Raw genomic sequence first — 922,746 nt, 5'->3', positions numbered from 1 at the left:
GGATTATCTCGCTCCGAGTTGCTGGAGCGTATAGTAAGAGGCCGAATTGCGATTAATAGTGATTCGGCAGATATTAGGTTAGATCTAAAAACCGTAGCTGATGAAGACGAAACTGCGGGTAGAGAGACTCAACTGGTAAAAGCCGTTGTGCAACCCAAGGATCAGGAGAACCAGGTTCTACAACAGGAAGACCAAAGCAAATTACCACAAGAGTATGAATACCTACAGCAGCAATTCCGAGCCCAAAAGGATGAACTGGCGGATTTACAGCAAAAATTCGCCCAGGCCCGGGAGCAACTGCAAAGTCAGCGAAAGCAACAGCCTAAACCTCTCCAAAATTCTGCCCCTTCGCAGCAAGAGATAAAAAAACAACAGCAAGTAATTGCCGATTTACAACAGCAAATTAGCCAACTCCAGGAAGAATTAAACAGTCGCCAGCAGCAAGACAATCAGCAGCAAGCAGCTTACCAATCCTTGCAAAAACAATCGCAAGAACAAGCTAAGGTAGTTGCAGCACTAGAGCAACAAATTAACCAAGACCAAGCTCTACTAAAAACGCGGTCTGTTCAGCAAATGGCACAACAAGAAAGCGAAAAATCACTGCGACAGCAGCTAACCCAAAAGGAAAAATTAATTGCTGAGCTACAGCAAAGTAATTCTCAATTGCAGCGTAACGCCACGATTGGAGAAAGATTTTTAAATAAGTGGCGTGACCGCAATTTTTCAGATAGATAGTACTATCTGCCTACCCGGTTTTAGTTGAGCTAAACTTGCTCACTTGCTCAAGGTTAGACCAAGAGTCGGGGAGCCTTCTCTGTTTGTCAATGTGTGGTGTTTTCCTGTAGTGAAAGCACTACGAATTCTTATTGTTGCAAAATTTGAATGGGTCCCAGTATTACGGGCTAAATCTTGCATATAGGGGTTTGATATTTCTGGTAAGTTGGCAGAAGAGCCGGGACAAACTGGTACAATCAAGCAAATGCAAATGAATGTTAAAAAAACTAATTTAGTGACCTATTCTCCCAAGGAGACCCATTAAATGGATGCAATGGAATTCTTTGAACTTAGTGCTGGAAAATGGCGATCGCAACGCACAACTCATCATCTTCCCTTCAGACGGGCAGAGACGGGAGAGTCAGAGATTATAGTGGGAACCTTGAGTGCTGACCATGCCAAAGTTGTTGAGATCTGTGAATTACATCAGGTTGACCCCAGCTTAGCTGTTGGTGGAGCGCAGGTAAGCTGGCAAGGCACAATGGCTTGGGATCGGACAGATGAGAACCATCAAGACTCCACAGTTATGGTGATTGTTCCCGATGTGGACAACCCTAGGCAAGGGAGATTACTACGAGAAAAAGGTTATGCCGAAATAGTGCCAGTAGCGGGTCATTATCTGATAGATGATGATGGTGGGATGGTGCTAATTACCGAGTACGAAACAATGAGTGCTCAAGAGCGCTTCACTTTTGCTAGCCCAGATTTACGGATGCGAACTAGTACTGTAAAACGCTTCGGGGGGTTTAGCACAGCATCACTCTGTGTCGAAACCCGTCTGGGATCTAGTCTTGAAGAAATCAGCAATGTAGAAGTCAAACCGCAGCAAGCAGAAGATGCTTTGGAAAGAAGGCAGCACTACTCCGTCTTGGGCTGGTAATTTCAGCCTTAGTAGCGATCCTTTCCTACGGGGTTATCACTATCTAAATGCTATACGTCAACTAACCTTGGCTCCAGGAATGGTTGATGTTACCGATGACTTGAGCGAGTTTGAGGGCATTTGTACCTGGATTGGCAATTACATTGATGCCGTTAATCAAGAACTCAATAGATGTCTAGAAGCCTGTCATGGCTGCTTCTCTAGCAGCATGAGACGGTCAATAGGCATTTTTGCCACCCCTTTGGCGAACAAATTTGGCATTGACGGTTTATGTAATCTTGGAGTTAGTCCTGTCGTCATCCTTATTGACGTAGGGAGAACTGCACCACAGGATTGGTTGAAGATTGTTATCCATGAATACGCTCATGCTCATTTAGGCTACCCTGGCCACGGTCAGCAGTTTTTCGAGATTATTGTTCATCTATGTTTAGGTCTAGGATTGCAACCACCCAGGCCGCAGTTAGATATGGAAATCTCCTTGCAAAATTGGCCCCACTGTGAAATAAAGAAAAATCCCCTCGCTTTTTGGATGGGTTGTTTGTGAGATTCTTGTGGAAAAATATTACAAATCATTGCTAAGTTATTGCTAAATTTAAAAACTTACAGAACAATAACTGCTCTGCTTTGATGAAGTATTTTACTTCCAAAGAAACTTTATTTTTATTCATAGAGAGACACAGAGTTTGTTATATATATTAGAAGTTAAAGTTTGTAATATTTTCTAAGATTAGGGAGATACAAACATGGCAATTCCTCTATTAGACTATAAACCCGTGAGTCAAAATCAACGGGTAGCCGGATATTTAGTTCCAGGTGACGAGCAACCCAGAATCTTTAACACGGAGGACATGCTGTCCTCTGGGGAAATGGGTAATTTGATTGAAGCGGCATACCGTCAAATCTTTTTCCATGCTTTTGCTTGGGATCGCCAAAAGGCTCTGGAGTCTCAACTCCGCTATGGTCAAATCACCGTGCGAGACTTTATTCGTGGCTTGCTGCTTTCTGAAACTTTTAGAAACAGTTTCTACGAAAAAAATAGCAACTATCGTTTCGTAGAGCAGTGTGTACAACGAGTACTCGGACGCGACGTTTACAGCGAACGGGAAAAAATCGCCTGGTCGATTGTCGTTGCTACTAAAGGTATCTCCGGCTTCGTCGACCAACTACTCGATAGCCAAGAATACATCGAAAACTTTGGCTACAGCACCGTCCCCTATCAGCGGCGTCGCGTGCTACCTGGTCGCGAACAAGGCGAAAGACCTTTCAACATCACATCTCCGCGCTACGACGCCTACTATCGCGCTAAACTGGGCTTCCCACAAATTATCTGGCAGACCCAAGTCAAGCGCTATATCCCACAAGACAGAAAGCCAAAAGCAGGCGACCCCTCTCTATATGTAAATATGGCGAGGTCAATTTCTGCAAAAGGCAATATGCCTCCCAAGGTATCGGCCCAGAACATCAACATTGAAGCTTCCGTGCCTTACCGACGCGGATTAGGCTAAGCGTAACCGTAGGATTCGTAAGAGTTTGGTCAAGGCTGGGGGGGGAGGAGCGATCAACTCTAGCAACTCTCCAGAAACCGGATGCTGCAACCGCAGTTGCCAAGCGTGGAGTGCTTGACCAGGTAGATTGACGCCTAGAGAACGACCCCTACCGTAAACCGGATCACCGACGATGGGATGGCCCAAGTAGGTACTGTGGACACGGATTTGATGGGTACGACCAGTTTCTAGTTGAAAATTGATCAACGTGTAATTGCCCAATCGTTCTCTAATTTGCCAGTGGGTAACGGCGGTACGTCCGCCCTTCTCCACTGGCAATATTGTCATTTTTTTACGATCAATGGGATGGCGGCCGACGGGCTGATTAATTGTGCCGTTTTCCGCTGATGGAGCACCGTAAACAACTCCTAAGTATTGCCTTTGCGCGGTTTTAGCTTTGAGTTGGGCTTGCAAATATTGATGGGCTTGGTCAGTTTTGGCAACTACCATCACACCAGTGGTATCTTTATCCAAGCGATGGACAATGCCCGGTCGTTGAACGCCACCAATACCAGCTAGGTTCTCGCAGTGAGCGAGAAGGGCATTAACCAGGGTGCCACTCTCGTGTCCCGGCGCGGGATGGACAACTAGGCCTGCTGGCTTGTTGACGGCGATTAGGGAGTCGTCTTCGTAGAGAATGTCTAAGGGAATGGCTTCGGCCTGCACATCCAGGGGTTGGGCTTCAGGGATAGTCAGGGAAATGCGATCGCCTGCTTGCACCGTTATTTTTTTCGAGGTGCAGACTTGACCATTAAGCTCGACGTTGCCCGTTTCCAGCAGTTTTTGGATACGAGAACGGGAAATTTCGGGAAATTCTTGAGCAAGATAGCGGTCGAGGCGATTGGGAACTATGTCGCTAGCACCTTCAGAAAAGAGCACCTGAGCTGAGGTACTATTCTCTGAAATGGGAAGAGTTAGCTTTCCTTGATCATTCATCTTTTCTTTCAATAACTATCGTCACATTAGCAACAAGAGCACCAATTGCTCCCACCGCAGCTATTACTGGAAACAAGGCGGCAGCCACTACACCCCCAACAACGCCAACTGTCAGAGGAATTTCAATGAGGGCTTGCCCCTGTTCATTTTTGATAATGATGCGACGAATATTACCTTGATGAATTAACTCTTTGACCTTAGCGACTAGGTTATCTCCGCTAATTTTGAATTCTTCTACACTAACTTTGTCGGAAATCTCAACTTCAGGTTCTATGGGAGTTGATTCAACTTTTATTTCTGGGCGTTCTAGTGGCTCGTTCATTTTCTATTTCTCCGTGTAAATTACTGGATTTTATTAAGATAATCGGCTTTCTGGAAGTGCTTTTTCCCTCTAAAACTCTCTTGAGTCAGGCATCTGGCGCTGGTATTGACGACGACTAGCGGAACCCTTTTGCCCCAGATACCAGCGATACCATTCCTGAGAACTGCGAATGGCCAGCCACAGTAGTAGTAGAGCAATTAAGCCTCCCTGTTGAGGTGCATCAAAGGCAAAGAGGACCAAAGAAACGCACAAAAAGTCCTGAATAAAGGCAGCCCACACTGGCAAACCACGCAAACGGAAGAACCAGCCAACTTGAACCAACTGGAGTACCAGGGCAAACAAACTGCTAACTACACCTACTATCCAGACAAAAGCGATCGGTGCGTCGGCAAATTGGGCCACTGTAATGCCCATAATTGCTCCTACGAAAGGACTCAAGAATAACTGGACAAGTTGCAGCACCCGTTGCCCCAATAGTCTTTTAGAGCCAAGTAGTTCAAATAAAGAACCGCTGGTAAGGATACCAATTAAGAGTGGCGGATGAATGTGAGAGAGTAACGGTACGCTAGACCAGAGGTCGTCACTATGCAACAAACCAATCACGAGAAGGGGCAGGGCAATTCTCATTCCTGCCGCTGCTGAAACTGAAAGTGCAGCTAGGAGCTCAATCATGTTTTCCTTCTGCTAAGTCAACTGGTGGCTCACTGCCTAAGCTATGGTAGTTGCAATAACTCTGAAACCTTTATCTGATAAAGCTTTTAAATCTTTATAATTTAAAATCAGAGTTGGGTGATTCCGTATAATCAAAACTTAGCATAGTATACGATTTTCTGTAGTTTAATCAAGTCACTGGCAATGATTTGTTAAGAAATTTTCTGGTTAATTGGCTCCAGAGGGGCGTATCAGGAAATTGCGGTGATAAGCTGTTGGCGTCTACTCTAAATACAAGTCTTGTGATCAGGCTCAGTTATAGCAGTCGGTGTTGGCAGTGGGGATTAGCTAGTTCGTTGGCTGGTGCGGCAATTGTATTGTCTGGAAGTGGCGTTTTTGCTGAAATTACGCCGGATAGTACGCTAGGGGCAGAGAGTTCGGTAGTTACTCCTGTTGATCAAATTAATGACCGCATTGATGGGGGTGCGGCTCGTGGGGCTAATCTATTTCACAGTTTTGAAGAATTTAATATTGAGGAAGGGCGAGGCGCTTATTTTTTCAGTCCTGCTGGGATTGAAAATATACTTTCTCGTGTTACTGGTGGCAATCCTTCTGAAATCTTAGGAACTCTGGGTACTTTTGGAGATTCTAATCCTAACTTGTTTTTGCTTAATCCTAATGGGATTATTTTTGGGCCTAATTCCAGTTTGGATGTCGGTGGTTCATTTTTGGGGACGACTGCGGATGCGATCGCATTTGGTGAAAATGGCTTTTTTAGTGCCCTTAATCCGCAAGTTCCGGCACAACTGCTGACGGTTAATCCTTCAGCTTTGTTTTTTAATCAGATTCCGGCGGGGAATATTGCGAGTAGTTCGGTGGCACCAAGTCCACCAGGAAGTAGCTTTTTAGGTTTGCGGGTTCCCAATGGAGAAAGTCTGACCCTATTGGGCGGAAATGTCAGTATTGATGGTGGTGGTGTAGGAGCAGGATTGAATGCCTTCGGGGGACGAATTGAAATTGGTGCAGTGGCGGGAACAGGACAGGTTGGTTTAAATCCCGATGGTAGCTTGATATTTCCAGAAGAAATAGAACGAGCTGATGTTTTATTTACCAATGGTGTTCTAATAGATGTTTCCTCCGATAACAAGGGTGATATTGCCATTACAGGTCGCAATATTGATATTGAAGATAGCATTCTGCGGGCCGGGATATTCAATGGATTAGGTTACCCAGATAGTCAAGCTGGTGATATCGTCCTTAATGCTGAAGCGATCCGACTCGATGAAGCGACAGTTTTCAATGCTGTATTTGGGGGCGCAATTGGTAATAGTGGTGATGTTCTCATTACGACAGGTTCACTTTCACTCACCAAGGGGGCGCAACTAGATACGAGTCTATTTGGACAAGGTAATGCAGGCGATATTATCATCGATGCCCGCGATACAGTCTCTTTAGATGGAACTAGGCTAATTCCCCGTGGAGAAATTGGTAGCGTCCTTTTTGCTGAAGTGCTAGACGGTGCCGAGGGAAATGCTGGGGATATTACAATCAACACCGGCTCACTCGCCGTCACGAATGGCGGTGCAATCATTTCTAGAACTCGCGGACAAGGCAATGCAGGGAATATAACTATTCGCGCCCGTGATACTGTTCTGTTCGATGGCACTAGTGGGGCTGGTTCTAGTAATGCCTCCACGGGAGTGGTTATAGGGGCTGAAGGTAGAGGAGGCAACATCGAAATCACCACAAATTTGCTTTCCGTCACCAATGAGGCAAGACTGAATGCCAGTACTCAAGGACTGGGGAGTGCAGGCAGTATTATTATTAATGCCCGCGACCGCGTCGTATTTAACCAAGCTGATGCCTTGAGCTTTGTGGGACAAAATGCGGAAGGCCGGGGAGGCAACATCGAAATTACTACTGGCTCACTTGCTCTAGATGATGCTCGACTGCTTTCTAGTACCTTCGGACGCGGCAGTTCTGGCAACATCGAAATTACTACTGGCTCACTTGCTCTGGATAATGCTCGACTGTTTGCTAGTACCTTTGGACAGGGCAGTTCTGGTAACTTGACACTCTCCGTCCTATAAGTGCGGAGATTCTTTGTTCATAGACCCAACTTGCTTTAACAGGATTTCTCCAATCAAAGTAGAGGTCGAATCTCCCAAAGCGTTCGGGTTGATGACCCAAGTTCCCACATGCCCTGTGGTACTCAAGGCTGATTTCAGGATGTTGATAGCGGCGTTCCAGTCTCTATCTAACACGAACCCACACTGACAAATATGGGTTCTCATCGATAGGGACTTTTTGACAAGAGTGCCACAACTAGAGCATTTTTGCGAAGTGTAGGAAGGATTAACCGCAATAGTTATCTTGCCAAACTTAACCCCGAAATACTCTAGCCACTTCCTGAATTGATACCAACCTGCATCATTAATAGATTTGGCAAGACAATGATTTTTAACTAAGTTTCTAATCCTCAAATCTTCATAGGCTACCAAATCGTTAGATTGGATTACGCAACGCGCCAGTCTTTTGGCGTGTTCTTCACGTTGCCTACTTATTCTGAGGTGTACTCGTCCTAGTCGATTAATGGCTTTTTTACGGTTGGCTGAGCCTTTTTTCTTGCGAGAAACACGGCGTTGTCTAAACCTCAGCCGCTTCTCGCCTGTTCGATAAAACCTAGGATTAGCTTCAGTGTGTCCATTGCTATCGGTGTAGAACTCTTTGAGTCCAACATCTAATCCAATAGTTTTACCTGTTGGGTTAATGTCTACTTTGTTCTCGGCACTTACCAAGAACTGAACATAGTACCCATCGGCACGACGCACTAACCTAACTCGTTTTATCTGTTCTAACTGGTAGTAGTTTAAATCCCACGTCCCTTTGAGTTTAAGCTTGCCAATCCCTTTCTTATCCGTGAAAGTGATTTGTTTTCGGGTGGCAGAAAGCGACCATCCTGAAGTTTTGTACTCGAGTGATCGACAATTTTTCTTAAACGTTGGATAGCCTTTCTTCCCTGGAATAGCCTTCTTACAATTGCTGTAGAACCGAGCAATAGCGCTATAGGCTCTTTCAACTGCAACCTGACAAGCATGAGAGTTCAAGGCTTTCACGAATTGAAACTCAGCTCTGAGCTTAGTGTTGTAGCGATACAGCTCTTTTTGTCCTACACCTCGATTATCCATCCAGTGACGGATAACTTTGTTGCGGACGAATTGAGCGGTTCTAATCGCCTCATCTATAGCAGCGTATTGAGTTGTTTTTCCCTTAGCCTTGAACTCTAAGACAATCATTTGACGTGGAAAAACCTACATCAAAAACATATCATAAACAAAGTCCCCCTGGAAGGGGGGAGGCTTGAATCCCATTATTTTCGGTCATTATTAACGCTAGCGATCGCGTAACTTTGGAGCGATCAGGTATCTACAGCGATGTTGATGAGGGGGCAATTGGTAACGGTGGTAATATCGAAATCACCACTGGTTCGCTTATGGCAACAAATAAATCGGAGGTATACGCTCAAACATCTGGACAAGGCAACGCAGGCAATATCATTATTAATGCCCGCGATCATATTTTCTCTGATGCAGAGACGCCGTTCGCTAGCAGCATAGAGCGAGGAGGAGTCGGCCAAGGCGGCAATATTACTATCATCACAAATACTCTCTCATTCACTAGTGGCGCTCAATTAATCACCCGAACTCGAGGGCGTGGCGACGCTGGAAGTATCTTCATCACTGCCCGCGATGCTGTTTCCTTTACAGGAGTTGCGGAAGATGGAAACCCTTCCACGGGTGCCTTTAGCAATGTAAGAGATGATGGCGTTGGTCAAGGAGGCAACGTTGAAATTACGGCAGGTTCTCTTAGCGTCACCGATGGAGCACAATTGACTGCTGATACTTCAGCTCAAGGGAATGCCGGAAGTGTCATTATCAAGGTACGCGATGGAGTCTTGTTCGCAGGTACTACGCCCGATCTCCAGTTTGGTAGTGTTGCTGGCAGTACAGTAGAAGAAGGAGCTATTGGCACAGGTGGTAATGTTGAGATTACTGCTGGCTCACTCTTGGTACAAGGTGGAGCACAATTGCTCTCAGCAACTGAGGGAGAAGGGGACGCAGGTAATGTCATTATCCAGGTCAGGGATTGGGTTGCATTTGACGGAGAAAGCTCCGATGGAAGGTTTGCCACCAGCATATTTAGTAGCGTGCAATCAGGAGCTACTGGAAAAGGTGGCAATGTGGAAATCTCGACAAGCTCACTTTTTCTGACCAATGGAGCGCAACTAGTTGCTGCAACTCGTGGGCAAGGAGATGCGGGTAAGGTCATTATTCAAGCAAGCGAGCAGGTTGTCTTTGACGGAGTCAGCGAGATTGGAGAACTGAGCAGTGGTGTCTTCAGCAATGTAGATCGGACAGGTGTGGGCAAAGGTGGCAATATCGACATCAGCACAGATTCGCTGTTCTTGACTAATGGGGGGGGACTGAATGCTGACACATTCGGACAAGGGAATGCAGGCAATGTGATTATTCGGGCAAATGAGGCAGTTTTTCTAGAGGGAATCAGTAGAAATGGAAGCTCTGGGTTAATCAGCACCCTGACCGCAGGACAGGGACGCGGTGGCACAATTACTGTGTCGGCTCCTTTTGTCTACGTCGCAGACGGTGCAGTAGTTGATGCACGTACTGTCAGTTCTGAACGCGGCGGTGATATTACTGTCAATGCTGATAGTTTTGCAGCGGTTAATGGTGGACAGATAATTACGTCTACCCAGAGGGACGGGCAAGCTGGCAACATCATGCTTAATGCTAATCGCATCTCCTTGTCAGGTCGTAATCCCGTTCCTGTCAATCAGCTTGATTCTGTTAGCATTGCCAGGAGACAAGGCAATGGAGAAAGTGGATTGTTTGCTAACACCAGCTCTAACTCTACAGGTGTTGGCGGTACGATCACCCTTAATACCAATACCCTTTCCTTAAGCGATCGCTCCCAAATTTCTGCTAATAGTCAAGGTACAGGTAAAGCAGGCGGCATAGATATCACCGTAGCCGAAACCCTCACACTTAACAACAGCGATATTACTACAGCTTCCACTCAATCAGCCGGAGGTGCCATCAATATTACAGCCTCCGATATTCGCCTCTACGAAGATGGTGATATCACTACCAGCGTCTTCAGTGGTGCAGGCGGCGGCGGTAACATCACCATAAATGCTGACTCAGTTATCGCCTACGACGACAGCGACATCCTTGCCTTTGCCCAAGATGGAAGAGGAGGAGATATTACCTTCAATACTCCCGCATTCTTCGGTGAAAACTTCCAACCAGCAGCCAAAAATACTGACCCCGAAACCTTAGATAATAACGATCGCGTTGATATTAACGCCAGTGGTGCTGTGGAAGGAAATATTGACTTACCTGACGTGAGTGCCATCCAAAATGGTATTACTCCAGTAAGAGATAATCTAATTAATACCGAAGAGTTAATCGCTTCTAGCTGTATTGCGCGCACTGAACAACCGGAAAGTACTTTTTTCATCACAGGTACTGGCGGCTTTGCAGAACGTCCTGGAGATGCCCAAACTTCCATTTTTCCTCTGGGGACAATACGCAATATACCCTCTGAATCCGATACTCCACCATCTCGCACTTGGCAGGAAGGTGACCCAATTATTGAACCTCAAGGAGTGTATCGACTGCCTAATGGGGAGTTAGTACTCAGTCGAGAATGTCCTGAATAAGTAAAAGGGAATGGTCTTAATGTTTCCATTAACCACCCACAGGAGAACTCAAGCATGTCTGATTCATTATTTGCTGATGCTAGTAAAAGATTAGAAAAAGCTCTGAAATATGTTTCAATTTCCGAGGATGCGATCGCACGCTTAAAGTATCCCAAAGCAAGTTTAACTGTTTCCATTCCTGTGCGGATGGATGATGGCTCTTTACAAATTTTTCAGGGCTATCGAGTTCGCTATGACAACACCAGAGGCCCCGCTAAAGGTGGTGTACGCTATCATCCCAAAGTTTCTTTAGATGAAGTACAATCTTTAGCATTTTGGATGACTTTTAAATGTGCCGTTTTAGATCTACCTTTTGGAGGTGGCAAGGGCGGTATTACCCTTAATCCCAAAGAATTATCTAAGCTAGAATTAGAACGCCTTAGTCGGGGTTATATAGATGCGATCGCAGACTTTATTGGCCCTGATGTCGATATTCTGGCCCCCGATGTTTATACCAACTCAATGATTATGGGCTGGATGATGGATCAATACTGTATCATCCGCCGTCATATCAGCCTAGCAGTAGTCACGGGTAAACCCTTGTCCATTGGGGGAAGTGTTGGCAGAGAAGAAGCCACAGCTACTGGTGCTTTCTTTGTGATTGAATCAATCATGCCTAAATTTAAACGACTGCCAAATGAAACAACTGTGGCAGTACAAGGATTTGGTAACGCTGGTGCTGTGCTAGCGGAACTCCTTTCTCAAGCAGGTTATAAAGTTGTAGCAATCAGCGATTCTCAAGGAGGAATTTACGCCAAAAAAGGCTTAAATATTCCCAGTATTCGTCAATATAAAGCCTCAAGCAAGGGTATTAAAGCAGTCTATTGTGAAGGCAGTGTTTGTAACATTGTTGAACATGAAGTTTTGACCAATCAGGAACTCTTAGCTTTAGATGTTGATATTCTCATTCCTGCTGCATTGGAAAACCAAATTACTGAAGAAAATGTCTATGATGTCAAAGCCAAATACATCTTTGAAGTAGCTAACGGACCGATAACTTCTGCTGCTGACAACATTTTGGCAGCCAGAGGCATTTATGTTGTTCCTGATATTTTAGTCAATGCAGGAGGCGTAACAGTTAGCTATTTTGAATGGCTACAAAATCGCAGTGGACTGTATTGGAAGCTTGAAGAAGTTAATCAACGCCTCAAAGCAAAAATGGTAGAAGAAACTGAGAGAATTTGGTCAATTTCTCAGGAATTAGACATTTCGATGCGGACAGCAGCTTATGTTCATGCCTTAAATCGCTTGGGAGAATCACTTGATGCTGGTGGTACGAGAGATTACTACATCAATAGCATTTAATGATCCGATATCCTTGAGGTGTGCTGCCTAAGTTCTCACCATCAAATATAGATGAGTAAAGAGAGATAATTGATAATCGATCCCAGGCATGAAGTCTAAGGTACGGCTGACTGTTAAAATCCAGTCAGTTTCTATACTTTATTTTTTATGAGTCGGATTATTGGTAATCTGCTGAAACACTGGCAACTTTTGGCAGCTTCTGGCAAGTTAATCACCACAGGAATGTTTGCCGTTGTAGTAACTGCCTTAGAGACATCGTTAGTTACTCAGCCTGCGATACTCTTCCAGGGAACTAGCCAAACTGCGACTGCGTTTACACTAGCACAAGAGCAAGACAGTTCCACAACGCAGACGGTTGCTGAACAATTGTTAGGGTACTGGCAAATAAAAGATCCTGAATCAGGTGAGGTACTCGCCTTTATTTTTGCACCAAATGGTGATTTATTTTTTGTATTGCCAACACCTAATGGTTCTTCTGTTGCTCTTCAGGCTAATTACCAAATAAATCTTACTACTCAACCTATGCAGCTTGATATTCAAATAAATTCTCAAGAACAAGCTTTGACAATATTTGAATTTACTGATGATGGTCAACTGCGCCTAGAATTGGAGGGAGTTGAACCTGGAGTACCTAGACCAACAGCATTTGGAACTCAAGCAACTGTATTTGAAAAAACCTCTCCATCAACAACTGTTCCTGAGAATATTCAGGTGATTGATTTGGCAGCACTAGAGGATTCAGATAACCAGACAACTGAGACGCCGCAAGATGAAGCAAAAAAATATCTCTTTGCTCTTACTAGAGTGCAGCAAGCTTACTATCTAGAACAAGGTAAATTTGCTACCAATATTGAGGAAGTTAGTATCGGGCTGAGAACAGAAACTGAGTCGTACAGCTATAAAATTAGCTCACAGGGAGATAATATGCAGAGTGTCATGATCACGGCTGTTGCCAAAAGCGCCGAACTCCCTAGTTACACAGGTGCTGTGTTCGTCACTGAAAACGCCGAGGGAGAAGCTACTACCGTCACTCAGATTTGTGAAACTAATCAACCCTCCATGACACCACCAGCAATGCCAACTGCACCGAGGAACGGCTCAGAAATTCAATGTCCAGAAGCTTCTCACTCTCTAGGAGAGAAACAGCAGGAATTCAAATAACTACTAAAGCACAAGTTGCTGGTGGTAATGATTTTTAAATTGTCTTGCCTTCTAACTGCTCTCTAGAAAACCCAATGCTCAGGTATTTCATGTCTATTGAGCAGCCAAAATAACAGTTTTGATTTGCTCCGGTCAATTTGAACTGTCAAGGCACCAGATGAATTACCCTCAAATTGACTTGAATAACCATCATCGTTACTATCTTCGCGGTCTAGAGAAGCCTCATTTCTTTCAGACCCCTGAGATTTTGTATAATTTACACAGAGCAAAAAATGCTCTTTAAAAATTTTGATAAATCCTATTATTTATAAAAATTTTGATTCTAACTTTTATGATGATCTTTTTATTTTATGGTCAAGCGATCGCTCCAGGCATCACAAGCCGGAATTCAACAAGCTAGAAAAGCCTTTGCCCGCAAAGGTTGGACTCAAGAAAACCTGGCTTTTGAAGTAAACTTAAAAACTCGTCAGCCCGTTTGGAGATTTTTCTCAGGTCGTCCAATTGAACGTCATACCTTTAGAGAAATTTGCTCGATATTAGAGCTGAATTGGCGGGAAATTGCGGAAAATCCGCCAGAAGAGTTATCTGTATTCGGAGAACAGGCAGTCCTAAATATTGATGACCTAGTAAAAAAGGTGCGATCGCAACGCTTTGACAAAATTCAAAATCAGTGCGGCACCTTGCAGCTATTGGATATCAGCCGTCCTGTTGGGATAGAGGACATTTACATCGATGTCAATATTTTGGAGGAAATCGCTAGTCAGCAGTGGTTAGAAATCACCGACATACAAAGCCTTACCCCAGAAGAATTTGACCGCCTTGGCTTGGGTGAAGTTTCTCAGAAACACATATCAGGCATGAGGGCAGTTGAAACCTACTCTAAGCTGAGAGTGTTAGGTAAACCAGGGTCTGGTAAAACCACCTTTTTGCAACATCTAGCCATTGAGTGTAACCAAGGCAAATTTGCGGCAAACCGAGTTCCCATTTTTATTACATTAAGGGATTTTGCAGACGAGTCTAGAGGGGTAGGTCATAGCAGCTTATTAAACTACATCCGAGCAGAATTTCTCACCTCTGGAATTTCAGACCCCTCCGTAATTGAAACCCTGCTGCGTGAGGGTAGAGTGTTGCTGTTACTCGATGGGCTTGATGAAGTACTCGGATCAGATAGCAAGGCTGTCGTTAAGGAAATTCGTAGATTCTCCGAGAACTATGAAAAGAATTTATTTATCGCCACCTGCCGAACAGCCGCTAAAAGTCTAAAACTCAGACGCTTCACGGATGTCGAAATTGCCCCCTTTACCCAAGAACAAATAGTTGTCTTTGCCGAGAAGTGGTTTGCCACATTGACAAAAACAAATGCTGAGGATGAACTAGATCCAGCCGTTCAATTTATTGAGAAATTGGGCTTACCTGAAAACTTGCAATTCCGTAGACTTGCAATCACACCCTTATTTCTGCATCTGGCTTGCTGGGTGTTCCGTCGCCAGGAAAAATTCCCGACCAAAAAAAGCGAGTTTTATAAACAATGTCTGGACCTTCTCCTCGTCAAATGGGATGAAACTAGGGGAATTGTGCGAGATGAAGTTTACCGGGGGTTTTTATTACCCCAAAAGCTCAAGCTGCTGAGTCAGATTGCGGCTATATTGTTTGAGCAGGGGCACTACTTCTTTGAGCAACGTGCTATTGAGGAACACATTGGTGACTATATCCGGACTCTACCAAATGCTCCTACTGAGCCAGAGGAATTGCAACTCGATAGTGAAGTGGTGCTTCAGGCAATAGAGTTGCAACATGGATTATTAACAGAACGAGTGCGGGGAATTTTCTCCTTCTCTTATTTAGCGTTCCAAGAATACTTCACTGCTCGGAAAATCGTTGCCAGTCATAATTTACAAGCATTAGGGAAAGACCTGGAACGTCTGGTTAGTCACATCACTGAACCCCGTTGGCGCGAAATCTTTCTGTTGACGGCTGCCATGCTGCGGAGTGCAGACTCTCTGGTACAGTTGATGAAGCAACAAGTTGATGGGCTAGTCGGACAAGACCCTTATTTACAAGAGTTTTTAACCTGGGCAAGTCAAAAGTCCCAAACTGTTCCTCCCCAGCCATCGGCAATTCGCGCTTTTTACTTTGCCCTAGCCCAGACTCCTAAGCTTGCGCCTCATATTGCCCTTGCCTGTACCCTTGACCAAGGTATTTTTCTGGATGCGGCACTGGATAACTTAGTGTTGGAGAGTGCTATTGACTCCAGTTCTGATTTTGCCCATGCCTATGCCTGTGCCGATGCCCTGAGTAATGCCCTCACCATTGTTCTGGATTTGGGGTTACAGCAGTCCCTGCAACAACTCCAAGACCAATTCCCTGACTCAAAACGGGACAGCGAAAGGTTTCAGGACTGGTGGCAAACCAACCATGTAGCTTGGAGTGAGCGGTTAAGGGAAGCGATCGCACTTCATCGAAATATTCAGCATCAGTGGAACTTCAGCCCTGATCAGCAGCAAGTATTGCAACGCTATTATGATGCCAATCAGTTGTTAATCGATTGTCTTAATAGTAACTGTGAAGTGACGGCTGCGGTGCGGCAGGAGATTGAAGCCGCTTTGCTGTTGCCCCAGAAGGAACTTGAGGATAGGGAATGGCAGTAGAGATGAGCTATCTACCCTACCGCACCAAACCCAAGTTCAGCAGTTCTTTAGGAGATGCCAACACATCAATCGCTACCAAGAAAATCTGGCTCTGAGGATTGAGCAAGAACCTCCATGCTAGGTTGATGCCAACACTATCACCAAACCAGGGAGTATACACTTTACCAGTCACTTTAATCTGGGTGAACTCTCCTTCTACCGATTCAGATACTCCCCTCTCTGGCATTAGTTTGAGTCCGTAACAGTCTTCACGCATGTACGCAAGGATGTTCTCCTTACCGACAATCGGTTCCTCAAAAGGGGGTTTCAGGGCACCATCTTCAGCAAATAAAGCCACAGCCGCCGGAAAGTCAAAGGCGTTCATATTCTCCATGTAGCTCAAGACTGTGGAGTTTTCGATGCCTTCTATAGTGACTTTGGTTCGGGGTGCAAGTTCTTTCGGTGGAACAACAGGTTCTTTAAGTTTGGGAGTACCACAAGTTGCGGCATACCCCATGTTAACGACGATATTTTGTAGTACGGTGAGTTGCTGGCCTCCTTCAAGTTGACGGATGGCTTGGAGGACATCGGATGCATTGGCAGAGAGTGTATAGCCTTCCGGAATTGGAGCAACGATTCCTTGTTTCATCCACTCGCTTAACTGATACCAAAAGCCCAACTTGACATTTGTGCCGAAAGACGAATAAGCACGGCAGGTGGGAGTATCAGTATGGTTAACTAGATCGCACATGACTTGCGTTTGCTCGACGGCAGACATCTGCTTGATTTGAGTCAGTTTTTTTTCTGCGAACACCATGTTAACTGCCTGCATTGCAGCAGGAGTGATGGTAACTCCCATCTCAGTGTAGGTAAACCACAGTAAAGCTAACTGATCTTCAGCGCTAAGTTGATTGAATGATTCAACTGTAGCTGGGACGGCATCAGTAACTTGAGTATTCGGGAAGATGGAACGTGCAGACTCGATGGTAAACGACATGATCAAATTCTCCAGAACGAAATTAGATTAATTTGTTGGTGGTATTTTAAAAATGGTGATGCTAACCTGAAAATGTCAGCTCCAACTGCTCTTCGAGACTTAGAGCCTCACGTCTAGAAGCATTACCCAAAATCCCTTGAGCGATCGTGTAAGAGGATTTTCGGCAAATTGCTAAACAGTTAAGTACAGCAAGGAACTCATCAAAATCTAGGGGTTTAGCAAACCACAGATCAAACCCAGCAGAAAGGGCGCGTTGGTGCATCTCTACAGTTACATAGCCTGTAACTGCGATCGCTATCACCTCTTCTCCTCGCTCTCGCGTGAGTTTTCTCACTTGGTGGATCAGGGCAAAGCCATCCTCTTTTGGCAAGCAAATTTCACTCACCAGGACATCTGGTTGCCATTGCAGAAATATTTCCAGAGCTTGCTGAACTGAAAATGCCGTTTGCACCTCCACACCATAGAATTGCAGTAGCATCGTCATTAAATCGCAAGAATCGATATTATTATCTACCACGAGAATTCGCAGTCCTTGGAGAGATGGAATATTAGTATTAAATCTATTATTCTCTTTTTGATGCATAGCCGCTCCAATCAGATTTCATCTGTAACGAGTGGGGAAAATAAGCTATAGCATTTCTCTTTCTCGGTGAGATACATGCAACTGTCTTACCTAATTCCTAATCCCTAAAACCTAGGACTTTGTATCTTATTCAATTGAGAACCGCTATAACCCGATAAATGCCTTAGCTATAAGGTAACTAATTTCTTTTTGCTTCCCCTACAGAATGATGTTGTAGTGCTTGATTTTTCGGACTATTTGGTTAACTATGAGAGGAAAATTAAAGAAAATATCAAAGCTAAGTTCTTGCAACGTGGGGAAGTAACTCTCTACAGTTACTTCCCCTATAGATAGCTAATACTATCTATGGTTTTCTTACGCAGGCATCAACACTGTATCAATGATGTGGATGACACCGTTATCAGCACTAACATCCGGTGTTGAAACTGTAGCATCATTCACCTTAACGCCTGATGATGCATCAATTTTTACCTCTGAACCTTCAACTGTTTTGGCTGACTTCAGCTTAACTACATCAGCCGCCATCACCTTGCCTGAAACAACATGATAAGTCAGGATTTTCTTCAGCTTCGGAATATCCTTAAGCAATGCGTCTACGGTGCCGTCTGGAAGCTTAGCAAACGCCTCATCAGTAGGAGCAAAGACGGTGAATGGACCAGCGCCTTTGAGAGTATCTACCAAGTTAGCAGCCTTGATTGCCGCAACCAGTGTATTGAATGAACCAGCTTTAACGGCAGTATCAACAATATCAGTCATGTATCTACTAGTTTTGTGCAATCTGTTAACAACGTTTAGTATGACATCCTGCTGTTAGAAATCATGTCTTATAAGCTGTTTGAATCATGTATAAATTGTATAAGTTGTACTAAATGGATTCATTTTTTTACAAAAAAATGAAAGCCGAAATTGCCTTAGTGTAAATATATGTATTTTGGCTAAAAGACACGTCTTTTTTTTCTTGATAAGGTAATCAAGATCATGGATTATTTATAACTATTGGTTAAATATTTAAGCAACAAATAATTGCTTAAATATCTTATAATATAGTTGTCAAGAGTTATCCGAGGGCATCAGCTTATGCGCTACACCAATAAAGAAGGGAAAACCCTCAATCTCGATGAAAATCTTCCTAGTGATGGCAGTGAGCTAATTCCTGCTGAAGTTCAAGCTAATACACGTCTTGATGAGAGTAAATTGCCTGATGTGCCTCTCGCCCCTGGCTACACAGTAGATGATGAGGGAATTAACAATAACTATGCAATTGAGCCTGATATCTCCTCGGCAGAGTATCCCTCACCCAAACAGCAGCGACGTTATATCGTCTGGGGAGCAGTAGCTATTTTGTTTGTTGCCCTGATAGTGCTGATTGCATTTGTTGTCAGCTAATCGTACCAATTGATGATCGATCGCAGCGTAGAAGTAGAAGTCAGTTGTTCGGTGGAGCAAGTTTACCAACTCTGGGGGAATATGCCGAATATTCCCCCAGCTTGCACAGTTTAGGAACAGGTAAACGTTTAACTCAAAAAGCGATACCTACAAACATTAAGTTTCTTTCATTTAATTCTTGGGTTGACACTTAAAAATTTCTGGAACTTTAAGAAAGTCATTATGGACTTAGGTAGTCCCAAAATCTGCACTGAATCCGTACTTGCGCCACGTGATAAAAACATATCCTGCTGTCGCGGTGCGTGTCTGAACTCGGAAGTGAAGCTGGATCAGGTGAGTCCATATCAAAACTCAACTAGTACCCCTGGGCTAGGGGAAAGGGAAGCTGCCTGTGCAGAAGGTCTACCGGGGGCTGAAACGAGTAGATTTCAGCCTAGGCAAATGTCAAAATCCCGGTAAGGGAGTAACCAGGAAATCTTCCAAGTGATTGGAGATTTGCGAAGCATCGCCGTAGGACATAGCCCGCGCTATATTCGTAGAATTAGCGACGGGAGGATGTCAATTGGAGAATCTTTTCAGGATGGCGAATCATCATCGGGAGGTTGTGATTTTTCCATGCGTTCCTGTTCCTTTGAAACCCATTCCCATGCTACGAAGCACCCAAGGGTTAACCCTGCCAACATCAGTGCTAATGTCCATGACAACCGACTAGGATATTGGCGATCAACCCAGACACCTATGAGCATTCCCAATAGGGTCGGCGCAACGATTGACCAACCGATCAAACCTGCAAAGCCCAAACCAAACCATACTCCACCATCAGGTTTTGTTTGACGAGCATGAATTTTGCGCTGTTCTTTATTCCCGATCGCTTTGGTAAAGTCTGAGGTCGGCGATAGCGAAGCGCTGCTGCGTTCGCCCTTGGCGTTGCCGAAGGCTAGCGCAGATCGCAATTTACGAGATTCAGGATCAGGGTTATTCATATCGATTCACCTAACTCGATAAAGCCTCTAATTGTACTTACTTCTAGCTTGGCTAGAACTGAACGAGCTGTTTTTTCGCGCTCATCGATTAAGCGAAACTGCTGCTCAACGGTTTGTTGCAAAATTCCCAAATCACCGCCCTGAACAGCATGTTGAGTTGCGACGGTGACTCGATCACCCTGTTTGACTAAAATTCCTTGATCGATCGCTAAAAATTTCTCTTCGTCTTCAGATGAGACGAAAGATAGCAGACTGGGTACAAGGGTAGCGACAAAATCTAAATGACGCGGCAGTAAGCAAAACATACCATTTTCAGCTTCTGCATTTACTTTCAGCACATCTAATTCCAGCAAAATCTTGGTGGGCAAAACCACTTTGAGATGCATTACTGAAGTTGAGGAGTTCATGCTTTTCTGCTCTCCTCAGCAGTTTTTGCCACTTCGTCAATTGTGCCAATCATGTAGAGCGATTGCTCTGGCGTATCCGAAAACTCATCATTGAGAATGCGATCGCAACCAGTGATCGTATCTTCTAATTCTACTACTCTGCCAGTTAAGCCCGTAAATTGCGTGGTTGAGAAGAAGGGCTGGGTGAGAAAACGTTCTAAACGTCTCGCTCGATAAACCACCTTGCGATCGCCTGGGGATAGCTCTTCTAATCCCAACATGGCAATAATATCTTTTAGTTCTTCATAATTAGCAAGGGTTTGGCGGACGGATTGAGCAACCTGATAATGACGATCGCCAACGATGTGTGGCATTAACATTTTGGAATTGGATTGCAACAAATCGACGGCAGGATAAAATCCTTCACTGGCGCGTTTTCGTGATAAGACAATTGAAGCCGATAAATGGGAGAAAACATGGACGGCTGAAGGATCGGTGAAGTCATCGGCAGGTACATAAATCGCTTGAATGGAAGTAATTGCACCTGAGGAGGTATTGCAAATCCGCTCTTCTAGTTGGGCTAGTTCCGTTGCAAGAGTTGGTTGATAGCCTACCCGTGAAGGCAACTGTCCCATTAGTCCCGATACTTCTGCCCCTGCTTGGATAAAGCGAAAGATATTATCGATCAGTAGCAAGACATCCTGTTGGGTGCGATCGCGAAAATATTCGGCGATCGTCAAAGCGGCATGACCAACCCGAAATCTTGCCCCAGGTGGTTCATTCATCTGTCCAAACACTAAAACCGTATTATCAAGAACGCCTGTTGCTTCCATCTCTTGATAAAGATCGAGGGCTTCCCGACAGCGTTCACCAATGCCACAGAACAAGCTCACACCTTGGTATTGCTTGACCATGTTATGAATCATTTCTGTAATTAGTACGGTTTTGCCGACACCCGCACCACCGAGTAAACCTGTTTTGCCGCCACGTTCTAAGGGGGCAAGCAGGTCAATCGCCTTCAGCCCAGTCTTGAGGATATCGTCTTTGGTGACGCGCTCTGACATCGCAATTGGGGTGGCATGAATGGAGCGCCACTCGCCATCTGAAATCGATTCTTTGCCATCGATCGCTTCGCCAAATACGTTTAACATTCTTCCTAACAGGCGATCGCTAACGGGGACTTGTAATGGATGCTGGGTATCAATGACTACTTCGCCGCGTGCTAAACCTGCGGTGGGCGCAAGGGCAACTCCTCGGGCAACCTGAGCGCTAAGATGCGAAACTACTTCGATCGCTATTTCACCATTTTTGCCTGTTTCTAATTTGCTGTAGAGATCTGGCAAGTGTTTGGGGAAATGGACATCAACGATGCTGCTCCGTACCGAAAGTACAGAACCAATATTTTGTTCTGGGGAATGAGTTGAGAGGGAATTTGATTGAATACTTTGATTGTTATTCATTTGATTATATGATTGCTTACTTTTGGGCTTACTTTTACCTTTCAGAATATTTAAAAAACTAGCCTTGGCTTAACTCAAACCCGGCAATAATTTCTAATAACTCACCTGTAATTGCCGATTGACGCTTTTGTTGAAACTCACCCTTAAACTCAGTGAGCCGATCTTCGATGTTCTTTTCGGCAACTTGCATTGAGGTGAGACGGCTGGCATTTTCACTGGCAAGAGATTCACCAAAAGCCCGATAGAGAGAGATAAAGAAATATTGTCGTAAAAGAGAAGAGATTAAAACATCACTGGGCATCGTAAACATAGGAATGGTGCGCGATCGCCATTCTTGGCTTTCGATTTGTTGCAACCATGCGCGATCGAGGGGTAAAAGTAAATGCTGAGATGGTTCGTAAGCTGTATTGGAATGTAAATTGTTGTAGAACAAGATAATTCTTGTAATTTGCTGACGCTCGCGCCACGAGGCAATATGCAGTAACATCTCTTGCACCATGGACGTGATTCCCGACAGAGAACTGGGCATAGTAAAGTTCTGCTCGATCTGATAACCTTCACTTTCCAAATGCGGGATAATTCGCGATCCAATGGCAAAAACTGCTAACTGTTCGGGGGGGATTTGTAATTTTTCTATTTCCGCGATCGCATAGCGGCCAATCTGTTCGTTAAATTGACCGCACATCCCTTGCTCAGAGCCAAAGATAAGCACGCCACACCGACCGATAGAATTTATTAAAAGTGAGTGTGGATCGATTTTAGGGAAATTGCCATTTGAAAGGTTGCCATTTGTATGTGTAGATTTGAGAACAACGTGCAAACCCATCTTAATTGTACGGGTGTATTCGGCAAGGGAAGTAACGGCGTGTTCGTATTGGTGGATATTTACAGCCGCTAGGACTTTCATCATTTTGACGACGGCTTTTAATTCTTCGGCAGTATGGATTTGACGTTGTAGAAATTCAGGGGATGCCATAATTATTCCTCCAAAGCCTTGGCGATCGCAGTTTCTGAAACCTTAAGCAGAGCTTCGCGATCCTCCTCTGCGAAGACATCGCCCTTTTCAATTTGCAAACATAGATCGGCTAATTGTGCAGGGATGGCGGCGGCGATCGCTTGTTCGGCGATCGCAATTTTAGAAATTGGCACGCGATCGAGTAGACCCGCCGTAACTGAAAGCAATACCGCGATTTGGACAGCCGCCGCCATTGGTGCATATTGCTTTTGCTTGAGAATTTCGCGCACTTTGCGCCCACGTTCCAAGGTGAGCCGCGTTGATTCTTCTAGGCGCGTACCAAACCGCGAGAAAGATTCTAATTCTTCAAATTGCGAATAGGATAGCCGTAAATCTCCTGCAACAGCACGATAGGCAGAAAGTTGTGTTTTTCCACCGACCCGTGAAACTGACTTACCAATCTCGATCGCAGGTAGGACACCCTTTTGAAAAAGAATTGGCGAAAGATAAATTTGTCCATCGGTAATCGAAATCAGATTTGTGGGAATATAAGCCGCTATGTTTTGGGCTTCCGTTTGCAGAATTGGTAATGACGTTAAAGAGCCGCCGCCATGCTCGGCATTGAGATGGGTCGAGCGTTCCAATAAGCGCGAATGAATGTAAAAAATATCCCCTGGGAAAGCCTCTCGCCCAGGAGGACGACGCATAAGCAGCGATAGTTCACGATAGGCGCGGGCATGGTTAGTCAGGTCATCGTAGACAATCAACACATCGCGCCCTTGTTCCATAAAATATTCAGCCATCGCCGTAGCTGTGTAGGGAGCGACATACCGCAATCCTGGGGGGTCTTCTCCTGCTGCCATGACGACGGTGGTGTATGCCATTGCACCATGTTCGTAGAGGTCGGCGATTAGCTTGGCAACAGCGGCACTGCGCTGTCCGATCGCACAGTAGATACAGAGAATATTTTTGTCTTTTTGATTGATGATCGTATCGAGAGCGAGCCCACTTTTGCCCGTTTGCCGATCGCCTAAGATCAATTCTCTCTGTCCGCGTCCAATCGGGATCAAGGCATCGATCGCTTTAACTCCTGTTTGCAAAGGCACATTGACGGGAGCGCGATCCATAATTGCAGGAGCTTCCCGTTCGGCGGGACGGCGTTGGGAAGTGCGGACTAAGCCTTTGCCATCAAGGGGACGACCGAGGGGATCGACTACTCTACCCAACAAAGTATCGCCGACAGGAACATCTAAAACTTTACCTGTGCGCCTTACTTCTGTTCCTGACTGAAGCGTATCGCTAGAATCCAGCAAAATGACACCCACTTCTTCGGGATCGAGGTTAAATACCAGACCCAAACTGCCGCCAGTAAATCGCACGATTTCTTCGGACTGCACATGGGGTAAGCCGACAACTCTGGCAATGCCCTGTCCAATTGATTGAACGATGCCAATTTCTTGCGATCGCAGTTGTGATGGATGGCGATCAATAACTACCGCATAGGTGCCAAAGGTATCTTCCAAAACAGTCTGTAAGGATTTATCTAAAGCTATTTCAGATTGATAGATCATAACTCCTCCAGGAAATAGTTTGGCTTCGGCTTCGCTCAGTCAACATTAGTTCTAAACTGTGACCGATTCTTCGGTAAAAACTGTCACCAAATTCTCGGCAATTTCATCTAAATAAGCATCTATACTCCATGCGAGTTTATAGCCAGTGCCGCGCAATTCAATTCCACAAATGAGATTAGATTGAATTTCATAATTTAGTTCCACTTTGCCCGAAACATCAAAGTATGTTTGCAAAATTGTCGCGATCGCCCCACGAATATCTTTTGGTAGCTCGAATGTACTTACCAAGGTCAAGGAAATAACATCTGTGGTGGCAACGGTTAAAGTCTTCACTAGTTCAGTGCGCTCTGATGCATTCAGATTCTGTAATTTTTGTAAAAACACCCTCGCCATTTGCGTTTCTAGTTCTGATTCGGCTAGATCTGCCAAAACTCGCCGCACTGTTGCCTGTAATTGCTGCATGGTACGATAGCTGACTTCCCGCAAAAAAGACTCTTTCTGGCGTTGGAGCATTGATTGCCATTGCGATCGCTCTGTTTCGACAGACTCATGCATTTCTTGCAGCAAATGTTGACGAGTTTGCTCTGTTTCTAGCTTGGCTTGAGCCAGTAAGTCTAATCGATGCGTTTCTAACTCTTGTTGCATTGCTTGATAGCGTTCCACCTCCTCTTGAGCATCTTGCTGTTGTTTAGATGCCGAATCGAGGTTGTCACGAATCGTATTTTCGCGCCGTTGCATCGCCTGTGTAATTGGTTTATAGAGCCAACGTTGCAGCACAAAAATTAACACCAAAAAGTTGACAATTTGTGCAAAGAAGGTAAACCAGTCAATTGCCATTGGTTTAGCCTCCGACCTTTTCAACGGCAGCGATCGCGTAGTTCCAAAAAGGATTAGCAAACAACAAAATCAACGAGATCACAAAGCAATAAATTGCCACAGATTCAATAAAGGCTAAGCCCACAAACAGGGTGCGAGTAATCGTACTTGAGGCATCGGGTTGTTGGGCGAGGGAGCTAAGCGCTTGGGCAACGGATTTACCTTCACCAAGGGATGGGGCGATCGTGCCAATTGCCATTGTTAGCCCTGCCATGACGATCGAGACAGTAGCAATGATCGTAACTAAGAGATATAGGGATTCAGCTTTCATGACTGGCGGCACTAATATAAACAACTGTTAAAATTGCGAAAACATAGGCTTGGATGATCCCTGTCAGCAAGCCCATAGCTTGCATAACAATCGGGAACAATAATGGCGCGAGGGAAAGTAAAATTGCCCCGATCAGTCCTCCACTCATCACATTGCCAAATAAACGCACGGTCAAAGCTAGAGTTCGAGACAACTCGCTCACGATGGTGAATGGTAAGAGGACCGGACTGGGTTCTAGATAATGATGCAGATATTTACCTATTCCTTGCTGGCGGATACCAAAAAAAGGAACTGCAAAAAATACTGATATAGCGAGAGCCGCCGTAGTAGAAAGTGACCCCGTGGGCGGTTCATAGAGGGGAACAATCACCAAAAGATTTGCCGCAGCAATAAAAATAAACAGGGTTCCGACAAAGGGCAAATAGCGATCGGGAGTCTGTCCACTGGTTTCTTGAATCTGTTCCTGTAAATTAATTACCAGTATTTCCAGAAAGTTTTGCCAGCGCGATAGTTTCGGGTCAGTCGAGAGATGACGCGTCACTAGCCAAGAACCAATCCCCAGCAGCAGCATCACCAACCATGTGAAGATCAAAGTGGCATTAATCGACACAAATTCCCATTGCCAATAGATAATCTCATCGGGGCTAATATGCATCGTTCTTTACGGGATTGGATTAAATTTTGGGCTGGACTTTACGGACGAGGTGATTGCGTACCAACATAAATGTGCTTACACAAACAAACAGATGCCAGATAGCATTCTCTTTGGTGAGCATTACTAACAGCGCAAATCCTGCGATCGCGATCGCTAAACGCCCAAAAAAGCTACCGAAGGTCAACAGAATCGGATTTTCAGCAGTCGGCAATTGCTGCACCGTCATCCACAATCCCCGAAAATAAATATTTCCCAGCAAAACTCCTAACGCTAGCGTAATCGGTAAAAAGAAAAGATTATTCATATTAGATACCCCTTAGGCAACACTGATTTTTATGATTCGATCGCTCTAACTGATTTGCTCTACTGTAGCTCTCTTTTAGTGGTCAATAGACCAAATGTAGATGTAAGTTATTAGGTAGAATTATTTCGGTCTAATTCCCTGGTTAGGGTGATTAAATTGACCAGCCCAGTATAGGCAAACTGCTCCCAGACTGCTCCCAAATTGCTTAATATTTGCTTAACAGTCCTAGCGGGGAGTTGGGGAGCGATCGCCTCTTGCTCAGATAAGCCAGCCACAATATTAGGGTCGATCGGAGAAACCATAATCTCATTTTCCTGATGAAAGATACAACAGATTAATTGAAAGGTGAAAAAACAGATCAATCCGATTTAATGCTAGAGACCAAATATGAGAAAGTTGTGAGGTCGATATGCCCCCTATTCATGACATGAAATTCACGCCGCAAACTCATAGCTAATCTCTGTAATCTTTCCTTTGAAATAGAGCCGAATACCTTCTGGATATTCCCATCCCACTTCACCTTCTAAAGGAATCAGCATCCCATCGCGCACTGTATAATCCCGAAAACTCCCGCCCCAGGGCATAGCAGTGAGTTTGTCACGGTAACGAACCTCAGCCCGAAACGTCGAGATCGTCCCGTCAGCATTAAACTGAAACACCCCGGAGACCGTTGTTGCGCCATCGGTGAGATTAGCGCGAGCAGAGTTGTCATCAATTGCCTCCCAGCGCACGCCCTGACTGGGCAACAGGGCGGTAGGATACCAAAGAGCCTCAGCAAAGAATCGCAATAGTTCACCCTGGTTCAATTCAGGTGTATTCGGCATATTCGCAAGGGTGAAAAGACCGAGCAATGAAGCATGTAAGTTGCCTTCTCCTAACAGATAGGTATCATGGACAAAGGCATTTAGTCCTGCAGCCATCTGGATGCGGGCATCCCAATCAAAACCCAGGGGTTGAGTAATTACGAGTTGAGTGGCGGTAAACGGATTCCACTTATCCTCCAGTTCATTCAGATTAAACTGTCCTTGCTGAGAGAGTTTTACCGCAGCAACGATCGGTTGTCCATCCTTGAGGACTGTCTGAAAGAATCGCTGGACGGGGGCTGGTAAACCTTCAATCTCTTTAGGGTCATAGATATTAAGCTTCATGATTTGCTGCCCACTCTTTAACTTGGCGCGCAATTCAGCAGTATCCAACTGCCAGCGATAGCTACCATAAGTAGTAGCAATTCCAAAGCTGACTATGATTAAAACGCCAATGATTGCAGTCCATTTAATCCACATAATACTGACCTGTGTTTATTAATTTAGAAGTTGATAGAGGGTAATGATAATAACGATCGCAAAAATAGTGGTGTAGATTAACTTCGTATACTTGGCTAGCCAACTGGGAAGATAAATATCAAAATTGTCCTGGGTGGAATTAGAGTATTTTCGGGCCAGCAGATTTAATGGGCAGTGGGATTTAAAAGTGAGTAGGATTAGCCCTTCTAGACCTATAAATCCATAACCGATCCAGAGCCAGCGATCGAGTTTATTGGTAATCGCGGCATACAGCATATAGAAAATTACAAAGTTGAAGAATATCCAGATTGCAGTATGAATGATTTTAATCAGCGTTAATTTGGTTTTACTTTCCATATAATTTCTCCATTTTCGGCGTTAAATTTCGCCAAAAGATAGAAGCCTTTCCGAGCGGTTCCACGATAGGCAATCCGAAATCATCTTTGACCCCAAAATGCAAAGATGACTGACTTATATTTTCCTCGCAGTTAACTGCTTCCAATTACCCTTCCACAGCAGTAATCCGCCTAATATTGCCAACGTCAGCATCTGCCAGATTTCAACTAGAGAACCAAACCCGATCGAGGATGCGATCGCATCTCGAATTTCATCAAATGCAGCGTGATAAACAGTGACAACTGCAAGGCTCTGTGTCACAGTCCAAATATAGGCAAAAACGATCGCGTGCATCATGCTAGGAATTAGACTGACTGCCAGCATAATAGCGATTGAAATACCGACATTATCAGTCAGCTTTTCAGTTATGCCCATTCCAATCAGCACAGGCAAATGCCATGCCCACCAAATCAATGAATGAAGCAGCAATGCTGTTCTGAGGCTGTATTGTTTTACCAAGTGCGGTAGCATATAGCCGCGCCAGCCAAACTCTTCACCAAAGGCTGGAATCAAAGTGCCGATAAAACGGAGTAGAAAGTTTCCGAGAATATCTGAAATTACAACTCCTCTAGGAATAGTCCGCATTCCCAAGACTAATTCGAGGATTGTGGGAACAACCCATACAAAAATTGCTATTGAAAAGACAGCTAAATAGTGTTTTGATTTACCCCAACTCCAGCCAGATTTGGAAAAGCCATCACGGAATATATAGCGACCAGCGATATAGGTGCCAACTGTGACCATAATCATTGGCAATGAGCTTAAGGCATAGCGCATAAATGGTGTTTCTGCCCACAGTAAATACGCAATTTGAAATGGCCAAGATACCGTCACGACAATCAATAGGTATATTCTCAGTGAGAAAGGTTTATGGGTGATTCTCATTTTTGAACTTTACCTTTAAATTTTTGGTGTTTGTGGCGTTGCTGAATAGCAGAGTTCAGCAGCTATCTGCTATCTTGACAACCTGAATCCAAGCTAGATCTACCGTTTCTTGACCGTCCCCACGCCCTCCACCGTTTTTTGCACTTGAGGAGAGCCAATATACTCTACTGAACCCACGCCGGATACAGTCGCATCTAGGTTCTCACTCACATTAACCACAGCGCTTCCCACGCCACTGTTGCGAACCGTAGCTTGCTTAGTCTTAAACTCCTCACCATGAAAACTTCCGACCCCAGAAAGAGTAAGTTCTAGTACATCGACACTTCCGGCGATTGTCATGCTACCCACCCCATCAAGGGAAATCGACAACCGTTTACCTTGTATATCTTTTGCTTCAACAGTGCCGACACCGTTGATATTCAAGCTCTCCAAGTTCTTGACCTCCACAACAAACTCAATGGGTCTAGTCGGGTTGAAGTTGGCATCTTTCTCGATGGTGAGATACAGAACATTGTCAGCCACATAACTTTCTAAGAGGGGCAAAATGTTGTCATCAGCGGTGATCTTCAGGGACTCTTTTCCCGTTTGCTGCACCGTAACCCTGCCCACGGACTTACTAGAAATGGATGAGAATTCATGCGCTTCTCTAGATTCGGTTTTGACGATTCCAGACCCTCTAACCCCACTATTGAAATAGACATAGCAGCCCCCAGACAGGCTCAAAACGGTCAAGCACGCAACTAAACTGGATAGCTTTCTCATTATCTTTGCTTTAAAAATAGCAGGTGTGTCAAACTGTGTCCATTAAAGAAAGATAGTCGTGCGATCGACAAGCATCCGAATACCCAAAGTTTATTCTCCAATTCTGGATTTTAATCATCATCTCGATCCTCGTCTGACTCGTCTAACAGCCCTAATCTCAATAACTTTTTGGCAAGAGCATATACGTCCTGTTTACTGCCATCTTTATACTAAAAAGCGATCGCCTACTTCTTTTTCTTAGTTATCAAATATAGCGATCGCATACCGCAAAGCCTTTAGCAGTTAGATAATTGAGGCGATCGCCTAAAAATCACGACTCACGTTAATAGCGATCGCAAATGAAGAATCAACAATTTAGAGGTTTACTTGAGCGTTAAACCCTTTTATACAATTGAGTTCTCCAAACGAGAAAATATCAACTAAAATTCAAAATATCCTCTAATAATTCACGAGATTCTCTGGTTATATATTTTTTAAATCTGTATTCAATAGCTTCTGTACTTAGTTTATCAACGTTTTGATGGAAAACATTTGCTAAGACTTCTTGCTTATTTTTTAAAGTATAGTTATCAAAATTTGGTATATAGTTAGTTCGATATTTATGATATTGAATTTCGTGAAAAGTTCGCATAAATTTTTTAGGTGAAAGATCAACGTCAAATCTTTTTTGAAGATGTTTAACATGAGCGTCGAGTTCGTGAAGAAGACTCTTATCATCTATTTCTGCAAAAAAGAATAACCAACCTTTACATTTATTTTCTAAAATACATCCCGTAATACGAAGATTTAAACGCCATCGTAAAAAATCTTGATTCTTATTTTTGGAATACTTGTAACTTGTAAATATTGACGCTAAAGAATTTTTTATTTTGGCAATTGATTCCTCCCTGACACTGACCGAATACTTTCCAAAATTTTTAAAAGAGTAACCTAAATAATTAAAACCGTCATTTTTAAATGATCCAATTATTGACTTTCCGCTACCATTTGCAGGATCATGAATTTTTAAATCTATTTTAGAAAAATCAATAATTAGCTTCTCAGCTAATTGCCTAGAATCTTGAGATTTACAAAGGATTAATATATCGTCAACATATCTAAAATACTGAAAATTATTGTTCTTGCAAATTTCCTTGTCTATTTTTTGAAGATAAATAGCAGCCAGTATATTTGAAATTGACAATCCTTGAGGAACGCCTGAAGAAATCTTATTATTGTTTTCAGATTTGCTTATAACAGTAGAGGTTTGAATTGCTTTATTAATAAGTTCTAGTGTTTTCTTATGACGTATTTTATATCTTAATCTTAAGCGAAGATGATGATGTGAGATAGTTGGATAAAAATCACGAATATCTAGTTTGACAAAGGCATCATATTTTGTCTTATCTGCTTTTACTTTTTTAATGATATTTTGAGGGAGTTCTAAGCTTAAATCCCCACGAAAAGTTTTAGAAAGTAAATCGCACAACGCCGGTAAAACAATACGATCACGAATTGTTGGAATAGATATTTCTCTAGGAAGTTTACCTCGTCCTTTACTAACGAGTTTTAGCCTATAGTTACTAAAATTATAACTGCCATCAAGTATTTTTCTTGATGCTATTAATATTTGTTGATCGGCAATTTTCTTGAAAGACTTTTGATTGATATTGTCAATACCAGACGAAGCCGAGAATTGTATATGCTCATCATAAACTTTATGAAGTGACTTTTTTGAAAAATAATTTCTAAATTCTATTTCGGAAGGCATTATTTTAAACCTCTATCTTATTAAAAAATATATAGTAAGTTTCTTAACAAAATTATCTATAATATATAGGAAAACGAATCTTTTCAGGCTTGTATAATTGGCAATCTATTTTGCATCACCACTTAATAAAAATAAAGAAAAAGGTAATAAATATAGAATAGCAAGTAATAATGTTCGTGATAAAAAAGATATCAATATTAAACAGTACATTCCAATCGTTAAGTCTTTATCTATTTTTCCCCCAGATATCCATTTTTCATTAAAAATAGCACGATAGTAATCTAATGATTCATGATTTTCACAAGAGCGCAAAAGAAGGGTAAAATCTTCTCTAATCTGAATCAATTCACCTTCACTTGCCTTATTACATTTTTGCTCAAGATTCCCCAATGCTTCGTAACATTCTTTGAGTAGTCCAGCCCTGCGATTAAGCTGAAATCCACTTGAAAAACATTGAATACAAAAGATTAAAATCGAAAAAAGAATCCATACAAAATTAATATATTCACTTTTAGGTGCAAACTTAAAGTAGTAAACGGAAGTTCCTACAGAAAAAGCTGAGTAATAAAACAAAATTAAATTAGCGTGAAAAGAAGTCCAAAGTAGTCTTTGTTCCGCTTCAATACGAGCCTTTCTTGTCCACCAAATACGATCAGATAGTGCTTTATCAGGAGAATTCATAAAAAAAACCCTAGTGCATAAATAGTTAGTAAATAGTTAACGCTCAAATAAATGAGTCAGTCTAAAAGACAAGAGATTTCTCTCTTCAAAATTAGTTTCACCCACGCTGAAGTGAGTGGTTGAGGCTAATCAACATACACATAGGGGTCTTATGAGTATATCAAATTTCAATATTAAAGTCAACTCAGACAATTGATTTTTGCAATAGCGCATACGATGAGGGATCAATCTCAGTGAGATCGCCTATCTTGTAGGGCTTATTAATTTAATACGACGCATTTAAGCTGCTTGGTGCTAACTGTTTATGCGCTACTCTCTAGCAGTACACTCTACAAAGTTGCATTTTGCCAAATAAAGCATAAGTAATGTTTGTGCCGCGATCGCTTGCCCCTCAATTAAAACGTTATCCTAAGAGCGATTCCTAGATCGCGCTTCGCTATCGCCTAAAAATCACGACTCACAGGAATAGCGATCGCCTAATAATCAACCAATTCTCATCCTTATTTCTGACTCTCCAGAATTTCCTTCGCCTTTAAAAGTTCCTTATGTTGCTCTTTGCTAAGCGTAGGATACTTGAGGTTCAGTTCCTTTAACTGAGTGTAAATGATGCCTGCTACAACCAGACGAGTAAACCATTTGTGATCGGCGGGGATAATGTACCAGGGAGCATATTTTGTACTCGTGTGATTGAACATATCCTCATAGACACTCATATAGTCATCCCAAAAACTACGCGCTTTCGCATCATTTACAGAGAACTTCCAATTCTTTTCAGGGCGATTAATCCGTTCTAGAAAACGGTCTTTCTGCTCCTCTTTGGATACATTGAGGAAAAACTTGAGGATAATCGTCCCGTTATTAACCAGATGCTTCTCAAAGTTGTTGATTTCTTCAAAGCGGCGCTTCCAAATATCATTATCAATTAAACTAACAGTGAGCGGTCGCTGCTCTAGGATTTCTGGATGCACTCTTGTTACTAAGATTTCTTCGTAATAAGAGCGATTAAAAATTCCAATTCGTCCTCTTTCGGGCAAAGCCTTAGAACATCGCCACAAATAGTCATGATTTAACTCTTCTGTAGATGGCGCTTTAAAGCTATGCACCTGACATCCTTGAGGATTAATCCCAGACATAACGTGCTTGATGGTACTATCTTTACCAGCCGCATCCATAGCCTGAAAGATGATTAGGACAGCATGGGTGTTTTGGGCATAGAGAACATCCTGATATTCAGCTAAAGCCTCAATACCTTCCTTTAATTTACCTTTAGCTTTCGACTTTTTGAGGTGATCAGCTTTGTAGCCTGGGTCATAGTCTTTAGTAAGGGAAATCTTCTGCCCTGGTGGCACAATAAAAGGACGAATTAAATCGTCAAGTTTTTTGATTGGGAATAAGTTATTAGATTGATTATCTGTCATGTTTTTGACTCTCAAATTTTAGTACAAGACAAAAAAATTGCAAAAGTAGGCTAATACCTTATACCAATTTCATATATCTATCGCTCCGAAAAAGACTCAAAAAATCTAAAAAGTAGTTCCCATTTTTCGTAGCCAACGATAATGGGATGATAATCCTGACCAAAAAGAACTATGTTGGTTATATCCCACTCCATATTCTCGACAAGTCTGCTCCACGACTTTAGATAGTTCAGGATAGTTAATATGGCAGATATTGGGGAATAAATGATGCTCGACTTGGAAATTCAATCCACCCAGAAGCCATGTCATCAAATGGTTATTCCGAGAGAAGTTTATCGTTGTTTCGATCTGATGCACCGCCCAATCTTTCTCAATGAGACTCACCTCGGCAATTGGTAATGGAAAATCGGCTTCTTCGACCATATGCGCTAGTTGAAATACTACGCTCAGCACTACTCCCAAGGTGACAGCTACTAATCCATAGCTCCCTAAAACTTGCCATAGCGCATGAAATTGTAACGGAATCGCAAAGGCAAGCGCGAAAAATACCAGTTTGCCACCAAAAAATATCACTAGATTACTGGACTTAGGACGTGGATAGCGGCGATCGCCAATTTTGCCAGCGATCAGACAATAAAAATCATCATAAAAATGCCACTTAATCGCTAGCAATCCATACAACAACCACAAATAATAATGTTGCCAACGATGGAAGGCTAAGTGCGGATGAGAAGGAGAAAGTCGCCCCAAAATTCCCACCTCCAAATCCATGTCATAACCAGCAATATTGGTATAGGTATGATGGAGAACATCGTGCTTCCAATGCCAAATATAAGAACTGCCGCCAATCAAATCTAAACTCATCGCCATGAGTTTATTAACCCATAGCGAATCGGAATATGCGTGATGTGCGCCGTCATGTTGAATACCAAAACCAATGCCTGCGGTAACGACACCGAGCATAATGCACAAGGGAATTACCTGCCACCATGTCTGAGCTACCAAAACCAATAGAGAATATAATCCGAAAAAGCTAAACAACAAGATAATGGTTTTCGCATACATTTGCGGACAATCACGAGCCTTGCGATCTGGATTTTGAAAAAATTCGTCAACCCTTCGTCTTAGTTCCGTCTTAAACCCACTATTCTTGCCAAACTTCAATTTTTTTGCTGTCTCTTTTTCCAGAACCACAGACTGATGAGATTTATTGACTTGCATCTTGTACTGTATTTAACTCTCAAATATTAATATCGCGCATGTTCTCCCTCGTTAAATTTGTATACCATAACGGGAGCTGTCACCACCATTTATCTCAATCACGCCGATCGCTGAGATGAATTTCACGATTGGTTAGTTGTCGATAAACGATCTCAATCGCAAATGCCAGAGCTACCATTAAAATCACGATCCAGAGATTTCTCGGATTTGTTTGGGCGGTTTGAGCGAGTAGCACCACGACAGCAGCTAGACAGGCAACAGTACCCAAAAATGAAATCCATCGATAGCTATTAGTTCGTTTATAAAGCCGCACATTAGCAAAGTTGACAGCCGCAAAAATGAGTAAAAAGCCTGAGCTGCCCATTGTCGAGATGCCAGAGAGATCGAACACATTAGCAATAATTAGGGTTAAGCCACTGGTAATTAATAACCCCTCAACGGGCTGATTCCAGATCTTTTTTTCTAACGAAGTGGGTAACTCTCCAGATTTAGCAATGATAAAACTCAGGCGTGAGGTGCCGTAAAGTGTGGCATTGAGGGCTGAAGCCGTTGAGAGTAAAGCGGCGATCGCAATTAAACTAAAACCAGCCTGCCCCATGAATGGTTTAGCCGCCGCCGCCAATGCGTATTCTTTAGCCGCAACGATTTGTTCAGTCGGTAAAGAGCCTACGGTGATGCCTGCAATCAGAATGTACAGCAACAGCACAAATACAACCGCTGAATAATAAGCACGAGGCAATGTACGCTCAGGATGCTTTACATCTTCGGCGGTGTTGGCCATCAACTCAAAGCCTTCAAACGCTAAGAAAATAATCATGCCGCCTGAAATGATCGACAGCGGCGAAGCCCAAGTAGAGGGTTGCAATTGCGCCAAATCAACGCCTCGCGCACCAATGCCAATAAATACGCCCAGGATGATCAGTTTGAAGGCAACAATCCAGCTTTCGGCTTTACCAATCAAATCAGCGCTAAGAAAGTTAAGCCCAGTAATGCCGATGATCGCCCCGCTGATGAGCAGATGCCTGATCCAGACTTGGGCAGACTCTGGGAAAAACACTGCACCGTAGCTGCCAAATGCAGATGCGTAGAGAGAAAGCATCACGATGTAACTCAGCCACAGCAATAGGTTCATTCCCCCTGTCAGAACGCCTGTGCCAAAGGCTTTATTTAAAAAGGTGACAGTTCCCCCTCGACTTGGGAAAGCGATCGAGAGTTGGACTTGACACTCCCGCCGCTAAATCAAAGGCTTGCCCTCGAGCAAAGCGAAGGGTTATAGCGGGGGATTCTTCCTTCAACCAGCGAACTTAGTATCTTGATTTTCATCAAGACAAAAGAGGCTCATCTGTCCGGAAGCGTTGGTCCAGTATTCCTGGAATGTTCCCGCATGCCCTGCGGTACGTAGTCCTAATTTGAGAATGTTTTTCGCCGCGTTTTCATCACGATCTAATACAGTTCCACAACCGCATTTGTGAGTTCTAGTACTAAGCGATTTCTTGACGGTTGCGCCGCAATTAGAGCAGTTTTGACTAGTGTAGTGGGGAGGTACGGACACGGTTACCGTGCCAAATACCTTCCCAAAGTATTCCACCCAAGTCCTAAACATCGTCCAACTAGCATCAGAAATAGACTTAGCTAGTTTGTGGTTGTTCACCATATTTCGCACTTTTAAGTCTTCATAGGCTACCAAGTCGTTAGACCGGATTACGCACAATGCAGTCTTAACTGCAAAGTCTTTACGTTGCCTACTTACTTTGAGGTGCTTTCTTGCAAGCTTTTGCTTGGCTTTCTTGTAGCTACTTGACTGAGCCTGACCTTTCTTGAACTTTCGAGAGACTCGCTTCTGTAGGCGCTTTAGGGCTTTTTCAGACTTTCTCAGGTACTTGGGACTATCAATCTTGTTACCATCAGAGTCTGTGTAGAAAGCACAGATGCCAACATCAAGTCCTACAGTTTTACCTGTTGGCTGTCTCTCCTCAGTCCGGTCATAGTCGATACAAAACTGGACATAAAAACCGTCAGCTCTACGTACTACCCTGACTCGCTTGATTTGCTCAAGTTGGTAGTAGTTTAAGTTTCGACTGCCGTAGAGTTTGAACTCGCCAGCATTGAAGCCGTCAGTGAAGGTTATTCTGTCTCGATTTTCAGACAGCTTCCAGCCCGTGACTTTGTATTCTACTGAGCCGTGGGCGGGTCTATTTTTCTTGTATTTTGGGTAGCCTTTCTTGCCTGGTATCTGCTTTTTGCAGTTATCGAAGAACCTAGAAATAGCTGCCCAAGTACGCTCTGCCATAGCTTGACGAGCTTGTGAGTTAAGGTTTTTAGTCCAAGGGAAGTCTGTATTTCTGGCTAATCGCGTGACGTATTTGTATAAGTCGTTCCGACTCTTGGCGTTGCCATCTTCCCAAAAACGAAGACAAGAATTACGGATAAACAAACCAGTGCGAATGGCTTCGTTTAGCCTCTCGTACTGGTTTATATTTCCCTTTAACTTGGCTTCGTAGACTAGCATTTATCACTTAACAACCACGATAAAATACTAGCACAAGTGCTTTTCACTGGCAATTCATCTCACCGCTAAATCAGAGATTATAGCGGGAGCTTTCTTGCCGAATTAGGTAAGCATAGGTAGTGAGTAAGGCAACAACACCTGCGATCGCAAATGCTAACGGTGCGCCTCCCTGAGCTAACTGCACCGACAACCCCAAAACGGCGAAGATGCCGCCACCCACCATGCCACCGATGCCGACGGCAACCACTGACCAAAACCCCATGTTACGCTCTGCCATTTTTAACTTGCCTCGTATAGTTTCTACAGGCGATCGCCCTTTCCCCACGAGATTCACTTTCTTGCAGCCCTTTGCGGTTATCGTGTCCTGCGTGTTGCTGTTGATCTGTCATGTTTTTCACAAAAAATTGTAATTCTATTTGTCTTAAACCTCATTGGCGATCGCCACAGCTCCATTGCTTCGCTTGTTCTAATTCGGCATTCAGAAACAATTTAAATTTGCTCGGAATCAGCCATTTAAAAGCCCAAACTTAAGCTCTAGCTAACTGTGGGGAAAGTTGAGGTTTATTCAAACTAATCAGTTGAGCAACTCGATAAGCTGAATCGATCGCCCCTCCATGCAAGCCATCGCCAAGATAGGCTCCCGCATGGTAAGTGTTATTCTCGCCATTCGTGGCAACCACTTCATTTCGGTATCGAAAAGACTCAGTGGTATATAACGGCGTGTGGTGTTCCTGTGTGTGAATAATGCGATCTGCTTGCAGCAGCGCCTCGCTATCGCCCGCAATCAATTCTTCCAATTGGAACGATAAAAAATGATGTTGAGGTGACGAGGAGATGCCGCAAAGTTGATTCAAGTAGCCGTTATAACCCCAGCTAGTTTTTGTCTGGAAGAAATCAAATTCTGAAGGTGTTTTAATATCATGGGGGGCGTACATAGAACTATCGCGATGAACGATGCTGGTTATATGGTTTGCTTTCCATGCAGAAAATCGTTTAGTTTCCGCCTCGGTTGGGTCTGCTAATAAAGCCATCACTTGGTCAGGTGATGTCGCAAATACGACCTTATCAAATTCCCGCATCTCACCTGTCGTTCGCACAACTTTCACAACATCCAAGCTTCTGGAAATACGAGCAATCTCTGCATTCAGTAAAATATCACCCTTAAATCGTGCCAAGATTTTTTCGATATAAGTATACACACCGCCTTTAACCCTGACCCAATTGACTGAGATATAGTCGAGTAGCATCGGAATTGCTAACTCTGCGGGGAAATCATCAATCAGTTCAAATGGGATTGAGTAGCTATACATAACTAGTAATTTCAGCCAAGTATTGCGACTGCAAGGGCGTTTCAGGTAGGTCGATAGCGGTTGATTATAGAAATCTTGCACATTCGCAAATCGCACTTTTAACCATACTCCAGCAGAACGGGCGTAGATAGTATCGAGGCGTAAATGTTCGATTAGGGCGTGGAAACCTGAAAAATTCTTATCGATCGCCACTCCCGATAAAAAGTGGCTACCATCTTTGAGAAACATGGCTGAACCAACATTGACAGGTTCTAGCTCCACATCTAACTCTTTCATCAACGCCATAAAGCTATAAAATGCAGTCGGAAATTCAAGCACACCACTTTCCAAAACTTGATCACAATCGGCTTGGTTTGGCTTCACATTTTTATTCAGCGTCCGAATATGTCCTCCCAATATCGGCTGCCTCTCAAACACAGTAACTTGATGTCCTTCTTTGTCGAGCAAGTAGGCCGTAACCATGCCACTAGCTCCGCCGCCAATAATAGCGATTCTCATAATTTACCTTCAGATAAATAACATGAATATTAGATAGATGTTTGTTTGTTTTGCTGTTGCTATTTAGCGATCGCCTAAGATCAGATCACTAGATAATCGTTGATAGAGCAATGCACCTGTCCAAACTGTGGGAGCAAAGCCCGGATAGCCAGATGAGGCATTACAGAAATAGAACTGTTCGAGTGAGGTTTCGTGATTTAATCGCCCCAGACCCATATTTTGGGGAGTTAAACTAGAGCCGTAGGAGTTGCCACTAGGACTCCAGCAAAAACGCTCATTAGTAGTAGGGCTGCCCGTGATATGAAAGACCATATGCTTTCTAAAATTAGGCACATAGTTTTTTTCCACAACATCAAGAATAGAATCCAAGATTTCTTGTTTTTTCTGCTTATAAGCTTTGCGATCGCTCTCCCGTAATTGATTGAAGTAGCCATAATTCGCCACGGTCAGAAATTCCACAATCTGGCAGTCTTCGGGGCAGTCCCGACTCGCTGCTGTCAATAAAGTAGGCGTTGTAATCGCAAAACTAGGATTAGAAAAATCATGGCGATCGTACATTTGGGCGAAGGCTTCATTTAGATCCTGATGCCCCGTATGAAAGAGATTCCACTTGCCAAAACCGTAGTCCCGCAGATCAATATCTTTAACGACGCAGTACGCCATAAAGTTTGATGCTGAATATTCATAGTCCAGTTTGCGGCGCACAGTTTTAGAGAATTTTTCGATCCCAATCATCTTGGCGGCTCTTTTGGGATCAATATTGCAAATCACAGTATCACCCGTAAATTCATGGGTTTGATGGGTGGTGAGATTGATCGCCTCAACTCCTGTCACTGTTCTATTTGTGATTCTAAAATTCGTGACTTCATGGTTGAGCAGCACCTGTCCTCCGTGGGATTCGATCACTTTGACCAACGCATTGATCACGCTTTCAAAATGTTGAGTTGGATAAAAAGCCCCTGCTTGATAGCCTCGGAACAAGATGACCCAAGCATAAAATGAGAGTTGATCTGGAGGTAGTAAAAAATCAGGCCATTGCAGAGCTAATAGGGTTTGGGCAGCTTGGGGTAGCTGAAACTTATCAAATACATCTTGAAGTGTGCTGTTGAGATACTGGACGGTGCAGAATACCTCAATTGGCTGTTTGAGTAGTTCCATTAGCTTGATTGGCGGAGATAGCTTTTTCAAACCTGCGCCAGTCTTTTCTACGTCGTTGATGAATTTGCTAAGGCGATCGCCATGGTCAGGGAACAGTGCAGATAATCGCTGGATTAGTTCTTCTGGTTCCGAGGGAATGTCCAAGGCGTAACCAGGCATTCGCATATGGTCAAAGCCCTTGGGGTCATACCGCTCAAAGGTTATTTCCTGATCCAAGCCCAGTTTTTTGAGTACTTTGTTAACAGTGTGCCCTTCGCCGCAATCCCAGACATAGTGAAATTGCGCGTTAAACGTATATTTCCTCGCCATCGTAAAGGTATGTCCATAACCACCCGGATGCTCATGGGCTTCAAGAATTTGCACTGTCTTGCCAGAGTTGGCCATCAAAGCCCCAAAGGTCAATGCTGATAAACCACTACCGACAATCAAGTAATCTGGTTTCATATCTCGATTTCCTCAAACAATAAACATCTTTAGCCATTCAGTAAGAGGCTCTGAACTTGGAGTCAGAAATCCTTGCACTGGACTAACTAGCCGGGTAGCCAACTTTGGCGATCGCCTTCTTAATGGCTGATTCAGAAGATTCAGTTTCTACCAATACAATCTTGGTTTTTAGATCACTCTGAATGGAAGCATTTGCATCGACTGTTTTGATCGCGTTTGTGATGGCATCACACAACCAACACAGCTCATGTCAGAAACTTTCAGTTGGAGTTTCATAAGTATTAAATAGTTATTTTTTGAGTAGTGTTGCGAATTGATTGGGCTATAGTTTGAAGCCAAATAAAGCTCCCTTTCGCTTAGCAATAAATTGTGATTATATTTACCCTAAACATTATTGGCGATCGCCACTGATCCATTGCTTAGCCTGTTCTAGTTCCGCATTCGGAAACAATCTAAACCTGCTCGGAATCAGCCATTTAAAAGCCCATATCATACGGCGCAACCAGCCTACATCCGTGACTACCGCAACCCGTTCCCATTAATGATAATGCGCCAACCCAAATTTGCCATCATCCCAAAGTGCCATCATTAAAAAATCACGGAATTCATCGCCAATATTATGATAAAGAAAACGTACTTTTTGATGAGCATCGGTGGCGATCGCCAAACGCCATTTTTTATCCCCATCAAATTCATCCTTTCAAGCTGACCAGTAGACATTAGTAAAGTCCACAGTTTGCACGCCCATCCCCATCATTTCGCAACAACACCGATAAAAGTCGCACTTTATTGAGCATAAAATGAAAAAGTGTCCTTTTTAAAGCACAACCAAGGCGAAACTTGGGCAGAGAATTAGCCTGATTTTGGCGCAAACTTGTCATCCCCTAAGCAATGGCGATCGCCGGATTGCCAAAAATTTTCCAAAAAAAAGGGGAGCGATTAAGACCGTCTCCTCCAACGTGGTAATTCCTGTAATGCTTGAATTTCAAGGCGATTTATCGTGGCGACAAACCGGACTACTTCGCCACTGAACTGCCAGATTTTACTGATGCAGCTAGCAACTTCGCTTCAGGTGGTAGTTTTACCTTCGAGGCAAGTCCCGCCCACTGAAGTGCCTGAATAAACCAGTAGGTGAAATCGGGAAGATACCTTACTTTGCCCTCTGTAATGGTTATCCCGTGCCTTGCTGACCACTCGAACGCATGGTGCACACTGTGCCATCCTTCCCCAAGGGCTAAAATCGCGACAACCCAGTTATTCGTGCTCTTATCACCCGTTTCAAATGGGCGATCGCCAAACTTATGGCAAACCGAATTCACAAGGGCGACCCCATGGAAAAGTATTGTCGTACTCAGGAAAAAAGCCCCTAAATATTCCAATCCACCCACCCAATATGAAAAGCCACCGAGGGTGATTAACGGTACAAAATGCAGGCGATCAATCGTTTTCAACACAATATCCTGTTCGATATCAGCCGGTAAATGATTCGGGAATGTATTCGGAGAGATTAACCAGCGGTAATGGGACCACCAAAATCCTTTGTTCGAGTTATGGGGATCATTCGCTTGATCACTGAAACGATGGTGATCAAGATGATGGGATTTCCACCAACTCGGCCCCATTTGTCCTGCTGAGGCGGTAATAAAAGTACCGATCCATTTCACTAAAATGGGCGCTTGATAAGATCTGTGGGTAAGTAAGCGATGGTAAATGCTAGTTGTCCCCAACATACGGAGCCAATACCAAAACAGTACCCATAATCCTCCTCCAAAGCTAAGACCAGTAGACAGCAGAATCAATGTGCCAAAGTGACAAAGGATGATCAAAAGGGGACCTATGGCATAACCGATTAGGGTCAGTTTGGAGTAATTTCTCTTTTCTTTTTTCGGCAAGATGCTTTCAGGGATTAGGTTTGCGTTCTTGGGAGGGTTTTCAGTCAACATACTTGACTGCTTAACGTACTGACCTTGCTATGAAAGCTTGTTTTTGAGTTTTTTACAAACCTTAGGCTTTGTGATTTTGTCGGGGATTGGCGATCGCCTTCTTAATGGCTGATTCAGAAGATTCAGTTTCTACCAATACAATCTTGGTTTTTAGATCACTCTGAATGGAAGCATTTGCATCGACTGTTTTGATCGCGTTTGTGATGGCATCACACAACCAACACAGCTCATGTCAGAAACTTTCAGTTGGAGTTTCATAAGTATTAAATAGTTATTTTTTGAGTAGTGTTGCGAATTGATTGGGCTATAGTTTGAAGCCAAATAAAGCTCCCTTTCGCTTAGCAATAAATTGTGATTATATTTACCCTAAACATTATTGGCGATCGCCACTGATCCATTGCTTAGCCTGTTCTAGTTCCGCATTCGGAAACAATCTAAACCTGCTCGGAATCAGCCATTTAAAAGCCCATATCATACGGCGCAACCAGCCTACATCCGTGACCACCGCAACCCGTTCCCATTCATGGTAATGCGCCAACCCAAATTTACCATCATCCCAAAGTGCCATCATCGAAAAATCACTAAATTCCTTGCCAATATGATAAAGAAGACGCACTTTCTTATATTTTGCGAGCTTTTCTTCCACCATCGGCATCAGCACTTTTTCATAATCATCGGCGGTGATCTTACCCACGGCGGAAACAGCTAAGACTTGCTCGGGGAAATCTGTCAGAATTTTAAACATTTTAGAACTCCTAAAATAATACTAATTCGTTAATTCATTGCTACATATCAAGCCTTAATCCCCCCGCCTATCGGCTTCCCCCCTTAACAACCGGAGTTTTAGTGAGGAGGGTTAGGGAGTATCCTCAATTTGTAGTTGTTATTGATCGATTTGGTATAAATATTTAAACCTTATGTATTCCGATATGCGATCGCCGCAAATTCTGGTTTTATAATGTCTTGAGAAAACCGATCAAGTCGGCTAAATCTTCATCGCCAATTTGCCAGCGTGGCATATCCCTGCTCAACATTTTTTCGCCGTCAGGGTCTTCACCTTTGGTAATCGCCAAACGGAATTTTTCGTCATCATCGAATTCATCCTTTAGGGCTGACCAACGAATGTCAGGGGCATTTATTGTTGTCTGCATTCCCATCATCGTATGTTCACCACCACGCCCATCGGAGCCGTGACAGGAGGCACAGGTTAGGAAGCCATTCCCCATAATTCCTCTCTGTGTGCCATTGCCCATCATTCCTCCATTCCCCATCATTCCATTCGATGAAGACACACCAGTAGGAGTAATATTCGTACTGCGATCGCTTGCCGCTGTGAAATAAATACGCTCACCATTAGAGGCAAATGTTTGCTGTTGTGCCATTGTTGAGTTGCCATTTTGCGACGATGTGGCAACTTGTCGAGAGTGATCTATCTGGCCGCTGTTAACCATATGTGACGGTGACATACATGAATAGAGCAAGATCGTGATCAGCATGCTGGTAAATAACCAAACTGGGATAAATCTATTGGGTCTGAGCGATCGCCGAATAAAAAGTTTCAAAGGTTTCAAAGGTTTCATGGTGGGAGACTCCAAAATTGAGAAAGAAAGTGTGTGATCTATGGGCGGGTATTAAAAACCTGAAAAATAACGATATTTATTAGGATTTCCGTAAATGGGGATGGGAAAACCATTGATGCAGCTTCCTTAAGCTGTAGGTGATATAGACTGGCTGATCGTGGTTAAACACACCGTAGGCACGCTGTTTCACCCAGTCCTCAATCAAAAACCAGATCAACCCATAAGCCCAGATCAACCCTGCCCAACCCCACCCGATTGGGGTCATAAAGATGCCATACACAGCAATTAGGGTTGCGAGTATTTGGGTTCCCAGGACGGCGGCTAGCAAAATTCGAGCGGGTTTAATCGACCAGAAAGGTCCCTTAGTGCGCGTCACAAAAATAGTCAGATGTCCGGCGATCGAAAGTTTCAGGTAAATCAGCGTTTGCAGAATGCTGCGATCGAGGTGAAAATATTGTTCCCCCAAATACAATAGCCCAAAGGATTCGACTACCCCAGTTATCCCCAGGATGGTTGCTAGTCCCAGTACAACGGGCATATTCCAAGTTTCGGGACGCTTGGCTGGACGGGTGTTATCGTAGGCAATGGAAATAATAGCCCCATCATTCAACAGTGCCAGCAGCACGATCATGATGGCGGTCACGGGATAGAAGTTGTAGACCAGAATGGAAAGGGTCATAAACAACAAAATCCGGATGGTTTCAGTAATCCGGTAAATGGCATAGTTGTTCATACGCTGGAAGATGCGGCGGCTTTCCTGAATTGCCTCCACAATTACACCGAGTCCCGGCGTGAGCAAAACAATATCGGCAGCGGCGCGGGCGGCATCGGTGGCTCCCGAAACGGCAATCCCAGCATCGGCTTTTTTCAGTGCCGGGGCATCATTAACACCATCTCCAGCCATGCCCACGAGGTGTCCCCGTTGCTGCAAGACTTCCACAATATGGTATTTGTGTTCCGGGAAGACCTGGGCAAACCCGGCGGCAGCTTCGATCGCATCAGCAACCTGTCCGGCCTGGTGAGGAGCGACTTTTTCCATCAGGCTGGCATCGAGGATATCTCCCTGAAGTCCCAGTTGATGGGCGGTTTCTCGCGCGATCGCTTGCTGATCTCCCGTCAACATTTTCAAGTTAACCCCTAACTTGTACACCGCATCAATCATCTGCTGGGAGTCGCTGCGGGGTGGGTCAAACAACGGCAGTACACCCAAAAACTGCCAGTTTTCCTGGGAGTCAGTCCGAGCAACCCCCAGGGATCGAAAGCCGCGTTGGGCAAACTCTGCGATCGCGTTATCCACTTGAGGCTGCACCTGATCGGCATTGGTTGAAAGAGCCAGAATCACCTGTGGTGCACCTTTGCTGACTTTAAGGCGATCGCGATCGGCGGTTTCAACGGTAGCTTCGGTGCGTTTGCCTACTGGATCAAAGGGCTGGAAGTGGACAATTCGATAGGCACCGAGAGATTGGTCAGGCTTCAGTCCCGTGAGGATAGCTAGATCAATGGGGTCGCCATCTTCATCCCGCGAGGCCAGGGCGGCGTTGAGAATTAGCTCTTCTGGAGCAGTATTGCCCACACAGAAAGGCTCTCCCAGGGTTAACTGGTTGAGGGTTAAGGTTCCCGTTTTGTCGGAACAGAGAATATCAATGCCCGCCATCTCTTCAATTGCCGCTAGCCGACTGACAATCGCATCCTTTTTCGCCAACTGTTGGGCACCTACTGCCATTGTCACCGACAGCACCGTGGGCATAGCTACTGGAATGGAGGCAACTGTCAATACCAATAAAAATCGCAGGGTTGTTAGCCAGGGCTCGCCCCGAAACAGCGCCACCATCAGCACCAGCACCACCAGCACTAGGGCAATTACGATCAGGTAATCACCGATTTTCAACACCGCTTGTTGAAAGTGGCTGACTGTCTGGGCCGATGCCACTAAGTGGGCAGTTTTCCCCATGTAAGTCCGAGCGCCCGTGGCATAGACAATGCCATCCAGTTCTCCTTGCTTTAGGATAGAACCGGAGTACAGCACATCTCCCACTTTGTGTTCTACGGGTAGAGATTCCCCCGTCAATGCCGACTGGTCAACCTGCGCCGGATCTCCTGACAAAAACCGTGTATCGGCAGGCACAATATCACCCAGACGCAACCGAATCAGGTCGCCAGCAACCAGTTCGCGAGCCGGGATTGTCGTCCAAGCGTCGTCTCGTTTTACCCGTGCTTTGAGTGCCAGTTTCGCTTTGAGAGCTGCGATTGCATTACCCGCCTGAAATTCTTCCCAAAACCCCACTACGCCGTTGGCGATCAGCAGGGCTAGAATCAGTCCAAAATCAACCCAGTCTCCGACTAGGGCTGAAAGGATGACCGCTGCTTCAATCATCCAGGCAATCGGTCCCCAAAAGTGCGACAGGAACTGCATTATTGGGCTGACCGTTGATTCGGGTAACTCGTTGTAGCCGTCTTGCGATAGTCGCTGGCTTGCCTCTGTCTGGCTCAATCCCTGATTGGACGTACTCAGTTGCTTTTGCAGCTCTTTTAACGATAGATGCGAAAGCGTTTCTGGATCAGCAGATACACTCATGAGATGACTCCTTAATTAATTCATCAAGGGTTTAGCAAATTATTCACGACTGGCAACGGTTTGCCACTCCTTAACTAAAGAGGATGGAACAGATAAACTAACAGCTTTTCCACCGATGGTTGGCAGGGTTAATTTCAGGGGAATCTCCGCCTGCAACTGCGGTAGGACAGATTTCATGTCATATTCTGCGACATTCGCTGGGGCTGGCATATCCAGAGAAATTTCGCTAGAAATATCCTTGGCGGTTAGAGTTTTGCCTAGAGATGTTGTTAGGTTCAGTGGTTGAGTGTGATCTAATTCCACCGCACCAGGAAAGCCCACTACGCGCAGAGAGACAGTATAACTACCTTCAGGATGGATGCGCTTGAAAGCGATCGCCTGCCAGGAATTTCCGGTCTGATCTCGCAGGTTTTGTCGGGATTGGTAGAGCATCTGCCCTGGATATTCTTTGATTTGGGTCACAGTAGCAAAAGCGGGTAGGGGACTGCAAACAACCAGTAAAACGCAGATCCAAGCAGCCAATAGCCAGCGCATCGGGCGAATTTTAAACTTGTTAAAGTAGATAAAGTCCATTATAAAAGTCCTTACAAAGTTAAACTCTCTTGCAATTCCAGAGTGAAAATTTTGGATTTTAATCCCAATTGTTGTGGTGTATTAACTAGAAGCGATCGCCTAATATCCCTAACACCAGGATTGTTCACCCGGAGGATTGTGCAGTAACTCGCGAATATTGGCTTCGATGACCCGGTAGCCCACATTGCCGTTGAGTCTCTGCCGTCCTTCATTAAAAATCAGGGTGGGGCTGACCGTAACCGTATACTCTTTGACCAAGTCAAAATCCTTGGATAGCTGAGCGTATGCCTCACCACTATCGATCTGAGCTTGGATAGCCGCGATCTGGAGTCCTAACTCCTCCGCAATTTCAAACTGCACCTTGCGGTCAGAAACATTCGCCATTTGGGTAAAGAACGCCTCTCGAAATGCCCAGATAGCTTTTTCAAATACCTGTTGCGATTGCTCTACCAAACCCTTTGCTTCTAGTAGTTGAATCGCATGGAGAAATAAATGACAGGATGTGGATGAATGTGGCGTAACTTTAGTCCAAATATCAGGATGAACGGTTATATGATCGAACTTTTTTGCAACCTCCTGAGTATGACTACTGTATCCTTGCAATCCCCCCCGATCCCGCCATCGGTTCTCCAGCTTTTCACGAGCAGCACCAAAGACAGGGACGAAGTGGTGTTCGAGCGCAATCTTGTCTTGAAAGGTTGTTTTCAACTCATCCAGACGGATCTGAGCAATATAAGCCCAAATGCAGAGAACATCGGAAAAGTAAAAGATACGAATGGGTTCCATTGTTATTCCAGTAGTTACCAAGATGAGGGGGTGATGGGGTGATGGGGTGACGGGATGATGGGATTGCTAACCCTCTCCCCATCACTTCATCCTCATACCCACCAGGGCTTTTCCCCAGTGCGGGGATCGGTTTCCGTCCAGGGCGAGATCAAAATGCTGTTATCGATCACTGCAACCTGAACAATCTTGAGCGGCAGAGGAGCCGGACCACGTACCACCGTCCCATCAGGGGCATAGCGGGAACCATGACAGGGACATTGAAACTGCTGATCCATCGGGTTCCAGGGAAAGGTGCAGCCCAAGTGGGTGCAGTTATCAACAATCCCTATACTGTCCAGGGTGTTATCTTCTTTGACAATCAGGTAAGTGGGTTCCCCTGCCAGACCCGCAACCAGGGCACGGGTTCCCGGTGGCTCTGTCAGGATTTGTGTAGCTGGGATTGGATGCCCTAGGATATCTTTAGCAAGAATGGCTCCCCCCGCTCCCGTTGTTTCTGCTGGGGGAATGAAGAATTTGCCGGCAACGTAGAGCGCGGAACTAGCAGTGGCAGCAACAGTTGCTCCGGTGATGAAGTTGAGGAGTTGCCGTCGGGATAGGGATGGACTTTCGAGAGGAAGACTATTGTCCATGATGGATCTCCAAAAGAGTTGATAAGTGAATTCTTCTAAAGTTGCTCATTGGTCTGGCTGGTACGAATTCCCAGGAGGCTATAAAGACCGCAAAAACCGACCAGAGCCGTCACCAGCAAGACGCTACCCGCAACGACTAGACCAATACCCAATCCTGTACCGCTGTAAAGGAACAGTCCCAGATAAAACAACACTGAAGCCAACAGTAAGCGGATCAGGCGATCAAGCGAACCAACATTCATTTTCATAGTTGCAATCTCCAACAAGGTAACTAAATTACTATATTAGTATATAGTAATTTAAAAATGTGCGATCAAATCACTATCGTTATCAACCTGCGATCGCGCTTGGTTTAACCCCTAGTTAATTGAGATGGAACAATTACTGACTGTTTTGGTATTGTTTCTCAGTCTCTCCTGCCGAATCTCACAGCGTCATGATTTGGCGATCGCTTCTCCTGCATTTTTCCAGCCTGGAAAACTTGGCGGAAATCCCTGGGCATTTTCATAGCCCAATAGGTGCAATGTCATCACTCCCATTGCTGATCGATAGCTCGTTGAACAGTACAAAACTACGGGGCGATCATGCGCGATTTTATCCAAATTCTGAGTCAAGGTTCGGAGCGGAATATTGATCGCATTAGGGATATGTCCTGACCGATATTCAGAGGGTTCTCGCACATCCACTAACAGGGTTTGAGGGTTCTTTAATAGGTTTTTCAACCCATCGACATTAGAGATCGTGTAGTAGCCTGCTGGCATTGACGTGAGAAAGCGATCGACTCCCGACTCCAGATTGAGGGTTTCTTCAGGCAGAGTTTGCCTCCTTTCTTGAGATATCGATCCAAACTCCGCAAGAGTTACCGCCATGATCGGGTTTTGCCCAATACCAACCAAGAGGCAAAAACATAGTGCAAAGCCCAGTAATAGGGTCTGAATTGATTTCTTGAAACTCATAAATTTCTTCTAAATTCCCAGTAAAAAATTGAGCCGATTTCATCGAAGTGTTGTCCCCAGGTCGTGGATATGGAGTACCCCAAAGCCATGATGTACAACCGATGCTTCAACGTCTGCTGCTGTCTGGCTGAATGATTTCTGAGTCTCGACGATGTAATACATAAGCTCACCTCAATCTTTATCTTCTGACTCGATTCTCTTGCCAAAGGCTATTGGGTAAAGTGTTGCCGAATCTTTGCGGCAAGCTGAGGTTCGGTCAGATTATCAACCGTTTCAACCCCGACAACCTTTGCTCCAAGCCGATTTTCTTCCAGCCGCTTTTGCAGTTCATTAGTGACCTTGCGATGATCAATCCATAGCCCTAATTGCTTGATCATTGATATCTCCTTTTTTTTATGAATGCCATCTAAGCCATTACTACAAACTAAAATCAACTTCTAAAATGCAGCATTCCACAACGCAATGACTGGCACTGTGGGATGATGGGAGTCGAAGGCGAAAACACTGAGCGATGCCGTGACCAGTGGAAAATGCTGCGCTTCGACTACCGCTAATCCGATCCATCGCATAGCCAAAACGCCACCAAACTGACCGTGCGAAAAGAGCGCGATATTGCCGTTCAGTGTGCGAAGACGAGCAATAAGCCGATCTGCTCGATCAGAAATTTGGGAAGACATTTCACCATGTGGGCAGCCGTCCCGAAAAACATTCCAGTCGGGCCGCTCCTGTCGAATATTCACGGAGTGCTTTCTTTGATAATCCCCATAGTCCCATTCGACCAAGTCCGGTTCGATTTCCGGGGATTGATCCAGCTCGACCAAGGCACAGGTTTGTTGGGTACGCTGGAGCGGGCTGGTTAGTGGGACTTAGACAGATTTCAAGCCCAAACAAAGCCCAAAGCAGCTTTGTGAGCAAAGAATACGTCCCGATTGTGGTTCAACCACTCCATAAAACGGAAAGACATCGCTGTCCGAAACGCCTCTAATGCTTCAGTAAAGGTGTTTAAAGGTTTCGATGCCCAACGCCGTCTTAATCCTCCGGTTAAAGTGTGCCATAAAATAAATGTATAGGCACAAAACACAAGCATGAAATGTCTTATCAGGCTTCTATAATCTCTGACTTGATATTCAGATAAACCCAACCAGCCTTTGGCTTCCCGATAGAAAACTTCTACCCAATTTCTTTGAGAGTAGGTAGTTACTATCCAATCGGCTGTGGCTTTTGTTGATTCAACATTGGTAATAAAATAGTCAACATCACTAGCTTGGTCGAAGGTTGAGGCATTCATGACGATAGCAATTGTTCTCTTTCCTTCAAGCTGTGAGAGTTCAACTTCTACAGGAGCCACCCAAACGGTTTTCAGTTTATCTAGATTGATTTGAACAGGGGTAAAATCTTTTGGCGACAAGGATTCGGCTAACTTATCTAGGCGAATCTCTTCTCGTTGACTTATCCCTATTTCAATTATCACCTTACGGTTTTTGGCTAATCCTCCTATATACTTGAGTTTCCTTTTTTCCAGTTCCAGCAAAAACGTTGTGTTATTTCCATACCCAGCATCAATTAATACGATACCCGGTCGATATCCTCTGTTCATGCTGCGGTCAATTAATGCTAAGCCTAACTCCGGCTTTTTCTGGAATTCAATATCTTTTTTTCCTTCAGCTAAAGAACTAGCGTGTTGAGATAACTCTATATCTAACGGTAGGCTTTTTTTCCCATCATATAGATGAGTTGTTACCACTACTATTCCGTTGTCTGTCTTCCCGATTTCTCCAATGTACTGTCGTCCTACTCCCGCCGTGAAATTGCCACTTTTCCTATGTCCTGAGTCATCTACAATTAACGTGAATCCTCTACTTATTCGGGTTGGGCTACACTGATTCATCACCAGTAGACGCCGCTCATTTACCTGTTGAGCATTCCAGGGGGCTTCCGTTAAAAAATGATGTAATCGGTGGTAAGTCACTCCCACCGCGTTATCCGCCATTTGAGACAGGTTTTTTCCTTCACTTTCCCCTAATAATCCCCCAATATAGTTCCTAAACTCCCTTTTTTGCGCTTGATGTCTCCAGACATCATCAAAGCGTTTGCACCATCTATCGAAGCAAGGAGGCATGGCGGCGGGGGTTGTCTCTTTCCTGTCTTACACTCTAATGTCAAATGGCTGCCATGCCTAAATTATACCTTTATTAACTCTTTATTTTCGTTTAAGTCCCGTTAGCACTTGAGCAAACTGGATGTCCCGCAGGCGCTGACCGAGTTTCCGTGCTTCATCCTCGCCGTTTTGGGTCAAAGGAATGTCCGTGCGACCCGTGTGCCGACGGTCGAGCGACCACTCGGTTTCGCCATGTCGAATCAGGTAAAGATATCGGGGGATAGTGATGCGTGCTGTCATGTTCTCGTTCCTTCCATCACGGGCTTGTATTCGCCCCGCCGCGCTACCCAATTGCACTTGGCTCGATGCAGCAGAGCCTGTTGTGCCGCTGATAAATTCGCCTCTTTGCCTTGCCAAAGCTCTAACGCCGGTTGCTGGATGGCGCGGGCAAAGGAAAACGTCAATGCCCAGGGCGATCGCGATTTGAACCGAACATTCATGGCATTCAAACGAGCCGAGGCCAGTTCACCGGATTGGCCGCCCGACAAGAACGCAATCCCCGGAACGGCAGCAGGAACCGATCGCAAGAGACAGTTCACCGTGGCATCAGCCACCTCGTCCACCGATTGTTGTTGAGAACAAGTCAATCCCGGAAGCACCATATTGGGCTTCAGGATCATGCCCTCCAGCGTCACCCGTTGCGTGTAGAGTTGGTTGAAGACGGTTTGTAGGACTTCCTCTGTTACCTTGCTACACCTCGACAGGGTATGCTCCCCATCCATGAGCACTTCTGGCTCGACCATCGGAACCAGTCCGGCTTCCTGGCACAAGGCGGCATAACGAGCCAAAGACTGAGTGTTAGCCTCAATGCAACCCCGGCTGGGAATGCCAGCACCGATGGTCAGCACCCCACGCCACTTGGCAAAGCGAGCGCCCATTTGGGCGTAGGCATGGAGGCGATCGCGCAAGCCGTCTAGACCTTCAGTGATTTTTTCTCCAGGATGACCCGCCATATCCTTAGCACCGATGTCAACTTTGATGCCAGGAATGATTGCCGCATCGGTAATGGCTTGAACAAAGGGAGTGCCATCTTTCTTTTGCTGGCGGATCGTCTCGTCGTAAAGGATCGCACCACTAATGTACTCACCAAGACCGGGCGTGGTGATAATCAACTCTCGATAGGCGCGTCGGGCTTCCTCAGTCTGTGGAATGCCTAACTTTGCGAATCGTTTGTTGCAGGTGGGATTACTCTCATCCATCGCCAGCAGACCTTTGTAGTCGGCAACCAGCATCTTTGCAGTGTCTATAAGGTCTTGTGCATCCATCTCTGACTCCTCGGAAAATTTATTGACTATTAACGGAGTTAGACAGAGGTGGGTCAGTCCGATGACTCGCTTGATGTTCTAGTCGCCCCAGCGTGTGCTCAATCAAGTGGGTTAATTTCTCCGCCGCCCCGTCAACAGCTTGGTCTAAGGTCTCTGCCTGATGGGTTACCGCGAGGGCTTGGTATCCTGCAATATGGGCTTCGATCATGCAGCGCATATCCTCACCGCCGCCCTTCTTGTCGCTGTTCTCATCGCTCAGGTGCACATCAACGTTAGTGAGGCGATCGCCGAATCGGCTTAGACTCTCTTCCACTACATCAGTAAAATGAGTGGCTAGTGCTTCGTGACCTTCGATGTTATGACCGGTATTGATTTGGATTTGCATGGTAGTTTCTTTTTGTAATTGTGATTGGCTCTACATTGACTTGACTTGAATCAACGCCGATTGCACGATCGGCAATTGAAGCGTTACCGAAACGCCTTAACCACTGCGTCAAATTTCACCTTGATGGATTCGTCATGGTGCAGGATGGGTGGAATCTCTCGATCGATCCCCAGCAGTTCGTAGACGGCCATTTGTGCAACCCGAATAGAATACTCCATAGTAAAAACCACATCATCAGGGATTTCGACAAACTGGCTGACAAAGGCGAGGTTCTTGGAGTTTTTGGGAACGGGCAGCGGGCGATCGCCGTAGGCACGGGGCATAAACATACTCGTGATATAAGGCATCCGGCACGGAATACAGATAGCCGAGGCGATCGTTGACTGATCGAAATTGAGATGACCGCACAGCTCTTGCAGAATTTCGCTGCCGTTGCAATCAGCCATTGATTTTGGCACGAAGTCGCCAATGCGATCGGGGTGCAGGGCATAGCCCCAAAACACCTGCACATCAGCAGGTTGGTTGATGAAATGAGGTTGATGCGCTAGCACGATTGACATCAGCCAATTGGAATCTTTAAAGGTCACCAACCCTCCAGTTCCGGCTTTATTGCCAGAAAATGCCTCCATCTGATCAAAGAAAGCGGTGTCTTTTACAGTGACTGTATAGGACTCCCAAAACGACTCTGGAATACTAGAATTAAACGCCGCTGGGTTACCAAATTCAGGATGGCTGTGTGCTAGCTTTTCCCATAGGAGCCAGCCACCACTATCGTCTTTAGTCCGCTGTTGGGGCGCACTCGTCATTGACCCAAAGCTGGAGGCATCGGTCATCGAACCGTTTTGGAAGAACACCAAATCGTCATCGGCAATCGCCAGGATCTCTGTCGTGCTGTCGCGATTGTAGTGGAGGCCGGTGACAACGATCTTGTCTTGATCAGTCTCTAGCTCAAAGTCTGTCACGGTGCAGTTAACGATGAAATTTACCCCCTGCGCCTTTAGCCAGCTCACCAGCGGTCGTACCAATGAATCAAATTGGTTGTAGACCGTGCGCTTGACCCCGGCTAGGGTTTCAATCCGGGAGAACTCCATCATGAACCGATGCAGGTAACGTCGGAACTCAACCGCGCTATGCCAGGGTTGAAACGCAAACGTCGTTGACCACATAAACCAAAAATTAGTCTGGAAGAAGGGCGGTGATAGCCAATCTGTAATGCAGCTGGTGCCCAGTGTCGCTTCGTCAGTCTCGGTGAGTTTGAGCAGCTCCAGCCGATCCTGCATGGAAAAGCCCATTGACTCTACATCTAGATTGGCGCGATGGGGATCGACGAGCCGCGCCTTACAGTGAGACTGGTGGAGCTGGTTGAAGGCGATCGTCTCCTCAAATACCGTCTGGCCAGGAGCACTGAGCGACGGAATCGATTTGAACAACTCCCACGTACATTCATAGTTGTCGGTGGTCAGCATCCGCCCGCCGCGAATGGTGTAGCCATTTGTGGGGTTACCAGCACCATCAAGACTGCCGCCTAAGACGGGCATCGCCTCGTAGATGGTGATATTACGACCGGGAACATGGCTATCGCGAATCAGGAACGCGGCAGCGGCTAAGGAGCCAATCCCACCCCCCACCATATAAGCCTTGGGAGCAGAACCGTTACCAGTGCGGGGTTTTGCCGAGGGGGAAGTTGATAATTGCTGTGTCATAGTTGCCTTTTTTGAGTGAACGTGATCTATTGACGGCTTGCCAAGCTTCTCAGGCAGGTTTTCTCGACGAAGATTTAACTACTTTTCGGGGTTGGGTGAGGCCCTTCAACTGCTCAAACCAAATTAGGCAAATTAACCCACCGATCAAACAAATGACTAGGTCAATCGGATGTAGCAATGCGAAGCTAAATAACCGACGCAAAACGGGAATATACAACACCATCCCCAGAAAAAATAACCCTCCACCCATGACCCACCACAGAGAAACATTGGGAGATTTTAGGATGCTTAAGCTGAGGCGAGAGTTTGAACTTTCGCTCAAAATGAGTCCTAAATTAGCCAAAATTAAGGTCGTAAACGTGAGCGCACGGGCATCGAGTTCACCTTGTCCGCGATAGAGCGCGATGACAAAAATAATGAGGGCGATCGCCAAGATACCGCCGCCTTTTAACAGGGCTATATTCACTGTCTTTCGCCCAAATAAAGGTTCTTTGGATGGGCGGGGTGGACGCTGCATCACGGAGGGATCGGCGGGTTCGGCTTCGAGGACGATCGAGCAAGCGGGATCAATAATTAAATGGAGAAAGGCAACGTGAACGGGCAGTAAGACTAAGGGCAGCTTAAACAACACTGGAATTAGAGACATCCCCGCGATGGGAATGTGAATCGCCAGTAAATAAACCATGGCTTTGCGGAGGTTATCGAAGATTCGTCGCCCTAGTTTAACAGCCTGCACAATCGACGAAAAATCATCATCTAATAGCACCAATGCCGCCGCCTCACGGGCTACATCCGTACCTCGCTGACCCATGGCAATGCCGATTTGAGCCGCCTTCAGCGCCGGGGCATCATTCACCCCGTCTCCGGTCATGGCGACGACTTCACCCTTCGCTTTCAGGGCCTTCACCAACCGCAATTTCTGTTCGGGAACGGCTCGGGCGAAGATATTGGTACTTTGAATCCGCTGCTGGAGTTCAGCATCATCCATCGCATCTAGTTCCGCCCCGGTCATGATGGCTCCCATTTGCATCAGGCCAATTTGGCGGGCAATGGTTTGAGCCGTGCCGGGATAGTCTCCCGTAATCATCACCACGCGAATGCCAGCGGTGTAGCATTCTTGAATCGCTTCCGCCACGGTGGGACGCACGGGGTCTGACAGACCGACTAAGCCGAGAAATTGAAAGGGAAAGTCATGTTGCTGGTCGGGCAAATGCTGGGGATTGAGGGACGGGTGGGGCGGCAAGGAAGGCGGTGGTGTATCCAGCGGAGCTTTGGCTACCCCTAACACCCGCAACCCTTGATCGGCCATTTGACTCACTTGAAGGGCTAATTTTTGCTGCTGGTCGGGCGTGAAATGGCAGAGGTCGGCGATCGCCTCCGGTGCGCCTTTGGAAGCAATTTCATACTGTTGACCATCTGCCGACCGCCAAACATGGGACATGGCCAATAGTTGCGGTGACAATGGATATTCTCGTAGCAGTTGCCAATCGTTGTGGAGATGTTCGGTATCGGCAAGATAGCGATCGCCCAATTGCTTAAACGCTCTTTCCATCGGGTCAAAGGGATCTCGCTGACTCGCCAGAATGCAAAACTCGACTAAAGGATGCACCGTTTCGGGGAGTGGCTCGCGTGTATGCAAGCTCAAATCATAGGTGTGAGGCTTTTCTGCCTGATCATTTGTAGATTCATAGGCTAAAAGCTGTTGCACCGCCATTTGGTTCAGTGTCAGGGTTCCGGTTTTATCCACACACAGAACGGTTGCAGACCCCAGGGTTTCGACGGCTGAGGCGCGACGGGCTAAGACCTGGCGCTTGGAAATCCGCCAGGCCCCTAAGGCTAAAAAGATGGTCACTACGACCGGAAACTCATTCGGCAAGATGGCCATCGCCAACGTAATTCCGGCCAGAATTCCCTGGAGCCAATGGCCTTGGGTCAGCCCATAAATCACGACAATCGCCACACACAGCGATAACGCGATGCCTAGCAAACGGTTCACCAACCGAGTCATTTCCTGTTGCAGGGGGGTTGCTTCGAGCTTCAAGCCTTGCAGGGCGTTGCCGATCGTGCCCATCTCGGTTTGAGTCCCGATCGCCCGCACCTGGGCGAGGCCCTGCCCCTGTACCACCAGCGTGCCGGAATAGACAAAGGGCAAATCATCGCCCCCTGGACGTGCCATCTTGTCGTCCTGAGCGTCGATGTCAGCGGCAACTTTGCGAACCGGGACAGATTCTCCGGTTAATAACGATTCGTCGGTGGACAGGTTTGAGCAGGACAGGACGATCGCATCCGCAGGTACGCGATCGCCCTCGGCCAGAACTAAAACATCGCCCCGCACCACCTCTCGCCCGGTAATCCGCTGGCGTTGTCCATCCCGAATCACCAGGGCACGGGGGCTAGACAGATTGCGCAAGGCTTCCATGGCATGTTCGGTCTTGCCTTCCTGATAGAGGCTAATGCCCATAATGAAGAAGACAAAACCCAGCAAAATTAGGCCTTCTTGCAGGTCGCCTAAAATCCAATAAATGATGCCGCCGCCGACCAGCAAGAGAAAGATGGGATCTTGAGCAATATCCCAAGCGATCGCTAAAAGATTGCGCGATCGCGCCGAAGGAAGTTCATTGTAGCCGTCTTGCTTGAGGCGCGCGATCGCCTCTTGCTCAGATAGGCCAGCTTCTGTATTAGATAAAACTCCAAAGCCATGATTCACAACTGATACCTCCATATTTCAAGTCCCTATCAGTCCAGTGGCACTAACCGAAAGTCTTGACCTGATCCGGCAGAGCTTCGTGACCTTCGATGTTATGTCCGGTATGGATTTGGACTTGCACGATGTTCTCCTGCGGAGCCTCTCAGATTATTTAACATTGGCAAGCAGACTGAGCTTTTCCAGTAGCTCTTTGGCGGCTAGCTCAGAAGATGCGGGGTTTTGCCCAGTAATTAATAGACCATCTTTCACAACATGGGGCTGCCAGTCAGCTACTTTAGAATAATTGCCTCCGTTGGTTCGGAGCATATCCTCAACCAGGAAAGGGACAATCTCAGTTAATCCGGCTGCCTGCTCCTCGGTATTGGTGAAGCCTGTTACGGCTTTACCTTGCACCACAGAATCGCCGTTGACTGCCTTTACATTACGCAGCACACCGGGCGCGTGGCAAACTAAGGCGACTGGTTTACCCGCACCAAGCATGGCTTCGATCAGGGCGATCGAGGATGCGTCTTCAGCTAAGTCCCAGAGTGGCCCGTGACCCCCAGGGTAAAATACAGCGTCGAAATCGCCAGCGGAAACCTGACTCAACTCGATTGTCTGCGCGAGAGCGGCTTGTGCGGCAGGATCTGCTTTGAAGCGTTGCGTATCTTTAGTCTGAGAATCTGGGGTGTCACTCTCGGGGTCGAGCGGTGGTTGCCCACCCGCCGGTGAAGCTAGTGTGATAGTCGCACCTGCGTCTTTGAACGCATAGTAAGGGGCGGCGAATTCTTCGAGCCAGAACCCCGTTTTTTTACCCGTATTGCCGAGCTGGTCGTGTGAGGTCAGCACTATCAGTATTTTCATCTCAACTCCTTTCATTACTTTTAAATGGATCACGACTTAATCGAATTTCACGATCATCTTGCCGATATTTTTACCTTCAAATAGACCGATGAATGCGCCGACAGCTTTATCGATGCCTGTCACCACTGTTTCCTTATTCTTCAGTTTTCCAGCGCGGAAATAGCCGCCCACTTCCTGTTCAAATTCGCCTTGATGACTTAGCCAATCGCCAACGATTAGCCCTTTCATCGTCAACCGTTTAGTCGTCATGTTGAAAAGATTAGGAGGGCCAGGTTGGGGTGTTTTCGCGTTGTACCCAGAGATGCCGCCACAGGCGATAATCCGACCATGCAACCGTAAAGCCGAGAGCGAAGCTTCAAGCATTTCACCGCCGACATTATCGAAATAGACATCAATTCCATCCGGTACTGCGAGATTCAGTTGTTCGATCACAGGGATGACCGGACGGGATTTGTAATCGAAGGCCATATCAAAGCCACAGTCTTTCAGCAGAAACTTGACTTTCTCTGCTGAACCGGCTGATCCAATCACCTGACACCCGCGCAATTTTGCCAGTTGCCCAGCTACGCTACCTACCGCACCAGCGGCTCCCGAAATAAAAATGACATCGCCAGCTTTGACATCTACCAAATTCAACCCAGCCCAAGCCGTCATGCCTGTCATGCCAAGGGCAGCTAGATAGACTGAAAGTGGTTGAAGGTCGCGGCTGACTGGGTGTAATTCTTGCGGTTTAGCGATAAGATATTCCCGCCAGCCATAGCTAGAACTGACCGCATCTCCTGGCTTGAATTGATCGGCGCGGGACTCAACGACTTCGCCGACTGCGCCGCCGTTCATCGGTTTACCCAACTCGAACGGTGGCACATAGGATTTTCCGCTGTTCATGCGACCGCGCATATATGGATCGACTGACATATAGAGGTTGCGAACGAGTACCTGTCCATCTTGCAGCGGCTCCAGTTCGGTTTGTGCGAGGCTAAAGTTAGCTGGGGTTGGTATCCCAGTGGGGTGAGAAATTAGTCGAATCTCGCGGCTGGTGATGTGAGACATATTAATAGCCTAGTTTTGGGGTTAATTCGTGGCTTACAAAGCTCGTTGTAATGAAGCCATATCAATGACAAAGCGGTATTTCACGTCGCTCCTCACCAGGCGATCGTAAGCTTCATTGATGTTCTGGATGGGAATGAGTTCGATGTCTGCCGTGATGTTGTGCTTCCCACAGAAATCCAACCCCAACCATCTAAGCCTTGCAGGCGGAACCGTTGGCAGTGCTGAAACTTGTCGGGGAGGTAGTCGATAATTGCTGTGTCATAGTTGCCTTTTTTGAGTGAAAGTGATCATTGACTGCTTGCCTTGGCATCGACCGGCTTCCTGCTATTTAATAGCGCAGGATAGCAGCGATCGCTTTATGTTCAGGTACATCTCCCTGTTCTACGGCGTAAACCGTTCCCCCATTCGTCAGCGTATGTAGTGCCGCTAGATCGAGCAAATCTTCGTCACCTGTTTCCTGTTGAGTATGAATCTGAATGGAATTCCCCTCTGGATCGAATATTCCCCAAACGTTTTTATCAATAGGAACAAACAAGGTTTCAACACGCTGGAAATAAGCGGCAGTTACGACTTTTTCGATAGTATTAGCCGTTTTTTCGCTACCTTGTAGTTCCTCGTAATGGGAAATTGTTGATACTTTGGCGAGATCAAAATAGGGTTGTGCAATCTGCCAAGCCTGGGTATGCAGTTCTTCCAAGGTCAACGCTTCTGGATTGCCAGAGATACCATCGGGTAGCAAGTGGGAATATGTATTTGCCTCGTGATAAATCGGCAATAGATAATCAACTCCTGCCAAAATTAGCGGTGCTTGCTGGTTTTTCAAGAAAGATTCTAAACCGCTATTAACCTGACGAAAGTAACTCAATAAATCATTTTTTTGATCTTCGTTTCCGGCTCCTTGTCCATGGAAAATCCCACTATTGCCTTTTGATGAGCCTGTATGTACTTGGAGGCTTTTTTCGGAATCATCGTACTGCAAGGCTGCTGCAATGTTGGTCGGTACATCCGTTAACTCAACTTCATCTAGGTGATAACGGGTTCCTTGAAATAACCGAACTTGGTTTTGGCTCAAGGCTAGAACAGAAAATATCCCATCCCCTGACATTAGTTGCAGTAGTGGTTTCAGGTGGAAGCGATCGCTAACTACCGTTAATTCAGGAAAAGCGATCGGTAAACAGTAGTAGCGGAACTGATTGGGAGATAGAAAAATTGCCAGTCCATCGCTTTGATGTTGCCAGAAGTCATAGGTATCTAGCTCATGAATGGGTTGCAGCAACTCTTTGGCATCCTGTCCATCCAGTCCCAGCGCCAGCAATTTTTCTTCAGCTTGTCGAACCAAATTCTTTAACCGAATCGGATTTTGCTGGGTTTCGATTCCTAAACGCTCCATTGGTGCATAGATCGAGATACACGTCGAGTTTGATGCTGTGGTTAAAGTGGTTAATTCATCAATAGTGAATAAGTTCATAATGTACCTCTCAGTAAATTTTTTGCTCAAGCTTGTATCAGGCACAAAATTTTCATAATCCGCCTTGGTCAGAGTCCCGCTGACGTGGACAACGAGAATCTTCCCGCCGTTTTCTTCCTTCAGTTGAATGGACATTCGGGACTCCTTTGCCTTGCTTCAGGTCGGTACAGGTGTTTTTTTGACCAGCGATTGCCCTGGCTGCGTTGCCCCCGAACTCCATTTCCAATTGCGGATTTCCGGTAAGTCTTCGCCGTGCTGGTCAATGTAAAGTTTGTGCTCGATCAACTTGTCCTGCATCATCTGTTTGAGATAAGCGCCTCCACTGCCCAAATGCGGTAAGCGATCGACCACGTCTTGCACCAGATGGAAACGATCCAGGTCATTCTGTACCCGCATATCAAACGCCGTCGTGATCGTGCCTTCTTCCTTGTAGCCCCGGACGTGGAGATTGCGATTGGTACGGCGGTAAGTCAGCCGGTGCACCAGCCAGGGGTATCCATGAAAGCCAAAGATGATATGCTTGTCTTTAGTGAAGAGTGAATCGTAGTCCATTTCACTCAGACCGTGGGGGTGTTCGCTCTCCGACTGCAACTTCATCAGATCGACGACATTAATGACCCGAATTTTCAGATCGGGCAGATGTTCTCGTAGGATAGAAACAGCGGCCAAAATCTCTAAGGTTGGCGTATCTCCACAGCAAGCCATCACCACATCCGGCTCGGTATCCTGGTCGTTGCTAGCCCATTGCCAAATGCTGATTCCTTCTGTGCAATGCACGACCGCTGCGTCCATGGTCAGCCATTGCGGGAGGGCGTGTTTACCAGCCACCACCACATTTACGTAGTGTCGGCTCCGCAGGCAGTGATCAAAGACCGACAGCAGACAGTTTCCATCGGGTGGCAGGTACACCCGCACGATATCCGCTTTCTTGTTGATCACGTGGTCGAGGAAGCCGGGGTCTTGGTGCGTGAAACCGTTGTGATCCTGCTGCCAGACGTGGGAGGCGAGCAGATAGTTCAACGATGCGATCGGTCGTCGCCAGGGCAGTTCCGACGTGACCTTTAGCCACTTGGCGTGCTGGCTAAACATGGAATCAACAATGCGAATGAACGCCTCATAGCTGTTGAACAGCCCGTGCCGCCCGGTCAGCAGATAACCTTCCAACCAACCCTGGCACTGGTGCTCACTAAGCATCGAGTCCACCACCCGTCCGTCAGGTGCGAGGAATTGATCATTTTTTTCCTCCTGTCCTTCCCACTGACGATTAGTGACTTCAAACACCGCACCCAAAAGATTGGAGAGCGTCTCATCAGGACCGAAGATGCGGAAATTCCGCTGCTCCTGGTTCAGCTTGACCACATCCCGCAGGAACTTGCCCAGTACGAGCGTGTCCTGACCGTCAACGGCACCAGGTGAAGGCACATACACCGCGTGGTCGCGGAAGTCTGGCATTTGCAGGTCGTGTAGCAGCAGACCGCCGTTGGTGTGGGGGTTCGCACCCATCCGCCGATCGCCCTTTGGTGCTAGTTCAGCCAATTCCGGCAAGAGACATCCGTTTTCATCGAACAGTTCTTCTGCCTTGTAGCTTTTCATCCAGCTTTCTAATTGCTGGACATGATCGGGATGCTCGGAGTTCACCAGTAGAGGCACTTGGTGCGATCGCGATGTGCCCTCGATTTGCAAACCATCGACGACTTTCGGTCCCGTCCAGCCCTTGGGGGACTTAAGGACGATCACCGGCCAGCGCGGCCGAGTCGTATTCTTCTTGTGCCGCGCCTTCTTTTGGCTTTGCCGAATATCCTCGATCGCCTTGTCCAGTGTGCTGGCCATGAGTTCATGCATCTTTTCTGGTTCGTCACCTTCCACAAAGTAAGGTGTCCAGCCGCAGCCTCGGAGAAATTGTTCTAACTCCTCATGCTCAATCCGAGCCAGGATAGTAGGATTGTCGATTTTGTAGCCATTCAGGTGCAGAATCGGCAGCACAGCACCGTCGTTAATCGGGTTGAGTAACTTGTTGGACTGCCATGCGGTCGCTAAGGGGCCCGTTTCTGCTTCCCCGTCACCAATGACACAAGCGACAATCAGATCGGGATTGTCGAAGGCAGCCCCGAAGGCATGACTGAGCGAGTACCCCAACTCACCTCCTTCATGAATCGACCCTGGCGTTGTCGGCCCAACGTGGCTAGAAATCCCACCGGGAAAGGAGAATTGCGTGAACAGCTTTTTCAACCCAGCTTCGTCCTGCGTGACGTTCGGATAAATCTCGCTCCAGGTGCCTTCGAGGTAAACGTTGCCCACAATTGCTGGACCTCCGTGACCGGGACCAGCGATGTAGAGCATGTCCAGGTCATATTTCTTGATGACCCGATTCAAATGCACATAGATGAAGTTCTGCCCCGGTGTCGTACCCCAGTGTCCAACCACCAATGGCTTGACGTGGGAGAGTTGCAGGGGCTGCTTCAGAAGCGGATTGTCGTAGAGATAAATCTGCCCAACTGATAGGTAGTTAGCAGCGCGCCAGTAAGCATCCATCTTGTGGAGCAGTTCCGGGGAAAGCGTCTTTGTTTTCATTATTTAATACCATTTTGCGAAAGATCTGAAATGCATGGATCAAGACAGGGTAAAGCTTTTACACGCATTATCTCTATCACTTTTTTAAAAAACTGGTATAAGTTTCCTGTGTGAGCTGAGAGCGAGGAAGCGGGTGATCAACCTGGTAGTAATTGCAGAGTTTCCAGAAATAGTGAATCAAGCGATCGCTCAATTCCTAAGCCCAATACGCCAGTTACAGTTAATTGCGTTCATGGTTCTTCGCTCTTCAATTTATCTTTATAAAGATTTATGTCTTTTACAACTAAAACAGAACAATTTGCATGGTGAATCACATAATTGCTGACGCTGCCTGTGAAAAACTCTGTGATTGGAGAATGATCATGCCGACCTAAGATGATCAAATCAGCGTTCCACTGTTGAGCGACACTGCAAATCGTTGCCCCCGGTTCACCAAAATGGTGTTGATATTCAGTGGGAATATTCAGAGCAGTTGCTTTCTGAGAGCATTCTTGTAACCAAGCCTTTGCCTGCTCAATCTCTAACTGAAGCGTTTCGTCCTGGATTAATTGAGAAAATCCTGTGTTGGACGGATACGGATAGAGTCCCAACCTCTCACCTGATTCGCTCAAGGGTTCGAGTGCAGTAACATCTACGAGGCAATGAAGGATCATCAAATTAGCTTGCCCCTGCTGCACCAAATTGAGTGCCCGATCGAACACGGTGGATGTTAAAGGAGAATGATTAATAGCAACCAGAATGCGTTTAAAGTTCATCTTTCGAGCCTCTAGGTTGATCTCACTAGAAGAGATCTGCAAAGATTGCAACTACAACAGTCGCGATCACCAAAAAAGTAAAGTGAAGCTATACTGCCTGAACTTCCTGCTCAGTTTGAGCCTTGGCTAAAGCCGCTTTTAGATTGGCTTCCTCGACATTCGAGAGCGAAGTTCGTAACACTTTGCCGTCAAAAGGTTTTAATTCTTCTAAAACTTTATCTGGAGTGACTTTGCGGGCAAGAATAAAGATGGCAGACGTTCCACTCTCCAGAGTCTTGCCTAATTCTCGGATAAAGTCGTCATCGATTCCCACATCAGTTAATGCACCTGAAAGCGCTCCACTGACGATACCAACAGTGACACCCAGCAACGGATGGAGAAACAGCAACCCGATCAGCAATCCCCAAAAACTTCCACCTGCGGCTCCTGCTGTCACTAGATCGAGAGTTTGCTTAACTTTGAGCTTACCCTTTTTGTTTTTGACTACAACGACGGCATCTTCCAAATCAACTAAATGCTCTTTCTGCATTTTCGCAAGTTTGAGCAATACTTCGTCGGCTTTAAATTCATCATTAAACCCAATCACGATTAAATCACTCATAATCTTCTCTCCTAATAGTGTTCTACACGACTAACAAGCCAAAATGGAATTCCGATCCCCACAAATTCAGCTACAATCATGCTGATATTTGCTTGTACGACAAAAATATCGATCGGCTCAATCAATTGTCCTGTTCGATAGACAGCGGCTCCTTGCGGAACTGAAAGCGTTTTGATAAGCAAGCCTCCAACAATCGTTTCGATACCAACTAACGTCAGTAACATTGCTACTAAGTTAACTAAAACCCCTAGTTGCAAAACTTGAATTACTTCCCTGCGACTAGGATGTAAAGCCGGTTCCGGTGCTTCCAATTGTCGCCCAAGATTAACGTAGCGAAAGAACTAGTAAATGCTTAAGCCTAAAGCCGAAATTCCCCCGATCACTGACAGTAATCCGAGGCCAGACTTGAGATTGAGCGCGAACCCTAAAATCAGTCCAAAAATAACGGTTAAAACAAGCTGTAGCCAAAACCCACTCCACTCTAATGATTGCAGTAAATTAGCAGCTTGCTGTCTCTCTGAAGAATGAGATTTTAATTCCAGTTGACTAGACATAATGTATGGCTCTCTGTCTTTATCTTCGTCCTCACGCTTCAATTTCTAAATGGCTATTCCCTGATAACAAATGGGCATTGCCTGATAGCAGTGGCTACAGCGCCAGTAAACTTCTCCCAAATGCACATGACGGAGTAAAACGTCTGAACACTGAGGGCAAAAATGCTTACTCCTCATCGATTGACTCCTTGTTGTCGATATACCGACTTTGTAGCGATTCATTAATAAAGTTTTATTAGCCATGTATTTCACTGAATTAGCTCAATTTTTTAACAGATATTTAGCATGACATATTAATACCCAAAGTCTTGCTTAACAAAGTGTTTGATTAGTGTATAATTTGTGTGAATTGTCCTAAAAATTTTCAAATTGTTGCAATAGAAGGTAAACGCACCACTCAATTCTATGCTTCAGATAGTAGGATAGTAGTATCACTGAAATTAATAATATTTATTTTTAATAAAAGATCAAAAAAATGAGGTTAACCTACAGCAAAGTTGCTTTTGCAATCATCATTTTCTAAACTGTTCAATTTATGGCTTTTCTGTCAATTTCCGGTTTTTCCTATTATTAATATTTTCTAGAAAAAAGCTAAATTAGGCAATATAGCGTTGGCTCATCAAATTTTGGCAATTTCCCAGCTCTGATAAATTTCTATCAAGGAAAAAGTATACGATCGTATACTACAGAAGAACTCTAGAATTCAGAAATGTCAAAAACGTTCGGAGAGTGACAGAAGAAGGATATAAAAAAATGAATGAGCTATAAACATAAATCTATACTCCGTTACCCTATTAGCTAAATCCACCTAATTTTCTGAAAAATTAGGCAATTACAAGAACAATTTAGGTCGAAAGTCATGGCAAATTAATAACTTTCATAGCATTTTTAGGAAAAATTTATGACAACAACATCAACGATTGCAAAAGGCAAGTATCATCTTGCTCTTAGTTGGCCTACTGTTGCCTTTATGGGTGCAGTTCACGCCGTAGCTCTGTCCGCTCCCTGGTTCTTTTCTTGGTCAGCTTTGGGAGTCATGATAATTCTTCACTGGTTATTGGGCAGCATTGGTATCTGCTTAGGGTATCACCGACTTTTAACCCATCGTAGTTTTCAAGTGCCCAAGTGGTTGGAATACGTTATTACCACTATCGGTGCTCTCGCCCTTCAAGGTGGACCCATTTTCTGGGTTGCTGCACACCGGATGCATCACGCCTATACCGAGGATGGAGACAAAGATCCTTACTCAGCTTCGCGAGGTTTTTGGTGGAGCCATATGCTGTGGCTTTTTTACGCACGCGAAGAGTTTTTCAATTACGAGTGTTATAAAAAATTTGCACCTGACTTAGATCGTGACCCCTATTACCGTTGGTTGAATCGCTACTTCCTGCTCCTACAAATTCCCTTGGGACTAATATTGTATGGGTTAGGGGGATGGTCGTTTGTCATCTATGGAATGTTCTTACGGTCAGTATTGCTTTGGCATAGCACCTGGTTGATTAACTCGGCAGCTCACCTGCGAGGGTATCGTAATTTCTCGGTCAATGATGGCTCCCGTAACCTTTGGTGGGCAGCGCTCTTAACGTATGGAGAAGGTTGGCATAATAACCACCATGCTTACCCCAATGTGGCAAAAGCAGGAGTGCGTTGGTGGGAAATAGATGTAACTTGGTGGGCAATTCAAGTCTTAAGCACTTTGGGTTTAGCCAAAAAAATTGTGATACTCAATCCCCAGGGTTCAGTTCAAAGGTAAAGTCAGTAGATCGAGAAGTTTTCGATCTACTGATACTAACTAAACTAATTAACTTAAGCTAAGTCCTGAGGTTGCTACAATGTTTGCTTAATTCTCCTTCTTGACTGCCATGAGTGATACAATCCTTGATATCCGTAACTTGCAAGTGCAATTCCCAGCCGATGAACAGTGGATTTCGGCTGTTGACGCCATTGACTTCAAGCTCAAACGGGGACAAACACTAGGAATTGTAGGCGAGTCTGGTTCCGGGAAATCAGTCACCTCGCTGGCAGTGATGGGTTTAGTGCCTTCCCCAGGCAAAGTTACCAGTGGAGAAATCTATTTTAATGCCCCGGAAGATGGGGCAAAATCTGTAGATTTGTTGAGGCTGAGTCCTGAGCAAAAGCGGCTCTATCGGGGTGGTAAAATTGCCATGATCTTCCAAGAACCGATGAGTTCCCTCAACCCAGTTTATACCTGTGGATTTCAGCTTACAGAAGCAATTAGGCAACACCAAGACGTTTCCCAAGCCGAGGCGCGGCGTCAAGCGATCGCACGCCTTCAAGAAGTCAAGCTACTTTCTAGTGATCCCGAATTAAGGCGGAACTATCTTCAAGATTTTCGTCGGAATCATAATAACAAACCTCAGCCTTCAGAAAAAGAAATTAACCACCAAATCAACCAACAAAAACTAGCAATTCTCAAGCGTTATCCCCATGAACTTTCTGGGGGTCAACTACAAAGGGTGATGATTGCTATGGCAATCTCTTGTAACCCTGAAGTCTTGATTGCTGACGAACCTACCACCGCTTTGGATGTCACCGTACAGGCAACGATTCTTGATTTGCTCCGGGAATTGCGCGACACCCGTGGTATGTCAATGCTGTTTATTACCCACGATTTGGGGGTAATTGCAGAAATTGCCGACAGCGTGGCGGTGATGTACAAAGGAAAAGTTGTGGAAAGCGGCGAGGTTATGCAGATTTTTGCTAATCCACAGCATCCTTATACTAAAGGTCTTTTAGCTTGCCGTCCAAGTCTGGAGAGGCGTTTGAAATATCTGCCAACGGTTTCTGACTTTATGGAGACTCTCAGCACAGAAAATGGCGAAGAGGTAATTAAGGAAAAAACTCCTTTAGAGGGATTGATCAGTGAAGAATTGTCTTACCCTTTGGTAACAAACTTAGAAGTCAGCAGGCCGCAGACAGAAAGTTCTCCAGGTAGCCTTTCAGCTTCAACACCGATTATTGCTGTCCGCAATCTTCAGGTTGGTTTTCCTGTGCGGGGAGTATTTGGTGGAACCAAACGCTACATCATGGCAGTCAATGGCATTTCCTTTGAGGTTTATCCAGGGGAAACTTTGGGTTTAGTGGGAGAATCCGGCTGTGGAAAATCGACTCTGGCTAGGACTTTACTGCGACTGATTGAACCGATAAGTGGTCAGATGTTATTTGAAGGTCAAGACATCACCAGTCTTAACGGCAAGCGCCTGCGACAATTGCGGCAAGAGATGCAAATTGTTTTTCAGAATCCCTATAGTTCTCTTGATCCACGCCTGACAATTGGTAAGACGGTAATGGAACCACTGGTGATTCATAACAGGGGAGGTAGTAGCAATGCAAGGCGCGATCGTGTTGCCTATTTGTTAGAACGTGTCGGCTTAAATCCCAATTGGATGAACCGCTATCCCCATGAATTTTCTGGAGGTCAACGGCAGCGGGTCTGTATTGCTAGGTCATTAGCGCTTAATCCTAAGTTTGTTATCTGTGATGAATCAGTTTCAGCTTTAGATGTTTCTGTGCAGGCACAGGTTCTCAATCTGCTTAAAGAGTTGCAAGGTGAGTTTGGTCTAACTTATATTTTTATTTCCCACGATTTGAGCGTGGTGAAATTTATGAGCGATCGCATTATGGTAATGAACAAAGGCAAAATCGAAGAAATTGGCCCTGCTGAAGGCATTTATCAACAACCGGAAACAGACTACACTCGTCAACTAATTGCCTCAATTCCTACTGGTAGCTTAGAACGGATTCAGGAACAGCAAGCTGTGCGACGCGCTTCAGCGGTGTCAACGATAGATCCCTGGTCAGTTAATTAAGTTTGTCAAAATGTAAATGTAAGCGATCGCGTTTTTCTCGCCTGTTTGGATGTTTTGGGAGACTAATAGTGAGAGTGATTAACTGATTAAAAGCTTCACTAACTCCTTAGTGATGGGAAAGCCCGTTTGCTTCTCAAAATGTATAAACATCGGACTAGGATTTGCTTCCAGAAAGACATATTCTCCGGAAGGAGTCTGACGCCAATCAATCGCTGTCCACTCCAGGTACAACGCCTTAGTAATAGCAAGACACTGCTGCTGCATAGCTTCTGGTAATTCTACTGGAATCAACTCCGCCTCTGCATCCTGGCGAAAGTCTAAAGATTCACTGCGAATTTCGGCAGAATAGATTGAGTTACCAATAACATAACTGCGAATGTTTGTGCCAGCAATATACTCTTGAAGAGTAACGGGAGAAAGACTCAAAGCTAAATGCAATCGCTTTAAATTTAACTGCGAATCCGTTAAAACTTTAGTGTGAGCACCTCCATAAACTGGCTTGGAGATTACTTTTTTATGAGATTGGGCAAACTGAATTACCTGATCTGGATCATTAGTAATAATAGTTTGCCCAATCGTAATGCCTAATTGCCCAACTGTGCATAGTTGCAGAGGTTTCTCTTTGTGAAACTCGTAAGCTTGCCAAGAATTGACCCAACGTGCTGGACAGGCTTTGATCATAGTCCGCAGCAAACTCATAGAATCATTAAAGGCGATCCTATTCTGTTGTGAGTCTTTTAAGGAAGGGATGCCAACACCTGTAAAACTGCGCCAAAACACGCTGTGAATATCTTTCAATTCCCATTGATGCTCTTTGTCCTTGAGATATCCTACTTGATTATTCGGTTCCCAAGAAATTCGTAATTGAGTAGGGAATAAAGAGGTATCTAAATAATCTACTGTGACACCTGCTTGTGTCAAAGCTTGCTTGAGGTGGCTAGCATGAATATCTGAAGAATTGCCTAGAATTAAAACGTTCATTTTTTTAGACAGACTAAAGTCAATCTCATCGTTATCTGGGGGATATCATTAGTGATAATTCCCCCAATTAGGCGTAACAAGGAACAAGTAAAATGGTGCCAAGTTACCACTTACTAATTACCAATACGGAAATTGATCTCCACCTTCTTCACCAATAGCTAAAGTAGTAAAAATGGAATCTCCACCTTCTTCACCAATAGCCAAAGTAGTAAAGACGGAATCTCCACCTTCTTCACCAATAGCCAAAGTAGTAACTTCTCCGCCTTCTTCACCCACAGCTAAAGTAGTTACATCACTTCCACCAGCAACTTTTTCCGCATCTTGATCTGCGATGTCTTCAAGGGTCAAGTTAAGATTCTCTAGTTCAGAAATTTCTAGTTCAAATGGATGACGCATAGCAGTCTCCTTGGATAAATTACTTAGATTCATCTGCCAACTGCAAAACCTGTCGTTTTGAGCGGCTAAGCATTTATCAGTATTAATTGGCTATTTTACGCTTGATTGTGATAACTGTAATAATTGTTCATACTCAGGGAACTAAGAGCTTATTGTTACGTTTTTTGAACAATCTACTCTCCATTTGTTGTCAAAAATCTACTCTTGCCAAACCTAGTTTACCCCTTGGCAATAAATACGAATCTAGCCCACTTTATCGATATATGCTTAAATTCAGTGATACAAAAGGTACAAAGTTACAGAGATATTCTCTGTAAACCTTGCTCACCTAAGCTTGATTAAAATATGTCCAAAAATATGCCAAATTGGCAACAATTTTAGGTAAAAAACTGATATAAAAGAATCTTCTAACTCATCAATAAAATCGGGAGTAGTTGATATGGTACATGGAAAGTATGGTTCCGCTGCTGATAACACTCTCTATGTCTCTGGTGGTGGAATATCGCATCACCAGCTATGGGGTTTAGGTGGTGACGATGTACTGTATGGCTGGACGAAAAAAAATCCTGGATTGGATACGGATGACTCACTTTATGGTGATAGAGTACCAGTACCGCTCTCGAATGAAATACAGTACAACTCCAGCACAACACCTCCGGGAGTCCCCGGCGATGACGTAATATACGGCGGTGGCGGGAACGACAAGCTTTACGGCGACGGAGGTAATGACCTCTTGTTTGGTGATAAAGCTTTCGGTGGGTATTCAGCACCAAGTGGTCGAGACACCCTAGACGGCGGTGAGGGTAATGATTGGCTCTATGGCGGCGGAGGTAACGACTCTCTAATGGGTGGTGAGGGTGATGATTATCTTGATGGAGCCTTCGGCGGTTCCACGTCTGAAGTCGATACACTCACTGGCGGCGGTGGAGCTGATACCTTCGGCTTGGGTTACACTGGCTCTTACACTGAGATTAAATATCTGGGTTCCGGATACGCTATTATCACCGATTTCAATAAGTATGGATACTGGGAAGGTGACAAAATTCGGATCGGCGGTAGCATTGACAACTATACGCTAGACAAGAGTCAGAACTTCGCCGGTAGCTCAGCACTAGATACGGCAATCTACAGATATGGTGATTTGATTGCCGTTGTTCAAGATACAACCAATGTTTTGACCTGGCGAGACTTTGTGTAAGGCAGCAGGAAAAAGAAAAGACAGCGTTGCATATTTGTAGGATAGTTCAGTCTGGCGTGGCTAATTATAACTACTAAGAAACGGAAAACAAAACTTAACGACGCTCTTAATCATTTCTACTCTGTGCAACGGAAAAAAAACTAACCTTACCTCGAACAATCAGTCAGATTTACCGGAATCTCTACAATTAACTCTGTTCCTTGCCCTGGAATAGAAATGCAACTAATATAACCTTTGTGTTTTTCTACAATAATCTGATAGCTGATTGATAATCCTAATCCCGTACCACTTCCTACAGGCTTAGTAGTAAAAAATGGGTCAAATATTTTCTTTTGTATTTGTTTATTTATACCCAGACCATTGTCGGCAATGCGAATGATCACAGAGGGAGCAGAAAAAGATTCTCGCTGATTCTCTCTACTGCACTTTCTATCTTCAACCATTTCAGTACAAATAGTAATTACTCGCGGCTCCGCTTGCCTTTCAACAGCATCAATAGCATTAATCAAGAGATTCATAAATACTTGATTTAGCAGAGAAGCGTAACAAGTAACTGGTACAAGTTGACCATAATCCTTAATAACTTTAATTTCAGGCCGCTCGTCTTCTGCCTTCAGTCGGTGCTGTAAAATTAAAAGAGTGCTGTCAATTCCTTGATGAATATCAATAGCTTTTAGCAACTTTTCATCTATTCTAGAGAAATTTTTAAGTGATAAAATAATCTGCTTAATTCGTTCAATACCCACCTGCATTGAATCTATTAATTTTGGCCAATCTTCCAGCAAAAACTCCAAATCGATATTCTCCGTCAACTTCTGAATTTCTGGAGTGGATATTGGGTAAGTCTGCTGGTAAAGTTCAACCAGAGACAGTAAGTTTTTGCAGTACTCACTGGCTGGCACCAAATTGCCATAAATAAAGCTGGCAGGATTATTAATTTCGTGAGCGATACCCGCCACCATTCGCCCCAAAGAAGACATTTTTTCCGTCTGAATTAATTGAGCTTGGGTCTGTTTTAATTTTTTGAGAGTAACTTGTAGTTGCATTGATTTTTTGTGAGATTTTGCTTCACTTTGCAGCAGTGCCTCTTCCCGCTGCTTGTGTTCATTAATATCCGTAACGCGAACGAGATTTATTTTTTGCCCCGCCACATAAATTTGCTTAACGGCTAAGTTACCCCAAAATAGCTTTCCTTGTTTGCTGATGTATTCCAACTCCCGGATCCAAAAGCCCTTAAGTTCAATTTCCTGCACAATAGAAGTCAACTCCTCTGGTGTAAAGAGTTCCTTTTGAAGCGTTTGCCCTTCAATATTGAGTAATTCCTCTTTGCTGGTGACTTCAAACATTTGCACAGCACGCTGATTACAATCTATAGTCAAACCCGTTTCAGGATTGACAAGGAAAATTGCATCAACCGATTCGTTGAAGATAGATGCCAATAAGTCTTTGGCGCGAATAATTTCTGCCTCTACCCGTTGGCGTTCTTCAACTTCTTCTTGAAGACGTATATTTTTCTCTACAAGTTGCTCAGTCAACAAACGTAATTGCAAGTGAACCTTAACACGAGCCAAAACTTCTTCGAGATTAATAGGTTTGCTAATATAATCTACAGCTCCTTGTGTCAAACCTTTAATCTTATTTTCTGGATTGGATGTATTATCAACAGCCGTGATAAAAATCACAGGAATATCTTTCGTCTTATCCCATTTTTTTAGATGGCTACAAACTTGAAATCCACTCATTTCAGGCATCATAACATCCAACAAAATGAGATCTGGCAAGGTTTTTTCCAATATTTTTAAGGCTTGACGACCACTTTTGGCTAAAAGCACCTCAAAGCCATACTTGGTCAAAAAATCAGAAACTAGAGTCAGATTTGAAACAGTGTCATCAATTAATAAAACCTGATTTTTTTTCGGCGTGTTTAAAGAAGAGCAATTTAATCTTTTGATTAAGTATTCTTCAGATTTAAGTCCTTGATAAAATGGCATTTTTTTGTTATTAATTAATAATATTATTTTCGTTTTTCAGGGAAATAGTGGCTAATTAAATTCACAATTTTTTCACAATCACAAGTGGCAACTAGTGCCAATATTCTAGCCGCAAAGTTAGCATAATCAGAAGACAATTGCTGGAGTCGCAGAGCTTCTTTCTTAATATGTTGAACGTAACCGATTTGAGCAGCTTCATATAGAGAAACTAGTTCCTTAAGCGGCGGCACAATTATTTCTGGCAGATTAGTAGACTCTTCCCTTGTTACCGACTCATCGTTTCTATCCTGGGGTTTACCGTAAATCCAGAATAAATTATTAGTACTTCCTTCTATTGAGTTTGAAACTACTGTCAAGTCTAAGTCAAACCAAAATCGGCTACCCACCCCGGGAGTACTTTCTACAAAAATTTTGCTTCCCATCAAAGAAACAATTTTCTGAGAAATTGCCAGTCCCAATCCTGTACCTTCTGAGCGACGTGAACTATCACCCAACTGCTCAAAGGGCAAGAAAATTTTTTCCCCTTGTTCTGACTTAATACCGATGCCAGTATCTTCAACTTGGAAACGAATCTGATAATTTTCTCCTGAAAATTGATTAATTAGAGAAGCTTCATTTTCAGTTGGTAATTGGGATTTTTTCACTAAACTATTCTGCTGATCAATTACTTCTACTTGGAAAGTAACACTGCCCTGATCAGTAAACTTGATGGCATTGGAAATAAGATTGAGCAAAACTTGGCGCAGTCGTTTAGAGTCCGCATCAACTATCGAGGGCAGTTCGTTAAGAGAAAAGTAGCTAAAATCCAGTTCTTTTTGTGTAGCTTTGAAGCGGAGAATTTCTGCGACATCAGTGAGAAAAGAAGGAAAATGAAAAGCTTCTGAGCAGAGTTCGAGTTGATTAGCTTCGATTTTAGACAGATCCAAAAGATCGTTAATCAGAGTGAGGAGGTGGACGCCACAACGATAAATAATTTCGATGGCATTCTTTTGTTGGGGAGTGCAGTTTTTGTCGTCTTGAAGAATTTGAGCATATCCCAAAATACCGTTAAGCGGGGTGCGGAGTTCGTGGCTAATATTTGCCAAGAAATTGCTTTTTGCTTGGTTGGCAGCTTCTGCTGCTGAGAGTGCTTGTTGCAGTTCTTCCTCTGCTTGTTTGAGTTCAGTTAGGTTACGGCTGCTGACCACTACTCCGGAAATTGTCTGGTCTATCTCAAAATAAGGAGAATAAGTAATACTCATAAACTGGCGTCCCGCATTCTCATACTCAAACCAAGCTTGGTAATGAATTGTCTCTCCAGCGAGACATCGATCTAGGCGCTCTTTAACCAAATCTTCAAAGACATCTGCACCAAGCAGATTACTAACAGAATATCCAACAATCTGATCATACTGTTTGTTATTTAAGGTCAGATATGCCTGATTAACTACCTGATAGATGTAGTTGCTATCTAATAAGGAAACAGCATCCTTAGTTGCAGAAACAATGCGTTCATACCTCCGCAAAACCTCCTCAGTTTGTTTGCGCTCGCTAATGTCTGTTAGAGTTCCTACGTAGCCAATGGTAGTGCCTTTTTTTCCTCGTTCTAACTCAGTTTGACCTAAGACCCATACAACTTTTCCCTGCGAATTCAACAGGCGGTATTCATCCTGCCAAGGAAGCTGATGAGCAATTGAATATTGCCATGTCTGAGCTACTCGTTCTTGATCCTCCGGATGAATATAAGAACCCCACTGCCATCCCAATACGTCTTCTAACTGAGCGCCAACGATTTGGCAAGCTCGTTTATTGGCGTAAATAGTTTTTCCAGTAGCATCCGAGCGGAAGATGCCCACTGGGGAAATTTCTGCCAAGATGCGAAATAGACTCTCGCTTTGGATTAAAGCCTGCTCTACCTGTTGGCGCTCCGTAATATCTTCTGCCACTCCCACAAAGCGCAGTGGTTTTCCCGACTCGTCACGCACTACGGAAATATCAGCAGCAATCCAGCGCATTGAACCGTCAGGTCGCACAATCCGATACTCCCGCCTCACTGAATTCCCTTGAAACTGTTCTTCAAGGGAATCTAGAACTAACTGGCGGTCATCTGGATGCACTGCTTCTATCCATGATTGCGGGTTTTGGTAGAGACTTTCACAAGTGTGTCCCCAAATATTTTCATAAGCTGGACTGACGTAAAGAAAATGACCAGAACTCACTGAGCGAACAAAAAAGAACTGGCTGATAGTTCCGGCAATTTCCCGGAAACGTTCTTCGCTTTGGCGTAGAGCTATTTGTGCTTGTTGGCGCTCACTAATGTCACGAGCAACCCAAACAACAGAATTATTTGGCAATGGTGAAATCCTGGCGGCGAACCAAACTTCCTGCTCACCGATGCTTAGAGTATAGTCAAAATTGATACTTTGCTGGCTTTCTCGCACTTGTTGCACTTTGGCGAACCAAATTTGCTCTCCCTGCGGTTGAAAGAATTGTTCAACCATCAAGTTGAGCAGGTTAGTTTCACCGTCGCGCGAGTAAATAATCTTTGTCGGTGCAACTTGTATGCTTTTTTTATCATCAATAATCAGTACAATATCAGTTATTGCCTCAAAAATCGTACGAACTTGTTGCTCAGAAGTACGAAGCTTTTCTTCGATCAACTGGCGCTCATTAATCTCAGATTTTAATTGTTTATTAGACTGAGACAATCGCGCTGTTTGTTCGTTTACTTGAGATTCTAGGGTACGGTTGTAGCTAGCTAAAAGTTTCTCAGCTTGTTTGCGTTCAGTTATGTCAGATAAGACAGCGATCACACCGACAATTTCTTTAGCTTCCGTAAGCAGGGGTGTACTGTAAACTTCTAGAGGAATAGTCCTATTGGGCAGACGAATTTCCAGATCTTCAACCCTTGCCTGTTCTCCCTTTAAAGAGCGAACAATTGGCAGATTTTCGACCGGATATAAATGCTCATTTTCTGCCTGATAGAAGTGATACATGCTGCTCAGTTGCTCAACCTCAGCTTTAGGTAAAGCCTCGATACTAACTAACTGTCGAAATTTCTGATTAGCATAGATTATTTGTCCAGTAATATCATAAACTGTTACCCCGACAGGCATCGCTTCGAGAATTTGCTTGAGTCGGTCTTCACTCTGCACCAAGGCTCCATTTAAAGATTTAAGTTCAGCAAAAGATTGTTGCAGTTGCGCTGCCATATTCCTGAAAGACTTTGCTAGTTGACCTACCTCATCAAAGCGTTCAATTGCTATGGTTTTACCCCATTCTCCTCTAGCAATATCTTTGGCAGCTACGTTCAACCTGAGAATTGGCTTGGTAATCCAACGAGCCGTAACCAAGCCGGCCAAAATTGCCAAGACTAAAGCAGCAATGCTCAGCACAATATTAGTTTTGAGATTGGCTTCAATTTGCTCCATAAAGTCGGTTTCTGGAACAACTGTGATTATCAACCAATTCAACCCCGACTCATGCTGAATTGGGGTGACATGCATAAAATGATGTTCGTGCTGAAATTCCCAACCGAAGGTTTCCACACCCTTAATATTTTGGAGATCCTTAAAGTGATTTAATAAAAAATTAACAGAGCTTTTAGTGAGTGAGTTTTTACTATTCTGAGCCGATAATCTCCACTCTTGAGGATTCAAATTTTGCAGATAATCTGCATCTAAATCTTGCTTAAAAGGAGTTTCTCCTGTAGAACTAGCAATCAGTAATCCCTGGCGATCAATAATTAATACCTGTCCTGTCTTTCCTACTTTCAAATTATTGAGAAAACTCGTAAAACTAGACAGATAAAAAGAAGATGCCAAAACTCCTTGAAAATTGCCCCTTGGGTCATCAAAAGGCAAAAAATTAACCAGTGTTAGTATGGGATGATCCACTCCCTGGGATAAATTAACAACAGGAAGCCAAATTGCTTGATCTGCTTCCTTTGCTGCTTGATACCAAGGACGTCCTTCCGGTGGATCTTGATGCGGATTGTAGTCCTTTCTTACTTTTGTTAGTTTAATACGTGTGCCTTGACTATTAGCCGTATAGTAATGAAATTCGTAGTCTGTAGACTTATCCAGAACTCGAATAACTAAAGAATCATCTGCCAATGAGCGTTCGACAGCGAGGAATTCTTTTTGTTCAGTGGCGATCGCCAAGTTGCTAACGCTAGCATAGATTTGTAGTTGCTTGGCGAAGTAGCGTTCTAGAGCAGAAAAATCTTTCCAGTTCAAAACCCCTGTGGCAATAGCGGCTGCACGATTTTGATTAATTTGCTGAGGGACATCCAGGTAATGTTGCAGACTTTGTTCGACGCGGTTGTCCACTTCATCCATTAACTGATAAGCTAAATCTTGAACTGCCTGTTGCCCATTGCGATAGGAGAGATACTCTACCAAACCCACTGCCCCAAGAATTTGCAGCACGAAGGGGACAATGAGTACAGTTCGTAGGGGAAGCTTCCCCAAAACTCTGTCCGCTAACTGGGAAAATGTGGGAATTGGCATGACAGCAAAAGCATTGCGCCAGTAAAAAGGCGATCACTGATAAATGCCAAAGCTAACATAATTCTAGAGGCAGATAGCCAGATTCTTACTCTCTATTTAACTACCTTAACTGGCGACGAATCTCCTGACGTCTACTACTCGCAACGCTTCCACGCCTCTTGACACTACCAGAGGAGTTAGACAAAGTTCTCAGAGGCTATTGTCTTTGAAGAGTGATGAAACCTAATAGTACCTTAACAGGAATACCAAATTCCCTTGCCTATTGTTCAACTCTGGGTTTAGTTTGCTAGTCAGTACGAGAAACTCTGAGACTCAACAGGGGAATTGTTTGGCTATAACTTTCACCAAGAATACTAATACCAATTTAAGTTGTATTGGGCTTTTTCTTAAGCCCTTGCGCAATAAATCTCTGAGTGACTAATCTTGCCTGCTGAATCAGTTTGTCAAATGTTTGCTTAACCGCAGCAGCAATCGTAAATTCAATTGCTTTAATTTAATTTGAGTGTTTTGCTTTTTTCTGCGACTTAAATAAATCACTTCTTCTATAATGCCTGGTATTTTACTTATTTGAACTTGTGTTCGACAAACAAGAATCACTGAGCAACTCGAAAGTAAAATGAGTCCAAGCTCATCGATTAATGAATAGTTATTTGCTTTGTAAATCTAAGCTAATATTAGTCTGATAGTTAGGTAATTTACCCAAAAAGGCAGGGATTAAAAATCAGATATGCTGGGGTTTTAATAATAATTAAAAACTCTTGTTTTCTTAGTATTGCAGTTTGATAATTATCCTGCTTGCTGAACGTGCTTAAATACTCCTGACTACAACTTCAGTAGCAAGTCTGACAGTCTGCACGCCTCCATTCAGGAACCCGTAAAACTGATCACTCAATGTTCCCCAGCAAAAAAAAATTAGATTCCCGACATTAACATCTTGGCGTTCTTCAGAAACTTCTAATTCAATAGACCTCTTGCACAATTTTAATTTGCAATTCGCCAAACCCTGGCTTGATCTAAGTTCTGGCAATCACAATACTAAAATAGCCAACTTCTAATAAGTAGAGGGTTTCATCATAATTCCGCAAGAGATCTAATATAGAAAAAGTCGGCAAATTCCGTAAGTTGTCCCGGCATAAAACTAGTATGCCCACCCCTAGTTAAGAGGTCTCTAGTCCAGTGTGTACGCAAAAAAAATTGCCGTTCGCCGCGTTTTTAGCTCCTGGTATAACACACCACCCAATTGGTTAACACCGTCCTCGTGAACTAAGACTACTAGTTTGAGATACCATAGTTTCGTCACTACCAAAGAAGGAAGTAAGCGCTGTATCCTCTCTGTTCGCTGATCGCTGTGTGGAATCCCAGACAGATGAGAAGCCTAAATCAGTCCACACTTGTTTGACCAATCCATCTTCCCGACGCCAAACTTTGTTATTAAATCCTGCAAAAAGCTTTTCATTCGATAGAATCAGCCAAAAGTGGAATCAGAGATAGTCGAAGACAAGTGTATCCCAATCAGCCACTTCTATATTTACCCAGATGGTTTTCATCTCGCTAAATTGGCTAATAACAGCTCTAATATCTTCGACTTATCTTAGGTAGGGCATCGGCTAAAATTGCCTAATTTGCGTAATGATAAATTCAATAAATTTAACTAAAAATAATTACAAGCCTCCGTTCTATTTTTCCCAGCTCAATTTACTTTACTATTCAATAATTAATTGAATACCCATGAAGATTTTGATGATCTCGTCTACTTTTCCTTTTCCACCAACACGCGGGGGAACTGAGATCAGAACCTTTAACTTACTGAAGTATTTGCAGCAGCGTCATCAAGTCACGCTGATTACTCAACGCCATGCTGGTGTCTCTGATGCCGAGGTTGAGAGTCTGGATAACAGTGTAAGCAACCTGGTGGTTTTTCCGCTACCAACACCACCCAAAACTCCAGCAGGTATCGGCGGTTTACTGGCTAAGGCTGGGCGCTTTACTGAGTCTCTAGTCAAAAATACCCCCCCAAACGTACTGTATCGCTATTCCCCACAAATTCAGGCTTTGGTAGATGACTATGTTAGAGCAAGAAGGTGTGATGTTATCACCTGTGAACACAGCGTTAACGAGGTTTACATCAGACCTGAATTTAGGGCTTGGGTGCCGACAGTGATTAATATTCATAGTTCTCTATGTGGTTGGGTTAGTAGCCATTTAGCCATGAAAGCTTCCCCGAATCCTCTACGCGATCGCCTTTATCTTTCTTTACTTTTAGCTAGGTATGAGAAACGTTATTGCAGCAAGTTCTCTGAACTTGTTGTAACTACTGAGGATGATCGCCAACAATTCCACAAGTTGTTGCCGCAAGCGACAATTGAGGTAATTCCTAATGGAGTAGATCTCGAAATGTTTCCCTACCGTCAGGTTGATCCAGGTGGCAATAGCTTGATCTTTGTCGGCGTTATGGATGCAGAGCATAATGTTAAGGCTGTACGCTTCTTTGCTTTCCAGGTGTTACCGCTGCTGCAACAACGTTACCCCAAAACTACTTTCACGATTGCTGGTGCTAAGCCAATCAAGGAAGTTCTCGAACTCGGTGAACGTCCTGGTGTAATTGTCACTGGTGGTATACCCTCCATAGCCGAATACTTACATAAAACTACAGTTTGTGTAGTGCCACTGCAAACGGGATTAGGGATTAAGAACAAAACTCTCGAAGCTATGGCTGGTGGGATACCAGTGGTAGGTAGCAATTACGGTTTGGAGGGGTTGGTAGTTGACGGTGCTAATACACCATTGCGGGCATTGCGAGCCAACCAAGTTGAGGAGTACATTGAAGCCATTAGTCGGCTGTTCGATAACCCGAAGCTGCGAGAAAAATTATCTCGCAACGGTCGTTCTTTGGTTGAACAGGAATACACTTGGGACCAAGTAGGTCAATGCTACGAACAAGTACTCAATCGGCTCCAGAGCATCCATTAATTATTAAGACTAGCAGGCGATATCTTTGAAGGCTAACTACAAGTAGTAAATTGGGGGATTTTTAAGATTTGTTTTACCTAGAGCAGTATCTTTTGTAGTACTAGCAATATTATATTAAAGCCAACAGAATCAAATAGTTATTCATTAAGTAAAATCCCGGAACTATCAGACTGTATCAAGTATTCCTGGTCTACTAATGGAGATAAATTGAAGCTTCGCTTTTTAAGCTATGGATAATTAACTCTTCTCAGGGCGGGTCAGCCCTTCAGCTAAAACTTTATACTTTAAACATTCTATGAAAATTCTCTGAATTAGTACCTTAATGACTTATAAATAAATATACTATATTTTTGAGATATGCCCAACCCGAGAGTAGAGCAATTAAACTTAACCGAGGCTTTACTCAAATCTTTAACGATAAGATACCTCGTTTAATCATTGACCATAGCTAGCTTAAAAGCGCAATTACTTTTTACCAAAATTTTGGCAATTTACCTAAAAACCGACTTTTATGAACATTCTGATGCTCTCTTGCACTTTTCCTTATCCGCCAAGGTGGGGAAAAATTCAGGTGAGGACTTTTAATTTACTGAAATATTTGAGCAGTCACCATAGCGTTACTCTTGTCACTCAACGTTCTGAAAATGTCACGGATCAGGAGATAGAAGAGCTACGTAAGTGGGTAGAAAAATTAGTTGTTTTTTCTCGGCCAAAGCTGTCAGAAAACAAGGGAGGTATGTTAGAAAAAGTACAGCGCTTCAGTGCATTTGTGCAGCAAGGAACACCTCCTTCTGTGCTGAAACTCTATTCAAATGAAATGCAGCAATGGGTAGATGAGGCGGTACTCTCAGGGAAGTTTGATGTCATTAGCTGTGAGCATAGTTGGAATGAAATTTACGTACGACCAGAATGGCAGCAACAACTGCGGACAGTGATAAATATTCATAGAACCTGCCGCCAACAGTTAGAAGCAGGAGCTTTAGAAAAGCAACTCACCGACCAGTTAAATTTGCCTTTTTTGCGCCGCTACGAGGAGCGATATTGTGGTAAATTTACTGGCATTGTGGTCACAACGCCAGAGGATCGACGTCAGATAAAAGCTTATAATTCTGCAGCCCAGACGGCAGTAATTCCTAACGGTATTGATCTTACTCGGTATCCTAAGCGTATTTCTGATCCAGGAGGAAATCGCTTAGTGTTTATCGGGGCAATGGATGACCGCTTTAACATCGATGCCGTAAAATTTTTGAGCTTAGAGGTGTTCCCTGAAATCAGAGAGCGTTATCCAGAAGCCATACTGGAACTAGTAGGAGAAAAGCCAGTGCCGGAAGTTTTGGAGTTGGCGAAACTCCCTGGAATTACCCTCACAGGTGAGGTATCTTCAGTAGTGGACTATCTACATAAAGCAACAGTGTGTGTGGTATCAACACGCAAAGGATCCGGGATTAAACGTAAAACACTAGAATCAATGGCTGTGGGTACACCAGTGGTGGGCAGCGATAGCGGCTTAGAAGGATTGGTAGTAGATGGTGCTGATGTGCCTTTAAGAGCCTTAAGAGCCAACGAACCGGCAGAATATGTGTATGCTATCAGCAGATTGTTGCAAAATCGCCAACTGCGAAAGCAACTCTCTGAAAATGGGCGAGCGCTCATCGAACAGAAATATACTTGGCAAAGAGTTGGTGAGCGCTACGAAAAGATCTTATTAGGGGCTAAAGATTAGGGGATAGGAGCGAGTTCATGGCAAGGAAGACTCCCAAAGAGTCACACCAACACCTGCCGCCAGCAAAAAAAAACCAGCTGGCTCGCAAACCATCTGGAAAACGCGTTGGGGCAGGTAAGTCAAATCCTAATGAGCGGATGGTTTCTGCTCAACTTAAGTCAAACCCATCCGCACCGGCAAACCAACGACCACCAGTCCGCAAATCACGCTGGGGTGGTTGTCTAGTAACCTTGGGAGCCACCGCTATCTTAATTGCAACAGGTGGCTTGATTATCGGCGGTATTCGGCTGGGTATTCTCTTAATGATCGACCCCAATGCCGTTGGTCTACTCAATCGATTTTTGCCGAGTTGGACTCGTATCTCCCAAACCAACCCTGCATCGCCAAAAACTCTTGCTGCTATCCAACAGGAAATTCGCGTCCTCGGATTAATTCCCGGAACTCCTGTACCCCTTAATGATGCTTCTACTGCAATACTGCTCCCGCTGCTGGCGACAACGCCCAATTGCCAGACTAATTGCGAAAAGATTGCTGAACTCAGAGTGTATGAACCAACTCAGCGAAAGCGCAATCAGAAACTATACCAAATAGTTAATCGACTGACCCTCACCGAACCAGAAGAGTACTTTGTTCTTTCTTCCTCGGTTAGTACTAAGTTAGATAACTCTGGTTCCCCGGCTTCACTATCCTTGACAAAACTTAGTCGTTTTGAGGACGTAGCCTCAGCCCAGGGCATCTGGTTGAATGTTTCTGGTGAGCTACCCAGTGACGGCTCATTTGTGAGTTACGGACAACTAATTCACTATAACCCTGACCAAAAGAAGCTGAGTTTCTTGTTGCAATGGAGCAATCCCAACGGATTTCAACCCTATTGGCAGCAAGTAACCGGCGCATCAACACCGGAATTAATTATCAATCAGACTATTGGCTTAGAACCCCGGTTCCAGGTTTATCAAATTCAAGGCAGTTCTTCAGCTACCGCTTCCATTTACTTAGAAGAAATTTCCTTAGAACAGCCAGCTTTAGATACTCAAGCCTATCGCGATGCCTTAAACCTAGCTAGTAGCGGTTTGTGGTCTCCAGCTTGGCAATGGTTCAAATCTCAGGAGACACAAACTTGGTCAGCTACTGCCCAAGCGCAAATGGATCTGATTGGACTGCACGCGCAATTCACGCAGTCCCAGGCAAACCAGGTTTGGGCAAGCCCTAGCCAGCAAATCTTTGCCAGTCTAATTGATGGTCGCTGGGCAGATGCGTTGCTCCTGTTCCAAGCCTCGGCTACAGGTGCGCCATTACAGGAGATTGCCCAGTTGCTGAAGACAGATTCCGAGCGATTGTGGGAGCGTGTAGAAGCGGCGTTGGCAGTGAGTGCTGACGACAGCAACGTCAAAGCTTGGGGAGCCTTGATTCTGGCAGCCCAGCAACAACGTCCTAATGCTAAACTGGCTGGGAGTCTCGACCCCGTGACTTGGTTGCAGCAACTACCACAACCTCAGCCAACCGATTATTCCCTAATTTACGAGTTACTGACACGTCTGAATAACGCTTTTACCCAAATCTCTCTGATTGATACTCATTTAAGTCAAATCGTTGGCAGTGCTCAACCAGTCACCAATATTAGATCAGCAGATTGGCTGCAGCCAATAGAAGACGACTGGAAATCCGTGACGTCCTCCAGAGAAAGAGGATTGTTTGACTCTAACCCAGAGAAGAACAATCTATTCTCCTCGACTCAGCCTTTGGCTGCTGCGTCTCCCGCCTCAACTCCAATACTCCAAAAAGAAGCTGACCAAGTTTGGTATCAGGTACAAGTCACAGCGTTTAACGATGGTCAGCGCTGGCAAAATACACCCTTTTGGGATTTGCAGCTCTCAACAATCGACCCGGCAAGAGATTTGTGGAAACAACTAGGGTTGGACACTGATTCCCAAATTCAGATTACAGTCTGGAGAGCCGATGGAACCGAACAATCAACCTTAGCAACCGTCAAAGCAGTTTCTTATCGAGGAGGTGTACTCCAGTTGCTGGCAGCAGGTAACCCACTCCCTGCGACAACACCAGCCACTGGCACTGTTAAACGTAGTGTTCCTCTAGCCCACACAGAAGCTGCTTTTCGGTGGTTAGAACCTACTGCAATCACTTTGTCAGAGTTAAACAATATACAGCCTCAGTGGGTCTCAGTAGTTCTCCCGGCTCTTTGGCAGGAGTTATGGAGAAGCTCCCGACAGTTGCCAGGAGAACCTCCTAGCTTGCCGGAGATGCTGCAAGAAATGGGGCATTGGTCGGTTCGACCAATTGATCTGACTGGTGACAATGACCAAGAAGCTGTAATCAGAGTTTACGAGAAACTCTCTGCTCCCTCAGGAAGTTCCAATGTCGAAGACTTAGTTAGGGAAAATCTCGATGTTCCTAACCAAAATCTCTATCGACCCCGTACTCTAATTTTTTCTAGTAAAGGCACCTTACTCTATAGTGAATTTTCTCAAAATGCCAGCACTTCACTAACTGCGATCGCTGATTTAGGAGATGGCGGTCCAGCCGCCTTGGTACTCAACGATATTGATCATTACAGCCTCAAGCGCTGGTCAGCTGAGCTTCAGCGTTTTGAGTAGAACAATATATAAATGATATAAATGTAAAAGCATCCCTCAATTGACAAAAAAAATGAAGGATGCAGTTTGTTTAAGCTCGATAAACAGTTCAGTTGCCCAGAATGCTATCTATCGTTGAGCGTAATAGTCACTAAAAGACTGGTAGCACTCTTGCTGATGATAAAGGTGACACTTTTGTGTAATTTGTTTCATCAAAGACCAGGAGAAGCTACACTCATGCAGTTGATCACCCCATATTTCTTTAAGAGAGCGATGAGCTAACCGCAAATTATAGAAAGGAATTGCAGTGGAAACGTGATGGGGGATGTGGACATTAATGTCGTGGCAGAGGAATTCTACCCAACGGGGATAATTACAGTGGACAGAACCAAATAACTGCGCTTGAGCCGCATTCCACTCTGGCTCTGGAGTGAAGGGAATATCTGGCGCTGTATGGTGAACAATGGTGAAGGTACTCATCCAGAAGTGGTAAACCATCCAGGGTAATAGCCAGAATTTGACTAATCCCCAAACACCAATAGTGGCAATGGCTACAGGAAAAGCGATCGCCGCAAAGCCGAGTACAACCAAAGCCGAAAACTTCACTTGAGAGCGCTGTTTCCCTTCAAACCGACTCCAGTTAAAGTGCAGCAGTGCCCAATGGGCGATTGAACCAAGCCACCAGAATTTACCCCGCATTCGCTGGTAAAGCCACTGTTTGATGCTTCCCTGGCTCGCATAAAATTCTGCTTGAAAGGGTTGCCACGCGTTGTCTACATCTAACTTGTTGGTGTGGGTATGATGGTAATTGTGCAGAATTCGCCAACCGTGGAAGGGATACAGCAATGGCAAAAACGCTAAATGTCCTACCAAATCATTGACCCAGCGTCGGTTAGCAAAAGAACGGTGACCACAATCATGGCCAATCACAAAAAAACCGGTCAAGGCTGTACCGGTAAAAATCCACAGAAGGGGTAACAGAAACCAGGGCGCTAACGCTAGACCGACATAACCCAAGCTGACCATTAGAACATTGACCAGCACCAAAGTCCAGGCTCGACGGCGATTTTTCTGAAAAACCTCCGACGGCAAGGTTTGCAGAATGTCTTTCAGGCGCAGGTTGTCAGCAGTGGCTGTAGATAGGAACTTTTGGGTCGGTTCTTTGATTACCGATATGGTCATAAAAAGATTAACTTCTCCCTGGTCGAAATCTTAATTTTTGTTTGCACAAGTGCGATTCCCATAGTAGCCGAAAAACTGAGCATGCCTAGAAGGTTTTCTGAGTTCTTGACATCCGAACCCTCTGGCACTCTAGGGGTACGCCTGATACTAGGCGTTACCAAAACCAAGAGATTGGTAGTGGAAGAACTAGTAGTCGGAAGGCTGTTTAAAAGCTAATTATCTGAATTCTGGTACGGTTTAGCCACAGTACTAAATCGCACCCAGTATAATCTTCTATTCTTCGTGGTTCCTGGTCTCCGATTGCACCCAGCAGCTCAATTTCTGCTGTTTAAGCACTTGCAGATGCAGCAACAGAGATTCCACTTCTGCCTGTAAATGCAAGTACTTAACTTGCTGATCAGCCTGATAAAGAGACTTAGTTAATTCCATGAGCCGATGTTCGTCACTCAAGGCTGGTGAACTTTTTCTCGCTGATGGGGAATCGATAATCACGCTTGCTAAAGGGATGAGACTAGATGAACGAGTTGACATCAGTCGTTTATAGTTATTTTTACTTACTTACATCAAATGCTCATTGTATCTCGAACGTCAAGTTCTGTTAAATTTCTTGTGTCGGTTTTTTTTCTGGTTGATCAGAGAAAACCGCTTAACTTTTGCTGAACACCCAATTATCTTGGGTTTAGTAAACTCAATCAATGCATAAAAGGCTTTGGAAATTGTATCCAAAGCCTTTTGAATTGGTTTTATTATCTGGTTAGTTAGCCTTGTACTCAATTAAGTTCTCTTGCTGTTGCTTAGAATCACTAGTAGTTGAGCAGTAATCTTTTAGGCACTGATTTTGCTGAAATCAATGGCAAAGGTGGTCAATAAATTATTCTTGGTTAAAATAGTGATCTTTTTTGCTAATCTAAGTCTGGCAATTGGTTCTGCAATCGTTTGGCAAGCGCCTGCGAGTGCAGCCGCGGTTTCTCGATTATGGCAGCGAATATACAAGACTCCCCAACGTCGGAAGACTTTGCAAGTGCGCAACAGTTCTAGTTGTTGGAGTTGTTGAGGCTCCTCCCGGTAAAAGTTCAAAATTAGTCTAGCTAGTTGGGAATCGCGGTTCATGATTGTTAATCCTTACAGTGCTTACTCCTGCTCGAAATCAGCCGCCAACCCGGCAAGTGCATTGCAGCAATAGTCGGGTTCCGTGGATGAGTCTACTTCAGTGTCATTGGCGCAAGCAGCATTGGAATTGACTGAGTAGACTAGATGATGGAGCTCAAGCCATTTGCTCCTGTAACCTCCATTGAAGCCCGAATTACCAAAGCATGTCTTGATACAGAAAAAAGACTTAATAACCACTTACTCAGAAACAAATTGGGTAAAAAGACCTGTAATTTAGTTTTCACAAGCTTTTGAAAAGTTTTTCAGCAAACTATGGTATTAAGCTTTGTTACAAGTAATTTAAAAAACTAGACATAAACTAGGGTCAAATCAAGCTCTACCTATCAGCAAAATCTGCTCTGATTAGTGTATGAAGCTTGCCCTTGACCCCTGAGCATAATTTGTTAATGCGCCAACTACCAGTTGGGAATCTGAATATTGCTGAGAAGGAGGGGGAGTACAGGGAAGTTAACTCTAAAGCTGCCTTTCTCGGTCAATATAATACTTATAAACGCTGGGCAACTACAGCATAAAAGGGATCGCCACCACCGACACCGATCATCTGAAGAAAGCCAGGAACGTCTGACTTACGAGCAATTACTTCTGGCTTGCTGAATCCAGGTACAGACTGAAAGTAACTTTTGACTAACTCTACACGACTAGCTTCTGAAGCTTCCCGCCAGGCAGCGATCGCTTTTTGAAAAAACATGCGGTTAGAAAAGCTCATAATTGCCATGCCGCCAGGTTTAAGGATACGATAAATTTCAGCAAAGACGGCATCTGGGTATTGGAGATACTGAACTGAAACGCAATTGAGGACAGCATCAAAATCCTGATCTGGCAAAGGAAGCTGGGGATTTTTGTTGAGATTTTGGACTAGATAATGATCAAGTTGGCGATTTTGGATAAGTTCTTCCTCATTCATCCCATGTCCTTCGACATGACCAAATTCCATTTCCTCTGGAAGATGAGAAACATGGCTACTCATCATATCGAAGATGCGGGTATTGGGTTGGAGGCGGTCGCGGTATAGTTGCGTTAGCTGGTCAATAAAGCCTTCATCGACGTGAGTAACGAAGCGTGGCATTGAGTAAAACACTGTGTCGTCACTATCATCAAGTTTAGTGCGTTGCTCAGGTTGCAGTAGCATAGTTATCAACTGAAAATCGTCTTACATTTTCAGTGTAAAGAGAATTACGAAATGTTAAGCAATCTTAGTCCTTTTACCCAGAAGTTTGGCTTGCCTGAAACTCAACAATCAGGACTTAAATTCGCTTAAACCAATGGACTTACTGAGGTGACGCAGGATTCTTCGAGATAAATTATCTTATTTATCCGGATCGTGAGCTTATTGCCAAGAATATAGGAATGGTAGATGCACCCTGATTAAAGCCCCTTACCATCAAGGTTAGGGGCGTTTTTTTATCTTCTTCATATTTTGCAATGAATAGAAGATTGGTAATATGTTAGGGAAACATTGTTTTGTAAAAATACGAGGGGGTGAAGTGTGTGAGTAAAGAACTCAAGGAACACGACTTCATGATGGTAGAGTTGGCAGAGAACATTTTAGTTCACGCCCCTGTCCCTAGTAATAGTCATGCAGCACTGCGGTCTGGTTTTGCTGGATATCCCGCTAATCCACGTTGGAGCGCAACTAAGTTTCGTGCGTGGAAAACTGGGCGTCAGTTGCGAGAGGCACTCGTAAGGGGTGACATGGTAGTCCGTCCAACTGACTTAAGGTTAATACCAACTCCTACTACTCAGCAAGAGGAAGAAATACTAGCTACTGAAACTGAACAGGAGAATAAGTTCAAAGATTCTCCCAACTCCCGAAACTTTCGTTTTCCTGTCTGGGCTAAACGGGTGCTCACTTCCTACCAGACAGGCTAGAATTACTGAGCTTTTAATGAACTACGTACAGCCGCTATTGCTGAGCTGTACGTTTCTGACGCTTCACTTGAGCAACTTGCTTAAAGCTTCCGCAATCAACAGAGGTGGACTCATCTACGCCTGAAGAGGACAGTTCCTGCCCCCTTGCATATTGAAGCATAACCATTGCTGCCGCGATATCACGATCACATTGATAGTTGCATTTTTCGCAATGATGTACTCGTTCTGCTAATGTTTTCTTTCTTTGATGACCGCAATTGGGACAGGTTTGAGAAGGCTTAACTTTTTGAGTAGGAACCTCAATATAAAAACCTCCAGCCTCGGAGACTTTATACTTGATTAAATCTTTGAGGTTCCCAATACCAACATCAAGCAAAGACCGATTAAGTCCTGATTTTTGCCGCCTTCTTTTACTTCCTGCTTTTGCCTTGCGAGTCATCCCTTTAAGATTGAGCTTTTCCGTCGCTACCAGGCTATTACCGCTTGCTATTTGTGTAGAGACTTTGTGTTGCCAATCTTGTCTTTGTCTTGCTACCTTAGCCTGTATTTTGGCTATAGCTTTATTTGTCTTCTTCCAACGTCGTGAAGCCTTAACTTTCTTTTTGAAGTTAGGTGAACGCTTGCGGCGACTAGTCTTGGCTATCTTGTTGATTTTTGCTTGAGCTACTTTAACAAATCGAGGGTTGTTTACCAAACCACCATTAGAATCAGCAATAGCATGATGAGTCCCGAAGTCCAAACCGATAGCTCCAGTACCTGTTTGATATCTTGTCGGAACACAATCAACAGTGATTGAAGCGTACCACTTGCCTTGTTTAAACAGGATTGTGCAAGTTTTTGGTGTACCCCAATCTCTTGCTTGACCACGCATTTTGAGCTTGCCAAGGTTAGATATTTTTAGATAACCATTTTTGCCATTGGTACAGGCACTCCACCCTGACTTACAAGGATAAGTCCAGCCTTTATAACGACGACTAGCTTTAAACCTTGGATATCCTGACTTGAGCTTAAAAAACCTCCGGAAAGCGAAATCAACACGTTTAACGGTATCTTGCAATGCGTGACTACCAAGCTCTTTGTACTCTATCCAACACTTCTTAAATTCAGGCAAACAATCCTGTTGGTCGTAGTAACCAACCGACTTATTGAACCTTTGATAAGAAGTTCTACGATGCTCAACACAAGCATTGTATAAAGCACAGTGAAGCTGGCGCCAAGAATGCATCTTATTAGCTACTTCTTTTGTGGGATAAAGTCTAAAAGTAATGCGCTTAGTCGCCATCGCCTTGCTTGACTTGTCTGGTATGCTGACGAGTGTAGTTTAACGGGTACACCCTGTCAAGATGCAGGCCAGGAAAGGCTCTCATAGTATCTTTAGTGTGCGACTACACTTTGTGTTTGTCACTCACTATCGACGTAAAGTACTTACCGCAAAAATGCTTGACCGTTTGCAAGAGATGGTCAAGCAAGTGGCAAATAAAATGTTCTGCGAATTAATCGAGTTTAATGGGGAACCTGATCATGTACATATTTTGTTGGACTTCCATCCTAAAAACTCAATCTCTGCTGTTGCTGGCAGTCTAAAAAGTTCCACGGCAAGGATGCTCAAGAAAGAATTTCCCGAAGAGGTACAACAACATTACTGGGGTAAAGTTTCCTTTTGGTCTAATTCTTATTATGTTGCCTCCTGTGGAGGTGCGCCTATTGAAACTCTCAAAAAATATATCCAGAATCAACAGAGCCCCTGACGCGCTATCCTTCCCCATTCCGCTTCGCTGAGAATGGGGACTGCCGCGCTAATTGTTCAAGCCAATATGAGGAAACGTCATCCCTCCGTATCAACTCACCAGACTGATTAGTAGTCTGGTGAGTTGTTGTTGGTGTCAGTAGAGTCTCAATAGCGGAGGTAAATCGAGAAGGTAATTCTGAAATTGTCAGCTAAGTATTTTGCAGTTGAGTAGGACTCAAATAAGTTTTCTTGAGGAATTTTTACTTATTGAGTTTCTCAATTTTTGACCATACCATGGTCAGAGGCGTTAGTTTCCACAGCAAAACTTTCATTAAAATCAATTATTTTTCCAGAAACGTCTTAATCTATAGATGTTTGGCTTTAGCCTGACAATAACTCATAATTAACTGGCAAGGTTAGCGGTTAATCCCCTGTGAGGTGAACTACAACTTCTCGATAATGACCGCGTTGCCGATGCTCCCAAACATAAATTCCCTGCCAGGTTCCTAAAAGCAATCGCCCCCGAGCAAAGGGAATCTGTTCCGATGTTTTTGTTAGAGCTGTGCGAATATGAGCTGGCATATCGTCAGGGCCTTCGGCATCGTGAATATAGCTTCTACCATCTTCTGGCACCAACTTGGCAAAAAAGTTAGATAAGTCACGCAGAACATCCGGATCTGCATTTTCTTGAATCACCAGACTAGCAGAGGTATGACGCAAAAAAACTGTACAAAGACCAATCTCAATCCCCGACTCGGCAACAACAGATTGCACCTCCGAGGTAATTTTGGAGAAAGATTTGCCACTAGTCTGAATTTTGAGTTGTTTCTGATAATGAGCCATGAATGAATGGAGATTAAAGCCGAAAGTTTTTTAACTGCGTCAGTCTAGATCTAGCCTAATTGACGCAGTTCATCATCTACAGTTTCCGACACTGTTTGCTCTGCTTTAGCTAGGGGTTGATTGCTACAAAGCTCCTCCGTCTCTTGCTCTATGTAGTCTACCAACTCTTCAGTTTCTGAGAACTCAACAGTTACTGTTAGTCGTTCTTCACACAGTTGTTCAGTCTGTTGCTCTGTGTGGGATAACTCTACCAACTCTTCAGTTTCTGAGAACTCAGCAGTTGCCGCTAGTTGCTCTTCACACAGTTCTTCAGTTGGTTGCTCTGTGTCAGATTCATTGAGTTCTTCCTCTTCTCCATTCCGCCAAGGTGAATCATAATGATGCCAAGGCAGTATAGGCTTGTTAGGCAGGTTGTTTGTCAAGACCGTAATATTATCGCGGTCTGGTTCCGGTAGACTCAACTGTTCTCCAGATGGTTTATCGTCAACTTGTTTAGAATTCATAATCTGAATCTAGCCAAAACTACTCAGGTCAATCACAGGAAGGAAATAAGCTGCTACTACATGTAATGTAATAGTCAAGGCTACACCCCAAGTGACGTAAGCAGAATACTTCAGCGATGAAGAAATATCCTCTAGTCGCTGTTTGTTTGCATTATAGGTCTCTACCAGATTAACAAGCATTCGCAATTGATACTCTTCTGCTGGAAGAACTAGGTAACGCTCTAGGAATTTTTTATCTCCCAGATTGGGACTGACAGCCAACTGACGTGGTAAAAAAGCATTGATCAACAGGGTGAAGTTCAACAAAAATTCCAGCATTTCTGCCAGACTGAAGATACTCGGCACGAACAATAACCGAGAAATGGTTAAGCTCGTGAATAAAGCACCGTTGGTCACAAACAAGATATTTAGCTTCGTTGTCAAACTTTGACCTTGTTCACTCTGCTGGTTGATTACCCTGCGGACATCCTGGGCCGCTAATTCTAGAGTAGAGGAAGAAAAGCTTTCTTTTGTCTCGGTTTTCTTGAGTACTCCTTTCTTAAGGGCCTCGGTTTTTTTTGCTGTCTCGCTTTTCTTGAGTATCTCGGCTTTTTTTGCCGTTCCTACCGCCTCAGTTTTTGGGACTGTCTCGGTTATCTCTATCGTTTTAGAGGTAGAGGTATCAGTTTTCTCTAGTTTTTGTTCTGTTTTCTCTAGAAGGGAGTTCGCGGTGGCTGTCATGGCTGGGAAAGAATCAGTGAGTCTATAATCAAAATCCTCCCCTGCTAAGCAGTAAAGCTTGCTGGGAGAGTCTCAACTTTGCGGCTGAGATTTAGTGTTTATGCCCCTACCCTTAAGCAGTTGATCTACTTTCTGCCTTTGCTATGGCAGTTACTACGCGCTACGCGCAAGCCAGCGCCAACAACAGAAGAGCGGAAGCTTTGGTACTACTATTGCCATTCTTAGGGTTTACCAATTAATCTGGGCAAAAATGAGAAAGCTTTTACTCACTCTCTTCTAGATCAACTTTTCCAACCTGTGCCTTAAGGTTGCAAGTTTTCCCCTAGTCGCTGTGTTCCCATGCCTCGGACTGCACCAAAATTAGGAGCGAAAGTTAACTAGTAAAGCTGCATCTTTTGCACAGGAGAAATTATGTTAAGGGATCTCTTGAGTTAAGCTAAGGGCAAAAAACTCAAGAGGCGAAATATAAGCAGGGCGAGCAGCCACACCGAAAAAATGTGCGACAGTATACACTCAACCCTTCAGTGGTACATAAGCTAGCGAACTCCGAAAGCGCAGCATGGCTGTGATAGGAGCTATGGCAGGGCTAGGCAAACAGGAAAATCCACCCGGATATGAAATAAAGCAAACCACTTCACTTTTAGAAGCAGCTACTCACTTTAAAACAGGAATATGCCCTAGATTTTAAGTAATAATAATCGCAAATACATTTTATCATAGGATTCGAGCTTTTTGTCGGAAAATCTACCTTACACCTCAGGATTTTAAGTGCTTTTCCTTTTCAACCAGGGGTTTCTAGATCCTTTGTACCCGTTAAATAGCTAACAATACTTTGGGCGATCGTCTCTGAACCATTTTTTGCCAATCTTTGCGATGTCCTGGGAGGTTGTGGAGTCTGACGTAAAAAGTCCCAGTCTCCTCGGAAAAACTCTGCTGGTTGGATAATTTGATGCTCACCGTAATCTTGGAGTCCTTCAAGCAGCAGAGGTGCCTCAGCAAAACTGTCACGGATTAGAGAAACAATCGGAGTTCCTACTTTTAAAGCTTCGGCAAAGGTACTATACCCTGGCTTAGAGACAACTCGCCCACACAAAGGCATAAAATCTACTGGTCGGTAATCGTGGCCCGCAACTTTTAGTAAATTGGGTAAATCAGGCGCTTGGCTATCAAAGGTGATGAACTGCCAGTCAGCAAACTCAGAAATAGTTTCGTAGGGAATTTGCTGAAGACCAAGTCCTCCAAAGGAGAGCAAAATAGTTTTTTCTTGGGGTACACTTAGATTGAACTGGCTTTTCAGATAGTCTGGGCTATAGCCTGGAGTGCCGCCAGTTAAGCCCACATCGGTGATCTGAGGAAAAGCACTCATCGGTTCGTGTAAAGGGAGACGAAACAAGCGATCGCAATCTCCGTAGCACTCACTAATCCAGTCGGCAATCTCGGCAAATTCTCCTCCCCAATCTCGGTAGATGAAGTCCCAGCCAAAGTTACTCATCATCCAGCAAGGGATACCAGCAGCTTTAGCAATAGTTGCTGCCAAGAAAGGAATATCTGCTAGAATTAGCCCCACTCGGTTGGTACGGATATAATCAACTTCGCTGGTAATAATGGAGTTAGCTGCAGAGCGAATATGCCGCAGTTTTTCCAATGTTGCCCCTTGATCCATACTCAAGCTATCAGCTTGAATGACACCGAGGTCAAAAGCGCGGGGACGGTGGATAAAATCGCCTGGAATATAAGATTCCAACAGCCAGCGTGGTGCCGTCGTCACTAGCATCAGCAGGATGTCTGGACAGATTCTTTGAATAGCCGCAGCTACGGAAGATGCTCTAACAGCATGACCGAAACCGTGGTTAGTGATCGCAATATATAAAACTGGTCGAGACATTCTCGGTAGTAGGTTTGAGTTACTAGTGCCAGCTACAAGCTAACAAATTTACCTGCTACTCATATTGCTAATTTTATCTTGGCGAAGAATCCCGGTATTACCTCAAGCAGCAGAAAAATTACAAAGTCTCTAGAGAGCTTTCTAAGCCGTTAGTCTGTTGGATAAATTCTCTACTGGTATCTTGCCTTCATCGCTGTTATCGTACATCGGTCTGCAATCCATCGCAACCGTGTACAGACGAGAAAGGCATAGCGTTACTGACCTAAAAACTCACTTGGTTTGTGTAACAAAATATCAAAAACCAGTATTCAATGATCATGGATTGAAGCTGATTGAAGAATCTTTGAAAACCGTAGCCAATAAAATGAATTTCAAGACTTTAGAGTTTAAAGGGGAAATCAGATCATATTCAAGTGCGAATCGAGTATCCACCCAAGCTGTCTATTTCTCAGATTGTTAACGCCTTGAAGGGAGTTCCATTTATTTTGCTGTATCCGTTGGCGGTAACCCAATCGAGGTGCTGAAGCAGTATATTAAAGGTCAAAGCCGCCCTGGAAGTGCGGGGCTTGAATCCGGTTAATTTTGGTCAAACAGTTAATCTACGTCTCGATGCACAATACTGCCAGTATTACTCCGAAAATGATGAGGAACATTCAACACCTAAAGTAGAAATAAATATGCCCATCGACTGGCAAAGCGCAAAAACTTACGAAGATGTTCTCTACGACAAAACCGACGGTATTGCCAAAATCACCATCAATCGTCCCCATAAACGCAATGCCTTTCGTCCCCAAACGGTATTTGAACTCTACGATGCCTTCTGTGACGCCCGTGAAGATACAAGCATTGGTGTGGTACTTTTGACTGGTGCTGGTCCCCACACTGATGGTAAATATGCTTTCTGCGCCGGCGGTGACCAAAGTGTCAGAGGCAAAGCTGGGTACGTTGGAGATGATGGAGTTCCTCGCTTAAATGTACTAGATTTGCAACGTCTGATGCGCTCTATGCCCAAAGTGGTGATTGCCTTAGTTGCTGGCTACGCTATTGGGGGTGGTCATGTCCTTCACTTAATTTGTGACCTGACTATAGCTGCTGACAACGCTATCTTTGGTCAAACAGGACCGAAAGTTGGTAGCTTCGATGGTGGATTTGGGGCTAGCTATCTTGCCAGAATTGTCGGTCAAAAAAAGGCAAGAGAAATCTGGTTTCTCTGTCGTCAGTACACAGCGTCTCAGGCATTGGATATGGGTTTAGTTAACACTGTTGTCCCAGTGGAACGGCTAGAAGCTGAAGGCGTACAGTGGGCAAAAGATATTTTAGCCCATAGCCCGATTGCTATCCGTTGTCTAAAAGCTGCCTTTAATGCTGACTGTGACGGTCAAGCTGGTTTACAAGAACTTGCTGGTAATGCCACCTTACTCTACTACATGACTGAGGAAGGGGCGGAAGGTAAACAAGCTTTTTTGGAAAAACGACCCCCTGATTTCCGTCAATATCCTTGGTTACCCTAGTGCCATGTAGAAGGGTTAATACCGTTTTTCTTCTTGTCTGCTACTTATTAGGAAGAATTGCGAAGCAGTCTTGTAATCTTATTATTCCTGAGTGCTGAATTAACTTCTCTATCTCTTAATCAAAAAGCGCATCTTTAATAAAGATGCGCTTTTTGACAACAAAAGCTACTATTGGTTATGTTTGTTATCTGACTGAAATCTTTGTTTTTTTAAAGGCGGAAGCTTATTTTATTTGAAACCTGTAAAAACGCAGATTGCAAAGCAAACTTTGTTAGCTGATTTGTCTCAATTACCTCAGTTATTACGGCAGCAATTAACGACAATCGACAACTTATTAAGGTGGTCTCAAATCAGGTCTCGCATAAGCCAGCAATCAATGGTGCTTTAAACAATTGCCATCTCAGCAGTTAAACTTTCCCGCTGTACAACACCATTTCCATGCGGTAAATTTTGTTCAGATTCCCTTGTTGAGCAATTTACATTAAGTTCAGCTGAACTTATCAGTTCGTCTTTCTGCCAAATTACATCTAAACCCTTCCAAGAAGTGGCAAAAGGTTCGAGAGCTAAAGCACAAGGTTTCCAGCAAGCTTTGACAGGCACTCCGAGTTGCTGACAGAGGCCGCCACGCCGTCCCTCTGGCTGATAATAGCGACAAAGTCGGCAAGCAGAAATCGAAAAGCTTGATGTTTTCATAGTTTTCCCTGGAGTTTTTTTCAAGAAGAACTTTTATTTCCTTCTAGGTGTAATATTCCTACTGAATCACACAAAAGATTTAAGATATTTATTTTTTCTTTAGAATTAATTAATACAAGTACACGATCAGCTTAAAAAAAAGATACGATTCCTCTCTGGATAAAAGAAAAGACCTTATTTATAGCCAAAAGCTATGGGGATCAAACAAAAAACTAAAAAGCTTTGGTCTTTTATCGCTTATATCTGTAGACGTAAATTAGCTGATAAATTACCAGGTCAACGCTCAGAACTTAAAAAAGTCAACAGAATAAGTGCCTACCATCTCACCATCAAAGGTATTAACCCCCCTGCTCATACCAAATCAGTCTCTAATAGGGAGACAAGCAAGGACGATAAGGGGGAGAGAAGAGACTATTGACGAAAACGGGGGTTGTGAGAGCAGATTTATCACTTCAGGGAGTATTCCTAAAGCCTCAGGACGGCTGTTCCTGAGTTCAGAGAAAACCAAGTGTGTTAGGTAAGGTAAACAATTGGCTAAGATCGCCACTGCTTAGTAGCACATAAACTACAGACATGCCAGCGCTGTAGTTCTTCTGGTGGTGTGGGGCATTGACACTGAGGGCAAAGGGGCAATTTTTGCGATCGCGTCTGTATACCTTCAGCCCAGTCATTAAAAGCCGAGTGCGGTTCTAAAGGGAGAGTACTTTGCTCCGAGGACGATAAAGAGGCTGCGCCATCGCTAGTTGTGCTCAACTGGGAAGCCATCCAACTAGAATACTTCTCTGGGGAATCAAGGGGTTTACTAGCTGCCGAGTTCACCCTCACTAAAGGTTTTTGCCACTGAGCAGTAGAAAAACGAATATCATTTACCGGGCTAGGTAACTTGGCGTTCAGCTTTTTCAAAATAAAACGACGCTTAAATTTCAGCTCTTGTGCCCACACCGAGCTAGAAGTGGCAACATACAGAATGTCTCTAGATAGAGAATGGGGTCTGGTTTGGCTTGCCACCTTGGTTCCAACGGCTTGAGACCAGCATTTTATTAAGTATCGAAATTGCTGTATATCTCGCCAGTGCGGCTGACTCTCTACGGCACTTATTATATGGTTTAGGGATTTAAACATAAATCCTGTTCTTCCCCGCCTATTACGTTCATCTTGAGGAGCAACTCTCCTAGTGCCAACTCATCTGCATTTAAATCCTAGTGCAACTGATGATAAAACGGCATCTCTTGATCTTGTAATTTAATTGGTTGCTTCAACTCTAAAAATCCTGTTATAGGATGAGAAATCAAAGACTTACGATAACGCACTCCCCATGAGCCAAAACAAGTCGGTTGAGTCCTCCAGCTCCTTGCCAAACCCATCAATTAACCCAGTTTTACAGGCAGCTCTAAGTAGCCTTGATGTACACCTAGAAGAAGAATTAGCCCGTTATCGACGCCAACAAGCCGGACGTCCAGTGACGCGTCCCCGTGGACTTGGTCGTAACCAAGCACGTAAACCCCTTAAGCTTATTTCTCTGAGTACCGCACAAGATAAGAATCAGCCGCTAACTTCAGGAAAGCTCAATGCTGCTTCCACGATGACATTCCCGTTAGCACTGCTTACCCAAACACCACAGGCTGAGCCTTCCCAAGAAACGCCCAAAGAACCGACATCTGGATCTGATCAGTCGGAAACAGCAAATACCGTTACTTCTGAGTTCGGTGATACTCCTGTTACTGAGTCTTCCACCACTGAGGTCAAGGATACTTCAGAATTAACTCTTTCTGAGCAGCCGACGAAAGAGGGAGAGGATTTGGTAAATTCAGCCCCTGCTCAAGGACAACCAGATGATTATCTCGAATCATCGGAAAAACTGCTGGAGAGTTTGGGGGAAGAAGAAGCGGCAACTGAGTCTCCAGAGCGTTCTACTAATATCCTACTGACTCCCTTGGCTGTGGGTTCGATGTTACTTTTGCTGCTGTTGTGTTCCAGCCTGGTGTATATTGCCACTAATCAATCAGTCCGTAGTTCTGTACTTAGTGTTCTTGGTTTAAGTCAATCTGGGGAGGAGAACTCTACCCAGAGCAGCCAAACCAATGGTGATTCAGTCCAAGAATCACAATCACTTGGTGGTCCAAATCTGGCTAATAAAGAGTTTGAAGCTGTTAATCTCGATACCCTACCTCGCCTAGAAGCGGCTCCGACACCAACACCAGAGCCTGTAGCTGTACCTGTGCTGCCAGATTTGCCCTCCTCAGGCCCAGAGCAACCCAACTACGCTGCTCCTAGCCAGGGTCGTTCTGGAGACTCCTCCAGTTTATCCCAGGCGCTTTTGCCCTCTGCACCCCAACCTAGAGCCGTCAGACAACTGCCTGCACCCCCACTTACTCCACTAGAAAGCCCCAGTGCTGCTGCTAGCAGGCAAGAGAACCCGACTTCACCAACAGCCACGCAACAACAAGCAGCTACCTCGACAAGTCAAGATAGCAACACAGCAGGTGGGGATAAATACTACTACGTGCTAATTAATTACAAAGGCGATCAGTCTTTGGCAGAGGCAAGGCAAATTGTTCCCGATGCCTATGTGCGCCAACTGCCACAAGGTACTCTGATTCAGATGGGAGCTTTAGAGAAAGAGGCTGATGCCCGGAGTTTGGTTAATCAGCTCCAGCAACAGGGAATTTCTGCCTCAATTTATCATCCTTAAGATAGTTTTCTGGGGCTAGTTTTCCTGAAGGTATCGATGGCCTTAGTACTGAGATGATTTTTGCTCAAAACCCTGAGATACCATGATCTTAAGATTGCCAACATCTGCAACATCAAGGGAGAGCTGCCATGGGATTGATTGACCGTATCCTCAGAGTAATTCGTGCTAACCTCAACAGCCTGGTTGGGCAAGCCGAAGATCCAGAAAAAATTCTGGAACAAGCGGTCACGGATATGCAGCAGGATTTGATTCAGATGCGGCAGGCCGTAGCCCAAGCGATTGCTTCTCAAAAGCGCACTGAGCGACAAGCTTCTCAGGCTCAGTCCACTGCGGATGAGTGGTACAATCGCGCTCAGCTAGCGCTCTCTAAAGGTAACGAAGAGCTAGCCAGAGAAGCCTTAAGTCGGCGCAAATCTTATCAAGAAACGGCAAAGGCTCTGACCAGCCAACTTTCACAACAAGCTGAGATTGTCAACAAGCTTAAACAAAATATGCGATCGCTAGAGAGTAAAATCTCGGAGGCGAAAACCAAAAAAGACTTTTACATTGCCAGAGCACGTTCTGCTCAAGCTTCTCAGAAAATTAACGAGATGCTGGGTAATGTGGGCAATAGTAGTGCTCTAGGTGCTTTTGAGCAGATGGAAGAAAAAGTAATGCAACTGGAAGCCCAGTCCGAAGCACTAGAAGCCTTAGGAAGCGATGACCTAGACAGGCAATTTGCTGCTCTTGAAGGTAGCGAAGATGTGGATGCCGATTTGGCAGCAATGAAAGCTCAATTGACTGGGGGTAGTGAGCCGGCGCAACTACCATCTGGTGAGTCTTCAGCTACTCATAATCCTGACATTGACGCAGAGCTGGCAAAACTGCGCTCTGAAGTTGATAGAGCTTAGATGTTGCTGGTAAGAGTCCATTATCTAACACTTTTAGGCTAGAAGTTTTTAAACTGGATAAAGAGAACCCCGGTAAAAGTCACCACGCCCAAAGCAGCGTTTACACAGCTTGGTAAGTGGGGCACAGGGGTAAAGCATGGTGCACTCGTGGCGGTCAAAGCGCCGTCTGGCTGGGACAGCACCGCCTGAGTTGCCAAGTCTATAGGTCTTAGAATCTTAAGGATTTGGCAGCTAACCTAGTAAAGGTTCATCCTTTGCTTAGCAGAAAGGTAATTGCTCAGTCAGGCTCTGTTCTTTTGTAGCTGTTTTGAGTGACCTAAAGTTGCGCATTAGACTTGAAACAGGAAAGCATCTTTTGCTGGAAGCTCAACACCAAGCTCAGTGGGCTAAGAATGTAGAGCCGGCTTTACACCTATTTTGTACATTCCTTTGAGGATACACCGCGTCATGGGATTATTTGATCGCCTTAGCAGAGTCGTAAGAGCCAACCTTAACGATATGGTAAGCAAGGCCGAAGATCCAGAAAAGATTCTGGATCAGGCCATTATTGATATGCAAGAAGACCTGGTACAGCTGCGTCAGGCGGTTGCCAAGGCCATTGCTAATCAAAAACGCACCGAGCAGCAATACAATAAAAATCAATCGGAAGCTAATAACTGGCAGCAACGAGCCCAGTTGGCGCTGCAAAAAGGAGATGAAACTCTGGCCCGAGAGGCATTGCTTCGCAAGAAAACCAATGCTGAAATGGCTGCTACCCTAAAAACTCAGCTAGACCAGCAAATAGCTCAGGTGGACATGCTCAAGCGTAACCTGATTGCCATAGAGAGCAAAATTTCTGAAGCCAAGACGAAGAAAGATATGCTCAAGGCTAGGGTGAGTGCAGCCAAGGCAAATGAGCAGTTACAAAGCACCATGGGTCGATTGGGTACTGGCTCAGCGATGGCTGCTTTTGAGCGGATGGAAGAAAAAGTATTGGAGTCGGAGGCTCGCTCTCAAGCCGGCTACGAACTTGGTGGCGCAGACTTAGAGAGTCAGTTTGCTCAACTCGAATCCGGTAGCGATGTTGATGATGAATTAGCGGCAATGAAAGCCCAATTATCTGGTGGTTCTGTCTCCCAGCAAGCCCTACCAGCTTCAGAGGAAAAAGCTTCTCCCCCCTCTAATTCAGTAGTTGATGCCGAGTTGGAAGCTTTACGCAAGCAAATCGATAACTTGTAAGGGTCAGCCGTCTTTCACAAAAAACCCTAATGATGAAAGACCTTGATAGGCAATTCCAGAGTAATCTTACTGGCAGGAAAGGCACAGTAGATGCTGAAGGTCTATCTAGGTCTTGTCTTTGTTGTGTTTGTCGCAAAGAAACTTAATTCTTAGCAATCGGTTGCAGCGGAATCTGTACCGATACGGTAGTAATACTAATAATTAGTAGGCTCTAACGACTAGAAAAATTGCGGTTACGCCACTTGTTCAAGCGAGCTTGTCCAATAGCTGCTAAAGGACGTAAGTCGGCAATTTTTTGCTGCAAATTAGCAATCGCGTTTTCCTGTTCTTCACAGAGGCGTTGTAGAGAGGCAAAACTTTCCGGCGAGCTGTTTTGAATGGGAATCTTACCCGAAGATACTTCGCTAGTAGTGCTGCTAGTAGTCGAGGAACTCCCTGGACTAAAGGAAAGCCAACGATTCAACTCAGCTTCTCCAATGGTGCCAAAGGGTCGTAAGTCGGCTAATTGTTGCTCTAAGCTTTCAATCAATTTTGCTTGTTGCTGACACTGGTTTTTCAGGGACTTATAGTCTTCAGTTTGAGCAATATATTCTTGATAGCTGCGTTCAGAGCTTTTTGTGGGAGACTTGGGTTTGAGAACCTCAGCCAGCAATTTATTGACATCCGTTAAACCACCATAAGAATCAACGGTAGAAATGGGAATCACCGCACTAGGAGTATTAGCAATAATTTGGCGATTTAAACGTGAATAATTGCCTAGAGTATTATTTTTATCACTACTAGAAGCACCACGTAACAGTTTGAACATGTAGGTAAAGCCGACTGTATTCTTGCCCGCCTCAGTTTTGTAACCCCGGTAGTAGGGCACTACGCTCTCTCCAAACTCTTTCTGGTATTCATAACTCTCAAGATAGGAATCAATCTCGCCGTAGAAGCCGTATTGATCCAAGATAGTGCTGTGATACCTCATCTCTTCATAGCTTTCCGGGGCGCGACCGAGGAGGTGTTTGAAGTTCAATTCAATTGCTCGATAACGGAAGCAGTTGTCGAAGAATCGGGAGCGATAGAGGTCTGATTTAGCCACTTGGCGCACAAATTCACGAACACTGAGTTCACTCTGCCTGAGTTGGGATTCTGGTGCTCGAAGGCGCTCACTTTTCATGACATAGGCATTACCTAAAACTTGCCGATAAACAGCTCGAATCAAGGTTTCGATTTCTTGCTCAGAACTACCAGATAAGAGTTCTATTGGGGCTGTCTCGTCAAATCTGCTGACGCCTAACTTTGAAGATTGAGTGATTGTCGGTGTGGTAAAAGCACTAGCCATCCTTTGCTATCTCCAGTTTCTAATGTATTAAAAATGTTCACCGAATTTTCTATGAAAGCTACAGTATTAAACTCAGCTGATAATGGAGTGTCTGTAAATTTATTTTTGCTAAATAGAGAATGATTTTTCTCTGTAGAGCCAATTTAAATTTCAGTCTCAGTTCATCTTCCCAAATACAGTTACCTATTGGTAAAGTTTTAAGAAAAGTAAACTAAGATAGTATTTTAGGCTTTATGGAAATCGCTCAGATTGAAACCTTACTGCAAAACCCCGACTCTCAGGAGCGCCTCAGAGCACTCACGGCGTTGAGAAACTACGACTCAGAAGTGGCGGTTCCTCTCTTGCTGACTAAATTGCAAGATCCAGAATTCTTGATACGTTCTTTTGCGGCGACAGGACTGGGAAAGAAGCAGAATCCAGAATCTTTTGCAGCTTTGTTAAATTTGGTGAAGTCTGATCGAGATCCCAATGTTCGGGCAGAAGCGGCTAATTCCCTTTCTCTGTATGGAGAGGTTGCAGTTTCTCATCTCGTCACGGTATTTCGCCAAGATGACCACTGGCTAGTTCGCGGTAGTATTATCGCTGCTTTGGTGGAAATGCAGTTTCCGGAAGCATTGTTCGAGGTCTGTGTTTGCGCTGTAGCCGGGGAAGATCCTACAGTACGGTCAGCCGGAATCGATGGATTTGGTCTGTTGGCGAATTCTCTAAAAAAGTCTCAGGCACTAGAGCAACTTCTCATGCTCAAAAACGATGAACAGTGGTCTATCCGGCTAGATGTTGTCCGAGCAATCAAAAAATTTGAGGATCCGCAAGCTAAGGCTGCATTAAGTGATTTGATGCAAGATGAGGATCATCGAGTTGTAGCAGCAGTATTGGAAACTTCGTTGTAGCTCTAGTTATAGTCTTCGCTGTGTCACCTGGTTTAGTGCCAATACTTGGCGCTAGTTTCTATCTGGAGAGTTTTGTGAAGAAGTGTTGCTAGCTTTATGAGAATAGTGGGGCAATGAAAATTTCTGTAAGTTGTTGTATCTTCAAGGGTCTCGACTGCGAGATATTGACTCTAGTCGACAAGCCAACTAATAGCTGTCAATGCTTTAACCTCAAGAGTCCAGATGTCTTACGCCAAGGATGTTAAGAAAGATTGCGTAATTCTGCACTTTGTTTAATAAACTAGACTTTTGCTAAATAAATCTTTTATTTTCTAAGAATTAGCGTTAGCTAAGTAAACCTACTTAACTGTGGTTTAGAGAGCATATCCTCTGGAACTCAAGGTTAGATTAAAAACAGCCTGTATTTAACCGGCTACTAGTAGCTTAAGCGCTTTAGGAGATTCCTAAACAACGGTTTCGCTAGAGTAAACACTGCTGGTGCTAAGGAATCAAACTGGTTGACTTAACCCGTGTTTTTAGTAGGTAGAGCTGCCCACAATCAAAACTCCGCAACTCTTAACAAGATGTAACAAATAAACAACCGACATCATTGTATAAAAGTTACCGGAAGGGTAAAGAGTAAAGGTAAGCACTGACTACAGGCATGGTTGACCAGCTTTTCGGCTTTATCATAAAAAGATAAAGTTTTCTCAGATTTCTTAAGAGTTCGTTTGACGATAAAGTTATTGTCAAGCGGTAAATGAGAAAGACTTGAAGAATTGTTTTGGTCGCTGTTTGTTTTCTGCCTTTCCCAGCTCCTTAAGCAGCTGGCTTTAGACCGCCCAAACATTGAAGCAAAACTGAACTCAACTTTAAATTAGGAGATTTCGTAATGTTCGACGCATTCACTAAGGTAGTTTCTCAGGCTGATGCCCGGGGCGAAATGCTTACCAGCTCTCAACTAGATGCTCTCAACAGCATGGTTTCGGAAAGCAACAAGCGCCTCGATGCAGTTAACCGCATCACCAGCAACTCTTCCAGCATTGTGTCCAACGCAGCTCGCTCTCTATTTGCAGAGCAACCTCAGTTGATCGCTCCTGGTGGTAATGCCTACACCAGCCGTCGGATGGCTGCTTGCTTGCGGGATATGGAAATCATCCTGCGCTACGTTACCTACGCTGCGTTCGCTGGCGACCCCAGTGTTCTAGATGACCGCTGCCTCAATGGTCTACGGGAAACCTACTTGGCTCTGGGAACTCCTGGCGCTTCCGTCGCTGTAGGCGTAGAAAAAATGAAAGAAGCGGCAATTGCGATTGCTAATGACTCCAACAACATTACTCGTGGTGATTGCAGCTCTTTAATGTCTGAAATCGCTGGCTACTTTGACCGTGCTGCTTCTGCAGTTGGTTAATCAAGCGAGAAGCTTGCTAGTTGAAGTCTAAAACTTCAAAATACTTTGAAAAATTTGCCCAACCGATAGGAGATATATCAATAATGAAAACACCTCTGACTGAAGCCGTATCTGCTGCAGATTCTCAAGGCCGCTTTTTGAGCAGCACAGAAATCCAAGTTGCTTTTGGTCGCTTCCGCCAAGCAACAGCTGGCTTATCGGCTGCTAAATCCATCACCGAAAACGCTGATCGTTTGATCAGCGGAGCAGCTCAAGCAGTTTACAACAAGTTCCCCTACACCACCCAAATGCAGGGACCTAACTACGCTGCTGATCAGCGTGGTAAGGACAAATGCGCTCGGGACATCGGTTACTACCTGCGCATGGTTACCTACTGCTTGGTTGCTGGTGGAACAGGACCAATGGATGAGTACCTGATTGCTGGTATTGATGAAATCAACCGTACCTTCGACCTCTCTCCCAGCTGGTACGTTGAAGCTCTCAAGCATATCAAGGCTAACCACGGTTTAAGTGGAGATCCTGCTGTTGAAGCTAATTCTTACCTCGATTACGCAATCAATGCTCTGAGCTAGTAAGTACTAGTATGTTTTGCCTGGTAAGGTAAGCAAGTACCAGCAAGAGCGTTGTAATTGCTTACCTTACCGGGCTGTTTCCTAGGGGAAACAACACGATAAGAGACTAGTAAAAATTTATCCGTTTTACAAAAATTTGCTGTTTTAGACTTAAAACAGGGGAATGTATTTATGGCAGGTTTAGCAGAAGCCGCAAGATTAGGAATCAGAGCGTTTGAAGAATCAGAGAAGGTAGAGCTGCGTCCTAGATGGACGGACGGAGAGGTACAGACAGTAATCCGAGCAGCCTATCGCCAGGTATTGGGTAATGAACACTTAATGAACACAGAGCGCCTGGTTAGTGCAGAATCTCTGCTGCGCCAGGGGCAAATAAGTGTTCGAGATTTTGTGCGGTTTATTGCCCGCTCTGAGCTTTATCGGGAGAAGTTTTTCTACTCTAACTCTCAGACTCGTGTAATTGAGCTTAATTACAAACACCTGTTGGGTAGAGCGCCCTATAGTGAGTCAGAGATTGCCTACCATGTTGATCTCTATAACTCACAAGGCTACGAAGCTGAGATCGACTCCTACATCGACTCTACAGAATATCAAGAAAACTTTGGTGACAGTGTTGTTCCCTACTATAGGGGCTTCCAGACTCAAAGAGGGCAACAGACTATTGGCTTTAGCCGCCTCTTCCAACTGTACCGGGGCTACGCTAATAGCGATCGCGCTCAAAGCCAGAAGCAAGGAAAGCTGACCTGGGAAGTAGCCAAAAATACCTCTTTGCCCATCAAAACACCCGCCACAAGCAAAGCTTTGACGGGCGTTTCTGGAGGAGAAAGAGGGCAACTGTACCGGATCAGGGTCAATAAAACCGCTTCCCCAATGTCGCCAGTAGTGCGACAGGCTACCAGTGAGTTGCTTGTACCCTATGAGCAGCTCTCCAGTAAGCTACAGCAATTAAATCGCCAAGGTTCTAAGGTGATAAGTATCACCCCAGCCTAAAATTACGAAAAAATTAGCAAGTAGTATTTGATAGTTGCTACTTGCTAAAAGCTAATTGGTTTTTCATTAGGAGAATTTCAGGTGGCCATTACAGCAGCAAGCTCCCGATTGGGAACATCAGCTTTTACTGACGCGCCTAGAGTTGAATTACGTCAGAATCCGAGCAGGGAAGACTTGGAGATGGTGATTCGTGCCGTCTATCGTCAGCTGCTAGGTAACGACTATTTGATGAAGTCTGAGCGCCTCAAGAGTGCAGAATCCCTGCTGTGTGACGGGAAGAGTAGCGTGCAAGATTTTGTGCGCAGCGTCGCCAAATCGGAGTTGTACAAATCCAAGTTTTTCTACAAAAGTTTCCAAACACGGGTAATCGAACTTAACTATAAACATTTGTTGGGTCGGGCTCCCTACGATGAAGCCGAAGTGGTTTATCACCTAGACTTGTACGAAACCCAAGGATACGAAGCCGACATTGATTCCTATATCGATTCTCCAGAATATCAAGAGAACTTTGGCGAAAACATAGTACCTTACTATCGGGGTTTTAGTACTCAAAGAGGTCAGAAAACCGTCGGATTTAGCCGCATGTTTCGGCTCTACCGGGGCTATGCCAATAGTGATAATTCCCAACTTGAAGGTAATAGCTCTCGCCTTGCCAGTGAATTAGGTCGTAACAACGCTTCCCCCGTTGTTGGTCCTTCTGGTGGTAATGGAGGCTGGGCATACCGTCCTTCTCAACAAGGCGTCACTCCTAGTACTGGTTTCGGAGGAGTAATCAACGTAGGACAAGCTGGTAGAAGCTTCCGTGTCGAGGTTTCTGGCATTTCTCAACCTGGTTATCCTCGCGTGCGTCGCAGCAGCAGAGCCTTCATTGTTCCTTATGAAGAACTCTCTAGCCAGATGCAAAGATTTCAACGCCAAGGCGGTAAAATCGCCAGCATTACCCCCGTGTAGTGCACCTAGCTACCATACCAATCTGAAGTTTTTGAGGCAAGAAGGTGTGGCAGTGAGTTTATCAATTAGCATTTACTAGTCACTGATTATCCATTACCAAGAAGCATATGTTGGGTCAAGTTTTAGGTGGAAGAACTGGCAGCAGCCCTTCTGGAAGTCGCTACTTTCGTTATGAAGTTGCCGGTTTGAGTCAAAGCGGAGAAACCGAAAGCATGGACTACCCGATTCGCTCGAGTGGCAACGCGTTTATCACAGTGCCCTACAATAGAATGAATCAAGAAATGCAGCGGATTACTCGCATGGGTGGCAAAATCGTTAACATTGAACCCTTAAACTAAGGCGCTTAATCAGGAAGCTGATTAGCAAGACACTGATGCAGGAGTTCAGTAATCAGAATTTTGACCCATTATCACCAGCAGCCACAACTACTGGTGATAATGGGTCTTTAACTATCGAGCAGGCAATTGCCAATTTACAAGGTCAAGACAAAGGGCTTCGTTACTACGCAGCTTGGTGGCTAGGTAAGTTCCGTGTCCGTGAACCAGCAGCAATTGAAGCCTTAATTACAGCCCTAGACGATCAGGATAACCGAACAGAATCAGGGGGATACCCCTTGCGTAGGAATGCCGCAAGGGCACTGGGCAAACTAGGTGATTGCCGAGTCATACCAGCGTTGATTAATTGCTTAGACTGCTCAGATTTCTACGTTCGAGAAGCCGCTGCCCAATCATTGGGGATGTTGGGCGACTCATCCTGTGTACCAAAGCTGATGCAACTCTTAGAAGGAGGCTTAGCAGCAGCCATGCCAATACCAGGATGCCCCCACTTAGCGCAACCTTACAATGCGACAATTGAAGCGTTAGGCTCTCTTGGTGCCACCTCAGCAATTCCTCTGATTGAACCATTCTTAGAACATCCAAACGAGCTGGAACAGTATGCCGCAGCACGAGCAATGTACCAGCTAACTCAAAACCCTGTTTATGGCGATCGCTTAGTTAAAGCTTTAGCAGGTAAACAATTACAACTGCGACGGGCAGCGCTTTCCGATTTGGGGGCAATCGGCTACTTACCAGCGGCAGAAGCAATTTCCCAGACATTGGCAGAAAATAGTCTTAAGTTGATTTCTCTTAAAGGAATTCTGGAGCATCAACTCAAAAAACATTCTCTAGAGTCGGACTCCATACCTGAGGCTGCCATTGCGGTGATGAACTTAATGGATGACTTGCTCTAAAGTGTTAGGTAGGAAGTGTAGAACAGCAGCTTTTGTGAATCTTCTAAACCTTCAACCTACAATCTTCAAGCTTGATGACCGACACTAATCTTGCTACAGAACTAATCCAAGCCGTTGAGCAGGCAGATTCTGCACCTGCTTTACTCAAAGCGGTAGAAACCTTAGCAGACTCACGTTCAGAGGCGGGCATTCCTACCTTGATTGCTGCCCTTAGCTACAACAATCCAGGTGCAGCAGTAGCAGCCGTAGAGGGTTTAGTGCAATTAGGAGAAGCTGCGGTGTTACCATTGCTTAACCTAATTGACGACTACAACTACGGAGGTAGAGCTTGGGCAATTCGGGCATTAGCAGGAATTGGCGATCCCAGAGCAATAGAAACACTCTTAGAAGCAGCAGAAACCGACTTTGCGATGAGCGTGCGTCGAGCAGCGGTCAAAGGCTTAGGCTATTTACACTGGTCGAAAATGTCAGCACAAGAGGTGCCAGCAGCTCAAGCCAGAGTACTCAAAAGCCTATCGGCTACTTGTAAAGATCACGAATGGGTAGTTCGTTATGCCTCTGTTGCGGCATTACAAGCACTAGCAAACTCAATGGTTCTTACTCAGCCAGACTTATTTTCCCAGATAACAGACCATCTTGAAGAAGTAGCCACGACAGAAGCAGATTTAACAGTTCGCAGCCGCTCTCAACTGGCATTAGAGCAACTTCAACGGGATAAAGTAGCAAAGCTCTCATCAGCATTAAGGTAAAGCTGAGAGTTATAGCCACTCTGTGGCTTGAGGTGTAGTACAAGTGAGCAATTTTCCCTGAGAGATCACATAGCGAACTGTCGCACGACGGCGAATCGCCTCATAGCAGTCGCTAGCATCTAAAACAATCAGATTCGCTGGTTTACCCACTGCAACACCATAGTTGTCCTCTAAATGCAGCGTTTTTGCTCCGTTTTGCGTCACCATCTCGTAGCAGGCATCAATTTCGTGTCTCCCCGTCATTTGACAGACATGGACTCCCATCGAGGCTACATCCAGCATGTTACCTGTTCCGAGACTATACCAGGGGTCTTGGATACAGTCATGGCCAAAACTGACATTTAATCCTTGTTGCCAAAGTTCTTTAACCCTAGTCACACCCCGGCGTTTGGGATAGGTATCAGTGCGTCCTTGCAGAGTGATATTAATTAAGGGATTGGCAATGAAATTAATTTGCGACTGCTGTAGAAACCCCATCAATTTGTAAGCGTAGGCGTTGTTGTAAGCAGCAAAAGCCGTTGTATGACTAGCGGTTACTCTTGACCCCAAGCCAGTGCGAATTGCGCAAGCGGCAACAACTTCCAGAAATCGCGATTGGTCATCATCGATTTCATCACAGTGGATATCAATTAGGCAGTCATACTGTTGTGCCAATTCAAAGATGCGATGTACTGAACGCACACCATCTTCACGAGTTAGTTCGTAATGAGGTATGCCACCGACAACATCTGCACCTAACTTAATCGCTTTTTCTAGTAGTGTTTCATTTTCCGGTTTTGAGTAGATACCATCTTGAGGAAAGGCTACTACCTGTAAGGTAATCCAGTCTTTGACTTCTTCTCTAACTTCCAAAAGAGCTTGCAGAGCAATAAGTTGTGGTTCGCTAACATCAGCATGAGTACGTACTAATAACACACCCTGAGCTGCCTGTTGTTTAAGAGTAGCAATAGCACGTTTTTTAACATCATCTATAGTGAGATTTTGTTTGCGCTCTCCCCAAATTTGGATGCCCTCAAATAAAGTACCACTTTCATTCCAACGTGGTTCACCAGCAGTTAGCGCTGAGTCTAAATGGATATGAGATTCGACAAAAGGAGGAGATACTAATTGCCCTTGCGCGTCAAGTTCTTGTTTTGCTGATGCCTCCAACTTGGGAGCAATGTCAGCAATTTGACCATCTTTGATGCCGATATCAACTACTTCATCTCTGGAAGTTAGTCCAAGTAATTTGCCACGACGGATGAGTAAATCGTAAGTAATAATTGACATAAAAATCCCAAAGATAGCGCTAAACTCAAGCTAATCGCTGGTCAAAACCAGCACTCTCGTAGACAAAAATAGAGGAATAAATGCATATCCGAGAAGCTCTAAAGTCAGATTTAGATGATGTATTATCAGTAGAACGTGCAGCGTTTGGTCATGAGCAAGAGGCTGATTTGGTGAGGGAGCTTTTAGAGGATCCTAGTGCAAATCCTCTTGTATCTTTGCTGGCTTTTAAAGATGATCGAGCTGTGGGACATATTCTGTTTACAACAGCACGTCTCACCAATAATCAAAACACGGCATCGCTGGCGATTTTAGCTCCCCTGGCAGTAGTACCTGAGGCTCAAAAGCAAGGAATTGGTGGTAAGCTAATCGAAAGAGGATTACAGCTTTTGTCTACATCAGGAGTCGATCTAGTATTCGTACTCGGACATCCAGAATACTATCGACGGCATGGCTTCAAACCAGCAGCTAGTCTCGGATTTGAGACACCATATCCTATTCCAGAGAAACAGGTAGATGCATGGATGGTTCAGGCTCTTCGTCCAGATATAATTGGCTCTGTTCGGGGAAAGATCATTTGTGCTGATGCGCTAAATAAGCCTGAATATTGGTAAGAGTAGTGAAGTATACAATGCAAATTGAGCCTTTACATTTCATCTTTACTAGTAAATGAGTCAGTTAACAGGAGCATTGGGTAGCAGTTTGGTTACACACTAATACTTTCTTTTTTAGTTAAACACATAGCTATCCCCTTTTCGTAGTAGGCTGCTTCATTGATAAATACTGGCCAAACCGTCTCTGTTTCTTCATAGTAAATAGTTTTACCTTCGAGGGTGAGAAACATCGGGTCACCAGGATTAAGTTCTTCATAGTCTCTATTCTGAAGTTGGGGATGAATCATACCTTCAATTTCTCCTGCTGCATTCTTGGGATAATCTACAACCTTTAAATGCTGATAAAGAGTTAGAGTACTATTTTTATTTTGAATTTGACCCTGATTCAATTTTTCAAGATAATCCAAGACTTGATAAACTAAACCTTCGGTTTGCTGAAAAATCTCAGCATGCAGGACGCCGTTAGGAATTGGGCCAACTTCGATCACAAACCCATGTTTGCAAAGAGAGTTGAGGAAATTATTCTCTCTACCCGGTTCAGTCCAGCTATAAACTCTTACTAAAGGATTAATCGCACTCAAATAAGCAGCTAGTTTTAGATTAAAGGGATTGTTGTCAACTAAGATGATGCTCAGCTTCATCTTAGCGGTAGTGCTGTGCAAATCTAAAACCAAATCAACTTGAGGATTGCCTTTTGGGCCGAGAGTTTCTGTGATGATTTTCGCTCTAGCTTCTTCTCTGGTAGAAAGTTCGGAGTTTTGCAGATCACTGTCAGCAAAGCAGCGATTTAAGTCTTTATCAAGATATCTTCTTACAGCTTTAAAAGCCTGGGGATTGGCAAATAGTGTCAGGGTTTCAAAACTATTTCTTTTAATTAACTCAGGAAAATCATCAAATTTTTTGACTAGATATGCACCAGTAAATTCATTGCCGTGGGTTCCGCCCACAATCGCCACTCGATTAATTTTTTCCATGATCATCACCCTGACTTCTTTTAATCCTTTCTCTAGAAAAAGTAGGCTTAATTTCGGTGGTTTAACGTAGTGTCAAGCTAACTTAATACTATTAAGACCTTCTGATATTAAAGCAACACCAATCCTGACGTTTCCAGAGTGCTGCGATAACCCAGTCATGTTCTTCCAGGGTGTCCGCAATTGGTTTAACCTGCTCTAATAAAATACCGCTAAGAATTCCCCAGGTTTGAGGCTGCGCGATCGCACTCATGGCTGGAATTAAATCAATAATTACCTCAGCTAGAATATTACAAACAATACCGTCAACTGGTTTACCTTCAGTTAGCTTGGGGAGTAAATCAATACTCCCCTGCTCGACGAATAAGCACTCAGCACTAATCTGATTGAGATCACGGTTGTTGCGAGCGGAGTACACTGCTAGGGGATCAACATCTACAGCGTAAACTTTTTTAGCTCCTAAGAGTACAGCACCGATAGAGAGAATCCCGGAACCACAACCAATATCAGCTACGACAGCATGACTATTACTGTCACTGATACGCATTTCCAAAGCCTCGAGACATAGCTGAGTTGTCTGGTGGTTCCCGGTTCCAAAAGCCACTCCAGGATCAAGACGTAAAATTAGACGCTCCGGTGACTCAGGTACTGTTAACCAAGCAGGATAGACTAAAAAGCGATCGCCAATTTCCTGGGGTTGCCAGTGATCCTTCCAGCCACTAGCCCAGTCTTCCTCATCAATTAAGTGCCACCTCGTTGCTGGCACTGGTAACCCTACAGTTAGAGCATCCTGACGTAACCAGAGAGAAAGGGCAGCTAAATCCAGCAACTGTGCCTGAATTTGGGGCAGGTAAGCGCGCAAGAGTTGAGAGTGTCCTTTTGCCTCACTTGACATGCCCCGGCAGCCAAACTTTTCCAGTCGCCAGAAGATTAAGTCCTCTAAGGCTGGATCACAGAGAATTTCAATTTCCCACCAGCTTTTTGCCATACCAGTTGTTAGTTTTGAGTTGTTAGTTTGTAGTTGTTAGCCATTAGCAATTAGTGATTAGCAATTATTTACGGTTAATCCGGATAACAGCTAGCAGCTAATAGCCTTCTCACAACTAACAACCAACAACTAACAACTACAAAGTTACTGTGTAAGCATCCCGAATACCGGGAACCTTTGTAATTTCCGTCAAAATTCCCTCCGGTAGGGGGTCATCAATACTCAGTACCATAACAGCATCACCACGCACAATTTTACGTCCGACCTGCATACTGGCGATGTTGACGTTAAAACTACCCAGCAAAGAACCGATTTTACCAATAATTCCCGGCATATCGCGATGCAAGGTAAAGAGCATGTAGTGACTGGGGGGAACATTAATCGGAAACTCATCAATGCTAGTGATATGGATTTCACCATCACCCAACAAAGCCCCCGTCACAGAATGCTCACCTAAGGAACCGGTTGCTGATAGGTGTAGAGAGCCTGAGTAATCTCTAACCGAAGCATCGCGCGTTTCGATAACCCGAATCCCTCGCTCTTTTGCCTCAATAGTAGCATTAACATAGTTAACACGTTCTCGCAATGCTTGGGAAAGTAAACCTTTGAGAGATGCTACGACTAAGGGCTGACTATCGTTAGTGGCTAACTCACCCTGTAAACGGACATTCAACCAATCAATCCGCCCTCCTGCCAACTGACTAACCAACTTTCCCAGGGTTTCACCCAACTGCATGTAGGGTTTGAGCTTTTCCAGGACATTCGGCGATAGTCCAGGAATATTCACTGCTGAGCGTGCTGATAAGCCCAAGAGTACGTCGCGAATTTGCTCAGCGACATCAATGGCAACATTGACTTGCGCTTCTGCTGTAGAGGCTCCTAGGTGGGGAGTAAGAATCACTTCCTTGCCAAGCGATCGCAAAGAAGATTCTCCCAACGGTTCTGCCTCAAAAACATCTAAGGCGGCACCAGCAATCTTACCGGCTTGCAATGCCTGGGCTAGTGCCTCTTCATCAATAATGCCGCCTCGAGCACAGTTAACGATGCGGGCAGTCGGCTTCATTTTATCTAAAGCCGCTGTGTCAATCATATGAGTTGTTTGGTCTGTTTTCGGCATGTGCAGGGTGATATAGTCCGATTCCTGCAATAGCAAATCTAGCTCGACGAGGCGACAGCCTAACTGATCAGCCCGTTCTAGGGAAATAAACGGATCATAAGCTAGCAACTTCATCCCCATTGCCCTGGCTACGCTAGCTACATGAGAGCCAATCTTCCCTAAGCCAACTACGCCCAGAGTTTTCTTATAAACTTCTGTACCGATAAAGCTCTTACGATCCCATTGATCATTTTTTACCGACTGATTTGCATCAGGAATGTGACGAGACAGAGAGAGCATCATCGCCAGTGCATGTTCTGCCGCAGCAATAGTATTTCCTTCAGGAGAGTTAACTACTAAAATCCCCTGACGGGTAGCTGCTGCCACATCAACGTTATCAACGCCAACACCAGCACGTCCAATAATTTTGAGTTGCTTGCCCGCCTCAATGATTTCTTTGGTAACACGAGTACCAGAGCGAATCATAATGGCATCATATTCTGGGATAATTTCGACAAGCTCATCGTGAGATAAATTGGTTTTGATGTCAACCTGAGCCACTTGGGAGAGAATATCAATTCCGGCTTGAGCGATCGAATCGGAGACGAGAACCTTAGACATGAGCTGCAAGAGGGGTTGTGAAGTGGGCTACGCAAAGCGCGCCCCGCTATTCTAATAACTGATTAGATATCCAATCAAGGAGTGTCCTAACAACAAAATGAGCAATAACCCTCAAATGCCTTGGTCTACTCCGTTCAAGGTATAGTATCGAAACTATTAGTTTAGCTAAATCTGAGCAATGAACTACCTAATTGCTGTACTGCGCGACCGTATTGAAGCAGAACAAGCTTACACCAGCCTCGAAAAAGAAGGTTTACCCATGGCTCAAGTTACTATTCTGGGTAGAGGATATCAAAGCGCCGACGAATTTGGTTTAATTGACCCTAACTTACAGGCGAAACAGCAAATTCAGCGAATGGCATACTGGCTGATTCCCTTTGGCTTTGCTGCAGGTTATGCCTTCAATTGGCAAACGGGGATCGACGTATTTCCTTGGGCAGGCAGTTTGGGTAACCATATCATTGGTGGTGTATTCGGTGCGATCGCTGCGGCAATGGGTAGCTTTTTTGTTGGCGGCGGTGTTGGCTTAGGTTTAGGCAGTGGTGATGCGTTACCTTACCGTAACCGTCTCAATCAAGGTCAATATCTGATTGTGGTCAAAGGTTCCGAGGCTTTAACTCGACAAGCTACCCGCATTCTTCGCCCCTTTGCTCCAGAGAACCTGCAAGGCTATTTCCAGGCGGAGAATGTTTAGAATTTTACGATTATTTGTTCTTGACTAATAACTAACAACTAACATGCTGCCGAGGGAAGAACTTTTAAAAGGTGTCGAAAATCGAGAAGATGTTGCCCGTGTTATTGATCAAGCTGAACAGGCAATCAAGACTTGGGAAGTGGTTTTAACAGATTTTCTCTCCCCCCCAGTACTAGTAGAAATCCAGCAGCGGTTTGGGCGATTAACAGAAGTACAAATCTTAGCTTGGGGGGGGTATTTGCAGGCGGAACGAAAACGTTTGGCAATCGCTCGTGCTGAATTACCCCTTGAACAATCTCAAGTAGAGATAGCCGCCTTAGATATTGCTGGTAATTTTCTCTTTGACACTGCTACCCATCGAGACTTTTTGGGAGCGATGCTAGGAACAGGTTTAGTGCGAGAAAAAACTGGTGACGTTATTGTCTTAGGAGAACGAGGCGCTCAGGCAATTGTTGTTCCAGAAATGGTAGAGTTTCTTGAGACTAGCTTAACTCAAGTGCGCTCTGTACCCGTAACTACTCGCCGCCTGGATTTAAGTGAACTCAAGATTCGGGAACCTAAGAAAAAAGAGATGACTACAGTAGAGGCATCAATGCGCTTAGATGCGATCGCTTCTGCTGGTTTTGGCACTTCTCGCAGCAAAATGGCTGAGATGATTAACGCTGGGGATGTGCGAGTTAATTGGAAAGAAATTAGCCAAGCTAGTCATAGCGTCCAATCAGGAGATTTAATTGCTGTTCGTGGTAAAGGTAGACTAGAAATTGGGGAAGTGAATGTCACGAAAAAAGAACGATACCGCATTCAATTAACTAAGTTTAGTTAATTGGCATTGATGGCAACGGAAAATAGTCGTTAGTTGTGAAAAACCTGCCTTGGGGGGACTTCTTCCCAAACCCCCTCTCAAAGGATTGATCGGTTGAGATGAATTTTCTTAATGCGAGCTTCCCTGGCAACTTATAGCTGTTATATTGAGTCTACCTAGGGGAATACTGGAATTTAGTATCTATCTTACTTAGTATCTTCCATGCGGCGTCTCAATAATCGTGCTTTTCAGATCCTCTCTCAAGAGCTTAAAAAATGCTCTACTGATAATGATCCACTCAGTAGAGCAGAGCTACAAATTGTCCAGAAGCGATTAGAAAAACTGCGCCTTGAAGAAGGTTCACCAGCATCTGGGGAAGAACTGCGGGAGATGGTAGTCGATATATTCCCTAATTTTAGTGAGCAAGTCCTCAAGGAAGCAGCAACCGCCAACCAACCGCCGGGATTATGGAGCAAACTTAAATGGGCAGCCGTAATCGTAACTAGTTCTGCCGGAACACTCTGGTTACTTAATTTACCTTACCCGATGATTCGCTGGCCAGTGGCTAAAGCTGCCCCGATTCTATTACTGCCCAGCTATGTAAGCATGGATTACAACTATCGGCAAGCAATCATTAATGTTGAGCAGGCAGATCAGCTAGTCAACCAACCCACCAGCCCAGCCGACTTTGAAATTGGCTTGGAAAGAGTAAAACAAGCACAAAAACATCTCGATGCTCTTCCCGTCTGGTTTTTGGGCTACTGGCCTAAATATACCTTCTGGTTTGGGTGGCAGTTTACTGTAGATGAGTTTAAATCTGCCCGTGCTACTGTGGGACGAATGGAAGCTCAGTTGTTTCAAGAAAATAATGCTTACACTCAGCTAACTCAAGCAGAACAAGCGATTAAAACCGCAAAGCAACAATATCAACAAGCACAGACAACAGAAGAACGAGAACAAGCGATCGCTACATGGCAAACGTCCCTCGATCAGATTGAGCTAGTTCCTCAAGAAACTCTAGCAGGGCAAACCGCACGCACTCAACTCTCAGCCTACCAGCGCGATTTTCAGCAAGTAGCTAGTCTAGCTGCAGCTAAAGAATTTGCCCTACAGGCAGAAAAAGCTGCTCAGAAACTCCCTAAAACTACGGCTGAGTGGCAACAAGTAGCTAATTTGTGGCAAGAAGCCATTAGTCAGCTTAAGCAAATTCCTCGACAAGATCCTAGTTACTTAGAAGCACAAAAGTTGTTTGCAACATACCAAAGTAAGCTGGAAAATGTGCAAGGTCAACAAGCAAATGTTGTGGGTACTCGCACTGCTAACTTAATTCAATCTGCCCAAAGTTTTGCCTGGGAAGCAGCTAAAGCTGGACAAAATCCACCTCATGCTGAGGAAAAGTGGCAACAAATCGAACAATTATGGCAACAGTCACTAGAACGTCTAGAAGATATTCAACCGGAAGACTCTGGTTACCCGGAAGCACAAAAGTTACTAGCAAAATACCAAACTAACTTGGGTCAAATACAGAGTTTAAGACAAGCTGAGGCAAATTCTGTTAAAGCTTTTGAACAGGCACAAAGCGAAATTCAAAGTTTGCTAGCTTCCATTTCTACTGATGCTAACTCTTTTAATCCAAATCTGATAATCAGTCAGCTACAGGGAATCATTAATCAACTAGAAAAGGTGCAAACAGGCACAACAGTTTATCCTAAAGCTCAAGAATTATTGTTATCAGCCCAAAACAAACTTAAGCAGATTCAGTCTCAAAAATAAGACCAAATTTTAATCGAATTATTAGTAAATGGAGAAGAAAGCAAGTCCTGTCAGACTCTAGAGACGGGGTTGCTCTGACAAAATATTGTTGATCAGCTTAGCAGCCCAAAAAGCATCAAATTTAGTTGCTAAAACTCAAAATTAGTTAATTTATGTTAAGAAGTCCCCAATAAATTGACTACCTCTAGAAGAAGAGCCGTCTCTTATTTTTGTAAGATAAATTGTAAAAAAGAGAGATCAACACTAGCGATTTAGCCCAGAATCCTTGGCTGCAAAATGATTCCTCAAGGGGATCCTAAGTAACTGAAGCGATCACTTATTACAAAAAGATAAGTGTTCAGACACCAGAGCTACGAGATTACTTCGATAATGTCTAAATAATACTAAAAATCCTAAGACTAATGATTAAGATGACTTCAGTGCTGGCAGATTTACTGCAAGCAATGCCTCAATTACAACTGCAGGTATATTTCAAGTCTTCCTTAATAGCACTATCCCATGCCATAGAAGATCAGGTTCTGGCTGGCTCAACGCAGCCTTTGGTGATTGCTTGTTTCCAAAAAGAGCGCTTTTACCTCCAAGAAGTCCATCGATATCAGCGAATTGCCGAAAAGACATCACAAGTCTACTTGCTGGCAGCACCAGAAAAAGACTTCCACAATAGCTCAGAGCGTTATGAAACTATCGCCCTAATGCCAGAAGATGGTCTGAGTCAAGAGTGGAATTTGGTAGTAATTGGGCAAAATTACGCTAATTGTCTGATTTGTCGGGAAGAAACTCTCCCTTCACCGGAGAATCCAGATGCAGAGGAAGGTGACCAATCCCGCCGCTTTGAGGGAATCTGGTCTTTCGACCGGGAAATATGTCAAAAAGCTGCCGAGTTAATCTTGAATCGTGTTACAGCTTATCGTCCCGAACTAGCAGCTAAAATTTTGGAGGCGAAATCCCAGTTTCTCAAAGACTCATCTTCAGACAGTTCTGAGTTAAATCAAGGTTCTGTCAATACCGAGGCTTTCGTCCAGCGTCTGGTGAATTACTTACAGGCAGGTCAGTATAAATTACTCAAAGCCTATCGCTCAATTGCTTCCCAAGAACAAAAAGAGCGTCTAGTCAACTCGATCACTAGCGCGATTCGGCGATCTCTCAACCCAGAGGAATTTCTCGCCGTCACTGTTCAGGAATTAGGGCTTGCCCTTGGTTGGTCACGGTGTATGATTTATCGCTGTAAGGCAACTGATCGGCAAGCCACGATCAACCATGAGTTTTTGAACACAGAGGCAGATGCAGCTAGCTTGACGTCCCTACAGGGGCAAACCTGGCCTCTAGGAGAAATTTGTCTGTTTCGAGAAGTTGTCGAGCGTCAGGAACCTGTTTTTGTAGAAGACACTCAAGCCGACTCTCGAATTAACAACACCAACTTAAACAATCTGGTGCAACAATTTGGTCTACGCTCTTGGCTAATCTTGCCAGTACTTTATCAGGGTCGTTTGTTGGGCATGATCGAGTTGCATCATTGTGGAGCAAAGCCTTTGCGTTGTCACAAGAGTGAACTGACAATGCTTGAGGCGATCGCTACTCAAGTTGGCGTTTCCCTGATGCAAGCTGAAGCCTATGCTCACCTAGAAGAATTGAACCAGCAATTAGCCGCCCTTGACCGTACCCGTAGCAATTTAATTGCGATCACAGGCCATGAACTACGGACTCCCCTCTCCACCATACAAATCTGTCTGGAAAGTCTGGCAACTGAACCCAATATGTCTCTGGAGTTGCGTCAAGTGATGCTCAACACTGCTCTAGGCGACGCTGAACGGCTGCGAAAACTAGTTCAAGATTTTTTAACTCTTTCGCGCTTAGAAGGTGGTAATGTCCAATGGTATCCTGAAGCCCTCTCCCTGCAAGAATGCATCGACTTTGCCTTAAGTAATATCTGTGCTCATCGCTCAGAGAGCGAGCGACCCTCAATTACTACCCAAGTTCCCGATAACCTACCCTTAGTCCGAGCAGATGGCGAGTGGTTTGTCGAAATCCTCACTAAACTTCTAGACAATGCCTGCAAATTTACCGAACCCCAAGGGCAAATCACCCTGAAAATCGAAAGTCGGGGCGGTTCTATGCTCGAAGTTACGGTAACAGATACTGGTAGAGGTATTGAGCCTAACCGTTTAAAAGAAGTCTTTGACCGCTTCTATCAAGAAGAGGGTGCCTTACGGCGCACTGCTGGCGGTACTGGTCTAGGGTTGGCAATTTGTCGCCAGATTGTTAAGGGTTGGGGTGGTCAAATTTGGGCAGACTCCGCCGGAAAAAACCAGGGTTCTCAGTTCCACTTTACTATTCCTATTATCTCCCAGTCTTCAGAGTCAAAACCATCAACTACCAAGGGCAAAGATGCCACAAGCAACTTGCAGGGGTCTAGCAGATCAGGCGGCTTATTCGGCTAAATGCCACAAACCTGCTTCCTGTAAGTGCGGAAAACTATCAAACTATTACAATTGTTGACGGATTGCTAAGACAAGCGTAGCCTCGGTGATAGCATGCCCTAAAAGCTCTATATAAGGTTGAGAAAAGAGAGTATGGCAGAATCCCTTACCGGAAAAGCTCCTATGTTTGGTGGCAGCACCGGCGGCTTGCTCACCAAGGCAAAGGTGGAAGAAAAATACGCAATTACCTGGACTGGCCCAAAACAGCAAGTGTTTGAAATGCCTACTGGTGGCGCTGCTACCATGAACGAAGGCGAAAATCTACTGTATTTAGCTCGTAAGGAGCAGTGTCTGGCATTAGGAATGCAGCTACGGCGCTATAAAATCAACGACTACAAAATCTACCGGATTTACCCCAACGGTGAAACCGAGTATCTGCATCCTAAAGATGGTGTCTTCCCTGAAAAAGTCAACGAAGGTCGTCCCTATGTCGGTAAGATAGACCGCAAAATTGGCGAGAACCCAGCACCAGCTACAATCAAGTTTAGCGGTAAAGCACCTTACGACGTTTAGAAGTCGGCTATTTGCATAACGGGCGTCGCACTTTTAGTGCGTAGGTTGTAGGTCAATTTGGGTTGAAGGTTGCAAGTTAACAGGTTGCAGGTTAGGAAGAGTTCTCTTAAACCTTCAACCTTTAGGCCTGCAACCTTCAGCCTTCAAGCATCTTTCACGAAAAGTATGATTTCTCCAGATTTCTCCCAGTTTTTGACCCTGACGAAACAAGGTAATTTTGTGCCAGTTTACCAAGAGTGGGTGGCAGACTTGGAGACACCAGTATCTGCCTGGTACAAAGTCTGTGCTGGTCAACCTTACAGTTTCCTGCTGGAATCAGTGGAGGGAGGGGAGAGTGTCGGACGCTACAGTTTTTTGGGGTGTGACCCCTTGTGGGTCTTATCTAATAAGGGTGAGCTTACTACTCAGACTTATCGGGATGCCTCAATCGAGGTGTTTGAGGGCGACCCCTTTGAAGTCTTGGCTAATTGTCTGAAACCTTACCAACCTGTTAAATTACCGCAACTGCCGCCAGGGATTGGCGGGTTGTTTGGCTTTTGGGGTTATGAACTAATTCGTTGGATAGAGCCTCGTGTCCCGGTTTACCCCGCAACCGAGAATGACTTGCCCGATGGAGTATGGATGCAAGTGGACAACCTGATTGTCTTTGATCAGGTGAAGCGGAAAATTTGGGCGATCGCTTATGCTGATTTGCGGGATGCCAATGTTGATGTCGAGCAAGCTTATCAACAAGCCTGTGAGCGCGTGCGCTCTCTGGTGGGCAAACTACAGTTACCTTTGTCAGCCACAGACACGATTTTAGAATGGACATCCCCCGATAGTACAACTCAAGAACTGGTCTACACCAGCAATACCCAAGCCTCACAGTTCTGTGCCAATGTTAAACAAGCTCAAGACTATATTCGCGCCGGGGATATCTTTCAGGTTGTCATCTCCCAACGCCTCTCTGCCGAGTACACTGGTAATCCCTTTGCTTTATACCGCTCCCTGCGCCTGATTAATCCTTCGCCTTACATGGCCTATTTCAACTTTGGGGATTGGCAAATTATTGGTTCTAGTCCAGAAGTTATGGTCAAGGCAACAGCATCACCTCAAGGCGGAATGGAGGCAACGGTGCGACCAATTGCTGGAACTCGACGCCGGGGTAAAACAGCTAAGGAGGATGAACTCCTGGCTCAGGATTTACTTCAAGACCCGAAGGAAGTTGCTGAGCATGTCATGCTGGTAGATCTGGGTCGAAATGACTTAGGTCGTGCCTCTACAAAAGGTACGGTGAGGGTTGATCAACTGATGGTGATTGAACGTTACTCCCACGTCATGCACATTGTCAGCAATGTGGTTGGTGAACTCGAAGAGGGAAAAACTGCTTGGGATTTACTCAAAGCCTGTTTCCCTGCTGGTACAGTCAGTGGTGCACCCAAAATTCGGGCGATGGAAATAATTCACGAACTAGAACCAGAACGTCGCGGGCCTTACTCTGGTGCCTATGGTTGGTATGATTTTGAGGGTCAGTTCAATAGTGCAATCGCTATTCGCACCATGGTTGTTCGTTTTCAGGAATCCGGCAAGCAGATTGTTTCAGTCCAAGCAGGTGCTGGCTTGGTTGCCGATTCTAACCCAGAACAAGAATACGAAGAAACCCTCAATAAAGCCAGAGGACTATTAGAAGCCATCCGTTGTTTGGGTAGTTAGGAAAATTACCTACAAGGTTGAATGTTCTATCCTGTCGCCTCTAGTCAATTGGTGACAACATCCGGGTCTGGTTTAGCTATAGGGGATTTCATGATCACCGCTTCATAAGGCACAATACCTACATTTTCACTATTAATAGAACGGGCTGCCTCCCGTGATAAATCTAGATTTCTGCCGTCGATGTAAGGACCGCGGTCATTAATCCTGACAATCACAGTCTCACCGTTCCTCAGGTTTCTCACCTTGAGATAGGTGCCAAACGGTAATGAAAGGTGAGCCGCTGTAAAATCATTCTGATTGTAGGTTTCTCCAGTTGCAGTGATTCGTCCATGAAAATAAGGGCCGTACCAGGAAGCCACTCCCTGAACTGTTTTTTGCGTTTCGACCAAGTTATACATCCGCTTCTGGGCTTCTACTAACTCCAAAGGCGCTTTACCCATAGCAACCCGTAGATTATTCGCCCACTCAATAGCCAGTATTTTTTGGTTATTTTCTAAATCTCTTGCCAGAGTACGGTCAACTTTGAAAAGCAAGCGTTTGCCTAGTTTGACTACTGGTAGCCCATCCATGATGGCAGGTTCGATATCTGAGCTATTCCCATGAAGATAGGACGGTTCAAGGAATAGTTTTTTGAGACTTTCAGCTATCACAGTAGCTTGCTGCTGGTGGGGCAATTGCGCAATCAAATGTCCCTTGAGCCAAACTTGAAAGTATTCTCCTTGGGAATCTGTTTGGGCAGCGAGAGCCCGTGCTTTTAGTAGTTGCGAGTACCACCAAAAGCCTAGCTTGACAAAACCTTCCTCAAATTTTGGTTTTTCTCCAACTCTTTCCCAAGAGCGGGTACTGATAACGACGACTGACTCAGGAGGTGCTTTTTTAGCTGGTTCAACTGGCTGAGGTTTTGACCAAAAGTTGCGCACCATATTAAAAAGCCGGCGATAGAGCTTTGTTTCGTCATTGGTTTTGTAAACAGGCGAAGCAGTCTGTTGCCAATCCGATGAGGATGATGCTGTTAAAGCCGATGACACAGACTCTCGTTTTGGCTTTGAGTCTAAACGGTAAACATTGTACTGCACTTGATCAAGGCTAAGGCGTGAGGAAGAAAGTAAAGCCCTAGTGACTTGCTGGTGTCGAACCGAGAAGTTACCTGTATCAAACTCAAAAGTTAGATTATGGAGAGCAGCAACAGATAAGGGATAAGACTGAATGTCTGAGTAAGTTTGTTGAGGAAAGACCTTAGGAGGTGGCAATTCAATTGGGTTACTGACCAGCGAGAAAACTTTTGCTGGTAAAGCACTGGCTAGGTGTTCAGGTACTTTTAAGATAACCTGGCCGGATGCAAGTAAACAGCTAACCCAGGAAGTTACCCAAATAATTCCGAAAAATGGCATGAGTAGTGAACTTTTGAAGTGTGATGCACTCTTACTAAGCGACAGTAGTACAGTATACTCTCTGGGGGTTCAATAGATCTCTCTCGGGAGTGATCCCTGCAAAATCAACAGATAGGAAGTTGCCGTTGAATCGCTTATTTTTGAAGTTCAAAGAAAAGGATTTAACTCTCATTCAGTTATATCGTTATTCGGCTATGTTAGCTTTAACCCAAATACAGAGCTTAATCTGTTTTCCTGGTAGTGTAACATTCCAGAGCTACTTCAGCACATTTTTTTTACTAGACTCTTAACTTTGGGGATCACAATAATTGTTAGCAGTTTGCTGGCTGATAAGTGCCGCCAAATATGGGTTACAAGGTGTTGTTGATATTTTTTTAACAAGAGATAAGTCAAAATGAAAGCACTTACTTTTTATATTGTTGATGTTTTTGCTGTCGGTAAATATACGGGCAATCAGTTGGCTGTATTCACTGATGCTAGCGGTATTGGTGAAAGTGATATGCAAAGAATTGCCAAAGAAATAAATTATTCAGAAACTACTTTTATGACTTCTCTAGATATTAAAAATGGAGGCTATGATGTCCGCATTTTTAGTCCAAACAAAGAACTACCATTCGCCGGTCATCCAACATTAGGAACTGCCTACATTATTCAACAATTTATTATTCAAAAACCTGTCGATACAGTTAAAATAAATTTACAAGTAGGACAAATTCCTGTATCATGGCGTGGTATTGAAAATACAGGCGAAGTCTTATGGATGCGTCAAAATCTACCTACTTTCCATAAGAAACTAGCGGCTACAGACCTCTTGCCAGTATTGAGCTTAAACCAAGAGGAGATTGATCCTCGCTTTCCTATTCAAGAAGTTTCTACAGGTATTCCCTTTATCATTGTTCCTTTAAAGACACAGGCCTCTTTAAAGCGAATCAGCATCAACAGAGAAAAATACTTTGAGTTGGTAGAGAAAACCCAAGCCAAAGAAATCCTCGTATTTTGTCCAGAAACCTACGCTGCGGAAAATGACCTCAGTGTTCGAGTATTTGCTGAGTGTCTAGGTATTCCAGAAGATCCGGCTACTGGTAGTGCTAATGGTTGTTTAGCTGGATATCTGGCGGAATATTCCTACTTTGGCGAAAAGTTCGTCGATATCCGTGTCGAACAAGGATATGAAATTGGTAGACCTTCCCTACTATTGCTCAAAGCAGAGAAAAACGGAGACGCCATTGAAGTATCGGTGGGCGGTAAGGTAGTGATGGTGGCAAAAGGAGAATTTGTATAGAAAATTGGTGATGGCAAATAGAAAATAGCAAATTGAACTGTACACCTCAGTATCTGGCTTATAGCCTCAATTAACCATTCCTTCCCTTTGCCCTGCGGCCATGCTTCCCTTCGGGACGCTTCGCGAACGCAAACAATCGAGGCCTGCCCTTGAACGGAGTGAAGGGACAAGTTTCAATTAACTCTGAACCCGCGAAGCAACAATTAACCATTTAACCCTTCCCACTTAAAAGAACTTTGCGATCGCTTCTTGGTAAAGTTAACTCAGAACTACTGCACAGGCACTAACAGTACCTTGGAGTTAAAAGAACGTCTCCACACACATCTAACTCAAATAGTGCGCGATCGTGACCCCTATTTGGCAACAGGCGGGCATTTCTTCGTACAGCAATACATCCGCCAGCAGCTAGAACAGTGGGGGACAGTAGAAACTCATGAGTTCCTTGTGCAGAGTAAAACCCATCAGAATTTGATACTAAATCTGCCCTCCGTAGAGTTGGGTAGACAAGGGAAATCTAACCCGATTCTGATCGGTGCACATTATGACGCCGTGCCAGGAACGCCGGGGGCAGATGATAATGCTACTGGTGTTGCCGTGTTATTAGAATTAGCAAGAGCATTAGCCGCTGAACCAGCAAGATATCCAGTCCGACTAGTCGCCTTTGATATGGAAGAGTATGGCTTACTGGGTAGCAAGCAGTATGCAGCCGACTTGCGGCAACAAGGACAAGCTTTGCGTTTAATGCTTTCTTTAGAAATGCTGGGCTATTGCGACCCTTCTCCTGGTTCACAACGTTATCCAGCAGGATTGCAATACTTTTACCCCAATCGCGGCAATTTTATTGGTTTAATTGGCAACTTACCCACAATTCCCGATTTAATCCGCCTCCATCGCAGCATTCGTCAAGGCAAAACCCCCTGTCAATGGTTACCTGTACCTAACAGAGGGCTAGTTGTTCCTCAAACGCGATTGAGTGACCACTCACCTTTTTGGGATCAGGGTTACCCAGCGCTGATGGTAACAGACACTTCTTTTATGCGAAATCCCCATTACCATCGGTCTAGCGATTGCCTTGATACCCTTGATTTAGATTTTCTCACTGGTGTCTGTCGCGGCTTAATTACTGGCCTTGGCAATTTATAACCGTGACGCTGCTCAAGTTTTCAGCTAAACCATTGCGTATACCTTGGCTTCCCAGGGGAAAATGGGCTCTCTACCAGCTTGGGGGGCACTGATAGGTCGATCCTGCGTTACTTCCCACCATTGCTTATCAGGAGGTAGGCTAGGCCAGTTAGGTACTAGGTACTCGGCATCACCAGGAGAACCGTAGTCAGAAAAATTGGCAACCACAACTACTATCTGCTCTCCGTAGCCTCGCTTCCAGACAATAACCCGCTTGCCTTCGTTAAAATCGGCATGAATAAAATCAGTTTCATTAACTGCCAAAGCCTGAGATGTTTTCCGCCAACGAACCAGTCTGGCAACATAATCAAAGATTTCTCGACGCCATGCATCTTTTAATCGTTCGTAATTAACTGGGTCAACTTGTTTATCTTCGACTTCCTCTGGTGAGAGGTCATGCTTGTCAGCAAATTCTTCACCAGCAAAGATCATCGGGATTCCGACAGCTGTCAGCAAGCAAACAAAGGCAAGTTTGACGTACTTTTCTTTATAAGCAATGCCATTACTATCAAGGTAGTTGTAAAGCCGTTCGTTACCAAAGCCCTCAACGTCGTGAGAAGTTAGGTAATTGATGGCTTGAGTACCATCTGTAAAGCCTAAAAAGCGACAATCAATTAGCTTCCGTACACTCCACTCAAAGCTAGAGTCGCCCTGGGCATTTTTGCCTAAAATGACTTGCCGCAGGATGTGCTTAAATTTTTCGTTCCACAGACCATCTAAGCAATTTTGATGGACAAGAGCCAGTGGTACACTCAGTTCCTCTCCCACCACGAGGAAGTGGTCATCTGTCCCTTCTCTTTTTTGCCAAAGCGATCGCGCATAATCTTTAAGTTCCTGCAAAAAGTCGTAGTTGGCAATGTTATTAACACTATCGAGTCGTAGACCATCAACTCGGTAGTATTCCATCCAGTGAGCAATGTGGGCTTTCATATACTCGCGGGCGGGAACAAACCACGACTTTTCCCCTGTAAGCGGGTGATAGCCTTCAACCCAGTAGTTGTACTTAAATAAATCTCCTCCGAAGCCTTCTCTAGAACCTTGTTCTGGATCGCCACTGCCGTATTTAATGTAGAAATCTGAAAAATTCACATGGCGGTAGGAATTGCTCCGGGAAAAAGCCATCACGGCATCATAAAAAAAGCGTAGTCCCTGTTGGTGGCACGCTTTGACTAAATCTACTAAATCAGTAGAAGCCGTTGGTGCCGACTGCTCATCTGGGCATCCTAAGTGGAAATCTGCGGCAAAATAATTAGCTGTACCATAGCCCCATTTCAGGTTATCATCACTATCGGCTGGAGGCAGCAGTTCTAGGGCGTTAACCCCTAACTCAACTAAGTGAGCCTGACCTTTTTCTAAAGCTTTAACTTGCGGGAAATCTGGGGCAACTGCCTCTGAATTCAACAAAGACATGACATCACGAAAGGTGCCAGTGCCGATTTCCTTGTTTCCTTCAGAAGTAATCCGAGTCCAGCGAGTGGGCAATTCGTAAATAACTAGCTGGTTATTTTTGGGCAGGCTATCTGGGGATACATCCCCTTCCCAGTTAGCAGTTTGCCCTTGTGGATCGCAGGGAACCAACTGACCACTTTGATAGAGCACAACACTAGCATGGGCTTTCTCACTCGCCTGATCCTGCTCGGAGAGTACCGGAGCCTGGAAACGTCGATCCACTGTCCAAGCCGTAGGATCAGTGCAGTAGATCACCTGATTATTGCTACTGTATGCGTTGGTATCCTGGAGTTTGAACCAGTAGGAGTAAACTTGTCCGTCCGTCAGATTACAGTCAGTAGCTGGCACCTCCCATAACTCAGGAAACTGCTCTGACGGTTTGAGTTCGATTTCTCGGAAGTTTTCCCATAAGTCTGAGCTTTGGGGTTGAATAATGCCGATGTAAAGGGCTGGCTGAGGTTGAGTGACTCCCGGACGCCACAAAACAAAGTGAGTTTTTTTACGAGTTAATAGATTACTAATCACACTATTGAGTATCCTGGCACAACAAATTGGATATTAATTTCATTTGAGTTGCTTCGTTTATAGCCTGGTTGTTAATCAGTTGTCAGTAGTCAGCTGTGATTGTGTTGTTCTTGCCAGACTGATGCAACTATAGGTTTCAGATGCTGGAGTATTTGATATAAAGCTTGCTATCTCAAGGAAAATCTACCTATTTTTTTAGTGATACTAAGATTAAAAGCCGCCACTTCCAGGTTTTGAGATTGGCAAGAGATTGTAAATTTTTGTATGGAAAAACTTTTAGACAATAATGATTCTAAGTCCTAAAATGGCAATTCCTCATCGTCAAGTTCTTGAATTGATAGTCGCCAGACGTCGGTTATTTCTTCTTCTATTGGCAGTTGCTCAATCGCCTCTCCCAGTTGTTTCTGGAGTTCTTTAGTTAATGTCACTGGTAGTTCTAATTCAATATCCAACGCTTGAGTTACCTTAGCTAGTTGGTCAAAGGCAACTTTTTTCGTGGATCGCTTTGAGCTAGAAAGGCGGAAGCCTGCTGTTTCTGAAACTCCTTGGGCCTGCATTGCGGTTTTAATTCGGTCTTTGAGATAGGCTATTTCTGTATCCAACTGCTTCCATTGATGCTCAAGTTGCCGATACCTGATAGTCAACGCAGCGATATCTTCTGTGGTCGGCTCTGACTCACTTAGTTGGGTCAGTTGTAGTAGCCGATAATGAACTAAAGCTACGTAAACCGGATCCATTTTGGCATAGTGTAGTTGCTTTGCGGTTAGGGGACGCCACCCCCAATCTCCACCTTGCTCGCTTTTATCAACTGGTGGTAAATGGCATAATTGTTCGGCTAAGGTTTTAAGTTTGTAATTAGGCAGTGGCACTAGATAGTAAGGAATTTTTTTTGCCATTTCCAAAGTACAGGTCACATTCTTAGTTTGGCGTTTCCCTCCTAAAAACTTAAGATCATAGCTAGCATTATGGAATACCTTTTCAATAGCGCAATTGCGCATAATTTTAGCAATGAATTCGTCGGCTAATTTTGGCTGATCTAAGACATCCAAAATTGAGACATACTGGCTTAGGCTTTCTAGAGAAGATTTGCTATTGACTAAATTAGAATTATCAAGTACTTGGATTAGAGATAATCTCGGATTACTGGTTTGGTAATCTGCTACCTCTACGTCAACCCAGAGGATTTTTGCTTGACTATACTGAGCAATTAGTGCCTGAATTTCTTTAGAGTCAGTATAATACTGCATGCTAGTTTTAGAATAATTGGGCGAATTTATTTTAAATTAACATGATCTAACTTATTGTTAAAATCTTCTGGAGTGGATTGCTCAGTGGGACTTAGATAAATCAAATCTTCAATATTGCGCCGCATTGTGGCACAAATTGCATCTAAGGGTAGATCATTAGAATCATGACCAAAAGGGTCTTCAATTTCGAGAGCAATTTCTTCTATACCAAATAAGGTAAAACTAATTAAAGCGACAATTTGCCCAGTTAACCAACCCAGTTCTGCGACAATTTGAAAGGGCAAAAACAAGCAGTATAGTAACAGTAGTTGTTTAAGATGAATAGCATAGGCTAAGGGGATGGGGCTTTTCAAAATACGTTCGCACCCTCCTAAGTTATCTACTAAGTTATTGAGTAATCCCTGAATTTTGGTTAATTGATAAGTGTTGAGAGCATGGCGACGAGATTTCTGTTGAAGATAGTCCCCAATCCATAAAGCTATTTCTAATGGAGGGTGATTGATCATCTTTAGCTTGAAATAGTAATTCGAGGACATTAATCCCTGTAACTCAGTATTGATTGGTTCTGCTCTTAAATGCAATTTGGTCGCAACGGCAAAAGCAACTAATAGTCGCAGAGCCGCAATTTTACTATCTCGATCTTTTGGTTCAAGTTCTGCAACAGCTACCCAGATTTGCCATGGCAGATTACGAGTATTATTGACTAAATTTCCCCAACACTTACGACCCTTCCAAAAACGATCGTAGGCAGTATTTGTGCGAAATACTAATAATAAACCCAAAACAAGACTAGGAATAACAGCTCTAAACATTGGTTGAGAGATAGGTAAAGTAAAAACGTGAGCTGTCGAAATCACCAGACCAAATAAGCCACACAAGATAACTCGATTAAAAATTGAAGGAATAACTGAACCCTTTAATCTTAAAGCTAATCTAAACCAACGCTTTTTTTAGTTTAATCATGATTTGAACCCTGACTTACAAGAACTATTTGTTCTGAAAATTGCTGCTTGATATCTGTGAAAAGCACTACCATGATAATCTAGATAAAGTCAAATTAAGTTAAGCTTAAATATTAATGAATTAGCTGTTTTTCCTCTCAATAATTTGAGTGAAATCAACTAGTATTAAGTTAGCTAGTAACCGTTCTGAAGATCCATGAGCCTTAGCTGCTAACTACGATCGAAAGAACGACTCCAGGTTAAAATGTTCTTCCCCTGTGACGTGGTATCAATTAATGCAGAGATTGATCGTCAGGAGGAATACACTGAGAGTAACGATGAAAAATAGTGATTAAATTGTGAACTTGACAAACTAGCTGCTAACTCTCCAGCCCCTTGGCACAAATTGCTGGCTCTTCTTGCCAAGGCAGAATCAAGGTAACACTGGTTCCCTTTCCTAGCTCACTACCGACTAGAATCTTGCCCCCGTGCAACCTCGTAGCCTCCTGAACAATTGTCAAGCCTAAGCCTGCTCCCGGTGTAACCCCCACGTTGGAGCTGCGAAAGAAAGCTTTAAATACCTGAGTTAAGTCAGCGTTGGGTATACCAATACCTTGGTCAGATACACAAAAAACTATTTCCCTGTTTCCATCTTGTTCAGACTCTCCCTGGCGCACTTGTACTTCTAGGCAAACTTGACCGCCTTGAGGAGAGAAATTGACGGCATTGGTAAACAAGTTTTTGAGGATTAACTTTAGGAGTTTTTCGTCTAGAGATGGGTTAGATAAACAACCTTGACACTCTAAAATAATTACATGTTTATTCGTAACACTTGCTCGCCATTCTTCTACTAGCTCGCGAGCTACCGACTCGATATCTATTGGTGCTGGCTCAAAGTCTATAATTCCCGCTTCAGCTTGGTCGAGGAAAGTCACATTGTTGACTAACTTAGTTAAGTATTCTACGGACGTCTGAATGCGTTGAAAATGTTTCTTTTTTTTCTCCTCTATCCACTGAGAGCTGTAACGTTCTAGCAGCTGAGTGGAAGACAAAATTGTTGTTAGTGGGGTGCGATACTCGTGGGAAATACTAGCAAAGAGACGAGATTTTAATTCTTCTAACTCTTCCTCTTTTTCTTTAATAAATCGCAGTTCCTCTTCTAGGCGCTGACGGCGAGGAATCTCTGTCTGTAGTTGCTCATTCAATTGCTTTAATTGTGCAGCACTTTCTGCAACTCTGACTTCGAGTTCCTCATTTGTCTTCTGTAGAAGTTCTGCTAATTTATGGCGCTCAATAATTTCATGGAAAACTAAGACAGCTCCTCGGATTTCACCATTTTGATTTTTGATGGGTGCTGCGCTGTCATCAATGGGAATTTCACTACCGTCTTTAGTTATCAGCAGGGTGTGGTTTTCTAGTACTACAGTAATTCCCTCTAGCAGTGCCACATCTAGAGGATTCTTGACAACCTGACGGGTTTTTTCGTTGATAGTTCGGAAAACTTGATTGACATCACAACCTAAAGCCTCTTCCTGCTTCCAGCCAGTCAGTGCTTCAGCAACGGGGTTCATGTAAGTGACTAAACCTTGGGAATCCGTAGTAATTACGGCGTCACCCATACTCTGGAGTGTTGTTGACAGCCACTGCTCTCTCTCTCCCCGTTGACGCTCCATCTGATGCTTGTACAGAGCAATTTCAATAGCAGTACCCAAATCTCTCGGCTCAAAAGGCTTGAGAATATAACCGTAGGGCTCGGTGAGCTTGGCACGATTGATCGTTTCCTCATCAGTGTAAGCTGTGAGATACACCACAGGAATGTGGAAGCGGTTGCGGATTTGTGCTGCAGCTTCAATGCCATCTATTCTGCCTGTCAGCCTAATATCCATTAGGACTAAATCAGGAAGATTTTCTGCCGTTTGTTGAATCGCTGCTTCCCCAGAAGTGACATTCGCTATCACCCCATATCCCAGTGCTTCTAGTCTATTTTGAATACTTAGGGCAACAATACTTTCATCTTCAACAACTAGAATTCTGGCTTTTACCATTAGGAATTTTGATTGGTCTAACCATGGGCTTCTCAAAAGCTAATTTTAAATTCAGCCCTTACACCAACAACAAGTTTAACTGTTTCTTCAAGTTGATTAAGCAAGACGCATAATATCTATATCCTTCGTGATTGAGAATGCTTGAAGTCAAAATTCCGGGACAGTCCCACACCAGTATCCCTAACAAGGAAAGTAAATTGCTCGTGGCGATCAATGGTTCACCTCTAATCGGGAGAGTTCCAGGCTAATTTAGCATTACTGTTGAGTTTAGCTAAGGAGTCCTGTATGTCCTCTCCCCCTAATCAAGTTCTAGTCTCCTCAGCAAAGTAATCAGTGCTTGAGAAGCTAAGCCTTGGCAGCCATTGACAGAATCAGATCAATCATTCTATTGGAGTAACCCCACTCATTATCGTACCAAGAGACCACTTTAAAAAAGTTGGAATTTAACTCAATACCAGCCCCAGCATCAAAAATACTTGAATGAGGGTCAGTGGTAAAGTCACTAGAAACCACATCGTCTTCCGTATAGCCAAGAATCCCTTTAAGTTCCCCTTGTGAGGCTTCCTTCATCGCTGCACAGATTTCTTTATAGCTGGTCGCTTTTTCTGTCCGGAAGGTTAAGTCAACCACTGAAACATCAGGAGTTGGCACCCGTAGCGCCATCCCGGTTAGTTTACCCTTGAGTTCTGGTAGCACCAAGGTAACAGCTTTCGCCGCACCCGTAGCAGCAGGGATAATGTTCTGAACAGCACCACGTCCACCCCGCAAGTCTTTTTTACTCGGCCCATCTACTGTTGGCTGAGTAGCCGTCATCGCGTGAACAGTCGTCATTAAACCTTCAGCTAAGCCAAAGTTATCGTTAATTACTTTGGCAATAGGTGCTAAGCAGTTGGTGGTGCAACTGGCATTAGAAACGATGGTATCTTTACTGGGATTATAGGCATCGTGATTAACGCCGACTAATAAAGTTGGTACTTGATCCGGATCTTTTGTCGGGGCTGAAAGAACAACTCGCTTAGCTCCACCTTTAAGATGTTTAGAGGCACCCTCGTAAGTAGTAAATAAACCAGTGGACTCAACCACATAATCTACACCATATTTGTCCCAGGGCAATTCCTCCGGGTTTTTAATTGACACACAAGGGATAAACTTGCCATTAACCACAATCCCGTCGTCTTTGGCTTCTACAGTGCCTTTGAAACGACCATGGGTTGAGTCGTATTTCAGTAAATAAGCGATATTCCTGGGTGGTACTAGGTCATTGATACAAAGAAATTCAATGTCCGGGTGGTCTATTCCGGCGCGGAAAACCAATCTTCCAATACGACCAAATCCATTGATGCCGACTTTAACGGTTGCCATGAGAAAAGCTCCTTTTGGTAGGTTCTCACAAAGTCTCCCTTCAAATCCTTATGGCGTTTAGGCATTAACCAGAAGCTCAAAGGCTGAAACTTCGTGACGTAGTGCCACTAAATCCTACAGGTGTTGAGAAATTCCCCTGGTAATTTTCCAAAAATCTTTCTTTAATCAGGCGTTGCCTGATTGCGGAATAATCGGCGATTCTTCTTCCCTGTTCCCCTTCCCTTGTCCCTATTGATCTTCACTTGGCCGATAAACAGCAGCAACAGTGTGGTCAGGATTGATCGCGATTACGAGATCTACTAGGCTGGGATCTTGGGTCATAGGTGTAATGAAAAGTTCTGGGTGGAGTGCTTGCCAAAAATAATTGACAAACTCAGCAACTTGTGAATCAGCCATTCCAGATTTACCCGTAGCCCTCATTTGCTGTTCCGCCTGACGCCGCCACAGCAGACTAAGACGGTAGTCAGTGGGGTAGAGAATGATTAACTTGTCTAGTCGTTCCCACAAAGGTAAATAACTCTTAAGTTGGTCATTCATATCGCGAGCAAAGGCTAGATCAGTGGGAGTTTTCAGGGGTACTGGAGTTGAACTGTCAAACACGGCTGGGTCAATGGGCCGAACACCGACAAACCAGCCTTCAAACAGCACAATATCCACACCTGTCACCGTTTCTGGCGTAGTGCGATCGCCTGCGCCTCCATAAGCAGACTTGTCAAAGCGCGGCATCATAATTGGCTGTTGGTAGTTGGGTTGACGCAGTTGGTCTAGTAACTGTTTACCCAGTTCAAGATCATGGGTTCCTGGCGGGCCACGCCAAATCAAGCGGGGATCTTGCTGTTGCAGGCGTTGTCGTTCTTCATAGGTTTTGTAGAGGTCATCCAAAGAAAGACCAACACAGCAGTAACCTAGGTGATTGAGAATCAAACTCAAAATTGCCGCTAGCGTAGTTTTGCCAGTTCCTTGTCCCCCTAAGATCCCTTGAATCAGAGGACGATTTAGCTGTTTTCTTTGGGAAGCTAGCTGCATGGCTAGGGGAAGCCAGAGGTTCCAGAGGGATAAAAGAATTCTAGTCCTAGCCGCTTGTTGACTAATAGAGTTCCCAGAGTCAAAGGAGAGAACTTCCGAAGCGACAGCTTGAAAAAGATGCGCTCGCGTCTGAAGGATTTCTAAGCTATTTACTGGTGTAATGCCCAATGCCTTCGCCCTAGACTGAGAAACCAGTTCAAGATTCGCTAGCTGTTGGTACTCTAAAGCCGTTGGTTTGTGACCTACCGCCCAATTATTGAGGATTTGCTCTAGAGATGTCTGGGGTTGCTGCATCACCTTAGGAACCTAATTTGAAAGCTTCCAAGAACATACTGTAGGTTAGACCAATTTTCAGAGCGTTAACTGATTCAGACAATAATGAGGATTTGCTAAGGCCTTCAGCAGAGGGAGTTCGTCGCCGAGCACCGCCGTAAACTACTCGACTAACTGTTTCGGTAAAGAGAATCAAAATCCCCGCAGCAACCACGTCCCAGTCCGCTGTTTGACCAGCAGTTGTGGAAATTGCTGTTCCTAAAAAGATTCCCAAAAGCAAACTAATTAAAATCAGCGAGACGCGCCGCCAAGGGTTAGCAAACCATAGTCTTAGCTGCGCCAAGATAAAGTCAAATAAATTGTTGAGACGGGTATTTTGCATTGTATCGACCTAACGACTATAGCGATCTCAAATAAGATAGGAACACTCTTCTAAGTTCCCCAAGTTCTCCTTCATTGAGAGCATTTTAACTTTCCTCAATTTACCCACATCTCGACTTAAGAAGCGGAACTCCCCGACTGTGCCAGAGTCAGGAACTGCAAATAGGTAGAATGCATTGAGGACATTTTCCGCTAAATTAAGGTCTGGAAATACCCTTGCTGAGTTGCCTACGACAGGATATCTATAAATTGGGATTAAATGAAGTTTAAGGTTGATCGTCGCTTACGGCGGTGCGCTGAGTACAATCGCACTGTTAAGTCTTGGTGGCAATGGGGAGAGCAGCAGCCAACTATTGCCTGGACACTCTCTATTTTTTGGTTGCTCATGATTAGCTGGTTAGCTTTTCTGTGGCATTTGGGGAGCACGGGTTTAGTTGATGAGACTGAACCCCTATTTGCTGAAGCAGCTCGCCAGATGACGGTAACTGGTGACTGGATCACGCCGTATTTTAATGGTGAGACGCGCTTTGATAAGCCGCCTTTAGTTTACTGGCTGATGGCTCTTGGCTACCAAATCATTGGCGTCAATGAATGGGCCGTGCGACTCCCTTCGGCTCTCGCTGCGATCGCTTTGACTGTATTAGGCTTCTATACGCTGCGCTTTTTGGGAGTGTCTCGTCCTGCTGCGGTTGTTCCCTTAGAGGATGCCGGATTAGAGAACGATACCTCCACCCCCGCGTCTCTCCAGCACCAACTATGGCTATCTGCTGGGATGGGTTCGGCAATGATTGCCCTTAATCCCCAAACCGTTGTCTGGGGGAGAACCGGAGTGTCAGATATGCTACTTTCTGGTTGTATGGGTTGTGCTCTTCTGGCTTTTTTTCTGGGATATGCCCAGCCCCAAGAGGCACAAGGCAAATATTTCTGGTCGAGTGTTAAAAACCGCTGGTATCTGGCATTTTATTTACTGATTGCTCTAGCTATCCTGACCAAAGGGCCAGTAGGTATCGTCCTGCCAATGCTGATTATCGGTGCTTTTCTCTTCTACCTGGGCAAGGTTAGGGAAGTCTTGCGAGAAATGCAGGTTCTTCGAGGCTGTTTGCTGATGTTAGTCATCACACTGCCTTGGTATGTGCTGGTGACGATAGCCAACGGAGAAGACTATATAGACTCGTTCTTTGGCTATCACAACTTTCAGCGCTTTACCGAAGTGGTTAATGGTCACGACGCCCCCTGGTATTTTTACTTTTTGGTGGTGTTGGTTGGCTTTGCCCCCTGGTCGATTTACTTACCAGCAGCGATCACCAGGCTACGCTTCTGGCAGCGAGATCACTGGCAATCTTCACCCCGTTCTACTCAGTTAGGTTTATTTGCCCTGTTCTGGTTTGCTGGTGTTTTTGGCTTCTTTACCATCTCCGTCACGAAACTGCCTAGCTACGTGCTACCTCTAATGCCTGCGGCGTCAATTCTCGTGGCTTTGCTGTGGAGTGACCAGATAACTAGAGGCAAAGGGCAACAACGCTTCCCTGTTCTTTTGCTCAGTGGGTTGTTTAACGTAGTGTTTTTGTTAGCGATCGCTGCTGCAATGTTTTACAGTCCCCACCTCGTCGGCTACGATCCGGCGGCACTAGATTTGTCTGAACGGCTGCAACAGTCTGGTTTACCCTGGCAAGGGGCTTTAATTTGGGGAGCAACGGCAGTAATAACAGGGCTGTTGCTGTTGCGACGCCGTTGGTGGTCTTGGCTGTGGAGTGCCAACTTTGTGGGTTTTTTGGCGTTTGTGGTCTTTGTGGTGACACCAGTCTCTTTCCTGATAGATCAAGATCGTCAGCTACCTTTGCGGCAATTATCTCTGCTTGCTGCTCAAGTAGAGCAACCACAAGAAGAGTTGCTGATGATCGGTTTCAAAAAACCCAGTGTAGTCTTCTATAGCCAAAAACCGGTGAATTATTTTGCTCGGCAAACTTCCGCAACTGCCCACATTGAGGAACTCGCCGCAACTGAGTCCCAACCTTTCTCAGTGCTACTCCTCAGCCAGTCGGAAAAACTCAAGAAAAGTAAACTCCAGCCCAATCAATACAAAAACTTAGGTAGTGTCGGAGCCTATGAACTGATCCGACTTACGATCAAACCTCGGCAAGAGGGTTAATTAAGGTTGCGGGTTGGTTTAGCCGTTAATGCTAGCGGCAACTTGAATAACTTGCAGCAGGGCAGCGATTTTTTGCTGGTTATCTGGTGCCAAGCAAGGAAATACCGAAAGTCCTGTTATTTGATTTGCTGCTGCTGTTGTTTGATGATCTAAAGTCACCAAGGGCAAAGAAGACAAGCAGCTATGGCAGGCAAAATGTTTTAGATAGACAAAGGGGTCTGCTGTTGATGCTTCGTCGAGTAAAACAACATCTGGCTGCCAAACACGGGCCAGCAATTCTGCCTGTTCTAAGTCATCAGCTTCGAGAACTCGGTAATCGAATTCTGAGTGATCGAGGCTCAAGAAGTCAGTTAACTTAGAAGTCACTGTGGAACTGTGGGAGCGTCTTTCCACGGGCGACAGGTGAAGAATGGTCAAAGAGCGGCTGATCTTGCTTTGCTCTTCGCCTACCCCAGTCAGGCTTTGTCGTAATTTTTGCTGTTGTATCGGTAAACTTAAAAAGCCATCGGCTTTGTCGTATTTGCTCTGTTGTTCTTCCTGGGATGCCGTGACCCAAATCGGGATTTGACTAGTCTGAGCATCTGACCTGAAGAGGTTCAGAAGCTCCGGATGGGCAAGTTCCAGCAAGGAAGCATTGATTAAAACGGCACGGGGTTGAAAAGTGCGGGCTTTTTCTAGTGCTTCTGTCCCGGAACGGGCAATAATGACGCGATAGTCTAAATTATTCAGTTGTTCCATCAGTGCTTCGAGTTGCTGGGGTACGGTTTCCGCAACTAATACTAAATGACTGCTTCTTGGGGAGCACTGCTCAGGAATGGGGGTAAAAGAGACAGTCGTGGTCGAAGAGGAAGAAAGATGCTCACCTTGGTCTGTTTCACACTGGGCTGATGCTGTCTGAGAGCCGTTAGCTATCGAACTACCCTGTTGGGATGGGCTGTAGGGCAGTAGCAGGGTAAACTGGCTACCTTGATTGGTCTGGGAGATAAAAGAGACATCTCCGCCGTGTAAGCGAGCCAAACGTTGAGTTAAAATCAATCCCAGACCAGCTCCTTCAAAGCTGTGGGTTAGAGATTCTTCTCCTTGTTGTAATTTACCTAAGAGCAACTGTTGCTTCCAAGGGGGGATACCAATTCCGGTATCCCAAACAGTGAAGGTAATCCATGTCTGCCAAAGATTTACCTTGAGACCAATTTCGCCACTAGTTTCTGTAAATTTGAGAGCATTTTCCAGCAGATATCCCAGCATTTGGCGTAAGCGTAACTCGTCGGCAACAACGAACTCTAAATTAGGTTCAATTTCTAGGGTAAATTTGGTTTTTTCTGTTGATTCTTCTTTTTGGGGATCTTTGGCATACAGTCTTTGTCGGGCTTGAGAATAGGCTTGAGTGCAGGCGCTCTCAATCTCTACGGGTTCGAGTCTGACTTCCAGTTGACCCGTCTCCATACGAGTTAAATCTAGGATGTCGTTGAGTACGGTCATTAACTGACGCCCACTCTGATAAATTAGCTGGGCATAGCGTGCTTGACGCTCATTAAGTTTTCCTAGAGCCTGGTCTTTTAAAAGCGAAGACAAACCCAAAACAGCAGTGAGGGGTGTCTTGAGTTCATGACTAATACAAGCTAGAAACTCATCTTTGAGTCGGTTGAGCTTTAATAAATCTGCGTTTTTTACTGCTAGTTCCTGGGTAAAAAAATGCTGCTCTGTGGTGTCTTGACCTAGCACAATCCACAGGGCGGGGATAGTAGATGACACCTGAGCAGAACAAGGCTCTGAATCCGTTTCGCTCTCTTGGGTAAGGGGTAAATCGACTCCTAGATGTCCCGAAGGAGAAGCAGTGAGTTCAGGTGAGGTTGCAGGTAAATTATGTGGGCAATTCTGGCAAACTGACTCTGTATCCCTTTCTCGCAATGCAGGTGTACTAGTCTTGTGGTTGTTGTTAATTTGTTCATCTTCCTTGTGTCTCTCTAATTCCCTCTCTTGAAGCGAACTACTAGGAGATGAGAGCGGTATTTTAATAAATGAGAAAAGGCGTTCATTTTTTGTGGGTTTGCCTTCGCAAGCTGGTGCAGACACTCCTTTTTCAGTTAGAGCGTCGGCGATCATTTCAATTTGGGGTAGTCTAGACAAGCTAACTCCTCCTCCCACAAAACCTGCTTGGGGAAAAGTATCAATGGCGCAGCAGCTACCAGTAGCAGCCGGTACCAGCCTCTTCTTCTCTACTTCGGTGGGAAGAGTGGGTACACAGGGCGATAGCCAAGGGAATTGAGATGCTTCTTCTTGCTTGGACGGGGGATTCACCGAGCTTGGCGGTGGAGCTGTCGTTTGCTTGCTTGTGTAATCTGTTCGCTGTTTAAGAGCCGCATCGCGATTCTCCGACGCGCTCCCCTTGATGGAGCTGGATGAAGGCTCTGGACTTGTCACCTTGAATCCTGGAGAGGACACGCTCCGGTAATCACCAGGTTGTCCTGAAACTGTCGCCGCATTCTTCGATGCAGGGGCCGCACAGTAGCGAGTTACCCATTGTGTACAGGAGCAGGTTATTTCTGGCAACTCAGGCGGGATATTATTTAGTGTCGGATTTGTAGTTACTTCGACACAGTCCAACTTGACGGTGGTTCCAATTTCCCGACGCCACGCCAGGTTTTGAGTGAGCACTTGTCCGTTACCAGTTTGCAAGCTCAGGGGTAATGGCAGTTGTTCAAGTAGTTGGACTAGAGAATTAAGGGAATTGATCTCGGTTATTGTCTGTTGATTCTCTAGATCTACTAGAGGAGTAGGGAAGTGATTATTGTTACGGTTTGAGGCTAAAGACTTTAAGACTAGCCAACTGTTGAGCAATCCCAGAAATTTTCCATCTTGATCTACTAAAGCATAGGGTTTAGAGTCAATAGTCTGTCTTGAAGTCTCTGGGTTTCTGTACTCAATAGGATCAACAACTGCCTTGCTTTTGTTCCCTATATCGGCCTCTTGCAAGATTGACAGGAATTGGCTCAAGTTCAACTGATCTGGTAGGATGACCAGTGATTCCACTATCGGCGGCTCTAATTGGCATAAAGGTTTGTCTAAATCAACCTTTGTTCTTGATTCATGAGTTTCTCCTAGGCTTACCTGTGAAAGCAGGTGGGGCATCACCCGTGATAGGCTAACTACTCCCAAGGGACGCTGCTGTTCGCTCAAAATGACAATTACGTCGCATGGCGAGGAGCGAAAAATTTCCAGCACAGCTTTCAGACCAGACGCCTGTTCACAAACCGGAACTGACTGAGCAAATTCTCTGAGACTGGGAGTCACCATGTACATCAACTAATTTCCGGCGGCTTTAGAAATACTAGCTTGCGGTTACAGAATACCCTCTTAATCTAACTGAAAGCCCAGTTTACTCAAGTCCGAGAGCAAAAGAAGACTATTATTGACCTCCAAAGAGCTGGTAAAGCCTAATTATCTCTCTCTATCTATTGGAGAGCAAGAAAGCAATGTACTGACAACTAATTACAATTCTCAAACTATTGAAATTAATGTTCAAAGTATTATGAAGAAATTGTTAGAATATGTGACGATTTAGTAAAGCCATGACCTAAATAGCCAGTTCGCTTTTTTAACAGGTACTATTTTGCCTACCCAGCTGTCTATCTGTACTTTTATGCGTTCTCAGCCCCTGGCTCTATCCTTGAGCCAGCTCCTAAGCGGTGACCGCTATACTCTCCATATCGCTAGCTCAGAATCGGAATTTTTCGATTTTATTGATGAAAATAAGCAAGAACTTGATTGTCTACTTCTACAGGATAACTCCTCCCTACTGACTTTGCTCAAACGGTTGTCTGAACAGGGGACGCTGTTACCCGTGGTCATTTTTTCGGAAGAATTAGGGATAAACTCCTCTGTTGTTGCTAATAGCAAGCGCAATAAATCGACTCAGACGATCAATGATTACTCACAAGAGCCTGCCAGTCCTTTATTTCACGCTGCTGAAGTTCGACTTAGTATCTTCCAACCAGCTAATATTGGAGATTTTATTGACAAGGCGATTGCCCGCTACATCTACCTTACACCCAGCTTAACTTTAGCAGATTATGCTGCTACTCCTCTCTTAAAAAATGGCTTAGACACTGATAGTTTCATAATTAAACAGCAGCAGAGATTATCTGAAAAACTTCAGGAGCGACTCGGTTACTTAGGTGTGTACTACAAGAGAAACCCCCAGTTATTTTTCCGGAACCTGCCGCAAAACGAGAGGCAAAATCTTTTAGAAAACTTAAGATCTCAATACAGTCAAATTATTTTGAATTACTTTTCTCAAGACTACAGTATTAATAAAAAAATTGATGAGTTCGTTGACCAAGCGTTTTTTGCCGATATTTCTGTCTCAAGAATCGTAGAAATACACATGGAAGTGATGGATGATTTTTCCAAACATTTAAAGCTAGAAGGGCGCAGTGAAGAAATGTTGCTTGACTATCGATTGACGTTGATCGATGTTATCGCTCATCTTGGTGAAATGTATCGTCGTTCTATACCTAGGGAGTTGTAAGCTGGGATTTAACGATAAGCTTTTAACAGGTTCTTAACTAGCCCTTGTCTAGGAGTGCGTTTTTGGTTGCTATTGCCTGATTACCGATCTTTTTACTCATTAGCTAATGGCGTTTCTTATGAGTCCCTTAAAAAAAACCTACGTTCTCAAGCTTTATGTTGCCGGAAACACTGCCCATTCTGTCAAGGCATTGAAAACACTCAAAAATATCCTCGAGCAAGATTTTCAAGGAGTTTATGCCCTTAAAGTGATTGATGTCCTCAAAAGCCCCCAGCTTGCAGAAGAAGATAAGATCTTGGCAACACCGACGCTATCGAAAGTATTGCCACCTCCGGTTCGGAAAATAATTGGTGATCTTTCGGATCGGGAAAAAGTTTTGATTGGCTTGGATCTTTTATATGAGGAACTCAGTGATGCAGAACTAGATTTGTAGTTGAATTTCGGAGTTTACAGCATAATTTATCCTTGCTCGTAGCCAAATTGACTTTTTTTATTTGAGTAATATCTTTTTTTTGCGTTTTTTAATCTACAGTATGAGTCAACTTAACCTAGCTGAGCAAAAACCGGACGAACCAGAGACTTTAGGAGTGAAGAAAATACAGACGATGATTGAAGGCTTCGATGAGATTACTCATGGAGGTCTACCGATTGGTCGAACTACTATCGTCAGTGGCACATCCGGTACTGGCAAAACTTTGTTAGCAGTACAGTTTCTCTATAACGGCATCAGCAATTTTGATGAAGCAGGTGTATTTGTTACTTTTGAAGAATCTCCTACAGATATCATTAAAAACGCCCACAGTTTTGGTTGGGAATTACAAAAATTAATTAATCAAGGTAAACTTTTTATTTTGGATGCCTCACCTGACCCAGAGGGACAGGAAGTTGTGGGGCAATTTGATCTTTCTGCCCTAATTGAACGTATTCAATACGCTATTCGCAAATACAAAGCCAAGCGGGTTTCGATTGACTCAATAACCGCAATCTTTCAGCAATATGATGCTGCCTCAGTGGTGCGGCGAGAGATTTTTCGCTTAGTAGCACGCCTCAAACACATTGGTGTGACTACAGTTATGACCACCGAACGAGTTGATGAGTATGGGCCAGTAGCAAGATTCGGTGTAGAAGAGTTTGTTTCAGACAACGTGGCGATTGTTCGTAACGTTCTTGAAGGAGAACGCCGACGTCGTACTATCGAGATTCTCAAACTACGTGGCACAACTCATATGAAGGGAGAATATCCCTTTACGATTAACAATCAAGGTATTAATATCTTCCCTTTAGGAGCAATGCGACTAACCCAGCGTTCTTCTAATGTGCGCGTATCTTCGGGCATCAAAACTCTGGATGAAATGTGCGGCGGTGGATTTTTCAAAGATTCGATTATTCTAGCAACTGGTGCCACAGGTACTGGCAAAACTTTGTTAGTGAGTAAGTTTATCCAGGATGCTTGCTTGCAAGGTGAACGCGCTATTCTTTTCGCCTACGAAGAATCTCGAGCTCAGCTATCTCGTAATGCTCATTCCTGGGGAATTGATTTTGAAGAAATGGAACAAAAGGGTCTTTTAAAAATCCTTTGTTCTTATCCAGAATCAGCAGGTTTAGAAGACCATCTGCAAATTATCAAATCTGAGATTGCTGATTTTAAGCCGTCTCGGATTGCCATTGATTCACTTTCTGCTCTAGCACGAGGAGTCAGCAATAATGCCTTTCGTCAATTTGTGATTGGTGTTACTGGCTACGCTAAGCAAGAAGAAATTACTGGTTTCTTTACTAACACTACTGACCAATTTATGGGTTCTCATTCGATTACCAATTCCCATATTTCTACAATTACTGACACAATTTTGATGCTGCAATACGTAGAAATTCGGGGTGGTATGTGTCGCGCCATTAACGTCTTCAAAATGCGGGGTTCTTGGCACGATACGGGTATTCGTGAATATATTATCAGTAGGGAAGGTCCAGAAATTAAAGAATCTTTCCGAGATTATGAAGGAATCATTAGTGGTTCTCCATCTCGTATTGTTATCAATGAAAAGAGCCAACTTTCCCGGATTGTTCAAGGAGTTCGTGGCAAATCAGAGGAATAATCCAGTTTGCTCTGAAGGGTAGGTAATAAGCACTCAAATCGAGGAAAAGAGTGAGATTTTTAGGTATCGACCTCGGTTGGACTTCCGGAGCTAGTGGTTTATGCTGCCTAGGTTGGTCAGCGGGATGCTTGCATTTGCTGAATTTAGAACGGCGACAACCTACCGAGGATATCCTTGGCTGGGTAGATCATTGGGCTTTAGCAAACCAGGGAGCAATAATTGCAGTAGATGCCCCAACGCTGATCCCCAATGAAACAGGGATGCGCTTACCAGATAAGCTGACTCATCGGTATTTTGGTCGCTACCATGCCGGTTGCTATCCAGCTAATCTCAGGCGTCCCTTTGCCCAACGTACGGTAGCATTTGGTCTGAGTCTAGAGGCAAGAGGTTTTGTCCACGCCCCGCTAATTGTGGCTCAACAGCAGGGACGCTTCCAAATTGAGGTATTTCCTCATCCAGCAATGGTGCACCTCTTCAAGCTCAATCGCATCCTCAAATATAAAAAAGGCAAACTAGCTCAACGCTACTCAGAAATGCTGAAGCTGCGTCAGTATATTCTAGAGATCCTACCTACTCTAGAACCATCCCTCAATTTTGCTGCCTCCGGACATCTGGATGATTCAGGTTTGCCTGAAATTCCTGTCAGTGGTAGTGCCCTCGGTAGCGCCCTCAAAGCAGTTGAAGACCAACTAGATAGCCTGATCTGTGCTTATGTAGCAGCCCATTGGTGGTATTGGGGTATTGAGCGCAACTGGGTACTCGGTGACGCCACTGAGGGATATATCATTGTCCCTGCACCTGATGAGTTGGGCGATTAACCCTAGGGCGTTGCACATTAGAGAATAATCGAGGATAAAGGAGAGGTCAGGGGGTAAAGAGGTATTGAGCGAAGAATCAAGTCCCAGACCAGAGTTCACCTTGCCGCAATTTGGTGGCACAATGATAAACGTCATCCAAAACTAACTATACAGGTATTCAAGTGAGTCCGACTGCCCAAGCGTCTACAACTGCTCGCCGAATGGTTTTTCCTTTCACTGCAATTGTGGGTCAGGAAGAAATGAAACTGGCTCTACTGCTGAATGTGATTGACCCGAAGATTGGCGGGGTGATGATCATGGGCGATCGCGGCACCGGCAAATCCACCACCATTCGAGCTCTAGCCGACTTATTGCCGGAAATTGACGTAGTTGCCGATGACCCCTTCAATAGTGACCCCAACGAACCCGACTGGATGAGTGAAAACGGTGCTTCCCACTCCAGAGAAATTATCAAGAAAAAAGTGTCGATGATTGACCTGCCTTTGGGGGCAACAGAAGACCGGGTTTGCGGCACAATCGATATCGAAAAAGCTTTGGCAGAGGGAGTCAAAGCTTTTGAACCAGGCCTGTTGGCAAAAGCTAATCGCGGTATCCTCTACGTAGATGAAGTTAACCTCTTAGACGACCACTTAGTCGATGTGCTGCTTGACTCAGCGGCCAGTGGCTGGAACACCGTGGAACGGGAAGGAATTTCTATTCGCCACCCGGCCCGTTTTGTTTTAGTCGGTTCCGGTAACCCAGAAGAAGGGGAACTGCGGCCGCAACTGCTAGACCGTTTTGGCATGCATGCGGAAATCCACACAGTCAAAGAACCAGCCTTGCGAGTGCAGATTGTTGAGCAAAGAGCCCATTTTGACAGTAATTCTGAGGAATACCTTCAACAACACCAGCCTCTTCAAGAAGAGTTGCAAAAGCAGATCGTCATGGCCCAAGATAAACTGCCTAAAGTCGAGATGGACTATGACCTACGGGTGAAAATTTCTGAGGTATGCTCAGAACTAGATGTCGATGGTCTACGGGGTGATATCGTTACTAACCGAGCGGCAAAAGCACTAACAGCCTTTGAAGGTCGCAACGAGGTGACAGTTGATGATATCCGCCGCGTGATTACTCTTTGTCTGCGTCACCGACTGCGCAAAGATCCACTGGAGTCAATTGACTCTGGTTACAAGGTACAAAAAGCTTTCAGTCGTGTTTTTGGCTTGGAAGATTTGTCAGAGAATAACGCAGCAGTGGCAGGCAGCGGTGTCCGATGATGATCGACAATAGTGTTACTGTCCTCTAATTTTCGATTTCCCTAGCCCCTCATGGAAGAGCCACTGATCGAACTCAAGGGAATTTGTAAGTCTTTTGGTAGTAACATTATTTTGGATCATTTGGATCTGAAAGTTTATCGGGGTGAGGCACTAGTAGTTATTGGTCCATCAGGTACTGGTAAATCAACAGTTTTGCGAATTATTGCGGGTCTTCTTGCACCTGATCAGGGTGAAGTTTATCTACAAGGACAAAAGCGTTCGGGTTTAATCGATGATGGTGAAGACCCGATTGGTATTGGTATGGTCTTCCAGCAGGCAGCTTTATTCGACTCGCTAACAGTAGAAGAAAACGTTGGTTTCCTGCTTTATCAGCATTCTAAGCTATCCCCAGAGCGGATTCAGAAACTAGTTAACCGCAGTCTGGATACCGTGGGAATGTCTGGTATCGGACACCTCTACCCGGCGGATTTGTCTGGAGGAATGCGCAAGCGTGTCAGTTTTGCCCGTGCTATTATGACCAACCCCGATAACCCTCAAGAAAACCCAGAAGTTATCTTGTACGACGAACCAACGGCAGGACTTGACCCAATCGCCTCGACAGTCATTGAGGATTTAGTCCGCCAGTTACAGCGCGACAACAGTGGTTGCAGTACCTATATGATGGTGACACACCAGGAAAGTACGATTCGCCGCACTGCTGATCGGGTGATTTTTCTCTATGATGGCAAAGTACAGTGGGAAGGCGATGTGAGTGCCATTGACACCACGGATAATCCTCTAGTGCAACAATTCTTTAGTGCCAGCACCACCGGTCCAATTCAGGTGGTCGGTTAGGATAACTATTAGCGCTCGTTGAAAAGACAACTAGCTGTGGGTTTGCTATGGAGCGTTGTTGATCTGGCTAATATCTTGCTACAAGTTTTTAACGTCACTCCAACTCATTGCTTAAGAGGTGGGAAGCGAGGATTTCTCCGCTGAGGAAGGGGGGAATCACTGAATCAGCCTTGCACAATCAGAGGATGAATAGGGGAGAAGGAGGACAAGGGAGACACGGGAGACAATGGGGAAAAGAACCGCCAAAAATCTCCAATTATCCCCTAACTAAGCAACACCCAGAATTGTTTTTTGATGGTTATCAGCGGGTGCTAGATCTGAGCTGATCAACAAGAAAAACTAAGTAAGACCGCCAGTTAACAAGCTAATAGCTAGGGAAGGAGGAATCATGCGATCGCGAACAATCCGAGAGGGATCCGTTGGTTTATTATTCTTAGTAGGAATTGCTGCCTTTGTGGGCTTGGTTCTGTGGATACGTGGTTTTAGTTTTGGTAACCGCAGCTATAAATTCGTTGTCAGTTTTGCTGAGGTAGTTGGCATGCAAGTAGGAGCACCAGTACGTTACCGTGGCGTCACCGTGGGAAAAATCATCGAACTCCAAGCCAGAACTAATGGCATTGATGCCACAGTGGAAGTTGAACCTGCTAGCTTGTTAATTCCTAGGGATGCCTCAATTGAAGCCAATCAATCCGGTTTAATTGGTCAAACCACGGTTGATATTACACCCAAAAACCCAGTGTCAGCCGATGCTTTGTCGCTCAATCCCCTCAGTCCTGATTGTAATTCCAATCTCGTTATTTGTAGTCAAGATCACCTCAAAGGCGAAATTGGTGTCAGTTTTAATCAACTACTACGCAACAGCACCGAGTTTACTGAGCTTTATACCAACCCAGAATTTTCCCAAAATGTCAATTCCCTAACCGAAAACGCCTCCAAGGCAGCGGGTGGAGTTGCGGAACTCACCGGAGAACTAACCGTTTTGTCTCGCTCAGTTCGGCAAGAGGTGGAATCCTTTTCGACGGCGGCTGATTCCATCACTCAGGCAACAAATAAAACCACTCGTGAAGTGGGTGTGGCAGCAAATCGTATTGGTAATACTGCTGAACAATATAGCGTGACTGCTGGCGAACTTAATAAGCTGATCAACTCTGCTAATGAGCTAGTAGTCACAAATCGGGGTACTCTGGTCAGAACATTGGATAATATTGCTCAGACTAGCGAGCAGTTAGGGGGCTTATTGAGCAGTCTAAATAACACAGTAGAGGGGGTCAATTCCGAAGTCAACAATCTTAATACTGGGGGACTCTTAAATAATTTGGAAACTCTCTCAGCCAATGCAGCGGCAGCATCTGGAAACTTGCGTGATATCTCTGCTGCTTTGAACAGTCCGACAAACTTACTGGTATTACAACAAACCCTAGACTCAGCTAGGGTAACTTTTGAAAATACTCAGAAAATTACCTCTGATTTGGATGAGCTGACTGGTGATGCTTCTTTCCGTAACAATCTTAGAGATTTAGTTAATGGACTTAGTCAGTTGGTATCTTCAACCCAGCAACTAGAACAGCAAGTTCAGATAGCAGAGTCTCTTGAACCAGTCCATGACAAGATTAAAACCGTTGTTCCCAGTTCTGTCAATCAACCACTAGCTTACGAACAATTTCAACCTCCAGTTGAGCCAACTAAACTCAGTTCTTCGCCGCAGGCACCAAAGCAATTATTAAAGATTTTGCCTCCGGCACCTAAGAAGGAGATGCCTTTGACTGGTAACTTAGAATAAGTTACAGATTTTTTCTCTAAGGCAAAGGAAAAACCAACTTTCACTTTTGTGCCTTTGACTTGAGAGTGCTAACGGCTCGAAAGCTCTACGTTAACAGAGAGAGCCAACCCGGATAGGCACAAGAATTTTCTACTGATAACTCTGGTCCTTGATAAGTTTGGCTGATCTGACTCAGAACATCATTAAAGCTATTAATCGAATTTGCTTGATCGCAGGGCATCTCAAAAGCAAAAGTCCACCAGGTATCTTGGCTGATACTTAGTTGGGTGATTTCGCAAGAGATGCCTTGGTGCTGGCGTTGTTTCCGAATCTTTCTCACGCCTACCCAAGGCTTTTTGTCAGCAGTATCTACTGGTATGAAGCTTTGTTGCTCTAAATCTTCACCAGTCCACTTGAGCCATTGCTCTACTTTCCCCTGCCAACCGTTGTCAAATCGCCAAACACCTAATTGGGTCTTGCGCCATTTTATTTCTAGATTCCCGTGCCGTAGTTTGACGTTGAGGTATTCACAGCTTGGTACGTAGAGATACCAGTCTTCTCTATCTTCTGGTCTTTCTGCTGGCGCTCCTAGCAATTTACCAGGACAATCAGCAGTAAACCAACTGTCCACTTCCAGGGGTAGTTTGCCATGATTAAACCAACGTAGTTCTAGAGTAGTTAGCATAGTTAGTCAGTCGAGTTTTGGACTTCGTTTTAATGGTAGAAAATAAAGACCAGCAACATCCCCAAGAAAAAAGAGACTGCGATATTGTCGAGGGTCTTTTGCAAGGGGAACCGAACGACTACAATTTAGCGGAATTAGCCCGACTGCGGATTCGCTATGCTGGTTTTCCGGGGGCTAGAGAGATTCAAAACAATCTTGATCTGGCTTTGCAACGATGGCAAATGACTGAAGAGCAACTTTTTGAGATGACCCGCAAACTTCACGAAGCTGACCAAGTTTACAGACTAGGGCGCAATTCCCAAAGAGAAGAGGATTGGAGCTGAGTAGATTAGTAATTAAGTATAGGGAAGTCCCTTGTTATCAAGCCATCAAAAATTAACCGCAGTCTGTTTGGATCTCCAGAAATGAGCTACAAAATATATGCACCGAATGTGCATTTATTCGCCTGTCATCTACGTAATGAGGCTAGTGATTATTATCCCTTTAGGACAGAATATGATGAACAACTTCTATGGAGAAAATGTTCTGATATTTTTGCTAAATTTAAGATTACTCAGGAACTTAAACTTAAAACAGCTTCAGAAGGTTACCGGGTTAATTTACTAGACGCTGCAAATAATCATCTTTTACCTTTAGAAGGAGAAATTTTTTATCCAAGACAAGCCCAAAGGATTACAGGTTGTGTCTGTCCCCTCCAAATAGATAATGCCTACATTCTGGCTTTGAATCTGCGCATTCCTGAATTTGATCAACAAGGACAGAAAACGGAGCAGGTAGATACTGCTGTTTTCCAAAATTTTAATCCGGCTAAGTGTTTCCTACCGAACAAAATTAATAGCTCATTGGGGCAAACTCTGCTCTTAACTGCTTGGCTATCCCAGAGTCAGCAACAACAATCTCCCGCCCAGTGGAGAGCTATAGCTAATGAGTGTTTGCAAAACTTCTTAGGAGACAAACTTGATAATTGTCCAGCCTTGTATCAGGAAGGAAATTTATTTGGTAGTCCCATTTTTGAGTATGGTATCCCTGATCATTATCATGCTTTTGGTCATGTTTTTGTTTGGTTGTTTTTTGAACAAGAAGCCGACAATAGAGCTAATCAAAAACTAGTTAAACCTAATGACAATTTTGTCTATTTCTATCAAACACTTATTGATTTATGTTTATATCGCCAAAAAATAATTAAAGCTTACCAATTCAGTGCCAGTATCTCTTTAGACATTTATCAAGGATATCAACAAATTAAGCAGACGTTTCAGGAAATAGCTCAACAAGTACCAGAAAGTGACCAAGTACTAGTTGCTGAGCAAGGTTCAAATTTATCTGAAGGTGCGATGGATTACCTGAAGGAGCAACTTAGAACTTTGCCTAAACTGGCTTTAGTCTATACAGAATGGCTACGACAGTTAGAGAATTATCGGTTAACTATTAACACTAATACCCAAAAATATGCAGAAAAAATTAAAGGAATTCAGCAAAGATTTCCTCAAGAAGATTTAAGCTTTTTAACATTATTTAATCAGCAAATTTGCGTTAATTGGCAAAATCAAATTCAATCAGCTTTAGATTGCTGTGTCCAAAGTTCTAACCTAATAGATAAAGGAATCGCTTCGATTCGGGGTATTGTAGAGATCGAGAAGGCAAGAAGCGATCGCGCCCTAGAAAAAGCAGTAAGACAAAGTGAAATAGCCAGTCAAGCCAAGGAAAAGAAACTACAAAACCTGATTATGGTCGTAGTTATTGGCTTGGCATTAATTGCCTTGTTATCCTAGGTAATTGATTTTAATAGCCTGGTTTGAGGATATCTTCTTTACCAGGTCTAATTTTAGGAATGAGTCTTGTTCAACCCTAAAGATAGGCAATTAGTTGATGGCGGTTTTGAGGTAGGAGCAAACTAGAAATTGCTCAGGTTTATCTAGCAAATCCAGCTAAAAGAAAGTACACCGAATACAGTACCAATCATTGTTATCGTCCTTGCAGTAGTAACACCCATCCCACCAAATGCAGGCTTTGTAGGAAGATAAACAACGTTCAGAATTTAGTAGTGTTGCTACTTCATCTTTCCTATTTGCTGAAACTCTACTTGCTTCTTGCTCAAGCGTCCTTTGTAGCTCCTCAGAAACACGCTCTAATGCCTGGATTTGTGCCATTTAAGACCTCGTGAGTTACTTAATTTCTATTTTTAGAGCTTTTACCAGTAGCAGAGATAGCTAATTTTGCTACGGGACAGACCACAATACATTTATTACTGCATACAATAATACACTAAGTTATGAGATTATTTGTTTTATTGCAAATTTTCTTTAAGAGAATAGCCAGCTAAGTAATATTATTTAATAATTGCTCTAGCTGTTAGTCGTTAAACTGATCCAACAACCGGGAGGTGTTAATCACCAAAACTTGCATCCAGCTTCGGCGATTTCTGAGTAATCTTCTCTTGAGTAATCGGTAACTCAATGACAAATTCAACGCCTTGACCAGGAAGCGAACGACAAGTAAGTTGACCGCCGTGCTTTTCCACCACAATCTGGTAGCTAATAGACAAACCTAAGCCCGTGCCTTTACCTGGTGGTTTTGTAGTGAAAAAGGGGTCAAATACTCTACTGTAGGCTTCTGCTGCTAAGCTTGGGCCATTGTTAGCAATGTAGACGAACACTTTTGAGCCTAAGGTGTCTGTGCCATTATGGTTGCTTGGTGGGGCAGAGTTTGTCAGCACGCAGGTACGAATCTGAATCCAGGGCTTTGTCGGTTGGCAGTTGGCTGCTCGTACCAAGCTAGTGGTACTGAGATGTTTTGGGCGACAACATTGACTATTCGAGCTTTTAAAGTTCCATTCTTGAGAACTTTGAACCTTTAATTGGTCAGTACTCAAACCTTCTAAAGCATCAATGGCGTTGCTGATAATATTCATGAATACTTGATTGAGCTGTCCTGGATAGCACTCAACTAAGGGAAGTTCACCATAATCTTTGACCAGTTGAATTTCAGGACAATGAGAGTGTTCTTTGAGTCGGTGCTGTAAGATTAGTAGAGTATTATCGATTCCTTGATGAATATCTACCCGCTTTTTCTTCTTTTCATCGAGGCGGGAAAAATTTCTTAAAGAGAGAACAATTTTAGAGATACGCTCAGCACCTTCCCTCATCGAGCCTAGCAACTTGGGAAAATCTTCGGTAATGAAGTCTATATCAATACTTTCCCGTTTTTGGATAATTTCTAGAACTGGCTCAGGATAGTGCTGTTGGTATAGCTCTAGCAGCTTGAGCAGCTCTTCGGTATACTCACTCGCCGGGTCAATATTGCAAGAGATAAAGCTGACAGGATTATTAATTTCGTGAGCTACCCCCGCCACTAATTGACCCAAACTAACCATCTTCTCATTATGTACTAACTGGGTTTGAGTTCGTTGGAGTTCACTTAAAGCTTGCTCAAGTTCCTGGGCTTTCTCTTGTTCTTGCTGAGTAAGTGTCCGCAAAGCTAACTCAGAGCGTTTGCGCTCTGTAATGTCGCGCAAAACCGACAAGTGACGTCCAGGGAGGAAGTTAGCCCTAGCACTACACTCAACTTCTCGTCTGGTGCTGTCAGGCAAATGCAAACAAAATTCATGTCTCATCTGACCTTGGCTCAAAAAACTCTGCCAAAGTTCTTGAGTTTCCAGAACCTGAGAAGGCTCAACAAACATGGTCATCGGGCATCCTCTGATTTGTTCGAGCGGCAGACCAAATAAGGCGCAGGCGGCGGGGTTAGCATCGACATAACAGCCATTGTCATCGCTAATCACGATGCCATCAAGAGTACTATCGAAGACAGCGCGAAACTTCTGCTCGCTTTGCAAAAGTTGAGCTTCTGCCTGTTGGCGTTTACTAAATGCGGCTTGGCGTTGGCTAATATCTTCAATCAAACCAATGGCATATTTAACAGCACCCGTCTCGTCGCTGACTAGTGATACCGCCAAATTAACCCAGAGCAATTGACCATCTTTACAGATGTAGCGCTTCTCTATGGAGTAAGTTGAAATTTGATGGGCTAACATCTGACGCTGATACTCTAAATCAACCTGCAAATCTTCGGGGTAAGTAATTTCTTGGTAAGTTAGGTGTAACAGTTCTGCCTCCGTATAACCCACCAACTCACAAAAGCGTTGGTTAACTTGGAGAAAACAGCCATCTGGGCTTATTTGAGTAATACCCAGGGCAGCTTGCTCAAAAATAGCGCGGTAGCGTGCTTCACTTTCTCGTAAGGCAGCTTCTACCTGTTGGCGTTCCCCAATTTCTTCTTGTAATCGTTCAACTACCTCTCGGAGTTCGGCAGTACGCTCCGTTACTCGCCTTTCTAGATTCCTATTAGTTTCAGCAAGCTGAATCTGAGCCTGCTGTAATTCTTGCAAAGATTGGGCAAGTGCTACGGATTGTCTTTGAGTTTGGGCTAGTAATTCCGACTGCTGTAATGCTATTCCCAGTTGGGCAGCAATTTGCTGGATAAATTCAATCTCCCTTTCCTTCCAGTGACGCGGACTCGAACACTGGTGAATACACAACAATCCCCAGAGCTCATCTCCTTTGAGGAGTGGCACCACCAAGTTAGCTCTGATTTGGAAACGGGAGAGAATATCAATATGGCATTCACTCAAGCCAGCACTATAGATATCAGAAATTGCTAAAACTTGACCCCGTTGGTAGGGTAGAGCATATCGCTCGCCAAAGCATCGGTCGTAAACTTTAGCATTTAGGGCAGAATTAAAAGGTGGCAAAACCTCTTCTGAGATAAATTTGCCCTCATTAAAACTAGATTCAGGATCAAAGCAAAATATAGCTACTCGTTCAGCATTGAGGAGTTGGCGAACCTCTGTGCTTGCTGTCTGGAAAATTGTCTCTAGCTCCAGAGATTCCCTAATTTTGGCAATAACAGTAAACAGCGCCCTACGTTTTCTGGCTTCTTTGAGTTCTGCCTCTACCCGCTTGCGCTCAGTAATATCAGTTTGTACGCCAATATAATGAGTCAAGTTACCAACAGCATCTCGCACTGGAGAGAGGGAGAGATCATTCCAAAAGAGGGTGCCATCCTTGCGGTAATTTTGTAAGGTTACACGGCAGGTTCTGCCTTCCCGTAGTGCCATCCGCAGTTCTATCAAAGCGGGTTGCTCTTGCTCCTTTGCTTGCAAGAAGCGACAGTTTTTACCAATTATTTCTGATGCTTGGTAACCGGTGAGGCGCTCAAAGCCGGGATTGGTGTAAACAATTGGGTTATCGGCCTGGTTAGGGTCAGTGATCACAATACCATTATCGGCCGCTGCGATCGCTCTTTCTACTAGCTGCAAGCGCTGTTCTGACTGCTGGCGCTCGGTGATATCTTCCGCAATACCCAGTAAATATCGAGGTTTTCCCACTTCATCAAGAATGGGAATTCTCCTGACATTGAATATTCTTGAGCCGCGATGGGTTGTTTGTACAGGTTCTGCCGGATTATCGAGAAACTGACCACTAGCGAGAACCTCTCGGTCTTGAGTAATAGACAAAGAAGCCTGCCTTTCTGGAAAAAGATCATAGTCGGTCTTGCCAAGTACTTCAGAGGCAGAGTAGCCCATTAATTCGCTACTAGCCTGATTCCAGAAAATAAAACGTAACTCCTCAATATCTTTAGCAAACACTCCCACAGGTAGATTTTCTAACAGAGAGTTGAGGAATATTTGAGTACGCTGGAGTTTCGCTTCTGACCGTTTACGTTGAATCAATGAACCTAACTGAGAGGCAAGAACTTTTACCAGCTCAATTACTTCTTCTTCTGGTTCGCTAGCTTCTTTTTTCAGAAAAAACAGAACTGCGAGCACTTGCTCATTAAAAAGAATCGGAACACCAAAACAGGCTTTTAAGCCTACTTCTTTTGCTAGTTGGAAACGCAGGAATACTTCTTGTGATTCAAGGGAAACATTCGTGAGCCAATAAGGCTGCTTGGACAGGCAAATTTGCTTGATTAGTTTTCTATCTACAGGAAAGAAAAACTTTTCACTCTTGCGTCTAAATCCTACAAAACTTTGGTGACTGGCATACCAACCTTTACCGTATTCAAAAACAGTGGCGTCTCTGTTAGGAATCCAGAATTCGCCAAAGTCCCAATTAATTTTTTCACAAACTTGAGTAAGGGTTGCTTCCAAAGCAGAGTTAAAATCGGCTGCCTCACTAATTGCTTGGGTTGTTTTTAGTAAAAGTTGCAGTTGAGCATTACGTTCAGTGAGTTTTTTCTGTTGCTCTAAGACTTGTTTTTGTTGCCAAGCAATAGTTAATTGATTTTTAACTCGAACCAAAATTTCTGGAACATCAAAGGGCTTAGTAATATAATCTGCGCCCCCAACCTCAAATGCTTTTACCTTATCTAAAACTTCGCTTAAGGCACTCAAAAAGATTACTGGGATTTCTGCAAATTCTTGAGATTTCTTCAATTCTCGACAGACTTCATAGCCGCTAAAATCGGGAAGATTAATATCAAGCAAAATTAAATCAGGTGCTGCCGATTCCACTGCAATTAGAGCCAGTTCTCCTTTAATGGCAGTTCTGACTTGATACCCCTGTTCTTTGAGTACCGTTTGTAGAAGACGTAAATTTTGTGGATTATCGTCAACTAATAATATATCTGACTGGGAAGCCAATAATAAATTATTTTTCATTAAAGGAAGCTTGAGTCAAATCAATGATTAAATCTGCCAAAGCTCAGGAAAGTGGCCTAGGAGATTTAGGAATTTGCTTAATAAGTCAGACAATTTGCTCACGATCGCTACCAAGTGCAGCAGTGCGTAGCTCTACTAACCATTCTAAAGGCATCAACCTTAAAGCCTCTTACAAAAGCATCTCCACTATCAATAGCAAACGCCAAGCTTTTGATTGAGAAGGTAATAAGATGAGCTGCTGAGGGCGAGAATCCCAAAAAGCAAATAGAAAATTCAGCTCATAAGCCGGTTTGTGGCGTACGAAGCTTAATTAACCATCGGTGCACTGGGAGAATTATAGATGCCCCATTCTTGAATATTGCGACCATTCAGAATAGACTCAGCGCGGCTAATTTCTTCTTGTGAACCCTTGACAATGACTAAATAGTCCCCTGCCGAAACGCGATCGCTGTAAACTTTAGCTCGGTCTTCGGGAATCCCTAAACCCACTAGTGCTCCAACTAAACCACCAGCTACTGCACCAACCGCACCACCCGTAATGATACTGGTAATTGTAGCGGCTTCAGCTCCGGCAAAAATAATTGAACCAATTCCTGGAATCGCCAGACTACTTAAACCTACCAGTAAACCAGTTAATCCTCCCAAGGCACCACCTGCAAGAGCACCAGTGGCAGCTCCTTGCTCAGCGTGATCACTAATACGCTCTTTAGTTTTAACACCAGTAATATCTTCGTGTTGGTCAGCATCTCGCACAATCAGGGAAACTTTGTTTAGCGAAAATCCCGATGTTTTCAACTGCTCAAGAGCGGCTTCGGTTTCCTGATAAGTTGAGAAGACACCAACAGCGCGCTGCTCTTGATTTAGATAGTTATAAGTAGTACCAGAGGTAGCGGCATCGACAGGAGTTATACCTAGTGGTGAAGGGTATCCTACCATCGGAGCGCCAGCCGTAGTTGCACCGGCACCTGCTGGGGTAGCAAATCCAGCTGAAGTAATGCCCATTCCAGTCCCATAGTTAGTCGGAGCATCATAAATTTGCCATTCTCTGATACCCCGCAGCAGCAGGATTGAAGCGGCGCGACCTAGCTCATCGGTTGTACCTTCAATGATCACTAAATACTCTCCTTTGTCGAGTAGATCATTATAAACAGTGGCTTGTTCTTGAGGAACTCCTAAGCCGCCTAAAGCACCAACTAAGCCTCCAGCAGCAGCGCCTACCGTACCACCAATTAAAACATCACCAATGACAGAGGCTAGCGCTCCCCCGACCAAGATCGGGCCGAATCCAGGAACCATAGTCGCACTTAAGGCTCCAATTAAACCGACAAAACCTCCCGTGACACCGCCAGCCAGAGCACCTGTAGCCGCACCGATACCTGTCTCCTGCTCGTCCGTGAGTTGTTTCACCTCAACGCCAGCGATCGCGTCTTTCTGGTCAGCATCCGGCGCGATCAAAGAAACTTGACTCATGGGAAAACCGGAATCCTGGAGTTCTCCCAGTGCATACTCAGCTTCTTGTCGTGTTGAAAGTACGCCAAAGGCACGCTTGTCTTGACTCACAACCATTTTTTAGATCCTCGTCTAGCAACAAATAAGGGGTAACCAAAAATACAGCATCTATTTTTGATTTGTATAACTACTTTCATTTCCCCCTGCTTATCCCAGATTTTCATCGGTCTATATACGTAAACTGAATATTTTGGTATCTATCGGGGGAAACAAAGCTAATACTGTTCCTCTAAAAAAGTTGTTTTCGACCGGCTAACGGAAATTGCGACTCATTGGTTCGGTTCTACTACCCCAGAATGATGACTAATACCGTTACTCTCGTGATCAGAAGAGCAAATATTCAATATTCATAGGTCAGACGATTACAGCGCGAGGGAAAAAACCGTGGTGCAGAAGTGGTGGTTGCCAAGCTTAAGTGAAATTTTGGCTCAAAGTGAACAGAGTGGACTTGAAGATAAAGTTGCACCTCAGCTTGGAGAGGAAACTGTAACACAGAGCAGTCAACGAAGCGCCACAAGTCCCACGGCAAGAGAGTACTCAAAAGCACAAAGGGAGTGGTCTAGTGCAATCGCAACTTTAGAAGAGTTGCTGTTGCAAGAGATTAACCAGACCGGATACTTTGCTAATCAGGAATCTGTCACCGATTTAGAGATAAATTCTCATGACCAACAGTTGCAGCGGGGATTAATCTTAGCTGGGCCTGTACCAGTCTTGAGTCAACCAGATCTACTAGCGAATTTTCAGACAGGAGTTTTTACTACCGAAGCCTTTGACGTCCTGTCTTGGATGCCTTTTCAACTGTCTCCTGCGCAAAATGGGCAGTCTCAACAAACCCTCAATACCGTCTATGAGCTACCTTTGTTCCCGGTTGATCCCTTGGCAGCAGAGCAATTTTGTTTAGTTTTTACTAGTCACTTTAGTTTAGTCATGGCTATGGGAGTTGACCTGAATGGCACTACTGCCTTTCGGTTCTCCTTTGATTCAGAAGTGATCAAACAGATTTGGGTATCTCTGCGTCCTCGGATATTACTGACTAGTCCTCAGAAATTCAGCCAATTAGAAAGTTTAGTTAAACAATTTGCTCCGAAGCCACCGGATTATCGCATCGTGATGCAATTTGGTCGTCAGTTACTCAAAAAGCTTCCAGAACTGCCTCAGCAAGAGAATATCCCCGCAATACCAGTCACTTCTAAAGAACCAATCTCTAGGGTACAAACATCGCCAAATCGTGGCGAAGCCTTGAAAACTAAACGTAATTGGCAGCCGTTGAAGAAGAATGAAGAGCGAGGTGTCAGTAACATCTCCAATCCTCGTGAGGCGACAGCTGATATTGAACTGCTGCAAGCGTTGACCCATGAAATCCGGACGCCTCTAACGACAATTCGTACCCTCACCAAGCTGCTACTCAAGCGTCGCGACCTAGCCCCGGAAGTAATCCGGCGATTGGAAATTATTGACCATGAGTGCACAGAACAAATCAACCGCATGGAGCTAATTTTCCGGGCAGTTGAATTAGAAACGGCAGTCTTTAGAGAAGTGCCAGTTAACCTTACCTCCATATCACTTGCTCAAGTTTTTGAGAACAGTATCCCCCGTTGGCAAAAACAAGCACAGCGCCGTAACTTGACTTTGGATGTTGTTTTGCCTCAAAAGCTGCCTGCTGTGGTGAGTAATCCCAATCTGCTAGATCAGGTGTTGACAGGCTTGATGGAGAACTTCACCCGTTCTATCCCTGCAGGGGGTCAAATTCAACTACAGGTGATACCCGCGGGAAACCAACTAAAGCTACAATTCCAATCTCACGCCGATCCATCAAAAATAGGCAAACCAGTTGAGGCAAAAGACTCAACTTGTCCGACTTTGAAATCGATTGGTCAGTTACTGATGCTTCAGCCAGAAACTGGTAGTCTTAGTTTAAATCTCGACGTGACTAAAAATCTTTTCCAAGCTTTGGGAGGAAAACTGATTGTGCGCCAGCGACCCCAAGCAGGTGAAGTGATGACCATATTCCTGCCTTTAGAAGTTAAGCATCCAGGTGTATGCACTCAAAAAGAAACTTTTACAAAAAAAATGTTGGGTTAGCATCAATGGCAGCAGTTATTTCCCTGTCTATCGAAAATGGTTGCAAAGTCTACAACGCTTTAGCTTGTAGCAAGTTGCTAAATAAAAATAACATCACAGGCTATTGCCGCAATCACCGCCACCTTGACCCTAAGCTTCGGGATTATGATGCGCTTAAAAAACGGCAATGACGACAGCCCAATTAACCTCATTTTAGCTTCCTTGGGTGATGTTTTTTTGCCATCTTAAAATCGCAAAATCTCTCGTTCATAATCTTCAGAAATTGGTTCTGTTTCCCAAACTAACCCTTCTCCTGGCTCTAAAGTTACTTGCAAATACAACATATCCACAGGATTTATTGCCGTATCTTCGTTATTTTCAAACGGTTGCAAGTCTTCCGTTAATAATCGCAACTTAAACTCAACGGGAATTCTAGCACCAGGAGTTGCATTCCTTAATTCAAATCTCCAAATAATATCTTCACCAGTACCTTGAGGGAAAATACATAATTCGTAGGTATCACCTGCAATTATCAATTGCCGAGATAAGCCTTGAATGGATTCTGTACTCCGCGCTATCCCAGACATCATCAACAATTCCTTTTTTTTCGATCCCCACTGTTGAGGTAAATTTGCTACTCCTGTTTGTAACCATTGTCTAATTGACCACTGTTGAGGTAAGCCTTGACGTAATTCGTATAATTTTTTGCGCCAGCCACCATGAGCAATCAGTGCTCCCCACATGGGAAAGGGAACAGTCAAACGGGGAATTTTAACATCGGCATTACCTAACCGTTCTAAGAGTTTGGACGCTTGGGTTTGGGAGATAGAAGCTAGAGGCGTAATATCAGCTCGCAAGGCTTCTGGATAATTCATTTGCCGGGTAACCCAAAGCACATTTATATCTTGGATTAAATCTTCTCTTTCCAGGCTGTAAGTCCGGTCTCCAAAATCATAAACTCCTTTTTCTTTAAGACTTTTATGGGTTGTGTAACCAAAAATTTTTATCCAACCATCATCGGGATTTACTTGTACTGCAATGTAATAATCAGCAGCCCACTCCGGAATATCTACCCATTCTTGTGGCACCCGTAACTCATCTCCATCCATTGCTAGCGTAGGAATTAATATGAGGCGAGATGTATCAAAAGTAATTGCTGTGCCATTGACTAATTCCCAAAAACTCGGCAATGCCGTAGTACTAGGGTGTACTTTAGCGCTGGGGTCAATTTCTTCTCTAAACCAAGGTAAAAATGCTTGCAAGCAAAGTTGATTTATCCAAGCACGCTGATAAGCACCTGGGGTTGAATATGCTTGTTCTTGCATCTGGAATTGGGGTATTTCCAGATGTAACTGATGTGAGTCAATAGTAGATGGGGCAGGTAAGTTAGACATGATTATATTGCGAGGGTGAAATGTAAAAAGTAAAAGCTAAAAATAATTGCTGATAAATAAACTTTTAGTTTTAACTTGTGTTGGCATGGCTGTAGTGGAATTTCAACCATTCCTCTAGGCTAATATTTATGGCATCTATTACGTCAGATTTCGGAGAAATATGCAGGGTGTTTTGACTCCACTGGGTAAGAGTCAGCAGCAATGACTTTTTAACACTAGTGAGACGGCGAGAAACAGTATATTGTTTAATGTTTAACTGTGCAGCAATTTCTTTTTGAGTAACTTGTTCGATGTAGTATAGTTGCAATAGTTGTTGTGATTCAGTATCTAGTGCGGTTATTACTTGCTGTAACACTTGGTTTAACTGAGGTTGCTGATTTCGTATATTCGCAGTTTCTTCTTGTTCAACAATTTCTGCAATTAAAGATGTTTCCACATCCCCAGGCAATATATCTAAGAAACTACTACCTTCACCTTCTTTGAGGGAAGAATCTGCCGAGATAACTTTGGGATAGAGGAAATTACGAGCAGCTTTCGCAGAAGATAACAGCCATTTTTCTATGGTTTGCCAATCAACTGAGTCAGTTGATAAACTCAACTGACTTAAACGTTCTGTATTATAAAAATTAGCAATAGCTTCCCAAGTGCGAGCATCTGGTTTAGTAAGCGAGCGAATTTTTGTGTTGTCACTCGTGTAGAGTTCCTTAAAGCATTCCCAAGCTAAAACATAACTTTCAATACAAGTAGTATTGAAACCCATATTTTGCAATGATTTTATCAGTCTTTTACGACTAAGTTTATGTAATAAAGCCCAATCTGAACAAATATCTATTTCCCGACGTAAGCGCAACTCATCCTTAATAATCCGCTTAAAAGCTAACTCTGCATAGCTTTTTAAATGGGAACTGTATTGGGGGTTAAAACTCTTGAGAATTTTAGCAAGATGAGCGATCGCAATTTGAAAATAATCTGGGAATGTTGAATCACTCTTAAAATTGAGGGCAAATTTTCTTGCACTCCAGTAGCACGTTTCTTGTAAGTACGCAGAAAGATGTGCCAGTGCTACAGAACTGGATTGATCGTGCCAAACTTTATACCAGTAAAGTACCCAAAAGGTATCTGACTCATGATTTGACGAGTGTGCTACCTTTTGTTTTATACTACGTCGCAGTTTAGGGTCAGTTATCCAACCACTAAATTGGTCTACGTCAAATTCTACAAAAGTGGAGAAAATTTCCACAATACCTTGCCGGGCTTGCATGGTATGTTCTCAGTTATTTTAACTATTATATGAGCTATAAAATTATACAGCCAACAATAGAGAGTCAATCCCTTGCTGTATAAGAACTTTACCGATTATTGAAAGAATTTTTGTCAGGCGGGTGCATAAAAATAAAAAGCCGTCGTAAAGAGTGATATGCACAGAGATTAGTAAACAAACTAAACCTTCTGTTCACTTAAATTTTCACATGCAAAGGAAATCCAGAAATGAACTTCACAACACAAAGAAGAAATGTACGCAACGCTTTGTTCGGTGGTGCAGCTTTGGTTTCAATGTTCGGAGGAATGATATTGACTGCTAGTAACCCAGTTCAAGCTCAACTTGCTAATGCTCAAGCGAAAGAATATTCAGTAACGGCATGGGCTGAGATTACAGGATGCGATGATGGCTTTGCTGATAATACCCTAGAAGTTTATGGTACTGCCCGAGTTGGCGGAAACGAAAAATGGACTATTGAACGAGATAAAGCAGTTAGAAAAGAATGTGGTAATACAATCCAAATTTTAACTAACCACATGATCAGTATCTCTAAGTTCGGTTTGAGGCTAATTCTTATGGATAAAGATAGCGGCTTTAGGGATGACACAGTTGGTGAATTTAATCGTCTGGTAAATCTTGATAGATTAATCGGCAAAACTACAACTTTTAATTGGGGCAACACAAATGATGAAGCAAGTAAACTCTACATCACAGTAAAATAGGGCAAACGCATCTAAATTTAGCGCATAAGCTATTGACTAAAGAGCTTGCTTGTGTGTCAAAGGATGTGATGGCTTTAGTAAAGCGCCCAAAAGGTATATGATTCCTGATTTTACAAGCATTTCAGGAATTTTTTATACTACGTCACGGTTTGGGATGGCATAAGTATTTCATCAGTTTAAGAAAGAATTTTTGTCAAGCGGGTGCATAAAAATGATTTGCAGTCGTAAAGAGTGATATGCACAGAGATTAGTAAACAAACCTTACCTTCTGTTCTTTTAAATTTTCACATGCAAAGGAAATCCAGAAATGAACTTCACAACACAAAGAAGAAATGTACGCAACGCTTTGTTCGGTGGTGCAGCTTTGGTTTCAATGTTAGGAGGAATGATATTTACGAATAGCAATCCAGTTCAAGCTAAAAACCGAGGAAATCAGTTTACAATAGTACTAGAAGAAGTCGGCAAAATTCCGGTTTGGAGCAGAACCCAGGGGAGAGGCTCTAATCCAACAGCAATTCAAGTAGTTAATCAAACAGATTTGGACTTATCTTATGGTTTGAACTACGGTGGTGGCTACAAAGATATAGAACTCGCAGCGAAAAGAACAGCAACCAACTTTGGTCAGACAGAGCTCGCAGCAGCAGCCTGGGATAAAGACCTTCGTCAACCTCATATCCAACTAAATATTAAATTGCTTAAGCCAGGATATCAGTACGCCTTCAAACGGATGTAATAAGCTAGCAGAGATTTCCAAAAAAATACAAGTAGCTGGGTTGAAAATTACATCAGTAAAGCGCCCAAAAGGTATATGATTCCTGATTTGACAAGCATTTCAGGAATTTCTTTTATACTACGTCACGGTTTGGGATGGCATAAGTATTTCATCAGTTTAAGAAAGAATTTTTGTCAAGCGGGTGCATAAAAATGATTTGCAGTCGTAAAGAGTGACATGCACAGAGATTAGTAAACAAACTAAACCTTCTGTTCATTTCAATTTCATATGCAAAGGAGAATCTCGAATGGCTAGATATGGAGACAGTGGAAATAATAACTTAACTGTTAAGGGATACTATAGTTACCCTTGGTACTTGTTTGGAGGTAAAGAATGGGTTTCATCTTATGATAATAAGCTATACGCAAGAGATGGCAATGATACCCTCTATGGCGGGAATAAGAATGATAAGCTCTATGGCGACAATGGCAATGATGTCCTCTATGGCAACAATGGCAATGATAGGTTGCGGGGCGGCAATGGCAGTGATAAACTCAATGGCGGCTTGGGCAATGATACCCTAGATGGCGACAATGGCAATGATACCTTGTGGGGCGGCGATGGCAATGATGCCCTCGTAGGCGGGGGAGGCGATGATGCCCTCAATGGTACCAGGTAGGCAATGATAGGTTGCGGGGCGAAACTGGCAATGATAGGTTGTGGGGCAACAATGGCAATGATTCCCTAGATGGCGGCAATGGCAATGATGCCCTCGCAGGCGGGCATGGCAATGATTCCCTCGCAGGCAGGCATGGCAATGATAGGTTGTGGGGCGAAAATGGCAATGATGTCCTCTATGGCGGGGATGGCAATGATAAACTCTATGGCGGGGATGGCAATGATTACCTCGCAGGCGGGCATGGCAATGATACCTTGTGGGGCAACAATGACAATGATGACCTCTATGGCGACAATGGCAATGATGTCCTCTATGGCAACAATGGCAATGATTACCTTGAGGGCGGCTTGGGCAATGATTACCTCGCAGGCGGCAATGGCAATGATACCCTAGATGGAAGCTGGGGGTCCGATTACTTAAGTGGTGGTTCAGGTATTGATACGGCTGCCTACAACTTTTACTCTAAAGGCATTACAGCCAATCTATACACTGGAAAAGTAAGCTTTCTTAATAGCACAAGCAGTGGAACTTTAATTTCCATTGAAAATATTATTGGCAGCCGTGGGAATGATTTCCTCCATGGCGACAATGGCAATAATTACCTCTATGGCAAGAATGGCAATGATTACCTCTATGGCAACGATGGCAATGATGTCCTCAATGGCGGCTTGGGTAATGATTACCTCAATGGCGGATCTGGCTTAGATGTTGTTGTCCATGATGGACGAGCTGGTGGGTTTGATATTAGTACCAATAGCAACGGAGCTTGGACTGTCGAAGACACCAATATAAGTGATGGGGATGAAGGGACTGATAGCCTTACTAATATTGACCAAATATTATTTGGCGGCGACAAGACGAGAATGGCTAATGGTATTGCTAAAAGTACAGTCTATGCTATTGCGGGGGTGCATGAGGATAACACCGAGACTTCTCATTCTATTTCTGGCGGTAGTGCAAAAGCAACGAATTTCGTCATAGACATCGAAGGCTCAACAGGTTTGGGGTTAGATTTTGATGCGAATAAACTGGCAACCTTTATCAATGATATTACTTTGCCAGACCAGGGGCTTGAAGATCAGAGATTAGCCGCAAATCTTCTTTTAGAAGTTGCTGGAGGTGCTGCGTCTGCCATACCTATTTTTGGAGCTATTGGTTCTACTCATACTGCATATCAACAAACTCTGTTAAATTATGGGCTCGATTTACAGCAAGTTGAGGCTCAAAAACAAGCAGCTATTAAAGCTGTTAACAATAATAGCGGTAGTTGGGGAAGCATTACTGAAAGTTTCCGAGATATGGTAGTTGTTGAAGATTTCCAAATTGGAGTTGATAACCTGTTTTTACCTTCAGTACCAACAGCCAACAATGTAGGTTATGCCATCAAATCCGGTACATTAAACGCAGATCAAGGTGTTTGGATCGAAGCGCAAATAGGCAACGAAAACACCAATCTTGCTTTTATCGTCAATAACTACAGTAATAAGAACCCCACAAAATTTACTGAAGAAATGAGTAATCTCTTAAAAGGTTCAAGAAATAGCACTACTAACCTAAGGACCCAAGAAGTCACCACTTCTTTTTCTGGAGCGATGATCGGCACCTTGAATCAAACCCCCATGAATATAAATCCTAGTAGCACTCAGCAGCTTCTACGAACAGGAACTTATGCAGGAGATTGGATTAATGGATTAGAGCTTGCTAATTCAAATTCCCAGGGGATAGTTGGCTCCTTTGAATTGATTGGCGAATTTGGCGACGATTTGATTCAAGGTAATAAGGGAGATGATATCCTCTGGGGTGGTTTTAATACCACAACCCCTACCATTACCGCTTTTACCTACGAAGATGATGGCATCGATATGTTACAAGGAGGTCATGGTGACGATATCCTTAATGGTGGAACTGGCAATGATATCCTTGATGGAGGTGGTTCAACCTACGATAAAAATGGCAACTTCACAGGTGCTATCACTAATGATGGAGTCGATACATTAGCAGGTGGTTTGGGGAACGATACCTTTGTTTTCAATACCTTGTTGACTGGAATTGACAAGATTACTGATTTTGAAATATTGGTTGATAAAATTCAAATTGGCAAAGTAGAATTTGGAGCAAGCAGCACCAGTGAATTCTCCTTTGACAAAAACAATGGTGGTTTATCTTTTAATTCTCAGCAATTTGCTACTCTAGAAAACTTTGCTAATCTAGAAAACTTTGATGTTTCCCGTGACATCGTGCTTGTTTAAGCTTGAGTTAAACTCAATAGTAGGCTTTCAAAGCGATCGCACTTTTTAAATCAAGAATGCTAACTGCCTGCGTCACCCCTTCCTTGATGTTAGTGGCAAGTATAGCAATAACTGGGCTGTTAATGGGGGTGCGGTATCTGGGAGTGCTGCAACCTCTCGAACTAAAGGCGTTTGACCAATTCAGGCAATTACGTCCCCCTGAGATTCCAGACTCACGGCTACTGGTGGTAACTGTGACAGAAGAAGAAGTGCGATAGCAGCAACCAGAAAAACTACGAGGTTCTTTGCCTACCGATGATTATCCCACTTTATGGTTTTTTGTTCCCTAACAGTTGCTGCTGTCACTGGGGTTCAAACCACTGGCAAAAGTCAACGACATGACAAAACAAGGATTCTAGACTAAGCAAGGGGCAGTTAGATAAGTGGACGATTAGGTACTTTCAACTCTATCTATTCCGTCCCTCCTTATCCCGAACTCACGTTAAGTAAAAGCCCCTGACTGATGCGGTACAGCCAGGGACTATTTAATTGAGGCATTTTCTAGATATGGATACCGCACTCAGTTTTGTTGCTGCCCCGCCAACGACCAGCGCGTTCGTCTTCGCCTTCTGCCACTCTAGTCGTGAGCGGTTCGTCGCCAATGCTGGGATAGCCTTTGTCATGCAGAGGATTGTAAATCATGCCGTGTTGATGAGCATAAGTCCAGCTTTCTTGACGTGTCCAACTAGCTAGAGGATTGACTTTGATCCGTCCTTTAGCATCAAGCTCTAACACTGGCATTTGAGCACGAGTTACTGCTTGATCACGACGACGGCCGGTAATCCAAGCAACTGTTTGCAGTTCATCTAACCCTCTTTGCAGCGGCTCAATTTTGGTCAAATGATGGAATTTGGCAATGTCACTATGCCAGAGGGCAATCCCATATTCCTCAGCAAAGGCTTTGCGGGAATTGATACCAGGAATCTGATAGGTTTTGAGATCCAGGTTGTAGATGTCTATGGCTTTGCCTACTAGTTCCAGGGTTTCAGGGAAATGATGTAGCGTTTCTAGGAAAATGACTGGCACTGGTGTGGCTGGTTTAAGGTCACGGTAGAGAATATCTGTAATTACCAAGTCATCAATATTAAAGGCACTGGTTTGCACTAGACCTGTGGGAATATTCTCCACGCACCATGCCAGAATTTCTCTAGGATGGGCAGTGTCCAATCTTTGGTTTAGTTCATCCAGGTTAAAGCTGGTAGAGTTTACTAATGTTTGGCTTGCAGTAGTCGTCATTGCGTTGGTGTTGGATACTACCTGATTTTGAATAAAGTTTATTCTAACCCGTAAACCTACATAAGTTGACCGGATAACCGTATTTTTTCGGCAAAAAATCCGGTATCTCCCGAACTAGCTAAACATTCAGCTGACAATTTTCCTTTGACTTCTCTTCTGCTTGAGGTGACACTGGAATTTATTGCCAAGGGAAAATAGATGCTATTAGCCGAATACTGGTGTAAAAGCTCAATTTCCGATTTTAAATTAACTGTTTACCCACGAAGAGACTATTAATTAACCAATAACGCGAAATGCAATTGATTCTTTATAGTAAGCCCGGTTGCCATCTGTGCGAAGGATTGCAAGAAAAGCTCGAACAAATTCAAAGCTTAAATTTGCAGCTAGAGGTGCGAGATATTACCACTCGTGAGGATTGGTTCGCAGCCTATGAGTATGAAGTACCGGTACTATGTCGAGACAGTGATGGCAAAGAAGAAGCTTTGCCTCGCCCTTCTCCCCGTAGCACGGTGCAGCAGTTGGAGCGAATGCTACAGCAATACCTGCCAGAAAAATAAATGGCAAGTTTTACCAGATCGCTTATATTCATTAGTCATTAGTCAAGAGTTATTTTCCTCTTAACTGATGTCCAATGGTAAAAAAAAGAATAACTGATTCAGTTCAACAACCCTAATCCGCTAAAAGCTGAGATTAGGGATTGCCGAACAAACGGCGATTTAAACGGTTGAATACCGCGTTGAGTCTCAGCTTGGTACAGACTTTCGGATTCTTCTCTAGTCCGAATTACCTCTAAGGCTTTTTGTTGAGTCGCTATTGAGTTAGGACATCTTAGCTGAGATGCGGGAAGAGACCAAAAACTAACCTCGTTAGGATTATCTCCATGTTACGAGTAACCGTTTTATCTAAATCAGGCGAACCCTTAATGCCAACTAAACCTAGTCGTGCTAGACGATGGTTAAAAGAAGGTAAGGCAAAAGTCTATCACAACGATTTAGGTGTTTTCGCTGTTCGATTAACGGTTGATACAAGTCAAGAAACTCAACCTATTGCTCTCGGTATCGACCCAGGGAAGATGTATTCAGGCATAGGCGTTCAGTCCAGCAAGTCTACCATTTGGATGGCTCACTTGGTTCTACCGTTCCAAACTATTACAGAACGGATGGAATTAAGGCGTATTATGCGACGTGCCAGACGTGGCAGAAGAATCAACCGTAAAATTGCCTTTAACCAAAAAGACATCGCCAAAAACGCTTTAACAGTGCGACTCGTTTGCCAGAAATCACGCTAAGTGAGGGATTGGCAGCATGACGAAAGTCATGACAACTCTACCAACTTATTGGTGCGGGAGAAAATCCCAAGTCCAATCGCCCAGGTGCTGGGTTGAAAGCATCACCCCCAGGTTTGCGACTGGTCATCAACGCCTGAAGCGGGGTGAAACGGGGGCAACACTGATAGCCCATATCGGTGACCTTCTAGCAACTGACTATGGACAGCGAAAGCGAACTCTTGCTCAACCGTCGTCACGTTTTACTTGCGAAAGGGCTGACACGCAGGGGTCGAAATACGACCAAGGTTCACCAGATGCCAAGAGCGTTGTTGAGGTCTTGGAAACACTCATTAGAACCCGGCGGATAGAGAGGTTCCTAAAGTCAGAAACTAAAGTTGGTAAGGAACGAGTTAACCCTCCATACGCTCTCGGAGAGCAATTTTCGAGTAGGTGCCAACCGGATGCTATGGAGCCGGAGGGATTGGGCTAGAAGCAAATGCCCTGTCGTAATGAGAGGGATAAGCTGACAAGCTCACGGAAATACAGAAGGTAAAGCTACTAATAGCAGCGAATAAAGCATGAGCGAGTTAACGACTACGTATGAATGGAACCAAATCCCCTGGCGAAAGCTGGAGCGGAGGGTGTTTAAGCTGCAAAAACAGATTTACCGAGCCTCACAACGCGGAGATAACAGAACAGTTCATAAGCTCCAAAAACTGCTGATGAAATCCTGGGCGGCAAAATGCTTAGCGGTTCGTAGGGTCACACAAGAGAATACTGGCAAAAAGACGGCAGGAGTGGATGGTATCAAGGCATTATCCCCAGAAGCACGTATTGAGCTAGTAGGGCAATTGAAGTTAGGCAACAAAGCCAGACCAACTAGAAGGATTTGGATACCCAAACCCGGAAAGGAGGAAAAACGCCCATTAGGAATACCCACAATGTACGACCGAGCCGTGCAAGCGTTGGTCAAACTGGCATTGGAGCCAGAATGGGAAGCGCAATTTGAACCCAATTCGTATGGGTTTCGCCCTGGACGTTCAGCCCATGATGCCATAAAAGCTACTTGGGACAATGTGGTACACAAACCCAAATATGTCCTAGATGCTGATATAGCCAAGTGCTTTGACAAAATCAATCACTCGGTTCTGCTAAAAAAGGTAAATACATTTCCCAAGCTACGACGGCAAATTAAAGCATGGCTCAAGGCTGGGGTAATGGAAAACACCCAATTCAGTGAAACCGAGGAAGGAACGCCGCAGGGTGGGGTGATTTCTCCACTATTGGCAAACATCGCCCTCCACGGCATGGAAGAGATGTTAAATCAATACATCGAAACTGTTCCTCTCAGGTCTGGAGGGCGAGTCATAAGCAAAGAGCAAAAGCGAAAAACTCTGGCAGTTATTAGATACGCTGATGACTTTGTGGTGATACACCCGGAGTTAAAAGTAGTGCAGGAATGTCAGGAGAAAATTGCTAAATGGCTGGCAGAAATAGGGCTGGAACTGAAGCCAAGTAAAACGAGATTAGCTCACACGCTGGAAGAGTTTAATGGAGAACAAGCAGGATTTAACTTTCTTGGCTTCAACATTAGGCAATTTCGAGTAGGTAAACACCACTCAGGTAAAACTGGGGGAAAACGCTCTAAATTACTAGGCTTCAAAACACTCATCAGACCCAGCAGGGACAATATCAAAGCCCACTGGGAAGCCCTAACCAAAATTATTAATGGGTGCAAAGCCGGAACACAATCAGAGTTAATACAGAAACTCAATCCGGTCATAAAGGGATGGGCTAACTACTTCTCCGTAGTAAACAGTAAAGAGACTTACAATGACCTTGACAACTTGCTATGGCAAAAGTTAAGGGCATGGGTTAATCGGCGGCACCCAACAAAAAGTGCTAGCTGGAAAGCTCAAAAATACTGGAAAAGGATAGGCAATGACTGTTGGAGATTCGCTACAAAACTAGAAAGCGATGACCCAATTATCCTAGTCAAACACAAGAGACTCAAATCAAACAGACCGAATACGTCAAAGTCAAAGGTGAGAAAAGCCCGTTCGACGGAGAATTAGTTTATTAGACCTCTTGCAAAAGTCCATTTTTACAACGCCAAATCAATACATTGAGAGGTTGGATTTCGCATTTATGCAAGAGGTCTATTGGAGCAGCAGAATGGGTAAACACCCACAATGCTCTAAAACAGTAGCCTCACTACTGAAAAAGCAAAAGGGCAAATGCCCACACTGCGGACTGTACTTCAGAGATGGAGATTTATGGGAAAAAGACCATAAAATTCCTCGTGCTTTAGGAGGAAAGGGCGGGTACGAAAACCTACAACTGCTCCACAGGCACTGTCATGACGAGAAAACAAGAAATGACCTGGAGTTAATTCGTAATGAAAGGTATGCATGACAAGCACTGTATTTCTGAGACCGTATGACTGGGAAACCGTCATGTACGGTTCTGAAGCCGAGTCAGATGGGCGACCATCCGGCTTAGGTCAACCGTCGTCAAGGGAAGTTGCCTCCCTCAATCCGAGCTAACAAACAACTAGAGTTAAGGGTGGTTAAGGAATTACTCAAACTATTTCCTATCAGTGCCATTCATTACGAGTTAGTGATGGCTGACGTGGATAGGACTAGCGGGCGCAAAAATGCGAAATCTGGCAAAGGTTTCTCACCAGTAATGGTGGGACAAAGACAAATGCTTAAATGGTTGTCTGAGTTAGCCCCACCTACAAGGGTTGGTGTTCAGGAGACACTAAGACTCAAGTTTCGGTTTCTGATAGTCATTGGAAACGCATGGGGCAGTTCACTGCCAAGAAAGTCCAGTTGTTGCAGCAAAGTACGGGTTTAATTGTCCTACCTTCAACTGGATTGTCAAAGCTAACTACTCAACGTAATTAACTTTGACCGCTATCCCTCTCCGACCCGCTTTGCTGAGGTCGGAGTCTCACGCGAGTTTTTTCGATGAAGCTAAACGAGTTATTAAAAAAAATTCCTAACCTTAGACAGATGCCTAACCATCCAGCATTGCAGGATGAGGTTAAGGGACTCTCAACCAATTCTCACGCCTGCCAACCAGGAGATTTATTTATTGGGATACCAGGAACGCGAGTAGATGGTGGTGAGTTTTGGGAAAGTGCGATCGCCAAAGGAGCTCTGGCGGCTCTTATTTCTCCTCAAGCTGCCGAGAAAACCACTCCCCTCACTCGAGGGAACCCAGAAGAGATGGCTTGCGTAATTGTGGCAGATGACATGACCAAAGCCTGCGCCGCAGCAGCGACAGCCTTTTACGGTTACCCAGCACAGCAACTACAACTGGTGGGTGTCACTGGCACTAATGGCAAAACCACAACCACCCATTTGATTGAATTTCTCCTGGCTCATTCAGCCGCCAACCCCTCCACCACCTTACCAACGGCACTCTTTGGCACCCTTTATACTCGCTGGCCTGGTTTTGAACAAACAGCGGTTCACACCACACCGTTTACCGTGGAACTGCAAAAACAACTCAAATCCGCTGTAGATGCTGGGTGTAGTGTGGGCGTGATGGAGGTGAGTTCCCATGCTTTGGCACAAGGTAGGGTACTCGGCTGTGAGTTTGATGTTGCTGTATTTACTAATCTCACCCAAGACCATTTAGACTTCCATCGCGACATGGAGGATTATTTCTTGGCGAAAGCGTTGTTGTTTGGTCAAGACTATCTTCAGGGTCGGGCAATAATTAATCAAGATGACCCCTATGGAAGGCGGCTAATCCCACAGCTCAATCCAGAGCAGGTTTGGCGTTACAGCACAGAAAATACAACTGCTGACTTATGGACTAGTGAGCTCAATTACGAACCGACTGGAGTCAGTGGTATGCTGCATACTCCTGCTGGTCAAACAGCCTTCAGTTCCCCCTTGGTAGGTCAATATAACCTATCTAACTTGTTGGCAGCCGTGGGAGCAGCCTTACATTTGGGTCTCAATTTGGAGTCTATAGTAGCAGCACTGCCTCAATTTCCTGGTGTCCCTGGACGGATGGAACGGGTACAACTCCAGTCTGAGCAAGACATCAGTGTGATTGTAGATTATGCTCATACACCGGATAGTTTAGAAAACTTGCTCAAAGCAGCCAGACCATTTATCCAGGGTAAAATGATTTGCGTGTTTGGTTGTGGTGGTGATCGCGATCGGACTAAGCGACCTCAAATGGGCAAAATTGCTGCTGAACTTGCTGATCTAGCTGTGGTAACCTCTGATAACCCCCGTACAGAAGACCCAGAACGTATCTTACAAGATATCTTAGAGGGTGTTCCCTCAGCAGTAGAACCCCTAGTAATCTGCGATCGCGCTACGGCTATTCGCACTGCCATCTTACAAGCTCAATCCAGGGACGGTGTGTTGATTGCTGGCAAAGGTCACGAAGATTACCAAATTTTGGGTACTGAAAAAATTCATTTCGACGACCGTGAACAAGCACTAGATGCTCTTCGGGCAAGGTTCACAGCTTAAAACAGGTTATTTTGAGTTGAAGGTTCGCAGGTTACAGGTTATATCTTTGAAAGTGAGAAGTAGACCTATAACCTCCAACTTATAACCGTCGCGTCTGCTGCGGCAAGCAACCTACTCTTTGGCAAGCCGAAGAAAGCATCTACAAACTTTAACCTGGGCTATGATTCCCTTGCGCTAATAAATCTGCAACCCTTAATGCACCAGCCACCGACTCCAGATTTATCTGTCTACCAGTTGGCTTTGGACACTCTGGGATTTTCCCCCTCTCTTTCTCTAAGTCCTGCCACACTAACATCTCTTGTGGGGGCAACAATTGACGTACTTATCGAGGAAAAAATAGCGGCGACAATTTGGGTAAAGCCTTTCCCTGGAAAGGATTGGCAGCTTCAACTCCAGCGCTATCATCAGCAAGCGGAGTTTACAGCTAAGATTTATCTGTGCAACTGCTTCGGAGATGAGTTGAGCGACTTCACTCAGATGCTGAGCCATACAGACACAGCTAATCTCAAAGAGTCTCCTCGTATTTTACCTGTGCAGCTAGCAGCAGGAAGCCAGCTTAAGCAGGAGTACTTTTTCCTGGTTATTTCTGAGAAACTGAGCGGTTTAATCGCAGCATACCTGCCCCACAGACCTGATGCAGCAGTAGCCATAGCCAGGGGGCAAATTGCACCTGTCCCGGTTGTTTGTACTTTTGATCACAGGGTAATTCAGCAAGTTTTAGAGAGTTTAATCGAGGTGGTGGCTGTGGCTGATAGCACCCCGGAGGAGATACTCAGTAATCAAAAAACTCTCTTACCCTCGCTGGAGATTCCTGAAGAGAAAGCACTACTAACCCAGATTTTGCTTAAGCAATTACAGCATACACAAGACATTATTGAGCAGCGTCAGAGTAGTGACTTCCTCTGGAAGCGGGTTCGCGCAGTAGCATCACTACCTGATGATCAACAGCAACAGCAGCAGCAGCAGAACAATTTTTTGAAGCGAGCTGCTCAAGAACTACGGACACCTTTAACAAATATGAAAACTGCTCTGAGTTTGCTGGATTCAGCACAACTACACTCAGCACAGCGTCAACGCTATATGGAAGTTTTACATAAAGAGTGCCATCGTCAAAATGCCTTGATTAGCGGATTGCTGGAATTAATACAACTAGAAAATAATTCTCAGCTAATAGCGATAGTAGCAGTGCAATTGGCTGACGTTGTTCCTGCTATTGTCAGTACCTATCAGCCAATTGCTCAGGAAAAGGGTATCCAACTTGGCTACACTGTGCCTACTAGTCTTCCTCGTGTTTCCTGTTCCGGTACTTGGCTGCAGCAAATCTCGATCAATTTACTGCATAACAGTCTCAAATTTACCCCTAGAGGTGGTCAAGTGAGGGTGTTGGCAACTCTTCAGGGTAAATATGTTCAACTAGCATTTAACGATACTGGCCTTGGCATTGCCCCCGATGAAATTCCTTGTATTTTCGAGAGTTTTTATCGAGGACGCTTGAGAACTGATTACGAAGATACCAGTGCTGGTTTAGGGTTAACAATTGTGCAACAGTTGTTAAAGTGCTGCGGTGGTTCAATTTCGGTTACTAGTAAACTGGGTAAAGGTTCAAGTTTTAATGTGTTACTACCCATTGCTTCTGACACTACAGTAGCTAATTAATAGATTACCCATAATATTATCGGGCAAAAATAACTTATTCCAAGAACATTTAATCAGCATCTTATCGAACTTATACTTGTTGAAGTATCTAATAAATCTTGGAAAAATTAGGCGATCGTAACTTGTCTGTTATCCCTAGCAAACGATCGAGTAATCCTCGTTGATAATGATTATCCCCTATCCTTTAGACATCTGAATATTCTGGAAGTTTGACTTCACTATTTACTGACAGTCCGGCAAGAAAACTGCGGTCTTCACTAATGTGGGGAAACTTCAATTGCGAATCAGGAATTCCTCTTTGCAATTGCCTTTGGCGAAGGACAGCAAAACTCCCACTTTCTAGAATTCGCAATTGTGGAGAAGGAATAGCATCTCGACGACTAATTTCGTAGTGAGTGTTTACTTTCTGAAGCTTACCGTCAAAACGATTTAAAAAATTTTCTGAATTGCCGAGAATTTCCCCAGAAGCTAGCTCAATATTCACCAAATAACGTGCTGGAAAATCATGCTCAGACAACGTGATACAAAAATCTTCTAACTGTAGGTTAAATTCTTGTTGCAAGGCTTGCATGACTTGAGTTACATGAAACTCAGTTGTTTTTTCAGTGGTAGAAGAAATGAACCCACCATGACGGTAACGAAAAACAATTAAGGGAGCTGTGTTATAAAAACCCACAACCTCAACGACATCGCCAATATCATAACGGTAAAAACCACCGTAGGTAGTAATGAGAATCCGGTAGCATTCTCCTACTTTAACCTCTGTAGCGAGTAGGGTTTTGGGGTGTTCTACCTCCCACTGATCTTCAGGAATAAACTCAAAAAAGCCACTCTCTATCGCTAGAATGCTACTATCATTATTGAGGCTGTGGTAAATACTAAACATGCCTTCTGCTGATGAGTAGACTGCCCCCCATCCAGGAGTATCTCCGAAGTAGTTAGGAAATCGCTCAAAGTAAAAATCTGACGTTCCTCCCCGTGCCGTAGCAACAAAAGATAGATTTGACCAAGCAAGTTTGGGGGTAAGCCGTCCCTCTGACTTTAAGATTTGCCGTAGTTCTGCGGCGCGGCTGGGTGCAGGAGTCCATTGCTGTTCTAATCTGGCGCGAATCTCTGGTTCTAGTTCCAACCAAGGAGCAATTGTACCTTTTGCTAAATCCTCAAGTAAGTCTTCGGCATATTTCTCTAAATAGTTGCAAGTTCGTAAAATCAGCATCGGAAAGTTGGCAATCATCCCCCGCATTAACGGTTCTCGCAGGGAAAATAGCAGACAAACGTAGTGGCGAGCAAGGCTATTAGCTGGTTGCAATGTCTCGTAAGGATGGGCAAAAAATTGCTTGTAAAGACGCTTATCCATACGCAGAACGCCAGCACTGGATGGGCCATAGGCAATGCCGCCACAGGTGCGTCCCCATAGTTGCGTCGAGTTCGTCACCAGCAGTTGACCATACTTGAGACCTTGATCTCCGAGGGCCCCACTTAAGAAGCCCATACTAGTAAGTGTTGCCTGTCGGACAATATTTTGCGATCGCCTAGTCGTTGGGATGAGTTTCTTCTTTCCTGTTGAGCCACTGGTAAGAGTCAGGTAGACGACTGGTTCGGCGGTGAGAATGTTCGGTTCGCCTTGAGCAATGCGCTCAGTTAATGGTTCATAACTGCTATAGGGTAGGATGGGAACCTGTTGCTGAAATTGTTCAATAGTTTTAATCTCTTTGAGTCCAAATTTACGACCTAGTTCAGTGTCTTGATGCGCTACTAAGAGGTTTTGTAAGAACTGCCCTTGCACTGCTTCAGTCTGGCGAGTATTTCTTGCGAATTTAGCTTGAGTATATCTAGCAACAGTGGTCAACATTGATAGTGCAAAACTACCCATAAAAATCATATAGCGATGCTCCTTGAAAAGTGCTAAATCTTGTTTAAAAGTAGTTCAGAATAAAGGAGTTCTGGAGTTCAGAATAAAGAATCAGGAACTTCTGTATTCTTTTTGTTGAATTGTCCTTATGTTATTCATCGTTAGAAATCTTAACTACGGCTAGTTTTCTCTGCTTTAGAGTTGTGAACAGAACACAGACTCCAAGTATTGACAAAAGGACTATGGATGAACCGACAGTACCATAACCAAGACCGCCTTTTTCGTGTGATTTCGTAAGAACATCCCCCAGTGTTGCACCAAATGGTCGAGTTAGGACAAAGGCAATCCAAAACAACATGACTGTGGAAATTTGGGTATAGTAATGTGCTGCTAATACTAGGGCAAGCAAACTAGAAATTAGGAGTGCTCCTCCGGCAAATCCGAGTCCGGAGCTATCGGCTAGGAAATCGCCCAAGGCAGTACCTAAAGTATTTGAAACTAGAATTGCACTCCAATAAAGCAGTTCAACTTTAGATGTTCTGATATTAGTAACAGATAGAGACCCAATGCGGAATCGCCAAAATGCCAAAATAGTTACAAGAATCGTGACTAAAATCATCGACCCTGTAGCGTAGCCAAGTCCTAAAGTGCGATCCATATAATCGGATATCGTTGTGCCAGCCGTGCTAGTTGAAAGGATGACAGTCCAATAAAGTAATGGGTTATGACTTTTCGATACCAATTGAGTCACCAGAGTGGCTAAAAACACTCCAATCAATATCATCGAGCTAACCGCATAGCCTACATTTAATGTCATAGATAAAAGATCTCCTGCCGTTTCACCCAGAGTGGTTGCACAGATCTTCATGATCCAAAAAAAGGCAGTGATTTGTGGAAGTTTACTCATTATTGCTCCTAATTAAGGTGACGTTGATCTCATACTTAAAAATTGAAAACCGGCTCAGCACAAAAAACGCAGAATTGAAGATGCCGAGTCTCGTTGTGATCGCAAATTGCCAGATAACAAGCAGAAAAATACCCAATATCGAGAAAGTGAGCGCTAATTAGTTTTGTTGATTAATCGGCAATGAGGCTCGTTTCTTATGCTTGAAGCTTAAGTAAATAACCAGAATCACAATGATAGAAAGAAACATCATACTAGTTCCGACCGTACCAAAACCAAAGCCACCATTTTTAGTAGATTGGGATAGTAAATCACCTATCGATGCTCCCAGGGGACGAGTCAAGATGTAAGCTAACCAGAATGCCAAAACTGCATTCAGTTGAAAGTAATAATAACCAATCGTTATCATGGCAATTGAAGCAGCAAATATTAGTCCTGCTTGTGCATAGCCCAGCTTCAAAGCCTCTGCCAGTAGATCTCCTGTTGCAGTACCCAAGGCAAACGTGAATAAAATAGCTACCCAGTAGTACAGCTCTCTTTTAGCTGTGTTGATTGAGTGCATAGCCAATGTTTTTTCGCTTGAATACCAAAGCACAAAAACTGCTAATAAGACAACAGTAAAAGCTATAGTCGTTGTCACTAAGCTAACTCCCAGATCGTCTACTAATTTATCGGTAATTAGTGTACCAACGATACTTATCAAAACGACCACAAGCCAGTAAATAGCAGGGACATATCGTTTAAGCTTAAACTGATTGAAAAGTGCAATCAGTAACACGCTACTCATAATATAAGAGGTAACACTTAAACCAAGATTCAGGGTTACTGACAGAAAATCAGCCGCAGTTTCACCTACTGTGGTAGCTAGAACCTTAATAATCCAGAAGTAAATTGTAATTTCTGGAACCCTGTTTAACCTCTTCTTCATGATATTTAACCTACTTCAGGCAATTTGTTTAACCTTAAAGAACAAAAGGGGAGAACTAGGGAAGATTGAAACAAGCGTGAGATAAAAAGTTGCCTCGCCCCTAAAATTAGAGGCAGGGCAACTCACCTTCGGTATTGCGCTCAAACAAGAGCATGAGTGGACAACTTTTAAGGCGTTATGCTCTTATCGATAAGAGGATACGTCCTTCTTTTGAGCGACTCTACCTAGCGCTCGTCATTTGTTTCGTTATCTTCAGCATCAGTATGGGGAACTTGAATGCTGCTACGAGGATGGGTCACTTCATTGGCCTCGCCTTCTTGGTTAACGTTCTCGGTATAGAGGACTTTGCCATTACCCGCATCCACGGCAACTTCCGTTTGACCGATAATCGCTTTATAGACTAGGTTGCCGTCTTCATTGTCTAGTGTTACGCGGCTGGCTGTAGCGCCTTGAGCAGCTTCTGCCGCTTGTTTGGCTTGCTGGGGTGTGGTTTTAGCTAAAGTTTGCAGTTTCGCTGCTTCTTGCTGGTCTTCTAGATGGTCTGGTACTTCTCCATCACCATCAGACGCTTCGGCTTGGGCGAGTTGAGTTTTATTAGCCATCGGTTGCTGTGGTTGTCCTAACTCTGGTGTTTCGATGGCATCTGGTACTTCCCCATCGCCATCAGACGCTTCGGCAATTTGACTGCTGTGGTGATGTTGGGATGCGATCGCAACCGCAGGCTTTGATTGAGTTGCCTGGACAGTTCGAGCAAACCCACCAAGTCCCAAAGTGCCTAATATAGCTGTGGCGAGAATCCATTTGGTGGATGTATTCATAGCGTGAAACTCCTGAAATGTAGCTTGTTATTTCACTCTAAATAACAAAAAGAAAGAACCAGGAAAGATGAAAAAGATTTTTATTTATGAGGGTTAAGGCGCTGGTAAGCGCACAGTGAAACAACTACCAACTCCTAGCTGACTCGTAACTGTAAGCAAACCTCCGTGATTTTGAACAAGACTTTGCGCGATCGCTAAACCTAACCCAAAACCTTTGGACTGATAAGAACGAGCCTGATCTGCACGCCAAAAGCGATCAAAAACGTGTTGAAGCTGTTCGGGTGTCATCCCAATTCCCGTATCCTTCACGCTTACATACAACTGCCAATCAACTTGATTAGTCTGGATTTCTACTAAACCTCCCGTCGGCGTGTACTGAAGGGCATTTTGCATTAAATTGGCAAAAACTCTTGTGAGTTGAACGGCATCACCTAACACATACAACGGCTTAGTTGATTTGATTCTCAAATTAATTTCTTTCGCATCGACTTGAGGTTGATAAAGCTCAACTAATTTATGTAAAATTTCCTGTAGGTTTACAGTTTCTTGGAGAGGGCTTTGAACTTGATCATTTCGAGCTAACAGTAGCAAATCTTCAGTCAAGCGAGTCATTTGGTCAGCCGCATTAGCAATCGCGTTAAACTTCTTAGCATCAGTTGAGCGCATCCCTTCTGGATATTCTAGTGCTACTTCCACATTCGTTGTAATTGCCATCAAAGGACTGCGGAGTTCATGAGATGCGTCTCCTGTAAACTGTTTGAGTCTCTGAAAACTCTGCTCAATGGGTTGCATTGCCTTGCGAGTTAGCCAAAGTCCACCAAGGCTACTCAGAGCTAAAGTAATCATAACTCCACTACCTAAACCCCAATCTAACTGAGCTAGTGTTTCATGAAATTCTTCTAAAGATTGACTGACCCTCACATAACCAATTAGGCTACCATCATCATTATTAATTACAGGTAAAGTAACGCCCCGAATACTAAATTTGCCAGTTTGTTCGGTTTGCACATCTGTATTGAGAGAAAGAGGCAATGTTAAGGTGTATTGTCCTTGTTGACCAACCGGATGACCTTGAGGGTCAAACCACTGTAAAGCTTGATGACGAATGATTAACTCGTTGATGGGAAAGTCATTATCTACTTTCAAATGACCGTTATCTAACTCTGCCTCTGCTGCCGCACTTTCCCCTAAAATAGTCAAGCTTTCTGTAAATTTTTGACTAAGGTTGGTAGTGAATACAACTCGCACTGCTAAGGCAAATATTCCTAGCAGTGCTGCAAAAACACTGAGATAGGATAACAATAATTGATAGCGAGTTTTCTGAAACACAATCGGTTTTTATTACACGATATTTACTCATTTTTCCGCAGGCGATAGCCAATGCCATACACATTTTCAATAAATTCGATATTAGGCTTACTTGCTTCTTTTAGCTTGCGCCGCAGGTTTTTTAGGTGAGTTTTAATAGTTTCTTCTCCCGAAATATCTTCACATTCCCAAAATTTATCTAACAATTCTTTTCGAGTAAAAACTCGTGCTGGACTTTTCAAAAAAGCTTCTAAGAGCATATATTCTTTGGGAGTGAGGGTAAGAAGATTCCCCATATAAGTGACTTGGTGGGTACTGGGGTCAAGTTGCAAGTCACCATAAGTTAAAGTTGAAGGTCGAATATCTGGACTTCGGCGCGACAAGGCTCGAATCCTGGCGGCTAGTTCTTGAATTTTAAACGGCTTTACCAAATAATCGTCAGCTCCGGCATCGAGTCCAATTACTTTATCTGTGGTGGTATCCTTCGCTGTTAACATTAAGATGAGAGCCTTAGATCCCTCAGCTCGTAGGCGTTGACACAGGCTAATACCATCAAGACCAGGTAACATTAAATCTAACAAAATTAGATCATAGGGTGATAATTGAGCCTGTTCTAAACCAGTAATACCATCTTGAGCTAGATCTACTACATGATATTGACGAGTTAAGTGTTCGGCTAAAGGTTCAGCGATCCGCTCATCATCTTCGATTAGCAAGATTCTCATTTTCCTGTTGCCCAAATTTCTAATACTAAGATACAGACAATTAACTGCTCCTGTCTCTCTTGATCAGGGAGAAGCCTCTTGGAGGCTTCTCCCTGTTTCTAACGTACTCCTTATCCTTAACGTACTCCTGGTACTAACTCCACTTTCACCCAACCTGATTGCCTTTGGTCAAAAGCTTTGTACGCATCCAGAACAGACATGAGCGGTTCGACTTGGGTTAATACTTTTGCGGGATCCACTGTGCCACTGCGAACCATATCCACCAATCCAGGAATATACTTGCGGTGATTGCAATTACCCATGTTGATCGTCAGATTTTTATTCATCGCTGTGCCGATGGGGAAGAAGTTGTGGGTGGGTGGATAAACACCAATAATTGAGAGTGTACCGGCTTTGGCTAACCCCTCAACTGCCCACTGTAATGCTTGAGAGGGAGCATTACCCGGATGCCAATTTCCGTTTTGAGGATTGGTTTTAGGCGCAATTTGTTCTAACTCCTGCTGAAATTGTTGTGCTTGTTGTTGTGCTTTTTCAGCAGCTGGCCCACTTTTAGGAGCATTGGCATCCACGCCAACGGCATCAATTGCTCGATCTACACCTATTCCCCCTGTCAGTTCACGGATTGCTTCAATCGGGTCTTCGGCATTAAAATCAATGACTTCTGCACCCTGTTCCCGTGCCATCTCCAAACGCGAAGGAATCGTATCTACGGTGATAATTCTTCCTGCACCAAACAATTTGGCACTAGCGATCGCAAACTGTCCAACCGGACCACAACCAAAGATAGCAACTGTATCTCCCGGTTCAATCTCTGCAATATCGGCTCCAAAATAACCCGTAGGGAAAATGTCGGAAATTAGAATTGCTTGGTCATCTGTAACTTCTTTTGGTAGCTTCACCAATCCCACATTTCCATAGGGAATCCGAGCATATTCAGCTTGCAATCCATCAAAAGGCCCTGCTGCCTCTGGTCCCCCGAAAAAAGCTGTTCCGGCATTATGTCCATGAGGATTAGCGTTATCGCACTGAGCATGATATCCAGTGCGGCAATAAGAACAGTAACCGCAGGCAATTGTTGAGGGAACGACAACGCGATCGCCTATTTTGAGATTTCGGACATTGGAGCCTATTTCTTCAATAATGCCAATCCCTTCATGTCCTAAAATTGTTCCAGGTTTCATTCCCGTGAATGTTCCCCGAATCATGTGTAAATCTGTGCCACAAATTGCACTGGAAGTTAATCTAATAATTGCGTCTGTTGGGTCTTGAATTTTTGGCTCTGGTACGTTATCCAGCCGAATATCTCCGATTCCATGAAAAACAACTGCTTTCATTAGTGAATAATCCTTATTGATCAGTCTGCGCTGCACTGACCTTTAGCTAAACACTCATAGTTGCTCAGTTCTTCTACCTCAAGTAATGGACTGAGATTAAGCAAATTTGTAATAGGGAATAAATCGAATCTATTTTGGTGAATACAAATGGAAAAATTCCGACAAACTCAGGCGGCAAAGCCCTCACATTCATTGAATTTTCCCTGATTTGAGCCAACTTCTCTTTGGGAGTTATTAAAAATTCTTATTATTAAGTACGCGTAAATTCTGATGAAAAATCCCAGGAAATATTAAGAAATACTCTATATCAATCTTGAGATAGATTCGTCTTTTCTCACTTTCTATACAAATATTAAGAGAAGAAAATCTCAAAATTTAGGCATAAACGCTATACAGGCGTTGCTACTAGGCAAAAGCACCAGGTCTAAACTACTGTTAGGAAGAAAAACGCGATGCCTGCTTTACTAAATGTAAATCCCGAAAACCTACCGTACCCCGATCCCCTCCATCCCATCATCGTCCACTTCGTAATTGCGATGGTGTTTTTTTCTTTCTTCTGTGACGTGGTGGGGTATTTTACTCACAAACACCATCTATTCGAGGTGAGTGTCTGGAATCTTCTGGTTGCCTCAGTCACTGTTTTTTTGGCAGTTATTTTTGGTCAGTTTGAAGCTGGTTTAGCCCAACCTTACAAAGCAGCTCAGTCAACCCTAACTTATCATACGCTCCTGGGCTGGTTGCTTTCAGCTCTGATTGTTCTCCTGACAACGTGGCGCTTCGCAATTCGCACCCGCCACCCTCTCAAGGTGTCACCAATTTACCTTGGTGTAGCAACATTTGCGATCTCCTTGGTGTCCTTGCAGGTATATCTTGGCAGTAAGTTGTTTTGGGTATACGGGCTGCACGTAGAACCGATTGTGGAAGCAACAAAGCAGGGAGTTTTGCAATGAACTGGCAACTTCTTGCCCAGTTTGGGTTTAATCAAGGTGTCAATAATCTACCCTATGAGTTTCCCATCCATCCCAATCTGGTACATTTCACGCTAGGACTGTTTATTATTGCCATTATCTTTGATATCGCCGGAACGTTTTTTCCCTTAGAACGACCCATTCTGAAATTTTTCGGTATTCCTGCTCTGCGATCGGGCTTTTATACTGTCGGCTGGTACAATCTGGTGGCTTGTGCGATCGTCACATTTTTTACTGTAGCAGCAGGCTTTTTCGAGATTATGTTAGCAAATCCGCCAATAAATCAGAAGAGTAGTTGGGGATTAGAAGCCGGTTCGACCATGCTGATTCATGGTTTAGGCGGTGTTTTCCTCTTGGCGTTGATTGTGGCGATGACTGTGTGGAGAGGGTTGCAGCGCTACCTCTGGCGTAAGGATAGAGTTAGGCAGGTGCAATGGAGCTATTTACTGATGGGCATTGCCATGTTTGGATTATTGTACGTCCACGGTACGTTGGGAGGGCATCTGGGAAGCGAGTTCGGCATTCATGTTACGGCGGCGGAGTTACTACGGCAAGGCAAAAACCCCAATCTGTTGCTGGATTAACTCCCAAAAAAGTGATCAGTGCAGGCGTATTGCTTTAACTAGTTTATGTTGAGAATTTTAGAATATATCCTTTTGGCAATTGGCGTGGCGATAATTGTTGCCTTCAGCTACTGGATTGGACAGCAGTCATACTCCTGGATGCCTGTTCAGGCGTCCACCGATGCCAAGCAAATCGACGATCTATTTAGTTTCCTGGTTTGGATGAGTGCGATCATCTTTCTGGGAGTTGTAGGCATGATCGGGTATTCGCTGATTACCTGTCGAGCACCTGCGGGAGACTACAGAGAGGGGCACCCGATGAGGGGCAATGCGAAGATAGAAGCCGCTTGGACGATAACTCCAGTACTGTTGGTGCTGTGGATCGTGGGCTACAGTTTTTACATTTATCAAAAGATGGATGTTGGCGGGCCAAGGCAGTTAATAGGGGAATTGAACGTACCGTTGGCAGCAGAACCTGCCTATGCCCAAGCACCAGGCAACAACACTCCAGCGCCTCCAACAATAGAGGTAATTGCTAAGCAGTGGGTTTGGGCTTTTCATTATCCCCAGCAAAATATCACCAGTAACGAATTGCACCTGCCAGTAAATCAACGTGCTCGCTTACTGTTGCAGTCAGACGATGTTATCCACGGTTTCTATGTCCCTGAGTTTCGCATCAAACAGGACATTATTCCCAATCGCCCCATTGATTTTCAGTTTATCCCAAGCCGTGTCGGTAAATATCGGCTGAAAGATTCTCAATTTAGTGGCACCTACTTTGCCTTGATGCAGGCAGATGTGTACGTTGACAATCCTGAAGATTATGCCCAGTGGTTAACACAGGCTGCTAACCAACAACCGATATCTGCACCTAATCAAGCGGCAACCGAACACGAACAGCCAGCCAACAGACTCTTTAAAACCAACTGGTATACAGTCTTACCTGCCCCATCAACCGATGTGAATTATGCCAGTCGCACGTTGCCCCAAGCGTCTGTTGAGAATCCGATGATATTGAGTGAGAAGGAAGGTAATGACCAATAACTCTACTCAAGGGCTTGGTAGTCGTAGAGAGTCAGAAGCATCCTCTAGCCAATCTCAGCAAAACTGGTGGCGCTACTTCACTTTCAACAAAGACCATAAGGTGATTGGCGTTCAGTACCTGATGACTGCCTTCGCCTTCTTCTTTATTGGGGGCGTGCTCGCCATGCTGATCCGTGCCGAACTAATCACCCCGCCTTCCGATTTGTTTGATCGCCCTCTCTACAATGCCTTATTCACTCTCCACGGCACGATCATGATCTTCCTGTGGATTATCCCATCCACAGTTGGCATGTCTAACTTCTTAGTGCCATTGATGATTGGGGCAGATGACATGGCGTTTCCGTTTCTCAACGCTGTTTCCTTCTGGATGGTGCCACCCGCAGGACTCCTATTAATATCAAGTTTCTTGCTACGCAATGGTCCGGCACAAGCAAGTTGGTGGTCTTATCCGCCCCTCAGTCTCCAAGTCCCGCCCGGAATACTCAACGGTCAATTCTTTTGGATTTTGAGTATCTTGATACTCGGTGTCTCGTCAATTCTGGGGGCGGTTAACCTTGTCGCGACTATTGTCTGGTTGCGAGCACCGGGTATGACGTTCTTCCGTATGCCTATCTTCGTTTGGACAGTTTTGAGTGCTCAGTTACTCCAACTGTTTTTCCTACCTTCCCTCACCGGTGGTTTACTCCTGCTGCTTGCCGACCTCACCATCGGGACAAATTTCTTCAAACCCTTTGAGGGAGGTAGTCCTGTTCTTTACCAGCATATGTTCTGGTTTTACTCTCACCCGACCGTATATGTCTGGGTACTGCCAGCATTCGGGATCTTTTCAGAAGTCATCCCAGCATTTAGCCGCAATCCCTTATTTGGTTATCGGTCAGTAGCCATTGCCTCTATTGGTCTAGCTGTAGTCAGCGCCACAGTTTGGGCGCACCATATGTTTGCTAGTGGTACACCAGAGTGGGTGCGACTCCTGTTCATGTTCACCTCAGAGGTTGCTGCCGTACCTACTGGCGTTAAGGTATTCGCTTGGACTGCCACCATTTGGAAAAGTAGGCTGCATTTGGATACGCCGATGCTGTTTGCCTTGGGGGGTGTGGTGATGTTTATGATTGGTGGCATTACTGGAGTCATGCAAGGTGCGATGCCGTTTGACTTGCACGTCAATAATACCCACTTTATCGTTGCCCACTTCCACTACATCGTCTACAACACAATTACGGTCGCGATCTATGGAGGACTGTATTACTGGTATCCCAAGGTAACAGGACGGATGTACAACGAGGGTTGGGGTAAACTCCACTTCTGGCTGACCTTTATTGGTGCTAATCTGACATTTTTCCCGATATTTATTGTGGGTTTGCAGGGCATGGTGCGTCGGGTTTCTTCCTACGATCCACAATATCAAGGGTGGAATATCATTGCCAGCCTCGGCTCGTTTCTGTTAGGAGTGTCTGTACTGCCTTTTCTGGCTAACTTCATTGGCTCGTGGTTATACGGCCCCCAAGCGCCCAACAATCCCTGGCACGCCACAGGCCTGGAATGGACAACGACTTCACCACCACCGAAGGAGAACTTCGAGCAGACTCCCACTGTGACTTTAGCTCCTTACAGCTACGGTCAACCTCAATATTCGACTGTAGATACAACCGATCAAGACGCGATCGAGGCTCATGGTAAGTAGAATTTGTCAATACTTAGGGCGTTAACGATGCGAAATTTTATCCCATCACGCGAGTTGAACCAGTCTCGCCTTGAAGAGGGTAGCGACAGGAAACACCATGATGAACAGGCTAAAACGATGTTCGGTGTCATGACGTTCTTAATATCAGAAAGCTTGATATTTGGGAGTTTTATCGCAGCGTATGTTGCTTTGCGGTTGTTTTCGGGTTCCGTGCTACCGCCGGGGGTCAAGGGACCCGAACTGTCTACCTCTGTGATTATTCACTCTATCGTACTGCTTTCTAGTAGCCTTCCCGCTCAATTGGCAGAGGGTGCTCTTAAGGGCAAAAAACTCAATCAGTTTCGCCTGCTGTGGGTGATTACGTCTGTGATGGGAGCTTACTTCCTAGTCGGTGAGGTAAAAGAGTGGCGTGGACTCGACTTCGATGTGACTACAGGACAGTTTGGCGGGGCGTTCTACATTCTGACAGGCTTTCATGCTCTACACGTTACTGTTGGCATCTTGTTGCAGATGCTGATGCTGGTTCGTTCTTTTATTCCGGGTAACTACAACAAGGGTCATACAGGCGTGAATGCAATCACTCTGTTTTGGCACGTTGTAGATGGGATTTGGGTGATCCTATTCTCGCTTTTCTACCTGTGGTAAATAAATCAGACTGTACTTACATTCCCCCTATTTACTATTAGGCTATAGCTTCTACTAAAGCAGAAGTATTTTTAAATAATCCTTGATTTTGTTGGGGTTGTTGATTTGATATCTGCCTTCCATAAAATGCCCACAGTAATACTATGATAACCGCCCACACTACGAATATTTGATAGAGAGGATTATCTCGTTCTTCATCTTCTTTTACTCATAGATGATCTAGAGTCTTTCGCGAATTTTTTCTCACTTGAATGACTAATTCGTCATCAGGCTCTAACTTCATTGTAGACTTACCTATCCTAGAGGTCTTTTCCTGGTCTACATTGATATACCGAAGCTGAGTTTCCGATAGCAATTTACCGTCATTATTGTTCGTAAATTGATTTCCAAGAATACGAAATGTAGTTTTTGCCTGTTGCTGACTTGCTTCCCCTTGATCTCGTAGACTTGAACTCTTGCTGTATTGTGAAAAGCCTAAATCTTCACGTTTCATTGGGGTTGCTCCTTTGATTACAGGAGTGCTATATCTTTAGATTAGCTTTTTCTAATAAAAAAAAATGCCTATGCAATAAAAATCAACTATCTTGGGAACCGAATAACTCCCAAACGACTTTCCAACTAAATCTGAAACTTGAAAAATGCACTGAGTGAATGAAACTAAAGAGCTATATATTAAGCAGTTCAATTGAGTATAAATAGGTAATGCCGTAACAAAAGTACTGAATTTAGAGCCAATTACCATCCTGAAAGGGGAGCAGTTTTTTCTATTGTTTGAGGCGAATCTGGATTTACAGCTAGAAGGTTCGCCGCCTAGAGAATTGATTATCGCGACGCCTATCGGTGGTGAAAGTGGTAATCAAGAGGCAAATTTGATTATTAAGGTGGGGTTTTGGAACGAACAAACTCAGTTAGGTTCTGTCTAAACCTTTTCCTGGGTGGGGATTGTCATCACCCAAGCCTCCTGAGAGCTTCCCAAATCGCTCTTCTAGTAGAGGATGGCAGAAGTTTTGCAACTTAGCGTCCAGCAGGTTTATTCTCAGGTTGAGGAGGCTTGGACGAATGGGTTTTAGCGGTATCTGACGCAGCGTAATATTAATTTCTCCGCACTCAGGTTGCGCCGTTACTGCAGTTTGTAGCGGGGGTGGATGTGGCTGAGGCGACGTTTACCAATAAGGTGGAACGGTTGAAGCTGGAAATTCTCACGGATGAGGCAAAACCGGGGACATTGGAATCCATAGCCGAGGATGTGAGTCGCTTGCCGGTTTTTGTGTTTGGGGATTTCCAGCGTCAAGACTCGGCGAATTTTTGCTTGTCCCATGGGTTGCGAAGTGCGACACCCCAACAGTTAAATCGGGTGATTGCAGATTTGGCAAGTCAGATAAAGAATCGGCGTCAGCGTCCTAGTTCGTTTGTTGAGATTGACTTGGCAGACCGGATTGCTACTAGTGGTTATATTACCTTGGGTGAGAGGGGAGAGCAGGTTTATATAGAGGAATACCGCCAAGGAGTTGAGGGGAAGGTGTTGGAGATTGTGGAGACTCACCCCTTAATTGCGGCAATTCGCAATGGGGAAGCGGTGACGGACTTCCAACTGGTGGCGTTGGAGAGGACGTTGCGGCAGGTGTTGGGTGGGGGAAACGTGCAGTTGTCGGAGTCGAATATTCGCAAGGCATTTAATTTGAAGGTGAATAGTTTGCTGGCGTTTTTGCGGGAGTTGATGGAGATTGAGGCGCTGCCGGATTATCAGGAGGTGGTGAGGCGGAATTTTGAGGAGTTTATTAGTCAGCGTGAGTTTAATGCGAATCAGATTCGGTTTTTACGGGCGGTGCAGAATGTATTTTTGAAGAATCGGCGGTTGGAGGTGGCGGATTTTTGTATGAGGAACCGTTGGATAGGTTTGGGGAGGATGCTGTTGAGCGGTGGTTTAGTGAGGAGGAAGTGTAGGAATTGATGGAGTTCACAGAACAGTTTGCGGCTTAGAGTCTCACTAAAGTATAGAAGAACACAGAGGCTGATACATGGATGAAATTGATTGGTTATACCCCTTTGGGTGTCTCCCCCCAAGCAATGAAAATGAGTGGTTGAATCTTAAATCCTTTGTAGATATTTATAACTCGATTCATAGTACACACTACATCCTAGAATCCTTTCCTGAAAACGATAATCGTACAACTCCAGAACCGGAGATTTTACTTCGTGATGGCGATGCACGGATGGTAATTGAGCGTAAGGCGTTCTCATGGACTTCAGACTATATCAGACATCACCAACTTTGGCATGAGTTTAACAATAGATTTACAGAGCAAGTAATAAGCAGTTTTTCCGACGATGTTTATGTGCTTGAGATTAATAGTATAGATATACCAACCAATAAAAGAAAAGTGATTAGGCTGGTAAATGAAATAGCAATCTCAGTTCTTGAGCATGAGGCATGGATTAAGAATTCGGAAGGGATTTGTACCGATGAAGCACCGTTTTGGAGTTTCTTCAGAATACCAGAAATAGACCGAGAGGATGCTCCTATTGAATCGGGTATTTGTTATCGTCTGAAAAATTCAGTTCAATTCTATAGCAAGCAGGAAATCAGAGATTTATCTCCCCAGATAAAATCCCAAGTAGCTAAACTTATTGAACGTGCGGCTCCTAAGTTTGATAAGTATCGCGATTGTATCAAGATTTTAATTTTGGAGCTACATACGAACGTCTTAAATTTTCCCATTAAAAGTTTGAGTCAGATTATACAAACTATTGATGTACCTGAATGTATCGACCAAATCTGGATTGGAGGACAAGTTGAGCTGAACGATGGGGAATCAGTATTAGATTACGAATTAGCCGTAAACAATTCGATTTTCGGGGATTTATGGTAGAAAATTAGCGATAATTTAAATTAATTCATTAAAATTATGCTAAGTCCAGACCCAAATTTTCTAGAGCATTACTTCCATAGTATTTATAACAAACTAGAAGCTGATGCACTTCTATTTAATAGAAAGCTACCACATGCTGGATTAGCTGGTTCAGAGAATGAAAAAGTTTTATCAAGCTTACTGCGTGATTTTTTACCAATAAGGTTTGGCATAGAAACAGGTGGACTCATCATAGATAGGCATGGTCGTGTTAGCAAACAGTGTGATATTGTAATTTTCGATGCAGAATCTCCAAAGTTTTTTCGTAAAGTATTTCCTATTGAAACGGTTTACGCAACTATTGAAGTAAAAACAACTCTCTCAAGTCAAGAAGCATCGATAGCGCTAAAAAATATTCGGTCTATATTTGAGCTAGATTTTTATCCTGAATTAACCCCATATTGGGAAACAAAGACTGAAGAAAATAATCTGTATCATAGTCCTCCTGCTAGTGCTATTTTTGCTTATAGAACTGAAGCTAACAGTTTTGAAACATTTGCTAGATGGTTTCCATTGGAGGAGTTCCGCCGAGATATAGACATTATTCCTCAAAAACCAAATAATTCAGGAATACGCACTCTTACAGTATGTGCTCTTGACCAAGGATTAATTAAGATGGAAAGTACAAATGCTTATGTAGAAAGATGGGCTGCTGTCGCTAGAGAAAATGAGGTCAATCGCACTTTTGATTCACAGGTCAGAGGAGTCAAGGTTCAGATTGACCCAGCACACTCGTTGCTTCTGTTCCTCACAACTCTATGGCAGCGTCTATCAACTCATAGGTTACATCCAGGGTTTGATATCCGTACCTATATGAGCTTGCAACAAGCATCTGTGGTAGAAGTACCTGATGTCTAGATTCTAGGAACTGTGTTTTATAAATGCTCACTGACCCAGAACTTCACTCAAAAGTTGATCAAATCTGGGATAGATTATGGTCGTCGGGACTCTCCAACCCGATGGACTCCATCGAACAGTTCTCTTATCTGCTGTTCCTCAAACGCCTTGATGATGCAAGCAATTATCAACAATGAACTCACCTACGCGCTTCGAGTTTCCCATTGCTAAAGCACAATATCTCTTCAACCGCGCCACTGCACCAGGGGTAGGGGGAGATAAGCGGAAATTTTGGCGGGAGGCGATGGGGTTTGAGTCACCGGAGGCAATTAGAGAGGCAATTTTAGCCCAAATTTCGCGCTTAGTTGCTACAGCCAGCAGGACAGAATGATTATGGCGCTTGCTATCAAGCTGTTATCCTGATTACAGGCTCCTCTGGTGTAGCTTGGCAAATCCGTACAGGCTTGATTGTACTATTTGACTCAGATATTGCCAGGTTTGTCACCGTATTTCCGGAACGATTGCGGTGATTTTATCCCTGCTAACCAAGATGAATCTGATGCTTTCATGGAAACTCTTGGTGTAGAAACAGTTTATTCCCATCAGTTGCAATTAGTTAAATCTGCTCGTGAGATTATGGGAGTTCGGGAACATTTAGCGGCTGTTCTAGATAATTTATCAGATGATTTAGTTGCCGAAGTCCGCGATTTTGCCGAATTTTTGCAGCAGAAACAGCAACAGGTGAATACCCCTGCTTATAAGGATACAGGAGTAAGTGTCGTGGCAGCTACAGAATCGCCTTCGAGCAAGAAGGAATCCTCCCCAGTTTTTTTGACGGGCGAAAGCGGGGGCAAAATTCCCCTTTAGCCATCTTAAATTAAGCCGACAGTCAATGCATTTGTCAGCTTGTGTAGACAAGGGTTTCAGTGGGCGGGGTTTGATCAGCCCTCCCGCCTCTGGGTGGGTTGATAGTTTGGAGGAAATCTCAAAATCCTTCGCAGCAGCTCAAGTTCCATTGACCCCCCCTCCCGTCATAGGGTAGGTTCAAAGCTTGTAGTACTTCAGTTGAAAGATCACTTGCAAGTTAGGATTTTAAATAGGGAGGATTGAAAGGCAGCAATACGAGATGCTCTCGATTTCTAATGAGTAGTCCCACTTCCAAATAAGGCTTCTGCTGTGATATTGATGCGATCGCTCTGCGTTTATCGTGACACTAAGTGTTTAAAACTATTTTTTCAGTAAGACAATGCTAGGCATGAGCCTGAAACACCCAAAATTAGTGGTTCTGGACACTAAGTCTTTAAAACTGACAAATAAAGCTTTAATGTACATTAATGGATAACAAGTACACAAAAAACTAGAAGACCCGGAGTCCACGCCTATCCCAAGCATCTCGTATTGCTGCTACCTTCCGGTCCTGACAAGATTTGAGCGTTGAAATCGCGTGAATCCGAGCCACATATGATTGTAACACTAGCCGGGAAAATCTGAGTAGTTCTGAGGCAAGATGTCACGCTTAGCTGTTTATTGGACAATAAGGCACCATTCGTGCAGTTCATACTCAACACAATTATTTTGCACCAGTGGGTCTCTGGCAACGATCGCTTGTGCCTCATCTATTGAACCTGCCTCAAATAAGAGCATACCGCCTCCCCTTTTCGCCCAGTAGCCAGTTTTTGCGCGGTGTCCTTGGGCAATCAAGTCTTGAACATAGGCTTTGTGAGCTGCTACATGTTTGTCAAACTTGGCTTTATCGACGATGCCTTTTTCAATCTTGACAAATACGGACATTTTGCTGATACTCTTGCTTAACTACAGTCTTTAGATTCTTAGAAAAACCCTGATGCTAAGGGTATAAATTCCGGGCAATAGCCACTAGGATCTACTTGAAAACTATGCATTGGACTATCTTTGCATTGACAAGATCTTTTTTGAAAAAACTCGCAGCAGGCACAGCAATTTTCTCCACTTTTGAGAGCTTCTTCTATTACTAAGTCATATTGGTCTACAGCAGAAAGCTTCAAACCAGTACCATCCCACTGGGCTCTGAGTATTCCTTTGTCTGCAATAATTTGCCAACGCGGGTCTTTTTCGACAATGGTTTCGGGAATTCGCAACCAAGCACCCTCCATTTCTGCTACCACTTCCACTTCAAACGAATCCGGTAGCGTGGATTTAGCTTGGTGTTTGGTCAGTTGAGCTTGACGCTTGGGTGTTAAATGTTCTGGTAGTTGCCCATACTCAATCGCTTCTCCCACACCAGGAATGTGAACAATGTGTTTCTTTTGCAAGTCACTGGAACGTGCTAATTCATGGAGTGCATCTTGCGAACCGTGAATCAGAATTAAATGCTGAGGATTGACCTTATGGATCACTTGAGTCAGTCCCACTTTATCAGCATGAGCACTCAAGTTAAACCGTCGGATTTGCGCCTTAACGAGAATCTCTTTACCATCTAGTTCAATTTTGTCGCCAGTTTGAAGTTCTTGCAACAGGCGACCAGGACTTTCTTCGTCGGTATAGCCACTAATAAAGACTGCCGCATTTTCCCGCTCTAGTAAAGTCTGGGCATAATATACAGAGGCTCCGCCATTGAGCATACCCGATGAAGCAACAATAATGCTGGGTTTAGCCATGGCTAAAGGACGTTCCCGCTTATTAGCAATCGGAATAATCGGCGGTGTGCCTTCTGCATCAAAAAATGGCTCAATTCCCGACTGTTCAACCAGATTTTGCACCGACGGCGGCAGTAGAGCAAGGTTATCCCGAAAGGTATTAGTTACTGCTCGTACCAGACCATCTACATAAATGGGAATATTAGTATGTCGCAGTTCACTGGAAGTACGCATTGCCAGCAAAATTTCTTGAGCACGTCCTAAAGCAAAAGCTGGGATGAGAACATTGCCACCGGCTTGCACAATAGAAGCAACTGCCTTAAGTAAAGCTGTTTCTTGAGTCTTGCGAGCTGGATGAGCATCAGCACCGTAGGTAGATTCAGTAATCAGAAATTCTGCTTCTGGCAGTTCAGAAATGCGCAGTCCCGTAGTAGTACGAGAAGAAGTAGTATTATAATCCCCGGTGTAAAGTAGCGATCGCTCTCCATACCTCAGATAAATACAAGCGGCACCGAGAATATGACCAGCATTAATAAATCTAATTTTTAATCCGGGTAGAGGTTCAAAATCTGCGCCAACTTCTTGAGTTTCCAAGCGAAATAAGGTGCGCTCTAAGTCAACTACATCATAAAGTTCTGGCGAATCTTCACTCAACTGCTGTACTTTCAAGCCATCTTGTAGCATCACTTGAGCAATTTCTCGCGTCCCCTGAGTACAAATCATCCGTACTCCCGGCCAACGGTTATGGAAGACTGGTACAGCGCCTAGATGATCTTGGTGAGCATGAGTAATCAACAACAGGTTAGGACGTGACAAATGCTCCAGCGCTGGTAATGGGTCGTAGCCCTTCGGTCTGGTGCCACAGTCGAGTACAATCTCGTAAGGACCAATCTCAACCTTGAAGCAGGAAGCACCGATGCCACGGGCAGCTCCCAGGGGAGTAACAATGAGACGCTCTGTTTCTGTGGTGCTGATTAGGGCATCGTCCTCTAAGGAATCAAGCTCATCAGATACCATGGAGTAAAGATAGACTTGGCTTTGAGTCCCTCTCTCCTTTAACTGCACTCTGGCTTTTTGACCCGTTGTCGAGTTCATCGCTTCCCACTCCCAGGCATTGCCTCGCCAGATGGCAGGAAAAAGCCTCCAATTAGTTGCTGCTTCTCCTGTAGTTGTGGAGAGTGCCTCTAGCGCTTTGTCTGTCGGCGCGCTGGGATCTTTCAGTATGCGCCGTGCCGCCGACTCGGTAGGAGATACAGGTGCTACATTTTGGGGAGGGATTTTCGGTACTTTAGTAGTCTGGTTGGTGATATCAGCCTCAGTAGACGGTTGAGTTTGGCTACTCGCAGAACTCTGATTACCATCCGCAAGCGGTGCTGCATATTCAATTTGCCAGGTTCTTGCTAGCCGCCGTGCTGACACCTGCCACATCTGCCCGTCTTTCATGCGGGGGTCAGGGTTTAGTAAAGTAGGCTTAAGGGTTTTCTGTCCTGATCGTTGTACTTTGAAACGCACAAATTGACCCTTTTTCCCTAGCTGGATGACTCGTCCAATTAAATCGCATCTGTCTTCGGCAGGTTTTTCTGTAGGGATTTCGACCGAATCTACTACTTGCACACTGGAAATTTCACCTGTGGAATCAGTGCTGGGAATGACTAGCCACTGACGAAAATCTTGTGGCCATTCAACTAGTTCTTGAGAGAGACGCAGACTAATTGAGTCAGGCAATTGCAGGTAAAGCATCCCGTCAATTTGCTCAATTTGTCCGTTTAAGGTGCAATGCAAGCTGCCTGTTGGCTCAAGATTCGGCGTCATTAAGACATTAACTTGTCTTTCGGCTGCTGTTTCCATGTTGCAAATAGCTTCAGGATAATAAACTAGAGCTAAGATATCCTCAATTTATTTATTGAGTTCTCTGGGTCTTTCCTTGGATAAATCAAAACATCGCTTTTTTATCGCTCTCCTGCCACCGCAGGCAATTCAAGACTACGCACAGGATATTCAGCAGTACTTTGCTCAAAACTACGGTAGCCAAGGTGCCCTGAATTCTCCACCGCATATTACCTTGCAACCTCCCTTTGAATGGCAGCTAGATCAGTTGTCAGTTCTCGAAAAATGCCTGACTAACTTTACTCAAATTCGTACGCCAGTACCAATAACATTCCAAGGATTTAGTACTTTTGCACCTCGTGTAATCTATATTAACGTTCTAAAAACAGTGGAACTGTTAACTCTTCAAACAGATTTGATGGCTCATTTAGAGGTATCTTTAGAAATCGTTCATCAAGTTTCTCGAAAACGTCCTTTTGTTCCTCACCTGACTGTTGCCTTTCGAGACTTAACGCAGCAGAACTTCCGCAACTCTTGGCCAGAATTTGAGCAGCGAGAGTTAAATTTTGAGTTCACTGCCTCAGAACTAGCATTGCTAATTCATGATGGTAGACGCTGGAATGTGAGTGAGTTGTTTCCTTTACTTGCTCATGACCATAGTGAGAACATTTGCTGAGTTAGTAATTAATTGCCAATAAATTGCCAATCTTAGTTATTTTTTCTTGATGATTTTTGCGGTAATTAATGGCAAACCATCAAGGCAAGTAGGCGATCTAGAATTACAATAAGAATGTCAGGTGATATCAGCCTATTGCTGTAAGGGAATTGGTTTTTTAGTTTTTACGTTGATTGATGCCAACTTACTTATGCTGAACCGAGGTATTGGATAACAGAAAACACACAATTCAAGGCCATGATAGCCCACCTCGATAACTGAAGCTAAGCAGAACCTCAACACATCCTCAGTATCTTTGCCATGTCTCCAAAGAAACCAAACAAGCTGCTATTGATAATAGAGTTTAAATAACTAATAACTTATTAATCTGCGCGGCCAAGTTAACTAGCAAATTTGACAATCATAGTAAGATTCGTAATTACTGTAAGCCTTGCTGATCCTAGTTTAAAATTTACCGAAATACTTCAAAATCTTAAGTAGTACATTAGCTCAGAAATCAGTTGAGGGTTAAGAGCAAGGCGTCGCTGCAAATCAGCAAGATTACGGTAATTACCGCTATCAAGGCGACTTTGCACGATTGCTCTGGCGAGAAACAGATCAACTGCTGGGATGGTAGTTAGCTGTTCTATAGAAGCGATATTAGGATTAACTGGCACAGGTGTTAAGAGACTTTCGGCATCGTAGTAGCAAAAATTTAAAATTGATTGCCAAGGGGCGATGCGTTCTACTGGTAAACTCAGTGCTGCTGCCATGTCTTCAATGCAGCAGAACTGAACGCCACTACTAGTCAATTCTGCTAGGGATCGCGCTTGGTGAATGGAAAGCCCTGGTAGTCGTAGCCAGTCATCCACACTTGCTCGATTGACGTCAATCTTAATCCCTAATGCTGCTGCGGTCGCAATTTCTTGAGTTGATTGCAGACGGTAATAGGGGTCATTCTCTAGCCGTATCCGGAGGGATTGCGCGCTTGAGTTGAGTCGAGTTGCAGGTGAGAGCCAATCAAAGAGTGTCATTAGTTTTAGGCAATGCGATCAAGTAATTGCCGACGCTTTTGCTCAAATTCATATTCCGATACTAATCCCTCTTGTCGTAGACTATCTAGCTGTCTTAGAGCATCAGCAACTGCTCCTACTTGAGCCGGATCAACTGCAACTGGTTGAGTTAGTGTCGTAGAGGTAGCAGGTACTAAACCAGAGTTAAAATTACGGTCAAACTCTTCCTGCTTTTGAGAGAGATACCAAACTCCTTCAATCGCACTAGCTATCCGAGGAATTGGCGTCCAGCAAAGGAGTAAATACAACATACCCCACAAGGGCTGCCCCAAGTAGAACTTGTGGAACCCGGAAATAGGTAAAACCGTACCGGCGAAAGCAATCAGGGCGGCGATTTTTCGACTCTTTGGCTTGCTCAACATGTGGTCTTTTACCCCTGGAAATGGCTCTATTGTCTAGATGAACAACCAGCGATTCACCTCTCCATGATATTGATTTATCTAGTTTCTTGTAAGGTACTAGCCCTAGAGCCAGATCAGTATCTAGTTTAAGAAGAAAATTTACTAACCAGTAGCACTCAAAAATTCGGGTGAGCTTTTTCCTTGCTGGTTATACGGAAAACCGAATTTTGCGGAAGCTTTACGCTGCACTAAAATGAATGTAACTAAAGAGGGTATTAAAACCGCTCAGTTGAGCTATAACTTTGGTTGAGATATTAAGAGAGAGATATAAAACAGATGAGTTTTTTTGATTCAGAGATTGTCCAAGAAGAAGCCAAGCAGCTATTTGGAGATTATCAATCCTTGATCCAATTGGGAAGCGGCTACGGTAAATTTGACCGGGAGGGCAAAAAGATCTTCATTGATCAGATGGAATCAATGATGGAGCGTTACCGTATTTTTATGAAGCGCTTCGAGTTATCTGATGATTTTATGGCTCAGATGACTGTTGAGCAGCTCAACACACAGCTTGGTCAGTTTGGCATCACACCTCAGCAAATGTTTGACCAAATGCATAGTACTTTAGAACGCATGAAGTCAGAACTAGAAAAGCAAACTTAACGCCCAGTCCTATTTAGGAGAACGGAGCGCCAAGAAACCTTGATCTAAGATTTAAGCTAAGGGCGTTTGAACTTAGAAGCTGGCTCAAAGTAACGCACTGGCTCGTTCTTTAGGGCATTAAGCATAAACTCTCGCCAAATTGGTGCAGCAAAGCCGCCACCTGTAGCTCCACCTCCAATCGGTCTATTATTGTCGTTACCAATCCAAACAGCAGTTGCCAACTGCGGGACATAGCCGACAAACCAAACATCTCTCTCTGAATCTGTCGTACCCGTTTTACCAGCTGCTTGACGACCGATTTGTGCGCGGGTTCCTGTACCACTCTCGATTACATCTTGCAACACACTATTTAGGGAAGCTACAGCCCAGGGATTAAGAACTTGCTTAGGCCGGGGCGTATTATCTAGCAAAACATTACCACCAGTGTCAGTAACCCGGACAATAATCGTTGTATCAGAGTACCAGCCATTACTGGCAAAAGTAGCATAGGCACCAGCCATTTCTAAAGGCGTTAGCCCAATTGAACCTAAAGGCAAAGAGGTTACTGGGTCAAGCGGACTCTTAACACCAATAGTGCGGAGGACTTTGATTACCTTGTCCAGTCCAACGGCTCTACCAATCTTGACGGCTGGGACGTTGCGAGATTGCATTAAGGCTGTGCGAATGCTCATGGCACCGCCATAGCCACCACCGTAGTTCCTAGGAGAATAATAGCCGCCCCCATCTCGATAGCTAACCGGGCTATCTTGGACGGTAGATGATGGAGAAAATTTCCCACTGGCAAAAGCGGTGTAGTAAACAAACGGCTTAAAGGATGAACCAGGCTGACGTCGAGACTGAAGTGCTCGGTTGAATTGGCTATCCTCATAATCGACACCACCAACTAAGGCCTTGACAAAATGAGTCCGAGGATCAACAGCGGCAATTGCCACCTGACCAGCTAAACCACGCAGGCGGCGTTGACCGCGAGCCGCCGTTGCTTCGGCCATTTTTTGGAAATCGTAGTCGATGGTTGTCTGAACTCGCATCCCACCTTTAAGAACAGTATCTCTGCCAAATCGTTCGTTGAGTTCGCTGACCACTGCTTCGGTAATATAAGGGAGTTTGCTAGTCCGCCATGAAGTACTTTTGCCGATTTTCAGGGGTTGCTTGCGGGCCTCTTCTTCTTCAGCAGCAGTAATCCATCCCAATTCCCGCATTTTGGTTAAAACCACGGCTTGGCGCTGTTTAGCAAGCTGGTAGTTGGCAAAAGGACTGTACTCCTCAGGGGACTGAATTAGTCCTGCCAGCATTGCCGACTCAGCTATAGTTAGGTCAGCAGCAGACTTGGCAAAGTAGCTTTGGGCAGCGGTTTGGATGCCATAGTTATTGTGACCCCAATAAATTTGATTGAGGTACATTTCCAAGATCTCGTCTTTGGTGAAAATTTGCTCAATGCGGATGGCTAGTACCGCTTCGGCAATTTTACGAGAGAAGGCACGCTCCCGCGAGAGAAACAAATTTTTCACCAACTGCATGGTGAGAGTCGAGCCACCTTGAACTACTGAGCCTTCTTGCCAGTTAGCTTTCAGAGCGCGACCAACACTGTTGACGTTAATACCTTGGTGTAGATAAAACTGTTTATCCTCAATCGCCATTACTGCCCGTTTGAGGTTTGGGCTAATTTTATCTAATTTGACAACCTCGCGATTTGCCTCCCCATGAAGACTAGCAAGAGGTTTACCCTTAACGTCATAAATATAAGTTGTTTCTGTCGGCACATAGCCCCGAAGTACCCTCACATCTGGGAGGTTACGGAAGCTAGTCGCCAAGCCAACTAGCCCACCAGCAACCACCGAGCTAGTTAGCATGGTAATGCCGAGGACAGTTCCACCAGCTACCTGAGCTACTCCTTGGACAAAACGCCGAGCTGGTGATGAGCCGCTTTTCTTATCTTGTTTTTGTTGAATGGTGCTAGATGACACAGCGATTTCACTTCCTCACTCAAAAAAAGACTGGATTTCCTTGTGTGGCAACATCTTGTCAACACTTTCTATAAGATAATTACAGAAACTTTTAGCAACGGCCAGGATTAAGTGTAAGCTGGTTTCCGTTATGATGATTGAGGTCTAGGCTAGGGGAAGTTAGGGGCTAGAAGCAAGGAGCTGCGGGACTCAAAGCTAACTAGGCTTAACAAAGCGATTCCTCAACCGCCTTAGAGTAACTACACATAACTACTCTTAGCAGGATTATTCTGCATCCAGTAGTATTGCTTCTTTTCTATAGGATTTAGCGTACTCCTCAATCTCCTAGTTGCTAGCCTCAAGTAAAGGTGGTCGGGTTAGATTAAAAGTCGTTTTCTTTAAATGTTTATTCACTTCATCATAATAATAGGTGCATTCTGGGATAATTGTTAACTCCATCAATCATGGACATTTTGACATTTTTGACCAAAAATGCAACACGTGCTGCCTTGGATTGAGACGAGGAAAGAATTTTCTCCTGCCAAAGGCTACACTCCCATAGTCCTTAAAATATGTCCCAGACTAATGTCAAACTCTGAATCAGCAATTGACAATCAGCAATTGGCAACTTCTAAGCAACCTGCTTGGCTATACAGAGGTGTCAGTGAAATTTTTCCGGAGCAACCAGATTCGGAAAATCCCAGTGAAAACATTGTTCAAAAGTTGTTGCAAACCGACAGACCCTTACGGGTAAAGTTGGGAATTGACCCTACTGGTGCAGATATCCACGTTGGTCACAGCATCCCTGTCCGGAAGCTGCGGGCGTTTCAAGATGCTGGTCACATAGCTGTACTGATTATTGGAGATTTTACGGCGAGAATTGGCGACCCAACCGGAAAATCTGAGGTACGGCGTCAGCTTTCCCAAGAGCAAGTCAAGCAAAATGCCCAAACTTATCTAGAACAAGTACGCCCAATTTTAGATTTCCAGACACCGGGGCGATTGGAAATTCGCTACAACTCTGATTGGCTAGGGCAACTGAATTTGGCGAAAACTCTGGAATTGTTAGCCACAATGACAGTAGGACAGATGCTGGCAAAGGAGGGATTTGCCGAGCGTTACAAACAAGAAAACCCGATTTACCTCCACGAGTTTCTCTACCCTCTAATGCAGGGGTATGACTCGGTGGCGGTGCAAGCTGATCTGGAATTGGGTGGTACAGATCAAAAATTTAATATTGCCGTCGGACGAGATTTGCAGCGACATTTTGGTCAGACACCCCAGTTTGGACTACTGATGCCACTTTTATTAGGGACAGATGGGGTTCAGAAAATGTCGAAGTCCCTAGGAAATTACGTCGGTTTGCAAGAAGACGCCCTCTCAATGTACTCCAAGCTGGAGAAGATACCAGATAATCTTCTAGAGGAGTATTTTGAATTGCTGACTAACCTCTCCTCAAGTCAACTACCGGAAAATCCACGCGATCGCCAAAAACTACTAGCTTTAGATATTGTTAGCCAATACCACGGTGAAACAGCAGCTCAAGAAGCTCAGAAAGCGGCGATAGAAATTACCCAAGGCAATACCACTGACGCTGGTGATAGTGTACCGGAATTTTCTCTTTCACAGGTCGAGTTTCCTGCCAAATTGTTCTACATTCTCAACGTCAGTGGCTTGTGTAAAAGTAGCGGGGAAGGACGGCGACAGATTCAAGGGGGGGGTGTTAAGCTGGATGGCGATCGCATCAGTGACACTGACCTTACCTTTGATGCAGCGGATGCATTAGATGGTAAAGTTTTACAGATCGGAAAGAAGAAATTTGTTCGTTTAAAGGTTTGAAAATTAGCAGGTTGTGCGGGTTACAGCTTAAAGTAGGTTATCTTCTAAGACCTTACAACCTAGAAGCCTAGGCGCATGCTGAGCAATTTAAAGAGGATGGCTGTAGAAGACCGGATTATTGTTCCTTTAGATGTGCCGACTGAGGCAGATGCGATCGCTCTTGTGGAGCAGTTGCCACAGGTTACCTTCTGGAAAGTGGGGCTGGAGTTGTTTGTCAGTGCTGGCCCTGGGATTCTTGGCACTCTCAAAAATCGCCAAAAGCGCATCTTTCTAGACCTCAAGTTTCACGACATTCCCAATACAGTAATTGGGGCTTGTCGTGCCGCCGCCGCCTATGGTGTCGATTTAATCACAATTCATGCTGTTGCTGGTCGTAGTGCCCTGACAGGTGCTGTGGCGGCTGTAGGTGAGTCGGCACTCTCAGCAGGGTGCCAACCTCCCAAGCTAATTGCCATTACTCTATTGACAAGTTTGACATCGCGGGACTTAGCTTTTGATCTGAAAATTCCCATTGAACTACCAGAGTATGCTCTACAGATGGCACTACTTGCCCAAGAAAGTGGTTTGAATGGTGCCGTTTGCTCTCCTCAGGAGGTGTCCCAGTTACGGCAGGTATGTGGTGATGATTTTTTGCTGGTGTGTCCGGGAGTGCGGCCTAATTGGTCAGAGACTGCGGATCAAAAGCGTACCATGACGCCAGTCGATGCCATAAAAGCTGGTGCAGATTACCTAGTTATTGGACGACCAATTACTACTGCATCAGATCCAGTAGCCGCCTGGAAAAAAATTGGCGACGAGTTAGCTGCCGCCGGTGTATAGCTTAAAAATCAGCAGCATAATGCTTGTTGTCTGCTTGGGATTGAAAGTTAATCGATTACAGGCTGAAGGTTTTCCACCAGGGAAAGTTAAAAGCGGCGAAAACAACTCAATATACTTACTTGACAAACAACTTAGGAAACTGCGACCTTCAACAATTCAGGAATGTCCAGCGGATTTAGAAACTTTAATTACCTTAATAGTTAGGGATTTACCAAGCTATGCTAATCGAGTGATTCAAAAAGCCCGACGCCTGGATAGAACGGTGGACAATTTTAGCTATGTAATTGTGGCGGGCAATCCAGTATTTGAACCACTACCCTTAGGCCCGAATCAATTACCCTTCAATTCAGAAGAAGCGGCAGACGAATCGGTTAGGCAAGTTTTCTTAACTACTTTAGAGCGAAAATATATAGGGGGACAAGCGGTTGAGTTCCAGAATTTTCACCGATTATTCCTAACTCAAACTTCAGAAGGGTGGCGCTTGGCGATGATTTTTACCCAAATTGGTTCTTCTGAAGCCGGACAGCCTCCAACACCACCAATGGAAAGCACGAATGGTGTCGTTGGTCAAGCAATTAGCACTTGGTTGCGAGATTGCCGTGCGGGGACTGTTAGATCCCAATAGAGGGAAGATACATCAGAATTTCAGGTTGAATTACCGCCAAAGTCTTGTTTTGTCTAGGTTTGAGGGTAATTTACAAGCGTTAATCGACACCACTCGCCAAAATGCTCAAACCCTATATTTTTCGTTGAGTGGTGTCGATGCCTTACAGGGAGGGGGTTTGAGGTATGTACTTAGCTCAATTTTGGGAAGGATATACTATACTTTCATTAGTGGTGTCGATTTGGCGGCTGAAACCCAGTCTCCGTAAGGCTCCCTGAACGAACTCTTCCCACTCGCTGGGAAAACTAATTGAATGGAAACTGAAGGATACGTGTTTCGTTAGCAGATGCTGCGCCAGTTAAACCGACTTCCCACTCGCTGGGAAAACTAATTGAATGGAAACGGAATGCTGGGTAGAAACACTTACATCATCCAAATCAACCTTCCCACTCGCTGGGAAAACTAATTGAATGGAAACATCAGGTAGTTCTTGAATGAGCCGCATAATTTGACCACTTAGACTTCCCACTCGCTGGGAAAACTAATTGAATGGAAACTCTCAGATCCAACAGGACACTCATTTCCATTTCCACTTCCCACTCGCTGGGAAAACTAATTGAATGGAAACGAACAATCATGTTTCCTATGCCAGAAAGCATTATATACTTCCCACTCGCTGGGAAAACTAATTGAATGGAAACGCTTGCTTCAGCGTTTTGGCGCTGCTCTGGGGAGAGTGCGCCTGCTTCCCACTCGCTGGGAAAACTAATTGAATGGAAACGGTGTCCATTAGCGCTCCAAGCAATTCCTCCCGGGGGAAGAACTTCCCACTCGCTGGGAAAACTAATTGAATGGAAACGGTGTCACGGGGCGACAAGCGTTGACGCTTGCACTTCCCACTCGCTGGGAAAACTAATTGAATGGAAACACCTCCACGACGAAGGTGTGCAGCACTGGAAGCCAAATTGACTTCCCACTCGCTGGGAAAACTAATTGAATGGAAACCCGAGTGTTGCCACCTGTGAGGTACTGACGGGCGGTAGCCTTCCCACTCGCTGGGAAAACTAATTGAATGGAAACGATTTGCACCTCCATCCTATACGGGATGTCAAATGAGACTTCCCACTCGCTGGGAAAACTAATTGAATGGAAACAGGAGGTTCCTCCATTCCGTCTTGGATTGTAACTTCTACTTCCCACTCGCTGGGAAAACTAATTGAATGGAAACACTGATCGCGAGTGTCAACCGTAGTCGGGTTACCAGAACTCTTCCCACTCGCTGGGAAAACTAATTGAATGGAAACCATCTATGGAAAACCCCACAGCATTTAACTTAAGCCGTGGGGTTTTTCTTTATTAAACTTCTTGCAAAAGTCTGATAACTCTCAAGGTCATGCTGAGCGGAATGCAGTGGAGTGAAGCATCTGGCTTTGATGTTTCGCGTTGCTCAACATGACATTTAAGCACTTATGCAAGAGGTCTATTAGTTTGAAGTAAAATTTGAACGGCGTATAGACACTATTTGCCGACACCAAAATACCAAAAAAAAACTGCACAAGGATTAATTGGTCGAAATGAATTTTCTTAAATCAGTGCCATTCTACGATGCTCCGACTTTATGATTTTTTGCCCTCTGGAAATTGCTACAAAGTACGTCTTTTATTAACACAACTTGGTATTACTTTTGAGAGAGTAGAGGTAAATATTCTTCAGGGTGAAACAAGGACTCCAGAATTTGTGAGCAAAAATCTCAATGGTCGAGTTCCCGTTTTAGAAATTGCATCAGGCAAATTTCTTGCAGAATCAAACGCTATTCTGTTTTACTTAAGTGAAGGCACACAATTTTTGCCACAAGAGTCTTGGGAGAGAGCACAGGTATTGCAATGGTTATTTTTCGAGCAATACAGCCATGAACCCTACATCGCAACCTCCAGATTTTGGATATCAATTTTGGGTAAGGCGGACAAGTATCGAGATGCTCTTAATCAGAAACGTGAGCCAGGTTATGCAGCACTTAATATCATGGAAAAACACCTCACGAATCACAAGTTTTTTGTCAGTGAGCGTTACACCATTGCTGATATCGGGTTGTTTGCTTACACCCATGTAGCAAACGAAGGCGGATTTGATTTAAGCAGATTTACGGCAATACAAACCTGGCTAGAACTGGTTAAAGCTCAGCCTGGATATATCAGCATCAAGCAATCTTAGAAACAACTAACTGTTCAGCACAGAAAGTAGAAAATTTAGCGTTATTTTTTTTGAGTTTCTGGGAATTGACCCTGACGCACATCACTACCAAAATCTTGCACAGCCTGGGTAATTATCTCCCGTAAATTAACATAAGACTTGGCAAATGGCGGCAACCGTTGAGAAAGTCCCAGCAAATCGGAGGTTACTAACACTTGTCCGTCGCAGTGGGGGCCTGCACCAATGCCAATCGTCGGAATTGGCAGTTTTTGGGTAATCCTCAGTGCCAAATCATCAGGAATGTGTTCCAAAACTATGGCAAAAACGCCAGCCTCAGCAAGTGCGATCGCTTCTTGTAAAATATGCTCTCCAGCTTCCGGGGTTTTCCCTTGTTGGCGATAACCTAGCTGATGAACTGACTGAGGTGTTAAACCAACATGACCCATTACCGGAATTCCTGCCAATGTCAGCTGAGCAACGGTTTGGGTAATTGCAGGATATCCCCCTTCCAACTTCACCGCTTGCGCCCCAGTTTCCTTCAAAATACGACCAGCAGAGTGCATCGCTTGTTGTGGGCTTTCCTGATAAGTCAAAAAGGGCAAGTCACATACCACTAGTGCTCGTTTGACGCCCCGACGCACTGCTTTAGCATGGTGTATCATCTCTTCAAGTGTCACTGGCAGTGTTGTCTGATAGCCCAGAGTCACCATCGCCAAGGAATCCCCGACCATAATAACGTCCACCCCGGCTTCGTCCAACAACTGGGCGATCCCATAGTCCGAAGCTGTCAGCGTTACAATAGGACGCCCTTGTTGTTTCAATTGGTTCAGTTGCTGGATGTTCACTGCCATCTGATGTTGGTTATTATTTTTGAGTGGAATGCCTCTAGTCTAAAAATTATCTGGTGCTTCTCTGATAAAAGCTAAATGCGGTCTAACGCGACCAGTACTCAAGCTTACCCAGGCTAATCCTTCAGTAGTTCCCACCCATAACTTGTTGCCAGTATCAGGAGAAAGGGCAAGAATTTTGTTAGAAGGAAGATTTGCTAGTTGACCGAGCACTTCTCCACTGTCGGCTTTTAGTTTGAACAAGCCTTGATCAGTACCTACCCAAACACTGCGATCTTGAGCAAAGCTTACAGAAGTTACATTGCGTCCCCTCATGGGTGTCACAGAGCGTAATATTTCAGTGGTTTCAGGGTCAATAACCAGCAGACTGTTAGGGGTTCCCGCCCAAAGCATCCCTTCTGGCCCCAAGGTCAGGGTTTGCACTGTGGTGGCTGGTGGACTGCTGACACGACCAATCACAAAAGCGCTGGCGGTATCTACCTGTACTAGCCCCTCTAGAGTTCCTACCCAAAGTTGTCCAGCTTCATCTAAAGCTAGGGCGTTAGCACTCACACCAGGTAATTCCTGCACAGTGGTCATCAGTAACCCTTCGTCAGGGCTAATCATAGCAAGGCCGCGATCGCTCCCTACCCAGAGATAACCCCGACGGTCAACCAATAGGGATAAAACTCGGTTAGAGGGTAACAAGAAGTTTTGTGCGGTAACTTCGTTGCTACGAGGGTCTACCCGCAGTAGCCCTTCGTAGGTTCCTACCCAAATCCGTCCAACTTTGTCTTGTGCTAGAGCACCGACTGTGTAGTTAGGTAAACCAATACGAGCCAAGATGCGTCCAGTATTGGGGTTAATCCGGGCTAAACCTAACCACGAACCTACCCAAAGGTCACCAAGATAGTTGGGCTGTAAGGCACTCACCCGAAAGTCTGTTTGGGGTCGGCTTTCTCGTCGTAGACGTTCCGGAGGCAAAGGTTCCCTTCCCGGCGGCGGTGGGTTTCCTGGATAGATGGGAACTGGTTTTTTCTGTTCACTCTCTCTTTGTGCCAAAACTCGACCTTTACTAGTCGGCGCTAGCTTTTCTGGCATTACTATTGACACTGGCAAATTTAACCACAACAGCGTGGCACTGATCAAAAGACCAATATGGGTATTAAAAAACACCATCGTGACTCTCCTTGTTCTCCTACCTTAAATGCGAGTGCATCTGCCTTTTTTTCCCTAATTCGGGATTTTCCTTCTTATTTAATAGCTTCGACCGATTTTGTTAATGGCGGCAAAAATCAGTGGATACTTGCCGTTTTCCGTAACAAATTAGCAACAAAAAGTTACAATTCGTATAAATATAAAAAAAACTTATACATTACTAAAGAATATTTGAGGTTAGACTTATTCAATTCTTGTTATGCTAACCAGAGACATTAAGAAATTATGTATTACCTAAGCTGCTTGTTTAACCAAAAAAATTGTCTTCAAGGTGTCAGTTTTGTGGTTTCATAACAGAGACTAGGTAGTCCCAGGCAGAATTCGCGAATGGGAATTTTGGGTGTGGCGTTGCACCCAGGTAAGGCTGGCTGTACAAGCCTTTACAAAAGATTTTTGTTCCGGCAATCAGAACAGAATCTACAACCGATCAGGTCAAATCAACCTGTCGTCACATTTCAGTAGTTCCTAAGGAAGGGAAAGCATGTCTTACTCATCAACCAAAACCCAGTCAAAAGCTGGGTACGATGCTGGGGTAAAGGATTATAAATTAACTTATTACACTCCAGATTACATTCCCAAAGATACAGATTTGTTGGCGGCTTTTCGTATGAGCCCTCAGCCTGGGGTTCCTCCAGAAGAGGCTGGTGCTGCCGTAGCAGCCGAATCTTCCACTGGTACTTGGACAACTGTTTGGACAGACCTACTGACTGACCTGGATCGTTACAAGGGTCGTTGCTACGATATTGAACCAGTACGTGGCGAAGATAACCAGTACATCTGCTTCGTTGCTTATCCTTTGGATTTGTTTGAAGAAGGTTCCGTCACCAACATGCTTACCTCGATTGTAGGTAACGTGTTCGGCTTCAAAGCTTTGCGCTCACTACGCTTGGAAGATCTACGGATTCCCATCGCTTACCTCAAGACCTTCCAAGGACCACCCCACGGGATTACAGTAGAACGCGACAAGCTTAATAAGTATGGTCGTCCCTTGCTGGGTTGCACAATTAAGCCCAAACTGGGTCTATCTGCGAAGAACTACGGACGTGCTGTTTATGAGTGCCTGCGCGGTGGTCTAGACTTCACCAAAGACGACGAAAACATTAACTCCCAGCCCTTCATGCGCTGGCGCGATCGCTTCCTGTTTGTTCAAGAAGCCATCGAGAAAGCCCAGGCTGAAACCGGTGAAATTAAGGGTCACTACCTCAACGTCACTGCCCCCACCTGTGAACTAATGATGGAGCGTGCCGAATTCGCCAAGGAAATCGGTACACCAATCATCATGCATGATTACCTAACTGGTGGTTTCACCGCTAACACTACTCTAGCTCAGTGGTGCCGCCGCAACGGTGTCCTACTGCACATTCACCGTGCGATGCACGCGGTAATTGACCGTCAGAAGAACCACGGTATTCACTTCCGCGTTCTCGCCAAGTGCCTGCGGATGTCTGGTGGTGACCACCTCCACTCCGGTACTGTTGTTGGTAAGCTCGAAGGTGAAAAAGGTATCACCATGGGCTTCGTTGACCTAATGCGTGAAGACCACGTTGAGCAAGACCGCGAACGGGGTATTTACTTCACCCAAGACTGGGCTTCCATGCCTGGAGTAATGCCCGTAGCTTCCGGTGGTATCCACGTTTGGCACATGCCTGCGTTGGTAGAAATCTTTGGTGATGACTCCTGCCTACAATTCGGTGGCGGAACCCTGGGTCACCCTTGGGGCAATGCTCCTGGTGCTACAGCTAACCGGGTTGCTTTGGAAGCTTGTATCCAAGCCCGTAACGAAGGTCGTAACCTGATGCGTGAAGGCGGCGATGTGATTCGCGAAGCTTGCAAGTGGAGTCCTGAATTGGCTGTTGCTTGTGAACTGTGGAAAGAAATCAAGTTTGAATTCGAGGCAATGGATACAGTCTGATTAGTAGTTAGTTGCTAGTAGTTGGTTGTCAGGAACAAGCGGAATCTTCTTTTTTATCTAACAACTAACTACTAGAAGTAAAAAACTAATAACTAATTAGGGCTGGGTTCAAAGATGGATCTAAAAAGAGTTGCGAAAGACACAGCCAAGGTGCTGACTAGCTATATGACTTATCAAGCACTGCGGATTGTCTTAGATCAATTGGGTGAAAATGACCCTCCCCAGGCGCTATGGCTACATTCCTTTTCCTCAAAGCACAGCATCCAAGATGGAGAGGCTTACCTTGAGGAATTGCTCCGGGCTAAACAAGATTTAGCTTTTCGGATTATGACTGTGCGAGAGCATCTAACCGAGGAAGTGGCAGAATTTTTACCTGAAATGGTTCGCGCTAATATCCAGAAGTCGAATATGGAACATCGACGGCGGCATCTAGAGCGCATTACGCAACTGACAGTGTCTGAAAACCCTGCCCATCCCGAACAGCAAACTGACTCGGAGAACTAATTGGTCTTTTCTAATTCAGTTAGCTTCTATTGTTTGAGTCACCTACCCCTACTTCAAAAGAGACACACGAGCATTACCTATGCAAACTTTACCTAAAGAGCGTCGTTACGAAACCCTTTCTTATCTGCCACCATTGACTGATGTGCAGATTACTCGGCAAGTCGAGTACATTCTAGAACAGGGCTTCATCCCCGCCATTGAATTCAACGAATCTTCCCAACCAGAACAGCACTACTGGACACTGTGGAAGTTGCCCCTGTTCAAGGCTCGTACACCTAAAGAAGTGTTAGCAGAAGTGGATGAGTGTCGTTCTGAATACCGTGAGTGCTTTATCCGCGTCGTGGGTTTTGATAACATCAAGCAGTGCCAAGTTTTGAGCTTTATCGTTTATAAGCCTGGTGAAGCTGGCACTGGCCGCAGAGGCTATTACTAAAGGTAAAGTGCTTCTAACAGAAATCTGTTGAAATAGAGTTGAAGGGGAGAGGTAGTTAGGCTACCTCTCTTTTTTGCTAGTGGGAAAACTCAAGAAGCGATCGCAATTTTTCATCCTGTTCAAGGCGATCAAATGTATTACATTGCCTCATAAACCTTTAAGATCTAAGTGTCAGCGATCAGCCTAACAGCATGCTTTGCCGACGCACCAAACATCTACACTAATGAGCTACTACATCTCCCCCCATTTCCTTGACAAATTATCAGTTCATATCACCAAAAATTTTCTCGATCTTCCTGGTGTCCGTGTTCCTCTAATCCTCGGCATTCATGGGCGTAAAGGAGAGGGAAAATCTTTTCAGTGCGAATTAGTATTCGAGCGCATGGGTGTTGAAGCTATCCACATGTCGGCTGGCGAACTAGAAAGTCCAGATGCTGGCGATCCCGCGCGTCTGATCCGCTTGCGCTATCGAGAAGCCGCAGAACTAATTAAAGTACGTGGCAAGATGTGCGTCTTGATGATCAATGACTTGGATGCTGGTGCGGGCAGGTTTGATCGCGGCACCCAATACACTGTGAATACGCAACTGGTGAATGGCACCTTGATGAACATTGCCGATAACCCCACCAATGTTCAACTTCCAGGCAGTTACGACTCCAGCCCCCTAAGCCGCGTCCCCATTATTGTTACGGGCAATGACTTTTCCACTCTCTATGAGCCATTGATTCGCGATGGTCGCATGGAAAAATTCTACTGGCAACCGAGTCCAGAAGACCGGATTGGTATTATTGGCGGTATCTTTGCTGAAGATGGACTCTCTAGCCAAGAAATTAAACAGCTAGTTGATGCTTTCCCCAATCAACCGATTGATTTCTTTAGTGCCTTGCGATCGCGGGTGTACGATGAACAAATCCGTCAATTTATTAACAAGGTTGGTATTAATCAAGTCTCGGATCATGTAGTTAATGCTGTCAAAGGACCACCTAAATTCGACAAGCCCCAGTTCGGTCTATCTATCTTAATGGAGTTTGGCAAACTGATGAGGGGTGAACAAGATCAAGTGGAGAAGATGCGGCTATCCAGGGAATATAATCAAGACTTGAGACTGGTTGACCAACATGCATCCCGCAGCGCCTCCCTTCAGCAGGAAAATGCTAAGTCAACTTTCTCAGATGATCTAGACAATGAATCCGCGATCGCCAATCGCGCTCAGAGCTCAAAATATACTAATAGCAACATTCAGCAAGTACCAAGTATCCACTTGGATTTAGAAACTCAAGAGCAAATCCGTGAACTTTTGTCTCAGGGTTGTCGCCTTGCCATCGAACACGCCAATGAGCGTCGTTTCCGGACTAATGCTTGGAAAAGTGGCACTCCGTTCCAGGGAAATGAAGCATCAGAAGCAATTACTTCTTTAGTAGAATGCCTATCTCAACATCGCGGTGAGTATGTGCGTCTTATTGGCATTGATCCCAAAGCTAAGCGGCGAGTTTTGGAAAAGATTATCCAACGCCCTCATAACTGATACCAAATTGCTCTTTAAAGTTAGCAATTAGCAGAGGAAGAAAAAAGTATAGATTTGCTGGAGGGTGGAGTAGAAAAATTCCGCCCTTAGCCCCCACTATAAATTTTCAATTTAACCTAGCATCTTTTGAAGCTAATTTAATAACTTCTGCATTGATGCTATTGATCATTTTTTTTAGTTCTTCTACTGTTGAACGTTCAAAGTAATAAATATATCTTTCACGACTTAAATCATTTCTTGTGGCTAGATTCACAGGAATTTTAGAAATATTCCTGGAGGCTAAATAACACAATCCTTCCATTTGAGAAATCAAAGTTTGAAAGTTTTGATCATCAAAGTGATAGATCAGTAAAACATTGAAAGACTTTTGAATTTCAGTTAATTGCTGTTGCAACTCTCTATAGGCAAATTCATCAAAGTTCATTTGCAGTAACTGAGAGAGGCTATAAATGCAATTTGTGTATTTCTCTTGTAAATTATTTTTGAGCCACTGTCTTTTTTCTCGGCGTCCCTGGAAAAAATTGCCAATAAGCGTATTAATTAAAGTAAATGTTGCTCCAATAAAAGCACCCATCGTTCCTGTAACAATACCAATCAAAACTGGATTGGTAAGTAGTAGGTTGTTTAATTCCTGCAATTCCATAGGTTAAACTCCGGGCTGCTTAAACTCCGGGCTGCAACTTAGCATAGACATGCACTGGGTTTCGCCCAATTATTAAAGCCCTCAGCGGATAGCTGAAGGCTTTTTTTAGAGTTTCAGTATAATGAGTTCGCTTTAACCTACTAAACATAGTATGAACGCTTGGCAGAGGCTTTGGGTGTAGTTCCGATGAAGCCTATGTGAGGCTTTGGTAAATTTAACTCCGAGGTAAGATTTGACTTGAGAGTCAACTAGCACACCTCATACTCTTATTTTAGCAAGCAACATAGAAAACTTATCCACCCGTGGCAAATCCTGGATACAAAGTCATGCCACCATCTACGTATAACGTCGTGCCGTTTACATAGTCAGAATCGTCAGAAGCAAGCCAAACAGCAGCCTTGGCAATATCTTCTGTGTTTCCTATTCGATTAGCTGGGATGAGCTGAAGTAACTTGGCCTCGGCTTCGGGCGTATCCCAGGCTGACTTGTTGATCGGAGTTTTGATCGCTCCTGGAGCAATACTATTGACGCGAATTTTTTGAGGGGCTAATTCTTGGGCAATCGACCGCATCATCATGTCAATACCACCTTTACTAGTAGCATAGTTAACGTGACCTGCCCAAGGGATGAGTTGATGTACTGAACTCATGCAGATGATTTTGCCTGCTGCACAAGAAATACGCGGTTGCACACCCCGACGCAGAAATTCTTTGGCGGCTTCTCGCGCACATAAAAACTGCCCGGTAAGATTGACACTAATAACCAAGTTCCATTGGTCAAGGGTCATATCGACAAAAGATGAATCTTTTTGCAAGCCTGCGTTATTTACCAAAATGTCAATTGTGCCGAATTCTTGGAACATTTTGGCGAACATTGCTTGGACATCGTCTTCTTGGCTAACGTCTGCCTGAAAAGCGATCGCTTCTCCGTTAGCTAATTTAATTTCATCCACAATCTTTTCGGCAGCTTCACTATCAGAGTGGTAATTAACAACCACTGATGCTCCTGCCGCAGCCAAGGCACGAACTACACCTTCCCCAATCCCAGAACTTCCACCAGTTACAAGGGCTTTTTGACCTTTGAGTAGATAAGGAGAATAAACCATAAAAGTTACTTATAATTTTCCAAAAGGTATGGATTAATTGTGATCTTGGTGCTGCTGTTTTTGAGAATAAACTTATTGCCAAATCCAGAACTTAAAATTATTGATCACCCTCCTCTATTCGTCTGACCGAATATCATTTTTAAGCCAATCAGTAATAATGATATTCCGAAGATCTTTTCCAAAAAGACGTTGGGAATACTGGTTGCTAACTTGGCTCCCAATAACCCGCCAAACAGAAAGCCAAGACAAATTAAGCCTGCTATTTTCAAATCTACATACCCTTGCTGATAATAAGTCCAGGCAGCAAAGATACCAATGGGCGGAACTAGTAAAGCTAAGGTTGTTCCTTGGGCTTGATGTTGAGATAATCCAAACCAGAAGATTAGAGAAGGTACAATAATTACTCCGCCGCCAATACCGATCAGTCCACTCAAGATTCCGGCAGATAAGCCGAGAAGTAAATAAAGTAAAACCACAGCCAATAAAATCCTTTAATACTGTAGAGAGAGATTTTTATAGTATAGGAAGTACCAGTAGGTTCAAGGAAAGCTTTATCAAAATTTAAAAAACGTGAATTTGTCTAAATCATTACTCTACTGTACTTACTCTATAAAGTTTGAAAATTAACTACGTCTTCCTAGCGGAGTAAAATATTTGTCTTTCTGATCAAGAATAAATCTCAAACTTCGTGAAAAGTTAAGCTTTGATGGGAGGAAAAATTAATTTTTCTTAATTTAGGTCGTATTGGGCTGTAGTCAAACCGACCAATCCGCAGCTTTAGAGAGAACATCTTACCTTTCTACTATGAATCAGTCTTGGGGTAGATGCTTTATTTTTCTTTTAGAGAAATGAATAGTAAGTAAGTGAATTTAATTAAGCTGATGAATTCTTGAAAAGCCGCTAGTTAGTGTTTATTTTCTACTGCTGCCAATTATGCAAAACCTAGATAATTTTCGCCATCAAAAAGTTGGTGAATTTTTGTCCCCTGAGTTCTACTGTTTGCTGGTTAACAACAAGGAATTTCTTACTTTCAAAAAAAGGCTTAGCTGTCATGCTGGCTTCTGTAAATAGCTTTTTAAGTCCTAAGTATCTTGCCTTTGACTCAATTTGTTCTAAAAGTTGTGTGCCAATTCCTTGCCCTTGAAAATCTTTATGGCAGTAAAAGCAGTCAATATAGCCCTTGTCCTCCAATTGAGCAAAACCGATAATTTTTTTCTCTTTCTCTGCTACATAAGTAAATTTATTTTTTAAACGTCTCATCCAAACTTCAGTTTCTATATTTGCTGGAGCCCAGGCATCTACTTGTTGTTGTGTATAGTCACGAATATTTACTTTGTGAATAGTTTCATAAAACAACTGCATTATTTCTTCAGTATCACTGATGTCATAGGTTCTTATTTTCATTAAAAACCTCCATTTTTTTATCGAGATTAGTTATACAAAATATCTTAGTCGAGCTGTATTCCGAAATCCACAAAAAACGAACAGTATTATTATGAGTAACCCAACTTACCAAACTTTAATTCTCGGTGGTGGCTTTACTGGTCTGTTTACAGCATTGCATCTTGCCCACACACATTATCCTCGAACTGTCATCCTGATTGATCAAGAAGATCGCTTTTGCTTTAAGCCTTTACTCTATGAGTATTGTAGTGGCGAGATGGAAACTCAACAGGTCGTACCGCGTTTTGAAGAATTACTTGACGGCAGTGGTGTCATTTTTGTTCAAGATACGGTGCAATCAATTGACCTACGTCAACGGGAAGTCCAATTAACCTCGGGAACTTCTTACAACTACAGTAATTTAGTCTTAGCCTTAGGCAGCGTTACTGGATACTTTGGCGTTGAGGGGGCACAGGAGAACAGCTTGCCTTTGCGTAGTCGGGAAGATGCGATCGCGATTGATAAACAGTTGCGTGACTGCTTGCGACAAGCCAGACAAACTGCTGACTTAGAACAACGCCGCCGACTGTTAACTACAGCAGTAATTGGTGCTGGACCTTCAGGAGTGGAAATGGCGGGGACTCTAGCCGATTTGCTCCCTCGTTGGTATGAAGCTTTAGGAGGTAATCCTCAAGAAGTGCGGGTGGTACTGCTTAATCATGGTCAAGAAATTCTCCAAGGTGATATCAATAATGCCCTGCGCGAAGTGGCGGAGCAAGAATTGAGAAAACGTGTCGTACCAGTAGAATTTCTCATGGAAGCAGAAGCAACAGCGATTCGTCACGATGCAGTTGAGTACCAGCGCCATAACCAACAACAGACACTACCAGCCTCTACCGTAATCTGGACAACTGGCACTAATACCCATCCTTTAATTAAAGCTCTAGCAGTGCCAGACGAAGATCGTGATCGCCATGGTCGTCTTCAAGTCTCTCCTACGCTCCAGTTGCCCAATTTTCCAGAAGTCTTCGCAGGGGGAGATTGTGCAGCACAGCAGGGAGCTAACTTGCCACCTACGGCACAGGTAGCCTATCAACAGGGAGCTGCAATCGCTGATAATTTAAAGGCAATGGCTTTAGGATATGAACTGCAACCAGCCGTGGTTAACCTACGGGGAACTCTTCTCAAACTCGGTTTAGATAATAGTGCCGCCAACATCTTCAATAGTTTTGAGGTTACAGGCGAAGTGGGTCACTTAATTCGTCAGGGCACCTATCTAGAATTATTACCAACTCCGATTCATAACCTCAAAATCACCACAGAATGGCTCAAAGACGAGATTTTTCGCAAACATCTAGATACGGCTGACGGGAGTAAGACAGCAGTGCGCGCTATGGAAGTAGTTGGGGGAGTAGTCGTCGGCGCTATTGTTGCCAAAAAATTAATTAATGCGCTTAGTGATCAGGGGAAAAGCGCTTCTTAAGTAAACGTGAGTTCGCCGAACTCACGTTTTGTTATATCTAAGCTAATAGCTTGAATGCTTAGTAGAGCTATCCTAGAATCGGATCGACCATGATCGCCGCTCCTGATGCTCCAAGTGGCACCATCGGATCAATGGGTTTGTCTAGCAGCTCAATCTCCAGGTTATACTCTCCGGTACTAGAACCACTGGAGTAATTAGCTAAAGCTAAGTTGTTTTCACCCTTTACTTCAACGTAATAGGTTCCTGTTTCGAGTGCTGTGAACTCGATGTAAGGGTCTAAGTTCAAGGACATTGAATTTTGTTCTGGTTGGAAGAGGATTAAATCTTCACCAGGAGCGGGATTGTTACTGCTTTGCGCTAACTCATTCCCCTGCCAGTCTAATACACGCAATGCCGCATCCAGGGATGAGCCAAACTCACTGGCATCGATATCGATAGTCATCAAATCACCTGCGTTAAGTTGCAAGCTAAAAATATCAATGTCGGACTCTGGCGCTAGAGCGATGTTCTGATGGTCGGTGATCGTACCAGTAAAAGTAAAGGGGGCCGGATTGACGGGACTTAGCTGAGTACTTAATGCTGTCTCAATGGTGTCTCCAACTTCTTGGGAGACGTTAATCGTCAATGGTTCCCAGAAGAATTCCCCGGCTTGATCATGGGTAAGTACCATGATGTTGTAGGAATCCTTGTTTTCCAAGAAGGGTTCTTTAATTGTGAGGCTACTACCGTCAATGGCGAAGAAATGGTTATCGGTGTACACTTCTCCAAATGCCAAGCTGTAGGTGTGGGTATCACCGATGTCAGCATCGGTAGTGGAGAAGCTGCCGATGGGAATGCCAAATGGTAAATTGCCCTCGACGAATGTGTTGCTTAGGGAAATATCAGTAGGTTTAGCCAAAATTCCTGGATATGCTTGCATTATTTCGGGTGAGAACGCTAGCCCACTGGCAATCTCACCAATCTGACTTTCTAGATGCCAACTTCCACCTTGAGTCGAATTGCCAATTCTGCCAGCCGAGGCGGCGATATTTGCGCCGGTTAACTCGTGAAGGCGATGGAGAAAGGAGGTGAACTGATAGGGAATAAAAGAGGTTGGGAATAAAACATTGTCTCCTGCCGCTACATTACAGGCATACAAGAGAATGTCTGCAACGCCCCACTCTAGTAACTGCTGGCGGTATTGTTCTATATTCGCTAAGTTCAGGGGTGTTTTGCCTAGATACAGCAACCCTGGCGCTCCGTGGCAAACGATGTGGAGGCTAGAAGCGGCTTCTGTCGCTATCGCCTTGGTAATTTGCTCTATCCCGTCCCGACTGGGATTGAGAATTAAGACTTTTGCCCCAGGATTAACTCCAACGCTAAGCATCTGGTAATTGTCCACTCTCGGGTCAATTACTACCAGTATTTCTCCGTCAGCATGAGGGTGAGCATTCTGATGGAGTGGAGGTTCTAAAGTGATGCTGTTATTGTGAGCGAGGCTTGAATTTCTCATAGCTTTACATCTCGTGAGTTGGGTGTCGTTGGTCAGATTCTTATCAGCTCAGACCAATGACTAGGGGTAATTAGTTATTAGCTGGTAATTTTTTTTAAATTGGCCAATTTTATCAAAAGTTTTTCAAGCTATTACTTGGCTTTATGTATTTCTATTTTTTGAGAGTAGAGAAATAATATTTTGGCGAATTTACTAGACAGCATTATGAGTTGCTCTCTTTCACGATACTTCCTTTTTTCAGCAAATTTTTGCTCAAATGATAGTCTTTATTGAATCTTTAAAGGAGTCTCTCAAGCCGTGAAGTTATGGTAAAGCTTATCACCCATAATCCTTATAGGCTAAGACTTACAATTATTTTTTAAAAGAAAATACTTCGTGGATTGTGATTGCCCAATAAGCACTTATTTTTTTAATTTCTCTGATTATAGAAAATAATGAATAAATTTAATTAAGGCTCACACCATCTAGCTTAACTTATATGAAATTTGCAGTGAGGCTTTGATTGAAGAGAGTACTCCCTTTTACACAATCTAAAAAAAACAGCAATTAAAGTTAAATTTTTGTGGCATTTTAGTACTTGATCAAGGGATATAGCTATATAGCATTTCTCAAATCAGCGACTTAGATTAATCCTCGTCTTACCGACTCCTTACTCCCTAAAACCTAGTACTTTATACCTTATTCAGTTAAAAGCCGTTATGGGCTTATCACCCATTGAAATGGGGTATAAGTAACGACCAAGATAGTCGAACTACAAGGATTTAATGATTTATAATAACTACTAAATAACGAACAGCTTAACAGCTTAGAAGTAGCAGCAATCGCAAAAACAAGGCGAAGCAAACCCTACCTTCCCCAAGTTTTAGCTGACAAACGAGCAAAAACTTCGATCATAGTAATCAAAGTGCAACAGGTGAGATTGAGTCAAAAAAAAGCGCCTGAGTTATCCCAAACGCCTTCACTTAATTTCTTAATTTAACTGGAGTAAGAAGCCTAACCGCCTAGCGCCTCAGCACCGCCTACTACTTCTAGTATTTGCTGAGTAATTGCGGCTTGCCTCGCTTTGTTGTAAGACAGTGTAAGGGAGCCTATCAGGTCAGTAGCGTTATCACTAGCATTATTCATCGCTGTCATGCGAGCGGCAAGTTCACTGGCCGCTGACTCTTGTAGTGCTCTGAGCAATTGGTTATTCAGATACAGAGGTAAGAGAGCATCAAGGATTTGCACTGGATCTTGCTCAAAAATCATGTCTCGTGGTAGAGGAGTGACTGGAGATGCAACTTTATCCCGTGCTACCTCAAAATCTCCGCCGCGAGTCGTCAGCCTAAATATTTCATCATCTTTGGCTTCCAGTCCTTGCGCTGTTAGCGGCAGCAAGGTTTGGACTACTGGACGGGAACTAATGAGCGAGACAAATTTAGTGTAAACCAGCTCCACCCGGTCTACTGATTCTGACAGAAACAGGGAGAGCAATTCGTCGGCAATCGTGGATGCCTCTGCTGCTGTAGGGATTTGCTCTAGACCTGTATATTTTGCCTTAATCGGCTGACTGCGACGCTCAAAGTACTGAGAGGCTTTGCGTCCTACTAGCACGTACTTATAGTCAAGCCCTTCTTTTTGCAGTTCTTTGGCACGGTTTTCACCACGGCGAATAACGTTAGTATTGTAGCCGCCACACAGACCGCGGTCTCCAGAAATAACTAGTAAGCCCACGGACTTAACTTCCCGCTGCTTAAGCAACGGCAAATCAGCATCCTCAAACTGTAGACGGTTCTGTAAGCCGTAGAGAACTTGTGCCAATCGATCAGCAAAAGGGCGCGTGGCGGTTACTTGCTCTTGTGCTCTGCGCACTTTTGCAGCAGCCACAAGGCGCATTGCCTCGGTAATTTTCTTGGTATTTTTGACCGACTGAATACGATCACGAATTGCTTTCAGATTGGGCATAATTGCAATGGGAAAGAAAGTTGTTCGCGGATTGTTCCCCTTTAGTGAAACGGGTGGCGATGCCCGAAAGGGTTAGGTTAGAAGGTTGAAAGCTAGAAAGTTGAAGGTTCGGAAGTTGAAAAAGCAAACTTCAACCTCGATTAACCTTCAACCCACTAACTTACTAACCTCTAACCCGTTAAACAGATACCAGGAAGGTCTGTTTGTATTCGGTAATCGCTTCCTTCAACAGATTTTCTGCTTCTTCTGTGAGAACTTTATCATTGCGGATAATCTCACAATACCTGGGCTTGCTTGTCTTTAAGTACTCCCGTAGTCCCTTAGCAAAGTTGGTTATTTTCTCAACAGCGATATCATCGAGATAGCCATTGAGACCGGCATAGACAATTGCTACTTGCTCGTAAACTGCTAGTGGTGAGTTCTGGGATTGCTTGAGCAGTTCCCGCAGGCGCTCACCCCGTGCCAATTGGTCTTGAGTAGCTTTGTCTAAATCCGAGGCAAACTGAGCAAAAGCTTGTAAGTCATCGTATTGTGCCAGTTCCAGCTTTAATTTACCTGCGACTTTTTTGATCGCTTTAGTTTGGGCAGCAGAACCCACCCTTGATACCGAGATACCAGGGTTAATCGCTGGTCGTAAACCGGAGTTAAATAAATCTGTAGACAAGAAAATCTGACCATCCGTAATCGAAATCACGTTGGTAGGAATATAGGCAGATACGTCACCAGCTTGGGTTTCGATAATCGGTAGGGCTGTCATACTGCCGCCGCCAAGTTCGTCATTCAACTTGGCTGCCCGTTCCAACAACCGCGAGTGGAGGTAGAATACGTCTCCTGGATAAGCTTCCCGTCCCGGTGGACGTCTCAGCAGTAGGGACATTTGGCGATAAGCTTGAGCTTGTTTAGAAAGGTCATCGTAAATAACCAATGTCGCCTTACCTTTGTACATGAAGTACTCAGCCAGTGAGGCACCAGTGTAAGGAGATAGGTACTGCAGCGTCGCCGGGTCGCTAGCATTAGCCGCAACTATGATCGTGTAATCTAAGGCTCCCTTCTCTCGAAGCGTGTCAACTACCTGGGCAACTGTCGAGGCTTTTTGACCAATGGCAACGTAAACACAAACAACATCTTCCCCTTTTTGGTTAATGATTGTGTCAACTGCGATGGCTGTTTTGCCAGTTTGCCGGTCACCAATAATTAGCTCCCGCTGACCTCTTCCCACTGGAATCATCGCGTCAATAGCGGTGATTCCGGTTTGCATGGGTTCGCAAACAGAACGCCGTGCAATAATACCTGGAGCAGAAGATTCCAAAAGGCGGGATTCTGTAGTTGGGATGTCTCCCTTGCCGTCAATTGGGCGACCGAGAGCGTCCACCACTCGACCAATCATTGCGTCTCCCACCGGCACCTGAGCAATCTTACCCGTGGCATTAACGGAGCTACCTTCTTGGATTTCACGACCCTCACCCATGAGTACGGCACCCACGTTGTCTTCTTCCAAGTTCAGAGCAATGCCAACTGTGCCATCTTCAAATTCCAACAATTCCCCGGCCATGCAGTTGTCTAGACCATAAATCCGGGCAATACCGTCACCTACTTGTAATACCGTACCGACATTAGAGACCTTAACCTCCTGGTCGTATTGTTCAATTTGTTGCCTAATAATGTTGCTAATTTCGTCAGGTCTAATGCTGATCATGATTAGTTGTTCTCGTTGCTTAAAGAATTAAAGGTTGAAGTGTGGAAGGTTTAAAGTTGAAGATTGAAAAGTTGGCAGGTTAAAGATTATTTTCTCTCACTTTAAGGACAGCCCGATCAAAGAAATCAGATAACCCACAACCTGAGATCTGCAACCTGCAACCTGTTAACCTGCTAATCTTTTAATTGCTCAGACTTATGCCAATGCGACGTATTTGTCCCCGAAGACTGGCATCAACTACCTGAGACCCTACTTTGATGATTACACCACCGATCAAATCAGGGTCAATTTTCGTCTCCAGATCTACTTGTTGGGCACTAGTCATTGCCTTTACTTTCTCTCGAACTGAGAGTTTCTGGTCGTCGTTTAAGGCAACTGTCGAAGTGACTTCTGCCAAAACAGTTTGGTTCAACTTCCTGAGCAGAGCCTGGTATTGCCGACAAATTCCTTCTAAAAAAAGGATACGTCTGCGGTCTACCAGAATCTTCAAAAAGTTCATCGTGTAGTGATGAACTTGCTCTCCAACAATCCTTTGCAAAACTGCTGCTTTGTCTTCTGCCTTGATGATGGGATTACTTAAGAATTGCTCCAAATCTGGTGATTCTTGCAGGAGATTGAGCAAACCAGTAACATCTTCTCCCAACCGTTCTGTTAGGTTCTGGGACTGAGCCAAAGACATCAAAGCTTCTGCGTAAGGCTCTAGTACTTGAGCACTTAACAGACTACCTTTCATGATCTACCTCCCAATAGAACGATGCTGCGATCAATTAATTTTTGTTGAGCAGAATCATCTAAGTGGTCTCTGAGCTGTGATTCAGCTTGCTCTAGGGCCAAAGCTGCCACTCGCTGGCGCAGTTGATTGATAGCTCGTTCTCTTTCTGAGTTCAAATCTTGAACTGCTGCTTGTTTCATGCGGGCGACATCATTAGAAGAGGCTTCTAAAATTGAGGCTTTGGCTTTCTTGGCATTTTCTTCTGCCAAGGAGCGGATTTTTTCTGCCTCGACTTGGGCTTGTGCTAATTTCTGCTGGGCTTGTGCTAAAGCCGCTCCGGCTTCCTTCTGCCTTGCCTCAGCGTCTTGAATTGCTTCTTCGATTTTTGAGCGTCTCTCTGAGAGGGTTTTACCCAGGATTTTACGCCCAAAGTAAAACAATACTCCGATGATAATGGCGAGGTTAATCAGGTTGGTTTCTAAAATGTCAAAGTTTAGACCAACACCGCCTTCCGAACCGCCTTCTGCTGCAGCTTCTGCCGCTGCAGTCGCCAGTAATGAGAAAATACCCATAATAGCCATATACAACTGCGAAAATGGAAAATTGATAAACTAGTTACTGTACGCAAAGCGTGTGGGAGTTTTAGAGTAATTCTTCACGTCCCTTGAACTAAAGGTTAGCTGCTACGATTTGGTGTACTGAACAGTGGTACTCTACAGCAGGAGAATCTAGTGAGATAGCAGTATACTGCCTGTTCTTTTAATTAGGAGTTAGCGCCCGGGCAAGAACGTCACTTAAGATACTCCACCTGTAGCTAGCTTTAGGTTTAGCCCCAAAAACCTAACTCCTTTCAAGTAGATAAAACTAGCCACTAACTCAGCACCCAAAGAGATTTACACAACTTCGTATCTGAGTTATCAAGGGGTGGTTCCTTTGGAGAACCGGTCTGGTAAAACTTGTTTATCAGCCAATCTCACTCTAAATTAAAAGAAAAATAAATATAAGTCTTTTAGCTGAGCAGATCGATACTAAGCAAGAATTGCCAGCTGGTTGTTCCCTTGATACCTCAGAGATGCGACACGGGGAAAGTGTCATTTAACTAGTTCTGAGCCTAAAAGCTTCTCCAGAATCTGACGACTCAGGGAATCGACTTGTTGTTCAAGAGTCGCCAATGCCTGAGCTTTTTGCTGATCTATCTCTTGCTGTGCTTGCTCTCTTTGCCTTTGGGCTTCCTGCTGGGCTTGGGCTTTTTCCTCGTCAGCAGCTTTTTGGGCATCCGCTTGCGCAGCCGCAATCGTAGCTTGGGCATCCCGGCGAGTTTCCCCTAGCTCTTGCTCATACTGCGCAGCTAGTTTCTCTGTCTTTGCTAAACGCTCACGTGCCTCTGAGAGATTCGAGCGAATGTATTCGTCTCTGCCGTCAATCGAGTTGCTTAGTGGCTTGTAGAACACTTGATTCAACACTGCCACCAAGACTAAAAATTGCAATGCCATCAAAGGCAGGGTAGCATCAAAATCAAATAAGCCCCCTTCCTGAGTAGCAGCTTCCGCTGTTTCTACAGCGAGTAGAATTGTCCAATGCATCATCATTTTGTTGAGATCGCGCAGCTCAAAAGAGTCAGCTACTGTAAGCTGGAATAGAAATTACTTTCTCTGGGTTGCTAGCAAGTTTTTACAGCACTCAGGTGAGGGTGCTCAGACTGAGAATTTCCTCGACCTGAGCGCTGGCAAGAGTCCTACGAGAAGGGGTTGGCAAATAGTAAAACAAGAGCAACCACAAGGCCGTAGATGGTTAGCGCTTCCATGAAGGCTAAGCTCAACAACAGCGTGCCGCGAATTTTACCCTCAGCTTCCGGTTGCCGTGCAATCCCTTCAACCGCTTGACCAGCAGCATTACCTTGACCAATACCAGGGCCAATAGCCGCTAAACCAACAGCTAGAGCAGCAGCGACGACGGAAGCGGCAGCAACTAATGGATCCATGACAATTTTCCTTTTTGTAAATTAACTAGAACGACAAAAATGAGACTCCCACCCCGAAAAATCCGCTCTTAGGAGCGGACTGGTGGTATCAGTGCTGGAACTAGGGCTAGAAGAGTACCATGAGCTTTAAGAATTTCACTCATGCTCCTCCCCACCATGACCCTCAATCGCTTCCCCAATGTAAGCGGCGGCCAGAGTAGCAAAGATTAGCGCCTGAATAGCACTGGTAAACAAACCCAGGGCCATCACCGGCAGAGGAACAAACAAGGGAACAAGCAGTACTAAAACTGCCACAACTAGCTCATCAGCCAGAATATTGCCAAATAAACGGAAGCTCAACGAGAGAGGCTTGGTGAAATCTTCCAAGATATTGATAGGCAATAATATTGGCGTTGGCTCGATATACTTTGCCAAGTATCCTATGCCCCGTTTACTAAAACCAGCATAGAAATATGCCAGAGAAGTGAGTAAGGCAAAAGCCACCGTTGTGTTGATATCGTTTGTTGGTGCCGCTAACTCACCCTCTGGCAGGTGAATTAGCTTCCAAGGAACCAGGGCACCAGACCAATTTGCCACAAAAATGAACAAAAACAGAGTGCCGACAAAAGGAACCCAGGGACGATATTCTTTCTCCCCAATCTGGTTTTTTGCCAAATCCCTTAGAAATTCCAGGGCGTACTCCATAAAATTCTGGATGCCACTGGGAATACGCTGAATACTTTTAGTGGCAGCAAGCGAAGCAATGACAAGGATGGCGATGACTACCCAGGAGGTGAGAAAAACCTGCCCGTGTACTTTTAGATTGCCAATTTCCCAGTAAAGGTGCTTACCAACTTCTAATTCAGCAAGGGGAAAAGAATGTAGAAGGCTTATACCATTGATCATTTCCATTCCATAAATTTCCCCAGATACCTGCACAAGAGTGAAACGTCGGCTAAACTAACGACTTGAGCTACTTATCCTGATCAGAAGCAGGAAGCAGTGTGCTCTGTAGCACGTAGACGATGATTGCGGCTTTATAAGTCAGAAATCCTAGAAATATGGGCATAACCTGCAATCTTTGCCATTGCGTAGCAACAACAAATAGCCCGATAAAAAGCGCTAAACGGTTAGAACTCGGACGCTTATTTTGTTGACCTATCCGCTCAACGTCTTTAGCCAACATCCTCAAGTAAACCACACCTGTGCACGCCCCGATCAAATAATTCAGGGCAATGTCAAGGGAATAAAAAACCCAGACACAGATGAAAATAGCCGCTGTAATTACCAACGTCACTAACAATAAATTTTGTTTGAGTTGGTAGTATTCCTGCATGGAGGAATCAGTTGAGGGCGACAAGGAACTCGGTTGAGTAACTTCCTCAGTTGTTGATTGGGTTTGGATAGAGTCGTCTGACAAGTTCACGGTTAGCAGCCAAAGCTCGCACAGGAATCTGGCTTAAGTGCGATAATCCAGGGCTATCATACCACGCGATAGTAACAATACTTAAAAAATTGCCAATGCTAAATTACTGGTAAAAAGCTACCAGTAATTCGGTGATCACTCTGAACACTCAACTTAGCTGAATTAGAGGCTCCAGCAGCTCTTCACTTCCAGCTAAAATTTGCTCAAACTCCTCCAAACAAGGGGGATATGGCGCTAATTACTTAACTGGGAGTTAATAAAATCAACTGTTTTGCGAGCAGCGATCGCACTGATTGCAAATCCAATGACACTCCTGCTAAAAGCTCTCCGACTGTTCGCTGTTGCCCCAGATTCTGATCACAAGCAGACAAAAATTCCCATTCTTCCGTCGATAGCTTGACAATTTGGTAGTTGTAATCCATGGGTGATTGGCTGGGCCATCCATGCATACAGGGATTACGTTCAACAACGGCCGTCAAAAGAGCTTCGTCTACTGACCAATCGGCTTTAGGGAGTGGAGGACGCGTCAAGAAAAATTCATAATGGGTGAGTTCTGGATCTAGTAGTTCAATCAAGCGATACAGTTGACGTTCAGTCAATCCTTGGGAGCGCGCCATCAAATCCGGATTCTGACCAAAAAGCCGCTCTTTATCCCAGTAATCTGGATTAGAAAAGCCCAAAAACTCTAAACCGGAGGCATCAATCAGTTTAAAGAGCGTCTCTACGTTATAGTCGATTTCTTGGGGATGAACATACATATCAGCAAAATTTGCATCCCGATGATTTTCTAAAGACCAGCGTTCTTGCTCTCTCTTGACTATACGGTTATTTTTTGGTAGAGAATCAAACAACTGACGCCCAACCTTAACGCCGTCCTGATAGTCTCCTCCTTGGTCGCCTTGTAAAAGAGCGATCGCCTGCTGCATTAGCCTGATTTCCCATCGACCCAATTCTGCATAGACAAAGATGTGCATCAGACCGCCAGGAGCTAGCTTAGCCGCCAAAGACTTAATTCCTCGAATTGGGTCGGGCAAATGGTGCAAAACGCCAACGCAGTTAATCAAATCAAACTCACCATCAAGTTGATCAGCATCGTAGACACTCAAGTGATGAAAATCAACTCCACTGGCTCCCGACCTTTGACAGCGTTCCTTTGCCACTGCCAACGCACCAGAACTCAAGTCAATGCCGACTACAGATGCTTGGGGATTGAGGTGTGCCAAATACTCTGTCCCTACACCAGTACCGCAACCAGCATCTAAAATACGAATGTCTTGACTTGGCGGTTTTCGACCCGTACAAAAACTATAGGCTGCCAACCAATTCCAGCGCCAGTTGTAGCCAGGGGGTGGCTCGTCCAGTAACGGTTCTGGTGGGAAGGGATAGGTATCGTAAAGCCGTTCAACGGCGGCGCTGGTATCTTGAGAGGCTTCCATGAATTTAAGCAACAAACCTCGAAAACAATAGTAAACAATGTAACAAAACTTAGGGTTTTCTCATCTGGTGACTCTAATCAACTATGATTACTCTCGTGGAACTCTGGATTATGTTCTATACACTTCTTAATAAAATAGTCGAATCTGAGGCATCAGAAAAGTTTTAATCTAGAGGCTGACGTGGTTTAGCCAGGGCATTTGTTTATTAAAGGCATCGCGGAAATCCCTGTCCATATTTTTTTCGGTGGGAAGGGAAAAGGTATTAGGTGCGGTTCGGCCTTAAGGTAAGCAAAATTGGCTGGCATTGGAACCTTGTTCAGACTTAACACAGTAGCAATTTGTCGATGGGAGCGTTTGAAAACCAATGAGTGTTAAGGCAAGTGGTGGAAGCTCGGTTGCGCGTCCGCAACTATATCAAACAGTACCGGTTTCAACAATTATCCAAGCAGAACAACAAGACCGGTTTTTGGCGGGTGGTGAGCTAAGCGAGCTTGCCAGTTACTTCCGCTCTGGTGCAAGGCGTTTGGAAGTTGCAGATATTATCAGCCAAAACTCAGATCTGATTGTATCCCGTGCGGCCAACCGGATTTTTGTGGGTGGTTCGCCGATGGCTTACCTAGAAAAGCCAGTAGAAGAGACTCTCCAGGAAATGGTGACCTCAGGCGGTGGTGCTGCCGTCAGCACGGATGTCAGAGACTCGATGAAACTGGGAACAGTCACTTATGTAGAGAGTGGTGGCGGCTTCTTAGAAGGTCTGCGAGGACTCTTCAGTACTTCGAGCGGCGGCCCGGCACCAGCAGGTTTCCGGCCGATTAACGTCTCCCGTTACGGCCCGAAAAACATGCAGAAGTCCCTGCGGGACTTGTCCTGGATGTTGCGCTATCTAACTTATGCGATCGTTGCCGGTGATCCGAATATCCTCACCGTTAACGTCCGGGGTCTACGGGAAGTGATCGAAAATGCTTGTTCTGGAGAAGCTACCTTAGTCGCAGTACAGGAAATGCGCAGTGCTTCCCTAGGATATTTCAAGCGTGATGCTGAAAGCCGGGAAATTGTTGCTCAGTACTTCGAGATTCTAATTAACGAATTTAAGGCGGCTACTCCTTCAGATAAGGTGCGGCAGCGTCCTTCATCTGACCAGCAAGGTCTGCAATTACCTCAAAGTTACTTTAATGCTGCAGAGCGCCGTCCGAAGTTTGTCATGAAAACTGGTCTGTCGGCATCAGAAAAGCAAGAGGTAGTTAGGGCAACCTATCGGCAGATCTTTGAGCGTGACATTACCCGGGCCTATAGCCAATCCATCTCTTACCTGGAGTCTCAGGTAAAAAATGGCGACATCTCGATGAAAGAATTTGTCCGCCGCCTGGGTAAATCAGTACTCTACCGAAAGCAATTTTACGAACCCTTCATTAACTCTCGGGCACTAGAACTGGCTTTCCGGCATTTCCTAGGCCGTGGCCCTAGTTCTCGTGAAGAAGTTCAAAAATACTTCTCCATTGTGTCTAATGGTGGTTTAGCAGCTCTTGTAGATGAGTTGGTAGATTCTCCGGAATACTCCGACTACTTTGGTGAAGAAACCGTTCCCTATCTAAGAGGTCTGGGTCAAGAAGCCCAAGAATGCCGTAATTGGGGGATGCAGCAAGATTTATTGAGGTACAGCGCCCCCTTCCGTAAAGTCCCTCAATTTATCACAACCTTTGCCAAGTACGAACAGCCTCTACCTGACCAGCATCCTTACGGCGCTGGTAACGACCCATTAGAAATTCAGTTCGGGGCAATTTTCCCGAAACAAACCCGCAATCCTAACTCCCGGCCAGCACCTTTTGGCAAGGATACCAAGCGTATCCTGATCCATAAAGGTCCAGGCATCAAAAACCAAAACAGCAATCCCAAGGCTAGGGGTGAGTTTCCTGGTTCCCTTGGTTCCAAGGTGTCCCGCTTAGACCAGTTACCCGGTGCTAATCTTAAAGCTAAAGGAACTAGTGTTAAGTTCTCGGAAAGCTCCACCCAAGCAGTAATTAATGCCTGTTATCTCCAAGTATTTGGCTGTCTTCCCTATGAATGGGAACGCATGAAGGTGGCAGAAATTAAGCTAGAAAACGGCGATATCACCCTGCGAGATTTTGTCCGGATGTTGGCCAAGTCGGATGGTTTCCGTAAGCGTTACTGGACATCGCTGTATGTGGTTAAAGCAGTGGAATACATCCACCGTCGTCTTTTAGGACGTCCTAGCTATGGACGTCAGGAGATGAACAAATACTTTGATATTTGTGCCAAGAAAGGCTTTTATGCTCTAGTTGATGCGATCATCGACAGCAAAGAGTACGAAGAAGCTTTTGGGGAAGATACCGTTCCTTATGAGCGCTATCTAACTCCGGCCGGTTTACAGTTGCGCTCAACACGACCCGGTAGCTTGAAAGAAGATATGGCCACTAGGGTTGACAAAGAAACAACACCGCGCTTTGTTGAACTTGGTCAAGTTACCGAGATGCGCACGGAACCTGATATTCAATTCCGCGTTAATCAAGGCGTAACTGTCAAGCGTGAGCAAACGAAAGTCTTCAAGCTAACCAACACGCTTGACAAAGTAGCTTTGGCAACCCTGATTCGAGCTGCTTACCGGCAAATCTTCGAGCGGGATATTGAACCCTACATCATCAAGAATCAATTCTCTGCCCTAGCCAGCAAGCTAGGCAACTGCGAAATTAATGTCAAAGAGTTGATTGAAGGGTTAGGTTGTTCAGAACTTTATATCAAAGAGTTTTACACTCCTTACCCCAACACCAAAGTGATTGAGCTGGGAACTAAGCACTTCCTCGGTCGTGCCCCCGAAAATCAGAAGGAAATCCAAAAGTACAATCAGATTTTGGCTTCTCAAGGCATCCGTGGCTTTATTGGTGCCATGGTCAACAGCATGGAGTATGCCCAAGTGTTTGGAGAAGATACAGTGCCTTACCGGCGCTTCCCGACCTTGCCAGCAGCCAACTTCCCCAATACTCAGAAGCTCTATAACAAGTTGACTAAGCAAGATGACGAGCTAGTGGTTCCCAGTTTTGAGCCAGTTAAAGCCCGTATGGAGGCCTCAAAGATGCCCTTAACGGGTAAAGTGATCGCTGACACCCAGGCAAAAGAACGGCAACAGCAAATGAGCCAGCCGGATATCCTAGGAGTGGGTCGCTCGTTTTCTGGAGAGTCTCTTGGCGTGAGCGTAACCAGTCCTCAAAAAACTAGGATTGTCCGCTTGAACAAAGGGGCAAACCCTGCAGAAATCGAACTGGTGATTCATGCCATCTACTCTCAAGTAATGGATCTCTTCAGTTCTCAGGTGCCAGCAGAATACCGACATCCTGATCTAGAGAGCAGCCTGCGCAATGGTCTAGCCTCAGTGCGAGGGTTTGTCAAAGCTGTAGCAAGTTCTGAGTTCTATGAGCAGCGTTTCTGCTTACCCTATCCCCAAGCCAAAGCTGTGGAGTTACTATTCCGGCACTTGCTAGGGCGCACACCAGAAACCCAAACAGAAATACAGCACTACGGCAAACTCCTAAATGAGCAGGGTTTACCAGCTGCAGTAGAAGCAATCCTTGATAGCGCCGAGTATGCTCGTTTCTTTGGTGAGAATGTAGTTCCTTACAATCGCTTTCCTACTCTGTCGGTAAGCAACTATCCAGGTAGTGTCAAAGCTATCTCTGATCAGAGAGAGAGGGGCTAGTAACTTATTAAAGACGGCTGCTAGCAAGCAAAGCCAGCGTTCTGCAGCTTCCTTGATGAGGTGCAGAACGCCCTAACCCCCTATTAATTCACCAGGTTGCACCAAAAGCATTGGCAGCTTCAGCCTGATCGGGATCTGGACGGAAAGCATTTTTGTTTTCCGTCTCTAATCTCCTGCAACTTCTTGTTAATCACTCATCAGCAGAAATCTGAGGAGAAATATTACAAACTGTTGCAGCAAAGTAAGAATGGGAATGATCTATCGCAGAATGTTTGCGGAAGGTGGCTGTGTCTCTGAACCTAATGCATCGCTAATTACTCCAACGAACTCTAATGAAAGTTAGGGCATCTTAGTAGATTGGGGTCAAAGCTGTAATTGAGAGCAATCTATTACAGCCTGTTAGTGAAGGCTTAGGTAAAGTGGTTCAGCAATCAAGAATGTGAATGCCAGTTTAGACACATCTGGTTATATTTTTTTGGAGGAATCCATCGATGAGTATAGTCACGAAATCCATTGTTAACGCCGACGCTGAGGCCCGCTATCTCAGCCCTGGCGAACTAGATCGGATTAAGAGCTTTGTTACCAGTGGTGACCAGCGTCTCCGTATCGCTCAGACCTTAACTGACTCCCGCGAGCGCATCGTTAAGCAAGCTGGCGACCAATTGTTCCAGAAGCGTCCCGATGTTGTTTCTCCTGGCGGCAATGCCTACGGTGAAGAAATGACTGCTACTTGTCTGCGAGATATGGACTACTATCTGCGTCTCATCACCTACGGAGTAGTAGCTGGCGACGTTACACCAATTGAAGAAATTGGTCTAGTAGGTGTTCGGGAAATGTATAAGTCCCTAGGTACTCCTATTGATGGAGTAGCAGAAAGTGTCCGCGCGATGAAGAGTGTTGCCACCTCAATGATGTCTGGGGAAGACGCTTCTGAAGCTGGATCTTATTTCGATTACGTAATTGGTGGACTGGGGCAGTAGACTTAGAGTCCTTTCCCGCTACAGATTAAAAACGCGACATTGCGCAGCGCCTAGACGCGCTAATCAGGTCTGTAAGCCAGATTCAAGAGAGTAGGTGAAATAAGGAAATAGAACTATGCAAGACGCAATTACCTCTGTAATCAACGCTTCCGATGTTCAAGGCAAGTACTTGGACTCCTCCGCTATGGAAAAGCTCAAAGGCTATTTCAAAACCGGTGAACTGCGAGTGCGTGCGGCTACAACTATCAGCGCTAACGCTGCCACCATTGTTAAGGAAGCCGTCGCCAAGTCCTTACTTTATTCGGATATCACTCGTCCCGGCGGCAATATGTACACAACTCGCCGCTACGCTGCTTGCATCCGTGATTTGGATTACTACTTGCGCTATGCTACCTATGCCATGTTAGCAGGCGACCCTTCCATCCTGGATGAGCGTGTACTCAACGGCTTGAAAGAAACCTACAATTCTTTAGGTGTTCCTGTGGGCGCAACTGTACAAGCTATCCAAGCGATGAAAGAAGTTACCGCCAGCCTTGTTGGTTCCGATGCTGGTAAGGAAATGGGCGTCTACTTTGACTATATCTGCTCCGGCTTGAGCTAAGAGATTTCTCTTAACTTAAATTCTGAGCTTTTAGTAGGTTGTCTGGTTAAGGTATGGGAAGTCAATTGTGAGTGCTAGTTTGTTAGAGGCGAGTTGTCATTCTTCGCGATTAGGCAGATTAGTTTCAGCGGTCTAGTATTGACAATTGACTCCCGACCTTTGTTTTGTGTACGCAAGCCTAAAGAAGTTTCGTAGTAGTGAGATCACCTGCTTAGTTAGGTAAAAACGACTTTAAGAAGGTGTTTGACTCCATGCCGCTTTAGTCAAGTACACAATAACCCAAAAAGTATTTTGAGTATTGCTTTGAGCCGTCGCTTCAAAAACGGAATTCAAATTTAAAATTTCTTAACTCAATCAGGAGAGATAAACACATGCGGACGTTTAAAGTAACTGCCTGCGTTCCCAGCCAAACCAGAATCAGAACACAACGAGAATTACAAAATACTTATTTTACAAAGTTGGTTCCTTACGATAACTGGTTTCGTGAGCAACAGCGAATTATGAAAATGGGTGGCAAAATTATTAAGGTTGAGCTGGCCACTGGTAAGCAGGGTATGAATACCGGCTTGCTTTAAGTTTGGCGGTGTTTCCTAGATCAAGACTACCGCTTCAGGTTGGTGGTTCAAAAGGGGAGCAGCTCAGGAAAAATAAAACGACTAATCTATAGCTACCCCCTCTAGTTAAATCTGACTAAGGGGGTTTAGTGATCTGAGCAATTGACTTCTCTCTAGTTGGGGGTGACACCGGGATTCGTTGCCAAGAGAAAATGGTTAATTGTCACTTTACTTATTAATTACTTTCAGACCAGGCTATTGGCAGCATTCTTTTTTGAAATTGGTATCAGCACTAAAGTGACTGAACTTCTATCTTCGAGTGTCTCATCGTGAGTATTGCATACTAATAGAGAAACAGTACTAGTCATTGACTATCTATTAACTATTAGTGGTTTTACGCGATCTGCTTATGTTGGTTAATCCCGACGCTAGACAATGGGCAATAGGTGCCCGCCTACTGCGTTGGTTAACTTTTTTATGGATGTTTATTGGATTAGCCGTTCTCTTCTCAGCGTCTTATCCTAGTGCAGATGCCGAGTTTGGAGATGGGCTGTATTACTTCAAGCGACAGCTAATTTCTATCTTGCTGGGCTTAGTAGTGTTTAACTTACTGGTGCGATCGCCTTTGCGCTTTGTACTAAAAGTGTGTCATTGGTTTGTGATACTACTGCTAGGATTACTTGTGGTAACCCTGATTCCCGGACTGGGAACCACAATTAATGGTGCAAGCCGTTGGTTATCGTTTGGAGTATTTCCGTTTCAACCTTCGGAGTTAATTAAGCCCTTTTTAGTGCTACAAAGCGCTCGACTCTTTGGTCGATGGGACCGGCTAACTTGGGGGTTTCGTTTACTTTGGCTCGGAATTTTTATCTGTGTGCTTCTGAGCATTTTGATACAGCCAAACCTGAGTACTGCAGCCCTGTGCGGTATGACTTTGTGGCTAGTGGCAGTAGCGGCAGGTTTACCTTTTCCCTACCTAGGGGGAACAGCCCTGGCAGGTGTTGTGCTGGGTGTAATCAGTATCAGCATCAAGGAATACCAAAGGCGCCGGGTGATGTCATTTCTCAATCCCTGGGCTGATCCAATGAACGACGGCTACCAATTAGTTCAAAGCCTCTTGGCAGTCGGTTCTGGTGGCACTTGGGGTTCTGGGTTTGGGTTATCGCAACAAAAACTATTCTACTTACCAATTCAGTACACTGATTTTATCTTTGCCGTATTTGCTGAAGAGTTCGGCTTTGCAGGTAGTGTTCTGCTACTGTTACTAGTCATGGCTTATGCGACAGTGGCGCTGATGGTAGCAATGAAGGCACACAACAAAGTTCATCAGCTAGTGGCTATCGGTTCAATGATTTTGCTCGTAGGACAGTCGCTGCTAAATATCGGCGTTGCTACCGGTGTTTTGCCAACAACAGGTTTGCCGTTCCCCTTCTTCAGCTATGGCGGTAATTCGATGATTGCTAGTTTGATCTCCGCAGCACTACTAATTAGAGTGGCAAGAGAGAGTAGCGAGGCTGAAGTTGTCAACCTCAAATCACGTCGCCAGCTATTAGCAGAAAGGCGGCGTTCTAGGATCAATAAGCAATAGCTAGATAAAACTTAGAAAGATAACTGGAAGCTTTGCAGAGTATCAGGTTTCACTGGAAGAGAAAGCCAGCCAAAAGGAGGGGCAATAATAAAAGGGCAGACACGATTACCACGACGGTGACTGGATCAACCTGAATGATATTCTTTTCTGGATCGCTCATCGGGCACCTCCGGTAAAATATGCAGATAAACTTCAGACTAAAGGAAATTTGCTGATCTCTCAACTTCTATTCAAGGGAAATAACTGATCCTTTGACGAGTCCATGGGATGGTTACTAATTTATAGCAGTTTTACTAGGGATGAAGTGTAATTTTGTCACTTTGAAGTAATTAAAGTTTTAGACTAACTCAAATTTGACTCCGTTAAACTTTTTACTATTACCTCTAATTAAGCAGTTAAGTTTACTCATTAAGGTTAACCAAGAAACTGATGAGAAGCTTATTCAGCTTATTTGAGTCAAATTTATGGTCTGGAAAATTATTCAGAGAAGATAATTAATATCTTAAAGCTTAATTTGTGAAAAGCTAATTTTATCTGGGTCATATTTTAAAGGATACACGCCAGACTTCCCTCTATAGGCTGATGAATACTTGATGTGCATTGAGAAAAATCGAAGGAGTAGACAAAATTACAACAACTAAAATTCTGCATTCGTGCAGGTCTAGTTTTGTTGGAAAAAAGGAGGTAAATAAGCATGGCTATAGGGCAACTTAGACGTGCAGTAGGTATTTTTGGCAACCGTCGCGATGCGGAATATGCCCTCAGCAAACTTAGATCAACGTGTCTCCCACGGAGATTACTTAATCGTGCTAGAAGGCACTGAGACTGAAATCCGCACTGCTGAAACCGTTCTTAACAATCGGGGAGTTAGCGATTGGGGTATTTACGATGTACCCGGAGTTAATACTAATCCTCGAATGGGTATTCTCTAAGCGTTTGTCGATAATTAATCAACAAATAATTTGAACGCACAAACATACTAATCCCTCTTAGTCTGTCGCTTATTTAGTAGTGACAGGCTATTGATTGCTGAGTTACTTGACTTGACGACGTTAGAGTTGGAGGAAAGAGGAAAACGCTATCTTGGGAATAATTAGCAGTCTTCCCTAGTGCGAGGGTCACCATGAATCAAGAGCAACAGCAGCCAGTAGCGCTTGAAAAACCAACTTATACTGAAAAAACTAATCGCATCAAGGCTTGGAGTCAATTTATTAAATCGGTAACTCCCTACATTTGGGTTGCTATCGTGCTAATTGTCATTATTCCTTTGATTGGTAAAGGCTTTATTGGTAATTCGGTTACAGCCAATTTAGAAACCTCAGAGGACAGAATCACGCAAGTTGAAGTTAACAGAACAATAGCTGATCAAGGCGAAATTGAGCAAGCGATGGCAACTGCAATCACTGATGCCCATAATCAGGCAGAGAACTTTGCTTCAAAAAAATTAGATGAGTGGGTTGATCAATTGATGAAACGCGTTGATCACAATTTTATCGATTGGTATTTTGATTACTTTAATCAAAAAAGACTGGAGTTTAGCGCTCCCTTTATCTGGTTATCTTCAGCAGCAGCCCACTGGATAGATACTAATAACCAGCCTCCGAGTCAAGTAGTAGCAGAAAACTTGACGGAAAACTTTCAAACCGAATTTGCTAAGCGCGTTCTTAGACCAAGAATTGCACAACTTGAACTAGAAAGAATAACTAGAGATACAATTAATATCTATCTTACAGAACTAGGTAGTAATATTGCGACTGTTCAAAGCAGTTACCAGATTCCTCAAGGAAACTGGGAGCGCTATCTCGATGACATTGGTGTTACGATTAATGATAGTGAAGGAAATATTGCCAACTTATCTTTGAAGTTGTTAACCGGTGGCAGCACTATCCTGATAGCTAAGGCAATGATGCCTCTGGTGACTAAGATAGGAAGTCAAGTGGCGTTATCTTTCGCTGGCAAAGCCACGGCAAAAATGGCAGCAAAAACTGGTGGTATAGTAGCTGGGAAATTTGGCGCGCAGCTAGTAGACCCCATTGTGGCCGTAGGCATTATCATTTGGGACGTCTGGGAGTACCAGCACACCGTAAAGGTAGATAAACCAATTTTGCGGGAAGCAATTCAAGACTATTTAGAAGAAGTCAAAGCTTCACTGCTCGATAACCCCGAAAATAGCATCATGGCAGCAATCTATCAGCTAGAGGGCGGCGTTATCAAATCAGTTCAATCTGCAACTTATCGAGCATAATTAGTCTTTGGAGCTGCCAAAACTAATACCTAAGAGTTAGTTGATTAGTTCCGCTAATTGTAATAATTACCCAAGAAAGCGATCACTAAAAGGGCAATCCGATTACCTGTTCCCTAAGCTCTTTAGTGAAGTTGAAGACCAGGGTGCATCTAATCCTAGTACACGTCTAGCTTTTGAGCCTCTGAATAGTCTTACCGGGTCAGATTGGGGCGATAATATCGCTATACTGCCAATTGAGGCCCTTATTGATTTTTTGAATTTCTCGAGGAGCAGATATATGACATCTTATGCAGCATCTTCTGCCAGAGCCGAGATGAGTGAACTCCGGCGTCTGAAAACTTTACTACCGCCAGAATTGCAGAGTTGGGTTATGGTGGAAGCCACAACCGAAGTCAATCCTCCCTTGCTTCGCTCAGAAGAGATTGGCAGAGACGAAGTAGAGATTCAAATTGATCTGGTCAAATGGGAGCAATTAGCCCTTGACCAGCGTAACCTGCTGTTTTGGCACGAAGTTGCTCGTATCCAAAATGACACCATTCCCAAAGAGGGTTGGGAAATGGCAGCCCTGGCAATTGGTTTAGGTGGTGCTGTCGGCGAGCTCTGGGTGCAAGATGGTTTGTTGCTCTTGTTGGCTTTAGGCTTGTGTGGCGTTTCCGGCTGGAGACTTTACCAGAAAAACAATGGGGAGAAAAACGTCAAGGAAGCTCTAGAGGCTGACGAGAAAGCGATCGCCATTGCCACTCGTTTTGGCTATACTCTACCTAACGCCTACAAGAGTCTCGGCAGTGCTCTAAAAACCTTAATTGAAATCACTCCAGGTCGCCGTCAACGCCGCAAATACGAAGCAAGGCTCTCAGCTCTGAAAAAAAGTGCTGCCCAAGCCAAGGCGAAAATGAAAGGCCAACGCGAAGGAATCATCTAAAGCTGACCAATCATTTTATGAGTCTGGGGTATCACTCGCACTTGCTTAAGAGTGTCTTTCATTAAAGTCTGCCAAGCAAGAACTTGTTCAGGAGAAGGGGGTAGCACTGGGTACTTCGATGCCGCCACAGGCGTCACTGGCTGCAAAAATACCGGAATTTTAGGATTGACGTCTGCTACTAAATGAGCCGCTTTCTGCAACTCAACTGGGTTCGTATTGCGGTCGATGATTAACTTGACAAATACCTCCACAGAAGCCTGGTCACAAAGGTGGAGAAATTCTGCATGAGATAGCCATCTATCTTCCCCACTCACACTAGGTAGCTTGATATCCATACCGACTAAATCTAAGTAAGGTAGAACCCTTGCTAGTTGTTGGGGACGATGACCGCCGCTTTCGAGATAAATTGGCAGTAGAGTTAATTGCCTCAGCTGAGGGAGAAACTCAACCAGAAATGGAGCATGAAGCAGTGGTTCACCACCAGTGAGGCTAATGCTATCGTGCAAACCCGGTCGGTTTTGTCGCTCCACCCAGTTGAGAAGCAAACTAGCAGGCACAGGATTAGAATGAGTTTCAAAGTCACGGTGTCCAGGCGTCTGCTCAATGCGACAATCTTTGGGAACACTCCATGTATTAGCACTATCACAGAAATGGCAGCGTAGGTCACACAAGGCAAAACGGATAAAAAGCTGACGGGTGCCTACGTTTAACCCTTCCCCTTGAATAGCAGAAAAAATTTCAATGAGTCGTGCGCTGAGTTGAGTTTCTGGAAGCATCTGACAAGTTAATTGTTAAGTGACCATTCCTGAGTGCTGGATACTGCTAAAAAAAACTCCGGAAAAAGAGGAAATTACTCCGTAAGGAATACTAGTTATCTGCTCGATAATAGGCGTATACCGATCACTTTGACCTAAGTACCTGGCAAAGTGAAAGTTTGTAGGACACAATGTTGGTCAGAACAATAGGCAACGACTAGGTAGCGAGTCTTTATGGTTGACCCGGTTTCCGCAGCGGATTTTAAAGTGATGTTCCTCAACGAAACTCCTATAGTGCAGGTTCCAGCTCGCATTAGCGTACTTGAAGCTGTAGCTCTTAAAAAGAACTTTCAAGAACTTTTACAAGAAAACTCTCCTCCAGTAAAGATCATATTTGATTTTAGCCAGACTACGTTTATCGATAGTAGTGGCATCGGTGCTCTTGTAAGTAATCACAAAAGCGCCGCCGAAAAAGGGGTACAAATGATACTTAAGGGTGTACTCCCTCCAGTCTTGGGAGTTTTGGAAATGACCGGACTCGACAAGATTTTGAGCGTTGAGCCACTAGATATTTCTACAGTAAAAACGACAGGAAGATCAGAGCCCCGTCCACTGCCGACTACTCACCCTTCCCTACGTTCTTGGCTGAAGCGATTTATTGATATTGTTGGGGGAACGGTTGGTCTTGGCATTACTGCTTTGGTCTTGATTCCCATTGCCATTGCCATTAAGCTTGACAGTCCCGGGCCGATCTTCTTTTGTCAAACTCGTCTTGGCTGGATGGGAAAACAGTTTCGGATTTGGAAATTCCGTTCCATGTTTATGGATGCCGAAGCAAGGCTAAAAGAACTCGAAGCTCAAAATGAAGCCGGTGATAACAAGATCTTCAAATTAGAAAATGATCCCAGAATAACCCCCGTTGGCAAATTTTTACGGCGGACTAGCCTTGATGAACTGCCTCAGTTTTGGAATGTCATTAGAGGTGAGATGAGTCTAGTCGGAACTAGACCGCCGACACCGAATGAAGTCGAAATTTATGAAGTACCTGAGTGGCAGCGTTTAGATGTCAAACCCGGTATGACAGGCGAGTGGCAGGTGAATGGGAGAGCCAAAATAACCCCGTTTGAAGAAATTATTCAATGGGATTTACAGTACCAGCGAAACTGGAGCTTGACCCATGATCTTAAACTGATTCTCCAAACCATCTTGGTAGTGTTTCGTAGAGAAGGTAAGTAAATAGTGGCGCATCTCAAAAAAACCCGGAATCCTTTTCGGTTTATGCATAACGAAAAACCACTAAAACAATCCCATCTTCGGTTAGAGACGGACTTGAAAGCAGTAGAAGAAGTCTTGCAGTGGTTTGAGCAATTTGCACCACCGCTACTGCCCGAACAACTTTGGCAAAAATCTCAAATTGCCCTGGTAGAAGGCTTCACAAATGCTGTTCGTCATGCTCATCGCAATCTACCTCAGACAACAGTGATTGAAATTGAGCTACAGTTATTTACTGACTATTTGGAGATCCGGATTTGGGACCAGGGACAACCTTTTGATTTATATGCTAAGCTCGAATCCCTCTGCCGAGAGGATTGTGATCCTCTAGACAAAGAAGGGGGCAGAGGGCTAATCTTTATCCAACAACTAACGGATGAGCTTTCTTACCAGCGCCTAGACGACCAACGCAATTGTCTGCTGATGCGTAAGTGGTTCTAGATTTCCGCAGAAGCTCGTTCAATTAAACGTCGTGCCAAGGTTTGAATACCGGTATGTTCGTAGTAGTTGGTAGACATATCCAGAAAAGCAGCCAAATAGTCTAACTTGTCATCAGAAAACTCAATAAAGCCTTGCAGATTATTTGCTACTTTTTGAGGAGTCAAACCTTTTTCTGCAACAAAGCCACCCATCCAACCTTGGACTGAATCAAAGCTGCGATTAATAAAATTGAGTTTCGACTGAGAATCATCGCCGGGAATAGCGTCATTAATGCTCTTAAAACCCTGATTTTCTTCCAGTCTGGAAGGAGTTATACCTGAGATGGTTGATTGTGCTTTCTGCAGAAAATCGGGGCCGAGGGGAATTAGACCATCAAAACAAACCAGTGCTGCCATCCGCATCAAGGATTCACCACTGTAGTCAGATAAAGCAGCGACAAAATCGCCGATGCTATCTCCGGGAATACCATTAATCTGGCAAAAAGCCACCAGTTCCACCACCACTTTCAAGCACAAATCGAGACTTTGAGCTTTGTCAGCTTTCGGTGTCAGCCGATTTAAGAATCCCAAAAGTGGTACTTTTTCGCCAATTTTGTTGCCTAAAGCCGCAGCGCCCAGCGCACTACCAGTGCTATCGATAGTTTGGTACAGCCACAGAGCACGTTGGTAAGCCTGGGAACGGTCGTTGTACAAATAGACGGCGCGATCGCCAATTTGCTGGATTAGTTCTTCATCGTCTTCACCAGTGACAGCACGGATTGTATTTTCAAAACCAACCAAGTTTTCCCATTGACCGGGAACAACAAAATCGAGAGCCTTGAGTGCTCTCGTTGTCATGTTGCTGGTTGGCAGGTTATCAACTAGTTCAAAAATTGGCTTGCTCACACTCAATATCCTTTTTATTTTGTTGAGTTTTGCATCTTGCATCTTGGTTTTGTTGTCAGAGAAAATTGTCCCCGACGACTGCAAATAAACTAAGAAGATTATTTACTTAACTCTGGCAAGACCATTGAGATTAAATTTTTGTAACCAAGTTTCGCGGTCGCTTGCAGTAAAAGCAGCATCGCGCGATTGGACTTTGACTTGGTAGCGATTGGCTACTAGAACAGCAGTTTGATTTTTACCAATAGTCCTGGCTGGATAACCGGCAATTTGTTGAGAGCTTTGTTGATATTTTGCCGCAACATCAGGAGTGCTAGCCGTATCAGAAATGGACAGCATAGCTACGTCCTGACCATCTTTTTTTAACTTAGCTTCGGCAAAGCCTTTTTTCTCTTGAGTATAGACGCGTTCGTAACCGTTGCCTGCTGACGGGAAGAATTGATTAAACTTGGCACCTTGGGTAGCATCCTTGGTGACAGCCTGACCACTTCTCTGCTGAGAGCTTTCTTGTTGTGCTTGTTCAAAACGAGAGGGTGGCTCTGAGGCGCAAGATGTTACAAGTAGCAACAAACTTAAAAGCAGGGGAGCCAGCATTTTACGCAGACGGGGCATGATCATCCTCTTTTCCTTAATAAGTAACGGGGATTCCCGTACTAATTTTGGTATATTATTGGTCGGTCTGGATCACTCTAAAGTAATATCGCTACAAACTAGTTACCTGTATATGATCAGTTACATTGAGTAAATGCGAATTCAGTTAGAGCTTTGTTAGCCTGCTTAAGGCAAAAATTCTTTTTCTCTAATGAAAATCGCAAAAATCAGCGAACACCAACGGTTTTAAAAATCTTGTTGGATTAGGCAAATTCTGGTCAAATGCACCAAAGTGCAAGTACCTGATCACCTTTTCTAGGTTAGAGAAATTTTTGAAGATAGCTCTTTAAAACAGTTCTAGTTAGGGCAGCTTCTTTTCCAGATTACTACCAGGCTGTTTTGTAAGGCCTTGATCTGTGTTCCTAGTCCTAGGAGGGGCGTTTTTCCCTAGAAGGCGAAGCTTCTGCACAAATTGGAGAGCTTTTTTAGACTAGCATTTTCAAGAGACCGAGTTTCTAATAGGGATATGTGGGTGCACAACCAAGCTGGCTGGGAAAGCTTAGCTTGACCTGAAAGCAAGAGTGATTATCCAGAGAGTATGGTGCCTTAAAAATGGCATTCGTGAAGAAAAATTTAGAAATTACTGAAAATATATCAGCACGGATGCTATCGGCTTAATAGTGCTCAGGCTAGTTACGAGTAACCAAAACGAGTACTCAGTAAGTATAAACCCACGTAAAACCCTTAAGCTATGCGTATTCTCATTTATTCCTACAATTATTCTCCTGAGCCAATTGGGATCGCACCTCTGATTACAGAACTAGCAGAAGGTTTGGCAACAAGAGGACACGAAGTTCGTGTTGTTACTGGTATGCCTAACTATCCCGAACGTCGTATTTATGACGAGTACCGGGGGAAATTCTACCTAACAGAAATAATTAATGGTGTTACCGTTCAGCGCAGTTATCTCTGGATTCGCCCTGAACCGAGTTTTAGCGACCGATTGTTACTAGAAGTTAGCTTTCTGGTTACTAGCTTACTTAATGCTTTAGCCGGGAAGCGCCCAGATGTGATGCTCTTGACAGCCCCACCTTTGCCTGTTTCTTTGCCAGCAGCCTTCTTGTCGTGGATACATCACACTCCTGTAATTCTCAATCTGCAAGATATTTTGCCAGATGCTGCGGTGAAAACTGGCATACTGACTAACAAAAAGTTAATTGGCATTTTCGCAGTTCTCGAAAAGTTTGCTTACCAGACAGCTACTAAGATTAGTGTGATTGCTGATAGCTTTGTCGAAAACTTACACAATAAGGAGGTTCCCGAAGATAAAATCGTACAAATTCCCAACTGGGTTGATGTCAACTTCATCCGTCCTTTACCCAAAGAAGACAATCTCTTCCGCACGGTTCATCAGCTCAATGGTAAATTTGTCGTCTTGTACTCTGGTAACATTGCCCTTACTCAAGGTTTAAAAACTTTTATCAACGCGGCAATTCGCCTACGTCACATTAGCGATATTGCGATTGTGATTGTAGGAGAAGAAAAAGCACTAGAACGATTAAAACTCTACAAAGAAACCACTAAAGCAACTAACGTCACACTATTACCTTTCCAACCTCGTAATAAACTCCCAGAAATGCTAGCTGCAGCAGATGTCGGCTTAGTTCTCCAAAAACGCAACGTGATTTCCTTCAATATGCCCTCAAAGATTCCTGTGCTGCTGGCAAGTGGTCGCGCCATTATCGCCTCTGTTCCTATTACTAGCAGCGCCGCTAAAACTATAGAACAAAGTGGTGGTGGCATTGTTATCCCTCCAGAGCAACCAGAAGTATTAGCCGACGCTATTTTGACTCTTTATCAAAATCCTCACCAAGTTAAACTGATGGGTGAAAAAAGTAGAAAATACGCCGTTGATAAATATTCCTTTGAACAAGCTCTTAATCGCTACGAAGAACTCTTTGCTGCTGTTCAGCAGCCTTGAGCTAAGATGATCTAATGAGCAATACTTTCTGGCTGTGGCTGATGCAGCTTAACCTTACCAAACAACAAGAGGAAAAAACTCACATCCTGAGTGCCATGGCCCTCAGAGAATCCCTGATAACTTTTGCAGTTCTTGCAATAGGTAGCCATAGTTTTTTGGGAGTTACCTTAAGGAGTCTTTTGCCGTGAAGCGAGATCAGGTCTTAGCCTGGTTAGCAGAGAATGTTCCTGCTGCTCGAATTCAACATATTTTGGGCGTTGAGCAGATGTCCGGAGAACTAGCTAGACATCACCACCTCAATGTCGAGAAGGCGCGTAATGCTGGGTTGATGCACGACCTGGCAAAATGCTTTAAGCCGAAAAAATTGTTGCAGATGGCTAGAAGCAGGGGAATAGAAGTAGATCCTGTATCTGAAGCCAACCCTCATCTACTACACGCAGATGTGAGCGCGATTGTTGCTCAAGAGCAATTTGGTATACAAGATCAAGAAGTCTTGCAAGCGATCGCTTTTCATACCTTAGGGTATCCTGGTATGAGTAAGCTTAGCTGTGTAGTGTTTCTGGCAGACACTCTTGAACCCGGTCGTGGTGACATACCAGATTTACAAGCATTGCGGCTTCTTAGCAAACAAGACTTGTATCAAGCTATTTGGCTAAGCTGTGACTATAGTTTAAAGTTGCTGCTGGAGAGCCGTTGCCTAGTTCATCCCCGTGGGATCTTGACTCGAAATTGGGCGCTGCAAATGTCAACCCAAAAAGCGCAGTCAGCCAAACATCCCCAATCTATTGCCAGAGGATAATAGTTTGTCGAATAGGCGGTTAGCTACCAATAGAGAGCTTTACCTATGTCCAGACGAAACTCCCTGTACACACCTAGCCGGATAGCTCCTTACTGGACTTCCCCTATCTAGACTACAAATATAAATCCACACAAAACGGCAAGCTGGAAAAATTACCGAAAAAAAGGATGGTGCGTAACGCCTTAAAGGTGTTACAAAAAGCCTTACCAAGTCAGCATAATTTGCTGTGCCAGTAGAATTATTAGTATAGCCTAATCCCTGTAGACCTAGTGAAATTTAAGGAATTGAGAATTTGATGAGAGATCAACTACAAATACCATCCACCTTAGTTGCTGCAAGTAACGAAAAACAGGAAGCAAGCCTAGAAATAGCTTGGGATATTGCCCAAGCAGCCGATGACCGCAAGGCTGAAGATATCGTGATCCTAGGAGTGGCAGAGATATCTTACCTTGCAGATTACTTTGTAATTGTTACCGGTTTTTCTAGGGTTCAGGTAAGAGCGATTTCTCAGTCTATTGAAGACAATGTAGAGACTAAGTGGCAAAGGCTACCCCTCAGGACTGAAGGTCGAAGCGACGGCAGTTGGATTGTTCAGGACTTTGGTGAGGTAATTGTACACATTTTGCTCCCTCAAGAGCGGGAATTTTATAATCTCGAAGCCTTCTGGGGACACGCCGCAAAAATAGAATTCCAGGCATCTTGACCCGTAACTTACTAAAAACCATGATCGAGTCTTCTGTTTCTGCATGCCCAGTTCCAGATGAACAGCAACCGCTTAATGAGTACCAAGAATTAACAGAATCTTGGTTTTTTAGCTGGGGAAAGCTAGACCCAATAAAATATAGTAGGAAACTAGCTTGGGTTTGGGCTTGGAGCTGGCTAATTACCGGTCCTCTAGCAGCAGCAAGTTTCGCCCCCAATAAGCACCTACTACAATTTATTCTTTGCAGCAGTGCTGGCGCGGGCATTGCTTTAGTTTTGACTTTGCTGAGGCTATACTTAGGCTGGTCTTATGTACGCGAGCGCCTCCTGAAAGAGACAATATTTTATGAAGAGTCAGGCTGGTATGATGGTCAAACTTGGACAAAGCCGACAGAAATCTTGACGCGTGATCGCCTCATAGTTTCTTACCAAGTTAAACCAATTCTGCAACGTCTAGAACGTACATTCGCCATCTTGGTATTAATTGTCTTTAGTGGTAGCCTAATTTGGAATCTTCTATAGCTAGAGTGCAGTCACTCGGAGTAAGATTTACCCGGCAACCAAGGGAATTATTCTGTCCCTTCTCATTGTTAGAGTCTTACGCATGAAAAGGGGAAAACCCGTTCAATCGCCATCCTTAGAAGTCCATTTACTCAGGGAAGGCCTAGTCGAATCTACACATCAAGTCCAAGCTGTCGTTTGCGACGAGCGGGGACGTGTTCTGTCTTTTGCTGGTTCTCCAGAAACCTCCAGCTTCGTTCGTTCTGCTCTTAAACCCTTTCAAGCACTGGCAATCACCACCACAGGGACACTGGAGCGTTACGATCTCAAAGACCGTGACTTAGCAATAATATGTAGTTCACATCAAGGGGACATCGAACAGGCGCGGCAGGTATTTAACGTCCTGTGGCGTTGTGATATTGAACCCTCAGCACTGCAATGTCCAATTCCCGCTGGGAAAGAAAGTCCACTACAAGACAACTGCTCTGGTAAACATGCCGGGATGTTAGCTGTGTGCCAGCAAAGACAGTGGTCACTCACTACCTATTTGCAATATAACCATCCTGTACAACAGCTAATTCTGAACCAGGTTGCTGAGTTGATGGGGATGCCAGGAGAGGAGTTGATTAGAGCCCACGATGACTGCGGGGCACCTACTTACTTTATGCAACTCCGTCAGATAGCCTCACTTTACGCTCAGTTAGCGTCTGGATCCAATTTAGCAATGGAGCGTGTTGTCCGCGCCATGACCCATTACCCAGAATTGGTGGCAGGAGTAGGTCAGTTTGACACTGAACTGATGCGACAGGCACCAGGAGAGTTAGTAAGTAAATCAGGAGCCGAAGGAGTCCAATGCATCGGTCGCATTGGGGAAGGTATGGGTATGGCAATTAAGGTGATTGACGGCTCTAAGCGGGCAAAATACGCCGTTGCGATTCAACTGCTTAAGCAAATGGGTTGGATTAGCCCTTCTATAGCCGAAACTCTGGCAGAAAATTTTATGAAACTCAGTGAGTTTAAACGTTTAGAGGTGATAGGCGAACTGTCAATACCTTAAGGAATTATTCGGCTACCAGCAGATTTGATCTAGCAAAAGCTTTACTAGAAAATGGACAAATTAACAATTGTTAATTTTCAAAGACTGGTTAAACGCGGTGGCTGTTTTTACCTATAGCACGGAAAACTAAAATCACTAGGGTGATTACCGTCAAAGGTACGGCAAATGTGATCATGATGTCGCTGAAGGCACCCAGAGCATTGTGTTCGGTAGCGTTAAGAAACAAATACAGGGTATAGGCAGCGTAATACGACAAGAAAAGAAAACCCTCCCAACGGGCGATTCTATAGCCAGTAAAAAAAATAGGCAAGCAAGCGATCGCCACTGCGATCATTACCGGTAAGTCAAAATTTAGCGCTGGTGTTGGCACCTGCACTCCCTTTGGTGCCACTAAACCCGCAACCCCGAGTACCATTAGGATGTTGAAAATATTACTGCCAACCACGTTGCCAACAGCAATATCTCGCTCGCCACGCATGGTAGCAGCGACAGAAGCAGCTAACTCCGGCAAGGAAGTACCAATAGCGACAATCGTTAAACCGATAATTAACTCGCTCAATCCGAAAAGCCTAGCAATTGCCACAGCTCCATCGATCAACCACTCTGATCCGAGTACTAACATTACCAAACCAACAGTAATTAGTCCAATCTGGAAAATTATCTGCCGTAGCCCTTGGCTCGGTTTGCTATTCTCTCCAGGCTTCTGGGGCAGTTCGTCTGCAGGATTCTGACTGTCTTTACTGCTCTCTTTACGGCTCTGGTAAAGGGTAAATACAGTATAAGCAATCGCCCCAGAAATCAGGATGGTGCCATCTAATCGGCCCAGCCTACCGTCCGAACCCATAAAAGCTAGCAGAAAAGATACACCAATCATCAAGGGTATATCTAATCTTACTAATTGCCGTGAAACAATCAGCGGTGCCATGACCGCAGAGCAGCCGAGAATTAACAAAATATTAGAAATATTACTTCCTACGACGTTACCAAGAGCAAGATCAGATTCTCCTGCATAGCTAGAAAGAACAGACACAGCTAATTCCGGAGCACTAGTGCCATAGGCTACTACAGTTAGTCCCACTACTAGCTGTGAGAGTCCAGCCGCAGTAGCCAATCCCGATGCGCCTCGTACCAGAAATTCTGCACCAGCTACCAATAGGACAAATCCAATAAGAAATAAAACTAAGGTCACTGTATCCATTACGTGTTGTCAGGTGAGTGATTAGAGAAACCAGGCTAGCAAATTTGATTGTTGTCCAAGAGAAAGGGACTAAGAGGTAGGGCATTCCTTCTCTCTCAACCTTGCTAATATAATCACTATGCCATCCGACTCAAGATAAGACCTAATAGGTCTTTATTTTATAACTTGCCATTTTTGGCAATTAGGCGTTATAGTAAGAAAGACGACGCGGGATAGAGCAGTCTGGTAGCTCGTCGGGCTCATAACCCGAAGGTCGGTGGTTCAAATCCGCCTCCCGCCACCAAATAGAAAACAAGCCCTGCAATCTTTAAGATTGCAGGGTTTTGTTTTAAGCTGATCACCATCTATTTAGCGATTGACACTGTATACCAGCGTTTTATCCAGATTTGAGGCAAAAATTGGTGATTATTATCGCCATCAGGAATTTAGCTATCCATTAAGTTCCGGAGTCCCTTCAAAACTGCCGTGACCACTCTTGCGGCCAACGTTCAACCACAACTTTCGTCTGCGTAAAAAACTCCACCGCATCTCGCCCTTGACCGTGTAAATCTCCATAAAAACTATCTTTCCAACCACTAAAAGGAAAGAAAGCCATCGGTGCTGCCACACCAATATTGATGCCAATATTTCCCGCTTCCGCCTCATAGCGAAACTGCCGCGCTGCTGCCCCGGAACTAGTAAATAAACAAGCCATATTGCCCCATTTACCACTATTCACTAAAGCGATCGCCTCTTCAATCGTTTCTAGGTGCATTAACCCCAGCACGGGACCAAAAATTTCTGTACGAGCAATTTCACTACTGGGATCTACATTTTGCAGAATTGTCGGACGGATAAAGTTACCCTGTTCGTAACCAGAAATCTTAGAATTACGTCCATCGACTAATAGCTTTGCCCCTTCATTTGCCCCTTTTTGAATCAACCCCTCAATTCTGGCTTTACTTTCAGGGTTAATCACAGGGCCCATTTGCACACCCTCATCCAAGCCATAGCCTACCACTCTTGTTTGCGCAGCAGAAGCGATCGCATCTGTAAAAGTATGACGCGCTTCTCCCACCGTAACTGCCACAGAAGCCGCTAAACAACGCTGTCCCGCACAACCAAAGGCGCTATCAGCGGCAATCCGCGTAGTCATTGCCAAATCAGCATCAGGGAGAATAATAATCGGATTTTTCGCGCCTCCTTGACATTGCATCCGCTTGCCATAGGCGGCCCCTTTGCTGTAAACGTATTGAGCAACGGGCGAAGAACCAACAAAACTAATCGCTCGAATCGTGGGATGTTCTAAGATGGCGTCAACAACTTCCTTCGCACCATTAACTAAATTAACGACACCTTTGGGCAATCCCGTCTTTTCTAGTAACTCAAATACCTTCTGCATAGTCAGAGGTACTTTTTCCGAAGGCTTAATAATACAAGTATTGCCACAAGCGATCGCATAGGGCAAAAACCAGAAAGGAATCATCCCAGGGAAATTGAAAGGAGCAATTATCGCCGTTACTCCGACTGGTTGACGAATCATGATTTCGTCAATCCCACGAGCAATATCTTCTAAGTTGTATCCCTGCATCAGCATAGGAATGCCACAGGCGACTTCCACATTTTCAATTGCCCGTTGCAACTCTCCTTTGGACTCTGTTAGGGTTTTACCGCACTCCCAAGTAATTGTGCGGGCCAACTCATCTAGGTGTTCTTCTAAGAGAAATTTAAGCCGGAATAGATACTGCACTCGTTGAGTTGGCGGGGTACGTCGCCAACTAGTGAAAGCAACAGCAGCAGCAGTAGTAGCCACCTCCACATCACTTTTGGGTGACAAAGGAACCTGGGTCAAAACTTCAGCAGTGGCAGGATTAACTACGTCGAGAAATTCTGTAGCACTTGAGGCAGACCATTCTCCATTAATGTAGTTAGGCAAGAGATTTTTCAAAGACACAGCACTCGCTTACAAATAGGTGCTTTCAGATGCTACTACCTTCGCTGCACCAATAAAGCTAGGGCTGAGCCTACCTGTTACGAAGAGATGCGGGGATGAAGAGTACAGGGTAGCCAGGACAGGCTATTTGCCTTTTAGTCCGCCAAAAATACCTATTACTTAAATAAAGGTGGATTTTCTTGAAGATAGATACAACTAATGCATAAGAATTTACATAAATTAGTTAACTATGTTACTTTTATATCAAGAAAACTTTTTTGATTGGTCAATAAAACATATTACCCCCCTCTATAAGAAGCTTTTAGAGCGGCGGTGTTAAGGATTGAGGATTTATCAATCTCCAATCTTCTGCTTGGGGGCATAGCATTGCCATGCCCTTAAAGATTGCGAATTTTGTAAGTTATTTAATCCGCGTTCCTAAGCTAACGAACTCACTGAATTTAGCCATCAAGTAGCGTACATAATATCCATGAAGAAACCTATTGGAAAGATCGCCCTGTTTTCTGGAGGGGCTGTGTCTTTGCTGCTTGCTATTAGTGCATCGGCCTTCCTCTACAAGCGTTATTTCAACTACGATTTAACGAAAATTCCACTCAGTAACGACCCAGAAAGCACAGTCACATATTCTGATGGAAATATTTCCTTCAGTCGAGTCAATGATCTGACTTTTAATGTGTCTGCCAACTTAGCAAACGATGAATCATCTGCAATTGTAAACCTGAAAAATATTGACCTTGGACTGTTTATCCCAACTGCGCCAAAGGCTATTCAGGGTGACCAAAACTTAAAGAAATGGTTTTTGTCGGAACGGGAATTTAATCGGCAGAGAGTCGTGTTTGCTGCTGGTTCTCCTCAGATTGAAGTGGCAGCAGGTCAAGGATTAGACGCGCAAAATGTCTCTGTACAGCTAACTAATAACTGTTTGGGAGCTGGCTATTGGGAACTGGCTGTTTACACGGAGCAAAATGGTCAGGAAGAAGCACTTTACAAGGGCTTTTTTACATTCCCTAGGGGCAGCTATCGGCAACTAGTCGAAACGACAAACAATACCTCCTATTGGCAACATGCACGAACCATGGAGGGTTGGCTCGGCTTTAATTTTAACCAGGGTCTTCCCTTTAATCTGAATGCTACTAGAAGTGTTCAGTCTGAGTACCAAGTAGCCGCAGAATATCCCAAGGATGAAGCTATTCTTACCTCAGGTGAACAGAAGAAAAAAGCCAAACTCGTTGTCTACAGCGATACCAACCAATCTTTGCAAACCTGGGACGATATCAAGCAGTCAAATGTTCAGTTTCAGAGCTTTTTGGCACCTGGAAGCTACGCTGACTCTTCTCTTTGGAAAACTAATTACCGAGAGATTACTAACTTCTCAGGCGCTGTTGTTAGGGATATTTCCTCAAAACTCTCGTCGGATCGGTCACTCCAGGAAATTGAGCTGAGTTTTAAAAACGATGATGGCGAAACTCGTCGCTTGATTATCAGTGGGCTAGATTTGCAAGATGTACCACAACTAAAAGTTGACGATTATTCTGACGGCTTTTATATGCCAATTGGATTTGGTACAACCTTCACCCAAGACTATGGGGAGTTGCAAAAAAATCCACCTTCTGAAAGTGCTTTCTTTAGCGTCGTACTAGACGAAAATGATCGGGTATTAGATTATCGTCATGATATTGGAATTAACGGAATAGTGCTTCATCGTGACATAGCTAATCCGGATTTGGTACATATATACCCACTTTCCTATGAACGGATTATGCTGGTAGGTCACTACATTATTGATACGAGTAAACGCATGCCTTCTTAAGTAATCAGTAAGCTCACTCTAATGTGCTATCTCGATGCCCTGCTAATATTTCTATAGCACTACTCTCGTTGAGATAGCCTTGACTTAGCCACAAAGGCTTAACTTGTCCCCAATGGATTACAGGGAAAGGGCTGATCAGCTGTTGGTAAGGGAGTCTCTGGAATTTGGTTGACTGAGACACCAGACTTCCACTCTGGTGGACAAATCGCAATATAGCGAGCATAACCTGCCAACCCCATCTTGTGATAGATATTAATCTCATTTAGCTATGGGAGAGAAAACCCTGCTGGCATTAGCATAGAGAGAGGGAGATTTGCCAAGAACTAAGCTTTCAGGCTGTAAGTCTTGGCGAGAGTAGCTTTGGGAGGACTAGAGACTAGATGGCAGTTAAATTACGGCGACCCATTTTAATCGGGGGAGTTGGTCTGTCGTTTACGCTGTGGCTGTTACAGAGTATTAATGATTCAGTAGCAGAGTTAGGCGAGTGGGGAATCTTGGGATTAGTAACCCTGGGGGCGGGATTTTGGTTTTTCCAGCCGAGAAAGTCTATTAAGCTGGAGTTATCGCCAGTATCACTACCGCAAGACCGCGAAACCGTCCAAAAGGCGATCGCACAAGCGGCAAATGTGATCACCCAAGTGCAGACTGAGGTAAATAACCAGGATGCCATTACCCCCTTGCAAGAACGGATTGCTCAGCTAAGCAACGAATTAGATCGACAGGAATTCAGGTTAGCAATTACTGGTGGTAAAAGTGTTGGTAAAACTACTGTCAAGCAACTGCTAGAGTCTGACTGGTTGCCCCAACAACAACTCAGTATTAGCCTAGAAGAAACACCAGCGTTATTTGTTAGTAATAAACCAGATCTAGAGACAGAAACTACTGCTCAGGAAGTAGCACTTGCCTCAGATTTGGTGTTATTTATTACTACTGGTGATTTAACCGTCACTGATTTAAAAAGTTTGCAACAACTCAGTATAGCTTCACAGCGCACGATACTTTTGTTGAATAAACAAGACCAGTATTTGCCAATAGAAAGAGCGACAGTCATACAACAGTTAAGGCAGCGTGTTGTGGGCATATTAGCAGCAGAAGATGTCGTACCGATCGCTGCTGCTCCCGCCGCAGTGAAAGTGCGTCAACATCAACCAGATGGTTCGATGCAAGAGTGGATGGAACCACAAACCCCTGATCTAAAAGTTCTGAGTGAGCGATTAAGTTACATCTTGACTCATGAAAGGCAACAATTAGTGTGGGCAAGTGCGATTAGAGGCGCGGCGGCCTTGGAAGTCTCGGCGAAAAATGTCTTGAATAACGCCAGACGCGATCGCGCTTTACCAGTGATTGAGCAATATCAGTGGATTAGTGGTGCTGCGGCTTTTGCTAATCCAGTTTCGGCACTAGATTTACTCGCAACTGCGGCTATTGGTACTCAGCTAATTGTCGAGCTTGGCAATATCTATCAGCAAGAACTCTCTCTATCCCAGGCTCAAGCAGCAGCGAAAGCATTGGGTAGTTTGATGGTCAAACTTGGTCTAGTTGAGCTTTCTACCCAAACAATTGGCGGCATCCTCAAAACGAATACTTTTACCTACTTTGCTGGTGGAGCAGTTCAGGGAGTCAGCGCTGCTTATCTAACCAGATTAGCAGGTTTGAGTCTCATCGAGTACTTCCAAGAGCAGCAGAAGAGTGGCAATACTGGGCAACCTTTCAACTTAGAAAATCTGGGACAAAAACTGCAAAAAGTTTTCCAACAAAATCAAAGAACCGCTTTCTTACAGTCTTTTGTGAAAAGAGCATTAGGACATCTAGTACCAACACTAAACCAGACTAAGCTTACCAGTTCTGAGACAGCAGCAACGACTCTTTAACACCCTTTACTAACTCTTTGCTAATTCATCTGTAGAGAAAATCCGGATAATAGTACTCCCTTCAGTATGTGTTAGTGGCACTCTGTCAAAGTAAGTGCACTTACAGCCAGAGTGTTCACAAAACTCATAACTGTAAAGCAAAGCCAATGGCAATTAATTATCCCATTATCGAAACCCAGATGAGGCTGATCAGAGCCTTACAAAAGGGCTATGTTGAGGCGCTCGAAGCTGGAGACTGGCAAGCAGCAGATTACCGATGCGCCCACTTAAATAAGTTATGTGAAGGGCTACACCACCTGAGTCAGTTGCTCAGCACAGAAAACAGTTTGCCGAATACAATGACACCCAAAAATGTTAACCATATTAATAGCTGGGTTAGTAGTGTCCATGGGAAACCCCCGGCTCAGACTTTGGCTGCATCTTCTGACAATGCCAACAATAATTCCTCAATGCAGCAACCATTGCCACCAGAACAGGTACGTAATGAATGGGGTATTGGTTTTCAAGGGATAGAACCGCCACCAATTGATGAAGTGTGGTAAAAACTTTTTTCCCCTCTTAGTTTTTGAGAGGAATTAAAAGGCAACCAGCATAGAGCCAAAGTAAGTACAGCCAAAGTTTGTGGCGGGTCAGGTATAATTTTAGACTGACCTACAGGTTCAACTGTAACTGTTAAATTATCCAGAAAAACTTGTCCTTGCTCCTCACTACCAGCACCGTGCTAATAAATCCCAACTCCTGCAAAGATGGGAAAATGACAGAGTGGTGCATCGTCTTCATTTATCTTTGCTAGTGGCATTGAAGCTTGCAGTTGATCACTGGTGAAAACACCATCACCATTGGCATCAAACTAAATTACTTGGGATTCTGGTTTAATAACGTATCGATAATTACTGAGGAAATTAGTAGCAATACCTGTTGAGGTTGCCACCCAACTATTGTTGGGATAACCTAGTGCCGTGCCAGGGGCTACCGAGCCAACTCCGCAAATAAAGCCAGGTAACCACCAATCGGGGCTTGCCGAATATTTGGTCATTAAAAATTCCACACTCTCCCACAGGAGTCAAGCCACCCTCAGATTAAAGTAAACTAGTGATTTGTGAGTTAGTGGTGCTACCAGCACAAAGACACAAATGGTAGGCAGGCCCTGCCCACCACTTTTGCTCAAAGTTGTTATATTTTTCCTTCAGAGCTGTATCTAAACCGCTCAATTTTCAATTAACCGCTTTCTATTTGCGACTTCTCCCCTGCCTTTCAAGCGGGGGAGAAGTCAATCGCTGAGCTTGCTAAAATCTTCAATTAATCAGCTTCACCCCTAAGCCTGGATTTGGGACAGCCAATCCTACCTAAGGAAAATATTCGAGCAAGGCGATTGATTAAGCGCAATTACTGGGGAGGGAACAAAACTGATAAATCAGCGATTAAGAGACAATAGATCTGTAGTCTGTCCTTAGTTTGTCTAGCCTTGAGTAATTTTAACTCTTCCCCCTCCAACTCCGCTGCTGGGCGTCCTCCATACCCCACAAGTGGCAATTACCAAGAAACTCAATTCAACCGCACTCGTGCCAGTTTGCGGCAAATGCTTGCCCAATATGGCAATCCACAACACTACCAAAAAGATCTTGCAGATGTCGAATTGCCAGCGGCGTTACGCCATGAAGTAGAGGTTTTAAAGGCTGCCCTTGACAAGTTAGAGCAGGGAGTAATTCGCATTGCTGCTTTTGGTTTGGTAAGTCGAGGCAAATCAGCGGTAGTCAATGCCTTGCTGGGACAAAAAGTAATGCCAACTGGCCCTTTGCATGGCGTCACCCAATGGCCAAAATCTGTACGCTGGACGCCAAGCACCGAGGGCAAGGTACAGGTAGAGTTAATTGATACACCTGGATTAGACGAAATTCAGGGGGAGGCACGGGGGCAGATGGCGCGAGAGGTAGCAACTCAAGCAGATTTAATTTTATTTGTGGTGGCTGGTGATGTTACGCGTACCGAGTATCAAGCGCTTTGTGAACTGCGCCAAGCTCAAAAGCCGATCATTTTGGTGTTTAATAAAATTGACCTCTATCCAGAAAAAGACCGTGAGGCTATTTACCAACAGTTGCAAGAACTAGGTACTGGTCGTCCCAAGGATCGGCGTTTGCAAAAGATGTTGTCGCCAGAGGAAATTGTGATGGTGGCAGCAGAACCTGCTCCTCTGGAAGTGCGAGTCGAGTGGCCTGATGGTAGAGTCAGCTATGAATGGGAGACGCCGCCTCCCCAGGTAGATGAGCTCAAGCAGAAAATTTTGCATTTGCTCAACAGAGAAGGGCGATCGCTTTTAGCTCTTAATGCCCTTTTTCAAGCCAGGGACGCTCAGACAAACGTATCTAAAAAAACGCTGGAGCTACGCAGCAGCGCTGCTGAAGACTTAATCTGGCGCTTTACAAAATATAAAGCTTTGGCAGTTGCCCTCAATCCCATTAGTCTAGTGGATGTTTTGGGAGGCGCTGTTACAGATTTGGTGCTAATTCGCTCCCTCTCAAGGTTGTACGATTTACCAATGACTGGCTATGAGGCAGGAAAGCTCTGGCAGAAGATTTTAGTCAGTTCTGGAAGTTTACTGTTGGGTGAACTGGGTAGTAGTCTCTTTTTGGGATTCGGCAAGAGTGCCTCTGCTGTTGCCACTTCTGTGGGTAGTCCAGCGGGTTTAACGGCTTATGCTGGAGCTGCCATTACCCAAGCTGGGATTGCTGGTTATGGAGCCTATGCAGTTGGCCAGGCAGCACAGGTTTATCTGGAGCAAGGCTGCTCTTGGGGTCCCCAGGGTCCGAGTACAGTTATTCGAGAAATTCTCGCTCAAGTCTCACCTGACACCATTCTCTATCGCCTGCGCCAAGAGTTAGGGCGGCAGCTAGAGGATGCCTAATTACAAAAGAAGGCAGGGAGATGAAAACAACTCTGGTGAGTCCGAAGAAGAAGAAAAACTGGACAGTTTTTTCCAGCAGCTTGTCAACAGTATGATCTCCTCTGTTAGTTTTTCTATCAGTTGACTCCTATCGACAGTTTAGAACTTGGTATCGAAGGTTCTCCAAGATGGTTTTTAGTAGGCAATTTTGACCCTGAATCTCAGTACTTTTGCTTAAATTACCCAAATTTTCTTCTGTTTATGGCTTTTACTGGCTTCAGTACCAGCTTTGTTGCTCCTCTAGCTGCCCCTTGTAACAGTTGGGAGGAGAAATGTGGGCTAAAAGGAAACTCATCCGGAGATGGCAGTAGTATTGCCTCAAATTTGGCAGGGATTGACAGTACTGATGCAACTTTGGGTATGGGAGAATGGCAGAAGTGGAAACCGCCGCAACCGAATCCCAAAATCTGACAAATCAGTCCCATCTGTGCGAGATTTGCTTGCAGCACAAGAAGTGCCAGGATTTTTTTTGATCAGTAATTTTACTAACGGAAAAATTTCTTAACCCTACACCTTTTTTAGATTTTTCCTGTGAGCCAATAGGTAGTCATTTTTCCCTTACCTTTGACCAAAATTGTACCCCGTTTTTCCAGCAAATATTGTTCTTTCAAACGCTCATAAGTAGCAGTGGTGACTTGAATTTTTCCTGGTATTCCCTGAGCTTCCATACGACTAGCAATATTAACAGCATCTCCCCAAAGATCATAACTAAACTTTTTGATGCCAATTACTCCAGCAACCACAGAACCAATGCTAATACCAATGCGAATTTGAAACATTTCACCCAAGTCATTGCTAAAGCGAGTTATGGCTTCCTGCATTGCCAATGCCAAATCTGCGGTACAAGCCACAATGCAGGAAGAGGCTACGGCTGTAGCATAACCACCGCTTGGTGTTGGCAATCCTCCAGCTACCATATAGGCATCACCAATAGTTTTAATTTTCTCTAAGCAGTGCTTCTCAGCTAGTTGGTCAAAAGTAGAAAAAATTTCATTGAGTAAGTTGACTAATTCAATAGGCGGCATACGGGCAGCAAGGGGAGTAAAACCCACAATATCTGCAAATAAAATCGTTGCTTCTTCAATATATTCTGCTAGGGAACAATCATAGGATTTTAAGGGATCAAGATTAGCACGCTGTTTTAGTTGATCCGCAATCGATTCCGGCAAAATATTGAGTAACAATTGATCAGATTGACGCTGACTTTCCAATAAAGCTAACTCTGCCTGCTTACGTTCGGCAATTTCTTTTTGTAGTAGTGTATTGGCTGTAGTTAATTCCACAGTGCGCTCGGCAACTTTCTGCTCTAGAAAAGTATTTAGTTGTTTGAGTTGTGCATTAACTTTTTGCAAAGCTTCATTTTGCTCAGCTAATTGTTGGCTCTGACGATAACTCCGCAGTGCTTCAGTAATTGTTAAACCGAGGTCTGTAGTTTCCCAAGGTTTAGCGATGTAACGATAAAGATTGGCAGAGTTAACTGCATTACCTACCGACTCAGTACCCGCCTGTCCAGTCAGCATAATCTTCAAAGTTTTGGGGTAGCGACTATGAACTTGAATAAGCAGTTCATCCCCTTTCATCCCAGGCATGATTTGGTCAGAGATAATCAGGGGAACATCGACTCCTTCGGCTTGTAATTCTTCAAGAATTTCTAGGGCCTCTTGAGCACTTTCAGCTAGTTCGATTTCATAGTCACTACCCAATTGTTGAGATAATTGGTCTCGGAGGCTAACTAACACTATCCTTTCATCATCCACACAGATAATTACAGGTTTACTCATCTTTGCCCTCTAATCCTGATTCCAGGACTTCGATTAGGGTCGCTTCATCCCAAGGCTTGGGTAAGTACCGATGTAGATTAGCGTGCTTTGTTGCCCTCTCAATCGCTTCATCATTAGCTTGTCCCGTTAACAGGACTTTAACAATGTTGGGGAAGCGCTGATGAACTTGCACCAAAAATTCGTCCCCTTTCATCCCAGGCATCAGCCAGTCAGAAACAATAATTAAAATAGTGATATCGTCTTCGTTAAACTCTTCAATGACCTCCAAAGCCTCATCGGCACTCTCGGCAAATTCGTACACATAGCGTTTGCCAAAATGATTATTTAATTGATCTCGCAGACTAGTTAAGATGATTCGTTCATCATCAACACAGAGAATGGCTTTTTTAGGCATGGTTTGAGATGTTAAGTTCGAGATTCTAAATTTTAAGTTAGACCTCATGCACTAGTACACACCACAAGGAAATTAAAGTCCCTGATTATTTGCCTCCTCACTGCGTCACCGCAGTAGTTGCCTTTTCCTTGCTCCCTACTGTCTTATCGGTAGCAACACCCTGAAGGCTGTTCGCCCTGGTTGACTCTCCACGTCAATTTTCCCCTGATGCTTGTCAATAATCCTGCGGACAATATCTAACCCCAAGCCACTGCCTTCTCCAGCAGGCTTAGTCGTGAAGAATGGCTCAAAAATTCTCTCTTGGACTTCTGGGGGAATTCCGCAACCAGAATCAGTTACTTGCACTACTATACAATTATCCTGCTCCGAGACAATTATCTCTAACTTACCTTTGTTGCTCATTGCTTGGATAGCATTGTGGATCAGGTTTGTCCATACCTGATTTAGTTCTTCAGGATAACAGAGGATGAGGGGAACTTCTGCATAATCTTTGTCGACTTCAATGCCCTGTTTTAATTGATTATGATAGATAGTCAGTACAATATCAATCCCTTCTGTTACCTGACTTTTAACCATTTCACCAATTTGGTCTTGACGGGCGTAACTTTTCAGGGCAAAGACAATTTTTGATGCTCTTTCTATCGCCAATTTGACATTTTCACTATTATTTTTTTGCATGGAAATGTTATAAGCAGCATCTAAAATTAAATCTTTTTTGGGAGATTTTAACAGAGTCATCAAAGAAGAAATTTTCTGGGTAAAACCCATTTTCACTAAGCTATCAGCAACGGTATCAGCATCCTCAATTTCCTGAGCTTCTAATTCTTGTCTAAAGGCACGTTTTAATTTGCGTTCTTCTCGGAAAGAGAGAATTTCTAGCTTTTGTTGGGTGGCACTTAGTAAGTTAAAGAAATCCCCTTGCTGTTCACTAGAAAGTTGCCTGAACAGTTGAGGGAGTTGTTGGATTGAGTTATCTAAAGCCATAGAGATATTACCAATAGAGGCTTTGATAGCTCCCAGGGGAGTATTAATTTCATGAGCAATGCCAGCCACTAGTTGTCCCAAAGCTGCCATTTTTTCCGATTGAACTAGTTCTTGTTGAGTAGCTTTAAGATAATCAAGAGCTTGGGAAAGTTCTTTGGTGCGTTCTTCTACTTGAGTTTCCAGTCGGCGATGAGACTCTTCTAAGATGCGGAGATTTTCTGCCCTCAGTTGGGAAAGACTAAGATGAATTTTCATTCTGGCAAGTAATTCATCTTTAGAAATGGGTTTGGTGAGATAGTCATTAGCACCAACATCTAAACCAATTACTAAATCTTTTACTTGAGTTTTAGCTGTTAAGAGCAAAATAGGAAGTTCAGTAGCTGGGAAGTCTTGGCGAATTCTTTTCGTCACTTCGTAACCCGTCATTTTGGGCATCATCACATCCAGCAAAATCAGATCCGGTTTCATGCCGTTTTCAATTACTGCCAAGGCTTCTTGTCCATTAGTTGCTTGGGTAATAGCATAATTTTGTAAAGAAAGATTATTAACAAGTACCTGAAGATTGACTGGCTCATCATCAACGATTAGAATTTTGGAATTTTTTCCGTTGTTAGTTATTGCTTGTTGGTTATTGGTTATTGACTGGGCTTCTGATGATGACTGAATAATACTTTCTTCAAGTAGGGCAATTGGTGGTTTGCTCTCAATTTTTTCTTGGCAAATAGGTAAGGTAAAAGTAAACTTTGAACCTCGACCAATTGTGGAAGCAACGCTAATTTTACCCCCGTGCAACTCAACAAGTTTTTTAGTGATAGCTAGTCCTAATCCCGTGCCACCATAGGTTCTGGCAGTGGAACCTTCGGCTTGCTCAAAGGATTTAAAAATGCGGTCTAGTTTGTCTACTGGGATGCCAATTCCGGTATCTGATACAGTGACTGCTAATTGCTCTGAAGGGTTGGCATTTTCACTGTTTAGCTCTTCTGTTGACTTAAACTTGACTATTTCGGCCGAAATTTTTACCCTGCCGCTTTCTGTGAACTTAATAGCATTGCCTACCAGGTTATGCAGAATTTGTTGCAATCTATTTTCATCGGCTGCTGCTGGCGGCAAGTCAGGGGGAATAGAATTAATTAGTTGCACATTTTTAGAACCAATCAGGGGTCGGCTGAGGGTAAGAACTACTTCTACGATTTCCCGCATTCCCACCGCCTGGATTTGCAGTTCAATATCTCTGTGCCTTAGTTTAGAAAAATCCAGAATGTCATTGACTAAGTTAGACAAACGCCGACCACTAGAAACCACCATAGCTAGATTGGCGCAAGTTTGTTGGGGAAGAGGCCCAGTGGCACCGTCAATTAAGGATTCAGTAATACCAATAATTCCGTTTAGCGGTGTACGCAATTCATGAGAGGTATTGGCTAAAAACTCATCTTTAAGTTGATCCGTACGCTGCAAATCAGCGTTAGCTTGTTTAAGAGCCTCTTCACTTTGACGTAGTGCTGCCGTTGCTCGTGCTACGGCTTCTCGCAGTCGCGTTGGAGTACTGACTAAAATGAACATGAAGACTCCAGCTAAGAGAGCTACTGAACCGCCTCCTATCCATAAACGTCCGGATACAGGGGTATTGGATGGCCATCCGGTTACTGGCACCGCAGCTAACTGCCAGGAACCATTGGGTAGAGTCACCTCCAAAGTCACCGGATCTCGCTGAAAAATTGTGGCGTCTCCGAAAAATGTTTCCCCGGTGGCTCCCGAACTGTCTTTTCCACGGATTGTATACTGGAGCTTAGCTGAGGGTTCTAGCAGTCCGGCTTCTTTAAACAGAGTATTTCTATCGATGCCAATGCTGACCATACCCCAGTAAGGACCACTCTCGGGAGCTTTACCAGGTGGGGTGAGAAAAATTGGGGTGCGAGTGATGAAAGCCATCCCACCTTGAAGTAACTCAACTGGGCCTGCAAGTACAGTGTTTCTGGTATCGATTGCTCTCTGAAAAGCTTCTCTTTCTTCTGGGACTTTCATTGGGTCAAATCCCAGTGCGCCTTCTTGTCCAGCAAGAGGGTAGAGATGCGTACAGATGGAATCTTTAAATAAGGCAGCACTAGGGATGCCTGGTTGCTGTGCCACAATCACCCTAGCCAGGTTTTCAAATTCTTTTTGGTTAATATTAGGATTAATAACTGAGATATAAGCGACCAAACCCCGCGTTAGAAATAGTCGCTGGTTCAATGAGCCTTCGAGGCGAGCTCTGACGGTGCTTAGTTGATTAAGTACATCAGCATGGTTTCGCTGCTTAAACCGTTCTTGTTCAGAGCGTTCTAAGACCCAGACAATCGCTAGAACTACTGCTACTGTCAAAGAGGCGGCGAAATAGGGCAAAAAGCGAGTTTTCGTCACCTTATAGGGCATCTTTTGAGAAATTTGGGAAAATACGCTGTTTAAAATGTTTTTAGTCATAAGTGCGATGGTGCGATCGCTTTTTCTTGAAGTTATTAACCTATTGAATCCGATAGTTTGAGGATAAGAAAGGTTTCGCCAGATTTATGAGTTGGTGCTTGGGTGATTGGTGAGTGTGATTGCAGTAAGATTTCTCTATCAAGAGAAAATTTAGTTGATGATAAAAAGGCGTTGCCCTGTATTTTGGCACATTGCCAAACTGTATAGTTTCTTAACGAATACTTTATTTCGAGAAGATTAGATTACTGCCGAAACTCTCGCCTCAACTTGTCAGTCAATCAGAACGCTGTCTCATCTCAACCTCAACTTATATTTAGATAATCCGTATTTACCCCGTGGGATTGTGTCTCAAGCTAGAGTAGTCTTGAATACAGACAAAACAAGGCTAATCAGATGGAAACGAAGGAGTTGAAGTTCCTCTTAAAGTTGCTAGGTTGTTCTAGTTATCGTTCCCCTCTTTCGGCTAAGGCTTTCGGCAGTTTTACAGGTAAAGATAAAATTTGTCGAGATTTAGGCGATCGCGGTTTGGTAGACTTCTCTCGTGAGATTGCCTCAGTAAAAATTTTGCCGCCGGGAAATGCTCTACTGAAGCTGGAAAAAGACCAGTTACCGCTCTCGCCGAAAGAAATGAAGCTGCTGGAGACAATAAGCAAGGCTACAGGAAAAATCACGCCTAGCAAAATCGGAACCTCCCTCAAGGCAGCGGAGCGAGATGCAATTTTGCAAAGCTTTCATGAGCGAGGATTGATTGAAGTAGAAACCAAGCTTAAGAGGCAGAAAGCAGAAGTTTGGCTAACTGAGCAAGGAAAAGAGTATCTGCTGGAAGACTATGTTCCTAAAGCGGGGATTCAGCCAACCATTACCTTAGATATGCTGACCAACTACCTGCGTTTTCTGCGGAAATCTCTGCGTAGTTCGATGGATAATGTTTCGACTCAGGCAAATACTTCACTCACTGCTGCGCCGACGAGTAAGCCTAGTGATCAAGAAATTTTACAAACTATCCGGAATTTAGATCACGAACTAGGTACAGAAAATTACCTGCCAATTTTTTATTTACGGGAGAAATTACAACCACCACTTTCCAGAGATGAATTAGATCAGGCACTTTATCGTTTAGAGAAGAACGACAAAATTGAGTTAAGTGCTTTACAGGAAGTTAGAGCCTATAAACCGGAACAAATCGAAGCTGGTATTCCTCAAGATATAGGCGGCAGACTATTTTTTATTATCGCCAACTAACATAAAACCTTAATTTTTAATTATTCCCAAACGAGTAACTAGGTACAAATATGGTATCCATAGATCAAATTATTTTACGAGAAGTTAATCCCTTTGACCCAGTAACTTTTTATACGGGTAATTTTTGGCAAAAGCCTCAAGACCAAGCACTCACGGTTGATTCAATTCATCAACAGGTGATCACTGAGATAGAAAGCCTCCTCGATAAGGTTACCCAAGATAATCGTCCACGCACACTACTGCTGGCTGGGGACTCCGGTTCTGGAAAAAGTTATCTACTAGGACGGCTTAAACAACAGCTTAACCCCAAAGCCTTTTTTGCTTACATTGATCCTTGGCCAGATAGTGGCTTCATCTGGCGTCATATCCTGCGTTACACCGTTGATAGTCTGCTACATACTCCCGAAGGTCAACAAGAATCTCAATTACTCCTCTGGCTCAAAGGTCTGTCAGTTTTCCGAAATCAAGGCTTGATGCAAAAGCTACTAGGCCAGAGGCAATCGTTTATTAGTAACCTAAGATCAGCTTATCCCTCAGGAATTTACAAAGCAAAAGAGTTTTTTGGTGTACTCTATGACCTCACCAATCCAGAGTTGCACTCCATAGCTTGTGATTGGTTACGAGGGGAAGACCTAGATGAGGACGATTTGAAGGCTCTGAGAGTTAGAAACAGCATTACCAACGAAGACACAGCCCAGAAAATTCTCACCAACTTTGGCAGAATTTCTGCCAATAGCCAACCAATCGTACTTTGTTTTGACCAACTTGATAATATTCCCCGAACCTCAGATACTCACATCGATTTACAGGCTTTATTTAATGTAAATTCCCATATTCAAACTCATTACCCACAAAATTTTTTAATCATTATCAGCATTATTAATAGTACCTGGCGAGAGAATGCCGAATTAATCCAACCAGCCGACAAGGTAAGGGTTAATGCTGGGATGATTCGTCTCAAACCAATTACCCTAGACGAAGCAGAGGCGATTTGGCAAAGCAGACTGTATCATTTACACTCTCAAGCAGATAGAAAGGTTCCTTCACATATTTTCCCCTTAGCTAGGCAAGCTTTAGAGACAAAATTCCCCCGCGGCAAAACTAACCCTCGCTACACGTTGATGCTAGGGCGTCAGCTATTTCAAGAATATAAATCAAAGTTGGTTATTGCTCCAGCTAAAAAGGACACTGTGATTCCTGATGATGATCAGGAACGCGAAAATACTACCCGACGAGAAGTACAAGAAGAATCAACTTCTATCTCAAATCTTGTAGCAGCTTTTGAATTAATCTGGCGTCAGGAATTTGAGAAGAATAAAACAAAAATTAAGCGAATTCGTCAGTTTGCTGCACCAGAACTAGTCCGTATGTTGCAGGAGAGCCTGACTGCTCTCGAAGTAGAAGGAATTAAACCGCGATTTTTACCTAAATATGCCAATTATTCTTTGAGTTATCAACTACCGAATCAGACTGAAAGAGTTGGCCTTGTTTGGCAGGAAGATGCTAACATGAACAGCTTTTTTCGGTTAATGGACTGCTGCGAAAAAACACTGCGCCAAAATTTGTGTCAAACTCTATATCTAATCCGAGCCGAAGGGTTAGGTAGACCAACCAATAAAGGTTACAAACTCTGGCAGAAAATCTTTACCGATTCACCTCATGTTCACCTCAAACCGGAGCTAAAGTCTGTTCATTATTTAGCGACTTATCACAGTCTGGTCAATGCTGCTTGTTCTCAAGAGTTGGTCGTAGGCAGTACAACCCCTAATTTAAAAGAACTACAAGCTTTAATTCGTGATTCCCAGGTGTTGCATGATTGCCCTTTGCTGCAAGATTTAGGCATTGTTCCCCAAACTGATGAAATTGAAAAAGAAGTAGATTCTCAACAAGTCAAAGAACTATTGTTGAATCTAGTCAAAACACAGCAATTCATGGGGCGACAGACTTTAATTAAGAATGCTCGTAGTGAATTTGACGAAGTGAGTGACCTCCAGGTAGAACGAGTAATTCAGCAGCTTTGCCAAGAACAAAAAGTTCAAATCCTTGACCCTAATGCTAAACCTGAAGAACAATTAGTCTGCCTAGTGCCGTAAGCTTAGCCAACAAACATCACACATCGGGTAAAAATAGTCAAGAATCTGTGCGATAGAATAGTAATAATCAATATTGCCATTGCAAAAATTAGGCTATCTTAGCCAATGCCTTACCTGACCAAAGCAGCCGACATCCAATCCATAATTACTAAATTAGCCTCTGCTAAAACCATCTGGGCAGATACAGAAGTAGCTGATTGGGATACCTCCAACCCTAAACTATCTCTGATTCAGGTGTTAGCAGACCCCACGGATGTAACAGGCGATCACACTTATGTCCTAGATGTCTTAAATAAACCTGATTTGGTGACAGATTTCGTTAACCAAATCATGGCAAATCCCCACATCGAAAAAATCTTTCACAACGCTAGCTACGATTTGAGGTATTTAGGAGGAAATCAGCAAGCTCAGAATGTTACTTGTACCTACAAAATGGTCAACAAGTTAACGAAAAAGAGCAACCCTAATCCTCTAGAAGTATCTAGCAAAAAACTCAAAACCTTAGCAGTAGAACTTTGCCAATTCTCTGGCGTAGATACAGCAGAACAGGCAAGCAATTGGAAGCGGCGACCGCTCAGCGAGAAGCAGATCAAATATGCCAAAATGGACACAGTATATCTAGCTCATGTCCATCGCCGTTTACTAGAACTCACCAACAAGCGGCAAGTGCAGAACTTTCAACCCATTCCTTTCAACGTTACCAATGTCCGAGTTGCTTTTGAATGCCCACGTCTATTTTATTTGGGGCATCATGATGGCTGTAAAACTATGTTTTTGCCACCGGGGAAGTCCCCTGGCATTGGCACTGCCTTTCATAATTTATCTGAGCAGTTTGTACGTGTAGCTCAGCAAGAACCCCAGTTTTTTACTTTGTTTAAGCCACCATTTGAGCAGCTAAAAGTAGAGACAATTGCCGCTCAAATGCAAGAATTATTCTACAATTTGGCTTTTTTCCCTTATCTGCAAGCAGCTACTCAAAAAGATCCGGGAAAAGCACCAGCACTCTATCAACTTTGGCAAGGAATAATAGGATTAATTCATCGCTGGGCAGATTTACTAGTAAGAAATCGGCGCTATTGTAGTGCCGAAGATGTTATTCGTAAAACTTTTATTGCTCAAGAATTAAATGTAGAACATTACTTTCCCTTAACTGATGGTACAGAGCAATTAGTAAGAGGAAGATTCGATAGCTTAGTTTACGACTTCGAGAACCACCGACTGTGTGTGGTGGAATATAAAACCTATGAATCGCCAGACAAATCAGCTCAACTTGCTCAAGTAGCTCTCTACGGCTATATGCTCCGGGAAAAGATTGGGGTGCCAATCGACTCAGCTGTTTACAGCGTGCTTCCTGGCTGGCAAGAATTGACTTTTTCTTGGGACGATTTAGAAAAAACAGTACATCAGATAATTCCCCAGAAATTACAGCAGATGCGACAATGGATTAGCTGGGAACCCTCACAACCCAACCCACCACCGCCGACTTCTCAGCCGGAACTACTGTGCGATATTTGTCCTCAACGGAACAAGTGTAAAACCTTCTTTGTCTTAGAGGAGCAACAATCTCAGCCAACTGTCTCACCCAGTAATTCTCAAGTAAGTCTTCCAGCTGATAAAGTCGCTGAACTTCCTCAACAAAAGCCGGAACCCCAGACTACTAATAACCATAAGACTGCTCAAGCTCAAACTCCGGATGCTGACGCCACTGGTGAACAGTTAGTAAGCACTCTGCAATCTTTTGGTATTGGTGTAGATTATCAGGGAGCGGCAGTTGGCCCAGCTTTTATTCGAGTAAAACTCAAACCCCATCTGGGTGTCAAGGTTAGCTCTCTACTAAGGTTATCTGCTGATTTACAGGTACAAATGGGAATAGCTAATCCCCCTCTAATTGCACCGCAGGCTGGCTACGTTAGCGTGGATTTACCGCGTCAAGATCGGCAAGTGGCTAAATTTGAGCACTATATCCAGTCTCAAACAATACCTCCTAATGCTCCAGTGCGAATTGCTATTGGGGTAGATTTGGATGGAAAATTAGTAGAGGCTGATTTATCAGATCCTAATACCTGTCATTTCTTAGTAGGTGGTACGACTGGCAGTGGCAAGAGTGAATTTTTGCGATCGCTTCTTCTTAGTCTCCTGTGGCGTCACTCTCCAGAACACCTGAAAATTGCCCTTGTCGATCCCAAAAGAGTCACTTTCCCAGAATTTGAACAGATACCCTGGTTACTCTCACCCGTTGTCAAAGATAGCGAAAATGCGATCGCACTGATGACAGAATTAGTAGGGGAAATGGAGCGGCGTTACCAGCTATTCGAGGCTTCTGGTTGCCCCCATCTAGACGCCTACAACCAACAGAAAACTCAACAAAAAAAGCCACTTTTATCGCGTATTGTTTGCATCTTTGATGAATATGCCGACTTTATGGCAGAAAAAGATAGCCGCAAATCACTAGAACTAAGTATCAAACGCTTGGGGGCAATGGCAAGAGCCGCTGGTATTCATTTAATTATCGCTACCCAACGTCCCGAAGCCAGTATTGTTACTCCCATCATCCGCTCTAACTTGCCAGGAAGAGTTGCCCTACGTACCGCTAGCGAAGCAGATTCAGCAATTGTTTTGGGCGGTAGACAAACCGAAGCTGCTTACCTTTTAGGCAAGGGTGATTTAATGTATCAAGTCGGTTCTAAATTGCAGAGATTGCAAAGTTTATTCGCTCAGCAAATTCAACTACCTTAATTTAGACCTATTTTTTGTAAAACTTCCACCGCTAGGGCTTTAAACTCTTGAGCAGCAGTTGAATCAGGCTTAAAATCCAGCACAGACATAGGAGAAAGCACCTCTGCATCTTCCACAATCAGCACCTTTTCCGCACATTTTGCCAAATCATCTCTGTCATAAATTATTGTGTTCATAACGGGAAAATTATAACGTTCTTTAATAGCCTTAACTCGATTTTTCAAGGTAGTTTGTACAAATCTATTATTAGTAGATATTTTACAAGGAAGAACGCCCAATATTTCTAGCAAGTCTCTTCCTGTCTGTTTTCTAAAACTATTGGCTTTTCTGACAAAATCATTAACATTTAGTAAACCTTGATTAGCAAAAGGTTTTAAGTCAGACGGAATAATTAAATAATCGGCAGTAATTAGGGCAATTCTGGCATACAGATTCAAAGAGGGCGGTGTATCAATAAGCACTACATCATATTCGTCTTCGACTTCCTCTAATTTGTCACTAAGAACTAGTCGGCTGTAATCAAGTTGATTTAGTTCAGCTTCGTACTGCATTAAATCAATATGCGCTGGAACCACATCAATCTCTGGACTACTAAACTGAGACTTTCTCGCAATTTCCGGTATTGAGTAGAACTCATCTGACTGCAAAACTTGAAGCACATTAGAGTCTTTAATATCGTCAAATGCTTCATCTTCAAACTTAATTAGTCCTGTGGCAAAGGTGGCATTAGCTTGGCTATCCAGATCAATAACCAAAACTCTCTTACCCTTTTTCCTAATAGCGGCTGCTAGATTAACTACAACCGTTGTTTTACCCACGCCACCTTTGTTATGGTAAACCGCAATAACTTTCACAGGATATCGCCTCTTTTCTTCAGAAATTAAATTAAAGATAGAGAGAGAAACACGTAAATAATCTGATAATTTATTTAGCTTAAGACTACGTGCAGGAAATCGATTCTTTAAGCCGTCCTACTAGCTAGAAATTTTATAACCTTTCGCCTAACGGCAACTTCTTTAACAAAAACTGAAATCCTCCTCATTTTTTTTATCAGTTGTACCACTGGCAAAAGTGAAAGCTAGTTTATGCGATAGCCTAATGACATGCTGACACTCACGAACAAAAAATGTTGGAGAAACATCAAGCTCAGGAATCGCAAAACTCTAGTCAAGAGAATAGTCTGGGTCGCACTGCTACAATTGTCAAACAAGATTATCAAAGATTCCCTACCGACCAAACCTATAGCATCTATGCCAAAGACGTCTTTTTTAAAGACCCCCTCAACGAGTTCCGTGGTATTGACCGCTATCAACAGATGATTAGTTTTATCGAACAGTGGTTTATTAATCTGGAACTCGACCTCCACAACATCTCTGAGTCAGGTAATACCATTGAAACCCGTTGGACACTTAGCTGGACAACCCCACTACCTTGGCAACCGAGAATTTCTATCCCAGGATGGAGCGAGTTAAAGCTAAACCCAGACGGACTGGTCATTTCTCATATTGATTACTGGGATATTTCACGCCTTGATGTCCTCAAGCAGCACCTATTCCCAGAGAAAACCCGATAAAGTAAAGGAATATGAAGTTTTCTCAGGTGGGCTTGAGTATCCATGCGTGTAATTTTGATGACCGGCAAGGGGGGAGTCGGAAAAACCTCCGTAGCAGCTGCTACTGGTCTGCGTTGTGCCGAATTGGGTTACAAAACCCTAGTCCTTAGTACGGATCCAGCTCACTCCCTAGCAGATAGTTTTGACCTTGAACTGAGTCACGAACCCCGCTTAGTTCGTCCTAACCTCTGGGGAGCAGAACTGGATGCTCTGATGGAATTAGAAGGAAACTGGGGTGCTGTCAAGCGCTACATTACTCAGGTGCTGCAAGCGCGGGGACTAGACGGTGTTCAGGCAGAAGAATTAGCGATTCTTCCTGGCATGGATGAAATTTTCGGTTTGGTGCGCATGAAGCGCCACTATGACGAAAAAGAGTACGATATTCTAATTATTGACTCTGCTCCCACTGGTACGGCACTCAGGCTATTGAGCTTACCAGAGGTTGGGGGGTGGTACATGCGCCGCTTTTACAAGCCGCTACAGGGCATGTCAGCTGCTCTCAGACCGCTGGTTGAACCCATCTTTAGACCAATTGCCGGTTTCTCTCTGCCGGATAAAGAGGTGATGGATGCTCCTTACGAGTTTTATGAGCAAATTGAAGCCTTGGAGAAGGTGCTAACAGACAATAGCCAAACCTCAGTGCGTCTGGTCACCAATCCTGAAAAAATGGTGATTAAAGAGTCTTTACGTGCCCATGCTTACTTGAGTCTCTACAACGTTGCCACTGACTTAGTTATTGCCAATCGGATTATTCCTGAGGAAGTAACTGATCCCTTCTTTGAGCGTTGGAAGGAAAACCAGGAGCAGTATCGGCAAGAAATTCACGATAACTTTCACCCTCTACCAGTTAAAGAAGTTCCTCTCTACAGTGAGGAAATGTGTGGTTTAGCCGCTCTAGAAAGACTCAAAGACACTCTTTATGGCTCGGAAGACCCCAGCCAGGTTTACTATCAGGAAAATACTATTAGGATTGTACAGCACCAAAATCAGTACAGCCTGGAACTGTACTTACCAGGTATACCTAAAGACCAGATACAACTCAATAAAACTGGTGACGAACTCAATATAAGGATTGGCAACCACCGCCGTAACTTAGTACTGCCACAAGCCTTAGCGGCACTACAACCCGCTGGAGCCAAAATTGAGGAAGACTACCTGAAGATTCGGTTTACCGATGTGGCTAAGGTTTAGTTGAGTTAGTTATCGCCCGGAGAGCATCGCCTCAAAAGGCATTAAATCTAGACTTCTCAGTAGTTGCATGCTTTGGCCATCAGGAGCATACCAGACAACTGCTGAGTAGTCTATTTTTATTTGAGAGTTCCAGTATATTTACTCATTACATCTCCGTGATACTGATTCAGAGAGAGTTATTGGTTTAAGGGCAGAAATTTGCCCAGTTAGTTAGTGAAGTTGCGGGCATTTAAGGCTGAACCAAGAGATCAATTAGCTTTGTTTTCTTTACTTTAATTAACACTTTCTCCTGGGTTAATTACCTAAATCTTGAGAAATATAATCATTGCTTATTTCAGTGAATCCACTGTTACAACTCAATGTAAATCAATTTTATAATTCGTCCAGTTGATGTTCAAGTTTAAGACGATGTATAAAACCAATTTATCCCAAGTAGAAACTGAGCGCAGCGGTGTTGAAGGTATCTGGCGACGCACCAAGAAGTTATCAATAGAAGAAAAAGCTGAATTGGTTGAGCTGCTGCTGGGTAAAGAATCGGGAATGATCGTAATCTCGGCTAACTCTCATTTAGCCGATTACATCATTGCGCAGATGAGTCTTTTGTCATTAGATGGCTTGACCCACGTACTCAAAGAAATTAGTACTCAGATGGCTTCAGAAACAATGTAGTATAGTAATGTCGGTCATGGTAGAACTGATTCAAGGAGCTAATAGCCCAGGCTTGACTTTGCAGTGAATACAGCAAGTCTAACTTTCTACCAGTAACCTCATGACAAACAAGTATAAATTTCCCCAGCAAAATTTACTGGAAGATGAGGAGATTGCCGCTTGGATTTTTTTAGCGCCAGCATTGGTTCTGCTAGGCTTCTTTCTCCTCGGCCCAATTGCTTATTTATTTTATCTTAGCTTTACTACTGGTAGCTTCACCGCCAGCGGTGTTCGCTGGGTGGGTCTGAGAAACTATTTGCGCTTAGTGCTTGACCCAGATTTTTGGCAAGTGCTAGGCAATACAGCCTACTTTACCACGGCTACAGTTATTTCTAGTTTAGTTATCCCCTTAGGTTTAGCAGTGCTGCTAAATAAGTCTTTTATTCTGCGGGGACTACTGCGAACTGCCTATTTTATTCCTTCAATTACTTCTCTAGTAGCGGTAGGATTGGGATTTCGCTGGTTGTTCCAAACTGAAGGGCCAGTAAATGCACTTGTGATGTTTCTTGGTTTTGAACCAATTTCCTGGCTAGCTAGCACTACTTGGGCAATGCCAGTAATTATTTTGCTTAGCAGTTGGAAGCAACTAGGTTTCAACATGGTGGTATTTTTAGCAGGGTTACAAGCTATTCCTCCTAATCGCTACGAAGCAGCGGAGTTAGATGGTGCTAACTCATGGCAAAAGTTTTGGCACATTACCCTTCCCGGCTTGAACTCTACGATTATTTTTGCTGTAGTTACCACCGCTATTTTTACACTGCGGAGTTTTGAGCAAATATATGTAATTACCGGCGGTGGGCCATTAAACTCGACAAATGTTTTGGTTTACTATATCTACGAGCAAGCCTTTGCCTTTTTTGATTTTGGCTATGCTGCTGCTGCCGCCACAGTATTATTAGGCTTCACACTAATACTGGTTTATTTGCGATTACAAACTTGGGGCGAGGAGAGTTGAAAATTTGGCGTTGCACAGTTAGGGGATAACAGGGGACACGGAAGACAAGGAAGACAAGGGGGAGGGGGAAAGAATCGCCAAAAAATTCCCAATTATCCCGTAGCTAGGCAACGCCGAAAATTTTGTTATCCTACATTCTCGAATTAGAAAATTTAGTTTTCTCTAAAGGGCTGTGATTGTTGTCATGCAATAATCACAGTTATTTTTTTGTCAGATTATTCAAATTACTTTTCTCGTACAGGGCAATCTAGCTCAGACACACATCATTTTATTAATAAATGTTACCAAAAACGAGATTTTGCATAAAAGTTAGGTTTTAGCCCAATAAGTAAGTAGTATTTCCCAACCAGGACTTATGCAAATGACTTAGTAACGTATGGGAATGTATGAAGTAGTTTCTTGATTTTTCCGGATACCTAGGTAGATTTATGAAGATAGCTTTATAGAAGATGCACAACTTGCAATAGTGTGCATAAACGAGAGCCATTACACCTAAGTAATGACGACAGATTTTCTTGACAATTGGGTGCTTAATTACCGAATTTTTCTTTAAAGCACTGAGTTTTACAAGGAGTAATTGAGATGGCAATTATCAAAGGCACTGCCGGAAGCGATACTCTGATTGGTAGTTCCAATAATGACTGGATAGAAGGTTACGCTGGTCCTGATATGCTCACTGGTGGCGGTGGGGGTGATACCTTCGTATTTACAGGTATTGTTGCTCACGGTCAGATCACGAGTAGTAATTACTACTATGTCCAAAGTGATGATGGTTTTGACATCATTACTGACTTTAATGATCAAGAAGATACAATACTTAGTCGTTATCGCCCTAGTTCTGGAATCCCTGGATCTCCCGGAGTCCCTCCAACTTATAAACCTGTAGTTGGCGTGAATATCATACCCAATGAGAATGACTTTGCCAGTACATTTGTGCTGGGGAAGCTTGGCAAGTTCACAGACATCAGATCGGCACTTGACCCATTTTTTGTTAGTGATGCAATAAATATTGCCAATGTATTTCAACCAGACTTAAACATTGGTCAGCTTAACCAGTCAATTTCATTAATTAATTAGGCATTAATTTGGTATCTGAAGCGACCAAGAAGAGACATTTTTTTTCAGAATAATAATTTTTGCAAGGGGTAATTAATATGGCATTTATACTTGGTACTGCTGGAAACGACGATCTAATTGGCACTCAAGGCAGTGACATAATCCTCGGTGGGGAAGGTAATGACACGATCACAGGCGGCGCTGGTCCTGACATGATCACTGGTGGATCCGGTTGGGATCTCTTCGTATTTACCAACGTGACTACTCACGGTCGCTATGAGAATGGTAATTACTGGGTCATCAGTGATGACGGCTTTGATATCATTACTGATTTTAATGACATTAACGAGGATTTCATCCAAAGTTATAATACTGTAACGAAGCAATATCAAAGTGTTGCAGGTGCAATAATTATTGGTGATCCACCAGATGGAATAACAGACCTATCGATTGCCCCTAACGACGATAAAATTTTGGTTGACGATCTAATAAGTACTAAAATTCAGCTTCACCCCCAGTTGAATTTTGTCAGTTTCGACCAATCCGTGTTGTAAATTTTTTCAAGGCAATATATCAGCCAAGTAGTGACCAATAATAAATATTATTGGGATACTGCTTACCAGTGTTTGGTTTCATAATATAGATGCTCTATAGCCAACTCTAGTGCAGTAAAATATTAAACATAGTAAAGGAGACAACTCCTGTGTTTCTAAAAAGCTGGCTGGATCAGAGTTGGCGATTGGGTCTAGTTGGCTCTCTGCCTTTTCTCGTACTGATAACACAAGTCAGTAATCAAGCTTTTGCCCAAATTCAACCTGATAATAGTCTAGGCGCTGAAAGTTCTCAAGTGGCACCTTTATTAGCTCCAGGTCTTCCTATTGATCAAATCACTGGTGGTGCTGTTAGAGGCACTAATCTGTTCCATAGTTTTGAGCAATTTAATCTAGGTGAAAGCTCAGCCGCCTATTTCGATAATCCTTCTGGAATTGAGAATATTTTGACTCGGATCACAGGAGGGAGTCGCTCTGAAATTATGGGCACGCTTGGGGTATTAGGCAATGCCAATCTATTTTTGATTAATCCCAACGGCATTATCTTTGGACCAAATTCTAGTTTAGAGGTGCTTGGTTCCTTCGTGGCAACAACCGCTAATGCAATTGGTTTCGGGACTCAGGGCTTTTTTAGCGCTTCTGTCCCCAATCTTCCCTCACCTCTACTGACAGTCAATCCTTCGGTTTTTTTCTTCAATCAAGCAACAACTGAACCACTGATCAATCAATCTTCAGGAGGTCTCAAAGCCGATCAGAACTTATTGTTATTAGGTGGTGATGTAATTCTAGATGGCGGTACTTTGCGTGCTCCGGGAGGTCGAATTGAGTTGGGAGGTGTAGCAGGCTCAGGAACAGTAGAACTAGTTTCTAATAACAATAATTGGCAGTTAAGTTATCCGGCAGGATTATCCTTAGCCGATATATCTCTGACCAACGGAGCTAGAGTCGATGCCAGTAGCGGTGGTAATGTTAGAGTTTCAGGACAGCGCGTGACGCTCACTGAGGGTTCCCAGATAGGAGCTGGTACTTTTGGCGATAGTCAGGGTGGAACATTGAGTGTATTCGCCTCTGAATCTGTGCAGCTAATCGGCACCTCAGCTAATTCTGAGTTTGCCAGTGGTTTGTTTACTCAGACTGAAGGCTCTGGTGCTGCCGGAGAATTGACGATTGAAACCAGCAAGTTAATTGTCCGAGACGGAGCGCAAGTTTCAGCCTCTACTCTAGGTGAGGGCCAGGGTGGAACGTTGAAAGTCAAGGCTTCAGAGTCAGTGGAATTGATTGGTAGCTCGCCTGAAGGCGTTGTTAGTGGTTTGTTTGCTGTGGTTCAACAAGGCTCTGGAACTGCTGGAGACATAACTATTGAAACTGGAGAGTTAATTGCCCAAGATGGAGCCCAGGTAACAGCTTCTAATCTTGGTCAGGGACAGGGGAAAAGGGGAAATTTGACCGTAAAGGCTTCAGAGTTAATTGAACTGAACGGAACAACGCCAGACGGCGAGTTGAGAAGTGGCTTGTTGGTGGGAACGTCTGGTATTGGAGCCGCTGGGGACTTGACGATTGAGACCGGACGGCTGATTGTTAAAAACGGGGCATTCGTCTCAGCTGGTAGTTTAAGTGAGGGTCAAGGTGGTTTATTGACAGTAAATGCCTCAGACTCGGTTCAAATAGTTGGCACCTCAGCTGATGGAGAGTTTGCCAGTAGCTTACTAACTCAGGCATCAGGTAGCGGTGCTGCTGGAGACTTAAAACTGACCACGGGAGAGTTAGTTGTCCAAGATGGCGCTCAAGTAACTGTAAGTAATCAAGGCACAAATAAGGCAGGCAACCTGGAAATTACAGCCAACTCGATTACTCTCAACAACCAAGCCGCTCTCTCTGCCACCACTAAATCTGATAATGGCGGTAATATTAGCCTCAATGTGCAAGACTTGTTACTGTTGCGCGACAACAGCAATATTTCCACTGAAGCTGGCACGGCACAAGCTGGCGGCGATGGCGGTAATGTGGAGATTAAGGCTCAATTTATTGTTGCCTTCCCCTTAGAAGATAGCAATATCAATGCCAATGCCTTTACTGGCAAAGGGGGTAGCATCGAGATCACTACCCAAGGCATCTACGGTTTTCAGTTTCCTCAAGAGCCAACCTCTCTGAGTGACATTACCGCTAGCTCCCAATTTGGTATTAGCGGCCAGGTGAAGATCAACACAGCGAATCTAGACCCTTCTCAAGATCTAATAAACTTACCAACTGAACCAGGAACTGCCCAAGTTGACCAGAGTTGTCAACCAGGTGGGGGATTAGCCAACAGTAGCTTTACGATTACCGGACGCGGTGGCTTGCCTGCTTCTCCTAATCAAGCCCTCAATCCTGATGATACCTGGGAAGATTTGCGCTTAGGGGAGTCAACAGCAGCAGTTCCTGTACGGACATCGACAGCAAGTAACGACTCAGTACCTCACCCACAGCAGATAAGCGACAATCAACCTAGACAAATTATCAAAGCTCAAGGGTGGGTATTTGATGCTAATGGCAAGGTAGTACTGACAGCTTCTCCAGTCAATTTGGCACCTGGAAATCGATGGTTGACTCCATTTAACTGCCAGCAATTGACAGCAAAGCCATCCTCCAGCCTAACGACGACGCCCTAAGTTAAAGTTGTTTATTATGGAAAACTATTGGTCAAACGTCTAAATCTAGAGCCCTAGAACCACCCCGCTCTAGCTGCGCCAAAAGTTTACCTAATTGCGACCAAACTAAGAAACTAATAAGTAAGGTCATAGGTAGCGCTAGTGAGTAAGAAAGCCAGCTAGGAAAGCCGAAAATCTGTATTCCAGAAGCGAGGAATATGCAAATACCAGTACCAATTCCTAGAAAAGGTAGCTGTAACTCGAATCCCCTCATTTGAGCTAGGGTACGAGTAGAGCGATATTTTGACCACTCCATGACCTTTTGTTTCAAGGTAGCTTCAAAAGCTGCACCAGAGGCAAGACCAGCAAACAAACCGAAAACTATCAAAAAATATGGCGGTTCTGGAAAGTAGTACACAAAGCTCTCCTGTTTCACTGTTGAAGGTTAGAAGGTGGAAGGTTGAAATTTGAAATTTGAAAGTTTACTCAAACTTGCAAATTTGTTAAACCTGCAACCTTTAATCCAACCACAATCAAGGCAACCAAGCAAATATTTGCTAGCTTACAGACTATTTATGGTGTTAGCTGTTGGCAAAATCGCGGCGATTCCCTCCGTTGAAACTACTCTGAGGGAACTAAGCGCTACGTCAAATAAGCGTTTTGGCTCTAAGTCATCTTTGACTAAATCCCATAAGCGTTGCAATTCTTGAGTGTGGAGTCGATCATCTTCTGTAAGAGCTAAAAGAAGTTGACGCCGCAGAAACTTACCTTCCTCGGAGAGCAGATACTGCAAACCTAATTGGGCCGTTGGTAGTAAATCAAACTGCTGATCTGAGCGAGCGATCGCAATCATATTCTCCAGACGATCCCACCGCAGCTTTCCGTTTTTAAACAAAACATCAATCAAGCGCCGCCGCATTTCTGGAGATTCTCCGGTAAGTAGACGCCGCGCTACATAGGGATAAGAAACCTCGACAATTTTGAAATTCGGATTTAAGGTGAGCGCTAGACCTTCTTGCGTCACTAAAGAACGGATAATTAGAGCAAACTTGGCTGGCACTCGGAAGGGATAGTCGTACATCAACTCCGAGAATTTATCAGTAATCGTCCTGAAGTTGAATTCACCGACACTTTCGCCGATCGCCTCTCCCAAAACAGATTCTATGGCTGGCACAATGGGCATGATATCTGTATCTGGGGTCAAGAAACCTAGTTCAACAAATATCGCCGCCAATTCCACATAGTCTCTATTAATCAAGTGAACTACGGCACTAGCGATCGCTTCTTTAGTCGGTTGCGCTAGCTGATCCATCATGCCGAAGTCGATGTAGGCCATACGTCCATCAGCTAGGGCGAACAAGTTGCCCGGATGGGGGTCAGCATGGAAAAAACCATGCTCCAAAAGTTGACGTAATCCAGAAATCACGCCTGTTTTAATCACAGCGTCAGTTTCCAGTCCAGCGGCACGGATACGTTCTGTATCTGTTAGTTTGAGGCCATGAATCCATTCCAGAGTGATCACACGGGTACTGGTATATTGCCAGTAAATCAGTGGCACTTTAACGGTAGGGTCATCACGAAAGTTTTTGGCAAATTTCTCAGCATTACGACCCTCGTTGATATAGTCAATTTCTTCAAATAACTTAGTACCAAATTCATCGACAATTAATGTTAAGTCATGCCCTAAATTCAGAGGCAACCAGGGAGAAAGCCAGCCAGCTGCCCAACGCATCAAATAGAGGTCTAGTTTGATGCTTACCAGCAAATTGGGTCGCTGCACTTTTACCGCAACTTCTTCTCCTGTAGTGAGAAAAGCGTGATATACCTGTCCGAGACTAGCGGCAGCTATAGGATCAGGAGAGATTTGCCTATACATCGTTGCTACAGTACGTCCCAATTCTTCCTCAATAATGGAGAAAGCTAGCGCGTTATCAAACGGCGGCAGTTGGTCTTGTAGCTTAATCAACTCTTCTAAAAAATCTTTTCTCACTAAGTCGGGGCGTGTAGACAGTGCTTGTCCTACCTTAATAAAGGTGGGCCCGAGGTCAGTCAGTATTTGCCGCAACTGTCCAGCTCTTTTAAACTTGTTAAGTTCAGCTCGGTTGAACCATTCATCCAGCTTCAAACCGAGAACAAATCGAGCGAACAACCAGACTATTGTGAGGGCACGCCAAATAACTACCCAAGGTCGGGAGCGGTAATACTGCGCGATTTCCTTTGCGTTGTAATACCTCTGTCGTTCACTGAGCTGCTGCTCAGGATAAACCAGTTTATATTGACTCACGCTTATTGTTTGCCTCTCAAACTATAGAATTTGTTGAATTTTTGTCTTTTTATTAAGTACAGTATACATTAATACAAAATATCTAATATTTGTAACCACAGCTAAAATCGATACAGCTTGAGGTCAGAAGTATCACTAGTCAGTAGCTCTCTGTGAGTGGTCAGGGAAAAGTTACCGTACTTACTCCAAGGTTTATTAAGCTGATGATAGCCACGCTTGCTTGAGCAAAAGGTATTGTGAACTACTCTGGTTTGAGCAAAGCTGAGTTAGATGCCAGCATCAAAGCCTCAATTCTCTCTATCTACTAGAGTTGGTAACTGTAGTCTGAAGTTGGCCAAGTTTTCAACTTGAGATCTACGAAATTGAACTCAGATATTAATAACTTAACTATTTTTAGAGGAAAAACCGGGCGATTTTCACCCGGTTATGTTGAGAATCTCCTTTAGCTATTTGGACTTAGCTTCCAAGTTTTCCATGCGGCTTTTAAGTTCCTGATTTTCTTTTTTTAGCTGATCGAGTTCTTCTCGCAGCTGCTTAACTGCTTGGTCAGATCCGACGTTTTTCTGAACTTTGGCAATCGCTTCTTCTGCAAGGCGACGAACTCGTCCATCCGCTGTCTGATCACTAAGCGATCGCAACGCACCAATTGCTTTGGGAGTCTCCATTTGTCCCAGTGCTGAAGCGATCGCTACTTGTGTCAGGAAAAAAGTATCGCTAGAGAGTACTTCTAATTGCTCCAGGATACGCTCTACATTATTAGGTGTCTGACCAGTAGAAATCTCTCCTAAAGCCCGAATTGCACTTAGTCGTAAAGGCTGAGGAACGCCTTGATTAGTGTATTCTAGAATTAAATCCAGTGCTAAGGATGAAGATTTCATCTTACTCAGACCACCAATAGCACCACTGCGCACCACTTCATTCCAGCCAATTTTTTCTTGAAGTACAGCCTTGAGCAATTGAAGAACTTCATCTTCTTTGCTTTTGAGATTAGCCCCAACCATTCCTCCAAGAGACCTAGTAGCTGAAGCTTCCACATAGTAGCTAGTATCGCCTTCTTCCACCAACTTTTTCAAGGCTGTGTAGCTTTCTGGCGTCTTGATTTTGCCTAAAACTTCCACTACAGAGCGACGTACACGAGCATCTTTGTCCTGCAAACCAGCGATTAAAACCTCTGCTGTTTGGTCAAGTTTCACCCTAGCTAGCTGTTTAGCTACTTCTGCTCGCACCCCCCAGAAGGGGTCATGCTTAAAGCTTTCAGAGAGTGTTTTCAGAGACTCTAAGCTACCTTTTTTCGCTAAAGCCTTTGCCGCATAAATGCGGGAGATCGGATCCGGGTCAAACTTTAACTGTGCTTTAAGTTCTGGTATTGGATACTCTAAGGAGACAGTTTTTAAGCAATGATTACCGCAATCGAAGCTAATAAACTGAGGTTTTTTATCCAAGGGAAAGTAGAAACTTTGTTCCCGTTCGTGTACCCTTACTTTAAAGGTTTTAACTTCTAGCTCACTGCCAAGAGCTAACTCCTGATTGTTAACACCTGGTGTTGATTCTGTATAACCAAAAGCAATGGGGATTTTCAGATCAAACAACTCATTATTACTGCCATTTTTCTGGCTCTTTGCCTGAGTTTGAGTGACTGTTATTTTAGCTAGCTGGCTATCCATGTCCCAGGAGTAAGCAACCTTGAAATCGGGATGACCACCACGATAAACATACTGATCAAATAAAAACAGCAGATTGCGACCAGTAGCCTTTTCAACAGCACGTAGTAAGTCTACTGTTTCTACAGTTTTGTGGGCGTTGTCTTGGACAAAGGTTTGAATTGCCTTCCAGAATAATTCATCACCCAGTTCCGCCCGAATCATGTGGTAAACACAAGCACCTTTCTCGTAAAGATGCCGATCATAGAGTTCAATTGCTTCGCGGTAGATATGAGTAACAATTGGACGTCGATAACGGGAACTATCTTCTCTCAAATAACTGCGGGCTTCGTTGAGCAGGTAGTAGGCAGCATCGTCTTTGCCGTACTCTTGTTCTGTCCAAAATACCTCTGAATAAGAAGCCATACCTTCCTTAATCCAGGCATGAGACCAGTGCTTGATTACTACCAAGTCCCCAAACCATTGGTGGGCAAGTTCGTGAACTACTAAGCTTTCTGTATTTTGATTATCCAGAGATGCCCGTTTATCTAGTAAGCAACGGTCAGTCAGTAGGGTGGTAGAAGTGTTTTCCATCCCACCAAAGATAAAGTCATCAACACAGACTTGGGCGTATTTAGGATAGGGGTAGGGATAGCCAAATTTCTCACTGAGAAAATCTATCATCCGAGGAGTCTTGCCCATGCTACGGCGGGCATCTTCCTCCCTACCTTTTTCCACATAATAAGTTACAGGTTTGCCTTGCCATTGGTCTCGAATTTCGGCAAAGTCACCTACCGCCAAAGTCATCAAATAAGTAGGGTGAACTTGCTTTTGCAACCAGTGGTAAATCTTATCCTCGCCTTCTTCTTTCGTAGCAATTAGTTCCCCGTTAGAAATAGCCATCAACGAGTTAGGAACTTGGAGACGTATTTCTGAGGTTGCTAGTTGACCGGGGTAGTCAAAGCAGGGGAACCAAAAACGAGAGTCTTCATCCTCTCCTTGTGTCCAAACTTGGATAGGTTTGTTAGGGTAATCTTGATTGGGTCTAATAAAGTAAAGACCGCGTTGAGGTTTTTCTACGCTGTAGGCGATCGCGATTTTGATTTGCTTACCCGCCTCAGTGGGGGTTTGCAGCTTAATATGTAGTTGTTCGCCATCATATTCAAAAAGTTGAGCTTTTTGATCTAAGTGTACTGATGCAATATTTAAGTTGACGGCATCAAGTAACAGCTCATCAATGCCATTACATATTGGTGTCAGTGTAATCGTACAACTGCCGTGAAAGCTTTGCGCCGGAAGATCAAACACCAAATCCAAGAAAATATGCTCAACTTGTCCGGGGCGATCTGGGTTGTAATGAGGTTTAGCTCCGGGTAACTCAAAAGACTTGTTACCGTTATTTTCCGAATCAAAATGGGAGTGGGACATCAGGGAAGTTACAAAAAATAACACTATAACTGATTCAAGGCATTTCAGAAACTAAGGTCAGCATTTAGTTACAGATGATCTTTGTTTTCGGCTACTACCAATCACCAAGTCAGACATTGAAAGCTAATAATTGTCTGTTACCAATAAACATTTTATCAGTCTTTTTTGTTGGTCTTTTGATTGTCGATAACTCTCACAAGAAAGGAGAGATGATTATTTCAATTAGCTTCTATCTAGTTCTAAAATAAGGCTTGTAGTAAAAATTACCCAGGACTTACCTCCCCTAATAGAATTAGGTCATCCTGAGCGACAGTCAAGCTTTGCCAGATGCCTGAGATGCCTTAGTTTAAAAGCACCTCACTTCGCCAACACTTTCGTTAAATATCACAATTGCGTGCGTAAGTCCTATTACTGACATTCTTGCTTCCTGTAACAGCAACTCTACTTTTTACGAAAAATAGAAAAAGCCATGGTGCTGTAAATCCCTAAGCTAGTTTTCCGGCAGACTTAAATCATAATCAAGGTATCTTAAACATTAAAGTGGGTTATACCTGCTCTGTTGCTCTAGGAACCTTTTTTATGACTACTGTCGTCAACAAATCTCCCAGACTAGCCTCCCGGTTGGTTAATGGATTACTTGCAATCAAGCCCTTGGCTAAGCTTGCCAAACAGCAAGCCCGTAGCATGATGATTAAGCGGGCAGAGCAAATTGGAGTACCTTGGAGCCAAAGGGTGCAGGAACTAGACTCCCTTGACTGGGATACTCGCCTGTCTCAGGTGCAAAATCTTCAGTTACCCTATCCAGACTATTACTTAACATCTTTCCATGCTTACGAAAAGGGCAATCTCAGCTGGGAAGCCGCTTTTGAGGTGGAAGTTGCAGCCAAGGCAGTCCACGCCAAAATTTGGCCTGGCACAAATGCCCAGGGAGATACTAGACTCCGTCAAAGTTACCATAAAGTTATTAAAGAGCAAGTCACTATTGACCCACAAGATATTTTAGACATAGGTTGCAGCGTAGGTTTGAGTACCTTTGCACTACAAGATGCTTATCCTCAGGCAAAAGTGACGGGTCTGGACTTGTCTCCTTACTTTTTGGCGGTGGCACAATACTGTTCTGAGCAAAATCATACTCAGATTAACTGGAAACATGCTGCTGCTGAATCAACAGGGTTGGCGGATGCTTCCTTTGATTTAGTCTCGGCTTTTTTGCTGTTCCATGAACTCCCGCAACAGGCATCAAGGAATATTCTTGATGAAGCGCGGCGCTTACTGCGTCCCGGCGGTTATCTGACCATTATGGAGATGAATCCTCAGTCTGAGATTTATGCTAAGATGCCTCCCTATATTTTGACTTTGCTCAAGAGTACCGAGCCTTACATGGATGAATATTTTACTTGGGATATGGAACAAGCCATAGTAGAAGCTGGTTTCCATTCACCAACTATTACCTTCAATAGTCCCCGTCATCGAACGGTAGTAGCACAAGTCAGATAAATCCTAGGGGAGACCAGGGAGAGGAGGGAGATCAGGGAGACTAGGAGGTTAGGGAAATACTTTTTCCTGATCTTCTTTGCCTTCTCTCTGCCAAATCGCTATTCCCCAAGATCCTTATTACCTGAGTTAGGGGACTATTTGCCGCTGATATTCTTGCTCGGTAATAATATCTTGGGTACTCTCTAGTCGGTCTAAAAACACCAAACCATCAAGATGGTCATATTCATGCTGGAAGATTCTGGCAACGAAATCGGTGAATTCTTGCCGATGCTTTTGGCCATCCCGACTGATATACTCAACCTCAATTGCTCGATATCTAGGCACTAAACCACGAATTCCAGGAACACTAAGACAGCCTTCCCAGCCTTTAACCATATCGGGGGAGTGAGCAATAAGGCGAGGATTAATCATCGCCGTTGGTTCCATCTTCGGTGCATGGGGATACCTCAGATTAGGACGAGAAGCGACAATTAACAAACGGTAGGATTCAGAGACTTGAGGTGCTGCAATACCAACACCGCTAGAGACTTTCGTCGTTGCGATTAGGTTGTCAACTAGTTGCTGGAGGTGCTTATCGAGAAAGTTATCAACTAGTTGGGCTGGCTGGCGCAAAACGGGGTTGCCTAACTGAGCAACTTGTAGTACTTCAGTCATGATTTAGAGTCTGTAAAGATAACAATGGCAATCTATCAGAGGCCTTGATAGTGCTGCCTCCTTTTACAAGATTTTACGGCCAGTCAACAAGCCACGCACTTCCAGCATGGCTGAGTAGGTGGGCAAAATATGTAAGGTTTCATTACTAGGGGTATGTTCTAAAGCCGTGGTAATTGCTTCCTGTAGGTCTTCTTTAATGATTAATTGAAAGTTACTTGCCCGACTAGGCTGACTGTAGTTGAGACGTAATGCCATATCGTAAACGCGATCGCCACTGACAACAATGGTTCCGCCCAGAGTTACTAACTTCTCAGTATCCACGTCCCAAATCCAGGAAACGTCTGTACCGTCAGGGGTTCTATCGTTAAGTACCAGCAGTTTTGTAGAAGCCCCGCCCTTTTTTTGGATGTCAGCAACTGCCCGAATAGTTTCATTCATCCCTACTGGGTTTTTTGATAACAAAATCCGCACATGCTTCCCCCCAACTGTCAATTCCTCAGCTCGTCCAAAGGCGGCGCGGAAGTTTTTGATAGTATCGTAAATTGCCGGGGTGCTAATTCCCATCTCCTGAGCAACTAACCCCGCTGCCAAAGTGTTGTATTTATTGTAAAGACCAATCAAAATCTGAGGCCACTCTTGGCTATTAACTGCTAGCTGACTTTTGTTAAAGCCGCAGTTGGGACAGTGATAGTCCCCTAAATGGGAGAGATAGACTCCCTGATATTCTAGAGAATTACCGCAACTAGGGCAGTAAATCGAGTCTACAGCGTGGGGAATTTCTTCGAGATAGGATTCTGGTTCGCTCAGACCAAAGAATAAGACTTTTTGGGGTAGTTGCTGACCCAGGAGACACAAAGTAGGGTCATCGGCATTCAAAATTACTTTAGTTTCAGTCGGTAATGGGGCAATCGCTTGCTGCCATTTTTGACTAATAGTATCAACTTCACCGTAGCGGTCTAACTGATCCCGAAAAAGATTTAAGCCTAAGATGAACTGAGGCTGACAATCTAGCAACAGCAAGGGGAGTACATTCTCATCTACTTCCAGAATGGCGTAGTCGGCGTCTAGCTGGCCAATCAAATTGGTATTGTCGAGAAGGGTAGTTACCAAGCCGTTAATCAAGTTAGCCCCCGTAGCATTGTGAGCAACTCGCCAGCCTTGATTTTCCAGAATTGTGCTCAGGAGTAGGGAGGTAGTGGTTTTGCCATTGGTGCCAACAACAAGAATTACCCCTTGCTTTACCTGTTGCAACAGCAGGGTTAACACTTCTGGCATGAGACGACGGGCGATTGCCCCAGGCAAGACACTTGCTGCTCCTAAACGCAATAAACGCACCAGAGAGGTCACGGTTTTGGCTGCCCCTAGGGACATGCCGAGGCGCAATTTATTGATAACTGATATGCTCACTTACAAACTCCTGCATTGGCAACATAGCCTTCGGTGCTTTTAGCATCTTTAATGCTTTTTACTGACTCGTCTATTGCTCATCAGCATTTTAATTTAACCTAATTGATTAGCACCTGCTTCAGGAATCAGAAAACCAGGTAGAGTGATCATGGGAGCATAGGGAAATGGGAAAATTCACTGTTTTTTTATTAGCTTTCAGAGGTTACGGTTTAGCATCGATCACAATTATGAGAAATTGTCATACTCGAAGGCGTTTGCTCTCAGTAGGCTTACTGAGCTTGATTGCCGTTTTTGGTTTTTTGTTACTTTTGGGAACACCACCAGCTTTAGCTGGTCTCGATGATGACAGGTTTGATGGCAACATCTTTGCTCTTTATGGTGGTAATGGTTCCCTGGTGCCACCGCGTATAGATTTAGCGGGGACTCTGAAACGGAACAAACCAGCTTTATTGGTGTTCTACATTGAAGATAGCAGCGATTGCAAGAAGTTCGCCCCCACTATCTCACAGCTACAACAGCCTTACGGGCGAGCCGCAGGTTTTATTCCTGTGAATATAGATAGTTTGCCTCCTGAATCCCCTGAGCCGACAGAACCGGGCTATTATTACGAAGGCTTGGTTCCCCAAACCGTAGTCATTGACCAGGAAGGCAAGGTGGTTTTTAACGAAACAGGACAAGTGAGTTACGAACAGGTGGATGATGTTATGCGGAAAGTCTTTGACTTGCTGCCTCGTGCTGAGTCCGTTGAACTCAAACGACGGATGTATAACGAGATTAGTAGTGAACTAAGTTCTGAGGGTTCTTGAGTTATCATTTTCGGCTCTAGGCGTTAACCTGGTTGTAAGTGCAATTCACAAAGTGCGCTGATGTCCAAGGTCTACAGCACAGAGGAGTTAATCAAAATCCTGGCTGATGAGCGTCGCGCCTGCATGAATGGGCAACGCCTCAATCTGGCAACTCCAGTGTCTGGTAATCCTTTGATTGACAGATTCCTGAAGCAGGAAGGCATTCAAAAGTTTAGTGCTTATCGAGGCTTCAAAGCTGCGGTACATGACTACCAGCGACAACACCAAGTTTCCGGCGTAGTCTGGCGAAAACTGACAATCAAAGGACGGACTCTGCACTATCCCAGCGTCCATGAACAACTAGCCGCCCTGGCGAGTGACTTAGAGATTCTCCAAACTGCCAAGACTTCCATCCTTGATTTTTGGTGTGATGTCACGCGGGAGATGGACTTGTACTTGAGTATTAAAAGCGGCAAACAATATCGTCAGATTATGACTCATGAGGTTTCGGCAATGGTCAACCGTACCGAATGGGTAAGTCTATCTCGCCATGGGAATTCCAACTTTTTAGAAATTATCTTGCAGCTAGGTTGGGGAAAGCCAGAGGAGGCTTTTTATAAAAGGGGATGGCCAACATCAGGAAGCGAGTATATTCACGCAGTAAATCCAGGCCAACGTCCAATTTGTTGAATTTGGTTTGTGCAGCATTCTAGCTCTTTACCAACGAGCTTGGGGGCCTGCCCATACTTGATTAACCACTTGACCATAGATAGTCGGCTCTTGTTCCTGGGCGAGGCTAGTTTGACCGTTAAGAGCAACAGCCCACACAGGCCAGTTTTCCTCACCTAATAAGCCAGCCCGAAAGAGTACCATGTCCGGATGAGTCTGGCTCCAACCTAGTAGTACAGCGTTAGTATAATCAATGCGTTCAGGCGCTACAGTGCTAACACTGTTTTGGCGACGATCCCAGATTACTGCGTAATCCGAAGCATCTGAGGAGCTAAACATTCCCTCAAACTGACGGGCCAGGACACGATCGTTTGATGACGACCAAGAAATGGGGATCAAAATCGCGATCGTTCCTGGCAGATCTTCCTCTTCTTCTTTGCTGAGTAAGGGATTGTCCGCCAAAGGAGAAGCAGGCATGATTGTTCGCAAATCTCCTGTTTGCAAATTTTCGACAAACATCACGCTAGAGACGCGGCTGCGATGCAGTTCTAGCTGGGTCTGCATTTGAATACGACTATAGGCTGCATACTTGCCATCTGGAGAAACCAAAGACTGGCTACGATAGTAACGTAGACCGGCACCCTCATTAGCACTAACCTCCGCCTGGGATGATAATACCCAGTTCCAGGGTATAGGATGAGGGCTATCTAGGGGATCAATCTGCACTCCTGATTCATTCATGTCTGGAACCATTTCTTCAGGCACTGCGATGACAAATTGGGAAGGTGGTAACTACAAAGGGCTGGTCAGCATTAACATCTCTACTGCATCGAGCTTGGCAGGCGAGGCCGACGATATTAGGTAGTATAGAGGCTAATAAAAAAAAGTTGCCTGCGAAACCATAGTACTAGATAAGGTATGCTTTTGAACATTAGGAGAGTCAATTTACTAAAGAGAAACTCTTGTTTGAAAGAGTTAGCCCTAATGAGCTACAGTATTTCAGTTGTATGGTAAATGTACAAAGGTAATAAGCCTTCAATTTGCTCTGTTACAAAAGTTTTAATAATAATTTTACGAATTGTGAAGTGCGACTTTCCCGTTTAATGGTAAATTGTACTTTTCAATTAGCGTCCAAATAGCATAAGAGAATTTAGCCCAATCTCTGTATATTCTTTCGTAGCATCTGGATGGTAATCAGAAAAATCAGTGAGCCAATCTTCTAACTCAGCTGCCAAGACTTCGTCTGAGCAATCAACTAGCAGAAGTCCCTGGTTTTTAGTTTTTGTATTCCGACTGCTGCTACTGATTGTCGGTGGCAGTTCAGCGCTGATTTTGGGTATTGTTCTTGCCAACATTTACCCCAATCCTAATCCTCAGAAGCCCCTACTGCCTAAAATTCTGGAGAGTTTGACTCGTCAAACACCAGCGAGCTCTCCTAGCAGTAGCCCTACGCAGGTGTTAAACACTGTACAGGAGCCACTACAACTAACACCATCAGCCCAAGAACAGGCTAAAAACAGACTCAGACAGCTGCAGGAACAACAAGCGGCTTTGAGAGAAAGCATTGAGGCTTTAGAACAACAAATAATCGGCACCAGTAGCCCCAATGAAGCGACAGAAGTACGACTGCAAGCTTTGTCTCGACAACTCCAACTAGAAAATACTTCTGACTCGGATGTGCCAGGGGAGGGAAGTGTACCCAGCCCAGCCAATAGAGACTCGGAAGTTGCCTATCCTACTGACAAATTAAAGGTGACTTTGCCGAGTGACATCTTATTTGAGGAAAACAACAGTGCTTTGCGCTCAGAAGCCAGTTTACTCTTAGACAAAATCGTCACTGATTTACGTAATTATCCAGGAGCAACAATTTATGTTGCCGTTCATACTGATGCACTGGGCGAAGCTCAGCAGAATCGAGAACTCTCTTTTCGGCGTGCTCAAACAGTTGAGCAGTATTTTAAGCGCACCTTAGGCAATCAATATCGCTGGTTAATAGTTGGCTACGGCGAAACTCGCCCCCTCGTATCAGAGAATACCGATGCTAATCAGCAACGCAATCGGCGCGTTGAAATTGCTGTGAATTAGTCTATTGAGATTACTAATTATCTTAAAACTGAGTAGAAAGACTTCAAAAGCCAATAATAAAGACAGCCTTTAATTAGTTTAGAGGTTAGAGGCGAAAGAGCTGTAATGTCACTAAATTTTGACATTACAGCTCTTTTTCTTTTGTCAGGATTCAGGAACTTATTTCTTATTGAGGAGGTAAGGAGAATTAACTGGGAAACGAGGAAAGAGAAGAAAATTCAGTAAGATGGTCATTCTATATTTCCCACAGTTTTACGCTATATCCATGGGCAATTAACTTATTAAATTTTTTGATTAGCTTTGAAATTGTGACTTAAAACACAGCAAATATCCTTGTTTTGATACACACAGATACCTTGTAATTGCTCAAAATGTTAGATACATAGCTGTTGCTATAAAGGTTAGGGCATAAACTAACAATAAAATTCCTACACCAAGAGATTTTTCAGACTGTTCCCTGTAAACCTCACAGTGATGAGCCACGATGCCTATTGTTTATTTCCCGCTATGCTATCAGTTTTTGAAACTTTAACCGAGAAGTGTTGGCTTTTTTCCTAGTTTTTTCACAGCCTTATAATTTTTCTCGATTTATTACCAATTTATTACCTAAAATTTTCACTTTTAAAGTTTAGATTTCACAGTAACAAACATTTTCTCTTATCAATGTACAAAGTAAGCGGGAGAAAGAAATTCGATGGAGCATAAAAATCCAGCTAGATGAGCCGTTATCAGACTATGTAAAAATGCGAAGGGTTCCTTGATACCATAGGTCTAACTCTCTAGATACTATCGCTCATAGATCTTGCGTACATTTTCATTGACTAAAGCGGTAGCATTACCCACTTTCATTTGCCTCATTGTGGTACGGAAAAAACCTGTTAGTAATTTCCTTGAAAGTAAATCACCTGCCTGAGCAGAGATACAATAATTTCTGTCAAATTATGAGGATTGAGCTTCAGCTATTTTTGATTTTCCAGTGCTCGGGAATGAACATTAGTTTCAGAACTGTATAGTGCGTTGCAGTATCTCTGAATAAAAAAAGCATATTGCTAAGTGCAAGTATGGTGTTTGTTTTTAGGTGACTGAATCTTAGTTGAGACATTATTGAGATTAACCCAGACTTTTCTCGATAGCTACTAAGATACGTAAGCAGAATAATTTGGGCAAACATTCAAAAAGTTAGCTGACGTTAAGCTTGACGGCTAGACAACTCATAAATCAAACAACTTTTGCCGGACAAAGTTAGTAGTAACCAAGCTTGATTAATTAGCGAAAGTTCTAGTACTCTCATCTCAACTGATGTAATCTTACCCACTCAGAGTAGTGGCATCTAATGAAGTAATAAAAAGCCATAGTCTTGTTGCCTAGATTGAGTTAGATGCAAATTTTCGTCGGTGTAAGAGATTAATTAGTTGTACCTGTTAAGTCATAGACTGACATCATCAAAGCCAAGAATTTTTCTTAGTAAAAGAAAAAATAAACCAGGAGATAAATAACGATGGCTTCCAATATTAGGAAAGTAGAAAATATTCGGACCTCTTATCTAAGACTAGATTTAGGAAATATGGAAGAACTGCTCAGATTTATTAAAGGAAAACCAGACTCAAGAGAACTCAAACGTGCTCTAGCTGTCAAACTAGTAATTGAAAAATATCCGTATCATCAAATTAGTGCCATACTCAATGTATCAATTGGATTTATCAGTAAGTGGAAAACAGCTTTTGAAGAAAAAGGTATAAGCGGTTTGAAGCTCGCCCATAAAGGAGCTAAAGGCTATCTAAATTTAGAACAAAAATCGGAAGTAATTAGATGGCTCAAAGAAAAAGATTATTGGAATTTGCCAGAATTACAGTCTCGACTGTACGAAAAGTATGGAGTCAGCTTTAAATCAAAACAAAGCTATTACGATTTATTTGCTGAAGCTGGAATAAGTTGGAAGAAATCTCGTAGAAGAAATTCAAAAAGAAGCCATAACGTTGTAACTTTAAAGAGTGTCAATTCTTCTTCAATGAATCGACAATCAAATCAAAAAATGGTAGGCAGATGTAACTAAAAAAACTGGCAAGACTGTAGTTTTTTGTTTAATGAGTGTTACTTCTAGGGAGGTGATAAAAAGCTTTTTGTCCGTTTCTATACAATTTAAAAATAACTTGTGATTGAGATTGATAGAAGTTGTCAAATATATGCTAAAAAATCAAAACATCTTCGATTCTAACTCCAATAATCAAGAAAAGCTGTACTTTCGGAAACGTGAGCTATTTTGCTAGCTAAAATTATTTCGTCTTAAGATGTTAGTCGAGAATTTGTAAGCTCGAAAATATCATCGGTTTTTCACAAATCAAATTGGACATTTATAAACCAAAGAAAAGGTTAATTTTCAAGAATTGACTTTTAAAAACAAATAGTGTTTTATCAATTTAGCTAGGTATGTCAAACCAAGTGAGAAAAGTTAGCTTCAGGAGACTAAGTATTAGGTTGTTGGTTCTAGATCATGTCAAGTATTACATGCCTCAAAAACGCCACTTACATATTTGACAAGTCTTCGTTTTTTAGCACTCTATTAAGCCGCTATATCTTTTCAATCAAGGCAGATTATGTGAGGCACGTAAGGTTTTTTCTTACTAAAGTCATACTTAATCTGCCTTGTGCTTCTAGTCAACCAAAACTGCATTACAGGATTACTCTTCTTAATCTTAAAAAAGAGTATCACCTGCTTAATACAGATCACAGTTGAAAGAATTAGTGAGAAAGAAATTGTCGAAGTAGTATCTGCTTGTCTAGAAATTCCACTTTTGGGCAATCAGTCTCAAACATTCCAACAATTTCTTACTTTGTGGTGTCGACTCAGCTTGATAGACTTTAACTTTTCTCTACTTTGTGGCAAAGAAACTATAGCACCGACACTGCAATATGTGTCTTTTTACACATCTATGAGAATTTACCATGGCGAACGCACATTTCGATCTCTCTGAACTAGACGGTAAAAACGGCTTTGTTATTCAGGGCATTAATCTAGCCGACTTGTCTGGTTACTCTGTCAACACTGCTGGGGACTTCAACGGCGACGGCTACGACGATGTGATTGTCGGAGCTCCCTATGGAAATGGCAAAAGCCTTGACACGGGTGAAAGCTATGTAGTGTTAGGCGGTTATCGTTTTGCTCCTACCCTGAGTCTCTCAGAACTAGATAACAAAGGTTTTTTAATCGAGGGCATTGATTTAGCTGATCTTTCTGGTTTCTCTGTTAGCAGTGCTGGAGACTTTAACGGTGATGGCTATGATGACATAATGATCGGCGCACCTTTTGCCGATCCTGGAGGCTTTACCCGCCCGGATGCTGGCGAAAGCTACGTAGTCTTTGGTGGTTCTGAGCTGCCAGCCTTAGACTCTAGTAGTGGTTTAGTCATCGATGGTGTTAAGGTTGCCGACTTATCCGGCTACTCCGTCAGTTCGATGAGTGCTGGCGGTGACTTTAACGGCGATGGTTTGGATGACGTGATTATCGGTGCTATGGGTGGCGGTAGTGCTGCTCAAGGCGAGAGTTATGTCGTCTTTGGTCGCAGTAGTAATGGTAATGGTACTGTCGATAGTGCAGATGCTAACTCTGAAGATGGTCTACTGATCAAAGGTATTGATGTAGCCGATCTTTCTGGCTACTCTGTTAGCTTTGCCGGGGACTTCAATAGTGATGGCTACGACGATGTAATTATAGGTGCTCCCTTAGGCGATGGTAACAGCCCTGATTCAGGTGAAAGCTACTTATTATTTGGTCGCCCAGGGGGCGGCGTACTTGATCTTAAAGAACTTACATCCGAAGATGGCATAGTTATCAAAGGGGTCGATCTAGGGGATCAGTCGGGCTTTTCTGTGAGCAGTGCCGGAGACGTTGATGGTGACGGTTACGATGATGTAATTATCGGCGCACCTTTTGCCGACGGCGGTAGTCCAGATTCGGGCGAGAGCTATATACTTTTTGGCGGCAAGAAAGACAATATTGATCTCAAAGAACTTACACCTCAAGATGGGATAGTCATTAAAGGAATCGGCGTTGCTGATCTTTCTGGCTTCTCCGTAAGTGGTGCGGGAGACGTTAATGGTGATGGCTACGATGACGTGATTATTGGCGCACCCTTTGCCGACAGCAGCAACCCCGATGCAGGTGCGAGCTATGTAGTTTTCGGTGGTAAGCAATTAAAAGACATCAATCTCGACGAACTTGATGGCAAAAATGGCTTTGTTATCAAGGGCATTGATGTTGGCGACAGATTAGGTCACTCCGTAAGTGGTGCGGGAGACGTCAATAAAGATGGCTACGACGACCTGATCATTGGAGCTCCTTTCGCCGACGGCGGTAGCCCAGACTCAGGTGAAAGCTATGTGATCTTCGGAGGACTGGATCTGGGCAATGATGGTACTGCCAAACCTGAAACCAATCCCAAATCTATCCTGATCGAAGCCGAAGATTTGAACTTAGTAAGTTACGAGGTAGAGTCAAGAGCTCGAGTTGCTTCAGAAGGAAAAGTAATTAGTCTTTTAGAAGGAGGTAGTTCTGGGACAGCTTCCACTCAATTCAGTGGCCCTACAGGTACTTACGATCTAGTCGTCGGCTATTACGATGAGGCAGATGGAGAAGCACAACTGGAAATCTTTACCGATGGCGCATTAATAGATAGTTGGTTGCTGGACAACAGTCCAGGCGGTGCTATTCCAACCACCCAAAACTTTATGGAACACAGTATCAGTGGACTGTCTCTTACTGAAGGGCAAGATATCACGATTCTGGGTATTGCTAATGAGCAAGAGTTTGCCAGAGTTGACTATATCAAGTTTGTTAGTGTGTAAAAGCTCCGCTTAGAAATAACTCAAGAGCAAGGCTACCAATTGATTCTTTTTAGTGGGTACAGCTGGCTATAAATGGGTATGCCATACTCTTGAAGCTGGCAAAATCTAAGTTCCTAGACTCTTGATAGAGCTGCGGGAATAAGTTTAGCATCCATCTCCCGATCACACTACTTGGCTGGCTGGTTGCTTGCTACAGGAAAACCACTAAAATTGTGGCAAAACATACCAAAGCCAGCCATCAAAACTTATCTAATTTCCCATTGTGAATCGGACTGTAAGCTCAGAAAAAATCATTTGAAATTTTAATATTTCTCATTAACTAGTAATTTTTTTGGAATAACAACTACTAAAAGATGACTCTCTTTCTACAGTTTTAAAAAGTCTTAAGCTTTGCGGTGACTTATTTCCAGATGTTTAAACATACTCCTTATTTTTACCAAAAACCACCCCATACCTTAACTTTCTACAATTACGATCTACTTTTTTAGATATATTAAATTAATCTTAAATATTAAAAATTTTAGTTAAAAAAATTCTTGGCGAGTGGCAGGTTAACCAAGAAAATCTGGGGTGAAAATGACCGATTATCTCTGATAAAAAAAATATCATTAATCAACAGCAGCTTTAAACATTTAATGCTCAAAATTTTCTCCAATTTTTTATTTTCACTTCTATGCCTAGCTCTAAAATCCTGTTTATTTATTCTGAACAAGAGGTAATTAGACTAGATATTAAATTCTACAGAGTTCTTTAAAAACAGTTATCAGCATTTAAATAAAATAACTTTAAGAATATATTTACAATATTTCATTCCTCTTTTGTAACTGATGAGCAAAATTTTTGCTCCTTTGCATAAATCTTTTCACATAATACTAATTTATCTATTTTTATGATTTTAGGTTAACTCAATTTTTCGGATATTTTGTCATTTTTATTGGGGAGCGTGTTACTATCTAAACAGAGAAAATATTTTCCGCTCTAACCTACTATCAAAGTAAAGCTTTGTCAGACGGTTTTAGGATTTACTAAAAATTATGAATTTTTCAGAGTAAGTGGTACACCCAGGAATAACCACTCAGCTATCAATCTAATCTTTCTATCCACAGGTGAGAAAACTGCCTGCAAAGGAGGTGCAACCCAAATGTGGGCAGCCGTTGGTCTGTCTGGAAATAATGAGCCAGTTGACAACTAGTGAGCATTGTTTCGGGTGCGGCGTCCCCAGGCAATCGGCTAAAAAACCGACGCAATTCGCCACTTTGTGATGAGTAGTTTTGCCGCGCAGCAACTAACTCTCATTCAGTCACAGCTTCTTACCAAACCTTATAGGGGAATCTATCATGGCAGATTCATTTGCCGATCTCTTGAAAGCTAGTAACAACATGATTAATAGCGGCCCAATCCGTGTCGAAGCGGAACAGATGACTCTCAATAATTACCGCATTGAGTCAGCAGACTCTGCTTCCGGAGGACAATTGATTGGTCTACTGGAGACACCAAGTAATACTGGTACGGCTTCAACTGTATTTACTGGTGCTTCAGGAAGCTACGATATTATTATTGGCTACTACGATGAAAATGACGGAAAAGCTTCACTGGAGTTACTTTCGGATGGTGTCTCGATAGACAATTGGACTCTTAACAAAAACTTAGATAGTTCCGGTCCTAGCTCGAAGAGCTTCACCAAGCATACGATTGACGGACAGTCACTTACTCAAGGGGAAACTATTGCCATTCAGGGTACGGTTAATAAAGAAGAGTATGCCAGAGTAGACTACATAGAATTTGTACCAGTACTGGGTGACTCATCCCAGCCGCTCTCAGAAGTAGATCCCGTAGTTGACTTTGAATTTTCATCGCCTTTCACGATGGGGGCACAGACACCTACTAGCTCTTCGTCATCCAGCCCAGTACAGGACATCATCCCTAGCTTTAACTTATTTGACCCAGGCGGGGGTCTGATCTCAGGTAGTATTCCCTTTGTGGGTCTTCCAGGATCCTCTGACTCTTTTGGTTCCCTTGGCTCCTTACTCCCCTTTTAAAAAATCGGTCAAGCCCTAACTCAAAAGAATAACTAACAGAGTCTTTACTAAAATTGCCTCTGGGTAGAAATACTTCATGAGTTACTACAGAGAAGACACTCAGAGCTGCTATTTGTAGTAGTCGGGGTGGCAAGCATACCTTAATAGCGGCATCTACAAAGTGCCTTAGACTCTGGGCGAATACTCCTACAACTAAAGAAGTTGGAGTATTTGCCCTACTTTGTTGTAAATTCTGGTACTAATGTTTTTTCTTAGCAGGTGTAGATTGACTGTTGGTTAGCAATTTTATAGGCAAAGTGTAGCATATTTGACAAGAAGCTAGATGTTTCCCAGAAACACCTAGTTCTAATTCTTTGCTACCTTTAAGAGCGTGTAGTCTTAGAGCTGTATTCTATTAAGTAAGGAGGTTATTAGTTGTTAAACAAATATTTAAGTAGTGCTGGAATAATTTTCTAGCAAAGGTTAGAACTCAAATGAAGACGGTTTTTTTCGGCACTCCCCAGTTCGCAGTACCTAGCCTAGAGAGATTGTTGAACCATCCTGAGTTTGAAGTTCGGGGCGTTGTCACCCAACCTGACAAGCGTCGAGGACGCGGTAACCAACTGATGCCTTCGCCTATCAAAGCAGTTGCCATGACCAATCAACTACCAGTTTGGCAGCCACGGCGACTCAAAAAAAGCGCTGAAACACTGACACAGCTAAGGCAGGTATCGGCAGATGTTTTTGTTGTCGTTGCTTATGGTCAGATTCTATCTCAAGAAATCCTAGATCTACCGAGCATCGGTTGTGTCAATGTTCATGGCTCACTTTTACCCAAGTATCGGGGTGCCGCCCCAATCCAATGGTGTTTATATAATGGCGAGACAGAAACCGGGATCACAACCATGCTCATGGATGCAGGTATGGATACTGGGGCAATGCTGCTTAAGGCTTCTACTCCCATCCAGCTACTGGATAATGCTCAGCAACTAGCACCAACTCTTGCCCATTTAGGAGCTGATTTGCTAGTAGAAACGCTCCTCAAGCTGGGGAAACAGCAAATTCCACCAGTTCCTCAAGATGATGCTTTGGCTACCTACGCACCACTGATTCAAAAGTCAGATTATGCTTTGGACTGGTCACGCACCAATTTTGAGTTACACAACCAGGTGAGAGGCTTTGCCTCTAACTGTATCGCTTTATTTCGGGATAAACTGCTGAAAATTAGTGCTACAGCACCTCTAGGAGCCACCTACTTTCCCGAACTGCCCCCTGAGTTAAACGCGCTAGAACCGGAATGTTCTGCTCTAGCTGCAAATCCAGGGTGTTCCGGAGAAGTAATGAGCGTAGTCAAGGGCGTTGGGCCGATTATCCAAACTGGCGAGGGACTATTGCTGTTGCAGGAAGTGCAGCTAGCAGGTAAACGCTCTCAGTCTGGCTGGGATTTTGCCAATGGCGTACGTCTAACAGTAGGAGAGGTTTTAGGTAATGGTTAAGTTGTGGGGTCTAGTTCCGAGGCTTCATAGAAGCGGCAAGAACTACAAGGTCCCTCTGGGTTAACAGCACAACGCATCAGTTCAGAGCGAGCATTAAAGCGGCAATTGGCATCGCCAATCACCCAACGTCCTTTAATCAGGCTTCTCTCTGTTGGTTGTTTTGCTGACTGTAGATAAAGGGCAATGGCTTGCAACCGATAGCGTCCCGATTTGAGGCGATAGCGGTGGCGGCGCTCCAAAACTGCGTAGCTTTGACCTTGAAACTCGAGATAGCTACCAGGTTGGGGTGTCCAATCGAGTACTACATTACCAAGGGTTTGACGTGGGTGCGTTAAGATTAGCTCTGCCGGTAGAGAATCTGGCTCCATATTGTCAATGTATTGCTGACTACATTTTGGATGTTATCGCACTCATAGCCCCACATCCTACCATTTCAGATTGTGCATAGAATCAGACTAAGGTCTAAGTGGTATCGGGATGAGTATCAACAAAAAAACGGGTAAAGGGCGCTCATCAAAGTCTGAGAAAAATCATTCCCTAGAATTATTTACAGGCAGGCATGAGTTGGCTCGCTTATTTGCCGAATACCTTAACAGTGAACAACCTCTAGAAAAGATACTCTTCTTTTACGGCGACGGCGGTAACGGAAAATCTTTGTTGTTGAGGTTCCTACGAACTAAATGCTGTAAGCGCTTCCGTCAGGAAAGGTGGCAGCAAATTAATTCACAACCCGACGCTGAAGTTGTAGACTATATCACAAAATCTACTGAAAGAGGAGAATTCCTACAGGTAGTCTCTGTATTGCACGATTTTGGTCAGCAACCCAGAGGTGACGACCAACCCCAAGACCCTTTCTATGGATTGCTGATGCTACGGCGAAACTTGGCAAATGCCGCTAAGTCGTTGGGTTATCGCTTGCGTTTTCCACTCTATGACTTTGCCTGCGTTTGGTATCTTCACCAGCAGGGCAAACTCACTCGCGAACGAATTAGGGAAATCTTTCCCCAGGAAGAATTAGAGCTACTTAACGAACTGGTGGAACTAATTTCTGGTTTGCCTGGGGTTGGTCTAGCTAAAGCAGTCTTGGGCATTTTTAGTAGATGCTTAAGTCAGGGGTTCACCGTCCTCCAACGGAAATGGCTGCTCAACGAAGAGGAAGTCAAGGCGATTCAGGCGATGGAACCTAACTCGGAGTTAATTGACGAGCTACCACGGCTGTTTGCTGCCGATTTAAACGAGGCGATGAAGCAAGTAGAAGCACCGCCCAGAATTGTCCTATTTTTTGATACCCACGAAGCTTTTTGGGGCCAAGAGCGCCATCTCACTGGTCAGATGCGTTTTCAACGGGATGAATGGCTGCGCTACTTATTAGGGGAAGTGGAACTCTCCGCAGGGATTGTCGCCGTGGTGACGGGACGAGAGGAACCCCGTTGGCACGAAGCTAGTCGTTTTAGCATTCCCAAGGAATTTATCGAAACTAAGCTAGTCTGGCATCTGCCGACAGCAGATGCTGAAGTCTATCTCAAGCGGGCGGGAATTGAGGAAGAAAAGCTACGTCAGGGCTTAGTTACTTACGCCAGTGTGGGGCCAGACCAAGTACATCCCTTTTATCTGGGTCTATGTACTGACGTGGTTTGGCAAGCCCAAGAACGGGGGGAAAACCTGACGCCAGCAGATTTTAGAAGCGCAGTGGGCGAAGACAAGAAGCCGAAAGAACTGATCGAACGCCTGTTGAGGTATGTCAAACGAGATATTGAGTATGCAGTTCATGCCCTTAGTGCTTGTCGGGCTTTTGATTACCAACTGTATAGTGAACTGGGTCAGGCTTTAGACTTTGATGCCTCAAGACCAGACTTTGACATGCTCACAGAATTTTCCTTCGTCTGGCAAGATGAGCGGCAAAGGCAAAATTGGTATCGCATTCACGACTTATTACGCCGCTTGGATTACGAAATTAGTAATCCCAAAACTCGTCAAGCCCACACTATGTTGGAGGAGTACTATCGGGAGCGAGGAGATATTGCCGAAGCAATTTATCATGCCAACCACTTAGATTGGGAGCAAGGCGTGGATGAATGGATTGAGATCTTCGAGCAGGCATTGCAATTGAGCCGCTATGACCAATGCCGCGCCCTGCTAGAAATCAGAAATGAGCTGTTGATTGAGAGCGACTTTTACTTAGGCAGTGTCTCACAGTTTGAGGGTGATTATTTTGCCCACTTGGCCCGACATACAGAAGCTAGACAGAAATATTTAGAAGCAATTGCCAGTTATGATCAAGCTCTCGCTATTGCTCCCGATGACAGCGAAGTCCTCAACAACAAGGGAAATGCCTTGCAAAGTCTAGGAGATTTGCAAATTCTGCGGGCACAACACCCCCAGGCAGTAGAGTCTTATACAGAAGCGATCGCTGCTTATAATAACGCTTTAAACCTGGCTCCAGACTATATTTATGCTCTCAACAACAAGGGAACCGCACTGCAACGCTTGGGAGACTTGCAGACTAGACTGGCACAATACCCACAGGCCTTAGAATGCTACCTAGAGGCGATCGCTTCCTACAATCGCTCCCTTGCCATTGCCCCGGAATGCAACGAAGTGTTCAACAATAAGGGTATCGGACTACAAAAGCTAGGACACCTGCAAACCAAGCTAGCACAGCATTCACAAGCCCTACAGTCCTACCAAGAAGCAATTACTACCTATGACCAGGCCCTAAATTTTGCCCCAGATTATACCTATGCCCTCAACAACAAAGCCATAGCGCTGCAAAGACTGGGAGACTTACAAACTAGGCTGGCACAACCTCAAGATGCCTTAGATTCCTATATTGCAGCGATTTCTACCTACAATATTGCCCTCAAGTTAGCCCCAGATTATATCTATGCCCTCAATAATAAAGGACTAGCCTTACAAAGGCTGGGGGACTTGGAAACCAAGCTGGGACAACACCCACAGGCATTACATGCGTACAGTGGCGCGATCGCTACCCACAATATTGCCCTGAAACTTGCCCCAGATGATATCTCTGCCCTTAACAACAAAGCCATTGCCCTGCAAAGACTAGGAGGCTTGCAAAGTAAACTTTCAGAACCACAAGATGCCCTAGACTGCTATCAAGAAGCGATCGCTACCTATGATAGTGCTCTCAAGCTTGCCCCAGATTACATTTATGCTCTCAACAACAAAGGTATAGCCCTACAAAAACTCGGATACCTACAGACGGAACTAACACGATATCCCCAGGCGTTGGAATCTTACCAAGAAGCAATCACTGCCTACGATAGTGCTCTGCTCCTTGCTCCAGATGATATCTACGCTCTCAACAATAAGGGAACCGCACTACAGCGTCTAGGTTATTTGCGCATCAAAATGTCGCAACATCCAGAGGCATTAAAATCTTACCAAGAAGCGATCGCTACTTACAATAGCTCTCTGACCCTCGCCCCGGATGATGTTTGTGCTCTTAACAATAAGGGCAGCGTACTCTCCTGTATGGGGGACTTGCAGAATGAATTATCTCAAACTCAGGAGGCACTAGAGAGTTGGCAAGCAGCACTGGCAGCTTTTTCGCGCTGTTTGGAAATTGCCCCAGGTGATGATCATATTCGCAAGCTTAGAGATCAGCTGCAAGAGTTTATCAAAAATATCGATAGTAAGATCGAAGAGGTCTATCCCAGCTAAGTAGGGAAACAACATTGAAATTAAACAACGGCTTCAAAAACGGTAGCTTCTCGAACTCCTCTGAGAGTTTTAGCCTAGATTAACAGGAGAGGTTTCATTTGTTTTCTCCTTGATAACTTAGCTGTATTAAAATAACCTGAATAGTGACCTCAGCTAGCATAAATCAACATAATTTTGTTGGAGGTTGCCAAGGCTAAATCAGACGAAAATAGCAATTCATCTCCCTTGATACTCTGCCATTTGAAGGAAGATGAATTGCCAAAATAAGTAATTAAGCGTCCAGCCTGCTACCTATCAAATAAAACTGTTTTATACGGCAACAGGTTCAGCAGTTTGGGATTCCCAAACATCGTCGGTTTCAGTATTAGCAACTGACTCCTTAGATACTGGTGTTGTCAAAGTAGAGTCTGTTAGCTTAACCTTAACTACGCGATTTTTCGCCGCTTCTACCTTGGGTAGCGTCAGTGTCAGGATACCATTAGTGAAGTCGGCTTTTACCTGATTATTTTGCACGGCTACTGGTAGAGTAATTCCTCGCCGGAACTTGCCGTAACGGAACTCAGAGTGAAAGATACCCTTCTGTTGGGCTGGCTTCTTGTAGTGATACTCACCAGAAATTACTACAGCTTCACGAGTTACACGAACATCAAGGTCTTTACCTTCAATACCAGGAATTTCTGCTCGCAAAATTAGATTATCATCTGTCGTTTGCATTTCAATGGCAGGCTGCCAAGTCGTTGGCGGTTGGTAATGCAAATCTGTCGCTTCATCAAACATTTTATCCAGGTGACGGCGGATAATTTCCCTATCTTGGAATGGTTGCCAATGAATAATTGCCATGTCCAGGTTACCTACCTTTACTGTTTTTTGTGGATCACTTTTGATTTACACTCCCTATGATGTTGGAAATACGGCTTAGAGTCAGTAGGGGAAACCGGATTTTTGTGGGGGGATTTACCAGCCTTGTTAAAATACTCTGGCAGATAATCCAGTGAAGTTACCTCTGAGAAACTTGACCAAGAGGTAAGATTCTCCTCCAATAGAGAGATACTCTTACTACCTGTGGTGAGAGATAATTTCCGTTAAACTTCCAATTCTCTTACTCTATCCAGAAAAGGGGCTTGAAGCAGCAGGTTATTTTTGGGTCTTGCTAAAAGTATTTACTGTAGAGAAGAGTAGTACTTGCTCAAACCAATTTTGTGATTTTGGTAACTTCTTCCCAGTAAAGCTTCCCGATTAATTCCCAGTAAAGGAAACTAAAAATAAAAGTGAAAATTGGTTCTAATTATCTTGGTAACGGTTGCTGTACATTTACTCTATGGGCACCTTTTCTCCGAGAGGTAGCTGTGCAAATTGTTTCTCCTCAAAAGCGCCTAATCCCGATGGAACCTCAGGGGAAAGGTTACTGGAAAGCCAAAAGTCAAGATATTTATCCAGGAACGCTCTATTTCTACCAACTGAACGGGGATATACTCAGACCAGATCCCGCCTCTGAGTCTCAACCACATGGGGTACATCAGGCTTCTGAGGTGATCAATCACAGCAAGATGAACTGGAATGATGCTGGGTGGCTTGGTGTACCCCTAGAATCAATGATTATCTATGAATTACACGTCGGCACTTTTACTCCAGAAGGAACCTTTGCAGCAATTATTCCCCGACTGAGTGAATTATACGAATTGGGGGTGAATGCGATTGAAATTATGCCAGTTGCCCAGTTTCCTGGCGATCGCAACTGGGGCTATGATGGCGTTTATCCCTATGCTGTACAGACTTCCTACGGTGGCCCTGAAGGCTTTAAACAACTAATTGATGCTGCTCATCAGCAGGGAATAGCAATTATTCTCGATGTAGTTTATAACCACTTTGGACCCGAGGGAAACTATACCAGTGAGTACGCACCTTACTTTACGGAAACTTATAATACTCCCTGGGGCAGCGCGATTAACTATGATGATGCCCACAGTGACGGCGTTCGCAACTATTTTATTGAAAATGCTCTCCACTGGCTGCAAAATTATCATATTGATGCCCTCCGTTTAGATGCAATCCATGCAATTTACGACCTGGGAGCCAAGCATATTTTACAAGAAATGGCAGAAGAATTTGCCGCTGTTGGCAATTATCTAGGTCGGCAAGTTTACTTAATAGCTGAAAGTGATTTAAATGATGTTCGAGTAATTCGCAATAGCCAGCAGGGGGGTTACGGCATAGATGCTCAGTGGAGTGATGATTTTCACCATTGCATTCATGCCTTACTGACCAAAGAACAGCGCGGTTATTATCGAGACTTTGGCACCTCTGAACAATTAGTCAAAGCTTATCAAGAAAGCTTTGTTTACTCTTGGCAATATTCATTTTTCCGTCAAAGAAACCACGGTAGTGATGCTAGCCATGACTCTGGTGATAAGTTCGTCGTTTGTCTTCAAAATCACGACCAGATTGGTAATCGTGTGCTAGGTGAGCGTTTATCAAATCTTGTATCGTTTGCTGCATTGAAATTGGCCGCTGGCGCACTGTTGTTGACGCCTAACATACCCCTGATATTTATGGGAGAAGAGTACGGAGAAGAATCCCCCTTCCTCTACTTTGTCAATCATACAGATCCAGATTTAGTTGAAGCTGTAAGAAAAGGTAGAAAAAAAGAGTTTGCGGCTTTTCATCTAGAAGGTGAATACTTAGATCCCCAAAATCCTGACACTTTACTTAAATCCAAGCTGCACTGGGAAAAACGACAAGAAGGTAAACACAAAGTACTGCGAAAGTTCTACCAGCAATTGATTAAATTGCGTCGGACTATTCCGGCTCTGAAGAACCTCAGTAAACAAAATCTCAATGCTTACTGCCTTGAGCAAGATAAGCTAATTTTCTTACATCGCTGGAGTGATCATAGTCAAGTTTTCTGCCTCATGAACTTTAATGACCAAGATGTCAGTTTTACGGCAACACTTCCTGAAGAAAACTGGCAGAAAATCTTGGATTCTGCTGATGCTAAGTGGATGGGTTCTGGTGTTACACTACCGGCCAATATTCTGTCGCAACAAGTGCTGACAATTAACGCCCACAGTTTAGCTGTATACCAAACAGGAATAACTATCTGACTCCTCAATTCTTGAGAAAAAAATCAACCACGTAAGAAAAACTACACCTAGTTAAAAAGACTAATTTGATTATGCAGATTCCTACAGCTACTTATCGGATTCAATTTCATACAAATTTTGATTTTAAAGCGGCAAAAAGTATTGTTGCTTATCTTCAAGAATTAGGGATTTCTGACATTTATGCTTCACCAATATTTAAAGCTAGAGAGGGAAGTACCCACGGCTATGATATTGTTGACCCTACTCAGCTTAATCCTGAATTAGGTACAGAGGAAGATTTTGAAGCATTAGTGAGCGAAATCAAGCACCGGAATATGGGATGGTTGCAAGATATTGTTCCTAACCACATGGCCTATGATGGTCAGAATAAGTTCTTGATAGACGTTTTAGAGAACGGTCCAGATTCTGATTTTTTCGACTATTTTGATATTGCCTGGAATCAACCTTACGAAGATATTAATAGGCGCGTGCTTGCCCCTTTATTGGGAAATTTTTACGGTGATTGTCTAGAAAGTGGCGAAATTGAGCTTAGATATGACCAGTTTGGATTAAGCATCAATTACTATAATTTGAAACTACCAGTACGTATCGAATCTTATGTTAGCTTCATTACTCAAAACTTAGGACAACTCACCAAAAAACTCGGCAAAGAACATCCAGATTTTGTCAAATTGCTTGGTGTACTGTACGTCCTCAAAAACATTCCTTCAGAAGTGAAAGGCAGGGAAAGATACGATCAGATTGCTTTCGCTAAGGGGCTTCTTTGGGAGCTTTACACACAAAATTCTGATGTTCAGGAGTTTATTGATCATAATATCGAGTTTTTTAATGGAGAAAAAGGTACACCAGAAAGTTTTAATTTTCTCGATAGCTTACTGACAGAACAATTTTATCGGCTGGCTTTTTGGAAAGTTGGTGCAGAAGAAATTAACTACCGCCGTTTCTTCACTGTCAATGAGTTAATTTCTTTGAAAGTTGAAGAAGTCAAAGTATTTCACAAAACTCACAGTCTGATTAGTCAGCTAGTAGAAGAAGGCAAAATTACTGGCTTAAGAATAGACCATATTGATGGTCTATATGACCCAAGTGAGTATTTGTCAAGGTTGAGGGAAAAAATGGGGGATGTTTATCTTACTGTTGAGAAAATTTTAGAGCTACAAGAGCAGTTACCTACAACCTGGCCCATTCAAGGAACAAGCGGTTATGATTTCTTAAACTACGTTAACGGTATATTTTGTTGCTGCCAAAATGAGCAACCGCTCAGAGATACTTATGTGGAGTTTACCAAATTAGATGAATTCTACGAAGAGCTAGTTAAACAGAAGAAACTACTAATTATCAATAATAATCTGGCTGGAGACTTAGAAAATCTTGCTCAAATTCTCAAAAGATTAGCGGGGCACACGAGGCTGAGCAGCGACTTTACCCTATATGGACTAAAAAGAGCGCTAGTAGCAGTATTAGCTCTCTTTCCAGTCTACCGTACCTATATCAGTCCTAGGGGAATTAGCGATGCCGATCGTTACTATGTTTGGGAAGTAATTGCCAAAGCTAAAGAACAAGAACCCCGGCTGTTAAAAGAACTAGATTACATTCAAAAAATACTTCTGGGTGACGTTGAAGAATATCTAACTAAGGAACAAAAAGAGGAGCTACTCCATTTTGTGATGAGGCTTCAGCAGTTAACTGGGCCGTTGATGGCAAAAGGTGTTGAAGACACGCTTTTATACGTTTATAACCAACTTTTATCTTTAAATGAAGTGGGTGGTAATCCTAGCCACTTTGGCATAAGTTTAGCTGTCTTTCATGATTTTAATCAAAGGAGAAGTGAGCATTGGCAATACTCAATCAACGCCACGGCAACTCACGACACTAAACGAGGTGAAGATGTCCGAGCCAGGTTAAACGTGATTTCAGAAATACCGGAAGAATGGGAACGACAGGTAAAGACTTGGAGTGAAATCAATCGTGAGAAAAAGACAATAATTAATGGCAAGGCAGTTCCCGATGCTAATGATGAATACTTCCTCTACCAGACTTTAGTTGGCACTTTTCCGTTTGCAGAAAATGAACTCAACCACTTTACTAAAAGGATTAAAGATTATGTAATTAAGGCAGTCAGAGAAGCTAAGGTACATACGGCATGGCTACGCCACGATGCTGATTATGAAGAGGGATATCTGAGTTTTGTTGAGTCAGCCTTAGAACCTAGCGAAACTAATCAGTTTCTCAAAGAATTTATGCCTTTCCAGAAGTTAGTGTCTCACTACGGCAGGTATAACTCTCTTGCTCAAACTCTATTGAAGAATACAGCACCTGGTATACCTGATTTATACCAAGGAACTGAATTATGGGATTTAAGTATGGTAGATCCAGATAATCGCCGCCCTGTTGATTATGAGCTGCGAACTACCTGGTTACAGGACATCAAAACAAAAATAGAAACAGATAGTTTACAGCTAATTGATGAATTATTAAGCGCTCAAGAAAATGGTAAAATTAAGCTGTTTCTAACTTATAAACTCTTACAGGCAAGAAAAGATAACCTAGTATTGTTTCAGCAAGGAAATTATCAACCTTTGGAAGTTATTGGCAAGTTCAAAGATAATCTTGTCGCTTTCGCTAGACGCACTCAGGAAAAGACGGCAATTACGATCGCCCCGAGATTCTTCACTAGTTTAATCAAGCCTGGAGAACTTCCTTTAGGGGAGCAAGTGTGGCACGATACTCGGATTAAACTCTCACCAGAAATGCCGTCGGTTTGGAAAAATTCATTAACTTCTCAGATAATTCAAGGGGATGGCATTCTGCAAATTGGTGAAGTCTTGAAGCACTTTCCAGTAGCCCTGTTGATCAACTGAAGTCATCCATATACTATGTAGGCAACAACACTCGTCTACAGGTACACTGTCTGTTATGCTCGGTTGAGAGATTACTCTTGTCAAGCCGGAGCAAGTTATGGAGCCAAAGTGGCTGGAATGGGCAAAAAAACTGCAAGCGATCGCTCAAAATGGTCTTACTTATGCAGAAAGTCCCTTTGATACCGATCGCTATAATTCGGTACGTGAGATTGCCGCTCAAATTCTAGCTACTTACTCCGAAGAAGAATTGCCACCAATTCTCAATTTATTCGCTGGAGAACTCGGATATGCCACCCCTAAGATTGATGTTCGAGGCGCAGTATTTAAAGATAATAAAATCTTACTGGTTAAAGAACGAACAGATGGTTTTTGGGCTCTACCCGGAGGTTGGGCAGATGTAGGTGAAAGCGCTGCTGAATCAGTGGTGCGAGAAGTCTACGAAGAATCGGGTTTCCAGACACGCGCTGTCAAATTATTAGCCGTATACGACAGAAATAAACATCCCCATCCACCAATGCCTTACCATGCCTACAAACTATTTTTTCAATGTGAGTTATTGGGGGGTTCACCAGTAGACAGTATCGAGACAACTGAAGCATCATTTTTCGCAGCAGATGCCATTCCAGAATTATCTACTTCCCGAGTTACATCATCCCAAATTAGCCAAATGTTTGAGTATGTTCGACATCCAGATTGGCCAACGGACTTTGATTGAAAACTTAAAGTAGTCTCAGTAATAACTAACTAAAAAATAAAAACTATCAATCTGGATTTTTAACTAAGTTTAAAGGTGAACTTAGTTAATCTTTACCTCTTGAGCAACAATAAATAGCAATTTTCGGGTCTACTATAAGCTAAGAACAAACTGTGACCAATCAATCGATACTTTCTAGCCAAGAATTTCCCTCAAAAGCACAAATTCAGGCAGTTAGAGCCTACATTAAACAAAGTTGGCAGACACTGACTCGCTCTCACGAGCATATCCTTGAAGCCGCCCGTGATCCAAAAATTGACCACATTCCAGGAACCCCTTGCCTTATATACATCTCACCCCAAGAAGATCGTTCAAGTATTGAACAATCCTTACAAAAAGTAATTAGTCCCGAAGAATTTAAGCAAATCGAAATTCGCACTTTGCCTGCCGAATTCGAGCAAATTCAAGAACACGGTTTACTCTATCTACCCCACACTTATGTCGTTCCTGGAGGACGCTTTAACGAAATGTATGGCTGGGATAGCTATTACATTCAGTTGGGGCTATTGCGGGATGGGGAAATGCAGCTAGCCCAAAACATGGTAGAGCAGTTGGTCTACGAAGTTGAACAGTACGGAACCATACTCAATGCCAATCGTACTTACATGCTGGGGCGATCGCAACCTCCGGTGCTGACTCTGATGATTTTGGCACTGTTTAAGTACACCCAAGATCAGCAGTGGTTGCAATCTATGCTGCCAGCAGTAGAAAGTTATTATTACTACTGGGCACTACCGCCTCACCTCAATCAGGGAACTGGACTTTCGCGCTATTTCGCCTTCGGTGAAGGGCCAGCACCAGAGGTACTTTTTGATGAACGGGACGAACAAGGCAGAACCCACTACGACCGCATCAAAGAATATTACCGCCGATTTGAAGTTAATGCTTATGACGTCAGTTTATATTACGACCCAGCCAGCGACCAGCTAACTGATTTGTTTTATAAAGGCGATCGCTCAATGCGGGAGTCAGGTTTTGACCCCTCCAACCGCTTTGGCCCTTTTAATATTGACATCATCCACTATGCGCCTGTTTGCCTCAACGTTCTACTTTACCAAATGGAACAAGACACAGCGCAGATTTACGAAATTTTAGGCCACCACGATATTGCTCAGCAGTGGCGCGATCGCGCTTTACACCGCCATCAAAGAATCGACCAATCCTTGTGGGATGAGGAGTCTGGACTGTATTTTGACTACAACTTTCGGACAGGGGAACGTCGCCAGTATGAATACGCCACCACCTTCTATCCATTATGGGCAGGCATCGCCTCAGAAGCACAGGCTAAGAGAGTTTGGCAAAATTTGGAACAATTTGAGGCACCAGGGGGAATACTTACCAGCACCCATGTCAGTGGGAATCAATGGGATGCGCCTTTTGGTTGGGCCCCTCTCAATCTGTTTGCGATTCAAGGATTAGATCGCTACGGTTACCATCAAGACGCCCAACGTCTAGCACAAAAGTTTATCTCCATGCTGGTTAAAGAGTTTGAGAAACACGGCACTTTGGTGGAAAAGTATGACGTTTGTGCTTGTTCTTCAGATGTTTCAGATGAGATTTTCTTTGGCTATAGTTCCAATGAAATTGGCTTTGGTTGGACGAATGGAGTATTTTTAGAACTGTTGGCAATGTTGGAATGACTTTGCTGAGTTGCCAATTAAGAGAGGTAGGTACAGACTACTGCATCAGAAAGCCTGACTAACTTCCCATTTATAGAAGTACAGTATGTTGTAATCCCACCAATCTTAGTTCCCAAAATTATTCCTATCCGCTTACTCTAGCAAGTCAAAATTATTAGCGATCGCTTCGTGAATAATTTGTTTCACCTGGCTTACCGTTTCAGGAACACCATCTTCAAGTACCGCTTTCCAAGCATGACCAGACCTAACATGAGTTACCATCAATACTGGTTCATCCTGAATTTCCCAACCTTGAAATTCCTCCATTGAAGACAAGTTCGGTTCAGCATCATCCTCCGGGAGATGAGTATAACTAAAGCCTCGTTCTTCTAAGACAAGGGCTACAGCTTGGTCTTGCGGAGATAGTTCTGTTGGTATCATGGCTATCTGCTTAATCCTACTTGGTAAATACTTCTATACTGGTGCGTCTGACCCCATAGCCTAGATTACTAGCTAAATACCCTCAGCATCCGTTTCATAATGCTGATTTAAGCTATAGCAATCCTGGATACCGACAGGCCACTATTGATTAGAGACAGAACTCATTGCCGTAAGTCTTGGCTGTATGCGATTGCCATCTGTAGTTAATAGACCTCTTGCATAAATGCGAAATCCAACCTCTCAATGTATTGATTTGGCGTTGTAAAAATGGACTTTTGCAAGAGGTCTAATGAGGATTCTCGGTGACTCTTCTACAGGATATCTTGTAAATACCTCAGCGCGCAGCGCTGTAGCAAGAATTAAAACGATGTCGTCTAATCTGACACTTCCTGCTGAGGCTCAAGTTGTGCTTGCGAAGTTCTTCTTACCCAAGGGGTAAACCGACTAGGATGAACACATTCAGCACCATTCAGTTCGTCTTTAAGGTTACTAGCGAAGACCTCAAAAATCTCAACCAGAGCTTGGCGATCGGTTAAGCAACCTTGAAGAGCAATAAGTTGTTCGATAGTCCAATTATAAAGTTGGGTATCACCCTGTTCAATACGAAAATATAACTGACTCTCAAACTGTCCTAAACGGGCGTAAAAGTTCTCCACCTCAGCTTTGATTGACTGCATATCAATGTAGAACTGCTGTTTTTTGATATCTGATAAAATCGTCGTTTTGAGAGACTCCGTGAAGTTTTGGTTAATCTCATTGTTAACGAGCATAGATACTTCATTGCGGAAGTTGACAATTTTATTGTCTAAGTTGACATTGATGCGATTATCAAGCTCGTTGATGACATTATTAACGACTAACTGAACATTGTTATTGGTAGATTGGTTAACGACAGACTTGATGCGTTGATTGAAATCAGCTTCAATTTGTTGGACTACCAGGCTCTTAATGTTTTGGGTTTGATTAGCGATTTTAAGGTTAACTACCGCATCAATACGCTTATCAATGTTGATTTGGATCTGCTGAACCACTTGAGTGGTAATGTTTCGGGCTTGATTAGCAATTTTGATGTTAACTGCATTGTCAATCCGTTCCTCAATATAGGTTTGCATTTGCTGAATCACAAGATTATTGACATCCTGGGTGTGATCAGAAATTTTCAGGGTGACGACATTATCAATACGCTGATCGATGTCAAATTGTATCTGCTGAGTTACTTGATTGCTGATCTGTTGAGATTGATTAGCAATTTTGACATTAACCACATTCTCAATGCGCTGGTCAATGTCATCTGACATTTGGTTAATGACTTGAGTGTTAATCTGTTGAGATTGATTAACAATTTTGGTATTAACGACGTTTTCAATGCGTTGCTCCAGTTCTGTTTGCATTTGCTGAACGACTGAAGTCTTAATCTCTTGAGCTTGATTAGTGGGACTTAGACAGATTTCAAGCCCAAACAAAGCCCAAAGCAGCTTTGTGAGCAAAGAATACGTCCCGATTGTGGTTCAACCACTCCATAAAACGGAAAGACATCGCTGTCCGAAACGCCTCTAATGCTTCAGTAAAGGTGTTTAAAGGTTTCGATGCCCAACGCCGTCTTAATCCTCCGGTTAAAGTGTGCCATAAAATAAATGTATAGGCACAAAACACAAGCATGAAATGTCTTATCAGGCTTCTATAATCTCTGACTTGATATTCAGATAAACCCAACCAGCCTTTGGCTTCCCGATAGAAAACTTCTACCCAATTTCTTTGAGAGTAGGTAGTTACTATCCAATCGGCTGTGGCTTTTGTTGATTCAACATTGGTAATAAAATAGTCAACATCACTAGCTTGGTCGAAGGTTGAGGCATTCATGACGATAGCAATTGTTCTCTTTCCTTCAAGCTGTGAGAGTTCAACTTCTACAGGAGCCACCCAAACGGTTTTCAGTTTATCTAGATTGATTTGAACAGGGGTAAAATCTTTTGGCGACAAGGATTCGGCTAACTTATCTAGGCGAATCTCTTCTCGTTGACTTATCCCTATTTCAATTATCACCTTACGGTTTTTGGCTAATCCTCCTATATACTTGAGTTTCCTTTTTTCCAGTTCCAGCAAAAACGTTGTGTTATTTCCATACCCAGCATCAATTAATACGATACCCGGTCGATATCCTCTGTTCATGCTGCGGTCAATTAATGCTAAGCCTAACTCCGGCTTTTTCTGGAATTCAATATCTTTTTTTCCTTCAGCTAAAGAACTAGCGTGTTGAGATAACTCTATATCTAACGGTAGGCTTTTTTTCCCATCATATAGATGAGTTGTTACCACTACTATTCCGTTGTCTGTCTTCCCGATTTCTCCAATGTACTGTCGTCCTACTCCCGCCGTGAAATTGCCACTTTTCCTATGTCCTGAGTCATCTACAATTAACGTGAATCCTCTACTTATTCGGGTTGGGCTACACTGATTCATCACCAGTAGACGCCGCTCATTTACCTGTTGAGCATTCCAGGGGGCTTCCGTTAAAAAATGATGTAATCGGTGGTAAGTCACTCCCACCGCGTTATCCGCCATTTGAGACAGGTTTTTTCCTTCACTTTCCCCTAATAATCCCCCAATATAGTTCCTAAACTCCCTTTTTTGCGCTTGATGTCTCCAGACATCATCAAAGCGTTTGCACCATCTATCGAAGCAAGGAGGCATGGCGGCGGGGGTTGTCTCTTTCCTGTCTTACACTCTAATGTCAAATGGCTGCCATGCCTAAATTATACCTTTATTAACTCTTTATTTTCGTTTAAGTCCCGTTAGTGAGTTTCAGATTAACTGCAGACTCAACACGCTCATTGAGTTCTGTTTGTATCTGTTGAATTACTAAGTTTTTAACTTCTTGGGTTTGTTCAGCAATTGCTAGATTAACCTGATCACTAACTATTCTGGGAACTCTAGCAATAAACAAGTCATTGAGATTCTTGTTAAAGTAATTAGACCAACCTTGGAAGCTTTGGTTAAAATTTACCTCCATTTGTTGTGTAAGAGTCTTCAGCATGAACTCAAGCCGTGCTACCTGCATGGCAAGTGTCTTAGCTTTGCTTTGATAGCCTTTGAGTATCGAGTTTTCAAGACTTTCCCAGTAGGCTTGTTTATTTTCGTCTTTTTGAGCCGTTACGTTTACTGAGCTTTCGATATTGGTAGCCATCTCTTGCCACATTTGCTCCATCTGATCTTGATCGAAACTGAAGCTGAAATCATTAGACCTCTTGCAAAAGTCCAGTAAAAAAGAGATAAATAGGTCAGTATGAGGGAAAATAATGACCTATGAAAAGGTGAAAGACCTAAAACCCCAAGAGTTCAAACGCCTTTGTGGAGTTAGAAAAGAGACGTTTGCTAAGATGGTTGAGTTAGTGGAAACAAATGAAAAACAGAAGATAAAAACCGGAAGACCGTCCAAATTAAGTCCAGAAAATCAAGTATTGATGACGCTCGAATACTTACGAGAGTACAGAACTTACTTTCATATCGGTCAACATTGGGGACTTAACGAATCAACAGTATATCGAATAATTCGTAAAATAGAAAATATTTTAATCAAGTCAAAAGAATTAAGGATTCCGGGAAAGAAACAACTATTGAAATCGGGAAACCCAATAGAGATAGCAGTTATCGATGTAACTGAAACTCCCCTGGAGCGTCCTCAAAAAAACAGAAAAAGTTCTACAGTGGCAAGAAGAAAAAGCACACTTTAAAATCTCAACTTATCGTTGAAAAAAACAGCAAAGAGATTATCTGTATTGCATGCGGCAAGGGTAAAGAACACGACTTTAAGTTGTTTAAACGGAGTAAAACCAATCTAAAGACAGAGATACAGTGTCTCGGAGATCGAGGATATCAGGGAATAGCGAAAATCCACAAACAAAGTCGGATACCCCATAAAAAACCCAAGAAGAGCAAACTATCAAAAGAACAAAAAAAAGAGAATCATAAATTAGCTTCAGAGAGGATAGTGATTGAACATGTTTACCGTCGCCTCAAAATATTTAGAATTTTATCCGAGCGATATCGCAACAGAAGAAAAAGGTTTGGTTTACGCTTTAATTTAATTGCAGGCATCTATAATTACGAACTTCGTTTGAACTCAAATTAGTTAGCTGCCGCTACTTTTGCAAGAGGTCTATTCTCAGCGCTGAAGCGACCTCCTCCAGTGGTAGTTCCACCACCAGTGCTTACAAGGGTGATATTGTCTTTACTCACATTACCGCCTGTCCCTACTGTTACTTGGGGTTCCTTCTGCCCTTCATACTCTTCGGTTACTTCAGTCACACTGACTGTGTTAATTTCTAGAACAACTTGTCCTTTATTGTCTTCTTTGTAGGTATCAAAGAAAAATCCTAAAATAGTGGTTTTTTCTTTGACTTCTAAAATGAATTCGTCTTGTAAACCGTTGAGCGAACACCAAGTTTCTTCAACTTCGAGACCAGTAAGATTAGAAATAAATTTCCCATCTTTAATCCATAGCAAAGCCCAAGGTTCTAATTGGAATTTTTGCTCAGAAGACCAATAAGTAGCGTTGCTTTCACGAATCTTGAGCTTGTAATTGCCTGGTTTCAATTCAATAAAATTGGAATTGGGTTGCTTCAGCTTAGATAGAACTCCTTCATCAAGAACATAACAGTTTTTCTTGCCACCAACTGTTAGAGTTTGAGGATTAAAATGTGGTTTATTGCTGCTAATTAAAAGGTTAACCGCTCCTTTGTTATCATTATTATTCACATCAAAAAACAAAGCACAAATAACAGCTTTCTCTTTGACTTCCAACTATAACGTCTTGTTATATCCGTTTAAGGTTGTCCAAGTTGCACCTGTTTCACTACCTGTGTTTTTGTTGATAAATGTACTACCATCAACCCCATATATCCAAAGTACAACAAAAGGTTCGCCTTCAGTTTTGCTCTGAGCATAACTATAGCGACCACTGGTGATTTTTATATCAAAAGTCCCTTTCTCCAAAGTAAAAGAACTAGCAACATTTTGTTGCAGGTGGTTCATTTTGTTAGCGTCAATAACGTAACAACTGTTTTTGGTATCAATGGTTAAAAGTTTCATTTTCATTGAATTTGCTTTCTGAGTTTTATAGCATATAATTATAGTCTATAGTTGGCCAAACCAACTAAAAGTGATATTACTTTTGATAATTTTATTTTAATTCTCTGGGAGTGACAGAAGAGGGGTAAATTGTGAGAGCTACCTATTTCAACTCTTGTCCATCTGTGAGCAACATAATTACGAATTATGCATTACGAATTACGAATTGTTAATCCTTGTGCAGGGGGTTTGGGGGGGGAAGTCCCCCAAGCAAGATCGTTCACAACAAAAGACTATTTTAGCTGTTTCGGCAAGAAGCCCCGCCCCATAATCCCTGATTTGGGGTCGGGATGAATTGCCAGTGAAATTTGGTAAAATTGTTCATGTAGGTTAAGAAAATCAAGTGCTAACCGCCGCCTACAAATTGAACCTAGACAACTGAAAGTATGGGGTTTTACCAGGAATTGTGCATACATCGCATAGCCTCTTGTATCTAAAACTTTCAAGGAATGTAGGTAGAGCTAGAAATTTCTCTACTCCTTCTCCGGTGGGGCAGCACGGGGAAGTAAAACTAAGCTCAGGAAATGTTGCCAATGGCGAAGTCACTGAGAAGCCAGCGCTGTAATCTTTGATTCAGCGACTGGAGCTGTCACTCAGTCAGTACCCTTCATCTCAAGACTCTCGTCCCGACACCCATTGATCTCGCCACTTTACCGTTCCTTCACTGGCAATAACCCAACGACGACAGACAAGATTTTCTCGCAAGGGTGATTCATCTTGACGCCACATAGCATATTTATAAGCAATCAACTTCCCTGCACTCTCATCGAAGGGAATTTCGCCAAACCAGGTATTAGAGTTAATATACTCCAAAGGGTAAGCCTTGCTAATATCCCAATTGCCCAACTCCGGACAATCTCCTGTAACTACTATTGTTTCACCGGGCTGAGTATCAACAGCATTTAACTGCACCCGCACAATCGTTTGCCCTTTAACTCTTTCCCCAACATGACTAATAATAATTACTTGTTTTGAGTCTAGTTCCAGATTTTGCAGTTGCCCGTCTATAACCTCATATTTCTGGCGCGATAAAACATCTGTATGTTCTCCATCAGGCAACTCTGTATCCACGGCTTCTAAAGTTACAGCTTCTCCCCGATTCATCGCCACAAATAGTAAGGAATCCCGGTAACGCCGTACATAGCAATAGATATCGGGAGTCAAATGCTTTTGCCACTGAGAACCCATCGATACAGCAGGATTGAGTCGCCGCAAACCCGAAAGTAAGCGAATATCGCGGTAAAGAGACGTGTTAGTGTCCCATTGTTCCATCATCGGACGATTGTAGGGGTCGTTATTCCCATAAGGATTATCATCCCCGTTGGTATCATTGTGGAGATACTGTTCTGTGCCGTAATAAAGACAGGGAATACCACGAGAGGTCATCAAAAGTGCGATCGCTAAACGCAAAATTTCCGGGTCAGAATTCAACGTCTGAAAGCGATGCATATCATGATTATCGATAAAGGTAATCAGTTCAGTTGCCCCGTTATAACGATAATCTTGATCGAAAATCTCTTGAACCAGATGAAATCCTCCCTCATCGCCTAAGCCTAATGCCTGTCTAATTGCCATGCACAGACCAAAATCCAAAGTACTCATGCCAGAATGGTTGGCAAATTCTACTGAAAGATCATTGCTGGGGTTGCTATAAATCCACTCTCCAAAGATGAAAACATCCGGCTTATAGGTTTGAATATCAGCGTTAAATTCCTGCCAAAACCAAACAGGCATATGCTTAACTGTATCAACCCGTAAAGCATCTACTCCTCGGTCTAACCATTGCTTAATTGCTGACTTGATGTATTTGCGATACTCAGTATTATTTTCGTTAAAAGTCGCCAGTCCTGACAATTCGCAGTTTTGCACTTGCCATTCGTCTTCCCAGTTGGTTACTTCACCATAATGGTGATACCAGTCATCCTGATCGTCATTAAAATCAGCAATTTTTACGCCATCATCGTAAAGTTCCCCTTTTTTGCCACTAAAATCCGGGTTGCTGTGGTTACACACAATATCTAATACCAGTTTCATATTGCGTTTGTGTAACTCAGCGATTAATTGGTCGAAAACTGTATCTTTCGCTTCTTGGCTTTTGTTAAGCGAGGGCTGATCATTTTTGTGAATAAAACGGGGATTGATGCGCTTGAAGTCTTTTGTCCAATAACCATGAATCGCTGCTTGTTCGACAAATAAGGCTTCGACTTGCTCAAATAAAGGAGTCAGCCAAACTGCCGTTACTCCTAAATTTTTCAAGTAGTCCAGCTTATCAATCACTCCTTGCAAATCTCCACCCCAATATTTACCCCAATCTTGTCGATCTGGGTCATAAAGTTCCGGGTTAGGCCCTTGATTGTTTTCTGGATCACCGTCGTGAAAGCGATCTACCACAATAAAGTAAAGAGTTTCTTGGCGAAACTCGATATCTCTGGTATAGAGGAAATCTAAATCTATGTCGCTTTCGGGCTGAATTTCCTCGACAAGAGTCTTGACTTCAGCCTCAGCCTGACTATCGGTAACTTGGTACTGAGATGAGGAAGATTGAATTGGTCGATTTGAAGTCATTAATTTTACTTAAAAGTGACTTAAAAAATGGTAAGGAATAGTCTAAGAAACTCAGGAATTTTTGCTCTAAAACAACCCTTAAGCCTAATTAGTTTATCGCACCCCTAAGTAATTAATGAGAAACATTAACTACAAATAGCCAACAGATGCATCAGAGATAGAATAGACAGTTCTCATAAGTCATCTAGGATTGCTATATTTGTATTAACCTTAAAGGAAAAGAGTATCAAGGTTATAATCAAACAACTCCTAGGGCGGTGAAGACGGTTGTAAACGCGCTACTAGAGAACATCGAAACTAAGCAAAGTTTATTACAGAGTTTGAAGTTATGTAGCCTTTTGCAAGAGTGATTAATGCACTAAGGTAAACTAGGCCTTAATCCAGAGTTCTCATAACAATTAAGAACACTCGGTAAGGAGCCGATACTCAATGTCTCATAGCGTTAAAATTTACGACACCTGCATTGGCTGCACTCAATGCGTCCGGGCCTGCCCCCTAGACGTACTAGAAATGGTGCCCTGGGATGGCTGCAAAGCTGGTCAAATTGCCTCTTCTCCTCGTACAGAAGACTGCATTGGCTGCAAGCGATGCGAAACTGCTTGTCCGACAGACTTCCTCAGCGTCCGGGTTTATCTGGGTGCTGAAACAACCCGCAGTATGGGTCTAGCGTATTAGAAAGCCCGCCAAGGGATTGGAAGTATCGATAGCAATTTCAGATAACCTACCCTAGGCGACTTTAGTTCAGTCTAGGGTTTCTCGCCTATTTAAACCAACTAAATATCCCTCTCTCGTAATACACAGCTAGCGGCAGATGCTGCCAAAATTACACTGAAGCTGAAAATTACAGTTGGGGGAACTGGCATGACAAAATTTCGTGGCGATCGCACAGCTTTTGGGCATCCAGGAATAGAACCTCGTTGGACTCATGGTAGTAAAGACGGGGTCGGTACGGCCTACTCTGTGGCTAGCAGAGCTTGGTTTACGCTCTGGAACGGTGTCATCACTGAAGTCTACTACCCTACCATCGACAAACCTCAGATCCGAGACTTGCAGTATCTAGTGAGTGATGGAGAAAGTTTTTTACACGAAGAGAAGCGCCATCTAGATACCAAAATCGAGCGGATGTGGAAGTATGCTTTAGGATACCGCATCACCAACTGTGACCCCCAAGGACGCTACTCGCTGGAAAAAGAAATCATCAGTGACCCCCACCTGCCCTGTATCCTCCAGCACACCAAACTTAAAGGTGACAAAGAGTTACTCAAAAAGCTGCGACTCCATGCCCTGTGTGCGCCCCATCTGGAAGTGGGAGGCAGGGGGAACAACGCTTATATTATTCAAGTAGCAGGCAGAGAAATTCTGGCAGCAGAAAAAGGTGGTACTTGGTTAGCAGTAGCTGCTACGGTGAAGTTTAAGCGGCTTTCCTGTGGCTATGTGGGCAACAGCGATGGCTGGCAAGATTTAGCAGATAATTTCCAGATGGATTGGGAATTTGACCAAGCGGTTGATGGTAACGTTGCTCTTACTGGAGAACTTGACCTGTCAGAAACTCGCGAATTCACCCTAGCACTTGCCTTCGGGAAAAATATCCATAATGCGATCGCAACTCTGTTTCAATCTCTAGATATTTCCTTCTCACAGCAATGTCAAAAATTTATCGAACAGTGGGATCGCAGTTGCGGTAAAAGTCTTCCCTTAGAAGAAGTAGCAGAAGATGACGGGAATCTTTACCACAGTAGCTACAGTCTGCTACTAGCCCATGAAGACAAGGCTTACCCCGGCGCGATTATTGCCTCCCTGTCCATCCCTTGGGGACAAGTCAAAAAAGACAAAGAGAAATACGGCGGCTATCATCTAGTCTGGCCCCGTGACTTATACAACAGCACCACAGCCATGTTGGCAGCAGGATACACCGAAACCCCCCTGCGCACCTTGGTCTATTTAGCCACGATGCAGCGCCCAGACGGCAGCTTTCCCCAAAACTTTTGGATTGACGGTACTATAGACCGACAGAGTGTGCAACTCGATGAAGTCGCCTTCCCAATTTTACTGGCGTGGCGCTTGTGGCAGGAAGATGCCCTGCGTCATTTCGACCCCTACCCCATGGTAATTGGGGCGGCAGGCTACCTGATTCGTCAAGGCCCTGTCACCCCCCAAGAGCGTTGGGAACAGTCTTCTGGTTACTCGCCAGCTACCTTAGCTGTCACTATTGCGGCGCTAATTTGTGCTGCTTGCTGGGCAAGGAACCGGGGTGATCAAGAAACAGCTAAGTTTATTGATGAGTATGCCGACTTTTTAGAATGCCATATTGAAGCTTGGACAGTGACTACAGAAGGCACTTTAGTACCGGATATTAAACGGCACTACATCCGCATTCACCCAGCAGACGTTAACAACCTCCAACCAGACGAAAACCCCAATCAAGGTAATCTCTACATTCCCCATCGCCATCCCGACACACAACAAGAATTCCCCGCCAAAGAAATTGTTGACCCCAGTTTTCTAGAACTGGTACGCTACGGCATTCGCCTTCCCCATGACCCCCTGATTGTCGATTCCCTAAAAGTAGTAGACGCTATACTCAAGACAGATACCCCCCATGGTCCCGTATGGCGGCGCTACAACCACGATGGTCATGGACAAAGAGATGATGGTAGTCCCTGGCAAGGTTGGGGAACAGGTCGCTCTTGGGTACTGCTGACGGCGGAACGTGGACAATATGAATTAGCCGCAGGGCGAGATGTGCGACCTTTTATTCGGGCGATGGAAGGATTTGCCTCCGGTACTGGTCTTTTGCCAGAGCAAGTTTGGGATGCCCCAGATATTCCGGAAGCTCACATGTACCTAGGAGGGCCTACAGGTTCAGCAACACCGCTAATGTGGTCTCACTCAGAATATATTAAGTTGTTAAGGTCAGCTTTTGAGGGAAAAGTTTTTGACTCGATTCCCGAAGTAGCCCAGCGTTATGGTGAGCGTGGAAACTGTGAATTACTAGAAATTTGGCAGCCTAACCGACAAGTAAAATCTGTGAAGCCGAATTATCGACTGCGTATTCAAGCAACGTCATCCTTTAGACTACGCTGGTCAGTTGATCAGTGGCAAACGTTACAGAATACAGACTCAACGGCGACTCCCCTGGGTGTTGAGTACGTTGATATCTCGATTGGGGCAGATCAAAAGGCTCCCATCTGTTTTACCTTCTTTTGGGAATCACAGCAACATTGGGAGGATCGTGATTATCTGGTAGCTGTTAGGACTTAGATATTTTCTAGCCTGTAAAGAGGCTTGAAGTTCTCCTCCTCGCCTATTAGCTTTGAGCGAATAAGATGTTAAAGACTGGTGTAAGCGACAGGAGAAAACGTTAAATGTGTGGAATCGTTGGCTATATCGGTACCCAAACAGCTACAGATATTCTGATCGCAGGCTTAGAAAAGCTAGAGTACCGGGGTTATGATTCTGCTGGAGTTGCGACAGTCTTAGAAGGAGAAATTCACCGAGTTCGGGCTAAGGGCAAACTCTACAATTTGCGCGAAAAGCTGGAACGCATCGAGAACCCAGCGCGCATTGGTATTGGACATACCCGTTGGGCAACCCACGGCAAACCAGAAGAACACAACGCTCACCCTCACGTAGATACTAAGATGCGGGTGGCGGTGGTGCAGAACGGAATTATTGAGAATTACCGTGATCTGCGGGAGGAATTGAAACAACGGGGACACGAGTTCCTCACAGAAACCGATACTGAGGTTATTCCCCTGCTAATTGCAGAGTTTTTACCCAAAGCCCCAACAGATAACTATCAGTACCCTAGTCCTTTTTTGGAGGCAGTATGTAAAACCGTTCAGCGACTAAAAGGCGCTTTTGCGATCGCAGTTATTTGTGCTGATTACCCTGATGAGCTGATTGTGGCACGGCAGCAGGCTCCTCTGACAATTGGCTTTGGTCAAGGGGAATTTTTTTGTGCTTCCGATACTCCAGCCTTGGTATCTCATACCCGCGCAGTTTTGACCTTAGAAAATGGGGAAATGGCACGACTAACCCCAATGGGTGTTGAAGTTTACGACTTTCAAGGGCATCGCCTCAAAAAATTCCCTCGCACCCTAGACTGGAATCCTGTACTTGCAGAAAAGCATGAATTCCGTCACTTCATGCTCAAAGAAATTTACGAGCAACCAGGGGTGGTGCGCACTTGTTTAGAGGCATATCTCAATAGCGATTGGAATGCTCAAGCCAATGACAAGCAGCCGATTCAGTTGGGAATGCCAGACTCACTCTACGAGAACTTAGAACAAATTCAAATTCTGGCGTGCGGCACTAGTTGGCATGCTAGTTTAGTCGGCAAGTACCTGTTGGAGCAATTAGCAGGAATTCCCACAGTTGTGCAATATTCCTCAGAGTTCCGTTACGCACCACCGCCACTAACCACGAACACCCTAACAATTGGCGTTACTCAATCTGGAGAAACGGCTGATACTATAGCAGCCTTAGAGATGGAAAGACAGCGCCGCACTGGTTTGGACTCAGCTTATCAGCCACGACTGTTAGGAATTACCAATCGACCAGAGAGTTCTTTGGCTCAACTGGTACCTCAAGTAATTCATACTCATGCAGGCATTGAAATTGGTGTTGCCGCCACTAAAACTTTTGTCACCCAGTTGATCGTATTTTACTGTTTAGCTCTCGATTTAGCCTATCGCCGTCAAACTCTATCAGCGTCCCGTATTGAGGAAATTATCGTCGGTTTACGACAGTTGCCAGCCCAAATCGAGTTAATTCTAGAGAGTCAAGAGAACTACGTCGAAGAATTAGCTCATCAGTTCCAGGAAACGCAAGATTTCATCTTCTTAGGACGTGGAATTAACTTCCCCATTGCTCTAGAAGGGGCGCTCAAACTCAAGGAAATCAGCTATATTCACGCGGAGGGTTACCCAGCAGGGGAAATGAAGCACGGGCCGATTGCCTTGTTAGACGCTAAGGTGCCAGTGGTTGCGATCGCCATGCCTGGTAGTGTTTATGAAAAGGTACTCTCTAATGCCCAGGAAGCTAAAGCCCGCGACGCCCGTTTGATTGGGGTAGTACCCATTAATGACCCAGAAGCGGCCCAGACTTTTGATGACTTGTTACCAGTGCCAGCCGTAGAAGAGTTGCTCTCACCGATACTTTCTGTGATTCCTTTGCAGCTTCTCGCTTATCATATTGCGGCAAGGCGTGGCTTAGATGTAGATCAGCCGAGGAATTTGGCGAAGAGCGTGACTGTAGAATAACTACATGGTTATATGTCCATTTGATTGTAGACTAAAAAAACCGTCAAACAATTTGGAAAACGGTTAAACAATTTAAAAAACGATTGAACAATTTCTCTGGCTGAAGTACGATCTCTGGAAATGATCGTGCGTACTGATAACGCCGCGATGGGCGCTTTGCGCACCGCCGCAGGCATCGCTTCCGGAGGTCTTTTTCATGGGAAAGCGGGAATGGACACAAGCAAAATTTGAGCGATACCTCAAGGAGGGTCGCGGTCAGGGCAGTGGCAAAGATTACAAACCTTGGCATAGAGTTAGGGAAGTTCCATCAAAAGGTCGCTCGTCTCGACCACCAAGCTGGAAAACCAATCGCGAACATCATTTGCTCTCAGACAATGAGACACGATTATTTTATCTATTTGAGTGGTCAGATGCAGTCACAGACATAAGAGAGCAGTATCCCTTGCTCGATCTTGAGCTAGCGATGAGTATAGCAGAGGAGATGGGGATAAAGTATCCTACACAGAACAATACTCCCTGGAATTTGACCGAAAATAATGGGATTCAAGCCTCCCCCCTTCCAGGGGGACTTTGTTTATGATATGTTTTTGATGTAGGTTTTTCCACGTCAAATGATTGTCTTAGAGTTCAAGGCTAAGGGAAAAACAACTCAATACGCTGCTATAGATGAGGCGATTAGAACCGCTCAATTCGTCCGCAACAAAGTTATCCGTCACTGGATGGATAATCGAGGTGTAGGACAAAAAGAGCTGTATCGCTACAACACTAAGCTCAGAGCTGAGTTTCAATTCGTGAAAGCCTTGAACTCTCATGCTTGTCAGGTTGCAGTTGAAAGAGCCTATAGCGCTATTGCTCGGTTCTACAGCAATTGTAAGAAGGCTATTCCAGGGAAGAAAGGCTATCCAACGTTTAAGAAAAATTGTCGATCACTCGAGTACAAAACTTCAGGATGGTCGCTTTCTGCCACCCGAAAACAAATCACTTTCACGGATAAGAAAGGGATTGGCAAGCTTAAACTCAAAGGGACGTGGGATTTAAACTACTACCAGTTAGAACAGATAAAACGAGTTAGGTTAGTGCGTCGTGCCGATGGGTACTATGTTCAGTTCTTGGTAAGTGCCGAGAACAAAGTAGACATTAACCCAACAGGTAAAACTATTGGATTAGATGTTGGACTCAAAGAGTTCTACACCGATAGCAATGGACACACTGAAGCTAATCCTAGGTTTTATCGAACAGGCGAGAAGCGGCTGAGGTTTAGACAACGCCGTGTTTCTCGCAAGAAAAAAGGCTCAGCCAACCGTAAAAAAGCCATTAATCGACTAGGACGAGTACACCTCAGAATAAGTAGGCAACGTGAAGAACACGCCAAAAGACTGGCGCGTTGCGTAATCCAATCTAACGATTTGGTAGCCTATGAAGATTTGAGGATTAGAAACTTAGTTAAAAATCATTGTCTTGCCAAATCTATTAATGATGCAGGTTGGTATCAATTCAGGAAGTGGCTAGAGTATTTCGGGGTTAAGTTTGGCAAGATAACTATTGCGGTTAATCCTTCCTACACTTCGCAAAAATGCTCTAGTTGTGGCACTCTTGTCAAAAAGTCCCTATCGATGAGAACCCATATTTGTCAGTGTGGGTTCGTGTTAGATAGAGACTGGAACGCCGCTATCAACATCCTGAAATCAGCCTTGAGTACCACAGGGCATGTGGGAACTTGGGTCATCAACCCGAACGCTTTGGGAGATTCGACCTCTACTTTGATTGGAGAAATCCTGTTAAAGCAAGTTGGGTCTATGAACAAAGAATCTCCGCACTTATAGGACGGAGAGTGTCAAAACTGACTTCATGCTGTCGGTGCATCAAAACGGAAAGTCAATTCAGATTGCCCGAACAGTCAAAGAAACAAAAGATTTAGAAAAAAAATCAGTTGCAGAAAACTTTGAGTTAGAGAGGCGCTACTACATCGCCAAAAGTATTGACTGGGGAATTGTGACAGAAAAGCATATTCCCAGGTTACTAGCAGAAAATGTTGGGTGGGTTCATCCTGACTACTGGTTAGAAGCAACTCCGGAAATGGATGTTGCAGAACTGCGTTCCTTAGCAAGTACTTTAAAGTTTAGGCTTCAAGAGAGTGATGCCACTATCAATAAAGTCACAACAGCTTTAGATTGCGAGATGAATATAGAAAGCGGTACATCACTCCGTCTTTTTAAGCATATGGTTGCTAGAAAGGAGATTGTTATGGATATGCTAGGAACCAAGATATCTAGCTGTCCTTCAACTAAAGCTATTAAAAGAATTATTTTTTAGAGAGTTTAACTAATAATTAAAGTGAATAATGACTTGTTTTTAAATGAACTCATTGAATGGCACGATAATTCAGAAAAGCCATTAATTGAACGAGTACTCTGGATTGATGAAGGTTATATCATTGCCTTTCTTTTCGATATTAAGGCCAAAAAAGGATTTCCTCAACCTAAAAAAGTATCAGAGATACTAGAAGCTATCTCTGCTGGTCTTGCCATTAAGCAAATACAAGACCCTTGGGCAAGGATAGTGCGCGATGAAAGTTTAACGACGAGGGAAAAAGAGGTAAGGGACAAAGCCTGGGAAATAATCTCATCTATAGCTGTTCAAGAACCATCAATTTACTACAGACATGAGCGTGGTTCTCTCGTAAAGAAGGTTGTTGCAGAATACAATGCCCGAAGAGAGGAAGAAAAGTTAGTAGAAAAGACAGTCTATGGATACTTGAGAAGATATTGGCAAAGAGGTAAAACTCCTAATGCGCTCATTCCTGATCTTTTCAATTCCGCAGGTAAGGGGAAACTTAAAGGATGTGGAAAAGACAAGAGAGGCAGACCGAGAAAAAACAGACATATTTCAGAAATAGGTGAGGGTGTCAACGTAACCGAAAATGATAGAAAAGTATTTAGACTTGCCGTAACGAAATTTTACCAGAATATAAAGCAAAACTCTTTAGTAGATGCTTATAGTTTAATGGTCAGAGAATACTATAAAGAAGATATTAGATATGATGACAACGGCGTTAAAAAATCAATACTAATACCAGCTAATAAGAGACCGACACTAGAACAGTTTAGATACTGGTACAAAATCGAATATCAGAATGATGTAGAAAAAACAATTACATCTCGAAAAGGAGCAAAGCGTTTTTCTCTAGAGCATAGAGCAATTACGGGAACTTCCAAAATGGAAACTATTGGACCAGGTTCTCGCTACCAGATTGATGCAACTATCGCTGATGTATATCTGGTTTCCAAGTACAACCGCACTTGGATTATCGGTAGACCAGTAATTTACGTAATCATTGATGTTTTCAGCCGAATGATAGCGGGAGTTTATGTTGGTCTAGAGGGACCCTCTTGGATAGGAGCAATGATGGCTCTAGTCAATGCGGCTACAAATAAAGTAAAGTTTTGCTGCGAATATGGCATTGAAATTACAGAAGAAGAATGGCCTTGCTACCACATTCCAGATGCCATATTAGGTGACCGAGGTGAATTGATCGGGATGACGGTAGAGCGTAATTTTATTCCTAATCTCTATGTTCGCATTGAGAACGCTGCTTCCTATCGAGCAGATTGGAAAGGTTTAGTAGAAAGGCACTTCCGCATCATTCATGGATATGTCAAGCCATTTATGCCTGGTTATGTGGACACTGACTTTAGACAGAGAGGAGGAAAAGATTATCGACTAGATGGCAGGCTCGACGTAGAGCAGTTTACCGAAATTGTTATTCATATTGTTAGGCATCACAACAATCATTTCCTGTCCAAGTATGAAAGAGATACAGCAATGATTGCTGATGATATTCCTCCCATACCAAGAGAGTTATGGAAGTGGGGTATTGCTAATCGTTCCGGCAGACTAAGAACTTTTCCTGAAGATATCGTTAAGCTCAACCTGATGCCAACTGAAAAGGCTACCGTTACTGCTAAAGGCATCAAACTTAGGGGAAAGGAGATGTACTATACCTGTGAGAAGGCTGTTAAGGAGCAATGGTTTGAAAGGGCTAGAAGTAATTTGCTGTCCCAGCCAGAAAAGTACCTAATCATTTCCTACGATATCAGACAGCCCAACTTCATCTACCTTCCTTCTCCTGATGGTAGAGACTTTGACAAATGTTTTCTTATCGATCCAGAAGAACGGTATTTCGGCAAAAATTTCCACGATATTGAATATATGCTTGCCTACGAGAAACAGCAACAGGAAAAACATCGAAGCAAAGGTCAACAAGATAAAGTTGATTTGATGGCAGAAATTGAAAGTGTAACTGCACGAGCGACAAAAATGACTGATGCTGAGCTGAAACATAGTACAGTAAGCGATCAACAAAGAGTAACTGGGATTAGAAACAACAGAGCCTTTGAAAAGGCTGAACGACGCAAGAGTGAAGGGTTTGAAATAGGCAAGACTGAAATTCAGCAAGATGAGTCAGCAGTAGATACTAAACCCAAAGACTCCCAGCAGCAAAAGTCATTGCAGCCAGACTACTTCGATATTCTCAGCCAGAATCGGCAGGAGCTTAAACGTGAACAGGAATGATGAGTGGGAATGGGTTCAAATTCCTAACGGTGAACGGGCGGCTGTCGCTAAGTACACAGATCAAAAACTGCCTGAGTATAACTCTAACCCTTTGATTCAGGCACTTCCTCCTATTTTCTCTCCAGGGGAATTTGCCAGACGTGTAGCAAGACTGCCTCAATTTCATCCGCAAGAGAGGGAACTTGAGCGGCATTACAGATTTCATTGTATTGAAAGGCTATCTAGATATTTCGATCCACAGAATAGGTCTGTAGAGCTACAGCAGCAAATTTGCGTGCTAATCATGGAGGGATATTTAGGTCGAAATCTCTTAAACCCAGAATACGCACGTCGATCAAGGCAAATTTATCAAGCAATTGTAGCAGGAGACGGCAAAAACCTGGACAAATACGTAAATGTTCCCACTTCTGCATCTAGTTTGACGCTAATTGGTCCATCAGGCATAGGAAAGACAACCAATCTGATTAACATCCTCAACCTGTATCCTCAAGTTATCCTCCATCGAGACCACAGCGTATATCAACTTGTTTGGCTAAAAGTTGATTGTCCCCATGCTGGCTCATTAAAGGGTCTGTGTACAGATATCTTTTTGGCTGCTGATCGATTACTCGGCACAAATTATTTTAAAAAATTTGGTTCAAAGGGTAATTCTGAAGATTATATGCTGGCTCAGGTTGCCCAACTCGCTCATACTCAACATCTTGGAGTATTGATTGTTGATGAAATGCAAAACCTTGCTAAAGCTAGAAGAGGTCGCGATGAGTTGTTGAACTTTCTGGTCAAAATGGACAACATCATTGGAGTTCCAGTGATTCGTGCTGCTACCAATGAGGCTTTTCCAATTTTTCAGGGAAATTTCAGGAATGCGAGAAGAGCGATAGGAAAAGCAGGAGTCGTTTGGGACAGAATGTTGAAGGATAAGGATAGGGAATGGGAACACTTTTTAAAGGGAATGTGGGAATACCAATGGACAAAAGTGTTTGTTCCTATCACTGAAAAAATTAACAGAGAAGAAAAAATCAATGAGAGAATTAGTGAGGCTTTCTACGAGGAATGTCAAGGAATTATTGATATTGCTATTAAGCTTTATAAAATGGTGCAATGGCGGGCTATTTCTCTGGGAAGTGAAGAAATTACCGTCGAGCTGATTCACCAAGTTGCCGAAGAGGGTCTACAGATGGTCAAACCAATGCTAGATGCTATTCGGTCAGGGAAACAGGAATCGATGCAAAGATATGGCGATATTGCTCCTCTGGATACAACAGAATACTATAGTAAGTGCTTGTCTGAACTCAAATCAAGGGAATTAGAAGAGATTCGTAAACTAGCTCAGAAGCAGCAAAGCAGAGGGAATGTATCGGCAACCCTAAGTCATGTAATCCTTAAGCTTATGGAGTTGGATGTAGAGCCTGCTCTAGCAAAGGAGTGTGCTGAAAAGGTGGTTGCTGCTAAGGATGAAGACATGGAGATTCCCTCACTAGTCAAAGAGGCTTACACCTTAGCCTTGCAAGGCGGACAGTCAAAGGAAAATCCAACGAAGCCGAACAAGCGGAAAACAAAGCCTAAACCAAAGTACCAAGACAATGATATTCGTCTCCTTGTCGAAAACGCTAAAAAAGCGGAAAAACCTGCTTATGTATATTTAGAATTAGCAGGAATTATTAAAAGCCCAGTTGAAGACTTTATAAAATTAGTGTAGTCTTGTGGTTAGTTTTTTCCCTACTCCCTATCCGGATGAACTACTCTACAGCGTTATTGCACGATATCACACCCGGAGTGGTAACAGGAGCTTTAGGCAAACGGATATAGACTTATTTAACTATCCTTCCCAACAAGCAGCTAAAGTAATCTTATCTAATAACTTAGATTATCTAGTCAATAATTTTCCTATAGGCTCGAAGCAAACTAAGGAAAATCTTATTCAAAATCATACTTTATATCCTTTTTATGCAACGTTTTTAACTGCCACTGAAGCGTGGGTAGTCAAAGATTTAATGATAAAAAAAGTTAATAGCTCTCTGTTACAGGCGGCTAGAATAGCTCATACTCATACAGAAGATTCAAGAAAATTCTTCAGATTTTGTCCTCTCTGTCTGGAAAAGGATACACAAATATATGGAGAAACCTACTGGCATCGAATTAATCAGACTCCAGGTGTGCTAGTTTGTCCGATTCATGCTACAGCCTTGCATGATAGTTTAGTTTCCTTAGACGCAATAGGGATTCATTACCATGCCGCCAGTTCGGAGAACTGTCCACTCGGTAGCAACTCTACAACTTATCTTGACGAGACGCTGCAAAAGCTGCTCATGTTTGCTAAGGATATTGAATGGTTGGTGAACTCGTGCTATCTCCCTTTTCAGGGAATGGCTTGGCTTCGCAAACAGTATCAATCTTACTTGACACGTCAAAGCTTTCTAAAGATTTATTCAAAAAACAAATTTACCTTTAACAGTCATAGTTTTGCAAGTCATTTTCTTGAATTTTATGGAACTGAATTTCTGGAAAAGATTAATCCAATATTAATCAAAAAGCCAGAAACCTATTTAACTAATTGCCTGCTTGCTTGTGACGTAAATCCTTTGATTGACCGCGTTATGCATCTTCTACTCATCAATTTCTTGGTAGGTTCCATCAAGGATTTTTTTAGCTCAAACGTTTGAATCGAAACTACGCCGTTTTAAATTAATAATCCAGTAATGTCTGGAATTTACTAAGCTTTGTAAAGCAAATTGGGATTTTTCCTGAAGAAAGAAAAACTTACAAGATGGCTCTTTTAGGATGAGCGCTAATATCGAGCGTGCCAGCAATGCTTCGCATGTCGAGAAACATAAAAACGGTTAAGAGTCTCTCAACTTAATTACTCCTAGCTCATCGTCATGTTAGCCACCCAAACCTCCTCAACAGCCACGTTAACTCAAACCTGCACAACACCAAATCTAACGGATGCTACACCCTATGTAGACTTGAGCTTTGGCGTTAGGGGTAAGAGCTTACCAATAGATCATAGCTATGGTTTGTTTTCGGCGTTGGCTCACTGGCGGCAAGAATTGCATCAGTTAAAGAGCATGAGTATTACCGCCATTACGGGCATTCCGATTGAGCAGGGTATGATGCAACTAACTGATCGCTCTCGGTTACTGATTCGCCTACCTGTAGACAAAGTACCCTTGGTTTATCCTTTAGCTGGCAAGTCCCTGACTATAGGCAAGCACAAGATTCGTTTTGGAATCCCTCAGATGGATTTCCTGCAACCTGCCCAGAGGTTGCGATCGCATCTAGTAGTCATCAAGGGCTATCAGGAGCCAGAGTCCTTTTTAGAAGCAGCACAGCGTCACCTAGAGCAACTAGGTATTCAAGGAAACTTACGCATTCTTACCAAAGCTAATGGCGCTCCAAAACGCAAAAGTGTCAAAGTCAAACGGTTTACGGTAGTGGGTTTTGGGTTAGAAATTACTCGACTGAGGGATGAAGATTCACTGACATTGCAGAGAAAGGGCATTGGGGGAAAACACAAGATGGGCTGCGGCGTGTTTGTGCCAGTGAAGGAAAGGTGATCATGAGAGTAGTAAGATGTCGGTAGTGAAGGGTGCCGTTAATTCCCAAATCCAACTAAATCTGGGCGATCCCAGCATGACGTTGATGCATCGCGCTGGATTAGCCGGACTCTGGATGACACTCAAGCAACTAGAACAACAGTATCCCACCTTGGCGGAACGACCAGGCAATTTCACTTGGTCGCTCACTCCTCGTAGCATCAGTCTTAACTGGGAAGGACAGGATTTAGAAGTTTTGGACTGGTTGCTGAAGCAGTCTTTTCAAATTAGTGATGAAGGGTTAATTTCCTTAACTGGATTAAATCCTCAATCAATGGATATCGAAACGCAAGTAACTATCCATCAGGGAATAACTGGAACATTTCTGCAACACAACAAATTTTTTAAATCCAATGGTAAGAAAGAGCAGTCATTCAAAGTTAATAAAAAAGAAATTATTGTTGAGTACAAGAGAGCTGAGTCATACGCTCATCAGCATTTTTCTCAGCATCTGTGCAATGAACAGGGACAATTATTAAAAGGGGTAATTGGCATTGCAGGTTGGCTCTATCCAGGAGCTGTAGCTCGTCATTACGCATTTAAGGAACAAACACAATTTAAAGAAACTCCAGAACAAGCTTTAGCCCTGTTATTTGCTCCTATTGCTTGCCAGTATTTTGTTTTGCGATCGTACTCTCCAGGTAAACGGGTTCAGTATGCCTTAATTATCCCGGAAGTAACTAACTTAGAGATCTATGCCCGACGTTGCTGGGATTTAAAAGGCTGCGGTTACAAAAACTTCTACGCATCTAGCTTGCAAGATGCTGGATTAAGATTTTTCACTTACGAAACAACCATTGAAATAGCTAGACTCAATCAAGTTAAGAGATGTCAGCTAATCACGTTTGGAACAGTCGATTGGTCGCCCCAACAAAAAACTCGCACAGAAATAGTAATGGTCGAAGTAACGGAAGAAGTCATTTACAACTATAAAATTAGTTGCGATTACTTTTCGGAAAATCGGGTCATTCAATCCAGAGGTAAAAACTTTATTAGTACTAGTTTTGTTCGTGGATTCATTGCCGATAACTTAGTTAGAGGATTGCCTTGGTGGTATAACTTTTCCACAAAAATCAATAGTAAGGACTTATTTAAACGAGTCACCTACGAGAGGGAGGGGTTATACAACATGATTCAAAATGGTCAGTGGGATGAAACAGCTCAGAAACTTTTCGTTAAAGCTTGTCATGAAGCGTTGAAAAAGACCTACGGTAAGATTTACAGTCGAACAAAAAAAGATGAATATGCTCAATTTCAGCGAAAGGCCGAACGTATTCGTGCTGAACTAGGACGCTGCAAGAATGCAGCAGCGTTCCGGCAGTTCATTACAGATTTTTGGGCCAGAGCAGGACGAATTTCAATTCTTGAAGACCATTGGGAAGAATTACTTCCCCTTACTACAGGAATGATAGATTGGAAAGTTGCTAGAGATTTAGCGTTACTTGCACTAGCTAGCTATAAGCCAAGTAAGAAGACAAACACACTATCTCCCGAAGCTGAAGAGTCTGAAGAATAGGATTACCTCCGCTACTCTCAGTTGGGAAAAGTTACAGAATAGAGAGCCATTCATGTTTCATCTATTTGGCAATATCCTAACCCATTACGGAACTGCTGCAAACAATCGTGGAGAAAATGAAGGCAACATAACCCCTTTACAAAAATTAGAGTGGAAAGGTGAAACCCACACCACTGTCTCTGCCGAAGCAATTCGTTGGGCATTGCGGTACTACTGGCAAAAGGCTGGCTATCAGGTAAATCGACATTGGGATGAAGATGCTAAACCCGTTGCCGATCACATCTTGCAAGAGCCAAATTATGATGAGGAGCGCTTCATTGATGATGATGTGCTGGGCTTTATGCGAGCAGAAGCAGCAAAACTTGAAGCATCTGAACCACCAAAAGATAAGCAAAATAAAGTACCTAAAGGTAAAGTAACAGCCAGAAGAGGGAGGTTAGATGTCACTCGTGCCGTATCAACAACTCCCTATGGTGGTGACATTACCTTTAATGCGAAGAGTGGACAGAAAGGAACAACATCTCTTTATGGCACAGAGGTTCATGCTACACGCTATCAATATGGATTTGTACTGACACCTGATCGCCTTAAAGACAAATCTCGTATTTATGCTGTGTTGGATGGTTTGATTTCGATTGGTGAAGTGGCAGGAAATCATGCTCGTTTTCTCTTCGATTTCTCCCCTGAAAGCATCGTGTTGCGCTGGACACATGATTTTTCGCCTCGTTTTCTCTATTGCTTTAAGGAGTACGAGACAGGAGAAGTGTTAGTCCCTGACTTAGTGCAACGGGTAGACGCTGGGGATATTGACGCCAAAGAACTATGGATTGGAGGAGCAATTTCCCAAACTCTGGGAGATTTGGGGGCAAATGTGTTTCCAGGTGTCAAGAGTGCGGTGGCAGCATTGAAACAGGTCATTGCTGAGGATTTGCAGTTGTCCTCTAGGAGTTCGTAACTTGACGACAATTGCTTTACAAGTAGATGTTCCCATTGCTTGTTTTCGTGACTCTCGTGCTAGGGAATATGTTGAAACTTACCCGGTACCGCCGCCCTCAACAGTTTATGGTATGCTGCTCTCCCTGGTCGGGGAGGAAGACAGATATCGACATTGTGGGGTAAAGTTAGCGATCGCACTGCTTTCTCAACCCGAAAAATCTCTTGTGATTCGCACGTTTTGCAGAGTCAAGAAGATGAGAGATATCCACCACTCTAGTAATACTAAACCTGACTACCAGGAATTACTGACAAATATTGAGTTTGTGGTTTGGATCAGTGCGGGAACAGATCAAGCAATGCCTACTTTACCAGAACGTTTGCAGCAGGCATTTATTGACCCAGCTTCTGTCAATCGGTTTGGTGGATTGTGCTTAGGTGAAAGTCGGGATTTGATTAATGCTGTGACCCTTTTACCTGGAAACCATACTGGGGAGTTGCTGCGATGGCTGATTCAGGATGAAGATGGTTCGCTGACTCTGCCTTACTGGGTTGACCATGTTGGGTCACAAGGAACATGCTGGCAACGTTATGTGCTTCAAGAGTCTCAGGATTGGCAGCCAACTGAGTTAGCGTGGACTGTGATTCAAGCTGATTGAATAAGTTGGCAAGATATCAGATTTTTACAAGCATCTGTGCTTGTTGAGTCTGTGAAGGCGGCTTGAACGTCTCAAATCCTTGCTGGCTGATGGATTTAGCGTTTTTAGGTCGCTTTGAGATGCTTGCAAAAGCTTGGAATATACCAAAAACCAACCTTTCTCAGCCTAGTCATCTCAGCCTGATTTATCCTATTAGACAACTAGATTGCATATTTTCTACAGGTGCTTGTAAAATTATCTGAGAGTCCAAGTGAATCAAGGGGTCTAGCGACCGCCGTGTTTAAAGATTAGATGCCAATAGGCGTTGAGCAGGCATGTACTATTCTGAGAAATTGGCGATAGAAGACGTGTTTAAAGATTAGATGCCAATAGGCGTTGAGCAGGTGACGCGGCCTGAAGAATGGTGAATCATTCTGGGTGTGTTTAAAGATTTAGATGCCAATAGGCGTTGAGCAATTGAGGATGTTCGTCGAATAATACATAATCTTGGGGAGACGAAGGCGGAAAAACTACCGATTATTAGTGCTGAGTCTGCTTTTGATTATTATCTGATAAGGTGACTTTGGTAAATACTATGCCGAGAGATCTGCATTTAAGACTCTTTTACTAACGCTTTCACCCTAATTAGTGATAGGTTCTACTACGAGCGGGGTGAATGAGGGTGACGATGGCAGCATTAGGGCTAGTCCATGAGCAGACTAACTCGATTGTCGCTACGGTAGAGGTCAGTGTGTTAGAGGAAGAGATGGCATGAAGGAGGGCAGTAAGTACCAGCCACTCCTTGAATATTTGCGTGGCAGCAACCAGAGTGAAGTAAACCTCACATTTTCGGAAATTGAGGCTCTGATACAGGATATGCTGCCAGATTCAGCCCGAACTAAACGGGCATGGTGGAGCAATCGCAGCAAAGGCGCGCTGCAAGCTTCAGCTTGGATGGAAGCAGGATATCGTGTTGAGGATGTCGATCTAGATGGGCAACGAGTGACATTTCGTAAACCTACGACTAAACCTCAAGTCCAGCGTGTGGGTGACACTATACTGTGGAACGCTGAACTAATCAAGGCTCTGCGCCGCCACATGGGTTTAACACAGGCAGAGTTTGCACAAAGGCTTGGTGTCTACCAGCAAACAGTGAGCCAGTGGGAAAACGGTGCATACGAGCCAACCCTGGCTACGTCAAAGTACCTAACTTTAATTGCACAACAGGCTGGATTTGAGTATTAAGAGGAGAGCTAGAGGTTCATAGAGTTTTTCCGTCAGTGTATTGACATTTTACAATGTAGAATTTAAATTGGCAAATACAATCTACATTGTAGAAAGTCACGAACACTCACCCACCGAGGCGACCCCGAAGCCTTCTTCTCTAAATAGCCCGAAATTTCCAAAAGTCATGCAACCTCTACGCCACCGCATCAACCCCAAAACCTTTGTCATTACCCTCAGACAAATCGCCAAACTCCTGAAAATTAACCAAGAACGCATCCTCAATTGGGAAAAATGGCACAACGTCCTCTGGATACACATCCAAGGAAAAGGCGGTTACTTCTTTAGTTACCGCAAATTAGAACAATGGATTGCCGCCTGTCGTGTTCTAATTCGCTGCTGTCCCAACTTGAGTACCCTCGACGCTCTTTGGCAGTCGATTTGGCAAGAAGTGAAGCGCTATACCGACAATGCATTCTCCCGTCTCGAAGCTATCTGGCAGCAACGATACACCGATTTATCCAACCGTCAATATACCTAAAAGTGTCAGAAGCCAGCATCAAGTTGTCCAGTCTTCCTGCTGACTTCCGGCTCCCCAATAAAAGGAGACTCTAACAATGGTAAAACCAAGCTGTCAGATTGATAGCCCCACCTACCAAAAAGGCTATCAGCAAGCCTTAGAAGATTTTGCAATTTGTCACCTTATCATCCGCCTGAAAACCTACTCCGACGCCAACTTCGATGCCGCGTGGATGAACCTCACCCCACCCGAACTCGAAAGCTTAGCCACTATTTTCATCCAAGACTTAACCGCCAACCTCAAAGGAAAAGTCATTGCTGGCTACTTAAACACCATGCGTCACGGCAGCACCGACATACCCCCTAGCTTAGTTCACCGAACATTCTCTCCTCCTCCATCCATTGATATTGATCTGCCAGCCAACTTCCCTGAAGTTCAGACCCCTCGCTATTTGTACGGCGACAAACTGCGCTGGATTCCTGAGAGCAACAAGACAGACTGGGGTGTTGCAATTGGGAGATTCTACAGCTTTGCTCCTCACCGTTGCGCTTGGACGTGGTGCTACCTGATTTGGCTCGATAAACTCTCCCCCAGTTCCTCTTGGACAGTTGCCGACACGGCTTGGGAAAACGACCTCGAACCCTTGGAGGACACCCCATGAAACCCCGTCCTCTGACCGAGCCAGAGCAAACCTTAATCGACTTCTACGGTTACTGTCAACTGGGAATGACTCCGCAGCAATTCTACGCCAAATGGCAGGTGAATCACGAGGTAATTGCCTTCATTTGCTCTCGTTCCATCTCTACCGTCCGACGCTGGTTTAGAAGAGGCAAAAACTACCGCCGTCCGCAACCCTCCGATATGCGCCATCTCGCCTTAATGGATTTCCTATTAGAGCATCACCAGGAGATTCCCGAACAACTCTTAAACTTGCTGTGTTCTCCCAAGCGCAACCCATAGCAATCCAAACTTTCACCTTATGTAAATGATGAGTCTAAGGCGGAATGTGGGTTTTAGGGACAACAACTTAGTAGCGAACTAGGTTGACCATAATAAGTAATGATGACTTGCTTTTTGGCTCGCGTTGCAGCAACGTGTAACAGACACTTTTCTCCATTGATAAACCTTGCTTGAGATGCTTTGTCCGGACACTCATCGAGACCAATCCGGAGAGGTAAGTTATCAACATTTAAGCCAGGTATTAGGACATAGTTAAACTGTAGTCCCTTAACGCGATGCATCGTTCCAATCCTGATTCCTGCTTCTAATGGGTTGTCAGGTTGATCGCGGCGTATCCGTTTAATGGGGAAGTTGAGATTATGTAGAACACTTTCGTATTGTTCCATAATTGCCTTCGTCCGACATACAATACAGACACCTGAAAGATTGCGATCGCTTTCCTGAATAGTGAGCAAAAATTGTTTTAAATAGGCTAATTCATCATCGTACTTACTAAACCCTTTCACAACAGGCTCGTCTCCATGCATTAAAGAGCGATAATCCTGTAATGAATCTACACCACCATCAAGATCGTCAATGGAAACATTCGCTAACACGGCTGTCGCCCATTTCCTAATCTCGTCTGTGGTGCGGTAGTTTAAGCGGAGTTTCCGAGAACGACCCCGAATATCTATACCACAGTGACTAAGAGCTACGGTTTGCCCATAGATGCGCTGATGAGCATCACCTACGATAAATAAATCGTTCGGTTTCGGATTGCCCGCAATGGCTCGAAGTAAGCTGAACGCAGCTTTACTCATATCCTGAGCTTCATCAACAATCACCGCTTTATAAGGTAAAGCTTCAGTTCCTTTGGCTTGAATAATTTGGATAGCATCGCGCATGGCATCATCAGGTTCGCGCAGTCCTCGCTCTCTGAGTAAATTGCGATACTCTTCAAAAACTATCCAGATGGCTTGGCGTTGTTGGCGGCTCAGACGTGTACCTCTGCCAGTACGACGGGCAGACAAATAATCTCTTAGGGTCTTACATTGATACGTCTGGACAACTTCTTGCCATTCTTCTCGGTAAAAGCTGAGAGGTAGTCCGAGTGCCACAGGAGCAAGGGAATAGGCTTGTCGCCAAATTTCATCGGTTTCAGCTCCATAAATAATGCGGGTTTTTATACCTTCTTGTTGCAGAAACGTAGTCACCCAAGCATCCAAATTAATGACTCGAATCCGCTGCATCAGTTCAGGAGAACAAATAGTTTTGAGATTGGCTTCGATGTCTACAGCGAGATTACGGGTAAAGGTGGTGAAGAGAATGCGATCATTAGGATTAGTAAAACGGTTTTGAGCCAACCATTTTGCCCGATGCATCGCTACAACTGTTTTGCCTGTACCTGCTCCCCCAAGAACTCTGACTGCGCCATTCCAGTCTCGCTCCACTAATTTACGCTGGGTGGGATGCAAAAACACACGCCATTTTTCTAACGGCGCTGCTAACATTTCCTCCAACTCGGTGTCATCCGTCACAACCATAAAGCGGCTGAGACTATCCTCATTTTGCAAAGCTACTTCGAGGTCATTAGGATCGACTGCCTGCCTTTCCTTGGTTTTGTCAAGCTGTTGAAAGATTTCTTCTAGTGCATAGCCAGCCGCTAACATCAATACAGCATCGCTCGCTTCTCGGGGTAAATGAGGTAATAATTGTTCGACATCCCCATCAGTCCTAACTTGACGCACGGCGGGTAGCAAAATTTCTGGAACTCCTAGCCGCATCAAATCTTTGTCTTCGATCGCATGAAAGCGACCAGTCTGTTGTTCAGTTTTTCCCTGGCTGATTTTTTCTGTGGTTTCTTCAACCTCTTTAACATCAATAATTTGCAGTGCGCCCGATACTTCATTAACGCGGCAAACTTTACGTTTAGCCCACTGATAAGCATCATCATGTTTATCTACCCAAAGCAAGAGATAAACGTTGCCAGAGTCGGGTTTGAGGACAATAGCCCGATGTTCTCGATCCACTCGAACGGATTTTAGACGCTTGTCCCGACTATCACGAATTGACTCATAGTTTAAGCCAGGGCGGGTTGGATCTTGGCGAAAGCGATTAATAAATTCTGAGACTTTATTTTGAGCTTTGCGCGGTAACTGACTGTAAGCATCAAAAAAATCATCAGAAATAGCTAGACGAATACTGTGTTGTAAGCTCATTTATTTATCTCCTTTTAGCGTCTTGCTCAGAGTATCTAGAGAGGATAAAAAGTCTTCCAGCATCCAAGTTGTCCAGCCTGCTTTCGCAAAAGCATCCCGATCTTCTGGAGTCAGCGTTACAGCCACTTTAGGGTCTAGCCACGCCAGTTCTGCGATCGCCACAACTGCGCCACTTTTATCTTCGAGTTCATAACCGGCTTCTGGGATTAACCATCCTTCCCGACTCATGCGCTCAATAGCTGGTAATAAATCGTCCTCTACAGTCAGTTGTCGGATTTGTTCCCACTGGCTATCAATCTGAGTAGAATTTGGCTGATTATTAGAGGATAGAATTCTAGGAAGAGAAGGCGTTATACCCTGTTCAATACCCGTTGTTGTTACGGCATAACTAAAGGGTAAGAACTGATAGAGGTTGAGTAATCGTAAACTTTCCTGCCAATTGCCCTGTAGTTCATCCCCATTCGACTCGGCCAAATCGTTGAGTTCTATCATGACAAAGCTACCTGTGGGGTCTAGCTGTCGGTGACGGTTGAGGTCAACCAGTGTTGAAAGATTTAAATTTGCTGAGATTTGAACGGCACCACTGATAAGTTTGGGTGGGACTTGCCATTGCTCAACAGCTTCTTGTGATAAATAAGTACAAATATGGTCTAAGCGTGGTTGGGAAAGCCTTGAATCATTCAATGATTTTGTATCAGCTTGAGCCAGGGTTCGTAACAGCGCCCATCTTTGCCATTGCTGAAACTCAGGCTGGGCTAAGTAATGCATTAGCCATTCAAAACTGCCTAAGTTCTCCAATGAGTGCAGGGAGGAACACTGATACTGTTGATATAGCTGTTGCCGTCCTTGCTGAAATTGCGGATTGAGTTGGCAGTTAAGTCCATCAGGAGGCGTGACACTGGTTTGATGCTTGGGATTAATTTGTCTCATTACATCATCCCAAGTTAGTGACCAGCACCAAAACTTGCCACTGCGTAAAATTGCTGTGCGTTGCTGGAAATCCTCACTCATTCGCTCTCGATGATATTCCCAGCCATCGGTGAAGATGACTAGGGGGAGACTGGGAATGCGACTAGAGGCGGGACGAAATATAAAATCGGCTCGTGAGGGAATGTCAACCCCATCAGATTTGCCAAGGGTGACTTGGGTTTCAATTGTCCACGCCATTTCTCCTAGTTTTAGGTAGTATCCGGTTTTCCCATTGAAAATTTCTGGCTGAAGTAAGGGAGGATTGCCTTCGTAAACGCTGCCACTATAGCGGCGAATTGCTTCAATAAAGCGCCGTTCCAGTTCGCTCTCAAAGTTGCTATTAATCCGAATCGCCGATAAACTTTCCGGCTTTTCTTGTAATTTTGACCAGTATTTTAGGAGTTTACTTAAAAGCGTTTCCGCCGCCTTTCGACTGGTATTGTCTTGATAAAAACTGTTGCGATAGGCAAATAGGCATTTATAACAACCGTCTTCACCGCTATCTTTACAGCTACACACTCTGACAATATCTAATGCTCGTTGAAATACATCTTTCAGTTCTTGGGGATTGCGAATTAGTTGTCGCAGATAACCTGTTCCCCCTGGGACACTATCATATAAATAAAGAAAGGATTTGCGTAAATTTGTGTGACCTTGAGGTTCTTCACTTACAGTAGTTCGCAGATGATCGACTCGACCGCCAAACTTTTGCTTTAGTCCTAATTGAATCGCGGCGATAAACGAGTGTAATCCTTGAGTCGTCCAGAAACTTTCATCGGGCATCAGTAAACGGATGGACTCGGATTCAAACTCGCGGTACAGATAAAGGACCTCCAGCGCTTTGGCTTGTTCGGGTTTATCTCGCCACTGACAGCCAATGGTATGGTCTTGTGGGCGATCGCCTTTCATTACTTTGCCACAATTGCGACAGACTCGGAATCCTTGGGTCGTAAATCGTTGACCCGCAATTTCTACGGTTTCCCCAGTCGCCAGAGATTCCCCTAAATTAATTTCTCGAAAACTGGTGCGCGAGATATACTCAAAGCCAAAGGGAAAGTCGGGGTCATCCACTAAAAACGTCTTCTCGCGGAACTGGGACGAAAAATCGATTAACAAATGACGCTGGAAAAAAGCAGTATTCCGGTCTTCACTATCATCCCCAAAGCGGCTATGCTTATCTGAGGTACTTGCCATCACCTGACGCAGGCGCAGCATTTGCCTCAACCGACCGCGATCGCTCCACATCACATCCCCACAACGAGGACAGGCTTTTTGCTGGGCTTCAGGTTGAAAGGCTAAGGTAGCATAGTTGCAACTGCGACAAATGCGCCACTCTTCCGGTTGAGACAGTTTCAGGTCAATCTGGTCAATCTTAACCCGCCGACCTTCAGCATAAAAAACCCCACTGGGAACGAGTTCTCGAATCGCCAGTTGGCTGGGACGTTCGTAGGTCATGGTAAATGTTTCGTAACGCTTACCGTTTTTCTCTTCTGCTGATTGCAGTTTTCGCCACAGAATAGAACGCAGCGTCACGCCAGCTTCTGGAAAGGAATAGTTAGGTAAAAGCCCTTCATCGGTGAGGAAGTTGAAGATATTTTTCTCATTGAGATGGCGAATTAGCTCTCGAAATCCGGCTTTTTCCCCTTCTAATTCATTCAGTTTGTCTGAGTCTTGTAGGGCTTCGGGTTGCACTTTAAAGTCTTTGATTTTTTTGGTGAGAAGGGTAATTTGGCTGTTTAAGCGGGTGCGTTCGTGCTTCACTCCCTCTAAACGGTTGAGGATACGCCAGCGCAGTCCGCCTTGATGGTGGTCTCCTTGTGCCATAAAGTCGCGTAACTGTTGCTGGGTTCGCGGTTCAATGGTGTCGGTAAATAGGGCTAAAAAGGCTTCTAAAAGGGTGCTTTGCTGTTCTTGGATAAAATTGAACCAATTGTAGGGAAAGCGGGTTTCGTCGTGACGTTGGACTGCATTGAGAATATCACTGAGGCGAGGGGGAAATTCTTGGCGAGTAATTCCCGTGGCTACCCAATTATCGAGACAAAAGGCAGTGAGTTGACGTTCTAAGATGGCAGAGGCATTGAGGTAACATCCCGCTGCTTCGACACTACCATCTAACATCTGCCTGGGGTCGGCATAGAAAAATAAGTCATGGGGTTTACCATTGGCAACCAGACCAACTAAGGCATTGCCTTCCCGCCGTCCCGCACGACCAATGCGTTGCTGAAAGTTGGCGAGGCTGGGGGGTACAGAACAGAGTAAAACGGTTGAGAGATCGCCAATATTAATCCCCATCTCTAGGGTGGATGTGGCGGAAAGCAGATTTGGGTCGCAACGGCGATCGCTTCTAATAAATTGCTGTTCTAAACGTTCGCGGTTGGAACGTGCTAGCAGTCCGGTATGTTCTGCGGCAACAATTCGTTTGACTTCACCCTGCTGATAAATTTGGCGGTAGTAGGCAAGACCTGTGCGCGGATCGGGGGCGTAATGTCCTTGACACCCCAAACGATGACAAACAAGGGATTCTGGCGGTAAATCTGAAGTGGGGGGAACGGTAAACTGATGATGGCAGCGATCGCAGGCTAAAACCGTCCCCTCTAATTTTATTTCAATTGCGGACATGGGGATGCCCCACGCTCGTCCGTTAGCGCAGTCACGGACTTCCAATAATCCTGCATCTACTAATGTATCGAGGGTAGTGTGTAGAATCTCAATAAGTTGGTCTTTGAGCAGTAAACTCTCCGACTTAAACACACGAGTTGTCCAGTCTTCACACCAACTGTTTTGTTTGCCGGGATGTAAAACTCGCTCAAAGCGGTCTGTTTTTGCTGCTGCATTGACCAAAAATCTGGGGGCAGGTATGCCAGGTCCGAGGCGAGGCATATAGGTTAATTTTGTCCATAAAAAGGTATTGCCGCCAGAACTGATATATTGAGCTTGGGTTGCTGGTTGTAGTATTCCTCCCCGTTGGCGTAGATGATGGAGTAGCCCCAGGATAAATTGACCTATAGAGGCGGTACTTACTCCCCGTAAGGATTCAACTTCGTTACTGAGTTTGAAATGTAAGGCTTGGGTACTTTTTTCGAGGCGATCGCGATTAAAACTAACGCTACAAACCCCACTGCGTTCTAGGGAAGGACCAACGGCGGCGCGATGACCAAACTGAGTGACAATTTCCCAAACCAAACGGTCATTAACGAGGTTGGGTAAGTTTGTATCCGGGTCTAAATCAGCGCGATCGCTGTTAATAAACTTATCCCACTCCCGCAACCACTGCAAATCTGTGGGTAAAAAGCTGGCAACATAATCGGCTTTGACGCTAAATTTTGATTGCCAGTAGACCGGAAACTGCTCGACTAATTCCTGTAGGGTGAGAGAATGTTGGTGGTTAGCAAGGAGTTGAAAGATTGCTGTACGCAGGGTGGTGCGGTAGGTACGTGCGCCATAAAATCCGGCGCGATGGGCGGCATCTTGCACCGAATCGGAAAAGGTCAGCAGTTTTTTATCGGGATTATAGGGGGTGGTGTAGAGTACCCCAATCATGGCACTAGTCAGACTAGCTGCCTGCGCCCCTAGGATAGATAAGCCGTTGCGACTTTCACAAAATGGGCAGTCACAGTTGATAACGGTTTGGGGTTGACCATTGTGGGTTTCATTCTCTAGGTGATTCGGAACTCGAACGGGAATTAAATCTTCAGCGTTACAAGATTTACACTGTTGAGTACGGGGTAGATTTAGGGTGAGGCAGTGACCGCAAAATAGGCGGAAATCGGGATAATTGGCCTGGCGATCGCAGGGGAAGATAAAGGAGACTAAGGGTTTACGGCTAAAAAAAGCTTGGTAAAAGCCCCGCAGGTCATTTGCCAGCAGTTTATCTGCATTTTGGTAAGGTTGAACCCCACCCCAACCCGTTGCCCCACAGTCGCGGCAGTGAATGACGGGTAAGGTTTTGAGGGTATCCTGCATGGCTGATGTCAGGTCGTCGGAAAACATCAGTTGGGGTTCTGATTCCACAGAAGCCACCATGCGTTTGAGTTCTCGAAACCACACCTGAACCCGCAGCGTTGCCCAAGGTAATATTAAGGTTTGACCGTCAGGGCGTTGAACACAGCGTCGGGCAGCGCCAATTAGGGCAAAAATGCTATCGAAGAGGAGATGACAGTACTCTGGGTGCTGATGAATGGGTAGATGTAAGCGACGGCTGAGGGTGTCGAGGAGTTCGCTATAGGGGCAGGATTGTTGGCTTAAAATACGGACTAAATTATGGATGATGGGCAGGCTTTTGAGTTCTTGTCCAAGTTCGATGCGCCAGGAGTCGTCGAGGGGGGTGTTTACATGGGTTAGTGCTGCCTTGGGGTTGGGGTTGTTGGTATTATCATTTAAAAAGTCTTGCAGCCACAGTTGTGCTTGTCCTCGGATATAGGCTTCGGGACTGTCGTAGTTGTCCGGTTGCAGTTGCGCGATCGCCTCTAAACTGGGTAGAGGTAAGACGTTAAGCAGAGCATCGGCTAAAAATTCGGCATTACTAAGGCGGTCTTCTTCAATTAATGCTCCCGTATCAAAGGATTCTTGGAAAATCGTTTGAGCATAGTTGAGTATATCAGTGCGATTCTCCGGCAAAGATGCGGCGCGATCGCTTTTGTTGCCCAAGGTGGCTGAGGTGCCAACACAGGTTAAGTGGTTGGCGGGGGTTTGCAGGCGATGTTTGAGGCGGCGCAATAGACAGGCTAAATCGGTTCCTTGTGCGCCATCAAAGGTATGAAATTCATCAACGATGAGATAACGCAGGGTTTCAGGTTGGTTGTAGCGCCATAATTTCTGCACATCCGGCTGAATCAGCAGGTAATCCAGCATTTTGTAATTGGTGAGCAGAATATCGGGGGGAGATTCCCGCAGAATATGCTTATCGGTGATAATTTTATCGGGAGTCATCACCGCTGTTGGCGTTTCGTCGCTATCTCCCACGTATAACCCGGCGGTGACTTTTCCGGTGAGGGAAGGGGTGTTGTGGATGAATTGGGCGATGCGTTTGGCTTGGTCAGTAGCCAGGGCATTCATCGGGTAAATTAATAGGGCTTTGATGCCCGATTCCCCTTGCTGTTGGCGACAGTGTTCTAACAGGGGGAGTAAAAAGCACTCCGTTTTCCCGGAACCCGTACCCGTAGCGATGAGGGTGGACTGGTAGTAGGGTGGAATGAGGCGATTAAATGCCTGTTCTTGGTGGAGAAAAGGGGTAAAACCGAGGGGAATTTCGGGGAAGTAGTCGGCACCAATTGTACCGGAACGAAAGGGTAAGCCGAGGGAGACGTAGGGGCCGCGATAAACGTTATCTGGTTTTTGTAGAAACCGTTCCATCAAACTCTCGAAGCCGGGAGTCGTGGGGCGAAAGGTGGTGCGGAGGTAGTCGGAGACGCAGTTACGGATTTGGGTGGCGACGACAGCAGGAATCATAAGTTTTGGCGTAAAAAAAACAGCAAATTTGGGCAGTTTTTGGCTGAATATCCTTTGCTGTTTGCTCTATAGGTTTAATTTGCCCTGTTTGGGGCGTTTTTTTGGCGCTAAATTGGGGCAGTTTTATTAGTTTTTTCGTTATGGTATGCCCGTAATCAGGGGAAATCTGAGCAGTATCGGGAGGAAGTCATGCCACTGAGTCTCGGATTAGGGGGTGTTCCTGGTTACAATCTAACCTACCCACATTGGGAATTGGGGGATAAATCTCTATTTTTTCCTCGTCTAACAGGCTGATAATCGGGTGGAAATAATTTATACTTACTCTGATGTCATTCTGAGCAGAGTGAAACGGAGCGAAGAATCTCTGTTTGGCGTTGCGGTTTGAGATGCTTCACTACGCTATCGTTTCGTTCAGCATGACATTTTAGACTTTTAACAGGCTGATAATCGGATGGGAATAATTTATACTTACTCTGATGTCATTCTGAGCAGAGTGAAACGGAGCGAAGAATCTCTGTTTGGCGTTGCGGTTTGAGATGCTTCACTACGCTATCGTTTCGTTCAGCATGACATTTTAGACTTTTAACAGGCTGATAATCGGATGGGAATAATTTATACTTACTCTGATGTCATTCTGAGCAGAGTGAAACGGAGCGAAGAATCTCTGTTTGGCGTTGCGGTTTGAGATGCTTCACTACGCTATCGTTTCGTTCAGCATGACATTTTAGACTTTTAACAGGCTGATAATCGGATGGGAATAATTTATACTTACTCTGATGTCATTCTGAGCAGAGTGAAACGGAGCGAAGAATCTCTGTTTGGCGTTGCGGTTTGAGATGCTTCACTACGCTATCGTTTCGTTCAGCATGACATTTTAGAATCGTGCAAAGTATAGTAGCGACCAAGATGGTCGCACTACAAGCATTCCTCAAAAAATGCCCAGGCGGTACGATAATCTTGCACTCTGTCGCACTTGACAAAGGGGGCTTGATAGGTAATCGGGCGCTGGATGGGGTCGCCGGGTAGGGTGTCATCCTCTACTGTCACCTCTACTGTGCCTGTTTCCATGTCTTGCACATCTTCCCAACCAATGATGTCTTTTTTCTTATTGCCTTTGCGGGGTAAACCAACCCCGGTTAAGCCCTTACTGGTGGTGAAAATGATCCGCCCGTTCATGTCATAGTAGGTTTCTCGTTCGTATTGCTGCATGACGGGGAATTGGACGCGGTAAATGGTAATTAGTTCGTCGAGGGTGAGTCCGAGGGCTTTGGCGGCGAGGACATCAATTTCTACGAGGGCTTGGCGGCGTTCGTAGTCGGTGCGGAGGGCGTTATGGCGTTGCCAGTGGGGGGTGAGGTGGGCAAAAAAATTGGGGTTGAGGCGGGGGTCATTGGGTTTTGTCCAGGTGTCTTGGGTGAATGTGTCTTGCCAGCAGTCTTGCCACAATTCGTTGTAGTAGGTAGTGAGGCAGTTTAAGGCGAGGGTGCGAATGTATGCTTCTGGTGTAAGTTCAGGACAGGCAAAAAGCGATGATAATTCATTACGAAAATTTGCTTTACCTGTTGTCTTCACAAAAAAGTCATAGGCTAACGAAGAGGATAAAGCAGTCATTTGGACAAGTGTTTTCATATTGCCAAATGCTAGAGAAAAGCAGCCATCAATATGTGCTGTTTCTATGGGCATAATTGCAGGTATTAAAGTACGTTCACCCGACTGACTGAGCATTTTCCGAAAAATTAACCGATAAAACTCATTAACAGGTTTTTTATCACCCCAAGAAACGCAAGCAGTCCGGCGACGGTATTCGGTAGGGGAACAGTCGGGGACGTAGTTGGTGCGAGGGAGGTAGTCATCGGGAATTTGCGTTAAGTCGAGAACATCATAAGACCTATTAGTATTACAAATCCGCCTAGGGGTTTGGTAAAGGGGTGTACCTACAAAGAATAGAGGACCAGATAAAATTAATTCTTGAGGGGATTTAGGGAATTGAGTATCACGGCGAATTGTATTATCTTTTTGGGCATTCGTTTCATGCCACATTTCCAGAGCAAAATATTCACCCTGTAAATTACCTAGACGTTCTTCTTGTACCGCAATTTTTTCCAGTACACTGACTAAATTTTGAGTATGTAGCGCAGGTAAACGGGCTTCTGTTGCAGGTGTTCCTTCAGAATCGTACAGTTGAGCAAATAGCTGTAAAGTATTGAGATCAACGCTAATGATTCTGGCTGGATGTCCTTTGGTTTCCCAATTTCCCTCATTATTTTTTATCCCTGGTATTACACTATCATTGGCTGATTCAAAGCATTCAAGTATAGTCCTTGGGCTGAAAATATTAGCAATATGTACAAAGCGAATTAAAGATTCAACTTTGTTTGACGGTTTTTGATAAATATTTATACTGTACCTGGTTTCATTATGAACTTCCTTAAATAAAGAGCTTTTAAGTTCATTTTCAATCTGAAAATGCGCTTTGAGATAACGATAAAGTTCCCTTCGCAGCCCTCCCCCCTTCGGGTCATCATAAACCCCTTCAGGATGCAAGAAACCCGATACTCCAGCAGGTTTACTAAATGTCCAGGCTTGAGGCAGAAAACACTTAAATAAATTCGTTTGTGACCCCTTCAATAACGGATAATTCTGCACCGCATTAAGAAAATTCTGCGTCCCGTGTGACTCTTCAAACTCTTGTAAATACCCTTTCCTTAACCCTGGATACTTATCAAACAACCCCTCCCGCCGTTGAGCAAACTTACTCGCCGATAACTTGCGAATCACCGTCAAGGGGTCATAATCTCCCAAAACATCCCCCTCTGTCCACTCAATCTTAATCCAAGGCGGATTTCCAATCATTAAATCAAACCCACCATTCAACCGAAAAATATCGGCAAACTCCAACTCCCAATGGAAAAAGCGATACCTCTCAGCTAACTCCTCCACCAACTGCAAACGGGGACTGACTAACTTCAACTTATCCAGATTCACAAATCCCCAAGTGGTCAGAAATAACTTCCCCTGTTCCGCCTCCTGAGTTTCTGGAAACAACGATAACTGCTGCTGTGCCGGAACCAGCATTTCCGTCTCCCCTAAAATTGCCCCCACTTCCTGCAAAAACTCCTCCCGCGTGGGCAACCAATCCGCCTCGGTTAACGACCAAAACCACAGCGCACACCAATAATCCATCACCAACTTCAGGCGACGATAAGCCGAGGCATTTGCTACCCCTTGAGATAGCTTTTCTTGCTCATAAATTTTATCCTTCTGGGCTAAAGGAATCTCCCCCTCTCCCTCCCTTTCTTGTCCCCATACCGTCAAACTATCGGTAGTCCGTTGACGAATCTGCGCCACATCTTTGGCGTAAGACTCCCACAAATTATTAATCCGTTGACTGAGGCGAATCGCATAATCAGCCTGTTCCGTCGTTAATTCCGCCTTACAAAACTCCTTTTGCCACTCCTTAATTTGGTCAATCGCCTCCGGTTCAAGTTCTTTGATCACCTTATCGCTATAATTTGCCATACCGGGGTCGCCTAAAAGGAAATGAAATATCCCCTGCTGCGGTAACGCCTCCCCCAAAGGAATCCGTTTGGGGTCAAATTCATGCCACTTTGCCACCCCTTTCTTTGACCCGGTAACGTTTTGGCGCTGATAAATTTGCCGTCTCGCCCCCACCAACGAATTCCCACAGTGCAACTGCAAACCAAACCAGGGGACAAAAACTTGATTTGCTCCCCCTTCCCTTGCAGGGAAGGGGGCTGGGGGGTTAGGTTTTTCCAATTCGCCAGCAGTATCCCCAGGGACTGAATAGGAGTTATTCTCCCCATATATCGAATTCAGCCATAACGATACCTCCGCCAACTCCATCGCAATCGGATTCTTGTCAATCCCAAACACATTGCGGTCAGCCAAAAGCATTTTTACCTTCTGCTTTTCCAGAGTAATTTGTTCGTGGGGAATACGCTGATTTAATTCATCCTGTTTGCGTTCTAAATAAGCTTCTGCCAGTTGGTCGATTGCCTCATTCAAAAACGCAGCACTGCCCATCGCTGGTTCGCAAATGGTTAAGGTTAAAATATCATCAGCCGTTTTATCCTTTAACAGTTCCTTCAGCGCATAGTTCACCAAACATTCCGTCAACGATTGAGGCGTATAATAACTAGCACTTTTTTGTCTATCCCGTCCCGCCAAGCGAAACAGAAATTTTCCCTTTTCATGCTTGCGAGGAACTACCCCAGTTTTCGGGTCTTTGACTAACTCCGTCTTTTTAAACTCATCCAATCTTTCAGCGGGAACAAAATAGCCCACCTCCAACTCACTGCGTTCCTCCGACTCATTCTCCGGCTTCACCTCATAGAGGTCTGCTTCGGCAAAAAATGCCGATAAACTCAATAACCCCTCATACACTTCTCCCAATTGGTTTACCCCCAACTGGGCATAACTAATCCTCCCTCGTCGCCCTTTTCCTACCCGTGAAAGGGACATCAACTCCAACACCTGCCGCAATACGCTATTGCGAAACTTAACCCGATTCAGCATTGGTGTTCGTTCGGGGTCAAATAAATGGCTTTTCAGGGCAGGTAAACGGAAGGTATTATGAATCGGTTGCTCTGTTATTTGTCCAATATCTAATTGTTTATAGTCGGTTTGAGGATAGCCCGACCACAACAAACTAAATAGCCTGCGGATGCAAGTATCAATATAGTAACCATTAGCATCTTCTGCGGATAATAACTCCGTTTGTTCCAAATCCCGCAGCGTCTCTAAACTGTACCCTTCCCGATACACATCCGAACCCATTGGCACATAGCCCAACTCCGGTCGCGCTTCAATGTAGAAAATAAATAGAAGGCGATACACCCACCGCAAACATTCAATTTTGACCTGATTCGGGTCAATTTGTTGTTCCCCCTGTTCTTTTTGCGCCTCACTGGAATACACCTGCTTTTTACTCACCCTGCGCCGATAGTCAATTGCCTCATTTCCCAACAACTCAATCGCCTCCCGCAGGGCATATTTCAGGTCTTCAGAAACGCTGTAGGTGTGGCGATGGCTGTTTTCATCCAGGGTATCGAGTAACGCCGTTCCCTCTAGGGGACAAGTGTGGTCGCGGTGTAACAAAGTAGCGGCGGCGAGGAGGGCATCTTTATCCCGTTCTTCCAGAAGTTGGGCAAGGTCAAAACGCAGTAACCGGGAGGCGTTCCACTTGTGGCGGTCAATTAATACCAATTGGTCGATACTAATTAGAATTACCCAACGGGGCGGGTTATCTTGGGCAAAGATGTGCTCAGTTAATAAGTCTTCCAGGGTTAAATCCTGCAACCGTTCCCCTTCCACCTCCCGTAGCCCTTGGTATTGTTCCGCTTCCAGAGTCAGGGATAACACATCGAGGGGTTCAGAGGTGGGGTTAAACCCTTCAATAACCCACAGTTGAGGACTGCCATTACTCCGACTCACTTCTGCCACCACGGGCAAAAGACTATCATCCTCTAAAACCTTCAGTTGAGGCTGAAACGAGTAGCCCAAAATCCCCAATACCTGCTGAAAAAAGTCCCGTTGCTGCTGGAGTTTTTCCTCCGTTTCAGCCATGCGCCCTAACTTATCTTGGAGGCGAAAGTAGTCTTGACGGAGACTACCGAGGGCTTTATCGGGGGTTTTTTCCTCTGAGGTTTCTTGCCAATCTTTGGTCACCCCTTTAAGGTCTTGGGTGAGAATAGCATCCAGGTAGTGGGCGGAGTAGAATTCGTTTTCGTTGGCGATTCCGGTTAGGGGCATGGCTTCACAGGTTATCGTAACGGCTAAAATCCTTGAGTTACGGGTGCGACTGGGAACGGAGAACAGCGATAAGTTGGATATAGGGTTCAGTTTCGGTGGTCATAGACAGTTCCACCCAATCTCGGTAGCCTTGAAAAATTTTATCAATTTGGCGGCGTTCTCCCTGTTGTCGCTGTTGTTTGATAATTTCTGAACGTTTATCTCGTTCAAACCGCAGTTCCAGTTGTTCGAGATGGTGTCCTCGCAATTGTTCAAGGCGTTGCTGTTGTTCGTGCAGTTTGGGGGTTAATTCAGCCTCAAAGCTATTTCGTTCTTTTTGTAAGTAGGTACGGGCTTGGTGAATGGCTTGGGAACGTAGAGGCAGCAGGTTTTCTAGTTCGTCAGTACCGGAATTAGGAATTGGATGTTGTCCCAGTTGTGTCCGTTCTAAGGTTTGGGCAAAGAATTCAACCTTCTGAAATTTATCGGCTTGAAAAATAACCGATACCCAACGGTTCAGTACAGGCGACCCCCGGCGGTTGGGAAAACTCCCGAAACAGATAAAAACGACCTCTTGGGGCATCATTCCCGTAGATGATTGAATCACCGGGGCTTGGTGTCGCCCAAAGTAAAACAAACAACGGTCAGTCAGCCATTCAACCAGGGGATGGAGTTCCCACAGATATTGTTTAACGGGCCAAGCCGACTCCTGACGACGGGCTTCGACCATCATCTGCATCATGTCTTGGGGGTTATCGGTTAAGGAAAGCAGTTGCTGATCATCAGGACGAATTTCTCTGGGTAAACGTTCGTAACGACGAACTAATTCTTGGGGCAGTTGTAGCTCAACTAACCTTTCGGCAGTATTAATATTGAGATTAACTATCCCATCAGCGCGAGAGTTGAGGGCAGCTACGGTAAAGTCAAAAGTGGAGGGAAACAAACTCAATAGCGTTCCCGTTGCGGCGGATTGGTCGGGGGGTGTTTCTTCTGGGATAAAACTATCTGGGTCTTCAAACCAGCTAAATATATCCGCTTCTCCCCCACTGGCGGCATTTTGGTCGAGTTGTTGGGAAAAATCCGCCGCAGAGAGTCCGGTTTCAATGGCTTGGGCGGTGATTGCTTCTTCAGCTTCGGCTTCAAAGACACCCATAAAGACAGACGGATCGCCGATATTTTTAATCGCTTGTTCGTCTTTTGCCAATAATACCTGAATAATTCGTTCCACTTCATCCATGCGTTCCACCGTGGAACGAGTCAGCAGATAGCGAATTTCCGGCTGGCGTTTCTGCCCGTAGCGGTCAATGCGTCCGTTACGCTGTTGTAGAGTCATCAACGACCAGGGAATATCAAAGTGAATGAGTTTATGACTGAGATAGTGCAGGTTTAACCCTTCGGCTGCAACTTCCGTCGCAATCAGAATCCGGACTTTGGCACTCTCTTGACCAAAGGCTTCAACAATGCGAACCTGATCAATATCCGCCATTCCCCCATCTAAAGTAGCGATCGCATCAGGCTTTAAACCCAGCGCCTGGGGTAACTGAGTTTGGAGAAATTTCAGGGTTTCTAATCGTCCAGTGAAAATCACTAAACGGTCAGTTGTATCCTTACCCGTCCAGTTAAAATCATTTTGAATGAGTTTGAGCAGGTGTTGATATTTAGAAAAATCCTCCACCTGAATTTGCTCTAAGGCGGTTTCTAAATCCTTGAGTTCGGCTAAATCATCCCGATCCTCTTTTGCGAGAGAGTCTTTTTTACTTAAGCGCTGGATGCGATTGCGAACCGTTTCTAAACAAGCGGCTGGACTCGATAGCATCGCCTTAAGCAGCGTTGTCTTAAACAATTGACCCGCCTTGCGCTGACGGTCAACGCTGGCTAATTTTAACCCATCAAGTCGCTGAAATACCCGTTCCTCGGCAGTAGATGCTTCAGCTTCAATTGCTTCGACATGACGTTCGGGGACATTTCGCTTAAGGTCGTGCCAAACATCCTTTTTAAACCGCCGCACATAGAGGTCACGGATATCCTCTTTCGTGTAGTTTAACTCATCCGCGATCGCCGTCGGATCGAGCATATTCATCAAACTGGCAAAACTTTCCGGTCTCCCATCGTGAGGAGTCGCCGACAGTAAAATCAAAGTATCCGAACGAGTCGCTAACCGTTCAGCTAACTTTGCCCGTTGGGAGGCCGACTGTCCTTTGCCCCGACGGGCGACATTATGGGCTTCGTCAATAATAATAATATCCCAATATGCCTGCTCTAGATAACTGCGATATTCCCGGTCTTGCTTAAGAGTATCAATAGAAATAATCGCTCGGTCATAATAATGGAAAGGATTATGATTTCCCGGAAGGCGCGATCGCACCCGTTGAATCGCCACTGAATCTAAGCGCACCAGGGGAATCGTAAAACGCAGCCAAAATTCCTGTTGAAACTGCCCCATCATCGATTTCGTAGCGACCACCAAAATTCTACGTCCCTTACCCCGGCGAATCAACTCAGACACCAGAATGCCACATTCCAGCGTCTTACCTAACCCCACCGCATCAGCAATTAAAAGCCGTTGGCGGGGCATCTGTAACGCTTTGCTGGCAGGATATAACTGATAATTAAGGGCATCCATCGCCGCTTGCTGCCCCAAATAAATGCGCCCATCTTCAGGGACAGTTTGCTTGAGATTCGCTTCGATAAACAGCAAACTCTGCATATAACCCGAAGATACATCCGTCACCAATTCCGTTTCTTCTGCCTTTAAAACCTGTAAATCCCCAGTTTGTTCCTCTATTTCCCTGAGAAACTGGATTCTGCGTCCCCGCAAAAATTCCGACACCCCAACCGCTTCAATAACTTGATCGCCATCAGACGAACGAGACACTGATTTAACCAACCATTCCGCATCTCGGCAAAGAATCCGCGCACCGGGAGCAATATCTATTGCCATGTTTTTCTTAAACTTAGAGGTTTGTGCTTGGTCTGAGTGTCAACTCCTAGTTGACTAACCTTTAATTAATGATGCGATCGCTTTCATTACCCTGCCAACTCCTAAGACACCAGGGCAAACTTGCTGGCATCGTTACGTTACTTTATCGTTTCCCACGATTTCGCCACTCGATAGCTGGCTGAACTATTTTAATTTAGGCGATGACTTATCTAGAGCAACCCAAGAGTAGGCTTACTCCAACCTCCAGCCAAACACAGTACTTTCCTCTTCAGAATCGTTGTTTGCCGTCGTCACCAATAACCTCTGCCCCGTCGCATTCTGGAATTGAAACAGGCAAAGCCCTAACCCAGTGCCAGAGCAATCAACTATTTCGGTATATCCTTGTTCAATGAAGCGATCGATAACTCCACTTCTGTTCGGATTATTCACCTGTTCCATATTATTAAATACAGCCTGCCAACCCTCCTCAATCAACAGATTCCTTGCCTCAGAGTACGTCATACCTTGACGCAGCTTGGGAACTTCCTGCGCCAAAGCTGAGAGATTAACACAGAAGACTGCACTCAAAAGAACACTAGACAAGAAGGGTTTAAGCATTTGGCTGAACTAAAATGCCTTGAAAGATAGGTAGTATTAATGATAATAGGGAGATAATTTATACATTCTCCATCAAGCCTAATTCACCCCTTGGGTGTATCCCACAGGGTAAGTCTACGGATTCTTTTCTACGCACGGGTGGCTGAATCGGGAGTTTTTTCAGCGGAAAATCCGTTCAATTTTCGCTAAAATTGGGCGCAATATTCCGGCATTTTCCGCCTCGGTAGCGGTAATCAAGGCTTTTTAACGTTCACTTCCCTGATAAGGGTCAAGTCCCTGCAACTCAATCGACGCCAGCAGGTGATTCCACAATCATTGCTGCCAGTATATCTACTATTTAAGAAAGGTCGTCGGGTTCGCTGTCTATACCGTAATTGCGGAATAGATCAGTAAAAGAAATATCTAGCGCTTTGACCAACTTTTCCATAGTTTCTAGCGAAGGGTTCAGTTCTCCTCTCTCAATATTGGAAATATAGGTACGGTGAAGCTCAGCCCGTTCGGCTAGCTCCTCTTGAGATAAATCCAGTTCTCGCCGTCTGCGTCTTATCGCTTTTCCAAAGCGCTGTTTGATACTTAGTTGATGATTTTGACTCACTGCACAATCGTCAGAGAGTAAAGTGAGTGAGTCTACAGAGTATAAGTAACACTTTGTGATATATAAATAACATCAGTGATTTAGCTTCACTCAACATCTGGAAACTACTATGTCTCACCTGCCACCCCAAGTACCGCCCTTCGGTCTACCAGAGGACATTCCCGAAACCCTACCTAAGCAGCAGTTCCAGCTCGGCGATTCAGTACGCTGGCGTCAAGTTCCCAATCCAGATTTTGGTTGTATTCTCGGCGTTATCTACACCCACTCTGCCAGTTGTCTGATTACTGGGCTTCACTACTTAGTCTTACTGGACAAACAAAGTCCCTCAAGTCAGATAACTAGATACGACTTTGCCTTCGAGGAAGACATCGAACATCTCAATCAACCATTCTCGTCTTGAGTCCACACTCATTATGTCTGAAACTGATAGAGACCAAGTCCTCCAACTCCATAATCAGATGTTCATGTCTCCCCAACTATTTAGCCATCGCTGGGGATTAGGGTCATTAGAACTAGCTCAAATCTGCTCTGTCTCGCAATCAACCACAAACCACTGGTTAGGAGGAAGAATCAGCCGCCGAGAAGCAGGGTTTCCTTACCAGAGAATCCTCGCAGTAGCAGATTTTCTGTTAGAAAACGCTGCTCAAGTTCAACCACTCCTAGAGCAATGGCACTCAAATGGACAACAAACTTAATTAATCCTGGCTTTGCCCATGGTTTTGTCAAATTGACAAGACTTTTCCTCTAACTCTTGACCCCTAGGAAAGCTCAGGAGTACTTTGCCAAAAGTAGTAGCGCTAGCCTCCTGATTGAATGAACTCGATTAGCACTTTTGACATCACCAAATATCCCTTGCTAGATATCCTCAAAGACATCAAAATCGGACGCATCCAACTGCCGGATTTCCAGAGGGATTGGGTTTGGGATGATGCTCGTGTCAAAAGGCTGTTGACAAGCCTATCTCTGGCTTATCCTGTCGGCGCACTCATGCTACTCCAACAAGGTAATCCTCAAATGCGCTTCAAACCTCGCCTGCTCGATGGTGCTACTCTAGAGCAACCTCCTGCACCTAACTTATTAATTCTCGACGGACAGCAGCGTTTAACCACTCTATTCATGGTGCTGCTATCAGAGCAACCTGTCTTGGTTAAAGACTCCAACAGCAACAAACTCAGCCGCAAGTGGTACTACCTCGACATTGAAAAATCTCTCGACCCCAATATCGACGGAAAAGAAGCAATTCTCGCCTTACCTGAATCAAAAAAGCTGCGAACCTACAGTGGTCAATCTCTCAACGTTTCTAGTTCAGAGCAAGAATATTTAATTGGACTATTTCCTTTATCGAAAGTATTCTTCTTCTCCCAATGGAGAAGCAACTACTCTAGGTTTTGGCAATACGACCCAGAAAAACTCAAACTGATCGACACCTTAGAGCTAGAAATCCTCAAAAAGTTCGAGCATTATCAAATGCCTGTCATCCAACTACGAGACTCCTTGCCAAAAGAGGCAGTTTGCCAAGTCTTTGAAGATACTAACACCTCTGGCTGCGACCTCAACTTTTTCGACCTGATGACCGCTAGTTACTGTAGTGACAACTTCAGCCTGCGGGACGATTGGAAGCGCCGAGAGGCTCACCTTAAGTCTTTCAAAGTCTTGCGTTCTTTAAGGAATACAGATTTTATTCAAGCCGTCACCTTGGTAGCTTCTTATGCTCGTCGCCAAGACGCATTCGATGCAGGGATAGTTTCCGAGAAGTTACCTGCGGTTAGCTGTCGGCGCAGTGAAGTTTTGAACTTATCAACCGAAGAATACCAGAGTTGGGCTAAACCGATTACCAGAGGGTTTGAGGAAGCCGCCCGATTCCTGCACGCCCAAAAAATCTTTGACGCTAACCATTTGGCATACCCGATCCAATTAGTGGCAATGGCAGCAATTTTAACTGTACTGGGAAAGCAATCAAATAGCGAACTTGTACGTTCTCGATTAGCGCGTTGGTTATGGTCAGGAATGTTTGGAGAGTTGTATCTACGCGGGGAGGCGCGGGCCGCCTGTGACGTAGTGGAGATACCCCTGTGGTTATCAGCTGATGCCTTACCAACGACAGTCACTTCTGCCAGATTCTCGGTAGAGCGACTGCTGAGTGCTAGAAAACGCTATGGTGCTGTCTATCAAGGCTTATCAGCACTCTTGCGCCTCTCTGGGGCAGTAGATTGGAGTACGGGAGAAGAAATTAATGACGTACTCTATTTTGAACAGAAAGTAGAATCGCACCACATCTTCCCCGTTTCGTGGTGTCGAAAGCATGGCATTGACCCGAAAAAATACAACTGCTTGGTCAATCGCACTCCTTTAAGTGCGAAAACGAATAAAAAAATCGGCTCGAAAGCCCCTTCTGTTTACCTCAAAGAGTTTGAGAAGTTGGGAACATCACCTGAGAAACTCGATGATATGTTGCGATCGCACTTGATTGAGCCAGAATGTCTGCGCCAAGACGACTTTGAGGGATTTTTCACTGCACGGACAAAAGCCTTAATGGAGTTAATTGGCAAGGCAATGGGCAAGCATTTAATCCTTGAACCGTTTGAGCCATCTGTGGCGGAGTATCAAAACGGTAACGGCAATTGCCTAGATGCAGCGATAGTGATCAATTCCTAAGCACTCGCCCCATCTTTTTCCTCATTGAAAACTACTCAAGCATAAGGCATTTTGATAAATACTTTGGGTGCAAAGCAGAGCTAAATCTAATAAATAAAAAATATGGTTAGCTTTTTCCCAAAGCCATATCCTGATGAAATTTTATATAGTGTCATGGCACGCTATCACATTAGAAGCGCTAACACGAGTCCGAAAGTAACACTAAGAGAGTTATTTAATTCACCCAGCACTATAGCTACGGCTGATTTACCTTCTAACCTCAATATTTTAAGCGAGAACCTACAATTTTTTTCTAACTATACAGTAGAAGAGCTGATTTACAAATACACACTGTACCCGTTCTACAGTGTTTTTCTGCCTCCCAAGCGAGCGATTCAGGTGAAAGAGTCAATGAAGGCAGAGCAGGGAGGTGATATTCACACTAGAGCTGGAATAATGGCAAGTTCAGTTGCCATGTCCAGGTATTTCCGGTTTTGCCCCAATTGTCTAGAAGAAGATTTACAAAAGTACGGGGAAGCTTACTGGCATCGACTACATCAAATTCCTGGGGTAGTAGTTTGCCCAGTCCATGCGGTGATGTTGAAAGATAGCACAGTTCCGATACAAGGCTTCAATAAACATGAATATCAGGCGGCGAGTCTAAAGAATTGTCCAATTACTCCTAATCAGCAACTATACAGTAATGACACTTTAGAGAACTTGCTACTGCTGGCTCAAGATATCTCCTGGTTAATGAATACCAAACTCTCTGCTAAACAGCCAGAGTGGTTTCGCCGAAGGTATGTTGCTTTATTGATTGAAAAGGGTTTGGCGACGGTAACAGGTCGAGTTAATCGGAAGAGGCTACTTGATAATTTTCTGTTTTTCTATGGACATGAAATGCTGGAAGCTCTAAACTCGACGCTCAATTATCAGCAAAAACATAACTGGCTACTCAATATCGTCAGAAAACCTAGAAAATCATTTCATCCTATTAGACATCTACTGATGATTCGGTTCCTAGCAGGCTCTCTCGCAGAATTCTTCAACATCGATTACGATTACAAACCCTTCGGTGATGCTCCTTGGCTTTGTCTCAATGCTGCTGCTGACCATTATCTCCAACCAGTTGTCACCGATTTGGCTATCAGTAATTGCTGTGATACCAAAAAACCTGTTGGTACTTTTCGCTGCTCCTGTGGCATGATTTATTGTCGAACAGGACCCGATACAACTGAAGATGACCAATACCGAATCGGCAAAATTAAAGCCTACGGTACTGTTTGGGAACACAAGCTGAGGGAACTTGTAGAGGTGCAACGGTTGGGACTTCGAGCAACGGCAAGACAACTCAGGGTTGCTACCCGAACAGTCAAGCGGTATGCCTTACTGCTGAAGCTTGATACTTCCTGGCAATCTTGTGATGAGTACGAATCTGTGCCGTCTCAAGAACAGCCAGAGGATGATTTGACATACTCCCCGCGCTGAAGCGACGGGGATTATTTACGCTTCATTGACTAATGCTACCGAAGTAGTCTTACTCTGTCTGGACGTACATTTAGAGTCGTGCCGATGCCCCGTGCCGACTTTTTCTATATTTGCAGATGCGTTTTCGTCTCTATCATGTTCGCTGCCACAACCTAAACAGAGTATTGAACGCACCGATAAATCAATCTTGCCCCATTTATAGCCACAATCAGAGCAGGCTTGGCTAGTTGGTTCCCAACGGTTGATGGCTACAAACTTGCCTCCGTACTTTTCAGATTTTGCCTCAACCAAGACCCGGAATTCTCGCCAGCCTTGCTGACTAATTGCTCTAGAGAGTTTGCGGTTTTTGACCATTCCTGATACATTTAAATCTTCTAAGACGATAGTTTGGTTTTCACTAACGACCTTGGTAGACAATTTGTGCAGGAAGTCTTGGCGAGTGTCTGCAATTTGATTGTGCAGTTTTGCTATCTGAATTCTGGTCTTATGTCTTCTGTTTGAGTCTCTCTGTTGTCGCGCCAACTTCCGTTGAAATTTACGCATTTTACGGTCTAAACGTTTGTAGCAAGGACTGAAAGCTTTTTCACCGTTACTCATCACAGCCAAGGTTTTGATACCCAAATCAATGCCAATGCTTTGGTTTTTAGCATTAGCCTGAACAGGCTCTACTTCTACTACAAAACTTAAGAAGTAACGGTTGGCACAGTCCTTAATAAGGGTTACGGAACTAGGACTCGTAGGTAAATCCCTTGACCAGACAGGCTTGACAACACCTATCTTTGCAAGATAAACACCATCTTTCTTGATGGAGAAACCCCCAATCCTGAACCGTGCCGATTGGCTATTATTCCTCTTTTTGAACTTTGGATAACCAACCTTTCTACCTTTTCTCTTGCCTTTACAGGAATCGAAAAAGTTCTTGAAAGCTATCTCTAAATCAGCTACAGACTGTTGTAGCGGTATGTTCGACACCTCGCTTAACCAAGCTCTTTCCTCAGTCTTTTTCGCCTGAGTAATAACAATCTTTTGAAGTTCAGCCGACTTGGGCTTCTTTGCCCTTGCGGTACGCTCGCCCGCTAGACCTAACGGTCTCGCTTCGCTAACGCTAACACTAACAGATTGCTTACAGATTGCAAGCGCATCGTTATACACAACACGGACGCAACCGAACAACCGAGCTAGACTCTGCTGTTGTTGGTCTGTTGGGTAAAAACGATACTGGTATCTTGCTTTCATGCTCCGTGATAGGATTGGTCTGTGTTTGGATTATACATTAGGCATCTCCAGAAAGCTAAGAGTGTCTCCCTGACTTACTTTGAAGCCTTAAACTAACTTCCACAGATTTAGCTCGATTCAACGGCTCCATAAGCATCAGGGGCTTTTGTTGTTAATTTAACTGCCAAACTATCAAGGTTAATAATCTCATTTCTCTTTGAGTATTCAGGGGTTTTCACTGCCGAGAAAACTAACCGCTCAATTCTCAGTCTTACTAAACCACAAATGGTTAGGATAACTGACTCATATTTACTGGCTTCCAGACGAAATCTTTCTTGTGCTATTTTAAATATCTTGATTAAACGAATCACGTGTTCTACAAAAATGCGGTTAGAAGATAGCTTTTTATTGGCTTCTTTTTGCTGTGAGGTTAGTTCTCCATTTTTCGGTTTTTTCTGAGGAGTGCGAATTTGAAGTTCTCCTAGATAGGCTTGATCAGCACTAAATAGTTGATTTTTATCAAATTGTTTCAGACGTTCCCGCATCAGACTTATGTCACTTTTGGTTCCTGGTTTTCCTGCTACTACATCGATAATATCTTTACCTTTGGGCAAGACAATAAACTGATTTTTAAAAGTGTGATTTTTCTTCTTACCTGAGTAGAATGATTTTTGCTCTTGATAGTCTGAAGGTCTTGATCGGCTTTGCTCAGCGCTATCTACTATTAACTCCTGCTCTGCCAACATCTCAATAATTGCTTCCTCCTCTTCTTCGCACTTTTTTACTTGTTCTAGTAAGCTAGCTGGTAGTGATTCTCGCAACAGAACTTGCCAATAATTAAACATGTTATTGGCTGTCGATTCGCTTACTTGAAATAATAAGCCCAGAATCTGAAAGCTCAGATGATGACGTAAATAGATTAAAGTTAATATAATTTGTTCTTCAAGAGCAAGAAGAGAAGTCTTGCCACCGCCAGCACTAATCAGCCGAGTTTTCTTTTTCTCAATTTCTCTCTGTCTCTGCTCATGTCAAAGTTTGGCTTGTTCAATTAGTTGAATCAACTGCTCATAGCTAATTCCTACCAAGCGCTTGGCTTCTTGATGATTACGTTGCAAGTACTCCCAGGTATAACTCACAGTTTCTGCACCCCAAACGTTAATTAGTTATGCCTTAATTATCTCATAATTTATATTTTGGAGATGTTTATTGGTCTACAGGAAATGACTACTCAATTCCGGAGGGAAAGACATAGCGTTACAGACCTCAAGATTCACTTGGTCTGCGTGACTAAATATAGGGATGAGATTTTTAGTGGTGAACAGTTGAAATTAATCGAAGAAGTATTTCGCCACGTAGCAACACAGATGAACTTTCAAATTCTAGAAATCAGTGGTGAGAACGAACACGTACACGCATTGATTGAGTATCCACCAAAGCTCTCTGTATCGAAAATTGTGAATGCTCTAAAAGGTGTCTCAAGTCGTCGTTATGGACAGGCTGGCTTTAAAAAACCGCACGGCAAAACAGCTTTGTGGAGTCCCAGCTATTTTGCCGTGTCTGTTGGTGGCGCTCCTATTGAAGTGCTTATCCAGTACATCAAGAATCAAGAAAAGCCGTCCTGGAAGGACGGGGCTTGAATCCCATATTTTTGGTCAATTTTACTAGTAACAGTCAGAAGAGACATCGAGAAACATGGTTGACTCTACAACGAGAGTATCCAGAGGCGTCGAAGACAACTCTCAGGCAAATGGCTCCTGCTACCTATGCATGGTTGTATAGAAATGATAGAGACTGGCTTCATCAAAATTCACCAACATTAAGGGTGCCTATTTCTGCTACAAATAGGGTTGATTGGCACGAGAGAGATAGGCAGGTTCTCGCTCAAGTTAGGGATATTGTGCCGCAACTCCTCGATGCCCAAAAGCCTGTCAGAATTACGATTGGCAGGATTGGGAAAACTCTGGATGTGCAAGCGCTACTCGAAAAGCACATTGATAAAATGCCTCTGACGAAAGCATACTTGGAATCGGTGACTGAATCGATAGAGGACTATCAGATTCGACGCATTAAATGGGCAATAGCGAAACTTGAACAGCAGGGGCAGGAAGTTCAGCCCTGGAAGGTGATTCGGATGGCTGGTTTACGAGAAGATTACTCTCAGAAGGTTCAAGCGGCTCTTGAGGATGAAGTGTATAGGAAATCTAGGGCGATCGCGTTCTTTAAGGAAGCACTAAGAGAGTGTTGGTAGACAAGTGGGGCATGGCGTATGCCATATTTAAGGGAACATCTGAGGAAAGTAGCCACGCCTCTCAACGATGAGCGATCGCCAAAGCCCTGAACACGTTTTGCAGAGTATTCTCAAGGATATTCAAGTTGGTGACAGCTTAACCACAGGGGACGTCAGCTAGATTCTGAACCTGTTCATTAGTATCAACCCACCTGAATCTTTCAACCCGACAGATACACCTCACAATATTCCCTATAGTCAATCATATTTTTCTGTCAGGACTTACGCAACTGTCACAAGCAAGGGCGTAGCTACGCCGCGCCAAGCGCTAAACAACTAGAGGACAAACATGGGAACATCCGGACGTTTGAGTTGCTGAACTAAATAATTTGACAATAATCCATGTTTAATTTGATAAATTGTTTGACTACTTTTATAAGCTAAATCTTTGAGTCTAAGCCCAACTAAAATAGCGCAGGCAATATGGTTTCTTTGAAGGCGACCCTTGCGACATTGACACGATTCAATCCCAGTCAATTGTTTTAATTCTCGATGAAACTCCTCAACCTTCCATCGAACCTTACACACTTTTTGTACAACGTCCGTAGAATCTTGAGATAAATCGTTTGTAGCGATAAAATCCGTTCTGTCGGTGGAGACAGTCACCCGGAATAGTTTCACTTTTTTAGCACCTGGGAACTTTTTTATTTTAACTATTTTACCGGATTTCAACTCCTGCTCATCCCAAGATAACAAATCAACTTTTTTATAATTTTCTTGACCTGACGTATCATCAACAAGCCGATTACGTTTCAGAGGGCAATAATAATATTTCCCTAAACCATCAATATATAACATCAGTTTGTTGGTTGCATACCAAGTGTCCATCAAGACAGCTTGAAACGGCAAAACCTTATGATACACAAGGTTTTGTAGCATCTCTATTACATGATCTATCTTGGTTTTTCCATCTCGGTCTGGGTCATAAATACGATAGTCCACTACCCAAAACTTTCCGAGTTCATGATTGACATATATACAATTTATGACACCAATTCCTTGGATAACACCATGTTCATTGCCACTATACTGCCGTTTACTTGTCTCTATTTCTGTGGCATGTCGTTTATCAAGTACTGTATCATCAAACACGACATATGAATTCTTATTTATTTCGATGATATCTTTGAGATTATCCCAAAGTAGGCGCGGTGTTAGCTTTTCATTTTTGAGATAGCGGTTGATTTTATCATGGCTAATCTGCTCTAGATGCTCTGCCAAATTTGTCAGAGTATAATTAATTTGACTACTTAACAAATACTGACAATAGTTAAGTTTAGTAAATCTCATCAACTAAAAGATTTTTTTATGCGTCCTCAACTAATTTTCTCATGATTTGAAGAATACTTAACATAGCCAATCACTGTTACTAATTTCAGCAATGCCATCTGGGTACGCCACTTTGACATAGTACATAAATACTATAAAGTTGCGCTCACGCTGTGCCAGTTGCGTAAGTCCTGAATACATTCCTCCATCAGTAGGAAATTACTTCCTCGCAATTGGAATTCGCTTCACCTCCTTCGAGATGATCGATTCCTTCATCCTAGTCACAGCAACATTCGGTCACCGCTTTGAACTCGACATTGTGGGCTTATCAACCCTGGTATTACCCGCACCCGATGCCCAGAGTGCAGGCGTCACACCAATTGCAGAAGTGCAGCTAGCCCTACGAGCTACATTCATTCCCGATGATGGCTTCTTCGGCATTAGCGCCCAACTGACGCGCAATTCCTTCCTCCTCTCTCGCCGTTGCCAACTCACAGGCGGCTTTGCCTTCTACACCTGGTTTTCAGGCACCTACGAAGGAGATTTTGTCCTCACTGTTGGCGGCTATCATCCTCAATTCTCTCCCCCCAGTCACTACCCCACGGTGCCCCGTTTGGGCTTTAACTGGCAAGTCGATGACCACGTCACGCTCAAAGGTAGCGCCTACTACGCGCTCACCCCTTCTGCCTTAATGGCGGGTGCCAGCTTGAACGCCACCTGGCAGGATGGTAACTTACGGGCTTGGTTCGACGCAGCAATCAACTTCCTGATTAGCTGGAAACCCTACCATTACAGCGCTGATTTCCATATCAGTATCGGGGCATCCTATACTTTCCACTTCTTCGGCACCCATCACATCACCGCCCATGTTGGTGCTGATGTCAGCATCTGGGGACCCGAATTTACCGGACAGGCTCATGTTGATTTGTCCGTTATCTCGTTCACAATCCGCTTTGGTAGCAGTGGTCGTAACAAGATTGAGCCAATTAAATGGGATACATTCCGTCAATCCTTCCTGCCGGATGATAACGGAAAGATCTGTACGATCAACGTTAAGGCGGGGCTGACGAACAAGGCAGCAGCAAAAGACAGTACTGATGCAACGACACAGCCTGACAGCAACAACCTGGGTGTGGTCAATCCTAAAATCTTTTGTCTCACTACAGATTCTGTGATTCCTGCACAGCAGGTCTATCGCGGAGAACAAGGTCAAAATGTGCTAGAGCGTGCTGGTGCTACGATCGCCTTCAATATCGGAACCATGCAGTTGAGTAACGCTCAGATCATCTCCACCCAGCGCATCATCATCACCAGCGATGGCATTTCTGTAGAGGAGCAGTTTGACTTCCATCCGCTGACCAAAAATGCACCAGCCGCACTCTGGGGTTCCCAGGTGCAACCCTCTTTGAATGGAGATCAATTGATCAACAACTTGCTAACCGGCTACGAAATTCGAGCCAAACGCCTGGATGATGCACCCCACACCGATCCGATTAACTACGCTGAGCTTCAACAAGCTGCCACTCTCGATCGCGAACCAGATGCGTTCCGTTGGTCATCACTAATACCCTTTGTGCCTCAAAGGGCAGATGACGCTACTCGTCGCGAGACCATTCACAATACCCTCTACAACAATGACGTAGCTGGTAGACGAACTGCGATCGCTAGTGCCTTACTCGGCGACGACAGCCTTAATCTTGCCAATTTCAGTGCGGATGATTTTCTCAGCGCCCCCCAAGTGAATGAGTTGATAGCACGGTAAACCAACTATGACCAATTCTGCTCCAGCCTCCCCAACGCCTGAAAGCCTGGTATTTGCAGCCTACCATCGGTCAACGCTCACGAGCGGCGACTATGAAATCCAGGTAAAACATACACTCCAAACTCAAAATGTTCCTGCCAATAACCGTGCCTACATCCCTCCCCAAACCTTCACAGCAACACGACGCTTTCGGGTTGAAGGCGAACGGTTTCAACTAAAACCAGAGGATATTCAGGCCGTTTTTCCGCCTCAAGGCAGTTTGGGCGATCATAGCAACGTCCTACCCCACATTATCTTGACCCACAGCACCCTTCCCTGGGAACGAAGTCCAGACGGCAGCACTGCACCCTACCCCTGGTTGTTACTCCTAGTCTTCAGCGAACAAGAAAAGCCAGAGACAAAAGTGATTACCTTGGGCGAACTAGCGACCCAAGGGGCTAAATTTCCAGCGCTTACCCTCAACGACCACCAAAAAGCAAGCGATCCAGTGAGTGTGATTGATGTCCCACGTCGAGTTTTGGAACCCTTGCTACCGAGTCGGGATGAGCTGGCTATACTAGCCCATGTCCGCCGCATCAACCTGAGTGGTGAGTCCATCAGCCGTACCGACTTGGATGACAGCGAGCAGGCGGTGCTCATTGCCAATCGCCTGCCACAACCGGGTGCAACGACCACCGTGCATTTGGTCTCCATTGAAGGTCGCTACACTGCTGGGGGCGGATTCAATTTCCAAAATGCCAGCCTTGATGATTCGATCCGTCTGGTGAGCCTGACTAGCTGGCGCTTCGCCTGTGTCACCAGTACCCAAACTTTTGCCAACATGATCAAGGGGTTAGAGCGAGATCATCGTTCATTCCGCTTGCCAACAAATACCAACAGTGATGCAGAGTCCTTCTTACAAGAAGGGTTTGTACCAGTTCGTCACGCGCTACGCCAGGGTGGAAACACGCTCTCCTGGTATCGCGGGCCATTTGTAACAGGGCAAATTAACGACAGCGTTGAGCTTCCCGTGCATACTTCTGATGCCCTGCTGCGTTACCACGCCAACGTTGGTATGTTTGATGTTAGCTACGCATCAGCGTGGGAGTTGGGGCGGCTAATGGCGCTGCAAAGCCCCACTTTCTCAACCAATCTCTACGAGTGGAAGCGTCTGCGCGATCAGCAAAACAAGCGCAACGAACGTTCAGAACAATCCGATCATCCCTACGAGATTGTTACAGTCAACACTAAGATGCCTGAATCTGTAAAAACCTGGCTGGAACAGCTGAGTTCTCTGCAAGGTGTGCCCTTTAAATACTTGGTACCTGATGAAAGGCTACTGCCTAAGGAGTCAATCCGGTTCTTCCAGATCGACCCAAACTGGATTCGTTGTTTACTCGATGGAGCCTACAGCATTGGACGGGTAACGCAAGCTGATTTTGAGCGCGATCGCGCCACGCCTATATCTATTCCTTATACTCATACCACAGGTGTTCTCATTCGCTCGGATCTAGTTTCTGGCTATCCCGGTTTACTCATTGATGCGTATGATGACCAGAACACTCCCCTAGCTGAATTGCGACGGCAGTCTCTCTCTCCAAATATATTGCTGTGCCTATACGAGGGTAATTTGCGCCATCTCGACATCCATCAAAAACCAGAGATGTTACATTTTGCGTTGGAACTTTTGGACTATAACCGCTATCGAAAGACTCTACGCAGACAAAATAATCAGCCAACCATCACCGGAGAACTGCGTGAAGGGCGGGTTGTTGCGATCGCAGATCTGGCTTATAAGTTAAGTCAAGCCCTACAAATGAATGCGAATCAGTTCCATTCGGGGTACTTGGCATGGCAAATGCTGGAAACAGCAGAACGGGTGAGCTTCGAGAGAAAAGATTAATCATAATTCGAGTTGAAAGACAGCACTCTTAAAAAAACCATAAACTGTAAGAACATGGAGCATCTTCAACATCAAAGAAGCGCCACCCTTTGTAATGTATGTGCGTTAGAAAACACGCATTGGAGAAACCGTTTACTGCTATCTCTGCTCAGGACAGACTGCTTTCTGGAAAGCCAACAGTAATAATCCTTATTACACAAGGTTTCTAGAGAAATTGTCCAACCGTTTTATCTCAAAATCAACTCAAAATTTGATAGATTATCAGCTTGACTCAAGAATTATCGAGAAATTGTTCAACCGTTCGTTATACGGCGTTACGGAGCAATAAGGCTTCCATATCCTAAAATTGTTTAACCGTTTTTTCGGTCTACATTGATTGTAGACTAAAAAAAACCGTCAAACAATTTGGAAGCTGTCCTACGATTCCAGGCTTTCTTTCTGAGTATCCTGCCAACTGATTCAGAACAGCTTCAATATGGATAGATAAACTCAATGGGTAATAAAATCCTGACAATGAACTCGGTTGAACTTTTCACGGGAGCCGGGGGGTTGGCGATCGGTATATCAAATGCAGGGTTTCGTCATCAAGCGGCGATCGAACGGGACAAAAATGCCTGCTTGACGATTCGATCTAATCAGCAGCGCGGTATCCAGTCCGTAGCTGATTGGCCTGTCTTCCCAGCCGATGTAACTCAATTCGATTTTACGACGCTCCAAGTCAAAGGTGAAATCGACCTCCTAGCCGGAGGGCCACCATGCCAGCCTTTCTCCCAAGGAGGCAAACACCAGGGGTGGGATGACTCGCGAGATATGTTCCCCCAGTTCTTCCGGGCTGTCCGAGAACTGAAGCCAAAGGCTATTCTAGTCGAGAACGTGAAAGGTCTGTTGCGTTCTTCTTTCAGCCAGTATTTTGAGTACATTATCCTGCAACTGACTTACCCGGAGATTGTGCAAAAGTCAGGTGAGGATTGGGTAGACCATCTATCAAGATTAGAACGACACCATACTGTCGATCACCACGATGGACTGTCCTACCGCGTAGTATTTCGCAATCTCAATGCAGCAGACTACGGCATTCCCCAAAAGCGCGATCGCGTTTTCATGGTAGGATTCCGCTCTGACTTGGGCGTGGAGTGGTCTTTCCCAGCACCAACCCATTCCCAGGAGGCAATACTTTGGGAACAATGGGTGACGGGTGATTACTGGGAAAGGCATCGAGTTCCTCTCTCCGAGCGACCGGAAGTGCCCAAGAAACAATGCGATCATATCTACAATCTCCAGTCCAGCTTGTTCCCACCTCTGACAAAGCCCTGGCGCACGGTGCGTGATGCTATTTCGGATTTACCAGTTCCGGGCAGTGAGGAAGGCTCTAGCAGGGTACTGAACCACGTTGTCATACCGGGGGCTAGAAAGTATCCCGGTCACACAGGTAGTCCCTTAGATCAATCCGCCAAAACGCTGAAGGCGGGAGTGCATGGTGTTCCCGGCGGGGAAAATATGCTGGCTTTCCACACCGGGGAGGTACGTTATTTCACGGTGCGAGAAGCTGCCAGGTTGCAAACTTTCCCAGATGAATACTTTTTTCCTCACTGTTGGACGCAGACGATGCGGCAGTTGGGAAATGCTGTTCCGGTCGCTTTGGCTGAGGTGCTTGCTTCTAGTATCAGAACGCATCTATTGAGAGTAAAGGCGATTCAGGCGTAGCCGCCGCTTGATAGAATCTACCCCATGCTAGAAATATTTAGAATCCCGCCCGATCTGTCAGAAAGTTTGATTGCTTTTTGTTCTAGACAAGATTGTTGTAACCTTCAAGAACTCAATGCTTTAAAGGCAGACTTGAGCCAATATGTGGGGGTCTATATCCTATATTACCGGGGCGACTTTTCGATGTACGAGCTAATTAAGCAGGCGAACTTAAATTCTTGCTGTATGCCAATTTATGTAGGAAAAGCAGCTTCTAGCGGTCGTCGGACTGGGCGGAAAACGATTGGTAGTACCTTGTACGGGCGTCTATTAGAGCATAAAAAATCGATTCAGGCTGTAGACAATCTTTTTGTTGAGGATTTCCAATTCCAAGTGGCGGCAATGGACATCGATTTAGTTTCTTGGGGGGAAGCGGTTTTAATTCGTCACTTCAATCCGATTTGGAATTGGGAAATATCGGGATTCGGGATTCATGACCCCGGCAGTGGGCGTGCTGGACAGAAACGTTCTGTATGGGATCAATTGCACCCAGGTCGTACTTTTGCAACCAAGCTTTCTGTAGCAAATAATCCGATTGATGTGAATGTTTTGGCAGTCAAAATTACAGAACACGGTCAACGGATAAAAGAGAAATTGGGCTGTACTTAAGGGGTTGTTACATAGACAAGCGTGAGGTGGGAGTCATGATGATAAGAAAAGTTTGTCCATGATCGCAGGAGAACGAAGCTACCCAAAAGGCATCTCCAGAAAGCTAAGAGTGTCTCCCTGACTTACTTTGAAGCCTTAAACTAACTTCCACAGATTTAGCTCGATTCAACGGCTCCATAAGCATCAGGGGCTTTTGTTGTTAATTTAACTGCCAAACTATCAAGGTTAATAATCTCATTTCTCTTTGAGTATTCAGGGGTTTTCACTGCCGAGAAAACTAACCGCTCAATTCTCAGTCTTACTAAACCACAAATGGTTAGGATAACTGACTCATATTTACTGGCTTCCAGACGAAATCTTTCTTGTGCTATTTTAAATATCTTGATTAAACGAATCACGTGTTCTACAAAAATGCGGTTAGAAGATAGCTTTTTATTGGCTTCTTTTTGCTGTGAGGTTAGTTCTCCATTTTTCGGTTTTTTCTGAGGAGTGCGAATTTGAAGTTCTCCTAGATAGGCTTGATCAGCACTAAATAGTTGATTTTTATCAAATTGTTTCAGACGTTCCCGCATCAGACTTATGTCACTTTTGGTTCCTGGTTTTCCTGCTACTACATCGATAATATCTTTACCTTTGGGCAAGACAATAAACTGATTTTTAAAAGTGTGATTTTTCTTCTTACCTGAGTAGAATGATTTTTGCTCTTGATAGTCTGAAGGTCTTGATCGGCTTTGCTCAGCGCTATCTACTATTAACTCCTGCTCTGCCAACATCTCAATAATTGCTTCCTCCTCTTCTTCGCACTTTTTTACTTGTTCTAGTAAGCTAGCTGGTAGTGATTCTCGCAACAGAACTTGCCAATAATTAAACATGTTATTGGCTGTCGATTCGCTTACTTGAAATAATAAGCCCAGAATCTGAAAGCTCAGATGATGACGTAAATAGATTAAAGTTAATATAATTTGTTCTTCAAGAGCAAGAAGAGAAGTCTTGCCACCGCCAGCACTAATCAGCCGAGTTTTCTTTTTCTCAATTTCTCTCTGTCTCTGCTCATGTCAAAGTTTGGCTTGTTCAATTAGTTGAATCAACTGCTCATAGCTAATTCCTACCAAGCGCTTGGCTTCTTGATGATTACGTTGCAAGTACTCCCAGGTATAACTCACAGTTTCTGCACCCCAAACGTTAATTAGTTATGCCTTAATTATCTCATAATTTATATTTTGGAGATGTCTAAAGATAAAAGAGAAATTGTTCTACCGTTTTATCTCAAAATAAACTAAAAATTTGATAGATTATCAGCTTGACTCCAGAATTATCGAGAGATTGTTCAACCGTTCGTTATACGGTGCTACGGAGCAATAAGGCTTCCACACTCTAAAATTGTTCAATCGTTTTTTTTGTCTACATTTACCGCGAGTCCCTTACCTTTCAAGAAAACGATTTATTGATTAGTGCTTGCTGAGTTAACAGGTAAGTAGAACTTCCAACTTATCCAAAAACTAATGATAGTATTCACGCTCGACACCAAAATTGCTGCCCAGAAAAAGTTCTTGTGGTTAGCAATGATAGGATTGATGATGAAAGAAAGAGCAACCGCAGCCCACAGGTTGTTAAACAACCACTGAATTTGAAGCTGAAGTCTTTGGCGATCCTTCGTCGTCAACAACAAGCCAAAGCCAAGCACATCAATGAATAAAACAGTAACAAAAATTATAAAAAAGTAAGGATACAGTTGTTTATAAAAACTTAGAACCGTAAAAGCAATACTCTGACTTATAACAATCACAAAATTTATGAGATATGCTTTCCCCTCAAATCTTTTTCTATCAAAAGTTTTCTCAAGAGACATCCAATTGCCATAAAAGAAACGAATAAGATTTAATATCAATAAACAAAAAACGAATGTTTCTTCAAAACGTGAAGGTGGTGTGAAATCTTTAGCCCAATCTCCTGCAATAAAATTGTGAAGCGCATTAGTCAAAGCTAGCCCAAGCATGACTACAACAACTTGCTTCAAAAACTCAACTTGGTGAGTTACAGTATCTATATCAGGAGTTACTCTCCCAGACATCGTAGATTAATGCTCTTTCATCAGTACTAGCTCTCTTTCTTCTATCAGTTTGGGGTGAAACCTTGAATTTTCATGGGTTGTATCCCCGAAAAATCGTCAATTTATCCGAAAGTGATGGAAGAATACTAATCCGCGCCTTCTTAAGAATTTACCAGCACCCTTTAGACTAATTCTACCAGTACTTACGCAAATTTCCTTGGGACAACCAATTCAGCTAAGTCATCTAGAGTTAATGGTGCTTGAGCACTATGGCGCACGTATGTGCTACAGAAAAAATTATTGAATTCTCTCAACCTTCGTATTCAGTATCAATTTCAATGTCGAGGGTGTCTTCATCAATGCGTACATACAAAATATTGGGACGACAACATATTTGACAATCCTCAATATAAGACTGCTGTCCGCCAGCACTGAAGTCAATAAAAGTTAAATTAACTTCGCCACAGTAGGCGCAGGTGTATTCAGCGGTGTTTTGCATGCTGTCTTCAAAACCTGATAGGGCAATTTTAATTGAGAGACTGCTAACCGCCAGTCTTTACTAGTTCTTTGGGCAGTCGCCGAGGTACATCATAGGTCAAGAAGTCATAGGCTAATTTTGTATTAGGGAAAATTGCCCGTGCTTCTTGAAGCAAGTCATCGAGAACAATACCATTGCCAGGAGCATAGCGAGGGCTAAAATGAGTCATAATTAGCTGCTTAGCACCAGCTCCTAAAGCCACTTGCGCCGCCATGGTGGAAGTGGAATGCAAGCGCTCAAAAGCCATCTGGGAATCTTGATGGGCGAAGGTAGCTTCATGGATCAACAGATCAGCATCCTGAGCCAGTTCAATCGCCTGCTCACAGAAGACGGTATCGGTGCAATAAGCAAATTTGCGACCAATTTCTGGCTCTCCACATAGTTCAGTACCCTTAATCTGACGACCGTCTGGTAAAGTTACTGTCTCGCCATTTTTGAGTTTACCGTAGAGTGGGCCAGAGGGAATACCCAAGGCATTAGCTTTTTTTACATTAAAACGTCCTGGTCTGTCTTTTTCTGTAACTCGGTAGCCACAAGCCGGGATACGATGCTTCAGGGGATTACAGCTCACTATGAATTCTTGATCTTCGTAAACTACTACCCCAGGCTCAATAGGATGGATTTTGAGGGGAAAGGCAAGGTTAGTACGAGAGTATTTTTGAGAAGCACGGAGATATTGGGCCAACTCAGCAGGACCGTAAATATCAATTCGATCTGTATTGCCAGCCAAACCACAGCTAGCTAAGAGTCCCATCAACCCAAAAATGTGGTCGCCGTGCATATGGGTAATGAAAATGCGGCTGATCTGACTAATTTTCAGGTCACTGCGCAGTAGTTGATGTTGAGTACCTTCACCACAGTCAAACAGCCAGACTTCTGCACGCTGGGGTAGACGCAGCGCCACACTGGAAACATTACGCGATCGCGTTGGCACTCCGGAGCTGGTTCCTAGAAAAGTAATTTGCACGTCGCTGCTCGTCAACCTCAATCAGGGAAAGGAAATTACATCTCCTTATTCCCTCATTATGGTACAAAGTTGATCAGACGAAAGGACGTTGCTTAACAGAGGTCAATCTCTCTAGCCTTGGAACTGTAAATATGCTACACATAGCAAAATAGATCTAACTGAAAGAGTACAACCTTGGGAAGATTTAACAGGTTTGTTCGACTATACACAACCAAGATTAATCTCTGCCGGTTTTTGCTCAAGAGGTTTGTATTAAGTGATCTAGGAACCGTACGGACTCAATGGAAATTACTTTTCAGCCCAAAAGCCATAAATTTTGTCGCGTGAGGAAGGCTGAAAAATGTCAACTGCACATTTACGAGTTTCTCTATTATTATCTATGCTCAAACAATTGATATTACTCGGAGGGCGTAATTGGTGGCTCTCTTTTTTATTGTGGATTTTCCTTATAGGCCCGGCTCAAGCAGCAATGCAGCTACGGGTGGCGATTGATGAGAATATCAGCCGCGTGACTGTGGGTAGTTCCACTAAAGCAGTTGTCCGCGATAGTACAGGACAGCAAGTGGGAGAACTAGAGGCAATGAAAGGCTTCGAGGCGAAAAGTGCTAGTGGTGGCGTATCACTAGGTGAGTGGCGATCTGGTCAACTCTGGGTTGAACCAACTGGAGATGGTTTTGTCTGGATTGGCGATCGCTGGTATCGGGGACGCACTCAGGTTGTTCCTACTAGTAAAGGTTTAACTGCCATTAACTACGTTGATCTAGAACAATATCTCTATAGTGTTCTAGGCGCAGAAATGAGTTCAAATTGGCCTTTGGAAGCTCTTAAAGCACAAGCTGTGGCGGCGCGCTCTTATGCACTCAATAAGGTTCATACTAACCGCAATCCCATCTATGATGTCGATGACACTACTACCTATCAAGTTTACAAAGGTCTGGAAACTGAAGCTAATACTACCCATCAGGCGGTAGATGCTACTACTGGTCAGGTGATGACTTATGGTGGACAGGTGATTCTCGCCGTTTTCCACTCTGCTTCGGGGGGACATACAGAAAATGTGGAAGACATTTGGACAAGTCCTCTACCCTATTTGCGGGGTGTCCCGGATTATGACGTAGGAGCACCAGTTTACGAGTGGACAAAAGACTTTTCTTTGGGCGAACTTAGTGGTAAGATTTCTGGTGTCGGTAATGTCATTGAAATGACGCCAGAACGTACGACTCCCCAAGGACGTATTATTACGATGAGGGTGAAAGGTACTGGCGGTAGTCGGAGTGTCAGTGGTAAGGATCTACGCAAAGTCCTAGGTCTTAGAAGTACGCTATTTTCTGTTGAACCTACTGGCAATGGTTTTCATATTAGAGGTCGTGGTTTTGGTCACGGACTGGGTTTAAGCCAGTGGGGAGCTCATAATTTAGCGCTTCAGGGTTTCGACTACCAGCAGATTTTGGCTCATTACTACCAAAACGCAACTCTCGCCCAGATGCAGTAGGATTAATAGTTCTCGCGATCGCATTATAGAAAGCGATCGCTTTCTCCGTATTTCAATCCCTGATAGGGATTCATATTAATTGAGACCGGCTTACGGGCTGATTGGCATTACCCACTCAATGTTTCAATCCCTGATAGGGATTCATATTAATTGAGACACTGTGTTCTCAAATCTTCTGTCAGGTAAACCTGAAATTTGTTTCAATCCCTGATAGGGATTCATATTAATTGAGACAGATATGGATACTTCTTTGCAATCTTTTACTAGTGGGACTTAGACAGATTTCAAGCCCAAACAAAGCCCAAAGCAGCTTTGTGAGCAAAGAATACGTCCCGATTGTGGTTCAACCACTCCATAAAACGGAAAGACATCGCTGTCCGAAACGCCTCTAATGCTTCAGTAAAGGTGTTTAAAGGTTTCGATGCCCAACGCCGTCTTAATCCTCCGGTTAAAGTGTGCCATAAAATAAATGTATAGGCACAAAACACAAGCATGAAATGTCTTATCAGGCTTCTATAATCTCTGACTTGATATTCAGATAAACCCAACCAGCCTTTGGCTTCCCGATAGAAAACTTCTACCCAATTTCTTTGAGAGTAGGTAGTTACTATCCAATCGGCTGTGGCTTTTGTTGATTCAACATTGGTAATAAAATAGTCAACATCACTAGCTTGGTCGAAGGTTGAGGCATTCATGACGATAGCAATTGTTCTCTTTCCTTCAAGCTGTGAGAGTTCAACTTCTACAGGAGCCACCCAAACGGTTTTCAGTTTATCTAGATTGATTTGAACAGGGGTAAAATCTTTTGGCGACAAGGATTCGGCTAACTTATCTAGGCGAATCTCTTCTCGTTGACTTATCCCTATTTCAATTATCACCTTACGGTTTTTGGCTAATCCTCCTATATACTTGAGTTTCCTTTTTTCCAGTTCCAGCAAAAACGTTGTGTTATTTCCATACCCAGCATCAATTAATACGATACCCGGTCGATATCCTCTGTTCATGCTGCGGTCAATTAATGCTAAGCCTAACTCCGGCTTTTTCTGGAATTCAATATCTTTTTTTCCTTCAGCTAAAGAACTAGCGTGTTGAGATAACTCTATATCTAACGGTAGGCTTTTTTTCCCATCATATAGATGAGTTGTTACCACTACTATTCCGTTGTCTGTCTTCCCGATTTCTCCAATGTACTGTCGTCCTACTCCCGCCGTGAAATTGCCACTTTTCCTATGTCCTGAGTCATCTACAATTAACGTGAATCCTCTACTTATTCGGGTTGGGCTACACTGATTCATCACCAGTAGACGCCGCTCATTTACCTGTTGAGCATTCCAGGGGGCTTCCGTTAAAAAATGATGTAATCGGTGGTAAGTCACTCCCACCGCGTTATCCGCCATTTGAGACAGGTTTTTTCCTTCACTTTCCCCTAATAATCCCCCAATATAGTTCCTAAACTCCCTTTTTTGCGCTTGATGTCTCCAGACATCATCAAAGCGTTTGCACCATCTATCGAAGCAAGGAGGCATGGCGGCGGGGGTTGTCTCTTTCCTGTCTTACACTCTAATGTCAAATGGCTGCCATGCCTAAATTATACCTTTATTAACTCTTTATTTTCGTTTAAGTCCCGCTAGCTCACGTTTCAATCCCTGATAGGGATTCATATTAATTGAGACTCCATCCCTCACCGCCTGAGATTGGAGCAAGGTTTCAATCCCTGATAGGGATTCATATTAATTGAGACCTGCGGAGCGTTGTTTGTTTGCACCAATTGGCAAGCGTTTCAATCCCTGATAGGGATTCATACAGCAGTTCCCGCTGTTACGAGGTACAGTAACAGCGGGAACTGCTGTAAATAACACTTGCACCTACTGCTTCAATTTTGGGTACAACTAATGTTAGTTTATGAGCTGGTAAATTATCCCTTACTACTACGGCTCCTGGCCATAATTGAGGACATAAAAATTGCTCAATAAATACAACAAATGCTGCCCCATCCAGAGAATCATTCATGGTCATTAGTGCTAGCACCTTCTCCCGACTAATTGCAGCAATAGCTGTAACTTTTGCCCCTCGGTAAAATGCTTTTAGTTGAGATACTCTTGTTCCTGGTTGCGAACGAGCATGAGTTCTGGACGCACCTAGTATCATCCCCGTTTCATCCAAGAATACTAGGTTTTATGGCTTGATGTCTTTGATTTTTTACCAATACTCCAATCTGAGTTTCTGAACTCGTTCTGTTGCCGCTTGGCTACTGTACCAGTTTTTTTTTACGGGGGAGCTCTAAGATTTGTAAATAGCGACACATCGCTGTTTTACTCACCCAATTTCCAGTTTTTTGTAAAAACAACTCGCCTAACTCTACTAAGGTGGCATCAGGATAATCTGCCACCAGTGCTCTGACCTCTACTTCGGCATTAGTCAAATGACTAAATTGTGGCTTTCCTCTCTTTTTTGGCTGTAAATTCCCCTCAGTTTTTTGTTGCTTCACCAATTTTTGAACAAGACTTTTACTAACAGAAAATCTGGCGGCAACTGTTCTAATTGACAGCTTTTGTACTAAATGTGCTGCCACGATTTTTTCTCGCAGATCGACTGAATATGCTTTCATTCGTTATGTTGCCCTTATCCAAAACTCAAATTAACTGTGCCCTATAACAGCGGGAACCGCTGTATTAATTGAGACCAGGATTTACAAACAAAATGGAAGTCCGCTAATCGGTTTCAATCCCTGATAGGGATTCATATTAATTGAGACCGCCAGTCAGTCCACGGGCCCCTTGCAGTCCCTGTAGTTTCAATCCCTGATAGGGATTCATATTAATTGAGACTTGCTGGGATTCTCTGCGCCAAGGCAAAAAAATAAATATCCCTTGGCTCTAGTTTCAATCCCTGATAGGGATTCATATTAATTGAGACGTAGTTATCTGGGTCGATAGGCGCGGCTAGATCGTTTCAATCCCTGATAGGGATTCATATTAATTGAGACTCAAGTCAATGTCACCGTAAAGCAGTTTCAGAAGTTTCAATCCCTGATAGGGATTCATATTAATTGAGACGTTGATAATTGCATGGAGACTAAAGATTAAATGTTTCAATCCCTGATAGGGATTCATATTAATTGAGACGATCAGCTCGGATGGTGAGCTGGTGCCACAGGAAAAGTGTTTCAATCCCTGATAGGGATTCATATTAATTGAGACAATTTTAGTAGGTGAAAACTGGGGTTTTTTTTATAGGTTTCAATCCCTGATAGGGATTCATATTAATTGAGACCTATTTTTGAGCAATCTGATTTGATGCTCTACATGTTTCAATCCCTGATAGGGATTCATATTAATTGAGACTTTCAATCCTGTTTGTAAGCGATTCAGGATTTAAGTTTCAATCCCTGATAGGGATTCATATTAATTGAGACGAGGCTTGTAGGTCTTCTGTCTTGTCAATTGCTGAGGTGGTTTCAATCCCTGATAGGGATTCATATTAATTGAGACTTGAAGACTGGATAAAGGAATGGCGGGCAGAAGTTTCAATCCCTGATAGGGATTCATATTAATTGAGACCTGCGCGTCTATCTCTGAACTGAGTTGGTCTGCCCAGTCTGTTTCAATCCCTGATAGGGATTCATATTAATTGAGACCTCAAGACGGTCAGCATACTGCTCTAGCTCTGATGATTTACGGTTTCAATCCCTGATAGGGATTCATATTAATTGAGACGCGGATGGGGGTGTAAACGGTTCGACCACGTGTTTCAATCCCTGATAGGGATTCATATTAATTGAGACTAAAGAGGAACTTTAGAGGAAAATAAGCATGAAAATGAGTTTCAATCCCTGATAGGGATTCATATTAATTGAGACCTTATCAATTCAGCCGCTCAAAAACCTTGGGGCATAGTTTCAATCCCTGATAGGGATTCATATTAATTGAGACAAGACCCGGACGGCATGCTGAGCCGATTTTTGCTGTTTCAATCCCTGATAGGGATTCATATTAATTGAGACTCTAAGGGCTTGGGAATTATCAGTCGCGCTATAAGTTTCAATCCCTGATAGGGATTCATATTAATTGAGACGGGTCTAGGTTACCCAAACTCCCCGCTGGCAAACTGTTTCAATCCCTGATAGGGATTCATATTAATTGAGACGCAAGCGCTCTGAAGCTAAAAAGGCTTATTACAAAGTTTCAATCCCTGATAGGGATTCATATTAATTGAGACTCAGGGGAGACCGACTTAAGTTCTTCCCTGACTTCTTGTTTCAATCCCTGATAGGGATTCATATTAACGGGACTTAAACGAAAATAAAGAGTTAATAAAGGTATAATTTAGGCATGGCAGCCATTTGACATTAGAGTGTAAGACAGGAAAGAGACAACCCCCGCCGCCATGCCTCCTTGCTTCGATAGATGGTGCAAACGCTTTGATGATGTCTGGAGACATCAAGCGCAAAAAAGGGAGTTTAGGAACTATATTGGGGGATTATTAGGGGAAAGTGAAGGAAAAAACCTGTCTCAAATGGCGGATAACGCGGTGGGAGTGACTTACCACCGATTACATCATTTTTTAACGGAAGCCCCCTGGAATGCTCAACAGGTAAATGAGCGGCGTCTACTGGTGATGAATCAGTGTAGCCCAACCCGAATAAGTAGAGGATTCACGTTAATTGTAGATGACTCAGGACATAGGAAAAGTGGCAATTTCACGGCGGGAGTAGGACGACAGTACATTGGAGAAATCGGGAAGACAGACAACGGAATAGTAGTGGTAACAACTCATCTATATGATGGGAAAAAAAGCCTACCGTTAGATATAGAGTTATCTCAACACGCTAGTTCTTTAGCTGAAGGAAAAAAAGATATTGAATTCCAGAAAAAGCCGGAGTTAGGCTTAGCATTAATTGACCGCAGCATGAACAGAGGATATCGACCGGGTATCGTATTAATTGATGCTGGGTATGGAAATAACACAACGTTTTTGCTGGAACTGGAAAAAAGGAAACTCAAGTATATAGGAGGATTAGCCAAAAACCGTAAGGTGATAATTGAAATAGGGATAAGTCAACGAGAAGAGATTCGCCTAGATAAGTTAGCCGAATCCTTGTCGCCAAAAGATTTTACCCCTGTTCAAATCAATCTAGATAAACTGAAAACCGTTTGGGTGGCTCCTGTAGAAGTTGAACTCTCACAGCTTGAAGGAAAGAGAACAATTGCTATCGTCATGAATGCCTCAACCTTCGACCAAGCTAGTGATGTTGACTATTTTATTACCAATGTTGAATCAACAAAAGCCACAGCCGATTGGATAGTAACTACCTACTCTCAAAGAAATTGGGTAGAAGTTTTCTATCGGGAAGCCAAAGGCTGGTTGGGTTTATCTGAATATCAAGTCAGAGATTATAGAAGCCTGATAAGACATTTCATGCTTGTGTTTTGTGCCTATACATTTATTTTATGGCACACTTTAACCGGAGGATTAAGACGGCGTTGGGCATCGAAACCTTTAAACACCTTTACTGAAGCATTAGAGGCGTTTCGGACAGCGATGTCTTTCCGTTTTATGGAGTGGTTGAACCACAATCGGGACGTATTCTTTGCTCACAAAGCTGCTTTGGGCTTTGTTTGGGCTTGAAATCTGTCTAAGTCCCATTAATTGAGACAGGTCTGCCTCCATCGGGAAAAACCTCTTGAAGGAAGTTTCAATCCCTGATAGGGATTCATATTAATTGAGACTTGGTATTGCTATTGGCTGATAGGCTATGCCTATGAATACTTGTTTCAATCCCTGATAGGGATTCATATTAATTGAGACGAACTGATAATACTCTCTACAAACTCATCAGTCTCGTTTCAATCCCTGATAGGGATTCATATTAATTGAGACTCTGCATAATGCGGCAATGCTAAGCAATCAATTGGTGCAGTTTCAATCCCTGATAGGGATTCATATTAATTGAGACTCTAAGAGCTTGGGAATTATCGGTCGTAGTATGCGTTTCAATCCCTGATAGGGATTCATATTAATTGAGACTTTCGACTTCGTACGGAAGCCCAAAGATGCAGCCAAGTTTCAATCCCTGATAGGGATTCATATTAATTGAGACTGGATATTGGAAAATAGAGGAGGGGAAGGGAATGGTTTCAATCCCTGATAGGGATTCATATTAATTGAGACAGCAGGTCGCCAAGCCGCCAAAAGAAAAGTCTTATGGTACGTTTCAATCCCTGATAGGGATTCATATTAATTGAGACTAGTCCAGATGAGCGTTCAGCGGCTTGTGAGGTTTTGTTTCAATCCCTGATAGGGATTCATATTAATTGAGACGCACCCTGATTATGGTACTGCTGTCCACATCTGTGTTTCAATCCCTGATAGGGATTCATATTAATTGAGACGATTCAGTTACCATAGGTTTTCGATGGTTTTTACGCGTTTCAATCCCTGATAGGGATTCATATTAATTGAGACGCGCCTCAAAGCGCCTACTGATTAGCCCCAGCTCGTTTCAATCCCTGATAGGGATTCATATTAATTGAGACCTAGTGAGTTGGTAAAGGCGGAAGAATCAAAGATGTTTCAATCCCTGATAGGGATTCATATTAATTGAGACAATGAGGCAAAAGGTGATCGCCTAGAGGCAAAAGGTGTTTCAATCCCTGATAGGGATTCATATTAATTGAGACGAAAATCAAGCTTTTTTCGGAGAGCTGAACAGGCTGTTTCAATCCCTGATAGGGATTCATATTAATTGAGACGAGGCAACTTTTATGCTACAACGTAGACCGAAAAGTTTCAATCCCTGATAGGGATTCATATTAATTGAGACCCCGTTTACTGCCCCCTCGCGGAGGGCGAAATCGTTTCAATCCCTGATAGGGATTCATATTAATTGAGACATGCACAGCGCCTCTGATAGATCCTCCGCAATGTTTCAATCCCTGATAGGGATTCATATTAATTGAGACCAAGATTGGACGCAGAGAATCCGGAAGAACTAGAGGTTTCAATCCCTGATAGGGATTCATATTAATTGAGACGCTGTGGCGTCTGATAGTGGGAATACTCTCTACCAAATGTTTCAATCCCTGATAGGGATTCATATTAATTGAGACTCTAAGACACACTTCACGCCATTCCTCACAAACTTCGTTTCAATCCCTGATAGGGATTCATATTAATTGAGACTGGCGGCAACACGGGCCAGTGAAACACCTCCAAGCGGGGAAGTTTCAATCCCTGATAGGGATTCATATTAATTGAGACTTGTAATACTTCTTCTGGCAGAGAAATATTGATTCTTTTGTGTTTCAATCCCTGATAGGGATTCATATTAATTGAGACCACTATTGCTTGTCTTTGGGCATCCGCAATTCCCCTGAGCCGTTTCAATCCCTGATAGGGATTCATATTAATTGAGACAAACTTTCTGATAAGTACATGGGCTTGTAAGGGTTGTTTCAATCCCTGATAGGGATTCATATTAATTGAGACCTTGGAAGGAAATATGGCTAGCTTGGTGCAGCTAGGTTTCAATCCCTGATAGGGATTCATATTAATTGAGACGCGCTCAAGCGGCAGAGAACCAACAGTTCCTGTTTCAATCCCTGATAGGGATTCATATTAATTGAGACGAGGCTAAACCCACACTAGCTCAACTTGATGCTGTTTCAATCCCTGATAGGGATTCATATTAATTGAGACTGTGGGGGAGATAACTGGGTAGATGATGAGGAAGGTTTCAATCCCTGATAGGGATTCATATTAATTGAGACTTGCGGTAATCACCATAGGTATAACCACGACAGATGTTTCAATCCCTGATAGGGATTCATATTAATTGAGACGAGGTGTGGTCACCCTCGCAGGCTATTTGCCCAGTTTCAATCCCTGATAGGGATTCATATTAATTGAGACCTATTAGAGGCATTCAGTAATCTCCCCAAGAAGTTTCAATCCCTGATAGGGATTCATATTAATTGAGACCCTAATCCTTTGATGTAAAAGCTCCGAGATAGCGTTTCAATCCCTGATAGGGATTCATATTAATTGAGACTAGGCTCGGTAACGGCCATAATCAAGAGTCTTATAGTACGTTTCAATCCCTGATAGGGATTCATATTAATTGAGACAATAAAGCAGATGCCACCCACAACCCGATAAAACACTTATCGTTTCAATCCCTGATAGGGATTCATATTAATTGAGACATTAGCTGAATTCCTTATTCACAACGAGTTTAGTGGTGCGGGTTTCAATCCCTGATAGGGATTCATATTAATTGAGACTGCTCCTCTTCTTTTTCCCTGGATGCTAAAGGGTTGTTTCAATCCCTGATAGGGATTCATATTAATTGAGACAGTCCATATAATCCCAGAAGGATAAGAATACTGAGTTTCAATCCCTGATAGGGATTCATATTAATTGAGACTCTATCTTTGTTAAATCCATAAGGATAATCACGTGCTGTTTCAATCCCTGATAGGGATTCATATTAATTGAGACGAGTCCCCGTCTAGCCGCAGTCCCAGCCCCAAGTTTCAATCCCTGATAGGGATTCATATTAATTGAGACTAGCCACCAATGAGAGAGCATTCAGCTTTGCTTTTGTTTCAATCCCTGATAGGGATTCATATTAATTGAGACTGTCTTCTGGTGTTTGTGGTTGCTTTGCTTCGTTTCAATCCCTGATAGGGATTCATATTAATTGAGACTTCATTAAGCCATTTTGCGTAATAAAAATCAGTGTTTCAATCCCTGATAGGGATTCATATTAATTGAGACACAAACATTTATGTAAGGTAGCCACAAGGAAATTGGCCTGGTTTCAATCCCTGATAGGGATTCATATTAATTGAGACATTCTATCAGCAACTGATAGATGCAGTAGGTGTTTCAATCCCTGATAGGGATTCATATTAATTGAGACGGGTCAGGGATGCTGTCTGGTGTGGAGTCAGCCAGTTTCAATCCCTGATAGGGATTCATATTAATTGAGACCCGAATAGTTTCCTTGGGAAGATTACTGAATGTTTCAATCCCTGATAGGGATTCATATTAATTGAGACGGCATTTCGACTTCGTACGGAAGCCCAAAAAGGCGTTTCAATCCCTGATAGGGATTCATATTAATTGAGACCCCAGATTCCTCTGTCTACTCAGCTACCTCAGCCTCCCCTGTTTCAATCCCTGATAGGGATTCATATTAATTGAGACCAGCCTGGTAGGCTCTCAAGTTCTCCCCGGTTGATGGTTGTTTCAATCCCTGATAGGGATTCATATTAATTGAGACTTCTGTTGCCGAGGGCATAGAAGCTGGGTTTCTCCGGTGGAGTTTCAATCCCTGATAGGGATTCATATTAATTGAGACTTCTCAGCCTCTTTTGCCCACTGCCGAAATAGAAGTTTCAATCCCTGATAGGGATTCATATTAATTGAGACCGAACCGAGCGCATATCAAGCCACTAGGCATCGTTTCAATCCCTGATAGGGATTCATATTAATTGAGACTTTGTTTCCTCAGGGAAGTTTTTCCTGGGGGCAACAAGTTTCAATCCCTGATAGGGATTCATATTAATTGAGACTATGTTCAGCACCGTGACCGCAAGAAATTTAAGGTTTCAATCCCTGATAGGGATTCATATTAATTGAGACTGTCGGAGTTGTTTGAAGTTGAATCTGCTAATTCGTTTCAATCCCTGATAGGGATTCATATTAATTGAGACTCTGGCTCACATAATCGGTTTGTAGGTATTCCAAGTTTCAATCCCTGATAGGGATTCATATTAATTGAGACGGCGCATTTGCTCTAACTCTCTAAGCAGGCTATCGTTTCAATCCCTGATAGGGATTCATATTAATTGAGACCTCCTAAAATGCACTTACTAGTACTAAGAGCTAATGTTTCAATCCCTGATAGGGATTCATATTAATTGAGACGGCTGGCGAGATTCCCCAACCTCCAGACTCAAAAGGTTTCAATCCCTGATAGGGATTCATATTAATTGAGACCTTTATCTGCTCGTTTAGTCGCTTCCCAAAATCAGTTTCAATCCCTGATAGGGATTCATATTAATTGAGACCTCCTCGTCGTTTGCCTTGGATACTGAAGGGTTGTTTCAATCCCTGATAGGGATTCATATTAATTGAGACGACTGCTCAGCGATACGGGATTAATAATGAACCCGTTTCAATCCCTGATAGGGATTCATATTAATTGAGACCTTTTGCGGCCATCTCTTCGAGCTGGAAAGTAGAGAAGCGTTTCAATCCCTGATAGGGATTCATATTAATTGAGACTTTAATGCCCCCCGAATTGAGGGATACTTTTAAGTTTCAATCCCTGATAGGGATTCATATTAATTGAGACTAGATAGATTCGTAGTTGTCGCTTCTGCCCACCCCGTTTCAATCCCTGATAGGGATTCATATTAATTGAGACAGTGCCATTAATTGCCGTAGTTACTTGAGCGATTGTTTCAATCCCTGATAGGGATTCATATTAATTGAGACGCTATTGCCATCATTCGATAGGCTTTCATTATCAAGCCAGCAATTTGTTTCAATCCCTGATAGGGATTCATATTAATTGAGACAATCATCACAACACTTACGGCTCATCCCACAAAAGTTTCAATCCCTGATAGGGATTCATATTAATTGAGACCTTGTTGTCTTCGTTCAAGTTCCATCGCCCAATCCGTTTCAATCCCTGATAGGGATTCATATTAATTGAGACGGGGTGATTAGTAATAGCGGCTTATTTAGCTATGCTATGTTTCAATCCCTGATAGGGATTCATATTAATTGAGACCCAATCGTTACCCCGGTAACTACATCGATTTTTTGTTTCAATCCCTGATAGGGATTCATATTAATTGAGACCAGCACATTAAGCCTTGAGAAGTGTATGAAAGATACTCGTTTCAATCCCTGATAGGGATTCATATTAATTGAGACGACTGGGAAAAATCCAAGGCGAGTGAAATTTAGTGGTTTCAATCCCTGATAGGGATTCATATTAATTGAGACTTGCCCCAGTTCGTCCTAGTTAGATCCTTGGTCGCGTTTCAATCCCTGATAGGGATTCATATTAATTGAGACCCGTAGCCTGATAGTGAGCTACTAGCGCCGCCTCGTTTCAATCCCTGATAGGGATTCATATTAATTGAGACACCTGACCTAGGCGGTGATCCGGGTGGGCAGAAGCGTTTCAATCCCTGATAGGGATTCATATTAATTGAGACGCGGTATTTTTCATTGAGTATCGCGGCGTGAGCCTCAAGGTTGTTTCAATCCCTGATAGGGATTCATATTAATTGAGACGATGGACATCCTTGAGGCAGTGTTTCCTATGTTTCAATCCCTGATAGGGATTCATATTAATTGAGACGAAATATGGATTAGATTCAATCCTCAAGCCATCATTGTTTCAATCCCTGATAGGGATTCATATTAATTGAGACGGCTTTTTCCTCTTTTTCCAGGAATTCCAATAGTGTTTCAATCCCTGATAGGGATTCATATTAATTGAGACCTTTATTGATACACTTCTGCGGGAAGAAAGCCCTAGGTGGTTTCAATCCCTGATAGGGATTCATATTAATTGAGACTAGAGGGCGCGGGTATCAAGAGATACTCTGTGGTCGTTTCAATCCCTGATAGGGATTCATATTAATTGAGACGCAATTAAAGTGCCAGTAATTATTGAGTCAGGATGAGTTTCAATCCCTGATAGGGATTCATATTAATTGAGACTGAGATCTGCCCTAGATGTGTAGTAAATCCGTTTTGTTTCAATCCCTGATAGGGATTCATATTAATTGAGACCTGTTTTTATGCTTTGCGAGATCCAGCCTGTAAGTTTCAATCCCTGATAGGGATTCATATTAATTGAGACCCAGTGAACACCAGTAGCTGGTGGTGCAAGCAATCGCTCTAGTTTCAATCCCTGATAGGGATTCATATTAATTGAGACAACCGACTTCTTACTCAATGGCTGAATGATGAAATGGTTTCAATCCCTGATAGGGATTCATATTAATTGAGACATTTTAAGCCAAGAGTCAGAGGTTAAGGCTCTAGGTTTCAATCCCTGATAGGGATTCATATTAATTGAGACATTGAGGCTTTTTATCTTAGGTTCGAGTGTCGTGTTTCAATCCCTGATAGGGATTCATATTAATTGAGACGAGCGATCGCAATGATTCCCACCATTGCACCGACGTTTCAATCCCTGATAGGGATTCATATTAATTGAGACAGTCTTACTTCCTAACTTCCCAATCAAGCGCTTGTGTTTCAATCCCTGATAGGGATTCATATTAATTGAGACCTGAACTCATTTTTAGATCTCCTCCACATTGCAAATATTCCGTTTCAATCCCTGATAGGGATTCATATTAATTGAGACTAGCTTGCTTGGTATAGATTCTCGTTCACAGGTGGTTTCAATCCCTGATAGGGATTCATATTAATTGAGACTTAGAGTGGATCTTAAGTGCTAATAATGCACAAGTTTCAATCCCTGATAGGGATTCATATTAATTGAGACCTGAGCGATCGCATCCAGGAGAAAACAATTAGTTTCAATCCCTGATAGGGATTCATATTAATTGAGACCTTGCTGCTGCTTCCGTTCCTTGAGTTGATTGTGGAATTTTGTTTCAATCCCTGATAGGGATTCATATTAATTGAGACGCTTTAGCTAATCGCTCCAAACTAGGCACCAACCGTTTCAATCCCTGATAGGGATTCATATTAATTGAGACATATTTTGATTTAAGCCGTTTACCGCCACGGTGAATAGCGCGTTTCAATCCCTGATAGGGATTCATATTAATTGAGACTTTTTCTCAGTATACATCACTGATACTACAATGACGTTTCAATCCCTGATAGGGATTCATATTAATTGAGACGGAAATACTTCGCTGCTAGGAAAGTACGGGATGGTTTCAATCCCTGATAGGGATTCATATTAATTGAGACAGGAGTCTATTGGAGGTTCAACGCACCAATAATAGTTTCAATCCCTGATAGGGATTCATATTAATTGAGACCTTCCAAAATCACATTCCAGCGGCGAAGCGCCGCGTTTCAATCCCTGATAGGGATTCATATTAATTGAGACGCTGATGAGTTTTTCTCGCTCCAAATCGGCGTCGGTTTCAATCCCTGATAGGGATTCATATTAATTGAGACCCTTGCTTGAGCAATAGCGTCCTGGAGGTAGAGCCGTGAGCGTTTCAATCCCTGATAGGGATTCATATTAATTGAGACTACGTGCTCAGCGTGGCAAGCACTCTCGGTTAGATTTAAGTTTCAATCCCTGATAGGGATTCATATTAATTGAGACGTATAGTCTGCCCAATGAATTAAAGCAGACGGCTACGTTTCAATCCCTGATAGGGATTCATATTAATTGAGACAAGAGAGGCAATTGCCTCTCTTGCCAATTGATAATCGCGCAGCGTTTCAATCCCTGATAGGGATTCATATTAATTGAGACCCCCTTACAATTGGGGGCGCTGGCGGGCGATGGCGTTTCAATCCCTGATAGGGATTCATATTAATTGAGACTAGCAGAGCTACAAGCCCAACTCTCGATGTGTGGGATTTGGGTTTCAATCCCTGATAGGGATTCATATTAATTGAGACGATAAGCTCAATTTCTGGGACTAAATCGAGGGTGTTTCAATCCCTGATAGGGATTCATATTAATTGAGACGACGCCGATTTTTGCTATCAGGAACCTCCCCAAGTTTCAATCCCTGATAGGGATTCATATTAATTGAGACCCGCAGCTGCGGCATTGCTCAACGCCAAGCAGTACACAGATGTTTCAATCCCTGATAGGGATTCATATTAATTGAGACTTACAAAGATGTCGGTAAGTTTCGATGCCATGGCGGTTTCAATCCCTGATAGGGATTCATATTAATTGAGACGATACGGGTTCGTTACTCACCACTTTGTTAAAGAGTTTCAATCCCTGATAGGGATTCATATTAATTGAGACGTAATTTATAGGGGTCGGCTTTCTCCCATGTCCGTTTCAATCCCTGATAGGGATTCATATTAATTGAGACCGCGGTTGCCAGAAGATACGGCTGTATTAGGTTTTCAAGGTTCAATTGCGCGACTAACCTAATCATGGATCAAAAGATACAGATCTGTCAAGAGCAAAATCGTTGAAACCCTTACAGGGTAAAGTGCGCGGCTAGTTCAAATTCTAAGATGGCTCAATCCCTTTCCCTGCAATGCTTCCGCTATTTTTTCTAAAAGCTCTGATTTTACAGCTACCTAGCCGCGCATTTTCAGACAAAATTGAAAGTAAAGTCGTAGGGAAAGCTCAAGAGTCGGCGGCAAGGCAGCGATACAATTGAGTCCCGTAGCCATCTACTGGTAACTGATCAACAAAAAGCTTCTGAACTAAGCAATTTGAAGGCACTGTCACTGGGGCTTTAAAATTCACCAACCAGACATCTAATGGTCGCGGCAATTGCTCTAATGCCTCCTTAAGAGTAGCAGAAGCAGGACAAGCTGTTCCTTGACATTGGTCTTGATTTTGATGAGCTAGCAGAAACTGAGGATTTGAGGTTAATCTCTGGGAATCTCTAAGAAGCTTGAACTCCCAAGCAATACCCATCATTTCACCAGTTTGTACGAGGGTGTTATGAGTGGTGGCAATCAGCACTGGAACTGGGGATCGCTGTTGTACTATCGACGCTAACAGGTCAGGACGGTAATACTTTTGGTAGCCCAGATTGCTGACTACAGTAATACTACTCAAAGACGCCATCAGCCAAATTAGCCCAATAGCAGTCTTACCATTTATTTTGCCAAATAAAGGGAATCTGATCTGTTTTCGGGGCAAAATTGCTTCGGTTCTAAGTTGGGCATTTACAGTTTCAGCCTCGCGCCAGCTAATTGCCAAAGACGCTGCCAATATTACAATGACAGCAGGGAAGTAGACAAAACTATAACGTGCTCCTCTGGTAAGGTCAGCGTCGAGAATGTAGGTAATACCGAAAAATAGTGCGATCGCTCCTAAGACAAAGCCCCCTAGCACGATCATTGCTAAACCATTATCAGAAGAGTTTAGTTGAACCCTAAAACCCCGATAAAGAATGGGCAATGCCCAGATCAAAAACCCTAGCATCACCATCCCAGAAGCAATTACTAATGGTGGTGCAGTTGCTTCCACTGGTAGCAGGCAAAGCATCGTAGTCCAAGTGGCAAGGGCTTGAACAATTGGACTGATTAAAGTCACAATCTGGCGCAGCATGCTTTCATTTCCCACTGGGCTAACGCCACTCATAATCCATTGGGTCATCTGAGGGTCGTAACTTGCCTTGAAAATCGGTAGCCAGACGAAACACCCAGCTACAGTACCCGCAACTGCAGCATAAATTCGCCACCAAACATTAGTTGCGCGGTTAGGAATTTCTACTTTCAAAGAGTTTGAGGAGTTAGTAACAGAGGTAGGATAGTACCTTTGCCAAATCCAAAATCCCATTAAAACGATCGCTTCTGCCAATAGGGTCAAGCTAAAAAAATAGTGAGTTGCTATGCCTAGAGAATTAACCAGTACCCAGGAAAGTACTACCCAGATGGGCAAAGTTGTCCGACGTTTGAGATTTTGCACTGCCACCACTAAGCAAGACAAAGAAGCAATCACCCAGAGAATACCCAGGGTGTAATGACGTGCTTCCTGGGCCAGATAAACCCCATAAGGAGAAACAGCCATCATTGCTGCCGCGAGGCTTGCCACCAAACGCGATCGAAAAGCCAGCCAGCCGAGTCCATACACAGCAGGAATAGATACCACCCCAAAAAGGGCAGGAAGCGATCGCGCTGCCCATAAAAGAGAGGTAAGATCTCTTGTCTGTAAACCCAAGGCGCGACATATTTCCATCCATGAGTGAGCGAGTACAAAATAGAGAGGTGGATGGTGATCTTCTTTCAAAAGGTTACTTACCACCATTAGCAATCCGTTGTCTGGGTTGACTTGCAGTGGTTGGAGCAAAGTATCCAGAGAAATCGCCTGGTTTAAAGGTAAGTTTTGGTAACTATTGCCCAAACTGAAGACTATTGTCGCAAATTCATCTGTCCAAGGCGATTTAAGAGTCAGTTGACTAAAACGCAAAGCAGCGCCAAGGGCAATCCAGGCTAATAGCAGTAGTTGGTGAGACCAAGGTTTAAGGAAATGCAGAATGCTCAAAGATAATCCTGGAAGCCCACTTAATTCCTGCTGTTAATTTTTGCATACAATGGCCGAGGTAAAAGTTTTAAGAATCAGACTCTAAACGCTTCTGCCATTCAGCATCAATTTGGTCTTTTCTCTCTAATTCTTGATCAAGCAAATCCTTTTCACTGGTATACACTAAATCTTCTTGCTTGATCACCTCAGAAGCAGCAAACTGTTGTGCATAAGACATCTTTTTTTGCAAGGCAGCGTCTGCCTGATTGATAGCAACAGCCTCCTGCTGCCGCTGCTGATTTCGCTGTTCAATCTGGCCATTTTTCCACTGAGTCCAGAAATAGCGGATCAGTGGTATTGCCAAAAAACCAATGCCGTAAAACACCAAGATGGGGTAAATTAACTGTACAAAGGCAACAAGACCGCCTAGTTGTGCCGCTATTTCACCACCCCTGAGTAGGGAACCTAAAACTAAAGCACCAACTAAGTTGGCAGCGCCTAGTCCAGTTGCCAGCATAATTTGCCCGCTACTTGCTTGACTAAAGCGCCAAAGTCGCTCTTTTAGGTAAGCTGCGACTGGTTGGGGGTGCTGTTCTTGTGCTGTCGTCTGTAATTCTGGGAAGTGATAGACAATTTCCCCTGAAGGACTTACTTCAGGACGTCCGTTGAATCGGCTGAGTACTGGTAGCATATAATCTTCATACTCCCGCTTGTATCCTTCTCCCAAATCATCGAGATAAGGAATAATCTGTTCTGCAACTACTGCACCTTGGGAGTTACGAATGACGGTGCCAATTTCTTGCCAACGACGTTCTTCGAGTTCCGCATTGGGATTGCCATCACCAAACAGAAAGGAGAAAATTGCCTCAAGGAAATTCATCTCGTTTCTGCTAGAGGTTCGAGAAGATGCCCTACGTTGCTGAGAACGAGAGCGATAATTTGGGTCAAAAAACCAAAAGATATCTGGCCCAATCCAGAAGTGAGGCATGAAGATCATACCTCCGCCACCAGAACGACTGCCACCACCTCTGTCAGAATTATTGTCATTGCTGGAATTGAGGCTCATCAAGATAATGCCGATGGCAAGTACAATCAAGACGATTGAAAGCAGCAGGAGAATACCAAAGGAAATCCTAATCAGATAGAAAAGGACGCGCCAAACCTTTGCCCACCATTCTTGGAACCTTAGCCGTAAGAATTTGTTGCGCAGAATTGAACGAAAATTTTTGGGAAACAGGTAGGCAATGTCGCCTGACTCTGCTACTTGCAAATGTCCAGCAGCATCAGAGGCTAGAGCCAGTAATCCTTGCTGTGCTAGGTTGATATTCAATCCAGCTTTACTAGCAACGTCCCCCACAGTAACGCGATAACCTAGTTGCTCAACAGCGGTCATAATCCTGGGATCAGGAGCCATAGGTAATATTTATCCAAGTACTTATAGGGATTTATTAGCTATCTCCAGTATAAAATTTCTATTTTTTTGCAGTTGTAAAGATAACCCAACTTCTGGGCAAGTTAGCTACGCTAATTTTAAGCCAAGTTACTTACCAAAATCTTGCTGATACCATCCACTACCTCATCCCAGTTTGGCTAGAGGCAAAATGCGTCAACATACAGGAATGTCGAATCGTTTACTACTTGTGCTACGTTTGAGCTTGGGTTTTGTAACCCTGATGAGTGCTGCTTTCTCTAGCACTCTTGCAGAAGCTGCTGAGTCGGTGGTACTCAAGTACCGCTTCCTGCAAGAAACAGTTTCGGTTCCTGAATTATCTGAGTTTGCCCAAACAGGTCAACTATCACCTGCGCTAAGCACTTATCTCCGAATGGCTAACAAGGAACCGGAGCAGTTGAGGGGTACTCTCACAAGAGAAATCCACGTAGACCCTATTCTCTTATCTAAGGCACTTAATAGCCCTGTCGGCGAACTTATGCTTGGTCAAGTTAGCGAGGTGATTCATACTCCCTCTAATCGAGCTAATATACCATCTCTAAGGTCTGCACTGGTTAGTTCCGCACTTCCTGATCAAGAAATTACCCTCATCGAAATTCTCGAAAATTATCCAACTCCAGAGGTTCATGTCAATGGGGAACGTCTGGTTGAGGTTATGGAGGGTATCAGGAAGATTACCGGGCTGATTGGTTGGTGAGGTTATTGGTCACTATTTTGGTCAAAACAGCTAAGGTTATTGCTGGGCTGAGTTACCTTCCTCTGAAGAAATTGTTTCCTGTTCAGACGGCAAAATTGGAGTTGTCGTCGCTAAAGTAGCGGTATCTTTTGCCTCTAAGGGCAAAATTTGATTAACCGGTAAGCCTGGTATGGTGAAATCTTGCGGTATTTTTTCCACAGGATAGGGTTGGGTTACGCTAAATTCAAGCTCGCTGGTGAAGAGAACTTGTACCACACTCAGGGGTACTTGCAAAAACAAATTACTCGCGAGAAAGGCTAACCCAGCTCCTAGCAACCCAGCAATGTGCCATTGTGGTGCCAAAGTAACCAGAGGCGCTGCCATTGGTGCTACTCGGTAAATTTGCCAAAGCACCAACACCATGATCAGCGCCGCAGCTATTGTTAGCACCTTGTTAGGCTTTGTTTTGAACAAACTTAAGAGACGCCGTTGCTCCTCACTAAGCTGCTCCGCCTTAATCGCCAGGATTAGAAGACTGAAAATGTCGAAGGGGCGGGTCAATTGCATTGCCACCACTGGAATGGTTCCTATCGCTGCTACTAGCAGGAACTCCAGCCATACTGGCAGTAGGGGATCGCCCACTGCCAGCCCTAGCCAAACAACTTCCAAAGTCAAGGGTAGTGCTGCCAAACCGGCAAGATGAATCCAGAGAAAAGGTTCACTCCAGAAAGAGCGCTTCCTTGTGTCCTGTGTCATTAGTCCTTAGTTTTTTGTTGATTTTTCTGCATTGCCCTTGCTCTGTGTCGGTTGGGGTGTAACTTGTCGTCTTTTTTTCTGGTTAACCAAGACGATTACTTACGCCCCAACAACTGGTTATTGATCCATGACTAGTTTGGAGAAAGAGTCCTGCGCTTGCTGACCTTTTGGAAGGTTTCGATAATGTCTCTTTCTTGCCAGTCGTTGAACTTATCGACGCCTACGCCACATTCGTAGCCAGCGTTGACTTCTCTGGCATCATCCTTCATCCGCTTCAGGGAATCAAGGTTACCTTCGTAGACAACTTTACCGCCGCGTCGCACTCGTATTTGGCAATTACGAACTGCTTTACCTGAGAGTACGTAGCAACCGGCAACAGCGCCACGACCGACTGGGAACACAGCTCGAACTTCTACTTCACCGAGGGGTTCTTCTACCATCTCTGGCTCTAAGAGACCCTCCATCGCGCCTTGGATATCGTCCAACAGTTTGTAGATGATGCCATATTCGCGTACATCTACACCTTCTTGTTCAGCGGACAAACGAGCACTAGTAGAGAGCGTAGTACTAAAGCCAATAATCACAGCACCACTAGCAGCGGCTAAATCGATGTCTGTTTCAGAAATTTCACCAGCAGCTGCGAAGAGGACTCGGATTTGCACTTCGTTCTGGGGCAACTGTTGGAGAGAACCGAGAATTGCTTCGACGGAACCTTGAACATCGGCTTTCAAAATCAAGTTGAGTTCTTTGAGCTCACCTTCCTGAGCCTTAGCTGAGAGGCTATTGAGGGTGACTCGGCGTGAAGCCATCAGCTGTTGCAGGCGAGACTGTCTTTGCTGATCAGCCCTAGAATCAGCAACGGCCCGGGCTTCTTTTTCACTTTCAAAGACCTCAAACTCATCACCGGCAGCCGGAACATCGCTCAAGCCGAGCAGTTCTACCGCAAAGGAAGGAGCCGCAGCTTCCACTTTCTCACCTCGGTCGTCAGTCATGGCTCGTACCTTACCAAAGATAGAGCCAGCAACGAGGGTATCACCTACACGTAGGGTGCCGTTTTGTACCAAGAGACTGGCAACTGGTCCTCTAGCTTTATCTAGGTGAGCTTCAATCACCGTCCCTCTAGCTGGTCGCACTGGGTTAGCGGAGAGTTCTTCAATATCCGCCACCAGAAGAATCATTTCTAGAAGTGTGTCAAGATTTTCTCCTTGGAGAGCACTCACTGGAACCATGATGGTATCCCCACCCCATTCTTCTGGCACTAGACCACGTTCTGCTAATTCCTGCTTAACCCGGTCGGGCTGCGCCTCCGGTTTATCAGTCTTGTTGATCGCCACCACAATGGGAACTTCAGCAGCTTTGGCGTGGCTGATAGCTTCAATGGTCTGAGGTCGAACACCATCATCAGCAGCAACCACCAGCACAGCGATGTCTGTGACTCGCGTACCCCTTGCCCGCATGGCGGTGAAAGCCTCGTGACCAGGGGTGTCAAGGAAGACTACCTGCTGTGTTTTATCTTCGTGTTCAACATCCACGTGGTAAGCGCCAATGTGCTGAGTAATACCACCAGCTTCTCCTTGAGCAACTTTGGTTTTGCGGATGGAATCGAGCAAGGTAGTTTTACCGTGATCGACGTGGCCCATGATCGTGACGACAGGGGGACGCCGCTGTAGATTTTCCAAGTCTCGAGCATCCAGCATCTCTGTCACCTTGGTGGCAGCAGATCCTTCTTGAATCGTCTCAACTTCCACCTCCATTTCCTCCGCTACCATCTTGGCAGTAGGAACATCGAGGGTTTGAGTGATACTTACAGCCATTCCTTTGAAGAATAGCTTTCTAATAATCTCAGTTTCGGCAATGTTGAGTTGGCTGGCCAGTTCTCTGATAGTTACAGAACCACTCAGGACAATTTTTTCCGGCAATTCCGCCACACCCTCTTTGGGACGGCGTCGGTTATTGCGACTCTCTGAGCGTCCGCCGCCGCCTTGATCCCTGCTAGGGCCAGGCTTTTTCGCCCGACTGAGGCTGGGCGCTGCAGTCGGTGTTTGCTGTCCAGGACGTGACTTAGGTTTAGGAGGACGAGCGACAGAAAGGCTGACCTTAACTGGAGAATCTGCACCATTTTTGGCGTCGTTATCAAAATCATCGTCCTCATCTTCCAAGAACAATGTTGTCCGGCGCTGCTTTTTAGCTGTTTTCCCTTTGCCCTCTTTGCCCTCTTCTTCGACGATTTCTTCATCCCAGTCTTTCTTCTTAGAAAGTTTAGGAGCACTGGGTCGTCTCAGCTTAAGGTCGAGCAAGTCTGGTGTTTCAATGGAATCTTCTTCAAGACCATCTTCATCAGGAATTCCAGTGCTAGTGTCGTCCATGTCAGCCGCCTTCCTGCCACGAGCGGGTCGTGCTCTTGTGGGAGGTTCCTGGAGTTTAGGAAGCGATGGTGCGGCGGGAGTCCTGGACTCTGAAGTAGGAGATTCAGAGGGGCTGGACTTTTGGGGTTTGCTGGGAGGTTTAACAGGAGTGGGAGTGCTACTTGAGGATGTATCCGGAGCAGCATTACGGTTGCGCTTCAAAATCGGCGCTACGGCATTTTGCGCAGGTTGAGGTTTGGAGCGCTGCGGTCTAGTAGGGGGTTCTACAAGTTTGGGTTTTTTTAAATCACCCGTAGAAGATGTTTCTGGAGAAACGTTATCTGCTGATGGAGGCTGAGTTGGGGACTCATCTTCCCACCTAGATTCGGTATCCTCTTCTTCTTGCTGACTAGCCTGTGCAAGAGGTCGCTCAGGATTTACTGAACGAGGAGGTGGGGAGCTAAGCTGAGGTTTGATGGGGGGTTGAGGAGGGTTAGCCAATTGAGGATTACCTTGCCCTGAGTTTGAACTGGGACGAGATTTAGGTTTACGAAGTTCCACGAATTGCTGCCGCCGAGCACCGTTGGCACGTCCTATAGATTGATTTGATGCCGAACCAGTGCTTTCTTGAGATGAATCAGCACTGTCGCGACCACCCACCATAGCTGGGCGGTTAGGGTATTTTTCTGCTGCTGCGCGAATGCTTTGGGCCTCCGACTCTGTAATCGTGCTACTGTGACTTTTTACTGCGATATTGAGCCCTTCACAGATACTCAAAATGTCCTTGTTGTCCAAATTTAATTCTCGTGATAATTCGTAAATTCTGACTTTGCCGTTGTTCATCCACTCTTCCCCCGTTCTACCAGTTGTTACATCATATTTGTTGCACCGTAACTCAATGCTCTAGTAACCTCTTCACCGTTGGTTTTTTGCCCAATCGGTAAAACTTGCAATGTTGTCGAACTGCTACTTTTATCCAAAAGCTGACAACCAAACTTTGCGTTTGCCTGTTGACATTAAGATCTGGAAATAACTTTGTATGGGAAACACAGTCTTACTTCTTTTCATTTTGCACATAAAGTATCATCAATTGGACTTAGACCTTTTCCTTGACCGTATTTAAGGATAGCTTGTCTATTTTGATGGAGACTCATTCACCTCTTGAAACTAAACTACTGATTAATAATCTACTCCCTTCTTAATCCTAACGACTCCTGGGCTTCTCTTTCTCTTGAGGAACATTTGTCTTTAACTTTTGCGATAATTCTCCTTGTGGTTGGTTATCTTGCTCCATTGGAGTAGTGGTCAAGCGCTGCCATAAAGTTTCGTACAGATGCTCTGGCACTGATGCACGAAGCGATCGCCCTAGCCGGTTTTTTTTTGAGCCATCGCCAGACAACTCTCTTGGGGACACAGGTAGGCAGAACGTCCCATCCCCTCGTCTAATTGTACCTGTCGCGATGGATAGACTCTGACAATACGCCACAAAGCCTGTTTAGGTAGTACTACGCGGCAGCTTAAACAACGTCGGTAGTTAGGTTTCATTTTGTTTAAAGGTTTTCCAGGCGCTTTTCGGCAAGCTGAGCTAGCCAGGAGTGGCAAATCAGCACCTCAAGTGCTAGCAGCTTGCCCATTGTAGAGCTTGAAGGTTTTTGCTCAGCGCTTTTGTGCATCCAGAGGGCAGGTTTTATGTTTACCTAACTTGGTTGACTCTCAACTAGCTTGCTCTCTTAGATATCCCTTAAGCGAAAGCATCTTCTTCTTCTGGAGGCTTATTTTCAATCACTAGTTCAGAATCATCGGCAGTCACTGTTTCTAAATCTTCTTCGTACTCATCCTCATCTTGATCATACTCCTCTTCGGGGAACTCTTCTAATGCTGCCGCAGCTGCTTGCAATTCCTCTATCTTGCGCTGTTCTGCTTCGTATTCGTACTTAGCAATATCCTTGATATCAATCTTCCAGCCAGTAAGACGAGCAGCCAAACGAACATTTTGCCCTTCTTTACCAATTGCCAAGCTTAGTTGATCTTCAGCTACTAAAACGTGAGCCTGACGACCTTCTGGATTGACCAATAACACTTGGTCAACTCGCGCTGGGCTAAGGGCATTGGCAATGTAGGTGGATGGATCAGGAGACCAGCGAATTACATCGATTTTTTCGCCCCGTAATTCGTTGACGACAACTTGAATCCGCGAACCTCTAGCACCGATACAAGCACCTACTGGGTCTACATCGCGCTCTAGGGTGTCTACAGCAATTTTAGTCCTTGGACCAACGTGACGAGAGGGGGGATTAGCCTCTCGTGCCACTGCCACAATCCTAACCACCTCGTCTTCGATTTCTGGGACTTCGTTGGCAAACAGGTAAACGACTAAGCCGGCAGAAGCTCTAGAAACTACTAGCTGCGGACCTCGGTGAGGGCCCTCGCGAACCTTTTTCAGATAGACTCTAAACGTGGCGTTAGTTCGATAATTATCGTTGGGTAGTTGCTCCCGCTTAGGTAATTCGGCTTCAACTTCTGGATTACCAAAACCACTACTGATCGCCAGAATCACAGATTGCCTCTCGAACCGTAGCACTCTAGCTTGTAAAACTGTGTTCTCTAGCTCTTGAAACTCTTCTTGAATTATCTTGCGCTGCTGGTCTCGCAGTTTTTGTGAGAGAACTTGCTTGGTTTGGATAGCTGCCATACGACCAAACTCACGCTGGTCTGGCGTCACATCCAGAACTACTGAGTCGCCCATTTGTGCCTCTGAAGCTACTTCTTGCACTTCTTTGAGGGAGATATGATGATCACTGTTGCCCACTTCTTCCACAATAGTTTTGGTAGACAAGATGCGAAAGCCTTCTTCTTCAACATCTAGATCCACTTCAAAGTTGTCGAAATACTCTTCATCGAAATGAAATCGGTCTAAGCGTTGAGCGCGGCGATAGCGCTCGTAACCTTTAAGCAATGCTTCTCTGAGAGCCTGCTGAACAGCAGACTTGGGTAGATTATGGCTTTGAGAGATCTCTTCGATCATCTTCTTTAGGCCAGGCAAACTAACTATAGACATAGGCAAATCTCCTCAATTAATTTAGTAAGAATGGACACATGAAAAATTAAAGGTTTGTCTTAGGCTAGAAGATTAAGATTTTCTTCCGGCGCTACCCTAACCTGAAGAAATAACTTCTCTAAAGCGAGGGAAACTTCGCTAAACAAAGTTAGCCATGCTTGCTTGGGGCGCTTGCCTGACTAGCCTTGCCCCTGATGCCCTACTATATCCCTTCAAGAAGTTGCCAGTGCTTGCCGGATGGTTATTCCCTCGGGAAAGCACCCAGAGGCTTAAAAGTTAGGTGTGAGGAATTCTTGACGAACCCTACTGCACTTTATGCCCAAAGGGAAACCATGACACTAAGTGAAAGGAAACAACCAACCACTAATCCTCCAGAAACTTCTAAGCTTGAACCTAGGGGCGTCGCGCCCGAAACGCGCCAAGGGTGCGACCCATGCTAGTACGCCAACAACCTTTCAGTTTTTAACCATAATTCAGGTCTTATCGTCTAGCTGCACCCTAATTACCAGTTCGCGGGGAATAGTGACCGGACGACCTTTTTGGTTTAGATAAACTCCGGTTTCATTCCGGCGAATTAACTGCCCTCGCCACTCTTTTTGACCCTCGTAGGGTTCGGATGTCTTGACCATGACGGGAAACCCCTTGAAAGACACGAACTCGCGGTCAGTTGTTAGCTGCCTTGAGATTCCTGGGCTGGAGACTTCCAAAACGTAGGCGTCTGGAATAATATCCGTAGCATCTAATTCTTCTTCTAGGGCTCTACTCATTCGTTCGCAGTCATTCAAACCAGTATCACCGGTGCAGTTGCGGATATCCACACGTAGCACTGGAGGGCGTCTGTTGGTATGAAAAACTGCCCCCACTACCTCCAATCCCAGGTTGTCGGCCACTGGCGTTGCCAAATCTATTAGCTGTGGAATCAGGGGATGAGTCATGGAAAAACTCCTACAAAAAAAAGTGGGTCTGACCCACTTCCAGGCAAAATTGCTTCCAAGAAGACTAGCGACGAATAGAGTTGTGTTCGTTGCTATAAATTAAATTCTAGCGCAAGCAGTCCTATCTGTGGCGCTCTTACCTCCAGACGAGTTACTTGTGGGCAGTTTGACGGATGGCTCTAGTTTGGTCAAGGATTGCTTCAAAGTCTTCTTCCGACAAACGCTCGACATAATTGACCTTGACTTCCTCTAGCAAAGCTGTAAGCAGAGACTGAATTTCTTGTAAGGTTCGCTTGCCCTGGATTTCTGACCCAAACGCTTCGCTGAAGTGTTCTAATAAACGTTGGAATAGTTGGTCAGCAACCGGGTCTTTTTCCAGGGCAGAGTTGAGACCATCGTAAACTGCCTGAGTAATTTCTGTCACTAGCCGCCCGGTCAACTGATTCCGTAAGTCTCCTAAGCCTGGTACTTGCTCAAGTCCCTGGTAAATAGGCGATTGATTGAGAACTTTTTCTAGGTAATGTTCCAGTAAGGCTTCAAGATCCGGTCTGATTTTAGGAAGAACCTGATAAACCATCAGCTGTGAAACTATACTAGCTATTTCTGCTACCTCATTAATATCGTTGAGGTCTACGTAGGGACGAGTTTCTTGCTGCGATAGCCATTTGGCAATCTCCCCTTTACGAATGGAACTTTGAGCTTCGTTAATGACTCGAATTACTACAACTTGCGTCATATCTTCCGCGATTTCGGCAACGAACCCCTGGCGGATTTGGTTTTCGATACGACTAAGGTTAATTAATCTAGCTTGGCCTAAGCGAATTGTTACCGGGATGATGCGCAACCAGCGCCAGAGCGGGATCAACAGAAAAATATCATACCAGCGCCAGAGCATGGCATCTAGCCAACTAACACCGGTACGACGGCGACTGATTAACCAGGTACGAGCCAAAAATTCTACACCGAATAATACAAAAAACGGGAAGTCAATCACCCCAAAAAGGTCTACAAATTCGCCGTTTTCACCAATGGGACGGTAGTAATTGGTTTCTATTAGAGGTCTGATCTCACTATTAAAAAAATTCAGTTTTTGCACCGGATTATTGGCTAAGTAATCCTGGCTCCAGAAAATGTTAAATGCTTCTTTAGCCGAATCCTCTGAATTAGGAACTCCCTCACGCATCTTATTTTTTATTTTCTCTAGAGTGCCAGTCTTATTAGCAATCTGAAAAGGATTAGTATCAATTATTTCTATGCTGCGATCGCGCAAATCTTCTAGGATTGCTGTTACTTCTAGCGATCTCAAACCAGGGTCGATCAATTGGTTTTCTAGTTGATCAACTTTTTCTAAATATTGCTGAGTATCTCGATAGGGTACGATGCCCTTCACCGGGTCATAAAATTGAGTGACGTTGGGAATTAGCCACTTAAACGAGACGGGGAAACCTTGAGACTCTACAGGACCAACTTTAAAACTAAAAACTTGTACTTTACGCTGTAGCCAGAAATTTCGCAGGGGAATGTAGCTTATGTCAAACAGCACAAAAAGTAGGTTAAGTAATGCCAAAAGCGCCATTACTCTTTCAAACCAAAGGTTAGAGCGGTATTGACGTTTGCTGGTTTTTCCGGTCAGTCGTTGCAGAGATGACATGGGTTGATTAGAAAGAGATAATTAATCGCACGAGGAGCTAATTCTCAAGACGATTTTGCCCTTGAGAAGAGGCACCATCATGATGTAAATAGATGATTCAGTGCTTTCCAGAGTCTTCTTGATGCCGACAATTGTCTATCCTCACCAGTGTAAGAGTATTAAAACTAAGTTCGACCTCAGTCTCAAAGCATTAAACCGCAGCTTTCAACAAGAGAGTTAGATTAACAGATCAGGATCATTTACCTAGAGGTGAGCCAATGCAGTTTTTCACTGTGAAAAGATTCACTCTAATCATCTCAGTGAGCATTTGGGGGATTGCTATCCCTTCAATGATGGCACTTGAGCTACCAGACGGAACAATCTGGTTTGAAAAGTCTCCTCGCTTGCTTGAGGTTACAACAACCTACAAGCAAATTTACCTCAGAGGTGCGACTTACTACTTTACTCTGAAGTTGCCTGAGGACGCGGGTGAGCCTCTGGGGCGAGTTGTAATTAACCAGCGCCAAGGATTTGACGATATCCGCTTCAATTTAGAAGATACTCTGGCTTTCTTAGAGACACCTCAGAACAGAGGTCAAAGTTTAACTCTCAAAGAGATTACCCAGGAACCTGAGATGGAGGGAATTTCCGTAACATTTGACAAACCTGTCGCTCCCGGTGAAACCATTACGATAGGTCTTCGTCCTTTACGTAATCCCACAACTAGCGGTTTCTACACTTTCGGTGTTACCGCCTTTCCGGCTGGTGAGCAAGCTGAGGGTATTTATCTGGGTTCTAGGAATTTATACTTTACTGATAGTGACGGAGACGCGGTGTCAGGCTATTGAGCTACTCATTTAGTATTAGTTTCTGGTTAACTGTGCACTCCAGCACTACAGAGTGACATATTTTAACCTTAGACTTTACATGTTCCAATTATCATCTGGCTAGAGTGTTTATGTGAAGAGTGTGAGTTATGTGGATTCGTTACACAGCGCCCATTGTTGTCGTTGGCTTTAGCTTGGCAGCAAGTTTGACCAGCCCTGAAGTAAGTTTTGCACAGGGAAGCCGGAATTATACTCCGAGTGAGTTTCGCTCTGTCTTGCGTGGTTTTGGATACAACGTCATGCCAGGAGATAGCCTAACAGATCCCACCACCAGGGATGCCATCCGCAAGTTTCAGGAGGGATACAATATCCAGGTTGATGGTATTGTTGGTCCTCAAACTCAAAATCTTGCAGCTAATCTGGTAAAAATTCTCAGAGCTAACTTGAACTTAGTTCTTGATCCGAGTCCGGCTTTACCAAGTACCCAGTTTTATGATGAGCAAACTGAAACAGCTATTAAGCAATTTCAGGAGAAATTTAATTTGCCAGTGACGGGAATTGCTACTCTACAAGTTCGTCAAAGACTTGACCAAGAGGCAAAGCAAATTCTTGGTCAACCTATTCCGACACCTACTCCTATTCCGACACCTACTCCGTCACCTACTCCAACAAATAGTCCTAGTCCGACACCTACTCCTACTCCTATTCCGACACCTACTCCGTCACCTACTCCTACTCCTATTCCGACACCTACTCCTACTCCTATTCCGACACCTAGTCCGACACCTACTCCTACTCCTATTCCGACACCTACTCCTACTCCTACTCCTATTCCGACACCTATTCCGACACCTACTCCTACTCCTACTCCTACTCCTACTCCTATTCCGACACCTAGTCCGACACCTACTCCTACTCCGTCACCTACTCCGTTACCCTCTCCATCACCTGCTCCGACAAAATCACCTTAAAGTTTTCGCAATTAGCCCGGTGTTCAGCTAGCCCACATCTGACCCTCATTAAAAGATGATTCCTTCGGGTGTTGCTTGGTTAGAAATCTCTGTGGCTTAAGCCCGGAGAGAATGTCAATTGCATGTTCTTCTAGGAGGATAAAAAAGATCAGTTTCTCTCTCCCTATGACCCTACCTCAAACAGCCCCTAATCCTCTCTTCATAAAGGGCTGTTTGGGGTAGGGTTTTATTTCTACAGGAGGTTTAATAGACGCCCTTAGGAGCAAAAAATGTCAGAAGGTCAAATTAGACTAAACAAGGTAACTAAAGAATGGGTAATTTATGCACCAAGTAGGCGTAAACGGCCCCAGGATTTTCAAAAAACTAATCGGATAGAACATTGCCTGCCGATAATTGATCCAACATGTCCTTTTTGTCAAGGAAATGAGCAGGACTTGAAGTGTATTGTTCTGGAGTTGCAGAACACAGAACACAGTTGTTGGCAAACCAGGGTTATTACTAACAAATTCCCTGCTTTAACGCCCAATAAACATATGAAGCGCTTTCCTCTAGGAATTTATTTGGCAATGTCTGGTTATGGTGAACATGAGGTGATTGTAGAAAGCCCCAAACACAACGAAGACATCGCCACCATGACACAAGAAGTAGTTGATGTTGTCATTGAGACTTATCACAAGCGCTATTTGGAATTAATGGCGGTGCATGAAAATATGATGGCGATTATTTTCCGCAATCGTGGGGAACGGGCTGGGGCTTCTTTAAAGCATCCTCATTCTCAAATTATTGTAACTGGTATGGTGCCTCGCCATGTGCGGTGGCGAGAGCTAGAGGCTCAGATGTATTTTGATGAATGGGGAAGGTGCTTGTACTGCGACATCTTAGAGTTTGAGATGAAAGAACGCAGGCGAGTTATTCAAGAAAATCTATCTTTCGTGGCTTTTATTCCCTTTGCTGCCGATGTGCCTTTTGAAATCTGGATTATGCCCAAAAATCATCAAGCAGACTTTGGCAGTGTTTCTGATCAAGAAAAGTCCGACTTTGCTCTAATTTTAAAGCAAGTTCTTGCTAATTTGTATGAAAAACTAAACAATCCTGATTACAATTATGTCATCCATACTGCTGCTCGTTACAAAGCAGAGGAACCCCAACTCCACTGGTATTGCCAAATTTTGCCTCGCACGACTACTCCGGCAGGTTTTGAAATTGGTTCTGGCATGAGCATCAACCCATCTCTTCCTGAATTTGATGCCGATTTTTTGAATTCTTAAAGTAAAGTTATAGCAGTTGCCAGATTATTTAGAATATCAAGTAACAAGTAACAATCTGCTTTTTTCTGAATCATCTGGTTAGTCTAAAGTCCTTGACCTATTATCTATTTCCGGTTTCTCTATCGGAAGTTACAGAGCTTTTTAGGCTATCGCTTTGAGCGCCACCTGCTTAGATTGGATAATCGCAAGAAAGCACTAGCCTAGGCTCGTGAAGCTAAAGGCTAAAACTTACGCATTGACATAGTAATAAAATAGTGAGTTGAGAAACAGGTGTCGTCAAAAAATAGGTATCGGACAATTAGAGAAATCAGTAAACCCTCAACAGCACAATGTAATCTTGAACATTACACTCTGTTTTTGTTATCAGAACCGAAGCATTGAGGATGTAGTAAGTTAGCCGAAATAGTGGGGAATTTTTTACATGGTAGTGTGAACCTTTTTTTCTTGAGGTATAGATACGAATCGAAAGATTTATTCGAGATGATAAAAAATATTGTCAACCTAGTAGCAGGGATTTTAAGTGTTGATGAGACAGTAATAGAAAACCTGTACAGCAATCATAAACATGTAGACTTAATCGGTTATTTTTAGTCTGACAAACATCATCGAAGTATCAAAGAGTTAAATTTAATTACGCTAGATTACAGCGACACTCAGGGGAATTTAGTAGCAACAAATTACAGAATACACGATACAAAGGAAGGGAAAATAAAGAAGGATTATTTTCAAGAGATGCTCCCCTGAAGTGACTGATTGGGGTGTCAATCCTAGACTAGTGACAGGAGATAGTTGGTACTCAGGAGTAGAAAACTTAAAATTTTTGAAAAACCATAAATTGGCTTTTCTTTTTGGGGTTGAAAAAAATATAACTGTCTCTAATGAGCCGGAAAAATATCGTCAGTTCAGTAGTTTAGAGATTACTGCTCAAGAGTTGATAACGCATCTCAGAGAATTTGGATTTATCAAGTTGTTGAGGAAATACTTCAAAAAAGAAGACTCTAGGCATTATATATTAGACCTCTTGCGGAAATAATAAAAGTGTTTTAAATAAAACAGGATAAACGAATATTTAGAACCTAGCTAGATGTCGTATAAAACAGCAATAGAATGTCCTCCCTCCCCTTTTAAGCTAAGCCGGAAAATTTCACTTACCAGGGAAGCGCCATTTACAAGGAGCTGAAGCAGAAACATCGCCAGAAATCTAAGTGATTGTTGTCAATTTTTCCGAAACATAAATTGAGCGACAAAAAAACAGAGAGGCTACTATAGCGGGAAACAGAAGTACCACACTCTAAAAATTCAGTTAATAATTAATTAAAGGGATAAATCAGTAATATGTACAGAGTTTGGCAAAGGGAGACAAGATAATTTTCGGATATTTAAAAACAGCATAATCTAGTTCCCAAGACGTTTCAATTACTTGAGCAAGCAAACTATTAGAGATTGGCGGCTTTCCCCATTGTTTAACTCATTGAGCAATTAGCTCCAAATACTTCTTAGCTTAATCCACAGTTAATTTCGGACTAAATCTGGTAATTGCAAGATAACAATACTTTAAATACTTAATTATCACATTTTTACTCAGCCTGTACTGCCCGCACAGCTATCAAGACCATGTGTTGATTTCTTAACATTTGGCAGACTTCTAGTAAAAATGTCAAAATAGATACAGAAAATAAACTCAAGATAGTTATGAAAGGTGTCCTCAAGCACAGCAAGCCCCGCAGCGACATCTAGATCAAAGCTTTAATAAGCCTTTGTTGACATCCCTTACTTGAGACAAACTCTTCAGTAATCAATTTTTATGAGGTGCAAGGAAATGAAACTTTCTTATCGTGGTGTTCACTACGAAGGTGAACCATCGACGTTAAAAGTAACCGAAGGCAGAATTGCTGGTAGCTACCGAGGTCAGAGTTGGCGGTTTCACCATCCCCAATACCTACCCAAACTGGGATCCGTAGATCATCTCAAATATCGTGGCGTGGCCTATTCCACTGGTCAATCTACCACTGCACTCAAGCCTAGCGCCGTTCCTCAACCTGTCGCTGCTAGATGGCTCTTCCAATGGTTCAACCGCCCCAGAAGGCAACCAGTCCAAGATGAGATAGTGAGTACTCACTTCAGCAATATTCGGCATAGTCTGGAGCGTCGGCTAGAGGTAGCCGAAGCTAGGGGAGATGATAACTTAGTGCGTCTTCTGGAAGAGGAGAAAATGGCACTCCACCTCTAACAAAATTAGCAAGGTATAGCGATCATCCCACTGTAAACTAAAAACCTGCTTATCGCGCTGATGCCGAGCGTAGCAACTCACGCAGGTTTCTGAAAAGGAATTCACCCTTAGTCCACCCAGGTGAATTTGTTTTTGATGCGCGTTAGCCTAGTCCTAGATCCGTCACTGCACCGACACTACTAGAAGAGACTAACTTGGCATATTTTGCTAGTACACCACGGGTGTAACGGTGCTTTGGTGGCTGCCATTGCTGACGACGTTCCTCAAGTTCCGCATCTGATACGTGGAGATTTAAGGAGCGTGCAGGAGCGTCAATAGTAATCGTATCACCTTCTTTAACCAAAGCGATCGCACCACCAACTGCTGCTTCTGGGGCTACATGACCAACTACCAAGCCATAGGTGCCACCAGAAAACCTGCCATCAGTAATCAAACCTACCGAGTCTCCTAAACCAGCACCAATAATCGCCGAAGTGGGAGCAAGCATTTCCCGCATGCCAGGACCACCTTTGGGTCCTTCGTAGCGGACAACAATCACGTCACCAGCCTTAATCTTACTAGCAAGAATTGCATCAAGACAGGCTTCTTCCGATTCAAATACCCTTGCTGGGCCGGTAATTTGCGGCTTTTTGACCCCAGTTATTTTGGCGACTGCCCCTTCTGTCGCCAGATTACCTTTGAGAATTGCCAGGTGTCCTTGAGCATACATCGGGTTATGCCAAGGGCGAATCACGTCTTGGCCAGCAGGTGGTTCTTCTGGAACATTAGCCAAAACTTCAGCAATAGTTTCTCCAGTAATTGTTAAGGCATCACCGTGCAAGATGTCATGGGCCAAAAGCATTTTCATCACCAAAGGAATACCACCGACGCGGTGCAAATCTAGGGTTACATATCTGCCAGAAGGTTTGAGGTCACACAGCACTGGCACTCTACCACGGATAGTTTCAAAGTCATCCATTGATAACTCAACCCCAGCAGCATGAGCGATCGCTAATAGGTGCAACACAGAATTTGTCGAACCGCCCACCGCCATAATTACCGCGATCGCATTTTCAAAGGCTTTGCGAGTCAAAATCTCTCTAGGCAACCGCTGTTGCCGAATTGCCTCTACTAATACCGCAGCAGATTTCTCAGCACTATCAGCTTTCTCTGCATCCTCAGCCGCCATTGTTGAGGAATAGGGCAGGCTCATTCCCATAGCTTCAAAGGCTGAAGACATCGTGTTGGCTGTATACATACCACCACAGGAACCTGCACCAGGACAAGCCTTTTCTTCCACTGCCGTCAATTCTGTTTCGTCGATTTTGCCAGCACTGTATTGCCCGACAGCCTCAAAGGCACTGACAACCGTCAAATCGCAGCCGTTATGACGTCCTGGTTTAATGGTGCCGCCGTAGACAAAGATTGCGGGAATATTCATCCTAGCGATCGCAATCATTGCTCCTGGCATATTCTTGTCACAGCCACCAACTGCCAGCACACCATCCATACTCTGCCCATTGCAAGCAGTCTCAATAGCATCGGCAATCACTTCTCGGGATACTAGGGAATATTTCATCCCTTCAGTACCCATAGAAATGCCATCACTGACGGTAATTGTGCCGAACATCTGGGGCATGGCACCAGCATCTTTAATTCCCGTCTCTGCCCGTTTAGCCAGGTCATTAAGACCTATATTGCAAGGAGTAATTGTGCTGTACCCATTGGCAATCCCGACAATCGGTTTAGTAAAATCTTGATCTGTAAAACCAACTGCCCTTAACATGGCTCGGTTAGGCGATCTCTGGACGCCCTGGGTTACCGCTTTGCTTCTAAAGTTGTCCGCCATGGATGTGTTCTTCCCTTAGCTATCAGCTATTGGCTATCAGCTATCAGAAGAATGGGTTGAAAGTTATAGGCAAAGAATGTTGAAGGTAGATTAACTCTTTAAAAAACTTCAACTTTCCACCAATAAAGTGTAACCCAAAGGGAGTAGAGTGATTTTCTTCCCCGGTGAATCCGGGAATTGACTACTCCCTGTAAGCACATCTTGTCAACTTTTAACTCTTCTGCCGCTAACAGCTACTCTTTGATTTTCTCAGAAGGCATGACCGTTTGGTTCGCTATCTTACACCTTTGCTGTTGCCAGTGTAACGAGAACAATCTAGCTGAGGTTGGACAAAAGAGAATAAACACCGTTATTTCTGAGATCAATTTGAGGGACGCCAGATGGATGCCGATGAACTGCTAAAGCGATATGGGTTAGGGGAAAGGGAATTTAGAGGCATTGACTTACAGGGAGCGTCTCTGACGGGAGTTGACTTGAGTAAAGCTAATTTTCGAGGTGCCAACCTCAGTCAGGTCAATCTTACTGGAGCATTTCTGAAGAATATTAATTTGCGGGAAGCGGATCTCTCCGGTGCCCAGCTGCGGGGGGCTAATCTTTGCGAGGCAAACCTGATTGTCAGCAATTTGAGCAAAGCAGATTTGACAAGTGCTCAATTGAGGGATTCTAGTCTAAGGGCTGCCAACCTCAAGGAAGCTAATCTCAGTGGAGCTAATCTAACAGAGGTGATTCTTAGTGATGCGATACTGCGGGAGGCTAACTTAAGTGGCACCAGACTGATCGAGGCATCTTTGAGCCGAACTAATTTATCCTATGCCATCCTCAGTGCAGCTAATTTAGAAGGGGCTAACTTGACCAATGCAATTCTGATCGGAGCTAATCTCAAGGGGGCAAATCTCTCAAGAACCCTCTTGAATGGGGCTAACTTTACTGAAGCCAACTTGTTTCAGGCAGATTTGAGTAGAGCCAAAGTTAATGGAACTAATATGACAAAAGCTAACCTGAGTGAGGCTAAACTCAGAGGCGCGTGCGTGAGTTGGACAACTCTACGAGGAGTAAATCTGACTAGGGCAAATTTGTACCGAGCTAAACTCTGCTGGTCTAATCTAAGTGAAGCGATTTTGGTGGAAGCTGTTTTGATTGATGCCAACCTCAATCAAGTAAATTTGCGTGACGCTGACTTGAGTAGAGCCATCATGCCTGATGCAGCAATCAACTCGTAGTATAGCAATCCTATGGGATTTTCCTTCCAAGGGAGACAGGGAAAACAAGTGAATGTTCTTACTTCATTGAGGATTAGTATATATATTCCAACAGAATTTTTACTTATATAGGAAACTCATCAAATAAATAAGATAAATCGATGATACTTATCTTGCTAAAAGTAGGTTCATAGTAAGATTTGGCGCTAAATTTAACTTAATTTTTGATAATCTTTCAATATCTTCTGATGTTGCTCTGGTTAGAGGCTAATATTGGACTACTGAACTGGGATTTTGCCAAAAAAATAGTCGCGGTTTTCTAGCTTTTAGGGAAATTAATCTCCTAGGCGGCGAACAGCAGCATTTATACTAATTGTGAAACTTTATTGAGGAACCCAAGTAGCACCATGGAAGAAACTGCTTTAGCCAAAAATAAACAATCCCTAGCTGGAACTAACCAAGCTGAAATCTCTAAGAGTAAAGATATCAGAATAAAAAGCCTCAGACCGCTGCCTCATGGTCGTCCGATTGCCAGCAATGTGAGTGTGGGTACAGACGAACTCATGGGTTACCTTGACTGATTAGTTAACTATAAAAATTGATATTTAGTGGCTTTGGCAGTTGTTATTAGCTTTGCTGAAGGCTGAGCATTAGCATAGCGTCGCTAACTACTGCGTAGTCTCTTCTGTGAGCAGCTGGTATCTGATGATTCAAAAGTTCTCAACATAGTGTTTTAGTTCTCGTGCCATCCTTTGAGCTCCTCGGCGTTCGTCCTCCCGAATAAAAGGCAAAAATACGCGAGTGAGGATTCCTGAGTAATAGTTTTTGTGAAGGTATTTGGTGCGGCCAATACCAATCTCTTGTAGCTCAAACAAGTGTTCATTAAGAAAACCAGGGAAGGAAGAAACCCAACTGAGGCAGACTGATGGCTGCACTAATTTAACCAAAGGCTCAAACTCTGTTTCTTCGTCGTGGGGAAGCCTGCGTAGAGAAAGCAAGACTTCTCGCCCTTGCTGAAATGGTACTTTTGAGTCACAGTCGAAGAGGAAAGTATTCCAGTGTTTCCACTGGTCTTTCCGAAATAAAATCTCCCAAACCCTTTGCTTTGGAGCATTGATCTCAATTTCAGTGTAGAGACTAGTCATAAATGTGGCAGTTCAACTCTGAAGGTGTAATTGAGTACAATTGCTGGTTAACAAGCTCCTATAGGCTAGGGTTATTTTTAGCTTATTGAGACAGCATGGTACACCTGACACCCAACTCTAGCTTCAGTTTAACGATTCGCCTTCAAGTTCCCAACTTCTCAGGTACGCTTGCCTCCGTAATTCACGCGATCGCCCAAGTCGGTGGCAATTTGGGGGAAATTAAACTGGTTGAGCAAACTCGCAAGCTTTCTACTCGCGACATTACTGTTGATGCCGCCAGCACAGAACACGCCGAGGGAATTGTCGCAGCGGTTAAGGCACTCAAAGACGTCAAAATTATTAGTGTTTATGACCGCACTTTTAATTTACATCGTGGCGGCAAAATTAGTGTTGAGTGCAAACTGCCCCTAACAACTCAAGCAGATTTAGCGATGGCCTATACTCCGGGTGTGGGTCGCATCTGTAACGCGATCGCTGATGATCCACAAGAGGTCTATTCCCTTACCATTAAGGGTAATACGGTTGCTATTGTCACCGATGGTAGTGCTGTCTTGGGGTTGGGTAATTTGGGGGCACAGGCATCACTTCCAGTGATGGAAGGAAAAGCGATGCTCTTTAAGGCCTTTGCTGGCATTGATGCTTTTCCCATCTGTCTGACTAACCAAGATACAGAAAGCATTATTGAAACTGTCAAAAATATCGCTCCCGTTTTCGGTGGTGTTAACCTCGAAGATATCAGCGCCCCACGCTGCTTTGAAATTGAGGCAAGGCTAAGGCAAGAGTTAGATATTCCTGTCTTTCACGATGACCAACATGGTACGGCAATCGTCAGCCTTGCAGCTTTGATTAATGCCCTGAAACTAGTCAAGAAATCCCTAGAAGACGTGCGGATCGTGATTAACGGTGCAGGAGCTGCTGGAGTAGCAATTGCCAAGTTATTGCGCAAAGCGGGAGCTAGTGACATTTGGATGTGCGACTCTAAGGGAATTATCTCTCAAGACCGTGCCGATTTAACAGAGCAAAAGCGCCAATTTGCCGTTGCAGCGGCTGGTTCCCTTGCTAATGCCCTTGAGGGTGCCGATATCTTTTTGGGGGTTAGTGTTCCTGGTGTCGTTACACCGGAGATGGTACGCTCTATGGCAAAAGACCCAATTGTGATGGCAATGGCAAATCCGATACCGGAAATTCAGCCAGAATTAGTCGTGAATGATGTGGCGGTAATGGCAACAGGTCGTAGTGACTACCCAAATCAGATTAATAACGTCCTTGCCTTTCCCGGTGTCTTTCGCGGGGCTTTAGACTGTCGAGCATCGGCAATTACAATCAACATGTACCTGGAAGCTGCTAATGCGATCGCTTCCTTGGTGACTAGCACAGACTTGGACAAGGAACACATTATTCCTTCCGTTTTCGATGATCGAGTTGTCACGGTAGTTGCTAGTGCCGTGCAGCAGGCAGCGCGGCAAGATGGGGTAGCGCGTCTATAACAGCTAAGGGAGGAGTAGGAACTGACAGGTTGAAGTTTTTGACCTGTCGGGTAGAAGCTTTTAAGCACCAGGCTGTCTCAGCTCGGTGCTTAGCCTGTAATATCATTTTTGATTCAAGCTCAGCAAGGGTTATTCTTGGTAATTAACAAAAGTATCTTTTGACTGGTCTAGCAGTCCTTTTCGAGAAGCTGCTTGCCTTTCTAAAACAGACTTCAGCTTGGTATGAGGGGTTTCTTGTTCAATATGAATCTGAATTTTTGGGCCAGAACTTGCTAGACGGATGATCATTCCATCATTAGCGGGCACTTGGGTAAAACGCTTCCCTTTAAGGTAAGTGCCGTTAGCACCTAAGCTGAAGACTTCCCAGTCCGAACCATTGTGCCTCAGTTCTACATGGTGACGAGAAACTACAGCACTGTAGAGAATAACCTCGTTGTCTGCTGAGCGCCCAATCCGAATCACTGACTTATTTTTAAAAGGCCAACTTTGAACAGGTACAGGCTGGAAAGGATGCAGCAAAGTCAGAGTAATCACTGGTATTAAATCTTGCGAGTGACTTATCCTAATTCGGTCTGAGACTCTTATATAGTTCCCCCAGCAACTGGCGTGGGGGTCTCTTACCTACACCACCGAAACTGTTACCAGAGTCGGTAAAAGCTAATCCCAGCGAAAAAGGTGATATTTACCCCCTTAATCAATCGTATAGCTTGTGGGGAAAGTTTGGCGGACTCATGGGGAATGCCTATCCTAGAAAATCTGCTTTCTAACGACCCTCAAAAGCTTAAAAACCATTTGAGATTAACTCTTCGATACAAGCCTAACCCATTTGGATACTCTTGACTAAGCTCCTGAGCTGCTCAACTTGGTAGCATTGGGCTCTAGGGAGACGTTAGCTGGCTTTGTACCCAGGGTGATTTAAAAGTTTTATTAAAGGAAGGGGCATCTCAATCTTGCCCCCTCTTTAGGCAGAATTAAGCAACTTGGAATAAAAATGTTACCTGGTCACCTTTGCCTAAACTAATGCGATCGCCTGGTCGTAGTCTATGCCGATTCCCGCTAGGTAGGGGAGTGTGATTGATGTAGGTGCCATTAGAACTGCCAACATCTTCAATGTAGTAAATATCTCCCTCGACCCTAATATCTGCGTGAATACGGGAAACGATATCTGAGTCAGGAAAACCAGAAACGTCAACATCAGGCGGAATTTGATCATTGGGTTTACCGACATGAATCACTTGAAGATTCTGGGGCAACTCAATCAACGTGTTTGTTTGCAGGTGTAGTAGTTGAGCTGACTGTAGCTGCAATTGAGTTTTGGCGCTTCCGGAAGAAACTACCGCTGCCGAGGAAGGGCTAGTACTAGTGGCTGTAGCCGCTGGTACTGCTTCACTGCTAACAGCGGGGGGTGGTGGTGGAACTGTCTCTTGGCCAGGATGACTCTCGCTCTCGTTGGCAGCTTCTGAATTGGCTGATTGAGTCACAATGGTAGCAGGAAGCCCAGGGGCAGAGTCAGGAGCCGGTGGACTCGTAGGATTTTGTTCTGGCTCTGAAGTTTCAGAGCTAATAGACATGGGTTCAGGTTCAACAAGCGGATCGGGGTTCACCAAGTCCGGTATTTCGGGGAGTTGGTCCAGAGCCGACATACTCCCTTCTCCGAACGGAGCACTCATTTTCAAGTTAAAGCCGCACTGACCACAGAAGCTAGCATCCGTCTGAACAGTTGCACCACAGTTGGGGCAGTTAGTGGTTTCTGGTAAGGGGGTGTAGCAGGCTTCACATTGAGTGGCTCCGTCTGGATTTTGGTGATTGCAGTTAGGGCAGACAATCATAAAATATCCTCGCAGCCATTATCCTTTCTACTTCATGAAAGCACAGAGGAAGCTCAGAATAATAATCAACCCTAAGAAAGGTTACCGTTTATTTGTTAGTCCTTAGTTCCATTTGCTATTGATGGTTAACTACTACTAAGCTTTTGCCAGGAAAAGGTCACAAGTTAATTGCGCATCAGACTAGCAGTTTTATGCAGTAGTCCAACTGAAACCGCACAATTTGCTGCAGGTGGATAACAAGTTATACTCCCTATGCTATAAAATTTCCACTCCTTAGGGGTGGAATAAAGCTTGGGGGAACCGATGCAATTTCAGAGAGCAATCGGGATGACAGGATTTGAACCTGCGACATCCTGCTCCCAAAGCAGGCGCGCTACCAAGCTGCGCTACATCCCGTTTCTTACCTAGCCAGTATAACTTGATTTTTGCTCTTGTGCATTATGCCTCAAGATCCCGAAAAGACGAAAGTTAATCAGGATACCAGAACATGCCCTTAATTCCTTCTGGGTCGGCCATAAATCCCATTCTCCGGTAGAAGTTCACGACATGCGGGTCGGCAAAGAGTGTGATGTTACTAATATCTTCGCTGCGAAGCTTCTTAATAACATACTTCATCAAGGCTTTACCTAGCCCCTTGCTCTGGAATTCTGGGTGAACCACTACATCCCAAATGGTGGCGTTGAAAGCGTGATCTGAAGTTGCACGAGCAAAACCGATGAGGCGCCTGGTGGCACCTCGCTGTTGCCACATAGAAGCGACCAGAAAACTATGCTGAATCGCTTTTTTGACTTTACGCATGGGACGGCGAGACCAACCAACGGCGTCGCAGAGTTCCTCTAATTCATCCAGGTCAATTTCTCTCTCCGTGCTAAAAAATATTCGAGAGCTACCGTCGGTTCGATTATTCGTACCTTCGACTCCATCTCTTTCAAACTGCATCTGCGGCGAGGCAGCCTCAGAACCGCTAAAAAAGCTTTTCCAAAAACCCATGCCGTTGTGGCTATAGCATTTTTCTAGTTCCGTCCCCAACTCAGGCATAATTTCCTCTCCTTACGGATTGGAGCTTCTGCTCGATAGAGACCAGATTTAACAATAAAAGCTTACCCTAAACCCTGAAGGTACGACCTCAACAAATTGAAACTTATGTAAGCGTTAGGCATCTCTTAGATTAATCAACGCCCAATAACTCTGATAATTCCCTTAAGAGCGGCACATCCTTAGGATCTCTGATAGTTTTTGTAGCACAGAGCTTCGCCCAAATTTTTTGAGCGTGAATTAGATGATAGCACAACTAGAGGACAGCGTTTTCCAACAACTTTCTTGGTGTTCCCTAGTGATGGGAAGATCTGGCATTTTAGCGATTGCTTTTCTCTGTAATCTCTCCGGTCTCCATAACTCATTGGCTAACGGGAAAAAACTCCTTTGATGAGCAGGAGAGCCTAGCTTGAAAGCAGGGAGATCATACTAGTTAATCTACAGCAAACCCACTTGTGGTAGATTAGTCACTTAACTTAACTTATAGAAGAGAAGTCCTTGCTCCCTTCAAAAAGAAGGTATCATGGGCGGCCGTCACGTAGACTAAGGCTATGAAGCCGAATTTGTGAGAGATTAACCAGATACAGCAAGTTTTGTCCTAGAAATGTAACTGGCGATGAACTCCCAAACAGCTTTTTACCAAAGCGAACGCGTCTTAACTCTACCGATGTCTAGCTGCTTTATGGCTGCGGGTCTAAAATCTTCTCAAATGGAACACCTGAAGCGCTTTAATCGAGCGTTTCCTGCGTTTTATGAGCAGTTTGTGAGTAGCGAGATTCAACTGCAAAACCTCAAACTTGCTTACCAGCTCTACAAAACCAAAAGTGTAGTGATTGAGCTAAAACCGGAAAGCTCTAAGAGTGTACTGCATTTCGCTTACCGCAATCAATCCTTTCTCCTCAGTGACATTTTTGGTGTAATGACGGCCTATGGACTGACTATCCATAACCTCAGTCTCTACGGCCAAATACGCCTACCCATGCTGGTATTTATCAAACTAGTTGTCTCTCGTGGTAGTCAAGCTTTAACAGATACAACAGCAGAAAACGTCTGTCGTGCTCTGCGGGAGGCGTTAGCAGGGCGTTTTGAGGTAGAGGAAATGTTGGCAGTGGAATTTAATCTCAATGCTGGCTTGGAGCAAGTAGAAACGGAATTCTACGTGGATCCGGTTTTCCACCTACCAGCACTGTTGATTGAGGCAGATAACCAACCTGGCTTGTTTTATAAAGTTATGTATGCCATCTGGCAAGAGGATTTATTAGTGGTTAATGCCAACTTGCTAGTGTGGCGCGGACGAACCAGGCTCATTTTGTATTTGTTGGGGCCCAACGAAAGCTTAATTCCTGAATATTTGGGTCAAAAAATTGCCGAAAGCGTACGACAGCGCCTCTTAGGTCGGCGTTTTTAGGTTAAAGATGACTTTCTGGTGCGCCTGTCCCTGCCTTTTTATAATTTCTCGCTGCCATTCTCAGGTAGGATAAAATTATGCCCACTATTGATATTCTGGGAGCTAAACACGCCTACGAACTAACGCCTCCCACTGCATCAACCTCTCCTGTTCTGGTTTTTATTCATGGTTGGCTTCTCAGTCGTAGTTATTGGCAGCCTCTAATTGACAAGTTGGCACCGGATTATCAGTGCCTCAGTTATGACCTGCGGGGTTTTGGAGGCTCACAGTCCCAGACTTCTAGCACTTCAAGAAGAACACCAAAACATGCCTCTATTTTGGTTGAGTCTGATGCTGAGAGCTTATCTAGCAACTGCTACACCTTGAGTACCTATGCCAAAGAATTAGGGGTCTTGCTGCGAGAGCTGGGAATAAACCGCGCTTGGCTTATTGGTCACTCTCTAGGCGGTAGTATCGCGCTTTGGGGAGCTTTTTTGTTACCTGAGCAGGTGTCAGGTGTCATTGGTCTCAATGCTGGTGGTGGTATTTATCTCAAAGAAGAATTTGAGCGCTTCCGCACTGCTGGTCAACAACTAGTAAAACTACGTCCCCGCTGGTTGTGCCACCTCCCTTTGATTGATTTAATCTTCACGAGAGCTCAGGTAAGGCAACCCCTAGCGCGTCAGTGGGGACGCCAAAGGGTGATTGATTTTGTTACCGCTGATTCTGAAGCTGCCTTGAGAACCTTATTAGATTCCACCACCGAAGCCGAAGTTCACCGTTTGCCCCAAGTGGTATCACAGCTAGAGCAGCCTGTTTACTTTTTAGCGGGGGCCAACGATATGGTGATGGAACCTAAGTATGTACGCCATCTTGCCAGTTTTCACCCTTTGTCCCAAGGTTGTAGCCAGAACGTGATTGAAATTCCTGAGTGCGGACATATGGCAATGGTGGAGCAGCCAGATGTTGTCAATACTCAAATTCGTCAGATTCTCGCTAATTACCCTGACTAGAGAACTCCTATCGTGTGGCAGTAGAGTCCAATTTCGCTCGTAAGTCTGCCCAACTGATTCCTTCTAGGCTCGGCAGAACAACATGAGCCGCGCCAACTCGCTCAGTAGGGCCAAGACCAACTGTCCACATATTGGCTGCTAAGGCTGCTTTAACACCGGAGGTGGCATCTTCTATGACCATACACTGGGCAGAGTTGAGTCCTAGCTGGTCAGCTGCGTAGAGAAAAAGGTCGGGTGCTGGTTTAGAAAACTCCACGCTATAACCGTCGGCAATAACATCTACTCGGTCGGCGATACCCAGTTGTTTAATAACGGTTTTCGCGTTTTTACTGGCTGAACCAATAGCCACCTTGATGCCGAATAACCGGAGCTCGTCTAACAGTGCTAAGGCCCCAGGTAGCAAATTTTCTGGACTGATTTGTTGAATGCATTCCCTGTAGTAACGATTTTTGCGCTCCATCATCTCCTGGATTTTCTCTTCAGAGAATTCCCGAAAACCGACAATTCGCATTAGTGAATCTCGACGCGAGAGTCCTCGCAGCGCTTCATTGGCTTGCCGACTGAAGACCATACCTTCCTCATCTGCCAGCTTTTGCCAAGAGCGGTAGTGGAATTCTGCCGTATCCGTCAAGACACCATCTAGGTCGAAAATCACTCCTTGGATCTCCGGAGGAGTCGAGCCTGTGCCTTCAAGGGAACGTAAATCAAACTCGTGCCAATTACCGCACCAGTGGAGCTTAAACTGCAAGCGAGTCCAGCCTGGAGGTAAATGGGGATTTGCCACAGGTCCGCTTTCCCCAAATTGGATGCCGCCAAAGCCGAAAACTACTGTTTGCCAAAGACCACCAGCAGAAGCACCATGGATACCATAAATCGCGTTGCCTCGGACATCTTCTAGATCTACCATGGCTGCTTGCAGAAAACGCTGATAAGCTTCTGTCGATTTACCTAAATCTGATGCCAAGATAGCGTGAATGGCTGGCCCCAAAGAAGAGCCGTAAGTAATGTCAGTGCGTGGTACGTAGTAGTCCCAGTTGGTCTTGAGTATTTCTTGGTTGTAAGGAAATTCTTGGGATTCTCGCATCAGGTAGAGGAGCATCAAGACGTCCGGCTGCTTGAGTACCTGCCGTTTACTGGCTCCGTCGATGCCCAAGATAACCTGCATCGAGCGATCCCGTGGCTCGTAATCATCTAAGTTAATATCTTCTAGATGGAAAAAACCCTCATACTGTTCGATTAACCCGGTTGACTGGTCGTAGGGAATCCATAAATTATTAGCAATATCACGCCAGCGAGATTGTCGTTCTGTACTTAGTTCCAGTTTTTCTGTTAGTTGAGCAGCTTGTGCGGGAAACTTATTACTGAGCCAGTCGTAGACGAAGAGTGCTTTCTCCAGATGCCATTGCACAATCCGGTTGGTAAAGGCATTGTTGTTGACATGATGCTCGTGGTATTCGTCGGCTCCAATTACCTCGCGAATTTCATAACGTTCATGCTTGGTATTCAACTCGACACGGCTACCCCAAAAAATGGCAGTATCGAGGATAATTTCGGCACCGTAGTCGCGCATCCAGTCGTCATCGGCAGTAGCTTGCCAATAGTGCCAGATACCGTAGGCAATATCAGCACTGATGTGGATTTCGCGATCGCGACACCAAATCCTGATGTCTTCAGCGTAGGGGTTATTCGGCACCGCCCAACGGGGAGTCACCTCATCTCCGGTATCCGCGCTTTCCCAGGCAAACATTGCTCCTTTGTACCCATAATGTTGGGCTTTGCGCCTTGCTCCATCTAGGGTGTGGTAGCGGTAGGTAAGTAAATTGCGTGCTAAGGCTGGCTGGGTGAAGGTAAAGAAAGGCAGGATGAAAATTTCTGTATCCCAAAATACATGACCGAAATAGCCAAATCCAGATAAGGTTTTCGCTGGGATACTAACTTTGCCATTATGGCGTGGGGCAGCAATGAGCAACTGGAAGAGATTGTAGCGGACAGCTAACTGGGCCGCAGTATCGCCCTCAATCACGATGTCGCTCTTGTGCCACACTTGATCCCACACCTGCTCGTGAGCAGTGAGCAGAGCCTTATAATCAGGTAATTGGGCTAACTTATCTTGAGCTTGCTGGACTGGAGCTGCCACCTCTTGTGAGGTGAAAACTGTTAACACTTTCTCTAGTGTTACTGTTTCTCCTGCTGAAGCTGTAAATGTTGTTTCTAGGGTGGGGTAACCAGGAACACTGGTTACTTGTAAAGATGCCTCAGTTCCCAATAACCTTAATCGGGAAGCTACTCCTAGTTCAATGCGAGAATTTCGTGTGCGTACGTGCAACCAGATACCTTGATCAATTTCACCTTGATCCAGCCATTCCCAGTGGTTAAAACCCTGATTTTCGGGATAGCCATTGATGCTGGCCTGAACTTTAATCGTTCCCTCAAAATCGACGGGTGTTAACTGACAGCGTAGCCCCAGAACATGTTCATCTGCTAGGCTAGCAAAGCGCTCAAAACGGAGATCTAGTGTGTGACCCCTCTGGCTACGCCAACGCACCTCGCGGCTCAGCACACCACGACGCAGGTCAAGTTGACGCTCATAGTCGAGAATTTCGCCCTGCTCAAGCTGGAAACGCTCTCCATCGATGATCAGTACCAAAGGTAGCCAGTCAGGGCAATTGGCGAGTTCCGTGTACATAACCGGAACGTCATCATAAACTCCATGAATCAATGTGGCAGGCAAGGCGCGAGCATAACTTTCCTCAAAGCTGCCTCTCGTACTTAGGTAACCGTTGCCTATAGTAAAGACGGTTTCTTTATGGTGCAGTTGGTCAGGATCAAACTGGGTTTCAATTAGAGTCCAGTCTGTGTAGATGTAGTGCTGGGAATTAACTGTTGCATCCATTAGAGCTTAATTTGTTAGGGGGAGACTGGGGTTTTAGTAATCTTCAAAAGAGCTGACTTGGACTTTAGAAAACTAAATTCCAACCAAAAATGGGAGCAGTTAAAAACGAAATCTTATATTTTCTAGTAACCTGTTCAACACAAAAATCTCTACCGTTGTCTGTGCTGTTCTAGAAGTTTTTCGGCTCTTGGTTTATACATTAAATAAAACAACGCTTCTAAGTAACGCAGCATTGCTTCGCGGTTGTCTTGAGAAGCATAGTTCCAAAAGCTATAAATTTTAGTGAGCAATAGCAATCGATTTGTATGTAATTGCCAGTTGTATTTTTCGCGGACTCGCTTGATAGCCTGTTCAGAAATTTTCTGCCAGTACTGAGGATTAATTTCGCACTGGCGGATAAATTCCAAAATTTTTGTTGCCGTCTCTTCTAAGTTTGTTGGATTAATATGAAATCCATTTTCTCCATGTTGAATAATTTCTAGGGAGCCGCCAAATTGAGTGGCGAAGGTAGGCAAGCCAGAGAGCATGGCTTCTAAAATTGTGACACCGAAGGCTTCAAAGCGGGCGGGGTGGACGAAGATTCCCTGGCAATCAGCAATCACTCGGTAAGCTTCACCGAGATCACGACTGGTGAGACGCATCCCTAACCAGCGCATTTTATGCTCAAGATGATACTGGTTAACCAGTTCGTGGAGCCTTTCGATTTCCCCTTTTTCTTCTAAGTTTGTTGCTTCAGACGAATGCAGTTTTCCGGTTACTAAGATTAAGTGGCAACGTTCTTGTAGTTCCTGACTTTGACCAAAGCATTCGACTAAACCAGTAAAGTTCTTGACAGATTTGAGGGGAGCAAGGGCGAAAATTGGTCGCTTGTCGAGGTTTTCTAGGTGACCTAAAATCTGGCGATCTTCTCTCGTAAACAGGAGTTCGTAGACTCGTTGCTGATCATCTGGAACTCTGTCTTCTGTCTGAGAATAGGGGAAGAAGCTTTTCTCGTTAACCCCAGGCGGTACCACATTAAATTTGGGACTAAACAGCTCAATCCCATTGACCACATGATAAAGCTGGGGCATTGTGAAACACTTATAGGACTCGTATTGACCCGTAGTGTCGGGCGTTCCCATAATTTCGTGGTAAGAGGAGGTGATAATAAAATCGGCGGCGTTCATGCTGATTAAGTCAGCACTGAATTGCAATGAGAAATGGTATTGCTCCTCTAAGTCTTGCCAATAGAGGTCACTAAATAGGTATTTGGACTTTTCTAGGGAGTGAGCAATATTGCAATGGGTTACTTTGAGACGACGAGCCAAAAGGGAAGCAACTAAGTTACCGTCGCTGTAGTTGCCGATAATTAAATCGGGACGTCCCCCAAATTTTGCTAGTAGTTCTCTTTCTGCATCCAGAGCAAAAGTTTCTAGATAAGGCCAAATCTCAAATTTAGAAATCCAGTTTTGAGTTACTTTGGGATTAAATTCCGCGAAAGGAACGCGCAAGATCCAAGTATTTTCTGTGCCTTGAACTTTTTCGATCCTTTGATTACACAGGGTTCCTTCGCAGTTAGGAATCAGACGAGTCAGAATAATTACTTGGGGTTGGATACCCAATAGGTCTAGACCCGCTAGTTTAATATCTTCGTGGAGTTTTTTGTCTAAACTGTAAGCTTGATCGAGGACATAGGCAACTTGTCCTGCTGTCTCAGCTCTTCCTAGAACACCTTCTTGGCCTACCCAACCGTGTACAGAGACGAGAACGACGTGAAAAGTTAAAGGAATACGAGAGATAAAGGCTTCATTGACAGCGTGGTCTGGGGTATCAATTAGTCTATCTAGTAATTCTAGGGTTTCGCGCACCCTGGAGGCGGTATTGCCCCAACCTGGTTCAAATCCTAGTTCTTGGAGTTGAAAGCGAAATTTTTCGTAGGGTTCGTTGGCTGGTAAATTACCGACTACTCTTAAGGCTTGCTTAACTTGTTGAGATAGCTGGGTTGCTGAGTGGATGCGGTCGTTTACTAGTAGGGGGATGCTGTTATGTTTGTGTTCGTGTAAAAATTTAAACAGCGCCTCTAGCCAATGCTGGGGGTCGGCAAATAGTTTGCTCGACAGGTAACGGTTGAGGAACTCTAGACCCTTGCCGATATTTCTGGGGTCACGGATTGTCGGAGAAGGCTCATAGAAGGGACCAAGATCTATTTCTAAGATTTGGGGTTGGTAGCGGTTAACTAAGCGATCGCGTAAATCTAGTAACGCTTGTGGTGTCATGGGTTCGACACTTGTCAAGTCTGCTGCCAGTTTGCATACTTCTTGACTAGCAATTCTGGGTCTAAACAAAAACCACACACTTTCTTCTTCCAGAAGAATTTCGTGGGTGTAGTGAATTAGCTCCCCAATAGTGGAAGAGTGATAAAAGTAGGCTGGCTTTTGAAATTTATGGCAGTAATCTTCAAAAGCTTGCAAAATCTCATTTTGTAAGAAATACTGTCTGCCAGAGGAGTATAACTCGCTGATTAATTGACGCAGAGCGGTCTTTTCATCGCTATCTAAGACTGCTTGAACCAGTTCATACATGATGCATCCCTAACCCCTACCAACTTTCTTTTAGATCCTCCTGGTTATTAGCGCTTTACGCTACCTCCCCAGGAGGAACTTTAGTCTGGTCAGCTATTTGGTTTCTCGCTTTGGGGGTCTACTTACAGTTTGAGCCGCCGGCGAACCCCTTACCGCGAATATTTAGTATCAGGCTTCAATCACAACCCTTAGGTTCCCTCTTTTTCTGGCAACTCGGCAGGCGGTAGTGCCGTTAGAGCGTTCAAATTCCAAATCCAGTAGAGTTGAACCCACTCTCAGATTGTTCAATGATAAGTGCTGAATTGACTCTGGTAAAGTTGGTTCAATAATTCGTAAACAGTTGCCCGGTGCATCTGGTACTAGGTTAACCATCATGCCTAATAACTGAAAGATGCTGCCTGTTGCCCAAGCCTGGGGTGAACAAGCGACAGGATACCTTACAGGATTATCTTCGCTGAGGCGTTCGTAGCCACAGAAAAGTTCTGGAGGACGCATACCAGGCTGTTTGAGGGTCATATCAAACATTCCTTGAGCCACTTCCAGAGCCTGGTCAATTAAGCCGAGCGATCGCAGTCCCTGAGCAATTAAAGCATTATCATGAGGCCAGACAGAACCGATGTGATAACCCATGGGATTATAAGCCGGAGAAAGACTACTGAGGGTACGAATCCCCCAGCCGTTGGACATGTCTGGTGCTCTGAGTCGCTCTGCTACAGAATAAGCTTTTTCTGAGGTGAGAATTCCGATACTTAGACAATGACCTGGATTAGAGGTAATACTGTCTACCCGGTTACCTTCTCCGTCTAAAGCTAAAGCACAGTAACCTTGGTCTTCCACCCAGAAATCGCGATTGAAACGCATTTTAAGGTCTTGTGCCTCTTCTTGCCAGCGTTCTACTAAATCTAGCCGCTTTTTAATCTTGGCAATCTCAGCCAAGCGTGTTTTAGCGGCGTAAACATAGGCTTGCACTTCGCACAAAGCAATTGGTCCTGTGGCCATTTCGCCTTGACGATTAACAATACAATCGCCGGAGTCTTTCCAACCTTGGTTGAACAAACCTCGCTTCGAGTGCAACATGTAGCTTAAGTAACCCGTTTCCTTACAGCTACTGTCAATCCAATCCATAGCAGCCAGGGCATTAGGCCAAAGAAGCTCTAGGGTTTCCCTGTCATTAGTCCAAGCATAGTATTCGGCATAGAGCATTAACCACAGGGGAGTAGCATCTACTGTACCGTAATAAGGAGTGTGGGGAATTTCGTTACAACGAGCCATCTCACCCAGGCGCAGTTCGTGCAGTATTTTGCCCGGTTGTTCATCCCGCCACTCATCTTCTTTGGTGCCCTGGTAATGAGCCAAAGTGGTAAGGGTTGCTTGAGCAATGCTCGGATCGAGAATCAAAATCTGAGAGGCGGCAATAATGGAATCACGCCCAAACAGCGTGGAAAACCAGGGCACTCCAGCAGAGATTGCTTGGTTGTTACCAAAGGTTTGTCTGAGGGTGTAAATATCTTGCTCAGCCCGCTCAATCATCTGATTGTATATTGCCTTGTCGGCACTGATGCGGGTAACTTTTTGTGTCCAGTCTTGCTGCTCTAAGAGTTTTCCTCCCTTAGCTTGCATCAAGCTTGTCGGCCCACTAACTACTGATGTTACTCGGTTATTAGTATACATCTGTAATCGATAGCCGAGCTTTGTCGTCTCGTGGGAATTAATTTCTAGCTGCCAAACAGCAGTACTTCCTTGGAGATAGTCTGGTTTTTGGTGAAAAAATTCAATACGAGACTCCATTACAGACTCGTCCAAACCTCGGTAAGCCAGTATTAGTTCTTTAACCATTGAGGATGAGTTTTTGTTACTAGGTAAAGCTTCTGGTATGCTTTCTAGTTCATACTGCTCATCTGGTGATACCTGGTTTTCTGTAATCTGACCATTCTCAAGAGAAGTATCATTTTGCAACTTCTCTTCTGGCATCATCTGTAAAAGTTGCCCGCGTCTTTCTCGTTCGTATCCTCGAACTTCAAACAGGTCTACAAAATCAGCACCAAAACTCAGACTAAGTTCAAATTTAACTGGGCTAGTACTGTAATTAGAAATTTCTATTTCTTCAAACAGACCACCATTAAAAACCAATTCTCTACGAACACCAAGGGTATCAGGCTGTAAAACATTTTTGAGGCGGGGGTTGGTACACAGAACAGATAATAATAATCCTTTCTCAACCGAGCTACTGAGTAGTACAGGAGCTCTTTGTTCAATTTGCAATTCTAGCCGACTGAGAAATCGGGTATCACAGCAAAACAATCCCATGCTGGCGTTAATATCGTCTTCCAAAGAGCCAGAAATGTTACCCAAAGTGTCAGCGACTAAAAACATGTCGTTGTCTTTAAGTGTGAGAGTTGGTTGAGGTTCTTCGCTAATTACACAAGGCCAGGTAGGAGTAGAATAATCTTCGGCAGGAACAAATTTTCTTCCGTTTATTTCGATAATATTTGGTGTCATATTTTTGGTGTTTAGTGTTTAGTGCTAGGTAAAAAAAGATTTCGGACTTTAGGAATTACTAAGAATAGTCAGCCAACAATAATGACCATAACCAGCCACTATAGTCATCTGGACTTGACCTCTTGCTCAATAAGAACAGCGCTGAACTAGGCTTTTGTAGTTGTTCTGCCGCCTCTGTAATTACTTAAGCGCGACTGTAAGCTTAGGTTAGGTCAGTACCATTCTACTGAAGGACTGATTCCCCTTTTCTGTTTGCTGTATTTCGCAGCTAAGAGTTCAGATAAGATACCGTTCTTCGGTTATATTAGATAGCTTTGTACCAAAGTAGCTTACTAGCTGTATGTTCTTCCAGCTAGAGGCTGCGATAGCGTTAAACTACCCAGTACGCTACTGATTTAATAGTTCCGGTCAGGATAGCTACTGCCAGTGGTTAATGGCTTGAGTCTAGTTTTCAGGGTGTGGTGAATACCCATTATTCTTAACTTACTATCTTCTCCGCAAAAAATTCCTATTGGGAATAAACCATATCTTATCTTTTGAGGCGTTTATTTTTAGGTAATCCTATACTAGCTTATCAGGTTTATCACTAGGCTTCGGTGTGCGCTAAACCGGCGAGAGGGATTGTTAGTACTGGGGGCAACGCTTTTTAAGTATGCTTGGTAAACTAACTCCCAAATCCCCTATTAGCTAAATTGGAAGCACCAGATCTCAATAAACCTCGCTGAGTGTGGGTGATGCTGCTAAAAGACCCCCGAGACTATCAAATTGTGTTCCTGTTGCTGTTTCTCGTCTTGGGTATTGCCACAAGAGACTGGACAATACGACTAGACTTAATTGTAGTTGTATTTCTCACCTGTCTCCTGACTCAGTGGATAGCAGTATCTTACTGGTCGAAATGGCGGGAAAGATTAACTAACCCTTTGAGACGAGGGGAAAATTGCCCCTCCCCACAGTACGACAGCTTAGTCAGCAATCGGAAAACCTCTTCGCTCAAAAGTGCAATAATTACAGCTTTAGGCTTAAGTCTTTTGTTGCGGGCAGATGATTACACCACAATGATCATCGCAGGCTCTCTGGCAATTTTCAGTAAATTTATTTTTCAAGCTCAGGGCAAGCACTTTTTTAATCCTGCTAATTTTGGCATAATTTCGGCTCTCCTACTAACAAATGATGCTTGGGTTTCCCCTGGACAGTGGGGGGATGGAGGCTGGTATGCCCTATTATTTGCAGGTACTGGTGGAACGGTATTAAAACGAGTAGGTCGCTGGGACACAACCGCTGCTTTTTTAGCTGCATATGCCTTTTTGGAAGCAATGCGCAATCTTTGGCTGGGTTGGACATGGGATGTCTTGTGCCATCGGTTAATGAGTGGTTCCTTGTTATTATTTGCCCTATTTATGCTTACAGACCCTAGGTCAATTCCCGATGCTAAGATGGGGCGCTTAATTTGGGCAGGGTGTATTGCTATAGTTACTTTTGTCTTACGTAATCAATTTTTTATTTCCACAGCCTTTTTTTGGGCTTTATTCGTACTTAGTCCTTTAACTATACTTTTGAATTTTATTTGGTCATTCCCTAGTTTTTCCTGGAGTGAAGCATCTAACCAAGTTTCTGGTGATTCTGTAGAGAAGGCATCTTGAGAAGTTTCTAATTAATCTAGCAGTAGCCAAGGATTTATGAGAAAAAGTAACCACAGATGGACACAGATAAAATATCCAGTCTTCACAATTCATTTAGGATTGCTATAGTTAGCAATTTGATATTTCAGTTTTATTTAATTTGAGGAAGTGGTCATGAAGGTAGTTCGTATACTAATAACTTTTTTATTAAGTCTGGCAGTTATTATTTGCTTTAGTCCCACAGCTTGGGCATTTTGTGGTTTTTATGTAGCCAAAGCTGATACCAAGCTTTATAACAAGGCTTCACAAGTGGTGATCGCTCGTGATGGCGATCGCACTGTTTTAACTATGGCGAATGATTACCAAGGAGATGTTAAAGAATTTGCCTTGATTGTACCTGTTCCTGTAGTACTTCAGCAAGAACAGGTAAATGTAGGTAATCCGGAGGTTATCGAACGGTTAGATGCTTTTAGTGCACCTCGTCTGGTGGAATATTTTGACTCGGATCCTTGTGCGCCTAACTACGAAGCTAGAGTATCAAACATGGAAGGGGGTCAAACGAGGGGACCTTCCCAAGTAGAAATAAATGCTTTAGGAGTAACCGTAGAGGAACGTTTCACGGTAGGAGAATACGATATTCTCATTCTTAGTGCTCAAGAATCTCAGGGTTTGGCAACTTGGCTGAAGCAAAACGGTTACCAGATTCCTCAAGGAGCTAGTCAGCTACTCCAGCCTTACATTAGGCAAAATATGAAATTCTTTGTTGCCAAGGTTAATCTAGCAGAATTTGAAAAAACTGGCTATCAGTCACTGCGACCCCTTCAGATGGCTTACGAATCCCCTAGATTTATGTTGCCGATTCGTCTAGGTATGGTTAATGCTACGACTGACCAAGAATTGCTGATCTATTTATTATCGCCTCAAGGTCAGGCTGAACTAACTAACTACCGCACGGTGAAGATTCCCTCTGACGCTGAAATACCAGTTTTTGTCAAAAACGAGTTTAGTGATTTTTACAAGGCGATGTTCCAAACGGCTTATGAAGGCGAAGGGAAAAAGGTGGCTTTCCTTGAATATGCTTGGGACATGGCTAGTTGTGACCCCTGTTCTGCTGAACCCTTGGATCCAGAAGAACTGCGACAAGCAGGAGTTTTTTGGCTAACTCCCAACCTAGGTAATAATGTGTTTATCACCCGTCTTCACGTCCGCTATACTCGCGACAAGTTTCCGGAAGATTTAATTTTTCAGGAGACTTCAAACCGCCAATTATTTCAGGGAAGATATGTCTTGCGTCATCCCTATACTGGAGAAATACAATGTCCTGCGGGAAGAGAATATCAACGCTATTTGCAGGAACGCCAAGAAAAGGAGGTTCGTACTTTAGCTAATCTGACTGGCTGGGATATCCAGGATATTAAAAAGAAAGCGAATATCAGTCAGTATCAACCTACTAATTGGTGGCAAAATCTTTGGCGCTAGACGTTTAGTAGACGGTGGCAACTATAGCAGTCTTAAATGAGATGGGAACACCTCTGCCTTGTCGCCCTTATTGGAAAATCAAATAGGACTGCTATAGCTTAAGAGGAAGTATCAAAGACTGCCAGCTTTTCGCCAGTACTCACCAATGTTATTCTGACTCTGCTGAGTTTTTTCAATCTCTGCTGACTCCGGTAAATCTTGAAACACACCCCTGGCTTCATTCTCTTCTAAATCTCGCAGCCTATCAGCTTGCTGTAAGCGATCGCGAAGTCCACCCAGATGCCGTTGACTACTCACAGGTTCTCGCGGCAATGGTAAATCTTGATTAGGCCAATTGGATAAATCGCTACAAGCGCAATCCCCACTGGAACTGCCGAGATTAATCAAGGTTACAGGCATATCACAGCGAACACAAGGTTCTATATCCCACCTGGGCGTCAACAGCTCGGCGATAGTTTGTGAGGTGCCCTCCAAGTAGCAATCACCACTTTCGGGTGAGAGAGCTTCTTGCCAAAGACTCTCAAACTCCTGGCTGTAAACCTCACCGGCAATAATTGACGTTGGTAGTCTGGCTAAACTCCCATTGCGAGTGACCAGTTTCTTACCTAACTGAAACCAGCAGGCTAGATAGCGTTTGACTTGTTGTTCAGATGCCATGGTAACTCTCAAATGGAGACTTCTGGACTTGGTTACTATATAACTTAACCCAATGTCCCGCTGATTTATAGTGACACTGTCGCAATATTTTTGCGTATATCTCAGGAAATACTCATCCTGAAGGTCAAGCAGTTTTTAATCTACCTTGACTACTTATTGATATTAATAGAGTTTAATCGGGTAATGGCGAACCCAAGGAACTAAGGTTAAGCACGTGACCTCCAGTAACTAAGTATACTGGTTGAGCTATTCTACCCAGTTGACGCACTAATTGTCCCAAGCGGTCACGGAACACTCTACCCGTAGGATAAGCTGGAACAACACCCCAGCCTGTTTCTTCTGCTACAAGTATTATTGTCCCATCTGTCGTTGATAGTAGACTATGCTTTAGCTCTTGTAAAGTTTCCTCCCATCCCGGCGAATCCTGCTCTAGCAAATTTGCTACCCAGGTTCCCAGAGAATCAACGAGCAAACAACAACTGCTCTGAGAATATTCTCGAAGCGTTGCTGTTAAATTGACAGGCACCGCGATGGTTTCCCAGGTTGAGGGGCGTCGTTGCTGATGTTTTTCAATTCGAGAGAGCCATTCAAGATCATCTGGGTCAGCTTTGGCTGTTGCCACGTAAACCACCTTTCTCCCAGTCCGCATTGCCAGAATTTCTGCCCACTCACTTTTGCCAGACCGCGACGGTCCTGTTACCAAGATCAGTTGATTTTTCTGTTGTTTAGTAGTTGTGGTCACAAGAAAATTTTAGAGAAGTTTTACTAGTCTTGGGTTTTAGAATACATAATTATTTCGTACTCAATTTCTATTGACCAGCAAAGAGTAGACCAGTATAGGGAACAGTTTAGTCAGCCAATAGATTAGTTATAGCCATGGTTTCTCACAAAATGCGACAAATTGAAATCGCGCTAAATCAGTTAGACCACAACAGTTCTGCGGAGAACCCTGATACATCTGCTGCGGCGGCAGAGCAAAACGATATGTTTGCCGAGTTTGCTCAACATCCTGCTAGCGTCGGTGGCAGTAGTCCCTCTTTTTCGATGGCTGTACAGCCCTTTTCTGCCGACCAGCACCATGGCAAAACACCAACGCTGCCCAAATTTAAATCTCCCCGCATTAGTGAGCATCGCCACGGAGTTAACCCTGCCCTGGCAATGAACCTCCTTAAAGAAATCGAAACCATTGTGGGTCGGTGGCAACAGGAACTGCAAACTATCCTGCAGCAAATTCAAGACATTTACCAAGAAGGACCAATTATTGATGGTTGGCTAGACTCTCATGACCGTCAACCCCACGATGGTCAGGCAACAGTACGTCATACCACCACTGACCGACTCAGAGACTACGAAGAAGTATTTAGGCAATCAGACGCCAAGGTAAGTTATCAATCTCCCCGTACTGGCTACCGCCTTTGTGGACTGGATGGGAATGGTCAGCATTGGTCAAGACCTTGCCCAGCAGAGGAGGTTCCTAGTGTTAGTTTAGCGATCGCGCGTTATCAGAAGCTACGGCAACTGCTCAGCCGCAAACAAGACCTAGAAACTCGCTTGGGTTCACTAGCAGAAACCCTGGTCGTGATGCATGCTCATCTAAACAAGGACTGAGTGCAGCGTAGCCCAAATAACTATCCAGTTGACAAAGGCTAAAAAACTCACCGTACAAGCTTTCTTTCCTTAGAGCCTCTTGCCTCCTGCCTACTTGCACTGAGTTAACAAATTGACACAAGTCGGTCTTAATTTGGTAGCAACTCCTTTAGCAGGTTACAACCTTAGAAAGACATATTCTTATCTCAAGAGCCGACCGATGTCAGACCCTTATATTTCTGCCATCATTTGTACCTACAATCGCGAGCAGTATTTGGGTAGTGCGATTGATAGTTTGCTGAAGCAGGATTTTTCTTTTTATGAAGTAATTGTGGTAGACAATGGCTCAAGCGATCGCACTCGTGAGATTGTTGAACAAAGGCTGGATCAGTCGCGACTTCGGTATGTTTATGAACCAGTCAACGGTCTATCTGTAGCTCGCAATACTGGTGCCTCAATAGCTCGTGCTGAGATTCTGGCTTATCTTGATGATGACGCTATTGCTAGCCCTGTTTGGCTCAAAACAATTTATGATGCCTATCAAAACAACGAACAACTGGCGGTAGCTGGTGGTAAAGTTACTCTTTTATGGCCAGAGGGCATCAAACCTCCGAGTTGGTTGTCATCTAACTTAGCCCAAAATTTGGGAGCTTATGACTTAGGTGATACTCTGGTTTATGTTGAAAATCCTGGTTGGACTCCACGAGGATTAAATTACTCGCTCAAACGAGCTTTCCTGGAGAAAGTTGGTGGTTTCAATACCAATTTAGGTCGTGTCGGCAAAAATCTCTTATCTAACGAAGAATTGCAGATGACAGAACTAGCTCTCCAGCAAGGGTGGCAGGTTGCTTATTTACCAGATGCCTTGGTAGTTCACCAGGTTGCTCCCGAACGACTGGAACGTAGTTGGTTTTTCCGTCGCAGTTGGTGGCAGGGAATTAGTGAGTGTTACCGCGAACAACTCTCTGGTGATGCTGGTTCTGTTCAGTTATTACGGGGAAGTGAGCGAATCCTGCGCGGTATCTACAAATCATTGAAACATTTCCGTAACCCAGCATTACGTTTTGATAACCTGGTTTATGCCTACGGTCAAATTGGTTATCTAGGTGCAGCACTTCAAGGAATGCTGAAAACCTCGAAGTCTCGTCTAGACTCTTAGTCAGCAAGTAAAAGTGCCCGGAGAGCATCAATTTTTTTGTTTAAAAAATTATTAAATCTATAGCTTTAAGTGTTGATTTTGACTTTTGATTAATTGTTGCTCTGACGGATTAGCTAAAAAATTAGGGTGCTAAAGCCAACCTGCAGCTTCTTAACCATGAACCCCAGCAACTTGAAAGTCCCCGTATCAATTTTGATTCCGGCAAAGAACGAAGAGGTCAATCTTCCGGCTTGCCTAGAGAGTGTTAGCATTGCCGATGAAGTTTTTTTGGTCGATTCTCAAAGTGGCGACCGCTCGATTGAAATTGCCGAAAGTTACGGTGCACAGGTAGTGCAATTTTACTTCAAGGGTGGCTGGCCGAAAAAGAAAAATTGGGCTTTAGAAAATTTGCCTTTCCGCAATCAATGGGTGTTAATTGTTGATTGTGACGAGCGTATCACCCCACAACTTTGGGATGAAATTGCTGATGCTATTAAACATCCCCATTATGATGGTTACTACCTCAACCGTCGAGTCTATTTTTTAGGTAAGTGGATCCGTCACGGTGGAAAGTATCCTGATTGGAACCTGCGTCTATTTAAGCACCAACAAGGTCGCTATGAAAACCTCAAAACAGAAGAAATTCCCAATACAGGTGATAACGAAGTTCATGAACATGTAATCTTTAATGGTTCCGTGGGTTACCTGAAAAATGACATGGAACATATAGATTTTAAAGACATCTACCACTGGCTAGAACGGCATAATCGTTACTCTAATTGGGAAGCAAAACTCTATTTTAATCTCCTCACTGGTACAGAAGAAGCAAATACAATTTGTGCTAATCTTTGGGGTAGCTCCGTAGAGCGCAAGCGTTTTTTTAGAAAAGTCTGGGTATGGCTACCTTGTAAACCAACACTAAGATTTGTTGTTTTTTACTTTTTTTTACTCGGCTTTCTTGATGGAAAACCAGGGTATATTTATTGGCGTCTGATGAGTCAATATGAGTATCAAATCGGCGTTAAACTCTACGAATTACAACAGTTTGGTGGTGTACTGAATATCAATAAAGCCTCTAAACCACAGCAATCAGAGACAGTTATTTCTCCTGAGTCACTGACAAGATAAAATTAGCACTAATGCTAACTTAGCTGAACTCGCCATGGAAGACGCAGCGCCTTTAGTGGATCTATCCCGGTATGATCAATCTTGGCATGACCGGGGTCGTCCTGGCTGGTTTATTTTACTCTGGTGGTTGGTACAAGCGATCGCTTTTCCCTTGAGTCTGCACACCTTTAATAGTTTCCGATGTTGGTTGCTCAGGCTGTTTGGTGCAAAAATTGGTATTGGTACAGTGATCCGACCAACAGCTCGCTTTACCTATCCTTGGAAAGTGACGATTGGAGAGTACAGTTGGATCGGGGATAATGTAGTTTTCTACAGTCTCGAACCGATTGATATTGGACAACACTGCGTAATTTCTCAAAAGTGTTACCTTTGCACTGGTAGCCATGACCTTAAAGACCCAGCTTTTGGTTTGATTGTCTCCGGAATCACTGTCGGTAATGGTGTTTGGATTGCCACTGATTGTTTTGTGGCTCCAGGAGTCCGAATCGGAGCTAATACCGTAGTTGGAGCGCGCAGCAGCGTTTTCAACGAGCTTCCAGCACAGCAGGTTTGCTGGGGTACGCCAGCACAGCCACGCTATCAGAGACAGATGCGTGAGTAATGTCGATTTTCATTCATTCATATTTCGGTAAGTAGCTACAGCCGAAGGCGAGATTCTATTGAGATAACGGAAAATCCAATACTTAATTACGGAGTCTAAAATTACAGGAAAGGTAGCAATAAACAGGAAGATAAAATTGCGGTTGGCTGGTATCCCCAGATGTCGTGATATCCCTTCAAGAATAACTTCCCAGCCGTGGGGAGAGTGAAAACCTACAAACATATCGGTAAACAAAATAATAATAAAAGCCTTAGCACTATCGCTTAGACCGTAGACGATATCATCCATAAAAGATTTTAATATAGTGATATCTTTTTTGCTATTAAAGATAAGCAGAGCAAAAGCACCAAGCCCAAACACGTCTGCTAAAATATTTTTAAGGGCATTAGCGCTTTGATCGCGGTACTCTTCTGCTATTTCTGCTGCTTTTTCCTTCAATTTTTCTTCTTTTTCTTCCTGAGAAATTATTGGAGCTACCCCAATTAAAGTTTGAAATTGAAGCCTTTCTTCAAATTTATGTAACTCAGAGAAAGCTTCTTCTTCCATTTCAAAATTGATAAAAGGTTCGCTACTACTTCTAAAATCTTCAATTATTCTAGCTTGAGAAATCACAGCTCTGGTAACTTGCTGTGTTAGAATTGGAATAATAATTAGAGTCAGAAGAAACTTGATAGAAATAATCGTTTTTAGCTTGGAATTGCGAAAGTTTTTTACAACTTCTTCCTCAGCATTTGGGTCTAACTCTTGTTGAATTCTATTAACTGTTCCCAAAATTGATCGAGGGAGTATACCTGTTTTTTCGGTAATTTTTTTACTGCTAGACACTACTCCCTTCCTGTTCTCTGTATTTTCCGGCAAATATCTTGTTGGGCTATTGGCAATATTGCTAAGAGTTTTGTTAATTTTGGGTGCGGCAACTTTAGTTTGAGAGAGAGGTATCAGTGAAGCTGATGGTTTAGGCGGCTCGACTTTTGAGTACTTGCCTATAGTTTCATCGATGAATCTTAACTTTTCAATAATGACCGACTGCTGTTCATCTAATGGAGATGATTCCTCTTGGCTATCGAGTGACTCCGCACGGAGAGTAGAAACCATTCTTGTATCAGAAAGACCCAACAAGGAACGGCTAATCTTAAACTCCGTCAGTCTAACCTGGGCAGCCTTCAAGTATTTGTTCCGCTCAGCCTTAAAATAGGAAATGACGCTATCACTATAGTTACTAGTGTTAGTAGATATTTTTGTACCATTAAAGTGTTCGTCCTCAATTGATTTAATCATTAGAGCTGCTTGATACGCCTGCTCTAAAGCTCTTTCAGGCGTGTCGGATAACCAGCGATTAGTAGCACGGAAGATAGATCTAAACTTCATCAGAAGTAACCGATTTCACAACAGAATGTATTCCGGCTTTATCTGGTATAGACTAATACCAGAAGCTTAAAGTCCAGTGTACGTGGTATATTAACAAATTTACGAAAAAAGAATTCGTGTTTGATAGTTCAATCTGGGTAACAGGGAACACCCGCAGCGGTAAAACAACTCGCCTGATTAGTCAATTCTGTCAGTGGGTTGGAGGAGAATTAGGCTTTTCTAACCAAGCTGCCAGTTCAAGTTCAATAGAGCGAAGCAGCCTTTACCACAGCGCTCTCAAGAAACAGGATGCAGTTGCTCAGCTCCGGTTCAGGGTTAATCTTAAACAAGCCCCAGCGATTTTAGTTTTTGCGGCTAATGATGATAATCGACGTGATTTAGCCAAACGACTGACGACGGCGATACAAGGGAAGTATCCCATTTTTTCTAAGACACCTCTAGGCTTCTTTCAAGATGAAGTAATTCTATTTTGGCCGCTGTTAATTGAGCAGTTACATCTCAAAGCACAATTTCCTCTCAGGTTGCACCCAGAAACTGAGCAGGATTTGGCAAAACAACTGTGGCGCTCCGAACTAGACAAACTTAGTGTACAATTCCTAGGCACAAACGAGGAGCAAAGAATTCGCCGACTCCTTGACCTGTTACAGTTGGCTGGCGTAAGTGGAACCCCGATTGAAGATATCCCCAGCATGCTTGAAGAAGGCCTACTGCAGCAGGAAGCTTTCCATTGTCAGCCCGAACTTTGGGGCTTAATTGGGCAGCTACTCCTTGACTGGAGACACTGGTGCCTAGATAAGGGATTATTAACTTACGGTATTATTTGCGAGCTTTATTGGCGTTACCTTCTACCAGACCCAACTTATCAGCAGCATTTGCGTAGTCGTTACCAAGGATTGCTAGCAGATGATGTGGATGATTACCCCGCAATCGCCAGGGACTTATTTGAAGTTCTCTTAGATCAAGGTGCAGTGGGAGCCTTTACCTACAATCCTCAAGGAAAAGTGCGCTTGGGTCTTAATGGTGATCCCGAATATTTGGCAGGTATAGCAGCACGCTGTCAGGTAGAAACCTTAACCAACTCAACAACTGCTTCGTTGGCTGATGATTGGGGAGAAGTTGTGGGGGAATTTATCAAAGAACCTACCTTTGCCCTTACCTTGCCAGAATCCGTAGTCTCGATGCAAACTACCTCCCGTGCCCAAATATTGCCGCAGATAGCTGAGGTGATTACTAAAGCAGTCAAATCTGGGCAAGTACAGCCACGGGAAATTGCCATCATTGCTCCTGGTTTAGATGCCATTGCTCGTTACACCCTCAGAGATCTTTTGAGTCGCCAAAACATACCTATAGAACCCCTTAACGAACAACGACCCCTAATTAGCTCGATGACGATTAGAGCCTTGCTCACATTGCTAGCGCTGGTATATCCTGGGTTGGGGCGCTTAGTAGACAGAGATGCGATCGCTGAAATGCTAGTAGTTCTCAGTCGAGAACCAGACACTTTAGCCAGCAACCCAAAAAACTCTTCACCTCCTACTCCCCGCATTGACCCTGTCCGTGCTGGTTTATTGGCAGACCACTGCTATTCCCCCGACCTGGAACAACCTAGTTTACTACCAGTGGCATCCTTTGGGCGCTGGGATCGTCTAGGGCATCGCGCGGTAGCTGCTTACTCAGAAATTTTGCAGTGGCTGGAGATACAGCGCCAGCAACACCAACAGCGTTTGATTCCCTCTGTCCTTGCCCTTCTCGACCGAGCCATTCAAAAGTTTTTGTGTAATGGTAGCAATCTTCCCTACGACCAGTTGGCAGCGCTGCGGGAACTGATGGAAACGGCTCAACACTTCTGGGAAGTAGAGGGACGCTTGCGTCAAGAATCAACGGTGAGTAGGTTGAATATCGAAGATTTCACTCAAACTAACCTGGAAGCTACTAACCGGCAACAGGCAAGCCAAACTATTGCCCGATTTATTCAGCTGCTACGTTGTGGCACGGTTACCGCCAATCCCTACCCCGCCTGTCGGTTAATGACAGCTCAAGGAAATGCCGTGACTCTGGCAACAGTCTTTCAATACCGTGCGGCTAAAAGCTTCCATCATTGGCACTTCTGGCTGGATGCTGGTTCCCAGTTGTGGAGTCTCGGTGGTGCTGCTAGCCTCTTCGCTGCTCCCTTATTTCTCAAAGAATGGTCAGGACGCCCTTTGACAGAAGAAGATAAAATCCGTGCTGATGAAGAACGACTACAGCGGATTTTGCGTGATTTATTGGGTCGTGTTGATCAGCGAGTCTACCTCTGCCACAGTGAATTAGCGGTGAATGGCACTGAGCAAAATGGCCCGCTGGTCAGTTTAGTGACGACTGCGGCGCAAGGGACTACTGAATCGGCTGTCCGTTGAAAAAGTTATCTCGTCCTGAGTTTTTACAGCTTGAGGAGAAATGTCACTAGTAAAGCTAGATGTATCAAAGCAAGTGGCATCCCAATTAGTCCAGCAATTGCCCAGCCTCTTTGATGGGCTTTGAAATGTTCGACGCTGCGCCATTTTCTACTTTTCCAAGCCCATTCATTGCCCTTGGCACCCAGCACAAAAGCCATGATTTGACCAACTTGAGGCACGAAAACTATTAATCCAATCCAAACTTTGTTAGTAAAAAGCCAGAAGTAAGGTATGAAAAAAGCTCCCCAATTCCAACCTTTGATTTCCTCCGGTACTGGCACTTGATCATTAAAGACACCACCCTGCCCTGAGTTGTTAATAAAGGCGGCTGGTGTTGGTCTGATTATGTGGCTGGCTTTAGTGTGGCTGAGTCCCATCCCTGACTCCAAAGCCAACAGAGCCTGATGAGCATTCTTAAATCTTTGCTCTGGGGCAGGTTCCGTTAGCTTTTGAAGCCAGCTAATCAGGTCAGGAGTGAGATTTACTCGCTCTTTAAAGCAAATCCGCAAATTTTGTTGCGGTAGGTCACCTGGTGCAGTACCTGTCAGCAAATGAATTAAGGTAGCACCTAAGGCATAAAGGTCTGATGCTGGTAGAGCTCTGCCACCAAACTGTTCCATGGGGGCATAACCATAGGTTCCCACCACCGTGAAGGTTGTGCCTTCTTGTGCCGCCCGGTTTTGCACTGCTCCGAAATCTACTAAATAAATCTTTTGATCTTCGCCCCAAATCAAATTGCTGGGCTTAATATCGCGATGTAGGACTGTAGGATTCAATTGATGGAGAAACTCTAAAATATTTAAAATCTCCACAGCAATTTGGCGAATTTGCTTTTGAGTAAATCGCTTGCCTTGAAGTAATTGTTCTTTGAGTGAAACCCCAGGAATATACTCCTGCACCAGACCAAACCAGAGTGAACTTTCATCAATATGAAAATAGTCGCGATACTTGGGAATTCGGGGATGATTGAGTTGTTTGAGGATCTGCGCTTCCCGTTCAAATAGTCTTAAATCATCCCACTGTACCTCACCACCAAATGCCAGCAGTTTGACAATTACTAACTGGGCTGGTGATACTTCCGTATCTTCAGCTAGCCAGGTTTGACGTCCTGCATGATGTCCCAGTTTTTGCTTGAGCTGGTAGTGTTCGTTTAATATCTGTCCTGCTTGCAGCATCTGGCCCTAGATTCCTTAAGCGGCTCATGTATCTAATTTAGCCAGAATTCATTGACGGCTTAACCAAGCTTTAATTTCGTTAACCAACCACCGACACTCAAGATTGCTTAGTCCTACCCCAAAAGAGTATTGCTCTTTGTGAGTTTGGATAGCTACCATATCTTGCTTTGACCCATTTTTGAGAGGATCTAATGTGTTAGGTGTAGTGCTAATAGCTTTTTGAAAAACGTCTTGAATATCTGTAGGGTGACCCTTTTGTCGATAATAACAATATTTGAAAAATCGCCACTCCAAGGTAAATGAGTCTTTACGAAAACGGAGACGATTTGGTCCTAGAGCAATGAAGCCTGACAAAATAAGCTTTTGCGCCCCGTTTCCTACTACAGCTAACCCTGACAAAGCAAAAATCAAGATCACCAGATTAACTTCGCGAAATCCCCAAATCAGCCCCACTCCAAAGATTAAGGTGAGTACTAAGTTGAGGGCAGTGAGTAGTAGTCCTCTAGTGCTTAAAGCTAAATAATCAGGCAAAGACCGCCTGGTTCGAGGTAGATTAATAATTAACTGCTGTGGAGATGAGGATAACTCCACGCTACTGCCAGGGGGCTGAGGAATTTTTGCTAGCGCTTCTTGAGATGAAACACTACTGCTATTGAGGGTTTCCAGTGCTTGCCGCGCTGTAGGAAATCGCTCTTCAACGTCAGGATTGGTCAGTTTTTCAATCCATTTCACCAAATGGGGGTTTAGGCTGAGGTGTTCGGTAAATTGAATCCGCATCTGATGTTGTGGCAAGTCGGCAGGGGAAGTGCCAGTCAATAAATGAATTAGGGTTGCTCCTAGGGCGTAAAGATCAGAGGCTGGTACTGCTCGTCCCCAAAACTGCTCTAATGGCGCATAGCCACTACTTCCCACCACTGTGAAGGTTACGCCTTCTGCTGCTGCGCAATCCTGCACTGCGCCAAAATCTACTAAATGCACCTGTCCATCGTCTGCCAAGATCATGTTACTCGGCTTGAGGTCACGGTGCAGTACCGGGGGACTTAACTCGTGCAGATAAATCAGAATCTCTAATAACTGAGTGGCAAAACTGCGCACCTCTTGCTGTGTAAAGTGTTGACCTTGATTAAGTAGCCACTGCAAAGAGGAACCAGCAATGTAGTGATGTACCAAGCCCAACCAATATAAACCAGCGCCAGTTTGCTTATCTAAGGAAAACGCATCGCGATACTGAGGAATTCGGGGATGGTTGAGATTTTTAAGGATTTGGGCTTCGCGCTCAAAAAGCTTGATGTCGTACCACTGGATTTGAGGAGTAAAGGCAAGTAGCTTGACAATGACTGCCTCACAAGAGGGTTTGGCTTTCTGGTCAAACGCTAGCCAGGTTTGACGCCAAGGGGTGTTTCCTAATTGTTGTTGCAGTTGGTAGCGATTGAGAAGTAATTGTCCCGATTCAAACACAACCATACCCTCTTGGTGAGATACTCCCGACTCCAACCAGCTAGGTAGGTCGGCCACAGATTACTATTTGGATCCTACTTAGTTTACCAAGTCTCTAAAGAAGGGATGGAAAATGGGAAATAGAAGATATTATTGACAATAATTGTGCTTCTTACTATTAAGTAAAAATTGCCTTAAGGAACATTTCCACTATGGCTAAGTCTGATTAATTAATAAAGTTTATCTGCTGAGGGTGTAATTTTTATGCTGAGTTCCCATCGCTGGCAGTCCAGAACCGCCTTACTTGTCGCCCTAGGAATAACTTCAACGCTTGCTCTGCCAATTTTGAGCGCTGGGCAGGTGATGGCAAGTTCTCCACACTACACTGTTGGGCAAGCCTTCCCCGGTTCAACTCGGATCCTAATTCCGGCGGGAACACTGATTCCTGTTAGATACGAGGAGGGGGAGAAAATTATCGTCACGCCCGAAGAAACAGCGCCGATAACAGTGACAGTAGCACAAGACATTCGCTCATCAGCGGGAACAATCCTGATTCGGGCGGGTAGTAAAATTGAAGGTGAACTGCGACCAGCATTCGGTGGTACTCAATTTGTTGCCCAAGATTTGGTGCTCAAAAATAGTGATACTCCTATACCAGTTGATGCCAGTTCAGAGGTGATTACCGATACAGAGATCATCAATGAAAAAACTAATCCAGATATCCTCAGGGGTGCCGTTATTGGCGGTGCGGCTGGAGCTGTTATTGCCGAAATATTTGGCGGCATTGACCTAGGAGAAGTTTTGGCTGGCGCGGGAGCTGGGGTACTGGCGGAATTGCTTTTAAGAGGAAAAGAAGAAGTAGAAGTAGTTGTGGTTAACCCAGAAACGGATCTGGATTTAGAGTTGCAGTCTGATTTATATCTCAACTAGCGGTGAATCGTTGCTTAATAAGGCAGATTAGCTATTTGATCCTCTCCCCCAGGGGAAAGATGGGGGAGAATTCGCCAATAGAAAATTGAGATTATCAGCTAGATTCTAGTGTGTACATCTCAATTTTCTATCTTCCTTTAGCGGCCAAGAGCTGCAATTCCTCCTTGACCTAAGACGATAGAGGCTTCTCTTGACCGCTAAAATGGCAATTTGCTCAATTAAGCATCGTCTAGGGCTGTGATTCCTGGCAGTTCTTTACCTTCGAGTAACTCCAGGCTTGCACCACCACCAGTAGAGATATGGCTCATTTGGTCAGCAACACCGACTTTTTCCACCGCTGCTACTGAATCACCACCGCCAATGATTGTGGTTGCACCTTTTTTGGTGAGTTCCGCCATGGTATGGGCAATAGCTTCTGTACCTTTAGCAAACTGGTCAAATTCAAACACACCCATCGGTCCATTCCAGATTACTGTCTGGCAATCAGCCAAAGCATCTTGGAACACCTTGACTGAATCCGGGCCAATATCCAAACCCATCCAGCCATCGGGGATTGATTCAACACTGACGGTTTGAGCGTTAGCGTCAGCAGAAAAATTATCTGCCAAAATAACATCTGTGGGCAACAATAAGTCAACGCCTAGTTCTTTTGCCTTAGCTTCCAAGGACTTAGCCAACTCTAGCTTGTCCTCTTCTACGAGGGACTTACCCACACTCAAGCCACGGGCTTTGTAGAAGGTAAAAATCATGCCGCCGCCAATGAGCAGCTTATCTACCTTGTCTAGCAGGGTTTCAATGACACCAATCTTACTAGAAACCTTGGAACCACCAATAATCGCTGCCAGAGGCTTTTGGGGATTTTCAATAGCATTTTGTAGGTACTCTAGTTCTTTTTCAATCAAATACCCCGCTACGGAAGGTTTCAGGTAATGGGTGACCCCTTCAGTGGAAGCGTGGGCGCGGTGTGCTGTACCAAAGGCGTCGTTGACATAAACATCTGCCAATGCTGCCAGTTGTTTGGTAAATTCTGGGTCATTCTTTTCTTCGCCAGGATGGAAGCGGAGATTTTCCAACAGAGCCACCTGACCATTGTCCATAGCAGCAATCTTGGCACCAACTGCCTCACCAATGCAATCGTCACATTTGACAACTGTTTGACCCAGGAGTTCTGAGAGGCGATTAGCGACAGGAGTCAGGCGCAGGCTCTCCTTCACTTGTCCTTTGGGACGTCCCAGGTGGCTGCACATCACCACTTTGGCACCTTTTTTGATCAAATCTTGGACAGTGGGTAAAGCTGCACGGATGCGGGTATCATCGGTGATTGTGCCGCTATCATCTAGGGGTACGTTAAGATCAGCTCGCACTAATACCCTTTTCCCGGCTAAATCTGACTCAGATAAATCTGCTACAGTTCTTTTGGACACAGTTAATGATCTCCTAATTGCCTCTATCTGATGCTCTGCGCTCTAATCAGCAGCAAGCGCTATGTTATTGCTTAAAGGTTGCCCTTGAGATGCAAATAGACACAGCCTGAATCTCTTGATAAGTAAAAGTGATTCATACTCGAGCCCGTCCACATTTTACCGGAGTACGTGTCCCGGAGGTGCGTGCGATGTTCAATACAATTTTATTTCCCGTTAACGAAAGCCGAGAAGCCCTTGAAGCGGCAACTGTTGCCGCTGATGTTGTGCAAAAGTATGGTAGCCGCTTAGTACTGCTCTCAGTGCTAGAAGAACCTCTACCGGAAGCAGGAGTCCCAACTACCGAAGTGATCAACTCACCGGAGGCAATAGCAAAGCTGCTCAAAAATGCCCAAGCAATGTTTGCCCAGCAAGGTATCCCGGCTGAAACTTTGACTCGTGAAGGAAAACCATCCTTTATTATTTGTGATGTTGCTGACGAAATCGAAGCCGATTTAATTGTGATGGGCTGTCGGGGACTCGGTCTTACCGAGGAAGGCGCAGCCGAGAGTGTTACCAATCGGGTAATTAATTTATCTCCTTGCCCAGTTTTGGTTGTTCCTTAGGGAGTTGAAGTTACAACTCTGAGAAAATGATAATTCAGTGGTATCCGGGCCATATTGCCAAAGCAGAGCGCGAACTCAAAGAGCAACTTAAGCGAGTGGATGTTGTGCTGGAGGTGCGAGATGCTCGGATTCCTCTGTCTACAAATCATCCTCAAATGGCTCAATGGACAGGGAGCAAAGCCCGGATTTTGGTAATCAACCGTATGGATATGGTTAACTCGGCAGTTAGGCAACTGTGGGAGTTGTGGTTTCAAGAGCAGGGTGAGACACCCTACTTTACTAATGCCCAACAGGGTAAAGGTATTCGCCAGCTAACGCAGGCGGCGCAGGAGGCTGGGGTAGCAATGAATCAGCGTCGCAGCGGTCGCGGTATGCGGCCTCGTCCAGTGCGAGCGGTGGTTATCGGGTTCCCCAATGTTGGTAAATCAGCCCTGATTAACCGACTCTTAGGGCGACGTGTCGTAGAGAGTGCCCGTCGTGCGGGTGTGACGCGCCAATTGCGTTGGGTACGTATCTCTGACCAAATCGAATTACTAGATGCCCCTGGTGTGATGCCAGCCCAATTAGCCAATCAGCGGAAAGCTCTCAAGTTAGCTATCTGTGATGACATCGGTGAGGCGTCTTACGACAATCAGCGGGTAGCCACCACCTTGATTGAATTACTTCAAGATTTGGAGTCCACGGCTGATTTTGATTTACTACCGAAATCTCCTCTAGAGAGTCGCTACGAGCTTGCTCCAGCTTCCTTGACAGCAGAAGAATACCTGCAAGCTTTGGCTGCTTATCGTCATCAAGGAGATGTCGAGCGCACTGCTCGACAACTGTTAAATGATTTTCGCAAGGGCTTACTGGGCGCGATTCCTCTGGAATTGCCACCTATGTAACTTAAGGCAGCTAAGAATTGTACGGTTACTTAGTAGGATAATCGGGTTTGAGTTTCAAAAAACTACAGTTGTAATACCCTGAGCAGTCGATGCTGGGGGATTTTGTTAACTTTTATAAATTGAGCAGGGGGTTAAACCCCTCATCATTCTAGACTGAGGTCTAGTAGATGCACCCTGACTAAGCGCCCCTCCGGGCGTTTTTTCTTGCAATTGGGTGAGTTCAGCGTGGCTTTACTGCTGATGCCTGATCGAGATAGTGCCGATGTTTTCTATTAGGAAGTACCAGTACTGCTAGCCTTAGTAAGGAATAAGTGATCTTGACTACTTAAAAGTAAAAAAATATACATTGCTCTGTAATTTTTATCCACTGATTTGTCATGACTTGACTATATTATTTACGGGCTTTTAGGAGGATCTGTATTAAGAGAGTCAATCCTAAATCAACTGAAGTTGATTTTAAAGTTTTTGCAAAAAAACCTGCAAAATATAGCCTTTGAAGATTTATCTTGCAGATTAAATAGCAAACCGAGCCATTTTACGAATCAAACTGAATCGGTTTCATTCTTCTTAAATCGGTCATCAGTTGGGAAAATCGGGTACTTAGTAATACAGGTATAATATACTTGTAATTAATGAAAATATACGTATATACTAGAACTATTCCATTCCAAGTCAGGGAGCCTCCGGGCCTCATTTCCGATTCTCTTAATGGAAGTGCATAAACTCTGCCTGATGCTGTTGTATTACTTGCCCTCAGCAAACGGCACAGGTATCAAGAGGTGTGCATGAGGATCACGATCCCCAAAGCAGGCATCTCACCTCTAATCGGGAATAATCAGATACTGCTCTGATTGTCAAGGTTATAGAGTCCAACTACCGAGAAAAGCGTCTACCTAATCCACTGGTACGAGGACTTATCAGAAAAAAGAGGATAACCGCAATTTCACTGAGGTATCAGACGGTTATATCTGTAATGATCGAGTGGTATCCCTACTCTTATAACTTAATAACCTTAACTTCAGGTATCTTAGGGAGTTGAGCCTTGAGAGCGGTACTAATGACTTGCTGCGAATTTTTATCAATTAAACAATGGCCAGCAAAATAGCGACTTTTAGACTTCCAGAGGATTTGACTCAGGAGATTCGGCATCGGGCCGAAGCGACAGGTCGTGATCGAACAGCGGTAGTGGTTGAGGCTTTGAAGCAGACTTTTGGCTTTCCTGATGCCGAACCCCACACAGCTACGGTTCAGGAACTGCAGCAAGAATTAGATGAGTTAACCAAGAAAGTTACTGTTCTTAGTGAACAGCTGACTAAAGCTACTGAAAAACTAAATACACCCGACCTCAGCAGTCAGACTAGCCGATCACTTGAGCAAGTTATTCCCTCCCAGAGAGCTTTAGGTATTGCCCACTCTCTTTTACCTAGAGAAGCTTTCTGCACTCAGACGATTGGTCTAGATGAAGGAGCAACCTCATCTAGAGTGGTGCTTCAGCAAGAACTAGAAGCAGAAATTGTTCAAGCAGCAGCTCAGGATTCTGGAGAGGTCAGTGAGCCAGATAAGTTAGAATTGCAAGAACTAACAGCTAAAATATCGCAACAAGCGAGAATATTTGACCAAGTACTCTCAGCCTGTCCAGATCCGATTTGGGTATTCGACAGGGTGGGAAGGTTCACCTATGTCAACCTGGCGACTGCTCAGTTGTTGGGATTGCAGCAGAGTCAAATTTTGGGTAAGACATGGCAGCAGCTCAATATACCACTCGAAGCGATAGACCCAATTAACAACCAGCGTGAGGTAGTCTTTGCTACAAAAAGACCGCTGACGATTGAAGTTAGCTATCCGACCATTAATGGTATCCGTGACTATGAGTGCATTCTGAGTCCGATTGTCGCCGAGGTTAGTAGCGTCGAAGCGGTAATTTGCACGGCTAGAGATATCACTGAGCGCAACCAAGTAGAAGAATCTTTAAGGGAATCGGAAGCTAACTATCGTCACTTGTTTGAATACGCTAACGACTCCATCTTTATCATTGACTTGTCAACTAGTCGCGTTTTAGACGCCAACCAGAATGCTTCCAGAAGACTGGGTTATACCCGCAAAGAACTTCTCCAGCTAAAAACCAGTGACATCGATGTACCAATCACTGAAGAGCGCCAAAAAATGATTAACCAGCAAATGCAGACAACTGGCAGCATCATTTTTGAACACGCTCTACGGCGTAAAAATGGCACACAAGTACAAGTAGAAATCAGCTCACGGATTATTGAGTACCATAATCGGTTAGTTTCTCTGAGTTTTGTCCGTGATACTACTGAGCGTAAACAGTCACAAGAGCGCCTGCGCTTACTAGAGTCAGCTTTTTTCAGTGCCAATGATGGTATTTTAATCACCGAAGTTGAGCCACTTGACGAACCGGGGCCGAAAGTCGTGTATGTCAACCAAGGCTTCACCCAAATGACTGGCTACCTTCCAGAAGAGGTAATTGGCAAGATGCCGCGTATTCTAGAGGAGAATGCTCAAAACAGTACTCAGTTAGCTCAAATTAAAGTCAAACTGATGAAGCGGGAAGCCGTGTGCGCTGAGTTGATTGACTACCGCAAAGACGGTTCTGAGTTTTGGGTTGAGCTAAATATTGTACCGATTGTTGATGAAAATGGCTGGTACACTCACTGGATGGCAGTGCTGCGTGATATAACTGCGCGCAAACAGAGGGAAAGTTTATTCTTAGAGAAAGAACAACAACTAGGCACTGATCTTTGGCAAACTAATACGCTTCTGCAAGCAGAGATTGCCATGCACCAGCGCACCAAAGCGGCTCTGCGTGAAAGTGAAGAAAGATATGCATTAGCTATCAGTGGAGGTCAGACTAAAAGAAACTAGAAACTCAAAACATTGAGACGAATAAAACTAGTTTATATAACAATCCTAGATGCATTGTGGAAACTACCTGTTTTACCTATTGTCCATCTGTAGTTCATTTTTATGATTAATTATTGAAGACTGCTATGGCTTAACAAATTGTTTTTTTGTTATTAGTCATTATTTTGTCTAGTGATAGCAAATTCTAGGTGAATAACCCTTGATTATCTAGTTCACCTTAAGTGGACTTTTTTGTCTAGCCTTGACTGAAAGTCGCTGGGGCAAAAAGGGGTTTACAAAAGCGGATTGGGTATCAGTAGTAAAACTAGGGAAGCGACACAATTAACCATAGCCTATAACCAATAATCTAGGTTGATAAGATGCACCCGGCTACCATTTTAAGCCTCAGTATCAACGTTAAAAGTACCAACAGAGTCTTGAAGTTCCCGCGCAATTTCGGCAGTTCTTTTTAAAGAGAAAGAAACCTTGCTAGAAGAATTAGAAGTGCGCGTTGAGGCGTTAGCAATCTCATGCATCAAGCTACTTACTTCTTCCGAAGTTTGTATTTGAGACACCGTTGCCTCTGAAATTGATTGCACAAGCAAGTCAATGTGGCGAGATACATCAAGGATTTGACCGAGACTCTGCTTAGTTTGGTCAACTAAATGTGTTCCCTCAACCACCTGTGTGGTACTTTGTTCCATCGCTTCAACCACTTGAGCTGTTTCGAGTTGAATACTATCGACAATCTGTTCAATTTCTTTAGTGGCTGCTGCCGATTTTTCGGCAAGTTCACCTACTTCCTCTGCCACTATGGCGAAACCCTGACCCTCTTCGCCTGCACGAGCAGCTTCAATACCAGCATTGATGGCTAACAAATTGGTTTGCAGGGCAATTTTGTTAATTAGCGAGACTACCTTGGAAATCTGTTGAGAGGACTCGCCCAAGCGCTTCACTTTTTTCGCCGTCTCAGCAACCATGGTGCGCAAACTTAAGATATTCTGTACCGTGAGATCCATGGTCGCTTGACCAGCTTCAGCAGTGCTAGAGGCGGTGCTAGCTACAGCAGCAGCCTGGTGCGCACTCTGGGCCACTTTTTGGATAGAGAGCGTCATTCTTTGCACTGAATCTAGGGTGCGAGTCGTCTCCTCAACCTGTTTGAGAGCTTCCTCAGAAAGTTCATGCATTGCTGCTTCGTCTTCCCCAATGGCAGTATTGACCTGAACTGCCGATTGTTTTACCCGCATCACAATTTCTCGCAGACTCTCAATAATGGAATTGAAGAAGTCGGCCACAGTGCCAATTTCACCAACTGTCACATCCGCTCTGACGGTTAGGTCACCTCTAGCCGCCCCTTCCACATCATCGAGTAGTTCTAGTAGTTGCAGTTGCAGTGCTTCTTTTTGCAGACGTTGCTCGGCAAAAGCCGCTTCAGCCTCTTGGCGTGCTGCTTGTTGCTGCTCTAGGAGATGAGCTTGGTCTAAAGCAGAGCCAACTTGAATCGCCACTTGCTTGAAGAAGCTGATTTCTGATTCTTGCCAGGGGCGTGGGGTAGAACACTGATGTGTAACTAGTAAACCATGTAACTTACCGTAGGCCAGAATGGGGGCAACCAAATTGGCTTTTACCTGGAAGGGTTCGAGTTGATTCAGGTAACACCGAGTTAGACCAGACTCGTAAATGTTATCGTTGGCTGACACTAGACCTGCTTGATACTTCTCAACATATTTATTGGCGAAACAGGGGTCAGCAATATTCGTGCCTAGAGACTCAGACCAACCACGACCAACAGATTCAGCAACAATAGTTCCTTGCCAGTTTTCATCAAAAAGATAGACAATTGCTCGGTCTGTTTTCAGGGTGGAACGAGTGCCTGCAAGAGCAGCGTTGTAGATGTCTTCTACTTGGAAAGATTCCCGGATACGAGAGATAATCTCATTGAGTTTTTGGGCGCGATTAGCTTCAGATTCTTTCTGAGCAATGAACCTGAGATTAGTTAAAGAAAGCCCCACTTGAGCAGCTAAATTCCTGAGAAAATCTATTTCCGACTGTTGCCAGATACGAGTACTAGAGCATTGGTGGGCAATTAGTAAGCCGAGTAAGTCCTCACCAGAGACGATTGGCACCACTAAATTAGCTTTGACTGACAGTTGCTCCAGCAACCGCATGTGTTCCGCAGAATAGTTAGTGTCCTGAACATCATTGGTAGGAACAACTCGCCCATTTTTGTACTGCTCAATCAGTTCTTTGCTGATGCAAGGATCGCTAATTTGGTAAGAAAAAGCTAAGGGCCAACCTGGCTCAACAGCTTCGGCAATAATCGTGCCGCTAAAGTCCTGTTCAAAGGCATAGACTACTACCCGGTCTGCCCCTAACTTTTTCTTGGCTCCTTCAACGGCCCGGTTGAAGATATAGGCGCGGTCTTCTTCCGTGGCAGAGTAGATGGCAAGGTCGGAATATAACCGCACTTGTTCAACGTAGGCTTGTTGTTCTTCAATAAGAATCTCTAGTTGGTCTGCCATGCGGTTGATGTTAGAACCCAAGACGGCGACTTCGTCTTCTCCAACCACATTTAGGCGGGCGTCAAGTTTTCCTTGACCCAGTTGTTTGACCACCTTAGTTGCAGCTAGTAAGGGCATGGTGCCACGTTTAGCTAGATAGGCTGCAATCACACTGACTAATAATACTGTTAAACCAGTCCCCAGGGTTAGGGCCAAAATTAATTGTCTTTGCGCTGCAAAAGCGATCGCTGTAGGCTTAGCAATTGCGGCTTCCCACCTCAATTCTGGCAAGCCTTCGAGGTTTCCCAACGGTGAGTAGGCTAACAAATCTTGCTGTTTGTCCATCTGATTAGTAGTCACCAAACTGTCTGGCTGCCCTGCTGTTCGCAGTTGAGCTAAATCAGGGAAAACTGTCTTGGGGTTTTGATTGAGTTTATCCGTTTCTTTCGCTACGAAAATCTGTTCACTAGAGGCATCGATTAAATAATATTCTTTCCCATCACTGCCAAAATTTTGAATTAACTCTTCTAGAGATTTGACTGGCAGACGCGAGCGAATTACAGCAATTGTCTCGCCTGTAGATTGGTCTTTAACTGGTGCAGCCAGGTAAATAGAGAGTTCTCCAGAAGATTGAGAAATCATCGGATTGCTAATAAAAGGCTGATTGGTTTTGATAACAGCCTGGAAATACTCTCGATCACTGTGATTGCCCTGAACTTCTCCTCGGGATTTGGCAATCAAGTCGCCCTTAAGATTGAATACAGCAATATTGTCATAGAGGTTAAAAGCTTCTATATAACTGTCTAGAACCGCCTGCTTTTCTGCTAAAGAAGTTGCTTCATTTAGCGTCGGACTGGTGAGGATCGGTAGATTAGAAAGTACCTGAATATCTCCGTAGCGATCGCGCATGAAGCGTTTGACTTTGTCTGCCATGTCAATGGCGTAGAATGTTTCAGTCTGAGAAACTTGTTTTGTGATTGATTGGTTGGCAAGTTTGTAGGCAGTGACTCCAGTTAATAGCACTGGTATCGTGCCAAGGGCAATGGCAATAGCTGTGGCTTTTTGCGTTAAACGCAGTCCCTGCCACCAACGAACGCCAGATTTCTGAGGCAGATTACTGCTAGTTGGCAAAATCTTCCGCTGAAACTGAGTTTCTTTTTTGACCAAATCAACTGGTAAACGAGCTGGATAATCTTGAGAGTTGCTGTAACCATCAAAACTATTTAGCTGTTCGCTATTTAGGTAGTTATTTCCTTGTCCATTCATTTTTGGAATATAACCTTTTGGATCTGGATCAAACTTAGTGGTCATGAAAAATTTCCCTCGACGTGATGGTAAATTAGCGAAATCCTCAGATTTGGCTAAGCAGGTTTATTCATTATTAGTGGTATATAGAGGAATTAGCGTCAGAAAAGCTGCTAAAGCACTCGTCTGCAGACTACACTAGCTGCGGCAACACCTCCCCCAGAGGCGATAACAGCACCGACTGGACCTCCAACTGCCTCGCCAGCTACAGACATTTCAATTGCCACCGCTAAGATACAACTGTCTAAATCTTCTTCTGAATCCAGTTGAGCATCCGGATGATCATCTTTCCATGTTTGAGCTAAAGGAATTGCCAGTTTTTCTAGTTGATTATTAATGCCAAGGTCTTGCAATTCTTGGTGTGATAAGGAACGAGATTTAACGTGATGCAGATCACGGGAGTTTCTTTGTGATTTAAATAAGCTCATAAACTGACTACCTGGAAAACACCACATTCAGGAAGAATGAAATTGAAGCGGGAAAAAGATAGATAACCCTGGTGGTGTCCAACCCTTAGAAGAACTTAAGCTGGCAAAAGTAGTTGTTAGCTACTGCTTTAGCTCTCTAGTGAGGTGGCGTCTGTAAAACGTAACGTATTACCCGTATTACAGCTTTCCTCATCATAAGACAATTCAGTAATTATTAGCAACACAATAAGTGGGATTTATCAAGTCTTCATAGATAGCTATTGGGGACATAACAAAAAAGTAACAAAATGTAACAAGCCCCAAGTTCCTCACATTTCAACTGTCAACAACTAGCCTGTAATGTTAATGACAAATCATCAAAATATATTTAACAATAGTTTAAGCTGTATTTAACTTTAATCCAAAGCTAGATGTCACTTGTTTATCAAAAACTTTGTTATATAAAGCTGGTGCGAGGAGTTTTTATTATTGAAAATCTCTCAAATATCTATAGTATTTAAAGCCCAAAAACTAAGTTTTTTTTAGTTAATAACTGAAAAAATCATCATAATTTTGGCAAAATTAGTCTCTTTTATTTAACAATATATCATTAACTACACATATCGAAAATAAACTTTGCTTGCAACACAACCCTTTAAAATAAGGCATTCCCAAGTCATTTATGAAATAGCCAATATGGCTTGAATCCCAAATTATGTAATTAAAGGTTTGCTCCCGCAGTACTTTTTTTCATAAATCAAATGTCTTGTGAATCACATTTACCTTTTTTTTAGATTTATTATCCTTATTTTGGCAATTTACTCTCCGAAATTTTCACTTTTGTCGAGTTAAATCAGGAGCATTCCAGAAGTAAATATGCAACTATGCAAGAAATCAGGGATGCTCAGACCGACCCAATTGAGAAATTGACTAATCCTGGCAGAAAGTTAAGGCACAACCGACCTAGGAACAACTCGCCTACTTCCAGCACAATCCTTTTCATTGACCCAGCTTTTGACGGTTACCAAAGCCTAATCAACAGCGCTAATCCTGAAACGGAAGTCGTTGTTCTAGATCCCAGACTCGATAGCGTAGAGCAAATAACTCAGGCATTGGCAGGACGCACTGGTATTACTCGTTTACATATTGCCTGTCACGGTGACCCTGGTAGCTTAGAACTCGGTTTCCGGCATTTGGGTTTGGGTGAATTGGCACACAAGAGAGTAATGACCTGTTTGCAGCAGTGGCGACAAGCTTTAAACGCAGACTCTGAACTGCTGCTGCACGCCTGTCAGGTAGCCGCAGGGCCAATGGGCAAAGCTTTTGTACAGCGTCTACAGCAGTTAACTGGTGCTAAAATTGCATCTGGCCCGCTGACTAGCGGAGTTGCTAAGTAAGTGGTTAAAAATACATTAATGATGAATTCCTTATTAGAATTAGAGCCTTCCGAAGCTGAAGACTTTACGTTTAATTTGACCAACTTACTTAATGAGGATGGAGGATTTTGCTACTATCGCCTAGAACATCGATTTAGTGAGGAACACCTAACCCCACAGACTTTTTCCCACCCTCCTCGTTCTCCTCAATCCCACAAACTTTGTGCTGTCAATTCAATATCGCGCACTGCTTCGCCAGGGTCAATGCACCTCTCAAAACAGAGAGAAGATCAAAAAGAGTCGTTGTGTCAGGTGAAAATAAGAAAGAATATTGCTGCTCTCAAAGGAGAACAGGATGCCCCTACTCCCTTGGATGATTGGTTTTTTGTGGGATGATCCCCTCTCAAATAAGCGTATAAGACTTAACTTGTTTAGGTGAGTGGTGCTGGCATTAGCGTTAGTCATCGTGAGTAAAGTACCGAAGATAGCAACGCTAGCCGCCTCTACTAAGCTTTTCGCTAAGCTCTAACTATACCCTCCAAAAGTGGTTAAAGAGCCTGGCCCATGAACACAAGTAGAACAGCGCGTATTGCCGGAATTATTGAGAAGCGCCGACCCCTGGCTCAAAAAATTGCCAGTGTTGAAGCAGTGCTATTGTCCCTTACCAAAGCACTGCGCCACCTAGAGGAACATCGTAACCAGTTACTAGCCAAGCTGGAGAACCAAACAGCTACTGGACGCTTACAAGAAATTGACTTTTTAACAATTAGTTTTAGCATTGCTGCTGAGTTAGAAGCATTAGGCAAGTTAAGGGTGCGCTTGGCTCGTAATACACTCAACCTGGGAGTTGTCGGCAGAGCACGTCAAGGCAAGAGTCGCTTATTGCAAAGTTTAACCGGACTGACAGCAGCAGAAATTCCTGATGGCGATCGCCAACACTGCACTGGCGTTCGTAGTACAATTCATCACAACCCATCTGTAGAAACCTATGGCGAGGTTTGGTTCTATTCAGAACGCTCCTTCTTAGAGCAAGTAATCAGCCCCTACTACGAGAAGCTGCGCTTGGGGGCTAAGCCAATCACCTTAACAGAGTTTGCCAGTCAGCCCTTACCTTCCTTGCCCAGTGACCTTCCAGGCTATGCTGAGCCAGGGGCAATGTATGAGCATCTTGTCAGGTATCACACACATCTGGATAAATATCAACCACTGCTTGAGGCTAATTCACCCCGCCGCATTGCCAGAGACGAAATTCGAGAATATGTGGCACAAGACACTCCCGATGGTCGGCGTGTCTTTTTTAATTACCTAGCAGTAACAGAAGTCAAAATTGTCTGTAAATTCCCTAATTCTCAAGTAGGGCAAATCGCTTTAGTTGATATGCCCGGTTTGGGTGATACTGGCGTGGGTGACGAAGAGCGACTGATGAGAATTCTGGGACAAGAAGTTGATGCAATACTATTTATGAGGATGCCCAAGTCATCGGGAGATTACTGGGCGGACGTGGATGTAAAGTTGTATGACACAGCGCGGGCGGCATTAGTTGACCTACCGATCAATCAGTGGTCTTTCATGATTCTCAACCGCACTAATTCTCAGGCAAAAAATGGGGACAATGCCAATAATTGCCAAGATTTAGCGGATACGATTACTGACAAACACATTAGGGTTGTTGAGTGTATTACAGCGAACTGTGCTGTTCCCAAAGCAGCCAATCAGTTACTTGACCAAGTCCTGGATTACTTAGCAACTAACATCACCGCACTAGATCAACAGTATGCTTCTTCCTGTCAGGAACGCTTACTGCAACTCCATAGTTCAATTAAAGCTGAGTTAACTAAAGCTCGTTTAGCCTTGGGTCAAGCAACACCCCGCGATACATGGTTCGCGTTATTTGTACAGCTATTTGATCAGCTATGGAGTGAACTTACTCAGGGTTTAGAAGGTTTACTAAGAGCACTCAGACAACAGCGCAATACCCAAGATAGTGACTTCAAAAAACAAGTAGTGATGGCTCTAGAAACATGCCGTCAAGACACAGGTATTCCCTCAATTGAAGAAATCGAAACAAGACGCGATCGCGTTGGTGGTTATCCTAATGCTTATTACCAATATTTAAACGAAATTCGTGCTCATCTGTCGCAGCATTTTCTCTCTCTAGATGACGGACTCAAGCAGTCAATAGAACGAGTAAAATCTCAAGTGGCAGAGGTGTTAGTTGAGCAGGGACATTTGGGAAAACTAACAGACTACCGAGGAACTGAGTTTATTGATCAGATTACTAGGCAATTACCGGAAACCCTGAGCAGACTAAAATTAGGCTTTACGATTCTCTCTGAATTCGACTTATCCTATCGGGGACTAATTCAACACCGAATTCGCCGACATTTAGACGGACTGACACCGGATGAAGCGACGCTGACTCTTTCTCAATCTCCCTGTGCAGCAGAAGTTTTGGCTAACCTGAAAACGCTTCATGCAGAAGCAATTTACGGCTGTGAGACGGCTTTAGAAGACTTGCTCTCTGAACCCAGTCAAGCAGCATTTGCCATTGTAGAAGAGTTTGTTGATCGGGTGCTGCGGGCAGAAAATGTCAAACAGGAGTGGCGAATTTTCTTAGAGGAAGTACGCGGCGAAGTATGGCCTACAGAATTTGCACTATTAGGCGATCGCACTCGCAGGTTACGGGAGTGGTTAAACTCAGTAGAAGAGGCGGCGAGTACTAATCAGTTAGACTCAATGCAATTTTTGGAGCTTGTGGGAAAAGATTTGGGCAACTTCAGAGCAACCTAGACTTTTTGACCAGTAGAGTAGCTTGTTTAATTGGCTCTTAGTAACGCAGCAAGGAAAGTTTGATGCACGAAGTTAAAATTACAATGCTTGGGCCTAGTGGCGTGGGTAAGACGAGTCTTTTAACTGCGATGTATGAGCAGTTTGAAAGCAATATCGGCAGAACTAATCTCCAGATTATTCCTGACTTAGAAAGCTCAGCAATTTTGCAAGAACGCTTAGCGGAACTCAAAAGTCTTCCCGATAGTTTTGAAACTAAGGGCTGGATGAGCAGTACAGAAAATTATCGCTCTTTTCTGTTTGAGTTAGGGAAAAAGGGGTCTAAGCCATCTCTTAATATTCACTTCCAAGACTATCCAGGCGAATGGCACGAATCTAAAAGCTCTCTTGAAAATAAGGAAATGATTGAGAGTTTTATTAAAGAATCAGCAGCAGTAATTATTGCTATTGATACGCCAGCTTTGATGGAAAAAAACGGTCAGTGGCATACTAAAATCAATAGAGAACAACAGATCACAAGTTTGTTTAAAAAAGCCTATGGAGATTTAGACTCACCACGGTTAGTGATCTTGGCTCCTGTACGGTGTGAGAAGTATCTGCAGAGTGCAGAATCTACTGCTGAGCTATTGCGACGCATCAAGGAAGGATATGCTAAATTACTTGACCTTTTAAAAGTGGAAAATCTGCGGACTAAAGTAGCCGTGGTTGTTACACCTGTTCAGACAGTGGGTACTGTAGTTTTCTCGCGAATTGAGATGATTGATGGCAAACCGCATTTTGTTTTTCGCAAAACCAGCCATGATGCTCAGTATAATCCCCAGGATAGTGAACAACCTCTACGATACTTATTAAGGTTTTTGTTAAGACTACATCTAGATACACGTCAGTGGAAATTCTTCAATTTTCTCCGCGATTGGTTGGGTTTAGATAATGACCTGAAAAGAGCAGTTTACGAATTTGCTAATGGATGCAAAACCACTGGCGGATTTGTACTATTGCAGGGAGAAACTTTGCTGAACAATCCTAAAAGCTAAGTAAGATATTAATTCTACATAAATATTGATTCCCACCTATTTTATCTCTTCTCCAAAGGAAGCAATAAAAAATGGAAATTTATGTCCAAAGTCGCGGTTTTTCTCAAGAGGATGGTTATCGTTGGCTACCCCAAATGCCATCTATTATTAAAAATAATCGGATAAACGATTTAATTCAGAGTGAAGCTCCTTCCCTAGTACTGGCTAGATACGATGGTAAGTTACTGCTGCTAGTCACTAGTTTACAAGCAATTGAGCGCAAAGATTTTCGCGATCGCTCAGTTCGCAATTCTGTAGCCTGGGTGGTTCAAGACTCTGAAGAAAACGAGCAAGTTTTACGGATGATTGCTATTCGTGCTTTACGAGACTGGGAATCTCTGAGGAAAGATATTGACGAAACTGTGCAGTTTGGCAGTGAACACGGGTTTCAAGTTTTCTCTGAAAAGATTGAGCTGTTGGCAATAAAACAGCAAGAATTACTTACTAGTAGAAATCTGGAATATGGCGGAGAGTCTTTTTATAAAATCAGCAAAAATTCTGAGGAGCGCCAAAAAGAATTAGCAAACTTACTGGAGGAATATTTTCTGCCAAATGAGGAGGGTATATTAGTAGTTGTCACGAAAAACAAAGCAGAAGAATCTTTGATTAAGGCACGGGTTTGGCGGGGTTTATCGAGCCTAGTGAAATCAGAGAATTGGCAAGTTATAGGAGATGGAATTGCTCGCCATGGGGCTATAGCGCCAATACTGAATGCTCAACAAAATGATAATCAACTACTAGACGGAAAAATCTTACCTCTAATCATACTTGCTGCTACGGTGGCTGGGATAATGATGTTGCTGGGAATTATGTTTTAATTAGTTGGATTTGCTGGTTGCTTATTTTAGTCTGCAAATCTGTGATACTTGGGTTAAGCGATCGCTTGATAGTATTCTCTCCAATTTCCTGAAATACTAGGAAAACAAATTTCAGACTGGTAATGCGACGATTAGTCGTAAACTGTTTTACTGCATTCATGACGACTCAACATGGCAACTATTAACGATAACTACCTCAAACTCAAAGCAGGTTACCTGTTTCCGGAAATTGCTCGCAGGGTGAATACCTTTACAGAGACTAATCCCAACGCCAAAATCATTAAACTAGGTATTGGCGATGTTACTGAACCGCTGCCGGAAGCTTGCCGCACAGCTATGATCAAAGCTGTGGAAGATATGGGCAATCGCGACAACTTCAAAGGCTATGGCCCGGAGCAAGGCTATGGTTGGTTGCGAGAAAAAATTGCGGCCCACGACTTCCAAGCACGGGGATGTGAGGTAGATGCCTCAGAAATCTTCATCTCTGATGGTTCTAAGTGCGATACTGGCAATATTCTCGACATTTTTGGTAAAAACAACAAAATTGCGGTTACTGACCCTGTATACCCCGTTTATGTGGACACCAACGTCATGGCCGGACACACCGGGCCAGCGAATGATCAGGGTGAGTACCAAGGCTTAGTTTATCTGCCAATTACCGCAGAGAACGACTTTACGGCTGAGATTCCTTCCCAGAAAGTTGATTTGATTTATCTGTGTTTTCCCAACAACCCTACAGGTGCCACTGCTACTAAAGAACACCTCAAGGCATGGGTAGACTATGCTAAGGCTAATGGCTCGATTATTTTCTTCGATGCGGCCTACGAAGCATATATAACTAATCCAGATTTACCTCACTCCATTTACGAGATTGAAGGAGCAAGAGATTGTGCGATTGAGTTTCGCTCTTTCTCTAAGAATGCCGGATTTACTGGCACTCGTTGTGCCTTGACGGTGGTGCCAAAGACGCTGATGGCTAAAGCCTCCGATGGTTCCGATGTGCAACTGTGGAAGTTGTGGAACCGTCGCCAGTCTACTAAGTTTAATGGGGTGTCCTACATCGTGCAACGGGGTGCTGAGGCAGTTTATTCTGAGGCTGGGCAGAAACAGATTCAAGAACTAGTTAGTTTCTATTTGGAAAATGCCAAGATTATTCTTGAGAAGCTAACAGCAGCGGGATTGGCAGTGTCTGGCGGTGTGAGTGCACCTTACGTTTGGGTGAAAACACCTAATGGTCTTTCTAGTTGGGATTTCTTTGATAAGTTATTGCATAATTGCCATGTAGTTGGCACACCGGGTTCTGGTTTTGGTGCTGCGGGTGAAGGTTATTTCCGCCTCTCGGCGTTTAATAGTCGAGAGAATATAGAAGAGGCGATGAAGCGGATTACCGAGAAGTTTAAGGCGTAGTAATTGGGGTGGGCATTGCCCACCCTGTTGATCAGGAGTACTCCAAATTAGTCTTTGGTAAAAACCCCGGAAAACTTTACTCATGAAACCCGTTAGGCGTAAAGGCAAATTAATAGTTTGGAAAGACGATAGGGGCTTCGGCTTTATCAAGCCAGATGATGGAGATCAAGAGGTTTTTATTCACATCAGTGCCTTCAATAACGCTTATCGTCGTCCACAATTAGGTGATATTGTTCACTATCAAACAACCCTTGACAATAAGGGAAAAATTTGTGCTGGCAATGCCTTGATTACAGGAGCTAAATCTCAGCCAACGCCTCAATTTTCTTCTAATGCTTCGGCTAAAAAAACTACATTTAAAACTACATCAAAATCCTCTTCCTTCCTCTTGGAAGTGTTGCTATTGTCTCTACTTCCTATCGGGGGAGCTATCCACTTTGCCTTAACAACTTCTAATTTAATTCCTCTAGTCTTATATCCTGTAATGAGCTTGCTGACTTTTTTTCTGTACGCTGAGGATAAATCCCGCGCCAGGAAGAGAGAGTGGAGGTTGCCAGAAAATACTTTACATCTATGTGAACTGATGGGTGGATGGTTAGGAGCATTTGTAGCTCAACGGAGGTTACGCCATAAAAGTAGCAAGACTTCTTACCAAAGAGTATTTTGGGGAATCATTACCGCCCATATAGTGTTTTGGATAGATTGGCTTTTTTTGGGCGGAACGCTGATGAGTTTCATCCTGGAAGGATGAACTAAAGCAGCTTCACACCACGTTGTACTAGATCACTCCCCGACAATCGCCCCAATGAATTGAGGAAAAAGTGCGATCGCCAAGAAAGAAACTAAATCGCTCAGACAAGTCGAGTCAATATGACAAGATGAAGATAGTAGCAATTGCACTCATTGTCGATGTCTTCTACCCAGCTTCCTCTAGATCTCCCCTTCCAGCGCTTGCGTGAGATACGCACTGCACTACTTCACCTTCATAAGGCACTACTCGATTCTGAAAAAGATGTTTACGAGCGGCTTCACGGACGCATTCAATCCAAAGGAGAGTTTTTTCAGCTCGTTATTGGAGACGAATGGTTTAGCTGGCTGCGTCCCTTCTCTCAATATATTATCCAGATTGATGAACTCTTGAGTGCCAAAGAGCCAATAACATTACACCAAGCTAATGAACTTTTAGATGGAGTGCGTTCCTTGATTTCTCCTTCAGAAGAAGGAACACCACGGGAGCAACGTTATTATCAAGCTATTCAACGCGATCCCAACATTGCACTTCTGCACGCAGAGGTATCAAGGCTACTTTTGTAAGTCTCCCTAAAAATTCTCAGTAATAGCAAAAGAATGACACTGGAAGGCTACTACTGCCTAACAATTTACACTGCAAAACTTCCTCAAGCTGACCAATATAATGGCTATCCTTGAGGATGACTTTAGTCGATGCAACACAGTACCTAGTTATGATACTGTGGTGTTACACTAGCCTTGTCTTGCTAAACAGTCGCGATCGCTTGTCGATTTGGCAGAAGCTCGATTGAGATTTTACCGTTGAGCAAGTATTTGGTTAGGTGTGATCGCAATCCAACAAAAGCACCTATCTTCTTTGAGGACGAGCCATTAGCTGAAGCCCCCCCAATTCAGTAGTGAATCCCCAGTTTTCGTAAAATGATACCATCTCCGGCAGACAGTACAGACCCAAATACTCTACCGCTTGCAATTGGGGATGAGTAACGATTAAATCCAATAACTTTTTACCTAAAGCCTGCTTTCTGTGAGTTGGTTTAACGATCACATCAAAAATAAATGCTCTGTAAACAAAATCTGTTAAAACACGAGCAAATCCGATTAACTCAGCACCTTTACCTGCTAATCCGATTACGATATCCGAAGTTGCCAGCATCTTGGTGACATCTTGCTTACTTCGATTCTGACTCCAAAATTCATTTTTGTACAATTGTGTTAACTCGCAAACTTGCTGCTCAGTCAGTTCTGAGATAATACGGTAGTTCTCCATAATGATTGAGGTAGAGTAAGCTTACTCACTAGAGTTTAGCGCTAGTAGAGATTACTAATAGGACACAGGATTTATTTTTGTTGCCTATGCACCTTCTTTGTTAGCTAAATTGGTTAAAGCCAGTCTGGATATGCTTCATGAACACTATTCCACAGAACCTAACTAGAGCGCAGCGCATTTCCAGCATCATCGAGCAACGTCAACCTCTAGTCAAGGAAATTCAACGTGTAGAAACACATCTACGTGAAGTTTCTTCAGCAATTAGTCACCTAGAAAATTACCGTAAAAGATTAGAGGTATCAGTTAATGAAGCTGAGGTCAAAAAAAAATTACACAACCTTAATTTTTACCACCTCATACAACTAATTCAGCAAGAGTATAAGAAACTCGGCATTCTCAAAGAACGCTTGTCTTGTTCTACCTTAAATATTGGCGTAATTGGGTTAATGGGACAAGGGAAGAGTACATTGCTCAAGAGCCTGAGTGGACTTACTGATCAAGAGATTCCTGCTTTAGAAGGGGGAGCTTGTACCGCTGTCCGCAGTACAATTGAAAATCTGCAAGAGAAGAGATCACCCGAACCATCTTCCTCAAAAAAAATAACACAATCTAATGGTTTTGGTCCTAACTTATACGGTATTCAGGAACAGATATATTTACCAAAACTGGATGTTACCACGAAAGCAGAGGTCACACTACATTCAGAAGATTCCTTCCTGAGAGAGGTAATTTGGCCTTATTACGACGAGTTAGGATTTACTGACAAACCAGACAACCTGAATGCTTTTGCCGAGCAACAATTCTCTGCACAGAGCAACCGTAGTGCTGCTGATGAAGATATCTATCAACGTCTACGGCATGATTATCACCTCACCCTCGATAAATATCGGCATTTACTCAAGCCAGGGGTGCCTCAAAAGCTATCAATTCAAGTAGAGGAAATTTCAGAATATGTAATTCAAAAACGCGATGGCACTATGCGCAATAACCTTACCAGTTTTAAGCATTTAGCAGTTAGAGAAGTTAAAATATTTTGTCCTTTCAAAAACCCTGATGTCGGTAAAATTTCCCTAGTCGATTTACCAGGTTTAGGTGACTCTAAGCTAGGAGACGAACAGCTAATGTTAGAAACATTAGGTAAGAAGGTAGATATAGTTTTATTTATTAAAAGACCAGACCCTCAGCGTTATCAATGGCAATCTTCAGATATACAGCTTTATGACAAGGCAGCTCAAGCTCTTAATGACCTAGAAAAAAGATCTTTTATGGTGCTTAACTACAGTACTAGGACGGAAAATATCAAAGCTTGTGAGGTACTTAAACAAAATCTTGGTACGATTAAAGTAGCTCATACTGAAATTGTTGATTGTGCGGATTCTGAGGATGCTAATCGGGTTTTTAATCTAGTTATCGACTATCTAACAGTCAAGATTAAAGAGTTGGATAAGCGCTATGCTAGTTCCTGTCAAAATCGCCTGAGAACACTGCACAGTCAAATTAATACTGAACTGGAAAAAGCCCGCTCGACTTTAACTCAATATTCTAGTGATTCTCGGCAATTTAGAAGTTTATTTGATCAGCTTTCTCAAGAACTTATTAGTAGTCTTGTTGCCCTCAGAAACCAACTTAAGGAGCAGTGCGAGCAAGTCGATCCTGATTTTGAGGCAGCGGTCCAGATTGCGCTGCAAAACTGCGAGAATGATCGGGGAATTCCCCTAGATGACGAGGAGATCAAAAACCGTAGTTATGAGTTTGAGTTTAAAGAGTCTTATCAAGCTATTTACCGTATATATATTCGCGAACTAAGAATACACTTATCTCGGCATTTTTTGCAAGTAGATAAAGGACTGAGAAAGTCCATTGATAAAGTTAAGTCTGCGGTAGTTGATGTCTTAGTAAACCATGGTCGTTTGGGAGAATTAATAGCAACTAAAGATGCTGTATTTCTCAAAGATATGGCAGATTTGCTCGCCGAACGAGGAAACCAACTAGAACTAGGATTTAGAACTCTTTGGGAGTTTGAGTTTTCTTACGGAAGTTCACTGTTGCATTTAGTTAGGAAACATCTAGACGAAATACTCCAATCTGACATCACCGATAACACCTCGGAAAACCAAGATTTTCCACCAGAACCATCTAATGCCACAGAAGTGCGGGATAATTTGGAGATTCTTTATCGGAAGGCTGTTGATAATTGCCAGGAAACTTTAAAGCAATGGCTACAAGCACCGAGTCAGGCTAGATACTATATGGTGCAAGAATTTATTGATTTAGTAATCTATGCCAAAGGGATGAAAAAAGAATGGGAAATATTGTTAAATGAACAGGATGTGCGTTCAAAAGTTTGGCCCGAGTTTAGAACCATAGAAAAACGCAAACAAGACCAACAGGATTGGCGTAATACGGTGGAAAGGATAGCAGCTCTTAACCAATTATCAGCGATGCTGTTTATTAATTAAGTCTCGGAAGTTGGTATCAGTTAGATATCAATTACTAGAGAAGTGTCAGAACAGGCTTTTCTTAATCTCAGGTAGAGCAACTACTACAATAAACTCTGTTATTGCAAGTTGCCATGAACTGCTAACCAGATGCAAGGCGGCTCGGAGCTAGTGTATTCTACCCGATGTTTTTGATGGGCCCGGATCAAGAGATAATCTCCTGCTTTGAGAGTAACAGCAGGATTGTCGAGATAGGCAATTTTTGCCTCGCCTTGTAAGAGAATTACCCACTCGTCTCTTTTTTGGTCATACCATTCTCCTGTTGGCGTAGTTTGTCCGGTGGAAATAATGCGCTCAATTAATAGGTTGGTGCTGGATGCTAAAGACTCAAATAACTCTTCGTTGGGTAGTTCGACAGGTAAGTTAAAAATGTTAGTCATAGATAGCGATTCTTAGTTGAATGCAAGACATCTTTGTCCCAAATCAGGACGTTAACAATTTTTAATCCCCACAATAAGCCTAGTCAAAATCAGTTATGTGGTCTAGATTGGATGCGCACGAGAACCTAAACTAGCTCTCGAATTACTCAAATCTTCTGCCCATACAAAATTTGACCATGTCCCAAGGAAAACCCACCTCACAGGCAATACTCAAGCTGGAACCTGGCACACTATGGACAAGAGTAAAGGAACAAACACAACACGCTATCCAATGTGGCGCACTCCAGTCAATACCAACAGAATACCAGTTTGTGGAGCAGGGCGGCATTAACTTCCTGGTTCGGATTTTGTCTAATCTGGCACGCAAGGATAAAGCCAAGCAGCAACAGGATAAAAAAACTCTCGCCTCTGGTAAAGAGTTTAACCCTTTCCTACCCCCAGAAAAAGACCTATTTGTAGCAGATATTTCTGAGACTCACCTGTGTCTATTGAACAAATTCAACGTAGTTGACTATCACTTGTTGATTGTCACGCGTGCCTTTGAAGAGCAGGAAAAGTTGCTCACTTTAGAAGATTTTCAGGCTATGTGGGCATGTTTAGCGCAATTCGATGGCTTAGCATTCTATAATGGCGGGAAAATTGCTGGTGCTAGCCAGCGACACAAGCATTTGCAACTCGTTCCTCTTCCTTTGATAGCTAATGGGCCAAAGATACCCATCGAAACGGCGATCGCATCTGCCAGTTTTTCAGACTCCGTGGGGACAATCACGGACTTTCCTTTCGTCAATGCTTTAGCTCGACTCAACCCTAGTTGGGGAGAATCACCTGAGGTGGCTGCTGAAGCAACCCTGGAGTGTTATCATACCCTGCTTCGGGCAGTCGGCTTGCAAGGCGACGGAGCAAGTAACAACCGGCAATCTGGGCCTTATAATCTTCTAGCTACGCGGGAGTGGATGTTGCTAATACCGCGATCGCAAGAAGATTTCGAGTCGATTTCTGTGAACTCTTTAGGATTTGCAGGTGCTCTTTTGGTACGAAACGAACAGCAAATGAAGATGCTTCAAGAACATGGCCCGATAACTGTTCTCAAGAATGTCGCCCGCAGCTATTAATAAGACTTAGACAAATATTACATTCTCATTAAGTTGTTCATTATTTAAACCTTATTGTCAATAATTGGGAAATCCTTGTAGTTTGACCATCTTGGTCGCTACTTATACCGAATTTAAATGTGTAACAGCTTAGCCTTTGATTTTAGTTGAAGTACCGTTGGCTAGAAAATCTAGGCTTTAGATAATGGTTTGGCAGGAATTCTATTTTTTAGATTCTCAACAGACTGGAAGCTAGTGCCCCTTCCTCCTCTAAACCCCTGCATGGCAACTTTAGATGCAGGAATACTCAATCCTGTCATCTCCTGCATAGGTAATTCAGTAAGAGTTTGAAACTTGAAATTAGCGCTTTTTATTTCACAAAGACTCTGAACTCGATGAACGACTTCCGCAAAAAATAGTGTACGAAGTTGTCCAAAATCGAGTACGTTTTGCGACTCCAAATAAAGTCCAGCAGCCATATTGTCAGGACATCGCTGTGCCAGCTTTTGAGCTACAAACTTACTCATCCATTCCTTCTGAACAGCTAGAGAGAAAATATCTTGTTTGTAGAAGCCATGACGGATAGAAACGATATCTCCTTGATTGAGCCAAATTGCATAAAATTGAGGCTGAAGTTCCGAATAGTAATTTGAGAAAATTTCTAGGGAAAGACATCCTGTTACGTGTCGTCGATCCAATAATTGAAGAAGCTCGGGTAGGGGAAATTCAGTAACACTACCTGTGATTTCCATAGTTACCTCGCAATAGGCGTTAATTGAGAGCATTAACATCTGTGCCAATCCGTTGATAGGTTGGCTAAACGTGAAATGACTTAGGTAAAATTTAGAGAGTGAGTGGAAGTCGATCGCTTTTATCTGTCTTTGCAATCGCAACATCCAATCTGTAAAGTTATAGGACTGGCAAACAAACTTTTCGCAAATTTCATCAAAAAAAACTTTTTCGCCTCATTTTGCGAAAATGTCTATTGCAACCCCTATAACTGGTTAGGGCTGAGTGAAGCACTTGATTAAACCCCAAAGCTTCTCTCACACCATGACACGTGGCATCCCATGCCTCTGCCACCTCAGTCAATTCACTATGAGTGCATTACACGAAACCCTGAAACAACTAGTTGCTGATGCCTGCACCCATCCCCCAAGGAGTGTGGCACGTCAGCAATGCATCCAGGAAATCTACCGTTTGGTGGTCAACTCCGGCAAAATCTGGAAAGAAAACACACCCTATTACAGCGATGCTTTTCAGGAAACCTGGGAGTACTGCTGCCAACACTTAGAAGACTACAATCCCAAGATTAGTGCCGTGACTACCTGGATTGATACTCGGCTCAAATGGACACTCAAGAAATGGCGCGATCGCCAAAACCAAGAACAACAACGGCAAGCCAATCCCATTGCCAGCGATGAGGACACCCCAAGGCATCCGCTTGACAATCTAGCCTCCAATCCAGGTGCCAGCCAAGCTATGCAAATCTGGCAAGCAACCGTTACCTGGGTTCAACAAGATCCCGAGGGAAAATTACAGCAGACTTGTTTCCGCAAACGCCCTGAAATCAACGCCCAAGCACTCTTTTTGAAACGCTTTCCCTCAGAGACTCCCTGGCAAGAAATTGCCCAGGAATTTGAGTTAACTCCAGCCCAAGCCAAAGACTTACCCAAATTTTACAATCGCAATTGTTTACCCCTGCTGCGAGAGTTTGGCGTTGTCCAAGGGTATATATAGCGTTTCTCGTACTCATGAGGTACAAAGCGGTTGGTTTTGAGGCAGGAGGCAGTAGGTAGTAGGCAGAAGTTAGTGTACTTCACTCATTTGAGAACTGTTATAGAAGAAAAAACCAAATATTAATTAATTAAACAAGGTAACTATGATGACTGACCCAACTCGCATACAAGAGGAGGTTGCTGTACCCGTCTTAATTACTCAGAAGGCGCGACAGATTGCCCATCAATTTGCTCAGCAGCAACCGGACGAAGCCAAAGCGCAACAAGTCTACCTGAATACACTAGCCGTTTGTACACTCAACAATTATTTAAAAATCCTCGGTATTGCATCAGATCCATCCAACTGCGATAGCTGGAATCCCCTAATGCGGATGACCACTAATGTTGCTGATTTGGATGTAATTGGTCGAGGGCGCATTGAGTGTCGTCCCATCTGTGCCTTTGACAGAGATACCACATCAGTGTGCTACGTGCCCACAGAAGTACAAGATGAACGCATTGCCTATGTGGTAGTGCAAATTGAACCCGAACAACCAGAAGCCCTAATTCTCGGCTTTGTCGAACAGGTTGATCGTGAAGAGGTGCCTTTAAATAATCTCCGTCCAATGTCTGAGTTGCCCATCTATCTCGACCAATATCAACCTGATTCTCTCACCGAAAGAGTCACGCAACTCACCCACTGGCTGCACGGTCAAATTGAAACAGGCTGGCACACCTTAGATGAAGTTCTGGGCATCTCATTGACACACTATCAATGGCAAAATACTCGTTCACTCGAAGCCGAATCAACGGCACCAGTTCTGTCTCGGGTTGTGCGGGGCAAAATTTTTGAAGTTCCTATCCAGCAGGGGGTTGAACCAATTGTTTTAATTACGGAACTAGTCCCAAAATCAGAGGCAAATTTAGGCATTGAACTCAAGATTTGTCCACCCACACAGCAGGCATTTCTCCCGGTAGGTTTAGCCATGACTGTTATTGATGCGGTGGGTGAAGCTGTGATGCATGCCCAGGCACGAGAGGAGAACCGCATGATTGAATTAGGTTTTCATGGAGAAGTTGGCGATCGCTTTTCTCTGCGTATCGAATTAGGAGATGTGACAATTGATGAGGCGTTTGTAGTGTGAGTTAGGTTAACTCCCATGAACCAACTAGCTGTACTGGAACTTAAGGGTAACCTCAATAATCAGGGCTTTTACGTCACTCTGCATCTTAGTCAAGGTGATTTAGCCTCCAGTATGACTATTGATGGTTACCTGCCGCCTTCAACTCTTCTATTCGATGACTTAATCCAGTGGCAGCAAGATTATCGACGGCTGGCAACTCCCAGCCGTGCCATCAAGCCTTATAAAATTAAATACGACGGAACGATTAATCCTCTAGAAGCTTGTCGAAAATCTGCTCAACAGTTAGGAGAACAGTTTCAGAGTTGGTTGCGTTCGGAATCGTTTCGTGATGTGGAGTTACGGCTACGGCAGGTGTTGATGCCTGATGATTCGGTTCAGGTATTAATCCGCACGGCTAATGCTGAGGTTCAAGCGCTTCCTTGGCATCTGTGGGATTTCATTGAGCAATATCCCAAGGCAGAAATTGCTTTGAGTGGTGGACACTCCTATGCCTGTTCCTCTGAGACGAATTTAGCAGCTTCCGACTCTGAGCAGGTGAATATTTTGGCAGTGTTAGGCGATCGCACTAATATTGACATTGAAAGTGACTGCCAGACCTTGAATCAGTTACCTGGGGCTAGGGTGGAGTTTTTGGTGGAACCTACTCACCAAGAACTCAATGATATTTTGTATGAGCAGTCTTGGGATATTCTGTTTTTTGCCGGACATAGTGAGACCAAACCGCAAGGAGAGGGGGTACTGCGGCTTAATTCAACGACTCATCTGACAATTGATGAGGTACGCTATGGGGTGCGTAGAGCGATCGCCAATGGTCTGCAACTGGCGATTTTTAATTCTTGCGATGGTTTGGGATTAGCCCAGGCGCTGGCACAGTTGCAATTACCCCAGATGATTGTCATGCGGGAAATTGTGCCGGATGTTGTTGCGCAGCAGTTTCTCAAGTATTTCCTGGGAGCGTTTTCTCAGGGTCAGTCGTTACATTTGGCTCAAAGGGAGGCAAGGGAACGGTTACAGGGGATGGAGAAGAACTATCCCTGTGCTAGTTGGTTGCCTGTGATTTATCAGCCTTTGGGTAGAACACTTCTTAGTTGGCATGATTTACAGCAGCGATCCTTGCCATTAGTGCAACTAAATCCCTTAAGGCGGACGGATAGACTGCACCGCCAGACTATATCTCGGACTGCACTGGTCAGCTTCATATTTACTAGTTTAGTAATGGGAGTCCGGTTCTTAGGAGGTTTGCAGCTACTAGAGTTTTGGACGTTTGATCGCTTGATGCGGCTGCGTCCGGCTGAAGGTTTAGATGAGCGGATACTGCTAGTCACCATTGATGAGGCTGACTTGCGCTATCAAGATGAGCAAGGGTATGAGCGGGATGGCTCGTTGTCTAATCAAGCCTTAGCAATAGCTTTGCAAAAGCTAAAACCCTATGACCCAGTAGTGGTTGGCGTTGACATTTTTCGAGAACGTCCTGTAACAGGAAAGTTCAAACCAGTAGTTAAGGCAATCAAATCTGCTCAGACTAACCATTATAACAACTTTTCTGAAGTTGACAGCAATCTGAAACTGCCTGAAAACACCATTTTTACTTGTCAAGTTGAGATAGGTGAAAAGTTGGATACGATTTACCCACCACCAAGTATAGAGCTAGTTCAGTTAGGCTTTAGCAATATTGTCTCTGATCCAGATAAGCTAATCCGCCGTCATCTAATCGGCATGTCACCTGACACAGGCTGCAACACAGATAAATCCTTTAGTTATCAGGTTGCTGGCAAGTATTTGCAACATAAGTCCGATTTCCAGGCTACTCGGCTTCATCGCACATTAATTATCAACGGAGTTGAATTTCCTAATCTCAATCGACATAGCGGAGCCTACCACAGTGTCGAGATGGGTGGATACAATACTCTACTTAACTATCGTGCTACAGAGGCAATTGCTCCCACCCTTTCATTATCTGAATTACTAGAGGGAGTTCAGGATAATAGACTAGCAGACTTGGTTAGCGATCGGATCATTCTAATTGGCACTATTGCCCGAAGTTTTGGTGACTATCATCTTACACCTTACGGCGAGATGGCTGGGGTAGAAGTTCAAGCCCACATGATTAGCCAAATCCTCAGTGCGGTTGAGGATAATCGTCCGTTGCTCCGTACACTACCCCCGTGGGGGGACGTTCTGTTGGTTTATGTTGGGACGTTAGGCATCGCAGGGGTCATGATGCTGTTGCGTATTCGCGGTCAGATGATCTTAGCGGTACTCGCCACACTCTTTGGTTTGAGCGTGCTTTGCTTCTTAGCATTGAAGGTTGGATGGTGGTTGCCGCTGATACCCGCAGTAATTGGCTGTGCCGTTATGACAGGTTTTATTCAGTATTCCTGCACGATGCAGAAACAGGATTAACTTCAACAGGTTTGGATCAAACATCTACCGGAGAATTTTCCCATGAAACGCCCCCAAATTGCTCAATTCAATATTTGGGCATTTCCCCTTATAGCGCTCTTGGTGTTGTACCCTCTTAGAGGGGTGAGGGCTAATGATGATTTCAGGGATACCGGACGACCTCCTGAGGGACAATCTGATTCTGCGGCCAGTCGAGGTGATTGTGATTTTGAACTGACTCCCCTGGTACCTGTGAATGAACAGGGAGGATGGACAACTCAACCCAACCCGACTCTATGGGTTCAAGTGCCAGTTGAATTATCGTCGGTTAAGTCAGTTTTGGTGATGGTGCAGGATGAGTCTGGCACTCTTGTATATCGTACCCGACTCAAAGACCTCGATGCCCCCGCAGGTATTGTTCGCCTCCCCCTACCCGATACAGTTCAACTTCCGGTGAGCAACTCTGATGTAGAGGCTGAATCGGGATACTTTCGTTGGATGGTTGCTATGTACTGTGATGATGCTGGCGATCGCCCTGCCTATATTACAGGTTCTATCCGTCGCGTTGCTATTGAAGCCCCATCAGAGTTGACCTTAGAAGGCAAATCATCCCAGGAAATCCGTGAACTCAGCGAAGTCTATGTCGATAATCGCATTTGGTACGATGCGCTGACGGTATTAGGAAACGCACGGTTAGCTGCACCAGATGACCCAGTATTGCTTGAGGCATGGCACACACTTCTCGATAATTCTACCGTGGGACTCGAAGCGATCGCTGATGAACCTTTAGTTAATTGCTGCACACTCCCTGAAGAGTGATGGGTTCCTGAACCGTGCACACACATCTCCTAATCAAAACTCAATATCTTGCATTTCGCCCCCCTAATAACCCCCCAATTCTGGGGGGAACAAGAATTTTCAATGTTTCAAAGTCTCCCAAAGTTGATACCACTGGCGAATTTAACAATTGGAAACATTGGGTACGAGATAAAGCTTTTTAAGCCCCCCAACCCCCAATTCTGGGGAGTACTGACTCAAAGTCCCCCAAAGTTGGGGGATTTAGGGGTCGAGAAAGACTATTTACTTATACCTTGTTGAATTTATCTATATAAAACCATGTCCCCACAATCTTCTCTCAAACCTTTCCTTCTGACTCTTCTCACTGTTTTCACCCCAATCCAGGCAAACGCTCAAGTTACCCCCGCTAATGACGGCACGGGAACTACTATACAGCGCCATGGAGAAACTTTTAATATTGATGGCGGTTCCCTTTCTGGGGATGGTCGTAATCTGTTCCACAGTTTTCAAGATTTTGGCTTAGATGCCAACCAGATTGCCAATTTCTTATCCAATTCTGAGATTCAGAATGTCCTGAGTCGCGTGGTGGGTGGCAATGTGTCGGTGATTGATGGATTGATTCGGGTTAGTGGTAGCAACGCTAATCTGTTTTTGATTAATCCTGCAGGCATAATTTTTGGCAGTAATGCTCGTTTGGATGTGCCTGGTTCTTTCACTGCAACAACAGCAAATGGCATTGGGTTTGATAACAATTGGTTTAATGCCTTTGGTGAGAATAATTATGCTGCTTTAGTGGGTAATCCTAATGCATTTGCCTTCACTATGAGCAGTCCTGGCTCTATTATCAATGCTGGGGAGCTAGGCGTGACACTGGGGCAATCATTAACTCTGGTTGGTGGTAGTGTAATCAACACAGGCACTTTCTCTGCTGCGGGGGGTCAAATTACTGTTGCGGCGGTTCCGGGTGAGAATTTGGTGCGTATTAGCCAGGAGAATGGCCTGCTGAGTTTGGAACTTAATACCATTACTCCGGGTTCTCTCAATTCTCCTGATTCTGCGATTAGTCCTATCCCGTTTACTCCCCTGGATATCCCAGGCTTGCTCTCTGGCGGTAAGGTTACTGATGCCTCTGGTGTTGTGGTAGAAGCGGATGGTACTGTTTATCTCACTGGTTCTAATGCTTCTATTCCTACGGCTTCGGGTACGGCAATTGTTTCTGGTACGGTGGATGCTTCGGGTTCATCTACTTCTGAGATTAATATACTAGGCGATCTCGTTGGTATCCTTAATGCCACGATTCAGGCGAATGGAGATACGGGGGGTGGCACAATTCGCATTGGTGGCGATTATCAAGGTGGGGGCAGCGTTTTTAATGCTTCTCGCACCTTTGTAGATGGCAATTCTACGATTACTGCTGATGCTTTACAAACTGGTAATGGTGGGCGTGTTATTGTCTGGGCCGATGATGTAACAGGCTTTGATGGGAATATTACGGCGCGTGGGGGGTCAGAGTTTGGTAATGGTGGTTTTGTTGAAGTTTCGGGACTTGATTTTCTCGATTTTCAAGGTGCAGTAGATACTTCAGCGCCAAATGGTGCGATGGGGACACTATTGCTTGACCCAACCAATATTGAAATTGTGGCAACGGGTGGTACAGCAACGGCACTGACTGACGTTGATAATTTCTTAGATCCAGATACGGGTGTAGGAGGTACTACCACGATTGATGCAGCACTGCTTAACGCTGCGTTGGCAGATGTGATTTTGCAGGCTACGAATGATATTACGTTTAGTGCTGATGTCAATATTGCTCAACCTCAAGTTGGATTGACTGCTGAGGCGGGGAATAATATTGCGGTTAACTCCAATATTGCTACGAATGGGGGCAATGTTACTTTGACGGCTAATGCTGATGGAGTTGGGGGAGGAGTAGTTAGTGTTGCTGGTGCCACGATTACAACTCAAGGTGGAGATTTCACAGCTTCTGGACAGGGAAGTGCAACGTTTCCTAACGGCATATTAATTAACAACAGCATTATCGATGTTGTTACAGGAAGTATTCAACTGAATGGCATAGGTCAAACTGCTGGCGATGCAATAGGAGTTTCAATTTTAGGAAGTAGCTTAGGGACAACTTCCGGAGATATCAGTGTCACGGGACAAGGAGGGGGAGGAGTTCGAGAAAATGCGGGAGTTCAGATTCGCCGAAATTCTACTCTTGAAACAGTAACTGGAAATATCGATATAACAGGAACAGGAGGAAATGGGACAGCAATTAGTAATTATGGAGTTTTCCTGTATAGTAATGCTCAAGTCACTTCAGTAGACGGCAATATAACCATAGAAGGTACTGGAGGTGGTGGAGCTAATAATCAGCGTGGAATATCGATTGGTGGAGAAGATGGTACTGGAGCGCTTAATGGTTCTACGGTAGCAACAACTGGAACTGGAAATATTACCCTGAATGGTACAGGTGGGACTGGAACTTTCAATAATCCTGGTGTTGCAATGATGGTCGGCTCTGAAGTCAGAACAACAGATGGTCAGATTGACATCAATGGTACAGGTGGTAATGCTAGCCTTGACCTTCGAGGCTCGAACCGAGGCATCAGGATAGACGGTGGCAGTATTAGCTCAATCAACGGTGATATTAACCTAGTTGGAACAGGTCGTGGTGTCGGTGGTGGCAATTACGGGATTCACTTTTTCAGTGATGAAACTGTTGATTTGGGGAGGAGTATCAGTTCTGTAAATGGCAATATTAGTCTAACGGGTACAGGTAGTTTAACGGGTACAGGTGGCGGTACAACCGTCAATAACCACGGAATTTATTTTCAAGATAGTGGCATTTTTGAGACGAGTGGAAATGGAACCATAACACTTAATGGAACAGGCGGTAATGGCACTAATGAAAACGTTGGAATTCTGCTAGCAAGTGATACGCAAATTATTAGTAGTGCTAATGTTTCACTGACTGGGGTTGGAAATGGTAGTGGTACTGGTAATCATGGTATCTATTTCCAAAATGGAGGTTCGATAGAAACCATTGGTAATGGAAATATTGCATTAAATGGTACTGCAAGCAATGGTAACGGTAGCTTCAATAAAGGAATATGGATTGACCAGGAAAGTAGTATCTCGTCAGTAAATGGTGGTATCAACCTGACAGGTACAGGCGGCAACGGAAATGGAAGCAACAACGAGGGGATAATCATTTATCGAGAAAGTAGTATCTCGTCAGTGGATGGTGATATTTTCTTAGATGGCACTGGAGGAACAGGAAGTGGAAATTTTACCCAAGGTATTGAAATCAATCTTGGGGCAGTAGTAGAAACAACTGGAATCGGAAATATCACTTTAGAGGGTATAGTCAACGGAGATGGTAACTACAATGTCGGGATATTTGTTGGCAGCGATTCCCCTAACTTTATCTCTCGCGTCTCTTCTGTTGATGGAAATATTAGATTAGTTGGAACTAGCAACGGGACTCAGGACACTGAATACGGCATTGTTGTCGGCAATATTTTTGATGTTGTAAGTAATCCTGTAGGCATTATCGAATCGACGGGAATAGGCACAATCACCTTAGAAGGAACTTCTGCTAGTGCTGCTGGAATCCGCTTAGAAGGCTCAAATATTCTTTCCTTGGGAGCAGGAGATGTTTTTCTCACAGCAACAGATGTCTTACTGGATTCCATCATTGATGCAGGTACAGGTGACATTACAATTCAACCCTTCGATACAGCCAGCACAATTGGAATTGGCGATACAACATTCGGTGATTTCAACATCAGCCAAGCAGAACTACTCAATCTGAATACCACTGGAACCGTTACCATTGGCAACCCTATTACTGTAGATGCCAACAATCAGGAAATACCATTAGGCGGAGTACAAATTGGGAATACTGACTTAGCTACCAAAAACTATAACCTGACCATCCTAGGCGGAGATATTGGATTTGTAGACAATGATCCGGTAACTCGCATTCCAATTCTCTCAATTGCAGATAATCGCACTCTCCAACTCATCTCCACAGGAGCTATTTTTGAAGGAATTAATTCTGACTTAGAGCTTGGAAATAATAGCTCAGTTTTATTTGATGCTGCATTTGGAATTGGCGATGTAAATAGTCCGGCTGGTGGTCTTGATATCGGAGTTCGAGATAATGGAGTGGCAAACATTGCAGCTCGTAGTCGAATTTCTGGCGATATCAACTTCGATACAGCTAGCCGTCTTATTATTACATCAATTGGAGATGTTAATGGAATTAGTACAGCAGGCAATGGTTCTATTAGAACGAGGGCTATTGCAGTCAACGCACCCATTATTGCAGATGGTTCCGGCAATATTACCCTTAGAGGATTTGATGGATTAGCCCTTAATTCAGATATTCAATCTGGTAGTGGAGATATTTCAATTGATGTATTTCCCAATTCCCGCACGACTAATGTTGGTACAGTACCCAGAACCATTTCAACTAATGGCGGCACGATTACCTTTACAGGTGGCTTAGAAGGAGATGCCGTTTTAACTCTAGATGCAGGAGATGGAACGGTTCAATTTAACAATCCCATCGGAGTTAATGCGCCTGGTAATACCAGTCCACTGTTAGGTTTAGATATTAATGCAGGGAATGTCAATATTTTGTCCTCTGCCAATTTGGGTTCTGAAGGATTAAATATTAATGCTACTGGTGCAGTTGCGATCGCAGATACCCTAACTACTGTTAATGGCGGTCAGGTTAATGTTAGTGCAGGTCAAAATATTAACTCTGCTAGCATTTCTACGGCTGGAGGAGCAATTACTCTTGAATCTGCCAACGGAGATATCACAACTGGGCGCATTCAAACAACAAATCAGGTCACAGGTAATGGCAATGCTGGTAATGGTGGCGATGTTTCACTCGTAGCCGATAGTGGCGATATTTCTACTACTCAGATTTTCACTCGTAGCGTTGTGGATGGTAATGGTAATGCTGGTAATGGTGGCAATATTGAAATCATAGCGTCAGGTAATGCCACCACTAGCAACCTCGAAACGAATTCCTCCGTAATCGGTAACGGTAATACAGGCAATGGAGGAAACATTACCGTTGATGCAGGTGGAAGCCTCGCGATTAATGGACAGATTGATACTCGTTCACAAGTAGTTAGTGGACAGCCAACAAATCGAGCCGGAAATGGAGGCCAAATTACTCTAGAGGCAGGTAATGATTTAGCCGTAGACGGACGACTAATTACACTATCGAGTGCTGCGATTCCAGGGGAAGCAGGAGATATCACAATTAAATCGGGTGAAGATATTGAATTGAGAAGTGGTTCAACGCCAGCAACACCTCAATCTATTAACGCCAGTTCTCCAATACCGGGTAATGTGTTAGTAGAAGCTGCTGGAAATATCAATTTTATTGGCGAAGATGACCGACCTCAAGTAAATGCAAATTCAATCTTCGCTGGAGATGTAACCTTTAAGGCTGGGAACGATATCACCATTAATTTGCTCGTTGATACGGCATCTATTCAGGCAAATCGTGTCACGTTTGATGCGGATGAAACCATTGATCTCAGGAAGGCTCGTATTCAAAGTAATGGTTCAGTGGAGCTAACTGCAGGACAGAACATATTCACAAATACCATTTTTACCAATGGAGGAGCAATCTTCCTTTCTGCCAACGACGCTATCAGATCAGAAGGCGAACTCAATGCTAGTGGAAGTCTCAGTGGTGGAGATATTACACTAGAAAGCGATCGCATCACCACAGGTGACATCACCACTACAGGAGAGCAATCCGGTGGAAATCTTGAGGTGAATGCTGAAACTTCAATTAACACTGGTAATATTCGCACCCGTTCCTTCACAGGTGATGGCGGTGATGTCTCTCTGGATCCTCTTGAAGACATCGAAGTCGGCTTTATTGATGCCCGTGGCGGTAGCAATGGTAGCGGCGGTGACGTATTTATCCTCACAGAAAGATTTTTCCGGGCTACCGAAACCTTCGATGACAACATCAGCATCTCCACCGCAGGCGGTATCGGGGGAGGGGATATTACTATCAACCACGGTGGCGGCATCAGGAATACTCCCTTCAATGTCGGTAACTTCAGCGAAAACGGCACCGCAGGAATTATTACCAGTGGCAATTTTACTATTACACCAGTGCAATCATTCCTGGAAAGCTTTACTATCGGCAATATCCAAATTCTTACTACCTACTTCCCTATAGAAGAACCACCTGTTTATCCCCCAATCTTACGCATAGATATTGAACCCACACTGCTTGACCCATCCTTAGATTTCGACAACCCCCCTAGTCCCTTTATGATTTTAGACCCGTCTGTCATGGATCTGGGTGTCATGGAATTTGAGAAACGACTGACTCCGCCTTACAAGGAATACATTGCACGAGTGTTCCGGGATCCAAGCAATCAAACATCTTCAGAGCAATCGAACTCCAATAATCCGAGTGTTGAGCTAGGTTTACCCACAGACTTAGACACTGCTGTACGCTCGAATAATTCAGAATTTCCACGGCAAGAAGCGCCACCAAATACCGACTCTCAATCCCCCAAGCCTCCGGAAGATTCAAAAACTTCCAGCAATGCTACTTCTAGTGACTCTGACTCTCCACAGCCGTCTGAATCGCTTCATACTGCCTTGACTACTGCCAACCCATCTAATGATGCGTCTTTACCAAACAATAGTAATCAATCTGAAGGTAACACAATTAAATTAAGTGAAGCTCAACGCTCTCTGCGTCGAATTGAAGAGCAAACAGGAATTAAACCCGCCCTCGTCTATGCCATGTTTGTCCCAAGAAGTGGCGAACTGGAACTCTTACTGGTGACGGCTAGTGACGAAGTGATCCGCCTTCCAGTTTTGGGAACCCAGCGAGACGAGGTTATTGCCATGGCGCAAGCTTTCCGCGAAGAACTCACTCTGCCTTTAGGTTTCCAAACCAATCGATTCGATGGGTTGCAAGCTGAATATGCTCAACAATTTTACCAATGGTTGGTTGAGCCATTGCTCACAGAACTCCAAGAAAGAGAAATCGATAACATTGCCTTTATTTTAGATGAAGGATTGCGATCGCTTCCCCTTGCCGCCTTACATGATGGTCAGCAATTCTTAATTGAGCAGTACAGTGTCGGCTTAATGCCTAGCTTGAGTCTGACCGATATGACCTACGTTAACATCAACGATACAGAGGTGCTGGCAATGGGTGCCTCTGAATTTGGTGAGGAAGAGAAACCGCTTCCTGCAACTGAAGTGGAAACGCCTCTAATTGCGAACACCGTCTGGAAAGGCAGCGTATTCATGAACGAGGAATTTACGCTGAGAAACCTTCAACAGCAACGCCAAAATACCCCCTTCGGCATCGTGCATTTAGCAACCCATGCCAGCTTTTCCCTCGATCAACCAGACGAAGCCTATATTCAGCTTTGGGATACGCAACTGCGTCTTAATCAAATTCGAGAACTAAACTGGAATAATCCTGCCGTTGAACTGGTGGTACTCAGCGCTTGTCGCACTGCATTAGGCGATCGCAACACTGAACTAGGATTTGCTGGCTTTTCCACCCTGGCAGGAGTAAAATCGGCTTTAGCTAGCCTTTGGTCTGTAGACGATGTTGGCACCCTAGGACTGATGGTGGAGTTTTACCAACAAATGCGCGAGGCTCCCATTAAAGCTGAAGCATTAAGACAAGCACAGCTTGCTATGCTCCGTGGTGAAGCCTATATCGAAGATGGTACATTCCACTGGTCAGGCGGTAGTATTCCTTTACCTTCTCATCTAAAGTTTCCAGAGAATGCTGATTTATCCCACCCTTATTACTGGTCTGGCTTTACTTTAATTGGCAGTCCCTGGTAAGACCAATTTTGTTTATGTTAGCTACAGATGTTGATGATGCTCCAGACGCGGAGAGAGGAAGGGAGGGGAGCCTCAGGCTTTGACTACCGCAGTTGATGGTATCAGCTCAGAACTCCAAGCTCGGAACTCGGAACTTCAAGCTCAGAACTCGGAACTCCAAGCTCAGAACTCGGAACTCCAAGCTCAGAACTCGGAACTTCAAGCTCAGAACTCGGAACTCCGAGCTCAGAACTCGGAACTCCGAGCTGGGAACTGGAAATATTGAGCTCAGAACTTGGAGTGTTGCGATCGCCACTCCAAACTCAACTCAACGCACAGAGAACAGAATTAGTACTTGCGCAGCACAGTACGTTAGCGAAACTCTGCGTTAGCCTCTCAGCAAAGTGGTGGTGATAGCGAAGCGTTACACAGGCATGATTTTTAGACCTATGTAACGCAACGATGTAAAAATTAGCTTGATACCTTGGAACTCAATTATTTGAGTTAATTTCCTGAACAATCCACCTTCAGTAGTAGATGCTGTATTTCAACATTGCTGTTAGGCTTTTGGCAAGGCATTTCCTTAGTCAAGAGCGTGAAAAATTATCCTTGCTCACAAACCGAATACGGCACAAAATTACAAAACAAAATCACTGGCGCTGAGGAACGAGATATTATTCAGTTGAATTTCCATGTTCGCTGTTATGTTACCGTCGCCATGGATATCTGCTTGAACAATAGCAGAGCTGCCGCTGGTAAAATAGCGAACTTCGCCAGCCGTCCCCGTGAAGTTACTAGTACCGATAAATTTGAAAGCTTGATCGCCAAAAAGATTGGTGTTGGCATCAATGGACGACAAGTCAATCTTGTCAAAACCTCGGTCAAGATCTGTAATGACATCCCGTTGGGTTGAACCCACCCGACTTTCAGAAGTGCTGTAGTATTTAAATGTGTCATAACCCCCACCATCAATCAGGGTATCCTTGCCTATACCACCTACCAGGATGTCATTGCCACTGCCGCCAGTGAGTGTGTCATTACCACTACCTCCATAAATTGAGTCATTACCCGTACCACCGCTAAGGTAGTCATCTCCAAACGAACCACTGAGGTAATCATTGCCTGTACCCCCGTAGATTGAGTCATTACCTGTACCCCCATAAAGCCTATCTTTGCCAGAACCTCCGCTTAGATAGTCATCTCCGCCTAAGCCGTATAGGCGATCATTACCGGCATTGCCATAAAGTTTGTCAGATTTCGCGCCACCAGTGAGAGTATCGTCACCTCCATTTCCAGACATTGTCCAAGAACCCCAGCGTTTAATTAAACCAAATGGACCAAAGCTCTTTTTGTGAGCATCAAAAGAATCGTTGCCATTGGTGCCGTTATATTTGCCATCGTATCTACCCATTTCGTTTCTCCTTAACTTAAAGATTTTCTGTGTGGACTTTTGCAATATCAACCAGCTTGATCTAGGAGAAATTTTTCAATTTCTCTAAAGCTGAATTAATAGTCGAAAAGTCTTTATGTTCCAAGATTTACAGACCGCAAATTCTGATGTTTAGAACTGCTAGCAATTGTTCTAGTCTTCACAGAAAATGCTAGATAAACGTAACCTTGAATCTATAGAGTTATAGGAAGAGCAAACCTATTTTTCGCAATTCAGCTCAAAAAAAATTTTGATATTTATTGAGTAAGGACACACAATCGTCTCCCATGGGGTACACAGAAAAAATTTCCGCTTATTCACGGGGCGTTAAGGAAAGGGGGATGAGGGTTCTGGAATACTGCTATAGTAATGCCATAATTCAGGCGTAAAATCTTAAACTATGCCTGAGAACACAAGCCCTTTGCAAAATCCTTCTTGCTCAAAAAAATAGCTCATGGGTAATTTCACACGCCGGAAATTTATCATTGTCACGACGCTAGCGGCAGGATTTGCAGCCTGTGTTCAGCCGATTTCTAGCCAAGTCATCAACACAGATACATCCGGCTTGGTAGCTGGTGAAGTGAAAATTTCTGTAGAGGATGGAGAAATTCCGGCATACAGGGCAATGCCTGCTACTGGTAATAATTTCCCGGTGGTGCTGGTAGTGCAGGAAATCTTCGGTGTACACGAACATCTCCAGGATATTTGTCGCCGCTTGGCTAAATTGGGTTATTTAGCGATCGCACCTGAACTTTATGCCCGTCAAGGCGATGTTTCCCAAATTAGTGATGTTCAAGAAATTATTTCCCAGGTTGTCTCGAAAGTGCCAGATGATCAAGTCATGTCTGATTTAGATGCTACTGTAGCTTGGGCAGATAATTCAGGTAAAGCAAACATTGATAATCTGGGAATTACAGGCTTTTGCTGGGGCGGGCGCATTGTCTGGTTGTATGCAGTACACAATCCCCAAGTAAAAGCCGGAGTTGCTTGGTACGGGCGTTTAGTGGGTGAATCTACACCCTTAACTCCTCAGCATCCCCTTGATATTGCTGCTGAGTTGCAAGTACCAATCCTAGGACTCTATGGCGGTAGTGATGATCTCATTCCCCAGGAAACAGTAGAACAAATGCGGCAAGCACTTCAAGCCGGTAACAGTGGTTCCGAAATCATCGTTTACCCAGATACTCCCCACGGTTTTTTGGCTGACTACCGTCCCACCTACCGCAAAGAGGCAGCAGAAGACGGCTGGAAACGCTTACAAGCTTGGTTTAAGCAGCACGGAGTTGCCTAAGCGACTACAAAAAAAATATCCCATTTCACGAAAGGTAGGGGAGTTCTTGAGCAGCAAGCAGGGGGAGTAAGACAGGCAAACCGAGTCCAAAAAATTGGATAATTTATTTTTTGGAGTTGTCTAAAGCAAGTTTTAGCTTAATATCAGAGGTTCATCGCCCCAAAGTTAGTACTCCAGGCAACATTTAAATTTTCCAAGGATTCAACCAGCCACTGATTTTTTTGTCTGCTTTGGGTTTCATAGTGATTAAAAAGAATCACAAACCGCTGTTCTAAGTAATGCTTCTCTCGGTTACAAAGCAGAACAATCTTCAGTAAAAGACCAATAGTCGAAGTAATGCCAATATTACTGGTGAGGTCAGAAAAGACGTAATGCGTTGCTTTGCGAGAACTCTCCACTACTAAGAAATTTAGCAATTTTTTACAGGTTACTTCAAGTAAATCATCACTGAGTTTCTGAGAGTCATTTTGAGATAAGATGCTCTGCAATTGTTGATATAATCGTTGACCGAACTCACCTCTGCCGTACTTGGGATCAATTGAGGGTATAAGATATTCGTGATAAAACTCTTTTTTAAAAGTTCGGTAAGAGCGAGTTAAACGACTGTAAGTGCGGAACTGTTCCGCCAGATCTCGGTGGGTATTAAAGCCATCAATTTTTCCTGAAAACTCTTGGATGGCAATATCAAGTTGGCGATCGCTTAAAAGGGTAGGATTTTTTATAGACTGCGAATTTCTCTGGAACTTCTGGTAGGTGATGTACCGAGACAAATTAATTTCCAGTTGTTGCTGTTTTTGCTCTCGCATTAACCTAATTTTTTGGCGCTGTTCTTCAGTGCTATCATCTGTCAGTAGGCAGTGTTCGTACAGACAAGGATATCGGTGAATTAAAATTCCTAATGGTGTCGCTGCTGGATCTTCGCTTCTTTGAGTTTTATCAGAGATCACTTTAGCCAGACGTCGCAATGTTAGGTATTGCTCAGTTTCCGTAAAGCGTCGTACTAGTTCGTGCAGGGGCTGCTTTGTCTGCGAGGAGGCTGAACTAGCAGAGGAAATCTCCAACAGTTCGATCAGTTGAGGAATGGCATTTTGGCAGCGAGGATTTCCCAGCCAGTGGTTAATCAGAATGTAGCAGCTACGGTTGAGAATAAACTTAAAGTCCCTTCCAGCAGTATTAGAGGCGACAATTTTTTTCAAGGCGTACCAGACTTTGGGATTAGGGTATGCAACACCTTCGATAAACAGTCTACGAAAGCGCTCAATCAGTTCACTGGGTGACTCTACTTCTACGCAGTCGAGTAAGTGACGATAGAGTATTTCTTCTTCTAAAGTAGTCTGGCGACTATAGTAGTTTGACCAGGAATTAATCATGATTAGCGCCCCCATATCCCAGGAAAATACAATTTTACCGAAAGTTAATATTACTAAGTAGCTATATTAGCTATCACCCTTTTCTGGGGAATTTCTGCAATAATTCGGATTTTTACGGACTGGAACGAGTTGCTAAACATACTCTACCAAGATGATCGCGAACTATAGCCTTGAACTAAGGTGAATAACTTATTCACTACTACTCTAGTTTTTTCTCTCATTCCGGAAAAATCCCTCAACACTGGCTGAATTAACATTCTCAAGCTAGAGAGAAGCTTGATGCATTCACCGTTAGTGCTAAAATAATTGCTGAAAACAGACAAATTCATTGCACAAAAGAGCAAAATTGGTTTTTAAGAATATTCAACTGCTCCTAGGGCTTTAAGCGTTGCTCTAGTCGCCGCTGTGATTCCTTGAGAGTTAGTAATGTTCATGCCATTGTAGGGTTTATCGATGCTCAGCGTTTTGTAGCATTCACCTGTTTCCACATCCCAAAGTTTAATCACTTGATCATAGCTACTACTTACCAGGGTGCGACCATTCAGGCTGAAGCTAACAGACTAAAATTGGCAACTGTGCCCTGATAAAGTTTTGAGAGATTGATTAATATCTATATTTCCTAGTTGTAGTGTTTGCTGATCACTGCCACTAACTAAAAGTTGACCATCGGCTTTAAATCAAGCTCAAATAAAATACACAAATTAATGATGTTACCGCCACCGTAGCCAGGATAACTACCAAACTCATACCGAATTTTCTCCAGTAGCTTTCTCAACTGAAGTTCAATCTTACTGGAGACTTTGTAAATAGTTAACAGCCGCTCAGCAATAGGCTGTAAGATTCACGATTTTGGCTTTCTCTGATATAGTCTTTCGTCTGGGCTTTAATTAGGGCATATTGCATTAATAGGGATACTTTATCAGTACGCATTTCTTCAATAATTTCCTCAATAAATTGCGCAATCATGTATTCCATGACTACCGGCTGTTGCGTGAAGTAGCTAGTATTAATTTCAATTAGCGATCGCCGATACAGAGATTGCAGTGAATCGATTAGTTCAGCTTGTAAAACTGGGCTAATTAGATCCGTTTGCAATTCTGAAAGCGAAATTGGCTCGCGATTAATGGCTAGCCAATACATGACCTCTCTTTCTAAGTCAGATACACGCATCAACTGCTGTTCGAGTAAATCACGAATATCACCGAAAACTGCTGTTCCTTGCTCAATTTGTGCTAAAAAATTAGCAATATTTCCACTAAATAGCTACTTTTTTATTTTACACTTAATTAAGCCCACCTACTTATCTACGGAGCTTAAGCTGTTCGTCATTTAAGCCTTGTTGTCAATAATTGGAAAATACTTGTAGTGTAACCCTTTGGTCGCTACTCATATCTAATTTAAATTCTTAATAGCTTATTGCCTAAAAAACACCAAGCAATATTAGAGCCATTTGATGAGTTTTTTAGTTGCGTTTATTTTTTAAGGAGTAATTAATCATGCCTTTTTTACCATTTTTTGTTCTCGGAGCTACACTACTATTTTTGATCAGTGGCAATAATTCTTCAGAAAAATCAAAAGAAGAGGAAAAGAAAACAGCAGAAGAAGAGTTAGGACATGCGATCGCTAAATATCTTTCTGATAAAGGAAAAGCTACTGAAAATTAGGAGCTATAACTAAAAATGAAACCTTCTCTTCGCCTCGATTAAGCTAGGGAGAAGGTTTCCTCGTTGCTAGTGGTGAATAATTCTCATCTGAACCGTTAACAAATCGAGAAATTTTCCTGCTAAGGGAATAAAGTAATTAGGAGTTGAGTAACTAACGTCGTTAAAATGAGAAAGAGAACAACAGATAATTCAACTAATTTAAATTAACTGGTAGATTACTAAACATAACTTATTAATTTGAGAAACTAATTTACTGCCTGAATTGTCCTGGGGTTAGCAACAGTAGCTATCACTACGATTCACTTGGTTCCAGTTTGCTAACTTTACTAAATAGAAGCTAGTCCCATAGTAATTACACAAGAGGACTGATAAATCAGGAGAAAGCCTCAGCTTCAGAAACTTACTCAACAAGATTCAGCAGAGAGCATCGATTACTAAAATTAAACTCTCTTTAAATTCTCTTTGGAAGCTCGAAATTTGACTGCGGCCTCCTTGAGAAAGTTTACAAATAACTAGTCATTTTCCCAATAATGTTAAGAGTGAGCTGTTTTTGTCAAAGCTTGCTGTATTACTCTTATTTCGTTTCAGTCAGTAGAACCCACTGAGATTTTAATGTAGAAAAAATTACTTATTTATTGAGGGTAAAAACACCCCAGACAAAGATTTATTGATACCAGGAGAAAAATCGAAAGAAAAAATGAATTAGTATCTACTGATACTTACATCCCTTGATTGTCAACCTAACCTGAAATTGAAGTAAGAAAGTTTAAATAATCAATACTTTCTCAACGAATTGTAACCTCAATTAGCGGGGATTAGGAGGTAATAAATCTTATGTTAAAAGAGACTCAACAACAAGCTCCTCACCATGTGGTGATCGTTGGTGGCGGATTTGGCGGACTTTATGCAGCTCAAACACTCGCCAAGGCACCAGTAAAAGTTACACTAATTGATAAGCGAAACTTTCATGTGTTTCAGCCACTGCTGTACCAAGTAGCCACTGGTGGCTTATCTGCTGGAGATATTTCTTCACCGATACGAGCAGTACTGAATCGCCAAAAAAATACAGAAGTATTGATGGGAGAGGTGACCAGTATTGACACTAAAGAGCAAAAAGTCATGCTGCGTCACAGAGAAATTAACTACGACTCACTGATTGTTGCTACAGGTGTTAGCCATCAGTACTTTGGCAATGATGATTGGGCCCAAAAAGCTCCTGGATTGAAAACAGTAGAAGACGCTCTAGAAATACGGCGTCGTATTTTTATTGCCTTTGAATCAGCAGAAAAAGAAACCGACCCAGAAAAGCGCAAAGCCTGGTTGACTTTCGTGTTAGTCGGTGGTGGCCCTGCTGGTGTGGAGTTAGCCGGAGCACTGGGAGAACTAGCTCACGGCACCCTAAAAGAAGACTTCCGCAATATCGATACCTCCGAAGCCAGAATTATTCTGTTGCAAAGCCCAGATCGGATTTTACCAACTTACCCACCGAAGTTATCAGCAAAAGCCCAAGCCGACCTAGAAAAGTTGGGTGTCACGGTGCAAACTGGCGCTAGAGTGACCAATATTGACAACAATGTTGCTACTGTTCGTAGAGGTGATGTCGTTGAAGAAATTCAGGCGCGCACTATCCTTTGGGCGGCTGGCATGAAAGCATCTGGGATGGCCAAGGTGCTAGCTGAATCTGGAGGAGCAGAACTCGACCGTGGGGGACGAGTCATGGTGACACCAGAATTTAAAGTGCCAGGACATGAGAATGTTTTTGTCATTGGTGATTTGGCCAATTACTCTCACCAAGATGGCAAACCACTACCAGGAGTCGCGCCAGCGGCTATGCAATCAGGGCAGTATGTCGGTCGCCTGATCAAGGCTAAGCTCAAAGGAGAAACTATACGCCCCTTCCACTATCTTGACTGGGGCAGCTTGGCGGTTATCGGTAAGCATGCAGCAGTAGTAGATTTTGGCTTTATCAGGCTTTCTGGTTTCTTAGCCTGGATTGTCTGGATGTTTATCCACGTCTTCTACTTAATTGAGTTCGACAACCAGTTAATCGTAATGATTCAGTGGGCCTGGAGTTACTTCACCCGTAGCAAGGGTGCCCGTCTGATTACCACTCCAGGAGAACAACCAGTGATCATGCTAGACGATGATCTTAATTGTGACACCTGCAATTATGGTCAGCAGACTCACAGAGCTTAACTTATTTTCGGCGCGTTAATGCACCCGACAGTAGTAAGCAACTCCTTAATGGGGTTGCTTACTACTGTTGGGATGCTGTTGTATGCGATCGCATATATGCTTGTCTTCTTGACTCAGATTAAGATTTGTCCTCAAATAATCTTGCACCCACTCACAGGCATAGGTGATTTCGTCCAGGTTAAAAATTTGCTCTACATTCCACACAATAACAGTTTGATCATCTCCGACTGAGGCAATTTGTTTGCCATCTGGGCTAAAGTTGACATCCCAAATCCCGGCTTCATGTCCAATTAGTGTAGTTGCTTCCGTACCATCGACCCGCCAAAGTTTGAGCGCACCTGCTACACCTCCAGCCACCAGCATTTGACCATCGGGACTAAAAACAGCCGAGGTTACTCCTCGGTTATCTCCTTGCAGAGTTTTCAGTAATTTACCCTGGCGCGTCCAAAGTTTGATGGTGTCATCTAAGCTGGCAGTAGCTATGGTTTGCCCATCCGGGCTGATTGCCACTTCCCAAACTCCGCTACTATGACCCTGGAGTGTCCTTAAAGGCACACCCTGAAAACTCCATAGTTTGACGGTGCCATCTTCACTGGCGGAAGCCAGCATCTTTCCATCTGGGCTGAAGTCTACATCATAAACTCTCGCCCGATGCCCTTCAAAAGTTCTTAGTAAACTGCCGTCTAATCTCCACAGTTTAACCGTTTTATCAGCACTGGCGGAAGCAAATAACTGACTATCCGGGCTGAATGTAACGTCCCAAACTGTGGCTGTATGCCCCGCAAAGCTTTTGAGTAACGTCCCGTCGAGTTGCCATAATTTAACGGTATTATCTCCACTAGCTGTAGCTAGGAGTAGCTCTTTTTCAGAAGTAGCCAAGTCGGCGCTAGAGACGAAAGCAACGCCGTAAACAGAAGCAGCCTTTTCTGTCAAGGACTTGAGCAATGCACCCTCTCGCGTCCAGAGTTTAAAGGTTTGATCTGTACTGGCTGAGGCAATTAGCTGACTATCGGGGCTAAAGTCCACATCGAAAATCGTACCAAGATGCCCTGGAAGAACTTGTACAAAGCTGTTATTCGGCTGCCAGAGTCGAGCGGTGTTATCGTCACTAGCAGATACTACCATCGAGCTATCTGGAATGAAAGCAACCCCTCGAATCGCAGATTGATGTCCTTTGAGAACCCTCAACAGCGTACCATCGGGTCGCCACAGATTGACGGTTTGGTCGGCACTGCTAGAAGCAATCAGATCTCCTGCTGTACTGACTGCAACCTCAAACACTTCTGCCTGATGACCCTCAAGGGTTCTCAGTAGTGTGCCATCCGGTTGCCACAGCTTAATGGTTCGGTCGGCACTGCCAGAAATAATAATCGGACGCTTTGTGCCATCCGTATCTTTGAGCAAGGCGAACTTAAGATCCCATACGGGGACGCTATGCCCTTCCAGGGTTCTGACAAGTGTGCCATCAAGCTTCCAGAGCTTAATCTTACCATCCTGACCGCTTGAGGCTAGGAGGTTTCCCTGAGGGCTAAAAGCAACGCCTCTAACAGCAGTTTCATGTCCAGTAATGGTTCTGAGTAGTTTGCCGTGGCTATTCCACAGACGAATCGTACCGTCTTCACTAGCAGAGGCAATGCGTTGACCATCTGGACTCATAGCAATGCCCCAAATGGCACTGTTGTGTCCCTGAAAGGTTTTCAATAAACTACCTTGACTGTTCCAAAGATATATTTTGCCATCTAAACTGGATGAGACTAGGCGTTGACCGTTGGGACTAAAGCTGAGCGCATGGACGGTTCCACCGTGGCTTAAGGATTGCAGCAGAGTACCATCCCGTTGCCAAAGTTTCACACTCCGATCATTACTGCCTGTGGCAATTAGTTGACCGTCTGGACTGACATCAACAGCCAAAACCGCACCATGATGTCCTGACAGGCGATTGAGTTCCCTAGTGCTGTAGATGGCTTGTTGCAGAACTTGACTAACCTGAGACTGCAACTGAGGGTTAGGAAACTTCAGATCACTGAGCCGCCTTTGAGCCTTGATGGCGGCGACTAGGGCATCTAAGCGATGTTGGGAAGCAAATAAACCTTTCGAGGAAACAGAGAGAGCTTGAATTTCGCTGATTCTAGCGTTGCGCTCGCTGTTGACAGCTTGCTGGTACTGCCAGATAGCAAACATGCCGGATCCTATGGCGAACACTAATGCCAGACTCAGGGCCCCAATCAATCTTTGTAGACGCTTAGCCGTCCTTCGTTCCAAAGCCAGCCGCTTTTGCTCCTCCCCCAGCTGAGCTTTGATTGCCTGGGCTCGCTCTGCTTTCAGAGTTGCCTGAACTTCTTGGCGGTCAAACTCCTGAGATGCTGCTAGAAAATGGTAATCTAAATTTGATAAGCTCTTGCCCTGTAACCAGTGTTGAGCATCCTTTAAGGCTTGCCCCCGCAGTAGACGAGATTTGTCTGTTTTGCCGGAGGCTATCCAGGCATCTAAAGTTTGCGAGTAAGGACGAAGAGCAGCCAACTGTTGCTCAATCCAAGTTAGGTTAAATACCTCAGCATAGATACGGTTACGCAACTGCAAGTATCCCTGCTGCTTAACGACTAATCCAGATAAGAGCAGTTCGACCTGTTCTTGAGAGTCATCCGAGGCAACAGCAGTACCTTGGAGGAGCTGCTGATAAGTTCCTAGGAGTCTGCCAGTAAGCTGATTTTGGCGAAATAAGCGATCGCCTATTGTCCGTAAATGCTCTGGCTCATCTTGAGATTCCCACTTATTAATAACACCCTTACGGATCACTGACTCTACCCAAAAAGCTTCCATACCGCGAGGAATTTTCATCCCTTCACTGACTGCTCCTTGACTATTAGTGATCATTAGTTGACACAGCTTCTGGGTAAGGAAGGGTTGTCCTCCTGTCCAGGCTAAGATCTCTTGGAGAATTGCTGGGGCGTTATCAAACTGTGCTGCTAATCCCTTGACTAAGGGCTGTGCTTCCTCTGGTTGAAAACCATGCAGTTTGATGGCTTTCCCGATGTTAAATGGTGTCCGCTTTTTGTCAGCAATTAAATCACTAGGTGTTGCTACTCCAAATAGAGCAAAAGTAAGGCGGTTGTATTCAGGGTTAATGGCTCGTTGGTTATAGCAGAAGCGAATTAGGGCGAAAAAATCATCTATTGAAAAATTAAGGCTGAGAATACTATCAATTTCATCGATAAAAATAACCAGTTTTTCAGTAGCAAATTCAGCAAGTAAAACATCTTCTAAGAAATTACTCAATCTCTGAATAATCGGAAAATCTTCTTGCTCACGCCACCAGGATTTTAGGTGAATTTTTCCTAAGAGTTGGAAGTCCCGGCATAACTCAGAAATGACTCCTTTATACCACTGAACTGGGGTGATATTTTCGCTACCGATGCGGCTCATGTCTAGGGTAGAGCAGCGAGTTCCTTGTTGTTGCAACAGATGCCTGGTGCGTACCAACAGAGAAGATTTCCCCATTTGTCGTGAGTTAAGGACGTAACAAAAATCTCTCTGTTTTAATGCTTCGTATAGTTGATGGTCAGACTGTCTTACTACGTAGGTGGGAGCATTTTGAGCAAGACTACCACCAACTTGATATTGATAATTAGTCATAGGGAATTGGTGATTTATTGTTAGTAATCACTCCCCTGTCTCAAAGCTTACTGAAGGAAACACAATCATGCCCTTTTTTTTGAGATTGATCCAGAGCTTGTTCAGCAGCATCTACGATAGTAGTCGGGGAATCTTGGCACTTAGGAATTGTACTGGCAACTCCTAAACTAACGGTAACAACAGAAGCTGGAAGACCATCAATGAGAAGACTTTCGTGAGCAATCTCTAAATCTTTTACTCTTATACAGATTTCTTTAGCTAATTGGACAGCATCCTCCAGGTTTATATACGGAAGGAGTACGGCAAATCCTTGACTATTGTAACGAGCTATTAGGGGGACACAGGTAGTTATTTCAGACCAATGCCGAGTTATCTCAGACAGAGCATTAGCAATTGCTCGCAAACAAGCATCTCCTGCCTGATGTCCATAAGTATCGTTATAGTATTTAAAAAAGTCGATATCGCAGAGAATCATTGATAGTGGCTTCATCTGGCGTGCCAAAAACTGCCATTGTTCTGCCAGTTGTTGCTCAAAGCAGCGCCGATTGGCTAACTCAGTTAGCTCATCTAAGGCAAATAAACGCTTTAATTCTTGGTTTTCTCGTTCTAACTGTATCAGGCGCTCCTTAATAGCAGTCTGCTGAACTGGTTGTGGTTGAATTGCACCGAGACTCACTAATCCACTATTACTTAGGGAAAACTCTTCAAGTAGTTGTTCTTTAAAAAAGAGACGATATAAATTACAGCTTAGTCTTACTTCATTACCATCCAGCTTGACCAGCCCCATACTTTCTAATTTATAGGCTGTAATCGCCTCTAGACAAACACCTTTAGGAATAGTGACCAGTTGTTGCATCGCTTGGCTGAGTTCCGGATGTTGTCGCAGCATCGCTAAGTGATGACGTAGATAGCTGCCATAAATTCCGGCTGGTGTAGAGGCTTTTTGTGACACCTGTTCTAGGGTTATCCCTTCCCTGCGAAGATGATAGACGGCAAGACTGACAAGATAAGGATGTCCCCCTACCATGCTCATCAGTTGCTTAGCATCCTTGCCATCTGTCCAATGTAGCCCATTGCGCAGTGCTAAATCTTGCACTTGCGCTAAAGAAAATTCTGGCAATCTGATGGGTAGTCCAACGTTAAAGGGCGATTGATTGATCTGTAAAGGAATATATACTTCCGTCGAGTGAACTACAACTAAGCGGAGTTTTCCCAGAATTTCGCTATATTGAGCTTCCTCATGCCATGAGCGTAGCAACGACAGAAACTCTTTGGCGATAGGGGGATGCTCGAAAACCTGATTGACTTCATTTAAAACCAAGACAAGCGGACTCTTGATTTGTTTTAAAATATACTCCTGTAAATAAATAGTGCAGCTTATCTTACTGCCAATATCTTCGTCCCAATAGTCATCTAAGTTTGCTTCTAGCTTCAACTGCCAACCGACATTAATACAGAACCAGCGTAAAAATTTATCTAAGGAAGCAAAAACAGCCTCTTCGGCTTGATTCATATCCAGACTGACAATTTGATGACCCAAGACAGCAGCATGAGCAGTGACGCGTAGTAATAGAGAACTCTTCCCCATTTTCCTGGGAGCTTTGATGCGAATTACGCTCCCTGGCCTGTCGATAGTAGCACAGGCAAGTTCTTCAATAGGGGGACGATTAATATAAAAAGCCGAATTAAGTGGCACAGGGCCACCGGGGAATTCTGAGGACATTCTAGTCGCGATAAAGTCAGGGTTTAGCTTAGTATAATCACCAGGGCTGAAGGTAACATTTATGAGCAATTTGTCGGACTTGTCCAGCCACGGTTTCAGGGTAATCAGAGAGTTAGGACACAACCGCGCTGGCGGAAGAGTAACCTACCTTGCTATTAACCACAATAGTAGTGTGCCAGTTGTGATTAAGCAGTTTCTCTTTGCCAAACGTGACACCCACTGGTCAGACTACGAAGCCATTGAGCAAGAAATCCAAGTCTTGCAAGGACTAAATCATCCCGGAATACCCCGTTACCTGGGTTCTTTTGAAACAGCCAAGGGTTTTTGCTTAGTACAAGAATACAAAAATGCAGCATCTTTAGTTAAACCCCGCAGTTTTGACCCCGATGAAATTAAGCAAATTGCTGTTTCTTTACTAAATATCCTGATTTACCTGCAAAATCGGATACCTACCATCAGTCATCGTGATCTTAAACCCGATAATATTCTGGTTAATGATCAATTAAAGGTTTTTCTAGTAGACTTCGGTCTAGCTAGAATTGGTGATAGTGAATTAGCAATGAGTAGCATCGCCAAAGGAACTATCGGATTCATGGCTCCAGAGCAGCTATTTAGTCGGCAGATTAGTGAGGCATCGGATTTATATGGTTTGGGTGCTACTCTAATTTGCTTACTAACTGGCATTCCTTCTACAGATCTCAGTGAGTTAATTGACGACGACTACCGCATTAGCTTTAAGTCTCTGGTTCCTAAACTTAGTCTACGTTGGATTGAGTGGCTACAAAAGATGGTCGAACTGAAACCAAAAGACCGTTTTCCTGATGCTAAAACTGCTCTAGAAGCTCTTAAACCAATTTATATTAACCGGGTTCCTGAGGTTAATTTGTCTCACTCTTGCCTAGAATTTAACGCCACTAAACTGGGCGAAAAAATAACTCAAACTATTAGAATTAGTAACTCTATACCAGAAACGGTTTTGGAGAGCCTTTTGCTAGTAGCTTCCCACCTTAGTGATCCACCTCACACTCCTAATCACCACGAATGGATTCAGTTTAATCAATCTGAGTTTGTCAGCAATAACGCCTTGTGCAAAATTACTATTGATACTAGTAAGCTCATGGCACATCGAGTTTACGAGCGAGAGATTATTATTCAGACAAATTCTCAACCAGAAAAGCGAACTTTAAAGGTTAAAGTTAACACGGCTCTTCTGCCGATTACCCAGAAAAAACTGCCCTATGTTTCCCTAATGTTGCTCGTGGTGTTGGCTGCAGTTGCTGCTTGGATAGAAACAACAGCCTGGGAGGGAATTATCAGCAAAAGTGGCACAGTCGGCGTTGCGATCGCAATTTTCGTTTCTGCCTTTATCGCCGTGCTAGGGTTAGTAGCGGCCGTAACTTCTGGTTTGATTTCCCAGTTGGTGGCTAAAATCCGCGCTAGGTTTGGCGTACAAGTCAAAGCATTAGATACAGTAGCAGCAGCTTTTTTTGCTGGGATAGCGGCGATTGTTGTTGCTGGGTTCGGTGCTAAGTTTCGCGCCACAGACGCAGCAATTGCTACTTTTGCTGCCGTTGATGTGGTGGTTTTTATGGCAGCGTTTGAGGGTGAAAGCATTACCCAAAATTGCTTGCAGCGAGGATTTAGTAAAACTCTATCTTTTTGGGTTTCCCTGCTATCGGCGGCTTTAGGAATTAGTTTAGGAATTGGCTGGAAATTAGGATTTTTTAATGCACTAGTAATCTTCGGGTTCTGGGGTAGTAGTTTACCCTTAGCAACCATATTGCTTTATCCTCCCCTAGAGCGTGCCAGACGTATTGCTAAGTATCGCAAGTTAGAGGGACACTTAATTAAACCCTAAAAAAAAGGAACGAAAGAATCATAATCTCTCTTTCCCTTTTTCCTAATCTAGCTAGTCGATTTTGGTTATTTTCCTGCTTCCCAAACCAAAATTTACATCGGGTTTTCGCGTTGTTCTTGCTCAACTTTTAGTCCAGTAACTCTTTCCTCAGGAAGATTTCTGCTGGAATCAGCTACTCTAGTTTCAGTCCCCATGTCAGAGGTTGGCTCAATAACAATGCGCTCTTTTAACTCGGAATCTGCAACTTCTTGAGTGTGAATACCTTTGGCATTCTCCGCAGTATCTTTAACTTTATCAGTCGCGTTGAGAGCAGCATTTTTTGTCTGTTCTGCTGCGCTTTTAATACCTGGCTTGGCACTCTCAGCAGTCTCTTTGACTCTATCAGCAGCATTGAGAGCAGCATTTTTTGCTCGTTCTGCCGCGCTGTCAATACCTGGCTTGGCACTCTCAGCGGCATCTTGAACTTTCTGGGCCGCATTTCCGGCAGCATGTTGGAGTCTGTCTGCTGCATCGTCAGGCGTTTTGTTAGCAACCAAACCACCTGCTACAGCACCCGCTACAGCACCGAAAAGTGCTCCTGCTCTTCCGGCAATTTTACCACCAATGACACCGCCAATGGTTGCCCCAGCTACTCCGGCTGCAAGGTTATTTCCCCCTTTTTCTTCTGCTGGTGAGTTATCAATCTCAGCTTTAACGACTTCTATATTTTGATTATTTTCACGGGGTTGCTCGAAAATTTGCTCATCACTATTCATATTCGTCTTCTTCCTTAGTTTATGCCAAGATAGTCTCTTGAACATGTAAAATTTACTTTCTACTATTAGCTTAAAAAACATTGATGAAAGTAGCGTCAAGCTAAAGGAAGATCTTCCCCAGCATTTAGTCAGTCGCTGGTTATACTACTTGAGAATTGATGAAGCCTTAACCTTAGTATTGAATTAGGTAGAATAAAAATGGGAGCTGTAGGAAACTTAGCAATAGAAACTCAACAAGAAACCAATAAAGCTCTATCTTCCCAGCGAATCTTTGTGGAACACCTAATTCGTGTGGTTAGTGGTTAAGATTTTTAAAATAGCACAAGAAAGATTTCGTCTGAATGCAAGGAAGTATCAATCGGTCATACTCACAATTTGTGGTTTAGTAAGATTGAGAATCGGTCGCTTACTTTTTCAAGCAGAAAAATTCCTTGATACCTAAAAATAAATGAACTTATTAAACTTCATAGTTGACAGTCTTAACTAACAACAAATGTTTCTAATGCTGATTATGCCGTTGAATAGAGCTGAATCTGTCCCTGTCAGTTTAAGGGGTAGAAACCATTCAGGGAGGTGCTTTTGCTTTTCTGGAGATGTCTAATGTGGAGCCACGTTACCATCCACACTTCAGTGAGAACTGGCAACTAGGAAGACAAGCAAGACGGTAAAGACAAGAAGTAATCTACCGTCCAAATTTCCCATGCAAACTCTCCCTTCTCTCTCGAAAATTCAATTATCAATCCCTAATAGGTAGTGATTGAGGTTGCTGACAATAGTGCTGGTATGAGCGAGGAAACACTATATAAGATCTCTGACCCTTTTTTACCACAAAAGCTGTGGGAAGTGGCACAAGATTGGGGTTATCTATTGGTCATAAGATTGTAGTGAGAAAGCATGAAAGTCAACTCAGGTGTGTTTCAGCCCCAGGGAAAGGAACAAAGTTTATTGTAGATATCCCAATCAGAGAAGAAGCAGTGCTGATAGAAAATAGTACTTTCTCTCCCTGAAGTTCTCCTTATAGCTGGCAATCATTCAGCATTAACCTGGAAATGCACTACACAATTCTTGAGATTGTTTTTTGATCTTTTGTACCGATCGATAGATTTTAACTTCACAAATCAGAACTATAAGAAACGAAAATGGCAGCCATGATCCTTCAGGAGAAGAAGATGAAAGGGAAAGCGATTAACCGACTAATTTTGCTATTTGTATCTGCCCTCAGCGTTATTCTCATCTCAACAACTGTTTTGGCACAGACTAAGATCAATATCAGTAACAAAAATCTGATCCGCTTTGGGGGAGATGTAATTGTTCCTGCCGAGCAGGTTTGGGAAAATGCCAATGCGATTGGTGGGGATGTCACGATTGAGGAAGGTGCAAGAGTTACTCAAACAGCGATCGCCATTGGGGGAGATGTCATCTTACAAAAAAATGCCCGTGTCGATGGGGATGCCTATGCTGTAGGAGGCGATGTTATCAGAGGGGAAGGAGCGACAATTGGGGGGTCATCCAGAACCTTTACAGAACAAGGTAGATGGGGAATGCATGGTTCCAGGAGGAGGGGAATTGATGGTTTTCGGTTTCACTATTTATCTAGTGCTGCCTCTCATCTGCTGACGGTACTGCTGAGTGGTATCGTCGGTGTTTTAATCCTGCGTTGGCGACCTAACTTCCTACTGAACCTGGCAGATACAGTCCGCCAGTACCCGGTTCAGTGTACGTTGTGGGGGTTAGGTGGTATAGCCGCTGTAATTTTGTTGGTGATCTTCTTAGCAATCAGCTTGATTGGCATTCCACTGTTACCCTTGGTTGGTTTGGCTGTTGCCATCGTTGTACTCTTAGGAACGCTCGGTGTTGCCTTGTGGATTGGAGAAAGAACGTGGACTAAGTCAGGACACACACCCATACAACAGTTCTTAATGGGTTTGCTTATTTTAGCTTTAATCGGTTTGGTTCCCTGGTTTGGAGGGCTGATCTTGTCTGTGGTGAATTTGATTGGTCTTGGTGCAGTCCTGACATGGCTGTTGAGCAAACGGCAACTGCAACCAACTGCTTAAAACCGCATCTCGTACCTCACTTGAATTTCACCAAACTCATAGTCATAGGAAACACTGACTAATGAATCTTCCCCGACTACGCGGATGCCCTTGACTATGCCCAAGGGATACACCTGCAAGTCCGTCAAACCGACTTTTTGACCAGCCGCAGTTACCCACTCTTCTACCGTAAAGATCACATCACCCAAAGCAGGTTCAATAACAAAACGTCCTGCAGCCCATCGGGCTAATTCTTCTGCCTGGCCTTGTTCTAGCCTTCGTTCTAAATCCTTAGCGACGGTCAAAAACTGGTTCCCCAGCAAAGCCAAAATTTCCGCCTCGTTCCTGGGGGGAGTACTGGTTAGCGTGACAATTGGTGTATTAAGGAACTGGCTATCTGTCTCAATTCCCAAAACTGCTTGGTGAATGCAGCTTTCCAAGCGTCTTAATTTTTCTGAGGGGAGACTGCTGGTGCTAGTCTCAATAGAACCAAAACTCTCTTGCTCAAATTTACAATTGCCAGATGCCCCAAGATTTTCTCTAATCAGTTGACTAGCTTGTCCCTGAATACTAAGAGTAATTTTAATTTGCTCAGGTCTGACCGTAGTAACTAAATCATCACGAATCTCAGTAGTAGGTGGCTCTAAACGCACCCTATCGGGAGGTTGAGAAACCACTGTTCCTAGCTGAATGTCTAGGTTCGGGTTCAATATGCTCTGATTTGGCTCAAAGACAACTTTGCTGTCGTAGCCACGAACTAAAGAAAACTGGCTGCTAAATAAGTCTATATCCCCACGTTGTATATCTATTGTCCCTTCGGGACGCAGGTTTTTTAACTTGTCTAAGTTGTCATTTGCTGCTAAATCTAAGGTGCCATTTACTGTTAAATCGCCAGCAATGCGAAACTTATAAACTGGTCTTTTAGTAATCCTAAATCTATCCCCCAAAACTACCCGAAAGTCATCAAACTTCGGTACTATTGTCAAACCAGTTTTAGAGACAGCACTGCTACTCTTTTCCTGGGTTGTGCTAACCAGGGCTACATCACCATCATCTTCCCCTTTGGGGATGAAAGCTCTACCGTTTTGCAAGCGCAGCTCACCCCCAATAACTGGACTCAGCAGCGCACCAGTAATCAATACTTGTGCATCAACTTCACCCTCGTATAAACCCTCTAAATTCAACTCTTGTTGATCGATAGAAACTGTTAGAGGATTAGCTAAGTTGGGGTCATTGGCTCTTATTGGCTCAAACAACGGCAAAACCCCTGTCACCAATAACTGACTCTCTTGAAACTCTCCTTCGAGGTTATCTACCTGAAGCAGTTGATTGTTTAGAGTAATCTGACCGTTGAGAGTTAGGGGTTCCGCAAATGCGGCACTTTTGAGAGTGGCATTTGAGAGTGTAACTTCGCCAGTAACATTAGCTAGTAAATTATTAACTATCTCCTGTACTGGTTCTTGGGCAAAATCTAGTGAGCCATTAACCGCTAGTTGTATTTCTGCTTGACCATCAACCCACTCTATATTTCCTTGGGTCAAAGGTCCCACTAAAGCGATCGCATCTGTACTTAGTTCAACATTAAGGTTGAGCTGATTATCTACTCCTGGTGTTGGTGGATAAGGCACCGTTGCCTGAACTTGGATTAAGGACGATTCAGTTGTATTAAATTCTAGGCGGGAATCGGCATAACTAAAATTAGCCAGAATCGGCTCTAACTGCTGACAATTGCTATCGTCCGTCTCTGGTACTGCTTGAGACTGACAATTAATTGCGGCATCGACAAAAGAGAACTCCCCTTGTGTAACCTGGGGATTTGCCAAGCTGCCCCCTAGGTTTCCTGTAGCATTCAGCTTACCCTGAAGGTCAACAGGAATCTCAACAAAATTGCGCACTAGTTTTAGTGGCAAATTCTTGAGCTGAAAAGTTCCCGACTCTTGTTCTGGCGACAACTGCCCCTCGAAGGAAATAACTGTTTCGTCTAATTGGAGACGCACTGGCTCAGCGGTGAGCAACCCATCTTCAAAACTGCCTTGGGCAATCACTTGATCAACAACAATCACTCGATCCGCTTCTGTGTCTGCTTCGAGGGGATTTCTTGCCCTTGCCACCTCCTGCTCAAGAAGCCACAACCAATCACTACCCTGAATGTCAAAGTTAATCCGAGGATCTGCTAAAGTTCCTGCTAGATTAACTTCCCCTGTAAACGCCCCCTCGATATCTAACTGCTCCGGTAGTCCAACCTTTTCCCTAATATCAGCTATATTTGCTCTTTGCTGTTCAATTGATGCCAGAAGACGCAACTGTTGAGGAAGGGAGTTGTCTGAAGAGCCTACCTGCTCGGTTCCAAGAACAGCAGCATTGGCAAAATCAGGAGTTTTTAAGCCTCTGGCTAACTCTCTCCAACTGTACCAGCCGAGAGTTTCCAGGATATCTTCCACATAACCTTGGGCAATAACTAACTTACCCTCTAGCTCACCAGAGTTAAGATTTAAACCACCATCCAACTCATACCTACTTTGCCCGAACTCTAGAACAGCTGAGCTGAGCTGAGCAAGACCATCTTGGTAAGAGAAGCTACCTGAAAATTGTTTGGCTTTAAGGTAGCCTAAGGCAGGTTGATTGATTTGGACGTTACCAGTAGTTGCCAGGGTAAACAGGTTAAGGTCTAGTTGTCCTGTCACCTCACCCGCAACAGGACCCTCAATGCCGAAGTCAACAGCCGGAGCTAAGTTGAGTAAAGCCAAGTCAAAGTTTTGCAGAGTAACATCAAGGATATTGCCCTGACGATCACCGCTTGCCTGAAGAGAGTTTTCGCCTCCCGTGCCCCCTCTAATTGCAAAGGCGATAGGAAGGTAAGGTACCAGGCAGCGATTACCTGTACAAGGCTCAAGACGAGCCGCAATGATATCCCTCTCTCCCTGCAAATTAAGCGCCACTTGTTGCCCTGTATTTACTCGCACATTTCCCGCCAAAAGTGGGTCAAAGACTACATCATTGACGGCAAAATTCAGCAACTGGAGATCACCTGTCAAGTTCAAGTTACCTGGTGCCAGGGGTGCGGATAATAGGTTTTTACCCTGTAGGCGACCGCTAAAGTCTGCTTCTCCCGTAACATTAATTTGCTCAAGGGACTCCTGATCGTCTACAAGCAGGCTAATCAGTTGGGTCAAGGGTAGGGTATCGGAGTTGTAATGAGCGGCAAGATTTAGCTCTAAGCTGGAAACATCAGGTTGTTTAAGGAGATCCGAGAGCAGAACCACTCCACTAGCGTTGAGATATTGCTCTCCCATCTGAACCGCAACGCTGTTGGCTCGGATAGTAGTTGCCAGAGTTTGCTTAGCAGGAGATTCCAGGTTTCCTGAGAGATCGAGCTTGGCATTAAGTGCCGGGAGTTGCTGTTGTTCTCTATCTTGGTTAAGAGTGGGGAGCAACTGACTAATCAGTAGGGATGAATCAATGCTGGAGGCGTTAATATCGGTTTGCCACTGACCATTGTTAAGTTGACCGTTAACATCAACCTGGCCTTGAGCTACATCTACTTGTAAATCAGCTTGAGCAAGTAGAGCTTGTGGATTGCGGTTCTCTAGAAGTTTTTCTAGATTACCTAAAAGGTTGACTGTACCTGCTAATCTTGCTGGTATGGTGCTGCCCAAATTGGCTAATTGAACTTGAGAGGCAATTGCCTTTACTGCCAGAGTACCGTTATTTAACTTCCCGGTAGTATTAACTGAGCCATTGGCGACACCCAGCAGACCATTAAAGTTAGCATTGAGGCTATTGAGGTTAGCAGTGGAGTTTGAGGAGATTAGGGAATCGAGGTTCCCTGAGAGATTAAACTGGCTGCGGATTAAGGTAACAGGTTCTTGGAAACCGGGAATAAGCTTTGCTAGTTGAATTCCGGCAGCATTTGTCTGGACGGCAAAAGCACCAGAGTTTAAATTACCTGTAGCGTTAACATTGCCGCCTTCGGTAGCAAGTTGTCCTTTAAAGCTACCACTAAGGCTATTGAGGTTAGGAGTAGAGTCTGAAGAGATTAAAGAATTGAGATTTCCTGAAAGATTGACTTGGCTTGCCAGCAAGGTAACAGGTGTTGCCAAATCAGGAACAATTTGGTTGAGTGCAATCTTGGAGGCATTAGCGGAGACTGCCAGAATACCAGAATTTAACTTGCCTGTAGCATTGATTGTTCCACCTTCTACCACTAGCCGTGCGTCTGCTGATGCCTGAATCTGCTCCGGATCTAATGAGTCGAGCTTAGCAGATAGTCTGATGTTGCCTGTCTTGAGAGTAATTGGTAAAGGCGAACCCAAATCACCCAATGGGAGTTGAGAAGTAGTGGCAAAAACTTCTGCGATGCCAGCTTTCAGCTTCCCTTCTCCTGTGATCGTACCACTGCCAATCCCTAAACTAGCCTGACCTGAGCCTCTGATTGAACTGAGCTTTAAGGAGTCAAGTTCACCAGAAAAGTTGAATTTTCCTGCTGCAAGCTGTGCTGGAACGGGTAAGAAAGGGTTTAAGGAAACAGAGTTAGCCTTAATTGAGGCTCGCCATTCCTGAGTTTTTAGGTTGCCTCTAGCGGCAGCGATCAGGTTTCCTTTTCCTATTTTTACCTTATTGTTAGAGAGGATGATTTTTTGATCAATTAGGACAGCTTCACCCACAATAGGAGTGTTGCCGACAGAAGCTACTAAGGTTTCCGGGGCCTGCCATTGTAGGAAAGCAACGGGTTTTTGCAGACTGCCTCGGATTTTTGCTTGGGCAGTAATATTACCCAGGGTAACTCCTGCTGGGAAGCGATAATAAGGGGCAGCGATCGCTTCGGCGGGCAGTTGAGCTTGGAAATCTAAGCTCAATGGTGCCTGTGTACTGGTATTGACTGATTCCTCGTCATCGCTACTAAATTTAACCTGACCACCCCCCGTAATTTGCCCCCCTGCGGCTGGTTTTACTAAGAAGTCCGTCAGCTTTAATTGTTTGCTGTCGCCGGCAAATTCAGCACGAATCTGAGCAAAGTTTAATTGATCAAGACGCGTAACTTTCTGGCTGTTAATTGAGCCAGTAATAGTCGGTTCTGACAAGGGAGTAGTCGCTTGCAGTTTGACTTGCCACTTTCCCTCCACTGCTACTGGTAAAACTATCGGCACATTTTTACCAGCATTAGCCGAACTCAAAAGTTGGACATCGAAAGCTAAGTCGATGCCTTGTTGCCAACTCGCTATGCCAGAGGCAGCGGTTTTGACATTACCATAGCTGCCTCGGAGTTGTTCAACAAATACTTTTTCTCCTTGGAAGCGCAGCAGTGTGTTTGCCTGGACAGGAGCTAGTAATTCTTGGCTGCGGACTTCAACTGCCTGAAAATGAGCTGTACCCAGCACAGAGGGTAGCTCCTTGAAGGAAGGAACCGAGATGTCCAAGTTGGCATCCAATTCACCACTTTTTACACTAGCTAAGGAGTTGGGAATTAATGGATTGAGTTGAGCTAGAGGTAAGTTTTGCACTCTGGCAGAGACTTTGCTTTCACCAGTTTTGAGGAGTGTTCTGCCCTTAAGGTTTACTTTCCCGGAAGTAATGGCGGCGTCAATATCATACTTGAGAGGCTGATTGTCATCAAAAATCAGTGAGTTGATGCTCCCATCAACAGTCAAGGAAAGGGGAGTGCTTTCTCCATAGGGAAGAAGGACGAGTTTGCCCTGATTGAGGTTGATTGTGGTGTCTACAGTTATCTCTGGTGGAGTGCCTTCGGGCAAATCTAGGTTAATCCAGTCCCCCGTTTCTTCCTGCTCAAGATAGGCATCTACATTGTTTAGAGTGATCTCAACGGGTAGGTTGCCGCTGAGGATAAGTGGTAACGGGTTAAAGCTGACTTTAATTGAGCCAAGAGAAACCTTGTCCGGATCCTCAGGCGTTGCTGGGAGGGATGATGATCCGAACTCAATGTTAGTCAGGAAAAAGCTCTCAACTCCTCCAACCCTTACTTCGCGCCCCAAGAAACTACCCAGTTGAGCTTCTAGCCAAGAGGGTAAGTATCGGTTAACCCATACTGAAACTCCGATGTATCCTACTACACCAAGGGCAATGGTGGTGATACCTACTGCAACTGTAGACGGACGTCTGACCCATCTTAGAAGGGGAATCATTAAATTCCGGTGTTGGTCAGCGCCAGAGTCAGGTGGGGTTTTATTGGGGGAGTTTGTCATCCTGGCATGCTTAAATGCAAAATGCTTAATTTATAAGGGAAAGTAACGGAGGTTGCTTATAGTTATTTTGGGGTAAAAAGTACCACTTAGTTAAACCGCCTTTAGTTTATAGTGTTCTTGCAAATCAGCTTTCCTTTTTTGCAACTCTGGCAATAGGGGTAGTTATAGCTGCTGGCAAATCTGCTCTGGCTGATTTAAATAATCTTGTTTAGCTTATTGGGAGATGTCATTAGTTGTACCGCTAGATTTTACTCTTTCTGCAAGTGGTTTTGCTTCGTCAGTAAGATTGCCAATTCCAGGAAAAATGCAGCTACTCTTTGGTAAATAATCCATGGCTTGAGCTGGCTCCAGCTTTCCCAATTATTTGTAACTAATTCCCAAGTTATAAAGGCTTTACTTTCGTTAATCGGCTCTACAATACCACAAGCAGTTTGCTAGGCTTTTTTCAAATGATCCAGAGATTCCTGAGATTTTCTCAATTCTCCGGCAGCAATTCCCAAAATACTCAGTGCGCTCATTTGATGAAACTCGTCTCCTAGTAGATAGTCATGGGCAATTTTACATCTATCTAGGGAATTACAGGCTAGACCAATGCGACATAGAATATCACAATGATCATCAATAAAGGTCACTAATTTTTTTTGAGTCTTTCCAGTTAGATGGTACTAAGCTACTATAAAAGTCGATTATTATTTCAGGATGACCCCATAAGTGTAGAGATTCCTGTACTTGAGAAGCTGAGACAATTTCTAAAGCTTTGGGGTGTTATTCCCAGAAATCTGGCTTTTGTTCGTTTCCCTGTAAAACTCAAGTAATCTCCCCTGGTATCAATGACACAGCGGCAGTAACAATAAACTTTCCTCAATTTCCTGCCGTAATGTCAGTGTTAATTGGCAATTGCTTGTGAGGCAATCTACTAGTAGTTTGTTGGCATAGTAAAACTCTTGTAGAAGTTTTTCCGATGCCTCGTCTAAGTGCCATTCATGACCAATATGGCGCTGTTCTACCATCATGGTTCTTAACTCTGATACCCAGGTCATACCGTTTATTTGCCACCACTGTTTCAAGCTTTCTCGGTCTGAATCAGTCGATGGTAGTTGATTCCTCAGATGCCTGAGAGAATTACTAATGAGTTTGCCAGCAGCAAGATGGTCAAGATCAAGGGCAAGCCGAAGAGCTGTAAGTCTGTCGTAAAAAAGTTCTGGAGTCAGAGCTAGGGCAACGCCTAGGGCATGAATCAGAGCCAAATCCAACGCTAACTCACCTCCTAGTTCACCCCCTAGTTTATGGTCTAGGGCTAGTGCCAGTGCTTGTTTCCTAGCGAGTGGGTGGTTAGGAGGTAGGACAAGAGTTAGGTAAAAGGCGCGGATGGCAGCGGGTTTGTAGGGTGCCTCAACTTCCAGAGATTTATTATTGACCCAGCTAAGAAAGAATTGCAAAGTCTGATTGGGGAGGGCAATGTCTCGCTTGAGTTGAGTGGTTGACACTGTTGGTGAATTAATATCAACTATAAACTCTTGACTTTCTTTTTTTTCCCCAAGAGGTTTTAGAGGTTGAGATTTGGAGAATTTACCAATAACCCCAGAAGTTAAGCCCTCCCTACTGGAGTGTCTTTGAGAACCAAGCAACTTGTCAATTTGTTGCTTCATTGCCTGGAATAGCAAATCCGCATACGGTAGCATCTGTACTGTTAACAAAAATACTTCCCGCCAGCGTTTTTCGGCTATGTACTCTGCCAGCCTTGACAATGAGGCAGGAGCCTCAGCAACAATATCCCTAGCTACAAAATACTCTTGAAAAGTTAAATGAGAAAATGAGTAGATCTGCCGTGCTCGCTCTACCAAGAGTCCGTGCTGTGCCTCAATAGATTTAATTGCCGCGATGCTATCGAGTTCTAGAGCAGACTCCTTACTCAATGAATTCGGCAGTGTTCTTAAATACTCTTCAATTATTTGTGCAACCTTACTAGTCTCAAAGAAATATTCCCCTTGGCCGAAGGTAACTGCTGCTAGCTGAGAGAGCAACTTGAGCCTATCAGACAAAGATAAATTCCGATAAACGTGGTCTCGCCTGACACCCCTAGCTTCATCCCAGCGAACTAGTAGTATATCTAGTCCTTGCTTGTAGAGGTCAGAGCGCTTGGTAGGAAAATTAGCCTGAGCCTGAAATACTAGACAGGTAAGGTTGAGCAATACTGGTGTTTTTGCCAGTTCTTTAATGGGCTGATTTTCTAGAAGTTCCATCTTCTCAAGAAACAGGGAAGCCCTCTTTAAACCTGACTTTGGTGAATCTTTTGCCAGGGCAGTAAACCACTTTTTGACAAAGTTTTCAATTTGCTCTGGCTTGAAGTCAGCAATCTCAACTTCGGTAAATCCTTGAAATCTGTACTCAAAAGCAGCAAGACGACAAGTGATTACTAACTGACTTTTGTAATACTTTTCCGAAAACTTGCGAATTTGCTGAATAACTTGAGTACTTGCTGCCTCCGGCACTTCATCTAAGCCATCCAACAACATTAATATTCGACCGTGGATCAGTAAGGTTTCTAGTTGTTGACTAGAGATGCCATAGCGGTCAAACTCCTGATATAAATAAGTTTTCAGGCTGAAATTACCTTCCTCTACAGCATCTTCGGCAAAGTTTTTTAGTCCAAGAAAAACTGGCACATGAGTTGCTAGGAAATGACCTTGGTTGCATTGAATAGCGAGATGTTGCAAAAAGGTGGTTTTACCAGCTCCGGGTTTACCCAGCACCATCAACTTGGCATAGCGTTGGACAACCTCAATGCCTGGTAATCTTTGGGTACTAACTTTGCCTAAGCCCAAGCGATCAAAGGCTTCTGGTTCAAAGTCGTTTAAGTCGGCAATTCCCAGCCATCTTTGGCTAGTTATTTCTTCGAGAATGTTGACATCGATGTATAGATCATCTAAGGTTACGGGCTTGGCGATATCTAGTAGGCGCAAGCTACCACAATGGTCTTGAACTTTATCATAGTGTTGCGATCGCGCTTTGGCTACGAGAACATCAATCTCATTGCCGATGTCTTGAATTGGATCGTCTTCTGAGGTTAATGATTCCTCTGGTATGGCAATAATGTCTTCTGGTTCAAGCTCTAGCCGGAAGCAGATTTCATAAAAGACGTGGCGATCGACTGGTTTACCCTTAAAAAATTTCCAAATCGGCTGCCTAGTTTCTATGCCGACTTCACTTGCCAGATATTCCTGTGTCCATCCCTTGCGCTCGAAAGCCCGTTTGGCTTTTTTGATGCCTCCTTCAGAAGCATAGAGTGATCGACTTGCCATAGCCTAATCCTAAATTTCTCACTAACTGTGAGATTTGCCAACAATCCATTGATCAAGCTGGTTGACTGACAAATCTCAAAGGTTTCAGTTATAGAATTCCCGGAAATCTTGCAGAAGGCACCAATTCTCCACTTAAAAAGGCAAAGTTTTTCGCAGATATTGTCATTACAGGCTTTGAAAGTCTTCTTGAGCATTCAATCAAATACCCTAAGTCAAACACTGGCGCAAACCTCATCGCCAACACCAGACTCTGATACTGAATCTGAGAAACTTTAAAGTACTACTGTTAAGTTATCCCAGCTATGACCTGTAAGCGTCTGCGAACTTTTATCGAAGCCACGACTTTTGTTTTCTGCCTGGTGTTTTTGTCTGCTCCTGGACGCTACACTCAAGCTTTATACCAAGCTAAGCTATACCCAACAAGCTTTATGGGTCAGGCTCCAATAACGGCTAGTTGTCCCATTACAACTTCTGTGAGTGCGGCACAAACTCCTTAGTATCTGGTAAATATTCCCAAGCAATTCCTTGAGGATCTTTCGTTTGACTCCATTCTGAGAAGTCTGGATCCGATTTACGCTTACCCACAGTACTTGAATGAACATCGAGTCGTTTGGCAAGTTCGGCTTGAATGAGAGATGAACAAGCTTGCTGCTGGTTCTCGTTGCTTGAATCTGCCGACTGTTCTTCCTTTTCCTTGTGGTGCGATAAACTTGAATCTGGCTGTTGTTGTAATTGTTGGACGGCTGATATCTCCTCTGGAGGATACTTGCTCTGGGATGAGTACGACTCTTTTGCCGCTGGGACTTCCGTTCCTTCCAAGAAGTCGGTAGAAGAGCTATTTTTTCTGGGGATGGGTTCCTTTTGAGTTAGTTGCTCAATTAGCTTTGGGCTTTGATCACTAAAGGATTTATGATCTAGCTCCAAGGAGGGTTCACTATCATCAAAGATGCTACCCAGGGCGCTAGCAGTGAGAAAGTAGTACACAATCCCTCGATCTTCGTAGAATCGACGCTGGGCACCAAATTCTTCCGCTCTTTTGTCTAGGTATCGTCGTGCCGCTGACCCAGATAAGTTAGCCTTGAGTGACAAGTCAACTGGTGTCAGACAGCCTTGGTTTTCTCTAATTAGCTGATTGAAGAAGGGGTTTACTTGTTTACTCCACTGCTTCCATTGGTATTGCTGCCAAACGACCCAACCAATACTAATAAGTAACAGTGCCAGTAAAAAAGGCCAAGCCTCTAACAGCAAAACAACCACAAAGGCGATTGGGATTATGAGAATGAGAAGGCCAGTGGCACCACTATTGATTACTTTTCCTGTCATATCCCTGTTTGCAAATTTACATAATCTCTAACCACCAGAATAATCCCGCCATGCTTTGCTATGGCGGTAAAACTCATTAGTGGACGAGCTTTATCTGATATACAATCATTGCCAACTGCCACACTTACCAGAAAATGTAGCTTTCTCCCAAGCCAAAGCCCGAAACAATAGGCTGGTTGAACACAGCCCTAGAAATTCTCTTACTAGAAGTTTATCTTTAACTAGTACTTCTCCTAGAAAGCAGTGCTAGTGATCGCTTTAACAAAGCGCATCACGCCAGCGACGTTGGTTGGCACCTTGGTGATCGCGGAACGTGCCGCTGAAAGTCTGGTAAAAATATCTTACAAGATTTAAGGAGCTGTAACGGCAAGGCGTTTAAACATTGCTTGGCGTGCCTGCCCTGCCAAAGTATCATCTAAAGGTTCTAGAGATACTGCAGTCTGATACTTTTGCTTGAGTGCTGTCTGAATCAGCCAATCAGCTAGAAAGGGATTTTTCGGCAGTAAGGGACCGTGGGAATAGGTAGCGATCGCATTGCGATAGAATGCTCCTTCTGTACCGTCTTCCCCATTGTTACCGTAACCTTTGATTACGCGACCGAGGGGCTGTACATTCCCTAAATAGGTACGACCTCCATGATTTTCAAAGCCAATTATTACTGGCTTTTTCACTAGCATCGCTTCTAAGTCTTGCGCTAACGGTGAAGCTGTCGGTTCAAAGACAACGTTACCAATACAACGAGGTGCGCCTTGGCCGGGGTGCTTGCTGACTAAATCAAACAAACCCAATCCTTCAATCCTTTGACCCAGGGCTGGTTCATAGTAGTGACCCAAGAGTTGAGGCGCACCGCAGGTGAATACTCCTGGTGTTCCAGCCTCAATTTTTTCGCGCAGTGTTTCAGCTTTAATACCCCGTAAATCACGCATCACGATTTCCTGCTGTCTATCTTGAGCACCACCTCCCATCAGAATATCTACATTCTGGATTTGGGTCGCGGCGGTTTGCTGGTCGAGGGGTATGACTTGCACCCTAATACCTCGCCACTCAGCACGTTGCTGCAAACAGATGACATTGCCGCGATCACCGTAGGTACTCATTAGGGTGGGGTAAAGCCAGCCAATTATTAGTTCTAGCGGTTGAGGATTCATCTTCGGTTTGACTGAATTTTTTGATTAAGGTATCTTTTTCCCAATTATCAACATTAATTAAGTTTCGTAAAAACTCGAACATGAACTATAAAAGTTTAATTAATGCATGCTTCTAGAGGCTGATAAGGTTTTAAGGATAAAGCTACCATAGTTACTCGGAACAAGGCTAGCCTTGAAGGGAGCATAATTTTTTTATTGGTTGTTTTGGGCTGCGTTTTGTCGTGATGAGATAAGAGTATAGTTTTGAATCTTCTGCTGTATGGGGATGCACCCCTTCCTGGCTGATGGATAAGTATCTCTCAAAGCTCTGCCTTATCAAAGTCTAACCAGTAAAGCTACCGCAGAACAGTTCACGAAAAGCTAGTATTACACCCTGATAGAGAGTGAAGTATCAAGCAAATACCTAAGGCGCCAGCAACGGTGAATAATTTTTGGATCACCTCAACCGCTAAGGAATTTTTAGTTAATTAAGGAGTGACAGCTCAAGAATAGCGCTTGGCAAATATGGCTTACCGATTGATTTAGAGTAGAACACCCGGTTGGGGGATGATGGGATCTAGATATGGATTGGGAGGGACGGGAACGCCAGTGTCAGTATAGGGGGTAATTTCTGGAAAATGTTTTAGTATAAGAAAATCCAAAGCAGGATCCCCTGTTAATCCTCCAACTATCGTTGCACCTTCTTCTTCCGAGAGTTCTCGCCACAGTTCCTCTTGGCAGAAGCTTCCCGCTATTTGGCTTTCTGGCTCTAAAGGCAGACCCTTGCCTAAATTATCTTGTTCAGTTATTTCTTTTCTTACAGCCACCTATTTAACTCCTTGCTTATCGGTCTATAAATTAATTTTATCTTGTTCAATTTAAGGTATTAATTTTCTATCAGCAGCTAAAAAAATATGTGCTTCTCATCAATAATTTTAGCATAGGGCAATTACCAGCTCATAAACCTTATTTTGTACTCAGTTTGAGGACACTTAAGAATCTGCACACTGATCAACCTTGATAGATAAGTAGGTGGGTGAAATACTGAGATTCTCAGTGGCTGGTGTTTATTTTTGGGTGCCTAATCATTATTGGGAGGTAGTTGCCAATCAAATCGTCAATAAAATGAAGCAAGGGAAGCCAACAAATATTGAAAGGCTAAATCCTCTTCGCTTCAGTATCCTGCCCTACCTCAATGACAAATATTAATGCCAATCTACTTACTTTATATACAACCGCTTTCGATACCGCCATTCCGGAAATTTTTCTTTCTAATACTAAACTTGTTGAAAATTGCTGCTCATAAGCCAAATTGAAACACTTTTAGACAATTTTAGATAATTACCCGTTGCTGTTACCTTCTAGGAATACTCCAGAGACTTTCTAGAAATTAACTTGTGAAAAACTAGCCTGCCACACTAAGCTTTGCAGATGTGGTGTTAGTTGATAGTGCTGCCCTTACTGTCTCCTCCTCTCCCAACCCCCACGACTAAAAGATGGTTGATTGCTCCGCTTATGGCGGTAAAATGATCCAGTAAAAGTCCAGTTCCCTTTTGGGGGATTGAGCGCGTCAAGCCGATAACTTACAGGATGCCCAAGACTTACACCGTCGAAATCCACCATCAAGGTACTACCAGCACCATAGAAGTGGCGGAAGATCAAAAAATTCTACAGGCCGCTGATGCTGCTGGTATAGAGCTGCCTAATTCTTGCAATGCAGGAGTTTGTACTACCTGTGCTGCAAAAATAATGGGAGAAGGCACTGTAGAGCAAAGTGATGGTATGGGAGTCTCCCCCGAACTGCAAGCTGAAGGGTATGCACTACTGTGTGTTGCCTATCCCCGCTCTAACTTGAAGCTGGAGACAGAGAAAGAAGACGAAGTATATGACCGTCAATTCGGTCAGCCGCAAAGTTAGTTGTACACTAAGCTTCAATAAAAAAGTAAATGACTACTCACTTCATTACCGCAGAAATTGACCTCCAAGAGTCGCCAGTCCAGTTACAAAAAGAAATTGAAGCCGAATTGCAAAAACAGGGAGAACCCCTACGCTGGGCAGTGACAAATGTGGATACACAAAAGCAGACTGCCCAAGTAGAAGCAATTGTGACAGTAGCCAACACTACCTCTAATCAGGAGTGAATCGGCGTCCTTACACGGTTGTTTTAATTGTCCCTACTGGTGTCGGGGCGTCAATTGGGGGTTATGCGGGAGATGCCCTACCTGTGGCAAGAGCGATCGCCTCAATCTGCGATCGCTTAATAACTCACCCCAATGTCCTCAATGGCGCACAGTTGTACTGGAACTTACCTAATGCTTTTTATGTGGAAGGTTATGGTCTTGACAAATTTGCTGCTGAATGCTGGGGACTAAGACCCGTACACCAGAATCGGGTGGGGCTAATTTTAGATCAAGGCATAGAACCAGAGCTGCGCCTGAGACACTTGCAAGCCGCTGATGCTACTAGAGCTACATTGGGACTAAACCTAACCGACTATGTAGTTACAGACGCCCCCTTAAAAGTAGATCTAAGGACAGCAGCATCTGGAGCAAGCTGGGGCACCATTGGCAATCCCGACAGTTTATTGCGAGCTGCTCAGGTGCTAATCGAGCAGGCAAAAGCAGAAGCGATCGCAGTTGTGGCTCGCTTCCCTGACGATCCTGAGAGTGAGGTACTACAGGCTTATCGCCAGGGAAGGGGAGTTGACCCCCTGGCTGGCGCTGAAGCTGTTATTAGCCACCTAGTGGTTCGTACTTTTAAAGTACCTTGTGCTCATGCACCAGCACTGAAACCTTTACCCATCGACCCAGATTTATCACCTCGCTCTGCGGCGGAGGAATTAGGCTACACTTTTCTACCCTGCGTTCTGGTGGGACTGAGTCGCGCTCCCCAGTTTATTGTCGATCAGCAAAACTTAACGTCTCGATCAGGAGATATCTGGGCAAAGGAAGTGGACGCTGTAGTCTTACCAGCAACTGCCTGTGGCAGTAGTGCCATGCTGAGTTTTAGCCAGTCAGGAGCTTCAATAATTGCCGTTGAGGAAAATCAAACTTCAATGAAAGTTCCTCCGGAATTTTTAGGGATTAAGGCAATACGGGTACACTCTTATTTAGAGGCACTAGGCTTTCTGGTCGCTCATCACGCTGGTATTAGTGCTGACGCCCTAAGCCCATCTCTGTCGTCCTTGCATCGTTTATCTCTTTCCTAGTGACCAAACAGCTTCCCGATAATCCTGAAATTGAACCCTTGACCCGCACCCAAGTTTTAATCGCTATGGGTGTAACTGCCGTCGTGTTGCTTTTTCTTGCCAAGCTCTGGCTACAATTAGGCTCTGTTACTCTTCTGCCAATACGCGGCACCACTGACAGCATACTTTTGGGGCTGGGTATGGCGGTAGGAATTACTGCTGCTAGTAGCTTGGTTTATCATCTGTGGCCGGCCTATCGCCAAAGCGCTGATTTTTACTTGCATTTAGTACTTAAACCTTTAGTATTACCGGATCTAATTTGGCTAGGTTTGCTGCCTGGAATGAGTGAAGAATTGTTATTTCGAGGGGTGATGTTGCCAGCTGTTGGCTTGAATGCCACTGGTGTTGTTGCGACTAGTCTGCTATTTGGAGTTTTGCACTTGAGTACACTACAACAATGGCCTTACGTGGTTTGGGCAACAGTTGTGGGGCTACTGTTGGGATTTAGTGCCTTGGCAACTGGTAATTTGTTGGTGCCAATTGTTGCTCACATTATTACAAATTTGCTGTCCAGTTATCTTTGGAAGCTGGGCAATAAACAAATTGAGGCTTAAAGTTGACTGTCTACTCCTGCAATTGTGCTGCTAGAGCGATCGCTTGGGGCAAAATGCAATGTTCTTGCACTTGAATCCTGGCATGTAAGGTTTCTGCTGTATCCTCGGCTAGTACAGGTACGGCTGCTTGTATAAGGATTTTGCCACTGTCAACTTCCGGACTTACGAGATGAACGGTACAGCCAGCAAGTTTTACTCCAGCATCTAAGGCTTGTTCCACAGCACGCACTCCTTTGAAACTGGGTAATAAGCTGGGGTGGATATTAATTATTTGTTTGGGAAAAGCATTAATTAGTACTGATGTAACAATTCGCATCCAACCCGCCATAACCACCCATTCCACCCCATACTCCCGGAGAGTATCAACAATTTGGCTGTCTAAATCTTCGCGTTTTTTATAGTTTCGGTGGTTGAGCAAAACGGCAGGAACTCCCCATTTTTCGGCTCTTGCTGCTGCTTTAATACCTGGATTGTTGTAAATTAAAATTTGGATTTGGGCGTTGAGTTGTCCGTTGTGGATCGCTTGAGCCACTGCCTCAAAGTTACTGCCACTTCCAGAAGCCATAATTCCCAGCTTGAGAGGCGAGTTAGGAGATGACTCAATGGGGTTGGTGGGGATGGTAGGAGAAATTAGGCTAGTGTGGGAATCAGTCAAGGTAATATTGGCAGTCATTTGAAAGCGATCAATAAAGGCGCTCGTCCGTTATTTATTATCTGGGACTGGGGTCACAAATAAACTAATTTCAAGATTTTTTTATTGTGATCAGGATCGGCAATTAAGCGGTTTAAAGCCAAAGCCAAAGAAATTAAGGGTTAAGCAAGTAACTATATAGCAATTTTCGGTGAATCGTGAAAACTGCTAATCTACCAAGCCATCAGTGAGCGCCAACGCCCATTAAAGACATTCTTCGAGGACTGAAAGACGGCCTCAACAAATGGTCTTGTGGAAATTGTGGAAAAACTCGATAGAGCCTTAATATTACATGCTTATTCGGATTCGCGGCTTGTGGAAAACATGTGGAAAAGTACCCTGAATTATCCACAGGGTATTTTTACTTTAGGTCAATTGTACCTAATCCTACAGTTTTTCTCTGGAGGTTTCAAGCTTGACTTTGGGTGGTACTGGCAAGATTAATGCGATCGCTCAACTGACGCAGTTTTTGGTCTAAACTAGCATCTTTTTCTCGCAACTGAGCAATTTTATCGCAACTATACATCACGGTAGTGTGGTCTTTGCCACCAAATTCCTCACCAATTCGGGGTAAGCTCAAATCAGTATGCTGCCGCATCAAATACATACCAATTTGCCGAGACCAACTGATTTCTCGGCGACGGGAGTTACCTTTCATATCCTCACTAGAGACATTCAAGGCATCTGCTACCGTCATTAAAATCACTTCTGGAGCCGCTTTGACACTCTGCACAGGAGGATTCAAAATTGGTGCAATATTCTCAACGATCATAGACAAACCTGAAATCGAAATATAAGCCACCGCCCGAGTCAAAGCTCCTTCTAACTCCCGAATATTTGAAGTGTATTTAGTGGCAATATATTCAATTACTTCTCGTGAAAGGCGTATATTTTTTTCTTCTGCTTTCTTTTGTAAAATTGCCATCCGCGTTTCAAAATCTGGCAGCTGAATATCTGCAATTAAACCCATCGAAAAGCGGGAACATAGTCGTTCCTGTAAGCTGTTAATCTGGTTAGGGGGTCGGTCTGAAGCCAACACAACTTGCTTACCAGCTTCATGTAAAGTATTAAAAGTGTAGAAAAACTCTTCTTGAGTGTATTCTTTTCCTTCAATGAACTGAATATCGTCTACTAACAAAACTTCTGCCGCCCGATAATGATCTCGAAAACTCTGTAAGCTATCTTTACGAATTGCGGCAATTAAGTCGTTGGTAAATTTTTCCGTGGAAACATAAAAGATTTTGGAATCAGGAGAAACGCCAAGTCGATAATGACCAATGGCCTGCATTAAATGAGTTTTTCCTAAACCAACACCACCGCAGAGAAACAGAGGATTAAATTCACGTCCTGGAGATTCTGCCACAGCTAAAGCAGCAGCATGAGCCATGCGGTTATTTGAGCCAACTACGAAGCCAGAGAAGACATACTTGAGATTTAACTCTGTAGATCCGGTAGATTGTTGGTGAGGTGTACTATCTAAAGTATTTTTGACTACAGGTAGTGACCAAGAGAGGTTCTCTCCGTCACCCATAGAGTCGTTTTCTTCTGTCGTGGTAGTAAAGCAAATTTCTACTGGTTGACCCAAAACCTCCTCAACGACTTTGGCAATCGTTGGGACGTAGTGCTTTTGCAGCCAATTTCTGGCAAAGGGATTGGGAGTGCGAATCAGTAAGCAATTATTCTCTAACTGCTCAGCACTGGTGGTTTTAATCCAGGTTTCAAAGGTGGGTTGGCTCAGTTGCAGCTGTAAACGCTCCAATACTTGACTCCAGAGCTTTTCTGGGGTTGTTTCCATGAGCTTTCCTCCACCGTAATTTTGACATTCTCTCCTCAAGACCAGGAGTAAGTTTGGGCTGTTTACCTCAGATAACGGTTGTCACGCAGATCAGCCTTTGAGAGTGAAGCCCAAGTAGTCTTCTCTCCCTGTACTCATAACTATGGCTAACTCACGCGAAAACTGCTGTTAGCTTCACTAGGCAGCGGTCATTCTTCGCCATCTCAATTACTGAGGTGGCACGCAGGAATAACCGAACTACTCTTTCCAATCTACCGCCTTTACTCTAACCTTAACTAGAACTCACCCAAAAGAATCGAGCAGCTCAAGGCAAAACCAAAAAACAAGCAACTTTCCCCTTAGTAAGGGAGAGGGCTGGGGAGGAGTAGAAGGTATTGATACAGGACGTCTAATCTCTTGAGCTAACTCCTGCGGTGCGTAAGTCCCAATTAATCTAACCAATCGTTAAAATCGCTGACTTTGGAACTGGCACATCGCCGGACATCTCTAATGGTTCTTTTGTCGCTTCCTGCACCTGGTCTAGTGGCTTTTGAGTGATTTGCTTTCCCAGGGTGCCAGCGCGACTCAGAAGACTTCTGCTGTGAAGTTCGGGATACTTGAACTCTCGACTGAGTGCTTAGATTTGTACTCATAGCAGTTGGTTGAAAAGAACGCAACTGGGCATGAGCTTCATTGAGTTGTTGAAGTTTATAGTTTGCCTTTTGTTGTAGACGAGGATGACCAACAAAACGATCAGGGTGCCAAACCCAAGTCAAATCGAGGTAGCCTTGGTGAACTTCCTCTGGTGAAGCTCCCGGCTCCAATTCAAGGATTCTGTAGCATCGTTCAGTATCTAACATCTACAACATCCCCTAGTGAGACAAACCTAGTATTCAGAATGGTAGTTCAACTGAGAAGCGACTGAGATTTAGGTAAGGTAAAAGAACACATCAGTTTAGGATCAGTTGAGGAAAGATATATTTTGTAGTCTTGATGTAACTTAAGTTCATGCTTTCCTCTTACCGAGAGCATTACTTGCCCTCATGTTGTCAAAAAATCATGACTTTTGAGAGACACTGGATAGCACACTTAGCCCGGCTTCCCTCCTTTGACGGGGCGGTTTAATGGCAAAAAATTGATGCTCAATCCACAGTAAAAAAAATAGTATCAGCGCTCAAAAAGCAAAAAAAAAAGTAATTGGCCGCGTGATTGCAAGTTAGTCTGGGAAACTAGAGAAATCGTCCAGGCGTCTCCTTTTCGGATAGTTAGTTCCTAAGGAGCCGTTTCTCTAGAGCTTCACGTGCAATTGGTGCGTGGCGCTATTTTAGGACGCAATTCCTCAGTTAGTCTTTCAGGTGTAGTAAGCATGAAGCTGGCAGCACGAGTTAGTCAAGTTTCCCCTTCCCTCACCTTGGCAATTGCTGCAAAAGCCAAGGCGATGAAGGCAGAAGGTTTAGATGTTTGTAGTTTCAGTGCTGGGGAGCCAGATTTTGATACTCCAGCACACATTAAAACAGCTGCCAAACAAGCTCTGGATGATGGAAAAACGCATTATGGACCAGCCGCTGGAGAACCGAGGCTGCGGGATGCGATCGCCCATAAACTGTGTGCAGAAAATGGTCTGGCTTATGAAAGTGCCAATGTAATCGTGACCAACGGTGGCAAACAATCTCTATTCAACATGATGTTGGCGTTGATTGAAGCCGGAGACGAGGTAATTATCCCGGCTCCCTATTGGCTCTCCTATCCAGAAATGGTGAAGCTTGCCGGTGGAGTTCCGGTAATTATTCCCACAGATACTTCTTGTAATTACAAAATTACCCCCGATCAGCTACGCGCCTCGATAACACCCAAGACAAAACTGTTTGTACTCAATTCACCCTCTAATCCTACGGGCATGGTTTACACACCCGCAGAGATTAAGGCACTGGCTCAAGTAGTGGTTGAGCAAGATATTTTGGTAGTCTCCGACGAGATTTACGAGAAAATTATCTACGACGACACTAAACACCTGAGTATTGGTGCTGCTGGATCAGAAATTTTTGAGCGCACGATTATTAGCGGTGGCTTCGCCAAAGCTTTCTCGATGACGGGTTGGCGTTTAGGTTATTTAGCAGGTCCGTTAGAACTGATTAAGGCAGTAACCACAATTCAAGGTCAGAGTACTTCAAATGTTTGTACCTTTGCTCAGTATGGCGGGATCGCTGCCTTGGAAGGTTCCCTTGAATGTGTAGAACAGATGCGCCAAGCTTTTGACCAACGAAGAAAGATCATGTTTGAGCGCCTCAATGCCATACCAGGACTCAGTTCTCCCAAGCCAGATGGGGCTTTCTATCTGTTTGCCGACATTAGTAAAACAGGTCTCAAATCCGAGGAATTTTGCAAAGCTCTACTAAACTCAGAGCAGGTGGCAGTAATTCCCGGCATCGCTTTTGGTGATGATGATTGTATCCGCCTTTCCTATGCCACCGACATCACCTCTATTAAGAAAGGAATGGACAGGTTAGATAAGTTTGTCAGATGCACAGTTGGTTCTTAGACTTGCCAATGGCGCAAGCTAGAAGAACATTTTTTGTTTAATTCGCATCTAGGTGCACAGCGATGAAGTACAGAAAGATTTTGGTGGCAATTGACCGTTCTTCCCAAGCGGAAGGAGTTTTTGAACAGGCTTTAGAGCTAGCAAAGAAAGAAAAAGCTTCTTTAATGATTCTCCATTCCTCGTCTTTGGATACTCAAATAGGTAGAAACTATACAGATTTATTCGGCACAGAATTGGTCAACTACTCTGCCGAGATGCAAGCAGAGTTGCAGAAGGCCCATCAAGAAACTCGCGAGTGGCTAGAAGTCTATGGTCATCGAGCAATTGCCCAGAGAGTGCCAACAGAATGGCAATTCAAAGTAGGAGATGCTGGGAGCACGATTCGGGAAATGGTCAACGATTGGGGCGCAGATTTAGTCGTGTTAGGTCGTCGTGGTCACAGGGGACTAGAAGAAATGTTTCTAGGGAGCGTTAGTAGTTATGTTATCCACCGTGTTTCTTGCTCAGTTTTAATTGTGCAAGGCATCACTGCTTCTGCTACAGATACCAGTTCTCTTTAATTTAACCATGTACATCATCAATAATTACCCCCTTTAGTTTCCCTAAAGCCCTTCGGATATTCACCAAGGGCTTATGTTATTAATTTTCTGTTTTCTATGTACGACTGCTTCCGATGTCACCTCAAGTGGGAAAGAAGTAAAAATTCAAAACTATTTAAGAGTTGAGTTTCTACGTCTTCTGATCAGCGCGAAGAGCTCGCTCTAAAGCAGCTTTTTCTCTAGCTCTACGTGCATAAGGCTGTAATTGATTAACGTCCCAACCGCTGAGTATGCTTAAATCGTCCAAATCGATTCCCCTCATTAACATTTCCACACACCAGGTTTGTCGTGCTTGTTCAATTAATACTGGTTCACCTTGAGGAGTTAGCAGCCCGGAGGTAAATTCCTGCCACAAATTACGTAACTCAGCCTCCGTTAAAGGCTGAGTGGCATCATTAATAAATAAAGCAGATTGCTCATCTTTACGGCTTTTGAGCCATTGGCTCAAGGGATTGCGAGTATAGGAGCCATGACGCTTTCCCATAATCCACTGATTTACCGGCACTTGTCGAATTGCGCCTTGAGTTATCTGTAACAGATGTTCTTGGGTATCAGTGATTTGGTGTAATCGTTCCAAGGCGACGACTTCTTGAGGAAGCAAACCTGTGCCAAACAGGACATAGGCTAAAGCATAATCCCGCAGTCCTCGTTTTTTAGCTTGTTGCAAAATTGAATGAACAAAGGTTGCTGGTAAATCAGCTACTTTTTTACTAGGTGTTTCAGGTTCTTGGTGGGAAAGTGGAAGGTTTAAAAATTGCTGGGAATCTTCTGAGGAAACTGATCCGTGTAAACACATCTGCACCAAATTATCCAAAAAATCCTCCCTGTCCTCCCAAAGTTCATGGAACTCACTGGTCAACTCAATGACTAAATATCCAAATAACATGCCATTAAGTAAACTAGCTAATTTTTCTGGAGCTATGGAGGGGGATAATTGCTCCCGCTCAATTACAGCTGCTAGATACCTAGCGAATGCACGGTTTGCTAAAGTTATGCTTAGTCCTAGAGCTCGTCGATTTTCTACTGTGTACTTACCAGCTTCACCCACGACGGAGCGCAGCATTTCCGGAACCTGTTCTAGAGCCTTTAAGCGATCGCTTGCATATTTTTTGAGAGCCTGCTCCAGATTGCTAGTCTGACCAACTTGCTCTTTAAGGGATTCACCTAGTTGAGTAAATACAGCAGACTCTTCCATCACAGCCAAGAGCAATCCCTGCTTATTACCAAAGTGTCGGAAAAGTGTCACCTCATTAACTTGTGCTAATTCGGCAATCTGCCGAGTTGTTGTTTCGGTAACTCCTTGAGAGGTAAATAACTCCAGTGCTGCGTTGATTAAGCGTGTTCTTGCTGAAGAACGTGGTCGAGACATTAGGGATAAAATGTAAGTGGCACTTGCAGTTATTCATTATAGTTGTTAAGCTCTAGAGGGATAAGCAAGCAGCACTTGCATCTTGCCTTTCCCCATCCAGACTCTTTTTACAAGTATGACTAACAACTTACTGGGAGCTGTCCCAGAAAACAGCTCGAAGTATACCCTCAACTGGCCCAGTGTAGGGTTTTTCGCCGCCATTCATGCTTTGGCAATGCTCGCTCCCTGGTTTTTTTCCTGGCCAGCTCTAGGATTGACAATATTTCTCCACTGGTTAATGGGCAGCATTGGTATTTGTTTGGGCTATCATCGGCTTTTAACCCATCGTAGCTTTCAAGTGCCTAAATGGCTGGAATATATTATTGCTACTATAGGTGCTATTGCCCTTCAAGGAGGACCTATTTTTTGGGTAGCAAACCATCGTATTCATCATATTTATACGGAAGATGAAGAGAAAGATCCTTATTCTGCACGACGGGGTTTTTGGTGGAGCCATATGCTGTGGATTTTTTATCAGAAAAGCGAATTTTTTGAGTACGAAATTTACAAGAAATCTGCGCCTGATTTAGCAAAAGATCCTTATTATCGATGGCTTAACCGCTACTTCTTATTACTCCAGATTCCCCTAGGACTCTTGCTTTATCTTTTAGGAGGATGGTCTTTTGTTATCTACGGAATGTTTTTGAGAGCAGTGTTGCTGTGGCATAGTACCTGGTTAATTAATTCTGCTTCTCATCTGCGAGGCTATCAGACTTTTGAGGTAGAAGATGGCTCTCGTAACCTTTGGTGGGCGGCAATCTTAACTTATGGAGAAGGTTGGCACAACAATCACCATGCTTACCCTAATATTGCACCGGCAGGACACAAATGGTGGGAAATTGATGTCACTTGGTGGGCAATTCAAGTCCTACGAGCTTCTGGTTTGGCGAAGAAAGTAGTGATGCCCAAACAACAGGCATCATCAGGAGTTTAGAAATTAGTATCAGATTGAGATCTCCCCTAATGAGAACCAAGGGGAGATCTCAATTAATTCACTACCTAATTTCAAATCCATCTAATCCTTTTAGCTTTTCATACTCAACTTGAACAGATTCAACTGCAGCATTTGTAGGCCCTTGGTGACACCAGCGAACTATTGCTTGAACATCTTCGGCAGCTCCTTCAAATACTGCTTCTACACGGCCATCAGAAAGATTCTTTACCCAGCCACCAAGTCTCAAACGCTTTGCTTGATGACCAGTAGAGTAGCGAAAGCCAACTCCTTGAACCTTACCAGACAAGAAAACATGCGTGCGAATTTGCTCTTGTGGTGTTGATGAGTTTGGCATTAACCAGTCTAATATTGACGACACTAAATCAGATTGTACTGTCAAATATTTCTATAGCATCCTCACAGCGAAACATGCGTTTGTCAATCTGTGGGAAGTCAGCAATTTCTACATCTAAGTTCTTAGTGAGATGAGCATCACATGCACCTAGATTTATTCTTGCAGGCGAACGATCGCACTAAGGAGCAATATCGGGTAAAAGGCGAGGTGAGTGTCCCTGTAGCAAGGCATTAGCTAAGTTTTCCAGAATCTGAACAATAGCATCGGCAAATTGCTGGAAATCAGAGCATTAAACTCTCCACTCAATTCCTGACGGTGTTCTGCTAAAGTCGTGATTGAATTGAAAAAGCGGCGAATGTATAGTGTCAGCGCTGTAATCGATTCAAAAGATCAATTTTTGACGGCATAGCCCAGAATTTGGATTAGCTGGGAGAGGAGGCACGGGGCTATCCAGTAGTTAACCTCGAAATTTAAGTAGAATCACAGGTAGTTATTTTGCTGCTGCCTTAGCTCTACTATGACAATTTCTCTACTGTTCGATATCGCCAATGTCTTTGTTTTGCCGTTTTGGGTACTGATGATTGTGCTACCAAATTGGGGTGTCACTAAGCGGGTGATGGAATCCTATTTACCGTTTGTCGCTTTGGCATTTTTGTATGTTTATTTGTTCGTCAGCAGCATTACACCAGAATCGGCACAAGCTTTATCTAATCCTCAGCTAGCTGATATTGCCAGATTTTTTGCTGACGAAACAGCAGCAGCTACAGGATGGATTCATTTTTTAGTGATGGATTTGTTTGTCGGACGCTATATTTATCTAGAAGGGCAGCGTACTGGTGTTTGGACTATTCACTCAGTGGTACTGTGTTTGTTCGCTGGCCCAATGGGTTTACTTTCTCACATCTTCACCTACTGGATTACACAAAAATTCGCCTCTCCTGCGGAGTCAGACTCAACAACCCCATCCACGAGCACGCCGCAAGCCTGAGATGTGTTACTTTAGCTGTTGCTTGTTACCTGTAAAGATAGGGAACAAAATACTTAGTTAAACCTAAGCATGGTATAAAAACTACAACCTCGTAGTTGACAAAGCCAAGGTTAGAAAAATCATGTCACAATTCCCGGTAGATTCTCCAAGCTGGAACCGGCTTGCTGAGCGGTCTCTTGCTGGTGAGCTACTCACACGCTCAGAAGCGCTGGCGGTGCTTCGTGCCCCTGACGAAGTACTACTAGAGCAGCTTGCTGCTGCCTACCGGGTGCGTCGGCACTACTGGGGAAATCGGGTGCGGCTGCACTTCCTACTCAATGCTCAGAGTGGCTTGTGTCCAGAAGACTGTCATTATTGCTCTCAGTCCAAAATCTCTACAGCTCAGATTGAGAAATATCCCTTACTGGCAAAAGAAGAAATTCTCAAGGCGGCTGAACGTGCCCAACAACTGAAGGCGGGGACTTTCTGTATGGTGATTTCTGGACGCTCTCCCACGGAATCAGTTTTTACGAGAGTTCTGGATAGTGTGCGGGAGGTAAAGGCAAAATACGACCTCAAAATTTGCGCTTGCTTGGGTCTGTTGAACGAAGAGCAGACACGCAGTTTAGCAGAAGCGGGGGTAGATCGAGTCAACCACAATCTCAATTCTTCAGAAGAGCATCACTCTCAAATCTGTACCACCCATGATTTTAGTGACCGCGTGGCGACAGTGCAAAATGTCAAGGCGGCAGGGATTACGACCTGTTCCGGGGGGATTTTGGGCATGGGAGAATCGGATGATGATGTCATTGATTTGGCAGTTTCTCTGCGAGAACTAGAGGTAACTAGTGTTCCTCTTAATTTCTTGATTCCGATTCCTGGCACTCCTTTTGAGGGTAAGCAAGAGCTGGATCCGCGTCATTGCTTGCGTATTCTCTGCCTCTTTCGCTTGTTACTTCCAACTCAAGAAATTAGGATTGCTGGTGGCCGAGAGGTTCACTTGCGATCGCTCCAGCCTCTGGGTCTGTATTCAGCTAATTCTATCTTTATCGGGGATTATTTAACTACTGCTGGACAAGCCACTTGCAAGGATTTAGAAATGATTCGTGATGCTGGGTTTGTACTGGAGGCACCGGACGGTTCTGTCCTGGAAGGAGATCTTTTGGAGAGCATCTCGCCTTGACAAAAATATTAGGTAGTAAGCTGGACATTGAGATAAGCAGAAGGAAGTTGTAGCATCCTAGGTAGGTTTTCTCATGTTCACTGTGCACCAGACTTTTTTAAACGCTGAACAATCTGTTGGGCAGCCTATCTAACAGAACAAAAACCAATGGAACATAAGCTTTATGGTAAAAACTACTCTTAGTTAAAGATTGTTTCTTAATACTTTATTAAGGTATTTGCTAAGGTGAGATGCTCCCCAACTGCAGTACCCCCTTGAGATCAAAGAATCAGCTTTTTGATTTCAAGGGTGCGATGCTGTATTATTGTTGATACTAGGCAATTTTTAACCACAATTACTACTTAAAATAAACCTAGGTTAATATAGGTATTTATTACCTTTGATCGGTTCTTTAATACAGTTACCTTTAGATTAATTGACCAAAGGCTTAGCAGAGATCATTGGCTAAACATTAGTTGCGATAACAAATTTATATAAAAATATAAAGCTGGTAATTGGCTAGTACTCAAAGAAGTCTGGCAAAAAAACTAACTACAGATGCTGCTCAAACTTCTTAACAATCCTCAGCACCACCCAAGTCACTGCAGCACCAACTAATCCAACTAGCCATAAGCCACAGCCGACAGCAACACCAAGGGAGGCAGAGATCCAAACCGTAGCAGCGGATGTGAGTCCACGAACGCGTGAATCTCGTAAGATTGTCCCTCCACCGATAAAACCTACGCCACTGATCACACCAGCTATAGCTCGACCAAGTATATCTGGATTATCTTGAGCTACACCAATTTCGATAGGTATCAAAACAAATAAAGCTGCCCCAAAACTGACCAGCATATTGGTTCTTAAGCCAGCTGCTTTGTTTCTAGCTTCCCTTTCAGCACCAACAATCGCTCCGACAAGCAAAGACATGCCTAATCGAAGGATTAGGTTAAATTCACCAACCGGTGTCAAAGAATAAGCTTCTGACAATTTATTTATATAGACATATATGGGTACTTTAGCATCCTCTCAAAATCATTAATAACAACAAATCTACAGGTAGATAGATGTTTTGAAAGGGAGAAGAAATTTAGCTTAGACCATAGCCCAAGCTGGCCATTTACTAGTTAACCACACTAACAGCCAACATATCAGTTATTTTCTCAACTTATGTTACTAGATGAACTCCACAAAAAGTTACAAAAAAGACGATATTTTTTTGAGAGTAATATTTCCAAGTGACCGGCAAACAAGACTTGGGAAGTTAGCAAATTATCTGGAGCAAGTATAGGCAAACAACAACGAGTGAGACGTAAATTCCTAAATCGACTCAGGCACAATCACAATCAGCGCTTACACACCAATTTTTTGCTAAATCATCAGGAGTAATTATGGCAGAGCTTCACGATAAACCCTGGACTCTGGAGACGCAGGATACTTTAGAAAGCCTAGATGTCCAAACCGATGAAGGACTCTCGGAGTCGGAGGTTGAGTCTCGGCGTGAGCAATATGGTGCCAACCGCTTAAAGGAGACCACAAGCCGCAGCACTTGGCAAATCTTCATTGAGCAGTTCAAAAGTTTAATTATTGGCATTCTGGCAGTTGCGGCTATCCTGTCCTTTGTTTTTAGCCAGTGGATTGAGGGAATCGCTGTCCTGATAGCTATTGTGGTCAATACCGCCATTGGTTTTTTTACCGAGTTGAGAGCTGTCCGTTCTATGGAGGCTTTGCAAGAACTCAGCAGCACTACCAGCAAAGTTCGTCGCGCCGGGAAAGTGCAAGAAGTTCCCTCCGAAGAATTGGTGCCTGGGGATATTGTCGTCTTGGAAAGCGGCGATGTGGTTCCTGCTGATCTCCGTCTGGTAGAAGGCTCCAATGTGCAAATCAATGAGTCCTCGCTCACGGGCGAGTCAGTGCCAGTGAGCAAGACTCTCGAACCCTTGGCAGAAGACATCCCGCTTGCAGAACGGCAAAACATGCTTTACAAAGGCACTGCCCTGACCCGTGGCGCTGGGGAAGGGGTGGTTGTGGCGACGGGGATGAAGACGGAATTGGGTCATATTTCTGAGCTGGCAGAACAAGCTGGAAATGAAGAAAAGACGCCTCTGGAAAAGCGCCTCGATCAACTGGGGCGCAGGTTGGTCTGGTTGACGATAGCAGTTGCAGCAGTAGTTGCGATCGCAGGTATTATCGTCGGCAAAGACCTGTTTCTCATGGTGGAAATTGCCATTGCCTTGGCAGTAGCTGCTGTGCCTGAAGGACTACCCATCGTGGCCACAGTTGCCCTGGCACGAGGCATGTGGCGCATGGCGAAGCGCAACGCCATAATTAATGAGCTTTCTGCTGTGGAAACTCTAGGAGCAACTAGCGTTATCTGTACAGATAAAACCGGGACACTAACCGAGAACCGGATGACTCTCAGCAAGATGTTTCTGGATGCAGGGGAAATTGCAATTAGTGGGGAAGCGCTAGAAACAGAAGGCAAGTTTACCCAAGATGAGCAAACGCTCAAACCACTTGAAGATCAAGTTCTTCGAGCGGCTTTGGAAGTGGGTGTGCTTTGCAATAATGCAGCCTTGCAGCCGGAAGGGTCTAACGAAAGTCGAGTGGTGGGAGATCCGACGGAAGTAGCACTCTTGATTGCTGGTGTTAAAGCTGATCTTCAACGAGAGGAGTTGCTCGAACAAATGCCAGAAGTTCGGGAAGAAGCCTTTGATTCAGACCGGAAAATGATGGCGACTTTTCACGAGGTTAATAACCAGTATCGAGTGGCCGTCAAAGGCGCACCAGAAGCAGTACTTCAAGCCTCCTCTAGTATCTTGACTTCCTCGGGGGAAGAACAACAGATCAGTGAGCAAGACAAAGAGGATTGGCGAGAACGCGGTAATCAACTTGCTGCCAAAGGGCTGCGAATTCTGGCACTGGCGCAAAAAACTGTGAGTTCTGAGGATGCAGATCCTTATCAAGACTTGACCTTTTTAGGTGTTGTTGGTTTGTTGGATCCACCGCGAGAGGATGTGCGTCCCGCTATTAAAGAGTGTCAAGAAGCCGGAATTAGGGTGATTATGGTAACTGGTGACCAACCCGTGACAGCCCGCAATATCGGCATCGCTGTAGGTTTGACCGATGATCAGCAGGTAGACGTGGTTCAGGGCAAAGAATTTAAGAACCCTGATCAATTATCGCAACAAGAGCGCGATCGCATTGTGCAAACACCGATTTTGGCCCGTGTTAGTCCTGAGCAAAAGCTGACTCTGATTACCCTGCATCAAGATACCAATGCAGTTGTCGCCATGACGGGAGATGGCGTTAATGATGCACCTGCTCTGAGAAAAGCCGATATTGGTGTAGCCATGGGGCAACGGGGAACACAGGTGGCAAAAGAAGCCGCAGATATGGTGCTCCAGGATGATGCCTTCTCGTCAATTGTTGCAGCAGTTGAGCAGGGACGAGCAATTTTTAACAACATCCGGAAGTTTACAATTTACTTGCTTTCGGGTAATGCTGGCGAAATTATTGCCGTGGCGGCGACTTCTTTAGGTAATTTTCCTCTAGCATTGCTACCACTCCAGATTTTATATATTAATGTGGTCAATGATGCTTTTCCCGCGTTGGCACTAGGTCTAAGTGAAGGTAATTCCTCTCTGATGCAGCATCCACCGCGCGGTGCTAAAGAGGCAATTTTAACCCGTCGTCATTGGTTGGCAATTCTTGGCTACGGCATAGTGATTGCAGGTGCCTTACTTGGTGCCTTTGCGCTGGCATTTCAATGGCTAGGGATGGAACAAAACCAGGCTGTTACGGTTTCGTTTATGACCCTAGGCTTTACGCGACTCTGGCATGTATTCAATATGCGCGATAATAGCTCTGGTTTTTTGCGCAATGAAGTTACCACAAACCCTTACGTCTGGGGAGCGTTAGTTCTTTGCACTGGTCTTTTGCTGATTGCTGTGTATGTTCCTTTCCTCTCAACAGCACTTCAGACAGTTGACCCTGGGGTGAATGGTTGGCTGTTGATTATTGGCATGAGTCTAGTTCCTTTAGTTGTGGGACAGATGTTCAAATTGATCCGTCACGCCAAAAAAGGGCGCAAGCCGTCTCAACGCGGCAAAAGCGATCACTCAAAAAATTAATTGATTAACTGCCATCGAACCTTACTGAAGACAGATGTCTGTCAGAGCATTTTTTAGAAACATGTAAGGAGTCTACAAGCATTTTGAAACAAGATAAAGACTCAAATGAATAGAGCAATATTAAGTTCGCTAAATTACCACTTGCGCCAAATTTTCAGCTTTTTTCTCGCACTAATAGCAGTATCTGTATTTTCTTTCCCTGCATTAGCTAACGACCTAGCAGGGCACAATAGGTTAATTACACCAGAAGATTCCCGTGAACAAGTAGACAGCACCACCGTCAACGAGATTCAAAAGAGAGCCGAGGATTTTGGTGGCGAGAAAATTGGTGACACAGGATTGAAGAATATTAGAAAACTGGGGGAAAATATACCTGAAACCATTGAACAGAATTTTCGCCAAAGGTTCGGTGATGAAGAAGATTCTTTGCAGGAACAAAAAGCTAGGGGTGAAGTATAAAGACTCAGTAATTTAAAGAAGACTAGCTTACTTGAGATCTACCTTTGGTAGCAGATGCTTGGTAGCAGATGAGTGATAACTATCACTATCAGTAATCTGAGGTTGGCTCTCAAGAAAAATTACAGGATTTCAATGCTTTTTTGCAGCTAATTCCTCAAATTTGTCAAACTTACTTAGTCTATCTAGCATTTGGGATTTCAGAAACTAACCATAACTTCAGGAAGTAAGATGCTTCCACTGGCGATGTTTTGTCCAACTTGGGATACTCCTAATCCCAAATGCTGCCTACCTACAATTTATCTCTTAGGTATCGCTCTTTGAGCGTTAGTACCGTTGAGGATAATTACTGAAAGGCTGGGTAAGTTTGTCCGTTTATTGAAAATAAGGGCAATTATTTGTCTACTGTTGGGTTTTGTGATGGTTATTTTGGTAAATATTTTTTAGCAATTAAACAAAACATCTAATAGAGAATAGACCTCTTGCAAAAGTCCAGTAAAAAAGAGATAAATAGGTCAGTATGAGGGAAAATAATGACCTATGAAAAGGTGAAAGACCTAAAACCCCAAGAGTTCAAACGCCTTTGTGGAGTTAGAAAAGAGACGTTTGCTAAGATGGTTGAGTTAGTGGAAACAAATGAAAAACAGAAGATAAAAACCGGAAGACCGTCCAAATTAAGTCCAGAAAATCAAGTATTGATGACGCTCGAATACTTACGAGAGTACAGAACTTACTTTCATATCGGTCAACATTGGGGACTTAACGAATCAACAGTATATCGAATAATTCGTAAAATAGAAAATATTTTAATCAAGTCAAAAGAATTAAGGATTCCGGGAAAGAAACAACTATTGAAATCGGGAAACCCAATAGAGATAGCAGTTATTGATGTAACTGAAACTCCCCTAGAGCGTCCTCAAAAAAACAGAAAAAGTTCTACAGTGGCAAGAAAAAAAGCACACTTTAAAATCTCAACTTATCGTTGAAAAAACAGCAAAGAGATTATCTGTATTGCATGCGGCAAGGGTAAAGAACACGACTTTAAGTTGTTTAAACGGAGTAAAACCAATCTAAAGACAGAGATACAGTGTCTCGGAGATCGAGGATATCAGGGAATAGCGAAAATCCACAAACAAAGTCGGATACCCCATAAAAAACCCAAGAAGAGCAAACTATCAAAAGAACAAAAAAAAGAGAATCATAAATTAGCTTCAGAGAGGATAGTGATTGAACATGTTTACCGTCGCCTCAAAATATTTAGAATTTTATCCGAGCGATATCGCAACAGAAGAAAAAGGTTTGGTTTACGCTTTAATTTAATTGCAGGCATCTATAATTACGAACTTCGTTTGAACTCAAATTAGTTAGCTGCCGCTACTTTTGCAAGAGGCTCTAATTGGTATGGATGTAGTACCGCCGCCTGGTGGTATGAAAGAACGTTTCCAAGTTCTGCAAGAGCGCTATGGCGAACAGTACAACTTTTACTTTTTGCATATTAAGAAGTCTGACAGCACGGTGTCGGTTTGCACATAAGTTGAAAATCGTTACGCATAACGTGAAAATTTGGCACATAAGATGAAATTTATTTGCACATAAGCTGAAAAAACTCCCACAACCGCTAGTCTAAGGGGATTAACCTCAGATAACGGCGAGAAGTGAAGTGCCATCGGGAGCAGTCAGAGCCAGAAAAATCACCAATGCAGGCAACCGCAAGGTTATCGGCAAGTTTCCCAGCTTAAAGATGAACGCGGTTATCTGGTGGGAATCGCAGCTAGAACGCGACTACATCTACCTGCTCGAAATCGACCCAGAAGTCCTGTCCTATGGCGAACAGCCCTTTACGATTTCCTATACCGACAAAGGGAAGCCAAGAAGATATACACCTGACTTTGTGGTCACTAGACCCCAAAAAACACAAGTTGTAGAAGTTAAACCGTCTAACCGAGCTGATACCGAGAAAAATCTCAATCTCTTCCGCAAAATCGCTCCAATTTGCACAGCTAACAACCAGGAGTTCGTTGTTGTCACCGAGCCAATGATTCGAGCGCAACCAAGACTCAACAATATCAAGCTGCTCTACAAATATGCCAGAGCGCCCCTATCGCTGTCCAACTATCTCGATTGCCTGCAATATTTTCACTCCACCGAACCGATTCGTCTACTCGATGCAGAGCGAGACTTGAAAGAGAGAGGAATTAATCGTTCTTTACTGTTGCGATTGCTTTGGTGTGGTTTTCTGGTGACTGACTTGATGCAACCCATTAACGCAGAAAGTCTAATTCAACTCTCAAAAGAGACACCCACCTGGGAGAGATTGAAAATCCAATGACCCGAATTTCTTTAAGAAAAGGACTACATCTAACCTGGCAAGGTCGTGAATACGTGATTGAGCAATGTTTAACAACAGGAGAAGTTCTTCTTCAAGACGTACTCACCAATCATCTATCCAGCCTCAAAGCCACAGCGTTAACTCAGTTGCTAGTTCAAGGGGAGCTTGAGTTTATTGAAGTTGAAGCTACAAGAGGAAAACAAAGCCATTCCCTAAAAGGATATATTAGCGCAGATTTTACTCAGCTCCCCTCAGAATTAAGAGAAGAATCGAAAAGAAAATACAGGTATATAGAACGGGTTCTCTCCAACAACATCTTGAAGCGAACTGAGTCAAACTTAAAACCCATTATCAACCAGGTGGCTCTTGAAATCGAAGATAGCCAACCTCCCTCATGGCTGACACTCTGGAGGTGGCTAAAGGATTACGAAGCATCGGGGCAAGATATTCGCTCTTTAGTACCCAAATATGTATCCAAAGGCAATCGTCAACCCCGACTCAACCCAGAAGTCCGGAAAATTATCTCCAAGGCAATTGAACAAGTGTATCTCAAACCCTCTCAAGCCTCCGGTGCTGATGTTTATGAACGGGTAATTATCGAAATTAATCAGTCTAATCGGCTGCGAGAAGCTATCGGGCAAGACTCCTTAGAAATCCCCAACATTGCAGCTATCTATCGTGCTATTCGCCAACTAGACCCTTACGTCAAAGCCGTGGGTCGCTATGGTAAAAGAATAACCAGCCAGATGTATGACCCAGTTCAAAAAGGTCGCATCCACTCCGCCCATTAGAAAGGGTGGAAATTGACCATACCAAATTACCACTGTTTGTTGTGGATACCCAAACCCGGATGCCGATTGGTACTCCTTGGCTGACCAGCGCCATCGATAAGTATTCAGGAGTAGTACTGGGTTATTACGCCAGTTTTGAGCCGCCTTCTTATTTATCGGTGATGCAATGCCTACTGCACGCTATTCGCCCTAAAAATTATCTTCACTCCCAATTCAAGAGCGTAGAAAATACCTGGGACACCTACGGTCTGCCGGAAGTGATTGTCGTTGACAACGGCAAAGAGTTTTACAGCACTCACTTTGAAGATGCCTGCCTTCAGCTTGGAATCGTCATCCAATACTCTCCCCCTAAAATGCCTTGGTACAAGAGTGCTATAGAACGGTATTTCGGAGCTTTAAATAGTCAGTTGCTTTCCGATGTCCTGGAAAAACCTTCTCTAATTTTCTGCAACCGTCTGATTACGACCCCAAAAAGAATGCGGTAATTTCGTTTAAAGCTCTACAAGAAATTCTCCATATTTTTATTGTCGATATCCATAACCAGAGTTCCCATCCCGAACTGAAATCTCCTCGCTCTAAAGTGTGGGAATTAGCGATTACTGAATGGACGCCAGCTTTACCTCCGTCTAATCAAGAACTGAAAGTTTTAGTGGGCAGCATCACCACCCGAAAAGTTACCAGAAGAGGAGTGGAGTTTGAAGGTCTGCTCTACAACAGCAGCGAACTGGCTCGGCTGCGGTCAAATCATCAAAGTACTGAGAAAGCAACGGTTAAGTATGACCCCACTGATTTATCTTGCATCTATGTCTTAGACCCCACAACTCATCAATTTTTAGAGGTGCCTGCGCTTTGTGTTGAATAGATATCTCCGGAATATAAACAGAGCGTGGGATAATAGCGACAAATGCAAAAAGTCAATCGCTCGTACGGAGTGTTATGGGTGCAATTTTAGAAGCCATCGAAAATAACCCCAAGGAGATTAAGCGCTTGCTTGGCATCGACCAAGAGCAATTTCGACAACTGATAGCTAAAACCGAGTTGCTGCATAAACAGAAGCAGGAGGAAATTGAGATAAAGAAGCTTCGAGTCAATAAAAAAGGGGGCGAAAAAAAACCTAAGTTATCTCAAAAAGAGCAAATTCTCTTGACTTTAATATACTTACGACATTCCCCAACATTTCAGTTGCTAGGTATCCAGTTTGGAGTCAGCGAAACTACGGCGAATGATATCTTCCACTATTGGCTACCAATCATCAGTGAAGCTCTCCCACCAACATTGATAGAACAAGTAAAAAAGTGCGAGGGAGATTATGAATGGTTACAGGAACTTTTAAGTGAACTCCAGCTAATAGTAGATACTTCAGAACAAGTTAGAGAGAGACCTGGAGGCTACCTAGAGCCAAAACAGTTCTACTCAGGGAAGAAGAAAACTCATACCATGAAAAATCAATTTATTGTCTTGCCAGATGGAAAGGATATCGTAGATATTCTCCCCGGAGTACCAGGGACCTAAAAGCGACATAAATTTGTTGAGAGAACGCTTTCGACAATTTGCCCCTAAGCAAAAATTTGGTGGAGACAAAGCCTATCAAGGAGAGGCACAGGTGACAACTCCATGCAAAAAACCTAAAGGTGGACAGTTAACTGATGAACAAAAACAACAGAATAGAGAGTTTTCTCAACAGCGAATTTTTGTAGAACACGTTATTCGTCTTATCAAAATATTTAACGTAGCCCGCGAGAGATTCCGTTTGAATTGTCTTAATTACAAGCCAGTAATCCTGGCTATTTGCGGATTAGTCAGACTCCGAATTAAGGCTTTAATTCTATCCTGTTAAAGTTCAGGTAGTAAAGGTGTTAAATGAGTTAATGGGGTGGCTATTTACAGAACAGAATTTAACAGCAACTACCTAAAAGCCTGATTTTGACGTTAAAACTGACTGGGTTGGCAGGTCTCGTTTAATCCTGGAAAAGCCAGTACCAGACGGGCATTGGGAGTTTTCGGAGATGTCTAATACACTAAAGGGTTGACCCTCTGGCAGCACCAAGTCGTTAAACAACTGGCACGCCAAGAAGCTGAAACAGTGGACATTGTGGCTTTGTCCTTAGCCAAAGAAAAGATTCAACGAATTGTCGAGCGGGAATGGAATTCATCAAAGAAAGGTCGAACTCGGACTGCAATGGCGAGGTGGTTGGGGATTGGACGGTCTGGTTCTGGTGAGTGTAGTCAAAGCCAAGAATCGAACGACAGCAGCAGTCAACCTCATTCGAGATCAGGACTCTCTGACTTGGGCAGTACCCATAATCCCAACCCTGCCCAAGAATCTCTGCCATCACCAGAACTACCACAGACATCTCAACCCAAGTCCCGTCGTCGGTCATCCACCAAGGCGGGTGGTCAGAAAGTCAACTCGCCAGCTCAACCCGAAAACCATGATACTTCAACCGATAATTGGCAGCCAGATTTATCGGGATGGGATGTCAGCATCGGGTTACCAACTTACCCCAGTGAGGTCGAACCTGATGCAGATAGATAAAAAGTCGTTACAAACTATGACCTTTAAAGAGCGGCTCTACATTGTCAATAACATCTACGTCGTCTATCCCCGGTTCAAGGAAATTCTAAGTGCCATCGATGATTGTCGTCATTTTTCGGACTTGAAAGATGAACCGGAATGCTTATTTTTAAAGGGTGCGACGGGAGCCGGGAAAACTACGCTCATCAAGAGCTATGAAAAAGATTATCCCAGAAAAGAAACTCCAGAAGGGACTGTAGTTCCCATCCTGTCGGTCACGATTCCTTCCCCGGCTACCGTCAAAAGCGTCGTCAGTAAGCTGCTTTGGGAACTGGGAGACCCAGCCTATGAGCGGGGCGCTATCAGCAATCAGACAATTCGACTGATTGGATTGATGAAAGATTGTGGGGTATCCCTTGTTTTCTTAGATGAATTCCAACATTTTATTGACCGAGATTCAGCCAAAGTCCTCAAAACGGTATCTGACTGGTTGAAGGACTTGATATTAGATACAAAAGTGCCAATGGTTTTAATTGGACTGCCGGAGGCGGAAACCGTTTTTCAGTTCAACCCGCAATTGAGCCGGAGGTTTGCGAATCGGCATAATCTTAGTCCTTTTGAGTGGTCGGTGGATGCTGGGAAAGAATTTCGCACGTTTCTCCACGCAGTCGAGTCTCAACTTCCCTTATTGAAGCCGTCGGATTTGGCTAGTGAGGAAATGGCACTCCGTTTTTACTATGCCTCGGATGGAATTGTCGCCTACGTCATGAAGCTGGTTCGGTATGGGACATCTAGCACTCAAACAAGGCAAAGAAAAACTGGACTTAAATGTTTTAGCAATTGCTTTTGACAAGTATGTCAAAGCCGATAAGCCAACTAAGCACAATCCTTTTTTAACTGATGAATTTATGGAGGATAGTCAAGAGAATCTGACTTTTTTCAAGCCAGCTCAGGTTGAACTACTAACTCCAGAATCAAACCGAAGAAGAAAACTAAAAAGGTATCTGATGTTTTGCATAAATAGAGTAAGAGAGCAGTAAGCATCATCGTGAAGAGTAGAAGACTGTTGAGGAGACCTCGACCCTATCCCGATGAAAGTCTGGGGGGTTATATCATCCGACTTACTGAGACCAACTACTACTCGTCTCCTAAGTGGATTTTTCAAATGTCCGGTTTAAGAGCAAGAGGAATATATGGCAATGTCTTCAATCGTGAGAAAGATGATTTATCTAGGCTGAGCAATATTTCTGATGTCGAGGCAGATATTCTTTGGTCGATGGCATTTCCTGCCAATACCTTGATTTACCCTAAAGCTGTGAAGCAAGTTAAGGTTTTTGGCAATATTGTTCCAACTGATGCTTTAAATCGCCAGCAGATTCAACTGTGTCCGATTTGTTTGCAGGAAAAACCTTATTATCGTTTCTTTTGGGAGTTATCAGTTGTTAGTGCCTGTCCTCTTCATCATTGTTTACTGATTGATAGATGTCCCCAGTGTCAAGAGCCGATTCCCTGGTCTAGACCTAAAATAGCTATATGCTCCTGTCAATTTGACTGGCGCTCTTTCCAGCCGCCAGCCGTGGAAAACGAACACATCACCTTATCCAGTCTTATCTATAAGCTGTGTCATCTAGGGGGTTTGCCTTCTGAGAATCACTTAAGAGTATCTTCAGATAATCCTGTGACTCAATTAAATTTGGGGAGTCTAGTGAATCTTTTAGTTTCTCTGTTAAGATTTTGTCGCCTTCCGGGAATTAGATACCAAGTGTTTCCGCCCAAAGAAGCCAGTTTAGCATTTGACTTGAAATCGGTAAGTGAGTTTGAGCGAGTTTTTGCTTTATTGAAAAATTGGTAGGATAACTTCTGTCAATTAATGGATAGGCACGAGGTTTTTCTTGGATATGGTGCTTCTAACAGATATGTTTATGGTTGGCGGTTCAGAGATGTTATGATTTTTTTTGAATCAGTGTTTATTTGGTTCGCTCAAGAGTCTTGGGAATTTATCCAAGAGGTCTTCGCCGATTATTTTGAAAGATTTTTGAGAAAGGTTGCCATTAAAAATATCCAGATATCTTTCTATAAAAAATTTCGGTATTACTCAATTTGTATCTCGTTAACTCGAAAAACTCGTCTAACCGAAAAATTAGCATCTAGGTCGGAACTGGAAGGACTAACCTTAGCTAAACTTTTTGCTGAAAGTCGAATCGATATGTATAAAGAAACCCTTTTCTTTCGGATGAGATACTTCTCTGACTGCTTCTAGATTTTAGATGTATAGAGAGCCGGAACAATACCTACTCTCTCATTTGGAGCTTTCGACCCCAAACCTCACTGACGGAAGTTCTCCCTAAAGGGAGAACTTCCCACCTCTGGAATGATTGTCATTCTCTGTTAGCCGGCTCTAGTACTTCTCTAGTTCTCCTCCACGGCTCTCAAAGCCTTAACCAAGTTCCGGTTAAGGGCTGGAATCCAGCGCCTGAGGGTCGAAAATTTCATCTAATGCGTCATAAGGGTAGGAAATTTTCATCTATTGGGTCAAAATTTTTCATCTTATGTGCAAATCAGAGGGCTGAAAGTGCTGTCAGTCCGTGGGAAAAATTTCAACTTATGTGCAAACTTACAACGGGCGAGGATGCTGATTTCGATGCCAAAGTGAAACTCATTGAAGCAGTCGATCAGCTTTTGCCACAGATAAGAGCGCTAGAACCAGACGTTTTGGTCGTCACTGCCGACCACTCCACACCAGCGATTATGGGACAGCATAGCTGGCACCCAGTGCCTCTGATGATGCATGCTAAGTTTGCCAGAGTAGATCAAGTGGCAAATTTCGATGAATATGCCTGTGGGCAAGGTATGCTGGGGACGCGACCAGGAATTCACTTGCTGGGGTTGGCGCTTGCCCATGCGGGAAGACTTCGTAAATACGGCGCTTAGACAGCGCTTAGACAATAATACTGCTCCTTCCTCACATTGGTTGCTAACTTTAAAGGGATTTGAGCAGATCTGCCAATGGTCTTTGAAAAACTATATCCCTTGGGCTTTTATCGGTCATCTTTAAAGGATGTCTGAAGTTCTTGGGTATTTTAGTAGTGCTGAATAATAATGGTCAAGAACAACGATTACCAAAGCTTGATCGCCCACGAATACCCCAACAATTTCACGACTATCGGCATCAATGGTCTTTAGAGTTTGGTAGAGCTTCTGATTGATCTACATCTGCAACCAAGGTTCAGAGACCCCCATTACTCGCGCAATTCCTACTAGGGCGAGGTGTTCAAGCAACAACTTATCAATCAATTAACGACTTGCCTGATCGATAGGTTGTCAGGTTGCATTCTCAACAAACTGTCGTCCACAGTCTTGGCAACGGAACCGTGGTTTGCCCTAATGGGTATGCCCGTATTTGATAATTTGAGCTGATTGGCATTTGGCGCAGTTTATTGAGTTGTCTTCAAAGATTGAGGTTCCTGGCCTACCGGCTTACCATTACTATGCAGGACTACCGAAAAATTGTTAATTTATCTGATAATTACTAAAAGTTAAATATGAAGTTTCGGTGTCCAGAAATTGGATGTTTCTGTCTGGTATTAGTTTGCCAAAAACAATACCCCTTTGGGGACAGTTAAATTATATTGAATCCAGACAATTCACCGAAACGACTAAATATTACAACCAACAAGCATCCATGCGGGAGAAAAAATCGCTCTTGAGTAACCAGTAGTTCACTTCTTCAAAACCCGTTTGCCGACTACTAGCCAGAGTTGGGAGATGACCTACAGGAGCCCAAATTAACGAAAAAGTGAGGTCATCATAACTTGTCCATCCTCTGAGCAACTTTACTCCATTGCGGTCTCGCCATCCCACACGCAGACCAAATTTTTCGTAAAGCCGAGTTTGACGAAAATGTAGTTGGGACACCATGTCCTCTGGGCTAGCATTACTATTTAAGGTACTCAGACTTCCTGCTAACTGAGCTTCGTAAATTTCATTATTGTCCTCAGCAAGTTCGCCTCCAACGCTCAACCATACTGATTTCTGCACACTGAAGCCAAATTGCCCACCACTATACTTTACCCAAAGCTGATCGATAGTATGTAAATCTGTGCAGGGAAAATTTTTGATTGCTTCACTATCCAAAAAGTTTTCCTGTTCTCGGTTGACGGCTTTGAGCATGACTGCTAGGGTCTCTTGATCAGCTTCTTTCCATTTGCCTGTTTTCAGTAAATCTCGTAACTTGGTGTAGTCTATATCGCAATCAGAAATAAGGCTATCAGGTTGATTTTTGTCAACCGTTACTCCAAACTCTCTATTTTTTTTATTTAAAGTAAATCTAACAATTTCAGGAATTTCGCCGTCAACATCGTATTGTTCAACGATTTTGCGGTACTTTGCTTCAATTTTTTGATACTCTGCCTCCTGATCTTCTTGAGTTTCTTGGTTCAGAAGAATCGTCAGTAGAATATCAAATTCTGTTCGATCCAGAAAAATATTCGGCTCTAGTTGAGGTTTGACATTCTGGACTTTTTCTTTTGCGTAATTGTGCAATTCGCGAACGTAAATTAAACCAGCCCCGTCTCGATCTGCGGCACCAGTTTCGATCCCTTCAATTAGATACTGAGTATAAGGTGAAAGCTCGCCCCCTTGCTGTTCAACCTGAGTTTGTGTGGTACTGGAAGCAGTAAGAACAGCCCGTCCTTTAGACCCTAAATCATTACTGATATTTGCTCCAATATTTCGGATCTGTAAATCCTCAACCAAGGCGTTGGTATAGCAACACTCAAGGATTAATACTTGGCGCTCAGCACTGCTGTTGTTCAATTGCTGTTGCAAAAAACTAGCTGGCAAGGCAGTTTTTTGAAAGTTATCTTTAGTGGTGATACTCGTTGTTAGGTAAAGGTGACCATCTTGATCAACAATTACTTGACCAGAGAAAAACAACACTGCCAAGTCATTGACGCCACATTTGGCAAGTACTATCTGAATTGCCTTTTGCATGGCTTCCAGATTAGGATTGATCAGGGAATCTACTTCATTAAAACCACCTGAATTCGGATCTTGCAAAACTTGCTGCATTGCTGCCACATTATTAGCAGCTTCTGATATAGGAGAGAGGTGATCTCCACATTTAGTAACCCCAATCAACAGCGCCACTTTTTTCGGCATTTGCTCCTCCAAACGATTAGCAACACTTACACTTTCACGTTTTCTGATTTGGGATCAGGACGAAAAAGTGAATACTTACTCTTCCTTGAATAAAAAAGAATTAGATCATTAGACGAGCTTCTCAGAAACTATGGCTGAGAGCTGGGTGTGAGCTATGATTGACTGGTATGTTTAGAAACTAGGAAACATGAATTATTATGGTGTCCACAATCACCATGAATAACCCACTTACCTACTTTTTAAGAACTTAGCTTTTTAGTTAAAATTTGCACTCCATAGGACATCCCGATCATATACGATAATCAACGGATAAGCACCATACCTAGTGGTTATTTAGGTTACACAATTAGGACAGAATCGTTATATTATCTGAAAAAAATAACTACGGATGTAACTAGTGCCAATCACCTCCTAGTTTTTGATTGTGCAAAATTTCGAGCAAAAAGGGACAGGCTAATGCCTGTCCCTTTTGTAATTTATTAGTGCTTTGAGCAGAACTTAGAAGTTCATTTCCGCAGCTTGCACCTTCTCAACTTGCTTCTTCTTGAGTACCAGCATGAGCTGAGAAAGCATAATCGCACCAATGAAGAGCATCAACCATTTAATCCTAGCCGGGTCTTGCAGGACGATTTCTACGTCTTTCTGACCAAATCCACCCATGTTGGGGTCATTTGTCAAAGCTTGACCTGCCTCCACCTGCTGACCTTCTGAGACGATTAACTCAGGTCCTGGTGGAATAGTATCAACAACTGTTGCTCCAGATGGTGTATCGATGCTAACTTCGTAGCCAACGTTTTCTGCTTCAGTAATTTTGGCGATTGTACCAGCCTTAGAAGCGTTGTATACGGTGTTATTGCTCTTGTTGCCTGCAGGATATACCTGACCGCGCCCGCGATTAGCACCTAGATGAACAGGATACTTACCGAAGTAGATTCCTTTTTCAGTTTTCGGGTTAGGAGAGAGAACTGGAAAAACAACTTCTTGGTATTCTTCGCCCGGTAGTGGGCCAACTAAGAGAACATTTTCCTGGTCTTCGCTGTAGGGTTGGAAATAAACTCCCCCGACTTCTTCTTGCAATTCCTCGGATATCCTGTCGGGAGGAGCAATCTTGAAGCCTTCAGGCAACATCAATACTGCACCTACATTTAGACCACCCTTGGAACCATCACCTAAGACCTGTTGTGAGCTCAAATCGTAGGGGATTTTGACTATAGCCTTAAATACCGTGTCCGGTGGTACTGATTGGGGAACTTCTACTTCTGCCGGTTTAGAGGCTAAGTGGCAGTTAGCACAAACAATCCGTCCGGTAGGTTCGCGAGGGGTCTCTGGGGCTGTTTGTTGTGCCCAGAAGGGGTAGGCGGCAGCTGACTGGGGAACTGCCAGATCACTGGCAAAGAAAAATGCAACGGTTGCCAATGCCAGCACAAGGGTTTTCGTAATTATCCGCTTGCTGCTGTGGCTAATCACCGATAAAGAAGGTGTTCTCATTAGATATGCAAAAAAACTCAAACAGGAAATTAGAGATAGGGGATTAGGGATTGGGGGATGGAGATTAGGGAATAGGGAAATTACAGATGCCAAATTAAAAACTAAAGACTTATTTAAGAAGCTCATCTGCATTTAATTTTTAATTTTCGACACAAAAAATCCCTTTCTACCCTAATTTCTTTATCCCCAGTACCTCGGTAATTAAGACCACCAAGGCTCTTCGCCGGTGCGGAAGTCTGTTTCTGTCCAAGGCGTAAAGGCAAGCTTGTCAGTTTCAGTCACCGTGGCATGAACCAACCCCAAAGATAGAGGTGCAGGTCCACGTACTACCTTGCCTGTATTGTCATACTGAGAGCCATGACAAGGACAAATGAATCTGTTCGCGCTGGCATTCCAGGGAACAACGCATCCCAAATGGGTGCAGACAGCGTTTAGACCGTAATCTTCTAATGCTTTATCCTCAGTAACCACAACGTAGGTGGGGTCTCCTTTGAGACCTTGAGCCAAAGTGCGATCGCCTGGAAGATGATTTTCGAGAAACTCGCTAACGACAATGTCATTACCCAAAGCGTCTTTGGCAATAACACCGCCACCTTTACCACCAGAAGAAGGTGGCACAAAGTATTTGACGATTGGGTAGAGTGCTCCTACAAATGTGCCGGTTACGGTACCAAACGCCAAGAGGTTCATAAATTGACGACGCCCCATATCGGGAACATCTGCAGAGCCAGAAGCTTGAGCCATAACTGAACGCCTAAGGGTATATTTTTCTTAAACAACTCTGGAAATATTCCCAGAACCTTTTATACCCTGCTCTTCTAATGTAGAGTAATTCAACAGTGAGCAGAGTTGCCAAAACCCTTTCATGAGAAGGATTTACGGCTTTCGATACAAGTATTATTACATTTTTTCACACCGTGTCATAAATTAAAAAAAATGTCGTGCTTGTAAAGAAATGTAAAAACAATCCCAACCAAGAGGCTATGACAGGACAGGATCTGCACCAAATCCTGCTCAATAAGTGGGGACGTTCTTATGACATTCAGATTAGACGTACTCAGGGTAAAATCTTTCTACAGGTAATGTGGAAATACCTAGAGCAGGCTTCTTTCCCACTCTCTGAAACCGACTACTTAGAACATCTCGATGCAGTCGCCAGCTACCTGCATGCTTGGGATGCGACTCAGCTAGTGCAACAGTACATCCAACAAACCCGTGAACGTCCACGACTGGGTAAGGCTGTTAGTATTCCCATTGACTTAGGAGAGCGGGCTTCAGAATGGATGTTAGAAGATTTTTAGAGAGCAAAGAAACTCCCAACCTTTTGTTCAAGACAATTATTTACCCAAAAGCTTAACCAGACCAATGCCACCAAAGTAAAGACCAAGTACGGCACCAGCAAGCAAGCTTTGGGTGAGGGGGTCTGTGGAGGGGGTTAGTACAGCCCCCAAGACAGCTGCACCGACAACAACTGCGCGCCAACCCGAAAGCATCTGCTCTGAAGAGACAATTCCTAAACTGCCCAGCAGCAGCTGAACAATCGGAATTTGAAATGCCAAGCCTGTGCTAAACATCAGTAGCAAAATAAATTCAAAATACTTGTCAATTGACCACAGTTGCTCAACTACATCTGCTCCATAATTGATAAAGAAATTCAGGGCAGCAGGAATCAAAGCCAAGTAAGAAAATACTAAGCCGACGACAAAGAGAACGCTTGAACCTAAAACTATTGGTCCAATCAGGCGTCTTTCTCGGCGGGTCAGACCAGGTAAAACAAACTGGATAACTTGGTAAAGGATAAAGGGACTAGCAACTAGTAAGCCGCTATATCCAGCAACTTTGATGGAGACAAAAAAGTATTCCCCAGGAGCCAATTGTAGAAACTTGACACCTTGGGCCGGAATTTCCAGTAACCGGACAATCGGCTTAACTGCCACAAAGCAGCCCACAACGCCAAGAACTACAGCAATCAGCGCCTGAAAAATTCGCTGCCGTAACTCCTCTAAGTGGTCAAACAGGGACATCTCGACCTCATCGGGTAAATCATCGAGGTCTTCTTCCAAGGCGTCTGAACTGGACTTGGGTGCAGTTTCTAATTCAGAAGGCGTCATCAGTTTGGGTAGTTTGGGGACACGCTAGTTATTTTATCTACCAACTCCAGGGATAAGTAAGCTACCTTGTCTATTTACGCTGCACCATACCTTACTTACTACTCGGCACGGGCGGCCCAGATTTAGAGTACTGCTCTAATAACTCGGCAATACGAGGATCGTACAGCCGCAGATAATTCCAATAGTTGCCAAAAACTACTTCCACGTAGCCTTTAGTTTCGGGGAAGGGAATCACTTCTATAAAAGTATCCGGGTCGGTGAAACCGTATTTTCGGATCCACTTGGCTACATTGCCGGGACCAGCGTTATAACTAGCTACCGCCAACAAGGAGTTGTTATTGTACTCTTGGTGCGTATGGTCTAGATACCAAGTCCCCAACCGGATGTTATCACTAGGATCTTCCAGGTTATAGTCCTTAAGCTGAATTTGTTGGGCAACCCACTTGCCTGTTCCTGGCATTACTTGCATCAAGCCAGTAGCACCAGCAACCGAGCGAATTTTTGGCTCAAACCGAGACTCCTGGCGAATTAGACCAGTTACTAACAGAGGATTGAGCTGCCGTTGTTGTGACCAGTTAGCAATTTGCTCCTTGAAAGGTAAGGGGAATAAAGCATGCCAATAAGCCGGTTCTTGGCGCAGTGCTTGCCATTGAGCCTGCTCTTGGGGTGTTTCTCGCCGACTCAAATGCCAAATTTGATTAATGCCATTGAGATGATCGCCGATCCCTAAGCGCATGAGACCGTCAGTAAATTGTTCTGCTACAGTTGATTCGGCTCGATTCTCTAATTCCACCTGCCAGGTTGTCCAAGCGTCGAGGTCTTGACCAAGCAGGTAGAGTTCTTTGAGGGTGTCCGAACCAGCCGGGGGTAATGGTCGCCCTGCAGGCTTGACAACATTGGGTACTAAGTCACGTACCGTGGTAAAGTCTCCAACATCCCAACCCAAAAATTGGGCAGACCGCCATGCATAGTAAGACTCTGGATAACTAGCTAAGACATGCTCAAACGACTGTTTTCCTTCTCTTTGACGCCCTAGTTGATTCGCCCACCTACCGATCCAAAAAGCGGCTTCAGCTGCCAATTGGCTATCAGGACTATCGGTAGTGATTGGTTGAGCCCATTGCCATGCTTCTTCTAGCTTGCCTGCTGTTGCCTTTTTCCAAGCAACATCCCAGCGATACTCGGCTGCTACTTCAGAACTGGGGTATTGTGTTAATACCGACTGACGGGCTTGAGCCGCTGATTTGGAGCTGCCCAAAGCTTCGAGAATTTTAGCTTTAGCTAGTAAAGCCTCGGGAGCTTCATCCGGGAACTTGCTAACAACTTGGTCAAGATACACCAGCGCATCTTTTGATGGAGAGAGACTAGCTAGATGCCTTAGACCAAGACCAGTTTCTTGAGCATCGGGAAATTGGCTGATTAGCTTCTGATAAGCAACTCTGGCTTGTTCTCTTTTGCCACCTAGATGGAGTCCGCGAGCAGCACGATAAGCGTTGCGGGGGCTTACAGGTGCCTTGGTGTAGGCTTCCCCAGCTTGGCGATATACTCCGGTGATCCAGTAGCCATAAGCGATCGCTGCCCAATCTTCGGGTTTGAGCTGGGCAGCATACTCTTGGACTAGGCGGTTGCGGATACTGCCCGTACCAGGGGTGTCTGGGGTATATTTTGCTAAGAGCAAGAGCAAAGGAAACTGACTAGGATTCTGATTAAGTTTTTGTCTGACAATTTCCAGAGTACGTGGATAAGCTGGAAATTTAGCGATCGCTTGTTCCCAATATTCAGGATTCGATTTACCTAATACATAGAGAGCTTCTGCTGCTACTGGCTCATCGGCGTAATTTTCCAGCAAGTTTTTCCATGCTGCCTCTGCTTTGGCTTTCTCATCCATCAAGGTATAAGCCTGGGCCCGTTTGAGGGCAACCTGAGGTGCTAGCAAGGGATAGTCTGACTCCAGGTTTTCAAGCCACTTGAGCGCTAAGGCTCCTTGATTTTGCTTAATTGCATCGCTAGCCAAGAGATAGCGAGCGCGATGTCGATCAACAGATGAACCCCTAGAGGCAATCTCTTCTAGCTGCGATGCTCTTTGCTTAGGTGACAGTGACACCAAAGGCAAAACTTCTGATTTAGCATCTTCTTTCGTTTGGCTTAATAGATTCTCGCTTGGTTCGCCACCAATCTTGATCGGGAATAAACCAGCCATGCTCATCGCTAATATGGATGAACCAAGCAGCGCGAACAGCAGCAGCGCTGACTTTGCTGCTACAGGAATTTTGTTGCTCCGTCCCTTTAGCATTAATCCTCGTTTGCCCAACAATTATTCAACTGTTTCTGTTCAAACTATAATTAATCCCCCGTTATGCCACCAGTTTGACGGGGGATACATAGTTCAAAGGCTATAAATATCACAATTCTGATGTTAAGATAGAAGCCACGCCTTGGCAATAGTCAGTAATAGTACTTAAGGCAAACTTCTGGGGAAGCTGAACACAGTAATAAGGGATTTAGCTGACTCTTTGGGTACTTAAGCGATTGCCTAAGATAATAAAATTATAGCCATGGAGTTAATAAATTTGAACCTAGCAAGTGCGATGCAAGCTTGGTTAAAAAATCTGTGTGTGGTTAAGCAGGATCCGATAGGCAAAAATACCTCAGAGGTTACCCTCAAGCCACAGAGGATTGTTCCTTGACATGGCAGTCACACAACCTCAATGATTATCAATTGAGTATTGATAGTTGGCAATATATTCCATTATCGCACAACCTACAACCAGGCTTGTTATGCCTTGAACTAAGAGTGAGAAACCGGCATGAAATAGCAGATTAACTTGAGCAAGAAATTGCGATTTCTGCAGTCAAAAACAAGCAAAAAACGGCAAGATTTCCCAGCTAGGGGAAAACTGAGGAAAAAGGCGAGTCTCTACTACTTGGACTAGCTTAACAGGGAGTAGGACTTACCAGGATTTGACAAGGCCGACAAATCAACAACGAAAGACTTTTACAAATATAAAGAAAACATGGAAATTAGAGCCACAAATACCGCACAGTTAGACTGGACTGGCGATACCCTAGCAGTTGGATTATTTGAGGACGCGGTTGAGCTAACTGGCGATTTGGCCAGTCTAGATCAGAAGCTTGACGGAACCATCAAGGAACTAATTGAAGAAACAGAGTTTAAGGGAAGCGTTAGTGCCACTGCTGCCTGTCGAGTTGGCGCTAATAGCTCAATACGCAAAATTATTTTGATTGGCTTAGGCAAAAAAAATGCTCTGAGTTTAGATAGTTTGCGCAAGTCGGCTGCTGCGATTGCTAGGACGGCAAAACAACAAAACAGCAAAACCCTAGCAATTAGCTTACCAGTAGTTAACAATGACCCAGCATTAACAGCTCAAGGCATTACTGAGGGCATTTTACTCGCACTGCACCTGGATAATCGCTTTAAGTCCGAGCCAGAAGACAAGGGAGCCAAGCTAGAACAAGTAGAGTTACTAGGACTAGGAGATCAAGAAGCAGCAGTTAGGCGCGCCAAAGCAATTTCTGATGGTGTAATTCTAGCAAGGGAGCTAGTGGCAGCGCCGGCTAATACTGTAACAGCAATCACTCTAGCCGAGACAGCCGAGGAGATTGCCTCTCAATGGGGTCTTTCTTTAGAAATTTTGGAAAAGGAAGATTGCGAAAAGCTTGGTATGGGTGCCTTTTTGGGAGTTGCCCAAGCTTCAGATCTACCCCCTAAGTTTATTCATCTCACTTACAAGCCAGAGGGTACTGCCAAACGTAAAGTAGCCATTGTCGGCAAGGGTCTAACTTTCGACTCCGGCGGTTTGAATATCAAAGGTTCTGGCAGTGGCATTGAAACCATGAAAATGGATATGGGGGGTGCGGCAGCAACTTTGGGTGCTGCCAAGGCAATTGCTCAACTCAAGCCTAATGTGGAAGTTCACTTTATCAGCGCGGCTACAGAGAACATGATCAGCGGCCATGCTATGCATCCAGGAGACATCCTCACGGCATCCAACGGCAAGACAATTGAGGTTAATAATACCGATGCTGAAGGACGGCTGACACTGGCAGATGCCCTAGTGTTTGCCGAAAAACTGGAAGTGGATGCGATTGTTGATTTAGCAACCCTTACAGGTGCCTGCATTGTAGCCTTGGGCAATGACATCGGCGGCCTGTGGACAGCAGATGAGGCCCTGGCGGCTCAACTTAAAGCCGCCTCAGAGGTAGCTGGCGAACAGTTCTGGCAAATGCCTTTGGAAGAGAAATACTTTGAGGGCTTGAAGTCACCAATTGCCGATATGAAAAATACCGGCCCGCGTGCAGGCGGTTCTATTACTGCTGCTCTTTTCTTGAAGCAGTTTGTTAAAGAAACAGCCTGGGCGCATTTAGATATTGCTGGGCCAGTCTGGGCTGACAAAGAAAGTGGCTGCAATAATGCTGGTGCCACTGGCTTCCCGGTTCGTACCCTAGTGAACTGGGTATTGTCAGATGTTTAGAATCCAGAGCAAGCTGCTGGTTGAGCTCTAGGCATCTCGGATTTAATCGTTGGGGTTTGGGCGGTCAGAATAACTTTGCCGTTAGGCGCAATCACCCAGCCCTGCGCTCTGAGAGTACTTTCTGAAGGGACTGTTTCGGCAGAGGCAACATTGTTACTGTTGTTGGCTTCGGAGTCAAGAGTAACCCAGTCAACCAAAACCCGATAATCCGTCAGAGAATTAGTGGGACTAGCTGGTAAACCACCACGACCAGTAACATAAAATTCACTCCGCTGAGCTGTTTTTAGCCCATCGCGCCTTGGGCAGTTTTGAGCAATTAGCCGGGAAGGGTCAACGAAATCTTCCGGGAAGCTAACTAAGCCGCGACTGGGGTCAATATCGAGTGTGTTGATTTCGATATTGCCAGCTATGCCCAACTCGGAACTAGCAGTAATGTCACTTAAGAGCGTTTCCTCTTCCCTAGGCTCAATGCCAACAATACTCTCAGCGTCAATTTGGATATTACCTCCTTGACCCGTGAAAGCATTGGCTGTGATGTTGCTGTCTTCTGAAGGGATAGCAACAATTAATCGAGCCTCAATACCAATATTGCCTCCATCGCCACCAGCTTGAGCAGTGCCAGCAGTAGTAGAGATATTACTCTTGCGGCGCAACTGCAATAAATCTTCTACTTGCAGAGTGAGATCACCGCCATCTCCTGATGCCGTTTCAGCGGTGATCGTGCCCTGGTTATCTAAAGTAATAGCTTGAGCTTGTACCTCCAGATTACCTGCACCCTGGGCAGCACTAGTTGGGTTAGCGCTACTGACATTAACTGTTGCCCCGTCCCGGATAATTAACTTACCCGTTTCAATAGTTAAATTTCCTCCTAAACCCGTAGCTTCCGTGGTGACGCCCTCTAATCCAGATACGGTGAGTAAGCCACTAGGAAATTGACCGTCAGCAGTAGTGCCAATTAGTTCTATCAATTCGGAAGCCGTAACTATTAAATTACCAGCATCCCCCTCGCCCAAGGTAGAAGCTTGGGCTTGAGCTCCGTCTTGGATAATCAAGCGACTTGTTTCAATAGTTAAGTTTCCTCCAGTTCCGGTTGAACCTGGTTCAGTACCAGCCAGTAAACTACTAGGAATCAAACCCGTATTGGACAATTGACTTGGTGCTGTCCCAATCAGCCTAATTTCAGAAGCACGAACAGTCAAATCTCCAGCATCACCTCCACCAAAGGTAATTACTGACACTTGTGCTCCATCTCGGACAATTAACTGCTCAGCTTCAACCAACAAATTCCCGCCAGCACCTGTCAATCCTTGCGCTGTCGCAAACAAACCACTGGGAAAGCCAGCTTGATCAGTACCAGCTAGTTCTACATTAGAAGCAAGTACAGTCAAATTTCCTGCATTCCCCTCGCCAGACGTGATCACCGCTACTTGTGCCCCATCCCGAACAACTAGCTGTGCGGTTTCAATGGTTAAATTGCCGCTTGTACCTGTTGCTCCTGGTTCTGAGGTTGTAGATAAATTACTGCTAAAACCGTCTGCGCCAGTACCAGCTAGTTCTACTGTAGAAGCCCTAACAGTCAAATTTCCAGCGTTGCCTTCACCAAAGGTAGGAGTAAAAATTTGCGCCCCATCTTGGACAATCAACTTTCCAGTTTCAATAGTCAAATCTCCCCCGGTGCCTGAATTTAAAGAACCAACCACAATCAGCGAACTTTCACTGAAAGTGACTGATTCAGTTGTTTTCAGCAGTAGTTCTTTGCCAGCCTCTACACCAAAGTTGTCAGCCAGAATTATTGAGCCTTGTTTAACCTCCAATCGAGCACCCTGGATCTGAAGACTACCTCCTCCCTCACCACTAACATCTACTGTTGAACCTCCCTCAAGTCCAATATTTCCCAGGTTATGGATCGCATCGTAGCTAAAAACCCAATCGTTTTCTGTCCGAGTTAAGCCTACTTCCCCAACTCCAGCTACACTGCCCAGTTCAATGCGTCCCTCTGCTGCCGTCAAATTTCCTGCTTCTAAAACTACATCTCCACCAATTAGCGCTAGAGTTTGACCATTGGGCACTTGTAACCCTACAGGAAATCCGACTGAATTAGTTTCTCCACTGAAGCTCTCAGCTTGTGATTGGTTGACAATTGTCTCTGCTGTCCTGGCATTAAAAAAGAATACTGAAGGATTAATAGTTAGTAGGTTGCTGGTTGCTGGTTCAGAGGCGCTAAATAATCCCAGTTCACCCCAACCAATAGCTGTTGCTGTTGTTGCTAAAAAGGAACCATTAACATCCAAACTGGCATTTGCTCCGAAAAGAATGCCGTTGGGATTAATGAGAAATAAATTGGCATTACCCAAGACACCAAGGGTTCCTTGAATATCGGAAAGGTTATCTCCCGTGACCCGCGAGAGAATATTTTCGATACCAGTAGGATTAGCAAAATATGCTCCTCTTCCGGCTTCGATATTAAATTGTTCAAAGCTGTGAAAGAGATTTGCACCCCGAATTGCTCCACCCTCAATTTGGTCACTAGGCAAACCATTAATTTCTACATTAGGTGTAATCAGGGAACTCTCTGTCTCCAAGGTGTCATCAGGAATAATTTGTGCCAGAGTGGGACTAGTAGTAACTAGACAAAGTAAGGTAATACTGGCAGAAAACCATAGTTGAAAATTATTCTGAAGCATTGAGATAGTAGGAATTGCACCGTTTGATGTTTGAAAATTTTAGAGAATTGCATTACAGCAAAGCTTCACAAAATTGCTTGGGGCTAGCAAAATTATCAACTATTTTCTAAAGCTTTACCTTGACATACACCTTCTTACAATTTTTAACTGAGAATCAGTGACCAACTATTAAGAGTGCCAGCAGTTACGTTTTGCCCAACCTGATCTGTGATTTCTAGTGACCAGTTGCCGTTGGGATCTTGACCATCAAAATCAGATAGCTGACCTTCAGGGATAAAAGAACCACTAAATGGTGCTGCACCACTACTGATTAACTGATTTGCTTCATCATCTAATACAGTATTCGTGAAGTTATCTTGATTACTACCAACATCTGTAAATAACTCTACCTTAGTACCAACTGGACTGAGCAAGAACACGTCCAAATCACTATTGTAAGTATGAGTGATATCTAACTCAACATTGACATCGTTCAAACTTCCTTCAAAATTGCTGACTAAAAGCTCAGAATTCACTGTATCTAACTCTGGAATTTCTAGCGGTATTTCTGCTGCATTATAGGTGAGTGGATTCGCTTGAGAAATTTCTGGTGCAGCACTTGTTGAATAAATCTGTGGCTGTTGTGTAATCGGCTGTATATCGTTGCTTCTAATGTTAAAGTCTAGTGACCAACTTTTAAGTAAACCAGGGAGTAAATTTTGCCCAGTTTCATCAGTAACTTCTAAACTCCAAGTGCCATTAGGATCTATACTATCAAACTGCCATAGCTCACCCTCTGGTCGATAAGAACCACTTACATCTAACAAGGCAGGCTTATTAGGAAGTGAGAAATAAGACTCGTCGTCTAGGGTAAGATTTTTTTTCTGACCACTAAGATTCTCAAACAGCTTTACCTTGGTGCCATCAGGGGCAACTAAGTAAGCATCTGTCTTAGTATTGTTGTATTTCTGCTGGATATTTAACTTAACATTAACGTCTGCCACCTCTTCAGAAACACCACTCACCTCTAGTTCGGAGTTTACAACAGTGCCATCTGAGGGAATTGGTATTTGTAGGCTTCCGGAATAGAAGGCAAATTTATTCTGTTCGTGATTCTTGATGGTCAGAGTTGCCGTCTTAATGTTACTAGAAGGAGACATCTTAAAAGTAATGCTTCCCTTAGTTTCGTTGACAATATAGTTGTCTGTTTTGAACCCCCATCCTTCGGGTAAATCGGGTAGTTCTAGGAACAAAACCTGATCCATATTAACGCTCGGATCATGAGAGAATTCAAAATTAAATGCCTCTCCTTCAAAAGATTGCTCCGCTAAAATCCAAGCACCATCTATGTCACGGGTAACATTCCATTCATCATCCGATGGGGAAAAGCTCTCCCTTTCTAAATCTACTATCCCGAAACTACCGGGTCTTGCAGGTGTGGCTCTGATTATGGGCATCTTGAATCCCTCTGACGAACAATTGCAACTTGGAAAAGTGCCAAGGGTAACTTCCTACTTGACTGCTTCTGCAATGGCTGACTATTCGATCTATAAGTCATTTCAGAAAAGTTAGACACTTTAATTTAAGTCAAGCTAAGTCAGAAAGTACCACAATTAAACTTGGAAACTTCCAAGTACCTATCAGAGCTAGATTTAGGAATTATTCAAGTAGTTACAAAAGTTTATTTTTTAAACTGCTGCTCTGTCGTTCAAGCAAATATGGCTTACTTTCGATAAGCCAGTGCAAAGCGGTCAATGCCAGCTAAATCAGAGAAAATCTTAATTTGGCAATAACTACCTTGCTGATGTAATAGTTCTGCCACTATAGAAGCTTGTCCTGCCATCATTTCGATTAACCAAATACCACCAGGACGCAGATATTCTGGAGATGTTTCGATTAGATAGCGAATGTAATCTAGACCATCACTGCCGCCGTCAAGGGCTAGATGGGGTTCATGCTTTGCTACTTCCGGTTGGAGGTGAGGAACTAAATTGCTGGGAATATAGGGGGGATTTGCCACCATGCCACTCAATTGCCCCTTCAAAGGCTCAAGAGGACAATACCAAGAGCCTTGGTAAAATCGAATATGTTGGTCTAAAGCTAGTTGCTGAGCATTAAGTCGAGCAACAGCCAAGGCAGCTTCACTGCAATCAACCGCATGAATTGTGGCGTTAGGTAAAACCTCTGCCAATCCTAGAGCAATTGCGCCACTACCAGTACCCAAATCTGCCCAGTGTCCTGAGTTTAGCTCAAGAGTAGGGCTATTTTTGAGAGCCTCCATAGTCAAGTCAATCAAATACTCAGTTTCCGGTCGAGGAATTAGAACCTCTGGGGAAACTTTCAGGGAAAAATTACGCCAGGGGGTCACCCCAGCTAAATACTGCACCGGACAGTGTTCATCAAGACGCCGATGCCATAGCTGGGAGAGTACTGGCAGTGAGTATCGCAGTTTAATCTGTTCTCGCACCTTAAAGGATTCCAAACGCAGTTCTAGTGGATCTAGCCCAGCGACTTCTTGTAATAGCCAGTCCACTTCAGTTGTTGCAATACCCGCCTCTGCTGCTTTCCGTCGCGCTTCTAAGCGCCACTGCCAGAGTGAGTGTCCTGACACCACTGGCAATGCCAGGGAGTTTTGGTTGAACAACTTGTCTTGAGTTTCAGAACTACCCAATTGAAAATCCTTACTTAAGGCTTAAGTTTTAGGCTGGTTTACTGTTGACCTTGAGGCGCACTTTGCCCAGAAGCATCAGGGCGACTTTGTTGCAGAAATTCTAGAGACTCCCGCGATGGCACTAGCAGAATATTGCCAAGCTGCTGGTTATCACTAGTCTGTAGGGTACGAATTACGCCCTCAAGAGGCACCACTTCTACTTTAATGCTGGCGGCAAGTTCAGGTTGTTGCTCTTTAAAGCGGTTCACCATGTTCTGCAATTGCTCTTTTTCAAAAAAGAAAGGAATTAACTGCTTGCCATCTTGTTGAATAGTCAGATAGCCACTTTCTTGACCAGCTTTAGCAACGAACAGCGGAACACCTCGAAATTGCTGCTGTGGCTTGCCATTTTCTGTGAGCACTGCCTCTGCTGATTGTACCTGTTGCTGCGTGGGCACATACTGAAAATCTAAACCATTTGGTTGGCTTTGGTTATCTTTATCTAGCTGGTAAACTTCTCCCAAAGACACGGGCACGACTTGTACTGAGTTACCCAAATCAGGTTTTTCCGTCTTTAACCGCTCAACAAAAGCTTCGGCATCCTTTTGGCTGATAAAAACCCCAGCCACCGCCACGGCTTCGTTTCCCTGCTGAGGAACAGAAGCAACCAGGGGTGACCCGTTTTGATCGGTGACTGTAAACACAGGAACAGCTTGCAACTTTTGCCGAACCTGTTCATCCGTCAATGCTAGGGCTTGGAGATTTTCGATAAAGAAAGAGCTAAAAAGAGTACTACCAATCAAACCCAGTGTTGCGCCCCAGCGAACCAATGATTTCATCAAAATTACCTCAGAGTTTAACCTTAAATACCTTGTCTTCACTAGAATACCCCTCTCGCCTTTAAGGTGACATCTCTCGCCGTTAGCGGAGGAATAGACAATGAACTATCCCAAATTTATAGACAAAGAACTACTCTTGGTAGTTCCGTGTTCTGACCATCCTGGACTAGAATGCTAAGCTCTTGTCTAAAAACAGCCATGAGCTTGTTCTAATAGCTGATTAGTTGTTAATTTTTCAGCTCTTGACCAGCTTCAAGATCTAAAAGCCACCAAAGTTCTCCTTGGGGTTGAATTAATCGAGCTGGGTAAGTTAGAGCATCGGCATCGGGAGCAAATATCTGAGCCAAGGCTTCTCTCTTGCTAGCACCTGCCACGAGAAAAATCACACAGTGAGCCTGATTGATCAGTGAAGCGGTAAAGGTGATGCGGGGCTGACCATCTTTGTTACCTACGGTAACTAGTCGGTCTTGCACTTGCAAAGCATCTGTCTGAGGAAACAGTGAGGCGGTGTGGGCATCGTCGCCAATACCTAATAAGATTATATCGAACTGAGGGAATTTTCCTGACCCTGTGCTAAAGAACTCATTTAGTTGAGCTTCATGTTTATCGGCGTCAGTGGCTGGGTTTCCTCCATCAGTGGGCATGGGGTGAATATTGCCTGCTGGGAGATCAACTTGGTCTAACCATGCCTGACGTGCCATTCTCTGATTGCTATCAGCATGGTCTGCTGGTACGTAGCGTTCATCCCCCCAAAAAATATGAATTTTTGCCCAAGGCAGTTCTTGGGCCGCGAGCGCTTCATATAATGGTTTGGGCGTACCGCCACCAGCTAAGGCGATGGTACAAAGATCTCGCTCCTGTATGGCTGCTTGTATTTTGGCGAGTACTACTTCGAGTGAACGTTTAATCAGCGCTGCCTTATCCGGTAAAACTTCAACATTTTTTTGCTTCATAAAACTCTTTGTCCCATTGCAACTTTTCTAATTTATCGCCCCTGTCGTCTTTCAAATCTTTAGGTTTTTTGATCTAAATACCGCTATGTTTTCAGATTCCCTCAATCAAAAGTAAAGTAGCTGTGTTGTTCGCTACCGGAAGCAACACAGCCGCTTCTCATGGATAAGTTCAACGACTAAAGCCGCACCGTCGTTTTGGCAAGATACCGCACTTCTCCAGGGTGTGGGGAGCGTTAATAGGGTTCAGGTGCCTTAGTTGAAATTTAACTGATCTTCTTTGCCGCAGAGTGTATTAACTGCTTAGGGGACTTGGTGGCCCATTTAGCTCAGCTCGCCTAGTAAAGTTGGAAGTAGGTTATCAGATTCTTTACAGGCGCAGCCAATGAAAACTAGTTCCGTCCATTCATCATTCACCGGTTTAGCCCTCAAAAGTGTCGGGCTAATCATGATTGTATCTGCCCTTCTGGAGTACATCATTTTGGCAATTCCCTCACCGGGAGTTGATTTAAAAGATCCCACTCTATGGCGACAGTGGCAGCTAGAGTTTACCACCCAAATCGTTGATAGGGGCATTATCCCGATGGTCGGGGTCGCACTTTTGTTGACTGGGTATTGGGTGGCCAACAATTTTGGCGGTTCGCGGACAGAACCCAACGCTTCTGGAGGTTACTTGAAAACTGGAGTACTTTTGCTCTCTAGTTTCTTGGGGTTAATTTTTCTACTACTAGTACCGCTGCACTTTAATAATGTTCGTGTACAAGCTAACCAAAGGCTACAGCAGATTGAGCAACAAGCGACTCAACAAGAAACTCAACTGGATGCTCAGGCTAAGCAGTTGGGCACCTTGGTCAAAGCTCCTGAGCAGATTGAGCAAGTAGAACAGAGGATTGATCAACAGTTACAACAGGCAATTGAGAGCGGTCAAGTTCCCCCCCAGCAGATAGCTCAAGCAGAGGCTTTTAAGAAACAATTGCAGGCAATTAAGGAAAATCCGGAAGCTCTCAATCAGCAAGTCGAGGCGCGTCAAACCCAAATCCGTACTAGCAAACTAGAAGAAGAGAAACGAGTAACAACTAATTTGTGGAAGTCTGGTATAAGAACTGGTTTAAGTAGCTTGTTTCTGGCAATTGGCTACATTGTTATTGGTTGGACAGGATTACGAAGCTTGAGTAGTTAGGCAGAAAGAAGTCCCTAACTAAAGACTTGTTTAAGTCTCTGTGAAGAGTCGTCTGCACCGCCAGTTAGTAAAGTTTCAGCAGATGCTCATTAAGCTGAACTTTAAACTGAGTTATTGGTTAAGCTGAGACTCTATGGCTCCTAGGGGGAGGCATTAGCAATTATCAGGGAGTGTCTTTAAATATCTGGAAAATTCCCCTAGGACTGCGGTGAATTATTCTCTTTTTACCCTAACTTCATCGTTATCGGTGATTTAGTAAGGGGTTCTCTTTTTGGGTAAGCATCTAAACCAAATTGAGTTTTTATGGCTAGTAAAAAATGTTCTCGATTTATATCCTGACCTATAACGAAGAGCTTGATATTGCAGCTTGTATTAATTCAGCACGGCTTTCAGATGAAATAATTGTCGTGGATTCTTACAGTAGCGATCGCACTGTAGAAATTGCTAGAAGTCATCAGGTGCAAGTTGTGCAGCACCACTTTGAAAGTCACGGACGTCAGCGTACCTGGATGCTTCGGGAAATTCCCACCAAGTACCAGTGGGTTTATATTTTAGAAGCCGACGAAAGGATGACTCCTGCACTGTTTGCCGAGTGTCTGCAAGCCATACAGTGTTCTGAGTATGTTGGTTATTATGTCGCAGAGCGAGTCATTTTCATGAATCGCTGGATTCGCTATTGTACTCAGTACCCCCGTTACCAACTACGCCTGTTTCGCAAGGATAAGGTATGGTTCACTGATTATGGTCATACAGAAAGGGAGGTTTGCGACGGTTCAACTAGTTTTTTGCAAGAGAACTACCCTCACTACACCTGTTCCAAAGGTTTTAGCCGCTGGATTGATAAACACAATCGTTACTCTACGAATGAAGCTGCAGAGACTTTGCTGCAGTTGCACACAGGAAAGATTAATTGGCGAAATTTGTTTTTTGGTCGCTCGGAAGTAGAAAGAAGGCGTGCTCTTAAGGATTTGTCCCTACGCCTACCCTGGCGACCTATAGTACGTTTTCTATATATGTACTTTATTTTGGGCGGTTTTCTTGATGGACGTGCTGGATTTACCTGGTGTACTTTACAGGGGTTTTATGAATATCTGATCTTGCTCAAGGTTTGGGAACTTAGGCATCAGCAGTTAAGTTCCGTTAAGGCTGTCAGCGATGTAACCAGTTCAAAACCTAGCTCAATTAGTTCGACTACGGTGAAAGTCACTAAGGGGAGTCGGGAAGACGAGAATCCCTAAAGTTTCTCTGTCTTACTTAAGATGGATGCGCTTACCGCTGAGCACTACAACCCTAAAGTGAAAGGAGAAAACAATCTCTAGTCTCTCAGGCAACAAATCTCTCAACTCAACAGAAAATGGGAATCCTTGTCCCAACCTGTTAAAATGTCAATTATTACACTAGTGTAAGATTAGTATTTTGGGAAAGTATTTAGGCTTGCTGGACTCTCCGGTTTGCAAAATCGGTGAAGAGTCCGGAGATTTTGCGTCTAAACACAAGCAATAAAGTGGAGGGAGCTAAATAATAGAGAGGTTGCTACTTGCAACAATCCTTTACAAGCCTTACAAATAAAATATGGAACCCTTGAAAAATAGCACGGCTTCACTGGAGCAAATCAGCTTGGTTGCGCAGAAGTTAAACTTCACTCAACTGCGGGTTCACCTGCCTTGATCAACAATTATCTGGTCAAGGTTTCGCCTTTTGTTTTGTGACAGCTCATGCCAGTGAGATGAGTGGCACAAGACACAGTTATAAGAGCCAATGTAAGGAGATTCGGTGCTCTGTGATCCAACGCTTTAAGCAGGATTTAAAAAATGACCTAATTGCAGGTCTTTTGGTAGTGATTCCTCTCGCTACCACAATCTGGTTGACTATTAATATTGCCCGTTGGGTGATCAATTTTCTGACCAGCATTCCTAAACAAATTAACCCCTTTGATAACCTTAACCCCATCCTCGTAAACCTGATTAATTTATCGGTGGGTCTAGCTGTACCACTGCTGTGCATTCTGCTAATTGGCCTAATGGCACGCAATATTGCAGGCAGCTGGTTGCTCGATTTTGGGGAAAGGGTTTTGCAGGCAATTCCTTTTGCTGGTACGGTTTATAAAACCCTCAAGCAGCTATTAGAGACAGTTTTAAAGGACTCTAACGATAAATTTCGCCGAGTCATTTTGGTAGAGTATCCCCGATCGGGAATCTGGGCACTTGCCTTCGTTACCGGTACTCTTAGCAGCGAGATTCAAACTCACATGAGTCGTCCGATGTTGAGTATTTTCATTCCTACAACTCCTAATCCTACCAGTGGCTGGTACGCAGTTATTGCGGAAGACGAAGTGATTAATCTCTCAATGTCTATAGAGGATGCCTTTAAAGTCTTGCTCTCTGGTGGAATTGTTGACCCATCTTCCTATTCTTTGAACACGAGTAGGTCAAAATTATCTCCCGCAAAAAAACCTCTAGAGCAACCCCTACCTGAAATAAGAAGGCAAGTTTTACCCACAGAAGAAAGCACATAAGTCAGTTGTCAAAAGCCAGATGTCACTTGTCATTAGGTTAGTTGTTAAAGACGAAATAAAAAGCACAAAAAAAATACAAAAGACAAAAGACATAAGGACACAAAATGCAACCACGCCGAATTGCTCGTGAACTGGCTCTTTTAAGCCTCTCTCAAATACGGAACGTAGCTGAAAAACTGGATTCACACCAACTGAATAACCTAGTGTTAGCAGCAGTTCGTACCTTAACAACCGAAATACAAGAGACATTAGAAACTGCTGCTGCTGAACTCAGACGAGGAAGCGATCGCCTCCTCGATAGCGAAACTCGTGCCACTGACGTACGCAGCGCCAAAGCAATGGTGGCAGATGCGATCGAATTAACCCAGAAAGCCCTCAACCGCATCGGCACAGCGGTAGAAATCCCGGAAGTTATTCAATTGACCAATCAGTACGAAGTGCGTGAATACGCCTTAAGCATTATCCAAACTGTCAACCGCAGACAGCAAGAAATTGACGAAATTTTGACCAAAGCACTCCAAGATTGGCAACTCAAACGTTTGCCGACAATCGACAGAGATATCTTGCGAATAGCTGTGGCAGAAATTTCCTTTTTGGAAATACCAGAACGGGTGGCAATTAACGAAGCAGTGGAACTGGCAAAGCGATACAGTGATGAAGAAGGACATCGATTTATCAATGGTGTAATGCGCCGTGTCTCTAATCGCCTGAATGCTCAACTGAATGCTCAAGCTAGCTTGCAGTAACCTGAGTAAATAGCCCTTAAGGGTATATTGGTAGTCCTTAAAACTGACGGTAACGAGTGGTTAGCTAGTGTGCCTCTTAGCAACGAAGTCAATCATCAACTGCATACCTAGCTAGCTACTCAAACACTGTCGCGATTGGAGAGAAAATTTTTTAGAGTTATATTAACTATCTCTTAAGAGAAGTAAATTAACGCCGGGAGTAGATTAAGTGCCATGGTTTTTAATTGGTTCCGCAGACAGAAGGGCACCGATGCAGCATCTTCTCAGGAGACTCCTTGCCAAACCTCCCAGGCTGAACAGGAACAAAAGGCTCAAGAACAACAGTCCTTAGAACCTGCTGAGTCTGAGTCAACTGAGGAAAACTCACCAGCAGTTGCCGAGGATTACCTGAGTTGGGCCAAGGCTGCCTACAAAAATATTCAACAAAAATCTCAAGAAACTGCCCCAGAAACTACAGACATAACAAAAGAAGATACTGAGTCTGCTGCCCAAACTGAGGCAGCTTTATCTGAGGAAAGCCAAGCAACTGCTCCTCATGAAACAATAATCACCGCGGATCAAGTTGCTAATGCTGAAGCTGCCCAAGAGTCCCTCGCCTCAACAGACACTACACCATCTACTAGTACCCTAGCCACAACAGAAGAACCAACGGCACCTGCGATACCAGAAGTACCAGAAGCGGAAGCTGCCACGACTGAAACTGCTGAGGCTTTTAAGGGAGAAGTATCTCCTCAGGTGTCACCGATCCTAACTCAAGCGGAAGTAGAAACTACTACTGAGGCAGCTATACCAGTAAATACCCCGCAAACAGAGGAGACGGTAGAGGCAAAAGCACCAGAAGCACTGCCAAACTCCCCAGTACCGGAAGAAGTTGTTTTAACCCCATCCCAGGAAGACACCACAACACCAGAAGCAGAAGCCAACGTAACTTCCCAAACTACAGAGTCAACAGTTGCCCCAGAACAAGAAGCTACTGACACGACTTTACCTGCTTGGGCACGTCGATCAAAAGGGGTGCAAGAGCGACTAGAACGACTCAAGGCAACCGCAGTCGAAGTTCCAGAACCAGAACCTGTAAGGGTAGTTCCTCGGCAAGAAGAAACTACGGTGGTGGGAAGATTAGCACCCCAAGAGGAAAATACTGGTCTAGTATTTGATGAGGAGTTCTTATGGTCAGCTAAAGTTTTAGCAGACCAGGGTCGTACTCCTGACGATGTATCAGCTGAAGAAATTAGCTGGCTAAAGCAACTGCGTCAGGGATTAGGCAAAACCCGCCGTGGCTTAATTAACCAACTCAAAGCAATTGTTGGTCAAGGGCCGTTGAATCAAGACGCTGTTATGGAAATTGAGGCACTGCTGTTGCAGGCAGATGTCGGCGTTGAAGCAACGGACTATATTATCAACACCCTGCAAGACAAACTGCGAGAGGAAGCGCTACCTCCAGAAGCGGCTATTGCCTACCTGAAGAGCATTTTACGAGATTTGCTGGAACAACCTTATCAAGAAGATTCCTACAGTCTCACCTTCGTGCCAGAAAAGGACACCCTGAATATTTGGCTGATTACTGGCGTTAATGGCGCAGGTAAAACCACGACTATTGGTAAACTTGCCCACCTCGCTCAAAAATCTGGCTACAGTTGCTTAATCGGCGCAGCTGACACCTTCAGGGCAGCAGCCGTGGAACAAGTTAAGGTTTGGGGAGAACGCAGTGGTACTGAAGTTATTGCTAATCCAGGAAAGAATACTGATCCAGCAGCCGTAGTGTTCGATGCGATCGCAGCAGCAAAAGCCCGAGGTAGTGAATTACTTTTGGTAGACACGGCAGGGCGGTTGCAAAATAAGAAAAACTTGATGGAGGAATTGGCAAAAATTAGGCGCATTGTCGATAAAAAAGCCCCCAACGCCAAGGTGGAATCCCTACTAGTTTTGGACGCCACACTTGGCCAAAACGGTCTGTCTCAGGCGCAAGTTTTCTCGGAAGCTGCCAAACTAAGCGGTGTAGTCTTGACAAAATTAGATGGTAGTGCTAAAGGGGGCGTTGCCTTAGCCGTAGTGCAACAAATGGGTTTACCGATCCGATTTATTGGTGCTGGGGAAGGTATTGAAGATTTACGTCCCTTCTCTAGTTACGAGTTTGTAGAAGCCTTGCTTAGTAGTTAGGCTTTAGCCAAAAACTTCATTAAAAGTGATGCTGTAGGGTGGGTAACGCCTACCCTATTAGTAGTTCTTGAGGCAGTAAATTGCCTCCCTTAGTTACCGACTAAATTAGTTTAAAGGGATTTTCCTCAAGAGCTGGCGTTCATTCCTAGTGTCCTCTGACAACTTTGCCTAATCTTAGCGATAAGGTAGTAGGTGCCAGCTTGGCTCTAGCTTTTTTGAACCAAAATTGAATCTCCTTCTAACTTAACTTTGTAAGCAGTTAGAGGTTTTGTTGCTGGACCTTGAATAACTTCTCCACTGCTAGCAAATTTGGAACCGTGACAAGGGCAAACAAAAGACGCTTGGTCTTTTTCCCATGCCACAGTGCAACCTGCATGAGTACAAATAGGACTAACAGCAACAAGTTTATCAGTTGCAGAGGGATCTCTAACAACCAAAACCGTACCACCAGAAAATTGTTGGTTGAGGATTTGACCTTTTGTGTCTAATTCTGTTACCTTGCCGACGGGCTGAAAACTCTCACTACTCTGAGAACTAGCAGATGGTTCTGAATTAGTATTTTTTGGAGAACAAGCGGCAAGTGCTACAGGCAAAAAACTAGCAATGCCACCAACGCCAACCCAACCGAGAAACTCACGACGATTCATAATGAGTGGTTAATTAGTTACTATTTACTGATTCAGTGAGACGCTCATTTTCGGTAAGAAACACTCCACATTATTTAGTGTAGCTTTGCAGAAGTTGGTTATGGAAATAAGATCAGCAAGATCGCCGAGAAAACTTCTGGAATTCGGTTAGCTTACTTTTTCAAACTGTTCTTTGGTATTACCTTTAGGACAATTTGCCGTATCACTAAGATTCATTGTTGTTTCCCCAGAAGTTTGGCAGACATAAAAGGGTTGCTTAGCTTCTCTCCAGGCTTCGAGGTTATTTTTAGCTTGAGTGTAGAATTTAGCGTGTTGGGCTTCAGCATCTGCGGCATAAGTAAACGTTTGTACAGCCTCTTGGTTGCCCTCTGCCTTTGCCTGCTTGATGAACTCAGGGTACATCGTGTCACGCTCGTAAGATTCTCCTTTAATTGCTGCTTCTAGGTTTTCTGCAGTCGATTTAACCTCTGGTGTGGTGATGTTGTTTTCCGGTGTAGCAGCCATCTCCCGGATTACCTTGGCATGATTATCCCGGTGAATTTCTTCTGCTCTTGCTGCGGCACGGAACAGGCTAGCAACTTGCTTGTAACCTTCCTCATCTGCCTTTTTAGCAAAAGCTACGTAGTGAACGTGGGCATTAGACTCGCCGTTGTAAGCTGACTGGAGATTTTTCAGCGTCATTGACTCAGAACTGGCAACCTGATTTTCTGTTGGTTGCGAAGACTCAACAGTAGCAGATGGTGGCTGTTGTGAGCAGCCTACTACAGTTAGTATTCCTAGCGCAGCAATGGATATAAAAGCAGCAGTTTTTTGAGTAAAGCGAGGGGATTTTGGTGTAGGAATCATGATGGCACTCTCCTGATCTAAAAAACTAAAAAACTAATAGTAAAAAGTAATTAAAAAATTAGTTGCCCTGGGTTGAAGGGAGTAAATTGAATTAGCGATCGCTGATTTTCTTCACTGCAGGATGCTTCTTGAACAAACCAGTCATGCTCAAACCTGTTACTAGCAAGCCTAATAATCCCAAACCATTGAGAAGTGGGTAAATAGTTTCTAGCCCAAGGATTTTGAAAGTATGAATTCTCATGAGAAACTCGGCGATAGCATCTTGTCCTAACCATTCATCAAAAATGGTGTAGCCCATCCCAGTGATCACAGTCAAAATTAAGGGCAAACAAACAGCGATCGCGAGCATTCTGTGATATTTACGAAAGGCACGAATCATCAACATCCCCTCCTGGGTTTCTCTAAAAATCTGACTTGAGCAATTACCTGTGCAGCCCTCTACTTACGAACTTAAGGAACAAAGGTAAAGAACTTGGGTGGATAGAGGATGTTGTTAAAATTCAGGACAGGTTTTTGATCTAACTTTATTCAAGCGACTGGCAAACGTACTTGGAAGCAGCTACCAACTCCTAACTCACTACTGGCGGTAATTTCTCCACCATGGCGTTGAGCAATAGCTTGAGCGATCGCTAATCCTAACCCTGAGCCTTCCTGGTGGTGAGTTCGGGCGGAATCGGCTCGCCACAGGCGATCAAAAATCAAGGGCAAATGTTCTGGGGCGATACCAATACCCGTGTCCTCGATGCTGACAACCACAAAGGTTTCACGTCTGCTCATCGACAGGGTAACCGTCCCCCCCGATGGAGTATATTGCAGAGCGTTTTCTAGCAAGTTACAAAATAAACGAAAAAGCTGAGATGCATCTCCCTTGACAAAAACCTCAGTTTGTAGACTTTTTTTCAGGATAATTTCTTGGGCTTCGGCACTGGGTTCTAGACGTTCCTCGACATCTTCCAAAAGTTCGTCAAGGGGAATCACCGTCCATTCGCGGGTTGGTGCTGCAGTTGTCACATCGGTTCGTGCTAGCAAGAGTAAGTCTTCCACCAAGCATTTCATCTGGTTAGTAGCACTGACGATAGCCTGTAACTTCTCAACATCCGCCGCATGGATCCTCTCTGGGTGAGTTTGCATCACTTCTACTGAAGTTTTAATCGCCGTTAAGGGACTGCGTAACTCATGGGAAGCATCCGCTGTAAACTGCTTCAACTGGCGAAAACTTTGTTCAACTGGCTTGAGAGATTGCCGCGTCAGCCACATACCACCCACCCCAATGAGTCCTAAAGCGAGAGTTCCTCCCAAAGCTGAACCCCAACGTAGTTGTCGGAGAATCGCTTCCACATTTTTAGTAGACTCACTAGCACGGATATAGCCTTCCAGTTTTCGCTGTTGGTCAGTGAAACTGTAGGCGGCAATTGTTAAAGTACGAACTTGATCATTGTGTATTGCCTGGAAACCTGTATGCAGTGGCAAAGTTGGGGAAAGTTTGCCAGAGACAGCTAGCCGCCGTTTGTCAGCACCAAACCATTCCACACTCTGGTCTAGTTTACGGAGATTTTGCCAGGGAATATCAAGATCTCCATCACTATCCCAGGGACGGTAAGCCGTCTGATTAACAGCATTACGATCCTGCTTAATAGCCACTAAGCTGTGAGAAGCAGCTTGAGCTAGATTCAGCAGGCGGTTATCAACTTGCTGGTAGAGACTCTGGGCGAAAAACTGATAAATCACGCCATCAGATATTACTCGAATTGCCATCATGACAAGCAAGTAAGAACCCAAAAGACGCCATCGCAGGGCTTGAAACTGAGGGTTTATCTGGTTTTGAGCTTTGAGTTTCCCCTTCATTTGGATACTTTGAGCTGTTATTTTAAAAAGCTGTTCGTGGGGTTAATTGCTAGTTTTTTTTCAGTCGATAGCCCAAGCCATAAACTGTTTCGATCAAATCACCAGGAGCTCCTGCTGCCCTCAATTTCTTGCGTAAATCTTTGAGGTGAACTTTAATTACTTCTTCCCCTGGTGAATCTTCAAACGACCAAAGGTGTTCGAGAATATTGCTGCGGCTCAAGACGCGATTATTATTGCGTAGAAATAATTCAAGTAGACCATATTCTTTAGGAGTCAGATGTAGTAACTTCCCTGCATAGGTTACTTGGCAGCTACTAGGGTCAAGGCATAAACGCTCCCATTCCAGCATAGGCTGCAAGGTTGTATTACTCCGTCTCAACAATGCTCGAATCCTAGCGGTCAACTCTGGCAAATCAAAGGGTTTGACCACATAGTCATCAGCACCCGCATCTAACCCAATTACCTTATCATTACTGGTATCTCTGGCTGTTAGCATCAGCACTGGCGTCATCTTGCCAGCTCGACGGAACTGCTGACATAAAGTAATGCCATCCAGCTTAGGCAGCATTATATCCAACAGAATTAAGTCATAGTCAGCAGCAAGAGCGTAATCCAAACCAGCTTCGCCATCGGTGACTAAATCAACTACATATTTTTGGTCTTTGAGGGTTTCTGCAAGCGCTTTGGCAATTCGCTGATCATCCTCGACTAGTAGAATCCTCATGCTTGTTTACAGCAAGTTGTGAGTGGCACTATCTTTATAATCTCCCCTAGCACTAGAGCAATAACCAATTCGGCCCCCAACTTACCCCTGTGACCAAAGCTACTTTGCCTCATAGTACACAATGGTTAAAAGACTGAGTTGAGATAAATCTTCACACTACGACTCTATATCCATGAATGACTCATCAATCAATTTGTTACTTGAAGACCTGAAAAATCCCAAAGAGAAAGTCCGTCAACGGGCAACAGGAGAACTTTGGCGCATCTGGTTTTATCAAAAGGGAATATATGGACTAGAAAAACTGGAGCGTATTCAGTCCTTATTCAAAAGCGGAGATACAAAACAGGCAGAAGCACTACTAACAGACTTGATTGACGACCAACCAGATTTCGCTGAAGCCAGAAATCAACGCGCTCTCCTCTACTACACCATAGGTGATTACGAGAAGGCAAGAGACGATTGTCAGGAAGTAATCACGCTCAATCCAGTTCATTTCGGCGCACTCCATGGTCTAGGCTTGTCCCATGCTGCCCTCGGAGATTACAGAGCAGCAATTCAAGCATTTCGCAAAGCTCTAGAAATCCAACCCTATGCTCTGATTAATCAAAAGTTACTTCTTGAATGTACAGCAAGGTTGAGTTAAATCGGTTGTAGGTTGACAGTTAACTTCTCTAATAGAAAATAGTTAATGGAAAATCGAAAATTGAGCTTTATACACCAGATTATGGCTTATATTTTCCATTTTCCATTTTCCCTTTGCCCGCGAAGCGATTATATGACCAAGGATTTACATTCCCAGCTACCGCCACCGCTCAAACCGGGTGATTTATTGCGGGTGATTGCTCCGAGTGGACCCCTACGAGAGTTGGAAAGATTTGAGAAGGGTTTAGAAATTTGGCGATCGCGTGGCTATAAAGTCCAACTGTCAGACAATTGGGACGCTAAGGAAGGCTATCTTGCTGGAGTAGATGCTGAAAGACGCCGTCAGTTGGCTGATGCTTGGCAAGACTCTCAATGTCGGGGCATTCTCTGTACTAGAGGTGGTTATGGTGGCGCTAGACTCCTGGAAAACTGGACATGGCTACCTAGTCAGGGAACTCTAGAATATCAACCCCACTCCCAAACAGAGCAGCAACTTTCTGTTGCTTCCTTATCTCCCAAGTGGCTCATTGGTTTTTCTGACATTACCAGTTTGTTATGGAGTTTAGTTAAGGTAGGTATTTCTAGTGTTCATGGACCAGTACTAACAACTCTGGCTGCTGAGCCAGATTGGTCACTTGAGCGCTTATTTAATTGTGTTGAAGGCCGTCCTTTGGCTCCGCTTACTGGTATTGGTTGGGGTGGTGGTAGGGCTAGTGGCCTGCTGCTACCAGCCAATCTTACCGTTGCGACCCATTTGTTGGGAACAGCAATACAACCTCCCCTAGATGGCGTTATCCTTGCCCTAGAAGACGTCGGAGAGGCTCCCTACCGAGTTGACCGCATGCTCACCCAGTGGCGTATGAATGGAGCCTTGAAAGGTATTCGAGGTATTGCTTTGGGGCGTTTTAGTCAATGTGAACCACCTCAAGATATTCCCAGTTGGACTATAGAAGAGGTACTGCGCGATCGCCTGAGTGACCTCGGTATACCTATTGTCTCGGAACTTCCTTTCGGTCACGATGGTGTTAATGCAGCTCTTCCTCTAGGACAGTTAGTACAGTTAGATGCTGACCAGGGGACTCTTAGTTGGGAAGTGTAGTTATTGCCGCCAGATGAAAAGACAAGGGAGAGCTTTCAACATGCCAAATCGTTTGGCAACAAGGCAAGACCAACAGGAAAGTTCAGCCTTCAAACCTCCAACAGCTCTAGGCAATTGCAAAATGGTAAGCTAACAAATGCGCAGAAAAGTTTGTATAGGGTGGAATTAATATGGCTGGGTCAACCCAGATTCCTTACTTGTTAAGGGCAGCTCGTGGTGAAGTATTAGACCGTCCCCCGGTATGGATGATGCGGCAGGCAGGTCGTTACATGAAGGCTTACCGAGATTTACGGGATAAATATCCTTCATTCCGCGATCGCTCGGAAATTGCAGAAATTGCCATTGAAATTTCTCTGCAACCCTGGAAAGCATTTCAGCCGGATGGGGTCATTTTATTTTCCGACATTCTGACACCCCTGCCTGCAATCGGCATTCCCTTCGATATTATCGAAAGTAAGGGTCCAATTATTGACCCACCGATTCGCTCTCAGGAACAGATTGACCAAATCCATCCTCTAGAGGTGGAAAAACTGCCGTTTATTCGGGAGATTTTGCAAGCGCTACGGCAAGAAGTAGGCAACGAAGCAGCGGTGTTGGGTTTTGTCGGCGCTCCCTGGACGCTGGCGGCCTACGCAATTGAGGGTAAAAGCTCGAAAAATTATTCCATTATCAAAGGCATGGCTTTTTCTGAGCCTGCCATGCTACACCAATTTTTGGGCAAGATTGCTGATTCGATCGCGGCTTATGTCTGTTACCAAATTGATAATGGAGCTCAAGTAGTACAGATGTTTGACTCTTGGGCGGGTCAACTGAGTCCTCAAGACTACGAGACTTTTGCCTTGCCTTATCAACAACAGGTAGTTCGCCAGGTCAAAGCAACTCATCCCGACACGCCTTTAATCCTTTATATCAGTGGTAGTGCTGGCGTTTTGGAAAGAATGGCCCAATCAGGTGTTGATATTGTCAGTGTGGACTGGACAGTAGACATGGCAGAGGCTAGGCAGCGATTGGGTTCTCAAATGAAAGTGCAGGGAAATATGGATCCTGGTGCGCTATTTGGTTCCAAGGATTTTATCCGCGATCGCATTCTGGATAACATTCGTAAAGCAGGTAACCAAGGTCATATCTTTAATCTTGGTCACGGTGTCTTACCTGGAACTCCAGAGGATAACGTGAGGTTCTTCTTTGAGACTGCTAAACAAGCAGATAAACTTTTGGCTGTCCACGCCTAATTTCTTTTAAGATCAATACCGGAAGGTTCTGGTTAACTGAGAAAGTTTGTTATTGGTCATTGGTTCTTTGTCTGCTGTGGAGAGTGAATAATCAATGATCAATAACAAACAACCGAGAATGTTTCATTTATTTCAAAGTTCAAGAGAATTGATCTTAGATTAAGACAACTATTTAGTTTTTTGTCTCGAAAATAGATTAATGATTTAGATAGATTGCTGACTATTCCCACCCCATCTCCCCTGCCAATACCTGCACTTTCAAGGTAAGTATGAACCCCAAGCGGATTTTTCTGACAGGTGCCAGTGGCTGTATTGGTCACTACATCACCGAAGCGTTGCTTCAGGAAACTGAACACGAGTTGTACCTGTTAGTCAGGAACCCAGCTAAACTGGGTTTTGACTACGAGAATCATCCTGGTGTAACAATTTTGCAAGGAGACTTGCGCCAGATTGAGCGTTTGGGTGACCTACTCCAGACGATGGATGTGGCAATATTGGCCGCAACGGCTTGGGGAGGTTCAGCAGAGTCCTTTGATATTAATGTGGTAAAAACCATCCGGTTGATGGAATTGCTTGACCCTCTAGTTTGTCAACAGGTAATTTACTTCTCTACTGCCAGTATTCTAGACCGCCATAATCGATTACTTAAAGAAGCTGGTCAATTAGGGACAGATTACATCCGTTCTAAGTATGACTGTCTGATGCGATTGTCAAAACTGGCAATTGCTCCGAAGATTACTGCTTTGTTTCCTACTTTAGTTTTAGGAGGAGACGAGAATAAACCCTATTCTCATATATCCTCCGGCATTGCAGATGTAGTGAAATGGATTAACCTGATTCGCTGGTTTAAAGCTGATGGCAGTTTCCACTTTATCCATGCCAGAGACATTGCTCAAGTAGTAAGCTATCTAGTTGAGCATCCCCTCGTCGAGTATCCACCAGAGGACGATGTACCTACGGAGATGGAGGGTATATCTGCTGACCGAATAGTTTTGGGCAATCAGCGATTAACCATCAACCAGGCTGTGGAAGAAGTTTGTGCCTATCTGGGCAAAAAAATTTATTTTCGCTTACCTTTGTACCCGTGGCTTGCTAGTCTCTTTATTATTCTGTTCCGAATTCAGATGGCAGCGTGGGATAGATTCAGCCTGGATTATCGGTATTTCACCTATAAAAATCCCATCAACCCAGAAACCTTTGGCTTAGAAACTTACTGTTCAACTTTAACTGATGTACTCAAAATCAGCGGCATTGAGAGAAATTAGTAGGTTACTAAGGATTGTCACAAAGGAACAGTAATTAACGCCAATCATCACTAATTGAGAGTACTCCTACAATTTATCTATATACATAGATACTTGATTGTCTGAAAACTTTCTGCGAAGGTAAAAGTTTAAGATTATCTGATCGCAACCTTATTAAATTGAGGAAAGTTCCATGACAACCAACACACCTTTCCTAGAAAAAGTCAAGACCAAGGCTCATCTAGAAGATGTCTTCGACGCCCGCGATATAGCTGAGGTAGTATTCCGCACAATGCGCGACTTAATGACTACCGAAGCCTCCCAGCGCGTGGGACAAGAATTGCAGGAAAAACACGAAGCTATACCGACGGTAGATGAAGTACCAAAGGGCGAAGTAGCAGACCTCTGGAAAGACACAAATCCCATCGTCAGCTTTCTGAGTCGGGTTCGACCCCCTCTCAAGTTTGATGCCGATACTTTCTTGTTTAGAATTACTCAAGAAGGCAGCTTACCGAGAGGAGTAACAGCAGAAACTGTCGTTACAGCAATCTTTTCTGCAACCAAAGATGAATTATCGAAGGAGCGAGTAGAAGAAATTGATGGCTTTTTACCGGACAAAATCCAGCAAATGTGGCGACAGGCATAAACAAAAAGCATACTTGATTACCTGAGTGTGCTTTTTGTTTATACTGTTATTCCTCCTCTAGCCAAGCCTTGAGCATCCTAGTCGGAATGTGAATTGCAGGGTGAGCAAAAATTTCCTGCAAAGCCTCTTGACCTCCTATGTTCAAGGCTTTCTTCAACCGAATTTGGAGATTGGGAGATTGCTTAATAGTTCGCTGCACAGCTTGTTCACATTGGCCAGTGGTTGGCTTGGTCAGTGCCAGTTTGTCTAAGAGAGGCTGAACTTCTTGGCGCAGGGAATTTTCCAAAGAAATCTGTTCTGATGATTCACTCACAGCCAAACGGCGCAATTTACCGTTCCCTCCAGGCTCACCCCCCGCTAAATGTTGCACCGCACCAGCAAAATCCATACCAGTTGTCTGACGGAGTTGCTCTAGGAAAGCGGCGATTTTGGTGACATTGCCGCCACTTTGCTCGTTAATCACCGTAACATTTTGCACCTCAACCTCCGGCACAGAAGCAACCATTGTCTTTAATAGCACTTCCAGCTTCTGGAAGAGGAAAATTTCACGTGCTGAAGGGCCAGCAGCCTTCCAAGACTCGGCCAAGCGCATTGTCCCCTCTGCTTGTGCCTTACCCTGTTCGATAATCTGCGAGGCATTACCCCTGGCTTGGGAAATTGCCTGCTTGCAATCCGCCTCTGCTGGGGCCACGACATCTGCCTGTAGCTGCTGTTCTACCTGCTTAATCCGCTCTTTTTGTACTCCTACCTCAGCTCCAGTCCGCACTACCTCCGAGGCAATCTCAGCCTCCACCTCAGCCACCACTGCTCCCCGCTTGGTGAGCGCATCCTGGACTCGTCGCTCTGCCTCAGCTTTGGCAATTTCAATATCCCGATCAATGCGTCTGAGAGCTGTAATTCTCTCATTTTCTGCCGACCGGATCATTGACTCTGCGTGAGCTTGAGCTTCCGCTATCCGAGCATCGCGCAGCAATTCCGCCGTTTGTTTGCGTCCAATAGAGTTCAAGTAGCGGACTTCATCGGCAATAGTCTGAATTTGCAGATTATCTAGCACCAGTCCTAACTTTTCTAAGTCATCCTCCGCCTCTTCTAATAAACTTTTGGCAAAAGCCATCTTGTCTTCGTTAACTTGTTCTGGTGTCAGAGAAGCCAGCACACCTCGCAAATTCCCCTCCAGTGTTTCTTTGGCTAACTGTTCAATCTCCTGGCGAGTTTTGCCCAACAAGCGCTCAATGGCATTATGAATCGTGGGTTCCTCGCCAGCTATTTTGATATTAGCCACTCCCTCCACTTGCAAAGGAATGCCACCTTTAGAGTAGGCATTGGACACCCGTAATTCAATAATCATATTGGTCAAATCTAAGCGGAAGGTACGCTCTAGAAGTGGCACCCGGATGCTGCTACCACCCTTAACCAAGCGATATCCTATTCTGCGTCCCTCTGAGGTGGATTGGCTAGAACCAGCGAAGATCAACACCTCACTAGGTTGACAAATATAGTAGAGGTTGCGAATTACAAAAAAGCCGGCCCCAGTACCCAGACCAAGAACGCTGAGTAATGCTAAGATGACTTCCATTATTGAACTCCTTTGTCGCGATGATTGCGGTTTAGAGTGCCTAAAACATTAATACCCAGGGTTTGATCTACCTGATCAAGAAACTGAGAGACAATTTCTGGATAAACTTTAACCAAACTGGCGATCGATTTACCGTCGCCATTGTCAATTACGTTAATTTGATCGAGGTGTAATTGACCGGGAATCTGAGCCGCCTCGCGCAAGACCATCTCAATTTGCTGAATTAAGAATACCTCGGAAGCTTCAGTACCGGTTTTTTGCCAAACTTGTGAGAGCATATCATTAACTAGAGCTGCCGCCTTAGCGTTTTCTGCCAGTACAGAAGCTTCACCTCTGGCTTTGAGTTCTTTTGCCTGCCGTTCGGCGTCTGCTGGGAGTACCGTATCAGCCTCTAAGCGCAGACGCTCTAGCTCAGCACGTATGACCTGTAGCTGCTGCTCGGCTCTAGCTCTAGCTTCCTTGGCTGCTGCTGTAGTGCGCTCTTCTTCTGAACGGGCCTGCTGCTCTAGTTCCGCCTTGATTTTGCGTAGTTCGTTTTCTTTCTGCTGAACAATCGTGCGGGCTTGAGTTTTGGCAACTTCTGCCTGTCGTTGACAGTCAGCCTCGATGCGTTCGGCTTCCCCCAAAGCATTGGACTCGGCAATCTCTGCATCGCGCACAATCATGGCAATACGACGGCGACCAATCGATTTGAGGTAGTCTACATCATCGGAGACGCTCTGAATTTTCAGGGTATCGAGTTGTAAACCTAGCTTAGATAAGTCACGAGATACGTCTTGAGCAATGCGCTCAGCAAAACTCAAACGATCTTCATTGAGATCTTCTGGAGTCAGGCTGGCAACCACACCCCGCAAGTTACCTTCTAGGGTTTCCCGCACCACGCGGTTAATTTCAGAACGGTCGTGGTCGAGAAAGCGCTCAATGGCATTGCCTACAATCGCCGGATCACTAGAGATTTTGACGTTAGCGATCGCTTGGATGTTGATTGGTGTCCCTCCTTTAGAGTAGGCGTTGTGTACTTCCACTAATACTGGCATGGTGGTCAAATCCATGTATTTGACTTGTTCCAGGATGGGAATGCAAATTGTTCTGCCGCCAAAGATAACTCGGTAGCCTAACTTTTGTCCCTCCCTGGTACGGTGTTCACGACCCGATAAAATGAGGATTTCATTGGGTTTACAGATCCGCATAAAGACATTGATAAACCAAATCAATACCAAGACTCCAAACAGGGATAGAGCGATCGGCAATGCGGTAGATAATTGTCCCTGGACGTCATTCTTTTGAAAAGATACAGACTGATTTGGCTCTATTTGTGCCAGTTTTACTACTGCGGCTTCTTCTGCAAAGAAAGATTGAAATTCTGGTTGAATTTTCATGTTATTTGTCATTGGTAATTAGTCATTGTTTCCCTGGCTGTTAACACAGGATTAATAACGATTAATTGCTGACGGAAAAACTTGGCTTAAGCGGGTTGCCTTATTCGTTAGTTAGGGAACTTTCAGGTAAAACCCACACCTTAGAACCCTTCATTTCCACAATGAATACCTGCTCTCCCTGGCTTAAGCTGTGGGTGTGTGTTGTGAAAGCGACAAAATCCACTATTAAGCCTTTAACGCTGACGCGTACTTTGCCTTTATTCATCGAATCGAAGGGGATTTCTACAATACCAGAAAGACCAACCACATCAGCAGGACGTACTAAGCTATCAACTGGACTTTGCCGCAGACTACGCAACACCCCCACCATTACTGCACCAAAGATGGCACCGACAGCAATGGAGATAATGGCAACTAGTAACTGGGACATGGGAGGTTGAATCCTCGATAGCAGAACGCCTGTCAACCCGAAGAAACAGCTACCGAAAGTCCAAAATCTGAAACTAAAGATTGGTGGCTTTAAAAGGTTAAACCAGCGGTTTTTTTTGGCTATTACTGCTTCAGCTTCTGGAGTACTATTACTATCTGAGTTATCCCTTATTTCAATATCGGCATCGAAGCCATTATCAAACTCTACGCCGTCAAACCCGGCAAATACGGAGATAGCAACGAAAACGCCACCAATGAGCAGACAAAAACGGTATATGAGCAACATAATTTTCCGGCTTGAGGGTAACTCAACCAATGGAGAGTGCCTCGCGTTGCAGCAATTCGACTTGCACAACTAGCTTCAATAGCTATCTTGATATCACTCCTTTAGTGATAGCTATTACAGCCCTCCTCTAATTATCCAAGAGCAGCATCTGAGATTCCGCAAATGTGGTCTAATATCAGGATTGGGAATTGAGTACGCTCAGAGAAATAATTATTTGAGTTTGACTTAATTAAGACTCCATTAAAACCCAATATCCTAGATAATTCTAGATAGATATCAATAATCTTATCTCAGGGATTTAATTACTGTAATTTATCATTAACAATTCTGAAGTTATGTAGCTTTTTTTGAGGAATTATTTAGCCCAAAAAAGTCGAGTCCGGGTTATCTTTTGTTACTTGTGATCGGCAACAAAGTTTCTTTTTTCCTTACCAAAGTCTAGCGGAAGATCAGCGATCGCTCTTTCTTAATAGCTTGCTAGCAATCTTACGGCGTAACATAGTGTAACAATTAGCCTATTGGCAATGCCGTTTTTGGATAATTGCTTTCACCGCCAATAGCGAAGAAGATGACTGTGGCAGTAGCCTTTTACCTGAGGAAAATGGTAATTGAACTGCCCTAATTTTGCTTCTGCGACCAGAGGAGACATTTACAATGCTTGAATTTTATCGTCAACATGCCGCTGAAAGGGCCGCCTTAGGGATTCCACCCTTGCCGCTAGATGCTCAGCAGACTTCCGAGTTATGTGAATTACTTAAAGCACCGCCAGTCGGCGAAGCAGAGACGTTGATGGCATTGCTGCGCGATCGCGTCCCCCCTGGTGTTGATCAAGCCGCCTATGTCAAAGCCGGGTTTTTAACAGCCATTGCTAAGGGGGAAATCACCTGCCCTCTAATTACTCCCCAGTATGCCGTAGAACTTTTGGGGACAATGGTTGGGGGTTACAATGTCCAATCCCTGGTTAATCTACTCAAGTCTCCTGAGACCAACTTAGCATCAACAGCGACTACAGCCCTGAGTAAGACGTTACTGGTGTTTGATGCCTTCAATGATGTCCTCGCTCTGTCCGATAGCAATGCTTACGCCAAGCAGGTAATCGATGCTTGGGCAGATGCTGCCTGGTTCACTTCCCGTCCCCAACTACCGGAAGCTGTCACAGTGACCGTGTTCAAGGTGCCAGGAGAGACCAATACCGATGACTTATCTCCCGCCACCCACGCCACCACTCGGCCCGATATTCCTTTACACGCCTTGGCAATGTTGGAATCTCTGATGCCTGATGGCATAGAGACGATTGCTAAATTAAAGGAAAAAGGGTATCCTATAGCCTATATTGGGGATGTTGTGGGTACTGGTTCTTCCCGCAAATCGGCGATTAACTCCTTGCTCTGGCACATTGGTGATGATATTCCCTTCGTGCCGAATAAACGAGCCGGGGGCTATATTTTAGGAAATGCGATCGCGCCTATATTCTTCAACACCGCCGAAGATTCTGGTGCCTTGCCCATCGAGTGTGATGTCACCAAGATGGAAACAGGTATGGTGATTACTATCCATCCCTACAAAGGGGAAATCATCAACGAAGCCGGAGAAGTAATTTCCACCTTTAAACTCAAGCCAGACACGATACTCGATGAAGTCCGTGCTGGTGGCAGGATTCCCCTACTGATTGGGCGTAGTCTTACCGATAAAACCCGCGAAGCCACAGGATTAGAACCCAGTACCCTGTTTATCCGTCCCCAAATAGCAGAGGATACAGGCAAAGGCTTTACTCTGGCTCAAAAGATGGTGGGCAAAGCCTGCGGTTTACCCGGTGTGCGTCCCGGTAGTTCCTGCGAACCACTGATGACTACGGTTGGTTCTCAAGATACCACAGGTCCGATGACCCGCGACGAATTGAAAGAACTCGCCTGTCTCGGCTTTAGTGCAGACTTAGTGCTACAGAGTTTTTGTCATACTGCTGCCTATCCCAAGCCAGTTGATGTCAAAACTCATACAGAACTGCCTGATTTCTTCTCTTCTCGTGCTGGTGTCGCCTTGCGTCCCGGCGATGGCATTATCCACTCTTGGCTGAACCGGATGTTGTTACCAGACACCGTGGGTACTGGCGGTGACTCTCACACCCGTTTCCCCTTGGGAATTTCCTTCCCAGCAGGTTCGGGGTTAGTGGCTTTTGCTGCAGCTTTAGGTGTGATGCCGTTGGATATGCCGGAATCTGTCTTAGTAAGGTTCAAAGGGGAATTGCAACCAGGGGTGACACTGCGGGATATTGTCAATGCGATTCCCTATGTGGCAATTCAGCAAGGATTGCTGACGGTGGCCAAGGAGAATAAGAAGAATGTCTTCTCCGGCCGCATTATGGAGATTGAAGGTTTGCCAGATTTAAAAGTTGAGCAAGCCTTTGAATTGACTGATGCTACGGCAGAACGTTCTTGTGCTGGTTGTACCATCAAGCTGGGTGTAGAGACAATCTCGGAATATCTGCGTTCTAATGTAGCGCTATTGAAGAATATGGTAGCGCGGGGTTATCAGGATGCGCGTACAATTATGCGCCGGGTGGCCAAGATGGAGGAATGGCTGGCGAATCCGGTGCTGATGGAGGCGGATGCGGATGCCGAGTACGCGGAGGTAATCGAGATTGATTTAAATCAAATTACCGAACCGATTGTTGCCGCACCTAATGATCCAGACAATGTGAAGCTACTGTCTGAGGTGACAGGAGACAAGATTGACGAAGTGTTTATTGGTTCTTGCATGACCAATATTGGCCACTACCGCGCTGCCGCCAAGGCACTAGAAGGCGAACCACCTGTCAAGGTACGCCTCTGGATTTGTCCCCCAACCCGCATGGATGAAAAGCAATTGAAGGAAGAGGGTGTCTACGGCACTTTTGGTGCTGCTGGTGCCAGAACCGAAATGCCGGGATGTTCTCTATGTATGGGAAATCAGGCACGGGTAGAAGATGGCGTGACGGTGTTTTCTACTTCAACACGCAACTTCAATAATCGCATGGGCAAAGGTGCGCAAGTTTACCTTGGTTCTGCGGAGTTGGCGACAGTTTGTGCTTTGTTAGGGCGCATGCCAACGGTACAGGAATACCTGGATCTTGTTGCCAAGAAAATTGATCCTTTTGCGGGTGATTTGTATCAGTATTTGAATTTTGATCAAATTGCTGGTTTTGAGGATGAAGGAAGGGTAATTCCCTTAGAGGAAATGCCCAAGATTGAAGATATTTTGGGGATGCCTGCGGCAGCGAGATAATTAAGTTAGGGTGGGCAAATGCCCACCTTATTTGTTGTTCAATGCATAAAGACGAGCGTCAGGCCATGTTGTTGGAATTAAAGCGATTTAATATACCACCCGGTCATAAAGTATTTTTAGAGAATGTAACCTGGCAAGAATTTGAAAGCATATTAGAAGAGTTAGGAGAACATCGGGCATCAAGAATAGCCTATGACAACAAAATTTTAGAAATCATGACACCCTTGCCAGAGCATGAAACTAGAAAGCTATTTATTACTAACTTTATTGAAATTCTTCTAGAAGAACTAGACATTGATTTTTATCCTCTTGGTTCTAGTACTTTTAAAAGTGAGGAGATACTGAAAGGAATAGAACCAGATAACTGCTTTTATATTCAAAATGAAGCCGCAGTAAGAGGAAAAGAAAGATTAAAGTTGTCCGTCGATCCACCTCCAGATTTAGCTTTAGAGATAGATATAACATCTCGCACTCATCCGAGTATTTATGAAGCATTAGGAGTGCCTGAACTTTGGCGATTTGAAAATGGCATATTGCAAATTAATATTTTACGAGATGGGAAGTATATCGAGTCGGCGTTTAGTTTGATTTTCCCTAATTTTCCACTGATTGAGGTCATTCCCCAATATTTAAGCCAGGTAAAGACTGAGGGCAGGAATAAGACAATGAGAGCTTTTAGAGCTTGGGTAGGGGAACAAATTGCAGGAAAATGAAATTTTAGTTGGTTGTTAAGGTAGGGAAAGATAAGAAAAGGAGGAAAGTATGTCAGAACAAAATTTAAGTAATACAACGAATGGCGACTTATCGAGTAGTTAATGTAGGGTGAACATTGCCCACCTTACTGAATATTTAGGAAGTGCTCATGCCATACCTGAAATCACAATCTTTATCCCCCTACCTTAAAAAATTTGATAAAAAATTAGAAAAAGCCAATCGTAAGTTAATATACATTGGTGGCGAAATACGCTTTCAATCGGAAAGGGATTTAGAAGATTACATCGAAGATAATTTCAGCGAACTTTTTCCAGACTTAGTTTTAGTCAAGCGCCAGCTTAGTATAAAAAGGCAACAATGCGATTTATTATGTTGTACTAAATCAGTCAATCAGCCAGTAATAATTGAGTTAAAAAATGAGGAGGACAGGGGGATAGTATCTCAGTTAACCCGATATCGTAAAGCTCTTTTGGAAGAGAAAGTTTTTGCAAGCCAAATAGATTACTCCTTGTCAGTAATGCTAGTAGCGATCGCTCCTACATTCCACGAGGATAACTACACAGATAAAGAAGCATCAAAGTTTGAGAATGATTTTTGCTTCTGGGAATTCAGAGTCGAGAATCATAATAACTCAGGTAAAATTAAACTCTGTGGTAAGACTTATGATATTCTTTACCCAATATTTGGCTTACCAGAAATTCATCTAAACTCTGGTTGTAATTATAGCGGCTTACCTCTTTTCACTCTCAATTTTATAGGAAAAATAGATAAAAAACATCACGAACATTTTATGGCTTTACGAACCCTATTTCTCTCTCAACCAAAAGTCAAGGAAATGGTTAGCCCTACTTACAGCAAGCTACTATACGGTACGGGGGAAGGTAAAAACCATAAGAAATTGGCAGAAATAACTAATACTGGTAAAGGTTTATACTTATTTCTTTGGCTACCAACAGCAGCGAAACCAAATATAAAAGTACCTATAGACAGATTTGGATTTATTTTAGCTAAAGACAATCATCCTTTATCAAAAGATTCTATTGTTGAATGGTTAGTTTGTACTCAAGGTGCGGTCGATTTAAAAAATAAACCTACGCCTCATACAAATCCATTCTTTACCAGGAATGGTATGTTAAAGTGGTGCAAACCGAATTCATACCTTGCACAAGCTACAACTGGCTCGTTCAAAACTTGTTTTTTACTATTAAATTTAATAAAAGGTATTACGCAACCTATTGATGAGGCTACTTTGAAATGGTGGGAAACATACAAAATACAAACTCCTAACTATCTAGGTTGGTATATCGACTTGGCTATAAAGACTTGGAATTATAGACTTAAATAAGCGTAGCTGAAACAGCGATATCTGTGCGCCTTCACTTCCACAAGTGCGATCGCACTCTGCCACATCTCTGAAAAACCTAACCCCCTAACCCCCTTCCCTGCGAGGGAAGGGGGAACATGAAATGAAACTCCGGCTCCCCTCTCCTTGTAGGAGAGGGGCTGGGGGAGAGGTCATACAAAATGCAAAAATACAAACCGATTATTATGATACTTTGTTAATGAATAGCCTCACTCCTCAGCAACCTCCAACACCTAAAAAAGAGTTAACTAACAACATTGTTATTGGACAAAAAGTAGCCTCAGTTAAAGTGCAACGTGCCAAGGAACTCCGCCGCCAAATGACCCAAGAACAAAAATCCTTTGGTAACACCTTCGCGCTAATCGATTGAATACTTTACACTTCCGTTGTCAATTCTACCTGTCGAGCTACGGTGTATACACAAGTCTTTCTCACCCCCTCAATCTCCCTCTAGAGAATGTGATGTCCGAGAAAACCTCTGATATTTTAGCCGTCTTTAGGGAATTTGTTGATGATCAACTTTAGCCTTTAGAGACTTAAGAAGTTTTTCTAGGAATAGGGTTGTTGTTGCTCGTTTTCAATATTTTTGTTTTTTGTAAATAAACTGTTTTTTTAAATTATTAATATTATTTAATCAGAAATTAATTATTCGCAAATGCTCAAGATCGAGCATTATCCCGGTTTTTAGGCATCTCTCATCCCTAAGAGATAAACTTCTTACAGTTTTACCTCTACGAATATACCGATTTGGGTAGAGAGGTTTACCAAAAAATCACAATAAGATGTAGCTGAAGCCGCAGGGTTTTAAGGTCAAAATTAATCAATATCTTGCAAGATTAAATGCGGCTTTACATCGATGTTTACTTACTTTTTGATTCCTCAAAAATCAACATATCCTAGGGATTTTTGAACAGGAATTCTGCCTTTATTAATTATCAAGAATCAGCGGGTCATCTTCCTCAGTAATCCAGTATTGAGAGAAGACACTGTGGAACTTTTTGAATCGACATCACCACAAGCTACCCTATCTCCGGAACTTGAGTCCCCGTATCTCAACGTTGGGCTTAATGGAGAAGTCACTAAAACAGATAGTGCACTAAGTACTGGTGAGGATTCTCCTCTAAATCCATTAGTTGAAAGTGGAGAAACTCTCGATGATCTCAGCGGACTTTGCTTACCTGGTCAAACTCCACACTTAGGAGTTGAGAGCGACGAGATTACTGGTCCCAAAGAATCGCTAGGCGAGACAACCGATCCCCTGATTGGTGTTGGTAACAACGATAGCTTAGTCGGCGAACAAAGCAATGACTTATCTGTAGAAGATGGGGGTAATCTTTCGGATACCGACAAAACTCCTTCGCCCACTGACCAAGGAATTCCCCTTGTTGGTGAGGGATCTTCATCGACTGACGACAAGACTTCATCTAGTGATGAGCAGACTAAACCTGAACAGCCCCAAGCTGGAGCCATCTATGTCTCACCCGGTGAGTCGATCAATGATGCTATTAAATCTGCCGACGATGGTGAAGTGATTGTGCTGCGTGATGGACGTTACTACGAATCGATCAACATTGATAAGAGTATCACCATCAAGGCAGAAAACCCTGGTCAAGCGATTATTGATGGCGGTACAACACAGTCTTTTAAATGGACGAAAAATGGCGATGAGTGGCGCGCTGAGGTGCCCTGGAAACCTGACCACATCGTCGTCGGCGATTTGAGTACGATCCGTATGGGCAACAAGCTCAAAAGCTCCGGCTTTGAGGGAGGTTTTTATTACGAAAATGGAGAGGTACGTATACGACTAGGTGATCACGATGTGGATCCCAATAAAGCACCCGTTAGTGTGCAACGCCAAAGCGGTGCTGAGACGGGCATCACAGTTAATGCCGATGGTGTTACTGTAGAAGGCTTGGTAATCCGCGCTCACTCCCAAGAAGGTATCGAAGTCAAAGGCGGTAGTGATAGTTTTACTGCCCGTCACAACCTCATCCTGGGATCGCGCACAGGTATTGACATGGGGAGCAAGACGGGAAGCGACCACTTGATTGAGTACAACGAGGTGAGCAATTACCCGCTTTACACCGAATCCCGTGATAGCTACAACAAGATGGTCAGGATATATCACAACTCAGAGGACGGTGGCATCTTCGATTCAGAAACTACCTCTTTCCGCTTTGGTTCTAAGGACACTATTGTACGGAACAACTACGTCTACGAAATGATGGACGGCATGCAGCCCCGTACGATGGGCAGTAGTAAAGACTCTGAAAGGACTTTGATCTACAACAACCTAATTCAGAACTCACGAGATGACGCTGTCGAATTTGATAGCACTGGCGCTCAAAACATGCGCTTTCATAACAATGTCGTCCTCAACGGCATGGTACTCAGTGCGCCTTCTCCCATCAACGTTGGACCAGTAGATATTGATCACAACTTGTTCCTAGCAACTGAAGAAAACGGTATTGAGGAGAAGGGCGTGATCTTCAAGTTCGACGGACGCTGGTCTGGTGACATTCACAGAAACATGAGCATCACCAACAACACAATCGTTTCTAACGATTCCGATATGGGTTTATGGTGGACTGAGCCACGGGGTTCTGAGAAGGTGATCGTCGCTAACAACATCATTGATATTAAGAAAGATCAAGGTAAGTCCTTCCCCTTCCCCGAATCAAACAACTTGCGCAGCAATAGTGTGGGCTTCCAGAACACAAACGGCACCTGGGATCTCCGCCTAACAGCAGACTCTAAAGCTCGTGACTACGGCAATACTGCCCATGATAATTATCACGAGGCCTCTGACGGCAAACCTGATGCTGGTGCGATCGAGTATGGTTCAAACTGGGATTTTGAAATGGTCGGACCATCTTGGACGAAAAAAGACAACGCGTCCTCGCGCCCGTCTCTCCCTTCCGTGATTGATCCTGCTTGGGTTGGTCTTGGCGGTAAATCAGCTTAGTGAAATGATCCTGGGTAACTGAAAAGTTACGTAAACTGAAATGTAGGGGCATGACATGTCATGCCCCTAATCTAGCTATGTATATTTCTTGGTCTAATAATCAAGATTTTTCTGAAATTTTCCCTCTAGAGTGGAAGCATCGGAACACCGGAGTAGCGCAGAGCGCCAAGCACTTCTTGAGGACAAACGCTAAACTTGTATCTTTGGTTAGCAATTTTCTAAGTGAAAGCCTCTCCAGACATTGCGAGTCTTAACGTTTACATCCAGGGAACAGGATTCCCTATTCTCTGTTTGCACGGTCATCCGGGATCAGGTGGTAGCCTCTCGGTGTTTACTGATCACCTATCGCAGCGTTTCCGAACTCTGGCCCCTGACTTGCGGGGGTATGGTAAGAGTCATACCGTTAAAGATTTTCAGATGAGCGACCACCTAAGTGATCTAGAAACACTTCTGGATCGCTTCCAAATTGACCGTTGCCTAGTGCTGGGATGGTCTTTGGGAGGTATTTTGGCGATCGAGTTAGCACTCAAATTCCCAAAGCGGGTTTCTGGTTTAGTATTGGTTGCTACAGCAGCTAGACCCAGAGGTAATCATCCGCCGATTACCTGGGAAGATAATCTTTATACAGGTATTGCTTCAATACTTAATAAGATACAGCCCGGTTGGCAGTGGAATATCGAGTCATTTGGTAAGCGATCGCTTTATCGCTACCTCATCCAACAACATAATTCGACTGCCTATGAGTACCTGGCGAGGGAAGCAATGCCAGCATATCTGCAAACTTCTCGCGCTGCTACTCGTGCCCTTAATATGGCGTTAAGAGCTGGCTACAATCGGCTTGACGAACTCGAAAAGATTTACTGTCCCAGTCTTGTTTTAGCTGGAGCTGCTGATCGACATATTACTGCCGCCTCAAGCCGAGAAACTGCTCAACATCTCTCCAACTGCCAATGGCAGTGCTATCCAGATACTGCTCATCTTTTTCCCTGGGAGATTCCAGAACAGGTGCTCAGGGATATTGACCAATGGATTGGACTCAATCCTCAAGTCCTCAAATGATCAATATCAGAGGACGGTCACTGGTTGGCAGTGGTAAACTTTTTTTTGCTTAGCAGGTGTCCGGTTTGTAGGTTAGAGAACTGGAAGAGTAAAGGTTCAAAACTTAGATACCTTTAAACAAAACCAGTAACTTGCAAAAATAGCAATCTACTAACCTACTAACTAGTCTTTGATTCTACTAGGAAGGTTGACCACTGAAAGTGGGCATTTTTTCAGGATCCCTGGGTTCTCCCAGAGAATAGTCAATTGTCAGGTTTTCTGGTTTGCAACGCTTAACGGCAATAGAAATACCTTGAGCGCCTTCGTTTTCTAGGTCTTCTAAGTATCCACTCTTGTTATCGTTTGCTTCTTTTTCTGTCAAGAAAGGGCCGAAATAGTAGGTACAGCGAGGGCTATCGGTGATGATTTCTACCCAAAAAGCCAGCCCAAAGAAGCGGAGAATGTTAATCAACATTTCTTTCATCCTATTCACCTGGTGTACGCGATAACGTGCTGTCTTTTAACAACTAGATTATTTACATTTTGTTATACTATCTCCCGTTTCTTTTTTCAAAGAATCTTCACCTAATGCGCCAAGATACCGTAGGTTTGACCAGCGCTGACGGTAAGCTTCGTAGAGTGCCATGGCTGCGGCTACTGAGGCGTTGAGGCTTGGAGTCTTTCCCTGTAGGGGAATAGAAACTAGAAAATCGCAACAGCGTTCTGTCAGCAGACTTAAACCCTCATCCTCTGAGCCGACCACTAATGCTACTGGGCCAGTGAATTCCACAGTGTGTAGTAGTTTACCGGAGGCGGCAGTAGTGCCATAAATCCAAAAGCCGGCTGCTTTCAATTCCTCCAAGGCGCGAGAAAGATTAACAACCCTGGCAATCGGAAAAGTTTCTAGAGCGCCTGCTGCTACTTTCATCACCGTCGAGGTCACTCCAACGGCTCGACGCTGAGGAATAACTAGACCCTGAGCGCCCATGGCTTCAGCGGTACGGATGATTGCACCTAGGTTATGGGGATCTTTGATCCCATCGCACACCAAGATTACTGGTTGATCAGCTATCGATTTAGCTTTGTCAATCAAAGTTCCTAAATCGTGATAGTTGTAGGGTGTGCTCTGGGCCGCTACACCTTGATGATTTGCTCTGTTAGTAATTTGATCTAGCCTTCTTGGCTCCACTTCGTCAATTACTGTCCCTTTTGCCTTGGCTTGACTCAACAAAGAATGAAAGCGGGGATCGTAGCGGAGCTGAGGAGTGATCCAAACTCGGTTGAGCTGGTGCTGATTGATTAGTGCAGCCAGGACAGAATGACGTCCGTAGATTAAGTCGTCATCCTCCTCAGTGTTCGCAGGATTGTACTCGTTAGAGGCTGGCTTAAAATAGTGAGATCCTGTCGTTTCTTTAATTACCAGCTTTTTAGAAGAGATTACCCCTGGGGAGTTCTCCGGCAATCTTTGCTTGGGGTTTCCTGAGCGACTACGGGGAAAACGGTCAGTTTTGTCTGACTGAGAGTGCTTCGGTTTCCAACCAGAGCGCCGGGGACGGTGGGATTTTCCTGGTGAGGGTGTCTCTCCAGTTTGTGACCGATACTGAGTATTTTTCTCGTCTTGGTCATTGGAAAATTTGGGATTTTGACGCTGAGAGTGCTTGTGCTTGCCCAGCTTTGGCTTGCTAGGAGCATGAGAACGGCGGTCTTGATTAGCCATGTTTTTTATCTGAAGTCGATGAATTGTTATGTGGGATCGATTTCTAAGTACGCTAGGAGCTGAGTTAGACGTTGAGGATTAGTCAGGTAGAGGTATCCAATCAAAGTCTCCAAACTGGTTGCCTGCTGATAAATTTTGGGATCGAGACGCCGGGAATTCGCTGTAGCGGCATTGCGTCCGCGTCTCAAGATTTCTAGTTCGGGAGCGCTCAGGTGTGGTTCGAGAATCTGCAGAGAAGCGGCTTGACTTTCTGCTCTTACTTGAGCCACTACTTGATGATGATAATCTTTAACCCGCTTAGGTGGTAACAGACAGCAACTTCGGATGTATAGCTCGTAAACAGCGTCTCCGAGATAGGCTAAAGACGCTGGTGAAAGTTGTTGGATCTTGGGTAGAGACTTACCTGCAGCATTCAATTGCCTGAATCTAGTTACTGCCCAAGAGAGATCTGATTCAGTTTCGCAGAAGTTTGAACTTTCTTCCTCCTCTGATGCCACAGCCCTTGTCCAACCTCTCATTTAAATTTTAGCGTTGTTTGAGATATGCCATGACTTTATCAGACTCACAGAGAGTGTTTCTCAAAATTATGGTCAGAGATTGAAGGCGGGTTTGCATCCCGCCTTCGCTCGTTAGTGTTTTTTCTAGTTTGGTTGGCTACCCTCAACATTCTCTAGAGCCACATCAACAGAAGTTTGCAGCGAGAGAAATTTTTCCAGGCGCACCAGCTTTACTGTTTGAGTCACGCGGGGATTGGTGACAATTTGTAGGCTCCCGTCATTGGTTTGAGCCTTTTTCACTAGTTGCACCAAGGCGCCTAAGCCGGAGCTATCGACAAAGTCGATTTTGGAAAGATCCAAAATAACATGTGCTGGACCATCATCAATACATTTGCCGACTACCTTACGGAAAGTAGCTTCCGAAAAGGCATCCAACAATCCGGTGAGGCGGAACAGTTGACAGTTTTCCCTTACTTCGCGAGTGCCCCTTAAGCTGACTGTCAGGGTTAGTGGCTCAGGAATAACACCCTCCTAGTTTGTGGTGTACTTTCATATCGCATTAAGTCTCCCCAATCCAACATTTATTGTTTTAGTTGGAAAAATTAGACTGGACAGCCTTCATGAGGAATTTACCAATCTAAACGCCCGACTTGTAGGCGAGCATTGGGCAAATCTACCGCACCGCTACAACTCCGAATCATTTTTGGCTCGGAGTTAATCAGTAGGTAGTGCCTTTGGTTTTCCTCGTGCTTTACCTACTTCTCTTATAGCACTCACGCTGTAGTTCATTTGAAAAGCAACGTGAATGAGTAAAGCGAACACAGTCTCAGTAAATTCTTATCCAAGATAAAGTATGGTGGTATTTTTAGCAAGTTTTTGCCTTTAACTTACCAGAGTCGAATTCTGGCGATGTACTCGCATCGACTGCACAAACTGTTCAAATAGATAGTCAGCGTCGTGGGGACCAGGACTTGCCTCTGGGTGATACTGCACCGAGAAAAATGGTAAAGATTTATGACGTAACCCGGCTACAGTGCGGTCATTGAGGTTGAGGTGAGTAATTTCCATCTCCGTTGCGATCGAATCAGCGCTGATGGCAAAACCGTGGTTTTGGCTAGTAATCTCAATCTGTCCCTGTAAACCTGCTGGGTGATTCAAACCCCGATGACCAAATTTGAGCTTATAGGTTTGTGCCCCTAGGGAAAGACCGAGAATTTGATGCCCCATGCAGATACCAAATACGGGTTGTTGGCGCTCCAACAAGGCTTTGGTTGTAGCGATTCCTTCGCTGACGGCGGCGGGATCGCCTGGTCCATTGGAGAGAAAAATTCCATCGGGGTTGTATTTGAAAATTTCTTCTGGGGGAGTATCAGCAGGTACAACGATGACGCGACAACCATAACTTGCCAGACGCCTCAAAATATTACGTTTGATGCCAAAATCTATGGCTACGACTGTTAATGGTTCCTCTACAGCCGACTCATCAACAGACCGAAACTCCCAAAGTCTGTCAGTGGGATCAGACCACTCGTAAACTTTGGTAGTGGTAACTTCCTGAACCAGATTTAACCCTGCCATGCTAGGTGCTGCCTGCACTCGCTTGAGCAACTCGGCAGGGTCAAGGATTTCTGTAGAAATGCCGCCGTTCATGGCACCGACAGAGCGAAGTTTTCTGGTCAGTGCCCTGGTATCAATGCCGTAAATTCCTGGAATATTGTGTTCTTTGAGGTAGTCAGGAAGAGAAGCCGTTGCCCGCCAGTTACTCGGACGACGCGAGATATTGCGGGCGATCGCGCCCCTAATCTGAGGATGTGCCGATTCCTCATCTTCTGGGTTCACGCCAGTATTACCTAGTTCTGGATAGGTAAAGGTAACAATCTGACCACAATAGCTGGGATCCGTCACTACTTCTTGATAACCAGTAATGGCAGTGTTAAACACTACTTCTCCAATGGTGGTACCTGTAGCTCCAAAAGACCAGCCTTGGTAAGATGTCCCATCTGCGAGTACGAGCAGAGCAGGCGTAGCTGCTGAAATAGGCATAAGCAGTTGTTAGTTGTTAGTGGAAACAAACGACTGTTGTCTAAGGAATAATAACAAGTCTGTTGCTCTACTTACATTTCCTTTTTTCGGGATCAACCCAAAATAAAAGCAGCCAATACTTCACAAGTAGTAAGGGATCCGCTGGTTGATATTAAAGTTTTCTTAAGCAAATCCTGATTACCCCATTTAAACTAACTATAGTCTGATAGTGATAATAAGGGTATCTACGGGTTTACCTAATCGAACCCCTATCGAAGCTCTCAGTGGCAACTAAGTTAACTTGTATAAGTTCAAGCTAAGTTTTAAAATAGTCCCCTATTGCTAGTCTAATTAAGGTATTAATCGGTCAAAATTAAACCGTAACAGGGGGTCTTCAAGTACCGTATGGTGATTATGCTGAAGTTTTAGCAAATTAATTTATTTTCTTTAAAACCCTGGCACATAGTGACACCAAATAAATCTTGATTTTACTTATCAAAATTAGTTGATGTATTAAAACCGACTAACGTTCTGGATTGATACCGACACTTACTTAATAGTTAAGGCGTCAAAAAATCTAAATGTTCGCCAGGTAATGAACGTAACTCTTCAGTGGAACCTTGAAGCTTTAACTGCCCTTTCTCTAAGAACAAGATCCAGTCAGCCCGTCGGATCACTCTCGGGCGGTGGCTAATCATGATTGTCGTTTTGCCTTGTCGATAGAACAAAAGCTTATTAAGTACTTCTTCTTCTCCTACCGGATCGAGCGCACCCGTTGATTCGTCCAAAATAAGTATGGGTGGATCGGTAACTATTGCTCTAGCGATCGCTAGTCGTTGCCTTTGTCCCCCAGACAGGTTAGCACCAAATTCTCCTAAGACAGTCTGATACTTATCAGGTAATTCGCTAATAAATTCGTCAGCGTTGGCAATTTGACAAGCTTGAACAATTTGCCCAAAGTTGGCTTGCGGATAGCTAAAGCGGAAATTTTCGAGAATTGAGCGGCTCCAGAAATGGGGTTCTTGAGGGACGAGTACTACCTGCTCTCGTAGGCATTCCAAAGATAAATCTTGCTGATTATAAATACCGTAACGGATATTACCAGATTGCAGGGAATATAAACTAGCAATTAGTTTAGCAAGAGTACTCTTGCCACAACCAGATTTACCGATGAGGGCAGTTACTTTTCCGCCAGGAATAGTGGTAGAAAAATCTTGCAACAGATCAACTCTGCCGACATGGTGAAAGTTAAGAGTTGTGCAGATAATGTCAGCACTTTCGGGAATTTTGGCAAAGGGCTTTTTACTCTCTCCAGAATCTTCTGGGGTGGCATCAATAACTTCATTGAGTCGCTCAATAGCAGTTTGAGCGCGGGCAAATTCATCGACAAAGCCTACTAAAGTCCCGATCAAAGCCGTAAAATTGCCATTCATGCTGTTAAATGCCAACAGCTGACCAATCGTTAATTCGTTGCTAATTACTAAACGGCTGCCTAGCCACAGTAAAATAATGCTGCCAATCCCAGAAACTAATCCCGAAAAAATACCGTTGAGAATACTAATTTGAACGGTGCTAAAGCCAAGTTTGGCAAGGCGACCAAATCTGCTTTGAAATTCTTCCCAAGCTTGGGGTGCAGCGTTAGTGGTTTTGAGTGTCAACGCGCCTTTGAAGGTTTCCACCAAGACACCTTGGTTTTCTGCATCCTTAACTAGGAGAGAACGAGTTTTTTGCTGTAGGGTAGGCAGAAAAATGATAGTGGAAATAGTCATCGCCACGGCAACAACGCAGGCGGTGGCAGTGAGTTTCCAACTGTAAAACAGCATGAAACAAAAGGAAACTACTGCAATAAAAAACTGACTAGGCAGGCTAATTACCACTTGAGAGACTAACTGGTTAATCTCCCGAATGTCTCGCAGGCGGCTGACAATTTCGCCACTGCGACGAGCTTCGTAGTAACTTAAGGGCAAACGCAGGATTTGCCGCCCAAATTCTAGGACAAGTCCTAATTCGAGACGTTGCACAAAGTGAGCAATTAAGTGGGACTGCACTAGCGAGAAGCTGCTACCCAATAGCTTCATTGCTACCACTGCGATGACGACAGTGGTCAGGAGCTCGATATCTCCCCGCACTAGCACCTCATCTGTGAGGATTTGGATGAAAAATGGAGAAGCAAGGGAAAGAAGTCCAACAGCGAGGTTGATAAGTAGCGCTTCGCTGAGAATTCCTTTGTAGGGCCAGACTCGCTTGAGAAAGCGACCAAAGCCACCTACTTTGTCATCAAGTTGCTCATCAAAGCGGCTTTCATCAGGCACTAGCAATAGCATGATGCCATTACTCCAACCTGTGATTAGCTCTTGGCGGGTGAGATAACGCAGACCCACTCCAGGGTCAGCAATCACATATTTTTTACCTTTTTGCCCGTAGAGAGTGACCCAGTGGTAGCCCTTCCAGTGAATAATTGCTGGCAAAGGAGCTTCATTGAGTCGCTCAATCAGTTGAGGGGTAGCCTTGACTTGGCGAGCATTAAATCCTAGCGTCTGAGCACCGCGTCTCAAACCTAGAAGGGTGGTGCCTTGAGAACCTGTGCCAACAGCTTCCCGGATACGGTTAAGAGTAAAGGTACGTCCATAGTGTTTGGCCACGGTGGCAAGGCAAGCAGCACCGCAGTCTTCTTCACTATGTTGCAGAATGCTCTGATATTTCATCCCAGAAGATTACCGGAGTTTCTGCTTCCATGACAATCCCAAGGAAAAACAGCCAGTCTCGTGGGAGAAGCAAGCTGTTGGCTGGGATAGAAGTTCCCTGTAAGCTAGCTGAGAGAATTACCCAGCTGGTTAACACGGATTGAGGAGCAGTTATTCAGGAATGGTAGAGCTTTAATTTTACCGAAGTAGCACAGTAACTCGCTTAGGCAAGCAGAGTCAGTGACTCCGGTTCTATCTCTTGGTTTGTTCTCCACTCCTTTGCTGACCTTAGAACATTCCCAATCCGGGAAGTGATGATCCTGACAGACCACCTAATATGGCAGACAGTCCGGGAGAGCCTAGACTACCGAATTGACCATACATTTGATCAGCGATACCTAACCCCGCACCTATTCCGGCTTGTGCTCCGGCTTGTCCTAACTCAACTCCCATTTGCGCGCCTGACTGTGCGTAGCCCAGTCCAATAGCTGTACCTTGCTGTACCAAGGGTCCTAATATCTGTGCTCCAGGAATTGGTAACCCTCCTCCTGAACTTCCCATTAATCCTCCGAGATCCAGACCACCGCCAACCATCTCAGCTTCGGTATCTGAAACGTCAGACCAGAGATTTTGGTTTAATTGACTCTCTAAAGGTTGCTTAGATTCTGTTGACATGCTTGCTTCCCTCCTGAAGTTTTTTGCGAATTTTGCAGGCATTTTCCTACTTCATACTATCTTTTTATGTCGGAAAATAAAAAGATTTAAACTAAATTTAACGGCTGATAAGTGAATTTTAAATCTGTCACTAAAATCTCTATAAATATGTTCATTGTGAACTCCTAATTCATTTTTATGGTCAAAATAAATGAATCATAAAAACCAAATTCTTTGAGGACTTTAACTAGAAGCCAAATCCTTTTCACGAATCAAATAGTATTAGCTAAAGAAGATTACTGTAATTACTCAATTTCGTTGGGAGCTAGAGCAGGAGAAGCTTTTTCCCATAAAACTAAATTGTGCAAACCATACTACTGAATGAGGAACAGCACTTTTTAACCTGAGTTCTAGTTGTATAGAGTTACTCAACAAACCGGAATTCTCAGCTAGTGAGTTAATAAAGTATGGCAGAAAATGGTGAGTAATAAAGTGAAAATTAATAATCTAAAATAGAGTCTTGGTGTGAATTAGTTGATGTTAATAATAGTTGCCACTTGCCCTTCTATCTGATTTGTAAAAGCAACTAATATAATTGCCAACAAAAATGCCTTTACATCTGACTTGTAAATAACAGATAGCTTTCACAAATCAGATTTGATGGCTAAATTAATTTGTCAAAATCTCCATAAAAAACTAGGAGTATCGAAGATACTTGTATTCAGTCTTGAACTCTAGAAACAACGAGCAGTAAATTTTTGCTGTGGTCAGGTTGAGAGTGTCCATCTGCTAGTTCTTCCCGGCACTCTACCAGTGTTATGTGTAAAAATCGAGTAGTAATTACTGCGCTTGTGCATTCGGGCAGGAAACCCCATGAACTTGGGTTTAGGAGAAACACTCGGTGGACGCTACAAAATAATCACCCAACTGGGACAAGGTGGATTTGGTCAGACATTCGTTGCCCAAGACTATCACCTCCCCGGTAATCAGCAGTGTGTAGTTAAACAACTAAAGCCTCAAGCCACTGACCCCACTGCCTTACAGACGGCGAGGCGTTTATTTGAGACGGAAGCACAAGTCCTCTATAAGTTAGGGCGTTACGAGCAAATTCCTCAACTATTTGCCTACTTTGAGGAAAATCAAGAATTCTACTTGGTGCAGGAACTAATTGAAGGGGAGGATCTCAGTAAGGAACTAACTCCAGGCAAGCAGTTGAGTGAAAATCAGGTAATTTCTTTGTTGCAGGAAATCCTGGAAATCTTAGAGTTTGTCCATCAGCAAAATGTCATTCATCGCGATATCAATCCACGAAACATCATCAGGCGCAAGCAAGACGGTAAGTTGATTTTGATTGACTTTGGTGCTGTTAAACAAGTGAGCACTCAGGTAATCAACGGCGCGCAGACAAATTTCACCGTGGCAATTGGTACGCCTGGATATCGACCTGGTGAACAAGCCAATGGTCACCCTCGATTAAGCAGTGATATCTACGCCGTAGGTATGGTAGGAATTTACGCTCTCACTGGTATATCACCCCATGAACTGCCCAACAACCCCGATACAGGTGAAATTAGCTGGCAAGATCAGGCATCAGTCAGTCTAGAGTTTGCCAGAGTTCTAGATAAAATGGTGTGCTACGACTTTCGGCACCGCTATCAGTCGGCAAATGCAGCCTTACAAGCCCTCAAAGACTTGCAAAAGCCTGCCAGTGCAACCTTAGCTTTACCCTCTGCCTCCCCCTCACAACCTGTTCTTGCTAAATCAAAAGCACCTACACCACTACTGCAAAAACTTGTACTCTCCATTGCCGTCATCGGCTTAGGGGCTGCGGTAAGCGTTTCGGCTGTTAAATGGATCAACTCCGCCAATGCCACTGATTTGTACAATCGAGGTGAGACTCTTTTAGAATTGAAGCGTTATCAAGCGGCTCTTGATGCTTACGACAAAGCAGTAGCAATTAGACCAGAATATGCCGAAGCTTGGCATGGTCAAGGGAATACTTTATCTAGCCTGAAGCGGTATGAAGAGGCTTTAGACGCCTACGACAAAGCTATTCAAATCCAGCCAGATTATTTCGCGGCCTGGAAGGGCCGAGGCAAAACCCTAGAAAACCTACAGCGTTACGGAGAAGCCTCAGATGCCCTGGAAGCGGCAATTAAAATTGAGCCGAATCACCTCGAAGCTTGGGAAAGTCTAGGTAATGTCCAAATTGAGTTGCAGCAATATGCCACTGCCATAACCTCCTTTGAGAAAGTGCTGGAGTTGCAACCAGACTACTCCCCAGCTTGGTATCGGCGGGGTTGGGCACTGCATAACCTGGGCCAGTACGAAGAAGCTATTGTCTCTTATGACCAAGCTGTTGAATACAAACCAGATTATTCTCCCGCTTGGTATCAACGGGGCAATGCCTTAATCAATCTAGACCGATACAAAGAGGCAGTGAAATCTTATGAGAAGGCTACTCAATTCCAACCCAGCTTCTATCAAGCTTGGTACAGCCAAGGCAGTGCGTTGATTAACTTGCGCCGTTACGAAGAAGCTGTTGCTTCTTTTGACAAAGTGGTGAAAGCCAAACCAAACCACTACGAAGCCTGGTATAGTCGCGGCTGGGCACTGCATAACCTGCGCCGCTACGAAGAAGCTATTGCCTCTTACGACAGGGCGATCAAGCTACAACCCAACTCCAGTCAAGCTTGGTACAACAAAGGTAATGCACTATATCAGTTGAGCAAGTATCCAGAAGCGATCGCTGCCTACGACAGAACTCTGAAAAACAAGCCTAACCACTACGAGGCCTTGTACAGTCGGGGCAATGCCCTAGTTAACTCGCAGCAATACAAATTAGCTATTGAGTCTTATAAGCAAGCACTGCGTTATCAGCAAGATTACCCAGCAGCCCAAAAAGCTCTACAGCAGGCGCAAAGAGAGCTGGAAGAGACACAGGAAGCTGGCAACAACGAACTAGAAAAAACAAAAGAGGAAGGTCAGTCCCCGTCTGAAGACCGCTAAACAGATTTGAGCCTCCTTCTACTTGCTATTTGCATCAATATCGGTGCAACCAACAGAAATACCCCAGGGGATAAATAGGAAATTTTCTGTAACCTAAGACATCACTTAAGCGCTAAATTAAAAGGCGATTGTCTATAAATGATGACTCTTAAGGAAATAAAGTTAGACAAATTACACTTTTCTTGCTAAAAGAATTCAGACTCAGCGCTTATAATAATTGGTATTATAAATTCACTTGAGTCTTATAGTTCTTAATTGAACTTTGAATCAGCACATTCAGCCAAAACACCTTAGAGATGACCCGGATATTAGTCATCGATGATGACCCCGCAATTTCAGAATTAGTCTCCATTAATCTGGAGATGGCTGGTTACGATGTTAGTCAGGCGGCTGATGGCATCAAGGGTCAAGCATTAGCCCTCCAACTACAGCCAGATCTAGTTATGCTCGACTTGATGCTGCCCAAGGTAGATGGCTTTACTGTCTGCCAAAGACTACGTCGGGATGAGCGCACTGCCGATATCCCGATACTGATGCTGACAGCATTGGGTCAAACTCAAGATAAGGTAGAAGGCTTTAATTCTGGTGCCGACGATTACCTAACCAAGCCTTTTGAGCTTGAAGAAATGCTGGCACGGGTGCGAGCTTTACTGCGACGAACAGATCGTGTTCCCCAGGCAGCTAAGCACTCAGAAATACTTAACTACGGACCTTTAACACTGGTTCCGGAAAGGTTTGAAGCAATTTGGTTTGATCAAACGGTTAAATTAACGCACTTAGAGTTCGAGCTTTTACACTGTCTGCTCCAGCGTCATGGTCAAACTGTCTCCCCTAGCGAAATTCTTAAAGAAGTTTGGGGATACGACCCGGATGACGATATTGAGACAATCCGGGTACATGTCCGCCATCTCAGAACCAAGTTAGAGCCAGATCCACGCCATCCTCGGTATATCAAAACTGTTTATGGAGCGGGTTACTGTTTAGAGTTGCCTAGCAGCGAGCATTCAGTCCTCGATTCTGGCTCTGCAACTGCCTAAAAGCGGCACGACAATTTCCCTTCTCTTAGCTTTGAGAAATTCAGAAACATACAACCAGTATCAGACTTGGTCGAGCTGATGCTGGTTGGCTGCTGTTTTAGCGTTGCTTAGTTATGGCGATAATTAGCAACGCTACTACTGAAAATTCCTCAGCAGTTGTAATGACAAGGTTCCCAACTCACCATGATCACCGCTGAGGACTACTTAACTTAATCGATATTTAGGGAGCTAACGCACTACCCCGCAGCAGACTACCAATGGTTTTAGCGGTAATCTTCATCTGGATCAGAGGATTAGCTGGTACGACTGTTTTGTACAAATAGCTATCAAAGGTGAGCTTTTGGACATCCTTGTCAGCACACATTTCCACAAAAGCTTCGCGGGTAGCATCGGAACGATAGAAAACCCTTTGCAGAATATCCAGAACTTTGTAGGTGATGCCGTATTTTTTATCCCAGCGCTTCAGGTACAGCTTGAGATCAGCTTCCGTGGGAATGCGAGTACCGGCGTTAGAGGTTTCGACAATCGTTTCGGCACACATACGAGCCGATTTAGCAGCAAAGTAAATCCCTTCACCAGAGGACTTGGTTACTGTACCAGCGGCGTCACCTACTAAAGCGACTCGACCCACGACTCTACGTGGTCTAGGATGCTCTGGAATCGGATGAGCTTCTACTTTAATGATTTCGCCACCAACCAGTTTACTTGCAGCACGAGCACGAATTCCCGCTTGTAACTTTTTGATGCTGGCTTGGTTCACCTTCATCGTTCCGGTTCCCACAGCAACGTGGTCGTATTTGGGGAAAACCCAGCCGTAGAAATCGGTGGAAACATCGTCGCCGACGTACATTTCTGCCATATCTTGATAGTAAGCCATCATGTTGTCTGGCAGACGAATGCGCTCCTGAAAAGCGATCGCATAATTATAATTACCGGCATCAATTGCCTTAGCAACACGGGAATTGGCTCCATCGGCACCGATTACCAAATCTACTTTGAGAGTTTTTTGTACTCCATTCAAACTACCGTCTGAATGGTCAGCGTAGTGAAGGGTATAGGAGTCGGTGCTATTGCTTGGTATATCGAGTTTGTGAACTGTGCCGTTAATTAGTTTGGCACCTAAAGCTGCGGCGCGATCACGCATGAAGCCGTCGAGAACCTCGCGGCGGCACATACCAATGTATTCGTGTTCTTTTTCTATATTGATATCGACTTCAACGTTAGAGGGCGAGATCATCTTCATCTTTCTCACCCGTCGGTCGATAATCTCTGGAGGCAAGTCAAACTCACTTACCATACACAGCGGAATAGCACCGCCGCAGGGTTTAGCATTGTCTAGCTTGCGCTCAAACAGGTAGGTCTCAATCCCCGCTTTTGCCAAAGTTTCGGCGGCTGAGGAACCCGCAGGTCCTGACCCAACAACTGCAACCCTAAGTGCTGGCATGTTTTCTCCCAATCTCTTACAGATACTTGTGAGGATGCTTGTCAAGAAAAAGCAAAAGGAGAGCAATTGCTCACTCTAGTAAGGATGATCAGTGCTTAACAGAAGTTTTGGAAGTAGATTTGCTCTAATCCAGACGTCACAAAGATTATAGTCTCCTTAACAATCGCTTCATCAGCACCCTCCAAGGTGAGATATTATCATGAACTCTGCTCTGGCTTTGACCTATAGTCTCAGGATATGACAGAAATGAAATAGAGCTTAACAGATCGATACTTAGAAATTTGGGGAAACGGAGCCGATTGCTTCTCCCTAGTCATGGTATAAAATACAGTAACTTCATCGACAAACCGTAAATTAATCAACTTCAGCCAGAGGAGTTGTTAATTTCCCTTGTTAAAGCATCACTGACTAGTTATTAAATCTAATCGCAGCTATTAGCTTGATCATCAATTAGCTCCTCTAGAGGTAAAGGCGCAGTGGGAATATTTGTAGAGAACGTATCTAAGCAGTTTGGTAGTTTCCAAGCTGTTCAGCAGGTAAGTTTAGAAATCAAATCAGGCTCTTTAGTAGCCTTACTCGGGCCATCAGGTTCAGGAAAATCTACTTTGCTGCGTCTGATTGCTGGTCTAGAAACGCCGGACAGTGGCAAAATTTGGCTGACAGGTAAAGATGCCACCCATCAGAGTGTACAAGACCGCAAAATCGGCTTTGTCTTTCAACACTATGCTCTGTTCAAACATCTGACAGTGCGCAAAAATATTGCTTTCGGCTTAGAAATTCGCAAAGTACCAAAAAACAAGATCAAAGGGCGAGTCGAGGAACTGCTAGAGTTAGTGCACTTGCAAGGAATGGGGGATCGCTATCCTTCTCAGTTATCTGGTGGTCAACGCCAGCGAGTAGCCTTGGCACGTTCATTAGCAGTACAACCAGAAGTATTACTACTAGATGAACCTTTTGGTGCTTTAGACGCCAAAGTTCGCAAGGACTTAAGAGCCTGGTTGCGGCGTCTCCATGATGAAGTCCATGTTACTACCGTTTTTGTGACCCACGACCAGGAAGAGGCAATGGAAGTCTCAGACGAGATCGTAGTCATGAATCAGGGGAAAGTCGAACAGGTAGGGACACCAGCAGGAATTTATGACCACCCCGCCTCTGCTTTCGTCATGGGTTTCATTGGGCCAGTGAATGTCTTACCTAGCAGTTCTCAAATTTTCCAAAACGGCGGCTTCGATTCCGCTAATCCAGAAATCTTTTTACGTCCTCACGATGTGGTTGTAGAAACTACCCCCGATAGGGTCACCGCACCTGCTAGAGTTAGTCGCGTGATTCATTTAGGATGGGAAGTCCAGGCGGAATTAATTTTAGAAGATGGTCAGGTATTAATCGCGCATCTGACGCGGGAACGCTTTGAGCAGTTGAAGCTGGAACCTCAACAACGAGTGTATGTTAAACCCAAGGGAGCTAAATCTTTTCCGCTGTATTACTCAATTTAGCAATCTCTGCTGGCATCCCATCGCCCAAATTGCCTGCGATGAAACTGCACCCCAAAGCGTGATTACTTTAAAATATGTAAAGTAAATGAGAGTGGACAGGTCTGAATGCGCGTTGCAATCGTCGGTGCGGGATTAGCCGGAATGGCGACCGCAGTGGAATTAGTTGATGCCGGACACGAAGTAGAAATTTTTGAATCCCGTCCTTTTGTAGGCGGCAAAGTGGGTAGTTGGGTGGATGCTGATGGTAACCATGTAGAGATGGGATTACACGTCTTTTTTGGCTGCTACTACCAGTTGTTTGATTTAATGAAGAAGGTGGGGGCAATAGAAAACTTGCGCCTAAAACAGCACACTCATACCTTTGTCAATAAAGGCGGACGCACGGGCGACTTGGATTTTCGCTTCATTACTGGTGCTCCTTTCAATGGTCTGAAAGCCTTCTTTACCACTTCCCAACTATCGTTACAGGATAAGCTGCAAAACTCCCTTGCCCTCGGTACTAGTCCTATTGTCCGTGGTTTGGTAGATTTTGAGGGAGCAATGAGAACGATCCGCGACCTGGATAAAATCAGCTTTGCTGACTGGTTTCGCTCTCATGGGGGCAATAATGGCAGCCTGAAAAAGATGTGGAACCCCATCGCCTATGCCCTCGGCTTTATCGATACCGAAAATATTTCTGCGCGCTGCATGTTGACAATTTTTCAATTATTTGCAGTGCGCTCAGAGGCTTCAGTACTGCGGATGCTGGAAGGTTCTCCTTATGAATATTTACATAAACCGATTATTAATTACCTGGAAGCACGAGGGGCAAAAATTTGCACCAGGCGGGGTGTACGGGAAATTCTCTACACCGAGACTGGGGAAGAAACTACGGTCACTGGTCTTGTAGTCGCCGACGGGGAAACAGAAGAAAACGTCACCGCTGATGTCTATGTCTGTGCGGTGGATGTCCCCGGTGTGAAACGTTTGTTGCCCCAAGCATGGCGCAAATGGTCAGAATTTGACAACATCTACAAGCTGGAAACAGTACCAGTGGCTACGGTGCAACTGAGATTTGATGGCTGGGTAACTGAGTTGCATGATGCCGAAAAACGCCAACAGCTTCAACAAGCTGCAGGAATGGATAATCTGCTCTATACCCCTGATGCTGACTTCTCCTGCTTTGCTGACTTAGCTTTGACCAGTCCGAGTGACTATTACCGACAAGGTCAGGGTTCGCTGTTGCAACTAGTACTCACTCCAGGAGACCCTTTTATTCGGCAGAATAACGAAGCGATCGCACAACACGTCCTCAAGCAAGTCCAGGAACTCTTCCCCTCCTCACGAGAACTGAAGATGACGTGGTACAGTGTGGTAAAGTTGGCGCAGTCACTGTATCGTGAAGCTCCTGGCACCGATCCCTATCGTCCTGAGCAAAAGACTCCGGTAAGCAACTTCTTCCTAGCTGGTAGCTATACCCAGCAAGACTACATCGACAGTATGGAAGGAGCTACCATCTCCGGGCGTCGCGCGGCAAAAGTAATTCTGGAAAATACCAACAAAATTGCCGAACGTTCCCCTGTGACCACAGCTTAAGCTTGCCTAGGTCTTTGACCAATTCCCCACTCCCCAACTCCCCATTACCATGTCCGATTGGTTAGAACACACTGTGCAGGTTGAGGTTGAGATTCCCATTGAACTAGCGTGGAACCTCTGGTCTGACTTAGAGCAAATGCCCCGTTGGATGAAGTGGATCGACTCAGTTAAAATACTCGAAGAAAACCCAGAGCTATCCCGTTGGAAACTGGCAACTGGTGGCTGGGAATTTAGCTGGCTCTCCCGTATTCTCAAAGTCGTACCGCAGCAGATTATTCAGTGGGAATCTGTGGATGGTTTGCCCAATCGAGGTGCAATTCGCTTCTATGACCGCCACGGTAGCAGCATTGTTAAGCTGACTGCTGCTTATGCTATTCCCGGAATTCTGGGCAAATTGATGGATAACCTCTTCCTCGGTCGTGTTGTCGAGTCTACCCTGAAGGCAGATTTAGAGAGATTTCGAGAATACGCTCTTCAATCTCAGTCTAATGAAAATTGAAAATTGAATTTTATACGTCAGTGTCTGGCTTATAGCCTCAATTAACTATTCCTTCGCTAGGTTCAAGGGCATGCCTTGAACCTAGGGGAGGGAAAGTGAAGGGACAAGTTTTAATTAACGATTGACACACGCAGCAACAATTTTCAATTTGCCAAACAACCTGCAACCTGCTAAGTTTCTAGACTGCCAAACATCTGACCTTCTATGTCACTGGAACAACTAATCTTTAATGGCATTACCTTGGGTAGCATTATTGCCTTAGCAGCAGTAGGATTAACGCTGACTTATGGAATTTTGCGTATTTCCAATTTTGCCCATGGCGACTTTATGACTTTGGGAGCTTATTTCACCTGGCTGGCCAACACTAGTGGGGTGAATATTTGGCTTGCCATGATTCTGAGTGCGGTGGGTACGGTGGGTGCCATGCTACTGTCGGAACAATTGCTGTGGCGACCGATGCGAGAACGCCGCGCTTCTTCCACAACGATAATTATTATCTCCATTGGGCTAGCCTTGTTTATCCGCAATGGCATCATCCTGATTTGGGGAGGCGGTAACCAGTCCTATGACTTGCCAGTCCAACAAGCAATTGATTTTTTGGGCATCAAGGTAGCTTACTACCGGATTATTGTCATGGTGCTGGCTGTCGTCGCGATCGCAACACTGCACTTTTTGCTACAGAATACTAAAATCGGTAAGGCAATGCGAGCGGTAGCAGACAATCTTGACCTAGCAAGAGTATCTGGTATCGACGTTGAGCGCGTTGTCATTTGGACTTGGATAGTTACTGGCACCCTAACCGCTCTTGGTGGTGGTATGTATGCTCTGATTACCGCTGTACGCCCGAACATGGGTTGGTTTTTAATTCTGCCGATGTTTGCCTCGGTGATTCTCGGAGGAATTGGCAACCCTTACGGGGCAATTTTGGGAGCGCTGGTAATTGGTTTGGCGCAGGAGTTGAGCGTTCCTTTGCTGGGTTCAGAATACAAGATTGGCGTTTCTCTGTTGGTTATGGTGGCAGTGCTGCTCGTCCGTCCCCAAGGCCTCTTCAAGGGTACGGCTTGAGCAGCAGCAGTTTACTTTCTACTCTTAGGACAAGGGCAACTATTCGATGATATGGAAGTAATAAGCGGCAACCAGGAAGTTAATTGCTAAGAGAACTAGCGCCCAGGTTAGGCGGAAAGGGTAAGGAAAACTACCGGTTTTGGTAACAGGAGAGTTAGATTTAGCCATAGAATTTGTTTCCTAATTTGGAGACTTTCTTAAGAGATTTTAAAGGATTACGGGACTATCTTAAAAAAAAGTAGCAGTTTTCTGTATCATCCCCAAGGCTGACTGGGCTTGATGTTCAGCTAACTCTTAAGTTGCAAATCTTCACAATTTATTTTTCAACTTTCCCCTTTCAATTTTCCCTTTGCCAATCCTCGGATTCACCAGCGTGGTAGGAACTGCGAACCAAAGGACCAGAACGGACATGAGCAAAACCCATATTTTTGGCGATTACACCTAATTCGTCGAATTCTTCGGGTGTCCAATATTTAGCTACTGGCAGGTGTTGCAGGGAGGGACGCATATATTGACCCAGGGTGAGGCGATTGCATCCTGCTTGAGACAAATCGGCCATTGCCTCAATAACTTCTTCTTGTGTTTCACCATGTCCTAGCATCAATCCTGACTTTGTGGGAATCGTGGGATCAATTGCCTTTACTAGACGCAGGACATCAAGCGATCGCTCATACCTCGCTCCCCGGCGTACCCTTCCCTGGAGGCGGTGCACCGTTTCGAGATTATGGTTATAACAAGCTGGGTGCGCTTCAACTACCGTTGCCACTCTTTGGCGTTGTAAATCGGCTGGTGTTTGGCAAGCATCACCTTGACCGCCCCAAAAATCAGCGGTGAGTACTTCAATTTGGGTTTCTGGGCTGAGTTTACGGATGGCATTGATCGTGGCGACAAACCAACTCGCGCCTTGATCTGGCAAATCATCTCGCGCGACTGATGTGAGTACGGAGTAACGTAAACCCAATAAACCCACAGCTTCAGCGACTTTTTGGGGTTCTTCAGGGTCAAGAGGCAAGGGTGCATGTCCTTTGTCTACCTGGCAGAAGGCACAAGCACGGGTACAAGTTGGACCCATTAGTAAAAATGTAGCAGTTTTCTGGGCGTAGCACTCACCTCGGTTAGGACAGCGCCCTTCTTCACAAATTGTGTGAATTTGCCTTTGTTTAATGATGCGCTGCACCGTAGAGATTTCGCTGGCTTTGCCAATAGGGCGTCGTAACCAGGCAGGTAGTGTTGCTAGTTCTTGGTGCCACTGGTTTTGAGTTGAGGCAGTGGTCACAGTTGGGTCGATTTCAGTGGACAAATCGATTAAAGTAATAATTTCTACACTCCAAATTTTAACCAGTTTTTTACTTTTTCCCGCGAGACACCAACAACTTCAGACAAGGATGTAAGATCCGAGTGGTATCTCTATCTATATATCTATATAGACAGACTGGAGCTATTGCTTGTTGTAAGATAAGAATTTATGGTTTATCTCAACTAAATTTTGACTCTCGTTTAAGGATCATTTTGATTCTTCAAACGAGAGCAGGTAGCAGTCGCTTCAAAAACCTGTATTTTTTCTTGAAATCATCCCTGAAAGGAGACGGTCGTGGCAAGAAGCCAGAAAATCCTGGTAATCGATGACAGTAGAGTTATCCAGAAGTGCGTCAGAGATATGTTGCCTCAGGGTAACTTTCAGATTCTGGAAGCTAAAGATGGTATTGAAGGACTTAATTTAATTCGTCAGGAACACCCTAATTTGATTATGCTGGATTTTCTGCTACCTAAAATGAGTGGCTGGGAAGTGTTTCAGCAGATTCAAACTCAAAGCGACCTCCAAACAATTCCTTTGGTGTTAATGTCAGGCCGTAAAGAAGAGGTAACGCAGAAGATTTCTGAACCTTTTGAATATTTTGCCTTTGTAGAAAAGCCTTTTGATAAGAAGCAGCTAATAGAGGCGATTAAAGAGGCGATGCGTAAGGTGAAAAGTCGCCCACCGACGCCACAGCCTGCGGCGGCGGCTGCTACCGCTGATCTTGGTTCTGGTGCTGCTGCTGATGAGATCAAGGCGCTGAATGCGAAAGTGGCTAAAATGCAGGCGGAAATTGATATGTTGAAGAAGCAGATGACACAGGTTGTGACATTTGTCAAGCAAAAGTTAAGGTAAGAGTGCATTATTCAGGAGGCAGAAGGAAAGAGAAATTAATCTAGTTCCCGTCGGCCTTCTAAGGCTCTCGCCAGGGTGATTTCATCGGCATATTCTAAGTCTCCGCCCATAGGTAAACCGAAGGCAATGCGGGTTACTTTGGTGAAGGGTTTGAGGAGTTGGCCGACGTAGAGGGTAGTCGTCTCACCTTCCACGCTGGGGCTAATTGCCATAATTACTTCTTTAATATCTCTCTTGCCGACTCGCTGCACTAGCTGCTGGATTTGTAGTTGATCAGGGCCAATGCCGTCCATGGGAGAGATGACGCCACCGAGGACGTGGTATTTGCCGCTATATTCGCGGGTTTTTTCTAAGGCAATTACGTCGCGGGAGTCAGCTACTACACAGATGGTGCTGTTGTCGCGGTTGGGGTTACGGCAGATTTCGCAGACGGGTTCGGCGGAGAGATGGAAGCATACCTGACATAAGCCTACTTGCTGTTTGGCTTCAATTAAGGCTTGGGCGAGGGCTTTGATTTCAGCTTCTGGGCGTTTGAGAATATGCAGCGCCAGTCGTTGGGCAGTTTTTGGGCCAACTCCGGGCAGGCGTTGCAGTTGCTCAATGAGGCGGGCGAGGGGACGGGTGTAGACTGTTGACATTATTTATCGGCTGGTCGGCTGGGGGCCGTATCTATTATAGGGAGATGTTGTAGGGACTAGGGGGACTAGGGGGACTAGGGAGAGTATTTAACTACCTCTTCAACTTTTCAATTACTTCTTTTGTCAAAGGATTTTCCCCGGCGCGGAGGGCTTTAATCCAGGCTTGCCGTTGGGCTTTTTTCTCTTCATTACTAGTTGGGCAAAGAATACAGCAGCGACTGTTAAACCTGTTAACAATAACCCAAGCGAAGCACTCATCAGAACCCGTTGCAAAAAACGCTTATATTTTGCTTCTGCCTCTTTAAAGTTATTTCTCATTCGAGACATCAGAATCTTCTAATAGTTGCGATTCAGTCATAGGAAATAAGGGATGAGGAACAGTAATAAATTGTCTCTAAGAAGTTTATTGAAATAACTCAGTTTGAGGCTAATCTTCGCCGCTTCCAAGCTAGCATTTACCCGCCTGATGATGGCTAGCAAAATATCGCTAATATTCGCATTCCCAATATCCAAAACTTGAGAAGACTCAAAATAAACCACACGATATCAGTGCTGTTCTAGTTTTGCCTGTAACTGCAACAACTCAATCGTAAATTCCCCAAAATAATGTAGAGACGTTACAAGTAACATTTCTACAATACGTCATTAGATATCTCCGGAATATAAACAGAGCGTGGGATAATAGCGACAAATGCAAAAAGTCAATCGCTCGTACGGAGTGTTATGGGTGCAATTTTAGAAGCCATCGAAAATAACCCCAAGGAGATTAAGCGCTTGCTTGGCATCGACCAAGAGCAATTTCGACAACTGATAGCTAAAACCGAGTTGCTGCATAAACAGAAGCAGGAGGAAATTGAGATAAAGAAGCTTCGAGTCAATAAAAAAGGGGGCGGAAAAAAACCTAAGTTATCTCAAAAAGAGCAAATTCTCTTGACTTTAATATACTTACGACATTCCCCAACATTTCAGTTGCTAGGTATCCAGTTTGGAGTCAGCGAAACTACGGCGAATGATATCTTCCACTATTGGCTACCAATCATCAGTGAAGCTCTCCCACCAACATTGATAGAACAAGTAAAAAAGTGCGAGGGAGATTATGAATGGTTACAGGAACTTTTAAGTGAACTCCAGCTAATAGTAGATACTTCAGAACAAGTTAGAGAGAGACCTGGAGGCTACCTAGAGCCAAAACAGTTCTACTCAGGGAAGAAGAAAACTCATACCATGAAAAATCAATTTATTGTCTTGCCAGATGGAAAGGATATCGTAGATATTCTCCCCGGAGTACCAGGACCTAAAAGCGACATAAATTTGTTGAGAGAACGCTTTCGACAATTTGCCCCTAAGCAAAAATTTGGTGGAGACAAAGCCTATCAAGGAGAGGCACAGGTGACAACTCCATGCAAAAAACCTAAAGGTGGACAGTTAACTGATGAACAAAAACAACAGAATAGAGAGTTTTCTCAACAGCGAATTTTTGTAGAACACGTTATTCGTCTTATCAAAATATTTAACGTAGCCCGCGAGAGATTCCGTTTGAATTGTCTTAATTACAAGCCAGTAATCCTGGCTATTTGCGGATTAGTCAGACTCCGAATTAAGGCTTTAATTCTATCCTGTTAAAGTTCAGGTAGTAAAGGTGTTAAATGAGTTAATGGGGTGGCTATTTACAGAACAGAATTTAACAGCAACTACCTAAAAGCCTGATTTTGACGTTAAAACTGACTGGGTTGGCAGGTCTCGTTTAATCCTGGAAAAGCCAGTACCAGACGGGCATTGGGAGTTTTCGGAGATGTCTATTAGTTTCTATCTAGTAGGCCTCGGCTTTAATCTGCCTTCGTAGTGTGAGCGTCTCGCTCACGCGGGCAAGATGCCCGAACTACAATGTTAAAGGAGAGTCAGGATCGGTGCTAACACGTCGGACGGGTGAATCCTATTTCCTGACCTTGTTAGTTATCACAAAGTAACAAAAGCACTAAAATATTTAAATTTAAATTAAACAATAAACTAGTAATTTGTAGCAATACAATAGCCTATCCTGAACACACGACTCTGACTAGTAGGAGCAAAAATTTGAGGAATTGCTCTTAAAATCAGCTAATCTAGCTGCATCGCCTGAGAATTACAGCCTAGCCAAGCTAGATCCAGTGGGAGGTTTTACCGTGAGTTTAGGCAAATGGATTGGCTTAGTCGCCTTTATCGTTTCCCTATACATCCTGTGGCAAATTCGGCAGTTACTACTGCTAGTATTTGCTGCCATTGTGCTTGCTAATGCCTTAAATATTTTGGTGCAAAGATTCTACCGCTCAGGTTTGAAGCGGTCTTTTGCCGTCCTGCTGTCGATTTTTTTACTATTGACTTTTGGGGTAGGATTTTACTGGTTAATTGTGCCGCCCTTTGCCGAACAAATTCAACAACTAGTAGAGTTAGTTCCTAAAGGAATAGACCAGTTAAACACTTGGAGCGAGTTGCTAAAAGCTCGGATTGACACAGAGTTAATTAATGAATATATCCCCAGCATTGATGAGCTGATTCGGCAGATTCAGCCGATAGCAAATCGTTTATTGGGTGGTGGATTTTCTTTTGTTTCTAACTCTTTAGTGGTCATTGGTCAACTTTTGCTGGTAATAACTTTGACAGTCATGTTTTTAGCTGACCCTCAGCCTTATCGTGGTAGTTTTGTACGGCTTTTTCCTTCTTTTTATCGCCGTCGAGTTGACGAAATTTTGTCTGAGTGCCAAACCTCTTTACAAGGATGGCTGGTGGGTATTCTCTTCAATATGTTCGTCATTGCCTTATTAAGTTTCACAGGCTTAGTACTGTTAGGTATTCCATTAGCACTATCCCAAGCGGCTTTGGCAGGTCTTTTAACCTTTATTCCTAACATTGGACCAACATTGAGTGTTGTGCCACCAATAGCGATCGCTTTACTAGAAACACCCTGGAAAGCGATCGCTGTTTTAATTCTCTACATCATCATTCAGCAGGTGGAGAGTAACTTACTTACTCCTATTGTGATGAAGCAACAGGTATCATTGCTGCCAGCAGTGACGCTTTTAGCTCAAGTGTTTTTTGCCACATTATTTGGTTTTGTTGGACTGTTTTTAGCTTTGCCGTTGACGGTAGTTGTTCAGGTTTGGTTAAAAGAGGTTTTAATTAAAGATGTCCTTGATGGGTGGACTCTTAGTAAGAATAAAAAGCAAAATACCAAGCCAGCAAGAACTGTCTTGGCAGTTGCACAGGGGGAAAATCACTCAGCAAATGTTGGCACGCCGGAGACACGAGAAGATAGTCAGACACCACAAGACACTCCCCAAATTAATCAAGAAGTTGAAAACGACATCACAAAAGAAGAACCTCACCAAGATTAGCCTTCAGCGAAGTTAAAAGCTGCTCTCAAAAAAATGTGCTCTATGCGAACAATTGCTCAAATTAATGACAAAATCCACCATCGTTGTGCAGTGGTGTTGACGGTAGAGGAATTAAAAGCACGGGTAGCAGAAATTGGTGTGACTCAGGCAGCCAAGGAAGTTGATGTGATCACCACTGGCACTTTTGAGCCCATGGAATCTTCAGGAGCAATTATCAATCTAGGACATACAGACCCACCGATCAAGATTCGCCAATGTTGGCTGGACGGAGTTCCCGCCTATGCTGGCTTTGGTGCGGTGGATTTGTATTTAGGAGCCACTCAAGCAGTTGATTACACAGGCGTTGGCGAAGTTCCAGATACTGAAGAGTCAAAAGAGCGCGGTGGCGGTCATGTAATTGAAGATTTAATTGCCGATAAACCAGTACAGTTGCGGGCTCTTGGACAGGCGACTGACTGCTATCCCAGAACCTCTCTCACCACAACCTTGACGAAAGAGACAATCAATCAGTTTTACTTATTTAATCCCCGCAATCTCTATCAAAACTTTATTGTTGGTGTCAACGGAGGCGATCGCACTCTGTTCACTTACCTGGGCCCTTTGCAACCGAGACTTTCCCAGGCAGTTTACTCTAACCCTGGGGCAATTTCTCCCCTGTTCAATGATCCAGAACTTGAGCTTATTGGTATTGGCACAAAAGTTTTCTTGGGAGGAGGCACTGGCTACGTTGCCTGGGAAGGCACCCAACATTTCCCACTACAAAAGCGCCTTCCCAATCGTACACCGGTAGGTCCGGCCGCAACTCTTGCCCTAATTGGGGATGCCAAGCAGATGAACCCCAAGTGGGTGCGGGGTTGCTATTTTAAAAATTACGGCCCTTCTCTGATGCTGGGTGTAGGGGTGCCATTACCTGTCTTAAGCGAAGAGGTTGTTAAGCATTGTGCTGTACAAGATAAAGACATTGTGGCACCAGTCGTAGACTTTTCCATTCCTCGACGCGTTCGTCCGACCTTTGGTTTAGTAAGCTATGCTCAGCTTAAAAGTGGTCGTCTCACAATTGAGGGCAAATCAGTGCGGGTTGCTCCCTTAGCGAGTATCTTCCTCTCTGGGCAAGTAGCACGGGAATTGAAGCAATGGATTATCGAGGGAAAATTTACCCTCACTGAAGCAGTAGCACCAATTCCCATGGATCGCTCCTTTCTGCCTCAAGATTCGGGTACTTCTTCACGCCTTCCGGACCTTTTTTGACCCAAATTAAGGGATACAAACCCCGCACCTCATGCCTTATTCGTCCTTGAAAACGCAAATTTCCCAGCATCAAAATTTGTTTGGTGCTGGGAACAATTGTCGATTCAGCTAAAAACTAATAACTAAATCTTCACCTCTAGGAAGAATTCCCCGAATTACCGCCTCCACCATTCTGCTCGCTGCGCTTGATTGGTTTTGGTACAGCCTCTCGGCGCTTGGTTGCTTGTGCGGTTGTTGGCCGCTCCCCTTTGCGCATTGGTCGCTGTTTAAAACCATTCTTTTTCATCGGTGGGCGTTTTCTGTTATTGCGTCCCCTTCCCTTATTCGAGGGCATTGCTCGAATATCGTTGGCTTCCTGAATTTGCAAGGCATTAGCCTGTAGCAACACATGAAAGTCACAGAAGTGACGAACTAATTTTTTCTCCAGAGTACCTTTGAGCTTTAGTCTGAAAAACTTGGGTTTATCAGAATCTTTGCGAGCAGATTGCTGAATTTTCACAACCACCTGCTGCTCCTCGTGCGACTGGTAGATTACCTCGCCGCGAATAGAGAAATAGCCGTCGGTGACCTCCAGTGTACTCTCAGCTTCGGCTGAATCTGGAGAGGTTTCTGCTTGAGACTCAGCCAAAATTTCTTCAGATTCAGGCTCTTCAGATTCAGGCTCTTCAGATTCAGGTTCTTCCGTTAATTCTGCTTTATTAAGTTTTTCTGGTTCCCAAACGCCGACAATTTGAACATGTAAGTGATCGTCTGTTTGCCTGGTTCGGGGATAAACAACCCATAAGTGGTCTTGTTCTAAGCTCAGGTGATTTTTGACTAAGCTCATCACCCTACCAAGTAAGACCGCATCAATCAACGTTCCATCCGCCGCCAAGAGCGTGCCCCGTGTCAATTGCTCTGCAGATGGCATATACTTTCCCCTAATCAGTCCGATTGCTCGATACTGTAAAGGTTCACTGGGCGGGGGAATCGGTTGCTGTCGCTGAGTATCTACAGGTGTAGTTCCGGTAGAGTCAGCTTGAGCATCTGAATTGGTAGTCATTTCTGAATCGCCGATTGGCGTTGGTGGGTGCTGGCTTTGTATACTAGATGCTTCTGGCGGCTGAACACCAGAAGATGCGGGTGAGTCGGAAAACCGATTCACAGAAGAATTCATATAACCTCTATCCTCCTAGCGGCGGAGACACATTCCCTCGTGGTCTTTGGGCTGACTTATTCAAGCGTCTTTTTTTTAACACAATCAAGTCTTTGGTCAGCCGATCCGGAACACTGCTCCGGAAAAAGCTAGGCAAAAAACTCGATGGTGGGGAACTCAGCATCAGTCTGCCCATTGTAATAGAATGCAGTGCGATACGTGGTTGATCCGCAAAGTTTGTAGAATCTTTAATTAGGTCAGCCTGTGACGGACTAAATCTTAGCTTAATACTGCCAATATTCTGACATGTTTAACCTGGGGGAAACTGGAAAATCAAACAAGTAGGTTCATAATGTCATTAGAGTTCAGGAAAGTTTTGTGTCTAAAAAGCGTAGTCCATGGGTGGTACTGCTGTTAGTGCTATCAGTACTAGCATTTATCGGTATTTCAATAATTCCTTTGCTGGGAAATATCTCTAAAGATACACAAATCTCAGCAGAAGTAACACCTACCCCAACCTCAACAATTTCTGCCGAAGATCGTTCAGAATTAGAAGCTCAAGCCAAAGGTTATGAGCTAGTAGTGCAGCGAGAGCCAGATAATGTAACAGCCTTGCGGGGTCTTTTAGAAGTACGCCTACAGTTAGGGGACATTAAAGGAGCGATTGCTCCCCTGGAAAAATTAGCCAAGCTCAATCCTGACCAAACTGATTATGGAGTCTTGCTGGCTCAAGCTAGACAACAAAGCGGCGATCTTGAAGGTGCAGCCCAAGCCTATCGTAATATATTGACCTCCAAACCTGGAGACATGAATGCTTTACAAGGGCTGGTGAGTTTGCTAGTACAACAAAATCGTCCAGAAGCAGCAATTGGTCTACTGCAAGACACATTAAAAACGGCAACACAGGTCAACGAAATTCAACCAGGGGCTGTAGATATTATCTCAGTACAGCTTTTGTTGGGTCAGGTTTACGCCAATGAGGGACGCTATAACGAAGCCTTGGCTATCTATGACCAGTCTATCGAGACCAATGAACAGGATTTTCGACCACTGCTAGCTAAGGCACTAATTCTGAAACAACAGGGCAGAATCGGAGACGCTCAACCCCTCTTTGCCCAAGCAGTTTCTTTAGCACCAGCTCGTTACAAAGATCAAGTCAAACAGCTTGCAGGTGATGCATCTGTCCCTGCAAGTTCACCAGCTACGGAGGAAAATCCTGATCGCCGCGAGACACCAACCAGTCCTGGTAGTTAGAGGTGGGAAGGCGGAAGGTTATTTTTTAAATTATGCTGTATTTTGTCTGCTAACTCCTTGATTGCTCAAATTTAGTGTACTAAGCTGCTCCATTTGTGGTGACTAATACCTTCGTTCCTTTGGCTCGAATAAAGATATACTCACTGGTTTGTATTGCAAGTCAATGCCAGCTGACGAGTAGAAAGCGAGAGTATGCTTGAGAAAGTTGGTGTCATCTCGCTGAGAATAATCCTCGCGACAGTGAGCGCCCCGGCTTTCTTGCCGATTCAGAGCAGAAGTTAGGATAATCTCGCCGACAACCATCAAATTGCTTAGTTCTAAAGCTTCAGTAAGTTCTGTGTTCCAGCAAGTTCCTTGATCGTCTAGGTAAACTTGCTGATACTGCTGTTGCAATTCCTGGAGCTGGTTTAATCCTTCACCCATTAGTTCTGCCGTGCGGAAGACTCCACAGTATTGAGTCATGCAGTCTTGGAAGGCTTGACGCAACTGGGCTATCCTGATGATTCCTGGTTGTTGAAGTAGGGAATCAATCTTTTCTTGGGCAGTACTCAGGTAAGATTGCTCATCAATTTCTGGCAATTTACGGTTTTGGACATACTGGGCGATCGCAGCTCCTGTTCTTTTTCCATAGACAACACATTCTAGTAGAGAATTACTCCCTAGGCGATTGGCCCCATGCACAGAGACACAGGCAGATTCTCCAGCGGCAAAGAAGCCCTCTGTTAGCCCGTCAGGGCTGCTGCGCACCCGTCCCTCAGTGTTCACAGGTATCCCGCCCATCGAGTAGTGGGCAGTGGGTCGCACTGGCATTGGCTCATATATAGCATCAACACCTAGCAATCGGTGTGCTTCCTCCCAACAGAACGGAACTCGACTCATGATCTTTTCTTTGCCCATGTGACGCAGGTCAAGATAGATAAAAGAGCCTCCAGCACTGCCATCGGTATTAATCCCACGACCAGCACGAATTTCGCGGGTGATTGCTCTGGAAGTAATATCGCGAGGTGCCAATTCCATTTGTTTAGGGGCGTAATTTGCCATAAAGCGATCGCCCTCAGAGTTGATCAAATATGCGCCCTCGCCTCGTACAGCTTCAGAAATCAAGACGCCTACTGGGTACAAACCCGTCGGATGAAATTGCACAAACTCCATATCCTCTAAAGGCACACCAGCCACTGCTGACATTGCCAAACCGTCTCCCGTAGAGGCATAGTCGTTAGAAGTAGTATTAAATACCCGTCCATAACCACCAGTAGCAAACATCACTGCCTTTGCCCGTAATACTTGTGGCTGAGTGTCCAGAAGGTTGAACATGACAACACCTTTTGCCTGACCATCTTCTAAAATCAGCTGCATCACGTAATGCTCATCGTAGATGCGGACACCGTGATGCCGAAGGTTGTTTACTAGTTCGTGAAGAATCGCGTGGCCTGTCTTATCGGCTGCATAACAAGTGCGTTTGTGGGAATGCCCTCCAAAAGCCCTTTGAGCAATACGACCATCTGCTAGGCGAGAAAACAGTACCCCTAGGTGTTCTAGCTCAATTACCACCTCTGGAGCCTCGCGGGTGAGGATTTCTACAGCATCTTGGTCTGCTAGGTAGTCGGAACCCTTAACAGTATCAAAAGCATGAGCTTCCCAACTGTCTTCCGGGTCTACATTTTTCAGAGTAGCAGCCATTCCTCCTTGGGCGGCTACAGAGTGGGAACGGATAGGATGGGTTTTGGCAACGACAGCAACATCCAACTTGGAGTCAGTTTGTTTAATCTCCAAGGCAGCGCGACAGCCAGCTAATCCACCCCCAACAATAATGACATCGTGTTCTAGCATCTCTTGTTTTGTGTTTTGATCGGCATTACATTTATTGATTCTGACGCATAAAAAACTCCCCACCCAAAGGCAGGGAGCTTCTTTCCGATATCAACTAACTACCCCACTCAAAAGACCAACTTCTGTATCTGGTTTGTAACAGATACCTTACCTGGAACACAATGCACCAGTAAAGCCTAATTTGAGTTATCCCTAAACCCTAAAGACACCTATCTCAGCAGTCCTTTTGGCTTTTGAGATAGGTGTAACTTTAGCTTGAGGGCAATTACTTGTTTCAATCCTAAATCCCAAATTTCCCTGACATCCAACATTAAGTCAGCTTGCTGCCTGGATTGGTTTCTTAGTACTAGCTAGATTGCCACGATCTGTAGCAGTTGTTTCCTTCATGTCCATAGGAGTAAGCTCAAGATGATTGAGCAGTGTGGTCACAAAGGCAAAGAGCAAGAAAGGTAAAGAGATGACTAGAACTAGTCCGACAGTTGCTAGGGCGTAGATTTGGCGCTCGCTACTCCACAGAGCTAGTGCAGAAGCTAGAGTCAAGAAGATGACGATGATCCAAACCATAATTTGTCCGTAGATGTCGCCAAAGCTTAAGGTGCAGCTGAGGCGGTACTTTGTGAGTTGCTCCATAACCTATATTTAAAACAATTCTTTAGACTTTAAGGATAAGTGCGTCCTAGATGTTTAGGGCTTTTCTCAAGATATTTTTAACTAACCTTAGGACAAAGAAGATTTGTCAGTTACGCCCGATACCTGATCGGGTGATGGCTTTAAATATGGGAACTAAAACTAAGTCCCTACTTCCTAGCAAGAAGCAGGGACGAAGCTGGCAGTAAACAGCTTACTTTGCGTCTAATTTCCTTTCTCAACTCATTACCAACTGTGCATTGCCGCCCCGCCCATCTAGATCAGCACTAGCTATCTTCTGATTCATCTTCCGAGCTTGAATTGGTTTCTGAGTTAGTTTCTGAAAGTAATTGCCAAGACTTTTCAAACGCCATTCGCTGTTCGGCATTATGCAGGAAGTAACCACTGATTATAGCTGAAGCTAGAAGCCGACCCAGATGTTCGCGACTCGTGGTAATCCCGATAGCAAAGTTTTCTGGAGGCAAAGTTCCTAGCAGACCAGTAATGTTACGTTCTATTACTTGAATAGCTGAGGCTGAAGGCTTGGAGAGTTGGGCAACAGTTTCCGGGTGCATTGATTGGACGTACTGCCAGAGTATGTCGCCACTTTCTGATTCGTTGCCAAAAAAGTCTGGTACTCGATTAGACAGATTATTCATGATAGTAATAGGTAGTAATCGGCAGGTTGTAAGTTTTTTAATCTTTGTACCTACCAATTTAGTCTGTTTGGTCTCGTATCGCAGTGAGTGCAACCGAACCGCCCTTGAGGGATTATCCCCACTAATGAAATTGTGCTTAAGGGGAAAGTAGTTGTTTGTCGTAAAAAACCCCGCTTGGGGGACTTCCCCCCAAACCCCCTTGACAAGGATTGATCGCTTGAGTTCAACCTAATACCAAGCTTTAACCTAAAGCCTTATAAAGCTGCATGACTTCGGTAATTGGCAAGCGTGATTGGACTCCCAAGGTAAGTGATGAACTATGCCCCCGACTCAGATGATCAGCCGCAGCACAGCCGATCATCGCTGCATTGTCGGTGCATAAATTGAGAGGGGGGAAGAGTATCTGTAAATTGTGACCAACAGCAGCTTCTTGCAGGTGTTTTCTCAGTCCGCTGTTAGCAGCAACACCGCCGCCAAGAGTGATGGTATCAAGTCCATAATCAAGGGCACAGCGAATCACACGTTTGGTTAGCGATCGCGCTACAGTTTCTTGGAAACTAGCAGCAAGATCACTAACTGGTAAATCGGATGTCTCCTGTTCTAGTTTTTGTACTAGTCGTAGCACTGCCGTCTTCAAACCACTGAAACTAGAGTCGTAGGGGTGGTAACCGCCGCTAGGAAGGGAAACTTTGCCTTCTGGTAGGGGAAAGGCTGCTGGATTACCTTGCTTGGCGAGTTTGTCAATTGCTGGCCCGCCTGGATAGCTTAAGTTCAACAACCGGGCTACTTTATCAAAAGCTTCTCCAGCTGCATCGTCACGGGTTGCGCCCAGCATTTCGTATTTTCCGCAATCTTTGACGTAAATCAGGCTGGTATGACCACCAGAAACTAACAAACATAAAAACGGTGGCTTCAACTCTGGCTCACTCAGATAAGTAGCGTAAATGTGACCTTCCAGGTGATGGATACCGAGGAAAGGCTTTTGGTGGACAACGGCTAAGGTCTTAGCAGCAGTTAAACCCACTAACAGGGAACCTACTAGGCCTGGTGCACAGGTTGCTGCTACACCGTCAATGGCTCCCCAGTCTAGTTGAGCTTCCAATAGAGCAAATGCGATCGCTTCATTAATTTTTTCTACATGAGAGCGTGAAGCTACTTCTGGAACAACACCGCCATACATCTGGTGAACTGGGATTTGGGAGGACACTATACTACTGCAACAGGTGCGATCTTTGACGATCGCGACTGCTGTTTCATCACAACTGGTTTCTATTGCCAACACGCAAGCCATAGACAAACTTACCTTGATAATTTTTGAGACACTTACCCAACCTCAAACAGCTATGTTAAGTTTTCTGCCAACTCTGACATTGAGGTACAGAGCTAAGGTTATAAAAAGTTCAGTCCTGAAACTTCAATAAATTGGAAAATGAATCCAGTTATAGCAGCACCACTGGCTTACGGTCTCCTCGCCATGATTGGGGGAGTGATGGGTTACCTGAAGGTTAAGAGCAAAATGTCGATCATTTCCGGTTTGGTTAGTGGTCTTTTGCTGGTTTTTAGTGCCATTGTGCAACTCCAAGGACACCAATGGGGCTTAACTCTGGCTTCGGTTGTGGCAGCAGCACTAGTAATTATCTTTGCTGTGCGTCTGGTCAAAACTCGCAAGTTCATGCCTGCTGGTCTGATGATTATTGCAGGTGTACTTTCTTTAGGAGTAATGCTCTATCCACTAGTACAGCTCTAGTAGTTGACAAAGCTGTTGTGGGGTCGGTAACGAGTGTGTTCAGTTAAGGCTGAATGCTTATTGATCTTGATTAAGCCTCTAATGCCTCTTTATATAAATTAACATTTTATGAGGTTGACGCGGTTTGATTAGCCTGCTAAAAACGAGCTTAATAGGTCAGATATTCAACCATAGCTAGAGATGACAATCACCAGGCAGCAGAGTTGATAGCTATGCTCAAATTATCAATGTCTTTCAATTTTGAGGATACACAATCTACTTTAATTTAATTAAACTTTACTAGATTAACCAGGCAGAGTTAAGATTGCTTGAGTACAAAAATAGCTGCATTATTTTGTACATATAAGTTTTTGTTTCGTAACAAAAGGAAACAATTCAATGCGACGATTGTTGGCTCTGCTTTTTGCCGTAACGCTATGGTTTGGTTGTGTAAGCTCTGCTTCTGCTACAGAGGTAGCAGGACTTGTACCTTGTAGTGAATCTCCTGCTTTTCAGCAACGTGCTAAAAGCGCTCGTAATACTACTGATAATCCTCGCTCAGGTAAAGAAAGATTTGAGCGTTATTCTCAGGCAATGTGTGGACCTGAGGGGTTACCTCACCTGATTGTGGATGGCCGTTTGAGCAAGGCTGGCGACTTTTTAATTCCTAGCCTTATCTTTCTTTATATAGCTGGCTGGATTGGTTGGGTTGGTCGTAGTTATCTGCAAGCGATTAAAAAAGAAAAAAGCCCAGAAGAAAAAGAAATCATCATCGATGTGCCCATGGCGATCAGCAAAATGCTCTTCGGCTTTACCTGGCCACTAGCAGCATTAAAAGAAATCACCACTGGTGAAATGTTTGCTAAAGATGATGAAATTACCGTTTCACCGCGTTAGTAGAGACATTTTATTAATCTGTTTCTGCTTGACTGACTTAACAATTTGAGGAAAATTTTCATGTCGGATTTACTCAAGTATCTTTCCACCGCACCGGTGTTAATGTTTACTTTGTTGTTCGTTACTGCGGGAATTTTGATTGAATTTAACCGCTTTTTCCCTGACCTGCTCTTCCATCCCATGCCTTAGGTTTTACTGGGTCTTGAAGAGAGGTTAATAGCTAATAAGAAACTCGCGATTGTTTAGTTGCCAAGCATTAGCTTCCTTAGCAGCGTTAAAGCGTTAGTAAGGACACTAGTAGTACAGAGTAGGATGTACTAGCAGCAACAACTTGTCGCGGGTTTCGTGATTGTTAAAGATATAATTTCTAGAGCCGTATTCTTGCAGCAGTTGCCAATCTTTTTAGCTTAATTGTAACGACAGTAAGATATTCAAAATTTGAATATAACTTGAACGAGTCTCTCCCATCTCCTTAAAGCCTATTTCCAGGTATTCAGAGCGAAAAATTGTTCTGCGATCGCTTAAACATGCAGTGGTCAAGTATCGGTGAATAGCGAACAGTCTGATCACTGATAAAAATAGGACTTACGCACTGCAGAAGCTAGTTTAAGGGATTGGCTTCTAGCTCCTGCGGAGCCGCTACACTAAGGCTATCCCTCAGAATGACCTAATTTCCTATTCAGCGCGTAAGTCCTGAAAAAGATGCTTTCCTCTTGAAAGTACTTCCTTGGTGGAAATTTTTCTAAGCTTTGTGTCGTTCCATACCCAAGGCATTTATCCTGGAAAAGTTGCCTCACAGGGAGACTACTTATGGGACGTTTAGCACTGCTGAGTGTGTCTGATAAAACAGGGCTAATTGAGTTTGCCCGTCAGTTGGTGGAAGAATTTGAATTTGAGTTAATCAGCAGTGGTGGAACGGCCAAAGCGCTGCAAGAGGCGGGATTGCCAGTAACAAAAGTTTCTGATTACACAGGTTTTCCTGAGATTTTAGGTGGCAGGGTAAAAACCCTACACCCCAGGATTCACGGGGGAATTTTGGGGCGTCGTAACTTGCCGCAAGATCAACAAGAGATGGAAGAACACCAGATTCGTCCCATTGATTTAGTAGTGGTGAACCTCTACCCCTTTGAAAAAACAATTGCTCGTCCAGATGTGACTCAAGAGGAAGCAATTGAGAATATTGACATTGGTGGCCCTGCCATGCTTAGAGCGGCTGCGAAGAATTATGCTAATCTGAGCGTATTATGCAATCCGGGAAATTATCACGACTATGTGCGGGAAATCCAACAAAATAACGGTGAAGCTCCCTTAAACTTCCGGAAAATCTGTGCCCAGAGAGCATTTTGGCATACTGCCGCTTATGACAGAGCGATCGCTAATTACCTCAGTGGCGACTCTCTGCAAACCAAGATTCCTGGACAAGCGACACCACCGCCACAGTTTGCCCTATCAGGACAGCGATTACAACCCCTGCGTTACGGAGAAAATCCCCATCAACCAGCAGCTTGGTATCAAGTTGGGGCAGTACCAACAGGCTGGGCGAGTGCTTCCATTCTTCAGGGCAAAGAACTCAGTTACAACAATTTGGTGGATTTGGAAGCAGCACGCAGGATTATTGCTGAATTTACGGATACTCCAGCCGTAGCGATTCTCAAGCATACCAATCCCTGTGGCGTGGCCTTGGGAACAACCTTGACTCAGGCTTATCAAAAAGCTTTACAAGCTGATGCTGTTTCCGCTTTTGGGGGAATTGTTGCCCTAAATCAGCCGATTGACGCCTCTACGGCGAAGGAACTAACCAAAACGTTTTTAGAGTGTGTCGTTGCACCTGGTTGTGAAGCCGAAGCGCAGGAAATTCTAGCGAAGAAATCGAACCTACGCGTGTTAGTTTTACCAGATTTGAGCAGTGGACCGCAGCAGACAGTAAAAGCGATCGCTGGTGGTTTTTTGGTGCAAGCAGCCGATGAAGCCCTCAATGTGCCAGATCAGTGGCAAGTAGCAACGGAAAAACAACCGACACCTGAACAATTAGCGGAATTACTCTTTGCCTGGAAAGTTGCCAAGCATGTCAAGTCTAATGCCATTGTCATCACGCGCGATGGCGCGACTTTAGGTGTCGGTGCTGGTCAAATGAACCGTGTGGGTGCCGTGAAAATTGCTCTAGAACAAGCTGGCGAAAAAGCTCAAGGAGGTATTCTCGCTAGTGATGGCTTTTTCCCCTTTGACGACTCGGTGCGAACTGCTGCTGCTGCTGGGATTGAGGCAATTGTGCAACCGGGTGGTAGTGTGCGAGATCAAGATTCCATTCAAGCGGCAAACGAACTAGGGTTGGTGATGGTTCTCAGTGGCATGCGTCACTTTTTACACTAAAAGTAAAAGTGGCAAGTGGCAGGTAGATTATCGAGGAAGAATCAAGGTGGTAGGTGGTAGTAGGTCATCAAGTTTGAATTGAGGGTTGACATCCTCCTCGCCTGAAGGAAATTCGGTCTAGGCGACCTCTTTAATTCAGGCGGGGATGCCCCACATTGCTGTTAGAGATTCCTGATTCTGCCACACCACTTACGACACTGCGCTACTGTTCAGCAGTTTCAGACTCTAGGGTAATATTTTTTGCTAGATACATCGCTCTGTCTTTGAGAATTTCAGCTATCCCATAAATTTCATTGAGGGTTGAAAGAGGCTTCTTCGCTTCTTTGCCACTAGCATCAAGAATAGCGAGACTTTTTTTGTTGGGAAAAAATCGAAGACGGCAGATAGTTTTTGAAGCCTTGCCATCCAAATTAATACCAAAATAACTTCTGGTGTCCTTATACTGAATACGCTCAATATCTACAACTTCACGTAAAATTGCCTTAACAATATGAAAAGCCTCTAGTTCCTCCTCTGTCGTAACTATCCCCTCAATATCCGATGGGGAATCTGTTTCTGAATCTTGAGCCTCAGTTGAAGGGGTTGGGGGTTCTACATTAATGACAGCAGATATTGTTGCTGTAATGCGTTCGTTAATAAATTCCTTGAGTGAACGCTTAGTAATCTCTGTGAATCTTTCCGCAACCGAGGCAACAAGCCTACCAGAATATACTTGACTGGCAAAGAACTTAACGAATTCAGGAGATGGATCGACTAACTGCTCAGCCATGAGTCGCTTGATCTCATTCGTATAAAGTAGTGTTCGTGCCACGTCTTCTAGCTCATTTGGGTCAAAACCTGACTTAGAAAATCGTTTAAGTTCATTAATGCTGGATTCGTTAAAGTCCAACATGTTGAATTCAAAGAAAGGCTTTTCATCCATGATGTTGGGCTTCTCTGTATCGGTATAAAACCGATACATAATGCCATTTGTTAAGATGCTAAATTTTGCTAGAGTGGTATGAAAATAACGGTGTAGTTGAGAACTGTGTTTGGGATTTTCTAAGCTGCCACCACACCACTTACATTCAATCAAGATGGCGGGATTACCATCTATGATGATTGCATAATCTACCTTTTCACCTTTTAATCCAGGCACATCGGCTGTAAATTCGGGGCAAACCTCCATGGGGTTAAAAACGTTGTACCCTAAAGCATTAATAAAAGGCATCACAAAAGCGCTTTTGGTCGCTTCTTCTGTTTTAATTTGTTCTCTGAGTTTGGAAATTTGCTGAGAAATAGATTTAATTTGGTCGATAAAGTCCATTCTTATTTTTCTCTAATTAATGTTTAATTGTTTAATTACTAGGTTATTATTCTCAGACTTGTAGATTATGTCCGGAAAAACAACTGGACGATAGGACAATTTTCCGGTTTATTTCCCTTCCCCCTCCTCATTGGGCTTGCTCGGCTTCTGTTCTAAGTGTGGAGGGTTGATATTTTTGTTAACGTTTACGTAATGTTCTCCCTGGTGTATAACTTGAGTCCAGGATCTATGAGAAGGGAATTGCTGTAGGGCAGTACTCAGGTTGAGACAGTCACCGGACTCAACAGGCTACATGATAGCGATCGTTGCTGAGATAGGTTCTCCTTGGCTGGTTGGGGTAAGCTTTAGTCAGTCACCCCCACAGTTCCGAGGAGTTAAGTCCTGTACAAATCAACCATAATATGTGTCACACAGCTTCAAATTAAATTGGTATAACACCTAATAACCCGTGAAAATTGCTGTAAGCAATTCCTCCTCCTGGGTGAACCGTGAGAATGAATTAATATCATCTAATTAGATGAGCTGACTGTATGAAGTTGGGGTCGGGTTTTCAATTGTAATCTGGCAATATATAGAGATATTAATTGGCTACCTAATCCAGATCAGATTAATAGACCTCTTGCATAAATGCGAAATCCAACCTCTCAATGTATTGATTTGGCGTTGTAAAAATGGACTTTTGCAAGAGGTCTAATCAAACCTAGTTGCCTTCTCCGGTATTTTTCAATGACACCGGATGCGCGGAAAATGGCTAAGATTTAAGGGTTAACTGAATTGTGTTCTCAGCTTTCTTTTCAGCACTCTCAACTGGTGCCGCTTGATTACCAAATTCATACCATAACCATAAGTCGATAAATGTCAAAAAGAGGAGCCAATTTCATGAGATGGATCAAGTGGACTACAGCAGTGCTGCTGATTGCTTCTGTAGAACTCATGATCAGTAATGCTGCTCTTGCTCAAGAGGAAAATCAATTGCCAGCAATGGAAACTGCTAGCTCTGTACAAAACAACAACTACTTAGAAAAACTGCCGCCTCTAATTGACCGAGAGGTTTTCTTTAGCAACCCACAAATTGCTAACGCAAAGCTTTCACCGGACGGAAAATTTTTGGCATTTCAAAAGCCTCTCAATGATGTACTCAATGTTTGGGTAAAACGCCTTGATCAACCTTTCGAGGCAGCACGTCCGGTTACAGCAGATACAGATAGACCAGTACCCTCCTACTTCTGGAGCGAAGACGGACAATATATTCTTTACAGTCAAGATAAAGGCGGTAACGAAAACTTCCACCTTTATGCCGTTGATCCTGCTGCTGCTACTGCCAATAAATCCTCACCTCCTGAGGCCCGCGACTTAACGCCCTACGATAATCTTCAGGCTCGCATCTATGCTGTGCCAGAGACCACACCTAACTACATTATTGTGGGTCTTAATGACCGTAATCCACAGCTACACGACGTTTACCGTTTGAATTTAACCACAGGAGAACGGGAGCTATTGATCAAAAATGAGCAGAATGTGTCTAGCTGGAAGGCAGATCGAGAAGGCAACATTCGCCTAGCCGTGCGACAGACAGAGGATGGCGGTACGGAAATTTTGCGGGTTGATGAGGGCGAAACTTTAGAGCCTGTGTATACCTGTGATTTTGAGGAAAGCTGCTATCCGATCCGCTTTCACAAAGACGGCGAGCGCGTCTACATGGAAACCAACAAAGGAGACGATCTAGACCGAACTCGCCTGATTTTATTCAATCCTGAAACTCAAGAAAGCGAGTTGGTTGAGGTCGATCCAGAGCAGGAAGTTGATTTTGGAGGTGCCATTTTCTCAGAAGCAACGGATGAGTTGATTGGTACTTACTATATTGGCGATCGCTTGCGGATTTATCCCCAAAATCAAGAATTTGGCCAGGATCTGGCTTTCCTTAAGCAAGAACTGCCACCAGGGGATTTTTATTTAAATTCAACCACAGATGATGATCGTCTAGTTCTAGTTACGGTTCAGCAGGATATTGACCCTGGTTCCACCTACCTCTTTAACCGAGAGACTCGCCAGCTCGAAAAACTCTACGAATCTCGTCCAGAACTGCCCAGCGAAGATTTGGCTCCCATGCGTCCAATTCGCTACACTGCTCGCGACGGTTTAGAGATTCCTGCCTACCTGACGACACCCAAGGGCGTTGAAGCACGTAATTTGCCCGTTGTTATCCTTCCCCATGGTGGCCCTTGGGCTCGGGACATGTGGGGTTATGATCCTATGGCTCAGTTTTTAGCTAATCGTGGCTATGCAGTGCTACAGCCCAATTTCCGGGGTTCCACTGGCTATGGTAAAGCCTTTCTCAATGCTGGCAATAAGCAGTGGGGAACTGGTGCCATGCAGCATGACATCACCGACGGGGTTAAATACTTAATTGAGCAGGGCATTGCTGATCCAGAGCGAGTTGCCATTTTTGGGGCTTCTTATGGAGGTTATGCTACTTTAGCTGGTCTAGCTTTTACTCCTGACCTTTACGCAGCAGGTATTTCCTACGTTGGTCCCTCGAACATTCTCACTTTAATTGAGGCAATTCCCCCGTACTGGTTGCCCATCAAAAAAAGTTTTACACTGCGCGTCGGGGATCCAGAAAATCCCGAGGAGTTGCAGCGCCTGCGTCAGCAATCCCCTCTCTTTTCTGCCGAGGAAATTAAAGCTCCACTACTAGTAATTCAGGGGGCAAATGATCCGCGTGTCAAGAAAGCAGAGTCCGATCAAATTGTGGTTGCTCTACGTAATTTAGGTCGTGATGTGAAGTATTTGGTGGCACCCAACGAGGGACATGGCTTTAGAAATGAAGATAATCGACTGGCAGTAACGGCAGCAATTGAAGACTTTTTCGGCAGTAAACTTGGGGGACGTGTTCAAGAATCGATGTCGCCACAAATCAAAGCACGCTTAGAAGCTCTGAGTGTAGATGTGAGTAAAGTCAAGGCTCCTGAGTCCATTTCTGAGGCAGAAGCAGGGCAATAATCCTTCCTTAGACCTCAATTATCCGGTTTCAATGCTGTTTTTAAATTGAGCAAAAAATAGGGGGAAGAGAACTTATATCTCTTCCCCTTTGCTGATTGTGATTATGCCCTTTGGGATTATCTTTGAGTTTCCGACGCAGCATTTGAGTTTGTTTTTTGAGCTGTCTGCGTCTGGCAGATCCACCTTTACCTTTATCATTTCTCCCTTCTTTGCGGGGTGATTCCCAGCGTTTAAGCCGCTTTACCATTATTGTTTTCTCCTTGAGCAAAATCTAAATTAAAAATTTTCTAGTTATAACTTCTCAGATGCAGAATCTAATCCTTTCTCTAGTTTTAACCTATAGGACAAGGCTCCCAGTTAATCTACCTGGAAGCCCGGCTGTCCAGGATTTTGGAGAGTGGGCGGAGAGAGACTCGAACTCTCACGACCAAAGGCCGCTACATTTTGAGTGTAGTGCGTCTACCAATTTCGCCATCCGCCCTTGGAGGCAACCTTCTTATTATAGCCAACTTGTGGCTGTTCTAACAAGGACTGATAAGTTTGAGAACTAGCCCAACGATCAATCTCCCGCGCCCGTAGTACTGGCACTGGGTGACTCAGTTGTGCTGTCTGCGCTGATTTGAGCAATTCGCCCAGCTCTGTCTTGCTAATGGCATCATAAGCCCTAGCTTGCTCAATAAAGGCGTCTAGGTTGAGTTGTGGTGCCAGTGTAGGGGAACCGCCAGCTAGTTTCATGAGTACAGACATCACTACCCTAGGGTTTTGAGTTGCCAACAGCGCCGCGCGATCGCAAGTAAATTCCGCACAACGCAACCACTCCAGCAACTGTTCCTGTAGACTTTGAGCAACTACGGTTCCCCAGTTGGGTATTAAACTGGCGGCGACAACAATAATGTTGAGGGGTGTTAAGTAAACTCCATGCTCGCACTTCAGGTGACCTAGTTCATGAGCAATTACCGCCTGAATTTCTTCCGGCGTTAGCATGTCGATCAAGGAAGTATGCAGGACAATAAAAGGCTGTTTGCCCCGCATTGCAAAAGTATAGGCATTAGGAACCGGGTTTTGCTGTACATATAGCTGAGGCGGCTCTAGATCTAAAGTTTGACAGGCTTCTAGGAGCAACTTATGAAGCTGCGGCAGTTGCTTTTCACTCACCAACACGCTGGCGGCTATATTATTAAGATGAAAAAACTGTTCCGCTACGGAGCCTAGCAGACTTCTTACCATCAAGTCGAGACCAGGCAACTGTTTGAGAGATTTAGTTGCTTGCAAGTCTAGGGGATGGCGGAACTGATCTGCCTTGAGACCAACCAGTGTTTTTTTGGAAAAAGTCATACAGACAACTGTAAATCAAGTAAATGTTGTTGAGCGATAAGGCTAAGGAATTCACTCCCATCGGTCTGAAAAATAACCATGTCAGAAAGCTACTAAGACTTTGGCTATCACTCCGAAAACAGACAGTTCACCACTAACTACTATCTAGTATATCGAGGCAGAACATTTACTGATCAGCTACCAATTGGCACTCCTTACATCTCAAATAGCCAATTTTTGACGCGATTTAAGCTATCCCACTGAGGTTTTCTGCTGAGGCCATCTTCAATACTCTCAGATACTTCATCTCGGAGTTCTGGATCAATCGCTATCTGCTGTTTAACTATGTCGATGTGTTTCCGAACACCGGTTTTGCCCGTCTCTAGCATGGCAAGAGCCAGATTAATTTGTGCTTGAGGAGCATTGGGAGCTAACTTCACGCTTTTGAGAGCTACTTTATAAGCCTGCGGAGATTTATCTTCGAGCAAATATAGCCAAGCCAGACAACTCCAGGCTACAGGATTTTTCGGAGAACGCTCACATATTTCTTGGAAAACAGGAACCAGTGTATCCGGGCCTTCACCGGCTTTATAGCGTTCTAAGCCAAGATCGAAAAGGGAGTTAGGGGACTCAGTCATGGATAGTTGTTAATTTAATTCTGCTAGATTTAGCGGCAATTTGCCACTGAGCAAAAAATATACCAGACCCAGCTCAATTTGGATCTGGCAAGATTGAAAACCGAGCCATTGAGATTAGCGACCACGGCTTACCCTAGCTTAGTCATCAGCAGTCGCTTTTCTGTTGGAACCAAAAACAGTGCAATTAACCTGCCTTAGACGCCAAAAGACTTACCACAGCCACAGCTTTGAGCAGCATTTGGGTTGGTAAATTGGAAACCACCACCAATCATGGAGTTGCTGTAGTCGAGTACCAGGCCGTAGAGATAAAGTATGCTTTTCGGGTCGCAGATGATTTTGAAACCGTCGTAGTCAAAGACGTTATCATCTTCTCTAACTTTGCTGGCTTCTTCAAAATCCATCATGTACGACATACCAGAACAACCGCCTTGGCGCACACCAACCCGCAAGTAGAGTTCTTTTCCTTGACTCTCTCGCAGGGCCAAAACATGCTGGAGGGCGGCTTCTGTCAGTTGTATCCCTTTTTGTTGTGGCTGAGTTGCTTGTGTCATTAGTAGTTTATGACTCCTAATTAATCTTTCGTATAAGTGAGTTTAGTCTTCCACTCTACAGTACCAAGTTTATCGATATTATCGGCTTAGTAGTGAATTCGCTTTTCAACAACAAGGTAAATAAAAACTGCCAAGCGACGACATTAATAATAAAGGAACAGCCTGGAAATTATTGAGGTTTAATAGGAGTATCCACCCAAAAACTGACTGTTCCCGGTCAGCCTTTCCGCACTCAAAGCAAGCTACCTGATATGTCTGGTCTCAATAAAACTACCTGTCGTCGTCTCAAAAATTTACAACAGATTTCTAGTGTTTGGGAGGGTGACCGTCGTCCTTTATCAACTTTATCGGATGGTCTGGAACAGACTGCCGAAGGTAGCAGTGAATGTATTATTTGGGTGGATGGTTCTGAAGGAATTGTGCGGTCTATGGACGTGATCTCACCTGACATGGGACCAGAGGCAATTGTTCGCGCCTTGCTCAGAGCAATGGAATATCCCCAAAGTCCTGGAAGACCAGCAAGACCAGCGAAAATCGTCGTTCGAGATCGAGAAATTCAGTTTTTTTTGCGGGGTGTACTGCAAGAATTAGAAATTGCCATTGATTATGTTCCAGGTTTGCCCCTAATTGACGAATTATTTCGCGGTTTTGAGGAAATTGCTGCCACCAGACAGCCCCAGCTACCTCCCCAGTATGCAGACCTTTTGCTGAGCAAAGCTTATGAAATTTGGAATTATGCCCCCTGGGAACTGCTAGCTGACCACAATATCATCTCAATTGAATTAAACCGATGGGATGTGGGAACTTTGTATGCTTCAGTGATGGGCATGCTGGGTATGGAGTATGGAGTATTGCTCTATCGCTCTCTCGATTCTCTGCAAAGATTTCGAGCATCAGTATTAACTCAGGATTCTTTTGAGGCAATGGAAAAGGCTTTCTTAGGACAAGATTGCTTGTTTCTAACTTTTGGCAAAGTTGATGATGACTCAGAAGATGATGAAGAAAACGATGAATTTGACTTAGCTGACCTGTCGGTGTCAGAAATTATTCCTGGCTTTGGAGCGGTACATCCTTTTGAAGGTATGCGACCCTTTTTGTATGAAGAAGAAGCAATCGCAGTCTACGTTGCCCTGGAAGCACTTCATCGCTTTTTAAGAGCTTCCTATCGGCAGTTAGTCCACAACAACTTTCCAGTAATTAATAAGCGTTACCGCATACCTATACCCTTAGATGGTGAGTTAAAGCCTACAGCTACCGTTAAAGTTGCCACTCTCCCCGAATTGGCATCGGATTTGTTAGAAATGGTCGATTTAACCGTTGAAGAAGATTTTGATGAATCCGACATTTCCGTACCCCTAAGAGATGACTTGGTGCCAAAAGATGCCTTTCTTAGCTTGGGTATGATTCCTTGGGAAAGTGTCGCCAAGTTGCGCTCCGGTGTTGATTGCTATCAGTCGATGAACCTTAAGGAAGCAGGAGAGGGCATGCCTGTGATTTTAATTCAAACCACTCGCCCCAAAGCTAAAGTACTCATTGAGCAAATTCAAACAGCGGGTGGCCTTAAGGGTATTTGCTTCAATCCGGGAGAAGATCCCGTGGAAGGTGAGGGTTATGATTTAGGAATTCTCCAGACTCAAAATAGCACTCTGTATCTATTTGGCGAATTTCCTGAAGCCGACCCTACCCACATTGCTGCTCGCCAAAAGTGGGATCAGCGATGTAAAAAAATTCAAGGATATTGTGGTTTAATCATTGCCAGGGGACTCAAAGGCGCATCTGGCGGTAATCCCCAGCCTCGGGACATTATGGCTCTATTTGAGACGCGATCGCTCTCAGCAAAGGAACTAGGATTAGGTATGCTACAGTTAATGCCTGAGTTTGAACTATAAAGTCTAAGCTTATTGAATTAGTCGATGATGACTAAGGCTTCCGTATATATCTAGATATAGATGGGTTTTAATCAATTCCATCTAGCCTAAAAATTGGGTGTTTAACAAGTCTTATTAACTATTTTCTATTTTAAATTAACCATTAACTAACTATTAGACCTCTCCAGAAATTAGATTTTGGCTCAGGCAGCAGGAGGGCTTCAGGTTCTTTTTTGGAGATGTCTATTGATTAGAGTAACTAAGTGAAGCTATATATATCAATACTCTAGTTTCCATGATCAAGATAGTTAGTGGTGAGTAATTGCCAAGCTTAAAAATCCCTATGCACATGATCAACAGGTTTCAGATGTACCGCAAACAGTGGCGGTCAATTGGCAAATTACTGGCTCTGTCCGTCTGTTGCTGTTTACTAGTGATTAGTTGTGGTGATCGCTCAACTACAGAACAGACAAGTTCACCTAGTCCTAGCGTTAGTCAGAGCAGCCGGTTAATAGTCGGCACAACCTTAAAGCCAAGAACCCTTGACCCAGCAGATGCTTATGAGTTAGCGACAAGTAACATTCTCTACAGTTTGGGCGATCGCCTCTACACTTACAAGCTCGGCACCTCGGAACTAGTACCACAACTGGCTACAGAACTACCTAAAATAAGTGAAGACGGTCTAACTTATACGATTCCCCTACGTAAAGAGGTTGTCTTTCATGACGGGACGCCCTTTAGTGCCGAGGCAATGGCATTTTCCCTGAAGCGGTTTATGGAAAATGGTGGCAAACCTTCCTCTCTACTAGTAGATGTAGTGGACTCTGTTGAGGCATCTGGGGAGTACGAACTTACCATCAAACTCAAGAATTCTTTTGCTGCGTTTCCTTCCCTATTAGCTTTTTCAGGAATGTGTGCCGTCTCTCCTCAAGCTTATGAGATTGGTAGTGGTAAATTCCAACCGACAAAGTTTGTCGGGACTGGCCCTTATAAGCTGGTTGACTTTAAACCAGACTCGATTCGGCTTGACGTTTTTGAAGGCTATTGGGGAGAAAAACCCCCAAACCAAGGACTAGACTTTCAAATCCTCACCAGTTCTGCTAATTTGTTTAGTTCCATCACAACTAGTGCCGTAGACATTGCTTATCAAAGCCTAGATCCAGACCAAATCCTCAGTCTGCAAGATCAGGCAGCATCCGGTAGCTGGCAAGTGATTGATGCCCCAAGCAATAATGTCAGCTATTTGGTACTTAATACGCAGCTAGAGCCATTTAAACAACCAGAAGTAAGACAAGCGATCGCGGCGCTGATCAACCGTAAACTGATCAATGAGCGTGTTCTCAGAAATCAGGCACAGCCAGCCTTCAGCCTGATTCCTACTAGCTTTGAAGTTTCTCAGCCAACTTTTGAAACAACTTACGGTGATGGCAATATTTCCCAAGCCAAGGAACTGCTCACTCAAGCAGGATTTAGCAAGGAAAATCCCTTAACATTTGAAATCTGGTATCCGTCTGGTTCTGCAACTCGGCAACAGGTTGCCAGCCTGCTGAGAGAATATGCAGCCAAGGAACTAGAAGGAACGGTGGAAATCCAGCCACAAGCTGTAGAGTCAGCCAACTTCTTTGGCAACATTGGCAAAGGAATTTATCAGAGCGCTTTAGTAGATTGGTATCCTGATTTTGCCGATCCTGACAACTTCATCCACCCCTTGGTGAGTTGTACCAGAGGTTCAGAAGCTGAGGGTTGTCAAGAGGGAGCTAGTAAAAGCCAGGGTTCATTTTACTATAGCGATCGTATGAATCAGCTAATTGAACAGCAGCGCGCTGAACAAAATCCTGAAGCTCGTCAGAAAATTTTTGTCGAGATACAAGAACTACTAGCTAAAGATGTTCCTGTAATTCCTCTATGGCAACCAAAAGAATATGCTTTTGTCCAAAAAGGAATTGAGGAATTTAAGCTAGATCCAATTCAGCAGTTACCTCTTTGGGACATTAAGAAAGCAACCTAGCTGAGAAGCTATCCACAAATTATAATTGAAGCCCCACAGGTTTAACCTGTGGTTTTTCTGCTAATATCGGCTTTTCAGAGCAACTCTAAGCCGTTATCTTGCTATGCATCTAATTGATTATGCCATTGTCATTTGCTATTTAATAGCCATAGTCATTTTTGGAGTAATTCTCGAACGAAAAGCTTCTCAGGGAATAGACTCATATTTTCTGGGAAATCGCAAGATGTCCTGGTGGGCTTTAGGTGCCTCTGGGATGGCTTCTAATACTGATCTCGCTGGCACGATGGTGATTACGGCTTTAGTCTATGCCTTAGGAAGTCAGGGATTTTTTATTGAAATCCGTGGTGGAGTTGTCTTAATTATGGCAATTTTGATGACTTTTATGGGCAAGTGGAACAGGCGAGCTAAAGTGATGACTTTAGCTGAATGGATGCGCTTGCGTTTTGGTTCAGGACGTGAAGGTAATACTGCCAGAATTATCAGTGCCTTTGCTAATATTGTCTTTGCTATTGGTGCTGTTAGTTACTTCTCGGTTGGAGGGGGGAAATTCTTTGGGCAATTTCTAGGCATTGATGACCGTTATGCCTCAATTTTTCTAATTTTAATGGCTCTAATTTATACCACTGTCAGTGGTTTTTACGGCGTAATTTGGACAGATGTATTTCAGGGTATCTTGATTTTTATTGCAATTATTTATGTCTGCGTAATTGCTTTACAAACTGCTATTTTACCTGCTGAATTTACGGTTTCTCTTCCCTTGGGAGATGGTAAGTTTCAACAAATTACCACCACTCTCGCGGATTGGAGCAGTATGTGGCCCAAAATGGAACTTGACCTGCCGGGGCAATATGCCATATTTAATTTGCTGGGTGGAGTCATTTTCTTTTATACATTGAAAACCATTATGGAAGGTTTTAGCGGCGGGGGCGGCTATATTATTCAACGATATTTTGCTGCCAAAAGCGATCGCGAAGCTGGATTACTTTCCTTATTCTGGATCTTCTTACTAGCATTTCGTTGGCCTTTGGTTACAGCTTTTGCTGTACTCGGTATCCATTACGGCATTACCAACGAAGTAATTGCTGATCCAGAACTGGTTTTACCTACAGTAATTGCCGCCTATATCCCGATAGGCATCAAGGGATTACTAGTAGCTAGTTTTATGGCAGCAGCAATGTCTACTTTTGACTCGATTATCAACGCTAGTGCTGCTTATTGGGTAAAAGATATTTATCAAGCCTATATCAATCCCCAGGCTTCTAACCAACAACTTATCGCCCAAGGTCGTTGGGCATCTATTCTAATTGTGGTGTCAGGATTGCTTTTTAGTTTCAATATTACGAACATCAACGATATTTGGGGATGGCTAACTCTGGGATTGAGTGCTGGACTTTATATTCCTTTACTCCTGAGATGGTATTGGTGGCGCTTCAATGGCTATGGGTTTGCCGCTGGCACACTAGTAGGAATGATGGCGGCAATACTAACTAAAGTAGTAATATTGCCTAACTTCAATAACCTGCAATTTCAAGAATATGCCCTATTTTTAATTCCTAGTGTGTGTTCGTTAATAGGATGTATCGTGGGGACAATTTTTACTCCAGCAACTGACCCTGAAGTTATGTTCAATTTTTACAGAGTCACTAGACCATTTGGTTTTTGGCAGCCAGTTAGCCGAAGGCTCCCAACAAATATTCAGGCAAAAATCAAAGTAGAAAACCAACGAGATATTCTCTCTACATTAATAGCTATTCCCTGGCAATTAATTTTATTTCTGGCAGGAATGATGCTAATTATGAAACGCTGGGATAACTTTGGATGGCTGCTGCTGTTGTTTATTTTACTTTCAATTGCTTTATACTTTACCTGGTTTAGACATCTCTCGAAAGAAGTTACAATCAATGATAAAAAATAAACAGGGCGATATTGAACAACCCCAGAGTGCTTTAGAGTTGCTCATGCCATTATTCTTGGATAACCTTCTCGATTAAACTTTGACAATTTCTAAGGCCAGAAAGTCTTCCACTGAATGTTTGAATTATACTGATCAAGTCTTCTACCATTTCCTGCTGTGGTGATAACGGCTCTTGATTAGCTACAAGAATTTCGCAGCCCTTCTCGGAGGCAAAAAACTCAAAGTAATCGAACCCAAACCTCGCTAAACGATCTTGGTGAGCAACAATTAGTCTTGATATTTCACCCCTACCAATCTCTGACATAATTTCCCGGAATTTATGGCGCTTGAAGTTCATGCCACTACCAACTTCACTGATCCATTTGTCTACCACGATGCCAGCGCTTAAACAAAATTGTTGCATCGCCTCTTCTTGAGATTTAAGCTCCCCGAGTTGAATTCGTGAAGTGCCAGATACCCGACAGTAAACTACTGTCTTTCTCTGAGGCGGTTCGATACCCAAAGCCCGACGAACATCTGATTCGTCATAAAATCGGTGTCCTCCTGGCGTACGCTTAGCTTTGAGTCTACCTTCTCTATCCCAGCGCCGGAGAGTGGTAGTAGACTTGCCTATTCGTTTGGCAAATTCGTGAGGACGGTAAATCTTAGCCATAACGAAGAAGTATAGCTAATTGCGGCTCAGAGATTAAAGTATTATTCAATTTAGCAAAGCCTGACACTCTGCCTATGTCTCGTGCCAAAGCCTTACAGTATTACATCATGACGCGTCTGCTGCTAGCTCCTCTGATGCTGTGGACAATTACAACATTGGTGTTTCTGCTACTCAGGGCAACGCCAGGAGATCCCGTAGACGCAGTTTTGGGAAATCGTGCCCCAGATAGTGTTAAGGAGGAGTATCGCCAAAGATTGGGGCTATCAGAACCTTTGTGGTTGCAATACATCCGTTACCTAGGAGCTTTACTCCGTCTGGATTTAGGCTCCTCCATGACCAGTCAGGGCCAAGAGGTTTGGCAGATAATTCAGCAACATTTCCCGGCAACAGTGGAGTTGGCGGTGTGCGGTATGACAGTTGCTTTTGTGGTTGGTATTACCGTCGGCACCTTGGCAGCCACTCACAGTGGCACTGCTTGGGATGCTGGGGGACGCCTGTTTGGCATCATTACCTACTCACTGCCTCTGTTTTGGGTAGGAATGATTGTGCAATTAGTTTTCTCAGTACAACTAGGCTGGTTTCCTTTGGGGAGGCGCTTCCCGATTGGTTTGCCCGCACCAGAAGACTACACGGGGCTTTACACAATTGACAGCTTACTCAGCGCTAATCTGAGCCAGTTTTTTACTTCTCTACACTATCTTGCTCTACCTAGCATCACTCTGGGCATTCTTTTAAGTGGCATTTTTGAGCGGATTGTGCGGGTAAATCTTAAGCAAACTCTCAAGGCAGATTATGTAGAAGCGGCGAGAGCTCGCGGCATTCCTGAAAGGCGAATTGTCCTTGCCCACGCCTTAAAAAATGCGATGATTCCAGTAATTACAGTTCTAGGACTGACTCTTGCAGCTTTGCTCGGTGGAGCTGTATTAACGGAGGTAACCTTCGACTGGCCAGGCTTAGGCAACCGGTTGTATGATGCAATTTCTCTAAGGGATTATGATACTGTTCAGGGAATTATGGTATTTTTCGCGGCAATTGTGGTGCTAGCAAGTATTGCAATTGACATTATTAATGCCTTAATTGATCCCCGTATTCGTTATTAAAAAATCTACTCACTACCATGGAATTTATTAGTAATATTTAACCACAAATTAATGCCATAGCCCCCGGTTAATTATCAGGTTTTTGCGTTTGCCAATGGGCAATTTTTTTAACATCCCACCATAAGTAATATACAACAATGCGCCTCGAAGACATAAAGGGAAACATTACCATCTCTTTGGCTACCCTGAAAGCTGATCAAGAGTTGGTTAGACAGATACAAACTAAGCTCAATGTCCTAAATTTATATCCTGGTGGGAGCTTAATCGATGGAATATATGGTCCCCGAACAGAAGCAGCATTGATTGAATTTTGCAATGCTGAGAATCTCCCCAATATGAGAACGGGGATATTTGATGAACGGTTTGCTCAGACACTGCTTATGGTTGGTTTAGTACCTTTACGCCTGGAAGACCTTAAGGGAAATACTACCATCGCTTTGAATGCTCTCAAAGCTAATGCACAATTACTTGAAGAGATTCAAATCAGGCTTAGCGCCATCGGTTTATATCCTGGTGGCAGATGGATTGATGGTAAATACGGCCCACGCACGGAGGCTTCACTGATTGAATTCTGTAATCTTCAGAGTCTTCCTAATATGAAAACTGGCGTATTTGATCAAAGATTTGCCCAGGCATTACTCAACGTTGATGCAGTTCCTTTCCTCTTAGAAAAAGCTAAAGATCGAGGAAAAACATTTAATGAATTTCTTGCTCAAGAACAGGGTTTGTCTCTGGGTAGTGTCGCGTTTTTATATCGAGGTATTAATAACTCACCTTACCAAGAAGAAATTAAATTTTATCCAGATCGTTTAAAGGAAAAGCCCGACGAAATAGAGGTTATTTCTTTGGGCAAGACGGCTACGGTTACTGGTACTAACAAAACAGTGAGCTTCAACCCCTATCCGAGGCTGGGAGAATTACCTCAAATTGATGAAACTGGTCTCAATTTTCTCCATCAGGAAATTCAGCAAGCTTGCATCTGTATTGGCTCTTTTGTTGAGGGTAAAATTCAGGCTCGTTGGCTAGGCAGAAATGCCCTGAGTAATGTTGAATGCTGGAGTTCGACGAAAATTATTCCTCTTCTCAATGTGGTTTCTCAAGTTAACTCGAATTCCCCAGCAACTGACATTGATAACTGTCTGGTGCGAGCAGTGGGCAGTCAAGGAGGTTTTCCCTTTCATCAGCTAGCAGCAGATATCACTAGTTATCAAAATAAAATCGCTAACTCTAATACTTTGGGTGTTACTTTTAAACAATTCAACAGTCCGGAAAATTTGGAGGATTGGGTTAAAAACATTACTGGTAATAAAAATCTAACTTTCCGTGGCAGATATGGTCAGCTTCCTTTTATTCAATCACCACAATTGTTTGACCAAAAACTAAAAAAGGTAGTGTTAACTGCGGGTTCTCCAAATCATCGAGGTAGTAATTCTATCTCCTTATATGATCTGGCTCGCTTTGCTTCCATGCTGGGATGGCATCATCATTTTTTCCAGGAAGGACGATTGCCAGGAGCACAGTGGGATAGCCTGGAAAGTGTTGTCAGGGCTATGGGTAAGGATGCTGCACGTTACGTTGAAGTGGCAATTAATAAGTTGGGTTTGGAGAGTGTAATTAGATCTCCAGTGATTATCTCTAAACTGGGCAACGGACGCAGCAGCATTAGGGACAGGTATGAAATAGTCTATGTTGCCTTGGTGCAGTTTGTAGATAAACGTCCCAAATCTGAAGGCAAGCCTGCCAAGCTGAGAACTCTAAGCATGGCATTACTAGCAGCCAAGGATCTTAATAACCCAGACAGGGAAGCAAAAGAGCTTGATGCCAGGATGGCAGCAGAAGTAACGGAGATTCTGCGTCGAGTAGTCACCGAGGAGTTAATTTGACTTAATTGTTGCAATAATCAGCGATCACAACATCATAAAACCTAATTCAATTAGCTTGCCGAGTTTTTCTCTACCCCCGACATTAAATGTCGTATACTTAGAAGTAGGGAAATCTTAAGAAAAAATGAAATACAGAATTGTAACCGAAGAAACCTACCAAGCTCTACTCAACAGCAGTAAAGCGATCGCTACTCATCTGGAAGCTAGCTCTCGGCAAGGAAAGTCTGTGGCACCGGAATTTACCAAGATTAAAGAAACTTGGAAGCTAGTGCAGGATTTGGCTTCAGGCAATTATCCTGATTTCCTCTTACCACCGTCCCTAGCCGATGGCACGCCAGTGGTCGTTTCTTCTAAGGTTTCTCTCAATTTTCCAGACTCCTACACCATGATGATGGCAATTCAGGCTTATCCAGGTGTCGTGGTGCGCCCACCGCAAGAGAACGAACATACGGGATACCATGTCTGGGGTATGGTTGATGCTTATGCTGCTTCTAAAGGCGATCGCGCTTACAGAGGGGAGTGGGTTTTGAAGCGTTTCGCCGATAGCCCTGACTATGAGGGGGCTCACTTCTGGGCTTATCGCTTCACCTATGAAGAAATGATGAGACGTCGTGCTGGCTTAATTGCGGTTGAGGCTTGAGGTAATTGACGATGAGCCGTAGACAAAAGCCGCTTCCGGATTCTGCAACGGCTCGCCTTCACCCTGCTATTCGAGCCGGGGGTGCTGCACCAGTCATTTATGAGTATCTCAAAGAGCGATCACAGGGTGATAATCCTGACAATTGGTGGATTAAAGCAACAGAACTGGTTAAGTTGACCAATACCGGAACTAGGCAAATTCAGCGACTAGTAGCCAAGATGCGCGCTGAGGGAATTGAAATTGAGGGTGGACAACAAGGATATCGACTACTTAAGAGCAACAGCGCAGTAGGTAAAGCATTGCGGCAATGAGTAAAACCACTCTACTAATCTTCTAGATTACCCTGGGTGCGCAAGCGCACAGAGTCAGCGTGGGAAGGTAAACCTTCGGCTTGTGCTAATGCTTGGATCGCACCAGAAACTTTATTAAGCGCACTGGAGGAATACTGAATCAAGCTGGAGTGCTTCATGAAGGTTTCGACACCCAGTGCAGAAGCATAGCGAGCAGCACCGGAGGTGGGAAGAGTATGATTGGGCCCCGCTAAGTAATCTCCTACGGCTTCCGGGGTTGAGTTCCCCAGGAAAATTGCACCAGCATGGCGGATTTTTTCCAGTAAGTCCCAAGGTTCAGTAATTTCCAGTTCTAAGTGTTCTGGTGCGAACTCGTTAGAGAGTTGAGCCGCGGTTTCTAGCGAATCAACAACGACAATCAAGCCGTAGTTAGCGATCGCTTTTTCCGTCAGTAGCCTTCGCGGATGGTCTATAAGTTGCCGTTTGACTTCAGCTTGCACTTGTTGTGCTAGCTGAGTATCAGTCGTGATCAAAATTGCTGCTGCTATGGGATCGTGCTCTGCTTGTGCCAACAAATCGGCAGCCACGTAAACGGGGTTGGCGGCGTGATCAGCGATAACCAGCACCTCTGAGGGGCCAGCGAGGGAATCAATCCCCACCGCTCCATAAACTAGTTTCTTGGCAAGAGTAACGTAAATATTGCCTGGCCCGGTAATCACATCTACCTTGGGAATTGTTTGTGTGCCATAGGCTAAAGCGGCGATTGCCTGAGCACCACCTACCCGGTAAATCTCCTGTACCCCAGCTTCCTGAGCTGCTACTAGGACGGCTGGATTGATTTTGTTGCCAGCTCCCGGCGGCGTCACCATGACAATCTGAGGGACTTTAGCCACTTTTGCTGGAATGGCGTTCATCAGTACAGTGCTAGGATAAGAAGCCCTGCCACCAGGAACGTAAATTCCTGCCATGTCTACTGGTGTGTAGCGCTTGCCTAAGACAACTTCGTCGTCACCGAACTGTACCCAGGATTTGGGAACTCGCTGTCGATGAAAGGTCTCAATTTGTCGTGTTGCCAAACGAATTGCATCGAGTAATTCCTTGGATACCTGTTGGTAAGCAGCGTCCAATTCCGTCCCACTAACACGCAGTTGCTCAGGACTCAAGGAGACTTGGTCAAATTCCTCTGTGTAGTGCAGGAGTGCTTTGTCGCCCTGGCGCTTTACTGTATGTAAGACCTCCCGCACCGTTGCCTCTTTATGAACAATTTCATCTTGGGACGTACGGTCGCAGATCCGCCGCAGTTCCGTTTGTGCCTCAGCTGGCTGAGTAATGATTCGCAGCATGGAGTCGGAGTGCCTATCGTTAGGTATTATTACCCGTTTGAGACTAGGTCAACGAGACTTCTCTAGTAGAGGAGCAAATCGTACCCAGACTCACTCTTCTATAGCTTAACCCGGATTTTTCTGGGGTCGTCATCCTTTCAAGATAGATGTTATATTGATTATTCAGGTATTTTGTTTGTTATCGAAAGCGAGCTTTCCTAAAAACTACTGTGGCCAATAGCAAGTCAGCACTCAAGCGTATAAAAATCAACGAACGCAATCGAGTTCGTAATAGAACCTACAAGTCAGCAGTGAGGACCCTGATTAAGAATTACCTTACTGCCGTAGAGGATTACGGAAGTCAGCCGAGTCCGGAATCATTGCAAGCAGCAAGGCAAAAGATGGAAGTAGCTTACAGCAAAATTGACAAAGCTGTGAAGCGGGGGGTGCTACATATTAACAATGGAGCCCGCAAAAAATCCCGCATGGCTAAAAGGCTGAAACTTGTAGAAACAAAACTTAACCCTGCTTCGGCAGAGTCCGCAGCTTCCTAGTCGAGGCATTAGAACTGCCCAAAAACTTTGTTAGTCTTCAAAACTGTACAGGTTGAGTCTGGGTAAAGAGAACACAATATGAAGTGGGCTTTGCTCAATCAATAGCCTTTGGTTAGAAGAGAAGGTAAGGTGTTTCCTGTTGTTAGGAAATGGTTATAGCGCCATGCTCATAACAACAGGAGTCTTAACCTAAAAGCAGGGCTGTTCGTCGGTCAAAATATTCTAAGTTTGCTCAAGTTGACCTCAAAGAAGAAAGCAAGCGTCTCTAAAAAACAAGCAAGAGAGGTGAGCAAGTTAAGAGGGGAAAGTTTAGTATAACCAGTTGGTATATCCAACCCGCACAGGTTAGGGCGCAGCTCTTAATCTTCGGGTTGGGATATAGTGTGAATATGAATAAAAAACTGCAAGAGAGTACAAAAGCTTCTCCCTACAGCAATTTGCCTTCTAGTAAAAAACCAGGAATTTAGACAGGGGGTAACGGGAGTTTAAGCTTTATTTCAGCTAAAGTACCCTGGTAGAGATTTCTCAAGCGCTGAGTTTAACAGCTTTTGTGGGGAAATCCTATTTTAGTTAGTTGTGGAACATAGGCAGTAGCATAGTGCCGATGCAGTTGGTAGACACTCACGTCCATATTAATTTTGACGTCTTTGACATAGATCGGTCAGCAGTGCGAGACCGATGGCGGGGAGCTGGTGTAGTAAGGTTAGTGCATTCCTGCGTAGAGCCAGCTGAGTATGCTGGCATACAAGCGTTGGCAGATCAATTCCCTGAACTGTCCTTCTCAGTTGGTTTGCATCCCCTGGATGTTCAGAAATGGACACCCCAAATGGCTGCACAGATTTTATCCTTAGCCCGTGCTGATCAAAGAGTAGTGGCAATTGGCGAGACAGGGCTAGATTTCTTCAAAGCCGAAAATTATCAAGAGCAAAAGGCAGTTTTTGCCAGCCAACTAGCGATTGCCCAAGAGTTAGATTTACCCGTGATTATCCACTGCCGCGAAGCCGCTTCTCCCATGCGAGACTTATTGGAAGAATTTTGGCAGAGTAACGGTTCCGTAAGAGGTGTCATGCATTGCTGGGGAGGTACTCCTGAAGAGACACAGTGGTTTTTAGACTTAGGATTTTACATTAGCTTTAGTGGCATTGTGACCTTTAAAGGAGCAGCACAGATTAAAGAGTCAGCGATGATGGTACCAAGCGATCGCCTGCTAATTGAAACAGACTGCCCCTTTTTGGCACCAGTTCCCCAGCGAGGTAAGCGTAACGAACCTTCTTATGTCCAATATGTAGCAGAATGTGTTGCTAATCTGCGCAATATCTCCAAGGAAGAGCTGGCTAGCCACACAACACAGAATGCTTGTTGCTTGTTTGGTTTTGATCTACCCAGCGAACTTCAGGAAGAGTCAAAGACTGGCTCTTGAGAAAATTGAAAGTGATCGTCTTTAACGTTCTAGCTAATCCTACACCCGACACTAGAGTCCTGCCAAGGGAAACTACTTTAGTGGAATTGTGCCATGGTGCAACCAACTCGCTCTTAAGTGTCTCTCACTTTCTAAGCAAGTTTCTGTGCGCCATAATAAATATGGAGTTATCATGGAAGAATTTCCGCTGCATTCAATTGATTTAATTTGCTATCACTGCATCCACCTAAAAAATCACAGCAAGCAAATTGCGACCTGAAGGGCATAGATAATCGTGCCTTTACTGCTAGAAACCCTTAAATTTTATTGCCATCGAACTCCTAGTCTGAGACAGTAGTCATTCAACCAGACCATTTCGTCGCCACCACCAGGAAAAGTCGGAAAGTTTCAGTAGCTAGCAAAGGATTGGCTTTAGCCGCCAACTATCTCTAGTAATCGCCCTCTATGCCTAAGTATGGCATATCCCAACTGTTCAACTTGCTGAGTGGAGCGGCTCCTTTGACCCCCTACACTTAAATTTCAGGTTTTGGAGGCAAATGTTTTTTTTGATAACTCAAGTGTCTTAAATCACTAGATTCATTGATGTAATCCCTATCTAAGACAGTCTCCCCTTGATCAAGTTACTCATTCTCTAAATCACCATCAGACGCATGATTAATCAGATTTACGCTCCTCCCGCTCGGCTTGAGACTGCTCCTGCCTATATGTTGCCTGATTTAGTGGAGATTCAGCGTTCCAGCTTTCGCTGGTTCCTGGAAGAGGGGCTAATCGAAGAACTCAACAGCTTCTCACCGATTACCGACTATACAGGTAAGCTAGAGCTGCACTTTTTGGGTCAAAACTACAAGCTCAAGAAACCCAAGTATGACGTCGATGAAGCCAAGAGGCGAGACAGCACCTACGCGGTACAAATGTATGTACCCACGCGCCTGATTAACAAGGAAACGGGCGAGATTAAGGAACAAGAAGTCTTCATCGGAGATTTACCTCTGATGACAGACCGAGGGACTTTTATTATCAACGGTGCTGAACGAGTAATTGTTAACCAAATTGTTCGTAGCCCCGGAGTTTACTACAAGTCAGAAACTGATAAAAACGGACGCCGTACCTACAGTGCTTCACTGATTCCTAACCGAGGAGCGTGGCTGAAGTTTGAAACTGACAAAAACGACTTGGTGTGGGTTCGTATCGACAAGACCCGAAAATTATCAGCACAGGTACTCTTGAAGGCTTTAGGGCTCTCGGATAACGAGATCATTGATGCCCTGCGACACCCAGACTATTACCAGAAAACCCTTGACAAAGAGGGTAATCCTAGCGAAGAAGAAGCCTTGATGGAGCTTTATCGCAAGCTGCGTCCAGGGGAGCCACCGACTGTGAGTGGTGGTCAGCAGTTGCTGGATTCACGCTTTTTTGACCCAAAACGCTATGACCTTGGTCGGGTTGGTCGCTACAAAATCAACAGAAAACTGCGACTGAATGTGCCAGATACAGTAAGAGTATTGACCTCCCAAGACATTGTGGCGGCGATCGATTACTTGATCAATCTAGAGTTTGATGTGGGCAGTACAGACGACATTGACCACCTAGGAAATCGGCGGGTGCGTTCAGTCGGTGAACTGCTGCAAAACCAGGTACGTGTAGGACTCAACCGCCTAGAGCGAATTATCCGGGAACGGATGACAGTTTCTGATGCCGATACCTTGACGCCAGCCTCACTAGTGAATCCTAAGCCTCTAGTAGCCGCGATTAAGGAGTTTTTTGGTTCCTCTCAGCTGTCCCAGTTTATGGATCAGACCAACCCCTTAGCAGAGTTGACGCACAAGCGGCGTCTTTCTGCCCTAGGACCAGGCGGTCTAACGCGGGAAAGAGCTGGTTTTGCTGTTCGGGATATTCACCCCTCCCACTACGGGCGAATTTGCCCAATTGAAACACCAGAAGGACCAAATGCTGGTCTAATTGGTTCTTTAGCAACTCATGCTCGGGTTAACTCCTATGGCTTTATTGAAACCCCATACTACCCAGTAGACAATGGGCGAGTGATTAAAGACCATCCCCCGTTGTACATGACTGCTGATGAGGAAGACGACCTGCGGGTAGCACCAGGAGACATTCCGACAGACGAAGAGGGTTATATTTTGGGCGAGTCGGTACCAGTCCGCTATCGCCAAGAATTCACTACAACAACACCTGATCAGGTGGACTATGTAGCTGTGTCCCCGGTGCAAATCATCTCTGTAGCAACATCACTGATTCCTTTTTTGGAACATGATGATGCCAACCGAGCACTGATGGGTTCTAACATGCAACGGCAGGCTGTGCCACTTTTGCGACCCGAGCGACCCTTAGTAGGAACAGGACTGGAAGCTCAAGCAGCCAGAGACTCAGGTATGGTCGTGGTCTCACGTAGCGACGGAGAAGTCAGCTATGTGGATGCCGAGAAAATTGTTATCAGAGATAACCAAGGTCATGAGAGCCATTACGAACTCCAAAAGTATCAACGCTCAAACCAAGACACCTGTTTGAATCAACGTCCTTTAGTCTTCGATGGCGATGACGTGGTTGCTGGTCAGGTTCTGGCAGATGGCTCTGCTACCGAAGGTGGTGAACTAGCCCTCGGACAAAATATCTTGGTAGCTTACATGCCTTGGGAAGGCTATAACTACGAAGACGCTATCCTGATTAGCGAACGACTGGTGATCGATGATGTCTACACCAGTATCCACATTGAAAAGTACGAAATTGAGGCGCGTCAGACCAAGCTCGGACCAGAAGAAATTACTCGCGAAATTCCCAACGTCGGGGAAGATGCCCTGCGTCAGTTGGACGAAACCGGTATTATTCGTGTTGGTGCTTGGGTAGAAGCAGGCGACATCCTGGTTGGTAAGGTAACTCCGAAGGGAGAGTCAGACCAGCCGCCAGAAGAAAAACTGCTGCGGGCAATCTTTGGTGAAAAGGCCAGAGATGTACGGGATAATTCCCTGCGTGTACCTAACGGAGAAAAAGGACGCGTTGTTGATGTCCGGGTCTTCACTCGCGAGCAAGGGGATGAATTGCCGCCGGGAGCCAATATGGTTGTCCGAGTTTACGTAGCTCAAAAACGCAAAATCCAGGTAGGCGATAAAATGGCGGGACGCCACGGCAACAAGGGAATTATTTCCCGGATTTTGCCGGTAGAGGATATGCCCTACCTCCCGGATGGCACACCACTGGACATTGTTCTCAATCCTTTGGGAGTACCTAGCCGGATGAATGTTGGTCAGGTATTTGAATGCTTACTCGGCTGGGCCGGTGAAAACTTAGGTGTTCGATTTAAGCTGACGCCTTTTGACGAAATGTATGGGGAAGAGTCATCCCGCAGCACAGTTCACGGCAAACTAGATCAAGCCAGTGAAGAAAGTGGCAAAGATTGGGCCTTTGACCCCTTAAACCCAGGTAAAAGCAAAATCTTTGATGGTCGTACCGGGGAAGCCTTCGACCGACCCGTCACGGTTGGTAAAGCTTACATGTTGAAACTGGTGCACCTAGTAGACGATAAAATTCACGCTCGCTCTACAGGTCCTTACTCTCTCGTGACGCAGCAGCCTCTGGGCGGCAAGGCCCAACAGGGCGGTCAGCGCTTCGGAGAAATGGAAGTGTGGGCTTTGGAAGCTTTCGGTGCAGCTTATACACTCCAAGAATTGCTGACAGTCAAGTCAGATGATATGCAAGGTCGCAATGAAGCTCTCAATGCCATCGTCAAGGGCAAGGCAATTCCGCGTCCGGGTACTCCTGAATCCTTCAAGGTCTTGATGCGAGAACTACAGTCTCTAGGACTCGACATTGCTGTACACAAAGTAGAAAACGCAGAAGATGGCAGCAGCCGTGATGTAGAAGTTGATTTGATGGCAGATGCGGATCGACGCAGGACACCATCGAGGCCTACTTACGAATCTTTAAACCGCGAGGAACTTGAAGAGGAGGAAGTCTAAAAATCATTAGTTATTAGTTATTGGTTCTTAGTCATCCGGCTTATGGGAGGCTAAAGACCAATAACTGATAACTGAGGACTGAGTACCGAGTACTGAGGACTAAGGACGAAATTATGAAACAACAGCAAGAACAGCGGTTTGACTACGTAAAAATCGGTATTGCCTCTCCCGAGCGCATTCGTCAATGGGGAGAAAGAACCCTCCCTAACGGCCAAGTGGTGGGTGAAGTTACTAAGCCGGAAACGATTAACTATCGCACCCTAAAACCCGAAATGGACGGGCTTTTCTGCGAGCGCATTTTTGGACCAGCAAAAGACTGGGAATGCCATTGCGGGAAATATAAACGGGTGCGCCATCGTGGCATTGTTTGCGAACGCTGCGGTGTAGAGGTTACAGAGTCACGAGTACGACGCCACCGGATGGGGTACATCAAACTGGCAGCACCAGTAGCTCATGTTTGGTATCTCAAGGGTATTCCCAGTTACATGAGTATTCTGTTAGACATGCCTCTGCGAGATGTCGAACAGATTGTTTACTTCAACGCCTATGTAGTACTCAATCCTGGCAATGCCGAGAACCTCAGCTATAAACAGCTACTCACCGAAGATCAGTGGCTGGAAATAGAAGAGCAACTCTATGCTGAAGATTCTGAATTGACTGGTGTAGAGGTAGGTATAGGTGCAGAAGCACTACAGCGGCTCTTGCAGGATGTAGACTTAGATTCCGAAGCTGAAAGCCTCCGGGAAGACATTGCTAACTCTAAAGGTCAAAAACGCGCCAAGCTGATCAAACGTTTACGAGTCGTTGACAACTTTATTGGCACTGGCTCGATGGCGGATTGGATGGTATTGAGCGTGATTCCGGTAATTCCTCCGGACTTACGCCCGATGGTTCAGTTAGACGGTGGTCGCTTTGCCACTTCTGACCTTAATGACCTCTATCGACGAGTAATCAACCGTAACAATCGATTAGCACGTTTGCAGGAAATTCTGGCTCCAGAAATCATTGTCCGCAACGAAAAGCGGATGCTCCAAGAAGCAGTAGATGCTCTAATTGACAATGGAAGACGGGGACGCACCGTAGTTGGGGCTAACAACCGACCACTCAAATCTCTATCAGACATTATTGAAGGCAAGCAGGGACGCTTCCGGCAAAACCTCTTAGGTAAACGGGTAGATTACTCAGGTCGAAGCGTGATTGTTGTTGGCCCCAAACTCAACATCCACCAGTGCGGTTTGCCCCGTGAGATGGCGATTGAACTGTTTCAACCCTTTGTGATCCATCGCTTAATTCGCCAAGGCTTAGTCAATAATATTAAGGCGGCAAAAAAACTTATTCAGCGTGGTGATCCCAGTGTCTGGGATGTTTTAGAGGAAGTGATTGCTGGTCACCCAGTTCTGCTCAATCGGGCACCAACGCTACACCGTTTGGGAATTCAAGCGTTTGAACCAATTTTAGTAGAAGGCAGAGCCATTCAGCTGCATCCCCTAGTTTGCCCAGCCTTCAACGCTGACTTTGACGGTGACCAAATGGCGGTTCACGTCCCTCTTTCTTTAGAATCGCAGGCAGAAGCACGACTGCTAATGTTGGCTTCTAACAATATCCTCTCACCAGCAACGGGCCGCCCGATTGTCGCTCCTAGCCAAGATATGGTTCTGGGATGCTATTACATGACCGCAGACAACCCGGCAGCTAGTACAGAAACTCAGCGTCACTTTTCTTCCATGGAAGACGCCATCAAAGCCTATGAGCAAAAGCAAGTAGATTTGCACTCCAAAGTATGGGTGCGCTTTCAAGGCACAGTGGAGACAGAAGTACCAGACAATGAAGTCGTCAAAGAAGAACGCTCATCAGATGGCACGGTGACTAAATTCTACAGAGAACGTCGCGTCAGGGAAACAGCTGAGGGAGAGATACTTTCCCAGTTTATCCGTACTACTCCGGGCCGGATTATCTATAACAACGCAATTCTAGAAGCGCTCAACAGCTAAACGGAGAGTCGCTTTTGCTGCTGAGCTAGCTATAGCTTGGCTTGACGCGAATCGGTAACAAAGGACGGTAGTTGCGGACTCCATCTCCCCGTGCTACGTACCGCTTCTCCTCTCGGAGAGACTCTCGCGTTAGTTAAAGCTATAGCTTCTCCTCCCTAGGCTGCTTTGCACCACCCTGGCACCATTGCTCCCACCTCCAACCGATGCGCCTTGTGCCTGAAGCGCACTATAAGGTGCGACGCATGCCACACCAACAAACCTTCAAACTTCAACACACCAATGACAGATCAAGCAGATCAAAAGGAAACGATTTTTTACAACCGCACCGTGGACAAAGGTCGGTTGAAAAAGCTGATATCCTGGTCATTTACTCAGCATGGCAGTGCTCGCAGTGCCCAGATGGCTGACAAGCTTAAAGAGTTGGGCTTCCGCTATGCAACCAAGGCAGGTGTCTCGATTAGTGTCGATGACCTACAAGTGCCACCAGTGAAACGCCAGATGTTAGATGCTGCTGAAGCACAGATTCGCGCAACAGAAGCTCGCTACACTCGGGGTGAAATCACTGAAGTTGAACGGTTTCAAAAAGTTATCGATACCTGGAATAGTACTTCCGAAGCTTTAAAAGAGGAAGTGGTGCGTAACTTCAAAGCCACTGATCCGCTCAACTCAGTGTACATGATGGCTTTTTCCGGTGCTAGGGGAAATTTGTCTCAGGTGCGACAACTTGTAGGAATGCGTGGTTTGATGGCAAACCCTCAAGGGGAAATCATTGACTTACCGATTAAGACCAACTTCCGGGAAGGTCTAACGGTAACCGAATACATTATTTCTTCCTATGGGGCGAGGAAAGGTCTAGTAGATACAGCTCTCAGAACTGCTGACTCCGGGTATCTCACTAGGCGTCTGGTGGATGTCGCCCAAGACGTTATTGTGCGAGAAATCGATTGCGGCACCAACAGGAGTATCGTGGTTGGCCCAATGAAGGACGGCGACCGCGTCCTAATTCCTCTGATTGACCGCCTGCTGGGTCGAGTACTAGCAAAAGATGCCGTAAGTCCCATCACGGGCGAGGTAGTTGCCAAGCGTAACCAAGATATCTCCGATGAGCTGGCAAAAAAAATTGTGGATGCTGGCATAGAAGAAGTGACTGTGCGCTCACCTCTCACCTGTGAAGCACCGCGCTCAGTCTGCCAGCACTGCTATGGTTGGAGCTTAGCCCACGGTCACATGGTTGATTTGGGAGAAGCCGTTGGCATTATTGCCGCCCAATCGATTGGAGAACCAGGAACTCAGCTGACCATGCGTACTTTCCATACAGGTGGCGTTTTTACTGGTGAGGTAGCACGGCAGTTACAGGCACCTTTTGACGGTGTAGTACGCCTAGGCAAGCGCCTTCGTACTAGGGGGGTCAGGACTCGTCATGGAGAAGAACGAGAGCAAGTTGAAGTGGCTGGTGACCTTATCCTCGAACCAAAAAGTGGTGACCGAAAGCCGGAAACTTTTCCTCTAACTCCCGGTTCCCTGTTGCTGGTTCGAGACAAAGAAGAAGTCCAAGCACTTCAAATTGTCGCAGAAGTGGCAATTGGTAAATCTCGTCTTTCCACGGAAAAAGTTACCAAAGACGTTGCCTCTGACCTAGCAGGGGAAGTGCTGTTTGCCAACCTAGTGCCAGAAGAGAAAACTGACCGACAGGGCAACACCACCCGTATTGCTCAGCAAGGAGGTTTAATCTGGATTTTATCGGGAGAAGTTTACAACCTACCCCCTGGTGCAGAACCAGTCGTCAAAAACGGTGATCCAGTTCATCCAGAAAGCGTTCTGGCGGAAACTAAGCTGGTCACAGTCAATGGTGGTGTAGTCCGACTTACTCCAGGTAGGCGGGAAATTGACATCATTACAGCCTCCGTCCTGCTAGACCAAGCTATGGTCAGAATAGAAAGCACGGGTGGTCGTGAACAGTATGTTATTCATACTTCTAACGACCAAAGATTCCTGCTTAAGGCAACGCCAGGAACCAAAGTCTTGAATAATCAAGTGGTGGCGGAGCTAATTGATGACCAGTACCGTACCCAAACTGGTGGCATTATCAAATATGCTGGTGTCGAAGTCGCCAAACGCGGCAAGGCGAAACAGGGCTATGAAGTCGTTAAAGGCGGTGCCCTGTTGTGGATTCCTGAAGAATGCCACGAGGTCAACAAAGATATCTCACTGCTTCTCGTAGAAGACGGTCAATATGTTGAAGCCGGAACGGAAGTTGTCAAGGATATCTTCTGCCAATTAGGGGGTATTGTAGAAGTTGTCCAGAAGAATGACATCCTCCGCGAAATTGTCATTAAGCCAGGAGCTTTGCATTTGGTGGATTCACCGGCAGTAGCTATGGCCAAGTCGGAACAACTCATCTATCCGGGTACAGAAGCCATGCCAGGATTGATGGTAGAAGAGTTGCTCTATGCAGAAGCTGTGGAGACACCTGAAGGTTCAGCACTGTTACTGAGACCAGTGGTTGAATTTGCGGTGCCGGATCAACCTGATTTACCATCTCAGGCTTCGATTAACCGTCGAGATAATTCCGCAGAAGCTGCTGACGGCATGACCAGTATTGAACTTCGGGCAATACAAAGGCTACCTTTCAAAGACGGAGAGCGAGTCAAATCTGTAGAAGGAGTAGAACTGCTACGCACCCAATTGGTGCTAGAAATGAACCAGGAAAGCGCTAGTGATCACAGTGGTTCCTCCCAGTTGAGTGCTGACATTGAGTTAGTTAGTTTTGAAGATAGCGATAGCCCAACAGCAGCAACCTCAGAAATCTCAGAGGTCGAAGAACAGCGATTACAGCTTGTAATTCTTGAATCCTTGGTGTTGCGTCGTGACACCAGCACTGATCCTCTCGGTGGCAGTACCACTACACGATTACTCGTGGAAGATGGAGACGAAATTGCGCCAGGTGCTGTAGTGGCACGTACAGAGATTCAGTGCAAGGAAGCTGGTCAAGTTAGAGGGATTCGAGAAGGTGCTGAAGCAATTCGCCGGGTGCTAGTCATGCGGGAAGCAGACCTAATCACGCTACCTTGTCCCGACTCTAAGCCTCAAGTCAAGGTAGGCGATTTGGTGGTTACTACAGACACGATTGCTGCTGGCATAACCGCTGGAGAATCAGGTCAGGTAGTCCAAGTAAATGATGATTCTGTAACCTTACGGCTAGCTCGTCCTTATCGGGTTTCTGCTGGTGCAGTATTACAAATTGACCACGGAGACTTGGTGCAACGGGGTGACAACCTAGTATTACTTGTGTTTGAACGGGCTAAGACTGGTGATATCATTCAGGGTCTACCCAGAATTGAGGAACTACTCGAGGCAAGAAAACCCAAAGAAGCCTGTATTTTAGCTAGACGCCCAGGAGAAGCTCAGGTAGTTTATGAAGAAGATGAGACTGTTGATGTCAAGGTGATTGAGGCAGACGGTGTAGTTGCTGATTACCCCCTTGGTCCTGGTCAGAACGTGATCATTCCTGATACTCAGAAAGTTTTGGCTGCTGAAGCGCTAACAGATGGACCGGCTAATCCCCATGAGATTCTCGAAATTTTCTTTAACCTGACTATGGAAGAAAAGGGTGGAGTCTACGAGGCAGCGCTGCTTGGACTGCAACAGGCACAAGCTTTTCTGGTTAATGAGGTGCAATCAGTATATCAATCTCAGGGGATTGATATCTCTGACAAGCATATTGAGGTAATTGTCCGGCAGATGACCTCCAAAGTACGAGTCGATGACGGAGGTGATACGACAATGCTGCCGGGAGAACTAGTGGAATTACGGCAGATTGAAACTGTTAATGAGGCAATGGCAATTACTGGTGGTGCGCCCGCGCAGTACACCCCAGTACTGCTGGGTATTACTAAAGCATCACTCAACACTGATAGCTTCATTAGTGCAGCCTCCTTCCAGGAAACTACCCGTGTTCTCACAGAAGCGGCGATTGAAGGCAAATCTGACTGGCTGCGGGGTCTCAAGGAGAATGTGATCATTGGACGCTTGATTCCGGCAGGAACCGGATTCAACGGCTACGAAGATGCTGCTTTAGGTGGCTCAGAAGCTGATTTATCGGGTAGCGCCATTGCCTATGGCTACGGAGACGGAGCTGATTTTACAGACCTAGACAACCAAGATGATCCTCTAGAAGTTATACTCGATGACCGGACAGCGCGTAATTACAGTTTAGAGGAGTCTACTGATTTGGTGGATAATGACGGTCCGCTCAACACATTTCTCAAGGATGACCTTGAAAACGGCGACCTTGATGAAGCTTAGCAGGAAGAAGAGGTTAAGGAATAGTATTGGTCATTGACCTCTAGTTTTTGGTAATAAAAAAGGTTGAAGGTGGAAAGTAGTAAGGTTCTAATCTTGCACTTGCCACCTTCAATGCTTCTTGAGCCAAACTAAGTAACTAGTTATTAATTACTAAGTGGCGTTTTCTAGTTCATCGGTGCGAACAGAGAGGGTATTAGTTCGGTTACCGCGCTGTATTTTGACTTTTAATACCCGGTTCACGCCGCTATTCTCGACAATACGTTGCAACTGGTCAGTACTTGCAATTGATTGTCCATCTATTTCTACTACTACATCCCCGCGACGTATACCTGCGGAGGCGGCTGGGGTGTTCGTAAGAACTTGCACCACTAAGACTCCATTGACTTCTGGCACTAAGAATGGGGAGTTAGGGTCACGATTGTTCTCTTGTGCCAATTCAGGCGTTAGGGTAACCATACGAATGCCTATATAGGGATGAGCTACTTTCCCCCCGCGCACTAGTTGATCTGAAATCGCTTTGGCCTTGTTAACGGGAATGGCAAAACCAATCCCCATCGCATCAGCACGAATAGCTGTGTTGATGCCAATAACTTCCCCTTGCTCGTTTAATAGTGGGCCGCCGGAGTTACCGGGATTAATTGCTGCATCTGTTTGAATAAAGTCCAGTCGCTTGTCGGGAATTCCTACCTGGGCACTGGAACGTTGTAAGGTGCTGATAATTCCCAGAGTTACAGTATTATCTAATCCTAAAGGATTACCGACAGCGATCGCCCAGTCACCCACTTGAACTTGCTCAGAATCTCCTAGAGGGGCAACTGGCAAGTCTCGGCCATCAATTTTAACAACGGCTAAGTCTGTAACTTTATCGGCACCTTGTACCTTGCCCTCAAATGTGCGTCCGTCCTTAAGAATTACTGTAACTTTATCTGCCTGATCAACTACATGGGCATTGGTGAGAATAATCCCACTTGGGTCAATGATAAAGCCCGAACCTTGGCCCCGTAGCCGTCTTTCCTCCGGAAGCTGGGGGGAAACTCCTTCGCCGAAAAAGCGCCGAAAGAAAGGATCATCAAAAAACGGATCTACTCGACGCGTTACAGTGCGTTCAGTGTCAACTTGTACTACTGCTGGCCCGACTCGATTCACGGCAGCGGTGACAAAACTGCTATGAGTTACAGGATTGGCTGCTGGTTGCCTTTGTGCTGTCAGCGTTGGTGTTCCAGGTTCAGTATTAATCGGTGCTGGAGCTGCCAGAGAGGGCAATACTTGGTACACTCCAACTGCTAGAATTGTCCCCAGCAGGATGGCAAGTAGATGAGTTATGCTCTGGCGCAGAAAGAAAAAAATTTTTGTTGACTTCATAGCATTATTCTTGACTTTTGTAAATATATTTTGGCAACTTTCTTAGTCCTTGATTAGTTGCTAGGATCATCTCTGCACACTATTGTGACAATTCTCTAACTTTGATTTAACTGTGATAGTTATTGATATTGCCAGATTTCAGACGATATTTTTAGATGTTGATTACCGCTCCTGTTTTACCAAAAAAAGGTTGACTGCCATTGTCTGCTCTAAACTAGGACTAGGAGTAGGAGAGACCGATTGAATTTTGCTAATTGATAATTGGAGCTAATCCCTTGACTAACGAGACCTTTGCCTTGTCTGGTAAAGAAAAAAATTCCCTGACTCAGAAGGTGAACCTTAGCCATACTGAGCATAATCATGGCAAGGGAGTATCTGCACATAGCCATGTTCACAGCGAAGAATCTCTAAAAAGAATCGTCAATCGGCTGTCTCGAATTGAAGGGCATATCCGAGGTATCAAGACGATGGTACAGGAGAGTCGTGCTTGTCCTGATGTTCTGGTTCAACTTGCCGCTGTTCGGGGTGCTTTAGACCGAGTGGCAAGAATTATTCTAGATGAACATTTAACAGAGTGCATTGGACGTGCTGCCCAACAAGGCAATATTGAGGAGGAAATTGAAGAGTTAAAGGCAGCTTTGGATCGGTTTTTGCCTTAGTGTAAACCTCAGGATCAACACAAAAGCGATCGCTTCGGTGCCTATTCTCTTCCCTTGGCAAGAGTCGTCGGTGAGTCAGCCCTAATCGTAAGCCACAGAAAAAGCGATCGCTTTTTCGGTATGACCATGTTTGGCAGTTAAACTCGATTTCCAATTAACCATTTTTTACTTTCAATTAACCATTTTCTCTTGGCGGCTCCTCCGGTATCAACTTAACGGAGGAAGAAGTCAACTCAAACAGCCTTTGCCAATTCTTCCTTAAGCATCTGCCGATAAATCCTCGGTAAATGCTTCGTCATTACATTATCTTCTATCCCGTAACCGAGACTCGTCCAAGTACCAGAAAGCCGCCGCAACACCTCATCAACCTTACCCTGCTGTAGTTTTTCCGAGAGATTCATACCCCAAGCTTGCTGATCACTCAGCCAAGCGTGAACCACAGCGTCTTGATATTGTGGTTCAAAACTGTAGGATTTCCAAAACAAAAATCCCGAAGGTTGCGGATGATATTGCTGTGCCTTGTCATACCAAGTTGTGTTGATAAACTGATACCTTCCTGCCGCTGTCGTGCATTGACCAACATTAGGACCAGCAACAATAGGAACACACAACTCAGGATGACGTTTCAAATTCGAGATATACTGACCCCCATAGATGAGCGAATAGGGACTTTTTGAGTTGGCTTCACTTGCCGTGATTGTTCGCATCAAGGCCCGAATATAAGGATCGCCTCCCTTCATCACCAATGGCTGTGTTCCATGAACAGCCGTCGGATAATTAGATAGCCCAAAATCTGGCAACTCTCCCGAACGGAGTTCTAGAACCAAGGTAATCAATACCAAAAAACTAGCGGTAGTAATTAGATTTTTCAAGGTGAATTTCTGGAAATTCTCTTGCTGGACTTTTTAGTTTCTAGACTGAGATCAAGGTAAAATTAGTCTTCTCTTACCCTAATCTCCCCCACCGAAAGAATAGCTAACATTAGTATGACAAGGCTTGCCATTAGCATCGTAGTGCATCACCTCTAGGGGTAAGTTGCATGTTTCAAGGTGTAACTCATCTCAAACCTCAACCAAAATAAAGTCAGCTAGATTAGGCTTTAAGGGCAAACTTTACTTAGTAATCAGGTAACACTACTAAATAGCTGATCCCAGCTTTGATCAGGAACATCTGGTCTAGCAACCACTTCTACTATCTTATTGCGAGCCGCTGCTTCTGAGAGGGCCTCGACGCAAACTTGTGCTACTTTCGTGCGAGGGATACTACCATCAAATAGGGTATCTGCCGATGACATCACCACTAAGTCTGGGTTATCTTCGTTTTTAAGACCACCTGGTCTCACAATCGTATAAGTTAAGCCACTTTTCTGAATATATTCTTCAGCTTGCTTCTTCCAGACGAGAATCAGCCAAAACAAGTTGAGCGGATGAAAAAATTGGGATACGCACAAAGAAGAAACCAGGACAAAATGCTCGATTCCCTTAGTTTTGGCTACATCTACCAGGTTTTTAGTTCCTTGGTAGTCCACCTGATACGGCCCGGTGGGGTCAAAACTAGGGCTGGCACCCGTAGCACAGAGGATTACGGTGCTATCGCCTATAGCAGTGCCAAGACTCTCTGGTTTGAGTACATCCCCTACTACCAATTCCGCTTCAACTGGCAGAAGTTCCTTTCCTTTCTCTAGGTTCCGCACGAGAGCACGGACAGGAATGTTTCGCTGAGTCAGTTCTCGAACGATCCGGCGTCCAGTCTCGCCTGTTGCTCCAGCCACAAATGCTTTCATCTCTACCTCCGTAAGAACACTCTTGGTTAACAATAAGAATCACGAGCTATGCTGAGTAAGAGATTGTTTTTCTCCTTTAGTAGTAAACTTGAACTTCTCAATTGTAGGAACTTTTTCAAGATAACGTTTCGCTCTAATTTGCGAAAGTCACGACCCTTTATTTTCCTGGCAGCTAAGCAACTACTCAAGTCAGTATTTTCTTGAATATTCTGGAAATTATGGGTGTGTTTGTTTTTGAAGTTAGTCGGCAATAGTAAAGCGAAACCTTGAAACTCCAGCAGAAATATTTCACCTAAGCAAACCATAACCAACATAGACAGAGGAACTCTCATGGATTCCCAATTCGCTGGGCGTCAACCAATTGAGTTAGAGCAAGCACCCTTGAGTACTCAACCAAGTTTTACAGAGACTAACACTTTAGTGAAACAAACACCTTCATCGGCAAGTGAGTTCACTCATTTTCATGGTTATTTTCAAGACTCTATGGAAATGTATGCAGAGCAACAGATAGTTACCAACTACCTCGATGCTCACCAAGATTGGTTTAGCCGTTGCGCTCATCCTATGAGAGTAGAAGCAATTGGCTTGAATGGCTACGCTTTGGTAGTTGGGCGCTTTGCAGCATTGGGCTATGAGTTAGAGCCGAAAATTGGATTGGAACTGCTACCTCAAGAAAACGGTATCTACCGAATTCAGACGATACCTGTACCCAATTACATTCCTCAGGGCTATGAAGTTGATTTCCGTGCATCTCAAGGGTTTGTTGAAGTACCAGCGAAGGAGTATTTTCAGGAAGGGGAGTTTGATGATTTTGAGCCACCAGCGCTAATTACTCGCGTAGAGTGGGAACTTAATCTTAGTGTTGCCTTGCAGTTTCCCAAGTTTATCCAGAAACTTCCCCAGTCTTTAGTTCAAAATACGGGTGATCGCCTCTTAAGCCAGATAGTCCGGCAAATTTCCCGTCGCTTAACCTACAAAGTACAGGAAGACTTTCACCGTAGTCTCGGTTTACCCATGCCCAAAAAATTCAAAAAGCGCTAAGCTCATCTCACTCTTCGAGAAGTGGCATGATCTTCCTCTAACGTGTTAACTGCCTCTCGAAGAGTAAGAAGATAAGCAAAAGCCTGAGTTATTAGTGTTGGTTGCTGTAACTCTGACTGGTACTCTCAGATACCCCAGTTACTACATATTGCTGATAATCTTCTGTACAATTTGCATACCTGTAACAGCCTGCCAGCTAAATAGTCCCAACAGAACAACATTTAGAGCAATATGGCTATAGCGTGCCCAATCATGACCTTTTTGCATGAAGGGTGAAAGTGAAGCAGAAGTAGCAATCAGTCCAGTCATGCCCAAGCCAACGAGTAAATGAGACCCAACAAATAGCTTGCCATTATTGATATAAGTTACTGCCATTGCTGCGATCGAACCGATGACCATGAAGGCTAATAACGCTGCGCCGACTTGATGGTGCTTGACATTATATTTACCCTTAATCAACTCTTTCTTTTGGGTGCCTTCGGCAGTTCTGGTTTTGCGGATTTTGAGACCCAGATATAGGGCATATATAGTAATTGCTAGTAACACCCACATCAAGAGGGGGTGGATGAATTGAGACCAGGTTTTAACCGAGTCTGGGATTGCAAGGTTCATGGCGTTCTCAAAGCGGTTGAAGGATCTTGATAAAAGTTAACATAGTATGGCTGTCATTTTCTCTAAAGTATGACTGGCTCTTAACCGCATTCCTTCCTGGAACTACTGCTCAAAGAGCTGATTGGGCGGTGAGCTAAGAACGCTCTCTCAACGATCCTGGAGAAATGACTTTAAGCCAAGATTTTCTACTGCTCAAAGCAGCTCAAAGTGGTGATTTAACTCAAGTACAAGTAATCCTTACTCAAGGGGCTAATCTCAATGCCACAGATCGAGATGGCACCACGGCATTGATGTTTGCTGCCCACTCTGGCTACAACGAAATTGTGCGATCGCTACTAACCGCTGGCGCAAATCCCCATCTACAAAGGCAACTTTACGGCCTAACGGCTTTAATGTTAGCAGCTACCGCTAATCAGGTGGATGCTCTACGCACCCTGATTGCTGTGGGTGCTGATGTTAACGCCAAAAACGACGACGGAAGTACAGCATTAATGGTAGCGGCACATAAAGGTCATTTCGCCATAGTGCGAATCTTGCTGGATGCAGGTGCTGATGTCAATATTAAAGACAAGGATGAAGACACTGCTTTGAGCCTAGCAGTCCAACAAGGCCACGCCAAGGTTGTGAAAGCCTTGCTAGAGGCTGGCGCGGAGACTGAGGTTGCCAGAAATGCCTTAAACCTAGCTGCGAGTGAAGGTCACACTGAGACTGTAAAAGTTTTGCTGGAACAAGGAGTAAACCCCGAAGCTGCTACCTCAGACGGCAGAACTGCTTTGATGCAAGCAGCTGAACTGGGTTACTTGTCAGTTGTCGAGTTATTGTTAGCCAATGGCGCTGATGCTAATGCCCAAGATGGAGAGGGTGAAACGGCCCTAACTTTGGCAGCCGACCAAGGACACACGAGTGTTGTACAAGTATTACTAGCTGCTGGTACTCAGGCAAATTGCCAAAACCCAGCAGGGGAGACAGCACTCATGGCAGCAGCAGCAGGAGGTCATACAGGAACAGTTGTGACACTACTTGAGGCTGGTGCTGATGTTAATACTAGAGACCGTAATCAGGAAACAGCTTTGCATCTGGCAACGGTGGAAGGTCATAGCGGAACTACTGAGACTCTGCTACAACAAGGTGCTGAGGTTAATGCCAGAAATCAACTCGGTGATACGCCTTTAATGCTGGCTTCTATCCATGGTTACGCTGATATTGTCAAGCTTTTGCTACAAAAAGGTGCTGATGTTACTACCAGTAACCAAAGTGAAACACCTCTAACTCTGGCAGTATTTCAGGGTGAGACAGAAGTTGTTAAGGTTTTGTTGGATGCCGGTGCAGATGCCAATGCGATCGCTGCCGATGGTAAAACGATGTTGATCAAAGTTGCTGACCGTGGTGACACTAAGGTTATGCAGTATCTATTAGAGGCAGGTGCTGAGGTTAATTATATTGACCCAGCCGGGGCGACTGCTTTAATGTGGGCAGCCCATCGGGGCTATATCGAGGCAGTGCAATTATTGATAGAAGCGGGTGCAGATGTCACTGTAAAAAATCGGGGTGGCTATACGGCTTTGATGATTGCCGAATTCAATAGTTATCCCGAAGTCGTGGAATTACTCAAAGCAGCGGGAGCAATGGGATAGTCAGGACTCCCTAGTTTTTCCAAAGCATTACCTAGTTGTGCAAAGATAGCCTAGTACCATAGGAGGTACAAATGACACCATTAGAGTTTCTTTTGTTATTAGTAATTGCAGCAATCTGCGGTAGCCTCGGACAAGCATTGGCTGGCTACTCCACTGGTGGCTTGCTTGCCTCAATATTAGTCGGAATTATTGGTGCCTATATTGGTGCTTGGCTGGCTCGCGAGTTCGGTTTACCTGTAATATTTTCTCTCAATGTGGGAGGTCAGCCTTTCCCACTTATTTGGTCAATTTTGGGTTCTGCGATCTTTGCTGCTTTATTGAGTCTTTTGTCGGGAAGACGCCGTTAGAACAGCTTTATGGTTGGAAGATGGCTATCGTCTTCCAACCGGATTGACTATTCAGAACATTCTCGACTGAGTACTAACTCCCCATTAGGCAGTCGGTACACTCCTTGGGGTTCAATAATTGGGTCACCTTCCTGCCAAGTACGAGATGGTGGAGTATCGGAGTCAGAAGGTATATTGCGTATTGTCCCCAGGGGGAAAATCGAAGTTTGAGCATCTCCAGGACGTTCCGCAAAACCACCAGTACCTGTGATATAAAAGGTGCTCTCTGGTTGTTCAGTGCGCGCAATACAGCTAGAAGCAATCAACTCTTCGGTATTGATTAGATTATCTTTTACTGGAGTAATGCCATTTTGGATAGCACTCACGTCAGGTAAGTCAATATTTCCCTCCACTGCACCAGTGGCGTTAACATCAACGCGATCGTTATCATCTAAGGTTTTGGGGTTGGTGTTTTTGGGTGCTGGTTGGAAGTTTTCGCCAAAGAATGCGGGAGTATTGAGAGTGATATCTCCTCCTCGGCCATCTTGGGCAAAGGCTAGGATGTCGCTGTCATCGTAGGCGATAACTGAGTCAGCCCTCAGAGTAATATTGCCACCGCCGCCTACACCTGAAGCCACGTCAGTTCTAATGTCGGAGTCACCAAACAAGCGGATATCTCCAGCCTTTATGGTGATGGCACCTCCTGTAGAACTTGTTGTGTCAGTTCTAATTTTGCCATTATTAGCTTCTAGGGTATCTCGGACTGTGAGATTGATATTGCCTGCTGTTCCATTTCCGAAGTTACTGCTGGATATGAATGCTTCATCGCGCAATAGTAAGTACCCCGTGTCAATATTCAAATTACCGCCAATGCCAGTGGCATCAGGAGCAACTGCCGCACTGATACCACTGGGAAACCCTTCGGAGTCAGACCCGATAACTTGAATGCCCTCAGTGGCAGTTATAGTTAAATTCCCAGCATTGCCTTCTCCAAAAGTGGAGACATCTAAAAAAGCACCGCCAAGGATGTGCAAGCCCTGAGTTGAGATCGTAACATCTCCCCCATCCCCTTCTCCGAAGGTAGACACAGCGATAAAACCGCCCTGGCTAAGTAAAAGTTGTGCGGTCAAGAGAGTCAAATTACCGCCATTGCCTATGGCTTCTGGATTAACTTGCGCACTGATACTACTGGGAAACCCTTCGGGGTCAGACCCGCTCACTTGAATGTCCTTAGTGGCAGTTATAGTTAAATTACCAGCATTCCCGTCTCCAAATGTTTCGGCAGATAAAGAAGCACCGTCAAGGATGCGCAGACTTTGGGTAGAGATAGTCACATCTCCCCCATCTCCTGTGGTATTAGGACCAACTTGAGCAGATAAACCACTAGAATTCCCATCAATGGGGTTAGTGCCAATTAACTCAATCTCAGTAGCATTGACATTTAACTGACCCCCATTTCCTGTACCGAAGGTAGACACCCCTATCTGACCCCCCTGGCTGAGAAATAGTTCTGCCGTATCGATGGTCAAATTACCGCCATTGCCTGTGGCTTCTGGATTCACTTGCGCACTGATACTACTGGAATTACCTTTAGGGTCAGACCCGCTCACTTCAATGCCCTCAGTGGCAGTTATAGTTAAATTCCCAGCGTTCCCTTCTCCAAAAGTTGAGGCAGATAAAGAAGCACCCTCAAGAATGCGCAAACTCTGGGTAGAGATAGTCACATCTCCCCCATCTCCTGTGGCATTAGGACCAACTTGAGCAGACAAACCACTGGAAGTCCCATCGATGGAGTTAGTGCCAATTAACTCCATCTCAGTAGCATTAACATTTAACTGACCCCCATCCCCTTCTCCAAAAGTAGTTGTTGATACCTGTGCCCCATCACTCACCAGCAAGCGCCCTGTCTCAATCGTTAAATTTCCTCCAGTTCCTGAACCCAAGACATCAGCAAACAGCCGCGAACCCTCACTTAGAACCACCTCTTCTGTGGTACGTAACAATACCTCTCCACCATTTCCCATCCCTAAAGTGTCAGCCCAAATATTCGACCTTTCTATCACCTCCAACCGCGCACCCCGAATCTGAATGTCTCCACCTCCCTCACCACTAGCATCAACAAACGCCCCATCCGACAATGAAATATTCCCCAACCCACTAACCGAGTCATACCCCAAGACAAAGCGGTTGCCACTCTGAGTTACACTTACTTCCCCAACTCCCGCCACACTGCCGAGTTCAATGCGGCCTCCCGATGCATTTAAGTTCCCCCCATCTATCTGAATATCGCCACCCAACAGCACAAGACTCCGACCATCAGGAACTTGTAAACCATTGGTAGGATTTCCTAAAACTGAAGTCGTTGCTCTAGATTGGTTAATAATGCCTTGACTAGCAGCAGCATTAAAGAAAAAAGCAGAAGGATTAACCGTCAGCAGTTGTCCAGGAACTTCCGGATTAAGGGCACTAAAAAAGCTATTCTCACCAAATGCGATTCCGCTAGCAGTTGTTCCCAAAAACGAACCTTGCAAATCTAAACTGGCATTAGGCCCAAAAATAATCCCATTAGGATTGAGCAAAAATAAATTGGGATTAGAATCTCCAAAAGTACCAAGGGTTCCCAAAATTTCCGAAGGATTACCACCAGTAACACGACTCAAAATATTCTCAATTCCAGCAGGACTAAAAAAATAGGCTCCTCGTCCTTCTGCTACATTAAATTCTTCAAAACTGTGGAACAAATTTGCCCCTCTGGTTGCTCCACCAGTGATACCGTCAGCAGGGAAACCTACTGCATCTAAAGGTATAACAACAGAACTTTCAGCGCCCAAGCTATCATCCGGCGTAATTTGAGCAAAAACGCCACTCCCAGAAACAGCAACAGCACCACCTATTCCCCAAGCAATCAGCCTTACACCATGCTTTGCTAACGCTAAACCTAAATTCTCACCCCTAACTCCGCAGACGACCATCCAGAATTACCCCCAACCTGAATTGATGCCACCAGTTTAAAGGGTTTTCTCAACAGAGTTAAATAAGGCCGCTCAATATCAAGTTATGTGGAAATTTTGCCAATGAGCTATCAGGAATACTACGTTACTGAGTACTCTCTATCTGTGATCGAGGATGGATTGGTGGGCAAAATATTTAGCATGCTCACGTGAATATTAAAATGGTAAATCATTGCCCCTAAACGACGTATGTAGTAGGCTAGTTTCTCATCTAGGTCGATGAGTGCGTTCCAATTATTGTCTTCCTGGTGGTAATTATTTCTGTAATTAAGATATTCATTGTATTGATTCATAAGATTAAATATACTGTTCCTACTGTTCTCAAGCATGTAGGTGATATGTTCATCAATCAAAAGATGTTTTGAGGGAATTTGCCCAATTATTTTTCTCAACTTTTCCTCGTTCAGAGGAGCTATGTAGATTTTTTTAAATTGTTCAATTTCATCTTGCTGTTTAAGTTGTGCCAGTTCGCGACTAATTATTTTGTCTGCTTTGCGCAGTTTAAATAGTAGATCACTAATTTCAATCACTAGGGAAGATAGCAATATCTTCTCTGTTTCTATGTCTCTGTAATTTTGGCACATGTAAGTTTGGAGAGAATAACTATCGGTAAAAAATCTTAGCTGCATTAGAAACCGTGAAATTAAACCTGAATAAGTAGAGATTTCTAGTATGGTCAAACAGTAATATGCATTACTAATAGCCAGAGGTCTCTAGCTATTAGCTCAACAGCTTATCTATAGGATATTTTCTATAGGATATTTTCAACTTGCTACATTAGCGTATGACGCGTATTACACTATATGCATAGTATTTTAATAAACGGATATCAGCAACCAAACTTAGGATAACTTTATCAACTCTTTAAAAATTACTGGTTATCGACTTACAGACTCTAGATAAATTCAAATTATCTAGATGAGGTGGTGAATAAGCGAATATACTCAGAAGATAGTCTACGATGTGACAATTTCCCAGAGATGGAATTTGAAAATTTACTATCCATAACAAAAAAGAACTGAAAATTTTCCTTGCCACCCTATTAGCAAGTTTTCATTTTTTAAAATGCTCAAGGATTAACTCAGAAAATTCTTTTAAAGACCTCTTTTTAGGTTAAAAGGCTGTATTCCAGATTTCAAGAGTTAGTTTTCTACGGTAAAGTTTGCCAAATGCGGATTGTCTGATCAAATCCCCCACTAGCAAGAAGCTGACCATTGGGGCTAAAGACAACTGATTTTACCCAATCTTGATGGGCGGTTAGCAAGGTAACTAGTTCACCAGTTCTCAGGTTCCAGATTCGGATACCATCATGGCTAGCACTAGCGAGGGTTTCACCATCGGGATTGATCGTTAGTGCCTGAATTCGCCCAGTATGACCAGTCAAGATGTGTTCAAGAGCTCCAGTTCTGCGATTCCAGACCTTAATCGTGCGGTCATGACTGGCGCTAACTAGAGTATTACCATCAGGCGTGAAAGCCAGGACACTTACTGCACTAGAATGAGCGGGAATTGTCTCTAATAACGTTCCTGTTTTCAAATTCCATAGCTTAACCAAGCCCTCTTTAGTACCACTTGCTAGAATGTCTCCTTCCGGGTGAACCGCAAGCGCATAGGTTTGGTTATCAAAGCGTGTCAGAGTGTAAAGGGGGCGCTGCTTCTGCAAATCCCACAGTTTAATTCCGTCCAAGCCACCACTGACTAAAGTTTTGCTATCTGGAGTGGTGCTCAGGGATAGTACATTGCTAGAATGCTTGAGAAAGGTGCCAGTGTACTCTCCCGTTTTCCAGTTCCAAAGATTGATAGCACCATCATGACCGCCACTAGCCAGAACTTCTCCATCTGGACTTAAGAGTAGCGCTACAACAGAAGTTCGGTGTCCTCGTAGGCTGGCAATTTCTCTACCTGTTTTCAACCACCACAATTTAATCGTGCCATCGTTAGTGCTACCTCCACTAATCAGTATTTCCCCGTTGGGACTGAAAGCAAGAGAATCAACAGGCGTTGTATGACCTTTAAGAGTAAGAAGCAGTTGAGGATTTTTCCAGGCTTCACCTGGAGATAAAACTTGAGAGTCAAAAGTCTGTGACGAAGCGCTCCCTTGGAGGCTTGAGGGGATTGGGACAGACAGAGACTTACCAGGGAAACCAAGAACGCCTGACACAGGAAGAACCAAAGTACAAGCTGCCAGTATGGTCAGCTCTGTTTTACCCCATTTGCTACAGTTGAGAGCAGAATGTGTCATGTACTTTAGCCCAACAGATGGGGTCAAGAGTGCAGAGAAATCAGGCAATGCCCCCCAGAGATCACGCTAGGAAACACCGCCTATTGACGCTGTTGACCCTTGGGACGCTTGGTTGTAGTCAACATCGGCAGGGGAGGACGCGACGAACTAGAAGACAGAAAATGTGTTACAGGTTCATTAGCTAGCTCAGTTTCCCGACGTTGGCTGTGCCACCAGCGAAGCACTAAGGCTAGAACCACCATCATCATTCCGAAACTTAACAAAGACCAGCGTTCGCCGACGCCGCCAATCACAGCATCTACAGCTCCCGCAATAATAATAAAGCTAGAAATCGGCTCCTTGCGGTAAGCTGACTTCAAAATTCGAGGCCATAAAGCATTCATCACAGCTTGCTACTGACTCTGTTTTAGTTAATATTCAATCTAATTCCAGGTTATCTCATCAGGATGCAAATCAGGACGAGCAACCATCAATACGAATACCCCTATTGTTTAGTTTTTAGTTGTAGATGGTCAAGCTGACTACTAAATCAGCCGGCTTGACCCAATTTCTTGATTCACGTAGAAGTAAGCTTCTTGCTTATCCTGCCAGTTTTTTCTCTACCTAACTGACTAATCAACTGTAGCCAAGGTTCCTGTTCTCCGGCTCAGGTATTGTTATTATTGCAAACCAAGCCAAGTTAGAAGTCCTTGACCGGTAGAGTACTCAATAATCAGAGTCAAGATAAAGCCTACCATTGCAGCCCGACCATTTAAGCGCTCTGCGTAGTCGTTAAACCCGAATTTAGGCTCTTCTAGCTGGGGGGTGGTTGTTGGTTGGGGTTGTGTCATGATTTTTCAAGCTTTTGTTCAGATTAGGTTACAATCCTTCACTAATTGTAATCTTTTTTGTCCTTAGGAAGGATTGCCATGTTTGAGAAAAAAGGGTCTATACCCCACTTTCTTTGTCAGAGTTGTTCAAGAGAAGACAACTAGCCTGATCTGCTAGTCAATCCAGGCAAACCGTTAATATATATAGACTTAACAATTTTTCCTAGAGGTTATTCTGTCGCTTCAAAATTGTCCACAGCGAAGCTGTCTGCTTGCGAAATCCCCCTTGTGAATTGATCTGTAGGTATGGCAGAAAAGTGAGTTAAACGAAAAACTCCTCAAAAACCAACAAATGATTGAGGAATTAGCTCTCCAGAGCCATCCGTGCAGATAGTTGCCTAAATGTTTGTCAAAAACATTGAAACTGACAAAAATCATATCCTGAAGGAAAACATGGAAATAGGTGTCCCAAAAGAAACTAAAGACCAAGAATTTCGTGTTGGCTTGAGTCCTGATAGTGTCCGGGCTTTATGCGAAGCCGGTCATACGGTCTTGATTGAAACTAATGCTGGTGTCGATGCTGGCTTTACAGACGAACAATATCAGCAAGCTGGGGGAAAAATTGTCCACAAGGCAGCCGAAGCTTGGAATTGTCAACTAGTAGTCAAGGTGAAGGAACCCCTGAAGCCAGAGTACCAGTTTCTGCAAAAAGAACAGCTACTGTTTACTTATCTACACTTGGCAGCTGACCGCGCCTTAACAGAGCATTTAATTAATTGTGGTGTTAGTGCGATCGCTTACGAAACAGTTGAACTTCCTGATCGCAAACTCCCTCTACTCAATCCGATGAGTATCATTGCTGGTCGTCTTTCCGTGCAATTTGGGGCAAGATTTTTAGAACGTCAGCAAGGCGGGCGAGGTGTTCTCTTAGGCGGTATTCCGGGCGTTAAACCAGGAAAAGTGGCAATTCTCGGTGGTGGTGTCGTTGGTACAGAAGCTGCTCGGATTGCTGTAGGTATAGGTGCTCAAGTTCAAATTGTCGATATTAATGTAGAGCGCTTAGCCTATTTAGAAACCATTTTCGGCTCTAGAGTAGAACTCCTCTACAGTAACTCAGCACAAATCGAAGAGGTCGTGACTAATGCGGATCTAGTAGTTGGTGCAGTTTTGGTCTTAGGTCGTCGTGCCCCAGTTTTGGTGCCTCGTGCTCTAGTAAAAAGGATGCGTCCCGGTTCGGTAATTATTGATGTTGCCGTAGATCAGGGCGGTTGCGTGGAAACGTTACGGCCGACATCTCACACCAATCCCATTTACATAGAGGAGGGTGTTGTTCACTATGGTGTGCCGAATATGCCGGGTGCAGTGCCAGCGACAGCAACCCAGGCGCTTAACAATAGCACGTTGCCCTACGTCCTCAAGCTAGCCCGTCATGGTCTAGAGGCTATCGAGTCCGATTTAGCCTTAGCTAAGGGCTTAAACGTGCATAAATACAAGTTAGTTCATCCTGCTGTACAGGATGTGTTCCCCGATTTGGCTGGTCTACAAACCGTTGTTAAATAGAATGAACATTCCTCGTCGTAACAGTTAAGCTAGATAGTCTGCTAACTCTTATAGCAGACTAGCTCAGGGTGGCTACTCAACACTACAAAAGTAAAAATTCCCCAGTTCAATCAAGAACCGGGGTGAAATATCGACTTCGTTGAGAAGCTGATTAACTTTTTTTCGTACTAGTCTTTTTGGTAGTTTTTTTGGCAGCTGTCTGGCTAGTTTTTGACGATGACCCTGAGGCTTTGCTCCGAGTTGAAGTCGTGGACTTACTGGACTTGCGACCGGATTTTTTGGTAGAAGCCTTAGCGGCTAACAGCTCAAGTGCCTTTTCTAAGGTCAGGTCTTCTACTGATTCACCTTCAGGAAGGGAAGCATTGGTTTTAACGTGCTTGACGTAAGGACCGTAGGGACCATCATAGATATTCACTGGTTCCTGATCATCTGGGTGAGAACCTAATTCCCGTAAGGGAGCCTTCGACTTGCTGCGACTGCTACTACGACCTTTCTTTGGTTGAGACAACAGCTCTAATGCACGTTCTAAGGCAATTGTCAAAACATTATCATCTGCTTTGAGCGAACGGTAATCTTTTCCTTCCTTGCCTTGGTCGTGAACCACGTAAGGACCAAACCTTCCTAGTCCGGCTTGGACTTTGCAACCACTGTCGGGATGTGCGCCCAAGTAGCGCGGTAAAGACAATAGACCAACCGCCATCTCTAAAGTGACATCTTCCATATTGACGCCCTTTGGTAGAGAAGCCCGCTTCGGTTTTTTGTTTTCCTCGGAGGCTTCACCTAGCTGAACGTAAGGACCATAGCCACCAAGCAAGATGTAGACGGGTTCACCAGTTTCTGGATGGAGTCCTAGTTTCTCTGGTCCTTCAGTTTTTTGCCGCAGTAAGACTTCCACTTGCTCTGGGTCTAGCTCAGAAGGTGTCAAGTCTTTGGGAATAGAAGCCGAGATGCGCCCTTTGCCATTTTCAGTTTCTATATAGGGACCATAGCGACCAATACGGACTTTCGCCTCTAGGTTATCTAGTTCGACAGTACGAGCTTCATTGGGATCTATCTGACTTTCTTGTTCTTTAACCTGATTGTCTAGTCCCGCCTCTCCTAGATAGAACTCTTGCAAATAGGGAAGCCACTCTGCTTCGCCGGTCGAGATTTCATCAAGGGTCTGCTCCATTTTAGAAGTGAAGCTAGTATCTACCAGGTTGGGAAAGTATTTCTCCAGCAAGCTGGTAACAGCAAAAGCCGTAAATGTAGGAACTAGAGTATTGCCGTTAAGGTGTGCGTAGTCCCGTTCCACGATCGTACCGATGATGCTGGCATAGGTACTAGGACGCCCAATACCTTCACTTTCAAGGGTTTTCACCAAAGAAGCTTCTGTATAGCGTGCTGGAGGCTGGGTTTCGTGACCGACGGCTTCTAGTTCAGTGCAATTGGGATGATCACCCATTTTCAGGGGCGGCAAAATCACCTCTTGGTCTTCCAAAGCGGCTTCTGGGTCATCAGAACCTTCTACATAGGCCCGCAAGAAACCGGGAAATTCGATACGTTTTCCAGTTGAGCGAAAACCAGCATTTTCTACTTGTAGACCAATCGTAATCAGAATTTGCCGTGAGTCAGCCATTTGGCTAGCAACGGTGCGCTTCCAAATTAAGTCATACAGAGCCAGTTCTCGACCACCAAGACCAGTTTGTTGTGGTGTGCGGAAACTGCTACCTGCTGGGCGAATTGCTTCGTGGGCTTCTTGAGCGCCTTTACTTTTGGTGGTGTATTGGCGAGGTTTAGGACTGAGGAATTTTTTGCCGTACATTTCCTCAACACAGCTACGCGATGCCGAAATTGCCTGCTCTGAGAGATGCACCGAATCCGTCCGCATGTAGGTGATATAGCCCTGTTCATAGAGCTTTTGAGCTATTCGCATCGTATCACGCGCTCCCAGGCGTAGCTTCCGGTTTGCCTCCTGTTGCAGGGTAGAGGTTGTAAAGGGCGCAGCTGGCTTGCGGGTGACGGGTTTTTCTTCTAGTTCACTAACCGTCCAAGTTTTATCAGTTAAACGCTCTTGCAGTTCTCTGGCTTCCGACTCGCTGAGCAGCCTCACATTGCGACCAGCAATAATTTGACCCGTATTGGAGTCAAAATCGCTGCCCGTGGCAATTTTAGTCCCTGCTAAAGTAACTAGTTTGGCATCAAAGGGAGTCTTCTTTTGCTCTAGGATTGCCTTCAAATCCCAGTAACTACCCTGGCGGAAAGCCCTTCGCTGGCGTTCTCGATGCACTAATAGCCTGACAGCAACAGACTGAACCCGACCGGCGGATAAGCCAAAAGCAATTTTCTTCCACAGCAGAGGAGAGAGTGTATAACCTACCAGTCGGTCTAAAATCCGTCGCGTTTCCTGAGCATGCACCAGGGGCTCGTGGATACTGCGGCAGTTTTTCAAGGCTTTTTGAATGGCTTCTTTGGTGATTTCGTGAAAAACCATCCGCTTTGTAGGGACTTTGGGCTTGAGTAATTGCAGCAAATGCCAACTGATACTTTCCCCTTCCCGATCTTCGTCCGTGGCAAGAACTAGTTCATCGGCTTCTTTGAGGGCATCTTTGAGTTGTTGAACGACTTTCTTTTTAGTTTTGGGAACGACATACAGGGGTTCAAAGTTAGCCTCCACGTTTACCCCTAGCTGCGCCCAGTTTTCGTCTTTGACAGAAGCTGGAATTTCACTGGCGGACTGAGGGAGATCGCGAACATGTCCCATCGACGCCTCAACCCGATAGTTAGAGGGCAAATATTGACGAATGGTACGTGCTTTGGTGGGAGATTCGACGATGACGAGGGTTGTCATAGGAGTTTCAGAAGTAGCAGCTAAGCTGAACGGTCTAGTCCAAGTAATGTGAGCAAGGTATCAAAAAAGAGTAGCAGTGTCCTAAACGTTGCTAGTTGGGTTGATTCATTGTCCTGGGGCTGATTGCCTGGAGTCTGGTAAGGCTTAACAATTGGGTAATTAAGCCTACCTATGCTTATCACACATTGCATGAGTGCAACCAAGGTAGCCTACTCTTTAAACGAATGCTGGGCTTTTCGGCTAATCGTAGACCACTCCCAATAGCAAAGTAAGAACAGAGGTTGATATAGGCAAGGGAGGGAAAACCAGGAGCGACGCACCCGACATCGCACCCAAAGGAGGATCTCACCCCATTAGCACTTTTGCTAACGCCAATCTAGCTAACTAATCATAGAGGCCTCTAATCTCTCTTATATCTGATCTCAATCGTGACCCCCACCTTTTCGGAAATCTGTCTACCTACTACAAGAAGATTCTCTTCAGATTGTTTGATTTGGCAGTGAGATGCATCACCGACAGCAGTGTAGTGTTATTGTTGGTTATGATTGGGCTAAATTTATGCAGAAAAATAATTTAACACAGCTGTTGTCTCCTATGATATTTCGCTACTTATCCTAACTAAAGCTGCTCAACTAGCTTAATTGTGGACTGCCCAGACACTATGGCTGCTGATGTAATCGACTATAAAATTTACGGTCAATCCCTACAACTGATCGAAATTGAGCTTGATCCTGGAGAAGGTGTTAGAGCTGAAGTTGGCACAATGATTTACATGGAGGAAGGCATTAACATGCAAACTTCCAGTGGTGGTGGCATCTTTGCTGGCTTCAAACGAATGTTCACTGGGGAAGGTTTTTTTATCACCACATTTTTGAACCATGGCATGGGTAAGTCCCGTGTCGGTTTCGCTGCGCCCTATCCAGGAGAAGTAATTCCCCTTGATTTAGGTCAATTGGGCGGTCAGTTTTTATGCCAAAAGGATTCCTTCATCTGCGCTGCTAAAGGGATTGAAATTCAGGTGGCTTTCACCAAAAGACTGGGATCTGGCTTCTTCGGTGGTGAAGGCTTTATCCTACAAAAGCTGCAAGGAGATGGGATGGCATTTATCCACGCGGGCGGTGCGATTATTGAAAAAGATTTGGCGGTGGGAGAAAGATTGCGCGTAGATACTGGTTGTTTGGTGGCTTTTGCTCCCTCCGTTGACTACGAGATTCGCTTTATCGGCGGTTTTAGAAATGCTCTGTTTGGGGGAGAGGGCTTGTTCCTGGCCCAGATGACTGGCCCAGGTAAAGTTTTTTTGCAAAGTTTGCCATTTTCACGTTTAGCTGAGCGAATTACGGCAACTTTACCCAACCTCTTAGGAGAAACAGATAGTTCAAAAAGCGGTGGTTTTTTAGGCGGATTACTGGGGGGCGATGACCAAGGCTAAGTAAGAAATTGCCTCTGCTGACTTCCTCTAACTTGCTCCTGCCTCACAGGTTAACAGGTATCTTAATATTTACCTAAGCTTCTCGCAGAGCTTTCCCTCGTGGGAATTTCAATTATCAAAGTAGTTTTTGACTAGCCTGCTTAATCATCAATCATGCTCTGCTGGAGTCAAAGTTATGGGATTCTTGAAGCAGGTGGAGAAAACATAACAAGATTATCTTGGGCAAAATTTGCTGGCTGACGAGTGTGGCAATACCCTAAATCACCTATATGATAAAAAAGTTAATCTTGAAATCCACATAACTATAGATCATACAAATAGAACCTATGGATTTCTCTACTGTTGCTGCCCAGCTCAACGCTGGGATCATCTTGCCAGAGGGAATTGTTATTATCACCCTCTTGCTAGTTTTAGTAATTGATTTGATTGTTGGCAAAAGTTCTGCCAAAACAATTCCCTACGTGGCAATCGGGGGACTGCTAGCTGCCGTAGCAGCTCTTTGCTACCAATGGAATGCCGCTGATTCAATCGCCTTTCTCGGAAGTTTTAATGGCGACACCTTGAGTGTGGCATTTCGCGGGATTATTGCCCTATCCACTGCTGTAACAATTTTAATGTCAATTAGATATGTACAGCAGTCTGGGACATCGTTGGCAGAATTTATTGCGATTTTGCTCACTGCTACCTTAGGGGGAATGTTCCTTTCCGGGGCAAATGAGCTGGTGATGATTTTCATCTCCCTGGAAACCCTAAGTATTTCTTCGTATATGTTGACGGGTTACATGAAACGTGATCCCCGTTCTAACGAAGCAGCTTTAAAATACTTGCTAATTGGAGCATCCAGTTCAGGCATCTTTCTCTACGGTGTATCTTTACTTTACGGTCTCTCTGGAGGAGAAACTAACTTAAGTGCGATCGCTCAGGGTGTGGCAGCTCTAGAATCTGGTCAATCTTTGGGCATTTTGATTGCTTTAGTTTTTACCATCGCTGGTATTGCCTTTAAGATCTCCGCAGTCCCTTTCCACCAGTGGACTCCTGATGTCTACGAAGGTTCTCCTACTCCAGTAGTCGCCTTTCTTTCCGTCGGTTCCAAAGCTGCTGGCTTTGCTTTAGCAATCCGTCTACTGCTAACCGCCTTCCCCCAAGTAATTCAAGAGTGGCACTTCATTTTCACTGCCCTAGCTGTCTTGAGCATGATTTTAGGGAATGTAGTTGCCCTTACTCAAAGCAGCATGAAACGATTGCTGGCTTATTCCTCCATTGCCCAAGCTGGGTTTGTGATGATTGGTCTAATTGCTGGTACTGAGGCTGGTTACTCCAGTATGCTGTTTTACCTCCTAATTTATCTGTTCATGAACCTGGGAGGCTTTACCTGCGTAATTCTCTTCACCCTGCGTACAGGCACTGACCAGATTAGCGAATACGCTGGTTTGTATCACAAAGATCCACTCCTGACCCTCGGCTTAAGCATTTGTTTGCTCTCTTTGGGTGGAATTCCACCTCTAGCAGGATTTTTCGGCAAAATCTACCTGTTCTGGGCAGGCTGGCAGGCTGGACTGTATGGTTTAGTCTTACTAGGCTTGATTACCAGCGTAATTTCAATATACTACTACATCCGTGTTGTCAAGATGATGGTAGTTAAAGAGCCTCAAGAAATGTCTGATTCGATCAAAAACTACCCAGAAACGCGGTGGAACCTTCCCGGAATGCGGCCTTTGCAAGTAGGTTTAGTGCTTTCGGTAGTTGCCACATCTCTGGCGGGCATTCTTTCCAACCCTCTGTTCACCTTGGCAAATGATTCTGTTGCCAAAACCCAAATGTTGCAATCATCTTTGGTAAAGACGCAACCAGTCGCATCCTTGGGGAACAAACCCCATTTCTCCATTTCTAGGAGAAGTCAATGAGACTCTAAGTGAGGCTGAATTTAATCAAGCAAGCGCTCAACCCTAAAGGTTGAGCGTTTTTATGGATAACTTTTTGGTCATTTATACAAAAATAAGCTAATTACCACCCGTTAGTGTCAACTTAATAAACGGTGACTCAGAACATATTAAAATCAAGATAAAAGAACTCAGAAAGAAAAAACGCTGATGGACTCTCAAGGAAAATCAGTTCCCCAGATCGGTTCACTACCACCTAAAATTCCTGGGACAACCGAGCAACTCTCGCGGGTAATTTGTTTGCTGGGTAATCGTACCAAAGCTGAACTGAAGAAAAAGGCTCAACTAGAGTTAATCGACTTGATTGGCGTTTATCCCAGCAGTACACAAGCAACCGCCTGGAAACAATACCTGCGACAACTGTCTAAAGCTAATCGATAGGGGTTAGAGAATTCTGTACATCTTCGATTTGCTCCTTTGAATTCTTTTAAGAATCGCTGGCTAACCTAAGTGTCGTCATTTCGCCTAAAGTCTCATAAATTTTTATCCAAGAGAGCAATTTGAGTCTGTTATTTCAGGATTTTCAACCCCTAGCCGCGATCGCAACTACCCCTAAAGCTGCCCAAAGATTACAACCTCTGTGTCAAAATACTGGTGCCAAGCTTTGGGTGCCAGAGTCTCTGAGTAGTCTTGAACATATTCACCTCTACAAAGGTTCACTCAAAGATCATGTCGCTTTCCTGTGGCAACAAAACCGCGCCTTAGTTTTTTGTCTGGCGACTGGGGCGGTAGTTCGACTAATTGCTCCCCTGCTAGCAGATAAATCTAGCGACCCAGCAGTAATAGTAATAGATCAAGCAGGTAAGTTTGTTATTAGTTTGGCTAGTGGTCATCAAGGTGGTGCCGATCAACTAGCCCAGTTAATCGCTCACCAACTAGGCGCAACGCCAATTTTAACAGGAGCCGCCACTGATTTAGGGCTACCAGGCATTGATGTCTTGGGTATTCCCTTCGGTTGGCAGCGCGGTGTCGGGGATTGGACTAGTGTGAGTGCAGCTATAGCCGGTGGTGACAGGGTACAGGTGATTCAGGAAGCTGGTTCAACTTTATGGCAAAGTCATCTTCCCCAAGGGCATACCTTTGAGTTTGGCGAATCCCACTCCCCCAAGGCTCGAATCTGGATTAGTCCCAAAGCCCACTCTGCTCAAGCCTTGAGTGTCTCCCAGGTACAATGGCATCCACGGGTGTTGTGGGTAGGAATTGGCTGTGAACGCGGTACATCTAGACAATTGATTGAGACAGCAATTGAGCAAACTTGCCAACGTTATCAGCTAGCTAAAATTGCGATCGCCGGAATTGCCACTATCGACATCAAAGCCGATGAAGTGGGTATCCTAGAAATTTGTCATGATTACGCTTTGCCCTTACGCACCTTTAGCGCCGAAATGCTGCGTTCCGTAAGCGTACCCACACCCTCAGAAATTGTCGCAGCAGAAGTAGGAACCCCCAGTGTCGCCGAAGCAGCAGCACTGTGTGCCATTAGAGATGGGCAACCTTCAAACTCTGACTACCCTTCCTCTCCCAGGCCTTCTCTTTTAGTAGCAAAACAAATTTTCAAATCAGCTCAACAATTAGGGGCAGTTACAGTAGCTATTGCCCAAGCTGAACAAGAGTATACCGGACGCACTGGTCAACTGTGGCTAGTAGGTACTGGCCCTGGTAAACTTGAGCAAATGACCCCAGCGGCTCAAACGGCTGTTGCCCAAGCCGATGCCATAATTGGTTATTCTCTCTATATAGACCTGATTGCTCCTTTACGGCGTCCAGGACAAATTATTGAAGCGCTGCCCATTACCCAAGAAAAGCAACGGGCGCAAAGAGCGATTGAACTAGCCCAATGGGGATTAACTGTAGCAGTTGTTTCTTCTGGTGACTGTGGCATTTATGGTATGGCGGGGTTAGTCTTAGAAGAACTCCGTAACTGTGGCTGGGATGGCAAAACTCCTAGAGTGCAGCTTTTTCCGGGAATCACTGCCCTACAAGCAGCCGCTTCCCGTGTAGGAACACCATTAATGCATGACTTCTGCGCAATCAGTCTCAGTGATCTTTTAACTCCCTGGGAGGTAATTGAGAAGCGCCTAGAAGCAGCGGCGCAGGCAGATTTTGTCACAGCTTTATATAACCCAAAATCGCGCACCCGCACCGAGCAAATTGCGATCGCTCAAACTATTTTCCTCAAATACCGCCATCCCGATACCCCAGTAGCTATAGTTCGCTCAGCCTATCGAGAAGACGAACAGCTTACCCTGACTACTCTTGAGAAATTCCTCGATATAGCAATCGACATGCTAACCACCGTACTTATCGGTAACCAAAGCACTGCTATTCATGCCGATTGGATGATCACACCACGAGGTTACCGATAGAGTTCTCTTTTACAGACATCTGCTCAAATTTCCTGCCTTACCTGTCGGAAAAAGATGCCCAGTAAACCAGAAACCACCGACAAAATGATCGCACCGAAAAAAGCAGGCCAAAAACCACCAACCGTAAAACCTGGGGTGAGATAGCCTACCAAGGAAAGGGTAATGGCATTGACGACCAACAGAAACAGCCCTAGGGATAGAATAGTAATCGGCAATGTCAACAGCACCAGAATTGGTTTAACAACCGCATTGATCAATCCCATGATCACAACAGCAATGGCAGCAGCAGACCAACTAGCAATTACCAGTCCTGGCACAAGTTTAGCCGTAATTGCCAGTGAGACAGCAGCCAGTAGCCAAGTTAATAAAAAATCAAGCATCAGTCTAAAACAACATCGACAACTAAAATTTTAGCGATCTCCGCGCTCGAAGACTGGCTCAACTCCTCAGCAAAGGAAAGTGTAACCATGAAACACCTCAGCTTCATTTGGCGGAATGCTGCCTAAGGTGGGAAAATAACCAAGACCAATTATTTAACTTTTATGTTCTTCCGGCACGTCTGGACATTTCTGTTGGCACTGATGCTTCTTGGCTATAGCTTACCAGCACAAGCTGCTAGTACCCTATCGTTCAACGAAGAAAACTTTACAGGCAAGGACTTCTCCAGTCAAAGCTTACTCTCGGCTGAGTTTTCCTACTGCAATTTAAATATGACAGACTTCAGCAATGCTGACTTGCGGGGAGCAGTGATTAGCAACTCGACAATGAAACAGGCAAACTTGCATGAGGCAGATTTCAGCTACGGCATAGCCTACTTGGTAAAGTTCGTTGATGCTGATTTAACTGATGCTCTTTTTGTCGAAGCAAACTTACTCAAATCCACCTTAAATAACGTTGATATCACGGGTGCTGACTTTAGTTATGCCATTTTAGAGCGTACCGAACAGAAAAAACTCTGTGCCAAAGCCACAGGCGTCAACTCTAAAACCGGGGTTAATACCCGTGAATCCTTAGAGTGTCGCTGAAGCGCTGCGTTAGCAGAATTATCCTCAAGATGGGAAAATAGTCAACACAGATTGTTAAAGTTTTATGTTTTTCCCGCAACTCGCTGCATTCCTCTTGGCATTGATGCTGTTATGCTATCCCTTGCCAGTAAAAGCTCAAGCCGCTAAGTATCCACCCCATTTGTCCTACAGTGGTGCTCAACTTACAGCCCGGGACTTTTCTGGACAAAATTTACAAACAGCTGAGTTTGCCACTGCCAATTTAGTACTGACTAACTTTGCTGATGCTGATTTGCGGGGAGCAGTTTTTAGCTCTTCTAATATGACTAAGGCTAATCTGCACGGTGCAGATATGAGCTATGGAATGGCAGATAAAGTAGACTTTACTGGTGCTGATTTGAGTGAGGCTGTGTTTGTCGAAACAATTATGCTGCGCTCGATTTTTGATGAGACTGACATCACTGGTGCTGATTTCAGTTACGCTATGCTGGACGGTACTCAAGTCAAAGAACTCTGTGATCAAGCCAGTGGCATAAACCCGAAAACTGGCGTCGCTACTCGTGATTCCTTGGGGTGCCGATGAAGCGGATTGGTGTTATTGGCGGAGGGCAACTAGCCTGGATGATGGGGGGTGCGGCTGAATCTTTGGGACTTGAATTAGTAATTCAGACACCGCATCCTACAGATCCAGCAGTCTCTATTGCCTCCGATACTATTTTTGCTGCCATTGATGACGCTACTGCCACAGCTAAACTGGCAACTTGCTGTGATGTGATCACTTTTGAAAACGAATTTATCAATTTAGAAGCTTTGCAGGAACTGGCACAGCAAGGTGTCTGCTTTCGTCCTCCCTTAGAAGCCCTAGCGCCTCTGTTGGATAAGTATCAGCAGCGCTGCTATTTAGATGAAATCGGTTTGCCTCAGCCAGATTTTCTGAGTCTGCAAGGGGAAGTGGGTAAAGAAGAATTAACACTGCCTGGATCCTTAGCAAAACCGATCTCTCTGAGTGATCTAGATTTTCCTGTTGTCCTTAAAGCGCGACGCCACGGTTACGATGGTCAAGGCACTTTTATCATCAAAGATAGCAACAGCCTTAAGGAAACCTGGCAAAAGTTGGGACACCAGTCTGTAATCCTGGAAGAATTTATTCCCTTTGAACAGGAATTAGCAGTGATTGCTGCCCGTTCTCTTGCTGGAGATGTTGTTGTTTACCCAGTGGTGGAAACTCAGCAAGAAGAACAGGTTTGCCGTAGAGTATTAGTGCCAGCAGCAATTAGTCCGGCTGTGGTGACAGATATTGAAAAGATCGCCCGAACCCTACTAAACAGCTTGCAAGCTGTTGGCGTCTTTGGCATTGAGTTATTCCTGACTAGTAGTGGCAAAGTTTTAGTCAACGAAGTTTCACCTCGTACTCACAACTCCGGTCATTTTAGCCTTGATGCCTGTGGTACTTCTCAGTTTGAACAACAGTTACGGGCTGTGGCTGGTTTCCCTTTAGGTAGTCCAGCATTGCACTGTGAGGGTGTTGTTATGGTCAATCTTTTAGGTTACGAATATTCCCAAAATGACTATCTCGAAAAAAGGCAAAAGCTGACAAATTTACCCCAAACCTTTGTCCACTGGTACGGGAAAACTGAATCTCGCCCTGGACGCAAATTAGGTCATGTTACGACTTTATTGAACCCTCAACAACAGCCTCAGGCAGACGCAGTCGCTCAAGAAATTGAATCCCTTTGGTATAGTTAATTTGCCACACCAAGGATTAAATATTTAGTCAATTAAAGACTTATATAAAACATCGAGCTTCATTGCCACTGCTGGTGGTTTAGCAGTGAAATGGATATAAAAACTGCCGTTTTCTGCTGGTTTAGCCAAGACCTTAGCATAAACATCTTCACTAACTTCGCTATCAGTTTCATTTAATAAATTTAACTTAATATTGCTAAGCCGTGATGGCACAGACTTTTCTAAAGCTGGATCTAAACTTATCTGAGCTCCATGAACGGAAAGCTTAACTAAACTGCCTTGGAAAAGAGCATCACTAATATGTTTTTCCTCAAGAAAGGTATATTGGATAGGCATTTTTTGGGGAAGGGTAAAGAATTCTTCTTCTTGTTTAGCAAGAAACAGATTGTATTTTCCCCCAATGCCCCCAACTTCATAAATCGTGATTGGTTTTTTAACGCCTTTTGGTTTTACCTCCTTTTGCCCATCAATGATCACAGTTGTTCCTGCTTCTTGGAGAGTTGACTCAGAAATGACGATTTGTCCTCCTAGGGTGTAGGATTCTATACGATAAGTGAGGTTTACCTGAGAACCCACGACACCGTACTTAGTGCGTTTCTCTGAGCCAATATTTCCCACCACAACTTCGCCGGTATTGATGCCAATGCCCATTTCTAACGGCGGTAAACCTTGCTCTTTGAGTTTGTTGTTGACATGAGTAATACTCAACTGCATCTCAACCGCACAAGCGATCGCCCTGACAGCATCATCTTCCCTAGTAGTAGGAGCACCAAAGAGAACCAGAATACCATCGCCCATAAACTCGTCAATTGTTCCCTGGTAAGATGTAATCACATCCGCCATCTGTCCCAGATAGAGGTTGAGAACTTTAATCACCTCTTCCGCAGGTAATCTTTCTGAAAAACTGGTGAATCCCCTAAGATCAGAAGTCAAAATGGTAATTTTCTGCCTTTGACCACCGAGTTTCAATCCTTCCTTGCTCTCCAATAAGTTCGCTACAACCTCATCAGTCAAGTAACGTCCAAAAGTCTTGCGAATTTTCCCGGCTGTGCGAGCAAGATAAGCAGTAATACTAAGGGCAGCTCCCCCCATTGCCAATATTGCTGGGATAACAGGTAGCCACCAGCCCCCCAAAAAAGCAACGTATGTGCCACCAGTTAACGCCCCTGAAGCCAGAATAAAAGCACCACCTCCTCGCAAAGAGAAAAATCTCACTCCACCCGTGTAGCGCCATTTCCAAGTCAGGGCAGCACCAATCGCTGCCCACAGCAAAATCCACAGCCATTCCCAGGGTTCTGCCCAACTCTTGATAAAGGGACGACCTTCTTGAGCAGCACTGACTAGTTGGCTAGTCACGTTGGCATGAATTTCTACCCCAGCTAAGCGCTCGTTAGGTGCTCTAGTGTAGGGAGTCGAATACAAATCGTTATAACTCTCGCTGACGGCACCAACGAGAATCACGCGATCGCGACCCCAATCTGCTGCTACCCGGTCTTCAAGAATATCCGTCAGCGAGACAGTATCGAAGTAGCGCGAAGCTCCTCGATAATTCAATAAAATCTGATAACCACCAGCTTTGGCTCTCACATAGCCGCCGTCATTAGCCTGAAAGCGAAGCAGTACTTGCTGACCCAACTGCCAAGAATCCTTACCTTCCACTTTCTTGAGGGCAATACCCTCGGCATCTAAATAAAGCCCAGCCAGATACATTCCTAGGCTGGGAAGAGTTTTTCCCTCGGAATCCTCGACAAACAACAAAGCACGCCGTACCCTCTCATCTGCATCCGTTAGCAAGTCATTAGCAGCCACTTGTCCCTTAGTTTTAAGAACTGGGGGTGGTGCAACAGACTGACTTTGGCTATCTCCAACGGCTTTCTGGATACCAATTAGATTAGGTGTAGATTCAAAGACTGCGATTAATTGTTGATGACCTGGTTCTACAGGTAAATCGCGATAAATGTCTAGACCAATGGCTCTCGGTTGTCTAGCTTTGAGTTTCTCTAGCAACTGGGCATAAGTCTCATCTGGAATAATTGCCTGCCCAATATTGCGCAAATCTTCTTCATTGATGCCGACAATAACGACCCGATCATCGCGGGTTTCTAAAGGTCGCCAACGTATATATTGATCTAAAACTATCCATTCCCAGGACTGCAATAAACCAGCTAGCCGCAGTAGTATCACCACCGCTGTGATACTAGGAGCGGCAATCCAAGCACCTCGCCATTCCCAGCAAACTTGCTTTAACTTCGTCCACATACTACACAAAAAATAGTTTGATCGGTGTTGCCAGATGATTGGGGATTTTCAGCAATTACTTTCCCTGTTGTCGTTTATTCATCCCCTAATTGGGCAACACCGTTTTATCTCGTGCGGGACTCAACGAAAGGTTCTTGAGCCATCTGGTCTAAACCTACTGATTTGAGTAGTTCTTCCCATTCTTGGGGACGAGAATTGCGCAACTGAGCAAGGATTGTCAGAGTATCGTGCCAAACCTTGGCTTCTGCATAGACTTGGGCTTGCTTGAGTAGTGTAGCTTGCTGTTGAAATTGCAGTCGCTCTAGTTTACGTTTGGCGGTTGGACTCAATTGAGTGCGCCGGATAATCCCCCAAACCATTTCTTCCAGCCTTGGGTTTTCCGGAGTGCAGCTAATTATGAATTGCCATAGATAGTCTTGCTCATTTTCTAAAGATATGGTTTCCGGCAGCTTCAGTTGAATTATGCCCGGTGTGCCAGTCAGTGCAACTTCTGTTAAGTAAAGTTGATTTCCTAATTCGTCGTAGACAACGAATCGGGCCTCTTGTGGCTGAATTTGGGGAACATACACAAAGAATGTGGGATGGGCAGAAGTTGTTATGCCGACATGAGAATATATAGGTATCAAGGCAGTCATCGGCTTTTGTGCATCCTTGAAGCAGAAGGAAGAGCCATCCTCACCACCGCGCACCCCTCCCCCGACTGAGCCGTTTTCCGGTTGTCCTACGTCTTCCACCGGAAATCGGAGACTGATTTTCCCTTCTGGATGCGACCATGCCAAATGCTGTGGTAGCAAGCTTGATGAAGTTACCAGGGTGGTCGAGATGATCAAAGAAAAGATACGGCAAGATGGCAGAGAGTTGAGCAAGCTCATGGTGTCAAGATCTTAGGTGAGAGGGGCGATAAACTCATAATTCGCCGCAGATCCTTCTCATCAGTTAAATAGATGCTCTTAGATACCCTAAAAAGTTCGGTTAATCGATCAACATTAATGGTGGGGATTTTTTTTCTCTTGAGAAAAAATAGCCCCTTAGCTTAACTGCTAATTGTCAAAATCTGATAAGCTGGAGGATCGGCGTATAAGTAAACTAAGGCGATTTGAGTTTCCCCTTTTCTTATTCATAGCTTGTTCATTGCTTGTCCGTCCAATTACCTGACAACTATAGTTTTGTTATAAAAATTTATATTACCTGAGTTGCAGCAGTAAGATACTGCCAAATCTAAGGCAACAAGGCGAAAAGAGCAGCTATTTAGCCCTATCCTGAGTTTCTTACCGATAGGGTGTGTAATAGGTAAAAGCTTAAGTTAACCTTTTAGTCAATGGGCATCTTGCCAGGATGAGAGGGTAGTATTTTTTTCTCTTGAGTCTCCGTGAGAAATACCAAAAATTGACGGACACGGTAAAACTGAAAACTCCCGTCAGCAGAAGATTGTCAAACAACTAGAGAACAAATTTAACAGTAACATACTGAGTTCACTTTACTTTATTACCGTAGTTATCCTGTGGCTTACCTGAATCATCTTATGGGTGGTAAAGTTAATCTGGTCAATTTTGCCACCCTAGAAAAAAAAACCTAAGTGACGGATAATTGACAAAACAGCATCAGTAAGGTCTCAACAGACCAGACCTTTTCTGAAGTAGGGTGCATCGGTGGGTTTAATGTTTTGAACTGGTAAATTTCAAGAATACTCCGAGCTTTCCAAGCAATCAAAACTGCGATAATGAGCCGAGATTGAGGCTCAAGAATGATAGGAAGTTTAAGTTAGGATTGCTGGTACTCGAATTGAAAACTGAGCTATAAAAGTGAAATTTCCATTTAGCCGCACTCTGAAGTCCCCTACTTCTAGTCCTCCCCAACAGGGTACTGGCCTGGGAACCTTCGGCGGTGTATATACACCGTCGATCCTCACAATCTTAGGGGTGATCATGTACCTCCGGTTCGGCTGGGTCGTCGGCAACGTCGGCTTGCTAGGAACCCTTTTGATCGTTACTCTTTCGACTTCGATTACCTTTCTCACCTCTTTGTCTATCTGCGCGATCGCTACAGACAGAGTGGTTCGGGCAGGAGGTGCGTATTATATGATTAGTCGCTCTCTGGGCATCGAGTCAGGAGGCGCGATTGGTATTCCCCTTTACTTTGCCCAGGCAATTTCCGTCGCTCTCTACACTATTGGTTTTGCGGAGAGTGTGGTTGAAGCCTTTCCCCAATTCAATCAGCAAATAGTTGCCTTAATAACCACCGTCCTGGTAGCTATTTTGGCGATCACTTCTGCTCAGGTAGCCATTAAAGCTCAGTACTTTATTATGGCGGGCATTGCTCTATCTCTGCTGTCGTTGCTCTTTGGTCATGCCGTAGATCCCAACACCTCAATCGAGATGTGGGGAGCAAAGCCAGAAAATTCAGAACCTTTCTGGGGTGTCTTCGCCGTATTTTTTCCCGCTGTGACAGGTATTATGGCCGGCGTAAATATGTCAGGGGATTTGCGAGATCCCGTTCGCTCAATCCCAACTGGCACACTGGCAGCAGTCGGTACTGGTTACGCCATTTATATGGTGTTGCCGATTATCTTAGCCATGCGCGCAGATGCCTCTACGCTGATTGCCGAACCCTTGATTATGCAGCAAATGTCTCTGTGGGGACCAGCAATTTTAGTAGGGGTTTGGGGAGCTACTCTTTCCAGCGCCCTCGGCAGCATTCTTGGTGCTCCCCGCGTTCTGCAAGCACTTGCCCGTGACGGTATATTGCCACCCTGGCTGAGGTTTCTGGGTACGGGTAGTGGTGCAGATGACGAGCCGCGTGTTGCGACAACTGTAACCTTAGGATTGGTTTTAGTAGCAGTTGCCGTGGGCGACCTAAATTTGATCGCACCAGTTTTGTCAATGTTCTTTCTTACCACCTATCTGGTATTGAACTTGGCAGCTGGCATTGAAACCTTCTTAAGAAGTCCTTCTTTTCGTCCCTCCTTCCGTGTACACTGGTCGCTTTCGCTGCTCGGTGTCATCGGCTGTTTAAGCGTGATGTTTTTGATCGATCCGCTCTCTACCATCATGGCGGCGATCATCGTCTTTGGTATTTATATTTGGCTAGAGCGCCGGGAACTCGAAAGTGCCTGGGGAGATGTTAGACAAGGAATTTGGATGGCTTTGGTACGTCAGGGAGTGCTGCAAATAGACTACACACCTGATACCAAGAACTGGCGACCTCATATTCTGGTTTTTTCTGGCGCACCAACACGCCGTTGGAACTTGATCGAATTTGCGGCTAACCTGACCCATAACCGCAGCCTGTTTACGGTATCTAGTGTGCTGCCGAGTGGTTCCCGCGACACGGCACAGCAAGTAGAGATGGAAGGCACAATCCGCGACTATTTGGAGCGCCGAGGTGTCCAAGGTCTAGTGAGGCTCACCACTGCTCCTGATTTATTTACAGGTGTACAGCGAATGGTGGAAACTTACGGTCTAGGGCCACTGGTACCCAATACAATCATGCTGGGTGATAGTGAAAAGCCAGCTCTGCGGGAGCGGTACTGCCAGATGATTACGAACCTTCATCAGGCGCGGCGCAACGTCGTTGTCTTCCGCGATGCAGGTGATCGCGGTTTCGGTCGTCGCCAGCAGATTGATGTTTGGTGGGGAGGAATGCAAGCCAACGGCTCTTTGATGCTAATTTTGGCTTACCTGTTACGCACCAGCATAGAATGGCGCGGCGCTCAGATGAATCTAAAACTCGTAGTTCCTAATGATGCCGCCGCCCACGCAGCACGCTCCAATTTAGAAGACTTGATACAACAGCTACGAATTGGCGCAATACCGCAAGTAATTGTCTCCAATGGGCGACCTTTTAATGAAATCCTCCGTCGTTCTTCAGAAAATTCCGATCTTATCTTCCTTGGTATTGCTCAACCTAGTGAAAACTTTAGCGTCTATTACCAACGTTTACAGGCAATGGCAACTGGATTACCTGCAACAGTCTTAGTCTTGGCTGAACCAGACTTCGCTTTTTCTGAAGTTTTAACTGAGACTACCTCCATTACAAGAAACTAGCTGAAATGACTAAGCTACTCACCTGTCTAGAGAGGCTGGTCTAAAAAAAAAGGTAATTAGGCAGACTCAGTTAAAGGGAAAAGAAAATATTGGCTTTTCCCCCTTTTCTATTTAGTTAACAGTTAATCCGACAATTAAGGTAGTTTACCTGTAGAGTTATTGGCGTGGTAGAAGATTCCCCTGCCGCCAAGGCTTTACTCATCTGCCTCAAGCTTTTTGCCCTACATGTATTATCCCCTCAGTAGCAAACTGCTGCGACTATTCTTGGAGTAAGTCGATAGAATAGTGGCATTTGTAAATTTATGTAAAATATTCCTCTTAAAAGTAGCTATCTCAAGAAAATACTGATGCCCCTTCTTTTCATGGCAACTTTCATGGGTATTTAACGTCTTTTTGGGATTGATACTTGGTAAATATTTAATAATTCTTGGTTGGTTATGAAATTTGCGTGTATTTTTTGTAGAGAAATTGTTTCCATCAAAGCAATAAAATGACTCTTCGTCAGTATTGCAGCCCAAGAATTTCTTATGTTATGTTGAACAAACACTACTCATATAAATTAAGGCTCAGTAAGTACAATTGCTAGGAATTCTGGGTACTTGGGGTTAAAGTCTAGCTAAAATACACACTTTGTTTCAACTGAAGAATATTTATCAGGAAAAATTACTAAGATTTTTTCAGCAAATTAGTGTTGTTTAACCATAGACTCAATGGTTTGTATTGAGGCAAGCAAGATATTTGCTCAGGGTTATCAGAAAAAATTACAAATTAGCATTGAGTTTAGGGAACTTAGTTTACTTTAAAGTAGTCCAGTGATTTGGCAAAAATCTCAAAAAAGCTAGTTTTTTAGACAAAAATAGCCAAAATTTTGATTAGTTGAAGACTTAAAAAAATAGGTTTGAAATGCTCCAAATTCTTCCGAGCAACCTGGGTCATAAGTCAGCAACATAACTGTTATTTTGGCTGCTGCTAACTTTGGAGAGAGATACGAATACATCCCTATTAAAATCCCATCTATCCAGATTTCCTTGCCAATTGCATGTATTAGTAAAGCAAGAACTCTTCCTTTGTCGTCGAATGGGATAAAGTTCAGCAGACTATTTGAGTTAAAAAAGCAGATGCTACTCAAATGTGGTTGTGGTCAACCTAGCGATTGATGCTGAAAATTCAAATTTTATAAAAATGTTTATTCCATCATCTGTTAGCTCTATGAAGCCCCAAATGGCAACTTATAAGGTATTTACTACCAACGAATTGGCAAAGCGAATTCAGGCTTGTACTCATGAGCAATTTACAGGTCTGTTGTCTGTCACAGATACCCAGAATCAGACGTGGAGTTTTTCTTTTCACCAAGGCTATTTAATTGGGGGTACAGGTGGGGTACATACAATTCGCCGTTGGTGTAGACAACTATTAGAGTACTGTCCACGATTGCCCCTGGAAACGGCTTATTACGGGTCGGATCGATTCCAGTATTGTGATTACGATTCCCTCGCAAAACTGGTGATGTTGGGCAAAGTTGAACAAAAACAGATGGCAGCAGTCATTGAAGCTAACATTACAGAGATTTTTTTCGATATTATCCAACAGGGAGAACAACTCTATTCTGGCTCAGAGAAGCAGCCAATCTTTGAGCAGATTCCTCGCAATACAAAAAATTCTCAATTGGCCTTAGTCCCAGCTAATCGAGCTTTGCACAAGGCAAGCCAAATCTGGGAAGATTGGCAGCAGGCTGGTTTGCTCGATGTTTCCCCAAACATGGCTCCTGTAATCTTGCAAGCTAGGGAATTAAGGCGACAGACTTCACCACTAGCTTACGATAACCTAACTACGCTGGCGGATGGTAATAGAACTTTCAGAGACTTAGCACTTAAGCTGAAGCAGAATTTATTGCCTCTAACCCAATCAATTATGCCCTACGTTCGTAAAGGGTTGATTAGCCTGAGTGAGGTGGCAGATTTCAATCTCAAGCATCCCTCTTCTCAAACCGTTAACCAAACGTCAGCAACCATTACCTCCTCCTCCATTAGCTCGGTTCCACCCCAGAAGAGCAATGCTACTAAGCGATCGCGTCCCACAGCTCCCTTAATAGCTTGCATTGATGATAGCCGACTCGACAGCGAGATGATGAGTCAACTTCTTACCCAGTCTGGCTATCGATGCCTCAGTATTCTCGATCCGCTCCAAGCGCTTGTTGAGCTACTAGAGTATAAACCCGACCTGATCTTTTTGGATTTGGTTATGCCTGTGGTCAACGGATACGAAGTCTGCGCCCAAATTCGCCGCATTTCAATCTTCAAAGAAACACCTGTAATTATTCTCACCAGTAATGATGGAATTGTCGACCGAGTAAGGGCAAAAATGGTCGGTTCCACAGGCTTTTTAGCAAAACCCATTGCGACAGAAAAGGTCCTGAAAATTCTCCAAAGGCATCTACCAGCATCCAAATATCTCTGAGGCTCGGACATCGTCTTAGCAGTTTTTTATCAATAGGAAAACAGCCGATAACTAACAACACTAAACAACTAAATAATTCACAAGTTTTGTAATACAGGAACGTATCTAATCTAATGACAACAGTCCTTTTAGTCGAAGATAGTTTGACAGACACACAGGTACTAACCCACTACTTGAGACAGGCAGGCATAACAGTGGTTAGTGTGACCAGTGGTGAAGAAGCCCAACTCAAACTCCAACTTCAACAGCCGGATTTAGTAATTCTGGATGTTATCTTACCCGGACAAAGCGGATTTGAACTTTGCCGACAACTCAAAACCAATTCTCTGACCCAGCGAATTCCAGTGGTAATTTGCTCAACTAAGGGAACCGATGCAGATAAACTCTGGGGTTCAATGCTAGGAGCAGATGCCTATATACCTAAGCCGGTAGACCAACTCAAGCTAATGCAAACGATTCAACAATTGACTGCTTTTAAGCATAATTGAACCTGCTTTTCCTGCCAACCTGCTAACCTTCAATCCTAATGGTGACCTCACTTGATTTTGCACTAACAGCGACCGATCCTGACTTTTTAACCCTAGAACCACTACCTCCAGAAACCCGCCAGCGCTTGCTTCGCTTTCCCCTTGGTCGCCAGGAAAGTGCGCTGCTGCCTTTAGAGCAAATTACAGAAGTGATTTCAGTCGAACTGACCCAAATTCTACCAGTTCCAGCAATGTCCAATTGCGTGTTGGGCATTTGTAATTGGCGAGGGGAAATGCTTTGGCTGGTTGACCTAAATCATCTTGTCGGCTGTCCGCCTCTGTTTAAGCTACTGCGAGTAGCAGTATCACCTGTAGCTATGGTTATTCAGGTTAATCAGCAACATGTCGGCTTAGTAGTGCAGCAGGTAAACGACATCGAATTACACGAATTGCAGCAACTCCAAACAGCGGCTAGTGGTCTATTTCCTCCCAAGTTGATGCCTTTTGTTTTAGGAGTTTTACCTGAAAACGGCAGCCCGGTTTTAGATGTAGCAGCAGTTGCTAGCTCTCGTCTGTTGCAGGTAAACCGCAGAGGAATCTAGTTAGCTAACTAACTGCGTATAGAGACAAATTATCAGATTATAGATAGATAAATCATGACGATTGCCAACGAAAGAAACCCATTTAACGAAGACCACAATCCAAATCAAGAAGAGTTAGAGCTAGACTGGCCCGAAGCCGAAGAATCAGAGCCAATCAAAGATACTTCATCACTTCATACCGAACCAGTACCCAGTAAAACCAATGGTAATGGAGTACCTGCCAAACTCCAGGGCAATTTAACTCCGCAACAGGCTTTAGAGTTAGTTAGCACCCTCAAAGCTAACCTGGAACAGGGGGGATATTTAGTCAAATCTCAAGCCGATGAAAAATTTCGACCTCTAGAAGAGTGGGCCAAAAATTTACAAAACGGATATCGGGCTAGCGTAAGTCTTGCTACCGAGAAGAAATTCAAGCGGGAACGGCAGTGGTTATCAAGTATTGCTAGTCGAGTACGTCAAGCAGAAAACATTGAAGCCCTGTACAAAACTACAGTCAGCGAGATTCGCCCTTATTTAAAAGTAGACCGGGCTTTGATTTATCGCTTCGAGACTGAAAGCCAGGGTATTGTCTTAGCTGAGGCGATAGAAACTGGCTACACACCCAGCCAGGGGCTGTCTTTGCCAGCGATCGCTTTTGGTGCCGAAAATCAGCAAGAATACAGCCAACAAGAAGTAATTGTTCTCGATCAAATTTACCAGAAATCTCCCAGCCCTTACCAACTCCAACTGCTCAAGCAGTTCCAAGTCAAAGCCAGCCTCTGTCTACCAATTTTCTTGCAAGGGCAAGTGTGGGGCTTGCTTGTTGTACAACAGTGTTCTGGTCTTTCTCGACGATGGCGGGAAGCAGAAATTAGTCTACTGACCCAAATTGTGGCTGAACTTAAACTAGGATTACAGCCACTAGAATTGCGGGCCAGATTGCAAAAGCAAGCTGAGGAGGAAAAAGTCCTCGCCAAAGCCATCGAAAATATCCGCAAGTCAACCGACTTATCCAGCGTCTTTCGTACCTCTACTCAAGAAATCCGGCGACTAATCAAATGCGATCGCGTAGTAGTCTATCGTTTCAACCCTGACTGGAGTGGAGATTTCGTAGCGGAATCGGTTGCTGCTGGTTGGACATCGCTGCTACTAGCACAAGCCAAAGATGACCGTTTGCAGATGGATCAGATCACCACCTCAGAACGCTGTGTGATTAATGAACTGATTCTTCCAGATGCCGACTCTTACCTGCAAGAAACTCGGGGCGGTAGCCTTGCTAAAGATAAGCAATTTATCCAGATTGATGACATTTATACCGCAGAATTCTCTCCCTGCTACCTAGAAACCCTAGAGAGATACCAAGCCAAAGCTTACGTAATTGTGCCAATTTTCCAGGAAAACAAACTCTGGGGTATGTTAGGGGCATATCAAAACAGTGGCGCTCGTTCCTGGGTTGCGGCTGATATTCAGTTACTTGTAAACATTGCTAATCAATTTAGCTTAGCTGTGCAGAAGGCCGAATATATTGAACAACTGAGAATTCAACAGCAACAACAGGCGAAAGAAGCAGAGCGAGAGCGGCTGATTGCCAGAATTGTTGAGCGAATTCTACAAGCTTCAGATTCCCAGAGTGTCTTTCAAACAACCGTTAGAGAAGTCCGCCGCTTCCTCAATGCTGACCGAGTGGGAGTGTTTCAGTTCTATCCCGACTCTGGATACGACGATGGCGAGTTGGTTGCCGAGGATGTTGGGGAGAGCTATTCCTCGGCAATAGCGGCCAAGATACATGACCACTGCTTTGGCAACCAGTTTGCCGATAAGTACTACGAAGGACGCATTCAAGCAGTCGCCGACATTGAGAACGCGGGTCTTTCTGATTGCCATATCAAGATTTTGTCTCAGTTTCAAGTGCGGGCCAACCTGATTGTGCCAGTACGACAAGACAATAAATTGTGGGGTTTGCTCTGCATTCACCAGTGTTCTGGGCCGCGTCCCTGGCAAGCTTCAGAAATTGAATTCGCTAAGCAAATTGCCTCTCAATTCTCCGTAGCCTTTCAAAAGGCAGAATACCTGCAACAAATTCAAGCTCAAACTTTACAACTAGCCAAAGAAGCAGATCAAGAGCGTCTGGCGGGCAAAATTATTGAGCGGATTTTGCAGACTCTAGATTCGGAAAGTGTTTTTCAAACAACAGTTAGCGAAGTCCGCCGCTTCCTCAATGCCGACCGGGTGGGAGTGTTCCGGTTTTATCCCGATTCTGGTTATGACGATGGCGAGTTTGTTGCCGAAGATGTCCGGGATGGTTACTCCAGTGCCATAGCAGCCAAGATTCATGACCACTGTTTTGGCAACCAGTTTGCCGATAAGTACTACGAAGGACGCATTCAAGCAGTCGCCGATATTGAGAACGCTGGTCTTTCCGATTGCCATATCCAGGTTTTGTCTCAGTTTCAAGTGCGGGCCAACCTGATTGTGCCACTACGACAAAATAATAAATTGTGGGGTTTACTCTGCGTTCATCAGTGTTCTGCGCCGCGCCAGTGGCAAGCTTCAGAAATTGAATTTGCCAAACAGATTGCCTCTCAGTTCTCTGTAGCTTTCCAAAAAGCCGAGTACCTGCGACAAATTCAAGCTCAAAGTGTACAACTAACCAGAGAAAGCCATCGGGAGCAAGCACTAGCCCGCGTAATTGACAAAATTCGCAAAACCCTGGACATCGACACTATTTTCCAGACGGCAGTGCAAGAAGTCCGCACCCTCTTAGGCGTGGAACGAATGGCTATCTATGAGTTCCGCTCAGACTACTTTGGCGATTTTATTTACGAGTCTGAGTCGGGGGGATGGCCTCAACTAGTCGGTAGTGGCTGGGAAGACCCCTATCTACAGGAACACCAAGGCGGTAGGTTCCGTGAACACGAAGCCTTAGTTGTGGATGATGTTTACCATGCTGATCTGACTGATTGCCATGTGGAAGCCTTGGAATACTTTGGAGTCAAATCTTGCTTAGTAGTCTCTATTTTCCGAGGACAAAAGCTTTGGGGGCTGCTCTCGGCATTTCAGCATAGTGGACCGAGGCATTGGCAAGAGAGTGAAGTCAATTTGGTCACTCAAGTTGGTAACCAATTGGGGGTGGCGCTACAGCAGGCTAGTAACCTGTCTCAGATGAAAGAGCAATCTAATCTGATGAGCAAAATCGCTGAAACTGAAAAGGCGGTAACCAAAATTACCTCTAAGCTGATCCGGTCTCGTTCTGAGGCTCAAGTCTTGAGTACGATCAGTCGAGAAACCCGGCAGTTGTTTAAATGCGATCGCCTGGCTGTTTACCGCTTTGAGCCGGATTGGAGTGGCAAGTTCATTGCCGAGGAAGTTGGAAAAGGTTGGATACCTCTGGTGGGACCGGGGATGCAGACAGTCTGGCCTGATACCTATTTACAAGAAACTCAGGGTGGCCGGTATCGTGATGGTGAGAGCTTTGCAGTTGATGACATCTATACAATTGGTCACTCTGATTGCCACGTAGAAATCTTAGAGCAATTTGAAGTTAAAGCCTATCTGATTGCGCCGATTTTTATTGAGGGTAACCTGTGGGGCATCCTCTGTTCCTACCAAAACAGCGGGCCTCGCCATTGGCAAGAGTATGAAGTCAACGCTCTCACTCAACTTGCTGTGCAGGTAGGGGTAGCCTTGCAACAGGTATACTACCTCAAGCGAGTGGAATTGCAGTCTGAGCAAGTACATAAGCTAGCGGAACGAGAAGCTAACTTCATCAACTTGCTTTACAAAACTGGTCAGCGGATTGCTGAGCGTTTACAGCAGAAGAGCCTTAACGCCTCTAGCTTGTTCCGCGCCACCAGCCAAGAACTCCGGCAACTGCTTAAAGCTGACAGAGTAGCAGTGTATCGCTTCAATCCCGATTGGAGTGGAGAAATCTTAATTGAAGATGTCGGTAGTGGTTATGTGAAATTGGTCGGTACTCAAGAGGCACTGGTGGCGGATCCCGTCTTGCAGGAAACCAAGGGTGGTGTTTATCGGAAAAACGAAGCTCGGGCCGTCAACGATATCAATGACACCAACGATTTGACCTTTTCCAGGGAACAACTGGAAGAGTGGGGTGCTAGGGCCTACGTAATTGCTCCCCTGTTGAAGAACGACAAGCTCTGGGGTTTGTTGATGACTTACCAAAATAGCCAGCCCCGTAACTGGGAAGAGGGTGAAGTCAATCTTCTCGTGCAGATGGCTACGCAGTTCGGCATTATTCTACAGCAGTCCGAGTATCTCGAACAAATCCAGCACCAGTCTGAGAAACTCCAAGAAGCGGCTGAACGGGAAAAAGCGGATAAAGAAGTCTTACAGCAAGATGTAATTAAGTTACTCTCAGCGGTAAGACCTGCCTTAGAAGGAGACCTCACGGTGCGGGCTCCTGTGACAGACAATGAGGTGGGTACGATTGCTGACGCTTATAACAACACCCTGCAAAGCTTGCGCCATATTGTTAATCAGGTGCAGGAATCTTCCCGGAAAATTGCTCAAACTTCTCAAGATAGCGAAACCTCGATTGCTGGTCTGACTACCCAGGCTCAGCAGCAGTTCCAAGCGCTCGATCTGGCTCTAGAGCGCATCCAGAGGATGGTCAATTCTACAGAAGCTGTTGGTAGTAGTGCCCAACAAGTTGAAGAGGCAGTGCAGAAAGCGAACTATACCGTTCAGCAAGGGGATACTGCAATGAACCTGACTGTGGACGGCATTCTGGAAATCCGGGAGACAGTAGCAGAAACTAACAAACGTCTCAAGCGCCTCAGTGAATCTTCCCAGAAGGTTTCTAAAGTGGTCAACCTGATCAGTAACTTCACCACGCAAACACAACTATTAGCTCTCAATGCGGCCATTGAAGCCACCAGAGCAGGTGAATACGGACGGGGTTTTGTGGTTGTCGCTGATGAAGTGCGTTCTCTAGCCCGTCAATCTGCCGATGCTGCCACGGAAATTGCCGAACTAGTCCAGGAAATTCAGCAGGGTACAGCGGAAGTTTCGACAGTGATGGAGAAAGGTATCCAGCAGGTGGCTAAAGGCACGCATTTGGTCACTGATGCTCGCCAAACTCTCAATGCGATCGTGGAAGCTACAGGTCAAATTAGCCAACTAGTTGAGGGAATTACCCAGACAACTCAGGTACAAACCCAGGAGTTTCAATCAGTAACGCAAACCATGAATGAAGTGGCTGCGATCGCTGATAAAACCTCGGAAGATTCGGTGGAGATTTCCAGCTCCTTTAAGGCTCTCCTCGGAATGATCCAAAATCTCCAGGAAAGTGCTGACCAGTTTAAGGTCAATTAATCGATTGAAGTCTCAAAAGTTGGCAGGTTGGAAGTTTCCGATCTGCCAACCTTCCTATAACCTGCAACCTGCTTTCCCTGCAACTCCCATGACTAAAGAGCCGACTATTCGTGAGCAAGGCTATAACTGCTTTCTCCAGGAAGCGCCAGAACTTTTGCAAGCTTTAGAACAAGACTTACTCAGTCTTAGAGAGAACCACAGTCTCAACAAAGTCCACAATCTGATGCGGATCACTCATACTCTCAAGGGTGCTGCGGCCAGCGTTGGCTTAGAGACGATCAAAAGTGTAGCTCATTCCCTGGAGGATATTTTTAAAGCCCTGTGTCAACCAGACTTGTTGATCGATTCAGAAGTTGAAGCCTTGCTCTTTGAGGGTTATGAGTGTCTTCACCTGCCGCTAACCGCCGAATTTACAGGTGGCCAAGTCAATGAAGCAGAGGTTCTTGACCGAACAGCGGCCATTTTCGCCCAACTACAAGAGAAGTTAGGAGACTGTTTTGCTCAGAAGGATCATCTCCCCTCCTCGGCAGAATTAGGCTTTGATGTAACACAGTCTATTTTTGAAATAGGGGTAACTAAAAGGTTACAAGAGATCGCCACTGCCTTGAACCATGGCAATATGCAGGAGATTATCAACGCTCTGCAAGTCCAGGCAGAAGTTTTACTCGGTTTAGCGGAATCCCTCAATTTACCAGGTTTTGGAGCTATTGCTCAGACAGCGCTCACTGCCCTAGATAATCAACCTGAGCAGGCAGAAACTATTGCTAGGCAGGCTTTAGAAGACTTTCTGGAAGGACAGGCCGCAGTACTAGAGGGTGACAGAAGCCAAGGCGGTTACCCCTCAGAAGCACTGCAACAACTAGCTGGCATAACTCTGAAGACCACAGATGCGGTTATCGAACCTACAGAGTTTCCGGCAGAAAATTTTGATGGCGAGTCACAGCAAGAAGAATCAAGCAACGAACTCCTAGAATCAATCTGGGGCGTGGACAGAGAAAATTCTGCCCAAGAAATCAATGAATTACCTCTAAGCTTCTCTAACCAAGCAGCAGAAGAAAAGGAAGAATTTGTGTTGACTGGGATGGTAGAAGAAACGCCCGACTTAGCACAGGAAGAAACACAAGAATTCTTCTTCAGCAAGCAGATAGGGAATGGTTTTGCTTCAGCCAGAAGAAACCAACAACCAAGGACAACTTCAACCCAGCCCAAAGAAGTATTGACGAATGACCAATCGCCAGTCCCTAGGCAAGAGAAAGCTTCTCCTGCTCGTACAGTGCGGGTCAATGTTGAGCATTTAGAACATCTCAATTATTCCATTGGGGAATTACTGACTAACCAAAACCGTCAGTCCCTAGAAAACGAACAACTACGAACTCAAGTAAAAGTTCTCATTAGTCGTCTGCAAAAACATCAGCAACTACTTAGTCAATTGCGGGATTCATCGGACCATCTGTTTACTTTGCCTGAGCAATGGCAGGATAGTAAAAGATGGCACGCCGATAAATTAAAGTTAACAGCGCCAATTGCTAACTTCCAAGCCTCTACAGAGCGTTTCGATCCTCTAGAACTAGAGCACTATACTGAAGCCGGACTTCTCATCCAGTCGATTCTGGAAGATACAGTGCAGTTAGCAGAAGCCAGTGATGCTATTGAGCTATTCTCCAGACAGTCTGGTCAGACTTTAGGCAAACAAACTCGACTGTTGACTAGTGCCCGCGATGCTCTCATTGAAGCTCGGATGTTGCCTTTGGCAAAGATCTTCAATCGCTTGCCTCGTGTCCTTGAGCAGTTAGAAGTACTACATGACAAGTCTGTAACACTGGAACTGCAAGGTACGGAAGTCCTAGTAGAGAAAGTGGTAGCAGAAAAGCTCTATGATCCTTTACTGCATCTGGTACGCAATGCTTTTGACCACGGTATTGAGTCTCCCAGTCATCGGCAACAGTTTGGTAAGTCTCCTCAAGGGCTAATTTCCATCTGCGCTTATCATCGGGGTTCTTACCTGGTGATTGAAGTCAAAGATGATGGTCAAGGGTTAGATTTTGAGCAGATTCGTCAACGGGCGGTAGAGACTCAACTGCTCGATATCGAACAAAGTCATGCTTTGGATGAAACTCAGCTTAAAGATTTGCTGTTTGAACCGGGTTTTTCTACCGTCTCTGAGGTGAACGAACTCTCCGGGCGAGGTATTGGTTTGGATGTAGTTCGCACTCAGATACAAACTCTTAACGGTTCGGTTACGGTTGATGCTGAAATCGATCAGGGTACTAGATTTATCCTGCAAATTCCCCTCAGCCTCACCATTGCCAAGTTACTTGTCTTTCAGGCTGGTGATAGTTCCACGGGTACTGGGGGAGGAAATCGCATTTATGCTTTGTTGGCTGAGGCAATTGAGCAAATTATTATTCCTAAACCTTCGCAACTCCAGTGTTGGTCAGATGGCAAAGCTCTGCGGTGGGGCAAGGGCGCAGACCAACAACTAATTCCAGTTTATCAACTGGCAACTTTCTTGAATTATTATTCACCAGTTCCAGAAACTTTAGGTACTCGTAAGTTACAGTCTTTTGTACCTCAAGAATCAGTAAATCCTATCTTAATTATCCGTTGTCAAGGCCAATTGATGGGTCTGGAAGTCAATCAACTCGTTGGTGATCAGGAACTAGTCGTTCGTCCCTTGGGAGGGATGATTACGCCACCGAGTTTTGTCTACGGGGGAAGTATTCTGGCCGATGGCCGGTTGACACTGGTACTTGATGGGGAAGCGCTGTTGCAGTATCTATCTGACCAACAGGCTAATGACAGTACAGAGAGTTCGTCTATCTCAAGGCTCGATGGGGAAAACAGTAGTGTTGCTACTAATAGACTCAACAGCAGCTCGCTTTACTATACAAATGCTTACCGCGAAGCGCAAACTACTACACCGACAGTCCTTTCATCGAGTCAAGAACACAAGCAATTGCCCGCTGCGACTGGTGGTTCCTGGCGCTCAAGGGTTGAGGGAGATTTTCGGTTCAAGCCAGAAAGAGTGGTTCTCTTAGTAGATGACTCAATTACGGTGCGGCAAACTCTAGCAATGACCCTACAACAGGCTGGCTATCAGGTGCTTCAAGCTAAGGATGGTTACGAAGCAATCGAGCAAATTCAGCTTCACTCGGAAATCGATCTAGTAATTTGCGATATCGAGATGCCTCGTCTCAATGGGTTTGAGTTTCTCAAATACCGTCAAGAAGATGCAACTTTGGCGCAGATTCCTGTACTAATGCTAACCTCCCGGAGCGGTGATAAGCACCGTTTGTTAGCCCAGGAGTTGGGAGCAACGGACTACATTACTAAGCCTTACTTAGAACATAAGCTGTTGACAATGTTGACGGAGTTACTAGAGAACACTCGTAATCAATAAAGTTTTAGATGCCAAGTAGCAAAAAAAGATTATGTACGAAGAGTCAGAAACTGAGAAGTTTATCGTTTTTCAGATTGCGGATTATCTCCTGGCGCTCCCCATTGGCGAGGTACTCAAGGTAGTAAATTATTCATCTACTGCGGCTGACAAGGGGTTGAAAACGATGGGGTTAATCCAGCTGGGAAAGTATACGATTAGGATGTTGAATTTGTCTGAACGCTTAAGCTCGGATAGTTCACTTCCATTACCAGTAGCTCAAGCTTTTCTCGTAATTACCCGCTCTCCTCAGGGAGAACTATGGGGTATTGCCGTAGAGGAACCACCCAATTTAATGGAGTTACCTCTAGAGAGGATACACCTTATTCCTTCATCGGAGAGCCAGTCAGGTGTCTTCGGGCTTGCCAGTTATGGCGCTGTTGTCTCTCAGGGGCAAGCAACTGCAACAATTTTTCTACTGGATCTCCAGCGAGTCTTCAATAATTCCCTTCAACTTTCTTTGACATCTTCCTAAGTTCCTAGGTTACCAGGAGTAACCTATTCGCCGCTAGATTCTTGGCATTTTAGCGGAAGCTTTATCCCAATTCGTAGAAATGACAGAACAACCCAAGAGAGTTTTTCCTATAGCCCCAAACACTTTATCTGAGACGACACAGCAGTTTCCCAAGTCCTTCTACTCTCAATTTCAAAAGCGGGAATTTCCAGTCACAAAAACGGCAGCTTTTGGTGAAGCTGATGATGCTGAGAGTTTCAAGATACAACTTCGCCCAGGACTGACTCTGGTAATTCATGGGCAAATTGCTAATTGGGCTGACGCTTCGCTAGTGCAACAGTCAAGTAGTGCTTTAGGCAAAACGAACTCTGAGATCATTAGCCAGAATAGCATTACCCATTCGCCACAATCCTTCTTACTTGGGGTTTCTCCTTCTACCTCAATTTCCCCATCGCCGGGTACTTCTTTTTTCCGTCAATTTCCTCAAAAAATGAAGACTATCTGGCAACAGCAATCCTTAAGCACGAAAGCAACGGTTTTAGCGATCGCTCTCGGCACACTCCCTGTAATTGGTATCATTGCCACGGAGTCAATTAGCAACTCTCCACCTCCTCAATTAGTGCCAGGAGAAACTACTCCAACGGGGCAAGATCAAACTGCTACTCTTTCAGATTTTCAGAAATTATTGCTGCTCACTCTCAAGCTTTCGGCTGGAGGAGCAGCTTTACTCTTAAGTGCTATGGCAATCCGCATAGCACACCGTAATAGTAGTTCAATTTTGGTAGCGGCTAAGGCGGCGGAGCAGTTAAGTCAAGGGCAACTCAATACCCGCATCCTTGTAGAGGGAGAAGACGAATTATCGGTTTTAGGAACTAAAATTAATCAACTAGCAGGAAGGCTGGTACTCCAAGCTGCTGAGGGTAATCAAGCACAGCAGTTGCATCAGGTTACTTCTCGCATTCGGGCATCTCTGGAGCGGGAATATATCATCAATACCGCAGTTACAGAGACTCGTCTGGCTTTGCAAGCAGATCGTGTGATTATTTATCGCTTCGATGATGCTGGTGAGGGTACTATTATTGCTGAATCGATTGCCCTTGGTTGGCCTGCTTCCCTAGGTAGCCAAATTAGAGAACCTGCTTTTAAGAACAAAGAGACTATCCACTACCAAAAAGACCACTGTCAAGCGATTGAGGACATCTACACAACGAGTTTGACTGAATCTGAAATTCGACAACTGGAACTCCTCTGTGTCAAGGCGAGTTTGGTAGTGCCGATTATTGCTGACAAGCAGTCTCATGGTTTACTAATTGCCCATCAATGTTCAGAAACGAGGGATTGGAAGCAGTTAGAAGTTGATTTCTTCAAGCAAGTGGCAACTCAGATAGGCTTTGCTCTTGATCAAGTAACGTCGCTAGAGGAATTGGAAGATCAGCGAAAACAGCAAGAAGCTCAAGCTAAGCGCGCTTTTACACGAGCAAAAGTAACTCAGCAAGAAGCCCTCAAACAGCGTCAACTTAAGGAAGCAGTTCAGCAAGAAGCCCTCAAACAACGTCAACTTAAGGAAGCAGCTCAGCAAGAAGCCCTCAAACAACGTCAACTTAAAGAAGCCGCTCAGCAAGAAGCCCTCAAACAGCGTCAGCTTAAGGAAGCAGTTCAACAAGAAGCCCTCAAACAGCGTCAGCTTAAGGAAGCCGCTCAGCAAGAAGCCCTCAAACAACGTCAGCTTAAGGAAGCAGCTCACCAGGAAGCCCTCAAACAACGTCAGTTCCGGGAGAGACAACAACAGCAACTAGCAAAACTGCTCAAAGACATTGAAGCTTTTGCCCAGGGAGATCTCAGGGCGCGGGCTAGCGTGACAGAGGGAGAAATTGGACGTATTGCTGACTCTTTCAACGGGATTATGGCGCGTCAGCAAGCAATTGCCGTCAAGATTAAACAAGTCGTAGCTGAAGCTAATACTGCACTCCAGAAAAATCAAGAGGCAGTTCGCCAAATTTCCTCAGAATCTAGCCAACAATCTCAAGAAACTAGTCTTAATCTCAATACAATTGAGCAAATTCAGCATTCGATTCAAGAGTTAGCTCAGAGTGTCAGCCAAGCTACTTCTCTATTAAATTACGCTTCTAGTAGCGCTGAAGCTGGTAGTTTGGCAATGGATACCGCCCTGCAAAATATCTGGAATTTAGAGAAAACTGTAGCAAATACCTTCACGGATATGCAGGGTTTAGGTAAGTCTGCTCAAGAGGCTTGCCACATGGTTTCTTTAATTAAGGAAATCGCCTTAGAGACAAATATGTTAGCTATTGATACTGGTGTTGAGGCGGCAAGGATGGGTGAAGATAGCGAAGGTTTTGCCGTTGTCGCTAAAGAGTTTGGTGAATTAACTAGCCGCTCTAGCTTAGTCATTCAACAAATTGAAAAGCTTGTTAACAATATACAACAGGAAACTGCTCAACTAGTCAAGGCAATGCATCAAGAAATGAACACCGTCAACGAAAGTTCTCGCCTAGTTAAACAGACGAAACAAAGTATGGGCGAGATTTTTGAAGCTTCTTACCAGGCTGACAAATTGGTGGAATCAATTGCTCTGGCTACCATCTCTCCCGTGGAAACCTCAAGGAATTTTATTGACTGGATGAAGTCGATGGCTCAGGTTTCTGAAGAAACCTCTAAAGCTGCTGAGCAAATTTCTGGCTCAATTGAGCAGACTATCACAGTCACCCAGGAGCTAGAAACTTCGATAGAGGTATGGAAAGTAAAGAATTAGAGCTTGTTCTCCTTTAGTCAAAAGTCAGCATTTTTACAAAACGAGGAAGCCTAGTCAAGTCTTCTTGCTTCTTTACAAAACCATACTTAATTTACGTATAATCCGGGGTTGACAAATCATTTTAATTATGAGTCAGCAAGGGTTTGCTCAACATTTATCAATAAGCTCATGCTTATTGATAAAATAGACCATAACTTAAGTACAACTGCGGATATTTTTATTAAAGATAGTGTCAGATAATTTTCCCTAGTGCTTGAGCAAACTTTCGTGTACGTCGGGTTAAGGGTTAACAACAACTGAACTTGGCGCTTTCTTGAATATGATTAATAGACCAAAGTTTAAAAGTTGTTTCCATATCGAGATTGTAGAATCTAATGTATTTTTGCTGTCTGAGCAAGATTGTTTTTTGCTCAGTGGTCATTTATATGGTCTATTAACACCATTAATTAATGGCAAGCATACTGTTGATGAAATTGTCGAATTTTTGCAAGAAAAAGCTTCTGCTGCTGAAGTTTACTATGCCTTAATGCTCATGGAGCAAAAGGGCTATTTAGTCGAAAGTCAAGCAGTAATTTCTTCCTCGGTAGAGGCTTTTTGGGAGCTTTTGCAAGTTACTCCGCAAGCAGCTATTAGTAAATTAAATTCTACTAAAGTTTCTCTTCACACTTTTGGAAAAGTTCCTGGACAAGAATTTATTGCCACACTCGAATCGTTAAATATTCAAGTCAGTAGTGATGGGGATCTAGGAATTGTTGTTACTGATGACTATTTGCAAGAGGGACTGACTGAATTTAACCAAAAATCTTTATTTCTCCAACGTCCTTGGATACTGGTTAAACCAGTAGGAGCTACTATTTGGATTGGTCCAATTTTTTATCCAGGGAAAACGGGTTGCTGGGAATGCTTAGCTCAACGCCTGAGAGCTAATCGCCCTGTTGAAAGTTATATCCGAAAACAGAAGGGTATTTCAATACCTTTGCCAACATCCTTGGCTATGTTACCTTCCACATGGCAAACTGGACTAAATTTGGCAGCAACTGAAATTGCTAAATGGATTGTTCAGGAAGAGAATAAGCAGCTAGAAGATGTCCTGATTACTTTTAATACTTTTTCTCTGAAAACAGAAAGCCATATTTTGGTAAAGCGCCCCCAATGTCCTAGTTGTGGCAATCCTGGTCAGTTTAGCAGAGAACCATCACCTGTTATTTTAGAAAGCCGTCATAAAACCTTCACAAGTGATGGCGGACACCGTTGTTTCTCTCCTGAAGAAACTTTCGAGAAGTATCAACATCATATTAGTTCAATTACGGGAGTAATTCAAACGTTAAAGCCTTATTACCAGCAAGAAAAAGGAGTATTGCATAGTTATACCGCTGGACATAACTCAGCCATTAAATCGGGTAGTTTATACTTATTACGTGAAACTATTCGTGGCAGAAGTGGCGGTAAAGGTAAAACCGACATTCAAGCTAAAGTTAGTGCAGTCTGCGAAGCAATTGAGAGATATTCTGGTGTATTTCAGGGAGATGAAATTAGACAGAAAGATACCTATTTAAATTTGGGTAGTGCGGCGGTTCACCCTCAAAGCTTTCTTAATTTTAGTGAAGAACAATATAAAAATCGTAGACAAGAGAATGATAAACTAGCTCCTTATTTAAGAGTTCCGGAGCCTTTCGATGAAACAAAAGAAATTGAATGGACTCCTGTTTGGTCTCTAACTAATCAAGAATTTAAATATCTTCCTACGGCTTATTGTTATTACAGTTATCCGAAAAAACAAAATCCTTTTTGTTGGGCAAATTCCAACGGTTCAGCGGCTGGAAATACCAAGGAAGAAGCAATTTTTCAGGGTTTTATGGAGCTGGTAGAGCGAGATAGTGTGGCTTTGTGGTGGTATAACCGAGTAAAACGTCCAGCTATAGATTTAGATAGTTTTGATGAGCCATATTTTCAAGCAATAAAAGATTATTACAAAACCCTTAACAGAGAACTTTGGGTGCTAGATATCACGGCGGATTTAAATATACCTGTTTTTGCTGCTATTTCTCGACGAATGGATAGGGAAAATGAGGATATTATTTTTGGTTTTGGAGCTCATTTTGATGCAAAAATGGCGATACTTCGGGCAATAACTGAAGCAGGTCAAATACTACCAGGTGTTTTGACTTCAACTGCTGATGGCAGTACCAAGTATACTTTCACTGATGAGGTTGCTCTAGACTGGTGGCAAAAGGCGACTATCGAAAATCAGCCTTATCTTGTCCCTGATAGCAGCCTTAAACCAAAGGCTTATTCTGATTATCCCCAAAGGTGGAGTGATGATTGTAAAGAAGACGTAATGGCGTGCGTAGACATTGCTGAAAAGCATGGTATGGAAGTTCTGGTTTTAGATCAAACACGTCCTGATATAGGACTAAATGTTGTCAAAGTCACCGTTCCTGGAATGCGCCACTTTTGGAAAAGATTGGGACCAGGAAGATTATATGAAGTGCCAGTTAAATTGGGCTGGTTACCGAAATCTCTTAGGGAAGACCAACTAAATTCATTCCCTATGTTTATCTAAGAATTAATCAGGAGTCAGGGTTAAATGTCTCAATCTTTATTACTTTCTTTCAAGAAAAACGTCTCTCTCATTAATGAGACAACCAATAATATTGTAGTCAAATCACCTTATGTCCGGGGAAATAATCCAGAAAAGAGCCTTAAAATTGAGCAGGTAACGCCCGGTTTGTTAGCAGCTATTGAGACTATTTCCGCCAATGGCGCTACTGAAGAACAACTTAGTGATTTAGTACTACAAACAGATGGTATCGCGGAACTGCCTAAGTTTTATTACTACCTGCAAAAGTTCACGGAAAATGGCATGCTCTGCCACACTGTTCTTTGTAATGGAGTTCCCTTAGCAACTAGGGTTACTAATGCGCCTTCTGAGCAATTTCAATACCTAGAAGCAGTAAAAGACAAGAAATATATTCTGTCACGTTTTGCCTATTGTCGGAAAGAAGAAGACCAGCTAGTTTTAGAATCTCCTTTATCTCATGCCAAAATCATCTTAGCTGGTTGGCAAGGTGCTGCGTTGATGGCTGAACTTGTCCAGCCCCATAATTACCAGGAAATATCTGCTAAGATACCTAACATTTCGGAAGATATCAGCCAGTTATTCTTCAGCCTGCTTTTAAGTTCTAATCTCCTTTATCAAGTTCCCGAAGATGGCAAGATTCAGGAAGAAAAAAACGAAGCACTTGCCCATTGGGAGTTCCACGATTTACTATTTCATTCTCGAAGCCGATGGGGTAGACATAGTAATCCCGTGGGGAAAACCTTTCGTTTTTTAGAGACAATAGAACAGCCTCCCATCGTCAAGCCTAAGATGTCCAATGACATTATTGAGCTTTACAAACCAAATATAGAAAAACTTAAGCAGGAAGATACTCCTTTTACTCAGGTTCTGGAAGAGAGAAAATCCATTAGAGGATATCAAGAAGATACACCGATAACGGCTCAACAAATTGGGGAGTTTCTTTATCGTTCAGCAAGAACTACCCGGAAAATTTCTAAAGATTATGGAGAGTGCGACCATAGACCTTACGCTAATGGTGGAGGTCGTTATGAGTTAGAACTTTACTTAGCTGTTAATCTATGTGATAATCTACAGTCGGGCTTTTATCATTATCGCCCTAAAGAACATCAACTTTGTCGCCTAACTGGTAGAAATAACCAAGTAGAAATACTGATAAAAGAGGCATCACTAGCAACCAAGAAAAACTGTGTTCCGCAAGTATTAATCATTTATGCCGCACGCTTTCCTAGAGTTGCCTGGGTTTATCAGTCCATCGCTTACTCGATAATTCTCAAAGATGTAGGTTCCTTGCAGCAGACAATGTATTTGGTAGCAACTGCGATGAATCTTGCCCCTTGTGCCATTGGAGTGGGAGATGCTGAGTTATTTGCGAATCTGGCTGGAACAGATTATTATGCTGAATCTTCTGTGGGGGAGTTTATTTTGGGTAGTAAGCCAATTCAGTAAACTCTCCGTATAATCACGGTTGCTTTTCCTAGGCATATTTTCTTAATATTTCTTTTAGAACGAGTGGCAGCAAGGTGAATTTTTTCCCTTAATAGAATCTAGAACCTGCTCGAAAAACTTCTGAAATCAAGGTGTAACAAAAATGCAATTACTAGCAACAGACAATAGAGAATCTCAAAAAGTATTGTCTAAAATCATCGCTAAGACATGGCTGGATGAAGAATTTAAGCAAGCTTTTTTCTCCCAAACTAACAGTGTTTTAGAGAAAAACGGACTGACTATTCCTCATGGAGTAGAATTCAGCGTGAACGAACACACTCTAGTTGGAACTCAGAAGAATTCCCCAGATAGTGTTAATGGGAAGGTAGTTTACGAAATACCTTTGCCTAATAAGCCTACTGGTCTCACTGATGAACAGTTACAGTCTTTAGCTAGTGGGGATAACTCGGACGCCTCTATCGCTTTACTGTGTGGCGACGGAGGAACAATTTAATATCTCTGCACTAAATTTTAATTACAAAGCACTGCAATAAGAAGATTTTAACAGTCCTGGTATGAATACCGGGGCTGCTCGATAGTATCTGGAAGTATGTTTATGACAATATCATGTAAGAGGATGTAGAATGATCGCTAGCTTTGAAACCTACAGATATGGCAATTGTAAGCTGTAAAATTAACTATATAATTATAAGATTTGCTACAAGAATAATCCTAACAATAATCTTAATCATTTTAATGGTGCTGCATCTCCCAGGTGCGGTGTATGCGCAAGAAACTGACATCCAATTTGAGCATATCACTGTTGATCAGGGTCTTTCTCAGAGTAGCGGTCTTTGTATCCTTCAAGATGCTCAAGGGTTTATGTGGTTCGGTACCCAGACAGGACTAAACAGGTATGACGGGTATAAATTTACAGTTTATAAATACGATAAGTTAGATCTTCACTCATTATCTGATAATTGGATCTCTGCCATCTACGAAGACCAGTTTGGCATACTCTGGGTTGGCACGGATGGTGGAGGACTTAATAAATTTAACCGAGAAACTGAGCAGTTTACTGGTTATATATACGAACCAGATAACCCCAACAGTTTAGGGGCTAATCGGGTTTTGTCAATTTATGAAGACCAGTTTGGCACACTTTGGGTTGGCACGGACGGTGGGGGACTTAATAAGTTTAACCGAGAAACTGAGCAGTTTACTCGTTACACTAATAATTCAAATGACCCCGATAGCTTAAGTAACGATTCTGTATCCTCAATTTACGAAGATCAATCGGGGACACTTTGGTTGGGGACTAGAGGTGGAGGAGTCAACAAATTCGACCGAGAAACTGATAAATTTAGCCATTACCAACATAATCCAAATGATAGCAATAGCTTAAGTAATGATCAGGTGCTGTCAATCTATGAAGACCACTCTGGTCTGCTTTGGATAGGTACAAATGGTGGAGGACTTAATAAATTTGAGCGTGAAACTGGGCAGTTTACCCATTACAAGCATGACCCCAAAAATCCTAATAGTTTGAGCCATGATACAGTCAGCTCAATCGTTGAAGATAGATTCGGCAATCTCTGGCTAGGCACAAGTAGCTGGTATGGTAATTCTTACGGCACAGCCCTCGATAAGTTTGATCCTAAAAAAGGGCAATTTATCCATTACACTCATGATCCAATAAATCCCAACAGTTTGAATGATAATACAGTTCCTTATGTTTATAAGGACAATTCCGAAATACTGTGGATTGGTACTGGTTTTGGTGGTATCAATAAGCTAGACACGAAAGACAAAAAGTTTAAGCATTACAAAAGCGACCCAGATAACCCCAATAGTTTAGCTAGCAATCATATTTTTTCTATCTATGAAGATCAATCCGGCATAATCTGGATTGGTACTGAAGGGGGAGGACTTAATAAATTTGATCGTAAAACAGAGAAATTCACCAACTATAAACACGATCCGGCTAACCCCAATAGTTTGAGTGGTAGCACTATCTGGTCAGTTTACGAAGATCGATCTGGTATGTTGTGGATTGGTTCTCAAGAAGAAGGACTCAATAAATTTAATCGCCAAACAGGAAAATTTACCCACTACAAAAATAATCCTGACAACTTAAACAGTTTAAGTGATGATACTGTCACGTCAATTTATGAAGACCATTTAGGTACATTCTGGATTGGTACTTTTAAAGGTGGACTCAACAAACTGGATCGCCAAACAGGAAAATTCACCCATTACCAAAACGATCCGAATGACCCCAATAGCCTAAGTGACAATACAGTTTGGTCAATATATGAAGACAAGTCTGGCACGTTATGGATTGGTGGTTATGGCAAAGGTGGACTGAACAAGTTCAATCGTGAGACGGGGAAATTTACGCGCTACAAACATGACCCAAATAACCCCAATAGTCTGAGTTACGATCGGATTACTTCTATCTATGAATATCCTACAGGCACTCTCTGGATTGGCACCCAGGGAGGAGGATTGAATAAGTTTAACAAATCAACAGAACAATTTGCCAACTATACAGAGAAAAATGGTTTACCTAATAATTCTGTAATTGGCATTTTAGGAGATAACCAAGGAAATCTCTGGTTAAGCACAGAAAAAGGATTATCAAAGTTTAATCCTCAAACTGAAAAGTTTAGAAATTATGATGTAAGCGATGGACTTCAAGGAACTGAGTTTGATGGAGTGAAAGCTTATTTTAAAAGTGAGACAGGAGAAATGTTTTTTGGTGGCTACAACGGTTTCAACGCCTTTTATCCTCAACAAGTAAAAGACAATCCCCACATTCCCCCGATTGTAATCACCGATTTTAAAATTTTTGAAAAAGACGTAAATCTCGATAAAAGTATTTCAGAAACTCAAGAAATTCAACTCTCTCATAAAGACGACTTTTTCAGTTTTCAATTTTCCGCATTAGATTACACCAATCCTGATAAAAATCAATACGCCTATAAACTAGAAGGATTTGACAAAGGTTGGATTTATTCAGGCACTAGACGCTATGCTAGTTACACTAACTTAGATGGCGGTACTTATGTATTTAGAGTCAAAGGTTCCAACAATGATGGTGTTTGGAACGAAGAAGGTACTTCTCTTAAAATAATCATTGCTCCTCCACCTTGGAAGACATGGTGGGCTTATATTCTTTATGTACTAACTTTAGTATGCGCTGTCTGTGGCTATGTACACTGGAGAACCGAAGCGCAAGCGAGAGAAAACGCTTTGTTGCGGGAAAGTGAAAGAGAACTCCAGCAAATTCTCGAAGCCATCCCAGTGGGAATATTAGTAATTGATACAGAGAGGGAATTAACCTACGCCAATCAAAGTGCCCTACAGTTAATTGGCAAAGAACTCACACCGCATGTCTATCTGGACGAACAGCCTGAGTTTTATCAAATCTATACTACTGGAACAGATCAACTATATCCTACAGAAGATTTACCCCTTGGGCGAGCGTTGAAAGGAGAAAAAACCCACACTGAAGATATAGAAATTCACCAGCCAGGAAAAATTATTCCCTTGGAAGTGTGGGGAACCCCTATTTATGACGAGCAAGGTAATATTATCTATGGCATCTCCGCCTTCCAAGATATTACCCCTCGTAAACAAGCAGAAGCAGAACGTCAACAGTTTATCGCAGCACTGCAACAAGCAAGAAACCAACTACAGGCTGTTTTAGATACTGTCCCTGGCTGTGTTTCTTGGATGAGTGCTAATGGTCAATATATTGGCGCTAATCAATACTTAGCTAATATCCTTAATCTATCGACTGACGAGTTTCCTGGCAAAGACATCGGTTTCCTCAATCAAGATTCCGAGTTTGCCAAATTTATGCTTCAGTTTCTGGTAAGTTCAGAGGTACATGCTTCCCAAGTTATCGATATACCCATCGCTGGTGTTCATCGTAGTTACTTAGTGGCGGTGCAAAAGTACCAAGGAGACACAGCCGCTGTTTCAGTAGGAATTGATATTACAGAACAAAAACAAGCAGAAGCCGAACTTTCTGCTTCATTGCGAGAAAAAGAAATTCTGCTACAAGAAGTTCACCACCGAGTTAAAAATAACCTACAGATTATTTGTAGTTTACTTGACCTACAATCTTATAAACTCAACGATCAAGGAACCATAGCAGTATTCCGAGAAAGTTACAATCGTGTTCAATCCATGGCATTGATTCATGAGAAGCTTTACCAATCGACATCTCTAGAGAAAATTGATTTGGCAGAGTATGTTGAAACCCTCACTGACTATCTACGACAGTGCTACGGTACTAGGTCAGAGTGCATCACCGTAAAAGTCAACGTCGAACCAATTTTTCTCAATCTTACTTCAGCAATTCCTCTAGGATTAATTATCAATGAGCTAGTGTCAAATGCTCTAAAATACGCTTTTCCTGCACAAAAAAATGGCTTAATTGAGGTTAACCTCAAATCAGAAAGGGAACAAAAATTTATTTTAAATATTCAGGACAATGGTATCGGTTTGCCTGAAAATGTAGATTGGCGAAAAAATACGACTACTTTAGGGTTACAGTTAGTTCAAGTTTTAACAGAGCAACTGGACGGAGAGATTACCCTGGATCAGAGCCAGGGTACTAACTTCCAGATTAAATTTTTTGAGGCGGAAACCTAAAAAAATAAAACATGGGCGAAGACATATAATTCACCCATGTTTTATTTTCAAAGAGTGAGCGACTGGGGATCTGTTTCAATCAACTTCGCTAAGTCTTGCAAGAAAGAAGCAGCATCAGCACCATAGATAATACGGTGGTCACAGGTAATATTAACTTGCATCTGACGGCGTACGCCCATCATGCCATTAGCTGTTGCTACCACCTGCGGTCTTGAGGCTCCAATTGCCAAAATTGAACCTTGTCCTGGTGGTAAGATGGCGTCAAAGCGGTCAACACCGAACATTCCCAAATTCGACAAGGTGAAAGTCCCAGAGTTATATTCCTCAGGCTGTAACTGCTTAGTTCGGGAACGTTCTACTAGGCTTTTCCAAGTGCGAGATAGAGAATAGATATCTACCTGGTCAGCATTTTGTAATACTGGCGTAATCAGCCCTCCGCCATCCATTGCCACAGCTACGGCGACGTTAATAGTATTGCGATAACTAACTCCCTGTTCTGTATAACTAGCATTCAGCAAAGGATGTTTCGCCAAAGCAACAGCTACAGCTTTAGCCAACAGCGCCGTCATAGTCACACCCTTTGACTTGACTTTTTGGTATAGCTTATCCAGTTCGTCAGTCGTTATCGTGTAACCGACACGGAAGGTAGGCACCTGAAGGCTAGCCATCATATTCCTTACCACTGCACTTTGTAGCGTATTGAAAGAAATAATTTCTCCCTGAGGCACGCCGAGAGGAGCCGTTTTTGCTGGTACTACTTGAGTCGCAGGAGTGGGTGTCTTCGTTGGAGTTGCAGCAGCTGGGACACTGGTTTTCCCCGCAGCAGCTTCTACGTCCTGGGCAACAATGCGCCCATGAGGCCCACTGCCTTTCAAGGTGTTCAGTTCAACCTTTAGTTCTTTGGCTAGCTTACGAGCGCGAGGAGAGGCAATCACCCGTCCATTGCGCCGGCTAGTGGTGTCTTGAGCAATTGCAGGAGTTGCTTTTACAGGTTCCGGGGCCAGTGCTGTTTGTTTCTGAGCTTGTCCCGCAGAACCCTGTTGAGCCATTTGAGCGGCTTGTTCTTTCGCCGTCTCAATTTCTGCTTCCGTTTCTGCCACCAGAGCGATTGGGGCACCTACGGGAGCTGCTTCACCGGCTGGTACTGTGATGACAGCCAGATAGCCCTCATAGAAGGACTCAACATCCATATCTGCTTTATCTGACTCGACCACCACCACGGTTTCGCCTTTTTCAACTTTATCGCCTGGGGATTTTTCCCAGGAAACAATCTTGCCTTCTGTCATGGTGGAACTGAGGGCGGGCATGAACAGGTCGTGAATCATGGGGTAGTCTTCCGAATCAATAGCTGGTAGGGTAGCAAGAAATTTCGCCAGACAGCATTGTAGCCTGAGGAGAGGTTCTCTCACCAGTCAAGCACCTCTGGCTAAGCTTGAGCTTTTCTAGCCTAAGAGCTGCCTAGTCTCTTGGCAAATGCCAACAAGTGTGTAAGCAGCTCCTCAAGCTTAATCCCAAGTTTGCCAATAGTGTGCTTGAGTTGCACATTCTACTAGTAAAGAGAGTACACATCGGAAACTCTCCACTGAGGAAAACTTTAGATTGTCGTAGCATCTGACATGCTCATTTTATTCTAGGAACCATAGTCACCTAGACTTCGACTTTCACCCCTCTCCAGAAGGCAACATATCCTTCAATGTTTTTTGCCTTTTCCTTAGCACTCGGATAATACCAGGCAGCATCCTTATTTTCTTGCCCATCGACCACAATTGTGTAGTAGCTAGCTTGACCTTTCCAAGGACAACTGGTGTGGGTACTGCTTTCTTGGAAATACTCCTTGTTGATGGAGTCAGGGGGGAAGTACTGGTTGCCTTCCACAACTTCGCACTGATTGCTCTCGGCGAGAACAGTTCCGTTCCAGATTGCTTTTGGCATTGGTTACTTAACTTAATAAACTCTCTAATTATTATTATGGAGTGGATCAGCAAAAAAAATTAATGTGTAACCACAGATGGCTACCAAAGAGCATTCGCGGCAGCTGAGGTTCTAAAATAATCCCATCAGCGCCAAGAGCATCAACTATGCATCAGTTAAACTCCCTGGAGGAAGCACTCAAACATTTTTTTGGTCACGACAGCTTCCGCCCTGGACAGCAAAGGATTGTGGAACAAGCGCTTCAGAATCGAGATTTGCTGATTATCATGCCTACAGGGGGCGGCAAGTCGCTGTGCTTCCAACTGCCAGCACTGCTCAAAGCTGGTCTTACAGTAGTAGTGTCACCCTTGATTGCCTTGATGCAAGACCAAGTGGACGCTCTGCAAGATAACGGTATTGGAGCAACGTTTCTTAATAGTAGTCTGAATTGGGACGCTGTGAAATCGCGGGAAACAGCTATTCTCAATGGCAAGATCAAATTACTCTACGTCTCACCAGAACGTCTTTTGGCAGAAAAATTTACACCTTTTCTCGAGAGAGTGCGATCGCAAATAGGGATTTCCGCTTTTGCCATTGATGAAGCACACTGTGTGTCTGAATGGGGACATGACTTCCGCCCAGAATATCGGCAGATGAGACAACTGCGCCAACGTTATCCAGATATTCCCCTGCTTGCCCTCACTGCTACCGCTACCAAGCGCGTGCAACAGGATATTATCCAACAGCTAACACTACGGCAGCCAGAAATTCACCTGGCTAGCTTCAATCGCCCTAACCTCTACTACGAAGTTCAAGCCAAGCAAAAGCCAAGCTACAACCAGCTATTCAAGCTCATCAAATCCTACCCAGAAGGCTCAGGCATTGTTTACTGTCTCAGTCGTCGTACAGTAGACGAAGTTGCCTTCAAGCTCCAGAAAGAGGGTATCTGTGCGCTACCATACCATGCGGGGATGAGTGACACCGATAGAGCAACAAATCAAACTCGCTTCATCCGGGATGACGCGCAGGTTATGGTAGCAACCATTGCCTTCGGTATGGGCATCAATAAGCCCGATGTGCGCTTTGTTGTCCACTATGACTTACCCCGTAACTTAGAAAGTTACTATCAAGAATCGGGACGCGCAGGCAGAGACGGTGAGCTTGCCCACTGTACGCTATTTTATAGCGCTGCTGATATTCCCAGAATTGACTACTTTATCGAGCAAAAACCCGATCCCCAAGAGCAACGACTCGCCCGTCAACAGTTGCGTCAAGTAATCGACTACGCTGAAGGTTCAGACTGCCGTCGTACGATTATGCTGCGCTACTTTGGCGAACGACTCCAGGGAAATTGTGGTAAGTGTGATAACTGCTGCTATCCCAAACCAGTGGAAGACTGGACAATTGAGGCACAAAAATTTCTTTCTTGTGTAGCCCGGTGTCGGGAACGCTTCGGAATAATACACACTATTGATGTGCTGCGGGGCTCTAGAAAAAAGAAGATTGAGCAGTACGGACATCACCTGCTATCCACTTACGGCATTGGCAAAGATAAAAGCAGCGACGCCTGGAAAATGCTAGCGCGATCGCTTTTGCATCAAGGTTTAGTAGACGAAACTACCGATGGCTATCGAGTACTCAAACTCAACAAATTGAGCTGGGAAATACTGCGCAAACAGCGTTCTGTAGAAATTGCCGTCACCCAAACACCAGCATCCCAGGCAATAGCCGATGTTAACCCAAGAAATGCGGAGGCCGAAATTCTCTTTGAAAAACTGCGAAAGTTGCGTAAACAAATAGCTGACGCTCAATCTGTCCCCCCTTACGTTGTCTTTGCTGATTCCAGCCTCAAGTTGATGGCACAGGTACAACCCCAAACTATCGATGCTTTTGCTCAAATTTCTGGTGTAGGCACTCATAAACTTACTCAGTATGGAGAGCGGTTTGTGTCAGAAATTCGCGCTTTTTGTCAGGAACAAAAGTTGCCAGCACCTCTACCTTCAACTAGCCAAATGACAACACTACAGCTCTATCAACAAGGTTTGAGTGTTGCAGAAATTGCCGCCAAACGCAGCTTTAGTAGCAGCACGATTATTGCCCATCTAAGTGAATTAATTGAAATGAAACAGCCTATAGATTTAAGTAGGCTAGTATCTCCCGAAAAACAAAAGCCGATTATGAAAGTCATTCAAACTGTGGGTGCTGAACCCTTGAGAAACCTTCGTGAACAACTCGGAGAAAGTTTCTCTTACGAAGAAATCAGGCTAGTACGCTCTTGGTGGCGACGGGAACAAATTTAATATACCAATCCTAAATGAGATACAAAAGCCTCGCCCTTGCTTAAAAATCAAATAGGATTACCGTAGATCTACATTGTGGCAATCTTCAATAAATTGCCACAATTGTCTGTTTTATCTTCTCTCAATCTGTGGTTAATGTGGCTCATCAATGATGGGGCACAGGGATATACTTCTGGCAAAAGCACCTAACAATGAGAAATAGTTAAAACTCTACCATGGTAAACTGCTACCATCCCAGGAGAAAAATTGCCCGCTATCATCTTCATCTAACTTTTCGATGACTGCCAACAATTGCGCAACAGTCTGCTCTACTGAAAATAATTTCTCGGCAGGTACATTCTTTTGAAAAGGTTGAGAAAGGCGAGTATCAGTTGTGCCTGGGTGCAACGTCACCACTACAGTCTGAGGACTTTTTCTGCCATACTCGATCGCTACAGTTCGCATAAACATGTTCAGTGCCGCTTTGGAGGCTCGATAGCCGTACCATCCTCCTAGTCGATTGTCGCCAATGCTGCCAATCTTGGCAGAAATACTGGCAAAAATGCTGCGATCGCTGTGACGGAATAATGGTAGTAGGTGTTTAGCCAGCAGTACAGCACCAATACTATTTACTTGGAAATAGCGCATCAAATTGTCTGCGTTAATCTGCCGGAGGCTTTTCTCTGGTTGCAAAGGATTCTCATGCAACAATCCCACGCAGTTAATTACTAAGTGGAGTTTGTCAACTGACTTCTCTATGCATTCTATACATTGGGATATCTGTGATTCTTTGGTGATATCTAATGGGAGGCAAACTAATTGATCAGGATGCTGACTTGCCAAGGCAATTAGCTCAGAAGCTGACTCGTGACTACGATAGGTTGCATAAATTTTGGCAAAATTGTCATATTGGAGCAATTTTCTGACAAAGCCCAAACCAATGCCCTGACTTGATCCCACAATGAATGCATTGGCATTATTAATATTATTTATCACAAAAATTGCATTTAATTAGTGATCAATATTCCTCTAGCGATTGCTAAACAACAAAAATATTCAGTCTTCTTCCCAGTGTTCGTGACCTAGGAGGTCAATAATAGGATCTCTGAGCAAAAATTCGTTTTCCTCTAACTCAAGCTCAACGGTAGCCCATTCACGAACAGGAATGTATTGACAAAGAGTATAAATTGGCTGACGACGGCTAAGAAAGCCTTGTTTGACGAGACGAAGTGCTTCGTCCTTAATCATATTTATCGAGTATCGAACCGAAGTAGCCATAGCTCACCACCTCATTTTTGAACGCGGAATTAATCATCGGAGAGATGGTGGTTTTAGTTTCCCCTTCTAAATTAGGGAAAACAATTGAGCAACGCACCAAGAGAACACGATTTTGTTTCCACCTTAATTATTATCCAGATTGTCCACCCAGAGAGACAGCTTCTTTGAGATTTTTAACAGACGTTAACAGATGGATTAACCGATGTTCAGCGAAAGCAAGTCAGGGTTTAGTATCTAATCGGGGTAGATTCTTGAGGTTAGAGTCTAAGAGAGTCCCAATGCAATAGAGAAAAGAAATTCCAATCTATAAACAGATTATTGGGACTGAAGGTGACACCTTCAGTCCCAATAGTATTTTATCCACTAGACTCAATCTGAGGAGGATTTACCAGGTTCAAAGCTCTCTGAAGTGATTTAGCGGCTTTGAGCGCCAACTGAATTACATCAGACCAATTTGCTGTAAGATCCCTTGACCTGTGATCCATTCGGTAGCTAGACCGATTACGAATCCTAGCATGGCCAGACGACCATTCCAGGTTTCTGCGAAGCCAGTGAAGCCAAACTTGTTTTCTTGCTCTTGCATGACTATAAATGTCTTCTGTATAGCGTCTGCAATAAAATGTAACATTTTTCCAGGAAATTCGCAATATTAATTAATAATCTCTGTTTACAAAAAAGTATGAGTTTCAGTTATCGGTAAATCTCTGGCTTGAGCGAGGGAGTATTTGAGTTCAATACTCCTCCTGCCTTCTGAGTTGAATCTACTAACAAGTTTTCCCTAACTTCCAGGAAAAACTTATTTTGCCTAATTCTTAGTTGGGAAAACTAACCTGGAAATATGTCGCAATCTCATTAGATTCTATGAAGCCCTGGCGTCTGCTCATGCCCCTACTGATAGTGATCTACACTTGTGCTGCTTGCAGCTCAACCAACAGCTCAGTTGAGGAATCGACTTTACAACCTGCAACAAAGACTCGACAAAAATCATCATTAGGTGAATCGCCTCAGAGTGCGCAGCCACCAGTTGCTGCCAAACCTAAACAGCAGGCAATTTCCTCTGTGCCAGCTTCAAGCATTGTACCCACCGAGACTCTGACTCCCCAGCCTATTCAGATTGCCCTCACCGACTTGCCCCAACCCTTTGCTACCAACAGTGCCTCCCAGAGTCCCCAAGTTGTAGCCGTGCCGTCTAATCCAACTTTGAAAGTGCCACCTAGCTTTGAAGTCAACGTCTTTGCTGATCAATTAGACAGTCCCCGCTGGCTAGCGCTTACCCCCAGTGGAGATGTTTTAGTTACAGAAACTAGACAAAACCGCATTAGCCTGTTGCGCGACAGCAACCGTGATGGTGTAGCCGATGTCAAAAAAACTTTTGCCAGTTCACAAAACGGGTTAAACATTCCCTTTGGTATGGCTTTTGCCGATAACTCCTTCTTCCTGGGCAACACAGACGCTGTTTTGCGCTTTCCCTACACTCAAGGTCAAGAGCAACTCACTGGCACGGGCGAAAAAATTGTTGATCTTCCTGGCGGCGGCTACAACCAGCATTGGACAAGAAATGTTGTTGTCTCCCCAGATGGACAAAAGCTCTACGCTTCTGTTGGCTCGCGCTCCAACGTCAATGAAGAACCCTTACCTCGTGCCTCCGTGCAGGTGATGAACCTCGATGGTTCCAGCCAGGAGACTTTTGCCTACGGTTTACGCAACCCAGTAGGTCTTGACTTTCATCCCATAACTAGTGAACTTTATACCACCGTTAATGAACGGGACGGAATCGGAGATGACCTCGTACCAGATTTCTTAACACGCATTCGTCAAGGAGAATTCTATGGTTGGCCTTATGCTTATCTAGCACCAACATTGATTGAACCACGCCAGCAAAATAACGGTCAGAGCAAACGCCCCGACTTAGTAGCCCAAACTCAGACTCCCGACGTTCTTTTCCAAGCTCACTCGGCAGCTCTAGGACTGCAATTTTATGATGGACAAACCTTCCCCGAAAAATATCGCAATGGTGCTTTTGTCGCCTTTCGCGGCTCTTGGAACCGAAACCAGGGTACTGGCTACAAGGTTGTCTTTGTTCCCTTTCAAACTGACGGACGACCCGAAGGTTACTACGAAGACTTTCTCACTGGTTTTCTGCTCGACCCCTCTGTCCCAAAAACTTGGGGACGCCCCGTTGGTTTGCTGGTCTTACCCGATGGTAGTTTGTTGGTCACTGAAGAGGCTAACAACCGGATTTATCGCATTCAATATCGTGGCTGATCTGAGAATTGTACTGCTGAGTTTTTCTTTTCTAATTAGCCAAGGATTTACTACCACTGCCGACGCCGTTAATCCGGAACACCTTGAACAATTACTGGCTACCAATGCCTGTAGGTCTTGTGACTTAAGAGATGCTCAACTAAGCAATGCCTATCTTCAAGAGGCAGACTTGAGCGGTGCTCAATTGGATGGGGCAGAACTGGTGGGTGCTAATCTAACACGTGCCAACCTGACTGGTGCTGAGTTGAACGGTGTCGGTTTAGCAAAAGCTGACCTTAGAGGTGCTTCTTTAAGAGAGGCACAATTGGGGGTAAGGCAACAAGAAGATCAAGCAGTAGTTACTGATTTGGTCAATGCCAACCTTCAGGAAGCTGACTTATATGCAGCTAATCTGACTAGCGCCCAGTTACGTAGCGCTAACCTGAGAAGAGCCCAACTCAATTATGCTAACTTGGCGGCCGCTAACCTAGAAGAAGCTGACCTCACTAGCACTAAGTTAGTAGCGGCCAATTTAGTAGGAGCTAATTTAAAAAAAGCACAACTGAAAATTGCCGACCTGAGAACCGCTAACTTCACAGGAGCTCAGATGAGTGAGGCAAATTTGGATAGTGTTGATGCTGGCAACGTTAATTTGACTAGCGCGGACTTGCGCCAAGCTTATTTACCCGAAGCTGACTTAAACGGAGCTCTGCTTATTGGGGCAAATCTTCAGCAAGCAGTGCTGATTGCCGTTAACCTCCAGTTTGCCGATTTGAGCGGTGCTGACCTGAGAGGAGCGATGTTAAAGGGTGCAGGTCTCAACCGTGCTAATTTAAGTGGGGCGAATTTAGAGCTGGCTGACTTGACCAATGCCAAATTAGCGATCGCTAACTTAACAGATGCCCAACTCACTGGAGCCAAACTCCAGTTTGCCTATTTGCACAGCGCTATCCTGACCAATGCCAATTTAAGTGGCGTTGACTTACGAACTGCTCTATTGCGTTTAGCTAACTTGACTAATGCCACTTTAGTCGGTGCGACTCTCAAAGCTGCCAACTTAGTTAATGCTGAGTTAACTGGTGCCAACTTAATGTATGCGGATTTGACGCTGTGCAATTTGAGAGGTGCCAACTTAAGAAGTGCCAATCTGAGTCATGCTAACCTATCTCAGGCCGATTTAGAAAAAGCATCTCTGGTTGACGCCAATCTCAGTGAGGCTAAGCTCGAAGGTGTACTCGGACTCAAAAAGGTAAGGTATTCTCCTTGGTTATTAGCCAATCCCAGAATACTTAAGCGAAATTAAAGATTCCCTTAGAGTCTGATGATCAAGCCAGATCTAGAATCTTCTGATGGCTTGTAGTTAAGCCCCTAAGCTAGTTCAATTATCAGGTCATTTCCTCACAAGTAAGGAAAAAATGGGCACAAGGAAAATGCCGGATTACCCAATTTGATCTCAGAAGAGTTAAGCAGTTGATAGCGCTGGGGCAAAAATCTGTGAGATCATAGCCGAATCTCCTACATTATCAGTGGTCTTGGCATCAGCTGAATCCTCAGACAATCCCGTAGATTGTTGCCGCGCCACGATCAATTTGCCTAAAGTTCATCCATCGCCTTTTCGTTTATGCAACTGCAAAATTCCCTACGTCGGACAAAAATTGTTGCCACTATTGGACCTGCCACCAGCAGTCCAGATGTTCTGAAGGCACTGATCAAAGCTGGTGCCACAACTTTGCGGCTCAATTTTTCCCATGGTACTCAGGAAGACCACCAGCGCAGTATACGCCTGATTCGGCAGACAGCTTTTGAACTAGATCAGCCAGTGGGCATCCTGCAAGATTTGCAAGGCCCAAAAATTCGCTTGGGACGATTTGAGAATGACTCAATTGTCCTTAAGACAGGCGATCACTTCACTTTAACTAGTGAACAGATTCCTGGAAACCAAGAAATCAGTTCTGTTACCTATAAGCCATTGGCAGATGAAGTACCAGCCGGGGCGACAATTTTGCTCGATGATGGCAAAGTTGAGATGCAAGTCGAAGAAGTAGACCGAGTCAAGGGTAATTTGCACTGTCGTGTAGTTGTTGGTGGTCCTTTATCTAATAACAAGGGTGTTAATTTCCCTGGTGTCTATCTTTCAATTCGGGCTTTAACGGATAAAGATCGACGAGATTTGATGTTTGGCTTAGATCAGGGGGTGGACTGGGTTGCTTTAAGCTTTGTGCGTAACCCCCAAGATATCTTAGAAATTCAAGAGCTAATTACCAGTGCCGGGAAGCAAGTACCGATAATTGCCAAGATTGAAAAGCACGAAGCCATTGAGCAGATGGAAGCAATTCTTTCACTCTGCAACGGCGTCATGGTGGCTAGAGGTGACTTGGGTGTAGAACTACCAGCTGAGGATGTCCCCATTCTGCAAAAGCGACTAATTGCTACGGCTAATCGCTTAGGTATCCCAGTAATCACTGCTACCCAGATGTTGGATAGTATGGTTGGCTCACCTCGGCCCACCCGCGCTGAGATTTCCGATGTTGCTAATGCGATTCTTGATGGCACTGATGCAGTGATGCTCTCCAACGAAACTGCTGTCGGTAAATACCCAGTTGAAGCAGTGGAGACAATGGCGCGGATTGCTGTGCGCATTGAGCAGGAGAGCATTGTTCGCAATGCCAAGGATACGAGATGCTCGATTCCCAATGCTATTTCTCAGGCAGTTGGTCAAATTTCTGACCAATTGCAGGCGCAAGCAATTATGACTTTGACTAAGACTGGTGCCACAGCGCGCAATGTCTCTAAGTTCAGACCTCATACTCCAATACTTGCGGTGACACCCCACGTATATGTGGCTAGGCAGCTACAGCTAGTCTGGGGCGTTAGACCATTATTGGTGCTGGATTTGCCTTCTACGGGTCAAACTTTCCAAGCGGCAATTAATGTTGCCCAAGAAAAGCATCTACTAGAAGAGGGAGATTTGGTAGTCATGAGCGCTGGGACACTCCAGGGTGTTCCAGGGTCAACAGACTTAATTAAGGTAGAGGTTGTCAACGCTATTTTAGGTCAAGGTATTGGCATTGGTCAGAGTTCGGTTAGTGGTGTTGCCAGGGTAGCCCATGATGCGATCGAAGTTGGCAAGTTTAACCAAGGCGAAATTCTGGTGGTTCCGTCAACCAATGCAGACTTTGTGGAAGCAATTCGCAAGGCAGGTGGGATTATTACCGAGGAGGATAGCCTAACCAGCCATGCGGCGGTACTTGGCTTGCGTCTTGGAGTGCCAGTCATTTTGGGTGTTAGGAATGCAACCGATATCATTCGAGACGGTGCGATTTTGACCCTGGATACACAACGGGGTTTGGTTTATTCGGGGGCAATGGGTACGAGTAGCCCCAATGGCACGAAGATGGTTTAAGCTTCCAAGAAGAGTCTGGGAACACTGAGTTCAGAGCAAAGGAGTCATCTTAAAAGAAGATAGAGTGTTTCCGGCGACTGCGGATAAGAATTAGGAATTAATTGTCTAAAAATATTTGACGGGCTTGGTCACTCGCAGACTCAGCCCGTCAAATGTTTATCTATGGGATTTTCCTATTAATTTTTATTTTGTAGTAACTTTCGCCGAAGCTTACATATTGTTTCGAGTTCTTGCAAAGGAAACTCTATCTAAGGGAATATCGTAGTGTTAGTTAAATTTATTGCCTACATTTTTTAAATCTCGAATACTAAGGAGGTGAGAAAAATGCACGCCCTCAAGACTCAGGCTCCCAAAAAGACTAATCCCAAGAGAGAGAAGCGTCGGCAGTACGCAAAAGTTGGTAATCCTAGAGTTCCACTCCACCCAAGTAAGAGCAATCACGAGCCAGAAAAGCTAAGCGATTGGGAAAATGCTTCTTAAAAAATGGAGCTAGAGAGTTGTTCTAAAGGTTTAGAGGCAATATTGTCTCTAAACTCTGTAGTCTGCCCTTCAATTTTTTTTGTAAACCAAATATTGTTTTACACTACCTCTGGCTGTTTGTGAAAACACGCAATCTCCTGAATATTATCGCCCTTAATCTCTATAAGTTGAAACAATCCATACTTCTCTGATTAATAGATAACTGAAGCTTTAAACCTTGATTATTCTGGTTCAGATGAATGATTTTAGTAGATGATGATCAAGGTTTAGGGTTGCTGATTGAATTAATCAAAGACAGGATTGACAGGAAACTTTGTGAAGAGTTTTTTCTGTCAATCCTGTGAATCCGACTTCAGCTAAAAAATACGATCATAGGTAAATAAGTTTCAAGAAGTGGGAGAAGATCATGCTAAGGAAGAAACCCCAGTCTCGTGCAGGATTGTTCCGCTTTGCAACAGCCAGGATTGGTAGTTAGCGCCTTGATTTAAAATGTGGGTTTCTGTGGTGTTTGTGCCGGTGCCACTCTCCTTGAGACTGATAATACCGAGAGGGTTACCACTGTTGTAGTCGTCTAAGAGAAAGCCCCAACTGTCCCCAGTCTCATGCAGTGCTGTTCCGCTTTGGAACAGCCAAGATTGATAGTTGCTAGCTCCATCTAAGATGTGAACTTCTGTACTACCCGACCCCGTGGCACTCTTTTTAATACCCACGATATCGATATTACCATCGCTGTTGTAATCACCCGCCTGGAAATTCCAACTGTCCCCAGTCTCATGTAGAATTGTTCCAGTTTGCATGAGCCAGCTTTGATAGTTAGTGGCTCCATCCAGAATATGGATTTCGGTACTACCCGAACCCGTGCCACTCTTTTTAATACCCAGGATATCAGTAGCACCATCGCCGTTGTAATCTCCAGCCTGAAAGTCCCAGCTATCACCGGTCTCGTGCAGAATTGTTGCGGTCTGTGTAAGCCAGCTTTGATACTTGCTGGCTGCATCCATGACGTGGACTTCTGTTTTACCCGAACCCGTGCTACTCTTCTTGATACTTAAGATATCAGTAGCGCCATCACTGTTGTAATCGCCCTTCACGAAATCCCAGTTATCACCAGTCTCGTGCAGGACTGTTCCGGTTTGCAGCAGCCAAGACTGATAGTTGTTAGCTCTATCCATGATGTGGACTTCTGTACTACCCGAACCCGTGCCACTCTTTTTAATGACTACGATGTCGGTAGCACCATCAAGGTTATAGTCTCTGGTGAGAAAATCCCAACGACTACTACTATTAGCTGGAGTCGGTTCCGGTCCAGGGGCTGGGCCAGGGGCTGGAGTCGGTTCCGGTCCAGGGGCTGGGCCGGGGGCTGGAGTCGGTTCTGGCTCAGGGGCTGGTTCAGGGACTTCATTGCCAACTATAAAGGGCTGAGTTTGCAAGAATTGGAAGTTACCAGTAGCGTTATCAAAAGCACTGATATCGAAGCTCCAAGTACCCAGAGGTGCATTTGCTGGCAAGTTCACCCCCCAGGTAAAGGGGTCGATGTCTGTTCCATTTATTGTGAAATTCTCTGACTCAGGACGCTTATCAAACTCAACAGCATTACCATTGGGATCACGCAGGATCGTTTCAAGTTCTAGGTTCTGGCTGGGTTGGGTGGTGTCAATCTCGGCGTTAAAGTTGACGAGCTCACCTGGTTGATAATTCGGGAAGTCTGTTCCGGTGGAGACTGATATTGCGCTATCAGCGGTCGAACCTAATTGGTAGTTAGTTACCAACTCAGCTTTGACAATCTCTGCTTCCCATGGAGTGGGGTCACCGCCCGTATCAATTTCAATCTGGACAAAATTTTCACCCGTAACCAGGGTTGAGGGATCAACGCGGAAAAGCGTCCTGAATTCGAGTTCGTTTTCACCTTCTAGTAAGCCAAGTTCTGTGCCGTTAATCGTAACAAGATCTAGTTCGCCCTCAGCGCGGTCAACGTCGAAGATTGAGAGGTAGAGCAGAGAAAGTCCGGTCGCTGGGGCATTGGCATCGGTGACAATGTTAAACTCAATGGGATGGAGGGCGCTTCCAGCGCCGACAGGACCGACACGGATACCTTTACCAAAGTCACCGTCTGCAACACCATTGCGAGCTTGACTCTCATTGTCTTGAGTAACAACGTACACCTCATTGGCAAAGACACCAGCGTAGGTAGTTTGTAGGGTGGGAGTAAAGGCAACAGAGGTATTAACTGCGCCAATTTCAACATCTAAATTCCAATTGCCCCCAAGGTCAGCATGACCTATCTTGCTTGCTGAAGCAGCGATGTTGGCTTGGGTTAGGTTGTGGAGTTTTGCTAGGAACTCTTCACCTGCATCCCCAGCAGCGACGTTACAACCATAGAGTAGAAGATTAACAACATTCCACTGTTGCAGTTGAGTCGCGTAGCGGTTAAAGGTATCTAAACTTAATTGCGTATTACCCAAATACAAGCGACCGGGCGCGCCGTGGGAAATAAGATGAACTGTACCGACATCCTGACGCTGCTGTAAAACCTGGCTAATTTGCTCAATGCCATCAGCAGCCGCATCTAAGACAAATACTTCGGCTGTGGAAATTACACCGTTAACTAATTGCTGGTAATTTTCAACTCCAGCATCAATAAAAACGACTGTAGCCACTTTATTAGAGGTTTTTGGGGTAGGATATAGGGCGGGTTTAATACGCATTGTTGAAAGTTAGTAGTAAGATCAAACAACTTTAATGTAGATGCAAATTGAAATAGATAGCACCGTAGCTTTTTATTAATGACTTCTGGAAAGTCATAAAAAAGTTTTTACCTAGCTGATAGACGCTGTAGTTAGAGGGAAGAGAGACCTGGGGAGTACAGGGGTTCCTACACAACGGGAGTATACCCGGGCTTTGTAAGCCAAACTTTTCAATTTTAAGAATTTACTTGATTAGATCGGGAAACACTATAGTTGCAGTAGCTCTTGGTTTAAGAGGCTGTACCCTTGTATCTATAATAGCTCCTCTCTTATACTCCCGTCAGTCGCAAAAGTCGGATCTTTAAGTAGGAAAAGTCGGATCTTTACCTAATTTAGATATTTCTAGGGAACCACGACATCAGCCGCTCTCAACAGGTAAAAAGTAGGGCAGCTTGGTAGCCCCGTCTTTTTAAAGCGGGCTGGAAAAGCGATGCAAGCAGATTCATCTGTATTCAATATTAATCTCTTTCGTGGTGCGGGTCATTAATGTAAGCCATGACTCTGCTTGTACTTACCTTGCCACTAGTGTCATAGAAATAACTCTTAGTCCATAATGACGGGAGTTTTTTTTATTCTGGAAACTCATCGCGCAATAGCTTTTAACTTCGCCCATTAAAAGCCTTAACAACCATATAAATAGGTGTTTTTTCGTTATACTCAATAAATAAATGTACGTGGTCGCTAGCAATCTCTTTAGCCTTAATAATCCATTCTCTATCGTTAGCTACTGAATCCAATATCTCTGATAACCTCAGTTTTACATTCCCCCTTAATACTGGCTTTCGTCGCTTGGCAACCCAAACCAGATGGACGGTTGCCAAACCGACAGAGTGTCCACTATGCCTATATCCTACAGAATATTTTCTCACTTTATTTGGTTGATGTATTACTATCTGTTAACCGCTAGACTAATATGACAAATATAAAAAATATAAACAAATAAAGGGTTTTGGGGAGGTGATGAGCGTTGTTTAGATATCAACAGTTATTAGTAAAATGCGAGAAAGATACCCAGTCAATTATTGAATACTTTTGTCGCGATAAAATAACCTATATATAGCTTTCCTGGCACTTATGACGCAAAGCAAAACTCAAGTCTATTAATTATGAAATTCAGCAATGAAACCTTATTCAAGTGAATTTAAGCAAAAATCATTGAAGCTCATGAAAAGAAAAACATCTCCATTAGGAGCATCGCCCAACATTTTTGCGTTACCAAAAGCTTTATTCAAAAAATGCTCAAACAATAAAAGAAACAGGAGATATTTATTCTTATTATCAACGATGAAGTCCTCAATATAAGCTGAAGAGAGAGCAGTTAATTAATTTAGTAGAAATTATCGAAACTAACAATGATGCGACACTCGAATAACTGTGTGACTTGCTCGAACAAAAAGTTCAAGTTAAAGTCAGTCGAGCGACCACGGGAAGAATTATGCAAAAATTAAACTATACTATAAAAAACGCTCTGCGCAGCAGAAAAAGAAAGTGAAAATCTCCAAGAACAGCCAGTTAAGTTTTGGTCAAAAATTCGCGATATTCCTGTAGTAGAAGACTTAATTTTTCTGAATAAATCAGTAGTTAATCTAGCAATATTTAGGCTTGGTAACAGACTTTTAAAAGGGGAAAGAGTTAAAAAAAGAGGCAGAAATATTTCGCTGATTGCAGCTTTATTAATTCGAGAAGTGGTGGTATCCGTCAATATTTATCAGGCGGTAGATGGTGTGACTTTTGAATCTTTTGTTATTCGATTATTAATTCCTAAACTTTTAAATAATGCTTGTGTTGCGATGGACAACGCCAAAATTAATCAAGGAGAGATGGCGAGATAATTTATTAAAAAAAGCTGGAGCTAAACTAATTTATTTATCTCCTGACTCTCCCGAATTCTCCCCCAGGGAAAATTTTTGGTCAAAAGTTAAATCTATCTTGAAGTCGATGCCATTGCCAACGCCATGCTTAAACTAATTCAGTCAAATATCCGTAACTGGTTTGCTCATTGTTTCTGCTATACCTCATAACTGCAAGAAAGGCTACAGTTTTAAAGATGCCTCGGCAAACTAAGGAATTAGCACTTTCATAGACTTGGTTTCTGATTGTGATATCTGGCAGTGAAATCATATTTGGGGATTACTGCTGCCTAAAAAAAAGTTGATTAGTGTTAATGTAACTTGAGCTAAAGCTCGCTGATGTAGTCGTAAACTACAGCTCATAATTCGACTTGGGATACTAAGTTCAATTATGAGTTTGTCATCTCCCCTATGAATCTAACATTTTCTTTTCAGAGAGAGAAGTTCCATACCTAGAGGTTTTCGCTGGTTGTCCTCCATTGAAAGTAGTTTGTAGGAGTAGAGCATCTTGAGGTGAGCTACCTTTACTTAGCCATTCTTCCATCTGTTCAGTTTTCTGGACAAGCTTGAGTCGCTCCCGTAGTTCTTGCCCTTCTAGAATTTCTTTGTCTAATAAAGCTTGTGCTGTTTCCTCAAGCAGTTGGCGATTTTTGTCTAAGATAGCCAGGGCGATGTGATGTGCTCTTGCAACGAGAAGTTTTACCTCCCGGTCAATTTCTTCGGCAATCTTAGGGCTAACTGGACGACGAGGATTGGTAACACTCTCCAGAAACTGTTGCTGCATTCTCTCAAAGGCAATCGGGCCAAGCTGCTCACTCATAACGTGTCTTGCCTGTTCCTGGCAATCCTACCAACAAAACGCCTTTGGGAATTGTCGCGCCCAAACGGGTGTATTTGCTGCGATTTTTGAGAAAATCCACAATTTCCTGCAATTCGGCTTTAGCTTCAACCACTCCAGCTACATTATCAAACTTGACGCCTGCATTGCCTTCGGAGTGAATGTGGGCTTTGCTTTTCCCAAAGGTGAGGGCGGCAAGCCCACTCATCTGAGATCGATTAGCTAACCAAAAAAGTATGCCAAAGAAAATTACTGGCCAGATGATCCAGGCTCAATGCCGAGAGCCAAGCGTCCCGATGTTCTGGTGCAGCTGAAAATTCGACGTTGTGTTCGCACAGAATTTTTGGCAATTCTCAATCGAGAGGCACTGGTGTTTTAAGATACACCTCGGTGGGTTTCTCTCCAGGTTGAGTACTAGCTTGATCAGACTTCAGAATATACTCGATACGCTCAGAACCAACTTTGGCACTAGCAACTTTTCCCGCTTCTACCTAAACAATAAACTGGCTGTAGGATACTTCTTGTTGGTGAGGCCCCTGGGAGAAAAACATATTCAGGAGAAGCAGCCAGGTAAAAATGATGATTAAAGTACGACCCAACTGCCGAAAATCAGGCTTTTTTCACTGTGATTACTATCAGTATTAAAAGGCATTTTTAATTGCTCCTTACTGCCGAAAAAACTAGCTGTGGATCCTTAATTAGCTGATGTTTTCGAGCGGATGCTGGTTTGGCTGGCAACTTGAAAGAAAATTGTCCTCAAACCATTGACTTGCTAAATGGGCTACTTTTTCTAGTGTCCCAGGCTCTTCAAAGCACTGTGCTGCTCCAGGAATAATCTCTAGCTGCTTTGGTGTTCTCAGGTGTCTTAGTGCTGCTCGATTTCTCTCGAGCAACGGTAGGTCATGTTCACCAACAATTAAGAGTGTCGGTACTTTAACTCGAGATAGAACTGCTCCGGCTAAGTCAGGTCGTCCACGATGAGAGACAATGGCACTGACAGCGTCTGGTCGTTCTACCGCTGCTAGCAGAGCAGCACTACTACCGGTACTGGTACCAAAGTAACCAATCCTCAAATTGTGGGTAATGGGATTTTTTAGCAGCCAGTCTGTAGTACCAACAAGACGTCCTGCTAGTAGACCTAAATCAAAACGAAGCTGTCTTGCTTGTCTGTCAGCAGCCTTCTCTGATAATGACAACAGATCAAGGAGTAAGGTTGCTAGTTGTCTCTGATGCAGTATTTGGGCAAGATGGTGATTATAGAGACTATAGTAGCTGCTACTACTACTGTGGGCAAATAGTACAATGCCTTTGGCATTTACTGGTATTTCCAGGCTTCCTGCCAGAGTTACTGAGTCTACTTTCACTGCAACTTTAATTTGTTTAACGTTCGGTTCCGAGATGGTATTCATGGGTCTATCCTCCTAATTAGGATTGACTACTACTCACGGGAAAGGTAGCTCTGCTAAGAACTGATTTGCCTCACTCCCGTGGAAGAGATTAATTTGGGTATTGATTCACCAGTTGATTAAGTCCTACGGGGAGACAATTGCTTCCAAGTCGATTGTGCCAGTAGGTTACGGACTTGTTCGTCGGTCGTTTGCGAGAAGTCTTCATACCAGAGACCGATAGCGTGGAATGCAGGTGGCATTGTCAGACAAACGAATTGGTCTACCTCTCGTTTTAATTCGTTGCAAGTTGATGGAGGTGCCACTGGTACAGCAACAACAATCGACTTCGGTTGCTGATATCGCAAGGTTGTAATCGCAGCACGCATAGTTGAACCAGTTGCAATACCGTCATCTATCAAAAGGACGGTGCGATCCTTTACCTGAGGAACCGGACGATTACCTCGGTAAAGGCGATCGCGTCTCTCTAATTCTTGCTGTTCTTGGGCTGCAACCTGATTAATTATTTCTTTAGAGATGCCTAGATTTTGCACTACCTCCTCGTTAAGCACCATCACTCCACCCGTTGCTATTGCTCCCATTGCCAATTCTTTGTGTCCTGGTACGCCGAGTTTACGCACTAAACAGATATCTAAGGAAGCCTTAAGCGCTCTTGCTACTTCAAAAGCAACTGGAAGACCACCGCGTGGTAGTGCTAATACCAGCACGTCAGAGCAGTTGGTATAAGTTGTGAGTTTCTTTGCCAGTAGTTGACCGGCTTCAGTTCTATTTAAAAATGGCTTTTCTCTCATACCTATCCCCATTGCTTAAATTTCTTGCCCTTAACTTTAACGGGTTCTTCGTTGGGTTCTTGTAACGTTAACCCTGCTGGAAAAAGTTGATCAGTTGAATCAACTTTTAATCAAGGAGTTTTCCTGTTTAGGCTCTAAATTTTTTGGGATAAGCTTTGGGATACATTAGGTTAAGCAGCTTGGCAAGGTGGATCTTCCCAGGGATTTTCCCTCATTGTTTTTTGCTCCTTTAAATTATTATCTAAAATTTGTCGAAAACTAGTTTTTTGTTGATTAATAAGCTTAATTGTCCATGATTATTCTAGCAAAATTTGCTAGAATTTTAATAAAGTAAAAAAATATTATTATTTTGTTTCAATACAACTCACGGATAATAGTTACCCAGTTTAGTTCTACTATAGTCATCTTAGATAAACTGTGAAAGTTCTTAAACCCCTCATACGTTTTTTTTATAGATGGTGAGATCACTAGACCTCTTGCAAAAGTCCAGTAAAAAAGAGATAAATAGGTCAGTATGAGGGAAAATAATGACCTATGAAAAGGTGAAAGACCTAAAACCCCAAGAGTTCAAACGCCTTTGTGGAGTTAGAAAAGAGACGTTTGCTAAGATGGTTGAGTTAGTGGAAACAAATGAAAAACAGAAGATAAAAACCGGAAGACCGTCCAAATTAAGTCCAGAAAATCAAGTATTGATGACGCTCGAATACTTACGAGAGTACAGAACTTACTTTCATATCGGTCAACATTGGGGACTTAACGAATCAACAGTATATCGAATAATTCGTAAAATAGAAAATATTTTAATCAAGTCAAAAGAATTAAGGATTCCGGGAAAGAAACAACTATTGAAATCGGGAAACCCAATAGAGATAGCAGTTATTGATGTAACTGAAACTCCCCTAGAGCGTCCTCAAAAAAACAGAAAAAGTTCTACAGTGGCAAGAAAAAAAAGCACACTTTAAAATCTCAACTTATCGTTGAAAAAAACAGCAAAGAGATTATCTGTATTGCATGCGGCAAGGGTAAAGAACACGACTTTAAGTTGTTTAAACGGAGTAAAACCAATCTAAAGACAGAGATACAGTGTCTCGGAGATCGAGGATATCAGGGAATAGCGAAAATCCACAAACAAAGTCGGATACCCCATAAAAAACCCAAGAAGAGCAAACTATCAAAAGAACAAAAAAAAGAGAATCATAAATTAGCTTCAGAGAGGATAGTGATTGAACATGTTTACCGTCGCCTCAAAATATTTAGAATTTTATCCGAGCGATATCGCAACAGAAGAAAAAGGTTTGGTTTACGCTTTAATTTAATTGCAGGCATCTATAATTACGAACTTCGTTTGAACTCAAATTAGTTAGCTGCCGCTACTTTTGCAAGAGGTCTACTGTATACCGTAAATTTACTGAGTAAGAAAAACAGTGTAATTACTAATTTCAAGCTTCTGTGACACAAGTTACCTTGAGTTCAGTCAATCAAATTCAAGGAATAACCCATGATTCGTAAGTCTTTACTGGCTTCTGCCGTAATTTTAGGTGGCACAATTGCTTTTGGTTCTGCGGCTCAAGCGGCTGACGGTACAGTTATCTTGAGTGGAGAAGTGCCAGATTCCTGTGTAGTCGATGCCACAGCTGCCGGAACTTTAGAGATCAATGTGGCAGGGGATACTCTAAGTACCGATGTAGCAGGGGGAGGCACAGCTGGTACAGTTACTTTTACCTGCAATGCACCTGCAAACGTAACCGTAAATCCTGCCCTACCTCAAGGCAATCCTGGGGCTTATCTTCCGACTGCAACGACTGTAACTGTTACAGGTAATTTAAATGCACCCATAGTAGTAGATGCTGGTGCCGCTGCACAGGGTTTAATACCTGATGCAGGCACAAATGTTCTTAGCGTCGATATGACAACCACCATGGATACTGGTTTGCCTCAGGGAAATTACGAATTCGACATTGTTGTCACTGCCACATCCATTTAACCAATTCCTGATAGCGTCATCTCTTTTATGTTCACTAACTGAGTTACTAGGGAGACGAGATAGAGAGTCTCTTTCCCTAGTAATTTCAATCTAGCTCAGGAAATTAATCAGGCAATCAAGATAATTAGCAATGTTTTTTTATCCTCAAAAACCCACAGCGCATTCTCGTATTACTAGATTTTTAAAATTAGGAAGTTGGGCATTATCAACCGCATTTTTAATGAATGGTTCAGCTCAAGCGCAGTTGGGTGCATCACCTTTGACGCTTGATTTAGAAGCGAATCGTTCTCAAGCACAAGCGGTAATTAGTGTTATTAATACTACTAACACTCCCTTGCGAGCAAGAATCTATACTGAGCCTTTCACTTATAGTCGTGACGCAGGATTTCAAACCTTACCTTCCAGTCCTAACGATCTTAGCCCCTATCTACAATTTTCGCCTAGGGAGTTGACAGTTCCTCCGGGAGTAAGAAGGCGAGTACGCTTAAGAGCTTTACTTGCTCCTAATCTTCCAGATGGAGAATATCGAGCCGTTGTTTTTACAGAAACCCTGAAAGAGTCAACTGAGAATAGTAACAATAAAGTCAGCATTGTTACTCGCGTGGGAACGAATGTCTATGTTCGCAAAGGTGATGTATCTCCCAACTTAGCGGTAGATAGCGCTAGCTTTGATGCAGCTCAAAATCAGGTTCAATTGCTAGTTCGCAATACAGGAAATGCTTCTGTTAAGTCGGGTGTTCGTTGGCAATTAAAACAAGGAGAACAAGTTGTCAGAACTGGAGAATTACCACCGAGTACTGTTATTGCTCAAAGCGATCGCAACCTCTTACTCAACTTCACTGATGAGAATAACTCCGCTCTCTCCCCCGGCGAATATCAACTGACGGGAGAATTGGCATGGGAAGAAGACAATAATAGCAATAGCCTGCCTTTCAATGTCAACATTACTATTCCTGCTGGTGCTTCAGCTTCTGCCACTCCTGCTAGTAAATAGCTTTGACATAGCAGTATTTTTAATTATTCCTGACTCTTGCCGGAATCTGTCAGGATTTTAAGCCCAAAATAACGAATCTTCCTTATGAGTTTCATTCATTCAAAGTAACTCTAAGTGATGATTGGGGGCTGTCTATATGCAATCTTTTGCCAAGCAGTACTATGCTTTACTTAGCCCTGCTGACTATTTCGCCTGAGCTTGTTAATCCTCCAATTTATGATAAAGCTGCTCCGGTAACAGCAACATCTTTAATTATTGCCAACACACCAGCACAAAAGCAAGCTAATTCAGCAATTTTTCCGACTAAACCAACTCAGACTGAAAGTTTCTCTGCTGAGTCTCTTGTCTCTAACCCACCTCAATTGCCTGAGTTAGTTGGTGAGTCTAATGCCGCACAACTGGCACCACCAATCACAGTTACTATTCCCGATGATTGGCAGGAACAATTAGATCTTTTTGAAATCAATACTCCAGTTAATTTAACAGTATCCAATCTTGATTTAAAAATATATCCAACTGAGATTAATGATTCAATTAACCAAATTGAATTACCATCGAGTGCAGTAACATCTAGCACAACTCTAGTTCCTCATGACGCGGATGATTCCCAGCAAGCTATTAGTTTACCTACAAATAATTCAGAAACTGCAAATACAACTGAAAGTTTATCCCCAGAAGAGTCGGAGGTTGTAACTTTTCCAACCACTCAATCTCCTCTTGCTCAGGTTCCCGAAGGCTTCACCACTTTTATTGTTGGCATAAAACTTAATAGAAGAAATGTAATTACTAGTGTGTTGGTACGTGGACAAGAAAATGGGACACAAGCGCTGAATTTTGAGCAGTGGCTAATACCTTATGACGCTGTAATTCAAGCGTTGAAATTAAACACCAAGGTTTTGCCCGATAATCAAATCGAATTGCGATCGCCTTCGCTGGCTCTCCGTATTAATCCGAACCAACTTCAAACAGATCCAGAAATAGGGTTAGTGTTTTCTGTAGAGCAACTACGTACTCTATTTGGAGTTGAGGTAGAGTTCGACATCATTGATTATGCGATCGCTCTAGAAGCACCTTTGCAAAATCAGGGGAACCAAAGAACCACAAGAGAAATTATCGTACAAACAGAAGGCTTGCCCAAATTTGCTCCTTCTAGCTTAACAATCGGAGCACTTGAGCAACGAATCGATGCTAGTGGTAGGGAAGGAACATCAACCAACTACAGAGGGGATTTATCCGCAGTCGGTAGTATCTTTGGCGGTAGTTGGTTTGTTCGTGCTAACCAACCTGAGTTATTTTCTAGACAGACTTGGAGGATTGCAGAAGCACAATTTCAGCGACAAACTGATGCTACTGACTATATAGTTGGCTCGCAATCACCTTTTTGGCGCAGCCGAACTGGGGGGGACTATTGGGGATTGACCACAGTTATACGGAACGGTTTTGTGCCACAGTTGCAACTATACGGTAGTGCGGATCCTAGGCAACGTCTCCAGGCTGCTCAAATGTCGCGCACGATTTCTGGAAAGGCTGAACCTGGTACTTTAGTGCAGCTAGTGCAAGGTTTCAGCAACAACACCCTGGCAGAAGTTTTAGTTGATTCCACTGGTGTCTACCGCTTTGAAGATGTCGAATTTGAGCAGGGAGCTTTGGGTAACTACCGTGTTTTACTTTACCCTCAAGGACGGCTAACCGAGCAACCCGAAATTCGCACAGCTACCTTTTCTAACCTACCAGGACAAATCCCGGCGGGATCTTCAGCTTATGTGCTTTCTGGCGGCTGGCGGCGGCACTCAGGGTTAGAAAATCAAGGGCTACTGGGTAATTTCTCAGATTTCCAAGGAGGAGCACAAGGACGTTGGGGTGTTTCCAATAGCCTGACAGTAGGCTTGGGTGCGGTTTATGACCAATCCCTCAAAGGTTTAGGAGAAATATTTTTTCAACCACAAGGCTTTCCTTTAAAAGTTACTGTTGCAGCCTTAACAGGTACGGAAGATAGTGACTGGGATATTAACGCAGATCTAAGTTTTGAGCCTTCCCGTAACTTTACCGCGAGACTGACTAGCGATCGCTTTTCCACCAGACTCAATACTACTTGGCGAGTGTTTCCTGGTTTGAGTTTCATCGGCAGCACTAACAGTAAAGATGCAATTTCCGCTGGCATTCAGCTTGCTTTTAGTGGCAAAAATTATTTTACTTTCGCCAGTGCCACGTTAGATAGTAAAAGTCGCTTCCGTTGGAATTTACTGCAACGACTCAATCAGTTTGAGCTAAGGTCAATTGGCAACGAAGTTACTACTCAATCTGCACTTACTTATCACTTTACTGCCAACAATTCTAGCAGTGGTAATTCTTTAGTTCTCAGCTACGATACCCGCAACCAAAATAATCCTGACAACTTGCTCAGCCTTAGCTGGCGCTATCGTTCACGGACAAAATTAAGCAATGGTAATCCTCTTTGGGATACTCAATTAGGTTATGGCATTGGTTCCCAGGGAAGCGGTATTATTGCTTCAGTTGCAACGGCAATTATACCGGGCTTGCGCCTACAAGCGCAATATCAGGGTGTGTCCGCTTCCTCCAATGAGTCGGCATTTAGCTTAAATTTGGTTTCCAACCTCACTCTACAACAGGGAATAACTCCCAGCGAAGTCCAAACTAACTATCTGCGCACCCAAGGCGGACTTTTAGTTCAACCTTTTTTTGATCGTAACCAAAATGGCAGACGGGATGCAGGGGAGAAATTTTATACCGATCCTGAGCTAGTTCTCCTCAACAATGGAAGCCTTAAGGATATGCGACCAGAAATTCAAGATGATCAGATCATGATACACTTGCCTCCTGGCACATATCGCCTTGATCTCGATCCTGCTGGTTTCCCCCTTGATTGGCAAGCTACTGTTAACGCTTACGCAGTTGATGTGGTTGCTGGTAGCTATACCCCTATTTCAATACCTTTGATTAAGTCTTATAGTCGCTCAGGTGTGGTCACCGATGAACAAGGTAATCCTGTTAGTGGAGCCAGAGTAGAAGCAATTGAAGCTATTAGTGGACAGCGTCTATTTTCTGTTACTAACGACGCCGGAGTTTTCTATCTAGAAGGTTTGCAGCAAGGAATTTATACCTTTGAGATCAATAGTCAGCAGGCTGTACCCGAATCTCTAGAACTCAAAGAAGTTTCTGAACCCTTTGATGAACTCAACCTACAGCAAGTTCCTTGCAATAATCATCTGGAGGAAGTATCAGGACAAAGTAGTTCTCTTCTTAGGTTACAGCAGTTTTGAATCGGATGAGGCACACTCGCGTTTTCGATTCTAGCCATCAAACTGAGTCGGTATATCTACACTCAGTTGCCAACCCATGTAAAACTTTGCCCTGATAACTTATCGGTCTAGAGAGAAACTTAAAAAGAAGTAGGACAAGACCAGGCTAGGGATTCAATGTCCTCATCAAAACTGAATAATTCTAAGTTTTTCGGATTGTCTATTAGTTCTTTGGCAACTAGGTATCCAGCAATTGTCCAGGTTTGATATTTCCGTGCTTCTTTGCCAATTAATCTACCATTTTTGCCGTCGTAGTATTCTGGCCATTGGTCTTCAGCAATGCGTTGTTCGGCAATTTTAATTGCTCTTTGGGCTAAGTCAGTTCTACCCGTCTTCAGAGCCGCTGCGACTAAAGGCCACAACAAGACAGGCCAACTACCTCCATTGTGGTAAGACCAAGGTACATTTTTGGGGTCACAACCAGTTAATATCTTCCATTCCAAACCTTCCACCGCAGGAAAACAAACTTTCATGGGCATACATCCTACCAGAGCGTCCCATCGTTGCTCGATGAGATCCATAATCCATTGGGACTCTTTAGTACTCGATAAAGAACAAATAATAGAGAGTAAGTTTCCTTGGGCAAAGAAACGGAAATCCATCCGTGCTGGCCCAAGATTACCTGCTAAATAACCTCCTGTGTCCGGCATCCATTCAGTTAACCAATAAGGTATAGAATCTGGATAAATATTAAACTTATTGACTGCTGTTTCACCAAATTCTTCACCTCGATATCGATAGATATCATTTAAACGTTTTAAATCTAGCCAGTAATACTCTCGAATATGAAAATTAAGAGTATTCAACCGCTGAGAAATAAACTGTCGATAAATATCACCTTGACGATCAGCTGCCAGCAGTTCACGTGCACCCCTCAAGGTGGCGTAAAATAGAGCTTGAATTTCTAGAGGATGCTCATAAACTCCCATACGACGGTCAATCATAAAGGAGCCATCTGGAACCAACATTGTGGGAAACATATCAAACCGATCTGCCAAGCAAAGCTTAAGAATCTCGATGATTCCTCTTTGAAAATCGGCTCTATGAGCTAAGTCAAAATCCCCCGTTGCCTTTACATAAGCCCGCAACAAGATAATCCACCAAAGACTTGAATCAACAGGGGTAACTCTGGCGATCGCATGTTCACCAAAATCTGCTGTTAAGTATTGTTTGCCATAGCTTGATACCACTTTAAAGCTGGCTGGCATCAAGCCTTGACCAGCATTAAAACAATCCATTTGCTTGATTTCGCTCTGCAGAGCTAATGTCTCAATCAGGAAATTGCGAACAATTTCTGGCTTGCCCTTCATCAGATAGATCAGCGCTGAAGAGACGAAATCACGGACAAAGCAATGATTATAATTAAGTGCTTCTACATCTGGATCGCGAGCGGCTACTGTCCCAACCGGACGCCCTTCATAATAAACAAGAGAATCTTCAAGTGCTTGCCAAGCCTTGGCAACCATATTACTTTGTGTTAGCATCTGCGGCACTGTATCCTTAAAATTCTAGAAATACTTCTTTTTTTCGTCGCTACCCTATGCCAGTCTTTCGGGCAGCCACCATGTATTGGAAAATGTACTCTACTATTTCCAAGTAATTACGGGTAGTTTCTGCTGAAGAACCCCAAACTGTAACACCATGATCCCGAATGAGCAAAACATTAACTGGCGGTAATACATCCTGAAAACGCTCACGAATCTCATCAGCAATTTGAGGCACCTCAAAATGATTGGCGAATAGAGGCACTGATACTTTGGGGTTTTCTTGCCATACCTCTAAACCTTTAAGCATTTCTAAAGGCGGCAAAGCCAGAGCATCCCCATCAGTAAAACGAGAAACTAGATTAGCTTCGATGGAGTGAACGTGATAACATGACCCGGCATCGGGAAAAAGTGAGTAGATAACCTGATGAATAGTCGTCTCTGCTGAAGGGCGAGTCTCAAGATCAGGTTTATGCAGCACCGTGCCATCGCTAGCGATGCGAACAAAGTCACCAAAACTTAGATGCCCTTTATTGCGTCCACTGGCAGTAATCCAGAAGCTACCGTCCTTTGTACGAGCGGAGAGATTACCGGCTGTTCCCAACATCCAGCCCCGGTTATAAAAGTAATCGGCAGCTGCAATTAGGGTTGACCTGGGATCGGTATCCATTCTAACCTCAAAAATTTTACGAATACAGGATTGTATTTGTTTGATATCTTCCCATACCTTTTTCTTGTTGGTTTCTGCAATCTCCCAGCCTTGACAACCAAAAGTTACCCCCTTTCTTTTAGTGGGGATAATTGATGATTAGTTAATTGTTCTTCTCTATTGTTAATTTTTCACTTTCGATCCTCACTTTTTTATTTCTCTTTGAATTGACTCAAGCTAATAAAACCTTAGAATATAAACCAAGACACCTTAGTCATTTTTGTTACAAAAATAAATTAAATATTTAATCAAGGGTTGTCACCCCTCTATCTAGAAAAGCTTTGAGAAATCTATACTTGATACTTCATACTTTCATCAAGTATCAACTCCCACTTTAAAGTTCTCTTTGTATCTTGAATAATTTGTACTTTGAGAGGGGTGCTTTCCCTGCTCAGATTTACTTGCCAATATGCTTGATAATATGGATTTATTAGGCTATGATTGAGGGTAATCATTCTGAAGAATATTGGTAATAAAAGCCAATAAAGATATAAAAACAATTTTGGCAAGCTCAAGTAATAGTTTTAGCCGTACTGGTTTTAGTTAAGAAACTAGATATCCTCTAATAAATTTAAGAAATATTTCTAACTAGCCTACTTTCCCTCGGCAATTGAAAAAATATTCCGGAAACTAGGTCTTGAGCAGCACCCTATCGACCTGGTGCGAGGAGAGAATTGAACTGAATTTAATCAGTCTTAGGTGACTTTAATCCTAGTCCTTGGACTCGGTAGGAGAGAGTGATTGCGCAGCCATCACAATCCAATCACTCAGACTGATTGCTTCTATTGTGAGCAGCTCAGGATTATCACTTCATGAAGCCTGTCTCTATCTCCCAATGCTGGAGTCAACTCCTCGCATCCCCAGGTTTTGCCATGGTGGACGCTTGTCTGATTGGCTTAGTCTCTGGACTAGCAGCCGTACTACTTAAACAGGGAGTAGCATCGCTGAGGTTGTGGCGAGTTGAGTTGACTCTTAGTCTGCCAGCTTGGTTATTGCTACCTACTGTGGGATTAGTGGGTGGATGTCTAGCCGGCTGGTTGGTGAATCGCTTTGCCCCTGAAACTTCCGGTAGCGGGGTTCCTCAAGTCAAAGCCGCCCTCGCGGGTTTTCCCATTACCCTGAATGGGCGCGTGGCAGTAGTCAAATTATTGAGTACTACTTTAGCCCTAGGTTCTGGGCTAACTTTGGGTAGGCAAGGCCCAACAGTGCAGATTGGAGCTGCTTTGGCAGGACAACTAAGTCTTTGGATGCCAACTTCTCCAGACTACCGACGTCAAATGATTGCTGCCGGAGCGGCTGCTGGATTAGCGGCTGGTTTCAATGCTCCTATTGCCGGTGTCATGTTTGCTGTGGAAGAACTGCTTCATGATATCTCCGGCTTAACCCTTGGTCCGACCCTCCTGGCTTCCTTTATTGGTGCCGTTATTTCCCGATTGCTGGGTGGGCTTCCCCTTGACCTAGACTTAAATCTAACTACCTCTCTAGCAACTTTCTCGGCTCCAGAAATTCCCTTCTACTTAATGTTAGGTGTTCTAGCTGGATTACTAGGAGTTTTATTTAATAAGTGGATTCTGCTGAGTTTGACATTTAACCAACAAATTTTGCGCCTAGAGTTACCTTTCCGTGTAGGGCTGGCCGGCTTAATTTGTGGTCTCATTCTATCGGTGCTACGGACTGAATTCTTCACCCATATCAGCTTGCGAGAATTTTTACTGAGTGGAGAAGCAGACATTCAGACAACTTTAATTGCCTTAATTGTTTACTTTTGCCTGACTATTGTCGCCTCTGGTTCAGGAGCACCGGGAGGGTTGTTTGCTCCCACCCTCGTTTTGGGTTCTGCCCTTGGTCATCTTGTCGGTCTTTGGCAGTTGAGTCTGGTAGGCGTTGGAGAACCAACAACCTACGCTCTGACAGGCATGGGGGCTCTCTTTTGTGTCGTATACAAAGCACCAATCACAGGGGTGGTCATTATTTTCGAGATTACTAGGGATTTCAATCTCGTGCTGCCTTTGATGATTAGTTCTGTAATTGCTTATTTAGTATCAGAAATGGTAGATAGAGGGTCACTCTATGACCATCTTCACGAATTGAATGGCATCTCCCTCAAAAAAGAAAATCCGGAGAATGACCATCTACAAACTTTACTAGTAAATCAGGTTATGTCTCATGACCCGATAGAGACTCTCAATAGCCACCTAACGCTTAAGGACTTGATTCGGGTGTTTACTAACTCTCCTCATCACGCTTTTCCTATCCTAGAAGGCTCTAAGTTAGTAGGGATTGTTACCCAGACAGACCTGATTAACCTATATCAACAGCCAATCGAAGAAAATGGTCGTTCTTATAGTGAGGAAACACCTCTCAGAGAAATTATGACAACGCCAGTAGTTACTGTTAGCCCCATAAATACTCTGAATGAAGTTCTCTATCTACTTAATAAGCACAGCCTTACCCGATTACCAGTAACTGAGAACGGCAAACTTTTAGGAATGATTACAATTACTGATATTATCCGAGCAGAAACAGAGCTGCTAAGTTCTCGAAATACTGGAACCCAGTCAACCTGAGTTTCTTGTTCACTTACCACAGACTAGATAGCTGCTGGCGTACATCAAAAAAGTTATCCCACCGAATGTAGGGCTTGTTATACTCATCTAAATATTGGCTCAAACGATCGCGGGCAAATACTACTGGTGCAGTAAGTGCCATATTCAAATCTGTTACTGAATCCCCAATCGCGATTTGTTCCTCTGCCGGGTGTTGTGCCATTACCTGCACCTTAGCGACGAGCTCGGTATCTCCCTCAAACGGGGAAATCACCTGGAGAAACTCACCTGTCGTATCGACATCAACCGCATAGATTGCCGCTACCCTCTCCAGTAAAGACTTTTCCCCTGTACCAATCCGACTCAGGGCAGTTTCCACCATACCTCGCAAACCACCGGAAACCACGACAAAGGGAACACCTTCTACATCTAGGAAGTCTAGCAACTCCTCTAACCCAGGACGAAGCGGCTTTGATTTTGTATATTCAATAATTTGGGGATAACATGCTGAGGGAATCGACCCTAAAAGCTGCCTGACTCCTTCCCGCAGTGTCAACCTTCTAGCGTACATTTCCGGCATCAGTTGGGCAGACAACTCAGGAAGCAACTCTTTGAGCATACCCACAAAAGTTTCTACTGCTGTGATTGTGCCGTCAAAGTCACAAAAAACTACTCGCTTTGCCGAATTTTGCATTGATAGCGGTCGCAAATCTCACCTCTTTTCTCACTTGAGTTTTCCCCATTTTTCCAGGGCGCGGCGCAGTGGGCCAACTGGCAGTTTCTCCGCTTCCCAGGATTCACCTTGTTTAAGCCAATCTAGGGCTTCAAAGAAAGCTTGAACACCTGCTGCTGGGCCATCAGGGTGATCCATAATCCCAGTACCAGCATTAAGGATCACCTCCTGACCATAATCCGCCAGTGCTTGGGGTACGATACCGGGATGAATACCAGCAGAAGGAACAGGGAAAACATTACGCGATCGCAAATTATCTCGAATCCGCGCTTCTTCAGCAGGGTCAAACGGCAAACTACCATAATGGGCAGGGTATAGCACCGCATCCGCCCCGCAATGAGCCATCAGTGTACCTAAAACCACTGAGTAAGCCATACCATAGTCGGGAGACCCACACAGAGCACCAGCAAAAGCAGGGTGGGCAAAAATCGGCACCTTAATTTCTGGATCTGCTGCTAGAGCATCTAAAACAGAGAAACCGTAAGTAAGGACGTTCAAAAGCAAGGCATTTGCCCCTTGACGCACCAAAAGCCGTGCTTTCTCAATTAATTTGTCTGCGGCACCTGTAACATTAACAGCATAAAGAACCGTACGACCAGTTTGCTGTTTAACTTCATCAAGTACTTGGCGACACGCCTCCAGACGTTTTAGAGTTGGTACTCCCTGCAAATCTCCTAAAATTTCATCATCTTTAATAATGTCAAGTCCGGCACTGGAAACTTCTTGTAAAGTGGCAGCATGGTCATCGGCTGAAAGTCCCAGCGCTGGCTTGAAAATTGCCATAATCAGGGGTCGATCAAACACTCCCAGGCGTTCTCTAATACCACTCATCCCAACTTGGGGGCGTCTGCCATAGTGTTCTGGGAGACGTACTGCTATTACCTTGGCTGGACCTGCCATAGAGTACTTGCCAAAAATCATGGTCAGCAGGCTAGAGACATCATTTTCCACATTGGCTTCAGGAAAACGAATGGTAACAATACTAGAACCATCTGGTTGCGTCAGACCCTTGACCACTTCACCCAAATGCGAGCGCAATGCTTGCTCGCGGTGGGCAAAACGAGCATCCCAGGTGCCAGCAGTTTGACCGATGGCAATAACTTTGGCTTGCTTTTCGGCATCAATACCTGGTGGAAAGCGGTAGTCAACTTCAATTGTCATCTTTCAAGAGGCAGGCGTTCAGTCAGTACCTGTTGTTTCATACCATAGTTTCAGGCTCATTAAGCTGATCGACTGACAATTTGCTTTTTTGATTCAGATCAACACACCCATTCCAGTTTGTCCTTTGATATTGTCGCTCGCGATTGTTCCAAAAACTGGCAGAAATGCCTAAGACTCGCTCTAGTAACCTTGCCCAAAACCCCAGCTTTGGTTGGATGATATTTTAAGAAGTTGCCTAGCATATTGAGTGACATCCTCCCAGACTGAATCAAAGATTACAGTGTGGGCTTCCAAAGAATCACTTCTTTGATTTCCTGGTTTTCCCCTTGCGGGATTTCGACACTTGCCTAGACTGAGTTACCTCAATCCCCGGTAGAACGTCTGCACAGGCAGTTTCCTTTCCCGTCTGTCCAACGGTACTAATGAGTTTAATTCCTCGGTTCCTAATATTTTGACCTGCGGCTACGTCTCGATCAGTTTTGTATCCACAATGAGGACAATTATGGATTCTCACACTCAGGTATTTTTTGACTTCCCCACCACATTCAGGGCACTGCTGAGAAGTCCCCCTGGCATCAACTTCACCAAAAAACTTTCCTCGTTTCCAGCAAACATATTTGACGATGGTTCTAAACTGTCCGAATGCAGCATCAAGAGTATGTTTCCCAAACATACCTTTAGCCATGATTCGGTAATCCAAATCTTCCATGAAAACCATATCACCCGCGTCACAAAGAGCGTGGGCTTGTTTGTAATGGAAGTCTTTCCTCGTGTTGTCGATTTGGTGGTGAAGTCGAGCAACTTTAATACGTTGTTTCTCGTAGTTTTTAGACCGCTTCTGTTTCCTAGAGAGTCTGCGTTGCAGCAATTTCAGCTCACTTTGCAACTCTTTGAAAAACTTAGGAGGCTTTACAAGAACACCATCACTCGTTGCCAAAAATTTCTCCAGCCCCACGTCCACCCCAATTGGATGCCCATGAGGAGTTGGGTCAGGAACACTGACATCACACTGAAGAGAGATAGATGCATACCATCTGTCAGCTTTCCTCAAGATTCTCACCTGCTTGACCGCAAATCCAGAAGGAATGGGTCGATGCAGGTTTATTGGTATTGCTCCAATCTTGGGCAACTTAATATGCAAGTTCGTTACTGGATTCTCCTTAAATTGAGGAAACAGCAACGACTGGAACTGCCCGTATTTCTTGAAGCGTGGAAAACCAAATCCTCTGTTCTGAAAATACTCCCAACCTTTATGCAACTGCTTAATGGCTTGCTGAAGAACCTGAGAAGGAACTTCACCCAATCTAGGAAATTCTTTCTTAGCTTTTGGCAAGTTATTAAGCTGTTGAATTTCGCCAGGAAACTTCTGATCGGCAGAGAGGATGTATTCCTTTTCCAGGGAACATCTATCAACCAAGCACTTACGGCTGTTGCACCAATCCTTGATCTCTCGCAATGCATAGTTAAATGCATTGCGACAAATTTCCATCCACTCAATGAGTTGTTGCTCCTGAGTGGTATTTGGATAGATTCGGTAGCGGTGAGTAAGTGTCAGCATCCCAGTACTATACTAGATTTACTGGATAATAGTGCTGCACTAAATGTTAAGTTTAAGAACATTGAGTCCCGTAAACTTAACTGGGGGAGTCCATGTTGTTGCTGAGCTTGTCGAAGCATCCCAACGCCGACCTGGGTACAAGTACGGCGTGGGTTCCTTCACTTCGTTCAAGGACATGCTTATAGCTCCCCCAAGCCCCCTCAAAAAGATAAAGGCAACTGGCTCAAAACAGATTATGACGCAATTTCATCTCCAAGCCCCCTTTGAACCGACAGGCGATCAACCAGAAGCGATCGCCCAATTAACCACCTCACTGAAAGGCGGTAACCGTTTTCAGACCCTTCTCGGTGCTACGGGAACTGGCAAGACATTTTCAGTTGCTGCCGTTATTGAGAAAATAGGTAAGCCTGCTCTGGTTCTGGCTCATAACAAAACTCTCGCTGCTCAATTATGTAATGAGTTCAGGGAATTTTTTCCCAATAACGCCGTTGAATACTTCGTTTCTTACTACGACTACTATCAACCAGAAGCTTATATCCCGGTTAGTGACACCTACATCGAAAAAACGGCGGCGATTAATGATGAAATTGATATGCTCAGACACTCAGCAACGCGATCGCTATTTGAGCGTCGGGATGTGATTGTGGTTGCCTCGATTAGCTGCATCTATGGTCTAGGCATGCCCTCAGAATACCTCAAGGCGGCAATTCCCCTAAATGTCGGGGCAGAAGTTGACCAACGCCAGCTATTGCGGGAGTTAGTCTCTGTGCAGTATTCTCGTAACGACCTAGAGATGGGACGGGGGCGTTTCCGTGTTAAGGGAGATGTTCTAGAGATTGGTCCAGCTTACGAAGACAGGATTATCCGTGTCGAATTTTTTGGGGATGAAATTGACGCCATTCGCTACGTTGACCCTGTGACTGGTCAGACTATCCAAACTTTGAACGCTTTGAATATCTATCCGGCGCGTCACTTTGTCACCCCGGATGAGCAATTAGAAGACGCCTGTGATGACATTAATGCAGAACTAAAGCAGCGTTTAGAGGAATTAGAGAAAGCTGGAAAATTACTAGAAGCCCAACGGTTAGAACAGCGTGCTCGTTATGATTTAGAACTACTTCGAGAAGTCGGTTACTGCAACGGCGTAGAAAACTATTCTCGTCATTTGGCTGGTAGAAAAGCTGGTGAACCGCCAGAATGCTTAATTGATTATTTCCCTAAAGACTGGCTATTAATCGTAGATGAATCCCACGTTACCGTGCCACAAATTCGCGGCATGTACAACGGTGATCAGTCCCGTAAACGAGTGTTGATTGACCATGGCTTTCGTCTACCGAGTGCGGCGGATAATCGTCCTTTGAAGGCAGAGGAATTCTGGAAAAAGGTAGATCAATGTATTTTTGTCTCAGCAACACCTGCAAACTGGGAAATTGAACAATCAGAAGACCGAGTAATTGAACAGGTAATTCGCCCCACTGGTGTTGTTGATCCAGAAATCTTTGTGCGTCCCACAGAAGGACAAGTGGATGATTTGTTAGGGGAAATTAAGGAGCGAGTTAGCCTCAGTGAACGAGTGCTAATTACTACTCTAACTAAACGCATGGCAGAAGACCTGACAGAGTATCTGCAAGAAAGGGGAATTCGGGTGCAATACTTACACTCAGAAATTCAACCAATCGAGCGGATTGAAATCTTGCAGTCGTTGCGAGATGGTAACTTTGATGTACTGGTTGGGGTCAATTTATTGCGAGAAGGATTGGATTTGCCAGAGGTTTCTTTGGTGGCTATTTTAGATGCAGATAAAGAAGGATTTTTGCGCACTGAGCGATCGCTAATTCAAACTATTGGTCGGGCGGCGCGTCATGTGCGTGGGCAAGCGATTCTCTACGCTGATAATCTGACTGATAGCATGAGTAGAGCCATTGAGGAGACGGAACGGCGTCGCGGTATTCAGTTGGCGCACAACCGCATGCACGGGATTACACCCCAACCAATTCAGAAAAAATCCAGTAATGCGATTTTAGCCTTTTTAGATGTCTCACGGCGCTTGAATGCGGGACAGTTAGAAACAGCTTATGAACAGTTAGATGATCTGCCCTTGGAGCAAATTCCGGAGTTAATTGGTCAACTAGAAAAGCAGATGAAAGAGGCGGCGAAGCAACTAGAGTTTGAGGAAGCAGCGAAATATCGCGATCGCATTAAGCATTTGCGAGATAAACTCTTAGGTCACTAAGCACTATGCCATTCCTAGTGAAGCTGGTTATGCTTAAAGATAACTGGTTTTAGTCCACACTGATCTTACGAATGCTATGTCTTTTTGGGATAATGACTTTCTTCTCTACTCATTTTTAATATAGACATGGCACTAGTATGATTGCCATCCTCTCTGCGGTTATCCCGGTGGCGTTGATTGTTCTCGTTGGCTTCGTGGCGGGCAAAACCCTGCAACTTGACATCTCGACTCTCTCCCGCCTCTCCCTGTATGTATTGTTCCCTGCACTAGTGGCTGATAGCCTGTATCGTACTACTCTCAGTGCTGAGAATGCTGTGGGTATTTTTCTGGGGTTTACCCTTACCTACTTGCTAATGTGTCTCCTAGCCTGGGTGTTGGCAAAGAGAATGGGTTTATCAACGCCAGTGCAAAAAAGTCTCGTGGCCACTAGTGCTTTCCCTAACACAGGAAATATGGGTCTTCCTGTCGCTTTGTTTGCTTTGGGAGAAGCTGGACTAGAGCGAGCTGTGGTTTATATGATTGCTTCTAGCATTGTGATCTTCTCGACAGCGCCGGCTTTCCTCAAGGGAGGTGGTTTTTGGTCAGGGGTGCTGTTTACTCTGAAACTACCCCTGATGTGGGCAATGATTGCTGGTTTAGGCTTGCGCTGGTCAGGGGTGCAGTTGCCTTTCAAGCTGGACGAGAGTCTTCATCTAGTAGCTCAAGCTACCATCTCTGTCGCCTTATTATTACTGGGAATGCAAATTGCCAACAGCCGCCTTGAACTCAAACTCTACGAGGGCGCTGCTAGTCTGTTGCGTTTGGTGGGAGGTGCGGTTGCAGGCTATCTAGTTGCTAAACTACTCGGTTTGACAGAGCTGGACTTACAAGTAGTCGTTTTGCAGAGTGCAATGCCTTCTGCTGTGAGTGCGTTTTTGATGGTTAATGAATTTGGAGGTGATGCTGCTTGCACAGCCAGAGTTGTCGTAGTATCTACACTATTAGCTTTCGTGACTTTGCCAGTGGTGCTATGGGCAATCAGTATCGTCGGCTAGTCCCAGTGTAAACTCAAACTCAAACTAAGTAAAGTCAGGAGTTCTAAATCCGAGGTTTTGCTCAAGGTTAGCCAGGTATCTATTGCTGTCTGAGTGAAGAGTATCAGCCACAGCTAGAAGTTAACCAAGCCAAGGGTGAGACAAAACTGATCTTGTAAAATAGCCAAAACTCGGTCATTCTAACCTATTGATTGACCCGCTTTTTTTCTAATGCCAAATTGGTACATTGATAAATTTCTTCTGCCCTAAACTGGAGAGCAATTACCAGACATCTACATAGAATCTACATAGAATAGATGCTTGGTGCTTTTGATGCTTGGTCACAGATTTGCGGAAAAGTTTATTAACTAAACTCTTAATAGGGAGGGCTAGTGCTACTTAATCATTTTTTTTGGATATGGGGGTACTAACTGTGGCCGATTCTAGGTTGAACAGCAATAATCGCCGGACTACTGTAGACGAGCAGTTTTTGTACACTCATTTACTAACGCACGTTGCTACGGAGTCTCCTAGTGAGTTGATTAAGAACTTTCGTAGCCTGTTTATTGATGGAGTAGGATATCCTCACCCTCAAGTATGTCAAGCCTTAGAAAATATTGTGAACTCACATTTTGCTGAGGTAGAATTCAAGTTTATTATCAATCGTAGCTGCTACATTCTGATTAATCGATGGTTAGAGCAACCGCTATTCCGGGGTGCTATTCCGGAACTAATCGCACTGTTTGAAAGTTTACCTACGGGGTTAGCACCCTCCCCAACAGCGCAGCGCCTGCTTAGACTAGTGCAGGCTTTTACGCAAACGGAGCAATATATAAAACTGCGCAATTTAGCTCAAGCAATTCGCCAGAAGACAGGAGGCAATGGTTACGCAGGTGCTCAGCCGTTAAAGACTTTAATTCGTCGCTATCCTTGTTTATACGAACACTGTTTTATCAGGGATGATAGCACTGATGAAGAAAGAAAAAAGGTCAAATTAGCTCGAGCCAGAGTACAGCGACAGTTTCAAATTAATTTGTCTCAATATATTACCTATCAGCAACTAGAACTATCCCGTAATTCTGCTGTTAGTCAAGTTAGTCAACAACTTGGTCAAAACATGCCAAACAATTGGCGCACTCGCAAAAACCCCACCCTTTTGAGCAATGATCAACTTGATACTGCCTTACAATACTTTACAGGCAAAGTTGATAGCTCTAATACCTACCGCGACTTAGCTCAACAGTTTATTACTTATAGTCGCTGGACTCCCTCCTACCAAACTTTTAAAGAAGAGTTGTACGAATATCTCATTGCCTCAATTGACACTAAGTACGGAGCATGCAAGTTTAACCAACTGTTGCATCAACAGCTACAAAATACTTTCTCTCAGAACGATCATCAAAAACTTAATGATGCTTTATTAGAGGGAACCTGCAAGAGACTATTAAGTTTCTTAGTGGTAGAAAGTGTAGAGCAACCAACACACTACATCTTTTCTGACCTGACTGGCAACTTGGGTATTACGCCTACTATTGGTCTTTTAATGAGGATTGTACTACTCTGTAGTTCTGTGAGACCCTACTTAGAAAAGCGATTTTCAATTCTGTTTAACCACTATCAAGCCTATGCGAGGGACAGTGTAGAGTGGTTAGTGGAAGCCTTAGAAAATTTAAATGTTGCTTTGGTTACTAACTGTGAACCAAACAACTTCTCTTAATTAGGTCATATTGGTGTTGAAAAGAGGCTAAAACTTTCCTTAACTATTCTCATTGATCAGGAAAACTAACCCTAAGCAGTGTAGGTGTAAGTATTACCACCGCTCAGACAAAGTGTGTCTAATTACTAAATCGATAAACCAGCAATCAGCTTACTATTTTTTCTGAGCTACCCTTGCTTATCTGGGAAACTAGTTCTGATACGTTACTGATTAAGGAGGTATCAACTTCCAGTTGAAAATGCTTCTGATTTATAATTTCGCTAACAACTTTTGCTAAATCGGCATTACCTTTTCTGGCTCCTAAACCATTAATAGAACATTCAATTTGTCGAACACCACAATTGAGAGCAATCAGCGAATTATCTACTGCTAGGCCTAAATCGTCGTGGCAGTGCACGGAAATAATTGCTTGGTCAATATTGGACACTTGGTTAAAAATCCGTTGGAGAAGCTGGGAAAATTCTTCAGGTGATGCTAAACCCAGACTATCGGGGATACTAACAGTCGTAGCGCCACTCTGGATTGCAGTTTCAATCGATTTACACAAAAAATCAGGCTCACTTCTGGTGGCATCAAAAGCGCTCCACTCGATATCATCGCAGTAATTGCGCGCCAGAGATACGCTTACTTTGATTTTCTCTAACACTTGCTCTTTTTCGAGCTGAGATTGACCACTCAGATTTACTAAAGCATAAGTATGGATTCTGCCTCGATAAGCAGGCTTAATTGCTTCAGCAACGCTGATTATTTCCTCTTGATTAGCACTGGCTAAACCACAGATAGTAGAATTACCAATAAGCTGAGATATCGTGAATATCTCAGCAAAATCTTTTTCATATCTTCCCGGATAACCAACTTCAATAACATCTACACCCATTGCCTCTAGCAATTTAGCAATGTTGATTTTCTCTTGAAGATTCATTTTGATACCTGGCGTAAGTTCACCATCACGCATCGTGGTATCAAAAATCATTACTCTTTTTTTATCTGGCAACATAAAACGTATAAGTCATCAAAACAAGGGATTAGGATGCGGCGCAGACCATCATAATCGGCAGCAGCAGCATTAAAAGCCTGCTGAATGTTCACTTTAATTAGACCTCCTGCAAAAATCAACAAATCCCATCAAATTCATCTGTGTCCATCTATGGTTAAAAATTAAAAAAGCACTTTTGCCAGAAGTCCATTCTCCTCTAAGAATCGTTTCTTGAGTAAGCATTAACTAAAGACAACTTCAGCCTCTTCAATTAGCTGCTGCCAGACCCCTTGAGGTTGCCAAATTTTCACCATGGGATAATTAGCTTCCTCTTCAGGTAACTTTAAAACGCACTTTTGATACAGATAGATAAAGCAAGAAACTCTCATATTTAGAGCACAATGCACCCAAAACTTGCGGTCTCTAAGAGCATCAATTATGCCAAAAAACAGTTGCAAATCATCTATTGTCGGAGCTTCCCAAATAACAGGAATATGGAAGTAAGCCATGCCCAGAGATGTAATGATCGCACCTTCATCTATTAAGGCATTGTTAGATGAAGGCAAAGCCAGATTAATCACAGCTTGGTAACCAGTTTCGGCAATTTTGGCAAATTGCTCTTGTGTTGGCTGTCCTGAGGTGGCTATTTTATTACTTACTTGGTAGTAATTTTTGCTCTCTTCCATACCCTTAATCCCACTTGCCGGATTCGGCCTCATCTAGTTATATCAAATAGAAAAAAGGAGGCTGATAAATCCTAACAAATACCTCATAAACGCGAACTGCTGAGTTTTACATCGGCCATCGCCCAAGCTTGGCCAAATTGCTTGGCGGCCTGCTCAGCTTGTTGGGTTTTTTCCTGCGTCCGTAAGCTTTGCTGAAGTCCGAACAAAGACCAACCGTTGTTAGGATAGCGTTTCAAATCCTCTCGATAAACCTTTTCTGCTGCTGCTGGTTGGTTGGCTGCGAGTAAAACTGCTCCCAGGGACTGCCGTACTGGATAATACCAATCAGCAGGCTCAGTGTAAGTCAGTGCATCTTCCAGACGAACGCCTGTTTCTAAATGTGCGATCGCTGTTTGATAATTTCCCTCTTTGGCGGCTAACTCACCCGACAAAACTTCAGAGGCAATGTGCAACAGGCTGGCGGCAGAGTTAATACCCCAGATTTTAAACTCCTCCAACGAGGGTTCTGCGGCGATCGCTTTTAGTTTTTCCAGTTCCTGCGCTGCTGCTTTTTGTTGACCTTTTGCGGTGTAGGCAATTCCCCGCGCGTAATGCCAAACTCCCGTAGGATACTGGAGTTCCTCCTCTGGTGCGGGCTCTCTCAAAATTTCTTCCCACTTACCAAACCTAGTGAGCGCGTAAAGTGGTACGGAGTAATAGTGTTGCAGTGCACCCCACCCAGGCTCCAGCATCTTAGTGCGGTCTACTCTGGAAGCAGTATCCTCAGCCGCTTGAATCGCTGTGGCGCTGCGTCCTTCCATGGTTGCAGTGGCCCAGAGGAAGTGATAGTTATGGAGCATGTAGGCGAGTGGGTAAATACCCTCGGCTGGGGATTGAGCGATATAGGCTTGGTCAGCCTTGATCGCCCGCTCATTAGCAACGGAACCATTGTGATATTGGCCAACCCGGATATAGATATGGGAAGGCATGTGTACCAGATGTCCGGCCGCCGGTGCTAGGTCACGCAAACGGTCAGCACTGGCCAATCCCCATTCCGGATGAGGCGATGCCTCCACAGCATGAATGTATAAATGGTTTGCCCCGATGTGGTCAGGATAGCGTTTGAGTACCGACTCCAGAATAGCCAGAATTTCGGCTGCTTCAGGTTTTGGTTCACCTGCTTCTGTCCAATAATTCCAGGGGCTAGTATCCATAAGCGCTTCAGCAAACAGGGTGGCAGCGTCTAGATCGTCTGGATATTGCTGCGCTATCTCTCGCATGGCGTTGGCGTAGTCGAGATCAAGCTGTTTGCGGTCTGCGACAGGTTCTGAGTAGTAGCGTTTTTGTAACGCCTCAATGTAGGCTCTTTCCTCCTTGCTAGCCTGCTTACGTAGCTCAAGTGCTTTCTGCATTGCCGCATAAGCTTCAGACACCGCCTGGTCTTCCATTGGTGCGTTGATGTTGGGGCCCAGGACTAGGGCTATTCCCCAATAACACATGGCACAGTCTGGGTCGAGCCTAGCAGCCTCTCGGAAAGAGCGTTCAGCTTCGGCGTGGTTAAAGCCGTAGGCAAAAATCAATCCCTGATCAAAGTAACGCTGTGCCTCCGGTGAGTTTGTGGAAATGAAATGATGATAGTCACCCAAGCCATCCCAAAGCTTGACTGTGCGATCGCTTTCTTGACCCCATACCTGGGAGGTGGAAAAAAGCGCGAGGGTGACTAGTAAACTGAGCAGAAAAATCCTAATTCGCTTCATTTGTTTGACTAGTATTAGTGGTTGATTACGCATTAAATGTGATTTGCCAATCGCTGTTGAGGATGCCGTACTCCTCTAAGTCTTCAAATTTTCCCCATTTGAGTAGATGCTGACGGCGACATCCTTCGTAGCTCATGCCGATTTTTTGCATTACTCTTCAGGAAGCTAGGCTGTGCGGAAAATGTGCGGTATGAATGGGATGTAACTGAAGTACTTCAAAGCCATATCACACCACAGCCTTAGCCGCTTTGTTTTTGTCTTCGACTGTTGCTAGGAGTGGAATAAATTGTGCCGTGACAGCAATATTGTCGGGTGTGGCTGCTCTTGTTAGGGAAGCAGCATGCTCTGGAGGCAGGTGATAAGTGAGAGTCACCGGATTATGTTCAACAATACTACCTGTGACCATGGCACGTAACCACTCGCGCACGTACCATTGAGGCTTGCTGCTTGGGCAATCTGCTCACTTGTAGAGGGGGGTAGAGAAGCCATGGTGTCGAACAGATGAGTTCGGTGACCAATAGAAGTGATCAATGCCAGTGCTCTACTATTAAGAATATCGAACATTCTGGCAGCAAAGGCTTCTGCTTTGCTTGGGTCTAGTGTTGCTACAGTCATGGTTTTTCGGGGCGTTAATCTGAATCTTCAAAATTTATAGTTTTGATTTACCTGCCTACTTTTCACGGTTAGTTCTAGCTTTTATGCAGAACCTTATTTTGAGTAATAATTCTTTACAAAGATGGTGGAAATAGCAGACTAGAGTGCAGTTCAGGCAACACTCTAGCCACTTACAAAAAAAAGGCAGGAAGCAGCTATGCTGAAGCTTTAGTTATCGGTAAATTTCTTAATTTCAAAAGTATTTAACTTTAACACTCCCTTATTCCCCCTATCCCACACCAGAATTTCTGTGTTCTATCCAGGTAAGAACCGCTATAAATCTACTGCCTACTACCCTCTGTCTTATGAATTAATTGCTACCGGATGCTGCCCATAAAATGGCAGTGTTTCTGACCAATGAGGACGCTTTCCCTGTCGCCAATCTAAATAAGCCAGTTCCAGTAAGCTTGTTGCAGAAATACCCAAATCTGCGGGAACCTCAACTAACTGATAAGGCATCTCCAAAGCAGCTAAAACTTGTTGCCATTTTTCCAAGGTCATCAACACATCTGGCATAATCTGAGTAAGACTAGCAGCATCGGAAGATACCTGATAAACAGCGGTAAACAACTGACCACGCTGAGCAGGCATTTGCAAGGCAATTAGAGTACTAGCTGGCAATTGCTGATCCGAGGAGGAGATAAGTGTACCTGGCTCCCCATTTCCTTGTGCCGCCTTCCGCCAAGCAAAAGCCGCCGATGTCGAAATAGCAAACAAGGGAAGTTCCAACTGCTGTGCTAATGTCCGGGCAGTTACAACGCCAATGCGAGTACTTGTAAAGCTACCCGGCCCTCTGGCTACGGCAATAAAAGCTAAATCTCCCCAAGTCTGGGGTTTTAGAAATTCCTGGAGATGCAGATGCAAATGGCTAGACAAATCACGTCCTAAATCCCAGGTTTGGCAGCGATGGTCATGAGCAAAGTTGTTTATGGCAAGCCCCAGTTGGGGACTAGTGGTGTGGAGAGCTAAACCATATTTTTGGGAGTCAAGACTTTGCATTACTGAAATTGCCAAATTTTGAGGGTTTTATCTTGAGAGCCACTGCCAATTATCCGACCATTAGCACTAATAGCCAAAGCAGTCACACCAGCAGTATGCCCAGAGAGAGTATGCAATAGTTTACCGCTGCCGGGATGCCAAATTTTGATTGTCTGGTCAGCACTGCCACTAATGAGGGTGTTACCTTGAGCATCAAGATCAAGATCATTGACTGCTTTAGTATGACCACTGAAAGTATTGAGTAGTTCGCCGCTGTTCAAATTCCAGATTTTAATTGTTTTATCTAGAGAGCCACTAAACAGAATTTGACCACTAGGGCTAAAGCTAAGGCAATTGACTGTCTGGGAATGTCCCCTAAGTATCAGCCGTACTTTACCACTGAGTACATCCCAAAGCTTGATCGTTTTATCGCCACTACCACTGGCAAGCATTTTTCCATCTAGGCTGAAGGCGAGAGCATCAATAGCGCTAGTATGGCCTTCTAAGGTAGCTTTTAATTGACCGCTTTCACAGTGCCAAATTTTAATACTTTTGTCAGAACTGCCGCTAGCAAGGGTTTGCCCGTCTTGGCTAATTACCAGAGATTTAATCCAGCCAGAGTGTTCACAGAGGGTGTGAATCAAGTCACCCGTCTCTAAATTCCAGATTTTAATCCTGTGATCCCAGCTACCACTAGCAAGTAGGTATCCGTCTGGGCTAAAGGCAACAGCATCAACTAGGTTTAAATGACCAAAGAGAGTGTAATCAATTATCCCGCTATCCAAATGCCAGATTTTGATGGTTTTGTCGGCGCTACCACTAGCAAGAAACTTTTCGTCTGTACTTAAGGCAACTGCATGGATCGAGCTTGCATGACCTGTCAGGGTGCGTATACATTGCCAAGTTGGGGTGAGATTGTCTGGTTGAATAGTTGAAGACAAGGAACTCGGCTGTACAAAAGTTTTTGGCCTGCTTGCCAAATTTCCCTCAGTAAGATCTTCGAGAATTTGAGCTGCTGAATGGTAGCGCCGTTTCAGAGCAAAGAGGAGCATCTTATTAAGAATTTGACTTAGCTGCTCACTTACTGGCTCAGTCAGATAATCTTGCCAAATCCAGGTGCCTTCGAGGCTATTAAACAAGTCAAAGGGGTGAACGCTAGTTAGCAAATGAATGCAAGTTACTCCTAGACTATATAAATCACTACTAGCAACGGCTTTACCTCTTAACTGTTCTGGAGCTGTGTAAGCGGCAGAGCCAATAACTGTTCCCGCCTTTGCCAAAGCCGTTTTTGTCGTGAATTTTGCCGCACCAAAATCAACCAAAACCAATTTACCATCACTATAGCGACGGATGATATTCTGGGGGTTAATATCCCGATGAATTACCTGATGACTATGGACAAATTGCAACACTGGCAGCATTTCGGTCAGCAGTTGCCGAATCTCGCTTTCGTTAAAAGAACCATCGTCTATTAATTCTTCAGCTAAACTTTCTCCTGGAATGAAAGTTTGCACCAAGGCAGGTATCATGCCTGTTGCTGCACTCTTATCCGGCTCAAAATACGCCAGGAGTTGGGGAATCTGGGGATGTTGTCCTAATGCTTGCAGGCGCAACGCTTCTTGACGAAACAACTCAGCAGCCTGCTTAATATTTTTAGCTCCCTGATTTTTTCTAGAGAGCTGCTTGATGATACATTGGCGTGGCGAGGTATCTTGTTCATCTATACCGAGGAAAGTTCGGCCCATACCCTCTTGACTGATCAGCCGTAAAGCTCGGTAGCGATCGCCCAAGAGCAAACGGCAACCACAAGTTGAGCAAAACTTAGCATCACTTGGGTTTTGAGGCTTCGGACAACGAGGGTTGAGGCAGTAACTCATACCAGGCGGGGGTTATTAACGGTTAACGGGTTGGGGGTTGAAGGTTGTCTTGACAACCAATGCTTCGGCAAGCCGGTGTACATACACCCTAATCAACTCCAACCTTCAACCCAAACTAACCTTCGTGCCGTTTCGGGTTTTGCCCCAACTAATTTCCTGTTCTTGTCAATTTGGTTATTGAAGAGCAGGAGAGATTTAGATATTCCCAAATGTAGGAATCGGGCCAACACGGGGGCGGCAGAAATTGGGTAAATCAATGCGCGAGATGTTACGATTTTTCACCGCCAGTCGGTAACTAACACTCTGGAGTTCACTGTGCAGTTGACGGTTTTCCCTTTGTAACATCGCTACCTTTTCTCTGACTGGTGCCATACGTTGGGCAAACTTCTGGCGATAAATCTGTGGTAGCTCCTGGACTACCTGCTCTAGCATCCGTGAACGGTCGGTTAATTCTTGTACCGATTGCCGCAATTGATAAATTTCTCCATCACGGCCAGAAATTTCCTCTTGGTAGAATTTTACCTGGTGCTCAACGTCTTGCAACTGTTCTTGTAAAAGTCGCATCTGAGCTTGGTGACGCTCAGAAACCTCCGGTGGGGGCAGAAAATTGGCATTGCCCTTGACGAGGCGGAATAGTTCTTGAGATAGCTGCTGCACCAGCTGATCTCTAAGTTGCAACTCTTCTCGCAGACGAGAAACTTCAGTTTGAACCGAGTGTAGGTTTGGGGTTTCAGTCTGGATCACGATGGTTCACAGCTCCGATGATAATAATTAATTATGATAGTTGCAATGGCAAAAGACTAAGGGCAGCTAAGCTCGCTCATTAAACTACTTTTGCAGTTAATTTACCATTCCAATCCAGCAAATGAAACACTAGAAGCTGTTATTGCTGTCAATTTCCTAAGAAGGCTTTGGCCATTGAGGCACTAATCTGGCAAGGGAACTCACTTTTTACGGTGTTTGATACAGTAGGTTTATCGCTGACTACTCCACAGGAAAAAGCTGCGATTAATATGGAGTTAAAGATGAAAACTGTTACTAATCTACTGACTTCTCTGCTGATAGCCGCTTGGATCGCAGCGATCGCTCTTTTATCTATTCAAAACGTCGCACCTGTATCGCTGCGATTTCTCAATTGGGAATCGATTGAGCTACCGTTCGGTGTTTTGCTGGCTTTTAGTGTCGGTATTGGCATCATAGGCGCAGCAATTCTACCTCTTTTGTGGCGCTTATCTGGCCAATCCCAGGAATCGCTACCGCCAGAGGAATATCTAGAATACCCAGAGCCAGATTCAAGGGAATATTAATTAATGCTTGCGGTCAACTGGGCTACTGCGACACTCTACGACCTAATATCTTTATCAGTATGAAAAGACTCTTAGTCACAGGTGCTAGTGGTTTTTTGGGGTGGAATCTTTGCCAGCTAGCCAAATCAGAATGGGACGTTTACGGCACCTACTTTTCTCGAAGGGTAGAGATTCCCGGTATTACCCTTGTCAAAGTTGACTTAAACAACTTTCAGGAGATCAAGAACCTTTTCAGTGAGGTTAAGCCAGCAGCACTTGTCCATACCGCCGCTCAATCCAGTCCTAATATATGCCAAAAGAACCCTGAGGAATCTTACCTAATCAATGTCACAGCCTCTGGCAATCTTGCCGGGTTGAGTGCTGATTATGCCATCCCTTGCGCTTTTACCTCCACTGACTTAGTTTTCGATGGACTCAACCCACCCTATCGGGAGACGGATCCCGTGTGTCCGATCAGCTATTACGGTGAGCAAAAAGTTATGGCTGAGCAAGGCATGTTAGAACGTTATCCAAAAACTGCTGTTTGCCGGATGCCGTTGATGTTTGGCACTGTAGCTGCGGGTGCAACTAGCTTTATTCAACCATTCATCAAGGCTCTAAAGGCTGGAGAAGAGCTGAGTTTATTCACAGATGAGTATCGAACACCTGCTAGTGGTACAACTGCCGCTAAGGGGCTGTTACTGGCTCTGGAAAAAGCTCAGGGAATCTTACACTTAGGTGGTAAAGAGCGAGTATCGCGCTATGAATTTGGTCGCTTAATGGCCAAGGCGCTGGGACTACCCCCAGAAAAGATTAAAGCTTGTCAACAAAAAGATCTGCCCATGGCCGCACCAAGGTCACCTGATACCTCTTTAGATAGTTCCCAGGCTTTTGCTTTAGGATATCAGCCTTTGTCTCTTCAGGCAGAATTAGAGGCACTCCGGGGTAGGGTTTGAAATTCTGGTGTTGCCTAATTTCCTCCTTGTCCCCCTTGTCCTCTATTCATCCCCGGATTTTACTTCTCTAAACCAGGATGACCATGCCTTCCAGCTTTGGACTAACCAGGCTAATTCTGAATAACCCGCTGCTCTGGGGTGAGCATCATCATTTGCTGCCACCTCACTCATCCAAACAGCCGAGGCTTGCAGAGAGAGAAAAACATCTAAGTAAGGAACATCCTGCTGTTTACAAACTAGAGCTAAATGTTGTGATAGATCAGCAATTCTGAGGTTGTGTTCAACATCGGCAAGAGGAGGAGGACTAACCATTAATACAGGAAACAATTGCTTAGCAGTACTCAGAATCTGAGCTGCATAAGCCAATGAATTATCTAATGTTAAACGCATTTTACCGTCTTCGATGGTAGTGTCATTAGCACCAAAAGAAAACACAATTCTCGTGTCGCATTCTGGAGGCAAACGGCGAGAGACTTCATCTAGCCAACGAGCTGTAATATCTGCACTAGTTTCTCGTCGTATCCCAAGGTTGTAGTAAGTAATATCATGACCTCGCCTGCAAGCTGTGGCGCAAAGTCTTCCCGTCCAACCAAGGCATTCAGGGTCACCCGTTCCGTTGACAAAGGAATCTCCCACAAAGCAAATACGCATCTTAAATTCAGTTCCTGATATCTTGAGCAAGTTTCTTTCCGGTTTTGCCTCTTAACTGTCTTGATTCTTAGAGGAACGATAGAATTCTACGACTATTGCTCTCGTCAGTCCGGATATAATCAGAACACTTGCTCTTCTTAATAAGAATTAATCAAAGTAGCGATAGACTTTGAAGTGTCAACAAAAATCCCCTCGCAACTTTATCGTGAGGGGATTTTCTATTCAATTGGGCAATTTATACAGGGAGCGAGAGAAGACTTAGAGTTAGGTAAAACAACTAAATCTAGGCAGATTCATCAGCAAGATAAGGGCCAAAAACTACTTTTGGTCGGCTAAAGGCTCGACGCTCAAGCACTTTCTGATAAGCCCATTCGTACTGATCAACCATTGTTTTTACGCTAAAGCGACTTAATACGTAATCCCGACAGGTTTGTCGGTCTAATTTCACTGCCTCTGGAACTGCTGCGATCATTTGTTCTAGAGTTTCGCAGACAAATCCTGTTTTACCATGGGCAATGACCTCTGGTACAGAACCTAACGCCATGCCAATCACGGGAGTTCCCGTTGCCATAGATTCAATCATTACTAACCCGAAAGGCTCTCTCCAGTTAATCGGGAATAGAGTAACAGCCGCACCACCGAGCAACTGCACTTTCTCTTCGTGGGAGACTTCACCCAAGTACTGGATTTGCTCGCCATCAATCAGGGGTTTGAGCTTTTCGTTGTAGTAATCCTGGTCTACTGTATCAATCTTACCCGCCATTTTCAGAGGCAAACCGACGGCACGGGCAATGTTAATCGCTTCCTCTGGTCCTTTTTCCGGCGATAAGCGTCCTACAAAGGCAAGATAGGAGGGTTGATTAGGCTTTTTTTGGAAAGTATACGCTGTGGTATCGATCCCGTTGTAGACTGTGTGAACGTAATTCAAGCCCAATCTAGGTTCCCTTTGAGCATCAGTAATACTGATATAGGGTTGTTCTGCAAAATATCGGAATATTTTTTCGTTATCCGGTGTGAAAATGCCGTGGGTTGTATGAACAGTAGGCGTCTTCACAAAACCACAATAAGGCAGCACCGTATAGCCTACATGGGAGTGAATTATATCGAACTGATCAGCCCGTTGATAAATCTGAGAGAGCATCATTTGCTCGTAGATTACTGGCTCTTTAACCGTTTCATCTAATCTCAATGCTTGCAAGTGTACTGACTTCAAGCGAGCTTCCGTAATTGAGTCACCAGAAGCGAACAGAGTAACCTGATGACCGCGTCGAACCAATTCATCTGTCAGTAAACTGACGATTAACTCCACCCCACCATAACGAAAGGGCGGAACGCGCTCCCAAAGAGGTGCAATTTGAGCAATTCTCATACTATAAAAAGCGTGTTAAGTGGCAATCCTTCAATAATTCCAGACGGAATTATCAACAGGGTTTATTAGAGCTTTTGGGGAAGTAAATTGGTCTTCGACTTTTAAAAAAGGTAAAAATTTTCAAGTTTGTTCTGTAATTCCCCAATCTCCTTAAAGTTTGACTTATAAGGTCAAACTATTCCTCTATCTGAAGGTTTATTGTTTGTATTTTTTGTTACAAAACACCAGGCTCTACTAGTGATTGTTCTCACTATTTGTTGACTTCAAAAAGGATCTTATTTCCCTTAAGCTTAGCCTAAAGTAAGGCAAATGAATCATAGCAAATAAGACAAATCACTAATGGTTTTAACTAAGCACAAAACAACAAAAAATTAATATTTTTTTACAAAAAAATATCACTGATAAATTACAGACATCCGACTAGAGACCAGATCGACCATAAAAATGACATTTCTGTAGAGATTACAAAAAAATCAGCAGCAGCCTAAAAATTGATCTAACTACTACCAATTCCCTAAACCTTGGCTAGAAATACTTTCCCTATTCCTTCCTTGATCTACTCCCTGAGCGCATACTAGAAGGGAGTTACGGTGCTAGAAACACAGCACGATTCAATGAAATTAGATTACTTAGAAATACTAAATTTAGCTTAGATCAAGCTGCAAATCTTTCATGAAAGGCTATTTAGTCTCCATCCAATTCTTGCCCGCCTTAACCTCAACCACTAGCGGCACACTCAATTCAACAGCCGATTCCATTGTCTCCTTAATCTGCGGCTGCAACTCCTGCCAATCTTCTGGGGAAACTTCAAAGATTAATTCATCATGCACTTGCAATAACATACGCGCCCGATACTTCTGTAAAACTTCAGGCAGTTTCACCATGGCTACCTTAATGATATCGGCACTAGAGCCTTGAATTGGTGAATTAGCCGCTGCCCTTAGTAAACCAGCATCGTAGGCACCGATTCTCTTCAATTCGTCGAGGTTAATCTCCTCTAATTTACTACCATGCAAACGCCGCAGATTTTCACTACTGAAGTTGAAATAGCGACGACGCCCCAAAATAGTTTCAACATACCCCTGCGCGATCGCTTTGAGCTTCGTTCGCTCCAAATAATCAAAAACCCTAGGATAGCGCTGCTTAATTCGGTCAATAAAAACCTTCCCTTCGCTGGGAGATACCCCAGCTTCCCGCGCAAATCGTTGCGGTCCCATCCCATAAATCACACCAAAGTTGATAGTTTTTCCCAAACGTCTTTCATCTGGTGTTATCTGTTCCTTCTCAAACAGCAACCTTGCCGTTACCGTATGAATATCCTCATTATTGCGGTAAGTTTCTACTAGCACTGGCTCTTTGCTAAGATGCGCCAAAATCCGTAATTCAATTTGGGAATAATCAGCAGCCACCAGCAACCAGCCTGGTTCTGGGAGAAATGCCTGGCGAATCTGGCGGGAAAAAGCTGTGCGGATGGGGATGTTCTGCAAATTGGGGCTAGAAGAAGATAGACGCCCAGTACTCGTCACCGCCTGGTTAAAATCCGTATGTACTCGCCCAGTATCGGAACGCACCAGCGCTGGCAAAGCGTCTACATAGGTTGACTTCAACTTGGATAGGGTACGGTGTTCCAGAATCTTCTCAATAAGTGGATGATCCCCTTGCAGCTTTTCCAAGGTAGCGTGGTCAGTAGAATAACCTGTCTTAATTTTGCGAGACTTCCTGCGGTCTAACCCTAGCTTTTCAAACAGTAACTCACTTAGCTGCTTGGGGGAACCTAAATTGAATTCTTCTCCTGCTAACTGGTAAGCTTGCTCTTCAATTGTCTTTAAATCTTTCTCTAGCTGTTGGGATAATTGCCCTAAGTAAGCTTGGTCAATTCTGACTCCCTGGTATTCCATCTCAGCCAAAACTGGTTCTAGGGGTTGTTCCACTGCCAACAGCAGTTTGTGGAGTTGGGGAAATGCCTCTAGTTTTGCCCGCAGTTGGGGAACCAACATAAAGGTAGCATAGGCATCCATGCCGCAATAGTTAGCAACTGCCTGGATGTCTAGATCATCAATTGTCTGGCCTTTGGGAACTAAATCTGTATAACTTTTGGGTTTAATTTCTTGTAAATAACCCTCGGCTAAATTGCTAAGGTTATGGCTATCATCCGGATTGAGTACGTAACTAGCCAGCATTGTTTCAAACGCTATCTCGGACAGTTTTATACCTTGAGACAGCAGTACTAGTCGGTCAAACTTGGCATTTTGCAGTACCTTGGGATACTCAGCACTCTCTAAAATCGGACGCAAGGCTTCTAGAGCAAGATCTTTATCTAAATTTTTGCCCTTTTTATGGCCGAGGGGAAGGTATGCCACTTCATCGGGATTAGCTCCCCAACAGCAGCCGATCCCGACTAAATCAGCATTACGTGGTTCTAAATCATTAGTTTCCGTGTCCCAAGCCACGGGGTTAGTTTGGTCAGTGCACTTTTGCAGCAGCTTCACCAGTTGAGTTAGCTTTGCCTTGGTGTCAATGATGTGTGGTTGAATCTGAGTGGTTTGTGAGGTTTGTTGCTGCTGATATGCTTCAGTTTCCTCAGCACTCCAAAAGGAAAGATCAGGATCACCGTTATCGGAGGGAAGAACCGCTAGTGTTGCTACTGCCTCGGTAGAAGTTTCTTCAAGCTCTCTCTCTGTGTAACCAAAAACTTGCCTAAGTTGCTCAATTCTATCGAGAAATACCTGAAAATTTAGCTTTTGTAAAAGGGGTCTCAGAATTTCTATATCGAACCCCTGAAGTTTGGCATCTTCTAAGTCGATATCCACAGGGGCATCGTACATCAGTTGAGCCAGGTAGCGAGAATGCTCTGCTGCTTCTTTTCCCGCCTCCAGCTTTTTCTTGACAGCGCCTTGAATTTTCTCTAAGGAAGTATAAATTCCCTCAAGGGAGCCGTAATCATTGAGCAACTTAACTGCTGTTTTGTCGCCAATTCCTTTAACTCCTGGAATGTTATCGGATTTATCGCCACAGAGCGCTTTGTAATCTACAACCTGTGCTGGTGTAATGCCGAGTTTCTCTTTTACTTCTTGGGAGTTAAATTCTCTTGGCCCAGCGGAACTACCTCGTTTAAAGGATTCAGTGCTCAGATACAAGACGCTAATTGCCTTTTGGGGTTCAACTAGCTGAAATAAGTCGCGATCGCCCGTTAAGATTTTTACTTGATAACCCGTCTCACTAGCCTGGTGGGCTAACGTTGCCAAAATATCGTCCGCTTCATAGCCTGGGGAAGTCGCTACCGGGACTCTTAGTGCTCCTAGTAACTCCTTAAGGTTTTCTAAGTCGGGAATGAAATCTTGGGGCGTTTCTACTCTATCTGCTTTGTAAGTATCGTCAGCTTTGTGGCGAAAAGTGGGTACACCGAGGTCGAAAGCGACTGCCATTGACTGGGGTTGCTCAAACTCCATTACCGTCAATAGAGACTTGAGAAAACCAAAACAAACGCTGGTAGGAGTCCCTGTCTTAGTTCGTAGTCCTCCATCCCGTCCTTTAGCAAAGGCATAGTAAGAGCGAAATGCCAGAGAATGACCATCAACCAGGATCAACAAAGGTCGTGTTGGCTGGGAGGAGTCACTAGAGGGGTTAGGAGCAGAATTAGATTGGGACATAGCCTTATTTTAGCCAGTTCTACCTAGAAGATTGCTCATTGATCACTTGTTGTTGGGAGTTGCTCTTTAGCCATCACTTAGTAGTGAAATAGTAGTGAATTTTGTGACCTTTATCGTTTCTTCATCAAGTTTTTTGTAAATTCTCCGTTTTTTCCCTCACTAGCTCTGAAAAGTATCAAGGAGAAGAGCAATTTTGGGTAGCCAGGTCACTCAATATCGGCTCTTGAGCTTACTACATGGCTCATTTGACGCTATTAGATCAGCCAACAGTAACCCTTAAGAGTCTTCTTGGCACCATCGATAAAGCTCTTTTTTTCTATCATTGTGGAGGCTTTTGAGTATATATACTCAGAGAAATTGTTCATTTTGAGCAGTTTACTTTGTTACTAGCTGATACAAATTCCTAAATTCCAGGTAGGAAACTTTTGAAACCGATTTTCCATCTGGATCATCCAACCGGATTATCCATAAAGAGGGATAGGCATCTTGTCAAATACTTGTTACGATCTGTAATATCAACTTAGTAATGAATAACTGACTCACTGATACCTGACCCTAATCTCAATGGTTTCGTCCAGCACAGAGTACCTTTACTTTTATCTAGGAGTTTAGATATGTCTAACCCCATGGAACTCTCACTCGAACAACAATTCAACATCCGTTCTTTTGAAACTCAGGTGGAGAAAATGAGCCAAGAGCAAGCTCAGGAATTCCTGGTAAAACTCTATAAGCAGATGGTGCTACGGGAGAATATGTACAAAGAGTTTCTGAAGCACCAGTGGGGAGTAGGTTCATCTCCCAGTTTCGAGTCGTAGTGGCCCTGCATCAAGTGGGCGACCTCTATCTCTTGCTTGGTTCCACCGGGGAAAGAAGCTAGGGGTGACGGGGCGTCAACTTAAAGCTTTCAACTCAATTGAGTTGTGCCGATTGGTCACCTAAGTGATATTTAAGTTTATTAGCCGCAATTTCGTTAAATCTATTACTTGCATCGGTAGAACCCTTAGATGAAATATAAATCTTCATAATAAGGAAGCCTGAACTTTCTACCTTAAAAATATAGAGATAGCTTATTGATACTCTTCATCATCCTCAGTCAATTAAGCCTTGCTCAAGAATGTACTACTTATTAGCTAGATCAAAACCTTTTTACTACCTAATCTGATAGAAAGCTTCTACTGCTGATAAATGCTAGTGTTAGGGAAAAGCAATCCTCTTCGTATATGTTTCAGCGTTGCCTAATCTGCACTGATTTTTCCGACGGTTTGTATCGGCTTGTGGAGTTCCTACCTAGTCTTGCTAAAGGTGGAATTAAGCAGATCATATTCTCACATGTTGCTCCTTTGTGGGAAGAGGGAGAAATACCCCGGATAGACGAAGAAGCAGTAGAAGCTGCTCGCCAGCGCTTTGAAAAAGGCTTGAAAGACACACCTGAAGGTCTGGAGGTGAAGGTCGAGATTGACTCAGGACGACCAGTTGATATTATCCCGAAGGTGGCAAGAACCTATAACGTCGATGTCATTATGACGGGGATGCCGATCCGAAGCTTGTTAAAAGAAAAGCTTTTCGGTAGCACAACGGCAGCTTTAGCCAGAAACTGTGTCACTCCCCTACTGATCCTGAGACCAGAACTTATTTCTACTTATACCCGCGAAGAACTAAATTTGCGCTGTCAGCACCTATCCCGCTATTTATTGATCCCCTACGATGGGAGTGAATCATCTCAATACTTAGTGAAAAAGGTTAAAGAGTCTGCTCAGAAGCGACCTGATGGTTCACTCCAACAATGTATGCTGATTTGGGTTGTGGATGAAGGGGGACGCAGAGCAGTACCTAAAGACTACCAAGTAAAGGAAGCTCAAGAAAAACTAGAAGCTGTCAAAGTAGAATTGGAAGAGCTAGGTTTGCAAGTCAATGTAGAGGTGCGACAAGGAAATCCCCTAGTAGAGATTCTGGACGCTGCCTTAGTATATGACATCACTGCAATCGCCGTCTCCTCTCAAAGCCTCAACAAAATTATTGATTGGCCAGTGCGTAGTTTTGCCGGTGAGTTGATGCGACGTAGCTGGTTCCCTGTGATTTACTTTCCGCCAGCAAAATAGTTTTTGCAAAACTCTAATTTTAGTGGCGAAAATAGAGATATTGCGATCGCGAGGGGAAGTCCAATCAATAAATTATGCAATTTTTGGACTAGGCTTGCTTGTCTTACCCCCCCCTGCTCACCGGCCTTTGGTGAAATGGGATACTTTTTATTGGGAAGTTCCTAATTTAGGATTCCCCCAAATCCATTTGCCCGCGAAAGCCAGTAAATATGCGGCTACCATCTTTGAGAATATGTATCTCGATTTGGTCACTTGCCCAGGTAATGCAGTCTTTCAAGGCTGGGTTAAACACGCGAACCTTCTGGTTACGGGAAGAAACCGGCGAATTGGGGGAATGAATCGCCAGAGACTCGACAAAGGGGCCATCAATAAGAATATCAAGTTGCTCTAATAACTCTTTGGCTCCAGGTGGGGCTTGATTTGCTTGCAATTGAGCTAGGGTGAAGCCGCTGAAGGACATCACGTTCAGCCCCGCAGCTTTGACGATGCGGGCAAGTCGCGCTAGAGCAACAGCCTGCCAGAATGGCTCTCCACCGGAAAAAGTCACCCCAGTATTACGGGGATTGCCGAGAATCTGCTTAGCGAGTTGCTCAACTTCTACTAGTTGGTTGATTTCAAACGACCAAGACGCCGGGTTGAAGCAGCCAGGACACTCACTCCGGCAACCTTGCACCCAGACTACGGCACGAGTTCCCGGACCATTGACTTCTGATTGATCTACGTAACCCATGATATTGAGATATCCGGGGGGAATCTCTACTAGTCTTACTGAAGAGTTAGTTGTCCGGTTAGTCATCTTGCTGCTGGGCCGACTCTGGCATTAGCTACAGTTTGATTCCAATTTCAGAGTAGAACAAACAGGGCAATTACCACCCAGAATCGAGCAAATGATTTTAACTTTACCATTAAATACTGAGAAGGAAGCTAGCGCTCAAGACTACTTCTGCAATAACCTGATAGCAGAAGGAGAAACTTGAATACTAATACAATAGAGTTAGTTGGGTTGGTTAAAATTGCGGCGTAAGTTTGATGGTTAGTAAGTTGAAAATTTCCCTAATAATCCTAGCCATTCTAGTAACTGGTTTGAGTGCTTGCAATAACACCCCTCAAGACTCGAATCCAAGACCAACTAACGAGGCAAGAACGCCTGAAACGAGTCAGTTACCGACGAGTAAACCAGACCAAACCCTTAGCCAAGACAACCGGGAAACTGAGACTGTAACCCCAAGTGCCAAAGGGGAACGGAAGAACTACAAACCAATTTCCTTAGTAGAAGTTGCAGGAAATACTGAATTCCTTGGTAAAAAACCTAAAGAAATTGCCCTGATCGCTTTTGGCAATACTGAGACCCTATCGGAGGGACTTTCTCAAGAAGTAAATGTAGAGTATCCCCAAGCTAACCAGGCGATTATCACGATTATCCAGACTGGTGTAGCAGATGATTCTATTGGAGGAATCAAGTATCGAGTTGAATTGCAAAAAACTCAATCGGCTAAGACTGGTAAGCACTGGGAGATGGTGTGGGCTGGTTCCCAGTACAAATGTCAATCTGGACGGGGTCATCAAGATTGGTCAAAAGAACTTTGCTCATAGATTAGATGACCTTGGAGAAGAACTATCTGGACACCTAGAAGAGAAAATTGAATCCTCTTCCCTCCCAACCTGAGGTATGGAAGGGGGAGAACTTTAACTTGGACTGACTCAGGAAGATTAACTTGAGTTCAACTCAGCCAAATCTCAAGTGCAACTTAGATATCGCCGCGAATTTCTTCGACAACGCCATCACGCAGCAGAACCTCGACGCTCATTTTACGGACAAGGTTATCACCTCTTTCAATGCGGAAAAAGCTTTCAATCTGACCTTGGTTGACCTCTTGATCAAGTTCGAGCATCTGAACTTGTTGTAGTTGCTGTAGCTGTTGATTTTTCTGCTCTAATAGTTCACTTTTCTTTTGATTGACCTGAACTTGAATACTTTCAATTTGCTGGGCAACTTGGGGACCTGGAGGATTGATGCTTTGCTTTTTAATTTCTGCGATCGCTCTTTGTCCTTGCATGTCTAGCTGTTGTATCTGACCGTCAATTTGGTTGATTTGGTTTTGAAGCTGCTGCTGCACTTCTTCCTTCCATCGGGGAGTTACTACCGCTTTGATATTGACCGGTCGCTTTAAAAGCAGGCTGGAGTTAGGTTCGTCTAAATTCATATACGTTGTGCTCTGTAGGTCTAAAAGTTTATCGGGAGAGAAGGTTTGTCTGCTGCTTACAGAAGAACCTAAAAGTTTGGGGGTGTAGGTTTTAGCTAACCCCGATACCTTCGGTTAATCTACCTTTCTTGCCTGATTCAGGCAAACATCCCGTCAATGATATCGCGATAGCGTTCTGCAACCACGGGTCGCCGGATTTTCAAAGTCTGAGTCATCATGCCATTTTCAATGGAAAACGGCTCCAAAATCAGCTTGAAAGTGCTAATACGATCATCTGGGCGATATCCAGGACGATTTTTCAATTCCCGATTCAATTCGCTGCGCAACAAGTTCTGAATTTCTTTACTATCAAGTTCCAGGCTTGTCCGGAACACCTCTGAATGGTCTTTAGTTTTTATTTCTGTGTCCGACAATGGTAGCTGTAACTGGAAATTCTGGGAGGCTGCCCACTGTTGTAAGGTATCTAGATTGGGTACAATTAAGGCTCCAAGAGCTTTTTGATCTTGACCCACCAGCATCATCTGATCAATATAAGCGCTGCGCACACAGGCGTCTTCAATCGGCTGTGGCTCAATATTTTCTCCATTGGTCAGCACAATCGTATCTTTTGCCCGTCCAGTCAAGACCAAATGGTTTTGGGGTGTTATTTTACCTAAATCCCCAGTATTAAACCAGCCTTCTGAGTTAATTGCCTTAGCTGTTGCTTCCGGTTTTCTGTAATAACCTTGCATCACCTGTGGTCCTCGCACCAAAACTAAACCTCGTTCTCCTTGAGGGAGAGGTGCGCAGGTTTCAGGGTCAACAATTTGGATTTCTGTTTCCGGCATTGGTGGCCCTGCTGAGAAGCGCATATTCTGCCAAGGACGGCGTACATTGGTTACGGGAGAAGTTTCTGTTAGACCATAGCCCACTAGTACTTCGACACCGATAATCTCAAAGAAGTTGTCAATGTGCCTTGCCAGGGAACCACCACCACTGATAACTTGCTTAATTCTTCCCCCTGTAGCTTCGCGGACTTTTTGATAAACTAATTTATCTGCTAGTCGGTGTACTGGCCAGAGAATCACAGCTTGTATTGCGGCGATGAGACGTTCGGTAATTGAGGGATTGAGGTGATCTAAGCTCAACTGCTGCAACAAACGCTTTGCTTCAATGTAGCGTTGACTAATAGCTAGCAAGTTGTACACCAGTCGCTGCTTACTCTCTGGTTGCTCGCGGAACTGCTTTTGGACGCCCTCGTAAATCGATTCCCAGAGGCGTGGGACACCCACCATCAGACGCGGTTTAAATTCTCTGAGGTCTTTTTTGACGTTGCGCAGGTTCGTGTAAATTTGGGTACAACCCTGGGAGAGAAGAAAATACTCAACTGAGCGCTCGTAGGCATGCCAAGTAGGGAGAATTGACAGGATGCAATCACCAGGTTCTGGCACTAAGACAGCACCAAAGGTGTTGACCTGATGCAACAGATTACCATGAGTCAGCATGACGCCTTTGGGCTTGCCAGTTGTACCGGAAGTGTAAAGCAGCGTTGCCAGAGTTTCTCGGTTGTGAGTAAAGTTGGTTAGCTGATGGGATGCCCCTGCTGCCATTAGCTGAGCATAGTTGAGAATTTTTAAGGTGTCCTCTTCCGGGGGCTTTTCTTCGGAGAGCAAAATCACCAACTTAATCGGCAAATCATCTAATTGAGGGCGCAGTTTTTCTAGGGTTTTGAAGTCTTCTACCACCAAACCGATGCTGCCGCTATCTGTCAGAATATATAGCAGTTCCTCACGTTCTGCCTGGGCACTACGCACCACATTTGCCGCCCCCGCACTCATCATGCCCTGATCGGCAATCAGCCATCGGGGACTGTTGTCAGCAAATAGTGCAATTCGCGTCGGTATACCAGCCTCATCTAATTCTGGCTGGAAGCCTAGTGCTTGTAACCCAGCAGCGAATTGCACTATTTGCTGGTTTAATTGTTCATAGGTAAGGGTTGAGGAAGGACTGCCGTGTACCCCGACAGCGTGAGGATCATCTAAGGCAACAATGTGTTTAAAACGTTGAGCGGCAATAGGCCAGATTTCTGGAAGAGACTGCACTGAGGTGTAATCAACAGCGCACTTTAGGTTAGCACGCTCTTGTTGGCTCAGACTGAGAGCATTTTGCTTAGTAGGGCGGTGTTTAGACATAACTCAATCCCCCGACGAGTTGATCGCTTATGTTTTTACCATACCCTCGAACTTAACCTAAACAGGAGTCTTTAGTGGACACAATTGCTTCTGTCTTGAGGTCAATTCAGATTATTGCTGCGGACTCAGTTGGTAATATCGGTAGCGGAACAACTTCTGCAACAGGATCACTAATTTGCAAGGTTGCTGTATTCTGAGTGCCGAGAACGACATCACCCAAACTGGCAATTTCAAAGCTGACATCTTCTGTTCCCTCTAGCTGCAAATCTGGCAAAATATCAACGACCAAAGTTTGGCTAGTTTCACCCGGATTAAACAAAATGGATTGGGGAAGACCTAAGGGAAGATTATAATCTGAACCTAACTCAGCAGAACCACCAGTTACGTTAACTTGCACTTGCGAAATAATATCCAAGTTGCCAGCGCGGGCGAAGGTAATTTCTGCCTGAACTGGAGTCTCATTTTCATTTACTGAAAAGGTGGCTTGGGAGAATTCTACATAGGCAACGTCATTATCGAAAATTTTCAACGTGCCATTGTTCCGGTTGCCAATAACGGTGTTGTCTAAGCTAGTGACTTCAAAGGTTATCTCCTCTGTACCTTCTGGCTCTATATCTGGTAAAGTTTCAATCACAAAGGTTTTGCTGGTTTCACCTGGTTGAAAAACCACTAATTCCGGGAAACCCAAGGTAGTGTTGTAGTCTAACCCTAACAGGGCAGAACCACCAGTAACATTGACTTGCACCTGTGAGGCAGTGTCGAGGTTTCCAGAACGGGTTAGCGTAACTTCCGCCGGAACAGATTCCTCGCCTTCTAGAACTGCATAGGTGGTTTTAGAGAACTCTACGTAGGCAATTTCATCATCAATAATGTTCAAAGTCGCACTATTTTGACTACCAATGACGGTATTGTCCAAACTGGTGACTTCAAAGATGATCTCTTCCGTTCCCTCTAGTTCTAAATCCGGTGTGCTTTCAACGATAAAACTTTGGCTGGTTTCACCTGGGTTAAAGAAAACGGACTGGGGTAAGCCTAAAGGAACGCTGTAATCGGTATTCAACTGGGCAGAACCGCCCATGAGATTTATTTGCACCCCAGATAGATTATCTAGATTACCAGCGCGGGTTAGGGTAACTTCCGCCGGAACAGATTCCTCGCTTTCCTGAACTGTATAGTTGGCTTGAGAGAATTCTACGTAGGAAACGCCGCCGTTGAAAATTTCCATGAATTTAGGTGGGTAAATGCTAGCAGATACGTCAATGGCAACAAACCTCATCCACCGCCTTCATCATGTAGATGAGGTTTGTTAAATTAAGCCTAACCCTAGGTTTTTCTTTTAAAAAAACTTGGCTTACAAAAGTTAACAGTTTTATAGTTCTCGACATCTGGTTATAACAACTGATTATCAAGTCAATCTTTCCTAGGATAGAGTGATCTTAGCGACTGTGTAACGCACCATAGAAGATAGTGCGTTACACAGTTTCTCCTGATTAATCGGTTATTTCTTTCGATAAAAAGGAGACACTATTATCTGCTGTAACAGTCACAGCAAAAGTCTCATCAAGATTTCCTGGCTCGTGATTCATAATTAATAAAAAAGATCCAGGTTTGTTGCCTGTCCCGAATTTTTTTTGCCATCTTTCCGGTATTACCGCTGCTAATTTTTGACTTTCGTAAAAAATTAAAAAAGAACCTGGTGCTGCTTGCAATTCTTTAATTTTGACTGAATCATCAGGAATATAGGACATGGCTAACTCTAAAGCTTCTTTCTGTGTTCGCTCAGGCTTGTCCGTATTTTCAAACATTAGTGCTACATAATAAGTTAAATTGTCTACATAAGAGGCATTAATATAGTCATTCCGATAGCGACCAGATTGTGTATCACCAAAGTGGGTGCCATGTACTTTTTCAAAATTGGCTTTGGTATCTCCCAATCCTGCACCATTTCTACTAACTTGCTCAGAAGCTTGAGGAGGTGTTAAAGATTGAGTTTCCTTAAATGGCGTTAGTTCTGGAGAAGGTGTTGCAGAGTAGATGGGGGAAGATTCTGGTAATAATTTTTCTGTACTCTTAGGTGGTGCTGACACTGAACCCAGTAGCTTGATCAAAAAAATTGAGGAGAGAAAACCTATAAGTCCCATCAAAAACATTCCCACTAATACGAAGAAGATTTTTTGAGGGTGTAGGTATTTAGTCATGGGTTAAATATACTGTGTCACTGCTGATCCACAGTTACTGATTACCCAAGCAATAATCCGTAAAGTTATGAGAACTACAGACAAAAAACGAAACTTTTAGTGTCAAAGGGTCTTTTTCTCTTAGAGGTACATTTTTTGCACTACTTTTACTATCCAGATAAGCCCTTCTGAAAGTTATTACAGCAAAGTGTGACTACCCCATCGTTGAGGGGAATTGAACACCCAATCAGAATCGAGGATTCACGGTACATGGGGCTGAAGGGTTACATGTTCTTAGATGCATCCATCATGCTAACTCTAATCACGGAAAATGCAAATGCGCCGGCAATGATAATTAGCGAAAAAGCAGCTAATTCAATTAAATCAGTAGGTTGCGTTTAAATCAAGAACAAAAGACCAATAACTCTTTCCTTAACAAAAGTTTTTCTTCAACTATGAGCTACCTCAGAGACAGAGCTGAAACTGGATGTCAGAGTAAGAATATCTAGTTTAGATATATTAGGAGTTCGTGAAGTTATGAATAACACAGTTACCTCATCTAACGATTTTTTTGCTGCTACTTTGCAAGATTTAATTGAATATCCCACAAGTGGCATTCTTAGTAAAGTTTTACTAAAAGATAAAAATAGTCAATACAGCCTGTTCTGTTTAGCAACAGGCACAACAATTGACAAACATACTTCCACTCGTAACGCTGTAATAACAATAATCGAAGGAACAGGAAACCTAAATTTAGAAGGGAAAGATATTGCTTTAGCACCAGGAGTATTGGTATTCATGCCAGCAAATACCCCCCATGCAGTGCAAGCTCAAGAAAATCTAGCATTTGTGCTCAGTTTATCAGAAACCCTTCCAGCCAAGAAGGAAATTAGTCAACAAACTATCGATATCGTCAAATCTACCGCCCCCATTCTTAAACAACACGGTCAAAAAATCACTACTCGGATGTACGAGATTATGTTTCACAAACATCCAGAAGTGAAAGCACAGTTTGATATGTCTGCCCAAGCGAATGGTACTCAACCAGCTAGACTGGCTACGGCAGTTTATAGCTATGCTACTCATATTGACGATCTCAAGGCCTTAAAAGCAATGGTAGAGAAAATCGCTCATCGTCACGTAGAAACCCACGTTTTACCAGAAGAATATCCTATTGTGGGAGAGTGTCTATTGCAAGCAATTAAAGAGGTGTTAGGAGATGCTGCCACGGAAGAATTGATGACAGCTTGGACTGAAGCTTATCAAGCATTAGCTGAGGTTTTTATTAATCGAGAACAACAACTATATCAAACTACTTTCTGAGTTTAGAAATCATAGTTACCTTGAGCGATCGCATCTGGTTTGACGTGGTCTAACATCAGAATTTTGTTGCTTGCAATTGTTTCCGTAGTGTGGAAACCCATGATAACAGACTAGGCAGCTAGGATTGTAGCAATAGGGGACAACTCCCCCGTTACCTCAAAAGTCAATCCGGTACTCTCTCAATTTTGCCTAAGTTCCGGTTCTTCAGTTTCGGCTCTTCCCTGGTAAGAAGTAGTTAGAAGATGCAAACTGAAACTGACAGCCTATCCGAAAAACTCTTTGATCGAAGTGTAGATCTGAGTATAACCTGCGGTAGCTGAGATTACCCCTAGATCTGAGGTTTTTAGTTTAATCGTCTAGTTCTCAGATTTAGATAGGTTCTGAGATGTAAAACTTTGACGAAAAAAGAGAGCAAACCATGAATAAAACTGCCATTGAGCGATTGCCTCAAGAGCAAAAAACTCAAATCATTAACCCAATTGAACGACCCCAAGTAACTCAGGAGCTTTCTGAGAATATCATCTTAACAACCGTTGATGATCTCTATAGCTGGGCAAGACTGTCCAGCTTGTGGCCAATGATGTTTGGGACTGCCTGCTGCTTCATGGAAATGATGAGCATGTTCGGTGCTCGGTTTGATTTTGACCGATTTGGTCTTAAGCCTTGGCCAAGTCCTCGTCATGCTGACCTAATGATTACTGCTGGCACAATTACCATGAAAATGGCTCCTGCTGTGATTCACCTCTACGAACAAATACCGGAGCCAAAGTACGTCATTGCCATGGGTGCCTGCACCATTACCGGAGGCATGTTTAGCGTAGATTCGCCAACAGCAGTCAGGGGAGTAGATAAATTGATTCCGGTTGATGTCTATTTACCTGGTTGCCCTCCCAGACCAGAAGCTGTGATGGATGCCATCATTAAACTACGCAAGAAGATTGCTAATGATTCGATGCAACAACGGGGTATACTTCCCCAAACTCATCGGTACTATAGTATTCCTCATCAGATGAAGCCAGTGCCGCCAATTCATCATGGAAAATATCTTGAGAGTCCCAACCGACAAGTAGCACCACTAGCAATTACTCAATCTACAGATAGTCGCCTATCTCCTGCTATGCAAATCTCTTCTCACAAAGCTCAATAGGTCAAAACAGCAGCTTCTTTACCCAATTTTTAGTTAAAGATGTGAGGGAAAAGGATAACTAATTAAGAGGATTCTGATGCTGATTAAATTTCAAAACCTTAACCGAGCCTTACAAGCTCTGAAATCAGAAAACTTGGGCGATTTTGCAATTCTTAAAGCCGATATTTTGGGAGCTAGAATTAATCCAAATATTGCATCTAAATTGCAACCATTAATCGGCTACCACCCACTGATTGACTTAGAAAAACTAAGCCATTACCCTAAAGATAGCTTTGGGCGAGAATATGCTGACCATATGAAAATTAATCAGCTCAAGCCTTTTAATGTCAGTCCAGAACTAGAAGAAGCTGCTCAGCGTAATGTCTTTGCTCTGCGGTATGTAGTTACCCACGATATCTTTCACGTGTTACTAGGATTTGATACAAGTTACGCCGGAGAAATTGGCGTCCTTGCTTTCGCGGCAGAGCAAAACTACAGCAAATCCCTCAAAATCAGCCTCTGGCTTGCCACAATACTTTATCCCCTGCTGGCTCCCCGGCAAATAAAAGCAATTTTTGCTAATTTGCATCAAGGACAAAAACTAGGAAAAACAACAGAATTTCTCCTTGATTATCGTTTTGAGGCTCATTGGCAAGAACCTCTCAAAGATGTGAGAGTAAGCTTGGGTTTGCCTGACATCCCATCGACTCAACATTAGATAGCTTTTTGGGCTTAACTCCTAAACATTTTGCTATTGCTCAAAGACATATCAGTACTATACCCATCTTTACCCTTTGCTGGCATTGTTATAGTTGCAGGAGGGCTTAATACGCAGCCAAGTTGAGCATGACAGCTTTATTCCTTGGCATTTCTGTTTGGAGGAGCGATCGCTAAAAATTTTGTAAGCTGTGGAAGGGCAAAATTTGACAAAAGATACCACCTAGAGAAATGTTGATATTTATTACGAACAACCTTGATTATTAATCTCTGCATCCGGCATGATTGTGTGACACCATATGACATCATCTAGATCAGCATCTCTTAGGTTGACATCCGTCAAGTCAGCATTACTCAAGTTAGCAGCATTTAACTCAACCTCTCGTAGATCGGCACGTTTCAGATTGGCTCCTGTTAAATTAGAACCATCCATCTGTGCTCTGCGCAAAATAGCAGCCCTCAAGTCTGTTGCTTCCAGATTTGCCTCTACTAAATCTGTATCCTCAAGCCGGGCTCCTCTGAGTACACTTTGTTGCAACCTCGCCTGAGTTAAATTAGCTCGCCGCAGCAGCGCACTTTCTAAATCTGCATTTTCCAGACGCGCCCTTTCCAACTTAGCGCCCTCCAGGCGAGTACCTTCCAAGATTGCATCTGAGAAGTTTGTCTCCCTAAGATTAGCTCCCCGCAAATTGCCCCCCCGCAAATTTGCCTGCTGCAAATCTGCTTCTTGAAGATTGGCATTACTGAGATTAGCACGAATTAAAATAGCGTTTTGCAAGTGTGCTTGCTGTAAATTCGTTTCCCTCAACACGGCGTTGTGCAAATCAGCATGTTGTAAATCCGCCCCATTTAAAACAGCATGCTGCAAACTTACATTACTTAAATTGGTTTCTCTCAGGTTGGCACCCTCTAAATTAACCTTCCTCAAGTCAGCGCCACTAAAATCTGCACCCTTTAGGGAAACAAACGGGCGATTAATCGAAATCAGATCTGCTTCAGCCAAAAATTGAAGGAGTCGCCCTCGACGCCAACCATTGATTTCCAGTAGTGTGGTCAAAGTAAGTGCGTGAGCAATCTCTACTACCTTGTGAGCCTGATTTGTATCACCTGGCTTGTCCTCAAGCAACAGTTTGGTCATTTGCTCAAAATATTGAGCCAGCACTTGCTGCTGATGTGCTTCCGTTCCGATACCTCTTGGCGGTGTATCCAACCTTGCCGTTAAGTAGAAAGCGCCAACAATAACAATTAGAGGCACGATGAGTACAATAACAAAAGAGCGAAACTTTCTATCTGCGTAGCCCATCCAGCACCACCATTGAGCTAATCGAGGGGAGGGTTTCATGCATGATAGATCTTGTTGTTCTTCAATATGCTCTCATCAAACAGAGAAAAGATTATCTGTAATTAGTTCCTATTTTTTCCAAAATGCCGCAATGTGGCGAATCTTTCTGGCGCTAGTTTCTTCTTCTAACTGACAAATAACTCAACCTTAATGCTGTCTTCTGTTTAACCAGAAGGGTGAAGCATTTGGCAAGCAAAACCGGGCTTTTGTTGCTGATTGATCATCCAAATGCTTTGACCCTAGAGTATTCTTAATTGAAAATTTTCAATTGAGAATTAAACCAAATATCTAGTATTTGGCACGATGGGAAATAAGGCATACTCATACCATGTTGTCCAGACAAAACTACGAATCCAGCGCTGACGATGTTCCGGACGCAATTCGTAGGCAAATGCCCCACGAGATTGATCAACTGAAGATAAGTGCTTGTTGCAATCGCAACCATGGTGATAGGTAAAGCCATGCTTAGAAGCAATACTTTGTAGCTTCATCTGAATAGCAAACACTTTTCCAGCATGAAGCACGGCATCCCAGGGGCGTTTGTGCTTAGCATCACGGGGGTCAAAACGCAAAGCCCGCTCTTCAAACAAGTTATCTTGGTAAACAGGAGAAAGATATACGTAATAGAAGCTGGCAGGTAGTTCGTAACCAAACTCCTCGAAAAGTTGCCTGACGATGTGAACTACCTTTACCTGATTTTCGTACTCTATCCCTTTGGATTCAAATTCACGAAGTACTGCTTGAAAATTGGGATAGTTTTCAATCTGAAAATCGTGCCCGTAAAACTCCAGCGTTTCCCGTGCCATTTGTCCAAAAAGCTCGGAAAATGATGGTTTAAGGTGAGCTAGTTCGGGGCGTTCATTGAATAAATCAACATCACCATTTTCTAACTTATATTGAAATAACTGCGCCGCCTCCACGTAAGTTTGCCGATTCGGCATCCCTACATTTGCTTCTCCTCTGGCAATCTCTTGCCACACCGGGGGGAGTTGAGCAATGCGAACCGCGTTTTCCCCAGCAATCACTTCAGTACGGGGAACTTCAAGAAACACCATGGTCTAACCTTCAAAAAAACAACTGCAAAAGTCTTCCTAACTGGAATTTAGTACTAGCTAAGTTAGTAATCTCAAGTAGTGTTGCCTGTCTGCCAAGTGGCCATCTTATCTCGATACTACTTCCCAAGTCAAAAGACAGTTTGTCAAACTTAGACTGATAGAACAGTTTGCACTAATCTGGGTTTAAGAACAAGTAGGGGTAAGGGAGTTTAAGTGAATTATGCCCCAAAAATTTTCCAGTCAGTGCAGCCCTAATAACCCTCGTGGGACTAAACTTTCTCTGTTTACCTGCTGATGCTTCCAGCCTTTTTGTTGGCAGTTTCAATAATGACTCAGTGCTACGCTATGACGCTGAAACAGGAGAACTTATTGATACTTTTGTCACTCCTGGTGCTGGGGGACTAGAGGGCCCAGTTGCTCTTACTTTTGGCCAGGATAATAATTTTTATGTAGTAAGTATTTTAAATAACAGTGTATTGCTTTACGACGGCCAGACGGGAGCTTTCCTTGACCCTTTTGTGACAACTGGCAGTGGTGGCTTAGCTTCACCACAAGATTTGACTTTTGGCTTAGATAATAATCTCTACGTCAGCAGTACTAACCCAAGTTGCTAGTTATAGGTTCAGAGTGACGCACGGGTATCAAAAAGGCAATAAAATCCCCTCCAGGTCTAAAAAAGTTTGACCCGGGTTGAAGGTGCGATCGCTCCTTCCTATTTGTGAGAAGGAAGCGATCGCTGATTGCCCGATTCTGTTAAGTAAACCCGACTGGTACTACAGACAGGACAACTGCAATTAGAGCGAGGTTGCCATTAATCGGACATTGTCAAAGTCAACTTCTAAACCCGGACCCTGTAACAGGTTGATCAGACGGATTTCTAGAGCTTCACCTAAGAGCGGATCATTTGCAGTGGAGTTGTAGGTGACGGTTGAGGTACCAAATGTTCCATCTGCAATGCAGAGGGTATTGTTGTCTGTTGATAGAACTTGTCCGCCTGCTAACAACTCCACCCGATAGCCAGGGAAACCTGTTAGGTCCAGTCCCTCAAAACTACCCGCAGCATTGCCCACCTCAACCTCCAAAGTGTATTGGGTATTGGGTGCTAACAGGGTATCGAGCGTTTGGGACAAGCCTGCAAATCCACTGAACGGATCTTGAATGAGGTAAACGTCACCCACATTCTGTCCTTCTGGTGCTTCCCATGGGTAGTAATTTACGTCAGGGTTGAAGACATCAACGTTAGAAGTTTCGTTCGTTGGGCTGTCGGGTACTAGGTTATTGGGATCATAGATCTCCCAACCGGGTACGGAGCCGAATGTATAGTCCCCATCTGCCAATGTGGGAGCTTCAAAGCCTGCGTTTTCGATGGGAAGCAACTCTAATTGCTTCCTCGAAAATGTTTTGCTAAAATCCTTGTTGTGCAAGAATTCTAGCAAAGATAAGCTGAACTTATCTCCATGAATACGGGAGAGCGAAGCATTTTCGTTTGCCATAACTGAATTTTTATCCTTCTTTTTATCAAAAAATCAGATTTTCAGCACAGCCAATCAGAGGCAGATATAGAGCATAAATGAACCCAATTTGCCTCACAGACGCTATGCGAAACAGTCGGGATTCGCTGCTGAATCCCCTTCAAAAATTCAATAAGATGCTAGCCCGAAAGTATAGGGTTAGGTATAAAATACCTAGTAGTTCTCGACAACTGAATTTCTTTGTTCAGAATAAATTGAATACAGTTTTTTATTCAAGTATTTACACCACACTTCATGAAAAGTTTACACAGTTAACATTCCGTTAATACAAACATAAGAAAATCAGGAAAAGTCTCGAATACAAACACTTTATTAAAATAAACCCGTAGTTCGTGAATGATTAGTGTAAGAAAATCACACTGAAACAAAAACAGGACTTACGCAACTGGCACAGCGTGAGCGCAACTTTATAGTATTTATGTACTATGTCAAAGTGGCGTACCCAGATGGCATTGCTGAAATTAGTAACAGTGATTGGCTATGTTAAGTATTCTTCAAATCATGAGAAAATTAGTTGAGGACGCATAAAAAAATCTTTTAGTTGATGAGATTTACTAAACTTAACTATTGTCAGTATTTGTTAAGTAGTCAAATTAATTATACTCTGACAAATTTGGCAGAGCATCTAGAGCAGATTAGCCATGATAAAATCAACCGCTATCTCAAAAATGAAAAGCTAACACCGCGCCTACTTTGGGATAATCTCAAAGATATCATCGAAATAAATAAGAATTCATATGTCGTGTTTGATGATACAGTACTTGATAAACGACATGCCACAGAAATAGAGACAAGTAAACGGCAGTATAGTGGCAATGAACATGGTGTTATCCAAGGAATTGGTGTCATAAATTGTATATATGTCAATCATGAACTCGGAAAGTTTTGGGTAGTGGACTATCGTATTTATGACCCAGACCGAGATGGAAAAACCAAGATAGATCATGTAATAGAGATGCTACAAAACCTTGTGTATCATAAGGTTTTGCCGTTTCAAGCTGTCTTGATGGACACTTGGTATGCAACCAACAAACTGATGTTATATATTGATGGTTTAGGGAAATATTATTATTGCCCTCTGAAACGTAATCGGCTTGTTGATGATACGTCAGGTCAAGAAAATTATAAAAAAGTTGATTTGTTATCTTGGGATGAGCAGGAGTTGAAATCCGGTAAAATAGTTAAAATAAAAAAGTTCCCAGGTGCTAAAAAAGTGAAACTATTCCGGGTGACTGTCTCCACCGACAGAACGGATTTTATCGCTACAAACGATTTATCTCAAGATTCTACGGACGTTGTACAAAAAGTGTGTAAGGTTCGATGGAAGGTTGAGGAGTTTCATCGAGAATTAAAACAATTGACTGGGATTGAATCGTGTCAATGTCGCAAGGGTCGCCTTCAAAGAAACCATATTGCCTGCGCTATTTTAGTTGGGCTTAGACTCAAAGATTTAGCTTATAAAAGTAGTCAAACAATTTATCAAATTAAACATGGATTATTGTCAAATTATTTAGTTCAGCAACTCAAACGTCCGGATGTTCCCATGTTTGTCCTCTAGTTGTTTAGCGCTTGGCGCGGCGTAGCTACGCCCTTGCTTGTGACAGTTGCGTAAGTCCTGAAAAATTTCGGCTCTCTCGGATTGATGGTAGTAAGCTTTACTAATATGACTGATTAAGGCTCGTTGGCTTTTGCCTTGGCTGGGAGCGATAGGGGAGAGTCAAACAGGTGCACTAATTGATATTTTTGTCGATAATACTAGTAGCGAGTTAGATGGACCTGTAGAGCCAGTCTTTGCACCGGATGGTAATCTTTACGTCAGTAGCCTCAACACTAATACTGTTTTGCGCTATGACGGCAAAACCGGAAGCTTAATTGATCAATTCATTCCCCCAGGTACTGGAGGTTTGGATGGTGCTGGTTGGTTAGCTTTTCAAGATGATTCTACTTCTGTACCGGAATCATCTGCTGGATTGGGTGTTTTAGTTTTTGCTACTTTTTTAGGTACTGCTTCGATTCTCAAGTGTAAGCTGGGATAATTACTCTTTCCTGGCTAAACTCTAATAACGGTGCATCGTTGATCAGCCAGGATGAACTCAGAGTATTTTACAGATAACAATCAGTACGACGGTGATTTTCCTAACTTACTCTCAATAGCGTGGGAAACTTCAGTCTACGATTACCCTTCCGAAACGGCAGACAAAACGGTTGCTGAACCGAAGGAAACTTACCAATGGCAACAGCCAGCAGAAAATCAGCAATCAGGACATCCTCAAATACCCCCAAATATTCAACTAAGGAGTTATCAGCAACAAGCCGTGGCAAATTGGTTGGCTAATCGGGGGCGAGGTACGCTGAAGATGGCAACTGGTAGTGGTAAGACAATTACAGCATTAGCGATCGCTACTGAACTGTATCAAAAAATCGGCTTGCAAGTCTTGCTGGTGGTTTGCCCTTATCGCCACTTAGTTACCCAGTGGGCACGGGAATGTCATCAATTTGGCATGGTGCCAATTTTGGCTTTTGAAAATGTCCGTAGTTGGCAAAGTCAACTCTCCACTAGACTTTATAACCTACAATCCGGTAATCAGGCTTTTTTGTGTGTAATTACCACCAATGCCACATTAATGGGAGAAGGATTACAGTCTCAACTGAAGTATTTTCCTCATAAAACATTAATTATCGGAGATGAAGCCCACAACTTAGGTGCGACACGCTTAGAACAAAGTTTACCTCGCAATATTGGACTACGTCTTGCTCTTTCTGCAACACCAGAAAGATATTTTGATGAAGAGGGAACCGAGGCTTTATTTGCTTACTTTGGCCCCATTTTACAACCAGAACTTACTCTAGCAGATGCCATTAAACAAGGAGCACTAGCCCATTATCTCTACTATCCTATCCTTGTGGAATTAACTGAAGCAGAAACAACTACCTATGGCAAGCTAACAAAAAGGATTGGTTGGGCGCTAGGGGATGAAGAAAATATTACCAACAATGAAACATTAACCTCCTTGTTAATGCAACGTGCTCGGTTAGTTGGGGCAGCAGCTAACAAGCTAACTGCTTTACGAGAATTAATGACAGAACGTTTAGATACTCACCATACCCTATTTTATTGTGGTGACGGTTCAGTAGAAGGGGCGGTAAGTGCCGCCGGGAACCGACAATTAGCAGCAGTTTCTCGATTGCTGGGAGTTGAATTAGGCTATCGCATTAATACCTACACCGCAGACACACCCTTAATAGAAAGAGAACAATTGCGTCGTCAATTTGAAACTGGTCAATTGCAAGGCTTAGTAGCAATTCGCTGTTTAGATGAAGGTGTCGATATCCCAGCAATTCAAACCGCTGTAATTCTGGCTAGTAGTAGCAATCCGCGTCAATTTATTCAACGGCGGGGACGAATTTTGCGCCCCCATCCCAGCAAACAAAGAGCTACCTTATTCGATATGGTTGTCTTACCGCCAGACTTAGGAAGAGAAACCCGAGAAGTAGAGCGTAATTTACTCAAAACAGAACTCAAAAGACTCCTGGAATTCGCCGACTTAGCAGATAATGCTGGAGAAGCCCGAATTAAACTCCTCAAACTTCAACAAACCTATGGATTATTAGACCTGTAAATATCTATAAAAATCATCAATATTTCACTCAAATTATTAGTATCTATCTCTGTTAGTCTATATCCGCCTGTGGTTGATTTTTCTCTGGAATCATCTAAAATTACGATGAAAAAACATCCTTAAACAAAATATCTTATCTAGTTAACTTAGCAATAATATTTAAAACCCTTAAATTTACCTTAAACAAAACTTTATTTACAGAATCTATATTAACTGCGATGGTAGGAAAAAAATCTTTATGGCACCCCAATTAACGAGACGTTCGTTTCTAGCGCTAAGCGCGACTAGTGCCGGAACAGTACTGAGCTACAAATGGCTGCAACCAGCTATTGCCCAACTCCCTAATTATCAAATTAACGCTATTCAAACAGGAGAAGTAACTGCCAACAGTGCACTCATTTGGGGCCGTGGCGATCGCAAATCCAGTTTGGCGGTAAGTTTTTCTACTTCGTCCGACTTCCAAGGACTAGTAAATACCGTCATGAGTGCCGAGCAAGTAAGCACCGAAACTGACTACACAGGCACCTTGAAACTTGACGGTTTGCAGCCCAATACAACCTACTACTACCAAGTACAATTTGTCAGTGAGGCGCGGCAAATCCGCAGTAACAAACGCTATGGTTTAGCTGGCCGCTTTCGCACAGCACCAGCCCCAGATCAGGAACGTACAGTGCGCTTCGTCTGGGCTGCTGATATGGCAGGACAAGGCTGGGGACGCAATCCAGACTTGCAGATTACCGCCTTTGATGGCGAAGTTATTAAGGGAGGATACGTCATCTTCGATGTCATGCGCAAGTTAGATCCTGACTTTGCCGTGTTCTGTGGAGACATGATCTACGCCGATAATCCAATTCCTCCCACCAAAGCTATCCCCGATGTTGTCGGCGGCGGAACCTGGGTGAACGCACCAGCCAAAGACTTTGTAGCCATCAGCCTCGATGAATTCCGAGCCAACTGGAAGTACAACTTACAAGACGAAAAGTTCCAGCGTTTTCTAGCAGAAACTCCCATTTACCTACAGTGGGACGATCATGAAGTTACTAACAACTGGTATCCCGGCGAGATTTTGACCGCAGAACCTTACAACGGCATAGCAGTAGATGTCCTCGCCGAGAGATCTCGGCAGGCATTCTTTGAATATAACCCGATTCGGGGCAAAGAAATCTTCGACAAATTCCAGCAAGGCAAGCATCTTGAGTTATTTATCTTAGATGAGCGTTCCTATCGAGGGCCCAACCCTGAAAATAGCGAACCCTTCCTAGAGATGCTGGGTACAGAACAGTTTGAGTGGCTAAAACAGAGCTTAAAAGCCTCTTCTGCGACCTGGAAAGTAATTTCTACAGATGACCCCCTATCCATCGTCACAGGTGGTGAGGACGACCGCGATGCTTGGGCTCAGAGTGATAGTAAAGTACTCGGTCGTGAGGCACAACTGCGCGACTTGCTCTCGTTTATCAAAGCCGAAGGAATCAAAAACGTTGTCTACATTACTGCTGATGTACATTTCCCAGCAGCCATCTCTTATCAGCCCAGTCGAGCAGTCTTTCAAGATTTTAGTCCCTTCTGGGAGTTTGTGATTGGACCGATTAACGCGGGAGCTTTTGGACCAGCAGGTGACTTGCCACTGGATCCAAGTTTCGGTCCCCAATACGAATTCAGCATCTTCCCCGCTGAGCCCAACTTACCACCGCCCAACAACCAGTTTTTCGGTTCAGTGGAAATAGATGGTCAGACAGCCCAACTAACGGCAACTATTCACGACATTACGGGGAAAGCCGTCTATACCAAGGTACTTAACCCAGAGGACTAAACTAATTTAGAACACAGAAAACAGGAGGAGTACAGAGCATGGTTGGGGATAATCGTGCTAGAGTACTCCTCTTCTTCTTAGAAAATCCGGTAGAAAACTTGGCAAGTCAGAAACTTCTGGACTGTTAATCTAAAAGGCAATCGCTATACTACTGAAAAACCCTTAACAGAGGGGGCAAATTTATGCCGTCAATTTAAAAGCGGCGAATATCGAATTTGGTGGCGATAATAAAAATTTATTTGTCCCTAAATTAAAGGGACGCTAGTTGTACCACCACCAAGAGGACTACTTGAATAAGATCTTTGTTCAACAAGAATGGTTTTCCAATATCCGAGGAGACCTCCTGGCGGGCGCTGTGGTAGCGCTGGCCCTAATTCCCGAAGCGATCGCTTTTTCGATCATTGCCGGCGTAGACCCGAAAGTGGGGCTGTACGCTTCTTTCTGCATTGCGGTAATCACAGCTTTTGCCGGTGGACGCCCTGGTATGATTTCGGCAGCCACTGGAGCGATGGCACTGTTGATGATCACTTTGGTCGAAGAGCATGGATTACCCTATCTATTTGCCGCTACCATCCTGACTGGTATATTACAGATGTGCTGGGGCTGGCTGAAACTGGGCAATCAAATGAAGTTCGTTTCCCGTGCAGTCATGGTGGGCTTCATTAACGCCCTTGCCATCTTAATTTTCTTCGCCCAGTTTGAGCCTTTTTTTAAAGCTCAAGAACTGGGGAAAAATTTATGGGAAATGTATGCGATAGTAGCTGCTGCTCTCACTATCATCTATGTGTTGCCCCGTTTTACTAAGGCCGTACCCTCGCCTTTGGTTGCCATTGTTGTACTTACTCTAATTTCGAGTCTCACTGGTAGTAATGTTCTCACTGTAGGCGAAATGGGTGAACTACCCACCGCCTTGCCTATTTTTTCACTACCGGAAGTCCCCTTCAACTTTGAGACCCTCTCGATCATTTTTCCCTACGCACTAACTTTATCTTTAGTTGGTCTATTAGAGTCGTTTCTCACGGCTAATGTGATTGATGATTTGACCGATACTCCGAGTAATAAAAATAGAGAAGCTGTAGGTCAAGGTATCGCCAACTTCGTAACTGGTTTCTTTGGGGGCATGGCAGGTTGTGCCATGATTGGTCAATCAGTAATTAATATTAAGTCGGGAGGACGCAGCCGTCTTTCGACATTAAGCGCTGGTGTTTTCTTACTGTTCTTTATTTTAGTGCTGGGGAACTGGGTAAGTCGCATTCCCATGGCTGTCCTAATTGCAGTTATGTTTATGGTAGCTATTGGTACTTTTAGCTGGTCTTCTATCAGAAACCTGCGTATTATGCCCAGAAGTGAAACTGCTGTGATGGTGACGACAGTGGTGATGACTGTATTCACCCACAACCTGGCTATTGGTGTTTTGATCGGAGTGGCTCTTAGTGCTGTTTTCTTCTCCCGTAAAATTGCCCAATTAGTATTTGTTGATACCATCCTCAGCGATGATCAAACTCAACGAATTTATAGTGTTGCAGGACAAATCTTTTTTGTTTCAGTCAACGAATTTGTTACTGCTTTCAATTTCAAAGAAGATCTCGAACACGTCAAAATCGACTTAACTCATGCCCACCTCTGGGATCAATCAGCCATAGCAGCTATCGATAAAGTGGTGCTAGAGTTTCGCCGCAACGGTGCTGAAGTCCAGTTAATTGGTCTTAATGAAGCCAGTGCTACGCTGCTAGACAAGTTAGCCATTCATGATAAACCGGGAGCACTGGAGAACCTCGCTAGTCACTAATAATCTATCTGCAAGGTGGAATAAAAACTTGACAGTGCGGGCTACACAAAAGAACAAAAATGGCCCAGTCATTAACTCAAAAATTGTCGGATAGGCTCTAAATAATCGGGGGCAAAACATGAAAAGAATACTCCTTTGCACTGATGGCTCTCCTTACTCTCGGACCGGCTATGAGTACGCAGCTTGGTTAGCAAATCATATGTCAGCCTCAATTGAGGTCCTCTATGTCACAGACCTCCGAAAAAGCGGTTTAACTACGACTGGTGATTTGAGCGGTAGCATTGGCATTGATTCTTATAAGCAGCTTTTGGATAAGTTGGTTAAGCTGGAACACGAAAAAGCCAAAATCAACCATCAAAGAGCCAAAATTATTCTTCAGGAAGCAGGAGAGTTTTTGGCGGCTCAGGGGGTTGGTTATGTTAAGCTAACCCATCGCACCGGTTTTTTAGTAGATAGTTTCCATGAATTGGAAGAAAGAGCCGATTTAATTATGCTCGGTAAACGGGGTGAAACTGCTAGTTTTGCCACGGAACATCTCGGTGCTAATTTAGAACGAATAGTGCGCTCTAGTCATAAACCCTGCTTAGTTACTTCCCGTACTTTTCAACCGATCAAGCGTTTATTATTGGCTTATGATGGTGGTAACAGTTGTCAGAAAGCACTAGAGTTTTTGGTGGACTTGCCTGCTTTTAAGGGACTGGAAATTCACCTACTGACTGTGGCAAAACACCACGGAGAAGAGTCAGCTCTGGAAAACTTGAAAATGGCTGAAACTAAGGTACGCGAAGCTGGCTTCGAGCCAATTTGTCAAATGCTATCTGGCGATCCGGAACAGGTAATGACTAGCTATGTAGAAGAACATGACATCAATTTTCTGATTATGGGTGCCTACGGACACAGCCGAATTCGTCATTTAGTAATTGGTAGTACAACGGCGCAAGTACTGCGCAGCTGTCATATACCAATTTTGTTGTTTAGATAATATCAAGTAGCCATCACCCTCTCAGCCAGAGTTAAGTCTTTTTTCTCGGTTTGTTCGGGTGATGGGTACAGCCGAGGCTAATCAGAATAGCAATAATAATTACTGGAGTATCTAGGGAGAAAAATTATCAAAAGTAATGGAAAATTTGTTGTCAGCTTCAGAGCCGTACAGAGTTAGTACTTTTAACTATTCAAGTGGTGTTACTACAGTTAAACCGAAATTTCTTGCCGAGAAATCTTCCTCCTACAATCGGCATAACAATTCTAGTGACGTGCAAGATTCAATTGACAACGCTCCGCCAGAAGTACGCCGGATTATTAAACGGGTATTGCAAGCTGAAAAAGATAAAATTTATCTGAAAACGCCACGCAATATTAATGATGATATTCTGAAAATTATCAAGGAAGAAGTGCTATGAAGCTGACTTCCCTTAAGCTTTGCAACTTTCGTCAGTTTTATGGCAGAACTCCAACAGTTATTCTGGCGTCTGGTCAACAGAATACAACTATTATTCATGGTAATAATGGCGCTGGTAAAACAACACTGATGAATGCCTTTACCTGGGTACTCTATGAAAGATTTAGCGCCGCTTTTGCCTCCCAAGAACAATTAGTTAACAAGCGCGCCATTAGTGAGGCTGAATTTAATGAGCCGGTAGAATGCTCAGTAGAGCTAAGTTTTGAACACCATAACAAGCTTTATCAAGCAAAGCGCTTATGTCGGGCTTACAAAACTCAGACTGGAGTTGAACAAGCTCCTAGTGAATTGTACCTCCAGGTAGCAGAAGATGATGGACGATGGTTACTACCTCAACAATTACCAGAAGACATTATTGGTCGGATTTTGCCTGCTAGCTTGCATCAATACTTCTTTTTTGATGGAGAACGAATTGAGCAAATCGTACGCTCTGATAAAAAAGCTGAAATTGCTGAAGCTACCAAAACTTTACTGGGAGTAGAGCTATTAAACCGTTCGATTAATCATTTGAAAGTAGCTAAAAAAAGCTTGGAAGCTGAGCTGTCTTTAATTGGAGATGCTGAAACAAAAAAACTCTTGAGAGAACAAAAAACACTGGAAGAAGAAAGCAGTTTGTTAATAAATCGTCAAGCTGAAATTGACCAAGATTTAGAAGCACAAGCTGAGTTGAAAAGAACAGTAAGCAATCGATTATTAGAACTTAGTGGTTCTCAGGAGTTACAGCAGCTACGAGATGAACTGGAATCTCAAAGAAAATTAATCCGGGAACAGCTAAAACAGTCTCAAACTGCATTAAAACGAACAATTTCAGCCAGAGGTTATACGGTTTTACTTTCCCAGGTGACAGCGGAATTTCGGGTGCTTACCAATGATTTGAGGGAAAGAGGCGAGTTACCTGTAGGTATTAAACAGCAATTTATTGCCGATTTACTTAATCGACAACGCTGTATCTGTGGGAATGAGTTAGCTGAGGGAACTGAGGCGCACCATCAGGTAAGTGCCTGGATGAATAAAGCGGGAGTTGCTGACGTGGAGGAAATAGCAATTCGTCTCGGTGTTCAGGTAGAAGAGATTGATAAGCAAGCGCTGACATTTTGGCAAGAAGCCGATAGTCAACAAGCAAATATTGCTCAAGGAAGAACCGAACTTTCTCGGATTGAAACGCAGCTAGATGATCTTAAAATAAAGCTCAGAAATTTTCCTAATGAAGACATTAGTGAGTTGCAAAAGTCCTTAGATAAAACTGACAATAAAATTCTGGAATTAACTTTGGAAAAAGGAGCTTCTCAGCAGAAAATTGAACGACTGAAAACCGATACTGAGGTAAAAGCCAAGCAGATTGCCCAGCATAAAATGAATCAAAATAAGCAGGCGTTGGCACAGCGGCGGATTGCCGCTACGCAGGATTCTATCGATAGATTAATTGAGATGAGAGGGCAGCTAGATCAGCAATTTCGTATCTCTCTAGAGGCGCGGGTTCAGGAAATATTTAACTCAATTTCCTTTACTCCCTATGTTCCTAAGTTGAGTGACAAATATGAGTTGACACTAGTAGAAAGTACAGCAGGCGAAGAAACACTAGTTGCCGCTTCTACCGGAGAAAACCAAATTTTAGCTCTATCATTTATTAGTGGTATTATCAACCGGGTGCGGGAGTGGGTTCAACAAGAAACCAACATGCTCATGGGACCAGATAGTAGTACTTTCCCGGTAGTTATGGATTCGCCGTTTGGTAGTTTAGATGAAATCTACCGCAGGCGAATTGCGCAAACACTTCCCCGATTAGCTAATCAATTAGTAGTTTTAGTAACTAAGACTCAATGGCGAGGAGAAGTTGCCCAAGAGATGACTCCTCACATAGGAAAAGAATATGTTCTTGCCTACAATTCTCCTAAGTCTGATTGTGAAGAAGATTTCATCGAGTTAGGGGGAGTGCGTTACCCTTTAGTAAAGCCCAGCCCCAATGAGTTTGAATATAGCGAGATTATAGAGGTGGATGATGATTTCTAACTGCATCCACCCAAGCTAATTTCTACAATCTAGTTTTCAGTTATTGGCTACGAAAACGCTTTTTCCGTCTTCTGGCGATCGCTTTACGCTTTTTCTTTTCAATCGGAGTCTCAAAATGACGCAGTCGCTTCATATCAGCAAAAATACCTGCTCGCGAAACCTGACGCCTGAACCGACGTAGTGCCGATTCGATGCCTTCTTTTTCGCCCACAGTTACTTGGGTCATTCGTTTGCTCCTGAGTATGGGTTAGTTGCTCAGCAGTTGCGCCATCTCTCCAAGAAGAGGTAACAGAGCTAGAGTTAAGCAACCTGCTTGCTCTGCCTTGTTGACTCACTGCCTTTTTTAGGTTACATCCTTAGCGCTAAAGCTTAGTAGCGTCTAGAGAACCCCTCGCGGGTATTACTGTTGCTGCGTTCTCCTTTATCCTCACGAGGCCTTGCTTTATTCACCCTAATATCGCGACCCATCCACTTAGCACCATCAAGGGCTTCAATCGCAGCAGCCTCTTCGTCTTCAGAATCCATTTCCACAAAGCCAAAGCCACGAACTTGACCAGTCTCACGGTCCGTAGGTAGCTTAACCCGTTTTACAGTTCCATATTCTGCGAAGATCTCACTAATGTCTTCCTGGGTGACTTCGTAAGACAGGTTGCCGATATAGATTGACATGAAGCGTCTCCAGAATCAAACAAATGCAGAGATTTTAGATTCGGAGATACGCTTCTTCTATGCAATGAGAAGTTTTTCAGCCGAACACAAAGCTCTACAAATGGTCAGTATACCATAAGTTTTTTCCCTAGCAATGCTATGCTAAAAGTTGCTTGTCAATAGGTACTTGGCTGACCAGCAAGGTTAATTTTTATTAAATTTGCTTGCTCAGAGGATTCAGTCCAGCTAACTAACATTACCATCAGTAACCCCACTTAACAAGCTTAATATTGGAAAAAGGTGAATAATTCAAGAAACTACTAGATATTAGGGTAATGGCAGCAAATAGACTTAGAGTGGCTAAAGACAAGGCTGATTTGATGAAAGCCTTAGTAGCATCAGACAGCACAACTGGGCCTTTCTCAACCTACGCTGATGCCATGGTCTTTGCAGCTAGCTGGGGAGCAAAACGCAAAAAGCGAACCCCCTTAGGAACAATATCCCAAAAAGAACCGGCTCCTATTAGTTTAGAAGTTTTTATCTCTAGAGGATACGAGCTAGTAATTAAACTATTAGCGATCGCAGCCACTAAAAATGCTAAGATAATCTCCCCTAACGATGACAAATCAGAAGAAGAACGTCTGCACATTTTTGAAGAATATGCTAACGGTGGGTTAGAGATTTTGCGAGAAGAGTTACGAGGAACTGTAGATTATTCAGAGCGCCTTTTGTTAATGATAAATTCCGAAAGATTTAAGCAAGAAACTACAGAAGAAGATTTTGACTTAAGCCGATTTCTCTAAAAGATAAAAATGGTGTTTAGCAATCCTAAATAAATTGTGAAAACCGCCTATTTCATCTCTTGTTCATCAGGGGTTTTTCATCTATAAAATATTAGGCAATCCGACCTCCTTGGGTTTAACAAATTCACCAGCAAAACTCATCGACTGATTTTTCCCCATAGTTCTAGCATCAGCCACAGCCATCCGCAGTTCAGCGCGATCCATGGCATCTTGTACACCACCCAAGAGATAGACAATTAACTTCGTGGCTAAGTCTCGTCCCGCCACCAGCACTCGCTTCCTATTGGGGTCGTACAAAACTCCATACCAGGGAGAATGAGGGTAATCCATGTGACTAAAGCCGCCATTGCCATCGTATTGCCGCAATTTCTCGAAGATGCTTTCCAAGGAAAAACCCTTTTTAAAAACCAAAATTCCCAAAGCATGAGCAAAAGCAATTTGACCCACCGGACGGAACAACAGATTACCTTCTCCTCCTCCCTTTTCATGGTCGAACCGACGTAATTTGGGTGTTTCTATGCCATTTTCTAATCGTTGATAACTGGGTAGAGTAGTTAAATAGTCGAAAAACTCTTTAAATGTCTCAATTCCCGCTGCTAATTCTTCATCGTCAGGACGCATGGGAATTAGATTTTTATGATTGGCAGATTTCCACTGAGGAAATTTGTACTCTAAATAGCGTACTGACATGTCCTTGAGGGCTTGAAGAGTCGTTAAAACAGTTGACTTGGCAGCAACAGTAGCGCTGTTCCAATTAACACGAGGATTGCGATCTTCTATATCTTTAAGTAAAGGATGAATAACGGCAATTTTTCTAGCGACAATGGAAAAACCATTATCTTCATCTAATTGAGTTAACTGACCTTTAGTTAGGGGTACAGCCATCAGGTTGACATGAACAAAAATAGACCTCACTCGTCGTCTAGCCTGTTCGCGAGTCTCCCCAGCTACAACGGCGGCAATGAATTCTATGCCGATTTTTTCTTTTGCCAGGTTTTGTAAATAAGTAGGATCTAACTGATACTCTTTTTTCAGGTCTTCAACTGTAATAAATGCCTCTGAAGGCTTTTTATCCTTTTTGTAGCGCTGCAGTTTTCCTGTTTGGATTAATTGCATTAAACCCTGTACGCCCATGAGTCGGTGTTGACCGTCTAAGGCAAAGATAGTCACATCCTGAGAAAGGTTTAATAGTCCGACTTTGGCGTCTTTGTCTAGGGAGGCAAATTCCGTGGCAGATTGCTTGGCCCTTCCTTGAGAATCCCATTCGGTGGCTTTAGGGTTATCCACCCAAGGTTGACTGATGACGACTAGTACTGGCGGGAATTTGTGGTTTTTCCGCACTGCTAAATATTGGGCTAAGGGCGCTTGGCGTGACCAATCTAGGGGGCGCTGCTGAATGTCTTCTATGGTTTCGGCGTCGATTTCTAGGTTGTCGGCGTCTGGGTTGAATTTTTCTCGGAAAAGGGGCAAGCGTGAGGCGAAGCGCACTCTACTGGCAAACCATTCTAGACTGACGGAACCAATATAGGCTTCAGAACCACCCATTTCTATTTTTTGTACCAGGATTTGGTCATTGCGGGCTAAATAGCGGTCGAGTAGTAAGGCAAGTGCCTGTTTTTCCTGGTTTTCTGTTGCCAAGATTTGACTAGCAATATTCGCGGTAGGGTCAGTTGAGTCTTTCATGGGTAGGATTTTGTCAAAAAATGGCTTTTAAAAACTATCAACTATATATTTTGATGTCAATTAAAGTTTTTAAAAACTTATAGGATATGCAATACTGAAAATAGGTATAGAACTGAGACTGAGTATTTATACTTATGACTGTCTTCGAGTACGTCTTGCCAGTGATCCGAGGGATTCAGGCGGGACATGAATATTATGTATCGATGTGTCCTGTGCGGTTTCTTCCCAAGCTGTTTTTTAGCGATGGCGAGGATATTTCGCCAGAAATGAGGGCAAAGCGATCGCTTAGTCGAAATCGTGTGCCGGAAATTGCTAGATATATTTTGAACAATCCCACAAACTACACCTTCTCGGCAATTACCGCATCTATTGACGCCAACATCACCTTTGAACCTATGGGTACTGAGGGGGATGCTTGGAAATTTGGGCGTTTGCGGGTGCCGATGGATGCGCGGTTTTCTATCCAAGACGGTGAACACCGCAAGGCGGCTTTTGAGTTGGCACTCAAAGAAAATCCAGAACTGGGGTATGAGACAGTCGCGGTGATCTTTTTTTTGGATCTTGGTTTGGAACGTTCTCAACAGATATTTACTGACCTTAACCGCTATAGTGTACGACCGGATAGTTCACTGAATATACTTTACGACCAGCGTGACCCTAGGGCGCAGTTAGTTAGGGCTGTCGTTAAGAAAGTTAAGGTTTTCAGTCAGCTTACGGATTTTGAACGCAGTACTCTGCCTGGTGGTTCGAGTAAGCTATTCACCCTAAATAGTGTCTATAATGCAACTCTTGCCCTGCTGGCAAATCATCTTAATCCTTCTGACTCTTCCCTGCGAAGAGGGAAGCTAGGGAGAAAATCTGGTTTGGGAGGTGGGGAAGATGATTCACTTTCTGGGCAGATTGAGTTAGCTGCCTGTTTTTGGAATGCAGTTAGCAGTTATTTGCCAGAGTGGGAGCAAGTTTTGCACCAGGAGGTTGAGGCGAGGGAAGTACGAAGGGATTATGTGCACTGTAGTGCGATCGCATTGGCAGGATTGGGTGAAATGGGTGCCACTTTGATATTGATTTATCCAGAAACTTGGCAAGAACATCTATTAGGACTAGCACAAATCGACTGGTTACGTTCTAATGTTGATTGGCAAAGGCTAATTACGTCTAAGGTTAGTGTAAGTCGAGTGAGTACTTATCTGAAGACGCGTTTGGGTTTACCGTTAACTACGGAGGAGGAGAGTGTGGAAAGTGGTTCTAGAATGGTGGGGAGGGAGAAGTGAGTCAAGCGTCAGAGTCAGGAAGTCGGCACAATCTAGCGTATTATTGCAAAGCTTTTTCTGATCTCAAAGTGTATCAGGGTAAGGCTCTCAATAAACCCATATTGCTCTTATCTGTAATTGAACTAATCACACAAGGGATAATCAAGGATAAGTACATTCCTATCTCTGATGAATTGATTGATACATTCAAGAAGTATTGGTCTGTACTGGACTCTGGGAACTTTAAAAGCAGTGATTTTGCACTTCCCTTTTTTCATCTCAAAAATGAAGATTGCAGATTTTGGAAACTAGAATTTAGTTCAAATTATGAGGGTGGTCGCCCTCAATCAATTCCTAAGCTAAGGCATGATGTTGACCGCGCTTGCCTAGATGATGAACTCTTTAATTTACTAGAAGACGAGGTTTATAAACAAGAATTAATTGATACGCTAGTTGCCATTTGGTTCTCAGCTAACAAAAAGCAACTTGAAGATATCCTCCAAGTTAATCAAGATTTTCAGGAATCTACTCAGCAAGAAGTTAAAATATTGAGGGAGTCAGAAAATTTGGATGGAGAACCCAAAATTTATCTCAAAAAATCAATCGTTAGAAATGCTTTTTTTCGGAAAGCGGTTGTACATATTTACAACTACCGATGTGCCTTTTGCGGTTTGAAAGTAATCAAAAAACTTAATCAGAGTATTGTGGATGGTGCACATATTAGACCGTTTTCCTTATTTTACGATAGCCAAGTAGATAATGGTATTTCCTTCTGCAAAAACCATCATTGGGCGTTTGATCATGGCTGGTTTGGTATAGATAAGAATTACAAGATTATAGTTGCAGGCGATTTGCAAGAAGAATCACCCCATGCTAAACCCATGAAAGATTTTCACGGAGAAACTTTGCTGCTACCAAATTCCGAGAAATATTACCCGCGAATGGAAGCAATACAGTGGCATCATCAAAATGTGTTTAGAACCTAAAAAAAGGTAAATTTAAGAGGTTTTATACATGATAAAAGTCCAGCAAGGCTCATTATTTCCACCGCGAAATATTGCGGAGTTAGTAGAAGACATACAAGAACTGACAGAAGAAATTCAAAAACTATATTGTCAAGAAGATATACCAATTGTTATTGGCTGGAGTGGAGGAAAAGACAGTACCTGCCTACTTCAGTTGATCTGGAATGCGATCGCCTCCTTGCCAACAGAACAGCGTACTAAGACAATTCACGTTATTACAAATGATACTCTTGTAGAGAACCCTGTTGTTTCTAGCTGGGTACGCAAATCTTTAGAGTTGATGAAGGTTTCTGCCCAAGAACAGGGAATACCGATAGAACCACATCTAACCTATCCTGCTATTAAAGATACATTCTGGGTTTGTTTAATTGGTAAAGGCTATCCGGCACCGAGACAGCGTTTTAGATGGTGTACTGAACGCCTCAAGATTAAACCTGCTGACTCTTTTATTCGCGAAGTGATTAGAACTAGCGGTGAAGTGATTCTCGCACTCGGTACTCGCAAGGCTGAAAGCGTTAAGCGGGCTGCAACCATGGCAAAGCATAGAGAATGGCGGGTACGGGATCACCTCAATGCTAATCCTAGCAGACCAAATTCTTTAATTTATCTTCCTATTGAAGATTGGCGTACTGATGAAGTTTGGATTTACTTGAATCAGTGGCAAAATCCTTGGGGTCAAAATAATAAAGATTTGTTCGCAATGTACCGAGGTGCAACAGCAGATAATGAATGTCCCCTAGTAATTGATACCTCTACTCCTAGTTGTGGAGATTCTCGTTTTGGCTGCTGGGTTTGCACAATGGTTAGCCAAGATAAATCTATGGAAGCGATGATCCAAAATGATGAAGAGAAAGAATGGATGCAGCCTCTGTTAGATATCCGCAATGAATTAGATATTAAGAACGATCGCGATAAGAGAGACTTCCGACGTATCTATGGCAAAGTCGAACTCTTTGAACGCAAAATCGGTGATGATGAAACTTCTGTTGAACCGATTCCGGGCCCTTATACTAAATATTGGCGGGAACATTGGTTGAGGCGAGTTTTAGAAGCACAAACTAAAGTCCGCCAAACAGCACCAGAAAACATGCGCGACATCACCCTAATTACCAACGAAGAACTTAGCGAAATTCGCCGCATCTGGTTAGAAGAAAAACACGAATTTGACGATAGCTTACCCCGCATATACAAAGAAGTGACTGGCGAAACTTTCCAAGACATCCGCCTTGGTGCTGGTGATAGCCTCTTGGGTAGCGATGAATGGACAGTACTCGAAGAAATTTGCACCGATGACGCCATGCACCTAGAACTAATGGCAAAGCTGCTAGATACAGAACGCCAATATTACACCAAGTCTCGCCGGGTGGGGATTTACGAAGATATAGAAAAATGCTTCGTTACCAGTTCTCGATCTAAAGAAGAAGCGATCGCCAATGCCCACCTCAAAAGAGATTTAAAAACTGCTGCCAATGAAGGTGATGTTGCCGCGATTAAACAGCTAACTTGGGCGGATTTGAAGTTCTCCAACCAAGATGCAGATCAAGAAGATCTCGACGATTAAACCTTGTCTTGCGGCGGTGGTGTAATGCCAAACCTGTTCAAACCTTCGTCTAGCTTCCGGAGGAATTCAACATCTTCCTCTGGCAGAAGCTGACTTTCCTTACCCAACCAACTCTCAGCCACGGCAGGCTTTTTCTCCAAGAAAGTGAACGCTTGCCGAAACTGATTTGGCCCCGCCTCAATCGGTGAATCCAAATGGCAAGGAACGATGCGCTGGAAATTCCAACTTGCCACCTTATCTGCCCAATCGATGGTTTCCTGTGATGCCCGATTGAGAATCAGAGTCTGTAGAACTGGTGCCACTAAAAGGCGTCCGCCCCCTCTTAGTGTGGCAAATGACTGCTGCCAGTTATCTTGCCAACGGAAAGGAAATAAGCCAAAATACGCCTTTTTTGACCGATCCGACGCTTTGAAAGCATTACGCAATGCCTGCCCCCAGCCGATTACCTCCAAGGCACTTGGCTGGAAGTAGAAGGTAAATAAAGAGATGCGTTGCCATCCTTTGCGGCGACTTTCCCCAGTATCTTCGACAAGATCAGAGGCATTGTCCTTGGCATGGAAAAGCAAAGGGTAGGGGTCAAGTTGCAGAATTTCCGGCGGTTCCTCTGGCACAGCCAGTACCACATCTGTCACTAATAGCGTACGCGATCGCTTGTCGAAAAAAGCAACCTCTTCAAACCTTCCTGGCCCCAGTTCAATCGGGCCAAGTACCCCATAGTCGAACTGACTGGCAAAGGGAACTTGGCTGCTATCTTCTGGGAGTACCTGAGTGCGTTCTTTGGGCAAACCAAGCCAACTTAAGGGAAGATTCAGTGGAAAACTCCATTGGTTGGGCGCAACAAAAACCTGCGCTTGGGGAAAGCATCTGGCGAAAGGACCAACAAAAGCTTTATGCTCTATACCGGAGATTGTAGGCAGAATAATATACTTAATATCACCGTGCTTTGCCACTAACTCCTTAACCAGCCTAATACACTCAGGAGTTGGTGCCACTGGCGCATAGACCAAAAGACCACCTTCAGAAAGTTTAACCACACTCATGCGAATCGGCACAACTACATAGAAAATGCCCTGTAGCTGGTCAAAAGTCCAAACCGTATCTCTAACTACTTCCTGGCGGAGGGTTCGCCGCCTACCATAGGGGTATAGTGGCACGATAGGCCAAAAAGACCACGACAAATCCCTGGAATTGACACTCGAACCAACCTGTTGCCCTTGCATCTGGAACTTTGACCTCGACATGCACGTCTCCTGCGCTTCCATCGTGGTTCTAGCTATTTTACGACTCCTCAGCTAATTCTGAAAATTTCAGGTATTTTTATTGCTAGCAATCCTCAAACTGTTTCGAGAACCTTTCGAGGCTTCGTATTCATCAAGTAGTGTTCGGATAGAGGATTGCAAAAAAAATAACTTCCCTTTCAGACGCTTCCCGTCGTAATCCCCCATTTTGCCAGAGATTCCTGGGGATGCCAATCTACTTGCTATGAGGTCTGATGAGATTGATAGCCACGCCAGCAGGTAATATAGAGATCTGTAAGATTACGCAAGAACTACCCAAATTCTTATGTCCGATCCAGGATTACAAAGAGTTTTTGACCACCTTGCTGCTACCTTAGCTAGAGATAGTTTAGTAACAGAGACTCTCAACAATTTAAGAGAACACCTCCAAGTCGATCGCGTAGTTTTATATTACTTTTATCACCAATGGAAGGGTCGAGTTACCTTTGAATCTTTGAGTGCTGAAGAATTTTCTATTTTCGGTTCAACGGGCCCTGATAAGTGTTTTAATGATCAGTATGCCGCACTGTATCAAGCCGGAAGAGTGCGAGCAATTCCAGATATTGAAGCAGAACCCATCACAGAGTGCCACCGAGATTTCTTGCGCAATCTACAGGTTCGCGCCAATCTAGCAATACCAATCTTGACGAAGAAAGGATTGTGGGGACTCCTCATTGCTCATAACTGCCAAGATACTCGTTCTTGGTCACAAGTCAATGTCGAAGCCATGGAGAAAGGAGCGAAAAACCTGGCGAACTCTCCTGTTGTCCTGGGTAGCTAAGTCACGACTTGAGAGGTCAAGTTTTCAATTAAATATTAATTAACAGCGGGTGGTTTAACAAATGTTAAAACACCTTTTTTTCTGTTACTATATTACTCTCACATTAAAATTGCAATTCTGCTAAAAATCCAGGAAACTATTTGGGATTGTTAACTACTTACCTAAATACTCATAACCAGAAAAACCAAATTCTAAACAATAAAACTCAAAAACAGTAACTATCTTAAAATCTTAACTCAAAAGTGATTTTTCTTGAACTAGTACTAGAAAACTTCGGGCCCTATTTTGGTCGTCAGGTAATCAATCTTCGTCCAGAGGCTGAAGACAACCTGCGTCCAATTATTCTGTTTGGTGGTATGAACGGGGGCGGCAAAACCACCCTCATGGATGCCCTGCGTCTTGCCCTTTACGGACAACGAGCTCAATGTTCTACCCGTGGTAACTTGGGCTATAGCGAATTTCTCACTCAGTCAGTTAACCGCAATACGCCACCCAACGAAAAAACCCGGATAGAATTAGCTTTTGAGCACATCCAGAATGACCAACAGGTAGAGTACAGAATACTAAGAACTTGGACTAAAAACCCGAAAGATGGTAAAGATCATTTAGGAATTCTCGATGGTGATTGGCCAGATGTTGCCTTAGCTAACACCTGGGATGAGTATATTGAAAATCTACTGCCCATCGGAATTTCTAACCTGTTTCTTTTTGATGGCGAACAAGTCAAAGAACTTGCTGAACTAGAAACTCCACCTCCTCCTGTTGTTGAAGCTATCCAATCACTTTTAGGGCTAGAACTCGCTGAACGTCTATCCGTAGACTTAGAGATTTTAGTTAGTCGCAAACGCAAGGCGCTTGCTGATGCCAAACAACTGGCAAATATAGAAGAAATCGAACAACAATTGCAGCAATATAAAACCGAACATGAAGCTGCTTACCAAGAATTAGCAAGTCTACAAAGTTATTTAACAAAAGCTCACAAAGAACAACGCCAAGCTGCCGATAAATTTATCTCAGAAGGCGGCAAAATTGCCGGAGAACGTAGCCAATTAGAGCGTCAGTTAGAGGATTATCGTGCTAATTTGCAACAAGTTCGTGAGAACCTGATTGAATTGGCATCTGGCACATTGCCTCTAACTTTAATTCAACCTTTACTTACTCAAGCACAAGTTCAAGGAGCAACAGAAACTAGTTCTTCTCAGGCAAAAATTGCCTTAGAGGTTTTGAGAGAAAGAGATCAACGCCTCCTAGATTGTCTTAATAAACTGACATTACCATCTAAGAAACTCGACAAAATTAAAGACTTTCTCGGTCAAGAAAATCAAACTCTTGAACAAGAAGCTGCTAACTCGGAGCAGTCTTGGTTAGCAGCCGACACAGAAACCCTGAACTACCTGAATCATCTTCTCGATCATCACCAACTAACTCAGAGTAAACAGGCGAAAGAACAACTAATCAGACTACAAGAGATAGAACAAGATATTAATGCAACCGAAAGGCAAATAGCAGTAGCGGCTTCACCAGAAGTTTATCAAAAACTAGAAAATGATCTCCGAGAAGCACAAACTCAACTTGCCAAAAGCCAAGCCGCTTACGAAGCCAAAAAACGTCACCATGACCAACTCAAAGATGCCATAGAAAAGACAAAAAAAGACTTAGCCCGTTACGGTGAGCAAAATATTGACCGTCAGAATGATGAGCATATTATCACTGCCTCAGCGAAAGTCCAACAAACGCTAAAGCTGTTTCGCGAGAAATTAACTTTACGCAAACTAAATCAATTAGAGTCCGTCGTTACTGAGTGTTTTCTCTATCTCTTGCATAAGTCAGATTTAGTGCATCGAGTGGCAATTGATACTCATAGTTTTAGCCTTTCTCTGTATGATTTTCAAGGGCAACCAGTGCCTAAACATCGTCTTTCCGCCGGAGAGAAACAACTATTAGCGATCGCGTTTTTGTGGGGATTAGCCCGCGTGTCAGGTCGTCAATTACCTGTAGCGATTGATACTCCTTTAGGGCGGTTAGATTCTTCTCACCGAACTAATTTAGTTGAGCGTTATTTTCCAGCAGCTTCTCATCAAGTAATTTTGCTTTCTACTGATACTGAGATAGGCAAACTTGAGGTGGAAAGATTAAGAGAAGCAGATGCAATCGCACGGGAATATCTTCTCAGATATGATTCAAGTAAGCGTCAAACAACTACTGAATTGGGCTACTTTTGGTAGGTTGCCTGATAACATCAACTAGATTAATATAGCAATTCTCAATAAGATGTGAACATCTCCCCCTTGTCCCCCTTGTCCCCTTTGGAATGACAATCAAATAGGATTGCTATACACCCCATGAAACCGCCCCTCGACCGCATCAAACTCTCCCAGTCCGCCAAAGACCAACTCAGCAAACTCAAACGTAACACCAAAATCGACCAATGGAATATCCTCTGCCGTTGGGCTTTCTGTCGTTCCCTCGCCGAACCAACTATTCCCTCACCAGTACCAATCCCCACCGACTCTAACTTAGAACTGACCTGGCGTGTCTTCGGGGGAGAGATGTCTGATATCCTGATCATTGCCCTTAAACAACGCTGCTATAATGACGGCTTAGGCTGCGACCAAGAAACCCTAGCCAATCAATTTCGCCTCCATCTGCATCGGGGTATTGGCTATTTAGCAGGTGATACTCATCTTAAAAAGATCGAAGACTTAATTGAAATTGCTATAGCACCTCAAATTTCTTGAAGGCAAAGTTTTAAGGCAATTATTCTTGCTGTTGTGGGTGATTAACTTCCAGCAAAATATGGCTTTGTCGTAGCGGTAATTCCATCGAAAATTCAGTTCCTTGACCAGGTTCAGATTTAACTAGCAACTGACCATGGTGTTTTTCCACCACAATAGAGTGGCTGATGGATAATCCTAACCCAGTCCCTTTGCTGATTGGTTTAGTTGTAAAAAACGGCTTAAATAAGTGGCGACGCACCACTTCGGCCATTCCTGGGCCGTTGTCAGCAATGCGGATGACAATACTGGAAGCACCGCCGTTACCATCAGGTGAATTACTCTCTTTAACTTCAGTGCGAATCCTGATTTGAGGAGCAAGGGTAACTGTTTCGCTACCCTTGTTTAATCTCCTCTCTTCTAAAGCATCAATGGCATTAGCCAGCAGATTCATCAACACTTGATTAATTTGCCCTGGATAACACTCTACTGAGGGCAAGTTTCCATATTCTTTAATTAATTCAATAGCCCTATATTCTCCATTGGCTTTCAATTGATGCTGCAAAATTAATAGAGTACTTTCTAGTCCTTCGTGTATATCAATTAACTGAACCTCTATTTCACTGAGTCGCGAGAAGTTCCGTAAAGATTGAACAATCTCACAAATACGCTCTGCTCCTAATTTCATAGAATTTAGAACTTTTGGCAAGTCATCTACGAGAAACTGAAAATCTATTGCCTCCATTTCCTCATCGATTGCATTTGGGGTATTGGGGTAGTGTTGCTGATAGCAGTTAATAATATTTATTAGGTCTTGAACGTAGCGACTGGCATAATCAATATTGCCGGAGACAAAATTAATTGGATTTTTTATTTCGTGGGCTACTCCTGCTAGTAATTGTCCCAAACTCGACATTTTCTCACTCTGGAGTAATTGTGCTTGGGTTTGGGTGAGTTGCTGCAAGGTTTTTTTGAGTTCTTTAGCCTTGGTACGTTCTCTAGCTTCGGCCTGTTTTCGATCAGTAATATTATTGAGGGTGCCAGTTGTACCATCAATTACGCCCTCGGCATTGATAGTACAGCGAGAATTAACCTCCACCCAGCGATAATTGCCTGCTTGCGTCTGGTAGCGAATTTCATAGCAAGCATCTTGTGTTTGACCTTCAACGAGTTGCTCAAATTGCTCAGAGTGCTTGAGTTGATCTTGAGGGTGAATTAGTTTATAACAGGGAGTGCCTAAGCTTGCCTTCAAGTCAAATCCAGTAATCTCCGTCCAGGCTGGATTAAGAAATGTCCAGAGACCATTAAGGTCAGTCTGGAAGATTACTTCTGTCGCGTTATCCACCACACAACGGTATTTTTCTTGGGTTTGGTATAGTTGCTCTTGAGAATGCTGTAATGTTGCTAATAGCTGATTAATCGCCCTAGCAAGGTGCGATAGTTCATCTTGGCCACTAGTCAGCAAACGCCCAGAAAGGTCACCACTAGTACGAATACTGCTGACGGCGATAGTAAAGCGACTTAAAGGCAGTAGGACTGATTTTTCTAAGAGCAACAGTGTAACCAGACCAAAAAGCAAACCTACTACTAACAGCGCTGCTAGCAGATAACGCAAGCCTTGTTGACCTTGCAGGTAGATGTCTCTGGGGGTATCCACACGCAGTAATAAACCAGAGTGTCCCTGAATGTCCTTGAGTATGGTGTAACCAGCAATTCTCCCAGTACTCAAAGGAGAGACAACAATTGGAGTCTGAGATGGCGATACTCCTTGTCTGAGTCGAATTATTGCTGCTTGGCAGTCACTGGGCAATAGTTTATCTTGCAACGAATAAACACTAAGCTGTAAGCTAGTAAGCTTAGAAAATTTCTTAATTTCAGCTTCGTTGAGGAAACGACCAAAAGTTAAAGCGCCACGAGTAGGAGCAGTCCGATCATTATTCAAAATTGGTCTAGAAGCAACTAGTAGGCTACTTTCTGGTAAAACTACAATTCCTGAAAGGCTGCTATCAACTGTTATCTTTTCGAGTATGCCTGGGTTAGTGCTAAGATATCGTTTCAGGCTTTCGGGAACGGGGGCAGCGGTCTCTTGTTGTAAATTTAGGCCTTTGCCGTAGACAATTCTGCCTGTCGTGTCGGTAAATAACATGACATTGAGCCGGAGGTTAGCAATGGCTTCATCCTGAAGGTTCTCCTTAATGTAGTCTTGGTTGGCATCCTCTACAAAGTTGTAAGTTTCGTCCCACGTTGCCCAATCAACTGTAGTACTGTCTAGTTCCATCAAGTCATTGGTTAAAGCACCGACAACTCGCTTAACATTCTGGTGAGTCTGCTGCAACTCGATTTTGGCAAAACCCTTTAACCAAATTGCTGATAAGCTTTGGTAAAGAGTTATGAGTAGACCGGAAAGCGTCACGCCAATGATCAGCAATGTTTTCTGACGTAGAGTCATGAACTTATGACGTAGGTAATATAAGGTTCTTTGATGAATCGCCCCTAATCTCTATTAAATTGGAATAAAACCGATTGTAGACAAAATGGAAGACAGAAAATTGAGTTGTAATCGCCAGTAACTGGCTGATAGCCTCAATTAACTATTTTCTATTAGCAGTTGATGCTGAGCTTAAAAAATTTAATTGCCTTTACCGTGCCGCTTCTACGCTGAGTAGCGGTAAGTCCCCCTGGCAATGTATATTAACTAAAATGCTCCTGAATCAGCTATGGTAGCTCCCATCCCAGAAGCCCCTGAAATCGAGCGCCACAGAGCCGCGATAGTACGCACTGACATCTCTAAACCGGTGCGATTGGCTATAGAGAGCGCGATATTAACCAAAGATATCACATTTTTCGACTACGGCTGTGGCCATGGTGGTGACAGTCAGCGTCTTACTAAGCAGGGTTATGCCTGTGCCGCGTGGGATCCTTACTACCAACCGAACAATCCCCTGATCCCAGCGGAGGTGGTCAATCTAGGCTACGTCATCAATGTTATTGAAGATCCAGTGGAGCGTCGTGAAGCTTTACTCAAAGCCTGGGAACTTGCCCAAAAAGTCCTAATTGTCTCTGCTCAAGTCTTAATTGATCAAGGTGTTAGTGGTCAAATTGCCTACGGTGACGGTATTGTTACCCGCCGCAATACTTTTCAAAAGTATTACGAACAAGAAGAACTCAAAACCTACATTGACCAAGTTTTAGGCGTGGATGCGGTTCCGGTTGCCTTGGGTATTTACTGCGTTTTTCGTGATGAAGCCCAAGCCGAAAGCTTCCGGGCGTCTCGCTTTCGTTCCCGCACTACTACCCCAAGAATCCGTCTCAGTATTAAGCGGTTTGAGGACTATCAGGAACTCCTTGCTCCCTTGATGGCATTCGTGACAGAACGCGGACGCCTACCGAGTACCGTTGAATTAGCCAACGCTGCCGAACTACTTGAGGAATTTGGCAGCCTACGCCGCGCTTTTCAAGTAGTCTTGCAAGCCACCGACCAAGAAGAATGGGATGCGATCGCAGAAAAACGCCGTAAAGACCTCTTAGTTTACCTTGCCCTGACGCAGTTTGGTCACCGTCCTAGATTTGGTAATCTAGAAAGCGCAGTGCAAAATGACATTAAAGCCTTGTTCGGCAGCTACAAGCAAGCCTGTGTTGCTGCTGACTTAATGCTGTTGAGTGTGGGCAATCTTCGCTTAATTGCCAACTGCTGTAAAAGTAGCGATATCGGTAAACTACTGCCTAACGCTCTCTATGTACATGTCTTGACCTTAGAAGCTCTTAATCCACTACTGCGACTCTACGAAGGTTGCGCTAGCCGCACCATTGGTCGTTTAGATGGCGCTACTTTAGTTAAATTCCACATCAATCAGCCGAAAATCTCCTATTTATTCTATCCCGACTTTGACACTGACCCTCATCCCGCCCTACATACCAGCATGCAAATTGACTTGCGGGATTTACAAGTAACCTATCGGGATTACGAAACATCCCCAAATCCGCCAGTATTGCACCGCAAAGAAACCTTCGTCACCCCCGATTATCCTCTGTATGAGAAGTTTACTAAACTAACTCGCCAGGAAGAAAACTGGGGACTACTGGAGAACAGCCAAACTATTGGCACTCTCAAAGGCTGGCAAAAGTGCCTCAAAGAACACTGTGCTGAGGTTCAAGGCCATCGTGTCTACTGGCGTAAGGATGCTGATCCTTACCGTGTTAAATTATTGCGTGCTGCCCGTAACCAAAGAAGCAAACACCAGAAATAAACAATTGTTTGACAAATACGCGAAGAGCCCTGATAATGGAATACGGCTCGCAGATTGGGACTGTAGTTCAATTGGTTAGAGCACCGCCCTGTCACGGCGGAAGTTGCGGGTTCGAGCCCCGTCAGTCCCGTAGAAACAAAAGAGAGTTAGTCGGTTGATAGCACAACGCTGACCTAAACTATCTCAGCAGCTTAAAGCACAAGCCTTCTGGAGACTCGTACTTTGAGCTGCCTTGACTATCGAGGCATCAAAGACTCCGACTCTGTCGCGACTTCCGAAGCCTCTGGTGTTGTCTTCGAGGGGCGAGTGTACCAGTACGCCCAGGCAATCAACACCGCCTGAAAGGGTAGCCTTGCCCAATAAACTACTTGATTTTGGGGTATTCCCTCAACCTTAATGTTGTGCACAGTCATGTAAATGTTGGCAGGGAATACGGCAATAAATAAGGAAATTAAACCCCATGCTGCTGGCACACTGACCAGGGGAATCAACAAGCCAATGCCACCGAGAATCTCGAAGAAGCCACTAACGTAGACAGAAGCTAAGGGTGGAAATAGTGGCGGTACAATACGAGCATACTGCTCCGGTCTCAGAAAGTGGGTGAGACCGACAACGATAATAGACACAGCCAGAACACCTCGCAGAGTTGCTTTGAGGTGATGACCGTTACGATGTTCAGAATTCATGGAAAATAGAAAGAACGTGCGATCAAACGGTAGAACAAGTGAACTGCAGGCTACCTCTATCGGGAGTTAGCCTTTAATCCTGAGTTTGAAGGAAAATATTGGGTAGAAACCTTGTCCTAGAAGGACGGCCTTACTGATAAAATAGAAAAGGTCAACGACCTACCCGAACGATGGAGACACAAAGCCTAACACCAAAGTTTGCAATTAATGCAACGGCGCAGAAAAATCGGTAGATCGGGAAAAGAGGACAGGGCAATGGTGGACATCCCTGGAATCAAACACATAAGATATCCTTATTGGGATTTCGATACATATGGCGGTGGGACACACCGTATCAGTCTGTGGAGCGAACGTAAGACCAAATCCCTTCAGGGTGGAGGCAGTTGCTATGAAGCAGAAACCTAAGTCGCGAGTCTTAGGAATCCCTAAGCCTTTAGGCTGGGGAGGATGTCAAAAGAACAACTAACTAACACCTGAGAGATGCTTCTGTGACTGTTAGAGTACGTATTGCTCCCAGTCCAACTGGAAATTTACACATCGGTACAGCAAGAACAGCCGTCTTTAACTGGCTGTTTGCCCGTCACCATGGCGGTCAATTTATTCTGCGCGTTGAAGATACAGACCAAACGCGATCGCGCCCTGAATATACCCAAAACATCCTGGAGGGTCTTACCTGGCTAGGATTGAACTGGGACGAAGGACCTACCTTCCAATCAAAACGTCTGCAACTCTATCGGCAAGCAACTCAAAAGCTTTTAGATCAAGGCTTGGCTTATCGCTGCTATTGCACAGCCGAGGAACTAGAAGAAATGCGAGCAGCACAGAAAGCCAGAAAAGAAGCTCCCCGCTATGATAATCGGCATCGTCACCTCACAGCAGAGCAGCGAGCGGCATTTGAAGCCGAAGGACGCAAGCCAGTAATTCGTTTTATGATTGACGATGGTCGGGAGATCGTCTGGAAAGACCTGGTACGAGGTAAAGTTACCTGGAAGGGTTCTGACCTTGGAGGTGATATGGTAATTGCCAGGGCTTCAGAGGAAGACGAGATTGGCCAACCCCTCTACAATCTAGCGGTAGTGGTAGATGACATGGATATGAAAATTACCCACGTCATCCGGGGCGAAGATCATATTGCCAATACAGCCAAACAGATTTTGCTCTATGAAGCAATGGGCGCTGCGGTGCCAGAGTTTGCCCATACACCGTTAATTTTGAATACCCAGGGACAGAAGTTATCAAAACGTGATGGAGTAACTTCGATTTCTGATTTTCAGGAGATGGGCTTTTTGCCAGATGCGATCGCTAATTACATGACTCTGTTGGGTTGGTCGCCACCAGACTCGACTCAGGAAATTTTTAGCTTAGAAGACGCTGCTAAAGAGTTTAACTTTGAGCGCGTTAATCGTGCAGGAGCAAAGTTTGACTGGGCAAAACTGGATTGGTTGAACTCTCAATATGTTCACCAAATGAGTCCAACTCAGCTAGTGGATTTGCTAATTCCCTACTGGCAAACTGCTGGTTTTGAATTTGACCCAATTAGCGATCGCCCCTGGCTAGAACAGTTGGCGGCGGTGATTGGCCCAAGTCTGACTCGCTTACCTGAAGCTGTAGAAATGACAAGTATCTTCTTTACTCAGTCAGTTGAATTTAAGGAAGAAGCCCTTAACCAACTACAACAAGTAGGCGCTAGTGAAGTTGTGCAAGCTATCCTGGAACAGCTTGATCGCAGTGAACAGTTAACCTCAGAAGAGGCGGGGCAAATTATCAAACAAGTGACAAAAGAACAGAAGGTGAAAAAAGGGTTGGTAATGCGATCGCTGCGTGCTGCCCTCACCGGAGATGTCCACGGCCCTGACTTAATAGAATCCTGGCTAATTCTCCAGCAACGCGGTTTAGCCCAAGCCCGCTTACAACAGGCATTGCAGCAAGGCAGTGAAAAATAGATGAGTAAGTGAACTTGATTACAGTCAGGGGTCGGAATCAGCTTGATATTCTCACCCTTGACTCCCTTTCTTCTCGACCACAAATAGTGTAAATATAGTGGTTGATTATCAATTAACTATTTTTAATTAGCGACAAACCCCAGTGTCACCTCAACCGGGGGAGAAGTCAAACTTCAGAGTTTCTGTTTAAGGGAACACAATCAACTAAGCCACAGTCACTACTAAACAATCAAGCCATTAATACCTGATATAAGCGTGCCTTTCACAGCCGTTAGCATACACAAGCAACTGAATCGGCTAGGGAGAAAATTTCTCGGAGCGTTTATTTTGGTAGCCGCAGTCAATCAGATAGAGTATTGTTGGCCTATTCTATCCTGCAATGCAGCTACTTTATCGCGCTTCTGGTGTACTCAGACTACAGGCTGCGACAGTTCTCAAGAAGCTGCGATGGTTGATGGAGGTCTATTTAGGCAAGCTTTGAGCCAGAAGCAGCCACAACCTCAGTTAATTTTCGATAATGTCACAATTGGGCCAAAATTTTCTCCCAACCCAATGAAGATTCGAGGCGTTAGCGGTGGTTCTGTAGCCGCCAGCCAAGTCGCAGATCTTCCTACAACACCAACTGGGCGCTGTTTGGGTTTTGTAGATCAACAACCTGACCATACAGTTGTTTTGACAACCTTCTTCAGTCATCTAAGCATACAAGTAGAAAGTCCAAAAGACACAACTATTGTAATTCGTGGCCCTGGGGGTAGCTGGTGTAACGATGATTTCGAGGGCAAAAATCCTGGCATAACTGGTGACTGGCTGGCTGGTACTTATCAAATCTGGGTAGGTTCTTACGAAAAAAACGACTATCAACCCTACATTCTCAGCATCAAGGAAGTTCGTTAGCTGATAGATGGCAACAAAATAAACAAGATAATTTGGTATTAATAATCACCCAATTGGGTGAGTTGATTGGATGAAGTGCCATCCTTAGCTTGATAATTATTGTGATAGTAGTTCAAGCGTCACATGGGGTCTTAACTACAATGGCTAGATACGGTTCTGATGGAAATGATTTGCTAGAGTCTAAGTCGGGATGGTGGATATTTGGTAATTACGAGGAAACATTGTACGGCTATAGAGGTGATGACACTTTAAAAGGTGGTGACCGCGACGACAACCTCTACGGCGACGAAGACAACGATGACCTCTATGGTTACAAAGGCAGCGACTACTTGTATGGCGGTCAAGGGGATGACATTTTATATGGCAATCAAGGCGATGACTACTTAAACGGTGGTGATGGTGATGACGACCTTGATGCTGGAGAAGGTTATGACACTCTAACTGGTGGAACTGGTGCTGACTACTTTATTTTTGACTCTCCCACAGAGGGGATTGATACTATTACTGACTTCTACTTTGGGGAAGGAGATAAAATAGAAATTTCTGCTGATGGCTTCGGTATTGGCACTACTGAATATAATCGCTTCTTTTATGACAGCAACACAGGCGCTTTGTACTTTGATAATCAACAGTTAGCTTGGCTCAATACTGACTCAGATTTTAATACTATCTCAAATATAGTGATTGTTTAGAAACTTGATGAAAATAGCTCTAGTGCTAACTGTTAAGTGGAGGTCTTGATCGCACGATTAAACTATGGGACATCACGACAGGACGCTGTATCAAAACATTGGTAGGCGATCACTGCTGTCAATTTTATAAGCCTGTAACACTCCTTACAGTGCTTTTCAGCAGCTTTCAATCTTTGCTGCATCTAGATGTTGTACTGTTTAAGCTGTGACTATTTCGGCATTTGTATCAGGAGATGCTGGCTCAAACCAGATCACAATGATCTGATCTGGTCGCAAACCTAACGACTCTGAGGTGCGCCCGTTGCGTAGGCGAAGCCCGCCGCAGGCATCGCTAAATTCAACTTCAAATGCAGTACCCTCTGCTAGTATCTCAACCACCGCAGCAAACTGCCCACGCCACAAATTGTACTGGGGAAGGTCAACTTCACTCGTCCCTGAGGAGAATATCAACGGCGGTTAGAGGGTGACACTTGACCAAGTGTCACCCTCTATTGCCAAATCTGTAGAGAAGGAGCTATTCTTAGTTCAGGTGTGAGGAGACAGTTTAAAGAAAAAGCCCTTGGGGTCGAAACACGGCCAGACTCCCGAGGGTTTTTTCTATTGAAAAATATTAAAATTTTCTCTGTCTAGACCCTAGAGATTAATTTCTCAAGTCGGGAACAGAAGCGTGTTTTGCAGATAATCTGTTCTTTAACCCTCCAGACCTAAATAAGCTCGCAAAGATTGGCGCATTATATCTACTGGTGGCTTTTGTCCCAGCCAGATTTTTAAAGCAGCCGCTCCCTGCTGCACTAGCATTTCCAAACCATTAATAGCAATCGCGCCCTGTTCCTGGGCTTGTTTAAGAAACTGCGTAGGATGAGGAGTATAAATCAGGTCATAGGCGATTGTACCCTCACCGAGATGTTGCATAGTCGCCTGATCGAGAGGAGACTGGTCAACGTGGGGGTACATTCCGACAGGAGTAGTATTAACTAACAAATCTGCCTTGGGAATAAGAGCTGCAACTTCTTCCCAAGGGTGAATAATGATATTTAGTGGCACAGGGGAATTAACCCAGCTTTGCTGAAATTGACTTAACTTTTGTGGATTACGACCAACTACGTGAATTTCAGTACAACCAAGTTGCTGACAACCCACCACCACTGCTCTTGCCGCACCACCATATCCCAAAATTACCGTTGTCGTTTGACCCCAATCCCGATTATCAGTTTGTAAAGGCGCGATAAAGCCTTCTACATCCGTATTAGTGCCACTCCAACCTGCCTCTGTGCGCCACACGGTGTTTACTGCTCCCACGCCTTGAGCAACCGCTGAAACTTCTGATAACAGAGAGATAATTGCTTGCTTGTGGGGAATAGTAACACTAAAGCCAATTAAACCAATGGCATGAAAACCAGCAACTACTGTTGCCAAATCTGCCGCTTTTACTGGCAAGGGCAAGTAGACATAATCTACACTCAAAGATGCGATCGCCGCATTGTGCATCACGGGCGACAAAGAATGCTCAATTGGATTGCCAATCACTCCTAGTAATTTGGTTGTCCCTGTAATTAGCTGCATAACTGTCTTTTTCCACAGCTTTTGTATCTTAACTTAGTTCTTCACTAAGACCTAATTGCACAAGAGGAGTCTACAGTCAGGCAAGAAAATTTTTCATCAAATTATTGGGTGCCAAGTTGATCTTCTCTGAGTCATTAGACCTCTTGCAAAAGTAGCGGCAGCTAACTAATTTGAGTTCAAACGAAGTTCGTAATTATAGATGCCTGCAATTAAATTAAAGCGTAAACCAAACCTTTTTCTTCTGTTGCGATATCGCTCGGATAAAATTCTAAATATTTTGAGGCGACGGTAAACATGTTCAATCACTATCCTCTCTGAAGCTAATTTATGATTCTCTTTTTTTGTTCTTTTGATAGTTTGCTCTTCTTGGGTTTTTTATGGGGTATCCGACTTTGTTTGTGGATTTTCGCTATTCCCTGATATCCTCGATCTCCGAGACACTGTATCTCTGTCTTTAGATTGGTTTTACTCCGTTTAAACAACTTAAAGTCGTGTTCTTTACCCTTGCCGCATGCAATACAGATAATCTCTTTGCTGTTTTTTTCAACGATAAGTTGAGATTTTAAAGTGTGCTTTTTCTTCTTGCCACTGTAGAACTTTTTCTGTTTTTTTGAGGACGCTCCAGGGGAGTTTCAGTTACATCGATAACTGCTATCTCTATTGGGTTTCCCGATTTCAATAGTTGTTTCTTTCCCGGAATCCTTAATTCCTTTGACTTGATTAAAATATCTTCTGTTTTACGAATTATTCGATATACTGTTGATTCATTAAGTCCCCAATGTTGACCGATATGAAAGTAAGTTCTGTACTCTCGTAAGTATTCGAGCGTCATCAATACTTGATTTTCTGGACTTAATTTGGACGGTCTTCCGGTTTTTATCTTCTGTTTTTCATTTGTTTCCACTAACTCAACCATCTTAGCAAACGTCTCTTTTCTAACTCCACAAAGGCGTTTGAACTCTTGGGGTTTTAGGTCTTTCACCTTTTCATAGGTCATTATTTTCCCTCATACTGACCTATTTATCTCTTTTTTACTGGACTTTTGCAAGAGGTCTATTGTCTAAATCCATATTCTACCCAAGTTCTCAGTCCATAAAGATGTAAGTTTGCACATAAGTTGAAATTTTTCCCACGGACTGACAGCACTTTCAGCCCTCTGATTTGCACATAAGATGAAAAATTTTGACCCAATAGATGAAAATTTCCTACCCTTATGACGCATTAGATGAAATTTTCGACCCTCAGGCGCTGGATTCCAGCCCTTAACCGGAACTTGGTTAAGGCTTTGAGAGCCGTGGAGGAGAACTAGAGAAGTACTAGAGCCGGCTAACAGAGAATGACAATCATTCCAGAGGTGGGAAGTTCTCCCTTTAGGGAGAACTTCCGTCAGTGAGGTTTGGGGTCGAAAGCTCCAAATGAGAGAGTAGGTATTGTTCCGGCTCTCTATACATCTAAAATCTAGAAGCAGTCAGAGAAGTATCTCATCCGAAAGAAAAGGGTTTCTTTATACATATCGATTCGACTTTCAGCAAAAAGTTTAGCTAAGGTTAGTCCTTCCAGTTCCGACCTAGATGCTAATTTTTCGGTTAGACGAGTTTTTCGAGTTAACGAGATACAAATTGAGTAATACCGAAATTTTTTATAGAAAGATATCTGGATATTTTTAATGGCAACCTTTCTCAAAAATCTTTCAAAATAATCGGCGAAGACCTCTTGGATAAATTCCCAAGACTCTTGAGCGAACCAAATAAACACTGATTCAAAAAAAATCATAACATCTCTGAACCGCCAACCATAAACATATCTGTTAGAAGCACCATATCCAAGAAAAACCTCGTGCCTATCCATTAATTGACAGAAGTTATCCTACCAATTTTTCAATAAAGCAAAAACTCGCTCAAACTCACTTACCGATTTCAAGTCAAATGCTAAACTGGCTTCTTTGGGCGGAAACACTTGGTATCTAATTCCCGGAAGGCGACAAAATCTTAACAGAGAAACTAAAAGATTCACTAGACTCCCCAAATTTAATTGAGTCACAGGATTATCTGAAGATACTCTTAAGTGATTCTCAGAAGGCAAACCCCCTAGATGACACAGCTTATAGATAAGACTGGATAAGGTGATGTGTTCGTTTTCCACGGCTGGCGGCTGGAAAGAGCGCCAGTCAAATTGACAGGAGCATATAGCTATTTTAGGTCTAGACCAGGGAATCGGCTCTTGACACTGGGGACATCTATCAATCAGTAAACAATGATGAAGAGGACAGGCACTAACAACTGATAACTCCCAAAAGAAACGATAATAAGGTTTTTCCTGCAAACAAATCGGACACAGTTGAATCTGCTGGCGATTTAAAGCATCAGTTGGAACAATATTGCCAAAAACCTTAACTTGCTTCACAGCTTTAGGGTAAATCAAGGTATTGGCAGGAAATGCCATCGACCAAAGAATATCTGCCTCGACATCAGAAATATTGCTCAGCCTAGATAAATCATCTTTCTCACGATTGAAGACATTGCCATATATTCCTCTTGCTCTTAAACCGGACATTTGAAAAATCCACTTAGCGGGACTTAAACGAAAATAAAGAGTTAATAAAGGTATAATTTAGGCATGGCAGCCATTTGACATTAGAGTGTAAGACAGGAAAGAGACAACCCCCGCCGCCATGCCTCCTTGCTTCGATAGATGGTGCAAACGCTTTGATGATGTCTGGAGACATCAAGCGCAAAAAAGGGAGTTTAGGAACTATATTGGGGGATTATTAGGGGAAAGTGAAGGAAAAAACCTGTCTCAAATGGCGGATAACGCGGTGGGAGTGACTTACCACCGATTACATCATTTTTTAACGGAAGCCCCCTGGAATGCTCAACAGGTAAATGAGCGGCGTCTACTGGTGATGAATCAGTGTAGCCCAACCCGAATAAGTAGAGGATTCACGTTAATTGTAGATGACTCAGGACATAGGAAAAGTGGCAATTTCACGGCGGGAGTAGGACGACAGTACATTGGAGAAATCGGGAAGACAGACAACGGAATAGTAGTGGTAACAACTCATCTATATGATGGGAAAAAAGCCTACCGTTAGATATAGAGTTATCTCAACACGCTAGTTCTTTAGCTGAAGGAAAAAAGATATTGAATTCCAGAAAAAGCCGGAGTTAGGCTTAGCATTAATTGACCGCAGCATGAACAGAGGATATCGACCGGGTATCGTATTAATTGATGCTGGGTATGGAAATAACACAACGTTTTTGCTGGAACTGGAAAAAAGGAAACTCAAGTATATAGGAGGATTAGCCAAAAACCGTAAGGTGATAATTGAAATAGGGATAAGTCAACGAGAAGAGATTCGCCTAGATAAGTTAGCCGAATCCTTGTCGCCAAAAGATTTTACCCCTGTTCAAATCAATCTAGATAAACTGAAAACCGTTTGGGTGGCTCCTGTAGAAGTTGAACTCTCACAGCTTGAAGGAAAGAGAACAATTGCTATCGTCATGAATGCCTCAACCTTCGACCAAGCTAGTGATGTTGACTATTTTATTACCAATGTTGAATCAACAAAAGCCACAGCCGATTGGATAGTAACTACCTACTCTCAAAGAAATTGGGTAGAAGTTTTCTATCGGGAAGCCAAAGGCTGGTTGGGTTTATCTGAATATCAAGTCAGAGATTATAGAAGCCTGATAAGACATTTCATGCTTGTGTTTTGTGCCTATACATTTATTTTATGGCACACTTTAACCGGAGGATTAAGACGGCGTTGGGCATCGAAACCTTTAAACACCTTTACTGAAGCATTAGAGGCGTTTCGGACAGCGATGTCTTTCCGTTTTATGGAGTGGTTGAACCACAATCGGGACGTATTCTTTGCTCACAAAGCTGCTTTGGGCTTTGTTTGGGCTTGAAATCTGTCTAAGTCCCATTAGGAGACGAGTAGTAGTTGGTCTCAGTAAGTCGGATGATATAACCCCCAGACTTTCATCGGGATAGGGTCGAGGTCTCCTCAACAGTCTTCTACTCTTCACGATGATGCTTACTGCTCTCTTACTCTATTTATGCAAAACATCAGATACCTTTTTAGTTTTCTTCTTCGGTTTGATTCTGGAGTTAGTAGCTCCAACCTGAGCTGGCTTGAAAAAAGTCAGATTCTCTTGACTATCCTCCATAAATTCATCAGTTAAAAAAGGATTGTGCTTAGTTGGCTTATCGGCTTTGACATACTTGTCAAAAGCAATTGCTAAAACATTTAAGTCCAGTTTTTCTTTGCCTTGTTTGAGTGCTAGATGCGCTCCATACCGAACCAGCTTCATGACGTAGGCGACAATTCCATCCGAGGCATAGTAAAAACGGAGTGCCATTTCCTCACTAGCCAAATCCGACGGCTTCAATAAGGGAAGTTGAGACTCGACTGCGTGGAGAAACGTGCGAAATTCTTTCCCAGCATCCACCGACCACTCAAAAGGACTAAGATTATGCCGATTCGCAAACCTCCGGCTCAATTGCGGGTTGAACTGAAAAACGGTTTCCGCCTCCGGCAGTCCAATTAAAACCATTGGCACTTTTGTATCTAATATCAAGTCCTTCAACCAGTCAGATACCGTTTTGAGGACTTTGGCTGAATCTCGGTCAATAAAATGTTGGAATTCATCTAAGAAAACAAGGGATACCCCACAATCTTTCATCAATCCAATCAGTCGAATTGTCTGATTGCTGATAGCGCCCCGGCTCATAGGCTGGGTCTCCCAGTTCCCAAAGCAGCTTACTGACGACGCTTTTGACGGTAGCCGGGGAAGGAATCGTGACCGACAGGATGGGAACTACAGTCCCTTCTGGAGTTTCTTTTCTGGGATAATCTTTTTCATAGCTCTTGATGAGCGTAGTTTTCCCGGCTCCCGTCGCACCCTTTAAAAATAAGCATTCCGGTTCATCTTTCAAGTCCGAAAAATGACGACAATCATCGATGGCACTTAGAATTTCCTTGAACCGGGGATAGACGACGTAGATGTTATTGACAATGTAGAGCCGCTCTTTAAAGGTCATAGTTTGTAACGACTTTTTATCTATCTGCATCAGGTTCGACCTCACTGGGGTAAGTTGGTAACCCGATGCTGACATCCCATCCCGATAAATCTGGCTGCCAATTATCGGTTGAAGTATCATGGTTTTCGGGTTGAGCTGGCGAGTTGACTTTCTGACCACCCGCCTTGGTGGATGACCGACGACGGGACTTGGGTTGAGATGTCTGTGGTACGTTCTGGTGATGGCAGAGATTCTTGGGCAGGGTTGGGATTATGGGTACTGCCCAAGTCAGAGAGTCCTGATCTCGAATGAGGTTGACTGCTGCTGTCGTTCGATTCTTGGCTTTGACTACACTCACCAGAACCAGACCGTCCAATCCCCAACCACCTCGCCATTGCAGTCCGAGTTCGACCTTTCTTTGATGAATTCCATTCCCGCTCGACAATTCGTTGAATCTTTTCTTTGGCTAAGGACAAAGCCACAATGTCCACTGTTTCAGCTTCTTGGCGTGCCAGTTGTTTAACGACTTGGTGCTGCCAGAGGGTCAACCCTTTAGTGTATTCAACACAAAGCGCAGGCACCTCTAAAAATTGATGAGTTGTGGGGTCTAAGACATAGATGCAAGATAAATCAGTGGGGTCATACTTAACCGTTGCTTTCTCAGTACTTTGATGATTTGACCGCAGCCGAGCCAGTTCGCTGCTGTTGTAGAGCAGACCTTCAAACTCCACTCCTCTTCTGGTAACTTTTCGGGTGGTGATGCTGCCCACTAAAACTTTCAGTTCTTGATTAGACGGAGGTAAAGCTGGCGTCCATTCAGTAATCGCTAATTCCCACACTTTAGAGCGAGGAGATTTCAGTTCGGGATGGGAACTCTGGTTATGGATATCGACAATAAAAATATGGAGAATTTCTTGTAGAGCTTTAAACGAAATTACCGCATTCTTTTTGGGGTCGTAATCAGACGGTTGCAGAAAATTAGAGAAGGTTTTTCCAGGAGCATCGGAAAGCAACTGACTATTTAAAGCTCCGAAATACCGTTCTATAGCACTCTTGTACCAAGGCATTTTAGGGGGAGAGTATTGGATGACGATTCCAAGCTGAAGGCAGGCATCTTCAAAGTGAGTGCTGTAAAACTCTTTGCCGTTGTCAACGACAATCACTTCCGGCAGACCGTAGGTGTCCCAGGTATTTTCTACGCTCTTGAATTGGGAGTGAAGATAATTTTTAGGGCGAATAGCGTGCAGTAGGCATTGCATCACCGATAAATAAGAAGGCGGCTCAAAACTGGCGTAATAACCCAGTACTACTCCTGAATACTTATCGATGGCGCTGGTCAGCCAAGGAGTACCAATCGGCATCCGGGTTTGGGTATCCACAACAAACAGTGGTAATTTGGTATGGTCAATTTCCACCCTTTCTAATGGGCGGAGTGGATGCGACCTTTTTGAACTGGGTCATACATCTGGCTGGTTATTCTTTTACCATAGCGACCCACGGCTTTGACGTAAGGGTCTAGTTGGCGAATAGCACGATAGATAGCTGCAATGTTGGGAATTTCTAAGGAGTCTTGCCCGATAGCTTCTCGCAGCCGATTAGACTGATTAATTTCGATAATTACCCGTTCATAAACATCAGCACCGGAGGCTTGAGAGGGTTTGAGATACACTTGTTCAATTGCCTTGGAGATAATTTTCCGGACTTCTGGGTTGAGTCGGGGTTGACGATTGCCTTTGGATACATATTTGGGTACTAAAGAGCGAATATCTTGCCCCGATGCTTCGTAATCCTTTAGCCACCTCCAGAGTGTCAGCCATGAGGGAGGTTGGCTATCTTCGATTTCAAGAGCCACCTGGTTGATAATGGGTTTTAAGTTTGACTCAGTTCGCTTCAAGATGTTGTTGGAGAGAACCCGTTCTATATACCTGTATTTTCTTTTCGATTCTTCTCTTAATTCTGAGGGGAGCTGAGTAAAATCTGCGCTAATATATCCTTTTAGGGAATGGCTTTGTTTTCCTCTTGTAGCTTCAACTTCAATAGACCTCTTGCAAAAGTCCAGTAAAAAAGAGATAAATAGGTCAGTATGAGGGAAAATAATGACCTATGAAAAGGTGAAAGACCTAAAACCCCAAGAGTTCAAACGCCTTTGTGGAGTTAGAAAAGAGACGTTTGCTAAGATGGTTGAGTTAGTGGAAACAAATGAAAAACAGAAGATAAAAACCGGAAGACCGTCCAAATTAAGTCCAGAAAATCAAGTATTGATGACGCTCGAATACTTACGAGAGTACAGAACTTACTTTCATATCGGTCAACATTGGGGACTTAACGAATCAACAGTATATCGAATAATTCGTAAAATAGAAAATATTTTAATCAAGTCAAAAGAATTAAGGATTCCGGGAAAGAAACAACTATTGAAATCGGGAAACCCAATAGAGATAGCAGTTATCGATGTAACTGAAACTCCCCTGGAGCGTCCTCAAAAAAACAGAAAAAGTTCTACAGTGGCAAGAAAAAAAGCACACTTTAAAATCTCAACTTATCGTTGAAAAAAACAGCAAAGAGATTATCTGTATTGCATGCGGCAAGGGTAAAGAACACGACTTTAAGTTGTTTAAACGTAGTAAAACCAATCTAAAGACAGAGATACAGTGTCTCGGAGACCAAGGATATCAGGGAATAGCGAAAATCGACAAACAAAGTCGGATACCCCATAAAAAACCCAAGAAGAGCAAACTATCAAAAGAACAAAAAAAGAGAATCATAAATTAGCTTCAGAGAGGATAGTGATTGAACATGTTTACCGTCGCCTCAAAATATTTAGAATTTTATCCGAGCGATATCGCAACAGAAGAAAAAGGTTTGGTTTACGCTTTAATTTAATTGCAGGCATCTATAATTACGAACTTCGTTTGAACTCAAATTAGTTAGCTGCCGCTACTTTTGCAAGAGGTCTATTATTGGCGTGAGTCGGTGTAGAGGTAGGAAAATATTATTATGAAAATCCCCAAAATTGCTAAACTCTTTGCCTGTTCGTTAGGTATCTTCTTGCTGTGTACTGCCCCAACTGGTGCCGAAAATACCTTAACCTCTGTCCAACCAGAACAGCAACAACTAACTCAACAAAAGATATTAAAGGAACTAATCAAGGCGGATGTTGTGTATCTCGGAGAAACTCACAGTAGTGCTGCTGATCATCAAGCGCAGTTGGCAATTATGCAAGCACTCTACCAGGAAAATCCGAAAATTGCGATCGCCATGGAGATGTTTCAGCGACCTTATCAGGATATCCTTGATCAATATTTGGCGGGAAAAATTACTGAAGCCCAATTAATTGAACAAACTGAGTATGAACAACGTTGGGGTTTCCCTTGGGAATACTATGCTCCCCTCGTGCGCTTTGCTAAAGCGAATCAACTGCCTGTCTTAGCTTTAAATGCACCCACAGAAGTAACACGCCAAGTAGCCCGTAACGGTATAGAAAGTCTGACAAAAGAAGAAAGGCAATATATTCCGCCTCTGTCAGAAATTCGGACAGATAACGCCGAGTACCGACAAATGGTGCAGAAACTCTACGAACAACATCATCAGGCAGGACAGGGCAACAGTAGCAGCCTTGAGGGATTTTTCACTACGCAGGTGTTGTGGGATGAAACTATGGCTCAAGCAATTGCCCAATTTCTTGAGACTAATCCAGATTATCAAGTAGTTGTGCTAGCTGGGCTGGGCCATCTTGTATATAGCTATGGAATACCCAGCCGTGTTGCTAGACGCCTCGAAAATCGTCAGTTGCTACAGAGTACGGTTTTATTAGGTGTTTCTGAAGCTGAAGTTAAGGCAAGTTTTCCAACGCCAAATACACGATCTCAAAATAAGGTTGCTGATTACTTTTGGCAGCACTTTTAACGAATGGTATGGTTTGAGCTTTTATCCGTTTGCTTTTGAGAAATTGCAACTAAGAATAACTACCCACAAATTCCACTAACGGCTTAAATAAGCTTACCAATTCAGAACTACTAGCAACAAGAGTGGGAAATGGTCTAGCACCGTAATCAGCACCAACTTTTAGGGGGAAAATTGACTCTGATTCTAAAGGTGACCAAACCCCTCCGGCTGCTTGTACAATCACCCAAGCCCCAGCAATATCCCAAATCTTTGGTGTAGCTTCTACACCTCCTAAAACAGCACCACTGGCAACAGTAAGAAAGTTATAACTGGCAACACCCAGCATGCGAATTTTACAGGGGAAGGGTTGCTTCATCACTGAAGTACTGCGGGAGCAAAGGTTGAAAAAGTGGTTATTACTTGGAGCATCGCTACTGCTGTGGATAGGAAGTCCGTTAAGAAAGGCACCTTTCTCTTGATCAGCGATTCCCGATTCGTGCCTCCAAAACCCATGAAATGACTGCCTGATGGTGGGGAAATGAACATAACCAAATACGGGTGTTCCTTGATAAAGCAATCCAAAGGAAGTCCCCCAAATTGGAATCCCTCGTGTAAAGTTTGTCGTGCCATCCAAAGGGTCAATAATCCAGCACCATTCAGTATCTGGGAAGGTGTGTTGGGCTTCTTCGCTTAAGATACCGTGGCTGGGAAAACGAGATGCGATCGCCTCTCTAATCTCGGCATCTGCCCATTTATCTGCTTTAGTTACCAGGGTGCCATCTGCCTTTTGAGAGGCTTGTACCTGACCAAAATCAGTCATTAACTGAGTACCAATGCGGTCAGCAGTTTCTTTGGTAAAGTTGTAAATTTCTGTCCAAAAATCCTTCATGAAGCTGAATATATCTAGTGTTTTACATACCCCGCAATTGTGCAGAATTAAGATAAAAAACAAGGGGTTGCATCTTGTTTAATCTAAGTCACTTTCCATCGCAGCGATAATTGCCTGCTGGGTGTTATTGCGAAATTCTTGAACGTTAACTCGACCCAAAAACCAAATAGCGATAACCATACCCACTGCTTGCAATCCAAATACTAAGCTATAGGCCAGCAAGGGCGTTGTAAACAGTGCCTTGCCAATATCTAAAACTACACCCCCGGCTGCCGTAGCTACTGCCCTTGACATTGCTTGGGATAATCCCCAAGCACCAATAAATGTACCAGCCGTCTCGGCGGCGGTGAGGTCAAGCATCAGGCTGAGGGCGGCATTAGTAGTCATACCTAGGGTTAAACCAAACATTAACACTGCTAACCTTAAGAGATTCGGTTCTTGGGAAAATCCTGACAAAATAATCAGACAGAAGCAAACTGCTACCGATAGGCAGCCCAATTTAGTAGTTTTCTTTTTACCCAGGCGAGGTACAACCAAAAAACCCGTTGTACTCAAACCCAATAATGTTCCGATTCCCCAGAAAGAATTAAGTTTAGTAGTTTCGCCGATTGACATACCAAAAACTTCGGCACCATAAGGCTCTAAAACACCTTCCTGCATAAACAGACTCAGAGTCATTACTGCTAAAAAAGTAAAAAATATAGCGGTTTGGGGACTAGCAGTTAAGACTTTGAGCGCCTTGCCCAAAGTAATGTTTTCTTCTTGATTAATTACAGTTGAACGGGAAGCATAGCGAGAATATTTTTTCTCAAGACCAAGGGTTGAGAGTAAAGCTAGTCCACAGACAACCAGAGGCACAACGATAAATATTGTATTGATGGGTGCCTGTAACTGTTCTAAGGATGTTGAAAACGGTTCGGCACCTAAGAGCAATGTTGTACTACTATTGGCAACTAAAGCAGTTTCTGTCTTGCCGATATCTTTGAGTAAGATGCCGCCGGTAACCCCACCAATAACAATTCCCACCATTAATAATGACCAAGTAGTAGCTACTAATTGGGAGCGGTTATCTTCATCGGAAACATCTACTAATAATGCAGTAAAGGGGGTTGAGCTACAACTGAGGGCTAAGCCATAGAAGGTAAAAACTAGTGCTAGCAGTGCTGTCCACCCCAAGATGGGTGTGTTCAGTGTCCAGCCACCCGCAACTCTGATGGCAGCACCTAACTGCCACATTACTTGTACTGCCACAAACGCTGCTACTGCAAACCCTGCTGTTCCCAACCAGACATAACCACTGCGGTGATGTCCTAATAATGGTTTAGTATCCGATAGGTGTCCAAACCAGACTCTTACTGGTGCTACCAATTGATGCATTGCCAATGCTCCAGTGGCAATAGTCGCTGGGATTCCCAGTTCACTGATCATTACCCGGTTGAGAATAGCTAAAGTCAGCACCGACATTAGACCCAAACCCATCTGGAATAAGCCCAGGCGGAGCATTGTTGGTAGTTTGACTTTCGGAGGCATTTCTGTGGTCGATGGAGAAGGCTGAGGATTGCTTAAATCACTGGTTTCCATGGTTTTTAGCGATCGCTTGCTAGACTTAGTATTTTCTTTCCTCTAATACACGTATCTAAAGATAGACATTTCCAGAGCCTTGCTGCGGCTGCTAGTAACTCTTTGCAACGATAAACTAATAAATATTAAGCAGTTTAAAAAGTAACTGGTTCGACGATGCAGACAATTCAGACTATCACCTTAGGGGAGAACGGCCCAACTGTTACAGCTTTAGGCATTGGCACCTGGTCATGGGGTGACAAGCTATTTTGGGGCTACGGCAAAGATTATACTGCCTCACAAGTGCAAGAAGCTTTTCAAGCGACTTTGGACGCTGGCGTTAGTTTTTTTGACACAGCAGAGGTTTACGGAATTGGAGAATCGGAGTCACTGCTAGGGAAGTTCATCAAGCAATCAGAGAAATCAGTGCAGATTGCCACTAAATATTTTCCTTTACCTTGGAGATTTACTGGTCAGTCTGTTTCTGATGCTTTAACAGAAAGTTTGAAACGTTTACAAGTCGAGCAGGTAGCACTATATCAGGTGCATATGCCTTTTAGTTTCTTAATGAGCCAAGAAACTCTGATGAATGCCTTAGCAGATGAAGTAAAGCGGGGCCGGATTGCTACTGTTGGCGTGAGTAACTACTCAACTAGCCAGATGCGGGAAGCCTACGGCTATCTGGCGACGCGTGGGATACCCTTAGCTGTGAACCAGATGCAATACTCACTACTGCACCGCAATATTGAAAGTAATGGTGTTTTGGAAACAGCACGCCAGTTAGGGGTGACTATCCTTGCCTATAGTCCTTTGGCCCAGGGTTTACTGACGGGCAAATACACGCCTGAATCTTATCTACCACCGAGTGGAGCACGTCGTCTTGATCCTCGCTTCAGCAAAGGTGGCTTAGAAAAAATTTCTCCTGTAATTCAGTTACTGCGTCAGTTAGGAGAAAAATATGAACGCACACCGGCTCAAGTTGCTCTCAACTGGCTGATTGCTCAAGATGGGGTAATTCCGATTCCCGGTGCTAAGACAGCACAGCAGGCTAAACAAAATGCTGGTGCTTTGGGATGGAACCTGACAACAGAGGATGTTGCTCAATTGGAAAAGGTAACTCGTCCTTGGCTAAGCTAACTTTTGAGAGATTAGTTAGGATTCTCCATTCATATTTTGAACAAGAGTCTGTCTGTTGTTGGATTATGGATAAGTAGACAGACTCTTGTGACTTTTATTAAGTAGTAAGACCGTTTTTAGAAATGTATTAACAACTTAGAATTAACATCTCCAAAAGTAGCCAACGCTACAAAAATACTAGCTGTGATCAACATCACAACAGAATCGAGTGAGTATCACTTAGGTTAATCAATTTTCATCACAAGCTAAGGAGACTGTGGTCATCGGCAAAGCACATCTGGCTCATGGTAAAAAAAGATTAATATCACTCAGCCTTCTAGCCTTAAGTCACTTTCGATTAACGATAAACCACTCATAATGTAAAAGCGTCGAGTTATACCTCCTCCAATGTACACACCTATTCGCCTCCTACCCGGTGCCATTCCAGATTTATTTGCTCAATCTACTATCTCTGGTCAGCTCACAATAGCCGACCGCTATGGTTTAATGGCAGCAGTATTAGAAGATTCAATGACGGAAGAAGAGAGAGCCTCAATTGATCGTTTGCTTCGTGCTTTGCGTCGGGGAAGGATGAAGGTAGTCAACGAAATCTCCGCCTTGTCTTACTAAGAGCAAACTTGAGCAACCGTAGTATCAGATACAAAAACTTAGCTCGATCTAGAAGCCCTAGGGAACTCAGCACTCAGGGCATAAAAATTGTCTACTTAAAAAATATTTTTCAAACAATTTATTTAATAAAAGCTGTCTTAAGGCTTCACCCTTAAGGAGGAATTTTCCTCCAATAAACTATCAGTTCATAGCCCGTTATCAGCGGATCGCATCCAGTGGCGAGTGCCAAAAAATTGGCAGGAATGAGAAGCAATTTTTGTTGCCGCTCTCAAGGCTTCGATAAAGTTATGTCGCAGGATGTAGTGACAAAAAGCACCATGGAAAATGTCACCAGCACCTAGAGTATCAACGGCGCTAATCTGAGCTACTGGTAATTGACCAGCTAAACCCAGACTAAGGTATTGAATAGGTTTTTCGCCCTGGGTAATTGCAATGTGAGGAATGCCAATCTTTTGGAGATAAGCAAATACTGCTTCCTGGCTATTGCAGCCTGGTGGATAAAAATTGGCGGAGCACACTGCGTAATCAACGAAGGGTAATACGGTTTCAAATCCTGGCTTCCAGCTACCTCCATCAATGACGACGGGGATATTATTAGCTTTGGCCAGTTGCGCGATCGCACAACTAACTCCCATTTGGTGACCATCAATCATCACAATCTCCACTCCAGAGAGGATATCCGATGGTAGTTGCTCTCTACTGACCTGAATTTTGCTGGAATTAAGAGAGACTACCGCACGCTCACCCGTTGCTTGGGTAACGATGATTGAGGAAACTGGTGGAGGCTGGGTATTACCGGGGGCAAGATCAGCAATTTTCACACCCCCACTTTCGACATCTGAGCGAATCAGCTGAGTAATTGGGTGAATGCCAACAACGCTGAGCAGGGTTACTTGATTACCGAGATGAGCAAAGGTTACTGCCGCGTTGGTTGCTGGCCCACCGGCAGAAACTGTATAGTCGGAGGCGGCAATTTTTTCGTTGTTACCTGGAAGCTTGGCAGTTAGGTAAACCAAATCTAAAGTCACCATACCGATGAACAGCCCGCTTTTCACCATTTAGTGAACTCCAGCGCCGTCGCGCTCCAGCCAAATGGCTCTCAAACCAGCCACCTTAGCACCTTGATAGTCTTGAGAGAAACTATCTCCAATGTGCCAAGCTTCCTGAGGGTTACATTGATGTTTTTGTAAAGCCGCCGTAAAAGTTTGTGAGTCAGGCTTAGCAGCTCCGATCTGTGTAGAAATAGTGATCGAGGTAAAAAACTCGTCAAGTTTCAGCGCTTTTAAGACCAAGGGGAGACGAGAGTCAAAATTGGACAAAATACCTAATTCTATGCCAGCACTTCGCCACTTTTGCAAAGCTGGAAGAACATCAGGATAAATAAACCAAGGTTGAGCAGTGGCAAAGTAGTTGTAGAGTTCGTCAAAAAAATAGGTGAAGTCGCTAAATCGTCCCACAACACCTACTTTTTGAAAAGTCTGCTGAGTCACTCCTAGCCACCAATCAAACTCCCGTTCAGGAATTTCTTCTGGGTTAACTCCTGGGAAGGCTAAAGGTTCTGCTGTGGCAAAAGTTGTCAGAAAAGCTTCATTCAATTTTTGGGCTGGGACTTTGACCCCAAACTCGCGAGCGATCGCACTATAAACTTCGCCCACACTCCCCCGTACACCAAATAGTGTACCCACAGCATCCAGCAAAATGACTTTTGGTTTTTGCATAGTCACTAGTCATTAGCCATTATTCAATAGTCACTAGTTTCTAGCACAAGACAAATGATCACCAAAAACCAGCAACTAGCCTTTCCTAGACAGTAAATCTAGTACTGGTCGAGCAATCCAATTAAGACCCACTTTGAGCTGATGATCTAGAGTAGGCATGCGATAGAGATAAGCAAGACGCCTCGCCAGATGAGCAACTGAGCCATCTAGCTTTACTCCCAAACCCGTCAAGGTGGCATTGTCTGTGCCTAGAGTCATCATCTCACCTAACTGCTGATACCGGAAGGGAAGTAGAGGACGACCCGTCAAAGAAGCCCAAATATTCCAGGCGGCGTAATCGGCTTGTTGGATAGCAGCTTGAGCCGTGTTGGGAACTTGCTGACCTTCGGCATCTTGACACTGGGCTAAGTCACCTAGAGCATAGATTTCTGGATGATCCACTACCTGTAAAGTCGGGGTTATGGTTAGCTGACCACGGGGATTTTGCTTGAGAGGAAGTGATTGCACCACGGGTGAAACTTTTGTTCCCACTGTCCAGAGCACCACATCCACAGGAATAGTATCAACTAATCCCTTGTACAGCAGCGAAATCTTGTCTGCTTCGACTGACTCGACTTTGGTTTCCAAATCAATCCAGACTTGATGATCTTCTAAGGCTTTACGGGCTACTTCTCGATTAAAGTCGGTCGAGGTTTTCAGAATCGAATCGCTGATTTCAATCAAGCGCAACCTACCGCGCTCTCCTAGTCTTTCGGAGAGTTTACAAGCCAACTCAACCCCAGAGTAGCCAGCACCAACAATTGCTACCCGAATTTTATCAGTGTTGGACTCTTGCAAAATTCTCAGCCTTTCTTCCAAGTGATAGGCATCAGCAATCGTGCGGAAGGGCAGAGCATACTCTGCCACTCCTGGTGCCATATCTAGGGGAGTTACTCCACCCAGAGCTAATACTAGACGGTTATAAGCAAATTCTTGCCCCTCTTGCAGCCATACGTGCTGCTCATCTGCATTAATGCCTGCAACGGCCGCTTGAGTAAAGCGCACCCCTGTATTTAGCAAAAGTTCTTCAAAAGGTGGAGCAATTTCCCAAGTTTGTAATTCGCCAGTAAGTAGTTCGTAAAGTAACGGCGAAAACAAAAACCTGTCGTTTTGATCAACTAGTATAATTTCTGGTCGTTGGGATTTTTCCCAAGGGAGTTGGCTCAAGCGCAGGGCGGTATAAAGCCCCCCAAAGCCTCCACCAAGAATGCAGATGCGGGCAGTTTGTTCAGTCATCGTTTAACGGGCGGATATCCGAGTAGGGGAACTTCTTTCAGGATAACAAGGCTACTCCAATACGGTAGAAAGCTTCCCGATTCATGTGATAAGCTGCTGTGCGTTTCCTGTGTAATACGCTGCTGTCCAGTTTCTGTAATACATAGCTGAGTAAAGCATGTGATATGCTGTGCGTTTGATTTGGTCGGCACTTTAGTTTTAGGGGGTAGTACAGAACGAGTGTATTAAGTAATACAGAATTTCTTAAGTCTCATAGCTTAAATTTCCCTATTTGTTAGCTACTTTGTTTTTTGCCATACCCTGCCAGTTTAAGCTCAATAAATTGCTCAGTAAAACTAGCCTTTGTGTACAGACAACAGGGAGAAAAGGCAATGCAAGGTATTTGCCGACAGCTTCGCTGATTCACTGTCACCACTACTTGTAGACATTTCGATTTTTTATCGTTAAACCAACTGGAAAACGTTGGTAAGGAGATTAAGTCGTGCATCTTGGTTTGATAGAAACTTACTCCCCAAGTCAAAAACTAATTCGATATAAAAAAGGCATCTCTAGTTGGGATATCTTTGTGGGTGCAGCATCTCCCACGAAGCAAAGAAAGAAAAAAGAACTAGTTTTCATTGACTCCAACCTTGAAGATTACGAAAGTCTGATTGCTGGAGTAACAACGGGTACAGAGGTAGTTGTTCTCAATTCCACAGAGGATGGAGTAGAGCAAATCAGTGAATTTCTCAAAAATCGTACGGGAATCTCCAGCCTCCACATCGTTTCTCACGGTTCCCCAGGATGCTTGCATCTAGGTGCCACTACTTTGAGTATGGCTTCTCTAGAGCAGTATGCAGATACCCGGCTACCAAACCCAGCCACTCTCAAGCAATGGACAGTAGCCTTAGCCGATGAAGCAGACATCCTGTTGTATGGCTGTAACGTAGCAGCCGGTGAAACTGGCGCTGCCTTTGTGCAACGCCTCAGTCAGTTGACAGGGGCTAATGTCGCAGCTTCCACGAGTAAGACAGGTAATGCCGCCCAAGGTGGTAACTGGGAACTAGAGTTCTCAACTGGCGAGATTCAAACATCCCTGGCATTTCAACAGTCTTTAAGAGAGGTTTACAACCACGTTATGGCTCCACCCACAGTACTTTTTCCCGGTGCAGAATTTACTTCCCTCTACAACAGCACAACTGCTGGTGGGCCTCCAGTCGTCATTCCGGTTACAGCTACAGGTGTTCCAGACAGCTTTGCGTTTGGATTCAATACAGCACCGGTTTCCTTTGATGCCGGTATTGCTGTAATTACTCCCGTCTATCAAGGTATCACTACAGAAGCAACACAAGCCCTTGATGCGGCAACTGGTGCAGCCACTTTCAATAGTAATACTGATCCCAGCAGCTATGGCGGTTACGGTCAGAATAATACTCCACTTGATCGCACTACCGGATACAATCTCGGCTTTACGCAACAAGTTACTGCCTCAACACAAGGGACTGACGATGTTGGTTTGAGTTTAGCTGTGGTCAGCAGTGACCTACAAGGAATCAGATTTGGTTTCTTGGAGGATCAGATTTTTGCTCAGGAAGTAGGTCCTGACAGCGCTTCCTTTGTTCCTGCTGCGGGTGAATCGGTATCCTTTGATACCACAGCTCTTACCTCCTACGATCTGGCTGTTCAGGGTGACACCTATACCTTGTCTGCCAACGGTACTCCACTATTAACTGGCGCTCTGCGTGACTACAGCAGCTATAACATTCCCATTCAGCCGGCTAATACCTTTGTCCCAGCCCTACCAGATGCCTTAGAAAGCCCCAACTCTATTGCTCTTGGCGACTTTACTCTTAGTGCCGGGTCAGCACTTAATCTGCAAGACGTCTCACTCACCCTAGGAGGTGTTACTCCTCCTGCTTTAGAGGCAACGACAGGCACAGCTTTACCGATTACAGGACTGAGTGTCGTCGGTTCTGATAGCCCTACTACCCCGATTACTCTTACTCTAGAGGCTCCAAATGGCACAGTGAATGTGGACACATCTGCTGCTGGCGGTGTTACACAGGCAGAGGGTAGTGGTACAAATACCGTGACTCTAACTGGCACTTTGGATCAGCTTAATGCTACTCTAGCGGCTCCTAATGGCTTGACCTACACAGGTACTGCTCCTGGTGCAGACACTCTCACAATCACAACCGACGATAGTGCGGCAACGAAGGAGACTAACTTAACAATTAACCTTACTGGCGAGGCACCTCCTACAACTGAGCCTCCTACAACTGAGCCTCCTACAACTGAGCCTCCAGCTGCTGCGCCTCCTCCTTTCCCCAGTACACCTAACGCTGCGCCTACAGTTCTGCTTCCCGGTGCCGCCTTTACTTCCCTCTACAACAGCACAGCTACTGGCGCTGAACCACCTGTAATTCCAGTGACCACAACAGGTGTGCCGAAGACATTTGACTTTGGATTTAATACAGCACCGGTTTCCTTTGATGCGGGTGGTATTGTCATTAATCCGGTATACGATGGCATCAACGCAGAAGCAACGCAAACATTTGATGCCGTAACTGGCGCAACTAACTTCAACACTAACCTCGATCTGAGCAGCTATGGCGGTTACGGTCAGAATAGTACTCCACTGGATCGCACTGCCGGATATAGTCTCAGTTTCAACCAACAAGTCCTTGCCTCAACCCAGGGAGCCGATGATGTTGGTTTGAGCCTCTCTGCCATCAGCAGTGATCTGCAAGGTATCAGATTTGGTTTCTTGGAAGATCAGATCTTTGCCCAGGAACTAGGTGCTGACAACGCCTCCTTCGTACCTGCAGCCGCTGAAACAGCTACCTTCGATACCACAGCTTTTAGCTCCTATGATCTGGATGTTCAAGGTGACACCTACACCTTGTCCGCCAACGGTGCTCCACTATTAACTGGTGCCCTACGTGACTATAGCAGCTATACCGTTCCGATTCAGCCCGCTAATACTTTTGTCCCGGCTCTGCCAAATGCCTTGGCAAGTCCCAACTCCATTTCCCTCGGTGACTTCACTCTTAATGCTGGCTCAGAAAGTCTCCTGTCGGATGTCTCGCTCACCCAAGGGATTCCTACACCGACACCTCTAGAGGCGCAAACAGCAACTGCTTCCCCGATTACGGGTATCAGCATCGCTGACCCCGATTCCGGTGCAAATCCCCTCACCGTTACCCTGGCTGTTGGCAACGGTACTCTGGCAGTTAACCCAGCTAATCTTGGTGGCGCGACAGTAGAAGGCGACGGTACAGGCACCGTTAATCTTACCGGCACTCTCGACCAGATTAATGCTCTCCTTGCTACCCCAGATGGCTTGACTTACACAGGTACTGCTGAGGGTACAGACACCCTGACGATTACTGCCCTCGACCAGGGTGACAAGAGTGACGTTGAGCAATTGCCGATTAACGTTACTGCTGGCACTACTGTTGGTGGCGGTACTGAGGATATCACAGCTGAACCACCAAACCTCACCGTCGGAGAAGCATCAGGTGCTGTTGATACTCCCATTCCACTGAACATCGCTGCTGCACTTACTGATACCGATGGGTCAGAAGCCCTCGCTATTGCAGTTGCTGGTGTACCTACCGGTGCTAATCTCAGTGCAGGCACTGACCAAGGAGGCGGCGTTTGGCTGCTGACTCCAGAGGCACTCAATGGTCTAACTCTTACACCCCCTGCTGGTGATGACACCGACTTTACTCTGAGTGTTAGCGCCACCTCCACTGAGACGGCTAATAATGACACCGCATCAACCACCGGTGACTTAACGGTAATCGTGGGTGAAGTTGACGGCACTACTACGCCGACACCGACACCGACGCCGACACCGACGCCGACACCTACACCGACGCCGACACCTACACCTACAGGTCTCAATCAGCTCAGCAGTGGCGTTTTCAGCGTTCAAGGGCCAGCCGAATTCCAATTTACTGCTACCCCAGCACCAACTACAGATCCCACTAGTCCGCCGAGCGAATACGGGTATTTTACCGTTGATGACGAGCAAGGCAGTATCGATGGTCTCTTACCTGGTACTCCAGGCTATACAGAAGCTGCCCTCTCTCGAGGAGTGACACTTCTGTCCGTCCTCAACCAACCAGTTGGTAATACCCCAGCGCGCCAAGTCAGCTTTGGTGGTAACCAATTACTCGCCTTTTACGAGGTCAAAGGTGGTAGCAAAGATTCAGTCTTAGCTGGGCAAGCCTCTGGGGATAATGTATCTGTTGCTTTTCCCTCTTTTAATGGAAGTGTCTTGAACTTCAATGATGCTGACATCACAGTTTCCCAAACAGATCAACCTGCTCCCATTGGCTCAGGATCTCAGGGTTCACCTCAAGGAGAAGTGATCGATTTATTAACTCAGGGAGGTTTGCTGACGGGCACCTACACAGTCAATGGCGATGCCGACTTCAGTCGGTATATAGGTTTGTATCAGGTCGATGATTTTGACGGTACAATCAGTGGTCTTACCCCAGAAGATAGTAATTATCAGCAAGCGGCATTGGATCGAAGCGTCTGGGGAGTTGATCTGGGAAAAAACCCAAGTGTCACAGGTCAAGCCCCATTAATTGGCGGGACACTTCTAGCACCGTACTTAATCATCAACAGCACTCCAGATAGTTTTTTGAATGATCAATTTGGCAGTTTGGGAGCATCTCCAGAAAACACCGAAGTTTATCTTCCTTTCCAAGAAGCTAATCTAAACGGACTGGATCATGTCCTTTTGGTAGGAAGTAACACATTTGCTTTTGAAGATTTCCCCAATGGCGGTGATCTTGACTATAACGATGCCGTCGTGAGTTTTAGTTTCGTCTAAAAACTTAAATACTACCCAGTTGCTTGATGCTCTGGGTAATATACACCCTGGCTGATTGAGATTATCCCCCGCTATATCTACCGATTAGTGGGGGATTCTCGTAATTAGTGTTTTTTCATCTTTCGCAGAGATTTAGTGATCTTTTTCCACCGTTTCTTGGTATCTACATAGGCTTTCTGGTCTTGTTTACTTGCCAGATATGCAAGTTCTTTTTGCAGTTTTTGGTAACTCAAGAAACGCCGGTAATCTAGAGTTTCTTGCTCAATAGCCTGCTGCACTGCACAACCAGGTTCACCATCATGTTGGCAATCATGAAAGCGACACTGTAGAACTAACTCCTCGATATCGGTGAAAGTATCCTCTAAGCTGTCATTACTAGCCCAAATCTGGATTTCCCGCATTCCCGGAGTATCAACAAGCAAGCCACCTGAAGGCAAAATAACTAATTCTCGATGAGTTGTCGTATGTCGCCCTTTATCGTCTCCTTGGCGCACTGATTGTACTGCTTGCAATGCCTTACCCGCTAATTGATTAGTGAGAGTAGACTTACCAACTCCGGAAGATCCCAGTAAGGCTACAGTTTGACCCTTCTTCAGGTAAGGAGTTAAGGCTTCTAGTCCTTGATTATTAAGTGCACTCAAAACAATAATCGGCACGCCAAAAGCAATAGATTCTACTGCTTCTCGGCGTTTCTCAAAGTCATCGCACAAGTCTGCTTTGTTCAAAACAATCACGGGATTAGCACCGCTTTCCCAAACCAGAATTAGATAGCGTTCAATTCTTCTGAGATTGAAATCTTGATCCAATCCAGATATTAAAAACACTGTATCGACATTTGTGGCAATGATTTGTTCTTCTGTTTTAGTGCCTACCGTTTTCCGCGAAAATTTGCTTTTTCTAGGTAAAACAGCATGAATCGTTGCTCGTTTTTCCGTTTCTCGGATATGAATAACTACCCAATCTCCTACTGCTGGAAAATCTTGACGTAAAGAAGCTCGGTAGCGCATTTTACCCGTAACTTCTGCCGGTAACTCCCCTTGTTCTGTGTAGAGAATGTAGGTGTTTTTATGCTCCAGAGCAACTCGACCAAAGGTATATCCCTCTGGCCAATCGCTTTCTGGACTGTTAGCAAAAGAACTGTCCCAGCCTAATAATTCCCAATCCATTTTTTCCTCAAGGTGTTGCTTGTTATCGGCAAGCTTCACAGAGGAATTTTGTTTTCATGATTCTTGAAGAGAATACTTACTCAAAAAACTCTGTGACTGGCTTGCTTTTTCTCTGAAGGGTTGTTGTGCTGCTAACAGTGACAAGCTCAGTCATATTTTTGCTCCTTTTTTAGTAGTTATCAACAGATTAACTACTTCAGTTTAATAAAAATCTGCTTAGACTACAAAAACAATACAAGAATTGTAATATGAGCTGTAGGCAGGAAAGAAAGAGATAATTGCTGATATATCTTCAGTGTCAACGATAACCGTATACAGTTAAGAGAGATGCCTTTTGATCAATTCACTGCGCTCGCGAAAAACTGCCTGATCATTGAATCTTTGACCGTTAATAGCTGCCTCTCTAATCATCTGTGACAAACCTTGTCTATCTTGCGACAAATTAGCCAAAAGCTCACCAAGTTTTTGCCAGTCTCTCATCGGCGCAAGCATACCAGCACCAAAACCTTTAAGTAGCTCTTCAGGATACTCGGTTCGATAGCCAACAATTGGTGTTCCACAAACTAGCGACTCAATAAGGCAGCGTGGTGATTCTGGAGTCACGTGAGTGAAAAGCATGATGTGAGACTCCCGTATTTTCTTGAGCAATTTGCCTCGATCACTCTGAAATCCACTCAATTCTATATACCCATCTAGATCCAGGCTAGTAATCAGTGCCTTCATTTTTTCTGACAAACTGCCATCTCCTAGCCAAGTCGCTTGTAGTTTAACGCCCAAGTCCCTGGCTTTACCTATGGCTCGAACCCAGTCTAATGGAGCTTTCATTTCCTCGATTCTTCCTGCATAGCATATACGAATTACTGGATCACTAGTAGCACGCTGAATTTTTTCTGATAACTCTAGTTCACCAATACAATCTGATGGTTTTGTATGAATGTTGTGAATTGAATAATTATTCTGGCAAAAGGGACTGTAAGCTGAATAACAGTCATTACCATGCCAGAGACCAAGTGTACAACTTTTAATAATCAACTTGTGGTAAAAAGCCATTAAAGATGCTTCAATTATTGCCTTAGCACGGGTTTTTAACGGGGCTTTTCGAGTTGATTGCAAGATTACTTTGTGTTCCACACGATCAGTGTGTACAGCATACTTTCTGCCTTGTTTTCGAGCTTCCAATGCCGCAATTGCAGCCCAATCGCCCCATAATCCACCAATGGCAAATTGAAGATAACGGCAACGAGCGATTAATTCTGCTAAAGATGCCCTTGCTGAAGCATAACAACTGATGAATTTTCCTGGCGAATAAGCCCAGGGCAGAGGAACTAGTTGAATTCGCTCGATATTGGTGATAGTTTCTGTACTACACCAAGTCATAGTTGTGCTTTGTTGAGCAAGTGATTCAGGAATAACTGGTGCGGCTACAACAAGTGATTCAAAGTTATCTGCCCACTTTTCTAATCCGTTACAAGCTTGGGATTCACATAATATTTGCTTCCCTTTCAACCTAAAGGGAACAGGCAAAACTAGTAACATGCCTTTTTGTTTAGGGGCAGTTTTTTGAGCTAGATTGCTGCCTAGCTTTTTTTCAATAAGTTCTAGTGTCATAATAAATTTCCTAACGGTAGAAATTGACCGCCTTCAACGCGTTGAAGGAAGTAATTTTGTTGATAATGATTAATTTCTTTATGCTTAAAGTAAAAGTTTCCTGAACACTCAGATGATTACAGCTTGGTACTCATAAGCTAATAATGAAACAAAGCTACCAATGATGATATTCAAACTTGAGATACTATAGGAAATTTGCACCACCTAGCTCTTAAAGATATAGGGCAGCAAGAAAGTAGCGTGTTAAAAACAGTTATCTCCTGAATTCAGTTATTTGTATAACTATCAACGAAGTACTGTTACTATGCACCCTTTTGTCATTGAGATGGTGGCACGTAAGGTTATAAATTGTTGAAATAGACACCCAGAGATCAATTTACCTGAAGGTAAGGTATGGTAGAATGCAACCTCTTTTCACTAACGAGATTTCATTGAGAAAATCTCGTTAGTGAAAATTATTCACCTAATTCCAATGTAGTCGCAGATATGAAAAATAACTATCTTTAGTCTATAAATATTTCTTATGTATTAAATGACCAATAATTGAAATGAATGATTCAGGTTTTTTAGTGAACAAAAAAAATTAGTAATTAACTGTGCAATTAATAAAACGTCTGAATCTCCCTGCTTAGTCTTAACTTAATGAAAGATGATTGACAGGAAAATAGGGGGAGTGTGAGCAGGCAATGTATTATTAATGACGTAGGTTTTCCTCCCTAATGAGATTCTCCACGGGATCGGCACTAGTAGTTTGTACAGTCGGGTCTGAAATTCGCCAAAACCCTTGATTAACGAAGCATACACCTGAGATCTGCGGGACTTGCGCCAATTTAGAAACTATGCATCTGAAGTTTAATCAACTTAACACTTGCCAAGACCTATTAAGTTTGCTAGTTTAGTTAGGCGCAAAAATACTAAAGCGCTCAAAGCAGTAAGCCGGGATAGCTCAGTTGGTAGAGCAGAGGACTGAAAATCCTCGTGTCGGCGGTTCAAATCCGCCTCCTGGCATTGCCAAGATTATTCAGTGGATCTTATTAGGTAGCGGATTTAAATCAGGTCAGCCCCGGTTTGCCAATGTCCGCTGATGGTTATCTAAACCCTAATCTTTGATTAGATGCCGTCAGATGCCGCAATTGATTGCAAATGCCTAAAAAATAATGCTGACGGTTGTTATAGTTATTAATCTGCTAATCTCACTGCTATGTCTGTCTGTGGCTTGGCGAGTTTGGAAATTGCGCCGACAACTGGCGACAGTCGCAGATATTTTGAGAGCTGCCGAACGTAGTACCCAGAGAGTACTACATCAGGCTCCCAATTTTGTGCACCAGAGGCAGTCGGGGATCCACGGGCTAAGGGAGCGTTCTCAGCAATTGGAGCTTCAGCTACAAAAAATTAAGCAGGTTTTGATACTGTTGGGTTTAGCACAAGGAGTTTGGCGCTCTCTAGTAATGCGCTCTTCTCTCAGGTTAACCTTTGAGAAAAATAAGGGCAAACAGAAATACCGCAGTGCTAAGCCATTGCACAAGAACGCTAAAATTGCTGAAACCGGACGTAGCGATCGCTATCTTTGATAGTTACAACACTTTAGTGGTTAATAACCAGTTAAGAGAGTAAACTCCCTATGTCATTCAGGTATCTTTCGTTAGTACGCTTGGAGCAAATCTGCTTAGAATTGGTGTAGGGATAGAGACCAAAAGATGTCAAAAAAAAGTGCTGGATCATTTATTGGTGGGCTTTTCTTGGGCAGCGCCGTCGGAACTATCGTTGGTTTAATGATTGCCCCACGCCCTGGTCGGGATACACGGAAATTGTTAAAAAAATCAGCAGATGCCCTACCAGAATTAGCAGAAGATCTATCTGCCAGTGTACAAATGCAAGCAGACCGCCTTTCAGAATCCGCACTACGTAACTGGGAGGGAACACTCAGCAGGCTGCGGGAAGCGATCGCTGCTGGTATTGAGGCTTCCGAACGGGAAGGTATGGAACTTAAAAAACCTAGATCTGAAGTGAGTGTCGAGTCAGGCCCATCCATTAGCGACCAAAAGCTGTAGGCGGTCTATTGGTGATTGATCCACTATTTTGGCTAGGACTATCTATACTGCTGGTAGCAGTCAGTTTAACCGCTGTACTGGTGGCAGCTTTGCCTGTCTTGCAGGAGCTAGCAAGGGCGGCTCGTAGTTTAGAAAAGTTAGCCGATACTCTCAACCGAGAGTTGCCACCCACCCTGGAAACAATTCGCCTGACAGGTTTAGAAATCACTAACCTTACAGATGATGTCAGTCAGGGTGTTAAAAGCGCTAGTCAGGTGGCAAAAAAAGTTGATCAAGGTATTAACAACACCCAAAACCAGGCGAAGAATTTGCAGACCAATACTCGCAGTGTAGTTGCAGGTATTAAAGCTGCCTGGAAAACCTGGAACCGTCCCTCAACCTCAATAGGACGCCGCTCTCTTGAGAGACTACCATCGTCTCAAAGCAAGTCTCTGGGAGAGCGTGTGCGTCCAACAGCGAGTCAGATGGGGGAAGCATCACTAGAAGAGAGTGGTTACCAGGCATACAGTGCCGCCAGCAATGAAGCTGAGGGTATTAATTTCCCTACCTCTTATCAAGAAATTCCAGGCGATTCTTTGCCATCAAGGCAGTATAGGGATTCAGAGTCAACCGATATCGGCTCTGATTATTAGTTTTACTACTTCAAGACTCTATTGGAGCTCTTTCCTTTTGAATCTATTTTAGGTATTATCACTTAATTATTCTGCCACATACTTTGCGAAAGGCAGCAAAATTAGATTAAAGTAAACAAGTGTAAAGAAATTATTAGTTTTACATTAGCCTTTGTTTAAAACATCCCTCAGTTGAGATTGCTTCATAAATCACGATGCAGAATTTTTTTCCAAAACGACTTTTATTATCTCTGGCAGGGTTTTTTCTGGCATTTTCAGTTTGGATGATCGCGCCAGCTGCTTACGCTTACGACAATCCAGAGCTTTTACCCGACGTCCAAACGCCAGTGATTGACCTGGCTAATTTCCTACCAAATCTTCAGGAAGAAACCCTCGTCCAAGATTTGACAAATTTTGAAGCCGAAACTGGCTGGAAGCTGCGGGTGTTAACTCAATTTGACCGTACACCTGGTAGAGCAGTCAAAGACTTCTGGAAACTCAATGATCAAAGTGTTTTACTGATTGCTGATTCCAGAGGCGGTAATTTACTTGGCTTTAACGTCGGTGATGATCTTTACCAATTCCTGCCTCGCACCTTTTGGGTTGAATTGCAGACTCGTTTTGGCAACCTCTACTACGTACGGGAAAATGGTGAAAACCAATCTATTGTTGATGCCTTAAAAACTATTGAGACTTGTCTAAATCAGGGTGGTTGCAAGGTTGTTCCTGGTCTTCCTAGAGAGCAGTGGATTCTCACCTTCATTACTTCCGTGTTAGGTGGCGCAGTCTTTGGATTAGCCGCTGTCCCCCGCAAAAGTGGTCAAATCTTCGCTTGGCAGTGGGCTTTAATCTTCTCCCCTTTGTGGGGCATTCTGTTCATCGCCTTTGGCATTGGGCCAGTAGTAACCAGAACGGCTGAGTGGTTACCCCTATTTCGCAATATTATCGGGTTTCTCCTGGGAGCACTCGTAGCTTATTTGTCACCAGTTATTGGTGAATCTGCTAATTCTGAAACCTGAAAATCTCATTTGCCCAACAAAATCCCCAAAAAAGTAGCTGCCCAGATTATATTTCAATCGCGGCAGCTTCTTTTGCTTGTATTCTGAGTTTGGTAGTAAATCTTTCCTATACTAATAAGGCTGAGTAGCAAGCTTCAGCATAAATTTGGGAATCCTTAGCTATAAGTACATCGCTTTTAGTGAAGGGAGGGCATCAACGGGGTTACCCTTTCGGAGGTCTAGATGGAATGGCATGTAACTGATGCCCAAAGTCTGGCAATTATTGACCGCGAAATCGGAAATCATTCCTTTTCAGCGGCAGAATATGAAATTGTGCGTCGAGTGATCTATGCAACAGCTGACTTTGAGTATCGTCATCTAATTTGTTTTTCTGAGCGTGCTTTACAGAGTGGGGCAGCTGCTTTAGCTGCTCGCAGCACCATTGTGGTAGATGTACCTATGGTACAAGTGGGCATCAGCCCCCATATCCAAGACACCTTTGCTAATCCGGTCTATTGCAGTATGGAAACTCTAACACGGCCCCAAAAAGAAAAAACACGAGCGGCTTGGGGTATCGAAACTCTAGCCAGACGCTACCCAGAAGGGATTTTTGTAGTTGGCGAATCTCAGACTGCTCTAACAGCGCTGGTAGAGTTAATTGAGGCTGATGAAATTAGACCAGCATTGGTAATTGGAACGCCTTCAGGATTTGTCGAGGTGGATGTTGCCAAATCCAGGCTCAAAGACTCTTTGATTCCTCATATTCAGATTGAGGGCAGAAAAGGCTCTGCGGTAGTGGCAGCAGCCATTGTCAATGGACTAGTGGACTTAGCTTGGCAAGCCTATGGGCAAGACAGTAATGGCGTTACCTGAATAGAATGTCTGGGGGAAAAAGCAGGGGAGAGAGCAAGGTAGAAGAAAACCCTCTTCCTAGCAATTTTCCCTGTACCTACAACTAAAGAAAGTCCCTTATCTGTTGTTCGCTCACGCCAGTTCTCAGTCTAGAGGCTCTCTAGGGATCGCGCTTAGGTCGAACTCAGGCTATGTCGGTTCACTATACGGCAAGAGATGACTTTCAAAGCAGCACACAAGCCCTGTTTAATTATGCCCCTCTTCTACGGTTGCGAAGCCTGCGACGTTCCTTGTGTCTTGCAATTTCTTTACGCTTGCGTTTTTGCGCTGGCGTTTCAAAATGGCGATTCTTTTTCATGTCGGCAAAAATTCCAGCCCCGGAAACTTTTCGCTTAAACCGACGTAGAACGGATTCTAAATGCTCACTTTCACCGGGAACCACTTGGGTCATTAAGTATCCTCACACTCTAGTTTCATATTTCAATAGTTGGGTAAACAACCATAATTGAGCCAAAAAAGACTCGACAGGGGATTTCCCTTATCTTATCCTCAGGGGTGGGAAGTCTGTTGAATTTTTATTTGACAACCTAGTTGTGCTGCGAGGAGTTCTGCTCAACCTCTGTAACCTCGGATGATGGGTTACTTATATAAATTGCCATGATTGACCTCTCGAACCTTATATTGCGTGGAGATTGGAGTTCGGAGGTAAGCCTACTAACTAATACTAAAAATAAATAATCTCGTAATGCTAGCGAAAACCCAGCCGCCTATGCCTTTTCTCGGATACTATCATAGCGCGGAAGCCAATGAATCAGAAACGAAACTTCTGTCAGGGACTTTTGAGTTGCCTTTTTGTAAAGATTTGTGACTAGAGAGATATCTCTCGCCCATGATGGGATTTTAGTCGGGCGATCGCTTTTGGGGGTGATAGGGTGCTGAGTTAACCTCCAAGCACAGCTTCCGACTCGAAAGTATTTTGTGTTCTTTTATACTCCTTAGATTAACAAAAATGACCGTCTTTAAATAAGCAAACACAACTCAACAAAGCGATATTCTTTCTTATATTTATCATTTTTTCCATATCAGAAACATTAGAAGATTACAATAAGCTCAATCCACTGTTAACTATAAGATTTTATCTATGGATAAAACTTTGCAATCAAGTTTTCACTCAATTGTAAGTTTTACTTATATAAACAATCTAATATTTATTTAATAATTCTATGTCTGAGTTAATCATTTAGCCAAAAAAAACGATAAGCTTATTTACACGAAATTAAAATATTCAACTGCAACAGCTGAGCTAATAGAACTCAAATTAAAGGATGCCAGGGAAGCATCTAAGTATCCTGCTGAAAGCAGTCCAACATCTCAGATTAACAGCGCCCAACATCGATTTTACGCTTTTATCAGCTTCCACCCAGCTTTACTGAGGATAACAAATGCGACTTTATTTTTCAGCAATTTCTTGACAAAGGCGGTCAACACAACCGTTTGATTTTGTTACCAATTAGCTGAAGATAGACAACTATTTAGAGAATCAACTTGATTGTAGAAAAGCAAGAAACTAGCGTTTCTATTGCTTAGAATTCCCTGCAAAAAACTTGTGCATTAACATGAGGAGATTTTATGGTTGGATTTTCAAGCCAATTTTCTAGACGGAAATTTTTACTTACCGCTGGAGCATCTGCCGCTAGTTCTGTGTTGCTCAAAGGCTGCTTAGGTAATCCTCCTGATACTACTAATGCTCCTAGTGAAACTCAACAAACTCCTGTTGCCAACATCAATCCAGCAGATGCACCAGAAACGACTCAAATCAAACTGGGATATATCCCTATTGTCGAAGCAGCGGCAATGGTAATTGGTCGAGAAAAAGGCTTCTTTGCCAAGTACGGCATGACGGAAGTTGATGTTTCTAAGCAAGCAAACTGGGCCTCCGCACGGGACAACGTGGTGATTGGATCTCAGGGAGGTGGCATTGATGGGGGTCAGTGGCAGATGCCGATGCCTCATCTGATTAGCGAAGGCATCATCACCAATGGGCAAAAAGTTCCCATGTTCGTCCTAGCTCAGTTAATTACTAATGGAAATGGCGTTGCAGTTGCTCAAATACACCAAGGCAAAGGGCTGAATTTAGACATTTCCAATGCAGCCGACTATATCAAAGGCTTTCAATCTAGCAATGGCAGAAAGTTTAAAGCCGCCCACACCTTTCCCAATGTGAACCAAGACTTCTGGATTCGCTATTGGTTTGCCGCAGGCGGCATTGATCCCGATAGTGATATTGATCTACTAGCAGTACCCCCAGCAGAAACAGTCCAAGGGATGCGCAATGGAACAATGGATGCCTTCAGTACGGGGGATCCTTGGCCTTACCGCATCGTCGCCGATAAGATTGGCCACATGGCAGCACTAACCGCCCAAATCTGGAAATTCCATCCAGAAGAGTACTTAGCCATCCGCGCCGACTGGGTAGAAAAACATCCCAAAGCCACCAAAGCGCTATTAAAAGGACTCATGGAAGCGCAGCAGTGGTGCGACAAGCCAGAAAACCGCGAGGAATTGGTTCAAATCTGTGCTCAGCGCAACTACTTCAATGTACCTGTAGCAGTGTTGACCCCCCCTTATCAAGGCAACTATGAAATGGGTGACGGTCAACCCGCCATTAATGACTTCAAAATGGGACCACTGTATTGGAAGGACGACATTGGTAACGTATCCTATCCCTACAAGAGTCACGACCTCTGGTTTCTCACAGAAACGCTGCGCTGGGGCTTCCATGATGGAAAGATCAAAGATATTGACCAGGCCAAGCAAATTATTGATCAAGTCAATCGGGAAGATTTGTGGAGGGAAGCCGCCAAGGAAGCAGGCTTTGATGCCGATATTCCCACTAGTACATCTCGAGGCGTAGAGAAGTTTTTTGATGGCAAAACCTTTGACCCAGAAAACCCACAGGCTTACCTCGATAGTCTTGCCATCAAGAGAATCTAATCAACAGCAGATAGTAAAGCGGATTTAACTACTATCTACATTCAATTTACTTGCAGCTCAAACAATACTAAAACAGTAGGAATAAAAATGACTGCTAGCACAGAAAGTAGCAATGCAGGCGCTATTTCACCTAAAAAAATCAGCGCTTACTGGAAAAAACAAGCACCTAATATTATTCCTCCTCTCATCGGAATTTTGGCTTTTCTAATAGTATGGCAACTATTCTCTAGTTCTGGATTAACCAGACTTCCAGGACCGGTGAGTGTCTGGACTAATCAACGGACGAGAATTTTACTTCTGTATCCCTTTTATGACCGAGGCGGCTTAGACAAAGGGCTGTTTTGGCAAACCTTAGCGAGTCTGGGGCGAGTAGCTCAAGGTTATACCTTAGCGGCGATTATCGGCATTAGCGTAGGTGTCTTAGTGGGGACGCAACCACTGATTAACAAAGCTTTAGATCCCATTTTCCAATTTTTGCGCATGGTCGCACCTTTAGCCTGGGTTCCTATTGCTCTGGTCGCCCTGCAACAAAACCAACCTGCGGCTATTTTCGTAATTTTTATTACCTCAGTTTGGCCCATCTTAATCAATACGGCAGAAGGCGTTAGGCAAATTCCCCAAGATTACAACAACGTTGCCAAAGTTTTGCAGATTTCCCGCAAAAAGTACTTCTTCAATATTCTCATCCCATCCGCACTTCCCTACATTTTTACGGGACTTAGGATTGCGATTGGCTTAGCATGGCTAGCGATTATTGCAGCAGAAATTGTGATGTCAGGAATTGTAGGTATCGGCTTTTTCATCTGGGATGCCTATCAACAGAACTATGTCAGCGAGATTATCTTAGCTGTTTTCTATATCGGACTCGTAGGTTTGGTACTAGACCGAGCAATGGTCTACTTGCAAAAACTAATTTTACCAGAGGAATAGCAATAGCAAATAGGTCATGGGCAGAGGAAATTGCTACTCATTCCCTATCCCCAATTGCCAATTATCAATTACTACTCACCCCTCACTAATCACTAACTACCATGTCTGTTTTTGTTGCAGTTAACAACATTGAAAAAGTCTTTTCCACAACTGGTGGTGGCGAATATGTTGCCCTCAAAGGAATTGACCTCCAGATTAAAAAAGGAGAATTTGTCTCCTTAATCGGTCACTCTGGTTGTGGTAAATCTACCCTGTTAAATATGATTGCCGGTCTAGATTTGCCAACCGAAGGATTGGTGACCCTAGAAGGACAGCGAATCAAGCAACCTGGTCCAGAGCGAATGGTAGTATTTCAGAACTACTCTCTGCTGCCTTGGCTGACAGTGCGCCAAAACATTGCCTTAGCAGTGGATGAAGTTCTCGCAGGTTTGCCTAAAGCAGAACGCAAAGCCATTATTGAGCATCACATTGATTTAGTCGGGTTGCGCCCTCATGCGGACAAACAGCCCTCTCGGTTATCAGGTGGACAGAAACAGCGAGTATCCATTGCGCGTGCTTTAGCCATTCGTCCCAAATTGCTGCTGCTTGATGAACCCTTTGGGGCATTGGATGCGCTGACACGGGGGAACCTGCAAGAGCAATTGATGAAAATCTGTGAAGAAAATAAACTTAGTGCGGTCATGGTTACCCACGATGTGGATGAAGCAGTGCTCTTATCTGACCGCATTGTCATGCTCACTAATGGGCCCGGATCAAAGATTGGGGGAATTTTGGAGGTAGATATTCCCCGACCTCGCAAACGGATGCAGGTGGTGGAACATCCGAGTTATTACAGCCTACGTTCTGAGATGATCTACTTCCTCAATCAGCAAAAACGCCTCAAGAAGATGCGGGCAAAGAAAACCACCGCAATTGCCCGTCATGGCTTAGAAAAAGTTAACCTGCAAATTGGCTTCGTCCCCCTAACCGCTTGTACTCCCCTCGTGATCGCCAAAGAAAAAGGCTTTTTCGTCAAACATGGCTTAGACGAAGTGACTCTTGTGCGCGAAACTAGTTGGCGCGGCATTGTCGATGGCATGATCGGCGGATATTTAGATGCTGCCCAGATGCCCTCGGGAATGCCTCTGTGGTTAACCTTAGGAGGACATGAAAACCGGCCGGTGCCTGTCGTCAGTGCTATGACGATGACTCGCAACGGCAATGGCATCACTCTAGATAGGCGATTTTATAACCAAGAGGTAAATAGCCTAGCCGATTTCAAAGAGATGCTACACCGTACCCCGGAGCAAAAGCACAGGATGGGATTAGTGCATCCCTCCTCAATGCATAACCTACTGCTGCGTTACTGGTTAGCTGCTGGTGGCATTGACCCTGATCTGGATGTGTCACTCAAGAGCATACCTCCGGCTCAGATGCTTGTCGATCTGCAAGCGGGAACTATTGACGGTTTCTGTGTGGGGGAACCCTGGAATACCAGGGCGGCGATAGAAGGGGTTGGCTTTACTGTCGCCACAGATTTAGAAATTTGGCCGGGACACCCCGGAAAAGTACTCGGCGTCCGCGAAGACTGGGCTAACGCTTATCCCAACACCCACATTGCCCTGGTCAAAGCGTTGCTCGATGCTGCGCAATATTGTGCTGACCCGGCTAACGAAGAAGAAGTGCGTCAGATAGTGGCTCAGCGAGAGTATGTCAGTACTAATGTCGATTATATTCAGCTAGGCAACCCGAACGAGGTTGTCTATAAATTAGATCAACCTGGACGCGGTTCAGTTCATCATCTGTTCTTTGGTGGTGGTGTCAATCGCCCTAGTCGGACGGAACAGCTTTGGCATATGGTTCAGTTAGCGCGTTGGGGTCATACTCCTTTCCCTAGAAATTGGGTGGAAATCCTGGAACGGGCGTGTCGAGTTAGTGTGTTTAGCACTGCGGCGCGAGAACTGGGTGTACTGGATGTGAAATACACCAGCGGCTCGATTGAGTTGTTTGATGGCACCGTTTTTAAAGCCGATGACCCCATTGGTTATCTCAATAATCTGGAGATTAAACGCGATTTCAGCATCGCAGATGTCGTTCTCGATTCGCGTCCTACGGTAGCGGCTTAGGTTATTGGACAAGGGACTAATGACCAAGATAAAAAACTATCTACGGACAAGTAATAAGTAATAAGTAACAAGTAATAAGTAATAATACTCTGCCTTTTTTTTGAATCATCCGGTGAGTAAAGATGTGACATGTTGAGTCTGTACACATTGACCCAAAACCTATTACCTATTACCTCTCTCTGTTACCGGTAGCCTAAGGCAAAACTACGCGAACTCTGTTCCCTTTTAATCAACTCACCTAGCCCATTTACGAATACAACTCAGCCAATGTTTAACCATACTAATACCTTTTCCCACACCAGCCAACAACTAGTAGACATTGCCACTAAGCGCCAACAGCACGAACCATTCCTGACGATTGAGAATGTCTCTAAAATCTATCCAACTCGAAACGGTTCTTACACTGTTCTTAAAGAGGTTAACTTAACGGTACAAGCGGGCGAATTTATTTGCCTTATCGGTCACTCTGGCTGTGGCAAATCGACACTGCTAAACATGGTTTCAGGTTTCAACACCCCCACTCAGGGGAAAGTGCTGCTGCGATCAAAGCGCATTACCCAGCCTGGCCCTGATCGCATGGTGGTATTCCAAAACTACGCCCTGTTGCCTTGGCTGACGGTGTTTGATAATGTTTACCTGGCGGTTGACTGTGTTTACCCAACGAAGCCAGTTGCTGAGAAAAGAGCGATTGTGCGAGACCATCTGGCGCTAGTGGGGCTATCAGAAGCAATCGATAAAAAGCCAACCCAGATTTCTGGGGGGATGAAGCAGCGAGTTTCCATTGCCCGTGCTTTGGCAATTCGTCCGGAAGTTCTGATTTTAGATGAACCTTTTGGGGCGTTGGATGCCATTACTAAAGAAGAGTTACAGGAAGAACTGCTGAAAATTTGGAATGAGAACCGTTGTACGGTATTGATGATTACCCACGATATTGATGAAGCCTTGTTCTTAGCGGATAAGTTGGTGATGATGACCAATGGCCCAGCCGCTACTATCGGTGAGATCATGAAAATTCACTTCCCACGTCCGCGCGATCGCGCTCAGATTATGGAAGATCCCGAATATTACAGGCTGCGGAACCATGCCCTTGATTTCCTCTACAACCGCTTTGCCCACGATGTAGATTAACAGGAATTGCGAGGATAGTTTTATGATCCAAATTGCCGACAAAGTGTCAAAAACCGTGCCGGAATCTCTGGAGATTCACCCCAATGCAGATGAACGTAGGATGCATGCAACCGATACATTTTCCAACCTTCCATGGCTACCTTACCTCCGTCATACCCTCGTATTTCAAACAAAGGTTTCTCAGCTATTGCTGTTTGCTCAGAACGGTGAAATTCATGACCCCAAACTTTAGCAGCAACTGGTAGCAGGGGACTATCTTGCATGGTTGTAGCTTGTCGATATCCCAAGGTAAGACGCTTCCCCATTAGAGTAGTTGTTGGTAAAACTCCTACCATCGACCAAGAGTGTTCCTCAAAATCCCTAATCTGCTCAGACAAATACATTAAACCACCACACTCAGCATAAGCAGGTATTCCTGTCAAAATAGCCCTGCGTACCGCCTCACGAGCGCTAGTATTTGCTGCCAGTTGTTGAGCAAAAACTTCTGGAAAACCGCCTCCAAAGTAAAGTCCCTGGACACCCGTAGGCAAAGCAGCATCAGTAAGCGGACTCCAAGGTACTAACTGCGCGCCCAGTTGTTGCAAGATATCCAGATTATCTTGGTAGTAGAAACTAAAAGCGCGATCGCGTGCTATTGCAACTCGAATTGGGGTTTCAGGTTTGGAGGGTTGCAGCTGAGACGCTGAACTTTCTGCCTTCAATTTGCCAACTTTCAAGTGTTGCTCAAGAATTTCCCAGTTAAAGCAGTCTTTTCCCAATTGAGCAAGTCTGTCGATCAAGGTATCCAGTTGATTAATTTCTGCTGTAGGGACTAAACCAAGATGCCGAGCAGGAATTGTGATCTTGTCCTGACGTCGCAGCACTCCCAATATAGGCAGTTGTAAAGGTTCTAGGGCGTTTTTAAGCAGTTCTAGATGGCGATCGCTTCCTACCCGATTGAGTACTACGCCAGCTAGTTTAATCCTGGGGTCAAAGGAACGATAGCCATGAGCGATCGCGGCTACTGATCTAGATAAACGAGAACAATCGATTACCAAGAGTACTGGTAGTTGTAACAGCCGTGCTAGATGAGCTGTACTTGCCCAATCACCTTGCCCAGAAGCCCCGTCAAATAAGCCCATCACTCCTTCTACGAGGGCGTAATCTACCCCCCGAAGATGCTGATTAAAGCATTCCTGGACATACCTTTCAGAAGTTAGCACCGGGTCTAAATTCCGGCCAGGACGCTCTGTTACCCGTTGATGAAACATCGGATCGATGTAATCTGGGCCGACTTTGAAGGATTGAACGCGCTGCTGTTGTCGGCATAAAAAAGACAGTAGGGCAAGCGTGACTGTCGTCTTGCCTACCCCACTGCGTTCACCAGCGATGATTAAAGCCATTATTCAGGTTTTAGGTTATAGATTAACAGGTTAAATGTTTGCCAGTTAGTTATAACCTTTAACTTTTACGCCTTAACCTTTAACTTGAGAATCTGCTCGGTAACCGCCATGCTTTCTTCATAAAGAATCTCGCGGCCCCAGCGTTGCAATTGCTTACTGAGCAATAACTCAGTCTTTTGGTCAAACATGGGTGACACTTGCTGAATGCGGCAAGATTGAGCACCGCCTCCAGCTTCCATGCGCATACAACCTGTTGTTTCCGAGCACAATACTGTACAGCAGTCTGCCCCCAGATTGGTAGAACTCAAACGCAGGCTGATTAAGTCGCCAGCAATTTCTCCCGCATCAGCTACGGGAATACCTGCTAACTCCGCTTCTATGGGGCGTTGCTCTGCAGAGGTAAATTGAACCCGTATAATATCGTAATCACCGCCCTCTTTCTGATAAGAGACAGGACGCCACTTGAGTCGAGAAGCCAGCCAACCCAGAAACATCAGTGCTTGAGCTGGATTACCTTTCTCGTAATCGATGGTCACTTTGTCAACTTCTTTGATAGCCGCACGACGTTCTGGTGGGTCGAAAGCTTCAGCAGTCAGCTCTTGCCAGGGTGCTAGCCGTCGCCAGTTGAGGTCAGCAATTGGAGTTCCTTGGCTCATCAAGCTATGGATCCGCAAGAAATCTCCCTCGCTATCACGGAAGGCACTAGAGTCGATAATTAGGCTATTGCTCAGATCTGCGAGTCGCTGAAACAAACCATAGCTAGGTTCAGGCGTCCCTTTCCACCAGAGAAACTTGGGTAGCTCACCAATCATCAGTTCGGAAATCAAGCCACCGATCCTTTCCAGAGCGCTGGCTGTGCCGCTGATAGTGATATATTCGCAGCAGACTAGTGTACTCTGACTTTGTTTTTGAATTGGGCAAGAGGCGGATACCTGAACAGTAACGCCTTGATCTTCCCCAGTTGTCGGACACAGGGCAATAATACGACAAGGGTTAGAAGCCGCGATCGCATCGGCAATCCCAGATCCTTCTATATCTGCCCAATAAGTGCGCGCCTCAGTACCTTCTGGACTAGTGGATTTTCCATTGTGGAATTTTGTATTGTAATCTTCGCGCAGCTTTTGCTTAGTGTACTCGTCTGCTCTACCTGTCCTCGGCAGTCCGTAGGCTTTCTGAACAGCCTTGACGGCTGAGAACATGCGCGGCCCGGCAATCCCGTCAATCGGCCCGGAATAATACCCCAGTGCTGCTAACATTAGCTGGGTTTCTTCTGGTTCATAGATCACCAGAGTAAAAGTAGTCGCCCTGACGGCAGAGGGAATATCGCCGTTCTCACCAGTAGCACCGTAACTTTGCCAAATTTGACGAAGTTCTGCCTCTATTTCACTCAATGAAACATCTTTTGGTGGTTGTATCGAAACAACCGGGGGAGATTGTGTAGCCATATCAGTTAGGGCCTTTTGGTTGATTGAAAAGTTAAGGATTAGTTTGAGTTGAAGGTAGCAGGTTTTTTCTATTTTGTTCTAAACCAACCTTCAACTTTCGGGAAAGTTAATTTACGGTCTGCGCCAACGGCGTCCATCACGATTGAGCAAAAATTCTGCCTCTTTTGGCTCCCAAGTTCCGGCTTCGTATTGGGGAATTGAGGCGGGATCAGTAGGTGCTTCCCAAGCTGCCAGGGCCGGAGTCACCACTCGCCAAGCTTCTTCCACTTCGTCAGCACGAGTAAATAGAGTTTGGTCGCCCAGCATACAGTCAAGCAACAGTCGATTGTATGCATCTGCTGCTGCCATGCCAAAAGAAGAGCCGTAGCTAAAGTCCATATCCACTGTACGCGTACGCAAATCAGGGCCAGGCATTTTCGCTTCAAAACGCAGCGAAATTCCTTCGTTCGGTTGCAAGCGTAATGTAAGTACGTTAGGGCTGGTTTGCTGTGCGGCTGATTGAAAAATCAATAACGGGACTTCACGAAACTGAATGGAAATCTCGCTCACCTTCTTCGGCAGCCGTTTTCCAGTACGTAGGTAGAAAGGAACTCCCTGCCAGCGCCAATTATCGATTGAGAGCTTCATTGCTACGTAGGTTGGCGTAGTGGAATCGGGGTTAACTCCTGGCTCTTCCCGATATCCTGCTACTGGCTTGCCTTTCATCCAACCAGCACTGTACTGACCCCGAATCGCAGAATTTTCTAGATTATTGATATCTGCCAGGTGAGTGGCTTGAATTACTTTGACTTTTTCTGTCCGAATACTGTCGGCGTCTAGGGCGTTGGGTGCTTCCATTGCTGTCAGACAGAATAGCTGCATCAAATGGTTTTGTACCATATCCCGCAGAGCACCAGAGCTATTGTAGTAACCAGCTCTGTCTTCGACTCCCACTGTTTCTGCCACTGTAATCTGAACGTGGTCAACAAATTGGCGGTTCCACAGGGGCTCAAAGATGGCGTTGGCAAAGCGGAAAACTAAGAGATTCTGAACGGTTTCTTTGCCCAGATAGTGGTCAATCCGATAAATTTGCTCTTCTTTGCAAACTTTTTGCACCACTCGGTTGAGGGTTTGCGCTGAACTTAAATCTGTCCCAAAAGGTTTTTCAATTACCAGGCGGTGCTTTACTGAATCTGCCAGCATTCCAGCTCCACCTAGCTGTTTGATTGCCTCTGGGAAGAATTTGGGAGCAACTGACAGGTAGAATACACGGTTGCCGCGTGTCCCCCGTCTACCGTCAAGTTCCCCAAGGAAAGCTTTCAGCTTCTGATAGCTTTCTGGTTTATCAATATCGCCAGAACAATAGTACAATCCTTGAGCAAAGTCATTCCAAAATTCCTCGGCACCAATACCGGTGGAAAATTCCTCAATGCCTTCGCGCATCTTTTCCCGGAAGTATTCGTGGCTCCAATCTCGACGTGCTACGCCAACAATTGTGATTTCTGGTGGCAGGCGTCTTTCTTGTTTGAGCTGATAAATTGCTGGTACTAGCTTGCGTTGGGTAAGGTCTCCAGATGCACCAAAGATTACCAGAATTAATGGTTCTGGAGTCCGTTCTTGTTGTAGTCCAACCCGCAGAGGATTTTCGAGTAGAGTCACCATAGCAATAAAGTTGAAGTTTTGAAAGGTTAAAGTTTGTAGTTTTGAATGTGGAAGGTTGAAGGTTCAAAACATTTTTCAAACCTTCACTTTTCTACATAATTTACACCGCAGCTAATGGTTTAGCTTTGGTTTCTAAAGATGACATTAAGGACTTAAGGAACTGAACAAATTTATCAATTACCTCTTTTAGAAGTTCGTCCGTAACGTTATCAAGATTGATGTTGATGCTGTTTTGGCTGAAACTTGCTGGCTGGTTATCACCTGGTTCAACATCTTTCTTGATGCGATTGTCGGGAAAAAAATGGTCAATGTAGGCTTTAAAGGTCACATTAACCTTAATGCCTTCACTGATAACTTGCTCTACCGTCGGTAATCTTTCGGTAGTGCCTGGACTTTTCATCATTACCTTTTCCCAATCAATTGCCTGGTAATACCGTATGGCTTCCTTGATCGTGCTTTCTGTATCATTTGCTATGGTCGGTGGTACTTCAATAATAACGTAACCATTAAGGCCATTAGCTACCTCATAAACAGGCTTAAAGATATCGCTATTATTGCCAATATCTTGAAAGACAAGGTATTTGTAAATATCTAAAACTAATTTGTTGTCGCAGATACCAAAATCGAGATCAGTATCGTACATCTTGTTGTCAGCAATCGCCTTCTCAAAGATGCTAGGGTTGGAGGTAATGCCAGCAATACCTTGCTCTGAAAGCCACTGGTTAAGTTTGCCAGACTCAATAATAGTAAGGCTCAGATTATCCACCCAGATACTCTGACTGTAATTTTGTTCAATCTGAAATAGGGGATTCTTCGCTGTCGCTATCATTAATTAGCTCCTAACCAGTGCTGGCGATTTTTGAGCAATGGAGTTTTAGTGGTTTAGAAGATCATGGTTACTGATAATTGAGAACTAGTTACTTGCATCAATGCTCGATGAGTGTGAGAAACTACCAGTAAGGGTTCTGTCTTATGTTCTTGCTCTTTCCTGAATAAATGACTCTACAAGGGCAACATCTTCTTTACTACCGATAATCAACGGTGTTCGAGTGTGGATAGCATCTGGCACAACGTCCAAAATGCTTTCAGTTCCTGTACTTGCTTTGCCGCCAGCTTGCTCCATCAAAAAAGCCAGGGGTGCAGATTCATAAAGAAGACGTAATTTACCTTCCGGTTTCTTAACCGTACCGGGGTAGAGAAAGACACCACCCTGAAACAAAATTCTGTGAAAATCTCCGACTAAAGCGCCACTATAGCGGGCTGTATATCCTTCATGTCGATGGACATAGCGAATATAATCTCTAATTGATTCTTCCCACTGCCAAAAGTTACCTTCATTGGTGCTATAAACTGGTCCGTGGTTTGGCACCTGAATATTTTCATTAGCAAGAATAAACTCACCTAGGCTGGGATCTAGCACAAAAGCATGAACGCCGGTCCCGATAGAGTAAATCAGCATCGTACTCGGACCGTAGAGAATATAACCGGCCGCGATTTGTCTATGTCCATCTTGTAGCAAATCACGAGCATCCCCCTCAATGTCGTCTCCTTCTTGCTTGCGAATCGCAAAAATTGAGCCGATGTTCAGGTTAACGTCTATATTAGAGGAGCCATCAATTGGGTCATAGAGCAGCGTGTAACGTCCAATCGGACAATTTTCCGGGATATAGTAAGGTTTTTCCATTTCCTCGGATGCCAAGCGACAGATCAAACCGCTTTGCTTAAACACCGAGATAAAGACGTCGTTGGCATAGAGATCCATCTTCTTGACGGATTCTCCCTGCACATTGACATTACCCGTAAATCCTAAAGCTCCTTCCACCAAACCGGCACGACTTAAGCGTCGAGAAATCAATTTGGCTGCCAGGGCAATGCGATTCATGATCGCACTTAGATCTTGCGCTTCCGCTGAAAAACTGCGCAGTTGCTCTAGAACGTGACGAGATAGCGTTGTGCAATCACGATCAAGGGTGTGTTCCTGAGCCAAAGGTTGACCTACATCCGTCATACTCGCTTCCTCCCTACAAGTCATTTACTTGGCTGGGGAGACAGCTACTTTGAAAGACTGCCTCAACCTGCCGAATGCTCAACATTCTTTACTTTCTATCTTAGGGAGGCATTTCCTACTAGCCTTCTAAACTTTAGAAGAACTATAGAAATCGAGGATTACATAATATTTTAATGATGCAATTTCTCTGGCGTCTCGTCAGACTAGACGGGGAACTTATCCTTAAAACAAAGCAACCGTTGGAATTACTCAAATATTTGTCCTGGTTTCATTACTTTTATTATTGGAAAATAAGCTACTTTTAAAAAGTATTAAAATTAAAATAATATGACAAGCTTATCCTAGAGCTAATCACTTTTTAACGGGGCTTTAACCCTTCAGATAATAATCATTCACAGATGATACACCTTACTCAATGAGGAGGCTGATTGAGGTGTTTACAGAGGCAAAAATTTTCAATTCAGCGATGATGAATAACTCTTGGCGCTGCTGATTTTTCTGAAAAGTGAACTAAATTAGGTATATCTCTAAGGAGCCTGAATGTACCACTTTAGGGGGATTAGCACCGCGTAATCTCTACAACGCAGAAGACATCTTCTGTACAACTGGGACAGATTATCTGCCTACCCCAGAAGAACCGTAAGAGTTCTGGCGTTGGCTAATTAAGGGATTAATAGAGGATAAGGGGAACAATGGGGAAAGGAATCCCTGAACAGCCCAAATCATCCCGTAATTACGCAACGCCAGAGTTCTTAATCTAGTTATCAACAACCACAGTTAGTCTCTATGATTTTGGCGGTTTGTCCTCCTCAATCATCACAAACAAACAACTAAAAAATTCAATGTCTATTGTTTCTGCCTGCTAAGAAACGAAACACTGACGAATTTTGTTGAGTAATCCTTGCTCTAGAAACGATTATCTTGTCTTACGGCGCGACGATTATCTTCTCTCGGTCTTGCTTTATTGACTCTGAGTTGACGTCCCATCCATTCAGCACCATCCAACTCTGAAATAGCCGATTCTTCTTGAGCATCTTCTGTCATTTCAACAAAGGCAAACCCGCGCATCCGACCCGTTTCTCGATCTGTGGGTAAGACGACTCGCTTCACAGCGCCGTAATCTGAAAATACTGTTCTCAGGTCATCTTCAGTGGCTTGGTAAGAGAGGTTTCCGACGTAAATGGTCATGTCGATCAATAAGGCTGAACTAGGAACTTAAAGTTCAGAGCCGCAGACGAGAGCTAGAGATGCAAGTTGCTCAATTCGTGATCTAAAGTCTTATCTGATTGACCGACGGGAAATTCGATGGGCTAGGTAGCCGCGGAGAAGGCTACAAAACCAAAATTTTAACCTCCGGTAGATCAGATCTACAGACTGTAGTCAAAGAAGCAAGTTGCTCAATTTCTTGTCTGTTTGACCAGTGGCAAATTTCTCGGCTTGAGTGACCACCGAAGTGGTTACGTAACTAAGAAATTTAACCTAGGTTAGAACTGAACTTTTCAATACCCTTTTATCATAGCCTACAGATCACCCTATCAGGGGTTATCTATCTTACATGCCTAGACTGGACAAAAACCTTTTTGGGTCTACCGGTTAACCGCAGACCCCCGACGGATTAAATCAATAAAGTTTGGTCTTATTCAATCGAAATTGATTGAGGACCGTCAGTTTTGCCATTTTCAGACCCACTAGTCGTGCCTCCATAGCTGGTAGAACCAGCTTGTTGATCAAGCCAACTTTTAACAGGATCGTCTGCAAGATCGAGTCGAAACACTCCAGAGAAAAATCCTCCCAAGAAAGCCGTCGGCTGCTGGGTCAATTCTTTCAATAGGGGCGTGAGTTCAGTGAGGAACATCCTTGGTATCTCCTTATGCTGCTTTGTGCTAGTGATGTATCTAGGAATGGTTATTCTGGGATCCTAGCGTGTCTCTTGACCAGGCTGAATAATGGGAAGTCTAACGTTGCAATTTACTAAACCAATGTCTCTTGCTCCTTGGCGATCGCCCTTATCTCGCGCTCTTGACAAAAACCGCAGCTTGATGTTTTCCCGTTACTTCCAACTAGCAACGGTGCGAGATGACGGACATCCTGCTAACCGCACCGTTGTCTTTCGGGGGTTCTTAGAAGATACCAACAAACTGAAAATTATTACTGACGCTCGTAGCCAAAAAATTGACCAAATTCAGCACCAATCCTGGGGAGAAGCTTGCTGGTATCTTCCTAAAACTCGCGAACAATTCCGTCTGTCTGGTCAGCTAACTCTTGTCAATCAGGAGTACCCTGACGAAAAGCTCAGACAAGCCCGTCTGGATACTTGGCAAGCTCTTTCCGACTCTTCTCGTTTACAATTTACCTGGCCTGAGCCTGGTACAGCTAGAGTTGAAAAAGACGGGGCTTTTTCAGCACTGCCTCCAGAACAAGACCAGCCATTACCAAATTTTTGTTTGTTATTACTAGAACCGACGCAGGTTGACCATCTAGTTTTGCGGGGGGAACCCCAAAATCGATGGTTCTACCAGCAAAACATCTCTGGTGAATGGTTCAAACAAGCCGTAAATCCTTAAAGAGAGGTCATTTGCTGAGCAGGCTTAGAGCAGGTAGGGCAGATTGCCAACTTAAAAGTTAGGGTTACCTAAATTTTAAATACCAGCACCATCCAAAAACTGCTGAATTTCTTTGTCCCGGAGGCGGCAATTCTCAGCTAATTTAGCAAAAGAGTCGAACTCCTCAAGTTCGGAAGAAACTGAATGAATCACGGAAGCTGTTGAAGACTGCTGGCTGGTTAGAGTTTGCAGTTGTTGCTCTAATAGCTCGATACGGTCTACTAAAGCGCGAATCACTGCCGCTTCTGAATCCGGCAGACTACCATGCTCGAGTGGACTCACCCGAACGCCAGAGCGATAAACAACACGACCCGGAACACCGACAACAGTGCAATCAGAGGGAACGTCTCGCAAAACCACGGAACCAGCCCCGATGCGGACATTGTTGCCAATTTGGATATTGCCTAAAACTTTAGCGCCAGCGCCAACAACGACGTTTTCTCCTAGGGTAGGATGCCGCTTGCCACTTTCTTTGCCAGTACCACCCAAGGTTACACCTTGGTAAATCAGGGCATAGTCTCCGACAATGGCAGTCTCTCCAATAACAACACCCATACCGTGGTCAATGAAGACACCCTCACCGATGGTGGCTCCTGGATGAATTTCAATACCTGTCAAAAAGCGCGAGAGTTGAGAAAGAAACCTGGGAATCAAGGGAATTCCGAGCGTATATAACCAGTGACAAAGCCGATGAAAAAGTAGGGCTTGCAGACCAGGGTAGCAGAATAAAACTTCTAACCAGTTGCGGGCTGCTGGGTCACGCTCAAAAATGATGCGGAAGTCAGCAAGAAGCTTGGATAGCACAAGTAACTTCACCGATAAATGGTAACAATTTACAGACTATCTTATCTTTACTCACTACTCTTGCACAGTTAAGGTGTAATTCCACTTTTGACCAGGTTCAAAAGAGCCTACCCATACTTGGTATTCTCCTGCTGGCCAGTTCAAGTCGGTGATGCTGGCATCTTTACTAGGGCCCGTATCATCCCCGCAGCGAATCGTCTGGTTATTGGGTCCTCTGAGGACTAGCGTCGTGTCTTTGCCACCACTGTTGACTAGTACTTTCAAACTGGGAAAGCCTTTGTCTAGTACCAGAATATGATCAGGAGTTTCGTCGGCAAAACCGATGCAGGCGCTACCTTTTTGATCAAGATTAGCAACTGAAGATAGAGAATAAGAACCGCCTGTTTGACCAGTAAGTTGCCCTGCACTCTGAGAAAAACCTGGGGATAAGGTGACCTTACCGAAGTTTGAGGTTTGGGATACAGCGGCAGTCGCGCTTAGCACTACCATCGGAAGGAAGAAAAACTTACTATATAAGTGCAGCATAGTCCAAAAGCTCCCAGTAAAAGACTAGAGGTTTACTTTGTCTCTCTAGTTCCACTAGTCGAGCCAGGAATACAGGTAAGAATCTTGTTCCTGTCCTAACTCTTTGAGACTCTTAATACTCCTGTCTTAACCGAACCTGGGCAGTTAGATGCTAAAAAAGGTGACACTCTGCTAGCTGACACATACTGATTGGGTCCAATTAGGAATTTCGATGGATCATGCCCCTAATTATTTTGATTACACTACTGTTTATTACCAATTGGCTTTTTTCCGAAGCTTTGGTGTTATGGCCAGTAGATATCCTCAATTATTTTAAGCCCCTGACCTCCTTAACGTTACTAGTGGCCTTACTGGCATTCTTTTGGTGTTTTGGAGAATGAGTGTAGCTAGGAAAAATTTCCACTCAGGATCTAGAGAAACTTGCTGTAACTTTACTGAAAAACTGGGACAACTTCTTCTCGTCCAATTTGCCATTAGTACGAACACCACTACAAACATCCACACCAAAAGGTTGTACTTGTTGAATAGCGTCGGTAATATTATCAGGATTAAGTCCCCCTGCCAGGAAAACTGGCACTTCGACTAATTCCCGTATAAGTTTGCTAATTTTCCAATCGTGTACTTGTCCTGTATCACCTAGTTCAGGGACAGCCACAACAGAATCCAGCAATAGCCCAGAAACGTAAGGAGCAACAGCAACAGCCTCTTCTATTGATTCTTTTCCTGTAACCTGAATCACTTGGATCAGGGCAATTCCCGGTAATGCCTGACGCAAATCATCATAAGTCCCCAATTGCAGTTGCCCACAAATCTGAATAGCGTTTACACCCAAACGCCTTTGCTGGGCAACAATTTCTAAAGTATCTGGTTTACTGGTTAGCAAAAAAGAAGATACCGCAGGCGGCACTCTTGCTGCCACCTGGGCGATTAACCCTTCGGAAATTACTCTTGGACCACTAGGCATTTCTGAGACTAAGCCTAATGCCGAGGCCCCGTAACTAATCGCCATTTTTGCTTCCTGAACACTGCTAATGCAGCAAACTTTTACTCGGGGTATGGTTGTGGCTTCCATGAAATCCTACCTCGAATTCTCCAATATAGCAGTGGTTAGTAGTTTAGAAGACTAAAAATCTGGTTAGGCTTTTTTGCCATTTTTTAACCTGATAAACAATTGGCTGCGGTGGACACCTTGGTCGATACCATAGCTACTAATGCTGAGTGAGTGTAAATGATCTGATAGAGGTTTTGCTAGTAGTTGGGCTACTTGTACAATTGGTAATTGGTGCTTGAGAAAAGTTTTGCTCTTAGACCAGTCGAGATACAGGTAGCCATCATTTTGTTGAGGCAAAAGAGCGATCGCATTTTGAAATTGGTCACTCTTGAGCAGAGAATTGGAGCGTCCCTGAAGCGCTTGATCCATTGCCTCTACGGAACTAGTAAAAATTTCGTAATTCCCTACAGCCGCGTGGACACCCTGAACTTGTGCTTCTAACTGCATTACAGGTGCAGTTATTTTTGTCCGTCTTGTGCGATCAACGACAGTACTAGCCGCAGTTGTCAGTTTTGTCCAGGCTGTGATCTGTTGGTTTTTAAGGGAGAGATTACCCACACTGAGTCCTCGTTGTTTGGCAACAGTGTCTAGGCGCTCAATTGCCTCTTCTGTGGTTGTACCAGCAGTCTTTTGTGCCGCAAAAATCCAGTCAGGATAGTTGGCATTGGCACCTGGCAGCAGAGAAAGGGCATATTCTCCTTGTACCCAACTAAATATCTCTTCTGGTAGGTTGATACCCCAGCTTGACTGCAAGCTAGCCAAGGATTGCTCTAAGAGCGGTTTCAGAGTTTTATCACTAGCAAAACCTGTTGAGAGTCGATTCCAGAATTGGTTCAAATCAGTACCTGCGATCGCCAACGCACTCTTGGCGGGGATGTACTGCAAAGCATCCACTGGTTCCGAAAGAGCCGCTTTCCTGCTCTCATCGCTCAGTTGTGTGCCAACCGAAGCCGTTTGAGCCAGTAAACCTTGACGGTTCAACGAGACAGCGAGGGCTAAAGTTTCAGAACTCTGTAAAGTATCTTGCACTGGCATCGGTTGATTAGCTATCCACGCTGCCAAGGCGGGAAAATTAACAAAGCCAACACCGATACGAGGTTCCCTGAGGCTTTGCAATGTTTGTTGGTAAACGGGGTCATTCTCTAAGTTGAGGTTGACTGCCTGAACATTATTGATGGCATTGCGCAATACTTTGGGGTGATTGGCAAACAAGACAAAGCGATCGCCTACTACTGCACTAGTCAGTGTTTCGGGTGTTTGTAGCTGATCAGTACTAGTACTGGCAGATACCTCAAGCTGGTTGCGGGGGTGTCTGTAAATCAGGTTAACGCCTTTGTACTGTTCAAAAACTAAATCTGTTGTTCCAGCCAGCGCTTTTTCAGAGTAGAACAATTGCAGAAACTCCCGTGATCTCTGCGGATCTTTGGTCGTCAGTGCTAGTAAGTACCCAGGCTGTGCGGTATTTTGTCGGTTGCGGTCAAAGTCTAAAGAAGTCACAGCTAGGGTGATTTCGTCCCCAAGCCAAGGTTCGATGTCAGTGTGATAATCTAGACCAACATCAATATTTGCCAACAGGCTATTTTCCAGTTGGTTTAATTCAATACGCGATTTTCTGCGATTGGTGGGACGTGCCACTAGTTGCCGAAAAGCCTCTAAACTGTCGGGATTGACCAGCAATGAAACCATAGCTGGTGTCTGCTTCGGTACAAAAATAGCAGCGCTTGGCTTGGCTAAAACCCCGCCTTGCAGTAAATTCAGCGGACTTTGGGAGGTTAACCAGAAAAAGCCACCGACAGCAGTTAAAACTAGTACAGTGGCACTTGCTGCCAGAGTATAAAAGAACGAGCGTAGCTTCATTGTGAATTAAGGGCAGCGTCTGAGGCTGATTGAGATACATCATCATCAGTTCTACGCCTACTATTATTTCAGCTATTCGTCCTTACCAACCAGATAAACTTATCCTCTCAAGATGCAAAAACTTGTGATCACTCTTGCTGGAAAGGCGTGAGCATGCCCCTGTTTTCTAGAAAATTTATCTATTTTGATACTGTTGTGGTTGGCTTTTGGCAGTATCCTTATTGAAATAAACTTAATCAAATCTGATTTAGCGTCTTTATTTGAAAAAACTTAATTAAATCTGATGGCGAGTCAAGATTGGAATCAACCCATCCCCCAAATCAGCGTTGAACAAGTAGCTGAACGGATCGCCGAGTCAGCCGATGGGCTTCAGCTGATCGATGTGCGAGAAGCACAGGAAATTGCGATCGCTCACATTGAAGGCTTTGAGGTTTTGCCATTGAGCGAATTTGCCCAATGGTCGCAACAAATCCCCACTCGCTTTGATTCAGAGACGGAAACGCTGGTGTTATGTCATCATGGCATGCGCTCAGCCCAGATGTGCCAATGGTTGATGAGTCAGGGGTTCACTAACGTCAAAAACATTGTGGGTGGCATTGATGCTTACTCGCTGCTTGTTGATGAAAGTATTCCTCGATACTAGTCCCAGTTCACTAGCATCCCCGACTGTGAATTTATTTTGTTATCTTAAAGCCAAGCCCGATTAGGACAGCAGCGTCGGCAACCAACTAAGTTGGTAATGGAAAAGCAAAGCAAGTTTTCTCCCCAAGCAGGTTTAGAAGTGGTTACCACGCCATTAACAGCGCGATGACCTGTATCAACCCTTAGAGAGAAACCAGTCTACAAGATCAGCAGTTTACTGTGGAATTCTCATCTAAACAATCATTTGCATCTATTGAAAACCTGATTAGGTTCAGCTAAATATTATCTATGCAAATGAGTTTGACTAACCGGCAACAACAGGTTCTTTGGGCAACCATCCGTCATTATATTGCGACGGCAGAACCAGTGGGTTCTAAAGCGCTGGCTACGGAGTATGACCTTAGTGTTAGCCCTGCCACAATTCGTGCTTGTATGGGGGTTCTGGAAAAATCAGGGCTATTGTACCAGCCCCACACCTCCGCAGGCAGAGTACCCTCTGATTCTGGTTACCGAATTTATGTTGACCAGCTAATTACCCCCGCAGACGAACTAGGACGCCAAGTAGAGCATTTCCTCACAGACAAATTGAACTCGGAAAATTCGAGTTTTGATGCGATCCTCAGGGATGCAGCGCGCATTCTCTCTACTGTCAGTGGCTATATTGCCCTGATTACTATGCCACAAACTTGCAGCACCCGCTTAAGGCATTTGCAGTTAGTGCAGCTAGAGTCAAGGCAAGTAATGTTAATTGTGGTGACGGATGCTTATCAGACACAATCTATGGTCATGGGAATGCCCCCGTCAGCAACAGAGGAACCTCTTGATAGCTCGATTGTAGAGCGGGAGTTACAGATTTTATCTAACTTTTTGAATAGTAAGTTACGAGGGCAAGCCCTCAATGAAATCGCTACCCTTGATTGGAGTGAGCTAGATCGAGAATTTGCCCAGTATGCTGATTTTTTGAGAACTTTACTCACCGACTTAACCCGTCGCACTAAAGCACCAATATCTACACCAATCATGATTAGCGGTGTTTCAGAAGTGTTGCGTCAACCGGAGTTTTCGGAGTTACAGCAAGTCCAGATGCTGCTGCACCTTTTGGAAAGGGAACAGGACCAGCTATGGTCAGTAATTTTTGAGTTACCGGAAGGGCTTGATTGGCAAAGTCGAGTTTCTGTGAAGATTGGCTCAGAAAATCTCTTAGAACCAATGCGTAGTTGTGCTCTAGTTTATGCTAACTACCAACAGGACGAAGTACCAGTTGGTAGTGTAGGCGTTATTGGCCCCACCCGGATGATTTACGAAAATGCGATCGCTTTAGTTGAAGCAGCTGCTAATTATCTAACTGGTGCCTTAAGTCAAACAACATAAGAGGGTATATTCTGCTGCTTTGTGGACTTCTTGATGAATAGAAAAATTGGATTTGGCTTACTTTGGATTGGCTTCATTGCCTATGCGTTTCTCTTAGCACCTCCCGATCAACCAGACACAGTAGAACTAATTACTAATCTTTCTACCGGCAAGTGGCAAGGTATCAACCCCTTAATTATTGCCCTGTTCAATATCATGGGCATCTGGCCACTGATTTATAGCTGCTTAGTCTTTATCGATGGTAAGGAGCAAAAAATTCTAGCATGGCCTTTTGCCATAGCCTCTTTTGGTATGGGAGCCTTTGCCTTATTACCCTATTTAGCACTACGCCAGCCTAATCAGGATTTTACTGGCTCTAAAGATATCTTCCTCAAGATTTGGGATTCCCGTTGGCTTGGCATTGCCTTGACAGTGGGGACTCTAATTCTCTTGAGCTTTGGCTTAATCAAAGGTGATTGGGGCAGTTTTATTGAGCAGTGGCAAACTAGTCGCTTTATTCACGTCATGAGCTTAGATTTTTGCCTGTTGTGCCTCTTATTTCCAGCACTACTGGGAGATGATCTGACCCGTCGGGAATTGAAAGATTCTCCTTGGTTTTGGGTGGTGGTGCTGCTGCCTTTGTTGGGGCCGCTATTATACTTGTGTCTACGTCCACCCTTACCAGATGCTGAGAAAGAGTTGGCTAGTAGCAGTCAGTAAGCAATTTAAAAGTTGCAAGCAGGAGGCTGTGGGTTTTGTTTCTCCACCTCGGCCGCAAATTCCTTGGGCAAAGTTACTGGGTTAAACCCCTGTGCCACTGTACCGCGCTGAGCCTGAGTACCATAGCCGTTAGGGTGTAGATGTGCCCGCACAATTATTACCTGAGTTGGCTGGATAGCTACTGGACTACCAGAGCGTGTAAAAGGCTGTTCGCTAGCATGACTATGCAGTAGCACTCGGCGATAAAGTAACTCTCCTTGTTCGCTAAGGACTTCCCACCAATCAGCGTATCTATCGCAGCCAGTGTCGGGACTATTTACAGTAACAGCAAAGGTGTAGTTCCCTGGCGAACCCGTGGCTGAAACAGAAAGTATCTCTGCTGAAGATGAAGCTTGAGCAGTTTCTGGAGAAGTAGGAGATTCTCTGACTGTTGATGGTGCCGATGAACTTGCCTCGGTGTTAGTATTCGGGGAAACTGAGCATCCCGGCATTAATCCGAGCAAGGCTACAGCCAAGGTAGTAGTTATTAACCGAGCCAACATAATCCTAATCTTGTTTAAGGAAAACCATGCTACCGAACTTGAGATAGGGCTGGTAAGCATTAGCATCTCCATCGCAGCTTATCGAGATCTGATAGGCTTGTCTCATCCATAACAGAGAATTTGATAACCAATAGCAAGACCACAATAACCTAGATAAGGAAAGAGGAGGTTATGTGATTTCTTTAGACCAATTGTGTCTCCTTGTTTGTGTTGCTTTGATGAGTATGGGGTTCATTTTTGTTGCTTATCTGTGCGCGGCACATCCTTATATATTCAATCTAGGTTTCTAGTAATATATTGCTTAAGCGGCGCATTACCTTAGTCCTTGCTTAGTTCCAGAAACGCTGCAAGTGATTAAGTTTAAGTGTCTAATCCTGCAAGTTGAGTTGCTTGTTCATGCTTTCGCGCCCATGGGGTTCCAGGAGGCTTGTCACATCAGGGCCAGAAGGAATTATGCCGCCTGGATTAAGGGGGAAGAGATTTCCGTAGTAGTCCCTCTTAACATCCTCTAGGCTACAGGTTCCAGCAACTCCGGGAAGCTGATAGAGGTCACGTAAGTATAGTCCAAGGTGTTTATAGTCCTGAATTCTCCGGCGGTTGCACTTAAACAAGCCGTAGTAAACTACATCGAAGCGAAACAGCGTAGTGAACAGGCGCACGTCCGCAAGCGTTACACCGTTTCCACAGAGGTAGCGATTGATTGAGAGTGCTGCGTCAATCTCATCGAGTACGGCAAATAGTTCCTCACAAGCTTGATTGTAGGCTTCCTGAGTTTGCGCAAAGCCACAGCGATATACTCCGTTATTCACTGAGTGGTAGATTTTTTCGTTCCATTGATCAATTTTCTCCCTTAACTCCTCTGGGTAGAGATCTAATGTTGGATGATGGGCAAACTCGTTGAATTCCGAGTTGAGCATCACGATAATCTCTGCACTCTCGTTGTTGACAATTTTCTTGGTTTGTTGGTCCCACAGTACAGGAACTGTGCAACGCCCCTGATATCCAGATTCTGCCAGTTGGTAAAGTTCAGGTAGTGTACGACAGCCCTCCTGCTCAGAATTAAATACCCAGATCCCTTCGTTGGTAGAAGGAGAGGCAACGAACACCGATATTACCTCTTCTAGACCTTTGAGAGCGCGAACAACCAGGGTTCGGTGTGCCCAAGGACACCCTAAACCGACGTAGAGGGAGTAGCGACCTGCTGCGGCTTGGTAGGGGTTTGCTGCTTCGGTTCCGATAAAGCTGTTGAAATTGCTAGTGGGACGAATATACTCTCCTGAGCGATTGCGGGGGGCGAGTCTCGACATCATGAGATGCCACAGAGTTGTCCAGACAAACTTTCCCAGTCTTACTATAAGTGTCGGGGGAAGTGGATTGCCCTTCTTCTTGAGCATGATTTCAAACTCCCTTAGTACTAACCAATACGCTGATTATAGGAGCTGATTTTAATCAAGATGGCTAATCTACACAGATGGGTAAGTGATTAAGACTCCCTCCGCTTGAAGTGACAAAATATAAAATTGGTGATAGTCAATAGAAAATGGAGAATGGATGTTATTAGCCGAATACTAGTGTACAAGCCAATTTTAGATTTTCAATTAACTGTTAACCCGCGCGGTGAAAATTAACTATCAACCTGTAAAGAGACAATAATCTAATGAAATATATTACCTATTTTTGCGTTTGCTCCGGCTAATTTTATCCAGAGTTTAGTTAGGTATAAGGTATTTTTTTTAATTAACCTCTTATAAGTGAGCAGAATTATTACACGAGCGGAGAAAGTTTAGTTAAGAGGAATTTAGGAGCGGCTTTAGCAGAATAATTAAAGCAATATCAATCTTGCTCTCAGCAAAACTCGCTCCCATCAGGCTAGAATTATTCTAAACTGCCTCTGGCTCTCCTTCAGTTTCAGGATACAAGCCCAGTGCTTTAGATAATTCACGGGCAACATGCATCAAAAACCCGGACGTTTCCTGATTTCCTTGGTGTGCTAGGGTTGTTGCCACCCTTACTAGCATTAGCACTAAGCCTGAATCCATCAAGTCTGGCTTGGCTTCTAAAACTTCCGGTTCCTGACCATTGGGGCACTTGATTAGTTCATCAATTAGACCCAAATAAGCTTCTTGACGTTGTTCATCCATGGGACTATGCTTCTATCACCAAAGCCATTATTGCTTTAGCTACTAATAACCAAACGTTCGATTTGATACAAATGAAGCCATTAAAGAAGGTTCGTAATTAAAAATTAAGAATTAAAAATCAGCAACTCACTCGGTTTATCTCGGAATTCTAGAAGGTGATGTGCTGTGTTCTGAGGTCGCTCTAGGTGAGGGACGTGACCAGAATTGCTGATCCAAATCAATTGAGAATTAGCGATCGCTGCCTTAAGTCGGTAGGCATCGGTAGTACCGAGGATCTGATCAAACTCTCCCCACAAAATCAGTGTCTGTTGCTTTATCTGTGATAGTTTTTCTTTAAAAGAACCGTAACCTCCAGTTTTGGTAAAAGCTTTCAACGCCCCATTCCAATTAGCCTCTTTTAGATGTAATTCAGCGCATAATAAGGAATCCGAGGTAACGAAGCTTTTATCATAATAAGCATTTTTGCTAATACTTTTGCGGACTTGAGGACGACGCAAAAACTTAACAGCTAAGTCATCTAGAGGCCAAAACAAAAACTTGCCAAGAGTTGGGCCAGCACCATAACCAGCACTACCGATAAGTACCAGTTTCTTAACAGCTTGGGGATAATCTAGAGTAAAGTCAATTGCTGCTGCTCCTCCCATAGACGCGCCGACTAAAATAACTGGTTGGTCAATCAGAGTTTTCCAGAAGTGGTAAAGATGGGTTTTAATTGCTGCTGGACTGAAGGGAATTTCTGGCAATCTTTGAGTGAATCCAAAACCCAATAAATCAATAGCCCATGTCTCGTTTTCGGCAGCAAGTAATGGCAACAAACGACGAAACTCTAGCACAGAACTATCAAAACCGTGCAGTAAGAGAATTGGCGTCCCACCACTACCCTGACGTACATAAGTTGTCGCGATTGGCTGCTTACTGAGAGTTGTATTAATTGAAGTTTGTTGGATACTTTGAGCAACAGCAATAGATGCGGCTTCAGTTAACTGGTTAACTTCGAGCGGCAGAAAAGTGGTAGACATGAATGTTCAAGCAGAGAAGTCTAGTACCAGTATCCCAACAAGATACATAAATGTTAAGTAAAAAATAAATATTTCTTGATTCCGCTGCAGTTATCTCTTAATATTTGCCTAACAGATCAAAAGGCTGGTACAAACTCAAAAATTTAGTATTGATTACTGTTCTAGCCAATCGAAAATTAGCTGTAACTGCTCCAGTGTGACCAGCCCATACTGCCAAAGAATCATTGGTAACAGGCTAGGAGTTTGTTCTCGATGGCGCAGAGCAATCTCAATCGAAGCGACAGGAATCGACAAATCATGTTGCAAGAAGTTAACTAATTTTTTCTCTAATGTAGACTTCATCGGATTCTTTGGTAGCTGTACATAGTGTCAAGCTGACATCAAGATATCAGGAACGGTATTAATTTGGCTTCGCCCATTGGATTCACCTGATCGGGTGATTTTTTCCTAGGCATCGACTAAAGCTCAAGACGAAATTGGGTTTACTAAGTACTCTATATCTGGTCTTAATCAGCTAAGTATTTATCTGGTAAGTTTTGATTTTTTATGCATTCCGTGTTTTGCCCGACAGAGAGTCTTACAAAGAAAAACCTGCTTCGGGTTAGATGAAGCAGGTTTAGTAACTCTTGTGTGTGGATCATCCAGTGCATCTTCCATTGACCCATCGGGTAAGATTGGGGAAGTTACGCAGATTGTTACATAAGTTAACAAACAAATTCGTTCCAGCCTTGGGTTTAGAAGTTAGCTTTCCTGGAAAAAAGCTGTAAGAGGTTAAATTTAAATTGCACTTCCACTTCACAGGGTACATCAGAAAATTATGGACACTTTCGCCTCTCAGGTAAAAACCTTTAATAACGGTTCGCTCAGAAAACTGCCCTTACCAGGGGTAGAACTGATCAAAAAGTTTGAAGGATGTCGTTTGCAAGCTTATCCTGACCCTATAACTAGGGGCAAACCTTACGCCATTGGCTGGGGATGTACTCAAAAAAAAGACGGCAGTGAGTGGTCACTCGGTGATCAAATAACTCAGGAAGAGGCTGACGAACTTCTAATTTATCAGCTAGAAAAGAACTATTTACCATCCCTAGAAAAAATTCCTGTATGGCAGGAGTTAAACATCAATCAGCGGGGAGCATTATTGAGTTTTGCTTACAACTTGGGTGCTTACTTCTACGGGGGAGAAAATTTCCAGACAATCACTAAAGTCTTGAAGAGTAAGCGGTGGGATAAAATTAAATCTGCGTTACTTTTATACAGGAATCCTGGAAGTCGAGCGGAAGCAGGTTTAAGGCGCAGGAGACTCGCAGAAGCCCAACTTTTTCTTACACAAGCCAACACATTTGCTTCTGAATTCTTATCACAAGAGTTGATAGAAAGCTCTACACAAAAGCTTACAGAAGATAAGAATACTTCCCTTGCTTCCAATTCTCGACCAACTCTCTGGTTGAGCATTACTCAGGATACCATTGCCAAGCAATCTGCCCTAAGAAGTGAAGAGCTACCTGATTCCGAAAAAGAGTATATCTCTGCTGGTCACAGATTTCAAATTCTCAATTATCAAGCCATAGCTTCAAAAATTGGCCCTCATATTGGGGTAACTTTTATTTCAGCTATTACACTTAAAGAACGCTCTACCTGGGTTTTCTATCAACATCACATTGAAATTGTTCAAGATGATGGAAAAAAACTAATTGGCAAGCATTCAGAAAGGGACTCTTTACCATCTTTTGTCAATCTTCCCATTTCTTATTTCAGTCAACGAGACAATCGCTTCCAGCCACAAAAAACATGTAATGTTACTAGCGTTGCCATGTGCCTTTATTACTATGGCATTCGCCCTCAAAATCGTGATGAACAGTTAGAAGATGAACTTTTTCAGCTTTGCCAACAGCATGGATGGAATAAGTATGCTCACAATCATCTAGCTAAAGTTTTTCAAGTGTACGGAATTCAAGACCGATTTAAGATTGACGCTACTTGGCAGGAAGTAAAAGCACATTTAGCGAACAAAAATCCAGTTATTTACTCAGGAAAACTTACTCATTCTGGTCATATTATTGTCTTGAGAGGATATGACGATACTGGCTTTTGGGTAAATGATCCTTGGGGTGAATACTTCCCCAGTGGCTACCAGTCAAATAAATCAGGAGAAAACTTGCACTACTCTTACGACCTTTTAAAACGAGTAAGTATGGCGGGTCAAGATAAAACTTGGGCTCACTTTCCAGAAAAACGATAGCCTCACATCATAAGCTGACGCCTCTAAAAGTTTGAGGATTGGCATTCCCCTCCCCAAAAGAACGCCAATCCATTTATTTACTCCTAATTTGCGTAATCCTCTAGCTAGAGACAGATAAGTTAATAACAGCACTGATGAGGAGTAACAATCATGGAGCGTCTGATATCGAGCATTTTTGTGACTAGTTGCTTATGGATAATTGCTAATCTTTACGGCTACGAAAAGCTACAGCCAGCTAATCACCAATTAAGCAGCGCAAATTCGCCTGACTTGAACAAAGCTTCTATGATGACTTGGCATCGATAGGCTCTTTTGCTTGCTGAATACGTCCTTCAACCTGAAGATTAAGTGGTGATTTCGCTGCAATGTACTCTATCACCACATCAGACTGGAGAAAACCAGTATCGATTTTGTCCTTACCTTGAGTGAAAATGCTGTAGCCATCGCCACCATTAAGCAGGAAACTATTAGTAACAACTCGGTAAGTAGCAGAAGAATTAATTGGCTTATAGGAACTGTCTTGAGCCCGCACTTGAATATCTGTAACGCGTTTACCTACAGGAGCTGACTCTTGCCAGATGAAGCGTAACCCACTAACCTGAGGGAAACTACCACCGCCTTCTGAGATATTACTAACCCCATTCTCCAGTGCTTGAGCAATCTGACCACCTGTTAGATCAAGTCTGCTAATTGTATTGCCAAAAGGCAGCACTTCTAGTACTTCACTCACGGTCACTTCACCCTTGGGGATGCTAGCACGAATACCACCACTATTGATAATAGCAATTTGAGTTTTATCAGGACTAGTTTTAGCGAGAATTGCATCAGCAATTAGGTTACCCAAATTAGTTTCAGAAGTACGCACATCGGCACGCTCTCCATTGAGCATGACAGTTGAAGAACCGATTACCTTCTGCCGTAAAGCTTGAATGGGTTTTTGATACTTTTCTAGTTTGGTTATAAAAGCAGCATCTGGTTGAATTTGGGCATCTAGCGCATGGGGTTCTCCTGTCCAAGAAACTAGCTGACCTTTTGAGTTAAAGGTAACATCAAGATCACCTAAATACTTACCCCATTCCCAATCTGTAACTACTAGTACTGGAGAGCCATCGGGTGTTTTTTCTACTACTGGGTAGGGATTTTTAGCACCGATAATATTACCAACTGGGGTATGAGTGTGCCCTCCAATAACAACATCGATACCAGGAACTTGGCGTGCTAACTGTAAATCTTGAGGGAAGCCGATATGAGTAAGGGCAATGATTTTATTAACACGTTGAGCAGTTAAGTCTTTTACCGCAGTTTGAGCAGCAGCAATGGGGTCTGTAAAAGTGACTCCATCTCCTGGATTAGAGAGAATAGCTGTCTCTGGGGTAACTAAACCGAAAATGCCTATTTTTTGCCTATTCATTGTGAGAATTACCCAAGGTTTAATTAAACCCTTTAGGGGTGAAGTTGCTACTGTTTGAAGGTTGGCACAAATAATAGGAAACTCAGCACCTTTAACGAAATCAGCTAATACTTTTTGTCCTTTGTCAAATTCATGATTGCCGATTGTGGCAACGTTGTAATCTAAGGCGTTATAAAAATCGAGATCAGCTAATCCCAGATATTGATTAAAGAAGAGTGTTCCTTGAAAGATATCGCCAGCACTCAGCAGCAGTAAAGGTTCGCGGCTGGCTTTATTCTCAGCCCGAAGCTGCTCAACTAAAGTGCTGCGTCTGGCAATACCACCGAATTCGCGATCGCCTACTTTGGCTGGTTCTAGGTGAGCATGGTGATCGTTGGTGTGCAGAAGCCGCAGTGCGAAGTTCGGTTGTTCTATGTCAAAGGCAGAACGCAGCAGCATTAACAATAAACCCAAAAAGAACAAAACCAAGAGCAATCTAAACCGCAGCTTAGGTAACATAGGGGTCATTAACTAGTAACTCTTCACCCAACTAGATTAACCAGATTTTTGCCGTCAAATAGTTAAATTAATATTTTCCAATATTCTTTACTGAGAGCTACACAATCTGGCTATTTATTTGACCGCAGTTCTGGTGTTATGGGTTCTTTTTGATAGTTTATTGCCAGATATCTGATATGGTCCCGATATTTTTCCTTCATCGGTGTCCTTCATCGGTGTAAGATATTCTGTCTACAATCCCTGCGAAATAAAGACTTTATCTGAAGACTAACTTAACTATTAAGTAAACTTATATGAATTTTCAGGGTATTTTCTCGGAAAAACATAATGTTTTTGTGTAGTTTATAGTCTCCAGGATAAATGTCTAATTAATCATTCTCTTTGTCTGCCATTTTTCAAGCAACTTGAGGTAGAACTAACCTCCGAGTAACTCTTTACTAAAATTCAAAAAAATCATCCAAAATTATTGTTCAAACTAAAGATAATGAAACTCTCTACCCTAAGCATTATTTGTTCCGTAGCATTGGGTTTTTCCAGCATTGCTTGTAGTTCAGCACAAGGGCAATCTATTACACCAGAATTGGGTTCTAATAGTGCTGGTACTTTAGTTACTCCTAATGGTAACTCTTTAGAGATTACTGGCGGTACTCTATCAGGAGCTAATCTTTTCCATAGTTTTCAGCAGTTTGGTCTTAATGCTAATCAGATTGCCAACTTTTTGTCTAACCCTAACATTGAAAATATCTTAGGTCGAGTTGTTGGTGGCAATGCCTCGGTAATTAACGGTTTAATCCAAGTTACAGGTGGCAATTCTCACCTATTTTTAATCAACCCTGCCGGGATAGTTTTTGGTAACAATGCTCGTCTAGATGTGCCTGGTTCTTTTACGGCAACTACTGCCACAGGTATTGGTTTTGGGGAGAGTTTATTTAATGCTGTTGGCTCAAATGACTACGCAACATTAGTCGGTAATCCTAGTAGTTTTGCTTTCAGCACAACTAATTCTGGGTCAATTGTTAATGCGGGGCAATTGGCAGTAGGGCAAAATTTAACTTTGTTGGGCGGTAGTGTGATTAGTACTGGTGAAATCTCAGCGCCAGGGGGTCAGATTACGATAGCAGCAGTGCCTGGAGAGAATCGGGTGCGTATTTCTCAACAAGGACAGGTGCTGAGTTTGGAGTTACAGGCTATTGAGAGTAATGTAGTCAACCCACTACCTTTTACGCCTTTAGCATTACCGGGATTGTTGACTACTGCTGATGTAGTGGATGCGACTGGATTGGCAGTTAATGATGATGGCACGGTATCGCTGACGGGTTCTGGTGTCGGTATTAATACAGAAACAGGTACAGTAATTGCTTCTGGGAGTCTGAATACTAGGGATACTCCACTAGGACAGACTGGAGGTAATGTGCAAATTCTGGGAGCCCAGATAGAACTGGTGGGTGTTGATGTTAATGTTTCTGGAAACCTAAGTTTAACAACTCAAAATGATATAGAAATCCAAGAATTTAGTAACTTGAGTGCGGGTGGAAACCTCAGCCTGAATGCTCAGGATAATATAAATGTCACGGATAGTCGATTAGAAGCAATTGGGAACATAGAGTTGCTGGCACAAGATACAGTAACAGTGGAAAACACTTCTCCATATTTTGCCACAGGGGAACTATCTTCCGATCCTTCCCAAGATAAAATATTGCTCGATACTTTTGTGATTCAAGCTGAAGGAAATCTATCTCTTCAAGGTAATAATGCCATCAATCTTCAGACACAAGATAAATGGTTTCAAAGTGGCAGTGACCTCAGCCTGGTTAGTGATGGCACGATTACAGCCAACGCTCGCTTCGCCAGTGGTGGTGATTTCTTGACTCTTGACACATCAGCTAATCCCAAAGACTTTAGCTTCACCTCCGTTAATTCAGGTGGGATTATTAGCTCAGCAGGAGATGTCAGATTTGACAGTTATGAAGGTCAAGCTCTCAAGGTAGAAGCTGGAGGAAGCATTTTTGTGGGAAGTATCAATGAAAATGGAGATTTTGTTCCAGGAGATATCGTTATCTTAGAACCAAATACTTCCTTTGTTGATGGTATAGATTCTAATGAGCCAATTGTGGCTAAAGACCCAGATATTCCATTGTTAACTAGTAGTCCAGCTCTGATTTTGAGAGCAGGTGTAACCGAACTAGAAAACATCCCCAACGTTCCTGATGAGCCAGTAGGCAGAACAACTTTCACATCTACTGAAGAAGCATCATCACCAGGAAATATAGAAGTAGGAAATATTGACACTTCTGCTGGTGGCAAAAGTGGACCCATAATTTTATCGGCTACAGGCAATATCTTAGTAAAAGATGTTGATACCACTGGCTTTTATGATGACACGGACACGGGTCCTGTCAGTTTATTCGCCCTCGGCGATGCAGTATTAGGAAATATTGACACTCAAGGTAGTTCTGTAACCTTGTCTACCATAGGCAATATGGTAGTGGGAAATATTGATACCAATGGCTTCGGTAACAGTAGCTCTGTAACTTTATCTGCTGAGCAAGGAAGCATTGAAGTTAGCACCATTGACACTGGAGCTGGTGGGATTGACATTAAAGCTGGAGATTTTTTTAGAGCCACAGGCTCCAAGAAAGAAGATTTTTTCGATATAACAACGGGTCATCCAAACTTAGTAGCTTTTCTGGAGGCTCAGGGAATTTCTACAGATAAAGAAGTAGCCTTGGATGCCAGTAATCTTTCAGTAAGTATTATCGCCAGACCTGGAGCTGCAACAAGCGGTCTATTCACTGCTCCCATTACTATTGAATATGGAGGTGCATCTAGAACATTAATAGATACAATATTCAGGGGAAGTGGCATTCCTAGGCGTATTCTTGTGAGGGGAGGATCTCAAGGATTTGTTGTCGGACCAGCCTTTCAAGATAATGTTCCCTTTGTACCAAATAATTCCGAGGATAGCTTAGCTAGCTTTGATCCAAGTGATCCTTTTCTTTTCAAAATTAATACAAATAATCCCTTTGACTTTCCTTCTGATCAATTTCCTAGTGATTACAGTGGTACGGTTGGAGGTATTGCTATAGGCGCTGGCAGTAATGCAGGCATGTATGGCTCTTTTCTCGGTAGAGCATTTGAGCCAATTAAACCAACGGAAGTAGTTGTTCCCCAAGAAAAAAATGTAGGCGGTGGCGGTAATGGCTCCGGTGATGGCACTAACGTCGGTGGTGGCGGCAATGGCTCCGGTGGTGGCACTAACGTCGGTGGTGGCGGCAATGGCTCCGGTGGCGGTACTAACGTCGGTGGTGGCGGCAATGGCTCCGGTGGTGGTACTAATGAACCCACTCCTGATAAGCCAGACGAAGGTAACTCTGAAATTGCCACTCAACCATTCCAGTCACAACAAAGACAGGCAGAACTGACCAAACGCTGTCAAAACGATGAAGACTCCGACGATGATGAGGAGTGCGAAGAACAACAACTTATCCAACAACAAAACACTGAGCAGAGAATACTGCGCCTCGATTTCCAACTGCCAGAAGGAGAAAATACTCAGCCAAACAACTCAACTGTGCCCAGGCAATCCATACCGGAATTACTGACAGGCGGCAATGCAGGTAACGCTACAGAAGTAAACCTCAATAACAATGGACAAATTGAACTGAGAGGTTCTGGCGCAAGTGCAGAAAACTCACAGTAAACAGTCAAGAAAGACGTAATCAGCGCTACATTAGACTGGCATCAATAAATTTACGCTAAAGTGTTAGCCGTGAAACTCTCTACCCTAAGCATTATTTGTTCCGTAGCATTGGGTTTTTCCAGCATTGCTTGTAGTTCAGCACAAGGGCAATCTATTACACCAGAATTGGGTTCTAATAGTGCTGGTACTTTAGTTACTCCTAATGGTAACTCTTTAGAGATTACTGGCGGTACTCTATCAGGAGCTAATCTTTTCCATAGTTTTCAGCAGTTTGGTCTTAATGCTAATCAGATTGCCAACTTTTTGTCTAACCCTAACATTGAAAATATCTTAGGTCGAGTTGTTGGTGGCAATGCCTCGGTAATTAACGGTTTAATCCAAGTTACAGGTGGCAATTCTCACCTATTTTTAATCAACCCTGCCGGGATAGTTTTTGGTAACAATGCTCGTCTAGATGTGCCTGGTTCTTTTACGGCAACTACTGCCACAGGTATTGGTTTTGGGGAGAGTTTATTTAATGCTGTTGGCTCAAATGACTACGCAACATTAGTCGGTAATCCTAGTAGTTTTGCTTTCAGCACAACTAATTCTGGGTCAATTGTTAATGCGGGGCAATTGGCAGTAGGGCAAAATTTAACTTTGTTGGGCGGTAGTGTGATTAGTACTGGTGAAATCTCAGCGCCAGGGGGTCAGATTACGATAGCAGCAGTGCCTGGAGAGAATCGGGTGCGTATTTCTCAACAAGGACAGGTGCTGAGTTTGGAGTTACAGGCTATTGAGAGTAATGTAGTCAACCCACTACCTTTTACGCCTTTAGCATTACCGGGATTGTTGACTACTGCTGATGTAGTGGATGCGACTGGATTGGCAGTTAATGATCATGGCACGGTATCGCTGACGGGTTCTGGTGTCAGCCAACCTAATCCCCAGAAATCTACTACATCTATCGACATGTCCCGGGCATCAGGTAATATTCAGATAGCCAATATTGAAACAGTTAATGGTGCAGTAAATTTGGTGGCGGTTGGTAACATTGCAGTTCAAGAAACTTTAACTGGTGGCTCTTTAAACCTATCGTCTGTTGAAGGTAATATTAGAGCAGTAGAAAAAGGCAAAATTAAAGGTGTTGACTCAATAAATATTGCCGCATCGGGGGATATCACAACAGGTAATATTGAAATTGGTGATTCACCTAACAAAAATAATACAAGTCGTGATTCTTTGAGTATAATTTCTGGTACTGGCAATATTACCACAGGTGATATCAGCGTTGGGGGGCCTCAAGGTGGTGGTAGAGAAGGTGATAAAAGTAATGATAGTAGCCAAAATAGCGCTACTTTAGTTAGCTTATTAGCTAATAATGGCAATATTGAAGTTTCAACAATCAACAATAGAGCCAAAGGTGGAGAAATTGAAATTATAGCTGGAGGTACTTTCCGAGCTACAGGTACTCTTAAAAGAGGGGCCAATGCTAGTAATGATAATCCTACTGAATTACCTGACAGGGCAGCATTAGTTGAGTTTCTGAGAGAAGAAACCGGACTAGAGGAAACTGCTTTGACTAGTTTAGTTGATTCTCTGATTAGTGAACAAACTAGCGAAGATCAAATTACCAGCATTAGAATTAATCCAACTCCGGCTGATTCACCAAATGGTGGTGATTTTGCCGCCCCGGGGACTTCTTTAGTTCGTATTCAGCATGGGGGCGATTTTTTTGTTTCAGGCCCGATTGCGCCGAGTAATAATACTCTAAATATAGATAATCTTTGTCAAGGTAACAGTTGCCGTATACTCAATATAAACGCACTACCTGATAATGCCAGTGGTACGGCTGGAGCAATTGTTCTCGCCACTAGTAACGCTAATTTAATTCAGTCTTTCCCAAACAGGGTTTTTACTCTAGATTCACCAGGAAGCTACATTCAGTTAACTCGCGGTAATCCTAAACCCAATACCAATGAAACTAGTAATGCTAATACTAGCAATAATCTCTCAGTTCTCACTCCAGCACTAGAATTAGAAGAAAAACAAACCAGGCGAGTCAACCGCTGCCGGGGTTATAGACAAAAATGTCAAGATATAAAATTACTTACACTGGAAGACTTGCAGTTACAACTACTTTATCTAAATTTAAATCAGTCAACAGGAACTGAGCCTGAACCATAAATCTCTAGCCTTTAATTGGTACTAACGAGACGATTTCTCTGAACAACTATGCAACCCTACCAACTTGCTATAACTGCCCTCGTTAGCTTCCTAATCACTGTCTCAATGCCCTTAAATTTTGAGTCAGTAGCAATACTTTCTCCATCACTGACAGCAGTTCAGACTCAGGCAGAATCCCGTAAAGCCGAGGCAGAACAACTATTTCAACAAGGATTTGAACAGTATCAGCAGGGTCAATTAGAAACTGCCGTCGAGTTTTGGCAACAGGCACTAAAAATCTACCAAGAACTCCAAATAAGGGAAAAAGAAGGGGCTGTATTAGGTAATCTTGGCATTGCTTACAAGATTCTAGGCGAGTATGCTGTAGCTATTGATTTCCATCAACAAGCCTTGGCAATCATGCAGCAAATTAAAGATCGTCAAGGAGAGGGGCAGGTTCTAGGAAATTTAGGTAATGCTTACGAAGCTGTGGGGGAATATGAGAAAGCGATCGCATCCTATCAACAAAGTTTTGCTATTGCCCAAAAACTCAAGGATCTTCCAGGAGAAGCGATCGCTTTAGGAAATCTAGGGGCAATTTACGCCACCTTAGATGATAATGACCAAGCAATCAAGTATTACGAACAAAGTTTGCTCATTGCTCAAGAAATTAAAAACCCAGAAATAGCAGGATTTCTGCTTAATAATTTAGGTACTCTTTACTATACACAAAACAACGTTAGTAAAGCACTGGCAACTTATCAACAGAGTTTGGAATTTGCCCAAGCTGTCGGTAATCAACAACTAGAAAGCGAAGCATTAATCAATCTGGGAACAGCGTCGGAAGATTTAGGCAATCATGCTCAGGCAATTGAACACTACAATGAAGTTTTAAAAATTGCCCAGGAAAATGGCGATCGCCGCCTAGAAAAATCTGCTTTCAATAATCTAGGACATGCCTTATTTAACTCCGGAAATCTTGTAGAGGCAGAGAGTAAACTACGAGAAGCAATCAAGATTTTGGAATCTCTGCGGCCAGGATTAAATGATACAGAAAAAGTGTCAATTTTTGACACTCAAATTCTCTCCTACAATCTACTACAACAAATCCTCATCGCTCAAGATAAATTTGAGGCGGCTTTGGAAGTTTCTGAGCAGGGTAGAGCAAGAGCATTTGTCGAATTATTAGCTAAGCGTTTGTCTTCCGAAGTAGCAGAGCAATCTCGACTTAATTCTGATTCACCAAGCATTGCCAAAATTAAACAAATTGCCCAAGAACACAATGCTACCATAGTTGAATATTCTCTAGTTCCTGACGAAGATTTCAAGGTTCAAGGTAAGCAACGAGGCGAAACCTCAGAAATTTTAATTTGGGTAATCCAGCCTACTGGTAAAATAGCATTTCGTCGCGTTGGGCTGCAAACAATGCGACAGCAAAATGAGACTACTCTTGCCTCATTAGTCGCTAGCAGTCGTGAATCTATGGGGGTCATTGGTCGGGGTTTTGTGAATTTAGTTCCTAAACCAGAAAATCAACAAACAGAGGAAGTTAGTCTTACCGAAAGTTTACAGAAGTTGCATCAACTTTTGATTGAACCGATTACTGAATTTTTACCTACTGACCCCAATGCTCGTGCAATCTTTATTCCTCAAGAATCTTTATTCTTAGTGCCTTTTCCAGCTTTGCAAGATGCTTCTGGTAAATACCTTATTGAAAAACATACTATCCTCACCGCACCAGCGATTCAAGTACTTGATTTAACTTATGAGCAAAGCCAAAGTGTTTCGGAGTTAGCCCAGGATATTTTAGTAGTGGGCAATCCTACCATGCCAACCTTTAAGAATGGTGATAATCTTGAGCAACTACCACCGTTACCAGGTAGCGAACAAGAAGCTTTGATGATTGCCAGTATTCTTAATACTAAAGCCCTAATTGGTGACCAAGCAACTAAAGTAGAAGTTGTACAAAAATTGCCCAAGGCTCGACTAATCCATCTAGCTACCCACGGACTACTTGATGATATCAAAAACTTGGGCATACCAGGTGCGATCGCCCTTGCTCCTTCAAAAAATGATGACGGCTTTCTCACCGCTGGAGAAATTTTAAATCTAAAAATTAATGCTGAATTAGTTGTCCTTAGTGCTTGTGATACGGGACGGGGAGAAATTACAGGGGATGGAGTGATTGGACTGTCCCGTTCTTTAATTGCTGCCGGAACTCCTAGCGTAATTGTCTCTCTGTGGACTGTACCCGATCAACCTACTGCTCTATTAATGACAGAGTTTTATCGCTATCTCCAGGAAAATTCTGATAAAGCCCAAGCCTTGCGCAGTGCGATGCTCGCTACTAAGAAAAAATATTCTTTGCCCTACAATTGGGCAGCATTTACATTAATTGGCGAAGCTGAATAGAATAAGTACAGTTAAGTATTTACTTTTACGGGTAAATTATGAGTGGTGACAGGATATCGGAGAAGCTGAAAGAAGGTCTTTCTCATGCAGATATTCTTGAAACTGGCAGCCTGGATAACTTCTTGAGTTTGAACAGGTTGCGATATAGATATTTGAAAGAGTTCATGAATTTTAAGCAATCACGAGATAGCTACCTTTCATCTATGGTTCTTATTGCACAAGCGTAGTCTTGGCAAAAGGTCTAATAAAAATGTCACAAACTGATGAGATTTTAGATTTTTGGTTCGGTAAGCCTGATGAAGAGGACTATGGAAAACCCCGCAAAGTCTGGTTCCAGAAAAACTCCGAGTTTGACCAAAAAGTGCGATCACGTTTTCTGATAGATTACCAACAGGCTGCTTCCGGTCAACTAGAACACTGGAAGAGCTCACCCCGGGGCTGTCTAGCATTAATTATCCTGCTTGACCAATTCCCGCGCAACATGTTTCGCAACCAGCCCCAAGCCTTTGCCACTGACCCCCAGGCTCTTTCCACTGCCCAGCATACCGTTGCTCAAGGTTTTGATCAAGAACTATTGCCAGTACAGCGCTGGTTCATCTACTTACCCTTTGAGCATAGTGAGAACCTCGCCGATCAACAGCAGTGTGTCGAGTTATTCTCAACTCTCAAAGATGACCCCAATAGTGCCAGTACAATTAATTACGCCTACCAGCATCTCGCCGTTATCGAACGCTTCGGGCGTTTTCCTCACCGCAACGCAATTCTTGGTCGAGAAACAACCCGAAAAGAAGCGGAGTTTCTCCAGCAACCTAGTTCATCGTTTTAGTTAATGACTAATCAAGAGAATCTACATCAGCAACTACTACAACTAAACGATCGCAATTACAAAGCTTACAAAGATATCAAAGGAACCTACAAATTTCCTGAATTCACCTTAATTATTGACCGTGTTCAAGGAGATCCGTTCGCCACACCCAGCCAGATACGGGTACAAATACCACCTTCAATCGCAGGTTTTCCCTGCCAACTATATCGAACTCGTAGCCGTGAAATTGCTCTATGCGATTACCTGACTCGGCAGTTTGAGATGGCCGCAGGGGCAATAAGTCATCGGCGAGGAACAGGAAAAAGTGGCTTAATAGCGATCGTCCGTGTTGGTCAATCGGTGCTAGAACGCACTTCAGTTTTGATCAAAAACGGGTTAGTCGAGGCGAGGTTTGTTGTTGGACTACCGGCCCGAGGTCGTCGTATTGCAGGCCGTCAAGCAGCGCAAATGTTCTGCGAAGACATACCAGAAATTGTTGCCCAAGCGCTCAAGTATCCCTCTCTAGATCACACAAAAATTCAGCAGCAAGTAGAAACGGTAGAAGATACAGACTGGCTACGTCAACAGTTAACCAAGCGAGGGTTAGTTGCCTTTATTGCTGATGGTGCCATACTACCTCGACGCAGTGGGGTTGATCAACGACCTTTATTAGATGAGGCTGTACCCTTTCAATCTCCGGAGACACTACGAGTTGAATTTATCTGCCCTAACCAGGGATTAATTACTGGCATGGGTATCCCCTCAGGTGTTACCTTAATAGTCGGTGGTGGTTATCATGGCAAATCTACCCTGCTCAAGGCGATTGAGTTAGGCGTTTACAACCACATTCCTGGTGATGGTCGTGAACTGGTGGTCACTCACCCCGCAGCGGTTAAAATTCGCGCCGAAGATGGTCGCAGCATTGCTAATGTAGACATTTCTCCTTTTATTAACCAGTTGCCCCAAGGGCGTTCTACGATTAACTTCTCAACTGCCAATGCCAGTGGCAGCACTTCGCAAGCAGCAAATATTATCGAAGCACTGGAGGTCGATGCTCAGCTACTACTCGTCGATGAAGATACTGCTGCTACTAATTTTATGATTCGTGATCGCCGCATGCAACAACTAGTTGCTAAAGATCAAGAACCAATCACGCCATTTATTGACAAGGTAAGACAACTATACGCTGACTATGGTGTTTCGACTATTTTGGTGATCGGTGGTAGCGGTGATTACTTTGATGTAGCTGATCAGGTAATTGCCATGGAAAACTTCCAGCCCAAAGATGTTACCGAACAAGCAGGGACAATTGCTCAGCAATATCCCACAGAACGTAACTCCGAAGGCGGTCAACGTTTTGGTAGTATTCAAGAGCGTGTCCCACAACCAGAGAGTATCGACCCCAGCCGTGGTCAACGGGATGTTAAGCTCAAAGTCAGAGATCTGGATGAATTAGTATTCGGTACTGAAGAGATTGATTTATCTGCCGTTGAGCAAGTTGTGGAAGTCGGGCAGTTAAGAGCGATCGCATTTGCTATTGTCTATGCCAAGCAGCAATACATCGACGGTTGCCAGACAGTTCCAGAGATTCTCCGTCTTGTCATGGCAGATATTTCGTCGCAGGGATTAGATATTCTTACCAACTTGCCAGAAGGCAATCTCGTAGAATTCCGTCGTTTTGAGCTAGCAGCTGCCCTCAATCGCCTGCGCACTCTCCAAATCAATTGAGAAGGCAGAAGGTAGAACTAAGACAATAATTAAAATCACTTTTGTCTAATTTTTGATCAAACAAAGATAATAAACATAGCTTAATTTATAGCTTAATTTATAGCTTAATTTATAGCTTAATTTATCCTGACGGGCAGTTTAAATTTGACCCCGTTTTAAAAGTAAATAGTGACTTCGTGACTAGAAATGTAATGATTGCCGAAAGTTACCTTGATCCATCTTAGATGTATTGTGATAACTGCACATTTTATCTGTGTTAATTTGTGTCAATTTGAGTTGAACTTTCTTCATTAATTATTGAGTGCCGCTGTAACTAGGCGATGAAGTAGCAATACTTAAGCACTTAGCTTTTAACTCTCAGTGAGAGAGTTTTTCTCCCATAAACCCTATTTTTCATTTTCCTTAATGACTCAGTATATTTACAGAAGCTGTCGATAAACCAGGAAGACTATACTTTCAGTGAGCAACTTATATTTTTTGTAGTGGTACTATTCTCTGCTAGATAAAAATAAGTCTTTAAAGTGATCTCTTTCGCGTTCTTAAACCCCGATTACTCCCTAATCTATTCTCAATACAATCGAATTTTCTCAAGAAAGACTTGTGGTAACTTCTCAAGGGTACTGGGGGAGCTGAATGTTGAAAACTTTGCTTAATAAAATTTTTAAGATTCTTACACAAGAGGTAAATAATGGAAAACTTATCAAGGGGAGAAATTGATCACACTGACTCGGCAAGTGCTGTATTCTTGCCAAATAAGACTTATTAGTCCAACACTATTCAATGTATTTTTATATTCCAGAATAATTTGTTTAATTCAAAGAAAACACATAACCATGGAGTTTACAGTCTCTTTACAGTGGCTTAATCATAACTAAAGTTAAGAAGCAAAACACAAATTATAATTGTTATTACCACGCAATCAATGACAAATTAGCTTGATTAAGCAATTAGGTGATTTTTCTACTTCGGCAACCAAAACATCGCAACATCTTGGTGAAAATACCTAGAAAATATTCCTGATTTTAGAATTTATCCTAGTAGATAGGATATTAGATTTGCCAGAGAGAAGGTGGGATGGTGGCAGTCCAAAAAATCGGAACAAAATTTAGTGAATAAGCAAATAAAAGACTTAAAAAATATCTCATCAGAAGATCAAGAACTAAATTCTCAGCTAATCGCATCAAATGGCGCTCATACTGCACTTCCTTACAAACAATGCCTCCATCATCTGTTTGAGGTGCAGGTAGAGAACTCACCCAATGCCGTAGCTGTAATTTGTGAAAACCAGCAGCTAACTTACGCCGAATTGAACCACCGTGCTAATCAGCTAGCTAACTATTTACAAAAGGTTGGTCATATTGGGCCGGAGATGCTAGTGGGCATCTTCGTCGAGCGCTCTTTAGAAACAGTAGTGGGACTGCTGGGTATCCTCAAGGCTGGTGGAGCTTATGTGCCTTTAGACCCCAGTTATCCCCAAGAGCGTCTAGCTGATCTTCTGGCCGATTCGCAGTTGTCAGTCATACTGACCCAAGAAAAATTAATCTCATTACTGCCAGAGCATCAGGCGCAGGTCATTCTTTTAGATACAGACTGGCAAAAGATCGCTACTGAAAGTCAAGAAAATATTATCAGTACCGTTAAGCCAGAAAACTTAGCTTATATAATTTATACATCAGGTTCTACAGGTAAGCCCAAAGGTGTTGTCATCGAGCATAGCGGTGCTGTTAACACCATTATTGATATTAATCAGCGCTTTCAGGTAGGAAGCCAAGACCGAGTTTTAGCCGTATGTTCCTTAAATTTTGACCTCTCAGTCTACGATGTCTTTGGTTTACTAGCTGCTGGCGGGTCAATTGTCCTTCCTAAAGCCGACACAGCACCAAACCTCCCTAATTGGCTGGAACTAATGGTGCGAGAAAAAGTGACTCTGTGGAACTCTGCACCGCCGGTGATGCAGATGTTTGTCAGGCACCTAGAGAACTACTCTCAAAGCCTACCTGCATCAGTACGTTTGGTACTCTTGAGCGGAGACTGGATTCCTGTAACTCTGCCCAGTCAAATCCGGGCAATGGTGGAACAAGTCGAAATTATTAGTCTTGGGGGTGCAACTGAGGCATCTATCTGGTCGATTTATTACCCTATTGAAACTATTGATCCGACTTGGAAAAGCATCCCCTACGGCAAGCCCTTAACTAACCAAGATTTTCTGATACTCGACGAGCAACTCCAGCCAATTCCTGCTGGGGAGACAGGAGAATTGTACATTAGTGGCGCTGGTCTAGCGCGGGGCTATCTCAACCGTCCAGAACTAACTGCCGAGAGATTCATCACCTGCCCATTGAACGGTGAACCAGAAGCCCGCCTTTATAAAACCGGAGATTTAGGACGCTACCTCGAAGACGGTAACATTGAGTTTCTTGGTCGCATCGACCATCAAGTGAAAATTCGGGGTTTCCGGGTTGAGCTTGGTGAAATTGAGGCAGTACTCAGGCAAAATCCTGCTGTGCAAGAAGCTTTGGTCTTATTACGAGAAGATGTCCCCGGTGAAAGGCATTTAGTTGCCTATGTCATGGGTGATTCAGAATATCAGGATTCAGAAGAACTGACGGCTGAAATTCAAAGCGAACAAATCGAGCAATGGCAGCTTATTTATAATGACGACTCTATAAGTCAAGCTGCTTTACCAGAAGATCCTACCTTCAATATCGGCGGCTGGAACAGCAGCTATACAGACGAACCTCTCCTAGTTGAGGAAATGCGCGAATGGGTCAACCAAACCGTGGAGAGGGTTCTGGCACTAAGACCGGACCGGGTACTCGAACTGGCTTGTGGCAATGGTTTGCTTTTATTTCGCATTGCCCCCCACTGTAGCAAATATTGGGGCATCGACTTTTCCTCACTGGTTCTGCGCTATGTCCAGAGTGTGTTGGCACTTCCAGGGCAAGAGCTACCCCAAGTCACTCTTGACCAAAGAATGGCAGACAACTTCGAGGGGGTAGAAGCCGCCAGCTTTGATGCGGTGATTCTCAACTCGGTGCTGATGTATTTTCCCAGCACTGACTACTTACTCACAGTTTTGTCTAATGCGGTGAAAGCAGTTGCCCCTGGCGGTTTTGTTTTCGTCGGAGACATCCGTCACCAAGGACTACTAGAAGCCTTCCATACCTATATTGAGTTACACCAATCACCGGAACAAGCCTCAAGGACGCAGCTCCAACAGAGGGTGCAAAAGCGCCTCATTGAAGAAGATGAACTACTGATTGACCCAGCTTTTTTCACTGCTCTCCAGCAGTACTTACCGAATGTCAGCCATGTAGAAATTCAGCTCAAGCGGGGTCGCTATCACAATGAGATGACCCAGTTCCGCTACGATGTGATTCTCCATGTTGACTCTGCTGCTCCTTCCAGCAAAGAATATCAGCAGTTGGATTGGCAAGAAGAAAAACTGACCATCCCAGCCATCCGCCAGCTTTTGAGAGAAACTCAACCTGAAGCTCTCGGTATCCAGCGAGTACCTAATGCACGTCTGCAATCTGCTCTAGAGGCTGTGGAACTTCTGGCTAATCCCTCTGGGCCAGAGACTTTGGCAGAACTACGACTGATGCTCCAAGAGTTACCAGGCATTGGAGTAGAGCCGGAGGATTTCTGGGAGCTAGGTGATGACTTACCTTACAGCGTCGAAGTTAACTGGTCAGAAGCTGGTACTGGTTGCTATGACGTGGTTTTTCGGTCTAACAACAGGGAATGCCAAGCAACCTCAAAAGAGTCAATCAAAGAGCTGGCCAAAGTTCCTGCCCTTGATGCTTCCTCATTCCGCAGCTACGCCAATAACCCTCTTAAAGGGAAACTTGCCCGTAAGATTGCCCCACAATTGCGCCGCTTCCTAGAGCAGAAGCTACCTAACTATATGGTGCCTGCGGCGTTTGTGATTCTCGATGCCTTCCCCCTAACTCCCAACGGCAAAATTGATCGTAAAGCCTTGCCAACACCGGATTTAGCCAAGCTGGAGTTAGATGATGACTTTGTGGCACCGAGGACTCCTTTTGAGGAATTGTTGGCAGGAATCTGGGCTGAGGTCATTGGTCTGAAGCGGGTTGGTATCCATAGCAACTTTTTTGCCTTGGGAGGACACTCGCTGCTGGCGGCCCAAGTTGTTTATCGGTTGCGGGAAACCTTGCAACTGGAAGTTCCCCTTAATCAACTGTTTGAACTACCAACCGTGGCAAGTTTAGCAGAACACATTGCTCTACTACACAAAGCTAATGCTGCCCCAGATTACCACCTTGAAGCAATTAAACCAGCTCCTCGAGGTGAACACCAACCCTTACCCTTATCCTTTGCTCAAGCTAGGCTGTGGTTCCTTGACCAATTAGAGGGTTTAAGTGGTGCTTACAACATCGGCTTAGCTTTGCGTCTGACTGGGGTACTCAACATTAAAGCGCTAGAGCAAAGTCTAACGGAAATTGTGCGGCGTCACGAAGCACTGCGTACCATCTTCCCCACAGTCGATGGAACTCCAGTTCAAGTGATTACTCCAGTCAAGCCAATTACCTTGCCAATAGTACAGCTGCAAACACTGCCAGAAGAGGAGCTGTCTACGGAGGTTAAGCGCTTAGTTACAACAGAAGCCCATCGGCCCTTTAATATAGCCCAAGATTGCTTGCTGCGCGGCTCTCTGCTGCGCCTCGGTAAAGAATCCCATATCTTGATGGTGACAATCCACCACATTGCCGCCGACGGCTGGTCTTTAGGGGTATTACTCCGAGAGTTGACCCTTCTCTACCAAGACTTCTGTACAGAAACCACTCCTTCCTTAGCAGAATTACCCATTCAGTATGCTGACTTTGCTTACTGGCAACAACGGTGTTTGGCCGGGGAAGTGCAGTTAAATCTGCTGGAATACTGGCAACAACAATTGACAGGCGCTCCACCCCTTCTAGAACTTCCCACTGACCGCCCTCGTCTTCCAGTCCAAACCTACCAAGGCAGTACGGAAAAATTTCAGCTCACACCTCAACTAACTCAACAGCTGCAAACCTTGAGTCGGCAGTCAGGAACTACCTTGTTTATGACCCTTCTCGCCGCCTTTGTGGTCTTGCTCTCGCGCTATAGCTCTCAGGAAGATATTGTGGTTGGTTCTCCTATTGCCAACCGGACTGCTCAGGAGACTGAGTCTTTAATTGGCTTTTTTGTCAATATGCTGGTGCTGCGCAACCAAGTACAAGGTAACCAGAGTTTTGCTGAGTTACTGAGTCGAGTGCGGCAGTGTGCTCTGGATGCCTATGCTAATCAGGATATGCCTTTTGAGCAACTAGTAGATGTGCTGCGTCCAGAACGCAACCTCAGCTACAACCCACTGTTCCAAGTCATGTTTGTCTTGCAGAATACACCGACTAACAATCTGGAACTACCTGGTCTGCAAGTCACTCCTGTAGAAGTAGAGATCAAAACGGCCAAATTTGATTTGACCCTGTCGCTAGAGGAAACTGAGCAGGGACTTGAGGGTTACTGGGAATACAACACCCATTTATTTGATGCCACAACCATTGCTCGGATGGCAGGTCATTTTCAGACCTTGTTGACAGGAATCGTTGCTGACCCCCAACAACAAGTTGCCAAACTACCTCTACTGACGGAAAACGAGTTGCCTCAGCTGTTAGTAGATTGGAACCATACCCAGGTAGACTATCCCAGCGACTGCCTGCATCAGCTATTTGAAGCTCAGGTGGAACAGACTCCAGATGCTATAGCGGTGGTTTTTGACCAAGAGCAACTCACCTACCAAGAACTCAATAGCCGCGCTAATCAACTGGCACACTATCTAGAAACTCTTGGTGTGGGAGCTGAAGCTCTGGTAGGTATCTACCTACAGCGTTCTTTAGATATGGTGGTGGCTTTGTTGGCTGTCTTAAAAGCAGGCGGTGCTTACGTCCCCTTAGACCCTGCCTATCCCCAAGACCGCGTGACCTTCGTACTCGAAGATGCCCAGGTCTGTGTGCTGTTGACTCAGAGCGACTTAGTTAATAAGTTACCAGAACTGGGAACGCAGGTCGTCTGTTTAGATACCGACCAGCAAAACTTTAGTGACCAGCCCCAATCTAACCCAGTTAGCATGGTTACTTCGGGCAATCTCGCCTACGTGATTTACACCTCTGGTTCCACTGGCAAACCAAAAGGAGTAAAAATTATCCACAATGCTGTGGTTAACTTCTTGGTCTCCATGTCTGGGCAGCCTGGCCTGAGTGCGGAGGATGTTCTGGTCGCAGTTACTACTTTATCTTTTGACATCGCAGCTCTGGAAATTTTTGGTCCCCTGAGCGTTGGTGGACGCGTAGTTATTGCCAGTCGGGAGATTGCCTCAGATGGTCGCCAACTGGCGGCTCACTTAGCTCAATCAGAAGCTACGTTAATGCAGGCAACACCGGCCACCTGGCGAATGCTTCTCGAATCGGGATGGCAAGGCTCTGAAAAATTGAAAATGCTCTGTGGCGGAGAGGCTCTTTCCCGAGATTTAGCGGAACAATTACTGCCCAAAGGGGCTTCTTTGTGGAATCTCTACGGCCCGACAGAGACAACTATCTGGTCAGCAGTTGGCGAGGTGAAGACAGGAAAGGAACCGGTGCGTATTGGCCATCCGATTGCTAATACCCAGTTCTATATCCTTGATGCTCAGCAGCAGCCGGTTCCCATTGGCGTTCCTGGAGAACTGCACATCGGCGGTGCAGGACTTGCCCGAGGCTACTTGAATCGTCCCGAACTGACTGTTGAGAAGTTTATTGGCAATCCTTTGAGCAATGAGCCTGGTGCACGTCTTTACAAAACAGGCGATCGCGTTCGCTATTTGGCAGATGGTCAAATTGAGTTTCTGGGACGGATTGATTTTCAAGTCAAAATTCGGGGCTTCCGCATCGAGTTAGGAGAGATTGAGTCCTTACTCAGTCAGCATCCAGCCGTTAAGCAAGCGGTAGTTGTCGTGCGCGAAGAGGTTCCTGGCAATCAACGCCTGGTAGCCTATGTGATTGCCGACGGTGAGCCGCCGAATTCTACAACCTTGCGCACCTTCCTCCAAGAAAAGTTACCTGACTACATGTTGCCTGCTGCCTTTGTCCTGCTGGATGTCCTACCCCTGACTCCCAATGGCAAAGTAGACCGCCGTGCTTTACCTGCACCAGATCAAACTCGGCAAGAGCTAGAAGAAAGCTTTGTGACTCCCCAAGATGAGTTAGAACTACAACTAGCTAAAATTTGGGAACAATTTCTGGGAGTTCAACCCATTGGTATCAAAGATAATTTCTTTGAGCTGGGAGGAAACTCTTTGCTGGCGGCTCGCTTGCTTGATCACATCCAGAAAGCCTTCGACAAAAATTTATCCCTGGCTAATATTTTCCAAGCACCAACCGTTGAGCAAATGGCAAATATCATCCGCTCAGAAGGTTGGTCATCTCCTTGGGTATCCTTGGTGCCAATTCAGGCAACGGGAACAAAACCACCTCTGTTCCTGTGCGAAGGAGTGGGCATTTACAGCACTCTGATTCCTTATCTGGGTTCGGATCAGCCCCTTTACGGACTGGCTGCTCCAGTAAGTGAACGGCAAAAGTTCTCCTCAGGACCGGTGCGGGAACTAGCGACGCACTATATTCAAGAAATGCGCACTATCCAGCCTGAAGGCCCATACTTTTTGGGGGGTTTATCCTGGGGAGGAGCTATCGCTTTTGAAGTGGCTCAACAGTTAGTCGCCCAGGGTCAGGAGGTGGCATTGCTGGCATTTTTTGATACCATTCTGCCTAGTGCTTTTGGGAAATTGCCCCTGCTCAAGCGTGTCTCAATTCACTGTAAGAATGCTAAGAAACTTGGGCTCTCCTACTTTACCAAGAAATTCAGTGATAAATTTGAACTCTTCCAAAGGAGAATTCGGAGGGTACGTGCCCAGTTTTCTCTGGCTACAGGCACAGAAATGCCTCTTGAAATCGAATACTTTGCCATGTATGCGATCAACGAGCAAGCAGTCAAAGGCTATGTGCCACAACCTTATTCAGGAAAAGCAATTCTCTTCAAAGCAACCCAACGGATTGATGCGGAAACCTCCGATATTGATCCTGATCTCGGTTGGGGTGGACTGGTTACTGGAGGGTTGGAGAGCTATGAAATTCCTAGCACTCACCTGGGTTTGTTACAAGAACCCGATGTCCGTCTGGTTGGTGAACAACTGAAGACTTGCCTTGAGCAGGCTCAGCTGACAAGGTAGTTTCGATAAATTCTGCAAGTTTGCAGTTTTGAAGGTTGGAGATTGGGCAGATTTTTGCTCAGTCTCCAATTTTTGTGTTGTTGTAAATTCAAGATAATCTGAACACAATGCTGATTGTTATTATCAAGTAGATTCCAGATAGTAAAGTCGGAAATCATGTACTTTTTAACACTACTAGATACACGTGTACCCTGACCATTACTTAGATAACCTTTAGTTGTCATGTCATCTGGTTCAAAAGTGCTAAAGGTTCTTCTTGATCCCAAGACTTCAAAGACCTTACTATACATCGACATTGGGCAACAATCTGAATAGCATGCTGCGCGTAAGCGCAAATATCTTACTCACTTATATAGCAATCCTCAATGAGATAAGAACACTCTCCTTTGTCTCCCTCGTCTCCCCTGTCCCCCTTGGCAAATAAACACTCAATGGGCTGCCCCACTACCAGTAGCTTTAGTTTTTTTAAAGAAAAGAATAGCAATACCACTCAACAGTAACGCCATTCCAATAAAGTAAAAACAATCGTTAAAGGCTAGTACAAATGCCTCACGGCGAACTATGTTACTAATAGCAGCGATCGCTTGTTGTTTGGCTGTCAATAAATCAGCCCCTCGACTGACAAAATACTGAGTCATTTGCTCCAGTCGTTGTTGAGTTTGGGGGTCATATAAAGAAATAGTTTCTCCCAAGCGATTTGAGTGAAACTGCTCCCGGCGTGTCAATAAAGTTGCTAGGGCTGCAATCCCCATGGAACCTCCTAAATTACGCATCATATTGAACAAACCACTAGCAGAACCTGCTTGTTCCGGCTCAATATTCGCTGTAGCAATTGAGGAGAGAGGAACCATAATCAGAGGCTGTCCCATTGCTCGGATTAATTGTGACCACCGCAATTGCTCAATTCCTGTATCATGAGTCATTGTCGAATTCATAAAGCAACTCACCGCAAACAAACTCACCCCCACAGCAATCATCAGCCGAATGTCAATACGCTGCATTAACTTAGGCACCAATGGCACAATAAATAACTGCGGTACTCCTGCCCACATAATTACCTCACCAATCTGCATGGCGTTATATTGTTGAATCTGAGCTAAATATAGGGGCAGAATAAAGATTGAACCGTACAGTCCAACTCCCAACGACACATTGACAATCGCTGCTAAGCCAAAATTGCGACGCCAAAGTAAACGTAAATTAATAAATGGACGCCTCCGGGTTAATTCAATCCAGAAGAAAATTGAGATAAAAATTGCGGCAATTACACTTAAACGAACAATTAAATCGGAGCTAAACCAGTCCTTACGACTCCCTTCTTCTAAAACCACTTGTAGGGAACCTAAACCAATTGCCATTGCCACAATTCCCCCCCAGTCTCCTTGTTTAAGCAATCCTAACTGCAAAGGTTGGGGTTCAACCGCATACCAAACAGCGGTTAGCAAGAATAATCCGGGGACTAAGTTCAGGTAAAAGACATAATGCCAGCTATAGTTCTCGGTTAACCATCCTCCTAATGTCGGTCCAATTGAAGGGGCAAATGTGGCGGTAAGGGCAAACATTGCTAAACCAATTGACTGCTTTGCAGGCGGTAGTCTGGTAATAATAAAAGTGAATGCCATGGGGATTAAAACGCCCCCAGTAAACCCTTGCAAAGCACGAAATACAATCATGGAATTGAGATTCCATGCCCAAGCGCAGCACACGGAAAAAAATGTAAATAGGGCAGCGTTAGTGAAAAGATACCAGCGTATGGAAAAAACCCGCGACAACCAGCCCGTGAGGGGAATAACAACAATTTCAGCAACTAAGTAAGCCGTGGAAATCCAAGAACCTTCTTCTAGGGTGGCACCCAATGCCGCTTGAATATCTTTGAGGGAGGCGTTGGTAATTTGAATATCCAGCACCGCCATAAAAGCACCCAAAATCGTCCCGATAAGACCAATCCAAGTTTTTAGAGAAACCTGATCAGAATTAGGTGGTGCAGTGCTTGAGGAATTCCTCTGGGGAGAATTGGACGACTCAGTTTTATTCACAAAAGCCCCCTGATGTAAATAGGTGGATCATCAAATACTCTTAGTCAGAATTCTCCTCGAGATCAACACTAACCACTGCTGACATCCCTGGAGTAATCCGCGATTCATACCCCCGGATACTTTGAGGTTCAAAGGTAATTTTAACGGGAATACGTTGCACGACTTTAGTAAAGTTACCCGTGGCATTATCTGGAGGCAATAGGGCAAATTCAGAACCAGAGGCAGGTGAAATGCTCTGCACTTTACCTGTAAAAGTGTGCTTGGGGAAGGCATCAAGTTTAATTTCTACCATTTGCCCTGGCTTCATTTCTTCTAGCTGGGTTTCTTTAAAATTAGCTGTAACCCAGTAATTATTCTCCACAATTGCCATTAAAGGGGTTCCTGATTGTACTCTTTGCCCCACTTCTACCGATTTATGACCAATTTGTCCTGCTACGGCAGCTGTAATGCTGGTGTAGGATAACTGCAGCTGAGCGTCCTTAAGGCTGGCTTCAGCTTGAGCGATCACTGCTTGGGCTGCCCCATACTTGGAACGATCTACATCAGTTTGCACTGCCGCAGCGCTAGCTTGCTGCAATCCAGCTCTCGATTGCGCTAGTTTTGCCTGAGCGGAAGAAACACCTTGTTGTGCTTGAGCTAGTTTTGCTTGCGCTTGTTGTACTACTTGCTCGGCGGAATTTCTTTGGGCTAGAGCCACCTCATAAGAAGCTTTGGCATTATCTAACTGCTGACGAGCTACTGCACCTGTACTATACAAGCTGCTATAGCGGTTGTAATCTGCTTTGGCTTTTTCAAGATTTGCCTTCGCCTGTTGTACTTGAGCTTGCGCTACAGGAATGCCAGCACGCGCCTCGTTGACTGCGGCTTGAGCGGCTGAAATGCCCGCTAGTGCATCACTGATATTGCCCTGTGCTTGAGCAGTTTGAGCTTGGGCATTTTGATCGGTTTGCTCAATTGTGGTTTGGGCAGCGTTAGCCTGACGTTGAGCTGATTGTAGAGCAGCTTGCGCCTGCAGCACTTGCATTTTGTAGTCGCTGGGGTCAAGTTCCACTAAAAGCTGACCTTGTTGCACTTGCTGATTATCATTGACATCCACTGCCAAAACAGTGCCATTAATGCGGCTACTGACGGAATCAATGTGTCCAGCAACTGTGGCGTTGTCTGTGTCTTCGTGAGTGGAGGCGTATTGCCACCAGCGATAGCCGAAACTACCGGCAAGAATTGCTCCTACTCCCAATGCTGTCACAATCAGAGCTTTTGACCATCTAGAACGAGATGGTTTCTCTGGAGGTTTGCTGTCCTGTTCTTCTGATGGGGGAAGGCGACTTTCTCGTTGGGTTACCACTGCTGGAACCTGAAATTCTAGTTCGGCGACAGTGGGTTTATGTCCGTTGAGTGAGCTATTTTCTAAGGTTTTCATCTTTGGTACATGCTTAGGTGTTGTCGGTTGAGACTGGGGTAAATGAGAAAAGAAAGGGAGCTTTTATTTCTTATGCGTAATATCTGAATGTTTTAATACTTGAAGCTTTTATTTCTTGTGCGTAATATTATGCTGATCCTATAACCTTCAGGAGCTTTGGCTATCTACCGAGAGAAGGAAGCGAGTTAGGCGTTAAGACAGATTAGCGATCGCTCGATCAAGGAGTTCCGAGAACTGCTCGCGTTCTGCCGCCGAAAGCCCTTGGAAGGCGTGTTCCCTGAGTTCAAGAGCAATGGGTGGTAATTCTTCTTGGAGTTGCTTTCCGTCGTCAGTGAGCCAGATACGCCAGATACGGCGATCACGAGCATCACGTTCTCGCCGAATTAGCTTTCGTTGCTCCATCCGGTCTAAAACGCCAGTTAAAGTGCCTCCTACTTGTTGCAGCCTTTCCCCGATGCGGCAGGTGGGCAAACCATCTTCCTTCCAAAGACAACACAGTACCACCCAATGAAAGGGAGTTAGTCCAAAGGAATCGAGTTGTTCTTGAAACTTACGCGCTAGAAGCTGAGATAGGAGTTTAATTCGGTATCCTACACCGTAAGGAGCTAAAACTTCCTTCCACTCCTTGGGGAACCCAGGCTCTAGAGAAGGAGAGACCATTAGTGCGTCCTCTAATTTATTTCGTACCCTTAACATAATTATACGTAATTTATTTAATTTGTCTAGTTTTACCTTCTGTAAACTATGAGGGCGTCTTTTTCTGATCTGACAACTCCATCAAAGGGCGGCACAGTAGACTTAGATTAGGTGATGTAGGAGGCAAAAGAGATCAAAGCAAGACAGCAGTTTCTCAATAGATAACAAAAAATTTCTGATCAAAATGCTTCAACAAACAACTGATAAAATTAGCCATATCTTAGATCAGCAACGCCAATTATTTAGTACAGGTAAAACCAAAGATGTGGCGTTTCGGATTGAACAGCTCCAGCTTTTAAAAAAAGTCGTTGTTCAAAACCAGGCTGCTATTCTCAAGGCACTACAAGCCGACTTGGGTAAACCAGAGTTGGAAAGCTACGCCACAGAGATTGGAGTAGTTATGGAAATTAATCATGCCTTAAAGCATATTAAGTCTTGGGTTAAACCCCAAAAAGCTTCAATTGGTATTGAGCAATTTCCTGCGGCTGCGAGAATTTATCCAGAACCTCTGGGAGTTGTCTTAATCATCAGTCCCTGGAATTACCCCTTTCAACTGGCGATATCTCCTCTAGTGGGTGCGATTGCTGCTGGGAATTGTGCGGTGATGAAACCCTCTGAAATTTCCTCTCACACCTCGCGAATTATTGCTGATATTATTGCAACCAATTTTGACCCTGCCTATGTTACTGTCGTCGAAGGTGGGGCGGAAACCAGCCAACAACTACTAGAGCAAAAATTTGACCACATATTTTTTACTGGAGGAACAGAAATTGGCAAAATTGTTATGGCTGCTGCTGCCAAACACTTAACCCCCGTCACCTTAGAATTAGGGGGGAAAAGTCCTTGTATTATTGATGCCGATGTTAGTCTTGAACAGGCAGCAAAACGAATTACTTGGGGCAAGTTTATCAATACTGGTCAAACTTGTATTGCACCAGACTACCTACTGGTAGATAGTAAGATCAAGCCTGATTTATTAGCAGCGATTAAAGTCTGTATTCGTGAATTTTATGGAGAAGATCCAGCTAAAAGTTCAGATTACGGCAGGATTATCAGTTCCAAACATTATCAACGTCTAACTGAACTGCTCAATGCAGGAGACATTGTAATTGGTGGACAGACAAAGCCGGAAGATCGCTACATTGCCCCCACCGTAATTGATAAAGTTTCTCTGAATGACCAGATCATGCAAGAAGAAATTTTCGGACCAATTCTGCCTGTAATTACCTATAGTAATCTGAATGAAGCTATTGCTATTGTCAACCAGAAACCGAAACCACTGGCGCTTTACTTCTTCTCTAGAAACAAAGAGAAGCAAGAGCGCATCTTGCAAGAAACTACTTCCGGCGGTGTCTGTTTAAATGACACTATCATGCAAGTTGGTGTTCCTTCCCTACCTTTTGGTGGTGTGGGTAGCAGCGGTATGGGTAGCTATCATGGCAAAGCTAGTTTTGATACTTTTTCTCACCAAAAAAGCGTTTTGAAGAAGAACTTCTGGCTAGATTTTGTGAATAATTGGCGGTATGCACCCTACAATAATGCCAAGATGAATTTCATCAAGAAAATTATTAGTTAGATCAGTTTGATTGACCAGATAGTAAAGCTTATTTAGGAGAGCCTCAAATTTGGACTCCTCATAAAAAACCCCAAAATAGAGAATTAACGTCACAGCAACAAAAAGCCAATAAAGCTCTATCTTCCCAGCGAATCTTTGTGGAACATCTAATTCGTGTGGTTAAGATATTTAAAATAGCGCCAGAAAGATTTCGTCTGAATGCAAGGAAGTATAAATCGGTCATACTCACAATTTGTGGTTTAGTAAGATTGAGAATCTGCCGCTTAATTTTTCAAGCAGAAAAATTCCTTCATACCTAAAAATAAATGAACTTATTAACCTTCATAGTTGGCAGTCTTAACTAACAACAAATGTTGCTAATGCTGATTAGCCGTTGAATAGAGCTGAATCTGTCCCTGTCAGTTTAAGGGGTAGAAACCATTCAGTGAGGTGCTTTTGCTTTTCTGGAGATATCTATTAGACCTCTCCAGAAATGAGATTTTGGCTCAGGCAGCAGGAGGGCTTCAGGTTCTTTTTTGGAGAGGTCTAGTTACTACCATATCTACAGGCTTCTTAATAGGGCTAACAGCTATTGCTTATATTGAAACCCTCAAAGACTGTAAACAAGAGGAATACGAGACAGGAAAACCAATATCTTCTTCAGAGATATTAAATAAGTTTGTGCAGAAGCACAAAGATATATTGGAATGGTTCCAGGTTGGAAGCCATGACGGGAATTGGAGTATGGTAGAAGTTAGTTAATAAGGGTCTCCTGCTTTGCCTAAATCTTAGAACTCAAACTTAGCTAAAGCTACGGAAAAGCCAAACAAGAGTGGCTAGCCAGCTTCTTGAGTCCACGCTCAAAAGTAGTATCCGCCAGAAACGCTATCGGGCAGGTCGAGATAATCACTATGCCATTAAAGTAGTTCTGACTTAATTAAGTATTGTCGATGATAATTTTGAGTAAAGGGTGGCTTCACCTGAGAGTAATTGGTTCCAACTACAGCTTTCACGTTTTTGGCTTACTGCTGTCTCCTCAGTCAAAAACTGTGAAAGTACCTGGTTGATTTAACTGCTAGGGATTTATCCAAGCTACTATTGCTCTCGCCCGATTATTAGGTTCGCAAAATTTAATTCTTCAGGTGTAATAATATTGATTACACTTCAAGTTTTCGCGGTTTTTAGGACATCGACAGTTCCAGGCTTTTGTCAATAATCTTGAGATGCGTTTACCCTGGCACTTTTTATTTAAGGTTCTCAGAAAATTCAAACTTTTAGCTATAGGAGTGTTAACCCCGGTAATCATGCCAGATTACTAGGGCATTGGTACAGTGTTTTAGCAGTTGTTCTTACTGTCATTGCTTAAAATATCAACTGTAGAGTTAACCCAAGTGTGGCATCTGCCCTCTGCTCTAGGTGATTTCGGTCTAGAGTAGAACCAGAGGGAGTAAAGAGTACTTGGATAAGCTAGTAGCATTTTTGTAAGACATCGTTTTTGGATCTATGGCAGGACACAGTAAATGGGCTAACATCAAGCGCCAGAAAGCAAGAGTTGACGCTTCCAAAGGCAAGACTTTCGCTAAACTATCTCGGCAGATTATTGTAGCTGCTCGTAGCGGTGTCCCAGATCCAGAAGGGAATTTTCAGCTGCGTACAGCGATTGATAAGGCAAAAGCAGCGGGGATTCCCAGCGACAATATCGAAAGAGCGATCGCTAAAGGTGCAGGACAACTCGTACCTGACGGCGACAATCTAGAAGAGATTCGCTATGAGGGTTATGGACCAGGTGGTATTGCCATTTTGATTGAAGCCCTCACAGACAATCGCAATCGTGCTGCTGCTGACCTCCGAGAGGCCTTCCGTAAGAACGGTGGTAATCTTGGCGAAACCGGCTGCGTCAGTTGGATGTTTGAGCAGAAGGGTGTTGTTACTCTCACTGACGCAGTTGCCGAAGATCTGCTGTTAGAAGCTTCCTTAGAAGGGGGAGCAGACACTTATCAGCTAGCCCAAGAAGAAGATTTGGCAGCTGAGGTATTTACAGAAGTCAGCAATTTGGAAAATCTTAATCAAATATTAAAACGCAACGGTTTACCCATAGGTGAGGCAGAGTTGCGCTGGATTCCAGGTAATACCGTAGAAGTTACTGATCCAGACTTAGCGCGATCGCTTCTAAAGTTAATGGATGCTCTAGAAGAGTTAGATGACGTGCAAAACGTCACAGCAAACTTTGAAATGTCAGATGATCTGATGTCTTTGAGCATGGTGTAGCAGCCTGAGATTTAGGTAATCTAGACCAAAAGATTGCTATTTTGCAGGGATTTTTGAAAAAATTGAGTGCGGCTGTCGCTGCTGCTGATTAATTTTTTTATAAAATCTTAGCAACGCTGATGCTTGGTTTCATACAAACTTAATAGAAACTGGGCTAGCTTAGAGAAAATTGGTATAATCGGCACAAGGAAAGAAATATAAATGGCTTTAGGCGATCGCATCAGCCGGATAGTTAGAGCCAACTGTAATAACCTTACAGATAAGCTAGAGCCTGTAGAAGGCGGGGCTTTCATTGCTACAGGTGCTGCTACAGGTGCTGGGGTTTCGGCAACTGTTGGTGGGATGGGATTAGTCGGAGGCTTTGGAGGAGTCAGTATTGGCATGGTACGGTTACGGTTGTCGGAGCAGTGGCTGGCGCAGCCGCTTATGGCAGCAAAAAGGCAATCGAAGATGGAGATGCTTTGGCTTTAGGTTACTCTCGGAAAGACTCGGTGGTGCTGGACTTTCTAGCGCCGTTGGTGGGATAGGATTAGCTTTTTCGGGAACTGCTGTAGGTATTGGTATGGCTCCAGTTGCAGCAGTAGGTGCAGTGGTAGGTTTGAGTGCCTATGGTCTGAATCGGTTCCTTGAGGAGATAAAAACTACTAACAATCCTGAAAGAGCTATTGCATCCCTAGAACAACTTAAGCTGAATATACAGCAAGAAATTTATAGTCTAATTGCTAGCAAAGAACTTATTCAACAACAATACAAGCAAGCCCAGACTGAAGTTAATTCTTGGCATAAACGAGCTGGATCAGCCATCAAAAAGGGACGTGATGATTTGGCTCGCAAAGCTTTGCAGTGTAAGCTTTTTTCTCAGCAAAATGCTACTAATTTGAAAACTCAGCTTGAGCAGTTAACGGCAACAACAGAGTCTCTCAAAGATGACTTGAATGTTATAGAAAGAACCTTTACCGAAATTTAAAGAGAAACTGGGTTAAGGGAAAGTTGATTCGTCACCAACCGAGAGTATCGGCAATTTTGTTACTTAGTAATACAGGATTGAAAGGTTTAGCAATCAACACTGCTACACCCAATTGCTGAGGTTTTTGTGGAGTAAACCAGCGTGCTTTCGCCGTCAGTAATGCAACTGGAAGATGCTGTATAAGTCGATTATTTCTTAGTTATTGAAGAAATGTCAAGCCGTCCATTCCTGGCATTGAGACATCCAGAAGAATGGCATCAGGTTGCACCTCCAATGCCTGATCCAAGTCTTCCTTAGCGGAGGCTACTTCTAGCACCTCCCAAGCACCTATAGTAATCCTAAATAGATTGTGCAAAATAGTTGTTAAAAAGAAGCAGCATCATGCAATAGAGGAAGCTATCCGGACTACGCAATTCATTAGAAATAAGTGTATTCGTTACTGGATGGATTTTAAAAAAGAAGACAGGGTAAATAAATTTGCTTTAAATAAGTATTCAGCAGTTCTGCATAATCAGTTTAAACTTGTTAAAGATTTAAACAGTATGGCAGTACAATCTGCTGCCGAAAGAACATGGTCATCAATCAGTAGATTTTTCAGTGTAAACGCATCTAAAGATTATTGACAAAAGTCTGGAACTGCCGATGTCCTAAAAACTGCGAAAACTTGAACTGTAACCAATATTATTACACCTGAAAAATTTAATTTTGCGAACGTAATAATCGGGCGAGAGCAATAGTAGCTTGGATAAATCTCTAGCAGTTAAATCAATCAGGTACTTTTACAGTTCTTGACTGAGGAGACAGCAGTAAGCCAAAAATGTGAAAGCTTAGAACTAATTACTCTCAGGTGAAGCCACCCTTTACTCAAAATTATCATCGACAATAAATCTCTCCAAAAAATAAATCATTTGTACTTAAATAATATTTAAGAGCGTCTTTTGACAAGCCTAAATGAGTTCTGTATTTGAGCATATTCAACATAATCCCCAAGATGGCGTTTAGTTAGTCTGAAATATGGGCATCTAGAGTAAGTGCTAGAAAAAGCGAGGGAGTTAAATAATCAAAAACAAGTATTATCAGAGTCAAGAAAAGTAAGAATTATTGCTGCCGTAGGAGGTCGCAAAACAAAACTTTTTGACATATTTGGGATATTTAACAACATTCCAATTACTTGGCATTCAATTCGGAGTGAGTGAGATAACTACTAATGATAAGTTCAATTATTGGTTTTCTATTTGAGGCTAATTATTAGCTGCCAGCCTACTTGAACAGGTAAAAAAATCAAGTGGCAGCGAAATAGTTAAAGAATTTTAAAGCTAGTTTAAATTAATAGTAGATAGCTGTGAGCAAGCAATAGAAAGACCTGGAGAGTATTAAGAACAGAAAAAATACTACTCCGGCAAGAAGAAAAATCATATCAAAAAAAAATCAAGTTATTGTTTTAGCAAATGGCAAAGATATTGTGGATGTAGTAGCGGAAAAGCCTAGACCTAGTAGTGACCTCAATTTATTCCGTGAAAGTCAAAATAATTTTGACCCTAATCACAGATTTAATGGAGATAAAGCTTATGTCGGAGAGCTTTCAATTAGAACTCCAAAAGAGAGCGAAAAAAGTCAGAATTGACTGTAGAAAAAATCAAAATAAAGAACTAGAAGTTGAACGAGTTGTAGTCGAAAATTGGATTTGTGTAGTTAAGATATTTTGAGTATCTCAAGAAAAATTTGGATTGAATACCAGGAAATATGAGCAGATAATTTACATAGTTTATGGACTAGTTAGATTAAGAATTGGAGAACTAATTGCCACCAACATAATCATCTCTATTTTACCAAAGAAACAATAATAGCAACCCTCTGAAAAATGAGGATTTATTAATAGCAATTAATTTAAGTGCCTATTTTTGTGTAGAAACTGACTCTCTATTGAAATTGGCATCCCATGAGCGAAAGCCAGTTGCAGAGAGGTATTGAGTATTTTCAGAGAGGCTTAATAGATTCTTGGACTCCCTTGCACCAATAGATTTATGTGTAAAAATCAGAACTTTTGAGTAGTTCAGAGGGAGTAAGATAGACCTTATTTTCCAGGTAATAACGGAGGATTGCTTTTACGTAATCCCCGTGAGTAAGGCGCAGAAGGCTTGTGGCACTTTCAAGTTGGGGAAGAATTTTTTCATGGACTTTCAACTTGACTAGGCGTAATTTTTTGTAAATTTTTGCCCATCTGGCAACATAGCCAGTTAAAAACAGTTTTACTAAGTAGGTATACTTAGACATACCTACTTGGTGAAACTGCCATGAAATCAATATTAAGTAGTGTTAGCTTGTTGTTAACAGTGCTGCACCTGGCGGTGACCATGAGCTCAGAACCAGTAAAGGCACAAGTAACTATCCCAAATCCTGAGATGGCTGGGACTAATTCCCTAACTCAAGGTCACTCTCTACTCACGCAAGCTGTTAATCTCCCTGATATAGGAACGATGCTTGATCAAGATAAGGTGACTCAAGCAGTACCAATAATTGAGCAAACTTGGGAAAAGCAATATGAAGATTACTTTGGGATAAACTTATCTGATCAGTCAATGATGGCTGAGGAAATAGCAGCTACTTTGGGTAAAGTTGCGGCTCAAACTGGGAAAAAACCTGCCGTACTCTACATAATTCCACGACCACAGCAGCTAGAACTAGTATTAATTACTCCAGAAGGTAAACCAATTCACAAGCGTGTGTTGGAAGCAAACAACGAGGCTTTGCTTCAGCAATTACAACAGTTGAAAAATTCTATCTCGCACCTCGATTTTGTTAACACTAACTATTATTTACCACCAGCCCAGCAACTCTATCAATGGATGATTGCGCCTCTGGAAGCAGATCTTCAAGCCCACAAAATTGACACGCTACTATTTTGTATGGGTGCTGGTCTACGCACTCTGCCACTGGCAACATTGCATGATGGGCAACAGTTTCTTGTGGAAAAGTATAGCTTCTCCCGTATTCCAGCTTTTAAACTAACAGATACAGTTTACGCTGGTCTAAAAAGTTCGCAAGTTCTAGCAATGGGCGCATCAACATTTCAAGACCAACCTTCCCTACCTGCTGTCCCAGCCGAATTATCTAACATCGTTGAAGATTTATGGTCGGGAAAACTCTTCTTAAATCAAGATTTTACCCTAGCTAATCTGCAATCACAGCGTCAACAAAATTCTTTTAAGATTATTCACCTAGCAACTCATGCCGACTTCCAACCCGGAAAACCGAGTAACTCCTTTATTCAGTTTTGGGACGAGAAACTGACACTTGCTCAGATGAGGCAGTTAGGTTGGCAGCAGCCACCAGTGGAACTGTTAGTACTCAGTGCTTGTAAGACAGCTATCGGCGACAAAGAAGTTGAGTTAGGCTTTGCCGGGTTAGCAGTTCAGGCAAGGGTCAAGTCGGCTTTAGCCAGTCTTTGGTATGTCAGCGACGAGGGAACTTTGGGGCTGATGACAGAATTCTACCGTTCTCTGAAAACTGCACCAATCAAAGCAGAGGCCCTTCGGCAAGCCCAGATAGCAATGCTTACAGGGCAAGTGCGTTTGGCAGATGGTCAACTGCATAGTTCTAGAGGAAATACACCTCTACCGCCTGCACTGGCCTCACTTGAGAACGAAAATTTGTCGCATCCCTACTATTGGGCAGCCTTTACACTAGTTGGTAGTCCTTGGTAAAACTCAGACTGGCGTTGGTAAATGAAGGTGTGATTAAGAGATAAGGCGATTAGCCCGTAGGGCTAGGGCTTGCGCTTGCGCTAAACAGGAATATGCTTTTGAATGCAAGGTACTGGAACATCTTGGAATTCATAGCATTTCTCGCACTTATGAGGCACAGTAAAGTTCAAGTCTATCAATTATGAAATTCAGCAATGAAATCTTATTCAAGTGAATTTCGACAGGAAATTATTGAAGTTTATCAAAAGGAAAATATCTTCATTAGGAGTCTCGCTCAACATTTTTGTGTTGCCAAAAGGTTTATCCAAAAGATACTCAAACAATATCAAGAAACAGGACATATCTATCCTCACCCTCAAGGAGGAAGTCCTTAATCTAAGCTGAAGAGAGATCACTTAATCAATTTAGTAGAAATTATCGAAACTCGCAATGATGCAACACTCGAAGAATTGTGTGATTTGCTCGAACAAAAGGTTCAAATTAGAGTCATTCGAGCTACTATGCGAAGAATCACGCAAAAATTAAACTATACTGTAAAAAAAAGCTCTACGCGGCAGAAAAAGAAACTGGGAACCTGCAGGAACAGCGATTTGAGTTTTGGTCAAAAATTCGTGATTTCCCCGTAGAAGACTTGATTTTTCTGGATGAGTCAGGAGTTAACCTGGCAATGGTTCGGCTTTATACCAGAGCTTTAAAAGGGGAAAAGAGCTAGAGGAGAAAAGCTCTAAAAAAGAGGCAGAAATATTTCGTTGATTGCAGCTTTATCAATTCGAGAAGTGGTGACATCCGTCAATATTTAGGTGGCGGTAGATGGCGTTACTTTTGATTTTTTTGTTGTTTAAGGATTAATCCCTAAACTCTGGAATAATACTTATGTTGTGATGGACAACGCCAAAATTCATCAAGTAGAGATGGTCAGAGAATTTCTCGAAAAAGCTGGAGCCAAACTGATTTATTTATATCCTTACTCTCCCGAATTCTCCCCCATGGGAAATTTTTGGTCAAAAGTTAAATCTATCTTGAAAAAGACAGCAGCCAGAACTTACCAAGATTTAGTCGATGAGATTGCCAACGTCATGCTTAAGGCAACTCAGTCAAATACTCGTAACTGGTTCGCTCATTGTTGCTGCTGCACCTCATGAGTGTGAGAAATACTATAAGTAATAAGTAATAAGTAAGAGGATTGATTTTTTTTGCGCTGCACAATCAGGGGACGAATAGGGGAACAATTAGTCCCCTAATATCCTAAATTCTCCCGCAAAGATGCAACGCCGATTTTTGAATCAGCTAACTTTAACTACTGAAATGAGAAGGTCTTTACAAGGGTCGATACACCCGGTAGTTAATCTGGGGGAAGATATTATCAATTTCCTCTACTTTCTCTAGCCAACCACTGTCAATTTTACCAATCTTGATGTCTTCGTAGAGCTTATTGAAGCGCATCAGGTGCGATCGTGTCCGTCGCACGGCATAAGGCACCATCGTCCCTGTGCGCATAATAAACGCCCAATCGGAGGACTGTGCCAGGAGTAGCTCTCGCGCCGCTTGGTTGAGGGCTTTCCATTCCAGGTCATCTCCGGGTTCCCGTCGCGACAAATCAATCATGCGCTCCGTGGCTTTGTGCAGATGAGGATAAACCCAAGCATTTGTCTCATTGAGCCAGTATTCATGGAATCCCTTGTAACCCCAACTAGATTGCGAAGGTTTACAGACTTGCTGGGTAGGATGATCCCGCAAATGATCCGCCAAATGGGTCATCTCGTAGGCATTCTGGTCATACCAGGATTTGCGGAACAAATAATCCAGGAACCAAGGGCCTTCGTACCACCAGTGACCAAATAACTCAGCGTCATAGGGAGAAACAATAACTGGTGGACGATGCATAATGCCAGCCAGATGTTGAACCTGCTGCTCCCGATTAAACATAAAGTTAGCAGCGTGTTCAGCCGCTTTTTCCCTTGCCCAGTAGGGATCGTAAAGTTCTTTATCACCTAAACCTAGACCACGACCTGTAATTTTGTGGTACTTGATGCCTGTGTTTTTCCGTTGCCCATTGGGCATAATATAGGGCTTGATGTAGTCGTACTCGGCTTCCCAGCCTAAATCTTTATAAAACTCTCGATATTCCGCTGCCCCAGGATATCCAACTTCTGAAGACCAAACCTGCTGCGATGACTCATGGTCGCGACCAAAAGCAGCAACCCCCGTTTCTGTAAATATGGGAGCGTAGGTGCCAAAGCGCGGTCGAGGCCGAGCATACAAAATACCATGCCCATCAGTAAGGAAGTAGCGCAGACCGGCATCAGCCAGCATCCTTTCTACGCCTTCATAGTAGGCACATTCTGGCAACCAAATACCTTGAGGAGGACGCCCAAAGTTTTCCTCGTAATGCTCGCAAGCTACCTGGATTTGTGCCCAAACGGCCTGGGGATACATCTTCATCAAGGGGAAGTAACCGTGAGTGGCACCACAGGTGATGATTTCCAGGTTATTGCTGTCTAGGAATTGCTTAAACGCCATTATTAGGTCGCCGCCATGGCGCTCCCAGGTTTGGCGAATCATGCTGAACTCGTTAACGTAGTGCTGAGCTAGGTAACGAATATGACCGTTGTGTTCGTTATGCTCGACTTCCTTTTCTACCAGTTCTTCCAATAAAGACAAATGGGCGTCGTAGCGCTCTTGCAGTAGCGGATCGCGCAGCATTGACACCAAAGGCGGTGTCATGCTCATGGTCATTTTAAAATCAACGCCATCCCGCTTTAATCCTTCGAATACATGTAGCAGGGGTATATAGGTTTCAGTTATGGCTTCAAAGAGCCACTCTTCTTCGAGAACATAATCACTTTCGGGATGCCTGACAAAAGGTAGGTGAGCGTGAAGGACAAGAGCGACGTAGCCAATAGCCATGGTGAATTAGAAGTCGTGGATCGGTGGATAACTAGAACTAAGGCAAGCTCGAATTTTACGTTATCTTAAGATTTTAGGACGAAAGGGGCGGCAAAAGCTTAGAAAAGTGTGAGGTTGTGGGAGTAAATCTTGAAGCAGCACTATTTTTTCCTATAAATGGTTGCTTATCCTATTATCGAAACACTAATCATCATAATTCAACACTAGAAGGTGTCAATTGTGACGACAATCTAAAATAGATATTAAATAGTGTAGGAAGCAAAGATCTCTAGCAACAGGCATTCGACTTTACTTCTGTTATGGCGTTACCTGTTCTTTCCTAGTGTTCAGACCAAATTGCATGCAGGCAGATCCTGAAAACTCCGCTGACTCGGAAGCATCCCTACAGCTAGTACTGTTTGTAGATGAACGTTCCAGTTCTCCAAAACGAATTCAGCCCATAAGTAGTCATCTCGAAAGCTTGAGGGCAGACTATCCCTTTGAGCTTACGGTTGTAGATATTGGGGAAAGACCTGATCTGGCTGAACATTACAGACTGGTAGTAACTCCAGCGCTGATTAAGATTCATCCACTACCCAGACAGAGCATTGCTGGGAGTAATTTAGTCGCTCAACTCAAAAAATCATGGCCTCGCTGGCAACGTTCTTTAGAAGAATACCAAGCTCAGCTTAGGAGAGAATTGCCCTTGAAATCATCAGAGTACTTATCGGGATCAGCCGAGTTTACCGAGTCGAAACAGAACTCTCTGGCTGCCTCGGCAGAACTGGTGAGACTTTCCGAAGAAATTTTTCGCCTCAAACAAGAAAAAGAAGAACTACTGGATCAGCTGCAATTTAAGGATCAAGTGATGTCAATGTTGGCTCATGACTTGCGTAGTCCCTTAACTGCTGCCTCAATTGCTTTAGAAACCCTAGAGTTAGGTCAGCAACAAGAGCAAAATAATTATTCCGAGGAGTTGACATCAGCTCTCAAATCACGCTTAATTAAGCACGCTCGTAACCAATTCAGTCGTATGGATCGGATGATTACCGATCTCTTGCAGGCTGCAAGGGGAAGCAGCAGCGAATTTACTATCCGACCCCACAAACTACAACTGCGAGAGATCTGTCAGGACGTACTTACTCAAATGAACGAGCAATTTCAGCTAAAATCTCAGCAGGTAAAAACTGATATTCCCCAAGATTTACCCTGTGTTTATGCCGATAAAGAATTAGTGGGGCAGGTACTGGTTAACTTGCTAGATAATGCAATTAAATACGCTCCTGCTGGTGGTAAAATCGAAGTCTCCATACTCCACCGCACCGCACAAAAAATTCAGGTGAGTGTTTGTGATGATGGTCCTGGAATCCCGGAAGAGAATCGTGAACATATTTTTGAAGGTCATTTTCGGCTCAAGCGAGACGAAGCTAAAGAGGGATATGGACTAGGCTTATCTCTGTGCCAAAAAATCATTCGCGCCCATTATGGTCGCATTTGGGTAGATGCTGCTACCAAAGGTGGTGGCTGCTTTCACTTTACTCTGCCTGTTTACAGATAGAGACAGATGGGTTTGCTGCTGAACGTTCCGTTCCACTGCGCTAACAAACCTTCTACTTCTATTTGCTCTAGAAATTCTGCTGTAGGGCACTAATGATCTGGAAATTGGCTTCTGGAAAAGAAAACTGGTTAATTTCTTCAATTGAGACCCAACGAATTTCTTCACATTCCAGGGGCGTAGGGATACCTGAAAGGTGACGGCAGCAATGTACTCTAAGAGTAACGCGAACTTTGCTGTAGGTATGTTCGACTGTGATCAAGTGAGTCCCAACCTCAATCTCAATGCCCAATTCTTCCTTGATTTCCCGTCTAATACATTCCTCAGTTGTTTCACCTGGTTCAACTTTGCCACCAGGGAACTCCCAGAAACCACCAAATTCTCCTTGAGGAAGTCGGCGGTCAATTAGAATTTGTTCCTGCAAATTTTTGATTACAGCAACACCGATAACTTTATGGGGCAGGAGAAAGGTGGTTTTACACATAAACCGCTCAGAATAGAAGAACTAGCTAGATTTTGCCATCCCGTTTTGTAAATAAATAGTTTGCTGGCTATTCTTAAAGTTAAGTTGCTCAGATTTGATAGCTCGATCAAGACGGTTCAACCTAACTTACAACTTGTTAGGTTGAACCGAAACACCAACACTGAATTTTCTTACTCTTGTTGTTGAATTAGAGCCGACGCCCATTGGTTCTGTCAAAGTGCAGCTAATATAGTTAAAAAAACTTTCAACTTAGTTAGCTTCAGCCTAGTTTTATTAACTAACTGCTATGTATTCGCGCATATCTGCTTTGCGCTTACGAAGCTTGGAGAGTGCTTCTCGTTCGATTTGTCGGACTCGTTCACGGCTAATATTAAGCCGCTCACCAATCTTGGCCAAAGTTAGGGTTTGACCATCTGCCAAACCAAAACGCAGTGCTAGCACCTCTTGTTGCTGGGGTGTTAAATCTGCCATCAGTTTCTTTAAGTCGATTTGAATAGAAGACTGAGTTACGAAGTCTTCTGGAGAAGGACCTGTGTCTTCGAGTAAATCTCCAAGCTCAGTGTCCTGGTTATCTCCTACACGCAGGTCTAAAGATAGGGGTTGGCGTGCTCTCTCTAGATACTCCCGTACCTGTTTTTCTGTCAATTCCAACTCCTGCGCCAATTCTGAGATCTTTGCTGCTCTTCCCAGTTTCTGCGAAAGTTGTCGCTGAGCTTTTTTGATTTTGTTAAGTTTTTCTGTGATGTGAATGGGAAGGCGAATCGTCCGACCCTTTTCCGCGATCGCACGGGTAATTGCCTGCCGAATCCACCAATAGGCATAAGTAGAGAAACGATAGCCTTTGGTAGGGTCAAATTTTTCGACACCCCGCTGCATGCCAATCGTCCCTTCCTGGATTAGATCCAGCAAATCTACATTACGCTTGATGTATTTCTTGGCAACCGAGACCACTAAGCGCAAATTAGCCTCAACCATTTTGCGCTTTGCCACTTCACCAGCAGCAACTGCTTCTTGCAACTCGGACTCGGTTGTAGCAGAAGCTTTTGCCCATTCCGAAGTTGTCGGTTCGTAACCAAGTTCCTGCGATAAAGAGTCTTTAACTTCCTGCAAGACGCTTAACCGCTGCACCTGTTTCCCATAAAGGATTTCCTGCTCGTGAGTTAGTAAAGGTACACGACCGATCTCTCGCAGGTAAGTACGGACAAGGTCTGTAGAGGTCTGAGCAGTTTTCATAGCGCTCGATCTAGTATGAGTAGGGTTACAGCAAACATCCTGGTTTCCATGCCAGATTTACCGACGGGTATTGCCAGTTTATTCTCTATGAGAAAAAATTAAATTCTGTTTTGGGAGCGGTGGCGGGCGGGCAATTGAGCTGGGGAAGTGTTATAACCAACCCCAAGCAGCGGACACAAGCTAGCTCTCTGTGCTGATCCCAAGGCTCTCCTGGTTTTTTAAACTCTTTTCGTCACAAAATTTTTCAGTACAGCAGTTCAATATTAAATATTGTAACATTTATGAAGGCAAAGATTGTTCAATCTGGACAGGAAATTATTACATTTTCCGATATGAACCAAGACTAGAGACAGCGAGATCCGCTGAAGTAGCACCCCAACGGAAACAAGACCTTGGAGCGTTAAGCTTAGCATAATTAGCTCTAATATCGCTGAGGTTGGGTGACAGGTTCGTCAACTATAAGGTATAGATATACTGGCGATACTCAATAACGCTGAAATTAGTTAACTAAGTTCATGAGCCAAACCGTCTGGATTGCAAGACATGGAAACCGCCTCGACTTTGTTAACCCTGAATGGTTTAATACCGCAAAGTTACCCTATGACCCACCACTATCAGAGGATGGAGTAGTACAAGCGAGGGAATTAGGTCAACGCCTTGTTGGGGAAGGGATAATGCATATTTTTGCCTCGCCCTTTTTACGAACTGTGCAGACAGCTAGCTTGATAGCGGACGCTCTGGACTTACCGATTAATCTAGAATCTGGTCTGAGTGAATGGCTAAATCCTGAATGGATGCCAGCTACTCCAGAAACACGAACCATCGAAGTATTGCAACAAAAATTTCCCCGGATTAACTCAAACTATACCTCCCGTGTAGTTGCTCATTATCCTGAAACAAGCGAGGAAGTCCTAAAACGTACCGGTGAAACAGCACGCCGTTTGACAGCAGACTTTTTTGAGGACATCTTATTAGTCGGTCATGGAGCCTCCGTAGTAGGCACCGCCCGTGCCTTAGTTGATGGAGAGCCAGAAATTAAGGCTTCCCTGTGCTGCTTAGTAAAACTGGTGCGACAAGAACCTGTATGGGTTATGAAACTCAATGGGGATATCTCCCACCTCAGTCAAACTGAGGAGCAGATCCGCTTTAATTGATCGAAGCAACTAGCTAATAGCCAAGAACAAGCCAAGCAAGAAGTATGACAATAATACTGGCAGGAGATATCGGCGGCACCAAAACTATGCTGCGGCTGGTGGAGGAATCCGCGGAGCAATCCTTAACAAATCTCCATGAGCAGCTTTATCTGAGCCGCGACTTTCCAGATCTAGTACCGATGGTAGAGCTGTTTTTGTCGGCAGCGGAGCAAACGTTAAGCCGAACACCGAATCCAGAGAGAGCTTGTTTTGCGATCGCTGGTCCGGTTGTTGACGATACTTCAGCATTAACCAATCTTGATTGGTTCCTGGAAGCCAGACGCTTGGAAAAAGAACTGCAAATTAGCAAAATCAGCCTTATTAATGATTTCGCCGCTGTGGGATACGGCATTCTCGGTCTAGAACAGCAAGACTTGTATACCCTACAAGCAGGAACACCTCAAGCTGAAGCTCCCATGGCGGTGATTGGTGCTGGAACTGGTCTTGGAGAGGGCTTTCTTGTCAGCCAACCCCAAGGTTATCAAGTATTTCCCTCCGAAGGTGGGCATGCTGACTTTGCTCCCCGCACTAATGTAGAATTCCAACTACTCCAATACTTGCGTGACAAATACAAAATTCAGCGGATTTCCACAGAACGAGTTGTTTCTGGTCAAGGTGTAGTCGCAATTTATCAGTTTTTAAGGGATCGGCAATTTGCTCAAGAGTCACCTGAAGTTGGGGATATTGTCAGGACTTGGGAACAAGAAACCGGACGCACGGAAAAAAGCGTTGATCCTGCGGCGGAAATTGCCAAAGCTGCCTTACAAAAGCGCGATTCCCTCAGTGAAATGACCCTACAAATGTTTATCGAAGCCTATGGCGCGGAAGCTGGCAATCTGGGTTTGAAACTCTTGCCCTACGGTGGTCTTTTTCTTGCTGGAGGGATCGCCGCCAAGATACTACCCTTAATTGAGGAAGGTAGTTTCTTACGGGCATTTTCAGAGAAAGGTCGGGTAAGTTCTTTACTGGAAAAGGTGCCAGTACACGTAATCTTAAATCCACAGGTGGGTCTAATCGGTGCTGCAATTCGTGCTTCTAGAATCTAAACCTTGAAAGCCTGATCGATAAAGAAAAACAGCCTTGAGGGTTAACGAAAAATTAAATTCAGTCGTTGCTGAGCATCCTCAAGGGCGCGGCGAGGTGAAGTTTTTCCCAGTAAAACAGACTCAATTCCCCGACCCAAACTTTCAGAAAACCGACGATAACCCCTGAAAATTGGACGCGATCGCCCGTATTCTGTCTGTTCCAGAAATACCTTTAAGGCTGGTTGCTGCTTGACAAATGCTTGGTATGTATCGCTTTGGCGAGCTTTGAGGTTTACAGGTAGATAGCCTGTACCTAGCGCCCATCGAGTTTGAAATTCTTCTTGGAGTACATACTCAGCAAAGGCAAATGCTGCTGTTTCCCGTTGAGGAGCTGTTTTAAACAAAAAGAGATTTTCACCCCCTACCGAGGTTACCTGTCGAGCTTGAGAAGGAATCGGCAAAACCCCAAAATCAACATTCATAGCCTGCAATTGTCCTAAAACCCAAGGACCAGATAACTGCATTGCTACCTTACCCGCTAGGAAACTATCTAGCTCAAATCCCCGTTCCGGTAAGGATAAGATCGCAGAACCATCCTCGACCAGATCTTGCCAGAATTGTAGCGCCGCGATCGCTCCCTGATTGACCAAATTCACATCTTTAGCTGTGGTTAGAGAAAGATTATCTGCTAACTCACCGCCACCACTCCACATAAATGGCAACCACATAAATACAGTCCAATCACCCTTACCCAAAGGTAAAAGTATCCCATGCTGATCGACTCGGCCATCACCATCAGTATCACGCGTTAGCTCTTGGGCAACTTGTCGTAAATCCTCCCAAGTCTTAGGTAATTGCTTGATCCCCGAAGACTCAAACAGCGTCGGACGATAAAAAATCGCCGCATTGTTAGTTGCAAAAGGTACTGACCAAATATGACCCTTCAACTGCATGGATTCCCACAGTGCTGGATCAATTTCGTCACTTACTGGTGACTTGGCGAGGAAGTCTTCTAGGGGGCGAATTGCCTTAAGTTCCACTAACTGCCCCGTAATTGTCGGGTTGAACCACAACAGATCTGGTGGTGCATTACCCACAATGCTTGCCAAAATCTTGGGAGTTTGCTGTTCTTGTTGCCCAACATAGAGTGATTCCACCTGAATATCTGGGTGTTTGCTATTGAACCGATCAACCAATTCCTGCAAGACATCACGATTGGCTGGTGGGTTTACTCCATGCCATAGGGTTAACTGCACTACACCACTTTCTTGAGGACTGTCCTGTAGCTGACATCCCCCCAAGACAAGCAAACAGACAAGCAAAGGTAACCACCAGAGGATCGTTCTGGAAAACATAGATAAAAATTCTTGAGTTAGGGCAATTCTTGGCTTTGATATTTCTATCCAAGAGGTTTCAAGACAAACAAAAGGCAACAAATCACTCAAAAATATTTACTTAATAGTGGATTTACAGACAGCAAGCCGCTTAACAAAGCTTACATAACCGTAATTTCCACGAGGGATAAAACCAATGGCTATGCAAAAATTTACTAGAAGAGCTTAAAGTCACTTTTAAGAAAGATTATTAAACAGTTACTAATCACCGATAAAAACTAACAACAATCGCAGCTTCAAAACAACTCGGCTAAATCAACAGCTCGTAGAGGTTTGGAACTGACCACCATTTCTCCCTCAGTTGCTACTTATTGCTATGTCACCGAACCATCTACTCATTGACTCGACTATTGGGCGGCAGAAGATTGACAATCATCTGCTGACTCTTCAATTGGAAATGATTAATCAGGTTGCCCAAGTTGCACAGAGGAGATTGGTTCTTGAGGAAGTACTTCCTCGCATAGCGTTACATCTGCAGGAAGCGCTGCAAGTAAGTGGTTGTTTTATATGTCGTTGTGATGAGCATCATCAACTACTAGCATTTTTTCCGCTGAACTTAACAGTCCCTCTAGAAGAGAATACAGAGGTACTCCCGGAGAGGGATTCCCAAATCGATAGCTTATGTAGAGATTTGGGACAGCGTTATCATTGCTGGCTGGCTCAAGGTAAACCACTAATATTCCCATCAGAAGCAGGACACAGTTTAAACCAGATTCAGGATCTGAATGCTCAAAATAACCTGCATGCCATTTTGATGATACCGCTGTTGCAGGAACAATCTTATTTTGGTGCTATTACTCTATATAATCTTGACCGGGAGAGGGAATGGACGCCCCAAGAGGTTGTCTTTGTCCAAACAATCGCTGCTTATTGCAGCCTGATTCTTCAGCAAACAGAACTAGAGCAGCACTACCAAAGCGAACTAACCAAGCGCTGCTCTACTGAATCACAACTACAAGCAAGCATTGCCAAAAACCGTGCTCTTTTAGCCGTCACACCAGATTTGATCTTTTGTGTGACCAGAGATGGCATTTTGCTGGACTGGAAAGCTGCTAAAGAAGATACTTTATCAATCTTTACTAATGAAATAATTAATAAACACCTGCATCAGGTCTTTCCTCAGGAAATCGCAGGACTTACTTGGCACCACATTGAACTTGCCCTAGAAACTAATAAAATTCAAATAATTGAGTATCAACTTTGGCTAACTGGGAAATCTCGTAACTTTGAAGCTCGCATCGTGAAAAGCGGGGCTGATCAAGTTGCTGTGATTGTACAAGATGTCACTGAGCGGGTACAAGCACGAGTCACCCTAGAGCAAGCAAATGATGCTCTAGAAGCTAGAGTGGCAGAGCGTACGGCGGCATTAAGGGAAGCAAACCACGTTCTCAGGGCTGAAATTGTCGAGCGCCAGAAGGCAGAAGAGCTACTGCGCCAGAGCGAAGAGCGATTCCGTAATTTAGTCGAAACCAGTAGCGATTGGGTATGGGAAATGGATGATGCTGCTGTCTATACCTACGCCAGTCCCAAAGTTTCTAGCCTGTTAGGTTACGAACCCTCAGAAATTTTGGGTAAAACCCCTTATCAGCTGACACCTGCGGAAGAAACCAGCCGTCTTGCTGCGATTTTTGCTGACCTTTTAGCAGAGCGACAACCCTTCAGCTGTCTCGAAAGCACCAATCTTTGCAAAGATGGTCATCCAGTAATTATTGAAAGCAGTGGTGTTCCTATTTTTGACCCTTCAGGCCTGTTTCGTGGCTATCACGGTATTACTAGGGATATTACGAAACGCAAGCAGGAAGAGCAGCAAGTCCGTTTCCTACACTCGATTACCCAGGCCTTGTTTGAGTCTCAAGACTTTTACACAGCCCTTGCTGTAGCCTTGCAAAAAGTTTGCGAAGCTACCGGTTGGGACTTTGGAGAAGCTTGGGTTCCTAGGACTGATGGTAGTGCTCTCGAATGCAGCCCAGCCTGGTTTAGCAAAAGTGAGAATCTACAAGAATTCAGAAGCTCAAGTGAGAAGTTCAACTTTCCCCCAGGTGTTGGCTTACCAGGACGTGTTTGGGTCTCGAAACAGCCGGAGTGGCGGCGAGATGTTTCGGTCGAGTCTATTCAAATTTACCGCCGTGTCCAAGTAGCGCAGCAAGCTGGCCTCAAAGCTGCACTGGGAATTCCTCTTCTTGCCAATGATAGTGTTTTGGCTGTCCTCGTTTTTTACATGTTTGAATCGCAAAATGAGGATCAAAGGTTAATTGAACTAATTTCGGCTTCGACGGAATTAGGTTTCATGATTCAACGCAAGCAGGCGGAAGGAGAAATTCGTAAAGCATTAGAGAAGGAAAAGGAGCTAACGGAACTTAAATCCCGCTTTATTACCATGACTTCTCATGAGTTTCGCACCCCTTTGACAACAATCCAATCTTCTGCTGAATTGCTCGAACACTACAGCCACAAGTGGACTGAGGAGAAAAAAGTTACTCACTTGCATCGTATTCAAAAATCGGTCAATCATATGACCAAATTACTCAATGATGTTCTGATCCTGGGCAAGGCTGAAGCTGGCAAACTCCAACTAAATCCGGTGCCACTCAAATTAGAAGAATTCTGCTGTGATTTAGTAGAAGAACTGCAGCTCAATAACATCAGTCAGCACAATATTACTTTTACCTACAGCCAAGGAATTAGCAAAAATTTGCTGGTTGAAAAAGACCAAAAAATCGCCAGTTTTCCAGTTGTAAATTCTTCTATAAAGCCTTCCTTAGACGAAAAAATACTCCGGCAAATTCTGGAGAATTTACTAAATAATGCGATTAAGTATTCTCCCGGTGGCGGCACAGTCAAATTGATACTAAGCTATCAGCAAAGCCAGGCTGTTTTTCGAGTTAGTGATCAAGGTATAGGTATTCCACCGGAAGAACAACAGTTTTTATTTGAGGCTTTCCACAGAGCTAATAATGTTGGAACAATTACTGGTACTGGTCTGGGATTAGCAATTGTTAAAAAGTGCGTGGATATCCATGAGGGTAAGATCAGTGTGGAAAGCGCTATCGGGGTAGGCACTACTTTTACTGTCACACTACCAATATACGAATGGCTATCAACAAATGAAGAAAATAACCAAGAAAATTTTAGTGATTGAAGACGAAGATTTTGTCAGAGAAAATATTATTGAACTCCTAGATGCCGAAGGTTTAAATGTACTCGGTGCGGAAAATGGTCGTATTGGCATTGACTTAGCAAAAACTCAGTTACCCGATTTAATTTTATGCGATGTCATGATGCCGATAATAGACGGCTACGGAGTCTTAAGTGCGCTGCGCCAAGACTCCATTATGGCAGGAATTCCCTTTATTTTTTTAACAGCAAAAGCTGCTAAAGCTGATGTTCGGCAAGGTATGGAACTGGGAGCCGATGACTATCTTACTAAGCCCTTTACCAGAGCAGAATTATTGGGTGCGGTTGCCAGCAGATTTAAAAAACAAGCTGCTGTCCACAAACAATACCATACTGAACTTCGGCAAGCCAAAGACCAACTAAATTACTTAATCCGTAATGACAACTTGACTGGTCTACCAAATCGGCTATCTTTGCAAGAGCGGTTTAAGCAGGTACAACCAGCGGATACTGAGCATCAACAAATTTTGACAGTTCTCTGCCTGGGTTTAGACCGCTTTAATCAAATCAACGAAAATCTAGGTCATGCTTTCGGTGACTTATTACTGAAAGCCGTTGCCCAACGCCTTTCAAGTTGTGTTGATGCTCAAGACACAGTCGCTCGCTTAAATGCTGATGAGTTTGCCATTATTCTGGCAACAAATCCACACAAGCAAGATGCAGTTAATGTTGTTCAAAGCATTCTAAAAAGTCTCTCACAAACCTTTGTACTAGCTAATCGCGAAATCTTTATTACTGCCAGCATTGGTATGGCATTTTATCGGCGTGATGGCAAAGAACTTGAACAGTTACTCAGTAATGCCAACAAGGCAATGTTAAAGGCAAAGCAACAAGGTGGTGACCAATATCAGTTTTACACGGCAACCTTTCATCTTGGTTCCTCAGACCGCCTCACCTTGCAAACTAGCTTACGCCATGCCTTAGAACGCGAAGAACTCCTCATTCATTACCAACCCCAGGTAGATCTACAGAAAGGGCAAATTATTGGCGCGGAAGCTTTAGTGCGTTGGCAACATCCAGAAAGAGGAATTATTCCACCAGATAAATTTATTCCCCTTGCAGAGGAAACCGGTCTGATTGTACCGATTGGTGACTGGGTTTTGCAAAAAGCTTGTAAGCAAATCAAAATCTGGCAAACTAAAGGTTTTCCCTCTTTGAGGGTGGCAGTAAACCTCAGTGGTCGTCAATTCTGCCAAATGGATTTGCGTCAAAAGTTAGTACAAATATTGATGGATACCGATCTTCACCCTCAATATATAGACCTAGAAATGACGGAAAGCATGCTGGTACAAAATACTGAAGTGGCAATTAGGAGATTGAATGCTTTGAAGTCCCTAGGTGTACAAATTGCCATTGATGATTTTGGTACAGGGTATTCTTCTTTAAGCTATTTACAACAATTTCCATTCGATATTTTAAAAATTGACCGATGCTTTATCAGCAATATTACCAACAACTCCAATAATACAGCAATTACTAAAGCAATTATCCAAATGGCAAAAAGCCTGGGTCTGAAATTGATTGCTGAAGGAGTAGAGAAGGCAGCAGAACTTGATTTTGTTTACCATCATCAATGTGATGCCATCCAAGGCTATTTATTCAGCCCTCCAGTTTCTACCCAAGAATTTGAAAAATTACTAACTACCAAAAAATCTTTACCATTACCACCCGGATATAACGATTAGTTTCACAGCAGTTAAATATTAAGAAAGTAGACAATGAAAAAAATTCTGGTGGTGGAAGATGAGCTGTCAGTACGAGAAAATATTCTGGAATTGCTTGAGGTAGAGGGTTTTGAAGTACTTGGTGCCGGTGATGGTTTTACCGGCATCGATCTAGCCGAGCAGTATTTACCCGATTTAATTTTGTGCGATGTGATGATGCCGAAGCTTGACGGTTTTGGAGTCTTGAGTGAATTACGAAAAAAAGTACTTACAGACAGGATTCCGCTGATTTTTCTCACCGCTAAGACAAACAAAAGTGACTTACGAAAGGCAGTGGAGTTGGGGGCAGATGATTATATTACTAAACCATTTACTGTAGAAGAATTGCTCAAAGCAATTTCAGCTAGCTTGGAAAAAACGGCAGTCATCGAACAAAAGTCACAACAACAACTTGGTCAAATAGTTAATAAAATTTCTTTTTCTTTACACCAAGAATTCCGATCATCTATTAATAGTATTTGAGGTTTTTCACAGCTAATTATTGGAGAATTCGGTTACCTATAACGGCAGCAATTTAAGGAAATGACGATAGAAATAAATCAACATGCAGAAAATTTGTCTAGCATGATTCAGAAATTTTTACTCTATTCTGATCTGGAATTGATGGCAACTGCTCTTAATGAAATTGAAGCTTTAAAAAGTGGTGAGAGCTGTTCCGTATATCACAACACAACTTGCCCAACTTCTGACTGGAGAGTTGGCCATTGAGACCACATCAAAGTAACAAACAACAGTGCGGGTTTTTCTCCCGATTTAGCAGGAGGAAGTATCTGATGGCATGTCAATCTTGAACCATATTGCCAAAAAGTGCAGGATTTGCTAGGCTCCCGCACTTTTTACAGGGTAAACGCATCTTAAATCGTTGAGAATTCGAGGTATGGTGGATAGTTCCCTCTCGTTAGGCAAACAACAAGGTGTTCAAGAGTATCTGTTTGGAAATTAACATTAGACTTCTCCGAAAATACTCAATACCTTTCTGCAACTGGCTTTCGCTCATGGGATGCCAATTTCAATAGAGAGTCAGTTTCTACACAAAAATAGGTACTTGAATTAATTTTTATTAATAAATCCTTATTTTAACAGGGTTGCTATTATTGTTTATTTGGCAAAATAAAGATGATTATGTTGGTAGTATTAGTTAGTGTCTCAATTCTTAATCTAACTAATCCACAAATTGTGTAAGTTATCTGCTCATGTTTCCTGGGAAAGGGTGGCTTCACCTGAGAGTAATTGGTTCTAAGCTTTCACGTTTTTGGCTTACTGCTGTCTCCTCAGTCAAGAACTGTGAAAGTACCTGGTTGATTTAACTGCTAGAGATTTATCCAAGCTACTATTGCTCTCGCCCGATTACTACCTGCATAAAAGTAAACGCAGATGGGCTATCTGCGTTTATGTATCTCTATCAATTCCTCAATCCTAGATGGGTATTGTTGCCAACAATCTAATTAACTAAGTAAAAAAATCAACGATTGGCAAGCACAGGCTCTGCTTAGCGGGGGGTTGCGGCTGTAGCAGTTCCTTCTATCGAACCGGAGATTGCTCTCCAGCCAGCAAGTGCACCTTTGAGTTCGGCTACATTGATAAATCCTGCCTCCCGCAGGCGAGTTGCGGCTTGAGCTGTTTCCTGGTCAGTATCGCCATAAACGTAGATATCACGAGTTGGTTCGAGACTTGGTCGAACTCGCTCCACTAATTGATCCATCGGCATTGCGATCGCACCCATGATACGCTCTTTATTGAAGGACTGGCGATCGCGCACGTCGATGATTGTTAAAGCTGGCTCACCCCAGTCAAGACGAGCCTTGAGGTCACTAGCACTAGAGGATGGTTTCAAAGAAGGTGGTGTAGGAGTAACTTCTGGAAGGCTCTCTTTTGTTGCTGCAACTTTGTCTTGAATATTTTCCATAAAAAAGATTTCCTTTTAGCATCAGATTCAACTTAACAAAAGTACATCTTAAATTTATCTTTCTTTAGGTGTATGATTTTGTGATCGGTTTTTGGTAAAGAAGAAACTAGACCTCTTGCAAAAATCATCCCGGAAACCTATGTCAGTTCGATTCCTGCACAGCCTTAGTAAACAATTAGTTAAACTTTGGCAAGAATCGGTAAGTCCCAAGTTATCTACATTTATCTCGGCAGTCTGGATAGGAGGCTTAATAGTTGCTGGCTTGGCGCTATGGGGGTTTGCCGCCATTGCTGAAGAAGTACTCGAACAAGAAACTCAAGCAATTGATCAGGCAATTTTGCAAGTATTTGCTAGCTTCCATACCCCCTTGCTCAATCAAATCATGGTTGGAGTGACGTTTCTCGGAGAACCACTTTGGCTAACAGCTTTGAGCGTAGTCTTCGGAATTGTTTTACTAAGGCAGGGACGATGGACAGCAGTAATAACTTTAATTATCGCGTCTGGGGGCGCTATTGGTTTAAATTTTTTGCTCAAAGCTGTATTTGCCCGTAGTCGTCCCACTCTTTGGCAGCATATTGTAGATGTGAATTACTATAGTTTTCCTAGTGGTCATGCCATGATTTCACTAGTCATTTATGGTTTGATTGGCTATTGGTTAGTAACTCGCCTCAAAGTTTGGCAGATACCAATTATCAGCATCACAGTTTTGTTAATTGCTGCCATTGGAGTAAGTCGCCTTTACCTTGGTGTTCACTGGCCTACAGATATTATTGCTGGATATGCTGCTGGGTTAGTCTGGCTGGTCGCCTGTATCCTGGGTTTAGAAGCTACTAGTACAATTGGAGCCAAGAGTACTAAAAGCTAAAAGAGATATTTCACAGGGATAGCTTACAGCTTAGGTTGCACAAAGGCTATTTTTGTAGGGAATATCGACTCACTATCGACTAGGATGCCAGTTAGTAATTAGCTCAACTAACTAAACCAGCTCTCAAAGCACGGACAGCAGCTTGGGTGCGATCATCAACGCATAGCTTGTTCAAAATATTCCGAACATGAGTTTTTACTGTGCCTACTGTAATGTAGAGTTTTTGGGCAATCACGGCATTACTACAACCTTCAACAATCAGATGTAAAACCTCCAATTCTCGTCTCGATAAAGGATAATTTTCGATAACTTGACTGTAATCGTCCCTCAGTGCATCAATAATTACGGTTTCTTCCTCTCTTCTTAGAACAGCACCACCACCGTTCAATTTAAATTGTCTGAGAACAATCCTCGCAATTGATGGATCAATCCAAGAATTACCTTCATGAGTAACTCGTAAGGCTTCGAGTAAATTTTCAAAACTGGTATCTTTCAAACAGTAGGAATTAGCACCAGCCGCAAAAGCCGCCATCACTGTTTCTTCGTTATCTTGTAAAGTTAGTACGAGAATCGTGGTTTGCCACTTTGGATCGGCATATTTTCTGAATTGCTGCGTTAATTCAATACCATCTCTATCAGGAAGACTGATATCAACTATTCCCACATCTGGTCGGGAGGAATAGAGTAGTTTTAAACCGTCTGAGGCATTGGCAGCTTCTCCGACAATTTCAATTTCTTCACGTTGCTGTAGAGCTGTACGCAGTCCAATCCTCGTTAGGTCATGATCTTCAATTAAAGCTACACGAATCTTACTCATTCTCCAAATCCCTGATTTAAATTTTAAAGTTTTTGCTAGTTATAAGTTTCCAGGAAATTAAGAAAAAATACTGCTCAATCTCTGGGAAATTCCTTTGTAAATGGGAAGATAAACTTCTCTACTATTCGGCAGAGATTAGCTACAAAAACAATACTGACTTCATTGCGGATGCCGAATTAATAAATAACAAGCTAGTTCTCTACCTTTGGGTAGATGTCTTTTTGGTTGAATTGTCTTAAGGTAACACCGAAAATGGTTACTTTTAGTAAGCTAAATGCCTCTTCTAAGTAGTGCTTGCCCTCAATAATTGAAATTACTATACTTCCCACAAGTTAGCTATACAAACTTCTGAGTGTTGTATTTATATCTCAAAAATCTAGAAGACAGATGTATACATATAGACTTAGCTATTTTAAAACTAAGTTTTGATAAACTTGTGAAGTTAGAAAACTTTACATCAAAACTATTTAGTTTTAGCTGATCTACTTCCTCTTTTTCTTGCTTAGAAGCAGCAATAATTTAGAGAACGATCATAAGTTCGTTAGTAAAGTACGATATGAGACCGACTCAAACCATCAAAACAGCTAATCAAGCTAAGGTCAGCGGAATAATATGTTTTATTAAGCAAAGGTCAATACTCCACCATGGCACCTGAATTAGAAGTTGGAGTAGCAAAGATTGGCTTAACTGCTTTTTCTCCCGTGTAGTAACAATTTCTCTAGTTCTACGGCAACAAAGAGTAAAATACTTAAGCCTAAACAGATCGCTAAATCATCCCATGCCAAGGCTGTAGTTCCAAAGAATCCTTGTAGGAAAGGCACATATAACACCACCAGTTGCAAGACAAAGGTTAGGAACACCACACCGAGAAGTGGTTTATTCGAGAGCAAACCAATTTTGAAAAGTGAATCTCGCTCAGAGCGAAGTGCCAATGCCAATCCCATCCGAGAGAATGCGAGAGTAGTAAACACCATAGTCTGCATCATCTTGATATTGCTCGAATCAACCGACCAATATCCATAAGCTACTGCCAGTAATCCTAGACCCAACACCAGAGCGATCCAAACAATATCTCTACCAACTCCTCGACCAAAGATATTTTCATTGGGTTTATAGGGTCTACGGCGCATGACATTACTCTCTGCTGGTTCCACGCTTAGCGCCAGAGCCAACATGCCATCAGCTATCAGGTTAACCCAGAGAATTTGTAGTGGTTCTAAGGGTAGTGGCATTCCCAAAAAAGGAGCCAACAAAATAACCCAGAGTTCGCCGCCATTACCAGTTAAGGTGTACTTAATAAACTTACGAATATTATCGTAGATCACCCGTCCTTCTTCTACAGCAGCAACGATAGTAGCAAAATTATCATCTTGCAGGACGACATCAGACGCTTCCTTAGCAACATCCGTGCCAGTAACGCCCATGGCCACCCCAATATCAGCTTTTTTCAAGGCTGGAGCATCGTTTACACCATCACCAGTCATGGCAACAATGTGTCCTTTATCTTTTAAAGCTTGAATAATATTAAGCTTGTGTTCTGGAGAAACACGAGCATAAACATCTACTGACTCGACAATTTCTTCTAATTCCTCAATAGATAACTGATTTAGTTCTTGACCTGTTAAGAGATTACCGTTAGAAGTAATGCCTAACTCATTAGCTATATGTCGGGCCGTCAGTGGGTGATCGCCGGTAATCATCACCGCACGAATACCAGCCGTTTGACAAGTTTGGATAGCGGCTTTCACTTCAGGACGAGCAGGGTCAATCATGCCCACCAGACCAATCAAGATTAGATCTCTTTCTAGGGTTTGCTGTTGTTGGTCTGGTGGAGTACTCTGCCAAGAACGGAAGGCCACTGCTAAAATGCGTAAACCATCCTTAGCTAGTAAATCGTGGGCTTCCTTAATCCGTTCGCACCAGGTTTCGTTTAGAGGCTCTATGTGATCGTTAACCCACACTGCTGAAGAAATGTCCAACAGAGTATCTATGGCACCCTTGCTAAAGGAGAGGCAAGTAGGAACTCCCTCTAACTGAATTAGTGACCAAGCTGACGCTAGCGTAGAGGGAATTTCTGCTGCTGTAGCCGGACACTGGTGTAAAGTAGTCATGCACTTGCGTTCTGAGTCGAACGGTACTTCAGCAATTCTGGGGAAGACTCTCTCCAAGCTTGCCTTCAAGAGTTCTACGCGGGCAGCCGCAACAACTAAAGCTGTTTCCGTAGGGTCACCAATGGCTTGATTTAGCGGTTCTCCTGGGGCATTAGCCTCAAGTACTGCGTCGTTGCAGAGAGTTCCGCTGGTTAAGAGGAGGCTTAAAGTTGGATTGTTATTAAGTACACTCGCTTCTTGGCCAACAAGATTCTCTGGCTCTAGGGTCTCTTGCCTTATGTTAGTAAAATCTAGCCGCTCACCAGCCACATCCAACACCGTGACAGTCATGCGATTTTGGGTGAGAGTACCAGTTTTGTCGGAACAGATAGTTGTGATCGAGCCAAGGGTTTCTACAGCAGGTAGTTTGCGGATCAGGGCATGTCGCTTCAGCATCCTTTTAGCACCCAAGGCTA

General features: G+C 44.1%; 716 protein-coding genes, 5 tRNA genes, 1 other RNA gene, 31 pseudogenes and 3 CRISPR repeat arrays (2 of these 756 cut by a window edge). Of the genes and pseudogenes, 390 read left to right on the top strand and 363 right to left on the bottom strand.

Features of this window, described 5'->3' with window-relative positions; genetic code table 11:
- The 4 genes from ACT7WV_RS25295 to ACT7WV_RS25280 form a co-directional block, all read left to right on the top strand.
- Positions 1 to 735 carry the 3' portion of a coiled-coil domain-containing protein gene (locus tag ACT7WV_RS25295; RefSeq protein ID WP_445105518.1) on the top strand. Its footprint begins 117 nt before the window's first position, so the window shows 735 of its 852 coding nt (coding positions 118-852); its start codon lies off the left edge, out of view; the stop codon is at positions 733 to 735.
- Positions 736 to 1,039: 304 nt separating this feature from the next.
- Positions 1,040 to 1,654, top strand: a complete 615-nt coding sequence (locus ACT7WV_RS25290) for a phycobiliprotein lyase (protein ID WP_445105517.1) — start codon at positions 1,040 to 1,042, stop codon at positions 1,652 to 1,654.
- Positions 1,611 to 2,198, top strand: coding sequence for a hypothetical protein (locus tag ACT7WV_RS25285; protein WP_445105516.1), 588 nt, complete (start codon positions 1,611 to 1,613; stop codon positions 2,196 to 2,198). Before ACT7WV_RS25290 ends, ACT7WV_RS25285 begins: the two co-directional genes overlap by 44 nt.
- A 199-nt stretch (positions 2,199 to 2,397) precedes the next feature.
- Complete coding sequence (locus ACT7WV_RS25280) at positions 2,398 to 3,159, top strand: phycobilisome rod-core linker polypeptide (RefSeq protein ID WP_445105515.1); 762 nt, start codon at positions 2,398 to 2,400, stop codon at positions 3,157 to 3,159.
- On the opposite strand, the gene ACT7WV_RS25275 is transcribed toward ACT7WV_RS25280, so the two are convergent.
- The 3 genes from ACT7WV_RS25275 to ACT7WV_RS25265 all read right to left on the bottom strand — a co-directional run bounded on the left by ACT7WV_RS25275 (position 3,151) and on the right by ACT7WV_RS25265 (position 5,128).
- Complete coding sequence (locus ACT7WV_RS25275) at positions 3,151 to 4,134, bottom strand: RluA family pseudouridine synthase (protein ID WP_445105514.1); 984 nt, start codon at positions 4,132 to 4,134, stop codon at positions 3,151 to 3,153. The genes ACT7WV_RS25280 and ACT7WV_RS25275 overlap by 9 nt on opposite strands.
- A complete protein-coding gene (locus tag ACT7WV_RS25270) occupies positions 4,127 to 4,456 on the bottom strand; it encodes a DUF4342 domain-containing protein (protein WP_445105513.1) in 330 nt (109 codons plus the stop codon). The genes ACT7WV_RS25275 and ACT7WV_RS25270 overlap by 8 nt, the downstream gene beginning before the upstream one ends.
- A 69-nt stretch (positions 4,457 to 4,525) precedes the next feature.
- Positions 4,526 to 5,128, bottom strand: a complete 603-nt coding sequence (locus ACT7WV_RS25265) for a DUF4126 domain-containing protein (protein WP_445105512.1) — start codon at positions 5,126 to 5,128, stop codon at positions 4,526 to 4,528.
- Positions 5,129 to 5,409: 281 nt separating this feature from the next.
- On the opposite strand from ACT7WV_RS25265, the gene ACT7WV_RS25260 reads away from it, so the two are divergent.
- Positions 5,410 to 7,197, top strand: coding sequence for a filamentous hemagglutinin N-terminal domain-containing protein (locus tag ACT7WV_RS25260; RefSeq protein ID WP_445105511.1), 1,788 nt, complete (start codon positions 5,410 to 5,412; stop codon positions 7,195 to 7,197).
- On the opposite strand, the gene ACT7WV_RS25255 is transcribed toward ACT7WV_RS25260, so the two are convergent.
- Complete coding sequence (locus ACT7WV_RS25255) at positions 7,192 to 8,403, bottom strand: RNA-guided endonuclease InsQ/TnpB family protein (RefSeq protein WP_445101400.1); 1,212 nt, start codon at positions 8,401 to 8,403, stop codon at positions 7,192 to 7,194. The genes ACT7WV_RS25260 and ACT7WV_RS25255 overlap by 6 nt on opposite strands.
- A 113-nt stretch (positions 8,404 to 8,516) precedes the next feature.
- On the opposite strand from ACT7WV_RS25255, the gene ACT7WV_RS25250 reads away from it, so the two are divergent.
- From ACT7WV_RS25250 to ACT7WV_RS25235, 4 genes are all read left to right on the top strand, one after another.
- A complete protein-coding gene (locus ACT7WV_RS25250; protein WP_445105510.1) occupies positions 8,517 to 10,847 on the top strand; it encodes a beta strand repeat-containing protein in 2,331 nt (776 codons plus the stop codon).
- Between the two features lie 54 nt (positions 10,848 to 10,901).
- Positions 10,902 to 12,191 (top strand): Glu/Leu/Phe/Val family dehydrogenase, encoded by a 1,290-nt coding sequence (locus ACT7WV_RS25245; protein ID WP_445105509.1) that lies wholly within the window; start codon positions 10,902 to 10,904, stop codon positions 12,189 to 12,191.
- A 147-nt stretch (positions 12,192 to 12,338) separates the two neighbouring features.
- Complete coding sequence (locus ACT7WV_RS25240) at positions 12,339 to 13,352, top strand: type IV pilin-like G/H family protein (protein ID WP_445105508.1); 1,014 nt, start codon at positions 12,339 to 12,341, stop codon at positions 13,350 to 13,352.
- 350 nt (positions 13,353 to 13,702) lie between these two features.
- The gene (locus ACT7WV_RS25235; protein ID WP_445105507.1) at positions 13,703 to 16,000 is read left to right on the top strand and encodes an NACHT domain-containing protein; all 2,298 of its coding nucleotides are present in this window, start codon (positions 13,703 to 13,705) and stop codon (positions 15,998 to 16,000) included.
- Between the two features lie 16 nt (positions 16,001 to 16,016).
- On the opposite strand, the gene ACT7WV_RS25230 is transcribed toward ACT7WV_RS25235, so the two are convergent.
- From ACT7WV_RS25230 to ACT7WV_RS25220, 3 genes are all read right to left on the bottom strand, one after another.
- Positions 16,017 to 16,976 (bottom strand): orange carotenoid protein N-terminal domain-containing protein, encoded by a 960-nt coding sequence (locus tag ACT7WV_RS25230; protein ID WP_445105506.1) that lies wholly within the window; start codon positions 16,974 to 16,976, stop codon positions 16,017 to 16,019.
- A gap of 61 nt (positions 16,977 to 17,037) precedes the next feature.
- Complete coding sequence (locus ACT7WV_RS25225) at positions 17,038 to 17,559, bottom strand: response regulator (RefSeq protein ID WP_445105505.1); 522 nt, start codon at positions 17,557 to 17,559, stop codon at positions 17,038 to 17,040.
- Between the two features lie 354 nt (positions 17,560 to 17,913).
- Positions 17,914 to 18,315, bottom strand: coding sequence for a fasciclin domain-containing protein (locus ACT7WV_RS25220; RefSeq protein ID WP_445105504.1), 402 nt, complete (start codon positions 18,313 to 18,315; stop codon positions 17,914 to 17,916).
- Between the two features lie 321 nt (positions 18,316 to 18,636).
- On the opposite strand from ACT7WV_RS25220, the gene psb34 reads away from it, so the two are divergent.
- Positions 18,637 to 18,945: a photosystem II assembly protein Psb34 gene (psb34, locus tag ACT7WV_RS25215; protein WP_445105503.1), complete on the top strand. Its 309-nt coding sequence runs from the start codon at positions 18,637 to 18,639 to the stop codon at positions 18,943 to 18,945.
- Positions 18,946 to 19,520: 575 nt separating this feature from the next.
- Here psb34 and ACT7WV_RS25210 read toward each other — a convergent pair.
- The 27 genes and pseudogenes from ACT7WV_RS25210 to ACT7WV_RS25080 form a co-directional block, all read right to left on the bottom strand.
- A complete protein-coding gene (locus ACT7WV_RS25210; RefSeq protein WP_445105502.1) occupies positions 19,521 to 19,898 on the bottom strand; it encodes an AtpZ/AtpI family protein in 378 nt (125 codons plus the stop codon).
- 26 nt (positions 19,899 to 19,924) lie between these two features.
- Positions 19,925 to 20,335: a F0F1 ATP synthase subunit epsilon gene (locus ACT7WV_RS25205; protein ID WP_445105501.1), complete on the bottom strand. Its 411-nt coding sequence runs from the start codon at positions 20,333 to 20,335 to the stop codon at positions 19,925 to 19,927.
- Complete coding sequence (gene atpD / locus ACT7WV_RS25200) at positions 20,332 to 21,774, bottom strand: F0F1 ATP synthase subunit beta (protein WP_445105500.1); 1,443 nt, start codon at positions 21,772 to 21,774, stop codon at positions 20,332 to 20,334. Before atpD ends, ACT7WV_RS25205 begins: the two co-directional genes overlap by 4 nt.
- Positions 21,775 to 21,832: 58 nt before the next feature.
- Complete coding sequence (locus ACT7WV_RS25195; protein WP_445105499.1) at positions 21,833 to 22,750, bottom strand: F0F1 ATP synthase subunit gamma; 918 nt, start codon at positions 22,748 to 22,750, stop codon at positions 21,833 to 21,835.
- A gap of 2 nt (positions 22,751 to 22,752) precedes the next feature.
- Complete coding sequence (locus ACT7WV_RS25190) at positions 22,753 to 24,300, bottom strand: alternate F1F0 ATPase, F1 subunit alpha (RefSeq protein ID WP_445105498.1); 1,548 nt, start codon at positions 24,298 to 24,300, stop codon at positions 22,753 to 22,755.
- 51 nt (positions 24,301 to 24,351) lie between these two features.
- A complete protein-coding gene (locus ACT7WV_RS25185) occupies positions 24,352 to 25,137 on the bottom strand; it encodes a F0F1 ATP synthase subunit B family protein (protein ID WP_445105497.1) in 786 nt (261 codons plus the stop codon).
- A 4-nt stretch (positions 25,138 to 25,141) separates the two neighbouring features.
- Positions 25,142 to 25,447 carry a F0F1 ATP synthase subunit C gene (locus ACT7WV_RS25180; RefSeq protein ID WP_445105496.1) on the bottom strand — a complete coding sequence of 102 codons (306 nt, stop codon included), beginning with the start codon at positions 25,445 to 25,447 and terminating at the stop codon, positions 25,142 to 25,144.
- Positions 25,437 to 26,102, bottom strand: coding sequence for a F0F1 ATP synthase subunit A (locus tag ACT7WV_RS25175; protein ID WP_445105495.1), 666 nt, complete (start codon positions 26,100 to 26,102; stop codon positions 25,437 to 25,439). Before ACT7WV_RS25175 ends, ACT7WV_RS25180 begins: the two co-directional genes overlap by 11 nt.
- Before the next feature lie 19 nt (positions 26,103 to 26,121).
- Entirely contained in the window at positions 26,122 to 26,406 is a 285-nt protein-coding gene (locus ACT7WV_RS25170) for an N-ATPase subunit AtpR (protein ID WP_445105494.1), read from the bottom strand.
- A gap of 110 nt (positions 26,407 to 26,516) precedes the next feature.
- Positions 26,517 to 26,708 (bottom strand): hypothetical protein, encoded by a 192-nt coding sequence (locus tag ACT7WV_RS25165; RefSeq protein ID WP_445105493.1) that lies wholly within the window; start codon positions 26,706 to 26,708, stop codon positions 26,517 to 26,519.
- A 132-nt stretch (positions 26,709 to 26,840) separates the two neighbouring features.
- Complete coding sequence (locus ACT7WV_RS25160) at positions 26,841 to 27,689, bottom strand: DUF6920 family protein (RefSeq protein WP_445105492.1); 849 nt, start codon at positions 27,687 to 27,689, stop codon at positions 26,841 to 26,843.
- Positions 27,690 to 27,707: 18 nt separating this feature from the next.
- The gene (locus ACT7WV_RS25155) at positions 27,708 to 28,046 is read right to left on the bottom strand and encodes a hypothetical protein (RefSeq protein ID WP_445105491.1); all 339 of its coding nucleotides are present in this window, start codon (positions 28,044 to 28,046) and stop codon (positions 27,708 to 27,710) included.
- Between the two features lie 114 nt (positions 28,047 to 28,160).
- The gene (locus tag ACT7WV_RS25150; RefSeq protein WP_445105490.1) at positions 28,161 to 28,970 is read right to left on the bottom strand and encodes a CPBP family intramembrane glutamic endopeptidase; all 810 of its coding nucleotides are present in this window, start codon (positions 28,968 to 28,970) and stop codon (positions 28,161 to 28,163) included.
- 99 nt (positions 28,971 to 29,069) lie between these two features.
- Positions 29,070 to 29,732 carry a head GIN domain-containing protein gene (locus ACT7WV_RS25145; RefSeq protein ID WP_445105489.1) on the bottom strand — a complete coding sequence of 221 codons (663 nt, stop codon included), beginning with the start codon at positions 29,730 to 29,732 and terminating at the stop codon, positions 29,070 to 29,072.
- A 415-nt stretch (positions 29,733 to 30,147) separates the two neighbouring features.
- Positions 30,148 to 31,482 (bottom strand): reverse transcriptase domain-containing protein, encoded by a 1,335-nt coding sequence (locus tag ACT7WV_RS25140; RefSeq protein WP_445105488.1) that lies wholly within the window; start codon positions 31,480 to 31,482, stop codon positions 30,148 to 30,150.
- A gap of 105 nt (positions 31,483 to 31,587) precedes the next feature.
- Positions 31,588 to 32,163, bottom strand: a complete 576-nt coding sequence (locus ACT7WV_RS25135) for an SLATT domain-containing protein (protein WP_445105487.1) — start codon at positions 32,161 to 32,163, stop codon at positions 31,588 to 31,590.
- A 500-nt stretch (positions 32,164 to 32,663) separates the two neighbouring features.
- Positions 32,664 to 33,581: a polyphosphate kinase 2 family protein gene (locus ACT7WV_RS25130; protein ID WP_445105486.1), complete on the bottom strand. Its 918-nt coding sequence runs from the start codon at positions 33,579 to 33,581 to the stop codon at positions 32,664 to 32,666.
- A gap of 105 nt (positions 33,582 to 33,686) precedes the next feature.
- Positions 33,687 to 34,802 carry a fatty acid desaturase family protein gene (locus ACT7WV_RS25125; protein WP_445105485.1) on the bottom strand — a complete coding sequence of 372 codons (1,116 nt, stop codon included), beginning with the start codon at positions 34,800 to 34,802 and terminating at the stop codon, positions 33,687 to 33,689.
- Between the two features lie 94 nt (positions 34,803 to 34,896).
- Positions 34,897 to 36,009: an APC family permease gene (locus ACT7WV_RS25120; protein ID WP_445105739.1), complete on the bottom strand. Its 1,113-nt coding sequence runs from the start codon at positions 36,007 to 36,009 to the stop codon at positions 34,897 to 34,899.
- 84 nt (positions 36,010 to 36,093) lie between these two features.
- A complete protein-coding gene (locus tag ACT7WV_RS25115; protein ID WP_445102131.1) occupies positions 36,094 to 37,311 on the bottom strand; it encodes an RNA-guided endonuclease InsQ/TnpB family protein in 1,218 nt (405 codons plus the stop codon).
- 106 nt (positions 37,312 to 37,417) lie between these two features.
- Positions 37,418 to 37,588 (bottom strand): annotated as a pseudogene (locus tag ACT7WV_RS25110) (APC family permease); the annotation flags it as partial.
- Complete coding sequence (locus ACT7WV_RS25105; protein WP_445105483.1) at positions 37,575 to 37,700, bottom strand: hypothetical protein; 126 nt, start codon at positions 37,698 to 37,700, stop codon at positions 37,575 to 37,577. The pseudogene ACT7WV_RS25110 and the gene ACT7WV_RS25105, both read right to left, overlap by 14 nt.
- 138 nt (positions 37,701 to 37,838) lie before the next feature.
- Positions 37,839 to 39,119 carry an FAD-dependent oxidoreductase gene (locus ACT7WV_RS25100; protein ID WP_445105482.1) on the bottom strand — a complete coding sequence of 427 codons (1,281 nt, stop codon included), beginning with the start codon at positions 39,117 to 39,119 and terminating at the stop codon, positions 37,839 to 37,841.
- A gap of 63 nt (positions 39,120 to 39,182) precedes the next feature.
- On the bottom strand, positions 39,183 to 40,721 hold the full coding sequence (locus tag ACT7WV_RS25095) for a phytoene desaturase family protein (protein ID WP_445105481.1): 1,539 nt from the start codon (positions 40,719 to 40,721) through the stop codon (positions 39,183 to 39,185).
- An 82-nt stretch (positions 40,722 to 40,803) separates the two neighbouring features.
- Complete coding sequence (locus tag ACT7WV_RS25090; RefSeq protein WP_445105480.1) at positions 40,804 to 40,956, bottom strand: cation transporter; 153 nt, start codon at positions 40,954 to 40,956, stop codon at positions 40,804 to 40,806.
- A gap of 156 nt (positions 40,957 to 41,112) precedes the next feature.
- A pseudogene (locus ACT7WV_RS25085) lies at positions 41,113 to 41,247 on the bottom strand (SpoIIAA family protein); the annotation flags it as partial.
- 12 nt (positions 41,248 to 41,259) lie between these two features.
- Positions 41,260 to 41,388 carry a hypothetical protein gene (locus ACT7WV_RS25080; protein ID WP_445105479.1) on the bottom strand — a complete coding sequence of 43 codons (129 nt, stop codon included), beginning with the start codon at positions 41,386 to 41,388 and terminating at the stop codon, positions 41,260 to 41,262.
- Positions 41,389 to 41,584: 196 nt separating this feature from the next.
- Between ACT7WV_RS25080 and ACT7WV_RS25075 the strand changes: the two genes are divergently transcribed.
- A complete protein-coding gene (locus ACT7WV_RS25075; protein WP_445105478.1) occupies positions 41,585 to 41,752 on the top strand; it encodes a hypothetical protein in 168 nt (55 codons plus the stop codon).
- Here ACT7WV_RS25075 and ACT7WV_RS25070 read toward each other — a convergent pair.
- The 28 genes and pseudogenes from ACT7WV_RS25070 to ACT7WV_RS24940 form a co-directional block, all read right to left on the bottom strand.
- Positions 41,738 to 42,664, bottom strand: coding sequence for an acyl-CoA desaturase (locus ACT7WV_RS25070; RefSeq protein ID WP_445105477.1), 927 nt, complete (start codon positions 42,662 to 42,664; stop codon positions 41,738 to 41,740). The genes ACT7WV_RS25075 and ACT7WV_RS25070 overlap by 15 nt on opposite strands.
- A 61-nt stretch (positions 42,665 to 42,725) precedes the next feature.
- Positions 42,726 to 42,881, bottom strand: coding sequence for a hypothetical protein (locus tag ACT7WV_RS25065; protein ID WP_445105476.1), 156 nt, complete (start codon positions 42,879 to 42,881; stop codon positions 42,726 to 42,728).
- 156 nt (positions 42,882 to 43,037) lie between these two features.
- Positions 43,038 to 43,409, bottom strand: a complete 372-nt coding sequence (locus tag ACT7WV_RS25060) for a SpoIIAA family protein (RefSeq protein ID WP_445105475.1) — start codon at positions 43,407 to 43,409, stop codon at positions 43,038 to 43,040.
- Between the two features lie 208 nt (positions 43,410 to 43,617).
- Complete coding sequence (locus tag ACT7WV_RS25055) at positions 43,618 to 44,130, bottom strand: c-type cytochrome (RefSeq protein WP_445105474.1); 513 nt, start codon at positions 44,128 to 44,130, stop codon at positions 43,618 to 43,620.
- Between the two features lie 193 nt (positions 44,131 to 44,323).
- Positions 44,324 to 46,819 carry a plasma-membrane proton-efflux P-type ATPase gene (locus ACT7WV_RS25050; protein ID WP_445105473.1) on the bottom strand — a complete coding sequence of 832 codons (2,496 nt, stop codon included), beginning with the start codon at positions 46,817 to 46,819 and terminating at the stop codon, positions 44,324 to 44,326.
- Between the two features lie 39 nt (positions 46,820 to 46,858).
- The gene (locus ACT7WV_RS25045; protein WP_445105472.1) at positions 46,859 to 47,392 is read right to left on the bottom strand and encodes a DUF3122 domain-containing protein; all 534 of its coding nucleotides are present in this window, start codon (positions 47,390 to 47,392) and stop codon (positions 46,859 to 46,861) included.
- 108 nt (positions 47,393 to 47,500) lie between these two features.
- A complete protein-coding gene (locus tag ACT7WV_RS25040; RefSeq protein ID WP_445105471.1) occupies positions 47,501 to 48,178 on the bottom strand; it encodes a DsbA family oxidoreductase in 678 nt (225 codons plus the stop codon).
- A gap of 92 nt (positions 48,179 to 48,270) precedes the next feature.
- A complete protein-coding gene (gene petC, locus ACT7WV_RS25035; RefSeq protein ID WP_445105470.1) occupies positions 48,271 to 48,807 on the bottom strand; it encodes a cytochrome b6-f complex iron-sulfur subunit in 537 nt (178 codons plus the stop codon).
- A gap of 35 nt (positions 48,808 to 48,842) precedes the next feature.
- Positions 48,843 to 49,055, bottom strand: coding sequence for a YgaP family membrane protein (locus tag ACT7WV_RS25030; RefSeq protein WP_445105469.1), 213 nt, complete (start codon positions 49,053 to 49,055; stop codon positions 48,843 to 48,845).
- A 186-nt stretch (positions 49,056 to 49,241) separates the two neighbouring features.
- The gene (locus ACT7WV_RS25025) at positions 49,242 to 49,763 is read right to left on the bottom strand and encodes a rhodanese-like domain-containing protein (RefSeq protein ID WP_463424203.1); all 522 of its coding nucleotides are present in this window, start codon (positions 49,761 to 49,763) and stop codon (positions 49,242 to 49,244) included.
- 42 nt (positions 49,764 to 49,805) lie between these two features.
- Positions 49,806 to 49,925: pseudogene (locus ACT7WV_RS25020) on the bottom strand (DUF302 domain-containing protein); the annotation flags it as partial.
- A gap of 47 nt (positions 49,926 to 49,972) precedes the next feature.
- The gene (locus ACT7WV_RS25015) at positions 49,973 to 50,140 is read right to left on the bottom strand and encodes a hypothetical protein (protein ID WP_445105466.1); all 168 of its coding nucleotides are present in this window, start codon (positions 50,138 to 50,140) and stop codon (positions 49,973 to 49,975) included.
- Between the two features lie 60 nt (positions 50,141 to 50,200).
- Positions 50,201 to 50,611: pseudogene (locus ACT7WV_RS25010) on the bottom strand (histidine phosphatase family protein); the annotation flags it as partial.
- 29 nt (positions 50,612 to 50,640) lie between these two features.
- Positions 50,641 to 51,882 carry an IS701 family transposase gene (locus tag ACT7WV_RS25005; protein WP_445101212.1) on the bottom strand — a complete coding sequence of 414 codons (1,242 nt, stop codon included), beginning with the start codon at positions 51,880 to 51,882 and terminating at the stop codon, positions 50,641 to 50,643.
- A 105-nt stretch (positions 51,883 to 51,987) separates the two neighbouring features.
- Positions 51,988 to 52,161, bottom strand: a pseudogene (locus ACT7WV_RS25000) (histidine phosphatase family protein); the annotation flags it as partial.
- Entirely contained in the window at positions 52,158 to 53,186 is a 1,029-nt protein-coding gene (locus ACT7WV_RS24995; RefSeq protein ID WP_445105464.1) for a class I fructose-bisphosphate aldolase, read from the bottom strand. The gene ACT7WV_RS24995 and the pseudogene ACT7WV_RS25000, both read right to left, overlap by 4 nt.
- A gap of 19 nt (positions 53,187 to 53,205) precedes the next feature.
- Entirely contained in the window at positions 53,206 to 53,571 is a 366-nt protein-coding gene (locus ACT7WV_RS24990; RefSeq protein WP_445105463.1) for an HPF/RaiA family ribosome-associated protein, read from the bottom strand.
- Positions 53,572 to 53,654: 83 nt separating this feature from the next.
- The gene (locus ACT7WV_RS24985) at positions 53,655 to 55,274 is read right to left on the bottom strand and encodes an oleate hydratase (protein ID WP_445105462.1); all 1,620 of its coding nucleotides are present in this window, start codon (positions 55,272 to 55,274) and stop codon (positions 53,655 to 53,657) included.
- Positions 55,275 to 55,323: 49 nt separating this feature from the next.
- Entirely contained in the window at positions 55,324 to 57,996 is a 2,673-nt protein-coding gene (locus ACT7WV_RS24980) for a cation-translocating P-type ATPase (RefSeq protein ID WP_463424202.1), read from the bottom strand.
- Positions 57,997 to 58,128: 132 nt separating this feature from the next.
- Positions 58,129 to 58,824, bottom strand: a complete 696-nt coding sequence (locus tag ACT7WV_RS24975; protein WP_445105738.1) for a type 1 glutamine amidotransferase domain-containing protein — start codon at positions 58,822 to 58,824, stop codon at positions 58,129 to 58,131.
- 36 nt (positions 58,825 to 58,860) lie between these two features.
- On the bottom strand, positions 58,861 to 59,874 hold the full coding sequence (locus ACT7WV_RS24970; protein WP_445105460.1) for an NADP-dependent oxidoreductase: 1,014 nt from the start codon (positions 59,872 to 59,874) through the stop codon (positions 58,861 to 58,863).
- A 33-nt stretch (positions 59,875 to 59,907) separates the two neighbouring features.
- Positions 59,908 to 60,054: pseudogene (locus tag ACT7WV_RS25940) on the bottom strand (NAD(P)-dependent alcohol dehydrogenase); the annotation flags it as partial.
- Between the two features lie 148 nt (positions 60,055 to 60,202).
- The gene (locus ACT7WV_RS24965; RefSeq protein ID WP_445105459.1) at positions 60,203 to 61,477 is read right to left on the bottom strand and encodes a baeRF7 domain-containing protein; all 1,275 of its coding nucleotides are present in this window, start codon (positions 61,475 to 61,477) and stop codon (positions 60,203 to 60,205) included.
- A 21-nt stretch (positions 61,478 to 61,498) separates the two neighbouring features.
- On the bottom strand, positions 61,499 to 63,913 hold the full coding sequence (locus ACT7WV_RS24960) for a phosphoketolase family protein (protein WP_445105458.1): 2,415 nt from the start codon (positions 63,911 to 63,913) through the stop codon (positions 61,499 to 61,501).
- Positions 63,914 to 64,143: 230 nt separating this feature from the next.
- Positions 64,144 to 64,668 (bottom strand): universal stress protein, encoded by a 525-nt coding sequence (locus ACT7WV_RS24955; RefSeq protein ID WP_445105457.1) that lies wholly within the window; start codon positions 64,666 to 64,668, stop codon positions 64,144 to 64,146.
- Positions 64,669 to 64,756: 88 nt separating this feature from the next.
- On the bottom strand, positions 64,757 to 65,269 hold the full coding sequence (locus ACT7WV_RS24950) for a DUF1269 domain-containing protein (protein ID WP_445105456.1): 513 nt from the start codon (positions 65,267 to 65,269) through the stop codon (positions 64,757 to 64,759).
- A gap of 11 nt (positions 65,270 to 65,280) precedes the next feature.
- Positions 65,281 to 65,823: pseudogene (locus ACT7WV_RS24945) on the bottom strand (DUF3611 family protein).
- Positions 65,824 to 65,868: 45 nt separating this feature from the next.
- Complete coding sequence (locus tag ACT7WV_RS24940) at positions 65,869 to 66,000, bottom strand: eL43 family ribosomal protein (protein ID WP_445105455.1); 132 nt, start codon at positions 65,998 to 66,000, stop codon at positions 65,869 to 65,871.
- 724 nt (positions 66,001 to 66,724) lie between these two features.
- Between ACT7WV_RS24940 and ACT7WV_RS24935 the strand changes: the two genes are divergently transcribed.
- Both ACT7WV_RS24935 and ACT7WV_RS24930 read left to right on the top strand, forming a co-directional pair.
- Positions 66,725 to 67,576: an acyl-CoA desaturase gene (locus ACT7WV_RS24935; protein ID WP_445105454.1), complete on the top strand. Its 852-nt coding sequence runs from the start codon at positions 66,725 to 66,727 to the stop codon at positions 67,574 to 67,576.
- Positions 67,577 to 67,685: 109 nt separating this feature from the next.
- Positions 67,686 to 69,653: an ABC transporter ATP-binding protein gene (locus ACT7WV_RS24930; protein ID WP_445105453.1), complete on the top strand. Its 1,968-nt coding sequence runs from the start codon at positions 67,686 to 67,688 to the stop codon at positions 69,651 to 69,653.
- A gap of 78 nt (positions 69,654 to 69,731) precedes the next feature.
- Here ACT7WV_RS24930 and ACT7WV_RS24925 read toward each other — a convergent pair whose 3' ends face one another.
- Entirely contained in the window at positions 69,732 to 70,634 is a 903-nt protein-coding gene (locus ACT7WV_RS24925) for an MvdC/MvdD family ATP grasp protein (protein ID WP_445105452.1), read from the bottom strand.
- 117 nt (positions 70,635 to 70,751) lie between these two features.
- Positions 70,752 to 71,030: a hypothetical protein gene (locus tag ACT7WV_RS24920; RefSeq protein ID WP_445105451.1), complete on the bottom strand. Its 279-nt coding sequence runs from the start codon at positions 71,028 to 71,030 to the stop codon at positions 70,752 to 70,754.
- Positions 71,031 to 71,469: 439 nt separating this feature from the next.
- Between ACT7WV_RS24920 and ACT7WV_RS24915 the strand changes: the two genes are divergently transcribed.
- Positions 71,470 to 72,228: a calcium-binding protein gene (locus ACT7WV_RS24915; protein ID WP_445105450.1), complete on the top strand. Its 759-nt coding sequence runs from the start codon at positions 71,470 to 71,472 to the stop codon at positions 72,226 to 72,228.
- Positions 72,229 to 72,374: 146 nt separating this feature from the next.
- Here ACT7WV_RS24915 and ACT7WV_RS24910 read toward each other — a convergent pair whose 3' ends face one another.
- The gene (locus tag ACT7WV_RS24910) at positions 72,375 to 74,219 is read right to left on the bottom strand and encodes a response regulator (protein WP_445105449.1); all 1,845 of its coding nucleotides are present in this window, start codon (positions 74,217 to 74,219) and stop codon (positions 72,375 to 72,377) included.
- Positions 74,220 to 74,242: 23 nt separating this feature from the next.
- Entirely contained in the window at positions 74,243 to 78,709 is a 4,467-nt protein-coding gene (locus tag ACT7WV_RS24905) for a PAS domain S-box protein (protein ID WP_445105448.1), read from the bottom strand.
- Positions 78,710 to 80,437: 1,728 nt separating this feature from the next.
- On the opposite strand from ACT7WV_RS24905, the gene ACT7WV_RS24900 reads away from it, so the two are divergent.
- The 3 genes from ACT7WV_RS24900 (at position 80,438) to ACT7WV_RS24890 (ending at position 86,014) form a co-directional block, all read left to right on the top strand.
- Positions 80,438 to 81,679, top strand: a complete 1,242-nt coding sequence (locus ACT7WV_RS24900) for a glycosyltransferase family 4 protein (RefSeq protein WP_445105447.1) — start codon at positions 80,438 to 80,440, stop codon at positions 81,677 to 81,679.
- 511 nt (positions 81,680 to 82,190) lie between these two features.
- Positions 82,191 to 83,402, top strand: coding sequence for a glycosyltransferase family 4 protein (locus ACT7WV_RS24895; protein WP_463424201.1), 1,212 nt, complete (start codon positions 82,191 to 82,193; stop codon positions 83,400 to 83,402).
- A gap of 17 nt (positions 83,403 to 83,419) precedes the next feature.
- Positions 83,420 to 86,014, top strand: a complete 2,595-nt coding sequence (locus ACT7WV_RS24890) for a hypothetical protein (RefSeq protein WP_445105445.1) — start codon at positions 83,420 to 83,422, stop codon at positions 86,012 to 86,014.
- A gap of 108 nt (positions 86,015 to 86,122) precedes the next feature.
- Here the strand turns inward: ACT7WV_RS24890 and ACT7WV_RS24885 are convergent, their stop codons facing one another.
- From ACT7WV_RS24885 to ACT7WV_RS24870, 4 genes are all read right to left on the bottom strand, one after another.
- Positions 86,123 to 87,175, bottom strand: a complete 1,053-nt coding sequence (locus tag ACT7WV_RS24885; RefSeq protein ID WP_445105444.1) for a fatty acid desaturase — start codon at positions 87,173 to 87,175, stop codon at positions 86,123 to 86,125.
- Between the two features lie 273 nt (positions 87,176 to 87,448).
- Entirely contained in the window at positions 87,449 to 87,706 is a 258-nt protein-coding gene (locus ACT7WV_RS24880; RefSeq protein ID WP_445105443.1) for a hypothetical protein, read from the bottom strand.
- Between the two features lie 294 nt (positions 87,707 to 88,000).
- On the bottom strand, positions 88,001 to 88,285 hold the full coding sequence (locus tag ACT7WV_RS24875) for a hypothetical protein (protein WP_445105442.1): 285 nt from the start codon (positions 88,283 to 88,285) through the stop codon (positions 88,001 to 88,003).
- A gap of 544 nt (positions 88,286 to 88,829) precedes the next feature.
- Positions 88,830 to 89,474 carry a methyltransferase domain-containing protein gene (locus ACT7WV_RS24870; protein ID WP_445105441.1) on the bottom strand — a complete coding sequence of 215 codons (645 nt, stop codon included), beginning with the start codon at positions 89,472 to 89,474 and terminating at the stop codon, positions 88,830 to 88,832.
- Positions 89,475 to 89,833: 359 nt separating this feature from the next.
- Between ACT7WV_RS24870 and ACT7WV_RS24865 the strand changes: the two genes are divergently transcribed.
- Entirely contained in the window at positions 89,834 to 90,214 is a 381-nt protein-coding gene (locus tag ACT7WV_RS24865; RefSeq protein ID WP_445105440.1) for a hypothetical protein, read from the top strand.
- A gap of 34 nt (positions 90,215 to 90,248) precedes the next feature.
- Here the strand turns inward: ACT7WV_RS24865 and ACT7WV_RS24860 are convergent, their stop codons facing one another.
- On the bottom strand, positions 90,249 to 91,496 hold the full coding sequence (locus tag ACT7WV_RS24860) for an RNA-guided endonuclease InsQ/TnpB family protein (protein ID WP_445103582.1): 1,248 nt from the start codon (positions 91,494 to 91,496) through the stop codon (positions 90,249 to 90,251).
- 61 nt (positions 91,497 to 91,557) lie between these two features.
- On the opposite strand from ACT7WV_RS24860, the gene tnpA (ACT7WV_RS24855) reads away from it, so the two are divergent.
- Complete coding sequence (gene tnpA, locus ACT7WV_RS24855; RefSeq protein ID WP_445103581.1) at positions 91,558 to 91,962, top strand: IS200/IS605 family transposase; 405 nt, start codon at positions 91,558 to 91,560, stop codon at positions 91,960 to 91,962.
- Between the two features lie 404 nt (positions 91,963 to 92,366).
- Here the strand turns inward: tnpA (ACT7WV_RS24855) and ACT7WV_RS24850 are convergent, their stop codons facing one another.
- The 4 genes from ACT7WV_RS24850 to ACT7WV_RS24835 all read right to left on the bottom strand — a co-directional run bounded on the left by ACT7WV_RS24850 (position 92,367) and on the right by ACT7WV_RS24835 (position 95,894).
- A complete protein-coding gene (locus tag ACT7WV_RS24850; RefSeq protein WP_445105439.1) occupies positions 92,367 to 92,786 on the bottom strand; it encodes a secondary thiamine-phosphate synthase enzyme YjbQ in 420 nt (139 codons plus the stop codon).
- A 50-nt stretch (positions 92,787 to 92,836) separates the two neighbouring features.
- Complete coding sequence (locus tag ACT7WV_RS24845) at positions 92,837 to 93,289, bottom strand: hypothetical protein (RefSeq protein WP_445105438.1); 453 nt, start codon at positions 93,287 to 93,289, stop codon at positions 92,837 to 92,839.
- A gap of 9 nt (positions 93,290 to 93,298) precedes the next feature.
- The gene (locus ACT7WV_RS24840; RefSeq protein WP_445105437.1) at positions 93,299 to 94,009 is read right to left on the bottom strand and encodes a hypothetical protein; all 711 of its coding nucleotides are present in this window, start codon (positions 94,007 to 94,009) and stop codon (positions 93,299 to 93,301) included.
- Positions 94,010 to 94,790: 781 nt separating this feature from the next.
- Positions 94,791 to 95,894 carry a glycosyltransferase family protein gene (locus tag ACT7WV_RS24835; protein ID WP_445105436.1) on the bottom strand — a complete coding sequence of 368 codons (1,104 nt, stop codon included), beginning with the start codon at positions 95,892 to 95,894 and terminating at the stop codon, positions 94,791 to 94,793.
- A gap of 220 nt (positions 95,895 to 96,114) precedes the next feature.
- Here ACT7WV_RS24835 and tnpA (ACT7WV_RS24830) point away from each other — a divergent pair.
- Positions 96,115 to 96,474 (top strand): annotated as a pseudogene (tnpA, locus tag ACT7WV_RS24830) (IS200/IS605 family transposase).
- A 97-nt stretch (positions 96,475 to 96,571) separates the two neighbouring features.
- Positions 96,572 to 97,405 (top strand): 1,4-dihydroxy-2-naphthoyl-CoA synthase, encoded by an 834-nt coding sequence (menB, locus tag ACT7WV_RS24825; protein ID WP_445105737.1) that lies wholly within the window; start codon positions 96,572 to 96,574, stop codon positions 97,403 to 97,405.
- 384 nt (positions 97,406 to 97,789) lie between these two features.
- On the opposite strand, the gene ACT7WV_RS24820 is transcribed toward menB, so the two are convergent.
- On the bottom strand, positions 97,790 to 98,098 hold the full coding sequence (locus ACT7WV_RS24820) for a hypothetical protein (RefSeq protein WP_445105435.1): 309 nt from the start codon (positions 98,096 to 98,098) through the stop codon (positions 97,790 to 97,792).
- A 534-nt stretch (positions 98,099 to 98,632) separates the two neighbouring features.
- The gene (locus ACT7WV_RS24815; RefSeq protein ID WP_445105434.1) at positions 98,633 to 99,220 is read right to left on the bottom strand and encodes a DciA family protein; all 588 of its coding nucleotides are present in this window, start codon (positions 99,218 to 99,220) and stop codon (positions 98,633 to 98,635) included.
- A 193-nt stretch (positions 99,221 to 99,413) separates the two neighbouring features.
- On the opposite strand from ACT7WV_RS24815, the gene ACT7WV_RS24810 reads away from it, so the two are divergent.
- The 3 genes from ACT7WV_RS24810 to ACT7WV_RS24800 all read left to right on the top strand — a co-directional run bounded on the left by ACT7WV_RS24810 (position 99,414) and on the right by ACT7WV_RS24800 (position 102,898).
- The gene (locus ACT7WV_RS24810) at positions 99,414 to 100,790 is read left to right on the top strand and encodes an SPOR domain-containing protein (protein ID WP_445105433.1); all 1,377 of its coding nucleotides are present in this window, start codon (positions 99,414 to 99,416) and stop codon (positions 100,788 to 100,790) included.
- A 128-nt stretch (positions 100,791 to 100,918) separates the two neighbouring features.
- Entirely contained in the window at positions 100,919 to 101,680 is a 762-nt protein-coding gene (locus ACT7WV_RS24805; RefSeq protein ID WP_445105432.1) for a PspA/IM30 family protein, read from the top strand.
- Positions 101,681 to 102,127: 447 nt separating this feature from the next.
- A complete protein-coding gene (locus ACT7WV_RS24800; RefSeq protein ID WP_445105431.1) occupies positions 102,128 to 102,898 on the top strand; it encodes a PspA/IM30 family protein in 771 nt (256 codons plus the stop codon).
- Between the two features lie 211 nt (positions 102,899 to 103,109).
- Here ACT7WV_RS24800 and ACT7WV_RS24795 read toward each other — a convergent pair whose 3' ends face one another.
- A complete protein-coding gene (locus tag ACT7WV_RS24795) occupies positions 103,110 to 104,225 on the bottom strand; it encodes a phycobilisome rod-core linker polypeptide (protein ID WP_445105430.1) in 1,116 nt (371 codons plus the stop codon).
- 233 nt (positions 104,226 to 104,458) lie between these two features.
- Here ACT7WV_RS24795 and ACT7WV_RS24790 point away from each other — a divergent pair, with 233 nt between their 5' ends.
- The 8 genes from ACT7WV_RS24790 to ACT7WV_RS24755 all read left to right on the top strand — a co-directional run bounded on the left by ACT7WV_RS24790 (position 104,459) and on the right by ACT7WV_RS24755 (position 110,995).
- Positions 104,459 to 105,115: a HEAT repeat domain-containing protein gene (locus ACT7WV_RS24790; RefSeq protein ID WP_445105429.1), complete on the top strand. Its 657-nt coding sequence runs from the start codon at positions 104,459 to 104,461 to the stop codon at positions 105,113 to 105,115.
- A gap of 871 nt (positions 105,116 to 105,986) precedes the next feature.
- Positions 105,987 to 106,505: a phycocyanin subunit beta gene (locus ACT7WV_RS24785; protein WP_445105428.1), complete on the top strand. Its 519-nt coding sequence runs from the start codon at positions 105,987 to 105,989 to the stop codon at positions 106,503 to 106,505.
- An 83-nt stretch (positions 106,506 to 106,588) separates the two neighbouring features.
- Positions 106,589 to 107,077 (top strand): phycocyanin subunit alpha, encoded by a 489-nt coding sequence (gene cpcA, locus ACT7WV_RS24780; protein ID WP_445105427.1) that lies wholly within the window; start codon positions 106,589 to 106,591, stop codon positions 107,075 to 107,077.
- Between the two features lie 171 nt (positions 107,078 to 107,248).
- The gene (locus ACT7WV_RS24775; protein ID WP_445105426.1) at positions 107,249 to 108,064 is read left to right on the top strand and encodes a phycobilisome rod-core linker polypeptide; all 816 of its coding nucleotides are present in this window, start codon (positions 107,249 to 107,251) and stop codon (positions 108,062 to 108,064) included.
- Positions 108,065 to 108,145: 81 nt separating this feature from the next.
- Positions 108,146 to 109,015 (top strand): phycobilisome rod-core linker polypeptide, encoded by an 870-nt coding sequence (locus ACT7WV_RS24770; RefSeq protein ID WP_445105425.1) that lies wholly within the window; start codon positions 108,146 to 108,148, stop codon positions 109,013 to 109,015.
- Positions 109,016 to 109,122: 107 nt separating this feature from the next.
- Positions 109,123 to 109,353 (top strand): phycobilisome linker polypeptide, encoded by a 231-nt coding sequence (locus ACT7WV_RS24765; RefSeq protein WP_445105424.1) that lies wholly within the window; start codon positions 109,123 to 109,125, stop codon positions 109,351 to 109,353.
- 35 nt (positions 109,354 to 109,388) lie between these two features.
- Complete coding sequence (locus tag ACT7WV_RS24760; protein WP_445105423.1) at positions 109,389 to 110,246, top strand: HEAT repeat domain-containing protein; 858 nt, start codon at positions 109,389 to 109,391, stop codon at positions 110,244 to 110,246.
- 74 nt (positions 110,247 to 110,320) lie between these two features.
- Positions 110,321 to 110,995, top strand: a complete 675-nt coding sequence (locus ACT7WV_RS24755; RefSeq protein WP_445105422.1) for a HEAT repeat domain-containing protein — start codon at positions 110,321 to 110,323, stop codon at positions 110,993 to 110,995.
- 9 nt (positions 110,996 to 111,004) lie between these two features.
- Here ACT7WV_RS24755 and codA read toward each other — a convergent pair whose 3' ends face one another.
- A complete protein-coding gene (gene codA / locus ACT7WV_RS24750; protein ID WP_445105421.1) occupies positions 111,005 to 112,264 on the bottom strand; it encodes a cytosine deaminase in 1,260 nt (419 codons plus the stop codon).
- Positions 112,265 to 112,344: 80 nt separating this feature from the next.
- Here codA and ACT7WV_RS24745 point away from each other — a divergent pair, with 80 nt between their 5' ends.
- The gene (locus tag ACT7WV_RS24745; protein WP_445105420.1) at positions 112,345 to 112,875 is read left to right on the top strand and encodes a GNAT family N-acetyltransferase; all 531 of its coding nucleotides are present in this window, start codon (positions 112,345 to 112,347) and stop codon (positions 112,873 to 112,875) included.
- A 92-nt stretch (positions 112,876 to 112,967) separates the two neighbouring features.
- Here the strand turns inward: ACT7WV_RS24745 and ACT7WV_RS24740 are convergent, their stop codons facing one another.
- The 3 genes from ACT7WV_RS24740 to serA all read right to left on the bottom strand — a co-directional run bounded on the left by ACT7WV_RS24740 (position 112,968) and on the right by serA (position 116,551).
- A complete protein-coding gene (locus ACT7WV_RS24740; RefSeq protein ID WP_445105419.1) occupies positions 112,968 to 113,849 on the bottom strand; it encodes an aspartoacylase in 882 nt (293 codons plus the stop codon).
- 91 nt (positions 113,850 to 113,940) lie between these two features.
- Positions 113,941 to 114,834, bottom strand: a complete 894-nt coding sequence (gene prmA / locus ACT7WV_RS24735) for a 50S ribosomal protein L11 methyltransferase (RefSeq protein WP_445105418.1) — start codon at positions 114,832 to 114,834, stop codon at positions 113,941 to 113,943.
- 136 nt (positions 114,835 to 114,970) lie between these two features.
- Positions 114,971 to 116,551 (bottom strand): phosphoglycerate dehydrogenase, encoded by a 1,581-nt coding sequence (gene serA / locus ACT7WV_RS24730; RefSeq protein WP_445105417.1) that lies wholly within the window; start codon positions 116,549 to 116,551, stop codon positions 114,971 to 114,973.
- A 178-nt stretch (positions 116,552 to 116,729) separates the two neighbouring features.
- Between serA and ACT7WV_RS24725 the strand changes: the two genes are divergently transcribed.
- The 6 genes from ACT7WV_RS24725 (at position 116,730) to trpE (ending at position 124,502) form a co-directional block, all read left to right on the top strand.
- Positions 116,730 to 117,245 carry a hypothetical protein gene (locus ACT7WV_RS24725; protein ID WP_445105416.1) on the top strand — a complete coding sequence of 172 codons (516 nt, stop codon included), beginning with the start codon at positions 116,730 to 116,732 and terminating at the stop codon, positions 117,243 to 117,245.
- 43 nt (positions 117,246 to 117,288) lie between these two features.
- Positions 117,289 to 118,068 (top strand): photosystem II S4 domain protein, encoded by a 780-nt coding sequence (locus ACT7WV_RS24720; protein WP_445105415.1) that lies wholly within the window; start codon positions 117,289 to 117,291, stop codon positions 118,066 to 118,068.
- Positions 118,069 to 118,269: 201 nt separating this feature from the next.
- Positions 118,270 to 119,820 (top strand): tetratricopeptide repeat protein, encoded by a 1,551-nt coding sequence (locus ACT7WV_RS24715; RefSeq protein WP_445105414.1) that lies wholly within the window; start codon positions 118,270 to 118,272, stop codon positions 119,818 to 119,820.
- A 401-nt stretch (positions 119,821 to 120,221) separates the two neighbouring features.
- Entirely contained in the window at positions 120,222 to 122,258 is a 2,037-nt protein-coding gene (locus ACT7WV_RS24710) for a DICT sensory domain-containing protein (protein WP_445105413.1), read from the top strand.
- Between the two features lie 132 nt (positions 122,259 to 122,390).
- A complete protein-coding gene (gene psaD, locus ACT7WV_RS24705) occupies positions 122,391 to 122,810 on the top strand; it encodes a photosystem I reaction center subunit II PsaD (protein ID WP_445105412.1) in 420 nt (139 codons plus the stop codon).
- A gap of 165 nt (positions 122,811 to 122,975) precedes the next feature.
- Positions 122,976 to 124,502, top strand: a complete 1,527-nt coding sequence (gene trpE / locus ACT7WV_RS24700) for an anthranilate synthase component I (protein ID WP_445105411.1) — start codon at positions 122,976 to 122,978, stop codon at positions 124,500 to 124,502.
- Between the two features lie 44 nt (positions 124,503 to 124,546).
- Here the strand turns inward: trpE and ACT7WV_RS24695 are convergent, their stop codons facing one another.
- On the bottom strand, positions 124,547 to 125,893 hold the full coding sequence (locus ACT7WV_RS24695) for a septal ring lytic transglycosylase RlpA family protein (protein ID WP_445105410.1): 1,347 nt from the start codon (positions 125,891 to 125,893) through the stop codon (positions 124,547 to 124,549).
- A 394-nt stretch (positions 125,894 to 126,287) separates the two neighbouring features.
- On the opposite strand from ACT7WV_RS24695, the gene ACT7WV_RS24690 reads away from it, so the two are divergent.
- Both ACT7WV_RS24690 and ACT7WV_RS24685 read left to right on the top strand, forming a co-directional pair.
- On the top strand, positions 126,288 to 127,175 hold the full coding sequence (locus tag ACT7WV_RS24690) for a PhzF family phenazine biosynthesis protein (RefSeq protein WP_445105409.1): 888 nt from the start codon (positions 126,288 to 126,290) through the stop codon (positions 127,173 to 127,175).
- A 294-nt stretch (positions 127,176 to 127,469) separates the two neighbouring features.
- Positions 127,470 to 128,318 (top strand): M20/M25/M40 family metallo-hydrolase, encoded by an 849-nt coding sequence (locus tag ACT7WV_RS24685; protein ID WP_463424298.1) that lies wholly within the window; start codon positions 127,470 to 127,472, stop codon positions 128,316 to 128,318.
- Between the two features lie 24 nt (positions 128,319 to 128,342).
- On the opposite strand, the gene ACT7WV_RS24680 is transcribed toward ACT7WV_RS24685, so the two are convergent.
- From ACT7WV_RS24680 to ACT7WV_RS24650, 7 genes and pseudogenes are all read right to left on the bottom strand, one after another.
- Positions 128,343 to 130,331, bottom strand: a complete 1,989-nt coding sequence (locus ACT7WV_RS24680) for an alpha-amylase family glycosyl hydrolase (RefSeq protein ID WP_445105407.1) — start codon at positions 130,329 to 130,331, stop codon at positions 128,343 to 128,345.
- A 299-nt stretch (positions 130,332 to 130,630) separates the two neighbouring features.
- Complete coding sequence (locus ACT7WV_RS24675; RefSeq protein WP_445105406.1) at positions 130,631 to 131,578, bottom strand: ribonuclease D; 948 nt, start codon at positions 131,576 to 131,578, stop codon at positions 130,631 to 130,633.
- Between the two features lie 26 nt (positions 131,579 to 131,604).
- Positions 131,605 to 132,528 (bottom strand): annotated as a pseudogene (locus tag ACT7WV_RS24670) (bestrophin family protein); the annotation flags it as partial.
- 371 nt (positions 132,529 to 132,899) lie between these two features.
- Entirely contained in the window at positions 132,900 to 134,564 is a 1,665-nt protein-coding gene (locus ACT7WV_RS24665; protein ID WP_445105405.1) for a hybrid sensor histidine kinase/response regulator, read from the bottom strand.
- A 345-nt stretch (positions 134,565 to 134,909) separates the two neighbouring features.
- A complete protein-coding gene (gene gap / locus ACT7WV_RS24660; protein WP_445105404.1) occupies positions 134,910 to 135,926 on the bottom strand; it encodes a type I glyceraldehyde-3-phosphate dehydrogenase in 1,017 nt (338 codons plus the stop codon).
- Positions 135,927 to 136,154: 228 nt separating this feature from the next.
- Complete coding sequence (locus tag ACT7WV_RS24655) at positions 136,155 to 137,246, bottom strand: glycerate kinase (protein ID WP_445105403.1); 1,092 nt, start codon at positions 137,244 to 137,246, stop codon at positions 136,155 to 136,157.
- Positions 137,247 to 137,250: 4 nt separating this feature from the next.
- Positions 137,251 to 137,607 carry a DUF565 domain-containing protein gene (locus tag ACT7WV_RS24650; RefSeq protein ID WP_445105402.1) on the bottom strand — a complete coding sequence of 119 codons (357 nt, stop codon included), beginning with the start codon at positions 137,605 to 137,607 and terminating at the stop codon, positions 137,251 to 137,253.
- Positions 137,608 to 137,865: 258 nt separating this feature from the next.
- On the opposite strand from ACT7WV_RS24650, the gene ACT7WV_RS24645 reads away from it, so the two are divergent.
- Positions 137,866 to 139,755 carry an ArnT family glycosyltransferase gene (locus ACT7WV_RS24645; protein WP_445105401.1) on the top strand — a complete coding sequence of 630 codons (1,890 nt, stop codon included), beginning with the start codon at positions 137,866 to 137,868 and terminating at the stop codon, positions 139,753 to 139,755.
- 18 nt (positions 139,756 to 139,773) lie between these two features.
- Here the strand turns inward: ACT7WV_RS24645 and ACT7WV_RS24640 are convergent, their stop codons facing one another.
- Positions 139,774 to 143,055, bottom strand: coding sequence for an ATP-binding response regulator (locus ACT7WV_RS24640; protein WP_445105400.1), 3,282 nt, complete (start codon positions 143,053 to 143,055; stop codon positions 139,774 to 139,776).
- A 310-nt stretch (positions 143,056 to 143,365) separates the two neighbouring features.
- On the opposite strand from ACT7WV_RS24640, the gene ACT7WV_RS24635 reads away from it, so the two are divergent.
- The 7 genes from ACT7WV_RS24635 to ACT7WV_RS24605 all read left to right on the top strand — a co-directional run bounded on the left by ACT7WV_RS24635 (position 143,366) and on the right by ACT7WV_RS24605 (position 151,064).
- Positions 143,366 to 144,283, top strand: coding sequence for a circadian clock protein KaiA (locus ACT7WV_RS24635; RefSeq protein ID WP_463424200.1), 918 nt, complete (start codon positions 143,366 to 143,368; stop codon positions 144,281 to 144,283).
- Between the two features lie 118 nt (positions 144,284 to 144,401).
- Positions 144,402 to 144,716: a circadian clock protein KaiB gene (kaiB, locus tag ACT7WV_RS24630; protein WP_445105399.1), complete on the top strand. Its 315-nt coding sequence runs from the start codon at positions 144,402 to 144,404 to the stop codon at positions 144,714 to 144,716.
- A gap of 100 nt (positions 144,717 to 144,816) precedes the next feature.
- Positions 144,817 to 146,376 carry a circadian clock protein KaiC gene (gene kaiC / locus ACT7WV_RS24625; RefSeq protein WP_445105398.1) on the top strand — a complete coding sequence of 520 codons (1,560 nt, stop codon included), beginning with the start codon at positions 144,817 to 144,819 and terminating at the stop codon, positions 146,374 to 146,376.
- A 50-nt stretch (positions 146,377 to 146,426) separates the two neighbouring features.
- Positions 146,427 to 147,194: a DUF429 domain-containing protein gene (locus tag ACT7WV_RS24620; RefSeq protein ID WP_445105397.1), complete on the top strand. Its 768-nt coding sequence runs from the start codon at positions 146,427 to 146,429 to the stop codon at positions 147,192 to 147,194.
- 161 nt (positions 147,195 to 147,355) lie between these two features.
- Positions 147,356 to 148,450, top strand: a complete 1,095-nt coding sequence (gene bchI / locus ACT7WV_RS24615; protein ID WP_463424199.1) for a magnesium chelatase ATPase subunit I — start codon at positions 147,356 to 147,358, stop codon at positions 148,448 to 148,450.
- A 51-nt stretch (positions 148,451 to 148,501) separates the two neighbouring features.
- A complete protein-coding gene (locus ACT7WV_RS24610) occupies positions 148,502 to 149,284 on the top strand; it encodes an ABC transporter ATP-binding protein (protein ID WP_445105396.1) in 783 nt (260 codons plus the stop codon).
- A 388-nt stretch (positions 149,285 to 149,672) separates the two neighbouring features.
- On the top strand, positions 149,673 to 151,064 hold the full coding sequence (locus tag ACT7WV_RS24605) for an MlaD family protein (protein ID WP_445105395.1): 1,392 nt from the start codon (positions 149,673 to 149,675) through the stop codon (positions 151,062 to 151,064).
- A gap of 85 nt (positions 151,065 to 151,149) precedes the next feature.
- On the opposite strand, the gene ACT7WV_RS24600 is transcribed toward ACT7WV_RS24605, so the two are convergent.
- Positions 151,150 to 151,728, bottom strand: a complete 579-nt coding sequence (locus ACT7WV_RS24600) for a hypothetical protein (protein WP_445105394.1) — start codon at positions 151,726 to 151,728, stop codon at positions 151,150 to 151,152.
- Between the two features lie 32 nt (positions 151,729 to 151,760).
- On the opposite strand from ACT7WV_RS24600, the gene ACT7WV_RS24595 reads away from it, so the two are divergent.
- Together ACT7WV_RS24595 and ACT7WV_RS24590 are read left to right on the top strand one after the other, a co-directional pair.
- On the top strand, positions 151,761 to 152,051 hold the full coding sequence (locus ACT7WV_RS24595; RefSeq protein WP_445105393.1) for a DUF3288 family protein: 291 nt from the start codon (positions 151,761 to 151,763) through the stop codon (positions 152,049 to 152,051).
- 81 nt (positions 152,052 to 152,132) lie between these two features.
- Positions 152,133 to 153,500 carry a hypothetical protein gene (locus tag ACT7WV_RS24590; protein ID WP_445105392.1) on the top strand — a complete coding sequence of 456 codons (1,368 nt, stop codon included), beginning with the start codon at positions 152,133 to 152,135 and terminating at the stop codon, positions 153,498 to 153,500.
- Positions 153,501 to 154,114: 614 nt separating this feature from the next.
- On the opposite strand, the gene ACT7WV_RS24585 is transcribed toward ACT7WV_RS24590, so the two are convergent.
- Positions 154,115 to 158,389 (bottom strand): PAS domain S-box protein, encoded by a 4,275-nt coding sequence (locus tag ACT7WV_RS24585; protein ID WP_445105391.1) that lies wholly within the window; start codon positions 158,387 to 158,389, stop codon positions 154,115 to 154,117.
- A 23-nt stretch (positions 158,390 to 158,412) separates the two neighbouring features.
- Here ACT7WV_RS24585 and ACT7WV_RS24580 point away from each other — a divergent pair, with 23 nt between their 5' ends.
- Positions 158,413 to 158,607, top strand: coding sequence for a hypothetical protein (locus ACT7WV_RS24580; RefSeq protein ID WP_445105390.1), 195 nt, complete (start codon positions 158,413 to 158,415; stop codon positions 158,605 to 158,607).
- An 88-nt stretch (positions 158,608 to 158,695) separates the two neighbouring features.
- Here the strand turns inward: ACT7WV_RS24580 and ACT7WV_RS24575 are convergent, their stop codons facing one another.
- Complete coding sequence (locus ACT7WV_RS24575) at positions 158,696 to 159,955, bottom strand: general stress protein (protein WP_445105389.1); 1,260 nt, start codon at positions 159,953 to 159,955, stop codon at positions 158,696 to 158,698.
- 327 nt (positions 159,956 to 160,282) lie between these two features.
- Here ACT7WV_RS24575 and ACT7WV_RS24570 point away from each other — a divergent pair, with 327 nt between their 5' ends.
- The gene (locus ACT7WV_RS24570) at positions 160,283 to 161,980 is read left to right on the top strand and encodes a sensor histidine kinase (RefSeq protein WP_445105388.1); all 1,698 of its coding nucleotides are present in this window, start codon (positions 160,283 to 160,285) and stop codon (positions 161,978 to 161,980) included.
- A gap of 224 nt (positions 161,981 to 162,204) precedes the next feature.
- Here the strand turns inward: ACT7WV_RS24570 and ACT7WV_RS24565 are convergent, their stop codons facing one another.
- Both ACT7WV_RS24565 and ACT7WV_RS24560 read right to left on the bottom strand, forming a co-directional pair.
- Positions 162,205 to 163,353: a DUF1822 family protein gene (locus tag ACT7WV_RS24565; protein ID WP_445105387.1), complete on the bottom strand. Its 1,149-nt coding sequence runs from the start codon at positions 163,351 to 163,353 to the stop codon at positions 162,205 to 162,207.
- A gap of 70 nt (positions 163,354 to 163,423) precedes the next feature.
- Complete coding sequence (locus tag ACT7WV_RS24560; protein ID WP_445105386.1) at positions 163,424 to 164,614, bottom strand: sigma-70 family RNA polymerase sigma factor; 1,191 nt, start codon at positions 164,612 to 164,614, stop codon at positions 163,424 to 163,426.
- Between the two features lie 227 nt (positions 164,615 to 164,841).
- On the opposite strand from ACT7WV_RS24560, the gene ACT7WV_RS24555 reads away from it, so the two are divergent.
- The 5 genes from ACT7WV_RS24555 (at position 164,842) to ACT7WV_RS24535 (ending at position 169,233) form a co-directional block, all read left to right on the top strand.
- On the top strand, positions 164,842 to 165,336 hold the full coding sequence (locus ACT7WV_RS24555; RefSeq protein ID WP_445105385.1) for a hypothetical protein: 495 nt from the start codon (positions 164,842 to 164,844) through the stop codon (positions 165,334 to 165,336).
- 307 nt (positions 165,337 to 165,643) lie between these two features.
- Positions 165,644 to 166,069, top strand: coding sequence for a hypothetical protein (locus ACT7WV_RS24550; protein WP_445105384.1), 426 nt, complete (start codon positions 165,644 to 165,646; stop codon positions 166,067 to 166,069).
- A 286-nt stretch (positions 166,070 to 166,355) separates the two neighbouring features.
- A complete protein-coding gene (locus ACT7WV_RS24545; RefSeq protein WP_445105383.1) occupies positions 166,356 to 166,727 on the top strand; it encodes a calcium-binding protein in 372 nt (123 codons plus the stop codon).
- A gap of 11 nt (positions 166,728 to 166,738) precedes the next feature.
- Positions 166,739 to 168,976 carry a calcium-binding protein gene (locus ACT7WV_RS24540; protein ID WP_445105382.1) on the top strand — a complete coding sequence of 746 codons (2,238 nt, stop codon included), beginning with the start codon at positions 166,739 to 166,741 and terminating at the stop codon, positions 168,974 to 168,976.
- A gap of 56 nt (positions 168,977 to 169,032) precedes the next feature.
- Positions 169,033 to 169,233 (top strand): CHASE2 domain-containing protein, encoded by a 201-nt coding sequence (locus ACT7WV_RS24535; RefSeq protein WP_445105381.1) that lies wholly within the window; start codon positions 169,033 to 169,035, stop codon positions 169,231 to 169,233.
- A gap of 283 nt (positions 169,234 to 169,516) precedes the next feature.
- On the opposite strand, the gene cysH is transcribed toward ACT7WV_RS24535, so the two are convergent.
- Positions 169,517 to 170,251 (bottom strand): phosphoadenosine phosphosulfate reductase, encoded by a 735-nt coding sequence (cysH, locus tag ACT7WV_RS24530; RefSeq protein ID WP_445105380.1) that lies wholly within the window; start codon positions 170,249 to 170,251, stop codon positions 169,517 to 169,519.
- A gap of 293 nt (positions 170,252 to 170,544) precedes the next feature.
- On the opposite strand from cysH, the gene ACT7WV_RS24525 reads away from it, so the two are divergent.
- The 8 genes and pseudogenes from ACT7WV_RS24525 (at position 170,545) to ACT7WV_RS24485 (ending at position 177,676) form a co-directional block, all read left to right on the top strand.
- A complete protein-coding gene (locus ACT7WV_RS24525) occupies positions 170,545 to 170,808 on the top strand; it encodes a glutaredoxin family protein (protein WP_445105379.1) in 264 nt (87 codons plus the stop codon).
- A 323-nt stretch (positions 170,809 to 171,131) separates the two neighbouring features.
- Positions 171,132 to 171,511: pseudogene (locus tag ACT7WV_RS24520) on the top strand (RRXRR domain-containing protein); the annotation flags it as partial.
- Positions 171,512 to 171,555: 44 nt separating this feature from the next.
- Complete coding sequence (locus ACT7WV_RS24515; RefSeq protein ID WP_445105377.1) at positions 171,556 to 172,008, top strand: hypothetical protein; 453 nt, start codon at positions 171,556 to 171,558, stop codon at positions 172,006 to 172,008.
- 88 nt (positions 172,009 to 172,096) lie between these two features.
- Positions 172,097 to 173,933 (top strand): annotated as a pseudogene (ltrA, locus tag ACT7WV_RS24510) (group II intron reverse transcriptase/maturase).
- The gene (locus ACT7WV_RS24500) at positions 173,930 to 174,064 is read left to right on the top strand and encodes a hypothetical protein (RefSeq protein WP_445105374.1); all 135 of its coding nucleotides are present in this window, start codon (positions 173,930 to 173,932) and stop codon (positions 174,062 to 174,064) included. The pseudogene ltrA and the gene ACT7WV_RS24500 overlap by 4 nt, the downstream one beginning before the upstream one ends.
- A pseudogene (locus ACT7WV_RS24495) lies at positions 174,024 to 174,275 on the top strand (RRXRR domain-containing protein); the annotation flags it as partial. The gene ACT7WV_RS24500 and the pseudogene ACT7WV_RS24495, both read left to right, overlap by 41 nt.
- Before the next feature lie 215 nt (positions 174,276 to 174,490).
- Entirely contained in the window at positions 174,491 to 176,020 is a 1,530-nt protein-coding gene (locus ACT7WV_RS24490; RefSeq protein WP_445105373.1) for a UDP-N-acetylmuramoyl-L-alanyl-D-glutamate--2,6-diaminopimelate ligase, read from the top strand.
- Between the two features lie 195 nt (positions 176,021 to 176,215).
- Positions 176,216 to 177,676 carry a DICT sensory domain-containing protein gene (locus tag ACT7WV_RS24485; RefSeq protein ID WP_445105372.1) on the top strand — a complete coding sequence of 487 codons (1,461 nt, stop codon included), beginning with the start codon at positions 176,216 to 176,218 and terminating at the stop codon, positions 177,674 to 177,676.
- Positions 177,677 to 177,860: 184 nt separating this feature from the next.
- Here ACT7WV_RS24485 and ACT7WV_RS24480 read toward each other — a convergent pair whose 3' ends face one another.
- From ACT7WV_RS24480 to ACT7WV_RS24450, 7 genes are all read right to left on the bottom strand, one after another.
- Positions 177,861 to 179,549, bottom strand: a complete 1,689-nt coding sequence (locus tag ACT7WV_RS24480) for a GH3 auxin-responsive promoter family protein (protein WP_463424297.1) — start codon at positions 179,547 to 179,549, stop codon at positions 177,861 to 177,863.
- Between the two features lie 130 nt (positions 179,550 to 179,679).
- Positions 179,680 to 180,435: a COG4705 family protein gene (locus ACT7WV_RS24475; RefSeq protein WP_445105370.1), complete on the bottom strand. Its 756-nt coding sequence runs from the start codon at positions 180,433 to 180,435 to the stop codon at positions 179,680 to 179,682.
- A 157-nt stretch (positions 180,436 to 180,592) separates the two neighbouring features.
- Positions 180,593 to 181,360, bottom strand: coding sequence for a COG4705 family protein (locus ACT7WV_RS24470; RefSeq protein WP_445105369.1), 768 nt, complete (start codon positions 181,358 to 181,360; stop codon positions 180,593 to 180,595).
- A gap of 224 nt (positions 181,361 to 181,584) precedes the next feature.
- Entirely contained in the window at positions 181,585 to 182,178 is a 594-nt protein-coding gene (locus ACT7WV_RS24465; RefSeq protein WP_445105368.1) for a PepSY domain-containing protein, read from the bottom strand.
- 93 nt (positions 182,179 to 182,271) lie between these two features.
- Entirely contained in the window at positions 182,272 to 183,507 is a 1,236-nt protein-coding gene (locus tag ACT7WV_RS24460) for a HAMP domain-containing sensor histidine kinase (RefSeq protein WP_445105367.1), read from the bottom strand.
- Positions 183,508 to 183,530: 23 nt separating this feature from the next.
- On the bottom strand, positions 183,531 to 184,211 hold the full coding sequence (locus ACT7WV_RS24455) for a response regulator transcription factor (protein ID WP_445105366.1): 681 nt from the start codon (positions 184,209 to 184,211) through the stop codon (positions 183,531 to 183,533).
- A gap of 116 nt (positions 184,212 to 184,327) precedes the next feature.
- Positions 184,328 to 185,545, bottom strand: coding sequence for a zinc-dependent alcohol dehydrogenase (locus ACT7WV_RS24450; protein WP_445105365.1), 1,218 nt, complete (start codon positions 185,543 to 185,545; stop codon positions 184,328 to 184,330).
- Positions 185,546 to 185,997: 452 nt separating this feature from the next.
- Between ACT7WV_RS24450 and ACT7WV_RS24445 the strand changes: the two genes are divergently transcribed.
- The 5 genes from ACT7WV_RS24445 to ACT7WV_RS24425 are packed head-to-tail and all read left to right on the top strand — an operon-like array spanning position 185,998 to position 190,446.
- Positions 185,998 to 186,495, top strand: a complete 498-nt coding sequence (locus ACT7WV_RS24445; RefSeq protein ID WP_445105364.1) for a DUF2231 domain-containing protein — start codon at positions 185,998 to 186,000, stop codon at positions 186,493 to 186,495.
- Positions 186,492 to 187,097, top strand: coding sequence for a DUF2231 domain-containing protein (locus ACT7WV_RS24440; protein WP_445105363.1), 606 nt, complete (start codon positions 186,492 to 186,494; stop codon positions 187,095 to 187,097). The genes ACT7WV_RS24445 and ACT7WV_RS24440 overlap by 4 nt, the downstream gene beginning before the upstream one ends.
- 45 nt (positions 187,098 to 187,142) lie before the next feature.
- Entirely contained in the window at positions 187,143 to 188,120 is a 978-nt protein-coding gene (locus tag ACT7WV_RS24435) for a cytochrome c oxidase subunit II (RefSeq protein WP_445105362.1), read from the top strand.
- Entirely contained in the window at positions 188,110 to 189,801 is a 1,692-nt protein-coding gene (locus ACT7WV_RS24430) for a cytochrome c oxidase subunit I (protein ID WP_445105361.1), read from the top strand. The genes ACT7WV_RS24435 and ACT7WV_RS24430 overlap by 11 nt, the downstream gene beginning before the upstream one ends.
- Before the next feature lie 27 nt (positions 189,802 to 189,828).
- Positions 189,829 to 190,446 carry a cytochrome c oxidase subunit 3 gene (locus ACT7WV_RS24425; RefSeq protein WP_445105360.1) on the top strand — a complete coding sequence of 206 codons (618 nt, stop codon included), beginning with the start codon at positions 189,829 to 189,831 and terminating at the stop codon, positions 190,444 to 190,446.
- 208 nt (positions 190,447 to 190,654) lie between these two features.
- On the opposite strand, the gene ACT7WV_RS24420 is transcribed toward ACT7WV_RS24425, so the two are convergent.
- On the bottom strand, positions 190,655 to 190,939 hold the full coding sequence (locus tag ACT7WV_RS24420) for a hypothetical protein (protein WP_445105359.1): 285 nt from the start codon (positions 190,937 to 190,939) through the stop codon (positions 190,655 to 190,657).
- 274 nt (positions 190,940 to 191,213) lie between these two features.
- On the opposite strand from ACT7WV_RS24420, the gene ACT7WV_RS24415 reads away from it, so the two are divergent.
- The 7 genes from ACT7WV_RS24415 (at position 191,214) to ACT7WV_RS24385 (ending at position 195,059) form a co-directional block, all read left to right on the top strand.
- Entirely contained in the window at positions 191,214 to 191,369 is a 156-nt protein-coding gene (locus ACT7WV_RS24415; protein WP_445105358.1) for a PDDEXK family nuclease, read from the top strand.
- A 224-nt stretch (positions 191,370 to 191,593) separates the two neighbouring features.
- Positions 191,594 to 192,397 carry a type I restriction-modification enzyme R subunit C-terminal domain-containing protein gene (locus tag ACT7WV_RS24410; RefSeq protein WP_445105357.1) on the top strand — a complete coding sequence of 268 codons (804 nt, stop codon included), beginning with the start codon at positions 191,594 to 191,596 and terminating at the stop codon, positions 192,395 to 192,397.
- Positions 192,398 to 192,464: 67 nt separating this feature from the next.
- Positions 192,465 to 193,316, top strand: coding sequence for a hypothetical protein (locus ACT7WV_RS24405; protein WP_445105356.1), 852 nt, complete (start codon positions 192,465 to 192,467; stop codon positions 193,314 to 193,316).
- Between the two features lie 36 nt (positions 193,317 to 193,352).
- Positions 193,353 to 194,213 (top strand): DUF6602 domain-containing protein, encoded by an 861-nt coding sequence (locus ACT7WV_RS24400; RefSeq protein ID WP_445105355.1) that lies wholly within the window; start codon positions 193,353 to 193,355, stop codon positions 194,211 to 194,213.
- A 23-nt stretch (positions 194,214 to 194,236) separates the two neighbouring features.
- On the top strand, positions 194,237 to 194,389 hold the full coding sequence (locus ACT7WV_RS24395; protein WP_445105354.1) for a type I restriction-modification system subunit M N-terminal domain-containing protein: 153 nt from the start codon (positions 194,237 to 194,239) through the stop codon (positions 194,387 to 194,389).
- A complete protein-coding gene (locus tag ACT7WV_RS24390; RefSeq protein ID WP_445105353.1) occupies positions 194,386 to 194,583 on the top strand; it encodes a hypothetical protein in 198 nt (65 codons plus the stop codon). Before ACT7WV_RS24395 ends, ACT7WV_RS24390 begins: the two co-directional genes overlap by 4 nt.
- A 107-nt stretch (positions 194,584 to 194,690) precedes the next feature.
- Positions 194,691 to 195,059 carry a DUF2281 domain-containing protein gene (locus ACT7WV_RS24385; protein WP_445105352.1) on the top strand — a complete coding sequence of 123 codons (369 nt, stop codon included), beginning with the start codon at positions 194,691 to 194,693 and terminating at the stop codon, positions 195,057 to 195,059.
- Positions 195,060 to 195,552: 493 nt separating this feature from the next.
- Here ACT7WV_RS24385 and ffs read toward each other — a convergent pair.
- The 3 genes from ffs to ACT7WV_RS24370 all read right to left on the bottom strand — a co-directional run bounded on the left by ffs (position 195,553) and on the right by ACT7WV_RS24370 (position 198,655).
- Positions 195,553 to 195,649, bottom strand: an RNA gene (ffs, locus tag ACT7WV_RS24380) — signal recognition particle sRNA small type.
- A gap of 67 nt (positions 195,650 to 195,716) precedes the next feature.
- Positions 195,717 to 195,983, bottom strand: a complete 267-nt coding sequence (locus ACT7WV_RS24375) for a YciI family protein (RefSeq protein ID WP_445105351.1) — start codon at positions 195,981 to 195,983, stop codon at positions 195,717 to 195,719.
- A gap of 38 nt (positions 195,984 to 196,021) precedes the next feature.
- Complete coding sequence (locus tag ACT7WV_RS24370; RefSeq protein ID WP_445105350.1) at positions 196,022 to 198,655, bottom strand: MBL fold metallo-hydrolase; 2,634 nt, start codon at positions 198,653 to 198,655, stop codon at positions 196,022 to 196,024.
- 76 nt (positions 198,656 to 198,731) lie between these two features.
- Here ACT7WV_RS24370 and ACT7WV_RS24365 point away from each other — a divergent pair, with 76 nt between their 5' ends.
- Positions 198,732 to 199,310, top strand: a complete 579-nt coding sequence (locus tag ACT7WV_RS24365) for a 2'-5' RNA ligase family protein (protein WP_445105349.1) — start codon at positions 198,732 to 198,734, stop codon at positions 199,308 to 199,310.
- A gap of 464 nt (positions 199,311 to 199,774) precedes the next feature.
- Here ACT7WV_RS24365 and ACT7WV_RS24360 read toward each other — a convergent pair whose 3' ends face one another.
- Together ACT7WV_RS24360 and ACT7WV_RS24355 are read right to left on the bottom strand one after the other, a co-directional pair.
- The gene (locus tag ACT7WV_RS24360; protein WP_445105348.1) at positions 199,775 to 200,323 is read right to left on the bottom strand and encodes a helix-hairpin-helix domain-containing protein; all 549 of its coding nucleotides are present in this window, start codon (positions 200,321 to 200,323) and stop codon (positions 199,775 to 199,777) included.
- 5 nt (positions 200,324 to 200,328) lie between these two features.
- Positions 200,329 to 200,724: an NINE protein gene (locus tag ACT7WV_RS24355; protein ID WP_445105347.1), complete on the bottom strand. Its 396-nt coding sequence runs from the start codon at positions 200,722 to 200,724 to the stop codon at positions 200,329 to 200,331.
- Between the two features lie 315 nt (positions 200,725 to 201,039).
- Between ACT7WV_RS24355 and ACT7WV_RS24350 the strand changes: the two genes are divergently transcribed.
- On the top strand, positions 201,040 to 201,363 hold the full coding sequence (locus ACT7WV_RS24350) for a DUF1825 family protein (RefSeq protein ID WP_445105346.1): 324 nt from the start codon (positions 201,040 to 201,042) through the stop codon (positions 201,361 to 201,363).
- A gap of 56 nt (positions 201,364 to 201,419) precedes the next feature.
- Here ACT7WV_RS24350 and ACT7WV_RS24345 read toward each other — a convergent pair whose 3' ends face one another.
- The gene (locus ACT7WV_RS24345; RefSeq protein ID WP_445105345.1) at positions 201,420 to 203,327 is read right to left on the bottom strand and encodes a transglycosylase domain-containing protein; all 1,908 of its coding nucleotides are present in this window, start codon (positions 203,325 to 203,327) and stop codon (positions 201,420 to 201,422) included.
- A gap of 564 nt (positions 203,328 to 203,891) precedes the next feature.
- Here ACT7WV_RS24345 and tyrS point away from each other — a divergent pair.
- The 5 genes from tyrS to ACT7WV_RS24320 all read left to right on the top strand — a co-directional run bounded on the left by tyrS (position 203,892) and on the right by ACT7WV_RS24320 (position 208,779).
- Positions 203,892 to 205,145: a tyrosine--tRNA ligase gene (gene tyrS / locus ACT7WV_RS24340; RefSeq protein ID WP_445105344.1), complete on the top strand. Its 1,254-nt coding sequence runs from the start codon at positions 203,892 to 203,894 to the stop codon at positions 205,143 to 205,145.
- Positions 205,146 to 205,241: 96 nt separating this feature from the next.
- A complete protein-coding gene (pyrF, locus tag ACT7WV_RS24335) occupies positions 205,242 to 205,964 on the top strand; it encodes an orotidine-5'-phosphate decarboxylase (RefSeq protein WP_445105733.1) in 723 nt (240 codons plus the stop codon).
- 19 nt (positions 205,965 to 205,983) lie between these two features.
- A complete protein-coding gene (locus ACT7WV_RS24330; protein WP_445105343.1) occupies positions 205,984 to 206,589 on the top strand; it encodes a hypothetical protein in 606 nt (201 codons plus the stop codon).
- A 25-nt stretch (positions 206,590 to 206,614) separates the two neighbouring features.
- Positions 206,615 to 206,836 (top strand): hypothetical protein, encoded by a 222-nt coding sequence (locus ACT7WV_RS24325; RefSeq protein WP_445105342.1) that lies wholly within the window; start codon positions 206,615 to 206,617, stop codon positions 206,834 to 206,836.
- Between the two features lie 17 nt (positions 206,837 to 206,853).
- Positions 206,854 to 207,872: a CRISPR direct-repeat array (repeat unit 36 nt; unit sequence CTTCCCACTCGCTGGGAAAACTAATTGAATGGAAAC).
- Between the two features lie 301 nt (positions 207,873 to 208,173).
- Positions 208,174 to 208,779: a glutathione S-transferase family protein gene (locus tag ACT7WV_RS24320; protein ID WP_445105341.1), complete on the top strand. Its 606-nt coding sequence runs from the start codon at positions 208,174 to 208,176 to the stop codon at positions 208,777 to 208,779.
- A gap of 41 nt (positions 208,780 to 208,820) precedes the next feature.
- Here the strand turns inward: ACT7WV_RS24320 and panB are convergent, their stop codons facing one another.
- Both panB and ACT7WV_RS24310 read right to left on the bottom strand, forming a co-directional pair.
- Positions 208,821 to 209,609, bottom strand: a complete 789-nt coding sequence (panB, locus tag ACT7WV_RS24315) for a 3-methyl-2-oxobutanoate hydroxymethyltransferase (protein WP_445105340.1) — start codon at positions 209,607 to 209,609, stop codon at positions 208,821 to 208,823.
- 39 nt (positions 209,610 to 209,648) lie between these two features.
- Positions 209,649 to 210,764: a ligand-binding sensor domain-containing protein gene (locus ACT7WV_RS24310; RefSeq protein WP_445105339.1), complete on the bottom strand. Its 1,116-nt coding sequence runs from the start codon at positions 210,762 to 210,764 to the stop codon at positions 209,649 to 209,651.
- 520 nt (positions 210,765 to 211,284) lie between these two features.
- On the opposite strand from ACT7WV_RS24310, the gene ACT7WV_RS24305 reads away from it, so the two are divergent.
- The 4 genes from ACT7WV_RS24305 (at position 211,285) to ACT7WV_RS24290 (ending at position 215,177) form a co-directional block, all read left to right on the top strand.
- Positions 211,285 to 212,715, top strand: a complete 1,431-nt coding sequence (locus ACT7WV_RS24305) for a form I ribulose bisphosphate carboxylase large subunit (RefSeq protein WP_445105338.1) — start codon at positions 211,285 to 211,287, stop codon at positions 212,713 to 212,715.
- A gap of 114 nt (positions 212,716 to 212,829) precedes the next feature.
- Entirely contained in the window at positions 212,830 to 213,219 is a 390-nt protein-coding gene (rcbX, locus tag ACT7WV_RS24300) for a RuBisCO chaperone RbcX (RefSeq protein WP_445105337.1), read from the top strand.
- A gap of 79 nt (positions 213,220 to 213,298) precedes the next feature.
- Complete coding sequence (locus ACT7WV_RS24295) at positions 213,299 to 213,652, top strand: ribulose bisphosphate carboxylase small subunit (RefSeq protein WP_445105336.1); 354 nt, start codon at positions 213,299 to 213,301, stop codon at positions 213,650 to 213,652.
- A 223-nt stretch (positions 213,653 to 213,875) separates the two neighbouring features.
- Complete coding sequence (locus ACT7WV_RS24290) at positions 213,876 to 215,177, top strand: ribulose bisphosphate carboxylase small subunit (RefSeq protein ID WP_445105335.1); 1,302 nt, start codon at positions 213,876 to 213,878, stop codon at positions 215,175 to 215,177.
- 106 nt (positions 215,178 to 215,283) lie between these two features.
- Here the strand turns inward: ACT7WV_RS24290 and ACT7WV_RS24285 are convergent, their stop codons facing one another.
- From ACT7WV_RS24285 to ACT7WV_RS24270, 4 genes are all read right to left on the bottom strand, one after another.
- A complete protein-coding gene (locus tag ACT7WV_RS24285) occupies positions 215,284 to 215,820 on the bottom strand; it encodes a hypothetical protein (RefSeq protein WP_445105334.1) in 537 nt (178 codons plus the stop codon).
- A 292-nt stretch (positions 215,821 to 216,112) separates the two neighbouring features.
- Positions 216,113 to 216,925: an SDR family oxidoreductase gene (locus tag ACT7WV_RS24280; RefSeq protein WP_445105333.1), complete on the bottom strand. Its 813-nt coding sequence runs from the start codon at positions 216,923 to 216,925 to the stop codon at positions 216,113 to 216,115.
- 104 nt (positions 216,926 to 217,029) lie between these two features.
- Complete coding sequence (locus ACT7WV_RS24275; RefSeq protein WP_463424198.1) at positions 217,030 to 217,407, bottom strand: TSUP family transporter; 378 nt, start codon at positions 217,405 to 217,407, stop codon at positions 217,030 to 217,032.
- A gap of 460 nt (positions 217,408 to 217,867) precedes the next feature.
- The gene (locus ACT7WV_RS24270; RefSeq protein ID WP_445105331.1) at positions 217,868 to 218,329 is read right to left on the bottom strand and encodes a GNAT family N-acetyltransferase; all 462 of its coding nucleotides are present in this window, start codon (positions 218,327 to 218,329) and stop codon (positions 217,868 to 217,870) included.
- A 91-nt stretch (positions 218,330 to 218,420) separates the two neighbouring features.
- Here ACT7WV_RS24270 and ACT7WV_RS24265 point away from each other — a divergent pair, with 91 nt between their 5' ends.
- Positions 218,421 to 219,791: an NAD(P)/FAD-dependent oxidoreductase gene (locus tag ACT7WV_RS24265; protein ID WP_445105330.1), complete on the top strand. Its 1,371-nt coding sequence runs from the start codon at positions 218,421 to 218,423 to the stop codon at positions 219,789 to 219,791.
- A gap of 67 nt (positions 219,792 to 219,858) precedes the next feature.
- Here the strand turns inward: ACT7WV_RS24265 and ACT7WV_RS24260 are convergent, their stop codons facing one another.
- The 10 genes from ACT7WV_RS24260 to ACT7WV_RS24215 all read right to left on the bottom strand — a co-directional run bounded on the left by ACT7WV_RS24260 (position 219,859) and on the right by ACT7WV_RS24215 (position 230,457).
- A complete protein-coding gene (locus ACT7WV_RS24260; protein ID WP_445105329.1) occupies positions 219,859 to 221,283 on the bottom strand; it encodes a DUF4347 domain-containing protein in 1,425 nt (474 codons plus the stop codon).
- Between the two features lie 993 nt (positions 221,284 to 222,276).
- On the bottom strand, positions 222,277 to 223,227 hold the full coding sequence (locus ACT7WV_RS24255) for a F0F1 ATP synthase subunit gamma (RefSeq protein WP_445105328.1): 951 nt from the start codon (positions 223,225 to 223,227) through the stop codon (positions 222,277 to 222,279).
- Between the two features lie 178 nt (positions 223,228 to 223,405).
- Positions 223,406 to 224,926, bottom strand: a complete 1,521-nt coding sequence (gene atpA, locus ACT7WV_RS24250; RefSeq protein WP_463424296.1) for a F0F1 ATP synthase subunit alpha — start codon at positions 224,924 to 224,926, stop codon at positions 223,406 to 223,408.
- A gap of 178 nt (positions 224,927 to 225,104) precedes the next feature.
- Positions 225,105 to 225,656 carry an ATP synthase F1 subunit delta gene (gene atpH / locus ACT7WV_RS24245; protein ID WP_445105326.1) on the bottom strand — a complete coding sequence of 184 codons (552 nt, stop codon included), beginning with the start codon at positions 225,654 to 225,656 and terminating at the stop codon, positions 225,105 to 225,107.
- On the bottom strand, positions 225,653 to 226,216 hold the full coding sequence (locus ACT7WV_RS24240; RefSeq protein WP_463424197.1) for a F0F1 ATP synthase subunit B: 564 nt from the start codon (positions 226,214 to 226,216) through the stop codon (positions 225,653 to 225,655). Before ACT7WV_RS24240 ends, atpH begins: the two co-directional genes overlap by 4 nt.
- A gap of 510 nt (positions 226,217 to 226,726) precedes the next feature.
- Positions 226,727 to 227,221 (bottom strand): F0F1 ATP synthase subunit B', encoded by a 495-nt coding sequence (locus ACT7WV_RS24235; RefSeq protein WP_445105731.1) that lies wholly within the window; start codon positions 227,219 to 227,221, stop codon positions 226,727 to 226,729.
- Between the two features lie 149 nt (positions 227,222 to 227,370).
- Positions 227,371 to 227,616, bottom strand: a complete 246-nt coding sequence (gene atpE / locus ACT7WV_RS24230) for an ATP synthase F0 subunit C (protein ID WP_445105325.1) — start codon at positions 227,614 to 227,616, stop codon at positions 227,371 to 227,373.
- Between the two features lie 135 nt (positions 227,617 to 227,751).
- Positions 227,752 to 228,507, bottom strand: a complete 756-nt coding sequence (atpB, locus tag ACT7WV_RS24225) for a F0F1 ATP synthase subunit A (protein WP_445105324.1) — start codon at positions 228,505 to 228,507, stop codon at positions 227,752 to 227,754.
- A 61-nt stretch (positions 228,508 to 228,568) separates the two neighbouring features.
- Positions 228,569 to 229,021, bottom strand: coding sequence for an ATP synthase subunit I (locus tag ACT7WV_RS24220; RefSeq protein WP_445105323.1), 453 nt, complete (start codon positions 229,019 to 229,021; stop codon positions 228,569 to 228,571).
- A 242-nt stretch (positions 229,022 to 229,263) separates the two neighbouring features.
- Positions 229,264 to 230,457 carry a class I SAM-dependent methyltransferase gene (locus ACT7WV_RS24215; protein WP_445105322.1) on the bottom strand — a complete coding sequence of 398 codons (1,194 nt, stop codon included), beginning with the start codon at positions 230,455 to 230,457 and terminating at the stop codon, positions 229,264 to 229,266.
- A 364-nt stretch (positions 230,458 to 230,821) separates the two neighbouring features.
- Between ACT7WV_RS24215 and ACT7WV_RS24210 the strand changes: the two genes are divergently transcribed.
- From ACT7WV_RS24210 to ACT7WV_RS24170, 8 genes are all read left to right on the top strand, one after another.
- Positions 230,822 to 234,166 carry a phycobilisome rod-core linker polypeptide gene (locus ACT7WV_RS24210; protein WP_463424196.1) on the top strand — a complete coding sequence of 1,115 codons (3,345 nt, stop codon included), beginning with the start codon at positions 230,822 to 230,824 and terminating at the stop codon, positions 234,164 to 234,166.
- A 491-nt stretch (positions 234,167 to 234,657) separates the two neighbouring features.
- Positions 234,658 to 235,146 (top strand): allophycocyanin subunit alpha, encoded by a 489-nt coding sequence (gene apcA, locus ACT7WV_RS24200; RefSeq protein ID WP_445105321.1) that lies wholly within the window; start codon positions 234,658 to 234,660, stop codon positions 235,144 to 235,146.
- 115 nt (positions 235,147 to 235,261) lie between these two features.
- Positions 235,262 to 235,747 carry an allophycocyanin subunit beta gene (apcB, locus tag ACT7WV_RS24195; RefSeq protein ID WP_445105320.1) on the top strand — a complete coding sequence of 162 codons (486 nt, stop codon included), beginning with the start codon at positions 235,262 to 235,264 and terminating at the stop codon, positions 235,745 to 235,747.
- Positions 235,748 to 236,118: 371 nt separating this feature from the next.
- Complete coding sequence (locus tag ACT7WV_RS24190) at positions 236,119 to 236,322, top strand: phycobilisome linker polypeptide (protein ID WP_445105319.1); 204 nt, start codon at positions 236,119 to 236,121, stop codon at positions 236,320 to 236,322.
- A 367-nt stretch (positions 236,323 to 236,689) separates the two neighbouring features.
- Positions 236,690 to 237,889 (top strand): FtsW/RodA/SpoVE family cell cycle protein, encoded by a 1,200-nt coding sequence (locus ACT7WV_RS24185; RefSeq protein WP_445105318.1) that lies wholly within the window; start codon positions 236,690 to 236,692, stop codon positions 237,887 to 237,889.
- A 746-nt stretch (positions 237,890 to 238,635) separates the two neighbouring features.
- The gene (locus tag ACT7WV_RS24180) at positions 238,636 to 238,821 is read left to right on the top strand and encodes a hypothetical protein (protein WP_445105317.1); all 186 of its coding nucleotides are present in this window, start codon (positions 238,636 to 238,638) and stop codon (positions 238,819 to 238,821) included.
- Positions 238,822 to 239,012: 191 nt separating this feature from the next.
- Positions 239,013 to 240,134 carry a hypothetical protein gene (locus tag ACT7WV_RS24175; protein ID WP_445105316.1) on the top strand — a complete coding sequence of 374 codons (1,122 nt, stop codon included), beginning with the start codon at positions 239,013 to 239,015 and terminating at the stop codon, positions 240,132 to 240,134.
- A gap of 277 nt (positions 240,135 to 240,411) precedes the next feature.
- Entirely contained in the window at positions 240,412 to 241,056 is a 645-nt protein-coding gene (locus ACT7WV_RS24170) for a DUF3318 domain-containing protein (protein WP_445105315.1), read from the top strand.
- Here the strand turns inward: ACT7WV_RS24170 and ACT7WV_RS24165 are convergent.
- The gene (locus tag ACT7WV_RS24165; protein ID WP_445105314.1) at positions 241,053 to 241,832 is read right to left on the bottom strand and encodes a 7-carboxy-7-deazaguanine synthase QueE; all 780 of its coding nucleotides are present in this window, start codon (positions 241,830 to 241,832) and stop codon (positions 241,053 to 241,055) included. The two genes, ACT7WV_RS24170 and ACT7WV_RS24165, sit on opposite strands and share 4 nt — an antisense overlap.
- A gap of 213 nt (positions 241,833 to 242,045) precedes the next feature.
- Between ACT7WV_RS24165 and ACT7WV_RS24160 the strand changes: the two genes are divergently transcribed.
- Both ACT7WV_RS24160 and ACT7WV_RS24155 read left to right on the top strand, forming a co-directional pair.
- Positions 242,046 to 243,047 carry a sugar transferase gene (locus tag ACT7WV_RS24160; RefSeq protein WP_445105313.1) on the top strand — a complete coding sequence of 334 codons (1,002 nt, stop codon included), beginning with the start codon at positions 242,046 to 242,048 and terminating at the stop codon, positions 243,045 to 243,047.
- A gap of 3 nt (positions 243,048 to 243,050) precedes the next feature.
- A complete protein-coding gene (locus ACT7WV_RS24155) occupies positions 243,051 to 243,524 on the top strand; it encodes an ATP-binding protein (protein ID WP_445105312.1) in 474 nt (157 codons plus the stop codon).
- Here ACT7WV_RS24155 and ACT7WV_RS24150 read toward each other — a convergent pair.
- Positions 243,521 to 244,408 (bottom strand): hypothetical protein, encoded by an 888-nt coding sequence (locus ACT7WV_RS24150; RefSeq protein ID WP_445105311.1) that lies wholly within the window; start codon positions 244,406 to 244,408, stop codon positions 243,521 to 243,523. The two genes, ACT7WV_RS24155 and ACT7WV_RS24150, sit on opposite strands and share 4 nt — an antisense overlap.
- A 102-nt stretch (positions 244,409 to 244,510) precedes the next feature.
- Positions 244,511 to 245,023 carry a hypothetical protein gene (locus tag ACT7WV_RS24145; RefSeq protein ID WP_445105310.1) on the bottom strand — a complete coding sequence of 171 codons (513 nt, stop codon included), beginning with the start codon at positions 245,021 to 245,023 and terminating at the stop codon, positions 244,511 to 244,513.
- Between the two features lie 724 nt (positions 245,024 to 245,747).
- Here ACT7WV_RS24145 and ACT7WV_RS24140 point away from each other — a divergent pair.
- The 6 genes from ACT7WV_RS24140 to ACT7WV_RS24115 all read left to right on the top strand — a co-directional run bounded on the left by ACT7WV_RS24140 (position 245,748) and on the right by ACT7WV_RS24115 (position 250,036).
- Positions 245,748 to 246,977, top strand: coding sequence for a glycosyltransferase family 4 protein (locus ACT7WV_RS24140; protein ID WP_445105309.1), 1,230 nt, complete (start codon positions 245,748 to 245,750; stop codon positions 246,975 to 246,977).
- A 14-nt stretch (positions 246,978 to 246,991) separates the two neighbouring features.
- Positions 246,992 to 247,165: a hypothetical protein gene (locus ACT7WV_RS24135; protein WP_445105308.1), complete on the top strand. Its 174-nt coding sequence runs from the start codon at positions 246,992 to 246,994 to the stop codon at positions 247,163 to 247,165.
- On the top strand, positions 247,162 to 247,776 hold the full coding sequence (yqeK, locus tag ACT7WV_RS24130; RefSeq protein ID WP_445105307.1) for a bis(5'-nucleosyl)-tetraphosphatase (symmetrical) YqeK: 615 nt from the start codon (positions 247,162 to 247,164) through the stop codon (positions 247,774 to 247,776). Before ACT7WV_RS24135 ends, yqeK begins: the two co-directional genes overlap by 4 nt.
- 295 nt (positions 247,777 to 248,071) lie before the next feature.
- A complete protein-coding gene (gene rsfS, locus ACT7WV_RS24125; RefSeq protein ID WP_445105306.1) occupies positions 248,072 to 248,479 on the top strand; it encodes a ribosome silencing factor in 408 nt (135 codons plus the stop codon).
- A 20-nt stretch (positions 248,480 to 248,499) separates the two neighbouring features.
- Positions 248,500 to 249,000 (top strand): CGLD27 family protein, encoded by a 501-nt coding sequence (locus ACT7WV_RS24120; protein WP_445105305.1) that lies wholly within the window; start codon positions 248,500 to 248,502, stop codon positions 248,998 to 249,000.
- An 82-nt stretch (positions 249,001 to 249,082) separates the two neighbouring features.
- Positions 249,083 to 250,036: an asparaginase gene (locus ACT7WV_RS24115; RefSeq protein ID WP_445105304.1), complete on the top strand. Its 954-nt coding sequence runs from the start codon at positions 249,083 to 249,085 to the stop codon at positions 250,034 to 250,036.
- An 88-nt stretch (positions 250,037 to 250,124) separates the two neighbouring features.
- Here the strand turns inward: ACT7WV_RS24115 and ACT7WV_RS24110 are convergent, their stop codons facing one another.
- The gene (locus tag ACT7WV_RS24110) at positions 250,125 to 251,234 is read right to left on the bottom strand and encodes a calcium/sodium antiporter (protein WP_445105303.1); all 1,110 of its coding nucleotides are present in this window, start codon (positions 251,232 to 251,234) and stop codon (positions 250,125 to 250,127) included.
- Positions 251,235 to 251,440: 206 nt separating this feature from the next.
- Here ACT7WV_RS24110 and ACT7WV_RS24105 point away from each other — a divergent pair.
- Positions 251,441 to 251,517, top strand: a tRNA-Met gene (locus tag ACT7WV_RS24105).
- A gap of 171 nt (positions 251,518 to 251,688) precedes the next feature.
- On the opposite strand, the gene ACT7WV_RS24100 is transcribed toward ACT7WV_RS24105, so the two are convergent.
- The gene (locus tag ACT7WV_RS24100) at positions 251,689 to 253,167 is read right to left on the bottom strand and encodes a CoA-acylating methylmalonate-semialdehyde dehydrogenase (protein ID WP_445105302.1); all 1,479 of its coding nucleotides are present in this window, start codon (positions 253,165 to 253,167) and stop codon (positions 251,689 to 251,691) included.
- 469 nt (positions 253,168 to 253,636) lie between these two features.
- On the opposite strand from ACT7WV_RS24100, the gene ACT7WV_RS24095 reads away from it, so the two are divergent.
- Positions 253,637 to 254,977, top strand: a complete 1,341-nt coding sequence (locus ACT7WV_RS24095; RefSeq protein WP_445105301.1) for a hypothetical protein — start codon at positions 253,637 to 253,639, stop codon at positions 254,975 to 254,977.
- 13 nt (positions 254,978 to 254,990) lie between these two features.
- Here the strand turns inward: ACT7WV_RS24095 and ACT7WV_RS24090 are convergent, their stop codons facing one another.
- Positions 254,991 to 255,158: a hypothetical protein gene (locus ACT7WV_RS24090; protein WP_445105300.1), complete on the bottom strand. Its 168-nt coding sequence runs from the start codon at positions 255,156 to 255,158 to the stop codon at positions 254,991 to 254,993.
- Between the two features lie 199 nt (positions 255,159 to 255,357).
- Between ACT7WV_RS24090 and ACT7WV_RS24085 the strand changes: the two genes are divergently transcribed.
- Positions 255,358 to 256,848: a slr1306 family protein gene (locus ACT7WV_RS24085; RefSeq protein ID WP_445105299.1), complete on the top strand. Its 1,491-nt coding sequence runs from the start codon at positions 255,358 to 255,360 to the stop codon at positions 256,846 to 256,848.
- A gap of 146 nt (positions 256,849 to 256,994) precedes the next feature.
- Positions 256,995 to 257,390 carry a hypothetical protein gene (locus tag ACT7WV_RS24080; RefSeq protein ID WP_445105298.1) on the top strand — a complete coding sequence of 132 codons (396 nt, stop codon included), beginning with the start codon at positions 256,995 to 256,997 and terminating at the stop codon, positions 257,388 to 257,390.
- 308 nt (positions 257,391 to 257,698) lie between these two features.
- On the opposite strand, the gene ACT7WV_RS24075 is transcribed toward ACT7WV_RS24080, so the two are convergent.
- Entirely contained in the window at positions 257,699 to 257,884 is a 186-nt protein-coding gene (locus ACT7WV_RS24075; protein WP_445105297.1) for a hypothetical protein, read from the bottom strand.
- 543 nt (positions 257,885 to 258,427) lie between these two features.
- Here ACT7WV_RS24075 and ACT7WV_RS24070 point away from each other — a divergent pair.
- Together ACT7WV_RS24070 and ACT7WV_RS24065 are read left to right on the top strand one after the other, a co-directional pair.
- Positions 258,428 to 259,750 carry a GTP-binding protein gene (locus ACT7WV_RS24070; protein WP_445105729.1) on the top strand — a complete coding sequence of 441 codons (1,323 nt, stop codon included), beginning with the start codon at positions 258,428 to 258,430 and terminating at the stop codon, positions 259,748 to 259,750.
- 120 nt (positions 259,751 to 259,870) lie between these two features.
- The gene (locus ACT7WV_RS24065) at positions 259,871 to 260,200 is read left to right on the top strand and encodes a hypothetical protein (RefSeq protein ID WP_445105296.1); all 330 of its coding nucleotides are present in this window, start codon (positions 259,871 to 259,873) and stop codon (positions 260,198 to 260,200) included.
- A gap of 107 nt (positions 260,201 to 260,307) precedes the next feature.
- Here the strand turns inward: ACT7WV_RS24065 and ACT7WV_RS24060 are convergent, their stop codons facing one another.
- The 3 genes from ACT7WV_RS24060 to ACT7WV_RS24050 all read right to left on the bottom strand — a co-directional run bounded on the left by ACT7WV_RS24060 (position 260,308) and on the right by ACT7WV_RS24050 (position 265,405).
- Positions 260,308 to 261,570, bottom strand: coding sequence for an adenylate/guanylate cyclase domain-containing protein (locus tag ACT7WV_RS24060; RefSeq protein WP_445105295.1), 1,263 nt, complete (start codon positions 261,568 to 261,570; stop codon positions 260,308 to 260,310).
- Positions 261,563 to 261,964 (bottom strand): response regulator, encoded by a 402-nt coding sequence (locus tag ACT7WV_RS24055; RefSeq protein WP_445105294.1) that lies wholly within the window; start codon positions 261,962 to 261,964, stop codon positions 261,563 to 261,565. The genes ACT7WV_RS24060 and ACT7WV_RS24055 overlap by 8 nt, the downstream gene beginning before the upstream one ends.
- A gap of 135 nt (positions 261,965 to 262,099) precedes the next feature.
- On the bottom strand, positions 262,100 to 265,405 hold the full coding sequence (locus ACT7WV_RS24050; RefSeq protein ID WP_445105293.1) for an ATP-binding protein: 3,306 nt from the start codon (positions 265,403 to 265,405) through the stop codon (positions 262,100 to 262,102).
- Positions 265,406 to 265,798: 393 nt separating this feature from the next.
- On the opposite strand from ACT7WV_RS24050, the gene ACT7WV_RS24045 reads away from it, so the two are divergent.
- The 3 genes from ACT7WV_RS24045 (at position 265,799) to ACT7WV_RS24035 (ending at position 271,476) form a co-directional block, all read left to right on the top strand.
- Positions 265,799 to 266,647 (top strand): transcription factor RcaD, encoded by an 849-nt coding sequence (locus ACT7WV_RS24045; RefSeq protein ID WP_445105292.1) that lies wholly within the window; start codon positions 265,799 to 265,801, stop codon positions 266,645 to 266,647.
- 50 nt (positions 266,648 to 266,697) lie between these two features.
- Entirely contained in the window at positions 266,698 to 268,740 is a 2,043-nt protein-coding gene (locus tag ACT7WV_RS24040; protein ID WP_445105291.1) for an ATP-binding protein, read from the top strand.
- 105 nt (positions 268,741 to 268,845) lie between these two features.
- On the top strand, positions 268,846 to 271,476 hold the full coding sequence (locus ACT7WV_RS24035) for a DNA translocase FtsK (protein ID WP_445105290.1): 2,631 nt from the start codon (positions 268,846 to 268,848) through the stop codon (positions 271,474 to 271,476).
- On the opposite strand, the pseudogene ACT7WV_RS24030 reads toward ACT7WV_RS24035, so the two are convergent.
- Positions 271,473 to 272,354, bottom strand: a pseudogene (locus tag ACT7WV_RS24030) (ParA family protein); the annotation flags it as partial. The gene ACT7WV_RS24035 and the pseudogene ACT7WV_RS24030 sit on opposite strands and share 4 nt — an antisense overlap.
- 248 nt (positions 272,355 to 272,602) lie before the next feature.
- Here ACT7WV_RS24030 and ACT7WV_RS24025 point away from each other — a divergent pair.
- The 7 genes from ACT7WV_RS24025 to ACT7WV_RS23995 all read left to right on the top strand — a co-directional run bounded on the left by ACT7WV_RS24025 (position 272,603) and on the right by ACT7WV_RS23995 (position 280,197).
- Positions 272,603 to 273,049 (top strand): DUF2358 domain-containing protein, encoded by a 447-nt coding sequence (locus tag ACT7WV_RS24025; RefSeq protein WP_445105288.1) that lies wholly within the window; start codon positions 272,603 to 272,605, stop codon positions 273,047 to 273,049.
- 42 nt (positions 273,050 to 273,091) lie between these two features.
- A complete protein-coding gene (locus ACT7WV_RS24020; RefSeq protein WP_445105287.1) occupies positions 273,092 to 274,279 on the top strand; it encodes a TRC40/GET3/ArsA family transport-energizing ATPase in 1,188 nt (395 codons plus the stop codon).
- A gap of 408 nt (positions 274,280 to 274,687) precedes the next feature.
- Entirely contained in the window at positions 274,688 to 274,948 is a 261-nt protein-coding gene (locus ACT7WV_RS24015) for a hypothetical protein (RefSeq protein ID WP_445105286.1), read from the top strand.
- Positions 274,949 to 275,048: 100 nt separating this feature from the next.
- On the top strand, positions 275,049 to 275,942 hold the full coding sequence (locus tag ACT7WV_RS24010) for a carbohydrate ABC transporter permease (RefSeq protein ID WP_445105285.1): 894 nt from the start codon (positions 275,049 to 275,051) through the stop codon (positions 275,940 to 275,942).
- Between the two features lie 582 nt (positions 275,943 to 276,524).
- Positions 276,525 to 277,019, top strand: coding sequence for a calcium-binding protein (locus ACT7WV_RS24005; protein ID WP_445105284.1), 495 nt, complete (start codon positions 276,525 to 276,527; stop codon positions 277,017 to 277,019).
- 77 nt (positions 277,020 to 277,096) lie between these two features.
- Positions 277,097 to 277,552 (top strand): calcium-binding protein, encoded by a 456-nt coding sequence (locus ACT7WV_RS24000; RefSeq protein ID WP_445105283.1) that lies wholly within the window; start codon positions 277,097 to 277,099, stop codon positions 277,550 to 277,552.
- Positions 277,553 to 277,701: 149 nt separating this feature from the next.
- Positions 277,702 to 280,197 (top strand): two-partner secretion domain-containing protein, encoded by a 2,496-nt coding sequence (locus tag ACT7WV_RS23995; protein ID WP_445105282.1) that lies wholly within the window; start codon positions 277,702 to 277,704, stop codon positions 280,195 to 280,197.
- 31 nt (positions 280,198 to 280,228) lie between these two features.
- On the opposite strand, the gene ACT7WV_RS23990 is transcribed toward ACT7WV_RS23995, so the two are convergent.
- The 3 genes from ACT7WV_RS23990 to ACT7WV_RS23980 all read right to left on the bottom strand — a co-directional run bounded on the left by ACT7WV_RS23990 (position 280,229) and on the right by ACT7WV_RS23980 (position 285,528).
- The gene (locus ACT7WV_RS23990; protein WP_445105281.1) at positions 280,229 to 280,594 is read right to left on the bottom strand and encodes a hypothetical protein; all 366 of its coding nucleotides are present in this window, start codon (positions 280,592 to 280,594) and stop codon (positions 280,229 to 280,231) included.
- A gap of 144 nt (positions 280,595 to 280,738) precedes the next feature.
- Positions 280,739 to 282,445: an ABC1 kinase family protein gene (locus ACT7WV_RS23985; protein WP_445105728.1), complete on the bottom strand. Its 1,707-nt coding sequence runs from the start codon at positions 282,443 to 282,445 to the stop codon at positions 280,739 to 280,741.
- Between the two features lie 461 nt (positions 282,446 to 282,906).
- On the bottom strand, positions 282,907 to 285,528 hold the full coding sequence (locus ACT7WV_RS23980; protein WP_445105280.1) for a M1 family aminopeptidase: 2,622 nt from the start codon (positions 285,526 to 285,528) through the stop codon (positions 282,907 to 282,909).
- Between the two features lie 579 nt (positions 285,529 to 286,107).
- On the opposite strand from ACT7WV_RS23980, the gene ACT7WV_RS23975 reads away from it, so the two are divergent.
- Positions 286,108 to 287,025, top strand: coding sequence for a class I SAM-dependent methyltransferase (locus tag ACT7WV_RS23975; protein WP_445105279.1), 918 nt, complete (start codon positions 286,108 to 286,110; stop codon positions 287,023 to 287,025).
- 126 nt (positions 287,026 to 287,151) lie between these two features.
- Here ACT7WV_RS23975 and def read toward each other — a convergent pair whose 3' ends face one another.
- Complete coding sequence (gene def, locus ACT7WV_RS23970; protein ID WP_445105278.1) at positions 287,152 to 287,679, bottom strand: peptide deformylase; 528 nt, start codon at positions 287,677 to 287,679, stop codon at positions 287,152 to 287,154.
- A 63-nt stretch (positions 287,680 to 287,742) separates the two neighbouring features.
- Complete coding sequence (locus tag ACT7WV_RS23965; RefSeq protein WP_463424295.1) at positions 287,743 to 289,050, bottom strand: MurT ligase domain-containing protein; 1,308 nt, start codon at positions 289,048 to 289,050, stop codon at positions 287,743 to 287,745.
- 263 nt (positions 289,051 to 289,313) lie between these two features.
- Here ACT7WV_RS23965 and ACT7WV_RS23960 point away from each other — a divergent pair, with 263 nt between their 5' ends.
- Together ACT7WV_RS23960 and ACT7WV_RS23955 are read left to right on the top strand one after the other, a co-directional pair.
- Entirely contained in the window at positions 289,314 to 289,892 is a 579-nt protein-coding gene (locus tag ACT7WV_RS23960) for a thylakoid membrane photosystem I accumulation factor (protein WP_445105727.1), read from the top strand.
- Between the two features lie 60 nt (positions 289,893 to 289,952).
- Positions 289,953 to 290,561 (top strand): hypothetical protein, encoded by a 609-nt coding sequence (locus ACT7WV_RS23955; RefSeq protein ID WP_445105276.1) that lies wholly within the window; start codon positions 289,953 to 289,955, stop codon positions 290,559 to 290,561.
- A gap of 27 nt (positions 290,562 to 290,588) precedes the next feature.
- Here ACT7WV_RS23955 and ACT7WV_RS23950 read toward each other — a convergent pair whose 3' ends face one another.
- Positions 290,589 to 291,305 (bottom strand): hypothetical protein, encoded by a 717-nt coding sequence (locus ACT7WV_RS23950; RefSeq protein WP_445105275.1) that lies wholly within the window; start codon positions 291,303 to 291,305, stop codon positions 290,589 to 290,591.
- A gap of 441 nt (positions 291,306 to 291,746) precedes the next feature.
- On the opposite strand from ACT7WV_RS23950, the gene ACT7WV_RS23945 reads away from it, so the two are divergent.
- The 5 genes from ACT7WV_RS23945 (at position 291,747) to fmt (ending at position 300,981) form a co-directional block, all read left to right on the top strand.
- The gene (locus tag ACT7WV_RS23945; RefSeq protein WP_445105274.1) at positions 291,747 to 292,625 is read left to right on the top strand and encodes an OmpA family protein; all 879 of its coding nucleotides are present in this window, start codon (positions 291,747 to 291,749) and stop codon (positions 292,623 to 292,625) included.
- Positions 292,626 to 294,123: 1,498 nt separating this feature from the next.
- Positions 294,124 to 294,678, top strand: coding sequence for a helix-turn-helix domain-containing protein (locus ACT7WV_RS23940; RefSeq protein WP_445105273.1), 555 nt, complete (start codon positions 294,124 to 294,126; stop codon positions 294,676 to 294,678).
- An 890-nt stretch (positions 294,679 to 295,568) separates the two neighbouring features.
- The gene (locus ACT7WV_RS23935; RefSeq protein ID WP_445105272.1) at positions 295,569 to 297,467 is read left to right on the top strand and encodes an integrin alpha; all 1,899 of its coding nucleotides are present in this window, start codon (positions 295,569 to 295,571) and stop codon (positions 297,465 to 297,467) included.
- Between the two features lie 1,337 nt (positions 297,468 to 298,804).
- Positions 298,805 to 299,506, top strand: a complete 702-nt coding sequence (locus ACT7WV_RS23930) for a carbohydrate-binding protein (protein WP_445105271.1) — start codon at positions 298,805 to 298,807, stop codon at positions 299,504 to 299,506.
- Between the two features lie 473 nt (positions 299,507 to 299,979).
- Positions 299,980 to 300,981: a methionyl-tRNA formyltransferase gene (gene fmt, locus ACT7WV_RS23925; protein WP_445105270.1), complete on the top strand. Its 1,002-nt coding sequence runs from the start codon at positions 299,980 to 299,982 to the stop codon at positions 300,979 to 300,981.
- On the opposite strand, the gene ACT7WV_RS23920 is transcribed toward fmt, so the two are convergent.
- A complete protein-coding gene (locus ACT7WV_RS23920; RefSeq protein WP_445105269.1) occupies positions 300,978 to 301,349 on the bottom strand; it encodes a DUF6464 family protein in 372 nt (123 codons plus the stop codon). The genes fmt and ACT7WV_RS23920 overlap by 4 nt on opposite strands.
- Before the next feature lie 109 nt (positions 301,350 to 301,458).
- Between ACT7WV_RS23920 and ACT7WV_RS23915 the strand changes: the two genes are divergently transcribed.
- Positions 301,459 to 304,665 carry a tetratricopeptide repeat protein gene (locus tag ACT7WV_RS23915; RefSeq protein WP_445105268.1) on the top strand — a complete coding sequence of 1,069 codons (3,207 nt, stop codon included), beginning with the start codon at positions 301,459 to 301,461 and terminating at the stop codon, positions 304,663 to 304,665.
- Positions 304,666 to 304,974: 309 nt separating this feature from the next.
- Here ACT7WV_RS23915 and ACT7WV_RS23910 read toward each other — a convergent pair whose 3' ends face one another.
- Positions 304,975 to 305,505 carry an Hsp20/alpha crystallin family protein gene (locus tag ACT7WV_RS23910; RefSeq protein ID WP_445105267.1) on the bottom strand — a complete coding sequence of 177 codons (531 nt, stop codon included), beginning with the start codon at positions 305,503 to 305,505 and terminating at the stop codon, positions 304,975 to 304,977.
- A gap of 428 nt (positions 305,506 to 305,933) precedes the next feature.
- Here ACT7WV_RS23910 and treZ point away from each other — a divergent pair, with 428 nt between their 5' ends.
- The 4 genes from treZ to ACT7WV_RS23890 all read left to right on the top strand — a co-directional run bounded on the left by treZ (position 305,934) and on the right by ACT7WV_RS23890 (position 313,021).
- Positions 305,934 to 307,766: a malto-oligosyltrehalose trehalohydrolase gene (gene treZ / locus ACT7WV_RS23905; protein WP_445105266.1), complete on the top strand. Its 1,833-nt coding sequence runs from the start codon at positions 305,934 to 305,936 to the stop codon at positions 307,764 to 307,766.
- A gap of 71 nt (positions 307,767 to 307,837) precedes the next feature.
- The gene (treY, locus tag ACT7WV_RS23900) at positions 307,838 to 310,627 is read left to right on the top strand and encodes a malto-oligosyltrehalose synthase (protein ID WP_445105265.1); all 2,790 of its coding nucleotides are present in this window, start codon (positions 307,838 to 307,840) and stop codon (positions 310,625 to 310,627) included.
- A gap of 97 nt (positions 310,628 to 310,724) precedes the next feature.
- Positions 310,725 to 311,342, top strand: coding sequence for an NUDIX hydrolase (locus ACT7WV_RS23895; protein WP_445105264.1), 618 nt, complete (start codon positions 310,725 to 310,727; stop codon positions 311,340 to 311,342).
- 152 nt (positions 311,343 to 311,494) lie between these two features.
- Positions 311,495 to 313,021 carry a trehalase family glycosidase gene (locus ACT7WV_RS23890; protein ID WP_445105263.1) on the top strand — a complete coding sequence of 509 codons (1,527 nt, stop codon included), beginning with the start codon at positions 311,495 to 311,497 and terminating at the stop codon, positions 313,019 to 313,021.
- A gap of 132 nt (positions 313,022 to 313,153) precedes the next feature.
- Here ACT7WV_RS23890 and ACT7WV_RS23885 read toward each other — a convergent pair whose 3' ends face one another.
- From ACT7WV_RS23885 to ACT7WV_RS23870, 4 genes are all read right to left on the bottom strand, one after another.
- Positions 313,154 to 313,441 carry a hypothetical protein gene (locus tag ACT7WV_RS23885; protein WP_445105262.1) on the bottom strand — a complete coding sequence of 96 codons (288 nt, stop codon included), beginning with the start codon at positions 313,439 to 313,441 and terminating at the stop codon, positions 313,154 to 313,156.
- Between the two features lie 374 nt (positions 313,442 to 313,815).
- Positions 313,816 to 314,832 (bottom strand): hypothetical protein, encoded by a 1,017-nt coding sequence (locus tag ACT7WV_RS23880; protein ID WP_445105261.1) that lies wholly within the window; start codon positions 314,830 to 314,832, stop codon positions 313,816 to 313,818.
- A gap of 58 nt (positions 314,833 to 314,890) precedes the next feature.
- On the bottom strand, positions 314,891 to 316,132 hold the full coding sequence (locus tag ACT7WV_RS23875) for an IS701 family transposase (RefSeq protein ID WP_445101212.1): 1,242 nt from the start codon (positions 316,130 to 316,132) through the stop codon (positions 314,891 to 314,893).
- A 91-nt stretch (positions 316,133 to 316,223) separates the two neighbouring features.
- Complete coding sequence (locus ACT7WV_RS23870) at positions 316,224 to 316,646, bottom strand: hypothetical protein (protein ID WP_445105260.1); 423 nt, start codon at positions 316,644 to 316,646, stop codon at positions 316,224 to 316,226.
- A 91-nt stretch (positions 316,647 to 316,737) separates the two neighbouring features.
- Between ACT7WV_RS23870 and ACT7WV_RS23865 the strand changes: the two genes are divergently transcribed.
- A protein-coding gene (locus tag ACT7WV_RS23865) for an IS5 family transposase (RefSeq protein ID WP_445101302.1) occupies positions 316,738 to 317,570 on the top strand; the annotation gives its coding sequence in 2 pieces (ribosomal slippage) (positions 316,738 to 317,122 and positions 317,122 to 317,570; 834 coding nt in all).
- On the opposite strand, the gene ACT7WV_RS23860 is transcribed toward ACT7WV_RS23865, so the two are convergent.
- The 3 genes from ACT7WV_RS23860 to ACT7WV_RS23850 all read right to left on the bottom strand — a co-directional run bounded on the left by ACT7WV_RS23860 (position 317,567) and on the right by ACT7WV_RS23850 (position 321,133).
- Positions 317,567 to 318,241 carry a hypothetical protein gene (locus tag ACT7WV_RS23860; RefSeq protein ID WP_445105259.1) on the bottom strand — a complete coding sequence of 225 codons (675 nt, stop codon included), beginning with the start codon at positions 318,239 to 318,241 and terminating at the stop codon, positions 317,567 to 317,569. The genes ACT7WV_RS23865 and ACT7WV_RS23860 overlap by 4 nt on opposite strands.
- Complete coding sequence (locus tag ACT7WV_RS23855) at positions 318,242 to 318,535, bottom strand: hypothetical protein (protein WP_445105258.1); 294 nt, start codon at positions 318,533 to 318,535, stop codon at positions 318,242 to 318,244.
- A 645-nt stretch (positions 318,536 to 319,180) separates the two neighbouring features.
- The gene (locus tag ACT7WV_RS23850) at positions 319,181 to 321,133 is read right to left on the bottom strand and encodes an alpha-amylase family glycosyl hydrolase (protein ID WP_445105257.1); all 1,953 of its coding nucleotides are present in this window, start codon (positions 321,131 to 321,133) and stop codon (positions 319,181 to 319,183) included.
- A 429-nt stretch (positions 321,134 to 321,562) separates the two neighbouring features.
- Here ACT7WV_RS23850 and psaC point away from each other — a divergent pair, with 429 nt between their 5' ends.
- The 18 genes and pseudogenes from psaC (at position 321,563) to ACT7WV_RS23760 (ending at position 340,356) form a co-directional block, all read left to right on the top strand.
- Positions 321,563 to 321,808, top strand: a complete 246-nt coding sequence (gene psaC / locus ACT7WV_RS23845) for a photosystem I iron-sulfur center protein PsaC (protein WP_006616272.1) — start codon at positions 321,563 to 321,565, stop codon at positions 321,806 to 321,808.
- 186 nt (positions 321,809 to 321,994) lie between these two features.
- The gene (locus ACT7WV_RS23840) at positions 321,995 to 324,394 is read left to right on the top strand and encodes a glycoside hydrolase family 15 protein (RefSeq protein WP_445105256.1); all 2,400 of its coding nucleotides are present in this window, start codon (positions 321,995 to 321,997) and stop codon (positions 324,392 to 324,394) included.
- 104 nt (positions 324,395 to 324,498) lie between these two features.
- Positions 324,499 to 326,397, top strand: coding sequence for a glutamine--fructose-6-phosphate transaminase (isomerizing) (glmS, locus tag ACT7WV_RS23835; RefSeq protein ID WP_445105255.1), 1,899 nt, complete (start codon positions 324,499 to 324,501; stop codon positions 326,395 to 326,397).
- 196 nt (positions 326,398 to 326,593) lie between these two features.
- Positions 326,594 to 326,977, top strand: a complete 384-nt coding sequence (locus ACT7WV_RS23830) for a PDDEXK family nuclease (RefSeq protein ID WP_445105254.1) — start codon at positions 326,594 to 326,596, stop codon at positions 326,975 to 326,977.
- Positions 326,978 to 327,008: 31 nt separating this feature from the next.
- Positions 327,009 to 328,220 carry an RNA-guided endonuclease InsQ/TnpB family protein gene (locus ACT7WV_RS23825; protein ID WP_445101400.1) on the top strand — a complete coding sequence of 404 codons (1,212 nt, stop codon included), beginning with the start codon at positions 327,009 to 327,011 and terminating at the stop codon, positions 328,218 to 328,220.
- 13 nt (positions 328,221 to 328,233) lie between these two features.
- A pseudogene (locus ACT7WV_RS23820) lies at positions 328,234 to 328,386 on the top strand (TnsA endonuclease N-terminal domain-containing protein); the annotation flags it as partial.
- A 3-nt stretch (positions 328,387 to 328,389) separates the two neighbouring features.
- Positions 328,390 to 328,710 (top strand): TnsA endonuclease C-terminal domain-containing protein, encoded by a 321-nt coding sequence (locus tag ACT7WV_RS23815; RefSeq protein ID WP_445105726.1) that lies wholly within the window; start codon positions 328,390 to 328,392, stop codon positions 328,708 to 328,710.
- 21 nt (positions 328,711 to 328,731) lie between these two features.
- Entirely contained in the window at positions 328,732 to 330,969 is a 2,238-nt protein-coding gene (locus tag ACT7WV_RS23810; protein ID WP_445105253.1) for a hypothetical protein, read from the top strand.
- Positions 330,956 to 332,668, top strand: a complete 1,713-nt coding sequence (locus ACT7WV_RS23805) for an ATP-binding protein (RefSeq protein ID WP_445105252.1) — start codon at positions 330,956 to 330,958, stop codon at positions 332,666 to 332,668. Before ACT7WV_RS23810 ends, ACT7WV_RS23805 begins: the two co-directional genes overlap by 14 nt.
- Positions 332,669 to 332,672: 4 nt before the next feature.
- Complete coding sequence (locus tag ACT7WV_RS23800; protein WP_445105251.1) at positions 332,673 to 333,632, top strand: TniQ family protein; 960 nt, start codon at positions 332,673 to 332,675, stop codon at positions 333,630 to 333,632.
- A 216-nt stretch (positions 333,633 to 333,848) separates the two neighbouring features.
- Positions 333,849 to 334,526, top strand: coding sequence for a type I-MYXAN CRISPR-associated protein Cas6/Cmx6 (gene cas6 / locus ACT7WV_RS23795; RefSeq protein WP_445105250.1), 678 nt, complete (start codon positions 333,849 to 333,851; stop codon positions 334,524 to 334,526).
- Between the two features lie 16 nt (positions 334,527 to 334,542).
- Positions 334,543 to 336,081, top strand: coding sequence for a type I-MYXAN CRISPR-associated Cas8a1/Cmx1 (gene cas8a1 / locus ACT7WV_RS23790; RefSeq protein ID WP_445105249.1), 1,539 nt, complete (start codon positions 334,543 to 334,545; stop codon positions 336,079 to 336,081).
- Positions 336,082 to 336,133: 52 nt separating this feature from the next.
- Positions 336,134 to 337,036 (top strand): type I-B CRISPR-associated protein Cas7/Cst2/DevR, encoded by a 903-nt coding sequence (gene cas7i, locus ACT7WV_RS23785; protein ID WP_445105248.1) that lies wholly within the window; start codon positions 336,134 to 336,136, stop codon positions 337,034 to 337,036.
- A 1-nt stretch (position 337,037) separates the two neighbouring features.
- Positions 337,038 to 337,673, top strand: coding sequence for a type I-MYXAN CRISPR-associated protein Cas5/Cmx5/DevS (gene cas5, locus ACT7WV_RS23780; protein WP_445105247.1), 636 nt, complete (start codon positions 337,038 to 337,040; stop codon positions 337,671 to 337,673).
- Between the two features lie 750 nt (positions 337,674 to 338,423).
- A complete protein-coding gene (locus ACT7WV_RS23775; RefSeq protein WP_445105246.1) occupies positions 338,424 to 338,897 on the top strand; it encodes a helix-turn-helix domain-containing protein in 474 nt (157 codons plus the stop codon).
- A 67-nt stretch (positions 338,898 to 338,964) separates the two neighbouring features.
- A complete protein-coding gene (locus tag ACT7WV_RS23770) occupies positions 338,965 to 339,417 on the top strand; it encodes a hypothetical protein (RefSeq protein ID WP_445105245.1) in 453 nt (150 codons plus the stop codon).
- A gap of 76 nt (positions 339,418 to 339,493) precedes the next feature.
- Positions 339,494 to 340,057, top strand: coding sequence for a hypothetical protein (locus ACT7WV_RS23765; RefSeq protein WP_445105244.1), 564 nt, complete (start codon positions 339,494 to 339,496; stop codon positions 340,055 to 340,057).
- Entirely contained in the window at positions 340,054 to 340,356 is a 303-nt protein-coding gene (locus tag ACT7WV_RS23760) for a helix-turn-helix domain-containing protein (RefSeq protein ID WP_445105243.1), read from the top strand. Before ACT7WV_RS23765 ends, ACT7WV_RS23760 begins: the two co-directional genes overlap by 4 nt.
- A gap of 53 nt (positions 340,357 to 340,409) precedes the next feature.
- Here the strand turns inward: ACT7WV_RS23760 and ACT7WV_RS23755 are convergent, their stop codons facing one another.
- From ACT7WV_RS23755 to ACT7WV_RS23730, 6 genes are all read right to left on the bottom strand, one after another.
- Positions 340,410 to 342,554, bottom strand: a complete 2,145-nt coding sequence (locus ACT7WV_RS23755) for a UvrD-helicase domain-containing protein (RefSeq protein WP_445105242.1) — start codon at positions 342,552 to 342,554, stop codon at positions 340,410 to 340,412.
- Positions 342,555 to 348,971 (bottom strand): DEAD/DEAH box helicase, encoded by a 6,417-nt coding sequence (locus ACT7WV_RS23750; RefSeq protein ID WP_445105241.1) that lies wholly within the window; start codon positions 348,969 to 348,971, stop codon positions 342,555 to 342,557.
- Positions 348,972 to 349,886: 915 nt separating this feature from the next.
- Positions 349,887 to 354,743 carry an Eco57I restriction-modification methylase domain-containing protein gene (locus ACT7WV_RS23745; protein ID WP_445105240.1) on the bottom strand — a complete coding sequence of 1,619 codons (4,857 nt, stop codon included), beginning with the start codon at positions 354,741 to 354,743 and terminating at the stop codon, positions 349,887 to 349,889.
- Between the two features lie 37 nt (positions 354,744 to 354,780).
- Positions 354,781 to 357,663, bottom strand: coding sequence for a DEAD/DEAH box helicase (locus tag ACT7WV_RS23740; RefSeq protein WP_445105239.1), 2,883 nt, complete (start codon positions 357,661 to 357,663; stop codon positions 354,781 to 354,783).
- Between the two features lie 231 nt (positions 357,664 to 357,894).
- Positions 357,895 to 358,260: a hypothetical protein gene (locus ACT7WV_RS23735; protein WP_445105238.1), complete on the bottom strand. Its 366-nt coding sequence runs from the start codon at positions 358,258 to 358,260 to the stop codon at positions 357,895 to 357,897.
- A 337-nt stretch (positions 358,261 to 358,597) separates the two neighbouring features.
- The gene (locus tag ACT7WV_RS23730; protein ID WP_445105237.1) at positions 358,598 to 358,855 is read right to left on the bottom strand and encodes a helix-turn-helix transcriptional regulator; all 258 of its coding nucleotides are present in this window, start codon (positions 358,853 to 358,855) and stop codon (positions 358,598 to 358,600) included.
- 109 nt (positions 358,856 to 358,964) lie between these two features.
- Here ACT7WV_RS23730 and ACT7WV_RS23725 point away from each other — a divergent pair, with 109 nt between their 5' ends.
- From ACT7WV_RS23725 to ACT7WV_RS23710, 4 genes are all read left to right on the top strand, one after another.
- Positions 358,965 to 359,255 carry a hypothetical protein gene (locus ACT7WV_RS23725; RefSeq protein ID WP_445105236.1) on the top strand — a complete coding sequence of 97 codons (291 nt, stop codon included), beginning with the start codon at positions 358,965 to 358,967 and terminating at the stop codon, positions 359,253 to 359,255.
- A gap of 13 nt (positions 359,256 to 359,268) precedes the next feature.
- A complete protein-coding gene (locus ACT7WV_RS23720; RefSeq protein ID WP_445105235.1) occupies positions 359,269 to 359,550 on the top strand; it encodes a hypothetical protein in 282 nt (93 codons plus the stop codon).
- Between the two features lie 118 nt (positions 359,551 to 359,668).
- Positions 359,669 to 361,510 (top strand): GmrSD restriction endonuclease domain-containing protein, encoded by a 1,842-nt coding sequence (locus tag ACT7WV_RS23715; RefSeq protein WP_445105234.1) that lies wholly within the window; start codon positions 359,669 to 359,671, stop codon positions 361,508 to 361,510.
- A 102-nt stretch (positions 361,511 to 361,612) separates the two neighbouring features.
- Positions 361,613 to 362,977, top strand: a complete 1,365-nt coding sequence (locus ACT7WV_RS23710; protein WP_445105233.1) for a TnsD family Tn7-like transposition protein — start codon at positions 361,613 to 361,615, stop codon at positions 362,975 to 362,977.
- 15 nt (positions 362,978 to 362,992) lie between these two features.
- Here the strand turns inward: ACT7WV_RS23710 and ACT7WV_RS23705 are convergent, their stop codons facing one another.
- Together ACT7WV_RS23705 and ACT7WV_RS23700 are read right to left on the bottom strand one after the other, a co-directional pair.
- Positions 362,993 to 364,213: an RNA-guided endonuclease InsQ/TnpB family protein gene (locus ACT7WV_RS23705; RefSeq protein ID WP_445102270.1), complete on the bottom strand. Its 1,221-nt coding sequence runs from the start codon at positions 364,211 to 364,213 to the stop codon at positions 362,993 to 362,995.
- A 107-nt stretch (positions 364,214 to 364,320) separates the two neighbouring features.
- Positions 364,321 to 365,328: pseudogene (locus tag ACT7WV_RS23700) on the bottom strand (transposase).
- Between the two features lie 84 nt (positions 365,329 to 365,412).
- Between ACT7WV_RS23700 and tnpA (ACT7WV_RS23695) the strand changes: the two are divergent.
- The gene (tnpA, locus tag ACT7WV_RS23695; protein ID WP_445105597.1) at positions 365,413 to 365,829 is read left to right on the top strand and encodes an IS200/IS605 family transposase; all 417 of its coding nucleotides are present in this window, start codon (positions 365,413 to 365,415) and stop codon (positions 365,827 to 365,829) included.
- The gene (locus tag ACT7WV_RS23690) at positions 365,826 to 366,440 is read left to right on the top strand and encodes a TnsD family Tn7-like transposition protein (protein WP_445105232.1); all 615 of its coding nucleotides are present in this window, start codon (positions 365,826 to 365,828) and stop codon (positions 366,438 to 366,440) included. Before tnpA (ACT7WV_RS23695) ends, ACT7WV_RS23690 begins: the two co-directional genes overlap by 4 nt.
- A 315-nt stretch (positions 366,441 to 366,755) precedes the next feature.
- Here ACT7WV_RS23690 and ACT7WV_RS23685 read toward each other — a convergent pair whose 3' ends face one another.
- Positions 366,756 to 367,769 carry an IS701 family transposase gene (locus tag ACT7WV_RS23685; protein ID WP_445101257.1) on the bottom strand — a complete coding sequence of 338 codons (1,014 nt, stop codon included), beginning with the start codon at positions 367,767 to 367,769 and terminating at the stop codon, positions 366,756 to 366,758.
- A 139-nt stretch (positions 367,770 to 367,908) separates the two neighbouring features.
- Between ACT7WV_RS23685 and ACT7WV_RS23680 the strand changes: the two genes are divergently transcribed.
- From ACT7WV_RS23680 to ACT7WV_RS23665, 4 genes are all read left to right on the top strand, one after another.
- Positions 367,909 to 369,510 carry a DUF6603 domain-containing protein gene (locus tag ACT7WV_RS23680; protein WP_445105231.1) on the top strand — a complete coding sequence of 534 codons (1,602 nt, stop codon included), beginning with the start codon at positions 367,909 to 367,911 and terminating at the stop codon, positions 369,508 to 369,510.
- Between the two features lie 7 nt (positions 369,511 to 369,517).
- Positions 369,518 to 371,392, top strand: coding sequence for a hypothetical protein (locus ACT7WV_RS23675; protein WP_445105230.1), 1,875 nt, complete (start codon positions 369,518 to 369,520; stop codon positions 371,390 to 371,392).
- 492 nt (positions 371,393 to 371,884) lie between these two features.
- Complete coding sequence (locus tag ACT7WV_RS23670) at positions 371,885 to 373,096, top strand: DNA cytosine methyltransferase (protein WP_445105229.1); 1,212 nt, start codon at positions 371,885 to 371,887, stop codon at positions 373,094 to 373,096.
- A gap of 24 nt (positions 373,097 to 373,120) precedes the next feature.
- On the top strand, positions 373,121 to 373,744 hold the full coding sequence (locus tag ACT7WV_RS23665) for an Eco29kI family restriction endonuclease (protein ID WP_445105228.1): 624 nt from the start codon (positions 373,121 to 373,123) through the stop codon (positions 373,742 to 373,744).
- Positions 373,745 to 373,899: 155 nt separating this feature from the next.
- Here the strand turns inward: ACT7WV_RS23665 and ACT7WV_RS23660 are convergent.
- The 4 genes and pseudogenes from ACT7WV_RS23660 to ACT7WV_RS23645 form a co-directional block, all read right to left on the bottom strand.
- Positions 373,900 to 374,907: pseudogene (locus ACT7WV_RS23660) on the bottom strand (transposase).
- Positions 374,908 to 375,185: 278 nt separating this feature from the next.
- A complete protein-coding gene (locus tag ACT7WV_RS23655) occupies positions 375,186 to 375,815 on the bottom strand; it encodes a hypothetical protein (protein WP_445105227.1) in 630 nt (209 codons plus the stop codon).
- A gap of 289 nt (positions 375,816 to 376,104) precedes the next feature.
- Positions 376,105 to 376,293, bottom strand: coding sequence for a CPXCG motif-containing cysteine-rich protein (locus tag ACT7WV_RS23650; RefSeq protein WP_445105226.1), 189 nt, complete (start codon positions 376,291 to 376,293; stop codon positions 376,105 to 376,107).
- Between the two features lie 43 nt (positions 376,294 to 376,336).
- Complete coding sequence (locus ACT7WV_RS23645) at positions 376,337 to 377,299, bottom strand: ribonuclease Z (protein WP_445105225.1); 963 nt, start codon at positions 377,297 to 377,299, stop codon at positions 376,337 to 376,339.
- Positions 377,300 to 377,639: 340 nt separating this feature from the next.
- Here ACT7WV_RS23645 and ACT7WV_RS23640 point away from each other — a divergent pair, with 340 nt between their 5' ends.
- Complete coding sequence (locus ACT7WV_RS23640) at positions 377,640 to 378,791, top strand: SpoIID/LytB domain-containing protein (protein ID WP_445105224.1); 1,152 nt, start codon at positions 377,640 to 377,642, stop codon at positions 378,789 to 378,791.
- A gap of 284 nt (positions 378,792 to 379,075) precedes the next feature.
- Here the strand turns inward: ACT7WV_RS23640 and ACT7WV_RS23635 are convergent, their stop codons facing one another.
- From ACT7WV_RS23635 to ACT7WV_RS23625, 3 genes are all read right to left on the bottom strand, one after another.
- Positions 379,076 to 380,317: an IS701 family transposase gene (locus ACT7WV_RS23635; RefSeq protein ID WP_445101212.1), complete on the bottom strand. Its 1,242-nt coding sequence runs from the start codon at positions 380,315 to 380,317 to the stop codon at positions 379,076 to 379,078.
- A 292-nt stretch (positions 380,318 to 380,609) separates the two neighbouring features.
- The gene (locus tag ACT7WV_RS23630) at positions 380,610 to 380,954 is read right to left on the bottom strand and encodes a transposase (RefSeq protein WP_445105223.1); all 345 of its coding nucleotides are present in this window, start codon (positions 380,952 to 380,954) and stop codon (positions 380,610 to 380,612) included.
- Between the two features lie 85 nt (positions 380,955 to 381,039).
- Positions 381,040 to 381,399 (bottom strand): COG3415 family protein, encoded by a 360-nt coding sequence (locus ACT7WV_RS23625; RefSeq protein ID WP_445105222.1) that lies wholly within the window; start codon positions 381,397 to 381,399, stop codon positions 381,040 to 381,042.
- Between the two features lie 109 nt (positions 381,400 to 381,508).
- Positions 381,509 to 383,083: a CRISPR direct-repeat array (repeat unit 37 nt; unit sequence GTTTCAATCCCTGATAGGGATTCATATTAATTGAGAC).
- A gap of 94 nt (positions 383,084 to 383,177) precedes the next feature.
- Between ACT7WV_RS23625 and ACT7WV_RS23620 the strand changes: the two genes are divergently transcribed.
- Positions 383,178 to 384,419, top strand: coding sequence for an IS701 family transposase (locus ACT7WV_RS23620; RefSeq protein WP_445101212.1), 1,242 nt, complete (start codon positions 383,178 to 383,180; stop codon positions 384,417 to 384,419).
- A gap of 64 nt (positions 384,420 to 384,483) precedes the next feature.
- A CRISPR array of direct repeats spans positions 384,484 to 392,875; the repeat unit is 37 nt; unit sequence GTTTCAATCCCTGATAGGGATTCATATTAATTGAGAC.
- 263 nt (positions 392,876 to 393,138) lie between these two features.
- Here the strand turns inward: ACT7WV_RS23620 and ACT7WV_RS23615 are convergent.
- Together ACT7WV_RS23615 and ACT7WV_RS23610 are read right to left on the bottom strand one after the other, a co-directional pair.
- Positions 393,139 to 395,010 (bottom strand): glycosyltransferase family 39 protein, encoded by a 1,872-nt coding sequence (locus tag ACT7WV_RS23615; protein ID WP_445105221.1) that lies wholly within the window; start codon positions 395,008 to 395,010, stop codon positions 393,139 to 393,141.
- 67 nt (positions 395,011 to 395,077) lie between these two features.
- Positions 395,078 to 396,403, bottom strand: a complete 1,326-nt coding sequence (locus tag ACT7WV_RS23610) for a hypothetical protein (protein ID WP_445105220.1) — start codon at positions 396,401 to 396,403, stop codon at positions 395,078 to 395,080.
- Positions 396,404 to 396,590: 187 nt separating this feature from the next.
- On the opposite strand from ACT7WV_RS23610, the gene ACT7WV_RS23605 reads away from it, so the two are divergent.
- Entirely contained in the window at positions 396,591 to 397,136 is a 546-nt protein-coding gene (locus ACT7WV_RS23605) for an alpha/beta hydrolase (RefSeq protein ID WP_445105219.1), read from the top strand.
- 36 nt (positions 397,137 to 397,172) lie between these two features.
- Here ACT7WV_RS23605 and ACT7WV_RS23600 read toward each other — a convergent pair whose 3' ends face one another.
- From ACT7WV_RS23600 to ACT7WV_RS23570, 6 genes and pseudogenes are all read right to left on the bottom strand, one after another.
- Positions 397,173 to 397,871 carry a low-complexity tail membrane protein gene (locus tag ACT7WV_RS23600; protein ID WP_445105218.1) on the bottom strand — a complete coding sequence of 233 codons (699 nt, stop codon included), beginning with the start codon at positions 397,869 to 397,871 and terminating at the stop codon, positions 397,173 to 397,175.
- A 131-nt stretch (positions 397,872 to 398,002) separates the two neighbouring features.
- The gene (gene infB, locus ACT7WV_RS23595; protein WP_445105217.1) at positions 398,003 to 401,059 is read right to left on the bottom strand and encodes a translation initiation factor IF-2; all 3,057 of its coding nucleotides are present in this window, start codon (positions 401,057 to 401,059) and stop codon (positions 398,003 to 398,005) included.
- Positions 401,060 to 401,420: 361 nt separating this feature from the next.
- Positions 401,421 to 401,761, bottom strand: a pseudogene (locus ACT7WV_RS25935) (YlxR family protein).
- Between the two features lie 196 nt (positions 401,762 to 401,957).
- Positions 401,958 to 403,274 (bottom strand): transcription termination factor NusA, encoded by a 1,317-nt coding sequence (gene nusA / locus ACT7WV_RS23580; RefSeq protein ID WP_445105214.1) that lies wholly within the window; start codon positions 403,272 to 403,274, stop codon positions 401,958 to 401,960.
- Positions 403,275 to 403,747: 473 nt separating this feature from the next.
- Positions 403,748 to 404,209 carry a ribosome maturation factor RimP gene (gene rimP, locus ACT7WV_RS23575; RefSeq protein WP_445105213.1) on the bottom strand — a complete coding sequence of 154 codons (462 nt, stop codon included), beginning with the start codon at positions 404,207 to 404,209 and terminating at the stop codon, positions 403,748 to 403,750.
- Positions 404,210 to 404,360: 151 nt separating this feature from the next.
- Positions 404,361 to 405,860 (bottom strand): hypothetical protein, encoded by a 1,500-nt coding sequence (locus ACT7WV_RS23570; protein ID WP_445105212.1) that lies wholly within the window; start codon positions 405,858 to 405,860, stop codon positions 404,361 to 404,363.
- Between the two features lie 257 nt (positions 405,861 to 406,117).
- Here ACT7WV_RS23570 and ACT7WV_RS23565 point away from each other — a divergent pair, with 257 nt between their 5' ends.
- The 5 genes and pseudogenes from ACT7WV_RS23565 (at position 406,118) to ACT7WV_RS23545 (ending at position 411,135) form a co-directional block, all read left to right on the top strand.
- Positions 406,118 to 406,687 carry a DUF2808 domain-containing protein gene (locus tag ACT7WV_RS23565; protein ID WP_445105211.1) on the top strand — a complete coding sequence of 190 codons (570 nt, stop codon included), beginning with the start codon at positions 406,118 to 406,120 and terminating at the stop codon, positions 406,685 to 406,687.
- A 128-nt stretch (positions 406,688 to 406,815) separates the two neighbouring features.
- The gene (locus tag ACT7WV_RS23560; RefSeq protein ID WP_445105210.1) at positions 406,816 to 407,637 is read left to right on the top strand and encodes a peptidoglycan-binding domain-containing protein; all 822 of its coding nucleotides are present in this window, start codon (positions 406,816 to 406,818) and stop codon (positions 407,635 to 407,637) included.
- A 269-nt stretch (positions 407,638 to 407,906) separates the two neighbouring features.
- On the top strand, positions 407,907 to 408,905 hold the full coding sequence (galT, locus tag ACT7WV_RS23555; protein WP_445105209.1) for a galactose-1-phosphate uridylyltransferase: 999 nt from the start codon (positions 407,907 to 407,909) through the stop codon (positions 408,903 to 408,905).
- A gap of 297 nt (positions 408,906 to 409,202) precedes the next feature.
- Positions 409,203 to 409,920 (top strand): annotated as a pseudogene (locus tag ACT7WV_RS23550) (IS701 family transposase); the annotation flags it as partial.
- Positions 409,921 to 410,724: 804 nt separating this feature from the next.
- Positions 410,725 to 411,135, top strand: a complete 411-nt coding sequence (locus tag ACT7WV_RS23545) for a DUF4278 domain-containing protein (protein WP_445105208.1) — start codon at positions 410,725 to 410,727, stop codon at positions 411,133 to 411,135.
- A gap of 142 nt (positions 411,136 to 411,277) precedes the next feature.
- On the opposite strand, the gene ilvD is transcribed toward ACT7WV_RS23545, so the two are convergent.
- Positions 411,278 to 412,963: a dihydroxy-acid dehydratase gene (ilvD, locus tag ACT7WV_RS23540; RefSeq protein ID WP_445105207.1), complete on the bottom strand. Its 1,686-nt coding sequence runs from the start codon at positions 412,961 to 412,963 to the stop codon at positions 411,278 to 411,280.
- Positions 412,964 to 413,343: 380 nt separating this feature from the next.
- Between ilvD and ACT7WV_RS23535 the strand changes: the two genes are divergently transcribed.
- Positions 413,344 to 414,183: a pentapeptide repeat-containing protein gene (locus tag ACT7WV_RS23535; RefSeq protein WP_445105206.1), complete on the top strand. Its 840-nt coding sequence runs from the start codon at positions 413,344 to 413,346 to the stop codon at positions 414,181 to 414,183.
- Between the two features lie 386 nt (positions 414,184 to 414,569).
- The gene (locus tag ACT7WV_RS23530; RefSeq protein ID WP_445105205.1) at positions 414,570 to 414,743 is read left to right on the top strand and encodes a hypothetical protein; all 174 of its coding nucleotides are present in this window, start codon (positions 414,570 to 414,572) and stop codon (positions 414,741 to 414,743) included.
- A gap of 129 nt (positions 414,744 to 414,872) precedes the next feature.
- Here the strand turns inward: ACT7WV_RS23530 and ACT7WV_RS23525 are convergent, their stop codons facing one another.
- Complete coding sequence (locus ACT7WV_RS23525; protein ID WP_445105204.1) at positions 414,873 to 415,307, bottom strand: SRPBCC domain-containing protein; 435 nt, start codon at positions 415,305 to 415,307, stop codon at positions 414,873 to 414,875.
- Positions 415,308 to 415,402: 95 nt separating this feature from the next.
- Between ACT7WV_RS23525 and ACT7WV_RS23520 the strand changes: the two genes are divergently transcribed.
- Positions 415,403 to 416,794 (top strand): NAD-dependent malic enzyme, encoded by a 1,392-nt coding sequence (locus tag ACT7WV_RS23520; protein WP_445105203.1) that lies wholly within the window; start codon positions 415,403 to 415,405, stop codon positions 416,792 to 416,794.
- 129 nt (positions 416,795 to 416,923) lie between these two features.
- Here the strand turns inward: ACT7WV_RS23520 and ACT7WV_RS23515 are convergent, their stop codons facing one another.
- From ACT7WV_RS23515 to ACT7WV_RS23500, 4 genes are all read right to left on the bottom strand, one after another.
- Positions 416,924 to 417,328: an FHA domain-containing protein gene (locus tag ACT7WV_RS23515; RefSeq protein ID WP_445105202.1), complete on the bottom strand. Its 405-nt coding sequence runs from the start codon at positions 417,326 to 417,328 to the stop codon at positions 416,924 to 416,926.
- A gap of 437 nt (positions 417,329 to 417,765) precedes the next feature.
- The gene (locus ACT7WV_RS23510) at positions 417,766 to 418,623 is read right to left on the bottom strand and encodes an FHA domain-containing protein (protein ID WP_445105201.1); all 858 of its coding nucleotides are present in this window, start codon (positions 418,621 to 418,623) and stop codon (positions 417,766 to 417,768) included.
- Between the two features lie 322 nt (positions 418,624 to 418,945).
- Positions 418,946 to 419,019: transfer RNA gene (locus ACT7WV_RS23505), tRNA-Pro, on the bottom strand.
- Between the two features lie 72 nt (positions 419,020 to 419,091).
- Entirely contained in the window at positions 419,092 to 419,562 is a 471-nt protein-coding gene (locus ACT7WV_RS23500; protein WP_445105725.1) for a GNAT family N-acetyltransferase, read from the bottom strand.
- Between the two features lie 778 nt (positions 419,563 to 420,340).
- On the opposite strand from ACT7WV_RS23500, the gene ACT7WV_RS23495 reads away from it, so the two are divergent.
- Positions 420,341 to 421,066: a hypothetical protein gene (locus ACT7WV_RS23495; protein ID WP_445105724.1), complete on the top strand. Its 726-nt coding sequence runs from the start codon at positions 420,341 to 420,343 to the stop codon at positions 421,064 to 421,066.
- A 77-nt stretch (positions 421,067 to 421,143) separates the two neighbouring features.
- Positions 421,144 to 422,058 carry an alpha/beta fold hydrolase gene (locus ACT7WV_RS23490; RefSeq protein ID WP_445105200.1) on the top strand — a complete coding sequence of 305 codons (915 nt, stop codon included), beginning with the start codon at positions 421,144 to 421,146 and terminating at the stop codon, positions 422,056 to 422,058.
- 7 nt (positions 422,059 to 422,065) lie between these two features.
- Here ACT7WV_RS23490 and pgmB read toward each other — a convergent pair whose 3' ends face one another.
- The 3 genes from pgmB to ACT7WV_RS23475 form a co-directional block, all read right to left on the bottom strand.
- Positions 422,066 to 424,951: a beta-phosphoglucomutase gene (gene pgmB / locus ACT7WV_RS23485; protein WP_445105199.1), complete on the bottom strand. Its 2,886-nt coding sequence runs from the start codon at positions 424,949 to 424,951 to the stop codon at positions 422,066 to 422,068.
- Between the two features lie 149 nt (positions 424,952 to 425,100).
- Positions 425,101 to 427,512 carry a sucrose synthase gene (locus ACT7WV_RS23480; RefSeq protein WP_445105198.1) on the bottom strand — a complete coding sequence of 804 codons (2,412 nt, stop codon included), beginning with the start codon at positions 427,510 to 427,512 and terminating at the stop codon, positions 425,101 to 425,103.
- Positions 427,513 to 427,680: 168 nt separating this feature from the next.
- Complete coding sequence (locus ACT7WV_RS23475; protein ID WP_445105197.1) at positions 427,681 to 430,011, bottom strand: amylo-alpha-1,6-glucosidase; 2,331 nt, start codon at positions 430,009 to 430,011, stop codon at positions 427,681 to 427,683.
- A 734-nt stretch (positions 430,012 to 430,745) separates the two neighbouring features.
- Between ACT7WV_RS23475 and ACT7WV_RS23470 the strand changes: the two genes are divergently transcribed.
- The gene (locus tag ACT7WV_RS23470) at positions 430,746 to 431,651 is read left to right on the top strand and encodes an RnfABCDGE type electron transport complex subunit D (RefSeq protein ID WP_445105196.1); all 906 of its coding nucleotides are present in this window, start codon (positions 430,746 to 430,748) and stop codon (positions 431,649 to 431,651) included.
- Between the two features lie 153 nt (positions 431,652 to 431,804).
- Entirely contained in the window at positions 431,805 to 433,109 is a 1,305-nt protein-coding gene (locus tag ACT7WV_RS23465; RefSeq protein WP_445105195.1) for a DUF2330 domain-containing protein, read from the top strand.
- Between the two features lie 111 nt (positions 433,110 to 433,220).
- Here ACT7WV_RS23465 and ACT7WV_RS23460 read toward each other — a convergent pair whose 3' ends face one another.
- Both ACT7WV_RS23460 and cobU read right to left on the bottom strand, forming a co-directional pair.
- On the bottom strand, positions 433,221 to 433,766 hold the full coding sequence (locus tag ACT7WV_RS23460; RefSeq protein ID WP_445105194.1) for a hypothetical protein: 546 nt from the start codon (positions 433,764 to 433,766) through the stop codon (positions 433,221 to 433,223).
- 172 nt (positions 433,767 to 433,938) lie between these two features.
- Positions 433,939 to 434,508, bottom strand: a complete 570-nt coding sequence (gene cobU, locus ACT7WV_RS23455; RefSeq protein WP_445105193.1) for a bifunctional adenosylcobinamide kinase/adenosylcobinamide-phosphate guanylyltransferase — start codon at positions 434,506 to 434,508, stop codon at positions 433,939 to 433,941.
- A 134-nt stretch (positions 434,509 to 434,642) separates the two neighbouring features.
- Here cobU and ACT7WV_RS23450 point away from each other — a divergent pair, with 134 nt between their 5' ends.
- The 4 genes from ACT7WV_RS23450 (at position 434,643) to hpsU (ending at position 438,220) form a co-directional block, all read left to right on the top strand.
- Complete coding sequence (locus tag ACT7WV_RS23450) at positions 434,643 to 435,374, top strand: hypothetical protein (RefSeq protein WP_445105192.1); 732 nt, start codon at positions 434,643 to 434,645, stop codon at positions 435,372 to 435,374.
- Positions 435,375 to 435,573: 199 nt separating this feature from the next.
- Positions 435,574 to 436,512, top strand: coding sequence for a glycosyltransferase family 2 protein (locus ACT7WV_RS23445; RefSeq protein ID WP_445105191.1), 939 nt, complete (start codon positions 435,574 to 435,576; stop codon positions 436,510 to 436,512).
- Between the two features lie 156 nt (positions 436,513 to 436,668).
- Entirely contained in the window at positions 436,669 to 437,619 is a 951-nt protein-coding gene (locus ACT7WV_RS23440) for a glycosyltransferase family 2 protein (protein ID WP_445105190.1), read from the top strand.
- 34 nt (positions 437,620 to 437,653) lie between these two features.
- Positions 437,654 to 438,220: a hormogonium polysaccharide biosynthesis acetyltransferase HpsU gene (gene hpsU, locus ACT7WV_RS23435; RefSeq protein ID WP_445105189.1), complete on the top strand. Its 567-nt coding sequence runs from the start codon at positions 437,654 to 437,656 to the stop codon at positions 438,218 to 438,220.
- A gap of 9 nt (positions 438,221 to 438,229) precedes the next feature.
- On the opposite strand, the gene ACT7WV_RS23430 is transcribed toward hpsU, so the two are convergent.
- Complete coding sequence (locus ACT7WV_RS23430; RefSeq protein WP_445105188.1) at positions 438,230 to 439,588, bottom strand: proton extrusion protein PcxA; 1,359 nt, start codon at positions 439,586 to 439,588, stop codon at positions 438,230 to 438,232.
- A gap of 116 nt (positions 439,589 to 439,704) precedes the next feature.
- On the opposite strand from ACT7WV_RS23430, the gene ACT7WV_RS23425 reads away from it, so the two are divergent.
- A complete protein-coding gene (locus ACT7WV_RS23425; RefSeq protein WP_445105187.1) occupies positions 439,705 to 441,984 on the top strand; it encodes a recombinase family protein in 2,280 nt (759 codons plus the stop codon).
- 23 nt (positions 441,985 to 442,007) lie between these two features.
- Here ACT7WV_RS23425 and ACT7WV_RS23420 read toward each other — a convergent pair whose 3' ends face one another.
- On the bottom strand, positions 442,008 to 443,198 hold the full coding sequence (locus ACT7WV_RS23420; RefSeq protein WP_445105186.1) for a serine/threonine protein kinase: 1,191 nt from the start codon (positions 443,196 to 443,198) through the stop codon (positions 442,008 to 442,010).
- A gap of 48 nt (positions 443,199 to 443,246) precedes the next feature.
- Positions 443,247 to 444,713 carry a serine/threonine protein kinase gene (locus ACT7WV_RS23415; RefSeq protein ID WP_445105185.1) on the bottom strand — a complete coding sequence of 489 codons (1,467 nt, stop codon included), beginning with the start codon at positions 444,711 to 444,713 and terminating at the stop codon, positions 443,247 to 443,249.
- Between the two features lie 186 nt (positions 444,714 to 444,899).
- Here ACT7WV_RS23415 and ACT7WV_RS23410 point away from each other — a divergent pair, with 186 nt between their 5' ends.
- Positions 444,900 to 445,565, top strand: a complete 666-nt coding sequence (locus ACT7WV_RS23410; RefSeq protein WP_445105184.1) for a TraB/TrbI/VirB10 family type IV secretion system protein — start codon at positions 444,900 to 444,902, stop codon at positions 445,563 to 445,565.
- A 218-nt stretch (positions 445,566 to 445,783) separates the two neighbouring features.
- Here ACT7WV_RS23410 and ACT7WV_RS23405 read toward each other — a convergent pair whose 3' ends face one another.
- Positions 445,784 to 446,989, bottom strand: a complete 1,206-nt coding sequence (locus ACT7WV_RS23405; RefSeq protein ID WP_445105183.1) for a phosphoglycerate kinase — start codon at positions 446,987 to 446,989, stop codon at positions 445,784 to 445,786.
- Positions 446,990 to 447,177: 188 nt separating this feature from the next.
- Between ACT7WV_RS23405 and ACT7WV_RS23400 the strand changes: the two genes are divergently transcribed.
- The 3 genes from ACT7WV_RS23400 to ACT7WV_RS23390 all read left to right on the top strand — a co-directional run bounded on the left by ACT7WV_RS23400 (position 447,178) and on the right by ACT7WV_RS23390 (position 451,358).
- Entirely contained in the window at positions 447,178 to 447,591 is a 414-nt protein-coding gene (locus tag ACT7WV_RS23400) for a universal stress protein (RefSeq protein ID WP_445105723.1), read from the top strand.
- 26 nt (positions 447,592 to 447,617) lie between these two features.
- Complete coding sequence (gene ylqF, locus ACT7WV_RS23395) at positions 447,618 to 448,475, top strand: ribosome biogenesis GTPase YlqF (RefSeq protein WP_445105182.1); 858 nt, start codon at positions 447,618 to 447,620, stop codon at positions 448,473 to 448,475.
- A 1,089-nt stretch (positions 448,476 to 449,564) separates the two neighbouring features.
- Positions 449,565 to 451,358: a PAS domain S-box protein gene (locus tag ACT7WV_RS23390; RefSeq protein WP_445105181.1), complete on the top strand. Its 1,794-nt coding sequence runs from the start codon at positions 449,565 to 449,567 to the stop codon at positions 451,356 to 451,358.
- A 377-nt stretch (positions 451,359 to 451,735) separates the two neighbouring features.
- Here ACT7WV_RS23390 and ACT7WV_RS23385 read toward each other — a convergent pair whose 3' ends face one another.
- Positions 451,736 to 455,149, bottom strand: coding sequence for a methyl-accepting chemotaxis protein (locus ACT7WV_RS23385; RefSeq protein WP_445105180.1), 3,414 nt, complete (start codon positions 455,147 to 455,149; stop codon positions 451,736 to 451,738).
- A 107-nt stretch (positions 455,150 to 455,256) separates the two neighbouring features.
- Positions 455,257 to 455,571: a hypothetical protein gene (locus ACT7WV_RS23380; RefSeq protein ID WP_445105179.1), complete on the bottom strand. Its 315-nt coding sequence runs from the start codon at positions 455,569 to 455,571 to the stop codon at positions 455,257 to 455,259.
- An 863-nt stretch (positions 455,572 to 456,434) separates the two neighbouring features.
- Here ACT7WV_RS23380 and ACT7WV_RS23375 point away from each other — a divergent pair.
- From ACT7WV_RS23375 to ACT7WV_RS23355, 5 genes are all read left to right on the top strand, one after another.
- Positions 456,435 to 456,947 (top strand): DUF4347 domain-containing protein, encoded by a 513-nt coding sequence (locus ACT7WV_RS23375; protein WP_445105178.1) that lies wholly within the window; start codon positions 456,435 to 456,437, stop codon positions 456,945 to 456,947.
- Positions 456,948 to 456,965: 18 nt separating this feature from the next.
- Entirely contained in the window at positions 456,966 to 457,322 is a 357-nt protein-coding gene (locus ACT7WV_RS23370; RefSeq protein ID WP_445105177.1) for a hypothetical protein, read from the top strand.
- Positions 457,323 to 457,490: 168 nt separating this feature from the next.
- Complete coding sequence (locus ACT7WV_RS23365) at positions 457,491 to 459,716, top strand: hypothetical protein (RefSeq protein WP_445105176.1); 2,226 nt, start codon at positions 457,491 to 457,493, stop codon at positions 459,714 to 459,716.
- A gap of 62 nt (positions 459,717 to 459,778) precedes the next feature.
- Positions 459,779 to 460,747: a TRAFAC clade GTPase domain-containing protein gene (locus tag ACT7WV_RS23360; protein ID WP_445105175.1), complete on the top strand. Its 969-nt coding sequence runs from the start codon at positions 459,779 to 459,781 to the stop codon at positions 460,745 to 460,747.
- Between the two features lie 71 nt (positions 460,748 to 460,818).
- Entirely contained in the window at positions 460,819 to 461,604 is a 786-nt protein-coding gene (locus ACT7WV_RS23355) for a hypothetical protein (protein ID WP_445105174.1), read from the top strand.
- Here the strand turns inward: ACT7WV_RS23355 and ACT7WV_RS23350 are convergent.
- Positions 461,594 to 461,764 carry a hypothetical protein gene (locus tag ACT7WV_RS23350; RefSeq protein ID WP_445105173.1) on the bottom strand — a complete coding sequence of 57 codons (171 nt, stop codon included), beginning with the start codon at positions 461,762 to 461,764 and terminating at the stop codon, positions 461,594 to 461,596. The two genes, ACT7WV_RS23355 and ACT7WV_RS23350, sit on opposite strands and share 11 nt — an antisense overlap.
- Positions 461,765 to 461,775: 11 nt before the next feature.
- Between ACT7WV_RS23350 and ACT7WV_RS23345 the strand changes: the two genes are divergently transcribed.
- The 3 genes from ACT7WV_RS23345 (at position 461,776) to ACT7WV_RS23335 (ending at position 464,325) form a co-directional block, all read left to right on the top strand.
- Positions 461,776 to 463,011, top strand: a complete 1,236-nt coding sequence (locus ACT7WV_RS23345; RefSeq protein WP_445105172.1) for an LL-diaminopimelate aminotransferase — start codon at positions 461,776 to 461,778, stop codon at positions 463,009 to 463,011.
- Positions 463,012 to 463,093: 82 nt separating this feature from the next.
- Positions 463,094 to 463,762, top strand: coding sequence for a DUF1294 domain-containing protein (locus ACT7WV_RS23340; RefSeq protein ID WP_445105171.1), 669 nt, complete (start codon positions 463,094 to 463,096; stop codon positions 463,760 to 463,762).
- A gap of 158 nt (positions 463,763 to 463,920) precedes the next feature.
- Complete coding sequence (locus tag ACT7WV_RS23335; RefSeq protein ID WP_445105170.1) at positions 463,921 to 464,325, top strand: hypothetical protein; 405 nt, start codon at positions 463,921 to 463,923, stop codon at positions 464,323 to 464,325.
- A gap of 283 nt (positions 464,326 to 464,608) precedes the next feature.
- On the opposite strand, the gene ACT7WV_RS23330 is transcribed toward ACT7WV_RS23335, so the two are convergent.
- Positions 464,609 to 465,028 (bottom strand): GNAT family N-acetyltransferase, encoded by a 420-nt coding sequence (locus tag ACT7WV_RS23330; RefSeq protein ID WP_445105169.1) that lies wholly within the window; start codon positions 465,026 to 465,028, stop codon positions 464,609 to 464,611.
- 137 nt (positions 465,029 to 465,165) lie between these two features.
- On the opposite strand from ACT7WV_RS23330, the gene ACT7WV_RS23325 reads away from it, so the two are divergent.
- Complete coding sequence (locus ACT7WV_RS23325; RefSeq protein ID WP_445105168.1) at positions 465,166 to 467,487, top strand: dynamin family protein; 2,322 nt, start codon at positions 465,166 to 465,168, stop codon at positions 467,485 to 467,487.
- Positions 467,488 to 467,585: 98 nt separating this feature from the next.
- On the opposite strand, the gene ACT7WV_RS23320 is transcribed toward ACT7WV_RS23325, so the two are convergent.
- Positions 467,586 to 467,906, bottom strand: coding sequence for a cupin domain-containing protein (locus tag ACT7WV_RS23320; RefSeq protein ID WP_445105167.1), 321 nt, complete (start codon positions 467,904 to 467,906; stop codon positions 467,586 to 467,588).
- 176 nt (positions 467,907 to 468,082) lie between these two features.
- On the opposite strand from ACT7WV_RS23320, the gene ACT7WV_RS23315 reads away from it, so the two are divergent.
- Complete coding sequence (locus ACT7WV_RS23315; protein ID WP_445105166.1) at positions 468,083 to 469,018, top strand: ATP adenylyltransferase family protein; 936 nt, start codon at positions 468,083 to 468,085, stop codon at positions 469,016 to 469,018.
- A gap of 170 nt (positions 469,019 to 469,188) precedes the next feature.
- Here the strand turns inward: ACT7WV_RS23315 and ACT7WV_RS23310 are convergent, their stop codons facing one another.
- Positions 469,189 to 469,749, bottom strand: a complete 561-nt coding sequence (locus ACT7WV_RS23310; RefSeq protein ID WP_445105165.1) for a DUF4388 domain-containing protein — start codon at positions 469,747 to 469,749, stop codon at positions 469,189 to 469,191.
- A gap of 346 nt (positions 469,750 to 470,095) precedes the next feature.
- Here ACT7WV_RS23310 and ACT7WV_RS23305 point away from each other — a divergent pair, with 346 nt between their 5' ends.
- From ACT7WV_RS23305 to ACT7WV_RS23280, 6 genes are all read left to right on the top strand, one after another.
- Positions 470,096 to 470,737 (top strand): sigma-70 RNA polymerase sigma factor region 4 domain-containing protein, encoded by a 642-nt coding sequence (locus ACT7WV_RS23305; RefSeq protein WP_445105164.1) that lies wholly within the window; start codon positions 470,096 to 470,098, stop codon positions 470,735 to 470,737.
- A 142-nt stretch (positions 470,738 to 470,879) separates the two neighbouring features.
- Positions 470,880 to 471,860 carry a DUF1822 family protein gene (locus ACT7WV_RS23300; RefSeq protein ID WP_445105163.1) on the top strand — a complete coding sequence of 327 codons (981 nt, stop codon included), beginning with the start codon at positions 470,880 to 470,882 and terminating at the stop codon, positions 471,858 to 471,860.
- Between the two features lie 15 nt (positions 471,861 to 471,875).
- Complete coding sequence (locus ACT7WV_RS23295; RefSeq protein ID WP_445105162.1) at positions 471,876 to 474,263, top strand: CHASE2 domain-containing protein; 2,388 nt, start codon at positions 471,876 to 471,878, stop codon at positions 474,261 to 474,263.
- A gap of 42 nt (positions 474,264 to 474,305) precedes the next feature.
- Positions 474,306 to 475,061 (top strand): DUF928 domain-containing protein, encoded by a 756-nt coding sequence (locus ACT7WV_RS23290; protein WP_445105161.1) that lies wholly within the window; start codon positions 474,306 to 474,308, stop codon positions 475,059 to 475,061.
- A 297-nt stretch (positions 475,062 to 475,358) separates the two neighbouring features.
- Positions 475,359 to 482,912 carry a CHAT domain-containing protein gene (locus ACT7WV_RS23285; RefSeq protein WP_445105160.1) on the top strand — a complete coding sequence of 2,518 codons (7,554 nt, stop codon included), beginning with the start codon at positions 475,359 to 475,361 and terminating at the stop codon, positions 482,910 to 482,912.
- 79 nt (positions 482,913 to 482,991) lie between these two features.
- A complete protein-coding gene (locus ACT7WV_RS23280) occupies positions 482,992 to 483,177 on the top strand; it encodes a hypothetical protein (RefSeq protein WP_445105159.1) in 186 nt (61 codons plus the stop codon).
- 351 nt (positions 483,178 to 483,528) lie between these two features.
- Here the strand turns inward: ACT7WV_RS23280 and ACT7WV_RS23275 are convergent, their stop codons facing one another.
- Complete coding sequence (locus ACT7WV_RS23275; RefSeq protein ID WP_445105158.1) at positions 483,529 to 484,302, bottom strand: calcium-binding protein; 774 nt, start codon at positions 484,300 to 484,302, stop codon at positions 483,529 to 483,531.
- A 472-nt stretch (positions 484,303 to 484,774) separates the two neighbouring features.
- Between ACT7WV_RS23275 and ACT7WV_RS23270 the strand changes: the two genes are divergently transcribed.
- On the top strand, positions 484,775 to 485,611 hold the full coding sequence (locus tag ACT7WV_RS23270; protein ID WP_445105157.1) for a dienelactone hydrolase family protein: 837 nt from the start codon (positions 484,775 to 484,777) through the stop codon (positions 485,609 to 485,611).
- Positions 485,612 to 485,754: 143 nt separating this feature from the next.
- Here the strand turns inward: ACT7WV_RS23270 and ACT7WV_RS23265 are convergent, their stop codons facing one another.
- The 3 genes from ACT7WV_RS23265 to ACT7WV_RS23255 form a co-directional block, all read right to left on the bottom strand.
- On the bottom strand, positions 485,755 to 486,981 hold the full coding sequence (locus ACT7WV_RS23265; protein WP_445105156.1) for a hypothetical protein: 1,227 nt from the start codon (positions 486,979 to 486,981) through the stop codon (positions 485,755 to 485,757).
- Positions 486,982 to 487,334: 353 nt separating this feature from the next.
- On the bottom strand, positions 487,335 to 487,487 hold the full coding sequence (locus ACT7WV_RS23260; RefSeq protein ID WP_445105155.1) for a hypothetical protein: 153 nt from the start codon (positions 487,485 to 487,487) through the stop codon (positions 487,335 to 487,337).
- 304 nt (positions 487,488 to 487,791) lie between these two features.
- Positions 487,792 to 488,151 carry a hypothetical protein gene (locus ACT7WV_RS23255; protein ID WP_445105154.1) on the bottom strand — a complete coding sequence of 120 codons (360 nt, stop codon included), beginning with the start codon at positions 488,149 to 488,151 and terminating at the stop codon, positions 487,792 to 487,794.
- Positions 488,152 to 488,477: 326 nt separating this feature from the next.
- Between ACT7WV_RS23255 and ACT7WV_RS23250 the strand changes: the two genes are divergently transcribed.
- On the top strand, positions 488,478 to 488,645 hold the full coding sequence (locus tag ACT7WV_RS23250) for a hypothetical protein (protein WP_445105153.1): 168 nt from the start codon (positions 488,478 to 488,480) through the stop codon (positions 488,643 to 488,645).
- A gap of 834 nt (positions 488,646 to 489,479) precedes the next feature.
- Positions 489,480 to 490,841 (top strand): NAD(P)/FAD-dependent oxidoreductase, encoded by a 1,362-nt coding sequence (locus ACT7WV_RS23245; protein ID WP_445105152.1) that lies wholly within the window; start codon positions 489,480 to 489,482, stop codon positions 490,839 to 490,841.
- Between the two features lie 45 nt (positions 490,842 to 490,886).
- Here ACT7WV_RS23245 and ACT7WV_RS23240 read toward each other — a convergent pair whose 3' ends face one another.
- Both ACT7WV_RS23240 and ACT7WV_RS23235 read right to left on the bottom strand, forming a co-directional pair.
- Positions 490,887 to 494,474 carry a WD40 domain-containing protein gene (locus ACT7WV_RS23240; RefSeq protein WP_445105151.1) on the bottom strand — a complete coding sequence of 1,196 codons (3,588 nt, stop codon included), beginning with the start codon at positions 494,472 to 494,474 and terminating at the stop codon, positions 490,887 to 490,889.
- 40 nt (positions 494,475 to 494,514) lie between these two features.
- Positions 494,515 to 496,197: an AAA-like domain-containing protein gene (locus tag ACT7WV_RS23235; RefSeq protein WP_445105150.1), complete on the bottom strand. Its 1,683-nt coding sequence runs from the start codon at positions 496,195 to 496,197 to the stop codon at positions 494,515 to 494,517.
- Between the two features lie 61 nt (positions 496,198 to 496,258).
- Here ACT7WV_RS23235 and ACT7WV_RS23230 point away from each other — a divergent pair, with 61 nt between their 5' ends.
- Entirely contained in the window at positions 496,259 to 498,055 is a 1,797-nt protein-coding gene (locus ACT7WV_RS23230) for a serine/threonine protein kinase (protein ID WP_445105149.1), read from the top strand.
- 92 nt (positions 498,056 to 498,147) lie between these two features.
- On the opposite strand, the gene ACT7WV_RS23225 is transcribed toward ACT7WV_RS23230, so the two are convergent.
- A complete protein-coding gene (locus ACT7WV_RS23225; RefSeq protein ID WP_445105148.1) occupies positions 498,148 to 498,810 on the bottom strand; it encodes a hypothetical protein in 663 nt (220 codons plus the stop codon).
- Positions 498,811 to 499,035: 225 nt separating this feature from the next.
- Between ACT7WV_RS23225 and ACT7WV_RS25930 the strand changes: the two are divergent.
- The 3 genes and pseudogenes from ACT7WV_RS25930 to ACT7WV_RS23215 form a co-directional block, all read left to right on the top strand.
- Positions 499,036 to 499,252: pseudogene (locus ACT7WV_RS25930) on the top strand (transposase family protein); the annotation flags it as partial.
- A 394-nt stretch (positions 499,253 to 499,646) separates the two neighbouring features.
- A complete protein-coding gene (locus tag ACT7WV_RS23220) occupies positions 499,647 to 499,817 on the top strand; it encodes a hypothetical protein (RefSeq protein WP_445105147.1) in 171 nt (56 codons plus the stop codon).
- A 132-nt stretch (positions 499,818 to 499,949) separates the two neighbouring features.
- The gene (locus ACT7WV_RS23215) at positions 499,950 to 500,867 is read left to right on the top strand and encodes an LbetaH domain-containing protein (RefSeq protein WP_445105146.1); all 918 of its coding nucleotides are present in this window, start codon (positions 499,950 to 499,952) and stop codon (positions 500,865 to 500,867) included.
- Here the strand turns inward: ACT7WV_RS23215 and ACT7WV_RS23210 are convergent.
- From ACT7WV_RS23210 to ACT7WV_RS23185, 6 genes are all read right to left on the bottom strand, one after another.
- Positions 500,864 to 507,046, bottom strand: coding sequence for a translocation/assembly module TamB domain-containing protein (locus ACT7WV_RS23210; protein WP_445105145.1), 6,183 nt, complete (start codon positions 507,044 to 507,046; stop codon positions 500,864 to 500,866). The genes ACT7WV_RS23215 and ACT7WV_RS23210 overlap by 4 nt on opposite strands.
- Before the next feature lie 434 nt (positions 507,047 to 507,480).
- Positions 507,481 to 507,678, bottom strand: a complete 198-nt coding sequence (locus ACT7WV_RS23205; RefSeq protein WP_445105144.1) for a hypothetical protein — start codon at positions 507,676 to 507,678, stop codon at positions 507,481 to 507,483.
- 195 nt (positions 507,679 to 507,873) lie between these two features.
- Positions 507,874 to 510,348: an NACHT C-terminal helical domain 2-containing protein gene (locus tag ACT7WV_RS23200; RefSeq protein WP_445105143.1), complete on the bottom strand. Its 2,475-nt coding sequence runs from the start codon at positions 510,346 to 510,348 to the stop codon at positions 507,874 to 507,876.
- 462 nt (positions 510,349 to 510,810) lie between these two features.
- Entirely contained in the window at positions 510,811 to 511,671 is an 861-nt protein-coding gene (locus ACT7WV_RS23195) for a hypothetical protein (RefSeq protein ID WP_445105142.1), read from the bottom strand.
- A 350-nt stretch (positions 511,672 to 512,021) separates the two neighbouring features.
- Entirely contained in the window at positions 512,022 to 512,819 is a 798-nt protein-coding gene (locus ACT7WV_RS23190) for a type 1 glutamine amidotransferase (RefSeq protein ID WP_445105141.1), read from the bottom strand.
- A gap of 521 nt (positions 512,820 to 513,340) precedes the next feature.
- Positions 513,341 to 513,625, bottom strand: coding sequence for a hypothetical protein (locus tag ACT7WV_RS23185; protein ID WP_445105140.1), 285 nt, complete (start codon positions 513,623 to 513,625; stop codon positions 513,341 to 513,343).
- Positions 513,626 to 514,388: 763 nt separating this feature from the next.
- Between ACT7WV_RS23185 and ACT7WV_RS23180 the strand changes: the two genes are divergently transcribed.
- From ACT7WV_RS23180 to ACT7WV_RS23165, 4 genes are read left to right on the top strand one after another with little or no spacing between them, the layout of a single operon-like run.
- Positions 514,389 to 514,715, top strand: coding sequence for a 2Fe-2S iron-sulfur cluster-binding protein (locus ACT7WV_RS23180; RefSeq protein ID WP_445105139.1), 327 nt, complete (start codon positions 514,389 to 514,391; stop codon positions 514,713 to 514,715).
- Positions 514,716 to 514,744: 29 nt separating this feature from the next.
- Entirely contained in the window at positions 514,745 to 514,939 is a 195-nt protein-coding gene (locus ACT7WV_RS23175; RefSeq protein WP_445105138.1) for a hypothetical protein, read from the top strand.
- Positions 514,936 to 516,006 (top strand): DUF3326 domain-containing protein, encoded by a 1,071-nt coding sequence (locus tag ACT7WV_RS23170; RefSeq protein ID WP_445105137.1) that lies wholly within the window; start codon positions 514,936 to 514,938, stop codon positions 516,004 to 516,006. The genes ACT7WV_RS23175 and ACT7WV_RS23170 overlap by 4 nt, the downstream gene beginning before the upstream one ends.
- A complete protein-coding gene (locus ACT7WV_RS23165) occupies positions 516,006 to 516,599 on the top strand; it encodes a CPBP family intramembrane glutamic endopeptidase (RefSeq protein WP_445105136.1) in 594 nt (197 codons plus the stop codon). The genes ACT7WV_RS23170 and ACT7WV_RS23165 overlap by 1 nt, the downstream gene beginning before the upstream one ends.
- Positions 516,600 to 516,609: 10 nt before the next feature.
- Here the strand turns inward: ACT7WV_RS23165 and purN are convergent, their stop codons facing one another.
- The 3 genes from purN to ACT7WV_RS23150 all read right to left on the bottom strand — a co-directional run bounded on the left by purN (position 516,610) and on the right by ACT7WV_RS23150 (position 519,924).
- Positions 516,610 to 517,272, bottom strand: a complete 663-nt coding sequence (gene purN / locus ACT7WV_RS23160) for a phosphoribosylglycinamide formyltransferase (RefSeq protein WP_445105135.1) — start codon at positions 517,270 to 517,272, stop codon at positions 516,610 to 516,612.
- Between the two features lie 427 nt (positions 517,273 to 517,699).
- Positions 517,700 to 519,085, bottom strand: a complete 1,386-nt coding sequence (gene dnaA, locus ACT7WV_RS23155; protein ID WP_445105134.1) for a chromosomal replication initiator protein DnaA — start codon at positions 519,083 to 519,085, stop codon at positions 517,700 to 517,702.
- Between the two features lie 428 nt (positions 519,086 to 519,513).
- The gene (locus tag ACT7WV_RS23150) at positions 519,514 to 519,924 is read right to left on the bottom strand and encodes a J domain-containing protein (RefSeq protein ID WP_445105133.1); all 411 of its coding nucleotides are present in this window, start codon (positions 519,922 to 519,924) and stop codon (positions 519,514 to 519,516) included.
- A 506-nt stretch (positions 519,925 to 520,430) separates the two neighbouring features.
- On the opposite strand from ACT7WV_RS23150, the gene ACT7WV_RS23145 reads away from it, so the two are divergent.
- Entirely contained in the window at positions 520,431 to 521,603 is a 1,173-nt protein-coding gene (locus tag ACT7WV_RS23145; protein ID WP_445105722.1) for a pyridoxal phosphate-dependent aminotransferase, read from the top strand.
- Between the two features lie 62 nt (positions 521,604 to 521,665).
- Positions 521,666 to 522,163, top strand: coding sequence for a universal stress protein (locus tag ACT7WV_RS23140; RefSeq protein ID WP_445105132.1), 498 nt, complete (start codon positions 521,666 to 521,668; stop codon positions 522,161 to 522,163).
- A 169-nt stretch (positions 522,164 to 522,332) separates the two neighbouring features.
- On the opposite strand, the gene ACT7WV_RS23135 is transcribed toward ACT7WV_RS23140, so the two are convergent.
- Positions 522,333 to 523,571, bottom strand: a complete 1,239-nt coding sequence (locus tag ACT7WV_RS23135) for a TetR family transcriptional regulator (RefSeq protein WP_445105131.1) — start codon at positions 523,569 to 523,571, stop codon at positions 522,333 to 522,335.
- A 115-nt stretch (positions 523,572 to 523,686) separates the two neighbouring features.
- Between ACT7WV_RS23135 and ACT7WV_RS23130 the strand changes: the two genes are divergently transcribed.
- On the top strand, positions 523,687 to 524,544 hold the full coding sequence (locus ACT7WV_RS23130; RefSeq protein WP_445105130.1) for an acyl-CoA desaturase: 858 nt from the start codon (positions 523,687 to 523,689) through the stop codon (positions 524,542 to 524,544).
- 61 nt (positions 524,545 to 524,605) lie between these two features.
- Here ACT7WV_RS23130 and ACT7WV_RS23125 read toward each other — a convergent pair whose 3' ends face one another.
- Positions 524,606 to 524,899, bottom strand: coding sequence for an acylphosphatase (locus tag ACT7WV_RS23125; RefSeq protein WP_445105129.1), 294 nt, complete (start codon positions 524,897 to 524,899; stop codon positions 524,606 to 524,608).
- Positions 524,900 to 525,416: 517 nt separating this feature from the next.
- On the opposite strand from ACT7WV_RS23125, the gene ACT7WV_RS23120 reads away from it, so the two are divergent.
- Complete coding sequence (locus ACT7WV_RS23120; protein WP_445105128.1) at positions 525,417 to 525,887, top strand: ABA4-like family protein; 471 nt, start codon at positions 525,417 to 525,419, stop codon at positions 525,885 to 525,887.
- A gap of 121 nt (positions 525,888 to 526,008) precedes the next feature.
- The gene (gene bioB, locus ACT7WV_RS23115) at positions 526,009 to 527,049 is read left to right on the top strand and encodes a biotin synthase BioB (protein WP_445105127.1); all 1,041 of its coding nucleotides are present in this window, start codon (positions 526,009 to 526,011) and stop codon (positions 527,047 to 527,049) included.
- A gap of 531 nt (positions 527,050 to 527,580) precedes the next feature.
- Here the strand turns inward: bioB and ACT7WV_RS23110 are convergent.
- Positions 527,581 to 527,958 carry an MgtC/SapB family protein gene (locus tag ACT7WV_RS23110; protein WP_445105126.1) on the bottom strand — a complete coding sequence of 126 codons (378 nt, stop codon included), beginning with the start codon at positions 527,956 to 527,958 and terminating at the stop codon, positions 527,581 to 527,583.
- A 461-nt stretch (positions 527,959 to 528,419) separates the two neighbouring features.
- Between ACT7WV_RS23110 and ACT7WV_RS23105 the strand changes: the two genes are divergently transcribed.
- From ACT7WV_RS23105 to ACT7WV_RS23040, 14 genes and pseudogenes are all read left to right on the top strand, one after another.
- A complete protein-coding gene (locus ACT7WV_RS23105; protein ID WP_445105125.1) occupies positions 528,420 to 531,161 on the top strand; it encodes a cation-translocating P-type ATPase in 2,742 nt (913 codons plus the stop codon).
- A 105-nt stretch (positions 531,162 to 531,266) separates the two neighbouring features.
- The gene (locus tag ACT7WV_RS23100) at positions 531,267 to 531,620 is read left to right on the top strand and encodes a hypothetical protein (RefSeq protein ID WP_445105124.1); all 354 of its coding nucleotides are present in this window, start codon (positions 531,267 to 531,269) and stop codon (positions 531,618 to 531,620) included.
- 530 nt (positions 531,621 to 532,150) lie between these two features.
- Positions 532,151 to 532,981: pseudogene (locus ACT7WV_RS23095) on the top strand (IS5 family transposase).
- A gap of 37 nt (positions 532,982 to 533,018) precedes the next feature.
- Complete coding sequence (locus tag ACT7WV_RS23090) at positions 533,019 to 533,150, top strand: hypothetical protein (protein ID WP_445105123.1); 132 nt, start codon at positions 533,019 to 533,021, stop codon at positions 533,148 to 533,150.
- Positions 533,151 to 533,277: 127 nt separating this feature from the next.
- The gene (locus tag ACT7WV_RS23085; protein ID WP_445105122.1) at positions 533,278 to 533,946 is read left to right on the top strand and encodes a TnsA endonuclease N-terminal domain-containing protein; all 669 of its coding nucleotides are present in this window, start codon (positions 533,278 to 533,280) and stop codon (positions 533,944 to 533,946) included.
- Entirely contained in the window at positions 533,943 to 534,737 is a 795-nt protein-coding gene (locus ACT7WV_RS23080) for a hypothetical protein (RefSeq protein ID WP_445101775.1), read from the top strand. The genes ACT7WV_RS23085 and ACT7WV_RS23080 overlap by 4 nt, the downstream gene beginning before the upstream one ends.
- Positions 534,738 to 534,742: 5 nt before the next feature.
- Positions 534,743 to 535,222: a hypothetical protein gene (locus ACT7WV_RS23075; RefSeq protein ID WP_445101776.1), complete on the top strand. Its 480-nt coding sequence runs from the start codon at positions 534,743 to 534,745 to the stop codon at positions 535,220 to 535,222.
- A 95-nt stretch (positions 535,223 to 535,317) separates the two neighbouring features.
- Positions 535,318 to 535,599 (top strand): Mu transposase C-terminal domain-containing protein, encoded by a 282-nt coding sequence (locus ACT7WV_RS23070; protein ID WP_445101777.1) that lies wholly within the window; start codon positions 535,318 to 535,320, stop codon positions 535,597 to 535,599.
- A 74-nt stretch (positions 535,600 to 535,673) separates the two neighbouring features.
- Positions 535,674 to 536,249 carry a helix-turn-helix domain-containing protein gene (locus ACT7WV_RS23065; protein ID WP_445105121.1) on the top strand — a complete coding sequence of 192 codons (576 nt, stop codon included), beginning with the start codon at positions 535,674 to 535,676 and terminating at the stop codon, positions 536,247 to 536,249.
- Between the two features lie 16 nt (positions 536,250 to 536,265).
- On the top strand, positions 536,266 to 536,574 hold the full coding sequence (locus ACT7WV_RS23060; protein WP_445103881.1) for a transposase family protein: 309 nt from the start codon (positions 536,266 to 536,268) through the stop codon (positions 536,572 to 536,574).
- A 189-nt stretch (positions 536,575 to 536,763) separates the two neighbouring features.
- Positions 536,764 to 537,273, top strand: coding sequence for a hypothetical protein (locus ACT7WV_RS23055; RefSeq protein WP_445105120.1), 510 nt, complete (start codon positions 536,764 to 536,766; stop codon positions 537,271 to 537,273).
- 16 nt (positions 537,274 to 537,289) lie between these two features.
- Complete coding sequence (locus ACT7WV_RS23050) at positions 537,290 to 538,102, top strand: TniB family NTP-binding protein (RefSeq protein WP_445105119.1); 813 nt, start codon at positions 537,290 to 537,292, stop codon at positions 538,100 to 538,102.
- Positions 538,103 to 538,300: 198 nt separating this feature from the next.
- The gene (locus ACT7WV_RS23045; protein ID WP_445103877.1) at positions 538,301 to 539,104 is read left to right on the top strand and encodes a TniQ family protein; all 804 of its coding nucleotides are present in this window, start codon (positions 538,301 to 538,303) and stop codon (positions 539,102 to 539,104) included.
- 752 nt (positions 539,105 to 539,856) lie between these two features.
- A complete protein-coding gene (locus ACT7WV_RS23040; protein ID WP_445105118.1) occupies positions 539,857 to 540,183 on the top strand; it encodes an alkaline phosphatase family protein in 327 nt (108 codons plus the stop codon).
- Between the two features lie 390 nt (positions 540,184 to 540,573).
- Here ACT7WV_RS23040 and ACT7WV_RS23035 read toward each other — a convergent pair.
- The 4 genes and pseudogenes from ACT7WV_RS23035 to petC (ACT7WV_RS23020) form a co-directional block, all read right to left on the bottom strand.
- Positions 540,574 to 540,633, bottom strand: a pseudogene (locus tag ACT7WV_RS23035) (IS1/IS1595 family N-terminal zinc-binding domain-containing protein); the annotation flags it as partial.
- A gap of 282 nt (positions 540,634 to 540,915) precedes the next feature.
- Complete coding sequence (locus ACT7WV_RS23030) at positions 540,916 to 542,412, bottom strand: GUN4 domain-containing protein (RefSeq protein WP_445105117.1); 1,497 nt, start codon at positions 542,410 to 542,412, stop codon at positions 540,916 to 540,918.
- A gap of 498 nt (positions 542,413 to 542,910) precedes the next feature.
- Positions 542,911 to 543,900: a cytochrome f gene (gene petA / locus ACT7WV_RS23025; RefSeq protein WP_445105116.1), complete on the bottom strand. Its 990-nt coding sequence runs from the start codon at positions 543,898 to 543,900 to the stop codon at positions 542,911 to 542,913.
- Between the two features lie 201 nt (positions 543,901 to 544,101).
- Positions 544,102 to 544,644 carry a cytochrome b6-f complex iron-sulfur subunit gene (gene petC / locus ACT7WV_RS23020; protein WP_445105115.1) on the bottom strand — a complete coding sequence of 181 codons (543 nt, stop codon included), beginning with the start codon at positions 544,642 to 544,644 and terminating at the stop codon, positions 544,102 to 544,104.
- Between the two features lie 239 nt (positions 544,645 to 544,883).
- On the opposite strand from petC (ACT7WV_RS23020), the gene ACT7WV_RS23015 reads away from it, so the two are divergent.
- The gene (locus ACT7WV_RS23015; protein WP_445105114.1) at positions 544,884 to 545,201 is read left to right on the top strand and encodes a DUF3067 family protein; all 318 of its coding nucleotides are present in this window, start codon (positions 544,884 to 544,886) and stop codon (positions 545,199 to 545,201) included.
- 36 nt (positions 545,202 to 545,237) lie between these two features.
- Here the strand turns inward: ACT7WV_RS23015 and tatC are convergent, their stop codons facing one another.
- Complete coding sequence (gene tatC, locus ACT7WV_RS23010) at positions 545,238 to 546,011, bottom strand: twin-arginine translocase subunit TatC (RefSeq protein WP_445105113.1); 774 nt, start codon at positions 546,009 to 546,011, stop codon at positions 545,238 to 545,240.
- A 91-nt stretch (positions 546,012 to 546,102) separates the two neighbouring features.
- The gene (locus ACT7WV_RS23005) at positions 546,103 to 548,304 is read right to left on the bottom strand and encodes a lytic transglycosylase domain-containing protein (RefSeq protein WP_445105112.1); all 2,202 of its coding nucleotides are present in this window, start codon (positions 548,302 to 548,304) and stop codon (positions 546,103 to 546,105) included.
- A gap of 262 nt (positions 548,305 to 548,566) precedes the next feature.
- On the opposite strand from ACT7WV_RS23005, the gene ACT7WV_RS23000 reads away from it, so the two are divergent.
- Positions 548,567 to 548,698, top strand: coding sequence for a hypothetical protein (locus ACT7WV_RS23000; protein ID WP_445105111.1), 132 nt, complete (start codon positions 548,567 to 548,569; stop codon positions 548,696 to 548,698).
- Between the two features lie 327 nt (positions 548,699 to 549,025).
- Positions 549,026 to 550,504 (top strand): leucyl aminopeptidase, encoded by a 1,479-nt coding sequence (locus tag ACT7WV_RS22995; RefSeq protein ID WP_445105110.1) that lies wholly within the window; start codon positions 549,026 to 549,028, stop codon positions 550,502 to 550,504.
- Here ACT7WV_RS22995 and ACT7WV_RS22990 read toward each other — a convergent pair.
- The 5 genes from ACT7WV_RS22990 to pgl form a co-directional block, all read right to left on the bottom strand.
- Positions 550,501 to 553,188 (bottom strand): two-partner secretion domain-containing protein, encoded by a 2,688-nt coding sequence (locus ACT7WV_RS22990; RefSeq protein ID WP_445105109.1) that lies wholly within the window; start codon positions 553,186 to 553,188, stop codon positions 550,501 to 550,503. The genes ACT7WV_RS22995 and ACT7WV_RS22990 overlap by 4 nt on opposite strands.
- A 143-nt stretch (positions 553,189 to 553,331) precedes the next feature.
- Positions 553,332 to 554,624 carry a proprotein convertase P-domain-containing protein gene (locus tag ACT7WV_RS22985; RefSeq protein WP_445105108.1) on the bottom strand — a complete coding sequence of 431 codons (1,293 nt, stop codon included), beginning with the start codon at positions 554,622 to 554,624 and terminating at the stop codon, positions 553,332 to 553,334.
- Positions 554,625 to 554,890: 266 nt separating this feature from the next.
- On the bottom strand, positions 554,891 to 555,838 hold the full coding sequence (gene prmC, locus ACT7WV_RS22980; RefSeq protein ID WP_445105107.1) for a peptide chain release factor N(5)-glutamine methyltransferase: 948 nt from the start codon (positions 555,836 to 555,838) through the stop codon (positions 554,891 to 554,893).
- A gap of 38 nt (positions 555,839 to 555,876) precedes the next feature.
- Positions 555,877 to 556,656 (bottom strand): Tic22 family protein, encoded by a 780-nt coding sequence (locus ACT7WV_RS22975; protein WP_445105106.1) that lies wholly within the window; start codon positions 556,654 to 556,656, stop codon positions 555,877 to 555,879.
- A gap of 227 nt (positions 556,657 to 556,883) precedes the next feature.
- Positions 556,884 to 557,609, bottom strand: a complete 726-nt coding sequence (gene pgl / locus ACT7WV_RS22970) for a 6-phosphogluconolactonase (protein WP_445105105.1) — start codon at positions 557,607 to 557,609, stop codon at positions 556,884 to 556,886.
- A 382-nt stretch (positions 557,610 to 557,991) separates the two neighbouring features.
- Between pgl and hpsJ-B the strand changes: the two genes are divergently transcribed.
- The 5 genes from hpsJ-B to ftsY all read left to right on the top strand — a co-directional run bounded on the left by hpsJ-B (position 557,992) and on the right by ftsY (position 564,207).
- Positions 557,992 to 558,786, top strand: a complete 795-nt coding sequence (gene hpsJ-B, locus ACT7WV_RS22965; RefSeq protein ID WP_445105104.1) for a hormogonium polysaccharide biosynthesis protein HpsJ — start codon at positions 557,992 to 557,994, stop codon at positions 558,784 to 558,786.
- Positions 558,787 to 559,103: 317 nt separating this feature from the next.
- Entirely contained in the window at positions 559,104 to 560,024 is a 921-nt protein-coding gene (locus tag ACT7WV_RS22960) for a glycosyltransferase family 2 protein (RefSeq protein WP_445105103.1), read from the top strand.
- A 542-nt stretch (positions 560,025 to 560,566) separates the two neighbouring features.
- Complete coding sequence (locus ACT7WV_RS22955; protein ID WP_445105102.1) at positions 560,567 to 561,301, top strand: DUF502 domain-containing protein; 735 nt, start codon at positions 560,567 to 560,569, stop codon at positions 561,299 to 561,301.
- A 104-nt stretch (positions 561,302 to 561,405) separates the two neighbouring features.
- Positions 561,406 to 562,047 (top strand): transcription antitermination factor NusB, encoded by a 642-nt coding sequence (nusB, locus tag ACT7WV_RS22950; protein WP_445105101.1) that lies wholly within the window; start codon positions 561,406 to 561,408, stop codon positions 562,045 to 562,047.
- Positions 562,048 to 562,260: 213 nt separating this feature from the next.
- Positions 562,261 to 564,207: a signal recognition particle-docking protein FtsY gene (gene ftsY / locus ACT7WV_RS22945; RefSeq protein WP_445105100.1), complete on the top strand. Its 1,947-nt coding sequence runs from the start codon at positions 562,261 to 562,263 to the stop codon at positions 564,205 to 564,207.
- A 206-nt stretch (positions 564,208 to 564,413) separates the two neighbouring features.
- Here the strand turns inward: ftsY and ACT7WV_RS22940 are convergent, their stop codons facing one another.
- The 5 genes from ACT7WV_RS22940 to ACT7WV_RS22920 all read right to left on the bottom strand — a co-directional run bounded on the left by ACT7WV_RS22940 (position 564,414) and on the right by ACT7WV_RS22920 (position 568,269).
- Positions 564,414 to 564,854, bottom strand: a complete 441-nt coding sequence (locus ACT7WV_RS22940) for a QcrA and Rieske domain-containing protein (RefSeq protein WP_445105099.1) — start codon at positions 564,852 to 564,854, stop codon at positions 564,414 to 564,416.
- Between the two features lie 147 nt (positions 564,855 to 565,001).
- Positions 565,002 to 565,700 carry a rubrerythrin family protein gene (locus ACT7WV_RS22935; protein WP_445105098.1) on the bottom strand — a complete coding sequence of 233 codons (699 nt, stop codon included), beginning with the start codon at positions 565,698 to 565,700 and terminating at the stop codon, positions 565,002 to 565,004.
- Positions 565,701 to 565,791: 91 nt separating this feature from the next.
- Positions 565,792 to 566,079, bottom strand: coding sequence for a peptidase (locus tag ACT7WV_RS22930; RefSeq protein ID WP_445105097.1), 288 nt, complete (start codon positions 566,077 to 566,079; stop codon positions 565,792 to 565,794).
- 149 nt (positions 566,080 to 566,228) lie between these two features.
- A complete protein-coding gene (locus tag ACT7WV_RS22925) occupies positions 566,229 to 567,545 on the bottom strand; it encodes a sensor histidine kinase (RefSeq protein ID WP_445105096.1) in 1,317 nt (438 codons plus the stop codon).
- 49 nt (positions 567,546 to 567,594) lie between these two features.
- Positions 567,595 to 568,269, bottom strand: coding sequence for a response regulator transcription factor (locus tag ACT7WV_RS22920; RefSeq protein ID WP_445105095.1), 675 nt, complete (start codon positions 568,267 to 568,269; stop codon positions 567,595 to 567,597).
- 172 nt (positions 568,270 to 568,441) lie between these two features.
- Here ACT7WV_RS22920 and ACT7WV_RS22915 point away from each other — a divergent pair, with 172 nt between their 5' ends.
- From ACT7WV_RS22915 to ACT7WV_RS22895, 5 genes are all read left to right on the top strand, one after another.
- A complete protein-coding gene (locus ACT7WV_RS22915; protein ID WP_445105094.1) occupies positions 568,442 to 568,912 on the top strand; it encodes a tetratricopeptide repeat protein in 471 nt (156 codons plus the stop codon).
- Positions 568,913 to 569,044: 132 nt separating this feature from the next.
- Positions 569,045 to 570,010: a S66 peptidase family protein gene (locus ACT7WV_RS22910; protein WP_445105093.1), complete on the top strand. Its 966-nt coding sequence runs from the start codon at positions 569,045 to 569,047 to the stop codon at positions 570,008 to 570,010.
- A gap of 170 nt (positions 570,011 to 570,180) precedes the next feature.
- The gene (gene hemE, locus ACT7WV_RS22905) at positions 570,181 to 571,242 is read left to right on the top strand and encodes a uroporphyrinogen decarboxylase (RefSeq protein ID WP_445105092.1); all 1,062 of its coding nucleotides are present in this window, start codon (positions 570,181 to 570,183) and stop codon (positions 571,240 to 571,242) included.
- A gap of 269 nt (positions 571,243 to 571,511) precedes the next feature.
- Positions 571,512 to 572,507: an NAD-dependent epimerase/dehydratase family protein gene (locus ACT7WV_RS22900; RefSeq protein ID WP_445105091.1), complete on the top strand. Its 996-nt coding sequence runs from the start codon at positions 571,512 to 571,514 to the stop codon at positions 572,505 to 572,507.
- A 172-nt stretch (positions 572,508 to 572,679) separates the two neighbouring features.
- Positions 572,680 to 573,132 (top strand): DUF2267 domain-containing protein, encoded by a 453-nt coding sequence (locus ACT7WV_RS22895; protein WP_445105090.1) that lies wholly within the window; start codon positions 572,680 to 572,682, stop codon positions 573,130 to 573,132.
- A 46-nt stretch (positions 573,133 to 573,178) separates the two neighbouring features.
- Here ACT7WV_RS22895 and ACT7WV_RS22890 read toward each other — a convergent pair whose 3' ends face one another.
- The 3 genes from ACT7WV_RS22890 to ACT7WV_RS22880 all read right to left on the bottom strand — a co-directional run bounded on the left by ACT7WV_RS22890 (position 573,179) and on the right by ACT7WV_RS22880 (position 576,802).
- Positions 573,179 to 574,708, bottom strand: a complete 1,530-nt coding sequence (locus ACT7WV_RS22890) for a flotillin family protein (protein WP_445105089.1) — start codon at positions 574,706 to 574,708, stop codon at positions 573,179 to 573,181.
- Complete coding sequence (locus tag ACT7WV_RS22885; RefSeq protein ID WP_463424294.1) at positions 574,708 to 576,087, bottom strand: flotillin family protein; 1,380 nt, start codon at positions 576,085 to 576,087, stop codon at positions 574,708 to 574,710. The genes ACT7WV_RS22890 and ACT7WV_RS22885 overlap by 1 nt, the downstream gene beginning before the upstream one ends.
- A gap of 100 nt (positions 576,088 to 576,187) precedes the next feature.
- Positions 576,188 to 576,802, bottom strand: a complete 615-nt coding sequence (locus ACT7WV_RS22880) for an NfeD-like protein (protein ID WP_445105087.1) — start codon at positions 576,800 to 576,802, stop codon at positions 576,188 to 576,190.
- Between the two features lie 654 nt (positions 576,803 to 577,456).
- Here ACT7WV_RS22880 and acnB point away from each other — a divergent pair.
- The 6 genes from acnB (at position 577,457) to ACT7WV_RS22850 (ending at position 586,164) form a co-directional block, all read left to right on the top strand.
- The gene (acnB, locus tag ACT7WV_RS22875) at positions 577,457 to 580,063 is read left to right on the top strand and encodes a bifunctional aconitate hydratase 2/2-methylisocitrate dehydratase (RefSeq protein ID WP_445105086.1); all 2,607 of its coding nucleotides are present in this window, start codon (positions 577,457 to 577,459) and stop codon (positions 580,061 to 580,063) included.
- Positions 580,064 to 580,128: 65 nt separating this feature from the next.
- Positions 580,129 to 580,776 carry a Uma2 family endonuclease gene (locus ACT7WV_RS22870; protein WP_463424293.1) on the top strand — a complete coding sequence of 216 codons (648 nt, stop codon included), beginning with the start codon at positions 580,129 to 580,131 and terminating at the stop codon, positions 580,774 to 580,776.
- A gap of 149 nt (positions 580,777 to 580,925) precedes the next feature.
- The gene (locus ACT7WV_RS22865; protein ID WP_445105084.1) at positions 580,926 to 582,122 is read left to right on the top strand and encodes a PDDEXK family nuclease; all 1,197 of its coding nucleotides are present in this window, start codon (positions 580,926 to 580,928) and stop codon (positions 582,120 to 582,122) included.
- Positions 582,123 to 582,339: 217 nt separating this feature from the next.
- A complete protein-coding gene (locus tag ACT7WV_RS22860) occupies positions 582,340 to 582,510 on the top strand; it encodes a hypothetical protein (protein ID WP_445105083.1) in 171 nt (56 codons plus the stop codon).
- Between the two features lie 618 nt (positions 582,511 to 583,128).
- The gene (locus tag ACT7WV_RS22855; RefSeq protein WP_445105082.1) at positions 583,129 to 585,105 is read left to right on the top strand and encodes a right-handed parallel beta-helix repeat-containing protein; all 1,977 of its coding nucleotides are present in this window, start codon (positions 583,129 to 583,131) and stop codon (positions 585,103 to 585,105) included.
- Positions 585,106 to 585,327: 222 nt separating this feature from the next.
- On the top strand, positions 585,328 to 586,164 hold the full coding sequence (locus tag ACT7WV_RS22850; RefSeq protein WP_445105081.1) for an alpha/beta fold hydrolase: 837 nt from the start codon (positions 585,328 to 585,330) through the stop codon (positions 586,162 to 586,164).
- Positions 586,165 to 586,342: 178 nt separating this feature from the next.
- On the opposite strand, the gene ACT7WV_RS22845 is transcribed toward ACT7WV_RS22850, so the two are convergent.
- From ACT7WV_RS22845 to ACT7WV_RS22810, 8 genes are all read right to left on the bottom strand, one after another.
- Positions 586,343 to 586,627, bottom strand: a complete 285-nt coding sequence (locus ACT7WV_RS22845; protein WP_445105080.1) for a DUF1816 domain-containing protein — start codon at positions 586,625 to 586,627, stop codon at positions 586,343 to 586,345.
- A gap of 48 nt (positions 586,628 to 586,675) precedes the next feature.
- The gene (gene rlmB / locus ACT7WV_RS22840) at positions 586,676 to 587,860 is read right to left on the bottom strand and encodes a 23S rRNA (guanosine(2251)-2'-O)-methyltransferase RlmB (protein WP_445105079.1); all 1,185 of its coding nucleotides are present in this window, start codon (positions 587,858 to 587,860) and stop codon (positions 586,676 to 586,678) included.
- Positions 587,861 to 587,886: 26 nt separating this feature from the next.
- A complete protein-coding gene (locus tag ACT7WV_RS22835) occupies positions 587,887 to 588,378 on the bottom strand; it encodes a Mini-ribonuclease 3 (protein WP_445105078.1) in 492 nt (163 codons plus the stop codon).
- Positions 588,379 to 588,501: 123 nt separating this feature from the next.
- On the bottom strand, positions 588,502 to 588,879 hold the full coding sequence (locus ACT7WV_RS22830) for an STAS domain-containing protein (RefSeq protein WP_445105721.1): 378 nt from the start codon (positions 588,877 to 588,879) through the stop codon (positions 588,502 to 588,504).
- A gap of 360 nt (positions 588,880 to 589,239) precedes the next feature.
- A complete protein-coding gene (carA, locus tag ACT7WV_RS22825; RefSeq protein WP_445105077.1) occupies positions 589,240 to 590,400 on the bottom strand; it encodes a glutamine-hydrolyzing carbamoyl-phosphate synthase small subunit in 1,161 nt (386 codons plus the stop codon).
- A 539-nt stretch (positions 590,401 to 590,939) separates the two neighbouring features.
- A complete protein-coding gene (locus ACT7WV_RS22820; protein ID WP_445105076.1) occupies positions 590,940 to 593,084 on the bottom strand; it encodes a peptidase domain-containing ABC transporter in 2,145 nt (714 codons plus the stop codon).
- Positions 593,056 to 593,220: a hypothetical protein gene (locus ACT7WV_RS22815; RefSeq protein WP_445105075.1), complete on the bottom strand. Its 165-nt coding sequence runs from the start codon at positions 593,218 to 593,220 to the stop codon at positions 593,056 to 593,058. The genes ACT7WV_RS22820 and ACT7WV_RS22815 overlap by 29 nt, the downstream gene beginning before the upstream one ends.
- Positions 593,221 to 593,351: 131 nt before the next feature.
- Positions 593,352 to 593,738 carry a hypothetical protein gene (locus ACT7WV_RS22810; protein WP_445105074.1) on the bottom strand — a complete coding sequence of 129 codons (387 nt, stop codon included), beginning with the start codon at positions 593,736 to 593,738 and terminating at the stop codon, positions 593,352 to 593,354.
- 852 nt (positions 593,739 to 594,590) lie between these two features.
- Between ACT7WV_RS22810 and ACT7WV_RS22805 the strand changes: the two genes are divergently transcribed.
- On the top strand, positions 594,591 to 596,726 hold the full coding sequence (locus tag ACT7WV_RS22805; protein ID WP_445105073.1) for a tetratricopeptide repeat protein: 2,136 nt from the start codon (positions 594,591 to 594,593) through the stop codon (positions 596,724 to 596,726).
- Between the two features lie 296 nt (positions 596,727 to 597,022).
- On the top strand, positions 597,023 to 597,763 hold the full coding sequence (locus ACT7WV_RS22800) for a response regulator transcription factor (protein ID WP_445105072.1): 741 nt from the start codon (positions 597,023 to 597,025) through the stop codon (positions 597,761 to 597,763).
- A 220-nt stretch (positions 597,764 to 597,983) separates the two neighbouring features.
- On the opposite strand, the gene chlP is transcribed toward ACT7WV_RS22800, so the two are convergent.
- A complete protein-coding gene (gene chlP / locus ACT7WV_RS22795; protein WP_445105071.1) occupies positions 597,984 to 599,207 on the bottom strand; it encodes a geranylgeranyl reductase in 1,224 nt (407 codons plus the stop codon).
- A gap of 476 nt (positions 599,208 to 599,683) precedes the next feature.
- On the opposite strand from chlP, the gene ACT7WV_RS22790 reads away from it, so the two are divergent.
- From ACT7WV_RS22790 to ACT7WV_RS22775, 4 genes are all read left to right on the top strand, one after another.
- Positions 599,684 to 600,700, top strand: coding sequence for a sulfate/molybdate ABC transporter ATP-binding protein (locus ACT7WV_RS22790; RefSeq protein ID WP_445105070.1), 1,017 nt, complete (start codon positions 599,684 to 599,686; stop codon positions 600,698 to 600,700).
- 105 nt (positions 600,701 to 600,805) lie between these two features.
- On the top strand, positions 600,806 to 602,275 hold the full coding sequence (gene zds, locus ACT7WV_RS22785; protein ID WP_445105069.1) for a 9,9'-di-cis-zeta-carotene desaturase: 1,470 nt from the start codon (positions 600,806 to 600,808) through the stop codon (positions 602,273 to 602,275).
- Between the two features lie 49 nt (positions 602,276 to 602,324).
- The gene (locus ACT7WV_RS22780) at positions 602,325 to 602,774 is read left to right on the top strand and encodes an SRPBCC family protein (protein ID WP_445105068.1); all 450 of its coding nucleotides are present in this window, start codon (positions 602,325 to 602,327) and stop codon (positions 602,772 to 602,774) included.
- A 204-nt stretch (positions 602,775 to 602,978) separates the two neighbouring features.
- Complete coding sequence (locus ACT7WV_RS22775; RefSeq protein ID WP_445105067.1) at positions 602,979 to 603,839, top strand: branched-chain amino acid ABC transporter permease; 861 nt, start codon at positions 602,979 to 602,981, stop codon at positions 603,837 to 603,839.
- A 39-nt stretch (positions 603,840 to 603,878) separates the two neighbouring features.
- On the opposite strand, the gene psaX is transcribed toward ACT7WV_RS22775, so the two are convergent.
- Entirely contained in the window at positions 603,879 to 604,007 is a 129-nt protein-coding gene (gene psaX, locus ACT7WV_RS22770) for a photosystem I protein PsaX (protein ID WP_445105066.1), read from the bottom strand.
- A 169-nt stretch (positions 604,008 to 604,176) separates the two neighbouring features.
- On the bottom strand, positions 604,177 to 605,115 hold the full coding sequence (gene lipA / locus ACT7WV_RS22765) for a lipoyl synthase (protein ID WP_445105720.1): 939 nt from the start codon (positions 605,113 to 605,115) through the stop codon (positions 604,177 to 604,179).
- Between the two features lie 315 nt (positions 605,116 to 605,430).
- On the opposite strand from lipA, the gene ACT7WV_RS22760 reads away from it, so the two are divergent.
- Entirely contained in the window at positions 605,431 to 605,988 is a 558-nt protein-coding gene (locus tag ACT7WV_RS22760; RefSeq protein WP_445105065.1) for a response regulator, read from the top strand.
- A gap of 35 nt (positions 605,989 to 606,023) precedes the next feature.
- Here ACT7WV_RS22760 and recR read toward each other — a convergent pair whose 3' ends face one another.
- Both recR and ACT7WV_RS22750 read right to left on the bottom strand, forming a co-directional pair.
- Positions 606,024 to 606,626: a recombination mediator RecR gene (gene recR, locus ACT7WV_RS22755; protein ID WP_445105064.1), complete on the bottom strand. Its 603-nt coding sequence runs from the start codon at positions 606,624 to 606,626 to the stop codon at positions 606,024 to 606,026.
- Positions 606,627 to 606,749: 123 nt separating this feature from the next.
- The gene (locus tag ACT7WV_RS22750; RefSeq protein ID WP_445105063.1) at positions 606,750 to 606,953 is read right to left on the bottom strand and encodes a hypothetical protein; all 204 of its coding nucleotides are present in this window, start codon (positions 606,951 to 606,953) and stop codon (positions 606,750 to 606,752) included.
- Between the two features lie 396 nt (positions 606,954 to 607,349).
- On the opposite strand from ACT7WV_RS22750, the gene ACT7WV_RS22745 reads away from it, so the two are divergent.
- The 3 genes from ACT7WV_RS22745 (at position 607,350) to ACT7WV_RS22735 (ending at position 611,245) form a co-directional block, all read left to right on the top strand.
- Positions 607,350 to 608,249 carry a transposase family protein gene (locus ACT7WV_RS22745; protein ID WP_445104085.1) on the top strand — a complete coding sequence of 300 codons (900 nt, stop codon included), beginning with the start codon at positions 607,350 to 607,352 and terminating at the stop codon, positions 608,247 to 608,249.
- 539 nt (positions 608,250 to 608,788) lie between these two features.
- Positions 608,789 to 609,997 (top strand): AI-2E family transporter, encoded by a 1,209-nt coding sequence (locus tag ACT7WV_RS22740; RefSeq protein ID WP_445105062.1) that lies wholly within the window; start codon positions 608,789 to 608,791, stop codon positions 609,995 to 609,997.
- A gap of 42 nt (positions 609,998 to 610,039) precedes the next feature.
- Positions 610,040 to 611,245 (top strand): homocysteine biosynthesis protein, encoded by a 1,206-nt coding sequence (locus ACT7WV_RS22735; protein WP_445105061.1) that lies wholly within the window; start codon positions 610,040 to 610,042, stop codon positions 611,243 to 611,245.
- A 136-nt stretch (positions 611,246 to 611,381) separates the two neighbouring features.
- Here the strand turns inward: ACT7WV_RS22735 and ACT7WV_RS22730 are convergent, their stop codons facing one another.
- Positions 611,382 to 612,401 (bottom strand): hypothetical protein, encoded by a 1,020-nt coding sequence (locus ACT7WV_RS22730; protein WP_445105060.1) that lies wholly within the window; start codon positions 612,399 to 612,401, stop codon positions 611,382 to 611,384.
- Between the two features lie 357 nt (positions 612,402 to 612,758).
- Between ACT7WV_RS22730 and ACT7WV_RS22725 the strand changes: the two genes are divergently transcribed.
- Positions 612,759 to 613,634 carry a tetratricopeptide repeat protein gene (locus tag ACT7WV_RS22725; RefSeq protein WP_445105059.1) on the top strand — a complete coding sequence of 292 codons (876 nt, stop codon included), beginning with the start codon at positions 612,759 to 612,761 and terminating at the stop codon, positions 613,632 to 613,634.
- Positions 613,635 to 613,736: 102 nt separating this feature from the next.
- Here ACT7WV_RS22725 and ACT7WV_RS22720 read toward each other — a convergent pair whose 3' ends face one another.
- From ACT7WV_RS22720 to tsaD, 4 genes are all read right to left on the bottom strand, one after another.
- Positions 613,737 to 615,464, bottom strand: a complete 1,728-nt coding sequence (locus ACT7WV_RS22720; protein WP_445105058.1) for a succinate dehydrogenase/fumarate reductase flavoprotein subunit — start codon at positions 615,462 to 615,464, stop codon at positions 613,737 to 613,739.
- Positions 615,465 to 615,779: 315 nt separating this feature from the next.
- On the bottom strand, positions 615,780 to 616,094 hold the full coding sequence (locus ACT7WV_RS22715) for a hypothetical protein (protein WP_445105057.1): 315 nt from the start codon (positions 616,092 to 616,094) through the stop codon (positions 615,780 to 615,782).
- 284 nt (positions 616,095 to 616,378) lie between these two features.
- Positions 616,379 to 616,750, bottom strand: coding sequence for a DUF760 domain-containing protein (locus ACT7WV_RS22710; RefSeq protein ID WP_445105056.1), 372 nt, complete (start codon positions 616,748 to 616,750; stop codon positions 616,379 to 616,381).
- A 241-nt stretch (positions 616,751 to 616,991) separates the two neighbouring features.
- Positions 616,992 to 618,041, bottom strand: a complete 1,050-nt coding sequence (tsaD, locus tag ACT7WV_RS22705) for a tRNA (adenosine(37)-N6)-threonylcarbamoyltransferase complex transferase subunit TsaD (protein WP_445105055.1) — start codon at positions 618,039 to 618,041, stop codon at positions 616,992 to 616,994.
- A 138-nt stretch (positions 618,042 to 618,179) separates the two neighbouring features.
- On the opposite strand from tsaD, the gene ACT7WV_RS22700 reads away from it, so the two are divergent.
- From ACT7WV_RS22700 to purH, 4 genes are all read left to right on the top strand, one after another.
- Positions 618,180 to 618,497 (top strand): TMEM14 family protein, encoded by a 318-nt coding sequence (locus tag ACT7WV_RS22700; RefSeq protein ID WP_445105054.1) that lies wholly within the window; start codon positions 618,180 to 618,182, stop codon positions 618,495 to 618,497.
- A gap of 378 nt (positions 618,498 to 618,875) precedes the next feature.
- Positions 618,876 to 619,373, top strand: coding sequence for a Photosystem I reaction center subunit III (locus ACT7WV_RS22695; protein ID WP_445105053.1), 498 nt, complete (start codon positions 618,876 to 618,878; stop codon positions 619,371 to 619,373).
- A 60-nt stretch (positions 619,374 to 619,433) separates the two neighbouring features.
- Entirely contained in the window at positions 619,434 to 619,562 is a 129-nt protein-coding gene (gene psaJ / locus ACT7WV_RS22690) for a photosystem I reaction center subunit IX (RefSeq protein ID WP_445105052.1), read from the top strand.
- Between the two features lie 621 nt (positions 619,563 to 620,183).
- Positions 620,184 to 621,743 (top strand): bifunctional phosphoribosylaminoimidazolecarboxamide formyltransferase/IMP cyclohydrolase, encoded by a 1,560-nt coding sequence (gene purH, locus ACT7WV_RS22685; RefSeq protein WP_445105051.1) that lies wholly within the window; start codon positions 620,184 to 620,186, stop codon positions 621,741 to 621,743.
- A 202-nt stretch (positions 621,744 to 621,945) separates the two neighbouring features.
- Here the strand turns inward: purH and ACT7WV_RS22680 are convergent, their stop codons facing one another.
- On the bottom strand, positions 621,946 to 623,049 hold the full coding sequence (locus ACT7WV_RS22680) for a type I restriction endonuclease (RefSeq protein WP_445105050.1): 1,104 nt from the start codon (positions 623,047 to 623,049) through the stop codon (positions 621,946 to 621,948).
- Between the two features lie 981 nt (positions 623,050 to 624,030).
- Between ACT7WV_RS22680 and ACT7WV_RS22675 the strand changes: the two genes are divergently transcribed.
- Positions 624,031 to 626,052 carry a S9 family peptidase gene (locus tag ACT7WV_RS22675; RefSeq protein WP_463424292.1) on the top strand — a complete coding sequence of 674 codons (2,022 nt, stop codon included), beginning with the start codon at positions 624,031 to 624,033 and terminating at the stop codon, positions 626,050 to 626,052.
- Between the two features lie 40 nt (positions 626,053 to 626,092).
- On the opposite strand, the gene ACT7WV_RS22670 is transcribed toward ACT7WV_RS22675, so the two are convergent.
- The 5 genes from ACT7WV_RS22670 to ACT7WV_RS22650 form a co-directional block, all read right to left on the bottom strand.
- Positions 626,093 to 626,299 (bottom strand): hypothetical protein, encoded by a 207-nt coding sequence (locus ACT7WV_RS22670; RefSeq protein ID WP_445105048.1) that lies wholly within the window; start codon positions 626,297 to 626,299, stop codon positions 626,093 to 626,095.
- A 151-nt stretch (positions 626,300 to 626,450) separates the two neighbouring features.
- Positions 626,451 to 626,533, bottom strand: a tRNA-Leu gene (locus tag ACT7WV_RS22665).
- Positions 626,512 to 627,387, bottom strand: a complete 876-nt coding sequence (locus ACT7WV_RS22660) for a M48 family metallopeptidase (RefSeq protein ID WP_445105047.1) — start codon at positions 627,385 to 627,387, stop codon at positions 626,512 to 626,514. Before ACT7WV_RS22660 ends, ACT7WV_RS22665 begins: the two co-directional genes overlap by 22 nt.
- 194 nt (positions 627,388 to 627,581) lie before the next feature.
- On the bottom strand, positions 627,582 to 628,004 hold the full coding sequence (locus tag ACT7WV_RS22655) for a tetratricopeptide repeat protein (protein WP_445105046.1): 423 nt from the start codon (positions 628,002 to 628,004) through the stop codon (positions 627,582 to 627,584).
- 194 nt (positions 628,005 to 628,198) lie between these two features.
- The gene (locus tag ACT7WV_RS22650) at positions 628,199 to 628,555 is read right to left on the bottom strand and encodes a HesB/IscA family protein (RefSeq protein WP_445105045.1); all 357 of its coding nucleotides are present in this window, start codon (positions 628,553 to 628,555) and stop codon (positions 628,199 to 628,201) included.
- 251 nt (positions 628,556 to 628,806) lie between these two features.
- On the opposite strand from ACT7WV_RS22650, the gene ACT7WV_RS22645 reads away from it, so the two are divergent.
- The 3 genes from ACT7WV_RS22645 (at position 628,807) to ACT7WV_RS22635 (ending at position 634,346) form a co-directional block, all read left to right on the top strand.
- Positions 628,807 to 630,444 carry a DUF6930 domain-containing protein gene (locus ACT7WV_RS22645; RefSeq protein WP_445105044.1) on the top strand — a complete coding sequence of 546 codons (1,638 nt, stop codon included), beginning with the start codon at positions 628,807 to 628,809 and terminating at the stop codon, positions 630,442 to 630,444.
- Between the two features lie 322 nt (positions 630,445 to 630,766).
- A complete protein-coding gene (locus ACT7WV_RS22640; protein WP_445105043.1) occupies positions 630,767 to 632,431 on the top strand; it encodes an ABC transporter substrate-binding protein in 1,665 nt (554 codons plus the stop codon).
- A 103-nt stretch (positions 632,432 to 632,534) separates the two neighbouring features.
- Positions 632,535 to 634,346, top strand: a complete 1,812-nt coding sequence (locus ACT7WV_RS22635; RefSeq protein ID WP_445105042.1) for a sodium:solute symporter family transporter — start codon at positions 632,535 to 632,537, stop codon at positions 634,344 to 634,346.
- Positions 634,347 to 634,395: 49 nt separating this feature from the next.
- Here the strand turns inward: ACT7WV_RS22635 and ACT7WV_RS22630 are convergent, their stop codons facing one another.
- Entirely contained in the window at positions 634,396 to 634,998 is a 603-nt protein-coding gene (locus ACT7WV_RS22630; RefSeq protein ID WP_445105041.1) for an IS607 family transposase, read from the bottom strand.
- A gap of 74 nt (positions 634,999 to 635,072) precedes the next feature.
- Here ACT7WV_RS22630 and ACT7WV_RS22625 point away from each other — a divergent pair, with 74 nt between their 5' ends.
- From ACT7WV_RS22625 to ACT7WV_RS22610, 4 genes are all read left to right on the top strand, one after another.
- Entirely contained in the window at positions 635,073 to 636,098 is a 1,026-nt protein-coding gene (locus ACT7WV_RS22625; RefSeq protein ID WP_445105040.1) for an ABC transporter permease, read from the top strand.
- 137 nt (positions 636,099 to 636,235) lie between these two features.
- Positions 636,236 to 637,981 carry a peptidoglycan-binding domain-containing protein gene (locus tag ACT7WV_RS22620; RefSeq protein WP_445105039.1) on the top strand — a complete coding sequence of 582 codons (1,746 nt, stop codon included), beginning with the start codon at positions 636,236 to 636,238 and terminating at the stop codon, positions 637,979 to 637,981.
- Between the two features lie 124 nt (positions 637,982 to 638,105).
- Positions 638,106 to 638,621 carry a hypothetical protein gene (locus tag ACT7WV_RS22615; protein ID WP_445105038.1) on the top strand — a complete coding sequence of 172 codons (516 nt, stop codon included), beginning with the start codon at positions 638,106 to 638,108 and terminating at the stop codon, positions 638,619 to 638,621.
- An 11-nt stretch (positions 638,622 to 638,632) separates the two neighbouring features.
- On the top strand, positions 638,633 to 638,932 hold the full coding sequence (locus ACT7WV_RS22610; RefSeq protein ID WP_445105037.1) for a hypothetical protein: 300 nt from the start codon (positions 638,633 to 638,635) through the stop codon (positions 638,930 to 638,932).
- A 14-nt stretch (positions 638,933 to 638,946) separates the two neighbouring features.
- Here the strand turns inward: ACT7WV_RS22610 and hisD are convergent, their stop codons facing one another.
- Entirely contained in the window at positions 638,947 to 640,254 is a 1,308-nt protein-coding gene (gene hisD, locus ACT7WV_RS22605; protein ID WP_445105036.1) for a histidinol dehydrogenase, read from the bottom strand.
- A 209-nt stretch (positions 640,255 to 640,463) separates the two neighbouring features.
- On the opposite strand from hisD, the gene rpsT reads away from it, so the two are divergent.
- The 5 genes from rpsT (at position 640,464) to ACT7WV_RS22580 (ending at position 652,474) form a co-directional block, all read left to right on the top strand.
- Positions 640,464 to 640,787: a 30S ribosomal protein S20 gene (gene rpsT / locus ACT7WV_RS22600; RefSeq protein ID WP_445105035.1), complete on the top strand. Its 324-nt coding sequence runs from the start codon at positions 640,464 to 640,466 to the stop codon at positions 640,785 to 640,787.
- A gap of 604 nt (positions 640,788 to 641,391) precedes the next feature.
- Positions 641,392 to 642,207, top strand: coding sequence for a TatD family hydrolase (locus ACT7WV_RS22595; RefSeq protein ID WP_445105034.1), 816 nt, complete (start codon positions 641,392 to 641,394; stop codon positions 642,205 to 642,207).
- A gap of 650 nt (positions 642,208 to 642,857) precedes the next feature.
- Positions 642,858 to 646,178: a DNA-directed RNA polymerase subunit beta gene (gene rpoB, locus ACT7WV_RS22590; protein WP_445105033.1), complete on the top strand. Its 3,321-nt coding sequence runs from the start codon at positions 642,858 to 642,860 to the stop codon at positions 646,176 to 646,178.
- Positions 646,179 to 646,291: 113 nt separating this feature from the next.
- Positions 646,292 to 648,169, top strand: a complete 1,878-nt coding sequence (locus ACT7WV_RS22585; protein ID WP_445105032.1) for a DNA-directed RNA polymerase subunit gamma — start codon at positions 646,292 to 646,294, stop codon at positions 648,167 to 648,169.
- Positions 648,170 to 648,448: 279 nt separating this feature from the next.
- Complete coding sequence (locus ACT7WV_RS22580) at positions 648,449 to 652,474, top strand: DNA-directed RNA polymerase subunit beta' (RefSeq protein ID WP_445105031.1); 4,026 nt, start codon at positions 648,449 to 648,451, stop codon at positions 652,472 to 652,474.
- A gap of 150 nt (positions 652,475 to 652,624) precedes the next feature.
- Here the strand turns inward: ACT7WV_RS22580 and ACT7WV_RS22575 are convergent, their stop codons facing one another.
- The gene (locus tag ACT7WV_RS22575; RefSeq protein WP_445105030.1) at positions 652,625 to 653,836 is read right to left on the bottom strand and encodes an HhoA/HhoB/HtrA family serine endopeptidase; all 1,212 of its coding nucleotides are present in this window, start codon (positions 653,834 to 653,836) and stop codon (positions 652,625 to 652,627) included.
- A gap of 275 nt (positions 653,837 to 654,111) precedes the next feature.
- Between ACT7WV_RS22575 and ACT7WV_RS22570 the strand changes: the two genes are divergently transcribed.
- Entirely contained in the window at positions 654,112 to 654,495 is a 384-nt protein-coding gene (locus ACT7WV_RS22570; RefSeq protein ID WP_463424195.1) for a metal-sensing transcriptional repressor, read from the top strand.
- Positions 654,496 to 654,728: 233 nt separating this feature from the next.
- On the opposite strand, the gene ACT7WV_RS22565 is transcribed toward ACT7WV_RS22570, so the two are convergent.
- Positions 654,729 to 655,367: a glycoside hydrolase family 24 protein gene (locus tag ACT7WV_RS22565; protein ID WP_445105029.1), complete on the bottom strand. Its 639-nt coding sequence runs from the start codon at positions 655,365 to 655,367 to the stop codon at positions 654,729 to 654,731.
- A gap of 251 nt (positions 655,368 to 655,618) precedes the next feature.
- Entirely contained in the window at positions 655,619 to 656,278 is a 660-nt protein-coding gene (locus ACT7WV_RS22560; RefSeq protein WP_445105028.1) for an SDR family oxidoreductase, read from the bottom strand.
- Between the two features lie 330 nt (positions 656,279 to 656,608).
- Here ACT7WV_RS22560 and ACT7WV_RS22555 point away from each other — a divergent pair, with 330 nt between their 5' ends.
- On the top strand, positions 656,609 to 657,319 hold the full coding sequence (locus ACT7WV_RS22555) for a DUF1997 domain-containing protein (RefSeq protein WP_445105027.1): 711 nt from the start codon (positions 656,609 to 656,611) through the stop codon (positions 657,317 to 657,319).
- 141 nt (positions 657,320 to 657,460) lie between these two features.
- Here ACT7WV_RS22555 and ACT7WV_RS22550 read toward each other — a convergent pair whose 3' ends face one another.
- Positions 657,461 to 657,931: a DUF4079 domain-containing protein gene (locus ACT7WV_RS22550; RefSeq protein WP_445105026.1), complete on the bottom strand. Its 471-nt coding sequence runs from the start codon at positions 657,929 to 657,931 to the stop codon at positions 657,461 to 657,463.
- Between the two features lie 164 nt (positions 657,932 to 658,095).
- Between ACT7WV_RS22550 and ACT7WV_RS22545 the strand changes: the two genes are divergently transcribed.
- Positions 658,096 to 659,565, top strand: a complete 1,470-nt coding sequence (locus ACT7WV_RS22545) for an ankyrin repeat domain-containing protein (protein WP_445105025.1) — start codon at positions 658,096 to 658,098, stop codon at positions 659,563 to 659,565.
- A gap of 71 nt (positions 659,566 to 659,636) precedes the next feature.
- A complete protein-coding gene (locus tag ACT7WV_RS22540; protein ID WP_445105024.1) occupies positions 659,637 to 659,912 on the top strand; it encodes a GlsB/YeaQ/YmgE family stress response membrane protein in 276 nt (91 codons plus the stop codon).
- Between the two features lie 47 nt (positions 659,913 to 659,959).
- Here ACT7WV_RS22540 and ACT7WV_RS22535 read toward each other — a convergent pair whose 3' ends face one another.
- From ACT7WV_RS22535 to ACT7WV_RS22515, 5 genes are all read right to left on the bottom strand, one after another.
- Positions 659,960 to 662,863, bottom strand: coding sequence for a two-partner secretion domain-containing protein (locus ACT7WV_RS22535; protein ID WP_445105023.1), 2,904 nt, complete (start codon positions 662,861 to 662,863; stop codon positions 659,960 to 659,962).
- A 119-nt stretch (positions 662,864 to 662,982) separates the two neighbouring features.
- Complete coding sequence (locus ACT7WV_RS22530) at positions 662,983 to 663,432, bottom strand: hypothetical protein (protein WP_445105022.1); 450 nt, start codon at positions 663,430 to 663,432, stop codon at positions 662,983 to 662,985.
- 620 nt (positions 663,433 to 664,052) lie between these two features.
- Positions 664,053 to 665,144: a WD40 repeat domain-containing protein gene (locus tag ACT7WV_RS22525; protein ID WP_445105021.1), complete on the bottom strand. Its 1,092-nt coding sequence runs from the start codon at positions 665,142 to 665,144 to the stop codon at positions 664,053 to 664,055.
- 80 nt (positions 665,145 to 665,224) lie between these two features.
- Positions 665,225 to 665,527 (bottom strand): hypothetical protein, encoded by a 303-nt coding sequence (locus ACT7WV_RS22520; RefSeq protein ID WP_445105020.1) that lies wholly within the window; start codon positions 665,525 to 665,527, stop codon positions 665,225 to 665,227.
- A gap of 276 nt (positions 665,528 to 665,803) precedes the next feature.
- Positions 665,804 to 665,974: a hypothetical protein gene (locus tag ACT7WV_RS22515; protein ID WP_445105019.1), complete on the bottom strand. Its 171-nt coding sequence runs from the start codon at positions 665,972 to 665,974 to the stop codon at positions 665,804 to 665,806.
- A gap of 432 nt (positions 665,975 to 666,406) precedes the next feature.
- Here ACT7WV_RS22515 and ald point away from each other — a divergent pair, with 432 nt between their 5' ends.
- Complete coding sequence (ald, locus tag ACT7WV_RS22510) at positions 666,407 to 667,513, top strand: alanine dehydrogenase (RefSeq protein ID WP_445105718.1); 1,107 nt, start codon at positions 666,407 to 666,409, stop codon at positions 667,511 to 667,513.
- 151 nt (positions 667,514 to 667,664) lie between these two features.
- Here the strand turns inward: ald and topA are convergent, their stop codons facing one another.
- The gene (gene topA / locus ACT7WV_RS22505; RefSeq protein ID WP_445105018.1) at positions 667,665 to 670,343 is read right to left on the bottom strand and encodes a type I DNA topoisomerase; all 2,679 of its coding nucleotides are present in this window, start codon (positions 670,341 to 670,343) and stop codon (positions 667,665 to 667,667) included.
- Positions 670,344 to 671,004: 661 nt separating this feature from the next.
- Between topA and ACT7WV_RS22500 the strand changes: the two genes are divergently transcribed.
- The 4 genes from ACT7WV_RS22500 to cobJ all read left to right on the top strand — a co-directional run bounded on the left by ACT7WV_RS22500 (position 671,005) and on the right by cobJ (position 676,078).
- Positions 671,005 to 671,772 carry a TIGR00266 family protein gene (locus tag ACT7WV_RS22500; RefSeq protein WP_445105017.1) on the top strand — a complete coding sequence of 256 codons (768 nt, stop codon included), beginning with the start codon at positions 671,005 to 671,007 and terminating at the stop codon, positions 671,770 to 671,772.
- Between the two features lie 326 nt (positions 671,773 to 672,098).
- Positions 672,099 to 673,676, top strand: coding sequence for an NAD(P)H-quinone oxidoreductase subunit N (locus tag ACT7WV_RS22495; RefSeq protein ID WP_445105016.1), 1,578 nt, complete (start codon positions 672,099 to 672,101; stop codon positions 673,674 to 673,676).
- Between the two features lie 186 nt (positions 673,677 to 673,862).
- Positions 673,863 to 674,093 (top strand): hypothetical protein, encoded by a 231-nt coding sequence (locus ACT7WV_RS22490; protein WP_445105015.1) that lies wholly within the window; start codon positions 673,863 to 673,865, stop codon positions 674,091 to 674,093.
- Between the two features lie 119 nt (positions 674,094 to 674,212).
- Positions 674,213 to 676,078: a precorrin-3B C(17)-methyltransferase gene (gene cobJ / locus ACT7WV_RS22485; protein WP_445105014.1), complete on the top strand. Its 1,866-nt coding sequence runs from the start codon at positions 674,213 to 674,215 to the stop codon at positions 676,076 to 676,078.
- Positions 676,079 to 676,101: 23 nt separating this feature from the next.
- Here cobJ and ACT7WV_RS22480 read toward each other — a convergent pair whose 3' ends face one another.
- Entirely contained in the window at positions 676,102 to 676,458 is a 357-nt protein-coding gene (locus ACT7WV_RS22480) for a phage holin family protein (RefSeq protein WP_445105013.1), read from the bottom strand.
- 162 nt (positions 676,459 to 676,620) lie between these two features.
- Here ACT7WV_RS22480 and ACT7WV_RS22475 point away from each other — a divergent pair, with 162 nt between their 5' ends.
- The 3 genes from ACT7WV_RS22475 (at position 676,621) to ACT7WV_RS22465 (ending at position 678,828) form a co-directional block, all read left to right on the top strand.
- Complete coding sequence (locus ACT7WV_RS22475; protein WP_445105012.1) at positions 676,621 to 677,103, top strand: pentapeptide repeat-containing protein; 483 nt, start codon at positions 676,621 to 676,623, stop codon at positions 677,101 to 677,103.
- A gap of 64 nt (positions 677,104 to 677,167) precedes the next feature.
- A complete protein-coding gene (locus ACT7WV_RS22470; protein ID WP_445105011.1) occupies positions 677,168 to 677,665 on the top strand; it encodes a pentapeptide repeat-containing protein in 498 nt (165 codons plus the stop codon).
- Positions 677,662 to 678,828 carry a 5-(carboxyamino)imidazole ribonucleotide synthase gene (locus ACT7WV_RS22465; protein ID WP_445105010.1) on the top strand — a complete coding sequence of 389 codons (1,167 nt, stop codon included), beginning with the start codon at positions 677,662 to 677,664 and terminating at the stop codon, positions 678,826 to 678,828. Before ACT7WV_RS22470 ends, ACT7WV_RS22465 begins: the two co-directional genes overlap by 4 nt.
- A gap of 24 nt (positions 678,829 to 678,852) precedes the next feature.
- On the opposite strand, the gene ACT7WV_RS22460 is transcribed toward ACT7WV_RS22465, so the two are convergent.
- Together ACT7WV_RS22460 and ACT7WV_RS22455 are read right to left on the bottom strand one after the other, a co-directional pair.
- Complete coding sequence (locus tag ACT7WV_RS22460; protein WP_445105009.1) at positions 678,853 to 681,087, bottom strand: CHASE2 domain-containing protein; 2,235 nt, start codon at positions 681,085 to 681,087, stop codon at positions 678,853 to 678,855.
- Between the two features lie 104 nt (positions 681,088 to 681,191).
- Entirely contained in the window at positions 681,192 to 681,959 is a 768-nt protein-coding gene (locus tag ACT7WV_RS22455) for a DUF928 domain-containing protein (protein WP_445105008.1), read from the bottom strand.
- A gap of 930 nt (positions 681,960 to 682,889) precedes the next feature.
- On the opposite strand from ACT7WV_RS22455, the gene ACT7WV_RS22450 reads away from it, so the two are divergent.
- The 12 genes from ACT7WV_RS22450 to ACT7WV_RS22395 all read left to right on the top strand — a co-directional run bounded on the left by ACT7WV_RS22450 (position 682,890) and on the right by ACT7WV_RS22395 (position 709,300).
- Entirely contained in the window at positions 682,890 to 685,130 is a 2,241-nt protein-coding gene (locus ACT7WV_RS22450; protein ID WP_445105007.1) for an APC family permease, read from the top strand.
- 1,221 nt (positions 685,131 to 686,351) lie between these two features.
- Positions 686,352 to 687,587: a response regulator gene (locus tag ACT7WV_RS22445; protein WP_445105006.1), complete on the top strand. Its 1,236-nt coding sequence runs from the start codon at positions 686,352 to 686,354 to the stop codon at positions 687,585 to 687,587.
- 113 nt (positions 687,588 to 687,700) lie between these two features.
- The gene (locus ACT7WV_RS22440; protein WP_445105005.1) at positions 687,701 to 688,075 is read left to right on the top strand and encodes a response regulator transcription factor; all 375 of its coding nucleotides are present in this window, start codon (positions 687,701 to 687,703) and stop codon (positions 688,073 to 688,075) included.
- A 38-nt stretch (positions 688,076 to 688,113) separates the two neighbouring features.
- Positions 688,114 to 688,656: a chemotaxis protein CheW gene (locus ACT7WV_RS22435; RefSeq protein ID WP_445105004.1), complete on the top strand. Its 543-nt coding sequence runs from the start codon at positions 688,114 to 688,116 to the stop codon at positions 688,654 to 688,656.
- A gap of 54 nt (positions 688,657 to 688,710) precedes the next feature.
- The gene (locus ACT7WV_RS22430) at positions 688,711 to 693,969 is read left to right on the top strand and encodes a GAF domain-containing protein (protein ID WP_445105003.1); all 5,259 of its coding nucleotides are present in this window, start codon (positions 688,711 to 688,713) and stop codon (positions 693,967 to 693,969) included.
- Between the two features lie 88 nt (positions 693,970 to 694,057).
- The gene (locus ACT7WV_RS22425; protein ID WP_445105002.1) at positions 694,058 to 697,369 is read left to right on the top strand and encodes a response regulator; all 3,312 of its coding nucleotides are present in this window, start codon (positions 694,058 to 694,060) and stop codon (positions 697,367 to 697,369) included.
- Positions 697,370 to 697,400: 31 nt separating this feature from the next.
- Positions 697,401 to 697,880 (top strand): chemotaxis protein CheW, encoded by a 480-nt coding sequence (locus ACT7WV_RS22420; RefSeq protein ID WP_445105001.1) that lies wholly within the window; start codon positions 697,401 to 697,403, stop codon positions 697,878 to 697,880.
- 79 nt (positions 697,881 to 697,959) lie between these two features.
- The gene (locus ACT7WV_RS22415; protein WP_445105000.1) at positions 697,960 to 700,629 is read left to right on the top strand and encodes a methyl-accepting chemotaxis protein; all 2,670 of its coding nucleotides are present in this window, start codon (positions 697,960 to 697,962) and stop codon (positions 700,627 to 700,629) included.
- 319 nt (positions 700,630 to 700,948) lie between these two features.
- A complete protein-coding gene (locus ACT7WV_RS22410) occupies positions 700,949 to 703,192 on the top strand; it encodes a TOMM precursor leader peptide-binding protein (RefSeq protein ID WP_445104999.1) in 2,244 nt (747 codons plus the stop codon).
- 24 nt (positions 703,193 to 703,216) lie between these two features.
- Positions 703,217 to 704,656 carry a SagB family peptide dehydrogenase gene (locus ACT7WV_RS22405; RefSeq protein ID WP_445104998.1) on the top strand — a complete coding sequence of 480 codons (1,440 nt, stop codon included), beginning with the start codon at positions 703,217 to 703,219 and terminating at the stop codon, positions 704,654 to 704,656.
- 142 nt (positions 704,657 to 704,798) lie between these two features.
- Positions 704,799 to 705,149, top strand: a complete 351-nt coding sequence (locus ACT7WV_RS22400; protein ID WP_445104997.1) for a hypothetical protein — start codon at positions 704,799 to 704,801, stop codon at positions 705,147 to 705,149.
- A gap of 242 nt (positions 705,150 to 705,391) precedes the next feature.
- The gene (locus ACT7WV_RS22395) at positions 705,392 to 709,300 is read left to right on the top strand and encodes a two-component regulator propeller domain-containing protein (RefSeq protein WP_445104996.1); all 3,909 of its coding nucleotides are present in this window, start codon (positions 705,392 to 705,394) and stop codon (positions 709,298 to 709,300) included.
- A 47-nt stretch (positions 709,301 to 709,347) separates the two neighbouring features.
- On the opposite strand, the gene ACT7WV_RS22390 is transcribed toward ACT7WV_RS22395, so the two are convergent.
- Together ACT7WV_RS22390 and ACT7WV_RS22385 are read right to left on the bottom strand one after the other, a co-directional pair.
- Positions 709,348 to 710,625 carry a dihydrolipoamide acetyltransferase family protein gene (locus tag ACT7WV_RS22390; RefSeq protein ID WP_445105717.1) on the bottom strand — a complete coding sequence of 426 codons (1,278 nt, stop codon included), beginning with the start codon at positions 710,623 to 710,625 and terminating at the stop codon, positions 709,348 to 709,350.
- A 322-nt stretch (positions 710,626 to 710,947) separates the two neighbouring features.
- Positions 710,948 to 711,232, bottom strand: coding sequence for a DUF427 domain-containing protein (locus ACT7WV_RS22385; protein ID WP_445104995.1), 285 nt, complete (start codon positions 711,230 to 711,232; stop codon positions 710,948 to 710,950).
- Between the two features lie 146 nt (positions 711,233 to 711,378).
- On the opposite strand from ACT7WV_RS22385, the gene recQ reads away from it, so the two are divergent.
- The gene (recQ, locus tag ACT7WV_RS22380) at positions 711,379 to 713,511 is read left to right on the top strand and encodes a DNA helicase RecQ (protein ID WP_445104994.1); all 2,133 of its coding nucleotides are present in this window, start codon (positions 711,379 to 711,381) and stop codon (positions 713,509 to 713,511) included.
- Positions 713,512 to 713,721: 210 nt separating this feature from the next.
- On the opposite strand, the gene ACT7WV_RS22375 is transcribed toward recQ, so the two are convergent.
- The 3 genes from ACT7WV_RS22375 to ACT7WV_RS22365 form a co-directional block, all read right to left on the bottom strand.
- The gene (locus tag ACT7WV_RS22375; RefSeq protein ID WP_463424194.1) at positions 713,722 to 714,486 is read right to left on the bottom strand and encodes an SDR family NAD(P)-dependent oxidoreductase; all 765 of its coding nucleotides are present in this window, start codon (positions 714,484 to 714,486) and stop codon (positions 713,722 to 713,724) included.
- Between the two features lie 60 nt (positions 714,487 to 714,546).
- Positions 714,547 to 714,768, bottom strand: coding sequence for a DUF4327 family protein (locus ACT7WV_RS22370; protein WP_445104993.1), 222 nt, complete (start codon positions 714,766 to 714,768; stop codon positions 714,547 to 714,549).
- A 439-nt stretch (positions 714,769 to 715,207) separates the two neighbouring features.
- Positions 715,208 to 715,351, bottom strand: a complete 144-nt coding sequence (locus ACT7WV_RS22365) for a high light inducible protein (RefSeq protein ID WP_463424291.1) — start codon at positions 715,349 to 715,351, stop codon at positions 715,208 to 715,210.
- 278 nt (positions 715,352 to 715,629) lie between these two features.
- On the opposite strand from ACT7WV_RS22365, the gene ACT7WV_RS22360 reads away from it, so the two are divergent.
- From ACT7WV_RS22360 to ACT7WV_RS22345, 4 genes are all read left to right on the top strand, one after another.
- Positions 715,630 to 717,033, top strand: coding sequence for a PQQ-dependent sugar dehydrogenase (locus tag ACT7WV_RS22360; protein WP_445104991.1), 1,404 nt, complete (start codon positions 715,630 to 715,632; stop codon positions 717,031 to 717,033).
- Entirely contained in the window at positions 717,026 to 718,315 is a 1,290-nt protein-coding gene (locus ACT7WV_RS22355; RefSeq protein ID WP_445104990.1) for a pentapeptide repeat-containing protein, read from the top strand. Before ACT7WV_RS22360 ends, ACT7WV_RS22355 begins: the two co-directional genes overlap by 8 nt.
- A 318-nt stretch (positions 718,316 to 718,633) precedes the next feature.
- Complete coding sequence (gene pyk / locus ACT7WV_RS22350) at positions 718,634 to 720,415, top strand: pyruvate kinase (RefSeq protein WP_445104989.1); 1,782 nt, start codon at positions 718,634 to 718,636, stop codon at positions 720,413 to 720,415.
- Positions 720,416 to 720,739: 324 nt separating this feature from the next.
- The gene (locus tag ACT7WV_RS22345; RefSeq protein WP_445104988.1) at positions 720,740 to 720,895 is read left to right on the top strand and encodes a hypothetical protein; all 156 of its coding nucleotides are present in this window, start codon (positions 720,740 to 720,742) and stop codon (positions 720,893 to 720,895) included.
- A gap of 404 nt (positions 720,896 to 721,299) precedes the next feature.
- Here the strand turns inward: ACT7WV_RS22345 and ACT7WV_RS22340 are convergent, their stop codons facing one another.
- Positions 721,300 to 723,600: a DUF4347 domain-containing protein gene (locus tag ACT7WV_RS22340; protein WP_445104987.1), complete on the bottom strand. Its 2,301-nt coding sequence runs from the start codon at positions 723,598 to 723,600 to the stop codon at positions 721,300 to 721,302.
- A 497-nt stretch (positions 723,601 to 724,097) separates the two neighbouring features.
- Positions 724,098 to 724,508, bottom strand: a pseudogene (tnpA, locus tag ACT7WV_RS22335) (IS200/IS605 family transposase).
- A gap of 250 nt (positions 724,509 to 724,758) precedes the next feature.
- Between tnpA (ACT7WV_RS22335) and ACT7WV_RS22330 the strand changes: the two are divergent.
- Positions 724,759 to 725,660 (top strand): annotated as a pseudogene (locus ACT7WV_RS22330) (IS630 family transposase).
- A gap of 238 nt (positions 725,661 to 725,898) precedes the next feature.
- Here the strand turns inward: ACT7WV_RS22330 and ACT7WV_RS25925 are convergent.
- From ACT7WV_RS25925 to ACT7WV_RS22310, 3 genes and pseudogenes are all read right to left on the bottom strand, one after another.
- A pseudogene (locus ACT7WV_RS25925) lies at positions 725,899 to 726,979 on the bottom strand (ATP-dependent metallopeptidase FtsH/Yme1/Tma family protein); the annotation flags it as partial.
- Between the two features lie 46 nt (positions 726,980 to 727,025).
- The gene (locus ACT7WV_RS22315; RefSeq protein ID WP_445104984.1) at positions 727,026 to 727,736 is read right to left on the bottom strand and encodes a dienelactone hydrolase family protein; all 711 of its coding nucleotides are present in this window, start codon (positions 727,734 to 727,736) and stop codon (positions 727,026 to 727,028) included.
- A 116-nt stretch (positions 727,737 to 727,852) separates the two neighbouring features.
- Entirely contained in the window at positions 727,853 to 728,524 is a 672-nt protein-coding gene (locus ACT7WV_RS22310; protein ID WP_445104983.1) for a phosphoribosyltransferase, read from the bottom strand.
- A 527-nt stretch (positions 728,525 to 729,051) separates the two neighbouring features.
- Between ACT7WV_RS22310 and ACT7WV_RS22305 the strand changes: the two genes are divergently transcribed.
- The 4 genes from ACT7WV_RS22305 to ACT7WV_RS22290 all read left to right on the top strand — a co-directional run bounded on the left by ACT7WV_RS22305 (position 729,052) and on the right by ACT7WV_RS22290 (position 734,783).
- Positions 729,052 to 729,884 (top strand): IS5 family transposase gene (locus ACT7WV_RS22305; RefSeq protein ID WP_445101302.1). Its coding sequence is split into 2 segments (ribosomal slippage): positions 729,052 to 729,436 and positions 729,436 to 729,884, totalling 834 coding nucleotides; the frame shifts between segments, so codons are not numbered across the junction.
- Positions 729,885 to 730,022: 138 nt separating this feature from the next.
- Positions 730,023 to 730,508 (top strand): hypothetical protein, encoded by a 486-nt coding sequence (locus ACT7WV_RS22300; protein WP_445104982.1) that lies wholly within the window; start codon positions 730,023 to 730,025, stop codon positions 730,506 to 730,508.
- A gap of 130 nt (positions 730,509 to 730,638) precedes the next feature.
- Positions 730,639 to 731,502, top strand: a complete 864-nt coding sequence (locus tag ACT7WV_RS22295; protein ID WP_445104981.1) for a fimbrial biogenesis chaperone — start codon at positions 730,639 to 730,641, stop codon at positions 731,500 to 731,502.
- A gap of 161 nt (positions 731,503 to 731,663) precedes the next feature.
- A complete protein-coding gene (locus tag ACT7WV_RS22290) occupies positions 731,664 to 734,783 on the top strand; it encodes a carboxypeptidase regulatory-like domain-containing protein (RefSeq protein WP_445104980.1) in 3,120 nt (1,039 codons plus the stop codon).
- A gap of 119 nt (positions 734,784 to 734,902) precedes the next feature.
- Here ACT7WV_RS22290 and ACT7WV_RS22285 read toward each other — a convergent pair whose 3' ends face one another.
- Positions 734,903 to 736,306 carry a glycoside hydrolase 100 family protein gene (locus ACT7WV_RS22285; protein WP_445104979.1) on the bottom strand — a complete coding sequence of 468 codons (1,404 nt, stop codon included), beginning with the start codon at positions 736,304 to 736,306 and terminating at the stop codon, positions 734,903 to 734,905.
- A 49-nt stretch (positions 736,307 to 736,355) separates the two neighbouring features.
- Positions 736,356 to 736,976 (bottom strand): methylthioribulose 1-phosphate dehydratase, encoded by a 621-nt coding sequence (gene mtnB / locus ACT7WV_RS22280; protein WP_445104978.1) that lies wholly within the window; start codon positions 736,974 to 736,976, stop codon positions 736,356 to 736,358.
- An 851-nt stretch (positions 736,977 to 737,827) separates the two neighbouring features.
- Here mtnB and ACT7WV_RS22275 point away from each other — a divergent pair.
- Positions 737,828 to 739,582 (top strand): chloride channel protein, encoded by a 1,755-nt coding sequence (locus tag ACT7WV_RS22275; protein ID WP_445104977.1) that lies wholly within the window; start codon positions 737,828 to 737,830, stop codon positions 739,580 to 739,582.
- A gap of 13 nt (positions 739,583 to 739,595) precedes the next feature.
- On the opposite strand, the gene ACT7WV_RS22270 is transcribed toward ACT7WV_RS22275, so the two are convergent.
- The 4 genes from ACT7WV_RS22270 to ACT7WV_RS22255 form a co-directional block, all read right to left on the bottom strand.
- Complete coding sequence (locus ACT7WV_RS22270; protein WP_445104976.1) at positions 739,596 to 740,255, bottom strand: HAD-IB family phosphatase; 660 nt, start codon at positions 740,253 to 740,255, stop codon at positions 739,596 to 739,598.
- Between the two features lie 30 nt (positions 740,256 to 740,285).
- On the bottom strand, positions 740,286 to 741,455 hold the full coding sequence (locus tag ACT7WV_RS22265; RefSeq protein ID WP_445104975.1) for a RuBisCO large subunit C-terminal-like domain-containing protein: 1,170 nt from the start codon (positions 741,453 to 741,455) through the stop codon (positions 740,286 to 740,288).
- A 298-nt stretch (positions 741,456 to 741,753) separates the two neighbouring features.
- Positions 741,754 to 743,013 carry an RNA-guided endonuclease InsQ/TnpB family protein gene (locus ACT7WV_RS22260; RefSeq protein WP_445102990.1) on the bottom strand — a complete coding sequence of 420 codons (1,260 nt, stop codon included), beginning with the start codon at positions 743,011 to 743,013 and terminating at the stop codon, positions 741,754 to 741,756.
- Positions 743,014 to 743,052: 39 nt separating this feature from the next.
- The gene (locus ACT7WV_RS22255) at positions 743,053 to 743,190 is read right to left on the bottom strand and encodes a hypothetical protein (RefSeq protein ID WP_445102991.1); all 138 of its coding nucleotides are present in this window, start codon (positions 743,188 to 743,190) and stop codon (positions 743,053 to 743,055) included.
- A gap of 58 nt (positions 743,191 to 743,248) precedes the next feature.
- Here ACT7WV_RS22255 and uvrB point away from each other — a divergent pair, with 58 nt between their 5' ends.
- The 3 genes from uvrB (at position 743,249) to ACT7WV_RS22240 (ending at position 747,976) form a co-directional block, all read left to right on the top strand.
- Positions 743,249 to 745,246 (top strand): excinuclease ABC subunit UvrB, encoded by a 1,998-nt coding sequence (uvrB, locus tag ACT7WV_RS22250; protein ID WP_445104974.1) that lies wholly within the window; start codon positions 743,249 to 743,251, stop codon positions 745,244 to 745,246.
- 137 nt (positions 745,247 to 745,383) lie between these two features.
- Complete coding sequence (locus ACT7WV_RS22245; RefSeq protein WP_445104973.1) at positions 745,384 to 746,280, top strand: AEC family transporter; 897 nt, start codon at positions 745,384 to 745,386, stop codon at positions 746,278 to 746,280.
- Positions 746,281 to 746,677: 397 nt separating this feature from the next.
- Positions 746,678 to 747,976 (top strand): hypothetical protein, encoded by a 1,299-nt coding sequence (locus ACT7WV_RS22240; protein WP_445104972.1) that lies wholly within the window; start codon positions 746,678 to 746,680, stop codon positions 747,974 to 747,976.
- 145 nt (positions 747,977 to 748,121) lie between these two features.
- Here ACT7WV_RS22240 and ACT7WV_RS22235 read toward each other — a convergent pair whose 3' ends face one another.
- The 7 genes and pseudogenes from ACT7WV_RS22235 to ACT7WV_RS22200 form a co-directional block, all read right to left on the bottom strand.
- Positions 748,122 to 748,949 carry a beta/alpha barrel domain-containing protein gene (locus ACT7WV_RS22235; RefSeq protein ID WP_445104971.1) on the bottom strand — a complete coding sequence of 276 codons (828 nt, stop codon included), beginning with the start codon at positions 748,947 to 748,949 and terminating at the stop codon, positions 748,122 to 748,124.
- A 245-nt stretch (positions 748,950 to 749,194) separates the two neighbouring features.
- Entirely contained in the window at positions 749,195 to 749,638 is a 444-nt protein-coding gene (locus ACT7WV_RS22230) for a protein tyrosine phosphatase family protein (RefSeq protein ID WP_445104970.1), read from the bottom strand.
- 83 nt (positions 749,639 to 749,721) lie between these two features.
- Entirely contained in the window at positions 749,722 to 751,374 is a 1,653-nt protein-coding gene (locus ACT7WV_RS22225) for a tetratricopeptide repeat protein (RefSeq protein ID WP_445104969.1), read from the bottom strand.
- A 253-nt stretch (positions 751,375 to 751,627) separates the two neighbouring features.
- A pseudogene (locus ACT7WV_RS22215) lies at positions 751,628 to 751,989 on the bottom strand (transcriptional regulator); the annotation flags it as partial.
- Between the two features lie 342 nt (positions 751,990 to 752,331).
- The gene (gene tsaB, locus ACT7WV_RS22210; protein ID WP_445104966.1) at positions 752,332 to 753,027 is read right to left on the bottom strand and encodes a tRNA (adenosine(37)-N6)-threonylcarbamoyltransferase complex dimerization subunit type 1 TsaB; all 696 of its coding nucleotides are present in this window, start codon (positions 753,025 to 753,027) and stop codon (positions 752,332 to 752,334) included.
- Positions 753,027 to 754,883 carry a protein kinase domain-containing protein gene (locus ACT7WV_RS22205; RefSeq protein WP_445104965.1) on the bottom strand — a complete coding sequence of 619 codons (1,857 nt, stop codon included), beginning with the start codon at positions 754,881 to 754,883 and terminating at the stop codon, positions 753,027 to 753,029. The genes tsaB and ACT7WV_RS22205 overlap by 1 nt, the downstream gene beginning before the upstream one ends.
- Before the next feature lie 195 nt (positions 754,884 to 755,078).
- Positions 755,079 to 755,627: an Npun_F5560 family protein gene (locus ACT7WV_RS22200; RefSeq protein ID WP_445104964.1), complete on the bottom strand. Its 549-nt coding sequence runs from the start codon at positions 755,625 to 755,627 to the stop codon at positions 755,079 to 755,081.
- Positions 755,628 to 755,839: 212 nt separating this feature from the next.
- On the opposite strand from ACT7WV_RS22200, the gene ACT7WV_RS22195 reads away from it, so the two are divergent.
- Together ACT7WV_RS22195 and ACT7WV_RS22190 are read left to right on the top strand one after the other, a co-directional pair.
- Positions 755,840 to 756,190 carry a LapA family protein gene (locus ACT7WV_RS22195; protein ID WP_445104963.1) on the top strand — a complete coding sequence of 117 codons (351 nt, stop codon included), beginning with the start codon at positions 755,840 to 755,842 and terminating at the stop codon, positions 756,188 to 756,190.
- A gap of 59 nt (positions 756,191 to 756,249) precedes the next feature.
- Positions 756,250 to 757,125, top strand: a complete 876-nt coding sequence (locus tag ACT7WV_RS22190) for an SDR family oxidoreductase (RefSeq protein WP_445104962.1) — start codon at positions 756,250 to 756,252, stop codon at positions 757,123 to 757,125.
- A gap of 42 nt (positions 757,126 to 757,167) precedes the next feature.
- Here ACT7WV_RS22190 and ACT7WV_RS22185 read toward each other — a convergent pair whose 3' ends face one another.
- From ACT7WV_RS22185 to polA, 3 genes are all read right to left on the bottom strand, one after another.
- The gene (locus tag ACT7WV_RS22185; protein WP_445104961.1) at positions 757,168 to 757,776 is read right to left on the bottom strand and encodes a GDSL-type esterase/lipase family protein; all 609 of its coding nucleotides are present in this window, start codon (positions 757,774 to 757,776) and stop codon (positions 757,168 to 757,170) included.
- Positions 757,777 to 758,059: 283 nt separating this feature from the next.
- A complete protein-coding gene (locus ACT7WV_RS22180) occupies positions 758,060 to 759,145 on the bottom strand; it encodes a glycosyltransferase family 4 protein (RefSeq protein ID WP_445104960.1) in 1,086 nt (361 codons plus the stop codon).
- Between the two features lie 680 nt (positions 759,146 to 759,825).
- Positions 759,826 to 762,795: a DNA polymerase I gene (gene polA / locus ACT7WV_RS22175; RefSeq protein ID WP_445104959.1), complete on the bottom strand. Its 2,970-nt coding sequence runs from the start codon at positions 762,793 to 762,795 to the stop codon at positions 759,826 to 759,828.
- A gap of 614 nt (positions 762,796 to 763,409) precedes the next feature.
- Here polA and ACT7WV_RS22170 point away from each other — a divergent pair.
- Together ACT7WV_RS22170 and ACT7WV_RS22165 are read left to right on the top strand one after the other, a co-directional pair.
- Positions 763,410 to 763,610 (top strand): NblA/ycf18 family protein, encoded by a 201-nt coding sequence (locus ACT7WV_RS22170; protein ID WP_445104958.1) that lies wholly within the window; start codon positions 763,410 to 763,412, stop codon positions 763,608 to 763,610.
- Positions 763,611 to 764,015: 405 nt separating this feature from the next.
- The gene (locus ACT7WV_RS22165) at positions 764,016 to 764,894 is read left to right on the top strand and encodes a universal stress protein (protein ID WP_445104957.1); all 879 of its coding nucleotides are present in this window, start codon (positions 764,016 to 764,018) and stop codon (positions 764,892 to 764,894) included.
- 166 nt (positions 764,895 to 765,060) lie between these two features.
- On the opposite strand, the gene ACT7WV_RS22160 is transcribed toward ACT7WV_RS22165, so the two are convergent.
- Positions 765,061 to 765,690, bottom strand: coding sequence for a 4Fe-4S single cluster domain-containing protein (locus ACT7WV_RS22160; protein ID WP_445104956.1), 630 nt, complete (start codon positions 765,688 to 765,690; stop codon positions 765,061 to 765,063).
- 287 nt (positions 765,691 to 765,977) lie between these two features.
- Here ACT7WV_RS22160 and ACT7WV_RS22155 point away from each other — a divergent pair, with 287 nt between their 5' ends.
- Entirely contained in the window at positions 765,978 to 766,487 is a 510-nt protein-coding gene (locus ACT7WV_RS22155; RefSeq protein WP_445104955.1) for a hypothetical protein, read from the top strand.
- A gap of 155 nt (positions 766,488 to 766,642) precedes the next feature.
- Here the strand turns inward: ACT7WV_RS22155 and ACT7WV_RS22150 are convergent, their stop codons facing one another.
- The 4 genes from ACT7WV_RS22150 to ACT7WV_RS22135 all read right to left on the bottom strand — a co-directional run bounded on the left by ACT7WV_RS22150 (position 766,643) and on the right by ACT7WV_RS22135 (position 771,467).
- A complete protein-coding gene (locus ACT7WV_RS22150) occupies positions 766,643 to 767,098 on the bottom strand; it encodes a YlqD family protein (RefSeq protein WP_445104954.1) in 456 nt (151 codons plus the stop codon).
- A 137-nt stretch (positions 767,099 to 767,235) separates the two neighbouring features.
- Positions 767,236 to 769,269 (bottom strand): AMP-dependent synthetase/ligase, encoded by a 2,034-nt coding sequence (locus ACT7WV_RS22145; RefSeq protein WP_445104953.1) that lies wholly within the window; start codon positions 769,267 to 769,269, stop codon positions 767,236 to 767,238.
- A gap of 106 nt (positions 769,270 to 769,375) precedes the next feature.
- The gene (locus ACT7WV_RS22140) at positions 769,376 to 770,494 is read right to left on the bottom strand and encodes a Calx-beta domain-containing protein (RefSeq protein ID WP_445104952.1); all 1,119 of its coding nucleotides are present in this window, start codon (positions 770,492 to 770,494) and stop codon (positions 769,376 to 769,378) included.
- A 265-nt stretch (positions 770,495 to 770,759) separates the two neighbouring features.
- Positions 770,760 to 771,467 carry a hypothetical protein gene (locus ACT7WV_RS22135; RefSeq protein ID WP_445104951.1) on the bottom strand — a complete coding sequence of 236 codons (708 nt, stop codon included), beginning with the start codon at positions 771,465 to 771,467 and terminating at the stop codon, positions 770,760 to 770,762.
- 516 nt (positions 771,468 to 771,983) lie between these two features.
- Between ACT7WV_RS22135 and ACT7WV_RS22130 the strand changes: the two genes are divergently transcribed.
- The 3 genes from ACT7WV_RS22130 to ACT7WV_RS22120 all read left to right on the top strand — a co-directional run bounded on the left by ACT7WV_RS22130 (position 771,984) and on the right by ACT7WV_RS22120 (position 774,613).
- Positions 771,984 to 772,769 carry a globin domain-containing protein gene (locus tag ACT7WV_RS22130; RefSeq protein ID WP_445104950.1) on the top strand — a complete coding sequence of 262 codons (786 nt, stop codon included), beginning with the start codon at positions 771,984 to 771,986 and terminating at the stop codon, positions 772,767 to 772,769.
- Between the two features lie 418 nt (positions 772,770 to 773,187).
- A complete protein-coding gene (gene nuoB, locus ACT7WV_RS22125) occupies positions 773,188 to 773,916 on the top strand; it encodes an NADH-quinone oxidoreductase subunit NuoB (protein WP_445104949.1) in 729 nt (242 codons plus the stop codon).
- Between the two features lie 76 nt (positions 773,917 to 773,992).
- Positions 773,993 to 774,613 (top strand): Coq4 family protein, encoded by a 621-nt coding sequence (locus ACT7WV_RS22120; RefSeq protein WP_445104948.1) that lies wholly within the window; start codon positions 773,993 to 773,995, stop codon positions 774,611 to 774,613.
- Positions 774,614 to 774,856: 243 nt separating this feature from the next.
- On the opposite strand, the gene ACT7WV_RS22115 is transcribed toward ACT7WV_RS22120, so the two are convergent.
- Both ACT7WV_RS22115 and ACT7WV_RS22110 read right to left on the bottom strand, forming a co-directional pair.
- Positions 774,857 to 775,954: a pentapeptide repeat-containing protein gene (locus ACT7WV_RS22115; RefSeq protein WP_445104947.1), complete on the bottom strand. Its 1,098-nt coding sequence runs from the start codon at positions 775,952 to 775,954 to the stop codon at positions 774,857 to 774,859.
- 275 nt (positions 775,955 to 776,229) lie between these two features.
- Entirely contained in the window at positions 776,230 to 777,009 is a 780-nt protein-coding gene (locus tag ACT7WV_RS22110; RefSeq protein WP_445104946.1) for a hypothetical protein, read from the bottom strand.
- A gap of 263 nt (positions 777,010 to 777,272) precedes the next feature.
- Between ACT7WV_RS22110 and ACT7WV_RS22105 the strand changes: the two genes are divergently transcribed.
- On the top strand, positions 777,273 to 777,623 hold the full coding sequence (locus ACT7WV_RS22105; protein WP_445104945.1) for an NHL repeat-containing protein: 351 nt from the start codon (positions 777,273 to 777,275) through the stop codon (positions 777,621 to 777,623).
- A 180-nt stretch (positions 777,624 to 777,803) separates the two neighbouring features.
- Here ACT7WV_RS22105 and ACT7WV_RS22100 read toward each other — a convergent pair whose 3' ends face one another.
- Positions 777,804 to 778,502 carry a hypothetical protein gene (locus ACT7WV_RS22100; RefSeq protein ID WP_445104944.1) on the bottom strand — a complete coding sequence of 233 codons (699 nt, stop codon included), beginning with the start codon at positions 778,500 to 778,502 and terminating at the stop codon, positions 777,804 to 777,806.
- A 583-nt stretch (positions 778,503 to 779,085) separates the two neighbouring features.
- Here ACT7WV_RS22100 and ACT7WV_RS22095 point away from each other — a divergent pair.
- The 8 genes from ACT7WV_RS22095 to ACT7WV_RS22060 all read left to right on the top strand — a co-directional run bounded on the left by ACT7WV_RS22095 (position 779,086) and on the right by ACT7WV_RS22060 (position 789,229).
- Positions 779,086 to 780,099, top strand: a complete 1,014-nt coding sequence (locus tag ACT7WV_RS22095) for an IS701 family transposase (RefSeq protein WP_445101257.1) — start codon at positions 779,086 to 779,088, stop codon at positions 780,097 to 780,099.
- 130 nt (positions 780,100 to 780,229) lie between these two features.
- The gene (locus ACT7WV_RS22090; RefSeq protein ID WP_445104943.1) at positions 780,230 to 780,577 is read left to right on the top strand and encodes an NHL repeat-containing protein; all 348 of its coding nucleotides are present in this window, start codon (positions 780,230 to 780,232) and stop codon (positions 780,575 to 780,577) included.
- 51 nt (positions 780,578 to 780,628) lie between these two features.
- The gene (locus ACT7WV_RS22085) at positions 780,629 to 782,161 is read left to right on the top strand and encodes a DNA phosphorothioation system restriction enzyme (RefSeq protein ID WP_445104942.1); all 1,533 of its coding nucleotides are present in this window, start codon (positions 780,629 to 780,631) and stop codon (positions 782,159 to 782,161) included.
- Positions 782,162 to 782,399: 238 nt separating this feature from the next.
- Complete coding sequence (locus ACT7WV_RS22080; protein WP_445104941.1) at positions 782,400 to 783,971, top strand: alkaline phosphatase D family protein; 1,572 nt, start codon at positions 782,400 to 782,402, stop codon at positions 783,969 to 783,971.
- Positions 783,972 to 784,260: 289 nt separating this feature from the next.
- Positions 784,261 to 785,760, top strand: a complete 1,500-nt coding sequence (locus tag ACT7WV_RS22075) for a SulP family inorganic anion transporter (protein WP_445104940.1) — start codon at positions 784,261 to 784,263, stop codon at positions 785,758 to 785,760.
- Positions 785,761 to 785,878: 118 nt separating this feature from the next.
- Positions 785,879 to 786,742, top strand: a complete 864-nt coding sequence (locus ACT7WV_RS22070) for a universal stress protein (protein WP_445104939.1) — start codon at positions 785,879 to 785,881, stop codon at positions 786,740 to 786,742.
- 136 nt (positions 786,743 to 786,878) lie between these two features.
- Positions 786,879 to 787,160 (top strand): hypothetical protein, encoded by a 282-nt coding sequence (locus ACT7WV_RS22065; protein ID WP_445104938.1) that lies wholly within the window; start codon positions 786,879 to 786,881, stop codon positions 787,158 to 787,160.
- Positions 787,157 to 789,229: an AAA family ATPase gene (locus ACT7WV_RS22060; RefSeq protein WP_445104937.1), complete on the top strand. Its 2,073-nt coding sequence runs from the start codon at positions 787,157 to 787,159 to the stop codon at positions 789,227 to 789,229. The genes ACT7WV_RS22065 and ACT7WV_RS22060 overlap by 4 nt, the downstream gene beginning before the upstream one ends.
- A 40-nt stretch (positions 789,230 to 789,269) precedes the next feature.
- Here the strand turns inward: ACT7WV_RS22060 and rpsU (ACT7WV_RS22055) are convergent, their stop codons facing one another.
- Complete coding sequence (rpsU, locus tag ACT7WV_RS22055) at positions 789,270 to 789,455, bottom strand: 30S ribosomal protein S21 (RefSeq protein WP_445104936.1); 186 nt, start codon at positions 789,453 to 789,455, stop codon at positions 789,270 to 789,272.
- A 143-nt stretch (positions 789,456 to 789,598) separates the two neighbouring features.
- Positions 789,599 to 789,898, bottom strand: coding sequence for an RNA recognition motif domain-containing protein (locus ACT7WV_RS22050; RefSeq protein ID WP_445104935.1), 300 nt, complete (start codon positions 789,896 to 789,898; stop codon positions 789,599 to 789,601).
- Between the two features lie 314 nt (positions 789,899 to 790,212).
- Here ACT7WV_RS22050 and ACT7WV_RS22045 point away from each other — a divergent pair, with 314 nt between their 5' ends.
- Positions 790,213 to 790,680: a DNA phosphorothioation-associated protein 4 gene (locus ACT7WV_RS22045; RefSeq protein WP_445104934.1), complete on the top strand. Its 468-nt coding sequence runs from the start codon at positions 790,213 to 790,215 to the stop codon at positions 790,678 to 790,680.
- 81 nt (positions 790,681 to 790,761) lie between these two features.
- Here the strand turns inward: ACT7WV_RS22045 and ACT7WV_RS22040 are convergent, their stop codons facing one another.
- Positions 790,762 to 792,363 carry a DGQHR domain-containing protein gene (locus tag ACT7WV_RS22040; RefSeq protein ID WP_445104933.1) on the bottom strand — a complete coding sequence of 534 codons (1,602 nt, stop codon included), beginning with the start codon at positions 792,361 to 792,363 and terminating at the stop codon, positions 790,762 to 790,764.
- Between the two features lie 134 nt (positions 792,364 to 792,497).
- On the opposite strand from ACT7WV_RS22040, the gene ACT7WV_RS22035 reads away from it, so the two are divergent.
- The 3 genes from ACT7WV_RS22035 to dndC are packed head-to-tail and all read left to right on the top strand — an operon-like array spanning position 792,498 to position 796,199.
- Entirely contained in the window at positions 792,498 to 793,634 is a 1,137-nt protein-coding gene (locus tag ACT7WV_RS22035) for a DNA sulfur modification protein DndB (RefSeq protein ID WP_445104932.1), read from the top strand.
- Positions 793,631 to 794,599 carry an HNH endonuclease gene (locus tag ACT7WV_RS22030; RefSeq protein ID WP_463424193.1) on the top strand — a complete coding sequence of 323 codons (969 nt, stop codon included), beginning with the start codon at positions 793,631 to 793,633 and terminating at the stop codon, positions 794,597 to 794,599. The genes ACT7WV_RS22035 and ACT7WV_RS22030 overlap by 4 nt, the downstream gene beginning before the upstream one ends.
- A gap of 28 nt (positions 794,600 to 794,627) precedes the next feature.
- The gene (dndC, locus tag ACT7WV_RS22025) at positions 794,628 to 796,199 is read left to right on the top strand and encodes a DNA phosphorothioation system sulfurtransferase DndC (protein ID WP_445104930.1); all 1,572 of its coding nucleotides are present in this window, start codon (positions 794,628 to 794,630) and stop codon (positions 796,197 to 796,199) included.
- Here the strand turns inward: dndC and ACT7WV_RS22020 are convergent.
- Positions 796,196 to 797,440 carry a DUF4336 domain-containing protein gene (locus tag ACT7WV_RS22020; protein WP_445104929.1) on the bottom strand — a complete coding sequence of 415 codons (1,245 nt, stop codon included), beginning with the start codon at positions 797,438 to 797,440 and terminating at the stop codon, positions 796,196 to 796,198. The genes dndC and ACT7WV_RS22020 overlap by 4 nt on opposite strands.
- Positions 797,441 to 797,762: 322 nt before the next feature.
- Between ACT7WV_RS22020 and ACT7WV_RS22015 the strand changes: the two genes are divergently transcribed.
- The 3 genes from ACT7WV_RS22015 (at position 797,763) to dndE (ending at position 800,995) form a co-directional block, all read left to right on the top strand.
- Positions 797,763 to 798,257: a GAF domain-containing protein gene (locus ACT7WV_RS22015; RefSeq protein ID WP_445104928.1), complete on the top strand. Its 495-nt coding sequence runs from the start codon at positions 797,763 to 797,765 to the stop codon at positions 798,255 to 798,257.
- 242 nt (positions 798,258 to 798,499) lie between these two features.
- The gene (dndD, locus tag ACT7WV_RS22010; RefSeq protein WP_445104927.1) at positions 798,500 to 800,482 is read left to right on the top strand and encodes a DNA sulfur modification protein DndD; all 1,983 of its coding nucleotides are present in this window, start codon (positions 798,500 to 798,502) and stop codon (positions 800,480 to 800,482) included.
- A gap of 117 nt (positions 800,483 to 800,599) precedes the next feature.
- On the top strand, positions 800,600 to 800,995 hold the full coding sequence (dndE, locus tag ACT7WV_RS22005; RefSeq protein ID WP_445104926.1) for a DNA sulfur modification protein DndE: 396 nt from the start codon (positions 800,600 to 800,602) through the stop codon (positions 800,993 to 800,995).
- Between the two features lie 19 nt (positions 800,996 to 801,014).
- Here dndE and ACT7WV_RS22000 read toward each other — a convergent pair whose 3' ends face one another.
- Positions 801,015 to 803,420 (bottom strand): CHASE4 domain-containing protein, encoded by a 2,406-nt coding sequence (locus ACT7WV_RS22000; protein WP_445104925.1) that lies wholly within the window; start codon positions 803,418 to 803,420, stop codon positions 801,015 to 801,017.
- Between the two features lie 268 nt (positions 803,421 to 803,688).
- Here ACT7WV_RS22000 and ACT7WV_RS21995 point away from each other — a divergent pair, with 268 nt between their 5' ends.
- The gene (locus tag ACT7WV_RS21995) at positions 803,689 to 805,218 is read left to right on the top strand and encodes a DNA phosphorothioation-associated putative methyltransferase (protein WP_445104924.1); all 1,530 of its coding nucleotides are present in this window, start codon (positions 803,689 to 803,691) and stop codon (positions 805,216 to 805,218) included.
- Positions 805,219 to 805,274: 56 nt separating this feature from the next.
- A tRNA-Asp gene (locus ACT7WV_RS21990) sits at positions 805,275 to 805,348 on the top strand.
- A 106-nt stretch (positions 805,349 to 805,454) separates the two neighbouring features.
- On the opposite strand, the gene ACT7WV_RS21985 is transcribed toward ACT7WV_RS21990, so the two are convergent.
- The gene (locus ACT7WV_RS21985; RefSeq protein ID WP_445104923.1) at positions 805,455 to 805,904 is read right to left on the bottom strand and encodes a DoxX family protein; all 450 of its coding nucleotides are present in this window, start codon (positions 805,902 to 805,904) and stop codon (positions 805,455 to 805,457) included.
- Positions 805,905 to 806,159: 255 nt separating this feature from the next.
- Here ACT7WV_RS21985 and ACT7WV_RS21980 point away from each other — a divergent pair, with 255 nt between their 5' ends.
- The 4 genes from ACT7WV_RS21980 (at position 806,160) to ACT7WV_RS21965 (ending at position 809,433) form a co-directional block, all read left to right on the top strand.
- Positions 806,160 to 806,309, top strand: coding sequence for a hypothetical protein (locus ACT7WV_RS21980; protein ID WP_445104922.1), 150 nt, complete (start codon positions 806,160 to 806,162; stop codon positions 806,307 to 806,309).
- A gap of 83 nt (positions 806,310 to 806,392) precedes the next feature.
- Complete coding sequence (gene gltX / locus ACT7WV_RS21975; RefSeq protein WP_445104921.1) at positions 806,393 to 807,847, top strand: glutamate--tRNA ligase; 1,455 nt, start codon at positions 806,393 to 806,395, stop codon at positions 807,845 to 807,847.
- Positions 807,848 to 808,102: 255 nt separating this feature from the next.
- A complete protein-coding gene (locus ACT7WV_RS21970; protein WP_445104920.1) occupies positions 808,103 to 808,741 on the top strand; it encodes a hypothetical protein in 639 nt (212 codons plus the stop codon).
- 140 nt (positions 808,742 to 808,881) lie between these two features.
- On the top strand, positions 808,882 to 809,433 hold the full coding sequence (locus tag ACT7WV_RS21965; protein ID WP_445104919.1) for a calcium-binding protein: 552 nt from the start codon (positions 808,882 to 808,884) through the stop codon (positions 809,431 to 809,433).
- 198 nt (positions 809,434 to 809,631) lie between these two features.
- Here the strand turns inward: ACT7WV_RS21965 and ACT7WV_RS21960 are convergent, their stop codons facing one another.
- The 5 genes and pseudogenes from ACT7WV_RS21960 to ACT7WV_RS21940 form a co-directional block, all read right to left on the bottom strand.
- Positions 809,632 to 809,883, bottom strand: a complete 252-nt coding sequence (locus tag ACT7WV_RS21960) for a DUF4926 domain-containing protein (protein WP_445104918.1) — start codon at positions 809,881 to 809,883, stop codon at positions 809,632 to 809,634.
- A 240-nt stretch (positions 809,884 to 810,123) separates the two neighbouring features.
- Entirely contained in the window at positions 810,124 to 810,996 is an 873-nt protein-coding gene (locus ACT7WV_RS21955; RefSeq protein ID WP_445104917.1) for a shikimate dehydrogenase, read from the bottom strand.
- 165 nt (positions 810,997 to 811,161) lie between these two features.
- Positions 811,162 to 811,550: pseudogene (locus tag ACT7WV_RS21950) on the bottom strand (transposase); the annotation flags it as partial.
- 8 nt (positions 811,551 to 811,558) lie between these two features.
- Complete coding sequence (locus tag ACT7WV_RS21945; RefSeq protein WP_445104916.1) at positions 811,559 to 811,993, bottom strand: helix-turn-helix domain-containing protein; 435 nt, start codon at positions 811,991 to 811,993, stop codon at positions 811,559 to 811,561.
- Positions 811,994 to 812,862: 869 nt separating this feature from the next.
- Positions 812,863 to 813,558, bottom strand: a complete 696-nt coding sequence (locus ACT7WV_RS21940; RefSeq protein WP_445105715.1) for a TniQ family protein — start codon at positions 813,556 to 813,558, stop codon at positions 812,863 to 812,865.
- 109 nt (positions 813,559 to 813,667) lie between these two features.
- Between ACT7WV_RS21940 and ACT7WV_RS21935 the strand changes: the two are divergent.
- A pseudogene (locus ACT7WV_RS21935) lies at positions 813,668 to 814,907 on the top strand (IS701 family transposase).
- Between the two features lie 144 nt (positions 814,908 to 815,051).
- Here ACT7WV_RS21935 and ACT7WV_RS21930 read toward each other — a convergent pair.
- Genes ACT7WV_RS21930 through ACT7WV_RS21915 form a run of 4 tightly spaced genes read right to left on the bottom strand, consistent with a single transcriptional unit; the run spans position 815,052 to position 817,873 of the window.
- Positions 815,052 to 815,732 carry a TniB family NTP-binding protein gene (locus ACT7WV_RS21930; protein WP_445104915.1) on the bottom strand — a complete coding sequence of 227 codons (681 nt, stop codon included), beginning with the start codon at positions 815,730 to 815,732 and terminating at the stop codon, positions 815,052 to 815,054.
- On the bottom strand, positions 815,647 to 816,162 hold the full coding sequence (locus tag ACT7WV_RS21925; protein ID WP_445104914.1) for a TniB family NTP-binding protein: 516 nt from the start codon (positions 816,160 to 816,162) through the stop codon (positions 815,647 to 815,649). The genes ACT7WV_RS21930 and ACT7WV_RS21925 overlap by 86 nt, the downstream gene beginning before the upstream one ends.
- The gene (locus tag ACT7WV_RS21920; protein WP_445104913.1) at positions 816,159 to 817,436 is read right to left on the bottom strand and encodes a Mu transposase C-terminal domain-containing protein; all 1,278 of its coding nucleotides are present in this window, start codon (positions 817,434 to 817,436) and stop codon (positions 816,159 to 816,161) included. The genes ACT7WV_RS21925 and ACT7WV_RS21920 overlap by 4 nt, the downstream gene beginning before the upstream one ends.
- A gap of 5 nt (positions 817,437 to 817,441) precedes the next feature.
- Entirely contained in the window at positions 817,442 to 817,873 is a 432-nt protein-coding gene (locus ACT7WV_RS21915) for a hypothetical protein (RefSeq protein ID WP_445104912.1), read from the bottom strand.
- A 244-nt stretch (positions 817,874 to 818,117) separates the two neighbouring features.
- On the opposite strand from ACT7WV_RS21915, the pseudogene ACT7WV_RS21910 reads away from it, so the two are divergent.
- Positions 818,118 to 818,948, top strand: a pseudogene (locus ACT7WV_RS21910) (IS5 family transposase).
- Positions 818,949 to 819,018: 70 nt separating this feature from the next.
- Positions 819,019 to 819,927, top strand: coding sequence for a ChaN family lipoprotein (locus tag ACT7WV_RS21905; RefSeq protein WP_445104911.1), 909 nt, complete (start codon positions 819,019 to 819,021; stop codon positions 819,925 to 819,927).
- A 49-nt stretch (positions 819,928 to 819,976) separates the two neighbouring features.
- On the opposite strand, the gene ACT7WV_RS21900 is transcribed toward ACT7WV_RS21905, so the two are convergent.
- Together ACT7WV_RS21900 and ACT7WV_RS21895 are read right to left on the bottom strand one after the other, a co-directional pair.
- Positions 819,977 to 820,795, bottom strand: coding sequence for an inositol monophosphatase family protein (locus tag ACT7WV_RS21900; protein ID WP_445104910.1), 819 nt, complete (start codon positions 820,793 to 820,795; stop codon positions 819,977 to 819,979).
- Positions 820,796 to 820,873: 78 nt separating this feature from the next.
- Positions 820,874 to 822,376: a BCD family MFS transporter gene (locus ACT7WV_RS21895; RefSeq protein WP_445104909.1), complete on the bottom strand. Its 1,503-nt coding sequence runs from the start codon at positions 822,374 to 822,376 to the stop codon at positions 820,874 to 820,876.
- Between the two features lie 165 nt (positions 822,377 to 822,541).
- On the opposite strand from ACT7WV_RS21895, the gene ACT7WV_RS21890 reads away from it, so the two are divergent.
- Entirely contained in the window at positions 822,542 to 823,492 is a 951-nt protein-coding gene (locus tag ACT7WV_RS21890) for an aldo/keto reductase (protein ID WP_445105714.1), read from the top strand.
- 387 nt (positions 823,493 to 823,879) lie between these two features.
- The gene (locus tag ACT7WV_RS21885) at positions 823,880 to 824,101 is read left to right on the top strand and encodes a hypothetical protein (protein ID WP_445104908.1); all 222 of its coding nucleotides are present in this window, start codon (positions 823,880 to 823,882) and stop codon (positions 824,099 to 824,101) included.
- A gap of 185 nt (positions 824,102 to 824,286) precedes the next feature.
- Here ACT7WV_RS21885 and ACT7WV_RS21880 read toward each other — a convergent pair whose 3' ends face one another.
- The 3 genes from ACT7WV_RS21880 to ACT7WV_RS21870 all read right to left on the bottom strand — a co-directional run bounded on the left by ACT7WV_RS21880 (position 824,287) and on the right by ACT7WV_RS21870 (position 827,094).
- Positions 824,287 to 825,159: a sugar kinase gene (locus ACT7WV_RS21880; protein ID WP_445104907.1), complete on the bottom strand. Its 873-nt coding sequence runs from the start codon at positions 825,157 to 825,159 to the stop codon at positions 824,287 to 824,289.
- On the bottom strand, positions 825,160 to 825,819 hold the full coding sequence (locus tag ACT7WV_RS21875) for an HAD-IA family hydrolase (protein ID WP_445105713.1): 660 nt from the start codon (positions 825,817 to 825,819) through the stop codon (positions 825,160 to 825,162). It lies immediately after the preceding gene.
- A 75-nt stretch (positions 825,820 to 825,894) separates the two neighbouring features.
- Positions 825,895 to 827,094 carry an NAD(P)/FAD-dependent oxidoreductase gene (locus ACT7WV_RS21870; RefSeq protein WP_445104906.1) on the bottom strand — a complete coding sequence of 400 codons (1,200 nt, stop codon included), beginning with the start codon at positions 827,092 to 827,094 and terminating at the stop codon, positions 825,895 to 825,897.
- Positions 827,095 to 827,575: 481 nt separating this feature from the next.
- Between ACT7WV_RS21870 and ACT7WV_RS21865 the strand changes: the two genes are divergently transcribed.
- A complete protein-coding gene (locus ACT7WV_RS21865) occupies positions 827,576 to 831,922 on the top strand; it encodes a choice-of-anchor Y domain-containing protein (protein WP_445104905.1) in 4,347 nt (1,448 codons plus the stop codon).
- A gap of 104 nt (positions 831,923 to 832,026) precedes the next feature.
- Here the strand turns inward: ACT7WV_RS21865 and rsgA are convergent, their stop codons facing one another.
- Both rsgA and ACT7WV_RS21855 read right to left on the bottom strand, forming a co-directional pair.
- A complete protein-coding gene (gene rsgA / locus ACT7WV_RS21860) occupies positions 832,027 to 833,088 on the bottom strand; it encodes a ribosome small subunit-dependent GTPase A (RefSeq protein ID WP_445104904.1) in 1,062 nt (353 codons plus the stop codon).
- A 318-nt stretch (positions 833,089 to 833,406) separates the two neighbouring features.
- Positions 833,407 to 834,696, bottom strand: coding sequence for a glycosyltransferase (locus ACT7WV_RS21855; RefSeq protein ID WP_445104903.1), 1,290 nt, complete (start codon positions 834,694 to 834,696; stop codon positions 833,407 to 833,409).
- Positions 834,697 to 835,631: 935 nt separating this feature from the next.
- Here ACT7WV_RS21855 and ACT7WV_RS21850 point away from each other — a divergent pair.
- The 6 genes from ACT7WV_RS21850 (at position 835,632) to ACT7WV_RS21825 (ending at position 839,229) form a co-directional block, all read left to right on the top strand.
- A tRNA-Phe gene (locus tag ACT7WV_RS21850) sits at positions 835,632 to 835,704 on the top strand.
- A gap of 149 nt (positions 835,705 to 835,853) precedes the next feature.
- Entirely contained in the window at positions 835,854 to 836,267 is a 414-nt protein-coding gene (locus ACT7WV_RS21845) for a hypothetical protein (RefSeq protein ID WP_445104902.1), read from the top strand.
- A gap of 126 nt (positions 836,268 to 836,393) precedes the next feature.
- On the top strand, positions 836,394 to 836,747 hold the full coding sequence (locus tag ACT7WV_RS21840; protein ID WP_445104901.1) for a YtxH domain-containing protein: 354 nt from the start codon (positions 836,394 to 836,396) through the stop codon (positions 836,745 to 836,747).
- 11 nt (positions 836,748 to 836,758) lie between these two features.
- A complete protein-coding gene (locus tag ACT7WV_RS21835) occupies positions 836,759 to 837,379 on the top strand; it encodes a DUF948 domain-containing protein (protein ID WP_445104900.1) in 621 nt (206 codons plus the stop codon).
- A 194-nt stretch (positions 837,380 to 837,573) separates the two neighbouring features.
- Positions 837,574 to 838,377: a TPM domain-containing protein gene (locus ACT7WV_RS21830; protein WP_445104899.1), complete on the top strand. Its 804-nt coding sequence runs from the start codon at positions 837,574 to 837,576 to the stop codon at positions 838,375 to 838,377.
- A gap of 222 nt (positions 838,378 to 838,599) precedes the next feature.
- On the top strand, positions 838,600 to 839,229 hold the full coding sequence (locus ACT7WV_RS21825) for a precorrin-8X methylmutase (protein ID WP_445104898.1): 630 nt from the start codon (positions 838,600 to 838,602) through the stop codon (positions 839,227 to 839,229).
- Between the two features lie 229 nt (positions 839,230 to 839,458).
- On the opposite strand, the gene rpsU (ACT7WV_RS21820) is transcribed toward ACT7WV_RS21825, so the two are convergent.
- A complete protein-coding gene (gene rpsU, locus ACT7WV_RS21820) occupies positions 839,459 to 839,659 on the bottom strand; it encodes a 30S ribosomal protein S21 (RefSeq protein ID WP_445104897.1) in 201 nt (66 codons plus the stop codon).
- A 1,178-nt stretch (positions 839,660 to 840,837) separates the two neighbouring features.
- Between rpsU (ACT7WV_RS21820) and ACT7WV_RS21815 the strand changes: the two genes are divergently transcribed.
- The 4 genes from ACT7WV_RS21815 to ACT7WV_RS21800 all read left to right on the top strand — a co-directional run bounded on the left by ACT7WV_RS21815 (position 840,838) and on the right by ACT7WV_RS21800 (position 846,365).
- On the top strand, positions 840,838 to 842,202 hold the full coding sequence (locus ACT7WV_RS21815; protein ID WP_445104896.1) for a CmpA/NrtA family ABC transporter substrate-binding protein: 1,365 nt from the start codon (positions 840,838 to 840,840) through the stop codon (positions 842,200 to 842,202).
- 87 nt (positions 842,203 to 842,289) lie between these two features.
- Positions 842,290 to 843,132, top strand: a complete 843-nt coding sequence (gene ntrB, locus ACT7WV_RS21810; RefSeq protein ID WP_445104895.1) for a nitrate ABC transporter permease — start codon at positions 842,290 to 842,292, stop codon at positions 843,130 to 843,132.
- Positions 843,133 to 843,233: 101 nt separating this feature from the next.
- Positions 843,234 to 845,237 (top strand): ABC transporter ATP-binding/substrate-binding protein, encoded by a 2,004-nt coding sequence (locus tag ACT7WV_RS21805; protein ID WP_445104894.1) that lies wholly within the window; start codon positions 843,234 to 843,236, stop codon positions 845,235 to 845,237.
- 267 nt (positions 845,238 to 845,504) lie between these two features.
- On the top strand, positions 845,505 to 846,365 hold the full coding sequence (locus ACT7WV_RS21800; protein ID WP_445104893.1) for a nitrate ABC transporter ATP-binding protein: 861 nt from the start codon (positions 845,505 to 845,507) through the stop codon (positions 846,363 to 846,365).
- 20 nt (positions 846,366 to 846,385) lie between these two features.
- Here the strand turns inward: ACT7WV_RS21800 and ACT7WV_RS21795 are convergent, their stop codons facing one another.
- From ACT7WV_RS21795 to ACT7WV_RS21765, 7 genes are all read right to left on the bottom strand, one after another.
- The gene (locus ACT7WV_RS21795) at positions 846,386 to 847,747 is read right to left on the bottom strand and encodes a cobyrinate a,c-diamide synthase (RefSeq protein WP_445104892.1); all 1,362 of its coding nucleotides are present in this window, start codon (positions 847,745 to 847,747) and stop codon (positions 846,386 to 846,388) included.
- 65 nt (positions 847,748 to 847,812) lie between these two features.
- Positions 847,813 to 849,192: a glucose-6-phosphate dehydrogenase assembly protein OpcA gene (gene opcA / locus ACT7WV_RS21790; protein ID WP_445104891.1), complete on the bottom strand. Its 1,380-nt coding sequence runs from the start codon at positions 849,190 to 849,192 to the stop codon at positions 847,813 to 847,815.
- 111 nt (positions 849,193 to 849,303) lie between these two features.
- Positions 849,304 to 850,833 carry a glucose-6-phosphate dehydrogenase gene (gene zwf / locus ACT7WV_RS21785; RefSeq protein ID WP_445104890.1) on the bottom strand — a complete coding sequence of 510 codons (1,530 nt, stop codon included), beginning with the start codon at positions 850,831 to 850,833 and terminating at the stop codon, positions 849,304 to 849,306.
- Between the two features lie 100 nt (positions 850,834 to 850,933).
- Positions 850,934 to 851,662, bottom strand: a complete 729-nt coding sequence (locus tag ACT7WV_RS21780) for a transaldolase family protein (RefSeq protein ID WP_445104889.1) — start codon at positions 851,660 to 851,662, stop codon at positions 850,934 to 850,936.
- A gap of 141 nt (positions 851,663 to 851,803) precedes the next feature.
- Positions 851,804 to 852,841: a class 1 fructose-bisphosphatase gene (gene fbp, locus ACT7WV_RS21775; protein WP_445104888.1), complete on the bottom strand. Its 1,038-nt coding sequence runs from the start codon at positions 852,839 to 852,841 to the stop codon at positions 851,804 to 851,806.
- A gap of 906 nt (positions 852,842 to 853,747) precedes the next feature.
- Complete coding sequence (locus ACT7WV_RS21770) at positions 853,748 to 854,029, bottom strand: RNA recognition motif domain-containing protein (RefSeq protein WP_445104887.1); 282 nt, start codon at positions 854,027 to 854,029, stop codon at positions 853,748 to 853,750.
- Between the two features lie 448 nt (positions 854,030 to 854,477).
- Positions 854,478 to 854,696 carry a hypothetical protein gene (locus ACT7WV_RS21765; protein WP_445104886.1) on the bottom strand — a complete coding sequence of 73 codons (219 nt, stop codon included), beginning with the start codon at positions 854,694 to 854,696 and terminating at the stop codon, positions 854,478 to 854,480.
- 124 nt (positions 854,697 to 854,820) lie between these two features.
- Here ACT7WV_RS21765 and ACT7WV_RS21760 point away from each other — a divergent pair, with 124 nt between their 5' ends.
- Positions 854,821 to 855,405 (top strand): Npun_F5749 family FMN-dependent PPOX-type flavoprotein, encoded by a 585-nt coding sequence (locus tag ACT7WV_RS21760; RefSeq protein ID WP_445105712.1) that lies wholly within the window; start codon positions 854,821 to 854,823, stop codon positions 855,403 to 855,405.
- Between the two features lie 75 nt (positions 855,406 to 855,480).
- Here the strand turns inward: ACT7WV_RS21760 and cysE are convergent, their stop codons facing one another.
- From cysE to ACT7WV_RS21740, 4 genes are all read right to left on the bottom strand, one after another.
- Positions 855,481 to 856,248 carry a serine O-acetyltransferase gene (gene cysE, locus ACT7WV_RS21755; protein ID WP_445104885.1) on the bottom strand — a complete coding sequence of 256 codons (768 nt, stop codon included), beginning with the start codon at positions 856,246 to 856,248 and terminating at the stop codon, positions 855,481 to 855,483.
- 54 nt (positions 856,249 to 856,302) lie between these two features.
- Complete coding sequence (locus ACT7WV_RS21750; RefSeq protein WP_445104884.1) at positions 856,303 to 856,773, bottom strand: hypothetical protein; 471 nt, start codon at positions 856,771 to 856,773, stop codon at positions 856,303 to 856,305.
- 403 nt (positions 856,774 to 857,176) lie between these two features.
- A complete protein-coding gene (locus ACT7WV_RS21745) occupies positions 857,177 to 857,845 on the bottom strand; it encodes a phosphoribosylanthranilate isomerase (RefSeq protein WP_445104883.1) in 669 nt (222 codons plus the stop codon).
- A 63-nt stretch (positions 857,846 to 857,908) separates the two neighbouring features.
- Positions 857,909 to 859,681: a DUF3352 domain-containing protein gene (locus ACT7WV_RS21740; RefSeq protein ID WP_445104882.1), complete on the bottom strand. Its 1,773-nt coding sequence runs from the start codon at positions 859,679 to 859,681 to the stop codon at positions 857,909 to 857,911.
- Positions 859,682 to 859,964: 283 nt separating this feature from the next.
- On the opposite strand from ACT7WV_RS21740, the gene ACT7WV_RS21735 reads away from it, so the two are divergent.
- The 3 genes from ACT7WV_RS21735 (at position 859,965) to ACT7WV_RS21725 (ending at position 862,393) form a co-directional block, all read left to right on the top strand.
- Positions 859,965 to 860,324 (top strand): rhodanese-like domain-containing protein, encoded by a 360-nt coding sequence (locus ACT7WV_RS21735; protein ID WP_445104881.1) that lies wholly within the window; start codon positions 859,965 to 859,967, stop codon positions 860,322 to 860,324.
- A 287-nt stretch (positions 860,325 to 860,611) separates the two neighbouring features.
- Entirely contained in the window at positions 860,612 to 861,694 is a 1,083-nt protein-coding gene (gene hrcA / locus ACT7WV_RS21730) for a heat-inducible transcriptional repressor HrcA (protein WP_445104880.1), read from the top strand.
- Between the two features lie 33 nt (positions 861,695 to 861,727).
- Positions 861,728 to 862,393, top strand: coding sequence for a DUF2834 domain-containing protein (locus ACT7WV_RS21725; protein ID WP_445104879.1), 666 nt, complete (start codon positions 861,728 to 861,730; stop codon positions 862,391 to 862,393).
- Between the two features lie 5 nt (positions 862,394 to 862,398).
- Here ACT7WV_RS21725 and ACT7WV_RS21720 read toward each other — a convergent pair whose 3' ends face one another.
- The 5 genes from ACT7WV_RS21720 to ACT7WV_RS21700 form a co-directional block, all read right to left on the bottom strand.
- A complete protein-coding gene (locus ACT7WV_RS21720; protein WP_445104878.1) occupies positions 862,399 to 862,995 on the bottom strand; it encodes a hypothetical protein in 597 nt (198 codons plus the stop codon).
- A 308-nt stretch (positions 862,996 to 863,303) separates the two neighbouring features.
- Positions 863,304 to 864,329: a glutathione S-transferase family protein gene (locus ACT7WV_RS21715; RefSeq protein WP_445104877.1), complete on the bottom strand. Its 1,026-nt coding sequence runs from the start codon at positions 864,327 to 864,329 to the stop codon at positions 863,304 to 863,306.
- 486 nt (positions 864,330 to 864,815) lie between these two features.
- Entirely contained in the window at positions 864,816 to 865,076 is a 261-nt protein-coding gene (locus ACT7WV_RS21710; protein ID WP_445104876.1) for a hypothetical protein, read from the bottom strand.
- A gap of 104 nt (positions 865,077 to 865,180) precedes the next feature.
- The gene (locus ACT7WV_RS21705) at positions 865,181 to 866,095 is read right to left on the bottom strand and encodes an alpha/beta fold hydrolase (protein ID WP_445104875.1); all 915 of its coding nucleotides are present in this window, start codon (positions 866,093 to 866,095) and stop codon (positions 865,181 to 865,183) included.
- A gap of 153 nt (positions 866,096 to 866,248) precedes the next feature.
- A complete protein-coding gene (locus tag ACT7WV_RS21700; protein ID WP_445104874.1) occupies positions 866,249 to 866,437 on the bottom strand; it encodes a DUF2949 domain-containing protein in 189 nt (62 codons plus the stop codon).
- A 475-nt stretch (positions 866,438 to 866,912) separates the two neighbouring features.
- Here ACT7WV_RS21700 and ACT7WV_RS21695 point away from each other — a divergent pair, with 475 nt between their 5' ends.
- Both ACT7WV_RS21695 and ACT7WV_RS21690 read left to right on the top strand, forming a co-directional pair.
- Positions 866,913 to 868,334: a C39 family peptidase gene (locus tag ACT7WV_RS21695; RefSeq protein ID WP_445104873.1), complete on the top strand. Its 1,422-nt coding sequence runs from the start codon at positions 866,913 to 866,915 to the stop codon at positions 868,332 to 868,334.
- 150 nt (positions 868,335 to 868,484) lie between these two features.
- Positions 868,485 to 868,640 (top strand): hypothetical protein, encoded by a 156-nt coding sequence (locus tag ACT7WV_RS21690; protein WP_445104872.1) that lies wholly within the window; start codon positions 868,485 to 868,487, stop codon positions 868,638 to 868,640.
- Here ACT7WV_RS21690 and ACT7WV_RS21685 read toward each other — a convergent pair.
- On the bottom strand, positions 868,618 to 870,252 hold the full coding sequence (locus ACT7WV_RS21685) for a bifunctional metallophosphatase/5'-nucleotidase (RefSeq protein ID WP_445104871.1): 1,635 nt from the start codon (positions 870,250 to 870,252) through the stop codon (positions 868,618 to 868,620). The genes ACT7WV_RS21690 and ACT7WV_RS21685 overlap by 23 nt on opposite strands.
- Before the next feature lie 475 nt (positions 870,253 to 870,727).
- Between ACT7WV_RS21685 and ACT7WV_RS21680 the strand changes: the two genes are divergently transcribed.
- The 6 genes and pseudogenes from ACT7WV_RS21680 (at position 870,728) to ACT7WV_RS21655 (ending at position 889,278) form a co-directional block, all read left to right on the top strand.
- Positions 870,728 to 873,943 (top strand): two-partner secretion domain-containing protein, encoded by a 3,216-nt coding sequence (locus ACT7WV_RS21680; protein WP_445104870.1) that lies wholly within the window; start codon positions 870,728 to 870,730, stop codon positions 873,941 to 873,943.
- A gap of 123 nt (positions 873,944 to 874,066) precedes the next feature.
- Positions 874,067 to 874,849, top strand: a pseudogene (locus tag ACT7WV_RS21675) (filamentous hemagglutinin N-terminal domain-containing protein); the annotation flags it as partial.
- 1,308 nt (positions 874,850 to 876,157) lie between these two features.
- The gene (locus tag ACT7WV_RS21670) at positions 876,158 to 878,500 is read left to right on the top strand and encodes a CHAT domain-containing protein (protein ID WP_445104869.1); all 2,343 of its coding nucleotides are present in this window, start codon (positions 876,158 to 876,160) and stop codon (positions 878,498 to 878,500) included.
- Between the two features lie 250 nt (positions 878,501 to 878,750).
- The gene (locus ACT7WV_RS21665; RefSeq protein WP_445104868.1) at positions 878,751 to 879,326 is read left to right on the top strand and encodes a DUF924 family protein; all 576 of its coding nucleotides are present in this window, start codon (positions 878,751 to 878,753) and stop codon (positions 879,324 to 879,326) included.
- A gap of 3 nt (positions 879,327 to 879,329) precedes the next feature.
- Positions 879,330 to 881,033, top strand: a complete 1,704-nt coding sequence (locus ACT7WV_RS21660) for an ABC-ATPase domain-containing protein (protein WP_445104867.1) — start codon at positions 879,330 to 879,332, stop codon at positions 881,031 to 881,033.
- Positions 881,034 to 882,141: 1,108 nt separating this feature from the next.
- Complete coding sequence (locus ACT7WV_RS21655; protein ID WP_445104866.1) at positions 882,142 to 889,278, top strand: non-ribosomal peptide synthetase; 7,137 nt, start codon at positions 882,142 to 882,144, stop codon at positions 889,276 to 889,278.
- Here the strand turns inward: ACT7WV_RS21655 and ACT7WV_RS21650 are convergent.
- The 4 genes from ACT7WV_RS21650 to ACT7WV_RS21635 all read right to left on the bottom strand — a co-directional run bounded on the left by ACT7WV_RS21650 (position 889,263) and on the right by ACT7WV_RS21635 (position 893,394).
- Entirely contained in the window at positions 889,263 to 889,502 is a 240-nt protein-coding gene (locus ACT7WV_RS21650) for an MEKHLA domain-containing protein (RefSeq protein WP_445104865.1), read from the bottom strand. The two genes, ACT7WV_RS21655 and ACT7WV_RS21650, sit on opposite strands and share 16 nt — an antisense overlap.
- Positions 889,503 to 889,706: 204 nt before the next feature.
- Positions 889,707 to 891,314 carry a DHA2 family efflux MFS transporter permease subunit gene (locus ACT7WV_RS21645; protein WP_445104864.1) on the bottom strand — a complete coding sequence of 536 codons (1,608 nt, stop codon included), beginning with the start codon at positions 891,312 to 891,314 and terminating at the stop codon, positions 889,707 to 889,709.
- A gap of 40 nt (positions 891,315 to 891,354) precedes the next feature.
- Positions 891,355 to 892,734 carry an HlyD family secretion protein gene (locus ACT7WV_RS21640; RefSeq protein WP_445104863.1) on the bottom strand — a complete coding sequence of 460 codons (1,380 nt, stop codon included), beginning with the start codon at positions 892,732 to 892,734 and terminating at the stop codon, positions 891,355 to 891,357.
- Between the two features lie 192 nt (positions 892,735 to 892,926).
- Positions 892,927 to 893,394 (bottom strand): MarR family winged helix-turn-helix transcriptional regulator, encoded by a 468-nt coding sequence (locus ACT7WV_RS21635; protein WP_445104862.1) that lies wholly within the window; start codon positions 893,392 to 893,394, stop codon positions 892,927 to 892,929.
- Between the two features lie 193 nt (positions 893,395 to 893,587).
- On the opposite strand from ACT7WV_RS21635, the gene ACT7WV_RS21630 reads away from it, so the two are divergent.
- The 3 genes and pseudogenes from ACT7WV_RS21630 to ACT7WV_RS21620 all read left to right on the top strand — a co-directional run bounded on the left by ACT7WV_RS21630 (position 893,588) and on the right by ACT7WV_RS21620 (position 897,253).
- Complete coding sequence (locus ACT7WV_RS21630) at positions 893,588 to 895,006, top strand: aldehyde dehydrogenase (protein ID WP_445105711.1); 1,419 nt, start codon at positions 893,588 to 893,590, stop codon at positions 895,004 to 895,006.
- 23 nt (positions 895,007 to 895,029) lie between these two features.
- A pseudogene (locus ACT7WV_RS21625) lies at positions 895,030 to 895,305 on the top strand (transposase family protein); the annotation flags it as partial.
- A 1,183-nt stretch (positions 895,306 to 896,488) separates the two neighbouring features.
- Positions 896,489 to 897,253 carry a YebC/PmpR family DNA-binding transcriptional regulator gene (locus ACT7WV_RS21620; RefSeq protein ID WP_445104861.1) on the top strand — a complete coding sequence of 255 codons (765 nt, stop codon included), beginning with the start codon at positions 896,489 to 896,491 and terminating at the stop codon, positions 897,251 to 897,253.
- A 107-nt stretch (positions 897,254 to 897,360) separates the two neighbouring features.
- On the opposite strand, the gene ACT7WV_RS21615 is transcribed toward ACT7WV_RS21620, so the two are convergent.
- Complete coding sequence (locus ACT7WV_RS21615; protein WP_445104860.1) at positions 897,361 to 897,636, bottom strand: hypothetical protein; 276 nt, start codon at positions 897,634 to 897,636, stop codon at positions 897,361 to 897,363.
- Between ACT7WV_RS21615 and ACT7WV_RS21610 the strand changes: the two genes are divergently transcribed.
- A complete protein-coding gene (locus ACT7WV_RS21610) occupies positions 897,630 to 898,220 on the top strand; it encodes a PspA/IM30 family protein (protein ID WP_445104859.1) in 591 nt (196 codons plus the stop codon). The genes ACT7WV_RS21615 and ACT7WV_RS21610 overlap by 7 nt on opposite strands.
- 199 nt (positions 898,221 to 898,419) lie before the next feature.
- Here the strand turns inward: ACT7WV_RS21610 and ACT7WV_RS21605 are convergent, their stop codons facing one another.
- Positions 898,420 to 898,536: a response regulator gene (locus tag ACT7WV_RS21605; protein ID WP_445104858.1), complete on the bottom strand. Its 117-nt coding sequence runs from the start codon at positions 898,534 to 898,536 to the stop codon at positions 898,420 to 898,422.
- 1,706 nt (positions 898,537 to 900,242) lie between these two features.
- Complete coding sequence (locus ACT7WV_RS21595) at positions 900,243 to 900,494, bottom strand: hypothetical protein (protein ID WP_445104857.1); 252 nt, start codon at positions 900,492 to 900,494, stop codon at positions 900,243 to 900,245.
- Between the two features lie 20 nt (positions 900,495 to 900,514).
- On the opposite strand from ACT7WV_RS21595, the gene ACT7WV_RS21590 reads away from it, so the two are divergent.
- Both ACT7WV_RS21590 and ACT7WV_RS21585 read left to right on the top strand, forming a co-directional pair.
- Positions 900,515 to 901,924, top strand: coding sequence for a CHAT domain-containing protein (locus ACT7WV_RS21590; protein ID WP_445104856.1), 1,410 nt, complete (start codon positions 900,515 to 900,517; stop codon positions 901,922 to 901,924).
- Between the two features lie 194 nt (positions 901,925 to 902,118).
- Positions 902,119 to 903,066 (top strand): annotated as a pseudogene (locus ACT7WV_RS21585) (IS630 family transposase).
- A gap of 175 nt (positions 903,067 to 903,241) precedes the next feature.
- On the opposite strand, the gene ACT7WV_RS21580 reads toward ACT7WV_RS21585, so the two are convergent.
- Positions 903,242 to 904,831, bottom strand: coding sequence for a glycoside hydrolase family 57 protein (locus ACT7WV_RS21580; protein WP_445104855.1), 1,590 nt, complete (start codon positions 904,829 to 904,831; stop codon positions 903,242 to 903,244).
- Between the two features lie 340 nt (positions 904,832 to 905,171).
- Between ACT7WV_RS21580 and ACT7WV_RS21575 the strand changes: the two genes are divergently transcribed.
- The gene (locus ACT7WV_RS21575; RefSeq protein WP_445104854.1) at positions 905,172 to 906,368 is read left to right on the top strand and encodes a histidine kinase; all 1,197 of its coding nucleotides are present in this window, start codon (positions 905,172 to 905,174) and stop codon (positions 906,366 to 906,368) included.
- Between the two features lie 67 nt (positions 906,369 to 906,435).
- Here the strand turns inward: ACT7WV_RS21575 and mutT are convergent, their stop codons facing one another.
- Together mutT and ACT7WV_RS21565 are read right to left on the bottom strand one after the other, a co-directional pair.
- A complete protein-coding gene (gene mutT, locus ACT7WV_RS21570) occupies positions 906,436 to 906,849 on the bottom strand; it encodes an 8-oxo-dGTP diphosphatase MutT (protein WP_445104853.1) in 414 nt (137 codons plus the stop codon).
- 273 nt (positions 906,850 to 907,122) lie between these two features.
- The gene (locus ACT7WV_RS21565) at positions 907,123 to 908,139 is read right to left on the bottom strand and encodes an RNA polymerase sigma factor, RpoD/SigA family (protein WP_445105710.1); all 1,017 of its coding nucleotides are present in this window, start codon (positions 908,137 to 908,139) and stop codon (positions 907,123 to 907,125) included.
- Positions 908,140 to 908,597: 458 nt separating this feature from the next.
- Between ACT7WV_RS21565 and ACT7WV_RS21560 the strand changes: the two genes are divergently transcribed.
- Complete coding sequence (locus ACT7WV_RS21560) at positions 908,598 to 909,236, top strand: histidine phosphatase family protein (RefSeq protein ID WP_445104852.1); 639 nt, start codon at positions 908,598 to 908,600, stop codon at positions 909,234 to 909,236.
- A 44-nt stretch (positions 909,237 to 909,280) separates the two neighbouring features.
- Positions 909,281 to 910,321, top strand: coding sequence for a glucokinase (locus ACT7WV_RS21555; protein WP_445104851.1), 1,041 nt, complete (start codon positions 909,281 to 909,283; stop codon positions 910,319 to 910,321).
- Between the two features lie 41 nt (positions 910,322 to 910,362).
- On the opposite strand, the gene ACT7WV_RS21550 is transcribed toward ACT7WV_RS21555, so the two are convergent.
- On the bottom strand, positions 910,363 to 911,655 hold the full coding sequence (locus tag ACT7WV_RS21550) for an ABC transporter substrate-binding protein (protein ID WP_445104850.1): 1,293 nt from the start codon (positions 911,653 to 911,655) through the stop codon (positions 910,363 to 910,365).
- Positions 911,656 to 912,010: 355 nt separating this feature from the next.
- Here ACT7WV_RS21550 and ACT7WV_RS21545 point away from each other — a divergent pair, with 355 nt between their 5' ends.
- Genes ACT7WV_RS21545 through ACT7WV_RS21535 form a run of 3 tightly spaced genes read left to right on the top strand, consistent with a single transcriptional unit; the run spans position 912,011 to position 917,054 of the window.
- Positions 912,011 to 914,833, top strand: a complete 2,823-nt coding sequence (locus tag ACT7WV_RS21545; protein ID WP_445104849.1) for a sensor histidine kinase — start codon at positions 912,011 to 912,013, stop codon at positions 914,831 to 914,833.
- A complete protein-coding gene (locus ACT7WV_RS21540; RefSeq protein ID WP_445104848.1) occupies positions 914,799 to 916,553 on the top strand; it encodes an EAL domain-containing response regulator in 1,755 nt (584 codons plus the stop codon). The genes ACT7WV_RS21545 and ACT7WV_RS21540 overlap by 35 nt, the downstream gene beginning before the upstream one ends.
- Before the next feature lie 33 nt (positions 916,554 to 916,586).
- Positions 916,587 to 917,054 carry a response regulator transcription factor gene (locus ACT7WV_RS21535; protein WP_445104847.1) on the top strand — a complete coding sequence of 156 codons (468 nt, stop codon included), beginning with the start codon at positions 916,587 to 916,589 and terminating at the stop codon, positions 917,052 to 917,054.
- A gap of 1,027 nt (positions 917,055 to 918,081) precedes the next feature.
- Here ACT7WV_RS21535 and ACT7WV_RS21530 read toward each other — a convergent pair.
- The gene (locus tag ACT7WV_RS21530; RefSeq protein ID WP_445104846.1) at positions 918,082 to 918,498 is read right to left on the bottom strand and encodes a rhodanese-like domain-containing protein; all 417 of its coding nucleotides are present in this window, start codon (positions 918,496 to 918,498) and stop codon (positions 918,082 to 918,084) included.
- A 139-nt stretch (positions 918,499 to 918,637) separates the two neighbouring features.
- Between ACT7WV_RS21530 and ACT7WV_RS21525 the strand changes: the two genes are divergently transcribed.
- Positions 918,638 to 919,363 (top strand): phosphatase PAP2 family protein, encoded by a 726-nt coding sequence (locus ACT7WV_RS21525; protein WP_445104845.1) that lies wholly within the window; start codon positions 918,638 to 918,640, stop codon positions 919,361 to 919,363.
- A gap of 103 nt (positions 919,364 to 919,466) precedes the next feature.
- On the opposite strand, the gene ACT7WV_RS21520 is transcribed toward ACT7WV_RS21525, so the two are convergent.
- Complete coding sequence (locus ACT7WV_RS21520) at positions 919,467 to 920,180, bottom strand: response regulator (protein WP_445104844.1); 714 nt, start codon at positions 920,178 to 920,180, stop codon at positions 919,467 to 919,469.
- A 683-nt stretch (positions 920,181 to 920,863) separates the two neighbouring features.
- Positions 920,864 to 922,746, bottom strand: partial view of a cation-translocating P-type ATPase gene (locus ACT7WV_RS21515; protein ID WP_445104843.1) — the 3' portion only. It continues 883 nt past the right edge of the window; only the last 1,883 of its 2,766 coding nucleotides appear in the window; the start codon falls outside the window, past its right edge; the stop codon is at positions 920,864 to 920,866.

Source organism: Symploca atlantica LB2515, from assembly GCF_052546295.1.
The sequence above is the reverse complement of the archived record's forward strand: the minus strand, read 5'-3'. Positions and strand labels throughout refer to the sequence as shown.

Bases quoted from the DNA above. Each gene is read 5' to 3' on its own strand.
- ACT7WV_RS25290 (WP_445105517.1), top strand. From the start codon at position 1,040: ATGGATGCAATGGAATTCTTTGAACTTAGTGCTGGAAAATGGCGATCG.
- ACT7WV_RS25285 (WP_445105516.1), top strand. From the start codon at position 1,611: ATGCTTTGGAAAGAAGGCAGCACTACTCCGTCTTGGGCTGGTAATTTC.
- ACT7WV_RS25280 (WP_445105515.1), top strand. From the start codon at position 2,398: ATGGCAATTCCTCTATTAGACTATAAACCCGTGAGTCAAAATCAACGG.
- ACT7WV_RS25275 (WP_445105514.1), bottom strand. From the start codon at position 4,134: ATGAATGATCAAGGAAAGCTAACTCTTCCCATTTCAGAGAATAGTACC.
- ACT7WV_RS25270 (WP_445105513.1), bottom strand. From the start codon at position 4,456: ATGAACGAGCCACTAGAACGCCCAGAAATAAAAGTTGAATCAACTCCC.
- ACT7WV_RS25265 (WP_445105512.1), bottom strand. From the start codon at position 5,128: ATGATTGAGCTCCTAGCTGCACTTTCAGTTTCAGCAGCGGCAGGAATG.
- ACT7WV_RS25255 (WP_445101400.1), bottom strand. From the start codon at position 8,403: ATGATTGTCTTAGAGTTCAAGGCTAAGGGAAAAACAACTCAATACGCT.
- ACT7WV_RS25245 (WP_445105509.1), top strand. From the start codon at position 10,902: ATGTCTGATTCATTATTTGCTGATGCTAGTAAAAGATTAGAAAAAGCT.
- ACT7WV_RS25240 (WP_445105508.1), top strand. From the start codon at position 12,339: ATGAGTCGGATTATTGGTAATCTGCTGAAACACTGGCAACTTTTGGCA.
- ACT7WV_RS25235 (WP_445105507.1), top strand. From the start codon at position 13,703: ATGGTCAAGCGATCGCTCCAGGCATCACAAGCCGGAATTCAACAAGCT.
- ACT7WV_RS25230 (WP_445105506.1), bottom strand. From the start codon at position 16,976: ATGTCGTTTACCATCGAGTCTGCACGTTCCATCTTCCCGAATACTCAA.
- ACT7WV_RS25225 (WP_445105505.1), bottom strand. From the start codon at position 17,559: ATGCATCAAAAAGAGAATAATAGATTTAATACTAATATTCCATCTCTC.
- ACT7WV_RS25220 (WP_445105504.1), bottom strand. From the start codon at position 18,315: ATGACTGATATTGTTGATACTGCCGTTAAAGCTGGTTCATTCAATACA.
- psb34 (WP_445105503.1), top strand. From the start codon at position 18,637: ATGCGCTACACCAATAAAGAAGGGAAAACCCTCAATCTCGATGAAAAT.
- ACT7WV_RS25205 (WP_445105501.1), bottom strand. From the start codon at position 20,335: ATGAACTCCTCAACTTCAGTAATGCATCTCAAAGTGGTTTTGCCCACC.
- atpD (WP_445105500.1), bottom strand. From the start codon at position 21,774: ATGAATAACAATCAAAGTATTCAATCAAATTCCCTCTCAACTCATTCC.
- ACT7WV_RS25195 (WP_445105499.1), bottom strand. From the start codon at position 22,750: ATGGCATCCCCTGAATTTCTACAACGTCAAATCCATACTGCCGAAGAA.
- ACT7WV_RS25190 (WP_445105498.1), bottom strand. From the start codon at position 24,300: ATGATCTATCAATCTGAAATAGCTTTAGATAAATCCTTACAGACTGTT.
- ACT7WV_RS25185 (WP_445105497.1), bottom strand. From the start codon at position 25,137: ATGGCAATTGACTGGTTTACCTTCTTTGCACAAATTGTCAACTTTTTG.
- ACT7WV_RS25180 (WP_445105496.1), bottom strand. From the start codon at position 25,447: ATGAAAGCTGAATCCCTATATCTCTTAGTTACGATCATTGCTACTGTC.
- ACT7WV_RS25175 (WP_445105495.1), bottom strand. From the start codon at position 26,102: ATGCATATTAGCCCCGATGAGATTATCTATTGGCAATGGGAATTTGTG.
- ACT7WV_RS25170 (WP_445105494.1), bottom strand. From the start codon at position 26,406: ATGAATAATCTTTTCTTTTTACCGATTACGCTAGCGTTAGGAGTTTTG.
- ACT7WV_RS25165 (WP_445105493.1), bottom strand. From the start codon at position 26,708: ATGGTTTCTCCGATCGACCCTAATATTGTGGCTGGCTTATCTGAGCAA.
- ACT7WV_RS25160 (WP_445105492.1), bottom strand. From the start codon at position 27,689: ATGTGGATTAAATGGACTGCAATCATTGGCGTTTTAATCATAGTCAGC.
- ACT7WV_RS25155 (WP_445105491.1), bottom strand. From the start codon at position 28,046: ATGGAAAGTAAAACCAAATTAACGCTGATTAAAATCATTCATACTGCA.
- ACT7WV_RS25150 (WP_445105490.1), bottom strand. From the start codon at position 28,970: ATGAGAATCACCCATAAACCTTTCTCACTGAGAATATACCTATTGATT.
- ACT7WV_RS25145 (WP_445105489.1), bottom strand. From the start codon at position 29,732: ATGAGAAAGCTATCCAGTTTAGTTGCGTGCTTGACCGTTTTGAGCCTG.
- ACT7WV_RS25140 (WP_445105488.1), bottom strand. From the start codon at position 31,482: ATGCCTTCCGAAATAGAATTTAGAAATTATTTTTCAAAAAAGTCACTT.
- ACT7WV_RS25135 (WP_445105487.1), bottom strand. From the start codon at position 32,163: ATGAATTCTCCTGATAAAGCACTATCTGATCGTATTTGGTGGACAAGA.
- ACT7WV_RS25130 (WP_445105486.1), bottom strand. From the start codon at position 33,581: ATGACAGATAATCAATCTAATAACTTATTCCCAATCAAAAAACTTGAC.
- ACT7WV_RS25125 (WP_445105485.1), bottom strand. From the start codon at position 34,802: ATGCAAGTCAATAAATCTCATCAGTCTGTGGTTCTGGAAAAAGAGACA.
- ACT7WV_RS25115 (WP_445102131.1), bottom strand. From the start codon at position 37,311: ATGCTAGTCTACGAAGCCAAGTTAAAGGGAAATATAAACCAGTACGAG.
- ACT7WV_RS25105 (WP_445105483.1), bottom strand. From the start codon at position 37,700: ATGACAGATCAACAGCAACACGCAGGACACGATAACCGCAAAGGGCTG.
- ACT7WV_RS25100 (WP_445105482.1), bottom strand. From the start codon at position 39,119: ATGAGAATCGCTATTATTGGCGGCGGAGCTAGTGGCATGGTTACGGCC.
- ACT7WV_RS25095 (WP_445105481.1), bottom strand. From the start codon at position 40,721: ATGAAACCAGATTACTTGATTGTCGGTAGTGGTTTATCAGCATTGACC.
- ACT7WV_RS25070 (WP_445105477.1), bottom strand. From the start codon at position 42,664: ATGTTGACTGAAAACCCTCCCAAGAACGCAAACCTAATCCCTGAAAGC.
- ACT7WV_RS25060 (WP_445105475.1), bottom strand. From the start codon at position 43,409: ATGTTTAAAATTCTGACAGATTTCCCCGAGCAAGTCTTAGCTGTTTCC.
- ACT7WV_RS25055 (WP_445105474.1), bottom strand. From the start codon at position 44,130: ATGTCACCGTCACATATGGTTAACAGCGGCCAGATAGATCACTCTCGA.
- ACT7WV_RS25050 (WP_445105473.1), bottom strand. From the start codon at position 46,819: ATGAGTGTATCTGCTGATCCAGAAACGCTTTCGCATCTATCGTTAAAA.
- ACT7WV_RS25045 (WP_445105472.1), bottom strand. From the start codon at position 47,392: ATGGACTTTATCTACTTTAACAAGTTTAAAATTCGCCCGATGCGCTGG.
- ACT7WV_RS25040 (WP_445105471.1), bottom strand. From the start codon at position 48,178: ATGGAACCCATTCGTATCTTTTACTTTTCCGATGTTCTCTGCATTTGG.
- petC (WP_445105470.1), bottom strand. From the start codon at position 48,807: ATGGACAATAGTCTTCCTCTCGAAAGTCCATCCCTATCCCGACGGCAA.
- ACT7WV_RS25030 (WP_445105469.1), bottom strand. From the start codon at position 49,055: ATGAAAATGAATGTTGGTTCGCTTGATCGCCTGATCCGCTTACTGTTG.
- ACT7WV_RS25025 (WP_463424203.1), bottom strand. From the start codon at position 49,763: ATGAGTTTCAAGAAATCAATTCAGACCCTATTACTGGGCTTTGCACTA.
- ACT7WV_RS25015 (WP_445105466.1), bottom strand. From the start codon at position 50,140: ATGATCAAGCAATTAGGGCTATGGATTGATCATCGCAAGGTCACTAAT.
- ACT7WV_RS25005 (WP_445101212.1), bottom strand. From the start codon at position 51,882: ATGCCTCCTTGCTTCGATAGATGGTGCAAACGCTTTGATGATGTCTGG.
- ACT7WV_RS24995 (WP_445105464.1), bottom strand. From the start codon at position 53,186: ATGGATGCACAAGACCTTATAGACACTGCAAAGATGCTGGTTGCCGAC.
- ACT7WV_RS24990 (WP_445105463.1), bottom strand. From the start codon at position 53,571: ATGCAAATCCAAATCAATACCGGTCATAACATCGAAGGTCACGAAGCA.
- ACT7WV_RS24985 (WP_445105462.1), bottom strand. From the start codon at position 55,274: ATGACACAGCAATTATCAACTTCCCCCTCGGCAAAACCCCGCACTGGT.
- ACT7WV_RS24980 (WP_463424202.1), bottom strand. From the start codon at position 57,996: ATGGAGGTATCAGTTGTGAATCATGGCTTTGGAGTTTTATCTAATACA.
- ACT7WV_RS24975 (WP_445105738.1), bottom strand. From the start codon at position 58,824: ATGAAAATACTGATAGTGCTGACCTCACACGACCAGCTCGGCAATACG.
- ACT7WV_RS24970 (WP_445105460.1), bottom strand. From the start codon at position 59,874: ATGTCTCACATCACCAGCCGCGAGATTCGACTAATTTCTCACCCCACT.
- ACT7WV_RS24965 (WP_445105459.1), bottom strand. From the start codon at position 61,477: ATGTCCATTCAACTGAAGGAAGAAAACGGCGGGAAGATTCTCGTTGTC.
- ACT7WV_RS24960 (WP_445105458.1), bottom strand. From the start codon at position 63,913: ATGAAAACAAAGACGCTTTCCCCGGAACTGCTCCACAAGATGGATGCT.
- ACT7WV_RS24955 (WP_445105457.1), bottom strand. From the start codon at position 64,668: ATGAACTTTAAACGCATTCTGGTTGCTATTAATCATTCTCCTTTAACA.
- ACT7WV_RS24950 (WP_445105456.1), bottom strand. From the start codon at position 65,269: ATGAGTGATTTAATCGTGATTGGGTTTAATGATGAATTTAAAGCCGAC.
- ACT7WV_RS24940 (WP_445105455.1), bottom strand. From the start codon at position 66,000: ATGAGGAGTAAGCATTTTTGCCCTCAGTGTTCAGACGTTTTACTCCGT.
- ACT7WV_RS24935 (WP_445105454.1), top strand. From the start codon at position 66,725: ATGACAACAACATCAACGATTGCAAAAGGCAAGTATCATCTTGCTCTT.
- ACT7WV_RS24930 (WP_445105453.1), top strand. From the start codon at position 67,686: ATGAGTGATACAATCCTTGATATCCGTAACTTGCAAGTGCAATTCCCA.
- ACT7WV_RS24925 (WP_445105452.1), bottom strand. From the start codon at position 70,634: ATGAACGTTTTAATTCTAGGCAATTCTTCAGATATTCATGCTAGCCAC.
- ACT7WV_RS24920 (WP_445105451.1), bottom strand. From the start codon at position 71,030: ATGCGTCATCCATTTGAACTAGAAATTTCTGAACTAGAGAATCTTAAC.
- ACT7WV_RS24915 (WP_445105450.1), top strand. From the start codon at position 71,470: ATGGTACATGGAAAGTATGGTTCCGCTGCTGATAACACTCTCTATGTC.
- ACT7WV_RS24910 (WP_445105449.1), bottom strand. From the start codon at position 74,219: ATGCCATTTTATCAAGGACTTAAATCTGAAGAATACTTAATCAAAAGA.
- ACT7WV_RS24905 (WP_445105448.1), bottom strand. From the start codon at position 78,709: ATGCCAATTCCCACATTTTCCCAGTTAGCGGACAGAGTTTTGGGGAAG.
- ACT7WV_RS24900 (WP_445105447.1), top strand. From the start codon at position 80,438: ATGAAGATTTTGATGATCTCGTCTACTTTTCCTTTTCCACCAACACGC.
- ACT7WV_RS24895 (WP_463424201.1), top strand. From the start codon at position 82,191: ATGAACATTCTGATGCTCTCTTGCACTTTTCCTTATCCGCCAAGGTGG.
- ACT7WV_RS24890 (WP_445105445.1), top strand. From the start codon at position 83,420: ATGGCAAGGAAGACTCCCAAAGAGTCACACCAACACCTGCCGCCAGCA.
- ACT7WV_RS24885 (WP_445105444.1), bottom strand. From the start codon at position 87,175: ATGACCATATCGGTAATCAAAGAACCGACCCAAAAGTTCCTATCTACA.
- ACT7WV_RS24880 (WP_445105443.1), bottom strand. From the start codon at position 87,706: ATGTCAACTCGTTCATCTAGTCTCATCCCTTTAGCAAGCGTGATTATC.
- ACT7WV_RS24875 (WP_445105442.1), bottom strand. From the start codon at position 88,285: ATGAACCGCGATTCCCAACTAGCTAGACTAATTTTGAACTTTTACCGG.
- ACT7WV_RS24870 (WP_445105441.1), bottom strand. From the start codon at position 89,474: ATGCTACTGCAACCTGAGCAACGCACTAAACTTGATGATAGTGACGAC.
- ACT7WV_RS24860 (WP_445103582.1), bottom strand. From the start codon at position 91,496: ATGGCGACTAAGCGCATTACTTTTAGACTTTATCCCACAAAAGAAGTA.
- tnpA (WP_445103581.1), top strand. From the start codon at position 91,558: ATGCAGGCCAGGAAAGGCTCTCATAGTATCTTTAGTGTGCGACTACAC.
- ACT7WV_RS24850 (WP_445105439.1), bottom strand. From the start codon at position 92,786: ATGGCTCATTATCAGAAACAACTCAAAATTCAGACTAGTGGCAAATCT.
- ACT7WV_RS24845 (WP_445105438.1), bottom strand. From the start codon at position 93,289: ATGAATTCTAAACAAGTTGACGATAAACCATCTGGAGAACAGTTGAGT.
- ACT7WV_RS24840 (WP_445105437.1), bottom strand. From the start codon at position 94,009: ATGACAGCCACCGCGAACTCCCTTCTAGAGAAAACAGAACAAAAACTA.
- ACT7WV_RS24835 (WP_445105436.1), bottom strand. From the start codon at position 95,894: ATGTCTCGACCAGTTTTATATATTGCGATCACTAACCACGGTTTCGGT.
- menB (WP_445105737.1), top strand. From the start codon at position 96,572: ATGCCCATCGACTGGCAAAGCGCAAAAACTTACGAAGATGTTCTCTAC.
- ACT7WV_RS24820 (WP_445105435.1), bottom strand. From the start codon at position 98,098: ATGAAAACATCAAGCTTTTCGATTTCTGCTTGCCGACTTTGTCGCTAT.
- ACT7WV_RS24815 (WP_445105434.1), bottom strand. From the start codon at position 99,220: ATGTTTAAATCCCTAAACCATATAATAAGTGCCGTAGAGAGTCAGCCG.
- ACT7WV_RS24810 (WP_445105433.1), top strand. From the start codon at position 99,414: ATGAGCCAAAACAAGTCGGTTGAGTCCTCCAGCTCCTTGCCAAACCCA.
- ACT7WV_RS24805 (WP_445105432.1), top strand. From the start codon at position 100,919: ATGGGATTGATTGACCGTATCCTCAGAGTAATTCGTGCTAACCTCAAC.
- ACT7WV_RS24800 (WP_445105431.1), top strand. From the start codon at position 102,128: ATGGGATTATTTGATCGCCTTAGCAGAGTCGTAAGAGCCAACCTTAAC.
- ACT7WV_RS24795 (WP_445105430.1), bottom strand. From the start codon at position 104,225: ATGGCTAGTGCTTTTACCACACCGACAATCACTCAATCTTCAAAGTTA.
- ACT7WV_RS24790 (WP_445105429.1), top strand. From the start codon at position 104,459: ATGGAAATCGCTCAGATTGAAACCTTACTGCAAAACCCCGACTCTCAG.
- ACT7WV_RS24785 (WP_445105428.1), top strand. From the start codon at position 105,987: ATGTTCGACGCATTCACTAAGGTAGTTTCTCAGGCTGATGCCCGGGGC.
- cpcA (WP_445105427.1), top strand. From the start codon at position 106,589: ATGAAAACACCTCTGACTGAAGCCGTATCTGCTGCAGATTCTCAAGGC.
- ACT7WV_RS24775 (WP_445105426.1), top strand. From the start codon at position 107,249: ATGGCAGGTTTAGCAGAAGCCGCAAGATTAGGAATCAGAGCGTTTGAA.
- ACT7WV_RS24765 (WP_445105424.1), top strand. From the start codon at position 109,123: ATGTTGGGTCAAGTTTTAGGTGGAAGAACTGGCAGCAGCCCTTCTGGA.
- ACT7WV_RS24760 (WP_445105423.1), top strand. From the start codon at position 109,389: ATGCAGGAGTTCAGTAATCAGAATTTTGACCCATTATCACCAGCAGCC.
- ACT7WV_RS24755 (WP_445105422.1), top strand. From the start codon at position 110,321: ATGACCGACACTAATCTTGCTACAGAACTAATCCAAGCCGTTGAGCAG.
- codA (WP_445105421.1), bottom strand. From the start codon at position 112,264: ATGTCAATTATTACTTACGATTTACTCATCCGTCGTGGCAAATTACTT.
- ACT7WV_RS24745 (WP_445105420.1), top strand. From the start codon at position 112,345: ATGCATATCCGAGAAGCTCTAAAGTCAGATTTAGATGATGTATTATCA.
- ACT7WV_RS24740 (WP_445105419.1), bottom strand. From the start codon at position 113,849: ATGGAAAAAATTAATCGAGTGGCGATTGTGGGCGGAACCCACGGCAAT.
- prmA (WP_445105418.1), bottom strand. From the start codon at position 114,834: ATGGCAAAAAGCTGGTGGGAAATTGAAATTCTCTGTGATCCAGCCTTA.
- serA (WP_445105417.1), bottom strand. From the start codon at position 116,551: ATGTCTAAGGTTCTCGTCTCCGATTCGATCGCTCAAGCCGGAATTGAT.
- ACT7WV_RS24725 (WP_445105416.1), top strand. From the start codon at position 116,730: ATGAACTACCTAATTGCTGTACTGCGCGACCGTATTGAAGCAGAACAA.
- ACT7WV_RS24720 (WP_445105415.1), top strand. From the start codon at position 117,289: ATGCTGCCGAGGGAAGAACTTTTAAAAGGTGTCGAAAATCGAGAAGAT.
- ACT7WV_RS24715 (WP_445105414.1), top strand. From the start codon at position 118,270: ATGCGGCGTCTCAATAATCGTGCTTTTCAGATCCTCTCTCAAGAGCTT.
- ACT7WV_RS24710 (WP_445105413.1), top strand. From the start codon at position 120,222: ATGATTAAGATGACTTCAGTGCTGGCAGATTTACTGCAAGCAATGCCT.
- psaD (WP_445105412.1), top strand. From the start codon at position 122,391: ATGGCAGAATCCCTTACCGGAAAAGCTCCTATGTTTGGTGGCAGCACC.
- trpE (WP_445105411.1), top strand. From the start codon at position 122,976: ATGATTTCTCCAGATTTCTCCCAGTTTTTGACCCTGACGAAACAAGGT.
- ACT7WV_RS24695 (WP_445105410.1), bottom strand. From the start codon at position 125,893: ATGCCATTTTTCGGAATTATTTGGGTAACTTCCTGGGTTAGCTGTTTA.
- ACT7WV_RS24690 (WP_445105409.1), top strand. From the start codon at position 126,288: ATGAAAGCACTTACTTTTTATATTGTTGATGTTTTTGCTGTCGGTAAA.
- ACT7WV_RS24675 (WP_445105406.1), bottom strand. From the start codon at position 131,578: ATGCAGTATTATACTGACTCTAAAGAAATTCAGGCACTAATTGCTCAG.
- ACT7WV_RS24665 (WP_445105405.1), bottom strand. From the start codon at position 134,564: ATGGTAAAAGCCAGAATTCTAGTTGTTGAAGATGAAAGTATTGTTGCC.
- gap (WP_445105404.1), bottom strand. From the start codon at position 135,926: ATGGCAACCGTTAAAGTCGGCATCAATGGATTTGGTCGTATTGGAAGA.
- ACT7WV_RS24655 (WP_445105403.1), bottom strand. From the start codon at position 137,246: ATGCAGCAACCCCAGACATCTCTAGAGCAAATCCTCAATAATTGGGCG.
- ACT7WV_RS24650 (WP_445105402.1), bottom strand. From the start codon at position 137,607: ATGCAAAATACCCGTCTCAACAATTTATTTGACTTTATCTTGGCGCAG.
- ACT7WV_RS24645 (WP_445105401.1), top strand. From the start codon at position 137,866: ATGAAGTTTAAGGTTGATCGTCGCTTACGGCGGTGCGCTGAGTACAAT.
- ACT7WV_RS24640 (WP_445105400.1), bottom strand. From the start codon at position 143,055: ATGTACATGGTGACTCCCAGTCTCAGAGAATTTGCTCAGTCAGTTCCG.
- kaiB (WP_445105399.1), top strand. From the start codon at position 144,402: ATGAGTCCCTTAAAAAAAACCTACGTTCTCAAGCTTTATGTTGCCGGA.
- kaiC (WP_445105398.1), top strand. From the start codon at position 144,817: ATGAGTCAACTTAACCTAGCTGAGCAAAAACCGGACGAACCAGAGACT.
- ACT7WV_RS24610 (WP_445105396.1), top strand. From the start codon at position 148,502: ATGGAAGAGCCACTGATCGAACTCAAGGGAATTTGTAAGTCTTTTGGT.
- ACT7WV_RS24605 (WP_445105395.1), top strand. From the start codon at position 149,673: ATGCGATCGCGAACAATCCGAGAGGGATCCGTTGGTTTATTATTCTTA.
- ACT7WV_RS24600 (WP_445105394.1), bottom strand. From the start codon at position 151,728: ATGCTAACTACTCTAGAACTACGTTGGTTTAATCATGGCAAACTACCC.
- ACT7WV_RS24595 (WP_445105393.1), top strand. From the start codon at position 151,761: ATGGTAGAAAATAAAGACCAGCAACATCCCCAAGAAAAAAGAGACTGC.
- ACT7WV_RS24590 (WP_445105392.1), top strand. From the start codon at position 152,133: ATGAGCTACAAAATATATGCACCGAATGTGCATTTATTCGCCTGTCAT.
- ACT7WV_RS24585 (WP_445105391.1), bottom strand. From the start codon at position 158,389: ATGAAAAATAATTTATTATTGGCTTCCCAGTCAGATATATTATTAGTT.
- ACT7WV_RS24580 (WP_445105390.1), top strand. From the start codon at position 158,413: ATGATTAAATCTGCCAAAGCTCAGGAAAGTGGCCTAGGAGATTTAGGA.
- ACT7WV_RS24575 (WP_445105389.1), bottom strand. From the start codon at position 159,955: ATGGTTGTGAGTCAAGACAAGCGTGCCTTTGGCGTACTTTCAACACGA.
- ACT7WV_RS24565 (WP_445105387.1), bottom strand. From the start codon at position 163,353: ATGTCTAACTTACCTGCCCCATCTACTATTGACTCACATCAGTTACAT.
- ACT7WV_RS24560 (WP_445105386.1), bottom strand. From the start codon at position 164,614: ATGCAAGCCCGGCAAGGTATTGTGGAAATTTTCTCCACTTTTGTAGAA.
- ACT7WV_RS24555 (WP_445105385.1), top strand. From the start codon at position 164,842: ATGAACTTCACAACACAAAGAAGAAATGTACGCAACGCTTTGTTCGGT.
- ACT7WV_RS24550 (WP_445105384.1), top strand. From the start codon at position 165,644: ATGAACTTCACAACACAAAGAAGAAATGTACGCAACGCTTTGTTCGGT.
- ACT7WV_RS24545 (WP_445105383.1), top strand. From the start codon at position 166,356: ATGGCTAGATATGGAGACAGTGGAAATAATAACTTAACTGTTAAGGGA.
- ACT7WV_RS24535 (WP_445105381.1), top strand. From the start codon at position 169,033: ATGCTAACTGCCTGCGTCACCCCTTCCTTGATGTTAGTGGCAAGTATA.
- cysH (WP_445105380.1), bottom strand. From the start codon at position 170,251: ATGACGACTACTGCAAGCCAAACATTAGTAAACTCTACCAGCTTTAAC.
- ACT7WV_RS24525 (WP_445105379.1), top strand. From the start codon at position 170,545: ATGCAATTGATTCTTTATAGTAAGCCCGGTTGCCATCTGTGCGAAGGA.
- ACT7WV_RS24515 (WP_445105377.1), top strand. From the start codon at position 171,556: ATGACGAAAGTCATGACAACTCTACCAACTTATTGGTGCGGGAGAAAA.
- ACT7WV_RS24500 (WP_445105374.1), top strand. From the start codon at position 173,930: ATGACAAGCACTGTATTTCTGAGACCGTATGACTGGGAAACCGTCATG.
- ACT7WV_RS24490 (WP_445105373.1), top strand. From the start codon at position 174,491: ATGAAGCTAAACGAGTTATTAAAAAAAATTCCTAACCTTAGACAGATG.
- ACT7WV_RS24485 (WP_445105372.1), top strand. From the start codon at position 176,216: ATGCACCAGCCACCGACTCCAGATTTATCTGTCTACCAGTTGGCTTTG.
- ACT7WV_RS24480 (WP_463424297.1), bottom strand. From the start codon at position 179,549: ATGGGTAGTTTTGCACTATCAATGTTGACCACTGTTGCTAGATATACT.
- ACT7WV_RS24475 (WP_445105370.1), bottom strand. From the start codon at position 180,435: ATGAGTAAACTTCCACAAATCACTGCCTTTTTTTGGATCATGAAGATC.
- ACT7WV_RS24470 (WP_445105369.1), bottom strand. From the start codon at position 181,360: ATGAAGAAGAGGTTAAACAGGGTTCCAGAAATTACAATTTACTTCTGG.
- ACT7WV_RS24465 (WP_445105368.1), bottom strand. From the start codon at position 182,178: ATGAATACATCCACCAAATGGATTCTCGCCACAGCTATATTAGGCACT.
- ACT7WV_RS24455 (WP_445105366.1), bottom strand. From the start codon at position 184,211: ATGAGAATCTTGCTAATCGAAGATGATGAGCGGATCGCTGAACCTTTA.
- ACT7WV_RS24450 (WP_445105365.1), bottom strand. From the start codon at position 185,545: ATGAAAGCAGTTGTTTTTCATGGAATCGGAGATATTCGGCTGGATAAC.
- ACT7WV_RS24445 (WP_445105364.1), top strand. From the start codon at position 185,998: ATGCCTGCTTTACTAAATGTAAATCCCGAAAACCTACCGTACCCCGAT.
- ACT7WV_RS24440 (WP_445105363.1), top strand. From the start codon at position 186,492: ATGAACTGGCAACTTCTTGCCCAGTTTGGGTTTAATCAAGGTGTCAAT.
- ACT7WV_RS24435 (WP_445105362.1), top strand. From the start codon at position 187,143: ATGTTGAGAATTTTAGAATATATCCTTTTGGCAATTGGCGTGGCGATA.
- ACT7WV_RS24430 (WP_445105361.1), top strand. From the start codon at position 188,110: ATGACCAATAACTCTACTCAAGGGCTTGGTAGTCGTAGAGAGTCAGAA.
- ACT7WV_RS24425 (WP_445105360.1), top strand. From the start codon at position 189,829: ATGCGAAATTTTATCCCATCACGCGAGTTGAACCAGTCTCGCCTTGAA.
- ACT7WV_RS24420 (WP_445105359.1), bottom strand. From the start codon at position 190,939: ATGAAACGTGAAGATTTAGGCTTTTCACAATACAGCAAGAGTTCAAGT.
- ACT7WV_RS24405 (WP_445105356.1), top strand. From the start codon at position 192,465: ATGGATGAAATTGATTGGTTATACCCCTTTGGGTGTCTCCCCCCAAGC.
- ACT7WV_RS24400 (WP_445105355.1), top strand. From the start codon at position 193,353: ATGCTAAGTCCAGACCCAAATTTTCTAGAGCATTACTTCCATAGTATT.
- ACT7WV_RS24395 (WP_445105354.1), top strand. From the start codon at position 194,237: ATGCTCACTGACCCAGAACTTCACTCAAAAGTTGATCAAATCTGGGAT.
- ACT7WV_RS24390 (WP_445105353.1), top strand. From the start codon at position 194,386: ATGAACTCACCTACGCGCTTCGAGTTTCCCATTGCTAAAGCACAATAT.
- ACT7WV_RS24375 (WP_445105351.1), bottom strand. From the start codon at position 195,983: ATGTCCGTATTTGTCAAGATTGAAAAAGGCATCGTCGATAAAGCCAAG.
- ACT7WV_RS24370 (WP_445105350.1), bottom strand. From the start codon at position 198,655: ATGGAAACAGCAGCCGAAAGACAAGTTAATGTCTTAATGACGCCGAAT.
- ACT7WV_RS24360 (WP_445105348.1), bottom strand. From the start codon at position 200,323: ATGACACTCTTTGATTGGCTCTCACCTGCAACTCGACTCAACTCAAGC.
- ACT7WV_RS24355 (WP_445105347.1), bottom strand. From the start codon at position 200,724: ATGTTGAGCAAGCCAAAGAGTCGAAAAATCGCCGCCCTGATTGCTTTC.
- ACT7WV_RS24350 (WP_445105346.1), top strand. From the start codon at position 201,040: ATGAGTTTTTTTGATTCAGAGATTGTCCAAGAAGAAGCCAAGCAGCTA.
- tyrS (WP_445105344.1), top strand. From the start codon at position 203,892: ATGTCAAACTCTGAATCAGCAATTGACAATCAGCAATTGGCAACTTCT.
- pyrF (WP_445105733.1), top strand. From the start codon at position 205,242: ATGGCTGTAGAAGACCGGATTATTGTTCCTTTAGATGTGCCGACTGAG.
- ACT7WV_RS24330 (WP_445105343.1), top strand. From the start codon at position 205,984: ATGCTTGTTGTCTGCTTGGGATTGAAAGTTAATCGATTACAGGCTGAA.
- ACT7WV_RS24320 (WP_445105341.1), top strand. From the start codon at position 208,174: ATGCTCCGACTTTATGATTTTTTGCCCTCTGGAAATTGCTACAAAGTA.
- panB (WP_445105340.1), bottom strand. From the start codon at position 209,609: ATGGCAGTGAACATCCAGCAACTGAACCAATTGAAACAACAAGGGCGT.
- ACT7WV_RS24310 (WP_445105339.1), bottom strand. From the start codon at position 210,764: ATGGTGTTTTTTAATACCCATATTGGTCTTTTGATCAGTGCCACGCTG.
- ACT7WV_RS24305 (WP_445105338.1), top strand. From the start codon at position 211,285: ATGTCTTACTCATCAACCAAAACCCAGTCAAAAGCTGGGTACGATGCT.
- rcbX (WP_445105337.1), top strand. From the start codon at position 212,830: ATGGATCTAAAAAGAGTTGCGAAAGACACAGCCAAGGTGCTGACTAGC.
- ACT7WV_RS24295 (WP_445105336.1), top strand. From the start codon at position 213,299: ATGCAAACTTTACCTAAAGAGCGTCGTTACGAAACCCTTTCTTATCTG.
- ACT7WV_RS24290 (WP_445105335.1), top strand. From the start codon at position 213,876: ATGAGCTACTACATCTCCCCCCATTTCCTTGACAAATTATCAGTTCAT.
- ACT7WV_RS24285 (WP_445105334.1), bottom strand. From the start codon at position 215,820: ATGGAATTGCAGGAATTAAACAACCTACTACTTACCAATCCAGTTTTG.
- ACT7WV_RS24280 (WP_445105333.1), bottom strand. From the start codon at position 216,925: ATGGTTTATTCTCCTTATCTACTCAAAGGTCAAAAAGCCCTTGTAACT.
- ACT7WV_RS24270 (WP_445105331.1), bottom strand. From the start codon at position 218,329: ATGAAAATAAGAACCTATGACATCAGTGATACTGAAGAAATAATGCAG.
- ACT7WV_RS24265 (WP_445105330.1), top strand. From the start codon at position 218,421: ATGAGTAACCCAACTTACCAAACTTTAATTCTCGGTGGTGGCTTTACT.
- ACT7WV_RS24260 (WP_445105329.1), bottom strand. From the start codon at position 221,283: ATGAGAAATTCAAGCCTCGCTCACAATAACAGCATCACTTTAGAACCT.
- ACT7WV_RS24255 (WP_445105328.1), bottom strand. From the start codon at position 223,227: ATGCCCAATCTGAAAGCAATTCGTGATCGTATTCAGTCGGTCAAAAAT.
- atpH (WP_445105326.1), bottom strand. From the start codon at position 225,656: ATGAAAGGTAGTCTGTTAAGTGCTCAAGTACTAGAGCCTTACGCAGAA.
- ACT7WV_RS24240 (WP_463424197.1), bottom strand. From the start codon at position 226,216: ATGGCTATTATGGGTATTTTCTCATTACTGGCGACTGCAGCGGCAGAA.
- ACT7WV_RS24235 (WP_445105731.1), bottom strand. From the start codon at position 227,221: ATGATGCATTGGACAATTCTACTCGCTGTAGAAACAGCGGAAGCTGCT.
- atpE (WP_445105325.1), bottom strand. From the start codon at position 227,616: ATGGATCCATTAGTTGCTGCCGCTTCCGTCGTCGCTGCTGCTCTAGCT.
- atpB (WP_445105324.1), bottom strand. From the start codon at position 228,507: ATGGAAATGATCAATGGTATAAGCCTTCTACATTCTTTTCCCCTTGCT.
- ACT7WV_RS24215 (WP_445105322.1), bottom strand. From the start codon at position 230,457: ATGGAAGCCTCTCAAGATACCAGCGCCGCCGTTGAACGGCTTTACGAT.
- ACT7WV_RS24210 (WP_463424196.1), top strand. From the start codon at position 230,822: ATGAGTGTTAAGGCAAGTGGTGGAAGCTCGGTTGCGCGTCCGCAACTA.
- apcA (WP_445105321.1), top strand. From the start codon at position 234,658: ATGAGTATAGTCACGAAATCCATTGTTAACGCCGACGCTGAGGCCCGC.
- apcB (WP_445105320.1), top strand. From the start codon at position 235,262: ATGCAAGACGCAATTACCTCTGTAATCAACGCTTCCGATGTTCAAGGC.
- ACT7WV_RS24190 (WP_445105319.1), top strand. From the start codon at position 236,119: ATGCGGACGTTTAAAGTAACTGCCTGCGTTCCCAGCCAAACCAGAATC.
- ACT7WV_RS24180 (WP_445105317.1), top strand. From the start codon at position 238,636: ATGCGGAATATGCCCTCAGCAAACTTAGATCAACGTGTCTCCCACGGA.
- ACT7WV_RS24175 (WP_445105316.1), top strand. From the start codon at position 239,013: ATGAATCAAGAGCAACAGCAGCCAGTAGCGCTTGAAAAACCAACTTAT.
- ACT7WV_RS24170 (WP_445105315.1), top strand. From the start codon at position 240,412: ATGACATCTTATGCAGCATCTTCTGCCAGAGCCGAGATGAGTGAACTC.
- ACT7WV_RS24165 (WP_445105314.1), bottom strand. From the start codon at position 241,832: ATGCTTCCAGAAACTCAACTCAGCGCACGACTCATTGAAATTTTTTCT.
- ACT7WV_RS24160 (WP_445105313.1), top strand. From the start codon at position 242,046: ATGGTTGACCCGGTTTCCGCAGCGGATTTTAAAGTGATGTTCCTCAAC.
- ACT7WV_RS24145 (WP_445105310.1), bottom strand. From the start codon at position 245,023: ATGATCATGCCCCGTCTGCGTAAAATGCTGGCTCCCCTGCTTTTAAGT.
- ACT7WV_RS24140 (WP_445105309.1), top strand. From the start codon at position 245,748: ATGCGTATTCTCATTTATTCCTACAATTATTCTCCTGAGCCAATTGGG.
- ACT7WV_RS24135 (WP_445105308.1), top strand. From the start codon at position 246,992: ATGAGCAATACTTTCTGGCTGTGGCTGATGCAGCTTAACCTTACCAAA.
- rsfS (WP_445105306.1), top strand. From the start codon at position 248,072: ATGAGAGATCAACTACAAATACCATCCACCTTAGTTGCTGCAAGTAAC.
- ACT7WV_RS24120 (WP_445105305.1), top strand. From the start codon at position 248,500: ATGATCGAGTCTTCTGTTTCTGCATGCCCAGTTCCAGATGAACAGCAA.
- ACT7WV_RS24115 (WP_445105304.1), top strand. From the start codon at position 249,083: ATGAAAAGGGGAAAACCCGTTCAATCGCCATCCTTAGAAGTCCATTTA.
- ACT7WV_RS24110 (WP_445105303.1), bottom strand. From the start codon at position 251,234: ATGGATACAGTGACCTTAGTTTTATTTCTTATTGGATTTGTCCTATTG.
- ACT7WV_RS24095 (WP_445105301.1), top strand. From the start codon at position 253,637: ATGAAGAAACCTATTGGAAAGATCGCCCTGTTTTCTGGAGGGGCTGTG.
- ACT7WV_RS24085 (WP_445105299.1), top strand. From the start codon at position 255,358: ATGGCAGTTAAATTACGGCGACCCATTTTAATCGGGGGAGTTGGTCTG.
- ACT7WV_RS24080 (WP_445105298.1), top strand. From the start codon at position 256,995: ATGGCAATTAATTATCCCATTATCGAAACCCAGATGAGGCTGATCAGA.
- ACT7WV_RS24075 (WP_445105297.1), bottom strand. From the start codon at position 257,884: ATGACCAAATATTCGGCAAGCCCCGATTGGTGGTTACCTGGCTTTATT.
- ACT7WV_RS24070 (WP_445105729.1), top strand. From the start codon at position 258,428: ATGCTTGCCCAATATGGCAATCCACAACACTACCAAAAAGATCTTGCA.
- ACT7WV_RS24060 (WP_445105295.1), bottom strand. From the start codon at position 261,570: ATGAGTAAACCTGTAATTATCTGTGTGGATGATGAAAGGATAGTGTTA.
- ACT7WV_RS24055 (WP_445105294.1), bottom strand. From the start codon at position 261,964: ATGCCTAAAAAAGCCATTCTCTGTGTTGATGATGAACGAATCATCTTA.
- ACT7WV_RS24050 (WP_445105293.1), bottom strand. From the start codon at position 265,405: ATGACTAAAAACATTTTAAACAGCGTATTTTCCCAAATTTCTCAAAAG.
- ACT7WV_RS24045 (WP_445105292.1), top strand. From the start codon at position 265,799: ATGGAAACGAAGGAGTTGAAGTTCCTCTTAAAGTTGCTAGGTTGTTCT.
- ACT7WV_RS24040 (WP_445105291.1), top strand. From the start codon at position 266,698: ATGGTATCCATAGATCAAATTATTTTACGAGAAGTTAATCCCTTTGAC.
- ACT7WV_RS24035 (WP_445105290.1), top strand. From the start codon at position 268,846: ATGCCTTACCTGACCAAAGCAGCCGACATCCAATCCATAATTACTAAA.
- ACT7WV_RS24025 (WP_445105288.1), top strand. From the start codon at position 272,603: ATGTTGGAGAAACATCAAGCTCAGGAATCGCAAAACTCTAGTCAAGAG.
- ACT7WV_RS24020 (WP_445105287.1), top strand. From the start codon at position 273,092: ATGCGTGTAATTTTGATGACCGGCAAGGGGGGAGTCGGAAAAACCTCC.
- ACT7WV_RS24015 (WP_445105286.1), top strand. From the start codon at position 274,688: ATGTATAAAACCAATTTATCCCAAGTAGAAACTGAGCGCAGCGGTGTT.
- ACT7WV_RS24010 (WP_445105285.1), top strand. From the start codon at position 275,049: ATGACAAACAAGTATAAATTTCCCCAGCAAAATTTACTGGAAGATGAG.
- ACT7WV_RS24005 (WP_445105284.1), top strand. From the start codon at position 276,525: ATGGCAATTATCAAAGGCACTGCCGGAAGCGATACTCTGATTGGTAGT.
- ACT7WV_RS24000 (WP_445105283.1), top strand. From the start codon at position 277,097: ATGGCATTTATACTTGGTACTGCTGGAAACGACGATCTAATTGGCACT.
- ACT7WV_RS23980 (WP_445105280.1), bottom strand. From the start codon at position 285,528: ATGTCCCACTCCCATTTTGATTCGGAAAATAACGGTAACAAGTCTTTT.
- ACT7WV_RS23975 (WP_445105279.1), top strand. From the start codon at position 286,108: ATGACTACTGTCGTCAACAAATCTCCCAGACTAGCCTCCCGGTTGGTT.
- def (WP_445105278.1), bottom strand. From the start codon at position 287,679: ATGACTGAAGTACTACAAGTTGCTCAGTTAGGCAACCCCGTTTTGCGC.
- ACT7WV_RS23965 (WP_463424295.1), bottom strand. From the start codon at position 289,050: ATGTCCCTAGGGGCAGCCAAAACCGTGACCTCTCTGGTGCGTTTATTG.
- ACT7WV_RS23960 (WP_445105727.1), top strand. From the start codon at position 289,314: ATGAGAAATTGTCATACTCGAAGGCGTTTGCTCTCAGTAGGCTTACTG.
- ACT7WV_RS23955 (WP_445105276.1), top strand. From the start codon at position 289,953: ATGTCCAAGGTCTACAGCACAGAGGAGTTAATCAAAATCCTGGCTGAT.
- ACT7WV_RS23940 (WP_445105273.1), top strand. From the start codon at position 294,124: ATGGCTTCCAATATTAGGAAAGTAGAAAATATTCGGACCTCTTATCTA.
- ACT7WV_RS23935 (WP_445105272.1), top strand. From the start codon at position 295,569: ATGGCGAACGCACATTTCGATCTCTCTGAACTAGACGGTAAAAACGGC.
- ACT7WV_RS23930 (WP_445105271.1), top strand. From the start codon at position 298,805: ATGGCAGATTCATTTGCCGATCTCTTGAAAGCTAGTAACAACATGATT.
- fmt (WP_445105270.1), top strand. From the start codon at position 299,980: ATGAAGACGGTTTTTTTCGGCACTCCCCAGTTCGCAGTACCTAGCCTA.
- ACT7WV_RS23920 (WP_445105269.1), bottom strand. From the start codon at position 301,349: ATGGAGCCAGATTCTCTACCGGCAGAGCTAATCTTAACGCACCCACGT.
- ACT7WV_RS23915 (WP_445105268.1), top strand. From the start codon at position 301,459: ATGAGTATCAACAAAAAAACGGGTAAAGGGCGCTCATCAAAGTCTGAG.
- ACT7WV_RS23910 (WP_445105267.1), bottom strand. From the start codon at position 305,505: ATGGCAATTATTCATTGGCAACCATTCCAAGATAGGGAAATTATCCGC.
- treY (WP_445105265.1), top strand. From the start codon at position 307,838: ATGCAGATTCCTACAGCTACTTATCGGATTCAATTTCATACAAATTTT.
- ACT7WV_RS23895 (WP_445105264.1), top strand. From the start codon at position 310,725: ATGGAGCCAAAGTGGCTGGAATGGGCAAAAAAACTGCAAGCGATCGCT.
- ACT7WV_RS23885 (WP_445105262.1), bottom strand. From the start codon at position 313,441: ATGATACCAACAGAACTATCTCCGCAAGACCAAGCTGTAGCCCTTGTC.
- ACT7WV_RS23880 (WP_445105261.1), bottom strand. From the start codon at position 314,832: ATGCAAACAGAACTGGAGCAACGCATTGAAAACGTCGTTAATACCAAA.
- ACT7WV_RS23875 (WP_445101212.1), bottom strand. From the start codon at position 316,132: ATGCCTCCTTGCTTCGATAGATGGTGCAAACGCTTTGATGATGTCTGG.
- ACT7WV_RS23870 (WP_445105260.1), bottom strand. From the start codon at position 316,646: ATGGAGCAAATGTGGCAAGAGATGGCTACCAATATCGAAAGCTCAGTA.
- ACT7WV_RS23855 (WP_445105258.1), bottom strand. From the start codon at position 318,535: ATGAAAATGAAACTTTTAACCATTGATACCAAAAACAGTTGTTACGTT.
- ACT7WV_RS23850 (WP_445105257.1), bottom strand. From the start codon at position 321,133: ATGACTTCAAATCGACCAATTCAATCTTCCTCATCTCAGTACCAAGTT.
- psaC (WP_006616272.1), top strand. From the start codon at position 321,563: ATGTCTCATAGCGTTAAAATTTACGACACCTGCATTGGCTGCACTCAA.
- ACT7WV_RS23840 (WP_445105256.1), top strand. From the start codon at position 321,995: ATGACAAAATTTCGTGGCGATCGCACAGCTTTTGGGCATCCAGGAATA.
- glmS (WP_445105255.1), top strand. From the start codon at position 324,499: ATGTGTGGAATCGTTGGCTATATCGGTACCCAAACAGCTACAGATATT.
- ACT7WV_RS23830 (WP_445105254.1), top strand. From the start codon at position 326,594: ATGGGAAAGCGGGAATGGACACAAGCAAAATTTGAGCGATACCTCAAG.
- ACT7WV_RS23825 (WP_445101400.1), top strand. From the start codon at position 327,009: ATGATTGTCTTAGAGTTCAAGGCTAAGGGAAAAACAACTCAATACGCT.
- cas6 (WP_445105250.1), top strand. From the start codon at position 333,849: ATGTTAGCCACCCAAACCTCCTCAACAGCCACGTTAACTCAAACCTGC.
- cas8a1 (WP_445105249.1), top strand. From the start codon at position 334,543: ATGTCGGTAGTGAAGGGTGCCGTTAATTCCCAAATCCAACTAAATCTG.
- cas7i (WP_445105248.1), top strand. From the start codon at position 336,134: ATGTTTCATCTATTTGGCAATATCCTAACCCATTACGGAACTGCTGCA.
- ACT7WV_RS23775 (WP_445105246.1), top strand. From the start codon at position 338,424: ATGAAGGAGGGCAGTAAGTACCAGCCACTCCTTGAATATTTGCGTGGC.
- ACT7WV_RS23765 (WP_445105244.1), top strand. From the start codon at position 339,494: ATGGTAAAACCAAGCTGTCAGATTGATAGCCCCACCTACCAAAAAGGC.
- ACT7WV_RS23760 (WP_445105243.1), top strand. From the start codon at position 340,054: ATGAAACCCCGTCCTCTGACCGAGCCAGAGCAAACCTTAATCGACTTC.
- ACT7WV_RS23755 (WP_445105242.1), bottom strand. From the start codon at position 342,554: ATGAGCTTACAACACAGTATTCGTCTAGCTATTTCTGATGATTTTTTT.
- ACT7WV_RS23750 (WP_445105241.1), bottom strand. From the start codon at position 348,971: ATGATTCCTGCTGTCGTCGCCACCCAAATCCGTAACTGCGTCTCCGAC.
- ACT7WV_RS23745 (WP_445105240.1), bottom strand. From the start codon at position 354,743: ATGCCCCTAACCGGAATCGCCAACGAAAACGAATTCTACTCCGCCCAC.
- ACT7WV_RS23740 (WP_445105239.1), bottom strand. From the start codon at position 357,663: ATGGCAATAGATATTGCTCCCGGTGCGCGGATTCTTTGCCGAGATGCG.
- ACT7WV_RS23735 (WP_445105238.1), bottom strand. From the start codon at position 358,260: ATGCTTAAACCCTTCTTGTCTAGTGTTCTTTTGAGTGCAGTCTTCTGT.
- ACT7WV_RS23725 (WP_445105236.1), top strand. From the start codon at position 358,965: ATGTCTCACCTGCCACCCCAAGTACCGCCCTTCGGTCTACCAGAGGAC.
- ACT7WV_RS23720 (WP_445105235.1), top strand. From the start codon at position 359,269: ATGTCTGAAACTGATAGAGACCAAGTCCTCCAACTCCATAATCAGATG.
- ACT7WV_RS23715 (WP_445105234.1), top strand. From the start codon at position 359,669: ATGAACTCGATTAGCACTTTTGACATCACCAAATATCCCTTGCTAGAT.
- ACT7WV_RS23710 (WP_445105233.1), top strand. From the start codon at position 361,613: ATGGTTAGCTTTTTCCCAAAGCCATATCCTGATGAAATTTTATATAGT.
- ACT7WV_RS23705 (WP_445102270.1), bottom strand. From the start codon at position 364,213: ATGAAAGCAAGATACCAGTATCGTTTTTACCCAACAGACCAACAACAG.
- tnpA (WP_445105597.1), top strand. From the start codon at position 365,413: ATGACTACTCAATTCCGGAGGGAAAGACATAGCGTTACAGACCTCAAG.
- ACT7WV_RS23685 (WP_445101257.1), bottom strand. From the start codon at position 367,769: ATGAGATTTACTAAACTTAACTATTGTCAGTATTTGTTAAGTAGTCAA.
- ACT7WV_RS23675 (WP_445105230.1), top strand. From the start codon at position 369,518: ATGACCAATTCTGCTCCAGCCTCCCCAACGCCTGAAAGCCTGGTATTT.
- ACT7WV_RS23670 (WP_445105229.1), top strand. From the start codon at position 371,885: ATGGGTAATAAAATCCTGACAATGAACTCGGTTGAACTTTTCACGGGA.
- ACT7WV_RS23665 (WP_445105228.1), top strand. From the start codon at position 373,121: ATGCTAGAAATATTTAGAATCCCGCCCGATCTGTCAGAAAGTTTGATT.
- ACT7WV_RS23655 (WP_445105227.1), bottom strand. From the start codon at position 375,815: ATGTCTGGGAGAGTAACTCCTGATATAGATACTGTAACTCACCAAGTT.
- ACT7WV_RS23650 (WP_445105226.1), bottom strand. From the start codon at position 376,293: ATGCAAAACACCGCTGAATACACCTGCGCCTACTGTGGCGAAGTTAAT.
- ACT7WV_RS23640 (WP_445105224.1), top strand. From the start codon at position 377,640: ATGTCAACTGCACATTTACGAGTTTCTCTATTATTATCTATGCTCAAA.
- ACT7WV_RS23635 (WP_445101212.1), bottom strand. From the start codon at position 380,317: ATGCCTCCTTGCTTCGATAGATGGTGCAAACGCTTTGATGATGTCTGG.
- ACT7WV_RS23625 (WP_445105222.1), bottom strand. From the start codon at position 381,399: ATGAAAGCATATTCAGTCGATCTGCGAGAAAAAATCGTGGCAGCACAT.
- ACT7WV_RS23620 (WP_445101212.1), top strand. From the start codon at position 383,178: ATGCCTCCTTGCTTCGATAGATGGTGCAAACGCTTTGATGATGTCTGG.
- ACT7WV_RS23610 (WP_445105220.1), bottom strand. From the start codon at position 396,403: ATGGCTCCTGATCCCAGGATTATGACCGCTGTTGAGCAACTAGGTTAT.
- ACT7WV_RS23605 (WP_445105219.1), top strand. From the start codon at position 396,591: ATGCGTCAACATACAGGAATGTCGAATCGTTTACTACTTGTGCTACGT.
- ACT7WV_RS23600 (WP_445105218.1), bottom strand. From the start codon at position 397,871: ATGACACAGGACACAAGGAAGCGCTCTTTCTGGAGTGAACCTTTTCTC.
- infB (WP_445105217.1), bottom strand. From the start codon at position 401,059: ATGAACAACGGCAAAGTCAGAATTTACGAATTATCACGAGAATTAAAT.
- nusA (WP_445105214.1), bottom strand. From the start codon at position 403,274: ATGTCTATAGTTAGTTTGCCTGGCCTAAAGAAGATGATCGAAGAGATC.
- rimP (WP_445105213.1), bottom strand. From the start codon at position 404,209: ATGACTCATCCCCTGATTCCACAGCTAATAGATTTGGCAACGCCAGTG.
- ACT7WV_RS23570 (WP_445105212.1), bottom strand. From the start codon at position 405,860: ATGTCATCTCTGCAACGACTGACCGGAAAAACCAGCAAACGTCAATAC.
- ACT7WV_RS23565 (WP_445105211.1), top strand. From the start codon at position 406,118: ATGCAGTTTTTCACTGTGAAAAGATTCACTCTAATCATCTCAGTGAGC.
- ACT7WV_RS23560 (WP_445105210.1), top strand. From the start codon at position 406,816: ATGTGGATTCGTTACACAGCGCCCATTGTTGTCGTTGGCTTTAGCTTG.
- galT (WP_445105209.1), top strand. From the start codon at position 407,907: ATGTCAGAAGGTCAAATTAGACTAAACAAGGTAACTAAAGAATGGGTA.
- ACT7WV_RS23545 (WP_445105208.1), top strand. From the start codon at position 410,725: ATGAAACTTTCTTATCGTGGTGTTCACTACGAAGGTGAACCATCGACG.
- ilvD (WP_445105207.1), bottom strand. From the start codon at position 412,963: ATGGCGGACAACTTTAGAAGCAAAGCGGTAACCCAGGGCGTCCAGAGA.
- ACT7WV_RS23535 (WP_445105206.1), top strand. From the start codon at position 413,344: ATGGATGCCGATGAACTGCTAAAGCGATATGGGTTAGGGGAAAGGGAA.
- ACT7WV_RS23530 (WP_445105205.1), top strand. From the start codon at position 414,570: ATGGAAGAAACTGCTTTAGCCAAAAATAAACAATCCCTAGCTGGAACT.
- ACT7WV_RS23525 (WP_445105204.1), bottom strand. From the start codon at position 415,307: ATGACTAGTCTCTACACTGAAATTGAGATCAATGCTCCAAAGCAAAGG.
- ACT7WV_RS23520 (WP_445105203.1), top strand. From the start codon at position 415,403: ATGGTACACCTGACACCCAACTCTAGCTTCAGTTTAACGATTCGCCTT.
- ACT7WV_RS23510 (WP_445105201.1), bottom strand. From the start codon at position 418,623: ATGATTGTCTGCCCTAACTGCAATCACCAAAATCCAGACGGAGCCACT.
- ACT7WV_RS23500 (WP_445105725.1), bottom strand. From the start codon at position 419,562: ATGCAGTTTGAAAGAGATGGAGTCGAAGGTACGAATAATCGAACCGAC.
- ACT7WV_RS23495 (WP_445105724.1), top strand. From the start codon at position 420,341: ATGGCTGCGGGTCTAAAATCTTCTCAAATGGAACACCTGAAGCGCTTT.
- ACT7WV_RS23490 (WP_445105200.1), top strand. From the start codon at position 421,144: ATGCCCACTATTGATATTCTGGGAGCTAAACACGCCTACGAACTAACG.
- pgmB (WP_445105199.1), bottom strand. From the start codon at position 424,951: ATGGATGCAACAGTTAATTCCCAGCACTACATCTACACAGACTGGACT.
- ACT7WV_RS23480 (WP_445105198.1), bottom strand. From the start codon at position 427,512: ATGTATGAACTGGTTCAAGCAGTCTTAGATAGCGATGAAAAGACCGCT.
- ACT7WV_RS23475 (WP_445105197.1), bottom strand. From the start codon at position 430,011: ATGACACCAAATATTATCGAAATAAACGGAAGAAAATTTGTTCCTGCC.
- ACT7WV_RS23470 (WP_445105196.1), top strand. From the start codon at position 430,746: ATGCTGCTAAAAGACCCCCGAGACTATCAAATTGTGTTCCTGTTGCTG.
- ACT7WV_RS23465 (WP_445105195.1), top strand. From the start codon at position 431,805: ATGAAGGTAGTTCGTATACTAATAACTTTTTTATTAAGTCTGGCAGTT.
- ACT7WV_RS23460 (WP_445105194.1), bottom strand. From the start codon at position 433,766: ATGGCATCTGAACAACAAGTCAAACGCTATCTAGCCTGCTGGTTTCAG.
- ACT7WV_RS23450 (WP_445105192.1), top strand. From the start codon at position 434,643: ATGGTTTCTCACAAAATGCGACAAATTGAAATCGCGCTAAATCAGTTA.
- ACT7WV_RS23445 (WP_445105191.1), top strand. From the start codon at position 435,574: ATGTCAGACCCTTATATTTCTGCCATCATTTGTACCTACAATCGCGAG.
- ACT7WV_RS23440 (WP_445105190.1), top strand. From the start codon at position 436,669: ATGAACCCCAGCAACTTGAAAGTCCCCGTATCAATTTTGATTCCGGCA.
- hpsU (WP_445105189.1), top strand. From the start codon at position 437,654: ATGGAAGACGCAGCGCCTTTAGTGGATCTATCCCGGTATGATCAATCT.
- ACT7WV_RS23430 (WP_445105188.1), bottom strand. From the start codon at position 439,588: ATGAAGTTTAGATCTATCTTCCGTGCTACTAATCGCTGGTTATCCGAC.
- ACT7WV_RS23420 (WP_445105186.1), bottom strand. From the start codon at position 443,198: ATGCTGCAAGCAGGACAGATATTAAACGAACACTACCAGCTCAAGCAA.
- ACT7WV_RS23410 (WP_445105184.1), top strand. From the start codon at position 444,900: ATGCTGAGTTCCCATCGCTGGCAGTCCAGAACCGCCTTACTTGTCGCC.
- ACT7WV_RS23400 (WP_445105723.1), top strand. From the start codon at position 447,178: ATGTTCAATACAATTTTATTTCCCGTTAACGAAAGCCGAGAAGCCCTT.
- ylqF (WP_445105182.1), top strand. From the start codon at position 447,618: ATGATAATTCAGTGGTATCCGGGCCATATTGCCAAAGCAGAGCGCGAA.
- ACT7WV_RS23390 (WP_445105181.1), top strand. From the start codon at position 449,565: ATGGCCAGCAAAATAGCGACTTTTAGACTTCCAGAGGATTTGACTCAG.
- ACT7WV_RS23385 (WP_445105180.1), bottom strand. From the start codon at position 455,149: ATGACCACTAAGTTTGATCCAGATCCAAAAGGTTATATTCCAAAAATG.
- ACT7WV_RS23380 (WP_445105179.1), bottom strand. From the start codon at position 455,571: ATGAGCTTATTTAAATCACAAAGAAACTCCCGTGATCTGCATCACGTT.
- ACT7WV_RS23375 (WP_445105178.1), top strand. From the start codon at position 456,435: ATGCAAGAAATCAGGGATGCTCAGACCGACCCAATTGAGAAATTGACT.
- ACT7WV_RS23370 (WP_445105177.1), top strand. From the start codon at position 456,966: ATGATGAATTCCTTATTAGAATTAGAGCCTTCCGAAGCTGAAGACTTT.
- ACT7WV_RS23365 (WP_445105176.1), top strand. From the start codon at position 457,491: ATGAACACAAGTAGAACAGCGCGTATTGCCGGAATTATTGAGAAGCGC.
- ACT7WV_RS23360 (WP_445105175.1), top strand. From the start codon at position 459,779: ATGCACGAAGTTAAAATTACAATGCTTGGGCCTAGTGGCGTGGGTAAG.
- ACT7WV_RS23355 (WP_445105174.1), top strand. From the start codon at position 460,819: ATGGAAATTTATGTCCAAAGTCGCGGTTTTTCTCAAGAGGATGGTTAT.
- ACT7WV_RS23350 (WP_445105173.1), bottom strand. From the start codon at position 461,764: ATGAATGCAGTAAAACAGTTTACGACTAATCGTCGCATTACCAGTCTG.
- ACT7WV_RS23345 (WP_445105172.1), top strand. From the start codon at position 461,776: ATGGCAACTATTAACGATAACTACCTCAAACTCAAAGCAGGTTACCTG.
- ACT7WV_RS23340 (WP_445105171.1), top strand. From the start codon at position 463,094: ATGAAACCCGTTAGGCGTAAAGGCAAATTAATAGTTTGGAAAGACGAT.
- ACT7WV_RS23335 (WP_445105170.1), top strand. From the start codon at position 463,921: ATGTCTTCTACCCAGCTTCCTCTAGATCTCCCCTTCCAGCGCTTGCGT.
- ACT7WV_RS23330 (WP_445105169.1), bottom strand. From the start codon at position 465,028: ATGGAGAACTACCGTATTATCTCAGAACTGACTGAGCAGCAAGTTTGC.
- ACT7WV_RS23325 (WP_445105168.1), top strand. From the start codon at position 465,166: ATGAACACTATTCCACAGAACCTAACTAGAGCGCAGCGCATTTCCAGC.
- ACT7WV_RS23320 (WP_445105167.1), bottom strand. From the start codon at position 467,906: ATGACTAACATTTTTAACTTACCTGTCGAACTACCCAACGAAGAGTTA.
- ACT7WV_RS23315 (WP_445105166.1), top strand. From the start codon at position 468,083: ATGTCCCAAGGAAAACCCACCTCACAGGCAATACTCAAGCTGGAACCT.
- ACT7WV_RS23310 (WP_445105165.1), bottom strand. From the start codon at position 469,749: ATGGAAATCACAGGTAGTGTTACTGAATTTCCCCTACCCGAGCTTCTT.
- ACT7WV_RS23305 (WP_445105164.1), top strand. From the start codon at position 470,096: ATGAGTGCATTACACGAAACCCTGAAACAACTAGTTGCTGATGCCTGC.
- ACT7WV_RS23300 (WP_445105163.1), top strand. From the start codon at position 470,880: ATGATGACTGACCCAACTCGCATACAAGAGGAGGTTGCTGTACCCGTC.
- ACT7WV_RS23295 (WP_445105162.1), top strand. From the start codon at position 471,876: ATGAACCAACTAGCTGTACTGGAACTTAAGGGTAACCTCAATAATCAG.
- ACT7WV_RS23290 (WP_445105161.1), top strand. From the start codon at position 474,306: ATGAAACGCCCCCAAATTGCTCAATTCAATATTTGGGCATTTCCCCTT.
- ACT7WV_RS23285 (WP_445105160.1), top strand. From the start codon at position 475,359: ATGTCCCCACAATCTTCTCTCAAACCTTTCCTTCTGACTCTTCTCACT.
- ACT7WV_RS23275 (WP_445105158.1), bottom strand. From the start codon at position 484,302: ATGGGTAGATACGATGGCAAATATAACGGCACCAATGGCAACGATTCT.
- ACT7WV_RS23270 (WP_445105157.1), top strand. From the start codon at position 484,775: ATGGGTAATTTCACACGCCGGAAATTTATCATTGTCACGACGCTAGCG.
- ACT7WV_RS23265 (WP_445105156.1), bottom strand. From the start codon at position 486,981: ATGATTAATTCCTGGTCAAACTACTATAGTCGCCAGACTACTTTAGAA.
- ACT7WV_RS23255 (WP_445105154.1), bottom strand. From the start codon at position 488,151: ATGCGTGTATCTGACTTAGAAAGAGAGGTCATGTATTGGCTAGCCATT.
- ACT7WV_RS23250 (WP_445105153.1), top strand. From the start codon at position 488,478: ATGCCTTTTTTACCATTTTTTGTTCTCGGAGCTACACTACTATTTTTG.
- ACT7WV_RS23245 (WP_445105152.1), top strand. From the start codon at position 489,480: ATGTTAAAAGAGACTCAACAACAAGCTCCTCACCATGTGGTGATCGTT.
- ACT7WV_RS23240 (WP_445105151.1), bottom strand. From the start codon at position 494,474: ATGACTAATTATCAATATCAAGTTGGTGGTAGTCTTGCTCAAAATGCT.
- ACT7WV_RS23235 (WP_445105150.1), bottom strand. From the start codon at position 496,197: ATGTCCTCAGAATTCCCCGGTGGCCCTGTGCCACTTAATTCGGCTTTT.
- ACT7WV_RS23230 (WP_445105149.1), top strand. From the start codon at position 496,259: ATGAGCAATTTGTCGGACTTGTCCAGCCACGGTTTCAGGGTAATCAGA.
- ACT7WV_RS23225 (WP_445105148.1), bottom strand. From the start codon at position 498,810: ATGAATAGTGATGAGCAAATTTTCGAGCAACCCCGTGAAAATAATCAA.
- ACT7WV_RS23215 (WP_445105146.1), top strand. From the start codon at position 499,950: ATGGCAGCCATGATCCTTCAGGAGAAGAAGATGAAAGGGAAAGCGATT.
- ACT7WV_RS23210 (WP_445105145.1), bottom strand. From the start codon at position 507,046: ATGACAAACTCCCCCAATAAAACCCCACCTGACTCTGGCGCTGACCAA.
- ACT7WV_RS23200 (WP_445105143.1), bottom strand. From the start codon at position 510,348: ATGGCAAGTCGATCACTCTATGCTTCTGAAGGAGGCATCAAAAAAGCC.
- ACT7WV_RS23195 (WP_445105142.1), bottom strand. From the start codon at position 511,671: ATGACAGGAAAAGTAATCAATAGTGGTGCCACTGGCCTTCTCATTCTC.
- ACT7WV_RS23190 (WP_445105141.1), bottom strand. From the start codon at position 512,819: ATGAATCCTCAACCGCTAGAACTAATAATTGGCTGGCTTTACCCCACC.
- ACT7WV_RS23180 (WP_445105139.1), top strand. From the start codon at position 514,389: ATGCCCAAGACTTACACCGTCGAAATCCACCATCAAGGTACTACCAGC.
- ACT7WV_RS23175 (WP_445105138.1), top strand. From the start codon at position 514,745: ATGACTACTCACTTCATTACCGCAGAAATTGACCTCCAAGAGTCGCCA.
- purN (WP_445105135.1), bottom strand. From the start codon at position 517,272: ATGACTGCCAATATTACCTTGACTGATTCCCACACTAGCCTAATTTCT.
- dnaA (WP_445105134.1), bottom strand. From the start codon at position 519,085: ATGGAAACAACCCCAGAAAAGCTCTGGAGTCAAGTATTGGAGCGTTTA.
- ACT7WV_RS23150 (WP_445105133.1), bottom strand. From the start codon at position 519,924: ATGTTAGATACTGAACGATGCTACAGAATCCTTGAATTGGAGCCGGGA.
- ACT7WV_RS23145 (WP_445105722.1), top strand. From the start codon at position 520,431: ATGAAGCTGGCAGCACGAGTTAGTCAAGTTTCCCCTTCCCTCACCTTG.
- ACT7WV_RS23140 (WP_445105132.1), top strand. From the start codon at position 521,666: ATGAAGTACAGAAAGATTTTGGTGGCAATTGACCGTTCTTCCCAAGCG.
- ACT7WV_RS23135 (WP_445105131.1), bottom strand. From the start codon at position 523,571: ATGTCTCGACCACGTTCTTCAGCAAGAACACGCTTAATCAACGCAGCA.
- ACT7WV_RS23130 (WP_445105130.1), top strand. From the start codon at position 523,687: ATGACTAACAACTTACTGGGAGCTGTCCCAGAAAACAGCTCGAAGTAT.
- ACT7WV_RS23125 (WP_445105129.1), bottom strand. From the start codon at position 524,899: ATGCCAAACTCATCAACACCACAAGAGCAAATTCGCACGCATGTTTTC.
- ACT7WV_RS23120 (WP_445105128.1), top strand. From the start codon at position 525,417: ATGACAATTTCTCTACTGTTCGATATCGCCAATGTCTTTGTTTTGCCG.
- bioB (WP_445105127.1), top strand. From the start codon at position 526,009: ATGTCACAATTCCCGGTAGATTCTCCAAGCTGGAACCGGCTTGCTGAG.
- ACT7WV_RS23110 (WP_445105126.1), bottom strand. From the start codon at position 527,958: ATGTCTTTGCTTGTCGGAGCGATTGTTGGTGCTGAAAGGGAAGCTAGA.
- ACT7WV_RS23105 (WP_445105125.1), top strand. From the start codon at position 528,420: ATGGCAGAGCTTCACGATAAACCCTGGACTCTGGAGACGCAGGATACT.
- ACT7WV_RS23100 (WP_445105124.1), top strand. From the start codon at position 531,267: ATGAATAGAGCAATATTAAGTTCGCTAAATTACCACTTGCGCCAAATT.
- ACT7WV_RS23090 (WP_445105123.1), top strand. From the start codon at position 533,019: ATGGATGTAGTACCGCCGCCTGGTGGTATGAAAGAACGTTTCCAAGTT.
- ACT7WV_RS23080 (WP_445101775.1), top strand. From the start codon at position 533,943: ATGACCCGAATTTCTTTAAGAAAAGGACTACATCTAACCTGGCAAGGT.
- ACT7WV_RS23065 (WP_445105121.1), top strand. From the start codon at position 535,674: ATGGGTGCAATTTTAGAAGCCATCGAAAATAACCCCAAGGAGATTAAG.
- ACT7WV_RS23050 (WP_445105119.1), top strand. From the start codon at position 537,290: ATGACCTTTAAAGAGCGGCTCTACATTGTCAATAACATCTACGTCGTC.
- ACT7WV_RS23040 (WP_445105118.1), top strand. From the start codon at position 539,857: ATGTGCAAACTTACAACGGGCGAGGATGCTGATTTCGATGCCAAAGTG.
- ACT7WV_RS23030 (WP_445105117.1), bottom strand. From the start codon at position 542,412: ATGCCGAAAAAAGTGGCGCTGTTGATTGGGGTTACTAAATGTGGAGAT.
- petA (WP_445105116.1), bottom strand. From the start codon at position 543,900: ATGAGAACACCTTCTTTATCGGTGATTAGCCACAGCAGCAAGCGGATA.
- petC (WP_445105115.1), bottom strand. From the start codon at position 544,644: ATGGCTCAAGCTTCTGGCTCTGCAGATGTTCCCGATATGGGGCGTCGT.
- ACT7WV_RS23015 (WP_445105114.1), top strand. From the start codon at position 544,884: ATGACAGGACAGGATCTGCACCAAATCCTGCTCAATAAGTGGGGACGT.
- tatC (WP_445105113.1), bottom strand. From the start codon at position 546,011: ATGACGCCTTCTGAATTAGAAACTGCACCCAAGTCCAGTTCAGACGCC.
- ACT7WV_RS23005 (WP_445105112.1), bottom strand. From the start codon at position 548,304: ATGCTAAAGGGACGGAGCAACAAAATTCCTGTAGCAGCAAAGTCAGCG.
- ACT7WV_RS23000 (WP_445105111.1), top strand. From the start codon at position 548,567: ATGGAGTTAATAAATTTGAACCTAGCAAGTGCGATGCAAGCTTGGTTA.
- ACT7WV_RS22995 (WP_445105110.1), top strand. From the start codon at position 549,026: ATGGAAATTAGAGCCACAAATACCGCACAGTTAGACTGGACTGGCGAT.
- ACT7WV_RS22990 (WP_445105109.1), bottom strand. From the start codon at position 553,188: ATGCTTCAGAATAATTTTCAACTATGGTTTTCTGCCAGTATTACCTTA.
- ACT7WV_RS22985 (WP_445105108.1), bottom strand. From the start codon at position 554,624: ATGCCCATAATCAGAGCCACACCTGCAAGACCCGGTAGTTTCGGGATA.
- ACT7WV_RS22975 (WP_445105106.1), bottom strand. From the start codon at position 556,656: ATGAAATCATTGGTTCGCTGGGGCGCAACACTGGGTTTGATTGGTAGT.
- pgl (WP_445105105.1), bottom strand. From the start codon at position 557,609: ATGAAGCAAAAAAATGTTGAAGTTTTACCGGATAAGGCAGCGCTGATT.
- hpsJ-B (WP_445105104.1), top strand. From the start codon at position 557,992: ATGAAAACTAGTTCCGTCCATTCATCATTCACCGGTTTAGCCCTCAAA.
- ACT7WV_RS22960 (WP_445105103.1), top strand. From the start codon at position 559,104: ATGTTCTCGATTTATATCCTGACCTATAACGAAGAGCTTGATATTGCA.
- nusB (WP_445105101.1), top strand. From the start codon at position 561,406: ATGCAACCACGCCGAATTGCTCGTGAACTGGCTCTTTTAAGCCTCTCT.
- ftsY (WP_445105100.1), top strand. From the start codon at position 562,261: ATGGTTTTTAATTGGTTCCGCAGACAGAAGGGCACCGATGCAGCATCT.
- ACT7WV_RS22940 (WP_445105099.1), bottom strand. From the start codon at position 564,854: ATGAATCGTCGTGAGTTTCTCGGTTGGGTTGGCGTTGGTGGCATTGCT.
- ACT7WV_RS22935 (WP_445105098.1), bottom strand. From the start codon at position 565,700: ATGATTCCTACACCAAAATCCCCTCGCTTTACTCAAAAAACTGCTGCT.
- ACT7WV_RS22930 (WP_445105097.1), bottom strand. From the start codon at position 566,079: ATGATTCGTGCCTTTCGTAAATATCACAGAATGCTCGCGATCGCTGTT.
- ACT7WV_RS22925 (WP_445105096.1), bottom strand. From the start codon at position 567,545: ATGAAGGGGAAACTCAAAGCTCAAAACCAGATAAACCCTCAGTTTCAA.
- ACT7WV_RS22920 (WP_445105095.1), bottom strand. From the start codon at position 568,269: ATGAGGATTCTACTAGTCGAGGATGATCAGCGAATTGCCAAAGCGCTT.
- ACT7WV_RS22915 (WP_445105094.1), top strand. From the start codon at position 568,442: ATGAATGACTCATCAATCAATTTGTTACTTGAAGACCTGAAAAATCCC.
- ACT7WV_RS22910 (WP_445105093.1), top strand. From the start codon at position 569,045: ATGACCAAGGATTTACATTCCCAGCTACCGCCACCGCTCAAACCGGGT.
- hemE (WP_445105092.1), top strand. From the start codon at position 570,181: ATGGCTGGGTCAACCCAGATTCCTTACTTGTTAAGGGCAGCTCGTGGT.
- ACT7WV_RS22900 (WP_445105091.1), top strand. From the start codon at position 571,512: ATGAACCCCAAGCGGATTTTTCTGACAGGTGCCAGTGGCTGTATTGGT.
- ACT7WV_RS22895 (WP_445105090.1), top strand. From the start codon at position 572,680: ATGACAACCAACACACCTTTCCTAGAAAAAGTCAAGACCAAGGCTCAT.
- ACT7WV_RS22890 (WP_445105089.1), bottom strand. From the start codon at position 574,708: ATGGAAGTCATCTTAGCATTACTCAGCGTTCTTGGTCTGGGTACTGGG.
- ACT7WV_RS22885 (WP_463424294.1), bottom strand. From the start codon at position 576,087: ATGAAAATTCAACCAGAATTTCAATCTTTCTTTGCAGAAGAAGCCGCA.
- ACT7WV_RS22880 (WP_445105087.1), bottom strand. From the start codon at position 576,802: ATGTTGCTCATATACCGTTTTTGTCTGCTCATTGGTGGCGTTTTCGTT.
- acnB (WP_445105086.1), top strand. From the start codon at position 577,457: ATGCTTGAATTTTATCGTCAACATGCCGCTGAAAGGGCCGCCTTAGGG.
- ACT7WV_RS22870 (WP_463424293.1), top strand. From the start codon at position 580,129: ATGTTGTTGGAATTAAAGCGATTTAATATACCACCCGGTCATAAAGTA.
- ACT7WV_RS22865 (WP_445105084.1), top strand. From the start codon at position 580,926: ATGCCATACCTGAAATCACAATCTTTATCCCCCTACCTTAAAAAATTT.
- ACT7WV_RS22860 (WP_445105083.1), top strand. From the start codon at position 582,340: ATGAATAGCCTCACTCCTCAGCAACCTCCAACACCTAAAAAAGAGTTA.
- ACT7WV_RS22845 (WP_445105080.1), bottom strand. From the start codon at position 586,627: ATGAAAGAAATGTTGATTAACATTCTCCGCTTCTTTGGGCTGGCTTTT.
- rlmB (WP_445105079.1), bottom strand. From the start codon at position 587,860: ATGGCTAATCAAGACCGCCGTTCTCATGCTCCTAGCAAGCCAAAGCTG.
- ACT7WV_RS22835 (WP_445105078.1), bottom strand. From the start codon at position 588,378: ATGAGAGGTTGGACAAGGGCTGTGGCATCAGAGGAGGAAGAAAGTTCA.
- carA (WP_445105077.1), bottom strand. From the start codon at position 590,400: ATGCCTATTTCAGCAGCTACGCCTGCTCTGCTCGTACTCGCAGATGGG.
- ACT7WV_RS22820 (WP_445105076.1), bottom strand. From the start codon at position 593,084: ATGAAATATCAGAGCATTCTGCAACATAGTGAAGAAGACTGCGGTGCT.
- ACT7WV_RS22810 (WP_445105074.1), bottom strand. From the start codon at position 593,738: ATGTCAACAGAATCTAAGCAACCTTTAGAGAGTCAATTAAACCAAAAT.
- ACT7WV_RS22805 (WP_445105073.1), top strand. From the start codon at position 594,591: ATGAACTTGGGTTTAGGAGAAACACTCGGTGGACGCTACAAAATAATC.
- ACT7WV_RS22800 (WP_445105072.1), top strand. From the start codon at position 597,023: ATGACCCGGATATTAGTCATCGATGATGACCCCGCAATTTCAGAATTA.
- chlP (WP_445105071.1), bottom strand. From the start codon at position 599,207: ATGCCAGCACTTAGGGTTGCAGTTGTTGGGTCAGGACCTGCGGGTTCC.
- zds (WP_445105069.1), top strand. From the start codon at position 600,806: ATGCGCGTTGCAATCGTCGGTGCGGGATTAGCCGGAATGGCGACCGCA.
- ACT7WV_RS22780 (WP_445105068.1), top strand. From the start codon at position 602,325: ATGTCCGATTGGTTAGAACACACTGTGCAGGTTGAGGTTGAGATTCCC.
- ACT7WV_RS22775 (WP_445105067.1), top strand. From the start codon at position 602,979: ATGTCACTGGAACAACTAATCTTTAATGGCATTACCTTGGGTAGCATT.
- psaX (WP_445105066.1), bottom strand. From the start codon at position 604,007: ATGGCTAAATCTAACTCTCCTGTTACCAAAACCGGTAGTTTTCCTTAC.
- recR (WP_445105064.1), bottom strand. From the start codon at position 606,626: ATGTCAACAGTCTACACCCGTCCCCTCGCCCGCCTCATTGAGCAACTG.
- ACT7WV_RS22750 (WP_445105063.1), bottom strand. From the start codon at position 606,953: ATGTCTCGAATGAGAAATAACTTTAAAGAGGCAGAAGCAAAATATAAG.
- ACT7WV_RS22745 (WP_445104085.1), top strand. From the start codon at position 607,350: ATGGGTGCAATTTTAGAAGCCATCGAAAATAACCCCAAGGAGATTAAG.
- ACT7WV_RS22735 (WP_445105061.1), top strand. From the start codon at position 610,040: ATGCGAACAATTGCTCAAATTAATGACAAAATCCACCATCGTTGTGCA.
- ACT7WV_RS22730 (WP_445105060.1), bottom strand. From the start codon at position 612,401: ATGAATTCTTCTGTGAATCGGTTTTCCGACTCACCCGCATCTTCTGGT.
- ACT7WV_RS22720 (WP_445105058.1), bottom strand. From the start codon at position 615,464: ATGCTAGAACACGATGTCATTATTGTTGGGGGTGGATTAGCTGGCTGT.
- ACT7WV_RS22715 (WP_445105057.1), bottom strand. From the start codon at position 616,094: ATGGAGCAACTCACAAAGTACCGCCTCAGCTGCACCTTAAGCTTTGGC.
- ACT7WV_RS22710 (WP_445105056.1), bottom strand. From the start codon at position 616,750: ATGAATAATCTGTCTAATCGAGTACCAGACTTTTTTGGCAACGAATCA.
- tsaD (WP_445105055.1), bottom strand. From the start codon at position 618,041: ATGGCTTGCGTGTTGGCAATAGAAACCAGTTGTGATGAAACAGCAGTC.
- ACT7WV_RS22700 (WP_445105054.1), top strand. From the start codon at position 618,180: ATGAATCCAGTTATAGCAGCACCACTGGCTTACGGTCTCCTCGCCATG.
- ACT7WV_RS22695 (WP_445105053.1), top strand. From the start codon at position 618,876: ATGCGACGATTGTTGGCTCTGCTTTTTGCCGTAACGCTATGGTTTGGT.
- psaJ (WP_445105052.1), top strand. From the start codon at position 619,434: ATGTCGGATTTACTCAAGTATCTTTCCACCGCACCGGTGTTAATGTTT.
- purH (WP_445105051.1), top strand. From the start codon at position 620,184: ATGGGACGTTTAGCACTGCTGAGTGTGTCTGATAAAACAGGGCTAATT.
- ACT7WV_RS22680 (WP_445105050.1), bottom strand. From the start codon at position 623,049: ATGGACTTTATCGACCAAATTAAATCTATTTCTCAGCAAATTTCCAAA.
- ACT7WV_RS22675 (WP_463424292.1), top strand. From the start codon at position 624,031: ATGGAAACTGCTAGCTCTGTACAAAACAACAACTACTTAGAAAAACTG.
- ACT7WV_RS22670 (WP_445105048.1), bottom strand. From the start codon at position 626,299: ATGGTAAAGCGGCTTAAACGCTGGGAATCACCCCGCAAAGAAGGGAGA.
- ACT7WV_RS22660 (WP_445105047.1), bottom strand. From the start codon at position 627,387: ATGACTTTTTCCAAAAAAACACTGGTTGGTCTCAAGGCAGATCAGTTC.
- ACT7WV_RS22655 (WP_445105046.1), bottom strand. From the start codon at position 628,004: ATGACTGAGTCCCCTAACTCCCTTTTCGATCTTGGCTTAGAACGCTAT.
- ACT7WV_RS22650 (WP_445105045.1), bottom strand. From the start codon at position 628,555: ATGACACAAGCAACTCAGCCACAACAAAAAGGGATACAACTGACAGAA.
- ACT7WV_RS22645 (WP_445105044.1), top strand. From the start codon at position 628,807: ATGTCTGGTCTCAATAAAACTACCTGTCGTCGTCTCAAAAATTTACAA.
- ACT7WV_RS22640 (WP_445105043.1), top strand. From the start codon at position 630,767: ATGCACATGATCAACAGGTTTCAGATGTACCGCAAACAGTGGCGGTCA.
- ACT7WV_RS22635 (WP_445105042.1), top strand. From the start codon at position 632,535: ATGCATCTAATTGATTATGCCATTGTCATTTGCTATTTAATAGCCATA.
- ACT7WV_RS22630 (WP_445105041.1), bottom strand. From the start codon at position 634,998: ATGGCTAAGATTTACCGTCCTCACGAATTTGCCAAACGAATAGGCAAG.
- ACT7WV_RS22625 (WP_445105040.1), top strand. From the start codon at position 635,073: ATGTCTCGTGCCAAAGCCTTACAGTATTACATCATGACGCGTCTGCTG.
- ACT7WV_RS22620 (WP_445105039.1), top strand. From the start codon at position 636,236: ATGCGCCTCGAAGACATAAAGGGAAACATTACCATCTCTTTGGCTACC.
- ACT7WV_RS22615 (WP_445105038.1), top strand. From the start codon at position 638,106: ATGAAATACAGAATTGTAACCGAAGAAACCTACCAAGCTCTACTCAAC.
- ACT7WV_RS22610 (WP_445105037.1), top strand. From the start codon at position 638,633: ATGAGCCGTAGACAAAAGCCGCTTCCGGATTCTGCAACGGCTCGCCTT.
- hisD (WP_445105036.1), bottom strand. From the start codon at position 640,254: ATGCTGCGAATCATTACTCAGCCAGCTGAGGCACAAACGGAACTGCGG.
- ACT7WV_RS22595 (WP_445105034.1), top strand. From the start codon at position 641,392: ATGCAGTTGGTAGACACTCACGTCCATATTAATTTTGACGTCTTTGAC.
- rpoB (WP_445105033.1), top strand. From the start codon at position 642,858: ATGATTAATCAGATTTACGCTCCTCCCGCTCGGCTTGAGACTGCTCCT.
- ACT7WV_RS22585 (WP_445105032.1), top strand. From the start codon at position 646,292: ATGAAACAACAGCAAGAACAGCGGTTTGACTACGTAAAAATCGGTATT.
- ACT7WV_RS22580 (WP_445105031.1), top strand. From the start codon at position 648,449: ATGACAGATCAAGCAGATCAAAAGGAAACGATTTTTTACAACCGCACC.
- ACT7WV_RS22575 (WP_445105030.1), bottom strand. From the start codon at position 653,836: ATGAAGTCAACAAAAATTTTTTTCTTTCTGCGCCAGAGCATAACTCAT.
- ACT7WV_RS22560 (WP_445105028.1), bottom strand. From the start codon at position 656,278: ATGAAAGCATTTGTGGCTGGAGCAACAGGCGAGACTGGACGCCGGATC.
- ACT7WV_RS22555 (WP_445105027.1), top strand. From the start codon at position 656,609: ATGGATTCCCAATTCGCTGGGCGTCAACCAATTGAGTTAGAGCAAGCA.
- ACT7WV_RS22550 (WP_445105026.1), bottom strand. From the start codon at position 657,931: ATGAACCTTGCAATCCCAGACTCGGTTAAAACCTGGTCTCAATTCATC.
- ACT7WV_RS22545 (WP_445105025.1), top strand. From the start codon at position 658,096: ATGACTTTAAGCCAAGATTTTCTACTGCTCAAAGCAGCTCAAAGTGGT.
- ACT7WV_RS22540 (WP_445105024.1), top strand. From the start codon at position 659,637: ATGACACCATTAGAGTTTCTTTTGTTATTAGTAATTGCAGCAATCTGC.
- ACT7WV_RS22535 (WP_445105023.1), bottom strand. From the start codon at position 662,863: ATGGTCGTCTGCGGAGTTAGGGGTGAGAATTTAGGTTTAGCGTTAGCA.
- ACT7WV_RS22525 (WP_445105021.1), bottom strand. From the start codon at position 665,144: ATGACACATTCTGCTCTCAACTGTAGCAAATGGGGTAAAACAGAGCTG.
- ACT7WV_RS22520 (WP_445105020.1), bottom strand. From the start codon at position 665,527: ATGAATGCTTTATGGCCTCGAATTTTGAAGTCAGCTTACCGCAAGGAG.
- ACT7WV_RS22515 (WP_445105019.1), bottom strand. From the start codon at position 665,974: ATGACACAACCCCAACCAACAACCACCCCCCAGCTAGAAGAGCCTAAA.
- ald (WP_445105718.1), top strand. From the start codon at position 666,407: ATGGAAATAGGTGTCCCAAAAGAAACTAAAGACCAAGAATTTCGTGTT.
- topA (WP_445105018.1), bottom strand. From the start codon at position 670,343: ATGACAACCCTCGTCATCGTCGAATCTCCCACCAAAGCACGTACCATT.
- ACT7WV_RS22500 (WP_445105017.1), top strand. From the start codon at position 671,005: ATGGCTGCTGATGTAATCGACTATAAAATTTACGGTCAATCCCTACAA.
- ACT7WV_RS22495 (WP_445105016.1), top strand. From the start codon at position 672,099: ATGGATTTCTCTACTGTTGCTGCCCAGCTCAACGCTGGGATCATCTTG.
- ACT7WV_RS22490 (WP_445105015.1), top strand. From the start codon at position 673,863: ATGGACTCTCAAGGAAAATCAGTTCCCCAGATCGGTTCACTACCACCT.
- ACT7WV_RS22480 (WP_445105013.1), bottom strand. From the start codon at position 676,458: ATGCTTGATTTTTTATTAACTTGGCTACTGGCTGCTGTCTCACTGGCA.
- ACT7WV_RS22475 (WP_445105012.1), top strand. From the start codon at position 676,621: ATGTTCTTCCGGCACGTCTGGACATTTCTGTTGGCACTGATGCTTCTT.
- ACT7WV_RS22470 (WP_445105011.1), top strand. From the start codon at position 677,168: ATGTTTTTCCCGCAACTCGCTGCATTCCTCTTGGCATTGATGCTGTTA.
- ACT7WV_RS22465 (WP_445105010.1), top strand. From the start codon at position 677,662: ATGAAGCGGATTGGTGTTATTGGCGGAGGGCAACTAGCCTGGATGATG.
- ACT7WV_RS22460 (WP_445105009.1), bottom strand. From the start codon at position 681,087: ATGTGGACGAAGTTAAAGCAAGTTTGCTGGGAATGGCGAGGTGCTTGG.
- ACT7WV_RS22455 (WP_445105008.1), bottom strand. From the start codon at position 681,959: ATGAGCTTGCTCAACTCTCTGCCATCTTGCCGTATCTTTTCTTTGATC.
- ACT7WV_RS22445 (WP_445105006.1), top strand. From the start codon at position 686,352: ATGGCAACTTATAAGGTATTTACTACCAACGAATTGGCAAAGCGAATT.
- ACT7WV_RS22440 (WP_445105005.1), top strand. From the start codon at position 687,701: ATGACAACAGTCCTTTTAGTCGAAGATAGTTTGACAGACACACAGGTA.
- ACT7WV_RS22435 (WP_445105004.1), top strand. From the start codon at position 688,114: ATGGTGACCTCACTTGATTTTGCACTAACAGCGACCGATCCTGACTTT.
- ACT7WV_RS22430 (WP_445105003.1), top strand. From the start codon at position 688,711: ATGACGATTGCCAACGAAAGAAACCCATTTAACGAAGACCACAATCCA.
- ACT7WV_RS22425 (WP_445105002.1), top strand. From the start codon at position 694,058: ATGACTAAAGAGCCGACTATTCGTGAGCAAGGCTATAACTGCTTTCTC.
- ACT7WV_RS22420 (WP_445105001.1), top strand. From the start codon at position 697,401: ATGTACGAAGAGTCAGAAACTGAGAAGTTTATCGTTTTTCAGATTGCG.
- ACT7WV_RS22415 (WP_445105000.1), top strand. From the start codon at position 697,960: ATGACAGAACAACCCAAGAGAGTTTTTCCTATAGCCCCAAACACTTTA.
- ACT7WV_RS22410 (WP_445104999.1), top strand. From the start codon at position 700,949: ATGATTAATAGACCAAAGTTTAAAAGTTGTTTCCATATCGAGATTGTA.
- ACT7WV_RS22405 (WP_445104998.1), top strand. From the start codon at position 703,217: ATGTCTCAATCTTTATTACTTTCTTTCAAGAAAAACGTCTCTCTCATT.
- ACT7WV_RS22400 (WP_445104997.1), top strand. From the start codon at position 704,799: ATGCAATTACTAGCAACAGACAATAGAGAATCTCAAAAAGTATTGTCT.
- ACT7WV_RS22395 (WP_445104996.1), top strand. From the start codon at position 705,392: ATGGTGCTGCATCTCCCAGGTGCGGTGTATGCGCAAGAAACTGACATC.
- ACT7WV_RS22390 (WP_445105717.1), bottom strand. From the start codon at position 710,625: ATGATTCACGACCTGTTCATGCCCGCCCTCAGTTCCACCATGACAGAA.
- ACT7WV_RS22385 (WP_445104995.1), bottom strand. From the start codon at position 711,232: ATGCCAAAAGCAATCTGGAACGGAACTGTTCTCGCCGAGAGCAATCAG.
- recQ (WP_445104994.1), top strand. From the start codon at position 711,379: ATGCATCAGTTAAACTCCCTGGAGGAAGCACTCAAACATTTTTTTGGT.
- ACT7WV_RS22370 (WP_445104993.1), bottom strand. From the start codon at position 714,768: ATGGCTACTTCGGTTCGATACTCGATAAATATGATTAAGGACGAAGCA.
- ACT7WV_RS22365 (WP_463424291.1), bottom strand. From the start codon at position 715,351: ATGCAAGAGCAAGAAAACAAGTTTGGCTTCACTGGCTTCGCAGAAACC.
- ACT7WV_RS22360 (WP_445104991.1), top strand. From the start codon at position 715,630: ATGAAGCCCTGGCGTCTGCTCATGCCCCTACTGATAGTGATCTACACT.
- pyk (WP_445104989.1), top strand. From the start codon at position 718,634: ATGCAACTGCAAAATTCCCTACGTCGGACAAAAATTGTTGCCACTATT.
- ACT7WV_RS22345 (WP_445104988.1), top strand. From the start codon at position 720,740: ATGCACGCCCTCAAGACTCAGGCTCCCAAAAAGACTAATCCCAAGAGA.
- ACT7WV_RS22340 (WP_445104987.1), bottom strand. From the start codon at position 723,600: ATGCGTATTAAACCCGCCCTATATCCTACCCCAAAAACCTCTAATAAA.
- ACT7WV_RS22315 (WP_445104984.1), bottom strand. From the start codon at position 727,736: ATGAATACCATCTCGGAACCGAACGTTAAACAAATTAAAGTTGCAGTG.
- ACT7WV_RS22310 (WP_445104983.1), bottom strand. From the start codon at position 728,524: ATGAGAGAAAAGCCATTTTTAAATAGAACTGAAGCCGGTCAACTACTG.
- ACT7WV_RS22300 (WP_445104982.1), top strand. From the start codon at position 730,023: ATGATTCGTAAGTCTTTACTGGCTTCTGCCGTAATTTTAGGTGGCACA.
- ACT7WV_RS22295 (WP_445104981.1), top strand. From the start codon at position 730,639: ATGTTTTTTTATCCTCAAAAACCCACAGCGCATTCTCGTATTACTAGA.
- ACT7WV_RS22290 (WP_445104980.1), top strand. From the start codon at position 731,664: ATGCTTTACTTAGCCCTGCTGACTATTTCGCCTGAGCTTGTTAATCCT.
- ACT7WV_RS22285 (WP_445104979.1), bottom strand. From the start codon at position 736,306: ATGCTAACACAAAGTAATATGGTTGCCAAGGCTTGGCAAGCACTTGAA.
- mtnB (WP_445104978.1), bottom strand. From the start codon at position 736,976: ATGGATACCGATCCCAGGTCAACCCTAATTGCAGCTGCCGATTACTTT.
- ACT7WV_RS22275 (WP_445104977.1), top strand. From the start codon at position 737,828: ATGAAGCCTGTCTCTATCTCCCAATGCTGGAGTCAACTCCTCGCATCC.
- ACT7WV_RS22270 (WP_445104976.1), bottom strand. From the start codon at position 740,255: ATGCAAAATTCGGCAAAGCGAGTAGTTTTTTGTGACTTTGACGGCACA.
- ACT7WV_RS22265 (WP_445104975.1), bottom strand. From the start codon at position 741,455: ATGACAATTGAAGTTGACTACCGCTTTCCACCAGGTATTGATGCCGAA.
- ACT7WV_RS22260 (WP_445102990.1), bottom strand. From the start codon at position 743,013: ATGCTGACACTTACTCACCGCTACCGAATCTATCCAAATACCACTCAG.
- ACT7WV_RS22255 (WP_445102991.1), bottom strand. From the start codon at position 743,190: ATGTCCTTGAACGAAGTGAAGGAACCCACGCCGTACTTGTACCCAGGT.
- uvrB (WP_445104974.1), top strand. From the start codon at position 743,249: ATGACGCAATTTCATCTCCAAGCCCCCTTTGAACCGACAGGCGATCAA.
- ACT7WV_RS22245 (WP_445104973.1), top strand. From the start codon at position 745,384: ATGATTGCCATCCTCTCTGCGGTTATCCCGGTGGCGTTGATTGTTCTC.
- ACT7WV_RS22240 (WP_445104972.1), top strand. From the start codon at position 746,678: ATGGGGGTACTAACTGTGGCCGATTCTAGGTTGAACAGCAATAATCGC.
- ACT7WV_RS22235 (WP_445104971.1), bottom strand. From the start codon at position 748,949: ATGATTTTTGATACCACGATGCGTGATGGTGAACTTACGCCAGGTATC.
- ACT7WV_RS22230 (WP_445104970.1), bottom strand. From the start codon at position 749,638: ATGGAAGAGAGCAAAAATTACTACCAAGTAAGTAATAAAATAGCCACC.
- ACT7WV_RS22225 (WP_445104969.1), bottom strand. From the start codon at position 751,374: ATGAAGCGAATTAGGATTTTTCTGCTCAGTTTACTAGTCACCCTCGCG.
- tsaB (WP_445104966.1), bottom strand. From the start codon at position 753,027: ATGCAAAGTCTTGACTCCCAAAAATATGGTTTAGCTCTCCACACCACT.
- ACT7WV_RS22205 (WP_445104965.1), bottom strand. From the start codon at position 754,883: ATGAGTTACTGCCTCAACCCTCGTTGTCCGAAGCCTCAAAACCCAAGT.
- ACT7WV_RS22190 (WP_445104962.1), top strand. From the start codon at position 756,250: ATGAAAAGACTCTTAGTCACAGGTGCTAGTGGTTTTTTGGGGTGGAAT.
- ACT7WV_RS22185 (WP_445104961.1), bottom strand. From the start codon at position 757,776: ATGCGTATTTGCTTTGTGGGAGATTCCTTTGTCAACGGAACGGGTGAC.
- ACT7WV_RS22180 (WP_445104960.1), bottom strand. From the start codon at position 759,145: ATGAGAATTGCTCAAATTGCACCTCTTTGGGAGCGCGTTCCGCCCTTT.
- polA (WP_445104959.1), bottom strand. From the start codon at position 762,795: ATGTCCCAATCTAATTCTGCTCCTAACCCCTCTAGTGACTCCTCCCAG.
- ACT7WV_RS22170 (WP_445104958.1), top strand. From the start codon at position 763,410: ATGTCTAACCCCATGGAACTCTCACTCGAACAACAATTCAACATCCGT.
- ACT7WV_RS22165 (WP_445104957.1), top strand. From the start codon at position 764,016: ATGTTTCAGCGTTGCCTAATCTGCACTGATTTTTCCGACGGTTTGTAT.
- ACT7WV_RS22160 (WP_445104956.1), bottom strand. From the start codon at position 765,690: ATGACTAACCGGACAACTAACTCTTCAGTAAGACTAGTAGAGATTCCC.
- ACT7WV_RS22150 (WP_445104954.1), bottom strand. From the start codon at position 767,098: ATGAATTTAGACGAACCTAACTCCAGCCTGCTTTTAAAGCGACCGGTC.
- ACT7WV_RS22145 (WP_445104953.1), bottom strand. From the start codon at position 769,269: ATGTCTAAACACCGCCCTACTAAGCAAAATGCTCTCAGTCTGAGCCAA.
- ACT7WV_RS22140 (WP_445104952.1), bottom strand. From the start codon at position 770,494: ATGGAAATTTTCAACGGCGGCGTTTCCTACGTAGAATTCTCTCAAGCC.
- ACT7WV_RS22135 (WP_445104951.1), bottom strand. From the start codon at position 771,467: ATGACTAAATACCTACACCCTCAAAAAATCTTCTTCGTATTAGTGGGA.
- ACT7WV_RS22130 (WP_445104950.1), top strand. From the start codon at position 771,984: ATGAATAACACAGTTACCTCATCTAACGATTTTTTTGCTGCTACTTTG.
- nuoB (WP_445104949.1), top strand. From the start codon at position 773,188: ATGAATAAAACTGCCATTGAGCGATTGCCTCAAGAGCAAAAAACTCAA.
- ACT7WV_RS22120 (WP_445104948.1), top strand. From the start codon at position 773,993: ATGCTGATTAAATTTCAAAACCTTAACCGAGCCTTACAAGCTCTGAAA.
- ACT7WV_RS22115 (WP_445104947.1), bottom strand. From the start codon at position 775,954: ATGAAACCCTCCCCTCGATTAGCTCAATGGTGGTGCTGGATGGGCTAC.
- ACT7WV_RS22110 (WP_445104946.1), bottom strand. From the start codon at position 777,009: ATGGTGTTTCTTGAAGTTCCCCGTACTGAAGTGATTGCTGGGGAAAAC.
- ACT7WV_RS22100 (WP_445104944.1), bottom strand. From the start codon at position 778,502: ATGGCAAACGAAAATGCTTCGCTCTCCCGTATTCATGGAGATAAGTTC.
- ACT7WV_RS22095 (WP_445101257.1), top strand. From the start codon at position 779,086: ATGAGATTTACTAAACTTAACTATTGTCAGTATTTGTTAAGTAGTCAA.
- ACT7WV_RS22085 (WP_445104942.1), top strand. From the start codon at position 780,629: ATGAACTCAGAGTATTTTACAGATAACAATCAGTACGACGGTGATTTT.
- ACT7WV_RS22080 (WP_445104941.1), top strand. From the start codon at position 782,400: ATGGCACCCCAATTAACGAGACGTTCGTTTCTAGCGCTAAGCGCGACT.
- ACT7WV_RS22070 (WP_445104939.1), top strand. From the start codon at position 785,879: ATGAAAAGAATACTCCTTTGCACTGATGGCTCTCCTTACTCTCGGACC.
- ACT7WV_RS22065 (WP_445104938.1), top strand. From the start codon at position 786,879: ATGGAAAATTTGTTGTCAGCTTCAGAGCCGTACAGAGTTAGTACTTTT.
- ACT7WV_RS22060 (WP_445104937.1), top strand. From the start codon at position 787,157: ATGAAGCTGACTTCCCTTAAGCTTTGCAACTTTCGTCAGTTTTATGGC.
- rpsU (WP_445104936.1), bottom strand. From the start codon at position 789,455: ATGACCCAAGTAACTGTGGGCGAAAAAGAAGGCATCGAATCGGCACTA.
- ACT7WV_RS22050 (WP_445104935.1), bottom strand. From the start codon at position 789,898: ATGTCAATCTATATCGGCAACCTGTCTTACGAAGTCACCCAGGAAGAC.
- ACT7WV_RS22045 (WP_445104934.1), top strand. From the start codon at position 790,213: ATGGCAGCAAATAGACTTAGAGTGGCTAAAGACAAGGCTGATTTGATG.
- ACT7WV_RS22040 (WP_445104933.1), bottom strand. From the start codon at position 792,363: ATGAAAGACTCAACTGACCCTACCGCGAATATTGCTAGTCAAATCTTG.
- ACT7WV_RS22035 (WP_445104932.1), top strand. From the start codon at position 792,498: ATGACTGTCTTCGAGTACGTCTTGCCAGTGATCCGAGGGATTCAGGCG.
- dndC (WP_445104930.1), top strand. From the start codon at position 794,628: ATGATAAAAGTCCAGCAAGGCTCATTATTTCCACCGCGAAATATTGCG.
- ACT7WV_RS22020 (WP_445104929.1), bottom strand. From the start codon at position 797,440: ATGTCGAGGTCAAAGTTCCAGATGCAAGGGCAACAGGTTGGTTCGAGT.
- ACT7WV_RS22015 (WP_445104928.1), top strand. From the start codon at position 797,763: ATGTCCGATCCAGGATTACAAAGAGTTTTTGACCACCTTGCTGCTACC.
- dndE (WP_445104926.1), top strand. From the start codon at position 800,600: ATGAAACCGCCCCTCGACCGCATCAAACTCTCCCAGTCCGCCAAAGAC.
- ACT7WV_RS22000 (WP_445104925.1), bottom strand. From the start codon at position 803,420: ATGACTCTACGTCAGAAAACATTGCTGATCATTGGCGTGACGCTTTCC.
- ACT7WV_RS21995 (WP_445104924.1), top strand. From the start codon at position 803,689: ATGGTAGCTCCCATCCCAGAAGCCCCTGAAATCGAGCGCCACAGAGCC.
- ACT7WV_RS21985 (WP_445104923.1), bottom strand. From the start codon at position 805,904: ATGAATTCTGAACATCGTAACGGTCATCACCTCAAAGCAACTCTGCGA.
- ACT7WV_RS21980 (WP_445104922.1), top strand. From the start codon at position 806,160: ATGGTGGACATCCCTGGAATCAAACACATAAGATATCCTTATTGGGAT.
- ACT7WV_RS21965 (WP_445104919.1), top strand. From the start codon at position 808,882: ATGGCTAGATACGGTTCTGATGGAAATGATTTGCTAGAGTCTAAGTCG.
- ACT7WV_RS21955 (WP_445104917.1), bottom strand. From the start codon at position 810,996: ATGCAGCTAATTACAGGGACAACCAAATTACTAGGAGTGATTGGCAAT.
- ACT7WV_RS21945 (WP_445104916.1), bottom strand. From the start codon at position 811,993: ATGACCTATGAAAAGGTGAAAGACCTAAAACCCCAAGAGTTCAAACGC.
- ACT7WV_RS21930 (WP_445104915.1), bottom strand. From the start codon at position 815,732: ATGAGCCGGGGCGCTATCAGCAATCAGACAATTCGACTGATTGGATTG.
- ACT7WV_RS21925 (WP_445104914.1), bottom strand. From the start codon at position 816,162: ATGATACTTCAACCGATAATTGGCAGCCAGATTTATCGGGATGGGATG.
- ACT7WV_RS21905 (WP_445104911.1), top strand. From the start codon at position 819,019: ATGAAAATCCCCAAAATTGCTAAACTCTTTGCCTGTTCGTTAGGTATC.
- ACT7WV_RS21900 (WP_445104910.1), bottom strand. From the start codon at position 820,795: ATGAAGGATTTTTGGACAGAAATTTACAACTTTACCAAAGAAACTGCT.
- ACT7WV_RS21895 (WP_445104909.1), bottom strand. From the start codon at position 822,376: ATGGAAACCAGTGATTTAAGCAATCCTCAGCCTTCTCCATCGACCACA.
- ACT7WV_RS21885 (WP_445104908.1), top strand. From the start codon at position 823,880: ATGTACACACCTATTCGCCTCCTACCCGGTGCCATTCCAGATTTATTT.
- ACT7WV_RS21880 (WP_445104907.1), bottom strand. From the start codon at position 825,159: ATGGTGAAAAGCGGGCTGTTCATCGGTATGGTGACTTTAGATTTGGTT.
- ACT7WV_RS21875 (WP_445105713.1), bottom strand. From the start codon at position 825,819: ATGCAAAAACCAAAAGTCATTTTGCTGGATGCTGTGGGTACACTATTT.
- ACT7WV_RS21870 (WP_445104906.1), bottom strand. From the start codon at position 827,094: ATGACTGAACAAACTGCCCGCATCTGCATTCTTGGTGGAGGCTTTGGG.
- rsgA (WP_445104904.1), bottom strand. From the start codon at position 833,088: ATGGATTGGGAATTATTAGGCTGGGACAGTTCTTTTGCTAACAGTCCA.
- ACT7WV_RS21855 (WP_445104903.1), bottom strand. From the start codon at position 834,696: ATGACACTAGAACTTATTGAAAAAAAGCTAGGCAGCAATCTAGCTCAA.
- ACT7WV_RS21845 (WP_445104902.1), top strand. From the start codon at position 835,854: ATGCTGACGGTTGTTATAGTTATTAATCTGCTAATCTCACTGCTATGT.
- ACT7WV_RS21840 (WP_445104901.1), top strand. From the start codon at position 836,394: ATGTCAAAAAAAAGTGCTGGATCATTTATTGGTGGGCTTTTCTTGGGC.
- ACT7WV_RS21830 (WP_445104899.1), top strand. From the start codon at position 837,574: ATGCAGAATTTTTTTCCAAAACGACTTTTATTATCTCTGGCAGGGTTT.
- ACT7WV_RS21825 (WP_445104898.1), top strand. From the start codon at position 838,600: ATGGAATGGCATGTAACTGATGCCCAAAGTCTGGCAATTATTGACCGC.
- rpsU (WP_445104897.1), bottom strand. From the start codon at position 839,659: ATGACCCAAGTGGTTCCCGGTGAAAGTGAGCATTTAGAATCCGTTCTA.
- ACT7WV_RS21815 (WP_445104896.1), top strand. From the start codon at position 840,838: ATGGTTGGATTTTCAAGCCAATTTTCTAGACGGAAATTTTTACTTACC.
- ntrB (WP_445104895.1), top strand. From the start codon at position 842,290: ATGACTGCTAGCACAGAAAGTAGCAATGCAGGCGCTATTTCACCTAAA.
- ACT7WV_RS21805 (WP_445104894.1), top strand. From the start codon at position 843,234: ATGTCTGTTTTTGTTGCAGTTAACAACATTGAAAAAGTCTTTTCCACA.
- ACT7WV_RS21800 (WP_445104893.1), top strand. From the start codon at position 845,505: ATGTTTAACCATACTAATACCTTTTCCCACACCAGCCAACAACTAGTA.
- ACT7WV_RS21795 (WP_445104892.1), bottom strand. From the start codon at position 847,747: ATGGCTTTAATCATCGCTGGTGAACGCAGTGGGGTAGGCAAGACGACA.
- opcA (WP_445104891.1), bottom strand. From the start codon at position 849,192: ATGGCTACACAATCTCCCCCGGTTGTTTCGATACAACCACCAAAAGAT.
- zwf (WP_445104890.1), bottom strand. From the start codon at position 850,833: ATGGTGACTCTACTCGAAAATCCTCTGCGGGTTGGACTACAACAAGAA.
- ACT7WV_RS21780 (WP_445104889.1), bottom strand. From the start codon at position 851,662: ATGATAGCGACAGCGAAGAATCCCCTATTTCAGATTGAACAAAATTAC.
- fbp (WP_445104888.1), bottom strand. From the start codon at position 852,841: ATGACGGATGTAGGTCAACCTTTGGCTCAGGAACACACCCTTGATCGT.
- ACT7WV_RS21770 (WP_445104887.1), bottom strand. From the start codon at position 854,029: ATGACCATTTACGTCGGAAACCTCTCTTACCAAGCCACTGAAGATGAC.
- ACT7WV_RS21765 (WP_445104886.1), bottom strand. From the start codon at position 854,696: ATGTTCCTCACTGAACTCACGCCCCTATTGAAAGAATTGACCCAGCAG.
- ACT7WV_RS21760 (WP_445105712.1), top strand. From the start codon at position 854,821: ATGTCTCTTGCTCCTTGGCGATCGCCCTTATCTCGCGCTCTTGACAAA.
- ACT7WV_RS21750 (WP_445104884.1), bottom strand. From the start codon at position 856,773: ATGCTGCACTTATATAGTAAGTTTTTCTTCCTTCCGATGGTAGTGCTA.
- ACT7WV_RS21745 (WP_445104883.1), bottom strand. From the start codon at position 857,845: ATGGAAGCCACAACCATACCCCGAGTAAAAGTTTGCTGCATTAGCAGT.
- ACT7WV_RS21740 (WP_445104882.1), bottom strand. From the start codon at position 859,681: ATGAAGCTACGCTCGTTCTTTTATACTCTGGCAGCAAGTGCCACTGTA.
- ACT7WV_RS21735 (WP_445104881.1), top strand. From the start codon at position 859,965: ATGGCGAGTCAAGATTGGAATCAACCCATCCCCCAAATCAGCGTTGAA.
- hrcA (WP_445104880.1), top strand. From the start codon at position 860,612: ATGCAAATGAGTTTGACTAACCGGCAACAACAGGTTCTTTGGGCAACC.
- ACT7WV_RS21725 (WP_445104879.1), top strand. From the start codon at position 861,728: ATGAATAGAAAAATTGGATTTGGCTTACTTTGGATTGGCTTCATTGCC.
- ACT7WV_RS21720 (WP_445104878.1), bottom strand. From the start codon at position 862,995: ATGCTTACCAGCCCTATCTCAAGTTCGGTAGCATGGTTTTCCTTAAAC.
- ACT7WV_RS21715 (WP_445104877.1), bottom strand. From the start codon at position 864,329: ATGCTCAAGAAGAAGGGCAATCCACTTCCCCCGACACTTATAGTAAGA.
- ACT7WV_RS21710 (WP_445104876.1), bottom strand. From the start codon at position 865,076: ATGGATGAACAACGTCAAGAAGCTTATTTGGGTCTAATTGATGAACTA.
- ACT7WV_RS21705 (WP_445104875.1), bottom strand. From the start codon at position 866,095: ATGTCTACCACTTTTCTGCCGCTCGAAGTTAACCAGTTAACTGAAGCC.
- ACT7WV_RS21700 (WP_445104874.1), bottom strand. From the start codon at position 866,437: ATGAAGTCTACATTAGAGAAAAAATTAGTTAACTTCTTGCAACATGAT.
- ACT7WV_RS21695 (WP_445104873.1), top strand. From the start codon at position 866,913: ATGGACACTTTCGCCTCTCAGGTAAAAACCTTTAATAACGGTTCGCTC.
- ACT7WV_RS21690 (WP_445104872.1), top strand. From the start codon at position 868,485: ATGGAGCGTCTGATATCGAGCATTTTTGTGACTAGTTGCTTATGGATA.
- ACT7WV_RS21685 (WP_445104871.1), bottom strand. From the start codon at position 870,252: ATGACCCCTATGTTACCTAAGCTGCGGTTTAGATTGCTCTTGGTTTTG.
- ACT7WV_RS21680 (WP_445104870.1), top strand. From the start codon at position 870,728: ATGAAACTCTCTACCCTAAGCATTATTTGTTCCGTAGCATTGGGTTTT.
- ACT7WV_RS21670 (WP_445104869.1), top strand. From the start codon at position 876,158: ATGCAACCCTACCAACTTGCTATAACTGCCCTCGTTAGCTTCCTAATC.
- ACT7WV_RS21665 (WP_445104868.1), top strand. From the start codon at position 878,751: ATGTCACAAACTGATGAGATTTTAGATTTTTGGTTCGGTAAGCCTGAT.
- ACT7WV_RS21660 (WP_445104867.1), top strand. From the start codon at position 879,330: ATGACTAATCAAGAGAATCTACATCAGCAACTACTACAACTAAACGAT.
- ACT7WV_RS21650 (WP_445104865.1), bottom strand. From the start codon at position 889,502: ATGACAACTAAAGGTTATCTAAGTAATGGTCAGGGTACACGTGTATCT.
- ACT7WV_RS21640 (WP_445104863.1), bottom strand. From the start codon at position 892,734: ATGAAAACCTTAGAAAATAGCTCACTCAACGGACATAAACCCACTGTC.
- ACT7WV_RS21635 (WP_445104862.1), bottom strand. From the start codon at position 893,394: ATGGTCTCTCCTTCTCTAGAGCCTGGGTTCCCCAAGGAGTGGAAGGAA.
- ACT7WV_RS21620 (WP_445104861.1), top strand. From the start codon at position 896,489: ATGGCAGGACACAGTAAATGGGCTAACATCAAGCGCCAGAAAGCAAGA.
- ACT7WV_RS21615 (WP_445104860.1), bottom strand. From the start codon at position 897,636: ATGCCAATACTGACTCCTCCAAAGCCTCCGACTAATCCCATCCCACCA.
- ACT7WV_RS21595 (WP_445104857.1), bottom strand. From the start codon at position 900,494: ATGTCTAAGTATACCTACTTAGTAAAACTGTTTTTAACTGGCTATGTT.
- ACT7WV_RS21590 (WP_445104856.1), top strand. From the start codon at position 900,515: ATGAAATCAATATTAAGTAGTGTTAGCTTGTTGTTAACAGTGCTGCAC.
- ACT7WV_RS21580 (WP_445104855.1), bottom strand. From the start codon at position 904,831: ATGGCTATTGGCTACGTCGCTCTTGTCCTTCACGCTCACCTACCTTTT.
- ACT7WV_RS21575 (WP_445104854.1), top strand. From the start codon at position 905,172: ATGCAGGCAGATCCTGAAAACTCCGCTGACTCGGAAGCATCCCTACAG.
- mutT (WP_445104853.1), bottom strand. From the start codon at position 906,849: ATGTGTAAAACCACCTTTCTCCTGCCCCATAAAGTTATCGGTGTTGCT.
- ACT7WV_RS21560 (WP_445104852.1), top strand. From the start codon at position 908,598: ATGAGCCAAACCGTCTGGATTGCAAGACATGGAAACCGCCTCGACTTT.
- ACT7WV_RS21555 (WP_445104851.1), top strand. From the start codon at position 909,281: ATGACAATAATACTGGCAGGAGATATCGGCGGCACCAAAACTATGCTG.
- ACT7WV_RS21550 (WP_445104850.1), bottom strand. From the start codon at position 911,655: ATGTTTTCCAGAACGATCCTCTGGTGGTTACCTTTGCTTGTCTGTTTG.
- ACT7WV_RS21545 (WP_445104849.1), top strand. From the start codon at position 912,011: ATGTCACCGAACCATCTACTCATTGACTCGACTATTGGGCGGCAGAAG.
- ACT7WV_RS21540 (WP_445104848.1), top strand. From the start codon at position 914,799: ATGAAGAAAATAACCAAGAAAATTTTAGTGATTGAAGACGAAGATTTT.
- ACT7WV_RS21535 (WP_445104847.1), top strand. From the start codon at position 916,587: ATGAAAAAAATTCTGGTGGTGGAAGATGAGCTGTCAGTACGAGAAAAT.
- ACT7WV_RS21530 (WP_445104846.1), bottom strand. From the start codon at position 918,498: ATGGAAAATATTCAAGACAAAGTTGCAGCAACAAAAGAGAGCCTTCCA.
- ACT7WV_RS21525 (WP_445104845.1), top strand. From the start codon at position 918,638: ATGTCAGTTCGATTCCTGCACAGCCTTAGTAAACAATTAGTTAAACTT.
- ACT7WV_RS21520 (WP_445104844.1), bottom strand. From the start codon at position 920,180: ATGAGTAAGATTCGTGTAGCTTTAATTGAAGATCATGACCTAACGAGG.